At 64.3% G+C, this 912956-nt stretch carries 825 protein-coding genes, 6 tRNA genes, 1 other RNA gene, 2 pseudogenes and 2 riboswitches (2 of these 836 only partly in view); of the genes and pseudogenes, 427 read left to right on the forward strand and 407 right to left on the reverse strand.

Features of this window, described 5'->3' with window-relative positions; all coding sequences use genetic code 11:
* Positions 1–1138, forward strand: partial view of a chaperonin GroEL gene (groL, locus tag AB8717_RS02585; RefSeq protein WP_443749471.1) — the 3' portion only. Its footprint begins 488 nt before the window's first position; the window shows 1138 of its 1626 coding nt (coding positions 489–1626); its start codon lies off the left edge, out of view; its stop codon occupies positions 1136–1138.
* 303 nt (positions 1139–1441) lie between these two features.
* Complete coding sequence (locus AB8717_RS02590; RefSeq protein WP_443749472.1) at positions 1442–1714, forward strand: protein usg; 273 nt, start codon at positions 1442–1444, stop codon at positions 1712–1714.
* A 237-nt stretch (positions 1715–1951) separates the two neighbouring features.
* Here the strand turns inward: AB8717_RS02590 and chrA are convergent, their stop codons facing one another.
* The 21 genes from chrA to AB8717_RS02695 all read right to left on the reverse strand — a co-directional run bounded on the left by chrA (position 1952) and on the right by AB8717_RS02695 (position 21835).
* On the reverse strand, positions 1952–3298 hold the full coding sequence (gene chrA, locus AB8717_RS02595) for a chromate efflux transporter (RefSeq protein WP_443749473.1): 1347 nt from the start codon (positions 3296–3298) through the stop codon (positions 1952–1954).
* A gap of 216 nt (positions 3299–3514) precedes the next feature.
* Entirely contained in the window at positions 3515–4492 is a 978-nt protein-coding gene (locus AB8717_RS02600; RefSeq protein ID WP_443749474.1) for an alpha/beta hydrolase, read from the reverse strand.
* A 126-nt stretch (positions 4493–4618) separates the two neighbouring features.
* On the reverse strand, positions 4619–4900 hold the full coding sequence (locus AB8717_RS02605; protein WP_443749475.1) for a pyocin activator PrtN family protein: 282 nt from the start codon (positions 4898–4900) through the stop codon (positions 4619–4621).
* An 11-nt stretch (positions 4901–4911) separates the two neighbouring features.
* Positions 4912–5136: a DUF2274 domain-containing protein gene (locus tag AB8717_RS02610; protein ID WP_443749476.1), complete on the reverse strand. Its 225-nt coding sequence runs from the start codon at positions 5134–5136 to the stop codon at positions 4912–4914.
* A 2-nt stretch (positions 5137–5138) separates the two neighbouring features.
* Positions 5139–6353, reverse strand: coding sequence for a TrbI/VirB10 family protein (locus AB8717_RS02615; RefSeq protein WP_443749477.1), 1215 nt, complete (start codon positions 6351–6353; stop codon positions 5139–5141).
* Entirely contained in the window at positions 6350–7228 is an 879-nt protein-coding gene (trbG, locus tag AB8717_RS02620; protein WP_443749478.1) for a P-type conjugative transfer protein TrbG, read from the reverse strand. The genes AB8717_RS02615 and trbG (AB8717_RS02620) overlap by 4 nt, the downstream gene beginning before the upstream one ends.
* On the reverse strand, positions 7225–7911 hold the full coding sequence (trbF, locus tag AB8717_RS02625) for a conjugal transfer protein TrbF (RefSeq protein ID WP_443749479.1): 687 nt from the start codon (positions 7909–7911) through the stop codon (positions 7225–7227). The genes trbG (AB8717_RS02620) and trbF (AB8717_RS02625) overlap by 4 nt, the downstream gene beginning before the upstream one ends.
* 2 nt (positions 7912–7913) lie before the next feature.
* Positions 7914–9257 (reverse strand): P-type conjugative transfer protein TrbL, encoded by a 1344-nt coding sequence (gene trbL, locus AB8717_RS02630; RefSeq protein ID WP_443749480.1) that lies wholly within the window; start codon positions 9255–9257, stop codon positions 7914–7916.
* A gap of 2 nt (positions 9258–9259) precedes the next feature.
* Positions 9260–10009, reverse strand: a complete 750-nt coding sequence (trbJ, locus tag AB8717_RS02635) for a P-type conjugative transfer protein TrbJ (RefSeq protein ID WP_443749481.1) — start codon at positions 10007–10009, stop codon at positions 9260–9262.
* Entirely contained in the window at positions 9996–12428 is a 2433-nt protein-coding gene (gene trbE / locus AB8717_RS02640) for a conjugal transfer protein TrbE (protein ID WP_443749482.1), read from the reverse strand. The genes trbJ and trbE overlap by 14 nt, the downstream gene beginning before the upstream one ends.
* Before the next feature lie 8 nt (positions 12429–12436).
* Positions 12437–12721 (reverse strand): VirB3 family type IV secretion system protein, encoded by a 285-nt coding sequence (locus AB8717_RS02645; RefSeq protein WP_443749483.1) that lies wholly within the window; start codon positions 12719–12721, stop codon positions 12437–12439.
* Positions 12722–13045, reverse strand: a complete 324-nt coding sequence (locus AB8717_RS02650; RefSeq protein WP_443749484.1) for a TrbC/VirB2 family protein — start codon at positions 13043–13045, stop codon at positions 12722–12724. It abuts the gene before it with no gap.
* A gap of 26 nt (positions 13046–13071) precedes the next feature.
* Positions 13072–14037 carry a P-type conjugative transfer ATPase TrbB gene (trbB, locus tag AB8717_RS02655; protein ID WP_443749485.1) on the reverse strand — a complete coding sequence of 322 codons (966 nt, stop codon included), beginning with the start codon at positions 14035–14037 and terminating at the stop codon, positions 13072–13074.
* A 175-nt stretch (positions 14038–14212) separates the two neighbouring features.
* Positions 14213–15274 (reverse strand): DUF4365 domain-containing protein, encoded by a 1062-nt coding sequence (locus AB8717_RS02660; protein ID WP_443749486.1) that lies wholly within the window; start codon positions 15272–15274, stop codon positions 14213–14215.
* Between the two features lie 58 nt (positions 15275–15332).
* Positions 15333–16421: a Fic family protein gene (locus AB8717_RS02665; RefSeq protein WP_443749487.1), complete on the reverse strand. Its 1089-nt coding sequence runs from the start codon at positions 16419–16421 to the stop codon at positions 15333–15335.
* A gap of 711 nt (positions 16422–17132) precedes the next feature.
* On the reverse strand, positions 17133–17549 hold the full coding sequence (locus tag AB8717_RS02670) for a CopG family transcriptional regulator (RefSeq protein ID WP_443749488.1): 417 nt from the start codon (positions 17547–17549) through the stop codon (positions 17133–17135).
* 7 nt (positions 17550–17556) lie between these two features.
* Positions 17557–19536: a conjugal transfer protein TraG gene (locus AB8717_RS02675; protein ID WP_443749489.1), complete on the reverse strand. Its 1980-nt coding sequence runs from the start codon at positions 19534–19536 to the stop codon at positions 17557–17559.
* 111 nt (positions 19537–19647) lie between these two features.
* Positions 19648–19875 (reverse strand): hypothetical protein, encoded by a 228-nt coding sequence (locus tag AB8717_RS02680; protein ID WP_443749490.1) that lies wholly within the window; start codon positions 19873–19875, stop codon positions 19648–19650.
* Positions 19865–20500, reverse strand: coding sequence for an acyl-homoserine-lactone synthase (locus AB8717_RS02685; RefSeq protein WP_443749491.1), 636 nt, complete (start codon positions 20498–20500; stop codon positions 19865–19867). The genes AB8717_RS02680 and AB8717_RS02685 overlap by 11 nt, the downstream gene beginning before the upstream one ends.
* A 54-nt stretch (positions 20501–20554) precedes the next feature.
* Positions 20555–21316 (reverse strand): autoinducer binding domain-containing protein, encoded by a 762-nt coding sequence (locus AB8717_RS02690; RefSeq protein WP_443749492.1) that lies wholly within the window; start codon positions 21314–21316, stop codon positions 20555–20557.
* Between the two features lie 96 nt (positions 21317–21412).
* Positions 21413–21835 carry a helix-turn-helix domain-containing protein gene (locus AB8717_RS02695; protein ID WP_443749493.1) on the reverse strand — a complete coding sequence of 141 codons (423 nt, stop codon included), beginning with the start codon at positions 21833–21835 and terminating at the stop codon, positions 21413–21415.
* A 175-nt stretch (positions 21836–22010) separates the two neighbouring features.
* Between AB8717_RS02695 and AB8717_RS02700 the strand changes: the two genes are divergently transcribed.
* The 6 genes from AB8717_RS02700 (at position 22011) to AB8717_RS02725 (ending at position 27254) form a co-directional block, all read left to right on the forward strand.
* Positions 22011–23807 carry an ABC transporter ATP-binding protein gene (locus tag AB8717_RS02700; RefSeq protein ID WP_443749494.1) on the forward strand — a complete coding sequence of 599 codons (1797 nt, stop codon included), beginning with the start codon at positions 22011–22013 and terminating at the stop codon, positions 23805–23807.
* Between the two features lie 134 nt (positions 23808–23941).
* Complete coding sequence (locus AB8717_RS02705) at positions 23942–24775, forward strand: recombinase family protein (RefSeq protein ID WP_443749495.1); 834 nt, start codon at positions 23942–23944, stop codon at positions 24773–24775.
* Positions 24700–25248: a plasmid partitioning protein RepB C-terminal domain-containing protein gene (locus AB8717_RS02710; protein ID WP_443749496.1), complete on the forward strand. Its 549-nt coding sequence runs from the start codon at positions 24700–24702 to the stop codon at positions 25246–25248. Before AB8717_RS02705 ends, AB8717_RS02710 begins: the two co-directional genes overlap by 76 nt.
* On the forward strand, positions 25238–26158 hold the full coding sequence (locus tag AB8717_RS02715; RefSeq protein ID WP_443749497.1) for a plasmid partitioning protein RepB C-terminal domain-containing protein: 921 nt from the start codon (positions 25238–25240) through the stop codon (positions 26156–26158). The genes AB8717_RS02710 and AB8717_RS02715 overlap by 11 nt, the downstream gene beginning before the upstream one ends.
* Before the next feature lie 238 nt (positions 26159–26396).
* Positions 26397–26915, forward strand: coding sequence for an RNA polymerase sigma factor (locus AB8717_RS02720; RefSeq protein ID WP_443749498.1), 519 nt, complete (start codon positions 26397–26399; stop codon positions 26913–26915).
* Between the two features lie 93 nt (positions 26916–27008).
* Complete coding sequence (locus AB8717_RS02725) at positions 27009–27254, forward strand: FecR/PupR family sigma factor regulator (protein WP_443749499.1); 246 nt, start codon at positions 27009–27011, stop codon at positions 27252–27254.
* A gap of 98 nt (positions 27255–27352) precedes the next feature.
* Here AB8717_RS02725 and AB8717_RS02730 read toward each other — a convergent pair whose 3' ends face one another.
* Entirely contained in the window at positions 27353–28582 is a 1230-nt protein-coding gene (locus tag AB8717_RS02730) for a site-specific integrase (RefSeq protein ID WP_443749500.1), read from the reverse strand.
* A 152-nt stretch (positions 28583–28734) separates the two neighbouring features.
* Here AB8717_RS02730 and dusA point away from each other — a divergent pair, with 152 nt between their 5' ends.
* Positions 28735–29748, forward strand: coding sequence for a tRNA dihydrouridine(20/20a) synthase DusA (dusA, locus tag AB8717_RS02735; RefSeq protein ID WP_443749501.1), 1014 nt, complete (start codon positions 28735–28737; stop codon positions 29746–29748).
* Here dusA and AB8717_RS02740 read toward each other — a convergent pair.
* Entirely contained in the window at positions 29745–30275 is a 531-nt protein-coding gene (locus AB8717_RS02740; RefSeq protein ID WP_443749502.1) for a TIGR02281 family clan AA aspartic protease, read from the reverse strand. The two genes, dusA and AB8717_RS02740, sit on opposite strands and share 4 nt — an antisense overlap.
* A 352-nt stretch (positions 30276–30627) precedes the next feature.
* On the opposite strand from AB8717_RS02740, the gene AB8717_RS02745 reads away from it, so the two are divergent.
* On the forward strand, positions 30628–30768 hold the full coding sequence (locus tag AB8717_RS02745) for a hypothetical protein (protein WP_443749503.1): 141 nt from the start codon (positions 30628–30630) through the stop codon (positions 30766–30768).
* 133 nt (positions 30769–30901) lie between these two features.
* Here the strand turns inward: AB8717_RS02745 and AB8717_RS02750 are convergent, their stop codons facing one another.
* The 4 genes from AB8717_RS02750 to AB8717_RS02765 form a co-directional block, all read right to left on the reverse strand.
* Positions 30902–31282, reverse strand: coding sequence for a hypothetical protein (locus AB8717_RS02750; RefSeq protein ID WP_443749504.1), 381 nt, complete (start codon positions 31280–31282; stop codon positions 30902–30904).
* Positions 31283–31490: 208 nt separating this feature from the next.
* Entirely contained in the window at positions 31491–31871 is a 381-nt protein-coding gene (locus AB8717_RS02755; protein ID WP_443750841.1) for a hypothetical protein, read from the reverse strand.
* Between the two features lie 247 nt (positions 31872–32118).
* Positions 32119–33843 carry a methyl-accepting chemotaxis protein gene (locus AB8717_RS02760; RefSeq protein WP_443749505.1) on the reverse strand — a complete coding sequence of 575 codons (1725 nt, stop codon included), beginning with the start codon at positions 33841–33843 and terminating at the stop codon, positions 32119–32121.
* A 357-nt stretch (positions 33844–34200) separates the two neighbouring features.
* The gene (locus AB8717_RS02765; protein WP_443749506.1) at positions 34201–35406 is read right to left on the reverse strand and encodes a cell wall hydrolase; all 1206 of its coding nucleotides are present in this window, start codon (positions 35404–35406) and stop codon (positions 34201–34203) included.
* Positions 35407–36030: 624 nt separating this feature from the next.
* Here AB8717_RS02765 and uvrB point away from each other — a divergent pair.
* The 3 genes from uvrB to AB8717_RS02780 all read left to right on the forward strand — a co-directional run bounded on the left by uvrB (position 36031) and on the right by AB8717_RS02780 (position 39800).
* Positions 36031–38214 carry an excinuclease ABC subunit UvrB gene (gene uvrB, locus AB8717_RS02770; RefSeq protein ID WP_443749507.1) on the forward strand — a complete coding sequence of 728 codons (2184 nt, stop codon included), beginning with the start codon at positions 36031–36033 and terminating at the stop codon, positions 38212–38214.
* A gap of 340 nt (positions 38215–38554) precedes the next feature.
* Complete coding sequence (locus AB8717_RS02775; RefSeq protein ID WP_443749508.1) at positions 38555–38998, forward strand: hypothetical protein; 444 nt, start codon at positions 38555–38557, stop codon at positions 38996–38998.
* A 172-nt stretch (positions 38999–39170) separates the two neighbouring features.
* Positions 39171–39800, forward strand: coding sequence for a DUF3617 domain-containing protein (locus AB8717_RS02780; protein ID WP_443749509.1), 630 nt, complete (start codon positions 39171–39173; stop codon positions 39798–39800).
* On the opposite strand, the gene AB8717_RS02785 is transcribed toward AB8717_RS02780, so the two are convergent.
* From AB8717_RS02785 to AB8717_RS02825, 9 genes are all read right to left on the reverse strand, one after another.
* Positions 39801–40193: a hypothetical protein gene (locus tag AB8717_RS02785; protein WP_443749510.1), complete on the reverse strand. Its 393-nt coding sequence runs from the start codon at positions 40191–40193 to the stop codon at positions 39801–39803.
* A gap of 55 nt (positions 40194–40248) precedes the next feature.
* Complete coding sequence (locus tag AB8717_RS02790) at positions 40249–40785, reverse strand: DinB family protein (RefSeq protein ID WP_443749511.1); 537 nt, start codon at positions 40783–40785, stop codon at positions 40249–40251.
* Complete coding sequence (locus AB8717_RS02795; protein WP_443749512.1) at positions 40782–41300, reverse strand: 6-carboxytetrahydropterin synthase; 519 nt, start codon at positions 41298–41300, stop codon at positions 40782–40784. Before AB8717_RS02795 ends, AB8717_RS02790 begins: the two co-directional genes overlap by 4 nt.
* A 357-nt stretch (positions 41301–41657) precedes the next feature.
* Positions 41658–42695: a class II fructose-bisphosphate aldolase gene (fba, locus tag AB8717_RS02800; protein WP_443749513.1), complete on the reverse strand. Its 1038-nt coding sequence runs from the start codon at positions 42693–42695 to the stop codon at positions 41658–41660.
* Positions 42696–42919: 224 nt separating this feature from the next.
* Positions 42920–44116 carry a phosphoglycerate kinase gene (locus tag AB8717_RS02805; RefSeq protein WP_443749514.1) on the reverse strand — a complete coding sequence of 399 codons (1197 nt, stop codon included), beginning with the start codon at positions 44114–44116 and terminating at the stop codon, positions 42920–42922.
* Positions 44113–44700, reverse strand: coding sequence for a hypothetical protein (locus AB8717_RS02810; RefSeq protein WP_443749515.1), 588 nt, complete (start codon positions 44698–44700; stop codon positions 44113–44115). Before AB8717_RS02810 ends, AB8717_RS02805 begins: the two co-directional genes overlap by 4 nt.
* A gap of 8 nt (positions 44701–44708) precedes the next feature.
* On the reverse strand, positions 44709–45731 hold the full coding sequence (gap, locus tag AB8717_RS02815; RefSeq protein ID WP_443749516.1) for a type I glyceraldehyde-3-phosphate dehydrogenase: 1023 nt from the start codon (positions 45729–45731) through the stop codon (positions 44709–44711).
* A 149-nt stretch (positions 45732–45880) separates the two neighbouring features.
* Positions 45881–47611 carry a HAMP domain-containing sensor histidine kinase gene (locus AB8717_RS02820; RefSeq protein ID WP_443749517.1) on the reverse strand — a complete coding sequence of 577 codons (1731 nt, stop codon included), beginning with the start codon at positions 47609–47611 and terminating at the stop codon, positions 45881–45883.
* Between the two features lie 75 nt (positions 47612–47686).
* Positions 47687–48415 carry a response regulator gene (locus AB8717_RS02825; RefSeq protein WP_443749518.1) on the reverse strand — a complete coding sequence of 243 codons (729 nt, stop codon included), beginning with the start codon at positions 48413–48415 and terminating at the stop codon, positions 47687–47689.
* 231 nt (positions 48416–48646) lie between these two features.
* On the opposite strand from AB8717_RS02825, the gene AB8717_RS02830 reads away from it, so the two are divergent.
* Complete coding sequence (locus AB8717_RS02830; protein WP_443749519.1) at positions 48647–49096, forward strand: EF-hand domain-containing protein; 450 nt, start codon at positions 48647–48649, stop codon at positions 49094–49096.
* 169 nt (positions 49097–49265) lie between these two features.
* The gene (locus AB8717_RS02835) at positions 49266–49835 is read left to right on the forward strand and encodes an EF-hand domain-containing protein (RefSeq protein ID WP_443749520.1); all 570 of its coding nucleotides are present in this window, start codon (positions 49266–49268) and stop codon (positions 49833–49835) included.
* Between the two features lie 246 nt (positions 49836–50081).
* Here the strand turns inward: AB8717_RS02835 and tkt are convergent, their stop codons facing one another.
* On the reverse strand, positions 50082–52022 hold the full coding sequence (gene tkt, locus AB8717_RS02840; protein WP_443750842.1) for a transketolase: 1941 nt from the start codon (positions 52020–52022) through the stop codon (positions 50082–50084).
* A 175-nt stretch (positions 52023–52197) separates the two neighbouring features.
* Between tkt and AB8717_RS02845 the strand changes: the two genes are divergently transcribed.
* From AB8717_RS02845 to AB8717_RS02870, 6 genes are all read left to right on the forward strand, one after another.
* Complete coding sequence (locus tag AB8717_RS02845) at positions 52198–52494, forward strand: hypothetical protein (RefSeq protein WP_443749521.1); 297 nt, start codon at positions 52198–52200, stop codon at positions 52492–52494.
* Complete coding sequence (locus tag AB8717_RS02850) at positions 52494–52823, forward strand: cell division protein ZapA (protein WP_443749522.1); 330 nt, start codon at positions 52494–52496, stop codon at positions 52821–52823. Before AB8717_RS02845 ends, AB8717_RS02850 begins: the two co-directional genes overlap by 1 nt.
* A gap of 578 nt (positions 52824–53401) precedes the next feature.
* Complete coding sequence (locus AB8717_RS02855; RefSeq protein WP_443749523.1) at positions 53402–53752, forward strand: ArsR/SmtB family transcription factor; 351 nt, start codon at positions 53402–53404, stop codon at positions 53750–53752.
* Positions 53742–54245, forward strand: coding sequence for an SRPBCC family protein (locus tag AB8717_RS02860; protein ID WP_443749524.1), 504 nt, complete (start codon positions 53742–53744; stop codon positions 54243–54245). The genes AB8717_RS02855 and AB8717_RS02860 overlap by 11 nt, the downstream gene beginning before the upstream one ends.
* Positions 54246–54704: 459 nt before the next feature.
* Positions 54705–55307 carry a 5-formyltetrahydrofolate cyclo-ligase gene (locus AB8717_RS02865; RefSeq protein WP_443749525.1) on the forward strand — a complete coding sequence of 201 codons (603 nt, stop codon included), beginning with the start codon at positions 54705–54707 and terminating at the stop codon, positions 55305–55307.
* A 21-nt stretch (positions 55308–55328) separates the two neighbouring features.
* Positions 55329–56171 (forward strand): TIGR00282 family metallophosphoesterase, encoded by an 843-nt coding sequence (locus tag AB8717_RS02870; RefSeq protein WP_443749526.1) that lies wholly within the window; start codon positions 55329–55331, stop codon positions 56169–56171.
* Here the strand turns inward: AB8717_RS02870 and AB8717_RS02875 are convergent.
* Positions 56155–57072 carry a hypothetical protein gene (locus tag AB8717_RS02875; protein ID WP_443749527.1) on the reverse strand — a complete coding sequence of 306 codons (918 nt, stop codon included), beginning with the start codon at positions 57070–57072 and terminating at the stop codon, positions 56155–56157. The two genes, AB8717_RS02870 and AB8717_RS02875, sit on opposite strands and share 17 nt — an antisense overlap.
* A 179-nt stretch (positions 57073–57251) precedes the next feature.
* Here AB8717_RS02875 and AB8717_RS02880 point away from each other — a divergent pair, with 179 nt between their 5' ends.
* Both AB8717_RS02880 and AB8717_RS02885 read left to right on the forward strand, forming a co-directional pair.
* Positions 57252–58010: a YebC/PmpR family DNA-binding transcriptional regulator gene (locus AB8717_RS02880; protein WP_443749528.1), complete on the forward strand. Its 759-nt coding sequence runs from the start codon at positions 57252–57254 to the stop codon at positions 58008–58010.
* Positions 58011–58213: 203 nt separating this feature from the next.
* Positions 58214–58615: a hypothetical protein gene (locus tag AB8717_RS02885; RefSeq protein WP_443749529.1), complete on the forward strand. Its 402-nt coding sequence runs from the start codon at positions 58214–58216 to the stop codon at positions 58613–58615.
* A gap of 174 nt (positions 58616–58789) precedes the next feature.
* On the opposite strand, the gene AB8717_RS02890 is transcribed toward AB8717_RS02885, so the two are convergent.
* Complete coding sequence (locus AB8717_RS02890; RefSeq protein WP_443749530.1) at positions 58790–59233, reverse strand: cupin domain-containing protein; 444 nt, start codon at positions 59231–59233, stop codon at positions 58790–58792.
* Between the two features lie 130 nt (positions 59234–59363).
* Between AB8717_RS02890 and AB8717_RS02895 the strand changes: the two genes are divergently transcribed.
* The gene (locus AB8717_RS02895; RefSeq protein ID WP_443749531.1) at positions 59364–59798 is read left to right on the forward strand and encodes a MarR family winged helix-turn-helix transcriptional regulator; all 435 of its coding nucleotides are present in this window, start codon (positions 59364–59366) and stop codon (positions 59796–59798) included.
* Positions 59799–60001: 203 nt separating this feature from the next.
* On the opposite strand, the gene AB8717_RS02900 is transcribed toward AB8717_RS02895, so the two are convergent.
* Entirely contained in the window at positions 60002–61414 is a 1413-nt protein-coding gene (locus tag AB8717_RS02900; RefSeq protein ID WP_443749532.1) for a hypothetical protein, read from the reverse strand.
* An 89-nt stretch (positions 61415–61503) separates the two neighbouring features.
* A complete protein-coding gene (locus tag AB8717_RS02905; RefSeq protein ID WP_443749533.1) occupies positions 61504–62922 on the reverse strand; it encodes a tetratricopeptide repeat protein in 1419 nt (472 codons plus the stop codon).
* Positions 62923–63313: 391 nt separating this feature from the next.
* On the opposite strand from AB8717_RS02905, the gene AB8717_RS02910 reads away from it, so the two are divergent.
* Both AB8717_RS02910 and AB8717_RS02915 read left to right on the forward strand, forming a co-directional pair.
* A complete protein-coding gene (locus AB8717_RS02910) occupies positions 63314–63823 on the forward strand; it encodes a GAF domain-containing protein (RefSeq protein ID WP_443749534.1) in 510 nt (169 codons plus the stop codon).
* 274 nt (positions 63824–64097) lie between these two features.
* Complete coding sequence (locus tag AB8717_RS02915) at positions 64098–67061, forward strand: TonB-dependent receptor (RefSeq protein WP_443749535.1); 2964 nt, start codon at positions 64098–64100, stop codon at positions 67059–67061.
* A gap of 145 nt (positions 67062–67206) precedes the next feature.
* On the opposite strand, the gene AB8717_RS02920 is transcribed toward AB8717_RS02915, so the two are convergent.
* Entirely contained in the window at positions 67207–68334 is a 1128-nt protein-coding gene (locus AB8717_RS02920; RefSeq protein WP_443749536.1) for an FAD-dependent oxidoreductase, read from the reverse strand.
* A 180-nt stretch (positions 68335–68514) separates the two neighbouring features.
* On the opposite strand from AB8717_RS02920, the gene ettA reads away from it, so the two are divergent.
* Positions 68515–70182 (forward strand): energy-dependent translational throttle protein EttA, encoded by a 1668-nt coding sequence (gene ettA, locus AB8717_RS02925; RefSeq protein ID WP_443749537.1) that lies wholly within the window; start codon positions 68515–68517, stop codon positions 70180–70182.
* 95 nt (positions 70183–70277) lie between these two features.
* Here ettA and AB8717_RS02930 read toward each other — a convergent pair whose 3' ends face one another.
* Positions 70278–70910 carry a cysteine hydrolase family protein gene (locus tag AB8717_RS02930; RefSeq protein WP_443749538.1) on the reverse strand — a complete coding sequence of 211 codons (633 nt, stop codon included), beginning with the start codon at positions 70908–70910 and terminating at the stop codon, positions 70278–70280.
* 98 nt (positions 70911–71008) lie between these two features.
* Here AB8717_RS02930 and AB8717_RS02935 point away from each other — a divergent pair, with 98 nt between their 5' ends.
* Positions 71009–71962, forward strand: a complete 954-nt coding sequence (locus AB8717_RS02935; protein ID WP_443749539.1) for a GlxA family transcriptional regulator — start codon at positions 71009–71011, stop codon at positions 71960–71962.
* Here AB8717_RS02935 and AB8717_RS02940 read toward each other — a convergent pair whose 3' ends face one another.
* From AB8717_RS02940 to AB8717_RS02950, 3 genes are all read right to left on the reverse strand, one after another.
* Positions 71963–73675: a glycoside hydrolase family 44 protein gene (locus tag AB8717_RS02940; protein WP_443749540.1), complete on the reverse strand. Its 1713-nt coding sequence runs from the start codon at positions 73673–73675 to the stop codon at positions 71963–71965.
* An 85-nt stretch (positions 73676–73760) separates the two neighbouring features.
* The gene (locus tag AB8717_RS02945) at positions 73761–74114 is read right to left on the reverse strand and encodes a DMT family protein (RefSeq protein ID WP_443749541.1); all 354 of its coding nucleotides are present in this window, start codon (positions 74112–74114) and stop codon (positions 73761–73763) included.
* Positions 74115–74288: 174 nt separating this feature from the next.
* Positions 74289–76037 carry a tetratricopeptide repeat protein gene (locus tag AB8717_RS02950; RefSeq protein ID WP_443749542.1) on the reverse strand — a complete coding sequence of 583 codons (1749 nt, stop codon included), beginning with the start codon at positions 76035–76037 and terminating at the stop codon, positions 74289–74291.
* A gap of 176 nt (positions 76038–76213) precedes the next feature.
* Between AB8717_RS02950 and ruvC the strand changes: the two genes are divergently transcribed.
* Genes ruvC through ruvB form a run of 3 tightly spaced genes read left to right on the forward strand, consistent with a single transcriptional unit; the run spans position 76214 to position 78440 of the window.
* Complete coding sequence (ruvC, locus tag AB8717_RS02955) at positions 76214–76798, forward strand: crossover junction endodeoxyribonuclease RuvC (protein WP_443749543.1); 585 nt, start codon at positions 76214–76216, stop codon at positions 76796–76798.
* Complete coding sequence (gene ruvA / locus AB8717_RS02960) at positions 76798–77403, forward strand: Holliday junction branch migration protein RuvA (RefSeq protein ID WP_443749544.1); 606 nt, start codon at positions 76798–76800, stop codon at positions 77401–77403. Before ruvC ends, ruvA begins: the two co-directional genes overlap by 1 nt.
* A gap of 2 nt (positions 77404–77405) precedes the next feature.
* Positions 77406–78440, forward strand: a complete 1035-nt coding sequence (ruvB, locus tag AB8717_RS02965; protein WP_443749545.1) for a Holliday junction branch migration DNA helicase RuvB — start codon at positions 77406–77408, stop codon at positions 78438–78440.
* On the opposite strand, the gene AB8717_RS02970 is transcribed toward ruvB, so the two are convergent.
* From AB8717_RS02970 to AB8717_RS02985, 4 genes are read right to left on the reverse strand one after another with little or no spacing between them, the layout of a single operon-like run.
* Entirely contained in the window at positions 78437–78889 is a 453-nt protein-coding gene (locus AB8717_RS02970; protein ID WP_443749546.1) for a DoxX family protein, read from the reverse strand. The two genes, ruvB and AB8717_RS02970, sit on opposite strands and share 4 nt — an antisense overlap.
* A gap of 31 nt (positions 78890–78920) precedes the next feature.
* Positions 78921–79598, reverse strand: coding sequence for an HvfC/BufC family peptide modification chaperone (locus tag AB8717_RS02975; protein ID WP_443749547.1), 678 nt, complete (start codon positions 79596–79598; stop codon positions 78921–78923).
* On the reverse strand, positions 79591–80415 hold the full coding sequence (bufB, locus tag AB8717_RS02980) for an MNIO family bufferin maturase (protein ID WP_443749548.1): 825 nt from the start codon (positions 80413–80415) through the stop codon (positions 79591–79593). The genes AB8717_RS02975 and bufB overlap by 8 nt, the downstream gene beginning before the upstream one ends.
* A gap of 28 nt (positions 80416–80443) precedes the next feature.
* A complete protein-coding gene (locus AB8717_RS02985; RefSeq protein ID WP_443749549.1) occupies positions 80444–80707 on the reverse strand; it encodes a BufA1 family periplasmic bufferin-type metallophore in 264 nt (87 codons plus the stop codon).
* Positions 80708–80879: 172 nt separating this feature from the next.
* Between AB8717_RS02985 and AB8717_RS02990 the strand changes: the two genes are divergently transcribed.
* Complete coding sequence (locus AB8717_RS02990; protein WP_443749550.1) at positions 80880–81428, forward strand: sigma-70 family RNA polymerase sigma factor; 549 nt, start codon at positions 80880–80882, stop codon at positions 81426–81428.
* Positions 81421–82080: an NrsF family protein gene (locus AB8717_RS02995; RefSeq protein ID WP_443749551.1), complete on the forward strand. Its 660-nt coding sequence runs from the start codon at positions 81421–81423 to the stop codon at positions 82078–82080. Before AB8717_RS02990 ends, AB8717_RS02995 begins: the two co-directional genes overlap by 8 nt.
* Positions 82081–82268: 188 nt before the next feature.
* Here AB8717_RS02995 and AB8717_RS03000 read toward each other — a convergent pair whose 3' ends face one another.
* The 4 genes from AB8717_RS03000 to AB8717_RS03015 all read right to left on the reverse strand — a co-directional run bounded on the left by AB8717_RS03000 (position 82269) and on the right by AB8717_RS03015 (position 88305).
* The gene (locus AB8717_RS03000) at positions 82269–83495 is read right to left on the reverse strand and encodes an ROK family transcriptional regulator (RefSeq protein WP_443749552.1); all 1227 of its coding nucleotides are present in this window, start codon (positions 83493–83495) and stop codon (positions 82269–82271) included.
* A gap of 238 nt (positions 83496–83733) precedes the next feature.
* Positions 83734–84669, reverse strand: a complete 936-nt coding sequence (locus AB8717_RS03005) for an alpha-E domain-containing protein (RefSeq protein ID WP_443749553.1) — start codon at positions 84667–84669, stop codon at positions 83734–83736.
* Positions 84670–84935: 266 nt separating this feature from the next.
* Positions 84936–86381 (reverse strand): circularly permuted type 2 ATP-grasp protein, encoded by a 1446-nt coding sequence (locus AB8717_RS03010; protein ID WP_443749554.1) that lies wholly within the window; start codon positions 86379–86381, stop codon positions 84936–84938.
* A gap of 13 nt (positions 86382–86394) precedes the next feature.
* Complete coding sequence (locus AB8717_RS03015) at positions 86395–88305, reverse strand: class II glutamine amidotransferase (protein WP_443749555.1); 1911 nt, start codon at positions 88303–88305, stop codon at positions 86395–86397.
* Between the two features lie 159 nt (positions 88306–88464).
* Between AB8717_RS03015 and AB8717_RS03020 the strand changes: the two genes are divergently transcribed.
* The 5 genes from AB8717_RS03020 (at position 88465) to AB8717_RS03040 (ending at position 99794) form a co-directional block, all read left to right on the forward strand.
* The gene (locus AB8717_RS03020) at positions 88465–91746 is read left to right on the forward strand and encodes a transglutaminase family protein (protein ID WP_443749556.1); all 3282 of its coding nucleotides are present in this window, start codon (positions 88465–88467) and stop codon (positions 91744–91746) included.
* A 177-nt stretch (positions 91747–91923) separates the two neighbouring features.
* A complete protein-coding gene (locus AB8717_RS03025; protein WP_443749557.1) occupies positions 91924–93198 on the forward strand; it encodes a methyl-accepting chemotaxis protein in 1275 nt (424 codons plus the stop codon).
* Between the two features lie 486 nt (positions 93199–93684).
* Positions 93685–96555: a TonB-dependent receptor gene (locus AB8717_RS03030; RefSeq protein ID WP_443749558.1), complete on the forward strand. Its 2871-nt coding sequence runs from the start codon at positions 93685–93687 to the stop codon at positions 96553–96555.
* A gap of 168 nt (positions 96556–96723) precedes the next feature.
* The gene (locus AB8717_RS03035; RefSeq protein WP_443749559.1) at positions 96724–98292 is read left to right on the forward strand and encodes a tryptophan halogenase family protein; all 1569 of its coding nucleotides are present in this window, start codon (positions 96724–96726) and stop codon (positions 98290–98292) included.
* A complete protein-coding gene (locus AB8717_RS03040; RefSeq protein WP_443749560.1) occupies positions 98292–99794 on the forward strand; it encodes a tryptophan halogenase family protein in 1503 nt (500 codons plus the stop codon). Before AB8717_RS03035 ends, AB8717_RS03040 begins: the two co-directional genes overlap by 1 nt.
* On the opposite strand, the gene AB8717_RS03045 is transcribed toward AB8717_RS03040, so the two are convergent.
* Positions 99791–100651 (reverse strand): tetratricopeptide repeat protein, encoded by an 861-nt coding sequence (locus AB8717_RS03045; protein ID WP_443749561.1) that lies wholly within the window; start codon positions 100649–100651, stop codon positions 99791–99793. The genes AB8717_RS03040 and AB8717_RS03045 overlap by 4 nt on opposite strands.
* A gap of 167 nt (positions 100652–100818) precedes the next feature.
* Between AB8717_RS03045 and AB8717_RS03050 the strand changes: the two genes are divergently transcribed.
* From AB8717_RS03050 to AB8717_RS03070, 5 genes are all read left to right on the forward strand, one after another.
* Positions 100819–101328 (forward strand): hypothetical protein, encoded by a 510-nt coding sequence (locus tag AB8717_RS03050; RefSeq protein ID WP_443749562.1) that lies wholly within the window; start codon positions 100819–100821, stop codon positions 101326–101328.
* 11 nt (positions 101329–101339) lie between these two features.
* Positions 101340–102305 (forward strand): SIMPL domain-containing protein, encoded by a 966-nt coding sequence (locus tag AB8717_RS03055; protein WP_443749563.1) that lies wholly within the window; start codon positions 101340–101342, stop codon positions 102303–102305.
* Between the two features lie 63 nt (positions 102306–102368).
* Positions 102369–103529 (forward strand): patatin-like phospholipase family protein, encoded by a 1161-nt coding sequence (locus AB8717_RS03060; protein WP_443749564.1) that lies wholly within the window; start codon positions 102369–102371, stop codon positions 103527–103529.
* 132 nt (positions 103530–103661) lie between these two features.
* Complete coding sequence (locus AB8717_RS03065) at positions 103662–104594, forward strand: tetratricopeptide repeat protein (RefSeq protein ID WP_443749565.1); 933 nt, start codon at positions 103662–103664, stop codon at positions 104592–104594.
* An 87-nt stretch (positions 104595–104681) separates the two neighbouring features.
* Positions 104682–104756: transfer RNA gene (locus AB8717_RS03070), tRNA-Val, on the forward strand.
* A 449-nt stretch (positions 104757–105205) separates the two neighbouring features.
* Here AB8717_RS03070 and AB8717_RS03075 read toward each other — a convergent pair.
* Complete coding sequence (locus tag AB8717_RS03075; protein WP_443750843.1) at positions 105206–105562, reverse strand: response regulator; 357 nt, start codon at positions 105560–105562, stop codon at positions 105206–105208.
* A 121-nt stretch (positions 105563–105683) separates the two neighbouring features.
* Between AB8717_RS03075 and AB8717_RS03080 the strand changes: the two genes are divergently transcribed.
* Entirely contained in the window at positions 105684–106577 is an 894-nt protein-coding gene (locus AB8717_RS03080; protein ID WP_443749566.1) for an N-formylglutamate amidohydrolase, read from the forward strand.
* Between the two features lie 209 nt (positions 106578–106786).
* On the opposite strand, the gene AB8717_RS03085 is transcribed toward AB8717_RS03080, so the two are convergent.
* On the reverse strand, positions 106787–107596 hold the full coding sequence (locus tag AB8717_RS03085; RefSeq protein ID WP_443749567.1) for a DUF599 domain-containing protein: 810 nt from the start codon (positions 107594–107596) through the stop codon (positions 106787–106789).
* A 203-nt stretch (positions 107597–107799) separates the two neighbouring features.
* Between AB8717_RS03085 and ppa the strand changes: the two genes are divergently transcribed.
* Together ppa and AB8717_RS03095 are read left to right on the forward strand one after the other, a co-directional pair.
* Positions 107800–108336, forward strand: a complete 537-nt coding sequence (gene ppa, locus AB8717_RS03090) for an inorganic diphosphatase (RefSeq protein ID WP_443749568.1) — start codon at positions 107800–107802, stop codon at positions 108334–108336.
* Between the two features lie 574 nt (positions 108337–108910).
* A complete protein-coding gene (locus AB8717_RS03095; protein WP_443749569.1) occupies positions 108911–109045 on the forward strand; it encodes a hypothetical protein in 135 nt (44 codons plus the stop codon).
* An 81-nt stretch (positions 109046–109126) separates the two neighbouring features.
* Here AB8717_RS03095 and AB8717_RS03100 read toward each other — a convergent pair whose 3' ends face one another.
* Positions 109127–109318 (reverse strand): YegP family protein, encoded by a 192-nt coding sequence (locus tag AB8717_RS03100; protein WP_443749570.1) that lies wholly within the window; start codon positions 109316–109318, stop codon positions 109127–109129.
* A 122-nt stretch (positions 109319–109440) separates the two neighbouring features.
* Entirely contained in the window at positions 109441–109806 is a 366-nt protein-coding gene (locus AB8717_RS03105; protein WP_443749571.1) for a DUF983 domain-containing protein, read from the reverse strand.
* A 210-nt stretch (positions 109807–110016) separates the two neighbouring features.
* On the opposite strand from AB8717_RS03105, the gene AB8717_RS03110 reads away from it, so the two are divergent.
* The 6 genes from AB8717_RS03110 (at position 110017) to metH (ending at position 117497) form a co-directional block, all read left to right on the forward strand.
* Positions 110017–110964: an ArsR/SmtB family transcription factor gene (locus tag AB8717_RS03110; protein WP_443749572.1), complete on the forward strand. Its 948-nt coding sequence runs from the start codon at positions 110017–110019 to the stop codon at positions 110962–110964.
* A 9-nt stretch (positions 110965–110973) separates the two neighbouring features.
* Positions 110974–111888 (forward strand): methylenetetrahydrofolate reductase [NAD(P)H], encoded by a 915-nt coding sequence (gene metF, locus AB8717_RS03115; RefSeq protein WP_443749573.1) that lies wholly within the window; start codon positions 110974–110976, stop codon positions 111886–111888.
* The gene (gene bla, locus AB8717_RS03120) at positions 111885–112730 is read left to right on the forward strand and encodes a subclass B3 metallo-beta-lactamase (protein WP_443749574.1); all 846 of its coding nucleotides are present in this window, start codon (positions 111885–111887) and stop codon (positions 112728–112730) included. Before metF ends, bla (AB8717_RS03120) begins: the two co-directional genes overlap by 4 nt.
* Positions 112727–113794, forward strand: coding sequence for a homocysteine S-methyltransferase family protein (locus tag AB8717_RS03125; protein WP_443749575.1), 1068 nt, complete (start codon positions 112727–112729; stop codon positions 113792–113794). Before bla (AB8717_RS03120) ends, AB8717_RS03125 begins: the two co-directional genes overlap by 4 nt.
* A gap of 71 nt (positions 113795–113865) precedes the next feature.
* On the forward strand, positions 113866–114855 hold the full coding sequence (locus AB8717_RS03130) for a D-alanine--D-alanine ligase family protein (protein WP_443749576.1): 990 nt from the start codon (positions 113866–113868) through the stop codon (positions 114853–114855).
* Positions 114852–117497, forward strand: a complete 2646-nt coding sequence (metH, locus tag AB8717_RS03135) for a methionine synthase (protein WP_443749577.1) — start codon at positions 114852–114854, stop codon at positions 117495–117497. The genes AB8717_RS03130 and metH overlap by 4 nt, the downstream gene beginning before the upstream one ends.
* Before the next feature lie 225 nt (positions 117498–117722).
* On the opposite strand, the gene AB8717_RS03140 is transcribed toward metH, so the two are convergent.
* Complete coding sequence (locus AB8717_RS03140) at positions 117723–118487, reverse strand: hypothetical protein (protein WP_443749578.1); 765 nt, start codon at positions 118485–118487, stop codon at positions 117723–117725.
* A 131-nt stretch (positions 118488–118618) separates the two neighbouring features.
* Entirely contained in the window at positions 118619–119329 is a 711-nt protein-coding gene (locus AB8717_RS03145; RefSeq protein WP_443749579.1) for a hypothetical protein, read from the reverse strand.
* Between the two features lie 212 nt (positions 119330–119541).
* Here AB8717_RS03145 and AB8717_RS03150 point away from each other — a divergent pair, with 212 nt between their 5' ends.
* The 14 genes from AB8717_RS03150 (at position 119542) to murD (ending at position 132467) form a co-directional block, all read left to right on the forward strand.
* Positions 119542–120258, forward strand: a complete 717-nt coding sequence (locus AB8717_RS03150) for a TerB family tellurite resistance protein (protein WP_443749580.1) — start codon at positions 119542–119544, stop codon at positions 120256–120258.
* Positions 120259–120426: 168 nt separating this feature from the next.
* Entirely contained in the window at positions 120427–120756 is a 330-nt protein-coding gene (locus AB8717_RS03155; protein WP_443749581.1) for a hypothetical protein, read from the forward strand.
* A gap of 28 nt (positions 120757–120784) precedes the next feature.
* Entirely contained in the window at positions 120785–121540 is a 756-nt protein-coding gene (locus AB8717_RS03160) for a peptidoglycan recognition protein family protein (protein ID WP_443749582.1), read from the forward strand.
* A gap of 1 nt (position 121541) precedes the next feature.
* Positions 121542–121925: a DUF423 domain-containing protein gene (locus tag AB8717_RS03165; protein WP_443749583.1), complete on the forward strand. Its 384-nt coding sequence runs from the start codon at positions 121542–121544 to the stop codon at positions 121923–121925.
* Between the two features lie 58 nt (positions 121926–121983).
* Positions 121984–122359: RNase P RNA component class A (rnpB, locus tag AB8717_RS03170), an RNA gene on the forward strand.
* A 470-nt stretch (positions 122360–122829) separates the two neighbouring features.
* On the forward strand, positions 122830–123285 hold the full coding sequence (locus AB8717_RS03175; RefSeq protein WP_443749584.1) for a division/cell wall cluster transcriptional repressor MraZ: 456 nt from the start codon (positions 122830–122832) through the stop codon (positions 123283–123285).
* The gene (gene rsmH, locus AB8717_RS03180; protein ID WP_443749585.1) at positions 123282–124280 is read left to right on the forward strand and encodes a 16S rRNA (cytosine(1402)-N(4))-methyltransferase RsmH; all 999 of its coding nucleotides are present in this window, start codon (positions 123282–123284) and stop codon (positions 124278–124280) included. The genes AB8717_RS03175 and rsmH overlap by 4 nt, the downstream gene beginning before the upstream one ends.
* On the forward strand, positions 124277–124738 hold the full coding sequence (gene ftsL, locus AB8717_RS03185) for a cell division protein FtsL (RefSeq protein WP_443749586.1): 462 nt from the start codon (positions 124277–124279) through the stop codon (positions 124736–124738). Before rsmH ends, ftsL begins: the two co-directional genes overlap by 4 nt.
* Entirely contained in the window at positions 124735–126513 is a 1779-nt protein-coding gene (locus AB8717_RS03190; RefSeq protein WP_443749587.1) for a peptidoglycan D,D-transpeptidase FtsI family protein, read from the forward strand. Before ftsL ends, AB8717_RS03190 begins: the two co-directional genes overlap by 4 nt.
* A complete protein-coding gene (locus AB8717_RS03195) occupies positions 126513–127979 on the forward strand; it encodes a UDP-N-acetylmuramoyl-L-alanyl-D-glutamate--2,6-diaminopimelate ligase (protein ID WP_443749588.1) in 1467 nt (488 codons plus the stop codon). Before AB8717_RS03190 ends, AB8717_RS03195 begins: the two co-directional genes overlap by 1 nt.
* Positions 127976–128449, forward strand: coding sequence for a hypothetical protein (locus AB8717_RS03200; RefSeq protein ID WP_443749589.1), 474 nt, complete (start codon positions 127976–127978; stop codon positions 128447–128449). Before AB8717_RS03195 ends, AB8717_RS03200 begins: the two co-directional genes overlap by 4 nt.
* Before the next feature lie 63 nt (positions 128450–128512).
* Positions 128513–129901: a UDP-N-acetylmuramoyl-tripeptide--D-alanyl-D-alanine ligase gene (locus AB8717_RS03205; RefSeq protein WP_443749590.1), complete on the forward strand. Its 1389-nt coding sequence runs from the start codon at positions 128513–128515 to the stop codon at positions 129899–129901.
* A gap of 30 nt (positions 129902–129931) precedes the next feature.
* Positions 129932–131044, forward strand: coding sequence for a phospho-N-acetylmuramoyl-pentapeptide-transferase (gene mraY / locus AB8717_RS03210; protein ID WP_443749591.1), 1113 nt, complete (start codon positions 129932–129934; stop codon positions 131042–131044).
* Positions 131045–131054: 10 nt separating this feature from the next.
* Positions 131055–132467, forward strand: a complete 1413-nt coding sequence (murD, locus tag AB8717_RS03215; RefSeq protein ID WP_443749592.1) for a UDP-N-acetylmuramoyl-L-alanine--D-glutamate ligase — start codon at positions 131055–131057, stop codon at positions 132465–132467.
* Between the two features lie 221 nt (positions 132468–132688).
* Here the strand turns inward: murD and AB8717_RS03220 are convergent, their stop codons facing one another.
* Positions 132689–133228, reverse strand: a complete 540-nt coding sequence (locus AB8717_RS03220; RefSeq protein WP_443749593.1) for a hypothetical protein — start codon at positions 133226–133228, stop codon at positions 132689–132691.
* Positions 133229–133376: 148 nt separating this feature from the next.
* On the opposite strand from AB8717_RS03220, the gene AB8717_RS03225 reads away from it, so the two are divergent.
* From AB8717_RS03225 to folP, 7 genes are all read left to right on the forward strand, one after another.
* Positions 133377–134528, forward strand: a complete 1152-nt coding sequence (locus AB8717_RS03225; protein ID WP_443749594.1) for an FtsW/RodA/SpoVE family cell cycle protein — start codon at positions 133377–133379, stop codon at positions 134526–134528.
* 165 nt (positions 134529–134693) lie between these two features.
* On the forward strand, positions 134694–135746 hold the full coding sequence (gene murG / locus AB8717_RS03230) for an undecaprenyldiphospho-muramoylpentapeptide beta-N-acetylglucosaminyltransferase (RefSeq protein WP_443750844.1): 1053 nt from the start codon (positions 134694–134696) through the stop codon (positions 135744–135746).
* Positions 135747–136071: 325 nt separating this feature from the next.
* Positions 136072–137121, forward strand: a complete 1050-nt coding sequence (locus AB8717_RS03235; RefSeq protein WP_443749595.1) for an AI-2E family transporter — start codon at positions 136072–136074, stop codon at positions 137119–137121.
* Positions 137122–137534: 413 nt separating this feature from the next.
* Complete coding sequence (gene murC / locus AB8717_RS03240) at positions 137535–138965, forward strand: UDP-N-acetylmuramate--L-alanine ligase (protein ID WP_443749596.1); 1431 nt, start codon at positions 137535–137537, stop codon at positions 138963–138965.
* Positions 138962–139876, forward strand: a complete 915-nt coding sequence (murB, locus tag AB8717_RS03245; protein WP_443749597.1) for a UDP-N-acetylmuramate dehydrogenase — start codon at positions 138962–138964, stop codon at positions 139874–139876. Before murC ends, murB begins: the two co-directional genes overlap by 4 nt.
* A 120-nt stretch (positions 139877–139996) precedes the next feature.
* The gene (locus tag AB8717_RS03250; protein WP_443749598.1) at positions 139997–140872 is read left to right on the forward strand and encodes an NAD(P)-dependent oxidoreductase; all 876 of its coding nucleotides are present in this window, start codon (positions 139997–139999) and stop codon (positions 140870–140872) included.
* Entirely contained in the window at positions 140869–141717 is an 849-nt protein-coding gene (folP, locus tag AB8717_RS03255) for a dihydropteroate synthase (RefSeq protein ID WP_443749599.1), read from the forward strand. The genes AB8717_RS03250 and folP overlap by 4 nt, the downstream gene beginning before the upstream one ends.
* A gap of 57 nt (positions 141718–141774) precedes the next feature.
* Here the strand turns inward: folP and AB8717_RS03260 are convergent, their stop codons facing one another.
* From AB8717_RS03260 to AB8717_RS03270, 3 genes are read right to left on the reverse strand one after another with little or no spacing between them, the layout of a single operon-like run.
* Complete coding sequence (locus tag AB8717_RS03260; RefSeq protein ID WP_443749600.1) at positions 141775–142536, reverse strand: hypothetical protein; 762 nt, start codon at positions 142534–142536, stop codon at positions 141775–141777.
* Positions 142537–142560: 24 nt separating this feature from the next.
* Positions 142561–142926, reverse strand: coding sequence for a hypothetical protein (locus AB8717_RS03265; RefSeq protein ID WP_443749601.1), 366 nt, complete (start codon positions 142924–142926; stop codon positions 142561–142563).
* Positions 142923–143189, reverse strand: a complete 267-nt coding sequence (locus AB8717_RS03270; protein ID WP_443749602.1) for a DUF1653 domain-containing protein — start codon at positions 143187–143189, stop codon at positions 142923–142925. The genes AB8717_RS03265 and AB8717_RS03270 overlap by 4 nt, the downstream gene beginning before the upstream one ends.
* Positions 143190–143282: 93 nt before the next feature.
* Here AB8717_RS03270 and thiD point away from each other — a divergent pair, with 93 nt between their 5' ends.
* On the forward strand, positions 143283–144062 hold the full coding sequence (thiD, locus tag AB8717_RS03275; protein WP_443749603.1) for a bifunctional hydroxymethylpyrimidine kinase/phosphomethylpyrimidine kinase: 780 nt from the start codon (positions 143283–143285) through the stop codon (positions 144060–144062).
* A gap of 114 nt (positions 144063–144176) precedes the next feature.
* On the opposite strand, the gene AB8717_RS03280 is transcribed toward thiD, so the two are convergent.
* The 3 genes from AB8717_RS03280 to AB8717_RS03290 form a co-directional block, all read right to left on the reverse strand.
* Entirely contained in the window at positions 144177–144527 is a 351-nt protein-coding gene (locus tag AB8717_RS03280) for a hypothetical protein (protein WP_443749604.1), read from the reverse strand.
* A gap of 164 nt (positions 144528–144691) precedes the next feature.
* Positions 144692–146140: an FAD-dependent monooxygenase gene (locus tag AB8717_RS03285; protein ID WP_443749605.1), complete on the reverse strand. Its 1449-nt coding sequence runs from the start codon at positions 146138–146140 to the stop codon at positions 144692–144694.
* 177 nt (positions 146141–146317) lie between these two features.
* Positions 146318–146740: a hypothetical protein gene (locus tag AB8717_RS03290; protein WP_443749606.1), complete on the reverse strand. Its 423-nt coding sequence runs from the start codon at positions 146738–146740 to the stop codon at positions 146318–146320.
* Positions 146741–146936: 196 nt separating this feature from the next.
* Here AB8717_RS03290 and AB8717_RS03295 point away from each other — a divergent pair, with 196 nt between their 5' ends.
* Entirely contained in the window at positions 146937–148124 is a 1188-nt protein-coding gene (locus AB8717_RS03295; protein ID WP_443749607.1) for a phosphoserine transaminase, read from the forward strand.
* A 155-nt stretch (positions 148125–148279) separates the two neighbouring features.
* Here the strand turns inward: AB8717_RS03295 and AB8717_RS03300 are convergent, their stop codons facing one another.
* Positions 148280–149095, reverse strand: coding sequence for an AraC family transcriptional regulator (locus AB8717_RS03300; RefSeq protein ID WP_443749608.1), 816 nt, complete (start codon positions 149093–149095; stop codon positions 148280–148282).
* A gap of 104 nt (positions 149096–149199) precedes the next feature.
* On the opposite strand from AB8717_RS03300, the gene AB8717_RS03305 reads away from it, so the two are divergent.
* A complete protein-coding gene (locus AB8717_RS03305; protein WP_443749609.1) occupies positions 149200–150411 on the forward strand; it encodes an MFS transporter in 1212 nt (403 codons plus the stop codon).
* Positions 150412–150468: 57 nt separating this feature from the next.
* Here AB8717_RS03305 and AB8717_RS03310 read toward each other — a convergent pair whose 3' ends face one another.
* Complete coding sequence (locus AB8717_RS03310) at positions 150469–150708, reverse strand: CsbD family protein (RefSeq protein WP_443749610.1); 240 nt, start codon at positions 150706–150708, stop codon at positions 150469–150471.
* A gap of 184 nt (positions 150709–150892) precedes the next feature.
* Between AB8717_RS03310 and AB8717_RS03315 the strand changes: the two genes are divergently transcribed.
* Both AB8717_RS03315 and AB8717_RS03320 read left to right on the forward strand, forming a co-directional pair.
* The gene (locus tag AB8717_RS03315) at positions 150893–151297 is read left to right on the forward strand and encodes a response regulator transcription factor (protein ID WP_443749611.1); all 405 of its coding nucleotides are present in this window, start codon (positions 150893–150895) and stop codon (positions 151295–151297) included.
* 16 nt (positions 151298–151313) lie between these two features.
* Positions 151314–151748 carry an EamA family transporter gene (locus AB8717_RS03320; protein ID WP_443749612.1) on the forward strand — a complete coding sequence of 145 codons (435 nt, stop codon included), beginning with the start codon at positions 151314–151316 and terminating at the stop codon, positions 151746–151748.
* A 3-nt stretch (positions 151749–151751) separates the two neighbouring features.
* On the opposite strand, the gene AB8717_RS03325 is transcribed toward AB8717_RS03320, so the two are convergent.
* Positions 151752–152276 (reverse strand): hypothetical protein, encoded by a 525-nt coding sequence (locus tag AB8717_RS03325; protein WP_443749613.1) that lies wholly within the window; start codon positions 152274–152276, stop codon positions 151752–151754.
* A 132-nt stretch (positions 152277–152408) separates the two neighbouring features.
* The gene (locus AB8717_RS03330) at positions 152409–152999 is read right to left on the reverse strand and encodes a TetR/AcrR family transcriptional regulator (RefSeq protein ID WP_443749614.1); all 591 of its coding nucleotides are present in this window, start codon (positions 152997–152999) and stop codon (positions 152409–152411) included.
* Positions 153000–153136: 137 nt separating this feature from the next.
* Here AB8717_RS03330 and AB8717_RS03335 point away from each other — a divergent pair, with 137 nt between their 5' ends.
* From AB8717_RS03335 to AB8717_RS03345, 3 genes are all read left to right on the forward strand, one after another.
* Positions 153137–153553, forward strand: a complete 417-nt coding sequence (locus tag AB8717_RS03335) for a 4-oxalocrotonate tautomerase (RefSeq protein ID WP_443749615.1) — start codon at positions 153137–153139, stop codon at positions 153551–153553.
* A 258-nt stretch (positions 153554–153811) separates the two neighbouring features.
* Complete coding sequence (gloA, locus tag AB8717_RS03340; protein WP_443749616.1) at positions 153812–154198, forward strand: lactoylglutathione lyase; 387 nt, start codon at positions 153812–153814, stop codon at positions 154196–154198.
* Positions 154199–154273: 75 nt separating this feature from the next.
* Positions 154274–154504 carry a hypothetical protein gene (locus AB8717_RS03345; RefSeq protein ID WP_443749617.1) on the forward strand — a complete coding sequence of 77 codons (231 nt, stop codon included), beginning with the start codon at positions 154274–154276 and terminating at the stop codon, positions 154502–154504.
* On the opposite strand, the gene AB8717_RS03350 is transcribed toward AB8717_RS03345, so the two are convergent.
* Complete coding sequence (locus tag AB8717_RS03350) at positions 154501–155181, reverse strand: DUF1223 domain-containing protein (protein ID WP_443749618.1); 681 nt, start codon at positions 155179–155181, stop codon at positions 154501–154503. The genes AB8717_RS03345 and AB8717_RS03350 overlap by 4 nt on opposite strands.
* 388 nt (positions 155182–155569) lie before the next feature.
* Here AB8717_RS03350 and AB8717_RS03355 point away from each other — a divergent pair, with 388 nt between their 5' ends.
* From AB8717_RS03355 to AB8717_RS03365, 3 genes are all read left to right on the forward strand, one after another.
* The gene (locus AB8717_RS03355) at positions 155570–156859 is read left to right on the forward strand and encodes an adenylosuccinate synthase (protein ID WP_443749619.1); all 1290 of its coding nucleotides are present in this window, start codon (positions 155570–155572) and stop codon (positions 156857–156859) included.
* 261 nt (positions 156860–157120) lie between these two features.
* A complete protein-coding gene (locus AB8717_RS03360; RefSeq protein WP_443749620.1) occupies positions 157121–158104 on the forward strand; it encodes a nucleoside hydrolase in 984 nt (327 codons plus the stop codon).
* Positions 158101–159585: a carboxylesterase/lipase family protein gene (locus AB8717_RS03365; protein ID WP_443749621.1), complete on the forward strand. Its 1485-nt coding sequence runs from the start codon at positions 158101–158103 to the stop codon at positions 159583–159585. Before AB8717_RS03360 ends, AB8717_RS03365 begins: the two co-directional genes overlap by 4 nt.
* A gap of 57 nt (positions 159586–159642) precedes the next feature.
* On the opposite strand, the gene AB8717_RS03370 is transcribed toward AB8717_RS03365, so the two are convergent.
* Positions 159643–162705, reverse strand: coding sequence for a TonB-dependent receptor (locus AB8717_RS03370; protein ID WP_443749622.1), 3063 nt, complete (start codon positions 162703–162705; stop codon positions 159643–159645).
* 407 nt (positions 162706–163112) lie between these two features.
* Here AB8717_RS03370 and AB8717_RS03375 point away from each other — a divergent pair, with 407 nt between their 5' ends.
* From AB8717_RS03375 to AB8717_RS03385, 3 genes are all read left to right on the forward strand, one after another.
* Positions 163113–163919: a response regulator gene (locus AB8717_RS03375; RefSeq protein ID WP_443749623.1), complete on the forward strand. Its 807-nt coding sequence runs from the start codon at positions 163113–163115 to the stop codon at positions 163917–163919.
* A 277-nt stretch (positions 163920–164196) separates the two neighbouring features.
* Positions 164197–164499 (forward strand): putative quinol monooxygenase, encoded by a 303-nt coding sequence (locus AB8717_RS03380; protein WP_443749624.1) that lies wholly within the window; start codon positions 164197–164199, stop codon positions 164497–164499.
* Between the two features lie 37 nt (positions 164500–164536).
* Entirely contained in the window at positions 164537–165421 is an 885-nt protein-coding gene (locus AB8717_RS03385) for a sigma-70 family RNA polymerase sigma factor (RefSeq protein WP_443749625.1), read from the forward strand.
* A 108-nt stretch (positions 165422–165529) separates the two neighbouring features.
* On the opposite strand, the gene rpoH is transcribed toward AB8717_RS03385, so the two are convergent.
* The 3 genes from rpoH to AB8717_RS03400 form a co-directional block, all read right to left on the reverse strand.
* Positions 165530–166405, reverse strand: a complete 876-nt coding sequence (gene rpoH / locus AB8717_RS03390) for an RNA polymerase sigma factor RpoH (protein WP_443750845.1) — start codon at positions 166403–166405, stop codon at positions 165530–165532.
* A 349-nt stretch (positions 166406–166754) separates the two neighbouring features.
* On the reverse strand, positions 166755–167969 hold the full coding sequence (locus AB8717_RS03395) for a TIR domain-containing protein (protein WP_443749626.1): 1215 nt from the start codon (positions 167967–167969) through the stop codon (positions 166755–166757).
* Positions 167970–168501: 532 nt separating this feature from the next.
* Positions 168502–169053, reverse strand: coding sequence for a lipocalin family protein (locus AB8717_RS03400; RefSeq protein ID WP_443749627.1), 552 nt, complete (start codon positions 169051–169053; stop codon positions 168502–168504).
* 623 nt (positions 169054–169676) lie between these two features.
* On the opposite strand from AB8717_RS03400, the gene AB8717_RS03405 reads away from it, so the two are divergent.
* Positions 169677–172940, forward strand: a complete 3264-nt coding sequence (locus AB8717_RS03405) for a TonB-dependent receptor (RefSeq protein ID WP_443749628.1) — start codon at positions 169677–169679, stop codon at positions 172938–172940.
* 51 nt (positions 172941–172991) lie between these two features.
* On the opposite strand, the gene AB8717_RS03410 is transcribed toward AB8717_RS03405, so the two are convergent.
* Positions 172992–173981, reverse strand: a complete 990-nt coding sequence (locus AB8717_RS03410) for an alpha/beta hydrolase (protein ID WP_443749629.1) — start codon at positions 173979–173981, stop codon at positions 172992–172994.
* Positions 173982–174116: 135 nt separating this feature from the next.
* Here AB8717_RS03410 and AB8717_RS03415 point away from each other — a divergent pair, with 135 nt between their 5' ends.
* From AB8717_RS03415 to AB8717_RS03440, 6 genes are all read left to right on the forward strand, one after another.
* Positions 174117–174788 (forward strand): DUF1349 domain-containing protein, encoded by a 672-nt coding sequence (locus AB8717_RS03415; protein ID WP_443749630.1) that lies wholly within the window; start codon positions 174117–174119, stop codon positions 174786–174788.
* A 69-nt stretch (positions 174789–174857) separates the two neighbouring features.
* Complete coding sequence (locus AB8717_RS03420) at positions 174858–175433, forward strand: RNA polymerase sigma factor (protein ID WP_443749631.1); 576 nt, start codon at positions 174858–174860, stop codon at positions 175431–175433.
* A complete protein-coding gene (locus AB8717_RS03425; protein ID WP_443749632.1) occupies positions 175411–176376 on the forward strand; it encodes a FecR family protein in 966 nt (321 codons plus the stop codon). Before AB8717_RS03420 ends, AB8717_RS03425 begins: the two co-directional genes overlap by 23 nt.
* Before the next feature lie 98 nt (positions 176377–176474).
* On the forward strand, positions 176475–179474 hold the full coding sequence (locus AB8717_RS03430) for a TonB-dependent receptor (RefSeq protein ID WP_443749633.1): 3000 nt from the start codon (positions 176475–176477) through the stop codon (positions 179472–179474).
* A 52-nt stretch (positions 179475–179526) separates the two neighbouring features.
* The gene (locus AB8717_RS03435; RefSeq protein ID WP_443749634.1) at positions 179527–180504 is read left to right on the forward strand and encodes an alpha/beta fold hydrolase; all 978 of its coding nucleotides are present in this window, start codon (positions 179527–179529) and stop codon (positions 180502–180504) included.
* Positions 180501–181604: a pectinesterase family protein gene (locus AB8717_RS03440; RefSeq protein ID WP_443749635.1), complete on the forward strand. Its 1104-nt coding sequence runs from the start codon at positions 180501–180503 to the stop codon at positions 181602–181604. The genes AB8717_RS03435 and AB8717_RS03440 overlap by 4 nt, the downstream gene beginning before the upstream one ends.
* Positions 181605–181665: 61 nt before the next feature.
* Here the strand turns inward: AB8717_RS03440 and AB8717_RS03445 are convergent, their stop codons facing one another.
* The 3 genes from AB8717_RS03445 to AB8717_RS03455 form a co-directional block, all read right to left on the reverse strand.
* Positions 181666–183597: a beta-N-acetylglucosaminidase domain-containing protein gene (locus AB8717_RS03445; protein WP_443749636.1), complete on the reverse strand. Its 1932-nt coding sequence runs from the start codon at positions 183595–183597 to the stop codon at positions 181666–181668.
* A 110-nt stretch (positions 183598–183707) separates the two neighbouring features.
* Entirely contained in the window at positions 183708–185882 is a 2175-nt protein-coding gene (locus AB8717_RS03450) for a hypothetical protein (RefSeq protein WP_443749637.1), read from the reverse strand.
* A 118-nt stretch (positions 185883–186000) separates the two neighbouring features.
* Positions 186001–188055 (reverse strand): AAA family ATPase, encoded by a 2055-nt coding sequence (locus AB8717_RS03455; protein WP_443749638.1) that lies wholly within the window; start codon positions 188053–188055, stop codon positions 186001–186003.
* A 411-nt stretch (positions 188056–188466) separates the two neighbouring features.
* On the opposite strand from AB8717_RS03455, the gene AB8717_RS03460 reads away from it, so the two are divergent.
* The gene (locus AB8717_RS03460; protein WP_443749639.1) at positions 188467–190011 is read left to right on the forward strand and encodes a hypothetical protein; all 1545 of its coding nucleotides are present in this window, start codon (positions 188467–188469) and stop codon (positions 190009–190011) included.
* A gap of 167 nt (positions 190012–190178) precedes the next feature.
* On the forward strand, positions 190179–190697 hold the full coding sequence (locus AB8717_RS03465; RefSeq protein WP_443749640.1) for an OmpA family protein: 519 nt from the start codon (positions 190179–190181) through the stop codon (positions 190695–190697).
* Between the two features lie 47 nt (positions 190698–190744).
* Here AB8717_RS03465 and AB8717_RS03470 read toward each other — a convergent pair whose 3' ends face one another.
* The 3 genes from AB8717_RS03470 to AB8717_RS03480 form a co-directional block, all read right to left on the reverse strand.
* Positions 190745–191827 carry an RluA family pseudouridine synthase gene (locus tag AB8717_RS03470; protein ID WP_443749641.1) on the reverse strand — a complete coding sequence of 361 codons (1083 nt, stop codon included), beginning with the start codon at positions 191825–191827 and terminating at the stop codon, positions 190745–190747.
* Positions 191828–191879: 52 nt separating this feature from the next.
* Positions 191880–192305, reverse strand: a complete 426-nt coding sequence (locus AB8717_RS03475) for a biopolymer transporter ExbD (RefSeq protein WP_443749642.1) — start codon at positions 192303–192305, stop codon at positions 191880–191882.
* 79 nt (positions 192306–192384) lie between these two features.
* The gene (locus AB8717_RS03480; protein WP_443749643.1) at positions 192385–193305 is read right to left on the reverse strand and encodes a LysR family transcriptional regulator ArgP; all 921 of its coding nucleotides are present in this window, start codon (positions 193303–193305) and stop codon (positions 192385–192387) included.
* Between the two features lie 93 nt (positions 193306–193398).
* Here AB8717_RS03480 and AB8717_RS03485 point away from each other — a divergent pair, with 93 nt between their 5' ends.
* The gene (locus tag AB8717_RS03485) at positions 193399–194010 is read left to right on the forward strand and encodes a LysE/ArgO family amino acid transporter (RefSeq protein ID WP_443749644.1); all 612 of its coding nucleotides are present in this window, start codon (positions 193399–193401) and stop codon (positions 194008–194010) included.
* 132 nt (positions 194011–194142) lie between these two features.
* A complete protein-coding gene (locus AB8717_RS03490) occupies positions 194143–194763 on the forward strand; it encodes an FMN-binding negative transcriptional regulator (protein WP_443749645.1) in 621 nt (206 codons plus the stop codon).
* Between the two features lie 57 nt (positions 194764–194820).
* Here AB8717_RS03490 and AB8717_RS03495 read toward each other — a convergent pair whose 3' ends face one another.
* Together AB8717_RS03495 and folE are read right to left on the reverse strand one after the other, a co-directional pair.
* The gene (locus AB8717_RS03495; RefSeq protein WP_443749646.1) at positions 194821–195255 is read right to left on the reverse strand and encodes a biopolymer transporter ExbD; all 435 of its coding nucleotides are present in this window, start codon (positions 195253–195255) and stop codon (positions 194821–194823) included.
* A 273-nt stretch (positions 195256–195528) separates the two neighbouring features.
* On the reverse strand, positions 195529–196179 hold the full coding sequence (folE, locus tag AB8717_RS03500) for a GTP cyclohydrolase I FolE (RefSeq protein ID WP_443750846.1): 651 nt from the start codon (positions 196177–196179) through the stop codon (positions 195529–195531).
* Positions 196180–196541: 362 nt separating this feature from the next.
* Here folE and cysS point away from each other — a divergent pair, with 362 nt between their 5' ends.
* The 7 genes from cysS to AB8717_RS03535 all read left to right on the forward strand — a co-directional run bounded on the left by cysS (position 196542) and on the right by AB8717_RS03535 (position 202856).
* Positions 196542–197936: a cysteine--tRNA ligase gene (gene cysS / locus AB8717_RS03505; protein ID WP_443749647.1), complete on the forward strand. Its 1395-nt coding sequence runs from the start codon at positions 196542–196544 to the stop codon at positions 197934–197936.
* The gene (locus AB8717_RS03510) at positions 197936–198490 is read left to right on the forward strand and encodes an SRPBCC family protein (RefSeq protein ID WP_443749648.1); all 555 of its coding nucleotides are present in this window, start codon (positions 197936–197938) and stop codon (positions 198488–198490) included. The genes cysS and AB8717_RS03510 overlap by 1 nt, the downstream gene beginning before the upstream one ends.
* Positions 198491–198532: 42 nt before the next feature.
* Complete coding sequence (locus AB8717_RS03515) at positions 198533–198973, forward strand: iron-sulfur cluster assembly scaffold protein (RefSeq protein WP_443749649.1); 441 nt, start codon at positions 198533–198535, stop codon at positions 198971–198973.
* A 136-nt stretch (positions 198974–199109) separates the two neighbouring features.
* Positions 199110–199355, forward strand: coding sequence for a membrane protein insertion efficiency factor YidD (gene yidD, locus AB8717_RS03520; RefSeq protein ID WP_443749650.1), 246 nt, complete (start codon positions 199110–199112; stop codon positions 199353–199355).
* A 126-nt stretch (positions 199356–199481) separates the two neighbouring features.
* On the forward strand, positions 199482–201467 hold the full coding sequence (thrS, locus tag AB8717_RS03525; RefSeq protein ID WP_443749651.1) for a threonine--tRNA ligase: 1986 nt from the start codon (positions 199482–199484) through the stop codon (positions 201465–201467).
* A 14-nt stretch (positions 201468–201481) separates the two neighbouring features.
* Entirely contained in the window at positions 201482–202471 is a 990-nt protein-coding gene (locus tag AB8717_RS03530) for a glycosyltransferase family 2 protein (RefSeq protein ID WP_443749652.1), read from the forward strand.
* 97 nt (positions 202472–202568) lie between these two features.
* The gene (locus AB8717_RS03535) at positions 202569–202856 is read left to right on the forward strand and encodes a hypothetical protein (RefSeq protein WP_443749653.1); all 288 of its coding nucleotides are present in this window, start codon (positions 202569–202571) and stop codon (positions 202854–202856) included.
* 13 nt (positions 202857–202869) lie between these two features.
* Here AB8717_RS03535 and AB8717_RS03540 read toward each other — a convergent pair whose 3' ends face one another.
* Complete coding sequence (locus AB8717_RS03540) at positions 202870–204567, reverse strand: glycosyltransferase family 39 protein (protein WP_443749654.1); 1698 nt, start codon at positions 204565–204567, stop codon at positions 202870–202872.
* A gap of 120 nt (positions 204568–204687) precedes the next feature.
* Here AB8717_RS03540 and AB8717_RS03545 point away from each other — a divergent pair, with 120 nt between their 5' ends.
* Together AB8717_RS03545 and AB8717_RS03550 are read left to right on the forward strand one after the other, a co-directional pair.
* A complete protein-coding gene (locus AB8717_RS03545; protein WP_443749655.1) occupies positions 204688–205419 on the forward strand; it encodes a glycosyltransferase family 2 protein in 732 nt (243 codons plus the stop codon).
* Positions 205420–205563: 144 nt separating this feature from the next.
* Positions 205564–205989 carry a hypothetical protein gene (locus AB8717_RS03550; RefSeq protein ID WP_443750847.1) on the forward strand — a complete coding sequence of 142 codons (426 nt, stop codon included), beginning with the start codon at positions 205564–205566 and terminating at the stop codon, positions 205987–205989.
* A gap of 78 nt (positions 205990–206067) precedes the next feature.
* Here the strand turns inward: AB8717_RS03550 and AB8717_RS03555 are convergent, their stop codons facing one another.
* The 3 genes from AB8717_RS03555 to phaR all read right to left on the reverse strand — a co-directional run bounded on the left by AB8717_RS03555 (position 206068) and on the right by phaR (position 207831).
* Positions 206068–206490: a lysozyme inhibitor LprI family protein gene (locus AB8717_RS03555; RefSeq protein ID WP_443749656.1), complete on the reverse strand. Its 423-nt coding sequence runs from the start codon at positions 206488–206490 to the stop codon at positions 206068–206070.
* A gap of 386 nt (positions 206491–206876) precedes the next feature.
* Entirely contained in the window at positions 206877–207155 is a 279-nt protein-coding gene (locus AB8717_RS03560) for a hypothetical protein (protein ID WP_443749657.1), read from the reverse strand.
* Between the two features lie 43 nt (positions 207156–207198).
* Positions 207199–207831: a polyhydroxyalkanoate synthesis repressor PhaR gene (gene phaR, locus AB8717_RS03565; RefSeq protein WP_443749658.1), complete on the reverse strand. Its 633-nt coding sequence runs from the start codon at positions 207829–207831 to the stop codon at positions 207199–207201.
* 332 nt (positions 207832–208163) lie between these two features.
* On the opposite strand from phaR, the gene AB8717_RS03570 reads away from it, so the two are divergent.
* The 3 genes from AB8717_RS03570 to AB8717_RS03580 all read left to right on the forward strand — a co-directional run bounded on the left by AB8717_RS03570 (position 208164) and on the right by AB8717_RS03580 (position 211242).
* Positions 208164–209339 (forward strand): acetyl-CoA C-acetyltransferase, encoded by a 1176-nt coding sequence (locus tag AB8717_RS03570; RefSeq protein ID WP_443750848.1) that lies wholly within the window; start codon positions 208164–208166, stop codon positions 209337–209339.
* Positions 209340–209396: 57 nt separating this feature from the next.
* Positions 209397–210119, forward strand: coding sequence for an acetoacetyl-CoA reductase (gene phbB, locus AB8717_RS03575; RefSeq protein ID WP_443749659.1), 723 nt, complete (start codon positions 209397–209399; stop codon positions 210117–210119).
* Between the two features lie 340 nt (positions 210120–210459).
* Positions 210460–211242, forward strand: a complete 783-nt coding sequence (locus AB8717_RS03580) for a DUF4908 domain-containing protein (protein ID WP_443749660.1) — start codon at positions 210460–210462, stop codon at positions 211240–211242.
* A gap of 40 nt (positions 211243–211282) precedes the next feature.
* On the opposite strand, the gene gloB is transcribed toward AB8717_RS03580, so the two are convergent.
* Positions 211283–212029, reverse strand: a complete 747-nt coding sequence (gene gloB, locus AB8717_RS03585) for a hydroxyacylglutathione hydrolase (RefSeq protein ID WP_443749661.1) — start codon at positions 212027–212029, stop codon at positions 211283–211285.
* 74 nt (positions 212030–212103) lie between these two features.
* Here gloB and AB8717_RS03590 point away from each other — a divergent pair, with 74 nt between their 5' ends.
* From AB8717_RS03590 to AB8717_RS03600, 3 genes are all read left to right on the forward strand, one after another.
* Positions 212104–212847, forward strand: a complete 744-nt coding sequence (locus tag AB8717_RS03590; RefSeq protein WP_443749662.1) for a class I SAM-dependent methyltransferase — start codon at positions 212104–212106, stop codon at positions 212845–212847.
* A gap of 49 nt (positions 212848–212896) precedes the next feature.
* Entirely contained in the window at positions 212897–213385 is a 489-nt protein-coding gene (locus tag AB8717_RS03595; protein ID WP_443749663.1) for a SixA phosphatase family protein, read from the forward strand.
* A gap of 126 nt (positions 213386–213511) precedes the next feature.
* The gene (locus AB8717_RS03600) at positions 213512–214579 is read left to right on the forward strand and encodes a quinone-dependent dihydroorotate dehydrogenase (protein WP_443749664.1); all 1068 of its coding nucleotides are present in this window, start codon (positions 213512–213514) and stop codon (positions 214577–214579) included.
* Positions 214580–214841: 262 nt separating this feature from the next.
* On the opposite strand, the gene flgH is transcribed toward AB8717_RS03600, so the two are convergent.
* The 4 genes from flgH to flgF form a co-directional block, all read right to left on the reverse strand.
* Positions 214842–215579, reverse strand: coding sequence for a flagellar basal body L-ring protein FlgH (flgH, locus tag AB8717_RS03605; RefSeq protein WP_443749665.1), 738 nt, complete (start codon positions 215577–215579; stop codon positions 214842–214844).
* 8 nt (positions 215580–215587) lie between these two features.
* Positions 215588–216334 (reverse strand): flagellar basal body P-ring formation chaperone FlgA, encoded by a 747-nt coding sequence (gene flgA / locus AB8717_RS03610; protein ID WP_443749666.1) that lies wholly within the window; start codon positions 216332–216334, stop codon positions 215588–215590.
* A gap of 146 nt (positions 216335–216480) precedes the next feature.
* Entirely contained in the window at positions 216481–217272 is a 792-nt protein-coding gene (flgG, locus tag AB8717_RS03615; RefSeq protein WP_443749667.1) for a flagellar basal-body rod protein FlgG, read from the reverse strand.
* Positions 217273–217421: 149 nt separating this feature from the next.
* Positions 217422–218171 carry a flagellar basal-body rod protein FlgF gene (flgF, locus tag AB8717_RS03620; RefSeq protein ID WP_443749668.1) on the reverse strand — a complete coding sequence of 250 codons (750 nt, stop codon included), beginning with the start codon at positions 218169–218171 and terminating at the stop codon, positions 217422–217424.
* A gap of 286 nt (positions 218172–218457) precedes the next feature.
* Here flgF and AB8717_RS03625 point away from each other — a divergent pair, with 286 nt between their 5' ends.
* The 6 genes from AB8717_RS03625 to AB8717_RS03650 all read left to right on the forward strand — a co-directional run bounded on the left by AB8717_RS03625 (position 218458) and on the right by AB8717_RS03650 (position 222695).
* Entirely contained in the window at positions 218458–219099 is a 642-nt protein-coding gene (locus AB8717_RS03625; RefSeq protein WP_443749669.1) for a flagellar basal body-associated FliL family protein, read from the forward strand.
* 139 nt (positions 219100–219238) lie between these two features.
* Positions 219239–220276: a flagellar motor switch protein FliM gene (fliM, locus tag AB8717_RS03630; RefSeq protein WP_443750849.1), complete on the forward strand. Its 1038-nt coding sequence runs from the start codon at positions 219239–219241 to the stop codon at positions 220274–220276.
* Between the two features lie 105 nt (positions 220277–220381).
* A complete protein-coding gene (locus tag AB8717_RS03635) occupies positions 220382–221188 on the forward strand; it encodes a DUF6468 domain-containing protein (RefSeq protein WP_443749670.1) in 807 nt (268 codons plus the stop codon).
* A gap of 11 nt (positions 221189–221199) precedes the next feature.
* Positions 221200–222117: a MotE family protein gene (locus tag AB8717_RS03640; protein WP_443749671.1), complete on the forward strand. Its 918-nt coding sequence runs from the start codon at positions 221200–221202 to the stop codon at positions 222115–222117.
* 51 nt (positions 222118–222168) lie between these two features.
* A complete protein-coding gene (locus AB8717_RS03645) occupies positions 222169–222405 on the forward strand; it encodes a hypothetical protein (protein WP_443749672.1) in 237 nt (78 codons plus the stop codon).
* Positions 222405–222695, forward strand: coding sequence for a type II toxin-antitoxin system RelE/ParE family toxin (locus tag AB8717_RS03650; RefSeq protein WP_443750850.1), 291 nt, complete (start codon positions 222405–222407; stop codon positions 222693–222695). Before AB8717_RS03645 ends, AB8717_RS03650 begins: the two co-directional genes overlap by 1 nt.
* Positions 222696–222847: 152 nt before the next feature.
* Here the strand turns inward: AB8717_RS03650 and AB8717_RS03655 are convergent, their stop codons facing one another.
* The 16 genes from AB8717_RS03655 to AB8717_RS03730 form a co-directional block, all read right to left on the reverse strand.
* Positions 222848–224227, reverse strand: coding sequence for a hypothetical protein (locus AB8717_RS03655; protein WP_443749673.1), 1380 nt, complete (start codon positions 224225–224227; stop codon positions 222848–222850).
* Positions 224227–224544 (reverse strand): hypothetical protein, encoded by a 318-nt coding sequence (locus AB8717_RS03660; protein WP_443749674.1) that lies wholly within the window; start codon positions 224542–224544, stop codon positions 224227–224229. The genes AB8717_RS03655 and AB8717_RS03660 overlap by 1 nt, the downstream gene beginning before the upstream one ends.
* 20 nt (positions 224545–224564) lie before the next feature.
* Positions 224565–225296, reverse strand: coding sequence for a hypothetical protein (locus tag AB8717_RS03665; protein ID WP_443749675.1), 732 nt, complete (start codon positions 225294–225296; stop codon positions 224565–224567).
* 280 nt (positions 225297–225576) lie between these two features.
* On the reverse strand, positions 225577–226155 hold the full coding sequence (locus tag AB8717_RS03670) for a hypothetical protein (protein WP_443749676.1): 579 nt from the start codon (positions 226153–226155) through the stop codon (positions 225577–225579).
* Complete coding sequence (locus AB8717_RS03675) at positions 226152–226469, reverse strand: hypothetical protein (RefSeq protein ID WP_443749677.1); 318 nt, start codon at positions 226467–226469, stop codon at positions 226152–226154. The genes AB8717_RS03670 and AB8717_RS03675 overlap by 4 nt, the downstream gene beginning before the upstream one ends.
* Complete coding sequence (locus AB8717_RS03680; protein WP_443749678.1) at positions 226466–226642, reverse strand: hypothetical protein; 177 nt, start codon at positions 226640–226642, stop codon at positions 226466–226468. Before AB8717_RS03680 ends, AB8717_RS03675 begins: the two co-directional genes overlap by 4 nt.
* A gap of 8 nt (positions 226643–226650) precedes the next feature.
* Entirely contained in the window at positions 226651–227079 is a 429-nt protein-coding gene (locus AB8717_RS03685) for a hypothetical protein (protein WP_443749679.1), read from the reverse strand.
* On the reverse strand, positions 227072–227278 hold the full coding sequence (locus tag AB8717_RS03690) for a hypothetical protein (RefSeq protein ID WP_443749680.1): 207 nt from the start codon (positions 227276–227278) through the stop codon (positions 227072–227074). Before AB8717_RS03690 ends, AB8717_RS03685 begins: the two co-directional genes overlap by 8 nt.
* A 3-nt stretch (positions 227279–227281) precedes the next feature.
* The gene (locus AB8717_RS03695) at positions 227282–227563 is read right to left on the reverse strand and encodes a DUF2312 domain-containing protein (protein ID WP_443750851.1); all 282 of its coding nucleotides are present in this window, start codon (positions 227561–227563) and stop codon (positions 227282–227284) included.
* Positions 227564–227721: 158 nt separating this feature from the next.
* Positions 227722–230403, reverse strand: a complete 2682-nt coding sequence (locus AB8717_RS03700; protein ID WP_443749681.1) for a toprim domain-containing protein — start codon at positions 230401–230403, stop codon at positions 227722–227724.
* Positions 230404–230491: 88 nt separating this feature from the next.
* Positions 230492–230815, reverse strand: coding sequence for an ogr/Delta-like zinc finger family protein (locus AB8717_RS03705; RefSeq protein ID WP_443749682.1), 324 nt, complete (start codon positions 230813–230815; stop codon positions 230492–230494).
* Positions 230816–230933: 118 nt separating this feature from the next.
* Positions 230934–231383 (reverse strand): hypothetical protein, encoded by a 450-nt coding sequence (locus AB8717_RS03710; RefSeq protein WP_443749683.1) that lies wholly within the window; start codon positions 231381–231383, stop codon positions 230934–230936.
* Positions 231380–231805, reverse strand: a complete 426-nt coding sequence (locus AB8717_RS03715; RefSeq protein WP_443749684.1) for a hypothetical protein — start codon at positions 231803–231805, stop codon at positions 231380–231382. Before AB8717_RS03715 ends, AB8717_RS03710 begins: the two co-directional genes overlap by 4 nt.
* Before the next feature lie 91 nt (positions 231806–231896).
* Positions 231897–232052, reverse strand: coding sequence for a hypothetical protein (locus AB8717_RS03720; RefSeq protein ID WP_443749685.1), 156 nt, complete (start codon positions 232050–232052; stop codon positions 231897–231899).
* On the reverse strand, positions 232049–232219 hold the full coding sequence (locus AB8717_RS03725; RefSeq protein WP_443749686.1) for a hypothetical protein: 171 nt from the start codon (positions 232217–232219) through the stop codon (positions 232049–232051). The genes AB8717_RS03720 and AB8717_RS03725 overlap by 4 nt, the downstream gene beginning before the upstream one ends.
* A complete protein-coding gene (locus tag AB8717_RS03730; RefSeq protein WP_443749687.1) occupies positions 232216–232536 on the reverse strand; it encodes a transcriptional regulator in 321 nt (106 codons plus the stop codon). Before AB8717_RS03730 ends, AB8717_RS03725 begins: the two co-directional genes overlap by 4 nt.
* A gap of 95 nt (positions 232537–232631) precedes the next feature.
* On the opposite strand from AB8717_RS03730, the gene AB8717_RS03735 reads away from it, so the two are divergent.
* Together AB8717_RS03735 and AB8717_RS03740 are read left to right on the forward strand one after the other, a co-directional pair.
* Complete coding sequence (locus tag AB8717_RS03735) at positions 232632–233306, forward strand: XRE family transcriptional regulator (RefSeq protein ID WP_443749688.1); 675 nt, start codon at positions 232632–232634, stop codon at positions 233304–233306.
* A gap of 11 nt (positions 233307–233317) precedes the next feature.
* Positions 233318–233839: a hypothetical protein gene (locus AB8717_RS03740; RefSeq protein WP_443749689.1), complete on the forward strand. Its 522-nt coding sequence runs from the start codon at positions 233318–233320 to the stop codon at positions 233837–233839.
* A gap of 19 nt (positions 233840–233858) precedes the next feature.
* Here AB8717_RS03740 and AB8717_RS03745 read toward each other — a convergent pair whose 3' ends face one another.
* Positions 233859–234290, reverse strand: coding sequence for a hypothetical protein (locus AB8717_RS03745; protein WP_443749690.1), 432 nt, complete (start codon positions 234288–234290; stop codon positions 233859–233861).
* A 101-nt stretch (positions 234291–234391) separates the two neighbouring features.
* On the opposite strand from AB8717_RS03745, the gene AB8717_RS03750 reads away from it, so the two are divergent.
* On the forward strand, positions 234392–234727 hold the full coding sequence (locus tag AB8717_RS03750; RefSeq protein ID WP_443749691.1) for a hypothetical protein: 336 nt from the start codon (positions 234392–234394) through the stop codon (positions 234725–234727).
* Here AB8717_RS03750 and AB8717_RS03755 read toward each other — a convergent pair.
* From AB8717_RS03755 to AB8717_RS03815, 13 genes are all read right to left on the reverse strand, one after another.
* Positions 234724–235740, reverse strand: coding sequence for a phage late control D family protein (locus AB8717_RS03755; RefSeq protein ID WP_443749692.1), 1017 nt, complete (start codon positions 235738–235740; stop codon positions 234724–234726). The genes AB8717_RS03750 and AB8717_RS03755 overlap by 4 nt on opposite strands.
* Positions 235733–236113 (reverse strand): phage tail protein, encoded by a 381-nt coding sequence (locus AB8717_RS03760; protein ID WP_443749693.1) that lies wholly within the window; start codon positions 236111–236113, stop codon positions 235733–235735. Before AB8717_RS03760 ends, AB8717_RS03755 begins: the two co-directional genes overlap by 8 nt.
* Positions 236110–238332 carry a phage tail tape measure protein gene (locus AB8717_RS03765; RefSeq protein ID WP_443749694.1) on the reverse strand — a complete coding sequence of 741 codons (2223 nt, stop codon included), beginning with the start codon at positions 238330–238332 and terminating at the stop codon, positions 236110–236112. Before AB8717_RS03765 ends, AB8717_RS03760 begins: the two co-directional genes overlap by 4 nt.
* The gene (locus AB8717_RS03770) at positions 238329–238457 is read right to left on the reverse strand and encodes a GpE family phage tail protein (RefSeq protein WP_443749695.1); all 129 of its coding nucleotides are present in this window, start codon (positions 238455–238457) and stop codon (positions 238329–238331) included. Before AB8717_RS03770 ends, AB8717_RS03765 begins: the two co-directional genes overlap by 4 nt.
* Positions 238457–238786: a phage tail assembly protein gene (locus AB8717_RS03775; RefSeq protein WP_443749696.1), complete on the reverse strand. Its 330-nt coding sequence runs from the start codon at positions 238784–238786 to the stop codon at positions 238457–238459. Before AB8717_RS03775 ends, AB8717_RS03770 begins: the two co-directional genes overlap by 1 nt.
* A 67-nt stretch (positions 238787–238853) precedes the next feature.
* On the reverse strand, positions 238854–239360 hold the full coding sequence (locus tag AB8717_RS03780; protein ID WP_443749697.1) for a phage major tail tube protein: 507 nt from the start codon (positions 239358–239360) through the stop codon (positions 238854–238856).
* Between the two features lie 38 nt (positions 239361–239398).
* A complete protein-coding gene (locus tag AB8717_RS03785; RefSeq protein WP_443749698.1) occupies positions 239399–240550 on the reverse strand; it encodes a phage tail sheath subtilisin-like domain-containing protein in 1152 nt (383 codons plus the stop codon).
* 11 nt (positions 240551–240561) lie between these two features.
* Entirely contained in the window at positions 240562–240891 is a 330-nt protein-coding gene (locus AB8717_RS03790) for a GPW/gp25 family protein (RefSeq protein ID WP_443749699.1), read from the reverse strand.
* A 5-nt stretch (positions 240892–240896) separates the two neighbouring features.
* A complete protein-coding gene (locus tag AB8717_RS03795; protein ID WP_443749700.1) occupies positions 240897–241511 on the reverse strand; it encodes a phage baseplate assembly protein V in 615 nt (204 codons plus the stop codon).
* A 58-nt stretch (positions 241512–241569) separates the two neighbouring features.
* Positions 241570–241794, reverse strand: a complete 225-nt coding sequence (locus AB8717_RS03800; RefSeq protein WP_443749701.1) for a hypothetical protein — start codon at positions 241792–241794, stop codon at positions 241570–241572.
* A gap of 9 nt (positions 241795–241803) precedes the next feature.
* Complete coding sequence (locus tag AB8717_RS03805; protein WP_443749702.1) at positions 241804–242952, reverse strand: gp53-like domain-containing protein; 1149 nt, start codon at positions 242950–242952, stop codon at positions 241804–241806.
* 2 nt (positions 242953–242954) lie between these two features.
* Entirely contained in the window at positions 242955–243566 is a 612-nt protein-coding gene (locus AB8717_RS03810) for a phage tail protein I (protein ID WP_443749703.1), read from the reverse strand.
* Positions 243563–244441: a baseplate assembly protein gene (locus tag AB8717_RS03815; protein WP_443749704.1), complete on the reverse strand. Its 879-nt coding sequence runs from the start codon at positions 244439–244441 to the stop codon at positions 243563–243565. Before AB8717_RS03815 ends, AB8717_RS03810 begins: the two co-directional genes overlap by 4 nt.
* 110 nt (positions 244442–244551) lie before the next feature.
* On the opposite strand from AB8717_RS03815, the gene AB8717_RS03820 reads away from it, so the two are divergent.
* The 6 genes from AB8717_RS03820 to lysC all read left to right on the forward strand — a co-directional run bounded on the left by AB8717_RS03820 (position 244552) and on the right by lysC (position 249253).
* Positions 244552–244899: a hypothetical protein gene (locus AB8717_RS03820; protein WP_443749705.1), complete on the forward strand. Its 348-nt coding sequence runs from the start codon at positions 244552–244554 to the stop codon at positions 244897–244899.
* 112 nt (positions 244900–245011) lie between these two features.
* Positions 245012–247873: a hypothetical protein gene (locus AB8717_RS03825; protein ID WP_443749706.1), complete on the forward strand. Its 2862-nt coding sequence runs from the start codon at positions 245012–245014 to the stop codon at positions 247871–247873.
* A 16-nt stretch (positions 247874–247889) separates the two neighbouring features.
* Complete coding sequence (locus AB8717_RS03830; RefSeq protein WP_443749707.1) at positions 247890–248219, forward strand: hypothetical protein; 330 nt, start codon at positions 247890–247892, stop codon at positions 248217–248219.
* A 14-nt stretch (positions 248220–248233) separates the two neighbouring features.
* Complete coding sequence (locus AB8717_RS03835) at positions 248234–248743, forward strand: glycoside hydrolase family protein (protein WP_443749708.1); 510 nt, start codon at positions 248234–248236, stop codon at positions 248741–248743.
* Complete coding sequence (locus AB8717_RS03840) at positions 248740–249129, forward strand: hypothetical protein (RefSeq protein WP_443750929.1); 390 nt, start codon at positions 248740–248742, stop codon at positions 249127–249129. Before AB8717_RS03835 ends, AB8717_RS03840 begins: the two co-directional genes overlap by 4 nt.
* On the forward strand, positions 249044–249253 hold the full coding sequence (lysC, locus tag AB8717_RS03845) for an Rz1-like lysis system protein LysC (RefSeq protein WP_443750852.1): 210 nt from the start codon (positions 249044–249046) through the stop codon (positions 249251–249253). The genes AB8717_RS03840 and lysC overlap by 86 nt, the downstream gene beginning before the upstream one ends.
* Before the next feature lie 326 nt (positions 249254–249579).
* On the opposite strand, the gene AB8717_RS03850 is transcribed toward lysC, so the two are convergent.
* Positions 249580–250182, reverse strand: coding sequence for an SOS response-associated peptidase family protein (locus AB8717_RS03850; RefSeq protein WP_443749709.1), 603 nt, complete (start codon positions 250180–250182; stop codon positions 249580–249582).
* A gap of 96 nt (positions 250183–250278) precedes the next feature.
* Between AB8717_RS03850 and AB8717_RS03855 the strand changes: the two genes are divergently transcribed.
* Both AB8717_RS03855 and AB8717_RS03860 read left to right on the forward strand, forming a co-directional pair.
* On the forward strand, positions 250279–250497 hold the full coding sequence (locus tag AB8717_RS03855; RefSeq protein WP_443749710.1) for a hypothetical protein: 219 nt from the start codon (positions 250279–250281) through the stop codon (positions 250495–250497).
* A 3-nt stretch (positions 250498–250500) separates the two neighbouring features.
* Positions 250501–251007 (forward strand): hypothetical protein, encoded by a 507-nt coding sequence (locus AB8717_RS03860; RefSeq protein ID WP_443749711.1) that lies wholly within the window; start codon positions 250501–250503, stop codon positions 251005–251007.
* Here AB8717_RS03860 and AB8717_RS03865 read toward each other — a convergent pair.
* From AB8717_RS03865 to AB8717_RS03895, 7 genes are all read right to left on the reverse strand, one after another.
* Positions 251004–251681, reverse strand: a complete 678-nt coding sequence (locus AB8717_RS03865) for a phage virion morphogenesis protein (protein WP_443749712.1) — start codon at positions 251679–251681, stop codon at positions 251004–251006. The two genes, AB8717_RS03860 and AB8717_RS03865, sit on opposite strands and share 4 nt — an antisense overlap.
* A 1-nt stretch (position 251682) precedes the next feature.
* The gene (locus AB8717_RS03870) at positions 251683–252186 is read right to left on the reverse strand and encodes a phage tail protein (protein WP_443749713.1); all 504 of its coding nucleotides are present in this window, start codon (positions 252184–252186) and stop codon (positions 251683–251685) included.
* Between the two features lie 3 nt (positions 252187–252189).
* Positions 252190–252417 (reverse strand): tail protein X, encoded by a 228-nt coding sequence (locus tag AB8717_RS03875; protein ID WP_443749714.1) that lies wholly within the window; start codon positions 252415–252417, stop codon positions 252190–252192.
* Positions 252414–252929, reverse strand: a complete 516-nt coding sequence (locus tag AB8717_RS03880) for a head completion/stabilization protein (RefSeq protein WP_443749715.1) — start codon at positions 252927–252929, stop codon at positions 252414–252416. Before AB8717_RS03880 ends, AB8717_RS03875 begins: the two co-directional genes overlap by 4 nt.
* Before the next feature lie 61 nt (positions 252930–252990).
* Positions 252991–253764, reverse strand: coding sequence for a phage terminase small subunit (gene gpM / locus AB8717_RS03885; RefSeq protein ID WP_443749716.1), 774 nt, complete (start codon positions 253762–253764; stop codon positions 252991–252993).
* A 69-nt stretch (positions 253765–253833) separates the two neighbouring features.
* Positions 253834–254847 carry a phage major capsid protein, P2 family gene (locus AB8717_RS03890; RefSeq protein WP_443749717.1) on the reverse strand — a complete coding sequence of 338 codons (1014 nt, stop codon included), beginning with the start codon at positions 254845–254847 and terminating at the stop codon, positions 253834–253836.
* 50 nt (positions 254848–254897) lie between these two features.
* On the reverse strand, positions 254898–255743 hold the full coding sequence (locus AB8717_RS03895) for a GPO family capsid scaffolding protein (protein WP_443749718.1): 846 nt from the start codon (positions 255741–255743) through the stop codon (positions 254898–254900).
* A gap of 150 nt (positions 255744–255893) precedes the next feature.
* Between AB8717_RS03895 and AB8717_RS03900 the strand changes: the two genes are divergently transcribed.
* From AB8717_RS03900 to AB8717_RS03925, 6 genes are all read left to right on the forward strand, one after another.
* On the forward strand, positions 255894–257702 hold the full coding sequence (locus AB8717_RS03900) for a terminase large subunit domain-containing protein (protein WP_443749719.1): 1809 nt from the start codon (positions 255894–255896) through the stop codon (positions 257700–257702).
* Positions 257699–258724, forward strand: coding sequence for a phage portal protein (locus AB8717_RS03905; RefSeq protein WP_443749720.1), 1026 nt, complete (start codon positions 257699–257701; stop codon positions 258722–258724). The genes AB8717_RS03900 and AB8717_RS03905 overlap by 4 nt, the downstream gene beginning before the upstream one ends.
* Before the next feature lie 87 nt (positions 258725–258811).
* Positions 258812–259609, forward strand: coding sequence for a DNA adenine methylase (locus AB8717_RS03910; RefSeq protein ID WP_443749721.1), 798 nt, complete (start codon positions 258812–258814; stop codon positions 259607–259609).
* A 950-nt stretch (positions 259610–260559) separates the two neighbouring features.
* A complete protein-coding gene (locus AB8717_RS03915) occupies positions 260560–263580 on the forward strand; it encodes a tetratricopeptide repeat protein (RefSeq protein ID WP_443749722.1) in 3021 nt (1006 codons plus the stop codon).
* 332 nt (positions 263581–263912) lie between these two features.
* Positions 263913–264785: an SPFH domain-containing protein gene (locus AB8717_RS03920; protein WP_443749723.1), complete on the forward strand. Its 873-nt coding sequence runs from the start codon at positions 263913–263915 to the stop codon at positions 264783–264785.
* 874 nt (positions 264786–265659) lie between these two features.
* The gene (locus AB8717_RS03925; protein WP_443749724.1) at positions 265660–265932 is read left to right on the forward strand and encodes a type II toxin-antitoxin system ParD family antitoxin; all 273 of its coding nucleotides are present in this window, start codon (positions 265660–265662) and stop codon (positions 265930–265932) included.
* An 8-nt stretch (positions 265933–265940) separates the two neighbouring features.
* On the opposite strand, the gene fliP is transcribed toward AB8717_RS03925, so the two are convergent.
* Positions 265941–266651 (reverse strand): flagellar type III secretion system pore protein FliP, encoded by a 711-nt coding sequence (gene fliP, locus AB8717_RS03930; protein ID WP_443750853.1) that lies wholly within the window; start codon positions 266649–266651, stop codon positions 265941–265943.
* A gap of 100 nt (positions 266652–266751) precedes the next feature.
* Positions 266752–267237 carry a FliO/MopB family protein gene (locus tag AB8717_RS03935; RefSeq protein ID WP_443749725.1) on the reverse strand — a complete coding sequence of 162 codons (486 nt, stop codon included), beginning with the start codon at positions 267235–267237 and terminating at the stop codon, positions 266752–266754.
* 152 nt (positions 267238–267389) lie between these two features.
* On the opposite strand from AB8717_RS03935, the gene AB8717_RS03940 reads away from it, so the two are divergent.
* Genes AB8717_RS03940 through AB8717_RS03950 form a run of 3 tightly spaced genes read left to right on the forward strand, consistent with a single transcriptional unit; the run spans position 267390 to position 268548 of the window.
* Positions 267390–267803, forward strand: coding sequence for a flagellar basal body protein (locus AB8717_RS03940; protein WP_443749726.1), 414 nt, complete (start codon positions 267390–267392; stop codon positions 267801–267803).
* Between the two features lie 12 nt (positions 267804–267815).
* Positions 267816–268232 carry a flagellar basal body rod protein FlgC gene (gene flgC, locus AB8717_RS03945; RefSeq protein WP_443749727.1) on the forward strand — a complete coding sequence of 139 codons (417 nt, stop codon included), beginning with the start codon at positions 267816–267818 and terminating at the stop codon, positions 268230–268232.
* Between the two features lie 10 nt (positions 268233–268242).
* A complete protein-coding gene (locus tag AB8717_RS03950; protein WP_443749728.1) occupies positions 268243–268548 on the forward strand; it encodes a flagellar hook-basal body complex protein FliE in 306 nt (101 codons plus the stop codon).
* Here the strand turns inward: AB8717_RS03950 and AB8717_RS03955 are convergent, their stop codons facing one another.
* On the reverse strand, positions 268549–269673 hold the full coding sequence (locus AB8717_RS03955) for a S1C family serine protease (protein ID WP_443749729.1): 1125 nt from the start codon (positions 269671–269673) through the stop codon (positions 268549–268551).
* Between the two features lie 95 nt (positions 269674–269768).
* Positions 269769–270917, reverse strand: coding sequence for a S1C family serine protease (locus AB8717_RS03960; RefSeq protein WP_443749730.1), 1149 nt, complete (start codon positions 270915–270917; stop codon positions 269769–269771).
* 203 nt (positions 270918–271120) lie between these two features.
* Here AB8717_RS03960 and fliQ point away from each other — a divergent pair, with 203 nt between their 5' ends.
* The 4 genes from fliQ to cckA all read left to right on the forward strand — a co-directional run bounded on the left by fliQ (position 271121) and on the right by cckA (position 275830).
* Positions 271121–271384, forward strand: a complete 264-nt coding sequence (gene fliQ / locus AB8717_RS03965; RefSeq protein ID WP_443749731.1) for a flagellar biosynthesis protein FliQ — start codon at positions 271121–271123, stop codon at positions 271382–271384.
* Entirely contained in the window at positions 271384–272220 is an 837-nt protein-coding gene (gene fliR, locus AB8717_RS03970) for a flagellar biosynthetic protein FliR (RefSeq protein WP_443750854.1), read from the forward strand. The genes fliQ and fliR overlap by 1 nt, the downstream gene beginning before the upstream one ends.
* Positions 272221–272417: 197 nt before the next feature.
* Complete coding sequence (flhB, locus tag AB8717_RS03975; RefSeq protein ID WP_443749732.1) at positions 272418–273491, forward strand: flagellar biosynthesis protein FlhB; 1074 nt, start codon at positions 272418–272420, stop codon at positions 273489–273491.
* 143 nt (positions 273492–273634) lie between these two features.
* Positions 273635–275830: a cell cycle histidine kinase CckA gene (gene cckA / locus AB8717_RS03980; RefSeq protein ID WP_443749733.1), complete on the forward strand. Its 2196-nt coding sequence runs from the start codon at positions 273635–273637 to the stop codon at positions 275828–275830.
* A gap of 144 nt (positions 275831–275974) precedes the next feature.
* On the opposite strand, the gene AB8717_RS03985 is transcribed toward cckA, so the two are convergent.
* The 4 genes from AB8717_RS03985 to rpmE all read right to left on the reverse strand — a co-directional run bounded on the left by AB8717_RS03985 (position 275975) and on the right by rpmE (position 278017).
* Positions 275975–276445 carry a hypothetical protein gene (locus AB8717_RS03985; protein ID WP_443749734.1) on the reverse strand — a complete coding sequence of 157 codons (471 nt, stop codon included), beginning with the start codon at positions 276443–276445 and terminating at the stop codon, positions 275975–275977.
* A gap of 31 nt (positions 276446–276476) precedes the next feature.
* Positions 276477–277364, reverse strand: a complete 888-nt coding sequence (locus AB8717_RS03990; RefSeq protein WP_443749735.1) for a heme-dependent oxidative N-demethylase family protein — start codon at positions 277362–277364, stop codon at positions 276477–276479.
* Entirely contained in the window at positions 277365–277727 is a 363-nt protein-coding gene (locus AB8717_RS03995; RefSeq protein WP_443749736.1) for a ribosomal maturation YjgA family protein, read from the reverse strand.
* A gap of 65 nt (positions 277728–277792) precedes the next feature.
* Positions 277793–278017, reverse strand: coding sequence for a 50S ribosomal protein L31 (gene rpmE / locus AB8717_RS04000; RefSeq protein ID WP_443749737.1), 225 nt, complete (start codon positions 278015–278017; stop codon positions 277793–277795).
* Between the two features lie 136 nt (positions 278018–278153).
* On the opposite strand from rpmE, the gene AB8717_RS04005 reads away from it, so the two are divergent.
* Positions 278154–280007, forward strand: coding sequence for an ABC transporter transmembrane domain-containing protein (locus AB8717_RS04005; RefSeq protein WP_443749738.1), 1854 nt, complete (start codon positions 278154–278156; stop codon positions 280005–280007).
* On the opposite strand, the gene AB8717_RS04010 is transcribed toward AB8717_RS04005, so the two are convergent.
* Positions 279997–280551: a TetR/AcrR family transcriptional regulator gene (locus tag AB8717_RS04010; protein ID WP_443749739.1), complete on the reverse strand. Its 555-nt coding sequence runs from the start codon at positions 280549–280551 to the stop codon at positions 279997–279999. The two genes, AB8717_RS04005 and AB8717_RS04010, sit on opposite strands and share 11 nt — an antisense overlap.
* Positions 280552–280657: 106 nt before the next feature.
* Between AB8717_RS04010 and AB8717_RS04015 the strand changes: the two genes are divergently transcribed.
* Positions 280658–281290: a hypothetical protein gene (locus AB8717_RS04015; RefSeq protein WP_443749740.1), complete on the forward strand. Its 633-nt coding sequence runs from the start codon at positions 280658–280660 to the stop codon at positions 281288–281290.
* On the opposite strand, the gene AB8717_RS04020 is transcribed toward AB8717_RS04015, so the two are convergent.
* The 5 genes from AB8717_RS04020 to efp form a co-directional block, all read right to left on the reverse strand.
* Positions 281287–282228, reverse strand: a complete 942-nt coding sequence (locus AB8717_RS04020; protein ID WP_443749741.1) for an SMP-30/gluconolactonase/LRE family protein — start codon at positions 282226–282228, stop codon at positions 281287–281289. The two genes, AB8717_RS04015 and AB8717_RS04020, sit on opposite strands and share 4 nt — an antisense overlap.
* A 306-nt stretch (positions 282229–282534) precedes the next feature.
* Positions 282535–282849, reverse strand: coding sequence for a hypothetical protein (locus AB8717_RS04025; RefSeq protein WP_443749742.1), 315 nt, complete (start codon positions 282847–282849; stop codon positions 282535–282537).
* Positions 282850–282945: 96 nt separating this feature from the next.
* Positions 282946–283746: an inositol monophosphatase family protein gene (locus AB8717_RS04030; RefSeq protein WP_443749743.1), complete on the reverse strand. Its 801-nt coding sequence runs from the start codon at positions 283744–283746 to the stop codon at positions 282946–282948.
* A gap of 49 nt (positions 283747–283795) precedes the next feature.
* A complete protein-coding gene (locus tag AB8717_RS04035; RefSeq protein WP_443749744.1) occupies positions 283796–284086 on the reverse strand; it encodes a hypothetical protein in 291 nt (96 codons plus the stop codon).
* A gap of 120 nt (positions 284087–284206) precedes the next feature.
* A complete protein-coding gene (gene efp / locus AB8717_RS04040; RefSeq protein WP_443749745.1) occupies positions 284207–284773 on the reverse strand; it encodes an elongation factor P in 567 nt (188 codons plus the stop codon).
* 125 nt (positions 284774–284898) lie between these two features.
* Here efp and AB8717_RS04045 point away from each other — a divergent pair, with 125 nt between their 5' ends.
* Positions 284899–285558: a hypothetical protein gene (locus AB8717_RS04045; protein WP_443749746.1), complete on the forward strand. Its 660-nt coding sequence runs from the start codon at positions 284899–284901 to the stop codon at positions 285556–285558.
* Positions 285559–285569: 11 nt separating this feature from the next.
* Here AB8717_RS04045 and thiE read toward each other — a convergent pair whose 3' ends face one another.
* Positions 285570–286226 carry a thiamine phosphate synthase gene (thiE, locus tag AB8717_RS04050; RefSeq protein ID WP_443749747.1) on the reverse strand — a complete coding sequence of 219 codons (657 nt, stop codon included), beginning with the start codon at positions 286224–286226 and terminating at the stop codon, positions 285570–285572.
* A gap of 147 nt (positions 286227–286373) precedes the next feature.
* Here thiE and AB8717_RS04055 point away from each other — a divergent pair, with 147 nt between their 5' ends.
* The 6 genes from AB8717_RS04055 (at position 286374) to hisN (ending at position 291688) form a co-directional block, all read left to right on the forward strand.
* The gene (locus AB8717_RS04055; protein WP_443749748.1) at positions 286374–287078 is read left to right on the forward strand and encodes a glycine zipper 2TM domain-containing protein; all 705 of its coding nucleotides are present in this window, start codon (positions 286374–286376) and stop codon (positions 287076–287078) included.
* A 178-nt stretch (positions 287079–287256) separates the two neighbouring features.
* Positions 287257–287442, forward strand: a complete 186-nt coding sequence (locus tag AB8717_RS04060; RefSeq protein ID WP_443749749.1) for a (2Fe-2S)-binding protein — start codon at positions 287257–287259, stop codon at positions 287440–287442.
* Between the two features lie 66 nt (positions 287443–287508).
* On the forward strand, positions 287509–287994 hold the full coding sequence (gene bfr / locus AB8717_RS04065) for a bacterioferritin (RefSeq protein ID WP_443749750.1): 486 nt from the start codon (positions 287509–287511) through the stop codon (positions 287992–287994).
* Between the two features lie 496 nt (positions 287995–288490).
* Positions 288491–289906 (forward strand): hypothetical protein, encoded by a 1416-nt coding sequence (locus AB8717_RS04070; RefSeq protein WP_443749751.1) that lies wholly within the window; start codon positions 288491–288493, stop codon positions 289904–289906.
* A 453-nt stretch (positions 289907–290359) separates the two neighbouring features.
* Positions 290360–290743: a helix-turn-helix domain-containing protein gene (locus AB8717_RS04075; RefSeq protein ID WP_443749752.1), complete on the forward strand. Its 384-nt coding sequence runs from the start codon at positions 290360–290362 to the stop codon at positions 290741–290743.
* A 132-nt stretch (positions 290744–290875) separates the two neighbouring features.
* The gene (gene hisN / locus AB8717_RS04080; RefSeq protein WP_443749753.1) at positions 290876–291688 is read left to right on the forward strand and encodes a histidinol-phosphatase; all 813 of its coding nucleotides are present in this window, start codon (positions 290876–290878) and stop codon (positions 291686–291688) included.
* Positions 291689–291693: 5 nt separating this feature from the next.
* Here the strand turns inward: hisN and AB8717_RS04085 are convergent, their stop codons facing one another.
* The 5 genes from AB8717_RS04085 to AB8717_RS04105 form a co-directional block, all read right to left on the reverse strand.
* A complete protein-coding gene (locus AB8717_RS04085) occupies positions 291694–292095 on the reverse strand; it encodes a hypothetical protein (RefSeq protein ID WP_443749754.1) in 402 nt (133 codons plus the stop codon).
* The gene (locus tag AB8717_RS04090) at positions 292092–293231 is read right to left on the reverse strand and encodes an alpha/beta fold hydrolase (RefSeq protein ID WP_443749755.1); all 1140 of its coding nucleotides are present in this window, start codon (positions 293229–293231) and stop codon (positions 292092–292094) included. The genes AB8717_RS04085 and AB8717_RS04090 overlap by 4 nt, the downstream gene beginning before the upstream one ends.
* 19 nt (positions 293232–293250) lie before the next feature.
* Positions 293251–294171, reverse strand: coding sequence for a class I SAM-dependent methyltransferase (locus tag AB8717_RS04095; protein WP_443749756.1), 921 nt, complete (start codon positions 294169–294171; stop codon positions 293251–293253).
* Positions 294172–294316: 145 nt separating this feature from the next.
* A complete protein-coding gene (rcdA, locus tag AB8717_RS04100; protein ID WP_443749757.1) occupies positions 294317–294832 on the reverse strand; it encodes a protease adaptor protein RcdA in 516 nt (171 codons plus the stop codon).
* Between the two features lie 160 nt (positions 294833–294992).
* Positions 294993–295214, reverse strand: coding sequence for a DUF1192 family protein (locus AB8717_RS04105; RefSeq protein ID WP_443749758.1), 222 nt, complete (start codon positions 295212–295214; stop codon positions 294993–294995).
* A gap of 141 nt (positions 295215–295355) precedes the next feature.
* On the opposite strand from AB8717_RS04105, the gene AB8717_RS04110 reads away from it, so the two are divergent.
* Together AB8717_RS04110 and AB8717_RS04115 are read left to right on the forward strand one after the other, a co-directional pair.
* Entirely contained in the window at positions 295356–296327 is a 972-nt protein-coding gene (locus tag AB8717_RS04110; RefSeq protein WP_443749759.1) for an NAD(P)H-quinone oxidoreductase, read from the forward strand.
* Positions 296328–296408: 81 nt separating this feature from the next.
* Entirely contained in the window at positions 296409–296957 is a 549-nt protein-coding gene (locus tag AB8717_RS04115; RefSeq protein WP_443749760.1) for a hypothetical protein, read from the forward strand.
* 145 nt (positions 296958–297102) lie between these two features.
* Here AB8717_RS04115 and AB8717_RS04120 read toward each other — a convergent pair whose 3' ends face one another.
* Positions 297103–297816, reverse strand: coding sequence for a DUF6348 family protein (locus AB8717_RS04120; protein WP_443749761.1), 714 nt, complete (start codon positions 297814–297816; stop codon positions 297103–297105).
* 177 nt (positions 297817–297993) lie between these two features.
* Between AB8717_RS04120 and AB8717_RS04125 the strand changes: the two genes are divergently transcribed.
* A complete protein-coding gene (locus AB8717_RS04125; protein WP_443749762.1) occupies positions 297994–298707 on the forward strand; it encodes a DUF1013 domain-containing protein in 714 nt (237 codons plus the stop codon).
* 115 nt (positions 298708–298822) lie between these two features.
* On the opposite strand, the gene AB8717_RS04130 is transcribed toward AB8717_RS04125, so the two are convergent.
* The 7 genes from AB8717_RS04130 to rpmI all read right to left on the reverse strand — a co-directional run bounded on the left by AB8717_RS04130 (position 298823) and on the right by rpmI (position 307114).
* Positions 298823–299050, reverse strand: a complete 228-nt coding sequence (locus AB8717_RS04130) for a flagellar basal body rod C-terminal domain-containing protein (protein ID WP_443749763.1) — start codon at positions 299048–299050, stop codon at positions 298823–298825.
* A gap of 67 nt (positions 299051–299117) precedes the next feature.
* A complete protein-coding gene (locus AB8717_RS04135; protein ID WP_443749764.1) occupies positions 299118–300530 on the reverse strand; it encodes a DUF1501 domain-containing protein in 1413 nt (470 codons plus the stop codon).
* 7 nt (positions 300531–300537) lie between these two features.
* A complete protein-coding gene (locus AB8717_RS04140) occupies positions 300538–302265 on the reverse strand; it encodes a DUF1800 domain-containing protein (protein WP_443749765.1) in 1728 nt (575 codons plus the stop codon).
* 323 nt (positions 302266–302588) lie between these two features.
* On the reverse strand, positions 302589–305012 hold the full coding sequence (gene pheT / locus AB8717_RS04145; RefSeq protein ID WP_443749766.1) for a phenylalanine--tRNA ligase subunit beta: 2424 nt from the start codon (positions 305010–305012) through the stop codon (positions 302589–302591).
* 54 nt (positions 305013–305066) lie between these two features.
* A complete protein-coding gene (gene pheS / locus AB8717_RS04150; RefSeq protein ID WP_443749767.1) occupies positions 305067–306140 on the reverse strand; it encodes a phenylalanine--tRNA ligase subunit alpha in 1074 nt (357 codons plus the stop codon).
* Between the two features lie 404 nt (positions 306141–306544).
* Entirely contained in the window at positions 306545–306904 is a 360-nt protein-coding gene (gene rplT, locus AB8717_RS04155) for a 50S ribosomal protein L20 (RefSeq protein ID WP_443749768.1), read from the reverse strand.
* A 12-nt stretch (positions 306905–306916) separates the two neighbouring features.
* Entirely contained in the window at positions 306917–307114 is a 198-nt protein-coding gene (rpmI, locus tag AB8717_RS04160) for a 50S ribosomal protein L35 (RefSeq protein WP_192621006.1), read from the reverse strand.
* 186 nt (positions 307115–307300) lie between these two features.
* On the opposite strand from rpmI, the gene AB8717_RS04165 reads away from it, so the two are divergent.
* Entirely contained in the window at positions 307301–308074 is a 774-nt protein-coding gene (locus tag AB8717_RS04165) for a prolyl oligopeptidase family serine peptidase (protein ID WP_443749769.1), read from the forward strand.
* Here AB8717_RS04165 and AB8717_RS04170 read toward each other — a convergent pair.
* The 3 genes from AB8717_RS04170 to AB8717_RS04180 form a co-directional block, all read right to left on the reverse strand.
* The gene (locus AB8717_RS04170) at positions 308050–308727 is read right to left on the reverse strand and encodes a DUF3885 domain-containing protein (protein ID WP_443749770.1); all 678 of its coding nucleotides are present in this window, start codon (positions 308725–308727) and stop codon (positions 308050–308052) included. The genes AB8717_RS04165 and AB8717_RS04170 overlap by 25 nt on opposite strands.
* Positions 308728–308982: 255 nt before the next feature.
* A complete protein-coding gene (locus AB8717_RS04175; RefSeq protein WP_443749771.1) occupies positions 308983–310344 on the reverse strand; it encodes an MFS transporter in 1362 nt (453 codons plus the stop codon).
* Positions 310345–310447: 103 nt separating this feature from the next.
* Positions 310448–310999 carry a YbhB/YbcL family Raf kinase inhibitor-like protein gene (locus AB8717_RS04180; protein WP_443749772.1) on the reverse strand — a complete coding sequence of 184 codons (552 nt, stop codon included), beginning with the start codon at positions 310997–310999 and terminating at the stop codon, positions 310448–310450.
* A 287-nt stretch (positions 311000–311286) separates the two neighbouring features.
* Between AB8717_RS04180 and AB8717_RS04185 the strand changes: the two genes are divergently transcribed.
* Both AB8717_RS04185 and AB8717_RS04190 read left to right on the forward strand, forming a co-directional pair.
* Positions 311287–314148, forward strand: coding sequence for a M16 family metallopeptidase (locus AB8717_RS04185; RefSeq protein WP_443749773.1), 2862 nt, complete (start codon positions 311287–311289; stop codon positions 314146–314148).
* 515 nt (positions 314149–314663) lie between these two features.
* Positions 314664–315554, forward strand: coding sequence for a DMT family transporter (locus AB8717_RS04190; RefSeq protein WP_443749774.1), 891 nt, complete (start codon positions 314664–314666; stop codon positions 315552–315554).
* On the opposite strand, the gene AB8717_RS04195 is transcribed toward AB8717_RS04190, so the two are convergent.
* From AB8717_RS04195 to AB8717_RS04220, 6 genes are all read right to left on the reverse strand, one after another.
* Positions 315541–315894, reverse strand: coding sequence for a cupin domain-containing protein (locus AB8717_RS04195; RefSeq protein ID WP_443749775.1), 354 nt, complete (start codon positions 315892–315894; stop codon positions 315541–315543). The two genes, AB8717_RS04190 and AB8717_RS04195, sit on opposite strands and share 14 nt — an antisense overlap.
* 96 nt (positions 315895–315990) lie before the next feature.
* Positions 315991–316989, reverse strand: a complete 999-nt coding sequence (locus tag AB8717_RS04200; RefSeq protein WP_443749776.1) for a dioxygenase family protein — start codon at positions 316987–316989, stop codon at positions 315991–315993.
* Positions 316990–317124: 135 nt separating this feature from the next.
* Positions 317125–318573 (reverse strand): ATP-binding protein, encoded by a 1449-nt coding sequence (locus AB8717_RS04205; protein WP_443749777.1) that lies wholly within the window; start codon positions 318571–318573, stop codon positions 317125–317127.
* Entirely contained in the window at positions 318570–319271 is a 702-nt protein-coding gene (locus AB8717_RS04210) for a response regulator (protein ID WP_443749778.1), read from the reverse strand. Before AB8717_RS04210 ends, AB8717_RS04205 begins: the two co-directional genes overlap by 4 nt.
* A 109-nt stretch (positions 319272–319380) precedes the next feature.
* Positions 319381–319902 carry a translation initiation factor IF-3 gene (gene infC / locus AB8717_RS04215; RefSeq protein ID WP_443750855.1) on the reverse strand — a complete coding sequence of 174 codons (522 nt, stop codon included), beginning with the start codon at positions 319900–319902 and terminating at the stop codon, positions 319381–319383.
* A 160-nt stretch (positions 319903–320062) separates the two neighbouring features.
* A complete protein-coding gene (locus AB8717_RS04220; RefSeq protein WP_443749779.1) occupies positions 320063–321244 on the reverse strand; it encodes a glycosyltransferase family 4 protein in 1182 nt (393 codons plus the stop codon).
* 44 nt (positions 321245–321288) lie between these two features.
* Between AB8717_RS04220 and AB8717_RS04225 the strand changes: the two genes are divergently transcribed.
* On the forward strand, positions 321289–322170 hold the full coding sequence (locus tag AB8717_RS04225) for an alpha/beta hydrolase (RefSeq protein ID WP_443749780.1): 882 nt from the start codon (positions 321289–321291) through the stop codon (positions 322168–322170).
* A 350-nt stretch (positions 322171–322520) separates the two neighbouring features.
* Here AB8717_RS04225 and AB8717_RS04230 read toward each other — a convergent pair whose 3' ends face one another.
* The 3 genes from AB8717_RS04230 to AB8717_RS04240 are packed head-to-tail and all read right to left on the reverse strand — an operon-like array spanning position 322521 to position 324153.
* Entirely contained in the window at positions 322521–323030 is a 510-nt protein-coding gene (locus tag AB8717_RS04230) for an NADPH-dependent FMN reductase (protein WP_443749781.1), read from the reverse strand.
* Positions 323027–323878 carry an NAD-dependent epimerase/dehydratase family protein gene (locus AB8717_RS04235; protein ID WP_443749782.1) on the reverse strand — a complete coding sequence of 284 codons (852 nt, stop codon included), beginning with the start codon at positions 323876–323878 and terminating at the stop codon, positions 323027–323029. Before AB8717_RS04235 ends, AB8717_RS04230 begins: the two co-directional genes overlap by 4 nt.
* Positions 323875–324153: a hypothetical protein gene (locus AB8717_RS04240; protein ID WP_443749783.1), complete on the reverse strand. Its 279-nt coding sequence runs from the start codon at positions 324151–324153 to the stop codon at positions 323875–323877. The genes AB8717_RS04235 and AB8717_RS04240 overlap by 4 nt, the downstream gene beginning before the upstream one ends.
* Positions 324154–324360: 207 nt before the next feature.
* On the opposite strand from AB8717_RS04240, the gene clpB reads away from it, so the two are divergent.
* Entirely contained in the window at positions 324361–326940 is a 2580-nt protein-coding gene (gene clpB, locus AB8717_RS04245; protein WP_443749784.1) for an ATP-dependent chaperone ClpB, read from the forward strand.
* Positions 326941–327059: 119 nt separating this feature from the next.
* Here clpB and AB8717_RS04250 read toward each other — a convergent pair whose 3' ends face one another.
* Complete coding sequence (locus AB8717_RS04250; RefSeq protein ID WP_443749785.1) at positions 327060–327548, reverse strand: DinB family protein; 489 nt, start codon at positions 327546–327548, stop codon at positions 327060–327062.
* A 4-nt stretch (positions 327549–327552) separates the two neighbouring features.
* Positions 327553–328401 (reverse strand): 2,3,4,5-tetrahydropyridine-2,6-dicarboxylate N-succinyltransferase, encoded by an 849-nt coding sequence (gene dapD / locus AB8717_RS04255; protein ID WP_443749786.1) that lies wholly within the window; start codon positions 328399–328401, stop codon positions 327553–327555.
* Between the two features lie 112 nt (positions 328402–328513).
* Between dapD and AB8717_RS04260 the strand changes: the two genes are divergently transcribed.
* Both AB8717_RS04260 and AB8717_RS04265 read left to right on the forward strand, forming a co-directional pair.
* Entirely contained in the window at positions 328514–328903 is a 390-nt protein-coding gene (locus tag AB8717_RS04260) for an ArsR/SmtB family transcription factor (protein ID WP_443749787.1), read from the forward strand.
* Entirely contained in the window at positions 328857–329330 is a 474-nt protein-coding gene (locus AB8717_RS04265; RefSeq protein WP_443749788.1) for an SRPBCC domain-containing protein, read from the forward strand. Before AB8717_RS04260 ends, AB8717_RS04265 begins: the two co-directional genes overlap by 47 nt.
* 3 nt (positions 329331–329333) lie before the next feature.
* Here the strand turns inward: AB8717_RS04265 and AB8717_RS04270 are convergent, their stop codons facing one another.
* The 11 genes from AB8717_RS04270 to rpmH form a co-directional block, all read right to left on the reverse strand.
* Positions 329334–329708, reverse strand: a complete 375-nt coding sequence (locus AB8717_RS04270) for a hypothetical protein (protein ID WP_443749789.1) — start codon at positions 329706–329708, stop codon at positions 329334–329336.
* A 13-nt stretch (positions 329709–329721) separates the two neighbouring features.
* A complete protein-coding gene (locus AB8717_RS04275; protein WP_443749790.1) occupies positions 329722–330564 on the reverse strand; it encodes a DUF2145 domain-containing protein in 843 nt (280 codons plus the stop codon).
* Complete coding sequence (locus AB8717_RS04280; protein WP_443749791.1) at positions 330561–330917, reverse strand: hypothetical protein; 357 nt, start codon at positions 330915–330917, stop codon at positions 330561–330563. Before AB8717_RS04280 ends, AB8717_RS04275 begins: the two co-directional genes overlap by 4 nt.
* 87 nt (positions 330918–331004) lie before the next feature.
* Positions 331005–331652 carry a pyrimidine 5'-nucleotidase gene (locus AB8717_RS04285; protein ID WP_443749792.1) on the reverse strand — a complete coding sequence of 216 codons (648 nt, stop codon included), beginning with the start codon at positions 331650–331652 and terminating at the stop codon, positions 331005–331007.
* Positions 331653–331876: 224 nt separating this feature from the next.
* On the reverse strand, positions 331877–332809 hold the full coding sequence (argB, locus tag AB8717_RS04290) for an acetylglutamate kinase (protein WP_443749793.1): 933 nt from the start codon (positions 332807–332809) through the stop codon (positions 331877–331879).
* 53 nt (positions 332810–332862) lie between these two features.
* The gene (locus tag AB8717_RS04295; protein ID WP_443749794.1) at positions 332863–334122 is read right to left on the reverse strand and encodes an ROK family transcriptional regulator; all 1260 of its coding nucleotides are present in this window, start codon (positions 334120–334122) and stop codon (positions 332863–332865) included.
* Between the two features lie 90 nt (positions 334123–334212).
* A complete protein-coding gene (locus AB8717_RS04300) occupies positions 334213–334785 on the reverse strand; it encodes a hypothetical protein (RefSeq protein WP_443749795.1) in 573 nt (190 codons plus the stop codon).
* Between the two features lie 5 nt (positions 334786–334790).
* Entirely contained in the window at positions 334791–335450 is a 660-nt protein-coding gene (gene yihA, locus AB8717_RS04305) for a ribosome biogenesis GTP-binding protein YihA/YsxC (protein WP_443749796.1), read from the reverse strand.
* On the reverse strand, positions 335447–337276 hold the full coding sequence (gene yidC, locus AB8717_RS04310; protein WP_443749797.1) for a membrane protein insertase YidC: 1830 nt from the start codon (positions 337274–337276) through the stop codon (positions 335447–335449). Before yidC ends, yihA begins: the two co-directional genes overlap by 4 nt.
* Complete coding sequence (gene rnpA, locus AB8717_RS04315) at positions 337273–337644, reverse strand: ribonuclease P protein component (RefSeq protein WP_443749798.1); 372 nt, start codon at positions 337642–337644, stop codon at positions 337273–337275. The genes yidC and rnpA overlap by 4 nt, the downstream gene beginning before the upstream one ends.
* Positions 337645–337781: 137 nt before the next feature.
* Positions 337782–337922, reverse strand: coding sequence for a 50S ribosomal protein L34 (gene rpmH, locus AB8717_RS04320; RefSeq protein WP_192621029.1), 141 nt, complete (start codon positions 337920–337922; stop codon positions 337782–337784).
* A gap of 178 nt (positions 337923–338100) precedes the next feature.
* Between rpmH and AB8717_RS04325 the strand changes: the two genes are divergently transcribed.
* Positions 338101–339714: a sensor histidine kinase gene (locus AB8717_RS04325; protein WP_443749799.1), complete on the forward strand. Its 1614-nt coding sequence runs from the start codon at positions 338101–338103 to the stop codon at positions 339712–339714.
* A 59-nt stretch (positions 339715–339773) separates the two neighbouring features.
* Here the strand turns inward: AB8717_RS04325 and cobB are convergent, their stop codons facing one another.
* Both cobB and AB8717_RS04335 read right to left on the reverse strand, forming a co-directional pair.
* Positions 339774–340487 carry a Sir2 family NAD+-dependent deacetylase gene (cobB, locus tag AB8717_RS04330; RefSeq protein ID WP_443749800.1) on the reverse strand — a complete coding sequence of 238 codons (714 nt, stop codon included), beginning with the start codon at positions 340485–340487 and terminating at the stop codon, positions 339774–339776.
* Positions 340484–342250 (reverse strand): gamma-glutamyltransferase family protein, encoded by a 1767-nt coding sequence (locus tag AB8717_RS04335; RefSeq protein WP_443749801.1) that lies wholly within the window; start codon positions 342248–342250, stop codon positions 340484–340486. The genes cobB and AB8717_RS04335 overlap by 4 nt, the downstream gene beginning before the upstream one ends.
* 194 nt (positions 342251–342444) lie before the next feature.
* Here AB8717_RS04335 and AB8717_RS04340 point away from each other — a divergent pair.
* From AB8717_RS04340 to AB8717_RS04355, 4 genes are all read left to right on the forward strand, one after another.
* A tRNA-Arg gene (locus AB8717_RS04340) sits at positions 342445–342521 on the forward strand.
* Between the two features lie 445 nt (positions 342522–342966).
* Positions 342967–343734: a hypothetical protein gene (locus AB8717_RS04345; RefSeq protein WP_443749802.1), complete on the forward strand. Its 768-nt coding sequence runs from the start codon at positions 342967–342969 to the stop codon at positions 343732–343734.
* Positions 343735–343815: 81 nt separating this feature from the next.
* Entirely contained in the window at positions 343816–345420 is a 1605-nt protein-coding gene (locus AB8717_RS04350) for a DUF4331 domain-containing protein (RefSeq protein ID WP_443749803.1), read from the forward strand.
* Between the two features lie 12 nt (positions 345421–345432).
* Positions 345433–345678: a hypothetical protein gene (locus AB8717_RS04355; protein ID WP_443749804.1), complete on the forward strand. Its 246-nt coding sequence runs from the start codon at positions 345433–345435 to the stop codon at positions 345676–345678.
* Positions 345679–345746: 68 nt separating this feature from the next.
* On the opposite strand, the gene AB8717_RS04360 is transcribed toward AB8717_RS04355, so the two are convergent.
* Positions 345747–346643, reverse strand: coding sequence for a DUF4198 domain-containing protein (locus AB8717_RS04360; protein WP_443749805.1), 897 nt, complete (start codon positions 346641–346643; stop codon positions 345747–345749).
* A gap of 80 nt (positions 346644–346723) precedes the next feature.
* Between AB8717_RS04360 and AB8717_RS04365 the strand changes: the two genes are divergently transcribed.
* Both AB8717_RS04365 and AB8717_RS04370 read left to right on the forward strand, forming a co-directional pair.
* On the forward strand, positions 346724–347311 hold the full coding sequence (locus tag AB8717_RS04365; protein WP_443749806.1) for a HupE/UreJ family protein: 588 nt from the start codon (positions 346724–346726) through the stop codon (positions 347309–347311).
* On the forward strand, positions 347311–347793 hold the full coding sequence (locus AB8717_RS04370) for a hypothetical protein (protein WP_443749807.1): 483 nt from the start codon (positions 347311–347313) through the stop codon (positions 347791–347793). Before AB8717_RS04365 ends, AB8717_RS04370 begins: the two co-directional genes overlap by 1 nt.
* A gap of 86 nt (positions 347794–347879) precedes the next feature.
* Here AB8717_RS04370 and AB8717_RS04375 read toward each other — a convergent pair whose 3' ends face one another.
* The 3 genes from AB8717_RS04375 to AB8717_RS04385 form a co-directional block, all read right to left on the reverse strand.
* The gene (locus tag AB8717_RS04375) at positions 347880–348428 is read right to left on the reverse strand and encodes a cupin domain-containing protein (RefSeq protein WP_443749808.1); all 549 of its coding nucleotides are present in this window, start codon (positions 348426–348428) and stop codon (positions 347880–347882) included.
* Positions 348415–348969 (reverse strand): RNA polymerase sigma factor, encoded by a 555-nt coding sequence (locus AB8717_RS04380; RefSeq protein ID WP_443749809.1) that lies wholly within the window; start codon positions 348967–348969, stop codon positions 348415–348417. Before AB8717_RS04380 ends, AB8717_RS04375 begins: the two co-directional genes overlap by 14 nt.
* 533 nt (positions 348970–349502) lie before the next feature.
* Positions 349503–350333: an outer membrane protein gene (locus AB8717_RS04385; protein WP_443749810.1), complete on the reverse strand. Its 831-nt coding sequence runs from the start codon at positions 350331–350333 to the stop codon at positions 349503–349505.
* 266 nt (positions 350334–350599) lie between these two features.
* Here AB8717_RS04385 and AB8717_RS04390 point away from each other — a divergent pair, with 266 nt between their 5' ends.
* Positions 350600–351625, forward strand: a complete 1026-nt coding sequence (locus tag AB8717_RS04390) for an IS110 family transposase (protein ID WP_443747245.1) — start codon at positions 350600–350602, stop codon at positions 351623–351625.
* 276 nt (positions 351626–351901) lie between these two features.
* Here the strand turns inward: AB8717_RS04390 and AB8717_RS04395 are convergent, their stop codons facing one another.
* Together AB8717_RS04395 and AB8717_RS04400 are read right to left on the reverse strand one after the other, a co-directional pair.
* Positions 351902–352765 (reverse strand): hypothetical protein, encoded by an 864-nt coding sequence (locus AB8717_RS04395; RefSeq protein ID WP_443749811.1) that lies wholly within the window; start codon positions 352763–352765, stop codon positions 351902–351904.
* A gap of 115 nt (positions 352766–352880) precedes the next feature.
* Positions 352881–354032, reverse strand: coding sequence for a chitobiase/beta-hexosaminidase C-terminal domain-containing protein (locus tag AB8717_RS04400; RefSeq protein WP_443749812.1), 1152 nt, complete (start codon positions 354030–354032; stop codon positions 352881–352883).
* Positions 354033–354216: 184 nt separating this feature from the next.
* On the opposite strand from AB8717_RS04400, the gene AB8717_RS04405 reads away from it, so the two are divergent.
* The 6 genes from AB8717_RS04405 (at position 354217) to AB8717_RS04430 (ending at position 361633) form a co-directional block, all read left to right on the forward strand.
* Positions 354217–355428 (forward strand): SGNH/GDSL hydrolase family protein, encoded by a 1212-nt coding sequence (locus tag AB8717_RS04405; RefSeq protein WP_443749813.1) that lies wholly within the window; start codon positions 354217–354219, stop codon positions 355426–355428.
* 310 nt (positions 355429–355738) lie between these two features.
* Positions 355739–356011: a hypothetical protein gene (locus tag AB8717_RS04410; protein WP_443749814.1), complete on the forward strand. Its 273-nt coding sequence runs from the start codon at positions 355739–355741 to the stop codon at positions 356009–356011.
* A 452-nt stretch (positions 356012–356463) separates the two neighbouring features.
* Positions 356464–359685: a TonB-dependent receptor gene (locus tag AB8717_RS04415; protein WP_443749815.1), complete on the forward strand. Its 3222-nt coding sequence runs from the start codon at positions 356464–356466 to the stop codon at positions 359683–359685.
* Between the two features lie 369 nt (positions 359686–360054).
* Positions 360055–361095, forward strand: coding sequence for a glycoside hydrolase family 16 protein (locus tag AB8717_RS04420; protein WP_443749816.1), 1041 nt, complete (start codon positions 360055–360057; stop codon positions 361093–361095).
* A gap of 109 nt (positions 361096–361204) precedes the next feature.
* The gene (locus AB8717_RS04425) at positions 361205–361396 is read left to right on the forward strand and encodes a hypothetical protein (protein ID WP_443749817.1); all 192 of its coding nucleotides are present in this window, start codon (positions 361205–361207) and stop codon (positions 361394–361396) included.
* A gap of 3 nt (positions 361397–361399) precedes the next feature.
* A complete protein-coding gene (locus tag AB8717_RS04430; RefSeq protein WP_443749818.1) occupies positions 361400–361633 on the forward strand; it encodes a hypothetical protein in 234 nt (77 codons plus the stop codon).
* Here AB8717_RS04430 and AB8717_RS04435 read toward each other — a convergent pair.
* Together AB8717_RS04435 and AB8717_RS04440 are read right to left on the reverse strand one after the other, a co-directional pair.
* A complete protein-coding gene (locus tag AB8717_RS04435; protein ID WP_443749819.1) occupies positions 361630–362661 on the reverse strand; it encodes a glycosyl hydrolase in 1032 nt (343 codons plus the stop codon). The genes AB8717_RS04430 and AB8717_RS04435 overlap by 4 nt on opposite strands.
* 170 nt (positions 362662–362831) lie before the next feature.
* Positions 362832–362996, reverse strand: coding sequence for a Flp family type IVb pilin (locus tag AB8717_RS04440; RefSeq protein ID WP_443749820.1), 165 nt, complete (start codon positions 362994–362996; stop codon positions 362832–362834).
* A gap of 426 nt (positions 362997–363422) precedes the next feature.
* Here AB8717_RS04440 and AB8717_RS04445 point away from each other — a divergent pair, with 426 nt between their 5' ends.
* From AB8717_RS04445 to AB8717_RS04455, 3 genes are all read left to right on the forward strand, one after another.
* Complete coding sequence (locus tag AB8717_RS04445; protein ID WP_443749821.1) at positions 363423–363881, forward strand: response regulator; 459 nt, start codon at positions 363423–363425, stop codon at positions 363879–363881.
* 77 nt (positions 363882–363958) lie between these two features.
* Positions 363959–365113 (forward strand): flagellin N-terminal helical domain-containing protein, encoded by a 1155-nt coding sequence (locus AB8717_RS04450; protein WP_443749822.1) that lies wholly within the window; start codon positions 363959–363961, stop codon positions 365111–365113.
* 154 nt (positions 365114–365267) lie between these two features.
* A complete protein-coding gene (locus AB8717_RS04455; protein ID WP_443749823.1) occupies positions 365268–365540 on the forward strand; it encodes a hypothetical protein in 273 nt (90 codons plus the stop codon).
* A gap of 58 nt (positions 365541–365598) precedes the next feature.
* Here AB8717_RS04455 and AB8717_RS04460 read toward each other — a convergent pair whose 3' ends face one another.
* Complete coding sequence (locus AB8717_RS04460) at positions 365599–367224, reverse strand: glycosyltransferase family 39 protein (protein WP_443749824.1); 1626 nt, start codon at positions 367222–367224, stop codon at positions 365599–365601.
* Positions 367225–367472: 248 nt separating this feature from the next.
* Between AB8717_RS04460 and AB8717_RS04465 the strand changes: the two genes are divergently transcribed.
* On the forward strand, positions 367473–368657 hold the full coding sequence (locus tag AB8717_RS04465) for a hypothetical protein (RefSeq protein ID WP_443749825.1): 1185 nt from the start codon (positions 367473–367475) through the stop codon (positions 368655–368657).
* Here AB8717_RS04465 and AB8717_RS04470 read toward each other — a convergent pair whose 3' ends face one another.
* A complete protein-coding gene (locus AB8717_RS04470; protein ID WP_443749826.1) occupies positions 368658–369230 on the reverse strand; it encodes a hydrolase in 573 nt (190 codons plus the stop codon).
* Between the two features lie 102 nt (positions 369231–369332).
* Between AB8717_RS04470 and AB8717_RS04475 the strand changes: the two genes are divergently transcribed.
* The 3 genes from AB8717_RS04475 to AB8717_RS04485 all read left to right on the forward strand — a co-directional run bounded on the left by AB8717_RS04475 (position 369333) and on the right by AB8717_RS04485 (position 373651).
* The gene (locus AB8717_RS04475; protein WP_443749827.1) at positions 369333–369941 is read left to right on the forward strand and encodes a TetR/AcrR family transcriptional regulator; all 609 of its coding nucleotides are present in this window, start codon (positions 369333–369335) and stop codon (positions 369939–369941) included.
* A gap of 239 nt (positions 369942–370180) precedes the next feature.
* Positions 370181–372445 (forward strand): TonB-dependent receptor domain-containing protein, encoded by a 2265-nt coding sequence (locus tag AB8717_RS04480; RefSeq protein ID WP_443749828.1) that lies wholly within the window; start codon positions 370181–370183, stop codon positions 372443–372445.
* A 105-nt stretch (positions 372446–372550) separates the two neighbouring features.
* On the forward strand, positions 372551–373651 hold the full coding sequence (locus AB8717_RS04485; RefSeq protein WP_443749829.1) for a lysozyme inhibitor LprI family protein: 1101 nt from the start codon (positions 372551–372553) through the stop codon (positions 373649–373651).
* Positions 373652–373654: 3 nt separating this feature from the next.
* Here AB8717_RS04485 and AB8717_RS04490 read toward each other — a convergent pair whose 3' ends face one another.
* Together AB8717_RS04490 and AB8717_RS04495 are read right to left on the reverse strand one after the other, a co-directional pair.
* A complete protein-coding gene (locus tag AB8717_RS04490) occupies positions 373655–373990 on the reverse strand; it encodes a cupredoxin domain-containing protein (RefSeq protein ID WP_443749830.1) in 336 nt (111 codons plus the stop codon).
* Between the two features lie 13 nt (positions 373991–374003).
* Positions 374004–374939, reverse strand: a complete 936-nt coding sequence (locus AB8717_RS04495; protein ID WP_443749831.1) for a metallophosphoesterase family protein — start codon at positions 374937–374939, stop codon at positions 374004–374006.
* Between the two features lie 149 nt (positions 374940–375088).
* Here AB8717_RS04495 and AB8717_RS04500 point away from each other — a divergent pair, with 149 nt between their 5' ends.
* Both AB8717_RS04500 and AB8717_RS04505 read left to right on the forward strand, forming a co-directional pair.
* A complete protein-coding gene (locus AB8717_RS04500) occupies positions 375089–375628 on the forward strand; it encodes a sigma-70 family RNA polymerase sigma factor (protein WP_443749832.1) in 540 nt (179 codons plus the stop codon).
* Positions 375625–376359, forward strand: coding sequence for an anti-sigma factor family protein (locus AB8717_RS04505; RefSeq protein WP_443749833.1), 735 nt, complete (start codon positions 375625–375627; stop codon positions 376357–376359). Before AB8717_RS04500 ends, AB8717_RS04505 begins: the two co-directional genes overlap by 4 nt.
* Here AB8717_RS04505 and AB8717_RS04510 read toward each other — a convergent pair.
* Positions 376356–377012 carry a DUF805 domain-containing protein gene (locus AB8717_RS04510; protein ID WP_443749834.1) on the reverse strand — a complete coding sequence of 219 codons (657 nt, stop codon included), beginning with the start codon at positions 377010–377012 and terminating at the stop codon, positions 376356–376358. The two genes, AB8717_RS04505 and AB8717_RS04510, sit on opposite strands and share 4 nt — an antisense overlap.
* A gap of 214 nt (positions 377013–377226) precedes the next feature.
* Between AB8717_RS04510 and AB8717_RS04515 the strand changes: the two genes are divergently transcribed.
* Positions 377227–380547 (forward strand): DUF3857 domain-containing protein, encoded by a 3321-nt coding sequence (locus tag AB8717_RS04515; protein WP_443749835.1) that lies wholly within the window; start codon positions 377227–377229, stop codon positions 380545–380547.
* An 85-nt stretch (positions 380548–380632) separates the two neighbouring features.
* Entirely contained in the window at positions 380633–382660 is a 2028-nt protein-coding gene (locus tag AB8717_RS04520) for an ATP-binding protein (RefSeq protein ID WP_443749836.1), read from the forward strand.
* A gap of 4 nt (positions 382661–382664) precedes the next feature.
* Here AB8717_RS04520 and AB8717_RS04525 read toward each other — a convergent pair whose 3' ends face one another.
* The gene (locus AB8717_RS04525; RefSeq protein WP_443749837.1) at positions 382665–384734 is read right to left on the reverse strand and encodes a TonB-dependent receptor; all 2070 of its coding nucleotides are present in this window, start codon (positions 384732–384734) and stop codon (positions 382665–382667) included.
* Between the two features lie 224 nt (positions 384735–384958).
* Here AB8717_RS04525 and AB8717_RS04530 point away from each other — a divergent pair, with 224 nt between their 5' ends.
* Genes AB8717_RS04530 through AB8717_RS04540 form a run of 3 tightly spaced genes read left to right on the forward strand, consistent with a single transcriptional unit; the run spans position 384959 to position 389162 of the window.
* Entirely contained in the window at positions 384959–387124 is a 2166-nt protein-coding gene (locus tag AB8717_RS04530) for a TonB-dependent siderophore receptor (RefSeq protein WP_443749838.1), read from the forward strand.
* Entirely contained in the window at positions 387124–387702 is a 579-nt protein-coding gene (locus tag AB8717_RS04535) for a hypothetical protein (RefSeq protein ID WP_443749839.1), read from the forward strand. Before AB8717_RS04530 ends, AB8717_RS04535 begins: the two co-directional genes overlap by 1 nt.
* Positions 387699–389162 carry a PepSY-associated TM helix domain-containing protein gene (locus AB8717_RS04540; RefSeq protein WP_443749840.1) on the forward strand — a complete coding sequence of 488 codons (1464 nt, stop codon included), beginning with the start codon at positions 387699–387701 and terminating at the stop codon, positions 389160–389162. Before AB8717_RS04535 ends, AB8717_RS04540 begins: the two co-directional genes overlap by 4 nt.
* On the opposite strand, the gene AB8717_RS04545 is transcribed toward AB8717_RS04540, so the two are convergent.
* On the reverse strand, positions 389116–390768 hold the full coding sequence (locus tag AB8717_RS04545) for a carboxylesterase/lipase family protein (protein ID WP_443749841.1): 1653 nt from the start codon (positions 390766–390768) through the stop codon (positions 389116–389118). The two genes, AB8717_RS04540 and AB8717_RS04545, sit on opposite strands and share 47 nt — an antisense overlap.
* Positions 390769–390932: 164 nt before the next feature.
* Between AB8717_RS04545 and AB8717_RS04550 the strand changes: the two genes are divergently transcribed.
* Positions 390933–393581: a glycoside hydrolase family 3 C-terminal domain-containing protein gene (locus AB8717_RS04550; RefSeq protein ID WP_443749842.1), complete on the forward strand. Its 2649-nt coding sequence runs from the start codon at positions 390933–390935 to the stop codon at positions 393579–393581.
* A gap of 62 nt (positions 393582–393643) precedes the next feature.
* On the opposite strand, the gene AB8717_RS04555 is transcribed toward AB8717_RS04550, so the two are convergent.
* A complete protein-coding gene (locus tag AB8717_RS04555) occupies positions 393644–394729 on the reverse strand; it encodes a YcxB family protein (RefSeq protein WP_443749843.1) in 1086 nt (361 codons plus the stop codon).
* A gap of 68 nt (positions 394730–394797) precedes the next feature.
* On the reverse strand, positions 394798–396993 hold the full coding sequence (locus AB8717_RS04560; RefSeq protein WP_443749844.1) for a WD40/YVTN/BNR-like repeat-containing protein: 2196 nt from the start codon (positions 396991–396993) through the stop codon (positions 394798–394800).
* 195 nt (positions 396994–397188) lie between these two features.
* Here AB8717_RS04560 and AB8717_RS04565 point away from each other — a divergent pair, with 195 nt between their 5' ends.
* Positions 397189–399543 (forward strand): hypothetical protein, encoded by a 2355-nt coding sequence (locus tag AB8717_RS04565; protein ID WP_443749845.1) that lies wholly within the window; start codon positions 397189–397191, stop codon positions 399541–399543.
* On the opposite strand, the gene AB8717_RS04570 is transcribed toward AB8717_RS04565, so the two are convergent.
* Positions 399536–399976, reverse strand: coding sequence for an HIT family protein (locus tag AB8717_RS04570; RefSeq protein WP_443749846.1), 441 nt, complete (start codon positions 399974–399976; stop codon positions 399536–399538). The two genes, AB8717_RS04565 and AB8717_RS04570, sit on opposite strands and share 8 nt — an antisense overlap.
* A 526-nt stretch (positions 399977–400502) precedes the next feature.
* Here AB8717_RS04570 and AB8717_RS04575 point away from each other — a divergent pair.
* On the forward strand, positions 400503–402284 hold the full coding sequence (locus AB8717_RS04575) for a beta-L-arabinofuranosidase domain-containing protein (RefSeq protein WP_443749847.1): 1782 nt from the start codon (positions 400503–400505) through the stop codon (positions 402282–402284).
* A 203-nt stretch (positions 402285–402487) separates the two neighbouring features.
* Here AB8717_RS04575 and AB8717_RS04580 read toward each other — a convergent pair whose 3' ends face one another.
* A complete protein-coding gene (locus tag AB8717_RS04580) occupies positions 402488–403384 on the reverse strand; it encodes a LysR family transcriptional regulator (protein WP_443749848.1) in 897 nt (298 codons plus the stop codon).
* A gap of 94 nt (positions 403385–403478) precedes the next feature.
* Here AB8717_RS04580 and AB8717_RS04585 point away from each other — a divergent pair, with 94 nt between their 5' ends.
* The 6 genes from AB8717_RS04585 to AB8717_RS04610 all read left to right on the forward strand — a co-directional run bounded on the left by AB8717_RS04585 (position 403479) and on the right by AB8717_RS04610 (position 407993).
* Positions 403479–403901 (forward strand): (R)-mandelonitrile lyase, encoded by a 423-nt coding sequence (locus tag AB8717_RS04585; RefSeq protein WP_443749849.1) that lies wholly within the window; start codon positions 403479–403481, stop codon positions 403899–403901.
* A 3-nt stretch (positions 403902–403904) separates the two neighbouring features.
* Positions 403905–404732: an SDR family oxidoreductase gene (locus tag AB8717_RS04590; protein ID WP_443749850.1), complete on the forward strand. Its 828-nt coding sequence runs from the start codon at positions 403905–403907 to the stop codon at positions 404730–404732.
* A 286-nt stretch (positions 404733–405018) separates the two neighbouring features.
* Positions 405019–405756: an SDR family oxidoreductase gene (locus AB8717_RS04595; RefSeq protein WP_443749851.1), complete on the forward strand. Its 738-nt coding sequence runs from the start codon at positions 405019–405021 to the stop codon at positions 405754–405756.
* 53 nt (positions 405757–405809) lie between these two features.
* Positions 405810–406595 (forward strand): class II glutamine amidotransferase, encoded by a 786-nt coding sequence (locus AB8717_RS04600; protein ID WP_443749852.1) that lies wholly within the window; start codon positions 405810–405812, stop codon positions 406593–406595.
* A gap of 1 nt (position 406596) precedes the next feature.
* Positions 406597–407415: a 5'-methylthioadenosine/S-adenosylhomocysteine nucleosidase gene (locus AB8717_RS04605; protein ID WP_443749853.1), complete on the forward strand. Its 819-nt coding sequence runs from the start codon at positions 406597–406599 to the stop codon at positions 407413–407415.
* 200 nt (positions 407416–407615) lie between these two features.
* Positions 407616–407993, forward strand: a complete 378-nt coding sequence (locus tag AB8717_RS04610; protein ID WP_443749854.1) for a helix-turn-helix domain-containing protein — start codon at positions 407616–407618, stop codon at positions 407991–407993.
* On the opposite strand, the gene AB8717_RS04615 is transcribed toward AB8717_RS04610, so the two are convergent.
* Positions 407990–408967, reverse strand: coding sequence for an acyl-CoA desaturase (locus AB8717_RS04615; protein WP_443749855.1), 978 nt, complete (start codon positions 408965–408967; stop codon positions 407990–407992). The genes AB8717_RS04610 and AB8717_RS04615 overlap by 4 nt on opposite strands.
* A 139-nt stretch (positions 408968–409106) precedes the next feature.
* On the opposite strand from AB8717_RS04615, the gene AB8717_RS04620 reads away from it, so the two are divergent.
* Positions 409107–409421: a metalloregulator ArsR/SmtB family transcription factor gene (locus AB8717_RS04620; protein WP_443749856.1), complete on the forward strand. Its 315-nt coding sequence runs from the start codon at positions 409107–409109 to the stop codon at positions 409419–409421.
* A 3-nt stretch (positions 409422–409424) separates the two neighbouring features.
* On the opposite strand, the gene AB8717_RS04625 is transcribed toward AB8717_RS04620, so the two are convergent.
* Positions 409425–411029, reverse strand: coding sequence for a hypothetical protein (locus AB8717_RS04625; RefSeq protein ID WP_443749857.1), 1605 nt, complete (start codon positions 411027–411029; stop codon positions 409425–409427).
* 226 nt (positions 411030–411255) lie between these two features.
* Between AB8717_RS04625 and AB8717_RS04630 the strand changes: the two genes are divergently transcribed.
* The gene (locus AB8717_RS04630) at positions 411256–412266 is read left to right on the forward strand and encodes a retroviral-like aspartic protease family protein (RefSeq protein ID WP_443749858.1); all 1011 of its coding nucleotides are present in this window, start codon (positions 411256–411258) and stop codon (positions 412264–412266) included.
* Here AB8717_RS04630 and AB8717_RS04635 read toward each other — a convergent pair.
* The gene (locus AB8717_RS04635) at positions 412263–413177 is read right to left on the reverse strand and encodes a LysR family transcriptional regulator (protein WP_443749859.1); all 915 of its coding nucleotides are present in this window, start codon (positions 413175–413177) and stop codon (positions 412263–412265) included. The two genes, AB8717_RS04630 and AB8717_RS04635, sit on opposite strands and share 4 nt — an antisense overlap.
* A 108-nt stretch (positions 413178–413285) precedes the next feature.
* Here AB8717_RS04635 and AB8717_RS04640 point away from each other — a divergent pair, with 108 nt between their 5' ends.
* Positions 413286–414650, forward strand: coding sequence for an MFS transporter (locus AB8717_RS04640; RefSeq protein ID WP_443749860.1), 1365 nt, complete (start codon positions 413286–413288; stop codon positions 414648–414650).
* Positions 414651–414719: 69 nt separating this feature from the next.
* Here the strand turns inward: AB8717_RS04640 and AB8717_RS04645 are convergent, their stop codons facing one another.
* Positions 414720–415118: a MerR family transcriptional regulator gene (locus AB8717_RS04645; protein ID WP_443749861.1), complete on the reverse strand. Its 399-nt coding sequence runs from the start codon at positions 415116–415118 to the stop codon at positions 414720–414722.
* A gap of 65 nt (positions 415119–415183) precedes the next feature.
* Here AB8717_RS04645 and AB8717_RS04650 point away from each other — a divergent pair, with 65 nt between their 5' ends.
* Positions 415184–415933, forward strand: a complete 750-nt coding sequence (locus tag AB8717_RS04650) for a MauE/DoxX family redox-associated membrane protein (RefSeq protein WP_443749862.1) — start codon at positions 415184–415186, stop codon at positions 415931–415933.
* Positions 415934–416005: 72 nt separating this feature from the next.
* On the opposite strand, the gene fsa is transcribed toward AB8717_RS04650, so the two are convergent.
* The 5 genes from fsa to AB8717_RS04675 all read right to left on the reverse strand — a co-directional run bounded on the left by fsa (position 416006) and on the right by AB8717_RS04675 (position 423367).
* A complete protein-coding gene (fsa, locus tag AB8717_RS04655; protein ID WP_443749863.1) occupies positions 416006–416659 on the reverse strand; it encodes a fructose-6-phosphate aldolase in 654 nt (217 codons plus the stop codon).
* A complete protein-coding gene (xylA, locus tag AB8717_RS04660) occupies positions 416653–417969 on the reverse strand; it encodes a xylose isomerase (RefSeq protein WP_443749864.1) in 1317 nt (438 codons plus the stop codon). Before xylA ends, fsa begins: the two co-directional genes overlap by 7 nt.
* A gap of 28 nt (positions 417970–417997) precedes the next feature.
* Complete coding sequence (gene xylB / locus AB8717_RS04665) at positions 417998–419443, reverse strand: xylulokinase (RefSeq protein ID WP_443749865.1); 1446 nt, start codon at positions 419441–419443, stop codon at positions 417998–418000.
* A 360-nt stretch (positions 419444–419803) separates the two neighbouring features.
* Positions 419804–422644 (reverse strand): M16 family metallopeptidase, encoded by a 2841-nt coding sequence (locus AB8717_RS04670; RefSeq protein ID WP_443749866.1) that lies wholly within the window; start codon positions 422642–422644, stop codon positions 419804–419806.
* 96 nt (positions 422645–422740) lie between these two features.
* Entirely contained in the window at positions 422741–423367 is a 627-nt protein-coding gene (locus AB8717_RS04675; RefSeq protein WP_443749867.1) for a TetR/AcrR family transcriptional regulator, read from the reverse strand.
* 78 nt (positions 423368–423445) lie between these two features.
* Between AB8717_RS04675 and AB8717_RS04680 the strand changes: the two genes are divergently transcribed.
* Together AB8717_RS04680 and AB8717_RS04685 are read left to right on the forward strand one after the other, a co-directional pair.
* Positions 423446–423766: a CC_3452 family protein gene (locus AB8717_RS04680; RefSeq protein ID WP_443749868.1), complete on the forward strand. Its 321-nt coding sequence runs from the start codon at positions 423446–423448 to the stop codon at positions 423764–423766.
* The gene (locus tag AB8717_RS04685) at positions 423763–424185 is read left to right on the forward strand and encodes an MAPEG family protein (RefSeq protein ID WP_443749869.1); all 423 of its coding nucleotides are present in this window, start codon (positions 423763–423765) and stop codon (positions 424183–424185) included. Before AB8717_RS04680 ends, AB8717_RS04685 begins: the two co-directional genes overlap by 4 nt.
* A 196-nt stretch (positions 424186–424381) precedes the next feature.
* Here the strand turns inward: AB8717_RS04685 and AB8717_RS04690 are convergent, their stop codons facing one another.
* Genes AB8717_RS04690 through AB8717_RS04715 form a run of 6 tightly spaced genes read right to left on the reverse strand, consistent with a single transcriptional unit; the run spans position 424382 to position 428184 of the window.
* On the reverse strand, positions 424382–424978 hold the full coding sequence (locus tag AB8717_RS04690; protein WP_443749870.1) for a DapH/DapD/GlmU-related protein: 597 nt from the start codon (positions 424976–424978) through the stop codon (positions 424382–424384).
* Between the two features lie 5 nt (positions 424979–424983).
* Entirely contained in the window at positions 424984–425370 is a 387-nt protein-coding gene (locus AB8717_RS04695) for a VOC family protein (RefSeq protein WP_443749871.1), read from the reverse strand.
* Between the two features lie 50 nt (positions 425371–425420).
* Complete coding sequence (locus tag AB8717_RS04700; RefSeq protein WP_443749872.1) at positions 425421–425870, reverse strand: hypothetical protein; 450 nt, start codon at positions 425868–425870, stop codon at positions 425421–425423.
* On the reverse strand, positions 425863–426741 hold the full coding sequence (locus AB8717_RS04705; RefSeq protein WP_443749873.1) for an FAD:protein FMN transferase: 879 nt from the start codon (positions 426739–426741) through the stop codon (positions 425863–425865). Before AB8717_RS04705 ends, AB8717_RS04700 begins: the two co-directional genes overlap by 8 nt.
* The gene (locus tag AB8717_RS04710; protein ID WP_443749874.1) at positions 426716–427243 is read right to left on the reverse strand and encodes an FMN-binding protein; all 528 of its coding nucleotides are present in this window, start codon (positions 427241–427243) and stop codon (positions 426716–426718) included. Before AB8717_RS04710 ends, AB8717_RS04705 begins: the two co-directional genes overlap by 26 nt.
* Positions 427243–428184: a DUF6662 family protein gene (locus AB8717_RS04715; RefSeq protein WP_443749875.1), complete on the reverse strand. Its 942-nt coding sequence runs from the start codon at positions 428182–428184 to the stop codon at positions 427243–427245. The genes AB8717_RS04710 and AB8717_RS04715 overlap by 1 nt, the downstream gene beginning before the upstream one ends.
* 205 nt (positions 428185–428389) lie before the next feature.
* Between AB8717_RS04715 and AB8717_RS04720 the strand changes: the two genes are divergently transcribed.
* From AB8717_RS04720 to AB8717_RS04740, 5 genes are all read left to right on the forward strand, one after another.
* On the forward strand, positions 428390–428578 hold the full coding sequence (locus AB8717_RS04720) for a hypothetical protein (protein WP_443749876.1): 189 nt from the start codon (positions 428390–428392) through the stop codon (positions 428576–428578).
* Positions 428579–428696: 118 nt separating this feature from the next.
* Positions 428697–429041 carry a hypothetical protein gene (locus AB8717_RS04725; protein ID WP_443749877.1) on the forward strand — a complete coding sequence of 115 codons (345 nt, stop codon included), beginning with the start codon at positions 428697–428699 and terminating at the stop codon, positions 429039–429041.
* Positions 429042–429064: 23 nt separating this feature from the next.
* Positions 429065–429700, forward strand: coding sequence for a hypothetical protein (locus AB8717_RS04730; RefSeq protein WP_443749878.1), 636 nt, complete (start codon positions 429065–429067; stop codon positions 429698–429700).
* A 69-nt stretch (positions 429701–429769) separates the two neighbouring features.
* Positions 429770–430054, forward strand: a complete 285-nt coding sequence (locus AB8717_RS04735) for a hypothetical protein (RefSeq protein WP_443749879.1) — start codon at positions 429770–429772, stop codon at positions 430052–430054.
* 139 nt (positions 430055–430193) lie between these two features.
* Positions 430194–430469 carry a hypothetical protein gene (locus AB8717_RS04740; protein ID WP_443749880.1) on the forward strand — a complete coding sequence of 92 codons (276 nt, stop codon included), beginning with the start codon at positions 430194–430196 and terminating at the stop codon, positions 430467–430469.
* Here AB8717_RS04740 and AB8717_RS04745 read toward each other — a convergent pair whose 3' ends face one another.
* The 8 genes from AB8717_RS04745 to manD form a co-directional block, all read right to left on the reverse strand.
* Positions 430470–431966: a tryptophan halogenase family protein gene (locus tag AB8717_RS04745; RefSeq protein WP_443749881.1), complete on the reverse strand. Its 1497-nt coding sequence runs from the start codon at positions 431964–431966 to the stop codon at positions 430470–430472.
* Between the two features lie 22 nt (positions 431967–431988).
* A complete protein-coding gene (locus AB8717_RS04750) occupies positions 431989–433020 on the reverse strand; it encodes a cupin-like domain-containing protein (protein WP_443749882.1) in 1032 nt (343 codons plus the stop codon).
* Between the two features lie 13 nt (positions 433021–433033).
* Positions 433034–433750: a SapC family protein gene (locus tag AB8717_RS04755; RefSeq protein ID WP_443749883.1), complete on the reverse strand. Its 717-nt coding sequence runs from the start codon at positions 433748–433750 to the stop codon at positions 433034–433036.
* Positions 433747–435237: a tryptophan halogenase family protein gene (locus tag AB8717_RS04760; protein ID WP_443750856.1), complete on the reverse strand. Its 1491-nt coding sequence runs from the start codon at positions 435235–435237 to the stop codon at positions 433747–433749. The genes AB8717_RS04755 and AB8717_RS04760 overlap by 4 nt, the downstream gene beginning before the upstream one ends.
* A gap of 6 nt (positions 435238–435243) precedes the next feature.
* Positions 435244–435981, reverse strand: coding sequence for a SapC family protein (locus AB8717_RS04765; RefSeq protein WP_443749884.1), 738 nt, complete (start codon positions 435979–435981; stop codon positions 435244–435246).
* Between the two features lie 177 nt (positions 435982–436158).
* On the reverse strand, positions 436159–439392 hold the full coding sequence (locus AB8717_RS04770; RefSeq protein WP_443749885.1) for a TonB-dependent receptor: 3234 nt from the start codon (positions 439390–439392) through the stop codon (positions 436159–436161).
* Positions 439393–440288: 896 nt separating this feature from the next.
* Complete coding sequence (locus AB8717_RS04775; RefSeq protein ID WP_443749886.1) at positions 440289–442448, reverse strand: alpha-glucuronidase family glycosyl hydrolase; 2160 nt, start codon at positions 442446–442448, stop codon at positions 440289–440291.
* Positions 442449–442533: 85 nt separating this feature from the next.
* Positions 442534–443823, reverse strand: coding sequence for a D-mannonate dehydratase ManD (manD, locus tag AB8717_RS04780; protein ID WP_443749887.1), 1290 nt, complete (start codon positions 443821–443823; stop codon positions 442534–442536).
* A gap of 572 nt (positions 443824–444395) precedes the next feature.
* Here manD and AB8717_RS04785 point away from each other — a divergent pair.
* Complete coding sequence (locus AB8717_RS04785; protein ID WP_443749888.1) at positions 444396–445148, forward strand: FadR/GntR family transcriptional regulator; 753 nt, start codon at positions 444396–444398, stop codon at positions 445146–445148.
* Positions 445149–445285: 137 nt separating this feature from the next.
* Positions 445286–445987, forward strand: a complete 702-nt coding sequence (locus tag AB8717_RS04790) for an AAA family ATPase (protein WP_443749889.1) — start codon at positions 445286–445288, stop codon at positions 445985–445987.
* Here the strand turns inward: AB8717_RS04790 and AB8717_RS04795 are convergent.
* From AB8717_RS04795 to AB8717_RS04820, 6 genes are all read right to left on the reverse strand, one after another.
* Entirely contained in the window at positions 445949–446806 is an 858-nt protein-coding gene (locus AB8717_RS04795) for an aspartyl protease family protein (protein WP_443749890.1), read from the reverse strand. The two genes, AB8717_RS04790 and AB8717_RS04795, sit on opposite strands and share 39 nt — an antisense overlap.
* Positions 446803–448005 (reverse strand): DUF2252 family protein, encoded by a 1203-nt coding sequence (locus AB8717_RS04800; RefSeq protein WP_443749891.1) that lies wholly within the window; start codon positions 448003–448005, stop codon positions 446803–446805. Before AB8717_RS04800 ends, AB8717_RS04795 begins: the two co-directional genes overlap by 4 nt.
* A 74-nt stretch (positions 448006–448079) precedes the next feature.
* Positions 448080–448850 carry a hypothetical protein gene (locus AB8717_RS04805; RefSeq protein ID WP_443749892.1) on the reverse strand — a complete coding sequence of 257 codons (771 nt, stop codon included), beginning with the start codon at positions 448848–448850 and terminating at the stop codon, positions 448080–448082.
* Positions 448851–448913: 63 nt separating this feature from the next.
* Positions 448914–451151, reverse strand: a complete 2238-nt coding sequence (locus AB8717_RS04810) for an AsmA family protein (RefSeq protein ID WP_443749893.1) — start codon at positions 451149–451151, stop codon at positions 448914–448916.
* 87 nt (positions 451152–451238) lie between these two features.
* A complete protein-coding gene (locus AB8717_RS04815) occupies positions 451239–451928 on the reverse strand; it encodes a hypothetical protein (protein ID WP_443749894.1) in 690 nt (229 codons plus the stop codon).
* Positions 451929–452158: 230 nt separating this feature from the next.
* The gene (locus AB8717_RS04820) at positions 452159–452611 is read right to left on the reverse strand and encodes a glycine zipper 2TM domain-containing protein (protein ID WP_443749895.1); all 453 of its coding nucleotides are present in this window, start codon (positions 452609–452611) and stop codon (positions 452159–452161) included.
* A gap of 325 nt (positions 452612–452936) precedes the next feature.
* On the opposite strand from AB8717_RS04820, the gene AB8717_RS04825 reads away from it, so the two are divergent.
* The 6 genes from AB8717_RS04825 (at position 452937) to AB8717_RS04850 (ending at position 459807) form a co-directional block, all read left to right on the forward strand.
* Positions 452937–453608 (forward strand): DUF922 domain-containing protein, encoded by a 672-nt coding sequence (locus tag AB8717_RS04825; protein ID WP_443749896.1) that lies wholly within the window; start codon positions 452937–452939, stop codon positions 453606–453608.
* Between the two features lie 59 nt (positions 453609–453667).
* Complete coding sequence (locus tag AB8717_RS04830) at positions 453668–454741, forward strand: glycoside hydrolase family 53 protein (protein ID WP_443749897.1); 1074 nt, start codon at positions 453668–453670, stop codon at positions 454739–454741.
* Between the two features lie 134 nt (positions 454742–454875).
* Positions 454876–457506, forward strand: a complete 2631-nt coding sequence (locus AB8717_RS04835) for a TonB-dependent receptor (protein ID WP_443749898.1) — start codon at positions 454876–454878, stop codon at positions 457504–457506.
* Between the two features lie 261 nt (positions 457507–457767).
* Positions 457768–458925 (forward strand): Gfo/Idh/MocA family protein, encoded by a 1158-nt coding sequence (locus AB8717_RS04840; RefSeq protein WP_443749899.1) that lies wholly within the window; start codon positions 457768–457770, stop codon positions 458923–458925.
* 11 nt (positions 458926–458936) lie between these two features.
* On the forward strand, positions 458937–459398 hold the full coding sequence (locus AB8717_RS04845) for a cupin domain-containing protein (RefSeq protein WP_443749900.1): 462 nt from the start codon (positions 458937–458939) through the stop codon (positions 459396–459398).
* A gap of 52 nt (positions 459399–459450) precedes the next feature.
* On the forward strand, positions 459451–459807 hold the full coding sequence (locus AB8717_RS04850; RefSeq protein WP_443749901.1) for a hypothetical protein: 357 nt from the start codon (positions 459451–459453) through the stop codon (positions 459805–459807).
* Here AB8717_RS04850 and AB8717_RS04855 read toward each other — a convergent pair whose 3' ends face one another.
* Positions 459808–460041 (reverse strand): helix-turn-helix domain-containing protein, encoded by a 234-nt coding sequence (locus AB8717_RS04855; protein ID WP_443749902.1) that lies wholly within the window; start codon positions 460039–460041, stop codon positions 459808–459810.
* Positions 460041–460535, reverse strand: coding sequence for a hypothetical protein (locus tag AB8717_RS04860; RefSeq protein WP_443749903.1), 495 nt, complete (start codon positions 460533–460535; stop codon positions 460041–460043). The genes AB8717_RS04855 and AB8717_RS04860 overlap by 1 nt, the downstream gene beginning before the upstream one ends.
* Before the next feature lie 263 nt (positions 460536–460798).
* Between AB8717_RS04860 and AB8717_RS04865 the strand changes: the two genes are divergently transcribed.
* From AB8717_RS04865 to AB8717_RS04920, 12 genes and pseudogenes are all read left to right on the forward strand, one after another.
* Complete coding sequence (locus AB8717_RS04865) at positions 460799–462367, forward strand: alpha-L-fucosidase (protein ID WP_443749904.1); 1569 nt, start codon at positions 460799–460801, stop codon at positions 462365–462367.
* An 83-nt stretch (positions 462368–462450) separates the two neighbouring features.
* The gene (locus tag AB8717_RS04870; RefSeq protein WP_443749905.1) at positions 462451–463119 is read left to right on the forward strand and encodes a hypothetical protein; all 669 of its coding nucleotides are present in this window, start codon (positions 462451–462453) and stop codon (positions 463117–463119) included.
* Between the two features lie 10 nt (positions 463120–463129).
* Positions 463130–463597, forward strand: coding sequence for a GNAT family N-acetyltransferase (locus AB8717_RS04875; protein WP_443749906.1), 468 nt, complete (start codon positions 463130–463132; stop codon positions 463595–463597).
* On the forward strand, positions 463594–464061 hold the full coding sequence (locus AB8717_RS04880) for an AAC(3)-I family aminoglycoside N-acetyltransferase (protein WP_443749907.1): 468 nt from the start codon (positions 463594–463596) through the stop codon (positions 464059–464061). Before AB8717_RS04875 ends, AB8717_RS04880 begins: the two co-directional genes overlap by 4 nt.
* Positions 464062–464137: 76 nt before the next feature.
* Positions 464138–464596, forward strand: coding sequence for a hypothetical protein (locus AB8717_RS04885; protein WP_443749908.1), 459 nt, complete (start codon positions 464138–464140; stop codon positions 464594–464596).
* Between the two features lie 240 nt (positions 464597–464836).
* A pseudogene (locus AB8717_RS04890) lies at positions 464837–465367 on the forward strand (PAS domain S-box protein); the annotation flags it as partial.
* Positions 465368–465382: 15 nt separating this feature from the next.
* A complete protein-coding gene (locus AB8717_RS04895) occupies positions 465383–465907 on the forward strand; it encodes a sensor histidine kinase (protein WP_443750857.1) in 525 nt (174 codons plus the stop codon).
* A 2-nt stretch (positions 465908–465909) separates the two neighbouring features.
* A complete protein-coding gene (locus AB8717_RS04900; RefSeq protein ID WP_443749909.1) occupies positions 465910–466371 on the forward strand; it encodes a response regulator in 462 nt (153 codons plus the stop codon).
* Positions 466371–467522: an ATP-binding protein gene (locus AB8717_RS04905; protein ID WP_443749910.1), complete on the forward strand. Its 1152-nt coding sequence runs from the start codon at positions 466371–466373 to the stop codon at positions 467520–467522. The genes AB8717_RS04900 and AB8717_RS04905 overlap by 1 nt, the downstream gene beginning before the upstream one ends.
* Before the next feature lie 126 nt (positions 467523–467648).
* Positions 467649–468179 (forward strand): response regulator, encoded by a 531-nt coding sequence (locus AB8717_RS04910; RefSeq protein WP_443749911.1) that lies wholly within the window; start codon positions 467649–467651, stop codon positions 468177–468179.
* A 145-nt stretch (positions 468180–468324) separates the two neighbouring features.
* On the forward strand, positions 468325–468747 hold the full coding sequence (locus tag AB8717_RS04915; RefSeq protein WP_443749912.1) for a response regulator: 423 nt from the start codon (positions 468325–468327) through the stop codon (positions 468745–468747).
* A gap of 150 nt (positions 468748–468897) precedes the next feature.
* Positions 468898–471654 (forward strand): PAS domain S-box protein, encoded by a 2757-nt coding sequence (locus AB8717_RS04920; protein ID WP_443749913.1) that lies wholly within the window; start codon positions 468898–468900, stop codon positions 471652–471654.
* A gap of 260 nt (positions 471655–471914) precedes the next feature.
* On the opposite strand, the gene AB8717_RS04925 is transcribed toward AB8717_RS04920, so the two are convergent.
* Entirely contained in the window at positions 471915–472439 is a 525-nt protein-coding gene (locus AB8717_RS04925; protein WP_443749914.1) for a DUF1697 domain-containing protein, read from the reverse strand.
* 92 nt (positions 472440–472531) lie between these two features.
* Here AB8717_RS04925 and AB8717_RS04930 point away from each other — a divergent pair, with 92 nt between their 5' ends.
* The 3 genes from AB8717_RS04930 (at position 472532) to AB8717_RS04940 (ending at position 475419) form a co-directional block, all read left to right on the forward strand.
* On the forward strand, positions 472532–472885 hold the full coding sequence (locus AB8717_RS04930; protein WP_443749915.1) for a four-helix bundle copper-binding protein: 354 nt from the start codon (positions 472532–472534) through the stop codon (positions 472883–472885).
* On the forward strand, positions 472882–473370 hold the full coding sequence (locus AB8717_RS04935) for a DUF4142 domain-containing protein (RefSeq protein WP_443749916.1): 489 nt from the start codon (positions 472882–472884) through the stop codon (positions 473368–473370). The genes AB8717_RS04930 and AB8717_RS04935 overlap by 4 nt, the downstream gene beginning before the upstream one ends.
* A gap of 102 nt (positions 473371–473472) precedes the next feature.
* A complete protein-coding gene (locus AB8717_RS04940) occupies positions 473473–475419 on the forward strand; it encodes a glycoside hydrolase family 43 protein (RefSeq protein ID WP_443749917.1) in 1947 nt (648 codons plus the stop codon).
* On the opposite strand, the gene AB8717_RS04945 is transcribed toward AB8717_RS04940, so the two are convergent.
* The 10 genes from AB8717_RS04945 to AB8717_RS04990 all read right to left on the reverse strand — a co-directional run bounded on the left by AB8717_RS04945 (position 475420) and on the right by AB8717_RS04990 (position 487514).
* Positions 475420–476193: a COG4705 family protein gene (locus tag AB8717_RS04945; protein WP_443749918.1), complete on the reverse strand. Its 774-nt coding sequence runs from the start codon at positions 476191–476193 to the stop codon at positions 475420–475422.
* Between the two features lie 169 nt (positions 476194–476362).
* Positions 476363–477184, reverse strand: coding sequence for a GIN domain-containing protein (locus tag AB8717_RS04950; protein ID WP_443749919.1), 822 nt, complete (start codon positions 477182–477184; stop codon positions 476363–476365).
* Positions 477185–477202: 18 nt separating this feature from the next.
* Positions 477203–477763, reverse strand: a complete 561-nt coding sequence (locus AB8717_RS04955; protein WP_443749920.1) for a DUF1700 domain-containing protein — start codon at positions 477761–477763, stop codon at positions 477203–477205.
* Positions 477764–477771: 8 nt separating this feature from the next.
* Positions 477772–478113, reverse strand: coding sequence for a PadR family transcriptional regulator (locus tag AB8717_RS04960; RefSeq protein ID WP_443749921.1), 342 nt, complete (start codon positions 478111–478113; stop codon positions 477772–477774).
* Between the two features lie 180 nt (positions 478114–478293).
* On the reverse strand, positions 478294–479244 hold the full coding sequence (locus AB8717_RS04965; protein WP_443749922.1) for a glucokinase: 951 nt from the start codon (positions 479242–479244) through the stop codon (positions 478294–478296).
* 131 nt (positions 479245–479375) lie between these two features.
* Positions 479376–481853 (reverse strand): ABC transporter permease, encoded by a 2478-nt coding sequence (locus AB8717_RS04970; protein ID WP_443749923.1) that lies wholly within the window; start codon positions 481851–481853, stop codon positions 479376–479378.
* 62 nt (positions 481854–481915) lie between these two features.
* Entirely contained in the window at positions 481916–484393 is a 2478-nt protein-coding gene (locus AB8717_RS04975) for an ABC transporter permease (protein ID WP_443749924.1), read from the reverse strand.
* Between the two features lie 78 nt (positions 484394–484471).
* Positions 484472–484846 (reverse strand): response regulator, encoded by a 375-nt coding sequence (locus AB8717_RS04980; protein ID WP_443749925.1) that lies wholly within the window; start codon positions 484844–484846, stop codon positions 484472–484474.
* Positions 484847–484923: 77 nt separating this feature from the next.
* Positions 484924–486330, reverse strand: a complete 1407-nt coding sequence (locus AB8717_RS04985) for a nicotinate phosphoribosyltransferase (protein WP_443749926.1) — start codon at positions 486328–486330, stop codon at positions 484924–484926.
* A 149-nt stretch (positions 486331–486479) separates the two neighbouring features.
* Complete coding sequence (locus AB8717_RS04990; RefSeq protein ID WP_443749927.1) at positions 486480–487514, reverse strand: bifunctional nicotinamide-nucleotide adenylyltransferase/Nudix hydroxylase; 1035 nt, start codon at positions 487512–487514, stop codon at positions 486480–486482.
* 137 nt (positions 487515–487651) lie between these two features.
* On the opposite strand from AB8717_RS04990, the gene AB8717_RS04995 reads away from it, so the two are divergent.
* On the forward strand, positions 487652–488197 hold the full coding sequence (locus tag AB8717_RS04995) for a hypothetical protein (RefSeq protein WP_443749928.1): 546 nt from the start codon (positions 487652–487654) through the stop codon (positions 488195–488197).
* Here the strand turns inward: AB8717_RS04995 and AB8717_RS05000 are convergent, their stop codons facing one another.
* On the reverse strand, positions 488198–489436 hold the full coding sequence (locus AB8717_RS05000) for an SGNH/GDSL hydrolase family protein (RefSeq protein WP_443749929.1): 1239 nt from the start codon (positions 489434–489436) through the stop codon (positions 488198–488200).
* 122 nt (positions 489437–489558) lie between these two features.
* Here AB8717_RS05000 and AB8717_RS05005 point away from each other — a divergent pair, with 122 nt between their 5' ends.
* Complete coding sequence (locus AB8717_RS05005) at positions 489559–490347, forward strand: hypothetical protein (protein WP_443749930.1); 789 nt, start codon at positions 489559–489561, stop codon at positions 490345–490347.
* A gap of 26 nt (positions 490348–490373) precedes the next feature.
* Here AB8717_RS05005 and AB8717_RS05010 read toward each other — a convergent pair whose 3' ends face one another.
* Positions 490374–490859, reverse strand: coding sequence for a DUF3291 domain-containing protein (locus AB8717_RS05010; protein WP_443749931.1), 486 nt, complete (start codon positions 490857–490859; stop codon positions 490374–490376).
* A gap of 85 nt (positions 490860–490944) precedes the next feature.
* Here AB8717_RS05010 and AB8717_RS05015 point away from each other — a divergent pair, with 85 nt between their 5' ends.
* From AB8717_RS05015 to AB8717_RS05060, 10 genes are all read left to right on the forward strand, one after another.
* A complete protein-coding gene (locus AB8717_RS05015) occupies positions 490945–491994 on the forward strand; it encodes a helix-turn-helix domain-containing protein (RefSeq protein ID WP_443749932.1) in 1050 nt (349 codons plus the stop codon).
* A 77-nt stretch (positions 491995–492071) separates the two neighbouring features.
* The gene (locus AB8717_RS05020; protein ID WP_443749933.1) at positions 492072–493469 is read left to right on the forward strand and encodes a serine hydrolase domain-containing protein; all 1398 of its coding nucleotides are present in this window, start codon (positions 492072–492074) and stop codon (positions 493467–493469) included.
* Positions 493470–493553: 84 nt separating this feature from the next.
* Entirely contained in the window at positions 493554–493982 is a 429-nt protein-coding gene (locus AB8717_RS05025; protein WP_443749934.1) for a hypothetical protein, read from the forward strand.
* A 96-nt stretch (positions 493983–494078) separates the two neighbouring features.
* The gene (locus AB8717_RS05030) at positions 494079–495092 is read left to right on the forward strand and encodes an aspartyl protease family protein (protein ID WP_443749935.1); all 1014 of its coding nucleotides are present in this window, start codon (positions 494079–494081) and stop codon (positions 495090–495092) included.
* 89 nt (positions 495093–495181) lie between these two features.
* Positions 495182–496060 (forward strand): SPFH domain-containing protein, encoded by an 879-nt coding sequence (locus AB8717_RS05035; protein WP_443749936.1) that lies wholly within the window; start codon positions 495182–495184, stop codon positions 496058–496060.
* Position 496061: 1 nt separating this feature from the next.
* Positions 496062–496256, forward strand: a complete 195-nt coding sequence (locus AB8717_RS05040) for a hypothetical protein (protein WP_443749937.1) — start codon at positions 496062–496064, stop codon at positions 496254–496256.
* The gene (locus AB8717_RS05045) at positions 496249–496602 is read left to right on the forward strand and encodes a hypothetical protein (protein ID WP_443749938.1); all 354 of its coding nucleotides are present in this window, start codon (positions 496249–496251) and stop codon (positions 496600–496602) included. Before AB8717_RS05040 ends, AB8717_RS05045 begins: the two co-directional genes overlap by 8 nt.
* Positions 496603–497040: 438 nt before the next feature.
* Positions 497041–500358: a TonB-dependent receptor gene (locus AB8717_RS05050; RefSeq protein ID WP_443749939.1), complete on the forward strand. Its 3318-nt coding sequence runs from the start codon at positions 497041–497043 to the stop codon at positions 500356–500358.
* A 178-nt stretch (positions 500359–500536) separates the two neighbouring features.
* A complete protein-coding gene (locus AB8717_RS05055; protein WP_443749940.1) occupies positions 500537–500881 on the forward strand; it encodes a hypothetical protein in 345 nt (114 codons plus the stop codon).
* 128 nt (positions 500882–501009) lie between these two features.
* Positions 501010–501729 (forward strand): response regulator transcription factor, encoded by a 720-nt coding sequence (locus tag AB8717_RS05060; RefSeq protein ID WP_443749941.1) that lies wholly within the window; start codon positions 501010–501012, stop codon positions 501727–501729.
* A gap of 39 nt (positions 501730–501768) precedes the next feature.
* Here the strand turns inward: AB8717_RS05060 and AB8717_RS05065 are convergent, their stop codons facing one another.
* The 4 genes from AB8717_RS05065 to AB8717_RS05080 form a co-directional block, all read right to left on the reverse strand.
* Positions 501769–504987 carry an autotransporter outer membrane beta-barrel domain-containing protein gene (locus AB8717_RS05065; protein ID WP_443749942.1) on the reverse strand — a complete coding sequence of 1073 codons (3219 nt, stop codon included), beginning with the start codon at positions 504985–504987 and terminating at the stop codon, positions 501769–501771.
* Positions 504988–505421: 434 nt separating this feature from the next.
* Positions 505422–506543 carry an HPP family protein gene (locus AB8717_RS05070; protein ID WP_443749943.1) on the reverse strand — a complete coding sequence of 374 codons (1122 nt, stop codon included), beginning with the start codon at positions 506541–506543 and terminating at the stop codon, positions 505422–505424.
* An 86-nt stretch (positions 506544–506629) separates the two neighbouring features.
* Positions 506630–507028, reverse strand: a complete 399-nt coding sequence (locus tag AB8717_RS05075; protein ID WP_443749944.1) for a hypothetical protein — start codon at positions 507026–507028, stop codon at positions 506630–506632.
* Positions 507029–507063: 35 nt separating this feature from the next.
* Complete coding sequence (locus tag AB8717_RS05080; protein ID WP_443749945.1) at positions 507064–508062, reverse strand: glycoside hydrolase family 53 protein; 999 nt, start codon at positions 508060–508062, stop codon at positions 507064–507066.
* A 333-nt stretch (positions 508063–508395) separates the two neighbouring features.
* On the opposite strand from AB8717_RS05080, the gene AB8717_RS05085 reads away from it, so the two are divergent.
* Genes AB8717_RS05085 through AB8717_RS05095 form a run of 3 tightly spaced genes read left to right on the forward strand, consistent with a single transcriptional unit; the run spans position 508396 to position 511127 of the window.
* Positions 508396–509334 carry a substrate-binding domain-containing protein gene (locus tag AB8717_RS05085; RefSeq protein WP_443749946.1) on the forward strand — a complete coding sequence of 313 codons (939 nt, stop codon included), beginning with the start codon at positions 508396–508398 and terminating at the stop codon, positions 509332–509334.
* Between the two features lie 2 nt (positions 509335–509336).
* Positions 509337–510326 (forward strand): glycoside hydrolase family 5 protein, encoded by a 990-nt coding sequence (locus tag AB8717_RS05090; RefSeq protein WP_443749947.1) that lies wholly within the window; start codon positions 509337–509339, stop codon positions 510324–510326.
* A 45-nt stretch (positions 510327–510371) separates the two neighbouring features.
* The gene (locus tag AB8717_RS05095) at positions 510372–511127 is read left to right on the forward strand and encodes an SDR family oxidoreductase (RefSeq protein WP_443749948.1); all 756 of its coding nucleotides are present in this window, start codon (positions 510372–510374) and stop codon (positions 511125–511127) included.
* A 182-nt stretch (positions 511128–511309) separates the two neighbouring features.
* Here the strand turns inward: AB8717_RS05095 and AB8717_RS05100 are convergent, their stop codons facing one another.
* The 3 genes from AB8717_RS05100 to AB8717_RS05110 form a co-directional block, all read right to left on the reverse strand.
* Positions 511310–512080: an SDR family NAD(P)-dependent oxidoreductase gene (locus AB8717_RS05100; RefSeq protein ID WP_443749949.1), complete on the reverse strand. Its 771-nt coding sequence runs from the start codon at positions 512078–512080 to the stop codon at positions 511310–511312.
* 3 nt (positions 512081–512083) lie between these two features.
* Positions 512084–514066 carry an alpha/beta hydrolase family protein gene (locus tag AB8717_RS05105; protein WP_443749950.1) on the reverse strand — a complete coding sequence of 661 codons (1983 nt, stop codon included), beginning with the start codon at positions 514064–514066 and terminating at the stop codon, positions 512084–512086.
* A gap of 74 nt (positions 514067–514140) precedes the next feature.
* The gene (locus tag AB8717_RS05110) at positions 514141–516828 is read right to left on the reverse strand and encodes a glycoside hydrolase family 3 C-terminal domain-containing protein (protein ID WP_443749951.1); all 2688 of its coding nucleotides are present in this window, start codon (positions 516826–516828) and stop codon (positions 514141–514143) included.
* A 284-nt stretch (positions 516829–517112) separates the two neighbouring features.
* Here AB8717_RS05110 and AB8717_RS05115 point away from each other — a divergent pair, with 284 nt between their 5' ends.
* Positions 517113–517553 carry a response regulator gene (locus AB8717_RS05115; RefSeq protein WP_443749952.1) on the forward strand — a complete coding sequence of 147 codons (441 nt, stop codon included), beginning with the start codon at positions 517113–517115 and terminating at the stop codon, positions 517551–517553.
* Here the strand turns inward: AB8717_RS05115 and AB8717_RS05120 are convergent.
* Both AB8717_RS05120 and AB8717_RS05125 read right to left on the reverse strand, forming a co-directional pair.
* Positions 517520–518062 carry a response regulator gene (locus AB8717_RS05120; RefSeq protein WP_443749953.1) on the reverse strand — a complete coding sequence of 181 codons (543 nt, stop codon included), beginning with the start codon at positions 518060–518062 and terminating at the stop codon, positions 517520–517522. The genes AB8717_RS05115 and AB8717_RS05120 overlap by 34 nt on opposite strands.
* Before the next feature lie 145 nt (positions 518063–518207).
* Positions 518208–519887, reverse strand: a complete 1680-nt coding sequence (locus tag AB8717_RS05125) for a methyl-accepting chemotaxis protein (RefSeq protein ID WP_443749954.1) — start codon at positions 519885–519887, stop codon at positions 518208–518210.
* 548 nt (positions 519888–520435) lie between these two features.
* Between AB8717_RS05125 and AB8717_RS05130 the strand changes: the two genes are divergently transcribed.
* Genes AB8717_RS05130 through AB8717_RS05155 form a run of 6 tightly spaced genes read left to right on the forward strand, consistent with a single transcriptional unit; the run spans position 520436 to position 526142 of the window.
* The gene (locus tag AB8717_RS05130) at positions 520436–520765 is read left to right on the forward strand and encodes a hypothetical protein (protein WP_443749955.1); all 330 of its coding nucleotides are present in this window, start codon (positions 520436–520438) and stop codon (positions 520763–520765) included.
* A gap of 9 nt (positions 520766–520774) precedes the next feature.
* Positions 520775–521983 carry a radical SAM protein gene (locus AB8717_RS05135; RefSeq protein WP_443749956.1) on the forward strand — a complete coding sequence of 403 codons (1209 nt, stop codon included), beginning with the start codon at positions 520775–520777 and terminating at the stop codon, positions 521981–521983.
* Positions 521976–523199, forward strand: a complete 1224-nt coding sequence (locus AB8717_RS05140; protein WP_443749957.1) for a DUF6817 domain-containing protein — start codon at positions 521976–521978, stop codon at positions 523197–523199. Before AB8717_RS05135 ends, AB8717_RS05140 begins: the two co-directional genes overlap by 8 nt.
* Entirely contained in the window at positions 523196–524365 is a 1170-nt protein-coding gene (locus AB8717_RS05145; RefSeq protein WP_443749958.1) for an aKG-HExxH-type peptide beta-hydroxylase, read from the forward strand. Before AB8717_RS05140 ends, AB8717_RS05145 begins: the two co-directional genes overlap by 4 nt.
* Positions 524350–525390, forward strand: coding sequence for an aKG-HExxH-type peptide beta-hydroxylase (locus AB8717_RS05150; RefSeq protein WP_443749959.1), 1041 nt, complete (start codon positions 524350–524352; stop codon positions 525388–525390). The genes AB8717_RS05145 and AB8717_RS05150 overlap by 16 nt, the downstream gene beginning before the upstream one ends.
* Positions 525375–526142 (forward strand): phytanoyl-CoA dioxygenase family protein, encoded by a 768-nt coding sequence (locus AB8717_RS05155; RefSeq protein WP_443749960.1) that lies wholly within the window; start codon positions 525375–525377, stop codon positions 526140–526142. The genes AB8717_RS05150 and AB8717_RS05155 overlap by 16 nt, the downstream gene beginning before the upstream one ends.
* Here AB8717_RS05155 and AB8717_RS05160 read toward each other — a convergent pair.
* From AB8717_RS05160 to AB8717_RS05170, 3 genes are all read right to left on the reverse strand, one after another.
* A complete protein-coding gene (locus tag AB8717_RS05160) occupies positions 526135–527271 on the reverse strand; it encodes a tetratricopeptide repeat protein (protein WP_443749961.1) in 1137 nt (378 codons plus the stop codon). The genes AB8717_RS05155 and AB8717_RS05160 overlap by 8 nt on opposite strands.
* A gap of 108 nt (positions 527272–527379) precedes the next feature.
* A complete protein-coding gene (locus tag AB8717_RS05165) occupies positions 527380–528975 on the reverse strand; it encodes a porin (protein WP_443749962.1) in 1596 nt (531 codons plus the stop codon).
* A gap of 93 nt (positions 528976–529068) precedes the next feature.
* On the reverse strand, positions 529069–530739 hold the full coding sequence (locus tag AB8717_RS05170; protein ID WP_443749963.1) for a methyl-accepting chemotaxis protein: 1671 nt from the start codon (positions 530737–530739) through the stop codon (positions 529069–529071).
* A 310-nt stretch (positions 530740–531049) separates the two neighbouring features.
* On the opposite strand from AB8717_RS05170, the gene AB8717_RS05175 reads away from it, so the two are divergent.
* The 4 genes from AB8717_RS05175 (at position 531050) to AB8717_RS05190 (ending at position 536418) form a co-directional block, all read left to right on the forward strand.
* The gene (locus tag AB8717_RS05175) at positions 531050–531829 is read left to right on the forward strand and encodes a response regulator (protein WP_443749964.1); all 780 of its coding nucleotides are present in this window, start codon (positions 531050–531052) and stop codon (positions 531827–531829) included.
* 239 nt (positions 531830–532068) lie between these two features.
* Complete coding sequence (locus tag AB8717_RS05180; protein ID WP_443749965.1) at positions 532069–533535, forward strand: GH1 family beta-glucosidase; 1467 nt, start codon at positions 532069–532071, stop codon at positions 533533–533535.
* A 269-nt stretch (positions 533536–533804) separates the two neighbouring features.
* Positions 533805–534089 (forward strand): hypothetical protein, encoded by a 285-nt coding sequence (locus AB8717_RS05185; protein WP_443749966.1) that lies wholly within the window; start codon positions 533805–533807, stop codon positions 534087–534089.
* A gap of 145 nt (positions 534090–534234) precedes the next feature.
* Positions 534235–536418 (forward strand): bifunctional diguanylate cyclase/phosphodiesterase, encoded by a 2184-nt coding sequence (locus AB8717_RS05190; RefSeq protein WP_443749967.1) that lies wholly within the window; start codon positions 534235–534237, stop codon positions 536416–536418.
* Here AB8717_RS05190 and AB8717_RS05195 read toward each other — a convergent pair.
* Both AB8717_RS05195 and AB8717_RS05200 read right to left on the reverse strand, forming a co-directional pair.
* Positions 536415–537140 carry a response regulator gene (locus tag AB8717_RS05195; protein WP_443749968.1) on the reverse strand — a complete coding sequence of 242 codons (726 nt, stop codon included), beginning with the start codon at positions 537138–537140 and terminating at the stop codon, positions 536415–536417. The two genes, AB8717_RS05190 and AB8717_RS05195, sit on opposite strands and share 4 nt — an antisense overlap.
* Positions 537141–537245: 105 nt before the next feature.
* The gene (locus AB8717_RS05200; protein ID WP_443749969.1) at positions 537246–538013 is read right to left on the reverse strand and encodes a response regulator; all 768 of its coding nucleotides are present in this window, start codon (positions 538011–538013) and stop codon (positions 537246–537248) included.
* Between the two features lie 366 nt (positions 538014–538379).
* Between AB8717_RS05200 and AB8717_RS05205 the strand changes: the two genes are divergently transcribed.
* Positions 538380–538850: a response regulator gene (locus tag AB8717_RS05205; protein WP_443749970.1), complete on the forward strand. Its 471-nt coding sequence runs from the start codon at positions 538380–538382 to the stop codon at positions 538848–538850.
* On the opposite strand, the gene AB8717_RS05210 is transcribed toward AB8717_RS05205, so the two are convergent.
* Positions 538851–539777, reverse strand: a complete 927-nt coding sequence (locus AB8717_RS05210; protein ID WP_443749971.1) for a S1C family serine protease — start codon at positions 539775–539777, stop codon at positions 538851–538853.
* A gap of 165 nt (positions 539778–539942) precedes the next feature.
* Here AB8717_RS05210 and AB8717_RS05215 point away from each other — a divergent pair, with 165 nt between their 5' ends.
* Positions 539943–540830: a S1C family serine protease gene (locus AB8717_RS05215; protein ID WP_443749972.1), complete on the forward strand. Its 888-nt coding sequence runs from the start codon at positions 539943–539945 to the stop codon at positions 540828–540830.
* The gene (locus AB8717_RS05220) at positions 540827–541336 is read left to right on the forward strand and encodes a response regulator transcription factor (RefSeq protein WP_443749973.1); all 510 of its coding nucleotides are present in this window, start codon (positions 540827–540829) and stop codon (positions 541334–541336) included. Before AB8717_RS05215 ends, AB8717_RS05220 begins: the two co-directional genes overlap by 4 nt.
* 138 nt (positions 541337–541474) lie before the next feature.
* Here the strand turns inward: AB8717_RS05220 and AB8717_RS05225 are convergent, their stop codons facing one another.
* Positions 541475–543157, reverse strand: a complete 1683-nt coding sequence (locus AB8717_RS05225) for a methyl-accepting chemotaxis protein (protein ID WP_443749974.1) — start codon at positions 543155–543157, stop codon at positions 541475–541477.
* A 587-nt stretch (positions 543158–543744) separates the two neighbouring features.
* On the opposite strand from AB8717_RS05225, the gene AB8717_RS05230 reads away from it, so the two are divergent.
* The 18 genes from AB8717_RS05230 to AB8717_RS05315 all read left to right on the forward strand — a co-directional run bounded on the left by AB8717_RS05230 (position 543745) and on the right by AB8717_RS05315 (position 573984).
* Entirely contained in the window at positions 543745–546873 is a 3129-nt protein-coding gene (locus AB8717_RS05230; protein ID WP_443749975.1) for a TonB-dependent receptor, read from the forward strand.
* Positions 546874–547035: 162 nt separating this feature from the next.
* On the forward strand, positions 547036–548703 hold the full coding sequence (locus AB8717_RS05235; protein WP_443749976.1) for a GH35 family beta-galactosidase: 1668 nt from the start codon (positions 547036–547038) through the stop codon (positions 548701–548703).
* A gap of 23 nt (positions 548704–548726) precedes the next feature.
* Complete coding sequence (locus tag AB8717_RS05240; protein ID WP_443749977.1) at positions 548727–549560, forward strand: polysaccharide lyase; 834 nt, start codon at positions 548727–548729, stop codon at positions 549558–549560.
* A 96-nt stretch (positions 549561–549656) separates the two neighbouring features.
* Positions 549657–550136: a carboxymuconolactone decarboxylase family protein gene (locus AB8717_RS05245; protein ID WP_443749978.1), complete on the forward strand. Its 480-nt coding sequence runs from the start codon at positions 549657–549659 to the stop codon at positions 550134–550136.
* A gap of 15 nt (positions 550137–550151) precedes the next feature.
* On the forward strand, positions 550152–550640 hold the full coding sequence (locus AB8717_RS05250; protein ID WP_443749979.1) for an RrF2 family transcriptional regulator: 489 nt from the start codon (positions 550152–550154) through the stop codon (positions 550638–550640).
* Between the two features lie 536 nt (positions 550641–551176).
* Entirely contained in the window at positions 551177–554020 is a 2844-nt protein-coding gene (locus tag AB8717_RS05255) for a TonB-dependent receptor (RefSeq protein WP_443749980.1), read from the forward strand.
* A 163-nt stretch (positions 554021–554183) separates the two neighbouring features.
* On the forward strand, positions 554184–555431 hold the full coding sequence (locus tag AB8717_RS05260; RefSeq protein ID WP_443749981.1) for a DUF2264 domain-containing protein: 1248 nt from the start codon (positions 554184–554186) through the stop codon (positions 555429–555431).
* Positions 555432–555609: 178 nt separating this feature from the next.
* The gene (locus AB8717_RS05265) at positions 555610–558654 is read left to right on the forward strand and encodes a beta strand repeat-containing protein (RefSeq protein ID WP_443749982.1); all 3045 of its coding nucleotides are present in this window, start codon (positions 555610–555612) and stop codon (positions 558652–558654) included.
* 232 nt (positions 558655–558886) lie between these two features.
* Positions 558887–560902, forward strand: coding sequence for an O-linked N-acetylglucosamine transferase, SPINDLY family protein (locus AB8717_RS05270; protein WP_443749983.1), 2016 nt, complete (start codon positions 558887–558889; stop codon positions 560900–560902).
* Positions 560899–561843 (forward strand): UDP-glucuronic acid decarboxylase family protein, encoded by a 945-nt coding sequence (locus AB8717_RS05275; protein WP_443749984.1) that lies wholly within the window; start codon positions 560899–560901, stop codon positions 561841–561843. Before AB8717_RS05270 ends, AB8717_RS05275 begins: the two co-directional genes overlap by 4 nt.
* Before the next feature lie 75 nt (positions 561844–561918).
* Positions 561919–564282 carry a beta-L-arabinofuranosidase domain-containing protein gene (locus tag AB8717_RS05280; RefSeq protein WP_443749985.1) on the forward strand — a complete coding sequence of 788 codons (2364 nt, stop codon included), beginning with the start codon at positions 561919–561921 and terminating at the stop codon, positions 564280–564282.
* A gap of 62 nt (positions 564283–564344) precedes the next feature.
* Positions 564345–564704 carry a DUF2147 domain-containing protein gene (locus AB8717_RS05285; RefSeq protein WP_443749986.1) on the forward strand — a complete coding sequence of 120 codons (360 nt, stop codon included), beginning with the start codon at positions 564345–564347 and terminating at the stop codon, positions 564702–564704.
* 188 nt (positions 564705–564892) lie between these two features.
* Positions 564893–565303 carry a hypothetical protein gene (locus AB8717_RS05290; RefSeq protein ID WP_443749987.1) on the forward strand — a complete coding sequence of 137 codons (411 nt, stop codon included), beginning with the start codon at positions 564893–564895 and terminating at the stop codon, positions 565301–565303.
* Positions 565304–565475: 172 nt separating this feature from the next.
* Positions 565476–567971 (forward strand): glycoside hydrolase family 9 protein, encoded by a 2496-nt coding sequence (locus tag AB8717_RS05295; RefSeq protein ID WP_443749988.1) that lies wholly within the window; start codon positions 565476–565478, stop codon positions 567969–567971.
* A gap of 310 nt (positions 567972–568281) precedes the next feature.
* Complete coding sequence (locus tag AB8717_RS05300) at positions 568282–569679, forward strand: 3' terminal RNA ribose 2'-O-methyltransferase Hen1 (RefSeq protein ID WP_443749989.1); 1398 nt, start codon at positions 568282–568284, stop codon at positions 569677–569679.
* On the forward strand, positions 569676–572198 hold the full coding sequence (locus AB8717_RS05305; protein WP_443749990.1) for a polynucleotide kinase-phosphatase: 2523 nt from the start codon (positions 569676–569678) through the stop codon (positions 572196–572198). Before AB8717_RS05300 ends, AB8717_RS05305 begins: the two co-directional genes overlap by 4 nt.
* Positions 572195–573178 carry a DNA polymerase beta superfamily protein gene (locus tag AB8717_RS05310; RefSeq protein ID WP_443749991.1) on the forward strand — a complete coding sequence of 328 codons (984 nt, stop codon included), beginning with the start codon at positions 572195–572197 and terminating at the stop codon, positions 573176–573178. Before AB8717_RS05305 ends, AB8717_RS05310 begins: the two co-directional genes overlap by 4 nt.
* Complete coding sequence (locus AB8717_RS05315; RefSeq protein WP_443749992.1) at positions 573175–573984, forward strand: nucleotidyltransferase domain-containing protein; 810 nt, start codon at positions 573175–573177, stop codon at positions 573982–573984. The genes AB8717_RS05310 and AB8717_RS05315 overlap by 4 nt, the downstream gene beginning before the upstream one ends.
* Here the strand turns inward: AB8717_RS05315 and AB8717_RS05320 are convergent.
* The 3 genes from AB8717_RS05320 to AB8717_RS05330 form a co-directional block, all read right to left on the reverse strand.
* Entirely contained in the window at positions 573981–574892 is a 912-nt protein-coding gene (locus AB8717_RS05320; RefSeq protein ID WP_443749993.1) for a hypothetical protein, read from the reverse strand. The genes AB8717_RS05315 and AB8717_RS05320 overlap by 4 nt on opposite strands.
* Positions 574893–575013: 121 nt before the next feature.
* Positions 575014–576159 carry an aminotransferase class I/II-fold pyridoxal phosphate-dependent enzyme gene (locus tag AB8717_RS05325; RefSeq protein ID WP_443749994.1) on the reverse strand — a complete coding sequence of 382 codons (1146 nt, stop codon included), beginning with the start codon at positions 576157–576159 and terminating at the stop codon, positions 575014–575016.
* 87 nt (positions 576160–576246) lie between these two features.
* Positions 576247–576471, reverse strand: a complete 225-nt coding sequence (locus AB8717_RS05330; protein WP_443749995.1) for a hypothetical protein — start codon at positions 576469–576471, stop codon at positions 576247–576249.
* 102 nt (positions 576472–576573) lie between these two features.
* Here AB8717_RS05330 and AB8717_RS05335 point away from each other — a divergent pair, with 102 nt between their 5' ends.
* From AB8717_RS05335 to AB8717_RS05350, 4 genes are all read left to right on the forward strand, one after another.
* Complete coding sequence (locus AB8717_RS05335; protein WP_443749996.1) at positions 576574–577041, forward strand: polyhydroxyalkanoate granule-associated phasin; 468 nt, start codon at positions 576574–576576, stop codon at positions 577039–577041.
* A 93-nt stretch (positions 577042–577134) separates the two neighbouring features.
* Positions 577135–578076 carry an ABC transporter ATP-binding protein gene (locus tag AB8717_RS05340; protein WP_443749997.1) on the forward strand — a complete coding sequence of 314 codons (942 nt, stop codon included), beginning with the start codon at positions 577135–577137 and terminating at the stop codon, positions 578074–578076.
* Complete coding sequence (locus AB8717_RS05345) at positions 578063–578833, forward strand: ABC transporter permease (RefSeq protein WP_443749998.1); 771 nt, start codon at positions 578063–578065, stop codon at positions 578831–578833. The genes AB8717_RS05340 and AB8717_RS05345 overlap by 14 nt, the downstream gene beginning before the upstream one ends.
* A gap of 88 nt (positions 578834–578921) precedes the next feature.
* Positions 578922–580178, forward strand: coding sequence for a flavin monoamine oxidase family protein (locus tag AB8717_RS05350; protein WP_443749999.1), 1257 nt, complete (start codon positions 578922–578924; stop codon positions 580176–580178).
* Here AB8717_RS05350 and AB8717_RS05355 read toward each other — a convergent pair.
* Positions 580175–580723, reverse strand: a complete 549-nt coding sequence (locus AB8717_RS05355; protein ID WP_443750000.1) for an inorganic diphosphatase — start codon at positions 580721–580723, stop codon at positions 580175–580177. The two genes, AB8717_RS05350 and AB8717_RS05355, sit on opposite strands and share 4 nt — an antisense overlap.
* 1 nt (position 580724) lies before the next feature.
* The gene (locus AB8717_RS05360; RefSeq protein WP_443750001.1) at positions 580725–580940 is read right to left on the reverse strand and encodes a hypothetical protein; all 216 of its coding nucleotides are present in this window, start codon (positions 580938–580940) and stop codon (positions 580725–580727) included.
* A gap of 267 nt (positions 580941–581207) precedes the next feature.
* Here AB8717_RS05360 and AB8717_RS05365 point away from each other — a divergent pair, with 267 nt between their 5' ends.
* The 7 genes from AB8717_RS05365 to AB8717_RS05395 all read left to right on the forward strand — a co-directional run bounded on the left by AB8717_RS05365 (position 581208) and on the right by AB8717_RS05395 (position 590226).
* Positions 581208–581453 (forward strand): FeoA family protein, encoded by a 246-nt coding sequence (locus AB8717_RS05365; RefSeq protein ID WP_443750002.1) that lies wholly within the window; start codon positions 581208–581210, stop codon positions 581451–581453.
* Positions 581453–583285, forward strand: coding sequence for a ferrous iron transporter B (feoB, locus tag AB8717_RS05370; RefSeq protein ID WP_443750003.1), 1833 nt, complete (start codon positions 581453–581455; stop codon positions 583283–583285). The genes AB8717_RS05365 and feoB overlap by 1 nt, the downstream gene beginning before the upstream one ends.
* Positions 583285–583530 (forward strand): DUF6587 family protein, encoded by a 246-nt coding sequence (locus tag AB8717_RS05375; protein WP_443750004.1) that lies wholly within the window; start codon positions 583285–583287, stop codon positions 583528–583530. Before feoB ends, AB8717_RS05375 begins: the two co-directional genes overlap by 1 nt.
* Positions 583531–583697: 167 nt before the next feature.
* Positions 583698–587159 (forward strand): response regulator, encoded by a 3462-nt coding sequence (locus AB8717_RS05380; protein ID WP_443750005.1) that lies wholly within the window; start codon positions 583698–583700, stop codon positions 587157–587159.
* Between the two features lie 3 nt (positions 587160–587162).
* A complete protein-coding gene (locus tag AB8717_RS05385) occupies positions 587163–588011 on the forward strand; it encodes a CheR family methyltransferase (protein WP_443750006.1) in 849 nt (282 codons plus the stop codon).
* Positions 588008–588622: a chemotaxis protein CheB gene (locus AB8717_RS05390; protein ID WP_443750007.1), complete on the forward strand. Its 615-nt coding sequence runs from the start codon at positions 588008–588010 to the stop codon at positions 588620–588622. The genes AB8717_RS05385 and AB8717_RS05390 overlap by 4 nt, the downstream gene beginning before the upstream one ends.
* Complete coding sequence (locus tag AB8717_RS05395; protein WP_443750008.1) at positions 588619–590226, forward strand: response regulator; 1608 nt, start codon at positions 588619–588621, stop codon at positions 590224–590226. Before AB8717_RS05390 ends, AB8717_RS05395 begins: the two co-directional genes overlap by 4 nt.
* Before the next feature lie 27 nt (positions 590227–590253).
* Here AB8717_RS05395 and AB8717_RS05400 read toward each other — a convergent pair whose 3' ends face one another.
* The 7 genes from AB8717_RS05400 to AB8717_RS05430 form a co-directional block, all read right to left on the reverse strand.
* Complete coding sequence (locus AB8717_RS05400; RefSeq protein ID WP_443750009.1) at positions 590254–590796, reverse strand: hypothetical protein; 543 nt, start codon at positions 590794–590796, stop codon at positions 590254–590256.
* An 85-nt stretch (positions 590797–590881) separates the two neighbouring features.
* Complete coding sequence (locus AB8717_RS05405; RefSeq protein WP_443750010.1) at positions 590882–591676, reverse strand: DUF72 domain-containing protein; 795 nt, start codon at positions 591674–591676, stop codon at positions 590882–590884.
* A 267-nt stretch (positions 591677–591943) separates the two neighbouring features.
* Positions 591944–593599, reverse strand: coding sequence for a thiamine pyrophosphate-binding protein (locus AB8717_RS05410; protein ID WP_443750011.1), 1656 nt, complete (start codon positions 593597–593599; stop codon positions 591944–591946).
* Complete coding sequence (locus AB8717_RS05415; RefSeq protein WP_443750012.1) at positions 593596–594750, reverse strand: CaiB/BaiF CoA transferase family protein; 1155 nt, start codon at positions 594748–594750, stop codon at positions 593596–593598. Before AB8717_RS05415 ends, AB8717_RS05410 begins: the two co-directional genes overlap by 4 nt.
* Before the next feature lie 30 nt (positions 594751–594780).
* Positions 594781–595974, reverse strand: a complete 1194-nt coding sequence (locus AB8717_RS05420; protein ID WP_443750013.1) for an acyl-CoA dehydrogenase — start codon at positions 595972–595974, stop codon at positions 594781–594783.
* On the reverse strand, positions 595967–597502 hold the full coding sequence (gene amaB, locus AB8717_RS05425; RefSeq protein ID WP_443750014.1) for an L-piperidine-6-carboxylate dehydrogenase: 1536 nt from the start codon (positions 597500–597502) through the stop codon (positions 595967–595969). The genes AB8717_RS05420 and amaB overlap by 8 nt, the downstream gene beginning before the upstream one ends.
* Before the next feature lie 169 nt (positions 597503–597671).
* Positions 597672–598919, reverse strand: a complete 1248-nt coding sequence (locus AB8717_RS05430) for an NAD(P)/FAD-dependent oxidoreductase (RefSeq protein ID WP_443750015.1) — start codon at positions 598917–598919, stop codon at positions 597672–597674.
* A 147-nt stretch (positions 598920–599066) separates the two neighbouring features.
* Between AB8717_RS05430 and AB8717_RS05435 the strand changes: the two genes are divergently transcribed.
* Both AB8717_RS05435 and AB8717_RS05440 read left to right on the forward strand, forming a co-directional pair.
* A complete protein-coding gene (locus tag AB8717_RS05435) occupies positions 599067–599969 on the forward strand; it encodes a LysR family transcriptional regulator (protein WP_443750016.1) in 903 nt (300 codons plus the stop codon).
* A 207-nt stretch (positions 599970–600176) separates the two neighbouring features.
* Positions 600177–601088 (forward strand): ornithine cyclodeaminase family protein, encoded by a 912-nt coding sequence (locus tag AB8717_RS05440; RefSeq protein ID WP_443750017.1) that lies wholly within the window; start codon positions 600177–600179, stop codon positions 601086–601088.
* 42 nt (positions 601089–601130) lie between these two features.
* Here AB8717_RS05440 and tdh read toward each other — a convergent pair whose 3' ends face one another.
* From tdh to paaC, 3 genes are all read right to left on the reverse strand, one after another.
* Positions 601131–602219 (reverse strand): L-threonine 3-dehydrogenase, encoded by a 1089-nt coding sequence (gene tdh / locus AB8717_RS05445; RefSeq protein WP_443750018.1) that lies wholly within the window; start codon positions 602217–602219, stop codon positions 601131–601133.
* A complete protein-coding gene (locus AB8717_RS05450) occupies positions 602216–603412 on the reverse strand; it encodes a glycine C-acetyltransferase (protein ID WP_443750019.1) in 1197 nt (398 codons plus the stop codon). The genes tdh and AB8717_RS05450 overlap by 4 nt, the downstream gene beginning before the upstream one ends.
* 116 nt (positions 603413–603528) lie before the next feature.
* Positions 603529–604269 carry a 1,2-phenylacetyl-CoA epoxidase subunit PaaC gene (paaC, locus tag AB8717_RS05455; RefSeq protein ID WP_443750020.1) on the reverse strand — a complete coding sequence of 247 codons (741 nt, stop codon included), beginning with the start codon at positions 604267–604269 and terminating at the stop codon, positions 603529–603531.
* Between the two features lie 399 nt (positions 604270–604668).
* Positions 604669–604734: riboswitch (guanidine-III (ykkC-III) riboswitch) on the forward strand.
* Positions 604735–604749: 15 nt separating this feature from the next.
* On the opposite strand from paaC, the gene AB8717_RS05460 reads away from it, so the two are divergent.
* Positions 604750–605625: an EamA family transporter gene (locus AB8717_RS05460; RefSeq protein ID WP_443750021.1), complete on the forward strand. Its 876-nt coding sequence runs from the start codon at positions 604750–604752 to the stop codon at positions 605623–605625.
* On the opposite strand, the gene AB8717_RS05465 is transcribed toward AB8717_RS05460, so the two are convergent.
* The 5 genes from AB8717_RS05465 to hppD all read right to left on the reverse strand — a co-directional run bounded on the left by AB8717_RS05465 (position 605622) and on the right by hppD (position 610527).
* On the reverse strand, positions 605622–605975 hold the full coding sequence (locus tag AB8717_RS05465; RefSeq protein ID WP_443750022.1) for a Rieske (2Fe-2S) protein: 354 nt from the start codon (positions 605973–605975) through the stop codon (positions 605622–605624). The two genes, AB8717_RS05460 and AB8717_RS05465, sit on opposite strands and share 4 nt — an antisense overlap.
* On the reverse strand, positions 605972–606622 hold the full coding sequence (gene maiA, locus AB8717_RS05470; protein WP_443750023.1) for a maleylacetoacetate isomerase: 651 nt from the start codon (positions 606620–606622) through the stop codon (positions 605972–605974). Before maiA ends, AB8717_RS05465 begins: the two co-directional genes overlap by 4 nt.
* Before the next feature lies 1 nt (position 606623).
* Positions 606624–607907, reverse strand: a complete 1284-nt coding sequence (gene fahA / locus AB8717_RS05475) for a fumarylacetoacetase (RefSeq protein ID WP_443750024.1) — start codon at positions 607905–607907, stop codon at positions 606624–606626.
* 198 nt (positions 607908–608105) lie between these two features.
* Positions 608106–609377, reverse strand: coding sequence for a homogentisate 1,2-dioxygenase (hmgA, locus tag AB8717_RS05480; protein ID WP_443750025.1), 1272 nt, complete (start codon positions 609375–609377; stop codon positions 608106–608108).
* A gap of 112 nt (positions 609378–609489) precedes the next feature.
* The gene (gene hppD / locus AB8717_RS05485) at positions 609490–610527 is read right to left on the reverse strand and encodes a 4-hydroxyphenylpyruvate dioxygenase (protein ID WP_443750026.1); all 1038 of its coding nucleotides are present in this window, start codon (positions 610525–610527) and stop codon (positions 609490–609492) included.
* 128 nt (positions 610528–610655) lie between these two features.
* Between hppD and AB8717_RS05490 the strand changes: the two genes are divergently transcribed.
* Positions 610656–611006, forward strand: a complete 351-nt coding sequence (locus AB8717_RS05490; RefSeq protein WP_443750027.1) for a hypothetical protein — start codon at positions 610656–610658, stop codon at positions 611004–611006.
* A 44-nt stretch (positions 611007–611050) separates the two neighbouring features.
* On the opposite strand, the gene AB8717_RS05495 is transcribed toward AB8717_RS05490, so the two are convergent.
* On the reverse strand, positions 611051–611431 hold the full coding sequence (locus AB8717_RS05495) for a hypothetical protein (RefSeq protein WP_443750028.1): 381 nt from the start codon (positions 611429–611431) through the stop codon (positions 611051–611053).
* Positions 611432–611624: 193 nt separating this feature from the next.
* Between AB8717_RS05495 and AB8717_RS05500 the strand changes: the two genes are divergently transcribed.
* Complete coding sequence (locus tag AB8717_RS05500) at positions 611625–612536, forward strand: polysaccharide deacetylase family protein (RefSeq protein ID WP_443750029.1); 912 nt, start codon at positions 611625–611627, stop codon at positions 612534–612536.
* A 59-nt stretch (positions 612537–612595) separates the two neighbouring features.
* On the opposite strand, the gene AB8717_RS05505 is transcribed toward AB8717_RS05500, so the two are convergent.
* From AB8717_RS05505 to AB8717_RS05530, 6 genes are all read right to left on the reverse strand, one after another.
* Complete coding sequence (locus AB8717_RS05505) at positions 612596–613780, reverse strand: DUF1501 domain-containing protein (protein WP_443750030.1); 1185 nt, start codon at positions 613778–613780, stop codon at positions 612596–612598.
* A gap of 1 nt (position 613781) precedes the next feature.
* Entirely contained in the window at positions 613782–615278 is a 1497-nt protein-coding gene (locus AB8717_RS05510) for a DUF1800 domain-containing protein (RefSeq protein ID WP_443750031.1), read from the reverse strand.
* Between the two features lie 70 nt (positions 615279–615348).
* A complete protein-coding gene (locus tag AB8717_RS05515; protein ID WP_443750032.1) occupies positions 615349–616212 on the reverse strand; it encodes an isoaspartyl peptidase/L-asparaginase family protein in 864 nt (287 codons plus the stop codon).
* 118 nt (positions 616213–616330) lie between these two features.
* A complete protein-coding gene (locus AB8717_RS05520) occupies positions 616331–617929 on the reverse strand; it encodes a DHA2 family efflux MFS transporter permease subunit (protein ID WP_443750033.1) in 1599 nt (532 codons plus the stop codon).
* A 363-nt stretch (positions 617930–618292) separates the two neighbouring features.
* Positions 618293–619444, reverse strand: a complete 1152-nt coding sequence (locus tag AB8717_RS05525) for an HlyD family efflux transporter periplasmic adaptor subunit (RefSeq protein WP_443750034.1) — start codon at positions 619442–619444, stop codon at positions 618293–618295.
* Positions 619445–619509: 65 nt separating this feature from the next.
* Complete coding sequence (locus AB8717_RS05530; RefSeq protein WP_443750035.1) at positions 619510–620883, reverse strand: efflux transporter outer membrane subunit; 1374 nt, start codon at positions 620881–620883, stop codon at positions 619510–619512.
* Between the two features lie 191 nt (positions 620884–621074).
* Between AB8717_RS05530 and AB8717_RS05535 the strand changes: the two genes are divergently transcribed.
* Positions 621075–621740: a TetR/AcrR family transcriptional regulator gene (locus tag AB8717_RS05535; protein WP_443750036.1), complete on the forward strand. Its 666-nt coding sequence runs from the start codon at positions 621075–621077 to the stop codon at positions 621738–621740.
* Between the two features lie 2 nt (positions 621741–621742).
* Positions 621743–622093: a hypothetical protein gene (locus AB8717_RS05540; RefSeq protein ID WP_443750037.1), complete on the forward strand. Its 351-nt coding sequence runs from the start codon at positions 621743–621745 to the stop codon at positions 622091–622093.
* On the opposite strand, the gene AB8717_RS05545 is transcribed toward AB8717_RS05540, so the two are convergent.
* Positions 622090–623160 (reverse strand): SDR family NAD(P)-dependent oxidoreductase, encoded by a 1071-nt coding sequence (locus AB8717_RS05545; RefSeq protein WP_443750038.1) that lies wholly within the window; start codon positions 623158–623160, stop codon positions 622090–622092. The genes AB8717_RS05540 and AB8717_RS05545 overlap by 4 nt on opposite strands.
* A gap of 190 nt (positions 623161–623350) precedes the next feature.
* On the opposite strand from AB8717_RS05545, the gene AB8717_RS05550 reads away from it, so the two are divergent.
* Genes AB8717_RS05550 through moaC form a run of 3 tightly spaced genes read left to right on the forward strand, consistent with a single transcriptional unit; the run spans position 623351 to position 624570 of the window.
* Positions 623351–623644: a MoaD/ThiS family protein gene (locus tag AB8717_RS05550; protein WP_443750039.1), complete on the forward strand. Its 294-nt coding sequence runs from the start codon at positions 623351–623353 to the stop codon at positions 623642–623644.
* 1 nt (position 623645) lies between these two features.
* Positions 623646–624104, forward strand: coding sequence for a molybdenum cofactor biosynthesis protein MoaE (locus tag AB8717_RS05555; RefSeq protein ID WP_443750040.1), 459 nt, complete (start codon positions 623646–623648; stop codon positions 624102–624104).
* Entirely contained in the window at positions 624097–624570 is a 474-nt protein-coding gene (moaC, locus tag AB8717_RS05560) for a cyclic pyranopterin monophosphate synthase MoaC (protein ID WP_443750041.1), read from the forward strand. The genes AB8717_RS05555 and moaC overlap by 8 nt, the downstream gene beginning before the upstream one ends.
* Before the next feature lie 265 nt (positions 624571–624835).
* Here the strand turns inward: moaC and AB8717_RS05565 are convergent, their stop codons facing one another.
* Together AB8717_RS05565 and AB8717_RS05570 are read right to left on the reverse strand one after the other, a co-directional pair.
* Positions 624836–626659, reverse strand: a complete 1824-nt coding sequence (locus AB8717_RS05565; RefSeq protein ID WP_443750042.1) for a TonB-dependent receptor plug domain-containing protein — start codon at positions 626657–626659, stop codon at positions 624836–624838.
* Between the two features lie 126 nt (positions 626660–626785).
* Positions 626786–626973: riboswitch (cobalamin riboswitch) on the reverse strand.
* Between the two features lie 64 nt (positions 626974–627037).
* Entirely contained in the window at positions 627038–627310 is a 273-nt protein-coding gene (locus AB8717_RS05570; RefSeq protein WP_443750043.1) for a BolA family protein, read from the reverse strand.
* Positions 627311–627373: 63 nt separating this feature from the next.
* Here AB8717_RS05570 and AB8717_RS05575 point away from each other — a divergent pair, with 63 nt between their 5' ends.
* The 7 genes from AB8717_RS05575 to AB8717_RS05605 all read left to right on the forward strand — a co-directional run bounded on the left by AB8717_RS05575 (position 627374) and on the right by AB8717_RS05605 (position 634052).
* Positions 627374–628036 carry a J domain-containing protein gene (locus AB8717_RS05575; protein ID WP_443750044.1) on the forward strand — a complete coding sequence of 221 codons (663 nt, stop codon included), beginning with the start codon at positions 627374–627376 and terminating at the stop codon, positions 628034–628036.
* A 195-nt stretch (positions 628037–628231) separates the two neighbouring features.
* A complete protein-coding gene (locus tag AB8717_RS05580; RefSeq protein WP_443750045.1) occupies positions 628232–628681 on the forward strand; it encodes a GFA family protein in 450 nt (149 codons plus the stop codon).
* Positions 628682–628712: 31 nt separating this feature from the next.
* A complete protein-coding gene (locus tag AB8717_RS05585) occupies positions 628713–629072 on the forward strand; it encodes a hypothetical protein (protein ID WP_443750046.1) in 360 nt (119 codons plus the stop codon).
* A gap of 189 nt (positions 629073–629261) precedes the next feature.
* Positions 629262–630263 (forward strand): cobaltochelatase subunit CobS, encoded by a 1002-nt coding sequence (gene cobS, locus AB8717_RS05590; RefSeq protein ID WP_443750047.1) that lies wholly within the window; start codon positions 629262–629264, stop codon positions 630261–630263.
* A gap of 197 nt (positions 630264–630460) precedes the next feature.
* On the forward strand, positions 630461–632311 hold the full coding sequence (cobT, locus tag AB8717_RS05595) for a cobaltochelatase subunit CobT (RefSeq protein WP_443750048.1): 1851 nt from the start codon (positions 630461–630463) through the stop codon (positions 632309–632311).
* A gap of 243 nt (positions 632312–632554) precedes the next feature.
* Positions 632555–633538, forward strand: coding sequence for an esterase-like activity of phytase family protein (locus AB8717_RS05600; RefSeq protein ID WP_443750049.1), 984 nt, complete (start codon positions 632555–632557; stop codon positions 633536–633538).
* Positions 633539–633599: 61 nt separating this feature from the next.
* Positions 633600–634052, forward strand: coding sequence for a hypothetical protein (locus tag AB8717_RS05605; RefSeq protein ID WP_443750050.1), 453 nt, complete (start codon positions 633600–633602; stop codon positions 634050–634052).
* Positions 634053–634110: 58 nt separating this feature from the next.
* On the opposite strand, the gene rpmB is transcribed toward AB8717_RS05605, so the two are convergent.
* A complete protein-coding gene (rpmB, locus tag AB8717_RS05610; RefSeq protein WP_443750051.1) occupies positions 634111–634404 on the reverse strand; it encodes a 50S ribosomal protein L28 in 294 nt (97 codons plus the stop codon).
* A gap of 149 nt (positions 634405–634553) precedes the next feature.
* On the reverse strand, positions 634554–634850 hold the full coding sequence (locus tag AB8717_RS05615; RefSeq protein ID WP_443750052.1) for a putative quinol monooxygenase: 297 nt from the start codon (positions 634848–634850) through the stop codon (positions 634554–634556).
* A 93-nt stretch (positions 634851–634943) separates the two neighbouring features.
* Here AB8717_RS05615 and AB8717_RS05620 point away from each other — a divergent pair, with 93 nt between their 5' ends.
* Positions 634944–635315 (forward strand): hypothetical protein, encoded by a 372-nt coding sequence (locus AB8717_RS05620; protein WP_443750053.1) that lies wholly within the window; start codon positions 634944–634946, stop codon positions 635313–635315.
* 9 nt (positions 635316–635324) lie between these two features.
* Here AB8717_RS05620 and AB8717_RS05625 read toward each other — a convergent pair whose 3' ends face one another.
* From AB8717_RS05625 to AB8717_RS05650, 6 genes are all read right to left on the reverse strand, one after another.
* Positions 635325–635762 carry a DUF5990 family protein gene (locus AB8717_RS05625; RefSeq protein WP_443750054.1) on the reverse strand — a complete coding sequence of 146 codons (438 nt, stop codon included), beginning with the start codon at positions 635760–635762 and terminating at the stop codon, positions 635325–635327.
* Positions 635752–637419 carry an ankyrin repeat domain-containing protein gene (locus AB8717_RS05630; protein ID WP_443750055.1) on the reverse strand — a complete coding sequence of 556 codons (1668 nt, stop codon included), beginning with the start codon at positions 637417–637419 and terminating at the stop codon, positions 635752–635754. The genes AB8717_RS05625 and AB8717_RS05630 overlap by 11 nt, the downstream gene beginning before the upstream one ends.
* Before the next feature lie 159 nt (positions 637420–637578).
* On the reverse strand, positions 637579–637989 hold the full coding sequence (locus tag AB8717_RS05635) for a hypothetical protein (RefSeq protein ID WP_443750056.1): 411 nt from the start codon (positions 637987–637989) through the stop codon (positions 637579–637581).
* A gap of 25 nt (positions 637990–638014) precedes the next feature.
* The gene (locus AB8717_RS05640) at positions 638015–638755 is read right to left on the reverse strand and encodes a FadR/GntR family transcriptional regulator (RefSeq protein ID WP_443750057.1); all 741 of its coding nucleotides are present in this window, start codon (positions 638753–638755) and stop codon (positions 638015–638017) included.
* A 514-nt stretch (positions 638756–639269) separates the two neighbouring features.
* Positions 639270–640244 carry a LacI family DNA-binding transcriptional regulator gene (locus AB8717_RS05645; protein WP_443750058.1) on the reverse strand — a complete coding sequence of 325 codons (975 nt, stop codon included), beginning with the start codon at positions 640242–640244 and terminating at the stop codon, positions 639270–639272.
* A gap of 205 nt (positions 640245–640449) precedes the next feature.
* The gene (locus AB8717_RS05650; RefSeq protein ID WP_443750059.1) at positions 640450–640671 is read right to left on the reverse strand and encodes a hypothetical protein; all 222 of its coding nucleotides are present in this window, start codon (positions 640669–640671) and stop codon (positions 640450–640452) included.
* A gap of 418 nt (positions 640672–641089) precedes the next feature.
* On the opposite strand from AB8717_RS05650, the gene AB8717_RS05655 reads away from it, so the two are divergent.
* The 4 genes from AB8717_RS05655 to AB8717_RS05670 all read left to right on the forward strand — a co-directional run bounded on the left by AB8717_RS05655 (position 641090) and on the right by AB8717_RS05670 (position 643878).
* A complete protein-coding gene (locus tag AB8717_RS05655; protein ID WP_443750060.1) occupies positions 641090–641293 on the forward strand; it encodes a cold-shock protein in 204 nt (67 codons plus the stop codon).
* 61 nt (positions 641294–641354) lie between these two features.
* Positions 641355–641606, forward strand: coding sequence for a hypothetical protein (locus tag AB8717_RS05660; protein WP_443750061.1), 252 nt, complete (start codon positions 641355–641357; stop codon positions 641604–641606).
* Between the two features lie 623 nt (positions 641607–642229).
* The gene (locus tag AB8717_RS05665; protein ID WP_443750062.1) at positions 642230–642898 is read left to right on the forward strand and encodes a TVP38/TMEM64 family protein; all 669 of its coding nucleotides are present in this window, start codon (positions 642230–642232) and stop codon (positions 642896–642898) included.
* On the forward strand, positions 642895–643878 hold the full coding sequence (locus AB8717_RS05670) for a hypothetical protein (protein WP_443750063.1): 984 nt from the start codon (positions 642895–642897) through the stop codon (positions 643876–643878). Before AB8717_RS05665 ends, AB8717_RS05670 begins: the two co-directional genes overlap by 4 nt.
* A gap of 107 nt (positions 643879–643985) precedes the next feature.
* On the opposite strand, the gene AB8717_RS05675 is transcribed toward AB8717_RS05670, so the two are convergent.
* The 5 genes from AB8717_RS05675 to AB8717_RS05695 all read right to left on the reverse strand — a co-directional run bounded on the left by AB8717_RS05675 (position 643986) and on the right by AB8717_RS05695 (position 648156).
* Positions 643986–645917, reverse strand: coding sequence for an alpha/beta hydrolase family protein (locus AB8717_RS05675; protein WP_443750064.1), 1932 nt, complete (start codon positions 645915–645917; stop codon positions 643986–643988).
* A 153-nt stretch (positions 645918–646070) separates the two neighbouring features.
* Positions 646071–646589: a CarD family transcriptional regulator gene (locus AB8717_RS05680; RefSeq protein WP_443750065.1), complete on the reverse strand. Its 519-nt coding sequence runs from the start codon at positions 646587–646589 to the stop codon at positions 646071–646073.
* Positions 646590–647135: 546 nt separating this feature from the next.
* Positions 647136–647420: a DUF1294 domain-containing protein gene (locus AB8717_RS05685; protein ID WP_443750066.1), complete on the reverse strand. Its 285-nt coding sequence runs from the start codon at positions 647418–647420 to the stop codon at positions 647136–647138.
* 3 nt (positions 647421–647423) lie between these two features.
* Positions 647424–647762, reverse strand: a complete 339-nt coding sequence (gene fdxA, locus AB8717_RS05690; RefSeq protein WP_443750067.1) for a ferredoxin FdxA — start codon at positions 647760–647762, stop codon at positions 647424–647426.
* Positions 647763–647853: 91 nt separating this feature from the next.
* Positions 647854–648156: an RNA-binding S4 domain-containing protein gene (locus tag AB8717_RS05695; RefSeq protein WP_443750068.1), complete on the reverse strand. Its 303-nt coding sequence runs from the start codon at positions 648154–648156 to the stop codon at positions 647854–647856.
* A gap of 115 nt (positions 648157–648271) precedes the next feature.
* On the opposite strand from AB8717_RS05695, the gene AB8717_RS05700 reads away from it, so the two are divergent.
* Both AB8717_RS05700 and AB8717_RS05705 read left to right on the forward strand, forming a co-directional pair.
* Positions 648272–648511, forward strand: coding sequence for a hypothetical protein (locus AB8717_RS05700; protein WP_443750069.1), 240 nt, complete (start codon positions 648272–648274; stop codon positions 648509–648511).
* Between the two features lie 103 nt (positions 648512–648614).
* Entirely contained in the window at positions 648615–651110 is a 2496-nt protein-coding gene (locus AB8717_RS05705; RefSeq protein ID WP_443750070.1) for a glycoside hydrolase family 9 protein, read from the forward strand.
* A 73-nt stretch (positions 651111–651183) separates the two neighbouring features.
* Here AB8717_RS05705 and AB8717_RS05710 read toward each other — a convergent pair whose 3' ends face one another.
* Positions 651184–651444, reverse strand: a complete 261-nt coding sequence (locus AB8717_RS05710) for a type II toxin-antitoxin system ParD family antitoxin (RefSeq protein WP_443750071.1) — start codon at positions 651442–651444, stop codon at positions 651184–651186.
* A 30-nt stretch (positions 651445–651474) separates the two neighbouring features.
* On the opposite strand from AB8717_RS05710, the gene AB8717_RS05715 reads away from it, so the two are divergent.
* A complete protein-coding gene (locus tag AB8717_RS05715; protein WP_443750072.1) occupies positions 651475–651798 on the forward strand; it encodes a hypothetical protein in 324 nt (107 codons plus the stop codon).
* Positions 651799–652006: 208 nt separating this feature from the next.
* Here the strand turns inward: AB8717_RS05715 and AB8717_RS05720 are convergent, their stop codons facing one another.
* On the reverse strand, positions 652007–655024 hold the full coding sequence (locus AB8717_RS05720; RefSeq protein ID WP_443750073.1) for a helicase-related protein: 3018 nt from the start codon (positions 655022–655024) through the stop codon (positions 652007–652009).
* 723 nt (positions 655025–655747) lie between these two features.
* Here AB8717_RS05720 and AB8717_RS05725 point away from each other — a divergent pair.
* Positions 655748–656185: a VOC family protein gene (locus AB8717_RS05725; protein WP_443750074.1), complete on the forward strand. Its 438-nt coding sequence runs from the start codon at positions 655748–655750 to the stop codon at positions 656183–656185.
* Positions 656186–656193: 8 nt separating this feature from the next.
* Here AB8717_RS05725 and AB8717_RS05730 read toward each other — a convergent pair whose 3' ends face one another.
* A complete protein-coding gene (locus AB8717_RS05730; RefSeq protein WP_443750075.1) occupies positions 656194–656799 on the reverse strand; it encodes a CGNR zinc finger domain-containing protein in 606 nt (201 codons plus the stop codon).
* 73 nt (positions 656800–656872) lie between these two features.
* Here AB8717_RS05730 and AB8717_RS05735 point away from each other — a divergent pair, with 73 nt between their 5' ends.
* The gene (locus tag AB8717_RS05735) at positions 656873–658150 is read left to right on the forward strand and encodes a hypothetical protein (RefSeq protein WP_443750076.1); all 1278 of its coding nucleotides are present in this window, start codon (positions 656873–656875) and stop codon (positions 658148–658150) included.
* A gap of 61 nt (positions 658151–658211) precedes the next feature.
* Positions 658212–658288, forward strand: a tRNA-Arg gene (locus AB8717_RS05740).
* Positions 658289–658603: 315 nt separating this feature from the next.
* Here the strand turns inward: AB8717_RS05740 and AB8717_RS05745 are convergent.
* Positions 658604–659248, reverse strand: coding sequence for an AAA family ATPase (locus AB8717_RS05745; RefSeq protein ID WP_443750077.1), 645 nt, complete (start codon positions 659246–659248; stop codon positions 658604–658606).
* On the opposite strand from AB8717_RS05745, the gene AB8717_RS05750 reads away from it, so the two are divergent.
* Positions 659222–659812, forward strand: a complete 591-nt coding sequence (locus AB8717_RS05750; RefSeq protein ID WP_443750078.1) for a TetR/AcrR family transcriptional regulator — start codon at positions 659222–659224, stop codon at positions 659810–659812. The two genes, AB8717_RS05745 and AB8717_RS05750, sit on opposite strands and share 27 nt — an antisense overlap.
* A gap of 540 nt (positions 659813–660352) precedes the next feature.
* Here the strand turns inward: AB8717_RS05750 and AB8717_RS05755 are convergent.
* Entirely contained in the window at positions 660353–660754 is a 402-nt protein-coding gene (locus tag AB8717_RS05755; RefSeq protein ID WP_443750079.1) for a hypothetical protein, read from the reverse strand.
* A 713-nt stretch (positions 660755–661467) separates the two neighbouring features.
* On the opposite strand from AB8717_RS05755, the gene AB8717_RS05760 reads away from it, so the two are divergent.
* The 9 genes from AB8717_RS05760 to AB8717_RS05800 all read left to right on the forward strand — a co-directional run bounded on the left by AB8717_RS05760 (position 661468) and on the right by AB8717_RS05800 (position 671827).
* A complete protein-coding gene (locus AB8717_RS05760; RefSeq protein WP_443750080.1) occupies positions 661468–663693 on the forward strand; it encodes a TonB-dependent receptor in 2226 nt (741 codons plus the stop codon).
* A gap of 223 nt (positions 663694–663916) precedes the next feature.
* A complete protein-coding gene (locus AB8717_RS05765) occupies positions 663917–664060 on the forward strand; it encodes a hypothetical protein (RefSeq protein ID WP_443750081.1) in 144 nt (47 codons plus the stop codon).
* A gap of 101 nt (positions 664061–664161) precedes the next feature.
* Complete coding sequence (locus tag AB8717_RS05770; RefSeq protein WP_443750082.1) at positions 664162–664794, forward strand: hypothetical protein; 633 nt, start codon at positions 664162–664164, stop codon at positions 664792–664794.
* Positions 664795–664823: 29 nt separating this feature from the next.
* Entirely contained in the window at positions 664824–665156 is a 333-nt protein-coding gene (locus tag AB8717_RS05775; RefSeq protein WP_443750083.1) for a thioredoxin family protein, read from the forward strand.
* Between the two features lie 46 nt (positions 665157–665202).
* Positions 665203–667317 (forward strand): peptidase domain-containing ABC transporter, encoded by a 2115-nt coding sequence (locus tag AB8717_RS05780; RefSeq protein WP_443750084.1) that lies wholly within the window; start codon positions 665203–665205, stop codon positions 667315–667317.
* A gap of 2 nt (positions 667318–667319) precedes the next feature.
* Positions 667320–667778, forward strand: a complete 459-nt coding sequence (locus AB8717_RS05785) for a toxin-activating lysine-acyltransferase (RefSeq protein WP_443750085.1) — start codon at positions 667320–667322, stop codon at positions 667776–667778.
* Positions 667779–667823: 45 nt separating this feature from the next.
* A complete protein-coding gene (locus AB8717_RS05790; protein WP_443750086.1) occupies positions 667824–669644 on the forward strand; it encodes a protein adenylyltransferase SelO family protein in 1821 nt (606 codons plus the stop codon).
* Entirely contained in the window at positions 669645–670865 is a 1221-nt protein-coding gene (locus AB8717_RS05795) for a glycosyltransferase (protein WP_443750087.1), read from the forward strand.
* A 5-nt stretch (positions 670866–670870) separates the two neighbouring features.
* Positions 670871–671827: a glycoside hydrolase family 5 protein gene (locus tag AB8717_RS05800; protein ID WP_443750088.1), complete on the forward strand. Its 957-nt coding sequence runs from the start codon at positions 670871–670873 to the stop codon at positions 671825–671827.
* On the opposite strand, the gene AB8717_RS05805 is transcribed toward AB8717_RS05800, so the two are convergent.
* Positions 671765–672817, reverse strand: a complete 1053-nt coding sequence (locus AB8717_RS05805; RefSeq protein WP_443750089.1) for a glycosyltransferase — start codon at positions 672815–672817, stop codon at positions 671765–671767. The genes AB8717_RS05800 and AB8717_RS05805 overlap by 63 nt on opposite strands.
* On the opposite strand from AB8717_RS05805, the gene AB8717_RS05810 reads away from it, so the two are divergent.
* Both AB8717_RS05810 and AB8717_RS05815 read left to right on the forward strand, forming a co-directional pair.
* Positions 672800–673162, forward strand: coding sequence for a hypothetical protein (locus tag AB8717_RS05810; RefSeq protein WP_443750090.1), 363 nt, complete (start codon positions 672800–672802; stop codon positions 673160–673162). The two genes, AB8717_RS05805 and AB8717_RS05810, sit on opposite strands and share 18 nt — an antisense overlap.
* Positions 673159–674115, forward strand: a complete 957-nt coding sequence (locus AB8717_RS05815; RefSeq protein WP_443750091.1) for a hypothetical protein — start codon at positions 673159–673161, stop codon at positions 674113–674115. Before AB8717_RS05810 ends, AB8717_RS05815 begins: the two co-directional genes overlap by 4 nt.
* A gap of 57 nt (positions 674116–674172) precedes the next feature.
* Here the strand turns inward: AB8717_RS05815 and AB8717_RS05820 are convergent, their stop codons facing one another.
* Positions 674173–675744: a hypothetical protein gene (locus AB8717_RS05820; protein WP_443750092.1), complete on the reverse strand. Its 1572-nt coding sequence runs from the start codon at positions 675742–675744 to the stop codon at positions 674173–674175.
* A 163-nt stretch (positions 675745–675907) separates the two neighbouring features.
* Between AB8717_RS05820 and AB8717_RS05825 the strand changes: the two genes are divergently transcribed.
* Both AB8717_RS05825 and AB8717_RS05830 read left to right on the forward strand, forming a co-directional pair.
* Positions 675908–677284: a replicative DNA helicase gene (locus tag AB8717_RS05825; RefSeq protein WP_443750093.1), complete on the forward strand. Its 1377-nt coding sequence runs from the start codon at positions 675908–675910 to the stop codon at positions 677282–677284.
* The gene (locus AB8717_RS05830; RefSeq protein WP_443750094.1) at positions 677281–678087 is read left to right on the forward strand and encodes a helix-turn-helix domain-containing protein; all 807 of its coding nucleotides are present in this window, start codon (positions 677281–677283) and stop codon (positions 678085–678087) included. The genes AB8717_RS05825 and AB8717_RS05830 overlap by 4 nt, the downstream gene beginning before the upstream one ends.
* Before the next feature lie 87 nt (positions 678088–678174).
* Here AB8717_RS05830 and AB8717_RS05835 read toward each other — a convergent pair whose 3' ends face one another.
* The gene (locus tag AB8717_RS05835; RefSeq protein WP_443750095.1) at positions 678175–679041 is read right to left on the reverse strand and encodes an aldose 1-epimerase family protein; all 867 of its coding nucleotides are present in this window, start codon (positions 679039–679041) and stop codon (positions 678175–678177) included.
* 179 nt (positions 679042–679220) lie between these two features.
* Here AB8717_RS05835 and AB8717_RS05840 point away from each other — a divergent pair, with 179 nt between their 5' ends.
* Entirely contained in the window at positions 679221–680087 is an 867-nt protein-coding gene (locus AB8717_RS05840) for a GDSL-type esterase/lipase family protein (protein ID WP_443750096.1), read from the forward strand.
* A gap of 6 nt (positions 680088–680093) precedes the next feature.
* On the opposite strand, the gene AB8717_RS05845 is transcribed toward AB8717_RS05840, so the two are convergent.
* Positions 680094–681719 (reverse strand): winged helix-turn-helix domain-containing protein, encoded by a 1626-nt coding sequence (locus tag AB8717_RS05845; protein WP_443750097.1) that lies wholly within the window; start codon positions 681717–681719, stop codon positions 680094–680096.
* A gap of 292 nt (positions 681720–682011) precedes the next feature.
* Between AB8717_RS05845 and AB8717_RS05850 the strand changes: the two genes are divergently transcribed.
* From AB8717_RS05850 to AB8717_RS05865, 4 genes are all read left to right on the forward strand, one after another.
* Positions 682012–682440 (forward strand): EamA family transporter, encoded by a 429-nt coding sequence (locus AB8717_RS05850; RefSeq protein WP_443750858.1) that lies wholly within the window; start codon positions 682012–682014, stop codon positions 682438–682440.
* A 14-nt stretch (positions 682441–682454) separates the two neighbouring features.
* Complete coding sequence (locus tag AB8717_RS05855) at positions 682455–683396, forward strand: hypothetical protein (RefSeq protein WP_443750098.1); 942 nt, start codon at positions 682455–682457, stop codon at positions 683394–683396.
* Between the two features lie 230 nt (positions 683397–683626).
* Positions 683627–695014 carry a YDG domain-containing protein gene (locus AB8717_RS05860; protein WP_443750099.1) on the forward strand — a complete coding sequence of 3796 codons (11388 nt, stop codon included), beginning with the start codon at positions 683627–683629 and terminating at the stop codon, positions 695012–695014.
* A gap of 3 nt (positions 695015–695017) precedes the next feature.
* On the forward strand, positions 695018–696736 hold the full coding sequence (locus AB8717_RS05865; protein WP_443750100.1) for a ShlB/FhaC/HecB family hemolysin secretion/activation protein: 1719 nt from the start codon (positions 695018–695020) through the stop codon (positions 696734–696736).
* A gap of 11 nt (positions 696737–696747) precedes the next feature.
* Here the strand turns inward: AB8717_RS05865 and AB8717_RS05870 are convergent, their stop codons facing one another.
* From AB8717_RS05870 to AB8717_RS05880, 3 genes are all read right to left on the reverse strand, one after another.
* Positions 696748–698046, reverse strand: coding sequence for an MFS transporter (locus AB8717_RS05870; protein WP_443750101.1), 1299 nt, complete (start codon positions 698044–698046; stop codon positions 696748–696750).
* A gap of 321 nt (positions 698047–698367) precedes the next feature.
* Entirely contained in the window at positions 698368–700506 is a 2139-nt protein-coding gene (egtB, locus tag AB8717_RS05875; RefSeq protein ID WP_443750102.1) for an ergothioneine biosynthesis protein EgtB, read from the reverse strand.
* A gap of 66 nt (positions 700507–700572) precedes the next feature.
* The gene (locus AB8717_RS05880; protein ID WP_443750103.1) at positions 700573–700953 is read right to left on the reverse strand and encodes a DUF427 domain-containing protein; all 381 of its coding nucleotides are present in this window, start codon (positions 700951–700953) and stop codon (positions 700573–700575) included.
* A 320-nt stretch (positions 700954–701273) separates the two neighbouring features.
* On the opposite strand from AB8717_RS05880, the gene AB8717_RS05885 reads away from it, so the two are divergent.
* The 3 genes from AB8717_RS05885 to AB8717_RS05895 all read left to right on the forward strand — a co-directional run bounded on the left by AB8717_RS05885 (position 701274) and on the right by AB8717_RS05895 (position 704794).
* Positions 701274–701531: a DUF2171 domain-containing protein gene (locus AB8717_RS05885; RefSeq protein ID WP_443750104.1), complete on the forward strand. Its 258-nt coding sequence runs from the start codon at positions 701274–701276 to the stop codon at positions 701529–701531.
* A 193-nt stretch (positions 701532–701724) separates the two neighbouring features.
* A complete protein-coding gene (locus AB8717_RS05890; protein WP_443750105.1) occupies positions 701725–703266 on the forward strand; it encodes a tryptophan halogenase family protein in 1542 nt (513 codons plus the stop codon).
* Between the two features lie 34 nt (positions 703267–703300).
* A complete protein-coding gene (locus AB8717_RS05895) occupies positions 703301–704794 on the forward strand; it encodes a tryptophan halogenase family protein (protein WP_443750106.1) in 1494 nt (497 codons plus the stop codon).
* A 4-nt stretch (positions 704795–704798) separates the two neighbouring features.
* On the opposite strand, the gene AB8717_RS05900 is transcribed toward AB8717_RS05895, so the two are convergent.
* Complete coding sequence (locus AB8717_RS05900; protein WP_443750107.1) at positions 704799–705251, reverse strand: MarR family winged helix-turn-helix transcriptional regulator; 453 nt, start codon at positions 705249–705251, stop codon at positions 704799–704801.
* A 211-nt stretch (positions 705252–705462) separates the two neighbouring features.
* Here AB8717_RS05900 and AB8717_RS05905 point away from each other — a divergent pair, with 211 nt between their 5' ends.
* From AB8717_RS05905 to AB8717_RS05915, 3 genes are read left to right on the forward strand one after another with little or no spacing between them, the layout of a single operon-like run.
* On the forward strand, positions 705463–706473 hold the full coding sequence (locus tag AB8717_RS05905; protein ID WP_443750108.1) for an alpha/beta fold hydrolase: 1011 nt from the start codon (positions 705463–705465) through the stop codon (positions 706471–706473).
* Positions 706474–706500: 27 nt separating this feature from the next.
* Positions 706501–707262, forward strand: coding sequence for an alpha/beta fold hydrolase (locus tag AB8717_RS05910; RefSeq protein WP_443750109.1), 762 nt, complete (start codon positions 706501–706503; stop codon positions 707260–707262).
* Positions 707259–707654: an MAPEG family protein gene (locus AB8717_RS05915; protein ID WP_443750110.1), complete on the forward strand. Its 396-nt coding sequence runs from the start codon at positions 707259–707261 to the stop codon at positions 707652–707654. Before AB8717_RS05910 ends, AB8717_RS05915 begins: the two co-directional genes overlap by 4 nt.
* A 35-nt stretch (positions 707655–707689) precedes the next feature.
* Here the strand turns inward: AB8717_RS05915 and AB8717_RS05920 are convergent, their stop codons facing one another.
* Positions 707690–709273: a Na+/H+ antiporter gene (locus AB8717_RS05920; RefSeq protein ID WP_443750111.1), complete on the reverse strand. Its 1584-nt coding sequence runs from the start codon at positions 709271–709273 to the stop codon at positions 707690–707692.
* A gap of 217 nt (positions 709274–709490) precedes the next feature.
* Between AB8717_RS05920 and AB8717_RS05925 the strand changes: the two genes are divergently transcribed.
* On the forward strand, positions 709491–710342 hold the full coding sequence (locus AB8717_RS05925; RefSeq protein WP_443750112.1) for a hypothetical protein: 852 nt from the start codon (positions 709491–709493) through the stop codon (positions 710340–710342).
* 10 nt (positions 710343–710352) lie between these two features.
* Here AB8717_RS05925 and AB8717_RS05930 read toward each other — a convergent pair whose 3' ends face one another.
* The 3 genes from AB8717_RS05930 to AB8717_RS05940 all read right to left on the reverse strand — a co-directional run bounded on the left by AB8717_RS05930 (position 710353) and on the right by AB8717_RS05940 (position 714468).
* Positions 710353–711192, reverse strand: a complete 840-nt coding sequence (locus tag AB8717_RS05930) for a hypothetical protein (protein ID WP_443750113.1) — start codon at positions 711190–711192, stop codon at positions 710353–710355.
* 105 nt (positions 711193–711297) lie between these two features.
* Complete coding sequence (locus AB8717_RS05935; protein ID WP_443750114.1) at positions 711298–712653, reverse strand: hypothetical protein; 1356 nt, start codon at positions 712651–712653, stop codon at positions 711298–711300.
* Positions 712654–712755: 102 nt separating this feature from the next.
* On the reverse strand, positions 712756–714468 hold the full coding sequence (locus AB8717_RS05940) for an OmpA family protein (protein WP_443750115.1): 1713 nt from the start codon (positions 714466–714468) through the stop codon (positions 712756–712758).
* A 338-nt stretch (positions 714469–714806) separates the two neighbouring features.
* Between AB8717_RS05940 and AB8717_RS05945 the strand changes: the two genes are divergently transcribed.
* The 6 genes from AB8717_RS05945 to AB8717_RS05970 all read left to right on the forward strand — a co-directional run bounded on the left by AB8717_RS05945 (position 714807) and on the right by AB8717_RS05970 (position 722426).
* The gene (locus AB8717_RS05945; protein WP_443750116.1) at positions 714807–715520 is read left to right on the forward strand and encodes a response regulator transcription factor; all 714 of its coding nucleotides are present in this window, start codon (positions 714807–714809) and stop codon (positions 715518–715520) included.
* 221 nt (positions 715521–715741) lie between these two features.
* Entirely contained in the window at positions 715742–717418 is a 1677-nt protein-coding gene (locus tag AB8717_RS05950; RefSeq protein ID WP_443750117.1) for a phospholipase D-like domain-containing protein, read from the forward strand.
* Positions 717419–717466: 48 nt separating this feature from the next.
* Positions 717467–717802 carry an ArsR/SmtB family transcription factor gene (locus tag AB8717_RS05955; RefSeq protein ID WP_443750118.1) on the forward strand — a complete coding sequence of 112 codons (336 nt, stop codon included), beginning with the start codon at positions 717467–717469 and terminating at the stop codon, positions 717800–717802.
* Positions 717799–718254, forward strand: coding sequence for an SRPBCC family protein (locus AB8717_RS05960; protein WP_443750119.1), 456 nt, complete (start codon positions 717799–717801; stop codon positions 718252–718254). The genes AB8717_RS05955 and AB8717_RS05960 overlap by 4 nt, the downstream gene beginning before the upstream one ends.
* Positions 718255–718665, forward strand: a complete 411-nt coding sequence (locus AB8717_RS05965; RefSeq protein ID WP_443750120.1) for a GFA family protein — start codon at positions 718255–718257, stop codon at positions 718663–718665.
* Positions 718666–719033: 368 nt separating this feature from the next.
* Positions 719034–722426, forward strand: a complete 3393-nt coding sequence (locus tag AB8717_RS05970; protein ID WP_443750121.1) for a TonB-dependent receptor domain-containing protein — start codon at positions 719034–719036, stop codon at positions 722424–722426.
* 108 nt (positions 722427–722534) lie between these two features.
* Here the strand turns inward: AB8717_RS05970 and AB8717_RS05975 are convergent, their stop codons facing one another.
* Positions 722535–722966 (reverse strand): truncated hemoglobin, encoded by a 432-nt coding sequence (locus AB8717_RS05975; protein ID WP_443750122.1) that lies wholly within the window; start codon positions 722964–722966, stop codon positions 722535–722537.
* A 141-nt stretch (positions 722967–723107) separates the two neighbouring features.
* Here AB8717_RS05975 and AB8717_RS05980 point away from each other — a divergent pair, with 141 nt between their 5' ends.
* Positions 723108–723782, forward strand: a complete 675-nt coding sequence (locus AB8717_RS05980) for a DUF6624 domain-containing protein (RefSeq protein ID WP_443750123.1) — start codon at positions 723108–723110, stop codon at positions 723780–723782.
* Positions 723783–723798: 16 nt separating this feature from the next.
* On the opposite strand, the gene AB8717_RS05985 is transcribed toward AB8717_RS05980, so the two are convergent.
* Positions 723799–724983: a TCR/Tet family MFS transporter gene (locus tag AB8717_RS05985; protein ID WP_443750124.1), complete on the reverse strand. Its 1185-nt coding sequence runs from the start codon at positions 724981–724983 to the stop codon at positions 723799–723801.
* A 713-nt stretch (positions 724984–725696) separates the two neighbouring features.
* Positions 725697–727199: a TolB family protein gene (locus tag AB8717_RS05990; protein WP_443750125.1), complete on the reverse strand. Its 1503-nt coding sequence runs from the start codon at positions 727197–727199 to the stop codon at positions 725697–725699.
* Positions 727200–728116: 917 nt separating this feature from the next.
* On the opposite strand from AB8717_RS05990, the gene AB8717_RS05995 reads away from it, so the two are divergent.
* On the forward strand, positions 728117–730612 hold the full coding sequence (locus tag AB8717_RS05995) for a glycoside hydrolase family 9 protein (protein ID WP_443750126.1): 2496 nt from the start codon (positions 728117–728119) through the stop codon (positions 730610–730612).
* 87 nt (positions 730613–730699) lie between these two features.
* On the opposite strand, the gene AB8717_RS06000 is transcribed toward AB8717_RS05995, so the two are convergent.
* Positions 730700–732724 carry a sialate O-acetylesterase gene (locus tag AB8717_RS06000; protein ID WP_443750127.1) on the reverse strand — a complete coding sequence of 675 codons (2025 nt, stop codon included), beginning with the start codon at positions 732722–732724 and terminating at the stop codon, positions 730700–730702.
* A gap of 182 nt (positions 732725–732906) precedes the next feature.
* On the opposite strand from AB8717_RS06000, the gene AB8717_RS06005 reads away from it, so the two are divergent.
* Positions 732907–734313: an FAD-binding oxidoreductase gene (locus tag AB8717_RS06005; protein WP_443750128.1), complete on the forward strand. Its 1407-nt coding sequence runs from the start codon at positions 732907–732909 to the stop codon at positions 734311–734313.
* A gap of 165 nt (positions 734314–734478) precedes the next feature.
* Here AB8717_RS06005 and AB8717_RS06010 read toward each other — a convergent pair whose 3' ends face one another.
* The gene (locus AB8717_RS06010; RefSeq protein WP_443750129.1) at positions 734479–734682 is read right to left on the reverse strand and encodes a cold-shock protein; all 204 of its coding nucleotides are present in this window, start codon (positions 734680–734682) and stop codon (positions 734479–734481) included.
* Positions 734683–735058: 376 nt separating this feature from the next.
* On the opposite strand from AB8717_RS06010, the gene AB8717_RS06015 reads away from it, so the two are divergent.
* Positions 735059–735286: a hypothetical protein gene (locus AB8717_RS06015; protein ID WP_443750130.1), complete on the forward strand. Its 228-nt coding sequence runs from the start codon at positions 735059–735061 to the stop codon at positions 735284–735286.
* 42 nt (positions 735287–735328) lie between these two features.
* Here AB8717_RS06015 and AB8717_RS06020 read toward each other — a convergent pair whose 3' ends face one another.
* The 4 genes from AB8717_RS06020 to AB8717_RS06035 all read right to left on the reverse strand — a co-directional run bounded on the left by AB8717_RS06020 (position 735329) and on the right by AB8717_RS06035 (position 746904).
* Positions 735329–736909 carry a GMC family oxidoreductase gene (locus AB8717_RS06020; protein ID WP_443750131.1) on the reverse strand — a complete coding sequence of 527 codons (1581 nt, stop codon included), beginning with the start codon at positions 736907–736909 and terminating at the stop codon, positions 735329–735331.
* A gap of 1 nt (position 736910) precedes the next feature.
* On the reverse strand, positions 736911–737699 hold the full coding sequence (locus AB8717_RS06025) for an SDR family NAD(P)-dependent oxidoreductase (protein ID WP_443750132.1): 789 nt from the start codon (positions 737697–737699) through the stop codon (positions 736911–736913).
* Between the two features lie 58 nt (positions 737700–737757).
* Positions 737758–739305, reverse strand: a complete 1548-nt coding sequence (locus tag AB8717_RS06030; protein ID WP_443750133.1) for a tryptophan halogenase family protein — start codon at positions 739303–739305, stop codon at positions 737758–737760.
* Positions 739306–739398: 93 nt separating this feature from the next.
* The gene (locus tag AB8717_RS06035; protein WP_443750134.1) at positions 739399–746904 is read right to left on the reverse strand and encodes a beta strand repeat-containing protein; all 7506 of its coding nucleotides are present in this window, start codon (positions 746902–746904) and stop codon (positions 739399–739401) included.
* Between the two features lie 162 nt (positions 746905–747066).
* Here AB8717_RS06035 and AB8717_RS06040 point away from each other — a divergent pair, with 162 nt between their 5' ends.
* Together AB8717_RS06040 and galE are read left to right on the forward strand one after the other, a co-directional pair.
* Positions 747067–748650 (forward strand): carboxylesterase/lipase family protein, encoded by a 1584-nt coding sequence (locus tag AB8717_RS06040; RefSeq protein WP_443750135.1) that lies wholly within the window; start codon positions 747067–747069, stop codon positions 748648–748650.
* A 66-nt stretch (positions 748651–748716) separates the two neighbouring features.
* A complete protein-coding gene (gene galE, locus AB8717_RS06045; RefSeq protein WP_443750136.1) occupies positions 748717–749688 on the forward strand; it encodes a UDP-glucose 4-epimerase GalE in 972 nt (323 codons plus the stop codon).
* Here galE and AB8717_RS06050 read toward each other — a convergent pair.
* The 4 genes from AB8717_RS06050 to AB8717_RS06065 are packed head-to-tail and all read right to left on the reverse strand — an operon-like array spanning position 749618 to position 756397.
* Complete coding sequence (locus tag AB8717_RS06050) at positions 749618–751378, reverse strand: ABC transporter ATP-binding protein (RefSeq protein WP_443750137.1); 1761 nt, start codon at positions 751376–751378, stop codon at positions 749618–749620. The genes galE and AB8717_RS06050 overlap by 71 nt on opposite strands.
* Positions 751375–752337, reverse strand: coding sequence for a glycosyltransferase family 2 protein (locus tag AB8717_RS06055; RefSeq protein ID WP_443750138.1), 963 nt, complete (start codon positions 752335–752337; stop codon positions 751375–751377). Before AB8717_RS06055 ends, AB8717_RS06050 begins: the two co-directional genes overlap by 4 nt.
* Positions 752334–755276: a glycosyltransferase gene (locus tag AB8717_RS06060; protein ID WP_443750139.1), complete on the reverse strand. Its 2943-nt coding sequence runs from the start codon at positions 755274–755276 to the stop codon at positions 752334–752336. Before AB8717_RS06060 ends, AB8717_RS06055 begins: the two co-directional genes overlap by 4 nt.
* Positions 755273–756397, reverse strand: coding sequence for a glycosyltransferase family 2 protein (locus tag AB8717_RS06065; RefSeq protein WP_443750140.1), 1125 nt, complete (start codon positions 756395–756397; stop codon positions 755273–755275). Before AB8717_RS06065 ends, AB8717_RS06060 begins: the two co-directional genes overlap by 4 nt.
* 268 nt (positions 756398–756665) lie before the next feature.
* Between AB8717_RS06065 and AB8717_RS06070 the strand changes: the two genes are divergently transcribed.
* Entirely contained in the window at positions 756666–757790 is a 1125-nt protein-coding gene (locus AB8717_RS06070) for a glycosyltransferase family 2 protein (protein ID WP_443750141.1), read from the forward strand.
* Between the two features lie 99 nt (positions 757791–757889).
* Entirely contained in the window at positions 757890–758909 is a 1020-nt protein-coding gene (locus AB8717_RS06075) for a glycosyltransferase family 2 protein (protein ID WP_443750142.1), read from the forward strand.
* Here AB8717_RS06075 and AB8717_RS06080 read toward each other — a convergent pair whose 3' ends face one another.
* From AB8717_RS06080 to AB8717_RS06100, 5 genes are all read right to left on the reverse strand, one after another.
* Complete coding sequence (locus AB8717_RS06080; RefSeq protein WP_443750143.1) at positions 758910–760205, reverse strand: transglutaminase-like cysteine peptidase; 1296 nt, start codon at positions 760203–760205, stop codon at positions 758910–758912. It abuts the gene before it with no gap.
* A gap of 191 nt (positions 760206–760396) precedes the next feature.
* A complete protein-coding gene (locus AB8717_RS06085) occupies positions 760397–762268 on the reverse strand; it encodes a DUF3604 domain-containing protein (protein WP_443750144.1) in 1872 nt (623 codons plus the stop codon).
* 24 nt (positions 762269–762292) lie between these two features.
* On the reverse strand, positions 762293–763297 hold the full coding sequence (locus AB8717_RS06090; RefSeq protein ID WP_443750145.1) for a HupE/UreJ family protein: 1005 nt from the start codon (positions 763295–763297) through the stop codon (positions 762293–762295).
* Entirely contained in the window at positions 763294–764232 is a 939-nt protein-coding gene (locus AB8717_RS06095; protein ID WP_443750146.1) for a peptidyl-prolyl cis-trans isomerase, read from the reverse strand. Before AB8717_RS06095 ends, AB8717_RS06090 begins: the two co-directional genes overlap by 4 nt.
* An 11-nt stretch (positions 764233–764243) precedes the next feature.
* Positions 764244–766676, reverse strand: a complete 2433-nt coding sequence (locus AB8717_RS06100) for a TonB-dependent receptor (protein WP_443750147.1) — start codon at positions 766674–766676, stop codon at positions 764244–764246.
* Between the two features lie 331 nt (positions 766677–767007).
* On the opposite strand from AB8717_RS06100, the gene AB8717_RS06105 reads away from it, so the two are divergent.
* From AB8717_RS06105 to AB8717_RS06115, 3 genes are all read left to right on the forward strand, one after another.
* Positions 767008–768354, forward strand: a complete 1347-nt coding sequence (locus tag AB8717_RS06105; protein WP_443750148.1) for a DUF1254 domain-containing protein — start codon at positions 767008–767010, stop codon at positions 768352–768354.
* A gap of 24 nt (positions 768355–768378) precedes the next feature.
* Entirely contained in the window at positions 768379–768696 is a 318-nt protein-coding gene (locus AB8717_RS06110; RefSeq protein ID WP_443750149.1) for a LysR family transcriptional regulator, read from the forward strand.
* A gap of 101 nt (positions 768697–768797) precedes the next feature.
* On the forward strand, positions 768798–770714 hold the full coding sequence (locus AB8717_RS06115) for a TonB-dependent receptor (protein ID WP_443750150.1): 1917 nt from the start codon (positions 768798–768800) through the stop codon (positions 770712–770714).
* Here the strand turns inward: AB8717_RS06115 and AB8717_RS06120 are convergent.
* The 3 genes from AB8717_RS06120 to AB8717_RS06130 all read right to left on the reverse strand — a co-directional run bounded on the left by AB8717_RS06120 (position 770698) and on the right by AB8717_RS06130 (position 773342).
* Entirely contained in the window at positions 770698–770916 is a 219-nt protein-coding gene (locus AB8717_RS06120; RefSeq protein ID WP_443750151.1) for a hypothetical protein, read from the reverse strand. The two genes, AB8717_RS06115 and AB8717_RS06120, sit on opposite strands and share 17 nt — an antisense overlap.
* A gap of 2 nt (positions 770917–770918) precedes the next feature.
* Complete coding sequence (locus AB8717_RS06125) at positions 770919–771098, reverse strand: hypothetical protein (RefSeq protein WP_443750152.1); 180 nt, start codon at positions 771096–771098, stop codon at positions 770919–770921.
* Between the two features lie 384 nt (positions 771099–771482).
* The gene (locus AB8717_RS06130) at positions 771483–773342 is read right to left on the reverse strand and encodes a glycoside hydrolase family 15 protein (RefSeq protein WP_443750153.1); all 1860 of its coding nucleotides are present in this window, start codon (positions 773340–773342) and stop codon (positions 771483–771485) included.
* A gap of 231 nt (positions 773343–773573) precedes the next feature.
* Between AB8717_RS06130 and otsB the strand changes: the two genes are divergently transcribed.
* From otsB to AB8717_RS06145, 3 genes are all read left to right on the forward strand, one after another.
* The gene (gene otsB, locus AB8717_RS06135; RefSeq protein WP_443750154.1) at positions 773574–774377 is read left to right on the forward strand and encodes a trehalose-phosphatase; all 804 of its coding nucleotides are present in this window, start codon (positions 773574–773576) and stop codon (positions 774375–774377) included.
* Positions 774352–775764, forward strand: coding sequence for an alpha,alpha-trehalose-phosphate synthase (UDP-forming) (gene otsA / locus AB8717_RS06140; protein ID WP_443750155.1), 1413 nt, complete (start codon positions 774352–774354; stop codon positions 775762–775764). Before otsB ends, otsA begins: the two co-directional genes overlap by 26 nt.
* 121 nt (positions 775765–775885) lie before the next feature.
* Entirely contained in the window at positions 775886–776623 is a 738-nt protein-coding gene (locus AB8717_RS06145) for a TVP38/TMEM64 family protein (protein WP_443750156.1), read from the forward strand.
* Positions 776624–776654: 31 nt separating this feature from the next.
* Here AB8717_RS06145 and AB8717_RS06150 read toward each other — a convergent pair whose 3' ends face one another.
* Entirely contained in the window at positions 776655–777326 is a 672-nt protein-coding gene (locus tag AB8717_RS06150) for a hypothetical protein (protein WP_443750157.1), read from the reverse strand.
* On the reverse strand, positions 777323–777820 hold the full coding sequence (locus AB8717_RS06155; RefSeq protein ID WP_443750859.1) for an RNA polymerase sigma factor: 498 nt from the start codon (positions 777818–777820) through the stop codon (positions 777323–777325). Before AB8717_RS06155 ends, AB8717_RS06150 begins: the two co-directional genes overlap by 4 nt.
* 114 nt (positions 777821–777934) lie before the next feature.
* Between AB8717_RS06155 and AB8717_RS06160 the strand changes: the two genes are divergently transcribed.
* Entirely contained in the window at positions 777935–779233 is a 1299-nt protein-coding gene (locus AB8717_RS06160; protein WP_443750158.1) for a S8 family serine peptidase, read from the forward strand.
* A 93-nt stretch (positions 779234–779326) separates the two neighbouring features.
* Positions 779327–780166 carry a hypothetical protein gene (locus tag AB8717_RS06165; protein ID WP_443750159.1) on the forward strand — a complete coding sequence of 280 codons (840 nt, stop codon included), beginning with the start codon at positions 779327–779329 and terminating at the stop codon, positions 780164–780166.
* Between the two features lie 62 nt (positions 780167–780228).
* On the opposite strand, the gene AB8717_RS06170 is transcribed toward AB8717_RS06165, so the two are convergent.
* The 3 genes from AB8717_RS06170 to AB8717_RS06180 all read right to left on the reverse strand — a co-directional run bounded on the left by AB8717_RS06170 (position 780229) and on the right by AB8717_RS06180 (position 786108).
* Positions 780229–781272: a glycoside hydrolase family 16 protein gene (locus tag AB8717_RS06170; RefSeq protein ID WP_443750160.1), complete on the reverse strand. Its 1044-nt coding sequence runs from the start codon at positions 781270–781272 to the stop codon at positions 780229–780231.
* A gap of 341 nt (positions 781273–781613) precedes the next feature.
* Positions 781614–782675, reverse strand: a complete 1062-nt coding sequence (locus AB8717_RS06175) for a glycoside hydrolase family 16 protein (RefSeq protein WP_443750161.1) — start codon at positions 782673–782675, stop codon at positions 781614–781616.
* Positions 782676–783180: 505 nt separating this feature from the next.
* Positions 783181–786108 carry a TonB-dependent receptor gene (locus AB8717_RS06180; protein WP_443750162.1) on the reverse strand — a complete coding sequence of 976 codons (2928 nt, stop codon included), beginning with the start codon at positions 786106–786108 and terminating at the stop codon, positions 783181–783183.
* A gap of 415 nt (positions 786109–786523) precedes the next feature.
* On the opposite strand from AB8717_RS06180, the gene AB8717_RS06185 reads away from it, so the two are divergent.
* A complete protein-coding gene (locus AB8717_RS06185) occupies positions 786524–787408 on the forward strand; it encodes a hypothetical protein (RefSeq protein ID WP_443750163.1) in 885 nt (294 codons plus the stop codon).
* 268 nt (positions 787409–787676) lie between these two features.
* Here AB8717_RS06185 and AB8717_RS06190 read toward each other — a convergent pair whose 3' ends face one another.
* The 6 genes and pseudogenes from AB8717_RS06190 to AB8717_RS06215 all read right to left on the reverse strand — a co-directional run bounded on the left by AB8717_RS06190 (position 787677) and on the right by AB8717_RS06215 (position 795387).
* Positions 787677–787874 carry a hypothetical protein gene (locus AB8717_RS06190; RefSeq protein ID WP_443750164.1) on the reverse strand — a complete coding sequence of 66 codons (198 nt, stop codon included), beginning with the start codon at positions 787872–787874 and terminating at the stop codon, positions 787677–787679.
* Between the two features lie 3 nt (positions 787875–787877).
* Positions 787878–788024 (reverse strand): annotated as a pseudogene (locus AB8717_RS06195) (transposase); the annotation flags it as partial.
* Between the two features lie 353 nt (positions 788025–788377).
* Entirely contained in the window at positions 788378–789850 is a 1473-nt protein-coding gene (locus AB8717_RS06200; RefSeq protein ID WP_443750165.1) for a serine hydrolase domain-containing protein, read from the reverse strand.
* Between the two features lie 44 nt (positions 789851–789894).
* Positions 789895–793653 carry a LamG-like jellyroll fold domain-containing protein gene (locus tag AB8717_RS06205; RefSeq protein WP_443750166.1) on the reverse strand — a complete coding sequence of 1253 codons (3759 nt, stop codon included), beginning with the start codon at positions 793651–793653 and terminating at the stop codon, positions 789895–789897.
* 122 nt (positions 793654–793775) lie between these two features.
* Positions 793776–795137 (reverse strand): hypothetical protein, encoded by a 1362-nt coding sequence (locus AB8717_RS06210; protein ID WP_443750167.1) that lies wholly within the window; start codon positions 795135–795137, stop codon positions 793776–793778.
* Between the two features lie 165 nt (positions 795138–795302).
* Positions 795303–795387, reverse strand: a tRNA-Leu gene (locus AB8717_RS06215).
* A 226-nt stretch (positions 795388–795613) separates the two neighbouring features.
* Here AB8717_RS06215 and AB8717_RS06220 point away from each other — a divergent pair.
* From AB8717_RS06220 to AB8717_RS06240, 5 genes are all read left to right on the forward strand, one after another.
* Positions 795614–796183 (forward strand): hypothetical protein, encoded by a 570-nt coding sequence (locus AB8717_RS06220; protein WP_443750168.1) that lies wholly within the window; start codon positions 795614–795616, stop codon positions 796181–796183.
* Between the two features lie 75 nt (positions 796184–796258).
* A complete protein-coding gene (locus AB8717_RS06225; protein WP_443750169.1) occupies positions 796259–798394 on the forward strand; it encodes an exonuclease domain-containing protein in 2136 nt (711 codons plus the stop codon).
* A gap of 177 nt (positions 798395–798571) precedes the next feature.
* Positions 798572–799063 carry a DUF2844 domain-containing protein gene (locus AB8717_RS06230; RefSeq protein ID WP_443750170.1) on the forward strand — a complete coding sequence of 164 codons (492 nt, stop codon included), beginning with the start codon at positions 798572–798574 and terminating at the stop codon, positions 799061–799063.
* A complete protein-coding gene (locus tag AB8717_RS06235; protein ID WP_443750171.1) occupies positions 799060–800367 on the forward strand; it encodes a DUF3443 family protein in 1308 nt (435 codons plus the stop codon). The genes AB8717_RS06230 and AB8717_RS06235 overlap by 4 nt, the downstream gene beginning before the upstream one ends.
* 71 nt (positions 800368–800438) lie before the next feature.
* On the forward strand, positions 800439–801596 hold the full coding sequence (locus AB8717_RS06240) for a thiolase domain-containing protein (RefSeq protein ID WP_443750172.1): 1158 nt from the start codon (positions 800439–800441) through the stop codon (positions 801594–801596).
* Here AB8717_RS06240 and AB8717_RS06245 read toward each other — a convergent pair.
* Entirely contained in the window at positions 801593–802225 is a 633-nt protein-coding gene (locus tag AB8717_RS06245) for a winged helix-turn-helix domain-containing protein (RefSeq protein ID WP_443750173.1), read from the reverse strand. The two genes, AB8717_RS06240 and AB8717_RS06245, sit on opposite strands and share 4 nt — an antisense overlap.
* 246 nt (positions 802226–802471) lie before the next feature.
* On the opposite strand from AB8717_RS06245, the gene AB8717_RS06250 reads away from it, so the two are divergent.
* Positions 802472–804772 (forward strand): TonB-dependent receptor, encoded by a 2301-nt coding sequence (locus tag AB8717_RS06250; protein WP_443750174.1) that lies wholly within the window; start codon positions 802472–802474, stop codon positions 804770–804772.
* Between the two features lie 53 nt (positions 804773–804825).
* Here the strand turns inward: AB8717_RS06250 and AB8717_RS06255 are convergent, their stop codons facing one another.
* Positions 804826–809106 carry a translocation/assembly module TamB domain-containing protein gene (locus AB8717_RS06255; protein ID WP_443750175.1) on the reverse strand — a complete coding sequence of 1427 codons (4281 nt, stop codon included), beginning with the start codon at positions 809104–809106 and terminating at the stop codon, positions 804826–804828.
* Position 809107: 1 nt separating this feature from the next.
* Positions 809108–811327, reverse strand: a complete 2220-nt coding sequence (locus AB8717_RS06260) for a BamA/TamA family outer membrane protein (protein WP_443750176.1) — start codon at positions 811325–811327, stop codon at positions 809108–809110.
* A gap of 281 nt (positions 811328–811608) precedes the next feature.
* Between AB8717_RS06260 and ada the strand changes: the two genes are divergently transcribed.
* Both ada and alkB read left to right on the forward strand, forming a co-directional pair.
* Positions 811609–812643, forward strand: coding sequence for a bifunctional DNA-binding transcriptional regulator/O6-methylguanine-DNA methyltransferase Ada (gene ada, locus AB8717_RS06265; protein WP_443750177.1), 1035 nt, complete (start codon positions 811609–811611; stop codon positions 812641–812643).
* Between the two features lie 2 nt (positions 812644–812645).
* Positions 812646–813278, forward strand: a complete 633-nt coding sequence (gene alkB, locus AB8717_RS06270; RefSeq protein WP_443750178.1) for a DNA oxidative demethylase AlkB — start codon at positions 812646–812648, stop codon at positions 813276–813278.
* 4 nt (positions 813279–813282) lie between these two features.
* On the opposite strand, the gene AB8717_RS06275 is transcribed toward alkB, so the two are convergent.
* The gene (locus tag AB8717_RS06275) at positions 813283–813753 is read right to left on the reverse strand and encodes a response regulator (RefSeq protein WP_443750179.1); all 471 of its coding nucleotides are present in this window, start codon (positions 813751–813753) and stop codon (positions 813283–813285) included.
* 399 nt (positions 813754–814152) lie between these two features.
* Here AB8717_RS06275 and AB8717_RS06280 point away from each other — a divergent pair, with 399 nt between their 5' ends.
* Genes AB8717_RS06280 through AB8717_RS06290 form a run of 3 tightly spaced genes read left to right on the forward strand, consistent with a single transcriptional unit; the run spans position 814153 to position 816967 of the window.
* Positions 814153–815709 (forward strand): sensor histidine kinase, encoded by a 1557-nt coding sequence (locus AB8717_RS06280; protein WP_443750180.1) that lies wholly within the window; start codon positions 814153–814155, stop codon positions 815707–815709.
* Positions 815702–816205, forward strand: a complete 504-nt coding sequence (locus AB8717_RS06285) for a response regulator (RefSeq protein WP_443750181.1) — start codon at positions 815702–815704, stop codon at positions 816203–816205. Before AB8717_RS06280 ends, AB8717_RS06285 begins: the two co-directional genes overlap by 8 nt.
* 15 nt (positions 816206–816220) lie before the next feature.
* Entirely contained in the window at positions 816221–816967 is a 747-nt protein-coding gene (locus AB8717_RS06290) for a sensor histidine kinase (protein ID WP_443750182.1), read from the forward strand.
* Positions 816968–817053: 86 nt separating this feature from the next.
* On the opposite strand, the gene AB8717_RS06295 is transcribed toward AB8717_RS06290, so the two are convergent.
* Both AB8717_RS06295 and AB8717_RS06300 read right to left on the reverse strand, forming a co-directional pair.
* Entirely contained in the window at positions 817054–817311 is a 258-nt protein-coding gene (locus AB8717_RS06295) for a hypothetical protein (RefSeq protein ID WP_443750183.1), read from the reverse strand.
* Positions 817312–817385: 74 nt separating this feature from the next.
* Complete coding sequence (locus AB8717_RS06300; RefSeq protein ID WP_443750184.1) at positions 817386–818093, reverse strand: DUF1345 domain-containing protein; 708 nt, start codon at positions 818091–818093, stop codon at positions 817386–817388.
* A 97-nt stretch (positions 818094–818190) separates the two neighbouring features.
* Between AB8717_RS06300 and AB8717_RS06305 the strand changes: the two genes are divergently transcribed.
* From AB8717_RS06305 to AB8717_RS06335, 7 genes are all read left to right on the forward strand, one after another.
* Positions 818191–818625, forward strand: a complete 435-nt coding sequence (locus AB8717_RS06305; RefSeq protein ID WP_443750860.1) for an SRPBCC family protein — start codon at positions 818191–818193, stop codon at positions 818623–818625.
* Positions 818626–818884: 259 nt separating this feature from the next.
* Positions 818885–820966 carry a prolyl oligopeptidase family serine peptidase gene (locus tag AB8717_RS06310; RefSeq protein ID WP_443750185.1) on the forward strand — a complete coding sequence of 694 codons (2082 nt, stop codon included), beginning with the start codon at positions 818885–818887 and terminating at the stop codon, positions 820964–820966.
* A gap of 3 nt (positions 820967–820969) precedes the next feature.
* Positions 820970–821839 (forward strand): class A beta-lactamase, encoded by an 870-nt coding sequence (gene bla, locus AB8717_RS06315; protein ID WP_443750186.1) that lies wholly within the window; start codon positions 820970–820972, stop codon positions 821837–821839.
* 49 nt (positions 821840–821888) lie between these two features.
* On the forward strand, positions 821889–822812 hold the full coding sequence (locus tag AB8717_RS06320; protein ID WP_443750187.1) for a glutaminase: 924 nt from the start codon (positions 821889–821891) through the stop codon (positions 822810–822812).
* Between the two features lie 34 nt (positions 822813–822846).
* Complete coding sequence (locus AB8717_RS06325; RefSeq protein ID WP_443750188.1) at positions 822847–823125, forward strand: type II toxin-antitoxin system ParD family antitoxin; 279 nt, start codon at positions 822847–822849, stop codon at positions 823123–823125.
* Between the two features lie 3 nt (positions 823126–823128).
* Positions 823129–823431, forward strand: a complete 303-nt coding sequence (locus AB8717_RS06330) for a type II toxin-antitoxin system RelE/ParE family toxin (RefSeq protein ID WP_443750189.1) — start codon at positions 823129–823131, stop codon at positions 823429–823431.
* A gap of 54 nt (positions 823432–823485) precedes the next feature.
* Positions 823486–824727, forward strand: coding sequence for an FAD-dependent oxidoreductase (locus AB8717_RS06335; protein ID WP_443750190.1), 1242 nt, complete (start codon positions 823486–823488; stop codon positions 824725–824727).
* On the opposite strand, the gene AB8717_RS06340 is transcribed toward AB8717_RS06335, so the two are convergent.
* Positions 824705–826105, reverse strand: a complete 1401-nt coding sequence (locus tag AB8717_RS06340; protein WP_443750191.1) for a protein adenylyltransferase SelO — start codon at positions 826103–826105, stop codon at positions 824705–824707. The genes AB8717_RS06335 and AB8717_RS06340 overlap by 23 nt on opposite strands.
* Positions 826106–826365: 260 nt before the next feature.
* Between AB8717_RS06340 and nhaA the strand changes: the two genes are divergently transcribed.
* The 3 genes from nhaA to AB8717_RS06355 all read left to right on the forward strand — a co-directional run bounded on the left by nhaA (position 826366) and on the right by AB8717_RS06355 (position 832620).
* On the forward strand, positions 826366–827532 hold the full coding sequence (gene nhaA, locus AB8717_RS06345; RefSeq protein WP_443750192.1) for a Na+/H+ antiporter NhaA: 1167 nt from the start codon (positions 826366–826368) through the stop codon (positions 827530–827532).
* A 255-nt stretch (positions 827533–827787) separates the two neighbouring features.
* Positions 827788–830412 carry a TonB-dependent receptor gene (locus AB8717_RS06350; RefSeq protein WP_443750193.1) on the forward strand — a complete coding sequence of 875 codons (2625 nt, stop codon included), beginning with the start codon at positions 827788–827790 and terminating at the stop codon, positions 830410–830412.
* A gap of 156 nt (positions 830413–830568) precedes the next feature.
* Positions 830569–832620 (forward strand): alkaline phosphatase D family protein, encoded by a 2052-nt coding sequence (locus AB8717_RS06355; RefSeq protein WP_443750194.1) that lies wholly within the window; start codon positions 830569–830571, stop codon positions 832618–832620.
* Between the two features lie 220 nt (positions 832621–832840).
* On the opposite strand, the gene AB8717_RS06360 is transcribed toward AB8717_RS06355, so the two are convergent.
* The 3 genes from AB8717_RS06360 to AB8717_RS06370 form a co-directional block, all read right to left on the reverse strand.
* Positions 832841–833371, reverse strand: a complete 531-nt coding sequence (locus tag AB8717_RS06360; protein WP_443750195.1) for a hypothetical protein — start codon at positions 833369–833371, stop codon at positions 832841–832843.
* Positions 833372–833579: 208 nt separating this feature from the next.
* Positions 833580–834587 (reverse strand): hypothetical protein, encoded by a 1008-nt coding sequence (locus tag AB8717_RS06365; protein WP_443750196.1) that lies wholly within the window; start codon positions 834585–834587, stop codon positions 833580–833582.
* Positions 834588–834917: 330 nt separating this feature from the next.
* Positions 834918–836723, reverse strand: a complete 1806-nt coding sequence (locus tag AB8717_RS06370) for a long-chain-acyl-CoA synthetase (RefSeq protein WP_443750197.1) — start codon at positions 836721–836723, stop codon at positions 834918–834920.
* Between the two features lie 734 nt (positions 836724–837457).
* Here AB8717_RS06370 and AB8717_RS06375 point away from each other — a divergent pair.
* The 3 genes from AB8717_RS06375 (at position 837458) to AB8717_RS06385 (ending at position 841295) form a co-directional block, all read left to right on the forward strand.
* Complete coding sequence (locus AB8717_RS06375; protein WP_443750198.1) at positions 837458–839020, forward strand: phospholipid carrier-dependent glycosyltransferase; 1563 nt, start codon at positions 837458–837460, stop codon at positions 839018–839020.
* The gene (locus AB8717_RS06380; protein WP_443750199.1) at positions 839017–839850 is read left to right on the forward strand and encodes a lysostaphin resistance A-like protein; all 834 of its coding nucleotides are present in this window, start codon (positions 839017–839019) and stop codon (positions 839848–839850) included. The genes AB8717_RS06375 and AB8717_RS06380 overlap by 4 nt, the downstream gene beginning before the upstream one ends.
* A 104-nt stretch (positions 839851–839954) precedes the next feature.
* The gene (locus AB8717_RS06385) at positions 839955–841295 is read left to right on the forward strand and encodes a chloride channel protein (protein WP_443750200.1); all 1341 of its coding nucleotides are present in this window, start codon (positions 839955–839957) and stop codon (positions 841293–841295) included.
* A 3-nt stretch (positions 841296–841298) separates the two neighbouring features.
* Here AB8717_RS06385 and AB8717_RS06390 read toward each other — a convergent pair whose 3' ends face one another.
* The 16 genes from AB8717_RS06390 to AB8717_RS06465 form a co-directional block, all read right to left on the reverse strand.
* A complete protein-coding gene (locus AB8717_RS06390) occupies positions 841299–841778 on the reverse strand; it encodes a MarR family winged helix-turn-helix transcriptional regulator (protein WP_443750201.1) in 480 nt (159 codons plus the stop codon).
* Between the two features lie 8 nt (positions 841779–841786).
* Positions 841787–842788, reverse strand: coding sequence for a P-type DNA transfer ATPase VirB11 (gene virB11 / locus AB8717_RS06395; RefSeq protein ID WP_443750202.1), 1002 nt, complete (start codon positions 842786–842788; stop codon positions 841787–841789).
* A gap of 2 nt (positions 842789–842790) precedes the next feature.
* A complete protein-coding gene (gene virB10, locus AB8717_RS06400) occupies positions 842791–843879 on the reverse strand; it encodes a type IV secretion system protein VirB10 (protein WP_443750203.1) in 1089 nt (362 codons plus the stop codon).
* The gene (locus tag AB8717_RS06405) at positions 843879–844787 is read right to left on the reverse strand and encodes a TrbG/VirB9 family P-type conjugative transfer protein (RefSeq protein ID WP_443750204.1); all 909 of its coding nucleotides are present in this window, start codon (positions 844785–844787) and stop codon (positions 843879–843881) included. The genes virB10 and AB8717_RS06405 overlap by 1 nt, the downstream gene beginning before the upstream one ends.
* Positions 844784–846031, reverse strand: coding sequence for a type IV secretion system protein (locus AB8717_RS06410; protein ID WP_443750205.1), 1248 nt, complete (start codon positions 846029–846031; stop codon positions 844784–844786). Before AB8717_RS06410 ends, AB8717_RS06405 begins: the two co-directional genes overlap by 4 nt.
* Positions 846032–848461: a VirB4 family type IV secretion/conjugal transfer ATPase gene (locus tag AB8717_RS06415; protein ID WP_443750206.1), complete on the reverse strand. Its 2430-nt coding sequence runs from the start codon at positions 848459–848461 to the stop codon at positions 846032–846034.
* A gap of 12 nt (positions 848462–848473) precedes the next feature.
* Positions 848474–848758 carry a type IV secretion system protein VirB3 gene (locus tag AB8717_RS06420; protein WP_443750207.1) on the reverse strand — a complete coding sequence of 95 codons (285 nt, stop codon included), beginning with the start codon at positions 848756–848758 and terminating at the stop codon, positions 848474–848476.
* 162 nt (positions 848759–848920) lie between these two features.
* Entirely contained in the window at positions 848921–849199 is a 279-nt protein-coding gene (locus AB8717_RS06425) for a TrbC/VirB2 family protein (protein ID WP_443750208.1), read from the reverse strand.
* Positions 849200–849547: 348 nt separating this feature from the next.
* The gene (locus tag AB8717_RS06430) at positions 849548–849772 is read right to left on the reverse strand and encodes a hypothetical protein (RefSeq protein ID WP_443750209.1); all 225 of its coding nucleotides are present in this window, start codon (positions 849770–849772) and stop codon (positions 849548–849550) included.
* Between the two features lie 67 nt (positions 849773–849839).
* Positions 849840–850079, reverse strand: coding sequence for a hypothetical protein (locus AB8717_RS06435; protein ID WP_443750210.1), 240 nt, complete (start codon positions 850077–850079; stop codon positions 849840–849842).
* Positions 850080–850100: 21 nt separating this feature from the next.
* Positions 850101–851624, reverse strand: a complete 1524-nt coding sequence (locus AB8717_RS06440) for a YcxB family protein (protein ID WP_443750211.1) — start codon at positions 851622–851624, stop codon at positions 850101–850103.
* A 55-nt stretch (positions 851625–851679) separates the two neighbouring features.
* Positions 851680–854010, reverse strand: coding sequence for a glycoside hydrolase family 88 protein (locus tag AB8717_RS06445; RefSeq protein WP_443750212.1), 2331 nt, complete (start codon positions 854008–854010; stop codon positions 851680–851682).
* Positions 854011–854035: 25 nt separating this feature from the next.
* Positions 854036–854857 (reverse strand): 5-dehydro-4-deoxy-D-glucuronate isomerase, encoded by an 822-nt coding sequence (gene kduI / locus AB8717_RS06450; protein WP_443750213.1) that lies wholly within the window; start codon positions 854855–854857, stop codon positions 854036–854038.
* 6 nt (positions 854858–854863) lie between these two features.
* Positions 854864–855373 carry a heme-binding protein gene (locus AB8717_RS06455; protein ID WP_443750214.1) on the reverse strand — a complete coding sequence of 170 codons (510 nt, stop codon included), beginning with the start codon at positions 855371–855373 and terminating at the stop codon, positions 854864–854866.
* A gap of 98 nt (positions 855374–855471) precedes the next feature.
* Positions 855472–856293 carry an IclR family transcriptional regulator gene (locus AB8717_RS06460; RefSeq protein WP_443750215.1) on the reverse strand — a complete coding sequence of 274 codons (822 nt, stop codon included), beginning with the start codon at positions 856291–856293 and terminating at the stop codon, positions 855472–855474.
* A gap of 72 nt (positions 856294–856365) precedes the next feature.
* Positions 856366–856797 carry a hypothetical protein gene (locus AB8717_RS06465; RefSeq protein WP_443750216.1) on the reverse strand — a complete coding sequence of 144 codons (432 nt, stop codon included), beginning with the start codon at positions 856795–856797 and terminating at the stop codon, positions 856366–856368.
* 175 nt (positions 856798–856972) lie between these two features.
* Between AB8717_RS06465 and uxuA the strand changes: the two genes are divergently transcribed.
* The 4 genes from uxuA (at position 856973) to AB8717_RS06485 (ending at position 860383) form a co-directional block, all read left to right on the forward strand.
* Positions 856973–858181 carry a mannonate dehydratase gene (uxuA, locus tag AB8717_RS06470; protein WP_443750217.1) on the forward strand — a complete coding sequence of 403 codons (1209 nt, stop codon included), beginning with the start codon at positions 856973–856975 and terminating at the stop codon, positions 858179–858181.
* A gap of 206 nt (positions 858182–858387) precedes the next feature.
* Complete coding sequence (locus tag AB8717_RS06475; protein WP_443750218.1) at positions 858388–859551, forward strand: sensor histidine kinase; 1164 nt, start codon at positions 858388–858390, stop codon at positions 859549–859551.
* Complete coding sequence (locus AB8717_RS06480) at positions 859548–859988, forward strand: response regulator (RefSeq protein ID WP_443750219.1); 441 nt, start codon at positions 859548–859550, stop codon at positions 859986–859988. Before AB8717_RS06475 ends, AB8717_RS06480 begins: the two co-directional genes overlap by 4 nt.
* 98 nt (positions 859989–860086) lie before the next feature.
* Positions 860087–860383 carry a hypothetical protein gene (locus AB8717_RS06485; RefSeq protein WP_443750220.1) on the forward strand — a complete coding sequence of 99 codons (297 nt, stop codon included), beginning with the start codon at positions 860087–860089 and terminating at the stop codon, positions 860381–860383.
* Positions 860384–860417: 34 nt separating this feature from the next.
* On the opposite strand, the gene AB8717_RS06490 is transcribed toward AB8717_RS06485, so the two are convergent.
* The 3 genes from AB8717_RS06490 to AB8717_RS06500 all read right to left on the reverse strand — a co-directional run bounded on the left by AB8717_RS06490 (position 860418) and on the right by AB8717_RS06500 (position 862069).
* Positions 860418–860729, reverse strand: coding sequence for a helix-turn-helix domain-containing protein (locus AB8717_RS06490; RefSeq protein ID WP_443750221.1), 312 nt, complete (start codon positions 860727–860729; stop codon positions 860418–860420).
* Between the two features lie 639 nt (positions 860730–861368).
* Positions 861369–861596: a hypothetical protein gene (locus AB8717_RS06495; protein WP_443750222.1), complete on the reverse strand. Its 228-nt coding sequence runs from the start codon at positions 861594–861596 to the stop codon at positions 861369–861371.
* 2 nt (positions 861597–861598) lie between these two features.
* A complete protein-coding gene (locus AB8717_RS06500) occupies positions 861599–862069 on the reverse strand; it encodes a phasin family protein (RefSeq protein ID WP_443750223.1) in 471 nt (156 codons plus the stop codon).
* 192 nt (positions 862070–862261) lie between these two features.
* On the opposite strand from AB8717_RS06500, the gene AB8717_RS06505 reads away from it, so the two are divergent.
* Together AB8717_RS06505 and AB8717_RS06510 are read left to right on the forward strand one after the other, a co-directional pair.
* Complete coding sequence (locus AB8717_RS06505) at positions 862262–863362, forward strand: GDSL-type esterase/lipase family protein (RefSeq protein WP_443750224.1); 1101 nt, start codon at positions 862262–862264, stop codon at positions 863360–863362.
* Between the two features lie 89 nt (positions 863363–863451).
* Complete coding sequence (locus AB8717_RS06510) at positions 863452–865593, forward strand: glycoside hydrolase family 3 C-terminal domain-containing protein (protein ID WP_443750225.1); 2142 nt, start codon at positions 863452–863454, stop codon at positions 865591–865593.
* 197 nt (positions 865594–865790) lie between these two features.
* Here AB8717_RS06510 and AB8717_RS06515 read toward each other — a convergent pair whose 3' ends face one another.
* Positions 865791–866603: a response regulator gene (locus tag AB8717_RS06515; protein WP_443750226.1), complete on the reverse strand. Its 813-nt coding sequence runs from the start codon at positions 866601–866603 to the stop codon at positions 865791–865793.
* A 335-nt stretch (positions 866604–866938) separates the two neighbouring features.
* Here AB8717_RS06515 and AB8717_RS06520 point away from each other — a divergent pair, with 335 nt between their 5' ends.
* Positions 866939–868363 (forward strand): HEAT repeat domain-containing protein, encoded by a 1425-nt coding sequence (locus AB8717_RS06520; protein ID WP_443750227.1) that lies wholly within the window; start codon positions 866939–866941, stop codon positions 868361–868363.
* Positions 868364–868596: 233 nt separating this feature from the next.
* Here the strand turns inward: AB8717_RS06520 and AB8717_RS06525 are convergent, their stop codons facing one another.
* The 3 genes from AB8717_RS06525 to AB8717_RS06535 all read right to left on the reverse strand — a co-directional run bounded on the left by AB8717_RS06525 (position 868597) and on the right by AB8717_RS06535 (position 874586).
* Positions 868597–869994 (reverse strand): efflux transporter outer membrane subunit, encoded by a 1398-nt coding sequence (locus tag AB8717_RS06525; protein ID WP_443750228.1) that lies wholly within the window; start codon positions 869992–869994, stop codon positions 868597–868599.
* Positions 869994–873209 (reverse strand): efflux RND transporter permease subunit, encoded by a 3216-nt coding sequence (locus AB8717_RS06530; protein WP_443750229.1) that lies wholly within the window; start codon positions 873207–873209, stop codon positions 869994–869996. Before AB8717_RS06530 ends, AB8717_RS06525 begins: the two co-directional genes overlap by 1 nt.
* A 186-nt stretch (positions 873210–873395) precedes the next feature.
* Positions 873396–874586, reverse strand: a complete 1191-nt coding sequence (locus AB8717_RS06535; RefSeq protein ID WP_443750230.1) for an efflux RND transporter periplasmic adaptor subunit — start codon at positions 874584–874586, stop codon at positions 873396–873398.
* Between the two features lie 332 nt (positions 874587–874918).
* On the opposite strand from AB8717_RS06535, the gene AB8717_RS06540 reads away from it, so the two are divergent.
* The 7 genes from AB8717_RS06540 to AB8717_RS06570 all read left to right on the forward strand — a co-directional run bounded on the left by AB8717_RS06540 (position 874919) and on the right by AB8717_RS06570 (position 880985).
* Positions 874919–875608, forward strand: coding sequence for a TetR/AcrR family transcriptional regulator (locus tag AB8717_RS06540; protein ID WP_443750231.1), 690 nt, complete (start codon positions 874919–874921; stop codon positions 875606–875608).
* A complete protein-coding gene (locus AB8717_RS06545; protein WP_443750232.1) occupies positions 875605–876438 on the forward strand; it encodes an O-acetyl-ADP-ribose deacetylase in 834 nt (277 codons plus the stop codon). Before AB8717_RS06540 ends, AB8717_RS06545 begins: the two co-directional genes overlap by 4 nt.
* Positions 876439–876609: 171 nt before the next feature.
* The gene (locus AB8717_RS06550) at positions 876610–876993 is read left to right on the forward strand and encodes an endonuclease domain-containing protein (RefSeq protein ID WP_443750233.1); all 384 of its coding nucleotides are present in this window, start codon (positions 876610–876612) and stop codon (positions 876991–876993) included.
* Positions 876994–877184: 191 nt separating this feature from the next.
* Complete coding sequence (locus AB8717_RS06555) at positions 877185–878657, forward strand: replicative DNA helicase (RefSeq protein WP_443750234.1); 1473 nt, start codon at positions 877185–877187, stop codon at positions 878655–878657.
* On the forward strand, positions 878654–879436 hold the full coding sequence (locus AB8717_RS06560) for a helix-turn-helix domain-containing protein (protein ID WP_443750235.1): 783 nt from the start codon (positions 878654–878656) through the stop codon (positions 879434–879436). Before AB8717_RS06555 ends, AB8717_RS06560 begins: the two co-directional genes overlap by 4 nt.
* Before the next feature lie 137 nt (positions 879437–879573).
* Positions 879574–880521 (forward strand): hypothetical protein, encoded by a 948-nt coding sequence (locus AB8717_RS06565; protein ID WP_443750236.1) that lies wholly within the window; start codon positions 879574–879576, stop codon positions 880519–880521.
* Positions 880521–880985, forward strand: coding sequence for a hypothetical protein (locus AB8717_RS06570; protein ID WP_443750237.1), 465 nt, complete (start codon positions 880521–880523; stop codon positions 880983–880985). The genes AB8717_RS06565 and AB8717_RS06570 overlap by 1 nt, the downstream gene beginning before the upstream one ends.
* Positions 880986–881159: 174 nt before the next feature.
* On the opposite strand, the gene AB8717_RS06575 is transcribed toward AB8717_RS06570, so the two are convergent.
* From AB8717_RS06575 to AB8717_RS06595, 5 genes are all read right to left on the reverse strand, one after another.
* Positions 881160–881588 carry a GFA family protein gene (locus tag AB8717_RS06575; protein WP_443750238.1) on the reverse strand — a complete coding sequence of 143 codons (429 nt, stop codon included), beginning with the start codon at positions 881586–881588 and terminating at the stop codon, positions 881160–881162.
* 128 nt (positions 881589–881716) lie between these two features.
* Positions 881717–882838, reverse strand: coding sequence for a TPM domain-containing protein (locus AB8717_RS06580; RefSeq protein ID WP_443750239.1), 1122 nt, complete (start codon positions 882836–882838; stop codon positions 881717–881719).
* Positions 882839–882902: 64 nt separating this feature from the next.
* Entirely contained in the window at positions 882903–883721 is an 819-nt protein-coding gene (locus AB8717_RS06585; RefSeq protein WP_443750240.1) for a hypothetical protein, read from the reverse strand.
* A 51-nt stretch (positions 883722–883772) separates the two neighbouring features.
* Positions 883773–885191: a chloride channel protein gene (locus AB8717_RS06590; RefSeq protein ID WP_443750241.1), complete on the reverse strand. Its 1419-nt coding sequence runs from the start codon at positions 885189–885191 to the stop codon at positions 883773–883775.
* On the reverse strand, positions 885184–885669 hold the full coding sequence (locus AB8717_RS06595; RefSeq protein WP_443750242.1) for a MarR family winged helix-turn-helix transcriptional regulator: 486 nt from the start codon (positions 885667–885669) through the stop codon (positions 885184–885186). Before AB8717_RS06595 ends, AB8717_RS06590 begins: the two co-directional genes overlap by 8 nt.
* Between AB8717_RS06595 and AB8717_RS06600 the strand changes: the two genes are divergently transcribed.
* The 4 genes from AB8717_RS06600 to AB8717_RS06615 all read left to right on the forward strand — a co-directional run bounded on the left by AB8717_RS06600 (position 885668) and on the right by AB8717_RS06615 (position 888090).
* Positions 885668–885865: a hypothetical protein gene (locus AB8717_RS06600; RefSeq protein ID WP_443750243.1), complete on the forward strand. Its 198-nt coding sequence runs from the start codon at positions 885668–885670 to the stop codon at positions 885863–885865. The genes AB8717_RS06595 and AB8717_RS06600 overlap by 2 nt on opposite strands.
* Positions 885866–885992: 127 nt before the next feature.
* Complete coding sequence (locus AB8717_RS06605) at positions 885993–886343, forward strand: hypothetical protein (RefSeq protein WP_443750244.1); 351 nt, start codon at positions 885993–885995, stop codon at positions 886341–886343.
* 146 nt (positions 886344–886489) lie between these two features.
* Positions 886490–887761: a hypothetical protein gene (locus AB8717_RS06610; RefSeq protein ID WP_443750245.1), complete on the forward strand. Its 1272-nt coding sequence runs from the start codon at positions 886490–886492 to the stop codon at positions 887759–887761.
* Positions 887758–888090 (forward strand): hypothetical protein, encoded by a 333-nt coding sequence (locus AB8717_RS06615; protein ID WP_443750246.1) that lies wholly within the window; start codon positions 887758–887760, stop codon positions 888088–888090. Before AB8717_RS06610 ends, AB8717_RS06615 begins: the two co-directional genes overlap by 4 nt.
* 652 nt (positions 888091–888742) lie before the next feature.
* Here the strand turns inward: AB8717_RS06615 and AB8717_RS06620 are convergent.
* Positions 888743–889954, reverse strand: coding sequence for a hypothetical protein (locus AB8717_RS06620; RefSeq protein WP_443750247.1), 1212 nt, complete (start codon positions 889952–889954; stop codon positions 888743–888745).
* 102 nt (positions 889955–890056) lie between these two features.
* Here AB8717_RS06620 and AB8717_RS06625 point away from each other — a divergent pair, with 102 nt between their 5' ends.
* Together AB8717_RS06625 and AB8717_RS06630 are read left to right on the forward strand one after the other, a co-directional pair.
* The gene (locus tag AB8717_RS06625; RefSeq protein ID WP_443750248.1) at positions 890057–891340 is read left to right on the forward strand and encodes a cation:proton antiporter; all 1284 of its coding nucleotides are present in this window, start codon (positions 890057–890059) and stop codon (positions 891338–891340) included.
* Entirely contained in the window at positions 891337–893175 is a 1839-nt protein-coding gene (locus AB8717_RS06630; protein ID WP_443750249.1) for an SLC13 family permease, read from the forward strand. The genes AB8717_RS06625 and AB8717_RS06630 overlap by 4 nt, the downstream gene beginning before the upstream one ends.
* Before the next feature lie 288 nt (positions 893176–893463).
* Here AB8717_RS06630 and AB8717_RS06635 read toward each other — a convergent pair whose 3' ends face one another.
* The gene (locus AB8717_RS06635) at positions 893464–893925 is read right to left on the reverse strand and encodes a DUF1810 family protein (RefSeq protein ID WP_443750250.1); all 462 of its coding nucleotides are present in this window, start codon (positions 893923–893925) and stop codon (positions 893464–893466) included.
* 62 nt (positions 893926–893987) lie between these two features.
* Here AB8717_RS06635 and AB8717_RS06640 point away from each other — a divergent pair, with 62 nt between their 5' ends.
* Entirely contained in the window at positions 893988–894356 is a 369-nt protein-coding gene (locus tag AB8717_RS06640) for a YidH family protein (protein ID WP_443750251.1), read from the forward strand.
* Positions 894357–894370: 14 nt separating this feature from the next.
* On the opposite strand, the gene AB8717_RS06645 is transcribed toward AB8717_RS06640, so the two are convergent.
* Positions 894371–894814 (reverse strand): hypothetical protein, encoded by a 444-nt coding sequence (locus tag AB8717_RS06645; protein WP_443750252.1) that lies wholly within the window; start codon positions 894812–894814, stop codon positions 894371–894373.
* A gap of 6 nt (positions 894815–894820) precedes the next feature.
* Entirely contained in the window at positions 894821–896329 is a 1509-nt protein-coding gene (locus tag AB8717_RS06650) for a DUF389 domain-containing protein (protein WP_443750253.1), read from the reverse strand.
* Positions 896330–896481: 152 nt separating this feature from the next.
* Here AB8717_RS06650 and trbL (AB8717_RS06655) point away from each other — a divergent pair, with 152 nt between their 5' ends.
* The 3 genes from trbL (AB8717_RS06655) to trbG (AB8717_RS06665) are packed head-to-tail and all read left to right on the forward strand — an operon-like array spanning position 896482 to position 899369.
* A complete protein-coding gene (gene trbL / locus AB8717_RS06655; RefSeq protein WP_443750254.1) occupies positions 896482–897714 on the forward strand; it encodes a P-type conjugative transfer protein TrbL in 1233 nt (410 codons plus the stop codon).
* Between the two features lie 3 nt (positions 897715–897717).
* Positions 897718–898443, forward strand: coding sequence for a conjugal transfer protein TrbF (gene trbF, locus AB8717_RS06660; protein WP_443750255.1), 726 nt, complete (start codon positions 897718–897720; stop codon positions 898441–898443).
* A gap of 38 nt (positions 898444–898481) precedes the next feature.
* Positions 898482–899369 carry a P-type conjugative transfer protein TrbG gene (trbG, locus tag AB8717_RS06665; protein ID WP_443750256.1) on the forward strand — a complete coding sequence of 296 codons (888 nt, stop codon included), beginning with the start codon at positions 898482–898484 and terminating at the stop codon, positions 899367–899369.
* Positions 899370–899376: 7 nt separating this feature from the next.
* On the opposite strand, the gene AB8717_RS06670 is transcribed toward trbG (AB8717_RS06665), so the two are convergent.
* Together AB8717_RS06670 and AB8717_RS06675 are read right to left on the reverse strand one after the other, a co-directional pair.
* Positions 899377–900033 (reverse strand): Arm DNA-binding domain-containing protein, encoded by a 657-nt coding sequence (locus tag AB8717_RS06670; RefSeq protein ID WP_443750257.1) that lies wholly within the window; start codon positions 900031–900033, stop codon positions 899377–899379.
* 162 nt (positions 900034–900195) lie between these two features.
* Positions 900196–900271: transfer RNA gene (locus tag AB8717_RS06675), tRNA-Lys, on the reverse strand.
* Positions 900272–900421: 150 nt separating this feature from the next.
* Here AB8717_RS06675 and AB8717_RS06680 point away from each other — a divergent pair.
* Positions 900422–900775 carry an Hpt domain-containing protein gene (locus tag AB8717_RS06680; RefSeq protein WP_443750258.1) on the forward strand — a complete coding sequence of 118 codons (354 nt, stop codon included), beginning with the start codon at positions 900422–900424 and terminating at the stop codon, positions 900773–900775.
* A gap of 51 nt (positions 900776–900826) precedes the next feature.
* Here AB8717_RS06680 and tssD read toward each other — a convergent pair whose 3' ends face one another.
* Complete coding sequence (gene tssD, locus AB8717_RS06685; RefSeq protein WP_443750259.1) at positions 900827–901366, reverse strand: type VI secretion system tube protein TssD; 540 nt, start codon at positions 901364–901366, stop codon at positions 900827–900829.
* Positions 901367–901546: 180 nt separating this feature from the next.
* On the opposite strand from tssD, the gene AB8717_RS06690 reads away from it, so the two are divergent.
* From AB8717_RS06690 to AB8717_RS06720, 7 genes are all read left to right on the forward strand, one after another.
* Positions 901547–903604 (forward strand): M13 family metallopeptidase, encoded by a 2058-nt coding sequence (locus AB8717_RS06690; RefSeq protein WP_443750260.1) that lies wholly within the window; start codon positions 901547–901549, stop codon positions 903602–903604.
* A gap of 61 nt (positions 903605–903665) precedes the next feature.
* Entirely contained in the window at positions 903666–905345 is a 1680-nt protein-coding gene (locus AB8717_RS06695) for a hypothetical protein (RefSeq protein WP_443750261.1), read from the forward strand.
* Positions 905346–905423: 78 nt separating this feature from the next.
* Positions 905424–905846: an endonuclease domain-containing protein gene (locus AB8717_RS06700; protein WP_443750262.1), complete on the forward strand. Its 423-nt coding sequence runs from the start codon at positions 905424–905426 to the stop codon at positions 905844–905846.
* A gap of 94 nt (positions 905847–905940) precedes the next feature.
* Positions 905941–906267 (forward strand): 2Fe-2S iron-sulfur cluster-binding protein, encoded by a 327-nt coding sequence (locus tag AB8717_RS06705; protein ID WP_443750263.1) that lies wholly within the window; start codon positions 905941–905943, stop codon positions 906265–906267.
* Positions 906268–906336: 69 nt separating this feature from the next.
* On the forward strand, positions 906337–907344 hold the full coding sequence (locus tag AB8717_RS06710) for a hypothetical protein (RefSeq protein ID WP_443750264.1): 1008 nt from the start codon (positions 906337–906339) through the stop codon (positions 907342–907344).
* A gap of 7 nt (positions 907345–907351) precedes the next feature.
* Positions 907352–907792 carry an NUDIX domain-containing protein gene (locus AB8717_RS06715; RefSeq protein ID WP_443750265.1) on the forward strand — a complete coding sequence of 147 codons (441 nt, stop codon included), beginning with the start codon at positions 907352–907354 and terminating at the stop codon, positions 907790–907792.
* A gap of 54 nt (positions 907793–907846) precedes the next feature.
* Positions 907847–909121 (forward strand): SGNH/GDSL hydrolase family protein, encoded by a 1275-nt coding sequence (locus tag AB8717_RS06720; RefSeq protein ID WP_443750266.1) that lies wholly within the window; start codon positions 907847–907849, stop codon positions 909119–909121.
* Between the two features lie 71 nt (positions 909122–909192).
* Here AB8717_RS06720 and AB8717_RS06725 read toward each other — a convergent pair whose 3' ends face one another.
* Positions 909193–909711, reverse strand: coding sequence for a GNAT family N-acetyltransferase (locus AB8717_RS06725; protein ID WP_443750267.1), 519 nt, complete (start codon positions 909709–909711; stop codon positions 909193–909195).
* Between the two features lie 99 nt (positions 909712–909810).
* Between AB8717_RS06725 and AB8717_RS06730 the strand changes: the two genes are divergently transcribed.
* Together AB8717_RS06730 and AB8717_RS06735 are read left to right on the forward strand one after the other, a co-directional pair.
* On the forward strand, positions 909811–911163 hold the full coding sequence (locus AB8717_RS06730; protein ID WP_443750268.1) for a hypothetical protein: 1353 nt from the start codon (positions 909811–909813) through the stop codon (positions 911161–911163).
* Positions 911164–911183: 20 nt separating this feature from the next.
* Positions 911184–911255, forward strand: a tRNA-Lys gene (locus tag AB8717_RS06735).
* Positions 911256–911271: 16 nt separating this feature from the next.
* Here the strand turns inward: AB8717_RS06735 and AB8717_RS06740 are convergent.
* Positions 911272–912138 (reverse strand): SDR family oxidoreductase, encoded by an 867-nt coding sequence (locus AB8717_RS06740; RefSeq protein WP_443750269.1) that lies wholly within the window; start codon positions 912136–912138, stop codon positions 911272–911274.
* Positions 912139–912247: 109 nt separating this feature from the next.
* On the opposite strand from AB8717_RS06740, the gene AB8717_RS06745 reads away from it, so the two are divergent.
* Positions 912248–912679 carry a winged helix-turn-helix transcriptional regulator gene (locus AB8717_RS06745; protein WP_443750270.1) on the forward strand — a complete coding sequence of 144 codons (432 nt, stop codon included), beginning with the start codon at positions 912248–912250 and terminating at the stop codon, positions 912677–912679.
* Positions 912680–912909: 230 nt separating this feature from the next.
* On the opposite strand, the gene AB8717_RS06750 is transcribed toward AB8717_RS06745, so the two are convergent.
* On the reverse strand, positions 912910–912956 hold the final stretch of the coding sequence (locus tag AB8717_RS06750; RefSeq protein ID WP_443750271.1) for a 2-dehydro-3-deoxy-6-phosphogalactonate aldolase. Its footprint extends 592 nt past the window's final position; 47 of the gene's 639 nt are visible here — the last part of the coding sequence; its start codon lies beyond the right edge, outside the window; its stop codon occupies positions 912910–912912.

The raw sequence follows: 912956 nt of genomic DNA on the forward strand, positions 1-912956 counted from the left end.
CGATGCGCTCGACAAGGTCGGCCATGATGGCGTGGTCACCGTCGAGGAGTCGAAGACCGCCAACACGGAACTCGATGTCGTGGAAGGCATGCAGTTCGATCGCGGCTATCTGAGCCCATACTTCATCACCAACCAGGACAAGATGAAGGTCGAATTCGACAACCCCTTCATCCTGATCCACGACAAGAAACTCTCCAGCCTCCAACCGCTCCTGCCGGTTCTCGAGACCATCGTCCAGACTGGTAAGCCCCTTCTCATCATAGCCGAGGACGTCGACGGTGAAGCGCTGGCGACCCTTGTGGTCAACAAACTGCGTGGCGGGCTGAAGATCGCCGCCGTCAAGGCACCGGGCTTCGGCGATCGCCGCAAGGCCATGCTGGAAGACATCGCGACCCTGACCGCCGGCCAGGTGATCTCCGAAGACCTCGGCATCAAGCTCGAGACCGTCACGCTCGATATGCTCGGCCGGGCCAAGACCGTGGTCGTCGAGAAGGAAAACACGACGATCATCGAGGGTGCCGGGGCGAAGTCGGATATCGATGCGCGCGTCGCGCAGATCCGGACCCAGATCGAGGAGACGACATCCGACTACGATCGCGAAAAACTGCAGGAGCGGCTGGCCAAGCTGGCGGGCGGTGTCGCCGTCGTCCGGGTCGGCGGCTCGACGGAGATCGAGGTCAAGGAAAAGAAGGACCGTGTCGACGATGCCCTTCACGCGACCCGGGCGGCTATGGAAGAAGGTATCCTTCCAGGGGGCGGCTTGGCGCTGCTTCGTGCAGCCGCGGTGCTGGATACGCTCACCCCGGCGAACGACGACCAAAAAATGGGCATCGATATCGTTCGCCGAGCGATCGAGGCCCCGGTCCGTCAGATCGCGGAAAATGCCGGCCACGAGGGCTCCGTGGTCGCCGGCAAGCTGCGTGAAAGCCGGGACTACTCGTTCGGCTGGAACGCGCAGACCGACACCTATGGCGACCTGTTCGACATGGGCGTGATCGATCCTGTCAAAGTCGTGCGATCGGCACTGCAAGACGCCGCGTCCGTGGCCGGCCTCCTGATCACGACCGAGGCCATGGTTGCGGAAAAACCCAAGTCCGACAAGGCTGCGGCGTTAACTCCTGCGGGCTACGACGACTGATTAATCGGCCGGCCGGCATTGCCGGCCGGCCCCTTCCATGGGAAACCTATCGATGCTCAGGTCGCGATTTTCACGTCGGCCGCCTATAGCGCCTTTGTCCGGCCTGGTTTTGATGCTGGCCTTGACGACTGTCGTCATCGTTCAAGTTGCCAAGGATGTTTTCCTCGCCGGATAAAATCGTCCAAGAAGACTTGGCGGCAACGTTGGCATTCGGCCGCCAGTCCGTTGAACCTTAACGCCTTATGCCTTTAACTTTATCCAGGGCGGAGGCAGGTTTGCGTCACACGTTGTCGGAGTACCACCATGCCGGTGTCTCGCGATTTTACCCAAGCCGTTGCTGGATACGGCCTGACCACGGCCGAAATCTTTTACCGCCTGCCGGATTATCCCGGCGTGTTGCAGACCTATGTCTGGCAGGACTACGATGTGGAACCTGATTTTCCGAACCTCTTTGCCTTTTTGGATTTTTGGAAAATGAGCCTCGACGGTAAGCTGCATAGCGTTAGCTTCCATCACAACCCGCTTCTCGTTTCGCGGCAATGGAGGTCGGTCGACCGTGTCATCACGTTCGAATAGAACGGTTGCACGGAAAATTCCTCGTGGGCGCCATGATGGTCCACACTCGGGGTTCAGCTCGCGATCGAGGGCGTGCGATCTCGAAAATGCGGAACATCGCCACCGAGGCGCCGCCATCATCGCTTGTGACATTGGGACTGGCCCGCGGGGTGAGCCAGATGGATAAGGCGTTCGTCGCGTGGCCAATGCGCAACGGGCTGCGAAGGGCTTGCCGTTGAGCCGTATCGCGGCAATCCGTCACAAACCCATCGAATGGGCGAGCAGGCCGATCGCGCCGCACGCCGCGATGACGACCATCACATTGACCTTGAACCGGATCAGGGCGATAGCGGCGCCCAGGGCGATGATAGCGGAAGGCCAGGCAACGGTCCCTCCGAGGCCGTTGGGCCAAATCACGTGATAGCTGAAGAACAGGGCAAGGTTCAGGATCACGCCGACGACAGCCGCCGTTATGGCGGTTAGCGGCGCGGTGAACCTGAGGTTGTTGTGGGTTGTCTCGATCAACGGCCCGCCGGCGAAAATGAATAGGAAGGATGGCAGGAAGGTGAACCAGGTGACGACGATGGCGGCGATGATGGCGGCAACCGGTCTTGCGTCCGGTCCGAGATAGGCCTGGGTCCAGCCGCCGATGAAGCCGACGAAGGTCACGACCATGATGAGTGGGCCGGGTGTCGTCTCTCCAAGCGCGAGGCCGTCGATCATCTGCGGGGCGCTGATCCAGCGGAACTTTTCCACGGCACCCTGGTACACATAGGGGAGGACCGCGTAGGCTCCGCCGAAGGTCAGGAGGGCGGCCTTGGAAAAGAATAGCGCCATCTCGCTCAGTGTATGATGCCAGCCCAGAACGAGGCCCAGGCCGGCGATAGGGCCTCCCCACAAGAGAACTCCGGCGGCAATGACCGTCGCCAGGCGATGCCAGCGAAACCGGGCATGTACCGGCGTGGGCGTATCATCGTCTATCAGGGCCGCACCGTAGGAAGTGTCGGACCTCCCATGACCGCCGCCCGTGACGAAGGTTTGCGGCGATATCCGGCCGCCGATGATACCGATCACGGCCGCGCCGAGAACAATGAGCGGGAATGGCGCGTGGAAAGCGAAAATGGCGATGAAGGCTGCGCAGGCGATGGACCACAAGATCGGGTTCTTGAGCGCCCGTCCACCGATTCGAAGAACGGCTTGCACGACGATAGCGATGACCGCCGGCTTGATGCCCGCGAATAGGCCGGAGATTGCGGGCAGGTGCCCGAAGGCCATGTATAGCCAGGACATGACAATGAGCAGGGCGAGCGACGGCAGGACGAAGAGGCCTCCCGCCATGATGCCTCCCCAGGTCCGGTGCATGAGCCAGCCGATATAGGTCGCCAGTTGCTGCGCTTCGGGACCGGGCAAGACCATGCAATAGTTCAAAGCATGCAGGAACCGCTTCTCGGAGATCCAGCGTTTCCGCTCGACCAATTCCTGGTGCATTATCGAGATTTGCCCGGCGGGTCCGCCGAACGAAATGAACCCCAGTTTCAGCCAAAAGCCAAAGGCTTCGCCGATGGCGACGGCGGCGGGCGGCTTGTTGTGCTGAGCGTCTGTCATCGACTCATCCTTTGAAGGCCACTGCGCAACCCTCGAAAACCAGGCTCGAGATCGAAAGGTACTCAAATAGGTTCAAGATCGAGGCTCGCGTACACGCCAGGTTTCCAGCGCATGTGGAAGAAAGGCTAAGCTAGGCGTTTTCCTTGAAGTTGGAAGCAGGGCATGTCGCCGGAAAAACCATAGAACGTCTAGACGACATTGCGGCGCTTGCGACGTCTAGTGTGAGCCGGAACGAGCCAAAGCCGTCGTTTGGCCTGGACTGAGCCAGCCGTTCGCGGTGATCCAGTCCATGATCGTCCTCTGCCAGATATCGCGCGGCAACAGGAAAAAGCCGTGCTGCCCCTTCTCGAAAAACCGCGTTTCGACCGGTACACCGGCATGGCGAAGCGCTTCGAAAAAGACGACGCTGTTGTCGATGTCGACCAGTTGGTCATCAGCAGCATGCAGGATCAGGGTCGGCGGCGTGTCAGCGGTGACATGGAGTTCGTTCGAAAATTCCCTGACCTGCGCGTCCGAAGGCGATGGCCCTAGAAGGGCGTTGCGCGAATCCATATGGGTGATTTTCGCATCCATGCTGATGACAGGATAGACAAGCACCAGGAAGTCTGGACGCAAGGACGTGCCTTCCGGATCGGACACATAGGATTTCTGGAAATGCGTCGCCAGGGTGGAGGCCACGTGGCCGCCGGCGGAAAAGCCGACCGCGCCGACGCGTGCCGGATCAAGGCCCCATTCAGCGGCGTGAAGCCGGATAAGGCGCAGGCCCTGCTGTGCGTCCTGGAGCGGGCCGATCGACTTGTCCACCATCGTCACATCGCTTGGCAGCCGGTATTTCAACACAAAGGCGGCGATACCGTGATCGATGAAATACTGCGCCTGCTGGACGCCCTCATAGTCGAAGGTAAGGCCGGCATAGCCGCCGCCGGGGATGATCAGGACGCTGGCGCCTGTCGCCCTGGCCTTGGCAGGCAGGTAAACCAGGATCGCCGGGCGGGAAACATTCTGGTCCCACCCGGTGCCGCTGCCGGTTTCCTTGTCCGGACCTGGCTTAGAATTTGGAATGGCGCCGTCGCCGTAAAGCGGAAACGCCTGCATCTTAGGCGGAAAGGCAGTCGCCGGATCAACCGGTGCCGCCATCGCCGGCATGGCAAAAAAGGCGGTGAAAAGGATCAAGAACGCGAGTTTCAAAGCCATGATCTTCCAGTCCTTTCGACGGCCCAACCTCCGGCAGCCATCCTGGGACAGGCAAAACGTGGCGGCACGGCCGTACGCCTTCGGGTTAAAGCGAATCGCGTGTCGAAGCGTACATCATTTCCTCCGTCAATGATGCCTTTGCCCAGGTGGCGCATTCAGGGCGCGCATTTCGATCCGAGCCGCCTCCGCGCGCGCGTCGAGATATGAAGCCAGGTCCTGGAGATGAATGCCCTTGGCGCACTTCTGGCTGCCTTCGATACGCACCAACGGGATGGCGATATCGCCCGAGGAAATCTTGGCGATCAGCTTCACCGGCGTCAGGTGGCTGAAATAGTCCTGGCAGACGCGTTCGATGGGGATGACGGCCTGTCCGTCATATTGGGCCAGGAGCAGGAAGGCGGTGTTCATGGACATCTCTCCTATGCTGTCGCCCGCCGCGCCGACCGGGTGAAGGCCCGGTCGGACGCCATGAAACGTTCGACCATGACCGGAATGAGCCGAGTTGCATCGACGATGGGGTGGCCCGTTTCCCTGGCGAGCGCCTCGGCATAGGCGAGGAGGTCGCGATGAACCTCGGCCGGCAGGTCGGCCGTTACCTTGACCGGCTTGTCGTCGAGAAGGGGGCCGAGCTTGAGTTTGGCCATGATCAGTCTCCGTAGGGTTCCAGAATGAGATCGCGGGACAGGATGACGCGCACGGGCATGCCGGCGCGTATGGTGAGGGTGGGCTGCACCGCCAGCTGCCGTTCGACGATGCGCTGGCCGGCGCGGTTGACGCTGTCGACCGCGCCGTCGCGCAGGGCCCTGACCAGATCGGAGTCGGACTGTGTATCGCCCGTCTGGGCGCCGACACCCAAGAGTGTCGATATGGCGGCGGCGTTGACCACGGAAGCCCAGTGATTATCGACCTTGTCGGCGAGGCCCGCATATCCCTCCGCATCGGCCGCCGAGGCCTTCTCCAAAACGAGAGATTTGCCGTTCGGCAAGATGAGGCGCGACCAGACGAGAAGAATACGCGACTGCCCGAAGCTGATGGTGTTGTCGTACTGGCCGATGAGACGCGCGCCCCTGGGGATGAGGATATACCGGCCCGTCAAGGAGTCGCGGACATCCTGCGTTACCTGTGCGAGAACCTGGCCGGGGATATCGGACCGCAGGCCGGTGATCAGGGCGGCCGGCACCACGCTGCCGGTCAGCAGGGTATAGGGTGAGACCGGATCGACCAGGCGTGCGTCGCTGGTGACCTGGCTGTCGGCCGCGCGTTCCAGATAGGCCGCCTTTTTCTCGGCATCCGACTTTGGGTCACCGGCTGGGGCCGGCGATGGCCATGTTCCTAGAGGCAGGGGTGATGGCGGAGCCATGGCCGTTCCCACCTCTTCGGTGTGACCGCCGGATTGCGCGAAGAACACCTGGCTGGTCCGCGCGGTGAGCCGCGCCTGTTCTGCCTGCTGTACCGCCTGGGACGGTGCGGCGGGAACCTCTGGACCTGGAGGCGGAAGCGCCTCGGAGCCACCTGCCGGTCCCACGGTGGGCGCATTCGGACCGGCGGCCAGGAGCGGGCGCCCGAGGTCCCCCGGCAGGGGCGGGCCGAGTTTCGGGACGCCCGTATAGTCCTTGGGCAGGCCGTTCAGGGCTTCACTGGCCGAAGGCGTGTGCTCGGGCGCGGTGTCGGCAGCCTGACCGGCCGGAGTCCTGGGCTTGGGCGGTGCCATGGCGAAGGCTAGGGCGGCCGCGATCGCGAGGGCTGCGACGGTGCCGCCGCCGATGAGGACCTTGCGCGAGAGACGCAGGACGGGCTTCGGCTGCGCGCGCAACCGCATGCGCGCCACGGCCGGATCGTTCTGATCGGATGGATTGGTCACGACGGCTGACCTCCGAAGCGGCGGATGCGCACGACCTTCTGGTGGCCCTTGTCGCCCAGGCGAAGCTCGGCCCGGTCCAGGAGGCGATCGACGACCAGGAAATTGTCCTGGACGCGATAATTGACCAGTTCGGCCTTGCCGTCGGCTCCGATGAGGAAGAGGGGCGGCAGGTCCGCGCCGGCGGGCGCGGGCGGCATTTCGACATAGACCTTGGCGCCGTCGTCGAAGACGCGCAGGGGCTTCCACGCGACGCTGTCGCCGTCCAGGCGATAATTGAAGTTGAGGCGCGCCGGATCGATGCCCTGGGCGATCGGTTCCTGCGCCCGTGCCTTGTCGGCGGCCTGGGCCACCGCGACGAGCTCGTCCTGCGGGTAGCGCCAGGAGACGGACGCCATGTAGGTGGTGGGCAGGGCCTGGAGCTCGATATGATAGGTGCGCCGGTCGGAATTGATGACGAGGTTGGTAGCCAGTGAGGGCAAGGTCGGCTTGACCAGGATATGCACTTGCCGGCCATCGCCCGAGCCGCTTTCGGTCGTGCCGATGACCCAGCGGGCGGTATCGCCGGCAGCCACGGGACCCGTGCCGACCAGGCGTTCGCCCGGCTGCAGGGCGATGTCGGTGACCTTGCCGACGCTGGTATAGACTTGGTAGAGCGAGCCCGGCATGAAGGCGTAGACCTGTTCCGCATTTGCGAAGGTCGAGGTCTGGGGCATGACGCGGGCCGCAGCATTGGCCTTCTGGACGTCATCGGCGGCGGCCGGCGCCGCTGGTAGAGACCGGGCAGGTCTATGATGCCGCGACGCCGCGTTGGACGCGGGGGCAGAAACAAGTGTGGCCAGGACCAGGCCGGTGAGGATGAGGGATTTGCCGGTCATGGCTGGGTGAACTCCTGGGACCAGTTGATGGCGTTGACGTAGATGCCGAGCGGATTCCTGCGCAGGCGCTCGGGATCGTGCGGCGGATCGATGACGAGGGAGACGATGGCCGACCAGCGCTGGGTGGTGACGAGTTGGCCGCCCGAGTAGGCGCGTTCCAGCCAGGTGATGCGGAAGCTGTCGGGCGATGCGCGGATGACGCTCAGGACCTCCACGGCTACCTGGGTCTGGCCGACCTTGGCGAACGGGTCGCTGGCCTGGGCATAGCCGTTCAAGGCAAGGCCCCCCTTGTCGGTCGTGAAGTCATAGGCCTTCAGCCAGTTTTGCCGCACCACGACGGGGTCGTTGGGGATGGCACGGACGTCGGCGATGAACTCGGCCAGTTGGTAGGCGATCTGGGCATCATTAGGCCGATAGCCGGCCGACGCCGGGGCGACGGCCTCGGCCTGGCCGAGCTTGTCGACCTCGACGACCCAGGGCACGATCGTGCCGCGTGTCGACTGCCAGGTAAGGGCGGCGGCGAAGCCGCCGGCGAGGATGAGGCATCCGAAGGCCATGAGGCGCCAGTTCCTGGCCTGGACGCGAGCCGACCCGATACGATCGTCCCAGGCCCTGGCGGCGCGATGGTAAGGGGTTTCGGGTTCCGGAGTTTGTCCGTAGGACGTGGAGGCGCGTTTGAGCATGTTTACTGGCTTTCCTTGAGATCGACGGCGTGGCCGCCACCGGCCGCATCGCCCTGGCCCACGGCATGGACGGCGGGACCTATGGCGTTATGAAGGGACTGGCTGCGCTTGAGGTCGCTGGCCCACTGCGGCGTGCCTTGCGAGGATGGCGTGGCGGTAGAACCGACGGGTGCCGCGTTGACGGTGCCCTTGCTGGATGTGCCGCCACTGGCTGTGAAGGCGCCGCGTACGCCCGACTGGTAGCTGTCCTTGAAGGCATCGGCGGTGGCCTGGGCGGCGCGGTTCATGGGCGCCGTGGTGGCCTTGGCCATATTGGCGACGCCACCGGCGACGGCGGAAGCCCCCTGCTTGCCCATGGCACCCAATGAATAGGCGGTCGAGGCGGACCCTGCCATGGACGCACCGGAACGGGCGGCCGTCATGGCGCCGCCGGCCAGGGCGGACATGCCGCGCGCCGCCATGCCAGCCCCCATGAGACCGCCGGCAACGACGCCGCCCGCGGCAAGCGTTGCGCCCACGGCGGACCCCGCGCCCATTTGCGGTCCGCCTGAGACCAGGCCATTGGCGACGGACGGGCCGAAGATGCCGAGGCCGAGCAAGGTCAGGGCGGCGAGCACGATCGACATGGCGTCCTCAATCGTCGGCTGGGCGGCACTGAAGTCCTGCACGAAGGTGCTGAAGAGGGTCGAGCCGATGCCGGTGATGACGGCCAGGACCAGGACCTTGATGCCGGAGGCGACGACATTGCCGAGGACCTTCTCTGCCATGAAGGCGGTCTTGCCGAAGAGGCCGAAGGGAATGAGGACGAAGCCCGCCAGGGTCGTCAGCTTGAACTCGATCAGGACGACGAACATCTGGATGGCCAGGATGAAGAAGGCGAGCACCACAAGAAGCCAGGCCAGGCCGAGGCAGGCGATCTGCAGGAGGTTGTGCAGGAAGTCGGTGACGTTCATCAGGTCCGACGCCGCCGACAGCAGGGGTGCGCCGGCATCGAGGCCCGTCTGGGCCAGCTTGCCGGGGCGCATCATGTCCGCGACCGTGAAGCCCGAGCCCGAGGCCTTCAAGCCAAGGCCCGCGAAGGAATTGAAGACGATGGCGGCCAGGTTGTTCCAATTGCCGATCAGGTAGGCGAAGGCGCCGACGAACAGGGTCTTCTTGACCAGGCGGTTGATGATCTCGGAATCGCCGCCGCCGTCGAAGGTCCAGAACAAGGCGGCGAGCGTCACGTCGATGACGATCAGGGTGGTGGCGACGAAGGCGACGTCGCCGTGCAGCAGGCCGAATCCGCTGTCGATATAGCGGGTGAAGACTTCCAGGAAATGGTCGATGACGCCGGTGTTGTTCATGGTCAGTGCCCGTAGAACATCTGGGCGTTGCCCGGCTGGTAGCCGGTCTTGCCTTGCAAGAAGCGGCGGCGCTGTTCGGCGGCTTGGGCCGCGGCGGTCGCGTCCTCGGCGGCCTTCAGGTCCTGTGCCCGGGCCTGCGAAGCCAGGAGCGCGGTCAGGTCGCTGAGTTGCTGGGCCTGAAGGGCCAGAAGTTGGTTGCCGGCCTGGGTGGCGGCGAGCGCACCGTCGGACCCCTGGCTGGCCGTGACCAGGGTCGAGACCTGGGCCTGGTAGGTGGTGGCGTTGCCCAGCACGGTCGCTTGGGTGCGCATGGCATCCTGCAGGCCCGCGACCGTATTGCGCCAGCGGCTCTGGGCATCGGTCACGAGCGAGGCATCGGACGCGCTCATCGACACGCTGCCGTAGAGCGACTGGAAAGCGTGGTCGATTTGGCCGACATCGTAGGCTATGTTCTGGGCCTGCTGGATCAGGGCGCGGGTCTGGTTGACGGTCTGCTGAATCTGGCTGAGGACAGACACGGGCAGGCTGGTCAGATTGCGTGCCTGGTTGATCAGGGACTGGGCCTCATGCTGCAGGGAGGTGATCTGGTTGTTGATCTGCTGGAGGGCACGCGCGGCCTGGAGCACATTCTGCGCATAGTTGGTCGGGTCGAAGACGGCGATCTGCGCTCGGGCGGAAGCTGCCGCCAAGGCGGCGCCGGCCACGGCCCCGAGCAGGAAACGAAGGGTCGAACGGCGGCTAGACAAGGTCATGGGACTGTCCTTCTTCGGGTGCGGAAACGAGGTCGGCGGCCCAGGCAACACCTTTGTGGCCAAGCCAGGCGGCGAGAAAGGCTTCCGGTTTTTCGGAATCGAACAGGCGATCGATCGCCGCCTGGTCCTGGGGCGACGAGGTCGCGCACAGCGCCAGGGCCATCTGTCCCAGGCCCAGTTCGAACATGCGGTTGCCGCGCGGAGATTGCAGGTAATAGTCGCGCTTCGGCATGGCACGGGCGATCAACTGGACCTGCCGGCTGTTGAGCCCGAAACGCTGGTAGATGTCGGCGATCTGTGGTTCCAGCGCATTGGCATTGGGCAGGAAGAGGCGCGAGGGGCAGCTCTCGATCAGCGCCGTGGCGATGGCGCTGGCGCCAATATCGGCCAGGCTCTGGGTGGCGAAGATGACACTGGCATTGTGCTTTCGCAGGGTCTTCAGCCAGCGTTTCAGTTGCTGGGCGAAACCCTGGTCATCCAGGGCCAGCCAGCCTTCATCGATCAGGATTAGGGTCGGACGTCCGTCGAGCTCGCCTTCGATACGGTGGAAGAGGTAGGACAGGACGGCGGGCGCGGCCGAGGTGCCGACCAGGCCTTGTGTCTCGAACACGCTGACATCAGACAGGGCGATGGTTTCGCTCTCGGAGTCGAGCAGCGCGCTGTGGGCGCCGCCGGCGCAGTAGGGTTGCAGGGCCTGCTTCAGGGCAAGCGACTGCAACATCACGCACAGGCCGGTCAGGGTGCGCTCATTGGGCGGGGCCGAGGCGAGCGCCGCCAAGGCCGACCAAACATGTTCGCGGACGGCGGGCGTGGCCGCGACGCCTTCGTGAACCAGGATCGTTTCGATCCATTCCGCCGCCCAGGTCCGTTCGGTGGGGTCGTCTATGTTCCGCAGCGGCTGAAGATGCACGAGGTCGCGGTTCCCATCGCCGAGGTCGTGCCAGTCGCCGGACATGGCGAGGCAGGCGGCGCGTAGCGAGCGGCCGAAGTCGAACGCCAGGACACGGGCGCCGGCATAGCGGCGGAACTGGAGGGCGAGGAGGGCCAGCAGCACGGACTTGCCGGCACCTGTCGGGCCGACGATGAGGGTATGGCCGACATCGCCGACATGAAGCGAGAGGCGAAACGGGGTCGTGCCTTCGGTCTTGGCCAGCAGGAGGGGCGGCCCGTCGAGATGGCGGTTGCGATCGGGGCCCGCCCAGACGGCGGAGGCCGGCATCATGTGGGCGAGGTTGAGAGTCGAGATCGGTGGCCGGCGGACATTGGCGTAGAACTGGCCCGGCAGGGTGCCCAGCCAGGCATCGACGGCGTTCAGGCTTTCGGTGATGCAGGTGAAATCCCGCGACTGGATGATTTTCTCGCACAGGCGCAGCTTGTCGTCGGCGACGGCTGCGTCTTCGTCCCAGACGACGATCGCGGCGGTGACCCAGGCGTAGCCGGCATAGTCGGCGCCGAGTTCCTGCAGGGCGGCATCGGCGTCGGCGGCCTTGTTGGCGGCGTCGTTGTCGACCAGGACAGATTGTTCGTTGGTCATGACCTCCTTGAGGATGGCGCCCAGCGACTTGCGCTTGGCGAACCATTGACGCCGGATCTTGCCCAGGACGCCCTGGGCGCGGGTCTTGTCCATCAGGAGCGCACGCGTGGACCAGCGGTAGGCGAAGCCGAGGCGGTTCAGGTCGTCCAGGATTCCCGGAATCGTGGCGGCCGGAAAGGCGCTGATCGACAGCACCCGCAGGTGCGCCCTGCCCAGCATGGGCGCGAGCCCTCCGGTCAGCGGCTGGTCGGCCAGCAGGGCATCGAGGTGCATCGGCGTATGGGGCACGGCCACCCTATGGCGACGGGTCGACACCGTCGAGTGCAGGTAGGTCAGGGTCTCGGGGTCGTCGAGCCAGCGGCAGTCCGGCATGAAGCCTTCGAATTGGTTCAGGATGCGATCGGACTGGTCGCGAAAGGTGTCGACCAGGTCCCAGGCCTGGCGGGCGTTCGTTCCGGTGCCTTCGAACAACCAGTTTTCGGAAGCGGTGGTGGTGTCCTCCGGCGGCAGGTAGGCGAAGGTCAGGTAATAGGCGGATTCGAAATGGGCGCCTTCCGCCTCGAAGTCGGCCCGGCGCTCGGCCTCGACCAGGGCGGAGGCCAGATCGGTGAAGGTTGAGACGGGATAGGATTGGGCGGGCAGGCGCTGGGCTTCGATGAAGACCGTCCAGCGTTCGCCGAGCCGGCGGAAGGCGCTGGAGAGGCGCTGGCTGATGGCGGACAGTTCGGAGGGGACGGAACTGTCGAGGTCGGGACCGCGGAACTTCGCGGTTCTCTGAAATGCGCCATCCTTGTTGAGGACGATGCCGGGGGCGATCAGTGCGGCCCAGGGCAGGTAGTCCGACAGGATGGCCGCGTGGCGGCGATATTCGGCAAGGTTCATCATGGCGGACCTCAGGCGTCGAAATGAGAAGGCAGGCGGAGGTGGCGGCGCGCCACGTCGATGAAGTCGGGATCGTGGCGCGCCGCCCAGACGGCGAGGGCATGGCCGATGAGCCCGATCACCAGGCCCGCCACCCACAGGCGCAGTCCCAGGCCTAACGCCGCCGCCAGTGTCCCGTTCACGATGGCAACGGCTCGGGGGGCGCCGGCCATCAGAATGGGTTGGGTCAAGGCGCGGTGGACGGGGGCGGCGTAGTCGGGTGGCAGGTCGGCGCCGGGCTCGAGGTCGAAGGCCATCTAGAGGAGCGCCCCGCCGCCGAACGAAAAGAAGGTCAAGAAAAAGGACGAGGCGGCAAACGCGATCGACAGGCCGAAGACGATCTGGATCAGGCGCTTGAAGCCGCCGGACGTGTCGCCGAAGGCCAGGGTCAGGCCCGTGACGATGATGATGATCACGGCGATGATCTTGGCTACCGGCCCTTCGATCGAGGACAGGATGGACTGAAGCGGCGTCTCCCAGGGCATGCCCGAACCGGAGGCCAGGGCCGGCGAGGCGCTGAGGCCGGCCAGGACGGCCAGGGCGAGGAGCGGAATAGTGCGCAGGCGCGAGCGTAGGGTCATGAAGGGTTCCTTTCTGGAATCGGCAGTCAGTTGAGGGTGAAGGGCATGAGCTGGTACTGGCCATCGGCGGCGAGGCCGGCGACCCGCATCAACTCGGCGACGCGGCGGTTGGCGCCGCGGCCGTGGAGCACCACGATCAGGTCGATGGTGTCGGCGATCAGGGGACGCGGCACGGTGACGACGGCTTCCTGGATCAGTTGCTCCAGGCGCAGGAGAGCGCCGATCGCCGAACCGGCGTGCAGGGTGCCGACACCGCCGGGATGGCCGGTGCCCCAGGCCTTAAGCAGGTCGATCGCTTCGGCGCCGCGCACTTCGCCCACCAATATGCGGTCGGGCCGCAGGCGCAGGGCGGAACGCACGAGGTCGGAGAGGGTGGCCACGCCATCCTTGGTACGCAGGGCCACGACATTGGGCGCGGCGCATTGCAGTTCGCGGGTGTCTTCGAGGATCACCACGCGGTCCTCGCTGCGGGCGACTTCCGCGAGCAGGGCGTTGGTCAGGGTGGTCTTGCCCGACGAGGTCGCGCCGGCGACGATGATGTTGAGGCGCCTTGCGACGGCCTGGCGCAGGGCGGCGGCCTCAAACTCGGTCATGATGCTGGCGGTGACATAGTCGTCGAGCGAGAAGACCATCGACGCTGGCTTGCGGATCGAGAAGGACGGCCCCTCCACCAGCGGCGGCAAGAGGCCTTCGAAGCGCTCGCCGGTTTCCGGCAATTCGGCGGACAGGCGGGGCGAGGTCGCGTGGGCTTCGCTGCCGACGTGATGGGCGACCAGGCGGATGATACGCTCGCCGTCTTCGGCGGCCAGGCGTTCGCCGGTGTCGGCAAGGCCTGAACTCAGGCGGTCGACCCAGATGCGGCCATCGGGATTGAGCATGACCTCGACGACGCTGTCATCGGCGAGAAGGCCCGATATATGGCCGCCGAAGGCGCTTCGCAGCATCCGCGTATAGCGTTCGATGGCAGGATTTGGCTGTGCGTGAAGCGACATAGCGGCCCCGTGAAGTCATGCGAAACTCATGGGGTCTATTAAGAAAGCCAAGATTTTCCCTGTGGCAACAAGGGATTAAGCTTAGCGTACAGCGTCGTAGAAATAGAAATAATTGGGTAGCCTAAGGCCGAGCCGAGGCGGCAGGCCAAGCCGGCGGTGAGCGGGATCAGACTGGCTATTTGCTCGATTTGGCTGTGACTTTCCTGGGCTTCGCCTTTCCGGTAGCCTTAGTGGACGGTCTCGGTTTCGGGGCGATCGGCATTTGGGCTTGCTGGACGAAGTAGCTCCCGCCCGATTGCCGCGCATGATAGTCGTACTTGTTCCCCCATTGGATCAGCGAATCCACATCGACAGCATTCGGGAGCAAAGTTTCATAGACCAATTCCAGAAATTGCGAATTGCGGTGAGAGAAGTAGTATTTGGCCGCAAGCACCTGTTTCTGGCGGCGTTTCAAGGCCTCTATGAGGGCGGGTAACAGGGTCGCGAGGATCGGCTTTGCCGTATGACAGACTATGCCGTCCCAGTCCTGCGCCGTCGACTTGTCTTCCCAATATGCAAACCGCATCCAGTTGACCTGATCGTCCTTGTCTTTCCAGAGGGCGTTGCCCGTCCCCCACAGGAGGATTCGGCAGGCTTCCAAAAGATCGTGGAACGAAGTCCGGTCGATCTCCGTCCCCGCGTCATACTGATAGGCGTCCCCCAACATTGCCAGGAAATCCTTCATCCGCCGCAATGCCAAGGTATGGGCGTAGACATGATCGGCCATATTGGGGGCGAGAGAAGACAGGATTGTGGTGGCCTTCACCTTGGCATCGTTACTTTTCGCGGCCGGCATAAATTCGATGGACTTGGACGAGTCCGTGCCGTCGATCTTTGCCGCGGCCTGCCAGAACAACTCCCAGGTGATGTATATCGTCTCCGATTCCAGATCGACGGCGTAGGCGATGACATTGGTTCGGAAACTGAGTTCGCACCAGTAGCGCAGGGTCGACTGCTTGACTCCGCCAACGGATGGCGTGTCGTCTTTGCGTAGACGCAGGTTCTCGGCGGATTTGACCTGTATCTTGACCCCACGCGCCGTAACCCGGTCGTTACTGACGAGTTCCAGTTCGAAATCGATGCCGTAGTCATTTCCCGTGAGGTTTCTGAAAATGCCGAGATCCCGAAGCTTGTAAAGCAGGATGGCATAGGAATGGGCCTCGGATTTTTGTTGTCGGGTCCGTTTGGGAAGATCCATTTATGCCACCAGTCATACGGCAAGTCGGAGGAGGAGGGAGCCTGGCTTCATGCATACCCTATCCTGCCGGGGGATTGGGGGTAAACACGAGGTCGGCCAGGAATGTCGCGAAAGGCCGTATGTCCTGAGCCACGCTGGCCGATTCGAGCGCGGCCATGTAGCCGGCTCTCTCCTGGACGGGAATGACCAGCCAGGGATAACCGGCCGCGGCCAGCATTACGTTCATGAGGAAGCGCCCCGTGCGGCCGTTTCCGTCTATGTAGGGGTGGATGTAGACATAGACGAAATGCCCAAGGACGACGCGCACGGCGGGTTCGGCTTCCTCGGCCAGTAGCTCGAAGAAGATCGACATGGCGTCGGGTACGGCTTCCGACTTCAATGGGACGTGCATGGATCCCCTGATATAGACGGGGCTTGTGCGGTAACCGGCCAGGCTTTCCGGCTTGATCAGGCCGGCCGCCACGCTCGGCTGGAAGAGTTGCTGGTACCAGATGCCGTGGTCGTCATTGGCGACATCACCGGGATTTTCGCCGGCCAGAACCCGGCGCAACGAAGCTTTCACGGCTTGAAAGGCTTGCCAATAGCCTCGTGCCGCCAAGGCGTTACGCTCGTTCCGCGCCACCTCATCGTCCTGTGGGTTCCAGGCGCCCGAGCGCACGCGTTCTATCAGTTCGGCGCTGACCTGGTAGCCTTCGATCGACAGCGAGTGATAGGCGTCGCTGACATACGTGTCCTCGACCTGCTTCATATAGGCTTCGATATCGAGTCGCGGCGACGCTGGGGCGGGCATCGCGCCGATGATGGCGGTGCGGAGGGTCTGCCACATCAATCGTATGCGCTGGACATAGGGAGACGGTTCGCGGCGGTAGGGAATCCGGCCGACCGTGTCGGTGAAGGGGTCGGTTTCGGTTACGACGTGGTCGGCGGCTGCCATGCCGGTGACGATAGCCGATGCTTCGCGCGCGCGGCCGATATTGGTGAAGGCGCCGGCCAGCCGGCCGGCCGCGCGGGTGTGGCCGCCGTTTAGCAGCCGTGCAAGAAGCGCCTGGGCGTTCGGCTGCATGGATAGCAGGGTTCTGGCCTCGACCGGGTGTTGGCGGAAAAAGTCGGGCGAGGCGGCAACCAGCGCGGCTTCGACGTTATACAAGGTTAAGCCGTTTAGAACGGTACGGTCCTCTTCGGGGGGCAATCGCGTGTTGCTCTCGAAGAGGGACGTCCCGTGAAGCAGGTTCGTAGGCTGATTGTTCGCTTGTGTTGCCCGCACTAGGAGTTGGCGCGGTACCGCCGTGTTGCCTGCCAAAAGGACAAGGGATTGCTCTGGTGTCAGACACCAGTCGGCGCCAAAGCGATCATTGAGATAGTCGCGGCAGAAATCCCAGAATGAGGTGTACCAGGCTGTGGTCTCCCCCTTTGCGCCGGGTTGTGAAGGGATGTACCACCCCTTCATGACTTCTTCGATATAGCCGTTCTTAAGAAGGCGCTCGCGCACAGCACGCGTTAGCTCGGAGCTCCGGATGGCCTTCTTTCCTGCCATCTGGAGCGCCCGCAATTCAGAAAGCGCGTCGGCCAGTTTCTCGTTCGGGGGAGGCATTTGCGCGGCAAACCTTCGATTCGGATTTTAGTTTTCCATGTCTATCATATTTTAGTTTATTATGCCTGTCACATTTTAGTTTATTATGCCTGTCACATTTTAGTTTATTGTGCGTTTCAAATTTTAGTTTTTCGTGCCTATCGAATTTTAATTTATTATGCGCATCCGCATTCCTATTGTGAAACCGCTTATCTTGAAGCCTTGAAAAATCGGCTCCAGATATACCCTCGGTATATCCGCGAGCCAAAATTCAAGGTGAACAGCCGCTCAAGCGCCGGACAAGGAAGACTCGGCGCCGCCCCTTTCCAATCGAGACACGGTCCTGGTATCGGCCGCCAGCCGCTGCCCCAGGGTTTCCATGAACTGGTCGTAGCGTTCGGTCGCCGACGCCCGCGCGGCGGCCGCGACCTGCTCGGGGAGGGGCGGGTTGGCGCCCAGCCATAGCCAGACATAGACCATGAAGGCCTCGACCGAGATGTTGCTGTCCCGTGCAAGGCGTTCGAGCTGGCGTTCGATACGCCCAAGCCGCCGGGCGGTCCCCGCTTCCTTCTGCTCCGGGTCGACGAAGGCGGCCACGGCGGCTTCCGCCATGATCGACATGGGCTGTCGTCGCGAGCCGGCATAGGCGCAAAGCTGGTCGTAGGTCCTGGGGTCGAGATAGACCGTCATACGTATTTTCTTCATCGCGTCCTCACAGGTCGATGCCGTCGTTGGGGTCGAGGCTTGCCTGCCGCGCGCTTTGCTGTTGCGCGCGTTGCAGGCCCTGGAGGCGCTTGACACGGTCTTCCAGTTCGCTGCTTGCCGGTCCGAAATCGAGGGGAAGGGTTTCCGGCGCCTTCGGTTTGGGCGGCGGGGCCAGTTCGGGCACCTTTCGCCGTTCCGGGGCGGCGACGGACGCGGCATCGGGGCGCACTGCCACCGGCGCGGCGACCGGCGTCTCCGGTTCGACCGCCACACGATTCGACCATTCGTCCTGGCGCTGGGGCGGCAATCTCATCGTGGCCGGCGGGGGAAGGACGCGCTCCATGAAGCGCTTGTCTGTGTAGTACCGAGCCTTCTTCGCGCGGATGGGCGGGATGCCGGCAACCATGACGATCTCGTCCGCGGGCGGGAGTTGCATGACCTCGCCTGGCGTCAGGAGAGGGCGGGGTGTTTCGGAGCGCGACACCATGACGTGGCCGAGCCAGGGGCTGAGCCGATGGCCGGCATAGTTCTTCATGGCCCGCAATTCGGTCGCGGTGCCGAGCGCATCGGAAACTCGCTTGGCCGTGCGTTCATCGTTGGTGGCGAAGGACACGCGGACATGGCAGTTGTCGAGGATCGAATTGTTGCTGCCATAGGCCTTTTCGATCTGATTCAGGCTCTGGGCGATCAGGAACGCCTTGATGCCGTAGCCGGCCATGAAGGCCAGCGCACTTTCGAAGAAGTCTAGCCTCCCCAATGCTGGAAACTCATCGAGCATGAGCAGGAGGCGATGTCGCTTCGGCGCGACCAGGTCCTCGGTCAGGCGGCGGCCAATCTGGTTGAGCATGAGGCGGATGAGCGGCTTGGTGCGGCTGATATCGGAGGGCGGCACGACGAGGAAAAGGGAGACCGGCGCCTTGCCGTCGACCAGGTCGGCGATGCGCCAGTCGCAGCGGTTCGTGACGGCGGCGACGACCGGATCGCGGTAGAGGCCGAGGAACGACATCGCCGTGCTGAGCACGCCCGACCGCTCGTTCTCGGATTTGTTCAGCAATTCGCGCGCGGCCGAGGCGATGACGGGGTGCGGGCCGGCCTCGCCGAGGTGCGGTGTCGTCATCATGGCGGCCATGGTGGCTGACAGAGAGCGCCTGGGGTCCGACAGGAAGTTGGCCACCCCGGCCAGGGTCTTGTCGCCCTCGGCATAGAGGACGTGCAGGATGGCGCCGACCAGCAGGCTGTGGCTGGTCTTTTCCCAATGGGAGCGCCGTTCCAGGCTGCCTTCGGGATCGACGAGGACGTCGGCGACGTTCTGGACATCGCGGACCTCCCGTTCGCCCTGGCGGATTTCGAGGAGGGGATTGTAGGCGGCGGACTTGATGTCGGTGGGGTCGAAGCGCAGCACCTTCCCGTGGCGGCCGCGGAAGCCGGCGGTCAGGTGCCAGTTTTCGCCCTTGATGTCGTGGACGATGCAACTGCCCGGCCAGGTCAGCAAGGTGGGCACGACCAGGCCAACACCCTTGCCGCTCCGCGTCGGCGCGAAACAGAGCACGTGCTCCGGGCCGTCGTGGCGCAGGTAGTCGTCGCCGTATTTTCCCAGCATGACGCCGTCCTGGCCGAGGAGTCCCGCCTCACGTATGGCTTCGGGACTGGCCCATTCTGCGGACCCGAAGGTATGGGTGGCCTTGGTTTCCTGCGCCCGCCAGACGGATGCGACGATGGCTACGGCGATGGCCAACACCCCGCCGCTGGCGGCGATATAGGCGCCCTCCATGAAGACCGCAGGCGCATAGGCATCGAAATGATACCACCATAGGAAAAAGCAGTAGGGTCGATGGATGGCGATGCCCAAAAGGTGGAACCAGGGCCGCCCGAGTTCCGGCTGGAAGGCCAGCCGCCAGGCGGTCCATTCCGTCGCAGCCCATATCGCCGTCAGCGCCGTCAGCAGGACGAGCAGGATCTGGCCCCATAATATCTTGGTCGCGGACATGGCTTTCCCCTTCGTCGGTTCCAGCTTTGTCGTTGCGTGCGCGGATGCAAGGGGGGCGAGCCATCCGTCGCAGAAATGAAAGGTTTGGCGTAGAAATAGAAAGGCGAGAATTCAGTGCTTGGTGCCGGACGGCTTCGGCGGCTTGCCGGCGGTTCGCTTGTAAAGCCGCCGCTGCATTGCGACATAGTCGTCCTGGCAATGGGCGATGCACGTGGCGATCCGATCGGCGAAGGGATCGAGGCCTTCACCCATGCATTCCTTCGCCAGGGTTTCGAGCGCCTTTATGACCCGTTCGGCCTTGGACAGTTGTTCGAACGCGGACTCGTCTTCAGGCGACATGCCTTCTCGTCTCCGTCGAACTGAGCAGGCCGAGCGGGCTATCCATTCCCGTCGCCCGGCAGGCGTTGCGATACTGGTCGAAGGTCGCGGCGATGGAGGCGGCCTGTATCTTCGCGTGGTCCCCGATCGCATGCGGCGCGCCCAAGCGGTCGAGAGCGACGCCGTTCCGCTCGAACACGGATCGCAGAATCAAGGTGGGCATAAGGCCGATGATGCGCGCCATGCCGAAATGCAGCGCGCATTCGAGATAGCCGACCGAGATGTGACGCAGGATGTGGGCCCGCTTGTCGGCGGGAAGCCGGCTATCGATACAGAAGCGGGTGCCTTCCCAGGTATCGGCGGCGGTGAAGATCGTCGGGTCGTCGACGAGGTAAGCGAAATGGTCTTGTAACATGCAACCGAGGTGGACAGGTGTTAGGCGGCTACAGCCCTGGACCTGCTTTCCATCTTCAGAATAGACGAGATAGAGGGAGGCCAGGGTGTCGTATTCGTCGAACTCCATTCCGTCGAAGACCTTCACCGAGTAGCTTTGCCGCTCGATGAATTCCTGGTGGCGCAGGCGGTGATGCCCGAAGAAGAGGTCGGCCGACGTCGAGATGGATTTGTATGAAATGATCGAAAGCATAAAACCCTCCAAAAGTGAAGGGTTTAGGTGATCATAGGTTGAATTGAGTCGAAATCACCCGCTCGGGTTAGGCAGGTCGATTATACCGTGACGTGCGGCCTTTACGAAGGCCTGTACCCGATTGTTGACGCCGAGACGCCTGAAGATTTTCCGGAAATGGGTGTTGACGGTGTTTTCGGTGATGTCGAGGTCCGCCGCGACCTCCTTGTCGGACTGGCCCCGGAAGGACAGGTTGATGATGTCGAGTTCGCGCGGGGTCAGGTCGATCGGGCGCAGCGCCATGGGGCGGGGGCCGTTTACGAGGTCGCTGAGACGCCAGTAGAACAGGTTGGAGATCGACCAGAGGAGTTCGAGGTTGCGGCAATGCTCGGTGGTCGGCGTTAGGGTGGCCAGGGCCACGCCTCCGTGTCGCGAACGCGACCCGACGAAGGGCAGGCCGATCCCGTTGTAAAGGCCGCCTTCGACTGCCATTTCCATGAGGTTGATCTGGAGGGGGGTAAGATCGAAACGGTGCTTGAGGTCCGACCAGAAAAACGCGCCTACATCGCCTCGTGCCGACAACACCACGGGATCGAAGCGCATGCAGTCGCGCGCCATGTAGTAATGTGTCCAGTCTTCGGGGTAGGTCGATACCCATGCGAACTTCAGGATTTCGCTGGGAAGGTCGTAGTCGCGTAGCAACGAGATGTTGACGAAGGCGAAGCCCAGTTTCCCGAAGCTTTCGATCAGGAGCGCGGCGAGCGCTTCCTTGGTTGTGATGTTGCGACTCGTCTCGGCAAACTCCGCCAAGACGCGGGCGGCAAAGGTCTCTAGCATGCGGCACCTCTCTTCGGACATACGGGCGCGCCGTGGCTACCGGCGCGCCGATCTGCGCGAAGTCCGCGCAAATTCAGATAGGTGCCCGGCGCTCGGTCACGTCCGGACGAGCTTGCCAGCTTGGCTGGCATTGGCCATGGCACGGGCGAGGCCGAGGAACTGCTTGCGGACCGCGGCATCTTCGATCTGCGGAAACACAATGGCCAGTTCCTGGCCGTCGCTGGATTTCAGGAAGGCCGAGACATTGGCCTCGATCTCGTCGTTGAATGCCTGGAATTCGAGTTGGTCGATCTCGGCGAAGAAATAGGCCACCGGCACCTTCATCACGCGGGCGATTTCGAACAGGGCGGACGCCGTGATTCGAGACTGGGCCGTCTCGTACTTCTGGATCTGCTGCGGCGTCACGTCGAGCGCATCGGCGAGGACGCTCTGAAGGAATCCGAGCTGCCGGCGCCTGCGCCGTATGACCTGACCGACGTGCACATCCACGTCTTCAGGGGTCTTATTTTCGTCCGTCATCTGCGCTCTCCCTTGATCTTTCCCGGCTGAAACCATGGGCTGGTGTGCTTGTGCTTAGCGGCAGCATGTAACATCTGGTTTAGTAGTCAATACTGAGTCGCATTCTGGTTGTTTGTCAAAATAAAATAATTTAGGTTGTCCTGCAAAGGAGAACTAGAATTTGAGTGGAGTGGGGGTGATCCGCAGACTGCTGGGCCTTATGGGCGCCCCCCGCTTGAAGTGCGGCGGGGCGATCGGGGTCTGCCTCGCCTTGGAAGGCATCGGCATCGTCCTGGCGATCCTTGGTCCCTATGCCTTGAAGGTGCTGGTGGATCACCTCGGCAGGGGGGACACATCGACGCCCGCGCTGCTGGCCTATGCCGGCCTGTTCGTCGTCGCCTGGACCGCCACGACGATCCTGGGACCCGTGCGCAATGCCTATTCCTCGAAGATCAACACGCGCCTGGTGCGGGAACTGTCCGTAGGCGCGCTGGCCGGAAATCTTGGCGAGGGCCTCTGGCGCAAGACCGACAGCGGGCGCGTCCAGGGCCTCCTGGAACGGTTGCCCTACAGCCTGGCCATCGTCGTCGACGGGCTGATCTGGCGAACGGCGCCCCTTGCCGTCCAGTTGGTGTTCAGCCTCGCGGTCATCGTGCAGATCATGTCCTGGACCTATGTGGCCGGGTTCGCTGGGCTGGCCATCGGTTTTGTCGCCGTCTCCTGGCTCGGCATATCGCGGCAGATCGCCGTCTCGCGTGCCTACAACGAACGGCTTGCCGCGTCGGGCGAATTGCTCGGGGACATCCTGAAGAATGCGCGCCGCGTCGTCGCCAACGGTGCGACCGGCTACGAACTCGCCGGGGTCGGCGCCAGTTTTGACGGCCGGGAGCGCTCCGAGGCGTCCATGAATGGATCGCTCATCCGCCAGAGTGCCCTTCAGTGGCTGGTCATGGCGACGGCGTTGTTCGCCATCATGATCATGGCCGGCCTCGATGTCCTGCACGGCCGTATCACCGCCGGCGACTTCGTTCTCGTCCAGGCCTATGCCATCCGGTTGATCATGCCCCTGTCTACCGTCGCCTTTGTCTTGAGCCAAAGCGCTGGCGCACTCGCTGCCGTCGGCGACATCCTGGACATGCAGGGCACGCCGCCGAAAGCGCTTGCGAGCGACCCGACGGATCGAAGGCCCGCCTCTATTCGACTGGAAGGCGTTTCGTTTTCCTATGGACGCGGCCTTGCCGGGGTGTCCGACATCACGCTGGAGTTCCCGGCGGCCTCCTTCACCGCCATTGTCGGCGCCAACGGGTCGGGAAAGTCGACATTGGCGCAACTGATCGCCGGCCTTCTGACGCCAGATGACGGAAGCATATGGATCGGAACCCGGACGCTAGCAGAGGCGCAGGCGGAAAGTGGCCTGGCGAAAAAGGTTCTCTACGTGCCGCAAAGAACATCCCTGTTCAACCGCGATCTCCGCGCGAACCTCCTGTACCCGCCCTGCGACCATGACGAGGCCGCGGCGCTCGACATCCTGAGGTCGTGGGGCTTTCAGGACGGGGGCCGACCCATTGATCCCGGCCTGAAGGTGGGGGAGGGCGGAAGCGCGCTGTCGGGCGGCCAGGCGCAGAAACTGGAACTTGCCCGCCTGTTGGGCGTCAGGAAGCCCTGCCTGGTACTTGACGAGAGCACATCCGCACTCGACCCCCAGAGCGAGACCCGCGTCATCGTCGATCTGCGCCGCGGCCTTGGAATAGGCACCACTTTAATATTGGTCACGCACCGCTTGGCAGTAGCCCAAGATGCCGATCAGGTAGTTTGGATGCAGGATGGACACGTCGCCGGTGTAGGCGGGCACCATGAGCTAATGGCACATCCCGAGTATAAGTTGTTGTGGGCAGTTCGGGAATCGGACGCAACTTCTGCCCTATGGCACGGAGATCATCATGGCGGGCGAGGGTTCGGAGTTGAACGCTCAGAACCTGGCACCTCGCATTGAGACACCGAGGATTTACCTGGCTGCAGAGGCTTACAGAGGACCGGACGGTCGCCGGTTGAAAGATGTTTTCGGGAGTTGGACGATGACGCTGGACGAATTTCAGGGACGGGTGTCGGAATGAGCATAATAACGACATGGTGCTCGTGCTGGATGTAACCCGGTGGGGTCGGTTCCAGGACGCTGACGAGAGTGCTTACTACGAATATCTTTGCCGTCGCGCCGGCATAGACGTCCAATATGTCGCCGAGCAGTTCGAAAACGATGGCAGCCCTGTCTCGACTATCGTGAAAGGCGTGAAGCGGGCGATGGCCGGCGAATACAGCCGCGAGCTTTCCGGGAAGGTGTTTGCAGGGCAGTGTCGCCTGATCGAACTGGGGTTTCGCCAGGGTGGGCCAGCCGGCTACGGACTGAGGCGAATCCTGCTCGATGAAAACCGGCAGGAGAAATCGGTCCTGAAGCGCGGCGAACATAAGTCGCTCCAGACAGATCGCGTCATCCTGGCGGCGGGGCCGGAGGAAGAGGTCGAGACCGTCCGGTGGATCTACCAGGCTTTCACCGAAGACGGCCTGCGGGAATCGGAGATCGCCGTGCGCCTGAATAACCGCGGCATAAAAACGGACCTTGGCCGGGATTGGACCAGGGGCACGATCCACACGATCCTGACGAACGAAAAGTACATCGGCAACAATGTCTTCAATCGCCGTTCCTACAAGCTCAAGAAGCGGCGGGTCGAGAACGAGCCGGAGATGTGGGTGCGCGCCGATGGCGTGTTCCAAGCGATCATCGAGCCGAGGTACTTTTATACGGCACAAGGCATCATCCGGGAACGGAACCGCAGGTTCAGCGACGACGAGATGCTGACCCGGCTCAAAGCTCTGCACAGCCGCGAAGGGTGGCTCTCGGGTACGGTACCGCGGCGATCGCCAAGAAGACCGGGCTTAATCCCGGTTACGTCAGTGAAATCCTGAATCTTATGGAGAAGGGAGAAGAGCGCTTGCTGAATGCCGTCGAGACGGGTGCCCTTCCGATGTATCTGGCGGTCCGGATCGCCGAAAGCCCCGAAGAAGAGCAGAAGGCATTGCAGGAAGCCTATGAGACGAAGGCCCTGCGCGGCAACCGGCTCCTTGCAGCGCAGAAACTGATGGAACGCCGCCGTCGCCGCGGAAAGTCGTTGTCGGGGAAGGATCGCGTACCGCGGGAGGGCCGGAGGCACCTGACCGGCTCCGATGTCGTGAAGGCTTTCGAGCGCGAGACCGAGCGCAAGAAACAGCTTATTCGCAAGGCGAATGCCGTCGGTGACAGGCTGGTGTTCATTACGCAGGCCCTGCGGCAACTCCTCGCCGACGAGCATTTCCACACGTTGTTGCGGGCGGAGGGGCTCCAGACCCTACCGAAGGGGCTAGCCGAGCGGGTGAACGATCGGGGCCGGCATGGCCGATAATGACGATGGATCGCGCGGCGGCATACGGTCCGGCTTCGAGGAGGCCCTTCTCACGATCCGGCTGGACCAGATCATCTTCCTGAAGGCGATCAATGCGGGGACCCGCAAGAGCACGAAATATCTCCAGATCCGCGCATCGATCGAGGAGGTGGGCATCATCGAGCCGCCGGCCGTGCACGAGGACCGGAACCTGAAAGGGAAATACATCCTGCTCGATGGCCACCTTAGGGTGGATATCCTAAAGGAACTACAGGTCGAGGAGGTGACGTGCCTGTTGTCACGCGACGACGAGCCGTTCACCTACAACAAGCATATCAATCGGATCGCCACCATCCAGGAGCATCACATGATCCTGAGGGCCATAGAGCGTGGGGTCTCGGAGGAGCGCCTGGCCTCCGCCCTCAATGTCGACCTGCGCAGTATCCACCAGAAGCGCGACCTGCTCTTGGGCATTTGCCCGGAGGCCGTGGAACTGCTCAAGGACAAGGTCATCGCGCCGAAGACATTCCGGCCGTTGAAGGCCATGAAGCCGGTGCGGCAGGTCGAAGTCGCGCGACTGATGAACGATTCCGGCGTCTACACCCACTCCTATGTCCTGGCGCTGCTGGCGGCGACGCCACAGGACCTATTGCTTCATCCGCAAAAGCCGAAGCGCATACGGGGGTTGGATTCCGACAAGATGGCCCGGATGGAGGCGGAGATGGAAGGGTTGCAAAAGGACTTCCAGTTGATCGAGGACAACTACGCCGTCGACGTCATGTCCCTGACCTTCGCCAAGGGTTACTTGGCTGCGCTTCTCGGCAACGCGCGTGTCGTGAAATACCTTGCCGGCAACCAGCCGGACATTTTGAAGGAGTTCGAGCGAATTACGGAAACAACGTCGCTCAACCAGCATATCCCGGAATTTTGATCGTTTTGTACGGTCGGGTGACTTCTCTATTTCGACCTCCGCCCCCGCGGCGCCGTCATTTCGGCGCTTGGATACCGTACCCCGCGGCTAAAGCGCCGAAGGAAAATCGAACGCGTGCCGCCCGGCACTTTGATGCGGCGGCAGAGTGGTGAGGAATTGGTCGAACTTGGACGTCGCTAAAAAAACGCTAGATCTTGACCCTGGCAGGCCGGAGGATTCAAGCACGCGAATATCGTGGGTGCGCGAAGTCGATGAATGGTTTGCTTCGCGGTTGTTTCCGTATGAACGCACGCTTGTGCGCATCGCTTATCGTATAACCGGCGATGAGGAACTTGCTCGGGAAATCGTTCATGAGGTTTATGCCGACATGTTCAAGGGCGAACGATGGCGGGCCATAGCCCGGCCGAAGGCTTACGCAGCTATAGCGGTAAGGCGCGCGGCCGTCAGGCTTTGCAGGCGGGCACTTGTCGTTCCGTTCAAATCGTTTGCCGACATGGATATGCTCGTGGGCCACGAGATCGAACCCGATCCGCATCAGATTCTGTTTGTGAAGGAGCAGCGGCGTATCGTCCTGGAGATTATCGATGCTCTGCCCCCACGGTGCCGGGAGGTGGTAAGATTGCGACGCTTTGGGGATAGGTCTCCGCAGTCTATCGCGGAACAGTTGGGCATCACGGTATCTGTGGTGGACAAGCATCTGGCGAGGGGAATGGCGATCATCGCCAGGAAGCTTTCTTGCCTCGACAGTAACGAATAATGCGCGACGCGGTTTTCAGTTGAGCGTCACCTCGGTTTTGCAGGTATAAGGACCCTGATAGGTTCAGAAACTGGCTTCCAGGATCGTTTCAGCGTGAACACCGACGACTTGCCGCCGCGAAAGCGGATCATCGACGAGGCTGCGACGTGGTACGCAGAACTGGACTCGGGCGTTGCCGATGTGCGCGAATTCGAGGTGTGGCGCGACTCGGACCCACGGCATGCCGTCGCCTTTGCTCAAATCGTGGGGACCGTTTCCCTGCTGGATAAGGTGAAGGACGGTCAGGATGGCGAACATGCTTCGTCATTTGTCAGCCAGCGAATGAACCGTTCGAAATAGTCGACGGACGGCCAGGCAAGACGGGATATGTGACCCTTGTGTCCCAAGGGGTTCTATTGCCATGATGTTTGAAGGCTGGGAGGTCCCAATTCTATCGGTTAATCAAATGTCCGAGCCTTTCTCGGCCTGCCTCGCTTCCGGGGCGGGTTGGCCGGCGCCTTCGTCGCCTTGGTCCGGGGTTTCGCCTCCGCCTGAGCTTCGACTCGGACTTTGGTCGGCTTGAATTTGGGCAGGTAGGGGGACTTTGGCTCCAGTGGCGCCGTGGCGACCCTGAGCCAGGGCCAGCCCTTATATTTGTCGCCTGACTGGCGGATGTGGGTGTAGCGCTTCAAACTCTGCCAGGACCGGTGGCCGCTGACGGTCGCGACGTGCGGGATGTTATCGCCGAGTTCGAAAAGCCTGGAAATCCCGTCATGCCGTAGGTCATGGAAGTGCAGGTCCTCGATCCCGAGAAACTGGCAGGCCCGGGTGAACGACGCACTGATGGCATCGGTGGTGTAGGGGAAGATGCGATCCTCGATCCGTGGCATGGACTTGATGATCTTCATCGCCTCCGGCGGGATATCGACCCAGACGTTGTTCCCGACCTTCTCGGTCGGGCTCTTCATATCCCGGATAAGTACCCGGCTGTGGTCCTCGTCCAAGTCCGGCCACCGGATTGAGACGATCTCCTCCTGGCGCCGCGTCGAAAAGACCGCGAAAGGCACGATCTTGGTCATCGGCAGCATTTCGACTTCCCGCTCCCGGGCTTGGTAGTGGGTGAGGATGATATTGAGTTCGGCCAGGGTCGGGCGGCGATCACGCTCCTTGCCCTTGCCTGTCAGTCCCAGCTTTTTGGCGACGAGATGACCATCCTTCATGACGGCCGGATCGAGCGGATATCTCCAGGCCGCGCGGGCGATGGCGAATACGGCGCCGAGGTGGGACAGGTAGTTTGCGACGGTTGCGGGCTGGCGGGTCCTGCCCAGGTCGGTAGCCAGACTGGTAATATCCGCGCTGCTGATCGCGCTGCAAAGCATGTCGGCGATCTCGTGCTCGTCTTTCAATGTGTTGAGGACCTGCTTCTTGGTCCGCCCCATCGCCTTCTTCGATTCGGCCATGTAGCGCTCAATGACGGAGCGTAGGGGTGGGTCATCCTGGCGCACCTCGTCCAGCGCTCGCGGGTTCAACAGAGCTTCTTCCGTCTTATCGATCCAGGCGCTGGCGGCGGCCTTGCGCTCGAAAGTGCGCGTTTCACGGTAGGCGATCCTGCCGTCTCGCTTTATAAGGACCTGAGCGTGGTAGGCGGTCGTCCCGTTTTTCCGTTTTCTTGGAACGATCGTTCCCATGTCGCCTCCCAGCGGTACAGCATGAGCTAAAAAAGTACAGCATTGCTGTACTTTTGGCAAGAAAATAGGCGAAAACGGTACAGCATGAGTGAAAATGGGTTCTGTTGATAAGTCTAAATATGATTGAAAAAGAAGAAAAAATCTCAAATAAAATGAGTTACAGGTTCAGCGTCGCGCCCATGATGGACTGGACCGACCGGCACTGCCGGGCGTTTCACCGCGCGCTGACGAAGCAGGCGCTGCTCTATACCGAAATGGTGACGTCAAAGGCCGTGATCCATGGCGACCGCGAACGGCTGCTGGGGTTTTCCGATGTCGAACATCCGGTGGCCTTGCAACTCGGCGGTTCGGAGCCCGGCGAACTGGAACAGTGCGCGAAGATCGCCGAAGACTGGGGTTATGACGAGGTCAACCTCAACTGCGGCTGTCCGTCCGACCGCGTGCAGTCGGGCAGCTTCGGCGCCTGCCTGATGCGCGAGCCGCAGCTGGTGGCCGATTGCATGCAGGCCATGGGCGAGGCGACCAACTTGCCGGTCACCGTCAAGTGCCGCATCGGCGTCGACGACCAGGAACCGCGTGACGCGTTGTTCGCCCTGGTCGAGGCCTGCGCCGGGGCGGGGGTGAAGACCTTTATCGTCCATGCGCGCAAGGCCTGGCTGAAAGGGTTGTCGCCCAAGGAAAACCGCGACGTTCCGCCGCTCGACTACGAACTGGTCTACGACCTCAAGCGCGCCCATCCGGAACTGACCATCGCCATCAATGGCGGCGTCGGCTCGCTCGACGAAGCCGAAGCGCATCTGGCGCACGTCGACGGCGTCATGCTGGGCCGCGCGGCCTATCATGAGCCGGGGCTGCTGGGGTCGGTCGACCGGCGGTTCTTCAGCGCCGGTCACGATGTCGGGCCATTCGAGGCGCTGTGCGCCTATCGTCCCTATGTCGAGGCGCGGCTGGATGAAGGCGTGCCGCTGGCGCACATGACGCGGCATATGCTGGGGCTGATGCACGGGCTGCCGGGCGCGCGCGCCTTCCGACGCATCCTGACGGTCGACTCGATCGGGGCAGGGGCGGGGCTCGAGGTCATCGATCGCGCGGAAGCGGCCGTGCGCGATGCCCAAGAGGTGGCACGGCTACGGCGTGAGGCGTTTGAAGCGGGACTGTCTGCCTAAGGGTGCAGGACCAGCGACGACGGCGTCGCTTCGATACGGCTCAGGCGTCCGAGATAGCTCATGCCCAGCAATGAGGTCGAAAGGCCGTCCTTGACGACCAGGGCGTCGACATTGCTGACTTCGCTGTGGCCGACGCCGATGGTGGTCAGGGTGACCAGGGCGGCCAGGGTCTGGCCGTTGGCCGTCAGGACCTTGTGATCGTAGACCAGGTTGCTGGCGTCGAAGCCCAGGCGGCGGGCATCTGCGGGCGTCAGCGTCACCTCCGTGGCGCCGGTATCGACAAGGAAACGCACGGCCTTTTCATTGACCAGGGCCGTCGCCCAGAAATGGCCGTCGCCGGATTTGGGAATGGCTGTCATGCGGGAATCGCTGCCGGCCGGGGTTTCCTGCGAAACGGCCATGACCACCGGAGCCGCGGAGGCCGAGTCGGCACCGCCATGCATACGGTCGTCGAGCGAGATCACGCCGAAGCCGGCAAGAACGGCCGTGAGGACGGCGCTGCCCATGACGAAGGCCGATTTCAGCATGCGGTCTGATCCCTTTTGGATGAACCGCGCGAGCGGTTCTCGCCCGCTTTTCGGGCCTGGGACGACCCTACCGCAACAGGGTTAGTTTCCGGTGAATCGGTGATTTCGAATCGGGAAATGGCAAAAATGGTTTGTCGAAAATGTGTTAACCAAAATTAATTTCAATAAAAACAATAGATTATAATGTGATCAAAAAATAATTTGATCCGGGTTCGGATTAGTTGTTGCGTTTTCGCGTAATTGGCGCATATTCAATTTCGACGCGACGACGACTGAGAGGGTGAGAACCCCTGGGAGTTAACGGCGCGTCTTCTAGTCCATGCTTGCAATTTTGGAAAAGGAGACGCATCCCATGCAAGACCAAGACAAAAAGGCCCACGCCTTCACTTCCTTCGCCCTGTTCGGCGGCCTGTTCGGCAGTCCGCGCGACACCGGCAAAGCCCCGCGCAACGTCAGTCGCCCGCAGGACTTCCGTCCGTTCGACCGTAAGTAGAAACCGAACGTCGAAAGGCTATCGCCAAATAAAAAGGCCCTCCGGTTCGTCCGGAGGGCCTTCTCTTTTCTTCCCTGAGTTCACAAGGCGGAGCGGACGCCCCGATAAGCTATGCGTACCAGGAGCGGCGCTCTTAGTTGGCAGCCAGCTTGACGCCGGCCTTGGCTTCCGCCGCCGCCATGTTCGGGCTCGCCTTGGTCACCTTGGAGGTGGCGCCGCCGCCGGAGGCGTCGAACTTGGCCGAGATTTCGACCCAGTACAGGCCGTCGGCCGCCAGGAAATTGTATTTGAAGTCGACATTGTATTTGCCGCCGGCAAATTCGCAGTTTTCGACGTTGACCATCTGCTTGCCGGTCACGGCGACGACCTTGGACACGGCGTCCTTGCCGATACCGGCGGCCAGCATACCTGCGGCCGATTGCTGATCGTCGGAGCACTCACCGGCGAAAGCCTGGCCGGCCACGAGGGCCATGGCGGCAACGATACCGCCGGCAATAAGGGTTTTCTTGATCATCCTGTAGTCTCCTTGATTTTCTTCAGGGTAGGCACAGAGTAACCGAAAGAGGATAAGGTTCCGTAAATCGGCGTTATAATTGTCTAACAAATCATCCGGATGCCAGAAGGACGCAGTGGTAATCAGATAATGCGCCGATCCGGGGCAAGGACATAAAAAAAGGGCTGCGGCCGGGATGGCGCAGCCCTTTTTGCTGTCTATGCGAAGCTTAGTTCGAGGCCAGCTTCACGCCCTTGGCGGCCGAAGCCGAGGCCAGGTTCGGCGAAAGCTTGGTGAACGTCATTTCCTTGACGGAGCCGCCAACCAGCTTGGCCTTGCCTTCAGCCCAGTAGAGGCCGTCGGCGCCGATCAGGTTGTACTTGAATTCGGTCGTGACGCCGCCGCCGGCCGCGTCACAGGTTTCGAGGTTGATCATCTGCTTGCCCGAACCCGCCACGACGGCGCTGATCTTGCCGGAGGCGGCCGACGCGACGGCCTTGCCGACGGCGTCTTCCTGGCCGTCTTCACAGTCGGCGAGGGCGTGGGTGGCGAACAGGCCAAGGCCGAGGCTGAGGGCGATGGCGGGGAGGGTCTTGCGGGCAGTAAACATGGTCACTCTCGTTTCTACGGGACGCTCAAAAACAAAGCCGGTAAGATTTGATACCGGTAACAATCAACGGGGCCTTCCTACAGAACCATGTTTAACACCGGGTTTAAAAAATGCTGCGGTGCGAAAAAAATTTGCAAGCATGGATTTGGCGTAAAAGAAAAGGGAGACATCTTGCGATGTCTCCCTTTGATTTCCTTGCGTTCCGGGCCGCAGGGCCATGCAGCCCGGACTTCGTGGATGCGGTCGTCTAGGCTGCGGTCAGTTCCGACAGGAAGCGGCGGATGTTCTCGCTCATGGCGTCCGTGCGCTTGGTCAGGGCCTGGGCGGCGCCGAGCATTTCGGTCGAGGCCTTTTCCGTGTCCGCGGCCGAGGCCGACAGCTGGGCGACCGAAGACGAGGCCATCGAGGTACCGTCCGACGCTTCGTTGACGTTGCGGGCGATTTCGTTGGTGGCGTCGCCTTGCTGATGGACCGAGTCGGCGATCGAGGAAGCGATCTCGTTCATGTGCTTGATCGTCTCGCCGATGCCGCGGATGGCGTTGACGCCGTTCTGGGCGGCCGCCTGGATGTCCTTGATGCGGTCGCGGATCTCGTCGGTCGCCTTGGCGGTTTGCTGGGCCAGCGACTTGACTTCCGAGGCGACGACCGCGAAGCCCTTGCCGGCTTCACCGGCGCGGGCCGACTCGATCGTGGCGTTCAGCGCCAGCAGGTTGGTTTGCTGGGCGATGGCGTTGATGAGGTCGACGACTTCGCCGATCTGGTCGGCGGCGCGGCTGAGCTCGGCCATCGACTCGTTGGTGCGGTCGGCTTCCGACACGGCTTCGGCGGCGATTTCCACCGAACGCACGGCCTGGTCGCCGATGACGCCGATCGAGGCCGAAAGTTCGGTCGTCGCCGAGGCGACGTTCTGCACGTTGTCGGCCGAATTGCGGATCGACGACACGGCCGATTGCGAGCGGCGCTCGTTTTCGCCGGCGATGGTCAGCAGGGTGCGGCCGTTGGCGTCGAGGTCCGAGGCGGCGGCCGACAGGGCGTCCAGCATGTCCTGGGCTTCATGACGGAAGCGTTCGGCCAGTTCAGACATCTGGCGGGCGCGCTCTTCGCGGGTGCGGGCGGTGGCCGCTTCCATCTGCGACAGGCGTTCCTTTTCCTCGGCGTTCGACTTGAACACGTTGAGGCTGTCGACGACGCTCTTCAGTTCGTCGCCGCGGGCCAGGGCCGAGATGTCAACGTGCAGGTTGCCGTTGGCCAGTTCCTGCGTCGTCTTGGCGATGCGGTTGATGCCGGCGACGGTGATGCGCGAGAAGAAGAAGGCGATGGCGCCGGAGATGGCGGCCATGACCAGGGCGAAGATGATCAGCATCGACACGCCGGCGGCCTGGGCAGCCTTGGCGTCGCCGGCGGCCTTGGTGGCCTTGTCGACCGAGGCCTTGATGATCTGGTCGCTGAGGTCCGACATCTTGGCATAGCCGTCGTCGAACTGCGACATCATCGGGCCGGTCGACTTGAAGTCGACGTCGGCGACGGCAGCGGCGAATTCCACGGCTTCCTTGTAGGTCTTGATTTCCTTGTTGAGGTCGCCCAGCTTCTTCTTCTGGTCGGCGTCCTTCGACACGTCGGCGTCCTTCTTGACGCGCGTGGCGATGTCGCCCAGCGAAGCCGCGACCTTGTTGATCTTGTCGCTGACATTGGTCGTGGGATCGGTGGCCTTGGCGGTCAGGCTGCGGAACAGCTCGCCGTTGGCTTCCTTGATCTCGGCCTTGATGGCGCCGAATTCGACGGCCTGGGGCAGCGACTCGTTGTTGATGCGGTCGATCGTGTGGCCCTGGCCCTGCATGATGGCGATGGACCCGAAGGCCAGCGCGGCCATGACGGCGGTGGCGACGGCGGCAGGCGCCATGAACTTGACCGTAAACGGCCAGTTCGAGATGGTAAAGCCGCGCGAGGCGGCGGGTGCGGTCTGTTTCGTCATTGTGGCCCCTGACTAAAGCATTGGGTTCTTGAGCGGCCGCATCCCGCCAACAGGCAGGATTCGGGTATGCTTAACCGCAACCTGTCAGATTAAGGTTGTTGAATTCCTAACGAAGTTCGGGAATTGTCGCACTATTATGGATGGTCATTAAGGATGATTACCCGCCATAGTGCTTTTCCGCTCAGATGACGCGGGCTTGCGCGCACGAAGATGCCGTCCCGCTTCGCGACATGAGGGCACTGCGCGGCGGGCGGTCGCCCTTGCCAACGACGATCGGCCGCCGTTGGAATCCCGCTCAAAATGACGAAAAGCCCCAGGCAGTGTCCTGCCAGGGGCTTTGTCGTAGTGCGGAGCGCCTTACTGCGCGGCGCCCTTGGGAGCGGTAGCCGGCGTCGCGGGAGCGGGCTGCTGTTGCGTCAGGGCATTGACCACGGCTTCGGCCGGCTTGCCGGTGATGCGCGCAGCCATCTGGACCGGCTTCGGGGCCTGGTCGATGCGGTTGACGGTGTCGACACGCTGCAGCGCGCTTATCAGCTGGACAGTGCCGGTATTGGCAGCGACGGGCGCTGCCGGCGCCTGAGCGGTGACGACCGGCGCGGCCTGGGCCGGAGCGGTATCGCCGCCGTCGGCCGGCAGGACATCGGCAGCGGCCTGCATCATCGGCATATCGGCCGACGGGCTGACGCTGTCGGTGCCGTTGATATGGGCGCCGCGTCCGCGGAACTGATAGAAGGCGTGGCCGCCGACGGTGGCGACGCGCACCATGGTCGCCGACCACATCGGATCGACCGTCAGGGTGTGGAAGTGCGTGGCCGTGCCGACCGACTTCATGACATAGCCTTCCATGGCCGCGCTGGCGACGTCCTTCGCCCGGCGCCAGGCCCACGATTCGACGCGGTTGCCCATGGCGCCGTTGCAGACGAAGCTGAACTGGCAGGAGGTGCCGTGCAGGGCGCCCTGGTAGACGACGCCGCAGATGGTCTTGGGGAAGGCCGGATGGCGGACGCGGTTCAGGATGACCTGGGCCACGGCGCGCATGCCGTCGACGCCTTCGCCGCGGGCTTCATAATAGACGGCCTGGGTCAGGCAGTCCGAATCGTTCTGGCTGTGAGCCTTGAACACCATGGCCGCGGCCGCGCGCACCGGATGGTCGGACAGCAGCGTCGCCGATTCGAGCGGGCCTTTCAGGGCCTGGGTATAGCTTGCGCGCAGGACCGCAACGTGTTGCGACCGGATGTCGTTGGTGGTGCGCAGGGCGGCCAGGGTCTGGGTGGCCACCGGATTCTGTCCGTTGGCCGAATGCCCATAGGTGGCAAAGCGGTTGGCAATGGCCATGGCCGACGGATTGAAGCGGGCGCCTTCCGACGCCAGTACCGACGACACTTCGCCGCCATTCGCATCCGCCACCTGCATCAGGCGGGCGGCTTCCTTGGCATTGCTGGCGTCTTTCGCCAAACGGCCGCCCAGATAGGCTGCGCCCGCCGACGCGCCAATAAGCAATCCGATTGACGAAGCTGCCATAAGAGCGCGCATCCGGTAGCGCGCCATGGTGATCGAGCTCACGCTGTCTGTCCTCTGTGGCGAGGGCCAATCGGCCCCCCGGGAAGGCATCTGGAAGACGAATCCGTCATCTTTCCAGATCGTGTCCGCGGCAGCGTAAGGGGTGGCAATCCCCTGTCTTGGCCTGACCGCGAGGAGGTCTCTCTACGGGCCAAATGTGGCGAAAATGTGTTAAGTAATGATTAACGATCCGTTAGGGATAGTTGTTTGTCGATTTCAAACGGGGTTCCGTAAGCACATTGTCGTGAGCGCCCTCAGTCATTCGACGCTATATTGTGGCCGCGAATACAGTATTCGCGCGGTATGCTATACGCGTCAAGGGGTCTATTTTTGCTTACGTTAACTCTTTAGTGCTTGATGTAATCAGTTAAGCTCATGTTAACGGTTTCTTAAGAAAGCATTCTCAGGAAATTTTTACAGTTTTGCGAACCGCAGCCGTTATGGCGACGATTTTAAACGGCTGGATTCCCGTGTGATTTTCGCCACGTTTCGCCGGACCGCTGACAAGTTCTGGCAGCGCAACGCGCCAAAAAGGCGAAGTATCTTTGCGCTGCACCCGGCATAAGGGGGCGGCAAAGAAATTTTTTCCGGCCTTTACGTTTGGCCCTCATCTCCTATTTTACGTTCATGACCCGTTCCGGCTTCTCCGATAATTCCGGCGCCTTTGTGGCCGACTTCGATGCGCTTACGCCGCAAAGCGGCAGCGCAGACTTTATGCCGATGGCGGCCACCTGGGTGCCCCACCGTCCGGTGCGCCCGGAGAAATCCGAAGGCGGAAAACGCTTTCGCCTGGCGGCGCCCTACGAGCCCGCCGGCGACCAGCCCCAGGCGATCGCCGAGCTGATAGCCGGCATCGACGCCCGCGACCGCGACCAGGTCCTGCTGGGCGTGACCGGCTCGGGCAAGACCTTCACCATGGCCAAGATCATCGAGCAGACCCAGCGGCCGGCCCTGATCCTGGCGCACAACAAGACGCTGGCGGCGCAGCTCTATTCCGAGTTCAAGGCCTTCTTCCCCGACAACGCCGTCGAGTATTTCGTCTCCTACTACGACTACTACCAGCCGGAAGCCTACGTTCCGCGCACCGACACCTATGTCGAGAAGGACTCAAGCATCAACGAACAGATCGACCGCATGCGCCACTCGGCGACGCGGGCGATCCTGGAGCGCGACGACGTCATCATCGTCGCGTCCGTATCGTGTATCTACGGCATCGGCTCGGTCGAAACCTATACCGCCATGACCTTCGACCTTAAGGTCGGGCAGACGATCGACGAGGCGCAGCTGCGCGCCGACCTGGTGGCGCTGCAGTACAAGCGCAACGACCAGGCCTTCGAGCGCGGCACCTTCCGCCGGCGCGGCGACGTCATCGAAATCTATCCGGCGCACTATGAGGACCGCGCCTGGCGCATCAACATGTTCGGCGACGAGATCGAGTCGATGCAGGAGTTCGATCCCCTGACCGGCAAGAAGATCGTCGACCTGCGCGACATCAAGGTCTACGCCGCCAGCCACTATGTCACGCCGCGCCCGACGCTGAACCAGGCGATCGACCGCATCAAGGCCGAACTGAAGACGCGGCTGGAACAGCTCCACGCCGAGGGCAAGCTGCTCGAGGCGCAGCGGCTGGAGCAGCGCACCACCTTCGATCTCGAAATGATGCAGGCGACCGGTTCGTGCGCCGGCATCGAAAACTATTCGCGCTACCTCACCGGGCGCGGCGCGGGCGAGCCGCCGCCGACCTTCTTCGAATACCTGCCGGACAACGCCCTGCTGTTCGTCGACGAAAGCCACGTCTCGGTGTCGCAGATCGGCGGCATGTTCCGCGGCGACTATGCGCGCAAGAGCGTGCTGGCCGAATACGGATTCCGCCTGCCGTCGTGCATCGACAACCGCCCGCTCAAGTTCGAGGAGTGGGACACCATGCGGCCGCAGTCGATCTTCGTGTCGGCGACGCCGGGAAGCTGGGAGCTCGATCGCACCCAGGGCGTCTTCGCCGAGCAGGTCATCCGCCCGACCGGCCTGATCGACCCGCCGGTCGAAATCCGTCCGGTGCACAAGGACGGTTTCAACCAGGTCGACGACGTCATCTCGGAAGTGCGCAAGGTCGCACTGTCAGGCTATCGCAGCCTGGTCACCGTGCTCACCAAGAAGATGGCCGAGAACCTGACCGAGTACATGCACGAGCAGGGCATCCGCGTGCGCTACCTGCACTCGGACGTCGATACGCTGGAGCGCATCGAGATCATCCGCGACCTCAGGCTCGGTGCTTTCGACGTGCTGATCGGCATCAACCTGCTGCGCGAAGGCCTCGACATCCCGGAATGCGGCTTCGTCGCCATACTCGACGCCGACAAGGAAGGCTTCCTGCGCTCGGAGACCTCGCTGATCCAGACGATCGGCCGCGCCGCGCGCAATGTCGACGGCCGCGTCATCCTCTATGCCGACAAGATCACCGGCTCGATGGAGCGCGCCATGTCGGAAACGACGCGGCGCCGCGACAAGCAGATGGCCTATAATGCCGAGCACGGCATCACGCCCGAATCGGTCAAGCGCGGCATCTCCGACATCCTCGACAGCCCGTACGAGAAAGGCGACCGCGTCCAGGTGCCGATGGGCGTGGCCGAAAAGGACGCCAAGCCTTTCATCGGCTCGAACTTCCAGGCGACGCTCAAGGACCTCGAGGCCAAGATGCGCGAGGCCGCCGGCAATCTGGAGTTCGAGACGGCCGCAAGGCTGCGTGATGAGATCAAGCGCCTCAAGCTGCTCGACCTCGAATTCGCCAAGGACATGCTGGACGGGGGCTCGTGATTTCGGCCCGTCGCCCGCCGGAATAAAGATTCTATAATTCCAGAACTCTGGTGTCATTTCCGCAAGTCCAGAAACGGGACTGTTTTCCGGAACCCACAATAGGCGGCAAATCGCGCCTATTTGGCGAATTCTGCGCGATTCCTACTGGATTTTTATATCAAATCGAGCGACCTTCCCCTTGCGGTCTGACGTGGTCCGATCCCTGCATCGGGACCTGTCAGGGGCAACCGGGTGTTCCAAAATAAATCGGTTATTAACCAAGACTTAGGACACTTGGTGGGCGCCCCTTGGCAAACCACTGTAAGCCGGGAACGGGCGACAAGCTGATCGGGGTTATTGGATGCGTAGGACTAGATTGAATGTGGTGCCGCCGGTCTCGAAGGAGATCGCGCTTGGACCTGTCATCGCGGCGGAAAAGGTCATCAAGACCGGCAAGGCGGACACCGACAAGGTTACCAGCCTCCCGACCCATATGGCGCATGTTGCGGCCTCCGCTCAGGCTCCCGTCGCGCACAAGCTGAAGAGCGAGGAGATCGTCGTTGCCGGCGCGCCGCGCGAAACCCGCACCCAGCGCGTCCGCCGCCTCCAGGAAGAAGCCCGCGCCCTGGCCCGCGAACAGATCGGCGAATTCGAACTGCTGCTCGACGCCACCGCCAAGATGGCGCTGGAAATCGCCGACGGCGGCGAAGTCTATTCGATCGGTGCGCGCGAAATCTGCCGCCGCCTGGCCGACGAGCTGCCGCGGACCTTGCAGACGCTCCACGTCATCTCGCGCAAGAATTAAGACGTTTCGTCTGATACGCTTCTGCGTTAAGAGGCCGGTGCATCCCCGATGCGCCGGCTTTTCATTTTCTCCACAGGCGTGTGTTCGCATCTCACCGCCTGACCGGAAAGTGACTGGTGGCGACTCGGGTTTTCTCCTACCCTCCACGGCTTGAGCTAGGGAAATTGTACGTATGTTCGAGGCTGCCCGCCGGTCGCTGGCCGGACCTGCCCTGTTGGTTGTCTGCGTCGCGGTGACGGGCTGTCATGACCGGCCGAAACCCGCGCCCGCGCCGGCCGTGGCGGCAAGGCCCGAACGCCCCAAGGTCACGCTGCCGCCGCGCCAGCCCGGCCTGTGGCAGATTACGGTGACCGAGGACGGCAGCGTCGATCCGCCCCAGGACCTGCAAATCTGCATCGACGCCATGACCGATGCGCATCTCGGCATTCTCGGCACCGACCTGTCGGGTGACCAGTGCCCGAGGCGGACCGTCAGCCAGGCCGGCGACGGCACGCTGGGCCTGCTGGCCAGTTGCGACACGGGGACGGGGATCGTCACGGAATATTCGGGCGCGATTACCGGCGACTACAGCCACGACTATTCGGAAAAGCTGCGCGCCCAGACGACCAGCCAGAGCCTGCCGCAGATGAACCGTGTCGCCAACTATATGGTCACGGCGAAACGCCTGGGCGAATGCGCCTCGGGCCAGCAGCCCGGCGATGTCATCAATGACGGGGTCAAGGTCAACCTGTTCGGCGCCGCCGGCGTCAAGCTGCCGTCCTCGGCCGCGGCGAAGGACGAGCCTGCCGGCGGCGACGAGTAGTCACACCACCCAGGTCTTGGGATTGGGGTAGGGCCGGTTGTAAAGCAGGTGGTTGAAGCCCATTACGCAGCGGCCGGCTACGAAGACCAGCGACAGCACGATAAAGGCGGCGATCACCGGTCCGGGCAGCAGACGGGCGAAGACGGTCATGCACAGGCCCGTTACCAGCACCGGCGCGATGCCGACCCAGAAGGTGCGCTTCTGGAATTCATAATGTGTCTTGAGCCAGTCCGGCGCCTTGTCCTCGGCGAAGGTCGCGATGATCAGGGCCAGCACGCCGGTCATGCCGAGCGTCATCACCATGAAGATCAGAAGCGCATAGTTGAGGAAGGGAACGATGCGCGGGTCGGCCAGGAAGCCCTTGAGCTGTGTACCGGTTGTGGGATGGGTCATGACGCCTCGGATAAAACTGTCATCCGAACGTAATACAGCCTTTGCCGCAGTGCAACTAGAGCTCGGCCACCAGGGTATGGATGTCGGTGACGCCGAGGTCGAGGCCCATCTGGGTCATCAGGGTCGTGGCCTGGCCGCGGTGATGGGTCTGGTGGTTGAAGACGTGGCTGAGGATCAGGCCCAGGGTCTTGCGATGCGGATTGCCGCGGCTGTCGTTGTAGGCGAAGGGTTCGGCCAGGGTCTCTTCATCGAGCGCGGCAATCAGGTCGATGAACAGAGCGTCGAGCGTCCCGCGCGCCGTGGCATAGGAGGCGACCGTTTCGTGCAGCACCTGGTTCAGCGCCAGGGGGACGGTGAAAGGGTCGAGCGCCGACAGCAGCCCGGCGCCCTTCACCGCCCGCATGCGGTTGAGCCACAGCAGGTCGGCGACCATCAGGTGATTGAGCGTACCCATCAGCGACTTGAAAAACGCCCCGCGATCCGCCCAAAGTCCGTCTTCCGGCACGTCGCGGATGGTGGTGAGGATCTTGCCGTTCATCCACTGGTTATAGCGCGCCATCAGTTCGAGATGCGCCTTGAAGGGCAGGGTCACAGCGCGCTCCAGGCTTCGACGGGCAGAAGATCATTCAAACTCATATCGGCACGGTGGCACCATTCCCCGAGCCGGATCGGGCAGGCGGCGATATCCGCCGGCGTCAGGATGACCGAATTGGTCGGTGTTTCCTCGATTTCGAAGCGCACGCAGGCGAAATCCGGCAGGTGGGCGGCAAGGATCGCGTTGAGCTTCATATAAAGTGCGGTAGCGACGGCTTCCGTTGTCGGATCGCCGTCCACCACCAGAAGGCGCGGGAGCAACTCAGGCTCATGCGCCTTGAAGTAGGCGATCATGGGGTCATTGGCGCCCAGCTGGAAGGCATGGTCGAGCGCATCGTCGACGAAGCCGTGCCAGTGGCCTTTCAATGCGGCGAAACTGGCCGCGTAGTTGGCATTGCCCCAGTCGATACCGCGCGCCGAAGGTTTCGGTTCCAGGCTGACGGTCACGAACTCGTTGTGGCCGTGCGGGGTCATGCACTTCGAATCGCGGTCGAAGCGCAGTCGGTGAGCCATGGAAAAGCGGCGTTTGAACTGGATGATCATGCGGCGCGTTCAAGCGCAAAAGGGCGCGGGAGTCAAATCCCCACACGGAAAAGCCGCTTTCCGTACGAGACCATAGAATATGAATTTGGCTTAAGTGTCTCGACCTTCCCAGTAAACGGCAGGGTGATTGCATATGGCCTGAACGCACTTCCCTTCTCCCCTATTCAAGGGGAGAAGGGAAAGGCAACCCACCACATTGGAATTCCATATGCGATTGCCCTGCTGTAAACGAGCAAGGCCGAAATCGCTTTATCTCAAGGCTTTTACGCCAATGTAAAAAACCCCCGCTTCGGATAAGCAGGGGCCATATTTGCGGTGCTGTAAACCTTAAAGGTAGAACTGCGCCATGGTCGACAATCCGACCGGCTTGATCTTGGGGGCCTGGCCGGCGGCGCCGAACTGCTCGAAGCGGTCCTCGCAGACCTTCTGCATCATGGCGTAGGCCGGCTTGAAATAGGTGCGCGGGTCGAAGACGGCGGGGTCTTCGTCGAACAGCTTGCGGATACCGGCGGTGATGGCCAGGCGCAGGTCGGTGTCGATATTGATCTTGCGCACGCCCATCTTGATGGCCTTTTGCAGTTCCTCGACCGGCACACCCCAGGTCTGCGGAATCTTGCCGCCATGGGCATTGATGACGTCCTGCAGCTCCTGCGGCACCGACGAAGAGCCGTGCATGACCAGGTGCGTATTGGGCAGGCGCTTGTGGATTTCCGCGATCACGCCCATGGCCAGGACGTCGCCGTCGGGCTTGCGCGTGAACTTGTAGGCGCCGTGGCTGGTGCCCATGGCGATGGCAAGCGCGTCGACGCCGGTCTGGGCGACGAAGTCGACCGCCTGGTCGGGATCGGTCAGCAGTTGCGAGTGGTCGAGCACGCCTTCGGCGCCGTGGCCGTCCTCGGCCTCGCCCATGCCGGTCTCGAGCGAGCCCAGCACGCCCAGCTCGCCTTCGACCGAGACGCCGCAGGCGTGGGCCATTTCGACGACGCGGCGGGTGACGTCCACATTGTATTCGAAGTCGGCCGGGGTCTTGGCGTCGGCCTTCAGCGAGCCGTCCATCATGACCGAGGTAAAGCCGTGCTGGATGGCCGAGGCGCAGGTGCCGACCGAATTGCCGTGGTCCTGGTGCATGCACAGCGGAATTTCGGGGTAGATTTCGACCAGCGCGTTGATCATGCGCTTGAGCATCAGGTCGTTGGAATAGGCGCGCGCGCCGCGCGAGGCCTGGATGATGACCGGAGAGGCGGTCTTGCGGGCGGCCTCCATGATGGCCAGGCCCTGTTCCATATTGTTGATGTTGAACGCCGGCATGCCGTAACCGTTCTCGGCGGCATGGTCGAGCAATTGACGAAGACTAATACGAGCCATGAAATAAAGATCCCTCTTTCACGAACGCCGAAAACGGAACCGGCGCCAGGCGTTCATGGCGCAGGCGGCCCTGTGGCGGGGCCGGGACCCTGCCGGCTGGTCTTTTTGACCTGTTGTGAAGCCGGCAGAGATAAGTTTTAAATAGGCTTGTCCCAAGACCTGATCATACAATATCAGGTCTGCGGGAAATGCGCCAATCCCTCGCAATCAAGCCTTGAAGAGCGTTAGCTCTCGAGTGCGGCGACGCCCGGCAGTTCCTTGCCTTCCATCCACTCAAGGAAGGCCCCGCCGGCGGTCGAAACGAACGTCATGTCCGCTACCACGCCGGCATGGTTGAGGGCCGCCACGGTGTCGCCACCGCCTGCCACGGCCACCAGCTTACCCGATTTTGTTTGCGATGCAGCAAATTTCGCCGCGGCGACCGTAGCGGCGTCGAACGGTGGCAATTCAAACACACCGAGCGGGCCGTTCCAGATCAGGGTTTTCGAATTGGCCATGACCTCTTTCAGTTGCTCGACCGTCTCGGGGCCCGCGTCGAAGATCTTGTCTTCGGCCGACAGCGGGGCGCCAAGGTCCTGCGTGCGGTTGGCGGCATTCGCCTTGAATTCCTGGGCGACGACGAGATCGACCGGCAGAAGGAGGCGGCAGCCCTTGGCCTCGGCTTCGGCTATGATTTCGAGCGCCGTGTCCTTCAGGTCCTTTTCACACAGCGAACCGCCGACATCGTGGCCTTGCGCGAACAGGAAGGTGTTGGCCATGCCGCCGCCGATCGCCAGCGCATCGAGCTTGCCAACCAGGTTCTTCAGCAGGTCGAGCTTGGTCGAGACCTTGGAGCCGCCGACAATGCCGAGCGTTGGGCGCTGCGGGTTGCCGAGCGCGGCGTCGAGCGCGTTCAGTTCACGCTTCATCGACTCTCCGGCATAGGCGGGCAACAGGTGCGCCAGGCCTTCGGTCGAGGCGTGGGCGCGGTGTGCCGCCGAAAACGCGTCGTTGACATAGATATCGCCGACTTCGGCGAGGGCCTTGGCGAAATCGGCGTCGTTCTTTTCCTCGCCGGCGTGGAAGCGGACGTTTTCCAGCAGCGCCACGCCGCCGGCCGGCAGGGCAGCGACGACCGATTTGGCGTCATCGCCGATGCAGTCCGAAGCGAAGGTGACCGGCTTGCCCAGCAGCTTCGACAGCGGCTCGACGACGGGCTTCAGCGACATTTCCGGCACGACCTTGCCCTTGGGACGGTCGAAGTGCGCCAGCAGCGCCACCTTCGCGCCCTTGGCCACCAGCTTTTCGATCGTCGGCAGCGCGACCTTCAGGCGCGTGTCGTCGGTGATGACGCCGTTGTCCATGGGCACATTGAAATCGACGCGCACCAAGGCGGTCTTGCCGGAAAGGTCGGTCAGGTCGTCGAGGGTTTTGAAGGTCATGTCTCTGCCTCTGCTAGAGCGTAAATCATAACGTAAGAACTGCTGGCGACTGCGAAGCTCTTTCCCGTCGGAGAGAACCCGAATGCGCGCATCACATCCACTTCGATCTTGGCCACGCCATCAAGCGCATGCCGGTCATCCCAAAGTGATTTCAATTTCGGAAAAAGAAGAATTTTTTCATCCGGCCAGCTCAGCGGCAGCACTTCCAGCGACCAGCCGTCCGACCAGGTCGCCAGACCGCCCCCAGCCAGTCCGGCCATGCGGATCATCTTGCCGGCCAGCGGACCAATTCCTTCGGCCTGGCAATTTCCCATATCTTCGGAGAACGAAGGATTATCGTCGCGGGCCAGCCGCTGGCCGCTACGGCCATCGAAAACGCCGCGCCCTTGTGACGATGTAACGAGAAGAAGGTCGGAGTTGTCCGCGTAACCTATGGCCTTGAGGCCACCCACGGAAGCACAGACGGCCTTGCGCCAGGGCAAGCAAGGTTCTGAAATGGGCAACGCCATCAGAGCGGTGAATCGACTCTTTAAATGGTCCGGGACCAAATCGATTGCGCCGCTCCGATGGGGTTGGCCAAGCATCAGTTAGATCAGATCAGCTTGCCGAAGTACACGGCGGTGTCCGCCATGCGCGACGAGAAGCCCCATTCGTTGTCGTACCACGACAGGATACGGCCAAGGCGGCCGCCGATGACCTGGGTCTGCGGCAGGGCGAAGGTCGACGAGGCGGGCTCGTGGTTGAAGTCGCGCGACACCAGCGGCTCGTCGGTGTAGTCGAGCACGCCCTTCATCGGGCCGTCGGCGGCGGCGATGATGGCGGCGTTGATCTCGTCCTTGGTGACGTCGCGGCTGGCGTTGAACACCAGGTCGACGGCCGAAACGTTGGGGGTCGGCACGCGGATCGACGAGCCGTCGAACTTGCCCTTCAGCTCCGGCAGGACCAGGCCGACGGCCTTGGCGGCGCCGGTCGAGGTCGGGATCATGCTCAGCGAGGCGGCGCGGGCGCGGTACAGATCCTTGTGCATCTGGTCGAGCGACGGCTGGTCGTTGGTGTAGGAGTGGATCGTCGTCATGTAGCCCGAGTCGATGCCGCACAGGTCGTTGAGGACCTTGGCCACCGGCGCCAGGCAGTTGGTGGTGCACGACGCGTTCGAGATGACCTTGTCATCGGCGGTCAGCGAGGCGTGGTTGACGCCGTAGACGATCGTCTTGTCGGCGCCGTCCGACGGGGCCGAGACGATGACCTTCTTCGCGCCGGCTTCGAGGTGCAGGGCAGCCTTGTCGCGGGCGGTGAAGATGCCCGTGCATTCCAGGGCGATATCGACGTTCAGGTCCTTGTGCGGCAGCTCGGCCGGATTCTTGATCGCGGTTACCTTGATCGGGCCGTAGGTGCGGCCGTTGGCTTCGATCGAGATCGAGTCGCCGTTGACGGTGACCTTGGCGGGGAACCGGCCGTGGATCGAGTCGTAGCGCAGCAGGTGGGCGTTGGTTTCCACCGGGCCCAGGTCGTTGATGGCGACGACCTCGATGTCCGTACGGCCGTGCTCGACGATCGAGCGGAGGACAAGGCGGCCGATGCGGCCGAAGCCGTTGATGGCGACGCGTAAAGCCATGGTGGAATCCTTATGTTTCGAGAACCGCGCCCATTGTGTGCAGGCGCGAATGCGCGGTCGTTTTTTCGCCTAAGGCCCGGCAAGTCAAGCCAAAAATGCCGCCACGTCCCATATGGTGGCGCTACCATGGTTTTTCATCAGGCGCGGATTTATTTCATCACCAGGCGCGGCAGGGTCAGCCGGGCATCGAGACCGGCAATCCGCTTTCGCGCGTAACGATTGGCCAGGGTCAGGGTGCCGCCGTGGGCCTCGGCCAGGGCGCGGGCGACGCTCAGGCCCAGGCCCGTGCCGCCGGTGTTGCGGTTGCGCGATTCCTCCATGCGGTAGAAGGGCTCGAACACCGTCTCCAGCATGTCCTCGGGCAGGCCGGGGCCGTCGTCCGCCACGCTGATCGTCACCGTGCCGTCGAGCGTCGCGACCGACACGCGGCAGTGACCGGCATAGCGGCAGGCGTTTTCGATGAGATTGGTCAGGATACGTTTCAGCGCCACCATGTCGCCGCGCACCATGACATTGTGCTCGATGCCGCCGGCTTCGACCGGGCAGACGGCCGCCATGTCCTCGGCGATGGCTTCGGCCAGGGCCGAGATATCGAGAGGACGAAGCTGGTCGGCCAGCCGGTGCGCGGTCGTGAAGCTCATGGCTGACTTCACCAGCCCGTCCATGTGCGCGATGTCGTCGCCCAGCTTGTCGCGGATGGCGTCGGGCAGGTCTTCGATGCGCAGCCGCATGCGGGCCAGCGGCGTCTTCAGATCGTGGGCGATGGCGCCCATCAGTGCCGTTCGGCTTTCCATCTGCTTGCGGATGCGCGACTGCATGGCGTTGAGCACGTCGGCCGCCTGGCGCACTTCGCGCGAGCCGACCGCCAGGATCGGCGGGGCGCTGTGTTCGAAGCTCATCTTGGCGGCGGCGTCCGAAAACGCGATGATCGGCCGCGTCAGGCGCTGCGACATCAGCCAGGCCAGCGGCAGGATCAGCAGGGCCGTGAGGGCGAAGCCGATCAGCAGGCGCGTCTGCCACGGCTGGATCAGGGACTGCGGCGGGGTGATGATGCGATAGGTGCCGTCCTTTTGCTTCCACGCGGCGCTGAAACCCGGGAAATACAGCTCCGCGCGGCCGTCATTGGACACGAAGCGCATGGTTTCATGCATCAGTTCGGGCGGGCCGCCGTGCTCGCCGGACGGGTGGCCCTGCGAAGGCATGGGGCCGGACATTGGACCCGGCATGCCGGGGGCGGGGACAGCCTCGTTACGGACCTGCGGCGCACCGTCGGGCGCGGGATTGACCACGGTTGTCTGGGGACCATCGCCATTGCCGAAGCCCATGGGCGCTTCGCCCGGGTTTCCACCCGGTCCGCCGAATCCGTTGGCCGTGTCCATTTGCGGTCCGCCCTGTGGACCGCCCTGAAAACCGGGGTTGTTCTGCGGGCCGTTTTGGGGGCCACCCTGAGGCCCGCTATCGTCGAAGCCCTGCCGGCCCCAGAAGCGGCCATGATAGCCGTGGCCATGGAAATGGGATTCGGGCAGCTTGACGGAAATCGTGCTGGCCGGCGTATTGAGTTCGCGCGCCAGCCGTGTGGCGATCATGGTTTCCAGGCGCGTCATCCATTCGGGCGGCGGCTGGGACGGGCGGAAATCGGCGGGCAGGGTGTCTTCGGTCGTGGCCGTCAGGGTCTTGCCGTTGTGCAGGGTGACCTTGCCCGTTCGAAGCGCGGCGGCCACTTCCTGGAGGCTGTAGCCCGAGGGCGGCGGTTCCGGCGCCTTGAGCACCAGCAGGGTGTTGATGCCCAGCGCCAGGACAAGCACGACAAGGCTCAGGCCCAGAACCTGCCAGAAGATCGGAAGGGAGATCAGTCGGGGACGCGCGGTCGTCTTGCTCATTCGCCCTTCGCAGGAAAAGGGACGGGGACGCACGGCCGTGCCGGTCGCCCCCGCCGGAATACGCTTACTTTACTGTTATCGCAGCGGCTTGAACATATAGCCGATGCCGCGGATGGTGCGGATGATGTCTTCGTTGCCGTCGTCGCCCAGCTTGCGGCGCAGGCGCGAGATCTGCACATCGATGGCGCGGTCGAAGCTGTCCGAGTTCGGGCCGTGCAGGTAGTCGAGAATCTGGTCGCGGGTCAGCGCCCGGCCAGGGCGGTCGAGGAAGACGCGCAGCAGCTCGAATTCGGCGTTCGACAGCACGACCTGAACGCCATCGGGACGGCTGAGCGTGCGCTTGATGTTGTCGAGCTGCCAGCCGAAGAAGTGCGAGATCGGGCTCTTGCCGTCGCCCGAACCTTCGCGGGCTTCGCGGCGGCGCAGGACGGCGCGGATGCGGGCCAGAAGCTCACGCGGGTGGAAGGGTTTGGCCATGTAGTCGTCGGCGCCGAGTTCCAGGCCGACGATACGGTCGATGTCCTCGCCGCGCGCGCTGACCATGATGACCGGCGGGCCGTTATGGTCGATCAATCGTTTGCAGATCGACAGGCCGTCTTCACCGGGCATCATGTAGTCGAGCACGACCAGTTCGATGTCGCCGCGGGCCAGCACCTTGTCCATGTCGCGGCCCGACGCGGCGCGGTGCACCTCGAAGCCGTTGCCGGCCAGGAAGTCACCGGTCAGTTCGCGCAGTTCGGGGTCGTCGTCGACAATCAGGATGCGCGGGGGATGATCCTGGTGGCCGGAGGGAGATGTGGTCATTGTCGCTATGGCTGGCATGGGGGGAAGCTCATTTTATTGTTACACGCAAGTGGGGGCGTCTTGCGGTCGCCAAACTCGCCGAATGTTGCGGCCTGCGAATTTCACTCAAGTAATATAATATCTAATTACTGCCACATTTTCGCTTTTTTTGACATTGGCGGGCAATGCGCCTGACCTAGCGTCCGGGGTGCGGCCGTCGGGAGCCGCACGCACAGTGAACGGAACATTCCAATGATCAGACTTCATCCGGTGGCCGGGATTATCGGTGTCGGCATAGCGGCCGCGGGCTTCATGGCGCTGCAGGCCTGCGCCCAGAACGCGCCGCCCCAGCCCCCCATGGGCCGTCCGGCCTTCGAAGACGTCGACACCAACCACGACGGCACGATCTCGAAGGCGGAGTTCCAGGCCTTCCTCGCCCGTATGCCGGCCCACGCGCACGGCGGCCCGGGGCCGGACCAGGGCCCGCGTGACGGACACATGCACCACATGATGCCGATGGATATCAAGACGCTGGACAAGAACGGCGACGGCAAGATCAGCTTCGAGGAATTCGCGGCGCCGATGAAGGCGCATTTCGCCGAGCTGGACGCCAACCACGACGGCTTCCTGGAAGCGAACGAATTGCCGCAGCCGCCGCGCGACGGCGGCGGCATGCCGCCAGCCCCTCCGCCGGGCAAGTGACGGCGTTTGCCCGGCAGGATCAGGCACGTCCCGCGGGGCGGAAAGATCGGAGTCTTCGGACTCCGGTCTTTTTTTAAACGCCGCGACGGGTATCCGGTGGCCCGCCGTTTATGAAGGCAAGGCGATGACCGGGGCCTGTTCCTGAATGACCTCACAAGCGGACTTTCACATGCGTATTCGCAACGGCTTTATGTCTCTGGCGGCCGCCCTTCTGCTGACGGGCCCGGCTGCCTTTCCCGTCTGGGCGCAAACCACCCCTCCGGCCGCGCCCGCGGCTCCGGCTCCGGACCACGAAAACCACTTCGCCAAGCTCGACACCAACGGCGACGGCTTCATCGACAAAAGCGAAGCGCGCGGCCGCCTGGCCGAGCATTTCGACGAGATCGACACCGATCATGACGGCCGTCTGAGCCGCGACGAGCTGAAGGCCGCCTGGGCGGCGCATCGCGGCATGAAGGGTGATAAGGCGGAAAAGCACGGTGACAAGGCCGGCCACCTGGCCATGCTCGACACCGACCACGACGGCCGGATTTCCTGGGCCGAATTCAGCGCCGGCATCAAGGCGCATTTCGACCAGCTCGATACCAATCACGACGGTTATCTCGACGCCAACGAACTGCGCGCGGCGCATCGGCACGGCGGGAAGCATGGTCATGGCAAGGACGTTGGCGGCAAGGACGCCGCGCCGTCCGGCACCTGGGGCGGGCAACAGCCGGGGCCAGCGACTCTCACCAAATAAGAATCTTCGACGATGCCGGTCTTCCCGGCACCGGCATGGTACGAAGAGGGCCGTGGCAGTCACCTGCCACGGCCTTTACTTTATCGGCCATGAAGAATGACCGATAAAGTAAAGGCATTTTTCAGCTCAGATGCCGCCGCACGGGCGGCCCCGATGGCTCGCGCAAACGTGCGCGGCGGCCAAAGAACGAAAAGATTGGCGCCCGTGCCAACGGCGATTTGGTCAATCGCCGTTGGTCTTTAACTTTTACAGCTTGGCCTTGGCCGCCGCGACGATGGCGTCGGCTGTGATGCCGAATTCCTTGTACAGACGGTCCTGCGGGGCCGAGGCGCCGAAGCCCTTCATGCCGATGAACACGCCGTCGCGGCCGATAAAGCGTTCCCAGCCGAGCTTGGCCGCGGCTTCGACACCAATATTGACCGGCGTATTGCCCAGAACCTCGGCCTGATAGGCTTCGGACTGCTGGTCGAACAGACGCCAGCACGGGGCCGACACGACGCGGGTCGCAATGCCGTCGGCTTCCAGCGTCTTTTGCGCGGCGACCGCCAGGCTGACTTCCGAACCCGTGGCGAAGATCGATACCTTGGCTTCGCCCGAGGCCGGGCTCAGCTCATAGGCGCCCTTTTCCACGAGATCACCGCCCACGGAACGAACCGCCGGCAGCTTCTGGCGCGTCAGCACCATCATCGACGGGCCCTTCGACTTCAGCGCGGCCTTCCAGGCTTCGGCGGTTTCGACGACGTCGGCCGGGCGGAAGACATTCAGTTCCGGCATGGCGCGGAAGGCGGCCAGCTGTTCGACCGGCTGGTGCGTCGGGCCGTCTTCGCCGACGCCGATCGAATCGTGCGTCATGACGTGGACGACCTTGGCGCCCATCAGCGCGCCGAGGCGGATGGCCGGGCGGCCGTAATCCGAGAAGACGAAGAAGGTGCCGGCATAGGGCAGGACGCCGCCGTGGATCGCCATGCCGTTCATCGCCGCGGCCATGCCGAATTCGCGCACGCCGTAATGGACGTAGCGGCCGGCATAGTCGGTGGTGTCGAACGACGCCATGCCCTTGACCAGCGTGTTGACCGAGCCCGTAAGGTCGGCCGAGCCCCCGATCATGGTATCGATCGCCGGGACCAGCTTGGCAAGCGCCGCGCCCGAAGCCGAACGCGTGGCGTCGGCGGGCTTCGATTCCAGCGCCGCCTTGATATGGGCGTCGAGGTCGTCGAAGGCATTGGCGGGCAGGGCGCCCGACATGACCTGCGCCAGTTCGGCGCCCTTGGCATTGTCCTTGGCGGCCTTTTCCCAGGCCTTGCGCACGCGCGTGCCCTTGCGCCCGGCGGCTTCCCACGCGGACTTGATGTCGGCCGGCACGGTGAAGGGCTCTGCCAGCCAGTTCATGTGCTCGCGCGCCGCGCGGATTTCGTCGTCGAACAGGTTGTAGCCGTGGCCGTGCTTGTCGCCTTCCAGCTTACCGGCCCCGCGCGACACCTTGGTGCGGCAGGCGATCATCACCGGACGGTCCTGACGCGTGGCCCAGCGCATGACGGCCGCCAGCTTGTCGTGGTCGTGGCCGTCCACCGACTTCACCGCCCAGCCCGCGGCCTTGAAGCGCGCCAGCTGGTCGCCGGTCTCGGCGATCGTCGCCCAGCCGTCGATCGTGACATTGTTGTCGTCCCACAGGACGATCAGGTTCTTCAGCGCCAGGCGGCCGGCCAGCGAGATCGCTTCGTGGCTGACGCCTTCCATCAGGCAGCCGTCGCCGGCGATCACCCAGGTGCGGTGGTTGACCAGCTCATCGCCGAAACGGTTGTTGAGGTGGCGTTCGGCCATGGCCATGCCGACCGCCGTCGCCAGGCCCTGGCCCAGCGGACCCGTGGTGCATTCGACGCCGGCGGTGTGGCCGTATTCCGGGTGGCCCGGCGTGGCGGAGCCCCACTGGCGGAAGTTCTTGATGTCTTCCATGCTGACCGACTTGAATCCCGTCAGGTGCAGCAGCGAGTAGATCAGCATCGAGCCGTGGCCCGCCGACAGCACGAAGCGGTCGCGGTCGGCCCAGTCGGGCTTTTGCGGATCGTACTTCAGGAACCTGGTCCACAAGACGGTCGCGACGTCGGCCATGCCCATCGGCATGCCCTGGTGACCCGACTTCGCCCTATGCACGGCCTCCATCGACAGGACGCGGATGGCGTCGGCCATCAGGGTGCCGGACGGTTTAGCGGATGCGGATTCAGAAGGGCTTGTGGCCATGGGTGAGTCTCTATTAAGCTTGTGGCAAGGTTTGATTTGCGCGAGCCTTACCCGATAGCGTCCGCAAAGGGTAGGGCTTTTGTCGCAAAGACGGCCACGAATCTGGGTTCTAAGGATCGCTGTTATGGAAAACACGCATGCTCCGGGGCAGCTGGGCGGATCGCTCAGTCTGGCGGTGGACCGGCTCGACAAGGCGCTGATGGCGCTTGAGGAACGGGTCAGGGCCCTGAACAACGGCGAGCCGCTGCCGGAATACGTGCCGCCGCAGGCCGGATCCGGGGACATGCAGCGCGTGCTGGACGAACTGGCCGCCGTGCGCGCCGAAAAGGACCAGCTGGCCGCCGTCGCCAACCGCGCCTTCGACGCGCTGGGCGTGGCCGCCGCCAATATCCGCACCCTGCTTGCCGACGAGGCCGCCTGATGGGAGAGGTCACGGTCAGGGTCAACGGTAAGCCCTATACGGTCGGCTGCGCCGACGGCCAGGAAGCCCGCGTGCAGGACCTGGCCAAGGTGTTCGATGAGCATGTCGGCATGGTGGTGTCCGACGTCGGCGCCATCGGCGAGGTCCGCCTGTTCCTTATGGCGGCGCTCTTGATGATCGACGAAATGCAGGACCTGCGCGAGCAGATCGGTGAGGCCAATTCCGGCGTCGCCCGCGTCTCGGCCGGCGCGCACGAGATGGAACGCCGCGCGGCCTTCGCCATTTCGGACGCCGCGGCGCGCCTGGAACGCCTGCTCGGCGCCAGCTAAAATACAACCGTAAAACAAAGGCTTGAAGCGCCCCGGTCAGGTCCCTGGCCGGGGCGCAATCGCATATGACGTCGCTTAGATTTCTTGACCGTCCCCATTTATGGCAGGACAATCGCATATGGCATTCCGAGGTGGCGCGTTGTCTTTTCCTTCTCCCCTTGAATAGGGGAGAAGGTGGCCCGAAGGGCCGGATGAGGGGTAAATCCGGCATCTTCCGCGCGCACCGATGCTGACATTACTGTTCACCTCGATGTTACGCGCCTTTCTTTCGCTGCCGCTCCGCTCCTCAAATGGAGACATGAAAGGCCCGAAGGCTAAGGTGAGGGGAAATGGTCATAAGGACGCGCGCGCTGAAGGTACGGTAACCCCTCATCCGGCCCTTCGGGCCACCTTCTCCCCTCGAGTGGGGAGAAGGAAAATCCGTTCAATACCTTAAAGGCCATATGCGATGCCCCCCCCCATAAACAGGAGGGGCCGGAAAAAGCTTCATTCTCGTATACGCGCTAGTCCTGCCTCTGGCCGGGGCGCCTCCGTTTTACGCTTGCGTGCTGCCGGCCCATGCGCTAATACTGAACCAAATGGTTCAGTATATCGCTCGACTCGATAATTCCTTTGGCGCGCTGTCCGACGCCACCCGGCGCGGCGTGCTGGAACGGCTTGGCCGCGCGGACGCGTCGATCACCGATCTGGCCGACGCTTTCGACATGACCCTGACCGGCATGAAAAAGCACGTCAGCATCCTGGAGACGGCCGGTTTCGTCACGACCGAGAAGGTTGGGCGCGTCCGGACCTGCCGGCTCGGCAAGCGGATACTGGATGAGGAGGCGGCGTGGATCGAACGCTACCGCCGGCTCTGGGAGGCGCGGTTCGACGTGCTGGACGACGTCATCGAAGACTTGAAACAGAAGGAGAAACCTGATGGACGCTAATAACAGTGAGGCCAACACCATGAAGCATCTGACCAAGGCGGAACGGAAATCCGACCGCGAGCTTGTCATCACGCGCACCTTCAACGGGCCTGCGCGCCTCGTGTTCAAGGCCTGGACCACGCCGGAGCTGCTCAAGCGCTGGTGGGCGCCCAAGTCGATCGGCTCGACCCTGGTGTCGTGCGAAGTCGATGCCAGGACCGGCGGCAGCTACCGCTTCGAGTTTGGCCATCCGTCGTCCGACCAGACCTTTGCCTTCTTCGGCAAGTATCTGGAGGTCGTGCAGGACGCCCGCATTGTCTGGACGAACGAGGAAAGCGACGACGGCGCCATCAGTACGCTGACGCTCGAAGAAAAGGACGGCAAGACCTTCCTGACGCTCAGCGAGGTCTATCCGACCACGGCGGCGCGCGACGAGGCCATGGAAGGCGCGGCACAGGGCATGCCCGAACAGTTCGAGCAACTGGACGAACTTCTGGTCGAGCTGAGCGCCTGATAGCCCTTGCCCACCGAGATTTGATCCTGGGCATCTTGAGTTCCGTCCGTCCACGGCTTATCTTCATGGACGGCGGGTCTTGCTGCGGCTCGCGTGACGATCACCAATCCTTCTGACCTTAATCACTTAGAACGGGGACTGTCCCTGACTGAGACCGTGGTCTCTATCACATGGTTCCCACCTGACTTGTCAGGTCTGAGAGGATTTAAACGCATCGGCACGGCTCTTTGTGGCGCCGCCACCCTTTTCTCTTCAAGGGGCGCAATCCTATTCCAACGGCGGTGTACAGCCGTTGGCAAGGCCGACTGGCCGCCCGAGCATGTGCGAGGAGCATGCGGCGTTTGAGCTGAAAAAACCAGACTGATAGCCCCGGTCATGCATAACGACCGGGGCTATCAGTCTGGGTTTTGCCGTCCACGCCGAAATGCGCTAGAGGGAGTGAGAGACTCAAGGACAAGAATGCCCGCCATCGACCCAAAGCCCCTGTTGCGCAACGAAATGAAGGCCCGCCGCGCCGGCATGGCGTCCGAGCTGCCGCAGGCCGGGGAACAGATGGCCGAGGCTGTCGCCGGTTTCTTCGACGCGCTGAACGACTGGCCGCCCGCCGGCACGATGATCGCCGGCTATTACCCGATCCAGTCCGAAATCAACCCGTTTCCGCTGATGCAGGCCTTTGCCGACCACGGCTGCGACCTGTGCCTGCCGTGCCTGGCGCCGGGCGAAAACGGCTTCCGCATGATCTTCCGCCAGTTCACCATCGGCGACAGCCTGGTGCTGGGGCCGTTCGACATCCGCCAGCCGCTGGATACCCTGCCCGAGGTCGAGCCCGACGTCGTGCTGGTGCCGTTGCTGGCCTTTAACCGGGACGGTATCCGGTTAGGGTACGGCGGCGGTTATTACGACCGCGCCCTCGAACGGCTTCGCGCGGAAAAGGTCATCCGCGCCGTCGGGGTCGCTTTTTCCGGGCAGGAGGTTGCGGACCTCCCCATAGAGGTGCATGATCAGCACCTGGACGGAATTTTCACGGAACTGGGGCTGGCAGGGGCGGACCCCCAACAATAGGGCCTCAGCCCGGGACAGACTATGCGCTTTGCATTCTTCGGCGACGTTGTCGGCCGCTCGGGGCGGGAAGCCCTTTCCGAATACCTGCCGGGCCTGCGCCGGCAACTGGATCTCGAATTCGTCATCGTCAACGCCGAAAACGCTTCGGGCGGCTTCGGCGTGTCGGAAAACTCGGCGCGTGAGCTGTTCGACGCGGGCGCCGATTGCCTGACGCTGGGCAACCATTCGTGGGATCAAAAAGAGGCGCTGACCTACATCGTGCGCGAACCGCGCCTGCTGCGCCCGATCAACTATCCGCCCCTGGCCGACGCGCCCGGCCGCGGCGCCAACCTGTTCGAAACCGTGGGCGGCCGCCGCATCCTGGTGATGAACGTGCTGGGCCTGGTGCACATGCAGTCCATGGACGATCCGTTCGGCGCCGTCGACCGCCAGCTGGAATCGTGCCCGCTGGGCCTTGCGGCCGACGCCATCGTCGTAGACATGCACGCCGAAGCGACCTCGGAAAAGATGGCCATGGGCCATTTCTGCGACGGCCGGGCGACTCTCGTCGTCGGTACGCATACGCACGTGCCGACCGCCGACGCCCAGATTCTGCCGGGCGGCACCGCCTACCAGACCGACGCCGGCGCCTGCGCCGACTATGACAGCGTCATCGGCATGGACAAGGAAGAACCGCTGCGCCGCTTCACCACGCGTATCTCGCGCGATCGCTATAAGCCCGCTTCCGGCCCGGCCACGGTCTGCGGCGTCTATGTCGAAAGCGACGATGCGACCGGCCTGGCCAGACGCATAGAGCCGATCCGCATGGGCGGACGGCTGGCCACCATGGTGCCCCAGGTCGAAGGCCTCAAGGCTTTTTCTTGAGCGGTCCCTGTGTGGCCGGCGTTGCCGGCTGAACCGGCTGCGTGATTTTCGGCAGGGCCGGTCCGTTCAGCTTGTGATTGACCTGCTTGATGGTGACGGTCTGTGTCGCGGAGTCGCCGGTATTGCTGTGCACGCGAACCGTCACGGCGCCGGGCTTGCGCAGGGCGTCCGGAATCTGGACATCGTAGAGTGCGCTTCCCGCCGGATAGCCCGAACCGACCGTGCCGCAGCTGGCGGGATTGATCGCGACCGCCGAGGCCAGGTCGCCGTTGAACACGACCTTCGCCGAATTGCCGCACAGGCCGGTGCCGATCAGGCGCACGTACCAGTTGGTGGACGCGCCGTCGATGCCGATCTCCGCCGGCTCGAACTTCAGGATGACCGGGGCAGGCGCGGTCTGGCCTGGGCGGGCGACATCGACCGTATAGATGGGCGACCAGCCGCTGGCATTGGTGGTGGCGCTTTCGGGGTTGGCCGCCTGGTCGGGGGTGAACGAAACCCAGAGCCTGATCTGCAGATGGCTGCCGGGCTGGCTGAGGACGTGCGGCGCGATGCCGAGGCTGATCTGGTCCGCATCGACGCCGGTCGAGCCGTAGGGCACGCAGTCGTTCGGCCGGCACTCGACCCAGTCGCCGGCCTTCATGTCGGCCGAAACGCCACGAATGAAGATGTGCTGGTATCCGCCGGCATAACCGGCCGGGTGGCCGTTGTCGCCGTCCTTGGGACCCAGGTCGTGGCCGACCAGGGTCAGGGCGATGCGGCCGTTGCTGTCCAGGGCCGCGCCCGGAAAAACGGGCTGCGGATCGGCGCGCGTGATGACGGGTGTCGGCAGGCTGGCGTGGGCCATGCCCGATAGCATCAGCAGGCCGGCGGCCGCCGCGCAGGTCAGTCCGTATTTCATCGTTCCGCTCCCTGACGGTTGTTTTCACCAAGGTTAACAGCGTTATGCGGGCGATTGTCAATGGCGCGGCGGCATGACGGTGGTGACAAAACCTCGCCGCCAAGCTAGAACCGCGTCCTTCGCGGCGTAAGCCGTACCTGGATTAAAGATGCGTCGGTTCCGACCGGCAGAGGTGACCCATGGCAGGCCATTCGAAATTCAAGAACATCATGCACAAGAAGGGCCGCGCCGACGCCGCCCGCTCCAAGCTGTTTTCCAAGCTGTCGCGCGATATCACCGTCGCCGCCAAGCAGGGCCTGCCCGACCCCGCCATGAATTCGCGCCTGCGCCTGGCCGTCGCCATGGCCAAGGCCGAGTCGATGCCGAAGGAAAACATCGAACGCGCCATCAAGAAGGGCGCGTCCGGCGAAGCCGACAACATGGAAGACATCCGCTATGAGGGCCGCGGCCCGGGCGGCATCGGCATCATCGTCGAAGTCCTGACCGACAACCGCAACCGTTCGGCGGGCAATGTCCGTTCGTATTTCACCAAGTTCGGCGGCCAGCTGGCCGACACGGGCTCGGTCAGCTTCATGTTCGACCGCCTGGGCGAAATCCGCTATCCGCTGTCGGCCGGCAGCGCCGACACGGTGTTCGAGGCGGCGATCGAGGCCGGCGCGGCCGATGTCGAGACCGACGACGATCCGGAAGAGGGCGGCCACATCATCTATACGGCGTTCGAGGACCTGAACGAGGTCGTCGAAGGCCTGACCAAGATCCTGGGCGACCCCAAGGGCACCGCCATCATCTGGAAGCCACAGGCCCTGAACGCGATTTCGGGCGATCCGGCGCGCACCCTGATGAAGCTGCTCGACGCGCTCAACGACGATGATGACGTGCAGAATGTCTTCGCCAATTTCGACATGAGCGACGAAGAAATGGCGGCGCTGGGGATGTAAGCGCCTGGGGGGCTCGCGATGTTTTGCGGCAACCCAGCGGCGTACGGCCGGCCCGCGCCGCCTCCGGGCGCGGGTAATCGCGGCATTAATGGCACGAACGGCGGGTCATTTTAACCTTTTGCCGCATTCAAGGCTTTGTTTGCCGACGGAAATATGCGATCATGCCGTTAACCATTTTTTCGCACCGCATTTCGGGGGATTGCATGAAAGCGTCGAAGCTTATTCTGGCTGGGCTGGCCTTGGGGGCGCTTGTGTCGCTGAGCGCCTGCAACAGCTATTATGGCGAAAACCGCTCGCACAACCTGGTCTATGACGTCCGTTCCGATCAGGAAAAGGCCGCCGAGTGCGTCGCCGCGTTCGAGCCCTCGGGCAAGGCGCCGCAGGTCATGACCTACGACAGCGACACGCGCACCGAGACCCACCTGAACACCCAGGGCCGCGAAGTCACGGTCACGGCGCAGAACTCGACCGACAACACCTCGATGGGCATGGGCGGCAAGCTGGGCGTCAAGCGTCCGGAATCCTGCACCAGCAACGATCCGATCCCCGGCTCGACGCGCCCGAAGGACCGCAACTACAAGAACGCCTCGACCGGCTACAAATAAGCCTCAGGCGAACGTTAGTTTCGAAAAAGCCCCGGATTTCCGGGGCTTTTTTATTAGCGCGTTGTCTCATCCGATGGGCTCCGGCACCCCGAAAATGCACACGGCAAGGCCGGGAGGGCGCGCCAACACCCTCCCGTTTTCCAGAAAGCCGCAACCCGGAGACGGAAGATGCGCTTAGCCAGAAGGCGGGGCAGGCATGGCAGGCGTCAGGCCGTAGTGGCGCATGATGGCCATGATGCGTGCGGGATCGGGGGCGGCCGGGCCTTTCACAGCCTCGGCAACGTCGCGGAAATACTGGGCGCCGACATCGGGGGTGTTGACGACGAGGACACGGGCGGGATGATCGTACGGATTGCTGAAACCGTGGACGACGCCCTTGGGTGTATAGCCGCTGTCGCCGGAGTTCAGGTCGCGGACCACGCCGCCGCAGACCGAGCGCAGCGTACCCTCAAGGCAATACACGATCTCCTCGTTATCGTGGCTGTGCGGCGGGGGGGATTTGGCGCCCGGCGGCACGGTCAATTCGAACATGCCGGCCGTGCCGTCGGCGGCGCTGTCGCGCAGGTAGCGGATCTGCAGCTCTCCGATGATGATGAGGTCGGTCTGATCGTGCGGCATGATGGCCTCGTGTGGCGCGAGTGGGCGCCAGACCCGGGATTCAAAGATCCTCGGCTTGCGCATGGGGGTGACTGATGGTAAAGTTACTTTACTAATTTAGTAAAATCACTTTACCGGATTGTCAAGCGCCTTGCGTGAAATTCCTGGCTTCGACCAAGCCCCCTATATCGGCGCGCTGATGCGTATCGGCCTGGAAATGGCGCGCAACCGTATTCTCGAGGCCCTGGCTGCAGCCGGACTCGACGACCTGAACCTCAGCTATGTCGCCCTGTTTCAATATCCGCCGCTCGACGGCCAGCGCCCCAGTGACATTGCCAAGCGTCTGCGCGTGACCAAGCAGGCGCTGAACCACCTGCTGGGGCAATTGGAAAAGCTCGGCTATGTTGAGCGCCGGTCGGATGCCGCCAGCCGCCAGGCCAGCATCCACTACACCGAACGCGGCTGGCAGGTGCTGGAGATCATTATCGCCACCATGCAGCGCCTGGAAGCCGATTGGCGGGCGAAGATCGGCGATGAACGTTTTGCCGAATTCAAGGCGACGATGAAGGAACTGACGGGTCAATGACCGCACGGCGCTATCCCGTGAGGCGTTACTCCGGCCACCACCTTAGAGCCTGATGATTTCAGCTTCGCTCAAATCCTGCTCCAGGTTTTTGTTTTGTCGCGCAATTTATCCCAAAAGTGCGTCACACTTTCTGGATCGCGCTCCAGGCCAAGAAAAAGGCGAGGCCGGAGCCTCGCCTTTTTAAATTACAGATATCGCTTCGGTCAGTTATGCGCCGGAACCGGGTCCTGGTCGCGGACCGGGCCGGTCGGCTGGTCGGAGACCGGCGCCGAAGCGATCGTGTTCATGCGCGGCCAGTACTGGTCGAACAGGTACTGGTCGTGGGCGTCGCCCGGCACGTCGAATTCCGAGCCCTTGTACCACGGCGTGCAGATGCGGGCGGCGGGCTCGATATTGCCCCACTTCAGCGTGGGGCAACCGTCGCCTGCCGGATCGACATCGTTATCGACCGCACGGATCTGGCCTTGCGACGACGCCAGGATGCCGGCGGTGCGGACGCGGGCGATGCGGTTGGTGCCGACAAAGGCCGTGCCCGATTCCACGTCGATACCGATTTCCTTGGCCAGGATCGTGTTCTCGATGATGCGGATGCGATTCAGCGACGCCGTGATGGCGTGATCGCTGTCCGTGATGAACGAGTGCGACAACAGGGCTTCGCCGGCGCCATCGATATCGATGCCCTGCGCGAAGTAGTTGATCTTCATGTCGCTCATGCTGAGGATCGAATTGGCGCTGTCGAGCTTGATGTCGAGACCGACAGCCCCTTCTCCGCGCTCGAAGCCGCGCCAGTCGGCCAGCTGCTGGACGCTGACGCCCTGGATTTGGGAATCGCCGTCGAGCACGGCATAGATGCCGCCCGCCGTCGTCGCGATCTCGGAATTCTCGGCGAACAGAACGCCGTTGTTGATGGCCAGCGCGACCGAGCGCGTCTTGGCGATCAGGTGCGACGATTCCGTCAGGTTGAGGCGGCCGCCGGCCAGGTGGATGGCGGCGTTGTCGCCCTGATAGCGGATCTGGCTGTTCTGCAGCGTCAGCTCGGTATTGGCGGCTTCGATACAGGCCGACTGCTCGCCGCGCGGGCTGGCGATATAGGCGTCCTTGATGATGACGTGTTCGGCCGACGGCGCGATGCGGATGCACGACTGGCCGTCGGGCGCCACCAGAACCGGAATGGCGTGCGGGCCATAGCCCTGGCCGACGATCGTCAGCGAATGCTTGATGTCGAGCGTGGCGATGCACGAACGGTTGCGCGCCTTGAGATACAGCACGCCGCCGGGACGGATATGCTCGGCGACTTCCTCGACATAGCCGCGCGGCGCGCGGTCGCAGTCGATCGTCGCGTCGTAGCGGCCGCCATGATAGCCGTAGAGATAGCCGCTTTCGCGGAAGTGGCGTTGCACGCCGCAGGTGCGCAGCTGGGCATCGAGCAGCATGCCGAAGCAGGGCTTGATGTAGCCGTTGACGCGGGCGGCATTATTGCCGGTATAGGGATCGGCGGAGGCGGCCGGCGCGGAGGCGAGCGACGACACGAGGCCGAGGACGGCAGCCGCCACGCCGAGCGCCGAGCTCGTCCCGGCTTGCCTGGCCCCCGCCAGTTTCGCTTTGTCTTTACGCATCCACATCTGCTTTTTCCTTGGGCCGCCGGACGCTTGATCCGGCCGGCGATGCAAATCTCTTAAGTCCCTCGCGCAGTCCGCCCGGAACCTCAGTTCGAGGGGTTACGCGATACCTGGTTGAGCACGGCCTGCAGGCGGGTGACCGACGGACGGAAGCCCGCCAGCGCCGAATCGAGCTGCATGACCACGGCCTCGGCCTTGTTCTGGTCGGCGACGCCTTGCAGACCCAGGTCGAAATAGGTCGACATGGCGTAGCGCGCCTCGGGCGAGCCCTGCTTTTCGGCCTGCTGGTACCAGTAGAAGGCGCGGGCATAATCGACTTCGACGCCGACGCCTTCGGAGTACATGACCGCCAGCACCAACTGCGACTTGGCGTCGCCATTGACGGCGGCCAGCTGGATGACGCGCAGGCGGTCCTGATAGGTCAGGCGGTCGCCGCCCGGCAGGCCGATCATGTTGCGCAGGCCGTCGATGGTCTGCTTGGGCACGTCGTTCGGGCCATTGCATTCGGTATGCAGCAGGTCGAGATAGTTGAGCGCGCGCACCACGTGGACGAAGGGCAGCTCTTCCATGCGCGACATGGCGTAGACGGCCTGGTCGTCCGGACGGCTTTCGTCAGAGTGCGGGACACCGCCCGGAGGCGCTTCCGGCGGATAGAATTCGTAGGGCGCGACCCAGCGCTTGGCCTTGGTCTCGACGAACGAGGCGTATTTGGCGCGGTCGGGCGCGGACTTCTCGAAGTCCTTCAGCAGCACATAGGCGCCGACATCGCCGGTTTCCATGGCTTTATAGTTATAGAGATAGGCATCGACGTCCGAACGCTCGAACAGCGAGCGGACATTGGCCATGCCGTAGTCGCCGCCGCGCATCATGGCGCGGATGGCCTGCGGATTGTCGGCCGGCTCGCCCATAGGGCCGTACTGATCGTCATAGAGACGCGCCAGGGTACGGAAACCGTCGGGGCCCATGGTCGACAGGATGTAGATGACGCGGTCGCGCACCTTGTCGCGCTCGCCCGAGTCCATCATCGACAGCTCGGTGTCGAGCATCTTGTAGGCACGGGCGCGTTCATAGTCGCGGCACTTGTCGTAACGCGAAGCCATGGTGCCGCCGCGGCGCGGATCGGCGGCGCGGTTCAGCGGGGCATAGCCCTCGGCATTGGCGAGCGCCATGACCAGCCAGACCGACGACTCGATATGGTCCTCGAGATTCTTGTCGGCGGCATTGGTGGCGTTGTAGCGGTTGGCCAGTTCGAGCTGGGCGAAGAAATCGTTGCCGAAGGCCTGATGGCGGAAATAACGGATTTCGCGTTCCTGGCCGCCGAAGCCCTGGGCCTGGAACATGTCGGGCGGACGGGGACAGGCATAGGTGCCCTGCGCGGCATCGCGCGGACCGCCGCCGTGCATCCAGCCGCCGAAGCGGGGATCGTCGCACGCAGTCAGGCTGAGGGTGGCGCACAGGCCGAGGCTGAGCGCTGCCACCGGCAGAGCGCGTCCCTTACCCCTCATGAAGGCCCGCTTAAGCGCCGCAAATCCTGGGCGCGAAGCCGGTCTTGTCTGGTTACTTTCCGACATCACCGATCGCTCCGACACAAGTCGGCTGAAATATGGTTAATCACTTTTTTGTTAAGGATGACGCGGACTGTCAAGCGATGCCCCCCCATAAGGCTGCCTTTAATCTTTGAGCGTTGCCAGATTGTCGCGCATACCCAGTCTCGCGACGTTCAGCCCACATCCCTAATAGTACCCCCGGGTGGACACCCGTTAGGGCCATCATGCGTCAAATTCCGCGGCTTGGCCAGAAAAAAGTGTTAATACCGTGGCATCTGGTGTTGCTTTCGCGCCGGGCGTGTTACGTCTGCCGCAGTTGTGGAGGGAATACGCCTCCCAGGAGAATAAAATGGACGTGATCGTGCAGGCTCCCGCTCTGGGTGCGAGCAAAGTTGAAATCTATCAGCAACTTAAGCGCGACGTTTTGGCTGTCCTGGAAGGCGAACCCGATCGCGTGGCCCAAATGGCCACGATTGTGTGTCTTTGCGTGCAGGCCTTTCCGGGCTGGTTCTGGACCGGATTCTATATAGTCGACACGGTTAAGGCGGCCGCCGGTATAAAGGAACTGGTCGTCGGGCCTTATAACGGCACGCTGGGATGCCTGCGCATCGCCTTCGGCCGGGGTGTCTGCGGCGCGGCCGCCGAGACGCGGACCACGCAGGTCGTGCCGGACGTGCATGCCTTCCCGGGCCATATCGCCTGCGATTCCCGCTCCAATTCCGAAATCGTCGTGCCGGTCTTAGACGCTAAGGGCGATGTCATCGCCGTGTTCGACGTCGATTCCGAACAGTTCGGGACCTTCGACGAGGCCGACCGCCAAGGCCTTGAGGCCATCATGCAGGCCGTCTTCGCGGCCTGAGAGTCTTTCCTGAATCCGATATTTTGCAGGCGTCCCTGGTGGCGCCCGCCTTGTCGTGTCTGCAACTCCGGCGGCAGAGGCGGACATGATCACAATCAATCACAATATTTCAAGACTGATAAAAAAGTATCATCTTCCCGCCAAATTGTGTTAACAATAACGCTGAAATGTGCATATAGTCCCGAAATAAGGGCTTTAATCCCAAATATAGAAACGTTCCGGGCGACTCGATAAGCGGGTCCGTCATCGAGGACGCGCGTAAGAGGAAACAAAAATGCACGTGACCATTGCGTTCCCGCGTAAAGGCTATCTTCTGCTGACGTCTGCGATATGCGGGGCCATGCTGGCCGCCGCGCCGGTGCATGCCCAGACGGCGCCCGCCGCGCAGGCCGCTCCGGCGGATTCCGACGTCGTCATCGTCAAGGGCTTCCGCGGGAGCCTCAAAAGCGCGCTCGGTATCAAGAAGGCCAGCGCCGGGACGGTCGATTCCATCCTGTCGGAAGACATCGCCAAGTTTCCGGATTCGAACCTGGCCGAGTCGATGCAGCGGATCCCGGGCGTGACCCTGTCGCGCGGCGATGGCGGGGAAGGGCGCAATATCTCGGTTCGCGGCCTGGGGCCGACGTTTACGCGCGTGCGCATCAACGGCATGGAAGGCGCATCGCAGACCGGATCTTCCGATATCTACGGCGCCGGTAATAACGGCCGCAGCTTCGACTTCAACGCTTTCCCGACCGAAATCTTCTCGTCGCTGTCGGCGCGCAAGACCGGCTCGGCCGATGTCGAGGAAGGCAGCCTCGGCGCGACCGTCGACCTGCGCGCGCCCAAGCCTTCGGACATGCGCGGCAACCAGGTCCTGGCGGTCACGGCGCGCGGCGTCTATAACGAGCTGAGCAAGCAGACCGATCCGCGCTTTTCGCTGCTGGCCGGCAAGAAGTTCGACGGCGGCCGTTTCGGCATCCTCGGCTCGCTGGCCTATCAGGAGCGCCATATCCGCGAAGTCGGCTATTCGGCGGTCGACATCCTGTCGGCGGGCATGGGCGGCAACGGTATCGGATCGGGTGCAACCGTGCAGCCCTTCTGTACGCCGATCGGCTATACGCCCATCAGCCCCAGCCCGGTCGCCCAGGCCAGCAAGGGCGCGGACGCGAACAATTGCGCCTTCAACGACCCGCGCACCGGAACGCTCGCCGCCTACAACACCATCATGGCGTTGCGCAGCCCGGTCCAGCCGAACACGCCGGCATCCGGCGCCTTTTTCCCGCGCATTCCGCGCTATGTGAACTCGACCCAGGCCGAGAAGCGCACGGCCGGCACCCTGACCTTCCAGTGGAAGCCAGACACCGATACCGACGTGTCGCTGGACCTGCTCTATTCGCGTTACCAGGACGAGCGCCGCGATTCCTATATCGAGCCGATCTCGTTCGCCCGTAACGTCAACAACAACGGCCAGCCGATGGTGTCGGTCAAGGACGTGCAGTTCGACGCCAACGGCTCGCTGGTCTACGGCGTGTTCGACGGTGTCGACGTGCGTTCGGAAGGCCTGGTCGACGACTTCACCTCGACCTTCCAGCAGGTGAACCTTAATTTCTTCCACCGCTTCAACGACCGTTTCGAGATGTCGGGCCTGGTCGGCTCGAACCGCTCCAAGTGGGACGGTCCGATGCGCCTGCAGACCTTCATGGACGCCATCGACACCAAGAACTTCACCCTCGACTTCCGCAACGGGGACGTTCCGGTCATCGGCTTCGGCATCGACGTCAATAACCCGGCCAACTTCTCCTATGCGCCGACCACGGCGACCGGCGACGTGCTGGGCGGCTTCTCGGTCCAGGGCAAGCCGCAGTTCAACCTGACGACCGACGACACCATCAACCTCGACTTCAAGTACCGCTTCAGCGACAGCGTCACCGTCAAGTTCGGCGCCCAGCAGCGCGTCAACGACTTCAATTCGCACAGCCTGAACCTGGTGCCCTCGCAGGTCGCGGTGAAGGCGCTGCCCGCCGGCACGACCCTGGCCAGCCTGACCACGACCATTACCGGCATGGACAAGCTGTGGGGTTATGGCGCCCCGGCCAGCTGGGTGCAGATCGATTCCGAAAAATGGCGCCAGGCCTTCGGCTTCGACAATTATCAGTACTGCGGCATCGAATGCGGCGCGGCCAAGTCCGAGATCAAGGAAACGGTGCAGAGCGGCTATGTCATGGCCGAGTTCAACAGCGACCACTGGCTGCCCGTGCCCATCCGCGGCGATGTCGGCATTCGTTATGTCAACACCGACCAGTTCGCCCTGGGCTACATTCCCGTGACGGCGCCGGCCGGTTCGACCTATCCGACGGTCGGCAAGCGCAACGAGGTCCAGCGCAGCTATTACGACTGGCTGCCGTCGGCCAATATCGTGTTCGAGTTCAACAAGAACCTGCTGGGCCGCATCTCGGCGGCCAAGGTGTTGTCCCGTCCCGACCTCGGCACCCTGGTGCCGTCGGCCGGCGTGACGGCGACGACGCGCACCGGCACGGTCAACAACCCCTTCCTCGATCCGATCCGCGCCAAGACGCTGGATGCCTCGCTGGAATGGTACTTCAAGCCGGGTTCGCTGGCCTCGATCGGCTATTTCCACAAGGATATCGAGACCTTCATCCAGCGCATCCCGACCCAGGTGCCGTTCAACCAGCTGGGCCTGCCGGACTCGCTGCTCGACAACACCAATTCGGTGCCCAGCGACATTTTCACCGTCAACCGCTACGTCAATACGCCGGGCGGGCCGCTGGACGGTGTCGAGCTGAACCTGCAGACGGAATTCGACTTCCTGCCGGGCTTCTGGAAGAATTTCGGCATGCTGGCCAACTACACGCATGTCCAGTCGAAGATCAATTACCAGCTGTCAGCGACGACCTTTACCGTCAACGACCTGGTCGGCCTGTCGCGCGACTCGGCTTCGGGTACGCTCTACTACGAAGACAACCAGGTCTCGATCCGCACGACCGGAACCTGGCGCGGAAAGTATCTCCGCGGCATTCCGGCCAGCACGGGCTCGGACATCCAGGGCAATGACGCGACCTTCTATCTCGATGCCTCGGCGTCCTGGAACATCAGCGACCATCTGAAGCTGATCTTCGAAGCGCAGAACCTGACCAACGAGCAGAACCGGCTCTATATCGACAGCGTCCGCCAGGACACCCTGTTCCAGACACGGATCGGCCGGACCTTCACCTTCGGCGTCAATTACAAGTACTGACCGGCTCCTCCTCCGGAGAGCCCTGGCCGCCTCGCAAGAGGCGGCCTTTTTTTCAGCTCAAGCGCCACATGGTTCGCGCAAACGTGCGCGGCGGCCAAAGACCGAAAAGGACGGCGCCCTTGCCAACGGCGGGTCGCCGTTGCCGTTATGCTTTATATGCACCCGCGATCAGGGCGACCGACCGACTGGCCGCTTCGAGATCGGGCGTCTCATCCGCATTGTTCCAGCCGAACAGGTCGTCCGGGCCGACGTCCTGGACGACGATGCCGTCGCGGCGGCCGACGACGATGGTCGATTGATAGCTGAAGGAATAGTGCGCATCGTCCTGCGGCGGCAGCCATGCGATCTGGCCGCGCACCGGCGTGATCGACGTGTCCTGCCACAGGTCGCGGGCGGCATAGCCCGTGCAATTGATGATGACGGGCTGCTTCAGCTTTGTGACATCGTGCGGCGAATGCAGGTCCAGCGCCTCGAAACGGCCGCCGGCCATCAGGAAATCCTCGCTCAGCTGGTGCGCCAGGTCGGCGACATTGAAGCTGAGCACGCGGGCGCGCGTCACATGGTCGGATGCGAACGGATGCTGATCGTTCGGCACGGGCTGCGAATGCGGCACCGTGTCGGCCAGCCGGTCGCCCAGATCCATGAAGTCCTCTGCCGCCGGATTGTCGGGCAGGCTCATATATTCGGGACGGGCGATGTGCGTATAATACTGGTCGATCCATTCGACCGGATTGCCGGGCAGGCCGACATAGGACTGGTGCATGGCCCACGACCGCCGCGCCATGGCTTCCCAGCGGTCGCCGAAATCGGCCGCGGCCGTGCTCTTCATGGCGATGCGCGAATCGGGCGTCCACACGCCGGTCGCCCGCGCCGAGCGCACAAAAGGAAAGCGCTCCTTGGCGTAGACGGTGACCTCGGCCCCGGCGCGTTGCGCGGTGACGGCGGCGGTCAGGCCCAAGGCCCCCGCACCGATGACCGCAATATGCTTGGGGCTGGACTGCATGGCCAGACGCACGGCGGCGTCGGCCGATCCCCACGACAGCGACCAGCCGCTGCCGCCGTGGCCGTAATTGTGCACGACGATCTTGCGGCCGACCGTTTCGGTCTCAATGCGCGGGCCGGCGGCGCGGAAGGGCCGGGTGCAGACCGTGACGCGGAAGATCTGGTCGGGCGCGGCGCGTATCCTGCCCAGCGGCATGGCCTGGGCGCGCGCCAGGGAAGGGGCAAAGAGGGCGGCCGCGGCCCCGGTTTTCAAAAGTGCGCGTCTGTCCATGGTGTCCCTCATGTAGTATGTATGCGACATGTGTCGCACGTGTCCGCCGCCGATGCAATCCCTCTCTTTACGCCCCCTTTTTTTAACACCTTGAGATTTACGCCCCCGTCCGCTAAACCCCGGGCCAATTCGCGTGACGCGATCCGTTTCCCGACAGGTTCGTCTTTTGAAAGGTGCCGCATGGCGCAGCAATATATTTTCCAGATGCAGGGTCTGACCAAGATCTATCCCGGCGGCAAGAAGGTCTTCGAGAACATCTGGCTCAGCTTCTATTCCGACGCCAAGATCGGCGTCGTCGGGGTCAACGGCTCGGGCAAGTCGTCCCTGCTGAAGATCATGGCCGGCATCGACAAGGAATTTTCCGGCGAGGCCAAGGCCGCCGACGGCACCAAGATGGGCTACCTGGAACAGGAGCCGCACCTCGACGACAGCAAAAACGTCTGGGAAAACGTCATCTCGTGGTGCGAGGAAAAGCGCATCTTCGACCGCTATAACGAAGTGGCCGGCCTGATGGGCGAAGAGTATTCGGACGAGCTGATGGAGGAGATGAACACCCTCCAGGAAAAGATCGACGCCGGCGACCTGTGGGACATCGACAGCCGTATCGAAATGGCCATGGACGCCCTGCGCTGTCCGCCGAACGAGTCGGGCGTGACCAAGCTGTCGGGCGGTGAAAAGCGCCGCGTCGCCCTGGCCCGCCTGCTGCTGTCCAAGCCCGACATGCTGCTGCTCGACGAACCGACCAACCACCTGGACGCGGAATCGGTCGCCTGGCTGCAGCACCACCTGGAAAACTTCCCGGGCTGCGTCATCCTGGTCACCCACGACCGTTACTTCCTCGACCAGGTCACCAAGTGGACGCTGGAACTCGACCGCGGCAAGGGCGTGCCGTACGAAGGCAACTACTCCGGCTGGCTCGAGCAAAAGCAGAAGCGCGTCGTGCAGGAGCAGTCGGAATCCGAAGCCCGCCAGCGCGCCCTCACCAAGGAACTGGAATGGGTCCGTTCGGGCGTCAAGGCGCGCCAGTCGAAGTCCAAGGCCCGTCTGGCGGCCTATGAGGACATGGTGCGCGAACAGGAAAATTCCCGCGCCGCTCAAAGCTTCGCCACCATCCAGATTCCGCCGGGGCCGCGCCTGGGCAATGTCGTGCTGGAAGTCACCGACCTCGAAAAGGAATACGGCGACAAGGTGCTGTTCAAGGGGCTGACCTTCCGCCTGCCGCCCAACGGCATCGTCGGCGTCATCGGCCCGAACGGCGCGGGCAAGTCGACCCTGTTCAAGCTGATCACCGGTCAGGAAACGCCGGATTCGGGCACGGTCCGCCTCGGCGAAACCGTCAAGCTGGCCTATGTCGACCAGTCGCGCGACGACCTGAATCCCAACGATACGGTGTGGCAGGCGATTTCCGGCGGCACCGACATCATGGTGGTCGGCAAGCGTGAAATCAATTCGCGCGCCTATGTTGGCGGTTTCAACTTCAAGGGCGGCGACCAGCAGAAGAAGGTCGGCCTGCTGTCGGGCGGTGAGCGCAACCGCGTCCACCTGGCCAAGACCCTGGCCGCCGGCGGCAATGTCATCCTGCTCGACGAACCGACCAACGACCTCGACATCGAAACCCTGCAGGCGCTGGAAGAGGCGCTGGAAGAGTTCGCCGGCTGCGCCGTGGTCATCAGCCACGACCGCTGGTTCCTCGACCGCCTGGCCACCCACATCCTGGCCTTCGAAGGCGACAGCCACGTCGAATGGTTCGAAGGCAATTTCGAAATGTACGAGGAGGACAAGAAGCGCCGCCTCGGTACGGACAGCCTGATCCCGCACCGGATCAAGTTCCAGAAGTTCAGCCGATAATCCGAGCGATGCGCAAAAAAGCATAAGCGTTTTTTTGCTTAAGCATCGCGGCCAAGCAAAAGAGAACGGCGGAGGGCAACCTCCGCCGTTTTTGTTTACGCCAATTCCTTTTCCCGCAAAGCAATCGCCCGCCTGTTCGACGCCGGAATATCATCGCGTTCCGGCATCCGGCCCGTTTGCAGACACTCGATCCATTGCTGGGTGCTCAGCACCGCCGCAAACCGCGCCTGGAAGACGACCGTCATGACGCGGTGGATGTCCTCGGCCGTCGCCTGGCCGGCCGAATTGGCGTAGGGCACGGCGCCCGTGGCGTCGTCGAGGAATTCGACTTCGAAGCCCATATGAAAGGCGTGGATGACGGTCGACAGGTCGCAATTGTGCGTCATGTAGCCGGCAATCGTCACCGTATCGATACCGTTCTTGCGCAGCCAAAGCTCGAGGTCCGTGCCGGTAAAGGCGCTGGGCAGGGTCTTTTCGACATAGTGGTCGCGCGGCCGGTGGGCGATTTCGGGATGAATCTCCGCCCCGTGCGTGCCCGCCGCGAAAACCCGTGCGGTCGGCGGATTGATCATCTTGATGACGACGACCTTGACGCCGTTGGCCGTGGCCGCGTCCATGGCGGCCGCGACCTTTTGCACGCTGTCGGAAAAAACGGGGTATTCGACGGCGAGATTGCCGCCGTCGTAGTCGTTCTGCACATCGATGACGATAAGAGCGCGCTTGGGCATGTCAGGTCTCCTTGATTGACACCCTGACAATAGATGCGCGGCAAATCCGCACGAGTGGCCCGATTGACATTGTGCGATGAAATTGGGACAATCGTGTCATGAAACCCGTCATCGTCTCCGTGGTCGCTTTCGACCGCATCAGTCCCTTTCACCTGTCGGTGCCGTGCCTGGTCTTCGGCGAGGACCGCAGCGATATCGGCCTGCCGCCGTGTGAACTGCGGGTATGTAGCGGAGAGCCGGGGCCACTCAACACCAAGGTGGCGATGGGGCTTATCGCCTCGCACGACCTGTCGGGGCTGGACGACGCCGACATCATCATCGTACCGAGCTGGCGGGCCGTGGATGAAAGGCCGTCGCAGGCGCTGAGCGCGGCTTTGCGGGCCGGCAAGGCGCGCGGTGCACTGATCGTCGGGTTGTGCCTGGGAGCGGTGGCGATCGCGGCGTCCGGAGTGGCAGATGGCTGTGAGATCACCACGCACTGGCTGCACGCCGACCGTCTCAGGGACCTCTATCCGGCGGTAACCGTCACGCCCGATGTCCTCTATGTCGAAAGCGGCAACGTGATTACGTCGGCCGGCGTGGCGGCGGCGCTCGATTGCTGCCTGCATATCGTCCGGCGCCTGTGGGGCGCGGAGGCCGCCAACCAGCTTGCGCGGCGGCTGGTTCTGGCGCCGCACCGCCAGGGCGGCCAGGCGCAGTTCATCGAACGGCCGGTGGCGAAGCGTGTGACGACCGATGCCTTCGCCCGGACCATCGATGCGGTTCTGGCGATGCTCAACCAGCCGCACGACCTCGACAGTGTGGCGGCTATGGCCGGCATGACGCGCAGGACCTTTACCCGCCGCTTTCAAAAAGCGTTCGGGATGAGTTTCGGTCAATGGTTGATCGAGCGTCGTGTCGCCCTGGCGCAGCAGCTTCTGGAGACGACGCAGCGGCCGGTCGAGGATATCGCCTATGAAGCCGGTTTCGGCTCGCCCGTGTCCCTGCGCCAGCACTTCGCCGCGCGCCTGGGCGTCGCGCCGGTGCAGTACCGGCGCGCCTTTGCCGCCTGATCAGGGCGTGAAGACGATGGTCGTCACGCTCATGGCGGGCAGGGTCATCGAGACGCTGTTGCCGCTGACGGCGACACTGCCCTTGTCCTGCGGCGTCGAGGTCGTACCTTCCAGCCGGTAAGCGTGGGCATGGGTGAACGATGTCGAGTGCCACAGCTTCGTAGCCGTCGTCACCGGCGATGCAGAGCGGTTGATCATCACGACAACCAGACGCTGGTAATTGGCCGAATCGACGCTGGCATAGATGGCGGTATTCGTGCCGTCGGTCGTCGTCGCCTGCACGCTGACATCGCCGAAGGTGGCGCCCGCCCCGTCGAAATTCCGGTACATGTCGAAGCCGCCCAGGATGAACGGGAAGCTTGAGGTCAGCGGCCACATATTGGCGGCATAGATGCCCTGGACCCCGAAGGCGCCCAGCACGTCGGCCTCGGCCACGCCGCCCGAGATATGGTCGGCGCCGCCGTAATTGTATTCGCTGAACGACAGCATGGTGCCCGGATAGTTGGCGGCGATCTTGGCCTTGATGCGCGGCAGCAGGTTGATCGGCCCGTTGGTCGAATACTGTGTGATCCAGCTGGTTTCCGTATAGCCCGGGTCATAGAGCGAGCGCGGAGCCTGGACGCGGGCCGCGACGACGGCCGCGGAGTTGTCGGCGTCGGTGATGCGCGTGCCGCCGCCGGTGGCTTCCGGATACCAGTGCAGGTCCAGCACATCGACGATGCGTCGGCTATGCGCTGTATCATACGCTTTCAGTTCCGCCAGATAGGCGCTGAGGAAGTCGCGGCCGGCGGCGTCCGGAGCGCTTTGCAGGTCGACATAGCCGCCCCAGCCGTAGCTGGCCGGCCCGAAGACCAGCGAATTGGGCGCCACGTCCTTGATGGCGGACGCGTAATCTTCCGTGCGCTGAAACAGTTCGGCATAGGTCAGCTTGGTGCCTTCGCTGGCGTCGGCCGAACCCCGCAGGCGGCGATGCGTCGAAGACCACAGGTCTGGCTCGTTGTCGAGCATGAAGGAAATCCTGGCGTGGGAGCCGGTAAACGCCGCCGGGAAGGTGACCTTGAGGAAGTTGACGAACTCGTCCTGGTAGACGGTCTTGTCGGTCAGGTCGGGCGAGGTCGTGAAGGCCGAGCCCTTGCGCGGCAGGGAGACGTTGAAGCGCGTATGGATGAAGTCGGGCGTCTGGTTGACGTCGCCGCCGCCGTTCTTGTCGGCGGAAACATAGCCGGCCATCGGGACCGACATGACATATTCGCCGCCGGCGTTCAGCGTTTGCTGGATCTGGGTGGTGAAGGCCGCGCCCGGGACGTTCGAACTCGAAAGAAAGCCGTCGTTCTGGTTGAAGTAGTCGTTGCCGGCGTTCGACGCGTTCGTTTCCCAATTGTAGGCGGTGATGCGGTTGCCGCCGGCACGGTTGAAGGTCAGGTGGCTGATGCGCGCATCGGTGAAATCACCCGAATTGATGCCGTAGATCAGGGGAGAAATCGCCAGGTGGTCCAGGTCCGCATGGACCTCGAAACTGACGCTCGCCGCGGTGGCCGAAGACGAGGACGACGAAGAGGAACTGGAGCTTGAACTCGACGATGATGACGAACTGCTGGTACCGCCACTGAAGCCGCCGCCCGATCCTCCGCCTCCGCCGCCGCAGGCCGCGACAAAGAAGGTCGCGGCGAACATCAGGACATACGGGCTCACGGGCTTGGCGGCCTGTCTCATGCGATAGTCTCCCTGTGCAGTCTATTATTTATATTTATTTTCTTTATTCAATTTGTAGCACATTATGACAGGTCTGCAATACCTCTCACGCCGGCTTGTAAAACACGAAGGCGGCGCCGAAGGCGATCAGGGTGAACCCTACGGCCGTCTGCCATTTCAGGGGTTCGCCCAGATAGAGCCATGAAAAAATGACGAAGACCGAGAGGGTGATGACCTCCTGGATCGTCTTGAGCTGCGCCGCGGAAAAGGTGCCGTAGCCGATGCGGTTGGCCGGCACCTGGAAGCAGTATTCGAAGAAGGCGATCCCCCAACTGACCAGCACCACGATCCAGAGCTTTTCGAACTTGAATTTCAGGTGACCGTACCAGGCAGCGGTCATGAACAGGTTGGAACAGATCAGCAGGCCGATGGTGGCGAAGGCGGGGGAGATTTTGAACATGCGGGGGCTCACGGGCGTCTGGAAAGGCGGCATTCTACAGGCGGCTTCGCCCGTAAGGGAATCCGCGGATTACGCAGATTGCGCAGATTTTTTCCGAGGCGGTAACGATGGCGTCGGCATAAAAAAAGACGGCGCTGGGGGCGCCGTCTCATTTCGTTTTCGATGCCGGAAGGCTTACGCCATGTTGAAACGGCGGGCATCGCGCAGGGCGTTGTCGGTCATGGCGCGCAGGCCGGCATGCTCCGGCATCTGGGACGACAGGTCGGAGAAGACGCGATAGGCCTTCTTGTACATTTCGCCGGCCATGCTGAAGGCACCTTGCTGTTCGCGCGCCTGGGCGCCGCGGGCCAGGGCGATGCCTTGCGCCGAACGGGCCGATACATCGTCGGGCTTGAGATAGGCGCGGGTCTCGTGGAGACGGCCCAGTTCCTCGAAGGCGTCGCCGGCGGCCTTGGTGTCGCCGGCCTTCATCGACAGGTCGGCATACGGATTCAGCAGCTCCAGGCGCGTTTCGGGATCGCCGACAATGGCCAGGGCGCGCGCCAGGACCGGGCGCAGTTTACCGGTTTCGCCGGCCATCTGGTAGCGGCGGGCGAGATAGACGTGGATATTGGCGTCGGTCGGATCGAGTTCCGAAACCTTTTCGTAGGCGGCCAGGGCCTTCGGATCGTCGCGGCCCATGTTGAGGGCGCCGATGACACGCCACAGCTCGGCGGCCGAAGTCGCCTGGCCGGATGCCGCCAGCCGGTCCCCTTCCGATTGCAGCGTATTGGCCGCGGCCGACAGGTCGCCACTGGCGATCTGGTCGAAGGCGCGGCGGCTGCCGGGAGCCTTGTCGTAATAAAGGTAGGAGGCGCGTACGCCCAATTCGTCGGCCGCTATGGCGCGCGTCGAATCCGGCCACACCGACAGGGCCATCTGCACGGCTTCGCGGATGATGGCCTGGTCGTCGACCGGCTCGGCGCTGGCCAGGGTGTGGAAGCCCGACAGTTCGGCACCCGGAATGTCTTCAACCGGTGTCAGGTCGGCGACGTGCGATTCGGGCGTTTCGATGAAACGCATGGCCGAACTGACGGCGGCATTGATATCGGTCTGCGGAATGTCGCGCGGGGCGACGGCCGGGGAATCGGCCAGCAGCGCGGCCTCGACCGGATCATGCGCCATCGGCGCGGCGGCCGGCTGGATCACGATAGCGTCGGGGGCGGCGCTTTCGACCGTTTCCGTGGCGTCGAGCGCGGGATTGCGCACTTCCGGGCGGATCGGAATGACCTGGGCCGACGGTTGGCCGATGTGCAGGCCGTGCGTGTCGGACAGGGCGTCTTCCGGATCGAAGTTCGTCCGGGCTTCGGCGCCGGCGACCATGTCGCGGCTCAGGAAGCTGTCCGAGGCGTTGTCGGAAAAGATCGCCGGTTCCAGCGACTGGATTTCCGGATGGATTTCGGTGACCATGGCCGCCGGCTTGATTTCGACGGCGTCCGCCGCAGCGGCGATGCCAGTGGAGGCCAGGCTGTCGGCGTCGAACTTCAGCGAGGCGCGGGCCGGTTGTTCGGCGGGAACGCTCAGCGCCGTGTCGAGCGGCGAGGGCGCGGCCATTTCGACGGCGGGACGGACTTTCGGGGCCTTGGGGACTTTGCGGGCCTTGGGGCGCGACAGGCCGAACAGAAGGGCGCCGAGTGCACGCACCACGGTGCCGATGATGCCGATCAGCAGGACGATGACGCCCACCACAAGGACGCCGGACCAGGTACGGTCGCCGCGCGCCCAGCCGATCCAGTCGGACGGATAGGGGCTCTTGTACGGCGCATCGCCGATAAACAGCGCCACGGCACAGACCGCAACCGCCAGAATCGTAAGCACGACGAAGCCCGTGATCTTCGCTCCCGAACCGGAAGCATTGGACTCCGTGGTCGAAATACTGCTCATGCTAGCCCCCGGACACGCCCGTTCATCAAACCTTAACCCCGTGTTAGGCTTTCTGGCAATCGCAACTTGGCACAACTGTCCCGAATTGCCAAATCAGCGGCGCATATGCAACTTTCCAGCCACGCCGCCGCCATCGCCCTTGCATCGCGCCCGCATCGCCGCTAGAACTCGAACATATGAAGAACATATCCGCGCATCCCGTTCGTATCCTGGGGCTGGATCCCGGCCTGCGCCGGCTGGGCTGGGGCATCGTGGACGTTGACGGGGCAAGGCTGTCGTGGGTGGCGCACGGCGTCATCACGCCCGACGAGAAGCAGGACCTGGCGGTGCGGCTGCTTGACCTGTTCGAAGGGCTGTCGCAGGTGATCGCGCAACACCATCCCGACGAGTCGGCGATCGAGGAGACCTTCGTCAATATGAATCCGGCCTCGACGCTCAAACTGGGACATGCGCGGGCCGCTGCCATGCTGGCGCCGGCCCGCGCCGGACTTCCGGTCGCCGAATACGCCGCGCTCGACATCAAGAAGTCGGTGGTCGGCGCCGGCAGAGCCGACAAGGAGCAGGTCCTGTTCATGGTCAAGCGCCTCCTGCCCCTGGCCGGGAAGGCCGAGGGCGGGTTGACGGCCGATGCCGCCGATGCCCTGGCCTGCGCCATTACCCACGCCCATAAGCGTAAGGCCGCGGCTCTGCTGGCGAGTCCGGCGCGCCAACCGCGCTCAAGCAGCGCAGCGATAGCGCAAGCAAAAAGCGGAGCAGCCTGATGATCGGACGTCTGCGCGGGCTGCTGCTCGAAATCTCCGAGGAAGAGGTGCTGGTCGAATGCGCCGGGGTGGGCTACCTGGTGCGCTGCGGCGTGCGGACCCTGGCCGCCATGCCGGAACTGGGCGCCGAGATCATCGTCCATATCGAAAGCCAGACGCGCGAGGACGGCACCCGGCTCTACGGTTTCCTCAGCAAGGACGAGCGCACCTCCTTCCAGGTGCTGCAATCGGTGCAGGGCGTGGGTCCCAAGGCGGCCTTGAGCGTGCTCGACGTGCTGACGCCCGGCCAGTTGGCCCAGGCCGTGGCGCACGAAGACAAGACCTCGGTCGGCCGCGCCAACGGCGTGGGACCGAAACTGGCGGCGCGTATAGTTGCTGAACTCAAGGGCAAGGTGCTGGCTTCGGTCGACTTCGGACCGATCGTGCATACGCCGGCGGCGCCCGCCAAGCCTTCGGTCGGCGGCGAAAGCGTCGCGGCCCTGGTCGGCCTCGGTATCCCCGAAACCCAGTCGCGGCTGGCGGTCGAACAGGCCATGAAGCAACTGGGCGAAGAGGCCGACCTGGCCGCGGTCATCCGCGCCTCGCTCAAGGCCATGGGTAAATAGCCATGGCGCGTCTTGTTTCCGGTGACAGCAATGCCGAGGATTTCGAAGAACGCGCCCAGGACCGGGCGCTGCGGCCCCAGACCTTCGACGATTTCGTCGGCCAGGCGCCGCTGAAGGCCAATCTCAAGGTCTTCGTCGATGCTGCCGCCGGCCGCTCCGAAGCGCTCGACCATGTCCTGTTCTACGGTCCGCCGGGTCTCGGCAAAACGACCCTGGCGCAGATCGTCGCCAAGGAGCTGCGTGTCGGTTTTCGCGCCACCTCCGGCCCCATGCTGGCCAAGGCCGGCGACCTGGCGGCCATCCTGTCGAACCTGGAACCCAACGACGTCCTGTTCATCGACGAAATCCACCGACTCAATCCGGCGGTCGAGGAAATCCTCTATCCGGCGATGGAAGACTATGTGCTCGACCTGATCATCGGCGACGGGCCGGCGGCGCGCACCGTGCGCATCGACCTGGCGCCGTTTACCCTGGTCGGCGCGACGACGCGGGCGGGGCTGTTGTCGACGCCCTTGCGCGATCGCTTCGGCATTCCGCTGCGTCTGGAATTCTATACGCCGGAAGAGCTGGTGCGCGTGGTCCTCGGGGTATCGCGCAAGATGGGCGCCAACCTCAACGAAGACGGCGCGCTGGAAATCGCCTCGCGTTCGCGCGGTACGCCGCGCATCGCCGGCCGCCTGTTGCGCCGGGTGCGCGACTTTGCCGCCGCCGACGGCGCGGCCATAATCGATAAAAAAGCCGCGTCCAGGGCCCTGGCGCGGCTGGAGGTCGATCCGGTCGGCCTCGATCATTCCGACCGCCGCTACCTGCGCGCCCTGATCGAGAACTACGGCGGCGGGCCGGTGGGCCTGGAAACCATCGCGGCGGCGATCGCCGAGGCGCGCGACGCCGTCGAGGACATGATCGAGCCCTATCTGTTGCAGCAGGGCTTTATCCAGCGCACGCAGCGCGGCCGCATGGCCTGTGCACGCGCCTACCTGCATCTTGGCCTGACGCCGCCGGCGCAGCCGACGACGGCGCCCGACCTGTTCGACTAGGCTTTTTTGGCAATCCAATAGTCGGCGCCGAAGCGGCCCGAGCCGAGCGCGATCAGCGTGGCGGCCAGCAGGAGGATGTAGGCGTTTTCCGGCGCGTCGGGATAGACGAAGACGGCGATGACCGTCGTCATGGCGAAGAAGCCGAGACCGGCAAAGCGTGTGAACAGGCCCAGCACCAGCAGGATCGGCAGGCTCAGTTCCGCGGTGGTCGACATTACGGCCGCGATCTGCGGCGGCAGGACCGGCACCTTGTATTCGTCGGTGAACAGGGCGATCGTCGTATTGAAGTTGGCGATCTTGGTCAGGCCCGAAAAGAAGAAGAACTTGGCCAGCCACAGGCGTACCGCCAGCAGGGCCAGGCCCTGCAGCCAGTCAAGCCCCCGCAGGCGGGTTTCCAGCCGGGCATAGGCGCCGAGCAGCGGGATTTTGGGCGCAGTTCGGGCATTCATCGGTATGTCCATCGTAATTTTCCTTATAGTTTCAGGGTGATATCAGAAGGCCGTGTTGAACCAGCCGGGCCAGAAGCGCCTGAAGGATGCTCATCTCGTCCTCGCCGGGCGTCATGGCATCGAGCGCCATGAACAGCGAACGGTGGACCTCTATCCGGGCGATGAACTCGGCTTCGTACGGCGACAAGGGCAGCCAGACGACGCAATCGTCGGGCGTGCGGCCGATCAGGATCGATTGCGGACGGTGCGCGGGCGACCCGGCCGGCAACGCCGTGACGTCGAATTCCAGCCACAGCATCTGCGCCGAAGGATGCAAGGCGCAGGTCGCGTCGGAAACCAGCAGGTCTTCGAAGCCGCTCGGCACGGCATCGTCGGCGTGGTGCGCCAGGTTCAGCGCCCATTCGAAGGCCGCAAGGTCCGCCAGCCAGGCCGGATCGCGGTCGCGCAGGAAGGCGGCCATGCGCCCGCCATAGGCGTTGAGGCAGGGCGTATCGAGCGGATATTTCCGGATATAGTCGCGGGCCAGGGCTTTGAAGGCCTCCGTGCCCGCCGCCGCCTCCATCGATGGATAGACGCCGCGCAGAGCCTCGACCAGGCCGAAAAACCAGGTGTCGTAGTGGACGCGCAGACCCTTGTCGGCGGGCGGCGGGCCGGTGACGGCGCTCAGAAAGGCCTGCTGGAATGTGTCCAGATTCCGGGTATCAAACATGGCTGACACTCCGCGCCGCCATCGTGCGACGTCTGTCCGCCGTGGCGGCTTCGGCCAGCAGCCGGTCGAGCGGCGGCAGGTCGCTGTCCCACTCGATCAGGGTCGGGCGCTCGCCGAAGCGATAGAGCGCCTCGTCGTACAGCGCCCAGACCGGATCCGGCACCGGCTTGCCGTGGGTATCGACCAGCAGTCCGCCGATATCCTCGTGACCGGCCAGGTGATATTCGCCGATAGCCGCGCCATCGCCCAGACCCTTGAGGTAGGACAGGGCGTCGCGGCCGCAGTTCCGGGCGCTGACATGGATGTTGTTGAGGTCGATCAGGAGCTGGCAGCCGGTTCGGGCGGAAAGGGCCAGCAGGAATTCGGGTTCGTCGTAGTCGCCCTCCAGGCATACATAGGTCGACGGATTTTCGATCAGAACCGTGCGGCCAACAGCCTTCTGAAACTGCTCGACATGGGCGGCGCAGATTTCCAGCGCTGCGTGCGTCAGCGGCACGGGCAGCAGGTCGGGCGTGGCGAAATGCCCGAAGGCGCTCCAGCTCAGATGCTCGGACACGAGCGCCGGTTCGAAGCGCCGGACAAGGGCGGCGACCTTACCGAGATGGTCTTCACAGAGGCTGTCGGCGCGACCGAGCGACAGGCCGACGCCGTGGAAGGACAAAGGATAGTCGCGGCGGAGGTCTTCGAGATGCTTCAGCTTCACGCCGCCGCCAAAATAATTCTCGGTATGGACTTCCAGAAAGCCGGCGGCGGGGCGCCGAGACAGCACCTCCGCCACGTGGGGAGCGCGCAACCCGATACCTGTCTTGCTGATCATGATGCGCGCCCCGCCCAACTGGCTGTTCTTACTTGACCACCGTGCCGCCGGCGATCTTGGCGCAGGTGCCGGTCGGAACGTAGACCCACGATTCCGGGTCGTTGTCCTTGGCCGACTGGCCGGCGCAGGAATGGGCCTTGGTGGCGCAGTCGTTCATGTGGGCGCGGGCGACGCCTGCGCACTTTTCATAGCCGTCCTTGGCGGAGGCGGTGCTGGCGACGACGGCGGCGCCGCCGACCAGGGCGGCAAGCGCGGCGGTGACTTGCAGGGCGCGGACAGTGGTCTTGGACATAATGGGTTCCTCTCATCGATTGGGCCGGCATCGTGCGGGCTTGTTCCTGAATACGGCGGCCCGTTCCGGCAGGTTACACCGAACGGCGATTTTTTGACTCGCCAAATCATGGGGGCCTGATTTACATCCGGTCAGACGGCGGCCGAGGCCGGCCGATGTAACCCGGGGCGGTATGACAACGTACTCACCAGATGACTGGCAGATGCTGATGCGCGCGGCGCAGGGTGGTGACGCCCGCGCCTATCGTGACCTGCTGCAGCAACTGCGCCCTTGGCTGCTTTCCTATTTCCGCCGCCGCCTGAAAGGCAGCGACGGCGAAGATCTGGTTCAGATGACCCTTTTGAGTTTGCATACCAAGCGAGACACCTACGATCCTTCGGCGCCTTTCATGCCGTGGATCGCCGCAGTCGCGCGCAACAAGCTGATCGACCATGTGCGGCGGTCGGGCCGGCGCGTGCAGGTCGAACTTGACGAAGACCTGATCGGCGATGGCGGCGACCTGCCGTCGGACCTGGCGCGGCGCGACGTCGAAATGCTGCTGAAGCAATTGCCGAAGGACCAGGCGGAGATTATCGGCCTGCACAAGCTCAAAGAAATGAGCGTCGAAGAGGTGTCGGCGGCGACCGGCAAGAGCCCTTCGGCTGTCAAGGTCGCCGTGCATCGCGGCCTGAAGAAGCTCCAGGCCTTTGTCGGCGTGAAGACGGGAGGCGCCGATGAGTGACGCCTCCGACAAATTGATCGACGATCTGGCCGATGGCCTGCGGCCTGTCCGGCCGCTGAAGGCGTCACCGATGTGGCTGGCCGCTGCCGCGGCGCTGGTGCTGGCCGCGCTCTACATCTTTTTCTATTATGGCCCGCGGCCGGAAATCGCCGCCATGGTCCATGGCCAGAGCCCCAGGACCATGATGGCCTGGTTCAAGCCCTTGCTCTTCGTCGTGACGGGGGCCGGCGCCTTCTGGGCGGTCGCCGACCTGGCGCGGCCGGAAGGCCGCCTGCGCGTGCGCACGCTTTTGCCGCTCATCCTGGCCCTGGCGATCGAGATCGTTGCCCTGCTGAGGGACGCGATGATGCAGCCTTCCGAGGTGATGACCGGCCTGCACCAGCCGGCCATCCTGTGCATGACGACGATCGTTTGCGGCGGCCTGGCCGGTCTGATCGTCCTGTGGCGGCTGTGGCTGCGGCGCGCGGCGACCTCGCATCCGGTTCTGCTCGGCGCCCTGGCCGGGCTGGCGACGGGATCGCTGATGGCGGCGGCCTATGCCGTGCACTGCGACCGTGACTGGTCGAGCTATATCCTGGTCTATTATGCCGGGGGCGTCGCGATAACCTCCGCGATCGCGGCGGCTCTGGGGAAGCGATTCCTGCGATGGTGATTTGTACCTCCCCGTTCGGAACGAATGGGGAGGGTGGTGGTGGGGTTTCTTGCTTCCGTTGAACCACCGTTGCCGGGAAAGAAAGCAAGAATCCCCACCACCACATCTCTCTCACCCTTGTTCCACAAGGGTTCGCTCGTGCGGTCCCCCTCCCCATTTTCTTCGAAAACGGGGAGGTACAATCTCGCCTAGTTCGTCTTCATCAGCGCCGTACGGATCGGCAGGAAGCGATCGTTGAATGGCAGGATGCCGGCGCCGCGCGCGGCCGCGTCGACCGCCAGTTCGGCGCGCTTGAGCGGCGCGATGGTCGGGATGCGCGGCTTGCAGGCGTCCAGCCGGTCGTTGAGGCGCTGGCACAGGGCGTCGATCAGCGGCGAGGGCAGGCGCCCGCCGATGAAGTGGGCTTCCGGATCGACGGCGCAGTTCATCACCAGGAAAGGCGTGAACAGATAGTCGGCGGCGCGGTCGAGCCAGGCCTGGACCTTGGCCTGTCCGGCCGGCGGCAGCTTTTCCAGGTCGTCGGGCGTCGAGACGTCGAGGCCGCTCTTGCGCAGGTAGTCGTACAGCGAATAGAGCGACACCATGTCTTCCAGCGACCGGGTTTCCGCCCCGTCCTTGACCGGCAGGTAGCCGATTTCGCCCGAACGTCCGTCGGCGCCGCGATAATAGTGGCCGTCGAAGACGAGGCCGCCGCCCAGGCCGGCGCTGATGATGGTGTAGATGAAGCTGCGGTGCTGCAAGCCGTGGCCGAACTGCATTTCGCCGATGGCCGCCGCGGCCGCGTCGTTTTCGACGATGACCGGCACGGGCAGGATTTCCGAGAACAGGTCGGCGACATCGATTTCCGACCAGATCTTGTAGGCGTCGGGGCGGTTCGCCACCGGCACGCGGCCGAGATCCTCGGGAATGGCGATGCCGATGCCGATCAGACGCTCGATGTCGATCAGGCGCTCGGCGATCATCTTGTCGACTTCGGCGCGGAAGAAGGCGATGACGTCGCGCGGCATGGCGAAGTGGACTTCGCGGCTGGCGCGGGCGCGCACATTGCCGACGAAATCCAGCGCCACGAAGGCGATATGGTCGCGGTCGATATTGAGGCCGATCGAGAAGGCGCCGTCGGGATTGACCACCAGCTTGGTCGCCGGCTGGCCGCGGCCGCCGATCTGGCGCCCCGCCTTCTTGATCAGGCCGTCATTGAGAAGGCGTTTGGTGATGTTGGCGATGGCCGGCGCCGTCAGGCCCGTCAGGTCGGCGATTTCGGCGCGCGTGATCGGCGCGCCGGTGGCGCGCACAGCTTGCAGCGTCACGCGTTGATTGTGATCGCCCGCTCGTTCGAGATTGGTGCCGGACAGCTGATCGCCCAGCGCATGGCTTTTTTGCGCCGGTCTTTGTCCGTTGCGTTCGTCCGCGCCCATAAAAGGCCCCTCCAGGGAGCGTCGCCGCTGTTACTGACCTCGCCCGGCCATCCTGCGGCAGGACGATCCGATGCAGGCCGCTATCGGGGATTGTGATCTCTCTGCAACGCACGACCTGAATCCCGCTTATGACATAAAGGCGACAACTGCAAGCCGAAGCAATCATAATGCATCGCCTGTAATCGATTTCAGGAAGCGATTTCATCCATGAAACATAATGGCGAAACCGTCGCGGGGTTCAGGTTTCGAAAAACGACTTGAAAATGGCTTCATCGACCAGGTTCAGCTTGTACTGGAAATCGTCGATGAATTCGTGCAGGCCGCTGGCGATGATGTGGGCTGCGTCCGAGGCGTGGAGCGTCTGTACCAGGGTACCGGTCTCGGTTTGCGCCGGGCTTTCTGGCTTGCACTCCGGCGCCAGCGACTTCAGCGCGTCGGCGGTGCTGTCAAGGCAGTGCAGCACCGACCGCGGGAAGGCCTGGCTGAACAACAGGAAGTCCGTGACATCGCGATAGTTGATGCTGTGATACTGCTGCCGGTACATTTCCAGGGCATTGACCGATTTCAGCACGGCGCCCCATTGCACCGTGTCGAAGGCGCTGTCGATCTGCTCGCCGCGCGGCAGCAGGATGAAGTACTTGACGTCGAGCAGGCGCGCCGTCTTGTCCGCCCGCTCCAGCATCTGGCCGATATGGGCGAATTGCCAGCCGGCTGACCGGCTCATCGTGTTGTACATCAGGCCGGTGAGCAGGTGGCCGGCCTGGCGGACCTGCATGTAGTAGTCATAGAGGTCGGCCAGGGACCGCTTGCGGCTGTGCGATTGCGTCAGGTGGTACAGCTCGTTGATCTTCTCCCACATCTCGACCGGGATGATCTCGCGCACCGTGCGGGCGTTTTCGCGCGCCCGGTAGATGCATTGCAGGATCGAGTTGGGGTTCTTTTCGTCGAAGGTCAGGAATTTCAGAACAGACTGTTCGTCGGCGGTCTTGTAGCGCTTGTTGAACACCTCGTCGTCGCCGGAGGTGGCGACCAGCGGATACCACTGCGTCGAATCGCGGTCGAGGCTGAGATCCAGCATCAGGTGGAAGTTGACGTCGGCGAAGCGCGCGACATTGTCGGCGCGCTCCAGATAGCGCGACATCCAGTAGATCGAGTTGGCGACACGGCTAAGCATGAAATCCCCCCATCGCGAATTGCCGAGACGTATAAATGGCTTTCGGCCCTCCCCGTTTACGGGGAGGGGGGACCACGCGAAGCGTGGTGGGCGGGGCTTCTTTCTTTCCGCTAACGCGGTTGCTGGCAGAACGTGCTGCAAGGCAAATAACGGCGCTTCGACGGGAACTGGCCAGAATTAGGTCTTCGGACGGAAGTCCCCCGCCCACCGCCTTCGGCGGTCCCCCCTCCCCGTAAACGGGGAGGGCCGAAGTCATAGAGGCTTTATCAAACATTTGCGGCCTCCCCGAGCACCCAGGTGTCCTTCGATCCGCCGCCCTGGCTTGAATTGACGACCAGCGAGCCCTTCTTCAGCGCCACGCGCGTCAAACCCCCGGGCAGGGTGAATATCTCCTCGCCATAGAGCGAGTAGGGGCGGAAATCGACGTGGCGGCCTTCGATGCCGCTGCCGACCAGGGTCGGGCAGCGCGACAGGGCCAGGGTCGGCTGGGCGATATAGTCGCGCGGCTTGGCCTTGATCAGCGCGGCGAACTGCTTCTGTTCGGCCTTGGTGCTCTTCGGCCCGATCAGCATGCCGTAGCCGCCCGACAGGTTGACCGCCTTGACGACCAGCTTGTCGAGGTTTTCCAGCACATAGGCGCGGTCGGTATCGTCTTCGCAGATATAGGTGCGGACATTGTTCGAGATCGGATCTTCGCCCAGATAGTATTTGATGATGCGCGGCACGTAGGCATAGATGGCCTTGTCGTCGGCGATACCGGTGCCGGGCGCATTGGCCAGGGCCACCGTGCCCTTGCGGTAGCAGCGCATGATGCCGGGAATGCCCAGCACGGACTCTTTCCGGAAGATTTCCGGGTCGATGAATTCGTCGTCGATGCGGCGGTAGATGACATCGACCTGTTTCAGCCCCGCGGTCGTGCGCATCCACACCTTGTCGTCCTCGACGACGAGGTCGGAGCCCTGGGCCAGCGGCACGCCCATCTGCTGCGCCAGGTAGGCGTGCTCGAAATAGGCGGAATTGTAGATGCCGGGGGTCAGTACGATGATGTTGGGATCGTCCTTGCCGCCGGGCGCGATGTGCTTCAGCGTCTTGTAGAGATGGTCGCCATAGTCGCTGACCGGCCGGACCTTCATGGTGTGGAACAGGGTCGGCAGGATGCGTTTGAGCACCGCACGGTTTTCCAGCACGTAGGAAATGCCCGACGGGCAGCGCAGATTGTCTTCCAGCACGTAGAACTCGCCGTCGGCGTCGCGCACGAAGTCCGTGCCCGAAATGTGCGTCCACACGCCCTTGGGCGGCTTCAGGCCTTCGCACGGCTTGAGGTAGCAGGCCGAGGAAAAGATCATCTCGGCCGGGACGACGCCGTCCTTCAGGATCTTCTGGTCGTTGTAGATGTCCTGGATGAAGAGGTTCAGCGCGTGGATGCGCTGGCGGATGCCGCGCTCGAGCTTGTCCCAGTCCCTGGCGGAAACCATGCGCGGGATGATGTCGAAGGGCAGGATCTTTTCGGTGCCCTTCTTGTCGCCATAGACGTTGAAGGTGTTGCCCGACTGGTAGAGGATGTCTTCGGCGGCCTTTTGTCGCCGCTGCAATTCCTTTTTGCTCAAGGCGTCGATCTGTTCGACCAGCGGCCTGGCGCCCGAATGCGGTGCGCCGTCGGCCTTGAAGAGTTCATCGTAGAACCCGTTTGTCTGGTAGCTCTCAAGCGTCAAGTGGCCAACCCCCTTATACGAAGACCTCGTTCATTGTGACCTGCACCCTGAGGGTTTCCTTGCCTCCGCCCCTGTATATGGTCCCCGCCGTGGGCGTTGCGTCGAGGTAGTTGCGGCCGGCCGCGACCCGGACGTGGTCCTGGGTGACGCGGCAGCCGTTGGTCGGATCGAAACCGCGCCAGCCGAGGTAGGGGATGTAGATCTCCACCCAGGCGTGGCTGGCGTCCGACTGAATCTTGTTCTCGTAATTGGCGCCGGTGAAGATGTAGCCGACGCGGTAACGCGCCGGCACGCCCAGCAGGCGCGCGAGACAGATGAACAGGTTGGCGAAATCCTGGCAGACGCCTTCGCGTGAGGCGTAGACGTCGAACGGCGTCGTGCGCACGGTAGTCGAGCCCGGCCGGTAGCGGAAATCGCGATAAAGGGTCTGGTTGATGTCGTTCAGCGTATCCATCAGGTGCCGGCCGTTACGCTCGGCGAAGCTCATGGCGTAGATCATCAGCTCCTGGAGCTGCGTTTCGGGCAGTTCCGGCGGCAGCATGTACGGGTCCATCATGGTGCGCTGCCACGGCATCATGGCCAGCGGGATGAAGACCTGGCGGACCTGGGCCGAGAAGTCGTCGGGTGCGGCGCCGAAGATCTTGACCAGCGAGCGGCACGACACCGTCAGCTTCTTGTACGGGTTGATGATCGAATAGTTGATCGTCTGGTTGCCGAAGACGTCCTCGTAGCGCAGGTCCTCGCCTTCCGAAGACAGGGACAGGGTGGCGTTCAGCACCTCCTGCGTCGCGTCCTCGACCGGCAGCAGGCGGAAGATGTGCGTCGAATGCTCGACCTCGTTCTCGTACGCGTATTCGGTCGAATGGACGATGTCGTAGAGACGGTAGGTCAGCGGCGATCCGTCGGGCGCGTGCGTCTGGGCGCGCGCGTTGAGGATATTGTGCTGGACCGTCTTCATCTGCTGCAGCGATTGCAGGATCGACAACTGCTGGGTCTGGGCCTGCTGGTCGACGAAGGCGCGCGTCACGGGGCCGCGCGACATCGACGGCGGCACGACGACACCTTGCAAATGGCCGTCCTGCTCGTGGACGATCTGCTGCGGCTGGGGTTGCGCTTCGCCCTTCTTGTTGGTCCACACGACCTGGCCGCGGCGCGCGATGATCAGCTGCGATTTCTGCATCTTTTTCCAGTCGCCCTGGCGGAAGGGCGTCGACGAAAAGACGACGGCGGTGCGGAAGGTATCGCGCGGATTGTTGAGCGCGAACGACGCGGATTCGGCGTCGAAGGCGTCGGCGTGCGGCGGGCGGACACGGGAATAATAGAGCGTGGTTTCGGACTGCGAACCGTAAAAGGCGGCGACGGTCGTGCCGTCCGAGATGACCATGTCGGCAGAGCCCATGTCGTCGAGCTGCAGGAACCACGACAGCAGCACCTGGTGGTCGACATCGCCCAGCGCGCGGGCGCCGTAGTCCTGGATCTTGCCGAGCAGGAAGCAGAAGGCCAGTTCCGAATCGGTGCGGCCCATCGGTTCCAGGAAGATGGATTTGTTGAAATGCAGCCGCGTCATGGCGGTCTTGTCGAGATCGCCATTGTGCATGAACAGCCAGTCCTGGCCGGCGAAGCTGCGCGAAAAGGGCTGGGTCTCGAGGTGGGTATAGCCGGTGGCGGCGCCGCGCACCTTGCAGAAGAAGACGGTCGAGCGGAAGACGTCCCAGTCCTGCATGGCGCCGTGCAGGCTTGCCGTGTCGCGCGCCGACGGATCCTTGGCCAGGATCGCCGCCTTGTTGTCACCGGGATACCAGCCGAGGCCCCAGCCGAGCGTATGCTCGCCCTTTTGCGGGCCTTTGCGGAACTTGAGGTCGATCGCCGGCGAACTCAGACCGTCGAAGCTGAAGGCCAGTATGTCACTCGAAATGGCGCTCACAAAAATGACCTCTTATACTGCATTGCAACTAGACTTTCTTCTCAGGCGGTTGTCTAGTCCCCGTAACAGGAGGATGACACTTTTTTTGCGATTCCGTAAAAGAGGCAAGCCATTGGCCCGGACGGAGACGCATAACGGCTATTTTAAGGGATTGAAAAGTTGAGCATTCTGGCTGCGCTGCACCATGTCACCGACTACCGCTACGACCGTCCGATCACGCTTAACCCCCAGACCATCCGCCTGCGTCCCGCACCGCACGCCCGTGCGCATATCCAGTCCTACGCCCTGAAGGTTTCCCCGGAAAACCACTTCATCAACTGGCAGCAGGATCCGTTCGGCAACTACCTGGCGCGCATCGTCTTTCCGGAAAAGACCTCGCATTTCCGCGTCGAGGTCGACCTGGTCACGGAAATCCGTGTCTTCAATCCCTTCGACTTCTTCCTCGAACCGGGCGCCGAAACCGTACCCTTCGTCTACGCAGCCGCGCTGAAGGAAGAACTGGCGCCCTATCTCGAAATCAAGGACTCCGATCCGCTGCTGATGGATTTCGTCGCGTCCGTTTCCGATGAAGCGACGCCGACGGTCGATTATCTTGTCGCGCTCAATGCGCGCCTGAACCGCGAGCTTGGATATATGATCCGGCTGGAGCCCGGCGTGCAAAGCAGCGCCGAGACCCTGGCGAAAAAGTCGGGATCGTGCCGCGACATGGCGTGGCTGCTGTGCCAGATCCTGCGGCACAAGGGGCTGGCGACGCGCTTCGCCTCCGGCTACCTGATCCAGTTGAAGGCCGACGTGAAGTCGCTCGACGGGCCGTCGGGCACCGAGGAGGACTTTACCGACCTGCACGCCTGGTGCGAAGTCTACCTGCCGGGCGCCGGCTGGATCGGGCTCGACCCGACGTCAGGCCTGTTCACCGGCGAAGGCCACATTCCCCTGTGCTGCACGCCCAATCCGCAGTCGGCCGCGCCCATTTCCGGAACCCTGGAAAAGGCGAACGCCACACTGACCCACGAGATGGACGTCGAGCGCATCTACGAATCGCGCCGTGTCACCCAGCCATACAGTGACAAGGAATGGCAGCGCATCGATGCGCTGGGTGGCAAGGTCGACAAGGCGCTGGCGGCGCAGGACGTGCGCCTGACCATGGGGGGCGAGCCGACCTTTGTCAGCCTTGACGACCGCACCGGCGACGAATGGCATTTCACGGCGCTGTCGGATGCCAAGAAGCGTCTCGGCTTCGATTTGTTTCAGCGTTTGTCGAAGCGTTTCGCCGCCGGCGCCCTGGCTCAGCACGCCCAGGGCAAGTGGTACCCCGGCGAAATCCTGCCGCGCTGGGCGATGAATCTCTATTGGCGCAATGACGGACGGTCGCTCTGGTGCGATCCGGTGTGGCTGGCTGATCCCGATACCAAGGGCGATCTCACACCGGAGGCCGCCGGGACATTTCTTGAAACGCTGTCACGCGCCCTCGGCATCGACGGGTCGATGGTGCTGGCCGCCTATGAGGACATTCCCTATCTCCTGTGGAAGGAGCAGCGCATTCCGCTGGAAGGCGAGATGCTCAAGGCCGACGTCTATGAGGCGACCGAGCGCAAGCGCCTGCAGGACCAATTGGATAGTAATGTCGGCAATCCGACGGGCTATGTCCTGCCCTTGACCTTTTCCGCGAAGACCAAGGGCTGGCTGTCGAACGGCTGGCGCTTCCGCACCGACAAGATGATGCTCCTGCCCGGCAATTCCCCGGTCGGCCTGCGCCTGCCGCTCGGCGCCCTGCCATTGATCGACCAGAGACTGGCGGACGAACACTATTTCCCGGCGCGCTCGCCGTTTGCGCCGGTCGAAACCTTGCCCGAAGCGGCAGCCGTCGTTTCCGGATATCGCGAAAAGCTGGCGAAGCCGCTCAAACCCAAGGGCAAGGAGGGGCCCAACGGCCTTGTCCGTTCCGCCCTGTGCGCCGAGGTGAGGGGCGGCGTGCTCTTCCTTTTCCTGCCGCCGCTTTCCTATGCCGAACACTATTACGATCTGACCCACGCCATCGAGGCGGTGGCGTCGCATCTCGAAATTCCGGTGGTCATCGAAGGCTATGCGCCGCCGCGCGACCACCGCGTCGAAAGCCTGTCGGTTACGCCCGATCCCGGCGTTATCGAGGTCAATATCCAGCCGGCGAAATCCTGGGACGAACTTAAGACGATCATCACGACGGTCTACGATGAGGCGCGGCTGTCGCGCCTGGTCGCCGACAAGTTCATGATCGACGGCAAGCGCGTGGCGACCGGCGGCGGCAACCATATCGTCATGGGCGCGGCTAAACCCGAAGACTCGCCGTTTCTGCGCCGGCCCGACGTGCTCGGCTCGATGCTGACCTTCTGGCAGCATCATCCCAGCCTCTCTTATCTGTTTTCCGGCCTCTATATAGGGCCGACCAGCCAGGCGCCGCGCATCGACGAGGCGCGGCACGAGTCGCTCTACGAACTCGAAATCGCCCTGAAAGCCCTGCCCGACGGTTCGGGCGAGAGCCAGCCCTGGCTGGTCGACCGCCTGCTGCGCAATCTGCTGGTCGACCTGACCGGTAATACGCATCGTGCCGAATTCTGCATCGACAAGCTCTACAGTCCCGACAGCGACCGCGGCCGGCTGGGCTTGTTGGAGATGCGCGGCTTCGAGATGAGCCCGCACCCGCAGATGAACCTGATCCAGACCCTGTTGCTCAGGGCCTTGATCGCTGTTTTCTGGAAACGTCCCTACCGCGCGCCGCTGGTACGCTGGGGCACGCAGCTCCACGACCGTTTCCTGCTCGGCCATTTCGTCGAAGGCGATATGATTGAGGTCCTGGATTATCTAAAGCTGAACGGTTTTGCCTTCAGTCCGGACTGGTTCATTCCGTTCTTCGATTTCCGGTTCCCCACCATCGGCACGGTCCAGGTCGGCGATGTCCAGCTGGAACTGAAAAACGCGCTCGAGCCCTGGCCGGTCATGGGCGAGGAATCCTCCGGAGGCGGCACGTCGCGCGGTGTCGATTCGTCGGTCGAGCGGCTTGAGGTCCGGCTGAAGGGCGGGGTGGGCCCGCAGCACGTCGTCACGTGCAACGGCTATCGCCTGCCGCTTTCGGCGACGCGCGACGGCAACGTCCAGGTCGCCGGCGTCCGTTATAAGGCCTGGGCGCCGTGGTCGAGCTTGCATCCCAACCTGCCGGTCAATACGCCGCTGGTCTTCGACGTGCTCGATACGCGGCTTGAGCGCAGTCTGGGCGGTTGTCGTTATCACGTCATGCACCCTGGCGGACGCAATTACGAAACCCTGCCGCTCAACGAAAACGAAGCCGAAGGGCGCCGGCTGTCGCGCTTCGAAGCGCCGACCCATACGCCCGGCCGGGTGAAGATTCCGCCGCTGGTCGTCAACCCGGACTATCCGCATACGTTAGACTTAAGACGCCCGCTATAGAGGCGGGCTTGGGGGATTTAAGACGGCCGCTGTAGAAGCGGGCTTTAGGGATTTAAGACGCCCGCTATAAGGCGGACTTTGGCAATCTCAGGCGGCCGGCATAATCCTTAATCCGGTTTACCAATTCTTAGCCATGTTAACGCCACTCTCCGGCATCATAGAATTAGGAGACGTTGGATGTTTGGGCAGGCCCGTAAAAGCGTAAAGACAGATACGCAGGCCGATTTGGCTTTCGCAGCGCTGGAAGCCCTTCCGTCGCCGGTCTTCGTGTGCGGACTGACGCCGGGCGACGACGGTGTCGCCTACTGCAACCAGGCCTTCGCATCGGGCATGGGCGCGATCTCGGCTTCGGCCTTTGCCGGCAAGAGCCTGTCGGCCCTGCTCGGCCCGCGCCAGCCGGAAAACCGCACGGCCTCGGACGTGGTCCGCGCCATCGCCTCCAGCATCGCCCGCGACGGCCGCTGGTCCGGCGCCATCGCCTGTGCCCGCCTCGACGGCTCGGCGCTGGAAGCGAATGTCTCGATCAGCCGCATGTCGGCCGGAGGCAAGACCTACGCCGTCGCCCAGCTCGAAGACGGGCAGGGCGCGCAATCGGGCGCCCGCAAGGGTGAGTTCCAGGCCCTGGCCAACAGCCTGCAGTCGGAAGTCGGCGCTTCGGTCGAAGCCATCACCACGGCCGCCGGCAATCTCAGCGGCGTCGTGACCAACCTGATCCGTTCGGCCGAAGAGACTTCGCGCCAGAGCGAAAGCGTCGTCGCCATCAACGGCGATACCGCACACAATGTCACCTCGGTGGCCGACGCCGCCCAGGAACTGGCCCAGTCGATCGACGCCATCGGCCAGCAGGTCGGCCGCTCGACCCTGGTGGCGCGCGACGCCGTCGGGCAGGCGTCCAACACGCAGATCACCGTCAACCGCCTGGTGGCCGCCGCCGAGCGCATCGGCGACGTCATCAAGCTGATCCAGTCGATCGCCTCGCAGACCAACCTGCTGGCGCTGAACGCCACCATCGAAGCCGCGCGTGCGGGCGAAGCCGGCCGCGGCTTCGCGGTCGTCGCCTCGGAAGTCAAGTCGCTGGCCAGCCAGACCGCCAAGGCCACCGAGGAAATCTCGCTGCAGATCGCCGACATCCAGGCGGCCACGACCGAAACCGAAGCGGCCATCCGCGCCATCGGCGCCACGATCGAGCAGATCAACGAAATTTCGGGCGTGATCGCCGAGACGGTGGAGCGCCAGTCCGGCGCCACCCAACGCATTTCGCAAAACGTCTCGCGCGCCAGCCAGGGCACCGATCAGGTCACGCAAAGCCTGATGACGGTGGCCGAGGTCGCCCGTGAAACGACGGGCGTCGTCAACAAGGTCCGTTCGTCGATCGGCCTGGTGTCGGAACACGCGGACGGTCTTGAAGGGCGTCTCAAGGGCTTCGTCGATCGTCTGCGCCGCGAGGGCTGATCCTTCCCACAATATGACAACGCTGACGGCGCCCCTCGCAAGACGGGCGCCGTTTTCGTTTTCATGGGCGATTCGGATTTCATATTTTAATTTTTGATATTTAATCGATTTTTCATATAAAAAAATGACAGGGCTGTCATTCTCAAGTATAAAAATAAATTAAACAAAAACAATAACTTGTGTGGCATTGTCGCTATAGCTGTCGGAATAGTGTTACAATACGACAATTTGGAGTGGCTATCCGGGCGGCTCTATGACAGCGTTGCCATAGGAGCAGGCGCCACAAGCACCGTCGCCATAGGACGGGCTTAAGGCGTCAACAACGAAACACGGACAGCCATAGAAACACGTCGGCATGAAGACGAAGGGCGCACTATACGCGCCTTGTCGTTTTTATATTTGAAGATGTTTTTATGGAAAATTTCGGTGCTCTGGAACGGACACTCATAGGCGTCGCATTTCCGCACGCCTTGCCAGGGAGACATTATGAAAAACCGCAGTGCAAAATTCACGGCGCTCATGGGTTCGGCTTCGCTCGTTGCGGTCGGTCTGGCGGCGCTGGCGCAGCCGACCTTCGCGCAGGACAAGCCCGCGGCCAAGGCCGACGATTCGGTCGTGGTCGTCACCGGCCAGCGCGCCCAGATCAAGAGCGCCCAGGCGCGCAAGAAGGATTCGGACGTCATCGTCGATTCGGTCACGGCCGTCGACATCGGCGCCCTGCCGGACCGCAGCGTTGCCGAAGCGCTGCAACGCATTTCGGGCCTGACCATCCAGCGCGCCGCCGAAGCCCGCGACCCGATCCGCATGACGGCTGAAGCTGGCGGCGTCGAAATCCGCGGCCTGGCATGGGTCCGCTCTGAAACCAACGGCCGTGACATCTTCTCGGCCAAGAACGGCCGTGCGCTCAGCTGGTCGGACGTGTCGTCGGACCTGCTGGCCGGCGTCGACGTCTATAAGAACGCTTCGGCTGACATGATCGAAGGCGGCATCGGCGGCACGGTCAACCTGCGCACCCGTCTGCCTTTCGATTCCAAGAAGCCGATCTTCGCTTTCACCGCCGACGACACCTACGGCGACCTGCAGAAGAAGCACCAGTATTCGTACAGCTTCCTGGCCTCCGACCGCTGGCATACGGCGATCGGCGAAGTCGGCGCCCTGTTCAACTATTCGCTGGTCAACGAAGGCAACGACACCAACGTCATCGCCGTCGACCGTTACGTCACCGGCACCCTGGCCAGCACGAACCAGACCGTCACCATCCCGAACACCATGGGTTGGCGCACGATTGACTGGGATCAGAAGCGCCAGGCGGCCAATATCGCCCTGCAATGGCGTCCGAACGACGATGTCGAACTGACGCTGAGCCTGTTCAACGCCAAGTCCGACCCCAAGAACACCGAATACAATACCGGGTTCTACAATGACTCGAACGAGTTCTTCGGCAACGGCGCTTCCTATACCTTCAACACCGACGGTACGGTGAAGACGGCGAAGATCGCCAATGCCGGCATCACGTCGAACACCCGCTATGGCGAAGACCATAACGAAACGACGGACATCTCGCTGCACGGCCGCTGGAACGTCTCCAGCAAGTTCACCCTGGCCGGCGACGTCCAGTACGTGAAGTCGACAGCCCGCGACCTGTCGAACACGGCCTTCATCCAAAGCTCGAACAAGCCGACCTTGAACTACACCATGACGGGCGGCCTGCCGGAAATCTCCGTTTCCGGCGTCACGACCAGCGACCCCAGCACCTATTGGTGGGCGGCCGACATGGACCATATCGAACGCAACCAGGGCAAGGAACTGTCTGCGCGCCTCGACGGCCAGTACGACTTCGACGGCGGCTGGCTGAAGAACTTCAAGTTCGGCGTCCGCACGACCGACAAGGACTATCAGACCCGCATCTCGGGCTGGAACTGGGGCTTCCTCAGCCAGGAATACTGGGGTGGCGGCCCCGCCGCCTACATCAATAACGCGGCCAGCGGCGGTCCGGGCTCCGACTACACGATGCTCGACACGTTCAGCAACTTCATGCACGGCCAGGTCGCCGTGCCGGGCAGCATCTGGTTCCCGTCCGCGTCGCTGGTCAACCAGGGCACGGCCAAGACCTACGACCTGCTGAAGAGCGCGGAAACCGAAGGCTGGGGCTGGACGCCGCTGACCTCGCCATCGACCACCAACGACAACACCCAGACGGAAAAGACGACGGCTGCCTACGCCACCGGCACCTTCGCCTTCACGCCGAACCTGTGGGGCGAAGAGCGCACGATCGACGGTAATTTCGGCGTCCGTGTTGTACAGACCAAGTCGACGGGTTCGAGCTATATCGTCGTGGCCGCGCCGACGACCTCGGCCGCCTGCACCAGCAACTGCTCGCTCTATACGAAGACCCTGACCTTCGGCAACGGCGCCTTCCCGTATGCCGGCGGCGGTGAATACACCAATGTCCTGCCCAGCCTGAACATCCGCTTCAAGTACAACAGCAAGCTGCAGTTCCGCTTCGCTGCGTCCGAGGGCATGGTTCGGCCGGACATGGCCTGGTTGACGCCGTATTCGACGCTGGGGTCCAACTTCACGATCGACTCGCACGGCGCGCTGACCAATGCCACCTTCACCGGCACGGGCGGCAATCCGAACCTGAAGGCGATCACCGCGACCCAGTTTGACTGGACGGGCGAATGGTACTTCGCGCCGACCGGCAGTCTTACGCTCGACCTGTTCGCCAAGGACCTGAAGAACTACATCTACACCCAGGCGGACAGCGAAACCTTCACGAACAACGGCCAGACTCTGACCTTTGACGTGACCCGCTACGTCAACGGTACGGCGACCGGCAAGGTTCGCGGCTTCGAACTGGCCTACCAGCAGTTCTACGACGCCCTGCCGGGCCCGCTGTCCGGCCTCGGCGTCCAGGCCAACTATACGCACATCGACTCGAGCGGCGGCCGCAATGCCACCGTGGACGTCACCGACTCGAACCAGGTCGCCGGTGCTGCGCTCAACGGCCTGCCGCTGGAAGGCATGTCGCCGGACAGCTACAACATGGCTGTGATGTACGAAAAGTACGGCATTTCGGCGCGTCTGGCCTACAACTGGCGCTCCAAGTACCTGTACACGACGTCGGCCGCCAACGTGAACCGTCCGCTCTGGGCGCAAGCTTACGGCCAGCTCGACGGCTCGGTCTTCTACAACCTGAACACCAAGCTCAAGCTGGGCGTCCAGGTGACGAACATCGGCCGCTCGACGACCTACCAGCGCGTCAGCAGCGATCTGGCCCAGCCGAATGTCACGCAGTTCTATTCGGCGATCCAGACCGACCGCCGCGTCTCGGTCGTCCTGCGCGGCAGCTTCTAAAGCGTTGTGGCTGCCGGCACTGACCTGCGCCGGCAGCCACTTGTCTTCGATCCTGGCATCTTCAGGATCGGGGACGGACGTTTTCGACTGGTCCTACGAAGGCGTCGTTACGAATTTGGACTCGTTCTCTCAAACTCCCTTCCGGCACCTGTCCGGAAGGGATTTTTTATGAGAGATACTCATAATCGCCTGAGACAGGCCGCCGGAACATACGCCATGCAGGACCCCATTCGCAGGATCATCATTGCCGGCGGCGGCACGGCTGGATGGATGTCGGCGGCCGCCCTGGTCACGGGCATCCCGCGTGACGTTGAAATCCTGCTCATCGAATCCGAGGATATCGGCACGATCGGGGTCGGCGAAGCCACCATCCCGACCATGCGCGTCTTCAACCAGCATATCGGTATCGACGAGGCGGAATTCATCCGCGCCACCGTGGCGACCTTCAAGCTGGGCATCGAATTCGCCGACTGGGGCCATGTTGGAAACCGCTATTTCCATGGTTTCGGCGACTTCGGCGCGATGCACGAGGGCCTGAAGCCGCACCAGATGTGGCGCCGGCTGAAGGCGGCCGGCGATACGGGTTCGCTGGAGGACTACTGCCTGGCGACACAGCTGGCCTATGCCGGGCGGTTCTTTCCGCCCAATCCCGATCCGCGCTCGCCGATGCACGACTATTCCTACGCCTTCCATTTCGACGCGTCGCTCTATGCCCGCTTCCTGCGCGGCCATTGCGAAGCGCGCGGCGTGCACCGGCGCAATGCGAAGATCACAGGCGTCAATCTCAATGCCGAAACCGGATTTATCGAGAGCCTGACGCTGGACGACGGCAGCGTGGAGGCGGCCGATTTCTTTGTCGATTGCACGGGCTTCCGCGCCCTGCTGATCGGCGGCGCCCTGGGCCAGGGCTATACCGACTGGTCGCACTGGCTGCCGGTCGACAGCGCCTGGGCGGTGCCGTCGGCCTCTTCCGGCAAGCTTGCACCCTATACGCAGTCGATGGCGCGGGACGCCGGCTGGCAGTGGCGCATCCCGTTGCAGCACCGCACCGGCAATGGTCACGTCTATGCTTCGGCCCTGATGCAGGACGAGGCCGCGCGCGACATCCTGCTTGGGAATCTCGATGGCGAGCCGCTCAAGGATCCGATGCTGATCCGCTTCAGGACCGGGCACCGCAACCGCTTCTGGGACAAGAACTGCATCTGCGTCGGCCTGTCGTCGGGCTTCCTCGAGCCGCTGGAGTCGACCTCGATCAATTTCATCCAGCTCGGCATCATCCGGTTGCTGGAACTGTTCCCGTCGCGGGCCTGCCAAGCGCCGCTCATCGACGAATACAATATGCGCACACTGGAATCGTACGAACGCGTACGCGACTTCATCATCCTGCACTACCACCTCAACAGCCGTGATGACGCCGAGCTGTGGCGCCACGCGGCGGCGATGGCCGTGCCCGACGACCTGGCCAACAAGATGCAGCTCTATCGCTTGCGCGGCGAGGTCGTGACGCGGCAGTTCGATCATTTCGCCGAGCCGAGCTGGATTTCGATCTATAACGGCCAGGGGCTGGTGCCGGACATGTACGATCCGCTGGCCGACCGCATCCCGCTCGATGCCCTGCGCGCCCTGATGCAGCAACGCCGCGACACGATCCGTGGCGTGGCGGCCAGGCTGCCGTCGCACGCCGACTTCATCGCCCAGCACTGCGCGTCGCCCAACTTCATGAAGGTGTCGGCCTGATGCAGAAGCCGCTTGGCCGCATCGTCATCGTCGGCGGCGGCAGCGCCGGCTGGATGACAGCCGCCGCGCTCGGCCGCTTCCTGCGCGCCAGCCCGACGAAGGTCGTGCTCGTCGAATCGGACGAGATCGGCACGATCGGCGTCGGCGAGGCCAGCCTGACCCTGCTTGGCCTGTTCAACCAGCTGATCGGCATCGACGAGCGCGATTTCGTCACCAGGACCAGGGCGACCTTCAAGCTGGGCATCGAATTCGTCGACTGGGCGCGCAAGGGCAACCGCTACTTCCACCCGTTCAGCCAGTACGGGCAGACCTTCGACGTCTGCGACTTCCATCACCACTGGCTGAAGGCCAGGGCGGCGGGCGCCGGCGGCGACCTTGAAGACTATAATCTCAACAGCGTGCTGGCGCGGCAGAACCGCTTCAACATGCGCGGGACCGATCCGTCGTCGCCGATGTCGGGCGTGGCGCATGGCTACCATTTCGACGCCGGCCTCTATGCCGCCTATTTGCGCAGCCACGCCGAAAGGCACGGCGTCACGCGTATAGAAGGCAAAATTATCAATGTGCGGCAGGATGCCGGCACGGGCTTCGTTACAGCGGTCGAACTGGCTGACGGGCAGGCGGTCGAGGGTGATTTCTTCGTCGACTGCTCCGGCTTCCGGGCCTTGCTGATCGAGGAGACGCTGAAGGCCGGTTATCACGACTGGACCGGGCTTCTGCCGTGCGACCGGGCGGTAGCCGTGGCGAGCGAACGTACCGGCCCATTAACGCCGTATACGCGGTCGACGGCGCGCGATGCCGGCTGGCAGTGGCGGATTCCGCTGCAGCACCGTACGGGCAACGGCTATGTCTATTCCAGCGTCCACATCGGCGACGACGAAGCGGCGGCGACCCTGCTGGCCAATCTCGATGGCGAGGCGCTGGCCGACCCGCGCGTCATCCGGTTCCGCACCGGCCGCCGGGCCCAGGCCTGGAGCAAAAATGTCGTGGCGATCGGGTTGTCGGCGGGATTCCTGGAGCCGCTGGAGTCCACGGCGATCCACCTGGTGCAGAAGGGCGTGACCAAGCTGCTGAAATCCATGCCGGACATGGATTTCGCGCCGCAACTGCGTGATGAATTCAACCGCCAGACGGCCTTCGACTACGAGGACGTCCGCGATTTCCTGGTCATGCACTACAAGCTGACCGAGCGCGAGGACACGGACTTCTGGCGCTATAACCGCAACAACACCGTGTCGCAATCGCTTCAGGATCGCCTTGACCTGTTTGCTGCGACGGGCCGCGTCTTCATCAACGAGCATGAACTGTTCAAGCTGCCGAGCTGGCTGGCGGTCATGATCGGGCAGGGGCTGCGGCCTGCCGCCTACGATCCCATGGCCGACGCTCTGTCGACGCCTGACGTGGTGCGCGCGCTCGACATGATGCGCGACATGATCGCGAAGGCGGCCGCGCAGCAGCCGAGCCATGCAGAGTTTATCGCGCGGTATAGCCCGGCGGCCTAGGCAGGGACGAAGGTCGCCAGCCGGTCCTGGATGTCGCGCAACTGCTTGGGCGTCCAATCCTGTTCAAGGGTTTCCAGCTTGCGCATGGCCTGGCGCCGGCCCTTGCGCGCCGCCAGGGCGTACCAGCAGTAGGCCAGTTCGCGGCTGGCCACCTCGCCCGTATTGTCGAGATGGTTGTCGCCGACGCGTTCCAGCGCCTCCGGGTCGCCGATCAGGGCCGCCTGCCGCACCAGCCTGGCCGCGGTGACCGGGTCCGGCCTGGGCTTGAGGCCGTTGAGATAAAGGTCGGCCAACAGCTTCATCGAGGCCGCGTGGCCCATGTCCGCGGCGCGTTCGAGGTACATGGCCGCCGTGTCGTAGTCGGTGGCGCAGCCAAGTCCATAGCGGTACTGGTAGCCGGCATAGGCGCAGCCATTGATGTCGCCAGCCGCGGCATTGGCTTCGTTGACCGCCAGGGCGGCGCGATAGGCGCGGTCGGCATATTTCGAGAATTTCGGATAGGTGTGGCCGAAATTGCAGATCTCGGCCAGCTTCAGGGCGGCATAGCCGTCGCCCTGCCGCGCCATGCCGTACCAGATGGTGAAGGCGCGGTTGAGATAGTAGTGGATCAGGTGCGGCTTGTCCGGTGCGCCGCCCGTGCCCTTTTCCAGCATCTCGGCGCAGGCCATGCAGGCCTTGGGGTCGCCGGCCTTGGCCTTCCGGCGTGTGCGCTGGTAGGTGTTGAGCGGCCGCGATTTCAGGCGGCGATGCGTAAGCTCCGCGACCATGTTCCAGACGAGCAGCACCAGCGCCACGGCCAGGGCGATAAACAGGCCGAGCGGCAGGAACAGCGAAGACGAGGTCAGGTCGTTGAGCATGGGGTGAACAGCGGATTGGGAGCCCTGCCACCAGCCTATCAGCTCTCTGAAACTTCGCAATTTCAGGAATATTGGGTGACGATGCCGGAAACCCGATTGCATTCTTACGAATTGGCAGAAACGGTTTCTGCGGCTATGGTGTGGTCATATTCCGGGGGGAGGGGACAATGAAAGCCTTAAAAATATCCGGCCTTGCCGTCGCAGGTGCGCTTATGCTGCCTGTCCTGTTGCTGTCGGCCTGCATCACGCTGACGCCCGACGGGCAACGCACGATCTGCGAAGTGATCGAAAGGGCGCTGACCGTGCCTGAGGCGACGCTTGAAGCCAGTCCGGCGCCGCGCGACCGCTACGCCGCCGTCATCGCCCTGCGCTATGGCCTCAACGGCGCGCCGCACGACGAAGCCCGCGCCAGCGCCATCATGGCCCCCCTGACCGAGCCGCACAGCCGGATGATGTCGTACTGGGTGGCGGGCACCAAGAAGACGCCCGGGCACATGAGCTTCATGAACATTACCACCTACGACATCAATCCCGGCCAGGTCCATGTGGTGGAAAACTGCCTGACCCTGCTTACCGGCGAGGGCGAGCCTTCGCCGGCCGCGCTGGACGGCGGCGTATGCGGCGGCGCCGACAATTACCGCCACCTCAAGGACCTCTGGACCAGGGCCGCTCACTAAGGAGACTATCCATGCCCCGTCATCGTCTCGCCGCCGGCGCGCTTGCCCTGCTGACCCTTGTCTCCGATGCCGCCATGGCGCGTCCGGCGCGTCCGCCCGCAGGGGCGACACCGGCCGTCATGACAAGCGATAGTAACGGCTGGACCATGTACCCGCCGGGCACCAGTGCGGCATACGACAAGGCCCCGTGGTGGATGAACCAAAGCGTCATCACCCAGACCGGCTATGTTTACGCCGAACTGCCGGCCAACCGCGCGCAGTTTTCGGCCACCTTCCTGGCGGTCGACGACACGGTCGAAAAGGCTCAGGCCAAGGCGATCCAGCAGACCAAGGCGCTGCAACAGGCGCTGGAAAAACTCGGCAGGGACGCCGTCCGCGTCAATACCGGCTTCTCGATGCGCGCCCTCTATGAACAATACCGCGACAAGAGCGGCACACGGGTCGAGGACCAGCGCGGCGACAAGATCACCGGTTACCAGGTCTCGCTGAACATTACGCTGGAAATCCGCGACATGGCCGCGCTGGAAAAGGCCTATGCCCTGGTGCTGGCGGCTTCGCCGACCCAGACCAACCCCATCTATTTCAGCCTTGAGCCGACCAACGAGATCAATACCTGGCTGTACAGCAAGGCCGTGGCGGACGCGCACGAACGGGCCGCCAACGCCGTCACCGCGGCCGGCGGCCAACTGGGCGCCATCAAGGTCATCGATCCCACGGGCCGCGCCTGCAAGACGGATATCCTGGCGCGCAATGCGCCGGACCTGGGCGAAAGCATGCAGGCCAACGAAGTCGTCGTGACCGGCATGCGCAGGTCCATGGCGCCACCGATGGCCGCTCCGCCGCCGCCCCCGGCTCCGGCGGAGGCCATGGCGGACGTCGGCGTGCTGGAAGCCCGGGCGCTGGCCAATCCGTTCATCCAGACCCCGCCCTTGCAAAGGCTGACGGAGACGGCCTGCGTGGTCTACGGCGTGAACTGAGCCTTGCAATCGCCATGGTGCGGCGCAATATAACGGCAGCCGGGTTTCCGACGGAGGATATCCATGTCGTTCGAACGCGCCGCTGAGGCCCCTGGGCAACCGTTTGTCCTTCCCTATGACCAGACCGTCCTGGTGTTGCAGGGGGGCGGCGCCTTGGGGTCTTACCAGGCGGGAGTCTATGAGGTCCTGCACGCCCAGGGCATCCGGCCCGACTGGATCGCCGGCATTTCGATCGGCGCCATCAATTCGGCGATCATGGCGGGCAATGCGCCCGAAGACCGCGTCGAGCGCCTGAAATCCTTCTGGAGGACTGTCGGGCTGCACATTCCGGGCGAGGACTTTGCCGGCCGCACGACCTTCAGCGATGTGACCTATCGCTCGCTGGGGTCCAGCGTGGCGGCGTCGGCCGGCGTGCCGGGCTTCTTCCGGCCCTGGTTCATGGCGCCGTGGTTCTATCCGGCGGGCCAGGTCGAAGCGACCAGCTTCTACGATACCTCGCCCCTGCGCCAGACCCTGCTCGACCACGTCGACTTCGACCGCATCAATGCCGGGGCGACCCGGCTGAGCCTGGGCGCGGTCAATATCCGCACCGGCAACTTCGTCTATTTCGATAATACCGAAATTACGATCGGGCCCGAGCACGTCATGGCCAGCGGCGCGCTTCCGCCGGGGTTTCCCGCCGTGGTGATCGACGGCGAGCCCTACTGGGACGGCGGCCTGGTGTCGAATACGCCGCTCAGCTACGTACTGGACCAGGGCGTGGCACGGGATACCCTGGTCTTCCAGATCGACCTGTTCAGCGCCGTGGGGCCGGAGCCGCAGACCATGGACGAGGTCGAGGAGCGCCGCAAGGACATCACCTACTCGTCGCGCACGCGCATGAATACCGACGCCTTTCTGGAAAAGTACCGCCTGCGCACCCTCATCCGCAACCTGGCCGAAAACGTGCCGGAGGATGTGCGCAAGCGTATCCTGGGCGATGCCTATTCCGACGATACCTTCAAGGGCCGCGTCAGCCTGGTCCACCTGATCAACCGCGCCAACCGTCAGGAAATCCAGTCCAAGGACTTCGACTTCTGGCGCGTGTCGGTCGAGCAGCACTGGCAGGACGGCATGAAGGATGCGGCCGTGGCGATGCAGGCCGAAAGCTGGCGCACGCTCAGTGATCCGGAAACGGGGCTGGCCGTATACGACTACATCCGGCCGGACAAAGTGACTGTTTGAGCGGGAAAAATCTGGCAGGGACGCAACAGCTGACAAAAAACGGTTGTGGCGGCGTCGATAATTCTTTGACACCTCTTTAAAAGGCTGCAGGCATGATTAGGTCTGCGTCGCGAGGGATTGCGGAGACGGCGAATGGGACGGGCAGGGCTGACGGGTCTGGCGGGCGTGATGCTGGCGCTGGTCTTAAGTGCGGGGATGGCGGCAGCGGGCGATACGGCGCCGCGTGAACGGCCGGCTGCCAGCGATCAGAACATTCCGGCGGAAACCGGCGACATGGCGGCCTTGAGCAAGGCGGCCAATGCCGGCGATGCGGCGGCGCAGCTCAGGCTCGGCGACGACTACTATTACGGCAACGGTGTCGCCCAGGATTTCAACGCCGCCTTCCAGTGGTATTCGAAGTCGGCGGCCCAGGGTAATGTCACGGCGGAAACCCTGCTGGGCGTCATGTACGCCAAGGGGTTGGGCACCCCGAAGGACTTCGGCAAGGCCATGGAATGGACGCGCAAGGCGGCGGATGCCGGCGGCGTCGAGGCCATGTACAATATCGGCGCGGCCTACGATAACGGCCTGGGCGTCGAACGCGACCTCAAGACGGCCTTTGCCTGGTACAGGAAGTCGGCCGAGGGCGGTTATGAAGGCGCACAGTTCAATATCGGCAACATGTACGAGATCGGCGAAGGCGTCGACAAGGATATCGGCCAGGCGGTCGTTTGGTACCAAAAGGCGGCCGACCAGGGCTATCCGCCGGCGGAATTCAACCTGGGCCGGCTCTACCTGCATGGCGACGGCGTGCCGGCCGATCCGGCGAAAGGCCGGGCCCTGATCGAAAAGGCGGCGCGCGCCGGCCTGCCCCTGGCTCAGCTCAACATGGCCGAATTCGCCTATAACGGCGACGGCGAGGCGGTCGACAAGGTCAAGGCCTATGCCTGGGCGCTGCTGGCGGCCGATGCCGGCGATCCGGACGCCCGCGATCTGCTGCAGAAGATGGATACGGGCCACGAGCTCAATGACGACCAGCAGAAGCAGGCTTCGGACCTGGCCGACAAGCTGTCGCAGCCGGAATGACGTTTTTTGGCTTTTCCCCGAAAAAAGCGCATCCGGGCGCTTGCTAAGCCGGAAGGCCTTGGCTATACACCGGGCCTCCTTGGAGATGGGCGCATAGCTCAGCGGGAGAGCACTACCTTGACATGGTAGGGGTCACAGGTTCAATCCCTGTTGCGCCCACCATCTCCATCCTAAAAAGCGCCCCTTAGCGGGCGCTTTTTTATTGGCCGTCTGGACCTCCGGAGTCTGTTAAATCCACCGCATCCCCCCTTCCGTCATCCGCCGCTTGTCGCGGCGGCTGCCACCTTCCCCGGCCTCGGCGGCAGCCAAAACGGGGAAGGAAGGGAGTTTAATTGGTTTAATTCCTTCCCTGCGGAGCGGGGAAGGTGGCTCCCCGAAAGCCTTGGCGAAGGGGAGACGGAAGGGGCAATCTTCAGTTGCCGCAAACATGAAGGCTTCAGTTTTAGCATAAAAAAGCCCCAGCGTTTCCACGCGGGGCTTTTCGTATTCGGATGCTGGCAGCTTACGCCGCGATCAGACGTTCGGCCTTGGTCACGATCTCGCGCAGTGCGCTCAACGAGCGAAGCGTTAGCGCAACTAAAAAGCATTTGCGCGCAACGTACGCCTAAGTATCAGGCCGCGATCAGGCGTTCGACCTCGGTCACGATTTCGCGCAAATGCACCGGCTTTTCGAGGACCTTGGCGTTCGGCGAGGCTTTCTGGGCGTTGAGCGCCACGGCGGCGAAGCCCGTGATGAACATGATCTTCAGTTCCGGCTGGATCTCGGCGGCGCGCTTGGCCACTTCGATGCCGTCGGCGCCGGGCATGACGATGTCGGTCAGCAGCAGGTCGTACGGGCCGTCGTCGAGCGCCAAGATCGCCGTGTCGCCGTCCGGGCAGCTGACGACTTCGTAGCCGGCGCGTTGCAGGGCGCGCGACAGGAAGCTGCGGACGCTGTCTTCATCTTCGGCGAGCAGGATCTTTTTCATGTCACTCATCAAGGGCTTTCCCTAACTTTTATCCCGCGATGCCGGGCTGTAAAGGCATCTTGGTCAAACAGCGTAAATTTGGGATGAATACGTGGCAGCAATGTCCTACTAAAAGGCTAAGATGAGTCCTGCCGTCCCCACCCCCTGGCATCTTGTGCACACCCCGGAAAAAGGGCTGGATATCGTGCGCCCGCAAGGGGCGGCGTCGGCGGTGGTGTACAGCCTGCCGCACTCGGGGCGGTATTATCCTGACAGCTTCATTGCCGAGGCGCGCCAGTCGGGAAGGGGCCTGCGCGCCAGCGAGGACGCCTTTGTCGACGACATGGTCGGGCTGTCGCCGGAGCTGGGCGTGTTCGGCGTGGCCTGCCGCTATGCCCGCGCCTTCTGCGACGTCAACCGCAATCCGCTGGAGCTCGATGCGCGGCTGATCCGGGGCGAACTGCCCAAGGCCGCCCTGTCGCTCAGCGCACGCGTCAAGGCCGGTTTCGGCGTGGTGGCGCGCCGCATCGCCGCCGACCAGGACATCTACCGCCAGCCGCTCGACATGGAAGAGGTCGAGCGCCGCATCGACCTGGTCCACCGGCCCTATCACTGGACGTTGCTGAGGCTGATCCGCGAGGCAGCGGAAGCCGGCCAGCCCGTGCGCCTGATCGACTGGCATTCGATGCCGTCGTCGTCGCTGGGACAGATCCAGGGCGCCAAGCCGGACATCATCCTGGGGAATCTGCACGGCGAAAGCTGTTCCGAGGCCCTGACGCGCAAGGTGAAGGGACTGTTGGAAAAGGAAGGCCTGCGCGTCGGGCTCAACCGCCCATTCGCCGGCGGCTACATCGTCGAACACTACGGCCGGCCTGCGGGGCTGTCCGTCAGCGGCGCGACGGTGCGTGTCGAGGCGCTGCAGATCGAGATCAACCGCGCCATCTACATGGACGAGGCGACCCTGGAGCCACACAGTGGACTCAAGGAGCTCAAGGCCGTTTTCCGGATGCTGACCAACGCGCTGATCGCGGGATGATCCGTAATTGCGGGCAAAAAAAAGCCGCGCTGATCCAGCGCGGCTAAGTCTACAGGGAGGAAACGCCCAGGAAGGGCATCGATGCCGAAGCACCGAACATCCTCAAAATAGTTTGCGGCGCAAAATAAAGCAAGATGAAATTGTAATTCATCCGATCACGTATCGTTACAAGGCGCAGGCTGGATAGTGTTTTTTCCGTGACAGCCGATTTATGCCGCGTCATCTCTCTTTTGCGATGCAGCATTTTTCACGAACGGATTGTGGTTCTCATGCAGGGGCCGCGTCGGCGTGGGGTAGGGATGCTCTTCCAGCAGTTCGCGCAGCTGGCGCAGGCCGCGCGCCGCCTTCGAGCGCGACTGGCGCCAGCCGAGCAGGACGATGGCGCCGACGCTGGCGGTGATCAGGTACAGCGGGCCGAACAGCCAGGCGGCCGCGGCGATCGAGAAGTAGTAGCCGCGCACGCCTTGCGAAAAGTTCGACATGGCGGGTTCGATAATGCTGGTCAGCGCGTCGCCGAACTTTCTGGCGGTATTGTCGTCCATATATTCCGGCAGCGAGCCCATGGCGGCGGCGCAATAGTTCATCTGGCGAATGCCCCAGATGAAGTTCAGCAGGCCGCGGGTCAGGCAGATGACGACCAGGGCCAGCTTGATCTGGAAGAGCAGGGGCGACGACACGTCGAAACCCAGCGCTTCGACCGACTTCAGCGGCGGATGGCTCGAAAACAGCACGCCGGCCACCGCGGCGATAAGGATCAGGTTGGCGGACGAGAAGTGGGTCGCCGAATTGACGGCGTGGGCCATCAGGTTCGAATCGAACAGCTTGAGCTCGCGCACCGTCATTTCCCGCATCCAGGCCTGGCGGACGATGCTGAGGTCCTTGGTGATGAGGCCGGATTTCTTGGAAATCTTCTGCAGGAACGGCTCATAGCCCAGCCAGCAGAAGGTGAAGACGACAAGGCCCGCCGTATCGACCGGATTGTGTTCGGCGGCGTGGACAAGGGCGGTCAGGAAAGTCATGGACAATTGTGTACCTGTGGGAACGGCATAGGCCGGGCAGTCGAAACAACCCGATGGCGTGCACTGCGCCCTTTTTATCGTGTCAGGGCTGAATGTGTAGAGTGAAAATACTTTTTGTATTTTCTTCGCTTGTGCGAAAGACCGCGGACGCTTATGAAGGCGCCATCTTGCACTGAACCATCTATTATCGATCCAAGAAACATATGAATATCGACAAGATTTCCGTTGGCCCCAACGCTCCGTGGGACGTCCACGCCATTATCGAGATTCCGCAGGGCGGCATGCCCGTGAAGTACGAGATGGACAAGGACTCGGGCGCGCTGTTCGTCGACCGCTTCCTCTACACCTCGATGTTTTATCCGGGTAACTACGGCTTCATTCCGCACACGCTGGCCGATGACGGCGATCCCTGCGACGTGATGGTCGTCGGCCCGACCCCGGTCTATCCGGGCGTGGTCATCCGCGTCCGCCCGATCGGCGCCCTGGTCATGGAAGACGAAGCCGGCCGCGACGAAAAGATCCTGGCCGTGCCGGTCGACAAGCTGCACCCCTTCTACACGAACGTGGCCAGCTATCGTCAGATGCCGCAGATCTTCATCGAACAGGTCACGCACTTCTTCGCGCACTACAAGGACCTGGAAAAGGGCAAGGACACCAAGGTCATCGGCTGGGTCGAGCCCGAGGCCGCCGCCCAGATCATCCGCGAAGGCCAGGAACGCCTGGCCCAGAAGGTCGGCTAAGCCTTCCCCTCGCGTTTGCCATTCAGCGCCCATCCGGTCCTCCGGATGGGCGTTTTGCGTTTCAGGGCGCCCGTCAAGTCTTTCATAAGATTGCAAAAAACCGGACATATGGTAGCGCTTCCACGGTTTTCCACAGATCACGCATTAATTTCCCATATCTTGAAATATTGTCGATTTTGGTAGCGGTATCACGCAAAATTTGTGCTATTTTTATGGAATCTTGATTATATTTTGCGCGCTGGATCAAGAAAGCCATGTATTACAATGTCATGACACCGGTGGCCGCTCAAAGTGGTAAAACTGTATAGTCTGGCCTTTTTGCAATCATTTGCATATATAGACGCTCAATTGAGTACCCCTTGCGTTGAGTACTCCGGTCGCGCCTGTGTGTTTGTCGTGCCGGATTCCGTAGTTTTTTCGTATTCACCTTTCCATGTCCAAGAAGAAAATGATGGCTGATTCCTCCCCGAATGTAGCCTCGCGTCTTTATGCTTTGGCAGTAGCCCGGGATACTGCCAACCTTGTTGACGCCGACGCTGCACTGGCGCTGGCACGCGCTTCCACGCGGACCCTGATGGCCTTGTCGCCCCAGGCCGCCCAGCTGATGCGCGCCTATGCCCAGGAAGAGATCGACCGCCTGTCGATGGAATGCACCGAAGAGTCGGTGGGCTCCATCGCCCTGATCCGCGACGCGGTTCAGATGGGCTGATCCCTTCCAGTCAAAAAAAGAAAAGCGGCCCTCGCAAGAGAGCCGCTTTTTTTGTGCGAAATCGGGCGCGAAATTGAAGTGTCAGGCGTCGGCGGTCAGGGTCGTGTCTTCGACCTCGGCGGCCGGCCCGTTCTTCTTGATCGATTCGATGGCGTTCCGGGCCGAAGCCTTCGAGCTGTAGCCCTCGGTCCAGAAGATGCTTTCGCCGTTGTAGGTGAAGTACGCAACGAACTCGCCCGCCTTGTTCTTGCGGATTTCAAACTTGTGAGCCATGACTAACCTCCCGTTTAGCGATGTCGGAACATCGCGGCCAAGCAAAGATCTTAGTGCTGAAAAGCAACGGGAGAATGCGCCTGACGGGCGACAAGTCAAATGACGGTTTCGCGAAATCGGCGTTAACGCACGGCCTTGAGGTTCAGATACCAGAGCAGGCTGAGGAAGGCGCCCTTGACGAAGGGCAGCAGGACCAGGGTCAGCACCGCCATCGACATCACCATGGTCGGCAGCACGACTTCGAGCGGATAGGTGTAGAAGATGTGCAGCAGGAAGGCCGGGGCGATGACCAGATGGCCGACCAGCAGCATGGTGACATAGGCGGGGCCGTCGTCGCACGGATAGAGGCTTAGCGGCGTTTCGCAGGCCGGGCAGGCATCGACGATCTTGAGATATCCGCGGAAAGCCGAAGCCTTGCCGCAGCAAGGGCACTTGCGGCGCATGCCGCGCCCGAGCGCTGTAGTGAGACTGACGCCTTCACGGGCCATGGAGCTGTCCTTGCCAGAAATCATGGCCACTATATAGGTGTCTGTAAATCTGTCACCATGCGGCGGCATGACGCAGGGTGTCCGGCAAATTTGCGGCCCCAAAGCCCGGGCAGTGTAAATGTTTCGGCCCTCCTCGTTTACGGCAAGGCCGGATATTCTCTCATAAACAAATGTCTTGCCAATCATATAAAGATATCTTTATATGATTATATGGAAACCGTTCCCGCTGATTTCGATGGACTTCTCGACGCCCTGCGCGCGGCTGGTGAGCCGACGCGCCTGCGTCTGCTGCGCCTTCTGGCGCGTGAGGAGCTGTCGGTCATGGAGCTGGTGTCGATCCTCGACCAGAGCCAGCCGCGCATCTCGCGCCACCTGAAGCTGATGAGCGAGGCCGGGCTGATCGAACGCTTCCCTGACGGCGCCTGGGTCTTCTACCGCCTGTCGGCCGATCCGTCGGTGCGCCCGCTGGTCGACGCCATCCTGAAGCTGCTGGGCGACGCTCTGCCGACCGATCTGGCCGCGCTCGACGCCGTGCGTCAGTCGCGCCGCCGTTCGGCCGAGGGCTATTTCGAAACCATCGCGCCCAAGTGGGACGAGATCCGCAGCCACTACGTCTCGGAACACGATGTCGAGGCGGCCATTCAGAAGGCCCTGGGCGACGCGCCCTATCGTCATCTGGTCGACCTTGGCACGGGGTCCGGCCGCATGCTCGAAGTGCTGGCCGGCCGCGCCGAGACGGCCATCGGGCTCGACCTGTCGCAGCACATGCTGAATGTCGCCCGCGCCAAGGTGTTCGACGCGGGCCTGAAGACCGCCGACCTGCGCCACGGCGACATTTACGATACGCGCTTGCCGGCGGCCTCTGCCGATCTGGTCATCGTCCACCAGGTGCTGCACTTCCTCAGCGATCCTGCGCGCGCCGTCGCCGAAGCCGGGCGTCTGCTCGAGACGTCCGGCCGCCTGCTGATCGTCGATTTCGCGCACCATGATCTCGAAATCATGCGCGAGCAGTACCAGCACCGCCGCCTCGGCATGCTCGACGAAGACATGGCGGCCTGGCTCGACGCTGCCGGCCTCAAGCTTAAATCGTCGCTCAGCCTGCCGCCCAAAACAGAGACCGGACTGACCGTCCGCATCTGGCTCGCCACCAAATCCTAAGATTCGACCATGACGCCCGTAATCAGCAAGACCCCGCACCTGGCCCCCATCGCCCGTTCGCTGGCCGAAGGCGGCCGCGACGTGCGTATCTCCTTTGAATTCTTTCCGCCGAAGACGGAGGAGATGGAAGCGACCCTGTGGACGTCGATCAAACGCCTGGCACCGCTCAGCCCAAGCTTCGTGTCGGTGACCTATGGCGCCGGCGGCTCGACGCGCGAACGCACCCACCGCACCGTCAAGCGCATCCTCGACGAAACCAAGCTCAAGCCCGCCGCGCACCTGACCTGCGTCGAGGCGTCGCGCGACGAGGTCGACGAGGTCATACAGGCCTATTGGGACGCCGGCGTGCGCCATATCGTGGCCCTGCGCGGCGATCCGCCTTCGGGTTTCGGCGACTATACGCCGCGCAACGACGGCTATCATAACGCCACCGAACTGACCCAGGCCATCAAGCGCATCGGCGATTTCGAGGTCAGCGTCGGCGTCTATCCGGAAAAGCACCCGCAGTCGCCGTCGCTCGACTTCGACCTCGACGTCCTGCGGCAAAAGGTCGATGCCGGGGCCACGCGCGGCATCAGCCAGTTCTTCTTCGAGGCCGAGACCTTCCTGCGCTACCGCGACGCGGTCGCCGACGCGGGCATCAAGATCGAGCTGACCCCCGGCATCATGCCGGTGACCAATTTCAAGGGCCTGCGCCGCATGGCCGCCGCCTGCGAGGCCGCCATTCCAGGCTGGCTGGAAGAGCTGTTCGCCGGGCTCGACGACGACGCCGATACGCGCAAGCTCCTGGCCTCGGCCGTGGCGGTCGAATTATGTCTGGAACTGGAGCGCGAAGGCGTCAAAGATTTCCATTTCTACACACTGAACAGGGCTGACCTGGTCTATGCTATCTGCCGCATTCTGGGAGTAAAGGAAGCGGCATGATAACCATTCTGGCGGCGGCTTTGCTGTTGGCCTCCAATACGAAGCTCGCGGTACCGGCGACCGATATCGACAGTCCGCATGCGCCGTACCGGATCAGTGAAAACATCTACTCTGTCGGTACCCAGGGCATCGGCGTCTACCTGGTCGAGACCGACCAGGGGCTGATCGTCATCGATTCCGGCACGAAGGACGGCGTCCGGCTGGTCGAAGCCAATATCCAGACGCTGGGCTTCAAGCTTAAGGACGTGCGCTATCTGCTGGAAACGCAGGCCCTGCGCGACCATGTCGGCGGCATGGCGCAGCTGAAGAAGGATACGGGGGCGCAGTTCATCGCCAGCGGCGGCGACCGCTACGGCCTGGAAAACGGCGTCCACGTCGGCGAGAACCATGATGGCCCGGGGACGTTCGCGCCGGTCGCCGTCGACCGCGTGCTCAATGACGGCGACGCAAAAGTCAAGCTGGGCGGGGTGACGCTGACGGCGGTGTTCACGCCCGGCCATACGCGCGGCGACACGACCTGGACGATGGACTCGAAGATCGCCGGCAAAAAGGTGCGTGTGGTCTTCTTCGGATCGGCCTCGGTCGCCGGCAATGTCCTTGTCGGCAACAACGCCTATCCTCATATAGTCGAGGACTACCAGAAGACCTTCGCCACCCTGAAGACCCTGAAGGCCGACGTGCTTCTGGCCGGCCAGCCCGAAGCCGCCGGCATGGAAGCCAAGTACCAAAACCTGCAGGCAGGCAAGGCCGACGCCTTTGTCGACCCGAAAGCCCTGCCGGCATTGGCCGCGAAGTCGGAATCCGACTTCTACGCCGCCCTGACCCTGGAGCAGACCCGATGACCACCCGTGCCGACCGTATCGCCCTGCTGAAGGCTGCAGCGAAGGAGCGCATCCTGATCCTCGACGGATCGTGGGGCGTGATGATCCAGCGCCGCGGCCTCGACGAGGACGATTTCCGGGGCACGCGCTTTACGCATCATGGCGTCCAGCTCAAGGGCAATAACGATATCCTGTGCCTGACACGGCCGGACATCATCGCCGACCTGCACGACCAGTATTTCGGCGCCGGCGCCGATATTTCCGAGACCAACACCTTCTCGGCGACGACGATCGCCCAGGACGACTACAAGCTGGATGCCCAGGCCGTCTGGGACATCAATCTCGAAGGCGCCAGGCTGGCCCGCGCCGCCGCCGACCGCTGGACGGAAAAGGAACCGTCGAAGCCGCGCTTCGCCGCCGGCTCGATCGGGCCGCTCAACAAGATGCTCTCCATGTCGTCGGACGTGAACGATCCCGGCGCGCGTTCGGTGACCTTCGACGAAGTCTACGAAGCCTATCGCCAGCAGATCAGGGCGCTCAACGAAGGCGGCGTCGACCTCTACCTGATCGAGACCATTACCGACACGCTGAACTGCAAGGCGGCGATCAAGGCCATCATGGACCTGGAAGACGAAGGCCTGGAGCATCTGCCGATCTGGATTTCGGGCACGATCACCGACCGGTCGGGCCGCACCCTGTCGGGCCAGACGGCGGAAGCCTTCTGGAACTCTGTCAAGCACGCCAAGCCGTTCGCCATCGGCTTCAACTGCGCGCTCGGCGCCGACCTGATGCGTCCGCATATCGCCGAAATGGCGCGCATCGCCGACTGCCTGGTCGCGGCCTATCCCAATGCCGGCCTGCCCAACGCCATGGGCCAGTACGACGAGCAGCCGCACGAGACGGCGCACGAGTTGCACGAATGGGCGAAGGACGGCATCGTCAACATCCTCGGCGGCTGCTGCGGCACGACGCCGGACCATATCCAGCACGTCGCCGACGAGGTGAGGGGGGTGGCGCCGCGGGCGATTCCCGATCGTCCGAAGGCTTTGCGCCTGGCCGGGCTGGAACCGTTTGAACTGAGCTGAGAAAAAGCCTTCCCCCGTTTCCCGGCCTGTTCTAAACACCGCGCTATAGATTTAGCGCGGCCGGAGTCTCCATGCGCACGACCATCCTTTTCGGCGGCCTGAGCCGCGAACGCCTTGTCTCCGTCGCCTCGGCCCAGGCTGTGGCCGATGCCTTGCCGGACGCCGACCTGTGGTTCTGGGCGGCCGATGGCAGCGTGCGCGAGACGACGCGTGAGGCATTGCACGGTCACACCAAACCGTTCGAGGTCGAATTCGCCGCCGATGGCGCGCGTCTCGGCACGATCGATCAGGCGATGGACCGGGCGGCGGCCGAGGACCGCGTGCTGGTCCTGGCGCTGCACGGCGGGTCGGCCGAGAACGGCGAGTTCCAGGTCCTGGCCGAAATGCGCGGCGTGCCCTTCACCGGTTCGGGTTCGGCGGCGTCGCACCTGGCCTTCGACAAGACGGCGGCCAAGCTGTTCGCACGCATCGCCGGCGTGGGATCGCCCGCCACCGTGGCGCTCGACGACATCGAGGAGGCCTTTGCCGAGCATGGCAAGCTGGTGGCCAAGCCCTCGCAGGACGGGTCGAGCTTCGGGCTGATCTTCGTCAACTCGTCGCAGGACATCGCCGCCGTGCGCCGCGAATCCGCGACCATGCCTTACGTCATCGAGCCCTTCATCACCGGCCCGGAAGCGACCTGCGGCGTGCTGGAACAGGCCGACGGCACATTGATCGCCCTGCCGCCGGTCGAGATCATTCCGGCGACCGGCGCCTTCGACTACAACAGCAAGTACATTGCCGCCGCCACGCAGGAAATCTGCCCGGCGCGCTTCGCCCCCGAAATCAACGCCGAACTGCAGCGCCTGGCGATCGCGGCCCACAAGGCGCTGTCGTGCCGCGGCTATTCGCGTTCGGACTTTATCGTTTCGGACAAGGGCCCGGTCTATCTCGAAACCAACACCCTGCCGGGCCTGACCAAGGCCTCGCTATACCCGAAGTCGCTGAAGGCCGAAGGCCTCGACTTCATCGAATTCCTGAACGGCCAGATCGATCTGGCCGTCAAAAGAGCAGGCAAGTGACCCCTACCTTTATCAATATCGGCGAACGCACCAATGTCACGGGCTCGGCCAAGTTCCGCAAGCTGATCGTCGAGGGCAACTACCCCGAGGCCTTGAGCGTGGCGCGCCAGCAGGTCGAGGCCGGCGCGCAGGTCATCGACATCAATATGGATGAAGGCCTGCTCGATTCCGTCCAGGCCATGCGCACCTATCTGAATCTGCTGGCGGCGGAACCCGATATCGCGCGCGTGCCGGTGATGATCGACTCGTCGAAATGGGAGGTCATCGAGGCCGGGCTGAAGTGCGTCCAGGGCAAGGCGATCGTCAATTCGATATCGATGAAGGAGGGCGAGGACACCTTTCGCCACCACGCCCGTGAATGCCTGAAATACGGCGCCGCCGTCGTCGTCATGGCCTTCGACGAGGTCGGCCAGGCCGATACCGCCGCCCGCAAGGTCGAGATATGCACGCGCGCCTATAAGATCCTGGTCGATGAGGTCGGCTTTCCGCCCGAGGACATCATCTTCGATCCGAACATCTTCGCCGTGGCGACGGGCATCGAGGAGCACGACAACTACGCCGTCGACTTCATCGAAGGCACGCGCGCGATCAAGAAGGCTCTGCCGTTCGCCCGCGTGTCGGGCGGCGTGTCGAACGTGTCGTTCAGCTTCCGCGGCAACGAGCCGGTGCGCCGGGCCATCCACTCCGTCTTTTTGTATTACGCCATCCAGGCGGGCATGGACATGGGCATCGTCAATGCCGGCGATCTGCCGGTCTATGACGATATCGATGCCGAGCTGCGCCAGGCGGTCGAGGACGTTATCCTCAACCGGCCCCAGCGTCACAATGTGTCGAATACCGAATACCTGGTCGACCTGGCGCCCAGGTACAAGGGCGAAAAGGGGCAGGTCCAGGTGGCCAACCTGGCGTGGCGCGAAGGCAGCGTCGAGGACCGTCTGAAGCACGCCCTGGTCCATGGCATTACCGAATTCATCGACGCCGACACGGAAGAAGCGCGCAAGGCTGCGGCGCGTCCGCTGCACGTCATCGAAGGCCCCTTGATGGCCGGGATGAACGTCGTCGGCGACCTGTTCGGTTCGGGCAAGATGTTCCTGCCGCAGGTCGTCAAATCCGCCCGCGTCATGAAGCAGTCCGTCGCCTACCTCATGCCCTTCATGGAGGCCGAGAAGGACGGCGGCGAGCACAAGGCCGCCGGCAAGGTGCTGATGGCGACCGTCAAAGGCGACGTCCACGATATCGGCAAGAACATCGTCGGCGTCGTGCTCCAGTGCAACAATTACGAGGTCATCGACCTGGGCGTCATGGTGCCGGCCGACCGCATCCTTGAGGAAGCGAAGAAGCACAAGGTCGACATGATCGGCCTGTCGGGCCTGATCACGCCGTCGCTCGACGAGATGGTCTTCGTGGCGCGCGAAATGCAGCGCCAGGGCTTCGATATTCCGCTGCTGATCGGCGGGGCGACGACATCGAAGACGCATACGGCGGTCAAGATAGAGCCGGGCTATGCCAACAATCAGGTCGTCTATGTGCTGGATGCCAGCCGCGCCGTCGGCGTGGTGTCGAACCTGTTGTCCGAAACCGAACGCGACACCTTCGTCGAGGCGACCAAGGCGGATTACGACCGCGTGCGGGCGGCCTACGGCAAGGGCAATTCGCAGCCGCGATCAACCCTGGCTGAGGCGCGCGGCAACCGCTACCGGATCGACTTCGCCGCCGAGCCGCCTGTTCGTCCGGCCTTCCTGGGGTTGAAGACCTTCTCGCCCTATGATCTCGACGACCTGGCGGCCCATATCGACTGGACGCCGTTCTTCGCGACCTGGGAGCTGGCGGGGCGGTTCCCGGCCATCCTGGAAGACGACATCGTCGGCGAAGCGGCGCGCGGGCTCTATGCCGATGCGCAGGCCATGCTGAAGCGCATCCTCGATGAAAAGTGGTTCGAGGCGCGCGGCGTCGTCGGCTTCTGGCCGGCCAACGCCAATGACGACGACGATATCGAAGTGTACGCGGACGAGACGCGGTCGCAGAGCATCGCCACCTTCCATACCCTGCGCCAGCAGATGAAGAAGGCGCGTGCCGACCAGGCCAATCTGGCGCTGTCGGACTTCATCGCGCCGAAGGGCACGCCCGACTGGATCGGCGGTTTTGCCGTTACCGCCGGCCACGGCGAGATGGAAATAGCGCGTCAGTTCAAGGAAAAGGGCGACGATTACAACGCCATCCTGGCGACGGCCCTGGCCGACCGCCTGGCCGAAGCCTTTGCCGAAGCGCTGCATAAGCGCGTGCGCCGCGAACTGTGGGGCTATGCGGCGGACGAAGATCTCGATCTCGATGGCCTGATCGGGGAGAAGTACAAGGGCATCCGCCCGGCGCCGGGCTATCCTGCCCAGCCTGACCATACGGAAAAGTGGGCGCTGTTCGATCTGCTGGACGCGCGGTCGCGGACGGGGATGGAACTGACGGAGTCGTTGGCCATGACGCCGCCGGCGTCCGTGTCGGGGCTCTATTTCGCGCATCCCAAGGCGCACTATTTCGGCGTCGGCAAGATCGAGAAGGACCAGGTCGAGGACTATGCCCGCCGCAAGGGCTGGACGGTCGAGGAGGCCGAGCGGTGGTTAAGTCCGATTCTCAACTACATTCCGTAGTTTTGTACCTCCCCGTCGCGAAGCGATGGGGAGGGGGACCGCCCGTAGCGTTAGCGAAGGGTGGTGGTGGGGTTTCTTGCTTACTTTTTCAGGTGCTTCGGAGCAAAAGAAGCAAGAAACCCCACCACCACATCTCCTTCACCATTGCTTCCGCAATGGTTCAGTCGTGCGGTCGGCACGGGCCGCCCCGCCCTCCCCATTTTCTACGAAAACGGGGAGGTATAATTACTTGCCGTCCGACGAACTCGAAGACGAAGAACTCGCCCCTGACTGCGCCTGCGGCAGGTCCTGCGCCTGGCGGGCGCGCTTGGCCAGCGTATTCGTCGTAATCGGGCCGTCGGAGTCCACCGGCGCCTTGTCGGCCGTCAGCTTGGGCTTGGGCAGTTCGTTGTAATTGTGCGGGCCGCCGGAATTGAGCGCGGCCTCGATCGCCTTGGCCTCGTCGTCCGTCGCCATTTCACCGAACAGGTTGGGGTGGCCCGACAGGCGCACGGCCGCGTGTTCGCATTCGCCCGGCAATTGCCAGGTGTCGTAGGCATAGGCGGCCTGTTTCATGTCCGCCTTGCGCACCTCGGCCCAGCCGTCATAGCCCGCCTGACGGGCCTTGTCGGCCTGGGCGTGGCCGTCCTCGGTCTTGCCCTTGCCCGACAGGGTCAGGGCAGCCTCATAGGCGCGCAGGTACGAGCGGCCAATGGCCTGAATGCTGTCGTCGACCGGCTCCAGCGGGGCGATCTGCTCGGCCAGCTCCATGTCACCCGACAGCACGCCATGGCACCAGGCCACGCGCTGATAGTCGTCGGCCGGCGCGTCCTGGATGGTCGGAATGTGCAGCCCGGTTTCTTCGTCGACCTGCGACGGTGTCGCCGGAGCGGCTGCGGCGGGCTTGGCCTTTGCCTTGTGACGGGACGTCTTCGCGTCGCCGGCGGCGGCGAAGCTCAGGGCGGCCACGCAGGCGCCGAGGATCAGGACGGTCGGGGTCGAAAGGCGCAAGGGAAACTCCGCTTTTGTGCTGCCGGACTATAGGTTGCGACCCCGCCTGATGGCAAGGTGGCGTTATCCGGGATAAGACAAGCAAATCCGGCTTTTTTATATCCTTGTGCCGCCGGCGCCGGCGCGGACGCCTACTGCACCAGTCCGTCCAGGGTGAGCGCCCCGATAAAGGCGTCGACCATCTTCTGGGACCGGCCTTCGGCGTTTTCAGTCTCGCGCCACCAGATCATGTCCCTGCCGTCATAGGCGTGCGACCAGACCTTCCGGTTCGTGGCGGTGTCGTACAGCGTCCATGTTACCGTATAGAAGCGCCACGCGCCCGAACTGGTGAAGGCTTTGGGAAAGACGATCAGACGGTATTTCGCACCGGAGGCGATTTCGTCGACCTGCTTTTCGGCGATGACTTTCTGGACCGGAACGGCCCCCGATTCCCTGAAGCCGTTCGACACATCCCTGTTGGTGGCCTTGTATTCGTCGTCCGCCAGGCTCTGCTGGTAGACCTCCGTGCTCTTGTAGCGCACGATTTTCGCCGAGACGTCCAGCGCCTTCAGGCCATTTGTCAGCTTGGAATCGACCTTGTCCAGCATGTCGCTGCCGAAGTGGTCTTCGCGCAGGTCGAGGTAGGAGTAGATGTATACTGTGGCGTTCTTCAGGTTCGGCTTGACCGACGGCGCGGGGGACGCCGAGTCCCGCGGCACGGGCGGCACCAGGATCGGGGGCGGCGGAATATTCGGCTCAGGGGCTGGCCCGGGAGCCGGTTCCGGCACAGATGTTTGCGCTCCGGCGGCGCACGACAAGGCCATGGCCATGGTGGCCGTGACCGCAAACAGTTTGAAACGCATTTTCGCCCCCAAGGCTACCGGAGATCGTTCCGGCATTTGCCGCAATTTGCCATAAATGATTGTGTTTGCAATCTTTTCCTTCCGGTTCCCGCCGGGCCGTCGCGATTGAGACACTGGACTTACCGGAATTCAGGACACCGCAGGTTACCAAAACTTAAGCCCACAGAGCGACACAATTGCTGTATAAGCCTTTGCAGGCTTTGGAGGTGCGCGTGAATTTCTGGAAAAACCTGGCGCGTATGGCGGTGCGGACGTTCGATGCCGCCGAATGCGTGGAGTGCCCCAAGGGGCCGCCGGGTGCCGATCCTGCGTTCGCGACGGCCGTGACGGCGCTGGGCGCCAAGCTGGCCATGGCCGACGGCTTCGCTCACGATGTCGAGCAGCGCGCCTTCCTTCACGTCTTCATGCCGGAGGATGGTGCGCGCCGCGACGTGCTGCGCCTTTATGACCTGGCGCGCCAGACCTCGCTGGGTTTCGAGTCCTATGCCAAGCGCCTGGCCAAGCGTTACAGTTCCTGCCCGCAAATCCTGGAAGACGTGCTGGAAGGCCTGTTCCATATCGCCGTGGCGGACGGCTATCTCAGCCACGAGGAAGAGACCTATCTCGAAACTGTGGCCCGCCTGTTCGGGCTGGGCAGCGGTGCCTATCGCCGTATCCGCGCCGGCTATGTCACGCCCGACGCCGACGATCCTTACGAAATCCTGGGCGTCGCGCCCGATGCGTCGGACGAGGATATTCGCCGCGCCCGCCGTGCCGCCCTCAGCGAGGTCCACCCCGACCGCATCCGGGCCCGCGGACTGCCGATCGAGTTCGAGGCCGTCTATACGGCCAAGACGGCGCGCATCAACCACGCCTTCGACATCGTCATGCGTGAGCGGGTCCAGGACCGTACGCCGGATCATCCGGAGGTCGAACACACGGCAATGTGATGGTTTGCGTTGCTGATTTGCAAGGCCGGCAAAAAAACGAGCAGGTATGATTTAAAAAAAATTAAAATTTCGCCCGTTTCCTGATGATGAGGTTGACGAAATCAGGGGTCGTGCCAATCTGTTGCAACGAAGGCCGAGTATTGGCCCTTCCGTCCAAGGTTCAAGAGTATGACAAACAAGCCGTCTTTCGCGTCGTTGAAGTTGAGCTATCGCCCCTGGGGTCAGGTGCGCCGTCGTAATCTGACGTCGCGCATCCTCTATGTGGCTTCGATGTCGCTTCTCGGCCTCGGTATCCTGGCTGGCCTCGCGCTGTTGTTTGTCTTTGCCGCCTCGGTGGCCGTGGTCGGCGTCATTGCCGGCGGTCTTCTGGCGCTGGCCAGCTGCCTCTTCCGTACGCCCGCCCGCATCTTCGTCCGTTCGCAGCGCGACAATCGCCGCGATAACGGTAAGGGCGTCTATGAGGCGCGCAAGCAAGGCTCCGGCTGGCGGGTTTACTAACCGGATCGGGCTGGGCTAAACGAAGGCTATGAGCCTTATCGAACTGCCGTCTCCCAATTTCAACGAACGCAAGGCGCCGCCCGACATGGTGGTGCTGCACTATACCGGAATGCGTACGGGCAAGGCCGCGCTGGAGCGCATGTGCGACCCCACGGCCGAGGTTTCGGCGCATTATTGCGTCGACGAAGACGGCAGCGTCTATCGGCTGGTGCCGGAAGAGCGCCGCGCCTGGCACGCCGGCGTATCGTACTGGAAGGGCGAGACCGGGCTGAACGACACCTCGATCGGCATCGAGATCGTCAATCCCGGCCATGAATTCGGCTATCGCGACTTTCCCGCACCCCAGATCGACGCCGTCATCGGTGTGCTCGACGCCGTGCGCGGCCGGTGGGATATTCCGGACCATCGCATTCTTGGCCATTCCGACATCGCGCCCGAGCGCAAGGAAGACCCGGGCGAGCGCTTCCCGTGGCAGACCCTGGCCGAGCACGGCCACGGCCTGTGGGTCACGCCCGACATGCCGCCCGAAGGCACGATGGGGCCGCCGCTCGGTCCGGAAGACACCGGTCTTGGCGTCTTTTCGCTGCAGGCGGCGCTCGGCAAGCTCGGCTACAACATCCTGGCCGGCGGGCCCTATGACGCCGAGACGGCGACCATCGTGACGGCCTTCCAGCGCCATTGGCTGCCCGACCAGGTCGGCACCGCGCTCGAAGGCATGGCCGATGCGCGCCTGCGGGTGACCCTTATGGCGCTGCTGCGTCACATTTCCCTCATGGAGGCCTGAGATGGCGGACATCAAATCGAAAGAGAGCCGCCTGACCTTTGCCCTGGCGGGCGCCTGGGGCCTGTGGGGCGTGATCCTGCTGGCCATGGGCGGGCATCCGCCTGAGAACGGCATCGCCTCGACGGGCGGCCAGTTCCTGCTGTTCCACGCGCCGGCCGTTATGGCGGTGGCATTGCAGACGCGCTTTTCGGGCATCTACAAGCGCGCGGCCCTGGCCCTTCTGCTGGCTGGCAGCGGCCTGTTCGCCGCCGAAATCACCGGGCATGTCGTGGCCGGCCATGTGGTGGCGGGACCGCTGGCGCCGATCGGCGGCGTCCTGACCATGCTGGGCTGGCTGTGCGTCGTCATCGGCTCGATCCGCGACGGCGACCGCGAAGCGTCCTGATCTTCGCCTGATCTTCGCTTGATCTTTCTGGCCAAACCGCGCACATGTGCCGGCAGGACCAGACGGCCGGGCGATCGCGGGAGAAGCTTGCTTCCTCGAGGAAAGTCCGGGCTCCACGGCAATATGGCGGCGGGTAACGCCCGCCGGGGGTGACCCCAGGGATAGCGCCACAGAAAGCAAACCGCCCTGCGTGCAGGGTAAGGGTGAAAGGGTGCGGTAAGAGCGCACCGCGCTTGCGGTAACGTAAGCGGCACGGCAAGCCCCGCCAGGAGCAAGACCAAATAGGAACGGCGCGCAGCCTTCGGGCTGCAGGGCATTGCCGCCCCGGACCGTTCGGGTAGGTTGCGTGAGCCGTCCGGCAACGGGCGGCCAAGAGGAATGATCGCCACGGCCTTCGGGCCGGACAGAACCCGGCTTACAGGCCGTCTGGTCCTCATGCCATCGGTCATAAGCATGACGGATGGTATTCGTTTTTTCAGCTCAGGCGCCGCCGCACGGCGGCCCGGTTCGCTTCTTGAGGACAGGTCGCGGCGGGCAGTCGCCCCTGCCAGCGGCGATCAAGGCAATCGCCGGCGGAAGCCAGCCTCATCGGCTCATCCGTAGCGTGCTGCCGCCCTGTTTTTCTACGGACGGTTAATTGGCAGCGCTCCCGTTTACTTTTCATTCAGCATGATTTGTTGAAATAACGTCGTGACGGCGATGAAGTTGTTCTGTGTATGTTCTGTGTATATGTTTCCTTTTCCGGGTATAGCTCTGAAGAATCCCGGCTTGGTGTCATCCAGAGTCATTGCATCCCATTTAATCCCATGTTAACCCTAAAGACAGACGCGCCAGGGACGATCCGAAGGACCCGACCGGCGCTGAAGTATCGGCAGGGAGCAGGTCAGTATGACCTGAGGTCGGGGTGTTTCTCTCAACCCACGAGAAACAGCTGGATTCCAAACGGCGGCTTCTGGTCCCGCAGGATTTCCGTGCCTGCGCCATGCAGCCTCATCCCGACGTCGACCCTTTCGAAGGCCTCTATTGTTTTGCCGCCATCAACGCGTCGTGTCTCGAATGCGGAGGGGCGGCGTTTTTTGCCACCTATCGTGACGTGATCAACCAGCATCCCCCCCTGTCACCGACCCGCAAGGCTTTGGAGCACCGCTTTTACGCGTCGATGCACCGGCTTGGCTTCGACACGGCCGGACGGGTCACGCTGCCGGAAGCCTTGTGCGAACGCTTCGGCCTGACGGGTGAGGTCCTGCTGACGGGTCTCGGGACGTCGTTCCAGATCTGGGAGCCGCGCGCCTATGCCGCCTATGCCGACGACCAGGCGCGCCTGGTCGACGAAGCCATGGCGAGCGGGGGGCTGCAATGACCGCAGAAACGCCCGCTGGACAAACCCCGCACATCTCGGTCCTGCTGCCCGAAGTCCTGGCGTCGCTCGGCGACATCAGGGACCGGCTGGTGGTCGACGGTACCTTTGGCGCCGGCGGCTATTCGCGCGCCTTCCTGGAAAGCGGCGCCCGCGTCGTGGCCTTCGACCGCGACATTCGCGTCAAGCCTTACGTCGAGGCGCTGAAATCCGAATTCCCCGACCGCTTCCAGTGGGTCAACCGCTGTTTCTCCGAGATGCGCGAGGGCCTGGAAGAGCTGGGCCATGAAACGTGCGACGCCATCGTGCTCGATATCGGCGTGTCGTCGATGCAGCTCGACGAGGCCGAGCGCGGCTTTTCCTTCATGCGCGACGGGCCTCTGGACATGCGGATGAGCGCCGATGGCCGCAGCGCCGCCGACATCGTCAACGAGGACGACAAGGACGACATCGCCCATGTCCTGTGGCTCTACGGTGAGGAGCACAAGTCGCGCGCCATTGCCTCCGCCATCGTCCGCCGGCGCGAGGAACGCCCGTTCGAACGCACGCTCGACCTGGCCGAAGTCGTGGAGCGGGCGCTGGGCGGACGCCGCGGCGCGCCCGTCCATCCGGCGACCCGTACCTTCCAGGGCCTGCGCATCGCGGTCAATGACGAGCTGGGTGAGCTGGAACGCGCGCTCGACGTCGCCGAAAGCCTTCTCAAGCCCGGTGGCGTGCTGGCGGTGGTGACCTTCCATTCGCTGGAAGACCGTATCGTAAAGACCTTTTTCAACGAACGCGCCGGCAAGGTGCCAGGGGGCTCGCGCCATGCCCCGCAAACCGCGAAGGCGGCCACGCCCGTCTACGCCCTGGTTACCCCGAAGGCGGTCGCGCCGTCGCAAGCCGAACTCACAGCCAATCCCCGCGCCCGCTCAGCAAAGCTGCGCGCGGTCCGCCGCACGGATGCGGCGTCTTCCCCTTTAGTAAAGCGTACCTCCCGGTCCAGGAGTTTTTCATGAGAGCCATAACCGCCCTGTTCGAACAACGCGTTCGCGGGTTCCGACTGATCGAGCTGATCGGCCTGGGGCTGGCCTTGGCCATGATCTTCTGGGTGTGCCTGTCCAAGGCGCGCGAAGGCGAGGACATCAAGCACATGAACCAGCTGGACCAGCAGATCGCCGACGAAAGCACGGCCGTCGATGCGCTGAAGATCCGTGTCGCCCAGCTGGAGCGCCCGTCGCGTCTCGAGGCCCTGGCCAAGTCCTATCTCAACATGAAGCCGGTCGAGGCCGCCCACGAGGCGCAGATCGATTCCCTAAGCGAAATCTCGCACACCACCTCGCGTCCGGTCGCTGCCGCGTCCGCGCCCGTGGTGGCGCAGGCGCCGGCCGATCCGTTGATCTCCGTCGGTAACAAGCCCGCGCCGGCCGTTCCGGCGGTCAGCGCCGCGCCGCTCACGCCGGGGGTGGCGCGATGAAGGTCGGATCCTCGCTTTTCGGCTCGACCTCGTCGGGATTTCAATGGGTTGCCGATCGTGTCTGGAAGGTCGAACATGCGTTCGAACGCGCCAATGCCACCGGCGTCAAGGCCAAGAGCGCGCGCACGCGCATCTTCGCCATCCTGCTCGGCATGTCGACCGCTTACGTCGCCCTGATGGTCTTCGCCGGCAAGGCGTCACTGTTCAATTCACCCAGCCAGATCGCCGCCATGACCGGCCAGGCGGGGGCGCGGGCGCAGATCGTCGACCGCAACGGTGAACTGCTGGCCACCGACGTCAACGACTACGACCTGTTCGTCGATCCGACCGATATGACGGCGGCCGACCGCGACTATGTGCGCGGCGCGCTCCAGCAGATATTCCCGCAATTGGCGCCGGACCTGCTCGACAAGGCTTTCAAATTCCGTGGCCGCACCCTGCTGGTCAACATGATGGCGGCGGCCGACCGCGACCGCATCCTGAACTACGGCCTGCCGGGCGTCACCTTCGAGGCGCAGCGCGTGCGCGCCTATCCGCTGGGCACGACCGGCGCCTTTTATATCGGCATGACCAAGAAGGCGGGCGAAGGCATGTCGGGCGTCGAAAAGGCGTTCCAGACCGATATCGTCAACGGCGCCGCCGCCAACCAGCCGGTCCAGGTGGCCATGGACCTGCGCGTCCAGGGCGCGCTGGAAAACGAGCTGCGCGCCATGGCGGTCGACACCCAGTCGGCCGGCGCCACGGGCATCGTCACCAATGTCCGCACCGGTGAGGTCCTGGCCATGGCGTCGTGGCCGGAATTCGACCTGAACAAGCCGGGCAACTATGCCGAAACCTTCAAGCGCAACCACGCCGCCGTCGACCGCTACGAAGTCGGCTCGATCTTCAAGGTGGTGTCGCTGGCCATCGGGCTCGACACCGGCACGGCGTCGCTGAACTCGACCTACGACGTCAGCCAGCCCCTGGTCATCGGCACGCGCAAGATCCACGACATGCACAACAAGGCGCCGCTCTACAGCCTTGAGGACGTGTTCATCCAGTCGTCGAACATCGGCACGTCGCGCGTGGCGCTCAATGCCGGCCTGGAGGCCGTGACACGCTACTACGACGCGCTGGGCCTGTTCCGCCACGCCGATATCGAACTTCCCGAGCCGGCCGGCCCGATCGTCTATCCGCGCGATCCCAAGCAGTGGTCGCAGCTGACCCTGGCGCAATCCGCCTTCGGCCAGGGCATGGCGATCACGCCGCTGTCCTACGCCGAAGCGGCGGGCGCGGTGCTGAACGGCGGTTGCCTGCGGCCGCTGACCATCAAGAAGTACGACGGCAAGCCGCTGACCTGCAATCGCGTCTTCAAGCCGCAAACCTCTGAGACCATGCTGGAACTGATGCGCGAGAACGTGCTGAAGGGCACCGGCGGCCGCGCCAACGCGCCCGGCCTGCGCGTCGGCGGCAAGACGGGGTCGGCACAAAAACCCGCCAGGGGTGGCTATGATCCGACGAATCTGATTTCTTCGTTCGCAGCCGTTTTCCCGACCGATGGGCCGGTCGATGGGGATCGTTACCTGGTGCAGATTATGTTCGATTCTCCCCATGGTTCGCCGATGAGTAACGGCGGACGCCTGGGCGGCGCTGTTGCCGCTCCCGTCGCGGGCCGGGTCATCGACCGTATTGCGCCGATGCTGGGCGTGGCGCGCAAGGAAGACAAGTTCACCACACCGCAATGGGACAAGGCGCCGATCCAGGCCTCCGAAGACGTGACGGGGGAGGACCACTGATGCAAAGGGGGCCCCGTCTTTCCGACATCCTGCGCCGCGATCTCGACAGCGATCCGATCATTTCCGGCGTGACCGCCGACAGCCGCAAGGTCGACGCCGGTACGCTGTTCTGTGCCCTGCCGGGCAATGTCAGCGACGGCCGCGACTTCATCCCGCAAGCCCTGGCCAAGGGTGCCGCCGCCGTGCTGGCGCCCGAGGACACGCGCATAGACGGTTTCGACGCCGGCAAGCTGGTCATGGTCGGCGACGTGCGCCGCGCCTATGCCCTGGCCGCCAAGGCTTTCTACGGCAGTCAGCCCAGGACCTGTGTCGCCGTCACCGGTACCAACGGCAAGACCAGCGTGGCGACCTTCTGCCGCCAGATATTCAGCACGCTCGGCCACACATCGGCCAGCATGGGCACGCTGGGCGTCGTGACCCAGACGCCGGACGGCGTCGAAACCGCCGTCACGGGTCCCGGCCTGACCACGCCCGACGCGGCGGACCTGGCCCGGCACCTGGCCGACATGGCGGCCAATGGCGTGACGCACCTGGCGCTCGAAGCGTCTTCCCACGGCATCGACCAGCGCCGCCTCGACGGCGTGTCGCTGGCGGCAGCGGGCTTCACCAATCTCACCCAGGACCATCTCGACTATCATGCGACGATGGATGCCTACCGGACGGCCAAGCTGCGCCTGTTCGAACAATTGTTACCACGCGGTAAGACCGCTGTCCTGAACGCGGATTCCGACAGTTATAACGCGTTCGCCGCCATGTCGATCCTGTCGGGACTGAACGTCATGAGCGTCGGCGAGCGCTCGCGCCACCTGTGCATGACGGGTCGCGACCTGACCGTCGACGGCCAGATTCTCTATCTCGAATATCGTGGCAAGGCCTACGAGACCAAGCTGCCGCTGGCCGGCCTGTTTCAGGCGTCGAACGCCCTGGTCGCCGCCGGCCTGGCCATCGCTGCCGGCGAGGACGTCGATGCCGTCGTTCATGCCTTGTCAAAGCTGAAGGGCGCGCGGGGCCGTCTTGAGCGTGTCGGATCGCGCAACAACGGCGCCGAAATCTATGTCGACTATGCCCACACGCCCGACGGGCTGGAAACGGTGCTGAAGGCGCTGCGGCCGCATACCCAGGGCAAGCTGGTCTGCGTCTTCGGCTGCGGCGGTGACCGCGACCGCGGCAAGCGTCCGCTGATGGGCGGCATTGCCGACAGGCTGGCCGACCGCGCCATCGTCACCGATGACAATCCGCGCACCGAGGACGCTGCCGAAATCCGCAAGGACGTTCTGGCCGGCATGGGCAAGGGCGCTGTCGAGATCGCCGACCGCAAGCAGGCGATTTTCGAGGCGGTAGCGGGCCTGAAGACCGGCGACGTGCTCGTCGTGGCCGGCAAGGGGCACGAACAGGGCCAGATCGTCGGCACCAAGGTCCTGCCGTTCGACGACGTTTCGGTCGTCAAGCAGGCGCTGGAGCGGTGAAGCGGTTCCTGCCCGTCCTGCTGCTGTGCGCCGCCTGTTCGAAGGCGCCTGAAAAGCCGGCCGAAGCCTCGCCGCCGCCCGCACCCGTAGCGGTTATCGCCGCCCCGCCTGCCGATCAGGCCGCATTGATCCAGGCTGTCGTCGCCGTGCGCGCCGCTCCGAACGATCAGGCAGCCTATGCGCGCTTCTGTGACGCCTTTGAAACCTTGAAAGGCTTCGACGGCTGGCGCGCCACCATCGCCGACAGCCAGGTTTCGACCGTTAACGGTTCGGTCGACATTACCTTCGATATCGGCCATGTCCGGTTGGAGCAGGTGGTGCAGAAGACCGACCCCGTCTATCCCGCGATCGAAGCGCTGAACGGCCGCCAGGACGTGGTGATTTCAGGGACCTTCCCGCACCGTAACGGCCGCGATGAGTGCGCCTATTACCGCGGCACCTTCACTGTCGCCCTGACGAAGGTGCAGTAGGGCTTGCACGCGCGCCCGACTTGGTTTCAATAACCGCCTCTTTGATTTCCGGAACTCCGCGACATGACTTCAGCCCTGTGGACCTTCGACGAACTGGCGCAAGCGACCGGAGGCACGTTCACGGGGCGATCAAGCCAGGCCAGCGAGGCCACCGGCATCACCTTCGACAGCCGCCAGGTGGCCCAGGGCGATATCTTCCTGGCGCTGAAGGGCGTGCGCGACGGCCATGACTTCGTGCCGATGGCCTTCCAGTCGGGCGCGGCGGTGGCGATCACCCGCCGCCCGGTCGAGGGCGGGCCGTGCCTGCTGGTGCCGGACGTGCAAAAGGCGCTGGAAGACCTGGCCGTGTTCGCCCGCGACCGGGCGCCGAACGCCAGACGCGGCGCGGTGACGGGTAGCGTCGGCAAGACCTCGGTGACGCAGATGGTCATGCAGGGCCTGACGCGCGCGGGCCGGGCGCATTCGGCGGTCAAGAGCTTCAACAACCATATCGGCGTGCCGCTGACGCTCGCCCGCATGCCGCGCGATACCGAGCGCGCCGTGTTCGAAATCGGCATGAACCACGCCAACGAAATCACGCCCTTGTCGGAATTCGTCGCGCCGCACGCCGTCGCCATCACCACGGTCGGCGCCGTGCATACCGAAAACTTCCCGGACGGCGAGGCGGGCGTGGCGCGCGCCAAGGCCGAGATTTTCGATGGCCTCTTGCCCGGCGGCCTGGCCGTGCTCAACGCCGACAACAACTGGTTCGACTACCTGTCGGGCCAGGCGCGGGCGGCGGGGGCTTTGGTCGCCACCTTCGGCGAACACGGCGGCTGCGACGCGCAACTGACCGAGCACCGCGTCAATGGCGACCGCGCCAGCATTGCCGCGCGCTTCCATGGCCGCGACATCCTTTTCTCGCTGTCCCACACCGGCAAGCATCAGGCGGTCAATGCGCTGGCCACACTTTTGATGCTGGAAGCGCTCGATGTCGACCTCGATACGTCGCTGCTGGCGCTGGAAAGCTTCGCAACGCTGGAGGGGCGCGGCAAGGTGGTGTCGAAGCCGTTCAAGGGCGGCGAACTGACCATTGTCGATGAAAGCTACAACGCCAATCCGGTGTCGATGACGGCCACGCTGAAGTCGTTCGGCGACCGCGACAAGGGCCTGGGCCGCAAGGTCGTGGTGTTGAGCGACATGCTTGAGCTCGGGCCCGACGAGGCGGCGCTGCATGCGAGCCTGGCCGCCACCATCGACACGCTCGATATCGACCGCGTCTATCTGGCCGGCCCCCTTATGAAACACCTGTGGGACGCGCTGCCGGAAGGGTTGCGCGGCGGCTATGCCGCCAATGCCGCGGATTTGACGAACACGGTGACAGAAGACTTGCGCGCCGGCGACCTAGTCATGATAAAGGGGTCGAACGGCTCGAAGGCCGGGCTGATCGCAAAAGCGCTGTTGTCAGCATAAGAAAAGTTCCGCGAAGGACCACGCCTCTCCATGTTCTACCTGCTGTACGAGCACGTCACCAGCCTTCACCAGCACTGGCCGCTGATCAACCTGATGCGCTACCTGACAGTGCGCATCTTCCTGGCCATGATCACCGCCGGCATCGTCGCGGTCGCCATGGGCTCGCGCTTCATCCGCTGGATGCGCGCCCGCCAGGGCAAGGGCCAGCCGATTCGCGAGGATGGCCCCGCATCGCACCTGCTGACCAAAAAAGGCACGCCGACCATGGGCGGGCTGATGATCCTGGCCGGCATCGCGGTCGCCACGATTCTGTGGGCCAATCCGCACTCGGCGGCGGCCTGGGTCGTGTTCGGCGTCACCATGGCCTATGGCGTGCTGGGCTTTATCGACGACTACGCCAAGGTGACCAAGCAGACCTCGGCCGGCCTGACCTCGATCCAGAAGCTGATCGCGCAGTTCGCCGTCGCCATCGCCGCGGTATTCGTCGTCATGTACTACTCGCCGCAGCCGGCTGAGGCGCCGCACCTGTCGACCTCACTGGTCGTTCCGGTCTTCAAGGACCTGATGATCAACCTCGGCTATTTCTACATCATCTTCGGCGCCGTGGTGATCGTCGGCGCGTCGAACGCCGTCAACCTGACCGACGGGCTGGACGGGCTGGCCATCGTGCCGGTGATGATCGCGGCGGGCGCCTTCGCCCTGATCGGCTATCTGGTCGGCAACTTCGTCTTCGCCAAATACCTGATCGTTGAATTCGTGCCCGGCGCCGGCGAAGTCGCGGTCATCTGCGCCGCCATCATCGGCGGCGGCATGGGTTTCCTGTGGTACAACGCGCCGCCCGCCAAGATCTTCATGGGCGACACGGGCTCCTTGGCCCTGGGCGGCGGCCTGGGCGCCGTCGCGGTCGCGGTCAAGCACGAGATCGTGCTGGCCATCATCGGCGGCCTGTTCGTCATGGAAGCCCTGTCGGTGATGATCCAGGTCGGCTATTTCAAGCTGACGAAAAAGCGCGTCTTCCTGATGGCGCCGATCCACCACCATTTCGAAAAGCTGGGCTGGGCGGAATCGACCGTCGTCGTCCGCTTCTGGATCGTGTCCGCCGTGCTGGCCATGATCGGCCTGGCTACCCTCAAGCTGCGATAAGAGGCCCGCGATGATCCCGGTCAAAGGTTTCGAAGGCAAGCGCGTCGCTATCTTTGGCCTGGGGCGCTCCGGCCTGTCGGCCGCGCGCGCGTTGAAGGCCGGCGGCGCGGAGCCGCTGCTGTGGGACGACAAGCCCGCCTCCGTCATGGCCGCGACCAAGGAAAAGTTCACGGTCGAAAACCTGAAGAATGCCGACTGGTCCGAGATTGACGCCCTGATGCTGTCGCCCGGCGTGCCGCTGACCCACCCTGAGCCGCACTGGACAGTGAAGCTGGCCAGGGCAGCCGGCGTGCCCGTGATCGGCGACATCGAGCTGTTCGCCCGCACCATCGCGGCGCTTCCCGAACGCAAGCGCCCGAAGACGGTGGCCATCACCGGCACCAACGGCAAGTCGACGACGACCGCCCTGATCGGCCACATCCTGAAAAGCGCCGGCAAGGACGTCCATGTCGGCGGCAATATCGGCATCGGCATTCTCGACCTGCCACAGGCCTTTCACTCGGGCTCGATCTACGTCATCGAAACCTCGTCCTACCAGCTCGACCTGATCGAGACCTTCCGGCCCGACGTGTCGGTTCTGATGAACTTTTCGCCCGACCATCTCGACCGCCACGGCGGCATGGACGGCTATATCGCCGCCAAGCGCCGCATCTTCATGAACCAGACGGACGCCGAGACCGCGGTCGTTGGCGCGGACGACGACTATTCCATCGCCGTCATCTCGGACCTGCGCGTCAATCATTCGGTCAGGCTGATCCCGATCTCGTCGCGGCGCAATGTCGGCGATGGCGTCTATGCCATCAACGGCGTGCTGTACGACGGCACGGGCGAGCGCACGCGCCAGGTCGTCGATCTCAAGACCATTCGCACCTTGACGGGCCGCCACAACTGGCAGAACGCCGCCGCCGCCTATTCGGCTTGCAAGGCGCTGGGCGTGGGCCTGGAGGCGATCGTCGCCGGCATGCGGTCCTTCCCGGGGCTGGCGCACCGCATGCAGGAGATCGGTCGTATCGGCAAGATCCGCTTCATCAACGATTCCAAGGCGACGAACGCCGATGCCGCGCGCCAGGCCATGTCGAGCTTCGACAGCTTCTTCTGGATCGTCGGCGGGCGCGCCAAGGCCGGCGGCATCGAGGAGCTTTCCGACCTGTTCGGGCGCGTCAAGCACGCCTATCTGATCGGCGAGGCCGCCGAGCTGTTCGAAAAAACGATCGGCAAGGCCGCGAAATGCACCCAGTCGCGCCTGCTGTTCACGGCGGTGGCCCAGGCCTACGCCGCGGCGGACAAGTCAGGCAAGGACGAGATCGTGCTGTTTTCACCGGCCTGCGCCAGCTTCGACCAGTTCAGCGATTTCGAGGCGCGGGGCGACGCCTTCCGCGACGCCGTGCAGGAAATCTCGAAGTCGATCGTCCAGGAAGCCTGAGCCCTCAGGCGCGGGCCTTTGGCTTGGTCAGGGCAATGCCTTCATACCGCTCCAGGCGGGGCCATTGCGCGACCATACGCTGCGATACGGTCATCCATATATTCAGTGCCAGGAACATGGGCATACTGCGAATCCTTCTGTTATCGGAAGGCTACGCGCCCGCCCGTAAGTTCGCCAAAGCATTTTTGACATGAATGGCAAAAAACCGATCTGAATACGCCTCAGCTTTCGTCCTTCGGCGCATCTGCATCCTTCGGTGCGTCGAAAACGGCCGCAACCTCGGCGGATTTGCGGGCTGGACCGCTCTTGCGCAGCCACCAGCAGGCACGGATGGCGCCATAAAGGCCGACGGCCATACCGAAATAGAAGATCATCCAGCCGCCAAGGGTTCGATCGAGGATCTTCGAGACGGCTTCGTAGAGCAGCAGGGCCAGGGTTAGTGCAGCGCTGACATAGCCGCGTCCGGCGGCGATGCGCCAGGTCATGAAGACCAGCACCAGGATCATGGCCGCCATGATGCCGACCGTCAGCTGGCCTTCGAAGGTGGCGATATTGACGCTGTCGGCGGCGGTGACCTGCAGGGTTTTCAGGTCCACTCCGAAATAGCTGAGGACGATGCCGATAAGTTCGCTGAGGGTCAGCAGACCGGCGGCGATGGCGCCCTGTTTGGTCAGGGTGCGGGCGTCGGCCTCTGTCCGGATCGGCATGAAGCCTGCGGTCAGGAAAGTGTAGCGTTTCGGCTTCGGTTCACGTGTATCCATAGTCAGCCCCCCTGCGGCCTTAATTGCCGGACAAGACTGCCATCGATCTTTTCGGTTGAAAATGCCTTAAACCTGATGGGGAGGCTTAAGACCTTTTTAACCACGCTTTGGTGAATCCTGTGGGCCTGTTCCCTTAAGTCCGGATGCCATGTCCAAGGCCTATGCCCACCCGTTCACGCGTACCGACCGGTCGCCGACCGCCATCTGGTGGTGGACGCTCGACCGCGTGACTCTGTCGCTGGTGCTCATCCTCCTGCTCCTCGGCTTTTTCTTTTCGTTCTCGTCGTCGCCGGTGGCCGCCCAGCATTTCAGCCCGGACCCTTTCTATTATACCAAGCGCCACTTCTTCTTCGCGCTTCTGACCGCCGCGGGAATGATCGCCATCTCCATGCTGTCGCTGAAGGGCGTCAAGCGGGTCAGCCTCGCCGTCTACGCCGTGTCGCTGTCGATCATGGCGGCCCTGCCGGTCATCGGCCACGCGGCCAAGGGCGGCCGGCGCTGGCTCGAAATGGGCCCGATCGCGCTCCAGCCGTCGGAATTCCTCAAGCCCGCCCTGATCGTGCTGATCTCGTGGATGTTCTCGGAAGGCCAGAAGGGCAAGGGCGTGCCGGGGGTGACCATCGCCTTTTGCCTGTACCTGATGTCCATCGGTCTGCTGCTCATCCAGCCCGATGTGGGCCAGTCGATCCTGATCACGGTGGCGTTCGGCGCGTGTTTCTTCATCTCGGGCGTGCCCTTCCGCTGGATCATCGGCATGCTGGCGACGGCGGCGGCCGGCCTGGTCGGGCTGTTCTTCATCCAGCCGCACTTCCGCAACCGGATCCTGGGCTTCGTCACCGAGGACGGCGACAAGTACCAGGTCAACAGCGCCAAGGCGGCGATCGCCAATGGCGGCTTCTGGGGCAAGGGCCTGAGCGAAGGCGTCGCCAAGAAGCACATTCCCGACCTGCACACCGACTTCATCTATTCGGTCGTGGCCGAGGAATACGGCCTGTGGCTGACCCTGATCATTATCGGCATCTTCGCCTTCATCGTCGTGCGCGGCCTGGCCAAGGCGATGGCCATGCAGGACCCGTTCCGCCAGATCGCAACCTCCGGCCTCTACATCATGCTGGGTACGCAGGTGATCATCAATGTCAGCGTCAATCTGGGCCTGATCCCGCCCAAGGGCATGACCCTGCCGTTCATCTCTTACGGCGGTTCGTCCATGCTGGCCCTGGGCTTGAGCCTCGGGCTGATCCTGGCCCTGACGCGCAAGCGCCGCGAAGAGGTCGAGGAAGACGATCCGTCGAAGTGGTGACTGTTGCTTCAAAAACCGTTCTTGCTCATCCCGGAACGCCGTGGCATTCCGGGATGAACTTTTGAAAGACGTCCCTTGGCCAAGACACCCAAACTCCGCCGCAAGGCTTCGTCCTTCGCTGCCCAGCCCCTGGCCATCGTCGCCGCCGGTGGCACGGGCGGCCACATGTTCCCGGCCGAGGCCCTGGCGCGTGAGTTGATCGCGCGCGGCTGGCAGGTGGTGCTGGCGTCCGACGCGCGCGGCGCCGCCTATGCCGAGCATTTCCCGGCGATCGAGCGCCTGTCGCTGGAGGCGGCGACCTTCAAGTCCGGCGATCCCATCGGGATGGCGAAGGCGGCGATCAAGATCTTCCAGGGCGTGCTGCAGGCGCGCAAGGCCTTCAAACGCCTGAAGCCGTGGGCGGTCATCGGCTTCGGCGGCTATCCGTCGTTTCCGGCGCTGACGGCAGCGCTTCAGCGCAAAGATGTCACGCTGATCCACGAACAGAATTCGGTGCTGGGGCGTTCGAACCGCAAGCTGGCGGCGAAAGTCGACGCGGTCGCCTGCGCCTTCCCGGTGCTGCGCATGGCGCCCGACGAACTTGAAGGCAAGGTCCAGGTCGTCGGCAACCCCGTGCGGCCCGATATCCGCGCGCTTTTCGACGCGCCCTATCCGCCGGTCGACGGCACGATCCGCATTCTCGTGACCGGCGGCAGCCAGGGGGCAAAGATTCTGTCCGAAACCGTGCCCCAGGCCCTGGCTCTGTTGCCGGTGTCGCTGCGCATCCATTTGCATGTCGAACAGCAGGCGCGCGCCGAACAGGTCGAGCAGGCGCGCAAGGTCTATGCGGATGCCGAGATCAATGCCGAGGTCGCGCCCTTCTTCAATGACATGGCGCAGCGGCTGGCGGCGGCGCATATCGTCATCGGCCGTTCGGGCGCGTCGACCGTGTGCGAGCTGGCCGTGGCGGGCAAGCCGTCCGTGCTGATCCCGCTCAAGATCGCCATGGACGACCACCAGACCTATAATGCCGAGGTGTTGAAAGACGCCAAGGCCGCCATCGTCATCCGCGAGGACGACGTAACCGCAGAAGGCTTGTCGGCGCAGATCCGCGAGATGATCGAGGCGGCGGACTTGCTGCCGATCCGCGCGGCGGCGGCGAAGTCGGTCGCGCGGCCGGACGCGGCGAAGGACCTGGCCGATCTGGTCGAGCGCACCGTGAAAAAGGTGAAGGGATAGGCGAATTTTCCCATCGACTACGGTGACACGCTGCCCCCCGGCCCTCCCTGCTTGCGGGGAGGGGGGACCGCCGAAGGCGGTGGGCGGGGCTCTTTCTTCCTTCACGGATTTCTTGTTGCTCAATTTTTAACCGAAGCACTGTGTTCTTCTTGGGAGGGTGTCTCGTGGCTTTGACAGCAAGAGCCCCGCCCACCATGCTTCGCATGGTCCCCCCTCCCCATAAATGGGGAGGGCCGAACTCTCCTTCTGATCTGACTCTGACCTGAGAGGAGGGTGGCTTTTCCTGCAAGCCCTGCCATAGTGCCGTGGAATCGCCGGAGATACCATGGCCGCCAGACCCGACCCTTCGCACGAGCCCCTGAGCATCGGTTTCATGCAGCGCGTGCTGTTCGTCATCCTGATGGTCGGGATGGCCTTCCTGGCGTTGAAGCTGCTGGGCCTGTGGCTGCTGGTCTTCGGGGCCGTCGTCATCGCCGTCATCCTGCGCGGCCTGGCGGAACCGCTGATGCGCTATTGCAAGCTCAGGGACAAGCTGGCCGTGGCCGTGGCGCTGGTCGGTCTGCTGGCCCTCATCGCCCTGACGGTGGTCCTGTTCGGCAACCAGCTGTCCTTGCAGATCGACGCCCTGTCGCGCGAAATCCCGCAGGCGTGGGCGGCCATTCATGCGCGCCTCGACACGATGCCGATAGGGCAGACCCTGCAAAGCCAGCTCGACGGCCTCGGCAAGCAGGCTGGCGGCCTGGTGTCCTTCCTGCCCGGGATCGCGGGCAACTTCCTGGCGGCGGCGGCCAATACCTTCGTCGCCATGATCGCGGGGGTGATCCTGGCCGGAGCGCCGGGCAAGTACCGCGACGGCGTGGTCGCCCTGTTCCCCAACGACATGCGGCCGGCCGTGCTCGACAGCATGAATACGGCGGGCGAGGCCCTGCGCAAGTGGTTTATCGGCCAGTTCATCGCCATGGTGCTGGTGGGCAGCCTGATCGCCATCGGCCTGTCGATCCTGGGCGTGCCGTCGGCCCTGGCCTTGGGCCTGGTGGCCGGGCTGGCGCAACTGGTGCCGCTGGTCGGGCCGACGGTTTCAGCGGGCCTGGGCGTGCTGCTGGCCAGCGCCGGCGGCGTGCAGCCGGCCGTCTGGACGCTGGTCCTCTATACGGGCGTGTCGCAGCTGGAGGCGAATATCATAACACCGATGGTGCAGCGGCATATGACCGAGGTGCCGATGGTGTTGATCCTGTTCGCCCTGGTCGGTTTCGCGGGGCTGCTTGGGCCGATCGGCGTCTTCTTCGCCATGCCGTTGACCGTGATCCTGTTTACTCTGGTGCGCCGCTACCTCGACCTTCAGGAAGAGGGCAAGGCGCCTAAGCCGGTGAATTAGAAGATAATGGATTACTCTAACCTGCTGCTCCTCTCGACTGTGGAGGAGGCGTTCGAACTCTCAGGCAGAAGCTCGGTGGTGGTTGTTCCGGGAATCCCGAGGCATGGTGACTTCAATTGGAAACCTACGATCGGGAATATCATAATACTGGAACGACCCGACGGAACTACGCTTCAGACTGTTATCGGCGGACTCGAAATGCTGTCACCGCCAAATCCTGATTTTATTCCGTTTATGCTTGGTGCCGGGGTGACGAAACAAATGGTTCCTGCCGGCACAAAACTTTGGGTCGATTATGCTACGGCAGTGTGAAATGCGACCATAAGCAAAACCCGCAAAACGCTAATCGACAGGTGTCGCGACATGGGCTAAAGCCCTGTTTTCCCCTTTACTTTGCGTGTGACTGCCCGCCCATGGCTTCCCTGTCCAAGACCCGTCCGACGCCCTTTGACCTGGGCCCTGTGCACTTCGTCGGCATCGGTGGTATCGGCATGAGCGGCATCGCCGAAATCATGCTGAAAATCGGCTATCAGGTGCAGGGGTCCGACGCCAAGGCCTCGGCCAATACAGAGCGCCTGGAAAAGCTGGGGGCGAAGGTCTTCATCGGCCATGCCACCGAACACGTCGGCGACGGCGTCTGCGCGCTCGTCTATTCGACCGCCGTCAAACACGACAATCCGGAAATGGCCGAGGCGCGCCGCCGCCGCATTCCGCTGGTGCGCCGCGCCGAGATGCTGGCCGAGCTGATGCGCCTGCAATTCTCGATCGCCGTCGGCGGCACGCACGGCAAGACGACGACGACATCGATGGTCGCGGCCCTGCTCGACGCCGGCGGGCTTGATCCCACGGTGGTCAATGGCGGCATCATCAACGCCTACGGCACCAATGCCAAGGTCGGCGACGGCGACTGGATCGTCGTCGAGGCCGACGAGTCCGACGGCTCGTTCCTGCGCCTGAAATCGACCCTGGCCATCGTCACCAATATCGATCCGGAACACCTCGACCACTGGGGCGACTTCGACGCCGTGCGCAAGGGCTTCTGCGACTTCGTCGAGAACATCCCCTTCTACGGCTTCGCCGCCGTCTGCATCGATCACCCCGAGGTGCGGGCGCTGGCCTCGCGCGTCGAGAACCGCCGGCTGATCGCCTATGGCGCCAGCCCGCAGGCCGAGGTCCGCTGCACGAACATCGCGTTCGGCCCGGACGGGGCCGTGTTCGACGTCGTCTTCTCGCCGTCGGGCGCCGAGCCCTTCACCTGGGAACAGATACGTCTGCCGATGACGGGCAATCACAATGTCAGCAACGCCACGGCGGCGATCGCCCTGGCGCGTGAGCTGGGCATCGGCGAGGACGCCGTACGCCGGGGCCTGGGCGCTTTCGGCGGCGTCAAGCGCCGCTTCACCACCACGGGCATCGTCAACGATATCCGCGTCATCGACGATTACGGCCACCATCCGGTCGAAATCGCCGCCGTGCTGAAGGCCGCGCGCCAGGTGGTAGGGCAGGGGCGCGTCATCGCCATCGTCCAGCCGCACCGCTATACCCGCCTGCGCGACCTGATGACGGAATTCTCGTCATGCTTCCACGATGCCGACTCGGTCATCGTCGCCGATGTCTATAGCGCCGGTGAACAGCCGATCGAAGGCGCCGACAAGGCGTCGCTGGTCGAGGGCCTGCACCGCTTCGGACACCGCAATGCCGTCGCGCTCGACACGCCGGCACAACTGCCCGGCCTGGTCGCCGCCGAAGCCAAGCCGGGTGACCTGGTCGTTTGCCTCGGCGCGGGCGACATCACGCAATGGGCCTACGCCCTGCCGGGCCAACTGGAAGCTTTGAAAGCATGAGCTGGAAAGACACTCTGCCGCCCGTGCGCGGGCGCATTATGAAGGACGCGGCGCTGGCGCCGTTCACCTGGTTTCGCGTCGGCGGGCCGGCGGACGTCGTCTTCCTGCCGGAAGACGTGCCGGACCTGTGCGAATTCCTGAAAGCGCTGGATCCGGGCATTCCGGTCATGGCGATCGGCGTCGGATCGAACCTGCTGGTGCGCGACCGTGGCGTCGACGGCGTCGTCATCCGTCTTGGCAAGGCCTTTGCCGAGGTGACGCCGCGCGGTGAGTCGAGGCTCTATGCCGGAGCGGCCGCGCTCGATGCGCAGGTGGCGAAGGTCGCCGCGCAGAACGGCATCGCGGGGCTCGAATTCTATCGCGGCGTGCCGGGCACGATCGGCGGCGCCATCGTCATGAACGCCGGCTGCTACGGCGCGGAGACGAAGGACGTGCTGGTCGAAGCCTATGCCGTGACACGCACCGGCGAAGAGGTCACGCTTAGCAACGCCCATATGGGCTATTCCTACCGCCATTCCGACCCGGAAAATCTCATTTACCTGGGCGCGCTCTACCAGGGCACGCCCGACGATCCGGCGGCGGTGACCGAGCGCATGGACGCCATCACCGCCCGGCGCGAGCAGACGCAGCCGATCCGCGAAAAGACCGGCGGCTCGACGTTCAAGAATCCGGAAGGCCAGGGAGACCGAAAACTTTCGGCGTGGCAATGCGTCGATCAGGCCGGCTGGCGCGGACGTCTGTTCGGCGGCGCCAAGTTCTCGGAATTGCATTCCAACTTCATGATCAATACGGGTGAGGCTACGGCGGCCGACCTGGAAGGGCTGGGCGAGGCGGTGCGCGCCGACGTCAAGACCCAACTGGGCATCGACCTGCACTGGGAAATCAAGCGCATCGGCAAGACGGCGCATTAAACCGGGAATGTAATTAGCTTCCTTCCTTCCCTGCGAAGCGGGGAAGGTGGCAGGCGCGAAGCGAGTGACGGAAGAGGCAAACCGGCCGTCCAACACATACAGATGGCTTAGGATCTTGAGATGAATATCGGCTTTATCGGACTGGGGAGCATGGGCGCGGCGATCGTGCCGAACCTGCTGATCGCGGGACATGCGGTAAAGGTCTGGAACCGCACGGCGTCCAAGGCCGAAGCGCTGGTCGAAAAGGGCGCAATCCTGACCGCTACGCCGGGAGAGGCGGCGCGCGACGCCGACGTCGTCTTCACCATGGTGGCCGACGACAAGGCTTTGGAAGGCGTGACCTTCGGCGGCGACGGTATCCTGGCCAACCTGAAAAAGGGCGGCATCCACGTCTCGATGAGCACGGTCGGGGTCGCCCTGGTCGAGCGCCTGGGCATCCAGCACGCCGCCGCGCACCAGGGCTTTGTCGCCGCGCCGGTGTTCGGCCGTCCGGCCGCTGCCGCCGCCGGGCAGCTGTTCATCGCCGCCGCCGGCGCGCCCGAAGCGCTCGATGCCGTGGCGCCGCTGTTCGGCCTGATCAGTCAGAAGGTCTTCGCGTTCGGCGACAATCCGGTCTCGGCGGCGCTGGTCAAGCTGGCCGGGAATTTCATGATCGTGTCGGTGACCGAGCAGCTGGGCGAAGCCATGGCCCTGCTCGGCAAGGGCGGCGTCGACAAGGCGGCCTTCCTCGACTTCATGACCTCGACCCTGTTCAACAGCCTGATCTACAAGAATTACGGCGCGCTGATCGCGTCGCAGACCTTCGAGCCCGTGGGCTTTGCGGCGGTGTTGGGCGCCAAGGATGTCGGCCTGGTCAAGGCCGCCGCCGACGGGCTCAATGTGCCGCTACCGCTGGCCGACCTGCTGAGCGACCGCCTGGCCCGGCTGGTGGCCGAAGGCGGCGGCAATCTCGACCTCACCGCCCTGTCGAAACTGTCGGTCGACGACGCCAAATGAGTCTTTCCCGCCTCCACGCCGAAAAAGGGCCGCTGATCATGGGGGTGGTGAACGTCACCCCGGACAGCTTTTCTGACGGCGGGCGGTTCCTCGATGTGGCGGCGGCGGTGCGTCATGCGCGGGAGTTGATCGCGGCGGGAGCGGATGTGCTCGATATCGGCGGGGAATCGACCCGTCCGGGGGCGCAGCCCGTGACCCTGGGCGAAGAGATCGACCGCACCGTGCCGGTCATCCAGGCCATCACCGCCGAATGGGACGGCCCCGTCAGCATCGACACGCTGAAGCCCGAGGTCGCCGAAGAAGCCTTCAAGGCCGGGGCCGGCGTGTGGAACGACGTCACGGCCCTGGGGCACGAAGTCTGGTCCCTGGAGGTCGCGGCAAGGCTGGGGGGCGACGTCATCCTGATGCACATGCAGGGCGAGCCGCGCACCATGCAGTCCAATCCCTATTACGAAGACGTGGTGGCCGAGGTCGAATCGTACCTGGTAGACCGCGCCGAGCTGGCGGCCAGGGCAGGGGTGCCGCGCGACCGCATCTGGATCGATCCGGGCATCGGCTTCGGCAAGACGCTGGATCATAACCTGGCGCTGATCCGGGCGACACAGCGCCTGGCCTCGCACGGCTTTCCGCTGCTGATGGCGGCGTCGAGGAAACGGTTTATCGCCGCGCTGGAAGAGCGCGAGGGCGCGGATGTGTCGGACGCCGAACACCGCCTGGGGGCCAGTATTGCCGTGCATCTGCATGCGGTGGCTGGTGGCGCGAAGATGGTGCGCGTGCACGATGTCGCCGAGATGCGGCAGGCTTTGCGCGTATGGAAAGCCCTTTCTTGCACCTCCCTGCGCTAACGCTTCGGGCGGTTCCCCTCCCCATTTTTCTGCGAAAAACGGGGAGGGGCAAATATCTCAAATCTCGAACCCGATCGATTTCGGATCGATCTTGGCCATGGCGACGGCCGATTCCATGACGATCTGCCCGGCCAGGGTCGGATCGATGATCGTCTTGCTCTTGATGATCAGCAACTGCGCCGACAGGGCGAAATACCAGCCCATGAAGAAGGGATCGGCGTCGAACGACTTCAGGATCTCATAACACCCCGCCCACTGTTTTTTGAGCGTCTCGATCGGCTGTTCGAAGGGCTGGTGTTCGTCGGGCACGCTCAGCCTGCCGAAGTCCTTGCTGCCGACCGCGGCGACGGTGCGGCGGACGATGCCGTTGATGTCCGGCACGGGCGAACCCGTATGCTGCACGGCGCCGGCCACCAGGGTCCAAACCGAAACACGGGCCATCAGAAGCGGCTGGTTGAGCTGGTCCCCCAGGAAGTAGCGCGATCCATCGACGCCGCGCACGATCACGAAGGCCGATTCCAGCGGCATGCGGCCGGATTTCACCAGGACTTCACGCACGGCGATCTGGCAGCCGAACCCGGCCATGGCGCCCAGCGCGCTCAGCAGGGTTTCGATATGGATGCCCGGACGCCCGTCCGACATCTTGTGCGTATAGGCGCTCTCGAAGGCCGCCAGCATGCCGCGCGCCACCAGGTCGGGCGGCAGCGGTTTCTTTTCGCCGATGGTTTCGATGGCGGGCAGGTGGGCGGAAAAGTCGACGGGGCTATGCGGCTTCCGCGCGGGCTTCTTCTTGCCGAAAATATCGTCGAACAGTCCCATGAAGGCCCCCTGTATGCGGGGACCTTAATTCAAAGGCCGGGAAATATCAAACGCGCCCAGGAACTGCGGATTGTGCACGATGGTGCCGCAGCTTAAGCCGTAACGGCCCCGGTCGAGCATGGCGAAGGCCGCCGGCACCAGCGGCAGGAACAGCTCCTGGCCCGATTTCTTGCCGACCAGCGACAGCACGAAGCCTTCGGACCGGTTGGCGCGGATCAACCGGCCGGCCAGGACCTCGAACGACAGCAGTTCGTCGTCCGGCCCGATCTGGTTCAGCCGCACCAGGATCAGCGTCCCGCGCATGGCTTTCAGGATCGGGTGGTTGCGGTCGGCGAAGGCTTCGGGAACCAGTTCGTTCCACCGGCTGTGCGGGTCGCTTTTCTTCGTCACGACACGCCTTCCAGCACGTCGCGCACAATGGCGAAGCGCGGCACGCTTTCGCCGTTCACCTCGACGGTTTCGGCGAACATGCTCAGCGGCCGGACCCAGATCTGCGCCTGGCCGGCCTCCTGGCCCAGCGGCGCATAGACGACCAGCACCTCTTCCGTCTCCGAATGCCTGGCCGTGCCCAGCACGCGGTAATGCTTGCCCTTGTAGTGGCGATAAACACCGCGTTCGATGTCGCTTTTGTAAAATGCAGTTGCCAGCGGCATGTCGGCCTCCTACATCGGCGGCAAGGGGAATGGGTATGCGCCCGTATTATGCGCCGATTTGCCGACTGAACACAATTCCCTGAAGGTCCCATCATGCACAGAGTTCTGATTATCGCCGGGTCCGATTCCGGCGGCGGCGCCGGTATCCAGGCCGACATAAAGACCGTGACCTGCCTCGGGGGCTACGCCATGACGGCGATCACGGCCCTGACGGTACAGAATACGCTCGGTGTCAGCGACGTCATGGGGGTGCCGCCCGGTTTCATCATCGCCCAGGCGCGGGCCTGCCTCGACGATATCGGCACGGACGCGATCAAGACGGGGATGCTGGCCGATATCGCCACCATGGAAGCCGTCGCGGAGGTTCTGCTGTCGAGCACGGCCTTCAAGGTCGTCGATCCGGTCATGGTGGCAAAGGGCGGCCATGCCCTCATGCGCGAAGGGGCGATCGATGCGCTGAAGGCGCTGATGCTGCCGCACGCCGATCTCCTGACGCCGAATGCGCCGGAAGCGGCGGCCCTGACCGGCGTCGAGGTGACGAACGAGGACGAGATGCGTCGGGCCGGGCAGATGCTGCTGCGCATGGGCGCGAAGGCCGTGCTGCTGAAGGGCGGCCATGTGCGCGGCCCCGAGGTCGTCGATATCCTGTTTACGGACGGCGGCGAGCACAGGTTCGAATCGAAGCGCATCGAAACCGCCCATACCCACGGTACGGGCTGTACGCTGGCCAGCGCCTGCGCCACGCTCAACCAGGCCGGCCGGACCTTGCCGGAAACGGTCGAGATGGCGCGCGACTATCTTTACGGCGCGATCGTGATGGCTCCGCAACTTGGCCAGGGCCACGGGCCGCTCAGGCATAACTGGTTGCTGTAGATGGATTTTTAAGCTTCTCCAAACCGGGGTTAAACCATCGGCTTCGACTCTCGACAGGGAAAAAGGCGTGGCCCTCTCGTGCCACGCCTTTTCTTGTACTTATGACCTTACAGTTTAGCGGCGGTTGCCGTCGTGGCCCTGATAGTGGATGTCGGCCGACAGCTGGTCGAGCTTGGCGTTCAGCGTCGCCGTTTCGCGGGCGTCGAGGCCACGGCGTTCGTACTGGCGCTTCAGCGAACGGATGCCGTTGAGGCGCGAGGTCAGGCGGGCCGCTTCACGGCCGCTCAGGGCATGGTCGCGGCGGCCGTCTTCGATGCGGGTGCGCAGGTTGTCGATGCGGCCGTCGAGATGGTCGTCACGCATGGCGCTGACGACGGGACGGGGTTGCGCATCGGCGGCGACGGCCGAAACGGTGCCGGTCAGGGCGGTGGCCAGGATAAGGGCCTTGACGAGGGTGGATTTCATAATGGTCTCTCCATTGATTATGTTCTCGCTGCTCTTCAGCGATGATGACAGTTAAACACATCCCGGCTGAGCCAATTCTGAGGCTGCGGTTCATATCCGCGTTAGTGTCATGGCGGATTTGTGGCGAACCATTACGGCAGTGAAATGCGTAAAATTCCAATATGTTAATGGCCGGCTTCGAACCAGGCCGCCAGGGCGGAACGAAGGCCGTCACCGGTATTACCTGCCCAGGCGACATAGCCGTCGGGCCGGACCAGTACCGCGCCCGGCGCCGGAACCGCGCCCGTGACGGGCAGATTCCAGGGGCCTGCGTATGCGGCATCGATCCGGCGGACGCGGTCCGGGACGGCCAGGCCGGTCCCGAAGTCGATGAACAGCCACGGGGCGTCATGCATCAGGCTATAGACGCGGACGATGCTTCCATCGACTTCCAGGTCGAGATCGGGCATCCGGCAGCCGACAAGCGGATGGCCGTCACCCAGGTCGTAGCGCAGGCTGAGGCCTGAGAGGAGGCCCGCGAATTCTTTCCGGGGTTGCTCCATCCCGATCAGCCAGGCCAGGGTGTCGCGCAGCGCTTTCGTGCGCTCGTCCTGGGGACGCATAGCCACCGAGGCCAGGGTATTTTGCAGGAGGCGGGCCGCCACCGGATGGCGCTCGGCATGGTAGGTATCGAGCAAGGTATCGGATGAAAGGCCCCTGACGACCTGGGCCAGTTTCCAGCCGAGATTGACGGCGTCCTGCACGCCCAGTTGCAAGCCCTGGCCGCCATCGGGCGGATGGGTATGCGCCGCGTCCCCCGCCAGCAGCACGCGTCCCTTGCGGCAGGTTTCCGCTTGTCGCGTCGCGTCACTGAAACGCGACAGCCAGGTGACGGCATGGACGCCGAAATCGCTGCCGAAGACGGCGGTCAGGGCGGCCTTGAGCTCGGCCAGGGTCGGTTCGCCCGTGCCGATTGCCGTTTCCGTCACCAGTATGCGCACCGTACCGTCGTCTTCGCGGCTGAGCGCATGGATGCCCACGGCGTCGCGACGGATGCCCCATTGCGGCGGTTCGCCGGTGAGACGCGCTTCGGCGATCAGGTTGCTGACCGTCGCATCCGTCCCCGTAAAGGCGATGCCGGCGGCCTTGCGCACGAGACTTCGCCCGCCGTCGCAGCCGGCCAGGTAGTGGGCGCGGACGGTGCCGCCGTCCGACAGGGCAACGTCCACGCCGTCCGGACCCTGCGCGCATCCCGTGACTTCGAGCCCGCGCCGGACCGGAACGCCCAGCTCCGCCACCCATCCGGCCAGGATGCGTTCGATATGTTTCTGCCAAAGCGCCAGGCCGTAGGGATGGCGGGTCGGAAAGTCGCCGATGTCGAGCGACATGCCGGCAAAGCCCGCCACCTGGGCGGTCGTGCCTTCCGCCAGGAAGCGGTCGGCTATGCCGCGCTGGTCGAGGATTTCGAGGGTGCGGGCGTGCAGTCCGCCGGCCCGGGCGCCCTGGATGTCCTGATTGACGCGCCGCTCGATGACGACCGTATCTATACCCTTGAGCGCCAGTTCGCCCGCCAGCATCAGCCCCGTGGGCCCGCCGCCGGCGATCACCACCTCGTGCCTGTCCGTAGTCCGCATTCGCTGTCCTTCCCTGAGTTCGGACAGGTCTTTTACGCCATCGGGCGGGTCTTGCGGCAAGAGGGTTGCGCGCCATATGTAAGACTGGGGGGAGGGGGATTTGCTGCAAACCGCAAAAAAAGAAACGCGGCGCCTTACGACGCCGCGCTTCCTCGAGCACGCTGGTACTGGGGGCAATTACCAGCGATTGCCGTCGCGGCCTTCGACATGGACGTCGGCCGAGAGATTATCCAGGCGGTCGCTCAGCACCGCCACTTCGCGGCCGTCGAGGCCACGGCCCGAACGTTCGTACGAGCGCTTGGTGTCGATGATGCCGCGCAGGCGCCCGTTCAGGCGGTCGGCTTCGCGGCGCGACAGGCGGCCCGAGTCGCGGCCGCGGTCGATCCGGTCGCGCAGGGCGTCGATACGGGCGTCAAGACCGGCGCCGGCGCGGTCGTCGAAACCGCCGCGGCGGTCCCAGCCGCCATCGCGGTCATGCCAGCCGCTGTTCACGTCGGCGCGGACGATAACCGCCTGGGCATCGGCCAGGGTCGGCAGGGCCAGGCCGCCGGCGATCGAAGCAACGGCGGTCAGGGCGATAAGGGTTGTCTTGATGGTCATCGTCTTTCTCCTCGGCTTTGTCCTCCCGGTCGGGAGGGGTTTGTTTTTCCGCTGTGCTTCAGCGTTGAGGTGACTTAACCACGCCGCGCCTGAGCCGAACCTGAACGGTGCGGTTCATCTCCGGTTCAGGAAAAAAGCCCTTGCCGGGCGGGCTACGGTGTCGCATTACGGCGCCAGTTTTCCTGAGGAGGTTCCCATGCCCTTGCCCGCCAACGCGCCGCAGAAACCGGCCCGCGCCCCCGAGCGTCCGTGGTTCGCGTCGGGGCCGACCTCGAAGCGTCCGGGCTGGAGCGTCGAAGCGCTGTCGGGCGCGCCGGTCGGACGGTCGAATCGCTCCAAGGCAACGGTCGGCCGCCTCAACCAGGCGCTGGACCTGACGCGCTCGGTCCTGGGCATCCCCGAGGACTACAAGGTGCTGATGATGCCGGGTTCCGACACCGGGGCGTTTGAGGCCGCCATGTGGAACCTGCTGGGGCCGCGCAAGGTGCAGCTGATGGCGTTCGAAAGTTTCGGCCAGTTGTGGGCCGACGACGCGGTCAAGCACCTGAAACTGGACGCCGAGGTGCTGGACGCACCCTACGGCCAGCTGCCGGACCTGTCGCGCATCGATCCGAAGGCCGACCTGGTCTTCCCGTGGAACGGCACGACGTCGGGCGTGCGCGTGCCCGATGCCGGCTTCCTGAAGGGCCACGAAGGCCTGGTGCTATGCGATGCCACCTCGGCGGCCTTCTGCATGGAGCTGCCGTGGCGCCTGCTCGACGTCGCCACCTTCTCGTTCCAGAAGGCGCTGGGCGGCGAAGCGGGCATCGGCGTCCTGGTCCTGTCGCCGCGTGCGGTCGAGCGCCTGAACACCTTCGATTCGGGCCGTCCCATGCCGAAGATCATGCGCCTCAAGGCCAAGGGCCAGGCCGACGAGAAGATCCTGGGCGGCGACGCCATCAATACCTTCTCCTTCCTGATCATCGAAGACTATCTTGACGCCCTGCGCTGGGCGATCCGCGAAGGCGGGCTGGAAGCCCTGATGGCGCGCTGCGACCGCGCCTTTGCCGAGATCGAGGAATGGGTCGAACGCACGGCCTGGGTCGATTTCGTCGCCGAACGCCCGGAATGGCGATCCAATACCTCGGTGTGCCTGAAATTCGTCGATCCGGCGGTCGTGGCCCTGGCGCCCGAGGTCCAGGCGAAGCTGGCGTCGAAGGTCGGTTCGGTGCTGGAAGCCGAAGGCGTGGCGTACGACGTGGTCGGCTACCGCAATGCGCCTCCGGGCCTGCGCGTATGGTGCGGCTGCACGGTGGACGCCGACGACATCCTGGCGCTGACGGCCTGGCTGGACTGGGGGTATGCCCAGGCCTTGGCCGCGCTGCAGGCAGAGGGCGTGGCGTAAGCTCCACTTTCTTGCACCTCCCCGTTCCGAAGGAATGGGGAGGGGAACCGCACGACTGAGCCGTAGGCGAAGGAGATGTGGTGGTGGGGTTTCTTGCTTTCTCCTCCAAACGCCGGCGCATCAAAGAAAGCAAGACACCCCACCACCACCCTCCGCTAACGCTCCGGGCGGTCCCCCTCCCCATGCTGCGCACGGGGAGGTGCATAGTCGTACCGGCTGGGCGGCACGCCCAACAGCCTGCGGAACATGGTCGAGAATGCCGCCGGGCTGTCATAGCCCATGTCGAGCGCGATCGTCGTCACGCTTTCCCCGTCGGCCAGGCGCGGCAAGGCGACCAGCAGGCAGGCCTGCTGCCGCCATGCCCCGAAACTCAATCCCGTCTGCTTGCGGAAGGCGCGCGTAAAGGCGCGCCGGTCCATCCCCATGGCGTCTGCCCAGCCGTCGATCGATTCATGGATATCGGGTGTGGCCAGAAACGCCCGGCATCGCGCCGCCAGCTTTTCCGACTGTGGCAGGGGCAGGGACAGCGGCACGCGCGGCGCGCGGCCAAGCTCCGCCACCAGCAAATCCATGACCAGGCCGTCGCGCCCGCCGGGATCATAGTCGACCGGCACGTCCGAGGCGGCGATCAGCAACTGCCGTACCAGGGGCGAGATCGCAATCACGATCGAGGTATCGCCCAGCGCCTTCGCGGCCTCGGCATCGAGCAGCAGGCTGCGCGTCGTCACTTCGCCCACCGTGCGCAGCGAATGCAACCGGTTGGCCGGCGTCCACACCGCCCGTTCCGGCGGCGCGACCCAGGTGCCGTCGCTATTCATCAGGATGACCACGCCGGTTTCGGCATAGACCAGCTGCCCGCGGCCATGGCTGTGCCAGTCGACCTCGAAGGACGGCGGATAGGTATGGGCGTTGCCGACCACGGCGCGGGGCACGTGGTCGTACTGATCCGGGGTCTTCCAGTGCTCAGCCATTCGGGTTTGGCGTGTCCCAGTCTCGAAACATATAGTCCCATCATGGAATGCGGGACAAGCCCGGCTGTCCTATCACGCAGGCGTCTTTCACGAAAGGGGACATCATGGACACCCAGGCACATGCAGCGCCCACCCGCACCGTCACGACGAACACCGTCCTGCCGGTCATCCTGGCCGTCGCCTTCTGCCACCTTCTGAACGACATGATGCAGGCCCTGCTACCGGCCATCTATCCCAACCTGAAGGTCCAGCTGGGACTGAGCTTCACCCAGATCGGCATTATTACCCTGGCCTACCAGATTACGGGTTCGATCCTGCAGCCGCTGGTCGGGCTCTATGCCGACAAGCGGCCGACACCCCTGGCCCTGCCGGGCGGGACGCTGTTCACCCTGGCCGGGCTTGTGGTGCTGTCGATGGCGCACGCCTATCCGCTGCTGCTCATCGGGGCCAGCCTGCTGGGCATGGGCTCATCCGTCTTCCATCCGGAATCGTCGCGCGTCGTGCGCATGGCGGCGGGTGAGCGGGCCGGGCTGGGGCAGTCCCTGTTCCAGGTCGGCGGCAATGCCGGCTCGGCCTTGGGGCCGCTGCTGGCGGCAATCGTCGTGGTGCGCTGGGGGCAGGGCAGCCTGGCCGTCCTGTCGCTGACGGCGCTGCTGTCATGCGCCATCCTGTGGCAGGTCGGGACCTGGTACCGCCATCACGGCCTGACGCGGCTCAACACCGGCCGAAAGGCCCAGGCGGACCTGGTCCTGCCAAAAGGCACGGCGCGCCGGGGCATCTTTATCCTTCTGGCCATGATCTTTTCCAAATACGTCTATCTCGCCAGCATGACCAGCTACCTGACCTTCTACCTGATCCACCGCTTCGGTGTCGGGGTCGGCACGGCCCAGCTCTACCTGTTCGGCTTCCTGGGCGCGGTGGCGGTCGGCACCTTCGCCGGCGGGCCGATCGGCGACCGTATCGGGCGCAAGTACGTCATCTGGGCCTCGATCCTCGGCATATTGCCGTTCACCCTGCTGCTGCCGCACGTGCCGCTGGTCTGGGTGGGCGTATTGAGCCTGTTTATCGGGGCGATGCTGGCCTCGGCCTTCCCGGCGATCGTCGTGCTGGCCCAGGAACTGATGCCGGGCAAGGTCGGCATGATTTCCGGCCTGTTCTTCGGCTTCGCCTTCGGCGTAGGCGGGATCGGCGCCGCGGTGCTGGGACGGATGGCCGACGCCTGGGGAATCGACGCCGTGTTTACCCTGTGCAGCGTCCTGCCGGCCATCGGCCTGCTGGCGGCGTGGCTGCCGGACGTGGGCGGCAGGCGCCGGTAAAAACAAAAGCGGAGCAACTGTGAAGTTGCTCCGCTTTTTTCATTGTGTGATGGCCGCTTAGCGGACCATCGGGGTCTCGGTCGGGTCGATGACGGTTTCGTCGGAGCCTTCGTTCCACTTGCGCACCTGGTCGTCGATCTTGTCCTGGGCGTAGCCGTAGCGCTCCTTGAGCTTGCCGGCCAGCTGCTTGCGGTCGCCTTCGATAACGGCCAGGTCGTCGTGAGTCAGCTTGCCCCAGGTCTTCTGGATGCTGCCTTTGACCTGTTCCCAGGTGCCGTCGATACGATTGCTGTTCATGTTCGCCTCCTTCAAAGGGTTGGAGCCCTATGGTGAAGCCTGCCCCGCTAAGGATCAAAGCGGCCCGCCCCGGGAAACATAAGGAAGCGATGGCTTTGGCCGGGTGCCACCGCAAAGGCGCATCGCACTTTTATTGCATCGCTGCGTAAGCTTCCGGCAACGACTCTCACCCGGAAACGCTGCCATGACCGCCAAGCGCAAGATTCTGATCGTCGAGGACGATCCAGGCCTTCGTCACGTCCACGAAATCTTCTTCAACTACAAAGGCTTCGACTTTTCAGCCTTGACTCGTGGCGAAGGCGCCGTGCAGCAGATCCAGACCGAGGGCTACGACGTCGTCATTCTCGACCTCGGCCTGCCCGACATGGACGGGCTCGACATCCTCAAGGCGTTGCGCGAAGTCTCGGACGTGCCGGTGATCGTCATGACGGCGCGCACCGACACCCAGACCATCCGGCAATGCGTGGCCCTGGGCGCCAACGACTATCTCAACAAGCCGTTCCGCCCGGAAATCCTGCTCAGGCGCGTCGAGGCCGTGCTGGCCAATCCGGGCGCGCGCATGAAGCCCGAAGTCGTCGGCAGCCTCTGAGCCTTTCGGGGACGTCGTGAAGACCCTGATCAACGCCTGGCCGTTCTGGGCCGTCCTGTCGGCCGTGTTCGCCGCCCTGACCGCCGTCTTCGCCAAGGTCGGGGTCGGCAGCATCAATTCCGACATGGCGACCTTCATCCGCACCCTGGTGATCCTGGCAGTGGCGGGACTGATCCTGGCCGTGTTCAGGGAATGGCAGCCCGTAGGCTCCATATCCGGCCGGACATGGATGTTTCTGGTGCTGTCCGGGCTGGCGACCGGCGCGTCGTGGCTGTGCTATTTCCGCGCGCTCAAGCTGGGCGAAGCCGCCCGGGTCGCGCCGGTCGACAAGCTGAGCGTCGTCATGGTCGCCGTCTTTTCCGTACTCTTCCTCGGCGAGCGGCTAAGCCTGCCCAACTGGCTGGGCGTCGGCCTGATCGCCACAGGCGCGGCGCTTGTGGCGGTGCGGTGAAGCTTATTGCGACGCCGAATCCGCGTTGTCTTCCCAATAGCGTTCGGTATCGAACTCGCACAGGATGACCGGCGGCGTTTGCTGCGCCAGCTGAACCTTGCCGATAAAATCATGGCATTTCAGCATATTGTCGGGATCGCCACCATCGGGTTCGACCGACAGCAGGACCTGGGGCTGGCCGTCACGCGTCTGCGGCAATTTCGATGTGTCGATGGGCTCACCCTTCAGGTGCATCTTGCGGGCATTGCCGGAGAAGTTCCAGTTCTCGTCGCCCAGGAAGATGCGGCCCAGCTTGTCGGCCTGGTCCATATGGGCCGGGGCGGCGTCGCCATAGTACCAGGCGTCGACGGTCAGGCCGGCGCCGCTTTTCTTCAGTGCGGCCTCGGCCTTGGGCGATATCCTGACGGTGATGTCGAACGCATAGGTGCCGGGCTTGGCCAGGACCGGCTTGTGTTCCTGGCTGCAGTTGGCCAGGGCGACGACCAGCGGCAGCACGGCCAGGCCCTTGGCGACAGTCGAAAGTTTCATGAATTCCCTCCCTCGAAGACGCCAGCCTATCACGGAAAGGGCTACCGCGGCCATGACGATTTCCGGGCGCGATTTCCGGGCGCGATTCCGGAAGCCAGGCGGTTCCGTATACAGGTACGCGCGTTTGGAGCGCTATCCGGCGGCCTCGCCCGCAACCGCCAGGGCGCTTTGACGCAGGCCGGCGGCGATCGCATCCGACGCGCCCGGGTCGGATACGGACCGCGCCAGCGTTACGCCGCCGGTCAGGACCGACAGAAGCGCCCACGCACGTCCGCGCCGGTCGGCTGCCTCGCCGCCGACAAGGCCGTCGGCCACCGCCGTCACCACCTGATCGACGTGAGACTGGAACAGGACCTTGGTTTCCTCCCCACTGCGCTGCACTTCCGGTGTCAGGCTTTGCAGGGCGCAGCTGTCGCCCATGTCGCACGTGCGCTTGGGGCCGAGATAGAAATCGACGAAGATATCGAGCCAGGCCGCACCGTATTCCGCGCGGAGCTTCAAGATATTGTCGCGCAGCTCGTCGAGCCCCGCCACGACCGCTGCCTTGAAGGCGACGTCCTTCGAGCCGAAATGGCTGTACAGCGCGCCCGACGTGACCTGGGCTTCCTTTGCCAGGCCGTCGACGCCGATACCGCCATAGCCGCTTTTGCGGAAGCCCCGGCCGACGGCCGCCAGAAGTTTCGCCTTGGCCTCTTCGCGGTGGCCGGGTCCGTATCTCGACATGTGTCCTCATTAAATAGCGATCGCTATTTTATCATTGACTCGATAGCGATCGTTATAATAATTACATAGCGATCGTTATTCAACGGCGCGAGAGCCCCCGGTATTCCGCCGGCGGCAAGAATTATGTGGAAACAGCTATGCCTCTACAATTGATCCTTACGGAAGGTGTCCTGCCGGAAGGCCAGGAGAAGGTGGCCTTTGTCCGTATCGCCGAAGCCATGCTGAAATGGCACGGCCTGGCCGACAATCACGCCATGCCGCCCAATGTTATCGGCGAATACCACGTGCTGCCGCGCGACCGGACGTTCAGCGGCATGAAGCCCGCGCCGATCGCCGTCGTCGAATGGAAGGTACCGGCGTTCGCCTTCGCCGACCGCAATGTTCAGATCGGCTATTTCGACGAGGTCACCACGCTGATCCACGACATGTCGGGCGGCAAGCACCCCAGGGACCACGTCTTCATCAACGTCGTGCACACGGTCGACGGCGCCTGGAACTGGGGCGGCAAGGCGCTAACCAACGATGAGATCAAACAAAAGGTCGCGGCGGGCTGACCGTGGCGGGCGGCGCCTGCCTGGGCGCCGCCGTCTATTCCAGGAACGAAACCATGCTGAAAATCCCATCCGAAACCCCCGGTAAAGGCTTGCCCAGGCGTGCCGTGCTGGCCGGCATCGCAGCCCTTACTATGGCGGCCCGACCCGTCGTCCGATCCGATGACGCCACGCCCGGGCGGACGCCACCCGAGCCTGTCTTTTCGTTTTGACGGCGGCCATCCCGTGGACCCCTTTGCGTCTTCCCGGATGCTGCACACCATGCTCCGCGTCGGCGACCTCGACCGGTCGCTGGAATTCTATGTCCGGATTCTGGGCATGCGGTTGTTGCGGCGGCGGGACTTTCCGCAAGGCCGGTTCACCCTGGCTTTTGTGGGCTATGGCCCGGAGGCGTCGTCGTCCGTCGTCGAGCTGACCCATAACTGGGACCGGCGCGGCTATGCGGCCGGCGACGCCTTCGGCCACATTGCCATCGAAGTGCCGGACGTCTTCCTGGCGGCGGCGTATTTGCGGGACTGCGGTATTCCGATCGTCAGGCGGCCCGGGCCGCTGGCCGGTGATCCATCGGACGTCATCGCCTTCGTCGAAGACCCTGATGGATACCGGATCGAGCTTATCCAGAGAAAGGCGCGAGAGCAGGGGGATTGAAGCGGACCTTCCGCATCGAATCCCTATATCGGCTGTGCTGTGTAGCGATCACCAACCCTCAGCCGGAGCAGAGCCGTGAACGAAGAGATTACCCAGGAAGAGGCGGATTATCTCCGCGTGCGCACGGCTATCGACGAAGCCTTGGGCGGCGACCTAAGCGAGATCGACGCCGGGATCATCCTCGGCGCTCTGGTCGACGTATCTCTGGAGCTGATCATGGCCGGTGACAACCTCAGCGAAAAGGAAGCGATCGAGACCCTGGTCGCCACGCTTCAGGAACTGGCGGCGGATACGGGCGAAGGCTAAAGCCCGCGGGCCGCGACGATCGGGCCGCCCTTGCCGTCCTGCACCAGGATGGCCTCCGCAAGGCCCGTGGGGGCTGCGGCGCGGGGGAAAGACGCAGCGGCGCCGTGCCAGTCGCCCAGGCGGATCAGATCCCGCACGATATGCCGGTGGGGCAGGGTACGTCCGGTGTTTTCTCCGGCCGATATCGGAACGTCCAGCGTGCCCGGATTGTAGCGGACCAGCCAGACGGTGCCGCGGCCCTGCCCCGCACCAACCGTGACGGCTGTGGGGGTGGCGGCGATATCGGGCTCCGGCGCGGTGCGGGCGTAGCGGCTGAGAGCCGCGCCGACCTCGGCCTGCGTCACGCCGTTGATGAAGCCCCGGCCATTGATGATCATCTGCGGCGTCTGGACGCCCTGGCGGTGGGCGCCGGCGGCGTAGTCGTACTGGCGTTGCGTGAAGGCCGGCGTGGCAAAGCGGTCCTTCCAGCCGAGATAATCCCAGTAGGTGACGGAAAAGCTGAGCGTCAACAGGTCCTTGCGGTCTGCCAGCCCGTTGAGCACGGCGTTGGCCGGCGGACAGGACGAACAACCCTGGCTTTGGTAGAGTTCGATCACCTGCTGATGGTTGGGGACGGGGGCCGAACACGCGGCCATTGGGCTAAAGGCCGCCAGGGTCAGGATGGTCCGCTTTATCATGGTAGGGCTCCTTCGTCTTTGTCCTGAGACTACGACGGAAAGCGCGGTTCGGTTACAGGTTTCGGTGGGTTCGAATGCGTCGTTCCGCGTCTTGAGCTCGCCCCGGCCAATCGGTATTGTCCCGCCACCCCGACAAGGCGTTGCGGGCGGCGGTGCTGAAAAGGTACTCCCAGGGTTAACTGGCGATTGGCGGGGTGTTCGCACGCGGACTTGCGATCGGAGAAAGAAGAGCCCTTGGGGACCGCCCATTCCTCCGATACTCCTCCGCCTTCGGAAGAGTTCTCTCTCAGCGAACTTTATGGGGTTACAAGCCGCGATTCCTGCTCTATAGGGTGCCACCGTTTGTGGCCGGCCTCCCCCTCATGCTGGCAGATAGCGGAGAATTCTCTTGGCAAATGTGACTGTGATCGGCGCCCAGTGGGGCGACGAAGGCAAGGGCAAGCTGGTCGACTGGCTGTCCAATCGCGCCGATGTCGTCGTCAGGTTCCAGGGCGGCCATAACGCGGGTCACACCCTGGTCGTCGGCAATCAGGTCTATAAACTTTCGCTGCTTCCGTCGGGCGTCGTCCAGGGCAAGCTTTCGGTCGTGGGCAACGGCGTCGTCATCGACCCGTGGGCCCTGTTCGACGAAATCGCCCGCGTCGAGGCGCAAGGCCTGAAGATCACGCCCGAACTGCTGGTCATCGCCGACAATGCCTGCCTGATCCTGCCGCTGCACCGCGAGCTCGACATCGCGCGCGAAGCCGCCGCCGGCGCCAACAAGATCGGCACGACAGGCCGCGGCATCGGCCCGGCCTACGAAGACAAGGTCGGCCGCCGCGCCATCCGCGTCGCCGACCTGGAAGACCTCGACGCCCTGGAAGGCAAGATCAACCGCCTGTTGACGCACCACAACGCCCTGCGCTCGGGCCTCGGCCTCGCCGAAGTCGATGTGGCAGCACTTGTCCAGTCCCTTAAAGACATCGCGCCGCGCCTGCTGAGCCACGCCCAGCCCGTCTGGCACGTGCTCGACAAGGCCAAGCACGAAGGCAAGCGCATCCTGTTCGAAGGCGCACAAGGCGCGCTGCTCGACATCGACCACGGCACCTATCCCTTCGTCACCTCGTCGCACACCGTCGCCGGCCAGGCGGCCGCCGGTTCGGGCATGGGGCCGAAGAGCGTCGGCTACGTGCTGGGCATCCTCAAGGCCTATACAACGCGCGTCGGCTCGGGCCCGTTCCCGACCGAGCTGTTCGACGAGGTCGGCAAGGGCATCGCCGAGCGCGGCCATGAATTCGGCACTGTCACCGGCCGCGCCCGCCGCGTCGGCTGGCTGGACGCTGTCCTGGCGCGCCAGTCGATCGCCATCAACGGCATCGATGGCATCGCGCTGACCAAGCTCGACATCCTCGATGGCATCGAGACGATCAAGGTGTGCGTCGGCTACAAGGTGGGCGACAAGGTCCTCGACTACATGCCGGCGGGCTTCAAGGCCCAGGCCGGCATCGAGCCCGTCTACGAAGAGATCGAGGGCTGGAAGGAAAGCACCAAGGGCGCGCGCTCGTGGAAGGACCTGCCGGGCAACGCGGTCAAGTACGTCCGCCGCATCGAGGAACTGATCGGTGCGCCGGTGGCCTTGTTGTCGACCAGCCCCGAGCGCGAAGACACCATCCTGATGCGCGATCCGTTCCAGGATTAAGCCTTCCTGCACCTCCCCGTTTTCGAAGAAAATGGGGAGGGGGACCGCACGAGCGAACCCTTGTGAAACAAGGGTGAGAGAGATGTGGTGGTGGGGTTTCTTGCTTTCTTTGAACCGCCTGTGGTCGGAAGGAAAGCAAGAATCCCCACCACCACCCTTCGCTAACGCTACGGGCGGTCCCCCTCCCCATCGCTTCGCGACGGGGAGGTGCAAAAGTGTTGGAAATCCTCTAACCTCCGCCCGAAACAGGGAGCGGACGGCATGACGGAAGCTACGCGTCGGGGACTTATCGCAGGTATCGCAGCGCTGATCGCCACGACGGCGGCAGCAAAACCGCAAAAGCCCATTCCCGTCATCTTCCACACCGATATCGGCGGCGACGTCGACGACACCTGGGCGCTGCTGTTTTTGTTGCGAAGGCCTGAGCTCGATCTGAAACTGGTCGTCACCGAGGGCAGCAACGCCGTCTATCGCGGACGGCTGGTGGCGAAGCTGCTGACCTTGGCCGGGCGGCACGATGTGGCGATCGCCATCGGACCCGACGGCCGTGACGATCAGGCCGCCCAAAGCGCCTGGATCGGCGATTTCAAGCTGTCGGACTATCCGAAAGCCGTCACGACCGACGGCGCGAAGGCGATGATCGACCTGATCATGGCGTCGAAAACGCCGGTCACCATCATCGGCACGGGACCGGCTACCACAACCGCCGAAGCGCTGAAACGCGAGCCCCGGATCGTCAAAAAGGCGCGCTTCGTCGGCATGTTCGGCGCTGTGCGCCAGGGCTACGCGCCCGGCAGCGCCCCCGAGGCCGAGTATAACGTCAAGTGCGACCCCAGGGCGCTGCAGACCGTGCTGTCCGCCGGCTGGCCGTGCGCCATCACGCCGCTCGATACCTGTGGCCGTTTTATCCTGAACGCCGCCGACATGGCCGCCGTTTACGCCAGCACCGACCCCTTCGCCCGCGCCGCCGTCGCCAACAGCGAAGCCTGGTTGCCCAACGCGCCGTGGATGGCCAAGGGTTTCGACCTGAAGCAACACAGCTCGATCCTGTTCGACGTCGTCGCCGTCGCCATGGCCTATGACCTGGGCGCGCTCGTCATGGAGACCCTGCCGATCGCCGTGCGCGACGACGGCATGACGGTGATCGATCCCAAGGGGCATCGCATTCAGGTCGCTACCGGCTGGCGCGATCTCGACGCTTTGCGCAAAAGCCTGGTGACGACCCTGACGGAGAGACCCGCATGATCACGATGCTTATGGCCGCAGCCCTTGTGGCCGCGCCCGTCCACCTCAAACAGGGCGACGTCACCGGCGTCGTGCAAAAGCAATCGACGGCCTATCTCGGTCTGCCGTTCGCCGCCGCGCCGGTCGGAGACCTGCGCTGGAAAGCACCGCAACCGGCCCCTTCATGGCGCGGCGTAAAGGCCGCCGACCATTTCGGCTCCGACTGCCGTCAGGGTCTCAGTCCCAACGGCCTGGGCCCCTGGACGGCGGAATACCAGCCGTCGGGCCCGGTCAGCGAGGATTGCCTTTATCTCAACGTCTGGACGCCCGCCGCCCCGGGAAAGAAACGGCCCGTCATGGTGTGGATCCACGGCGGCGCCTTCACCGGCGGATCGGGCGCGGTGCCGATCTATAACGGAGCCGGACTTGCGGCCCACGGCATCATTGTCGTCACCATCAATTATCGCGTCGGCGTCTACGGCTTCCTGGCGCATCCGGAGCTGACGGCGGAATCGGGCACGTCGGGCAATTACGGCCTGATGGACCAGATCATGGCGTTGAAGTGGGTGCGCGACAATATCGCGGCCTTCGGTGGCGATCCCAACGCCGTCACTGTGGCGGGGCAGTCGGCCGGCGCGGCCTCGGTCCACGACCTGATGATGGCGTCGGATGCGAAAGGCTTGTTCCGTCAGGCCATAGCCGAAAGCGGGTCCAGTATCGGCAGCTTCATGGCGCCGCGCGCCGATGCGGAAACGGCCGGGGCGCGGCTGGGCACGCTGGCGGACCTGCGCAAACTCAGCCCCGATCAACTGGAAGCCGTTGCCGCCAAGGCCGGCACGCGGTTCGCGCCCGTCGTCGACGGCGCGGTCGTGCCCGCCGAGGATGAAATCAACGCCGTGCCGATCCTGACCGGCATGACGGCCAACGAGACCAGCTCCAACGGCTTCTTCAGTCCGGATACGCTGACGCCGGACGGCTTCCGCCAGCAGGTCGGCGACGCTTACGGGCCGCTGGCGGCGCAGGTGTTGAAACTCTATCCGCCGGGGACCAGCGATGCCGAGGCGAAAGCGTCACGCGACGCGCTGGCGCGCGATCGCGGGCTGGCCTCGCTCGACCTGTGGGCGGAAAAGCGCCTGAAGGCGGGTGGCGGGAAGGTATTCGCCTATCTGTGGACGCACCCCGAGCCGGGACCCGAGGCGGCGCGCTACAAGGCCTTCCATTCGTCGGAAATGCCCTATGTCTTCGGCACGCTCGACGCGGCGCCCCGGCCGTTCACGGTCTATGACCGCAAGCTGTCGATGCAGATGCAGCAATGGTGGGCCAACTGGGTGAAGTCCGGCGATCCGGACGGCAAGGGTGGCCTGTGGCGGCCGTTTACGGCGAAGGCGCGGATGATCACGGTAATCGGCGATACGGTGGTGACGCGGCCGGTCCTGCCGCCGGAGACGCTGAAACTGTTCACGGCGCAGGCGGCGCGCGGCGGCAAGATGGGCATTTTCTAACGAGACAAAAAAAGGCCCGCGGGAGCGCGGGCCTTGAAGTTGGGAGTTCGTCGAAGTCTAGAAAACGTACGACGCGCCCAGGAAGAACTGGCGGCCTGTTGTGGAGTAGACGCGTTGCGCGCGGCGGGTCTTGCCGCTCCACTGGTCGGCCTTCTGGTCGGTCAGGTTCAGCCCGTCGAACTTGATGGTCAGGGCCGGTGTCAGCTTGTACGAGGCCGACATGTCGACATTGGTCGTCGCGTACGACCCGAAGGCGTCGTTGACCCCGGCCTTGAACGGGAAGCTGACGATATACTCGTCGCGATAGGCGACCGAGACGCGGGCCGAGAACTTCGAGTCGTCGTAATAGAGCGTGGCGTTGACCGAGTTGGGCGACACGTTCTGGAACTGGTCGTGGGCGACGACCGGCGTGGTGCCCGACGTCAGGTAGTAGGTCTGCTCGGACTTGACATAGGTGTAGTTGAGCAGTGTGCCGAAGTTCTTCCACACGCCCGGCAGGAAGGTGAAGGGCTGCTGCCAGTTGAGCTCCAGGCCCTCGATATAGCCGCCCGGCGTGTTGAGCTGGGTCGTCACGGTGAAGTTGTCGCTGGTCGTGACCGGCGCCGTCAACAGGCTGGCGGGCAGGCCGGTCTGGCTGTAGGGCTCGATGACCGTATAGGTCTGGATGTTGGTGCCGACGTCCTTGTAGAACAGGGCTGCCGACAGCACCGCGCCCGTTTCCGGATACCATTCCAGGCTGAGGTCGTAGTTCTTGGCGCGGAAGGGGTTGAGGTTCGGATTGCCGATGGTCGCGGTCTGGGCGCCGAAGGTCGAGTTGACGGAACCGCCCGGCGTCAGATTCAGCAGGTAGGGCCTGGCCATGACCTTGGCGAAGGCGAAGCGCGCCACCAGGGTGTCCGTGATGTCGAGCGAGGCGTTCAACGACGGCAACAGGTCGTTATAGCGATGCTCGGCCCCGACATAGGATGTGGCCGAGGTATAGCCGCCAGCCTTCATGTCGGTCTCGACATAGCGCACGCCGATATTGCCGCGCAGGCGCTTGCCGCCCAGGATGGTGGTGTCGAAATCGGCCTGGACGTAGGCGGCGGTGTCGTCTTCCTCGACGCCGCGGTTATTGCCGAGCGCGGTGGCGTAGCTGAGCGTGAAGTCACCGTACTTGTTGGCGCAGTTGCACAGGATTCCGACCTTGTCGATATAGGCCTGGACGTTGGGCACCACCCACGAGGTGACCGAGCCCGATGGCATGCCAAGGCCCTTGCCGAAACCATTGACGGTCTCGCTGAGTGGTGCCGAACCCGGGAAATCGGCGGCGAACCGGGCGAAGTTGAAGGTGGCGTAACCGCCCGGCGTACAGGCCGTATTGGTGGCGCTGTAGGCGGCATTGTTGGTGGAGGTACAGGCCAGCGGCGGACCGTTATTGGCGAAGAAGCGCTGGGTCTGTTCGGACTTGGTCGAATAGGACTTGATCATGAAGCCCGACTTCAGCGTCCAGGCCGAGTTCAGCACGTATTTGAGGTTGCCTTCCAGCGAGCCGACATTGTTCGACAGGCGAACCTGCGTCACGCGGATGTCGGGCGTCAGGCCCGTCCCGGCATTGGTGAAGGTGACGTTGGCGGGGTTGGTGACGTCATAGCCGTAGTTGATGAAGGGCGTCTGGACGCTGTTGCGCGAATCCCAGACATAGCCATCCTTGTTGAAGGCGTCGTACGACATCAGCACATCCCACGGCTGGTTGAAGTCCGAGCCGGCGTGGCCGAGCTTGATATTGTAGCTCCAGCGGTCGTTGATCGTCTGGTCCAGCGTCAGGGCGATCGAGTGCGTCTTGGTCGTGGTGTGGCTCTTCTCCTCGATATGCTTGATATCGACATTGTTGAGCTTCATGTAGTTGACCTGGCCGTTGGCGTCGACATTGACGTCCATGATCTGGCTGTCGACGCGGCCGGCAAACAGCGGAAACGCCGCCGACGCCCCGTTGACGTTGCGGTTCAGGCTGGCATTCGACAGGGCGTAGTCCAGGCGGTCCTGGTCGAACTGCGAATAGACGATGTCGAGCCCGACCCGGGTATTGTCGTCGGGGCGCCACTGGTACGAGTTGGTGATGCCGAGGCGCTTCTGGTTGAGCGTGAAGCGCCCGAGGCCGGGGTTGCGCGGCAGGAAGACGTTGGGCTGGTTGATCTTGGCATAGGCCACCGGATCGGAGGGCTTGCCGGAGAAGCACTGGTTGGCGGGGCGGTTGCCGGTGCCGGACAGGGCGTTGACATACGGAATGGCCGTGTTGATGACCTGGCTGCCGGGCTCGTTCGGATCGTCGACCGCCAGGCCGCAGAAGCCGTTATTGGCGTCGGAGAAGTCGGACTGCGAGGTGTCGGAATAGCCGTCTTCCTGTTCCAGGCGCGTCGAATAGGCGATCGAGAACAGCGCCCCGACCTTGCCGAGCTTGGTGTCCCAGGTGTCGCTGATCAGGCCGGCGATGCGCGGTGAGGTCGAGCCGTTATTGTCGTAATAGGCGGCCTGGGCCGACAGCGCCCCGCGCAGACCCGGCTTGTCGAAGGGCTTGCCGGTCTGCAGATCGACCGATGCGGCCAGCGAGCCTTCCTCCATCTCGGCCGATTGCGACTTGGCGACCGTGACGCTGTTGAACAGTTCCGAGGCGAAGGTCGAGAAGTCGAAGCCGCGTGAGCGGTTGATACCGGCGACGACACCGAGCGTCGAACCCGTGGTGGCGGAATAGGCCTCGATGCCGTTCAGCGTGGTGCGCACGAAGTCGCCGCCCAGGCCGCGAATGGTGATTTCACGGCCTTCGCCGCCGTCGCGGGTGATCGACACGCCCGGCACGCGCTGGATCGATTCGGCCAGGTTGGCGTCGGGGAAGCTGGCCATGTCGTCGCCCTTGATGACGTCGACGATCAGGTCCGACTTGCGCTTGGTCTGGATCGCGCTCTGCACCGCCTTGCGGTAGCCGCGCACGACGACAACGTCGGAGTCGTTCGACGCCGCCTTGGCCGCGGGGGCGTCCTGGGCCGACGCCACGGCGGGCAGGGTGCACAGGCCGGCCGCCAGGGCCAGTATCGCCAAAGAGGTCTGACCTCTTTGGATGGATTTCAGGGTATTCCGAGTCATGGTCAGGGTCCTCCGCAGCGCGACATGGGCGCCATCATTTTGTTTTTTGGGATTTTTGAGTACGCGAACGCTTACGCGACCGAATCTGGCCTAGCCAGTTTTACGCATGGGGCGGATCATGACGAAAACGCCACATTCAATCATAAATAATCAAATTTACGACGATAATGCAAAGGAAATTGCACAAATGTGATCAATTGTAACTGAAATTCCAACAGAAACGGTTGGGCGGTGCGCGAAGGTGCGAACTAACCCTTTGTTAACCAAAACATTTCCGGCGGGTGCAATCCCTTGATCTTTCAGGGGCGTGACAGGCCTTAAGGCCCGTTAACCACGTCGCCTCACCGAATTTTTATCAAACCGGGCTAGGGTGAAGGTTCAAGATTCAAGGCTGTGTCCGGGTAACCATGTTCGATCTCGATCCCAAAATTCAGTCCAGGCTGCGTCAGTCGCTGAAGCGCGTGCTGATCATCGAAGAGAATCAAGCCTATGCCCGCATGCTGGCCGATATGCTGCGTGTGCTTGGCGCGGACACCATAGTAGTCGAAACCGATGACCGCCGGGCCCTGGCCCTGTGCGGCAATCTCGATCCCCAGCTGATCCTTTCGGAATACCGCACGCCGCACATCGACGGCATCGCCTTCGTCAAGGCGTTGCGCCACTCGGACCTGGCGTGCAAGGCCGTGCCGCTTATCATGCTGAAGGCCAACATCACGCCGGAAGAGCTGGGCCAGGCCAAGAATATCGGCGTTCACGAAATGCTGGCCAAGCCGTTCGCCTGGCAGGATCTGATCAAGCGCCTGCAGAACGTGTTGTTCAAGCCGCGCGAGTGGATTTCGGTCGCGACCTATACGGGTCCGGACCGCCGCCGTTTCAACACCGGCGAGTACAAGGGCAAGAAGAAGCGCCGCAACGAAACCGATTCGCGGGTCGCCCTGGAAGAGGCCGTGCGCCTGCTTCACGCGGCGCTCGACGGCTTCGACAGCGACGCCCAGGGCACCATGGCGACGATCATGGCCCAGATGGCCGTCATCGTGCCGGCCTGCAAGATCATCAAGGACGGCCGCTTCCTCAACGCCGTTTCGGCAACCATCCAGGACATCCGCGCCAAGGCCGTCTCCCGCGAAAGCCTGGGGCCGCGTGTCGCCGAAATGATGGCGTGCCTGGGCCTTGACCGCCAGACGGTGATGCCCACCGAAGTGCTGGTCGCCTAAGGCGCGCATTGCCAGCTGTGGTAGCCCCGTTCCGTCTGGCTGGGCTTGACGCCGATCCAGCCACCTTTCCCGTAAACGGGGAAGGAATTATGTTTCTTCTTCCTTCCCTGCGGAGAGGGGAGGGCGGCTCTCCGAAGCCTTGGCGAGGGGAGACGAAGGGAATTGCGTCAACAGGGCTTCAATAATTTTTCGCCCCCGCGATCCGTTTTGCGATCCCGCGTCGTCCTGACTGTAAGCGCGCACATTATGTGTCCGCGCCTCAGCCAGGAGCGCAGCCATGACCACCCCCGTCACCCTCATCAACATCCTGTCGGTCGAGCCCGGGAACCAGCAGGCCCTGGTGGCGTCGCTGAAAGGCAATACCGAAACCGTCATCATGTCGCTGAAGGGCTGGATATCGACCCGCCTGGTGGCCAGCCACGATGGCAAACGCGTCGTCATCTATTCGGAATGGGAAACGGCCGCTGATGTCGACGCCATGCGCGCCGACCCGCGCATGACCGCCTATTTCCCGCATGTTGCCGCCCTGGCCTCGCTCGATTCGATGCTGGGTACGGTCGTCATGACGCATGGGCGCTGACATTCGGGCCGGCGCAGGCTATCCATCGGATATGTCTGTGACCGACGACGATTTCGAGCGCCTGCTGGCCGGGATGCGGCCGAAACTGCACCGCTATTGCGCGCGCATGACCGGCTCGGCCGTCGATGGCGAGGATGTCGTGCAGGACACGCTGATCAAGGCGATGAAGGCAAGGACGGCCGGAGCCGAAGTCGACAATCCGGAAGGCTGGCTTTACCGCATCGCGCACAATGCCAGCCTAGACTTCCTGCGGGCCCGGACGCGCAGCCCCACCGAGCCGCTGATGGACGACATTCCGATGGCCAGCAAACCCGATCCCGAGATCACGCGTCTAGGTTTCCGGACGTTTCTCGAACTGCCGGTGCTGCAACGTTGCGCCGTCGTGCTGAAGGACGTGCTGGGCCATTCGGTGGAAGAGATCGCCGAGGTCGCCGACTGCTCGGGGCCGGCCGCCAAGTCGGCCCTGCAGCGCGGACGGGAACGGCTGCGGACGCTGGTGGCGGAGGGCGACGCGGCGCCCTTGCCCAGGCTTTCGGAGGATGAACGCCAACGGCTGCATCTGTTTTCATCGGCGTTTACGTCGGGTGATTTCGATACGGTCCGCCGGTTGCTGGCCGAGGATGTGCGCGTAGACCTGGTGCAGCGCCGCGTGCTCAACGGCCGCGAGGAGTCCAGCCCGTACTTTACGCGCTATGGCGAAATCGACCACTGGCGCTTTGCCGAAGGCACGGTGGACGGGCGGGCGGTCATGCTGGTCTACGACGCGCGCGGGGCGATGGAGCGGCCCGCGCACTTCGTCGTGCCGGTGTGGGAAGAGGGTCGGATTACCGCGATCAAGGACTTCCTGTACGCGCCCTATGCCATGGAAGGGTGCGAGTGGGTCAGGTTCGACCAGGGGCAAATCGGGTCAAAAACGCAATAGCTCTCGGCCCTGCCGTAAACAGGGAGGGCCGAAGAAGCGCGATGCCCGGGACTGCCAACAAAAAAGCCGGCGTTTCCGCCGGCTTTCCGCATTCTGGGGTAAGGACGATCAGGCCGGGGTCGCGGCGTGATTGGCGCTGACCATGGCCTTTTGCAGCTTTTCAAAAGCGCGGACCTCGATCTGGCGGACGCGTTCACGCGACACGCCGAAACGTTCGGCCAGGTCTTCCAGCGTCGTGGGATTGTCCTTCAGGCGGCGCTCGGTCAGGATTTCGCGCTCACGGGCGTTCAGTTCGCCCATGGCGGTTTCCAGCAGGCCCATGCGGATGTCGTACTCTTCCGAGTCCGCCAGCACGGTTTCCTGGCTGACCTGCTTGTCGTCGACCAGCCAATCCTGCCATTCGCTGTCGCCCTCGCTGGCGCGCAGCGGCGCGTTCAGCGACGAATCCGGCGACGACATGCGGCGGTTCATGTTGATGACGTCGGTTTCCGACACGCCCAGCTTGGTGGCGATCTGCTCGACCTGGTCGTGGCGCAGGTCGCCTTCCTCCAGGGCCGAGATTTCCGACTTCACCTTGCGCAGGTTGAAGAACAGCTTCTTCTGCGCGGCGGTCGTGCCCATCTTGACCAGCGACCACGAGCGCAGCACGTATTCCTGGATGGCGGCCTTGATCCACCACATGGCGTAGGTCGCCAGGCGGAAACCGCGGTCCGGATCGAACTTCTTGACCGCCTGCATCAGGCCGACATTGCCTTCGCTGATCACTTCGCCGACCGGCAGGCCATAGCCGCGATAGCCCATCGCGATCTTGGCCACCAGGCGCAGGTGCGACGTTACCAGCCTGTGCGCGGCCTTGGGGTCCTGGTGCTCGGCCCAGCGTTTGGCCAGCATGAACTCCTCGTCCTTGGCCAGCATGGGGAATTTTCGGATTTCGGCCAGGTAACGGTTGAGACCGCCGTCGGGAGACAGCGAGGGGAGGCTCATCGTGGCATTGCCACCGGTGACGGCGAGAGAGGTGCTCATCGGCAGTTCGCTTTCGGAACGTTCGTCTTTTGATTCGGAGATTTCTGAGGACTCAGAAAAAGGAGACGTGTCGGTCATGAAGCCTGAACCTTGATCCGCAAGGGGGATAACGGGGCAAGGTGCGGGCTCATGGCCGGCAACCCTGCTGATATATGTACGGTCCCGCAAAAAAAAAAGATGCCTGTTTAGCAAATTTTTATCGTCCCGGGTTCCGTCGGGCATTCTGCGGTTCGCGGGTGCAAAAAGGCAATGAGGAGGGGCATCACTTGTTTGTGCGCCCAAGGGCGGCGCGGAAGGTGGTTCCGGTGCGCTAGCGCCGTGCCATTACCTTGTTCCAGTCAATCTCATATCCGGCTGCGTCGAGTTCTTTGCCGAGATCCTGCTTCCAGCCGTTACCGCTGTCGTAGCCGACATAGACAACGCCTTCGAAATCAGAAGGGACTTCAACGTCGCCGCGCTTTAGCGCGACAACTCTTGAACGACCGAGGCGGCCCATAAAATAGCCAAGTTCGAGCAAGACATTTTGTCGGGCGCGGGGCTTTAAGTCGGTGGAATGGTCTTTATGTGCGCCGACGTCATCCGGCGTCAGCAATACGACTGCAAAACCGACGTCGCCGTGCTCTTCAATCTTTTCAACGATTGTCCGCCCCCTGCTGGCTTGCTCGTGAAGTATGATGGGCTCAAAATCCAAAGCTTCAAGAAATCGAGCCGTGGCTTCTTTTGCGCCTTCGTCATGGCCATGAACGACAAAAACTTTCCGCGAGGCGGGATCGAGTTTTCGAGTCGGCAGTAACGCCGCTTCCTTTGCGCCCGTCCGTTGCTTAACGTAGTCTATGAAATCTCGCGCGAAGGGCACATAGATCTCGGAAACCATGTGCTGAAGGTTGGAGGTTATATTGTTTCCGTTGTAGAAGAACGTATGCGAGAAATTTTCCGGTGGCCAGGATCCGTCATTTTCGTCAGCAAAATGGTCAGTCAGTGCAATAACTATGCCCAGCTCTTCTTCATGGTTTTCAGGCCAATCAAGTTGAGCGCTGCCGACCATGCCGCCTTGAGTGCGTTCTCCAGCGGCCAGCCACGCACCAAGATCAACCTTGCTTTTCAACTCGTTGCTGATGTCGTCGAATTCACCGCCATGAAGCTGACGAGACAGCTTTTTGATGTGGCGCTCAAAGCTGCGATAGTCGGCCCGCCGGAGGTCATTGACTGTGTTTTCAATTCCCCGAAACGCCTGCTGATCTAACGCTATACTCTTATCGGTGTCAGCCATGGCTTCGCTCGCCTTTTCTAGGATTTGCTGTTCAAATTGTTCGATCATTCCATCGATAAGGGGAGCCACAAAGGGATTGGAGCGATAGCGCCCCACCTTCCCTTCAACCGCAAGCTTCATATCCGCAATTGCTGTCTCGACACTTGTTGCGTCATTCGGATCGAAGCGCAATTCGATCTCGCCCGGTAAATCCTGCAACGCTTTTTGTGCCTGCTTCAGGTCTCTTTGCAGTTTGTCTAGTCCTTCAATCTTCACCGCGGGCTTCCCTCCTAAACCCGATGTAATTGCGAGCGAGGGGTGCCTCAAACGCCGGGCGCCGTTATCCACGAAAGATAAAAGTATTTTCGAATGAGTATTGCTGATAAGTGGTTATGCTAAGGTATTGCCGCCGGTAATGCGATGATCAGCATAGCCTACATAACAGCTTGATATCTGGTGATGGAGTCGGGCGTTCAGCATAAGCATCTAGATTGTATTTGCTGATCGTCTTGTCTACCTTGTGTAGAAGCGCCTGCCACGATCTAGCGCCCTTCTTATCGCCATCTTCGACCGCTACTTCCAAGTATGCGGCGATCATATTGCGTGATGCGAAGATCTGAACCGCCATATCTTCGCGAGTTGGCATTCCTTTGCCAGAATACATAATAGCTCCTGTCGCATCGTCGCTAGCTTACAAAGTAGCGTTGACCGATTCGCCAAAATTGCAAGGCCCTTATGGTGCAGGGCCGGTTTTGAAGACAGGTCTCTCGAATGCCTCATAAATCGGCGAATTTCGCCTAGATCTGCTTCAATGTCTTGTTGGTCTGATCACCCCCACATCATACCCCAACTGCCCGGCACGTTCCTGAAGCTTTTGCCGCAGGTCGGGTGACGGCGCCGCTTCCCGCGTCAGGATCCACAGGTAACGGCCGGACGGTTCGCCGACGATCGACCAGCTATAGTCGTCGGCATGGTCCAGAACCCAGTAGTCGCCGACATAGAAGGGGCCGAAGAAGGACACCTTCAGCTTGGCATTGTTGCTGCCGGGGACGACCTTGGCCGTGCCCCTCGACACCCTGGCCGGGCCGTCGAGCGCGCCCTTGCGGCACGCATTGGTGACCGACACCTTGCCGTCGGGCAGGAGGCCATATTCCGCCGTCACGCCCTCGCAATCGCGTTCGAAGCCGTTTTCATACCGCGCCATCTCATACCACAGGCCGCCATAGGCCTTGATGTCGACCGGTTTTGCAGGCTCGGGCACGCTGCGGTTGCCGACCGGCCCCGAGACGGGCAGGGAGGCGCAGGCGGCCAGGGCGATGCCGGCGACGGCCAGCGGCAGAATGATGTGATGCGGTTTCATGGCGTATCCGTGCGTGGCTTGGGGGCGGAGCGCGTCGAACATGCCGGCGCAGCGGTAATAAGTCGCCCTTTGCGGATACGCGCCTTTGTCAAAAAGCCATCGTTGCGGCGGGCCGCAGGGAAGGCGGCGCGGTGACCGGCTATTATCAGGCCGGCTATTATTTCAGGATTGTCGAAAACGGGTGCGGCTGCGGCGCGGGACGGGCCGTCACGTTCATGCCCGCGCGAAATTCCGTTGTTTTACGCGGAATCCGGCACAGGTTAATTTTTTACAATCCCGCAAACAATTCCAAGATTATGACACAATCGCTGCCCATTGCGGCGGGAACTGGTAATTCGCGCTCGATCTTGGCGGCCCCGGCGTACGCGCCGCAGGCCCCGGTGTCGAGCCCCTGCAAGGGGCATCTCCCAACTTGGTTGGGGGTCGCCTCCCCCAACGGCGGCCCCTTCTTTTTGGGAAGATGCTGTCCTTGTAGCGGGACCAACATGAGACCGGACGAGGCCGAACAACAAGGGCCCGCCGGCAATGCCGCGGTTGTTCCGGATATCCCGAGCCCGCTGATCCAGACGACCGCAGTCTGGGGCAGATGTGTGCGTAATAACAAGGGATTTTGGGAGAACACCATGAATACCAGACTATCAAGCCGGGCGATGCGCGCCGCCATCCTGTACAGCGCCTCCACCCTGGCCCTGGCCACGCTGGCCGCACCGGCCCTGGCCCAGCAGGCCCCCGCCGCCAAGGCCGACAGCGACGTCGTCGTCGTCACCGGCGTGCGCGGCTCGCTGCAACGTTCGATGAACGTCAAGAAGAACGCCACCGGCGTCGTCGACGCGATTTCGGCCGAAGACATCGGCAAGTACCCGGATACCAACCTGGCGGAATCCGTCCAGCGCATCCCGGGGGTGTCGATCGACCGCGTCAACGGCGAAGGCGCCAAGGTGACGGTGCGCGGCTTCGGTCCGGGCTTCAACCTGGTGACGCTGAACGGCCGCGTCATGCCGACGGCTTCGATCGACCTGATCGGATCGGGCAACACCATGGCCATGGGCGGGTCGCGCAATTTCGACTTCTCGAACATCGCCGCCGACAGCGTTTCGGGCTTCGAAGTCTACAAGACCGGCAAGGCCAATGTCGCTTCGGGCGGCATCGGCGCGACGCTGAACATCAAGACGCTGCGCCCGATCGGCAAGGCGGGCTCGACCGGCACGCTCAGCATCAAGGCTTTGCACGCCGACAACCTGGTCGACGGCAAGGACTGGACGCCGGAAGTGACCGGCGCCTACAGCTGGACCAATCCGTCGAAGTCGTTCGGCGTCGCCCTGTTCGGCCAGTATACCGAACGCGACAACGCCACGCGCCAGGCGACGGAAAACGCCTGGAACCTCGACACCTACGCGCAGTTCTACGACCCCAACAGCGGCCGCCTGCGCTACGCCGCCGACAAGACGACCCTGCTGACCCAGATCACCAACGCGCCGCCGGCCGGCTCGCTGATCGCCTATCCGAACGACAGCCGCTACGCCCTGTCGCAGACGCACAACAAGCGCACCAATCTGGGCGCCACGGTGCAGTTCCGGCCTTCGGAAAGCCTGCTGTTCACGGTCGATGCCCTCTATGTCGACAATGAAGGCACCGAACAGCGCGCCGAACAGACCAACTGGTTCAACCGGCCGTTCGACCACATCACCTTCCAGAAGGGCGCGTCGGGCATCTACAACGCCCTCTACGTCCAGGAAAACGAGAACGGCACCAAGGACATCGGCTTCGAACAGCAACTGCAGGGCCAGAAGAACACCTTGTCGTCGATCGGGGCCAACGCCAAGTGGACGCTGAACGACCGCGCCACCCTGTCGTTCGACGTGCACAGCTCCGAAGGCAAGGCGACGCCGAACAATCCCAACGGCACCAGCTCAGTCATGATCTCGCTGGGCGCGCCGGTCGTGGCCCAGCACTCGGTCGACTTTACCGGCGACATTCCGGTGCAGTCCTACACGGTGCTCGACAGCCTGCCGGTCTACAAGACCAATTCGAGCGGCCAGCTGGTCGATTCGGGCGGCGCCGTCATCGTCGACGGCAACGGCAACTACCTGCCGGGCAAGTCGGCGGCTAATCGCGTCGTCGCCGGCTATCGCGGCAATAATAACGGCGTGCTCGACGTCGGCGACCTGGGCACCCAGGTGGCGCGCATGGCGACCAACAGCCAGACGCACAAGATCGACGAAGCCAAGGTCGACTTTTCCTATGACCTGAACGGTGAAAGCCGCTTCGACGCCGGTGTCGACCTGATCAAGTCCAAGATGGAAACCACCACGGGCAGCACCTATCAGGCGCTGGGCGACTGGGGCATCGCGCATCCGGGCGACGTCGCCCAGTACGCGCCGGGCCTTGTCACCACCTACGACCTGGGCGGCCTGTTCAAGGATTTCACACCGGGCCAGGCGAACATCGCCTTCCGCGGCAATGCGCTCGACATCTATGAGGCCATGGCCAAGTCGCCGCTGTACAATGCGACGATCCCGACCGCGGCCATGACGTCGAACACGGTGCAGGAAGACATCAAGGCGGTCTACGGCCAGTTCACGATGAAGGGCGACTTCCTCGGCCGTCCCGCCACCGTGGTCGCCGGCCTGCGCTATGAAAAGACCGATGTCGACGCCTCGGCCATGCAAAGCCAGCCGGTCGCCATCCGCTGGACGGCCGACAACGACTTCACGGTCGATTCGAGCTCGAACATCGTGTCGCAGGACTACAAGTCGCACTACGATAACTGGCTGCCCAGCCTGGATATCTCGTGGGCCATCCAGGACGACCTGATCGCGCGGGCCTCGTTCTCCAAGACGATCGCGCGGGCGGCCTATAGCCAGCTCTACGCCACCACCAACCCGGGGACGCCGCCGCGTCCGACGGCCAACGGCACCAACCCGACCGCGACCAGCGGCAATCCGGGCCTGCTGCCGCTGGAATCGTCGAACGTCGACCTGTCGCTGGAATGGTATTACGGCAAGGACAGTTACGTCTCGATCGGCTTCTACAACAAGGACGTCAACAACTTCGTCGGCACGGGCCGGGTCGAAGCCAACCCGTTCGGCCTGCGCGACCCGTCCTCCGGCGCGCCGGGCTCGCGGTCGGGCGTGGCCAAGACCCTGCTGGGGTCGATCAACCAGTCGACGACCGACGTCAACCTGTTCACCATGACGGCGTTGTACGACCACTACCTCAAGACCAACGATCCGGCCACGCCGGGCGTCAACTACACCTCCGCCAACGCCCAGGCCAAGGCCAAGTCCGACTACCAGGCCAATCTCGACGGTTCGGGCAACCTGAACCAGACCTATGTCGACAGCGTCCTTCAGGCCTACGACCTGGTGGCCGACGCCAACGATCCGCTGTTCGTCTTCGACACCAATATCCCGGTCAACAACAAGACCGCGAACCTGCACGGCATCGAATTCGCCTTCCAGCACTTCTTCGGCGACAGCGGTTTCGGCGCGTCGGGCAGCCTGACCACGGTCAGCGGCGATATCGGGTTCGACAACTCCGCCCCTCCGGGCACCCAGCAGTTCCCGCTGCTCGGCCTGTCGAACACCTATAATATCACCGCCATCTACGACAAGGGCGCGTGGTCGGGCCGGATTTCGTACAACTGGCGCGACAAGTTCATCTCGGCGACCAATATCGGCGCCCAGGGCGACCCCGGCTATACGGCGGCCTTCGGCACCGTCGACGCGGCGCTGAACTACCAGGTCACGCCGGTGATCCAGATCACCTTCGAAGGGTTGAACCTCAACAAGGCGCGTCTTCGCCAGTACGGCCGCGACACCACCAACCTGTATTTCGCCCAGGAACTCGACTCACGCTACCAGATCGGTCTGCGCTACAAGTTCTGAGGCTGGTGACAGTGACAAAGGGAAGGGCCGCGGATGACCGCGGCCCTTTTCTTATGCGAACAGCTTCTGACCATGGGCGAAGTTGAGGAACAGCGGCACCCACAGGCCGCCCGGACCGCCGTGATCGAGGCGCGTGCCGAAGCCGTGGCCGCCCCTGGCGAACAGGTGGGTTTCGACCGTGATCTTCTGCGCCACCAGGGCGTCGCGCAGGCGCGTCGTATTGGCGACCGGCACCAGGCCGTCGTCCTCGGCGTGAGTCAGGAAGGTCGGCGGGGTGGACGCGGTGACGTTGAGGTCGGGCGACCAGGTCCTGATCTCCGCCGCGGTGGCCTTGCCGCCGAACAACGATGTCGCGACGCCTTCATAGGCATAGGCCGGATCGACCGTTTGCACCGGATAGATGGGGGCGGCCAGGACGGGGCGGGCGCTGAGCCTGTCGGCGGCGTCGACCGGCGCATAGAAGGCCGCCTCGTGGCGCGTCGCCAGCGTTGCCGTCAGGAAGCCGCCGGCGCTGAAGCCCATGACGCCCAGCCTCGCCGGATCGACATGGAAGCGGGCGGCTTCGGCGCGGATGACGCGCATGGCGCGCTGGGCGTCGGCCGGGCCGACGCTGGCGGGATCGGTCCAGCCGTCCTGCGCCAGGCGGTAGAACAGCACGAAACAGGTAATGCCGGCGCGGTTCAGGGCCTCGGCCAGGTAATAACCCTCGTGTTCGAAATAGTTCCAGGCGAAGCCGCCGCCGGGGATGATCAGCATGGCGCCACCGTTAGGGTTGGCCGCCGGGAAGACGACCAGGTGCGGCTGCGAGATGCCCTTCATGCGCCGGCTGGAATAGGCCGGGTCGGACGAGGTCTGTTCGACGACCTCGGTCATGCCCGGATGCAGCTGCCCGGCCAGCGGCCTGGGCCAAAGCGCGATCGTCTCGCGGCTCTGGGCGGCCGCCTGCGGTTGCGCCGCCGCCGTTCCGGCCAGCCCGAGGACCGCCGAGGCCCCGGCCAGGGCCAGGGGGGATTTGACCAGATCGCGTCGTGACAGAACCATTGCGGCATCTCCTGTAATTTTTGCCGGCACTATGCGGGCGGGCGGCGCCGCCGTGAAGCCCAAAAAAGCGCTGACCCGGTCGCGGTCCTCGGCTATCAAGACGGCAGCTCCTCCGCCGGTACAAAGGCCCGCTCCATGATCCGCACGTCCGCCGTCCGTTCCCTGATGCTTGCGATGACTGTCCTTGCCTGCGCCGGCGCCACGGCACGTGCCGAAACCCCGCACCTGATCGGCCTGCCCGCGCCGGCCGAATGGCAGAATGAAACGCCGGGCTGGACGGCATCGGACGCAGGCCTGACCATCGTGGCGGGTAGGAAGACCGACTGGTTCCAGTGGCCGGGCGGCGGCTATCACGCCGATTCGGCGCCGCGCCTGCTGTTCAGGACCGATGGCGACTTCAGCTTGAGCACGCAGGTCGACGTCACGGCGCACAAGACCTTCGACGCCGGCTGCATCGCGCTCCAGGGCACGGCGACTCACTGGGCCAAGCTGTGCCTGGAGGCGCAGGACGGCGGCGGCTTCTCCGTCATCTCGGTGGTGACGCGCGACCTGTCGGACGACGTCACCTCGTTTCCGGTCGGCGGGACCTCGGCCTGGCTGAAGGTCGCGAAGGACAAGACCGTGCTGTTCTTCTACGCCTCGAAGGACGGCAAGACCTGGCAGATCGTGCGCAAGTTCAATCTCGAGTCCCCCGACGGCTTCCGCGTCGGCTTTGCCGCCCAGTCCCCGGACGGGGAGGGGGCGGCGGCGCGTTTCAGCGGTTTTCGCTACGCCGCCGGCCCGGTGAACCTGTGGGACCTGAAATAAGCCGGCGTTTTTTCCGGAAATATTTACGGAAACGCCTTTGCCGGGCATCCTGTCTTTGAGAAGGATACGATGGACGCGGCACCTCGCCATATTATCGACTGGGTCGGTTCGCAGATACTGCCGCATGAAGGCCATGTGCGGGCGTGTCTTCGCCGTGCGCGCATATCGCGCGACGATGTCGAGGACATCATCCAGGAATCCTATTGCAAGCTGTCTTCGCTGACCAGCGTTGACCATATCCTGTCGCCGCGCGCCTACTTCCTGACGGTGGCCAAGAATATCGCCCTGGCGCACCTCAGGCGGGCCCGCATCGTCCATATGGAGAGCATGGACGAGATCGAACGCTTCGACATGTCCAGCGACGATCCGTCCCCCGAACAGATCATATCCGGGCGCGCCGAACTGGCGCGCCTGCAAACCCTCATCTCGTCCCTGCCGGACCGCTGCCGGCGCATCTTCGTCATGCGCCGGGTCGAAGGCCTGCCTCAAAAGGAGATCGCGCGTATTCTGGGACTTAGCGAAACGACCATCGAGAACGACGCCGCCAAAGGCCTGAGGCTCATCATGCGGGCCATCGCTTCGGACGACAGCCGCTCACGATCCCGGAAGGAGGCAGGGCGCGATGCCGGCATCCAGCGAAACTAGCGAACAGATCGAAGCCGCCGCCGCCGTGTGGGCGATGAAGGACCGGCCCTTAAGCGCCGGGGACGACGCGCAGTTGCGCGACTGGCTGGCCGGTGATCCGCGCCGGCGCGGGGCGCTGTTGCGCGCCCAGGCGACGCTGTCGTCGCTCGACCGCGCCCAGGCGCTCGGCGCGGGCGTACACCGGGAGACGAAAAAGCCGTTCCTGCCCGTCAGGCTGTCGCGCCGCGACCTGCTGATCGCGTCGGGCGCGGCTTCGGGCCTGTCGGCGGCGGGGCTGGCCGGGTTTTTCATCGGGCGGCGCAACGACAAGGCGGCGACGGCGGTCGGCGAAATCCGCCGCATGCCGATGAGCGACGGCTCGATCGCCACCATCAATACCGACAGCGCCATCCAGGTCGACATGACCGCGACGCATCGCGTCGTCGACCTGGTGCGCGGCGAAGCCTGGTTCAAGGTGGCCAGGAACAAGAAGCGGCCCTTCGTCGTCATGGCCGGGCTGGCGCGCGTCCAGGCCGTCGGCACGGCTTTTTCCGTGCGCCGGCTCGACACAGGCACCGAGGTCCAGGTGACCGAAGGCACGGTCAAGGCGTGGCTGGAGGACGGCGACAAGCCGGCCATCTGGCTCAATGCCGGCGACACCGCCGTGCTGACACCGCAGGGCCACGTCACGCGCGACCATGCGCCCCAGGCGATCGAGGACGCGCTGGCCTGGCGGGAAGGACAGATCGCGCTGACCGGGCAGTCGCTGGGCGCGGCGGCGGCCGAATATAACCGCTACAACCAGACCAAGATCGTCATCCAGGATCCGGAACTGGCGGGGGAGCATCTGCTGGGACGGTTCAACGCCGACGATCCGGAAGGTTTTTCCAACGCCATTGCGGTGGCCTTCGATGCCGACATCCGCCATGTCGACAAGACGATCTATATCGGTAAAAAAAATTGACGGTTTTGTTACGGAACCGCCATCCCCGGCCATCCTCCTAAATAGAGGGCCACGAAAGGTCCTTTATAAGGCGCACGATCGCCAGCAGGAGGAAGACAGTGAAAACCCCGTACATGGGCCGCCTTGGCGGTCCCCTCTGCCTTGTCGGCACGACGATGCTTCTGGCCTCGGCCATGCCCGCTCAAGCTCAGGTGAAGACGTTCAACATCCCGGCCCAGCCGGCCCAGTCCGGCATCCCGCAATTCGCCCAGCAGGCCGACATGCAGATCGTCGTGCCGGAGAAGCTGGCGCTCGGCCAGACGACCGCGGCCGTCCAGGGCACCATGCCCGTGCAGACCGGCTTGCGCCGCCTGTTGGCGGGTACAAGCCTGACACCGGTTACCCAATCGAACGGCGCCGTCATCCTGATGAAGGCCAGTCTGGAAACGGTGTCCACTGCCGACGCCGCCTCGGCCGCGCCCGCCGCGACGGCGGCCGATCCTGCCCCTGTCGAAAGCGCCGAGGTCGTGGTCAAGGGCACGCGCGGCGCGCTGATCAAGGCGCGCGACATCAAGCGCCGCGCCCCGAACATCGTCGAAAGCATCGTCGCCGAGGACATCGGCAAGATGCCCGACACCAACCTGGCGGAATCGATCCAGCGCATCCCGGGCGTCGCCATGACGCGCGAAGGCGGCGAGGGGCGCAACATCACCCTGCGCGGCTTTTCGCCCGACTTCACCCGCACCACGCTGAACGGCATGGAGGTTCCGGCCAGTTCCGACGGCCTCGATTCCGGCGGCGTGACGCTGAACGCCGGCCGCGCCTTCGACTTCCACCTGTTCGCCGCCGAGCTGTTCAACCGCATCGACGTGCAGAAGACGCAGAAGGCCTCGACCGAAGAAGGCGGCATTGCCGGCACGGTCGACCTCTATTCGGGCCGGCCCTTCGACTACAAGGGCTTCACCCTGTCGCTCAACGCGCAGGACGACTACAATTCGCTGACCAAGAAGAACGATCCGCGCCTGGCCTTCCTGGTCAGCGACACCTTCCTGGGCGGCAAGCTGGGCGTGCTGTTTTCGGCCGCCATCGCCAACCGCACCGTCCACCAGGAAGGCTATTCCAGCGTGCGCTGGACCTCGCCCTACCAGAACGGTGACACATGGTACGACGCGGGCACGGTGGTCAAGGGCACGCCGTCCGACTATTGCGGCGCCGCCGATGCGCTGAACTGCCTGTGGGCGCCGCGCCTGCCGCGCGCCGACTGGTTCGGCAACGACCAGAAGCGCGTCGGCTTTACCGGCTCGATCCAGTACAAGCCGAACGAAAACGTCCTGATCACGCTCGATGCCCTGCATTCGAACCTGCTCAACGACCGCTACAGCGCCAACTCGATGGAATGGCTGCTGACCCACGGCGCGCCCGGCAACTATACCGGCCAGACGCCGCTGTCTTTCACCGTCGGCGCCGACGGCACGACGATCGAGGCAGCGACCTTCGACAACGTCACCTCGTGGTATGAAAGCCGGCACCAGAAGTCGAATTCGAACTTCAACCAGCTGGCGCTGTCGGGCCGCTTCCGCCTGGGCGACAAGCTGACGATCGAGGCCATGGCGGGTACAGCCTCCGACCATGCCAACCGCACCGAGCTGCGCTTCTACAGCCGTTCGATCCCGCACTTCTATTCGTACGACTACACGGCCAGCGGCAATCCGTACGTTCCGGTGATCAGCTTCGGCTCGTACGATCCGAACAATGTCAGCAACTACGTCAACGCCCTGACCGCGGCCAACCAGATCAATCACGACAACAAGGACAATGTCACGTCCAAGATCGATGCGACCTGGCGGGACGAAAGCGTCTCGATCAAGGCGGGCCTGAGCTACAACGACCGCAAGGTCACGTTCGACCAGGGCAATGGCAACTTCCCGTCCTTCGTGCCGAGCGCCTATCTCAAGGCCTTTCCCTATGCCGATTTCGGCAGCGGCCTCGACGGCGGCGCGACGCTGCAGCCCTTCCCGGTGATCGACTTCGACGCCATTTCGAAGTCGGGCCTGGTGTCGACCGCCTATGTCATCGATCCGTCGCTGGGCTGGCGCGTCGGTGAGGAAACCTATGGCGGCTATGTCGAAATCAACAGCGAATACACGGTCGCCGGCATGCGCCTGCGCTCGAACACCGGCATCCGTTACGTCAAGACCAATGTCACCTCGGAGGCCGTGGTCGCCGGCACGCCCGTCAAGCAGAAGAACAGCTACGACAACTACCTGCCGTCGCTGAACCTGGCGCTCGACGTGCGCGACGACGTGGTCGCCCGTTTCTCGGTCGGCCGCAGCATGACGCGCCCGGGGCTCAGCTCGCTCAACATCGCCGGGCCGCAGTTCGGCTATACGACGCGCACGGTCGGCAATATCGGCAACCCGGCGCTCAAGCCCTACGAATCGAACGACACCGACCTGAGCGTCGAATGGTATTTCGGCAAGGAAGGCCTGGTCTCGGTCGGCCTGTTCAACAAGGACATCGTGCGTTCGCTGAAGACCGAGGTCGTCAGCAAGATGATCGATCCGTCCTTCTGGCCGGCCATCTATGCCGACCCGAAATACGATCCGTCCTACAATGCCGACCCGGCCAAGGTGCCCTATACCTTCACCATTCCGGTCAATGACGACAGCGGCAATACGGTCAAGGGCTTCGAGCTGACCTACAACCAGGGCTTCACCTTCCTGCCGGGGCGGTGGTCGAACCTGGGCGTGGCGTCGAACTTCACCCACGTCTCGGCCAAGGATTCCACCGGCCTGTCGCCGAATTCGTACAATGCCACACTCTATTACGACACGCCGAAATACGGCGTCCGCTTCTCGGTCAACAAGCGCGACGACTACCTGCTGAGCGAACCGGGCGGCAACGGCCATGTTCAGGAACGCAAGTACGGCCCGACCCATGTCGACTTCGCCGCGCACTACGATCTCAACCGGAACATCACCCTGACCTTCGAAGGCATCAACATTACCGACGAGGTCGAGCGCATCTACGGCACCGGCGATACCGGCACCATGGACCTGACGCGGGAATATACCCATACCGGCGCCCAGTGGCTGGTCGGTATCCGCTATCGGAACTAGGATAGGGAGTCCCTCCGCCGATCGACGGCGGAGGGACGGTCCCGGTGACGATATGAAAGCTTTTGCGCATCTTACGCTTGCTCTGGCCCTGGCTTTGACAGCCCTCGGCGCGTGCAACTCGGCCCCGGCCGGGCTGCGGGCGGTCGACGACTCCTACACGATCTCGCAGCGGTGGGCGGGCTACAAGGACCACTATCCCGGCATCGCCCTGCCGGTCTCGACCTTCCAGGCCGGGCAGCAGGTCCTGTTCGACCGGCGCTACAAGACGATCGGCGCGCGCGAACTGCGCATCGATATCTTCCTGCCGCCGCCCGGTATTGCGAAACATCAGGGCATCGTCCTGGTCCATGGCGGCGCCTGGCGGTCGGGGTCGAAGTCGCACTTCTACGCCCTGGCCAACCTGCTGGCACAGCGCGGCTACGCCGTCTTCCTGCCCGAATACCGGCTGGCGCCCGAGGCGCGCTATCCGGCAGGCCTCGTCGATGTCGACGACGCCATTGTCTGGGTGAAGTCCCACGCCGACGAGTTCGGCATCCCGAAAGACAAGCTGGCGCTGGGCGGCGCCTCGTCCGGCGGCCAGATGGCGTCGCTTCTGGCCTATAGCGCGCCCGAAGCCCTCTACAAATCCAGTCCGGCCGATGACACAAGCGTCAACGCCCTGGTCGATCTCGACGGTGTGCTCGACTTCACCACGCCGATGGCGCTGCATTACGAAAACGCCGCCGGGCCGAAGTCGCCCGCCGCGCAATGGCTGGGCGGATCGTACGAACAGGCGCCGCGCCTGTGGAAGCAGGCCAGCGCCGTCACGCATATTTCACAGGCGGCTCCGCCGACCCTGATCCTGAGCAGCGGGCTGGTGCGCTTTACCGCGGGCAGCGACGAGGTGCGCGATGCATTGGCCCGGTCCGGCACCCGTTACGAATTCTTCGCCTTCCAGAACGCGCCGCATGATATCTGGCTGTTCGAACCCTGGCTCAGCCAGATCGTCGACCGTGTCGACGCCTTCCTCCAGATTGAGGCCCGCAAATGAAACTCCGGATGTTCCTGGCCGCTACGGCCCTGGTCGCGGCCGCCGGCACGGCCCACGCCGCCGGCTACTCGGTCAGGGCCGAGTGCGGCTCACAAGCGCGCTGCTTCCCCACCATCCAGGCGGCGCTCGACGCCTCGGCAAAGGACGACAGCGGGACATGGGTCACGGTCGATGTCGCGCCTGGCCACTATCATGAAAAGCTGACCATCAGCCGTCCGAAAACCAGGGTGGTCGGACACGGCGCCGACACGACGCGCATCGAATTCAACGAAGTCGCCCAGACGGCCGGCCATTATCACCGCAGCAACTGGGGTACGCCGGGTTCGGCCACGGTGACGGTCGATGCCGACGAAATCGACATCTCCGGCGTGACGATCGAAAACAGCTACGACTTCCTGGCCAATGACGTCCTGCCGGCCGGTGATCCGAAGAAGATTTCCAATTCGCAGGGCGTCGCCTTCCTGGCCGACATCCACAGCGACCGCGTCAGGCTGCTCAACACCTCGCTGATCGGCAACCAGGACACTTTGTTTGCCAACGGCAAGCGCGTGCTGATCCGCAAGAGCTTCATCTCGGGCAATATCGACTTCATCTTCGGCAATGGCGAGGTGCTGATCGAAGACAGCACGATCGAGAGCCGCCGCCGCGCCACGCCCTTCGTCACCGGCGAATTCCAGTCCTTCGTCACGGCGCCTTCGACGCCGCTGGCGCAGGAGATCGGCATCGTCATCTACCGTTCGCGCCTGACGCGCGAGGCGGGCGTGCCGGATGGTTCGGTCGCGCTCGGCCGGCCGTGGCATCCGACCACGACCTTTGCCGACGGCCGCTATGCCGACCCGAACGCGGTCGGGCAGGCCTCGTTCATAGACGACTATATGGACGCCCATATCCGCAACGACCACTGGACCGAGATGGGCGGCACGGCGCGTGACGGCTCAAAGACGGCGAAGTTCCAGCCCCAGGATTCGCGCTTCTTCGAAAGCGGATCGTCAGGCCCCGGCGGCGCGCACAGCGATATCGGCATCAAATGGACCGGCAAGCCGGATATCGGACACATCCACGCGGTCTTCTTCGATGGCTGGACAGCCGCCGCGAAATAATCCGTCGCCTCTCCCGTTAAGCGACGCCAACCTGGGCCGGAATGACCACAGTCGTTCCGGTCTAATTTTTTGCGACATAGACCAGGCCTGGCGCGTCCTGAATGAAGGAGTCGAGGACGCCGTCGGCCACCTTGATCGGGCCGTCGACGCGGACCGCGCCCGGGATCGAATGGATCGCGGCGGCCTGGGCGGCAAGGCCTCCGGCCTCGGCGAACAGGCGGGTGGCCGTGCCGCCGTGGCCATCCAGCGCAGCATCCAGCCCGCTGGCCGTCAGTTTCAGCGACCGGCCCCACAGCTGCGTCGCATCGAGCCACGGCCTGGCTTCATCGACAAAGCCCGGTACGGTCACGCCGGCACGGATCAGGTCCGGCGCGGCGGCGAGATCGTCGGCGGCGCGGGAAAGGGCCTTCAAGGCATCCCGCCGTGCCGCCGCATCGCCCGACGCCAGCGCCTCACGCGCGTGGTCGATCACCGCCTTGAGGTGCGGCGCCTGGGGCTGCCAGGGCTGGCCGCCGAAGGTCGGCGCCAGGTGCTGGGTATCGAAGAAGGTCAACAGGGCCGCCGTCACGCGCGGATCGCCGTTCGCCATATAGCGGGCGGCGGCGCGCCACGTCAGCGCGGCGTCATAGCCGGTGTCGTTCCAGGCAAAGGCGACGATGCCCATCACGGCCGGACGGCTGGCGGCCTCCTGGTTCATCGGATTGGAGACGATGCCGCTCAGTTCCTGCGACAGGCCGCCTTCGCGATGTTCGTAAGGCGCCATCAGCAGGCGGCCGGCCGATTCGCGATAGTCGTTGACCGGATAATTGTCCCACAGCAGCGTCTTGCGCCCGAAGGCCCTGGTGGCGTTGCGGGCATCCTTGACCGAAATCGACGACGGCACGACGTCCGTGCCGGTCCACTGCACCACGACGCGCGGGTCGAGGTTCGCGCGCAGCGCCGCCTTGTACGGGCTTTCGGTGGTGTTGTAATATTCGGTCGGCACCATGGTCAGCGATCCGCGATCGCCCGCCGCGACCAAATCGGCCTCCACCGCATTGAGCAGTTTCGCCTGGGCGGTGGCCGCGGCCTGTTCGCCCGGCGCGCCGAAGGCGGCTTCGTCGCCGGCGCAGTTCCATTTGGTATATTCGATATCGTCGAGCGCCACATAGAAGCTGTGCACGCCGATGCCGCGCAAGGCCTTGAACTTGCGGCGGATGGCTTCGAGATCGGCCGGGTCGGAATAGCAGATCGAAGGGCCGGGCGAGATCGCGTAGACGAAGTTGATATGCTGGCGGTTGGCGGCGTCGACGACTGTGCCCAGGTCTTTCAGCGTCTCGGCGGGATAATCCTCGCGCCAGCGGTCGCGGGCGAACGGCTCGTCCTTGGGGCTGTATATATAGGTGTTGGCCTTCAGCCCGGCCAGGAAGCCGATATGCGAGATGCGCTCGGCCATCGACCAGTGCTTGCCGTAGAAGCCTTCGATCGTGCCGCGCACCGGCATGGCGGGATAGTCGGCGATGGACAGCGAGGGGATTTCGCGACCGGTGACCACCTGGCGCAGGGTCTGGGCGGCGTGGAAGAGGCCGTCGGCATCCTTGCCGGCCAGCACGATCAGCGCGCCGTCGTCGGCAGCGATGCTGGTCAGCACATAGCCTTCGTCGTGCGTCGGCGCCACCGTGCCGGTGCGGGCCAGCGCGCCCCTGATCAGCGGCGCGTCTCCGGCGCCCAGCACGACATAGGTGGCGTCGAGCCGTGTCGGGATGGGGCTGGCGGTACGGATCTGCGCCACACCTGCGGCGGTCAGGACGCTGCGCACCAGAGCCTCTGTCTCGGCATCGGTCGCGCCGGCCTGCACCAGCACGACCGTCTTGCCGAGCGCGATATCCCCGCCGGTCAGCCTGGCCGACACAGGTGCGGGGAAGATGGCGGGCAGGGTCTGCGCCGTCGCAGGAACGGCGAACGCAAACAGCGTCGCGCTCAGGGCCAAGGACAGGCGCCGCGATTTGCGCATCTGGAATTCCCTTTTGGTTATGTACAGGCTGCCCATAGGGCATGACATATCCAATATTTTGAATACCAATCGAACGCAAGCCGCGAGGTTACGCATCCGGGTAAAACGCGTTACCAGTAGTATTTCAGGCCCTGCGCCCAACCTGTCGTGGCATAGCGGGTCTTGAGCTCATGGAACCACGCCTTGCGCTGGCTTTGCGGCGCATCGCTGGTGTCGCAGCTGTTGTAGGCGCTCGGCGCCCAGCAGTTGACCGCGCGATACAGCGCATAGGCGCGCACGTCGGACGGCGCCTTGGCGTCGGCGATGATCGTCTTGTAGATATCCAGCCGCGAAATGCCGATGCCGGGGAACTGGGCCGGGGCCAGGCCGGTCAGCTCCGGCAGAGGCTTTGAGACGTTGGCCGGCGTCGGCTGCGGCGGTTCGTTGCGCAGGACGTTGTCGTAATTGTTGAGGCGCTGGAATTCACCCAGGCAGATCAGGCTGCGTTCGTCGTGGGCGTCGTGCGCCAGGGCGGTCGCGATCGCCTTGATCGACGGGCAAGCAAAGTCGTCCGTCTTGCCGGTGCCGGGCCAGCTGAAATTCTCCAGGGCGGGCGTGATGCCTTCGTAGCGGATGCCGACAGACTCTGACGCATCGGCCTTTGGCGGATTGGCGGGCATCAGGCGCAGATCGTCGAGGAAGGGCTGGTAGCGGCCGCGCGTCAGCTCTTTGTAGAGCAGGACGTACAGCGACAGCCGGCGCTCGAAATCGGCGGCGTCGTTGGCTGTAGCGCGCTGCCTGAGCAGGTCCGGGCCGGCCGAATAGGTCAGCAGCAGGGCGCGGTAATTCGGATCGCGGACCGGCGAGCCGGCCGCGAAGACCGGGGCCAGCGTGCCGGCGCGTTCGTAGTTTTCGGCCAGGGCCAGCTCGACGGCCGGGCGCTGGACGACCGGCTCGGCCAGCGGGATCAGGTTAAGCCACTGCGTGCGGGCGGCGGGATTGTGCGTGGCCTCCAGCGCCAGGCCCTTCAGGACCTGTTCGCTGAACTGCACGAAAGACATGTGCGGCCCCGCCGCCTTGGCATTGAGGATCTTCAGCGCAGCGGCGGCATTGTCCTCGTCGTAGAAGGCATAGGCCGCGAGCAGGTAATCGTAGAGTTCCGGCTGTTTGGCGAACAGCGGCCGCTGGGCTTCGAGGTCGGCGCGGCTGAGCGGAGCGGGTTTACCGTCCATGCGCCGCATCTGCATCATGTCGTAGGTGAAGAGCAGGTGCGGCTCGTGGATGTCGCCGGGCTTGGCGCCGGCAAGCAGCTTGTTGTCGGCCTCATAGGCCAGATCGACCGCCGAAACGTTGCGCAGCCGGGCGTCGGGCTGGGCGAAGACCGCGCCGAAGGCCTCGGCCAGCTGCGTGTTGTCGCCGCCCAGCCAGGCCACGCGGCGCAGCAGGCCGCGGGCCGACGCGACATAGGCGCCGCGCGGATAGTCGTTGAGATAGGCTTTGAACTCGGTGCCCGCGTCCGTCAGCGCCTTGGCCTGGACGGCCTTGAGCGTCAGTTCGCCGTAGTCGCCGAAGGCGCTGGCCTGGGCCGCGTTTATGTCGGCGCGGGCGACCATGTAGTGCGACGCCTCCTTGAGCCAGGCCTGGCGGCTTTGCTGGAGGCCGCCGAAGCCCCGGCGCGCATTGACGAAGTCGCCGTAGTAGAAGTCGGCGGCGGCGAACAGATAGGTGGCGAAATCCTTGCCCAGGGCCGACTTGATGGCGGCGGGCTGAAGGTTCAGGACCGTCCGCGTCCCGGCGGCGCACGACGAAAGAAGCGCATTGCGCGCATCGGTCAGCAGCGTCTTTTCCGCCTGGGGCACGTCGCTTGCCTTCAGGGCGGCGAGATAGGCGTCGCCGCCGGCGGCGTTGCTGCGGCAGCGGTCGCCCTGGCCGTCGGCAAAGTCTGAGCCGTCGTCCGCCGCGGTGGCCTTGTCGTTGAAGACGGCGGCGAAGGTGTCGAGATCGAGCGGCGTCTGCGCGGCGTAGGCGTCGGGCTTGGCCGGCGCGGCGGCGGCATCCGAAACCGGCAGCCGGGGACGCGTCAGGCCGGCATCGGCCAGCAGCATCATAAGATTGGCGCGGCTGTCGTTGGATGGTGCGAAAAAGGGCACGTTGTTTTCGAAGTCGGTGTCCTGGATCAGCGCATAGACCCTGGGCAGGCCGTAGTCGCCGCTGGCGCCTGCCGGTCCGGCACTGAGGGCCAGCGCGGCAAGGGCGGTCAGGCCGATGGCGGTCGCCAGAGTCGTCTTGAAGTCACGGTGCGGCACGGAAAATCCCCCGGATGTAGGTCCGCGCCATAATCTTCGGCCTGTGCGGGATTGCAACGGTAAATTCCGGCCGTTTCCCGCCGTTCTGTGAGGAAATGTCCGGGAAGGGAGGTGAAGATCAGAACCCGATCTTCACCCCCGTCTCCGGCTTGACGCGGCTTTCGTCGCGCAGGCGCTCTAGAACGGCCTGCGCGTCCTTCGCCGGGGCATGGCGCAGCTGACGCGCCACGACGGCGAAGTCGCCGGGCGTCAGGTTGCGCAGGGCCCCCAGCCCCGCCGGCGCCTCCATAGCGAAGAAGTGCTCGAAAGCGCGCTTCAGCTTTTCCGGCCCCAGCGGCGCCAGGTCGAGCTTGAAGACGAACCGGCGCAGGGTCGCCGGATCGAGCTGGCCCGGATGGTTGGTCGCCGCCACGACCGGCAGGGGATGCCGGTCCAGCCAGGTCAGCATCTCGTTGACCTGACCGACTTCCCACGAGGCCCGCGCCCGCGTGCGGTCGAACAGCAGGGAGTCCGCCTCGTCGAACAGCAACACGCCTTCCTGCCGCCGCGCCTCCTCGAACGCCTCCGCGATGTTCTTCTCGGTATCGCCGACCCACTTGGACAGCAGGTCGGACGCCCGCCTGACCAGCAAGGGCCGGTCGAGCACGCGCGCGAGGTGGTGCGCCAGCGCCGTCTTGCCGGTGCCCGGCGGACCGGTCAGCAGCAGGGAGACGTCGAGCGCGCCCGCGTCCCTGATCGTATCGAACAGGGCATCGAGCGGCCGGTCGGCTTCGTAGAGCGCGAAGTCGATCTCGCCGGGACCGGGCATCGGCAGCTCTCCGCCGCGCAGTGCCCGCACCAGCGAGGTCGCCGCCCGCGCGCCGCAGTCGGCTTCCCCGGCCAGCCGCGCCGCCCGCACCGCCACGCGCAGGACGCTCGAGGTCTGCGGCGCCTGGTCGATCAGCCGGCCGATGGCCTCGGTCGGTTGCCCGCCCTCATCGCGCACGATGCGGTCGAGGATGCGGTAGGCCGCCTTGCGCGGCGGCAGGTCGAGCTTCAGGATGAAGCTCATCCGCCTGAGGATGGCGTCGTCGATATTGCCGACGGCGTTGGTCACCCAGATGACCGGCGTCGCATTGGTTTCCAGCAGCCGGTTGACGAAGACCTTGCTGCCTTCGCGTTCCGAAAACCAGTCGCCGCGCGAACGCTGGGCGTTGCCGATCAGGTCCTCCATCTCGTCGAACAGCATCACGGAGCCGGTGCGGTCGCCCAATACCCGCTGCGACAATTGCAGCGCCAGGACGCGGTCGTAGCGTGACGGCTCTTCGCCGTCCTCGTCGGCCTCCGCGACCCCGTGCAGCGGGCAAGCCGCCGCCGCGGCCAGGGTCCGCGCCAGTTCTGACTTGCCGGTGCCGGGCGGGCCGTGGATCAGGATGTTGACGCCGTGCGCGCGTTCCCGGGCCGCCCCCTGGAGCAGGCGCACCAGAAAGTCGGCGTCGGGCACGTGGGCGAAGTCGGCCATCTCCAGATTGGGCAGCTGACGCTGGCCGGCCAGCAGGTCGGCGAATTCGCTTAAGCTCGGATTCCGGTCGAGCACGCGGGCCAGCGGCCAGCGGATTTCCACGGCATTGTCGGACCGGAAGCGTTGTCCGAAGGCGATGAGCCCCAGCTTCAGCGCCTCGCTTGACCGGACGCGCGGATCGGCTTCCAGCGGGACAGCGCCGGCCAGCTCACCGAGGATGGCAGGCAGGTTGCGCATCTCGTCGCTCACGCTGTTCAGCAGGCCGGACAGGCGGGGCAGGCGGTCGCACGCGATCATCAGCGCCAGCAGGCGGGCGTCGAAGGCGGCCAGGTTGAGCAGGCGCCCCAGTTCGTCGGCCAGGTCGAGTACGTGCGGACGCGGCTCTTCGGGCGCCGGTGCGGCTTCAAGGCGCGCGACGAATTCGGCCCAGCCGGTTTGGCCGGGCGTCCCGGCGCGAGCCTTGGCGAGGCGCCGCGCAAGCTTTTTGGCCAGCTGGCGGGTGTCCTTGTTGCCGGGCTTGACGGGCTTTTCGGGCACGTCAGGCGCCTTGCCCAGCAGCCACGCCGCGTTGGCATGGCCCCAGGTCATCAGTTTTTGCGCCAGCGGCGCCGTCGGCGCAGCATCCCGCGCGATCCGGAGCAGGACGCTCCGGACGATTTCATGTTCGGTCATTGTCTTATCTTCGTCTTTGCGGCGCAGGCGCGCGGTCGCGCCTGTCGCCATGTCCCATTCGGTTTTCAGAAAGGGGTGCGGCCGTGGCATGCCTGCCTCGCCGCAGCGCCGGAGGGGCGCTTAGACGAAAGGCAGGATCGCGGCGGGTCTACAGCCCCAGCTTTTGTTCGATCCCAACAATCCATACTCTCCATGCGGCCGCGGTTCGCGGCACGGACGGGGTTATAGTTAATTTCGCAACGATACGCAAGGCGGGTTATAGCGATGCCACATACCTGTGGCGGAAGGGCCACACATCTTTGCGGACATATGGGGTTTTAACAGCCGGCCCATCCGCCCGGTATCGCAACGCAACCGACGGTCTGAATAGGGTTTGACGGCCTGGTTATCGCTCAAGCATGGAGTGGCCAAATGCGCCCGTCCCAAGCGTTTTCCGCCGTGTCCTGGATCGCCCTGCTGGCGCTTGCCGGCTGCAATCCCGCGGCCAATACAACAGCCTCGAACGGCACCAGCCCGGTCGCCCTGGCCATGCCGCTGACCACGGGTGCGGAAACGCCGGTCACGCCGGCGCCCGCCGCCGCCGCGCTTCCGCCCGCGCCGAAACCCGTGCGCGTCGTCCATGTGACGCGGCCGGAAGACAACTATGCCTATGTCGAACGCGCCTATGCCATGAGCAACGCCTTCGGCGATGCGCCGCCGGACTATGGCTACGACTACGGTCCGACGCACGTCTGGGCGTGGCGCGGCCGTGACAATTCGGTGCGCCTGGTCGAGCCGATCGACGGCGGCGACCGCTATTACTACTACCGGCCGGGGGCCGACCAGCCCTATCTGGTCCGCGACTACGACAACAGCTACGGCTATGACGACACGGGCGAACTGGTCGTGGTCTATGACCGCGAGGGCCGGCCCTTGCCCTATGACGACCGCTATGCCGACCGTGCCGCGCGCGAACTGAGCCGCGCCCGCGGCGTCTATGCCGCGTCCCTGAACACCCAGCGCCGGGAAGTCCGCGCCGCCAACTGGGCCGCGCGCCGCTCGCAGATCGATGCCGCGCGGGCGGACTGGGCGGCGCAGCAGAGCCGCGAGGCCGAATGGCGCGCCTATCATGACGCGCATGCCGCCGAACAGGCGGCCTACTGGCAGGGGGAGCAGGATCGCCGCGCGCGGGAGGCCATGGCCTTTACCGACTGGCAGCGCCGCGACTATCAGGGACCGCTGCCGGCGGCGATCGGAGCGCGGCGCGGGGCCGATCCGGCGCAGCAGCAGGCCCTGGCCCAGCAGCACCAGCGCGACCAGATCGCGGCCCAGGTGCGGCTGGATCAGCAACGTGCCGACCTTCAGGCGCAGCAGCGGCAACAGCAGGCTGAGCAGCAAAAGCAGCAGCAAGCCCAGGCCGAACAGCAGCAGCGCGACCAGATCGCGGCTCAGGCCCGGCAGGACCAGCAGCGCGCCGATCTTCAGGCGCAGCAACGTCAACAGCAGGCTGAGCAGCAAAAGCAGCAGCAAGCCCAGGCCGAACAGCGGCAGCGCGACCAGATCGCGGCCCAGGCCCGGCAGGACCAGAAGCGAGCCGATCAACAGGCACAGCAGCGTCAGCAACTGGCCGAGCAGGAAAAACAGCAAAAGGCCCAGGCTGAACAACGCGCCAGGCAGGCACAGCAGCAGGCCGGGCGCCAAGCCGAGGAACGGCAGGCGAAACAACAGGCGGAACTGGCTCAGCGGCAGGCGCAGGAACAACAGGCCCGGCAACAGGCCGAGGCGCGCCAGGCGCAGCAGCATCAACAGGCTCTGGCGCAAGCCCAGGCCCGCCAGCATCAGCAGCAGGCCGCCGCGCATCCGCAGGCTGCCGCTCCGCAAAAGGCTCCTCATGCACCGCCGCAGAATCCGCAAGCCAAGGGTAATGCACACCATGGCCACGATCATCACGACGACCCGCACGATCAGCGGCAGTAAGGCGAGATCCGGTCCGAAGACGGGCGCTGCCGGCGGGCAGCGCCCTTTTTTCGTCCATTTTGGCCGGTCTACTGACCTGGCAAGGCTAGGACACGGGCGAATTCGAAACGTAGAGGATTTCGATGAACCATTTCTCGTCCCGCGCGCTCATTATGGCGCTTCCCCTTATGCTCACCCTTTCGGCCTGTGCCAGCCACAAATATGTCGATGACAAATTTGCCCTGGCGAACGGCCGCATGGACCAGCAGGACGCGCATCTGACGCAGCTCGACAAGACCAGCCAGGAGGCGCTCGACCGCGCCACGTCGGCCGGCAAGCTGGCCGAAGGCAAGTTCAACTATTCCGTCGTGCTGAGCGACGATTCCATCAAGTTCGCCTTCGGCAAGGCCGAGCTGTCCGATAGCGGCAAGGCGACCCTGTCGCAGCTGGTCGACCGGCTGAAGAGCGACAACAAAAACGTCTATCTGGAAATCCAGGGCTTTACCGACAGCGTCGGCACCGACGCCGTCAATTACAAGCTGGGCTCGGAACGCGCCGACAGCGTGCGCCGGTTCCTCAATACCCAGGGCGTGGCGCTGAACCGCATGGCGTCGATTTCCTACGGCGCCGAACAGCCCGTCCAGCCCAACACCACCGCCACCGGCCGTTCGGCCAACCGGCGCGTCGTCATCGTCGTCCTGTCGTAGGGGCAAAAGGCAGGCTGCACCCGAATATATCGGGTGCAGCCTGCCGGCTACTCCTCGTCTTCGTCGTCGAACGCGTCGTCTTCGAAGTCTTCGTAATCCTCATCTTCCATATCGTCTTCCGGCGCGCCGTACATGTGCTTGAGCGCGTCCACCAGAGCCGCCATGTCGGCGGGCAGGGGCGCCTTGAAGCGCAGCTTTTCGCCGGTCACCGGATGGACGAAGCCGAGGACGGCGGCGTGCAGCGCCTGACGCTCAAAGCCCAATTCGTCGAGGATTGCCTGGACGTCGCGGTGCGGGGCGCCCGAGCCATAGACCGGGTCGCCCAGGCACGGGCAGCCCAGGTGCGCCATATGGACGCGGATCTGGTGCGTGCGCCCCGTCTCCAGCTGGCAATTGAGCAGCGCCGCCAGGGGCTTTGTGTCGCCGTAGACCTCTTCCAGCCGGTAATGGGTAATTGCCTCACGCCCGCCGCCGCGCAACACCGCCATCTTCTTGCGGTCGTGATGCGAGCGGCCGATGCGCGTATTGACCGTGCCCTTGACGTAACGGGGCGCGCCGCGAACGACCGCCCGGTACTTTCGGTCGATATCGTGGCGCGAGAACAGCTCGGTCAGGCCGCGATGCGCCGCATCGGTCTTGGCGGCGACCAGCACGCCCGACGTATCCTTGTCGAGACGGTGGACGATGCCGGGCCTGAGCACGCCGCCGATGCCGGACAGGGTATCGCCGCAATGGAAGAGGAGCGCATTGACAAGCGTGCCGTCGGGCGTGCCGGGACCCGGATGGGCCGCCATGCCGGCGGGCTTGTTGACCACGATCAGATGGGCGTCTTCGTAAAGCACGTCCAAAGCCAGGTCCTGCGGAACGGGCGTCGCTTCGACGGGGGCGGGCACGGTCAGGCTGTAGGTGCCGGCCCTGGCCTTGTGCTTGCCGTCGCTGACGGTCTCGCCGCCGAAACTCAGGCGGCCCTCGGCGATCAGGGCTTGCAGACGGGCGCGCGACAGGTCGGGCAGGTGCGGCACCAGGGCGCGGTCGAGGCGATCGCCGGCTTCGTCCACGGAAATCTCTATGGTCAGGGCTTCGCCGCCGTCTTCAAGGTCGTCGGCGATATCGTCATCCGGTTCGGTCATGGGCGCGGTGTTAGCGGAATAAGTCGTTTTCCGCAAACACCGCGCCTTCAGCCTACTTCAGATCTTCGTTGATCAGCGCGATCCGGGTGTAGCCGTCGGCCTTGAGCCGGTTCAGCACGGTGACAAAAGCGCCGTAGTCGACGTCCTTGTCGGCGCGGATCAGGACGCGTTCCGACAGGGGCGTGGCCGAATGCATTGCGCCGCGCAGATCGGCGTCGAGACTGGCCAGCGAGGTTTTGTGGCTTCCGATATAGAGATCGTCCGGTCCCATGACCGAGACGAAGACCGGCGGTTTGGTAACCTCGCCGCCTTCCGCACGCGGCATGTCGAGCTTGATCGACGTCGTCGCGGCCGGAATGGTGACCATGAAGATGATCAGCAGAACCAGCATGATGTCGACGAACGGCGTGACATTGATGTCGGAATTCTGTTCGACAGTGTAGGGGCTCCCTCCGCCCCCGCCAAGTTTGATACCCATGAGTTTCCCTCCTCGATTTGCCCGCACCGGACGGTGCGGGCCGGGGAGTATGATCTCACCGCCCTGACAGTTCGCCGAATCACGAGGCGTTGATCGATCCCGGTGCGTGCAGGACCGTTTTGGCTGTCGCCACGACCGTGCGGGTCAGCCCCGATAGCCGGTCCGCCGCCAGCCGATTGATCTGCCAGAACAGCGGCACATCGATGCGCAGCCCGGGCACCAGTTCGGCCAGCCGGCCCGTGGCGACATGGCCGGCCACCAGCGGTTCCGGATGCAGGCCCCAGCCCATGCCGTCGAGCGCGGCCTCGACAAAGCTATGTACAGAAGGCAACCAGTGGGTCGGATAGGCGATATCCTGTCCCACGGCCATATGCGCCCAACGATGTTGCAGCCGGTCCTTCTGGTCGAAAGTCAGGGCCGGGGCACACGCCAGGGTTTCGGCGCTGAACCCCTGGGCGAAGTGGCGCTCGACAAAGGTTGGGCTGGCGGCGGTGATATAACAGATCGCGCCCAGGGGCGTCACATGGCATCCCGGTACCGGTTTGGCGACCGAAGTGACGGCGGCCAGCACCCGGCCCTTCTCCAGCCACTCCGTCGTATGGTCCTGGTCGTCGACCGCGATGTTGAAAAGATAGCCGGTCTGGTGTCCGAAAGCGGACACTGCCTTGAGGAACCAGGTCGCCAGGCTGTCGGCATTGGAGGCGATATTCAGCGTCACGCGTTCGGCCGGCGCATCGGCCTCCTGAAGGCCGGGAAGCTGCGCCATCAGGTCTTTTTCCAGCATACCGACATGGTCCATGTGCCGGCACAGCCAGGCGCCCTTTTCCGTGGCGGTGCACGGCGTGCCGCGCACGATCAGCACGGCGCCCAGCCGGTCCTCCAGCTGCTTTATCCGCTGCGATATGGCCGACGGCGTGACGTGCAGGGCTTTGGCCGCCTTGTCGAAGCTGCCGGTCTGCACCACCATGGCCACGGCGCGGGCCGCCTGATAATCGATCATGGATTAATTTTGCTAAATTTGAATAAGGTTCTTTAATTAGGCTAATCCCGTCCCGGCGACTACACAAGCCCCGATCTTGTGGAGGTAGCCGTCATGGATGTTCCCGTGTTTTTCGCCGGCCTGTCGATGGGCCTGAGCCTGATCGTCGCCATCGGCGCGCAGAACGCCTTTGTCCTGCGCCAGGGGCTGAAGGCCGAGCACGTCTTCGCTGTCTGCCTAGCCTGCGCGCTGTCGGATGCGGTGCTGATCGCGCTCGGTGTTTCGGGCCTGGGAGCGGTCATGGCGTGGGCGCCGTGGCTCGGGCCTGTTTTGCGCTATGGCGGCGCGGCGTTTCTGATCTGGTACGGGGCGAAGAGCCTGTGGTCGGCACTGCGTTCGAAGGGCGCGTTGTCGGCGGCGGCCGCCAGCGAGAGAACGCCGCTTTTGAAAACCCTTGCGGCCTGCCTGGCCATCACCTGGCTCAATCCGCACGTCTATCTCGATACGGTCGTGCTGCTGGGCTCGATCGCCGCGCAATTTCCCGGGCGCCAGGTTTCGTTCGCAGCCGGGGCGACAACGGGCTCATTCCTGTTCTTTTTCGCGCTGGGCTACGGCGCGGCGTGGCTGCGGCCGTTGTTCGCCAAACCGGCTGCCTGGCGGGTTCTGGAAGGCCTTGTCGCGGCCGTCATGGGATCGATCGCGTTCAAACTTCTCGTCGGCGCCTAAGGCGCTTCTGCAAGAAAGGATATTGCCATGGCCATCCATCCCGTTACATCTCTGCGCGCCGTGATCGCCGCCCTGTTGGCGGCGTCTTCGGTCTATGTCCGTCAAAGCTATGCGTCGCCCTGGAGCCGTTGAATGTATGTGCCTGCGCCCTATCAGGAAAACCGGCGGGATGTCCTTGTCCCCGCGATCGCGGCGAGGGCTTTCGGGACGCTGATCTCGACAGGGGCGGACGGTATTCAGATATCGCATGCGCCGTTTGTCGTCGGTAGTGGCGGCGATTCGCTCGAACTCCTGTGCCACCTGGCGCGTGCGAATCCACAACTGCGGGACATCGGTGAAGGCGCCGAGGTCGTAGCGACCTTTCTGGTCGACGATGCCTATATTTCGCCGGGCTGGTATCCTTCAAAACAGGAAACGGGCAGGGCCGTTCCGACCTGGAACTATATTGCCGTCGAGGCGCGCGGACGGGCCGAATGTATCGATGCCCCCGATGAACTGCTGAGACTGGTCGAGACGCTTACGGCCCGGCATGAAGCGGGCAGGGAGACGCCATGGTCGACCGCCGATGCGCCGGAGTCCTATGTCGAGGCGCTGTTACGCGGCATTGTCGGCGTGCATATCCGCGTGCACGGCCTTACGGGGGCATGGAAGCTGGACCAGAAGAGGCCGGACGCCGACCGTCAGGGCGCCGCCAAAGGGCTTCGCGATATCGACAACAGGCCGGAAATGGCGCGGCGCATGTCACAGGCCTGAAACGAAAAACCCCGGCGGTCGCCCGCCGGGGTTTCAAATTCAAAGGGCAGTCAGCGACTACTCGATGTCTTCGTTGATTAGGCCGACCTTGAGGTAGCCGTTTTGCTGAAGCGTGTTCAGCACCTTCACGAAGTCACCGTATTCGATGTCCTTGTAGCCACGGACCAGAACGCGCTCATTGCGGGGATCCGGCGAATCCAGCGCCGCGGCGACTTCGCCCGGCAGCTGTTCCAGCGTGACCTTCTTCGGGCCGACATAGATGTCTTCCGGGCCCATGACCGACACGAAGACCGGGTCCTTGTGCTTTTCCTGGGTCGGCGGCGACTTCGCCGGCGGCAGGTCGAGCTTGATCGCCACGGTCGCCTTCGGAATGGTCACCATGAAGATGATGAGCAGCACGAGCATGACGTCGACGAACGGCGTGACGTTGATATCCGAGTTTTGTTCGACGTTGTACTTGCTGCCACCGCCGCCACCGAGCTTTGCGCCCATATGTTCAACTCCCTTATCGGCGTGCTTTCGGGCCGGGAGCCCGCGACACGCTAAAATTTTGCCATGGCTCCACCAGCGCATATCTCACGCTGCCGTGAAGCCGTCCCCGCGATTTAGGACAAGTCTTCGTTAAAAGTAAAGGCTAAAGCCCATCAAAAACGCGGTTCGGATCGTATCTCAGCCATAAGGCACAGAGATTAAGATATCCCGAAGCGAAAAAAGCTTCCATCGGGTCGCGATGGAAGCTTTTGTCATACTTTTGCAGCGCCGAAATCAGCCGCGCGCTAGGCGCAGGAATCGGTCCTGGAGGCTGAGATCGGTCTTGAACACGCCGGTGAAGCGCGTCGTCAGGGTCGAGACATTCTTGTGGTGGACGCCGCGCGTCGTCATGCACTGGTGCTCGGCGTCGATCAGCACGGCCACGCCCAGCGGCGCCAGCGATTCTTCGAGCGCGTCGGCGATCTGCTTGGTCATGGTCTCCTGCGTCTGCAGGCGCTTGGCGAAGATTTCCACGACGCGGGCGATCTTCGAGATGCCGACGACCTTGGCCGTCGGCATATAGGCGACATAGGCCTTGCCGAGGAAGGGTGCCATGTGGTGTTCGCAATGGCTTTCGACGTCGATGTCGCGCAGCAGCACCATGTCGTCATAGCCCTGGACGTCTTCGAAGGTGCGCGAAAGCTCCTTCTTCGGGTCGGCCTCGTAGCCCTGGAACCATTCGTCATAGGCTTCGACGACGCGCTTGGGCGTATCGCGCAGGCCTTCGCGGTCGGGATTGTCGCCGGCCCAGGCCAGCAGGGTGCGCACGGCCGCCATTGCCTCTTCGCGGGAAGGACGGTTGGTGAAGGTGGTGATGCTCTTGGGCTTCGAGCTGTTCAGCAGGTTCGGGGCGCCGTCCTGGCCGATGGGATCGAGACTGTCCATATTCAACTAATATTCCCCTTGAGGGCCGAGTGGCGCCGGAACGAAGGTCCCGGAAATGACGCGTGGCATCCCTCAATGTCTATGCGCACAAAGGCCTTTCCGCCCGGTGCGCGGGTCGCTTCCCCGATGAAATCACAAAAGGGTTGCGACTTTAGAAACTGACACGGCCGGCGGGCAATTCCTGTCAGGATAAGAACGGGTCCTGTCAGGATAGGAACTGCTTCCGACACACTTACATTTTACGGCCGCTGTTTCGCCCCGGATCAACAGAATTGACCGTAAGGGCATAAACATTATCGTGGTGCAACGGCCGGACGGTGTCTATATGGGACCAGACCCCTTCTTTACAACCAAAATTGCCGATGAAACTGCATATTCACGACACGCTGAAGCGCGAAAAGATCGAATTCGTCCCCCGGAACCCGTCACGGGTTACCTTGTATGTGTGTGGACCGACGGTCTATTCCTACGCCCATATCGGCAATGCGCGCCCGGTCGTCGTCTTCGACGTGCTGTTCCGGCTGCTGCGCCGGCTGTATGGCGAAGCAAGCGTTGTCTATGCCCGCAACATCACCGACGTCGACGACAAGATCAACAAGGCGGCGATCGAGCAGGGCGTCGATATCGACGTCATCACCAATAAATTCGCCGACATCTATAACCAGGACATGGCGACTCTGGGCGCGCTGCGTCCGACCCTTGAGCCGCGCGTCACGCATAATATGGACGCCATCGTCAGGCAGATTGGCGATCTGGTCGGCGGCGGCCATGCCTATGCCGCCGAAGGCCACGTGCTGTTCGACGTCGAAAGCTTCAAGGACTACGGCCGGCTGTCCAACCGCTCGCTCGACGACATGATCGCCGGCGCCCGCGTCGAGGTCGCGCCCTACAAGAAGAACCCGCAGGACTTCGTGCTGTGGAAGCCGTCCAAGCCCGGCGAACCCGTGTGGGAAAGCCCGTGGGGCCCGGGGCGCCCGGGGTGGCATATCGAGTGCTCGGCCATGATCGAGGCCAATCTCGGCCTGCCGATCGATATCCATGGCGGCGGCCACGACCTGATCTTCCCGCACCATGAAAACGAGATCGCCCAGGGCGTCTGCGCCCAACATAGGCACGATGACGCGGACTATTCCCGTTACTGGATGCACAACGGCTTTTTGACGTTCGAGGGCGACAAGATGTCGAAGTCGCTCGGCAATGTGAAGCTGGTCCACGATCTTATTAAAGAGGTGCCGGGCGAGGTCATCCGCCTGGCGCTGTTGTCGGCGCACTATCGCGGGCCGCTCGACTGGACCGGTGACTTGATTTCCCAGACCCGATCGCGCCTCGACGGGCTTTACGGCACGCTGCGCAAGGTCAAGGACGTGGCTATTCATGACGTCGTGGTGCCCGCCGCCGTCATGGAGGCCCTGTGCGACGATCTCAATACGCCCAGGGCGCTGGCCGAACTGTCGGCCCTGGCCAAGGCGGTCGAAGTCGCCGAATCGGACACGGCCCGCTCGATGGCCAAGTCTAACCTGCTGGCAGCGGCCGGGGTGCTGGGTCTGCTGCAACAGGATGCCGATGCCTGGTTCACGGCCGGCGCCGACGAGGATCTGAGCGCAAGGGTGGAAAGCCTGATCGCCGAACGCATCGCCGCGCGCGCCGCGAAGAACTGGCCCGAAGCCGACCGGATCCGCAAGGAAATCGACGCGCTCGGCGTCGATGTCATGGACAGCCCCACCGGGGCAACGTGGAAGCTCAAGGGGGGAGTATAATGTCCTATAAGGTCGAATACCGCATCGGGGTGACCGCGCCGGTCGACGATATCTACGATCTGGTCGCCGATATCGAGGCGTGGACGCAGTGGAGCCCGATCCACAAGGTGGCCAAAGGCTCGCTGCATTTCGGGGCGCCCTTCCATCTCGAGGAAGAGTATCAGGGCCTGGGGATGTGGGAGATCGATGGCGTCCTGTCCGACTGGTCGCCCTATTCGCACATCCATGTCTTCGTGCCGAAGCCCTTCTATGCCGGCAAGCTGATGCGCTATTTCGAGTTCGAAGCCCTGTCGGAAACGGGTTCGACCTTCACGGTCGGCGCCCTGTTCAATGGCTTCCTGTCGGAACGCGAAGGCCGTTCCTACGGCAAGTATCTTAAGCGCGGTTTCCAGGCCTTTGCCGAGGCGGCGAAAGAGAAGGCGGAAAGCAATTACAACACCTCGCCCGACAAGCGCCGCGCGCCGCGTGAGATCAAGGCGCCGGAAAAGCCGCAACTCGGCCCCAAGCGCCTGGGCGTCAAGACGCCCAAATTCTTCGGCGGCAAGAAGAAGTAGCGGCTTGCCGTGGCGGCCGTCCATGCACATTTGTAGTCCGCGATGATCGACGCCCTCTATTCCCGCGAAATCCTGCGCCGCACGACGCAGTTGCAGCACCTCGGCCGGCTTGACCGGCCGCAGGCCTCGGCCGACCGCGTGGCCAAGCTGTGCGGCTCGACCATCCATGTCGAGTTGAGCCTTTCGGGCGACACTGTGTGCGATTTTGCCATGGAGATCGAAGCCTGCGCGCTCGGCCAGGCAGCGGCCGCCATCCTGTCGCAAGCGGTCATCGGTGCCACGGCAGCCGAGATTCGCGATTCGCGCGACTCGCTCCGCCGGCTGCTGAAGGGCGAGGATGTGGTGTTTCCTGAGCGTTTTCAGGATCTTTCCATTCTGTCGGCGGTGCGCGACTATCCGCCACGCCACGCCTCGACCTTGCTGTCGCTCGAAGCGACCTGTGATGCGATCAACACAATTGAAAACCGAAATGCGGTCGCCTGAAACGCGTGACGTGACGGTCCTGCCTTGCCACGCTTCACATTGATCCTTTATATTGCGGATGCGAAAGACAACCGAACCTTGACGCTCCGGAACGGTTGTGGTCTGAACGTTAAGATTGGTTAAAGGTCATTGGCTTATGGCAGGGCTCTACGAAAGCAGCGTCCGGACGGCGCTGAAAGCCTACAAGCTGACCCTTTCGCCCTATATCGGGCAGGCCTGCCGGTTCCGGCCGACCTGTTCGGAATATATGGCGTCGGCGCTTATCGAACACGGCCCGTTGTTGGGGTCGTGGATGGGCGTCCGGCGCATCTGCCGGTGCCGTCCTGGGGGCGGATCCGGCTTCGATCCGGTGCCGCCCCCGCGGACCCGGACAAAAGCCTGAAGCGGTTCTGACGAAAGCCGCATTTTAAGGCCCGGCGTGCACAAATCCGTTGCACGACCGCGCTATCACTGCCTGAGCGATGAAGCCTTCGGTAAGGGCTACATGTCGCCAATGAGAGAGTAGACGATGATCGACGTGACCTTCCCCGATGGCGCAGTACGCAGCTATGAGGCGGGAACAACCGGCCGGACAATTGCCGAGGGTCTGTCGAAGTCTCTGGCGAAAAAGGCAGTCCTGATCAAGCTGGACGGGGAACTCCTCGATTTCGACCGTCCGCTGGAGCGCGGTGGCCGGATCGAAATCCTGACCCGCGACGCGCCCGAGGTGCTTGAGGTCATCCGCCACGACACCGCCCACATCCTGGCCGAGGCCGTGCAGGAGCTGTTTCCCGGCACGCAGGTGACCATCGGCCCGTCGATCGAGGACGGCTTCTATTACGACTTCGCGCGCGAAGAGCCGTTCAGCCTGGACGACCTGCCGCGCATCGAGGCCAAGATGCGCGAGATCGTCGACCGCGACGAAAAGATCGTGCGCGAGGTCTGGGACCGCAACGAAGCGATCGCCCATTTCGAATCGATCGGCGAAAAGTACAAGGCCGAGATCATCCGCGACCTGCCGGGCACCGAGACCATCACCGTCTATCGTCACGGCGATAAATGGAAGGACCTGTGCCGCGGGCCGCACCTGCCGTCGTCGAAGTTCGCCGGCAAGGCGTTCAAGCTGACCAAGCTGGCCGGCGCCTACTGGCGCGGCGACCACAACAATGCCCAGCTGCAGCGTATCTATGGCACCGCCTGGTCGACGGAAGCCGACCTCGAGGCCTATGTCACCCGCCTGGAAGAGGCCGAAAAGCGCGACCACCGCAAGCTGGGCCGCCAGATGGACCTGTTCCACATGCAGGAAGAAGGCCGCGGCATGGTCTTCTGGCACCCCAAGGGCTGGGTGCTGTGGCAGACGGTCGAGGCCTATATGCGCCGCCGCCTTGGCGATGCGGGCTATGTCGAGGTCAAGACGCCGCAGGTGCTCGACATGTCGTTCTGGCAGAAGTCGGGCCACTGGGACAAGTACCGCCCCAACATGTTCGTCTGCGAAACGGTCGAGGGCGAGGTCCTGTCGCTGAAGCCGATGAACTGTCCGGGCCACGTCCAGATCTTCAAGGTCGGCCTGCGCTCGTACAAGGAACTGCCGATCCGCATGGCCGAATTCGGCGCCTGCCACCGTTATGAGCCGTCGGGCTCGCTGCACGGCCTGATGCGCGTGCGCGCCTTCACCCAGGACGATGCGCATATTTTCTGCCGCGAAGACCAGATCGTGGAGGAAACCGAGAAGTTCGTACGTTTGACCCGTATGATCCATTCGGACCTCGGCATGCAGACGGCCTATATCAACCTGGCGACCCGGCCTGAAAACCGCGCCGGCAGCGACGAGTTCTGGGACAAGGCCGAGGGCATGCTGATGGAAGCGGCCCGCGCCGCCGGCGTCGAGCCCGTCATCGCCGAGGGCGACGGGGCGTTTTATGCCCCCAAGCTCGACTTCATCGTCAAGGACGCGATCGGCCGTGAATGGACCTGCGGCACGCTGCAGCTCGACTACGTGCTGCCCGAACGCCTCGACGCCGAATACGTCGCCGAAGACGGTTCGCGCCAGCGCCCGGTCATGCTCCACCGCGCCATCCTGGGCTCGTTCGAACGCTTCATCGGCATCATGATCGAGAATTTCGGCGGTAAGTTCCCGCTGTGGCTGGCGCCGGTCCAGGTCGTCATCGCGCCGATCACCTCGGACGCCAACGACTATGCCGAAGCGGTCGCGCGCACCTTCCGCGCCGCCGGCCTGCGCGTCGAGGCCGACCTGCGCAACGAAAAGATCAATTACAAGATCCGCGAACATTCGCTCAAGAAGGTTCCGGTGATCGCGGTCGTCGGCCGCAAGGAAGCCGAAACGGGCGAGGTCGCCCTGCGCTTCCTGGGCAGCGACGGCCAGACCATTCTGTCGCTTCGTGACGCCGCCGACCGGCTGAGCGAAGAGGCATTGGCGCCAGACCTCAAAGGGGCGGCGCAGCAGGGGGAAGAGTATGCGCGTAAAGAGGAAACGTCTGTCACGGAGACGGCCTGAGGGGGGCCGTACGCATGAATCAGAACCTGCCGGCGCCTGTCGTCGACCTGCTGAAAGAGCGTAAACTCGAATCGAAGGAAGCGCACGCCTTCCTGCGACACCTTGACATGAAGCCCGCCGACGGCCTGGCCGACGGCGCGACTGTCGTCATGATCGTCTATCATACCGGCAAGATCCTGCACGACAGCGTGCGCCGCGTCCTCGACACACCCGGCGTCGAACAGTTCATCATCATCGATAACGGCTCGTCGGAGAAGGATGCGCAGTGGCTGCGCGACCTCAACGAGACCTACGACCATGTGCTTCTGGTCCAGGGCCACGGCAATATCGGTTTCGCCAAGGCCGCCAACCTGGGCGCGCACCTGGCGCACCAGCCGTGGCTGATCTTCCTCAATCCCGACGCCATGCTGAAGCCGGACTGCGTGACCGAACTGGTCGACGCCGCCAAGGCCGGCGCGTCGCCCTGCGTCGTCGGCGCGCGTGTTCTCAACCCCGACCTGACCGAACAGCGCGGCGCCCGCCGGGGTGAGGTCACGCCGGTCACGACCCTGATCAGCCTGCTGCAGCTGTCGCGTATTTTTCCGGCGCTGCGCGGCTTTGAAATCCACCGCGAGGAAGAAACCCTGCCCGAACATCCGGTCACGGTCCCGACCATTTCCGGCGCCTGTTTCTGTGTCTCGCGCTACGACTTCGCGCGCCTCAAGGGTTTCGACACGCGTTTCTTCCTGCACGTCGAAGACGTCGACCTGTGCTGGCGCGCCCGCCAGATGGGCGGCTCCGTGCTGTTCCACCCCAGGGCCGAAGTCGTGCACGAGGGCCATACCTCGCGCGTTGAGCCGATCTTCGTCGAATGGAACAAGGGCGTAGGCCTGGTCTATTACTTCCGCAAGCGCGCCAAGGGCGTGTGGCGCAAGCTCTATGTGCTGGCGCTGAGCCCGCTGATCCTCGGCATGTCGGTGCTGCGGGCCGCCGTCCGCCCGCGCCTGCGCGACGTGGAGGACTGAGACCTCAGATCGCGTCCTGTATAAGGGGAGCCATTTCTGTCAGGCGGGATGCGATTCGGCTTCCTTCGGCAAGCGGCTTGGTGAACAAGGGGGGCGATTGGATAACCGTCGCGGAAGAATACGGTTTCTTTCTGAATCGTATTGGTCGGGGCTTTATACGAAGCCCGAAGTCATTGGCCTGACGATCGATATCCTGGCGGACTCGCCCGATTTCGCCGAACTCTGGGGCGATGTTCCCGATTGGTTGCAGGTGGAAATATGGGAGTGGCTGAAACCACTTCACCGGAACACGGTCCTTTATGGGCAAACCTTGTGGGGAGAGGTCATTTCCCCAAACCTGATCGATCTGAAGGTCTGGTTGATCCGGGAAGGGCGCTGCGAATAAAGGCTATCCCAGCCTACTGCCCCGTCACCGGTGGCGGGTTGTCGTACAGCACCAGGGTCTGGTCGCCGCCATTGTAGTTATGGCCGGAAATGCGCGTCACGGCGTGGGGCGTCAGCTTCTGGGCGGCGGCGGCCTTCTGGAAGGCGGCGTCCATCTTCGATTCGACGAACACGGGCCGGCCTTCGGCCAGGGCGTCGGCGGCCTCGTCGGCATCGTCGTTGCACAGCTCGGTCTTGGTGCCCATGGTGAAGACGAAGCTCGGCTCGGCATAGCCCAGCGTCGCCACCGGGCCCGGCGCCACGCCCTGGCGCGGATCCAGGTTGGCGGCGATCAGCGCCTGTTCCATCTGGCGCGACAGCCAAAGCGGCTTCAGTGATGCCGCCAGCGAAAAGAAGCCGAGGTGGCAGAGCGCGCCGGCGGCCAGCAGGAAGCCGAAGCCCGCGCGGCCGTGGCGCCGCCACAACAGCCAACCGGCGAAGATACCGAGGCCCAGCGCGCTGATGGCGGTCAGCACGGCCAGCGGCAGAGACAGGCCCGAACCGAACTTGGCATTGGCGCCAAAGGCGACCGCGGTGAAGAAGACCCCGCCCAAGATGCCGAACACCCAGTTCAGGATCTGCGCCCAGCGCTTCAGGGGCAGGTTGAGCGACACAGCGCACAGCCAGGCCAGCGCCGCGAAGGTCGGCAGCGGATAGTGCGGCAGCTTGGTCGGCGTCAGCTCGAAGATAATGAAGCTGGGCAGCAGCCAGGCCAGGGCGAAGCGGATGGCGGGTTCCTTGTAGCGCTGGATGGCGGCCTGGATCGCGCCGCCGAACAGCCAGCTGGCCGGGAACATGGTGAAGGCCAGCAGCGCTGTATGATAGCCCGGCCACATGAAGTGGCCTTCGGAGCCGCCGTTGAGCTTGGACGCAAAGTCGTGTCCGACGGCGCCGCGCCAGAAATCGCCGCTGGTCTCGATGGTGATGGCGACGGCCCACGGCCCGCAGATGGCCAGCACCAGGATCAGCCCCCAGCCCCAGCCGATATAGCGCGCCCAGCGAATCTTGCGGTCCATCGCCCACAGGGCCAGCAGCGTGGCGGCCAGGACCATGGGGCCGATGATGATCTTGACCAGGACGGCCAGCGCCATCGACAACCACAGGACCAGCTTCAGCATGGTCATTTTCGGCCGTGGCGCGTCCTTGTCCAGGTCGCGCGTGCGCAAATAGATCTGCGAAAGCGCCGCCATCATCAGCGTGATGGCGCCGCACTGCACCGCGTCGGTCTTGGCGATGAAGGCCTCGGTCGACAGCATGAAGGTGATGCCGAACAACAGGCCGGCGCGTGTGCCGACGCGCGTTCCGAACGCCTTGGACGCTCCCCAGGCGCAGGCAAAGGCCGCCAGCGCCGCCCCCAGCAGCGACGGGAAGCGATAGGCGGCGATGTTGCGGGTCTCGACCTTCGACGTCAGGGCGACGCTGGCCGCCTGCAGCCAGTGGATGCCGACGGGCTTCTTGTTGCGCGGCTCGTCCTGCAACATGATCCGGATGAAGTCGTGCGTCTCCAGCATCTGCGACGTCGCCTGGGTGAAGCGCGATTCGTCGCGGTCGAGCGGCGGCATGACGAAGAGCAGGGGCAGGGCGGCGACGATGGTCAGGAGCGCGGCCAGCATCGGCCCGCGCATGCCGCCGGAGGCGAAACGGACCAGGCGCTGCGGAAGGAAACGACTCATTGATTGTTATTCTGTTCTCGAGACTGCACGCCTGAAAGCGAGTGCTGTTTACGCGCGCGGGCAAAGACGATATGACGCGGGACGCGGCCGAATTGCCCGATCCTCGCCAGAGTCCCGAACATGCCCCTCACTGTCTCCGTCGTCGTTCCCGTCTATAATGAAGAAGGGGCTGCGGTACAAGTCGCTACGGAGATTGCGGAAGCGTTCACGGCGGTCTTCGGCGCCGACGGATTCGAGATCGTCATGGTCGACGACCGCTCGACCGACAACTCCTATGCGCGCCTCCTCGAAACCAAGACCTTGGTGCCGCAGTTGCGCGTGCTGCGGCACGAAAAGAACTCCGGCAAGAGCGCGGCGATCCGCAGCGGCGTCTTTGCGGCGCGGTCAGGCATCATCGTCACGGTCGATGGCGACGGCCAGAACCCGCCGGCCGACGCCGCGCGCATGGCGTCGATCCTCGACAAGGCGGGACCCGAGGTCGGGCTGGTCGCCGGCCAGCGCCAGAACCGCCAGGACACGGCGTCGAAGAAGTGGGCGTCGCGCTGGGCCAACGGTATCCGTAAAAGCCTGCTCAACGACAATTGCGACGATACGGCGTGCGGGCTGAAGGCCATCCGCCGCGACGTCTTCCTGCGCCTGCCCTTCTTCGACCAGTTGCACCGCTACCTGCCGGCCCTGGTCAACCGCGAAGGTTATAGAACGCTGATCGAGCCGGTCGGGGATCGCCTTCGTACAACAGGTCAATCGAAATATACCAACATCGGACGTTTGGCAGTGGCGCTGTCGGACCTTCCCGGTGTAATGTGGTTAAACAGCCGTTTACGCAAACCCGGCAAGGTGAGCGAAGGCTAAGCGCAAGAATGAGCCTGCGCATCCGGGGCTAGGGAAGGGGAGGACTAGAGCATGGCACAGGATCCTCGCAAGGTTCTGGGTGTTGAAAGCGCGATGGGGCTGTTTGACCCTGAATCGCGCAACGTCAACAGAAGGAATGTCAGCTTGGTTACAGCCTTTCCGCTCCTCGTCCTGCCGTGGCTGGTCTACAACGTCCTCGGCCTGTTCTCGCTGTTCGGCGGCGCCGACGCCAATGCGGCCTATAATGCCACGACCCAGGTCCTGTTCAACATGCCGATGCCGTCGCCCGGCACGCACTGGGCCGTCTCGACCGGCGACATCATCCTGTTCGGCGCGCTGATCTGCCTGTTCTTCGAACTGCTGAAATCGACGCAGTCGGACAAGGTGGCGATCATCAACCACTCGCTGTCGATGGTCCTGTTCATCGTCTGCCTGGTCGAATTCCTGCTCTTCCGGCCCTTCGCCACCTCGACCTTCTTCCTGCTGACCTCGATGACGCTGATGGACGTGCTGGCCGGCTTTATCGTCACCGCCATCTCGGCGCGGAAGGATATCGACTTCGGCGGTTGATCCGCGAAGGAAGAGGTCCACAGGTTACGCAGATTTACGCCGGGCCGAGAGGTCCGGCGTTTTTCATCGGCTCCAGACTCACCGCGACTCCAAATCCAGCATGTCCTTGAGTTGCTTGACGCGATCAGCCGTCATGCTCATCAAGCAGTCTTCCTGGATAACGGGAGCGAGCGTGCCGCCGGCTTCGGCGGAACTCTGCAGATCGCATTCGGCGTCGCGGAACTGCACCCACAGCCGCTCGGACTTTCGCAGCATTTCTTGCCGGTCAGGCTCCAGTTTCGCCGTCAGCGTCTTATAGACGACGTTCAACGCCTTGTCCTGACGCGCCAATTCTTCGTCTTCGCAATTGGCCATGGCAGCGTCCATGGCTTGAGCGCGGTCAATGCACATATCGAATTCGTGTGAATACTCGGGCGCCTTGGGCGCTTTCGCCTCACTGCTGCCGGGCTGAGCCACCGATATCAACGCGATACAGGCTGCGGCGCACCACAATGCTTTCATATTTACCCCCATTGGCCACGATGGCGTGGCGTCTCCCTCAAGACTTCATCGTGGATAGCACGGATCGCCGCTGTGCGGCGACACGGATTTTATGCGGGTGCTTGGGAGAGGGCCATTTGTGACGGCGCGAAGCGCCGATCCGTGTAAATCCGTGGCCAGAACCTTAGCCGAACACCGAAAAGATCAGCGTCACCAGTACGACGTCGAAGGCGCGCGTCATCAGGCGCGGCATAAGGGGCGATTTCGGCTTGGTGGTGAACACGGGCGACTCCGGACAAAGGTCGTCCGAAGGTCTGCAAGTCCCGTGCCGTGGTTAAGGTGGTTGCGAAGTTTCAGGAAATGTCGGAAAAATCAGCGGCTTGAGCGTCGAGCGCGGTAAAGGCGCCTCAGATGTCGGTGCGCGTCACGCGGCCGGGCTGCGGGCGGCGGTCGTTCGGCCCGGAATATTCCGACTTGAGATAGGTCGATTTTGCCCGCTCGAGCGTCTCGGGGCCGCCCTTCAGCCCGCGCTTTTCGCCACCGCTCAACACCTGGGCGGCAAAGGTCGGGTCGGCATCGTTGGGCGCAGGTTTGGCGCGACGGCGGCGCACCTGCTCACCGGTGCGGTCGATGACGGGGCCCGAAGGGACGGGCAGGGTCGAATTTCCATCCTTGAAATCGCTCATGCCCGTCACACTACACTACGAAAGCTAAAAGATCAGTAGACGTTTAAGCCTTCTTCGCAAGCGCGTCGATCTGCGCCTTCATGGCCTCCATCTGCTCGCGCAGTTCGCGGACCGTGTCGGTTTCGCGCGCGGCGGGGGCAGCCGCCGGGGTAGCCGGGGCCACGTCGCCTTCGGTCGCGCCGGGCGTTGCTGCATTAGCGAACGAGAAGGGGGAGAACATACGCATGGCGCGGTCGAACATGGCCAGGTTCTGCGAGACCTGCTCGTCGAAATAGCCGAGGCCCGGTGCACCGCCGAAGGCCTGCGAGAACTGCGAGCGGAAACGCTCCTGCTGCTTTGCAAAACCGTCGAGCGACATTTCGAGATAGGTCGGCAGCAGATTCTGCATCGAGTCGCCGTAGAAGCTGATCAGCTGGCGCAGGAACTGGATCGGCAGCAGGTTCTGGCCGCGGCTCTCTTCTTCGAAAATGATCTGCGCCAGCACCGAACGCGTGATGTCGTCGCCGGTCTTGGCGTCGTAGACGACGAAGTCGACATTTTGACGCACCATGTCGGACAGGTTGTCGAGGGTGACGTAGGAGCTGGTCGCGGTATTGTACAGCCGGCGGTTCGCATACTTCTTGATGATGACGCGTTCGCCTTCGCCCTTTTTGGCGCGGGTACGGGTTTCTGTCATGGTCGCAACTCCCTTTTTTCCGGCTGCCGGAAGCCCCCGGGCACGCCTTATGTCATTGAAAGTCTAACCTCTTTTTTGCCATTGCGTAAAGAGGGGCGTTGTTTTGACGTAAATGTCAGTAAAAACAATGTGTTGCGTTGCAAAAAAGCCACCCGCGCCGCCAAAACCCATATTGCGCAACAAATCTGCACAAAAAAGTGTTCAGCCGCCGGGCCTGCAATACCGCCGGGCAACCGCCGGGGGTGATTCGCCCGTCTTGATTTCGCGCCTCAGGTGTCCTAAGTGCGCCTGTATCCTGAATATTTCTCAGTCGAAGAGGCTTCCCCATGTCCATCCAAGACGTCGTTATCGTTTCCGCCGCCCGTACCCCCGTGGGCTCGTTCCTGGGCGCGCTCGGCTCACTTCCGGGCCATGAACTGGGCGCGGTGGCGATCAAGGCGGCCATCGAGCGCGCCGGCATCGAGGCGGGCGACGTCAGCGAAGTGATCCTCGGCCAGGTCCTGCAGGCCGCGCAAGGCCAGGGCCCGGCGCGCCAGGCGTCGGTCAAGGCCGGCGTGCCGGTCACCAGCCCGGCCTGGAGCCTCAACCAGATCTGCGGCTCGGGCCTGCGCGCCGTGGCGCTGGGCGCCCAGCAGGTCGCCCTGGGCGATGCCGCCATCGTTGTCGCCGGCGGCCAGGAAAGCATGTCGATGGCGTGCCACGCCGCTTATATTCGTGCCGGCCAGAAGATGGGCGACCTGTCGCTGATCGACACCATGATCAAGGACGGCCTGTGGGACGCCTTCAATAACTATCACATGGGCCAGACGGCCGAGAACGTCGCCGCCAAGTACAATATTTCGCGCGAAGACCAGGACGCCTTTGCCGTCACGTCGCAGAACCGCGCCGAAGCCGCCCAGAAGGCCGGCAAGTTCGACGCGGAAATCGCGCCCGTGACCATCAAGGGCCGCAAGGGCGACACGGTCGTCGACAAGGATGAATACATCCGCCACGGCGCGACGATCGAAGCCATGGCCGGCCTGCGCCCCGCCTTTACCAAGGACGGGACCGTCACCGCCGGCAACGCCTCGGGCCTCAATGACGGCGCCGCCGCCGTTGTGCTGATGTCGGCCGCCGAAGCCGCCAGGCGCGGGTTGAAGCCGCTGGCGCGCATCGTCGCCTCGGGCACGTCGGGCGTCGATCCGGCCATCATGGGCACCGGCCCGATCCAGGCCACGCTCAACGCGCTGAAGAAGGCCAACTGGTCGGTCGGCGACCTCGACCTGATCGAAGCCAACGAAGCCTTCGCCGCCCAGGCCATCAGCGTCAACCGCGAGCTGGGCTGGGATACGTCCAAGGTCAATGTCAACGGCGGCGCCATCGCCATCGGCCACCCGATCGGTGCTTCGGGCGCCCGCATCCTGACGACGCTGCTGCACGAAATGCAGCGTTCGGGCGCGAAGAAGGCCCTGGCCACCCTGTGTATCGGTGGCGGCATGGGCGTCGCCCTGGCTGTCGAAGCTATCTAAGTTTTTTACCGGCCCGGCTAACCCCCGGGCCAAATTTTTTGAGAGAGGGACTATATTATGGCTCGAGTTGCACTGGTTACCGGCGGCACCCGCGGCATCGGCAAGGCGATCGTCAAGCGTTTGAAGGACGCAGGCCTGACGGTGGCCGCCGGTTACGCCGGTAATGAAGAAAACGCAAAAAAGGTTGCCGACGAACTGGGCGTCATGGTCGTCAAGGGCAGCGTCGATAACTTCTACGACTGCAAGCGCTGCGCCCAGGAAGTCGAAGCCCAGCTGGGCCCGATCGACGTCCTGGTCAACAATGCCGGCATCACCCGCGACGGCTTCTTCCACAAGATGAGCCTGGAGCAGTGGCAGGAAGTCATCCACACCAATATGGACAGCGTCTTCAACATGACGCGCCAGGTGATCGAAGGCATGCGTGAGCGCGGTTACGGCCGTATCATCAACATCTCGTCGATCAACGGCCAAAAAGGCCAGGCCGGCCAGACCAACTATTCGGCCGCCAAGGCCGGCATGATCGGCTTCACCAAGGCGCTGGCCATGGAATCGGCCGCCAAGGGCATCACCGTCAACTGCGTCGCCCCAGGCTACACTTCGACCGAAATGGTCTCGGCGATCGCCCCGGCCGTGCTGGAAAAGATCGTGGCGGGCATCCCCGTGGGCCGTCTCGGCACGCCGGAAGAAGTCGCCGAAATCTGCGCCTTCCTGGCCTCGGACATGGCGTCCTTCATCACGGGGGCGACAATAGCCGTCAACGGCGGCCAACACATGCTTTGACGCCCTCTAAGCGCACCCCGGTGGGCTGCAAGCCGTCACCTTTCGGGCTTCCGGTGCTCACGTACTATATGTACGCTCCGCTCCGGGTCCCGAAACGCAACGGTTTTCGCCTCACCGGGCCGGCTTATAGGACGCCAAAGGGCTTGGGAGCTTTTGATCCATTTGGTTCAAGAGGTAGGGCGTTGTTAACCAAAGCCCGGGAAAGTGCGGTATAATTGCCGCACTTTTGCATTTGTGGGATCGGTTGCAAGACAAGCCAAATGTGCCCCCATTGCCGTCTTAAATCCGCCCAACTCGACCCGCATACATCCTGGCGATGAGCAGCGGTACCGGACAATTAATGCGGCGTGTAGCAGGCGCTTTTGTGGTGTTCGCCACCCTGTGTGCCGTGTCGGGCGCCGAGGCCCAGACCTTCAAGTCCTTCCGCGACAAAATCTTCGGAAAACCTGTTGAAGACGGCCGTTCCAGCCAGGCCGTGCCCAAGGTCGCCCACTTCGTTTCCGAAGACGGCGAAAGCTTTATCTTCGACTCCAGCCAGTCGATTCCGCTCCTGCGCTTCGACGGCGACGACGAGGTCTTCGCGCTGACAGCCACTGCCGGCACGCGCGGCGACATTATTTACAAGAATGACATGGGACAGCCCGTCCTCAAGGCCACGCGCTGGGGCGGCATGGTGCTGTTCTCCGATGGCCGGCCCATGGGCGACCCCGTCGCCGTCAAGGGCAAGGCCGACAACTTCCAGCCTTCGCGCATGTCGCCGGAACAGCTATGGCTGCACCTGGCCAAGTGCGCCTACCGCGCCAGCCGCTCGATCGAACACAAGGTCCTGTTCAACGCCGACGCCGATACGCCGGGCGATTCGACCATCACCCTGTTCGCCGACGCCGCCACCGTCGCGTCGGACGCCCTGATCCAGGCCTCCGAACAAAGCGATGCGCGCCACGCGCTCGATGGCCTGCACGAAGTCCGCTTCGTCGAAGGCCGCCCGCCCAGCGCCCATTTCGATAACGGCGTCCTGGTGCTGAAGCTCGATCCCAGCCGCGGCACCTGGGGCGGCCATGTCTCGTCCAAGCGCATCGTCAAGGTATTGTCGGCCTCGTTCTCGCTGGCCGTCGGGCACTAAAGCGGACAGGTCTGTACCTGTTTCAACCTCCGCCTTCTGCTTATTTGAATACGTCCTTTGCCGCGCGGACCTCGGCGAACCTGGCCGCCTGGGCCTCGAATCCTTTCTCGCGCAACGGATAAACCAGGAACGGATTGGTCGCCTTTTCCTCGGCCACGGTCGATGGCACCGTATATTGGCCTGTTTCGCGCAGATGGTGGATGTGTTCGCCCCGCGCCTGTAACGCCTCGCTCTCCCCCAGGCTTTCGGCGAACTTCAGGTTGGCCAGGGTATATTCATGCGCGCTCCAGATGACCGTATCGTCCGGCAGCGCCGATAGCCGCGACAGGCTCGACCAGAACTGTTGCGGCGTGCCTTCGAACATACGCCCGCAGCCCAGCGGAAAGATGCAGTCGGCGACAAAGACATTATGACCCGCCGCATCGAGATAGCCTATAATGCCGTGCGTATGGCCGCTGAGGTCGATGACGTCCAGCCGGGTTTCGCCGTGCTGGAAGACGTCGCCGGGTTTCAGCACATGGTCCAGCGGCCAGTGTTCGGCCACTTCCGCCGGCCCGTATATGTCGCAGTTGAAATGCGCCTTGACCGCGGCATTGCCGCCGCCATGATCGGGATGCCAGTGCGTGTTCAGGATATAATCGACGTGCCAGCCCAGGGCCTCGGCGCGCGCGATGATCTTCGACGCTTCGGGCGTATCGATGCAGGCGACCTTGCCCGACGCCTCGTCCCTGACCAGGAAGCCGTAATTGTCGCTCAGGCAGGGAAAGATATCGATTTTTAAACCCATGTTCGCATCAGTCCTGATAAAAGCGGGAATCTGGCTTATATAGGCTGAAAGTTCCCAAACGCGAGAGCATCCGATTGCGCCGTTCGGTCGAAGACCTCAACCGCTTCTACGCCACCCCGGAAGGCCAGGTGGTGCAACGCCTGGTGGGCCTGAGGCTGCGCGACCAGTGGAACGATGTGCGCGGCCTCGATGTGCTGGGCATCGGCTACACCACCCCTTATCTCGATCCGTTCAACGAAGCGCGCCGCGTGCTCCAGGCCATGCCGGCCGGGCAGGGGGCCGAAATCTGGCCGGCCGACCTCAAGGTGCGCGCGGCGCTCGTCGAGGAAGAGGCGCTGCCGTTTCCATCCGCCCTGTTCGACCGCATCCTGATGGTCCATGCGCTCGAGGAATCGCCCTCGCCGCAGAACCTGTTGCTCGAGGCGGCGCGCCTGCTGTCGCCCAACGGCAAGCTGATCCTGTGCGTCGCGGCACGCGGCGGCCTGTGGGCGCACGCCGAAAAGACGCCCTTCGGCTATGGCCAGCCTTATTCGCGCGGCCAGCTCGAAAACGCCGTGCGCGAAGCCGAGCTCGAGCCCATGGCCTGGTCGCACGCCCTGTATGTGCCGCCGGTCAGGTCCTTGCTGCGCTGGGCCAATACGCTGGAACGCGTGGTGCCGCATATCTGGCCCTTGACCGGCGGCCTGATCCTGATGGAGGCCGGCAGGCGGCCCTTCGTCGCCACGACGGCCAAGGCGGCGCAGAAGTCGCTGCTGCCCGAACTGCGGGGAGTATTGGCCCCGGCGGGTGCGCCCGTGCCGACGTCGCGGAACCGCTAACCGCATTTTCCACTTGGCATCCACCCGGACTCCGCGCCATATCGCGCTCATGAAACAGCTGATCCTGATGCGCCACGCCAAGGCGGAAAAAGATGCCGAAAGCGGCGAGGATTTCGATCGCGCGCTCGCCAAGCGCGGCCGCGAAGAAGCCCGCTCGGTCGCCGAGGCCCTGAAAGCCTATGGCATCAAGCCCGACTTCGCCCTGGTCTCGCAGGCGGCGCGGACCCGCGGCACCTTTGCCGAGGTCGAGGCCGTCCTGGGGCCGATCCGCGCCGACATCACCAAGGACGCCTATAATGCCAACGCCGACACGCTCCGCCGCATGATCGAGGCGCGCGAGGACGAAGGCCAGTGCGTGCTGGTCGTCGCCCATAATCCCGGCATCCAGGTGCTGGCAGCCGAATATCTGTACGAAGGCGCCTCCGGCCAGGACGTGCTCGACGTCGTGCGATCGGGCTATCCGACGGCGACGGCGACCGTTTTCGAAGTCGATGTCGCCGGCCGCCCGACCTATGACGGCATTTATCTGGCGAAGTAGCTCCGCGCCGCAGGCGCGGCAAGGGCGCCAATCTTTTCGATTTTGGGCCGCCGCGGCTCGTGCCGCGTGCCGGCGCACAGCGTCGGCAACAATGCTCCGCGCCGCAGGCGCGGAGAAAGGAAAAACATGTACAAGTTCGCTTCCCGGGCCCTGCACGTCCTGCAGCCCGAAGACGCCCACGTCCTGACGATCAGGCTGCTCAAGGCCGGCCTCGGCCCCGTCTCCAGCCTGGACACGCCCGAACTGGCGGTCAGCGTGCCGTTCGACGGCGGGACGCTCCGTTTTCGCAACTGCATCGGCCTTGCCGCCGGCTTCGACAAGAATGCCGACGCGCCGCTGGCCATGCTGAAGGCCGGGTTCGGCTTTGTCGAATGCGGCACGGTGACGCCGCTGGCCCAGGCCGGCAACCCCAAACCGCGCCTGTTCCGCCTGACCGAAGACCAGGCGGTCATCAACCGCATGGGTTTCAACAACGAAGGCCTGGACGTCTTCGCCGAACACATGGAGCGCCACCTGCCGAAACGCGGCAAGGGCGTCATCGGGCTCAATATCGGCGCCAACAAGGACGCCACCGACCGCATGGCCGACTATGTCACCGGGCTTAAGCGGCTGTGGGGGCTGGGCGACTATTTTACGGTCAATATTTCTTCGCCCAACACGCCGGGCCTGCGTGCCTTGCAAGGCAAGTCCTATCTCGACGACCTGCTGGGGCAGATCGCCGAGACGCGCGCGGCGCTGAAAGCGGCAACCGGGCGCAACATGCCCGTGTTTCTTAAGATCGCCCCCGATCTCACCCCGGCAGAAATTGCCGATACGGTCGAGCCGACGCTGAAGCACGGCCTCGACGGGCTGATCGTATCGAACACGACCCTGTCGCGTGACGGCCTGACCTCGCGCTTTCGCGACGAGGCCGGCGGCATGTCCGGCGCGCCGCTGTTCGAACTGTCGACCACCGCCCTGCGCATCGCGCGCGAGGCGTCCGGCGGCAAGCTGACGCTGATCGGGGCCGGCGGGGTCGATTCCGGCGCGCGGGCCTATGCCAAGATCCGCGCGGGCGCGTCGTTGGTTCAGCTCTATTCGGCCATGGTCTATCACGGGCCGGGTCTCGCCGACGCCATCCGCCGCGACCTTGTGGTGCGGCTCAAGGCCGACGGCTTCCGTTCGGTCACCGAAGCGGTGGGAACCGGCCTTTAATCAATCGGAAACCTAATTGGTTACAATAGGATAGCCGAATCGGGCGTCATGCTCCCCGATGCGCGTCTGCTCATGCGCGGATGAAGCGTTCGAATCCTTCCTTATAAAATTCAAAGGTTTGCGCGAATAGATTCGCAATCGCGGCGAATCGCGTCTTGCGTCAGCCGCCAAAGGTTAAGGTGTCGACAGGGAGGGCGCTGAAACCTGCATGATTTCAGCGCTCTACATGGTTAATTTCATCGTGAATTTAGCGCTGTTTTTATCAGAACGGGCTGTACTTGTTCATCATCGCCTGGGCCGCCGGGACCTTGACCATATCGGTCTGGTCGCCGCGCCCGCCGTACGAGATGCGGGCCTCGGCAAGCTGCGTGTGCTTGATGGTGTTTTCAGAAGAAATGTCTTCGGGACGGGCGATCCCCGACACGGTCAACACGCGGACTTCACGGTCGGTGCGGACCTCTTGCGAGCCCTGGATGACCAGGTTGCCGTTCGGCAGGACGCCGGTGACGACGGCGGCGATGGTCAGGTTGATCTTTTCGGCGCGCTTGATGGTGCCCGAGCCCGAATTGCTGGCCGAGCCGGAGGCGCCCAGCGCATTGGCCGGGTCGTAGCCCGAGGGGAAGATCTTGCCGAGCGACGATTCCAAGCCGAAGACGGTCGGTGTCTTGGCCGAGTACGAATTGGTGCGCGAACCCGTGGTCGAGTTGCTGGTCTGGGCGCTGTCGTCGATCGATACGGCGACGGTCAGGATGTCGCCGACGCCGCGGGCGCGCTGGTCGTTGAAAAAGGTGCGCGCGCCGACGCGCCACAGCGAATTGGCCGAGGCCGGCGTGGTCTGGGCCATGGGCACCAGGGCCTGTTGTTGCGGCACGATGGCGGCCGGGTAGCCCATGGGGCTCATCGACGGGCCGTTGACGGCCTCGCGGACGGAACTGCAGGCGCCCATGGACAGGCAGGCCAGGGACAGGGCGGAAAGGGTCAGGAGGGGCTGGATACGCATGATTTGTCTCAACGGGCTGAGAGGAACATTCTGGAGCGGAGCTGGTCGGCGGCGGGGCCGGCCAGGGCTTCGCCGGGGCCGGTGACGATGGCGTCGATCATCTTTTTCGAAGTCGGGTTCTCGATCTGCAGGACGTCGCCGATGGCGGCGTCCTTCTGGGCCGTGCCGGTAACCGAAAGGGACAGGGCGCCCGACGACCAGGTCACCTTGACTGGATCGGCGCGGTGAACGACGGTCGGCTGGCCCAGCGCGCTCATACGGATGACCGCGCCTTCGCGGACCGGATAGCGCACGGACTTGCCGATGACGGACGAGGCGTCGCGCGGCATGTCGCCGCCGGCCGCCGGGACCTTGGCGAAGGTCATGTCGTCGGCCTGGACGATCTCGCCGGCGTTCATGGAATGGCTGAAAACCAGGGCTTCCATGGCCTTGCCGGATACGGCGGACGGAGCGGCTTCGGCCACGGGAGCGTCGGGGCTGCCGACGGGGGCCGCGCCGTCCGTGCCCGAGGTCACGACGATGCGGCGGATGCCGCGCGGATTGTCCCAGGTCAAGCCGTTGCGCGCCGTGACCATCTGCACGGTGGCGGCATCGAGCACGGCATTGCCGCCGTTGCGGTAGCCCAGAACGATGCCGGCCTCGTTCGGACCCGCGCCGTCGAACACGTCGCCGACCGTGATGCGGCCGTCGCCGTCGGACGGGTTGGATTTCAGTGTGAGAGTCCCCGCAAACGCCGTGGCGGGAAGCATAATCATGGCCGCCAGGATAAGGGATGATCCGAAGGCCCTGGCCTTCGGCAAGCGCGACTGCGTGCCGCCGGCTGTCCTCAAAGCGCGAAGCGTCAGGACAACGCTTCGGGGGCGGCGAGCCTTTGCGGCGCTTGAGCAAGCAAAAACTTTCATTACGCCCTCGCCAGCTGGCTGGTGGTTTGCAGCATGTCGTCGGCGGTCGTGATGACCTTCGAGTTCATCTCGTAGGCGCGCTGGGCGACGATCAGGGCGGTGATTTCCGAGACGGCGTCGACGTTCGACGATTCGACGTAGTTCTGCATCAGGGTGCCGAAGCCGGTGTCGCCGGGGTTGGCGATGTTGGGTGCGCCCGACGAACCGCTTTGCATGAACAGGTTGTCGCCGATCGCTTCCAGGCCGGGCTCGTTATAGAAGGTTGCCAGTTGCAGCTGGCCGACGACGGTCGGCGCCGAGCTGCCGGCGGTGGTCACCTGGACCTGGCCGGACTTGGAGATGGTGACGCCGGTATTGTTCTGCGGGATGGTGATGGCCGGCTGCACAAGGTAGCCGTCCTGGGTGACCAGGCGGCCCTGGTCGTCGAGCGCGAAGTTGCCGGCGCGCGTATAGGCGGTTTCGCCGGACGGCATGGTGATCTGGAAGTAGCCCTTGCCTTCGATCGCGACGTCGTACGGGTTGTCGGTCAGGGTCGGGGAGCCCTGCGTCAGGATGCGGTAGACGCTGCCGGTCTTGACACCGGCGCCGATCTGGATGCCGGTCGGCACGACGGTGCCGGAGTCCGAGGACTGCGCGCCCATGCGCTCGACATTGTCGTACAGCAGGTCCTGGAACTCGGCGCGCTGTTTCTTGAAGCCGACCGTGTTCATGTTGGCGATGTTGTTCGAGATGACCTCGACGTTCATCTGTTGGGCGGCCATACCCGTGGTGGCGGTTCTCAGTGCACGCATCGTACTATCTCCCGGTAATTACCGTTGATTTTGAACTCCGGATCGCAGAGCGATCCGGCAAGGGCGACCGCCCGCCGCAGCTCGTGCCGCGAGCCCGCGCGGCGCTTGAGCGCCAAGCAAAAGAGCCGTGGAGCGGTCAAAAACTCTCATCATGCCACCTTGCCCAGCCGCTCCACGGCCGTTCGGGAAAGGGTGTTGTTTTGCTCCATCATGGCGGAGATCTGCGAATAGGTGCGGTTGATCTGGACCAGCTTGGTGATCTCGACCATGGGGTTGACGTTCGACGATTCCAGCATGCCCTGGCGGACGCGGGCGTCGGTGGCCGGCACCGTGCTGGCGCCGTTGGTCAGGGTGAAGTTGCCGTTGCCTTCCTTCTTCATGTCGGAAAGGTTGGCGACGCGGACGACCGAGATCTTGCCGACACGCAGGGTCTGGCCCTGAGCGGTCTGGCTGACAATGCCGTCCTGGCTGATGACGGGGGTGCCGTTCTTGGGATCGAGCACGATCGGGCCGCCGTCACCCAGCACGGTGTCGCCATTCTGGGTGACCAGGGTGCCGTCCTGGTTCAGGCCAAAGGCGCCGTCGCGGGTGTACTGCGTGCCGTTGGCCGTCTGAATGGAGAAGAAGGCGCCTTCGCCGTCGATGGCCATGTCATAGGGCGAACCCGTCTGGGTCAGCGTGCCCTGCTTGAAATTGCGGCCCACGCCGTTGTCGTAGGCGAAGTTGGCGGGCGTGCGGATCGGATCGTCGTACGCCGGGGCGCCGAACTGCGAATTGACCAGCAACTGCTCGAACTTGAATCCGGTCGTGTTCATATTGGCCAGGTTGTTGGCCGATATGTCCAGCTCCCGTTGCAGGGTGATCTGGCGCGACAGGGCGACGTAGTTGGCGTTATCCATCGGAGGACCTTGGACGGGCGAAAAAAGGGAAGGGACGAGGCCGGCGGCATTTTGCGCGAACGGCGGCGTTAACCATGATTTTTCCTGATGCAATCGCCGTGCCACTTTCGTAACCCATTGATTTTACGGTGGGTCGTTTTTAGCGTTGACGGTGCGCCCGGCAAAAAATGCCGCCCGCCCGCCGCGGTAACAAGCAATCGTTAACACTTGTAAGGAATTATGGACGTCATGCCCGCCGGCGCTTCGCGGCCCCGGCGCGTCCTATCCGTTTCTGCAAGGTGTCGTTTTGGCCAAGACCAAGGACAAGAAGAAGGAAGCCGAAGCCCCGCCGGTCGACGCCGCGCCCGAGGGCGAGGAGGGCGATGCGCCCAAGAAGAAGGGCTTGCCGGTCATGCTGATCGCTATTGCCGCCGGCGCGCTGATCGTGCTGGGCGGTGGCGGTGCGGCCGTCTATTTCCTGTTTCTGGCGCCCAAGCATCCGCCGGCGGCAGAGGGCGCCAAGGATGGCGACCACGGCAAGAAGGACGACAAGAAGAAGGACAAGAAGAAGGAAGGCGACAAGAAGGAGGGCGGCGCCAAGGTCGATCCCAAGACCCTGCCGGTCAAGGCGGAAGGTCCGAACGGCATCACCTACTATACCTTGCCCGACGTGGTGGCCAATATCGAGAGCCCCGACGGCCATGCCTCGTATCTCAAGCTCAAGCTGACCTTCGAATGCCCCGACGACGATACGGTCGAGACGCTCGACGAAAGCCTGCCGCGCGTCAACGACATCCTGCAAGGCTTCATGGGCGAGCTGCGGCCCGAGGACCTGGCCTCGTCGGCCGGCGACTACCAGCTGCGCCTGGAAATCCTGCGCCGCATCAACCTGGTCCTGGCTCCGCACAAGATCAATGCCGTCCTGATCGAAGAAAAGTTGATTACCTAGTACCATGACCGGAGAAGTCGATCAGGAAGCCATGATGGCCCAGTGGGAGGCGGAGCTTGCCGCCGAAGCTGAGGCCGCGGCCGGATCCGGCGCCGGAGGGGGCGGGGACGGCGGAGACCTTGCGGCCGAATGGGAAGCCATGGTTGGCGGCGGCTCCATGGGCGAGCGCTTCAACATGCCCGTGGGGGCGGAGCGCATCCTCAACCAGGACGAAATCGACAGCCTGCTCGGCTTCGACCTGTCGGAAGACGACTACAACGAACGCTCGGGCATCCGCGCGATCATCAATTCGGCGATGGTGTCCTATGAACGCCTGCCGATGCTCGAAATCGTCTTCGACCGGCTGGTTCGCCTGATGACGACGTCGCTTCGCAACTTCACCAGCGACAACGTCGAAGTCTCGCTCGACAACATCTCGTCGATCCGTTTCGGCGACTATCTCAATTCGATCCCGCTGCCGGCGATTCTCGCGGTGTTCCGCGCCGAGGAACTCGACAATTACGGCCTGCTGACGGTCGATTCGAACCTGATCTATTCGATCGTCGACGTGCTGCTGGGCGGTCGTCGCGGCACTGCGGCGCTGCGTATCGAAGGCCGTCCCTACACCACGATCGAACGCGTGCTGGTGCAGCGGATGGTCGAAGTCGTGCTCAACGACGCCAAGGCGGCGTTCGAGCCGCTGACCCCGGTCAATTTCAACCTCGATCGCCTTGAAACCAATCCGCGCTTCGCCGCCATTGCCCGGCCGGCCAACGCCGCCATCCTGGTCAAGCTGCGCATCGACATGGAAGACCGGGGCGGGCGCGTCGAACTGCTCTTGCCGTACGCTACGCTGGAGCCGATCCGCAAGATGCTGCTGCAGCAGTTCATGGGTGAAAAGTTCGGCCGCGATAACATCTGGGAAAGCCACCTGGCCACCGAGCTGTGGACAACCCAGATGGAAGTGCGCGCCGTGCTCGACGAACAGCAAATGCCGCTGTCACAGGTCTTGAATTTCAAGGTCGGTGAGACGATCGTATTGAATGCTAACGCTGATTCTCCGGTTCAGCTGCGCTGCGGGGCGATTCCCCTGACCACGGGGCGGATGGGCCGCAAGGGCCACTCCATCGCCGTGCGGGTCGACAGCCCGCTGGCGTCTTCGGCGAAACGACGGCTGCTGCAGACGCGGAAGAAGTAGTGTCCGCAAACGGCGCGCAAAATTTGCGCCGTCCGCCCGAAGAAATCGGGTGATTCCAAAACAAGAAAGGAACCCGCCGGGCAGATGTTGTCGGCGAACGCCATAATGGATTTTGTCCTCATGGGGCTGCTGGTCGCAGCCCTGTGGTTCGGCGTGCGCCTCGACAAGAAGCTGAAAGCCCTGCGCGGCGCCCACGAAGGCTTTGCCAAGGCGGTCGGCGATCTCGACCAGGCGGCGATCCGCGCCCACCACAGCCTCAAGGAATTGCGCGCCGACGCCGACGAATCGCAGGACCTGCTGCACGGCCGCATCCTGGCGGCGCGCGACCTGCTGCAAAAGCTCGAAACCCAGGTTGGCCGCGCCGAGCGCGCGGCCCGTGAGCTCGACGGCCAGGTCGGCCGCGCCGGCCAGGCCCAGGTGCGCGCCGAAGAAGCCGCGCGCCGGCTGGAAAGCGCGCCCCGCTACGAGGCTCCGCGCTACGAAGAGCGCCGCCCCGAGACCCGCCCGGAACCCCGATATGAAGAGCGCCGTCCCGAGCCGCGCGCCGAGGTCCGTCCGCAGCCGCGCCTCGAAGAGGATGCCGACTATAACCCCGCCTGGTCGTCGCCCAAGGCGCCGTCCGTGGCGCGCGGCCGCAATGGTGAAGACCGGCAGGCCCGCGATCCGTTCGAGCGCGACATCATTCGCTTCAACGGCGCCAATGGCGCCGGTGCCCGCCGCAGCGTCCTGCCCGAGGTGCCGCACGAGGACGAAAGCGACCTGATCGACAAGGTGCAGATGTCGGAGCTGGTCGTGGCCAACCTCAATGAAATGATCCGGTCGCTGACAATGCCGTCGCGCCAGCCCGAGCCGCTTGTTCGCTCCGTCGAAGACGACCTCTTCGGCGGCGAAGATGCGCCGCGTAAACGATAGTAGAGTAACCTATGGCCAACCTTCCCCGACTGTTGCCGATCATCTCCGTCGCCGTGGGCGGCGTGCTGGCCATGAAGGCCATCACCAGCATGAATGTGCTGCCGGATGTGTTCCATGCCGCGACGGCGTTCGCCGCCGACAGCAAGAAGGCGGGCGATACGCCAAAGGCGAGGCCGGTGGCGAAGAAGGCCGCCAAGGGCGCGGGCGGCGAGGTCAGCAAGGAAGATGATCCGACCGAAAGCTATGCGGTCGATCCGTCGTTGCTGAACGCGGCCGACGCCTCGTCCTCGGCCAAGCCGGCGGCCGCCGAAGCCGCGACGCCCCAGCCGCCGGTGTGCGCCACGTCGGTAAAGGATTTGGCGGCTCAGGCGGGGATTTCGCCCAACGAACTCAACATCCTGCAGAGCCTCGGCCAGCGCCGGGCCGAGCTCGACCAGCGTGAGCAGGGGCTGAATTCGCGGGAACAGCTGATCCAGGCCGCCGATGACAAGCTCGACGCCCGCATCAACCAGTTGCAGGGCCTGAAGACGCAGATCCAGGGCCTGCTCGACCAGGCCAACAAGACCTCGGCCGACGACACGGTGCGCATGGTCAAGGTCTATGAGTCGATGAAGCCCAAGGACGCTGCCGCCGTGCTGACGACGATGAGCGACGAGGTGCGTTTGCCGATCGCCGCCGGCATGAAGGACCGGGCCCTGGCCGCGATCCTCGGCGCCATGACGCCCGACGCGGCGCGCGACCTGACCGAAAAGCTGACCAGCCGCATGAAGGGCACGTCCAACATGCAGCAGCAGCTCGACAAGATGACCGCCAATGGCAGCACGGCTTCGTCCGCGCCCGCTACGCCGGCGGCCCCGGCCAAGGGGGCTGCCAAGCCGGCCAAGCCGACGGCTGCTGCGGCGCCCGCTGCCGGCAAGGCGAAGGCGTAAAACTGGCCGATCAACTGGCCTTTTCTGCGCAGGTGTGGCAAAGTCTTCGTCATGTCTGTGAAATTCGACATTACGCCCGAACTGCAAAATCGTATTGATGCGATCGCTACGCGTTCGTCATTGTCTCCATCCGAGGTCATCACGGATGCACTGGTCAATGGCCATTCGCTTGAGTGGCAAGAGCGTTTTCTGGACAAGGTCGCGCGTGGAATAAAAGCGGCTGACGGCGGCGAATTTGCCGATCAGGCTGCAATTGATCGTGTTCGGAACAAGTACCGTCCTACGTGATGGATGTCGCGTGGACTATTCCCGCTTTGGACGATCTTGACGAAATCCAGGATTATATCGCGCAAGATAGCCCAATAACGGCCCATCGTTTTATCGTAGATCTCATGGATCGGACCAATGCCGTGCTTGGGGCGCAACCGATGGCTGGGCGACCCGGGCGTTTACCAGAAACGCGTGAATGGATAGTGCCCCGAGCGGCCTATATTGTCGCTTATAGGGTAAATAAGTGCATCGAAGTGTTAGCGGTGATCAACGCCGCTAAGCAGTGGCCGGACGATCTGACACATTGAGTGCGCGTTTAGGCCCTTAAGTCACTTTTACATTTCCCATTAACCGACGTTTAATGCTGGTATTAACGCGGAATTAGAAAAACCATTAAATATCAGCCTATTTTCCGACTTTGGGAACCGGTTTCCGACTTCGGGAAAGTCGGACGTCCGACTTAGCCACCATCGGTTGCCAGTTCGATCGCCTGGGCGTCGGCATAATCGAGCAGGATTCGCGCTGTTTCGTGTGCGCCCTCCTCGAGGAGCTCGATGTAGTGGTCGCGCAAAATCCGCTCAGCCTCTTTCTGACTATGGCCGGTCCAAGGCGGGATCTTCTCCATGCTGACGCCGGCCATAAACAGCCGCGTTACGCAGGTGTCGCGCGTGTCCCTTAGCTGATAGCGCGACAGTTCGGCCAGTTCGGGCCAGGTGCCGTTCTTCACGGCGGCCAGGGCCGCTCGCCGGGCCTCCTGGAAGCGATCTCCGATCGACCGGCTCGTATGGGGTTGCTTGACGCGGGTCCCGGTCCGCTTGTCAGCGTAGCAGAGGAATGGTGCCGCCTCAGTGCTGGCGTATTCGGCGCCGTCGTTGATGACGTCGGCCCGCCGGCGCTGGATCCGGGCTTGAACGGCTGGCATCATGGTAGTGATCGCCTCGACGCCGGTCTTCTGCCGGCGATATCGCCACGTCGACTGGGACAACGTGCCGATCGTAGCCTTGACCATGTCGACCTGACTTGCTGCGGTCCAACAGCCCAAGGTGACCGCATCCGCCACGTCCTCAAAGCTGTTCGCATCGCAAAAACGCACGAAGGCCTTCTCGGTCGCAAATGGAATTGAAACGGTCCGGCCCTTGGGCTTCTCCAGACCGAGGTGTGTCGCCGGCGACTCTTTGTTCCAGCCGGCATGCCTGGTGCCCCACCGAAATATTGCGGCCGTGACCGCCAGCGTCGAGTGTGCGGTCGCTACGCTCGTGGCCTTCAGCACTTCACTGTACCATTGGTGGACCATCGGCCGGTCGATTTCATGGACGCTGTGGCGCCCAAACCGGTCGCGCAGCCGACGGCTTTGCTTGCGGTAGAGTTCGATCGTGGCCGGCGCCAGGCGTCGATGGTTGTCAGGGCTTTGCTGAGCAACGAAATAGGCGTCGATCAGATCGGCGACACTTCGGCCGCCCGTCCGTCTGAGTGTCACTTCGGGGCGGCATTCTATCAACGCCTGCGACTTTTCGAGGATGTCGGTAATGGCTCGACGTGAGGCGCGTGCATCATCGGTTTGTGGCTGCGGCAGTTTTACAAGGGCTTCGGCCAAGGTGAGGCGAGCCTCGGCGCCGCGAGCGTTGTCTAGAAGCGCGGTGCGATAGGTCGCGGCCCACTCATGGCGCAAATCGGCGATGCTGATAGCCTGGCCGCGATCGGCTATCCATTGACCGTCAAGGCCCTTTATGTCGAAGCCGCTGATGCCGATTGCCCTATTGGCGGGTGAAGGTTCCCAGCGCGGCCGGCCGTCGCGCCACTTCAGACCATTGCGCATGTTCAAGGGGGCTTTTGCCACCATCAAAGTCCTTTAAGCAGGCTCGCGACCTTTTTGTCGCGTCCGGTCGGCTCGGCCTCATTTGCATTCGCAGAGGGGGCAACCTCTGAAAACGACTTGCCGCTCATGAAGTCTCGGACGTCGGCCATCCGCCACCTGGGCCGCTGATATTTCCCGCGGCCGATGAACGGTGGCGGAAACCCCTCAATAGAACGCCAGTTTTCCCGCGTCCACTCGTAGGATCGTCCAATAATGTCGGCCAATTGGACCAAAGAGACAGTCCCGCGCGCGCCAGCCAACGGCATAACGTTTTCGTTATGTTCCATAACGGATTTCGGCATGTCGTTGGCCGGGCTTGTCATCAGATCAGCAGATCCGACTGCCGGTAAAGCCGGGCGCGCGCGCCGGGCTTAAGGTTGATGCCGGTGTAGTTGCCGGTCCAGCCGCGCTCGAAGTGAAACCAGGCGTGCTCGAGCGGCTTGTTGCACTTCGGGTCGTATTCACCGAGGCGCATAGGGCACCGCTCGGTGCACGGCAGGAAGTGCTTAAGGTTGCCGATCGGGTTGGCCTGGTGCAGCGGATACCGGCCGACCGTACAGATGAAGCTGAGGCGCTGCAGAACTATCACGTGCCGGCAGGTTTTCTGCGCCTGGTAGACCATCTTTTCGGCCATGTCGCCGAGCTCGCCATCGAAAGGCGGGTTGAAGATGGCCACGCTCTCGACGTCGCCGGCATCGGCTTCGAAGGTCATGGCGTCGGCGATCGGGAAGCCCTTGCCCCAATCGTAGATATCCGAGCCACGCACGTCCGGGAAATATTCGCGTAGCGGCACAACCATGTGACCGAGGCCGGCGCAAGGGTCATAGACCACGGTGCCGGCCGGAATTGCCGGCCAGGTCGGGAAGATCAGCGCGCCGATCGTCTCGATCGCTGCGCGGACGTTCCATGGATGCGACGGAAACAGCTGGTGCTTGTGCGCCATTTCCATGAAGTCGGCCGGCCGGAAGGCGTCGACCTGCAGGTTGTCCATGGTCGGCTGCAGCTTTCGGCCTTCGGAAACGGCGACGCCTCGTTTGGAGCGTGCGGCTGTCATGCGACACCGCCTTCTGCCGGCAGGACGCGAAGCATCCAAAAAACGTAGCTGAGGCCAAGCATCTGAGGATCGCGCTTGACGGTGCCAGCGCGCTCCATCGCCTGCAGGCGCAGGTACAGGTGCGCGTGAAACGCCCTGTAGGCCGATTGGTCATGAAGGGTAACGGTCCTGGCCCTAAGTATGCGAGACGCTATATTTGACGTGCGAATGCTGGTCGGTTCGCCAGGGCGCAGGGCCGAGCGTATCTCGCACTCGGTCACAGGGTCAAAATCGGTGCCGGTCATTGTTGACCGCCTTCGATCGGGGCATAGCTGACGACGATGCGCCGCGTATAGATCTCCGCGCGCTTCCGCCGCTTCCGGATCTTAGTGATTTCGGCTTCGACTTCGTCCATCCGCCAAGGCGCGAACAACTTGGCGCCAGGCAGCGACCAGGCCGTCATGACCGCGCCGTCGGAGCGGTATCCCGTAAAATAGCGATGGTCGACCGCGATAACGACCGCCACATTCCCGTTGCTGCCGCCGGCAGGAAACACTTCAGCCTGCGCCCAATCGATGAAATAGTGCAGCTTCTCAAGGTCGCCGTGCAGCCCCTTCATTTGCCACAGACGGTCAATGGCTTCATGCGCCTTGCGAAACACGTCGTCATCTTTGAGCGAGCGCATACCGTTGATGCGTTCGGCGACCAGGCCGGCGATGCGCTGGAGATGCTTGCGCCAGTCGTCGTCGCTCATGTTTTCGAACGGTGCCGGCGCGTTCATCACGGCCAGGGTCGCAATGAGTCGGCCGGGATGTTCGGTCAGTTCCACTGCCGAGCCGACGATCGTGGAATACGGTGCTACCGATGCGCGCAGTTTCATGCGGCTTTCCTTTCTTCAATAAGGGATTTTCGGGCGGATTGAAGGGCTTCGAAGTCGGCACCGGAGACGACGGCCATCAGAACTGGCTTTTCCTCGTCTTCGACGCGGCCGTAGACGCAGGCCTCGACCTGGTCGCGCGGCTGTTCCGGTCGCAGGGCGAAATGATTAGCCGGCCGATCGAGGCGCTGCTCGAGGACGGTAATCACCTCATCCGGGGCCGCTGTGCCGAGGTAGTGCCAAAGCTCGGAGGATCCGCGCGGGATATCCGCGCAGCCGGGAGCCCAGGCGGTCAGGTGGACGATGACGCCGATCATGGCCGACGGTTCCGCCGGCTAGAGTGCAGTTGGACCGAAAAGACCAGGTACAAGGCGACCAGGACGAGCAGCTCGCCGATTCCGAAGGCGAGCAGCATAGCCAGCCAGCCGAACGGCGCAGCCAAGGCCTCGAAGACCAGGCCGACGACGATGATGAGGACCGCGTATTTCATGGCCGGCCTCAAAACGGGATTTCGTCGTCAGACGCGAAGGGACTGTTGCCGACCAGCCGAATCTCGGTGGGCATGATCTTTCGCTCGGCGATCGCGACCTCGACCGGCATCATCACGTAGAATTTGTCGCCGATATGGATGCCCGCCATGCGCAGCGCTTCTTGGCGCGCGCCTTCATGGGAGACGTGCTGGTACCGGGGGGGATAGGGGCCGTTCGGGTTCCACACCAAAAAGCCAGGGTGGCTGTGGTCGATCACAGCGGGCTGCGCAGGCAGGACCCCGAGTTGTTCGGCCGTCATCACAATGAGGGCGTCAATTGTCGTGCGGTCGGGCTGTCCGCTCTTTGGGGCGAAAGTCCTGCATGTGTTCCGGATCAACTGCGCGAGGAATTGGCCCGCCGCGAACGCGTCGGGATCTGGTGACGATGTCTTAGACATTGTCCTCTCCTTTACTTTTATAGGATTTTTTTGCGGCGTAGCGCTTGCGGCTGTAGTCGCGGGCGTGGTTCAGGTTCCGCTGGCGCCAGGCGCGCATGTAGGCGCGGCGCCCTTCGGGATCGGTCGCCATGTCGAGCTGGTACTGCAGCTTGGCACGGGCGCGGACGGCTGCCTGACGTTCTTCAGGGGGCTGTGCCATCGGTCAGCCTTCCAGCGCCGACATGTAGAGGTCGATCATCGCTTCCTCTTCGGAGAGCGCGGCCTTGTCCGTTTTCCGGATCCTGACCACCTTTCGCAGGATCTTCACGTCGAAGCCTTCGCCCTTCGCCTCCTGGTATACTTCCTTGAGGTCGTTCGTGACGACGGCCTTGTCTTCCTCAAGCCTTTCAATGCGTTCGATGAACGACTTGAGGCGGCCTTGGGCGGCGCCGGTGATCACGTCGTCGGAGCTGAAGGACGGCGTGTCGCCGCTGTTGTCGCCGATCGGCGCCGGGGCGGGCCGCGGCTTCTGCGCCGCTGGGCTATGCGTCGCGCACTTGTAGATTTTGCCGGCGCGGCCGAGCGTGCTCTCGGTCCAGCCCGCCGGCAACGTGTCGGCCGTGGTCACGGAATCGCATTTCGAACATTCGAAACGGGGCACAGTTAATGTCCTTTCTTGGTCTGAGCCGCCGCTTCAGGAGTCTTGAACACCCAGCAATGCAGGTGCCTGCCGGTGACCGTGTTGACGGTCGCCTGCTCGACAAAGGGGCGGGATTTGGAGGTCTTGAGGTGCCGTTTCAGCTCGTCCAGCGGCGGGCAGGAGATGTTCTCCTTGCGGCACCGGGCCTCGAACTGCTGAAGGTTGATCGCGATCAGGTCTTTTGACTTACGGTGCAGATTGAGCGGGTCGTTTGTAAGTTCGAGTTCCTGCGCTTCGAGGTAGGTGAAGACGTCCCAGAAATCGGCGACGATCTTCGGATCGGCTTCGAGCGCCTGGTCGCGGTCGACGGCGAGGCGATCGATATGGGCGTGCGTCCGGTCGAGGATATCGGCCGGGATCTTCATCACGGCGGCCAGGGCCTCGAGCCCGGCATGTAGTTGCGCGAAAGTTTCCCGGATGCGGTTGTTACGGACCTTGCGGCCGCCTTGGAGGAAGGACGCCTCGTAGGTGCCACAGACGGCCTTGAACTTGGCGAGATAGGCGTCTTCGCGCCTGATGATGTGGACCATCGTGCCGGACACCGAGTCGACCGGCCAGCGCTTCAGCAGCTCCGCCGCGACCTTGGTGTCGGCATTCCAGCCGTCCTTGGTGAAGAGCATGTGCATGATGCGCTCCATCACGGCTGGCGAGGCGTTGACGGGGTAGTTCTGCTCGATGATCAGGGCGCCGCGGAACGGCGGTTCGTAGGTGTCGTTGCCGTTGTTCTTGACGCCACGGGAGCGGACAACGCGGCCTTGGAAAAGCGGCTTGATCTCGTCCCAGTCGAATTTGCGGCTGTGCGGCGCGTCCTCGTTGCGGTCGCCTTCCATGAAGACGACGGGCAGGTTGGCGACGCGCGCCAGGTTGCGCGCCATCGCTGCCGGCGTTGCCTTGGACGGGTCGAAACCTTCGTAGTTTTCCCGGCCGCACAGCTTCCACAGGAATTCGATCAGGGTCGATTTGCCGGTACCGGGGATGCCGGACATTTCGATAAAACCGAGCAGCTTGTATTCGGCGCGGATCTGCTCGGCGAAAAACGCCATTACCCAAAAGGTCAGGGTCACGATGCCGTTGCAGCCGAAGGCCTGCCAGATCGTCTGCAGCCAGCTGGTGTCAAAGTTTTCGGTGTCGTACTCGATCGACAACATGCGGTCGTGTGACCGGAGCTTCAGCTGCACCGGTCCGAGGTCGAAATAGTCTTCCTCGGTGATCGGCAGCACCTTGCCGCGATACACCGCCAGGTCGCCGAGCACCCAGGCGCCGTGTTCCTTGCTGTAACCGGTGAAGTCGAGCGTCTGGACGCGCTTGATGCCGCGCTCGCGCTGCTGCGACACCAGGATGTCGAGCTGACGGGTGGAGCCCAGCCACTGTGCGCCGGGATCTACGCCGAGCAGGCGCTTTTTGAACTCGGCCGCGGCGGCGAGCGTGCCGGCCGTGAAGGTGGCCTTCGTCGGCGGGGCGTCGGTCGGTGTATCGACGCGCAGGTAATAGTGGCTTTCGTCAATCGCCTTGTCTTCCTGGAAGTACAGGATGCGGAAGGCGCAGTTGGCGATTTCGGAGACGTTGGCGCAGGCGCGCGCGGCGACCAGCTCCTTGACGTCCTCCTTAAGGACGGTCTCGGCGATCTTTGCCTCGTCAAAGCTGGCCCACCAGGTGCGATTGTCGTGAACGAAGCTGAAGCTCGACCAGCCGTGCCGCTTCCACAACAGCAGGGCCTTTTCGGTGGCATTCTCGGCAAGGAGAACCTCGCCGTACCACAGGTACGTTTCCAGCCACGGCCGGCCCTTGTCGTCCACCCCTTTGAGGCGGTCGCGTTCGAGGAGGTCGTTCCAGTCGAGCTTGTCGGTTTCGCCTTCGGCGCGGGGCTGCGCCGCGATCGCGCGCCAGCCTTCCTTGTTGGCGCGTTCAACGAATTTCCGGGTGTACTCCGTACCGGCGGCGCCGACGTCGAAGGCGAAGACCAGCTCGGGCAGCGGCTTATTGTGTTCGGCACAGTGCCGGCGGAGCTCGTTGAGGCTCTTTTCCGGGTAGTTATAGACCGACATAGCCGACGTGGCCTTCAGGCCTGCCTGGCGCAACGCCAGGGCGTCGAAGATGCCTTCGGCGATCCAGATCCTGTCCGCCCCGGCGAGCGCCGGCGTGTCCTGGTCGGGGGCATTCCACCAGAAACCGCCATACGACGCGCCCGGCCGGAATCGTGCCTTCCGGTCGAAGCGGCCGGGCTGGTCGATCAGCCGCTCCCACCAACTGCCGCCAGGCAGCGGAAAGCGGACCGTGGCCGATGTCAGGTTGCGGTCGCGGTCGTGATAGGTCTCCTGGCTATAGCAGCCGCGGAGACCCATCAGATTGATTTTGCGGTTGTGGTAGAGGTAGGCGTCGGCCGCGGCGTTCGGGTCGGCTTCCGTGGCCTTGAAGCGGTTCGACCAGGTGTCGAAGATTTCGGGATAGGCGCCTTTTACGCTGATCTCTTCGCCGCAATTGTTGACGCGGCCGCATTTGAGCACCCAGGGGCCTTCGGCATGGGCGTACAGCTCGCGCTTGCCGCACTTCGGACACTTGCCCTGCTGCAGCCATTTGCCCTTGGGCTTCAAGCCGTAGTCGCTCGTTATGCGGGCGAGAACGTCTTTTAAAATGGCGTCTTCCATGGACATCTTGAGCGGCAACTTTCAGGCAAAGGGGGAGCGAGCGCGCCCGCAGAGGGGCGCGTCCGGTATTTCTGGTTTTCCGGGATGGTCAGGGCCGCGTGGGCGGTCGTGCTACCGGGTCGATGGGGACGATGGGCAGCGGAAGCGCTGAGCCCGTCGTCCTGGCCGGCCGGTCCTTCAGCCGCAGTTGCGGCAATGAAGTCCGGATCGGGCCTTTGGCGGAGGGCGAGAGCGTCGCGATGAATTCGAGATGAGCTACCCACGTATGACCGCAGTGAACGTCACCGCAGGCGTAGTAGATCTTTCGAAGCGTCGGGCTGACGTCCTCCGATGCCCTGATCAAGGATCGGGACAAGCAGACCGGACACCCCATGCCGGGCAGTCGGGTCTTTTTGAGGAGGCCGTTACCCATGGGGCGCCTCCCCTGTCGTTCGGTACATGTGTTACACCTGCCAGAGTGTTCGGCGACATCGCCGGTATCAAACCGCGGGACTGCGGTTTCTTGGAAAGGCGGACTGCAAGGGCCGTCATCATTTGCGGCCTCCCTTGTTTGTCAGCCTGAATTTCAGGGTGGTCAGGGCCTCGATCGCCTCGTTGCACTCGCGTATCGCGCCCTTGCGGTCTCCTGCGCCGCCGGCCAGGTCGAGCGCGGCTTCAACGGCCTCTGTGCTTTCGCGGAGCGCCGTGCGTGTCACGCGCACCAGGTTCTCCGAACTGTCGTCGTCTTCGACCTGGTCGAGCTCGAGGCGAGCTGTATAGGCCTCGTACAGCGGGGCGCCGTCGCCGCCAGCACGGCGGAATGCCAGGTCAAGGCGCATGGCGTCCTGCAGGCTGATTTCCCGCTCGGTGTCCGGATCCGCATATTTGCGGATGGTCGACTCCGATTTTTTCAGGACGGCCGCGGCGCCGTCCCAGCCGATTTCGCCGGCGATACGCGCTAGGGCGCGATATGCGGTCATCGGGTGGCGTTGCTTGGTCATGCCGCGTGAGCCTTCAGTTGGGCCAGCTCGACGCAGGCAACGTTGAGGCGGTGCGAAGTGTCGGCCAGTTTCGAGACCGTCAGGGCACGGCGCGCTTCGGCTTCGGCCCACAGGCCTTTGAAGTGGTCGCGGCTGGCCTTGAGCGAAGCGATCTCGGCCTCTGCAGCGGGTATGCCGATGATCGGCGCCGGTGCGGCCGTCGAGGTCGGGCCGGGCACATACGGGCGCCACGCGACCGGCATAGCGGCCGGGTTATGCCAGTTGACGTTTTCGGCCTTGAGGTTGCGCCAGCAATGCCAGTTTCCGGCCGCGGCTACGACCAGGACGTCAACCGTGTCGCCAGTCTTAAGGCCGAGCTGGTCAAGTCCCATGCCGAAAGTCAGCATCCATGGATTACCGGCCTGTTGATAAGGCAAGATCATAATTCGCCCCTTGGCAAATCGGTGCCGCCATCGACGGACGACGGCAGGCGGTTACATGTTCGAAGACAACCGTGCGCGTTTTGCGCCCCGGTCATTTGCAGATCAGCACCCAGGCAATCACGCCTAAAACCGCCATACTGGCCGTGCTGAGGATGATCGGACGCACCTGGTGCGCCTTGCGGCCCCTGATGTATGTCAGCGAGACGCCAGGCGGCGTCTGTCTGACGATGGGGCGGTGAGAGCTCATGTCTTTCGTGCCTTGGCTATCGCCAGCAGCACCAGGACAAGAATGATACCGTGCAGAAGGCTGAGACCACGAAACAGCGGCCTCTTCCCGAAAACGGCCATTGCGAACGGCCACGTCATCACAAACGTGATGCCAGCCGTGTTGATGATGCCGAGGAGCGCCTTCATTGGAAAGCGCCCGGGAACAGGTCCAAATTCGGATCGATATTGGCGTATGCGCCGGTATCCCATTCCGATAAGGCTTCGCCCTCGTCGCCGGCTTCTGCCGGCCTTTCAGGCTGTGGGCGGGGGTAAATGTCCGGACGGAGATCGTGGCGCGAAACGCCCGTGGCTGTTTCAACTGCCAACACATACTTGTGCGACATCCGCTTGGCCTGGAGCATCTTCCAGACCGCAGTCTGCGAGCATCCACAAATGCGCGCCAATTCGCTCTGATTATTGTGAACTACCGCCAGCGCAGCATTGAGGGCTTCAAAAGGTGTCATCGTGAACTCCTACACCCATCTACAACCATGGTTGTGATTGCGTCAACCATTATTTTTGGATTGGCGCTTACAACCTCGGTTGTTAAGGCTCACTAATGACCGGTTCCAATGTAGTGATTGCCAGCAGACTGCAGGAGCGCATGGACGCCGCCGGCGAAAGCCAATCGTCGTTGGCTCGCGCAGTCGGCGTGTCGCAACAGACGATAGGGAAACTGTTGGCGGATAAGCCGTCTGGCAGCACCCACCTTCATAGAATTGCTCGGGCGCTTCACACGACGGCGGAGTATTTGACCGGTGAGGCGACCGATCCCTCCGAAGGTGCGCTCCCCACGCCTACGCCAGCACTGTTGGCCGAGCAGCTCGACATCGTTCGGATACCGGTTCTAGACCTTCGTTTCGGAATGGGAGGTGGCACCTTCGCCGAATCAGTCGAGCCCGTGGAGCGGATGTCTGTTTCCCGCGATCTGATTCGCATGTGGACCTCAGCGCCGCTGGACGGCTTGGTCTACGCGACGGGCACCGGCGATTCCATGTACCCGACAATTCACGACCGAGACGGTCTGCTGATCGACATGTCGCAGCGTGAACTTCGCATGGGCGATCAGATATGGGCGCTCTACCACTACGGTCTGGGTATGGTGAAACGCATCCGGCCGACTGCCGGCGGTTATGTCATCAGCTCGGATAACCCGCATGTGGCGGACATAACGGCGGCGGACAATGAAATGAGCATCGTCGGCCGCGTCGTCGGTGTTTTCCGTAGAGTTTAGGGGAGGCCTCTATGAAAATCAGATTGTTGGCTATTGGTCTTTTTTCGCTGGCGGTCGGCGGTTGCGGTCAGCCCGCAAAACAGGAAGCGGCCAAGGATTGGCGCGATAGCGTCGGTGCGCCCGCCGTAGGGCCGTCAGTGGTCGAATACGTCAATATCAACACGAACGTCGTGACGACAGGCGGCCACCGTCTGATAGCTCAGGAGATGGGTGACGCCATTTCACAAGTGGCCGAGCGCCTAAAGGCCGGCGAGATTAAGCCTACGAAAGAAACGAAATGGGCGCAGTTTTATTTTAAACTTCAGCACAGCCCATCAGCCGACAGCCAACTCAGCATCGCGACGCTACGCGTGCCCCTGGCTGCGCTGCGTGCAGCGCCCGAAAGGCCAGGCGTAGATTTCCGGCCTTTCCTGGATCTGGTCGATCATGTCGAGCGCGGGCCTGACTTCGACGCGGCCTCAAAGTTCTGTGGCAGCAACGCCGAAGCCGGCAAGGGCCTCAAGTTCTGCGAAGCGGTCGCCGCGGGAAAATAGTCCCTGTCGGGGCCTATTCCTAGCTGGCCTTTTTAAGCTTCAGCATTTCCGGCAGCCTGGCCTTCTCCACCACTTCGGCGGCTAGACGCATCAGCTCCGGATCGAACTCACGATCCTCGGTCACGGCATAGTGCCGTAGCTTGCCATTGTCGTCGTGGCCCCAGAAAAAGCTATACGGCGGGTTCTGCGGCAGGATCGGTAGGCCCGGCACCAGGTCCATGCGCGTCAGGCGTCCATGATCCGGGGCAATCATCAGGCATTCGCAATACCAGTCGAAATCCTGGTCGGTCAGGCACAGCGTCAGGGGCTCCTTCAAGCCACGCTCGAGCGCCGCCTCCAAGCTGCAGACCAGACGATAACAGATTCGGCTGACAGGGCTGTCGATGCCGCGAAACGACAGGTGCGATTGGTACACCAGCCAGGCCTTTTCCAGTTCGATCGAGATATTCATTCTGAAACACCACCACGCTTTTTGCATTCTAATGTTCTCTTTATGTTCTCATTATGCGAGTCGTCAAGAGGTGGTAGCAATGGGATCAGGAGGGCGCGACGATGAAAAAGCTAAATGGATGGCAGCGCATCGGCGTCATCGCATCCGTAATTTGGATAGTTGCAGCAGGAGTTGGTGAGCGGATCCGCGAACAAAAATATTTTGAGGATCTGGAGTATGCTAGCGTGAGTGTTTGCGAACAAAAGTGGCAATATGAGCCAATGCCATCTCCAGATCCGTGCATAGAGGACGGCGTAAACACCTACTTCAACAATCTGAAGGCGGCCGGATGGAGTGGCCCATTAATTGCGGCATTTCTTCCTGTGGCAGTTGGATGGGGGCTTACTTATCTCATTTTAGCGTTAGCTCGATGGGTCCGGCGTGGTTTTGCCGCCTAGGCCAGGCTCTCGAAACTTAAATCCGAGGTCAGCCCGCCGCTGCCGTCGACGGTGTGACTGATCTCGGAGATCAGCCATTTTTTATCGTTGATCTCGGCCTTGAAGCCGGTGACCGTGCCTGAACGTTCCGGATATAGATCCGGACGGCCCAGGGGCAGCGGAAACGACAGTTTCGCGCCGGCGCGTTCCATCTTCGTATTCTCGGCCGCGACGGCATGCTGCGCGCTTTTTTCGCTGGCATAGACGCGGCGGAGCTTCTTGGCCGGGCCGGTCGATGTGCCGCCTGCAGAGACGGATTTACGGGTTGCACTGCCCTTGTCATGATAGACCGCCTCGACGCCGTTGTACTGGTCGCGCTGGGCACGCTCGTAGCGCGCCTGGCCGGCTTCCGACCTGTCGATCGAGAATAGCGGCAGGCCGCTGCCTTTGGCCGTCTTGCCGCCGCCGATCGGCGCGAACAGCAGGTAACCGGCTTTGATCGTGGCGACCGCATCGAAGCGCCGGCCGAGCGCTTTCAGCAGCGCCGCATCGGATTTCAGGCCATAGCCTAGCGCCGGGATTTCCTTGGCGCCGAGATCCGTGTCCACTTGCGGCTGCAGGCCGTTGTCAGAGGCCACGGCCGCTAGGACGGCGCCGACCGTGGCGTTGACGAAGGAGCGCTCGCGGCGAACGCGAAAGGTGTCCGTAAAGTCGGCCGACCGTGCGCGCACGGTGATGATGTCGGGAGGGCCGGTCCATCCCGCCTCGTCCACGGTGAAGGTGCCTTTGTCGACCAGGCCGAGCGGCAGGCCGGAGCCGGCCTCCCAGCCGATGAAGACGCGCAGCTTGGCGCCGCGCGGCGGAATGTCGAGCAGCTGGTCGGAGTCGTTCAGCGTCAGGTCGAGCTCGTCGGCCTCGTCCCCGCGCTTTTCCCGGATGGTCAGGCTGATCAGCCGCGGCTTGATCTTGTCGGTCAGATCCTTGCCGTCAAGCGTCACCTTCCATGCCGCCTTCGGCAGTTGGAACTTAGGCATCGCTCACGCGCTCGAGCTCGATGGTGAACTCGCCTTTCCGGGCTACGCCGTCGACAAAGAAAATCGACCTGTTGTCGCTGAGGCTGTTGATGATCCAGGAGCCCATGACGTTACCCAGGCCGTCCAGCATGAGGTAGGACTGGCCGGCGTCGGCCATCGACCGGATGGTGTCGAGCGAGCTGAACTTGCCGGCAAGCGACGGGTACAGGGCGCCAGTCAGCGTTATCTTGTCCGTGCCTGGTCCGAGGTACTGGACGGCCGGACGCGCGCGGAATCGATCGCCCTTGCCATAGCGCCACTCGGTTTGTCGGGCCAGCTCCTGGTAGGGCAGCGTGCCGATTTCAAAGCCGAAAAGGCCGAGGGTCATCATCATGCGTCGTCATCCTCATACGCGGAGCGGGCGCGGGCGGCTTTCTCGCGGGCATGGCCGAGCAAGGCGTCTTTGATGGCTTCGCCGATATCGCTGGCCGATTGTCCGGCTGCCGCATGAACAACGATCGCGCCGGCGCCGATCTGGACGATAATACTGCCGCCCCCTCCGCCGCCGTAGGCTGATGCCCCGGCTCCCCCGCCACGCGGCGTAAATCCGCCAGCGCCTGCAACGCGAGCCGCCATGTCCCTGGCGCTGGCGATTGGATCTCCGGCGCCGTTGTCGATGCCGCGGCTAAGGCCGGCCGTGATGTGCCCGCCCATGGCCATGAAGACGCGGGACGGCGATTTGATGCCCAGGACTTTTTTGAAGTAGTTAACGCCGGCCATGGCGACCTTGCCCATGGCCATGATCAATAGGGGTATGCCACCAATAAGGCCGGACGCGAGGCCTAACAGGACATTTTTACCGACGTCGAGCCAGTTGATCGACCCGAAAAAGTTTTCCAGCTTTTTCCAGACGCCTCCCACGATCGTCTGGATTTGCTTCCAGTGGGTGAAAGCGTAGACGACGCCGGCGATGACGGCCGCGACGGCGACACAGGCGGCAATCACCGCGAGGATCGGCCAGGCCACTGCCCAGACGCTGACGGCCGTGGCCCACATCGACGCCATGAAAGGACCGTTTGCCGCCGTCATCAGAGCGGATCCTGCCGCCCATATCCGGGCGAACACGCCGACCTTCTGCATCCACAGCATGGCGTTATAGAGCTTGATGGCCGGGCCGATCGTGGCGCCGAAGGCCAGCCGGGCACCGCCGAGCACAAGGTTCAGACCTGCGATTGCTGCAACACCGTTGACGATAACACCGGTCAGCATGGGGTGTGCCGAAGTCCACTTGAACAGGCTGTCTGTCACCCGAAGTACCCGGTCGCTGAGGGCCACAGCAGTCGGAAGCAGCTTATCGCCGGCGACGATGGCTAAGTTCTGCAGGTTGCCTATTAAGGCGCGCGCTTGAACACTCGCATTTTGACTGCGTAGCGCGAAGTCGGCGTCGATTGTGCCCTTGGCATTTAAGGCTTCCGCGCGGATTTTCCGGTATTCGTCAAGGTTCTGGATTAGAGGGCGAAGCGCGGAGGCGGCTTCCTGATTGGTGAAGATCTGGCCGACTTTAGACAGGTCACCTTTCGTCGCCTTGTTCGTCAGCTCCGCGATGGCTTCCAGCGGCGTTTTGCCTTCCGCATAGGCTTTCTTCATGGCCTTCGGCAGGTCGATGCCGAATTCCTTGAACTTCTTGATTGTCACGGAAGCATTGATCTTCGTCAGAAGATCCTGGACGTTCGTTGCTGCGGATGCGGAATCGCCTGCGCCTGTACGCGCGATCTGCAAGGCGGCGGCAAGATCCGCGACGGCCGGCACGCCTTTTTGTCCGAGCGCCTGCGCTTGGGCTGTTAGGGCTGGGAAGTATTGTGCCATGTCGGCAATTTCGAAGTTGCCGTCCTTGCCGGCCTTCGACATGGCATCCAGGGCTAGACCGACCTGATTAACAGGGACTTTGAGGTTTGAGACAGCAGCGAAGCTTGCGCGAGACAAATCCTCAATCTGGGCACGGTAGGCCGTGGCGGCGCGGCCGATCGGGCGCAACATCAGAATTGCTGTCCGTGGATCCATGCCTGCGCCGGCGAGGAAGTCTTCGCCGGCGCGCATAGATTCCGGAAGCTGTTTCGCCGCGGCAGCTGCAGCGATGATGTTCGTCTTCAGGCGCGCAGTGTCCCTCGCCGACAGGTCAGCCTTCTGCTGAATATCCGTCATGCCGTCCTGGAAGTCGGCAGCCTGCTTTACAGCGAGTGCGAGCGGCAGGCCCATCGCGGTGCCGGCCGCGATGTTCTTTTGCCCAGCCTCGGTGGCCGCATCGCCGCGAGCTTTCCATTTGGCCAGGCGTTCGACCGCCTGTTTCTGGACGTTGAGCTTGGCCGTTGTCGCGGCGATCTGGCGCTCAAGGCGAGCCTGTTGCGCCGTTAGAGCGCCGTCGGCATCACCCGTCTCGGCGATCTTCGCCTTGAGCTGCGAAAGCTCCTTGCGCTGTGCGGAGTATTCCGCATTCAGCGCCTTGAGCTTGCCCTTGGCGCCGTCGCTGGCACCCATCACGGACTTGAGCATGCCGGTAACGCCATCGACGCCCTTCATGACCAGGGTCAGGGCAAGGCGGCGCGAGTCGCTCATTTTTCGGTCCTGTTCATCTGGTTCCAGCGCGAGACAGCCTTTTCGCGCCAGCGGCTAAGGTCTTCGAGCGACATCGCCTCCATCTTTTCCGGATCCCAGTGAAAGATGACGGCGATATCGCTCATCAGGTCTTCAGCATCTGCTCCGCTAAAGCCCGCTGCGCAGGCGTGAGCAAAAAACTCATCACGTGCCCCGACAACTCGGCCAGGTCGGCCGGGTCCAAGGCCTCGACCTCGGGCTGTGTCAGGCTGGGCACCGTTATGCGCGGCAATACCTTCAGTACGTCGTCGACCTGGCCGTTGAGCAAATTTGCGGTCGAGCAGCCGCGCAGCTCGCCGGCGCCGGGCTTGCGAAGGCGGATCGAGCTGATGGTCGTTTCGCCGCGCTTGATCGGCTCGACCAGGGGGATGTCGTCGGTCATGGCCGGTGAGTTGGTGGTGTTCTGAGTTTCCAAGGTGATCTCCGAAAAAGAAACGGACCATTCCCAAGGGACGCGGGAATGGTCCTAGTTGGAAGGAAGGTTACAGGCCGATGGCGGCGCGCATCTGCTGCATGCGATCGACGCCGTTGACGATGAAGACCATGTTCGCGATGTCGATCTCGATCAGCGTGGCGCCGTTCTCGACCAGCTTGTAGTAGGAGCAGACGGTCTTGACGGTCATTTCCGTCTTGTCGCCAGGCTTGCCGGAGCCGGGATCGATCTCCTGGTGACGGCCGCGAACGACGACTTCGACCGCTTTCACTTCGCCAGTGTCGTCCGACTGATAGGCGCCCATCCAGCGGAGCAGGATGCCGTCGATGGTCGGCTCGCCGAAGCGGGTGAAGACGGACGTAATGTGCCCGCCGGGCTTCCACTCGAACTCAATGGGCTCCTGGCCCATGTCGATCTGGACTTCGCCGTCCATTCCGCCGCCGCGATAGACGTCCATCTTGCGGGCGAGCTTCGGGATCGTGACTTCGGGCACCAGGCCGGCAAACGAGCCGCCGTCGTGGAAGAGGTTCATATTCTTGAGGGTTGAGGGCAGCATCGCGGAATCCTAAAAAAGTGAGCGGGAAATGCGCCGGTTTAGCCGACCAGCTTCGCCAGCTCGTCGGCCAGCGAGCTGTAGTATTGGTCGGTGATGACCATGTTGAGGTTGATGCTTTCGGCCGGCGCGCAGGGCGTGTAGTCGAAGTCGATCACGATCTTGCCGGCGGCGAGATCCGTGGGACTATTGTGCGCGGCAACGTACCAGGCGCGGGCGCCCTGGATGCGGCCCTGCGTTTTCAGGCCGCGGAACTTGGCGTTGATCGTCTCAATGATGTCCTTCACCAACTGCGCGGTGATCGGCTTGTCCGCGGCCCAGACCAGGCCCTCCGCGATCGTATCCTTGAGCACTTGGCCGGTGCGGACGGTCGACTCGAAGGCGTACAGTGGATCGTCCGAGCAGGTACGGTTGCCCCAATAGCGGAAGCCCTGGCTGCGGATGATGGTCGTGATGTCGGCGTCGTTGAGCACGCCGGCCGTGTTGCTCGAGGACAGGATATCGAAGTCCACGGCCTTTGAAATGCCGGTGACACCTTCCACAGCGACATTGGACAGCGTCTTGTGCCAGCCGGTCGTCTGATCGATCAGGGCGCGCAGGCCGAGAGCGCGCGCCACGCTCGAACCGTCCCAGTCGGTGAAGTCCGGCCAGATCAGCATCAGTTCGCGGTCGCTGAAGCTGTTGCGATAGGTGACCACATCCTCTGCAATGTCGCCGACCGCCTTGGCGTAGACGAATGCGCGCAGACTCTTGGCCACGGGCATCAGAGCAGTAACCACTGCGTTGGTGTCATGGCCGGGGATGCCGATAATACGCGGGCGGACGCCGGTCTGCGTCTCGGCCGTCAGCAGGGCTTTCAAGCCGGTCATCTGGCCGTCTTCGGTCGTGGTGCCGATGATGTTGGTTTCGGTGGCGGCATCATCCACGCCTGGCGCTACACGCACGACGATGACGACGGGGCTGCACTGGTCTGCGATGGCCGACAGGGCTTTGGCCAGCGTCCCATTGACACCGGCCTTGCCGATGGCGGCGCGTACATCCGTCACCAGGACGGGCTTGTCGAGCGGGAAAACAGTCGCGTCGGCGTCGGTCGAGATGGCGACCAGGCCGATGACCGCCGTGGCGATCGTGGCCAGGGCGCGGGTGCCGGTCGCTGCCTCGTTGATGCGGATGCCGTGATTGATGCTGGTCATGGAAACCTCTGTCAGAGAGAAACTTGCTGGTTGAAAGCGGGCGCGTTCGGGAGGTCAGTACGCCGGCCGGTGATGGTGGCGGCGAGCTGGCCGGTAGCATCGCCAGCGACGACGACGCGGTCGAGCTGGATACGGTTCTCCCAACGATCGATGGCGCCGGCCGTGGCGGCGGCGTAAAGCAACCGCGTCATGCCGTTGATCGGCAGATCGGTGAGTTCGTGCAACTGAGAGCCGTAGTCGCGACGCATGACGCGGCTGCCCTTCGGCGTTGACAGAATGTCGCCGATCGATTGCGCGATGTGTGTTGTACCGTCCAAGGGCTTGCCGGTGTTGCGGTCCATGCCGGTCATTTCGCGAAGACCTTTGTGGCTGGGGTTCCGTCCGAGAGCATGGCGGGCTTGATTGCGCCCTGGCCGAGCGTGGAGGTGCCATCGACGGCCAGGTTACCGGAGACGGCTGCCGATCCGTCAACCGACAGATCGCCAGCGATGTCGCCACCGCCACTAACGGTCAGGTCGCCGGTAATCGTTACGTTGCCCTGAACGTCCATGTCGGCAATCAGGCTGACGCCGGCCGGCGCGACGATCTCGACCGATCCGCCGGAGAGGGTCATGGTCAGTTTGTGGGCTTCCGGATCATAGTCGATCGTGGTGCCGTCCGGAGTCTTGAGGACCAGGCGCAGGCCGGACGCCGGCGGCGGATTGGTGTCCGAGAAGATGCCGCGCATGATGACAGCGGCTTCGATATCCCCTTCCGGGCAGACTAGGAGCACCTGTTCGCCGACCGATGGCGGGCACCAGATCGAAAAGCCGCCCGCCGGCGTGAACCAGCGCAGGGGCGGCGTGGTGACGTCGCCGGCCTTGACCACGGCAAATCCTGCCTCGAGATCGACGGAATCGACCGTGCCGAAGCGCATCAGATCGCCAATGGTCTCGTTTGGATGGGGTTCGCGCGCGGACATGGGGCCATGATGTGAGCGATGGCCACGGACGCCAGCGCGCGCCCTTGTCAGATCGGATTTACGAAGCCGAGGGGGTTGGATCGGAGACGATGACGCCGAGCTCGATCTTCTTCTTGACACCCGCGGCGACTTCATGGACCCGCGCAACTGTCGCGTCATCGTCGTATTTGCCCTTGGCGTCGTAACAGGCGTTTACGTCGCGGGTGTGTGTCACGCCGTTATGTTCGAAGAAGACCGGCACCGTACGGCGCGCCTTGTCGAGTTTTCCGATTTCGTGTCTCATGGGATGTCCTCAGTAACCCCAGGCGAGAACGCGGGGCGTGGTGGAGCGGTTGTCGGAGCCGCCTTCGACCTGGCGCTGTACGGTGACGCCGTTGACGGTCGGAGCGCCGACTTGCTGGTAGACGATGTCCGAGGCCGAAGATCCGGAGCCGATGTCCGTGGTGATGCTGACACCTAGACAAGCGGTCGGGAACGCAACCGGGAAATTGACCGTTTGCGTTCCCTCGCTGCCGGTCGCGTCGGTCGAGCCGGCTGCCCATTGCCACATGAATCCATCGTGATCCTTTCGCCAGCCTGGGTTGGCAAAGGAATGCGTAACTTCGGATTTCTTGACGTAGGCCGTCGAGTCGAGGCCGTCGAGCATATCGGCATCGAGACCAGATCCAGCGCCGTCATTGCCGGCGTGCCAGACGGTATTGCTTGCGATCGACATCGAGGTCGAAGCGGCGACAGTCGGCGCCGTGATGCCGCCCGTAAACGTGTCTCCGGCCTTGTTCGCCGGGGTGAAGCCCAGTCGCGCGATGATGTTGGAATACCAACTGCCGTCCTGGCCGTCGAGCAAATCCGCATCGAGGCCCGATCCGGAACCATCGTTCGACGCGCGCCAGACGTTGAACGACAGCAGCCAGGCAGTAAAGGCAGTGAGCAACCCGAGCGGTGTAACCGCTCGGGATCCATCAGTACCGGTCTGGGTTTCGGCCGAGGTCGCAAGTTCGACCTCTCCCTTATTGTCCGTCGTCGCCGGCGGCAGCACGAAGTCCGTAGCGCCAAAGATGATATTGGCGGCATTTACGTCGGCAAAAGCCACGTCCACCGACAGCATCATCGAGGCCGCTGCAGACTTTTCTACAATCACGCCCGCCTGGCTGTAGACGGCGAAAAGCGTACCGTCATTGAGGTAGAGGGCGAAGGATCGCAGCGAATATACGTCGATGCTGTTGTCTTGCATCGTCACATGGATGACGTTGTCGGCCACGGTGACGCCGGCAATGGTGCCCATGCGCTTCAGTTCACCGGCCAACGCCGTGGTTGTGAAGTCGACGGCGAAGTTCGTGGCGGAGACACCAACCTGCGTGATATCTACCTGGTTGGTGCCGGTGTTTGCGGCATCGACCAGGGCGTTGCGGCCGGCATTGGTGACGATCAGGTTGAGTGCCACTGTCAGGCTCCTACGAATTCGTTGCCATAGGCATTGACGAGCTGCGCGCCATCGGCGCCGGTGAGGTAGACGAGGTCTTTTGCCGGTGAGACCGTATCGAGGCGGGCATACGTGGCGGCGCGCGCGGCACCGATCTCGCCCACCTGGCCGGCGGCGCTCACCTTCTGTTTGACAACCGCATGTGCGGCCAGGCGCCGAATTCTCGCCAGACGATCGAGCACCTGGTCGATGTAAGCGGCCGTGTTGGGGACCGCCGGATTATCGATGTCGAGCGCAAGCTCGAAGGTGAACGGATCGCCGGCCGGCGTCTGTTCCCACCATTCCGTCACCGTTACGTGCCCGCCAAGCGCGGCGATTTCAGTGTCGACGGCCCCGCGCGAGCCCTTGCGCATTTGATCAAGGATGGCCGTGCGTGCGCGCTGGCGCTTTTCGGCCTCCGACCAGGTCGTGTCCCAATTGTCGATCGACAAGCCCCAGACCAGCCATGGTAGGAGTTCGACCGGGCACGTGTCCGGATCCCACAGTTGGCGCAGCGGCACATCGAGCGCGGGAGCCTGGATGGCCCCCTCAAAGGCGCGCTCGAGGGCCGTGGCGTTGGGCGGCAGGAGGCTCATTGCGCCTCGCCAATGAAATTCAGCACGATTCCGGTGCAGTAGGACGCCTGCGTGTCATCGATCGGGACGTCAGCCGCGGGCAGGTTCAACACGACCTTCTGGACGCCGGCGGCGTGCAGTTGCGCGGTAATGGCGCTTCGGACCACGTCAAAGCCGATGCGGCGGATATTGGTGGCGAAGGCGGCGACGTTCGTTTGCGCGGCGGCGAGCACGACCGACCGATCGGGGCCGGCGTACGTGTAGATGTCAGCCTGGATCGAATAGGTGACGATCTCGGCCGAGGCCACGGTCACCTGGTCGCAGAGCGGGCGCTTGTCGGCTGGCGATAGTGCAGCCTGAACATTGGCCAGCATACCGGCGTCCGCCGTCCCATCGCCGGCAGCGGCCAAAACGGAAACGAGCACGGCGCCGGGCATCGGCGAGATCGCCTTCACGTCCTTGACCCCGGCGTCAGCCGACCGGGCAATGTACTCGTATGCGCCAGATGCACCGGCGGTCGAATAGGCGTCCGGCGCCAGCAAGATTCGCTCTCGAAAGGCCTCGATATCCTCACCTGGTAATTGCGCCACGCCGAACAAGGCGCCGAGATTGACCAGGTCGTTACCGAGCGCGTAGGCCACCATGACCGACTTCGCAGCGTCGTTGACGCGCTGGCGATCGAGCAGCCGGCTATAGGCAGCGACCTGAAGGATTTTGACGGCCGGATCGCTTTCGATCGTTTCGTCAAAAGTCGGAATACCGGCGAAGACGCCGGCCACGCCGGTTTTCACGAGCGTCGCCATCTGGGCAAAGATCTGCTCGAAACTCAGTTGCTCGATCACGTCAGGCAACGGGATCTGCGACAGGTCGATTGCGTTGTTGGTTGTGCCGGCCATGTCGGCATTTGGCCGAGGCAATCCCGCGCGCGCACGCGGTCGCACTTCGCAAATCGGGTTTGACAACGGGGACCGCTGGCCTTGCCCGAGCGCCATGCTGATCTGACAGCATGACCAAGCCCGAAATCGCCATCTACTGGACACTCAGCTTCTTCAGCTCGTTGACCATCGTCGCGGGCAAGCTGGGCTATTCGCTGTTCGGCCTGGGCGAGGCCCAGCCGGACGATCCGGTGCTCGCCGCGCACTGGCGCCGCAAACGCCTGTGGCTGGCGATCAGCGAGCTTTCTGCGTTGCCGGCCTTCGCTACGGTCGGCGTCACCGCCACGATCTACTGGAACCTGCCGGCCATTGCGTCGGTCGGCATCTCCATGGTGCTCGGCGCCATGGGCTTCGGCTTCCTACTCAACGGCGTGGCCTATTTCGCCAAACGGAAGTTGAACATGGAGGACAGCCAGTGAATGTCCTCGAACTGATCGCCGCTGCCAGTGCCGCGGCCACGGTGTTCGGGCTGGCCGTGGCAGGCGTACATGCCTGGCGCGAGGCCCTGCATAAAGATCGCGAGGTGCGTTGATGGCTCCGCGCGTCCTAGCCGCAAGTGACATCAACACGGCACTCGGGTTCACTCCGGCCGACGTTTCCGCCGGCGTCCTGAAGGCTGCCAAGGTTTTGGCCGGATACACGGATGGTGGCTCCATCGGCATCGGCGGGCTGAACCTGACGACGACACAGGTGTCGAACTCGCAGGCGTATTGGCCAATCGACGCGGTCGCCAACGGCAGTTCCGTGACTATCTTCTACTGCCTGACCAAGTCGTCGGGCACGGTGACCATGTATCTCGGCGATGGTACTTCGGCGTCGAAATCGAACACCGTGACGCTGACTTGTGATGGCACGCCCCGCCTGGCGCTCCTGACCGCCAACGCCGCCGGCGTGGTTCGCCTGGTCACGCTGAACACCGGCGCCATCGGCAACACCCTGACCGGCGACATCATAGCGCTCAACGGCGACTACACGGCCGGCGGGCTGCAAAACGACAAGATGACGACGGCCATGCTGGCCATGGTCAACATGCTTGGACTGGCATTTTCCAATGCGTCATCCCAAGCGCTCGCCGCGGCCGTCGCCAGCTATTCGGCTATAGGTGTCCTAAAGTCGGCTGTTGTCCTGTCCGGTTATACCGATGGCGGATCGAGCGGCATTGGCGCGCTCAACCTGACCACGACCACGGCGTCGAACGCGCAATTCTATTGGCCGATCGATACGGTAGCGATCGGCAAGTCGATCACGGTGTTCTACTGCCTGTCGAAGTCGGCCGGCGCCCCGACGATTTACCTTGGCGACGGCACGTCGACGCGCATTTCGAACCAGGTAACGTTGACCTGTGACGGCACGCCTCGCATGGCGGTTCTCACCGCCACGGCTTCGGGTGTCGCGCGGCTGGTTTCGCTGAACACCGGAGCGGTAGGCAATACGCTTACCGGCATGGTTGCCGGGCTCACCGGCGACTATACGGCGGCATCCCTACAAAGCGACAAGCTGACCACGTCGCTGCTGGCCGTCCTTAACCTGCTGACGTTGTCGGCGTCGAACAGCGCTACGCTCCGTCAGGCTATCTCGACCAACACGGAAGGCCTCGGCGCGATCCTTGGTGCGATCACGGCGCCGTCCGGATGGAGCGCCACGACCTTCGGTCCCGGCGTCGGCGAGTTTAGCGTCACGGCACCGAACAGCACCAACTGCTTTTTCTATTGGCCGGTCAACGCCGCGAATGCCGTTACCATTACGGTCTTTTACCGCCTGTCGAAAACGTCATCGGCGACACCGACGATTTGGCTTGCCGATGGCGCATCCACCAATCTGACGAGCGGCGGCGCAAAAAATCTGACGTGTGACGGTACCTGGCGCACGCAGCCCCTGACCTCGACCGGCGCCGCGACACGGCTTTTCATCCAGCTAAATGCCGGCGCCGGACAGACCGGCACGCTGTCAGGGGATGTCTTCGCGATCGTCAGCGATGCGACAGCTGCTACGACCGGCGTCAACGGCCTTTACAACATGATCGTCTCTTTCATGCACGGCGTGAAGACGACGCTCAATTCCCTACTTTCCAGCGTGGCCGCGAACTCCTTGGCAATCGCCGCCAACACCACGAACATCGCTGCGATCACGACTGGCCGGGTCAAAAAGTACTCGCCGATCTCGGCTCGCAATCAGGTCTATTGGGGTGTGCAGATCCGGACGGGCGCTGACTCTGTGTCGCGCCGGCTAGTCAACGGCTACGGGATCGCCGAGCAACTCGGCATCATCATTCCTACCTGGTACCTGGGGAACTCGGGCGGCAACCTGGTGCAAATCCCGCTGCCGAACGATATCCGCGGGAAGGCGACGTTTGAACCGCTTGGCGTCGGCGCCGCGGCGCCATCACCGATCTACTATCGCGGTTCAACCGACATCTGGATCAAGATGGCCGAATACGCCGATGGCCGCAACGCTCTCGCGTTTGAGCTCGGCGGGCTTCAGATCGCATCGCTAGGCGCTTTCAAGGTTCACCTGAACTTTTACCCCGTCGATTCCAGCGGTAACTATTTGCCAAACGGCTACTTGCCGTTCGGACAGCAGTCGGCAAACGCCAACGGGGCAGCAAATGGCGACCACTATGTTGTCGGCGCCACGCCGATCACATCGGATAAGACCGGCGTGCTGGGCGGTGAAACGACCTACAACCAGAGTCCAGCTAACCTTTTCGACGTGATCGTCATCGGCCGCCGTAAGGCTACCAAGAGCGTTATTTCTATCGAGGACTCGATCCACGCCTTTGCCGAAAACCTGACCGGATCCTCCGACAATGACGGCCATGTCGGCTGGGTCGGCCGTCTGTACGGCAAAAACCATATCGACCTGCTGCGTATCGCGCAGCCGAGCCGCATGCTGTCCGAATTCGTCAACATCACGACTGGCGCCCTGCCAGGCGTGACCGAGCTGCTGAACCTGATGGGCGAGTCCTACGTGGTCGAGCTCGGCGTCAACGACTTCGGTGCCGGTCATACAGCCGCGACGATGTTGAGCCAGCTTAACACCTTCTGCACGTTCCTGAACACGGCCGGCTTTGCCTATGGCGGCGTCGCGACGGTTCCAGCGTCGCCGACAAATTCATCGAACAACTGGATCGATGGTCCCGGCCAGACGAAGCAAAACGCGTCCGCCCGTGCCGAAAAGCTGACCTACAACACGACGCTCCGGACTGCGCTGCCCGCCTACGTCAACTTCGTGATCGATGTGGCCAGCGACATGTGTGACCCGACCGACGTTGACCTGTTCGTGACGGACGGCATCGCCAATGACACCACGCCAGATGGGACGCACCCCACCGGTAAGGTCAACGCGACCGTCGCCAATAACCGCCCCGATCCGAAGATTGGCCACAGGTTCTAGCTGAGGAAACCGACAGATGACCGAAATTCAATGGCCCGAGTTCCAGCCTGTTGACGAAGCCGCGCAAACCGGCGGCGACTTCCTGGTCGTGACTGCGGACGGCCACGTCATGACGGCCTTCTACGACAAAATGCTCGGCTGGACCGACAATGCCCGCGGCACTTTTTGGGGCTTCGATGTCGTCGGCTATCTCCCGCTGCCTTCGGTCGACCAGGACCAGCTGCAGAAGCTGAACGACCGGATCGTCGTCTTTGACGGCCCGGTCGAGCCCGAGCCTTCCGAGCAGCAAGCCGAAGGTGAAGAGGCCGTCGAGCCGAACCCAACCATCGATCAAGACCAGGCATAGGATCAGGAGGTTCCATGGCACTGCGTGACAGACTCGACCGCGAAGAGGGCAACGTCCTCACCGCATATCCAGATCCGCTATCTCCGCTGGCGAAGGCCTGTCGAGCCGCCGGCATCAATCCCGTTCTCAACTATCGGCAGCTCGCAAACTGGCGAAATTACGACGGCGCACCGTGGACTATCGGTCGCGGGCATACCGGCGCCGACGTGCATGAAGGTCTGACCTGGACGCAGTCACTATCCGACGCTGCCCTCGACAAGGATATCGCCGACGCTCGCGCGGATCTCGGCAAGCAATTGCCCTGGACGCGCCAGCTCGACGGCGTGCGCCGCGACGTGCTGGTCGATATGGCCTTCAACATGGGCATCGGCAAGCTGTTGGGCTTCAAGGAAACCCTTCGCCTTGTCGAAGCCGGCCGTTACACGGACGCCGCCGGCGAGATGCTGCGCTCGGCCTGGGCCAACCAGGTCAGCAGCCGCGCCGTCACCCTGTCGCGGATCATGCGGACGGGGCACGACGAATGAAGTTTGGCGACGAAATTCTAAGTCATCTGGCAGCGCTCATGGCCGGCATCATGGTCGGCTGCACTATCATGGCCCTTTGGGGCCAGATCAAACCGCTCAAGGCCGAGGTCAAGGAAGCGCACGCCCAAACCGCACAGGTCACCGCGTCGGCATCGAGCGCATCGAGCGCCGAGGCCGACCTTCAGCACAACCAGGACGCCGGCCGCAGGGCCGCAAACGAGGCACATCATGCGATCGATACCGCACCGACGCCGGCAGGCGCGAATTGCGATTACAGCTCTGTCATTGGCGCTTGGCGCGATGGTGTTGACAGCCTGCGCGAGCCGGCCGACGCCGACGGCCCCTCTGTTCATACCCCCGATCGCCCTGCAGGCGTGCAAGAGTGACGATCCTGCCGGCGTGAAAACGGTGCAGGATCTGGCGAACTTCTCGATCGAGCAGGAGCGGGTCCTCAAGGAATGCGAGGCGAAGCGCCAGGCCCTCGTGGACGCCATCACCGGCGGCAAATAGTCGGACCTCAGTGAAATTGGAACGCTGCTGGCGGCATCGCGGGCAGCTTTTCTTTTGGCCCAAATGGTGCGAAGGTCGCCTTAATTCATGGAGCCTCAATGATGCCCCGTTACGCCGCGCTCCCAGGATCCAGTCTTGCTTGGAGAGACACCATCCGCTTTTTGAATGGCGATCCACCGCCATATGATGAAGCGAGCAAGCAAAGGCTTCTGAACCAGCTGGTCGAAGCCGGCGGAAATCGCTCGGCTTACGAAAGCGCGTCACATGGCGAAATTGCAAAGGCAATCTGCGACCTGTGGATATCGAGTTCGAAAAAGACTGGCTGATTAGTCTTTACCCGGCCGCACCAGCTGGTGTGCAAATGTCGCTGCCGGTAACGGTCGGAACAGATCTTCGTGCCTGGTGTTGTCGAACAACCAAGTTCCCCATTTGTCAGGCGTCAGGATGACGATTTGCCGGTCGTGAAAAGGTTTGATGTCTGGCCCCGGCTGTGTCGTCAGCATTGCGAACGATGCCGGTTCATTGCCTTCGGCCGGAAACCAGATGCTGGCGATGCCGAATAACCGTGACGCCGGCACGGTGAACAGGTGCTTTGCCTTTGGGGACTTAGTGCCGGTGAACTCGAAAAAGCCGTCGACCGGCATGATGCAGCGCTTGCTATCCGAAAAATTCCGGCCGTCCGATCGAAAATTGAAGAGCGGGCCGCGGCCAGGCTGAGGCTTGCCGAATTTCATGGTGGCCAGTTCGACCTGGTCGCCGGCGGGAACCATGATCGCGCCCTTGTCGCCGATGCCGACCTCATAGTCTTTGGCCGGATCCGAGACCATCAGATCGAGCTCGGTTTGATGCGCAGGGATCTGGAGCGCCTCACGCTGCATAATGCCAATATACTCTTGCCAGCTGAGTTTTTGTTTCGCCCGATTGCACATCGGATATCTCCCACATCGACCGATTGCTACGCTGCCCGCTTGACTCTTGGCCGTCAATTGGAACAAAGGTGGAACATTCTGTAGCGGAGAGTCAGCGTGCGTGCAATGTGGGATGACCTGAAGGACGTTTTGTCGGCGGAGTTGGCACTTGAAGACGGCGTCACAATCGATGGTGACGTGGCCGAGATCCAAGGACGGATCGATGTGGCCAGGCTTTCCGAACGCGTCGCCGGCCGCATCTTCGACCTGCTGCATATCCCGGTCCTGACGGAGGAAGATCTAGCGCGCCAATATGGCAGTAAGGCGCGGCATTGAACCATGACTGTCTATCGCTGCATGGGCTATTACATCGACCTGTCTAAGGTCGTCGCGGTTTCCGAACTGCAATCGGCAGCGGTCTATCGTAAGTTCGCAGTATTCATCGCCAACAATGCGCAGCAACTGGTCTTTCAGGGCCAGAACATGACGGACGGCTGGGTGAAGGTCGCGCGGCATCACCAATGGATGATGGAAGCCTGGGAGGATTATCAGCGCCATCACCGCACATGGAACTGGCGAAGGATCGATGCCCCATTGGTCTACAAGCTACGCAATTTTCACATCAGCCTGCAGGGGATCACTGTTCTTTCGCCAGTGATATCGGTCGGCGAAGACCATCATTTCGACGTCTATGTCTACGGCCGCAACGATCCTTTCCCAGTGGCAGCGAAGGGACCGGAAAAGCTTGCGAAGCTGAAGGCCGAGCGAAAGGCGTTATATGCCGCATGGATAGAAGTGCTGCCGCCATACCTCAACGGCGAGGATACGGAAGAGGATGCCGCCTAGACGTCCATGTGGCGCAGCACCAGGTCGAGGATATCTTCGCGGTCCTGGTTGGTGAAGCCGAGCAGCTCACGCTGCGCATACTGAACGGTCGGGCCGCGCCTCGAGGTGCGGTCTCTGCCGCCTTCCTGGTGGATTCGCGCGATGCCGGCGACCTTGCCGAGGAAGCCTACCCACAGGCCATAATCGTCAACGCCCGACTTCAGGTAGCGCCCGGTGCGCAGCTTCCGGAACATAGCCTTTTGCTTGATGGTCAGCCGGTTTCGGATATTGCCGCCGCTGGCCTTGTTGTCTTCCGCCGGCGACACGCCGAGAAACTTGATGATTTTCTTCGTCTCAAACGACCGAATGCCGCCAGCCTCTACGTCGAAGCCGGTCATCAGCGGGCCGTCATAGGACCAAGACTTCATGAAGACGATACGCGCGGGACCATTGCCGCCAGACGGATACAGGAAGCGCCTGGCGCCATTGCCGCCGCGGGGCTCGCCGCGCTTTTTCCGCGGGGCGAAGGCGGCGCCGTTCGGGCTCTGCTGTTTGGCGATGCGCGCGGCCTGGCCGGCCTTCAGCTCGCGGGCGATCTTGCGCAGGATGTCGCGCCTGCCGGCGTCATCGAGGGCGCCGAGCAGTCGGCCGGCCTCGCTTTCCAACTGCTCGAGCGCCTTAAAATCGCTGGACACGTCAGGCCTCCGGCGCCTGGTAGATCAGCTCGTTGTCGGGCGTATAGACGGCGGAAATCTTGGTGCCGACGGGCACGTTTTCGACCAGGTCGAAGCCGATCGCTGGTGGCTCGGGGCGATGCGTCAGACGGAAAGTGCCGCCCGGCTGCTGTACGACATCGACCGCCTCGGTCAGCTTGATCTGCAGCTCCAGATCGACCGTCTTGTCATCGAGCAGATCTACGTCGAAGGTGACAGCCTGGTCACCGTTGTCGAAGTTCTGCAACGCGGCCTTTTCGTTGTCCGTCAGCCATACCAGGACCGGCAGGAATATCTGATCTGGATGACCGGTGAAGCCGAGGATCTGGACATGCAGCGTGTAGCGGTACTCATAGTTGAAGCGGTCAGGCGACCAACGCGCCGCCGTGCTGCCGCCCTTGACGTACATCTGGAGCTTTTCGGGGTTACGCTTCAGTTCAGGCGCCCGGGCCACCAAAAACGCGCGCAGGCTGTCGGGCTTTTCCACGACTCACTCCCAAAGTTTGACAATGGTCGACTCTGCGACCGGCGCGGCCGTGATGACCGGCAGCGTTACGACCAGGCCTTCGGTCAGAACCGGGCCGAGATCCGCGATGCCGGGATTGAGCTCGAGCACCTGTTCGACCACGCCGGATCCGGCTTCAAGCACGCGCCAGACCAGGGCGTCGAGCGTTTCATCCTGCACAGCGGTCGCGGTGAAGGTGGTGGCCGCCATCATATTAGCTCTACGGTCGACCGGCCGACACCGAGGATGTCGCGGATGGCATGGAGCGCGTTGCGCCTATGGTCGCCGACAGACGGCCCCATGGCTTCCGACTGGCCGGCGCCCGCGGCCGTCGCGGTGATGTCCTGGTGGGTCTCGGAAAGGTCGGCCGTGGCGTAGGAATAAACGGCACGGCGCCAGCGCATCGTTAGGCGCGTCTCGGCACCGATCGCCGGCGACGGGACGCCGGCCAGGCTGTCATATCCGGCGGCCTCCTGTGTGGCGCGCCAGTCGGCCAGATCCTCTTGCACGTCAGCTATGGCGACCTGCAGGGCTTCAATCAGCCGGGGATCAGGGATGGTCGACGCGCCGATCCGCATCGTGTCGCGGAAATGGTTGAGGTCCACGGCCGGCCAGAATTCCTCGCCGAGGACCATTGTGCCGTCTGGCGATGCGGGTTCAGGCGGGATAGAGACAAAGCCGGTCATATGCACCTCGGTCAGATAGTTCAGGGGGGTGAGGATCAAGGTCAGGGTCGGAGATCAATCCACCTGACCAATCACCGCCCCCCTGGCGCCGTGGGGCGGCTTATTCCGTCACCGAGTCCGGAGAAGGGTTCTTTCGGAGCGACATGCGCAGCCGCTCGATCTCTTTCTTGACGCCGGCCTGCGGGTTCAGCCGCAGGGCCGTGGTCAGCATTTCCAGTGCCGCGGAGCGCGCGTGTTGGGCGCCGCCGGCGGGGCCGTCCGCGTCGGCTTCGGTAGCCTCCGCCTTGCGGATCAGCTGCAGGCCGATGGCCTTGCGCAGTTTCGACTGCACGATGTCGTTGACGTCGTAGGGCTGCACCAGGGTCAGCGTGCGACCGAGAACGTCGAGATCAAAGTCTTCATCGACCGAGGTCGCTTTCAGGCCGGCCTCGGCAAGCTCTTCGGCGATCAGCGTTTGCGCATTGCGGTTGAAGCGGTCGGGCAGGACCAGGCCGTGCGTCAGGACGTGTTCGGCCATTTGGAGCGCGCGGTCGTAATAGCCCACGTCGATGTGCCAGATCATCAGGGTGACGAAAACTTCGTCCTGGACGGCCTTGCCCGTCTTAGCCGTCGTTTCGAGCACCGCGTCGATGTGCGGTTGATAGGCCTCGATCATTTCGCGCTTGGCTTCGATCTTGCGCTCGGTCGACGCGATGTCGGACAGGCGGCGGCGATCGGCGCCGAGCTGGGCCATCAGCAGGTTGTAGGCGTTCGCTTCCGGACCTTCTTCGGGCCGGGGCGGCGCGATCGTATCGAGACCGGCAATGGCGCCGGCGGCGGCGATCGTCAGAGCCGCGGCTACGGCCATCTTGTGTTTTTGAGCTGGGCTCAGCATGTGGATCTCCGTTAAAAAAGGGGGCGGGACAATGCCCGCCCCCTCGGCTCGCTCTCAGGGTTATTGCTGTTACGCGTCCTTGCGGCTGATGTTCTCGACCAGCAGGGCGTAGTCGGTATCTTCGATGACGTAGGCGTCGTTCGAGGACTGGAAGTCTTCGACCTGGTCGGCGGCGGCGTGGTCGACCACGGTGCGGCGGTTGGCGCCTTCCTGCTGGTAGATCGACAGGTTGTCGAAGCGGGTCACCATCAGCTTGCCGTCCGGGAAGAAGGGCACAGTGAAGGCCGGCAGGTTGCCGACGCGCTTGGTCGACATCACGACATCGCGCGCCAGCTGGTTCATCGGATCTTCGTCTTCGTTGATCAGCGGGAAATACTTGTCGTGGAGCAGATCGCGCCCGAGGAGGACAACGAGGTTGGGGTCGTCCTTTGCCCAGGTCGGCAGAAGCGTTTGGACCGCATCATATACCAGGGCGTCGAGCGTCTTGTAATCGCCGGCGGCGCCGTAATAGACGTGCCCGGCCGTGCCGCCGGCCGTCATCACCTGCGCCGGGATTTCCGTGCGCATCTTCTGCAGCCAGCCGATATTGACATCCGACAGATCCGGATGCGCCGTGCGATCGGTCGCCGCGGCGGCCGAGGTGCCCGTCCAGCCGACGCGAATGCGGTCGAGCGCCTGCATGCGAACGATCATGTTCTGAATGCGCGCCTGGAAGTCCGGGAACTTGGCCCACATGTCGATGAGGGCGTAGGGGATCGCCGTGTCGAAGTCGGTCTTTTTGGTGTCGTACTGACGCGAGTCGAGGCCGGACGGTTGGCGCGGGACGCGAAGGTTGCCGCCAGCCGTGTTGGTACGCGAGGCCAGGGTACCGGAAACCGACAGGCCGAGGATGGCGCCGGACGCCTCGGTCACCGGCACGAAGTTGATGCGCTTCAGGAAGTCGGACGACTCCTGTTGCTTGTCGATCAGCTTTTGCTGGACGGATGGGGTGACCGTAAACTTCTTCGTCGCGTCGTCCACGCCGTTGAGGGCGGCGATCTGCGCGACAAAGGCGTTGAAGAGAAGGCGGGTTTCGTTGCGCATGGCGGGCTCCGGAGGGGCTGCGTGTCAGGGTATGGCGGGCAGAGTGCTGATCAGCATTCCGCCAGGATGCGTCCGGCGCCGCCGGTGGCCGGCGGGCGTGCGGTGTAGGAGTTGGCGGGGGTCTTTTCGACTTCGGACTTGAAGGCGGCGAGATCCGAGGCGACCTTGCCGATCGCTTCGGTGTTCGCCTTGTTGCCGGCGTCGATCGCCGCGGACATCAATTGCATGCCCTGCGTGATCTGGCTGGCGAAGGCCGAGAATTCGGCCGGCACGGCGCCCGCGGCCGGAGGGGTGACGGCTGGCGCCGGCGGGGCGGGCGGCGTGTTTGCGGCCTTCAGCAGACCGCTGAAGAAATCACCCATCGCCTTGAACGCACCATCCGATGCGGTCTGCGATGCCGGCGCGGCTTCTAGCTCGAGCTTCAGCTCGTCCGGCGCGGACACGAGGTTGCCGAACACCTTGGCGCGAGACGTGAACTGCAGGCGCTCGGTGCCCAGCGAGGCCGGGCTATCGGTGAAGGCCAGGCCGACCATGTACGCCTCGTTCGTGCCGGAAAAGTTCGGCAGGATCTCGATCGAGGAGTAGAGTTTCTGATTGTCCTTGTTGAGCGCGACCAGATCATCGTGGACGTCGAGCTGCGCGAAAAGGCCGATGCGCTGCTCCGGCTTGCCGGCGACATCGATGGTGACCGGCTCGGCCTTGAGCGCCAGGACGTCACCCACGGACTTGAACGGCGACTGACCGGAAAGGCCACGGACGTGCTCGATGTTAGCGCGGGCAGCATAGGTGTCGGGGTTGTAGTTCTTCGCCGCCTGTTGCAGCTGCGTGGCGTCGATCGTGCGGCCGTCGATGGTCGGGCCGGAAACGGCGACACGGACGAACTTGGACTTGGGCATTTGGGCGGGTCTCCTGCCAGAGAAACGGATCTGTCAAAGCCATAAGAGGCCGGTTCCACCGACCGATTTGCAACGCGGGCCGCTTCGTAAATCCGATCTGACAAGGGCGCCGTCTCACGCGCGCGCGTAGTCGGGCCGTATCGTCTGGGCATGACGTTGCGAATTGAAGACATGCCAGCGCCTTTCGATCCCGAAAGGATTGCCCGCACCTTGTATTGGTGCGGCTGGCGCGTGCAGCAGATCTCCGACGTCCTGGAAATCGCCCGGTCGACGGTTCAGAGCTGGAAGGACCGCCAGAAATGGGACGAGGATTCGCCGCTCACGCAGGCCGAGATGACGACGGCCATGCGCTACAACATGCTGGTCATGAAGGACCAGAAGACCGGCCAGGACTTCAAGGAAATCGACCTTCTCGGACGCCAGATGGCGCAGATGGCACGCATCCGCCGCTATGACGCGCCAGGCGGTCATGAAGGCGACCTCAATGAGAAGATCGGCAATCGCAACGCCGGGCCGAAAAAGCAGAAATCGCCGCCGAACCTTATCAGCAAGGAGTCGATCGAAAAGCTGAAGGCGGCGCTCGAGCGCGGCATGTACGGGTTCCAAAAGACCTGGTGGGATTCACAATCCGAGCGCATCCGCATGTTGCTCAAGTCGCGCCAGATCGGCGCGACCTACCATTTTGCGCATGAGCGCCTCGTGCGCGCGCTGGAGACCGGCAACAACCAAATCTTCATTTCCGCCAGCCGCAACCAGGCGAATATATTTCGCCAGTACATCATTGAGTTTGTGCAGAAAGAGACCGGGATCAAGCTGAAAGGCGATCCATTGGTCATCGAGCGCGGCGAGGACCAGGACGGCCAGCCGCTCGAGCCCGTGACACTGTATTTCCTCGGCACCAACTACCGCACGGCGCAGGGCTACAACGGCGACGTCATCATTGACGAGTGCTTCTGGATCTATGGCTTTGAACAGCTGTTCAAGGTCGCCTCCGCCATGGCGACGCAGAAGCGCTACACGATCACATTGTTCTCGACGCCGTCGAGCATCACGCACGAAGCATATCAGCTTTGGTCCGGAGAGCGTTTCAACAAACGCCGGCAGAAGGCCGATCGGGTCAAGATCGACATCAGCCACAAGGCCCTGAAGCGCGGCGTCAGGTGCGCGGACAATATCTGGCGTCAAATCGTCACGCTCGATGACGCGATCGCGGCCGGCTATGACCTGATCGACATAGAGAGCCTGCAGCTCGAGTACGGCGTCAGCGAATTCGAGAACCTGTTCCGGTGCATGTTCGTGGACGACAGCGAGTCCGCGTTCCCGATGCAGCTCATTCGCCCGGCCATGGTCGACACCTGGGAGGTTTGGCGCGACTTCGCACCGTACAACGCGCGCCCCTACGGCGACGGCGAGGTGTGGCTCGGCTTCGATCCGAACGAAGGCGGCGGCGATGATGCCGGCCTGGTCGCGGTGGCGCCGCCGAACGGGCTGAAAGGCAAGTTCCGTGTGCTGGAAAAGAAAAAGTTGACAGGCCTCGACTTCGAAGCGCAAAACCGCGTCATCAAGGATTGGGCGCGGCGCTATCGCGTGACCGAGATCGCAATCGACGGTACCGGCACCGGCGCCGCCGTCTACCAGTTGGTGAGCAAATGGTTCCCGACCGCGCGCCGGATAGACTATTCGCCCATGGTCAAGACGCTGATGGTGCAGAAGGCGCAGAACGTCTTCCGGAATAACCGCATCGAGTTTGACGCCGGCTGGATCGATCTAGCGATGGCGCTCATCTCCATCCACCCACAACTGACCGCGGGCCAAAAGCAGATGACCTATGTCGCGCGGCGATCGGCTGAGACTGGCCACGGCGACCTGGCATGGGCGCTGTTGCACGTTCTGTACTGCGAACCTTTAGAAGTCGCCGATGGCGGCAGCAAGAAATCCACCCTGGAGATCATGGGATGACCAACGACGAACTCGATCCCGGCGCGCGCGCCGGCGTGCGTTCTTTCAGTTTTGGCGATGCCGAGGGCGTGCTCAACAGGCGCGACGTGCTCGACTACGTCGAAGCCTATTCGAATGGCCGATGGTACGAGCCGCCGATTCCGCGCCGTGCTCTGGCGCGCGTGCTCAATGTTTCCGGTCACCATCGCTCGGCTATCAGCGTCAAGCGCAACCTGCTGGTCAAGACGTTCATCCCGTCGACGCTGCTCAATCGGTCGAATTTCGCGAAGTGGGTGCTCGACTTCCTGGTCATGGGCGACGGCTACCTCGAGCGCGTAGACAACCTGGTCGGCCGACCGCTGCGTCTCGAACATAGTCTCGCGCTCTACACGCGCCGCGGGCTCCAGTCTGGGCAGTTTTTCTTCCTGGAGCATGAGAACCGCTACGATCCGCACGAGTTTCAGCCGGGCAGCGTGTTCCAACTGATGGAGCACGATGTCAGCCAGGAAATTTACGGCGTCCCGGAATACATTTCGGCCCTGCAGAGCGCCTTCCTCAATGAGGCGTCGACGCTGTTCCGCCGTCGCTATTACATCAACGGCGCCCATGCCGGGTTCGTGTTCTATGTGTCGGAATCGACCATGGACAACAAGGACGTCGACGCGATCCGCGAAAGCCTCCGCCAAGCCAAGGGCGTCGGGAACTTCAAAAACCTGTTCCTGCACGTTCCCAACGGCAAGAAGGACGGCGTCCAGATTATTCCGATCAGCGAGGTCGCGGCGAAAGACGAATTCCTCGGCATCAAAAATACGACGCGCGATGACATTCTTGCCGCGCACCGCGTGCCGCCCCAGCTGCTCGGCGTGGTGCCGGCGAACGCCGGCGGCTTCGGCGACGTCGAGAAGGCGGCGGCGATCTTTTTCCGCAACGAGATCGAGGCGCTGCAGATGCGCACGCTCGAGCTGAATGACTGGCTGGGCATGGAAGTCGTGAAATACGCGCCCTACGACGTCGCAACAGCGTCCCCAGCTCCGGCAGCTTAAGCCCGGCAGGTGCCCCTCTGCCAGGCCGTCACCTGTTCCACTTCGCAACGGAACAATAAGTGAACGAGCTTAAGGAGCGCAAGCACCATGACTACCCTATCCACAGTCGCGCCGGTCAAACCGGTCGCGGCATATATCGGCGGCAAAAAGAACCTTGCCAAGCGCCTTGTCGATCGTATCAACGCCGTGCCGCATGACGCCTATGCCGAGGCCTTTGTCGGTATGGGCGGCGTGTTCCTGCGCCGCGATCGCCGGCCGAAGGCCGAGGTCATCAACGACATCAGCGAGGACGTGACCACGTTCTTCCGGATCCTGCAGCACCACTACGTTGCGTTCCTGGAGATGCTGCGCTTTCAGATCAGCTCGCGCGCCAACTTCGAGCGCCTGGCGGCGACCGATCCGTCGACGCTTACGGATCTGCACCGGGCGGCGCGCTTTCTCTACCTTCAGCGCCTGGCCTTCGGCGGCAAGGTTAGCGGCCGGCATTTCGGCGCGGATCCGGGCCGGCCTGCGCGCTTCGACGTGACCAAGCTGCAGCCGTTGCTGGAAGCTCTTCAGGACCGTCTGGCCTCCGTGACGATCGAGCGCCTGCCGTGGCAGGAGTTCATTCGCCGTTACGACCGGCCGGGCGCGCTGTTCTACCTCGATCCGCCTTACTACGGATGCGAGGACGACTACGGCAAGGAGGTGTTCAGCCGCGACCAGTTCGAAGAGATGGCCGGCGTCCTGGCCAAGCTGCAGGGCCGGTTCATTCTCAGCTTGAACGACCGGCCGGAGGTGCGGCAGATCTTCGCGGCCTTCCAGCAGGAAGAGGTCGGCGTGACCTACACGGTCGGAGGCGGCGCCAAGAGCAAGGCCGTTGGCGAGTTGATCATCAGCAGCTAAGGCGCATCGCGCCCAAGCCTCACAGAAGGCCGTACAGCGCCTCGGCTGGCCAGTGGTCCGCCGGGGCGCGCGCACGTCAGGCCTGCCCTGTGCGGGCGGCAGCGGGGCACCACGCCCAGGGGGGCACCCGGGGGCAGGCATTGTCACGCCGGCCCCACGGCGCGCGCTCGTCCCCACACCTCGCCCGCCCGCTACTCATATCGCTTTTGATGCAGCCGACCTTTTCGACGCAAGCTAAACGGCAAAAGGCTTTGCTGGCCGCAGGTAACAGGCCAGCCGTGACGCATTTTGACGCAGGAAATGACGGTTTATCCGTCTGCACGGAAGAACGGAATTAGGTGAAATCGAATTTTAGATCGCAAGCAAGCTGGAGGGTCGTGTCGGGAAACGCCTTACCTTTCTAACAAGCCTGCGCCTTCCGAAATGTCCTAGAAAAAAATGTCTAATGTTCAATGGTTTATGGCTTCGTCACAGGTAAGATGGACGTTCACACCCCGCCTTACCTTTTATGGCCGAAAATCTTACCTCACTGAATTTATTACGAAAAATAATTTGAATATGTAAGTTGTATACCATCTTACATGGTAAGGCTGAGGTAAGGAATTTGTGAGGCGATTTCTGCAATCAAAACAATGAGGTAAGGAAGGTAAGAAATTCCCCGCGTGTCCCCTTCCATTTTAAGAGCGGCATCAGTGACGTTTAATAATCGGCTCGATTCCGGCGGCAAGCTTCGCGGTCGTCGACCACGTTGAGCTGGGACGAGCTGCCGGCATTCCGACTTGCCGAGGTGCCTATTGGGGGGAGTTGCGGTATACTTGGGAGCTTGCCGACTTTATCAGGGTATTAATGCCCATGTCGGACGACTTCCGGCCGAAAATGCTGAATTTCTTTAAGAAAATTTTCGCGTTTTGTTAACCGACGTTAAACGCCCATTAGGCATGTTGGGCGGCATGAGCCGTGTGCGCAAACCCAGCATCGATGCCAAGGCCCCCGTGGCCGGGGGGGCGAACCCGCGCGCCGTATCGTTCGGCCACGCCTTGCGCGCGACCGCTGCGTTCGCCGCCATTGCCAGTTTCGGCATCACCGGCCTGGCCGTCGGCGACCCGCTCAATCTCAATATCGCCTCGCGCGCCGACATCGATATCCGCATCGGGCGCAACGACCAGTCGGGCCGCATCGAAATCTACGGCGCTGTCGGCTCACGCGCCTCGGTGCGCAAGGAAGGCGGGAATGTCATCATCCGCCTGCCGGGCCAGCAGCGCCCCGATATCGGCGACCTGCGCTCGCATCCGCCGATCGGCATAACCAATGCCGACATCCGCAGCGACGCGCGCGCCACCGAACTGGTGCTGACGGTCCAGGACGGTTACGACACCCATTTCGGGCGCTCGGACGGCGCGGTCTTCGTGCAGATCGATCCGCACGATCATCCCGCCAGCACCGCAAAGCCGCAGCCCAACCAGCCCATCACGGTCAACCTGCAACAGCTGCTGCTGGGCCAGAAGGCCGACGCCAAGGGACCGGCCGCCGCCGCCGTGGCCCCGAAGCTGCCGGTGGTCGCCATCGACGTCGAGGACAATGGCGACGGCAAGGACATCTCCTTCCCGTTCGATGGCCCCGTGGCCTCGGCGGTCTTCCGGCGCGGCGATTCGATCTGGATCGTCTTCGATACGGAAGTCGACCTGCGCCTGCCGGTGGAGCTGAAGGACGGCAACATCATCCAGGACGTGCAGTGGACGCACAATGATGGCTTTACCGCCATGCGCATCACCGCGCCGTCGACCGGCTCGCTGTCGGTGCAGAACGACGCTCTGGTGTGGCGCGTGCGGCTGGGCGGGCGGCCGCTGACCGACCAGACGACCGACGTCGCCATTACGCGCGACGATTCGTCGGGAGCGCCCAGTCTCAATCTCAACCTGGCGGGCGCGACGCGCGTCGCCTGGATCCGCGACCCCAGCGTCGGCGACCGCATGGCGATCGTCTGCGCGCGCGGTCCGATCAAGAACCTGAAGAGCGCGCGCACCACGCTGGAAGCGACGCTGGCCTCGACCGCGCAGGGCATTGTGGTCGAGCACATGACGCCTGACGTGCACGTGGCGCTCGACGGCGACCTGATCAGCGTGACGCGGCCCGACGGCCTGACCCTGTCGCCGCTCGATCCCAACGCCAAGCCCGACGATTCCAAGCTGGAATACAAGAATGCGCTGTACCCCAGCGCGGTCAATGCCGACTGGTCGCAGACGCCGGACGAAGGCTTCCTGACGCGATATTCGGCCTTGCAGCTGGCGGCCGCCGACGAGGCGCAGGGCGGGGCGAATGCGCCGACCAAGGCGCGGCTGGCCCTGGCGCGCTTTCTGGTGGGGCAGGGGCTGAACTACGAGGCGCAGGGGATGCTGGACCTGATCGTCAAGCAGAGCGCGCGCGCCGCCGACGATCCCCAGGTCAGGGGCCTGCGCGTCGTCGCCAAGATGATGACGGGGCGATTCGGCGAAGCGCAGGCCGACCTGGCCTCGCCGTCCCTGGCCACCGATCCGGCGTCGCGCCTGTGGGCGTCGTACGCCGAGGCCAAGTCCGGGCACTATGCCGACGCCGTCAAGGACTTCAAGCTAGGCTCCAAGGCGCTGGAATCGATGCCGGTGGCGTGGAAGATGAAGCTGTCGGCCGCGGCCGCCTATGCGGCCTTGCAGACCCAGGACCTCAAGACGGCCGACGGCCTGATCACCTATGCCGTCAATCAGGACGGGCCGCCGCTGGAGAAGCTGTCGGCCTACCTGATCGACGCCCAGATCATCGAGGCCATGGGCGACAAGCCGCGCGCCCTGGCGGTCTATGAAGCCGTGTCGCGGGCGTCGGAAGACCGCATCGCGTCGCCGGCCCTGATGCACGCCGCCATGCTGCGCTTCCAGCTTGGGCGCGCCAAGGCGCCGGAAACCCTGGCGGCGCTGGACAGCCTGCGCTACCGCTGGCGCGGCGACGACACCGAATTGCAGATCATCAGCAGCATGGGCCAGATCTATCTCAGCCTCGGCCGTTATCGCGAGGCGCTGGAAGTCCTGCGCACCGCCGGCCAGCAGTTCGGCAGCAAGCCGCAGGCCGCGCAGATCCAGACCTCGCTCAACCAGGCCTTCCGCAACCTGTTCCTCGGCGGCATGGCCGACGGTATGCAGCCGGTCGAGGCCCTGGGCCTGTTCAACGATTTCCGCGACCTGACGCCGCTGGGGGCGGACGGCGACGAGATGGTCCGCCGCATCGTGCGCCGGCTGGTCGATGTCGACCTGCTCGACCAGGCGGCGACGCTTCTGCAATACCAGATCGACAACCGCCTGCAGGGGGTGGCCAAGGCATCGGTGGCGTCCGACTTGGCGGCCATCTACCTGATGAACCGCAATCCGCAGAAGGCGCTTCAGGCCCTGTGGAACACGCGCACGACGCTGCTGCCGAAGAATGTCATGCAGGAACGCCGCGTGCTGGAGGCGCGGGCCCTGGTCGAGCTCGGCCAGCCGGACAAGGCGCTCGACGCCCTGGGCAATGACGCGTCGCCCGAAGGCAGCGACGTGCGCGCCGACGTCTACTGGGCGCAAAAGGACTGGGGCAAGGCGGCAGCCGTGCTCGAAAAGCAGCTGGGCGACCGCTACAAGACCGACAAGCCGCTGGCCATAGCCGACGAGGGCCGGCTGATCCGGGCGGGCGTCGCCTTCTCGCTGTTGAAGGACCAGGCGTCGCTGACGCGCCTAAACGAACGCTGGAGCAAGTTTGCCGCCACGGCTTCGTCACCCGACGCCATGCGCGTGGCGCTGGCGCCGCTGGACGGCGGCACGATCAGCCCGCGCGACTTTGCCGCTGCTGCGGCGCAAACCGACAGTTTCGCGGGTTGGGTCGCCGGCATGAAGAAGCGTTTCCGCGAGAAGGACAACGCCGCCGCCGCCGCCAACAAGGCCGCCGCGGCTGCGCCGCCGGCAAAGACGGCCTGATTTTCACATCCGCGTGACCCATGTCCGGATTCGCTATGAGTGGACCCTGCGCTATTGTATTATTTGAATGTTTCCGAAGCCCGGCAAAGTGTCGAGCCGAAGGAACGCAAACGAAAGACCATGATCGCAAATTAACCAGGCATACGCTGCAAGTCTTGCAGCCTTCACGTCGAACTCTCGGCCCAAGCCCATATTTGCGACATCGCGATCAAGCCCCCGAAACCGTGACGGTTATCCCGCTCTGTTAACAGAGTGCGCATGGTCTTGCGCTAGACTGCCTGTCATCAGCAACGAAAGGGGCTGCTTCATTCACGTGAAGCGCTGATACACATATGGCCAATATCAATCCGGGTTTCCCCCTGCAACGCAAGGCGGCCACCATCGCTGCCGTCGCAGGCGTCCTGCTTGTGGCGGGCGGCGGACTGGTGTCGTGCGGACGCACGATTCAGCCCGGCAATGTCGGCGTCAAGATACGCACGCTCGGCCCTTCGGCCGGCGTCGATCCGACGCCGCTGTCGTCCGGCTACCACTTCAATCTGCTGGGCGAACGCATCGTCGAATTCCCGGTGATCCAGCGCACCTACGCCTACACTAAGGAACGCAACGACGACGGGCCGGAAAACGAGGAGCTGACCTTCTCGGACAATAACGCGCTGCCAATGACGGCCGACGTGCAGCTTGTCATGCGCATCGATCCGTCGAAGGCGCCGGCGCTCTATACGCGTTATCGCCTAACCTTCGATCAGATATTTGAAGGCCCCCTGCGTAACGACGTGCGTTCGGCCATCGCGGCGGAAACCGAACTGGTCAGCGTCGAATACCTCTACAAGGGCGGCCGCCAGACAGTAGTCCAGAAGGCGCTGGCGCGCGTCAACCGTAAATGGTCGCCGCAGGGCGTCGAGGTCAGCCAGCTCGACTGGATCGGCACCATCCGCTACCCGCAGGTCATTCTCGACTCGATCCAGGCCAAGACCAAGGCCGACGCCGACGCCTCGGCCGCCCAAGCCCAGGTTGCAGTTGCGAAGGCGCAGGCCGACGCCAAGATCGAACAGGCGCGCGGCGACGCCGAATCGAACCGCTTGCTGGCCCAGTCGATCGCCTCCAATCCCGAGGTGGTGCAACTGCGCGCCATCGAGAAGTGGGACGGTCATCTGCCGCAGGTCACCGGCGGCTCGGTGCCGTTCATCAACCTGGACCGCAAGTAAATTGTACCTCCCCGTTTTCGCAGAAAATGGGGAGGGGGACCGCACGAACCGCTGACTGCGTAAGCAGTTGGCGGTGAGATGTGGTGGTGGGGTTTCTTGCTAGGGGGCGCAAAGAAAGTAAGAAACCCCTCCGCCATCCCCATCTCGACGCGACGGAGAGATGCCGGAAGGCAGGGCTTTTTGCCGCGCGCGATCGTGCCACATTGACGCCGTAATCACATCCGCGTGATCTTTCCGGTTTCGCTTTTCTGTTATTTCGCAGAAGCGTAATATGTCTGCGTCGCCAGGTAAGCATACAGTTTTCAACGGCGATGAAGGCGAACGAAGAAAATGATCGTCACATAAATTGCAATAGCCGTTGATGAAACCGGCGCTAAACAAAAGAAAAGCAAACGTCATCGAGATTAGCGAACTCTGACGGAAAGCTTAGAAAAGTATATCGGCACAGCCCAAAATCTGGTCACACCTGATCAGGACTCAACCGGAAACCTTTCGACTTTTGCCAACACCTCTAGACAGGTGGCGCTTTCACGCGGCTCAAATCCCGTCCAAACGATAATCTTCGGCCCATATGGCGCCCGGACCGCGGTTGCGGAACGGTATCATATTGCCGAAATCGTGAAGACGGGTCGAAACAAGGCCGGATGGCCCGCCACTCTAACGGCGCAACTGGGGGCAGTGCGTCAGGCAAGGTCCGTCTTCGGGGGAAGACGGCAGGGGCATAATCCGACCTTGGGGGCGTCTGTCGAGGGAGGATGCGCGTTGATAGCCGGGGGGCTTGAGCGCATCCGGGGACAGACGGGGAAGGGGAGGCCGCATACGGCGCGCCTCCCTTTTCTTTTTGTGGTAGCCTGCGTCGGACGGGGAAGCTGCCGTGACAATCTCAGTGATTTTAAGCGAAGACCACGAGCGCTTTATCGAAGCCCAAATCGCGAGCGGCCGCTTTGCTGACGTCAGCGAGGTGGTATCTGCGGGCGTGGCGCTTCTTGAGGCCCGTGAGGCCAGGCTTGATGTGCTTCGTGCCGAAATTCAGAAGGGCCTCGAAGGACCGTTTATTCCCGCCGAAGAAGCTTTTGAGTACGTTCGTGAGAAGGTACGCGCCGTAGCTCGCCAACAAGCGGAAAATCAGCGCAATAATCGAGACTGAAGCAGTCTCTAACCTCCGCCACCGAGCGCGGGATGAAAGCTCTTGACCAGAGAGCCGCAGACCAGCCCCCAGCCGTCGACCAGCACGAAGAAGATCAGCTTGAACGGCAAGGACACCGTCGCCGGCGGCAGCATCATCATCCCCATGCTCATCAGGACGCTGGCGACGACAAGGTCGATGACCAGGAAGGGCACGAACAGCAGGAAGCCTATTTCGAACGCCTTCTTCAGCTCGGAAATCATGAAGGCCGGGGTGACCACGCGTACCGGCAACTCCATCTGGTCCTTGGGCATGGTCATCTTGGACAGGTTGACGAACAGGCCAAGGTCCTTCTGGTCGACCTGGGCCAGCATGAAGCCCTTCAAGGGCGTCGAGGCGGCGTCGAACGCTTGCGGCAGCTCCATTTCCTGGTCCATCAGCGGGCGGATGCCGTCCGTATAGGCGCGCTCCCAGGTGGGCGCCATGACGATGGCCGACAGGAACAGGGCCAGCGAGATGATGACGGCGTTGGGCGGGCTCTGTTGCAGGCCCAGTGCCGTGCGCAGCAGTGACAGGACGACGACGATGCGGATGAACGAGGTCGACATGATGACGATCGACGGCGCCAGCGACAGCACCGTCATCAGGCCGATCAGCTGGATGACGCGCGCCGACAGGCTGCCGCCCTTGCCGAGATCGACATTGACCGCCTGGGCCAGGACCGGGAACGGCGTGATCATCAGCGCGAAGCCGATAATGAAGGTCACGAGCACGATGATGTTGAGCGCGCGCGGCGACAGCCCTTTGCGCGCGGCATGTGTTTCGGAAGCAGGCGCGGCGTCAGAACAGGTCGTCATTGGGATCTTGCGCTTGGGCGACGGAGGGACGGGCGGCTGGCGCCGGAGCGGGTTTGGCGGGCGTACTGGCGGCTACCGGTTTGGCGGGCGCCGCGGGCGGAACCGGACGCGGCATCGGCTTGGCCTGTGGCAAGACGGCGGGCGCCTCTACGGCCCTGGGCTCTGTCTTGGGTTCGGGCTTGGGTTCGGGCTTGATCTCGGTGTGTTTGGGGCGCGGCTCGATCAGCTCATGGCCTTCGCCGAGCAGGATCAGGCGCTCCTCGTCGTCGAGACGGACCAGCACCAGGCGGCGCGCCGGATCGAGAACCAGGGTCTCGACGACCTCAAGACGCCGCAGGCCGCGCTTGGCCGACATCTTGGCCATGAGCTGCGGCGCATAGCGCTTCAGCACGTAGGCAAGCGCCAGGATCAGCCCCAGCACGAAGGCCAGGGCGAAAACCGCCTTGAGAGTCGAAGTCAGCGCTTCCATGTCTTTTCCATCTGCCCGGCCTTTGGTTAACGGCCCGTTTACCGAAAGCCTTTGTTAACCAAAAGGTGGGCATTATTTGCCCCGTACCTCCGGGCACAGGCATCACGCCTTAAGCCGAGTCGGGGGCGGACGCGAACCGGAAAGGGCGGACCATGACGACGGGCATATCGCTTCTCGACGCGCTGCAAAACCGCATGGGCTGGCTGAGCGGCCGGCAGAAGGTGGTTGCGGAAAACGTCGCCAACGCCTCGACGCCGGGCTTCAAACCGCACGACCTTCAGGCCCAGGACTTCGGTCAGCTGATGGCCGGTGGCTCGGACGCGGGCGGCCAGATGGGCATGATGGTGACCAACGCCATGCATATCCAGATGCAAAATCCGCTGCCGTCCGGCGCGAAGGAGATCACCGCGCCCGATTCGGAAACCACCATGGACGGCAACAGCGTCGTGATGGAAGAGCAGATGCTGAAGATGTCCGAGAGCCGCCAGCAGTTCGAAGCGGCCGTGGGCTTCTATGAAAAGTCGATGTCCCTGGTCCGCATGGCGATCAAGGCGCCTGGTAAGTAAGGAGTCTAGGTAATGGTCAAGTCCATCAATTCCGATCAGACCATGGCGGTCGCAGCCTCGGCGCTGAAGGCCCAGCAGGCGCGTATGCGCATCATCGCCGAAAACATCGCCAATGCGGACTCGACGTCCAAGGTCAAGGGCGGCGATCCCTACCGCCGCCAGCAGCCGGTCTTCACCTCGTCGCCGATCGACGGCGCCACGGGGGTCAAGCTGGCTGAGGTCGTGCCGGATTCGTCGGCCTTCACCATGGAATTCGATCCGGCCAATCCGGCGGCCGACACCAGCGGCTACGTCAAGAAGCCCAATGTGAATCCGCTGATCGAAACCATGGACATGCGTGAGGCGCAGCGCGCCTACGAAGCCAACCTCAACGTCATCGACACGTCGCGCGCCATGGTTTCCAAGACGCTCGACATCCTGCAAAAGTAAGGACTGACCCATGACCCCCTTGATGGCAGCCCGCGCCTATGGCGCCGCAATCAAGCAGAGCGACAGCCTGGCCGGCGGCGCCACGGCGGCGACCGGCCGCCCGGACTTCGGCAAGATGCTGGCCGGCGCACTGGAGCAGACCTCGAAGGCGACGCAGGGCGCGGAAAACATGATGGTCCAGCAGCAGCAGGGCAAGGCCGAGCTGATCGACGCGGTCACTGCCGTGTCCAGTGCCGAGACCAATCTGCAAACCGTCATCTCGATCCGCGACCAGGTGATCAGCGCCTACCAGGAAATCATGCGGATGCCGATTTAATCAGTTGGTGACCGTCAGGAAGCAGGCCGCGCGCTTGGTCAGTTCGATCGGCGACAAGGCTTCCTTGCCGGCCTTTGCCGGCGCGGCGCTGCCGGCATATTGTTGCAGCAGCGGGCGCACATAGGCGCTTTTCACCGCCCAGTTTATGTTCTGCGGCAAGGTGCCCACGCCCCGATAGAAGGCCCCGGCCTCCGCCTCGGCGTCCACCACCCCGACAATATGCCCGCTGGCGTCGACGACCGGGCCGCCGGAATTGCCCGGCTGGACCGGCGTCGTCATCTGCATAACGTTGGCCGCGCCCTGGATGCCGCTCAGCGCGCTGACGACCCCTTCCGAGTATTTCGGCTCCGGCCCCAGGAGTTCGGGGACCGGAAAGCCGATCGTGAACACCTTGTCGCCGGTGTGGAGGCTGCCGTCGTCGGCCAGGCTCATCCGGTAGGCCAGCGGCCGCTCGACGCGCAGCAGGGCGATGTCGTTGGCGGGATCGGTCGCGACGACGGCCGCCGACTGCACGGCTTCGGTGCCGCAGAGGGCCGAAATGGTCTTGCCGTCGGCGATCACGTGATGGGCCGTGACGATATAGGTGCCGTCCAGAACGACAAAGCCCGTGCCGGTATATTTCGCCCCGGGGGCTTTTCCTTCGCCCTTGTAGCTGACCGTCACCTCGGTCTTGCGGATGCGCGATTCCTCGACGACATAGGGAATGTCCTTGATTTCGAGCAGCCTTTTGGTGCGGTCGACGAAGGTTTCCTGCTCGCCGCGGCCGGCGATGATCGAACTGCCCCAGCCCAGGCTGCGGACCGACACGCCGTGGATGACCTTGCCGGTCCTGGCGGTGAATTCGACCGTGTCGATGAAGATTTCCGTGGTGTAGTCCCAGCCGCCGTAGTCGGAGTGGATCGCCAGCTTGGGCGGCGTGCCCTTCCACACGACATTGTCCTTGCCGAAGGTCTTGGCCGCCTGGTCGATGAAGATGTCGAAGGCCTGCTGGGCGGTCACGTCCTCGTAGACATAGACCTTGTCTTCAGCGAAGGCCTGCGGTGCGGACGCCATGACGCCCCCCGTTGCAACGGCAAGCGCCAGGCCAAGGCCGCGCACGGCCGCCAACGCGACTGATCTGTACATTGAAGCCCCCGGATTACCTCATCGCCCGCCCGAGATATGCCGCCCCAAGGGGGCCGCTGTCAATCTTGCGCGATCGGGCCGGGCCGGGCCGTGCGTCAGTAGGTCACCTTGATCAGGCACGCGGTGCGCTCGGCCAGTTCGATCGCCGACAGCTTTTCCCTGGATGCCGGAGCGGGCGCCGTGGCGGAGTAGCGGATAAGCAGCGGGCGCAGATAGTCACTCTTGACGGCCCAGTTGACGTTCTGCGGCAGGCTGCCGGCGTTCTCGTAGAAGGCGCGCACGGCCGCGGTCGAGGTGACGATGCCGATGACGTGGCCGTTGGTGTCGATCAGCGCGCCGCCGGAATTGCCGGGCTGGATCTGGGTCGTGATCTGCATGACGTTGGCGGCGCCCTGGATGCCGCTCAGCGCGCTGATGACGCCTTCGGAATACTTGCCTTCGGTGCCCAGGATATCCGGGACGGGAAATCCGATGGTGAAGACCTTGTCGCCCGTGTGCGCGCTGCCTTCCTCGGCCAGCGCCAGATGATAGCCGAGGGGCGTTTCGGCCTTCAGCAGGGCGATGTCGTTGGCGGGGTCGCGCGCCAGGACCTGGGCGGAGCGGACGGCCTCGCTGCCGCAGGCGGCAGAGATGGTCTTGCTGTTTGCTACGACATGGTTGGCGGTGACGATATAGCTTCCGTCAAGGATGACGAAGCCCGTGCCGCTGGCGCCTCCGGCCGGCGGGGGCGAGGCCTCGCCGCCGTCGCTGCCGCCGCTGCCGGCGGCCGCATAGGAATTGATCTCGCGGACGCGCGCCGGGGCGACGGCATAGACCTTGGCGGAGGTTTCGAATTTCCGCTGCAGGCGGCTGATGAAGTGGTCGTTGATCAGCCGGCCGGTCAGGAAGGATGAACCGCCGCTGTGCGTCGACACCGTGACGCCATGGATGACCTTGTCGGGCATCAGGTTGAATTCGACTTCGCGGATGGAAATGTCCGTGTCCCACCAGTCGATAATGACCTGGGTATGCACCGACAGGCCGATCCCCGACGAAAGCGGGGTTATGTTGTGGGGCGCGAAGTTCCGGTCCGCCTCGTCGGTCAGCAGCTTCAGCGCCTCCTGGGGCGTAAGCTCGTAGACCTTTTGCATATCCTCGGCCCGGGCCGTCGCCGAAAAGCCGGCCACGGCCACGGCCAGAACGAGAACAGCCAGCCACCCCGCCGAAAGCCGGCGGACGGCTGCGAATACGACATGGCTGTGCATGAAACCCCCGGAAATGCCTGATCGCCCGGCCTCAGATATGCCGTTTGCGGGTACCGGCTGTCAATCTTAACGATTTATGGCCGCCGGGCCTGTCCCGTGGGGGAGAATCTCTGCAGTCTTAATCCCGCATTAACCCTGAGGCAGGCAAATTCCGCCGGGAGTACCGGCAGATTTTGCCGGGTAGCCTGCAATGGATTAACAAGATGAACGGCACTGAGGTACTGGCTTTCGGACGCGACGCGATCTGGCTGACGATTCAGCTGGCGACGCCGATCCTGCTCGTCGGCCTCGTCGTCGGCGTGGCCATCGGCCTGTTCCAGGCCCTGACCCAGATCCAGGAACAGACCCTGATCTACGCCCCCAAGATCATCGCCATCTTCGTTGCCCTGCTGCTCTTCCTGCCGCTGATGGGGTCTCTTCTGTCGGGCTTCATGCAAGAAGTGGCCGGCAAGATCGCCGGCATGTGATGATCCTGGCGGCCGCCCCCGGACTGCGGTTGGCGCCGATCGCCGCGGCCCCGGCCGCCGATGTCAGCTCGTTTTTCGGCACGTCTTCCGACCTGTGGGCCGTGGGCCTGACCTTCATCCGGCTGGCCTGCCTGGTCATGCTGGTGCCGGGTCTGGGCGACCAGTCGGTGCCGGCGCGCTATCGCCTCAGCTTCGCCCTGGCGTTTTCGATCGTCACCGCGCCGCTGGTGCGCGACACCCTGCCGCCGCTGCCGCCGGGCCTGGGCGCCATGACCGGCCAGATCCTGCACGAAGTCATTATCGGCCTGATGCTGGGCACGCTGACGCGGGTCCTGCTGTTCACCCTGACGACCAGCGGTGAGATCATTTCGCTGCAAAGCGGCCTGTCCTTCGCCCAGACCGCCAACCCGACCCAGGCCCAGCCCTCGACCAGCATCGCCACCTTCCTGGCCATGCTGGGCCTGGTGATGATCTACGCCACCAATACGCACCACCTGTTCATCCGCGCCATGGTCGACAGCTTCCGCATCTTTCCGGCGCAGCGCCCGGTGATGATCGGCGATGCCGTAACGCTGATGACGCGCACGGTCGAGCAGAGCTTCGTGCTGGCCCTGCAAATGGCCGCGCCGCTGATCGTCTTCGGCCTGGTGTTCAATATCGCGACGGGATTCATCGGCCGCATCATGCCGAACTTCCCGATCTTCTTCGCCGCCACGCCGCTCAGCCTGCTGCTGGGCCTGGCCCTGTTCGCCCTCGGGCTCGGGGCCACCGGCATGGTCTTCATCGACCACTATCAGGACATGCTGTCCGTCTTCATAAGGCACGGCAATGGCTGAGGTGGTTTTTTCCTGCATCTCCCCGTCGCGAAGCGATGGGATGGTGGAGGGGTTTCTTGCTTTCTTGAATACGGCTGATGGTGTGAAGGAAGTAAGAAACCCCACCACCACATCTCGTCGCCTAAAGGCTCCTCGTGCGGTCCCCCTCCCCATTTCCTGCGGAAACGGGGAGGTGCAAGCAATCACGGGGGTGACCCGTGGCTGAGGACTCGGATGAGGACAAGACAGAAGAGGCCTCGGGCCGAAAACTCCAGCAGGCGCGCGAGGAAGGCAATGTCGCCAAATCCGCCGACCTGCCGCAGGCCTTGTCGCTGATCGGCGCCGTCGCGGTCGTGGCCCTGCAAGGGCCCGCGATCTGCCAGACCCTGGCCGGCGACCTGCTGCCTTTCCTGGCCCACCCCGAACAGCTGCTGAATTCGCTGGAAGGCGATGGCGGGGTCACCATCATGGGCGACCTGCTGCTCAAGATCCTGCCGCCGATCATTACCATCATGGGCGCGGCCCTGGTGCTGGGGGTCGCCGGCAACGTGCTGCAGACCGGGCTGATGTTCACGCCCAAGAAGCTGGCGCCCGACTTCTCGAAGCTCAACCCGCTGCAGGGCTTCCAGCGCCTGTTCGCCGTCGACGGCATGATCCAGTTCGCCAAGACCCTGCTCAAGCTGGTCGTGGTCGGCGCCATCGTCTGGGCGACGCTGAAGGACAAGGTGGCGGGCATCGTCAACCTGACGGGCGCCTCACCCGTCGTCATTCTTCCTTATGCGCGCGAGCTTCTGATGGCCGTGGCCATGGCGGTCTGCCTGTTCATGTTCGTCGGCGCCGGCGCCGACTACATGCTGGTCCGCTTCCGTTTCATGCAAAAGATGAAGATGTCGAAGCAGGAACAGAAGGACGAATACAAGAGCACCGAAGGCGACCCGCACATCAAGGCCAAGCTGCGCCACCTGCGCCTGGAAAAATCGCGCCGCCGCATGATGGCCAATGTCGCCAAGGCGACCGTGGTGGTGACGAACCCGACCCACTACGCCGTGGCGCTGCAATATGTGGCCGGCGAAACGGCCGCACCGATCTGCGTCGCCAAGGGCATGGACGCGGTCGCCCTGAAGATCCGGGAAGAGGCCGGAAAGCACGACGTGCCGATCGTCGAAGACCCGCCGCTGGCCCGGGCGCTCTATGCCGCCATCGATATCGACCAGGAGATTCCCGCCGAGCATTTCGCCGCCGTGGCGAAACTGATCAGCTTCATCCTGACGAAAAAGCGGCGCGGATTCTGACCGCTGCCGGCTAAGGACGTGGAATCCCTGACATTATCTTGAGAAGCGTCATTTCGCCAAATGCGTTAATATCAGGCAGTGATTCGTGCCCGTGACGCCTGAAGGGGCGGGCGTCGTGGTTTGAAAAAGTGAAGGTGTTCGTCTTGGCTGCACGTAAGTTTCAATCGATCGCTGAGCCCGCGCCTGCGGCGCTCGAAGGGGAAGAGGGGGCGCAGGCCCGCTCTCCGGCGTCGCGTTTTTCGCTCAGCCGCCTGCGCGAGACGGTGAACCCCTGGACGCTCGGCATCGTCGCCGCCATCGTGCTGTGCGCGTGCACGGCGGTGTGGCTGGTCGCGGGACAGTTGCCGATCGGGCTGATGCTGGCCATCATCCTCATCACCTTTGCCGTCGTCATCTTCCTCGGCATGTTCGCCTTCTCCACCGATGAGGAAATCCTGTCGGCCGAGGGCTTCCGCGCCAACGACATCGTCGGGGCCCTGTCCGAAGCCGCCGCGGTTGCGGGCTTCGACGGCCATGTGCTCGCCGCCAACGCGGCCTGGAAGGACGCCGGCGGTTCGGCGCGACGCCTGCCGCAGGGTGACGACGCCCCCGGCCTGTTCGTGGCGCTGCGCGAAGCGAAGGCGCAAGGCAATGGCCGCGCCCTTGTCAAGCTGGGCGGCTTCGATTTCGAGATGATCGTGTCGCGCCTGGGCGAAGACCTGGTGCTGGTGCGCGCCGGATCGCAGGGCGTGCTGGGCCAGAACGTCATGCTGCACCACGAGGACGACAAGTTGCATGGCGAGCCCGACGGCCCGGAGGCCGGCCATGAGGTTGTGGCCCAGGACCTGCCGGCGGCCGAGCTCGACGCCTTCGCGGCGGCCGCGCCGTTCGGTGCGGCCCTGCTGCTGGGCGCCGACCTGTTCTCGGCACGCATCCAGGAATTCAATCCGATGTTCGCAGCCCTGGTCGAAAAGCCCCACGACCCGCTGGCCGGTATGAGCTTCGCCGACTTCGTCACAGACAATTCGCGCGCCGACCTGACTGAACGCGTCGGTTCGGCCAAGGCCGGTCCGTTCGACATTTCCCTGCGCACCAAGTCCGATCGCCCGGTTCAGATCTATGTCTCGCCGGTTGCCGGCGGCTTCACCGTTTTTCTCTTCGACGTCTCGGAGCAGCGCAAGCTGGAGCAGACCCTTGTCCAGGCGCAGAAGATGCAGGCCATCGGCCAGGTGGCCGGCGGCATGGCGCACGACTTCAACAACCTTTTGACGGGCTTCAAGTTCCGCAACGACCAGCTGCTGCTCAACCATCCGCTGGGCGATCCGTCGTACGAGGACCTGAACGGCATCCGCCAGATCATTGCCCGCGCCGAAGACCTGGTCCGCAACCTTCTGGCCTTCGCGCGCAAGCAGACCGTCAAGCGCGTCACGCTGAACGCCGGTGAAATGGTCAGCGAGGCCGAGGTCCTGTTGCGCCGCCTGGTGCGCGAGGACGTGAAGCTCGAAACCGAATACGGCCGCAACCTGCCTAATGTCCACGTCGACAAAGGGCAGATGGAAATGGTCATGATGAACCTGGTGGTCAACGCCCGCGACGCCATGCGCGCCCAGGGCGGCGGCAAGGTCAACATCCGCACCGCGGCGCTGAGCCAGGACGAGGCCAGGGCGCGCGGCTGGGAGAATGCGCCGGCCCAGGGCGCGGCCCTGATCGAGGTCAGCGACACCGGCCCGGGCATCCCGCCGGAAATCGTCGGCCAGGTGTTCGAGCCCTTCTTCACCACCAAGCCGCTGGGCGAGGGCACGGGCCTGGGCCTGTCGACGGTGCACGGCATCATCAACCAGGCGGGCGGCCATATCCTGATCGATTCCAGGATCGGGCAGGGCGCGACCTTCCGCATCTTCCTGCCGGTGTGGATCGAGCAGGAGAAGCCGGGCGGCGAGACGGCGCCGAAGCCGGTGGTCGAGGCCAAGCCGGTGCCCAAGGACCTGTCGGGCGTCGGCCGCATCCTGTTCGTCGAGGACGAGCAGATCGTGCGCGGCATCGCGGCGCACCTGCTGCGCCAGCGCGGTTACGAGGTCATCGAGGCCGAGGACGGCGAAGAGGCTCTGGCCATCATCGAGTCCAAGGAACACAAGTTCGATCTTCTGATTTCGGACGTGATCATGCCGGGCCTGGACGGCCCGTCGATGCTGAAGCGCGCCCGCCCGCTGATCGGCAATGTGCCGGTGATGTTCATTTCGGGCTATGCCGAGTCGGAATTCTCGGACCTGCTGGAAGAGGAGCAGAATGTGTCGTTCCTGCCGAAGCCGCTGGATATCAAGACGCTGGCGGAGCGGGTGAAGGAACAGCTGGCGGCTTGAGTTTCCGGGCCGAACGCCCGGAGCCATGCGGAGGGCCGGGTTGTGGCCCCAAGACTTTATTCAATAAAAAAGCCCTCGCCTGCCGCGGGGGCTTTTTTATTGATCGAAGGTTTTTGTGGGGGCACAGCCCCCACGCCCCGATACTTAGCAAGCGGTTCCGCCGTCGACCGCGATCTTCTGCGTTACGCCCTTGAAGGCCACGACGATACTGCCCGACTGTTCGACGCTGTCGGACTCCTCATGCGCCGCGCCGGTCGTCAGCGCCTCGGTCACGGTCAGGCCGGATTTCTTGTCGACGAAGACCCGGACGCCGCCCTTTTCATCGATCACCGACGTCGTCAGGTCGACGCGATACCGGGCGCCGTCGACGCGGATATAGCCGTGCGCGCCGGTATCGACGCCGTCTTCGATGAAGACCTGGCCCACGCCCTTCTGGTCGAGCATGACCTGGCAGCCCTGGATGTCGTTGTCGGCGTCGGTCAGCGCCTCAACCTTGAAGCTGGCCGGAACAGCACTTGATGCGGCTGCCGACGACGCTTCCGCGGGCGCCGCCACGGGCTTGCTGCAGGCAGCCAGCGCGAAAACGAGTACGGTCATGGAAAGGATGCGTTGCATGAAAAACCCCCGGGCTTAGGGGGCGACGCTATCACTTCGCCGCCAGCGCCTCAAGCCGCCGGATCAGCGCCTCGCGATCGGCCGTCATGCCCTTGTAATCGAGCTGTTCGGGCGTCAGCGCGCCGATCTGCGCGATAAGGGCCGTCGCGATCTCCGGCCCGTCAGCGTGGCTTTCCAAGGCCTCGAACGGATCGATATAGATGCGGATGGTGAACAGGATGGCGCCGCTGTCCGGCAGCCTGCGCAGGGTCTGGCGCTCCAGCCGCAGATAGACGTTTTCCGCTACCTCACCGGTGCCGAACCTCCGGCCGGCATTTCCCGGCTCCGGGTGATGCAGCTCTGCGTCGCCATACAGCGACCAGTTCCAGCGCATCACCGGCAATTCGGGTTTCAGATTGTCGAACATGCGCTCGATCATCGCCGCATTGCGCGTGCCGGCATTGAAGCCCGGCACCGGGCCGTGGACCTCGTGCATCGGCCGGCCGAGCTTGTCCGACAGCCGCCACGACGACGGAAAGGCCAGCGCTCCGGCCGTCACCGTCCAGCCCTCTTCGCGCTTTTCAAGGACCACCAGATCCTCCTGCACCATGCCCGCCGCGATCAGCAGGGGCGGCGTCAGCGGATCGTCCAGCCGCGCCCGGCGAAAGGCCGGCACGACGTCGACCTGCGGGCCCATGCGCATATAGATGTCGGGAAAACGCTCCGGCAAATGATCGGCCAGCAGCATCAGGGCCTCGCGTTGCGCCGCCTCGCTGCCCGGCAACTGCCCGAAGATGTCGTGCGGCACGCGGGCCGCCAGCCGGTCCTTCTGATCGAGATAGGCCAAAAGCGCGCCGTCCGCGTCGATCCAGTCTTTCAGATCGAGCGGTTTCAGACCGATGGTGAACAGCTTGGACGAGCCGTCATAGGGCGTATGCATTCATCTTTTCTGCCGCAAGGTCTCGCCCAGCGCAACAGCTGCGGCGCCCACGGCATAGGCGGCGAAGTCCTTGAGATCGAACGATCCGCCCAGCAGGAACCGGGCCCACATCTGGTGGCGCAGGTGCAGCCGGTCGATCAGATGGACATACTGTCCGAACTCGATGGCGCAGGCGATCAGGAAGGCCGCGATGATCGCCGTGCGGACCGGCAGGGGCGAAACGGCGCGTAGACCCAGATAGACCAGCACCACGGCCAGCGAGTCGCCGATATAGGGACGGATCACCGCGTCATGAACGAACAGCGCGATGACCAGTTCGATCGCGAACACCACCGCAGCCGCCAGGGCATATCCAACGCGCATTTTCCGCCCCCCAAACGAAAAATGCGGCGCCGAAGCACCGCATTCTTTTGGTCTTGCCCGTAAGCTTACTTCTTGAGGAAGCCGCCGAACTTGTTGTTGAAGCGCGAAACGCGGCCGGCCCGGTCGAGCAGCTGGCCCGAACCACCGGTCCATGCCGGGTGCGTGCGGGGGTCGATGTCGAGGTTCAGGACAGCGCCTTCCTTGCCGTAGGTCGAGCGCGTCTTGTAGCTGGAGCCGTCCGTCAGGGTGACGGTGATCCAGTGATAATCGGGGTGGCCTTCTTTTTTCATCGTCGCGGTCCTTACACGTCCAGCCAGCATAAGCGCGGACGCCGAAAAAGGGGTGAGCCGGGCAGCGCCGGCGGAAGGCAGGCCTCATACATGAAGGCGTCTTGCGGCGCAACCTTTTCCTATCTAAATCGGCACCATGGCCGACTCCCGTTCCGCATCACCCGCCCCAGACACAGACCCCAGGGACCGCCCCGGATCCGGCGCCGAACTGGCCGGCGATATCCGGGCCGCCGCCGCCCGGCGCGGCAAGACGCGCGACCTCAGGCCGCTCAGACGTCTTGGACCCTATCTGTGGAAACAGCGTGTCAACGGCGTCTTCATGCTGGTCTTCCTGGTCATTTCGGCATCCGCCGTGCCGACCATGACCTTCGTCCTGCGGCATCTGGTCGACAACGGCTTCGGTTCCGGGCGGCCGACCGAGCTCAACAAGTGGTTCCTGCTGGCGGGCGTGCTGGCCCTGGTGCTGGCCGTGTCGACGGCCCTGCGCTACTTCTTCATCACGCGCCTGGGGGAACGCGTCGTCGCCGACCTGCGCGAGGACGTCTTCGGGCATATCCTGCGCCTCGATCCGGCCTATTTCCTCAAAATCCGGACGGGCGAAGTCATTTCGCGGCTGACCGCCGACATCCAGATCATCGAATCGCTGGTGGCATCGTCGATCTCGATCGCCCTGCGCAATCTCCTCAGCTTCGTCGTCGGCATCGTGCTGATGATGATCGTCAGCCCCAAGCTGACCGGCTTCGTCCTTGTCATCATTCCGTTCGTCGTCGTTCCGCTGATCGCCTTCGGCCGCCAGGTCGGCCGGGTGACGCGCGAAACCCAGGACATGTTCGCCAGCGCCGTCGGCTTCGCCTCGGAATCGCTCGATGCGCTCGAAACCGTCCAGGCCTTCGTGCGCGAACAGTTCACCCAGACCCGCTTCGATGCCGGCGTCGAGGCCGCCTATGCCAAGTCGGTCGGACGCATGGCGACACGCGCCATGATGACGGCCATGTTCATCACCTTCATCTTCGGCGGCATTTCCATCGTGCTGTGGCTGGGGGCGCAGGACGTGCTGAACGGTCACATGACCAACGGCAAGCTGCTGCAATTCGTCTTCCTGGCGGCCTTCACCGGCGGCTCGGTCGCCAACCTCAACGAAACCTGGGGCGACGTGCAGAAGGCCGCCGGCGCCATGGCGCGCATCGACGAGCTTTTGCAGTCAGAGCCCAATATCAAGGCGCCGCCGTCGCCCGCCGTCCTGCCCGAACCGGCGCGCGGCGATATCGTCTTCGACAACGTCACTTTCGCCTATCCGTCGCGTCCGGAAGCCCAGGTGCTCGATGGCTTCTCGTTGCACGTCAGGCCGGGAGAAACCGTGGCCCTGGTCGGGCCGTCGGGCGCCGGCAAGTCGACCGTCTTCAAGCTGCTGCTGCGCTATTATGAGTTCGAGACCGGCGGCATCGCGCTGGACGGCGTCGACATCCGCAGGGCCGACCCCAAGGCGGTGCGCGAACGCCTGTCGCTGGTGGCGCAGGACACGGCCCTGTTCTCCGGCTCGGCTGAAGACAATATCCGCTTCGGGCGTGAGAACGCCACGGACACCGATATCCGCCTGGCCGCCGCCAAGGCGCAGGCCCTGACCTTTATCGAGGCCCTGCCGCAGGGCTTCAAGCAACCGCTGGGCGAACGCGCCAAGTCGCTGTCGGGCGGGCAGAAGCAGCGCCTGTCGATCGCGCGGGCCCTGGTGCGTAATGCGCCGGTCCTGCTGCTCGATGAGGCGACTTCTGCGCTCGACGCCGAAAACGGACAGCTGGTCCAGGCCGCGCTTAACGAAGCCATGCGCGAACGCACGACCCTGGTCATCGCCCACCGGCTGGCGACCGTGCTCAAGGCCGACCGCATCGTGGTGATGGACGAGGGCCGGGTGGTCGACAGCGGCACCCACGCCGAACTGGCCGCCCGCGACGGCCTCTACCGCCGCCTGGCGCAGCTTCAGTTCAATACGTAAGCAGGCCTTCTGCCATGGCCCGCCCGGTAAGGCACAGCGCTTCGGCCAGGGTCTCCGCCGTGGCGGGGACCTGGCTGAGGATCCACGGTTCCATCGCTGCCTGAAGCGCCGCGCCGATCTGCGCCGCCACCAGCGATGCCGGCAGCCGCGACAGGGGCCGCAGATCGCCCAGCGCCGTTTCGATCTCGGCCGCCAGCACGCGTGAAAAGCTGTGCCGGGCCGCCGTTTGCAGCAGCACGCGCGCGATCCGCTGGTTTTCACGGAAATGCTTCAGCGTATCGACCAGATCGGCCGGACGGGTACCGCGTCTGACGGTCGAGGCGATGACCGACAGCGGCCCTGACAATCCCCGGCGCAACAGGTCGTCCTTGCCGGTGAAATGCTCGTAGAAGGTCGATCGCCCGACATTGGCGCGCTCGACAATAGCGGCGATCGTGACCTGGCCGTAGGGGCGGTCGAACAGCAATTCCAGGAACGCGGCGACGATCGCCGTGCGCGTCTTTTCCAGGCGCCGGTCAATGTTGATTTCTGTGTCGGCGGACATCTGGCCCCTCCTGTCCGGAAGCGGACGGCGCGGCCTCCACGTCGGAAGGCGTGCCGCCCCGCCTGTGATAGCCGTCGTCATCCTTCACCGCAAGACGGAGCAAACCGTGACGACCACCGCCTTCAAACCCCTGAACCTCAACGGCACCGCCTATGGCGGCGTGCTGATCGTGGCGACCCTGGCCACGATAGCCCTGGTCGCACATCATCCCCCGCAGTGGCTTCTGGCCCCGGCCGACGCCGCCGCCATCGCCGCCGACACCATGGGCCGGGTCGAGCACGGGGTGTTCATCCTTCTGACCTTGCTGCTGATGACGGGTGCGTCCGGCCTGGCCTGGCGGATCGGCATCGCGCATCCCCTGGTCATGGCGGGATGGCTGGCCTATGTCGGCGGAGGGCTGAGTCTGATCGGGGCGCTGCTGCTTAACGGCTATATCGCGCCCGGACTGCCGGGCGACGCCCTCCCGCCGGCCGTCACCGCGCTGGCGGCGGTCAGCCGCCTGGGGCTGGTCCTGCTCAGCCTGGGCGTCGTGCTGTGGGGCCACGCGCTGCTGCATCGTGGCGGGGCCGCCCGCATGATGGCGCTGCTCGGCATGGCGGCGGGCGGGTTCTCGGCGGCCTTCGTGCTGACCGCCGGGCCGGTGCTCGATCTCGATCACCTGATGGCGTGGGCGGCCGCGCATATCGTGTGGAACCTGGCCATCGGCGTCTGGTTCCTGCGCAGCCTCAAGCACGATTAGCCGGCAAATTTATTGACCGGCAGCCCCTTGTGACCGCGCAGGCCCGATTTCGGAATCTCGAACAGGGTGCCTTCCATCACGTCGCCGGGGCGGTGTTCCTGTGCCGCCGAGGTGACGACCATCCGGTCGAGATCGTTGCCGCAGAAGGTCAGGCTGGTGGTGCACTGCGCCGGCAGCATGATGTCGAAATCCTTGCGGCCGTCGGGGAAGTAGCGCGAAATCCGCCCGCCGCCATAGTGCGACACCCAAAGCCCGTCGTCGGCGTCGACCGTGCAGCCGTCCGGCAGGCCGACGCCCGCTTCGAACTTCGTGAAGACGCGCTTGTTCGACAGGCTGCCGTCGGCGGCCAGGTCGAAGGCATAGACGATGCCGTCGTGCGTTTCGTTGTGATAGAGGATTTTGCCGTCGCGCGAGAAGGCCGGGCCGTTGGTGCAGACATAGTCCGTGTCCATTGTATGCACGCTCAGGTCCGGATCGATGCGGTACAGGGCCGCCGTCCGGTCCTTGAACGCCAGGTCCATCGTACCGGTCCACAGCCGCCCCCGGGCGTCGACCTTGGCGTCGTTCAGGCGGTTGCCCGGCTTGTCCTTTTCCGGCTGCGCCACCGGCGTCAGGCTGAACGGATCGAGCGTCAGGAAATGCACGGTCTGGCGGATGGAGACGACGAAGCCGCCTTTTTCGCGCTCGACGATCCAGTTGATGATGTCGGGCATGTCCCAGCTCTGCTGCGCCCGGTCGGCCAGACCATAGCGGTGCAGCTTTTTGCCGAGGATATCGACCCAGAAGACCGACTGGTATTTCGGCGACCACAAGGGACCTTCGCCCAGGATCGCGCCGGGCTTGGTCAGGGCGACCGGCGTTTCGTCCGCGAGGACTGTTAGCGGTAACATTGCGGCAAGCGACAGACCCGAAAACAGGCCCTGGCGACGGGTGATCATGGACGGTCCCTCAAATTTTATTTTGAGGGATTAGCCGCCGGAATGATTACGCTGTCAATAGGTGCGCCAAGCCAGATGGTAATGGTTTGGACGGAAGAATTGTCGTGTGGTGAAGCTACGCCATGCCCCTTCCGTCTCCCCTCCGCCAGGGCTTCGGGGAGCCACCTTCCCCGCTCCGCAGGGAAGGAACTAGACATTCAAAATTCTTTTCCTTCCCCTTTTAAGGGGGAGGTGGGACGAGCGGAGCGAGTGGCGGAAGGGGGAAGCGGAGGTTTCGACGTACGCAGGCGCTTCCCGTGCATCACCTTAGTCGTTTTTGATATTGCTCTTGGTCTTGATCTTCTGGTCCGGCCGGTTGGCGGGTTGGGCCGAGCCGCTCGAACTGCTGCTGGCCGCCGCTTCGCACGCCGCCGAGGTCGAGGCATCCATCGAGGAACTGGCCGACGCCGAGGTCTTGCCGACGGCCGCGCCGCCGCCCTTGGTCCAGCCGGCGCACATGTCGCCGGTCACCGTCATCTGCGTACCCGACTGCGTCGTCGTGCGGGCGGTGTCATCCGCCAGCGCGATCTGCGCCACCACGACCAAAGCCACGACGCCTACCCCTGCCGCTATCTTTTTCATATCCAGCTCCCAGCTGCCGGCGGACGGCTTGTCCGCGGTACTGGTTTGTAGCACAGCTGTCACAAACGACAACGGTAGGGTAACGCCGTTATCGGCCTACTGCGCCAGCTTCAGCTTTTCGACCAGCTGCGGATAGATTTCCGGATTGCCGCAGACGATGTCGCCCGAATTCATCGGCGAGTCGTCGCTGTCGATCGAGGTGATCTTGCCGCCGGCTTCCTGGACGAACAAAATGCCCGCCGCCATGTCCCACGGCTTCAGGCCGCGTTCCCAATAGCCGTCGAAGTGACCGGCGGCGACATAGGCGAGGTCCAGCGAACAGGCGCCGTTGCGGCGGATGCCGGCGGTGCGCTGCATGATCTGGTGCAGTTCCTTGAGGAACTGGGCGTGGCCGGGCTTGCCGATAAAGGGAGCGCCGGTGCCGATGAGGGCTTCGTCGAAGACCTTGCGCGACGACACGCGCAGGCGGCGGTCGTTCTGGTAGACGCCCTTGCCTTTTTCCGACCAGAACAGGTCGTTGGTGATGGGGTTGTAGGTCACGCCGGCGACGATTTCGCCTTCGCGCTCCAGCGCCACGGTGCAGGCGAAGTGCGGAATGCCATGCATGAAGTTGGTCGTGCCGTCGATCGGGTCGACGATCCAGGTATGGGTCTTGTCCGTACCGGCGACCAGGCCCTGCTCTTCACCCAGGAAGCCATAGCCGGGACGGACGCGCATCAGCTCTTCGAACAGCGCGGCTTCGACGCGCTTGTCGGCGGCGGTGACGAAGTCGCCGGGGCCCTTTTTCGAGACCTGAAGTTCGGTGACTTCACCGAAGTCGCGCCCGATGCCCTTGCACGCCTTGCGTACGGCGCCCACCATGACCTGGATAAGTGTAGACTGAAGAACCGTGACCATGGCGGGGACCTTTACGTGATTTACAATGTAGGACGACAGGCGGGGAGGCCTAGTCGTTGGATTGGTTGCTCTTCGTCTTGGTCTTGACCAGTGACTGGTCGCCCGATGACGAAGACGAACTGCTGCTGGCGCTGCTGCTGTCCGAGGACGCACAGGCCGCGGCCGAGCTGTTGGCCGACGACGAACTGCTACTCGATCCGGCGTCGCGCTGGAATGTCGGGCAACTCGCCGTCTTGGACGACCCGATCAACCCCTTCGGCGCCGCCCAGGCATTTGGCCCGGCGACATGCGCCACCACGACCAAAGCGAATATACCTACCCCTGCTGCTATCTTTTTCATGTCCAGCTCCCGGCTGTGAGCGGGCGGTTTGGCCGCCCTCCGTCCGTGACCATCCTGGCCTCCGGACACCGGGTTTTAACACAGCTGCCATAAACGACAACGGCGGAGATAACGCGGTTATCAGTCGGCGCGCTTCATGTATTCGCCGGTCTCGGTCGAGACGACGATGCGTTCGCCCACGCCCATGAAGGGCGGGATCATGACGCGCATGCCGTTCGAGGCAACGGCGGGCTTGTAGGAGGACGAGGCGGTCTGGCCCTTGATGGTCGGCTCGGTCTCGACGACTTCGAGGACGACGGTGTCCGGCAGGCTCATGCCGATCGGCTTTTCGTCGTGCGATTCGATGACCACGACCATGCCGTCGTGCAGGAAGCGGACCTGATCTTCGCCGACCCATTCCTTGGCCAGGCTGATCTGCTCGTAGTTTTCGGTATCCATGAAAACCAGCATGTCGCCGTCTTCGTACAGGAAGCTGTGGTCGCGCTGTTCCAGCGTGACGCGCTCGACCGTATCGTCCGAACGGAAGCGTTCATTGAGCTTGGTGCGGGTGACCAGGTTCTTCATTTCGACCTGGGCGAATGCGCCGCCCTTGCCGGGTTTCACGTGCTCGGTCTTCACAACGGTCCACAGGCCGTTCTGATATTCGAGAATCATGCCGGGCTTGATCGTGTTGGCGTTGATCTTCATGGGATATAACTTGTCAAAGAATGGGTGAAGTTGGCGGCGTTACTAATGGTTACGCGCTACAAAGGCAAGGGGGGCTTCACGAACGCAAAGGTTAATGCCAATAGTGGGAAAACAGAGGAACCCTCATGCGCCCGTCCCGAATTCTTGTCATCGCCTCGCTTGTCGTGCTGGCCGCCTGTACCCAGCACAAGACCGAGGAACAGTCGTCCCAGGAATCGTCGCCGGCCGCCGCGCCCGCCGAGCCGCACCCGGCCGACCAGGGCGCGCTGTCGTGCGACTATCCGGTCAAGCACGATGCGACAGCCGAACAGCTGCTGGCCAAATACGGTGACGACGCCGTGGTCGGCCTGGTCGAAACGCCCGACGCGGGCACGACCAACGGCGTCATCCTGTGGCGCGGCTATCCGAAGCAGCGCATCGAAATCACCTTCTGGGACAAGGAACAGACCCATATCCGCGCGGTGCGGCTCGGCCAGGAGGCCACCGCCTGGAAGGGACCGTCGGGCCTGCATTACGGTTCGTCGATCGAAGATGTGGCGTCGGCCAACGGCGCCTTCGCGCTGGAGCGCTATAACTGGGACGACGGCGGCTATCTGGGCGATCTCGGCGACGGACGGCTGGCCAAGCTGCCCGGCGGCTGCGGCCTTTCGGTGCGGCTGGCCCCGCAGGCCGACAAGCGCCACGACGCGCCCTATAACGACGACGGCTTCGACTGGAACGACGATCGTGTGGCGGGCCTGGGCCTGACCGTGTCGCGGATGGAGATCGACTGGCCGAAATCCTAGTCCAGGAAATCCTAGTCCAGGAAATCCTGGTCCAGGGAATCCTGGGCGAGGGCTTCGAGGAGGGCGCTGACGCCGGCCGAAGCGCCTTGCGCGTGGTTCCACACGGCGCCGCTGACCGCGATGAAGTCGGCGCCGGCCCCGGCGACCGCGCGGGCGTTTTCGGCCGTGATGCCGCCGATGGCGACGCATGGCGTCTCCATCGTTTCCTGCCAGATCGACAGGGTGTCCAGTTCGGCCATGTGCTCGACCGTCTTGGTCGTGGTCGGATAGAAGGCGCCGAAGGCGACATAGTCGGCCCCGGCCTCGGCGGCCTCCATGGCCAGGTGGCGGCTGTTGTGGCAGGTGACGCCGATCATGGCGCCTGACCCCAGAATCCGTCGGGCATCCTTATAGGCCATGTCCGATTGCCCGACATGGACGCCGTCCGTGCCCAGTTCGCGCGCCAGGTCGACATGGTCGTTCATCACCACAGCCACGTCGTGCCGGTGCGCCACCGGCATCAGGACCTTCACGGCCTCGCGGATGGCGTCGAGCGACACGTCTTTCAGCCGGATCTGCAGGGCGGCGACATCGCCGGCCGACAGGGCGTCCTCCAGCGTACCTTCGAAGGCCGAAAGATCGGCGATAAGGGGCGGGGTGATCAGGTACAGGCGGCACGCATTGGTCATGAGACAGTGGTTGCCGCAAGCTTCCCTTGCGGTCAAGCGCTTGTTTATTCGGAATTTATGGACTCGACGGCGTTCGGCATGGCTTGTGCCATGATGTGGACGTAAACTCCGGCCATTCTTTTGGGAAGAGAGGCAAGGAGAAATCCAATGAAAACCAATATGAAGTTTCTGGCTGCGGCGGCTGCCGCGGCCCTGACCGTAGCCGCCGGCGCCGCCAGTGCGCAGGATACGCGCTATGACGGCTATTGCTACGTCAAGCAAGGCGACGCCAAGACGACCGGCACGGTTATCGGCGCCCTGGCCGGCGCCGCGCTCGGCAGCCAGGTCTCGAAGCACGAACGCGGTCTCGGCGCCGTGGGCGGCGCCGTCGTCGGTGGCGCCGTCGGCCGCCAGATCGGCAAGAGCAGCGTCAAGTGCTATAACGGCGAATATTATTCGTACAATACCGGCCAGTATACGGCGGGTCCGGCCCCTGAGGGCTACACCACCGTCTATTACGACCAGCGCCCGGAGCAGGGGGCCTACAGCACGGTCTACTATGATCCGGAACGCCGCTCGACCTCGCCCAGCGACCGCTATGCCTACCGCGCCGGTTACAACAACGGTTATAATAGCGGCTACAACAACGGCTCGGGCGACCAGGCCTATAATGACAGCCGCTCCAACAGCGACAGCCGCCGCGGCTGGCGCGACGACCGCGGCCAGTGGCACACCGGCCAGCCGCAAGCCTGGGGCTGGCGCGACGACCGTGGCGTCTGGCACGAAGGCAAGTTCGACACCTACGGCTACCAGGACCGCGACGGCCGCTGGCACGAGTCGACCAATACCAGCAGCTACGGCAGCAACTACTAAACTGTCGGCCTGACCGCATTCGAACCCCCCGGCCATCGCGCCGGGGGTTTTGTTTTGCGCCCCGGTTGGTTTTGCGCCCCGGTTTGTTTTGAGCCCCGGTTTGTTTTGAGAATGACTTGCATTGATTCATGTTCGATGTTACATGTGAGAGGCATTCTCATTTGCATCCGGGTTTCCAGTGTACGTCTGTAATTGTAACGGCATCCGCGAACGTCAGGTTCATCAGGCGATCGCATGCGGCGCTTCGACGGCCAAGGCCGTCTTCGATCACGTTCAGTGCCGCCCCCAGTGCGCGCGCTGCGTCTGCGATATCCGCGAAATGATCGACGAAGCCCAGGTCGCGCTCCAGCAGGCCGCCGAGTAACTAAGCTTCACACCACTATCCATGCGCGCTAGTCTCCTTGCCGAGAGTCGCTAACAGGAGACCGCCATGAAGGGCCAGCCCGATATCATCAAGCTTCTGAACAAGGTGCTGACCAACGAACTGACGGCGGTCAACCAGTACTTCCTGCACGCCCGCATGCTGGAAAACTGGGGCCTCTATCACCTCGGCCGCATCGTCTACAAAGAGTCGATCGAGGAGATGAAGCACGCCGACCTGCTCATCAAGCGCATCCTGTTCCTCGACGGCCTGCCCAACCTGCAGGACCTGCACAAGCTGCGCATCGGTGAAACAGTCACGGAAACACTCGTATCGGATCTGGGTGTCGAAACGAACGGCCACGCCCTGCTGGTCGATGGCGTCAAGTTCTGCGACGACCACAAGGACTATGTCAGCCGCGAACTGCTGCGCAAGATCCTGGAAGACACCGAACACCATATCGACTTCCTGGAAACCCAGCTCAACCTCATCAAGCTGATGGGCGAGGCCAACTACATACAGAGCGGCATGAAGGAAATCGAAGGGGAGGGCTGATATCTACGGTCATGAAGAATGACCGCAGATATCATTTTTTCAGCTCAAACGCCGCCGCACGGGCGGCCCCGATGGCTCGTCGCCCACGAAGCGTTGTCCTAACGCTTCGCTTCTTGAGGACAAGCCGGCGGCGGGCAGTCGCCCTTGCCAACGGCGATCAAAATAGATCACCGTTGGAAAACGTTCCCTCGCTGCACCGCAACATATCGTGATTGGTGGAAGCATCCCTCCAGGTGTATAAGGTTAACGCGCGGTAACCCTCACCTGGAGGTGAACTGAACGGCATGAACAGGCCGATATTTAACCCGCCAAATCGACGAAGACGTTTCTCTTACCTGTTGAGAGGCTCGGGTTCTCCCCCCGGAACCCTGCATGGCCCTCCGATCGGCCTTCCCCCGCCGATACCCATCCTTTGCAAACCCCGCGAAGGCCCAAGACCAGACCGAAGCCCCCCGGTTAACACCCAACCCGATGCCTTAGGCAACAGGGGGCTATTATGAGCATTTACAGCTTAGACGTAATCAGGAACTACTGGCAAAAGATTCAGGACGGCACCCTCTGGACCCTGAATCGCCTCCACGAATCCGGACGCGCCCGCGAAGACCTTTACCGCAGCGAAGAGTCCGACTTCCTCCACATTCTGCCGAAATCCGCGCCCAACCGGTCGCTCGACGACTATATGCAGCTGGTGCGCAACGACGAGGGCTGGGACGCCTTCGAGGCCGCGCAGCTCGACCCGTGCTTCCTCTATGAGGCCAACCTGCATCCGTTCGAGACGCCGGTCGCGGAATCGGACAGCCACGCGGCCGATCCGACCGATACCCCGGACCATCATGCCAACGATAACGGCGAAGCCGCCTCTGCCATGTCGCCGGCCCAGATCATCGAGCTTAGCCTCGCCAAGATCGAGCATCGTTTTCCCGGCGACGAAGACTGGGGCGACAAGGATATCCGCGACCTGATCGCCACCCAGACCTTCGTCTTCCAGAGCAATTACGACAACCTGACGCGCCGCAGGCGGGCCAATGTGCGGCTGTGGATGCGCCTGGCCATGCTGGTCTTTGCCGCATGGGCGTGGTGGACGCTGGAAAGCCTGAGTTCAGGCGTTCGTCCGCTGCATGACGGGTTTGCCGCCATGGTGGCCTATGCCGGCCTCGACCTTGGCAAGATCGCGGTCCAGGCCGTGTTCAGCCCCTGGACCTGCCTGATCTTCACCCTCGGCGCCTTCTGGGGCGCATTCGCCTGGGCCCGGCACATTCATGGCTTGCAACGCCTGCGCTTCGTCGCCTCGACCCGGGCGTCGTCGGCCACGGTCGCCAAGTCGGTGACCTCGCGCATGGAGACCATCCTCTACGTCGCCCGCGCCCTGATCGAGGAGATCGACCGCGGCAAGGACGACGCCTGGGACAACGGCACGCTGAAGCCCTGGGCGACCGCGACGCAGAAGCTGGTCAAGCTGGTCTTCTGGTGCGACCAGCGCATCTACGGCATCGAGGACTACCTGCGCATGCACATGAAGCTGGTCGGGCTGTGCAATGACGGCATCCGCCAGGCCGCCAAGTTCAAGGCGCTGTTCCTGGTGTACCGCCATGCGACGTTTGCCTTGGTCCTGCCGGTGGTGTTCGCCGTGACCGGCACGCTGGCCCTGGGCTGGCATATCGGCTCGGTGGCGAATGTGCAGACCCCGGTCGCCTTCGCGGCGGTGACGGTGGCGGTCTTCGCCCTGTTCCTGAAACTGCACAGCCTGATCAAGGGCCAGGAAGCGCCGGAGTCGGTCTACAACCTGATCAGCTGGGCGGCGACGCGGACCATGAAGGGCTATCGCGACAGCCGGCTCTACATGGAAATGGCCGCCTTCATCACCCGTGAAAAGCGCCGCCTGCTGCGCGAGGAAGAAAAGCGGCGAGCGTAAGCACCTGAGAAAGGAAGGGAATCCACAGATTACACAGATTGCACAGATTGTTCTGAGCGTGCGGCTGCGAGCTTAAAGATTGGCCACGGATGACACGGATACGCCGCTTCGCGGCGGCACGGATGATCTGATTAGAGGGCGCGGTCGGCGTCAGATTGGGAGGGAAGATGCGCTGCGCGCTTTTCTTATCCGTGTCGGGCGCGAAGCGCCCATCCGTGCCATCCGTGGCAAAAATCTAATCTGTGCAATCTGTGTAATCTGTGGACCTCTTCTCTACTTCATATCCGTTGCCGAGCGGTATGCGGAACACGTTCCTAACAATGCTACTCGCCCTTTAGAGCACGTTTCGGCCTGGGTCTCGCGCGGAAATCGCCACTTGGCACGCCAATTGAAACCCACAAGGCGAGCCGTCCCACAACGGGACGCCCGAAACAAGAACTTAGGGGTTCCTTTATGGCCACCGATATCGATCTGCACCTGGGCAAGAGACTTCGCCGCCGCCGCCGTCTCCTGGGCCTGACCCAACAACAGCTGGCGCTGGCCGTCGGCATCCGCTTCCAGCAAATCCAGAAGTACGAATGCGGCGCGAACCGCATTTCGGCCGCCCGCCTGTTCCAGCTGGCCAAGGCGCTGGAAACCCCGATCAACTATTTCTACGACGGCCTGACCGACGAGAAGACCGAAGTCGCCGCCGTCAACAACGAAGGCATCGAAGTCTTTTCGCGCAAGGAAACGCTCGACCTCATCCAGGCCTATTACCGCCTGTCGGAGCGTCCGCGCCGCCGTCTGCTCGACCTCGCCAAGTCGCTGAACGGCGATTCGGAACAAGCCGCTTAAGGTTTTTTAAGCTAAGGCGGCTACTCCTGCCGGGGCCGGTTGCCTTTAAAGTGAATACTGCGTACCCGATTTTATAAAACTATATTCGTACCCCTCTGGACCCGCATGCCGTCTGACGGTATGCGGGTTTTTATGTCCGATACCATCGATTTTGCCGCTCTCGAAGCCGCCGCCCTCGCCATGGCCGAAGCCGCCGCCCAGGCCGCCCTGCCGCATTTCCGCGTGCGTGGCTTAGGCGAGGACAACAAGCTGGCCCATTTGTCGCGCTTCGATCCTGTGACCGAGGCCGACAAGGGCGCCGAACGCGCCATCCGCGCGATCATCAACGCGCGCCTGCCGGAGCACGGCATTATCGGCGAGGAATACGGCGAGGAAAACGCCGACGCCGAGTTCGTCTGGATGCTCGACCCGGTCGACGGCACGCGCGCCTTCATTTCCGGCCTGCCCCTGTGGACGACCCTGATCGGACTGCGCCACTGCGGCCGTCCGGTCCTGGGCCTGATCGCCCAACCCTATCTGGGGGAGGTCTTCCTGGGCTCGCCGCTGGGATCGCGGCTGATCACGGCGAGGGGGGAGACGCCGCTTAAGGTCCGCTCGGCCACGGCCCTCGGCGACGCCGTCATCGGCACGACCGATCCGGACCTGTTCCAGGGCGCCGAGGCGGACGCCTATCTCGGCCTGCGCAAGGCGGTGAAACTGGCGCGTTACGGCTGCGACGCCTATGCCTTTGCCATGGTGGCGCAGGGTACGATGGACATCGCGCTCGAAACGGGACTGAAGCCCTGGGATATCGAGGCCATCATTCCGGTCATCGAAAACGCCGGCGGCGTGGTCACCGACTGGCGCGGCGAGGCTGTGCCGGATACGGCGGGACAGGTCATCGCCGGAAGCTCGCGCGCCCTGGTCGGCCAGGCGCTGGAGCACCTGCGTCCGGCGGCGGCCTGAGACGGCTATTTCTTCGCGGAATAGGCGTCGTAGATGTCGGCCGCGACGATCCGCCCGCACATGTCGAGCTTCTTCTCGTCGCAAAGCCCGTCGAGGGTCTTGAGGAACTTGCCGGAGCCGAGCTTCACGGTCACGTGGTAGGACAGGGTCGACACATCGTCATTCTGCGAGGCCTGCAAGGCGTCGTTCATGATGACGTTGACGCCGTCGGCCGGTGCGGCGTCGACGACGGAAAACCGGGAATCGGCCGCCACCGCCTGGCGCAGGGCCTGGCTGAACGCCTTTGTCATCCGGTCACCCTCGTAAAGGTCGAGATGCACGGCAAGCGTCGTCTGCGCGGACGCCATGCCGGGTGCCGCCAGGACGGCGACAAGGCCCGCGAGGGCGCAGTAGCGGGACAGGATCATGGGGTCTCTTCTCCGTCGGGACCGGGCTGGCCGGCGGGGGCTTGCGTCTCCGGCAGATGATCGTCGTCAACCGACGGATCGTCCGACGCCACGGCGCTGTCTTCCAGGCTCAGGCCCCGCGACGGCCTGGGCGGCTGGCCCGAGCCCTGGTAGCCGACCATGCGCGGCGCGACATCGTCGGCCAGGCTGTCGAACTGGCGGAAGGCCTCGCGGCGATATTCCTCGGCCTCGATCAGCAGTTCGTGCTCGGCGCCGGCCACCTCGACATATTGGGCCTTGCCGAGCTTGCGCGAGAACTGCTTCGACGACTGCTTGTTGATGATGCGGTCGTCGCCCGAGGTGATCAGCACGACGGGCGTGCGCACCTTCTTGGCGGCCTTGTTCTTGTCGCGCAGCAGGGTTTCCCCCACCTTCAGCGCGAAGCTGAGCCAGCCCCAGGTCGGCGTGCCGACGGCCAGGTGCGGGCAGGCGAACAGCTGCTCGCGCCAGATCTCATAGCGCGCGGCGTCGTGCGTCAGGGCGTCGTTTTCGAAGGTATGCTCGAACGGATCGTCGAACAGTTCCGGGACGTAGTCGCTGGCGCGGCCATGATTGACCTGCCAGTCGGTCTGGAAGTTGACGGCCCACAGGGAATGCTTGCCCGTCTTGACGCGCAGCATCGGATTGGTGAACAGGGCGCCGGCGATGCGGCCCTCGCCCTTGACCAGGGTCATCAGGTTGAGCGCGCCGCCCATGGAATGGCCCAGCATCAACCAGGGCTTGGGGGCGCGATCCTCGAAGGTATCGAGCAGGCGCTGATAGTCGTCGAGAAATTCCTCGGCCGAGCGCGCATGGCACTTCAGGCGGTCCGGCAGCAGGCGCGCCGACAGGCCCTGGCCGCGCCAGTCATGCGCCACCACGGCGAAGTCGCGGTCGAGCAGGTCGCGCACGACCTCATAATATTTTTCGATGGGTTCGGAGCGGCCGGGGCTGATAAAGACGGTGCCGCGGGCGGCGCCCCGGGCGGGCCAGTAGCCGACGCGCAGGCGTAGGCCGCCGGCGCCACGGTACCATTCGCCGGTGCCGCCTTCGGGCGGACGCGATTCCGGGATCGACATCAGGGGGGCGCTTTGCGACAGCGCGGCAATCCGGCTCACTCTGAATAGTCCCCAAACGTCATTGCGGCTTCCTGAACTTCAGCACCATACGGTCGCTCTCCCCGATCGATTCGTAAAGAGTCCCATCGAATTCGGGGTTGGGCGGCTGTCCCCTGGGGGCGGTAAGGCGCTGCGGCGGCAATGTCCATACCCCAAATGGATGATCCTTGTCATCCTTCGGATTGGCGTTGATCTCGCTTGAGGCGACGAACTGGAAGCCGGCCTCGGCCGCCAGCTGCTTGACGAACGGTTCCTGGACATAGCCGTTGGTCGCCGCCGGATCCTGGACGTTGCCGATGTCGGCGCGATGCTGCTCGACGCCCAGCGTGCCGCCGGGCTTCAGCGCCTGGAAGGCGTCGGCGAAGGCTTTTTCGGCGATGCCGGCGGCCATCCAGTCCTGGATAACCACAAGCATCAGCACGGCGTCGGCGGTGTCGGACGGCAGGAGCGCGCGGCTGGACGGGCCGAATTCGCTGAATTCGACGGCGCCGTACATCGACTTGTTGCTGGAATAGTGCTGGCGATAGGTCTCGATCAGCGAAGCGGTGGCCTTGTCGGCCAGGCTGCCCGTCTGGAAGAGGGCGGCGACATAGTGGCCCTTGCCGTGCGTCAGATAAGGGCCAAGGATTTCAGTCATGTAGCCGGCGCCCGGCCACATGTCGACGACCGTGTCGCCCGGCTGGATGTCGAAGAAGGTCAAAAGCTCTATCGGATGGCGGTATTTGTCGCGGTCGCGGTCGGCCGAACTGCGCGAGGGCAAGGCGACCGTCCAGTCGAGCGTGCCTTCCTGCCGGGCCTTCTTTGGATCGACGGCCTCAAACGGGCCGCCGTCGGGGTCGGGCTGGGTGATGACGGGCTCGGGCTTGCGGCCGCACGCCGCCAGGGCGCTGAACGCACCCAGGCCCAAGGCCAGACATCCCCTGCGACTAAAGACCGTCATTTTTACCCAATAAGGCGAACTTGAGCGCGCACGTTAGGCGGTGAGAGTCGAAAGGTCAAAGTCGCAACGGAAATTTTTGTACCCGGGCACGGCAACGCCCTTCCTGGCGGCCAGAAAGGGCGTCGCAGAATCTTGTACGGGTATCTTACGCTTCCAGGCCGAAGGCGCTTTGCAGGCGCTGCAGCTGGCTGATCACCGGGTTGACGGCGCCCTGTTCGGGCTCGGCATCGATGAACATGCGCTTGTCCATATGCGAGATGCGCTCATAGAGGCGGTTGGAGCGGTCGAGCAGCGACAGCAGGCCGTTCGGCAGGACCTGGGCGGCTTCCGCCGATTCCGAGGCCAGCGGCGACAGGCGGTACTTGTCGTCGCAGGCGTCGGAGGCTTCCATGTCGCCTTCGCGCACGGCGCGCTGGACCAGAAGCCACGAGGCGATCTGCATCAGGCGGGTCGTCAGCCGCATGCTTTCGCCGGCATAGAGCAGGGCGTCTTCGCGGCTCAACAGGCGCGAGTCGCGGCGGCCGTCGCCGTCGAGATAGCCGGCGGTCTCCTCGACCAGGGCCATGCCTTCCTTGAACGTGCGATCGAACAGGTCGCTGGACGCAAAATCGCGAACGACATGGACGCGCATGTTTATGGAATTGGCGGTACTTTCGGACATACTCAGAGCCTTATGCTGTAAATCGGTCGGCGCGGTCACTTCTTGCCCGCGGACCCCTTGCCGGGGCGCCGCACGTCGGTATCGAAGCGACCTGCCCGGTATCTGCAACGCGCGTGCCAGCCACTGGCTTCGAGTGTCGCTGTTCAGGGTTATTCAATGCTTAACTCGTCTTAAAAGAGAATAAAGCGGACGCCTCGGACAGGCGATTTTTCTTCTTCTCCATCGCTTCGGTGACACGGCGGACCTCGCCTTCCAGCATTTCGATCCGTTCCTTCAGATCGTCGACGCTGTAGGGATCGAGGTCCTCGTGCAGCAACCCGTTGAGGGCGGCCGCGCCCTTGGGGGACGGCCGCAGCGACATCGGCAGATCGTCGTCGATCATCAGTGCCTCCTTCGTCGTTTCTTCTGTCCGGCCGGTTGCGCACATGCCCGCGCAGACCTTTCCAGCCGGTTAATTCCACATTGCCATGAAACGCCTCTTGGGTGAGAAAATCAAGGGAAACGAATCGGTATCGGAGGCGTTATGAAGGTCGTGTCAATAGATGGAGACGGTCAGACTCCGGAGCAATTGCGCCTGATTGAGATGCCGCGCCCCGAACTGGCACAGGGCCATGTCCTGATCCGGACGGCCTATGCCGGAGTCAATCGCCCCGATATCCTGCAACGGCGCGGTCTTTATCCGCCGCCGCCGGGCGCGTCGCCGGTCCTGGGCCTGGAAGTGTCCGGCACGATCGACGAGGCCGGGCCGGGCGTGACCGGCTGGAAGGCCGGCGACGCGGTCTGCGCCCTGGTCAATGGTGGCGGCTATGCCGAATTCGCCGCCGTCGATGCGCGGCATCTGTTGCCCCTTCCGAAGGGCCTGACGCTGGAGCAGGCGGGCAGCCTGCCGGAGACGGTGCTGACCGTCTATGCCAACCTCATGGAGCATGGCGCGCTCAAAGCGAATGAGACCGTGCTGGTCCATGGCGGCAATTCCGGCATCGGGTCGATGACCATCCAGATGGGCAAGGCGATCGGCGCTAAGGTCGTCGCCACGGCGCGCGGGGCCGACAAATGCGCCTTCGCCAAAAGCCTGGGCGCCGACCTGGTCATCGACAGTGACGCCGAAGACTTCATCGCGCCGGTGAAGGATTTCGGCGGGGCGGACGTGGTCCTCGACATCGTCGCCGGGGACTTTGTCGCCAAGAACCTGCTTTGCCTGAACTTTCGCGGCCGCATGGTCCAGGTCGGCACCAGCCGGGCGCCCGCCGTCGAGCTCGACCTTAGACGCATCATGCAGAAACAGGCCGTGCTGACCGGCTCGATGCTCAGGCCGCGTTCGCCCGACGAAAAGGCCAGGCTGACGGCGGCGGTGAAGGCCAATGTCTGGCCGCTGATCGAAGCCGGGCGCATCCGGCCGGTCATCGACCGCGTCTTCGATTTCGCCGGTGTGGCGGCGGCCCATGCCTACATGGATTCCGGCGCGCACAAGGGCAAGGTGGTGCTGAAATTTTGAACATTGTTCACATTGCGACTCTGTGTGACCTATGGTAAACCCGGCCTTGCCGGGACAGGTGGGGCGGTAACGAGGGCTTGGATGAGGTTTAGGCATGTTTTCCTGGCAATGGGGCTGACGGCCTTTGCCATGCCGGCGGGGGCGGCCGAGCCGGGCCTTCTGTCTCCACCGCACGAAGGTGTGGCCTACGCGGTCGAGGCGGGTTGCCTGCACTATCTGCGTGAAGGCGGCGACCTGTCGGCCTATGTGGCGGGCCATGCTCGCCCGATGACTGAAAATGGCCGCCGCGTCGAAAAGATCTATGGTTTGGGGCGCGTCACCGTTGAGCCTGCCGAGGACGGCGGTTGCCGTATCGAAGCCGGGCGAGGCGACGGGGCAACGTTACGCGAAGCGGTGGTCGACGCCCTGGCGCATTCCGGTATCCGCACCCAGACCTTTGCCGACTATTCGTCCGAGCTGCGCGGCCGCAGCTGGTCCTATGTGCGCGAAGAGCACTGCTTCCGCATGTACGACCGCGTCTATCTGATGACGCTGGAAAGCTCGGCCGACGGCAGCCGCTGGCCCCTGCGTGCGACCCTGCGTCGCGATGATGATGGCCTGGCCGCGCGCAAGGGGTTGTGTACGGGTTAAGGGAAGCAAGAAACCCCACCACCACCCTTCGCTGACGCTCCGGGCGGTCCCCCTCCCCATCGCTTCGCGACAGGGAGGTGCGTGCACGCGCAATGCCTTGCACCTCCCCGTTTTTCGCAGAAAAATGGCGGGGTGGTGGGGTTTCTTACGTGTTGACCGGACGCAGTAGGATGAACTGCCGCTGGCTGTAGAAGCCTTCCGCAGTCGGCCAGTCCATGGCGCGGACTGTTTCGGTGAGGTCTTCTGAAATCTCGTTGTCGAGTCGAATTTCGACGGTCATTTCATTCTTTAACATCGCGACATAGACGGAAATCCAGTGGTCGCAATCGGAAAGGGCCAGGCCGGAAACGGCGTCTTGCAGTCTGTCCATGTAATCCGCCGGCCGGCCGGCCTTCTGGCCCTCACCGGTATTGTTGATAAGCGAACTGATATAGGCGTCCCAACGCCGGTCAGCCGTAGACCAGCGTTTGATGTCCACCTGATCCGGTTCGTGATGATTCCAGAAGGTCGACAAAAAGACATGCATCGCTCCGACGCAAAACTTGAAAAGGCCCTGGCCTTCAGCGTGACGGATGTCTTCGCCCCAGCCTGCATAAGACTCGACGATGCTGCGCCCATCTTCCAGGCGAAGGGCGAAGTCGATTTGTACCATCGCGGATGTTTCGGTGACCTTGTTAAGGTATCGGGTGGCGCCAAGCAGCGGGAAATCGTTATTGACCAAAGTCCAGTCGTTTTCGATCCGGGCGTCTATGCCGTGCGAGGTCAGCATTTGATGCATGTCCACGACGAGCGATCGTTCGGCGGGAACGGACGGCGTCTTCGTCATGTCCTGCGCGCGTTTTTTGAACCATCCAAACATGACTTCCCCTCATTTGGTACTGGTCTGTAACACGCCCAAACGCCTCACAAAACCGCCTCTTCCCTTCCTTTGCAAATCGCACTATAGGTGAACGCAATCCATACGCCCGGCCGCAAAGGCCGGGCGTAGCCATTTCTGGACGGCGCAAACCGTCCCAAGATCAGAAGGATAACACCCATGGCTGACATCCTGATGCCCAAGGCCACCGCCGTATGGCTGGTCGACAATACCAGCCTCGGCTTCGACCAGATCGCCGATTTCTGCGGCCTGCACCTGCTGGAAGTCAAAGGCATCGCCGACGGCGAAGTGGCGCGCGACATCCGCGGCGCCGACCCGATCGCCAACGGCCAGCTGACGCGCGAAGAACTGGACAAGGCCGAGGCCAACGCCAATTACCGCATGAAGGCCCTGGTCTCGCGCCACGCCGAGCTGCTGAAGCCGACCAAGAAGGCCCCGCGCTATACGCCCGTGTCGCGCCGCCAAGACCGTCCGGACGCCATCGCCTGGTTCGTCAAGCACCACCCGGAAGTGACCGACGCGCAGATCTCAAAGCTGCTCGGCACCACCAAGTCGACCATCGAACAGGTCCGCAGCCGCGGCCACTGGAACGCCGCCAATATCAAGCCGGTCGATCCGGTGACCCTGGGCCTGGTGTCGCAGATCGAACTCGACGCCGTGGTCCGCAAGGCCGCCGAAGTGAAGCGCAAGCAGGCCGAGAAGCTGGGCATCCCGCTCGACGATCCGTCGCTGAAGCCGGCCCAGACCGTCCAGCCGGAATTCGACGAGGAAGACGAAGAGCCCTTCGGCAAGAAGAGCGAGCTGACGGCCGAAGACGTGTTCGGCGGCGGCGCCTTCAACAATGCCGACGACCACGACGAAGACGAAGAGTAAAGAGCGCGACCCTCCTCCCCATTGAAAATGGGGAGGTGTCAGCGCAGCTGACGGAGGGGGCGAAGCTAAAGAAAGACGACGAAAAATGCCGTCACGGCTTCGTGGCGGCGTTTTTTTATGCCTTGATGTTGAGCAGCTGGCCGGTCATCTCGTCGGCGGTCTTGATGACCGAGATGCTGGCGGCAAAGGCGGTGCGGGCATCGATCTGGCCGACGAAATCGCTGACGATGTCGCCGCTGGTCGCGTCGGGCGCCGAATCCTGGACGGTCTGCCGCGCCTGCTGGTCGAAGCGCTGGGACGCCGCCATGGCGCCATAGGCGCCTATCTGCATTGCCGAGATCATGACGGCATCATGCGCCGACAAGTTTAAGGGCGTGTCTAAAGAAAGGGTAAACGCCGGTTAGTCATACTCAGGCGAAATACCCCATATTGGCCGTGGCGAAATGCCCGATATTGGGCAGGACGCCGGACAGTTCGGAATCCGCCACGCCGAACCAGCGCGCCAGGGTCGCCGCCATCTGGTCGACCGCGGTCGAGGGCAGCAGGCGCCCCTGGCCGACCTGGTCGGTGCTGGTCAGCGACACATGCGGCGCAGTGCCGTAGAACTGCCCGCCGCGCACAGCGCCTCCGACGATGAAGTGGTGTCCGCCCCAGCCGTGGTCCGAGCCGTCGCCGTTCGACGCCAACGTGCGTCCGAAATCCGAGGCCGTGAATGCCGTCACCTTGTCGGCGACGCCCAGCTCGACCGTCGCGTCATAAAACGCGCCCATGGCTTCGCTGACCTGGCCCACCAGCCCGCCGTGATTGGCCATCAGCCCGTCGTGGGTATCGAATCCGCCCAGCGAGACGAAGAAGACCTGGCGTTTCTGGCCCAGAGCCGCCCGCCCGCCGATCATGCGCGCCACGATCTTCAGCTGCTTGGCCAGCGAGGTCGTGGGGAAGGCGGTCGCAAGCGTCACCGGCGACAAGGCTCCGTTGACCGTGGTTTCCAGGTCCATTGAGCGCTTGGTCACCTTGGCGAACTCGGTCTCCAGGACATTGCCGCTCGACTGGGTGATCAGGGTTCGCAGGGCGTCGGACGCCTGGGACGAGCCCCACAGCCAACCCTTGGCCGACCAGATGGGAATGGCGCCGTCGGTCGAGATGCCATACTGCAAGGCCGTGGCGCCCGAGACGTACACGGCGTTGCCGCTGGCCGAAATGCAGGTCAGGGAACTGTTGCCGTTGCTCGACAGGGCCAGGTCGCCCATGCGTCCGCCCCAGCCGATGGTGGCGCCCTCGCTGCCGTCCGACTGCCAGATGGACTGCTGGTCGTTGTGCGAAAACAGCTTGGGCGGCAGGGGGTAGGTGGCGCGGTCCGAACCGTTGTACTGGGCCAGGGTCACCGGCACGATCAGCGGCCCGACATTGAGCTGGACCGCCGCCTTGCCGGCATTGAACAGCCCGGCCATGCGCGTCATTTCCGGCGCCAGGGCGTATTGCTGGTTATCGGTCAGGGTCTGGTCGGCGACGGGCGTCAGCGCCGTGGCGGTCAGTTCGTCCCGCCCCAGGGCTATGCCGCCGCGTGTCCGGCCGCTGCCGCCGCCACGGATGGCGCTGTAGAGATCGTAATTGGCCAGGTCGTAAGGCACGACGGTGTTGGCGTAGTCGTTGCCGCCATAAAGAAAGACGCAGACCAGCGCCTTGTAGTCGCCGGCATCGAAGGCGGCGGCTTCGCCGGCGGCGGCCAGGTTCATGGCCAGCGGCGCGCCCGCGCCGATCGCCGACAGGGCGGCGGCGCGGGACAGAAACGCGCGGCGGGTGAGGTCGGATATGCGATTCATTCTGGCCTCACTTCTGGATCAGGTATTCGGGCGCGGCCATGACCAGCAGTACGGCGGTCTGTACGCGCGTCAGCTTGTCAGCATCGGAACTCGAAGCGGTCAGCGGTGTGGCGTCGAGCGCCGTCTTGATCAGGCTGACCGTATTGGCCGACAGCTGGTTGGCGGTGAGGTGCAGGTTCAGCCAGTCGACCAGCGTCTGGGTTTGCAAGGCCTGGCCCGATATGCCGCTGAAATCCGGCTTGACGTCGTTATAGCCGTTCGGAATGATCGAGGTCAGGAAGTTGATATAGCCGGCGGTCGACGTTTCGTTGTGCAGCTGGAATTCCGGCGCCACCAGGCCGGCGTCGGCGATGCCGGTATGCGGCGGCACGTAGCCTGGCCGGAAATAGTTGAACACCGAAGGCGGCCTGAGCGGACTTTGGCCCAGCCCCCAGTCGCTGTTGGTCGTGTCGTAGATCTCCCATTTGCCGGTCGCGCTGGTGACCGCGAAGGTCCGCGCCAGTTGCGCCACGCGCACGATCGGCTCGCGAAGCTTTCCGGCGGTCGCCGCCGTGGGCAGGGTGCGCGCCTCCGTGTCGGTGAGGATGGCTTTCCACACGGATTTGAGATCGCCACGCACGCCGGAGCCGTTGTTGGCGAAGACCGCGGCGACGCGGCCGACATAGGCGGCGGACGGGTTCGAGGTCACAAGCCGCTGAATCATCTGCCGCGCGAAGAAGGGGGCGGTGTTGGCGTGGTTGAACAGGGTATCCAGTGCCGTCTTCAGCGCCGTCGCCCCGTCCGTATTGGCCGGTATGGTGACGCCCAGGAAGGTGACGGCGGCCGTGGAGTGCTTGGACGCGTCGAAACTCATGCGGTCGCGGGCGAACTCGGTCGTCGGGATTGGGTAGGGCAGGTAGGGCGTGTTCTGCTGGGTGACCCGGGAATAGTTCCAGTCGTAGCCGGTGAAGACGTGCGCCAGGTTGGTGATGTCGGACTGGCCGTAGGTCTCGTGCCTGTTGCCGAGAAGATCGGTCTTCAGCGTGCCGTCGGCGTTCAGGTCGTAGAGCCCGATGGTGAAAAGCTGCATGACCTCTCGGGCATAGTTTTCGTCGGGCTGGCGGCCGGTGGCGGGATCTTCCTTGAGGTTGCCCTTGGTGTTGAGGAAGAAGCCGATGGCCGGATTGAGCGTGACCTCCTCCAACAGGGTACGGAAATTGCCGAAGACGTTGGTGTTCAGCATGTCCCAGTAGCCGGCGATGACATAGGGCGGCCAGAAACCGTCGATCGGATTGAGCGACGCCACCATCAGTTCCGACAAGGCCAGGGCCAGCCGCTTGCGCACCTGGTCGGCGCCGGTCATCATCATGCGCCAGGCCATCCAGTCGCCCATGACCGGATTGAAGTAGTTGCCATCGCTGTTGGGCGTGCCGTGGCCCTGGCTGTCGAGCCAGGCCGTACCGCTCTGGCTGGCGGCCACGGAGAACTGGGCGTCGAGCCAGGCGGAATAGCCCTGTGACTTCACGCCGGCAATTTCGGTGTCGGTCGCGGTGAACTGGGCCTGGAGGAGGAAGCGTGCGGCTTCCGTATCGCTGATGTTGAAGCTTATGGGCGTCGTACCGCCGCTTCCGCTGGATGCGCTTCCACTACCGCCACCCCCACCGCCGCAGGCGCTGAGCGCCACCGAGGCTGCCGCCAATGCACCCGTTACCGCGCGCAGGTCGGAACCGTGCGCTGCCATTCCCTGGTCGTCCACTCGCCATCCCGTTTTATTGTTTCATTTTTAAAAAATGATAACACAAAAAACAGGTTAGGCCAGCCACCGGGCGTTGAGGGCGTTTCTCAGTAATTTAAGGGCTTATCTATTTTTCCTTCTCCCCATTCAAGGCAGGGCTATCGCATATGGAATTTGCCGTGTTCGTCTTTATTCTTCCTCTCCCCTTTTAAGGGGAGAGGGTAGGGTGAGGGGTTACACCGCAATCTTCTGCGCGCGTATCTGCCGACGGGGTACCCCTCACCCGGTCGCGTACCGCTCCCGTCCTCTCCCCTTGAAAGGGGAGAGGAAGAGGGCTTCTCGGATTACCCCCTGAGCGTTGCCCCGGCCTTGGCCGCAGCGGCGACGATCTTCTGCGCCACGGCTTCGATTTCCGGTTCGGTCAGCGTCTTGTCCGTCGGTTGCAGCGTGACTTCGACCGCCAGGGATTTCTGGCCGTCGGGCACGCCCTGGCCGCGATAGACGTCGAACACGTTGGCGTCGCTGATCAGCACCTTGTCGGCGCCCTTGACGGCACGCAGGATATCGCCAGCCGCCGTCGCTTCGGACACCAGGAAAGCAAAGTCGCGCGACAGCGGCATGAAGGGCGACAGCGTCAATGCGCCCTTCGATTTGCTGGCCTTTGCCTTGGCGGCCGGCAGGTTGTCGATGCGCAGCTCGAAGCCGATATAGGCGCCGTCGAGGTCCATGGCCTTGAGCACGGCGGGGTGCAGTTCGCCGAATTCCGCGATGACCTGCTTCGGCCCCAGTTGCAGGCGCGCCGAACGGCCCGGATGCCAGTGGGATGCGTTCTGGCCCTGGACGAGTTGCAGCGACGCCACGGGGGCGCCGACGCTGTCGAGCAGGCTGAGCAGATCGCCCTTCAGCGCGAACAGCGCGTCCTCGGCGTTGCCCTGCCAGTTGCGGGCCTTGTCGGGCGCGCGGATGGCGGCGATGACCGGCTTCTGGTCGTTGGGCTCCAGGCCCAGATAGATCGGCCCGATTTCGAACAGCTGCGCACCGGTCAGCCCGCGCGCGGCGTTGCGGCCGGCGGCTTCGAGCAGGTTGGCCAGGGGCGAGGGCCGCATGCAGTTCAGTTCCGAGGTGATCGGATTGGCCAGCAGCAGGCGATCGTCGCCGCCGCCGAACAGCGTCGCCCATTCCTGGCGCATGAACGACCAGGTGACCGCCTCGCTATAGCCCAGGGCGGCGAGCGCACGGCGAGCGGCGCGTGCGCGTGCCTGCTGGACGGTCAGCACGCCGCCGGGGCGCGGCGCGACGGGTGGAAGCGGCGTCGCCGGAATGGCGTTGAAGCCGTGGATGCGCGCGACTTCCTCGACCAGGTCGGCCTTGCCGTCCACGTCGCGGCGCCACGACGGCACCTTGACATCGTAATGATCGCCGTCGGCGTCGAGGGTGAAACCCAGCGCGCGCAGGATGCGCTTGATCTCGTCCTTGGAGACGGAAAGGCCGGTCAGTTGCGCCACATAGGCCGGGTCGAAGCGGACATTGGGGCGGCCGGCGGGCGCCTGGCCCGCCACCGCGACCTCGGAGGCCTCGCCGCCGCACAGGTCGAGGATCAGGCGCGTCGCCAGTTCCAGGCCCGGCACGACGGATTCGGGATCGACGCCGCGCGCGAAGCGGTACTGCGCGTCGGAATTGATGCCGGTGGTGCGGCCGGTCTGCGCCGTGCGGATCGGATCGAACCAGGCGGACTCAAGGAAGACGTCGGTGGTGGCGTCGTCGCAACCCGTGCTTTCGCCACCCATGACGCCGCCGATGCCGATCGGGCGTTCGCCGTTGGCGTCGGCGATGACGCAGATATCGGGCGTCAGCGTGTAGGTCTTGCCGTCGAGCGCGATCAGCTGCTCGTTATGGTGCGGCTCACCTTCGGCGACAGTGCGGTTTTCCAGGCCCAGGCGCGCCTCGATCGTCGTGCCGACGAGCTTGTTGAGGTCATAGACGTGCAACGGGCGGGCGCGGTCGAACGACAGGTAGTTGGTGATGTCGACCAGCGTGCTGATCGGCTTCAGGCCTATCGATTTCAGCTTGTCCTGCAGCCACTCGGGCGACGGGCCGTTCTTGACGCCGCGAATGACGCGGCCCGAGAAGACGGGGCAGGCGTCGCCGTCGATCTTTATGGTGATGGGGCAGGGGAAGGCGCCCTTGACGGACATGATCGGCTTGTCTTCGAAGGTGCCCAGGCCAGTGGCGGCCAGGTCGCGGGCAATGCCGTGCACGCCCAGCCAGTCCGGGCGGTTGGGCGTCACTTCGAAATCGATGACGGGTTCGGCGCCGAAAACGGCGGCGGCGGGTGTGCCGACGGTGAGGCTGTCCGGCAGGTCCATGATGCCGTCGGACTCGCCCGACAGTTCAAGCTCGGCGGCCGAACACATCATGCCGTTCGACACGACGCCGCGCACCGGCTTTTCGACCAAGGTGACGCCCAAGCCCGGCACGTAGGCGCCGATGGGGGCATAGATGGTGGTCATGCCGGCGCGGGCATTGGGCGCGCCGCAGACGATTTCTTTCGGGCCATCGACCGTATCGACCTGCAGGACCTGCAGCTTGTCGGCATTGGGGTGCTTGGCGGCGGAGACGACCTTGGCCACGCTGAACGGCGCTAAGGCTTTCGACGCGTCGTGGATATCTTCGACCTCGAGGCCGGCCATGGTCATGGCGGCGGCGACCTGATCGATCGTCGCGTCGGTCTTCAGATGATCTTTAAGCCAGGAAAGGGAGAATTTCATTTCTGATTTCTTCGTATCGAGGTCGAGGAGGCCGTGCCTCCTCGCCTTAAATTATTAGGACAGACCGCTTGCGCTGTTCGGCGCCGAATAGGGGCTAAAGCCGTAATGGCTCAGCCACCGCGTATCGCCGGCGAACATGTCGCGCAGGTCGGGCACGCCGTATTTCAGCATGGCCAGGCGATCGACGCCCATGCCCCAGGCGAAGCCCTGCCATTCATCCGGATCGAGGCCGCAGTTCCTGAGCACGTTCGGATGGACCATGCCGCAGCCGAGGACTTCCAGCCACGAGTCACCCTGACCGACCTTGAGCTCGCCTTTCTCCCACGAACAGCGCACATCGAGTTCGGCCGACGGTTCAGTGAACGGGAAGTGGTGGGGACGGAACTGGGTGACGACGTCGCCGGTTTCGAAGAAGCGGGAAGTGAAGGTTTCCAGCACCCATTTCAGGTGACCCATATGGGCGCCCTTGTCGATGACCAGGCCTTCGATCTGGTGGAACATCGGCGTGTGCGTCTGGTCGGAGTCGCAGCGGTAGACGCGCCCCGGCACGATCAGGCGGAAGGGCGGCTTGCCGGAGATCATGGTGCGGATCTGCACCGGCGAGGTATGGGTGCGCAGCAGCTTGCGCACGCCGTTTTCGTCGGGGTTGAAGAAGAAGGTGTCGTGCATCTCGCGCGCCGGATGCTTTTCCGGGAAGTTGAGCGCGGTGAAGTTATGGAAATCGTCCTCGATATCCGGGCCTTCGGCGACTTCGAAGCCAAGGTCGGCGAAGATGGCGACCATCTCGTCGACGACCTGCAGCGTCGGGTGGACGCCGCCCTTTGCGCGCTTGAGCGGCGGCAGGGAAAGATCGACGCGTTCGGATTCGAGGCGGGCCGCCAGGTGCGCGGCTTCCAGTTCCGATTTCTTGGAATCGAGAACGGCCTGGATGGCGTCGCGCACAGCATTGATGGCGGCGCCGGTCGATTTGCGCTCTTCTGGCGGCAGGGTGCCGAGCGTCTTGAGCAGGCCCGAGATGCGGCCGGTCTTGCCCAGCGCCGAGACGCGCACGGCATCGAGCGCGGCAAGGTCTGAAGCGGCTGCGATTTCGGCTTCGATGTCGGCCTGGAGGTCTGTGTAGGCGGTCATGGTGTTCGTCTGTCGAAAAGGATGGCCGGTGTTTAGGCGAAAGCCGGGGGCGGATAAAGGGGTAATCAGGAGACCTGCCGATAGTTGAGGCTATCTCGCATTGGCCTGATCAGGATTGTTTTGGCCCTCCCCGTTTACGGGGAGGGGGGACCACGCGAAGCGTGGTGGGCGGGGTGTCTTCTTAACTCGGGTATGTGGCGGGCCGAAAACGCTTAAAATATAAGGGTTTGTTGCATAGACCTGCGCCGCTGACGGCTCGTGACTTCGTTCGAAGAGCCCCGCCCACCGCCTTCGGCGGTCCCCCCTCCCCATAAATGGGGAGGGCCAGGGATTGGGTCCAAAACAAACAAAAAACCCCGCGCCGGTGACAGCGCGGGGTTTCTGAAAAGTCATTCCGTCAGGAATTACGCAGCCAGAGCCGTCCGCACCTTGTCGGCGATGGCCTTAAAGCCATCGGCGTCGTGCATGGCGACGTCGGACAGGACCTTGCGGTCCATTTCGATGCCGGCCACGTTCAGGCCGTGGATGAACTGCGAATAGGTGAAGCCTTCCGTACGGGCGGCCGCGTTGATGCGCTGGATCCACAGGCTGCGGAAGTTGCGCTTCTTGTTGCGGCGGTCGCGATAGGCGTATTGGCCGGCCTTGTCGACGGCCGCCTTCGCGGTGCGGATGGTGTTCTTGCGGCGGCCGTAGAAACCCTTGGCGAGGCTCAGGACCTTCTTGTGCTTGGCGTGCGACGTGACGCCTCTTTTAACGCGGGCCATGTGCTGCTCTCCTTAGGCGTACGGCATGTAGGATTTGATCTTCTTCGCGTCGGCATCCGACAGAACCACGGTGCCGCGGTTCGTGCGGATGTACTTCGCGTTGTGCGAGATCAAACGGTGACGCTTGCCGGCGACGCCGGCCTTCACCTTGCCAGAGGCAGTGATGCGGAAACGCTTCTTGGCGCCCGACTTGGTCTTCAGCTTGGGCATTTTCTGTACGGCGCGATTAACGCCGCCCTCTATAACGAGTTTAGGCCCGCCCAGGCATGCCTTTGGCCCGGCGGGTCGGAGAAGGGCGGGTCATTACAGGAAAAGGCTTTGGCGTGCAAGCGCGGAATCGCACGCGATAAAAACAACCCTCTTGGCGGCGATCAGGATACACCGTAACGTCGCGCCATGCATCGTCACCTTGCCCTCCTGACCTGTCTGGCCTTCGCTCTCGGGGGCTGCGTGTCGATCCCGAAGATGCTGTACGGCACGCCGCAGACGACGCCGCTGTCGCAGACGCTGAAGAGCGGCGCGCAGATGCGCTATATAGAATATGTGCCGCCTTCGGCGAAGCCCGGCGACAAGCTGCCGCTGATCATCGTGCTGCACGGTTCGGGCGAAGCCGGCGGCGATACCTATTCCGTGCTGGCCAACGGGCCGTGGCATTACGCCAACGAACATCCGGACTTTCCCTTCCTGATGCTGGCGCCCCAGATGGACCGCGACGGCGAATGGGACCCTGAGGCGCTGAACGAATGGCTGAGCGCGGCGGAGAAGACGCTGGCGACGCAGGGCTTCTCGGTCGACCGGCGGCGCGTCTACCTGACGGGGCTGTCGCGCGGCGGGCAGGGCACCTGGGACTTCGCCATGCGCCATCCGCGCCGGTTCGCCGCCATCGCGCCGGTCGCCGCCTATAGCGATGTCAATGAGCCGTGCCGGCTGAAGGCCGTGCCGGTCTGGGTGTTCCACGGGGCGAACGACCATACGGTGCCGACCGAAAAGGACCAGAAGCTGGTCGACGACGCCAAGGCCTGCGGCGTCGATGTCCGTCTGACCATCTATCCCGACACGGGTCACGATTCCTGGTCGAAGGCCTATGCCGATCCCGAGCTTTACAGCTGGTTTCTCAGCCACCGGAAGCGGCTTCTGGATATAATTTACCCCGTGCCCAGGGCGCGCTGAATCGCGGCGGCGCACGATTTCGACATCTGGAAGCTGGATGTCTTCATCTGCGCCGGATTGAAGCGCAGCAGCCCCGTGCCGTCCTGCGGCAGCCAGCCGTAATAGTTCGACACCAGGGCCATCAGGGCTTCGGGCGTCGGCTGCGAGACGAAGACGCCGGCGCCATAGGGCGCGACGACGGCACCGGTATCGGCATTCATCAGCACGATATCGGACAGGCGTTCATTATGGATGTCGATGAAGAGGCGTCCGATGCCGCCTTCGGGCCAGATGATCTCGCCCGCGCTGATCGTATAGATGGCCTTGTCGTCGGCGCTGTAATAGTCCCAGCGCGGCGTCAGGCCGTAGCGGTGCTTCAGGCGGTTGATGCGCTTGCGCAGGGCCGGATCGACGGCTTCGGGCGGGGCCCAGTCGGGCGCCGAGCGTTCCGGCAGGATCAGCCATATGGGCGCGCCGGCATCGAGGATTTCGGTGGCCAGGTGATTGAAGCGCTGGATCAGGCCGCGATATTCGACGCGGCTGACATAGCCGTCGCGGCCGTTGGGCAGCAGGTGGAACCGCGTCAGGTTCCAGGTGCCGTTCTTTTCCAGTGTATGGCCGACGGGCACGGCGTCCGGGTGAAACCGTTGCCACAGGGTTTGAAACGAATCCATTGCGTGTCCGAAGGCTTTAAGTGGACGCCTTCCTTACTGCCTTCGCGGGACGTGGGGAAGGGAAGAAAAGGGATCCACAGATTACACAGATTTCACAGATTATTCCGAGGACGTGGCCGCCATCTCCGGGAAATAAATGCGCGAAGCGCGCAAACAAACCAAAGCCTCAATGCGCCGCGGTAGCGGCGCTGCGCCGCCCGTCATACGCGCTCGGGTAATCTGTGAAATCTGTGTAATCTGTGGATCCCTTAAAACCTATCTTTTCTGCAACCGCCCGACCTTCAACGCCAGAAGCGCTGCCGGCATGGTCAGGAGTGCGCCCATCCACAGGGGCGCCTCGGGGCCGACCGCGCTGAACAGGAAGCCCGCGACGACGGGGCCGGTGACGCGCGCCACGGCGCCGGTCGACATGTTCAGCCCCAGCATGGCGCCCTGCCGGTCAGGCGGGGTGGCGTGCGAGATGATGGCGCATATCGACACGAAGATGACGGCCTGGCCCATGGTCCCCAGCATGACGATCGGCGTGATCAGCCACGACATGTGGTTGATGCTTTGCAGGACGAAGCTGAGCCCGAAAAAGAACAGCCCGGCCGCCAGGACCCTGGCTTCGCCCCAGCGCCGCACCAGGGGGCGCATGATAACGGTCTGCATGATGGCGGCGGTGACGCCGATGAACAGGAAGATGGTGCCGACATTGTGGGCGTGCCAGTTGTAGCGCACGCGGGTCCACATGGCGAAGGTGGCCTCAAGCCCCGCGAACGCCGCCATATAGCCCAGGGATGCGATGATGACATTGCGGATGGCGGGGGTGCGGAAGCCCTCGATCGCCGTCTTGATCAGGTCGGGCTGGGCCTGCGCCGTGGCCGTGCGCTGGCGGCTTTCCTTGACGAAGAACAGGACGCCAAGCGCCGCGACGGCCGACATTCCCGCGGCGACGAACAGCGGCAGTTCGAACGGCCGCGCCGACGAGGCTTCGTTGGTCAGCACGCCGCCGATGAACGGTCCGATGACGAAACCCAGCGAAAAGGCGGCGCCGATCAGGCCGAGGCGCGCCGTGCGCTGTTCGGGCTTGGATACGTCCGAGACATAGCCCTGGATGGTCGAGATATTGCCCGACGCCAGACCGCTGAAGAAACGGATCAGGATGGCCAGCCAGATATTATGCGTCAGGGCCAGGCAGACATAAAAGGCCATGCTGAGCGCCGTGGTGACCAGCAGGATAGGCTTGCGGCCGATGCGGTCCGACAGGCGGCCGCAGAAGGGCTCGGCGAAGAACTGCCCCAGGCTGTAGGTGGCGAACATCAGGGTCACCATCCACGGCGCGGTCACCGCGAACGGCGCGGCGCTGAGCGACTGGGCGAAGAAGGGCATCAGCGGCACGACGATGCCGAAGCCCACCAGGTTTACGAAGACGACCGAGAACATGACGGCCAGCGGGCCGTTGTCACCGACGAAATGCCGGATCTTGCGCAGGATCCGGCCACGGAAAAAGGTGCGCTCGTTGCGCTCTTCCTCGATCTCCGTGGGCGGAAGGGGCCGTGCGGGCTGGGATGCCGCCGCGCTGACGGCCATAAGGTCGTCATCGACCGGATCGGCCGGCGCGGAGACGGATGGCATATCTGACATGCGCGGTTTTATAGCCCATCCCGTGACGATTGCGACACTTTCTTTATCGCAACTGCGTTACGTGTTCGCCAGTGCATTCAACCAAAGGGACAACTCAGCGACTCGCCCGAAGCGTCGTTTCGGCCTGGCCGATGGCGTGGCCCCTGATGGCGGCAGCCGCATCGGCGGGCGCCGTTGCCGGCGGCAATTCAAGCGTCACGGTGTCGAGGGCGTAAAGGGTCACGACGTAGCGGTGATCCTGGCCTGGCGGCGGGCAGGGGCCGCCATAGCCTTTGCCGCCGAAGTCGTTGGCGGTTTCCGATACGCCTATGGCCGTCATGGCCGGTGATCCGCTGGCGCCGCTTTCCAGCCCCTTGGCGGTGGCGGGGATACCGGTGGCCAGCCAGTGCCAGAAACCTTTTCCGCCGTTGGCGTCGCGGTCGAAGATGGTGATGGCGTAGCTTTTGGCCGTGGCGGGGCCGCCCTGCCAGGCAATGGTCGGCGACGTGTTGTGGCCGGTACAGCCGTGGCTGTCGGAATATTGTTTGGGCATGAAGCGGCCCGCCGGGGCGTCCGTGGCGGTGACCGAAAAACCGGGCGTCGCGGCGGTCGCGCAGACCGGCAGCACGGCAAGACCGAGGGACAACAGAAGCCAGGGGCGTTTCATGGTTTCCTCCATGTCGCCGCCCCGTAAACCGAAAGACTCGCGCGCGACGGTGTCGCAACGGTGGCAAAGTCATAAAAATCAGTCATGATAGGCCGCGACAGGGTGGCTTCGGGCGGGGCGCATCACAGCAAAATCGGATCGGCCGCGGCAGCGATCCCGGAAATGTGCCGGAAACGTGATGACGTTTTGACCGGTTCTTTCAGCGGGGCAATAGGGTTGCCGTTAACCAATCGTTCGTAGGGTTGCAATCTACGGGCTGGCCATCTCTTTCGCAGGAGAACAGTAGAGTGTTGCGTACCCTTCTTGCGGCATCGACCGCGATGACCTTGATGCTGGTCCCTGTAATGGCCGGGCCGGCCTTTGCCGCCCCTAGCTTGCCGGCGGCGATTTCCGGCAACAGCTGGCCGCAGACCGACAGCGATCTCAAGCCCGATGCCCGCCTGCGTTTCGGCCGGCTGGACAACGGCATGCGCTATATCCTGTACCGCAACCCGACCAAGGCGCGCGGCACGGCCATGCGCTTCCAGATCGCGGCCGGGTCTATGGAAGAAGCCGACACCCAGCGCGGCCTGGCGCACTTCGTCGAGCATATGGCGTTTCGCGGCTCCAAGAACCTGCACGAGGGCGAGCTTGAAAAGGTTCTTGAGGCCCAGGGCTTCAACTTCGGCAACGACGTCAACGCCTTCACCGACTACGAAACCACCGACTATGTGCTGAACCTGCCGGGCAACGGCCAGACGGCGACCGACAGCGCGCTCTATATCTTCCGCGAAATCGCCGGCAACCTGACCTTCGCGCCCGAGGCCATCGAGAAGGAACGCGGCGTCATCCTGGGCGAGGAACGCATGCGCGCCTCGGCCGATGCCCGCGTGCAGCAGGCGTGGATCGAGACGGCCTATCCCCAATCGCTCTATGCCCGGCGTAACCCGATCGGCCTGCTCGACACCATCCGCACGGCGCCGCGCCAGGCCATCGTCGATTATTACGAGACCTGGTACCGGCCCGAGCTGGCGACGCTGATCGTCGTGGGCGATTTCGACCCGGCGAAGATGGAAAAGCGCATCCGCGACGTGTTCGGCGACTGGGCCCCCAAGAAGGCCGGGCCGGTGCCGCATGTCGATTACGGCACGCGCGCCGACAGCGGCGTCAAGGCCGCGCTCTATACCGAAAAGAACCTCTACGAAGGCGTCGGCGTCACCTGGATGCGGCCCTATATCGACGCGCCGGACGGCACGGGGGCGCGGACGCGCGGCTTCCTGAAGACCATGGTCGCCGACATCACCACCAATCGCCTGGCGGAGCTGGCCGAGGCGCCGGACGCGCCCTTCCTGTCGGCCAGCATCGACTACGACAACGACCGGCTGGAAGGCAATACGACCAAGCTCTGGTTGACGCCCAAGCCCGGCCAACAGGCGCAGGCCTTCGCCCTGGCGCTCAGGACGATCGACCAGGTGCGGCAGAGCGGTGTGACGCAGGCGGAGGTCGCGCGCTACGTCGCCGAAAAGGATGTCGGCATCGCCAACATGCTGAAGACGACGGCGACCGAGGACAGCTCGACCCTGGCCGACGACTTCCTGGGCGATATCGACGACAATGGCGTGTCGATGGCGCCGGAAGCGATCGCCGCCCTGTGGACGCAGACCCGGCCGTCAGTCACGGCGGCTGCAGCCGCAACGCAGGCCAAGGTGCTGTTCGGCGGCGACGGTCCGCTGCTGCTGCGGACAGGCGAGGACGCAAAGAGCTTCGACGCCGGGCAATTGCAGGCCGTCTATGCGTCCGCCGCCGGCGGCAAGCCCGCCGAAGCCTGGGCCAACAAGGACGATGTCGCCTGGCCCTATACCGACTTCGGCGCGGCGGTGAAGCCGGCCAGGCGCACGGCGGTGCCGGTGCTGGGCTATGTGCGCTACGACTTTCCCAACGGCGTCAAGCTCAACATCAAGCCGAACACCCTGGTGCGCAACCAGATCACGGTCAGTGTCCGCTTCGGCGGCGGCTATGAGCTGTTCTCGCCGTCGGAAAACCTGTCGCTGATGCAGCTCCATCTTTACGACATCGTCGACGGCGGCCTGGGCAAGCTTAGCAAGGCCGATGCCGACAAGGCGCTGCACGACAAGACGGTCGAGGTCAATTACGACATCGACGAGGATCACGCCTCGCTGTCCGGCACGACGACCGGCGACAGTTTCGCGGCCGAAATGCAGGTTCTGATGGCCTATACCGTCGACCCCGGTTTCCGCAGCGACAGTTTCGCCACCTTCAAGGACTCCGTGGGTTACCTCTACGGCCAGATCCGGTCGTCGCCCGACTTCACGCTCAATATCGGCCTGGCCGACGAACTGTCGTCGGACGATCCGCGCTACCGCCTGCCCAGCGAGGCCCAGGCCAAGGCCTCGGATCCCAACGTTTTCAAGGCGATCTACCGCCGCACCATGACCCATGTGCCGGTCGAGATCACCATTGCCGGCGACGTGTCGGAAGGCGAGGCGCTGAAACAGGTCGAACGCACCTTCGCCACCCTGCCGCAGGTGCCGGAAGGCTATGTGGCGGCGCCGGGCGCGGATGTGATCCGCCTGCCGGCCGACCGCACGCCACGCACCTTCGCCCACGAAGGCCGCGCCGACCAGGGCATTTCGGTCGCCGTCTTTCCGACGACGGACGCCCTGTCCAGCCCCGATACCACGATCGGGCTCGAGGTCCTGGCCAAGGTGTTCGAAAACCGCCTGAGCGACGACCTGCGCGAAAAACAGGGCCAGACCTATTCGGTGACGGTCGATCCGTTCGGTTCGGAGGCCATCCGGAACTACGGCTACCTGACGGTCAGCTCGACCGTGAAGCCGGACGCCGACGACACCTTCTTCAATACGGTGATGAAGGTGGCCGACGGCCTGCGCACGGCGCCGGTGACCGAGGCCGAGCTCGACCGCGCGCGCAACCCGCTGGTCCAGTATCTTGACGACAAGATGAAGACCAATGAGGACTGGCAGGCGACCCTGCCCGGGCTCTACGGCAATCCGCAGCGCTGGAGCTTGCGCGTCGGTCAATACAAGCGGTTCGCGGCGATTACGCCGGCGACGTTGCAGACCCTGGCCGAGACCTATCTCAAGCCGGATACCGTGCTGCGGGCACGGGCGAAGCCCGAGACGCAGTGACCGTGGCACGCATAGCCGGGCACGCAAAATAGAGGGCTTGGGCCTCGCCATTTATGGCAGGACTATCGCCTATGCATTTCAAGGTGACGCATTGCTTTTTCCTTCTCCCCTTGAATAGGGGTATAGCGCCAGCGAAAGTATAGCTTTCGCCAGCGTTGGGTGGCCCGCAGGGCCGGATGAGGGGTAAATCCGGCATCTTCCGCGCGTATCTGCTGACAGTCTACCCCTCACCCTACCCTCTCCCCTAAAAAGGGGAGAGGAAGAATAAAACAAACCCGTCAAATTCCATGTGCGATAGCGCTGCCGTAAAACGGGGCGGGCCGAGAGGTCTTCGCTATCCATTCTCGATCGGGCCAAGGCCGATGAGGCGAACTCGGCGGCAACTAAGCGGAAACCATTCCTGACGCAAACGGGTCGCCAGTCTTCGTAAGCAGGCTGACAAAGCGCAAGAACCGGAGCGACGCCGCATCTGTGTGGTGTCATATGAGACGAATTCTTGTGATCCGGAGTCGTCCATGTCCCTGTCCAGTCTTGCCAAGCTGATCGCGCTCGCCGCCATCTGGGGCAGTTCGTTCCTGTTCATGCGCATCGCGGCGCCGGTCCTGGGGCCGGTAATGCTGATCACGTTGAGGGTGCTTCTGGGCGCGCTGTTCCTGCTGGGGCTGGCGGTCATCCAGAAGAAGGGTCTGGACGTGCGGACGCACTGGAAGCACCTGCTGATCCTGGGGCTGCTCAACACCGCCCTGCCGTTCACCCTGTTCGCCTTCGCGGCCGAAACCCTGCCGGCGTCGCTGCTGTCGATCCTCAACGCCACCGCGCCGATCTTTGGGGCCATCGTTTCGGCCCTGTGGCTGCGCACGCCGTTTACACTGAAGTCGGCGGCGGGGCTGCTGCTCGGCATTGCCGGCGTGGCGATCCTGGTCGGCGTCGACGGCACGGCGATGCGCACGGCCACCATCGTCGCCATCGTCGCGGGGCTGGCCGCCGGCCTGTGCTACGGCATCGCCTCGGTCTATGCCAAGCAGGCGAAAAGCGTCGAACCGTTCGCCAATGCGCATGGCTCGTTGTGGGCGGCGGTCTTGTGGATGGTGCCGGCTGCGCCCTTCTTCCCGCCGGTTGCCGCGCCCACGGCGATGGTCGTCGTGGCCGTGCTGGCGCTCGGCATCCTGTGCAGCGGTGTCGCCTACAGCCTCTATTTCAAGCTGATCGAGGAGATCGGCGCGGCGCCGGCCCTGAGCGTCGGCTTTCTCATCCCCGTATTCGGCGTGCTGTGGGGACATCTGGTGCTCAACGAACCGGTGACGCTGCGCACCGTGATCGGCGGGCTGGTCGTGCTGGTCGGGACGGCCCTCATCACCGGCTTCAATCCGGCGATCCTGATGCGGAAACGCGTTACGGCAGTATGACGACGAAGGTCTTGATGACCGGCTCGATGACGTGCCACTTGCCTTTGAAGCCCGGCCGGAAAACGAAATGCTGGCCTGGCGTCAGGTCCCAGAAGTCGCCGCCGTCCTCGCTTACGATGGCGCGGCCCTCGATCAGGGTGCAGTATTCCCATTCGTCGTAGGAAACCCTCCAGGCGCCGGTCGTCGAGGCCCAGTAGCCGGCATAGGTCCTGTTGTCGCCCCGGTCGTCCAGCGTCCACACGGTAAAGCGCGGATCGCCGTCGATGACGCTGGCCGGATCGGGCGCGCCGTATTCCGGGTCGGGCAGGTTGGCAGGGTCGAACAGGACGAAGTGGACCATTCCGGAATGCTACGCCTGTTCGCGAAAAAGAAAACCCCTCCACTCGGGAGCGGAGGGGCCGTGGCGCCGGCGGGCTGACGATCCCGGATCACATCGTCAGATCGCGACAGCCAACTGGATCGAGGCGGTATAGCCGCCGCTGATGCTGCCGGTCGGTGTAAGGGTCGATGCTGTCAGCTGCGCCGTCGTGTCGTCGCCGAAGACGTTGTCGCTGGCGAAGGTGATGGCCGCCAGATTGCTCACGCTGGCGCTGTAGCCGGTCGCGGCGCTGTAGAAGGTCTGGCAGAAGGACCGGTCGATGGCGAACTGGGTCGTGTAGAGCTTGTTCGAATAGCTGGTGGCCGTCGACAGGCTGGCATAGACCTCGACATGGATGTGCGGCATGCGGCCGGAATAGCAGGCCGGCACGATCGTGGTGAAGGTGACCTGGCCGTTGCTGTCGGTCACCTGGACGCCGCGCAGGTAGTTCTGGTTGGTCACGGTATAGAGCGAGTAGTTGCCGTCGCGGTTACAGTGCCAGATATAGATGGCGTAGCCCGACAGGGTCTTGCAGCCGAGATTGCTGTTGACCAGGGTGATGGTCAGGGTCAGCTGCACGCCGTCGGCCGTGCCGGAATAGCTGCCGACGCTGGTGCGGATGTCGCTGCGCACCACGCCGCTTTGCGTCAGCACGTTGACGACGCTGCCCGATACGGTGTTCGAGCCGTCGCCGGGATAGGGCCCCTGGGTTTCGGTCGGCAGGGTGGTGCAGGTGCCGGAGGCGGACGACGAACTGCTCGAGGACGAGGACGCGCTGCTGCTCGAAGAGGATGACGAACTCGAAGACGAGGATGAACTGGAAGAGGACGATACGCTGACGCTGCTGCCGCCCGACGATCCGCCACCGCCGCATGCCGCCAGCAGGCCGGTCGTAAGCGCCGAGGCGCCGAAAAGCCCGAGCGCGCGCCTGCGGCTGGTGACGGACTCGATCAGGTCTTCAAGGCTGCCTTCATCCTTGTGAAACGGTTCGGCGGGCTTTTCCGAAACCGTTACACGCGGGCTTGAGAACATGCGGCGGACGCGTTCGAGGGGCGAAGGTGTGGGGTTGGTGTCCATTCAGATCTCCCGGGCTGGTATTGGGCGAAGATCTGGATAGCGGGCGATCGGGGCGTAAAAATGAGAGGTTTTCGAGCCTCTGTTTCGGACTGAAACGAACTCGACAAGTTTGAAATAGTCTTTAAAAATATAAACTTAGTTTGAAGGGGCCAAGGGCAGGGCCAGTTCCGCGACCAACCCCTTTGCGAGAGCGTGCAGGCGTACGTCGCCGCCGTGGGCGCGCGCTGTGGCGCGGCAGACGGCCAGGCCCAGGCCGGTGCCCGTGATCGTTTCGCCGTGGTCTTCGGTGTACCGGTAAAACGGCAGGAAGACGCGTTCCAGTTCGGTATCGGGCAGGCCGGGTCCGTCGTCGGCCACGGCGACTACGGCTTCGTCGCCACGGACGGTCACCGAGACGCGGGCTGTCCCGCCGTATTTCAGCGCGTTGTCGATCAGGTTGTCGATCAGACGGCGTAACGCCACCGGTTCGGCTTCGACAACGGGGCTGGCCTCGTCTTCGTCAAGCGACACCGCTCCGCCCATTTCGGCGCGGTCGTCGACGGCGCAGGCGACCAGCGAGGCAAGGTCGAGCTTTTCCCGGGCGCCGGCCTGGTCGGAATCGCGGATGAAGGCCAGGACGTCGGCGATCATGGCCTCCATCTGGCCGACATCGCTCAGGATGGCGGCACGGGTGGCGTCGGGCAGGCCCTCGACCTTGAAGCGGATGCGCGTCAGCGGCGTGCGCAGGTCGTGCGAAATCGCGCCGACCATCGACATGCGGTCCGATACATATTTCTGGATGCGCGCCTGCATGCGGTTGAAGGCGGTGGCGGCGACGCCGATCTCGGCCGGGCCGTCCAGCGGCATGGCGGGCGCCCTGGGATCACGGCCCAGGCGGTCGGCGGCGACCGCAAAGGTGCGGATCGGACGCGTGATGCGCCGCGCCAGCCACCAGGCCGGCGGTCCCATGACCAGGATGCCGCCCAGAATCCACAGGACGGCGCGGCGCAGCCACTCCCATTCGGGCGACGGCTCGACGATCGTCCAGGTGCCGTCCGCTTCGTGCCGGGCGGCGATGAATTCGCTGAGATCGCCCGCCGAGGCGGGACCGGCGCCCTGGGGCGGGGGCGGGATATCGTCGAAGCCCGGCCCTCCCGGCGGCGGCCCACCCGGTCCGGGCTCGCCGTCCGGTGGGCCCATGCGGTCGTGCGGCGGTCCGCCGGCGCGGCGCGGATCCGGGCCTTGCGGTGCGACGGCGGCCGAGGTCGCGATGACCATGTCCGGCACGCCGCGCCGGACGACGCGGACATCGCCGGCCGGCCGGTCCATGGCTTCGGCCAGGGTCGCCGCGAGGTTCGTCTCGTTGCCCGCCTTCAGTTCGTCCGGCAGGTCATGGCTGTGGCGGATCGTCAGGTTGCGCCGATGACCGGTGGCCGTGCCGTCGAAGGCCGCCACGACTTCGGCCGTCGAGTAGTGCGGCGGCTGGCCGACCGGCGCTATGCGTACCGCCAGGACTGTCACCAGTTGCGCCACCAGTATGGCCGCCAGCGTCAGGACCAGGATCTGGACGGTCAGGGGAAGGTGCGGCGGGCGAAACCGGGTCATGCCCGCGTCACCACGCAGTCGAGCAGGTAGCCCTGGCCGCGCTGCGTGCGCAGGATGTCGCCGCCGCCGTGGGCTTCCAGCTTCTTGCGCAGGCGGCTGACGGCGATATCGACGCCGCGCCCGGTCGAACCGGGGCCTTCGGCCGCATTCAGGTCTTCACGCATCAGGGGGGTGCGCGGCTGGGCCAGCAGCGCCGACAGCAGCGCGCCTTCGCCGGCCGTGAGCAGGATCATGGCGCCCGACGGACTGCGCAACTGGCGGCGCGCCGGATCGAAGCTGAACTCGGCGAAGCGGTAGACCTGGCCGCGGCGCAAGGCGCCTCCGCTGTCGTCGCGGCGGCGCAGGACGGCGCGGACACGCGCCAGGAGCTCGCGCGGGCTGAAGGGCTTTGGCAGGTAATCGTCGGCGCCGAGCTCAAGGCCGACCACGCGGTCGGTTTCCTCGCCGGCGGCGCTGGCCATGATGACGGCCGGGCCGCCCGACATGTTGAGACGGCGGCAGACTGACAGGCCGTCTTCGCCCGGCATGGAGACGTCGAGTACGATCAGGTCGACGGGACATTCGGCGAGGACAGCGTCCATGGCCGCTGCATTGGCAGCCGTGTGCACGATGTAACCGTTATCATCGAGATAGCGCGAAATCTGGTCGCGAAGCTGGTCGTCGTCGTCAACGATAAGCAGATGTCGTTCACCATCCATGGGCACCGTCCATGACTCATCTGATATCACAGTGTGAAACCGGGTGCACAAAAACAATAAAGGCGGCCGTGTGGCCGCCTTCATGGGTCTTTAAATGACGGATCCGGACCTATTTCGGCGCCAGGATCATGATCATTTGCTTGCCTTCCATCTTGGGCTCGTATTCGACCCGGGTGGTCGGCTCGAAGTCGGCCTTGACCTTTTGCAGCAGCTTCATGCCGAGTTCCGGGTGGGCCATTTCACGGCCGCGGAAGCGCAGCGTCACCTTGACCTTGTCGCCTTCTTCGAAGAAGCGGTGCATGGCCTTGGTCTTCACCTCGTAATCGTGGATGTCGATATTCGGGCGAAGCTTGATTTCCTTGATTTCGACGACCTTCTGCTTCTTGCGGGCTTCGGCCTTCTTCTTCTGCTCCTGGAAGCGGAACTTGCCGTAGTCGAGAATCTTGCAGACGGGGGGATCGGCGGTGGGAGAGACCTCGACGAGGTCCAGGCCAGCTTCTTCTGCGGCTTCAAGCGCGGCGGAGGTCGGCATGATGCCTTGCTTTTCGCCGTTCTGGTCAATCAACAATACACGAGGAACTTTGATGTCCTGGTTGATGCGGGGGCCGTCTTTGGGAGGCGGGGCTTGGATCGGGCGACGAATCGGTCGTTCTCCTGGGGCTGTTAAAACAAAAATCGGGTCGGTTTGCGACGCGGCGGGATTATGACGCCGCCGGGCCGTTCGATCAATCCTTAATAACCCGGTGTGGGTTAAAATTTAGGGAAAAGCGCGCACTCGGCCTAAGCGCGGATCACGCTTTAAAGCGACCTGAGGCTAAAATAAGAAGCGCGCGGTAAACATCAAGGGTGCGGGCACACATCACGTCGAGCGAAAAGTGGTCTTTTACGTGGGCGCGGCCGGCCTCGCCCATGGCGAAACGCCTGTCCTCGGGCAGCTGGATGGCCGTCTTCATGGTGTCGGCCCAGGCATCGACGTCACCCGTCGTGACCAGCCAGCCGGTTTCCCCGGGAATAACGGTCTCGACCGTCGCGCCGTGCGCGGCCGCGAGGGGCGGGCGAAGCATGGCCTGGGGCTCGACGGCGGTGCGGCCGAAGGCTTCGGGCTCGATCGACGGCGCCAGCGCATAGTGGCTCATGGCATAGGCCGACGGCATGTCGGCGCAGTGCCCGACCAGCTTTACGTGGTCGTTCAACGCGTTCTCGTCGATCGCCTTGAGCAGCGACTGGGTATAGTCGCTGCGGCCCTGATCGTCGCCGGCCATCAGGACCAGGAAATTGTCTATCCCTTGCGCGCGCAGTTTCGCCGCCGCCAGGATGATCAGCGCCTGACCCTTCCAGCGCGTCAGACGCGCGCCCAACAGGAAGCGGATGCGGTCGTCGGGCGTGATGCCCCACTTTTCTTCCAGCGTCATGATGCGGCTGACGTCGAAGGCCTCGGGATCGAAGCGTTTCAGGTCGATGCCGCGCGGGATGGCGATCACCCGCTCCGGCGGCAGGTGATAGGTTTTCAGGATATGGTCGCGTGTGAAATCTGAATTGGCGATGACCATGTCGCCCCTGGTCATCTGGCTGTTGTACCAGCGTTTCAGCGTTGATCTGGCGTTATAGATGCCGGCATAGGTCGAGACCGAGCGCACGCCGCAGGCTTTTGCCGCCGCGAACGCCGCCATGGCCGGGGCGCGCGACCGGACGTGGACGATATCGACCTGTTCGTTCCGGATCAGGGCCTTCAGGGCCTTGACGTTTTTCCACTGCACGAAGGGGTTCTTGCTGTGCACCGGCAGCTTGACCAGGGTCGAGCCGCCTTTCAGCAAGCGGCCTTCCAGGCGTCCGCCTTTCGACACGACGATCGAGCGGCCGCCGGCGCGGATCACGGCCTCGGCGACATCGACCGTCGTCTGTTCGACGCCGCCGGTGTCGAGCTCCGGCACGATCTGCATGACGCAGGCGGTGAAGGGTTTGCTGTCGGGCATGAGGCCATGTAGAGGGGAAGCGCCAACGCGCAAAGGGAATTTGAATGACCACGATACCAGAGGTAAATCAAGAGCCTGTCGCCTTTCTCGATGCGCCGGACGGCGACCGGATCGCCTGGCGGCGGGTGCGCGGGACCGGTCCGACGATCCTGTGGCTGGGCGGGTTCCTGTCCGATATGACCGGGTCGAAGGTGGCGCGGTTGTCCGAGGAAGCGGCGGCGCGCGGTTGGGACCTGTTGTGCTTCGACTATTTCGCGCACGGCGAGACGGGGGGCGACTTCGGTCAGGCCAGTGTCGGGCGCTGGCGCGACAACGTGCTGGCGGTGGTGGATGCCCTGACCGACGGGCCGGTGATTGCCTTCGGCTCCAGCATGGGCGCGCATATGCTGTCGCTTTTGATCAAGGCTCGTCCCGGCAAGGTCGCGGCGGCGGGGTTTCTTGCGCCGGCGGCCGATTTCGTCACGGCGCTGATGCTGCCGTCCCTGTCGCCCGAGGACCGGCGGCAATTGCAGGTCTCGGGCGTCTACATGATGCCGGGCTACGACCGCGACGTGCCGATGAGCCAGGCTTTTTTCGATGACGCGGCGAAGCATACGGTGCTGGGTTCTGCGATCGCTTTCGAAGGACCGGTGCGGATTCTGCACGGCATGCAGGACGACGTCGTGCCATGGCAGCACGGCGTGCGGCTGATGGAAGCACTGACCTCTCAGGACGCGCATATGCACCTGATCAAGGACGGCGACCATCGCCTGTCGCGGCCGCAGGACCTGGATTTGCTGGTGGCGACGGTGGCGGAATTACGCGCCATCGCTTCGGCGTCAGCCTTGGAAGATCTGCAACGATATGCCCAGGATCATGACAAAGGCGAAGGTTCCGCTGTTGATGACCTGATGGCTCAACGTCGATCCGAAGCCGAACGTCACTGAAGGATTGCCCCTTCCGTCTCCCCTTCGCCAAGGGCTTCGGGGAGCCACTTTCCCGCTTCGCCGGTCGGATTCACACATTTTACGCCGGTTGAAAGAAAGCAAGAAACCCCACCACCACATCTCCTTCTCCCTTGCTCCCGCAAGGGCTCAGTCGTGCGGTCCCCCTCCCCATCGCTTCGCGACGGGGAGGTATAAGTAAGAGCAATTTCAAACTCTTGTACCTCCCCGTTTTCGCAGAAAATGGGGAGGGGGACCGCCCGTAGCGAAAGCGTAGGGTGGTGGTGGGGTTTCTTGCTTTATCGGCGTCGAGCCGAGCCAGACGGAAGGGGGAAGCTAGCTGTCAGCGAGGATCAGGTGGTGCAAAGCTGACGCAGCGCCTCGACAACGTTCCGGACGGCGGCTTCGGCCTCGGGCGTGACGAAGGTGGCGTTTGGGCGGACCTTGGCGCGGTTATGGTTGAGCAGCAGCGCGGTATCCTCTGTCATCCGCGCTTCGAGCACGCGCAGGACTTCCAGCAGGGCGGGATGGGCGATTTCGCCGCTCGACGTGCAGGTGATCAGCGCGGTCGGCTTGTGCGCGAACTCGCAACTGCCCACCGTCCAGTCGATGGCGTTCTTCAGCATACCGGGAATGCCCATGGCATATTCCGGCGTGGCGATCAGGATGGCGTCGGCGGCATTGAGGCAAGCGCGAAACGCCAGCACGTCGGACGGGGCGTCATCGGCATGATCGGGCGTAAAGGGCGGCAGGACGGTGCTGACCGTCTCGACGTCGAACATGCCCATCCGCCGGATCGCCTCGATCAGGGCGGCGTTGATCGAACCGTTGCGCAGGCTGCCGTTGAGTGCCGCGAGTTTCATGGCAGAAGGGCCGCCCAGATGGCGTTCAGCCCCTCGACATAGGTCGGGTAGCGCAGCCGCCAGCCCAGCACGGCCTTGGCGCGGGCGTTAGAGACGCGCTTGTTGTCGGCATAGAAGCGCCGTGTCGCGGGGCTCAGGGCCGGATCGTCCCAGGCGATGGCGGGCGGCGGCGCGATTCCGATAAGGCGTGCAGCATGAATCAACACTTGATCGGCCGGGGCGGGGCGGTCGTCGCACAGGTTGAAGCTGTCGTTCGTGCGGCGCTCCATGGCTGCCAGAAGCGCCGTGGCGCAATCGTCGTGGTGCAGCCGGGAAAAGACATGGCCGGGCTTATGGATGCGACGCGCCGTGCCGTCACGCAGCCGTTCGATGACATTGCGGCCGGGGCCGTAGAGGCCGGGCAGGCGGAAGGTGCTGACGCGATGCTGGCCAAGACCCCTCCACTGGCTTTCGGCCAGGACGCGGCGGCGGCCCTCGGTCGAGGAGGGGAGAAGCGGGCTGTCTTCCCACACCCAGCCGCCATCGCGGTCGCCATAGACGCCTGTGGTCGAAAGATAGCCGATCCACTTTCCGGATGTGGCCTTGAGGTGCGGTTCCAGCGAAGCATAGGCCGGGCAACCGTCGTCACCGGGCGCAGGCGTGATCAGCAGGGCGGATGCGTCGGCGACGGCCTGGGCGAGGGCTTGTGCATCGCCGGGATCGACGCTTGCCAGCCCTTCGGCTTCAAGCGATGCGCGCTTTTCCGCGTCGCGCGCCGTGGCGATAGTGGTGTGGCCGGACGCGCGCGCGCGATCGGCAAAGGCCTTGCCGATAAAGCCATAGCCGAAAATCAGGACCGTATCGGTCAACGATGCGATGTGGCGGCCGCGGCGACAGCCGAGCTGGAGGCCGAGGCCGAAGATTGCGCTGCCGACTGACGTTTGGCCTCATCGGCCTTGCGTTCGGCTTCCTTGGCCTGGCGGATGCCGCGTTCGCGCACCATGCGGAAATAGTCGGGCAGCTCGATCTTGTGGCCGAACGGCGGCGGCGAGACCATGCCCTGGCCCTGCGGCCAGACAAGGCTGAAGGCGATCAGCAGGACGGCGACGACGGCAGCAGCCGGATAGAAGATCTTGTCGGGCATGCCCGCCTTATAACCATATTGCCGCACCCGCACCAGTTCTTTTGCGGTGCGCAGAAAGCTGCGCTAAAAAGCGGCGGAAACACGGCGTGAACCTCTTGCGTAACATAAATACCACACCATATCGCTGCTACCGGATGCCGATGCGGTCGCTTCCAGCAAGGGCCGCGAAAGGATCCGGAATTCCGCCGTCACGGGGAGAACCGTTTTATGAATATCGAAAAGTATTCTGAGAAGACTCAGAAGCTTATCCAGGCCGCGCAAGCCATTGCCCAGGCCAACAGCCACCAGTATTTCATGCCGCAGCACGTGCTGAAGGCGCTTGTCGACGACAAGGACGGCTTGACCAGCCGCTTGATCGCGCTCGCCGGCGGCAATGCCGATGCCTTTGCCGGTGCGGTCGATCTCGGCCTCACCAAGCTGCCGCAGGTTTCGGGCGGCAGCGCGCAGCTTTACATGCACAACGATACGGCGCGCCTGTTCACCGAAGCCGAAAGCGAGGCGCAGAAGGCCGGCGACGCCTTTGTCACCGCCGATCGCCTGCTGCTGGCCGCGGTTTCGGGCAAGGAGTCCGAGCCCATTCTCAAGGCCGCCGGCACGACGCTGAAGGCGTTGCGCGAGGCTGTGACTAACTTCCGCAAGGGCAAGACCGCCGACAGCGCCACCGCCGAAAGCGGCTTCGACGCGTTGAAGCGCTATGCCCGCGACCTGACCCAGGCCGCGCTCGACGGCAAGATCGACCCGGTCATCGGCCGCGACGAGGAAATCCGCCGCACGATCCAGGTCCTGGCGCGGCGCACCAAGAACAATCCCGTGCTGATCGGTGAGCCCGGCGTCGGCAAGACCGCTATTGTCGAAGGCCTGGCGCAGCGCATCGTCAATGGCGACGTGCCCGAAAGCCTCAAAGACAAGAAGCTGATGGCGCTCGACATGGGCGCCCTGATCGCCGGCGCCAAATATCGCGGCGAGTTCGAGGAGCGGCTGAAGGCCGTGCTCAACGAAGTCACGACCGCCGAAGGCCAGATCGTCCTGTTCATCGATGAGATGCACACGCTGGTCGGCGCCGGCAAGGCCGACGGCGCCATGGATGCGTCCAACCTGTTGAAACCGGCCCTGGCGCGCGGCGAACTGCATTGCGTCGGCGCGACCACGCTCGACGAATACCGCAAGCACGTCGAAAAGGACCCAGCGTTGGCCCGGCGGTTCCAGCCGGTCTTCGTCACCGAGCCGACCGTGGAAGACACGATCTCGATCCTGCGCGGCCTCAAGGAAAAGTACGAGGTCCACCACGGGGTGCGCATTTCGGACAGCGCCATCGTTTCGGCGGCGACCCTGTCGAACCGTTATATCCAGGACCGGTTCCTGCCCGACAAGGCGATCGACCTGATCGATGAAGCCGCGTCGCGCGTCCGCATGGCGGTCGATTCCAAGCCGGAAGAGCTCGATGAGCTCGACCGGCGCATCGTCCAGCTCAAGATCGAGCGCGAGGCGTTGAACAAGGAAACCGACTCTGGGTCGCGTACGCGGCTGGAAAAGCTGACCAACGAGCTGGAGGAGCTGGAAGGCAAGTCGCTGCAGCTGACCACGCGCTGGAAGGCCGAAAAAGACAAGGTCGGATCGGCAGCGCGGGCGCGGGAAGCTTTGGACCGGGCGCGTATCGAACTGGCCAACGCCCAGCGTGCCGGCGACCTGACGCGCGCGTCTGAGATTCTTTACGGCCGCATCCCGCAGCTGGAAAAGCAGTTGCAGGACGCTGAGAACGCGCCGCAGGACAAGCCTTTGACGCCTGAAGTGGTCGATTCGGCGCAGATCGCCGCGGTGGTGTCGCGCTGGACCGGCATTCCGGTCGACAAGATGCTGGAAGGCGAACGTGAAAAGCTGCTGCGCATGGAGGACGAGCTGCGCAAGCGGGTCGTCGGCCAGGACGAGGCGCTTACGGCTGTGTCCGATGCCGTGCGCCGGGCACGGGCGGGTTTGAAGGATCCCAACCGGCCGATCGGATCGTTTCTGTTCCTGGGGCCGACGGGCGTCGGCAAGACCGAGCTCAACAAGGCTTTGGCCGAATTCCTGTTCGACGACGAGACGGCGATCACCCGGCTCGACATGTCGGAATATATGGAAAAGCATTCCGTTTCGCGCATGATCGGCGCGCCTCCGGGCTATGTCGGCTATGACGAAGGCGGGGCCTTGACCGAGGCCGTACGGCGCCGGCCTTACCAGGTCGTGCTGTTCGACGAGGTCGAAAAGGCGCATCCGGACGTGTTCAACATCCTGTTGCAGGTGCTGGACGACGGGCGGCTGACGGACGGGCAGGGGCGGGTCGTGGACTTCCGCAACACCTTGATCGTCATGACGTCGAACCTGGGGTCGGACGTGCTGGTCAATATGGACGAGCATGCTTCGGTCGAGACGGTCCGGCCTTTGGTGCTGGACGTGGTGCGCCGGCATTTCCGGCCGGAGTTCCTGAACCGGATCGACGAGATGATCCTGTTCCATCGCCTGGATCGCGCGCATATGCACGACATCGTGCGTATCCAGCTGAAAGGCCTGGAAAAGCTCCTGGCCGACAGGCAAATGACGCTGTCGATCGACGAGGCGGCTTTGAACTACCTGGCGGAGCGTGGCTTCGACCCGGCCTACGGCGCCAGGCCGCTGAAGCGCGTGGTGCAGAAGATGATGGTCGACGGGATTGCGAAGCGTATCCTGGCCGGGGACCTGTCCGATGGGGACGTCATCCATGTCGGATTCGACGGCGAGGGGCTGGTGATCGGAAAGCCGGTGTTGCAGTAACGGGGTTTGGGGCCTGTGGCCCCAAATCTTCCCTTTTCAATAAAAAGGCCTGCCCTGAAAAGGGCAGGCCTTTTTATTGAAGAAGATAAGGTTCGTGGGGTCACGGACCCCACACCCCATTAGCGGGAGAGCGCCTTCGCCGCCAGCCACTGCAACCCCGCCAGATGCTGCTGGTCATGGCTGCACAGATAATGGATCAACGCCCGAAACGTCACCGGACCGTAATCTTCGAACTCGGCCGTCCGTTCCATCTGCTCCGGCGACACATTGCCCAGCAGTTCCAGCGTCTCTTCGCGCGCAAAGCGGAACGCTTTCAGCACATCCGGCGCGAACGCATCGGCGTAGCCGCGCTCGACCTTCAAGCGGTCGCCGTCTATGCCCGGCAGATACGGATGCTCTTCGCGCAGAATCCGCACGAACCGCACATGGTAGCCGTCGATCTCGATATCGCGCACATGACACAGCTGCTCCAGCGCCGAATAGTGCTCGCTGGGGCACGTATCCCACGAAGGCGGTGTCCATAGCTGATAGCCATCCGGAATGGCGCCATAATGCGCCTCCAGGCGGTCGGGGAACGCAGCCAACGCTTCTAAAGTCGCTGCGTCCATATCCTCAGTCCCGCAGCAGCTCGTTGATGCCCGTCTTGGCGCGCGTCTTGGCGTCTACCCGCTTGACGATGACAGCGCAGTAGAGCGACGGACCGCCCTTGGGATCGGGCAGCGAGCCGGGCACGACGACCGAATAGCTGGGCACGCGGCCCATGAAGATCTCGCCCGTGGCGCGGTCGATGATCTTGGTGGAGGCCGACAGGTACACGCCCATCGACAGCACCGAACCCTGCTCGACGATCACGCCCTCGGCCACCTCGGAGCGGGCGCCGATGAAGCAGTCGTCCTCGATGATGGTCGGCGAGGCCTGCAAGGGTTCCAGCACGCCGCCGATACCGGCGCCGCCCGACAGGTGCACATTCTTGCCGATCTGGGCGCACGAACCCACGGTCGCCCAGCCATCGATCATCGAGCCCTCGTCGACATAGGCGCCGATATTGACGAAGGACGGCATAAGCACGACGTTCTTGGCGATATAGGCGCCCTGGCGCACGATCGACCCCGGCACGGCGCGGAAGCCGGCCTTGGTGAAATCGCCGGCGTTCCAGCGCGCGAACTTGTTCGGCACCTTGTCCCAGAAGGGGCCCAGGGGCGCGTGCTCGAACAGGCCCTGGCCCGCGTGCATCAGCTGGTTGCCGTTCAGGCGGAAGGACAGCAAAACGGCCTTCTTCAGCCATTCGTGCGTCACCCACTGGCCGTCGACCTTGTCGGCGACGCGGAAGCGGCCGCAATCGAGCAGGTCGAGCACGCCCTGCACCGCCTGGCGCGCCGGACCCTGATAGGTCGGGCTCAGCGTATCGCGAACCTCCCATGCGGCTTCGATATCATCCCGGAAGGCGGCAAGGTCGGACATGGCAGTTCCTTTGGCGTTTAGTCGCCCCGCACTTAAGGACCAAGCCTCGTCTAATCAAGTCATTAATGTGATTGACTCTTACATCGCTAATTGGCAATATAGCTAAATGGCAATGAAAGAACACATATCCGACCCCATCAGCCTGGGCTTCGCGGCCCTGGCGGACCCGACCCGCCGCGCGGTGCTGCAAAGGCTGTCCGCGGGCGAAGCTTCGGTCGCCGAGCTGATGGAGCCGTTCGATCTGACGCAGCCGACCATTTCCAAGCACCTCAAGGTGCTGGAAGACGCCGGCCTGATCGAAAGCGGACGACTGGCGCAACGCCGGCCGCGCCGCCTGAACAGGCAAGGCGTCGAAACCCTGTCGAAGTGGCTGGAAGACTTCCGCCAGCAATGGGATCGCCGCTTCGACAATCTCGAAAACTATCTGACAGGCGTGAGCCAGAATGGATCAGCAGATGACACAAGCGACCAAGACACCGCCAAAGACTCCGACCGGCGCTGAGATCGACACCGCTACGAACACCATCCGCCTGCGGCGCTCGATCGCGGCGCCCGCCAACAAGGTGTTCGAAGCCTGGACGACGCCGTCCATCGTCAGCAAATGGTGGGATCCGGACGGGACGCCGCTGCGCGAATGCGAGATCGACCTGCGCCCGGGCGGCGCCTTTCGCTTCGTCAATGAAAGCCACGGCGACGGCCATGCCTTTGCGGGCGTCTATCGCGAGATCGCCGCGCCCGAGCGGCTGGTCTTCGACGCCCTGGGCGCCGAAGGCACGGTCGACCTGGTCGAACGCTTTGGCCGGACCGAAATCACCGTGGCGATCGTCTGCGCGTCGCCGGACCATCTTGAGCAGTTCCTGAGCCTGGGCGTCGCCCGCGACACCGGCCGTACGCTGGACCAGCTGGTGGCCCTGTTCGAGACGGCGTAAACTCTACCAGTCGTGGCGATCGGGATGCCAGGTGCGGTCCCGGTCGTCCTGCACCACGACCGTGCCGCCGTCGTCGCGGCGGCTGTCACGGTCATTCCACCGATCGCCGCCAATGGCCAGCGGTCCGTTGGCCTCGCCCAGCACGGCTTCGCCGGACTGGCTGACGCCCGAGCCGACAGCCTCGGCCGCCTTTCCCGCCAGGATGACCGGCAGGGCCAGGACGCCGATGACCAGCTTGCCGCTGGCCTCGGCGAACCGGCCGGTGGCGACGACCACGTCGCCGGTCGCCCTGGCTTCGTTATCGACCATGGTCTGCGCGGACGCCTGGCCCGCAATCAGAGCCGCGGACACGGCTGCCGCGAATATAAAGGCTTTCATCCTATTCCCCCAATCAAGGCGCGACGGCGACGGTGGCCGGCGCGCGGTTCAGCACATAGGTCTCGCTCATCAGGTCGTAGCGGCGCATGAAGGCGGCCATGCTCTCGTAAGACACGGTCTCGATCTCGTCGCCCTGGTCGTCCATCTTCAGGCGCGGATCGACCATGGGGCCGAAGACGCGCTGGAACAGGTTGGCGTGGATGACGGTCGGCTTGAACCAGGCCCTGAGATCGGCCTTGATCTGCGCGTAGTCGTCGGTTTCCCAAGTCGCGGACGAAATGACATCCAGCACGAATTCGGTGCAGTTCTGGTGGCGGGCGTCGAACGGGCTCGATACCAGTGAATAGCTGGGAACATGCAGCTTCGCATAGGTGGGCGACTGGATGACGGCCAGCAGCCGGCGCTGCATTTCCGGTGTCGGAATGATGATGGCGACATCGTCGGCCTGGTCGCCGCTGACGAAGTCGAGCGGATAGTCCTGGGCCAGGTAGGACTGGTCGGCTGGCAGCGTCTTTCCGTCGCCCTGGTAGAGGTTGTAGGACGCATAGCCCTTATAGGCCTTGCCGTCGCCGCCGGTAATGTCGCTATAGACCCAGAAGGCGGCGTGCGTATAGGCGATGCCTTCGGGCAGGTCCTTGCGCAGCTTGCCGGTGCGGAAGACGATGGCGACGCGGGCACCATGGGCGCCCAGGTCGCGCTCGATCTGCTTGGCGAAGCCGGCCGCCTCGACCGCGGTGAAATGCGGCGCCGGCGCCCGCCCGCTCAGGCCGGAATCCGGAACGGGATGCGGGGCGTCATTGGCAGCAGCCGGAAAGGCCACCGCCAGGGCCAGGAATGCCAGCCCGGCGCGGATCATGGCCGGGTCTTCTTCTGCGGGGCGGGGGCCTGGGCGTCATGGGGAACGCGCGGCGCGGGCTGCGCGACCACGGTCTCGGGCGAGATTTCAAGCGGCGAATTGGCGAACTTCAGGCTGTCCAGCCCGGCATCGGTCAGGACGATGCCGGTGGTTGCGGCTACGCTGCCGACGGCGACCACGGGCACGGATACGGCGCCCACGGTCAGCTTCACGCCGGCTTCGGACAACTCGGCCGTGGCGGCGGCGGAATCGCCGACCGCCTTCGACACATTGGCCACGCTGTCCTGCGCGTAGGCGGCTGGCGCCGCCAAAGTCAGAACCGCTGCCGAGACCATCAGATACGCCTTGTCCATCTCACCCTCCATATGTGAACAATGTTCATGTGAACATCGTTCAACACTTTGGCGGAGTCAAGCGGATTTACGTTGACGTTAACGTGATCAGTTCAGAGTGGACAAAAAGGCCTTCAGCGACGGGCTGCGGTGGTCGACGAAGGTGTCGAGATTGGCGGCGGCGTGCGGGCCGACCAGCACCGTCGTCATGCCCAGTCCGTGGGCGGGTTTCAGGTTGCGCGGACTGTCCTCGAAGAAGATCGTGTCGCGCGGGCTGACCAGGTGCGCCGCCATCATCAGTTCGAAGGTGACGAGATTGGGCTTGGGCACATAGTTGGCGTGTTCGAGGTGGAACAGGCCGTCGAACAGCTCGGTCATCTCCAGCTTCTTCAGCAGGCGCACGGCGTGCTTTTCGTCGCCATTGGTGAAGACGACCTTGCGGCCGGGCAGGGCGGCGATCAGGGCATTGAGTTCCGGATCGGGATGCAGGTCGTCGAGCGGCACGTCGTGGACTTCGTCGAGGAAGCGGCGCGGCTCGACATTGTGGTGCGCCATCAGCCCGGCCAGGGTCGTGCCGTGTTCGTTGAGGTAGCGTTTCTGCAGTTGAAACGCTTCTTCCGGCGGCAGGCCTGTTTCGCGCGCCACGAAGGCCGACATGCGCTGCTCGACCAGCGACATGACATTGGCCTCGAATGGATAGAGGGTGTGGTCGAGGTCGAATAGCCAGGTGGTGATATGGGCGAGGTCGGGGCGCATGGTTGGCTTTCTGAGTGTGAGGCTCAAGCAAGAAACCCCACCACCACATCTCCTTCACCGATGCTGACGCATCGCTTCAGTCGTGCGGTCCCCCTCCCCATTTTCTGCGAAAACGGGGAGGTATAAGGGGACGAAACCGCGCTTACTTGTACCTCCCCGTTCCGAAGGAATGGGGAGGGGGACCGCCCGGAGCGTTAGCGTAGGGTGGTGGTGGGGTTTCTTACTTAATCAGCCTTGATCAAAGTCCCGGCGCCGTGTTCGGTGAACAACTCCACCAGCATGGCGTGCGGGCGGCGGCCGTCCAGGATGACCACGGCTTCGACGCCGGCTTCGACGGCGGCGATGGCGGTCTCCAGCTTCGGGATCATGCCGCCCGAGGCGACGCCCGACTCGATCAGGCCCTTGGCTTCGGACAGGGTCAGCTGACGGATCAGTTCCTTGTTCTCGTCCAGCACGCCGACCACGTCGGTCAGCAACAGCATGCGCTTGGCGTCGAGCTTGCCCGCCACCGCACCGGCGACCGTGTCGGCGTTGATATTGTAGGTCAGCCCGTCCTCGGCGACCCCGATCGGCGCGATCACCGGCACGTAGTCGTGGTTCGGATCATCGATCAGCGTGCGCAGCAGCTTGTCGTCGACGCGGCGGGGTTCGCCGACATAGCCCAGGTCGATGACCTGTTCGATCATCGAGTCGGGATCCTTCTTGGTGCGCGTGGCTTTCTCGACTGTGATCAGACCGGCGTCCTTGCCCGACAGGCCGACGCCGCGCACATCGGCTTCGGCGCCTGCGCGCGTGATCCAGTTGGCGATTTCCTTGTTGACCGCGCCGGACAGCACCATTTCGGCGATTTCCATCGTGGCGTCGTCCGTGACGCGCAGGCCGTCGATAAAGGTCGACTTGACGCCGGCGCGGCCCAGCATGGCCGAGATCTGCGGCCCGCCGCCGTGCACGACGACCGGATGGATGCCCAGCAGCTTGAGCAGCACGATGTCCGAGGCGAACAGCTTGGCCGTCGCCTCCTCGCCCATGGCGTGGCCGCCGTACTTGATGACGACGATTTCGCGGTCGTAGATCTGGATATAGGGCAGGGCTTCCGCCAGCGTCTTGGCGGTGGCCCAGCCTTTTTCTTCTTCGGGCGTGTAGGGCGTATCGGTCATGCGCGCGCCATAGCGCACACACGCGCCGCTGTACATTGGCTTTTTGTGAAAATTTATCCAGACACCAGACTGGAGCGGCTGTCCGCCGGCAGGAAGCGGTCCTTGAACGGCAGGATGGCGGCGCCGATGGCTGCCGCGTCGCCGGCCATGGCGGCGCGTACGACGGGCGGGCGCTCCCAGGTGAAGTCCATGTTCATCGACAGCTTCATGTTGATGCGGTCGCACAGGCGATCGACCAGGCTTTCCGGCAGCCGGCCGCCGATGAAGACCGCATCCGGGTCGATGCCGCACATCAGGGTCAACAGCGGGGGATAGAGATATTCCGCTGTCTGATCGAGCCAGGCGTCCGCGCAGGTCTGGCCGGCTTCGTTCAGACCGTCGAGGCCTGCCGGCGAATCGACGTGGATGCCCGCCTCCGCCAGTTGCTGGTAGAGACCGTTGAGCAGGATGGCGCTGCCCAGGGTCTTGCCCGGCTCGTTGTGGCGCGAGCGGAACGGGTGGAAGCGCGGCAGGAAGCCGATTTCGCCCGAGCGGCCATGGGCGCCGCGGAAATACTGGCCGTTGATGACAAGGCCGCCACCGAGCCCCGCACTGATCAGCACGTAGAAGAAAGAGCTGGCCTTGAGCCCATGCCCGAAATGAAGCTCGCCGATGGCGGCGGCCGCCGCGTCGTTCTCCACGAAGACCGGGACGTCGAGCTGGCGTGCGATGACGTCCTCGATGCGGATATGGTTCCATTCGTGATAGAGCGGCGGCTGGCCTTCCAACGAGATATTGCCCAGCTCGTCCGGCATGGCGACCCCGACGCCGATCAGGCGCGTGCTGTCGATAATGCCCGGCTTCAGGATTTCGGCCACGGCGCCTTCTATGAACTGCTCGGTCTGAAATGGATCGGCGAAGCTGATCTCGCGGCTGACGCGGGCGCGGGTCTGGCCGGCGAAATCGAGCGCCACCATGGTCAGGTGGTCGCGGTCGATATTGAGGCCCAGCGCAAAGGCGCCGTCGGGATTGATGACCAGGTTGTTGGCCGGCTTGCCGCGCGGCGGCACGACGCGCCCGGCGACGTGGACCAGGCCTTCGTCGAGCATGGTGTTGGTGATGCGGAAGACAGCGGGCGGGGTCAGGCCGGTCAGGCGGGCCAGTTCGGAGCGGCGCACCGGGCCGTTGGCGCGGATGGCCTGCAGCGTGATGCGGCGGTTGTGGTCGCCGGCGACGACGATATTGGTGCCGGAAAAGCTCGGCGCCTCACGTTCTTCGGCGTGGACCGTCTTGCTGCGCCGGAACTGCGCGCCATTCCTCTGCGTGGTGGTCATGCCTGGTCTGCCCGCTTCCCCGAGCGGCCATGATGTCTGAGTTGTGACACGAAATCCACAGGTAATCCGCGAATTTTGCCTATGACAACGTTATCGCCTGTGGAAGCGTAACGCCGTAAAACGGCCGGAAACGGCCGATGTCTTGGTGTCGGACCACCCGGCAGCCCGCATATGCGCCCTGACGGCTGATTCGGGCAGGGAGGATTTCGCCCCCTTTGGATAGACGATCCATACGGGCAGCGCCGGCAGCTGTCCAGGATCGGACAGCGCCTCAGGGGTTTCGGCGATCATGACGACCTGGGCAGCGGCGTCCAGGCTGGCGGCCATGCGGCCGTCGAGCGCGGCGGCCATGGCTTCGTCGGTGACGGCGCCGATGACGAAGGCGGGTGCGTCCGGTGAGAGGCCCAGTTTCGACGCCAGGGACGGCGGCGGCGTGGTCATCTTCTTCGCCCAGGTCTCGGGGCGAGGCAGGCGCAGGGCGTATCCGGTGCCGTCATGCGTAAAATGCAGGGCACCGTCGCGCGCTATGACGTCGGTGATGTCGCTCAGCCTGAACGTCCCGCGCAGGTCACCGCGCACGATCAGTTCGTGCGATTCCAGCAGAGCCTTGACGCGATGGGTGGCGCCGGCGGTCTCGATGTCGCTTTCGGCTTCGAGACCCATGGGACTTACAGTCCGCAGACGCGAAGGATTTCCGCGCGCAGCTCCGGAATGCCGAGGCCTGTTTCCGATGAGGTCGCCAGCACGACCGGGTGGGCGGCGGGGCGCTTGCGGATACCCTCCGCCGTGGCGGCCTTGACCTTTTCCAGCTCGGCCGGCTTGATCTTGTCGGCCTTGGTCAGGACGATCTGGTAGCTGACGGCGGCGCCGTCGAGCGCGTCCATCGGCTCGGCATCGACGGCCTTCAGGCCGTGGCGCGCGTCGATCAGCAGATAGGCGCGGTGCAGGTTCGGACGGCCGCGCAAGTAATCGCGGCCGAGGTTCTGGAACTTCTTGACCTCGGTCTTCGAGGCCTTGGCCCAGCCGTAGCCCGGCAGGTCGACCAGGTGCAGGGCGTCGTTGACCAGGAAGAAGTTGACCTCGCGCGTGCGGCCCGGCTCGTTCGAGGCGCGCGCCAGGTGCTTCTGGCCCACAAGCGCGTTGATCAGGCTCGACTTGCCGACGTTCGAGCGGCCGGCAAAGGTCACTTCGGGCAGGCTGGTGTCGGGCAGTTGCACGATCTTGGCGGCGCCCATGACGAAGCTGGCCGGGCGCGCGAACAGCACGCGCGCCCGTTCCAGGGTCTCGGCATCGATGGTGTCGGGCGATTGCGGGGCGTCTTCGGTCACGCGACCTTCTTTTCGGTCTTGCCGGTGATCTTCGCGATCAGGTCGTCGATCGGGTTGTCGACCTTCATGCGGCGCATGATGGTGTACTGCTGCAGGATGGTCAGCAGGTTGGACCAGAAGTAGTAGATCATCAGGCCGATAGCCAGCTGCGAGAAGAAGAAGACCATGATCAGCGGCATGAAGGCCATCATGCGCTTCTGCATCGGGTCGATGCCCGACATCGGCGTGAAGTTCTGGCTGGCCCACATGCTGAGGCCGTAGAGTATGGCGACGGGGCCGACGTGCAGCGGGCCGTCGAGAAAGCCGCCGATGAACGGAACCGTGGCCGGCGTATAGGGGATCAGGCCGAACAGGTTCATGATCGTCTTGGGGTCGGGCGCCGACAGGTCGTGGATCCAGCCGAAGAACGGCGCCTGGCGCAGGCCGATATCCATCTGCAGCACCTTGACCAGGCAGATGAAGACGGGAAGTTGCAGCAGCATGGGCAGGCAGCCGCCGAGGCCGGCCATCGGATTGACCTTCTCCTCCTGGTACAGCTGCATCGTCGCTTCCTGCTGCTTCTGCATGTCGTCGGGGAAGCGCTTCTTGATGGCGTCGAGCTTGGGTTGCAGGCGCTGCTGGACGTGCTTCATCTTTGTCATCTGCTCGTACGAGCGGTGCGCCAGCGGGTAGAAGGCCAGCTTGACGATGACGGTCAGGCACAGGATGGCCAGGCCGTAATTGTGCACCATCGAATACAGCCAGGTCAGCAGCAGGAAGAAGGGGTGGGTGATGAATTCCAGCGAACCCCAGTCGAGCGCCTTGTTGAACAGAGGCAGGTTCAGCGACTTGGCGTAGGCGGCCAGCATGTCGTCCTGCTTGGCGCCGGCGAAGATATGCGACTGCGTCGACCAGGTCTGGCCGGGGGCGATGGTGACGGGCGCCGCGGCCATGTAACCGGTGGCGAAGATCGGCTTCTGCTTGTCGCCGCGGTTCTGAACCGTGAACTTGGCGTTCAGCGTCTGGTCGGGGATGACGGCCGTCATCCAGTACTTGTCGGTGATGCCGAACCAGCCGCCCGTCGACGAATCGCTGAGCGTCTTCTTGCCGTCGGCCAGGTCGCGATAGCGCGACTGCTTGGTAATGTACTGGCCGGGCTTCAGGCTGTAGGTGGCGATGGCGCCTTCATGGACGTAGGCGTCGTGGTTGGCATAGGACGGAATGCCGTAGCGCACGACCTGGGCGTAGGGCGCCAGCGCGACGGCCTGCGCCGTGGCGTTCGTCACCTGGTCGGCCTCTGTGATCATGTAGTTGTCGTCGATCGACAGGGTGCGCGTGAATTTCAGGCCCGCGCCGTTGTCATAGGTCAGCACGACCGGATGGCCGACCGACAGCACGCTGCCCGGGGCCGCGGTCCACACGGTGTTGACGGTCGGGGCATTCGGCAGGTTCTGCGCCGAAAAGCCGCTGTCGACATAGAAGGCGGTCTCGGTGCCGGCGGGCGACAGCAGCTCGACGTTTGGCGAGCCCTTTTCGGTCGTCTGCTTGTACTTGACGAGGTAAAGGTCGTCGATGACGGCGCCCTTGAGCGCGATCGAGCCCTTGACCGACGGCGTGTCGATGGTGACGCGCGGCGATTGCGCCAGCGCCTGGTCGCGCGTCAGGTGCACGGCGGAGGGCAGAAGCCCCGCGGCCTGCGAGCTGGATGAGGCCGAAGCCGCCGCGGCTTGCGCTTTCTGGGCCTTTTCCTGCTGCGGCTTGACGATGAAGAACTGATACCCGAACAGCAGAACCATGCAGGAGATCAGGAAAAAGATCATATTCTTGTTGTTGGCGGTGTCGTTCATCGAACAGTCTTTTCCCGTGAAGCCGTGTCTGTATTTGAAGTTGGGGTCGATTTAGGGCGCGACAGCCTTATCAGGGCCGCTTTGACATCGTCAAGCAGTCCCGCCCAGTCGCGCTCGACCGTGGTGGCGCGCGCGACGAAGACATAGTCGTGGCCGGGCAGGCCGTGCAGCGGCAATAATGCTCTCGCAGCCTCGCGCAGGCGGCGCTTGGCGCGATTGCGAACGACGGCGCCGCCGATCTTTTTCGTTGCCGTGAACCCGACGCGCATTTCATCCCCCTCGCCGCGGTTGCGCGCCTGGACGACGACGGCGCCGCGCGCCTGATAGGGCGCTTTCGCGGCCTTCAGGAACTCGGCGCGGACAGTCATCCGTCCAATTTTTGGGGCATCGGTCATGGTGCGGGGGAAATGTGGGGGAAGCCGGCGTTACGCAAGCCGCAGATACAGAAAAAGAGCCCTTAAGCGACTTAAGGGCTCTTTCTCGAATGCGTTGGCGTGAGACGCTGTTAGGCGGTCAGGCGCTTGCGGCCCTTGGCGCGGCGACGGGCAACGACCTTCTGGCCGTTCTTAGTCGCCATGCGGGCACGGTAGCCGTGGCGGCGCTTGCGCACCAGGCGGCTCGGCTGATAGGTACGTTTCGTTCCCATTTGGGGCTCCGATAGGTTGGTCTGCGACCGTCATCTAAAGCCGATGGGGACGCGAAAATCGTAAAGAGGCGCGTGATTAGCCAAGGCGCGGCCCCTTGTCAATCGCATTTGCACTTTTTAAGCCGCATTTCTGCTATATATAATGGGACGTGTAGTCGCGCCAGCCGAAGGAGTTCAGGTGTTCGATCCTGGCAAGCCCGATGACCGCCCGCCCGCCCGCGCAAGCCAGCCGGTTCGCGCCCCTGCGCCCGCGCGCGTCGGGGCGGCCGACGTGGCGGCCTATGGGCGCAAGCTGGGGTCTACCGCCCGGCGATTCGCCTCGGTCGCGCTGCGCCTGATGCTGGAGGGGCTGGAACTGGGCCGCCGCTTCGTCTTCAGCCTGTCGGGGCAGCTGTTCATCGCCACCGCCATCTTCGTCGCTATCGTCGAGGTCATCATCCTGGTGCCGCGCATGGCGATCGAACAGGAAAGCTGGCTGAACGACCGTGTCGTGCGCGCCGAAATCGCCTCGCAGGCGCTCGACACCGCCCAGACCAAGACTGTCACCCAGGTCATGTCCGCCCAGCTGCGCAAGAGCGCCGGCGTGCAGTACCTGGCCATTATCAACGGCGGCGTACCGACCTATCGCCTGTGGGACTATGCCACGACCGTGCCCGACGAGGTCACGGACCTCAGGCGTGCGCACAAGAATATCGGCCGCGACCTGGTCTATCTGTGGGCGCCGTGGCGCACCCTGCTCGAGCCGTCGCAGCGCCTGATCCACGTCGAGGCCCAGCCTCACATCCGGCGTGACGACCTGATCGAGATCGTGGTGCCGGCCAAGCCGTTGCGCGACCATCTCAAGGCCAGTCTCAGCAATATGGTGCGCACTTCGCTCGGCATCTCGCTGGCCGCCGGTATCCTGGTCTTCGCCGGCCTGTCCTTCCTGGTCGTGCGGCCGATCCGCCGCATGACCGACGCCATTTCCAGCTTCAAGGCCAATCCGGAAAGCGGATCGGGCACGCAGCACGTATCGGGCCGCGCCGACGAGATCGGGCAGATCGAGCGCGAACTGGTGTCGATGCAGGAAGAGGTGCGCAACGCCCTGCGTTCGCGCGCCCGCCTCGCGGCGCTGGGCCAGGCCGTTTCCAAGATCAACCACGACCTGCGCAACATGCTGACCTCGGCGCAGATGGCGTCGGACCGCATCGCGGCAGCCTCGGGAGATCCAGGGGTCGCCAAGGCCCTGCCGCGCCTGGAACGGGCGCTCGACCGCGCCCTGTCGCTGGCCACCAATGTGCTGACCTACGGCAAGAGCGACGAACGCCCGCCCAGCATCCAGATCGTCCGGCTGAAGGATGCGGCCGAGGCCGCCGCCGAGGATTCGGGCCTGTGCCTGCCGGGCTCGGCCGGCGAGGGCGTGCGCTTTTCGCTGAAAGCGCCGCGCGGCTTCTTCCTCGAAGCCGATCCGGAACAGCTGCACCGCCTGCTGGTCAACCTGATGCGCAATGCCCGCCAGGCGATCGAGCTCCAGCCCAACCGCCGGACGCTGGGCCGGGTGACGATCACGGCGATCAAGACGGCCGACGACGTCATCCTGATCGTCAGCGACAATGGCCCGGGCATCCCGGAAAAGGTGCGCGAGCGCCTGTTCCAGCCGTTCAGCGCTTCGAACACGCCGGGCGGCACGGGCCTTGGCCTGGCGATCGGGCGCGAGCTGGCGCAACTGCACGGCGGCGATGTCCGCCTGGCCAATACGGGCGCGGAAGGGACCGCGTTCGAAGTGCGCTTGCCGTTGAAGGGAAGGGGCTAAGAACCTCTTTTACGTCCCTGTCGCCCGAAGTTTAGCGTAGGGCGATGGGGAGGTGCAATTCAGCGCGACAACAACCGCTCCACAAACGCCGGCACAATCTCCGTCGCGGGGCCATAGTGGCGTTCCTCGAACAGCGACTGCCCCAATGACGGCTCGAGATTGAGCTCGACCGTGTGCGCGCCGGCGCGGCGGGCTGCCGAGACGAACCCTGCCGCCGGGTAGACATTGCCCGAAGTCCCGATCGAGACGAAGAGGCTGCACTTCGCCAAAGCGCGTTCGATGACGTGCATGGCCAGCGGCATTTCGCCGAACCAGACGATATGCGGCCTCAGCGTCGCATCGTCGGAAAAGGGCGACACCGTATCGGGCCGGATATCGTCCCGCCAGTCGCAGACCTGGCCGGTTTCCGTGCAACGCGCCTTCAACAGCTCACCGTGCATATGGATCAGGCCGAAGCCTTCGGTCTCCGGCACCTCGGCGTGCGCCCGGTCGTGCAGGTCATCGACATTCTGCGTCACCACCAGCACATCGCCCGGCCATTCGACCCCCAGCCTGGCCAGCGCCCGGTGCGCGGCATTGGGCGCGACCTCGCGCAACTGCCGGCGGCGCTCGTTATAGAAATCCTGGACCAGGGCGGGATTGGCCTCGAAACCCTCCGGCGTCGCGACGTCCTCGACGCGGTGGCCGCACCACAACCCGTCCGAGGCGCGGAAGGTCGGCACGCCCGACTCGGCCGAGATACCGGCGCCCGTCAGGATAACAATGGAATTCATTGCGAGCCCCGTACGAAGACGCCTTCACGGCGCGGGTCGGAACCGCCGTTGACCGTACCGTCTCCCGGCAGGATGAAGCCGTTCAGGCCCGATTCCTCGCCCTGGATGGGTGTCAGTTTGTAACCCATCGCCGTCAAGGCGTTCCACACGGCAGGTTCCATACGATCCTGTTCGATGCGGATCGAGTCGCCGCGCGCGATGACGTTCGGCAGGTCGATGGCCTGCTGCATGGGCAGCCGCCAGTCGAGCAGCCCGATCAGGACCTTGAGATTATAGCCCAGGATCGCCGAGCCGCCGGGCGACCCCACGGCGGCGACCACGGTCTTGCCATCCCGGGCGAAGACGATGACGGGCGACATGGACGAGCGCGGATGCTTGCCGGGGGCCACCGCATTGGCGGCAGGCTGGCCGTCGGGCATCACGGGACTGAACGAGAAGTCGGTCAACTGGTTGTTGAGGAAGAAGCCGCCGACCATGCGGCCGGTGCCGAAGAAGCTTTCGACCGTGGTCGTCATGCTGACCACATTGCCCCAGGTGTCGCGGATGACGTAGTGCGTCGTGCCGCCGGGCTCGGGCGTCCTGTCGGGCCCGGCGGTCATCGGCAGCGTGCCGGCCTTCGGCGCCGGATTGACCTGGCCGATCTGGATGGTGGCGGCGCGCGCGGCGGCGTAGCCGGTGTCGAGATAGGGACCTTCGATCGCCATGAACTGCGATGTGTCGCCCTCATACTGGTCGCGGTCGGCGTACATCAGCCGCTCGGTCTCGATCAGGGCCTGCCACGAGCGCGGATCGTGCGCGCCCCATTCGGCGAAGGGCAGCTTTTCGGCTATGCGCAGGCCCTGCAGCAAGGCGACGCCGCCCGACGGCACATTGTTCGTGCAGACGATATAGACGTGGTAGGGCACGCATAGAGGCTTGGTCGCATAGGCCGTCGTCGACGCATAGGGTTGGGATGTGCGAACGCTGACCTTGTAGGCCGCGATGTCGGCGACGGTCATGGTGCCGGGCAGAGGGGCATCGTGGGTCTTTTTGACGATGGCCTCGGCCAGATAGCCCTTGCGCAGGGCGTCGCCGCGCTGCGTGGCGAAGGCCCTGAGCGAGCGGCCGTAGTCGGGGTTCCTGATGATGTCGCCGGCCTTGCGGAAGCCGCCCTGGCCGTCGCCGAGATAGGCGATGAAGTCGGGCGTATGCTTTTCGGCGAAGTCGACATTTTGCAGGTAGTTGCCGAGGCGTGGCGTGATGGCGAAGCCCTTGTCCGCCAGCCCTTCGGCGGTGGCGAACAGCGTCGCCCAGGCCAGCTTGCCGTGGTCCTTCTGCGCCCGGTCCAGCATGAACATGGCGCCCGGCACGCCGGTTGCGCGGCCCGACACGACGGCGCTGGCAAAGGGCAGGGGCTTGCCGTCCGGTCCGAGGAACATGTCGGGCGTGGCACCCTTGGGTGCGGTCTCGCGGCCGCCGTAATCGGTGACCTGCCCGGTCTTCGCATCGTAATAGAGCATGAAGGCGCCGCCCGACAGGCTGGAGCTTTGCGGCTCGATCAGGCCCAGCACGGTTTGCAGCGTGACGGCGGCGTCGGCGGCCGTGCCCCCGCGCTTCAGCACATCCATGCCGGCCTGGACGGCCAGCGGTTCCGCTGCGGCGATCAGGGGCTCGACCGGGCCGGTGACGGGGCGGGCGGCCGCATGGTGATGGGGCCTGGCATCGGCGGCGATGGGGGCAACCACAAGCGTCAGGGCGGCGGCGGGCAGGATCAGGCGAAACATGGGCAACTCCTCGCACGGCAAGATGGGGAGGATTGCCGCGCGCGGCCAGAGTTGAAACGGCTCGGGCGTGGGTAATCAACAGGTTTCGAGAAATTTTCCGGAAAAAGCGCGTATTCGGCTTGCCATTGCGGGGAAGGTCGATTATTGGTCCCCGCCTCGCTGCCGGGCCTTCCCGGCCGCGATACTGGCAACAGGCACTCGTAGCTCAGCTGGATAGAGCATCAGACTACGAATCTGAGGGTCGGGCGTTCGAATCGCTCCGAGTGCGCCAGCCAAACAAAAAACCCCGCCCCTTCGGCGGGGGTTTTTGTTTGGCTATCACATCGGATCGGTTCGAACGCATGCGTTCGTGACCGACCCGAAAGGGCGGCTGACGCCGAAGGCGCCCCGAAGGCGTGCGCGACCGTAAAACGGCGCGCATCAATCGCTCCCCGTCCACGGGCTCCACTTAACCGTCGGCACTGCGCATTGTGCAATTGATATGTTGCGGAAGTCCGGGGAATATTGCTCCTGTCCCCTATTCGCTGTCCCCTATTCGCTTATATTCGCCCTTATTCTACTAATTCGCTCAATATCGCCAACGACAGCCCGAAAATGCTGCTGAGCCTTTTCCACGCGGGATAAAACGCAACAACGACCCACGCTGCATCCGTTTTCCGATGCGGCCCGTAAGGGGGACAGCGGGTTCGCTTCCTCTCATCCAGCGTCGTGTCTCCATGGTCCGGCCGTTTCCGAAAATTCCGAAGCCCGGCAGGCGCAGCCTCCGTCAGACCGCCATCGTCGCCGGCGTTATCGCGGGTCATGCCTTGGCCCTGGCTTTGCTATGTTGGCGGCCGCAACCGGTGCAAGGCGCCGACGCCGGGATGGAGGGGCAGGTCGTCCTGGCGAGTCTGGTCGAGATGGAGCCGAGCGCGCCAGCCCCCGCCACCCATGCAGTCGCTCCCAAGGCGCGCAGTCGCCCTCCGGAAAGCCCGACCGGAACACAGGCCGCTGCCCCTGACGATCCGGCCTCATCCAGTCCGCCGGACCGGACGCCGCAGCTTACCGAGGCGCAAACGGCGGCGCTCGACGGGTTCCAGCCCGTGATGGCTGAGGGCGCGCCCGACCAGCCGTGCAACCTGACGGGCATGATGGCCGATCTTCTGTCCCGAAGTCCCGTGGTGCAGCAGGCTCTGGCCGACATGCCGCCCGCCCAGCGTTCGGTCGCCAACGCCGTCAATCTCTGGGACGGGGAATGGCCGGAAGATTCGCTGAGCGGTGGCAAGGGCCTGCTGCGCGCCATACTCGCCAAGGCCGTCGGCGCCGCGCGTCCGGACTGCCTGACGGTGGCCAATCACGGTCCGGCGCTTTTCTTCATTCCGGACAACCGCACGACCGTCGTCCTGGCCGTGGGGTCGGGCGAATGGCGGTGGGGCGACCTGATCGCGCCTATGTCCGGTGCCGTTGTCGCCGACAATTATTTGGGCGGCCTTGCATCCAGATAGGCCGGCCGGCCCGTAAGGCGAAATAAGGGCCGAAAAATGAAATCGATATGTTGATCGCAGGCGCGATCAGGAGGGTTTGAAGTGAGGAATCTGAAACGCGGTGGCATGGCCATCCTGACAAGTGCAAGCGTAATCGGCCTGCTGGCCGCGACGGCGCCCGTCTTCGCTTCAAGCCACCGCGAAGCGCCGGGCATCACCAAGTCGCCCAAGGTCGACGGCACGGACTTCTACATGTTCCGCAGCTATGAGCCCGGCCGTGAAGCCTACGTCACCTTCCTGGCCAATTATCAGGGCCTGCAGGATCCGGGCGGCGGACCGAACTATTTCACCATGGACCCCGACGCGGTCTATGAAATCCACGTCGACAATATGGGCGACGCCAAGGACCACATCACCTTTCAGTTCAAGTTCACGAACACGTTGGTGAACGACAAGGGCGTGACGCTGAGCGTCGGCGGCAAGACCAATGCCATCGCCGTGCGCGCCGCCGGTCAGATCAGCGCTGCGCCGACCGATCCGGCGCTCGGCGAAACCGAGGCCTATACGGTGACGATGATCACCGGCGACCGTCATTCCGGCACGCGCGCCGCGGTGACCAATGCGACGGGCGGCGGCACGACCTTCGCCAAGCCGTTCGACAATGCCGGCAACAAGACGCTGCCCGACTACCATACCTATGCCAACAAGTTCATCTACACCGTCAACATCCCGGGCTGCTCGACGCCGGGCCGCGTCTTCGCAGGTCAGCGCGCCGACGCCTTCGCGGTCAATCTCGGATCGGTGTTCGACCTGGTGAATTTCGTGCCGATCGAAGGCGACAGTGCGCCCGGCGCCGGTGACGGCGGCGGCTTCCCCGGCGGCATCACGCAAAGCCACGTCAATGACGAGGTCATGGGCAAGAAGAACGTCACGACGCTTGCGCTGGAAGTGCCGATCTCATGTCTTACGGGCTCGGGCAATGGCGTCATCGGCGGCTGGACGACGGCCAGCCTGCCGCAGGCACGTCTGGTCGATCCCAATCCGACCTACAAGCAGCCGACGGTGTCCGGCGGCGCCTATACCCAGGTGTCGCGCCTGGGCATGCCGCTGGTCAACGAGCTGGTCATCGGCCTGCCGGACAAGGACAAGTGGAATGCGTCGGAACCGTCGGGCGACGCCCAGTTCGGCGACTACGTCACCAACCCGACCTTCCCGGCGATTCTCAACCTGCTGTTCAAGGCCCCGGTCAACGCCACGCTGCACACCAATATCGCCGACCTGGCCCCGACCAACTTCCCGCGTGCCGACCTGGTCGCCACCTTCCTGACGGGGTTCACGGGCCTCAACCAGCAGAAGACGGTGACGGCCTCTGAAGAACTGCGCCTCAACACAGCCGTGGCCGTGACGCCGCGCGCCTCGCAAAGCACGTTCGGTGTTGCCGGCGACGACCTGGCGGGGTATCCGAACGGACGCCGGCCGGGCGACGATACGGTCGATATCACACTCCGCGTCGCCATGGGCCGGCTGTGCTATCCCGTGCCGATCAACGGGCATGCCACCGACCTCGGCCTGTGCAAGCCCTCGGATGCGGCCGTCGGCAACGTGCAGTTCACCGACGGCGCCCCGGTCCATGCCACGGACCTGCAGGCATCGTTCCCCTATCTGAACGATCCTCTGCCGGGTTCGCCCCTGTCGGCGCACCGGTAGGAGTATGCGGTTATGAAAAAGCTCGTAATCCTCACCCTGGCAGCAGGCCTTACCTTGGGCCTGACCGCCTGTGGCGGCGGCAGCGGCGGTTCGTCCACGTCGATCAGCACGCCGCCACCGCCGACCGACTCGAACACCAAGTTCGGGGACAAGTTCGCCGCCGACTTCAAGGCCGATCCGAACTCGGCCCCGGCATCGGTCAGCGCGTCGGATGTCGTGCCGCCCGATCCGACCGCGACGCCGGCAGCCGTGCACTGAAGACCACATACTAAAAAGGCCCGCATTCAGGCGAATGCGGGTCTTTTTGCGTTTTACGGGCCAGGATTTTAATGGCTTCCTGGGGCGTAACCGAAGGTCAGGCTTGAAAACGTCGTTTCGAAATCGGCTTTCGGGTCGCCCTGGATGGGGCGCGTCCACACGACATTGACCTGCCATTCGCCCGTGCGTGGCGCGTTGACGGTGGCGCGGCCTTCGGCGTCGGTGACGATGATCTGCGTCGGCCGGCCGTCGAATTGCAGGTTGTTCATCATGACCGTCGCGCCCGGCAGAGGCTTGCCGTAATAATAGACGCGGACGGGCAGTGCGCCCTTGAAGTCCGGGCCATAGGGATTGCGTTCCGGCACGATCTCAAGGGTCAGTCCGACAACGGTTGTGGCAGCGACATCGTCCTTGGGCGACCAAGAGCCGACCTGGATCAGGGCCTTGGCGCGGCGGCTGTAGATTTCCTTGCCGTCCGTGCCCGTCGTGCCGGTCCGCGTGCGCAGCTCGATGGCCGGGGTCAGCCCTTCGAAGCGGATATAGTCGTTGTAACGGATGTCCGGCAGGTCGCTGTAGGTGCCGTTGGTAGCGAACGAGAGGACCTGAAGCCCGGCCTTCGGAAACGACAAGACGGAGTCGGCGTTGGCGTCCGCCAAGCGAAGCTCGCCGCGCCGGTCCACGCGGCCGGTATTCATGCCCATGCTGTCGAAACGCGTCACCCGGTCAGGCGTCATCAGCGATTTCTGCCGGTCGGCGCCGTGCCCGACCTGAAGGCTCATGGTTGTCGTCCCGCCCGGCGCGATTTGGAAATTGACCGGTTGCAGCCAGAAATCGTGGGCCTGGGTGGCAAGAGGCGTGCCCAGCAGGCCCGCGGCAAGGCAAAAAATCCGAAAGCGACTCATCGCCCGGCGGCCGGCGCGCGTATAGATGTTGGAACCCCCAGCGCCGGAAGTTTTGAATGTCATCAGTCAGCCCTCGTTTTCGTTCGCTTCCTGATACGAACGAGGCGGGCGTTCGGCCGCATCACCGGGAAAATATTCTGATTGTGCTGGCCGCCGTCGCAGCGTTGCTGGTGTTCGCCGCGCCGGCCGAGGCCCATACCGGCACCGGACTCCCCGGCGGCTTCGTGTCGGGCTTCCTGCATCCGTTGAGCGGCTGGGACCACTTGCTGGCCATGGTGTCGGTCGGCCTGTGGGGCGCAATCCTGCGCCGGCCTTTGCTCGTCGCGCTGCCGGTCATCTTCCCCGGCATGATGGTCGTCGGCGCCATCCTCGGCATAGCGCATGTGCCCTTGCCGCGAACGGAACTGGGCATCGCCGCCTCGGTGCTGGTGCTGGGTGTCGTGATCGCCATGGAGTACAAGGCGCCGGTCTGGCTGGCCTGCACGATCGTCGCCGTCTTCGCCATTTTCCACGGCTACGCCCACGGACGCGAACTGCCGTCGGCGGCCGATCCGGTCGGATACAGCATAGGCTTCGTGCTGTCGACCGGGCTTTTGCACCTGTGCGGCATCGGCATCGGCTTCATAAACGACATTGATCGCGGACGTTTCAAGGGCCGCTACCTTATCCGGGCGCTGGGCACGGCCATCGGCCTGGCCGGCTGCGTCTTCCTGTTCCAGGCCTTCGCCTGATGCGCGGCGCTGTCCTGCCCGACGCCCTTTTGGCTGCCGCCGTCGGCATGGCCCTGAGCTTCACGCCCAGCCGGACCGCGCGTAATTCGGCCGCCGTCATGGCTGCGGTCGCGGTTGCCGTCGCATTGATCCCTTTGCCCGGCCTGTCCGCCGACATCGTCTTCGCTGGCTGCTGGCTCAGCGTCGCGGTCATCGCCGCGTCGGTGCATCTGAAGGGCGGCCTTAATATCATCATCGCCGCTGTACTGGCCGCCGATGCGGGCCTGTGGCAAGGCCTGGCGACGCACGTCAGCCAGGGGTTCGTAGCGCTGGGTTTCGCACTGCCGGTGGTGCTTCTGGTCATACCGGGCCGGCTTCTGGTGCGGCGCGGCTGGGGTATCGGGGTCAAGGTTGTAGCAAGCTGGCTGATCGCCATCGCCGCGCTCGAATTCGCGCTCAACCTGGTGCCGACGCCGGGCTACAAGCCCGACCATATGGATTGACACCAACGGCGATTGATTTAATCGCCGTTGGCAAGGGCGACTGCCCGCCGCCGCTCATGCGGCGAGCCATGCGGCGTTTGAGCTGCTTAAAGATGTATTTGCAGGTCGCCGCGGATATAGACCAGCGCGCCGCGCGGGCTGGTGATCGGCCCATGGCGCGCGCCGGAAAACGCCATATGCATGTCGCCCGCCCGGACGGTGATGCCGTCGACCTCGATCTCGCCTTCCAGCACCAGACACTCCTCCACGATGCCGTGGCAATGGTCGATGACGCGAGCGCCCGGGGCAACGCGGTAAAGGACGCCGCTGCTGCCGGCGGCCTTGTCGGCGAACAGAACCTTGCGCTCTATGCCCGGCAGGAAGGCTTCCCAGGCCAGGTCGGCGCCGCGGATCGTGCGCGTGCGCGGCGAGCGTTCGTCGTCGTCTATGGCGCGTTCGATGCGGTCCCAGAGTCCGGGGGGAGGGGCGACGGCATCGTCGGCGTCGGCGAGGGGAAAGAAGCGGTCGTCGTAGAAATCGACCCTGGCGGCAAACGCCGCGTCGGCGTCCATACGCGCTTCGACGGCTACAATCTCCGCCAGGTCGGCGACGCCAAGGGCGTATCGCGCCGCCAGAAGATCGTCATGTGGGTCCATGTCCGTTCAGGGAGTCTCTTATCTGCGCCAGGCCCCTGCGGACCCAGCTCTTGGCGGTACCGACGGGCACCTTCATTTCGGCCGCCAGTTCCTCATGCGTCAGACCATAGGTGTAGCATAACTGCAAGGCCCGGTGAACATCCGGCCGCAAGGTCTTGAGGCACGCCCGGATGGTCATGTGTGTCTCGGTATCGTGCCAGCCACCATAGCCATCGGAATACGGCTCGAGCATCGCGATGTCTTCGTCGCGCCCGACCACTTCGCGGTAGGATATGCGCAGGCGGTCGATCGCTTTGCGCCGCGTCATCGAAAACAACCAGGCCTCGGCGCTGCCCCGCCGTGCGTCGAACTGGTGCGCCTTGCGCCACACAGTGACGAAGACGTCCTGCAACAGGTCTTCGGCGACCTCGCGCCGATTGACCATGCGCAGCAATACGGCGAACAACCGTGCCGCGACCTGGCCGTAAAGGCTCTTGAGCGCTGGTTTGTCACCTTCCGCGACGCGCTCAAGCAGCATATTGAGGCTGGCGGGTTCAGACACGTCCGGCCTTATGCCTGACGGCGGCTGTTCCAAAACTTCCAACACGCCGATCATTATCTGTCTCCCGGTCCCAATCGAAGATATCCGGGGAATAGCCGTAAGGATTCAATGCTCTGTATCGGGGATGGCCGCAGCCGGTGCCGGTCTTGTCCACCGGTACTCCCGATAACACGTGCAATATCAGCCGTCTTAAGGCCATATCCGGTACCATCGCACTCGCCCCCGATCCGCATTTTTCGGATGTACGGGAGGGGGACCTCCCGCACCCCGATTCGTTCGAAGCCGTCTCGTCCCTTTGCAAGGGCCGCAGCGCGACGAAGACGCCTTCGGACTATCGATGCCGTCGGTGGGGACGGCTGATCAGATACGTGCCGGGGTGCGTGGAGGATTACCGGAAGACGAAATTATTTCGGAGCACCCCTTAGTTTTAAAAGGAAATGCAATCCGGATCTGAACCTTTACGTGGTCGCGGGATTTGGCCGGAGCCAGGTTCGGCGCGGCCGAAAACGGTTTCCGTCGTGTCTGCGTCTGGGTCAGCGGGCGCCGAAGCGGTAGGTCACCGTCACCAGAACGCTGTCGTTGCGGAAGCGATCGCTGCCGCGCTTCATATCCGTTCCCTGGGGATTGGTTGCCAGGAAGAGGTTGGAGGCGAAGGTGCTGGGGCTCGGCCCCGCGCGAACGACCGGGCTGGGGTCGCGCAGCGAAGTGTGCAGGTATTCAAGGCCGACGCGCCACGCATCGCCCATGGACTTTTCGACGCCCAGGCCGACCTGATAGCCGCCATGGCTCTTCGAGTCTCCGGCAGTAAACGTATTGAGATTGTTGGTGGTGGCAAATTCGTGCCGCACGTCGGCCCAGACGAAGCCGGCCGTCGCATAGGTCAGCCAGTCGTTAGACGCATAGCCGACGCGCCCGCGCAGGGCCGACAGAGTCTTGACCTTCCGGCTGAAAGTGTAGGCGTTCGGTTCGGACGAAAAGGCCGAAACGCTGTCTTCGATCTTTACGCTGTCGACCTCGCCGACGACCCCGTAGACGATGTCGTTCATGCGCCAGTCGTAACCGGCGCGCAGGCCGACATTGGCCTTGTGCTTGTTTTTGGTGCAGCCGTCGGACGGCATCCTGCCCTGGGCGTTGCCCGAGCAGGCCCCGGCGGAAAAGGCGTCGCCGCCGGACCCGTTCGGCACCGTGTCGCCGTAGTTGCCGTCGAGATTGGTGTCGAACGCGATCCCGTCGCCGTGGTGATGGGTCGTGTTTCCCCCGGCGCTCAGGCCGATATAGCCGCCAGTCCAGTCCTGCGCCGAGACCGTGCCCGCGGCCAACCCCGTTGCGGCGGCCAGGACGGCCGCGATCGAAAACCTGTTCATGTAATTTACCCCGCTGCAAAAAGGAGAATCATCACACGGCATTACGGGCCGGCACGGGTTTCGGATGCAGCCTGTCACAAGCGAAAATAGCCTTGCCATCAACGCCCGCGCGTCCTTTACGGTCTTCGGGCGCCTGCGGTGTCATCCTTATGAAAGGCGTTTTAAATTAAGGGGTAAATAAATTAAGGGGACATGGCGTAATTGCTTTATCGTGCCATTTTTGAGGTGACGTCGTTTTTGACGCCGCCTGATGAAGGAGAATGGTCATGACCGAGTTTTATGCCGGTTTGGATGTTTCCGACAAGACAACCCATATCTGCGCTGTCGACACTGACGGTAAAGTGGCTTGGCGGGGGGTATGCGTTACTGATCCCGAGATCATCGCGACGCAGTTGAACGCGCGTTGCCCTGACCTCGTCCGCGTCGTTCTTGAGACCGGCACCTTGTCGTCGTTCCTTTATCACGGCCTTCTGGAGCGCGGTCTTCCGGTCGTCTGCATCTGCGCCCGCCATGCCAAGGGCGTCCTGTCGGTCCAGGTGAACAAGAGCGATGTCCATGACGCCGAGGGCCTGGCGCAGATGGCGCGGACCGGCTGGTTCAAGGCCGTGCATATGAAGGATAGCCAGACCCACCTCGATCGGGCGCGGCTCAAGATGCGCGAGCAAATGGTCCGGGCTCACAACACCATGGTCAACCAGATGCGCGGCTTGCTGAAACTCTTTGGCTTGCGGCTGGGCGGATCGACCACGCCCGGCATGCGTAACAAGCGTCTTGACTTCCTGTTCCGCCAGAAGCCCGAGCTGCGGGACATCTTCGCACCCATGATAACCAGCCTGACGGCGCTCGAAGCCCAGATCAAGGCGATCTCCGCGACCATCAAACGGCGAGCCCAATCCGATGCGGTGTGTGAGCGCCTGATGACGGTCCCCGGCGTCGGGCCGATCACTGCTATGACCTACATCTGTAGCATCGAAGATCCGAAACGGTTCGCGCATGGTTGCGACGCCGGCGCCTATGCAGGTCTGGCGCCGCGACGATTCCAGTCGGGGGAGCGCGATACCAAAGGCCATATCTCAAAAGCCGGAGACCGGACCTTGCGCCATGCCCTGTACGAAGCTGCAAACAACCTGCTGTGCCGCGTCAAAAGGCCGTTCGCGCTTCAAACCTGGGGCAAGGCGCTGGCGCTAGCCAAGGGCGGAAAACGCGCCCGCGTCGCTGTCGCCCGAAAACTCGCCGCCCTTCTGCACAAGCTTTGGCTGTCGGGTGAGCGTTTCGACTGGGAAGCTGCCTGAGCGCACACACCCAGTCAAAACGCCCGACGCCAAAAGGGTGATCCCGACGTAACCTGAGAGGACAAAAACCTCGTCGGTGACATAGGGACACCCAGTCTTCCGAGCCATTTGCTCAACCGCCTGACCGCGACCTTGCCGGCACGAACATCACTTAAAGCTCCGACGCTTGTTTGTGACCCCGTAGACAACCATAGCTAACGGCAAATGAGCAAATCAATTAGACAACAGGTTATCAATTGCGCAAATACGACTGATACCAAGTCTTAAAGACGTAGCTCAACCACACATCCGATCGTGGGCATATACTCTCCACGCCGCCACCGCGCTGTCGCGTTCGGCATCCGATCCACCATTGTAGATGGTGCCGAATTCGCCGGTGATCTGGTTGAGCACGGCGTCGAGCGCTTCGACCACGGTCTTCGGCCCATAGTGGCGGGTGGCTTCGAAGGCGCCAGGCGACAGGTTTTTCAGCGAAATGACCGGTGCTGCCAGCGGCCGGCGGTCGTCCATCTGCGCCACGATGGCCGGCACGGCGTCCGGCCCCAGGGCTTCGAGCGTCTCGAAGATGGCTTGCTGCTGGTCTATGACGGCGTCGCCCGTGCCATGGATGGCGGTCAGCTGCGCCAGCAGCGCCTTGACCTCGGCGAAGTGCGGCAAACCAGCATCGGCCGTCCAGTTTTTCAGGACGGCGTCCTGGCGGGCGATCTCGGCGCCGGTGGCCAACGCTTCGGGGGCGGGTTTCAGCGAACCGGCTCCGGCCGCGAAATAGAGGCCGCCCGGACCGGCGACGCTCAAGCGGTGCAGATAGACGATCACCCGGTGGCCGGCCGCCAGTTCCAGGTCGGACAGGGCCGGGGCCTGGTCCGTGACCGGGTAGAACTGCACGGTGACGGTGTCGGCGGCGGGGCCCTTCAGGGTGCGCGTCACGGCGAAGGGCACGCCGGTCCAGGCGTCCTTGCCATGGAGCCCCGTCAGCTGGTCGGGCGACAGGGCGATGGAACCTTCGACGACGACGTCCGACATGGCGACGGTCCGCATCAGGTCGGGGTCGGCCGGCGGAAAGGCGCAGCCCGCATGGGCGGCGCCCGCAGCGAAGGTCAGTGCCGTCGAAATCAGGATGTGGGGGAAAAGCCGGTGCATCGCGGAGCCTCTTGCGTGGACCCCTCCACCGCTTCGCGGTTCTCCTCCCCATCAGGGACGGGGAGGAGACGATCGGGGTATTTTCGCGGACGCTGGCACAGGTGCGGTAATCTGTCTAGTTCGTATAGAGCCGGATATAGTCGACATCCATGGTCGACGGGAAGGGCGTGGTGCCGTCGGGCGCACCCGGCCAGTCGCCGCCGATCGCCATGTTGATGAGTAGGAAGTTGGACTGTCCGTTGTCGAACGGCCAGACCGACCCGGCGAACCCGGCGATGTCGGACGTCTTGTAGGTGACGTAGGGCGTGGCGGGGTTGTCTATATAGTAGGCGACCGAGCCCGGCTTCCAGATCATGCCGTAAATGTGCCAGTCCGCCGCCGTCGTGCCCGACGCGAAGTGGTAGGTCGTGCCGAGATTGGTGCCGGTAAAGCCCGTGCCGTGGACCGATCCGATATTGACGTCGGGCGTCTGCGGGCCGTTGACGCGTTCAAGGATGTCCTGTTCGCCCGAGGCCGGCCAGTTGACCGTGGCGATCGAGTTGCCCAGCGTCCACACCGCCGGCCACAGGCCTTGCGCTTCCGGCACGCGGGCGCGGAATTCCAGCCGGCCGTACTGGAAGCTGAACTTGCCCTGAGACTTCATGCGCGCCGAAGTGTAGACGCCCGCCGACGGCTGGCGCGCCACGATATGCAGGACGCCGTCCGTGCCGACAAAGGCGTTGGGATTGGCGGTGTCGCAGCCGCCGGACGTCGCGCCCCAGGCGCAGTAGTTTTCCAGTTCGTGGTTGCCGAAGCCGGAATTGCCGGTGTCGTAGCCCCAGGTGTTGCTGTCCGGCGCGATGGCCGCACCGGTGCTGTTGTTGAATTCGTCGGCCCAGACCAGGGTGTTGGACGCGATGGTGGCCGAGATGCTTTGCGATTGCACCGCGCTGGCCGTGTCGCCGGGCGTCACCGCCATCGCCTTCACGGTCAGGCTGGACGTCACCAGGAACGGCGCCTGGTAGACCTGCGACGCGGTCGTCGGCGCCGTGCCGTCGGTGGTGTAGTAGATGACGGCGCCGGTATCGGTCGAGGTCAGCTTGACGACCACGGCGGTGTTGAGCGCGGCGGTCGAGCTAATGACCGGCGTGGCCGATACGGGCGTCGAGGGCGCGCCGGAGGTCAGGCCGCCGGACGATCCGCCGCCGCCCGCACCGCCGCAGGCCGAGAGCGCAAGCGCCGAGGCCAGCAGGGCGCCGGCTGTAAGATCCCGCGACGAAATGGTCATTGTTTCACTCCCGTTGAGGCGCCGTGCCTTCTTTCGATTTTTTAAGCGATCCCGAATAAAGCCGAAATGCGATGAAAATGGAAGCGTTTCCATAATTTTTGCCATCAGTGTCCGGACTTGATCATTGGTGCGCGGTTGTGCAGATTGGTCTGATCACTTTCAGGACTGTCGTGAAGGGGCCGGCATGAAGACATTGGCATTGGGGGCGATCCTGGCAACGCTTGGCGCGGTGCCTGTCCATGCGGCAGAGGCGGGCCATTGGGTGACGGCCTGGGCCAGCGCCCAGGTGGCTTCGTCGGGGAAGAATGCTCTCGCGCCCGAGGACGCGGCCGATATCACCTTGCGCCAGGTCGTGCGCGTAACCGCCGGCGGGGCGCGTATCCGGGTACACCTGTCCAACGTCTTCGGCACCGAGCCGCTTGTGATCGGCCGGGCGGGCGTGGCCGGCACGGCGCAAGGCGACCGCAGCGGCTTTATCGCCGGGCGAAGCCGTCCCCTGACCTTCGGCGGCGCCGAGGCCGTAACGATTGCGCCGGGCGCCGAGGCGGTGTCCGATCCCGTCGACCTGCCTGTCGCGGCCTTCGACGACCTGAGCGTCAGCCTGTGGCAAGCCCGGACGCCGCAGGTCCCGACCGGGCACGTCGCGTCGCACGCCACGTCTTTCGTCGTGCATGGCGACCACGTCGCCGACGCGACGCTTTCGGCGCCGAAAGCCGTGGAGCATTGGTACGAGATTTCGGGCGTGGACGTCGAAGGTCCGCAGGGCGCGATTGCCGTCCTTGGCGACTCGATCACCGATGGTTCCGGAATGGTCGCCAACAGCAATGCGCGCTGGCCGGACTTTCTGGCGCGGCGGCTGCACGACACGGGCAGCCGGCTCAGCGTCATCAATCTCGGCATCGGCGGCAACCGCGTCCTGCACGACGGTACGGGGCCGAGGGCGCTGGCGCGCTTCGACCGCGATATACTGGATCGCGACGGCGTGCGCTTCGTGGTCATTTTCGAAGGTGTCAACGATCTCGGTTCGGCGACACGCGAACACCCGATCGACGCCGAAGCCCACGCCCAGCTGGTCGTCGATCTCGAAGCCGGCTATGTCGAACTTGCCGCGCGGGCCCGCGCCCGCGGGCTGAAGGTCATCGGCGCCACCATCGCGCCTTTCGCGGGCAGTCCCATCTACCATCCCGATGCCGCCAACGAAGCTGATCGCCAGGCCGTCAATGCCTGGATCCGCGCGCCCGGCCATTTCGACGGTGTGATCGATTTCGACAGGGTTCTGGCCGACCCCGCCGCGCCGGACCATCTCAGGGCCGAATACGATTCCGGAGACCACCTGCACCCGGCGCCGGGCTATCCGGCCATGGCCGGGGCCATCGACCTCGATCTTTTCCGCTAGATGTGGGCCAATGGCTCCAGTCACACCAGCGTCAAATCTCGGAGTTAAGACGAGGGCGCTGTGAGAAGCAACAGTATCCCCTCAAAGGGCCTTCCCCCGTGGTTGGCCCTTGTTTTTTCCGGCGCGCGGCATGTGGCGGAAAAGCATCAGAGTCTACAATCTCCGTTTTGTAAAGAAACCATCACGGTTTTGAAAAATAACCTTGGAATTGTCACAGGGTTAATTTCTGCATTTTGGTTTTGTCGCGATATTACGCCGGGAACCGCTGACGCTCCCTGGCGCATCGCTCTGAGGCATAGGGGATTTGATCATGGTGACTGAGCGTAAGACCATACTTCTGACTTCGGCGGACATCGAAAGCATCGAAAAGGAACGGATGCTGGTCGATGCGGAAATCGAGGCGCTGGAAAAGAAGCTGCCGGAATTGCATTCCCGGCGCGGTGAACTGTCGGAACGGCTGTCCAAGATCAATGCCCTGCTGAATGCGCTGGGGCTGAACTCGATCAACGACACGGCGTCGAACTCGCTTTATGCGGCGCGTAATGTCCAGGCGGTGCCGCGCAGCAATGGTTCCATGGCCTGATTTGCAATTTTCGCCCTCGAAAAGCCGCCGGCGGGTTTCCGCCGGCGGCTTTTTGCTGTCAGGCCGTTTCCCCATGCTTCATCAGTATAACATTGCCGGCGGAAATGTGTTTTCATTGAAAGTAAAGCGAAACAATACCTGAAATATATTTTCTATCCTGAAATTATATATCCCATTGATTATAAATGATCAAAATAACTCTATAATACGTTCATATTTGTCTTGACCGATCAAAATCAATCATCTTGAATACTAGGCAAGGGTCGAAGCCAGCGGCGCCGCAATTGCGGGAATTGCGTCCGCGGGCTTTGCAATCCTGTCACGGACACGCGCCGGCCGATGACGGCGGCGCGGCCCTTTCCCGCTGCCTATCCCGATTTTCCAGACCCTTCCGGGCATCGCCTTGCCCGGGAATGAAAACAAGGCCGCTGCGGCCCCCAGGAAGGACTATAATGACGCCGGTATCCAAACACCTTTCACGCATTCGCCGCCCCTATGCGGCCTTGCGCACCACCACCAGCCTGATGTTGCTGGCGCTTATGGCGGCGGCGCCGGCCATGGCCCAAACCTCCGCGGCTCAGACAGCGCAAAGCGCGGATGCTGCCGCCAAGCCGAAAGCCGATGACTCCGTCGTCGTCGTCACCGGCGTGCGCGCCAGCCAGCAGGGTTCGATCAATCGCAAGAAGCGCGCGAAGACGGTCTCCGACTCGGTCGTCGCCGACGACGTGTCGCAGTTCCCGGACAAGAATGTCGGCGAGGCGCTGGGCCGCATCACCGGTGTCCAGCTCAGCCGCGACATGGGCGAGGGGACCGGCGTGTCCATCCGGGGCGCCGAGCCCGACCTCAACAATGTCGAGATCGACGGCATGTCGGCCCTGTCGACCGCGGGCAATATCCAGGTCTATGGCGGGGGCGGCCGCGCCAACGACTTCCGCGAACTGGCTTCGGAACTGGTCAAGTCGATCGACGTCTTCAAGGGCTTCACCGCCGACATGACCGAAGGCGGCGTCGGCGGCACGGTCAGCGTGACGACCAACAGGCCGCTCGATTTCAAGAAGCCCGTCGTCTCGATCACGGCGTCGGCGCAGAACCTCGACACGGTCAAGGGCTGGAAGCCGCGCTACAACCTGTTCGTCGCCGACCAGTTCCTCGACCATCGCCTCGGTGTCATGGCCAATGTCACCTTCGACGACGTCGACACGCGCGGCGACTATGCGCGCAACACCGGCTGGGGCCGCTTCGCCGACTTCGACGGTTCGGCCGACAAGACGGCCAACTATTACAACAGCGGCTATTCCAGCGCGATCAACAAGGCGCTCGATGCGGTCAATACCTATTCGGCGTGCGCAAGCCTGACTTCGCCCGACACGACGCAGATATCGACCAGCAACTATCGTACGGCCTGCCAGTCGCAGTGGTACGACTATGCGCCGCGTGTTGCCCGCTATGGCGTCTGGACGCGTAACGACAAGCGCCTGTCGGCCGAATTCACCCTGCAATACAAGGTCAGCGACAAGCTCAATACCTGGCTGACCTGGTCGCGCAACAACCGCAGCGAGACGCTGAACGACATCAATTACGGCACGTCGCTCAGCTCGGTGAAGTCGCTCTACAACACCAATGCCGCCGGCACGGGCTGCTCCAGCACGGATACGACGCTCGGCAAGAGCGTGGTCGACGCCAATCACAATGTCATCTCGTACACGCTGGGCAACTGCATCACGACGTCGGGCTACGGCGGCTACGGCATGTTCGGCATTTCGTCGCGCGACTTCCAATACGACTCGCACAGCGACTATGTGAACGGCGGCGCCGACTACAAGGGCGACCGCTGGACGATCAATCTCCAGGGCTCGCACGGCGAGACCGAAACCGTGTCGCAGACCAACAACGCCTCGGTGACCTTCAATACGCCGGGCATGACGGTGTCGCTCAATCCCGATACCGGCGTGCCCAGCTTTACCTTCGCCCAGGGCTACAGCCCGTCCGATCCGTCGGCCGTCATCTCGTGGCAGATCCAGTACCGCCCGTCCGAAGCCCGCACGGCGGAAGACCAGTACAAGCTCGACTTCACCTACCAGCCCGACGGCAAACTGATCACCGGCGTGAAGTTCGGCTACCGCGGCACGCAGTACACGACGACCGGCTACGGCTATGGCGGCTTCCTGCTCGACGCCGGCAGCAACCTGGCCAGCACGACCGACGACACGGTCATCTATTCCAACGCGGTCAATTCGACCGCGACGGTGGTCAACAGTCAGGCGGCCGACCAGACCGATCCTGCCTCGACCGTCACCGCCAACCAGACCGGCTACTGGACGACGGGCGAGAACTGGTCGCGCAGCTTCTCGAACAGCGTCTACGGCCAGGCCATGACCAGCCTGCCGGACAGCTTCTACTGGGGCGGGGGCTCGATCCCGTCGACCTGGCTGTATCCCAATTACGATACGCTGTCGCAGTATCTCGACACGTCGCACTTCAACCTCGACAACCTCTATACGACGGTCGGCAGCGACGGGAAGACCTATGGTCAGATCCCGTATCACCTGGCCGAGCGCACGGACGCCCAGTACCTGCGCCTCGACTATGCGTTCCCGGTGAACGGCCTGGATGTCGAAGGCAATTTCGGCCTGCGCCGCGTCCATACCCACGAAGAGGCGTCGGGCGTGCTGACCCGCCAGGTCGTGCGCTATACGGGTGACACCAGCTCGACCTCGACCTGCCTCAGCAATCCGTCGAGCTGCTCGACCAGCACGGCGACGGCGACCTACGTCATCAGCAACACCCAGACGGCGATGGAGCAGGACTATACCGACTACCTGCCCAGCTTCAACGCGGCGGTCTGGCTGTCGCCGAACGAAGTTGTCGTACGCTACGGATGGGCAAAGCTGATGGCGCGCCCGCTGATCAACTACCTGGTGCCGACGACGACCTGCACGACCTACCAGGCGCCGGACGAGGACGGCGTGGTGGCCGATCCGACCTGTTCGGGCGGCAATCCGAACCTCAAGCCGTACCGCGCCAACGAAAGCGATCTCAGCATCGAATACTATCCGAACCGCGACACCCAGCTGAGCCTCGGTTTCTTCAACAAGGACATCAAGTCCTTCTATGTCAGCACCAAGAGCTATGTCGGCTCGGTCGACTATTTCGGCGACGGGACCTATTACAACCTGACGACCTATATCAACGGGCAGGGCGCGAACATCAACGGCATGGAGGTCACGGCTAAGACGGCCTTCACCTTCCTGCCGGGCTGGCTGTCGGGCTTCGGCGTCGACGCCAACTACACACACCAGATCGCCAGCCATGTCGGCCTGTACAGCGCGCTCGACGGCAGCGAACTGCCGTTCCCGGGCCTGTCGAGCGACAGCTACAACTTCACCCTCTGGTACCAGAAGTACGGCATCTCGACGCGCCTGGCCTACAATTACCGCTCGCGCTACCTGTCGGTGGCCAACGATTCCTACGGTGAGCCGGTCTATCACGATCCGACCGGCTATCTCGACGGACGCTTCGCCTGGTCGCCGGCCAGTCCGCGCGGCGTGACGTACTTCGTCGAGGGCAAGAACCTGACCAACCAGGCCGAACGCTATACGGCCGGCGATATCAGACTGACCGAAAACGGCTATTACGGCAGGCGCTTCTTTGTCGGAGTAACCATCAAGCGCTGACGATCAAGAACGGCGTTCTTCCAAAGGCCGGTCCCTGCAAGGGGCCGGCCTTCTGCGTGTTTCAGCCGCACGGTAAAATTAACGGTAAATTAGCCAGGTCCTTTAAGCAGGATTTTATACCGTACGTGTAATCTCAGGGACAAGAGAAGGCGTCCGGACAGACGGCGCACGAGGTACCGACGCCGTTCGCGGGCAAGGCTTGCGGGCGGGAGTCGCCACCACTCCCGGCGCCACGGATTTCCGCGGACAGGGGACTTTACAGACCACCTATCTCTCACCGGCCGCGCCAAGGGCTTTGGCGCGTCATGGCCCCCTGCTGCCCGCTCAAACAATCGAGTTTGCCCCCGTATGCGTAAGAGTTTCGAATCCGTGTCCTCGCGCCGCCGTTTCCTCGGCCTCGCCGGCGCTTCGCTCACCATCCCCTTCGTCAGCGCCTGCGGCGGGACCGGCGGTTCGTCCGCCAGCACCGCCAGCCCGGTGTCGACCGGCGGCGTGACGATCAAGGCGACCGGCGGAGCCGTCGCGTCGTCCAGCTCTTCGAGTTCTTCCAGCTCGAGTTCATCGAGCGCAAGCGCCTCGAGCTCGAGTTCGTCGAGCGCGTCCAGCGGCTATGTTGCGCCGACCATCACCTGGACCAAGGGCGTCGGCCCGGCGCTCAACATGACGGGCCTGGTCCAGACCTTCAATTCGACCTTCGCCACGGCCGCCGATCTCAAGAAGATCACGGTGGCCGGCGCCGGCGGTCCCTGGTACGCGCCGATCCACGCCGACTATGGCTCGGCGCACTTTGCCAGCCCGCTCGACGCTGTCTCCCCCTTCGCCATCGACAACGGACGCTTGCGCATCCGCTGCGAGCAGGTCAACGGCAAATGGCAGACCGGCCACATGCAGACCTGCGACTTCGCGGGTTCGGGCTTCTCGCAGCAGCGCGGTTATTTCGAGATGCGCGCCAAGATGCCGGCTGCCGGCACCATGGGCGCCTGGCCGGCCTTCTGGCTGTACAGCAAGGCCAACTACACCGACACGACCAAAATCCGCGCCGAGCTGGACGTCATCGAATACTATGCCGGCAACGACTCGCGCGGCCACCACTCGGCGGTGCACATGCGTCCCGGCACCGGCAAGAAGCCCGGCCCCAACGACCTGCAGACCGAATGGTGGACCAGCTGCTACAACGGCCTCGATGCGCTGAAGGACGGCAACTGGCATACCTACGGCGTCGAGATCACGGCCAAGTGGATCATCATCTATTTCGACCGCATCGAGCTGAAGCGCATCCCGACCCTGCCGGAATTCGACGTACCCATGTACATGCTGGTCAGCAACGCCCTGCTGACCGACGAGCTGGCCAAGGCCGTCGGCCCGATCGACCTGCTGGTCGACTACGTCAAGGTGTGGCAGCGCATCTGACGGCGGGCGCCTGCGCCTTCACCGCGTCTTTATATCCGGCGCGCCTCTGACATTTTGCGGATTTACGGGCGGCTGCGGCACAACCGGTCCGCAATGCCGGAGGCGCGCCGTGTCTGTTTTTCTCGACGACTATCATATCGACATTCAGCGGGGACGTGAGTTCGCGCCCCAGCCGGTCTGGGAGTGGCGCGTGCTGCACCGCTGGACCGGTCATTGCCACGGCGAAGGCCGCTCGGACGCCGGCTTTGCCCGCGCCTGCGGCGACGCCATGCTGGTGCTGATCGGCGAGACCGGGGCCTAGGCGATGGCCGGCACCGTGGCGGACCCGGCGGCCGACGATCCGGAAACCTGCCGTCGGGGGCGGGTATGTCTTGGCTGGTATGTCGGCACGCTGGCCGGGTTGGTGGCCGCTGCCCTGATCGCCGGCTATGCCGCGGCGCCAGGACGCGGACAGGCGTCGGATTTTGCCTATGCCCGCAATGACGCTGCTTTGCAGGTGGCGGCGACCATGGCGGACAGTTTTCCGCGCGGCTATTAGACGGGATAGGTCTTCAGATCCGGCAACTGGTCGCGTTTCAGGTACCAGTCCGAGGCGTAGACGCTTTTGATCCAGTCGGCGGGGTTGCTCTTGCCGTCGTGGATGAAGTCGGTATGCCACACCAGGAACCACAACCAGTGTGCACCTGACGCCTGCAACTGGGCCGGGTCGGGAATCGGGCCGCATTCATGCAGGGTGATGGGCAGTTTGTCGCCGGTAATGGCGACCACTGCGTCGTACATCGCCTTCATCGGCCCGCGGTCCTTGACGTAGTTGTCGGCGCCGATGATGTCGACATAGTCGAGGCCCGGGAACCAGTCCGCGCTGACGTCCTTGGTATAGCCCAGCACCCAGATGAGGTTGTCGAGGCCCTTTTCGCGCGTGAAGTAGTCGTACATCTTGACCCACAGGGCCTTGAAAACCTTGGGGCCGCACTTGCCCCACCAGAACCAGTCGCCGGTGAATTCGTGGAAGGGCCGCCACAGGATGGGGATATTCGCGTCGCGCAGGCGCCCCAGGTAATAGGCGATGTCGTCCAGGTCGCTCATCAGCGCCTTGTTTTCCGGCGTGCCGTCCTTCAGCGCGGCATAGGCGTTGAAATAGGTCTTGGAACTTTCGTAGCCCGGTCCGGCCAGGGGATTGCCCCAGTGCCAGCAGATCGTCGCGATGCCGCCGTCATTGTACCAGGCGGCGGCGCGGTCGTTGACGCCCGATCGGCGCGGCGGATCGATATAGTCGAGGCCAAGCACGGCCGGCTGCTTGCCCGTCAGGTCCTGGATGTAGTCGAGCTCGTAGCGCGTGCCCTTACCCCACATCGATTCCTGCTGGCCGGTGAGGGTGTGCTTGCCCCAGACGGCGTTGAGATAGCTGTAGAGCGACCGGGCCCGCGCGGACGCTTTTGCGTTGCTGAGCGCGCCGCGGCTGGCGGCCAGGGCGGCGGCGGGAATAAGGCCCGAGGCTGCCAGGCCTGAAGCCGCCAGGCCTGACGCGGAAAGCCCGGCCAGGAAGGTCCGCTTGGAAATGCTCATGGTGCGCCCCTGACGATCTTCGTGTCTTTGGGCGAGCTATATAATAAAAATGAGAGAATAAATAGGCTTGTTTTGTGCATGAAAAAAGCCGCACTCGCCGGGAAGCGGGTGCGGCCTTGTCTGGCAGGGCGCGGACGGTCGGTCCGCACCCCTTATCCCTTGTCAGGCGCTTATTGCACCTGCGCGGAGACCTTGTTGAAGGTGCCCGACAGGTTGCCGCCCAGCGTGGTCAGCACGCCGATCAGGACGACGGCGATAAGGGCGGCGATCAGGCCGTATTCAATGGCGGTGGCGCCGGATTCGTTACGCGAGAACTGAGTAAGGAACTGCTTCATCGGAGGTCCAATCGGCTGGAGGAGGAAGAACGAGGAACGCTTAAACTCGATATCGTTTTTATCAGGTACGGATAAATATTCCGTCATGAATCACGGTTAATGGGCGGTCGGTAAATACCGCTTTCCGCTGGGGAGTTGCAGCGAAGATTGCCTTTTTTACAAGGCATTCCGAGCGTTAAGCTTTCGCCGGGGCGGGTTGCCGGAAAGCAAAAAAACTTCGAAAAATCCCGGAAAATGTCACCTCAGCGTAATAATTGATTGATGGACATTTAAGCCTGGAATTCTACTTTTACGGAGAGTGTTCCGCGCAGAGTAGTTCGTGTTCCGGATATTTAAAAATATGTATCCCTGCGTCCCTGAGGGTTCGGAAAGCTTCGGAATGGAAGTCGAAGTTGCAGCCCGGTGGGCGGTCTCGGCGGTGTCATCATGACGCGACTGGCCGATTCCGCGCGCGACATGCGTATGTTGCTTGTCGAAGACTGCCAGGGCGATGTCCTGTTGTTTCGCCGCAGCATTGCGCGCCTCGATCTTCGCATCGACCTGTCGGTCGCGGCCTCGGCCGAAGCGGCCCTGGCGCAGCTGAAAGACGCGGAACGCCCGGACCTGATCGTCACCGATCTCAATCTTCCGAACATGTCGGGGCTGGATTTTCTGGAAAACGTGAAGTCCGATCCGGGCCTGCGGCGTATTCCCGTGCTTGTGGTGTCCAGCTCGACCTTCGAACGCGATATCACCAGCGCCTACGACCGCCAGGCCAGCGGCTACTTCGCCAAGCCCGTCGATGCCGCCGCCTATTCCGCCATGCTCGAAACCATCGCCGCCTACTGGCGCAACCTGATGCAACTGCCGTCGGAGCGGTTGCCCCTGCCGAAATTCCACGGCTGATACGGACTTTCCGGCTTCATCAAGCCTTAAATCGAATATGTCAGAATTGACGCACAATCACGCTGCAGAAGGCGAGTGTGAATCTGAGTCAGTCGCTGGGTATAAACAGTATTTCGGCCCCTTCGGCGCTGCAGTCCCTGGCTGCGGCGCAATCGGCGTTGTCCGCCACCGAACAGCGGCTGTCGACCGGCCATAAGGTCGGGACGGCGAAGGACGACGGCGCCGCCTACGCCATATCCCAGCATCTCAAGTCGCAACTGGCCGAGCAGACCGTTCTGCGGCAGAACCAGCTGCGCGCCAAATCCCTGCTCGACGTGACGCAAGGCGCCCTGTCCAATATCAGCGACGTCCTGACGCAGCTGCGCGAAAAGGCGGCGGCCCTGATGGACACCAGCCTTTCGACCGACGCGCAAACATCGATCCGCAACGACATGACGGCTCTGGTCAAGCAGATCGACGGCGCGGCCAGGACGGCGTCGTTCAACAAGATCAACCTGCTCAATCCGACGCCGGTGGTGCCGACCTTCTGGAACCGGCCCTATGCCAGCTTCATCCAGAACGGCACGACCACCGCCACCTACAATGTCGGCACCTCGGCCGGGACCTTCGACTTCCCGGTCGACCTGCAGAACGTCACCTCGGCCAGCATCAACATCAACTGGGGCGACGGGACCAGCTACACCGCCAACCCGACCTATGGTTCGCCGTTCACCGCCACCCAGGCGATTACGCACCATTATGACGATTCCGGCAGCGGCCGGACCATGACCTACAGCATCACGGCCAACGGCACCGGCGCGCCCAAGGGCTTTTATATCCCGTGGCTGACCTTCACGCCCGACGCGCAGGAAACCAATGTCGCGGCCTATACGGGCGGCCAGGTGATGAACGTCCATGCCGTCGACATGACGGCGCAGGGCTTAAGCCTCGACAACCTGTCGAGCCTGGCGCCCGACCAGGTGCTGCCGGCGGTCGACGCCGCCCTGCGCATCGCCGACCAGACCGCCGACTATTACGGCACGCGGCAGACGGCCATCGACGGCCTGCTGGACCAGAACAGCAAGCTGACCGACACGCTCGAAGCGGCGGGCGGGCGGCTGGTCGACGCGGACATGAGCAAGGAGTCTGCGGCGTGGCAGGCCGACCAGACGCGCGTGCAACTGGCGACGACGGCGCTCAATGTCGCCAACCAGAGCCCGAAGATCCTGCTGAGCCTGTTCAAGGGCGGATAAGCGCGCCGTCGAAAAAGAGCCTCTGGGCGGTGAAATAGCCGTAAGGCTCTGGGCTGATAACAAAATTACCATCACGGCTGCGACACACGCGCGCATATTTGCGTGAGGCCGGATAGGGTCTGGCTGCACGCAACGCCAGATAGGAGCGACCCCCATGGCTACCGTACATATCGACGACGACACCCCCACCCGCGAAGTGATCCACGAGACGCAGGTCACGTCGGACAATGGCGGCACCGCGCTGACCATCCTGGCGCTTCTGCTGATCGCCATCATCGCGGTGGGCGCTTATCTTTACTACAACGGTACGTCGACGGTGCCGATCAACCGCACCGTCAACCACGTCGAACGCAATGTCAGCGACGCCACGACGGGCGACGCCGGTGGCGCGACGACGACCCGTTCGACCACCACGACGACCCAGTAAGCCTTTACGCATATCTCAAACAAAAGGCGCGGCCTGCAGGGCTGCGCCTTTTGTTTGTTCAGTCCGGCTCGACGTACAGGAAGAAGCCGGGATTGCGCGTCGGCTGGCTGGTCCTGACGCGGGGATAGAAGGCATAGGTCCTGGCAGCGATATGATAGCCGGGCGCCGGCGGCCCGGCCAGCGCCGTCACCTGCGCGATCAGGCTATCGGCATAGGCGTCCTGGCCCGTGTGCGGCGCCCAGAACAGGACCGGGCAGCCCTTGCCGTCGAGCCGCGTGCGCAAGGTTTCGCGTATGGGGGCGGGCAGGGCGGCGGCGTCGATATCGGTGTGTTCGACCGGCACGGCGCGGGCATGGCCGTGAAGGTAGGTGCTGAAGAGCGCGGGGCCATAGCGGCCGATCAGGTCCGGCGACTTGAGATAAGGGCCGTCCTCGCTGACGATCGGGATATCCTGGCCTCGGCAGGCTTCGAACGCCATAATGCCGTCCGCGCTTTCCCGCCAGGTCTCGTTGCGCGCGACGAAGCGGCCGCTGTCCACGACCTGCATGGCCGCTATGGCCACGGCCATCAGCAGGCGCAGGGTCGCGGCCGTCCCCTGGCTTAACGATCGCGTCGCCAGGTCGAAGGCCAGCCCCCAGGCGCACCAGATAAAGGGCGCGGTGACCAGAAAACTCTGCGTATTGAAATTGGGGTGCGCCAGAAGGGAACTCATCAGGCTGGCGACAAGCACACCCGGGGGAACCAGCAGGCAGATCCAGAGCAGGGGCGCCTTGCGGCTGGTGCGGCGGAAGGTGCCGCCGAAATCGCCGGTGCGCCGCGCGCTCTTCGTGCGCAGGGCGATGGCCACAAGACATATCAACACGGGCACGAGGAAGCTTAAGTCCTTGACGGCATCGAGCAGGCTGTCGGCCAGGAAGCCCGGCGCCAGGCTCATCCAGCCCTTGTTGGGATCGAAGACCGACAACGGCGTCACGACCCATTTGACATAGGCCCAGGCGGCCAGGACGCAGGCCGCGCCGCCGACGGGCAGCACCCAGCCGGAGCGGCGTACATAAGGGCTGAGCGCGACGGCCAGGGCCAGGGTCTCGAAGGCGATGAAATAGTGGACGAAGGTGCCCGCGAGGCCCAGCGCGACGAGGGCGGCCATCCACGCGCCCTGGCGGCGGTCGTTGCGCAGGATCCGCGCCGCGACGGCAACAAGGCCCGTGCCGATCAGCAGGCACAGGGCATAGGAACGGGCGTTCTGCGCCATGTAGAACCAGTAGCGCGACCCGACCATCAGCCCGGCCGCCACCAGCCTTGCCGGCAGCGCCATGTCGCGGCGCAGGCCGAAGAGGACAACCAGGCACGCTCCCGCGGCTGCAAGGGCGCTGAAGCTGCGCAAGGCGCCGTCGCTGTCGCCGAACAGGCGGCTGTAGAGATGGAGCGACAGGTAATAGAGCGGCGGATGGACGTCCATCCGGGCGTGGGCCCAGGCTTCGGGCAGGCCTTGTGTCCGCACCACCCAGCCGGTGAACAGTTCATCGTACCAGAAGCTGCTGCGCTCCAGCTGGACGAAAGCGAAGAGCAGGCCCGTGGCGATCGCCAGCCCGCACAGGCCCGTGAAAATCGGGCTTGCGGTCGCCGGGAACGTTTCCGGAATATTGCGATCGTGAAATATATCATTGGCCGGAGCGTCCGGCATTGGTATCGTTTTTCTGTAGATTCCCGGCATAGGCGTGCAGCATTCGTCTCATGAAGTTATTTATTGTGTATCGTCTCAAATATTGGTGGCAATTTTCGGGTGACTTCGACTTCGCAACATTTCAGGATGAAACATTGATAGTCATCAGCAAACCATCATGACTTGAGACGTGTGCGGCTCCGGGGCGGTCGACGGGACCATCGCCCCAAAACATGCCCCTGCCCGAAGGCGGGGCCGGAGCCGGGACAATGGATGCTGTAACCTTCCTGCGCGGGTGCAAACGTCACCGTGTGGCTGTCGCCCTGTTTCTGATCGTCTGCCTGCAACCCTCGCTCAATGGCATTTTCGGCCGGCTGCTGCGCGGGCAGTGGTGGTTCAGCGATTTCGACGCCGTGCTGTGCGGCGCCGATAACCTGGCCAGGGGGCATACGCCCTACGAACTGGTGCCGCACTGCGCGGGGACCGATCCGGCGACCTTCGTCTACCTGCCGCAGATCGCGGCGGTGTTCGAGCCGCTGATCCGCGTCTTCGGCATGGGCGGGGTGCGGTTGCTGTTCACATTGATCCTGATGCCGTTCGTCGTCGCCCTGTTCGGCTACGGGCTGGGCGGGCGGTTGCGCCTGCCGCTGCCGCTCAGGCTGCTGTCGTGGGGCGCGATCCGCGGCAGCGTGCTGGCCTCGGGCAATGTCGGGCTGATCCTCAACGGTGCGGCGCTTATGGCTGGCCTGATGCTGAAACGCGCGCGCTGGCCGCTGCTGCTGGTCATTGCCGGCGCGGCGATGATCAAGCCGATGTCGGTGACATACCTGGTGCTGTTCCTGCTCGACCGCCGGCCGTTGCGCGAGCGCCTGGCCTTTATCGCGCTTGGCGGTGCGTTGAGCACGGCGGCGTTTGGGGCACTCTATCTCACCGGCGGCGAATGGATGGACGCCTGGCGGCATACGGTCGGCGTGGTCCTGACCGGCCAGCCGGGCAGCGGCTTTATCCGGCTGGTGCAGATGATCGGCCTGCCGGCGTCGTCGTGGGCGTCGGCCCTGCTGTATCTTATGCTGGCGGGCAGCCTCTGCCTGGCGGCGCTGATCCTGGCCGAGGCCGGCGATCTCGACGACACGGGCCGCATGGCGGTGGCCATGCTCCTGGCGCAACTGCTCAATCCGCGCTTGCAGGACTACGATCTCTACCTGCTCTATCCGTCGATCGCCTATGCCGTCATGGCCTGCGCGGAGGCAGCGCCCGCGCGCTTCCGGCCCTTAAGCTGGGCCTTCGTTGCCGCCATGGCGGTGATCAACCTGTCGAACGTTTGCGGCGTCAAGATCGTCGACCAGGTGCCGGTGGCCTGGCTGCTGGGGCTGGCGGCCCTGTACACCGCGTCCTTCGCCATGCTGAAGCGCCGGGACGCGGTGGCGGAGGCCAGCCGCATCCCGGCGGAATGACTACAAGGCGATGTCGGCGCTTTGGCGGACGCGGGCGACGCGCGGCATGACGCCCGTCATGCTGACGCGATGCAGCTCGGCCGTCGGGCTGGCGCAGGCGTCTTCGGCGACGACCACGCCGTAGTTCAGTTCGTAAGCCGAACGCGCCGTCGACTCGACGCCGAAATTGGTGGCGATCCCGCCCAGCACGATGGTCGCAATGCCGCGGCGGCGCAGAAGCAGGTCCAGCTCGGTGCCGTGGAAGGCGCTCCAGTTGCGCTTGGTGACGCGCAGGTCGCCGGGCTGGAACAGGCCGTCGACCAGGCGGTCGGCGCCTTCGGGCATGCCGCCGGCCGGACGCGCGGGCGGCATGTCGACCGGCAGGGCCGGCCAGTCGCTGTAATCCTTCGCCCAGGTGACATTGACCAGCACCACCATGGCGCCGGCGGCGCGGAAGCGGTCCGCCAGGCCCTTCGACGCCGCGATGACGTCGGCGCTGCTGCGCGGTTCCAGCGGCATGGCGGCGATGGCGTTCTGCAGGTCGATAAGGACCAGGGCCGTTGTTTTCGGATCGAGGCTCAGGGCTGCGGACATGGGGGACCTTTCGGGTTTTTGCTTTGGCTTTCAGGCAGGGCTATGCCAAGTTTGATACCAAACCGCCGCGTCCCGGCGCGGCCGATACCGAGATATATGAGGATGTCCTCACAAAAGTCAACCCGTGAAGCCCCTGCCGGAAAGGCGCCGACGCGCGAGCGCGGGCGTCTGCGCGTCGCCGCCCTGATGGACGCCGGCGCCGAGGTCATCGCCACGCGCGGCTATGCGGCGGCGACCATGACCGAGATCGCCGCCCGGGCCGGGGCGTCCATAGGGTCGCTGTATCAGTTCTTTCCGTCGAAGGAGGCGCTGGGCGACGCGCTGCTGCGCCGTTATGGGGAACGCATGGAGGCGGCGCTCGACGCCCTGCTGGCGCGCGCGGCCGGGATATCGGCGGCCGGGATCGCCGACGGGCTGGTGGCGGTGATGACAGGGCTCAGGGACGACCGCGCCGCCGCCCTGACCCTGATCGAGGCGCGCGACGACCTGGAAACCGAGCGCAAGCGGCTGAAGGCGCTGATGCTGGAGCGTATCGAGGCCATCCTGTCGCGGGCCCTGCCGGAGCTGGGAGGGGGGCGCACCGGTCCCATGGCCCTGATGCTGCTCTACGTGCTGAAATCCGTCCCGGCCCTGCTGGCCGACCGCGACGCAAAGGGCGCGGCCATGGGCGACGAGGTGAGGCGGCTGATCCGGCTTTACATGGACGCTTAATCACTGTGTCACGGGCGAAATACGGATTTCCCGCGCTGTTGCGGTAAAGCCACGGGTACCGCAAGATTATGATTTTCTTTTCTTTTCTGAGGGATTCTGGCGCCGGATCGTTTTAAATTTGTGCGTTACAAAAAGGTAATCGCCCGGGCCGTTGACAATGGCGGCGGACGATCTGATTTAGCGCAGGCGGGTTAACCGGTGTCGCAGATGCGCCGCGCCCGACTGGTAAGGGATATATCATGATTGCCTCTTCGGCCGGGCGCGCGGCTATGAACCGCCGCCGCCTGACTCTCGGCGCCGCTTTGCCCGCCGCGTTTCTCCTTGGACTGCTGGCGGCGGGCGCGAACGCGCAGACCGCGCAAACGCAGCAAACGACGCAGACCACCTCCGGCACCGCGTCCTCGACCGACACCAAGGCCCAGCCGGGCGACGTCATCGTCCAGGGCCAGAAGTCGACCACCAAGATCGACCGTGAAACCTACGACAACACCAAGAATGTCGATTCGACGACGGGCAACGCCACCGATGCGCTGAACAAGGTGCCGTCGGTCAATGTCGACACGGACGGCAATGTCACCCTGCGCGGCAATTCCAACGTCAAGATCTATGTCGACGGCAAGCCGTCGGTCATGCTGTCGGGCGACAACCGCGCGGCCGCCTTGCAGGCCATGTCGTCCAGCGACATCCAGTCGGTCGAGGTCATGACCAACCCCGGCGCGCAGTACAGCTCCGAAGGCTCGGGCGGCATCATCAACCTGGTGATGAAGAAGAACCGCAAGCCCGGCGGCTCGGGCGTCATCAACGCCAATATCGGCAGCGACGGCCGCTACAACGGCGCCTTCAGCGGTTCGTACCGCCAGGGCAAGACGACGTGGAGCGGCGGCCTGAACACGCGCCACGATATCTTCGACGCCAGTCTGACTTCGGTCCAGCAGGCGCTGAGCGGCGGCGTCGCGACGCGCACGACGACGTCGTCGGGCGCAGGCGCCATGAAGATGAACGCCATCTCGGGCAATTTCGGCGTCGAATACGCGGCCTCGGACGCCGACACCTACAGCGTCCAGGGCAATTACGCCAACCGCAACCGCAAGTCGGAAGGCGACATCGCGTACAATACGACGGGCACGACGACCTCGGCCTATAACCAGCACGCCACGGGCCAGGGCCCGCACGAAGACAGCATGCTGGATTTCAACTGGAGCCATACGGGCGACAAGCCGGGCGAGACGCTGAAGACCGACCTGCGCATCAGCCGGTCGGACGGGGATTCCAACTCGGCCAACACCGACGTCTATTCGCTGCCCACGGTCATGACGACCAACGACACCCAGCACCAGTCGACCAACCAGAAGAACGCCGTCCTCAGCGTCGATTACACGCGCAATGTCGGAACGACCGGCCAGCTGTCGGCCGGCACGCAGATCACCTATGACGACAGCGAATCGATCAACAACGCGACGGGCGCCAATGCGGCCAACCTGACCAGCGACTTTGCCTATAAGCAGACCAACACCGCCCTTTACGTCACCTATCAGCAGCAGCTGGGCGACAAATGGACGGTGCTGGGCGGCGTGCGCTCGGAAACCCTGGACCTCAAGACCGACCTGGTGTCGTCGAACTCGACCGGCCACATCAACTACACCAAGCTCAGCCCCAGCTTCTTCGCCACCTACGCCATTTCCGGCACGTCGAAGATCCGCTTCAGCTATTCGCATCGCCTGCAACGCCCGGCCCCGCAGGACCTGAACCCGTTCCAGACATATGTCGATCCGCAGAACGTCAATGCCGGCAATCCGAACCTGAAGCCGCAGGAAACCGACCAGTTCCAGCTGGGTTACGAATACACCAAGGGCTTCATCAGCGGCCTGGCGCGCGTCTATTACGCCAAGAACACGCACGCCATCACCAGCTATTCCTACTATGTGACGCCGGACGTGCTGCTGACGACCAAGCGCAACTACGGCGACAGCCAGTCGGGCGGGCTTGAGTTCAACCTCAACACGCCCCTGTCCAAGAAGCTGATGGTCACCACCAACGGCAACCTGGCCTATAACGAGATCAATACGCCGGGCCTCGGCGGCACGCAGTCGGCGACGACCCTGTCGGGCCGCGTCGGCCTGATATACAAGGCGACGACGGCCGACACCTTCCAGGGCTTCGCCTTCTCTTCGGGCAAGCAGCTGACCGGCCAGGGCTATCGCGCGCCGTTCTCGATGGCCAATATCTCGTACAAGCACACCTTCAACCCGAAGCTGGCCCTGGTGATGAACGTCAACGATCCGTTCCGCATGGCGCAGATGAAGGTCGTGACCGACACGCCCACCCTGCACAGCGAGCAGATCCGCCACATCAAGGCGCAGGCCTTCTATATCGGCCTCAGCTATACGTTGGGCGGCGTGGCGCCTGCGGCGCAACAGCAGCAGGGTCCGGGTCAGGGCCGCTGGAACGGTCCCGGCGGCGACGGTCCCCGCGGCGGTCCTGGCGGCCCCGGCGGCGGGATGTAAGATGGAAATGGAAAAGCCCGCTGGTCATTCGGCGGGCTTTTTTGTGCGTTTACGGCTCGTCCACAGCGGCCGGACAGGCTAGCATGGCTGCAAAATGGAGGCGTCATGCAGGTCTGTTTCAAGGCTTTTCTCGTCATCGTGCTGGCCACGGTATTCGCGCCGCTTTCAAGCCACGCCGCCGATAACGGCCCCAGTTTTTCCTGCGCGGGCGCCAAGGATATCGAGGCGGCGATCTGCGCCGATGCGGGCCTGTCCGCCGCCGACCGCCGGCTGGCGCATTTTTACGGCGAGGTGAAGACCGATATCCTGGGCGTCGGTCCGTCTGGACAGCTTGCCGTGCAGCGGCGGTGGCTGAAGGATCTTAACGGCGACTGTGGCGCCAAGGCCTGGGTCAAACAGTTCAAGTCCCAGGCCGAATGCGTTCGCGGCCACTACGACACCCGGCTTCAGGACCTTGCCGTCTCGGCCCTGATCCAGGACCACGACGCCGCCATGGCCGAACTACGCCGCACCGCGCCACATGACGCTCCGGTCTATGAGGCCATCTATCTCTACACCACGACCGACAATCCGCAGGCAAGGGCGGCAAAGGTCGCGGCGGCGCTGACGCCGGTCTATGCCGGTATTCCCGACAAGAAGGCCGTGTTCAGCGAGCTGGACGGTCCGGAAACGCCGCAGGCCGCGGCGGCTGCCGACAAGGCCTTCGTGCTGTTCGCCCAGCTGTACAGCGGTACGCTCGATACACCGCTGTCGTGGCCGTGCGCCGCGATTCCCCACCGGCCGGGCCTGATCGGTGCGCTGGACGGCCTTTGGGGCAGCAGCCGCGACAACTTCCTGCCGCAGGCCGACTGCGAAATCATGGCGCCGCAGGTGCCGGCCTTTACCGGTTTTGTCGATACCCTGCAGGGCGACGCGCCCCAGTGCGACGGCACCATCCGTTACGCCGGGTATCGCCAGTTCGAGCGCCTGAAGGCGGCCGCCCTGTTGCACCGTGCCGAAGCCTGGAAAGATGAAAAGGTCACACCGCCCGAGGCGGGGCTGGCGAAATACCTGAAGACCCACGCCCAGGCGGCTGCGAAAGCAAAAGCCGCCCTGGCGCAATATTACCAGACGACATTCAAACTCCCGCCCGATCGCGCGGCGGCGGAGGCGGCCGTCATTTTCGCGCTGACGACCGCCCTGGCCTACGATCCCTGCGACGGCTAAGGCCTACTTCTTTTTCGCCGGCGTGACGACGACGTGCGCGAACATCTGCGGATGCAGAGTGCAGAAGTAATCGTAGGTGCCGGCCTTGTCGAAGACGTGGCTGTAGGTGTCGCCCGTATCGAGCGCGGCCGAGCGGAACAGCTTGTTCTTTTCGGCGACCGTGTGCGGGATCTGGTCTCGGTTGGTCCAGGTGACGGTGTCGCCTTCCGCGATGGTCACCGTCATCGGCATGAACATGAAATTCTTGATGTCGACATTGACGGTATGGGCGGCCGGAGCGGCGGCGACAGGGGAGGCGGCCACGGCCAGGGCCGCGGCGAACATAAGCGATTTCAACATATTCAACTCAACTTTATGCGAGAGTGGCGTCGTGGATGGCGAGGGGATGCTTGCCGCGCCGGACACTGATGTCGGACACGCCGAGATAGGTGCGCAACTGCTCCGGCGGCACGACCAGCGGGCCGGGGGAGTCGGCCTTGCCGGGCTCGGGCTGCGGATAGGCGGTGCCGCGCGCCGTGTGGAAGGTGATATTGCCTTCGACCTTCTGCTGGATCTGGTGGATGTGGCCGTTAAGCACGGTCACCGAGCCGTAGGGGCGCAGCATGGCGATGGCGACTTCGGAGTCGCTGGTGCCCCAGCCCCACGGCGCATAGATGTCCCACAGCGGAATGTGCGTATAGACGACGACCGGCGTCGAATGCGACACGGCGCGCAGGTCGTCCTTCAGCCAGGCCAGCTGGTCGGCGCCGAGGCTGGCTTCCTGGCCGGGCTTGAAGTCGAAGACGTTGACCAAGGCGATGAAGTGCACGCCGCCCATGTCGAAGCTGTACCAGCCATTGCCCTTGGTGCCCTTGCCGTAGCGGTCGAGATAGGCCTTGCCGGCGCCTTCGTCGAGCACGTCGTGTTCGCCCGGCACGTAGCGCACGGGGGCGGGCAGGTCGCCCAGGATCTGCGCGGCGGTATCGAATTCATCCGGCCGTGACAGGTGCGTGATGTCGCCCGTGTGCAGGATAAGCTGCGGGGTCTTCGGCAGGGCCAGGATCCTGGCCTTGGCCTCATTCAGCGTCTTGACCGGCTCGGGGTTGGCGGCCTTGTTGAAGCCGATATGGCTGTCGCTGAGCTGCACGAACAGCAGCTTCAGGTCGTCGGGCGCCTTGCCGGGACCGTCCATGGCAAAGGCGCGCGGCACCCCGCCCATCATGGCCCAGGCAACGCCCGTCCCGGCCCAGGCCGAGCATTTCAGCAAATGGCGGCGTGAAAGCGCCGCGTCGTCGGTCTTGTCGTCCATCTCCGTCTCCTTGATGCGGGGGATCGAAGCGGAAACGGAGCAGGGGCGTCACTTATTCCCGAAAATCACGGCGATAATTTAATTTCTTTTTTTGGAGGCGAACGGGAATAAACACGACGATACCGCCGTTACCTCTCTCAAGGGACGATATGAAGCTTTTCACGTTGCGGCCTTCCGGGAGCGAGTTCGAACGTCAGGTGCTGCCGCATCTCGACGGCGCGTACCGGCTTGCCCTGTGGCTGGTGCGCGACGCCGCCACCGCCGAGGACGTGGTGCAGGATGCCGTTCTCAAGGCCCATGCCGCGTGGGGCCGCTACACCGCCGGCAATACGCGGGCCTGGCTGTTCACCATCGTGCGGCGCCAGGCCTACGACTGGCTGCGGCAGGCGCGGCATGCCACGGTCGATGTCGACGACGAAGCCGCCTGGACGACAGAGGACGCCGTGCATTTGCGCCACGAGGATACGCCCGAGACCAGCCTTGTCGCCGCCGAAATGGTCGAGCGGCTGCGCGAGGCCTTGCTGGGCTTGCCGGCGGTCTTCCGCGAGGTCATCATGCTCAAGGATATCGAGGACATGCCGTACAAGACCATCGCCGAGGTGCTGAATGTTCCCGTCGGCACGGTGATGTCGCGGCTGGCGCGCGGGCGCGACATGCTGCGCGTGCGCCTGACGGAGGCAGAAGCATGAACGACGATTTTACCGTGAAGCTGCACGCCTATGCCGACGGCGAATTGAGCGGCGACGACGCGCGCTCGGTCGAGGCGCATCTGGAAACCTGCGCGGCGTGCCGGGCCGACCTGCGGCAAATTCGCGACCTCAAGGCGGCGGTCAAGCGCATCGACTGGGGCCAGGCCGCGCCGCAAGGTTTGGCGGACGGCATCCGCAAACGCGTGGCGGCCGACCGGGCGCGCAGGGCGGCGATGTGGAGCGGCGGCGGCGGGCTGATCGCGGCCTCGCTGGTGGCGGCCATGCTGCTTATGCGGCCGCCGGTGTCGCCGGTCGACGACGTTATCGCCGGACACCAGCGTACGCTCCGCGACATGCCCGCCGGCATCGAGGGCTATTACGGCGACCGCGTGAAGCCGTGGTTGCAGGCGCGGCTCGACTTCGCGCCGCCGGTGCTGATGAAGGCCGGGAACTGCAACCTTTTGTACGCGCGCACCGACCGTGTGGCGCGGCAGAAGGCGTCGGCCCTGACCTATATGTGCGACGGCCACAAGGTCGACTTCTATGCGATTTCAGGCAATGGCCGTAACGAGCGGTCGCCGCTGGTCACGCCGCATGTGCTGCCGGCAAAGGGCTACAATGTCGTGGGCTGGCAACGCGGAAAGCTGACCTGCTTCGCCGTCTCCGACGCGCCCGCCGCCGATCTCCTGGCCCTGGCGCGCTATATCGAGACGCACGCCGCGGAGGGTTAGCGCCGCTTGCCGAAGGTGCGGGCCGGCTGAAGCGGCGAAGCGGGCGCATAGACGGGCGCGGCCTGCACCGGCGCGGGGCGCATCGGCGCGGGTGGAGGCGATGGTGCGTCATTGAACACGGTGTCATATCCCCCGTCGAACACGTCGGCCTCAGGGATGGACTCCGGATCGAGCGGATCGGGCCCGAAGCGGTTGGGGCCGCGGGTGCCCTTCTGGCAGATGAAGACGAACAGGGTGACGGCGCAGGCGACGCAGATGAGGCCGAAGGCCGCGAGGGCGACCATCCAGCCCGAGGCTCCGGAGCCGAAGGCCGATTGGTGCGTGGCCGCCGCATAGGCGAAAACCAGCCCGCCCAGGAACAGGAATATCACGCCGAACTGCGCCGGGACCGACAGCAGCAGCCACCAGCCCGAGCGGTTGGTGTCGTGCAGCCGGCGGACGGCCACGGTGAAGCCCGGCAGGATCAGGACCATGGTCAAAAGGCCCTGGATACCGCTGAACGCCAGGCCGAGCACAGGACTTGAGACGAACAGGACTGCCCGCAGGACGCCGAACACCGTGGCGATCAGGCCTTGCAGGAAGACGAACTGCCAATACTCCGACCGCGAGGCGCGGCCCGTTACGTTGGTACAGTTTAGAATGGCCCTGAACATGACCCCTCCGCTTCAACCCACAGGTCAGAGTTGTATCTGAAAACGGTGAAGACCGGCCTAAGCAACAGGGTTAACGGGCTGCAAAATAATACCGATACAGGGCCGTGCATGAAACCGTCATATTGCGGGCGCGACCCCTTGCTGTCGGCGGCGCGGCTCTGTAGACTCCGGCGGGCGGACGCGGGAAGTGGCGGTCCGGCGTATGGGGGCATTCATGGCATATGGGTGGAGCAAGCGCGCGGCTGCATCGGGCACCGCGCTGGTTGTCGTACTGGCGATGGCGGCGGCGTTTCCGGCCGTGGCGGCGGACAAGATCGTCTACGCGCCCGCCGACGCCTGGGTCAAGCCGGTCAGCATCCCCAAGCCCGACGAGGCCTATGCCGGTGCGCCGGCCCAGATGCTGGTCCAGGATCTCCAGGTCAATTTCGCCGCCGACGGCACCACGACCTACCACACCGAGATCGCCTACCATATCCAGACGCCGGCCGGATTGCAGGGGGCGCAGTCGTTTGTCACCTGGAACCCCGATACGGACATCGCGACGGTGCACAAGGTGCAGATCCTGCGCGGCGACAAGGTCATCGACGTGCTGGCCAACGGCCAGACCTTTACCGTCCTGCGCCGCGAACAGAATCTCGACCGCGCCATGCTGGACGGCTATCTGACCGGCGTGCTCCAGCCCGAGGGGCTGCAGCCGGGCGACACCCTGGTCTTTTCCCTGTCGGTGCAGCGCAAGGACCCGGTGTGGGCCGGGCGCGGCGAACTGGTCGTGCCGGGCCTGGCGGCGGGAACGGTCGGCCAGCAGTCGGTGCGCGCGGTCTGGGACCCGGCGAAACCTGTCCATTGGCGGCAGAGCGAGGACCTGAACGGCAAGGCGACCGGCCAGGGCTATGACCTGTTGCGGACCCACGTCGTCAAGGCGGAGACACAAGAGGATGCACCGGCGCGCTTCAACCAGTACGGCCTGGTCGAGTTCTCGCAGTTCGCATCCTGGCAGGAGGTGTCGTCGGTGATCGCGCCGCTGTACGCCAAGGCCGCGACGATCGCTCCGGACTCCCCTCTCAACGCTGAAATCGAGACCATCCGCAAGACCACCTCGGACAGACACGCGCAGGCCGCCATGGCGCTGCACCTGGTCGAAAACCAGGTGCGCTACGTCTTCCTCGGCATGAATCTCGGCGGCTACAAGCCCGCCGACGCCGACACGACATGGCAGCGGCGTTTCGGCGACTGCAAGGGCAAGTCGGTGCTGCTTGTGGCCATTCTCAACGCGCTCGGCATCAAGGCGGAGGCCGCCCTGGTCAACAGCGGCGGCGGCGACGGGCTGGACCAGCGCCTGCCCGCCATGGAACAGTTCGACCACGTCATCGTCCGCGCCGAGATCGCCGGCAAGGTCTACTGGCTGGACAGTACGCGCCTGGGCGACCGCGACCTCGACAGCGTGCGGCCGCCGGCCCTGCGCTGGGCGCTGCCGGTGCGGGAGGGCGGGGCCGCGCTTGAGGCGATCGAGATGAAGCCGCTCGACAAGCCGGGCGAAGACACGGTCATCCGGCTGGATGCCTCCGCCGGCCTCGACGTGCCCGCCGGTGTCCATATCGAAAAGGTGTTCCGCGGCGACTTTGCCGTGCAACTCGACCAGGCCCTGCGCGCCCAGCCGCCGGCCGAATATGAAAAGGCGCTGAAGGGCTACTGGACCGGGCAATACGACTGGATGACGCCGCGCAAGGTGTCGGCAAGCTTCGACGCCGCGACCGGCGAGGAACGCCTGGTCATGGACGGCACCGCCAGGATGGCCTGGGACGCCAGCGATGACAGCAAGACCTGGCGCTATACGACGGACCTGATCGGCATGGGCTGGAGCGAGGCCGAAAAGCGCGACAGCGGCCCGCACCGCGACGCGCCCGTCGTCATCAACTTCCCCTATTTCGCGCGGACGCGCGAAGAGATTATCCTGCCCAAGGACGCCAAGGGGTTTACGCTGGAAGGCGGCAATGTCGACAAGACGGCGGGCGGGTCGGTCTTCCACCGCGAAGCCACGCTCAAGGACAATCATGTGACGCTGGACGCGTCGCGCCGCTCGCTGGTGCCCGAAATCAGCTACAAGGACGCGGTCGCGGCCTCGCCCGAGCTGGTCAAGCTGTGGAGCAAGGACGTCGTCGTCGTCGCGCCCAAAAGCTATCACAAGGTCGATCCCGACAAGGCCAGGAGCAAGACCGCCGGCGACACCGCTTCGGGTGACGGGCCCAAGACTGCGGCGGACTATTTCGCGGACGCACGGCAGGCCATGCAGCAAAACAAGGAAGACGAGGCGCTCACGGCGCTCAACAAGGCGTTGCGGCTCGAGCCGACGAACGTCATGGCGCTGGAAGCGCGGGCCTCCATCTTCATGACGCGCGACAATATCGCGGCGGCCGCGGCGGATTTCGAACTGGCGGTCAAGACCGATCCGAACCAATGGATCGCGCTCAATGGCCTGGCGGAGGTCCGCCGGATGCAGGGACGCTATGACGAGGCGCTGGACGCGTCCGACAAGGCGCTGGCCGTGTACCCCAACGACGTCTACGGCCTGGTCAACCGCGCCCGAATCTATCTGGTCCAGGGCAAGACCGACCTGGCGCGCAAGGACATGGAAACGGCGCGCGACCTCGATCCCGGCGCCGAGGAAGTCGTCGAGGTCCAGACCGAGATCGCCTTGCGCGACGGCAAGGTCGAGGAGGCGCGCGACGTGGTGCGCAAGGCGCTGGTGGCCGACCCCGACAACGTGGCCTTCCATAACCGCATGGCCGAGCTGTATGAGAATTGCCGGGGCCTCGACGCCGACAAGTGCGCGGCGTCCAAGGCGCAGGCGGTCGGCGAATGGGACAAGGTCATCGCGGTCGAGCCGTCGGCCTACGCCTACGCCATGCGCGCCCAGGACCGCCTGAATACCGACCGTCAGCAGAAGTTCGACGATATCGACGCGGGCATCAAGGCTGATCCGAAATCCGATCTGCCGCTGCTGGTGCGCGCCGCCTTCTGGCTGTCCGAAAAGAACTATGACAAGGCGCTGGCCGACGCCGATGCCGCCATGGCCCTGGCCCCGAAGGACGAGCAGCCGCACACGGTCCGGGCCCGGATCTATTTCGCCCAGGGCAAGATCGAGCAGGGGCTGGCGGATTATGATGCGCTGAAGGCGATCAATCCTTCCGGGGGCTCGGCCTTCAACGGCAGCTGCTGGGAACGGGCGACGCGCAACATCCAGCTCGACACCGCCCTTGCCGATTGCGAAGCGGCGGTTAAGCTGGAACCGAAGCGCGCCAACTACATCGATAGCCGCGCCTTTGTGAAGTTCCGCATGGGCAAGCTCGACGAAGCGCTGGCCGATTACAACGCCGCGTTGGCCCTTGAACCGGACCTGGCGGATTCGCTGTATGGCCGGGGCCTGGTCAAGTTGCGCAAGGGCGACAAGGCCGGCGGCCAGGCCGATCTGGCGGCGGCGCGCAAGGTGGCCGGCTGGGTAGAGGCGCAGTTCGCCGGTTACGGCCTTAAACCCTGAGTAGACTTACGCGTTTGTTATAAAGACTTAAGACTATGTTATCCGCGTTTCGGGATACTATGCCGGGATATCGCGGAGTTGCGTCATGGACATGTCCGATCACGAGCGTTTCAGGCTGAGCGCGCTGCATGCGCTCGACATCCTGGACAGTGATCCCGAGCCCGGCTTCGACACGATTACGCGCCTGGCCGCCGATATCTTCCGCGCCGAGATCTGCGCCGTCTCGCTGATCGACACCGAGCGCCAGTGGTTCAAGTCGGCGGTCGGCATGGACGTGTGCGAAACGCCGCGCGACGAAGCCTTCTGCGACTACACCATCCGCCGCGACGCCATCCTGGTGGTGCTCGACGCCAGCCGCGATCCGGTCTTCCACGACCATCCCGCCGTGACGGGCGAGGGCCATATCCGCTTCTATGCCGGTGCGCCCGTGCGTTACGACGGCATGCTGGTCGGCACCCTCTGCGTCGCCGACAAGGTGGCGCGCGACAGCTTCCCGCTCGAGGACCGCCAGAAGCTGCAATCGCTGGCCGACACGGTCTCGACCCTGATGGCCATGCGCAAGGACGGCCTGATCAAGAAGGAGATCATCCGCGCGCGCAACGAAACCCAGAAGAAGCTGGAGATGATGGAGAAGGTGGCCGGGGTCGGCTACTGGCACGTCGACGTGGCGAGCGAAACCTTCACCTGGTCGCGCGGAGTCTACACCATCCTCGGCCTGTCGCCGGAAACCTATACGCCGAAGATCGGCGCCGGCGCCGAGCGCTATCACCCCGACGACTGGGAACACATGCAGTCGGCCGTCAAGGCAACGTTCGAGAACGGCGCCCCGTTCAGCATCGAGGCGCGGATGTATCGTCCCGACGGTGAACTGCGCTGGGTGCACGCCGAGGGCTCGGCCGAATGCGACGAGGCAGGCAGGCCGGTATCGATCTTCGGCATCTATCGCGACATCACCGACCAGAAGCAGGTCGAGGAAACCCTGCGTGCGGCCACCCGCGCCGCCGAGGACCTGGCCCAGGCGCAGAGCGATTTCCTGTCGAACATGAGCCATGAAATCCGCACGCCCCTGACGGCCATCATCGGCTATTCCAACCTGCTGGAAGAGATCGAGGACCTGCCGCCCACGGCGCGCATGTGCGCCGACCGTCTGCGCAAGGGCGGCAAGACCCTGCTGACCCTGGTCAACGACGTGCTCGACTTCTCGAAACTGGAAGCCGGCCTGGTCACGCTCGATCCGCAGGCCGTCGACTTCGAGGCGCTGGCGCAGGATGTGTGCGACCAGATGAGCGTCCAGGCCCAGGCCAAGGGACTGGGGCTGAGGCTCGACTATGACGGCGCCTGCCCTAAGGGCCTGATGCTCGACGACGTCCGCTTGACCCAGGTGCTGACCAACCTGGTGGGCAATGCCTGCAAGTTCACGCAATCCGGCGAGGTCTGCGTCCATGTCGAGGCCCGCGACGACGCCGTGCGCGTCGAGGTCCGCGATACCGGCCCGGGCCTTTCGCCCGAGGCGAAGGCACGGTTGTTCCAGCGCTTTTCGCAGGCCGACCGCAGCGTTCACCGCCAGCACGGCGGCTCGGGACTGGGCCTGTCGATCTGTTTCGAGATCGTGCGGCTGATGCAAGGCCGGATCGGCGTCGAGTCGTCCGAAGGCCACGGCAGTACCTTCTGGTTCGAGATTCCGCGGGTCGAGGCCGACGGCCACGGCCTGGCGGGGGACGAGGGCGACGGGCAACCCCTGGCCGGGCTGGACCTGCTGCTGGTCGACGACCACGCCGCCAACCGCCATGTCATCCGCGACACGCTGACGCGCATGGGCGCCGAGGTCACCGAGGCAGCCAGCGGCGCGGGCGCGGTCGAAGCCTGCATGACCCGCGCCTACGATATCATCCTGATGGATATTCACATGCCCGGGCTGGACGGCATCGCTGCGTCGCGCGCCATTCGCGACGGCTGCCTGATAAACGGTGCCACGCCGATCGTCGCCTTCAGCGCCAGCCCGGTCCTGCCACCCGAGGCCAGACCCCTGTTCGACGGCTTCCTGGCCAAGCCGATCGGCCGCGATGCTTTGGTGCGCATGCTGGCCGAGCTTCAGCCCGCGGCGGTGGGGTGACGCGTTACTTCGACGCCGGACCGCCGAACTTGCGCGTCAGGCTGATGCGCAGGATGCGGTCGCTGACTTTCTGAATGTAGCGCTGGGTCAGGTCTGGGGTCTGGAAGACGGTCTCCGTCTTCATGCCGCCTAGGACGTCGAAGGCCGCCACGACGATCGACACCTTTTTCGACAGGTCGTGCCGCCAGGTGAAGTCGAGGCGGCTGGTCGCCATCGTATAGCCTTGCAGGTCGAGCTGGCGGCCGGTCAGGGTCAGCACCGCCTGGACCTCGTCGCCCTTTTCGCTGTCGTATTGCAGGGTGCCGTTGCCCGAATAGGTGAAGGCGCCGCGCGACCCCGTGACACCTCCCGAAAGGAACGGCATGGTGTTGTAGTAGAGGTTGGTGTTGAGCGACGCCTTCCAGTGCGCCGAAACCGGCCGCTTGATGGTGAACTCGACACCGCCGCTGCGCGAATGGCCGGAATTGACCGGGCGCTGCAGCACGACGCCGCCGCCGATTTCGGAACTGTAGTCGGACACGACATTCTGCAATGCGCGGTAATAGACCGTGGCGTCGTAACTGACCTTGCCCTTGCTGAAGTCGTAGCCGGCCTCGTAGGCGTCGGTTTCCGGCGCCTTCAGGCCGGGATTGCCCTGGGTGGCGTAGACCGGCGTGACATAGGTGACCGACGGATCGTAGCGCCCGATGTCCTGGCGGTCGACGCGGCGGCTGTAGCTGAGTTTCAGCTTGCCCTGGCCGAGCGCGTGGCTGAGATGCAGCGACGGATAGAGGCCGAAGGCGTCCGGCGTCGTACGGGTACCCTGGGAACGGATATCGAGATCCTCCCGTTCGGCGCGCAGGCCGGGCAGCATGGTCCAGCCCCAGGCCAGGGGCCGTTGATAGGTGACATAGGCGGAGGTCACCTCGCGCGTGCCGGAGAAATCCTTGGTGCTGCCGTCGGCGTGCGGGCCGGCGATGCCGCCCCGGTCGAAATAGGCGTCGTCTTCGTCGCTGCCGTCGCGCTTCCATTCGAGGCCTGACGTCAGGAGGTGCCCCGATGCGAAGCGCTGTTCAAGGTCCGCCTTGACGTCGTCGCTCGGGCCGCTTTGCTCGGTATGCGCGCCATAGACCGCCTGGCCGGCCAGGGGCGTGCTATAGGTATCGGTCGTGGCGGAATGGGTCAGCACGTTCCAGCTGCCCGCCGTGGCGTCCAGCGTAATGTGCCGGCCCTTGTCGTCGTTATTGTAGTCGTAGAGGAATTCCAGCTGTCCGTAGGCGTCGCGGGCCGTCGCGCGATAAGCCGTGGAAAAGGCCTTTGCCACGGAGCTGTAGTCGCCGGTCGCGTGGGTGCGGGTCCATTCGGGATAGTAGCGGCCGCTGACGGTCAGGGTCTGGTGGTCGCCGACCTTGCGCGCGACCTCGAGCTCCGCGCCCAGATAGCGGCCCGAAAACCACGACCGGCTGCGTGTCCTCGACGCCGTGGGAAGGGTCTGGACGGTCGATCCGTCGGTCAGGCCGGGATACTGGCCGGCGCTCAGGCGGCTGGTCAGCGACCACGGTCCTGTGGTCAGGCTGAGCGACGCATTGCCGCCCACCTGGCCCTGGCTGGTGAGGCGGACGGTTGAGGTCCCGGACAGGCCGAAAGGGTGGCGCTTTCTGGTAATGATGTTGATGACGCCGCTGGTGCCGTTGGCCGAAAACTGCGCCGACGGGTTGGTGATGACCTCGATGCGGTCGATGTCCGCGGCGGACTGGGTCTGGAGAAAGGCATTGCCGTTGATCGGCGGCTTGCCGTCGACCAGGACGGTCACGTTGATATCGCCGCGCAGGGCGACGCGGCCGCCGGGGGTCACGGTAACCGAAGGCACCTTGTTGAGGATGTCGCCCGCATTGCCGGATTGGGCGTCGGGATCGTTGCGGAAATCGTAGATGCGGCGGTCGATGCGGTCGGTGACCTCGTTGCGCTGGCCCTGGACGACGACCGGCGAATCGGCCGGCGCTGCCGGTGCGGCGGACTCCTGGGCCAGGGCGGGGCAGGCCGCGCTCGCCAGGGCGGCAACGGATACGGTTATGGCAAGCCCCGGTCGTGTCACCCGTTCCCCTCGAACATTTGCATTGCGTCATAGTTACACGGGATATCAGGAGATATCCAGCGGTGAAAAACAACCCCCGGTTATAAAATCGCATTTTTCTGCTCCGATTTCCGGATTGTTACCCCGGCGACATATCTGCGAATAGCTCGCATTTGCTGTTGACACACAGCGGTAGGGTTCGTATCGACGATATTGATAGTCATTCTCATAACCAGGTTTTGCCGATGCGTCCCTCCCGCGTTTCCCGTACCGCCCTGCTTTTGTCATCCGCCTTCGCACTGGTCCTCATGCCCGCCCTGTCGCATGCCGCGGACGCCGCGTCCGATAAGGGCGCCGAAGTGGTCGTCATCGGCAAGCGCGTGATCAAGGGCTCGGCCGGTGCCACGGGGCTGGACCTATCCCTGCGGGAAACGCCACAGTCGGTGACGGTGGTGTCGTCGGCCCAGATCCGGGACTTCGGCCTGTCCGACGCCAACCAACTGCTGGTCACCATTCCGGGCATCAATGTCGAGGCGGACGAGACCGATCGCACCTATTACAATTCGCGCGGCTTCGACATCATCAACTTCCAGGTCGACGGCGTCGGCCAGCCGCTGGACTGGGGTCTTCAGGTCGGCGCGCTCGACACCGCCATCTATGACCGCGTCGAGGCCATCCGCGGCGCCACCGGTATGCTGACCGGCACGGGCAATCCCTCGGCCACCATCAACTATATCCGCAAGCGCCCGACGAAGACCTTCCAGGCGGACGTGACGGCGGGCTACGGCTCGTGGAACGACCTGCGCCTGACGGCCGACGTGTCGGGTCCGCTCAACAAGGACGGGACCCTGGCCGGCCGCTTTGTCTATGCCCACACCAGCAGCGATTCCTATCTCGACTATTACAGCGTCGACCGGAGCGTCTATTACGGCGTCCTGTCCTACGACATCACGCCCAGGCTGAAGCTGACCGGCGGCTATTCGCAACAGGACAACCTGGCGGACGGCGTCACCTGGGGCGCCCTGCCGCTGAACTATACCGACGGCACGCCCATTCCCTACAAGGTCTCCGCCAGTTCGGCCGCGCCATGGACCTACTGGAACACGCACGATCACCAGTCGTTTGCCGAACTGTCCTACGCCTTCGACAACGGCTGGACGGTCAAGGGCATCTATACGCGCAAGTCCTATAACGAAGACGCCAAGCTGCTCTATCCGGGCGGCAATCCGGACAAGACGACGGGCCTCGATCCCACCAGCGATAACGGCGCAGGCGATCTCGGCATCACGGCCTATAGCGGCATCTACCCGTCGATCATCAAGCAGGACATGTTCGACGTGATCGCCACCGGCGATGTCAGCCTGTTCGGCCGCGAGCACCAGGTCGTGTTCGGCATCAACTCGGCCCACGCCGCCAGCTACAAGTGGGAGCGTTTCGCCGCCTTCTTCAACTATGGCGCCATCCTGAACGGCGTCGTGCCCGCGCCGCCCGAGCCGACCTATCCCGACGCCTACCTGGCCGAACAGATCAAGACCGACACGACGCGGGCCTACGGCGCGATCCATCTGAACCTGACGGACAGGCTGAAAGGCATTGTCGGCTTCAATGCGGTCAATCTCAAATCGATCGGCGCGTCTTATGGCGTCGGCGAAGACCGCTCGGAAGACAAGGTCAGCCCCTATGTCGGCGCCGTCTACGATGTCAGCAAAAATGTCTCGCTCTATGCCAGCTATTCCGACATCTTCAATCCGCAGTCGCAGAGCGACATCAATTTCCACCGCTTCGACGCCGCCACAGGCAAGAGCTATGAAGCCGGCCTCAAGTCGGACTGGTTCGATGGCCGCCTCTATGCCACGGCCGCTGCTTTCAAGTCGGAACAGTACGGTCTGGCCGAATTCGCCGGCTATCTGCAAAGCACCAATCCGGCGGGCGCGGGCTATAACGCCGATCCGGCGCTTGCCGGCAAGGCCTACTATGTCGGCATCGACACCCTGGTGAAGGGCTATGAGCTGGAAGTTGCCGGCAAGCTCACGGCCGACTGGACGCTCAACGGCGGCTGGACCGATCTCACGATCAAGGATCCGCAGGGAAACACTGTCCGCAACTACCTGCCGCGAAAGACGTTGAAGCTGGCTACCACCTATGCCGTGCCGCACCTGCGCGACCTGAAGCTGGGCGCCGACCTGCGCTGGCAGAGCGACGTGTCGACGACCAGCGCCGGCTATCCGTTCGTGCAGAAGGCCTATGCCGTCGCCGACCTGATGGGCAGTATTCGCGTCACCGACCGCATCCGCGCCACGCTGAACGTCAAGAACGCTTTCGACAAGACATACTTCGGCGGCCTGCAATGGGACCAGGCCTTTTACGCCGCCCCGCGCAGCGTCATGCTGACGCTTGACTACAAGTATTGATGGCGGCGCTGGTCATCCGGTGTCTGGCCGGCCTCTGCCTTCTGGCAGGGCTGGCCTTGCTGTACCTGCGCTGGCGCGACCGCGCGCGTAGCCGATGGTTCGTGTCCGCCGGCTGGGTCCTGGCCGTGGCGGGCCTTACGGGCTGGACGCTCGGCGGTAGCGCGGATGTGGCGCTGTCGAACGCCGTGACCCTGGCGATGACGGCGGCCCTGGCGGTGATCGCCGGCCACGCCTTGACCCTCCCGAAGGCGGCCAAGGCCGCGCGGGAGCGCACGGTTGAAGACGACAACCTGCCGAAACGCCCGGGCTACTGGAGCCGTGTGGCGGCGCGCCTTCTCGGCACGGTGGTCGCGGCCCCGGCTGCGGGCCTGATGGCGGGGACGCTGTGGCGGGCTTACGGGCCCGGTGATGAAGCCGATGGCCTGATGATGATGGCCACGATCGCCATCGCGGTCATGGCCGGCGGCTGGGTCTGGCAACTGGCCGACATCCGCCCGTGGCGCAGTTTTGCCGGGCTTTCCGTCGCTGCCGTCCTGATCGCGGCGCTGGTCTATCTGCCGATGGGGTTCAGGCCATGAAAAAATCCCCCTGGCCCAAGATGCCGGCCGCCTTCGTGCGCGAAAACCTGACAGGGCACAAGATCCTCGGCCTTGCCGTCGCGGGCATCCTTTACCTGATCTGCCTCAGCGGCACGGCCACCGTCTTCTACACCGATTTCCAGCGCTGGGAAGCGGGCGCCGTACCGGACGCCGTCTTCACGCCCGAAGGCGTCGCCGCCGCGATCGACGATGCGCGCGGCCACCTGCCCAAGGGCGCGACGGGCGTCTATGCCTCGCTGCCGACCGGTGAAATGCCGCGCCTGACGGTCGAGGCGGGCGAAAGCCATCGCGGTTACGACAGTGCGGGGCGCTATGTGGCGCCGGCCGCCACGCCGGCAACCGACGGCCTGACGGCGCTGCACTACGAACTGCATGTGCCGACCGTGGGCCTGATCGTTGTCGGCCTGGGCGGTGTCGCCATCATCGCCTTGCTGGCCGGGGGGCTGCTGGCGCATCCGCGCATCTTCAAGGACGCCTTCCTGTGGCGGTCCAGGGCAGGGGAACGGCTCAACCGCTCCGACCTGCACAACCGCGTCGGCGTCTGGGCGGCGCCGTTTCACCTGGCGATCGCCGTCACGGGCGCGCTGATCGGCCTCTTGCAGGTCGTGCTGATGGTGGCGGGCCTCAGCTTCTATCACGGCGATACGGCCAGGGCGTCGGCGCCGGTCTATGGCGACACCGTCACGGCGCGGGCGCTCGGCCGCATGGACAGCGCCGGCATGGTCGCGGCCTTCGGCGCAATCCAGAAGGCCATTCCCGGCGCGCAGCCCTATTATCTAAGCCTCAACAATACCGGCACGGACCATGAGGCGCTGACCGTGTGGGCGATCGTGCCGGACCGGCTGGTCTTCGGCGAACAGTTCGATTTCGATGCGAAGGGCGGTCTCATCGCGCGGCATCATCTCAACGACGGATCGGCCGGCAAGCAGGCCTATGCCAGCCTCTACCGACTGCATTTCGGCGCGTTTGGCGGGGCCTGGGTGCGCTGGGCCTTTGTGGTTCTGGGCATGGGGCTGACCCTGCTGTGCTCGACCGGCATGGATATCTGGCTTTTGAAAAGCGCGCAGAAGGGCCGGCCGCACCCGCGCCTGCACAAGGGCTGGGGGGGCTTTATCTGGGGCGGCGCCGTGGCCATGGCGGCGGCGGGGCTGACGACCTTTGCGTTCGGCGCGCCCTATCCCGCCGTGTTCTGGCCGGTGACGGCGATCGCCACGATCGCCGCCGTCTTCGCGCCGTCGCTGCGCGCCGTATCGGTCGCCGGCAAGGCCGCGCTGGGCCTGACCCTGCTGGCCCTGGTCGGCGTGCACGCCATGCGCTTTCCGGCGGCGCTCGGAACCAATCTGGTCTGGGTCAGCGCCGGCCTGCTTCTGACGGGCCTGGCCTTTATCGCCCTTACCCGATACCCCAGACCGCCCGTGCCGGTCCGTCCGGATCGTTGACCACCTTGCACGCCGCATCGACCAGCAGGACGGGGCGCGTCGCCGTGTCGTAGCGCGGCCAGGCACCGATGCCCGGACAGGACGGCACGCCCGTCTTCGCGAAGCTGGTCCAGATCGTACTCAGATTATGCGACGCGGCCTCGACGCCCGGGCCGTTGCCGTGCAGGCCGGGTTCGTCCCAGTTGTCGAAGGTCGGCCCGATATCGCTGGCGTGACCGGGGCCGGTGACGGCGGTGGCAGAGCCCTTGATCGGCGCATTGGCGTTGTAGTCCCAGCGGTAGAACCACACAGGCGCCGGCTGTTGCGACTTGCGGCTGGCGACGGTGACCGTGTCGTTGCCGAACTGCCGCGCCGTGGTGATGGCGATATAGAGCTGGCTGGGCGTGGCGCCGGGCCGCGACTGGCGATAGGCGGCGACCAGCGCATCGGCCCTGTCGCCGAATTCGGTGTTCAGCCGCGCCCGCATGGCGCCTTCGTCAAGGGCGAATATTTCCGGTTTTTCGCGATAACCGAAGGCGCTTTCGGCATTGTTGTGCGCGATCAGCAGCGGGATATGGGCCGACAGCGGCGGGGCGTCGGGCTCGAAAGGATGGCGCGGCAGGACATGGCCGTCGACCACGGGGGCGAAGCTGCCGACCTGCTCGCCGCCATAGCCGGCATACATCATGCGGCCGCCGGTCGTGTCCGGATCGGCCATCGGCGCCAGGCCGTGTTCCCCGCGCACCTGCCAGTCGAGCAGGGTTTGCGCAGGCACGTCCGCCAGCTTTGCCGGATCGCTGATATCGAGCGCCTTCAGCAGCCGTTTTGCGGTTTCGGCTGCCCGGTCGCGTGTCATGCGCCGCGTCCACGCACCGCTCTCAATTCCGGCTTTGTGGAACAGTCCCTGCGCCTCGGGCATGGCCAGCAGGGTTCCGACCTTGCCGCCGCCGCCGGACTCGCCGAACACGGTGACATTGCCGGGATCGCCGCCGAAGGCCGCTATATTGTCGCGCACCCAGCGCAGCGATTGCACGATATCGAGCATTCCCGCATTGGCGGCATACGGGTCGCCATAGTCGCCGAGGAAGAGGTAGCCCATCAATCCAAGACGATGGTTGCACGCCACGACGACCACGTCGTGGGCCGCCGCCAGGCGTCCGCCGTCCTGGGTCGGCGATCCGCCTGAGCCGCTGACGAAACCGCCGCCGTGCAGATAGACCATGACCGGGCGCTTCTTGCCGTCGGCCGCCGGTGTCCAGACATTGAGCACCAGGCAGTCTTCGCTATAGGGGGCCTCATGATCGCCGTATGTCCCGCCCGGGGTCTGGATGGCGGGCGCGCCAAGATGCGTCGCGTCGAACACGCCGGTCCATGGCTTTACCGGCGTCGGCGCCTTGAAGCGGTTGGCGCCCGACAGGCTGCCGCCATAAGGGACGCCTTTGAACGAAAGCGCGCCGCGCGCCGTACCGCCACGGATCTTGCCATTGGCCGTTTCGACTTCGACAAACGGCGCGCCGGGGATCGTAGTCAGGGGCACGGCGGCGCGCGCAACGCCCGTGAGAAAGGGCAGGGCGGCCGCGGCAAGGCCTGAACCGAGCAGAGCCCGGCGGGATTGAATGATCGGCATGGCGTTTCCTTCACCTGATTTTGGGCGTACGCTACACCGAAATTTTCGCCTGGCAAGACGAAATGGTAACGGTAACAGTAATCGATTTCGCTTGACCTTGGCCAGACCAATTGGTAGCGCTACCACAACAAGGCGCGCGGACGCCGAAAAGGAAGGAAACCACGATGACCCGATCCCTCGCTGTCGTGAGCGTGCTGGCGCTTGCGTTCGCCGTTACACCGCAGGCCTTTGCCAGGACACCGGTCGCATCGAAGGCGCCTTCGGCCTCGACGGCGAAATGGCTCAACACCAGGCTGACGCCCGAAGCGCGCGCCGCCGACCTGGTGTCGCACATGACACTGGAAGAAAAGGCGCTGCAGCTTGGCAACGACGCGCCCGCCATTCCGCGCCTGGGCGTGCCCGAATACAACTGGTGGAACGAAGGCCTGCACGGCGTTGCCCGCGCCGGCATCGCCACCGTCTTCCCGCAGGCCATCGGCATGGCGGCGACGTGGAACCCGGTGCTGCTGAAAGAGACCGGCGACGTCGTCTCGACCGAATTCCGCGCCAAGTTCGTCGAGCGCCGCTACCCCGACGGCGGCTCGGGCTTCTATCGCGGCCTGACCGTGTGGTCGCCCAATATAAACATTTTCCGCGATCCGCGCTGGGGCCGGGGCCAGGAAACCTATGGCGAGGATCCGTATCTTACGGCGCGCATGGGCGTGGCCTATATCGAAGGCCTGCAGGGCAACGATCCCAAGTATTTCAAGACGATCGCCACCGCCAAGCACTTCGCCGTGCATTCGGGCCCGGAATCGGTCCGTCACCAGCAGGACATCCTGCCGTCGCCCCACGACCTGGAAGACACCTACCTGCCGGCCTTCCGCGCCGCGGCGACCGAGGCGAAGGTCGATTCCGTGATGTGCGCCTATAACGCGGTCAACGGCGTGCCGGCCTGCGCCTCGACCGAGCTGATGGGCAGCCATCTGCGCGACGCCTGGGGCTTCAAGGGTTATGTCGTGTCGGACTGCGGCGCGGCGGCGAACGTCTACCGCCAGGACAGCCTGCACTACACCAAGACGGCCGACGAAGGCGTGGCCGTCGCCTTCAAGGCCGGCATGGACGTGATCTGCGGCGACTACCGCAACAATATGACGACCGAGCCCGAGCACATCGTCGCGGCCGTCAAGTCCGGCCTGATGACGCAAGCGACCGTAGACCAGGCGGTGAAGCGCCTGTTCGTGGCGCGCATTCGTCTTGGCCTGTTCGATCCGCAGGCCCAGGTCTTCCCGAAGATCACGGCGAAGGATTACGACACGCCGGCCCACCACGATGTGGCGGTCGAAATGGCGCGCCAGTCGATCGTGCTTCTGAAAAACGAGAACAATGTCCTGCCGCTGGCGAAGACCGCGAAAACCATTGCCGTTATTGGCCCCAATGCCGACAGCCTCGATACCCTGGTCGGCAACTATTACGGCAAGCCTTCCAAGCCGGTGACCGTGCTTGACGGTATCCGCGCTAAGTTCCCGAATTCGAGAATTATATACGCCGAAGGCACCGGTCTGGTCGGTCCGGCTCAACCGCCCGTGCCCGACGCGGCGCTCAGCACCGATGCGGCCGGCAAGACGCCGGGCCTCAATGCCGAGTATTTCACCACGCATGAGCCTGCGGGCACGGCGGCGAAGACCGGCGTCGAAACGAACGCCCGCGTCGCCTGGAGCGGCGAGGACAAGGAGAGCTCGGCGCGCTGGACCGGCTTCGTCACGGCGCCGAAGTCGGGCGAATACCGCTTCCGCTTCTCGTCCGAAAACGGCTACCGCATCTGGGTCGGCGACACGGAAATCGTCGACGAATGGGGCGTGGGTGATGCGCCGTCCCTGTCGTCGGGCAAGATCACGCTCGAAGCCGGCAAGACCTATCCGATCCGCGTCGAAGCCTTCCAGCGCGGCCAGACCGGCCAGCAAAAGCTCGTCTGGAGCGTGCCGGGCGAGGACGGCCAGGATGCCGTCGAGGCCGCCAGGCAGGCCGATGTCGTCGTCTTCGTGGGCGGCCTGTCGGCGCGCATCGAGGGCGAGGAGATGAAGGTCGAAGCGGCGGGCTTCGCCGGGGGCGACCGCACCAGCCTGGACCTGCCGGCGGCGCAGGAGCAGCTTCTGGAACGCGTCCAGGCCGTGGGCAAGCCGACCGTGCTTGTGCTGATGAACGGCTCGGCCGTGGCGGTCAACTGGGCCGACAAGAACGTGCCCGCAATCCTCGAAACCTGGTATCCGGGCGGGCAGGGCGGCCAGGCCGTCGCCGAAGCCCTGGCCGGCGATTTCAGCCCGGCGGGCCGTCTGCCCGTCACCTTCTATCGCTCGGCGGATCAGCTGCCGGCCTTTACCGACTATTCGATGAAGGGCCGCACCTACCGCTTCTTCAAGGGCGACGTGCTCTATCCGTTCGGCTACGGCCTCAGCTACACGACCTTCGCCTACGCCAAGCCGATGCTTTCGGCCACGACGCTTGCCGCCGGCAAGAGCGTCAAGGCCACGGTCAGCGTCAGCAATACCGGCAAGCGCGACAGCGACGAGGTCGTCGAACTTTACATCACCAAGCCGGGCGACGCGGCGAAATACGCCCTGGCCGGTTTCTCGCGCGTCCATCTGAAGGCCGGCGAGACGAAGCCTGTCAGCTTCACGCTCGACGCCCGCGCCCTGTCGCAGGTCGACGACAAGGGTGTGCGCGCCGTCGTGCCGGGCGCCTATACGATCAGCCTCGGCGGCGGCCAGCCGGCCTATGCCAAGGTCGCTTCGACCACTCTCAAGATTACCGGCACGTCCGTCTTGCCGAAATAAGCTCCTCCCCGAGAAAACTTGAACCTTGACGTCAAGGGGCGGGCCGGCAACGGCCCGCTTTTTTATTTGGCGCGGGCGGCGTCGGCCCAGGCCCTGGCCTGGTCGAAAAAGGCGTCGGCTTCGGCTTGCGTGGCAAAGGCCGAGGCGGGGACGACGACCATACCGTTGGGGCGGGTATAGCAGAACAGGGCCCCGGACGTACGGACCACACGCCGCAAATCCTGCCAGGCAAAGCGGGCGTCGTAATCTTTACCGAAGCCACGCACGTAGCTCGGTGTCATGGCGACCTGGCGTAGACCCATGACCGTCGGAACCTTCTGCGACATCTTCCATGACACCGGAATCAGCAGGACCGGCAGGATCAGGATCGCGGACACGACGATGCCGGACGCCATCAAGAAGCCGCCGTACTCGCCGTTCGACAGGTCGTAGCGCCATATCCAGGCATAGGCCGCGATCACCAGGGCGGCGGCCGCGAACTGGGCGGCGACGGCGCCGACGCTGCGATAGCGGTTGCGCAGGAAGATCTCGGCGAACAGCCTGAAGGTCAGTTCGAACGACGGCGAAACCCTTTCGTCTTCGGCGGGCGCGGCTGGAGCGGGCGAGTCGTAGAAGACCCTGGTGGCCTTGTCGGTCGCATACTTGATGTGGTGGCGGGCGTGGGCGGCCGCCTGCCGGGCGAGTTCGGGCGAAGCGAAGGCGGACTTGGGGACGATGTGCGCTTCGACGACGCGCATCAGATAAATGGCGCCTCGCGTCTCGTAGACGGTGCGAAACGTGCCCCAGCCAAGTGTGGCGTCCAGACCGCCACGCGTAATGGTCATGGCGTCGGGCGAAAAGGCGACCACCCTTGGCGCGCGCTGGATGGGGCTGGTCCTCGCGCCCCACAGGACCCTCGCCGCGAACAGGCAGGGGCCGGCGATCAGGATGATCGCCGGATAGCCGAGGAGGCCGGGCAGGGCGCCGGCGATGTCGCCGCGCATCAGCGGCGGCAGTGCGAACCGCAGGATGGCAAGCGCCGCGATGACCAGGTGGAACAACCCACCCTTCACCGTCAGCAGGCTGCGATAAAAGGTGCGGATGGCATAGGCCGCATAGTCGCCGTAGCCTACGCTGTGGCTGCGCGTTTCAAACCTTTCCTGCGACATTGTCCCCTCCCTTTGCCAGCGCCGTGGCCCGCGACTGTAAGAACAACCGGTTTACGGCGGATTGACAATCAGGACTTCGGCTTGCCCACCATTACCCCACGGCCGTGCGGGGCGACATAGATCGTGCCGTATTCCAGCATGTCGCCGGTGATCGCCTGGAAGCCGCCGAACTGGTGCGCGTCGTCATTGATGCGCGTCCAGCTCTTGCCCTCGTCGTCCGATCGCCACAGGCCTTCCTCGGTTTTGGCCTGGGTCTTGACCTTGCCCCACAGGTAGACGGCCGGATAGTCGCCCTGTTTGGCCGGCGCGCCGAAGCCGACCAGCCAGGCGGTGTCGACCGAGGTCACGGCCTTCATCGCCGTATTGGCGTCGGGCGAATGCAGCAGGCCATAGGGCGCGGCCAGCCACAGGTCGCGCATGCGGCCGGGCACGACGGCCAGCTGGGCGTTCTGCCAGCCCTCGAGTTTGGGCAGGCCCTGGACGATCGGCTTGAAGGTCTGGCCGCCGTCGACGCTGATCAGCACAGAAGAGCCGGCGCGGTCGAGCACATAATAGACGCCGTCGATCGCCTTGTCGGAGACGGGCACAAGCGTCAGGTCGCGGCCGGCGGGCCAGCCGGCCGAGGCCGTCCAGGTCTTGCCCTTGTCGGCCGAGTAATAGGCGGCGTACTTTTCCGGCGCCCACAGCAGCGACGTGCCCTTTGCCGACACGGCGATCGTGCCCGGCCCGCGCCACGGCTGGCCTTGCGCCGGCGCATGGTAAGGCGAGGCCGCAAACGCCATCCAGCTGGCGCCGGAATCCTCGGAATAAAAGCCGTGGGTGGCGTCGTTGCCCGTTGTGCGCGCGACAAAAGCCGGGTTCAGGCCGCCGAAATCGACGCTGAAATTGCTTTCCGTATTGGGGCGGAACAGGCCGGCGTCGGGGCTCTTGGTCAGGTCGTCCCACGCGCCGCCGCCGATATCGCCCAGCGCTGCCAGAAGCGTCGCGCCGCCGGTCGGCGAGGCCAGCTGGATGGTCGCGCCTTCCTCGAAATTGTCGGCGGCGAAGTCGAACATGACGGCATCCTTGCCGCCGAGCGCGTTCAGGTTTTCCGTCAGCCACAGGCCGTAGCCGGTGCCGTAGATCATTTCCGCGCCGTTCCGCGGATTGATCTTCAGATCGGCCATCCAGTGGCCCATCTTGTCCTCGCCCTTCAGGTAGTTGACCAGCCACGGCCAGTGCGACGCATCGTGGCGGGAGGCGCCCGACATGGCCACCCAGTGCGCGCCCTTGTCTTTCGACGCGTACATCTCGTCGCCCGGATACCAGCGGTCGAGCGTGGCGGTGATCACCGTGCCGTCGGGACCGACATCAAGGCCGGAATAGCCGAAGGCCTGGTTGGCTTCGACGCGGACGGGGCTGATATTGCTCCACTTGCCGCCTTCCGCATCGCGCTTCCACAATCCGCCGGCCACCGCATTGTTCGGGTTGACCGGGTAGGTGTTGCCGCTGGCGGCGAAGGTGGCATAGACGGTGCCGTCGGGCGCGAAGGCGACGCGCTGCGGCACCTGGTTCGGCGTGCCGTCGACCGGCTTGAACGTATTGCCGCCGTCGGCGCTCACGAACAGGCCGCCCTTGCCGGCGGCCGACCCCACATAGACCGTGCCGTTGCCGGCCGGGTCGAAGGCGACCAGGCTGAGCGAGGCGGCGGGCGAGGTCGTTTTCGCAAACGTCTTGCCGCCGTCGCTGCTCTTCCACAGGCCGTCCTGGTTGGAACCGTACAGGATGACATTGCCGTCGTGCGGATCGACGGCCAGACGCTCGCCAGAGCCGCGGCCGTCGCTGTTGCCGCCGACGTGGATCGGCAGGTCGGTCTTCTGCCAGGTCTTGCCCTGGTCGTCGGAACGCAGGATGGCGCCCTTGCGCGCCCAGTCGGGAAGGTACAGGCCGCAGGCGGCGAAGACCTTGTTGGCGTTGCCGGGATCGACGGCGATCGCCAGCACGCCCATCAGGTCGCCGTCGTCATGACCGAGATGGTCGAGCAGCGGAATCCAGCGGTGGCTGGCGTAGTCGAAACGGTACATGCCGCCGACGTCGGTGCGGGCGTACAGGACGTCCTTCTGCTTCGGATGATAGACGAAGCCGTCGACGAACCCGCCGGCGCCGAAGGGAATGGTCTGGAACGCATAGGGTTGCGGCTCGGCCGCCTTCGCCATCATCGGCAGGCTCATCGCGGACACGGCCGCACCGATCGCCAGCCAGTGGCGCAAAACCCGTTTATGCATCAGGACCTCCCAGGACGTTTTTTGTTGTACTGGTACCGCTATCTTGGCGGCAGCGGGTTCACAATATGAGAAAACGATTTCAAGAATAAAAGTATGACATATGCGGCGAAAATGCATCGCTTTGCGCGCGTGCCGGGCGGAATTGAATAGCGCGAGAGCTCTGGTAGAGTGGCCATTGAACGAGGGGGAACAATCATGCGTTTATCGACAGTTACAGCTATCGGCCTGGCCTTGTGCCTGGCCGCGCCCGCGGGGGCCGAAACCATTACCGCCAAGCGCTGGGCGGCGTTCCTGGACAGCTCCGTCAAGTTTAACCGGCCCGACGCCGGCGATTTCGAATACCAGCTCTACGACGCCGCCAAAAAGAACAAGACGATTCCGGCGGCGCTCGGCGACTTCGCCAAACGGCTGCACCTGCCCGCAGACCGGGCCCAGGCCTATGCCGAGTTCCTGGTCGACGAGACCCTGTATTTCGAAGACTGCGATAATCACTGCGCCTTCGGTCCCGACGTTCCGATCTATGGCGAGACGGCGCGCGTCGCTATGACTGAGCCGACCGGCGGCCTCATGGCGGCTGTCGGCAAGAACACGGATGGCGACATGCGGGCGCCCTTCGTCCGGCTTGCCTGGACGCATCCGGCGGCGGCGGCCGTTTTCTTCGATCTCTATGACTATACCGAAGACAGCGCCCTGCTGAAGGCGGCCTTGCTCAAATTACCCGACGATCCCTCGGCCATGCCCGTACCTCGCATGGGCAAGGCCTTTTCCGGGCGGTCCGACGAGATCGACGGTACGCTCCTGGCCGTTCTCGACCTGACCGAAAAGCGTCTGGCCGACTCGCCGCAGACCGTCGAATGGCGCGCGGCGCTTGGCCGTTTTGCGGTCGAACAGGCCTTGTGGCTGGGGCTCGACCAAGAAGCCGCCGACCGTTACCTCGGCTATTCCGACGCCGTACGTGCGCGCATGCTGGCGCCCATGGCCGTGGCGCATTCGCAGGAAAACTGCGGTGCAAGCGTGCCGGAGGCTTTCATCGATCGCCTGGCCGCCGCCCTGTGGGCGACCGGCAGGCCCGGCGATGCCCGGGCCCTGCTCAAGGGCCGGACGGGCGTGCCCGGCCCCGTGCGCCAGGCCCTGTCCGACACCTTCGACGCGGCTATGCCGGAAAAGGATATTTTCGCGGCCTATGTCGAAGGGTCCGCTAAAAAGCCGGACGATAAGGATGACGATCGATGCAGGGCCGCGCTGAACAGTGGCGCCGAGGGATGGGTGTTCGCGTTGAACGGCGAAACACCCGCCGTGCGCCGGGCCGTCGCCGAACGGCTGCGCGCGGCCGACTATGGCGATATTGCCGACTGGGTGATGCGCGCGGCGGCCTATGAAGAGGGCGACCGGGATGCGTTCAGCCTGCCGGCGGACGCCTTCCCGGCGGATTTCGCCGCGCGCCGGGACGTCTGGAAGGCGCGTATCGACGAGGTGCGCGCCAAGGCAGCCAAATCACCGCCGCGCGGTGTCCGGCACGTCGTCACGACGCAACTGCCGTCCGTTCTCACCGAAAAGCCCCTGCCGGCGGGCGTGGCCGCCTGGACGTCGAAGGACGAGGCCGCAGGACCCGGCCTGCCGAAAGGGCTGAAACTGCCCGTGCCCGCCGATGCCGTCATACGCTACCAAGCCTCGGGCAAGGACGCTGCCATCGTCTATGAGTCGTCGGAATACGACCTGTCGGGCGAAATCCCCGCCGCGGGCCTGTGGCTGGCTCTGCGCCGCGACGGCGCGTGGCAACCTCCCGTCTATCTCGGCCTGCAGACGCATTTTCCCTATGTCGCCACCTCGGGTTCGCGCCTGCCGCTGATTAGCAACGGGCGGCTGCAACTCGAAGTGCGTATCCAGGAAATCGACAAGGCATCGATCACCTTCCCGCCGGTCGGCCTGCGTTATGCGCGCGAAGCCCGGGGGCTCTATCTCGACGCCAGCCTGGCCGACCTTGAGGCCGATCGCGACCACGACGGCCTGGCCGATATCGAAGAAGCGCGGCTGGGCCTCGACCCCGCCAAGGCGGACAGCGACGGCGACGGCATTCCTGACGGCGTCGACGCCCTGCCGCTGACCGCTTTCAATCCCGCGGCCGACGCCCGCGACAGCGCGGTGGCCAGGATCATCCTGGAGCGCCTGGCCGGACACGACGCCGGGGCCCTGGTCGTTGCGCCGCGCACCGGAAAATCGGACGACGACATCGCCGCCGTCCTGGCGGCCGCCGGCAAGCCGGCGCCGCACCCGCGCCGCAACACCCTGATCATGGTGTCCGACCGCGATATCTTTTCAGGGATCGCCCAGGCGCCGTTCCGCCTGGTGGTGTATTCGAACGCCGATCTGGAGGCCCTGGGGCGTAAAGACGCACCCTTCTATCCGCCGCGTATCGTCGACTTCTTCGTGTCGCACGATCGTTCGACCTACTATGTCAACTGGTCAGCCAGCTGGGTCGGCGGCGCTTTCATCGCGCGCTGCAAGGACGACGCCTGCACGGTCGAGGAGGTCAGCAGCTGGATCACCTGAGGCCGGCGAGGGCGAGGCGGAGCTTTTCCGCCAGCGCGCTGTCCCTGGCCGGATCGAATCGCCGGGCGAACAGCCTGAGGAAGGCGGGGGCCATGCCGCGTTGCCATGCCGGCTCGTTGGCATAGCGCGGCGTGATGTGGGTGTGGAGCGCGGGCGCGGCATTGCCGAGCGTCTCGTAATTGATGCGCGTGGCGCCGGTAACCTTCAGCAGGGCGTCGCCGATTCGCGCCACGTCACGGCTGTACAGCGCGCGGCCGGTGTCATCGAGGTCATTGAGGCTGGGCACTACGGGGTCGGACAATAGCAGGCAATAGCCGGACAAGGGCTGGACGTCGCCCATGACCAGCCAGCCCGAGGGCAGGCGGCAGACGGCGTAAAGATTAACGCCCTGGCGGGACATCTCGACCCGGTCTTCGATGAGGTTCGCGCGCATGATTCTGCCCCCTTTCGCGACCTTTAGATGGCGCATGAAAACGCCGCAACCGCTGCTGCCATAATTAAAGAAAAGCCTTATAATTATTGGATTGTATGATGATTGAAGCGCAGACACCGGTGTCGTGTTACACAGTCCGGGCATCGCACGAACATGTGATGCCCCGGGCCCTGCAAACGATATAATGCCGGTATCGATTTTCGCCGCCCGAGGTGGCATGATCCTTAACGCCACATTACCGAAAAAGGATCACGACGATGCCACTCCAGCGTCAGTCAGTGCACGATAGTTACATGCCCCTCAAGCCCGCGCACCTCGTCTGGTACGGCGACGCGCTGAAGCCGCCGGCCGATCCGAAATCGCCCGCGCCGCCGCAGGCGCCGTTGAAAGCTTCGACGAACTAGCTTGTCCTGCGTGCCAATTTGATGCCAATACACAGACAATAAACGGCATCAAAATCGGCAGGGACGAGATGGCTACCTTTTCGCGGCGGACTTTCCTGGGCAGTGCCCTGGCATGCGGATGCGTGCTCCCGGTTTCGGCGGCCTTTGCGGGCCAGGCGTCGACCCCTCTCAAGACGCTGGACTATGCTGCCGTGCAACTTGGCGACGGGCGCATGCGCGACCAGTTCCGCCATCAGCACGCCCTGTTCCGCGACTTCGATAACGACAAGCTGCTCAAGCCGTTCCGGTCGCGCGCAGGCCTTCCCGCGCCGGGCGCCGACATGGGCGGCTGGTACGACGACTCGCGCGACTTCCATGTCGATCCCAACGACTGGAGCACGCTGAACTGGCACGGCTATATCCCCGGCCACAGCTTCGGCCAGTATGTCTCCGGTCTGGCGCGGTCCTACGCCGTCACGGGCGACGCCGCGACGAAGGAAAAGGTGAGGGCCCTGGTCGTGGGCTATATCCCGACCATCGGCCCGAAATTCTTCGAAGGCTACTACCTGCCGGCCTATACCTACGACAAGCTGGCGATCGGCCTGATCGATGCTTACCGCTATGCCGGGGTCGCCGAGGCGAAGGACGCGCTCGACACGCTGACCGACGCCGTCCTGCCGTTTCTGCCGGAAAAGGCCCTGACGCGCGAGGAGCGCCGCCAGCGCCCCTATACCAGCGAGGCCGAGATCTGGGACGAGCCCTATACCCTGCCGGAAAACCTGTTCATCGCGTGGGCTTCCGGCATGGGCGAGCGCTACAAGGGCCTGGCCGTCAAATACCTGCAGAACGAAGCCCTGTTCGATCCGCTGGCCGCCGGCAAAAGCCCGTTCAAGGGCAAGCACGCCTATAGCCACGTCAATGCCATGAATTCCGCCGTCCAGGCCTATTACGCCACCGGCGACGACACGTACCTGAAGGCGGCGAAGAACGGCTTCGCCTTCATCGAGGCGCAGTCCTACGCCACCGGGGGCTGGGGGCCCAACGAGGAACTGGTGGCGGCGGACGACACCGAGACGCTGTACCGTCTGCTCAGCGAAACGCACCGCTCGTTCGAGACGCCGTGCGGTGTCTACGGTCATTTCAAGATCGCGCGCTCGCTGCTGAGCATCACCCGCGACAGCCGCTATGGCGACAGCATGGAGCGCGTGCTGTACAACGGCATTCTCGGCGCGAAGGATACTCAAGCCAACGGCGATACCTTCTATTATTCGGACTATAACCAGAAGGCCACCAAGGTCTTTCGCGGCGAGCCGTGGCCGTGCTGTTCGGGCACCTTTATCCAGCTGACCGCCGACTACGGCATCAGCGCTTATCTCACCGAACCGCGTGCGCTCTACGTCAATCTCTACGTGCCGTCGCAGCTCAAGGCCCAGATCGCCGGACAGGCCGTGGCGATCAGCCAGACGACCAACTATCCGTTGGAAGCGACGACGCGCATCAGCGTCGATCCCGCGCGCGCGGCAAAGTTCGCGGTCATGCTGCGCATTCCGGCCTGGGCGGGCCCGAAGACCGCCGTGCGTATCAACGGCAAGCCGTGGGCGGGCGCCTTGACGCCGGGGACCTTCCTGGCCGTCGACCGCACCTGGAAGAAGGGCGATGTCGTCGAAATCGCCTTCGACATGGGGCTGCGGCTGGAACCGCTCAATGCCGCGCACCCGGAAATGGTCGCCGTGGTCACCGGACCGCTGGTGCTGATGCCCATCGAGGAGACGGAAACCCAGCTCCGCCGCGATGACTGGCTGAAGGCTGTTCGCAGCGGCCCCGACAACTGGACGGTTAAAACCGCGTCGGCCGAGGTCAAACTCAAGCCCTTCATGGCGATCGGCGCAGAGACCTACCGTTTGTACAACCGTCTACTGACTTAGGGTTATACGTCTGGCCGACGCTGGCACTCTTGGCCACGACGGCTTCCCCCTTCCGTCACTCGCTTCGCTCGCGCCACCTTCCCCGTAAACGGGGAAGGAATTAAGCAAGTAATATCATATAGTTTCTTCTCAGTGTGCGGAGAAGGTGGCTGGATCGGTGTCAAGCCGGGCCAGACGGATGGGGATGCCGACGCTGTATCACATCATCTGGCGCGCCAGCGCAGGGCGTCGACCACCAGGGCAAAGGCCGCCGAGTTCTGCCGGCGGCTGGGATAGTAGAGGTGATAGCCGGCGAACGGCTCGCACCAGTCGTCGAGCACGCGCACCAACCGGCCGTCGTCGAGATACGGCTGGACGCGCGTCTCGGGCAGGTAGGCCAGCCCCATGCCGTCGAGCGCGGCGTGCAGGATCAGCGGCGTGGTGTTGAACACCAGCTGGCCGTCGACGCGCACGGCCAGTTCGCGCCCGGCCTTCTCGAACTCCCAGGCATAGAGGCCGCCGCGCGTCGGCAGGCGCAGATTGATGCACCGATGCGCCGTCAGGTCCTGAGGAATGCCGGGCCGGGGATGCCCGTCGAAATAGGCCGGACTTCCGACGACCGCCATCCGCATGTCGGGGCCGATGCGCACGGCGATCATGTCCTTTGCGACCTGTTCGCCCGAGCGCACGCCGGCGTCGAAGCGTTCGGCCACGATATCGGTCAGGCCGTAGTCGATCGACACCTCGACATGGATGTCGGGATAGTCGGGCAGCAGTTTCGCCAGCACCGGCCAGACATAGGTTTCGGCCGAATGCTCGCCCGCCGTGATGCGGATCGTGCCGGCAGGCTTTTCGCGCAGCTCGCCGATCGCCGCCAGTCCCGCCTCGATCTCGTCGAGGTGCGGGGTGAGGGTGCCAAGCAGGCGTTCACCCGCCTCGGTCGGGGCGACGCTGCGCGTGGTGCGCGTCAGCAGCCGCACGCCCAGCCGTTCTTCCAGGTCGCGCACCGTGTGGCTGAGCGCCGATTGCGACACGCCCAGCTGGGCCGCCGCCCGCGTGAAGCTGCGTTCGCGCGCGACGGCCTGGAAGGCGATGAGATGGCTGAAGGTTTCGCGCAGCATTGATGAATATTTCTCATAAGTGCATCCACGATTTAACATCTAATCACGCGCGGGGCGAGGGCCTAAATAGCCGTTATCGAAGACGGAGATCGTTATGGGCCCTCAGCAAATTATCACCCGCGCCGGCGCGCAGGCCTCTCAAAAGGGACCGGACGACTGGTTCACCGGCACGGTCAGACTCGATCCGCTGTTTCCGGCGCGTGAGCCGTCGCGGGTGTCGGCGGCCCTGGTCACTTTCGAGCCCGGCGCGCGCACGGCCTGGCACAGCCATCCGCTGGGCCAGCATCTGGTCGTCATGTCGGGCGTCGGCTGGACGCAGTGCGAAGGCGGCCCGAAACAGGAAATCCGCGCCGGCGACGTGGTGTCGTGCCCGTGCGGACGCCGCCACTGGCACGGCGCCACGGCGGCCAACGCCATGAGCCATATCGCCATCCAGGAAGCCCTGGACGGTTCGCCCGTCTCTTGGATGGAAAAGGTTCCGGACGACATCTACCTGGCTGAAATCACGGAGGGCTGAGTCTTGGCCGAAGTCGTCGTTCTTGTCGGCGCGGGTGCGATCGGCCTGGCCATTGCCCGCCGCGTCGGCGCGGGCCAGCACGTGCTGGTCGCCGATCTGCGCCGGGACACCGCCGAGACCGCCGCCGAAAGTTTGCGGGATGCCGGGTTCACGGCCTCGACCACCACGGTCGACGTGGCGGCGCGCGCCTCGGTCGAAGCGCTGGCCGCCACCGCGGCGGCGCTTGGCGAGGTCACAGGCCTGATCCATGCGGCCGGTGTCTCGCCCTCGCAGGCTCCGGTTGATGTGATCCTCAGGGTCGACCTCTACGGCACGGCGCTGGTGCTCGAAGCCTTCGGGAATGTGATCGCCAAAGACGGATCGGGTGTGGTCATCGCCTCGCAGTCGGGCCACCGGCTGGGCGCGCTGACCGCCGAACAGGACGCGGCTCTGGCGCTCACGCCGGCCGAGGCCCTGCTGGATCTGCCGTTCCTGCAGCCGGCCGAAATCCGCGACACCCTTCACGCCTACCAGGTGTCGAAGCGCGGCAACGCTTTGCGGGTCATGGCCGAGGCCGTGCGCTGGGGCAAACGCGGCGCGCGGATCAACACGATCAGCCCGGGCATCGTCATCACGCCGCTGGCCCGCGACGAGCTGAGCGGGCCGCGCGGCGAAGGTTATCGCCGCATGCTGGAGCTCAGCCCCGCCGGCCGCGCCGGGACCCCGGACGAGGTGGCGACCGTTGCCGCCCTGCTGCTGGGACGCGACGGCGCCTTCATCACCGGCAGCGATTTTCTGATGGACGGCGGGGTGACGGCGTCGTGGCGCTTCGGAGACCTTGCGCCAAAATAGCCTGATCCTCGCGCACGCCGTGAGAGATACGTCAGTATCTCGAACTGACTCTATGACTACCTGACTAAGTTCGTCTTGCGTTGCCCGTTCGTTGCAACAATCGCTCAACGAACGCTGCAACGATCGTTGAACGACCGTTGCGTATCCGATGAAGCGGGCGATCAGGAAAAACAGGTTTTGCGCCATGGGTGGGGTATCCGGAAAATACGTCCGAAAGCCTTGCCCCATTGCTTTTTTGTTCCGCATACCGGCCTCCCTGCCGGATGCATTGGAGAAGGATTTTGCCATGACCGAAGGTATCGAGAACAAGGTCGTCGTCATCACCGGCGCCAGCAGCGGGCTGGGCGAGGCGACGGCGCGGCTTTTGACCGCGCAGGGCGCCAGGGTCGTGCTGGGCGCGCGGCGCATGGACCGCCTGAACGCCCTGGCGGCCGACCTGTCGTTGCCGCAGGGTGCGGTCGTCGAGACCGAAGTCACCGACTCTGCCCAGGTCAAACATCTGGTCGACCGCGCCGTCGCGTTGCACGGCCGGGTCGACGTCATGATCAACAATGCCGGCATCATGCCGCAGTCGCCGCTGGAACGCCTGAAGATCGAAGACTGGGATCGCATGATCGACGTCAACATCAAGGGCGTGCTCTACGGCATCGCCGCCGCCCTGCCGTACATGATCGAAGCAAAAAGCGGGCATATCATCAACGTCTCCTCGGTCGCCGGCCACAAGGTGCGGGCCGGCGGCGCCGTCTATGCCGCCACCAAGCACGCCGTGCGCGCGCTGACCGAGGGCCTGCGCCAGGAAGTGAAGCCGTATAACATCCGTACGACCATCATTTCGCCGGGCGCCGTGGCCACCGAACTGCCCAACAGCGTTACAGATCCCGACATCGCCGTGCGCATCAACAAGGCCTATGAAAGCGCTATTCCCGCCGACTCCTTCGCCCGGACCGTCGTCCTCGCCATGAGCCAGCCCGACGATGTCGATATCAATGAAGTTCTGTTCCGCCCGACGGCGCAGGAATACTGACTTGACGGTTAGGGACGCACATTGGATTGAGGGAGATCGAGGAACCGTGATCCATGTGCGAACTCCTGGCGATGAGCGCCAACGTGCCGACCGATATTCGTTTCAGCTTCTCGGCCCTGTCGAGCCGCGGCGGTGTGACGGGCAAGCATACGGACGGCTGGGGGATCAGCTTCTATGAGCAGAATGGCTGCCGCACCCTGCACGACCCCAATCCCAGCGCCCATTCGGAGCTGGCGAAATTCCTCAAGGCCTATCCGATCAAGAGCCGCCTGGTCATCGCCCATGTGCGCAAGGCCAATCGCGGCAAGATCGCGCTGGAAAACACCCATCCGTTCCAGCGCGAGCTGTGGGGCCGTAACTGGAGCTTCGCGCATAACGGCCAGCTCAAGGGCGTGAAAACCCTGAAACTGCACTTCTATAGGCCGATCGGCACGACCGACAGCGAGCACGCCTTCTGCTGGTTGATGGACAGCCTGCGCGCGCAATTCGCCAAACGGCCGTCCGACGCGGCGCTCGATCGCGCCATCGCCGACGGCTTCGCGCGCTTGCGCGAACTGGGCGTGTTCAATGCCCTGCTGGGCGACGGACGGTCGCTCTACACCAGCTGTTCCAAGCGCCTGTGCTTTATTCGCCGGGCGGCGCCGTTTGGCCGGGCGCGCCTGATCGACGAAGACCTTGAGGTCGATTTCGCCCAGGAAACCTCGCCCGACGACAAGGTCGTCATCGTGGCGACAAGGCCGCTGACGCGCGACGAGGTGTGGACCGATGTCGCGCCCGGCACGACCCTGATCTTCCGCGACGGCGATCTTGCGCGGCGCTTCGATCCTGTGCGGGCCTGACATGCCCCGCATCGGCATCCTGTCGGCGTTCGAACCGGAATGGGAGGCGTTGCACGACGTTCTTACGGACGTGGAAACGCAGACTGTAAACGGCATTCCCACCGCTATCGGCCGCCTGGAAGGCCGCGATGTCATCGTCATGATGTGCGGCATGAGCATGGTCAATGCCGCCATGACGGCGCAACTGATGATCGACCGCTTTGCGCCGCAATGCCTGCTGATGTCGGGCATTGCCGGCAGCGTCGATCCGGCGCTGAATATCGGCGACGTCGTGATCCCCCGGCGCTGGGCGCAGTCGCTGGAGGTCATCATGGGACGGGAGGTGGCTGACGGCTTCAGCGCGCCCGGCTGGCTGACCTGGAAGGCCGACCTGCCGGGCTTCGGCATGATGCTGCCCAACCGGGTCATCGTCGGCAGTGCCGAGCCGAAGCTGTGGTTCGACGCCGATGCGGACCTGTTCGCCATCGCCGCCGCCATGGAGGGCATTGCCTTGCGCGACCACACGGCTGACGGGCAGGCCCTGCATCACATGCCGCAAGTCCATGCCGGCGGCAGCGCCGTGTCGGGCCCGGCCTTCGTCGACAACGCCGCCTACCGCGACTATCTGGCCTCTGCGTTCGGCGCGCGCGTCGCCGATATGGAAAGCGCGGCGGTCGCCCATGTCGCCTTTGCCAATGCCATCCCCTTCCTGGCGTTCCGCAGCGTATCGGATCTCGCGGGCGCCGGCGGCGATTCGAACGAGATGCTGACCTTCATGCGGCTGGCGGCGGAGAACTCGGTCCGCGTTATTTCCCAATTTTTAAAGGCTTTTCCGGCGTAACGGATTACACGCCTTCCCTGTCTGGTCCAGGCGGCAAAGGTCCTGGATTGGGCCCTGATGCAGCTCCGCCACAGGCCGCCGCAATTAATAAAATATCTTTCGTTATTCCACTTGATGGGCATTTTCCTGCCGTCCAAAAGACATTCGGAATTTTCGGATCACCTGTGAAACGGGGTCCGCGGGCAAAACCGGAGATGACGATGGAGGCAGTGACTGCGCATGCCGACGACAAGAGGCCGCATCCGTTCGATCTTCATGTCGGGGGGCGTGTCCGCCTGCGCCGCCGTCAGCTTGGCATGAGCCAGGATACCCTGGCCAAGGCCGTCGAGATTACCTTCCAGCAGGTCCAGAAGTACGAACGCGGCGCCACACGCATCTCGGCTTCGCGTCTCTACGACATGGCCCGGGTGCTGGAGGTAAATGTCGGCTACCTTTGCCAGGGCTTCGGGGGCGAAGCCGAAGGCGGCTTCATGGCGACCGCCGAAGGCGCGGAACTGGCCGCGGTCTTCACGCGTGTCCGCTCACCCCGCCAGCGCCAGCGTATCGTCGACCTGGTCCGTATCCTGGCGGATTCTTAAACCCGGAGCAGGGCGCCCAGCCGGGTCATGACCGCGCAGGGGCGGCGTTCGGGACGGGGCACTGGCCGTTGTTCGCCCGTCCAGTGCAGGGCCGGCCTGTGCGGAAGGTGCTGCGGCAGGCGGATATCCCACACCAGGCCCAGCGGCTCCAGCGCCTTGAGGAACCAGTAGCCGGGGTCGGACTGGCCTTCATAGAGGCCGATGCGCGCCGAACCCGGAAAAGCGTGATGGTTGTTATGCCAGCTTTCGCCCATGGTGATCAGGCCGGCGAAGTCGACATTGCGCCCTTGCACGCCGGCGCCACGCACCTGCCAGTCCTGGGCGTGATCCGTGTGCGCCATATGGCCGATCAGCCAGTGGCCCGTGACAGTCACCGCCACCTGGGCGCACACGCCCCACAGCACCCAGCCCCAGCCGCCCATCAGAAAAAACGCCACGGCCCACGGCGCATGCACGGCGATCCAGTGCCGGTCGATCAGGCGGTAAAAGCGGTCATTGGCGACCTCGGGCTCGATGTCGAGGCGCGGCGGATGCGAAAGGCACAGCTCGCAATGCATCTGCCAGACAGCGTCGGTCAGCGGCGGTTGGCGATGGGCGAAATAGTCGTGGCACAGGGGCTGGCGCTGCGCCCAGTCGCGGAAGTCGTGCGTGCGGATCATGGCGAACGGCCCGCCAAGCCCGACCAGCGTGCCCATGTAGACAAGGCCGTGTTCCAGCCACAGCGGACACGAAAAGCTTTTGTGAATCAGGCGTCTGTGCATGCCGACCGAATGCCCCAGCAAAAGGACCGCCACCGTCTTGACGGTGAATAGCAGCACGGTGTCGATGCGCAGGTACAGCATCGCTCCGGTCACCGTGCCGGCGTACATCGCGAGCAGAAACAGCGACCGGACCGGAGACCAGACGACCTTGCCCTTGACCGCATCGGCGCCCCCGTCGGCGATGCGTGCGATGTTCTCGAAATCCTTCCCCATATCCGCCTCCCATAAGCTTTTGCCGGGCTTGACCGGACGCCCGATCATGCCTACATTTAGCTAACAAGCTAATCGTTATGATAGCGACAACATTTAGTCAATACGCTAAATGACTAAATGTTATACCGATGGAAGATCCATGCGCGTGGTAAAGACGTTCGAAGCCCTGGCTTCGGAACCCCGGTTGAAGATACTGGCCTATCTTTCCAAGGCGTCGATGACGGCGGGGGAGATCGCCGGGCGCTTCGACATGACCAAGCCGTCCCTGTCCAAGCATCTCGGCATTCTGGAAAACGCCGGCCTGATCACCAGCGTCAAGAAGGGCAAGTTCGTCCACTACAGCATCGTGGAAGAGCATATCGTCAACACGCTCGACGGCTACCTGCAGGAGGTCTGCCCGGTGCGCGGGCCCTTGCGCGCGGAAAGCGCCGGCAAGGCCGAAGACAAGGACTGAGCCTTATTTTCCTTCGGCCGGTTTCTTTTCCGGGCCGGTGCGCAGGGCGGCCAGAACCTCCTCGCGCGTGGCGTGGCGGTCGATGACGGCAATGATGCCCGACACCCAGGCCGCCTGCTCCGGATTGTGCGGATTGGTCGACAGCGGGACAAGCACGGCGCGCGCCTCGTCAAGCCGGTTGCCGCGGATCAGCACCGTCGCCGCGTGGAGGGCATAGGTATCGACCATCGGCGCCAGGGCGTGGGCTTCCAGGGCGGCCGTAATCAGGTTGTCGGACGGCGGCTCGCCCGGCTTTTCCAGCGCGCGGGAATAGTAGTACAGGTTCGGGGCGTTCTGGGGATCGAGCGTATAGGCCTTGCCCATCTCGGCGCGCGCTTTTTCCATCTGGCTGTTGGCGGTTTCCCCGGGGGCAATGGTGTGGTGCATGGTCATCAGGTACCAGGCTTGGCCCAGCCGGAAGTGCGCCTCGGCATCGTCCGGCGCGGTTGCGATACGCGCGGTATAGATCGGGACGGCTTTTTCCTCGTCTCCGACGATGATCTCGGCCCGGCCAAGCACGTCGCGGGCGAAATCGTCGTCCGGGAATTTTGCCGCTTCGTCCCGGATCTGGGAGAGCAGGCGCGGGCGGTCGCTGCCGCCATAGGTACACATGCGGTCGGCGGCATCCAGGAGCAGCAGCCGGTCGGCCGATTTCGGCATGGCGGTCACCTTGACCTCGGGCTGGGCGAGGTCCTTGAAGCGGTAGACCGAGGCCGTCATGTGGTCGAGATAGATATAGAGCGTGTGTTGCAGGCTCTTGACCGGTACGCCGAAGGCCTTTTCGAAGGCCGCCACCGCGTCGTCGCCCTTGCGATAATCCTTGAGGAAGGCGTCGAACTGCCGGTGCCGCGCCTCGTCGCTCATGATCCAGTGGGTCAGCAGCCACGCCTGCGCGTAGAAGGCGCCCGTGCGTTCGTCGTTGTCGCTGTGCGGCCGGCGCCAGCTGTCGCGCAGCAGGTCTTCATAGCTTATGGTCGTCGATGTCGAACTCAGCAGCCAGCGCGCCCGCTGGGAAAAGGCCATGCCGATGACGGCCTGGTCGTCCTGAAGTCTTGTCGTCGAATAGAATTCGGCGAAGCCTTCCACGAACCACGGCGGATAGGCGCCGTCGGCGTGCATATACATGAAATCGTGGGCGTATTCGTGGAACAGAATGGTCTGGCTGGTGTTCTCGTCCTGCGACGCGGCGTCGTGGGTATGCCGGATATAGTCGTCCTGGAAGATGGCCACCGCGCCGGAGCCTTCCGAGCAGCCTTCGAAAAAGCCGCCGACGTTCTGAGGCGCCTTGGGCCAGATCGTGGTCAGCTGCGAGCGGCCGCCGATCAGGTAGACGGGCAGGTGCGGCAGGGTCTGCTCGTCCTGGGGCGACAACGCATAGAAGCGGGACAGGATCTGGTAGTAGAACTCCAGTTGGACCAGATAGGCCCTGGTCGTCTGCGTGCTGTTCAGGCTGTAGAGCGTGAAGTGCTTCGATTCCGCCTTGACCCAGTTCGACGCCTGGGCCGGCACGGTAGCCGCCAGTCCCACGCAAGCCATAAGCGCCGCGATCGTCCGCCTGTTTTTCCGCATGCCCATTCCCCCGCCAGACACGACGACCCTAACGGAAATCCCGTCCCCTGAGAAGCCGGATAGCGCCCGAACATGACGCGGGCGTGACCGGCGGTAGCCGATGGCCGTATTGATATATCAATTGATACGTCGTCTCAAAAAAAGAGACGGCATTTCATAATAACCATGTTGTGGAAACCCGGGGATGCGGATAGGCTGCCGAAAAACCATAATATGGGAGGGGTTCATGGCTGAAGGGCCGCAGATGCGCGACACCTCGCGCCGGGATTTTCTGGCTCTGGCCGCGGCGTTGACCGCGCTCGGGCCGCTGGGCGCGCGGGCGCAGGATGCGTCCGCGTCATCGTCTTCCGCATCTTCCGGCGCCGCGACGGACCAGACGACCGAGATCACCAGCCTGAGGACGCGCAGCGACTCGACGTTGCTGGCCGCGGAGGTCAAGGTCAACGGTCGGCCCTACCGCTTCATCGTCGACACGGGCGCCGAGCGCTCGGTGCTGTCCGACACCCTGGTCAACGAACTGGCGCTGGAAAAGGTCGGGCGGGCCCATGTCCAGGGGGTCATCCGCAACATCCCCGCCGACCTTGTGGCGGTGAAGCAGCTCGACTACGGCACCTTTTCCAAGCAGGACATGGTGATGCCGGTCATTCCGCGCGTCCTGCTCAAGGCGGACGGATTCCTGGGCCTCGATGTCATCAACAACACGCGCGTCATCTTCGATTTCAAGCATCAGGAACTGCGCATCGAACGCTCGAAAAGCATGTTCGGACCGGGGCCCGCCGACGCCCAGGTCATCGTCATCCATGCGCCGGGCAAGGCCGGCCGCCTGCGCTCGAACCAGTGCGTGGTCGACGGCGTGCACACGACCGCCTTCATCGATACGGGCGCCGAGCTGTCGATCGGCAACCGCGCGCTCCAGCTGGCGCTGAAGCCCGATACCCATCCGGAACTGACGCCGGTCACCCTGATGGGCGTCACGGGCGGCGAGGCGGTCGGGCGGCTGATCCCCATCAAGCAGATCAGCATCGAGGAGCTGATGTTCACCGACGGCGACATCGTCATATCGGACGCGCCGAATTTCGAGGACTGGGGCCTGAAGGACAAGCCCGCCGTGCTGATCGGCATGGACTATATGCGCCAGTTCGCCAGCGTCGCTATCGACTATCGCCGCAAGGAAATCCGCTTCGAGCTGGCCAGCGCCCAGCCCGATGCCGCCCGCCCGCGTATCATGGTGGGTTAATCTCCGCCGCCGCGAAAAGCATCATGGATGACCCCGCGCAGCCAGCGGTGGCCGGGGTCGGTGTCGACGCGCGGATGCCAGATCTGCGAGATCACCAGTTCCGGCGTGTCGACCGGCAGGTCGAACAGGACGACGCCGGGCGCCAGGGCGGCAAAGGAGCGCGGCACCAGGCCGATCAGGTCCGACGCCGCCACCATGGCGATGACGCCCGGGAAGCTGGGCACCACGACCTTGACCTCGCGGGCGATGCCGAGCGCCTTCAGCGCTGCGTCGATCGGGCCGGTGAAATGGCCTTGGGGCGAGGCGACGACGTGGCCCCAGTCGGACACATGATCGAAGCCGCCATACCGTTCGGCGGTGACGGGCTGGTCCGCCAGCAGCGGATGGCCGCTGCGCACGACGCCGGCGAAGCGGTCGCGGTACAGCGTCTGGGCGCGCAGTTCACCGGCATCGCCCTCGATGACGCCGATATCCATGTCGATCTGGCCGTCGCGCAGGGCGCGGATATTCTTGTCGGGCTTGGGAGCGAAGCGCAGGCGGACATCCGGGGCCAGCCGCGACACGGCGGCGTGCAGCCGGGCGGCGTAGGCCAGCACGAAGGCTTCGTTGACGCGGATCGTAAAGGTCCGCTTCATGCGGCGGACATCGATGCCGGGGGCAGGGCGCAGCACCGCCTGGACATCCGCCGTCAGGGTGCGGACCTGCGCCGCCAGCGCCTCGGCATGGGGCGTGCGCACCATGACCCGCCCGGCCGGGACCAGCAGCGGATCGCCGATCTGCGCCCGCAGCCGCGCCAGCGTCCGGCTCATGGCCGAGGGGCTGAGATGCAGGACCTTGGCCGCTGCCGTGACACTGCGTTCGGCCAGCAGCACATCCAGCGCCAGCAACAGGTTGAAATCGGGTTCGGCCATGGCCGCATTCTATCATCTATGGCGTCATACGCAAAGCTCAGGTGATTTCGTTGCGTCTGGTGCAATCTGAAAAGTGAAATATATGGAAGGCAGCCAAGGATCATCCCCATGACCGCGTCATCGCCTTCCGCCATCGCCGACACTGACGGCCTGCCCGCGCCGCAACGCTACCTCGCCATCGCCGTCCTCTTGACGACGCTGGTGCTGGTCGTCCTCGACGGCGCCATCGCCAATATCGCCCTGCCGTCGATCGCGCGGACCTACCACGCCAGCGCGTCGGACACGGTCTGGGTGGTCTCAAGCTATCAGCTGGCCGTGCTGGTGGCGCTTTTGCCGTGCGGGGCGCTGGGCGAAAAGTTCGGGCCGCGCCGGGTCTTCCTGGGCGGGGTCGCCCTGTTCACCCTGGCGTCGGCTGCCTGCACCGTCGCCGGCAGCCTGCCCATGCTGGTCTGCGCGCGCTTCGTCCAGGGCTTCGGCGGCGGAGCGATCATGGCGCTGGCCACCATGACCCTGCGCTTTGCCGTGCCGCAGCGCCTGCTGGGGACCATTATCGGCATCAACGCCATGACCATCGCCATCTCTTCGGCGGCGGGGCCGGGCATTGCCGGGGCCATCCTGTCGGTCGCGCCGTGGCCGTGGCTGTTCGCCGTCAACCTGCCGATCGGCGCCCTGGTCCTGCTGAGCGGCGGCCTGCTGCCGCACCCCAGGGGCTCGGCGCGGCGCCTCGACATCGGTGCGGTCGTGCTCAACACCCTGATGTTCATCCTGTTCTTTTCCGGCGCCGACCGGCTGGCCAAGGCGCCGTGGACGGGCGCGGCCCTGATCGCCGGGGCCGCCGTGTGCCTGGTCGTCCTGCTGCGGCTGGAACGCCGTAGCGCCGCGCCCCTGGTGCCGGTCGACCTGTTCCGCAACAAGGCCTTCAGCGTCGCGGTCGCGGCCTCGGTCTGCTGCTTTACCGGCCAGATGATGAGCTATGTCGCCCTGCCTTTCTATCTCCAGCATACCCTGCATATGACGCCGACCCAGGCGGGGCTTTACATGATGCCGTGGCCGGCCGCCGTGGTCGTCATGGCGCCGCTGTCCGGCCGGTTGGCCAACCGTGTGCCGACCGCCTGGCTGTGCGCCGCGGGCGGGGCGCTGCTGGCCATCGGCCTGGCGGTCGTTGCGCTGGGCCCAGGGGACGGCACGACCTTCGTCATCGGCACTATCGCCGCGGGCGCGGGCTTCGGCCTGTTCCAGACCCCCAACAACCGCATCCTGCTGTTGTCGGCGCCCAGGGCGCGCAGCGGCGCGGCCGGGGCCATGCAGGGCACGGCGCGCCTGACCGGCCAGACCTTTGGCGCCATCTGTGCGTCGATTCTGTTCGGCCTGGTGTCCTTGCAGGCGGCGCCGGGATTTGCGCTCGGTATAGCTGCGGCCGCGGCGGCGCTGGCGGGTGCGATCAGCGCCAGCCGGGCGAAGTACGAGGCGTGAACGGCTGCCGCGAGCCCCCTGAGCGCAGGCTGGCAAGTGTCGACACGCCATCGCCACGGTCCGCCCGGCTTAAGCGCAACCGCCGCCCTCGAAAGCCATAAGGATGGGGCAGGGACCGTCGCTTGCCGCGCAGTCGTACGCCAGGCGGCGCAGCGCCGTGCGCGCCTGGTCGAGTTCGCTGATCTTCGCATCGAGTGCGGCAATGCGCGCGCCGGCCAGCGCCCGCGCCCGGTCGCGGTCTCCGGTGGCGTCGAGCGCCAGCAATTCCCCGATTTCCTCCAGCGTAAAGCCGGCGGCCTGGGCCTGGCGGATAAAGCGCAGGCGGCGCAGATCGTCCTCGCCATAGCGCCGCACGCCGCCGCCAGCATTGTCCGGCACGGCGACAAGGCCGCGCCGCTGATAATAGCGGATCGTTTCGACACCTACGCCGCCCTTATGGGCGAGGGTGGAAATTGTCATTGCGGCCATGCTTGACTCCGTACCATGGTACAGAGGTTATACCCTTGGCAATCCGCCCTCAAGCGAAGGATTGCATGATGAGCCAAACTGAGAAAACCGCCGCCCTTTACCGGATGGTCATGCCGACCCACACCTGTCCTTTCGGTCTCAAGGCTCTGCATCTGCTGAAAAGCAAGGGCTACACGGTCGAGGACCACTGGCTGAAAACCCGTGAGGAAACCGACGCCTTCAAGGCCGAACACGGGGTGGCGACCACGCCGCAGACCTTCATCGGAGGCCAGCGGGTCGGCGGCTATGACGACCTTCGCCGGTTTTTCGGCCAGCGCGTCGCCGATCCCAAGGCGAAAACCTATACCCCGGTCGTCGCCGTCTTCGCGGTGACCGCGCTGCTGGCCCTGGCGGTGACCTGGGCGGCGACGGGGTCGCTTGTGACGATGCGGACCTTAGGCTGGTTCATCAGCTTCAGCATGGTCGTCCTGGCCATCCTGAAGCTGCAGAATATCGAAAAATTCTCGAGCATGTTCCTCAACTACGACCTGCTGGCCAGGGCGTGGGTGCCCTACGCCTATATCTATCCGTTCGCCGAAGCGGGGGCGGGCTTGCTGATGGTGTCGGGCGCCCTGCCGTGGCTGTCGATCCCCGTGGCCCTGTTCATCGGTTCGGTCGGAACGGTGTCGGTGTTCAAGGCCGTCTATCTCGATAAACGCGAGCTGAAATGCGCCTGTGTCGGCGGCGATACCAACGTGCCGCTGGGCTTCGTATCGCTGGTCGAGAATCTGATGATGGTGCTGATGGCCGTCGAGATGCTGTTCATGAGCGTCTGAGGCAAAAAAAGAGGCGGACCGGGAAGGGTGGTCCGCCTTGGAGTTGATCCGTCCTGGAGGAGGCGGATGGCTTTACAGGATCGACTGGCCGGTCTTCTTCCAGTCGTTCATGAAATCGTTGAGGCCCTTGGCGGTCAGCGGGTGCTCATAAAGCGCCTTGATGACCGAGGGCGGCATGGTGCCGCAGTCGGCGCCGGCCAGCAGCGCCTGTTCGACGTGGGCGGGATTGCGGATGCTGGCGGCCAGGATCTGCGTGTCGAAGTCGTAGAGGTCGTAGACGGCGCGGATGCGCGCGATCAGGTCGACGCCGTCGGCCCCGTAATCGTCCAGCCGCCCGATAAAGGGCGAGACATAGGTCGCGCCCGCCTTGGCGGCCAGCATGGCCTGGTTGACCGAGAAGCAGAGGGTAACATTGGTCGCGATGCCGTCGCCGCTCAACACCTTGGTGGCCTTGAGGCCTTCGCCGGTCAGCGGCACTTTCACGACGACATTGTCGGCGATCTTCGCCAGCTTGCGGCCTTCGGTGATCATGGTGTCAGAGTCGAGCGCCACGACTTCGGCGCTGATCGGGCCGGGGCACAGCGCGCAGATCTCGGCGACGACTTCGACGAAGTTACGGCCGCTGCGGGCGATCAGGGTCGGGTTGGTGGTGACGCCGTCGAGCACGCCCAGGGAGGCAATCTCCCTGAGCGCGTCGATTTCGGCCGTGTCGGCAAAGATCAGCATGCGTTGGTCACGAGGTTTTCGAGGTATTCCTGGCGGCCCGACTTGCGCACCGGCATGACGTCGTTGTTGACGGCATAGTCGGCCATGTCGGCAAGCGACGCGCTTCCCGCCAGCATCTTTTCACCCATGCCCGACTTCCAGCCGGCATAGCGCTGGTCGACGAAGCCCTGGAGTTCGCCGCCCTCGATCAGCTTGGCGGCGCCCAGCAGGCCGCGCGCCAGCACATCGATGCCGCCGACATGGGCATAGAACAGGTCCTCGGCGTCGATCGACTGGCGGCGGACCTTCGAGTCGAAGTTGAAGCCGCCCGTGGTGAACCCGCCGCCGCGCAGCAGCTCGTAGATCGCCTGGGTGATTTCCATGACGTTGTTGGGGAACTGGTCGGTGTCCCAGCCGTTCTGCGCGTCGCCGCGGTTGATGTCGATCGAGCCCATGATGCCCAGCGCGACGGCAGTGGCGATTTCGTGCTCGAAGCTGTTGCCGGCAAGCGTTGCATGGTTGGCTTCGATATTGACCTTGACCTCGTTTTCCAGGCCGTAATTCTTCAGGAAGCCGAAGACGGTCGCGGTGTCGCGGTCGTACTGGTGCTTGGTCGGCTCGTGCGGCTTGGGCTCGATCAGGATGGTGCCGCCAAAGCCGATCTTGTGCTTGTGCTCGACGACCATGTTGAGGAAGCGGCCGAGCTGGTCCAGCTCCTGCTTCAGATTGGTGTTGAGGATGGTGTCGTAGCCTTCGCGGCCGCCCCACAGCACGTAGTTCGAGCCGCCGAGCTTATGCGTCGTTTCCAGCATTTCGCGGACCTGCAGCGAGGCCCAGGCGACCACTTCGGGATCCGGGTTGGTGGCGCCGCCGGCCATGTAGCGCGGATGCGAGAACAGGTTGGCCGTGCCCCACAACAGCTTGACGCCGCTGCGTTCCTGATGCGCGGCCAGCACATCGGCGATGCGGGCCAGGCTGGCCTTGTACGCCGATGGCGTCAGCGCGTCGGCCATGGCGTCGACGTCGTGGAAGCAGTAGAAGGGCGTACCCAGACGTTCGAAGAAGGCGAAGGCGTTGGCGGCGCGGTCTTCCGCCATGGCCTGCGTCATCGGCGTGCCGGGCTTCCAGGGACGGTCGAAGGTGCCGGCGCCGAAGATGTCGTTCCCCGGCCAGGCAAAGGTGTGCCAATAGCAGACGGCGATGCGCAGATGCTCGGCCATGGTCTTGCCCAGCACGACCTTCCTGGGGTCGTAATACTTGAAGGCCAGCGGATTATTCGAAGCCGTGCCTTCGTGCTTGATGGGCGGGATGCTGTCGAAATAGGTAGGCATGTTCTTCCTCAACTTTTTTTAGATCTATTTAGAAAAGGGGTTTCAGGCTCTGATACAGGGCCTTGAAGGCGGGACGCTTGGCGGAAAGCTGGTCGGACAGGGCGCGGTCGGGCTCGACGACGCCGGTGATCGGCGGGGCGACGCAGACCGTGTCGATATCGCCGTCGCCGATCGACAGACGCGCCAGGCGGGCGGCGCCGTAGGACGGGCCGAGGTCGGCGCCGGAACGATAGATCAGCGGCTTGTTGAGGGCGGACGCCAGGATCCGGCCCCAGTAGGCCGAGCGCGAGCCGCCGCCGATGACGGTGATGGCGTCGAAGCGCGTACCGGCGTCGGTCAGCACGTCCATGCCGTCGGCCAGGGCCAGGGCCACGCCTTGCAGGGTCGACAGCGCCAGGGCCAGCGGATCGGTCGAGGCGGTAAGTCCGAAGAAGACGCCCTTGGCGTGGGGATTGTTGTGCGGGGTGCGCTCCCCCGTCAGATAGGGCAGGAATAGTTCCGGCGTATCGGTGCGGCCGGATTGTTCCAGCGCCGTCAGCACGCCCGCCACGGACGGGGCGTTGGTCAGGGCGACGACCCAGTCGATGCACGAGGCGCAGTTCAGCATGACCGACATCTGATGCCACAGGCCGGGCAGGGCGTGGCAGAAGGCGTGGACCGTGCCCGCGACATTGGGGCGGAAGTCCTTCGTGGCGGCGAAGAGTACGCCCGATGTGCCGAGCGACAGAAGCGCGTCGCCGTCGTGGATGACGCCGACACCGACGGCGCCGGCCGCGTTGTCGCCGCCGCCGGCGCAGACCGGCACGCGCGCCATGCCCCAGGCTTCGGCCAGTTCATCGCGCAGGATGCCGGTCGGCGCCGTGCCTTCGTTGAGCCACGGCATGTTGTCGGTGGTCAGGTCGCAGGCCTTGAGCATCGGCTCCGACCACTTGCGCTCGGCGACGTCGACCCACAGGGTGCCCGACGCGTCCGACAGGTCGGTGGCGGTTTCGCCCGTCATGCGCAGGCGGATATAGTCCTTGGGCAGCAGGACCACGTCTGTCTCGTCCCACGCCTTGGGTTCATTGCCCTTGACCCACAGAAGCTTGGGGGCGGTGAAGCCCGGCATGATCAGGTTGCCGGTCAGTTCGTGGGCGCGCGGCTCGCGGCGCAGCAGTTCGTCGCACTCGGCGCCGCTTCTTCCGTCGTTCCACAGGATGGCCGGGCGGATGACCTTGCGCGCCTTGTTGAGCAGGACAGCGCCGTGCATCTGGCCCGACAGGCCGATGGCGCGGACCTTCGACCGTGCTGCGGCATCGAGCTGGCTGACCGCGCTGTTGGTCGCCGACCACCAGTCCGACGGGTCCTGTTCCGACCACAGGGGATGGGGGTGCGAAACGGTCAGGCCAGCCCGCGACTCGGCTACGACTTCGCCCTTGTCATCGATGATGACGGCCTTGATGCCCGATGTTCCGACATCGATACCCAAGTACATTATAAGTTCCTCCCGCCCTGAATAGTCTTTCGGACGTGCGGGCGCACGCGTCCGTGGACGCCGAAAGCTTTCGGCGCGTTATGGGTATTTGTAAAAGCGGACGTAATACTGTGGCTGTAGACGTACTGATTTTATGTGCCAGCGTCTTGGTAGCGCTAACATGGCCTATAAGGGCCATTCCTTGTCCCGGTTGTCAAGTGCTAAAATATGGTGATTAAATAAAGCAATTTTCGGAAATAGTACTGGATCAAACCTCTGAAGCCGAAGGTGCGGGGGTGTTCGCACAAAATCAGAACCTCCCCTGTTTCCAGAGGAGGTTCTGATTTGGCGCCTGTTACTAATTCCGGGTTCGGTCTTGCGTTACTTCGCCGCCGAGGGCTTCACCGTGACATGGATCGCCGTGTCGTCCTTCAGCCACTTCGCCGCCAGTTCGCTCAGGCGCTTGCCGTCGACGGCCTTCAGCGAATCGTCGAGGTTGAGATAGGTCGTCCGGGCGCGCGGGTCGGACGCCTGGTCGACCATCAGGGCAAACCAGTAGTCGTCGGTCAGCCGCGCCTTGGCATTGCCTTGCAGCATCGGGGCGCGCACGCGCTCGATCTCGTCGCGCGTCGGCGGATGGGCCTTGATGTCCGCCAGGATCCTGGTCACGGCGGCGCGGAAGGCCCCGTCGTTTTCCGCCTTGATCGTCGCCGTGATCTCGAAGAAGCCGAAGCCCGTAAAATCGTTGTCCATGGAGCTGAAGGCGCCCGGCGAATAGTCGGCCCCTTCCTTCTCGCGCAGTTCGTCGAACATGCGGTTCTGCACCACACCCGCCAGGATATACAGGCCGCGCGCCGCGCCGACGTCGGCATAGAAGTCGGTCGTCGGCCACAGGACGGCGCTGATATTCTGGTCGGCGCGGCCGTCGTGCGTGAAGACGAATTCGCGTTGCGCCGGCGGGAAGGTCGAGCTGTTCGAGCCGGGCGCGAACGGCGCCTCGGCCGGACGTTGCGGCAGGGTGGCGAAGGTGGCGGCCGTCGCCGCGACGGCCTTTGCTTCGTCGACATCGCCGACGACGGTGACGGTGATGGGCGTATCCTTCAGGCTGTCGCGGAAGAGCGAAGCGACGTCTTCCCAGGCGATCGACGGCGCCTTGCCCTGGGTATGGATGTCGTAGCGCCAGTCGCCGGGATGCAGGACGCTGCTCAGTTCGTAGTTCATCACGCCGCCGGGCGTCGAGCGCTGGGTGCGCAGCCGTTCCGGCGTATAGGCCTGGAACTGGGCGTAGTTCTGGCCGCGCAGGGCCGGGTCGGTGGCGTAGGCCATCAGGACCTGTAACTCGGTGTCGAGGTCGCCGGGCGTCGTCGCTCCGCCGATCGAGGTGTGCCGTGAAGTCATCAGGTAGTTGATGTTGACCGTCTTGCCCGCCAGGCTGCGCTGGATCTCGGTGATGTCGAGCTTGCCCAGCCCTCCGGCGATGAAGAAGTCGGAAAAGAGCAGCGGCATGGGGCGCGGCGTCTTCGGGTCGAAGCGGCGCGCGCCGCCGGCGAAGTCGACCTGGACCAGGATGGTGTTGGCGGCGTACCTGTTCGGCTTGATATTGAGCACGACGCCGTTCGGGAAGACGTAATGGCCGAAGCCGAAATCCTTGTCGACGCTGTGCGTGGCGGGCTGGACCGGCGTGCCGAAGTTCGTATAGGGCCAGTCCTTGCGTACGGTTTCGGCATAGGCCTCGGTCGTCGTGCCCGAAATGCGGGTGAATTCGGCCATGACGGCCTGTGGCGGGAAATCCGCAATGTCATCGCCATAGTCGGCGAAGACCGGGCCGTCGGCGGAAAACAGGGTCTTCAGGCGGGCGTTCAGCCGGTCCTGCGTCAGCGCCGCGGGGATCTGGTCGATCGTCTTCAGCGAATCGGCCAGGCCCAGCAGCACGCTGTCCGTGTCGATATCGTTGAGGATCGAGCCGGCGATGGCGCTGTTGTCGCGCGTCGAATAGCTTTTTTCGACATTGCTGCGCAGTTCGGGGACCAGCGACTGGACCAGCGCTGCCTCATCCCTGGTCACGCCGTGTTCGGCGAAGGTATGGAAGACGCCCCAGGTCTGGGCGAAGGCGTCCTTCGCCTTGCCGGGCTTGGGGATGACGCTGAGCACGATGTTGCGGCTGGTCTTGTAGTTTTCGTAAAAGCTTAAAGACGCCGAGGCGAACTGCGCTTCGCCCGACACCTGCAGGGCCTGGAAGCGGCGGTTGAGCAGGGTGGCCAGCAGGGCGTCCTGGGCGGTTTCGATTTCGCGGTCCAGTCCGTCCGGCCGGGTTTCCAGCGGCCGGATCCAGGTCGCGGCGACTTCGCGGTTCAGCCCCTTCGCCGCATAGTCGAAAACGCGCGGCCCCTTGGCGGCATAGGCGCCCCAGTCGGGCTCTTCCGGCGTGGGCGTCGCCGCCTTCCAGTCCGAGAATTTCGCCTTGATCTGCTTTTCCATCGCGGCGGGATCGAAGTCGCCGACGATGACCAGGGTCGCCAGTTCCGGCCGGTACCAGGTCTTGTAGAAGCGCTTGAGCTCGTCCGCCGGCGCCGCCTTGATGACGTCGGTCGAACCGATCGGATCGGAATAGTCGGCCATGCGCAGGCCGGGATAGAGGAATTTTCCGAAGGCGGTGTCGCGGTGCTTGTACGCATTTTCGCGCACGCGTTCTTCCGACAGGATCACACCGCGCTCGCTATCGACGTCTGCGGGTGCGATGATCATATTGCCGGCGACTTCGCGCAGGATGAAAAGGGCCTGGCCCAGCGTCTTGTCGTCGCTGCGCGGGGCGTTCAGCACATAGGTCGTGGTCGAGGCCGTGGTGTAGGCGTTGGCGTCGGCCCCGAAGGCGAAGCCGTTGCGTTCCAGCATCGGCTTAAGCTCGCCGTGGCCGATATGCGTGGTGCCCTCGAACGCCATGTGCTCGACGAAGTGCGCCAGCCCCTTCTGCGCGTCGGTCTCCATCATCGAGCCGGCGCGGATGCGCAGCAGGACATAGGCCGTGCCCGGCGGCGTCGTATTTTTCTGGATGACATAGGTCATGCCGTTGGGCAGCCGGCCATAGAGCTGGGCGGCATCGGCCTTAAGCGCCGAATGTTCCTGCGCGAAGGTGACGGCCGGCATGGGATGGCTGGCAGCGGGCAGGGCGGTCAGCGCCGTCGTCAGCACGCACGCGGACAGGAACAGGTTACGGATGTGCATGGTTCTTCCCCCTCGAACTCGTCTTATTATGCGGGACGGAAGATGCCGGGACAGACGGGGCCATACAAGCCCGGATTGAAACCAGTTTGAAATATTTCAGGCCGCCGCCGGACAGATGATGTCGATCATGGCTTCGACATAGCCGCGAAGGGATTCAGGCGGCTCGCCGGCCCGCATGCGCACCGACAGCGCGGTGTGCACGCTCGATGCCAGCTTGGCCAGGGCCTTCGGATCGGCGTGAGCCGGCAGTTCGCCGTCCGCCTTCGCCTTGGCGAACAGCCACTGGAAGCCCTTTTCCATGTCCTGGAGCTGGGTCAGGATGGCCTCGCCCACCTGGGGGTCGCGGGTGGCGTCGGTCAGGGCGGCGCCGATCAGCAGGCAGCCGCGCCCGCCCTCCTGGTCCATGACGCGGTAGATTTCGGCGGCGGTGCGGAAGATGCCCTTGATCACCTGGCGCAGGGTGCCCGGCGCCCGGAAGGCGGCTTCGTAGCGCGGGCGCACGGCGGCGACATAGGCGTCGAGTACGCCCAGGAAGACCTGCCCCTTGTCGCCGAAGGCGTTGTACAGGCTCGGCCGGTTCAGCCCCGACGCCTCGCACAGGTCGTCGAGCGACGTGGCGGCATATCCCTTGTTCCAGAAGACTTCGCGCATGGCGCCCAGCGCCGTTTCGCGGTCGAATTGCCGGGGCCGGCCGCGCGGCTTCGCTTGCTCTTTTTGTACCATTTTGCACAAAATCCTTGACTCGGGTCTATATTATGCCATTCAGTACAAAATGCTATAGGGCAGTTCGGGAGATTGAAAATGACGGTGCGAACCCTCGCTATCGTGGCGGCAGTGCTTTGTTTTTCAACGGCATCTTTTCCGGCCATGGCCGGTGACGCGGACGAGGGCGCAAGCCTGACCCTGGCCGCGCCGGCGGCAAAGGCCGACTATATTATCGATGGCGCGCACTGGGTCTGCGCCGGCACCGGCTGCCAGTCGGCCCTGGTCGACGGCATGCCGGCCATGCGCAGCTGCAAGCATGTGGTGGCGGCCATCGGGCCGGTCACGGCCTTCTACTGGCGCGGCAAGACGCTGAGCGCGGCCGAACTGTCGATCTGCAACACGGCGGCTGCAAAATGACGGCGGCGCAGTCGCTGCTGGCGGCGGTCTTCGCCCTGGCGTTTCTGCACCTGATCATGGCGGGGGCGCTTTATGCGACGCGCATCCCGGCCATGGTCAAGGCGAAGATGAGCGCGCAGGCGACGCTGAAACCCGGCGCGCTCGACAGCCTGCCGGCCTGGGCGCGCAACGCCGCCAAAAACTACAACAACCTGGCCGAAGCGCCGACGGCCTTCTATGCCGTGGCGCTGGCCCTGGCCGTGATGGGGCGCGCCGATGTCTTCGATGCCGGGCTGGCCTGGGCCTATGTCGGCCTGCGCTATATCCATTCGGCGGTGCAGGCGACATTCAACCGCGTGACGGTGCGCTTCGCCGTCTTTTCCGCGTCGTGGATCGTGCTGGGCGTGCTGATCGTGCGCGGGCTTTTGATTAGCCTTTAGTCTTCGGGCTCTTCGAACGAGCTGGCCCACATGACGAAGGTCAGGCCGGCCATCGAACCCAGGGCGATGCATTGCGCGAGGTCGGGGGCAAAATCGAACATTGGCTTCACTCCATGTTACTTAGTTAATGGAAGTGTCGCGTAAGGACGATCAAGATTCGATCCGGTTCCGGTCCCGCTTTCGTAACGGGGACGGATTAGCCGGCCTGGTCGACCAGCTCCAGCCGGCGCACGATGGTCCCCGGCATGAGAATGGCGCCCGGCGCGATGACGGCATTGGCGCCGATGCGCGTGCCGTCGCCCAATACCGCGCCGAACTTGTCGACGCCCGTGTCGATGCGTTTGCCGTCATGCGCGATGACGATGCGCTTGTCGTCGCGCTCGTTGCGATAGTTGGCGACCATGGCACCGGCCTCGACATTGCAGCGCCGGCCGATGACCGAATCCCCGACGAAGTTGAGGTGCGCCGTCTTGGCGCCCGCGTGCATATAGGTCGATTTCAGTTCACAGCACGGGCCGACGATGGCGTCGCGTTCCAGCCAGACGCCGCCGCGCAGATAGGCCGAGGCGGCGATGAAGCAATTCGGTCCGATGATGCACGGGGCTTTCAGGATCGCTCCCGGTTCGACCGTCGCCGTTTCATGGATGGCTACGCCGCCGGCGACCGCATAACCGTCGCCCAGCGTGTCCAGGGCTTCGGCGACGATGTTTTCCGAGCGGATGGTCGCCTCCCACGGCGCAAGGCCGGCGATGGCGGGCAGGGGGGCGTCGATCAGGTCGCGGACGGTGATCATGGCGGTCAGGCCGGCGCGTGGCAGACGGCTTCGATATTATGGCCGTCGGGATCGCGCACGAAGGCGCCGTAATAGTCGGGATGATAGTGGGCGCGGATGCCGGGCGCGCCATTGTCGGTGCCGCCGGCCGCCAGGCCCGCGGCATAAAAGGCATCGACCGCCGCGCGTGTCGCCACGCGGAAGGCGACATGGATCGGCGGCGTGTTGGCGCCGCCGTTGCTGATCCAGAAATCGGGCTTGCCGCCTTCGCCATAGCCCGCCACGTCGGCGCTGCGGGTCACCGCCGCGGGAAATTCCATGAGCAGCGCATAGCCGATCGGGGCCAGCGCCGCGGTGTAGAAGGCCTTGCTCTTTTCGATGTCGGTAACGCCGACGCCGGTGTGATCGATCATGGTGCGCAGCTCCGTGCTTCGACGCCGGGCATAGCGCACTTATGGCGGTATCAGAACCGCTTTATCAGCCGGTGCAGCAAATAGAGGACGGGAATGCCCAGGCCCACGATCCAGTGGATCAGCGACACATTGGCCCGCAGGCCTTCGTCGCCGGCATAGTAGAGCAGGTAGCCGCTGACGATCAGCGTCGCGAAGATCAGCAGAAGGAGGGTGCCGGTCCAGCGGCGGCGCTTCTGGCTCCACGCCTTGAGCATGTGCGTGCCCCACATCATGCCGCCGAACCACAGGGCCAGGAAGGCCAGGCCGCCATGCACCTTCAGCGTCAGCGGCTCAAACGGGCTGTGTTCGGGGCCGAACTCGCCCTTGACCAGCACGAAGTAATGGAACACCAGCCAGACGACGCCCGAGGCGATCAGGCCGATCCACAGGGCGTGCAGGGCCAGCTTGCGCCCGTTGCCCAGCCTGACCGAATTGGAATTGTACAGGCTGGGTTCAGCCATTCGTCGCCCCTTCGAAAATCCGCCATTCGCCGTCCGCTCCGCAGCTTAAGGCCCGCGCGCCGTAGTGCAGGAGAAGGTCAGCGTCGATCTCTTCGGCGGTGAGGACCACCTTTGTCAAGGCGTCGGCCGTCATGCCGTCGGGCGCGATGACGGCGGCGAAGCGGGCCGGATCGACGATGGCGCGGTCCCGGGCCCGGACGTGGCGGGTGGCGACGCGGCCGGGCGCCCCACCGGACGAGGCGACGGCGGCGTCGGCGATCTCCAGTTCCGGCACCACGGCGGAGCCTTCGGCGCGCAGGTGGACGGTCTCGGGCTTCGGTCCGAACACGGCCAGGTCGCCGCCGATATTGACCGTGCCTTGCGTGACGCCGGCGGCTTTCAGCACGGCTGTGGCGCGGTCGACGGCAAAGCCCTTGGCGATGCCGGACAGGTCGAGCCACAGGGGGCGCCTGAGCACGATGTCGCCGTCGTCGAAGTCGATATCGCGCCACGAAGCGCCCTGGACGTCGCCCAGGGCATGAAAGGCGCGGACGGGCTGGGGCAGGGTGCCGCGCGCCGCCGCTTCGCCGCCCATCGCCAGGTCGAAAAGGCCGCCGCTGCGCATCGCCAGCTCCAGCCCGAAGGCCACGACCCGCGCGGTCAGGGGATGAAGCGAAATCGGCCGGCCGTGGGGCAGGCCGTGCAGCCGGGAAAGGTCGCTGCCGGCCTCGAAGGCGCTCATTACCGTCTGCACCTCGATGATGGCGGCGAACGCGTCGTCTATCGCAAGGGGGTGCGCCAGCGCCGCCGCCCGGATGCCGGCTATGGTGCCCAGTAGCGGACGGGCGCGGTCGATCAGGGCAGGGTCAGAGCTTGCCGAGAACGAGGGCATGGGTCGACAACAGGCGGCGCACGCCATCGGTGATGTGCTTGGACGACAGGGTCGCGCCGGAAATGTTCTGGATGTCCTTGCCCAGTTTCAGGCTCTGCCCGTGGTGCCTGCCGGTGAACTGGGCGCGCCAGGCGGCCTGGCGCACCTGGTCGCCGAAGGTTTCGCGGTAGTCGAGGATCTCGACACCCTTGACCCCGCCGCCTGGATCGATCGCGACCGCGTAGGTGATGAATTCATGCTTACCGACGACCTGGTCGAGGATGAACCACGAGCCGTCGCCGGCCTTCCAGGCGCGGAGCTGGCGGTTGACCGGCGCCTCGCCGCTGTCCTTCTGGATGGCGGCGACCTGGGCGTCGGTAAGCTCCAGCGTGACGGCCGTCAGCTTCTGGCCGGGCAGCATCTGCGCCTGGGCCTGTTCAAGGGTGAAATAGACGGTGGCGTGGGCGGCCGCCGGGGCGACCGCCAGGGCGGCCAGCGGCAGGAAGCGGATGGCGCTTTTCATCAGAAATAGAACCCGGCCTTGAGACGGAAGCGGTACTTTTCGAAATCGTCGGCATTGCTGATGCCGTTGACCACCTGGCTGTCGGCGGCGTCATCGGCATAGTCGCGGCCGCCGCGCATCTGCTTCAGGATGGTGGCCGTGATGAAATAGCCCTTGCCGCCATAATGCAGGGTCGGGCCGAAATAGTTCGCGACATTGGTGCGGTTGGCGGCCTTGAACGGGTTGAAACCCGCCCATTCGTGTTCGTTCTGGAACTCCAGGCCGCCATACCAGTTGGGCGCGAAGCGGTAGGAGGCGGCGAAGCCGAAATTGACGTCGGTTTCCTTGTCCCAGTGATCGTTGAAATCGTCGCTCGACGGATCGGCCGACGGGTCGCCGTGCAGGTAGCGCAGTTCCTGGCCGATCGTCATGTTGGCGGCCAGCACCAGCTTGTCGTCGTCGAAATTCTTCTGCGCGATGACGCGTGTTTCCAGCTCGTACGTACGCGGGCCGATGCTGGGTTCGACATAGGCCGCCAGGCCGAAGGCGTCGGTGTAGGGGCTCATGAAGCGGTAGATGCCTTCGACCGACACGCTTTCCACGCGCTGCGCCTTGAAGCGGCCCGACGGATCGGCGTTGAAGTCGGCGAAGACTTCCGGCGGCACGGTGTCGCCCGAGGGCGTGTTCGCCTTGACGTCGGTCGCCGCCAGATTGATGTAGCTCGAAACCTGGAAGCGGTCGGTAATGCCGACCGAATATTCCGTCCGCGTCTGCCACAGGTGAAAATCGCCTTCGCTGCGGCCCTCGCGCAGCGTCACCCATTGCTCCAGCTCCTTCTGGCCCTTGGGCAGCAGGTCCGTGGTGTAGACGTAGCCGAAAAGCGGTTCGTCGGCATGGGCGGCGGAAGAGAAACCGGCGGCCAGAGCCAGGGGCAGCAGGCAGGCCGAGACACGAAGGGACATTGCGTATTCCAGGGACTTGAATGATATTCATTCGCATTAGGGCCCTTGGACCGCCAAGTCAATGCGACTTATTTGCAAAATAGTCCTTGTGGTTCGGCCGCAACATTTGTGTGACGCTGCGTTAACTCTCCGGTGACCAGATCGTCGCATTCTGTTAAGCATTGTAACGCGTAGGATCGGGGCGAAACCAGTGTCGGCATTGAAATTGACAGCAAAACCATACCGGCGGGAGGCGGCGCAGCTCCGCTTCCAGGCGGACGTGCTGCGCGAAGTGGCGCGCAGCCTGGCGCAAAAGGGCATAGACGCCCGCTTCGTCGAGCGTGAGGCGTGGGCCTGCGGCGTCGAGGCCAGCCTGCTGATGCAGGGCGTGCCGCGAAGGGCCCAAGCGATCTGAAGACGGTTTGACGGCCTTTTCGCCAGAAACGCGAAGGTTGTTGTCAACTACCCTTTCGCGTATCGATTTCTAACGTCAAATACGATTTAGTCTTTCCCGACAAAACCGGAGGTTATCTATGCGCAGGCTGGAAACGGATGGAGCGGTCTTTCTGTCGGAACTGGCGGACGACGCGGAACTGCGGTCCGATATCCTGGCGGAACCGGTGCGCGGCCGCGATGCGATCAGCAAGGTCTTTGGCCGGCTCGATTCGATCTATACCTCCCAGAGCGTGACCTACGAGCAGCGCGACAACCAGCGCGACTACCGCATCTGCAAGGCGGTGCTTTCGGACGGCAGCCCGGTCGAAATCACGACGGTGGCCCTGCGCGACACCAGCGGCTGGGTCAGTTCTATCGCGGTCGCCTATTATCCGTTGCCGCGCGCCCGGGCGCTGGCCATCAAGGCGCTTTCCGACGCCTGAGCAAACCATCGCAAGGGGGAGCGATGCGGAGACTTTTTCCATGCATCCTGGCCGTGATGGCCGGCATGATCGCGGCGCAGGCCTGGGCCGCGCCGAAGGGCGCGTGCGGCCTGCCGCCGGGAACCGAAGCGGCCTTGTCGCCGGACGGAAAACTGGCGGCGTTTATCCGCGACATTCCCAATGCAGATATTCCCGACGGCAAGGAGGGCAATCTCTGGCTGCGAAACTGCCGCTCGGGCCGGGAACGCCGGGTTATGCCCGCACCGGGAATGCCCAATCGGGAAGGCAATATCGGTGCGCCTGTCTTCAGTCTGGACGGTCGCGTCCTTTATGTCGGGGCCGCCCCGGGCGGTGACGAAACGACGATCTATCGTGTCGATCCCACGACCGGGAAATACGAAATCGCCTTTTATGCCGAGCTTAACGGGATCATCCGCACGGGACGGTATCGCGGCGATATCCTGGCCACGCAGCATACGGCGCTTTACAAGGGCCGAGGCGACGATACCGGCTATGGCGGCTATCCCTATTACGTCTTCGATCCGCAGGGCCATGCGTTGAGATATATCGGCGGCAGCCAGGACTGGAACGAAAAGCGGCTGCTGCGGTGGCTGAAAGGGCAGGGCTGGGAAATTTCGTGGGCGGGGCGCGCGCCCTAAAGGCGCTTTTTATGGACTTTTCGTCCGAATATCGTAATATTTCAGGGTGTTTTCCCAGGGGGGCATCGAATGGACACGGCAACCGGACCTATTATCGAGCTGTCGCCGAACGGCGGCTTTCGCGTTACCCTGAATGGCGTCAGCGGCGAAGGGGCGACCATCGCGGATGCCTTGGCGCAATGTCAGGCCGCGACGGCCAGGACACATCACTCGGAAAAGGGTGACGAAACCCTGCAGGCCCAGACGGCGCAGCGCCAGCGCGACATACTGTCGAATGACGGCGCCATGCTGAATAACCAGTTTCAGTTCACCCTGATGGGCGGCGGTCCCGGCTTCGGCCGCTTCCTGCCGTAAAACCGGCGTCTTGACGGTCCCCTAACGGCTTTTGATGACAATCATTCTCAGGGCCTGAGACAATATCCGGGGTAGCGGCATCGAACCATTACGCCTTTTGCGAGATCATGGAGCGTGTATTGCGTTACCGGGAAATCTCATGCCAGCGCCCTTCATCACGACCGTCCTCGATCTCCTGCCCGCGGGTCATATAGACCCGGAGACGGGCTGCCAGATCCTGAGCGACGCCATCGCGCCCGAAGTCGGTGTCGGCACGCCCAGCGGCCTGCTGCGCCGACTCAAACGCTATTTCGCGGGCCAGTTGCAGGCCCTGCTGTCCCAGACCGCCGATCGCGCCACCGTCGAATCCGCCCTGTCGCGGGCCTTCGACCTGGCGGCCGCGCACGACTACCAGGCGCTGTCCGAACTGAAGTGACTACAGGGCGGGCTGGGGCGCCGGCAGGTAGCTTTCGATGAACTGCGCCTGGGTCGGCAAGGCTGCGACGGTGCGGGCGATATTGCCTTTCAGCGCGTCCAGTGCCTGGGCCAGTTGCGCATCCCTCATCGTGGCGGCGATACGGTGCCAGGACTTCGGCATGATGCGCTGGCCCATCAGGACCTGTGTCCACGAATCGACGCGGAACAGGTCGCCCGATTCCTGGTAGGCGTGCGCCGTTTCGCGGAACAGGTCGATGCGCGCCGCCAGCGTGTCGGGCACGGACATGGCCTGGCGGTCGCGCCAGAAGGCCGTGTCGTCGCGCTCGGTCGCCTTGTAATGCAGGATGACGAAGTCGCGCACCCGCTCAAGCTCATGGCGCGCCATGGCGTTGTAGCGGTCGATCAGGACCGGATCGATGCCGTCGAACGGGAAGAGCTGCGCCAGGCGCGTGACGCCGATCTGGAACAGATGGATCGAGGTCGATTCCAGCGGCTCGATAAAGCCCGACGACAGGCCGAGCGCCACGACGTTCTTGTTCCAGGTCAGGCGGCGGGTGCCGGTCTGGTAGCGGATCAGGCGCGGCTCGAACAGGGGCGGCGAATCGATCGCGGCCACGAAGCGTTCACGGGCGTCGTCGTCCGACAGGTACTGGCTGGAATAGACGTAGCCGTTACCGGTGCGGGTCTGTAGCGGAATGCGCCAGCGCCAGCCTTCGCCGTGGGCGATGGCGCGCGTATAGGGCATGAGCGGACCCTGGCTTTCGGTCTGGGTGACGACGGCGCGGTCGGTCGGCAGCCAGTGCGACCAGTCTTCCCAGCCGGTCTTGAGCGCGCCTTCGGTCAGCAGCGCGCGGAAGCCGGTGCAGTCGATGAACAGGTCGCCTTCGATGCGCTGGCCGGAGTCGAGATTGAGCGCCGTGACGAAACCCGATTGGGCGTCCTGGTCGACGGTCGCGATGCGGCCTTCGATGCGTTTGACGCCGGCCTTTTCGCTTAAGGTCCTAAGGAAGCGGCCATAGAGCACGGCGTCGAGATGGTAGGCATAGGACAGGCGCGAGCCTTCCCCGCCCTGGAACTTGCCCTGTTCGGCCGCCTGGTATTCGAAGCCGTAGTCGCCGAAATCGCCGGCCAGGCCGCGCGAACGCGCTTCGAGCCAGACATGGTGGAAGGGCGCCAGCCAGTTCGACACGCCCATCTCGCCGAACGAGTGGATGTAGCGGTCGCCGTCGCGCGCCCAGTTCTCGAAGACGATGGCCAGCTTGTAGGTGGCGTTGGTGGCGCGCAGGAATTCGCGCTCGTCTATGCCTAGGAAGTTATGGAAGGTGCGCACGGTCGGGATGGTCGATTCGCCGACGCCGACGATACCGATCTCTTCCGACTCGACCAGGGTGACGTCGACCAGCGGCCCCAGGAACCGGCCGAGCGCCGCGGCCGCGCACCATCCGGCGGTGCCGCCGCCGGCGATGACCACCTTTTTCACCGGTTTGCCCATCATCGCCGTCTCTCCATCCCGCTTTTTATCGGTTCATTTTATTGAGCAGGGTCGCGCGCAGGCGCCGTGCCTTCATGTCGTCGAGCGGCCCCAGCGCACCTTGCGCATGTTCGGGCAGGTGCGCCGCCGGACGGTCGGACGGACCGAAGATATAGTAGTCGAACAGGGCCCGCCACGCCTGCTTTTCGCTTTCCGGCCGCTCGCGCAGCGACAGCATGCCGTGCAGCAGCGTGTTCCACGGCGTGTCCATATAGGCGGGTGACGTATTCCACCAGTAGTTCACCAGGACGTTGAACGGCTCCAGCGCCTCGACATGATGCCACCACAGGGCGGGATAGAAGAGGACGTCGCCGGGCTCCAGCTCGGCGACCTGGCCGGCCGCCATGGCCTTGCGGAAATTGGGAAAGCGGTCGAGTTCGGGATTGGCGAAGTCGACCATGCTGATGACCTGGCCGCCGGGCGTCGGCTCCAGCGGTCCCGGATAGAGGTTTTCGACCTGATCGGGCGGGAACAGGGTGAAGCGGCGGCGGCCGACGGCGCAGACCGCCAGGTTGTGCGACATGTCGAAATGGGCGGTCGCCGTGGTGCGGTTGCCGATCCAGATGCTGCCCAGCGGCGGGTTGCGCTCGAACATCGGGTGATTCAGCATCAGGTCGTTGTGCCCGCGGAAACCGGGCAGATAGAGGTCGAGGTCGGTCGAGCCGATATAGAAGGACGGCGGCGCGGGATCGTCGAGGTGTGCGGTGATGGTGTCCAGCACGTCGCCGAGGGCCGCCCGGCTGCCCGAAAAATTCATGCCCGAGACGTCGTCATTGTAGAAGAAGCGGCCCTTGATTTCGGGCGCGCCGCGAAAGGCGGTGACCGGCCGGCCCTGATAGAAGCCCATCACGTGCTGCATGGCGGCTTGCGGCGATGTCAGGCCGGCCTGGACCAGCGGCCAGTCCTTCGCCACGCCCTTCATGATGACGGCTTCCTGCGCCGCCATCAGGTCGTCGTAGGGAATCCTGTCCGGCGCGATGCCGGTGACGACCCTGGTCTTGTTGGTAACGCCGCTCATCGGACTCCCTGTCTCAGGACGCGTGCCGGCGGGTCTTCATGTCGATCAGCCGGCGCATGTTTGCGGTCGAATGGATGACATAAAAGGCCAGGGCGAGGAAGCCGGAACGGTTGAGATCCGCCAGGGTTGCGGCATCGAGTCGCGCACAGGCCTCCTGGCTGACCGAGAAAAAGCCGGTCAGGGCGTGGCGCGCGCCGTCGTCGAGCTGGATTTCGATATTGACCGGCGCCAGCAGGCCCGCGGCGTGAAAGGCGGCGAACATGGCGTCGCTGGCGGCGATGCCGGCATGCAGCGTCCGCAGCGCCTGCAGCACGCGTTCCAGTACCGGCGCATTGCCGCCGTGGGACAGGAACAGGGGCTCGCCGTCATCCCGGCTGATCCGGGGATGACCGGTGTCGACCATGACCATCGAATCCGGCTCGTCGTCCCCCGTATCGCGCAAGCCGATGCTGAAAGGACCGCGTGCCTGGATCGCCGGGACATAGCGGGCGCGCCAGCCCGTCTCGTCGAGGAAAAGGTTCTCGTCGGTCTCAAGACCCAGCAGGGCGAAGGCCTGGAAGCCGCCGTCCTCCGCCTGGCGGAACAGGATCGGGTATTCGCGCTGGACCTCGGCGAATTCGGCCGGCACGACCAGGGCCAGGTTGACCCGGTCGTCCGCGCCGCCCGCCGGCCCGGCGATCAGGCGCAGGTCATGGTGCTCGACATTGTCCAGCCTGACGATCGGGCTCATGCCGCCGTCGTCGGGCAGTACTGTTTCACGAAGGTGTCGTGGGGCATCATCTGGGCCACGGTATGATCGACCGTCTTTTTCAGGCCGTCGAACACTCCGTCCATCTCCTGGCGGGTCATCAGGCCGGCCAGGCGGTGCCAGCCCCGGGGTTCCAGCCTCTGGCCCAGCATGACCTGCGCCCAGGAATCGACGCGGAACAGCTCGCCCGGGCCCTGGTAGGCCGTCGCCGTTTCACGGAACAGGTCGATGCGCGCCTGCAGGTCGTCGGGCACGGACATGGCCGCCCGGTCCTTCCAGAAGGCGCTGTCGGTGCGTTCGTTCAGCTTGTAGTGCAGGATGACGAAGTCGCGGGCATATTCCAGTTCCTTCGACGATACGTCGTTATAGTGGTCGACCTGCGCATCCGTGATGCCGAAGAAGGGGAAGTTCTGCACCAGATGCAGGACGCCGCGCTGGAACAGGTGGATACTGGTCGATTCCAGCGGCTCGACGAAGCTGCTGGCCAGCCCCATGGCGATGCAGTTCTTGTTCCAGAAGGCCTTGCGCCGGCCGGCGCCGTATTTGATGATCCTGGGCTCGTTGAGCATGGGTTCGTCGAGCAGGCCGCGCAGACGCGCCTCGGCCTCGTCGTCCGACAGATAGGCGCTGGAATAGATCATGCCGTTGCCGACGCGGTTCTGCAGCTGGATGCGCCAGCGCCAGCCTTCGCCGTGCGCCGCCGCCTTGGTGTAGGGCGTGACCGGTGTGTCGGCGCGCGTCTGCACCGCCAGCGCCCGGTCGGTCGGCAGCCAGTGGCTCCAGTCCTCCCAGCCGGTCTTCAGGGTCTGTTCGATCAGCAGGCCGCGGAAGCCGGTGCAGTCGATGAACAGGTCGCCTTCGACGACGGCGCCCGACGCCAGGGTCACCGCGGTGATGAAGCCCGTTTCCGGGTTTTGCCGGACGCTTGTGACGTCGCCTTCGATCCGCTTGACGCCGGAGGCTTCGCTTAAGCTCCGCAGGTACTTGCCGTACAGGACGGCGTCGAAATGGTAGGCGTAGTTGATCGGCAGGTTCTTATGGAGCTGGAACTTGCCCGCCAGCCCGGCCTTGGTTTCCAGGCTGTAGTCGTCGAGCGAACCGCCGAAGCCCTGCGATCTTGCCTCGAGCCAGATGTTATGGAAGGGCGCCATCCACGGCGATTTGCCGATCGTGCCGAACGAGTGGAAATAGCGGTCGCCGTCGCGCGCCCAGTTCTCGAACGCGATGCCCGTCTTGAAGGTCGCATTGGTCGCGCGCATGAAGGCCTGTTCGTCTACGCTGATCAGCGTATGAAAGGCCCGGATCGTCGGAATGGTCGCTTCGCCGACGCCGATGATGCCGATATCGGCCGATTCGACCAGGGTAATGTCGAGCATGGGGCCCAGCAGGCGGGACAGGCCGGCGGCGGCGCACCAGCCGGCCGTGCCGCCGCCGACGATGACGACCTTCTTGACCATGTTCATTCGGATTGCTCCTTACGCAGCCACGGCGGCGCGGCTTGTTTTCAGGGTGATCATCCGGCTGAGATTGCCCATGGACGACACGACATGGAAGGCCAGGGCCAGGAAGCCCGCCTGGTTCAGCGCCCGCAGGTGCGCATCGTCGAGGTTGTGCAAGGCTTCGCGGCTGATGGTCAGCATGTCCTTCAGGATGAAGGATTGCGTGTCGTCGATCTTGACCTCGATCTGGACGGGGGCCAGCAGGCCACTGTCCTGGAAGGCGGCGAACATGGCGTCGCTTGCCCGGGCGCCATAATAGACCTGTTCGAGGACCTGGCCGACTTCGTTCAGGGCCGGGCTGTTGCCGCCGTTGGAGAGGAACAGCGCTTCCCCCTCGGTGCGGCTGATGCGGGCGTGGGCGGGATCGACCAGAATCACCGCGTCTGCGTCCTCCGGCAGCGCCTCGCCCGGCGCCGCCTGCGGCTGGCCGATCAGGAACGGACCGACGCGGTGCATGGCGGGGATGTAGCCGGCGTTCCACACATCGCCGTCGAGGAACAGGTTCTCGGCCTTGTCGAAGCCCAGCAGGGCGACAGACTGGAGGCCGCCGCCTTCCGCCTGGCGGAAGAAGATCGGATAATGCCGTTGAATCTCCTGGTATTCGGACGGGTAGACCACGGTCTGGTTGGCGCTGTCGCCGAAGGCCGCTCCGCGGCGCGTGATCAGACGCAGGTCGTGATGTTCGACATTGTTGAGTACGACGTGTTGTCCCAAGGTCTCCGCCCTTATGCTTTTGATTGGCCCCACGATGGTGCGGCAGGGGCAAAAAGGCAAGCCTGACACGTATCGAAGAGGGGACCGGCGCGCGGGATAAATCGTCGCAGCCGGCTCTCATAAAAAAAGAGGGCCGCGGTTGCCCGCGGCCCTCCCTGTCAGATCCAAGCGTAAAGCTTAGAACTTGTAGCGCACGCCGAACTCGTAACGCGAGTCAAGCTCTTGATACATCAGCACGTTGGTCGGAACGCGGATGTACTGCACCAGATGGGCCTTGTTGATGTTCAAGGCTTCGAACGACAGGATGACCTTCGGGGTCACGGTGTAGTTCAGCGAAGCGTCCCACTGGCCGAACGCGGCGACGTAACGGCCACCGTGTTGCGAGGCATTGGCTTGCGCCAGATACTTGTCGCGCCAGTTGTAGACGATACGGCCTTCGAAGCCGTACTTTTCGTAGATACCCGTGATGTTGTAGGTATCCGACAGGCCTTCCAGAGCGAACTGGTCCGGAGCGTTCGGGCCGGGGTCGGCCGCGTTGTCGAGCGCAACGTCACCGTTAACCGTGGTGGCGCTGGCAGCGACGCCGAAGCCGGTGTCACCGAAGAAGTGTTGCAGCGAGAACTCGAAACCGTCGATGTTGGCGGTGTGGTTGTTGACCGGCTGCGACACGGTGAACTGAGCCAGAGGATCATCAGCGGCGCTGCTCACGACCCAGGCCGAGTTACCCCAGAGGGCAGTGGCCAGGGCGTTGGCGTCGGCGTAGACGACGCCATTCGGATCGCGGTGGTGGGTGTAGTTGTCCGTAGCCACGGCAACGTCACCGTTGGCGGCGTTGACCAGGATGGTCATGGCGGACAGGTTGTTATCGCCAACCGTTTCGCCGAGGCCGCGCAGAGCCGTCGCGGCCTTGCCCGAACGCGTGGTGCCCGTGCCCGAAGACGGATCGCGGAGACCGAACAGGTTTTGCTGCGACGTGCCGTTGCCGATGAAGTTCTGAACGGCCTTGCGGTAGTAGCCCAGCGAAACGTAGCTGTTCTTACCGTAGTACCATTCGGCCGAGGCGTCGAAGTTTTCCGAGACCAGCGGCTTCAGCGACGGGTTACCCGAGTTGGCGGTATAGATACCGCCGGCGTTGGCGCCGATCGCGTGACCCGGAGGGCTGACCGAAGTCGTCGCATACAGCGAGCTGTATTGCGGACGGGCGTCGGTGATCGAGAACGACATACGGCCGGTGAGCTGGTCGGTGATGTTCATCGCCAGGTCGAGGCTCGGCAGCAGGTTGGTGTAGTGAGACTTCACCGCGTACGGCTGAACGCCCGTGCCCTGGATGACCGAGAAGTTGTTCTTCTGGTCCCAACGGATGCCGGTCGGGATGTTCTGGTAGGCCGTAACCGTTACGTTGGTGTCTTCGTAACGGACGCCGGCCAGGATCTTGACCGGGCGGCCAACGAGGCTGGACTTCATCGAGAACTGCGCGTAGCCGGCCTTCACGTCTTCTTCCACCTTGTTGTGGGCGAAGCCGTTGGAGTGCGGCGTGTTGGCGCTGCCGTGACCGGCCGGCAAGACGTTCGCGAAGTGCGCGGCGTCGCCGTAATAGGCCTTCAGACCGTTATAGGCGGTGACGGCGTTGTAGCGGTAAGCCGTACCGTCCTGGGTCGGCATGTCGACCGTGGTGAACTGGCAGGCCATGCAGAACGACTTGATGTCCTGCGTGCCGTACTTTTGCACGTCGCCCGGGTTCAGACCGCCCCAGTCGCCGAACTGGGCCTGATAGGCCTGGTACGCCGACTCGTTGACGTTCTTGTAGGTATCCAGGCCGAAGCTCAGCTTGCTGTCGTCGTCAACCTGATAGACGGCGTCGAACTTGGCTTCGTCGATCTTGTCCTTTTGCGAGGAGAAGAACTGGTTGCTGTAGCCCGAGGCCAGCGAGCCGATATCCTGGGCGTGGGTCGGCGAATAGTTCGGATCCAGGCGGTAGTTCTGGATCGGCGCCGCCAGGTTGCCGTAGGTGGTCGAGTTCACGTACACGCCGTTCTGGGCCACGTAGACCTGAGCCGAGCTGACCGTGTCGGACGACGAACCGTCCGCGTTGTTGCCGCCCGACTGGGATTCCGACGACGAGATGTCGAACGTCAGGGTCCAGTGATCGGTCGGCTTGTACTTCACCTTCAGGCCGGTCGATTGCAGGGTGTTCTTGATCGAGCGCAGTTCGTTTTCGTAGCCCTGGTCCTTACCGGTGGTGGGGGACGAAGCGGCTTGCGGAATGCTGTCGGTCACCTTGACGATCGAATCGATGACCGGGTCGCCGTTGAAGGTCACGGCCGCGAAGGGCTGGGCCGAGAACCAGTTGGTCAGTTCCGAGCGGGCTTCCTGTTCGACCACTTGCGAATAGAAGGTATTCGCCGTGACCGTCAGGTTTTCCATCGGCTTCCATTGCAGGACGACTTCGGCGTTGTCACGCTTCACGTCGTCTTCGGCATAGGTCAGACGGCTGTCGGACGGCACCGCGATCAACTGATTCATGTTGGTCGGGGCGTTGGTGATGACCGCCGCCGGGAACGGAGGGTTGGAGCTGGCATTGGCCTTGGCCGCAGCCGAAGCCAGGAACGCGCTGTAGGTTTCGATGTTCCAGTTGTTGACGGTGTCCTGACGCGACGAACCGGTCTTTTCCTGGTGCGAACCGAACAGGGCGACGCCGAACTTGCCGCTGTCGTCGGTCCACTGATACGCGCCCGAGATTTCCGGCGTGATCGACTTCTTCGGCAGAACCGTGCCGAGGCCCGGATGGTCGTTGGTCAGGCCCTTGATCGTGAGGCTGCCGGCCGAACCGGGGTGCAGCAGGGGCTGCAGGGTGACGACGTTGACGGTGGCGCCGATGCCGCCCGAGGCGACGTCCGCGCGGCCGGTCTTGTAGACCTGCACGGCGCCGACACCGTCAGAAGCGATGTTCGAGAAGTCGAAGGCGCGCGAATTGCCCTGGCCGCTGTCAGCGCCCTGGCCGCCGCCGATGACGCCGATACCCGAGGCCGGCATGATGCGGCCGTCGACAGTCGTCGAGTTATAGCCGGGGCCGAAGCCGCGGACCGTCAGTTGCTCGCCTTCACCGTTGACGCGGTTGATCGACACACCGGGGACGCGCTGCAGCGAGTCGGCCAGGTTCGTGTCGGGATACTTGCCCACGTCTTCGGCCGAGATGCCGTCGACGACGCCGTCGGCGTTCTTCTTGATGTTCATCGCGCGTTGCAGCGAGCCACGGAGACCCGTGACGACCACGACGTCGCTGTCGGCCTTGGCCGCGGGCGCCGTCTGCGCGAAGACCGGAGCGGCCATCGTGACCAGAGCCAGGGTCGAAACCCCGGTCAGCACAACGGCACGCACCGACTTCCTTCCATTACGCGTTACTGTATTCATGTCGTTCTCCCAACTTGATTGAAGTCTTTAAACTTCGGCATTGCTGCGTCGGCCACAACGTCGGGGAAAGGCAAGAGCTGCGTACATACAATCAGAGCGCGCACGTAAGGCGAGCGCGTCTGGTCTGTTAAAGATGTGCGCAGGGAAATCCCTTGCGTTCTCCCGTTGGTTCAGATTCAGCCCCCCAAGTATTCAGTGGCCTGATCTGCTTTTTATGTGGTGCCAGCAGGCGTACCATGACAACGCTGTCGACGCTAGATAGCGGTAACAGATTTGACACTTGTTTCGTTCATCCGTTGCAATTTAGACACAAAATGCCAACGGATCAGAGATAGTTGCCTGACTTTATTAATAAAATCGGAATGCCCCTGATGTGCCACTTCCGGCTTCTGCCGGAGATTCGCCACAAAGCCGAAAACTGGCATTTCGCCCATGGAAAGCGCAAGTCATGCGCGGACACACCGATTTTTTATTTCTTTTATAAGTATTTTGAATTTGGTTTCTTTAGGGCCTCAAATACCGCCGTTCGCGATATTTTTGCCGGAAAGTTCAATAAAATCATATGATTTCATTGATGGAAGCGGTTTCACATATGCCCGCTACGGCCTGGCGACCTTCCAATTGACGGAAATTTGAAGTCCGCGTTCCAGTAGTCATACAAATACACGGCGCGCCTGTCCAGCGGTATCATTCCGTGGACGGCCGGTAATTTTGCAACTGCGATGATAGAGGCAACGGGCGGACAGCCTTGCCTTCTGGTATCAAATAACCGTGTATTCGCAGGTATTTTCTGCTGCAATGCGGTGAAATTTCGTCCGGCGAATCACCGCACGCGGGAAATTCCAATAATTCGGAAGTATTTCCGCTGCATTGATATTACAATTAAGCCCGCTGTCCTACTTGCCCTGGCCGGGCGCATAGGGGAAGGCAAGCGATTTGTAATAGTCGAGCGTCTCTTCCGGCTGGGCATAGCCCTTGGGCAGGGGCAGGCCCGACTTGCTCTGGAAATACGCGATCGATGCGTCGCGCCACCATTTGGCCTCGCGCGCCTGGATACGCAGATTGCTCGACACGGCTTCGAAGCGTTGCGAATCGACATAGGGCCGTAAGCTGGCCCAGGTCGCCTGCATGTCGTGGACCTCGTCGACGCCCTGGCTGTAGGTCATGACCAGGTCGTCCCACAGGATATGGCCGTCCTTCATCTTGAACGTCCACGGCACGTGCTGGAACCACAGCAGGTATTTCGGATCGATCGTCTTCGGGTCGGCCCATTGCTTTGCCGCATCCGGCGCGTATTGCGACAGGGCGTCGCTGCCGGTCTTCGTGCGGTCGAAGCCGATGCCGCCCGCATCCGCCTTGGCATAGTAGCATGGGTTCCATTCCGGCCGCGCCAGGTCGCAGACCCAGGGGCCCGGACCATAATGGTGGCCCGTCGCCATCTGGTGATGCAGGCCAAGCGGCGTCATGTATTTCACGACCGTTTCGCGCGACGCCATCATCATGTCGGTGACGGGCTTCACGAAGGCCGGGTCGTTGGAGAAGGTCATGCGCGCCCAGTCCTCGGCGATGGCGCGCGCCGGGGCGTCCGGATTCCACGCCAGACGTCCGAAGCCATACCAGTCGGCCTGGTTGAAGTCCGAGCCCGACCAGTTGCGGTCGGAGCCGATATTGGCCACGCCCGCCATGCCGGTAAGCGCATGGTTGCCGATACCGCCTTCGATGACCTTGGCGACGGTCGTTCCCTTACCCTGGCCGAAAGTATCCGTTTTCAGCGTCTCTTCGTAGAGCGCTGTCGAATAGACGAGGTGCGTCGCCTGGCCGAGATATTCCTTGGTGATCTGGACCTCGAGCATCTCGTTGGTCTTCGGCATGGCGCCGAACAACGGATGGAAGGGCTCGCGCGGCTGGAAATCGATCGGGCCGTTCTTGATTTGCAGCAGGACGTTCGGCGCGAACTGGCCGTCGAGCGGCTGAAATTCGTAGGACGCCTGTTTGGCGCGGTCGCGGGCATCGTGCTCCGAATAGACGAAGGCGCGCCACATGACGATGCCGCCGTGCCGGCCGACGGCTTCGGCCATCATATTGGCGCCGTCGGCGTGGGTGCGATGATAATCGCCTGGACCCGGCTGGCCTTCCGAACTGGCCTTCACAAGAAAGCCGCCGAAGTCCGGGATGGCGGCATAGATTTCGTCGGCCTTTGCCTTCCACCAGGCGCGGACCTCCGGATCGAGCGGGTCGGCCGTCTTCAAATGGCCGATCTCGATCGGCGCCGAAAAGCGCGCCGACAGGTAGACCTTGATGCCGTAGGGCCTGAGCATGTCGGCGACGGCGCGCGTCTTTTCGATATAGGGCGCCGTCAGGCTGTCCGGCTTGGCGTTGACATTGTTGAGCACGACGCCGTTGATGCCGACCGAGGCGTCGGCGCGCGCATAATCTATATAGCGTGCGTCCTTCAGGTCCGGCAGCCGCCACCAGTCCCAGATCGAGCGGCCCGAATAGCCGCGCTCGACCGTGCCGTCGAGATTGTCCCAGTGGTCGAGCACGCGGACCTTGAGCTTCGGCGCGTCGGCGATGTCGAGCGCATCGACCGGCTTGCGCGTTTCGATCAGGCTGAGATAACGGAAGGCGCCGTAAAGCACGCCGGTGTCCGTATTGCCGGCGATGACGGTGACCTTATGACCGCCGACGCTCGTGGTACGGATTACAAAGCCTTCGTCGTTCAGGGCCGCCAGCGGCAGGTTCAGGCTCTTTATAATATCGGATGAGGCTGGCGTGCCGATGACGACGGCGCCGTCCGCGATCTGGCCGGTGGTGACGTCTTCGGCCAGCAGGCCCGACAGGCCGCGCTTCAGCTCCGCCACGGCGGCGGCGATCGTCGCGCTGCCGCCGGCCGCGACGATGGTAGAGGCGTGCGGCCGGTAGGCGGGCAGGGCCGCGGCTTCGACCGGCCGATAGCGCAGCCAGAGGTCATAACCGTCCTCGGCCCGGGCCGTTCCGGCGTTCAGGCCGGCGTTCAGGCCGGCGCTCAGGCACAGGGCAACGCTCGCAGCGGCCATGGGCCGCAACCTGAAACCAGCCATCGTTTCGCTCCCTTAAGCGGTCTGTTATGTCGCGCATCCTGGAAATGCGCTTTGGGGGCTTCTACCAGTTGAACATGGTGCCGTCCTTGAGACGGTTCACCGGCAGGTAGGCGCGCGTGTACGGATAGAGTTTCGCCTTGTCCTCGTCGATGTCGACACCCAGGCCCGGCGCTTCGGAGCAGTACATGAAGCCGCTCTCGAACCGGTAGCTGTTGGGGAAGACCTCGTAGGTAGCGTCGGTATGGCGCATGAATTCCTGGATGCCGAAGTTCGGGATCGACAGGTCGAAGTGCAGGGCGGCGGCCATGGTGACCGGCGACAGGTCGGTGGCGCCGTGGCAGCCGGTACGCACATTGTGCAGGTCGGCCAGCATGGCGACCTTGCGCAGGTGGCTGATGCCGCCCGTGTGCACGATGGTGGCGCGGATATAGTCGATCAGCTGGTTCTGGATCAGGTCCTTGCAGTCCCAGATCGAGTTGAAGATCTCGCCGACGGCCAGCGGCGTCGTCGTATGCTGGCGGATCAGGCGGAAATTGTCCTGGTTTTCCGCCGGCGTCGCGTCCTCGATCCAGAACGGGCGGTAGGGTTCGATGTCGCGGCCCAGGCGCCCGGCCTCGATCGGCGTCAGGCGGTGGTGGACGTCGTGCAGCAGGTGGACCTCGTCGCCCAGGGCGTCGCGCGCCGCGGCGAACAGCTTGGGCACCACGCGCAGGTAAGCGGCCGTGTCCCAGACGTCCTCGGTCGGCAGGTCGCTGTCGGCGGGTTCGTAGAAGGTCTTGTGCTTGGAGACGCCGTAGGTGGCGTCCAGGCCCGGCACGCCGCACTGGATGCGGATGGCCTGGTAGCCTTTTTCCTTATAGTCCAGCGCCGCCTCGATCGTGTCCTCGATCGACTTGCCGTTGGCGTGGCCGTAGACCATGACGGCGTTGCGGCAAGCGCCGCCCAGCAATTGATAGACGGGCAGGCCGGCGATCTTGCCCTTGATGTCCCATAGCGCCATGTCGACGGCGGCGATGGCCGACATGGTCACCGGGCCGCGCCGCCAGTAGGCGCCGCGATACAGGAACTGCCAGATGTCCTCGATCTGGTGGGCGTCGCGGCCGATCAGGCACGGGATGACGTGCTCTTCCAGATAGGCGGCCACGGCCAGCTCACGGCCGTTCAGCGTAGCGTCGCCGATGCCGTAGATGCCCTGGTCGGTCTCGATCTTCAGCGTGACGAAATTCCGGCCGGGACAGGTGACGATGACGCGCGCGGCGGTGATGCGGGCGCGGACGCCGCCCTTGGAAGCGGAATCGCCGGACGCGGAACCGTCGCGTCCGAAGCCATCCTGGCGGCTGGTATCCATCACGCTTTTACTCTCCTTGCAATCATGCCTGCGGCCGTGGGCTGGCGGCCATAGGTCAAACCAATTCAAGATTGGACTGCCACGCGGCGGAATGCAAGCGATTTTGCTCGCCATACCCTGTCGCGGGCGCTTCGTGGGCCATGGGGCCGAATTGGCCACAGTTTAGCGCAGATGTCGCGAAACTGCGAGCCGCAATATCGCCAATTACCCCAGTGAAATGAAGATTAAACGGAAACCATACCGACATAACGGGTATGGCGCGGGCCTAAATTACTTCCGGTGGCAGCCTCCGCTGGTACGACAATTGGCCAGACGCCTGTCTTGTTTTGGGCGTAATCTTGCTCGTCTTTGCGTCAATGGTCTGACCATATCGGGCTGATAGGGCTGGCCATTCCGGTCCCGGCGGATGTGAGCGTTAACTTTGTCCTGTCCTGCGGCGGCGATTTCGGCGGCGGCACGTGTCTTCGCGCCAGTGGTCAGGACATTAGGCTTCCGGCTCCGTATTCGCGAATCCAGTTGAAAGGCGGGGGCGAACCGGCATATTGGTCCCCTGTCATCATTCAGCCAGCCAGCCGATGTCGGAACCCAAGAAACTTTATCGCCAGATCGCAGATTCCATCGCCGCGGACATCGAGTCCGGGCGTTACCAGCCGGGCGACCGCCTGCCGACCGAACGCGACCTGGCCCAGACCTATGGCGTCAGCCGCCCCAGCATGCGAGAAGCCTTGATCGCGCTTGAAATCCGCGGCCTGATCGAAGCCAAGCACGGCGTCGGCATCCTGGTCCTGGAGCCGCCGATGCGCGCGGCCCAGCCGGACGCGGAAATCGGCGCCTTCGAACTGATCGAGGCGCGCCGCCTGTTCGAGGGCGAGGTCGCCGCCATGGCCGCCACCCAGCGTACGGATGAAAATATCGCCGAGCTGGAAGAACTGCTCACCGCCATGGGCGATCCAGACCAGGAAAAGGCGGAAAAGGCCGACCGCGACTTCCATTTCGTCATCGCGCAGTCGACCGGCAACGGCGCCCTGGTGGCCACGGTCGAAACCCTGTGGGACTGGCGCTACCGCTCGCCGTTCGCGCGCAACATCCTGGAACGGGCCGCCGACCTCGGCATGACCGACCGCATTTCCGAGCACCGCGACATTCTCGAGGCGCTCAAGGCCGGTTCGGCGCCCAAGGCCCGCAAGGCCATGCACGCCCATATGGACCGGGTTATCGAGCACCTGCTGCGCGCCACCGAACTGGAGGCGGTCGAAACGGCCAAGAGCCAGTCGAACGCCCAGCGCGCCGCTTTCGCCAACCGGTTCCGGGCGCTGCACCACCCCTGAGGCCGGCGGCAAACTGCTCCGTACCCGGAAGAGTGTGGAGAAAAAAAACCTGTTGTTTACAAATCGGGCGCACCGTCCTCAAGATGAGGATTGTGACAGTTTCATGAGTCTCGATGTGTCGAGACCGGGTGCCCGTAATGGTAAAGGTTATCGCAGTTGCGTCGTATAAAGGCGGTGTCGGGAAATCAACACTGTCGATAAACCTCGCGGCTGCAATACAGGGTCTGGGTCTTCGTACCGCGCTTTTCGACATGGATTGCCAGGAAAGTACACTCGGCTGGTTCGGCCGCCGGGCGCAATCTGACTTGCGCGCCGAGGCGGTCACCGCCGAAGACCTGGGTATCCGCATCGCCGTGGCGGCCATGACCACGGACCTGATCGTCATCGATACGCCGCCGCGCGCCAGCGTCGAGGCCGAAGAAGCCATCGCCCGCGCCGACATCGTCCTGACGCCGTGCCGTCCGTCCCTGCCCGATATCGACGCGCTCCGCCGCACCGCCGCCCTTCTGTCGGAAACCGGGCGTACCGGCTATGTCGTGATCAATGCCGCGCCGCCGACGGCGACCGCCCTGGTCGAGGATGCGCGCGGACGGACCTTGCGCCCCGGCATGCGGCTGGCGCCGGTCGTCCTGCGCCAGCGCTGCGGCTATCGTACCTGTTGGGGCCTGGGGCGCGGGGTGACGGAATTCGAGCCCGGCGGCAAGGCGGCGATGGAGGTCCAAGCCTTGACGGACTTCGTGCTGCATAACCTGGACATCGTCTCGCCGGCCATCCTGCCGATCCTGCACGACGGTGCGCTGTCAGGGTTCGATGCGCACCGTACGGGCGCGGTAATTTAGCGTCACCCGATAGCCCTCAAGGAAGCGCGCGCCGAGCGCCGCCTCGGCCTTCAACGGCGAGGTGCCGAAGGTGCCATAGACGGTCTCGGGGGTTTCCTTGCGGATCGCGCCGACCGCGACGTCCGGCGCCTGGCCGATTTTCACGCCCTGCGCGCCGGCATAGCCGTAGCCTGTGACCGGACGGCCCTGCGCCGCCCAGGTTTCGAGTCCGGCCAGCCTGACGGCGGCGGGCGTCGCCAGCAGGTCGTACATGCCGCCGCTGTCGATCAGCGCCGTCATGCGGTGGCCGGCGATCGTCACCGGCACGGTCGGGATATTGGTGTCCAGCCCCATCGGCAGGTCGCAGGCGCAAGGCTTTGATGTGGCAGCGAAAATCACCTTCTGATTCGGGTAGTCGATGACCAGTATCCGGCCCGCCAGGAAGCTGTAGCCCAGGACGCCCATCAGCGGTTTGCCGTCCGGCCCGACCATGCCCTTCAGCCGGCTGGCCGAGAAATCGATTTTCCGCGAGACAGCGCCGGCCGCAAGGTCCGCCGAGGTGTTGAAGAACTCCACCCGCTCCGTGCCGATGCCCGTGCCCGACCCCGCGCCGGGCTTGAGCGCCAGGCCGAGGCTTCTGGCGTAGTCGAGATCGATGGCGGACGGCGAGGTGCCGTCGTCCAGGTCCATCCACACGGGCGCGGCCCCGTTGACCGACACCTGGACATAGACCATGCCGTCGTGGAAAGCGGCCGGCAGCGCGATATCGGCCTGTTGCGCCGGCGCCGAGGCGCAGGCCGACAGGACGGCCAGGGACAAGACGGCGGCAAGACGCTTCATGCGGCCTCGGCCTCGGCGCGCAGGGCGTAGCGGCGGCAGTGCTCGAGATAGGCGCTTTCGTGGCTGGCCATCAGTTCCACGACCGACGACCACAGCCATGACGGGGCGTCGAGCGTCTTCGACCGCCCGCGGGCCAGGTCGCGGTGCCAGTCGCGGCGCGCGTCCGCATCCATCTGCCGGGCGTGCGCGATGCCGACGACGTTGCCGAGATAGCGCGCCAGGCTGCCGGCCTCGGCCTCGCTGAGCCTTTCGAGGTCGAGCTTCAGGTCCTGGGGCAGCAGTTCGCGCAGGAATACCGACCGGTCGAGCAGGCGGCCGGCCACCATGCGGTCGCCGAGCGCCGGCGACAGGTGCCAGGCGCCGGCCACGACGCGTTCTGCGTTGTCGCGCGGCATGTCGGCGTCGGGATAGCGTGGCGCCAGGGCCTTGGTGGCTTCCTTGATGTCGATCAGGCACATCTGTCCGCCGTTCTCGATGGCGACCAGGGCGGCGTAGCGGACGCGGCCGAGCGAACTGCACCCTTTTACCCAGTAGGCGGCGTCGAGTATCGACAGGCCGGCGTCGTCCTCGCGGCCGCGCAGGGCGGTGACCATGCGCCGCACCTTTTCATCGGCGAACAGGGCGTTGAGGCTTTCGCGCTCGTCGTCGGTGATCGGCCAGAAGTGATTGCCGAGCTTGAGCTGCGGCCGCGCGTCCCCCAGCCGTTCCTCGGCGAGATGTTTCCAGCGGCGGTTGACCGCGCTGGTCAGGGCCGCCTTTACCGCTTCCGGCCGGTCCAGCCGCGTGCCGGCGTCGCCGAAGGCGGCCTGGTAGCCGTCGACCAGGTCTTCCATCATGCGCGCCGTCATGACACCCGGCAGGTCCGAGCCGCGCGCCGCCGAGGCCATGGACAGGCCCAGGCGGATGACGTCGTGGACGGGATTGCCGACGACCGTCTGGTCGAGGTCGCGGATCTGGATGTCGATGCGGCCCTTGGTATTGGCCAGCGGTCCGAGGTTGCCGGAATGGCAATCGCCGCAAATCCATACGGCCGGGCCCTGCGGCAGTTTCAGGCCGCTGGCGCCGTCCAGCCATTCGTAGAATTTCTGCGTCGCGCCCCGCACGAAGGCATGGGGCGAGCGCGCCATCTTGAGGTTGCGCCGTTCGGTCAGCGCGGCGGCGCGTTCGTCGAAATCGCACCAGGTCTTCGGTTTCTTCATTACACATCCCCTGAACAGGGAGCCAATATGAGGATGGCAACCATCAGAAATCGATGCGGAAATCCTGGCGGAGCCTATGGCGCGGATGCGGTGAAGCTGACGTCGGAGCCTTCGTCGTCGTTCGGCCGCAGGTGCAGGATGCCGTTATCGAGGGGAATATCGACGGCGCCGTCCGCGCCTGTGGCCATGTCCTGCTTGAGGGCGACGCCGTCGTCCGATTTCCATTCGACGTGGGCGACGCCCTTGTGCCAGGACGAAACCGTCAGGTTCAGCCGGAAGTCGTGGTCGGGAACGAAGACGCCGTCTTCCGCGTCCAGCGGCGGGTTGCTGTAGGCGAACATCGGCGTGCCGTTATAGGTGACGACGTAATAGTGGGCGGGGACGTTGCTCTCGACCTTGACCTGGGCGATCTTGCCGTCCGGGTCGGCGTCGTTGCGCAGGAAGCAGTCCGGATAGTTCAGGTAAAGCCGTGAAAATTTCGGGAACATGCACATCAGCTCGCCCCGCCCCGCGCCGTCGGGCGCGTTGAACTGTCCGGCGTAGAAGCCCAGCGTGCCCTTGGGCGCTTCCGTCATCTTTACCAAGAAGATCGAGGTGAAGGTGCGGTCGGTCTTGAGCCGGAACATCCGGTTATAGGCAAAGGGCACGGTAAGGATGGGCCGTCCGTCCTCGACATGCCCCTCGGCATGGGTCACGGGCTCCGCCCGCTGGTGGATGATCGGGCTGAGTTCCAGAGGGATGCGCGACAGGGCGGCGGGTGGCGCTGCCTCGGTCTGCGCAATCGCCGGCCCGGCGATGAAGATTGCCGCACCACAGGCCAGGCCGGTCAGTCGTCCGATAATCATGGTCTTCCCCCCGAGGCGATGTCACGCCAGTGGGGGAAGGCTATCGCAAGTCCAGGTCCGCGTCTACTTCCGCACCGGCGCGGGAACAGGCCTGGCCGGCGCGGCGTGCAGGGCCGTCGGCGCGCCCTTCGCCTGGGCTTCGCCCATCAGGGCGCCGCAGTCGGCGTCCTTCTGGCCGCCGCCGTTGATGAAGGGCAGGGCCAGCAGGGGAGCGCTGACGGTCGACAGGATCGCGCCCAGGCCGCCCTGGACCACGGCGGGTCCGGCATTGATGCCGAAGGTCGGCGCGCTCAGGTGGCCGCCGATGATGATCGGCGCGTTGATGCGCACCAGGCGGAACTTCTTGGGCTTGCCCTTGAAGACGAACTTCATGCTTTCGTCGTTGAGATTGACCTGTCCGGAGCCGTTGACCAGCACGACGCCGGTGTCGAACGTGATGTTCTGAGCCTGCATGACGCCGTTGTGGATGTTGAAATCGGCGATGGCGCAGCGGACCGGCGTCTGGTGCGGATCCTTTGACAGGAGCATGAACAGGCCTTTGGTGGCGTCAATGCCCATCAGTTCGGCAAAGCTCTGGCGGATCATGCCGGCGGGCATGACCACGACCATGCGGCCGTCGGCGGAACCGGCCGCCTTGTGCACCGAATCACCGGCGCCGGCGGCCTTGAGCCGCGCGTCGATCACGCCCTCAAGCGGCTTGCCCGCCTGGGTGATGAAGTTCTCGACGTGCAGGCCGGTCACGCGCATGTCGACCGCATTGGTCTGGACCGCGCTGCGGGCATTGATCGCCGCCGTGCCGATCAGGCGCCCCTGCGGGAAACTTATGTCGATAGGGTCGAGCGTCAGCAGGCCGTGGTCGAGCTTGACCCCCAGGCTGACGGCGCGCAGCGGCATGTTGGGTGAGGCGATGACCGACTGGGCGCGGTAGCGGACGCGCGCATCCATGCCGCGGATGCGTTCGGCGTCGAGCGACGCGTCGGGCAGAAGCCGGCGGCCGGTGGTCGCTTCGGGCGAATTGGTCAGCTTCGGCCTGGACGGCGCATTGGCGGCCGTCGCGCCGAACATCGAGCCCAGGTCCTTGAAGTCGAGCCGGGTCGAGGTCAGGTCGCCGGTCAGGTTCGGCCGGCCCGATTTTTCGATATCGACGGTAAGCTTGCCTTCCAGGTCGCTATGGCCGACGCGGCCGTTAATGCGGGTGACGTGATAGGTGCGGTCGTCGCGCGCGATATCGGCCGCGATCGAATAGGCCGGCGTATTGGGCAGGGTCAAGCCGGTCAGGTAGTAGAGGTCTGCCAGGTCGCGGCCCTTGATGGTAACGGCGCCGTCGAGCTGGCCCAGGTTGAACGGGTGCAGCACGCGTCCCTTGGCGGTTATGACCGTGTCGCCGGCCTGGACATGCATGTCGAACGGATAGGGCTGACTGGTGCGCACGTTGAGCAGGGCGCCGCCCGTGGCCTTGAGGTCGAACTTCGCGCCGTTGAGCGTGCCGGCGCCGATCAGGGCGAACGGCTGACCGCCTTTTGCGTCGGCGTTCTCATTGGCGTTGACCGTCGCCGTCATGCGCAGCCTGCGCTGGACGCTGGTCATGGCCAGGTGGCCGTCCTTGATGATGAAGTTCTTGATCGGCGGCAGCTTTGCAGGCTTGCCCGTATCGGTGCCGTCGCTGAAGTCCCAGTTCGCGCGGCCCGCCTTGTCCTGGTACAGCGAGACGACCGGGTGGTCGACCTCCAGCCGCGGCAGGACAACGTGGAAGACGAACAGCGGCAGCAGTTCTGCCTTGACGGTGATGCCGTCGATCTCGGCCATGTTCCCCGTCGGCGCGGCCTTGTCGGCGGCCTGCCAGCCAGGCTGGCCGACCTTGAGGCCGGTGACGGTGGCGGTCGGCGTCCAGCTCAGCAGATGGACCCTGAGGTGGCCGTCGATGCGCACCGGGCGGTGCAACTTGTCGGACATGATCCTGGCCAGGGAGGGGCGGAACCAGTCCCAGTCGAAGATCATCAGGAAGATCAGGATAATGACCAGCAATACCGACAGGATGCCGCCGGCCCAGCGCACCGGCGCCGGCAGTTTCGTCCAGCGGCCTTTCAGCCCGGCCCAGGCCAGGGCGACGCGATGGTGCGGCGCCGGCTGGGTCTCAGGCTGGATTTCGGGTTGGATATCGGGTTGGCTCTCGGATTCTGGCGCGGGCTCCGGCAAAGGCTCGGCCTGGCGCGCCGCGGCCTGACCGGCGATCGCTTCGGAAGTTTCGGCACGGTCCGCGTCGTTCTGGCGCGGCCTGCGGGAAAGGTCATCACTGCTCACGCTTGCCTCCCGGGGCATCGGAAGGCGCAAGGGTGACCCCGGAAGCATCAGGATTCGATCAGAAAAGCGGCCGGCTTTGGTTAAGGTTTACGCCTCGACGCGGGCGGGTCTTTCGCCGCCGAGGTAAACGGTTGCCGACACCACGGCCGCGGTCGTCGTGGCCAGGAACAGGTGCAGCCCGAGAAGCGGAATGGTGATGACGCCGCCTTCCATAAGGCCCCAGCATTCGGTGCAGCTCTGCATGGGCAGGCCCACCACCTCGATGACGCACAGCCAGGGCAGGGCGACGATAAGGGACGAGACCGGGAAGCCCGGGCCGCCGCGTACCTTCAGGGCAAGCCTTGGCAAAAGCGGCGTACAGGCCAGAAGGGCCGTAAGCACGACCACGGACGCCATCGACGCCGGCATATGAAGGGTGGCCGTCGTCAGGGCGATGACACCGGACGCCAGGACGCTCAGGGCCAGGGTCGCCTGCGTCCACCCCGCAAACCCCAGCGGCTGGACGGCGGCCGGGGACAAGGCCCGGCCGGCGACCCGGCTGGCGAAAATAGTAAAGAGGACATGGCCCAGGATCATGGGGCCGAGAATGACGTAATTCGATACGTCCTGGTCTTCGAGGCCTTGGGTGAGCGCCGTCAGCGCAAAGACCGCGCCGATCGTAACGACGGCGAACAGGACGGCGACACCGATGAGCAGCGGGAAGACGCTCCACCACAATTTGACCGGCGCGATGAACATCCGGATACCGTTCCCGAAGCCGGATCTTTGCTCTGTCATCGCCCTTCCCCCTGCGTGTCCGCTCAAGACTGCGCCCGGTCCCAGGCCGCGTCAATAGGCCGGAGACCGGGCGCCCGATGTCACGGGTGCGCCATCAGCACCAGGACCAGCGACAACGACATAATGACCCCCAGCCCCAGAATCGCGACGAATTTGGCAAGCATTCGCGCCTCCATTGAAGATGCAGCGGATGGAGAAGGCCCCGCCGTTACACGGGGCCTTCACGGGACTTACCAGTTGTTGTCGCGGCTGTAGTGCCGGTCGCGGTCATAGCTGTTGTAGTGGCGGTCATAGCGGTTGTCGTAACGGTCGTAGCCGCTGTTATAGCCGTTGTCGTAGCGGTAGCCGGAATCCCGGTAGGAATAGCTGCGGTCGTAGCGGTTGTCGTAGCCGTAGCACTTGGTCGAATCCTTGCCGATGCTGGATCCGACAACGCCGCCGAGAACCGCGCCCAGCAAGGTGCCGGCGCCCCGGCTGTGGCCGGACATGCTGTTGCCCAGGGCCGCGCCGGCGACGGCGCCGACGACGGCGCCCGTCGTCTGGTTGTCCTTGGCGCGGCTGTAGCAGCTTTCGGCCGAAGCCAGGCCCGGCAGGGTGAGGGCGGCGGCGGCCGTGACGACGGCGGCTATCGAAGCGGTCTTGGTGAGGGTCTTCATGGTGGTCACTCCTTGAACTTCGGCCATGTGCCGATCTTGGGAACCACCTTAAGCCTTCGTACCTGAACGCAGTTTGAGCGCGGCGTTCATCTCCATTCACCTGAATTTTACGCGTTATAGTCGTGTTAACACATCCTGTGCTATCGTTTGCATAACGGTTCTCGAACCGCCAGGCGCCGTCCCAACGTTTCCTCCGCGTCGCTGTCTCCCTCCTGGCCGCCTGTTTGGGCGGCCTTTTCTTTTTCGCGCCAGTTATTTTTCGCGCCAGTTCTTTTTGGTGCCAGGCGCCCGGATGCCCTGGAAGGGTTCCGTAACGGGTTTCGGCTACCAAAGGGACGGGGAGGCGACCGGTATGGCTTTCGGAAACAGGCGGCTCGGGACGCACGGCACAGGCCTTGCCGCCATCGTGGCCGCCCTGGGTCTCGGTTTCGCCGGGGCTGTGTCCTGGCAGGTCTTGACCGGGCATGGACAAAAGGCGCCGGATAGCGGGGCCGCTCCGGAAACGCCCGCCATCGTCGTCGACGACAGCGCCCTGAAAGCTTTTCCCAATACCACGGTCACCTATTACGACGTGCCGGGAACCGACACGGCCGCCATCGTCGCCTATATCGGCGCGCATGGTCCCGTCGATTCGAACGATCATACGGTCGGCTCCGCCCGGACTCACTGGCAGATCCGCTGGCGCTGGCGGCAGGGCTCGGCGGCCTGCGACAAGGATCATGTCGAGGTGACCTTCAGGGGCGAGGTGCTGCTGCCCCGGCTGGTCGACGCCACCCGGCTGCGGCCCGACGATGCGAAGGCGTGGCAGCGCTTTTACGACGCCCTGGTGGTCCACGAAGCCGGCCATCTGCGTCACGCCTATCAGCATATCGGCAATGTCGCCGCCGCGATCCGGTCGGCGACCTGCGAAAATGCCCCGGCCGCCGCCGGGGCCGCGACCCAGGCGCTGGCGGATTACGATGCGGCCTATGACCGCGAAACCCGCCACGGTTATCTGCAGGGTGTGCGCGCTCCGGGGCTATAGCGCCGGCGGAAAAGTACCGGCCGATCATCCTTGTTGTGATGGATGACAAGGACTACACCATGACCATGAAAGCCAGCTGCCTCGCCCTGCTTGTGATGACCCTGTGCGCCTGCGGAGGCGGCAGCGGCGGCGCTTCGGCCGGGACGGCGTCGTCCTCTTCCGCTTCGTCATCCTCGTCCGCTTCGTCATCCGTCGCCGCCGGCTATGCCTATGGCGCCGATGTCGGCTGGGTGACGCAGGAGGAAAGCCTCGGTTTCGCCTTCAATGACGCCACCGGCGCCAAGGCCGATCCGTTCGACCTGCTGAAAGGTTACGGCGTCAATGCCATCCGCCTGCGCGTCTGGGTCAATCCGACCGGTGGCTGGAACGGCCGCGACGACACCCTGGCCAAGGCGTTGCGTGCCAGGGCGAACGGCCAGAAGATCATGATCGACTTCCATTACAGCGACGACTGGGCCGATCCCGGTAAGCAGGTCAAGCCGGCCGCCTGGGCGTCGGACAGCGTCGACCAGCTCAAGGCCGATGTCTACGCCCACACCCATGATACGCTCGCCTACCTGAAGGCGAACGGCGTCGACGTCGCCTGGGTTCAGGTCGGCAACGAGATCACCAACGGCCTGCTATGGCCGGAAGGCAAGACAGATCATTTCGACAATCTGGCCGCCTTCACCAATTCCGGCTACGACGCGGTCAAGTCGGTCTATCCCGACGCCGCCGTCATCATCCATATCGACAACGGCTGGGACACGGCCAAGGCGGAATGGTGGTTCGACAATTACGCCGCCCAGGGCGGCAAGGTCGACATCATCGGCTTTTCCTATTATCCGGCCTATACGCCGTCCAAGGACTGGCGCACCGAGGCGCCGAAGATCAGCGCCACCATGACCGACATGGTCAGCCGCTATCACAAGCCGGTCATGGTCGTCGAAACCGGCTTCCAGTACGACCAGCCTGCCGAAGCCAAGGCCATGCTGGCCGACCTGATCCAGCGAAATCAGGCGCTTGGAGACATGGGGCTGGGCGTCTTCTACTGGGAGCCCGACACCATCGTGTCCTGGACGCATTACCAGCTTGGGGCGATGGACAGTGCCAACCGCTTCACCGCCGCCATGGAGGCCTTCCGCCACCCGTAAGGTTCGCGTGTAAAGTGTGACAAGATTGTCACTTGTAATATTTGTAATACAAACTGCGGCGGAACGGGGTTACGCCACGCATCCCTTTTTCTGAGGCGCCTGGATCGCTTCGATAACAGGAAAAAGGGAACAACATGGGACACAAAGGGACTTTACGGCTGGCGCTCCTGGCGTCGGCAGCGACGATTGCGGTATCCGGCGCGGCCTTCGCGCAGACCGATACGGGCACGGGCGCCAAGACCAATTCCGACGTGGTCGTCGTCACCGGCATGCGCAAGTCGATGCGCGACGCGCTGGCGACCAAGCGCGCCGAACCGGGCGTCGTCGAAGTGGTGTCGTCCAAGGATATCGGCGTGCTGCCCGACGTGACGATCGCTGAAACCCTGGCGCGCCTGCCGGGCCTGAACACGACGCGCGACCGCGGCAATGACAGCCAGGCGGCGATCCGGGGCCTGGGCCCGCGCATGGTGCTGGGCCTGATCAACGGCCGCGAAATGGCCTCGTCCGAACCCGACCGCAACGTGCGCTGGGAAATCTTCCCCTCGGAAGTCGTGTCGGGCGTCGAGGTCTACAAGTCTTCGGAAGCGCGCCTGGTTTCGGGCGGTGTCTCGGGCACGGTCGACATCCAGACCATCCGCCCGCTCGACTATCGCGGCCCGTCCCTGACCCTGCGCGCCGGCCTGGTGTCCTATGACGGGGGCTCCAGCCTGCCCAATTACGACACCATGGGCTATCGCGCCTCGGGCGCCTATGTCACCAAGCTGACGCCGACCCTGGGCTGGGTGGTCGCGGCCTCGATCCAGAAGCAGAAGAACGGCTATGAAAACGTCATGGGCGGCGGCTGGAACAACCAGGCGCCGGGTCCGGTGGTGCCGGGCGGCTCCGACGTACAGAACCCGTGGGGCGCGTCGTTCGAGGAAAAGGCCATCGACACCGAGCGTTCATCCATCTCGTCCTCGCTGCAATGGAAGCCGACGGACAGCTTCGAAGGCCGCTTCGACATCCTGAAGAGCGACATCGATATCGAGGAAAACGGCGACGGCGGCTGGTATACCGACTGGGGCAACTGGGGCGGCTATGAGACCGGCACCGCGACCAATCCGGGCTTTACCAACAACGTGATCCAGAACGGCGCCCTGGTGGCGACCCAGATGACGTTCGATTCGACCTACCATCCGTACGTTTCCAAATACAGCCAGATCATGAAGCTGCTGGCCACCGGGCTGAACGGCAAGTGGCGGACCGGCGACTGGACGGTCACGGCCGACGCCGCCTGGTCGCAGGCCGAACGCTACGGTGTCTGGAAGGCCGTGGAAATGTGGAACAATGCCGGCAAGGGGTCGTACGACTATCGCGGGTCGCACCCGTCGGTCACCGTGCAGACCAGCGCCTGGGATGCCGCCCAGGCCGGGCAACTGTTCGCCAATACCGGCCAGGCCGATGTCAGCCACCTGAAGGATACGCTGGGCACGGCGAACCTCGACTTCGACCGTCATCTCAACGGCACCTTCTGGAGCAGCCTGAAGTTCGGCGCCCGCCTATCGGACCGCACCAAGCTCGACACCGAGCCGACGACGGTGGCGCGTGTCGATCCGCTAAGCTGGACTGCGCCGGTCAGCGCATCGCTGCTGACGCCGTGGAACTACAAGAACTTCACCGTCCCGACCTTCGTGGCGGGCGACTTCGACACCCTGGCCAAGGCGGTCTACGGCACGGCGGGTGCGGCGGCGATCAATCCGGACTTCAAGCACCAGGCCTTCGTATCGAAGGTGCATGAACAGGTCGCGGAAGCCTATGTCGAAAGCACCTATGCCTCGACCTTCGCCGGCAAGCCGGTCGACGGCAATGTCGGCGTGCGCGTCGTCAGCGTGAAGTCGGACAGCACCGGACCCAGCAACGGCACCAATGTCACGGTCGGCAACAGCTACACCAAGGTGCTGCCCAGCGCGCTCGCGCGGTTCACCGTCAATGACGGCGCCTACCTGAAGCTCGGCGTTTCGGAAACCCTGTCGCGTCCGCCGCTCAACGACCTGCGCGTCGACCGCTCGTACAATGTCACGACCGTTCCCTATTCGGGCGGCGGCGGCAACCCGCTGCTCAAGCCCTATCTGGCGGATCAGGTCGACGTGTCGTACGAGAACTATTTCCGCAAGGACGGCCTGTTCGCCGTGGCGGCCTTCGCCAAGAACATCCATAACTATATCGGCTACGACACGCGCAACATCGTGCCGACCGGCGTGGTCATTCCGGGGCCGCAGACCACGATTCCGTTCACCTCGCCCTATAATCGCGACAAGAACGGGACGCTGGCCGGCCTGGAAATCACCTACCAGACGCCCTTCTACTTCGTGCCCATGCTGGAAAAGTTCGGCGTCTATTCGAACATCGCCTTCACGGCGTCGAACATCCACGAAAGCAGCCCGTCGGATAATCCCTATCCGATGAACGGCGTGGCCAAGACCACGGCGACGCTGGACCTGTGGTACGCCGACGACCGCTTCGAGTCCCGCCTGGGCTTCAAGTACCATACGCCGTTCACGCTGCTCTACACCTGGTCGTCGAGCGCGCTTACGGCGGTGCGTTCGGAGCTGACGCTCGACTACAGCGCCAGCTACAAGATCAATGACCAGATCAGCGTCCGCTTCCAGGCGGGCAACCTGCTGAACACGCCGCTGCGCTCATACGTCAACAACAACCCCAGCGAGATCGAGCGCACCGACTATTACGGCCGCCGCTTCCTGGTCGACCTGACCATGAAGTACTGACCTTTTAAAGACATTGTTGCGGAGCGGGCGGGGGCGGCCGTCCGCAGCGATGAGGGGCGGGGCCTTCGGGCCCTGTTCCGACGTGTAGGGTTTTCCCAAGGCATCCGCTGCGTTCTGGGCGATGCCTTATCCTGGGCGGCCGGTCTCCGGCCGCCCCTTTTTGTGCCGAAACGGCGCGTGCCCAAAAAAAGTTTGCCATGCCAGGGATCATCTGACCATCCTTTGCCAAAGGTAAGGCCAACAGGTCACCGGAGGAACAGGATGGACACACCCGATAGCGCGCGCCGCTCGCTGCTGATGGCGGCAGGCCTCGGCACCCTGATGGCCAGCCCGGCCGCGGCCCTGGCCGAAACCCTGGCGCCCCAGCCCGACGAAACGCCGAAATACCATGTGCGCTTTGCCGTCTGCGGTATGAGCCACGACCATATTCACGGCATGATCGGCGCCATGCAGCGTGGTGGCGGCGAACTGGTGGCCGCCTGGGGGCTGGAGCCCGACAAGCTGGCCGTCTTCGCCAAGCGCTATCCCGGCGTGAAACTCGTGAAGACGCAGGACGAAATCCTGGACGATCCCTCGGTGCAACTGGTCCTGACCTCGCATATCGCCAATGAACGTGCGGGCATAGGCGTGCGCGCCATGAAAAACGGCAAGGACGTCCTGTCCGACAAGCCGGGCGTCACCACGCTGGAAGACCTGGCCCTGGTGCGGCAGACGATCAGGGAGACGGGCCGCATCTACGGCATCCTCTATTCGGAACGCCTGGAGGTGAAGGCGGCGGTCCACGCCGGCGAGCTGATCAAACAGGGGGCCATCGGCAAGGTCATCCAGACAATCAATATCGCCCCGCACCAGATCTATCAGTCGGGCGGCGACGCCGGCGGCAGCGGCGGGCGTCCGGACTGGTTCTGGAACGACGCGCAGTTCGGCGGCATCCTGTGCGACATCGGCTCGCACCAGATCGACCAGTTCCTGTACTATACGGGCTCGCGCTCGGCCGAGATCGTGGCGTCGCAGGTCGCCAATATCCGCCATCCCGACCGTCCGCACTTCCAGGACTTCGGCGACATGACGCTGCGTGGCGACCATGGCTTCGGCTATGTGCGGCTCGATTGGTTCACGCCGAAAGGATTAGGGACGTGGGGCGACGGGCGGCTCTTCATCCTGGGCACGGACGGCTATATGGAGGCGCGCAAATACACCAATGTCGCCGTGTCCAGCCAGGGCAACAACCTGTTCGTCGTCAATGGTGACAGCGCCCGCTATATCGACTGTTCGAACGGACCGCTGCCCTTCGGTCCGCAGTTCATCGCCGACATCGTCAACCGCACTCACACCGCCCAGGACCAGGACATGGCGCTGCTGGCGGCCGAGCTTGCCATAACCGCGCAAAAGACCGCCAAGCGCGCCGTCATCGCCTGAAGGAGACTGCCATGATCACCCGACGCGACATCACCATTGCCATGAGCTCGGTCGCCGCGACCCTGGTCGTCGTCGCCGTGGCCGCCTTTGCCCAGACGCATCCGCCGACCGCACCTATCCTCGGGCCGGCGACCTTCGACTGGGACAAGATGACGGCGACCAAGACCGATACGGGTGAGGTGCGCTCGCTCTATCGCGGGCCGACGGCGACGCTGGACGAGCTGGAAATGCACGTGACGACGCTCAATCCGGGGAACACCTCGCACCCGCCCCACCAGCACGTCAACGAAGAGCTGGTCATCATCCGCGAAGGCACGGTCGAGACCCTGTCGAACGGCAAATGGGTGCGCCTGGGCCCGGGCTCGGTGATCTTCAACGCGTCGAACAGCCTGCACGGCCTGCGCAATGTCGGCACGACGCCGGCGGTCTACCACGTCGTCAACTGGAGCCCGAACAAGGCGGTGGCGCCGTAGCGATTGACAGTGACAGCGAACCGTCCTTCGGTGAGTGCCGAGGGAGGACGACATGGCGATATTGAGACGCGTGCAAACCTGGCTGACGTCTATGTTCCGTCGGCCCAAGCCAACGGAAAAGCAGCAGCGCTTCGATTACAGACGAGATTTCAAATACACCCCGGGAAAGCATATCCAGGAGTTCCGGAACGACAGCGCCGAGCCCTTGGGCGTGTGGATCGAGCTATATCCTGATTACTATCTTTTGCAGCCCGGTGACGAGATGACCGTTATCTACGACATGGACCTCAACTGGCCGGGGCTCGGGCTCACGACCGTTGTAACGGCCGGAGGGGAATTGCAAATCTATCTGCAGGAATTCGATTCCGCGATTATCCTGATAAACGGACAACTCGCCGAACCGATGTAACTACGCCTCCCCGGCCGCAAGATCCGCTTGGTCGGGATCGTATTCGATCAGGTCGCCCGGCTGGCATTCGAGGATCAGGCACAGCTTCGACAGGGTGTCGAAGCGCATGCCCTTGACCTTGCCGGTGCGCAGCAAGGACATCTGCGTCTCGCTGATCCCGATCTGCGCCGCCAGGTCGCGGGCGCGGACCTTCTTTTTCGCCAGCATGACGTCCAGCGTTACACGTACGGGCATCAGACGAACTGCTCCAGCTCGGCCTTGACGCCTGCGCCACGGCGCGCCAGCAGGTGAAGCGTCAGGCCGATCAGGCCGATCGTGACATTCTCGATATCGAGATTGAGGTGCAGGCCGGAAAAGCCGTGCAGGTTATCGCCCAGCCACTTGGCGAAGGACGGCGCCAGCACGACGGCGGCGGTCGCGCCCATCATCAGGCACAGGCCGGTGCTTTGCAGCCCGCGCACCATGCTGGGGCCGAAGGCCTCGCCGCGGCCCATGCGCTTGAAGACATTGCCGAGGTCCCACAGGGCGCACAGGTAGAAGCCGGGCGCCAGCACCGACGACAGCCAGAAGGCGAAGACCTTGAGCACATTGGCGCGGGCATCGCCCATCACCCAGGTCATGGCTTTGTACTCCGTGCTGCATTGGGCGATCAGCGCCGCGGTCAGGACGATGACGGCAATTTTCAGGGCAAGGCTGCCGGGGTGTAGCGAAAACGGGCGACCGGACATAGCGGCTCCTTTAATGTTAAAAGCAAATTTCTTTGCGTTAGATGTATAAAACTTTATATAAAACTTAAAGTCAAGCTTGCTTTTCGATTTCGCGGGGACTTGCATTGAGCTTGACAAGTTTTCACTAAGGAATGTAACTTTCCTATATAATATAAATGACCAGGGAGGTCCGGATGCTGTCGAGACGCGGAATGTTCAAGGGGGCAGCGGGCCTTGGTGCAGTGAGATTGGGCGCAGCAGGATTGGGAGCAGCGGGGGCGGTCATGACCGGCCAGGCCTCGCTGGCCGCCACCGCTGACGGGCCGTTCAAGGCCGACTGGGGCTCGCTGGCGTCGCAGTACAAGACGCCCGACTGGTTCCGCGATGCCAAGTTCGGCCTGTGGGCGCACTGGTCGGCGCAATGCGTGCCCGAGGCCGGCGACTGGTATGCCCGCAACATGTACCAGCAGGGCCAGAAGCAGTACGACCATCATCTGAAGACCTACGGCCATCCGGCCGATACCGGCTTCATGGAGATCGACAATCTGTGGAAGGCGGAAGCCTGGAATCCGGACGAACTGCTCGACCTCTATAAGGACGCCGGGGCGAAGTATTTCGTGGCGCTGGCCAACCACCATGACAATTTCGATAATTACGCCTCGAAGTTCCACGACTGGAACGCGACGCGCGTCGGGCCGATGAAGGACCTGATCGGTATCTGGGCCAAGGCGGCGCGGGCGCGTGGCCTGAAGTTCGGCGTGTCGAACCACTCGGCCCATGCCTGGCACTGGTTCCAGCCCGCATACGGCTACGACCCGGAAGGCGCGCGCGCGGGAGAACGCTACGACGCGTGGAAGCTGACCAGGTACGACGGCAAGGGCAAGTGGTGGGAAGGGCTGGACCCGCAGGAACTCTATGCCGGCGCGGTCATGCCGATGCCGGACGGCATCACCTCGATCAAGGACGCCAAGGCGTTTCACGAATCGCACGACATGGCCTGGGACGAAAAGCCGCCGCTTTCCAACCCCGCCTTCGTGCGGCAATGGTACCTGCGCTGCAAGGACCTGATCGATACCTACCAACCGGACCTCGTCTATTTCGACAATAACGAGTTGCCGCTGGGTCAGGCGGGGCTGGATATCGCCGCCCACTATTACAACGCCTCATTGGCCAAAAGCGGTAAGGTCGATGTCGTCATCAACGGCAAGAACCTGACGCCTGAACATCGCGCGGCCATGGTCGAAGATGTGGAACGCGGCCTGCGCTCGGGCATCGAGCCGTTGCCCTGGCAGACCGACACCTGCATCGGCGACTGGCACTACAACCGCGAGCGCTATACCAACAAATCCTATCTCGGCGCCGAGGCCGTCATCCATCGTCTGTGCGACATCGTGTCGAAGAACGGCAACCTGCTGCTCAGCATCCCGGTCCGAGGCGACGGCTCAATCGATTCGGAAGAGCGGAAAATCGTCGAACAGATCGGCACCTGGACGAAGCGCTTCGGCGAGGCGATCTACGGCACGCGGCCGTGGACGCAATCGGGCGAGGGGCCGACCCAGGTCCAGGGCGGCATGTTCGGCGAAAGCAAGCTCAAGCCCTTTACGGCCCAGGACATCCGCTTCACGACCAGGGGCGGGGCCCTCTACGCCACGACTCTGGGCCGTCCCGGCGAAACCGTGACGATTGCGTCGCTGGCCAGGCATCCGGTGCACCGCGTCGAGGTCGTCGGTCACCCTTCGCCGCTGGCCTTCCGCCAGGACGACAAGGGCTTGCACGTCACGGTGCCGGCCGGCGCGCCGCACGATTTCGGCGTGGCGCTGAAGATCACTGGGCGGGGGCTGGTATCGGGCTGAAAAAGCCCTTGCAGGATGGTTATAATCGCGCCTTAATTCGGGAGCATGACGAGTATAATATGCGTTCCGTCGGAGGTTGTGCCATGTTCGCGTCCCGTATCGTCCTGTCGGTTGCCCTGCTGCTGGCCGTGCCGTGTCTTGCCATGGCCCAGGACGAGGTGGTGAGCTCCGCCGCGCGGGCCAAGACCCTGCCGAGCGACGCCGATATCGCCAAGGCAAAGGCGGATGCCGACGCCGCGGCTGCCGCCGCAAAGCCCGCCGTGTCGCAGGACATGATGATCGCCCGCCTGAACCAGGCCGCGCCGGTCAGCGACCGGGCACCCGCGGCCTATGCCGAAGCCGCGCCGCAGCCTGATACCAAACGCCAGATCCACGGCGGGGCCGGTGTTTCCGTCGGCACCGGCGGCTACCGCAGCGGTTATGTCTATTCGCTGATCCCTGTCGGTGAGACGGGCACGCTTGGCATCGCCGTCAGCCAGACCGATTTCGGCAAGAATCGCGTGCCCTATGGCTACGGCTATGGTTATGCCTATCCGGGCTATGGTTATGGCCCCTATGGCTATGCGCGTGGCGGGCGGTCGCAGTCCCTGGCCATTTCGTACAGCCAGGACCAGCTGAGCGAGACCCACGATCCGTCGACCCCCGAAGGCTGCGCCCCGGGCTTCCGTGACGGCGACCGCTATATGGAGCCCCTGTGGGTGACACGCCTGCACGACGACCGGTCGTGCGCGACCTCGGCGGACCGGCCATAAGCGGCTGCGGGTGTCCGACGTCACCCTTCATATCGAACCGCCATCGAGCCCCGACGCCCGCGCCTGCGTGGCGCGGTATGTTCTTGAATTGTCGCGGCGTTTCGACATGGGCTACGACCCGTCCAATGCTGCCCCGACCGATGACGCGCAGTTCACCCCGCCCGACGGCGCCTTCCTTGTGGCGCGTCTCGACGGCCGGGCCGTCGGCTGCGGCGCCCTGAAGCGGCCACTGCCGGACACGGGCGAGATCAAGCGGCTGTGGATCGATCCGGGGACGCGCGGGCTCCGTATCGGGCGCGGGCTTTTGACGGCGCTGGAGGACAGGGCGCGCGGCATGGGTCTGTCCAGGGTGCGCCTCGACAGCAACCTGACCCTGACCGAGGCGCTCGCCCTCTACCGGACATGCGGCTATGCCGAGGTCGCGCGCTTCAACGACGATCCGTATGCGCAGATGTGGTTCGAGAAGGTCCTGCCATGAGCTTTGATATCCGCAGGCTCGGGCCCGGCGATCTTGCCGCCTATCGCGCGGCCATGGTCCTGTTCGGCCGTGTCTTCGACGATCCCGAAAGCTTCGGCGCGGCGCCGCCGTCCGACGACTATGTACGGGCGCTTCTGTCGCGCGATACCTTCATCCTGCTGGTCGCGGAAGAGGCCGAAGCCATGACCGGAGCCCTGGCCGCCTATGTCCTTCCGAAGTTCGAACAGGCGCGCAGCGAAGTCTATATCTACGACCTCGCGGTGGATGCCGATCGTCGCCGCAAGGGCGTCGCCACGGCCCTGATCGAGCGCCTGAAACCCGAGGCGGCGGCGCAGGAAGCCTGGGTGATCTTCGTCCAGGCCGACTACGGTGACGATCCAGCGATCGCCTTATACGAGAAACTTGGCGTGCGCGAGGACGTCATGCATTTCGACATAGCCGTTAAGTATAAAGGGCTGCTTTAACGGTAATGCGCTATTTTGCGCTGCGGCAAACGTTTCGTTTACCAACCTTCTGTAGAGTTGCATCCAGGAGGGCGGTATGGACAAGGCGTATCGATTTAACTTCTATATCGACGCGGATCAGCGTGTGCTGGTCGTGCGGTTGATCGGCGCTATGCCGGCCCATGATTTCCTTACCCGTCTGTTCGAAGCCTACGACACGGTCGTGGAGCCCTGGACCTATAATCGCATCATGGATTTCCGCCGTTTCCGCGGCCTGCTCAGTTCGGCGGACATCGCCGAGATGGGGCGCCGCTGGATGGCGATGGCGCCTTCCGACTGCAAGCGCACGCGCCTGGCCATCGTCGGCAGCGGCCTCGACCACGCCGCCGGCAGTCCCGCGGTATGCCCCAATGTCCCGAACCGCCTGGTCTGCCACTTCAGCGACTATCACCTGGCCCGCGACTGGGCCATTTCGACCGATGAGGCCGCCGAGCCCGGAGACGCCGGCGAATGGGCGGTGATCGGCGCAGATCACGACCTGTCGATCCAGGCCTGACGCGAACATGTCAACAACCATTCATCCGGTGGTTGTTTCTTTCGGTTTCCGATTTATAATCTGACTTAAGCGGCGCCGGGAATCGCCCACCCCGCGCCCGTGCGTATCGCGTTTCCGGTCCGGGCCGGACACTTCCGTTGTTCGCATGGAGATCCAGACATGGATTCCCTTCTTCCCGGCCTTGCCCAGGTGGGCACCATTCGCAATCCGGCGGACGCCGAGAGCCTCTTCCGGGCCCTGATGGCCGGCGTCACGGACTATGCCGTCATCGTCCTCGATCCCGAGGGCGGCGTCACCATGTGGAACGATGGCGCGCGCAAGCTTAAAGGGTATACGGCCGACGAAATCATCGGCCGCAACTTCTCGGTCTTCTATACGCCCGGGGACCAGGCCGAAGGCGTGCCGCGGGAGGTCCTGCGCGTGGCCGCCGCCGAGGGCAAGTTCGAGGAGTAGAGCCTCAGGGTCCGCAAGGACGGCACCATGTTCTGGGCCAGCCAGGTCGTCAGCCCGATCCGCGCCGACGACGGCACGGTCACCGGCTTCGTCAAGGTGACGCGCGACATCACGGGACGCAAGGCGCAGGAGGCGGAGCTTCTCGACTATGTCGACAGGCTCAGGCGCAGCAACCAGGAGCTCGACGACTTCGCCTATATCGCCTCGCACGACCTCAAGGAGCCGATCCGGGGTCTGAGCAACAACGCGAAATTCCTGCAGGAAGACTATGCCGACGTGGTGGACGCTGCCGGCCGCCGTCGGCTCGACCGCATGATCTACCTGTGCGGCCGCATGGAATCGCTGGTCGACGACCTGCTTTATTTCTCGCGCCTCAGCCGTCAGGACCTTGCGGTGCAGGGCGCCGACCTCAACCGCATCGTCCGCGACATCGAGCTGATGATGGAGGTGACCTTGCGCGAACGCAATGCGGTGATCGCCATCCCTGAAGCCTTGCCGACGATTATCTGCGACGTGCCGCGCGTCACCGAGCTGTTCCGCAACCTGATCACCAATGCCGTCAAGTACAACGACAAGCCGGAAAAGCGCATCGAGGTCGGCGTCGCCGGCCAGGAGGACGGGGCGCCGGTCTTCTATGTCCGCGATAACGGCATCGGCATCGAGCCGCGCTTCTTTTCCGACGTCTTCCGTATCTTCAAGCGCCTCAACGAAGAGGACGACGCCGTGAAGGGCACGGGCGTCGGCCTGACCTTCGTCAAGAAGATCGTCGAACGCCACGGCGGCCGCATCTGGCTCGAGTCCGAGCCGGGCGCGGGCACCACCTTCTTCTTCACTTTGAAAGCCCCGGAGGGACATTGAGCATGCAAGCCATCCCTGTACTCCTGATGGTCGAAGACAATGAGGACGACTACGAAGCCACGGTGCGCAGCCTCAAGAAGAGCCATTTCGTCAACCCGGTCCATTGGTGCCGGAGCGGCCGCGACGCGCTCGACTTCCTGGGGCGGACGGGCAAGTACGCCGGTACGGACGTGCCGACGCCCGACCTGATCCTGCTGGATCTCAATATGCCGGGGATCGACGGGCGGCAGGTGCTGGGCGCGGTCAAGGGCGATCCGAAGCTGAAGCACATTCCGGTCATCGTACTGACCACCTCCAGCGACGCCCGCGACGTCGAGACCTGCTACGAGATCGGCGCCAGCACCTATATCCAGAAGCCAGTCAGCTTCGAGGGGCTGACCGAGGCGGTGCGCACCATGAAGGACTACTGGTTCGGGGTGGCGCTTCTGCCCAACCGTGAAAAGGCCGCGGAAAAGAGCGCCTGATGGACGGGCCGGGCGACATTCAGGCCGCGCTCGACGCGCCCATGCTCCTGCTGGTGGATGACAATCCGGACGACCGCGAACGCTATGTGCGGACGCTGAAGAAGATCGCCGACGTGGATTACCGCTACCGCGAGGCGGCCGGCGGTGAGTCGATGATGAAGAGCCTGGCCGAGGCGCGGCCGGACTGCGTGCTGCTCGACTATTCGCTGCCGGGAAAAAACGGCCTGGAATTGCTGCAGGACCTGGTGCAGCAATATCCCTTCCTGCCGGTGATCATGATGACCGGCCAGGGCAACGAAAACATTGCCGTCCAGTCGATCAAGGCCGGGGCGCAGCACTACCTGGTCAAGTCCGAGGTCACGCCCGGCCTGCTGCACGAAACCATCACCGCGGCGATCCGCCACCGGGCGCTGGAGCACGAGCGTGGCCTGCTGATCGAAAAGCTGACGGCCAGCAATACCGAGCTGGAACGCTTCGCCTATGTCGCCTCGCACGACCTGCAGGAGCCGATCCGCATGGTCGCCAGCTTCGGCCAGATCCTCAAGCAGGACTATGCCGACCGGCTGGACGAACAGGGCCGCGAATATCTCGACATCGTGCTGGAAGCCAGCCAGCGCATGCACGGCATGATCGGCGACCTGCTGACCTATTCGCGCGTCGGCAGCCACGCCATCGAAAGCGAGCCCTTCGACGGCAATGCCGTGCTCAAGACCGCGCTCGACAATCTGCGCGAACTGGTGCGCGAACGCGGCGCCGACGTAGAGGCCGACCCCTTGCCCAGGCTCTACGGCAACCCCATCCAGGTGTCGCGCCTGTTGCAGAACCTGGTCGCCAACGCCATCAAGTACCAGGCGCGCGGCAATGTTCCGCGCATCCGTATCCGCATCGCCGATGACGCCGAGCATTGGCGGCTGTCGGTCGTCGACAACGGCCTGGGGATCGAGCCGAAATATCTCGACCAGATCTTCCAGCCTTTCCGCCGGCTGCATGTATGGGAAAGCATCCAGGGCACCGGGCTCGGCCTGTCGATCTGCCGCAAGATCGTGGAAAACCACGGCGGTGAAATCTGGGCCGAGTCGGTGCCGGGAGAGGGCGCCACCTTCCACTTCACCCTCAGCAAGCCTCGCGCAGCCGTGAAGACAGGTGAGTAGACGCGTTAAGCATTTGTTAGTATAGTTTAATTTATGGTTGTTTTTGCGCACAATAACGCGCCAAAAATCGCACAATAAACGACCGTGAAGTGTATTTGGTGGGGGCGACCAGGAACGGAGACCAGCATGGTCAGCCAGGCGCCATTTTCGGATATGTCCAGCACCGGCGCGTCGCGCGATTTCCGGCCCCGGTTGCCGCAGGCCTCATGCCTGCGCCTGGCGCGGGTCCTGTTGGTCGATGACGCCCGCAACGACATCCTTCTGGCCAAGCGCTTCCTGTTCAGCGGGCAGGGCATGGGTTGCGAGCTCCATACCGCCATGTCGGCGCACGAGGCCATGGAGATCATGGTCGCGCAGCTTGAACGCGGCGAACCCATCGACCTTGTCCTTCTCGACATCAACATGCCGGGCGAAAGCGGCTTCCAGCTGCTGGACTTGATCCGCGCCCAGCCCGGGCTCAACCGCGTGCCGGTGGTGATGTGCACCGGTTCGAGCCACGACGTCGACCGCCACCAGGCCATGCACCTCGGCGCCGTCGGCTACGTCGTCAAGCCGCCGTCGCTGGAGAAGCTGCGCGACATTCTCGAAGTTCTGCCGCTGCTCGATATCCAGGAGGATGGGCAGGGCCTGCGTCTGTCGGCCCTTGGCGCGGCCTGATAGCCCGTCAGTATCTTTTGAAAACTAGCTTGTCTTTTGAATTTCAACGACTCGCTCTATAGGTGTGAGCAGAAGGCACGAAAGACCTTCATGCACGGCGGCGCCGGCGAAATCGGCGGCTGGCCGGGTTCTGGAGGAAGTGCCTGTGTCCGTATCCGATCCCAATGCCCCGCTGCGCCGGGGCCGCGTCCTCCTCGCCGAGGACTATGAACCCAACGCCCTGTTTATCGCCGAGGTCCTCGACATGGCCGGCTTCGATGTCGAGGTCGTCACGGACGGCTGCGTCGCCGTCGAACGCGCCGTGGCCGAGACCTTCGCCGCGATCATCATGGATATAGAAATGCCCAGGATGGACGGCATCGCGGCGACGCGCGCCATCCGCAAGCAGGAGGCGGTGCAGGGGCAGCACGCCGTACCGATCCTCGGCATTACCGGCCACACCATGTCGAGCATCCATCACCTGTGCCTGACGGCCGGCATGACCGACATCATGTGCAAGCCCTTCCGGCCGTCATTGCTGGAGGCCCGCCTTGAAGCCGCGATCGGCGAGACGGTCCCGCTGAGTTAGGCCGCCACCGCAGCCCGGATATCGCTTTTTTATTTTTTTGCGCTCATTTCCGGAAGACGGGTATAGTGCCGACAACGGCGGCTGGGGCCGGACGCAAGCGCCGGTATCGAGGAAACAGTGGAAGATGGACGGCCTGCACGGGCGCATGCAGTGACCTTTGCCGATCGCATCGCGGCCTATGGCGGCGAAACGGGACGGCTGATCGCCGACTTCGACTGGAGCCGCACCTCGCTCGGTCCGATTTCCAGCTGGCCGCAAAGCCTCAAAAGCGCCGTGAGCATCGTCCTGCGTTCGGATGTCGCCATGGTCATGCTGTGGAACGAAGACGGCGTGATGTTGTACAACGACGCCTATTCGGTCTTCGCCGGCGGCCGCCATCCGCAGCTTCTGGGGTCCAAGGTCCGCGAAGGCTGGGCCGAGGTCGCCGACTTCAACGACCACGTCATGAAGGTCGGCCTGGCGGGCGGCACGCTGAAATTCAAGGACCAGGAACTGACCTTGTTCCGTAACGGCGCGGGCGAACAGGTCTGGATGGATCTCGACTATTCGCCGCTGCCGGGAGACGACGGCGAACCGGCGGGCGTCCTGGCCATCGTCGTCGAGACGACCCAGCGCGTCCAGGCCGAACAGGCCCTGCGCGAAAGCCAGATGCAGCTCAATCTCGGCCTGTCGGCCGGGCGGATGAGCGTCTGGTCGCGCGACTTCGCCACCGGGATCATCACGCGTTCGGACAATTCGGACGCCATACTGGGCGAAGGCCTTACCTACGACGAATTCCAGACGCGCATCCCGGAGCCCGACAATTCCGCCAACCGCGCCCTGGTCGAGGACGTCGTGTCGGGGCGCGCAGAGCGCTACGACCGCGAATTCCGCTACAATCACCCCGACGGCCGGCTGGTCTGGCTGCACAACCAGGGCTTCGTGGTGCGCGGCGACGACGGAAGCCCCTTGCGCATGCACGGCGTCTGTATCGACGTCACCGACCGCAGGGCCGGCGAAATGGCCCTGCGCGACAGCGAGGCGCAGTTGCGCGCCCTTGCGGAGACCCTGCCGGCCCTGGTCTTCATCACCGATGCCCAGGGGAACAATGTCTACACCAGCGGCCGCTACCAGGACTTTACCGGCCTGCCGTCCGAGGCCCTGCTGGGCGACGGCTGGATGGCCGCCCTCCACCCCGAGGACCGCGAGCGCGCGGCGCGGGTATGGGAGGCGTCCTGGCGGACCGGGGCGCCATACCAGACCGAATACCGCTTCCGGCGAAGCGACGGGACCTTCCGCTGGCATGCCGTGCGGGGCGCGCCCGTTTATGACGGCGCGAAGATCATCCGCTGGGTCGGAGCCTGCACCGACATCCACGCACACAAGCTGGCCGAGGCCGAACTGCACACGGCCAATACGCGTCTGGAATCCGAGGTCGAGCAGCGCACGCGCGAGCGCAACCGCATGTTCGAGCTGTCGAACGACCTGTTCGCCGTGGTCGGCTTCGACGCCATGCTGAAGACGATAAACCCGGCCTGGTCGCGGCTTCTCGGCTACGACGAAGACGAACTGATGGCGCAACCGGTGCTGGACCTTGTCCATCCCGAAGACCTCGACCGCTCGATCGAGACCCTGGCCCTGCTCAGCGCCGGCGGCATCGTGCAGCATTATGAGGAACGCCTGCGCCGGGCCGACGGTTCCTATGCCCGCATCGCCTGGGCGGCTGTGCCGGGCGACGGCGTCGTCTATGCCGTCGGCCGCGACGTGACGCAGGAGCGCGTGCGCGAGGACGCCCTGCGCCAGGCGCAGAAGATGGAGGCGGTCGGCCAGCTGACCGGCGGCATCGCCCACGATTTCAACAACCTGCTTGGCGCGGTGCTGGGCTCGTTCGACCTGATCCGCCGCCGGCCCGACGATGTCGAACGCGTCCGCCGTTTCGCCGAGTCCGGCATGCAGGCGGCCGAGCGCGGCACCCGGCTGACCGGGCAATTGCTGGCCTTTTCGCGCGCCCAGCGCATCGAAAACAAGCTGCTGCACGTGGCGTCGGTCGTCCACGGCATGCGGGACATGCTGGCGCGGGCGCTCGGGCCCATGATCCGGCTTGGCTTCGAGCTCGACACCGGCAGCGTGCCGGTCCTGTCCGATCCGACGCAGCTGGAAATGGCCGTGCTCAACCTGGCGATCAATTCGCGCGACGCCATGCCCGACGGCGGCACGCTGATCATCGCGACCGCCGTGCGCCATATCCGGCACGATCCGGAGCTGAAGCGCGGCGACTACGTCGAGCTGACCGTCACCGATACGGGCGCCGGCATGACGCCGGACGTGGCGGTGCGCGCGCTCGATCCCTTCTTCACCACCAAGGGCGTCGGCAAGGGCACAGGGCTGGGGCTCAGCCAGGTCTACGGCATCGCCCGCCAGGCCGGCGGCACGGTGCGCATCGAAAGCGCGCCGGGCACGGGTACGACGGTGCGCGTCTTCCTGCCCCGGGCCGAAGGCGAAGTGACGGACGGCGACACCACTGCGTCCGATGTGCTCGCCCCCGCTCCGGCCTCGCTCAGCGTCCTGGTGGTCGATGACGATCCGGACCTGCGGCACACCCTGACGGGCGCGCTCGACGTGCTGGGCTTCGAGCCCTGGGAGGCCGCTGACGGCCCGTCGGGACTGGAGGTGCTGAAGACGCGGCGCCCCGACGTGCTGCTGGTCGATTTCGCCATGCCCGGCATGAACGGCGCCGAAGTCGCCCTGGCCGCCCGTGCGCTTTATCCGGATTTGCCGATCCTGTTCGCCAGCGGTTATGCCGACACGGCGGCGATCGAGCGCGTCCTGGGCGAGGATGCGACCGTCCTGCGCAAGCCCTTCCGCATCGACGAATTGCAGGGCGCCTTGACCGGAGTCCTGCGCTCGGCCAGCCGCGAATTATCCTGAGGGTTGAATTTTTATGCAACCGGGTGCACGCTTACACACCGCCTGGGTGAGTCGAGTGTCTGACCGCCGTAAAACAAGGGCGGGAGACAGTGTGCGGAAACCATGCAAGTACCCCAGAACTTACCTCATGACGTCCTGCAGCAGGACGATCGCGTCGAGGTCAGTAAAATTCCGATCCTTTGGACGGTCGTTGTCTTAAGTCCCTTTTGCGCCCTCTTCTGGATGGCCGTCATCTGGGCGGTCATGAAGATGTTCGGCGGCTAAAGCGCTGCCGCGATCTTGCGCAGCATGGCCAGCGTCCGGAAGGTTCCCGGGCTTGCGAACCGTTTTGTGCCGAAGGCGGCCAGAAGCCGCGTCCGGCTGGGCTGTCCCGGGAAGTGGATGAACAGGTCTCCGTCAACCAGCGCCACGCGTTCATCGTCGACATAGGGCTTCAGGTCATCGCTTACGCTGGCTGGATAGGGCTTGCGCATGACGCGGACCGAAACCTGCCTGGGGTCATCGACGTCCGGAAAAGGATTGGCATGGGCGCGTTCGCGAAACGTTTTGGCATCACGCAGGATGACCGGAACGGCCTTGCCGAAGCGCTTTGCAAAGGCCGATTCCAGGTCTGCCTCAATGGCGGCCGCATCGCGCGCGTCCGTGTCAAAGATCAGATTGCCGGAGGACGCGACGGTGCGGACATTGCGGTAGCCCAGGCTTTCGGCCAGCGCCTTGAGATCGGCCATCTTCAACCGCGCGCCCGCCGGCAGGACGATGGAGTAGAGCAGGGCGACCCAGGTCATCTTGCGGCATCCTTATGAGTTACGAACATCTATCGACTGCATTTTGACAGGTAGCGGCGCCTGATTGCGTCACCTGACAAAAGGAGACCGCCATGGTTACGCCCGACGCGCTTACGGCCTGCATCGCCCGGTGCTGGGAATGCCGCAACGAATGCCAGCATACCCTGTTCGACCACTGCCTCAAGATGGGCGGCAAGCATGCCGAGGCGGATCATGTGCGCATCATGACCGACTGCATCGCGATGTGCCAGACCGCGGCCGACTTCATGACGCGGCAGTCGACGCTGCACAGGGCGACGTGCGCGGCCTGCGCCGAGGTCTGCGAAGCCTGCGCGAAATCGTGCGACGCCATCGGTGGCGAGCGCATGAAGGCTTGCGCGGAGGCGTGCCGCCGCTGCGCCGAAAGCTGCCGCGCAATGAGCCGTATGCCGGAGATGGCATCATGAAGCGCGCTGTCCTTTGGATCGCGGCGGCGCTGGCCGCCGGCGCCCTTCCGGCCTTTGCCGCCGACAAGCCGGACGATTTCGTGGCCGCCGCCGCCCAGGCCAACATGACCGAAATCGAATTGTCGAAAGTGGCATTGCAGCGATCGCAGGACGCGCGCGTGCGCGATTTCGCCCAGCACATGATCGACGACCACACCAAGGCCGGCACCCTGCTGGCCATGGTTGCCAGGCAGGAACATATCCCGCTGCCGGACGCGCTCGACGCCGACCACGCCGCCAAGGTGGCCAGCCTGACCGCGATGACCACGGATTTCGACAAGGCCTATGTCCAGACCATGGTCGCCGACCATGCCTCGGCCGTGGCGCTGTTCGGCGACTATGCCAATAATGGCCAGGACATGTACCTTAAGACCTATGCGCACAACGCACTGCCGACCCTGACCGCGCATAAGGCAATGATCGAGGCGCTTCAGGCGAAAATGTGAGGATGACATTATTGTCTGAGTATTGTACCTGTCGCTCCATAACGACATATGGGAGCGGACATGAAGCGGGTTGGTGCTACGGCAATTCTGATGGTTTTGGCGATGGCGGGAAGCGCTTGGGCGAAACCGCCGGCGCGCACCACCTGGATGGCCGATAACGGCAACGGCACCTATACCAACCCGCTGTTCTACGACGAGTTTTCCGATCCCGACATGATCCGGGTCGGCGACGACTATTACCTGACCGGCACGACCATGCACTCGATGCCGGGCCTGCCGATCCTGCATTCGAAGGACCTGGTGAACTGGGACTTCGTCGGCTACGTCACCGACAAGCTCGACCTCGGGCCGGCCTACCGGCTGGAAAACGGCCAGAACATTTACGGCCAGGGCATCTGGGCGCCCAGCTTCCGCTATCACAACGGCACCTATTACATCTTCAGCAACGTCAACCACGCGACGACGCAGCTCTTTACGGCGAAGAGCCCCAAGGGGCCGTGGACGCAGACGGCGATGAAGAAGAGCTTCCACGATCTGTCGGTGCTGTTCGACGACGACGGCAAGGTCTATGTCGTGTGGGGATATCAGGAAATCCACCTGGCCGAGCTGGATGCCACTCTGACCGACATCGTGCCGGGTTCCGAGCAGATCATCATTCCGCGCGGCGCCGGCATGGGCGAAGGTTCCCACATGTACAAGTGGGGCGACACCTACTGGATCCTCAGCGCCGAATATGCCGGCATGCGCATGGCGGCGGCGCGGTCGAAGTCGCCGCGCGGACCGTACGAGGTCAACCGCGCCATCAGCGTCGACGAAGACTGGGGCCAGGTCCAGGGCTATCGCGAGGCGGGCGACAAGCCGCCGTTCAAGATCAATCCGCCCGATCCGTCGCAGCACGGCTGGGGCTCGCTGCACCAGGGCGGCATCCTGCAAACGCAGAATGGCGACTGGTGGGGCTGGTCGATGTACGATTCCAACTCGGTCGGGCGCCTCACCGCCCTGTCGCCGATCACCTGGAAGGACGGTTGGCCATATTTCGGGCTTCCCGGAAATATGACGCGCACGCCGCGCGTCTGGACGAAACCGAACCTGCCGCAGGAGACGCCGCACGCCCCCTATCAGCGCAGTTCCGATTTTTCGGAAACGGTGCTGAAGCCTGTCTGGCAATGGAACCACGTGCCCGCCGATGGCAAATGGTCGCTGACCGAGCGCCCGGGTTACCTGCGCCTGCACGCACTGCCGGCCACCGGGCTGCTCGACGCCAGGGACACCCTGACCCAGCGCGTCATGGGGCCGCGCTCAAGCGCGACCGTCGCCCTGGACATATCGGGCCTGAAGGCCGGCGACGTCACCGGCCTGTCATTGTTCAACCGGCCCTATGGCTGGATCGGCGTCGAAAAGACCGATGGCGGCCTGTCGGTGACGCGCTTCGACGAGCAGACCCAGGCGCCGCTGCGCCAGGCAATCAAGGCGACGCGCGTCTGGCTGCGCGCCGACTGCGATTTCCTGACCGAGACGCACAGTTTCAGCTGGTCGACCGACGGCAAGACCTTCCACAAGCTCGGTGGCCCCTTCACCAGCGTGTTCCAGCTCAAGACCTTCCAGGGCGTGCGCTACGGCGTCTTCGCCTTCAATACGGCAGGGCACGAAGGCGGAATTGCCGATATCGATTCCATCACCGTGCATGAGCCCGACGCGGCCGGCGTGAAGCCGATCCCGTTCGGCCGTACCGTCCGCCTTAAGCCAGCTGCAGGCGGCGCTGGTCAGATGCTGATGGTCGCCGATCGCGGTCTCGGCCGCGTGGCGCTGTTGAAAGGCGGCCAGGCGATGACGGTTCAGGCTGACGGTTCGGTTGCCTTCGCCGCGGATACGAAATCGCCCGGCCAGACCTTCCAGTGGATGGAGACCCTGACCGGCGAAATCATCCTGATGTCGCTGGAAACCGACCGTTATCTGCGCCTTGACGACAAGGGCGTGCTGCACGCCGACAGCCCGGGCCCGCTACCCGACGGCAAGGACGGCGTGCGGTTTAAATGGACCGCGAAATAATCAGGCCTGCGGATGTCTTCCCGCGCGCTGCGGGAAGACGAGAATGCCCGCGACAACGATGGCGATCAGCACGCCGGACGCGGCAAAGCGGCTGAGGTTCAGTCCGCCGTGGTCCAGCGGCTTGTCGAGGAAATCGCCGACCACGGCGCCGAGCGGCCGCGTCAGGATAAAGGCGGCCCAGAACAGCAGGACGCGCGAGATCTTCGTCCAGAAACAGGCCGCCGCGATCGCCGCCAGCAGGCCGCCGAACAGGAGGGCGGCGCCGGTATAACCGAACCCCGCCGTGTCGGCCGTCCAGTCGCCCAGCGCGGTGCCCAGCGTCTGCGAGAACATGATGGTCACCCAGTAGAAGGCCTCGGTCTTCGGCGTGCTCACCGTATTGACGTCGACGGACCCCAGGGTCAGCCGCCACACGCCCAGCGACGCCAGCAGCAGGGCCAGCAGCAGCGCGCTGCCGCCGGCATAGCCGATGCCCAGCGAGCGGTCCGCGAAGTCGGCCAGGGTCGTGCCGACCGTGGTCGTCGCGATGATGGTGAACCAGTAGAGGGCCGGGTGGAAGCGTTTGGCCAGGATCTGGAAGGCGACCGATACGACGAAGACGGCGGCGAAGATCGCCGTGCCGACCAGATAGCCGAGGTTCATCGACATGGTGACGGCGTCGCCGCCGGTCTCGCCCAAAGTGGTGCAGGCGATCTTGATGATCCAGAAGACCAGGGTGACCGCGGGCACCTTGGCCACGGCCTGTTTCAGGGTATCCGCGTTCGCTTGTTCCATGGGTCGCAACCTCCGAAGGATGCGACCCTATAGGCTTTCAAGATGAGGGGGAACTGAAGTGCCGCCGCCTGGGGCATGATGATTTTAGCTTCGCTCAAATCCATGCCCCAGGTTTTTGTTTTGTCGCGCAATTTATCCAAAAAGTGCGTCGCACTTTTTGAATCGCGCTTTAGTTCTCCTGCGCGTCGCCGTCCCTGTCGTCGTCGGTCGGCTCGACCGAGCCTGAGCCGACGATCTTGCTTTCGACCGTCTTCGGATGGCCGTGGAAGCGGACATCGCCCGAGCCGGTCAGGTCCGAGGTCAGCTTGCCCGAGGTGTTGAGTTCGGCATCGCCCGATCCGGACAGGTTGACGCTGGTATCGGTCGCTGCCAGCGCCGACAGGTCGGCATCGCCGGAGCCTGCCATGGCCAGGGTCAGGGTCTTGGTATGGCCGCCGCCGTTGAGATTGCCGCTGCCGGTCAGGCGCACATCCATGGTCGGCTGGTCGTAGCCGCGGATATCGAGGTTGCCGCTGCCTTCGACGGCGAATTTTTTCACCGACGGCGCCGTGATGGTGACGTGCAGGCGCTCAGTTCCGTCATGGACGGCCTCAAGCCCGTTGGCGCCCAGGTGCAGCGTCACCCGGTCGTCGTGGGCGTTCAGCGTCTGGCCGTCGCTGAGCGACAGGCGGCCGTCCTTGAAGACCACGCGGGCGATCTGCGACGCCGGGCCGGTGACGCTGATATGGGCGTCGGGCGCCTGGACGTAGGTGACGTCCACCGGCAGGTCGATGGTGACGCTGTCGCCGGCAAACGACAGTGTCTTCGTTTCGGTCGGCTCGGGCAGGGACGGTGCGGCGCGGGTGACCCGGATATGGTCGCCGAACTTCTCCGAGATCAGCGTCCAGTCGCTGGTGCTGAGATCGTGGGTGATGAGGGCGCCGGCGCCGGTCAGGCAGGCCACGGCGATGCCGGCGCAGGCGGCGGAGGTGAGAAGCAGAGGACGAAGCATGACGATAATCTCCCCGGATCAGGCGTCGAGCGCGGGCTTGGCCACGCGGTAATGGAGGCGGGCGTACCAGACGATGCCGTTGACCAGCCAGATGGAGGCCGCGACAGTCAGGCAGCCGATGGCGGCCGCTGCGGTCATCAGGCCGGCTCCGGCCAGAAGCGCGCCGATCGCACCGCCCGGCAATCCCATGAAAGGCGTGATGGCGAAGACGACACCGCCGGCGATGAAGAGGCCGACCGATGCGGCGAACAGGCCGATCAGCGTACCGACCACGCCGCCGGCCATGGGCAGCAGGATCAGCAGGTCGATGGCGCCCAGGCCGATAATGCCCATGACGGCGGAAATGGCGGAGGACGGCGTCTTGCGCGTTTCCCAGCTTTTCAGGCCGGCTTCGGCCTTGAGTTCGCGCGCCAGCCGGGCGGGTTCGCCCAGGGCGGACGCGACTTCGGCTTCGGGGCGGCCATGTTCGGCGGCGTCGGCGAAGTGAGCTTCGTAGTCGGCGACGATGTCGTCGATCGTGCCTTGCGGCAGGCCGATCAGGCCCTTTTTCATCTGTTCGAGAAATTCAGCTTTGGTCATGATGTCTCTCAAGCCTCCAAAGAGGTCGGGGCGGCGTCCAGCAGGGCGTCGACGGCGCGGGCAAAGCCGCGCCACTCGTCGCGCTGGTCGGAAAGCGCCTTTTTGCCGGCGTCGGTGAGGCGGTAATATTTGCGCGAAGGGCCCGAAGGCGACTCGACCAGATAGGTCGAGACCAGGCCGTCCGACTGCATGCGGCGCATCAAGGGGTAGATGGTCCCTTCGCCCATGCCGATGGCGGTGTTGAGCTCGCTGGCGATCTCGTAGGCGTAGTTCTCGGACCGTGCCAGCAAGGCCAGCACGCACATGCCCAGCACGCCTTTCTTCAGTTGGATATCGATGGTTTCCGGCATGAGCCGTTCCTTACACTGTCAAATTCCGCCGCGATCGCGGCCTGACTTGTGTATATGACAAGCTACCTTTCATCGCAAGGTACTTGTCATTAAATGTTAGTAAGGTTGGAATGGGAGTAGACATGAAAAAACCCGGCGTCTGCGAAACACCGGGTTAAAATAGTGTCGTCTGAAGAGGCCTTAATCGAACAGCGTCGCCAGGCCGCGCAGTTCCAGGCCCTCGATCGCCGTGCGGTAGACGGGGATGCCGGCGACGTATTCCGAGCGCGGGCCCTTGTCGAGGAAGCGCGCGCGGAAGGCGTCGTAATCGAACTGGTCGCCGATGATGTCGAGCAGGGCGCCCGTCAGGTAGACGCCCGAGGTTGCGCCGACGATCAGGGCGACGTCCGCCGCCATGCCCGCCAGCCACACCGTCATCAGGCCGATGGCTTCCCTTGCCCGGGCATTGCCGGCGCGCGCAGCGTCGACGATGGCCCGCGGCGGCAGGGCTTCCGGCTCGGCCTCGCCGGCGACCGTGTGCACGGCCTGCCAGACGGCGGTGATGCCTGCGACCGACATGACGGTCTCGCGCGAGACATAGCCGGTCTTTGCCCGCACGGCTTCGATGACCTGCCACTCGTGGGCGGTTCTGGCCGGCATGTCGGAATGGCCGCCTTCGCCGTGCAGGGCGACCCAGCCGCCCATGCCGTCGGAAATCATGCTGGCCAGGCCCAGGCCATGGTGGGGCCCCAGCACGGCGATAGCGTGTTCGTCGGCGCCGTGGCCCGGCAGGATCTCGATACGTTCGTCGCGACGCAGGCGCGGTACGGCCAGGGCGCGGGCGACGAAGTTGTTGATGAAGTTGACGCGCTTCACGCCGAGCAGGGCGCGGATATCGTCGCGCCCGATCGAGAAGCCGAGGCCGACGGGATGCAGGCCGGTCTGGTCTTCCCAGCCGCGCGCGGCAATGCCGACGGCGCGCAGGTCGGGACTGCCCTGCTCGTCGAGAAAAGCCAGGATAGCGGCGTCGAAGGCCTGGCGCGTTGGACATTCGACATAACGGGCGCCACTCGGACCTTCGCCGGCGCGGGCGAGCGCCAGGCCCATGACGGGCGCCAGCGAAAGGTCACACAACAGGACCGGATCAGCCATGAACGTCTTACTCCCAGTCGCGGCTTATTTTCGGGTGCCGCTTGGTGGGCAGTTTTATCCGCGGTTTCCTAACAAATTGCAGAGTCTGTTAGCGCTGTCACGTCGGTTTGTATGGTTTTGGTATTAAATTGTCATACCTGCTGCAGGGCGCCGCCGGGCTGTACCCGCGCCGCCGACCAGGCGACTCCGGAGACGGTGATGACGGCGATCAGCAGCGACACGCCCGACCCGGCCAGGAAGAACCAGGGACTGAGCGCCACGCGGTCTTCGAACTGTCCCAGCCAGCGGTCGAGGATCAGCCAGGCTGCCGGCCAGGCGATGAGATTGGCCACGATCACCGGACGCAGGGACTGGACGGCCAGGAGCCTTGCGATCTTCCAGGGCGACGCGCCCAGGCTCTTGCGGATACCGAACTCCTGCACGCGCACCGAGGCGTTGAAAGCGGCCATTGCGTAGAGGCCCATGGCGCCGATCAGGCCCGCCACGATGCCGCCGAGCGCAAACAGCCGCGTATTGCGGCGGTCGTCGGCATAGAAATAGTCGAGCTCATGCCCGATGCCGTTCAATTGCAGCGGCAGTTGCGGCACGGCGGCATGCCAGGCCACGCCCAGCCTGCGCGTCGCGGTGGCTTCGTCGATGCCGGAATAGCGGATGATGGTGTCCTGCTCGATGGGCTGCAGGGAACTGTAGAGGTAGATGGCCGGGAAGTGGCGGACCGTCGGGCCGTGGAAGCGCTGGTCGGCGACGACGCCGACGATATGCAAAACCGCCTGGCCGTAGGCGATGTCGTGCCCCAGGGCGGCCTGGGGGGAGGCGAACCCCAGGGCCTGCGCGGCCGTCAGGTCGACGGCGACATTGGCGGCCGCCGGATAGGTCCAGATCTTGCCCGCCGAGGCGTAGCCGTCGTCCAGCGTCCATTTGTCGTCGGCCTGTGTCAGCGGGCGTCCGGCCAGGACGCGCGTGTCGTAGGCTTTGAAAAAGTCCTGGTCGCTCCACACGACGTTGGCGGGGGTCGAGGGGGCGCCGTCCAGGTCGCGGCGGCGGGCGGGCGCGAAGACCAGTGACTGGAGGGCGTACCGGCCCGGGACAAGGCCGCTGCTGACGGCCTGGACGCCGGGCGTGCGCCGCCATGCGGTCTGGACAGCCTGGGCTTCGTCCCGGCTCAGGCCCTGGCCCAGCAGCGAGTCCGTCACCAGCACCCCGGTGCGGGCAATGCCTATGTCGTTGCCTTGCATATGGGCGACCTGGGTCAGGAAGCCGATGATGGCGATGAAAAAGGTGGTCGTGACGGCGAACTGGGCCAGCGCCAGGCCCTCGCGCAGCCATCGGCCTTCCGGGCGGCCCGCCGGCATCTTCGCCGTGGCGAGGACCGGCGCCGGGGCATAGGCCGCCAGGACGAAGGCCGGGTACAGGCCGGCCAGGCCGGTGCAGAGCAGGGCAACCACGGCCAGCCCGACGATGATCGGGGCTTCGCGGCCGTAGTCGAGATGCAGCGGCAACCGGCCGATCCGGTCGATCACCGGCAGGCTTATCTCGACCAGGCTGAGCGCGATCATGATGGCGGCCAGGCCGAATATGACCGCCTCGATGAGAAACTGCGCCACCAGCCGTCCGCTGCCGGCGCCGGTGGCCTTGCGCACGGCGACCTCGCGGGCGCGGGGGCGCATGCGGACCGCCGCGAGATTGATGTAGTTGGCCAGGGCGACCAGCAAGGCCAGGGCGCCGGCGGTCTCGAGCGCCGCCAGCGCCTGGACGGCGTGGGGATCGGCCAGGTGCTCGCCCGTCAGGGGCAGGACGTAGAAGGTGCTCGAAGCCGCGTACTCATCGAGGCGCGTCTTGAGGGGCTGGGGATAGGGGTGGGCGGTCACGAGCGCCGGGATGCGGCCGGCCAGGTCGTTGGCGCGATCGGGGGAGGCGAAGAGGAAGTACATCTGGCTCAGGCGTTCCCACATGATGTCGCGGGTGATGAGCGCGGGCGATATCAGGCGGATGCTGCTGATTTTCAGGCTGGTATTGGGCGGAAGGTCCTTGAGGACGGCGGTCACGCGCCATCGCTTTTCAAGCCTGGCGCCGGAGTCTCCCGACAGGGTCGGTCCGTCGATCATGGTCACGCTTTCGCCCACGATGTCGGTGCGTCCGAAATAGGTTCGTGCTGCGCTTTCGGTCAGGATCACGCCGTCGGGCGCCTTGAGGGCCGCGTCCCGGTCGCCGGCGACGACGGGAAGATCGAACACCCTGAAGAAGTCGGGATCGACCAGCTGGCTTTCCTCGCTGAAGGCCGCGTTGCCCGTCTTGATCGTGACATAGGTCGGTGCGATCCGGGTGGCGGCCACGGCGCCGCCGTTTGGCGCAATGGCGTCGAACACCGGGGCGATGGCGGCATATGAAGGCGGCTTGTCGTGCGTGCGCCGGAATTCGGCCTTGACGGCGATCGAGTAGATGGTTCCGGCGTGAGGCAGCCAGCTGTCATAGCTGCGTTCGAACCGCACGAAGAGGCTCAGCGCTAGGAAGACGGCGATACCCAGGCTCAGGCCCAGCAGGTTCAGCGCCGCGTAAAGCGGCTGCCGGGTCAGCGAGCGGTAGAAGGACAGGAACGCGAAGCGGATCACGGTTTGGCGGCGGGCTGGTCGTGGAAGGCGGTAAGGTTGCACGGTTTTGCCGGCATGGCGAGCTATACCTGCCGCAGGGCGTTGCGGGGCGCCGTGCGCGCCGCCGACAGGGCGACGCCGGCCACGGTCGCGCCGGCGATCAGCAGCGACAGCCCGGAGCCGATGATGAAGAAGAGCAGGCTCATGGCGACACGATCCTCGAACGGTTTCAGCCAGGCGTCGAGCACGACATAGGCCACCGGCCAGGCCACGACATTGGCGATCAGCACGGGCCGCAGCAGTTGCAGCACCAACAGGCGGGCGATGCGGAAGCGCGAGGCCCCGAAGCTCTTGCGCACGGCGATTTCCTGCACGCGCGCCGAAGTATTGAAGGCGGCCATGCCGAACAGGCCGACAGCGCCGATCAGGCCGGCTATGCCGCCGCCAACGGCGAACAGGCGCGTATTGCGGCGGTCCTCGGCATAATAGTAGTCGAGTTCTTCGTGGCCGCTGTACAGGTCGAACGGCACGTCCCGGGCCAGGGCGCGCCACACGGCCTCGATGCGCCGGCGCGCGGTGGCTTCGTCGATGTCGGCATAGGCGATGATGGCTTCGGATTCGAGCGCGCAATTGGCGCTGTAGACATACAGGGCCGGCATCTGTTTCTGCGTCGGCGACTGGAAGCGCTGGTCGGCCACGGCGCCGACGATGCGGAATACCGAACGGCCCAGCGTCACGGTCTGGCCGATCGCCGCGTCCGGACTGGCGAAGCCCAGGGCGCGCACGGCCGACTGGTTGATCTCGGCATTGGCCGCGACGCCGGCATTGGGCACGTCGGCCACGGCGGGATCGACACCCAGCCGGCCCATGTCGTCCGGGCCGGACAGGTGTCGCCCCGCCAACCGCCGGGTCTGGTAGGCGGTGAAGAAATCGCCCTCCGTCCAGATCATCTGCATATCGGTCTCGCGCGGCGTCCCCGGCTGATGAAACGTCCAGCGCGGAGCCATGAAGTACTGGCCGGGTACGGGACCGCTGGCGACCGCCACGATGCCCGGCGTCCGGCGCCAGGCAGCCTGGATATCCAGCGCCTTTTGCGGCGACAGCATCCGGGTGATCAGCGCGTCGCTGACCAGCAGCCCGTCGCGCGTGAAGCCCAGTTCCGCCGTCTCGAGATGGCGAACCTGTACGGCGAAGCCGGCGATGATGATGAAGAAGGCGCTGGCCGCGGCGAACTGGATGACGGCCAGGACCTCACGCAATATCCGGCCATGGCGGCCGCCGGCCGGGGTCTTCGCCGTCGCCAGGGCCTCGGCCGGATGGAAGCCCGACAGGACCAGCGCCGGGTAAAGACCGGCCAGGGCGCTGCCCGCCAGCACGGCCGCCGCCAGGGTCAGCAGGGTCTGGCCGTCGCGTATATAGTCGAGCTTGAGCGACAGATGGCCGACGGCGTTGAGGATCGGAAGGCTGAGTTCGACCAGGCTGAAAGCCAGGGCCAGGGCCGCCGCGCCGAGCAGCAGGGCTTCCGACAGAAACTGCACGACCAGCGCGGCCCGCGTGGCGCCGGCGGCCTTGCGCACGGCGACCTCGCGGGCGCGGATGCCGGCGCGCGCCGTGGCCAGGTTGACATAGTTGATCAGGGAAACCACGAAGGCCATGAAGCCGGCCAGGTCCACCGCCGCCACCGCCCGGCGCGCCCGCGGGTCGGCCAGGTGCTCGCTGGAATAGGGCGACAGGCCGATCCGGCTGTTGGCGAAGAAGCGCGCGAAATAGATTTCGGCCTTTTCGTCATGCGGCGTGTAGGCCTTGATCGCCGGCACCAGGCCGGCTGCCAGTCTCGCATGGTCCCGTGCGTTCAGCCGGAAATAGGTGCGGACCTGGAACTGGCTGCCCCAGCCGTACCAGAAGCGGCCGCGGGGCGCGTCCGGACGCAGGCGGACAATGTCGAAGCGCAGGATGGCGTTGGGCGGCGCGTCGCGCACGACGGCCATCACGCGCCACGGCTTTTCGGGCATGGGGGCGGTCGTGGCGGGCAGCACCGGTGCGGCGTCGTCGCGGATATAGAGCACCTGGCCGACGGCGTCGCTGCGCCCAAAATACTTTCTGGCCATGCGTTCGGACAGGATCAGTCCGTCCGGTGCGGCCAGCGCGGCCTCGCGGTTGCCGGCGACGACAGGGAGATCGAAGACCTTGAAGACGTCCCGGTCGACCGCCTGGCCGTCTTCCGAAATGACGGTGTCGCCGGAGCGGATGTCCATGAAATCGGCATCGACGCGGGTGCCGGTCATATCGGGAAAGACGGCGTGGACAGCGTCCAGCGCATAGCCCGACGAAGTGTAGCGCGGCGGCTGGTGGGCCGCCATGCGGACATTGGTGTTGTAGGTTATGGCGTAGATCTGGTCTGACCCCGGCAGCCAGGTGTCGTAGCGCGTCTCGAAGCCGACGAAAAGGCTGAGCAGGATGAACACCGCGATGCCGAAGGCCAGGCCGGAAAGGTTGAGCACGGCATAGAGCGGGTGGCGCAGCAGGGACCGGTAGAAGGACAGGATCGCGGAGCGGATCACGGCGGGCCTTTCGGGCGCGTCTCGGGCAGGTTTGTGACAGCCTTACACGACTTTACGCACGAAATCAGTCGATAACGCTCAGTCCCGGTCGATCAGTCCGGCTTCGATGAACTTGGCCTGGAGGATTTCCGAGTCGAAGGGCTTCATGATGTATTCGCTGGCGCCTTCGGTCAGGGCGTCGGTAATGTGCTCAAGGTCGTTTTCCGTCGTGCAGAAGACGACGACCGGGGCCTTGCCGCCTTCGGTCCGGCGCAGGTGCTTGAGGAAGGTCAGGCCGTCCATGACCGGCATGTTCCAGTCGAGCAGGATGGCGGTCGGCATGGTCTTGCGGCACTGGTCCAGCGCCTCGGCGCCGTCATGAGCTTCGCTGACCTGGAAGGACAGCTCCTCAAGGATACGGCGGGCGACCTTGCGGGTGACGCGGCTGTCGTCGACGACAAGACACGATTTCATGGCACTACCTCTGAAAATACGCACCCCGGCGCCCTTGGGGACACCGGGGTGCGTTCACCATACGCCAAGTGTGTTATTCAACCGATAACGGCGTCATGCCTGGCGACGCGCGCGCGGATGTTTGCCAGGCTGTCGTCACGCAGGAGTTCGCCGTTGCGCCACACCGTTTCCAGCACATTGACGCTGCCGTCCAGCGGCGTGAAATCGCCTTCGCGCACGGCCACGGTGCGGAAGCTGCCGCCATCGGCCGCCAGGCCCAGCAGGCCGCGCTTCGAGCGCTTTCCGCTGTCGGTGATCGGGTCCTTGTAGACATCGCGCCACTGGCCGTTGACGCGCGCCGCCGAGGCCTTGTACGCAAACGCCATGGTGTCGCGGTCGCACTTTTGCAGCAGCGCGCCGCCCATGCCGAAGGCGAGGTTCGACGCGCTGAAGCCTTCGCTGATGATGCGCTCCAGGATGGCCGCAATGCTCTTCGGATTGACACCGTCGCCCTGGATGACGCGGACATGATTCAGCACCTTGAAACCCTTGCTGTTGATCCCGGTGCCGAACTTTGCGGCCAGAAGCGCCAGCGTCTTCGACACGATCTCGACGGGATCGCCGCTGTCGGGGCGGACGACCAGGGTGGCGCCGCTGTCGATGACGGTCTGGCGCAGGTCTTCGCCCCAGATGTGCTCGACGGCGTTGAACAGGTCGTAGCTGTCCGACACCACGGCGAACAGGCCGCCGGGCTTGCCGAACTGCGCCACCATGTTGGCATAGGCCTGGGCTTCGTTGGCGCGTTCCCAGCTGGTGATGGTCGAGTGCTCGGCGGCCGGGATCGAGAAACCGGCCATGGGCTCGCCATAGAGTTTGCGCGCCGCCACGATGGCCGACAGCGTGTCGCTGCCCATGAAGTTGACCAGGTGCGCCATGCCGCCCAGGGCCGCCGACTGTTCTGACGACACGCCGCGCGCGCCGAAGTCGTGCAGCTTGAAGGGCAGCTCAGCATCGGGGGCGTCGGCGGTGCGGACCAGGGCCTCGCGGATGATCCTGCGCACGCCGTGGCTGATCGTCGCCACCGTGATCGGATACCAGACGCGCAACAGCGCGGTTTCGACATAGCTGGTCAGCCAATGGAAGTCGGGATCGGTGTTGACGACCGTCATCATCGGCACGTGGACCGGGGCGATCGTGCCTTCCGGCTGGGCGCGGATCTCCAGCGGCAGGTGGCCGCCGTGGCGGTCGAGCAGCAGGTCCCAGCCCGCCTTGTGGAAGGGCAGGCCGTGCGCAGTAAGAATCTCTTCGGCCTCGGCGATGTCGGCGCGGGTCACCGGACGAGCGAACTCGTTTTTCAGGATGGCTTGCAGCCCGAAAAACAGGGCGTCGGCATAGGGTCCGCCGCGCGCTTCGACGTATGAGAAGACATGCTCGGTGCCGGCCGGGTACTGGGCGAAGTGGCTGGCCTTGTAGCTGTCGGTATTGAGGATCGGATTGACGGTCATGACAGAAGCGCCTTCTGGTCGTTGGGCCCGTAGGGGTCTTTCCCCGTGGGCGGGTGGTTCCATATTCCGGATGTGTGACCTTTCACACGTCCGGTAAGCGCGGCTGCGCGTCGCCGCTCGTGCGGCGAGCCATGCGGCGCCTGAGCTTTTTAAAGCGTAAAGTGCTCGATGATGAAGTAGTGGTCTTCAAACAGGTACTCGCGCAGGCGCCGGACCTCGGCCAGCGGCACCCAGCGGGCGCGGGCGGCGTCGTCCGAACCGCGCACGGCCGGCAGGTCGCCGCTGGCAAACTCGAAATGGAAGGCATGGGTGACGGTGCGGCCGCGCTGCGAGCGGTCGGGTTCGTCGAACACCTTCTGGCCCTTGAGACTGCCTTTGAGAACCGGCACCGGCAGCTTGATGCGAGTTTCTTCCTTCAACTCGCGGATTGCGGCTTCCAGCAGGGTTTCGTCCTGGTTGACGAAGCCGCCCGGCAGGGCCCACAGGCCCTTGCCCGGCTGGGCGCCGCGCCTGACCAGCAGGATGTGGCCGGAATGGACGATGACGGCGTCCACCGTCAGGAAGGTCGGCGGGTAGGGGGCATTGGCCCAGGCCGCCTTGTAGGCGACGATGTGGCGCTGCTCCTCGGCAAGCTGGGCAAAGGTCTTCGTCGTGCGGAAGGCCTGCAGCGTCTCGAACACGGCCTTGGGCACATTGGCCTCGACCAGACGAAGTGCGCCGGCATCGTCGGCGAACAGGTGCTCACGCAGTTCGGTCGCCGACAGCGTGGTGGCGAAGGGCACCTCGACCAGGTCCCATTGCGGGAAGGCGTGCAGGTACCAGGAGCTGGCGTCCTTGTCGTGTCCGATCAGGCCGATGCGGGCGGTTGCAGGATCGTCGATACCCGTCGATGCGACGGCTTCGGTGACCTGCTGCTGGACGTCGGCCTGCCAGGCGCCCTCGTTGTAGAGGTGGTCGACGATCGGCCGGAAGACGACGCGGGCGGCGTCAGCGCCTAAGGCAGCGCGGATCATGACTTCGCGTTCGGCAGCGGAAAACGGGTTGCGCGTCGAGCGCGCGGCTTCCGCCGAGCCGATAAGGATGACCATCCGGTCGCACGTTTCGAGCGCGCGGCGGACAACCGACATATGACCATTGTGAAAGGGTTCGAACCGCCCGATCAGGGCGATGACATCGTAGTGCATTGAGGCTCCCTCATTGCGATATGACGTCCGGTCTGCCCGGACGACGCGGACCATGATCCTCTTTTCGCGGCCTGTCAACGGGTGGATTTCGCGACCGGGAATTGGTATCGCTTTGCCATCCGAAGGAGAGGGCGATCATGAAGATAGTACCGTTTTTCGTACTGGCGCTGATGGCCGCCCCGGCGATGGCCGCCACCACTGCGCCCGACCTGGACAAGGCAGCGGGCGTCTATATGCACCAGTTCCAGAACGCCACGGTCGATGGCCAGACATATACGTCGCAGGAGGTGTTCGAGTTGGTGAAGCTGTCGCCCGGGACCGCCTATTTCCGCATCCACTCGGAATTCTTCAACGGCGCCGAATGCAATCTGTGGGGCGTGGCCGACCTCATGCCCGACGCCCTGACCTATTTCGGACCGGCAGGCCTCGAGGGCCAGCCGCCATGCGTGCTGAAGTTCAAAGCCACGCCGCAGGGTCTGATCACCGAGGATGCCGGCGGCGGCTGCGACGCCCAGGCTTGCGGCGCGCGCGGCACGCTCGATTCGGGCGGCAAGGCCGTCTACAAATTCACGGCGCGGCGTCCGATCCGCTACATGAAACGGCTGCTGGCTTCGACGGAATACAAGGACGCTGTCAAGGAACACGCCGGCCATGCCCCAGGCACGCCGGCGCCTTCGCACTGACTATTTCGGCAGCTTTTTCGCCCAGTTGAAGGCCGACAGCGGAATAGCGTTGCCGATCACCGCGTCGCCCGCCGTATTGGGATGCAGGTGGTCGCCCAGGTCGTAGGCCGGCAGCAGCTGGCCGGGATTGGCCGGGTCCTCGACCGCCTTTTCGAAGTCGAAGACGCCGTCGAACACCGGAGATGTCCTGATCCACGCATTGATCGCCTGGCGCCGGCCTTCCTTTTCGTCGGAATAATAGTCCTTGAAGACCGTGCCCTTGAACGGCGTCAGCGTCGCCGCGTAGACGCGCAGCCCCCGCTCATGGGCGCGCGCCGCCAGTTGCGCCAGGCCGTCGATCATGTCGTCCGCCGAAACATAGCCGTCCGAGCCCGGCCCCTGGGCGTGGCCAAGGTCGTTGATGCCGATTAGGATGACGACCGCCGAGGCGTTGGTCTGGGCCAGTACGTCGCGATCGAAGCGCGACAGCCCGCCTTCGCCGAAGCGCGCCCATTGGCCGTGGTGCAGCAGGCGGTTGCCGCTGACCCCCGCATTGACGACGTTCAGGGGAATATTGGCGTCGTGCAGGCGGCGGCTGAGGATGTCGGGCCAGGTCTTTCCGCCGTCCGGGTCGATGCCGTAGCCGTCGGTGATCGAGTCGCCGAAGGTGAACAGCGTCCCGCGCGCCGCGCTGCCTGAGACTTCGACTTCGGCCAGCCAGGGAAAGGCACGGCCGACACCCAGGTCGACACCGGCCGCCGGCAGCTCAGCCGCGTCGGTCTGCTTGCCGGTCGCCACATAGAGCACGCCGCGCTGGATATCGTGGACGGTGGTAAGCGCGGTCCGCGCCTGAACATAGACACTGACGGCCAGGTCGCTGTCGGGCTTGACGGAGACGGGCAGGGGATCGCTCAGCACATAGGCGCCCGGCGCGATGGTGACGCCCTGACGGCCGTTGAAGGTCACGGCGACGTCTGACGCGGCATCGATGCGGCTGCCGGTATCCCGGCGCGCCAGCCGGATGTCGTCGAGGTGGAGCGGCTGTGTCCCGTAGGCGTTCGACAGGCGGACGCGGACCGATGTCCCGCCGGCGCTGACGCGGACGATCTGGCGCAGGGTCTGGTTCTCGACGAAGGCCTTGTCGGTCGCCGACGGTTCGGGCGACGCATACCAGGCCGCGATCCACGGCTGGCCGGCCGCCATGGCCGGCGAAGCGAGGGCAAGCGATATCGCGGTGGCGAGGGCAAGGCGGGACAGCATCGGCGGACCTCCGTTTATGTCGTACTTTTTGTCAGGTTTACACGGATTCCAGCCGCCGCCAATGCCGGCTTGTGCGAGCCGCGCCGAGGCGTTACCAAAGGGGATATTTTCGGGGGACCCTCATGATCAGCAAATCCGTCGTTTCCGTTTCGGCCATCGCCCTTGTCCTGGCCCTGGCCGGCCCCGCCGGGGCGGCCGCGCACAAGACGCAGGCGAAAACTCCGGCTGCGGCGGCAAAAGCGCCGGATCCGTCGTCGGTCCTGTCTCCCGATGCGGTGGCCGACCAGGCGCTGGAGATTATGAAGAAGACGCGGCTGGTGAAGGTCCTGTCCGACAATGTCCCGGAATTCGACGGCCTGATGCGCAGCCGGATCAGGACCATCGTCGCGACCATGCCCCAGACGGAATGGGCGGATCAGGCCCGCATGCAGTCGCAGGCCCTGGTCCAATACTATTTCGCCGTCTACATGCCGATGGCGTCGGACGAGAGCATCTACGCCCTGATGAAGTACGACACCGACAACCTGGCGCTCTATGCCGGCCAGCCCGAGGTCTGCATAGGCTACGCCGTCGGCAACGCCGCCTTCATCAAGGTCGCGCCCGCCGGCTATATCGAAAAGGTCTCCGATCTCAAGGCGGCGATATTCGAATCAGCCTTCAAGGCCCCGGTGCACCGTGACTTCAAGCCCGACCTCAGCGACGTGCGCACGCCGTTTATCGCGCAGTACCAAAAGGAGGGCTACGACATGAAGGACCTCTCGCTGCTCGGCAGCCTGACGACCATTCCGGCCGCCGACGCCTGCCGCGCCTACAGCCAGTTCAACAAGACGATCTACGACCTGGGACCGAAGCAGGGCCCGTTCGTCATGGCTGGCTTCACCAATGCCGCGCCCAAGGTCAAGCCGAACTGATCGCGCTCTAAAATCATCATGCTCATCTAGGCGCAACTGTCCAGCACCGGCTCGATCCCGTCCGAATCGGGAGCGGGGAAGGGCGCCCGGAAGGTAAAGGCGTCGGCGTGCGGCCCCTTGTGGCGCAGCAGCTCCAGCCGGGCCTTGCCTTCCTCGACCGTCGGAATATGGCCGGCCGGAACCCACCACAGCACGAAGGCCAGTTCCATCCGGTCGAACCATTCCTTGCGCCGGCGCATGATGGCCAGGTGTTCGGGGTTGCGGTAGGTGAAGGCGGCCAGGCTGTCGAGATCGCTCCAGACGGACATGTTGATGGCGATATTGGGGTCGTCATAGGCGTGGATGCCGGTGGCGTCACCGCCGTCGCCGGCCAGCCGCCACACGAAGCCGTCCGACGCGTCGGCGTGCGCGTTGACCGACTCCAGCGCCGCGACGAAATCGGCATTGACCGGATCGTCTATGGGCTCGCGAAAGCGTGCGATGTTGATTTCCGCCAGGTGATACCCGCTCATGACAGCCTCTCGTAACAGCGTTTTTCGCATCTGACTTGGCGTCTCCGGTTACGCCTTGCAAGGGGCTGTGGTAAAAGTCCTGCCCATGATCCTGTCCCCGATCGACGCCGGATTGCGCGGAGGCGCGCTTCTGCTGCTGGCCCTGCTGGCGGCGCTGATCCTGCGCGACTACGGCAGGTCCGTCGCGGCGCGGCTGGGCGCGGCGTTCGCGGCGGGCACCGCGGCCTTCGTCCTGTGTTCAGCGCCGGGATTTCACCAGGCCCTGGGTGTCTGGAGCCTGCCCGTCCAGGCGCTGGCGGCCGGCAATAATCTCGTGCTGTGGCTGTTCGCGCGCAGCCTGTTCGAGGACGGTTTCCGGCCGAAGCCGTGGCAGGGCCTGCTCTGGGCGGGCATCGTCGGGACGGGCCTGCTCAACGGCACATGGCTTGCGCACGCTCCGCTCAACGGTCCGCTGTCGATCGCCCTGACGCTTCAGGCGCCGGTCCTTGCCGTGCTGGCGCTGGGGCAGACCCTGGCGACCTGGCGCGGCGACCTGGTCAACCGCCGGCGCGTGCTGCGGCAGTTCGTCGTCGGGGCCAGCGCCGTCTTCACCCTGGTGCAGACGGTCGCGCAAGCGTCGGGCGCCGGCGGCGCCTGGCTGCCGGCCGGCGTCGCGGCCATTGCCGCCGGCTGTGCGTGGCTGCTGCTGGGCGCCTCGCAGGCAGGCGCCGTATTCGCCGAGGCAAGGCCTGTGCGCGTGCGCGCGAAGGTCCCGCCGGACGAAGGGCTGATGCTCGGCCGCATCGGGCGGCTGATGCGCGAGGAGCGGCTTTACCGCCAGGATGGGCTGACCATCGGTGCGCTGGCGCACCGTCTCGGCGTGCCCGACTATCGCGTGCGCCAGATCATCAACGGCGAGCTGGGGCACCGCAATTTCGCGGCCTTCGTCAACGGCTACCGCATAGACGAGGCAAGGGCGGCGCTGGCCGATGCGGAGCAGGCCCAGGTGCCGGTCATCACCATCGCGCTCGATGCGGGCTTTGCCTCACTCGGGCCGTTCAACCGCGCCTTCAAGGCGGCGACGGGGCGCACGCCCACCGAATATCGCCAGGCCGCCCTAGCCGAAACGTCGAAAAGCGTGGTTCCGGCTGGCTGATTTTCAAATCCGGCGAGCGCCCTGAACCTTGCGGGTCCATTGCCGTGCCATCGCGCACGACAGAAAGGACCCTTCCCATGCGCCCTTCGCCTCTGCTTGCCCTTACGGCCTCGACCCTGCTGCTCGCCGGTTGCGGGTCCCTGAGCCCGATCCGGGCCGCCCGCGTCGCCACGGGCTTCACCAGCCACCAGCTGTGCTCGTCGGTCTTCATCTCCGGGCTCGACGGCCCGACGACGTTCGACACCGTTATCGGGCCGACCTTCGGGCCGGCGAAAGATATCGTGCATTACCGGATCGACCGCGACGCCGGGACCGTGACGGCGCGGCTGGGGGGTATGGTGCAGACCGCCGTTTATCGGGGCCCGGAAGGCTGCCTGCTGCTGGAAGGCGCGCCGCCTGCGCCCCCCATGGCCGCGACCGCGCCCGATCGGGCGGCGCGCACCCTGCCGGCGATCGCACAGGGACCCGAGGTGGTCGTGCCGGAAAGCCCGGCGCTCAAGGCCGCGCTCGACCACGCCTTCGAAGAACCGGCCTCGGGCGGGCGGCGCAATACCCTGGCGGTGGTGGTGGTCCATGACGGCCGCATCGTCGCCGAACGCTATGCGCCGGGCGTCACCCCCGATACGCCGCTGATCGGCTGGTCCATGTCGAAGTCGGTGACCAACGCGCTGCTGGGCATCCTGGTGCGTCAGGGAAGGCTCGACATGCAGGCGCCGGGCCTGGTGGCGGAGTGGGGCGCGAACGACGACCCCCGCCGCGCCATCACGCCCGACCATCTCCTGCGCATGACCAGCGGCACCCGGTTTGGCCAGTCGCTGACCGCCGATCCGTTCAGCGCCTTCGACCCGACCGCCCAGATGGTGTTCGGGGCGCGCGACATGGCGGGCATGGCGGCCACGGCGCCCTACGAAGCCCGGCCAGGCGCGGTCTGGCGCTATTCCAACGGCAACACCCTGCTGCTCAGCCGCATGATCCGCGACCGCACCGGCGGTACGGCGGCCGGTGTCGCCGCCTTCGCCCGGCACGAACTGTTCGATCCGCTCGGCATGGACCACGTGGTTATCGAGTTCGACGCCACCGGCACGCCGATCGGGTCCAGCCATGCCTTTGCCCCGGCGCGCGACTGGGCGCGCTTCGGCCTGCTGTTCGCCAATGACGGCATGGCGGGGGACAGGCGCATCCTGCCCGAAGGCTGGACCGGCTATTCGGCCCGGCCGACCCCCGGCAGCGAGGACTTCGGCTATGGCGCCGGTTTCTGGACCAATCGCGGCGATAAGGGCGCAGCGGCCCATCGCGTGGCGGCGGGCATGCCGGCCGACAGCTTCATGGCGCGCGGCAGCTATGGCCAGGCCATCGTCATCGCGCCGAAGGAAAGGCTGGTGATTGTCCGCCTCGGCAACGCCTTCACGCCCATGGGCGATATCGAGGCGCTGGAGCGGCTGGTGCGCGAAAGCCGCTCGGCCCTCGGCGAATAGTCTTTTTACGGTACGCCTGTCCCGGGCGCATGGCTTCCTGTGGCGAAGGCGCGCACCTTTGCCCCACAGCCACAGGAGCCTGCCATGCTTGCCCGGTCCTTTCCCCTGCTGACCATCCCGGTCATCATCTATAACGGCCTGATCGCCGCGACAGGAAGCCTGACGGCGGGGTCGGAAGGCGCGCAAACCCAGCTCGGGCGCGTCCTGATGCATGTGCCGATGCCGGCGACCGGCGCGCAATGGGCCGTGTCCGCCGGCGACATCGTCATGCTGATCGGCCTGGTGACCCTGTTCTTCGAGGTCATTTCCGCCAGCCGCTCGGCTGACGACGTGCTGTTGAAACACGTGCTGTCGACCTTCCTGTTTATCCTGTGCCTGGTCGAATTCCTGCTGTTCCGGCCGTTCGCCACCTCGACCTTTTTCCTCCTGATGGCCATGACCCTGATGGAGACGATCGCCGGCTTCATCATCACCACGGTGGCGGCGCGCAAGGACATCGAGTTCGCGCACTGACCGTCTCCTGACAGCGTTATCAGAGTACAGTTGTCGCCGCTCCGTAACGGCGTTACACTCCCCCGAGGAACCCGCGCAGACGGGCAGGGGAGGCTTATGGATACTTCATTTATCAACGCGTGGTCGCGGCGCCGCGCGCTTATCGGCATCGGCGCCGCCGCGGCCTTGCCGCTTGCCGCGCCGCTTGCCGCCTGGGGCCAGCAGGTCACTGCCGGCGCAACGCTCCAGCAGGCGCCGCCCGATCCGGCGTCGGCGCAACTGGCCGCGAAAACCGATGCCGCCAGCCATCTTACGGTCGAGGTGCATATCAACGGCAGGCCGTACCGGTTCGTCGTCGATACGGCGGCTGAGCGGTCGGTGATCGCCGACGACGCGGCCGCCGCGCTCGGCCTTCCCTCCGGCGGGCTGGTCCGGGTCAACGGCCTGACCGGACGTCTCAAGGTCCCGGCCGTCGTGGCGGCCCAGGTCGAACTGGGACCTTTCCGCCGGCAGTCCGTGCTGATGCCGGTCCTGCCGCGCAATCTCCTGGCCGCCGACGGCTATCTGGGGCTCGACGTCATCGACGGCACCTGCGTCACCTTCGACTTCCGCAACAGCCGGCTTCTGGTCGAGGAACCGGCGGCGGACGGCATGACGGCCAGCAGCACCCTGGCCCAGGTGCGGCTGACCGGGTCGAAAGGGTACCTGCGGGTCGACGATTGCCTGGTCGACAGCGTCGCCGCCAACGCCTTCATCGACACGGGCGCCGAAATATCCGTGGGCAACGGTTCGCTGCTCAATGCGCTCAGGCAGCGGAACAAGAACCTGCAGGAGATGCGGATGATCGTCCTGACCGGCGTCACCGGCGGCGAGATCTCCGCCGAGGTCATCGGGGTCGGCCGCATCCGGTTGCAGAACCTGTCCTTCACCAACGGCGAACTGGCGATTTCGGATGTGCCGGATTTCGTCACCTGGAAGTTGAAGAACCGGCCGTCCTTGCTGATCGGCATGGATTATCTGCGCCAGTTCGCGCGCGTCGCCATCGACTACCGCGCCAAGCGCGTGGAGTTCGAACTGAGCGCCGCCCCGCCCAAGCCTACGCCCGGAGTGGAAGTCACGGCCATGGGCTGACGGCGGTTTTTTGGCGTTCTTGAAATTCATGTCCAAAAGTGATATCACTTTGATATGCCATTTGGCATGACATGGAGGCCGGGACGGACATGAACGACAGACCCATCAACAGGACCGAGGAAATTCCAGGCGCGGGATCGGGCGGCGGCTTCTGGCTGCTGATGGTGCTGATCTTCGCGGGCCTGGCCGTTGCCAGCCCGATCGCCTTCGGCCGTATCGGCATCGTCGGCCTGATCGTCTTCTTCCTGGCGGCGCTGCTGACGGCGGCCAGCCTCTACGCCATCCAGCCCAACCAGGCCTATGCCATCACCCTGTTCGGCAATTACAAGGGCACCGACCGGACGACGGGCCTGCGCTGGATGCCGTTCTGGTACGGCCGCCGCAAGGTGTCCCTGCGCGTGCGCAACGTGACCAGCGAAACGCTGAAGGTCAACGACCAGCGCGGCAATCCGATCGAAATCGCCGCCAACATCGTCTGGCGTGTGTCGAACACCGCCCAGGCCCTGTTCGACGTCGACGACTATGTGGCCTTCGTCAACATCCAGATCGAGACGGCGCTTCGCGAAACGGCGCGGCAATACGCCTACGACCACGCCGACGACGGCCAGCCGACGCTGCGCGACGACGCCGAAATCGTCGGGGAACGGCTGAAGGCCGATCTGTCGAAGCGCGTCGAGGTCGCCGGCATCGTCATCGACGAAGCCCATCTGATGCACCTGGCCTATGCGCCGGAAATCGCTGGTTCGATGCTCAAGCGCCAGCAGGCCGAGGCCGTCATCGCCGCCCGCCAGAAGATCGTCGCCGGCGCTGTCGGCATGGTCGAGCAGGCGCTGGAGCAACTGGCCGCGCGCGGTGTCGTCGAACTCGACGAGGAGCGCAAGGCCGCCATGGTGTCCAACCTGCTCGTGGTCCTGTGCGGCGACCGCGAAGCCCAGCCCGTCGTCAATACGGGCACGCTGTACGGCTGACATGGCGTCGCCCGGCAAACGCGCCTATCCGCTTCGGGTCCAGCCCGAAGTCCTCGCCGCGGTCGAACGCCTGGCCGCGGCGGAGCTGCGTTCGACCAACGCGCAGCTCGAAATGCTGCTGCGCGAGGCGCTTGGGCGGCGCGGCGTCGGGCTGGACGCGAAACCGTCCCGCAGGGGAGGGGGGCGCGATGAATAACTGGGTGATTCTGGCGATCGTTATTGCCGGATGTCTCGTGGCTTTCGAAATGATGGTCTACGGCCACTGGCGCAAACGCCTGTATGAGGACTATCTGTCCTACCACAACAACACGGTCCTTCCGCACGTTCCGGAAGCCTGGCGAAAACTCGAGTCCTCATACCCAAACCGGATCGATTTCACCCTTGAATGGGAAATGTTCCGGGCGCGCCTCGTGCCCGCCATGGGGGCGGACCTGATCCGCCGCATGAAAATCCAGCGGGCCGTCGTCATCGGCGTCTATCTGCCCGTCGCCGCGCTGATCGTCTGGGCGCTTTTCGAACGCTACGTCCTGGGTAACCGATAGCCTCCGGGACCCACCGAGTCGCGTGACATCGTGAAACATATTGTCGGCGCTGTCACGTCCGCCACAGTGTCGCGAATATTGTGGCAACGAGGCTAATTTTCTGTAAAAATGGGTGATTTTATTGATACGGCGATATTCAAAACGCCGTTATACTATCAATGTGTCTGGCTGTCAGGACGCCCTTCGATATATAAATAAAGACGATATAATTAATGATCTCGGAAAAACGCCTTTAAAAACAGGTAATGATGGCCTGTCGCGTGAAAAATAGCTACATCCGTAAACGGGAGACGGATGGAAAGGCGGCCGTGTAACCACGGTTCCGGATTGTCGATTGTGTCGCTTTGACAGCATACGCTCGAATTTTAAGCCGCTGAAATGAAATATTTCACGACTGAAACCATGCATTCGAGTGTTTAAAACACTATCGGAGACAAAATGCTTAAAGCAAAGACTATAAAGCACTGGGGAGACAAGCGGCTTGGGACGGGCGTATCGCTGGCGGCGCTGACGGCGCTGGCACTGGGTGCGGCCGCGCCGGTATGGGCGCAGACGGCGGACACGACAGCGCAGGGCAAGGACAGCAAGAGCGACAAGGAAGTGGTCGTCGTCGGCGTGCGCAAGTCGCTGAAGACCGCGCAGGCCCTCAAGAAGGACGCCGACACGGTCGTCGACTCGATCACCGCCACCGATATCGGCGCCTTCCCCGACAAGTCGGTCGCCGAAGCGCTGCAACGCGTGGCCGGCGTCACCGTGTCGCGCTTCGCGGCGACCGGGGATACGGCGCATTTTTCCGCCGAACCGTCGGGCGTGCTGGTGCGCGGCCTGACCCAGGTGCGTTCGGAATTCAACGGCCGTGACACCTTCACCGCCAATTCGTCGCGCGGCCTGTCGTGGGGCGACGTGTCGCCGGAACTGATGGGCGGCGTCGACACCTACAAGAACCAGACCGCGGACCTGATCGAAGGCGGCATCGCCGGTTCGATCAACCTGCGTACGCGCCTGCCGTTCGATTCCAAGGGCCAGGTCATCGCCGTGTCGGCCGACCTGTCCTATGGCGACGTGTCGAACAAGACGACGCCGGACATTTCGGGTCTCTATTCCAACCGCTGGGACACGGCGCTGGGCGAATTCGGCCTGATGGCCAACTATGCCTATTCACACGTCCAGACCGAGACCAACGGCATCCAGTTCGGCCGTATGGGCACCTTCTGCAACAGTGTCAGCGCAAGCGATCCGACGGCCTGTTCCGGGTCGCAGTTTGGTACGTCGAACTGGGCCTATATCCCGTCGTCGGTCACCGATTCCGACAACACCTACGACCGCAAGCGGCACGGCGTGGCCCTGGCGGCGCAGTGGCAGAACCACGACCACACCATGCTGGCGACGCTGCAATACAATGACAGTCACTACGACAACCAGTGGCACGAACGCACCGTGTCGGCCTCGGCCTTCAGCCTGTATGGCACCTCGGTCTATAATCCCCTGTCCTCGTCCTCGATCGTCGAAGCCGCCGACGGCACAAACCTGACCTTCGGCAGCGACGGCCTGCTGGCGACCGGCACGCTGGTGGCGCCGATCGGCTGGTGGGGCTCCGACAACACGGCCTCGGCCGAGATCGCGCAGAACAGCTCGGGCACGCAAATGGTGAACGCCTGCTACGACTGGGCCGGCTGTTCGCCGAACCAGCAGGGCGCGAACCTGACGACCACGACGCGCTACAACCACAACCAGGAATTCACGCGCGACCTGTCGTTCAATTTCAAATGGGATGCGGACGAGCACTGGAAGACCAATTTCGACGTCCAGTACGTCCAGTCCGAGGTCAAGAACTATGACATCTCGGTCAGCCTGGCGACCTACGCCAATATGGGCCTGGACATGACGGGCACCTATCCGGTCCTGACCCTGTCGTCGCCGACCAATGTCAACCAGGATTCCGGCGGCTTCACCAATCCATCCAACTATTCCTACTACGACGTGATGGACCACACGGAGAACAGCGACGGGCACGAGCTGTCGTCGCGGTTCGACGTCCAGTACAGCTTCGGCGACGGCTCCTGGCTGGACACGCTGAAGGCCGGCGTGCGCTATTCCGACCGCGAACAGACCGTGCGCTGGTCGGCCTATAACTGGGCCAATGTCGCCAATACCTGGACCAGCGGCTATACCTCGTCGAGCGGCTGTTCCGGCTACCAGAGCGAATATTACAACATCACGAAGACGGCCAATGGCTGCTTCGGCGGCTACGACCAGGGCCTGTACGAAGTCGCTTCGATCGGCAACAATTTCTACGGCGGCGGCAAGACCAACCAGACCGACTTCGTCTTCATGAAGATGAGCGTCCTGGAAGACCAGCAGGCCCTGGCCAAGGCGCTGGGCATGAGTTCGCTCGGCGTCGGCGCCTGGACGCCCCTGTGTGAACGCGCCAACCTGGTCGACGGCTGCTATACCCAGGCGGAAGTCATGGGCGTAAGCGAAAAGACCCTGGCCGGCTACCTGATGCTGAAGTTCGGCGGCAAGGACAAGACGATCTTCAACGGCATCACCGTCCAGGGCAATGCCGGCGTCCGCTGGGTGCAGACCGAGGACACGTCTTCGGGCGGCATCTCGTATCCGACCTCGTCCTGGGTCAGCAGCTATTCCAGCTCGACCTGCTCGGCCCCGCTGACCGGATCGAACGTCACCAATATCGGCTGCTGGCTGACCAGTTCCCTGTCGGACTTCAGCAACGGCGCCTCGGACACCGACACGACGCACAAGACCCACATCAACGTTCTGCCCAGCTTCAACGTGAAGTTCGGCTTGACGGACCAGTGGTTCCTGCGCTTCGCGGCGTCGCGCGCCATGTCGCGGCCCGATATCGGCCTGCTGAAGAACTATATCAGCATCTCGGCCCCGACCATCAACACGACCAACACCTCGACCTACGTAACCTACGACTCGTCGGGCAATGTCAACGGCTACAACTTCGTCTACACGGCCCAGGCCGGTAACCCGTACCTGAAGTCGACGACGGCCGACCAGTTCGACCTGTCCCTGGAAAACTACTTCGCGGCCGTGGGCTCGTTCAGCTTCGACCTGTTCTACAAGAAGTTCTACGACTACATCCAGAACGGCAGCTATTATCGCAGCTTCACCAATAACGGTGTGACGGAGACGGTGAAGGTGACCGGTCCGGTCAATCTCGACGGCGCGGCCATCCATGGCTTCGAAGTGGCCTACCAGCGCTATTTCGACTTCCTGCCGGGCTTCCTGTCCGGGCTGGGCGTCCAGGCCAACTATACGCACCTGGTCAACAAGGGCGTGTCGAACAGCAATCTGACGACCAATTCGGGCAGCGGCACCACCAGCACCAGCGGCAACGGCGAAACCGACTCGATCAATCCGCATGCGCTGGAGGGGCTGTCCAAGGACGCCTACAACATCATCGCCATGTATGAGAAGGGACCGTGGGCCGCCCGACTGGCCTACAACTGGCGCTCGACCTACCTGGTCACCGCGCTCGACTGCTGCGTCGGCCTGCCGGTGTGGCAGAAGGCGATGGGCACGCTCGACGGCTCGATCCGCTACAAGGTCAACGACCATGTCGAGCTGAACCTGTCGGGCAGCAACCTGCTGGGCAGCGACACGGTGCTGATGCAGCAGGTGTTCGGCGACTCGCCCAGCACGCCCAATGCCGCGTCGGTGATCGTGCCCTATGCCTGGTACAAGAACGACCGCCGCGTCCAGGTCGGTATCCGGTTGAAGTACTGACCGGTAACTGTGTGCGCGTACGGAACGGCGGCCTGCATGGCCGCCGTTTTGCGTTCAGCCGTCTGTTTTTGCGGCGAAACTGTGATAGCCTCGAGCAGGGGGAGACGCGATGATTCCGACAGCGACAGTTCAGCCTATCCGGAGCCGGCTCGGCGGGTTTCTTTTCGGCGCGGGCCTCATGGGGTTTTTGAGCCGGTGGCTGGTCGAATTCTTCCTGTGGTTCGGGACGGCCGGAAAGGCGCCGAGACCGGACAAGGGGCTGTCCTACCCGGTCGCCGAACACGGCGTGACCTATTACGTCTCCGCCTCGGAATTCCTCCTGCATAACCTGATCTTCGGGTTCTGGATCATGTTCGCGGTGGGGCTGCTGATCATGCCGGCGCGGCGCGACGCCGACCGCAAGCGCCGGCTTTACGATCCCGGCGGGATATATGCCCGCTGGCGCTGGATCGGCGCGGTCACCTGCGGGCTGTTCATGCTGGCCAGCCGCCTGTTCGCGGCAATGGTCGTCGGCCCGGCATAGCCTGTGTCACTGCCGCCATATGATTGCGGCGTGAAAACAAATTTCTCCAGGATTTTCAAACTATTGCCTGGAAGGTTTGCTTATGTGCGCGTCCTGAAACACAGATTTCAAGCCGCCGGGGGCGAACCTTGCCGAAACCTGATCCTGCCGCCGGGCGGGGATTGCAGTCCGTTCACTTCGCGCTGGTCCTGCGCACCGATCCCTGCGGCCTCATCCCGCCGCCGGCGCTCGGGCACGGCTTCGTCTGCCAGGCGGCGGACTGGTCGGCGGACTTCCGCTTCCGCTCGCCGCTGCGCGATCCCGACCTGATCATCGTCGATTTTCCGGAGGGCCGCCCGGTCGATCTCGACACCTGCGGGGACATTCGCCGCCATCATGCCGGGGTGCCGACCATCGTACTGGGGCCGGCGCACGCCACCGACCGGATATTGAGCTTGGAACTGGGCGCCGACGACTACCTGGCCAAACCGTTCGTGGTGCGGGAACTGGCGGCGCGCGCCCGCGCCATCCTGCGACGGCGCGGCGGAACCGGCCTGGCGGTGACCGGGGGGCTGCTGGCGCGCTGGAGCCTCGACAATGTCCACCATCGCCTGGTCGATGGCGGCGGGGCGACACGGCGTCTCAACGGTGTCGAATACCAGTTGCTGCGCCACTTCGTCGAGCACCCGTTCACGGTGTTCGGCCGCCGCGAGCTGGCCGAGGTCCTGACAGCGGTGCAGGAGCGCGCCTACGACGCGCGCAGCATCGATTCCTTCATCAACCGCCTGCGCAGCAAGCTGGACGACGCGGCGCCCTATACGCTGATCCGTACCGAACGCGGCAAGGGCTACATGTTCACGCCGGGCTGAAAGCCGTCGGCCACGGATGTCATCCGTGGCCGATCCTCGTCAAAACTGGAACCGCGTGCGCAAGGACAGCGACGCGTTGGAATAGTCGCGGATCTTTTCGTATTCGGCCTCGAAGCCGAAATAGCTGTACGGATTGTCGACCGACAGGCGCAGGCCGACGACCGGGCCGCCGCCCTTGATATTGCCGCCCGTCAGCGTGAACGGATCTCCGCCGGCGAAGCTGGCGGTCGTGTCGCCGATGGTGGCCGAGACATTCTGCTTGTAGCCGACCCAGACCTCGGGCTTAACGAAGGTCCTGGCGTAGGCGAAGTTGACCATGGCGGTCGAGCTGAGCAGGTGGCCGTCGCGGCGGGCGACATCCAGGTCGTAATAATCCCCGCCGCCCGTTTCGCTGTGATGGGCCTCGGCCAGGCGGTAGTAGTCGACCAGCCACTGCGGCGTCATGGTGATGGCCTGCGACAGGTTGTAGCGGTACGACACGCCCGTGCCGGCGCTCAGCGAATAGCCGCCCCAGTCGGCCCGCGAAACATGGCTGACATAGGCATTCAGTTCTTCACGGATGGTATGGAAGTGGTCGTAGCCGATACCGGCATGGGCCCAGGCCTTGAGCGCGTCGCCGTTGAGGCGCCAGTAGGCGCCCATCGTATAGTCGCTGGCCGTCTGGTTCTCCTTCGAGATGGCGAAGGTGTCGCGCGGCGACGCCGTGGTCAGCTGGACATAGACGCCGGCCATCTGGGTGGCGCTCAGGATCTTTTCGCGGCCGCCGGCAAAGCTGAAGCCCGTCGAGGTGAAGCCGCTGGTCTCGCCATAGGACCGCGTGGTGCCGTACCCATATTCCTGCAGCCAGTACTGGCCGCCCTGGTTGTCGGGGATCAGCGTCAGGTCGGCCAGCGAGCGGTTGAGCGATTGTGCCCCCTGCGACAGGGTCAGCAGGGTCTCGCCGGAAAAGTCCGGCAGATACTGTTCGTAGACCGAATTGAAGCCCGAGCGCGTCGTCTGCGACAGCAGGGCGGCGGTGGCGTCGGAATCCTGGGCGATGGCCGCCAGGACGGGCTTGAGCGCCGTATATTCGTTGTTCGAATAGCCGCCTTCGGCCTGGTTCTTCAGGCGGAAATCGACCGACAGGGTGGTGTCGGCTGCGTCGGTCGAAAGGTCGGCGTGGTAGATATAGGGAATATAGCCGTCGAGCGTCGACGTGCTCATATCGCCGAGGCTGATGCTCGACGCCGTCAGAACCTTGAAGGTGGTCGGGTCGGTGATGATGGTGCTGGGCGACAGGTAAAGCTTGGCGCCGTTGTCGAAGGTGACCGCGCCGGACGCCGTGAAGATCGGGGTTGCCGGCGCCGCGGTGTCCAGCACCAGGGACAGCGAACTGCCGTCGCCGACGTGCAGGGTGCTGAGCTTGACCGCGCTGTCGAGCAGGAAGACGGCCGAGCTTTCGCCGTCGATATCCATGGCGATGTCGCCGGAGGAGGTCATCTGGCCGCGATAGGCGGCGGCGTCCGACAGGCTGAAGGTGCCGGTGCCCGCGCCCCAGTCGATGGCGCCGTAGATATAGCCGCCCGACGAGGTGATGGTGTCGTTGCCCGAGCCGAGCAGGATCCTGCCCAGGATATAGGGCACGGGGATGTCGTCGTCGTCCGGACCGGTGTCGACCTGGGTGATGGTCAGGCCGGCCGTATTGGCCGTGGCGTCGATGGCGATGGCCGAACCGGTGACCGTGTCGGTGACGCCGTCCGCGTCGGAATCGGTGGCGGTGATCGCCGCGCTGATGATGCCGTTATTGGTGATCGAGGTCAGGGTCCCTGAGCTGTCCTTGATGGCCGTGGCGCTGGAGGTCGAACCGGTGGCGGACGCATAGATGCCGTGGTCGGCGCCGACCGTCAGGATGGGCAGGCTGGCGCCCGACGCGATATCGAGCGCGGTCGCCGTGCCCGGAGTCGTGGCGTAGGTGGTCACGTCGTTGGTGGTGGTCGAGGTCGTATAGCCGCTGACCGAGGCGCTGATGCTGCCGTCGACGTCGAGGCGCGGCGTGGTGAAGCCGCTGCGCATCGAGATGGCGGTGGAATCGGCGCCGTAGGCCGAGGCGCCGACCGAGCCGGCAATCTGCACACCGTTGTCGATCGTCGTGGCATAGCCCGTGCCGCCCAGCTGGATGGCGTTGGCGGTGACGTAGGGGTGGATGCCGTAGGCGTAGACGCTCCCGCGCATGATCAGGCCGTAATTGTAGGCGGGCGGATCGAGCGCGGTCGAGGCATAGGTCAGGCCGCCGAGTGTGATGTCCCCCGTGGTCGAGCCGACCAGGAGGGCCGGGGCGCTGCCGTACTGGCTGAGGCTGGCGGTCGTCTGGTCGGTGTCGGTCAGGCCGTCGCCGTCCTCGTCCGTATTGGTCGAGTCGCTGTCGGAATAGGCGGCGCCGAACAGCACGCCGTTCGATACATTGCTGGCAATGGTGACCAGCGGGCCCGATTGCAGCAGGTTCAGGCTGGGGATGAGGTTTTCGTAGTCGCTCTGCGCCAGGGTCGACGTCGTCGAATAGGCGGTGCCGGAGAAGGTGCCGTCGATGATCAGGTTGCCGCCGATGTCGCCGGTGATCGAGACGGCCTTGGAATTCTCGCCGGTGACGCTGGCCGAGCCGCCGATACGGACATTGCCCGTGACGCCGCCTTCCAGAGAGATCGCGGTGGAATTGTCGCCGATGACGGTGGCTGAGCCCGTATAGGAAAAGTCGCCGGCGATCTTGTTCTGGAAGCGTATGCCGTAGGATTCGTTGCCTTCGACGTCGAGCGCCGAGGTGATGGAAACGTTGCCGGTAAAAGGATTGGTGCCGGTCGACAGGATGCCGTAGCGGCCCGTGCCTTCGGCCCATGGCGCTTCGACATAGCCGTCGGTCGAGCCGTCGGCGCTGGTGTAGTCGGTGGCGTAATAGTCGTCGGTGACCGTGATGGTGCCGCCGAGCGTCAGGGTCTGGGTGCGGTTGGGCACATCGGTGATCAGGATGCCGGTCGAGTTCGAGTCCGAACCGGACATGGCGATCGTGCCGGTGAACGAAAGCCCGTTGTCGCTGTCGACCGTGATCGCCGTGCCGCTGGTCAGTGTAATCGAGCCGTCCGAATCGACGGTGGTGTCGCCGCCCGTGCTGGTGACGACGGGATCGGTCGTCGCGGTCGATATGGTCGTGGTGGCGCCGGCTGCGGGCGCAAGGGCAAGCAGAATGGTGCCCAGCGCGGTGGCGGTCAGGAGCGCGGTTTTCGTCATGAAGCGGCAATTCCGGTCAAAGAGGTTGCCGGACCATGTAAAACCAGCCCGGCGGCATTAAGTCCCGGCTGCTACGGTGGTGAAAGGACCCTTCGGCCCTGTCACAATCCCGGTATTCGCGCGTCCAAATGTGGCGGATGTGCTTCCGGGGCAGTGTCCGGAAGTATTGTTGGCAGTAGAGGGCGGTAAGGTTTTTCTTCGCATGTGCAGGTTGCGAAACGCGGTGCCGGTTGTACCGAGGCTTCCCCCTTCCGTCACTCGCTCCGCTCGCGCCACCTTCCCCGTAAACGGGGAAGGACCTACATGATATTATGTGCTTAATTCCTTCCCCGTTCACGGGGAAGGTGGCTCCCGAAGGGGAGACGGAAGGGGGAAACGGCAGACGTCACACGAACTGACGCTTCTGTGTTTCAGCGTGTTTACCGGGCCTGGGTCTAAGCCGCTTTGTGGAACAGGGTGCGCATCACGTCCGAGGCGCTGACGATACCGGCCAGCTTCTGCTTGTCGTCGAGGACGACGACGTGGCGGTGGTCGCCCTGGAAGAATTTCTGCATCAGGTGTTCGGCCGGCTCGGCCGCTGCAACAGTGGCGAAGACAAGGTCCATGATCTGGCCGACGGCTTCCGGCTTGTCGGTATGCGTCGTTGTCGCGGGCTCGAGCAGGCGCATCAGGCCGGCCTGCGGATCGGCAGGGTCGAGCCTGGCGGCCTCGCGATCGAAGTCGTCGTGCGTCAGCAGACCCTGCACGCGCTGGGCGCGGTCGATGACGGGCAGGGCCTTGATGTCGTGACGCTGCATGACCTGCCAGGCTTCGCGCAGGTGCGTGCCGAAGCTGACCGTGATCGGATCGGCGGTCATCAGGTCGGCGCAGGTCATGGCGCCGGCCATACGGCGATAGGCGATCAGCTCGCTGGCGCGCACGATCTGGTTCAGTTCCTCGAAGTCGATGTCGACGACCTCGTTGTGCCGCGCCAGGGCCTCCGCGAAGTCGGCCTCGCTGACGCGCAGCAGGCCCGAAGGCTGCTTCGGGGCAGCCAGGATGTGGTGCGGATAGGGGCGGCGCGTCAGGTTGTTGTAGAGCAGGCCGAAACCGACCAGCAGCATCGAATTGGTGAAGGCTGGAAAGACGGCGAAGACCAGATCTTTGCTGTCCGTCAGCACCACCAGCAGGGCCATGGCGCCGCCCGGCGGATGCAGGCACCGGCCGATGAACATGCCGCCGATGGCCAGGCCGACCGCCAGGGCAGGTGTCAGGATTTGGTGATGCACGAGGGTTAAAGCGATCAGGCCCATGACGGCCGAGATCGTGTTGCCGCCGACGACCGACCAGGGCTGGGCCAGCGGGCTCGACGGCACGGCATAGACCAGGACGGCGCTGGCGCCGACCGGCGCGACCAGCCAGGGCGAAAGGTGGAGCAGCGATGCCATGTACAGGCTGACGGCCGCCGTGAAGGCGACGCCAAGCGCGCCGCCGATCGCGCCGCGCAGGCGTTCCTGGAAGTTCACCGCCATCGGGCGGGGATAGAAGGCTTCGAGCGTCTTGGGCAGGGACAGCATGTGGCGTATCCGGTCTATCGGTCGGAAAGTCCGACCGGATACAGGTTCAGGCGTGCGGCGGCAAGCGTATGCGCGAAATGCGCGTGCTATCCGGTCGGCGTGTTGCCGCTATTGCCGTCGCCGGAGTCGCGCTGGGTCTTCCACTGCGCCTGGGGATCGTCCTGTCTGGGCGTATCCGGGGCGGCCTGGCCGTAATAGTTTTCGGTCTGCCCGTTCGTATCCGTGCCTTGGGCGTCGGCGGTGGCGGGCTGGGGATTTGCGTCGGAATAGTCGTCGTGCGGCGGCACCTCTTCGGTGGCGACCGGCGTGGCCGAGGACGAGCCGGAGGCCGGCGCCGCCGAAGCGGAATTCTGCGGCGCCGGCGATTGCGGAGACGGCGACGCCGGGGAGGATGACGGGGAGCCGCCGGAATCGCCACCGCCGCAGGCCGAGACGAGGACGGTCAGGCAACAGACGGCGGCAATCGATACGATCGGTTTGATCATGGGCGTGGCGGCTCCCTTTTATCGTTGGGGACTATTTAGAACGGATCCATGGCCGCCGTAAACTTCCCAGCGCTGGTCAGCGCGCCTAAAGTGTAGCCCTGCCAGCCGGGATAGGCCTCGGGCTCCCAATAGAAGACGCCGAGGCCGCGGCTCGACGGCACCGCCTTGTTGCGGGCGATGATGTCGGCGACCATGCTCTTGGCGGTCGCGGCCTGGCTGTAGTCCATGCCGACCTCGACGATCATGACCGGCTTGGCATAGCGCGACGCCACGTCGTTCATCGTCGTTCCGGCCTGGGCGTTCAGGGTCGACCAGTTGGAGGTCGTCGGATAGTGCGACATGCCGGTGATGTCCCACTTGCCGCCGGCCGCCTTGAAGTTGTCGAAGAACCAGCGGAAGTCGGCGTCGTCATAGGCGTTGGCCAGGTGGATGATGACCTGGGCCGACGGGAAGACGGCCTTGGTCGCCGCATAGCCCTGGTTGGTGAGCGCGGCGAGGTTCGAGAAGCTGGAGGTCGAGCCCGTCGGCCACAGCAGGCCGGAATTGATCTCGTTGCCGACCTGCACCCAGGTTACGGTGACGCCGTTCGACTTGAGATAGTTCAGGATGTCGTAGGTGTGGCTGTAGACCTTGGACTGCAGCGCGGCCAGGCTGTGGTCGGTCCAGGCAGCGGGGATGGTCTGCTTTCCGGGATCGGCCCAGCTGTCGCTGTAGTGGAAGTCGATCATGACGCGCTGGCCCTGGGCGATGGCGCGCTTGGCCATGTAGAGCGTGTCGGCGCCGTTGTTCCAGCCGCCCGACGGATTGACCCAGACGCGCAGGCGGATGGCGTTGATGCTGAGGTTTTTCAGCAGGACGAACGGATCGGTCTGGGTGCCCGAGCTGTTGTAGAACTTTTTGCCCGACGACTCTTCCTGGTCGACCCAGGAAACGTCGGAGCCGCCAGCCCAGGTCTGGGCGTGAGCGGCGATCGGCAAGGCGCACGCAACCAGTGCCGCGGCCGCCAGGGCCGCGCGCAGGATTTTCGATAGCATTGTGAACTCCCTGTTTCAGCTGGGGATACCGGACCGGTTTTGGCCGGCAAAGCCCCAAGGCGAGGACGGTGTTATCCGGCCTTCACAGGTTAAGATGCATAACGCTGGTTTTTTCCGCCAGCCGGGCCGCATATTTGTACGATATTTCTGAATTCGACGGTGGTTGGAAGCGGGACGCATTTTGCGGCAGGAGCTGGCGCGCGCATCCTGTTTGAAGACTGTGTTTTCTTTTAAAAACAAGGTGCTGATTTCCCGTGCCAGATTTTGTTGACATTTCTGAAACCGATTTCAGGCAGGCTCGTTGCAAACGATAAAAAGCAGGGCGTTCACGACATGAAGCATGCAGGGTTGCTGGTCCTTCTGGCTGCGGCCGCGGGACTGATGGGGGCGTTGAGCGCAGGCAGCGCCGACGCGGCGACGCGGATCTACGTTACGCTGTCGCGATCGGAAAAATTCATCGACGGCATCCGCGACGCCATCCTGCGCGAGGACCAGGCCGACAACGAGGTCGAGGTCACGCTGGAACTGGCCAATGGCGACAGCGCCACGCAGCAGAAGCAGATCGACGACGCCGTGGCGAAGAAATACGACGCCATCATGGTCCTGACGGTCGACGACGCCTCGGGCCAGCACGCGCTCGATCGCGTGCGCAAGGCCGGCATTCCGCTGGTCTTCGTCAACACGCCGCCCCCGGGCGCCGAATTCACCGGCAAGGTGTCGATCGTCGCCTGCAACGACATCGTCGCCGGCCGCCTGCAGATGCGCATGCTGTCGCGCGCCATCCACGACCAGGGCAATGTCGCCGTCATCCGCGGCGAGGACGGCCACGCCGCCACCGACGACCGCACCCAGGGCATCAAGGAAATCCTGGCCACCCATCCCGGCCTCAAGCTGGTCGAGTCGGAAAGCGCGCACTGGAGCCGCGACACCGCCGAGCAACTGGTCAGTGGCTGGCTCGACCACGGCGTCCATCTCGACGCCATCGCGGCCAACAGCGACGAAATGGCGCTGGGCGCGGCCGAGGCCTTGCGCAAGCACGGCATCACGACTGGCAAGATCTTCGTCGGCGGCAATGACGGCACCTCGCACGGCCTCGACGGCATCAAGTCGGGCGACCTGGCCGTCACCATGCGCCAGGACACGGCGGCCATGGCGCACATGGCGCTGCTCAACGCCAGGACGATGGCGCAGGGCGGCTACGCCCAGCTCTACGAATGGGTGCCCTACGAAATCGTCCTGCCGAGCAATATCGGCCAGTACGCGGCGCAATGACCATGAAGCGTCTTATCTCTACCGCCGCCGCCATGGCCTGCCTGTATGCCGGTGCGGCCCTGGCCGCCACGCCGGTCGAAACGCACGGTGCCCTGCATGTCGACGGCACGCACGTCGTCGATGCCCACGGGGCGCCCGTGGCGCTCAGCGGCGTCAGCTTCTTCTGGGACAATACCGGCTGGGGCGAGGAGCGCTTCTACAATGCCGGCGCGGTTAAAACCTTCGCCCGCGACTGGCACGCCTCGCTGATCCGCGCCGCCATGGGCGTCGACGCCAAAGGCGGCTATCTCGACGATCCCCACGGCAACGAGGCGCGCGTCGATACCCTGGTCAAGGCGGCGATCCACGAAGGCATCTATGTCATCATCGACTGGCACTCGCACCACGCCCACGAAAAGCCCGAGGCAGCGGTGGCCTTCTTCACCAGGATGGCCGGCAAGTACGGCAAGTACCCGAACGTCATCTACGAACTGTACAACGAACCGCTGAACACCACGGACTGGCATGGCCAGGTGAAGCCCTACGCCGAGACGGTGATCGACGCCATCCGCAAGGTCGACGCCAATAACCTGATCGTCGTCGGCTCTCCGACCTGGGACCAGGACGTCGATGTCGCCGCCGCCGATCCGATCGCCGGCCGCAACAACATCGTCTATTCGCTGCACTTCTATGCCGGCACGCACAAGGACGACCTGCGCAAGAAGGCGGCAAAGGCGATCGCGCTCGGCGCGCCGCTGTTCGTCTCGGAATGGGGCTCGGTCAATGCCGACGGCAATGGCGGCGTCGATGTCGAGGAGACCGCCAGGTGGCAGCAGTTCATGGCGGACAACTGCCTGTCGCAGGCCAACTGGGCGGTAAGCGACAAAAACGAGGGCGCGGCCATGTTCATACCGGGCACGCGCGCCGACGGTCATTGGCGTGAGTCCGACCTGACGGCCTCGGGAAAGCTGACGCGCGATATCGTCCGCGCCGCGCCGCAGACTTGCCGATAGGCTTCGAAGCATCCTAAGACATGCATCCCGTCGATGGAGGGATGCATGTTCGATCTCAGCGGCAAGACAGCGCTGATCACCGGTTCGGGACAGGGGATCGGCCAGGCCATCGCCGAAGGGCTGGCCAGGGCGGGCGCCCGTATTATCCTGAACGGGCGCAGGCCGGAGCCGCTGGAGGCGGCAGCCGCCAGGCTAAGGGCGGAAGGCGCAGACGTGTTGACGTCCGTCTTCGACGTCACCGACGTGGACGCCGTGCGCGGCGCCGTCGACGGGCTCGAGGCCTCGGGCATCGCCGTCGATATCCTGGTCAACAATGCCGGCATCCAGAAGCGCGCACCCCTGGAGGATTTCACGCCCGAGGACTGGCGCACCCTGATGGCGGCGAACGTCGACAGCGTCTTCTATGCCGGCCAGGCGGTGGCGCGGCATATGATCAGGCGCGGGCGCGGCAAGATTATCAATATCGCGTCGGTGCAGTCCGAAGCGGCGCGCCCGACCATTGCGCCCTATACGGCCAGCAAGGGCGCGATCCGCAATCTGACGCGGGGCATGTGCGCCGACTGGGCGAAGCACGGCCTTCAGGTCAACGCCATCGGTCCCGGCTATTTCGTCACGCCTTTGAACAAGGCGCTGCATGAAGACCCGGTGTTCGACGAATGGCTTAGGAAGCGCACGCCGGCCGGACGCTGGGGGCGGCTTGAGGACCTGCACGGCATCGCCGTCTTCCTGGCCTCGGACGCCTCGGACTTCGTCAACGGCCAGACCATCCATGTCGACGGCGGCCTGTTGTCGGTGCTTTAACCGAAAGACTTAATGGGGCTGACCAAGTTGCCCCTTCCGTCTCCCCTTCGCCAAGGCTTCGGGGAGCCACCTTCCCCGCTCCGCAGGGAAGGAAGGGAGTTTAACTGTCTAATTCCTTCCCCGTTTACGGGGAAGGTGGCTGGATCGGCGTCAAGCCGAGCCAGACGGAAGGGGGAAATGTTTCAACTATACCCCTCATGCGGCCAGTTGGTCTGGGTGAACACCCCGCCGTCGACCGTCAGGGTCTGGCCGGTGATGAAGCCCGATCGCTCGTCCGTCAGGAAGCACACCGCATTGGCCACATCGTCGAGTGTACCGATGCGGCGCAGCGGCGTGATGCGCGACCAGTCGCGGGCATAGTTCGGCGCTTCCAGTTTCGTCCGTTCGGTCTCGATCGACCCCGGCGCAACGCAGTTGACCGCGATGCCGTAGGGCCCAAGCTCGACCGCCGCCGACTTGGTCAGCATTTCGATACCGCCCTTCGACGCCGTGTAGTCGACCAGGTTCAGGAACGGCGTCTGGTTGCAGCCCGAGCCGATATTGACGATGCGGCCGGGCCGTTTCGCCGCCACCATCGCCCTGGCCGCCGCCTGGGTGTTGAGAAAGGTGCCCTTGAGATTGGTGCGGATGACGCGATCCCAGTCGGCCTCTTCAAGATCCAGAAATGGCGCCCAGGTCTGTACGCCGGCATTGTTGACCAGCACGTCGGGCGCGGGCGCGACCGTGTCGGCAAACCAGGCATAGAGACGATCGACATCGGCCTTGACGCCGACATCGCTTTGGACCGCCCAGGCGCGGCGGCCGAGCGCCTCGATGCGCCTGAGCGTATCGCCGTATTCGGCTGTGTCGTCCAGGTAGGTGATGACGATGTCATGGCCCTGGGTGGCCAGGCCGAGCGAGATGGCGGCGCCGAGATTGCTGCCGCCGGCGGTAACGATGGCTGTTGTTGACATACCTTATGCCGGATTGTGCTTGAGCAGGAAGCCGATCATGGCCTCCAGGGACTGTACGCGCGACGGCTCACGCGACAGCCAGTGATCTTCTTCCGCCATGACAACCAGTTCGACAGGCTTGCCGGCGCGAGTCAGGGCGTCGTAGATCTGCTGGCTTTGATCGAAAGGCACGACGACGTCGTCCTTGCCGTGGATCAGCATCACCGGAACCGAGACGGCGTCGATGTGGCGCACCGGCGATATGACGTCGAGATCCGGGCCCATGAAACGCTTCCAGTACATCATGCCGTAGCTGTTGCCGTCAAAGCCTTCGCGCTCGCGGCGGTAGTCCAGGAAGGTTTTGAGATTGGACAATCCGGCCAGGGCGACGGCGCAGGTGTAGATCCCCTTTTGCAGCGATACTCCGGCAAGGGCCGCATAGCCGCCATACGAACCGCCGGCGATGGCGACGCGTTTCGGATCGACCATACCCTGTTTCACCAGGAAGCTGACGCCATCCGACAGGTCGGTCTGCATCTTGCGGCCGAACTCGCCGTACCCTTTGGCGGTGAAGTCCTTGCCGTAGCCGGCCGAGCCTCGGTAGTTCGGCTGCAGCACGACGTAACCGCGCGACGCAAGGGCCTGGGCCATCCAGTCGAAGCCGTCGTCGTCATAGGCTTCGGGGCCGCCGTGCGGCAGGACGACAAGGGCAGCGTTTTTCGCTTCGCGGTCCGGCGGCAGGGTGATGTAGGCCGGAATCTGGAGGCCGTCGGCGGCCTGGTATTCGATGTATTTCTTTTCGCCGACCCATTCCGCTGGCAGGCCCGGATAGCTGGAGCCGACTTCCTTCGACGAGCCATCGGTAAAGTCGATGAAATAGTAGGTGCCGGGGTCTCCGGAGCCCTCGCTGCGCACCAGCAGCTTGCGCGGGTCGGCGGCCATGTCCAGGACCTGGGTCTTCAGGCCGGGCAAGGCGTCCTGAATGAGCGCGGGCAATTTTTGCATGACAGGATCGTAGAAGATCCAGGTCTCGACCGAACCCGAATTCTGGAAGCCGGCAAGATGCAGGGTTTCCGGATGGAAGATCGGCGAGTAGTCGTTGCGTTTCAGGTCTATCAGGGTGCGCTTGCCGTCACCGTCATATTCGAAGTATTTGTTCGCGTCCTCGCCTGTGCTGAAATGGACAAGCACGGTCTGGCCGTCGCGGCCCATGCCAGCCATCCACGGCATATCGTAGGGCGCCTTGACCTCCAGCACGGTTTGCCAGCCCTTGGCCGTTTTCATCCGCGCCGTCCACGTCTTGGTGTCGTTGTCGTATTCGCTGCGCGCAAAGACGCTGCCGTCCGGCTTGACGACCCAGCCCTGGACCGGGCGCGAGTCGACGTCGAGCCGGAAGCCACGGCCTGTGGTCGTGTTGAAGGCGTAGAGGCACCGGTCCATGGTCTCCGTGGCCGAGGCGCCGCCTTCGCTGGTGTTGACGCCTTCGGGCTGACGGAAGCCGGATGCGGTGACGCGATAGGCGCCATCCATCTTCACGCGGTAGAAATCGCCGGTGACCACGGAGGTCACGACGCCCTGGACATTGGCATAGACCTGGACGCGCTTGCCGGCCGGAATGTCCATGATCAGGCCGTAGAACTGCTCATAGCGGCTGCCGTTATACTTTTCCGTCTGCGAGGTCACCACCATGATGTGGCCTTCATCGGCCCACAACAGTTCGCGCAACTTGTCGCCGCTGATAATCGCCGCGGCGGCCTTTCCCGTGGCCATGTTGTAATCGTAGAGGGCGCGTTCGCCGTTGCGATCCATGACCATGGCAATACGTTTCGCGTCCGGGGATATGGCAACCTTCTCGATCGCAGGCAGTTTTCCGAAGGCCGATAGCGGCGGCATCGGCGCCGTCATCTTTTTCGCCTGCGCCAGCGACGGCGCGACAAAGCTCAACGTTGAGACGCCGGTCAATGCGCCGAGCACAAAGCGGCGCGATACGGTATTCGGATTTTCCATGGTCCCCCCGGACAAATCAGCTCTTTAGCCTTGAATAAACCATAGAGCGTTTTGTTCCGGCGGGCAATAAGGGGTCATCTCGGCAAGGTGGTGGTGCCGGTGACGGTCAGGGTGGCGGAATGGCCTTCCGACAGCCCCGGCTGGCCGCCGCCGGCATAGACGGTGTACTTGCCGGGCAGGACCTTGCGTACGCCCTTGTCGTCGGGCTGCGACAGGTCGCGCGGTGTCAACATAAGCGTAACCGTCTTCGTCTCGCCGGCCTTGAGCGCGATGCGGTTGAAACCGGCCAGGACGTGCGAGGCGGTGCGGTAACCCTTCGGCTTGGTGACATAGACCTGCACGACCTCGTCGCCGTCCGTCTTGCCGGTATTGGTGACGGCGACGCTGACGGGGACGCCCGCGCCGGCCCTGACCGATGCCTTCAGTCTGGGCGCGCCGTAGGTAAAACGGGTGTAGCTCAGGCCATAGCCGAAGGGATGCAGCACCTTGCCCTTGAAATAGCGATAGGTACGGTTGGCGACCGAATAGTCCTCGAACGCCGGCAGTTCGCTCAGGTCGGCATAGATGGTGTAGGGCAGGCGGCCGGACGGATTGTATTTGCCGGTCAGGACGTCGGCAATGGCGGTGCCGCCGGCCTCGCCCGGATACCAGCCCTGGACCAGGGCATCGGCATTCTGTTCGACCCAGGGATCGGTGATCGGTCCGCCCGTCAGGTAGACGACGACCAGCGGCTTGCCGGTCGCCTTGACCGCCTTGAGCATGTCGACCTGGGCCTGGGGCAGGTTAAGCGTGGTGCGGTCGCCGCCGCTGAAGCCCGGATAGTTGACCTTCATCTCCTCGCCCTCCAGGTCGGGGGACAGGCCGACAAAGGCGACGACGGCGTCCGATCCTTGCGCCGCCTTGACCGCGCCGTCGATCAGGGGCTGCGACGGGGCGATCCATTCGAAGGCGGTGATGCGGTCGTCGTGCTTGCGCACATAGTCGATGCGGACCGTGTGCGGCTTCGTGTCGGCGAAGGTCACGTCGACCAGGTGGCCGGGCGCGGGGCAACTGTCGCTGGCGCAGGGGACGGGGGTGGCGGTCACCCCGGCGATTTCGGGGTCCAGCACCAGCTTGTCGTCGATCCATACCTTGACGTCGGGCAGGGGCGCGCCCTTGCGCGGCATCGGCGTCGTCATGCGGAAGCCGATCTGGTAGGTGCCGGGCGCGGGCGGCGTGATGACGCCGCTCCAGCGGATGGAAAAGCCGAGCGGCTTGAAACCGGGCATGTCCGGCGCTGTGTGGTAGAAGTCGAAATTGATCCGCCGGTCGGTGCGTGTGACGGCCGGCGCGCCGGAAAAGTCGAGATTGGCGTAGTATTCGCCCTTCAGCCCGCTGTCGGCGCTGTCCGCCGCCGGGTGCAGATAGGTTTCGGGGATCGGCATCCGCATGCCTTCGGTCAGCGGCGCACCGGGGGCATAGACGACATTGGCGTCACCGAAAGCCGTGCGAAGCGCATCGGCCGGCAGGATGGGATCGACCGGCACGCCCGTGTAATTGCCCTCGATGCTTTGCAGGTTGGCGGCATTGGGGCCGATGACGGCGATGCGGCGGACGCCCGCCAATGGCAGCAGGCCCTTGTCGTTCTTCAAAAGCACCACGGCTTCGCGCGCCGCCTTGAGGGCCAGCGCCCGGTGTTCCGGCGAATTGATCTCGGAGGCCGGCGTAGTGTCGCTGCGGTTGTCGAGCGTCTGCATGCGGATGCGGGCGGCGATCAGTCGGATCAGCGAGCGGTCGAGATCGGCCTCAGGGATCAGGCCCGCCTTCACGGCGTCGGGCAGGGCGGCGTAGCTTGAGCCGCAGTCGAGGTCGGCCCCCGCCTTGACACCGGCCGCCGAGGCGTGGGCGCGGTCGGGCGCGGACTTGTGGCCGGTCACCATGTCGTCGATCGAGTCGCAGTCGGTGACGATGAAGCCCTTGAAGCCCCAGTCGTGGCGGATACGGGTCTCCAGCAGCGGATTGGCGCAGGCGGGCGCCCCGTTGACGGCGTTGTAGGCGCACATCAGCGACCGCGCGTGGCCATCGACAATGGCCGAGCGGAAGGCCGGCAGGTAGGTGTCTTCGAGGTCGAACGGCGACGGGTCGACATTGAAGCCGTGGCGCAGGGGCTCAGGCCCCGAATGGACGACGAAATGCTTGGGCGTGGCCACGCCCTTCCAGTAGCTGTCGTCGTCGCCCTGGATGCCGTGGATGAAGCTGATCGCCATGTGGCCGGTCAGGTACGGGTCCTCGCCATAGGTTTCCTGGCCGCGGCCCCAGCGCGGGTCGCGGAAGATGTTGATATTGGGCGACCAGTAGTTGACGCCGAAATAGCGGTCGGTGCCGGATGCGTCGCGCGCCAGGGCCAGGTCGCGGTTGGCGCGGCCTTCGACGGCGATGACGCTGCCCACATCGTCCATCAGCTTGGTGTCCCAGGTCGCGGCCAGACCGATGGCCTGGGGGAAGACGGTGGCGTGGCCGGCGCGGGCGACGCCGTGCAGCACCTCGTTCCACCAGCCGTAGCGGCTGATCCCCAGGCGCGGGATGGCCGGCGCGTTGTCCTGCATCTGCGCGGCTTTTTCATCCAGCGTCAGGCGCGACACGATGTCCTTCGCCCGGGCTTCGGGCGACAGCCTGGTGTCGAGATAGGCCGGATCGGCGGCATGGGCGGCGGCTGCAAATGATAGCGCTACCATCGAGACGCACACAAGCGCGTGATGACGGGCGAATTTGAGCTGGTTCATGACGTTCTCTCACCTGGTGCCGTCGGGCGGCGCTTTGTTTAGGGCTAGTTCAGTCCATTTTGGGGCCGTGTCAATCGCGCAGCTGTCGCAAAGCGTTCGGCTTTTCACCCGTAGCGCGAGAAAATAAGGAATCGATGGGGCCGGGCGGCTGGAAATGGCAATCCGGCATGCCTTGTTGCCTGCGCGGTTCCGGGCCTAATGACGGCATAACCGGTAGACGGGTGCCGAAACCACCCGGCCGTCCGGACCGAGAATTTCAAAACTGAACTGACTGCGAGGCCGATATGGCCGGCCAATCCGAAACGCCTTCCAGAACCGGCATCCGCGTGCTGATCGTGGACGACAACGAGTCGCTGGCCCTGACCTATGCCTGGCTGCTCGAAGACGCCGGCTTTACCGTCGAAACCTGTCACAACGGGGCCGACGCGCTCGTCTGCATCGACCGGTTTCATCCCCACATCCTGCTGCTCGATATCGGCATGCCGGTCATGGACGGGTTGCAACTGTGCAGGACCGTGCGGGCGCACGAGGCCTGGAAGGACCTGGGCGTGGTGGCGCAATCCGGCTACGGCGACGAGGATATGCGAGGGCGCACCCGGGAGGCGGGTTTCGACCGCCATCTGGTCAAGCCGATCGAGTTCAATGATCTGTTGAAGACGCTGACCGAGGTCCTGGCCGAGCGGAAACCTGTTCAGTCGTCCGACGATCCCGTCGGGCCCTTGTAGTCGGACGGCGGCTGGTGATCGGGCGTCCAGCCGTGGCGGCGTTCGGGGCCGGCATAGGTCGCGTCCATCTTGCGCCGGCGGTCGGGCCCGAAATACATCGGCGTCTTGATGAAGGGGCGCGGAAAATCGATGACGGCCACAACCTTGCGGAACAGCTCCTGGGCGGTCACCGGCTTGCAGCAGAATTCCGTCACGCCCGAATCACGCGCCAGTTCGACGCGCGAGCGTTCCGAGTGCGCCGTCAGCATGATGATGGGGACGTAGCGGTTGCCGATATCCGAAGAGGTGCGGATCAGCTTGACGAAGTCGATGCCGTCGAGAATGGGCATCATGTAGTCGACGATGACGATGTCGACGGCGTCTGTCTTCAAGCGTTCAAAGGCTTCGGTGGCGTCGCGGACCTCGACGATCTGCTTGGCGCCGAAGCCACGCAGGATCGTGCCCACGATGTTGGTCATGTAGGCATTGTCGTCGATGACCAGGAATTTTACACGACTGAGGCCGACCACAGGAATTCCTTAAAACGCCCCCTAAACGTATCGGGGCCGAGTGTGCAGACACCCGGCCCCGATAGCAATCAAAATCAGCAAGAACTTACGGTACCGCAAGGACTTATTCCAACGGCGATTGCGCCGGGAAGCGGAATGCCGGGCCTTACGCCGCGCGGATGACGCGCAGGAAGCTGTCGACCTCGTCGGACAGGGCCGATACCTGGTCGTTGAGCGCCGCGGCCGAGTCGAGCACGGTGGCCGAGGTTTCCGACGTCGTCTGCGAGGCCTGGACCACTTCGCCGAGGTCGGCATTGATAATGGCGGCGCCGTGGGCGACCTGGGTGACATTGCCGGCGATTTCAGCGGTGGCCGCGCTTTGCTGCGTCACGCCCGCGGCGATCGAGGTGGCGACGCTGTTGATGCGGCCGATGGTCTCGCCGATGCCGCGGATAGCGGTCACGGTCTCGCCGGTCACTTCCTGCATCGTCTGGATGTGGCTGCGGATGTCGTCGGTGGCGCGCGTCGTCTGGGCCGACAGGGTCTTGACCTCGCCGGCGACGACCGCGAAGCCCGCGCCGGCGGCCCCGGCCCGCGCCGCTTCGATGGTGGCGTTGAGCGCCAGCAGGTTGGTCTGGGCGGCGATGTCCTGGATAAGAGCCACGACATCACCGATACGCGTGGCGGCGTCGGACAGGCGGTCGACCGTGCCCGTGGTGCGGTGGGCTTCGATCTCCGCCGCCTGGGTCATGATGGTGGTTTCCTCGACCTGGCGGCCGATTTCCGAGATCGAGGCGGACAGTTCCTCGGTCGCCGAGGCAACGGTCTGCAGGTTGGCCGAGGACTGCGACGTGGCGCCGGCCATCGAGGCCGAGCGGTTGTCGGCGTCGCGCGCGGCATTGTCCAGTGTCCGGGCGGCCGAATTCATGGTGCGGGCGGTCTGGGCGACGCGTTCGGCGACGACCTTGATCTTGCGCTCGAAGGCTTCGGCCGTGACCAGCACCTCGCGGGCGCGTTCGGCGTCGGCCTCCAGCTTGACGCGGGCCGAGGCCTGTTCGCTTTCCAGGCGCTTCAGTTCGACCTGCGACGTCTGGAAGGCCGACACGGCGCGGGCGACTTCACCGACTTCGTCGCTGCGGTCCTGGTCGGGGATGGCGGCGATGGCCTGGCCGTCGATCAGGCGGTGCAGCAGGTGGCTCAGGATCTTCAGCGGCCGCGAGACGTGGCGGACGACGACGATATTGATGCCGGTGCCGAGGATCAGGGCCAGCAGGCCGACCACGGTGCCGATCACCAGGATGGAATGCGACAGGGCGTCGAAGGCGCCGTCGGCGGCGTTGGCGCGGGCCTGGCTGTCCTTGGTCAGCGCCGTCAGCGGATCGTCCATGCCCTGGCGGGCGTCGTCGAGCTGGCCGTCGAGCGTGCGGATGGCGGGCGTCATCTCGGCATTGGCTTCCAGTGCCGGCAGCATCTGGGTCTCGAACAGGTTTATGTACTTGTCGTAGCCGGCCCTGGCCTTTTCCAGCTCGGCCTTGCCGTCGGCCGTATCGACCTGGCTGCCCAGGTCGGTAAACAGGGCTTCGGTCGCCTGCTTTTCCTTGGCCCAGTCCGATTTGGTCGTCGACAGTTCGTGGTTGATCTCGCCGTCGGCGATAATCTGGTAGAGCGCGGCGCCCTTGCCGGACAGCGCTTGCGCCGAGGCCGCCACCTTGACCAGGTCCATGCCCTGGTCCTGGAGCTTCTTGAGATGGTCGAGCGACACATAGGCGCCGGCGACGAGGGTGGCCATGGCGACGATGAAGACGCCCGAGCCCGCGGAGAGCTTCTGTCCGATCGATAGTTTCATTACACAACTCTTATGGAGGCCGAGACGCCGTAGTGTCTCGCATCTTGGTTAACGAGGCCTAACCTTCGGTTGTCACAGAATCGCGATGAGGCAGCCCGCCTGCGGTCCCGGGCGCCGGACCGCTTTTAAGATTTCATTTAGCTTACTCTCTCATTAGTGGTATTTTTTCCGTGATTTAGCGGAAAATTTCTTGCCTGGGTGGTTTCGTTGCGCTACGGTCACCTTACGGCAGGTCAATATTCATAAGAAACTCTGCACGTTGGTCGACCTTGGCGCGGCATGTCCGGCGCCCATTGCGTTAAGTCGTCTTTTTTACAGTTCACGGCAGGACGACGGGGCCCATGCGCCCGGGACTCGTGCCGGATTGTTCCCGAATTCATTTCTTCCATTCGCGTAGCGACTTTTCGCCGTACGGCCGACAGGCCGGACCGATCGATTGCGCTCGTCCGTCATCGAATTCAGGCCGCATCCGCCTTTCCGGCGTGCGGCGCCGGTCCGGTGCGTCCGTGCGGCAGCGAAGTTGCGCGCCCGATCCTGAGGTCATGACAATGACAGACACCAAATCCACGCCCGAAATGCAGTCGGTCTTCTCCGTCCCCGCCGGCAAGCTGAACGACACCCAGGTCAAGGAACTGCAGGACAAGTTCGGCCTGAAACTGCACCTGCAGGCCCGGTCCGACGCCCTCAACACGGTGCTCGGCCGCATTGGCGACGTCGCTGTGCAGAATTTCGACCGCACCAATCCCGGCTATGAACGCATCTTCGACCGCACCGGCGACAACAATTCGCTGGCCTCGCAAGTCATCAATCCGGTCGAGCTGGAGGACCGCATCCGCGGCATCGCCCAGCGGGTGATGACCGAAAAGGTCCAGAAGTAGGGGACCGTCATGCCTGAAGCCATGCCCGTCCACGGGATCCGTCCGGCAGGCCTGCCGGCGCGCCATCCCGTGTCGCCCGAGATCGAGGCCCTGCGGCCGATCGATGCCGTGGTCGTGAAACTGGCCGCCCGCTGCAACATGGCGTGCAGCTACTGCTACTGGTTCCGCGACCCGTCGGTCATGGCTTTGCCCAAGCGCATGGGAGAGGATGTGGCCGCGCAGCTTATCGCCAGGCTGCGCGAACACATCCTCGACCATCGCCTCGACCGCTTCGTCCTGGTGCTGCACGGCGGCGAGCCGCTGCTGTTCGGCAAGGCGGCCTTCCTGCGCCTCGGCCTGGCGGCGGAAGCGCTGGCGGCCGAAACCGGCTGCGATATCCGCCTGTGCATCACGACCAACGGCCTGCTGATCGACGAAGACTGGGTGCTGCTGTTCATCCGCTTCCGCGTGGCGGTGACGCTCAGCCTCGACGGCCCGGCCGAACAGCACGACCGCGTGCGCTTCGACCTGCGCGGCCGGCCGACCCACGCCAGGACCGTGGCGGCGCTGGAACAGTTGCGTGTCTTCGGACAGGAGCCCGGCATACTGGCGGTCGCCGATCCAGCCGGCGATCCCGACGCCCTGCTCGACCACTTCGTTGCGGAGCTGGGTTTGAGGGAGCTGGATGTCCTCATTCCCGACGCCACCGCCGACGACACGCCGCCGTCGATCGCGCCCTTTTTCATCGGCCTGTTCGACCGCTGGTGGAACGCGTACGCGACTGCCGGCGTGCGCATCCGCCTGTTCGACGCCATCATCGCCGGACTGGTCGGCGCATCGAGCGGCGTCGAAAGCATCGGCTACGGCCCCGTGCGCGCCGCCACCATTTCCAGCGACGGCGCCATCGAGGCGCACGACGTCTGCCGCATCACCGGCCGGACGGGGGCGGGGCTCAACCTCGCCACAGATGCGCTCGACGACATCCGCGCCACCGAGCCGTGGCGGGCCATCTTCGACGCCTCCCTCGACCTGGCGCCGGCCTGCCGGGAATGCCCGTGGGCCCGGGTCTGCGGCGGCGGCCATATCGCCAGCCGGTGGTCAAGCCGGAACGGCTTCGCCAATCCCAGCGTCTATTGCGCCGACCTGAAAGCGCTGATCTCGCACATCTGGGCCCGCATCGGCCCGGACCTTGAATTCACAACGCTGCAATCCACAGCCCCGGAGACCCTCCATGCCTGACAGCCTTGCCGGCCTCGCCACGCACCTTTCCGCCGCGCCCGACGCCATCGCGGCGGGAACGCTGGGCGCACATCCTTACCCGCATCTGATCGTCGAGCGCCTGTTCGCCGACGGCGATGCCCGGGCGCTGCTCGACTGGCTGCTTAGCGGCGCCACCTGGTGGCGGCAGGAGCGCGACTTCTACAGCCACGACAGTTGCGACAATCTTGAGGACTGTCCGCTGGTGCGCGGCGACGGCGTGCTGTCGCCGGCAGCGCGCGGCGGACTGGCAAAGGCGCTGAGCGCGCGCTTCGGCATTCCGCTCGACGGCCAGTATGTGTCGCTGTGCGCCCACCGGATGCGGCCGGGCCACGGTATCGGCGTCCACACGGACGACCCGATTCTGGGGACCGAATATCTCCGCCTGCTGGTCACCCTGCGCGATGGCGGTTTCGACGACGCCGACGGCGGCCACTTCTGCATGATGACCGGCCATGAGCCCGATTGCGTCGCCGCCATCGCCCGGCCGCTGCACAATCTGGCGATCGCGTTTGCGCTCAGTGAAAAGTCGCTGCACGCCGTCAACGACGTCATGAACGGCGAACGCTTCTCGCTGGTCCTCGGCTTCTGGCACGCCGACCAGGTCAGCAATGCCCAGGCGCGCAAGGCGGACCTCCGCGCCGAACGTTCCGAGGACGGCCTGGCGCGCATCGACGGCGCCGACGCCTTCCTGGCCGAGCTGAAGGGCCGGGGCGCGCACCGCACGCCGCATTCCGGCGCCAGCCTGCTGTCGCACCTGGTCGGTGTGGCGTCGCTGCTGTCGGACTGGACGTGCCGCGACACCGTCGTCCGCGCCGGATTGTTCCACAGCGTCTACGGCACCGGCTCGTTCCACACGCGCCTCTACGCCGAATGGGAGCGCGAGTCCTTGCGCGCCCTGATCGGCGATGAAGCCGAGCGGCTGGCCTGGCTGTTCTCGGTCGTGCGCTTCAACGAGATCTACAAATATGCCGGCGAGGACGGCTTCATGGCGCGGCGGCGCGACGCCACCGAACCCGAATGGCTGTCCATCCAGGACATCGCCGACCTCAACCTGATCGCGCTCGCCAATGCGCTCGAGCAGGGCGACACCGCCTTCGAGCCTGGCAGCCTGTTCGAGCTGAAACAGGCCTTCGCCAAGCTGACCGGCTATATCCCGTCCAACGCCCGCCGGGTCGTGGAGGCCCTGACCGCATGATCGTCCCGCCCGCCGAAAGCTTCGTCGCCGACCTGCCCACATCTTGCGTCGCCGTTCACGGCCAGGGCGAGGCGGCGGTCGCCACCTTCCGCGCCTGGCAGGCCATGCACGCCATGGCGCGCACCCTGATGCTGATCGACATGGCCAGGCCCTTGGTTACGGCCGCCGCCATCGCTCAGGCCGAAGCCATCGCCGACTGGCTGTCCGCCCAGCCGGGCGAGATGGTGACCGACATCATGACCTCGGTCGACTATGCCGCCTGGCTATGCCGGACCGAGGAGGCCGGCAGCGTCGGCGCGCTCGAACGCGGCCTCCTGGCCCTGCCGCTGGTCATGGTCACGCATCTCGGCGGCATCGACGCCGGCCGCGACTGGCAGGCCGTCCTGCCGGGCGACGAGGAGGTGCGGCCGCTCGGCTTCGCGGAGGCGCTCGACGGCGAGGGCGCGGTAAGCATCCGCATCGGCGCCGAAGGCCCCCGTTTTGAAGGCAGCGGCATGATGTTCCGGCCGCGCACCTTCCTGCCGCTCGATATCGAACTCTATCCGACCGCCAGCGTGCGTGAGCTGTGCCGGCTGCATAAAGTGCCGGACGGCGGGTATCGCGACACCGATCCGGCGGGGGCGGCGCACGGCCTGCTGGGCGCCCTGTCGCTGCTGGCGGACGTCTGGCCCGACTCGCTTTTGGACCTGGCGGCCTTCGTCAAGGGCATCGCCGCGATCGAGACCGGCACGGGCAGCATATTCAGCGCCTCGTCGGCCAGCATTCCGGGCGCGATCCTGGTGACGATCCGCGCCGAGACCATGCCCGAAATCGTCGCCGAATGCCTTGTCCACGAGATGTCGCACGTCAAGCTGGACGCCCTGTGGGCCGTGCATCCGCTGCTCGACAACGGGCCCGAGGCCATATACCGCCACCCCTGGCGCAGCGACGACCGCCCGATGCGTGGCGTCCTGCTGGGCGCCCACGCCTTCCTCAATGTCGGGGAAATGGCGCGCCGCGGATGCCAGGGGCCGCATCGCCAGCGCTTCGCCGGTTATTTCGAGCGGCTGAAGACCGAGGTCGGTATCGCCATGGCCACGCTGGAGGCCCATGCCCGCTTCACCCCAGCCGGACAGGCGGTCCATGCCGACATGGTGCGGACCTTCGACGCATGGTTCCGTCCGTGAGCGCCGATCCGCGCCCGGCCGCCATCGCCGCCTTCGTGCGCGGCGATCCTGTTCCGGGCTTTATCGACGGATTGCTGGCCCACGCCGATGCCGAACGCCATGTCCTGTGGCGGGCCTGGTGGCAGGCGTGGGACGCCAGGGGCGATGCCGGAAACGTTCGTGCGGCCTTTCACGTCCTGCCGGCGGCGTCGCAGGTGCGCATCTACCGGGCGCCGGAAACCTGGTCGCTGCTACACGGGGCCGGGCAGGGCGGGCGCGGCTACGATATCGACCTGATGAGCGAGTGGATCGAGGGCGAGCGCGGCCGGGGCTGGACGGCCCTGGGCGACCGGCGCGACGGCCAGGTCATGGGGGGCTTGCTGCTCGACGGGCCGGTCATCGATGCCCTGAGCCCGGCAGCGTGGCGGCCGCTCAATGAAATTCCGGGCCTGGCCGAACCCTACGACGACACCAGAGCGCAGACCGCCGCGCGCCAGGTCACGGCAGCCTTCGAAATCCTCGGCCAGTGTTCCGAAATCTGGTCCGAAGCGGTGCTGCGCCTGGTCGCCACCATCGTCTGCCGCTGCGACCCCACGGTGTCGTCCATGACCTCGTCGACGACGCGGCTGGCCCTGGGGCGGATCGTGCTGCGCAACGCGCATATCGAGGACGTCCCGCCCGCCGTGCTGGCCGACGCCCTGCTGCACGAGACGGTCCATATCCTGATCGACCACGCCGAGCTTGGGCAGCGTTTACTGACCGAAGGGGATGCCGACATCGTGTCGCCCTGGTCGGCGCGGCCGCTCGACGCCAATACCTTCATGCAGGCCTGCTACGTCTGGCGGGCGCTGTTCGCCTTCTGGCTCAAGGCGCTCACGCTCGGTCTCGCGCCGGAGGAAACCTGCATCCGGCGTATGACCCAGTGCGCGCGCGGTTTCATCGGCGTGCGCCCGATCGAGTCGCTGCTGCCGCGCGGTGCGCCGGTCGCCGTACGCCTGTCGGTCGCCGCCCTGGGCGACGAGGTGGCGCAATGCCTGGCGGCGTGACGGTGGACGCGCCTTATACGGAAACCGGCCTGGCCTGCCTGCGCCGGGTAGCGGACGCCGGCCAGGTCGCGCGTCTGCGCATGGTGGCCGACGAGGTCGCTGAAGGCGGACGCCGGATGGTCGCGACCAACGGCGAGGCCCTGCCGGCCACTTACCTGTGGCTGACGCATCCGGCGTGCGAGGCGGCCCTGTTCGACCTGGCCCTGGCGCGCCTTGCCGCCGGCCTGATGGGCAGCCGGACGGCGCGGCTCTTCTATGACGAGATCATCGCCAAGCCGCCCGGCGCCTCGCGGCCGACGCGCTGGCACCAGGACGCCTCGCACTGGTGCGTCGCAGGTGAGCAGGTCTGCACCCTGTGGCTGGCGCTCGACGATGTCGGCGCGGAGGACGGTGCGGTGCGCTACATTCCCGGCAGCCAGGCCAGCGGCCGTATCTTTCGGCCATGGGACGGCGCGGCCGGCGATGTGCCGCCGCCCGAGGCGGCTTTCGAACGGATGGACAGCCTCAGTTTCGATTTGCGCGCCGGCGACGCGGTCGTCCATCAGGCCCGTGTCGTCCACGGCTCATTCGCCAACACAGCCGGGCGGCACACACGCCGCGCCTACGTCACGCGCTGGCTGGGCGACGACGCAGTCTATCATTGGCGCGGCTTCGATATGCCTGTCCCCGTCGCCGTTGCGTTCGAGGAAGGACAACCGTTCGACCATGGGCTCTTTCCGCTGCTGTACGAACAGGCGCCGGCTTTTAGTTGAGCTTCCAGTTTACGGTGGCGAGATAGACGCTGTTGGCGGTGGGACGGCCGACCTTGTCCTCGGCCGCCGCCGTCAGCGGACGGTTGTAGATAGCCAGGAGAACCGGGCCGAAATTGTAGCCGACCGGATATTCACGCTGAAGCAGGCACAGGTCGAAATGGTGGTCGGCGGCGATATAGCAGTGAAGCGTCGCGCTGCCCGATGCATTACTGTTGAGGGCCGCCATCGGGAACAGTTCGCCACTGCGCGTGGTCTTGGACATATCGAAGGGACGCGTATGTGTACCCTTCTCGTCAGTCACCGTTTCCGTGATCATAGTGTTGGTCTTGCCCATGAGCAGGACGACGCGCGGCAGAGGCGCGGGCGGCTGGGGTTGTGCGGCCAGCCAGGCCTGGGCGTGGGCATTGCCGCGCCGGGCGGCGTTGACGTACAGCCAGGTGGCTTCCTTTTCATCGGCCGGGCCGCCCTGGCCGGCCATCACCATGCCCGCCAGGTGATCCATGCCGTCGGCCGAACCCAGCATCGCGGCCTTGCGGAACCATTGGCGCGCGATGGCGGCCTTGTCCGGCTGTTTCAGCGTCGTGCTGCCGACGGCGTCGAAGGCTTCGGGCGCTCCACCCTTGGCGGCCACCACGTAGTTGGCCAGCGCGGTTTCAGGATCGGCCGGACCGGTGAGGCCGTGCTCGAAGTCGTAGGCGCCGACGAAGGTTTTTATGGGATGGCCGTCGGGCAATTTCGTGCAGTAGCTCATCGACCTGGCGAGATCGTACGGCCGGCCTTCGCCCAGAAGGTAGGCGACGCACATGATGGCCTGGGCCCTGTCTTCGCCGGCGTTCGCCGCTTGTTCGTAAAGGTCGTAGGCCTGTTTCAGATCGACGCCGGCTGACCCGGCCCCTTGTTGCAGAAGGGTCGCCAGATCGTAGTAGATAATCCCCTGATGGGACGGCAGGCTTTTGCGCAAGGTGGCGATCGTATGGTCGTCGTCCGCGACGATCGTCGATTTCGCCATGGTGGGATCGCGGTCGTCGAACTGGCTGCCCGTGCCGTCATAGGCGCCCGGCGTCCCGGCAAATGCGGGCGACGCGGCAAGACAGGCCAGCGCGGCCGCCGTCAGCAATATGGATTTCATGGTGCTCCCCCGTGATCCCTGGCCGTATCCTAACGCCGCCGGAAGCCTGCCACAAACAAAAAGCGCGCCCGTTGCCGGGCGCGCTCGTGGAAGCCGAATGGGCGGGGATCAGAAGCCGAACTGGCTGCGCACGGCGAAGGTGTGATAGCGCTGGTCCATCAGGCCGCCCGCGCTGTTCATGCGGACGATGCGCACGTCCTGGCCCTGGAAGACGAAGCGGACGGCCGGATTGAGCTGCCAGCCGAGGCCCAGCGCCGCGATGTCCTGCCTGCCGCCGCGCACGCGGTCGGCTGCCGTCGTGGCGTTTTCGTGGTAGTTGAGGTCCAGGGTCGAATAGCGCGCCACCAGCTCCCACGCGCCCCAGGTGCCGGCCTTGGGATCGAAATTGTGGGCGGGTGTTACGCCGTCGAAGGCTGCCGTCTGCGTATTGTATTTGCGGGCTTCGCCGGTCAGCGACCAGCCGCCTTCGACATACCAGCCCGAGAAGCTGGGATTGGTCGCGCCGGCGGCCGGGTCCTTGCGCTTGATGTCGTAATCGAAGGCTTCGGCCTGCGCGAACAGGGGGCCGTCCTGCCAGCCCAGTTCGACACCGGTCTCGGTCGCCGACTGGGTGTTGATGGCGCCGGTATCGATCAGGCGGGTTCCGTCCACCCGCAGTTCGGGGCGGTCGCGCAACTGCACCGGATAGCGCACCGACGCCGAGGCGCCGGCATCGCCGGGATTGATGACGTCCGAATAGTTGACGCCCATATGGACCAGCCAGTCCTTGCCCCGGAACGGCGTGCCGGCCAGGCGGGCGGTGACGCCCAGCTGTTCGTCGAAATTGGCGGCGGTGAACGACGTCGCCTGGGTGTTGAGCGTCGAGACGGTATTGCCGGTGACGGCGACCGACCACAGGAAGCGGTCCGACGCGTTGAAGGCCGCGACCGCCATGCGGGTGTCGCCGCCGGCCATGCCGCGGGCGACTTCGGCGGACGAGGCGCGTTCCAGGAAGGGCGAGGCATTGGCCGAACCGGCATCGGCCAGGCCGACGCTGGGGGCGAATTCACCGACACGCAGCTTGGCCGACTTGAAGCCGCTGTACTGGATCCACGCTTCGTGGAAGCGGCCGACATCCTCGGCGCCCGCGCCGCCGAAGTCGGTGAGGATCATGTAGTCGAAATCGTGGAACAGCTTGCCTGTGATGCCCAGGCGCGCGCGGCGGAAATTGGTGCCGGAATTGAGGTCGCGCGCCGTCACCGCCGGATCGAGGGTCTTGTCCTGGCTGTAGGATGCACTGTCCATCTGGAAGATGCCCTTGAAGGCGATCGAGAAGTCGCCGTCCGAAGACGCGATGGTCGTCGTGCCCGACTTGATCGTCGTGGTCGTCGCGGGCTTGGGCTGCGCCGCCGTCACCGCCTGGGCGACCTGCTGCACGGTCGGCGGCGGCGGGGTGGCGGCCTGCCTGTCCTGCATGGTCTTGAGCTGCGAGGCCAGGTCGCGGACCTGGGCCTGGAGGGCGTCGATCTGGGCCTGCTTCTGCGCCGAATCCTGTTCGTACTGCTGCTTCTGCAGGTCGATGAGCGCCTTCGCCTCGGCGGCGATCTGGGCGCGCAGGGTCTCGGCCTGCGAAACCTTGGGCTTCGCCGCGGCGGGCAGGGCGGAGGCCACGGCGGCGACGGCCAGCAGGCTGACGCCGGTCTTGATGGCGGGGTGGAGGGGCATCGGTCTTCGATCCTTATCGTGCCGCGTGTGCGGTGACGGCAGTATGGTTAACCCGTAGAGGCGCGCCGAAACGCCTCTACGGTTTGGGAAACATCAGGCGCGCAGGCGGCTGACGAAGCCGGCGACCTCGGTTTGCAGGTCTTCGGAACGGTGCTCGAGGTCGCTCGACAGGCTGAGCAGGGACTGCGCGGCCGAACCGGTGGCGTTGGCCGCCTGGCCGAGGCCGGCGATGTGGGCGGTCACGTCCTTTGTGCCTTGCGCGGCGCGGCTGGTATTGCTGGCGATCTCGTTGGTGGCGTAGCCCTGCTGCTCGACCGAGGCGGCGATGCCGGTGGTCAGCTGGCCGACGCTTTCGATGGTGCGCACGATGGCGTCGATCGAGCCGACCGTGGTGGCGGTGGCGGCCTGGATCTCACCGATCTTGGAGCGGATGTCGTCGGTGGCCTTGGCGGTCTGCTGCGCCAGTTGCTTGACCTCGCTGGCGACGACGGCGAAGCCCTTGCCGGCCTCGCCCGCGCGCGCCGACTCGATGGTGGCGTTGAGCGCCAGCAGGTTGGTCTGGGCGGCGATGGCCTGGATCAGGTTGATGACCTCGCCGATCTGGTTGGCGGCGGTGCTCAGCGTCCGGATGGCTTCCTCGGTCTTCTGTGCCTCGGTAACGGCCATCTGGGTGACTTCGGAGGTGCGCATGACCTGGGAATTGATCTCGCCGACGCTGGCCGACAGTTCTTCCGTGGCGGCGGCGACGTTGGACACGTTGTTGGCGGCGTCGATGGCGGCGTGGTTGACCGATTCCGCGCGCTGGCTGGCGTCCTCGGCATTGCCGGTCAGCGAGCGGGCGGAATCGGCGACCGTCCGCGACGAGTCGGCGAAACGGCGGGCCAGTTCGCCCATGCTCTGCTCGAACTCGGTGGCGATGCGGTTGCGTTCGTCGCGCATGTTCTTGTCGATGCGCAGTTCTTCCTCGCGCTGGTGCGCCTTCAGGGTTTCGGCCTCCAGCGCCTGGTCGCGCAGGGTGCGGATCGAGCGCCACAGCGAGGCGATCTCGTCGCGGCCATGAGCGTCGGGAATGGTGGTGTCGTAGGCGCCTTCCGCGATGCGGACGACGCTGGTGGTGACGTGCTGCAACGGGCGCGAGATCTGCCGGAAGGCGACCCACAGCGAGGCGCAGAGCAGGGCGATCACGCCGCCGGCGGCGATCAGCACGAATTGCCAGATGCGCTGGGTCTTGAAGGCGTCGAGGCGGACATTGGTGGCGTCGAGCTTGCCGTGGATATCGGCGACCATGGCGTCGATATTCTGCTGGAAGGCTTTACGATTGCTGCGGTTCGCCTCGTTATTGCCTTGCGTGTTGGCGGCTTCCGGCGAGACCTCGCGGCCCAGGCGCGCCAGCTCGCGGCGGAAGCCGACGAACTCGGTGGCCTTCTGGTTCACGGCGTCGAATTCCGGCAGCTGGCCGGGTTGCAGCTTGCCTTGCCAGTCGCTGAGCAGGGCCTGGATGTCGTTGAGGTCCTTGTCGACGCCGTCGGCGTACTTTTTCGCTTCGGTCGTGTCCTTCGACATGTAGACGCCGCGCGACTCCATGACGGCGGCGGTGACCAGGCGGTTGAGGTGTTCGCCGCGATAGGCGTTGTCGTGGGCGACGCTGACGTCGCGCAGGACGCGGTTATAGTCGTTGATGGTCACGATGCCGAGGCCGGTAATGGCCGAAGCCATGACGGCGAAACAACCGACGAGAAGAAGGATGCGCATCTTGATCGTCATTTCAGACTCCTTTGTGCGGGGGCCGCCCGCGCCTTCGTGGACCATCGCAACCGTTATGGCGTCCGCGCCGCACGCCCCATGAGCGCCGGCGTTCAGGCTTTCAGCAAACGATTGCGGAAAGCACCGTAGTCTCAACCCGTGAATGAGTAGTTAAACCGAACGGTGTAACCCTACCTAAGTCCCGGATTTTCAATAATAAAAGCTTAAGCTTTCCACGTTAAAGTCAAATCATAGCCTGCCGGTGTGCCGGTTATGCAGTGTCATACAAAAAGACCTTAAGGTCCGAGTATCGTGTCTTGCGTAACCGCCCATGGGAGGGGCCACTGCTGTGCAGGGACAGGCTTTAATTATCGAAGACAGTGAAACCCAGGCGAAGTTCATCGGCCGGATGATAGAGCGCGAATCCTGGAAGTTTACGATCGCGAAAAGCATGGAAGCGGCCTACTTCTACCTGAAGCAGGGGCCTTGCCATTTCATCCTGCTCGACGTCTTCCTGGGCGAGGGCAAGACTCTGCCGTCGATCCCCCGCATTCGCGGCCTGGCGCCGCACAGCTCGATCGCCGTCATGACCGCCGGCAGCCGCGAAGAAGCGCTGGAAGAGACGCTGAAGGCGGCGCGCGAATCCCAGGCCGACTTCGTGCTGCAAAAACCGTTCGATCCGACGCAGCTGTCGGGCATCCTCAACGAGGTCGCCAAGGACAAGAAGCTTGGCCGCCGCCGTCCGCACGCCCTGGTCGTCGACGATTGCCGCTTCATCCGCCACATGGCCGTGGGCGCCCTGGCCGACAAGGGCTATCGCGTCTCCGAGGCCAAGACCATGGAAGAAGCCCTGGCCAGCCTGGATATCGCCCACGTCGACATCGTCGTCACCGACATCTTCATGCCGGGCATGGGCGGTATCGAGGGGACGCGCATCATCAAGACCAACTGGCCGCGTGTGAAGGTCGTGGCCATGTCGGCCGGCCTCGACGCCCGCATGACGCCGTCCAAGGCGCTGATGGCGGCGCGGGTGACCGGCGCCGACGCCGATATTCCCAAGCCTTTCGAGGCCGATACCCTGGTCAGCATCGTCGACCGTCTGGTCGGCTAAAACGCGGTCATCGCCCGCGTAAGCGGTTACGTAAGCGGTTTCCCCGGAAAAGGCCGCGACAAAACAGCGGCTTATAAAATGTGATGGACTTCGCCACGGGCGCGTTTCCAATTAAATTCACAAAACCTATATTCTTTATAGCATTATTTAAATTGGAAGCGTTTCCAATGGTGATATTGCGGCCTCGTCCGTTCTCCGATAGCGTTGTCATAACGAACACACAATGCTGGGAGGCAGATATGAATCGCCGCGATTTTTTGATGTCGAGTCTGGGCATGGTCGGGGCCGGAGCCGCGCTGGCGCCCGCGGCGCTGGCCAAACCGAAGGCCAAAAGGGCAGGGCAGGGCGACGGCGCCTTTCCGCCGGGCTTCTACTGGGGCGCGGCGACGGCGGCCTACCAGGTCGAAGGCGCCTATCGCGAAGACGGCAAGGGGGAATCGATCTGGGACCGCTTCGTGCTGGCGCCGGGCAAGATCAAGAATGGCGACACCGGCAATGTCGCCTGCGATTCCTATCACCGCTACATGGACGATATCGCCCTGCTCAAGGCGATGAACCTGAAATCCTATCGCTTTTCGATCGCCTGGACCCGTATCCAGCCGGACGGTACGGGCCCGGTCAACCAGAAAGGGCTCGACTATTATAACCGCCTGACCGACGCGCTGCTGGCGGCGGGTATCCGGCCGATGCCGACCCTCTACCACTGGGACCTGCCGCAAAACCTCGAGGACCGGGGCGGCTGGCCGGCGCGCGAAACGGCGGACCGCTATGCCGAATATGCCGGCATCATGGGCAAGGCGCTGGGCGACCGCATCGAGACCTGGAGCCTGTTCAACGAGTCCAAGACGTTCACGGCGCTGGGCTACAATCAGGGCGTCTTCGCGCCTGGCCGCAAGGATCCATACGCCTTCATCCGCTCGACCCATACGGTCAACCTGGCGCACGGCCTGGGCTACAAGGCGCTAAAGGCGGCTAATCCGAAGCTGAAGGTCGGCAGCGTCTACGACGTCACACCGATGATCCCGGCGTCGGACAGGCCCGAAGACGTGGCGGCCGCCGACATCTGGGACAAGTGGCAGAACCTGTGGTTCGCCCAGACCGTCATCGAGGGCAGATATCCCGAAGGCGTCTTCCCGGCGGACCGCCAGCCGGAACTGCTGAACTGGAAGGACGGCGACGCGGACAGGATGCACGCCGACCTCGATTTTGTCGGCTTCAACTACTATTCGGGCACGCTGTGCGCCTATGGCAAGGAAGCGTCGGGCGTGCCGCTGATCGATGTCGATGCCAAATGGCCGTACGCACCGCCGGCCCTGGAAACCGCGAAGACCGACTTCGGCTGGAACGTCTATCCGCAGGGCTTCCATGATATCCTGGTGCGCATGCACAAGGTGACCGGCAATCGCCCGATCGAAATTACCGAAAACGGCTGTGCCTACAATATGGGGCCCACCGCCGACGGCCAGATCCACGATCCGCAGCGCATCGCCTTCTATCGTGGCCACTTCGCCGCCATGCTGCAGGCCATCAAGGACGGCGTGCCGGTGCGCGGCTATCACGCCTGGAGCCTGATGGACAATTTCGAGTGGGCGTCGGGCTACAGCCAGCGCTTCGGCCTGACCTGGGTCGACTTCGCCAACGGGACCCGGACGATCAAGGATTCCGGCAAATGGTACGCCGGCGTCGCCGCCGCCAACACAATCTGACACCCCGACCCGCATCAGAATGACGGTTCCCAACTTGCGTCATTCCCGAACCGGAGCATGCTGCGTTCCCCGGACGGCGCGGCATGCTCCGGACTCTTTTTGGGCAAATACTCCGAACCCGTCTTTTTTGCATATGCGAAAGCTAACTCTCTGAAATATCTAGGAATAGTTTCTTTTGATATTTTTCGCCCGGTTAACCAGTTCGGTCCGGGTTTCGTTAAGGATTTGTTCGCAAATTGGAGACCATATAGCTCAACGCGGAGGGGAATATGGCCAGGGATTTCGTCGACACCATGCTATTCTTGGTTGAGCGCGGCGAAGTCGCCGCGGATGCAGCCGTCGATGCCCTGATCTCGACCATTTCCGAAGGCAACGGCCTGTTGTCCCGCGCTGCACTCGGCGAGCTCAAGGCCGATATGGAAAAGGCGATAGACGACTTCCGCCATGGCCGCGCCAGCCGTGATTATACGGTCCTGGTCCTGTCCTCGACGGTGCGCTCCGGCATGGCCCGCCATATCATTGTCGGCTTCCCGCAGCAAACCGTAGACGCCTAGACGCCAGGGGAACCGTGTTCGCAAAACACCGTTAACGCTATGTCGTAAACCGGCGTTCATGCCTGTCTGCTAAGGTAAAGTATCTGAAACTTCGTTTCTTTTCCTTACTTAGGCGGCGGGTCACTGCCGGAAATCCTTGCCAGTCATGAAGCTGTGGCGCCAGTGGCGCCTGAATGTCAGTCCCACCGCGCGCATGCTGATCGCGACCGTCGCCCTGTGCGGCATCGCCACCATCGCCGCCGTGGTCATCCTGTTGAATTCGTCCCTGTCGGCCATCGCCGCCAAGAGCGACGAGATGGACGGGCGCCGCAACAACGACACGGCCGAAGCCGCCGCCCAGGCCCTGCTGTCGCACATGACGCAGAAGACGACCGACAACGCCCAATGGGACGACGCCATCACCCCGACCTATGGCCGCACGCCCGATACGGCATGGCTGCAGCGGAACTGGGGCGTGACCGCGCTCGACAGCAAGACCTATGACGGCGTATTCCTGCTCGACGAGACCCGGCACGTCCTGTGGGGCCGTTTCCGTGGAGAGGCCTATAACGGCTCGGACCCGAAGGTTTTCGGGTCGGGCTTCGCGGCCTTGCTCGCGCAACATCCCGGGCCGCTGGCGACGGGCGACACCGCTGTTTCGGGTTTCAGCATGACGCGCTACGGCCCGGCCGTGGTCAGCATCTCGCTGGTCCGCCCGGCCGAACATGTGCTCAGCGGCGAGGGCGGCAAGCGCCGCTATCTGGTGATGACCCGCCACTTTTCGCCAAGCCTCGTACAGGGGCTGGGCTCGGCCTTCCGCCTCGACAATCTGCGCCTGGCGCCGGCCAGCGATCCGCATATTCCCTATCTCAATCTTACCGGCGCCGACGGCCGCATCGTCGCACACCTGACCTGGAAGCCGCATCTGTCGGGGGCGGTGGCCGCGCGCGCCGCCGCGCCGAAAATCCAGCAGATCACCTGGCTGATCAGCGTGCTGGTCATCGTCTTCGTCGGCGTGTCGGGCTATGCGCTGCATCGCCTGGCGCAAAGCGAGGCCACGGCCAAGCGCTTCGCCCTGACCGACAATCTCAGCGGCCTGCCGAACCGCCGCGCCCTGTTCGAGCACCTGCAGTCCGAGGGCAAGAAGCACAAGGCCCGCACCCAGACCGTGGTCTTCATCGACCTCGACGGCTTCAAGGACGTCAACGACATCTACGGCCACAATACCGGCGACAAGCTGATCATGATCGTGGCGGCGGCGCTGAAGCAGTACCTGCCGGAAAAGGGCATGCTGGCGCGCATGGGCGGCGACGAGTTCGCCCTGCTGATTGCCGGCCAGGACGGGCCGGCCAAGGCCCTGGCCTTTGCGGAAGCCGCGCTGGCCTTTGTCGGCGCGCCCGTCCGCATCGGCGAGCGCTCGGTCCAGATCGGCGCCAGTATCGGCATCGCCACCAGCACGCTCAAGGCCTGCACCAGCCATGAGCTGTTCCGCCGCGCCGACCTGGCCATGTATCATTCCAAGGCGACCGGCAAGGGCCGCATCACCCATTACGACAGCGCGCTCGACAGCGCCCGCCAGCACAAGCAGGCCGTCGAGCAGGGCATCCGCAAGGGGCTGCAGAACGGCGAATTCGACGTCGTCTACCAGCCGATCGTCGAGGCGCGCACCCAGCGCATCACCTCGGTCGAAGCACTGGTGCGCTGGCCGGGCCGTCCGGAAGGGCCGCTGCCGCCCGACCAGTTCATCGACATCGCCGAGACCAGCGGCCTGATCCACGAAATCGGCCAATTCGTGCTGCGCAAGGCGTGCGCCGACATGAGGGCGGTCCCGGGCCTGAAGCTGAGCGTCAACATCTCGCCGGCCCAGTTCCGCGACCCGGAATTCGAGCGCAAGGTCGACGCCGTCCTGGAAGAGACCGGTTTCCCGGTCGATCGCCTGGAACTGGAGGTCACCGAAGGCTACCTCATCGAAAACCCGGAGCGCGCCATCGCGGCCGTCGCCAATCTGAAAAGCCGCGGCGTGTCCTTCGCGCTCGACGATTTCGGCACGGGCTATTCCAGCATAGGCTACCTGCGTCGCTTCAACTTCGACCGCATCAAGATCGACAAGTCGCTGGCCGGCCGCATCGATCGCGATCCGCAGGCCGCGGCTCTTGTGGCCGGTACGGTCAGCATCGCCGCCGCGTTGCAGATGATGGTGACGGCCGAGGGCGTCGAGACCGAGGAGCACGTGCGGCTGCTGCGCCTGGCGGGCTGTAATACGCTGCAGGGCTTCTATTTCAGCCGCCCCAAGGCGCTGGCCGATGTCCTGGCCATGCTCGAGCAGGACGGGACGCGGTCGGTTGCCTAAGCCGGCCGCGGCCGCAGCACATAGCCGACGCCGTAGACCGTCTGGATCAGTTCCTCTTCGGCCGACGCGCCGGGATGGGCATATTGCAGCTTTCGCCGCAGGCGCGACACCAGCGTATCGAGACCGCGCGGCGTGGTGAAGTCGTGGACCTCTTCCATGTTTTCCAGGATGTAGTCACGGCGCAGCGGCTTGTCCGGGCCTTCGATGAACACCCGCAGAAGGGCGAATTCCGCCGGCGACAGGGCCAGGATCTTGCCGACCGGGCTGGTCAGCTTGCGCGTGTCGCGGTCGAGCGTCCAGCCGCAGAACGACCACGCCGCCTGAACGGCGGGCGGGGCAGGCGGCGGCGCGGCGCGGCGCAGGACGGCGCGGATGCGTAAACTCAGTTCGTCGGCGTCGAAGGGCTTGGCGACATAGTCCTGGGCGCCCAGTTCCAGTCCGCCGATGCGGTCCAGCCGGTCGCCCTTGGCGCTCAGCATGATGATGGGCGGGCCGCCGGCTTCGCTGATGCGGCGGCAGATGCTGAGGCCGTCCTCGCCCGGCATCATCGAATCGAGGATGATGATGTCGACGGATTCGGCCGCCAGGATGCGGTCCATTTCGACGCCGCCATCGGCAGCCAGCACGGTGAATCCCCGGCGGCTGAGGACTTCGAGCAGAAGATCGCGGATGTCGGCGGTGTCGTCCACCACCAGGACGCGCGGCAAGGGCGGTTCGGTCACGGTTACCCCAAGACAAGCAAGGCTTTGACTTCAAGGCATAGTGAAAGACGGCCGATTTGACAACGGTTACGCGAATCTACCGCGTGTCCGGACGCGAATTTCGCGTCAGGCGGCCATCAGTTCGACCGTCAGGTTGATCAGGTCGATCGGTTTGAACGGCTTCTTCAGCTCGGCGTCGGCGCCGTGGCGTAGGGCGGCATTGGTGGCGCGTTCCGGCGTGATTCGCGTTTCGAGTCCGGCCGACATGGCCACGACCTTGACGCGGGGCCAGGCGGTCTTGATGACCTTGATGCCTTCCAGCCCGCCCATGCCCGGCATGAAGATGTCGGAGACGACCAGGTCGACGTGGCCGATATCGGTATTTTCCAGTGCCTCTTCCATCGAATTGGCGGTCGAGACGCGGAAACCGTGGTCGCTCAGGATCTGGGCGGTCAGCGTCACCACGGTCTGGCTGTCGTCGATGACCAGGGCGTGGCGGCGGCGCTTGCCTTCGGACATGTCCTGTTCGGCCGACTGCACGATGGCGCGGATCTGCTTACGGGCGAAGGGCTTGCGCAGCACGTAGTCGGCATTGGCCTTGCGCGCCATGTCCAGCGTTTCGTCGATCGATTCCTTGCGACTGCCGGCGGTCATGACCGCGATGGTGGCGTCCAGCGCCAGGTCGCGGATCTGCGACAGCTGCGGCAGGGTGTTTTCTTCACCGAGAAAGACGTCGCAAAAGATCAGGGGCGGACGCTTGTGCACGATGACCTGAAGGGCTTCGTCCAGGGTCTTGGCCAGGACGAAGACCCAGTCCTCGTCCGCCAGCATGCGGCCGATGATGTTGGCCTGTGTCTGGCTGTCCTCGATAATCAATGCAAGGCCTTCGGCCATTACAACTCTCCCGGTCAGGGCCTACCCCGGCGTGGCCCTTTATCCTTAACTCTAGGGTGACGGTGTTAAGGGACGGTTGCCGAAATGCGACCGGCATGACGGAAACCGGCCGGGCCCGGCGAATTTCTTCATGGGCTTCAAGTGTTTGCGGGCCGGGGGGGCGAGGCAATCCTCATACAAATGCAAGCTTCGCGAGCGATTTTCCGGTATTATTTGCGCGAAGGCACAACTTTAATGTGTAATTAAGGATAGCGCTGTCATCCTCCCGAAGGGGCAGGCTACACGCCCCGTTCGATAAGTCTTCGGGAGGCCATTTTGGTTGGACTTATTGACTGCCGGTTTCTGCTCATCGAGCGGAATCCGTATATGCGTCAAATCGTCGAAACCATCCTGCGCGGCTATGGCGCACGGATGATCACCACACGGGAAACCAGCGCCGAGGCGCTGCACGAACTGCGCACCAAGCCGTTCGATGTCATTTTCACGGAATACCTGCTGCCGGACATGGACGGAGCCGAGCTGATCTTCACGCTCAGGCGGACCAACTGCCAGAACCGATATACGCCGGTAATCCTGATGACCTCGTTCACGTCCCGGTCGCGGGTCGAGCGGGCGCGCGATTCGGGCGTGACCGAGGTCTGCGCCAAGCCGGTCGCGCCGCGCGAGCTGTTCCGCAAGCTGGCGTCGGTCGTCGACAATCCGCGCCCCTTTATCCAGAGCGCGGGCTATGTCGGCCCGGACCGGCGTCGGCGCCGCGACAACACCTATACCGGCGACGAGCGCAGAGTGTCCGAGGCCGTGCCCGGCGAGGCGCGCACCGTCGCCCTGGTCCGGTAGTCAGTCCAGGCCGGGCCGCACGTGCGCATCGGTCAGGCGCCCGCGACGGATCAGCGACAGGCGCGCGTCGTGCGCCGCCGCGTCCTCGGTCAGGACGCGGTGCAGGCTGTCGACGCCCGACAAAGCCACGTCGTCCCAGCTCAGCACGATGTCGCCGGGTTTAAGCGCCGATGCCGGCGGGGCTTCGCTGATCATGACGGCGCTGAGGTGCGGGTGGCCGCTGGCGCGCTGGACGCGGCGGTCCAGCATGACGGTCTGGGCGGCGACGCCGAGCCGTGAGCGCCGCACACGGCCGTCGCGCATCAGCCTCATGGCGACGTCGAAGGCCGTGTCGATGCCGATGGCGAAGCAGATGCCCTGCGCCCCGCCGGCCATGGCGGTATTGATGCCGATGACGCGGCCGTGGCCGTCGACCAGCGGGCCGCCGGAATTGCCGGGATTGAGCGGGGCGTCGGTCTGGATGACGCTGTCGATCAGGCGGCCGGACTGCGACCGCAATGTCCGCCCCAGCGCGCTGACGATGCCCGCCGTGACGGTGGCCTGGTAACCCAGCGGGTTGCCGACGGCGATCGCCAGCTGTCCGACGCGCAGGTTCGAGGATTTCCCAAGCTCGGCATGGATAAGATGGCCGGCGCTGACGCGAAGCACGGCCAGGTCGGTTTCCGGATCGTCGCCCACCTTCGAGGCCTCGAGGTCGCGGCCGTCGGTCAGGGATACGGTCAGCGATCTGGCGCCCGCGACGACATGGCTGTTGGTCATCAGGTAGCCGTCGGGCGTGAACAGCACAGCCGAGCCGTGGCCTTTCGGCCGGCCGCTGGCATCGAGCGCCGTGACCTTGGCGACGGCGGGGCCGACGCGGTCGAAGGCGCGCGAAACGGCTTCTGAATAGGGATCGAGCGGCAGGTCGTCTTCGGGTTCGTGTGTCATGGCAATGAGGTGAGGGGCGCTGAGCAGGCCAACAACCCGGCCGTTCGGCTGGGACGTGCCAAAAGCTCGGCGATAAATCACGTACGACGCTCCCCGGCCATCCGGCTGATACCGGGGCAGGGCTGACAATGGCACATTCGTTCCCATCTGATTGGAGTGCCCGTTATGAACCCGTCCCTGTTTACCCAGCTGTCCGACAGCCTCGCCGACGAAGTCGCGGCCATGGCCCCGCGCGTCGCCGCCATAGGCCTGCGCCATGGCCGCCATCTGACGGCGACCGTGTGGAAGGATGACCTGATCGTCGCGTCCGAACAGGCCCTGCCGCAGCGCGACACCTTTCCTGTCCGCCTCAAGGACGGCGACGCAGAAGCGGCAGTCGTCGGCCGCGACAATGCCAGCAATATAGCGCTGCTGCGGCTGGACGCCGGTACGGGCCTGGAAACGCCGCCGGCCGGAACCTTGCGCACCGGCGGGCTGGCCCTGGCGCTCGGCGCGCGCCGCGATGCCGGCGCCACGGCCTGCCTGGGTGTCGTCAACAGCGTCGGGCCTGCCTGGCGCAGCCAGCGCGGCGGCAAGATCGACGCCTATATCAAGCTCGATCTCGGCATGGCGGCGCACGAGGAGGGCGGTCCGGCGCTCGACGGCAAGGGCGGCGTTGCCGGCATGACGACCTTCGGGCCGAATGGCCAGGTCCTGGTCATTCCGCACGCCACGGTCGAGCGCGTCGTGGCCGGCCTTTCGGACGGCAAGGGCGTGCGGCGCGGCTGGCTGGGCGCGGCCCTGCAGCCGGTCGCCGTGCCCGAAGCCGGTGAATCGCAGACGGGGCGGGGCTTCATGATCATGTCGACAGCGGCGGGCGGACCGGCCGAGGCTGCCGGGCTGCTGCCGGGTGACATCGTGGTCGCGGTCGACGGCCGGGCCGTCGGACACATGGGCGCCCTCGTGGCGGAACTCGACGCCGACAGCATCGGCAAGGCCGTCGCCGTCAGCGTCCTGCGCGGAGGCGCGCTTCAGGCGCTAAACATAACCATAGGGGAGCATCCGGGCCAATGACCGCAGTCCTGCACTATTCAATGGCCGGCCTGCCGTCGGTCTTCGTCGCGCCGGGCCTCGACTTGCGGCTTGAGGACGTCGTGGTCGTGCCGCATCCCGACCTGGCGGATGTCGTGCTGGCCGGGCCGAGCGGCTGGCCGGGCGAGCGCCCTGTGGTCAGCCTCGGCGGCGGAGATCGCTTCGCCGGACACCTGGCCGCCGACGCCTCGCCGGAACAGATCGCGGCCGCGGTGCGCGCCGTGGCGGCCGGGCTGATCGTGCGCATGCCGCGGACCGATGATGGTTTCGCGCCGCTGGAGGAGCCGGTGTCCGGCGACCTTTTGACGCCGCGCGAACTCGACGTCCTGCGGGCCATGGGGGAAGGCGGCTCCAACAAGGTCATCGCCCGGCAGCTCGGCATATCGCTGCACACGGTCAAGTTCCACGTCGAGGCCCTGTTCCGCAAGCTCGACGCCCATTCGCGCGCGGAGGCGGTGGTCAAGGGCTTGCGCTTTAAGCAGCTCTAATTCCAAAGGCGATGTATAGCCTTTGGCAAGGGCGACTTTTTTCGTTTTTGGGCCGCCGCCGGCTTGTCCTCAAGGAGCGAAGCGTTAGGGCAACGCTTCGTGTGCGGCGAGCCATGCGGCGCCTGAGCTGAAAAAAGTTTAGCCCACCCGCAACTGGTCGACGAAGGCGTCGACTTCGGACTTCAGGCGGTCGGACTGGCGCGACAGGCTGGCCGACAGGTCGAGCAACTGGCCGGACGCCTGGCCGGTTTCCTCGACGGCCTGTCCGACATCGGCGATGGTGCCGCTGACGTCCTGGGTGCCCTGCGCGGCGCGGCGCGTATTGTCCGCGATCTCGCTGGTGGCCGCGCCCTGTTCCTCGACGGCGCCGGCAATGGCGGTGGTGACCTCGCGGATGGTCTCGATGCGGGCGACGATGCTGGAGATCGAGGCGACGGCCACGTCGGTGGCGTGCTGGATCTCGGTGATGCGGACGCTGATCTCGTCCGTCGCTTTCGCCGTTTGCTGGGCCAGCGACTTGACCTCGGACGCCACGACGGCGAAGCCCTTGCCGGCGTCGCCCGCCCGCGCCGCCTCGATCGTGGCGTTGAGCGCCAGCAGGTTGGTCTGGGAAGCGATGGCCTGGATCAGCGCCACGACGTCGCCGATCTTCTGGGCGGCGCTCGACAGCTCACGGATATTCCGGTCGGTGTTGAAGGCTTCCTCGGCGGCGTCGCCGGCCATGCCGGAGGCGCGCGTGACCTGGGTGTTGATCTCGCGGATCGACGCGGTCAGCTCATCCGTGCCGGCGGCGACCGTGGTGACGTTTTCGGACGCATCCGCGGCGGCCTGGGTGACGGCGCCCACCTTCTCGCTGGTGGCGCCGGCCGTGCCCGACAAGGTGCGCGCGGTGATTTCGAGGTCCTGCGACGAGGTGACGAAGGCGTGGGCCAGGGCGCCGACCGTGCGGTGGAACTGGTCGGCCATGGCGATGCGCTCGTCGGTACGGCGTTTCGCCGCCTGTTCGGCCTGGCACGCCTGGTCGCCGCGCAGCGCTTCGGCTTCGCGCAAGCTATCGCGGAAGACGGTCAGGGTGCGCGCCATGTCGCCCAGCTCGTTGCTGTTGCTGGTGAAGGGGATTTCAGCCGACAGGTCGCCGGCGGCCAGGGCCTTCATGACGGCGATGATGCGGTGGATCGGGCCGGTCACCTGGCGCAGCAGCAGGATGAAGCCCAGCACGCCCAGGGCCAGACCCGCCAGGATCGCTGTCCACGACAGCATCTGCGCGGCGCGGTAGGTCTTGAGGTTCTTGGCGACGGCGGTGTCAGCGATGCCGTTGGCCTTGAGTTCGGCGTCGTTGAGCGTCTTGATCGTGGCGTCGAAGGTCGTCTTCGATTCGGCACCGAACAGGTCGACGGCCTCGGCGGGATGGCCGGACGCACCCAGATCCAGCACTTTTTCATGCCATTCGTTGGCGGTGCGCCACTGCTTGTCGAAGGTTTCGGCCAGCGCGGCCTGTTCGTCGTCGCCTGCAACCAGCCTGTGGTATTCGGTGATTGAGGCGTCGATATCCTTCTGCGCCAGGCCCAGGTCGTGGCGGTTCTTGGCCACGCCCTGCGGATCGACCGTCTCGGCTGTGCGCACGACGCGCAGGCGATAGCGGGTGAGGGCGTACTTGATGTCGCCGATGGCGCGGACGACGGGCAGCTGGCGGCCGCCGACCAGTTCCAGGTCGTCGTGCGCGGCTTTCAGATTGCCGGTCGTGATCAGGCCGATCACGCCGATGCAGCAGACCAGTGAAGACAGCAGGCCGATAAGCCATGTCTTGATCGTGAGCTTCACGAAATCCTCCCCCGCCCGGATACCGGTGTCATAAGTACGGCGACCCTGTGCGGAATCTTGTCATTTTTTCCGAGCCTGCGGGAAGACGATTAAGAAACGGTTGCATCCGCCGGGCCGGAAAGACCGGTTCTGAAAGGTCAGACGCATCGGAAAAAAGGGGCCGGAAACGGGCCGGGGGTGGATTTTTGGTCAGACCTTAATATGCCTTAGGTCAGGTGGTCGCCTTCCGCCCGGAGAATCGCATTTGGGGTTTTGGCCACATTTCGATAGATGATTTTGAAATATCTGACCAATGCGCGCGGGGATTTGTCCGTGCTGCTCTGCAATAAAAATCCAATAAAAATCGCGCAATCATATTATTAATGCCTGAAAATCAAGGCCGTTGCGTTGATTTCTTTGAAAGAATTAAGGTTTGGCCTTAATGTGTCTATTCGGTCACGATTTGCGAATTTAGGTCAGACCACCTTGATCTCCTTTCCGGACCCTCGCATAGTCGTTGTGAGCGGTAACAGGATTACGCGGCGGATAAACCGCCGGGGCGCCCATGGCGTCATGCTGCTTCGGGACAGGAAACACAGGAGGGACTGATGTCCAATTTTTCTCATAGCGGCCGGACTCTGCGCATCGCGCTGATGTGCGCCACCGCGCTGACGGCGGCCGTGGCCGGCGTTGCCCGCGCCGAGGACGCGCAGGCGACCCAGACGGCGGCCACGCCCGCGGATCAGGCCGCGAAGCCCGCTGCCGCCCAGGCGCCGGCAACGGCTCCGGCGGACAGCCAGGTCGTCGTCGTCACCGGCTACCGCGGCAGCCTTCAGAACTCGACGGTCGCCAAGAAGCGCGCCGTGCGCTTCGAAGATTCGATCTACGCCGAAGACATGGGCAAGTTCCCCGACACCAACCTGGCGGAATCGTTCAACCGCATTCCGGGTATCACCATCGCCCGTGAAATCGACGGCGAAGGCACGACCATCGCCATCCGGGGCCTGGGTTCCAGCTTCACGCGCGTCCTGCTGAACGGCGCGGCCGTGGCCGTCGCCTCGACCGGTGACGTCAACACCAGCGACACCAACCGCGAAGTCGACCTCGACCTGTTCCCGCCCGAACTGTTCACTCAGCTGACGGTGACCAAGACGGCCTCGGCCAACATGCTCGAAGGCGGCGCGGCCGGCACGGTCAACATGCGCCAGGCGCGCCCGTTCGACACCAAGGGCGACCGCCTCCAGTATTCGTTCCAGGGCATGAAGAACAGCCTGGCCGACAATACGGGCTACAAGGGCTCGCTGATGTTCTCCAAGAAGTGGGGCAATTTCGGCGTCCTGGTCGGCGTGGCCAAGCAGAAGAGCTACATCAATGTCGACGGCTATGAAACCGTCGGCTGGACCAACCCGAACCTGTCGGCCACGCAAAGCACCTCGGCGGCGCGCAACGGCACCGGCGGCGGCAACTGGACCATCCCCGGCACCGTCCCGGCCAATGCCGGCAACGGCCTGACCACGGGCGCGACCATCGACCAGGCGTTCCTGCTGGCCCACAATCCGGGCCTGACGATCGACCAGATCGACAACGGCATCATTCCGCGCCTCGGCCGTCCGATGCACTATTACGGCGACCGCGACCGCACCAGCGCCGTGCTGAGCTTCGAATGGCGCCCGTCCGACACGTTCCACGCCTGGCTCGACACCATGTCGGCGGTCAAGGAAAACAACCAGAAGCGCACCGACATCGACTTCGTCGGCCGCAACGGCTCGGCCATCCCGCTGAACATGAAGGTCGACAAGACCGATTGCTCGAACGGCTGTACGGTGACGCAGGCGACCTACGCCAACGCCCAGTTCTTCCTGGAATACCGTCCGTTCATCGAAAAGACCAAGTTCACCTCGCTGAACCCGGGCTTCACCTGGAAGCTGCGTGACGACCTGACCTGGAACCTCGACGCCAACTACACGATCAGCCATTTCCGCCGCGACTCGCCGACGGTGCTGGTCATCACGGCGCCGAACTCGGGCCTGACGGCGACCTATACCAATACGAACGGCATGCCGATGTTCACGTCGAACGTCGACCTGAACAACCCGGCCAACTTCCAGTGGGACGGCGGCCGCGTCAACATCCAGTCGGAAGAGCGCCAGACCCAGACCCGCGGCCTGCACACCAGCATCAAGTGGGGCGATTCGGCATTCAGCATCGAGGCGGGCTTCGCCTACGACGACACCTCGCGCAAGATCACGCCGTACGACAACTCGCAGTTCTGGCAAAACGCCGTCTGCGGCAACAATCCCAGCGTCCAGCTGCCGGGGCCGAACGGCCAGCCCGCCTGTAAGGGCGCTGTCATCACCAATACCGCCGCGGCGCAGGCCGCCGGCTATCCGGCTTACCCGGGTTACGGCACCAACTATACGGCGGGTGGCGCGCCTGTGACCTGGGGCGGTTCGCTGATCCCGCAGTCCAGCCTGGCCAACTACCTGACGCCTGGGCCCTACGGCTATATCGACATCAACTGGGACAAGTTCGCCGCCGATTCGCAGTACTACAAGTATCTGGGAAGCGCGCCGGTGGCCGGCAGCTCGAACATCAGCTCGCCGCGCTCCTTCCTGCGTGAAAAGGTCCAGGGCGCCTACATCCAGTTCGCCGGCAACCGCGACGTCTTCGGCCGCTCGCTGCGCTACGACTTCGGCATCCGCGCCGTCACGACCGACCAGATCATCGCCGGCCAGAACTCCTTCCCGGATCCGCGCAACACGTCGACCGTGCTCGACGGCGGCAAGTATCCGAACCTGACGGTGTTCAGCTACACGGAAGCCCACTACAAGGACTACCTGCCGTCGCTGAACGCGGCCTACAGCCTGACCGACAACTTCATCGCCCGCCTGGCCGCTTCGACGACCATGACGCGCCCGAACCCGTCGAGCATGCTGCCGGGCCTCAGCTTCGGCGATCCGTCGGCCGCCCAGGGCAGCCTCGGCAACCCGGCGCTGACCTCCTACCTGTCGAAGAACTTCGACTTCGGCCTGGAATACTATACGGGCAAGGAAGGCTATATCGCGCTGACCACCTTCCAGAAGAAGCTGACCGGCTTCACGCTGAACCAGAACATCACCTATCCGTTCTCGTACCTGGCGCAATACGGCGTGACCTATGACACGCTGAACGCCACCCAGCAGGCGGCCATCAACCTGCGCGGCGGCCCGAACGCGGCGACCGTCGTCCTCAGCCAGCCGGTCAACGCGTCCGGCCTGCTGACGATCAACGGCCTCGAATTCTCCTGGGTGCAACCGCTCGACAAGCTGTGGGCGCCGCTGGACGGCTTCGGCTACAGCACCAACTATACCTACATCAAGCAGAAGGGCACCGGCGCCGCTCCGGGCATCGCGCTCGGCGTGCCGAAGGTCACGTGGAACTTCACGGGCTTCTACGAAAAGGGCGGCTGGTCGGTTCGACTGTCCGACACCTATCGCGACGGCTCGCAGGCCACGCTCAACAACCAGAACGGCATCACCAACGCGGTGCTGTTCAACGAGAAGTACGAGCAACTCGACTTCTCGGCCAGCGTCGACCTGCAGAAGGCCTTCGGCTTCAGCCGCAATATCGAGCTGACGCTGGACGGCACCAACCTCGGCAATTCGACCCTGCGTCAGGACTTCCAGTTCACCAACGCGCCCAACTGGTACTACAAGCCGGGCACGACCTGGATGCTGGGCGTCCGCGGCAAGTTCTAAATATCTCACGATTGCCGGCGGGACCTGCTTTCCCGTTTGCCCGCCGGTCTTTCCCAGCCTTGAGGCTTTTTCCTCTTCACGTGGTACGCTCCCTGGGCGTACCACTCTTTTTTTGAGGGCCGTCATAACGGTCGGACAAAAGAGTCGCGGAAGGAAACAGCCATGCGGAACCATCGTCCATTTCAGGCCGGCGCGCTTGCCCTGGCGGGAGTGATCGCCGCTTATGGCGCCGTCGCCGCTCCGAAGTCCGCGCCCATGGTCGAGGCACCGCGGCTGGTCGAGCACGGCACGACGAAGCAGCTTTATGTCGGCGGCAAGCCGTATCTCATCTTCGGCGGTGAACTGGCCAATTCGAGCGCGTCCAGCCTCGACTTTCTCAACACGACCTGGCCGACCCTGAAGGCGGCGGGGCTGAACACCGTCTTCGCGCCGGTCGAATGGGACCAGGTCGAGCCGGAGCCCGGCCATTACGACTTCACCGTGCTCGACGGCATGGTCAGGCAGGCGCGCGACAACCACATGCATCTGGTGCTGCTATGGTTCGGCGCGTGGAAGAACTCGATGTCGACCTACGCACCGCCCTACGTCAAGCATGACTACCAGACCTATGCAAAGGCCCAGGACGACAAGGGGAAGCCGCAGGATATCCTGTCGCCCTTCGATCCCGACACGCTGAAGGCCGATGCGGCCGCCTTTACCGCCATGATGGCGCACCTGAAGGCGACCGATGCCGACCGCACCGTGCTGATGGTCCAGGTCGAGAACGAGATCGGCATGCTGCCCGTGGTGCGCGACTACAGCCCGCAGGCCAATGCCGCCTTTGCCGGGCCCGTGCCGGCCGAGCTGATCGCCTATCTCAAGGCGCATCACGAAAGCCTCAATCCGTACGTCCGAACCCTGTGGGAGGCCAATGGCGCGCGCGAGGCCGGCACGTGGGGCGAGGTCTTCGGCACCTCGACCGAAGCGCAGGAAGTCTTCCAGGCCTGGTACTATGCACGCTTCGCCAGCGAACTGGCGAAGGCCGGGAAGGGCGCCTACGACATCCCCATGTACGTCAATGCGGCGCTCAATCGCCCCGGCAAGGCGCCTGGCCAATACCCCAGCGCCGGGCCGCTGCCGCACCTGTTCGACATCTGGAAGGCCGGCGGGCCGGACCTCGACGCCCTGGCCATCGACATGTATTTCCCGAACTTCACCGACTGGGCGGACAAGTTCAAGCGCCCGGACAATCCCTTCCTCACGCCCGAGTGCAATAATGCCGGCAAGCCGGAAGCGGGCGCCAACGCCTTCTACGTCTTCGGCCAGCTCGACGGCATCAGCTTCTCGCCCTTCGCCATCGACCACCTGAAGCCGGACAACAGCGCCAACCTGACCTCGGCTTACGACGTGCTGAAGCAGTTGACGCCGCAGATCCTCGACGCGCAGGGCACCGGCCGCATGCGCGGTTTCCGGCCGAAGGTATCGTACGACGGCGTGGTCGATGAGACGCTGCAGTCCTTCGTGCTGGGCGGCTATCGCTTCACCGTCACCTTCACCGATCCGTGGACGCCCAAGGACCAGCAAAATATCGCCGCCAATGGCGGTCTCATCATCCAGACGGCAGATAACCACTTCATCGTCGCGGGTTCGGGCGTGGTGGTGACCTTCGAGGATGCCGCGTCGTCGGGCATGGCGGTCGGCATCGAGCGCATCGTCGAAGGCAGGTATGTCGACGGCAAATGGGTGCCGGGGCGCTGGCTGAATGGCGACGAAGCGCACCAGGGCCGCCATCTGCGCATTCCGGCAGGGCCTTTCGATATCCAGGAACTGACGCTATACAAGTATAGATAAAAGCGCGGCTGGACGGAGGGGCAATGGCCCGCTGGCTGAAAATCCTGGCTGGGACGGGGCTTGCGGGTGCGATCGCTGTCGGCGCCTTGTGGTTTCAGGCGCGAGGGGAGGGCGTCTTCGCCCATCACCACCTGTTTCATGCCGACTTCGATGGCGATGCCGATGGCCCTTATGGGCGCGCCGCCGTTGCGCACGATTTCTCGCCGCCCTGGGCCGACGGCATCGACGAGGGGCGGGCGGACATCGTTTCGTCGCCCTGCGGCAAGGCTTTGCGCGTCCGCTACCCGGCCGGCGCGGTCGGAAAGGGCGTGATCATTCCCGTCCGCCTGCCGGTGCATCAGGCGCTTTACCTGGCCTACGATGTCTACGTTCCGGTGGGCTTCGACTTCGTCAAGGAGGGAAAGCTGTCCGGCCTGTGCGGCGGAACCTGCAACAGCGGCGGCAACAGGCCGACCGGCCGTGACGGCTGGTCATCGCGCGTCATCTGGCGCGCCGGCGGGCAGCTGGCGCAATATGTCTATGCTCCCGGCCAGGCGGGGCCGTACGGCGACATTCTGTACTGGAAGGACGCCGTGCTGACGGCCGGGCGCTGGCATCATATTGAAACCTATGTCCAGGTGAACCGGCCCGGGCAGGCGGACGGCGTCATTCGCTCATGGTTCGACGGCCGGATGGCCTTCAGCGACGACCATGTCCGCCTGCGCGACACGGACGCTTTCGCCATCGACACCTTCAAGTTCGAGACCTTCTTCGGCGGGGGGGCTCCGGATTTCGCGCCGGGAGAAGCACAGTTCCTTCTGTTCGACAATATCACGGTCGACGACCGGCAGGGCCCGGCCGGCGCCTGTTCCCAATAACGTGAAATTTTCATCGCACCTCTTTACAAGCCTAATTACGGATATTAAATATCCTTATGGATAAATAATATCCGTAATTAAAAAATGGAGCCCGTCATGTCCCAGCGTCTCAACTATTTCCAGGCCGCGCCGGCGGTGGCCAAGGCGTACCAGGCCTTCAGCCAGGCGGTGAAGGCGTCGTCGCTTGAAGCGTCCTTGCTGCATCTGGTCGATCTGCGAGCCTCGCAGATCAACGGCTGCGCCTTCTGTGTCGACATGCACGTCAAGGAAGCCCGGCTGCATGGCGAGCGCGAACTGCGCCTGCATCATGTGACGGTGTGGCGCGAATCGCCGCTGTTTTCGGAGCGCGAACGCGCGGCCTTCGAATGGACCGAACTTCTGACGCGGTTGGACGGCAAGCCCGTGCCGGATGCGGCCTATCAGGCGGCGCGTGCACAGTTCTCGGAAACCGAACTGGCCGAGCTGACCTTCGCCATCATGGCGATCAACGGCTGGAATCGCGCCAGCATCGGCTTTGCCAGCGTGCCCGGCGCCCTCGACTCGGTCTATGGGTTGGACAAAGCCGGTTTGAATTGATGGAGTAGGGCGCGGATGATTCTTCGTAACCAGGTCGAATGGGCGCTGCATTGCTGTGCCGTGTTGGCCGGGCTGCCGGAGGATCGCCGCCTGTCGACCCGGACGCTGGCCGAATTCCACGGCGTGCCCAAGGAATATCTGTCGAAGGCGCTGCAGGCCCTGTCGCAGGCGGGGATCGTGTCCGGGACGCTGGGGCCGACCGGCGGCTACCGGCTGGCCAAACCGGCAACCGACATAACCTTTCTGGATATCGTCGAGGCGGTGGAGGGGCGGCGCTCGACCTTCACCTGCACCAATATTCGCTTCAACAATCCCTGCCGCGTGCCGTGCGCCGACGACGAAACCAAGGCCTGTTCGGTGGCGCGCATCATGTGGCAGGCCGACGAAGCGTGGCGCGACAGCCTTCGCGCCATTACGCTGGCGGCCCACGGCGCCGCCTTGGCGAAGGACTTGTCGCCCGAGGTCCTGGAGCGCAATCAGCAATGGCTGATGTCGCGGGGGTAGGTACTCCGTGCACGGTGCAATTTTGCGAACGCCGTGTTGCTACCTGGAAGGATTGTTCCTAGCCGCCGATTCGCTCATAAGGCGTCTTGCCGGCCCGTCCCAAAGTCTCTCGACTTCTTCCCCCCTCAGGGCCGGCCTTGTCTGCAACCATCCGGCGCGGCCACGACCCGGCGGCCGCGCCGGATGGTTCTTTTTCGCGGGCCCGATTATTCCTCACATCGCTATTCGTACCACCTATGGGGATCATGGTCGCCGCAGGTGGCATATAAATCACACTTAATATGAGAAATGTGAAATAATCGCACAATATCGTTCCGATATGTGTACCAGCGACCCTATAAGTGCTACGGAAGCGATGGGCGCGGTTAAAGGCGCTGCGTGTAAGGTGGATAACGGGACCTTCTTTACCATAGTTCCGGGCGTATTGGCCAGATATCTGGCCACATGGTCCCCGAAAATCCGGCGTTTCCGAAACAAAAAAGCGCTCATCGCCCGCGATGAAGCGCACAGACAGGGTTTGCCTGGGAGGAATTCAAATGAAATCGCATTTATTGGTGACGACGATGCTCGCGATGAGCCTTGCTGCGCCCGCCGTGGCGCTGGCTCAGGCCGCGCCGGCGGCTCAGCAACCGTCCCAGGCCAATACCGGGGAGGTCGTTGTCACCGGCTTCCGGTCCAGCCTTCAAAAGTCGCTCAATCTGAAAAAGCAGGCCGTTGCCGTCCGCGACTCGATCGTTGCCGAGGATATCGGCAAGTTCCCCGAAGCAAACATCGCCGAATCGCTGCAGCGCGTCCCGGGCGTTATCATGACGCGTGATGAAACCTCGGCGGAAGGCCAGCGTATTTCGATCCGCGGCCTGCCGTCGGACTTTTCGGTGACGACCCTGAACGGCGCGCCGGTCCATACCACGTCCTCGGCCAATATCGGCGCCTCGACGCGCGACTTCAACTACGACGTCTTTCCGTCGGAACTGTTCGGCCGCGTCGACTTCTACAAGACTCCGCTGGCCGAGCTGACCGAGGGCGGCATCGGCGGCGTGGTCGATCTGCAAAGCCCGCGTCCCTTCGACAATCCCCGGCGTACCCTGCGTTACGCCCTGTCGGACTCGTACAATACGATGTCGAAGCATAACGACCCGGACGCTTTTCTCCTCTATTCCAACACCTGGGGAGACTGGGGCTTCCTGATCGGCGCGGCGCACTCCGAAAGCATCAACACGCGCTCGGGCTTCGAGGCGACGGGCGGCTATAACAGCTCCTTCCGGGGGAGCCAGAACCCGGTCAAAGGCAATTTTGCGGTCACGCTCGACTATGACGACCCGCGCGCCAATCTCGGCAGCTATACGAAAGCCCAGATCGACAACGCGTTGCTGCCGCGCATCTACCGTTTTTACGGCTCGCAGAACGACCGGACACGCGACGGCATCGTGTCGTCGATCCAGTACAAGCACGACACTATCAATATCAGCCTCGACGCCCTGACCTCGGACCTGAAGAACCGCCGCGACGAAATCTATTTCGGCCTGTTCGTGCGCAACGGCAAGACGACGAACCGAGCCGCTCCGGCCGGGCAGACCGGCCACAACGGCATGGTGCCGGTCAATGTCCATATCGATCCGGATTCGAACCTGCTGACGGGTACGTTCGCCAACACCACCTATAATGACGGCACGACCTATACGAACGACGAGACCAAATTCAACTACCTGGCGCTCAGCGGCACCTGGGACGTGAGCGACACCTTCAAGCTGTCCGGCCAGGTGAGCGGCAGCGACAGTGTGGCCTTTACCTACAATTCCGGCCTGTCGGCGCAGATATTCGGCGTCGATTCGACCTTCGACTACGGCAGCGACCACGTCTATCCGTCGCTGTCCTCGCCGGTCAGCTATACCGACCGCACCAACTATGCCGGCTTCGGCATTTCGACCGGCTGGGCCAAGGAGGTCGACAAGGAACGCCAGGCGCGTTTCGTCGCCGACTGGGACTACCATGCGCCGTTCGGTTTCGAAGGCCATCTCAAGGCCGGCCTGTCCTACGTCGATACCTCGAAGGGCATCAACAAGCGCAACGGCACCTCGGGCGCCACGACCCACCTCAATGCCCTGGGCGCCACGGCGTTGCAGAACGCCATGGTCACCACCCTGCCGCTCGACAATCTCGACATGGGCAGCGGCTGGCCGCACGCCTGGGCGACCTATTCCCGCAGCTATGTCATGAGCGAATTCGATCCGCTGACCTACAATACGGCCGCGACCTTCACGCCGGCGCAGAGCTTCACGGCGGAAGAGCAGATCACGACGGCCTTCATCCAGTCGGACTTCACCGGCCAGCTGTTTTCACGGCCGCTGCGTCTCAATGCCGGCGTGCGCTTCTCGGACACCAAGACGCTGATCGACAATTACAAGCAGCAGGGGGCGGCGCTGACCTATGGCCCGAACCACGAAACCGGCGGCTACAACAATGCGCTGCCCTCGGTCAGCGCGGCCTACGACCTGACCGACAAGCTTACGTGGCGGGCATCGTGGGGTAAGACGATTACCCGCGCCTCCTTGTCGATCATCGCCGCCCAGACGGTCATTCCGAACCCCTTCGACAACACGGCGACCTCGGGCAATCCCGACCTTAAGCCCGAACTGTCGAGCAATTTCGACACAAGCCTGGAATGGTATTTCGACAAGGGCGGCCTCCTGTCGGCGGCGGTGTTCAAGAAGGACCTGACCAACGCGACCGTCGCCAACTCCAGGGTGGTGACTTTCGGTTCGCTGGGCCTGCCGGATACGGCGCTGGGCGCGATCTTCCAGGACTCGGCCGGCCACGTCGATCCGAACCTGGCCATGACGCTCAAGACCTATACCAACGCCGCCAAGCAGAAACTGCAGGGCTACGAACTGGCCTACGAGCAGAGCTTCCGCTTCCTGCCCGCGCCGTTCGACGGACTGGGCGCGCTGGCCAGCTTCACGCATATCGACCCGTTCACGCCCACGGGTACGCCGTGGAAATCGAACGCCGGCCAGGTGATCGAGGTCAATGCCGTGCCCGAATATGCCTACAGCCTGACCGCCTATTACGAGAAGGGGCCGCTCGGCATTCGCTTCTCCTATAACTATAAAGGCAAGTTCATCCATCCCGACACGCCGCTCAACCTCGGCGACGACATGATCCGCTGGCGGGCGGGCCGCGGCTATCTCGACGGCAACATCTCGTACAAGATCAACGACCGGCTGGAGTTCCGCGTCGATGCCCTGAACCTGTCCAACACGCTCGGCTACGACTATTTCGAGGACGTGACGGGCCAGTACGGCACCGGCCAGAAGACGCGCATGGACTACGCCAAGTACGACGGCCGCACCATCAAGGTCGGCATTCGGGGTAAATTCTAATGCGCCTGGCCGGGCGGCGAAGGTATCGCGGCCCGGCTTTAAAAGGTTTTTCCCGCTTCCTTCCAGCTCCCTGGTCAGGAAGTTACCTCGGCGGAATGCGACGGAACCCGCGCATTCCGCCGTTTTTTTTGAATCGGTATAGGATGGCCGCCGGAGGTGCAGCATGATCAGACGGGACTTCATGAAGGCGGCGCTGGCGGCGCCGGCGTTGACGGCCGTGTCCGCCGAAGCCGGGCCTGCCGGCGCGACAGCCGACGACCGGAGCTACATGACGGCCCTGCTGGCGAAGATCGCTTCGCCGGTGCTGGCCAACATGGCCAGGGGGCAATTCCACCAGGCCTTTACGCCCGAACTCAGCCCGATCTGGGACGGGCGCGATGTGCGCGTCGCCTATCTCGAATGCTTCGGCCGTCTGATGTCGGGATTGTCGCCCTGGCTGGCCCTGCCCGATGACGACACGCCGGAGGGCCGGCAGCGCGCCGTCTTCCGCGACCAGGCGCTGATGGCCTACGCCCACTCGGTCGATCCCGCCAGTCCCGATTGCCTCCTGTGGAAAGGAGAGGGGCAGGTGCTGGTCGATTCCGCCTTCTACTGCAAGGCGCTGGTGCGGGCGCGCAAGGCGCTGTGGGCGCCGCTCGACGCCGCGACGAAGGCGCGCATCGTCGCCACGATCAAAAGCCTTCGCAGCATTTCGCCGCCCTATACCAACTGGCTGCTGTTCGCGGCGATGAACGAGGCCTTCCTGCTGTCGGTCGGCGAGGATTGGGACCCGATGCGCGTGGACCTCGCCATCCGCAAGATCGAGGAGTGGTACGCCGGCGACGGCTGGACGGGCGACGGGCCGCGCCTGCACTACGACTATTATAATTCCTACGTCATCTGGCCGATGCTGGTCGAGGTGCTGGAAGTGCTGAAGGCGTGCAACGCCACGTTCAACAGCCTGAAGCCCGCCGAGCACCTGGAGCTGGCGATGAAGCGCATGCAGCGCTACGGCGAGCAGCTTGAGCGCATGATCTCGCCGGAAGGCACCTGGCCGCCGGTCGGCCGCTCGCTGACCTATCGCTCGGCGGCCTTCCAGCCGCTGGGCCTGCTGGCCTGGAGGAAGGCGCTGCCGCCGACCCTCCCCGAGGGGCAGGTGCGCGCCGCGACCCTGGCGGCCCAGCGCCGTGTCTTCGCCGATCCGTCCAATTTCGACGCCAGGGGCTACCTGACGATCGGCTTTGCCGGGCGCCGGCCCGAGATCGCCGACGTCTATTCCAACGCGGGCAGCATGTATATCGTGTCGGAGAGCTTCCTGGCCCTCGGCCTGCCCGCGGACGACACCTTCTGGACGTCGCCCGCCCTGCCGTGGACGGCGAAGAAGGCCTTTTCAAACGCGCCCTTCCCGAGGGACCATTACGTCGAATACTGACGGCGCAAGGTTTGGGGCGCAAACGTGTCCCGGTGTCGGAATTGAAATCGCATGGGCGAATCGTGTTATGCGTGTGGCCCGCGGCGTTTAACAGACGATTCATGCTTAACAATATCTTTACCCGACAAGGGGATAGTACGCTCGAAAGCAGTGCGCGCTAATGACAGGGGCTTCCACGGTGACATCCATTTCAGGCCTTTCGGCCCTTCAGGTCTCGAAGCTGAGCTCGACCTTTATTTCCGGCCTGACAACGACTCAGATTTCCGCGCTGGCGACGACGCAGCTCGCGGCGCTGTCGACCTCGGGCGTGAACGTCCTCTCGACGACGCAGCTCGGCGCGCTCTCGACGACGCAGATCAAGGCCTTTACCGGCACACAGGTAAAGTCGCTCTCCACCACTCAGGTCGGCTATCTGGCGACCGGCCAGGTCGCCTTCACCAGCGGGCAGCTGGCGGCGCTGCTGACGGCGCAGCTGCAGCAGCTGTCGACGACGGCGGTTTCCGGCCTTGACACGACGCAGCTCGGCGGCCTGACGGCCACCGAAGTCTCCGGCCTGTCGAACAGCCAGTTCCAGTCCCTGACATCGACCCAGCTGTCGAAATTCACCGCCGACCAGACGAAGGCGATCACCACGACCGATATCGGCCTGCTGACCACCACCCAGGTCAGCGGCCTGGTCGCGACGCAGCTCGGCGCGATCTCCGCCGGTCAGGTGACCAGCCTCAGCACCACCAATATCAACGCCCTGACGACGGCGCAGGCCAATGCCCTGACGACGACGGCCGTGGGCGCGCTGACGACGACGCAGTTCAACGCGGTTTCGACGACGATCATCCCGGAACTGACCGCGACGCAGCTCAAGGCGGTGTCGACCACCAATCTCAACCAGCTGACGACGACCCAGGTCGCGGGCCTGAGCACGACCGTCCTCGGCGCGCTGTCGACGACGCAGTACGGCGGCCTGAACTCGACCGCTATCAGCGCCCTGACCTCGACCCAGGCCAACGGCCTGGCGACGACGCAACTGGCGGCGGTCAAGGCGACCGCGATCTCGGGCATCTCGACGACCGATATCTCGAACCTGACGACGACCCTGGTGGGCGCGCTGACCGCCGACCAGCTGGACGCGCTCAACACGACCCAGCTCCAGGCCTTCTCGTCGACGCAGCTCAACGCCCTGACGACCACGGCGATCGGTTCGCTGAAGTCGACCCAGGTCGCCGGCCTGACGACGACCGACGTCACCGCCCTCGACGCCACGCACCTGGCGGCCCTGTCGACGACCATTCTCGGCGTCCTCGACACCACCCAGGTCTCCGCCCTGTCGACGACCCAGGTCGCCGCGCTGAAGACGGCGCAGTTGAACGCCCTGTCGGTGACCGGTCTGACAGACCTGTCGACGACCGACATTTCGAACCTGACCAACAGCCAGCTGTCGGGTCTGACGACGACGCAGATCGGCCGCCTGACGACGACCCAGATCGGCGCGCTCAACTCCGGCCAGGTGGCGGCGCTGACCGCGGCCCAGGCGCAGAACCTCAACACCGCCGACATCAACCAGCTGTCGACCACCCAGATCGGCGGCATCACCTCGGTACAGGTGACCGCCCTGTCGACGACGCAGGTGACCAACTTCACCTCGACCCAGTTCGGCGCCCTGACCGCGACGGCGCTCGGCGGCCTGTCGGCGGCGCAGGCGCAGAAGGTGACGACGACACAGCTCAGCGCGCTCAGCACGACTCAGCTCAACGGCCTGTCGACCAATGCGCTGGCCGCGCTCAATTCGAGCCAGGTCAACGGTTTCTCGACGACGCAGGTCGCGGGCCTCACCGGCACCAAGCTGGCCGCCCTGAACAAGACGGCCCTGGCCGGCCTGACCACGACCGATATCGACAATATCTCGACGACCCAGCTGTCCAAGCTGTCGGCCGACCAGATCGGCGCGCTCGGCGCGGCGAACCTGGCCGAACTGACCAGCACGTCGTTCTCGAGCCTGTCGACGACACAGCTTAACGGCGTGACTTCGACCGAAATCGGCTCGCTGAACTCGACCCAGCTGTCGGCCCTGTCGGCCACCCAGCTCAACAGCCTGACGACCTCGGCCTTCCACTCGATCAGCGGCGTGGTCGCCGGCGCGCTCAACTCGACCCAGGTCGGCGGCCTCGCCGCGACGCGCCTGGCCGTGCTGACGACGACGGCGGTGGCCGCGCTCACGACGACGGCGCTGACGGGCCTTGCCGCGACGCAGGCCGGCGCCCTGACCGGCACCCAGGCCGGTTCGCTGACGACGACGCAGGCGACCTCGCTGGCCACCACCCAGCTCAACGGCCTGACCTCGGATGCGGTCAAGGGCCTGACGACGACGATCGCCAGCGCGCTGACGACGACCCAGGTCGGCGGCCTGTCGACCAGCGTCCTCAACAGCCTGACGGCGACGGCGCTCGGCAGCCTGACCTCGACCCAGGCCGGCTCGCTGTCGACGACGCAGCTCGGGGGCCTGACGACGACCAATGTCGGCGTCATCACCTCGACCCAGGTCACGGGCATCTCGACCACGCAACTCGGCGGCCTCAACGCCACGCAGGTCGGCTCGGTTTCGACGGCGGCATTCTCGGCCCTGTCGACGACGCAACTGACCAACCTGTCGACGACGCAGGCGCTCGGCATTACCTCGAGCCAGCTTGCCAGCCTGACGACGACCAACCTCAACTCGCTGACCTCGACCCAGGTCGGCGCCCTGGGCGTCCGCACCCTGTCGAGCCTGACCTCGACCGTGCTGGGCAACCTGACGACGACGCAGGTCTCGGGCCTCAATTCGACCCAGGTCGGCTCGCTGACCACGACGGCGCTGGGCGGCCTGTCGACGACGGGGGTCGTCAACCTGTCGACGACGCAACTGGGCGGCCTGACGGCGACCCAGGTCCACAGCCTGTCGACCGCTCAGGTCGGCAACCTGACGACGACGCAGTTCAGCAACCTGACGACGACGCAGCTCAACGGCCTGACCTCGACCCAGGCGGGCTCGCTGACCAGCACCCTGGCCAACGCCCTGTCGACCACCAACTTCACGGCGCTCAGCACGACGGCGATCGGCGGCCTGTCGACCACCGCGGTCGCGGGCATCGACACCACCCACCTGTCGCACATGACGCCGACCCAGCTGTCGGCCCTGACGGACAGCCAGTTCAACGCCATGAGCGGTGCCCAGATCGCGGTGCTGTAACGCGAAACCGGTCATCGATCGAAAGGAAACCCTCGCTTCGGCGGGGGTTTTCTTTTTTGGGGTGGTGCGAGGCCTGGACCGGATCCGGCCGTCCCCGTTTACGGGAAGGGCGAAGCCGTTCCGCGAAACGCCCTCCGATGAAGGAAGCCCGCCTTCGCGTTTACCTTTTTCTTTACAAACCTTAGGCGGCCGTTACGCTTGGCGAAGTATCAGCGAATCGAGGCAGTCGCATATGGGCGCCTATCAGGGAAATATCGGCGAGGCCAAGAGCCGCGCCGCCGCCGGGGATCTTTCGGTCATGGAGTTGATCTCCGTTGCCGACAGCCTCAAGGGCGTGGACATCGGTGGCGTCGTCGAGCTTTACGACCAGTACGTCCTGCACAATCCCGAGCACCCGCTGCTCTACGCGGTGCTGTTCAACTTCGGCACCCTGTTGACCGACCTCAACATGCTCGAGCCGGCGCAGCAGGCCTTCGAGCGCGCGGTGGCGCTCAATCCCGATTTCCACCCGGCCTATATCAATCTCGGCCGCGTCTACGAGCGCCTGGGCAACGTCCAGGCCGCCGTGCTGCAATGGGACGCCATCACGGGCCGCCTGCCGCAACTGACCGGCGGCAACATCATCCATATGACCATGGCGCTGAACCAGATGGCGCGCGTGCTGGAGGCGTCGCAGCAGGACGAGGCGACCGAAAAGGTGCTGAAGATGAGCCTCGAGCTCGATCCGCACCAGCGCGAACCCGCCCAGCACGTCATCGCCGCCCGCCAGCGTCAGTGCGCCTGGCCGACGATCGAGCCCGGCGAACGCACCACGAGGCAGCACCTGTTGCGCGGCATTTCGCCCCTGTCGATCAACGCCTATACCGACGACCCGGCCTATCAGCTGGCGCTTTCCTGGCACTATAACCTCAAGGATATCGGCGAGCCGGCCGGCGAGATCATCACACGCCACTGGGCGGCCGAACAGGACCGTCCCGACGGCCGTATCCGCATCGGCTATCTGTCGTCCGACTTGCGCGAACACGCCATCGGCCACCTGATGTACGAGGTCCTGGGCCTGCACGACCGGTCGAAGGTCGAGGTCTATTCCTATTATTGCGGCATCAAGGCCGAGCACGACCCGATCCACCACCATTACCGCGCGGACAGCGACCAGTTCGTCGACATCACCGGCATGGACGATGTCACGGCGGCGCGCCGCATCGCCGACGACGGCATCCAGATCCTGGTCGACGTCAACGGCTATACGCGCGACGGCCGCATCAAGCTGCTGGCCCTGCGTCCGGCGCCGGTCATCGTCAACTGGCTGGGCTTCCCCGGCACCATGGGCAGCCCGTACCACCACTATATCGTCGCCGACGACTGGATCATCCCGGAAGGGAGCGAGAAGTACTACTCGGAAAAGGTCGAGCGGCTCAGCTGCTACCAGCCCAACAACCGTCTGCGCGCCGTGGCGGCCGAGACGCCCACCCGCGCCCATGTCGGCCTGCCGGAAAACGCCTTCGTCTATTGCTGCTTCAACGGCACGCACAAGATCACGCGTTTCACCTTCGACCGCTGGATCGAGATCCTGCAACGCGTGCCGGACAGCGTCCTGTGGCTGCTGTCGGGCGCCGACCTGTCGCACATCAACCTCAAGGCCTACGCGCAGTCGAAGGGCCTCGATCCCGACCGTATCATCTTCGCCGACAAGCTGGCCAATGCGCACCACCTGGCGCGCTATCCGCTGGCCGACCTGTTCCTCGACACGACGCCCTATGGCGCGCACACGACGTGTTCGGACGCCCTGTGGATGGGCGTACCGGTCCTGACCCTGTCGGGCCGCAGCTTCGCCGCGCGTGTCTGCGGGTCGCTGGTGCGCTCGGCCGGCCTGCCGGAACTGGTGACGGAAAGCCCGCGGGACTATGTCGACCATGCCGTTGCGCTCGGCCACGACCGCGCCCGCCTGGAAACGTACAAGGCACGCCTCAAGGCCAACCGCGACAGCTGCACCCTGTTCGATACGGGCAAGCTGGTGCGCGACATGGAAGGCCTCTATGCCGGCATGTGGCAGGACTATCGCGAAGGCCGGCTGCCTGAGCCCGACCTGACCAATCTCGACACCTATCTCGAAGTCGCCATGACGCACGACCACGACGCGGTCGAAGTCCAGGCGATCGAGGACTATGAGGGCTTCTGGCGCGAAAAGCTGGCGAAACGCAACGCCTGGCGCCCGCTTCCCCATGACAACCGGCTATGGCGTAAATGAAAAAAGTACTTGTGACCGGCGGCGCCGGCTTCCTCGGTTCGCACCTGTGCGATCGCCTGCTTGACCGCGGCGACGACGTTCTGTGCATCGACAACTTCTTCACCGGCCAGCGCAAGAATATCGCGCACCTGAACGGGCATCCGCGTTTCGAATTCATTCGCCACGACGTGACCTTCCCGCTGTTCGTCGAGGTCGACCAGATCTTCAACCTGGCCTGCCCGGCGTCGCCCGTGCACTACCAGTTCGATGCCGTCCAGACCGCCAAGACCAGCGTCATCGGCGCCATCAACATGCTGGGCCTGGCCAAGCGCACCAAGGCGAAGATCCTGCAAGCCTCGACCAGCGAGGTCTACGGCGACCCCGAGGTCCATCCCCAGACCGAGGACTACTGGGGCCGCGTCAATCCGATCGGCATCCGGTCGTGCTACGACGAAGGCAAGCGTTGCGCCGAGACCCTGTTCTTCGACTATCAGCGCCAGCACAATGTGAAGATCAAGGTCATGCGGATCTTCAACACCTACGGGCCGCGCATGCACCCGAACGACGGGCGCGTGGTCAGCAACTTCATCGTCCAGGCCCTGCGCGGCGAGGACATCACGCTTTATGGCGACGGCACCCAGACGCGCAGCTTCTGCTATGTCGACGACCTGATCGACGGCATGGTCCGCCTGATGGACAGCGGCGACGACGTCCTGGGCCCGATCAATGTGGGCAATCCGGTCGAGTTCACCATGCGTGAACTGGCCGATGCGGTCATCGAGCTGACCGGCACGAAGAGCAAGATCGTGCACCGGCCCTTGCCGTCGGACGATCCGCGCCAGCGCCAGCCCGATATCACCCAGGCCCGCACGAAGCTCGGCTGGGAGCCGCAGGTCCAGCTTCGTCAGGGGCTGATGCGCACCATCGACTATTTCCGGTCCGTGGTCGGCGAAGGCGCCTGATTATATTGTCTGAGTTTATTGCCCTGCCGGACGTTTTGGCCTAGGCTGGCAAAAAACATCATCAGGCAGGTTTCCATGACGACGGTCTCCCGGCGTGGCGCATTGCGCGCAGCCACGGCATTCACGGCTTCGGGTTTTGTGGCGGGCAGGGCGTTCGCCAGGACATCGGCTGCGGCGAGCGCGCGGGCGGTCACCGCCGTCGAACCCTTTCCGCTGAAGGATGTCCGGCTTAAGCCTTCGGTGTTCAACGACGCTGTCGAGGCCAATGCGCGCTATCTGCTGTCGTTGAGCGCCGACCGCCTGCTGCACAATTTCCGCGCCAATGCCGGGCTTCAGCCCAAGGGCGAGCGCTATGGCGGCTGGGAAGCGCAAGGCATAGCCGGGCACAGCCTGGGCCATTACCACTCCGCCGTCGCGTTGATGTATGCCCAGACCGGCCGTCCGGAATTCCGTGAGCGCGCCGTCTACATCACCAATGAACTGGCAGACATCCAGGCGAAGAACGGCGACGGCTATGCCGGCGGCACGACGGTGGATCGTGACGGCAAGACGATCGACGGCAAGGTCGTCTACGAAGAGCTGCGCAAGGGGCAGATCGATACCCACGCCGGGCTGAACGGCGGCTGGGTGCCGCTCTACACCTACCACAAGGTGCTGGCCGGGGCGCTTGACGCCCATGCCCTGTGCGACGATCCTGCGTCCCTGAAGGTCGCGGTCGGCCTCGGCAACTATGTCGGGACCATTTTCGAAGGCCTGTCCGACGACCAGTTGCAGCAGATATTCACCATCGAATTCGGCGGCATGGCCGAATCCTTTGCCGAACTCTACGCCCGCACCGGCGATGTGCGCTGGAAGGTCCTGTCCGAGCGCTCGCGCCACCGCCAGGTGCTCGATGCCCTGGCCGCCGGCCGCGACGAACTGGCGGGCAAGCACGCCAATACCCAGATTCCCAAGGTCATCGGCCTGGCGCGCCTCTACGAACTCGACCCGTCTGCGCAGCACCGCGACGATTCGGCCAGGGCCGCGCTCTTCTTCTGGGAGACGGTGACCAAGGACCATTCCTACGTCATCGGCGGCAATTCCGAGTACGAGCATTTCGGCGAGCCGCGCAAACTGGCCAAGCGCCTGGGGCAGCAGACCTGCGAGTCGTGCAACAGCTATAATATGCTGAAGCTGACGCGGCATCTGTACGGCTGGTCGGGTGACGCCCGCTATTTCGACTTCTATGAGCGCGCGCACCTCAACCACATCCTGGCGCAGCACGACCCGAAGACGGGCATGTTCACCTATTTCATGCCCCTGGCCTCGGGCTACGGCCGGGTGCATTCGACGCCGGACAACGACTTCTGGTGCTGCGTCGGCACGGGCATGGAGAGCCATTCCAAGCATGGCGACAGCGTGTGGTGGCGCAAGGGCAGCCAGGTCGTGGTGAACCTTTATTACCCGTCGATGCTCGACTGGCATGAGCGCGGCGTAAAGCTCGACATGGATACGGCGTTCCCACGCGGGGATACCGTGGCGATCCGCGTCGCGGCGGCGAAAAAGCCGGTCGATCTGGCGCTTCGCGTGCCGGTCTGGTCGCAAGGCGCGTCGGTCACCGTCAATGGCAAGGCCGCGGGCAAGCGCGACGGCGGTTATATAGCGCTCAATGGTCTGAAGGCTGGCGATCAGGTGGCGCTGAAACTGCCAATGGCTATCCACACCGAAAGCCTGCCGGACGACGACCGCCTGGTCGCCTTCCTTAACGGGCCGCTGGTCCTGGCGGCCGACCTCGGGCCGTCGGACACGCCGTGGCAGGGCTACGATCCCGCCATCGTCGCGGACAGCAATGACGGCGTGCTGCAAAAGACCGCCGACTGGACTTTTACCTTCGGCGATGCCGGCAAGCCCGGGCCGATGACGCTTAAGCCCTATTTCGACCAGTACAACAACCGCACGGCTGTCTATTTCCGCCGCTTTACGGGGACGGAATGGCCGGCCATGCAGGCGGCCTATATCGCCGACGCCAAGGCCCGCGCCGATATCGAGGCGCGCACGGTCGACATCATCCGCCTGGGCGAACAGCAGCCCGAGCAGGACCACAATTTCGCCGGCACGCCCAACACGGCGACCATCACCCACATCGCCGAGCGCGGGCGTAATATCAACCAGGGCTATTTCGAGTTCGACCTCAAGACCGCGCCGGGGCCGCTGGAGCTTCAGGTCACCTATATCGGCGATGCCCGCAACAAGGCGTTCGACATTCTGGTGGACGGCAAGGTCCTGACGCATGAAACCCTGCCGGGCGATCCGACGGTGGCCAAGAATGTCCGCACCTATGCCGTACCGGAGACGATGACCGCCGCGGCCAAAGTCCGTGTACGGTTCGAGTCGAAAACCAACCAGTGGTTCCCGGTCTACGAATGCCGGCTGGTCCGGGCTGTTACGAAACAGGCGTGAGTTGCATAAAAAAGCTTAAACTTTTCCGGCGATAATGGAGCGACATTGCCGGGGAGGCATCCGTGACTCGCGTTTTGAAAATCTGTCTGGCCGCCATGGCCCTGTCCGCCGCATCGCCCGCCTTCGCCCAGCCCGGAAGTTCGACGGGCATAGAAGGGCGTTGGAAAACGGAGGCGGGGTCGGCCGCTGAAATCGCGCCGTGTTCCGAAGGCTATTGCATCACGCTGAAATCGGGCAAGTTCAACGGTAGGATGATCGGCCGCATGAAGGCCGAGAAAGCGCGCTTCGTCGGCACGATCACCGATCCGACCGACGACAAGACCTATGCCGGCAGCGCCGAGGTCGACGGCGACAAGCTGAAACTGCAGGGGTGCGTGTTCAAGCTCTTCTGCCGGTCGCAGACCTGGACGCGGCTGCCGTAACAATACCGGCAACCGCGTTTGACGCATTTTGCCGGTGCTGGAGCGCGACGGCTGGCCGCCGCTGATGCAGCGCTTGAGCTCTAAAAGCGCCGTCTTTATCGTAAATTCATCGCACCGCACACAGGCTCCTGCATCGGCCTTACCGGAACGGCTGTTATCTTCCGTGTGAACTCGGAAGGAGCCTTACCATGGATACGCGCGACGATTTTTCCTCATTTACCTCTACCGCCGACACGGCGATCAATCCCGATGCCATCGAGGCCAATCCAGGCCTGGAAGAGGCGGCTGAAGTGGCCGGCGAGGCCGTGGCCGAAGAGGTCAGGGGCTGGAACTGGAAGCTGATCGGCGCTGTCGCCGGCGGCGTAGCCCTGGCGGCCGGGGTCGGCGCCGCCCTCTATCTCAAGGCGCAGCACGATCGTGAGCTGCCGGTGAAGCGCCTTGGCCTCGACCGCCTTGGCGTGAAGCGCAAGGACATCGACAAGGCCGGTGCCAGTGCCCGCCGCCTGGCGCAACAGGCCCGGCAACGCGTCCGCGCCCTGCCGGTGCGTCAGGTCACCAAGACGGTGGTCAACAAGGTTTCAGCCTTGATGCCGAACTGAATTCCCGCGCCGGGAAACCAGACACCGGCCGCCGCATCCGCGGCGGCCGGTTGCGTTTTATGGGCGCTTTGTCCAGGCGGGCTCGAAAAAGGTAGCGCTAACATTTTATCTTGGCGGCGACGCGGGTGCCGTGCTATCCCTGTAAAAAAGCACCACAAACAGGGAGACCGGGATGAAACTGCGCGCGATCGCCGCGTGCGTCAGTGCTGTGGCGCTGATGGCCGGGCAAGCCTTTGCGGCTCCGCTTCACCTCAACGACAAGGGCTATTACGAGGCGCGCGGCGTCAATGTCCTGGTCTTTTCCAACTGGTACGACGGCCTGTTCAGCGATTCGAAGATCAGCGGCGTGGAACTGATCCACCACGGCATCCGCACCGCCACCAACGGCGACGTGCGCATGAGCTCGACGCCCGGCCAGTGGGACCTGATCGGCCAGCTGGTCGACCGCAAGGTCGATCCTAAAACCGGCGTCATCGACGTGACGCTGAAATATGCCGAGTTCGATTTCACCTATCATGTGCGCTCCGAACCGCATGGCGACGGCGTGACGGTCAGCGTGGTCCTCGACAAGCCGCTGCCCGAGGCGCTGGCGGGCCGGGCAGGCTTCAACCTGGAATTCGTTCCGTCGGCCTATTTCCACAAGAGCTACCTGGCTGACGGCAAGGCCGGAGAGTTCCCGCGTTATCCATCGAGCCCGATGGCGCTGGAGCCCGAGGCCAGGTTCGCGCCGCAGACCGGCCCGCAAACCAGGACCTTGCCGCTGGCGTCGGCAAAGACCTTCGTTCTGGCGCCGGAAGACGAGATGCGCCGCGTCACCGTGACCGATACCGACGGCGGCGACATCGGCCTCTATGACGGCCGCAACCAGGCGCAGAACGGCTGGTACGTGCTGCGGACCCTGCTGCCGGCCAACAAGACCGGCACGGTGGTGTCGTGGAACGTCACGGCCAATGCCGTGCCGAACTGGGTGCGCGCGCCCAATATCGGCCATTCGCAGCTGGGCTATGCGCCGGCGCAGCAAAAAGTGGCGGTGGTCGAGCTCGATCCCAACGACATGCCCGCCAAGACGGCGCGGATACTTCAAATCCAGGCGGACGGCAGCGCCACGGTCGCCCTGACCGCCCAGGCGAAGCCGTGGGGGAAATATCTACGCTACCATTATCTAACCGTAGACTTCTCTTCGGTAACGAAGCCCGGCCTGTACGAGATCGAGTATAACGGCCAGAAAACGGCGACCTTCCGTATCGCCGCCGACATTTATGCCGATGCCTGGCATCCGACCAACGACGTCTATTTCCCGGTCGCCATGGACCATATGTACGTCAAGGAAGGCTATCGCGTCTGGCACGGCGACAGCCACAAGGACGACGCGTTGCAGGCGCCGGTCAATGAAGAGCACCTCGACCTCTACGGTTCGGGACCGACGACCGATACGCGCTTCAAGCCGTTCGAGCATATTCCGGGACTGAATGTCGGCGGGTGGTTCGACGCCGGCGACTTCGACATCCGCACGCAGAGCCAGTACGCCGTCGTGCAGCAGCTGGTCGACGCCTATGAAAAGTTCCACCTCGACCGCGACGATACCTCGATCGACGAGGCGCATCGCTTGGTGACCCTGCACACGCCTGACGGCCAGCCCGACGTGGTCCAGCAGATCGCCCACGGCACGATCCAGCTGGTGGCGCAGTTCCACGCCGTGGGCCACGCCATCAGCGGTATTGTCGAGCCCGACCTGACGCAATACCCGCACCTGGGCGACGCCGTCACCAAGACCGATGGCCTGATCTACGACCCGACGCTGGGGCCCTTCGAGGAAAAGGACGGCCGCAGCGGCCGCAGGGACGACCGGCTGGCCTATACGAATAAATCCTCGGCGCTCAACTACGGTTCGATCGCGGCACTGGCGGGCGCATCGCGCGTCTTGCGCGGCCATGACGACGCCCTGGCCGACGAGTCGCTTGCCATCGCCAAGCGTGTCTGGGCCGAGGAACACAGCCACGCGCCCGACCTGTTCCGCCACGGCAATGTTACGGGCGGCGACCTTGTGACCGAAGAGTTGTCGGCGGCGGTGGCGCTGCTGATCACCACGAAGGATCCGCAATACGCCGCGCGTATCGACGCCCTGTGGCCGGAAGCGTCGAAAAAGTTCGCGCTGAACGCCCAGCTGATCGCGCGCGCCATCCCCTACATGCCGGCGGCCTTCAAGGCCAGGGTGCGTCCGGCCGTCGTCGCTTATAAGACCGAGGCCGACGCGCTGGCGGCGAAGAACCCTTATGGCGTGCCGATTACCGAAGGCGGCTGGGCGGGCAACGGCGCGGTGATGAACTACGCGCTGACGGCGGCGGCCCTGCACGAAACCTATCCCGATATCGTGTCGTCGGACGCCGTCTTCCGCGGCATCGATTACCTTATGGGCACGCACCCGGGGCACAACCTGTCCTTCGTCTCGGGCGTCGGCACGCAGTCGAAGGAGGTCGCGTACGGCAACAACCGCGCCGATTTCACCTTCATCGCCGGAGGCGTGGTGCCGGGCGCCTTGATCATCAAGCCCGACTATCCCGAAAACCGCGAGGACTACCCCTTCTTCTGGGGCGAGAACGAATACGTCATTCCCGAAGGCTCTTTGTTCATCGAGCTGGTCAACACGGCCAACGCCCTGAGCAAATAACCTTCGTAAAAGACCCCGGCACGTCAGGCCGGCACCTTGATGGCTCCCGTCTCACTGGCATGGGCGGGGGCCATTTTTCTTGGACCGCGGTACGGCTTGACCGATCGCGCCAAATGGACGATACACCCGCCATGGTTCTGAACAATCGCCCGATCGTCGTCGCCCGCGGCCGCTTGCATGCAGGCGAACCGTTGCCGCGTGCGCGAAAGGCTGACGTTCAAGGACCGAACCGAGTTTAATTTCCGTTCAAAGTCTTTTGCCGCAGCCCTTTTGACCCGCTCAAGAGGGCTTTTTCGTATGGAATTTTCCCGTGTTGCTGACGATTTCGACCACGCACACCCCCGCCACCGACCTCGGCTACCTGCTGCACAAGAACCCGCAGCGGCTGCACAGCCAGGACCTGGGTTTCGGCACCGCCCACGTCTTTTATCCGGACGCGCGCGACGACCTGTGCACGGCTGCGTTGATGCTCGAGATCGATCCGGTCGGCCTGGTGCGGCGCAAGGGCCCGAACGAGGGTTTCGCGCTGGAGCAGTACGTCAACGACCGGCCCTATGTCGCCTCGTCCTTTCTGAGCGTGGCCCTGGGCCAGGTGTTCCGCACCGCCATGACCGGACGGTCGAAGGACCGCCAGGCCATGGCCGACAGCGCGATCGCCTATGACATCCGCGTGCCGGTGCTGCCGTCGCGCGGCGGCGAAGGCTTGCTGGCGCGTCTGTTCGGACCGCTGGGTTACGCGGTCGAGGCAACGCGCCTTCCGCTCGACGACGCCTTTCCCGCCTGGGGCGGCAGCGTCTGCTATGACGTGAGGCTGCGCATCACCGCGCGCCTGAGCGACGTGCTGCGCCACCTTTACGTGTTGATCCCCGTGCTCGACGCCGACAAGCATTACTGGGTCGGCGACGACGAGGTCGAAAAGCTGCTGCAGAAAGGCGAGGGCTGGCTCGATGCCCATCCGGAGCGCGAGCTGATCGCCCGGCGCTATCTCAAGAACCTGCGCGGCCTGGCGGAAGCGGTGATGGAGCGGCTGTCGGATGGCGAAGCCGTGCCAGATCCCGTGCGCCAGGACGGCCAGGAAGAAACGCTGGAAAAAGCGATCAATCTCAACCAGCAGCGCATGGACTGGGTCGTGGCGACGCTGAAGCGCCTCGGCGCCAGGTCGGTCGTCGATATGGGCTGCGGCGAAGGCAAGCTGATCGGGCGGCTAGCGAAGGATCTCGATTTCGAAAAGATCACGGGCTGCGACGTGTCGGTGCGCGCGCTGGAGATCGCGCGCGCCCGGTTGAATTTCGATCGTCTGCCGGAATTCCAGCAGCAGCGCATCAAGCTGCTGCAATCTGCCCTGACCTACCGCGACAAGCGGCTAGCCGGCTACGACGCCGCCACCGTTATCGAGGTCATCGAGCACCTGGAGCCCGAACGCCTCGACGCCTTTGCTCGCGCGGTGTTCGAACACGCCAGGCCGTCGCACGCCATCGTCACCACGCCGAACGCCGAATACAACGTCCTGTTCCCGAACCTGCCGGCGGAAAAATTCCGTCACCCGGATCACCGCTTCGAATGGACGCGGGCCGAGTTCGCAGCGTGGGCCAACGGTGTCGCCGAACGCTTCGGCTACACGGTGGTGTTCGACGCCGTGGGCACCGTACATGAAACGCTTGGGGCGCCGACCCAGGCGGCGATCTTTACGAAGGGGGACAAGCAATGACCGAAACCGTAATCACCATCCCTCAACTGTCGCTGGTCCTGCTGGTCGGGCCCTCGGGCTCCGGCAAGTCGTCGTTCGGCCGCAAGCACTTCCTCAAGACCGAAGTCATCTCTTCGGACTATTGCCGCGGCCTGGTCAGCGACGACGAGAACGACCAGTCGGCGACGAAGGACGCCTTCGAGGTGCTGAACTTCATCGCCGGTAAGCGTCTGGCGGCGGGCAAGCTGACCGTGATCGATGCGACTAACGTCCAGCCCGAGGCACGGCGCCCGCTTATCGACCTGGCGCGCAAGCACCACGTCATTCCGGTCGCCATCGTGCTCGATGTGCCGCGCGAAGTCTGCCTGAAGCGCAATGAAGCGCGGCCGGACCGCAACTTCGGCAAGGGCGTGGTGTGGGGCCAGGCCGAGGCGCTGCGCCGCTCGCTCAAGGGACTGAAGCGTGAAGGCTTCGGTCACGTTACCGTGCTCGACGCCGCCGGGATCGACAACGTGCGCATCGAGCGTCAGCCCCTTTGGCCCGACAAGCGTGACGTGACGGGGCCGTTCGACCTGATCGGCGACGTCCATGGCTGTTTCGACGAGCTCGAGGCGCTGATGACCAAGCTCGGCTACGTCATCGAGGGACGGACGCCTTATCGCGTCACGCACCCGGAAGGCCGCCGTCTCGTCTTCGTCGGCGACCTGGTCGACCGCGGGCCGAAGACGCCCGAGGTCTTGCGCATCGTCATGGACATGGTGAAGGACGGCCGTGCTTTCTGCGTCGCTGGCAACCACGATGAAAAGCTGCGTAAAGCCTTGCAGGGCCGCGATGTCAAGGTGAACCACGGCCTGGCCGAGTCGCTGGAACAGCTAAGCCATGAGACGCCGGAGTTCAAGCAGGACGTCGTCCGCTTCCTCGACGGCCTGATCAGCCATTACGTCTTCGACGGCGGCAAGCTGGCGGTGTCGCACGCCGGCCTCAAAGAACACTATATCGGACGCGGATCGCCGCGCATCCGCAGCTTCGCCATGTTCGGTGAAACGACGGGCGAGATCGACGAATTCGGCCTGCCGGTGCGCTACAACTGGGCGCGCGACTATCGCGGCGACACCCTGCTCGTTTACGGCCATACGCCGATCCCCGAGCCGGAGTGGCTGAACCGCACGATCAACCTCGACACGGGCTGCGTCTTCGGCGGCAAGCTGACGGCCATGCGCTATCCTGAAAAAGAGATCGTCCAGGTCGACGCGTCGCGCGTCTACTGCGAACCCGTGCGCCCGATCGGCTACGGGCAGGAAACGCGCGACGCCGATATGCTCGATATCGACGACGTGACGGGCAAGCGTATCGTCGAGACCGAGCTTTCGCGCAACATCGTCATCCGCGAGGAAAACGCCATGGCGGCGCTGGAGGTGATGAGCCGCTTCGCCGTCGATCCGCGCCTGCTGATCTACCTGCCGCCGACCATGTCGCCGCCGGAGACGAGCGGCCTCGACGGCTGGCTGGAGCATCCGGCTGAGGCTTTCGACTATTACCGCAGGCAGGGTGTTGCGACGGTGGTCGCCGAAGAAAAGCACATGGGCTCACGCGCCGTCGTGGTGCTGGGGCGCGATGCCGACGCCGTGTCGCGGCGTTTCGGCACGACCGGCGCGGGGCTGGGCACGGTCTATACGCGGACCGGCCGCGCCTTCTTCGCCGATAAGGCCATGGAGGATGCCTTCCTTGCGCGGCTCTCGAAAGCCATGGAAACGGCCGGATTGTGGGCGCATCTCGGCAGCGACTGGGTGTGCCTCGATACCGAGATCATGCCGTGGTCGGCCAAGGCCATGGCGCTGATCGAGCAGCAGTACGCGCCCGTGGGCGCGGCGGCCGCGCACGTCCTGCCGATTGCCGCCGAGCTTCTGGCGCGCGCCGGACAGGCGGACATGGCCGAAAAGGCGGAAGCCCGCGCCGGCATGGTGTCGGCCTATCGCGACGCTTATCGCCGTTATTGCTGGGACGTGCGGGGGATCGGTGACTATCGCATCGCGCCCTTCCACGTGCTGGCGCATGAGGGCGGCTTCAATCTCGACCGCGATCACCTGTGGCATCTCGACCTGATCGACCGGCTGTGCGCTGGCGATCCCGGCTTCGTCACCACCACGCGCCGCCAGGTTGTCGATCTCAGCGATGCCGCGCGGGTCGCCGCCGCCACCCAGTGGTGGGAGGACGAGACCGCCGCCGGCATGGAGGGCATGGTCGTCAAGCCGGTCGATTTCACGGTCAAGGGCCAAAAGGGCGTGATCCAGCCAGGCGTAAAGTGCCGCGGCCGCGAATATCTGCGCATCATCTACGGGCCGGAATATACGGCGCCGGAAAACCTGTCGCGGCTGAAGGCGCGCAGTGTCGGCGCCAAGCGCTCCCTCGCACAGCGCGAGTATGCGCTGGGGTACGAGGCGTTGAAACGCTTCGTCGCCGGTGAACCGCTCTACCGCGTGCATGAAGCGGTGTTCGGCGTCCTGGCGCTGGAAAGCGAACCGGTGGATCCGCGCCTATGAGGACGATCGTCGAACTGACCTTCGGCGCGCATCTCTACGGCACGGCGACGCCCGAATCCGACCTGGACATCAAGGCGGTCTATCTGCCTGAGCCGCGCGATATCCTGTTGCAGCGCGTGCAGGCGGCCGTCAGCGTCCACCGCGAAAAGGCGAGGGGGGAAAAGAACACGGCCGGCGACACCGATTTCGAGGCCTATTCGCCGGCCAAGTTCCTCAGCCTCCTGGCGGAGGGGCAGACCGTGGCGCTCGACATGCTGTTCGCGCCCGACACCATGGTGCTGGGCGCGCCGCATCCTGTCTGGGCCGAGATCAAGGCCCTGGCACCGCGCCTGTTCAGCCGCCGGACGACCGCCTTTGTCGGCTATTGCCGCCAGCAGGCGCGCAAGTACGGCGTGAAGGGCGAGCGATTGAGCGCCGTGCGCGCGGCGCTGGAAGGGCTGCGGGCGATCGAAGCCGTCCACGGTTCGAACGCCAAGCTGGAGGTTGCCGCCGCCGAGGTACGCGCCCTGGCCGGACAGCACGCGCTTTTGGGCGTCGTCGGGGCGCCGGAAGCGACAGGATACGTCGCAACCTATTTCGACATCGCCGGCAAGAAGGCGATCTTCTCGGCCTCGATCAAGGGCGCGCGGGCAATCGCTGAGGCTCTTTACACCGAATTCGGCGAGCGCACGCGCGCCGCCGAAGCCAATCAGGGCGTCGACTGGAAGGCCATGTCGCACGCCGTGCGCATCGCGCGCCAGGCGGTCGAATTCCTCGAAACCGGGCGGGTGACCTTGCCCCGGCCCGAAGCCGCGCACCTTCTGGCCATCAAGCGCGGCGAGCTGTCGTATGCCGCCGTGGGCGAGGAGATCGAAACGCTGCTCGAAGCCGTCGAAGCGGCGGCCGAGCGCTGCAACCTGCCCGAGGCGCCCGAGCCACGATTGGCCGAGGATTTTATCGCGGACCTTTATGGCCGGATCGTGCGGGGGGATTTGCCATGATTGAAGCTTCGTCGGTACCGGCCGAAGCGTCGGCCTATATCGCCGGCCGGCTGGCGGAACTGGCCACTGACCAGGGTGTGCGTATTCTGTTTGCCATCGAGTCGGGCAGCCGCGCCTGGGGCTTTCCTTCAGCCGACAGCGATTACGACGTGCGCTTCGTCCATGCCCGGCCGCGTGGCGACTATCTGTCGGTGCGCGAATTTCGCGACGTCATCGAAACGCCGCTGGCCGATGACCCGACACTCGGCGTGCCGTTCGACCTCAACGGTTGGGACGTGCAAAAGGCGCTGCGCCTGGCGCTGACCTCGAACCCCATCCTGCACGAATGGCTGGCCTCGCCGGTGGTGTATGCCGCTGATGTTCAGGCCCTTATGGCCTTGCGGGATTTTACCACCCGGACGGCTGACCGCGCTGTTTATGGCTATCACTATGATCGCCTGTGCCGTGGCGCCCGAACGCAGATGGCAGAGACCGGCGGGGCCACGGTCAAGCGCTACTGCTATGCCCTGCGGCCGGCTCTGATGCTGATGTGGCTGAACGCCCGCGACGACCTGCCGCCAATGGACGCGAAAGGTTTGATCGACGGCCTGAACCTAAGCGGCGAGGCCATCTCGGCCATGGCGGGCTTGTTCGCCCACAAGCGGACCGGCGGCGAAAAGGACGCCGTCGCGGGCGTCGCCGTGCTCGACGCCCTGATCGAGGACGCGCTACGCGACGAAGCGCCAAGGCCCGACCGCATCGATATTGGTGCACATCCTTTGCTCGGCGAAGCAGACGCGATCTTCCGAAACCTGATCGGCGCCTAAACCAACAGCCGCGCGGCGCGGGCGGCGGAGAGGAGCAGGTGGCGGACCTGGCGGCCGTAGTCGAGTTCGATCTCGGCGCGGAAGGCGTCGGCCAGGTGGATATGGCCGTCGTCCATCGTCAGAATGCCTTCGCGTTCGCCGTGCCTGAGCATGCGGCTGACATGGACGCGCGACACGGCGTAGCGCTTCGAAAACTCGCGCTGGCTCGACGCCGCCACGGCGCGCGGCGGGAAGTCGCCATCGCCGGGTGACGTCAACAGGTCGGCCATGACCAGCGTCCCGGCGTGGCGATTGATGAAGACGCGGAAGTGCGGGCGGTCGAGATCGAAGGCCTTGACGCCCTCGAACAGGCTTTCGCCCTGGGTGCGGACCACACAGGCAAAAACCTCGGGATCGTCGATATGGTCGATCACGGTCCGGACCTGCGGCTCTATCTCGGCGGCCGCCTGCAAGGCCATGCGCATATGCGTCGTCCAGGACTTGTAGCAGCGCTGCGTCGGCACGAAGACCTGCGACCCGCCGGTCCGCGTTTTGGCGGGTTCGATATAGCCAAGATAGCGCATGAAGAGCAGGACGGCGCGCGCCCGGCCGGGACTGAGCAAGCCGGACGCCGCGCACAGGTCCTTCAGGCTTTGCAGGGTCAGGCCGCCTAATACGTGCAGATGGATGGCCCACATGGCGCAGGCATAGCGGCCGCCGTCCTTGAAGATGCCCATCAGCGTCTTGTCGGTCAGCGCCGCGTCGAGTGTCGAGCGCGATATGGCGCGCATGGCGGCGTGGCGGCGCGGGTGGGTGAAGACGCGCTGGTATTCGGGCTCGCTGATCAGCGTGTCGCAGTCCCAGGCGATCAGGTCGGCGAGTTCGTATGTCTGCCTTTGAGCGGCTCGCGCCGCCGATTCGTCCGCCATGCCCTGCCTCCGCGTTAAGTTGTAACGCAGGTTATGAGGGTTTTCCATATGGACGTAAGGGAAGCTTATTCCAGCGGCGATTGACCGCCGTTTGAGCTGCAAAAAAAGCTTATACCAACGGTCATTCTTTATGACCGTTGGTATAAGCGGCGAACCAGGGCTCAAGGCGGCGGATGGCCTCTTCGACCTCGGGCGTCGAGACGGCGAAGCTGAAGCGGATGAAGTGGCGGCCGTCGACCGGATCGAAATCGATGCCGGGCGCGGTCGCCACGCCCGTGTCGGCGAGCAGCTGTTTGCAGAAGGCCATGCTGTCGTTCGTCAGGTGGCCGATATCGGCATAGATGTAAAAGGCGCCGTCGGGCGGGGCGATGCGGTTGAGCCCCAGCTTCGGCAGGGCTTCGAGCATCAGGTCGCGATTTTTGGCATAGGCGCGGACGTGGCCGTCGAGTTCGTCGCGGGCGTCGAGCGCGATCAGCCCGGCGTGCTGGCTCAGGGACGGCGGCGTCAGGAACAGGTTGCCCATATAGGCGCGGGCGCGGCCGACCAGGGCTTCGGGCACCAGCAACCAGCCGAGCCGCCAGGCGACCATGCTGAAATATTTCGAGAAGCTGTTGATCACCAGGGCGCCGGGCGAAAATTCGAGGATCGAACGCGCCGCGCCGACATAGCTCAGGCCATGGTAGATCTCGTCCGACACGACGCGGATGCCGCGCGCCTCGCACACCTCCGCGATGGCCTTGAGCTCATCAGCCTCGATCAGCGTGCCCGTGGGATTGGCCGGGCTGGCGACGATGACGCCCTGGGGCGCGGGATCGAGGGCCGCGATCGCCCTGGCGGTCAATTGAAAGCGAACCCCGGCGTCGCACGGGATTTCGACCGGAACGAGGTTCAGCGCTTTCAACGTATTGCGGTAGGCGACATAGCCCGGCCGGGCCAGGGCCACGCGATCGCCCGGCGCAAAGCTGGCCAGCAGCGCCAAAACCAGGGCCGGTGAAGCGCCGCAGGTCAGGATGAATTGCGAAGGCTGCACGGCTACGCCGTAGGTTTCGGCGTAGTGGCGGGCCAGGCGATCCTTCAGGGCCTGGCTCTCCCAGTAGCCCATGGGATCAGCGTCGAGCACGCCATGCGCCGCCGCGATGGCCGCTTTCGGCGCGCCGGTCGAGGGCTGGCCGTACTCCATGTGGATGACAGAGCGCCCCTCGGACTGCATGCGGTACGCCATCTGGCCGATCTCGATGGCGTAGAAGGGCTCGATCTCTGTTGACATGGCAGGCCTCGCTGGTGGGAAGCGGCCTATAGCCCATTGGGACGGGCGGCGCCATTCCCCCCGGCGCCGCCCGTCTACGCAGCCCCCCTAAGCTGCGATTGCGTCCGGAATGACTCGAATGGCGATGGAATTACCATTGCGGTCGCTGCCCCGGTAATAGCCTTGTGGCGCGGCTCCGTGCGGCCCATACAGGCGGCGGAAGTCGCCTTCGCCCAGAATCAGCTTAAGGTCGCGCTCGGGGACAGGATCGACGCGATCCCAGCTCAGGCGCCAGTTCAAGCGATTGTCGCGGGTGCGATAAGGTGCCGTCATTGCGAACCCTCCAATATGTTCCTATTTTGTTCCAATCTTATTCGTGAGTCAAGCCCCCATGCCGTATGGCTTCCTTAGCGGTTTCAAAGTACCGTGCCGCGTATGACATCCAGACAATCGACGCCCTTCGGCCTGTGGACCGACTTAATGTTCGCTACGGGAGAGATGATGCTGGCTTCGGCCGAGGTCATCGGGCACCGCACCGGCCGCATGAGCACGGCGCAACTGCCGTTGAGCGCAAAGGACCAGAAGGAATTCACCCTGATGGTCCAGGAAAAGGCCGAGGCCGGGCAGGAGGCTGCTTTTGCCCTGGCCGAGCAGGCGGCGCGCGCCGCCACTCAGATGGCCATGACCGTGCCGGCCCAGATGATGGAAGCGGCATGGGGCATGGCGTCGAGCCGCACCGTTCCGCAGTTCCTGGAAGCGCAGATGAAGCTTGGCCAGGCCATGGTCGAGCCCCTGACCAGCCACGACCTGGCGGACGTAGCCGTTCGTGCCGGCCAGGCCGCCGTCGAGCCCTATCGCCGCCGCGCCAAGGCCAATGCCAAGCGGCTGTCGAAGAAGCGCTGATCCCGGACAAATGGCCGGGACTGTCCGCAAGCCTGCTGACAGGATCGGGCGAGCGCTGTTATAGCTGTCTGGCGCAACAGTGCGGGAGCCGTCATGGACGCAATTCTATCGATCAAGGGCCTGGAAAAGACCTATGCCGGCGGCTTCCAGGCGCTGAAGGGCGTCGATCTTGAAATCGAGCGTGGCGAGATTTTCGCGCTGCTGGGCCCGAACGGCGCCGGCAAGACGACGATGATCGGCGCCGTGTGCGGGCTGGTGCGGCCGACGGGCGGCGCCATCACGGTCGACGGCCATGACACGATTGCGGATTACCGCGCCGCGCGGTCGAAGGTCGGGCTGGTGCCGCAGGAACTGGCGACCGACATGTTCATCACCGTGTGGAACACGGTCGAGTTCTCGCGCGGCCTGTTCGGCAAGGCGCCGAACAGGAAGCACCTTGAGCAGTTGCTGCGCGACCTGTCGCTGTGGGACAAGAAGGACAGCAAGATCGCGACGCTGTCGGGCGGCATGAAGCGCCGGGTGCTGATCGCCAAGGCGCTGGCGCACGAGCCCGACCTGCTGTTCCTCGACGAGCCGACCGCCGGCGTCGATGTCGAGCTGCGCCGCGACATGTGGGAGATGGTGCGCAAGCTGCGGGAACGCGGCACCACCATCATCCTTACGACCCACTATATCGAAGAGGCCGAGGAGATGGCCGACCGCATCGGGGTCATCGACAAGGGCAAGATCATCCTGGTCGAGGAAAAGCACGCCCTGATGAAAAAGCTCGGCCGCGCCGAACTGCGCGTCGAGCTGAAAAGTCCGCTCGACGGCCTGCCGCCCGAGCTGTCGGCGTGGCCGCTCAGCCTGTCGGATGACGGGCTGGTGCTGACGCTCACCATGTCGGGCGAGGCCGACGAGGAGGACGCCAGCGCCGCGGCCTTCGTCAAGCGGCTGGCCGCCGAAAATATCGACTTCAAGAGCATCGACATGAAGCGGTCTTCGCTGGAGGACATCTTCGTCAGCCTGGTGGGGAACAATCATGAGCGCCCTTAACGTCCACGCCATGCGCGTCATCTATTTCGCGGAACTGGGCCGGTCGATCCGCACCCTGTTCCAGAGCCTGGCGGCGCCGGTCATCTCGACCTCGCTTTACTTCATCGTCTTCGGCTCGGCCATCGGCAGCCGCATGCAGACGGTCGGCGGCGTGCCCTACGGCGCCTTCATCGTGCCCGGCCTGATCATGATGACCATCCTGACCGAAAGCACGTCGAACGCCAGTTTCGGCATCTACCTGCCGCGCTTCACCGGCACGATCTACGAAGTGTTGTCGGCGCCTGTGTCGATCGTCGAGACCCTGGTCGGCTATGTCGGCGCGGCCGCCACCAAGTCGGTGGTGCTGGGCCTGGTCATCATGGCGACGGCGCGCCTGTTCGTGCACTACGACATCGTTCACCCGATCGCGACCGTCGCCTTCCTGATCCTGACCTCGCTGACCTTCAGCCTGTTCGGCTTCATCCTGGGGTGCTGGGCCGACGGCTTCGAAAAGCTGCAGGTCGTGCCGCTGCTCATCCTGTCGCCGCTGGCCTTCCTGGGCGGGACCTTCTACTCGATCCGCGTGCTGCCGGCGCCGTGGCATACGGTGACCCTGTTCAACCCGATCGTCTACCTGGTCAACGGCTTCCGCTGGGCCTTCTACGGACAGGCCGACGTCACCGTCTGGGTCAGCCTGGGCATGACGCTCGCCTTCATGCTGGTCTGCCTGGCGGTCATCTGGTGGATATTCAAGACCGGGTATCGTTTAAGGACGTAAGACGGAAACCTAACCCCGTCTTTATGGAAACGTATTGAGTCCTTATCGCTTTTTGCGCGAATCCTTACGGCACAAGGAGGGTCGCAAAATGGAAGATATCATCATTGTCGGCGCCGGAATTGCCGGCCTTACGGCGGCGCTGGAATGCAAGCGCGCCGGCCTGTCCTACCGTATTCTGGAAGCCTGCGACCAGCCCGGCGGCCGCGCCCGTTCACGCAGCCTGTCCTCCGGCCGGGTCATCGATCTGGGTGCGCACTGGCTGCACGGCGAAGGCAATCCGCTCCAGGCCGAACTCGACCGCTACGGTATCGGCTATCGCCGCGATACGGGCGAAGCCATCTACATCCAGGAAAACGGCGAACTGCGCCAGGCCGGCGACGACTGGCTGGACACCGCCATCGATCACGACAGGGCGGACGCCATCAAAAGCGGGCAGGCGCCGGACTGCGCCCTGACCGAGCTGGCCGCCAACCCCGAGGCGCACCGGATGCTGGCCGATTTCGCGCTGCTGTGGGACGGCGTCGATCCGCCGGTCGTGCCGTCGGCGCTTGAATTCCTAAGCGACGAAAACACGCCGGGCGGGCTTGAGATCGAAGGCGGCATGGGCGCGCTGATCGGGCGCATGGCCGAGGAGGCGGGGCTGGCGCGCATCCATCTGCGGACCTCGGTTTCGAGGGTCGCGGAAGCCGACGACGGCGTGCGCATCCAGGCCATGGACGGCTCGCAATGGCTGGCCCGGCGCGTGCTGTTCACCGGCTCGCTGGGCGTGCTGAAAAGCAATATGGTCACCTTCCAGCCGCCCCTGTCCGGCGACTTCCATGAGCATCTGGCCGGGCTGGTCATGGGCCGGGTCAACAAGATCGTCATCGAATGCGATCCGGCCTTCCTGGCCGCGCGCGAAATCCCTGTCGATATGGCCATCGAGCTTCTCGACGGCGACCCGCCCCACTTCTGTCACGTGCACAGCGGCGGGGAACCTGTCATCCAGCTCTATGTCGCGGGCCGCCAGGCGGAACGCATCGAGGGCATGACGCCGGCCGAAGCGCTCGACTATGCCGTCGGCGTGCTGCGGCCGGTCGCGGCCCTGCGCGGCTTCGACATGCATGTGGTTTCGCCCGCCATCGTCACGCGCTGGGTGGCCAATCCCTATTCGCGCGGGGCCTATTCGTGCTGCCTGCCGGGCGCGAAACGGTCCGGACCACGCATGGAAGGCGCCGTCGTCTTCTGCGGCGATACCTTCGACACGCGCTTTCCGGCGTCGGTCGCGGGCGCATGCCTGTCCGGGCGAGCCGGCGCGCGGATGGCCATTGAGGCCCTGGGCGTCAAGGTGGCGGAGGTCGCCTAGCTCAGCTGCGCCACGCCGGCGTCTATCGTCTGTTCGCGGATCAGCTTCAGCGCTTCTTCGGGGCCGCCGCGGCCCAGGCTCTTGAAGGGGCGGCCCTCCATCAGGTTGTACGACAGGAAGAAGTGCTCGATCTCGGCCAGGCGCTGGGAGGTGAGGTCCTTGTAGTGGCGGATCTCGGGCGGATTGTGCTTGGTCTCAAGCACGCCCAGCAGCCGGTCGTTGCGGAAGGCCGGGCTGCCCTCGCTCTCGCTCTGTTCGGAGCGCAACACGCCGATGACGCGCACCGGCACGACCGCACCGATATGGAGCGGCTCGTCCATGATGACCAGGATGTCGAGTTCGTCGCCGTCCTGGCCACGAGTCTGCGGCACGAAACCGAAATTGTACGGAAAATACGCGCCGAGCGGCAGAAGCTTGCTTAAGCGAAACAGGCCCGTGTCGGGATCGTGCTTGTACTTGCCGTTGCTGCCTTTGGGCGTGTCGATGACGGCGTTCACCAGGCCCGTGGACGGTTCGATCGCGGCGAGGGCCCGGTAGAAATCCATCCTAGTGCCGATGGAAGGTGTAGGAGGCCCGTGTCATCATCGATCCGACCGTAATCCCCAGGACGACCGCGACGGCGAAGCTGGTCAGCGGCATGTTGCGGATGTTTTCCTGCAACCGGAAGGTCGTTTCGGCGATCTGGTTGGCAACCGTATCCATGCGGGGAAAGGTCGTGGCCGGGGTTCGCGGCGCCCTGAGCGGTGAATCCAGCGTATCCATGGTCGAAACTCCCTGCCGTTTTTGAATACTCTGGTGTTAACGTTCCGGGGATAAAAATACTGCGGACGGTCTCGATGCGCCGCATCAAAAGGCGATAAAGACACGTTCCGGTGTTGTTTGCGCCGGCCCGCTGCCGGGGAATATTCGCCTGCGGCAAAACAGCCCCTTGTACTTGACCCGGGGGGCGCATAAATGATAATCATTCGCAAGATAAGGCCGGCGATGCGAGTCCGTCCGGATTGCTGCTGAAATAGCCCCAAAACCGTCATGAAACTGAGTGAACTGCCTCCCTTTGCCCCGGCCACCGTCGTTGCGGTCGCCGATGTCGGCGCCGACGACGTCATCGGCCGCCGCCTGCGCGAGCTTGGCTTTGTCGACGGCGAGTTCGTCAAGGTGGTGGGCCGCGGGCCGATCGGTGCCGATCCGCTGCTGGTCCAGGTCGGCTTCACGCGCTTTGCCCTGCGCAAGGCCGAGGCCGCGCGCGTGACCGTGCTGCCGGAGGCCGCCGAGTAATGGACGCCCTGACCATCGCCCTTGTCGGCAATCCCAACTGCGGGAAGACGGCCCTGTTCAACCAGCTTACCGGCGCGCGCCAGAAGGTCGCCAACTATGCCGGCGTGACGGTCGAGCGCAAGGAGGGCGAATTCACGGCGCCGTCCGGCCGCCGGGTGCGCGTCATGGACCTGCCGGGCACCTACAGCCTCGACGCCATGGGCCCGGACGAGATCATCACGCGCGACGTCTGCCTGGGCCGCCGGCCCGGCGAGGCCATGCCGGACCTGATCGTCTGCGTCGCCGACGCTACCAATCTGCGCCTGCACCTGCGTTTCGTGCTCGAGGTCAAGAAACTCGGCCGGCCCATGGTGCTGGCGCTCAACATGATGGATGCCGCCGCCGCGCGCGGCATCCGCATCGACCGCGTCGCCCTGTCGCGCGAACTGGGCATCCAGGTCGTCGAAACCGTCGCCGTCAAGGCCAACGGCGCCGCCGAACTGGTCGCCCACCTCGACCGCACCGTCACCGATGCGGCCACCGATGCGGCCGCCGTGCCCGAAGACCTGCACGCCGAGGTGCGCCGGGTGCTCGGCGCCGCCGTCGTCATGCCGTCGCGCACGTCGAAGGTCGACGACACGCTCGACCGCGTCCTGCTCAATCCGGTGGCGGGCATCGCCATCCTGCTTCTTGTCATGTTCGTCATCTTCCAGGCTGTGTTCACCTGGGCCAAGCCTATGATGGACGGCATCACGGCGCTGTTCGACTATCTGAGCGCCCAGGCCGGCGCGCACATGGCCGACGGCCTGTTGAAGAGCTTCGTGCAGAACTGCCTTATCGGCGGCCTGGGCTCGGTCGTCGTCTTCCTGCCGCAGATCCTGATCCTGTTCTTCTTCATCCTGGCGCTGGAAGAATCGGGCTACCTGCCGCGCGCCGCCTTCCTGCTCGACAAACCGATGTCGAAGGCCGGGCTGACGGGGCGCTCCTTCATTCCGCTGCTGTCCAGCCATGCCTGCGCCATTCCGGGCATCATGGCGACGCGCTCTATCCACGATATGCGCGACCGCGTGACGACCATCCTGATCGCGCCGCTGATGACGTGTTCGGCGCGCCTGCCGGTCTACGGCCTCCTGATCGCCGCCTTCATTCCGGAACGCACGGTCGCCGGCTTCCTCAGCTTCCAGGGCCTGATCCTGTTTGCGCTGTACATCACCGGTATCCTGTCGGGTCTTCTGGTGTCCCTGGTCATCAGTGTGACGCGCAAGGACAAGGCGGAGCATCCGTTGATGATGGAACTGCCGTCCTACCGCCTGCCCAATGCCCGCAACCTGGCGATCGGCCTGATGGAGCGCGCCAAGATCTTCATGCGCCGTATCACCGGGACGATCTTCGCCGCCAATACCATCCTTTGGGTGCTGACCACCTTCCCGGGACCGCCGAAGGGCGCGACCGGCCCGGCGATCGACTACAGCCTGGCGGGAATCGTCGGCCATGCCATGCAGCCGCTCTTCGCGCCGGTCGGCTTCAACTGGCAGATCTGCGTCGCCCTGATCCCCGGCCTGACCGCGCGCGAAGTCGCCGTGTCGTCGCTGGGCACGGTCTATTCGGTCACCGCCAGCAACGAAGACGCCGCGTCGGCGGCGCTGGGCCAGCTGATCTCATCGCAATGGACCCTGGCCACGGCCCTGTCGCTGCTGGCCTGGTACGTCTTCGCGCCGCAGTGTATGTCGACCCTGGCCGTCATCCGGCGTGAGACCAATTCGTGGAAGATGGTGGCGGTCACCGCCGGCTACCTGTTCGCCCTGGCCTATTTCGCCGCCTTCGCCACCTACCAGATCGCAACGAGGCTGTGATGGTATATGCCGTTCTTCAGGTCGTAATCATTGCCGCGGCGGTGCTGTTCAGCCTGCAACACGTGGCGCGCAAGGCGTTTCCGAAGACCGTGAAGCGGCTGGCGGCGGCGGTTCTGCCGCGTCCGGTGGCGGCGCGCGTCGCGGCGAAAACCTCCGAAGGCGGTTGCGGCGATGCCGGCGGCTGCGGAGCCTGCAACTCGTGCGGTAATATTGCAGCCATGCTGCGTGATGTGCCGCGGCGCTAACGCAGCGTTCATCAGTGTCATTTATTGAATTTTTACAAGGAGCTCTCGGCTCCTTATTGGACACTTGCAAGCCGGTCCCGTAGGGTGGCGCGTTCCTGGCACCGATTGAGTTGGGCTCATCGTGAGCTCAGCTCGAAGGGGATCGGCGCCAGCCCTGGAAGCGGAGCATGACAAAAAACACGTTTCTGAGGGGGACGGGGCGGCGCACCAGAGCCGACATCACCGTTTCGCTCAGCCTGGCTGCAGTAGCAGCCTTCTTCGTCATCAGCGGCGTCGTATCGTACATGAACATCTCCACCCTGCGCCGGGACACGGCCGCGGTGACGAGAACCCATGAAGTCCTGCTGGAATCCACGCAACTGCTATCGACGCTGAAGGATGCGGAGACCGGGCAGCGCGGTTTCATCCTGACCGGCAAGGATTCCTACCTCACGCCCTATTCGGAAGCGCTCAGCCAGGTCGAGGACCGGCTGACCTCGATCGCGGCGTTGACCCAGGACGATGCCGTGCAGGGCCGAAATCTCAGAACCCTGCGCCTGCATATCAACGCCAAGCTGAACGAACTGGCCGAGACGATCCGCGTCCGCAGGGCCGAAGGCTTCGCGCCGGCGCTGGCCGTGGTGGACAGCGATCACGGCAAGATCGAGATGGACGCGATCCGAGAGGCGATCTCGTCCATACAAGGCGAAGAGACCGGACGCCGCCAGCGCGCCATAGCCGAGATGAACGACGCCTATGGCGGGGCCATCGGCGCCACCGCCGTCGCCGCCATCCTGGGCCTGATCCTGTCGGGCGTCATCACGGTGATGATCAGCCGCGCCACCTCGGCGCAACGCCGCCAGGAGTGGCTGCAGGCCGGCGAGGCCGGGCTGGCCAACGCCCTCCTTGGCGAGCAGAACATGGAACAGCTGGGGCATAATGTCCTGTCGTTCCTGGCCAAGTATGTCGGCGGCCACGCCGGCGCCTTCTTCGTCAAGGAAGGCGGGCTGTTCCGCCGCACCGCGACCTACGGCGTGCCGGATGCCTCGCGCGTGTCGGAATCCTTCCGCAACGGCGAGGGCCTGCAGGGCGAGGCCGCCCAGTCCGGCGAATTCACGGTGCTCGACAACCTGGAAACGGTCGAGCTGACCGCCGGGGCGGCGCTGGGCCAATGGAAGCCGCGCACCCTCATGATCCTGCCGGCGCAGTCCGAAGGCACGGTCGACGCCATCGTCGAACTCGGCTTCCTCAACGACGCCCAGGCCGATGCGCGCGCCATGCTGGAACGCGTCGCCGAGTCCGTCAGCGTCGCCGTTCGCTCGGCGCGGTACCGCCAGCACCTGCAGAACCTGCTCGAGGAAACGCAGCGCCAGTCCGAGGAATTGCAGACCCAGTCCGAAGAACTGCGCGTCAGCAACGAAGAACTGGAGGAGCAGAGCCGGGCGCTCAAGGAATCGCACCTGCGGCTGGAACAGCAGCAGGCTGAGATGGAGCAGACCAATACCCAGCTCGAGGAACAGGCCCGGCTGCTGGAGGACCAGAAGATGGCGCTCCTCCGCACCAAGGAGGCCGTCGAGCAGAAGGCGGACGAACTGGAAAAGGCCAGCCGCTACAAGTCCGACTTCCTGGCCAACATGTCGCACGAACTGCGCACGCCGCTCAATTCGTCGCTGATCCTGGCCAAGCTGCTCAGCGACAATCCCGACGGCAACCTTTCCGAGGAGCAGGTCAAGTTCGCCCGAACGATCCAGTCGTCGGGCAACGACCTGCTGGCCCTGATCAACGATATTCTCGACCTGTCGAAGATCGAGGCCGGCCAGATGGAAATCCGGCCCGAGCCCGTTTCGGTCAACCGTCTGCTCGGCGACCTGCGCCGCACCTTCGATCCGATCGCCGGCCAGAAGGGGCTGGAATTCCATACGCGCGTCGCCGACGGCGCGCCGGACGTCTTCGACACCGACCGCCAGCGCCTGGAACAGGTGCTGAAGAATCTCCTGTCGAACGCCTTCAAGTTCACCGAGAGCGGTTCGGTCGAGCTGGTCATCATGCGCGGCCAGGACGACCGCTTGCAGTTCGCCGTGACCGATACCGGCATCGGTATCTCGCTGGAACAGCAGCGCGCCGTCTTCGAGGCTTTCCGGCAAGCGGACGGCACGATCAGCCGCAAGTACGGCGGCACGGGCCTCGGCCTGTCGATCTCGCGCGAGCTGGCGCGCCTGCTCGGCGGCACCATTTCGCTGCAAAGCGTGCAGGGCGAGGGCTCGACCTTCTCCTTGAGCCTGCCCTTCGTCTACGATCCGGCGGGCGTCGCCCCGCTGGTCGCGCCGGCCGCCGAAGCCCCGGAACCGCGCAAGGCCGCGCCCGCCAAGGCTGTGCCTGCCAAGACGGCCCCCAAGCGCGAAACGGCCGCGCCGGCGCCATCGCGCCGCATCGTCGACGACCGCGACAAGCTGAACGAAGACAGCCGCAGCATCCTGATCGTCGAGGACGACGAGGCCTTTGCCCGCATCCTTTACGAACTGGCGCACGATCTCGACTTCCTGTGCCTGCTGTCGGCGACGGCCGAGGACGCGCTGGCGACCGCGCGCCACTATCGCCCGTCGGCCATCGTGCTCGACGTCGGCCTGCCGGACAATTCCGGCCTGTCGGTGCTCGACCGCCTGAAGCACGACGAGACGACGCGCCACATCCCGGTCCATGTCGTGTCGGCCAGCGACTATGCCCATGCCGCCCTGTCGCTCGGCGCCGTCGGCTATATGCTCAAGCCGGTCAAGCGCGAGGAACTGGTCGCAGCCTTCCGCAAGTTCGAAAGCCGCCTCGATTCCAAGATGCGCCACGTGCTGGTCGTCGAGGACGATGACGTGCAGCGTGACGCCGTCTGCCGCCTGTTGCAGGCCGACGATGTCGAATGCCGCCCGGTCGGCACGGCGGCCGAATGCCTGGACGCCCTGCGCGCCAGCACGTTCGACTGCATGGTGCTGGACCTCAGCCTGCCCGACGCTTCGGGCTATTCGCTGCTCGAGACGCTGAGCCAGGAGGACGCCTATTCCTTCCCGCCGGTCATCGTCTATACGGGCCACGACCTGAGCTATGAAGACGAGCAGCGCCTGCGCCGCTATTCCAAGTCGATCATCATCAAGGGCGCCAAGTCGCCGGAACGCCTGCTCGACGAGGTCAGCCTGTTCCTGCACCAGGTGGTGTCGGAACTGTCGCCGGAACAGCAGACCCTGCTGCGCAAGGCGCGCAACCGCGATTCGATCCTGGAAGGGCGCCGCATCCTGATCGTCGAGGACGACGTGCGCAACGTCTATGCCGTCACCAACATCTTCGAGCCTTTGGGCGCCAGGGTGCAGATCGCGCGCAACGGCCGCGAGGCGCTGGAGGCGATGGAGAAGTCGAAGGAAACGCCGGAAGCGGCCATCGACCTGGTGCTGATGGACGTCATGATGCCCGAGATGGACGGGCTGACGGCGACGCGCGAGCTGCGCAAGCAGGCCGAGTGGAAGAAGCTGCCGGTGATCATGCTGACGGCCAAGGCCATGAAGGACGACCAGGAAAAGTGCCTGGACGCGGGCGCCAACGATTACATGGCCAAGCCGCTCGACGTCGAGAAGCTGGTCTCGCTGGTCCGCGTGTGGATGCCGAGGTAAGTCATGCCGTCGTCAGCCGCCGTAAGCCAGTCCAAGACCGAGGATATCGAGATCCGGCTGCTGCTCGACGCCATCTATCTCAAGTATCACTACGACTTCCGCGGCTACGCCATGGCCTCGGTCAAGCGGCGGCTGAACCAGGCGCGCGAGCACTTCAACTGCCGTTCCTTCTCGGTGTTGCAGGATCAGGTGCTGCATGAGCCGGCCCTGCTGCCCGACCTGTTGCAGTACTTGACCGTGCAGGTGTCGGAGATGTTCCGCGATCCGCTCTATTTCCGCACCATCCGCGAAAAGGTCGTGCCCCACCTGCGCACCTATCCGTCGCTCAAGGTGTGGATCGCCGGCTGCTCGACGGGCGAGGAGCTCTATTCCTTTGCCATTCTCTTCCGTGAGGAAGGCCTGTTCGACCGGACGCTTTTCTACGCCACCGACATCAACGGCGATGCGTTGAAGAAGGCGGAAAGCGGGGTCTACGACCTGGACCGCATCAAGCTGTTCACCGAAAACCACCGGCTGTCGGGCGGCAAGACGTCGCTGTCGGACTACTATGTGGCGGCCTATGGCGCCGCCAGCTTCGACAAGGGCTTACGCAAGAACACGGTCTTTTCCGACCACAGCCTGGCGACCGACGCGGTCTTCGCAGAAACGCAGCTGATCTCGTGCCGCAACGTCCTGATCTATTTCAACAAGGACCTGCAGGACCGCGCCATCGGCCTGTTCAGCCAGTCGCTGGCGCGCAAGGGATTCCTGGGGCTTGGCGCCAAGGAATCGCTGCGCTTTTCCGAGCACGCCGAGCGTTTCACCGAATTCGCGCGCGACGAACGCATCTACCAGAAGCGGGACGGATCATGAGCAAGCGCGTATCCGTCCTGCCGCAACCCGTCACTGTCTCGGCCATCGCCATCGGCGTATCGGCCGGCGGGCTGAAGGCGCTGTCGGCCATCCTGCCGCTGCTGCCGGCCGATTTTTCGATTCCGGTCTTCATCGTCATCCACCTGCCGCCCGGCAAGACCAGCATCGTGTCGGACCTGTTCGCCGACAAGTGCCAGGTCGTGGTGCGCGAGGCCGAGGACAAGGCGCCGATCGAGCCCGGCGTCGTCTATTTCGCGCCGCCCGATTATCACCTGCTGGTCGAGCCCGACGGCTACCTGTCGCTGTCGAACGACGAGCCGGTGCTGTTCTCGCGCCCGTCGGTCGACGTCCTGTTCGAATCCGCGGCCGACGCCTATGGGCCCGCCCTGGTCGGCATCGTCCTGACCGGCGCCAATAATGACGGCGCCCAGGGCCTGAAGGCCATCATGGCCGCGGGCGGCCAGGGCCTGATCGAAAAACCTGAAGAAGCCTACGCCAGTATGATGCCGAAATCCGCCATCGACGCCTGTCCCGATGCGCGGATCATGAGTTTGGACGAGATCGCCGCCTTTGTGTGCGGCCTGGGACAGACCGTGGAGGCACGTGCATGATGATGTCGACCCTGTCCGTACCCTTCCTGATCGTCGACGACCGGCCGGAAAACCTGCTGTCCCTGGAAGCGCTGCTGCGCCGCGAGGGCTTGCAGTTCCTTAAGGCGACGTCCGGCGTCGAGGCTCTGGAACTGCTGTTGCAGCACGAGGTCGCCCTGGCCCTGCTCGATGTGCAGATGCCGGAAATGGACGGCTTCGAGCTGGCCGAGACGATGCGTGGCAACGAACGCACGCGCCGCATTCCGATCATCTTCCTGACGGCCGGCATCGGCGACCGCAACCGCCGCTTCCGCGGTTATGAGGCCGGGGCGGTCGATTACCTGGAAAAGCCGCTTGAGCCCGATATCCTGCGCTCGAAGTGCGACGTCTTCTTCGAGCTGTTCCGCCAGCGCCAGCAACTGGCCGCGCAGCGCGACCGCCTGGCGGCGACGGCCGAGGAGAACAGCCGGCTTTTGAAGGAAAGCCGCAAATACGCTGCCGCCCTGAAGGATGCCGACCAGCGCAAGGACGAGTTCCTGGCCACCCTGGCGCACGAACTGCGCAACCCGCTGGCGCCGCTGTCCAATTCGCTGAGCCTGTTGTCTTCCGGCAAGGCGCCGCCGCGCGTGCGCGACGAGGCCCTGGGCCTGATGGACCGCCAGGTCAAGCAGATGGTGCGGCTGGTCGACGACCTGATGGACGTGGCGCGCATCACGCGCGGCAAGATCGTGCTGAAAAAGCAGCGCCTTGAGTTGTCGGACGTGCTGGGCGCTGCGGTCGAGATATCGCATCCGCTGATCGAACAGTTCGGCCATGCCCTGGTGACCGATTTCCCGTCGCAACCGGTCTGGTTCGACGCCGACATGACAAGGCTGGCGCAGATATTCTCGAACCTGCTCAACAACGCCGCCAAGTACAGCGAGCCGGGCAAGGAAATCCGTTTCACGGCCGAGGTCGAGAACGGTTTTGCCACGGTGCGGGTGCGCGACCAGGGCATCGGCATGGCGCCCGAGACCATGGCGCGCATCTTCGACATGTTCGCCCAGGCGGATCAGTCGCTTGAGCGCTCATACGGCGGCCTGGGGGTCGGACTGACGCTGGTAAAGGCCTTGGTGGAAATGCACGGGGGCGCTATATCGGCACGGAGCGACGGCATGGGAAAGGGCAGCGAGTTTGCTGTCCGCCTGCCGCTTGTGGAGGACACGGCAGTGACGGAAGAACAGTCGGCGACCCCGGAAACGGCCGGGACACCCGGGGGGCTTCGTATCATGATCGTCGAGGACAACGAGGCCCTGGCCCAGACGACGGGCTGGATGGTCGAGATGATCGGCCACGACTACAAGATCGCGCACAACGGCGCGGAAGCCATGGCGATGTCGAAGGAATACCTGCCCGACGTGGTCATGATGGATATCGGCCTGCCGGGCATGAACGGCTATGACCTGTGCGCGGCGATGAAGCCCGAGCCACACCTGAAGAATACCGTCTTCATCGCGCAGACCGGCTGGGGACAGGACGAGCACCGCCAGCGCGCCAAGGAGGCGGGCTTCGATCATCACCTGGTCAAGCCGGTTTATCTCGAACTGTTGCAGGAAGTGCTGGGCGACATCGAAAAGCCCAAATAAGAGTATGCCGGGCCTTCGCCGTAAGGCCTAATGGCCCTTGCTGAGCTTTTCGAGATCGAGCGTCGGCGTCTTCTTCGGAGGCGCCGGCTTCTTTTTGGTCGCGGCCTTTGCCTTCGCGGCCTTTGCCTTTGCAGCCTTGCCATGCACGGCCTTGGCCGTCTTCTTCGCCGCTACCCTGGTCTTTTCAGCCTTTGCCTTTTTCTCGGCCTTCACCGGCGCCTTCTTCGCGACAGGTTTGGGCTTTTCGACCGGCTTCGTGACGACTGGCGCGGCTGCCGGTGCAGCGACACTTTCCGCCGGAAGCGGCGCGGGTGCGGCCTGGACGGGGGCTGTGGGCGGCGGGGCGATGACGGCAGGTTGCGGCTCGGTGCGCAGGGCCGGGACGCCCGGCTTGGGCTCGGTCTTGTGCTTACCGGTAAGGCTCAGCGCGATGGCGCCGATGACGACGACATGGACGGCCGCAGCGATCATCAGCGGCAAGGCATAGCTCTTGCGCTTTTCCGGCTTGTTCAGCGTGACGCTGAGACCATCTTCGGACGGCGTGTCTGACTTTACGAGCTGTGGCTTCATGATGGGTAAGCGGGATACGAAAGGGGAGACCCTATCATTACACGATTTATCGTTAATCCAAGCTGCACGTCGCGAAATTCGCCAACTATTTGAGCCGTTCGATCAGCGCCATGGCGGCGGCCGGGTTCAGCACCTTGTGGCCGCTGATGACGTAGGCGTAGACATCGCGCGGGCGCTTTTCGTGGCTGGCCCGGTCGACCACCTCAAGATCGTCGGGCAGGTCGCCGGCGGCCAGGGCCTTCAGGCGCTTTGCCCAGTCGTCGAGCGCCTTTTCGGAATAGCCGAGCTTGTGGTCTTCGCTGGAGCCCATCAGGCGCAGATAGGCGAAGTCGGCGGTCTGGTCGGCGATGACCGGGAATTCGCTGTCCGTGCCGGTGATGACACTGGCCTTGTATTTGCGGGCCAGGGCGATGAAGGCCGGGTCGCGGAAGGTTTCGCTGCGCACCTCGACGGCGTGGCGCAGATCGACGCCTTCGATCGAGGCCGGCAGCAGCTTCAGGAAGTTTTCGAAGTCTTCGGCATCGAACTTCTTGGTCGCCATGAACTGCCAGTTGATGGCGCCGAGCTTGGATTTGAGCTCGGTGATGCCGCTGTTGAGGAAGCGGTCGACGGAGTCTTTGGACTGCGACAGGTCCTTGCGGTTGGTGGCAAAACGCGTGCCCTTGAGGGTAAAGACAAAGCCGTCGGGCGTTTCGTCGTGCCACTTGCGGAAGGATTCGGGTTTCTGCGCGCCGTAATAGGTGCCGTTGATCTCGATCGAGGTCAGCTTGGACGCGGCGTATTCGAGCTCGCGCTTCTGCGACAGCTTTTCGGGATAGAAGACGCCGCGCCACGGTTCGTAGGTCCAGCCGCCGATACCGATATAGATCTTTCCGCTCATGGTCGTGGTCTCCCGAAAGTCGCGCAATTTATGCGCACGTTTTCCGACGCGGTCCAGCCCGGAACTGTCAGGAGCATGTCGTAGTAAGGAAGGAGGTCCACAGATTTCACAGATTTCACAGATTTTTCAGAGCCTTGCCTGCATCGGCGCGATGCCGGAAGGCCCTTCGCGCAGAGCGCATTCAAAGGTGTCAGATCGCACAGGACGATGGCTAACACTCGGAATAATCTGTGAAATCTGTGTAATCTGTGGATCCCCTCCTTTTTCTCAGCCCCCGAGCGCGATCTGATCCAGGGTTTTCGCGGGCGTGATGGCCTGCGGATCGAGGAAGCAGTGCAGGATGGCAGGCAGGCCGGACGCCTGGGCGCGCTTGAAGGCCGGGAGGAATTCGTCGGTCGTCTTTACCGTCTCGCCATGGCCGCCGAAGGCGCGGGCGTACGCGGCAAAGTCGGGATTGCTCAACCCCGTGCTGACGACGCGGTGCGGATAGTCGCGTTCCTGATGCATGCGGATCGTGCCGTACATGCCGTTGTCGACGACGATGACGATGACCGGGATGCCGTACTGCACGGCGGTGGCGAACTCGTTGCCGTGCATCAGGAAGCAGCCGTCGCCGGCAAAGACCACGACGGTGCGATCCGGAAAGAGCCGTTTCGCCATCACGCCTGACGGCACGCTGTAACCGACGCTGCCCGAGGTCGGCGCGGCTTGGGTATTGGGAAGCGTGTGCCGCCAGTAGCGATGGACCCAGATGGCGTAGTTTCCGGCACCGTTGCACACGATGGTGTCGGCGGGGACTGCGGCGAACAGTTGCCGGACCGCGTCGCCGTACTGGAAATCGCCCGGAATGCGCGGCGGCGCGCCCGTCCAGGTCAGGTAATCCATATGGGCGTTTTCGGTTTGCGTCGCCCACGGAAGATCGAGCGGCGCCTTCATCCAGCTCAGCGAGCCCGCAAACGATGACGGATCGCAGACAATGCCGAGCGAGGGTGGATAGACGCGGCCGATCTCGTTAGCGTCGGGGAAGACGTGAACGATCTTCTGTTTCGGGACGGGACAATCGATGAGGGTATAGCCGGCCGACGGCACCTCGGCCATGCGCGCGCCGAGCAGGATCAAAAGGTCCGCGGACCTGACGCGTTCGGCAAGTTTCGGATTCTGACCGAAGCCGAGGTCGCCGGCATAGGACGGGTGCGTGGCGGGGAAAAGGGCCGTGCGGCGGAACTCGGTCGCCACCGGAATTTTGAAGCGCGCGGCGAAGTCGGCGATGGCAGAACACCCGTCGGCACTCCAGCCACTGCCCCCCAGGATGACCATCGGGCGTTCCGCTGCCCGTAGCAACGCCTCCAATTGCTGGAACTGGACGATCGACAATTCGGGTTTTACGGGCGTAAGAACGGGCGTGTCGGCCACTTCGGCCGCGTCGGTCAGGACGTCTTCGGGCAGTGAGACGACGACCGGGCCGGGGCGGCCCTGGGTCGCCACCGCGAAGGCGCGGGCGACGATTTCGGGGATGCGTTTGACGTCGTCAATCTCGACGGCCCACTTGGCGACGCTGCCGAAGACGGCTTCGTAGTCCATCTCCTGGAAGGCGCCACGTCCGCGGAAGGCGCGCTCGACCTGACCGATGAACAGGATCATCGGCGACGAATCGTGCTGGGCGATATGGACGCCGTGGGCGGCATTCATGGCGCCGGGGCCGCGCGTGACAAAGCAGATGCCGGGTTTGCCGGTCAGCTTGCCGGCGGTTTCGGCCATGATCGCCGCGCCGCCTTCGTGGCGGCAGACCATGACGTCGATATCGGCGTCGTGCATGGCGTCGAGCGCCGCCAGGAAGCTTTCACCCGGCACGCAGGTGACGCGGTCGACACCCTGGATCAACAGTTGATCGATAAGAATTTTGCCGCCGTTTCTGGACGTCATGACCGGTCTTTCCATAAGTCTTGCCCCGAACCGAGCCTCGGGCTGGGCGTATCGGCCGCCATGCGCACGCCGTCGATCACGATCGGCGAGGCGATGCCCGATACCGTCGATCCGTCCGCGCCGACAAGGTCGAGCTTCATGCCGCGATGGACGATTTGCGGGTCGTTGAACACGTCCTCGACGCGGTTGATCGGGCCGGCGGGAACGCCTGCCGCTTCGAGCCGCGCCAACAGATCGCTCCGTGTCCAGGTCTTCAGACGCGGTTGAAGTTCTGCTTCAAGTTCAGCGCGATGGGCGACACGCGCGCTGTTCGTCCGGTAGAGGTCAGAGTCGAAAAGGTGAGTCGCGTCAAGCACCTGGCACAATGTCCTGAACTGCGAATCGTTGCCCACGGCGACGATGACGTGACCGTCGGCGACGGCGAAAACCTGGTAGGGCGCGATATTGGGATGGGCGTTGCCGAGGCGCGAGGGGGACTTTCCCGATGCCAGGTAGTTCATGCCCTGGTTGGCCAGGATGGACGCCGCCGTATCGAACAGCGCCATGTCGATATGGCAGCCTTCGCCCGTCGTGGCACGGCCATGCAAGGCGGCGAGAATCGCGTTGGCGGTGTAAAGCCCGGTGAAAATATCGACGACCGCGACCCCGACCTTCTGCGGTTGGCCGTCGGGATCGCCCGTAATGTCCATCAACCCGCCCATGCCCTGCAGGATATAGTCATAGCCGGCGCGCTGGGCGTAGGGACCGTCCTGGCCGAATCCCGTGATCGAAGCGTATATCAACCGTTGATTTATTCCCCGAAGCGACGAATAGTCGAGGCCGTATTTCGCCAGTCCGCCGACCTTGAAGTTCTCGATCAGCACGTCGGCCTCGGATGCCAACCCGCGAATTGCGGTCTGGCCCTCAGGCGAGTCGAGCGCAATGGCGACCGACGACTTGCCGCGGTTGCAGCTATGGAAATAGGCCGCGCCCCACGCCTTGCCCGCCGCATCGGTGACGAAGGGCGGGCCCCAGGTGCGGGTATCGTCGCCCACACCCGGACGTTCGACCTTGATGACCTCGGCGCCGAGGTCGGCCAGCAACTGCCCGCACCACGGCCCCGCCAGAATGCGCGCCAGTTCGAGAACGCGGACGCCGGAGAGGGGCTTCATGCGGCAAACATCCGTAAAGTCGTCATGCGATCAGAAAAACGCCTGCAAGCCAGTCTGGCCGCGGCCGAGAATCAGGGCGTGGACGTCGTGCGTACCTTCGTAGGTATTGACCGTCTCCAGGTTCTGGGCGTGGCGCATGACGTGGAACTCTTCGTGGATGCCGTTGCCGCCGTGCATGTCGCGCGCCATGCGGGCGATGTCGAGCGCCTTGCCGCAGTTATTGCGCTTGATCAGGCTGATCATCTCGGGCTGGACCTGGCCGGCATCGAACAACTGACCCACGCGCAAAGCGGCGTGAAGGCCGAGTGTGATCTCGGTCTGCATGTCGGCCAGCTTTTTCTGGAAAAGCTGGGTCTGGGCCAGGGGGCGGCCGAACTGGTGGCGGTCGAGGCCGTACTGCCGGGCGCGGTGCCAGCAGTCCTCCGCCGCGCCCATTGCCCCCCAGGCAATGCCGTAGCGCGCGCGGTTGAGACAGCCAAACGGTCCCTTCAGCCCTGTGGCATTGGGCAGCAGGTGATCTTCGGAGACCTCGACGCCGTCCATGACGATCTCGCCGGTAATCGAGGCGCGCAAAGACAGCTTACCGTGGATTTTGGGCGCCGACAGGCCGGGCATACCCTTGTCGAGCACGAAGCCCTTGATCTGGCCGTCATGCGCATCGGACTTGGCCCAGACGACGAAGACGTCGGCGATCGGCGAGTTCGAAATCCACATCTTGGTGCCGGTCAGGCGGTACCCCCCGTCGATCTTCTCGGCGCGGGTGCGCATCGATCCCGGATCGGAACCGGCGTCGGGCTCAGTCAGGCCGAAACAGCCGACCCATTCGCCGCTGGCCAGTTTCGGCAGGTACTTCGTGCGCTGCGCTTCGGACCCGTAGGCGTGGATCGGATACATGACCAGCGACGACTGCACGCTCATCATCGAGCGGTAGCCGCTGTCGACGCGTTCGACCTCGCGCGCCACCAGGCCGTAGGCGACGTAGGATGCGCCGGCGCCGCCGTACTGTTCCGGCAAGGTCGCGCCGAGCAGGCCTAGCGACCCCATCTCGTTGAAGATGGCGCGGTCGGTGTCTTCCTCGGCATAGGCCTTGATGACGCGCGGCATCAGCGCGCTTTGCGCGTAGTCGCGCGCCGCTTCGGAAATGGCGCGTTCTTCATCCGACAGCAGCCCCGACAGCAGCAGCGGGTCGTCCCAGGCGAAGGCGGCTTTTTGCGTATCAGACATCGAAGGTCACGCCCTGGGCCAGCGGCAGGGTGCTGCCGTAATTGATGGTGTTGGTAGCGCGGCGCATATAGGCGCGCCAGGCGTCGGAGCCCGATTCGCGCCCGCCGCCGGTTTCCTTTTCCCCGCCGAAGGCGCCGCCGATTTCGGCGCCCGACGTGCCGATATTGACATTGGCGATGCCGCAGTCCGAACCCGCCGCCGACATGAACAATTCGGCCTCACGCACGTCGTTGGTGAAGATCGACGACGACAGGCCGGCGCCGACCCCGTTCTGCCAGGCGATCGCCTGGTCGAGCGTTGAATAGCGCATGACATAGAGGATCGGCGCGAAGGTCTCGCGCAGCATCGGGCCGGCATGGTCTTTCATTTCGACGATGGCCGGGCGGACATAGTAGCTGTCGTCGCCTGAGACCATGACGCGTTCGCCGCCGGTGACGATGCCGCCCGCGGCGCGTGCTTCGTCGAGCGCCTTATTGAAACCATCGAAGGCCGCCTTGTCGATCAGCGGCCCGACCAGGGTGCCGTCTTCCAGCGGATGGCCAACCTTGACCGAGGCATAGGCGGCCTTGAGGCGCGGCAAAAGCGTGTCGTGGATGCTGTCGTGCAGGAACAAACGGCGAAGCGTCGTACAACGCTGCCCGGCGGTGCCCATGGCGGCAAAGGCGACGCCGCGCAGGGTCAGGTCGAGATCGGCCGTGGGCGCGACGATGACGGCATTGTTGCCGCCGAGTTCGAGGATCGAGCGGGCGAAGCGCGCCGCCAGTTTCGGACCGACGGCGCGGCCCATGGCGGTCGAGCCGGTCGCCGAGACCAGGCGGACGTCTTCGTGGTCGACCAGGATTTCGCCGGTTTCGCGGGCGCCGATCAGCAGCGCAGACAAACCCTCGGGGGCATCAAAGCCGTCATTGACGTAACGCTTGAGCGCACGCTCGAAAATGGCGTGGGTGGCCAGCGCGGTCAGCGGCGACTTTTCAGAGGGCTTCCACACGATAGAATTGCCGCAGACCAGGGCCAGGGCGGCGTTCCACGCCCAGACCGCGACCGGGAAGTTGAAGGCCGAGATGATGCCGACGACGCCCAGCGGATGCCAGGTTTCCATCATGCGGTGCTGGGCGCGTTCGGTGGCGATGGTCAGGCCGTAGATCTGGCGCGACAGGCCGACGGCGAAATCGCAGATGTCGATCATCTCCTGGACTTCGCCCAGGCCTTCCGACGTGACCTTGCCGACTTCGAGCGAAACAAGCCGGCCCAGCTCCGCCTTGTGCGCGCGCAGTTCCTCGCCGAACAGGCGGACCAGTTCGCCGCGCTTGGGCGCCGGCACGGTGCGCCATTGCAGAAAAGCGGCCTGCGCCCTGTCGATCTGCGCCTTGGCGTCGGGGGCCGAGGTTTCCGGCACGTTGGCGATCAGGCCTCCGTCTACAGGAGAGCGGACTGCGAGTGTGCCGAAGCTCCAGGATTTCCGGTTCACTCCGAGTGAAGACAATAGAGCGGATACGTCTTCGGTTGTCTTTGTTGCTTCAGAAATCATGATCGGCCTCGATTGTCGCGTGTTGCTGGACCCCTCCACCGCTTCGCGGTCCCCCTCCCCACGCTGCGCGTAGGGAGGAGACGCTCGTTTCTCCTCCCCATCGAAGATGGGGAGGGGGACCGCGAAGCGGTGGAGGGGTAATTATGGACCGATTCAGAGGCGCGCATTGTCAAAACCTAGCATCGGTCAAATGGACGGCCTGGGCGCCGACCTCGTAGAAAACTTCTTTCACCGTCCGCATCTTCGCTTCGTGCGGCGCGGTGACGGGCAGGGGCAGGGCGTCTTCGGGACGCTCGCCCGCGATATGTTCGGCCAGGGTCCGGCCCATGACGGTGCCGGGGGCGATTCCCCGGCCATTATAACCGCAAACGGCGATGACGCGGTCGGCGAAACGGTGAAAGCGCGGCAGGTTGTCGTCGGTCATGCCGATCTGGCCGTACCATTCGGCCTCGAAGCCGACGGGGCCGATCTGCGGGAAGATGCGGCGGAGCGCGCGCAGCGCCCAGTCGCGGTGGATCGCTTCGCCCATGCCTTTGAGAGCGCCGACGCTGCCGAAGACGAGGCGGCCGCGTGCATCCATACGGAAGGAGCTCAGGACTTCCTTGGTGTCCCACGCGCCCTGACCACCTGGCAGGATCGAAGCGCGGATGTCTTCCGGCAGCGGCGTGGTGGCGCAGTTGAAATAGGGCAGGTGGACCTGTTCGCGGCGGATGACTTCCCAAGGCCCTTGCGCATAGGCGTCGGTCGCCATGACCACCCAGCCGGCGGTGACGGAGCCCGCGTCCGTCATCACCCGCCAGCGTCCGGTGCCGGCTTCGACGCGCGTCACGGCCGAATCGGTATGGATCATCGCGCCTTCGCTAAGCGCCGCTTTCGCCAGACCGCGCACGTAGGCCAGCGGCTGGATCGTACCGGCGCGTTGATCGAGCAGTGCCGCCGAATAGGCCGAAGATCCGACCATGGTTTTCGTCTCATCCGCCGACAGCAGGCGGACCGGCGCGCCACGCGCCTGCCACTGCGCCTCGCGGGCTTTCAACTCATCGAGCCCTGCTTGGCCGACCGCGCAATGCAAGGTGCCTTCGGTGCGAAGCTCACACGGAATGTTGTAGGTCTTGACGATATCGAAGACGGCGGCGGGCGCGTCGCCCAGCAGTTTCAGCAGGCGGTCGCCATAGACCGGGCCTAAAACCTTCGGCAGCTCATCCGGCATGACCCACATGCCGGCATTGACCAGGCCGACATTGCGCCCGGCGCCGCCGAAGCCGACGTCGCGCGCTTCGAGCACCACGGCGCGGATGCCATTCTTCGCCAGGTGAAGCGCCGCCGACAGGCCCGTATAGCCGCCACCGACGATGCACACGTCCGCCATGACATCGCCGGTCAGCGGCCCGGTCAGGGGCGCGTCCGGGGCGGTCATCGCCCAAAGTCCGTGCGTGGTGGAAGATTGCGACATGAAACGACAAGTTTATTCTGTTTCGGACTATTTTAGCCGCTATAATGGCCAGGAATACCGCTTAATCGGACTTAAGTCATTCCGTTTAGGAATATTAGCTGATTTGGAATAATGCTCGCTCCCCGTCGCTTCCTGCCGTCGCTGTCCCACCTCCAGGCGTTCGAGGCCGCCGCCCGCACGGGCTCGGTCACGGCGGCGGCGCGCGAACTGAACCTGACGCAGAGCGCGGTCAGCCGCCAGATCAAGGCGCTGGAAGAGCAGTTGGAAGTCGAGCTGTTCCACCGTGAGCGCCAGACGATCCGGTTGACACCGGGTGGCGAAGCCTATGCCCGCGATATCCGCGACGCCTTGAAAAAGATCGGGACGGCGTCGCTGAACCTGCGCGCCAATCCTTTGGGCGGCACGCTCAACCTCGCCATCCTGCCGACCTTCGGGACGCGCTGGCTGGCGCCGCGCCTGCCGTCGTTCCTGGCCGGTAATCCAGGCATCACGCTGAACCTGATGACGCGGCTGACCGTGTTCGACTTCGCGCTGGAGCCGGTCGATGCCGCCATCCATCACGGCATGGGACAGTGGCGCGGCGCCGAAACCGCGTTGCTGCGGGAAGAGTATGTCGTGCCGGCGTGCAGCCCTGAGTTGTTGGCGCGGTACGGTTTTAAGACACCGGCCGACCTGAGGCAGGCGCCGCTGCTGCATATGACGACGCGGCCCGACGCCTGGGAACGCTGGCTGCGTCTGCACGATGTCGCCGACGAACACGTCCAGGGCATGCTGTTCGACCAGTTCGCCACGGTGGCGCAGGTGGCGCGCTCGGGGCTTGGCGTGGCGCTTCTGCCGACCTTTCTGATCGAGGAAGAACTGCGCACCGGCCAACTGGTTCGCGCCCTGCCCGACGCCGGCGAAATGAAAAGCGCCGAAGCCTATTACCTGGCCTGGCCGCACGAGCGCGCCGGGCATCCGCCGCTGGTTGCCTTCCGCGACTGGCTGTTGGCGGAGACGCAGGCTTACCGATGAAGAAAGTAAGAAACCCCACCACCACGGCTTCGCCGCGGTCCCCCTCCCCATTTTCTGCGAAAACGGGGAGGTGCAAGACACTACGATCTCTTGTACCTCCCCGTCGCGAAGCGATGGGGAGGGGGACCGCACGACTGAGGTATTGCGTCAGCAATAGCGAAGGAGATGTCGTGGTGGGGTTTCTTGAACGATTTCAGGAGACTCCGAATGCGCATCTATTCCCGTGAAGACGTCATCAAGGCCTTGCCGTACGACCGTTTGGTGGCCGAACTGCCGCGCCGCTTGCTTGGCGGTGCGGAGGCACCCCAGCGCCACGTCCATACAGTGGCGCAGCCGGGCGAACCCGACGCGTCGCTGCTCATGATGCCGGCGTGGAGTGCGTCGGGGGGCGGCGGTGTCAAGATCGTCAATGTGACGCCGGGCAATGTCGGGCGGGGTATTCCGGCGGTGACGGCCAGCTATCTGCTGTTCGACGCTGTGACGGGCGAGCACAAGGCGCTGCTCGACGGTGGCGAACTGACGGCGCGCAGGACAACTGCCGTCGCAGCGGTAGCCGCGGAACGTCTGGCGCGCGGCGATGCGCATCGACTGCTGTTGGTCGGGTCGGGTCGGATCGCGACGGAGCTCGCTTTCGCCTACCGCGCTGTCCGCGATATCCGCCGCGTCTGGGTCCATAGCCCGACGCAGAAAAACGCCGAGCGCTTGGCACAGCACCTGCGAGACAACGGCTTCGACGCCCAGGCCTGTGACGATGTGCAGGACGCCGTCCACGACGCCGATATCGTGGCGTGCGCGACGCTGAGCAAGGAACCGATCGTGCGAGGGCTCTGGCTGAAACCCGGCCAGCACGTGGCGCTGATCGGTGGCTACCTGGCCGATATGCGCGAGGCCGACGACGAGGCGATCTCGCGCGCCGCTGTCTGGGTCGATACCCTGGCGGCGCTGAAGGAGGCGGGAGATGTGATGGGTTTGTCGGAAGCCGACATCAAGGGCACGTTGTTCGACCTGTGTGGTCTGGGCGTGGTCGACGGCCGCGAGGATCTGGTCACCGTCTTCAAGAGCGTGGGCGATGCGTCGCAGGATCTGGCGGCTGCGGCCATTGCGTTGGATGGGCAGTAAGAAAATCTCCTCCCCACGCTCCGCGCAGGGAGGAGAAAAGTCTCAAATCCCGGTCCAATCGAGCACGATCTTGCCGGATTGGCCTGAACGCATCAGGTCGAAACCCTGCTGAAAGGCCACCGCGGGCAGGCGGTGCGTGATGATGCGTTCCAGCGGGAAGCCCGCCTCGATCAGGCCCAGCATGCGCTTCCAGGTGTCGAACATCTGCCGGCCGTAGACGCCGCGCACGGTCAACGCCTTCATGATGACGCTCGACCAGTCGAACGGAACCGCACCCGCGGGGATGCCCAGCAAAGTCAGGTCGCCGCCCATGCGCAGGTGCTCGATCGCCTGCGGGATGGCGGGTTTGGCGCCGCTCATTTCGAGTGCGACGTCATAGCCGTTCGCGACGCCCAGTTCATGACGGACGTCGTTCAGGTCTTCCTGCGACACATCGACCGTGCGGATATCGGCGACGCGGCCGGCCAGGTCGAGGCGGTACGGATTGATATCGGTCAGTGTCACCGAGCGCGCGCCGGCAAAGCGCGCTACGGCGGCGGCCATGATGCCGATCGGCCCGGCGCCGGTCACCAGCACGTCGCGGCCCATGACATTGGTCTGCTGCACGGTGTGGACGGCATTGCCGAAGGGGTCGAGGATGGCGCCGAGTTCGTTCGACACGCGCTCGGGCAACGGGATGACGTTGAACGCCGGCACGGCGACGAAGCGCGCAAAGGCGCCGGGGCGATTGACGCCGATACCTTGCGTTGTCGGGTCGAGGTGGAACTGGCCCAGCCGCGCGGCGTCCGAGTCGAGGTCGATGACGTGGCCTTCGGCCGAGACGCGCATGCCTAGCTTGAGCGGCCGTGTCACGCGCGATCCGATCGCGGCGATGGTGCCTGAGAATTCGTGCCCCGTGATCATCGGTACGGGCACGGTCTTTTGCGCCCAGTCGTCCCAGTTATAGATGTGGACGTCGGTGCCGCAGATGGCGGTATGCGTCACCTCGATCAGCACTTCGTCGGGGGCAATCTCGGGCACAGGCGCCTCGGTTTGCCACAGGCCGGGCTCGGGCTTCAGCTTGGCCAGGGCTGCCATGGTGGCGGGCAGGCGGACGGTATCGGCGGTCAGGGGCTTCACGTCGTCGCTCATGCCAGCACCCCCAGTTCGAGCGCGCACGCCGAGAAGGCTGCAACAGCACCGTCGATCTGCGCGAAGGTATGCGCGGCCGACATCTGGGTGCGGATGCGCGCCTGGCCGTCGGGGACGACAGGATAGGAAAAACCGATGACGTAGACGCCGTGGTCGAGCAGGCGCGCGGCCAGGGCTTGCGCCAGCTTGGCGTCGCCCAGCATGACCGGGATGATCGGGTGGCTGCCGGGAAGGAGCCTGAAGCCCGCCTTCTGCATGCCGGCGCGAAAGCGTTGCGCATTCGTCGTCAGGCGCTCGCGCAGGTCATCGCCGGCTTCGGCCAGGTCGATCGCCTTGAGCGACGATCCGGTCACGGCCGGCGCCAGGGCATTGGAAAAGAGATAGGGGCGGGCGCGCTGGCGCAGCAGATCGATGACGGGTTTGCGCGCCGCGATATAGCCCCCCATGGCGCCCCCCAGGGCCTTGCCGAAAGTGCCGGTCAGAATGTCGACGCGGTCAGCGACCTTGAGGCGGTGAGCCGTCCCTGAGCCTTTCGGGCCGACAAACCCCGTGGCATGGCAGTCGTCTACCATGATCAACGCGTCATACCGGTCGGCCAGTTCGGCGATGCCGTCGAGCGGCGCGAAATAGCCGTCCATCGAAAAGACGCCGTCGGTGGCGATCATGATGGTGCGGGCGCCATTGGCGCGGGCGGCCTTCAGCTGGGTTTCGAGGTCGTCGAGGTCGGCGTTTTTGAAGCGGTACTTCTTTGCCTTGCACAGGCGCACGCCGTCGATGATCGAAGCGTGGTTCAGGCTGTCCGATACGATGGCGTCCTCTTCGCCGAGCAGGGGCTCGAAAACAGCTGCGTTGGCGTCGAAGCAGGCGGCGAACAGGATGGCGTCTTCCTTGCCGACATAAGACGCAATGCGCGCTTCCAGTGCCTTATGCAGATCCTGCGTCCCGCAGATAAAGCGCACGCTGGCCATACCGGCGCCGTGGGTGCGCATGGCTTCGCGGCCGGCTTCGATGACGTCCGTATGATCGGCCAGGCCGAGATAGTTGTTGGCGCAGAAGTTGACGACCTCGCGTCCGTCTTTCAGCTTAAGGGAAGGGCGCTGCATCGACGCGATGACGTGTTCGGGCTTGGTCAGGCCGCGCGCGGCGATGTCGTCGAGCGTATCGGTGACGCGTGTATAGAAGCCAGCGCGCATAGGCACCTCCGGTTCGCGATAACCAAAAACGTAAGGGCGGGCGATCCATTCGATCGCCCGCCCCTGAGACTGTAGTCTATAACGAAGTTGGTTGCAATTGCAACCGTATTGGATTGTCAGGCAGCACCGCGTTGCGGCAAGGTCATTTCGGCCAACATGGCGCTGAGGTGTTCGCTGTGATTGCCGCGGCGCCCGCCGATCACAGGCTCGGCCGGACGCGGATGCGCCAGGCGGGCCTCATGCAGCACGGCGTTGATGCGGGCGTCGTATTCTGCGCGCAGGGCGGTCTTGTCGACGGCGATGCCCCGGGCCAGCAGGTCGTCGTCGATCTCGTCCATCATGAACAGTTCGTCGATGAAGCGCGACAGCATATCCAGGCTTATGACCAGGCGCTTGTGGCAGACGACGCGGCTGTCGCCCATGCGCACCATCCATTCGCGGCAGAAGGCGACATGGCCGGCGACTTCGCGGACGCTTTTGTCGGCGATATGCGCCAGGCTGCGGTCGGCCGAATGCGTCAGCGCTTCGAGCATCAGCAATTGCCAGTTCGAGAACAGGAACTGGCGGGCCAGGGTCTGGGCGAAGTCGCCGTTCGGCTGCTCGACCAGCAGGCAGTTGTGATAGTCGGGCGGATTGCGGCGGAAGGCCAGGGTATCGGCGTCCTGGCCCTTGCCCTCCATGCGGGCGGCCAGGCTCAGGAAGTCGGTGGCCTGGCCGACCAGGTCGAGCGCCAGGCTCGACAGGCCAAGATCGATTTCGTGATTGGGCGCGTGGCCGCACCAGGCACTCAGGCGTTGACCGAGGATAAGTGCGTCGTCACCCAGACGGTAGGTGTATTCGAGCAAACGGTCCTGCATTTGTCTCATTCTCCCTTTATTGTCGAGACAAGAACAGTGGTGCTTTGGATGCCGGCGTTATGCTGCGCACAAAAGTTCGCAGCAAAAGACCCTCAATTTTTGAAGGATTAGCGCAAGAGGCGAACATTGCTCCGCTATTTTGGCCCTTTCGCGTGTCGCGGGAGGGGCAATCCGGGGAGTCGGGTACGCCGGTCGGCATGTGGCACATTCTCTTGTTCTATGGTCCGCAAGGTACAGATATCCGCCTGTAACGTCAATTTGGAAACTGACATTTATGTCAATTTTATTTAATCGCCATATTTCCGTCGTGGAGGTGTCGTTTTTCGGCCCTATATCCTGACTTTATGCTGCACTTTTTGTGCAACATTCCGAGGCGAGCGATGCTTGCCTTTCGCGGTTGCATTGGTTACCAGTTCTGACCCCGGACGAGATGCGCCGTACCCGGTCACGACAAGACGACGCGCCACATTCGGAGCCGTCATGCTGACCAAAATCCCCCGCCGTACCCTGGCGACCTGCGCCGTCCTCATCTCCATCCTGTCGGTCCAGGCCGGCGCCACCTTCGGCAAGCACCTGTTCCCGATCGTCGGCGCGGAAGGCACGACGGCCCTGCGCCAGGGTTTCGCCGCCCTGATCCTGCTGGCCATCTTCCGGCCGTGGCAAAACGGTCCGGCGCGCAAGGACTGGGGCGTGCTCCTGCTCTATGCCGTGATCATGGGGGTGATGAACCTGGTCTTCTATATGGGCATTGCGCGTGTGCCGCTGGGTATCGGCGTGGCCATCGAATTCCTGGGGCCGCTGACCGTGGCGGTGCTGACCTCGCGCCGGGCCGTCGACTTTATCTGGATCGCCTGTGCGGCGGCCGGCCTGGTCATTTTGCTGCCGTGGCATGGCGGCAGCGGCGCGCTCGATCCGGTCGGTGTCTTCTGGTGCGCGTGCGCGGCCGTATGCTGGGGCCTCTATATCATCGTCGGCCAGCGCGTCAGCGACCGCGTCCACGGTGGCAAGGCGGTGGCGCTGGCCATGGCGATCACGACGGTCTTCACCCTGCCGATCGGCATAGCGACGGCGGGCGCCACGCTTTTCTCGGGATCGGTGCTGTTATGGGGGATCGCGGTCGGCATCCTGTCGAGCGCCATTCCCTATACGCTTGAGATGCTGGCGTTGAAGCACCTGCCGGCCAAGACCTTCAGCCTGATGATGAGCCTTGAGCCGGCGGCCGGCGCCATCCTGGCCTTCCTGATCGTCGGCGAAAAGCTGACCCTGATGCAGGTCGTGGCGATTGCCCTGGTGGTCACGGCGTCGGCTGGCTCGAGCCTGACCGCACGGCGGGCGACGAATGAGGCGGCGACTTAAACCGTGACGATCTGTCCGTCGCGGACGCTTACCGGCCACGGCGTCAGGCTGCGGCCGGCGCACGGACCGCCGACGCAATAGCCGTCGGAGATGCGGAACAGGGCGCCGTGCCAGCCGCACGAAATATAGTCGCCCTGCGGTGTCAGATATTCGTCGAGCGCTTCGGCCAGCGGCATGCCGGCGTGCGGGCAGCGGTCGACATAGCCATGGACGCGCGCGCCTTCGCGCACGACGAAGCCGTGGAAATGCGCCTCGCCGATTTCCAGCACGAAATTGCGGGCCTTGCCGTCCGCGATCAGGTCGAGCGGTCCCAGCGTCACACCGGCGGGCGTCGCGTAAACACGGTTCATGCGTCGGCGGGCGGATCGGCGTCCGGCTGATGCTGCGGCTGGGCGCGGGCAAAGGCCGGCAGGTCGAGACAGGCCTGGTTGACCGCGCGGATCAGCGGCCAGGGCGCGAGGTCGAGATTGACGCGACCGGCGTTCAGCACCTGCGGAACCAGGCAGCAATCGGCCAGGGTCGGCCGGTCGCCGAAGGCGAAGCCCGCGCCGTGGCGGCCGATCAGTTCCTCGATGGCGTCGAAGCCCGAGGCGATCCAGCGCCGGCACCAGGCGTCGAGCGCCGCCTGGTCGGCGCCGAACTCGGCCTTCAGGTACTTCTGAATGCGCAGATTGTTGAGCGGGTGGATATCGGCGACGACAGCTGAAACAAGCGCGCGGACGTGGGCGCGGTCGATCGGCGCCTTCGGCAACAGCGGCGGATTGGGATGTGTTTCTTCAAGCCACTCCAGGATGGCCACGCTCTGCGTCAGGATGTGATCGCCGTCATCCAGCGCGGGGACCAGGCCTTGCGGATTGATCGCCTTGTAGGCCGGGGTCGACTGCTGGTCGGTGCGCAGGTCGTGGCCGACCGTCTCATAGTCGAGGCCCTTGAGATTGAGCGCGATGCGCACGCGATAGACGGCGGACGAACGCCAGTAGCTGTGGAGACGGAGCATGTTACCTCGCGGGCAAAATCATCGCTGTGCAGCCGCCAAAGCCAATGGAAGCGAATCCCGGCGCTTCGGCGTGCGCGCCTAATGTAATGGCGTCGCCGTCGGCAAGGAAGGTGCGTGTTTCGCCTGAAGGCAATTCAACGGGGGATTTTCCCCCCTGGCTTAGTTCAAGCAGGCTGCCCGAGGCGTCAGGTGTCGGGCCCGACAGGGTGCCGGTGCCGAGCAGGTCGCCGGTTTCCAGGTTGCAGCCGCTGGACGCGTGGTGCGTCACCATTTGCGCCACCGTCCAGTACATATGGCGGGCGTGGCTTTGGCTTAAGACCTGCGGCGGCAGGCCAAGCTCTCGCATCTTCGTGGTCTGTATGGTGACGGTTAGGCCAAGGTTCAAACCGCCACGGGCCTGGTCGTCGTCGCTCCACAGATAGGGCAGGGGGCGCGGATCGCCTTCGGGGCGGGGCGCTTGCGCCGCGCGGAACGGGGCCAGCGCTTCGGGCGTGACGATCCATGGCGAAATCGTCGAATGGAAATTTTTGGCGAGGAACGGCCCCAGCGGTTGGTACTCCCAAGCCTGGAGATCGCGCGCCGACCAGTCGTTGAGCAGGCAGAAGCCGCCGATATGGTTATGCGCCTCGGTGATGGGAATGGGGGAGCCGAGAGGGTTGCCCTGGCCGATAAGGACGCCAAGTTCAAGCTCGAAATCGAGTCGTTTGCTGGGGCCGAAGGTCGGGGTGTCGGCGTCGGGCGCCTTTGTCTGGCCGGACGGGCGAACGACGGGAATGCCCGACGGGCGGATCGACGAGGCGCGGCCGTGATAGCCGATCGGCACGTGCTTGTAATTGGGCAGCAGCGGGTTGTCGGGGCGGAAGAGCGCGCCGACCTGGGTCGCGTGATGGATGCCGACATAAAAGTCGGTGTAGTCGCCGATGCGGCAAGGCAGATGGAGCGTGCAGTCGGCAGTGGCGAACAGGTACGGTTCGGCGGCGGCTTGGTATTGCGTGTCGGTCAGGAGGCGCGACAGCTGCTGACGCAGGCTTTTGCGCAAAGCTGGCGTTGCCAGGATGGTGGCGACGTCGGCGGGCGCTTCGTTGAGCAGACCGGCGGCGACCAGCGCCTGAAGATCGAGAACATGATCGCCGATGGCGACGCCCGGGCGCGGTGCTTCATTGGGCGGGCTGAACGTGCCGAATGGCAGGTTCTGTACGGGAAAGTCGGCGTGGCCGTCCGCCCCCGGCACCCAGGACGACAGCTTGGGATCATGGGTCTGGTCGATGGAGGGAGACGGTGCCAATTCAGAAAACCTTTGGAACTGCCTTCCTTCCCCGTTTACGGGGAAGGTGGCTGTGAGCGGAGCGAGCAGACGGAAGGGGGAAGGTGGCAGACAGGGGCGCGGGCATTTCCCGCAGTCCCCCCTTCCGTCTCCCCTTCGCTAAGCTGCGGGGAGCCACCTTCCCCGTAAACGGGGAAGGAGATAGAATCCAATCTTCGTTCAGGATGCGGAATTTGGTCCCTCCGCCTTCGGAAATCCGTGCCAGCAAGCGTCATAGTCGCTTTGTAGCGTCGGCGACGCCATGGCAAAGGCGCTGGGGCGCAGGGGCAGGCGGGTCTCGAACATGAAGGCCATGGTGCCGGTGATCTTGTGCGGTTTCAACTCGGCGGCGACCGCCTTGCGCCAGGACTCGACATCGGGACCGTGGGCGTTCATGCAGCTGTGCAGGGATGCGCCGCCGGGCGCGAAGCCGCCGGCCTTGGCGTCGTAGGCGCCGTCGATTAACCCCATGAACTCGCTCATGACGTTGCGGTGGAACCAGGGCGGGCGGAAGGTGTGTTCGGCGACCATCCAGCGCGGCGGGAAGATGACGAAGTCGCAGGCTGCCGTGCCGGGTGTTTCGGATGGCAAAGTCAGGACCGTGAAGATCGACGGATCGGGGTGGTCGAAGCTGACCGTATTGATCGTGTTGAAGCGCGTCAGATCATAGCGGTATGGCGCATGATTGCCGTGCCAGGCGACGACGTCGAGCGGCGAGTGACCGAGCGTTGTTGTCCACCATCGGCCGCCAAACTTCTGCACAAGCTCGGTCGGTTCGTCGCGGTCTTCATAGGCGGCGACCGGTGTTTCGAAATCGCGGCTGTTGGCCAGGCCGTTGGCGCCGATGGGGCCCAGCTCAGGCAGACGGAACGGAGCGCCATGGTTTTCCAGAACATAGCCTGAAGCCGGGCCGCTGCGTTCGACGCGGAAGCGCACGCCGCGCGGGATGATGCCGATGCTTAGAGGGGCAAGGTCGAGCCTTCCCATTTCGGTGAAAATGGAAATGTCGCCGGATTGCGGAACGATCAGAAGCTCCCCGTCGGCGTCGAAGGCGACGCGGGTCATGGACCGGTTGGCGGCATATAGATAGATGGTGACGCCTGACTGCGACAGAGGATCTCCGTTGCCGGCAAAGGCTTGCAGGCCGTCGATAAAATCTTTCTCGTCTTCCGGAAGTGTTTGCGGCGACCAGCGCAGTCGGTTGGGCGTGGCCGCCGCCCATTCGGGTGCGGCGCCGAGTGGGGTGAACGGGGGATGGCCGGCCGAAGGGCGCAGGCGATACAGCCAGCTGCGCCGGTTTTCGCTGCGGGGTGCTGTGAAAGCGGTGCCGGACAGCTGTTCGGTATAGAGGCCGAAAGGAACGTTCTGCGGGGCGTTCTGGCCAACGGGCAGGGCGCCGGGGACGGCCTCCGTGGCGAAATGGTTTCCGAAGCCGGTCATGTATGTGGTCATGTGAGTTCGGTCCAAAGTAAGAAACCCCACCACCACATCTCCTTCACCCTTGCTTCGCAAGGGCTCAGTCGTGCGGTCCCCCTCCCCATCGCTTCGCGACGGGGAGGTGTATTTAAGCGACCTTGATAACGCCGCGGCGAATCTGGTCGAGTTCGATCGATTCGAACAGGGCCTGGAAATTGCCGTTGCCGAAACCCTGATTGCCCTTGCGCTGGATGATCTCGAAGAAGATCGGCCCGAAGGTGTTTTCCGTAAAGATCTGCAGCAGGATGCCGTCTGCCGCCCCGCCGTCGATGAGGATGCGGTTCCGGCGCAAACGCTCCAGGTCCTCGCCATGGCCGGGCACGCGTTTGTCGACCAGGTCGTAATAGGTGTCGATCGTGTCCTGAAGCTTGACGCCGTTGGCGCGCAAGGCTTCGACCGTGGCGTAGATATCGTCGGTCGACAGGGCGATGTGCTGGATGCCTTCGCCATTGTATTCGCGCAGAAATTCCTCGATCTGGCTGGTGTCGTCCTGGCTTTCGTTGAGCGGGATGCGGATACGGCCGTCGGGCGCGATCATCGCCTGGCTGAACAGGCCGGTCGCCTGGCCCTTGATGTCGAAATACTTCTGTTCCTCGAAGCCGAAGACCTGTGCGTAAAACGACGACCAGGTGCGCATCTGGCCGCGCGCCACATTGTGCGTCAGGTGGTCGATCTCCAGAAAGCCGACGCCCGGGCCGGCGTCGGCCAGTTTCGTCCAGCCGGCAAACGGATTTGCATCGATCAGATAGAGCAGGGATCCGCCGATGCCTTGCAGGACCGGAACGTTTGCGAACGCCGCATCTGCCGTTTCAGCCGCCACGGCGCCTTGCCGCAGGGCCAGTTCGTACGCTTTGGCGGCATCTTTAACGCGAAAGCCCATGCCATTGGCGGACGGCCCGTGCCGGGCGGCGAAGCGCGCGGCCTGGGGTGAGCCCGCCGTATTCAGAACGAAGTCGACACCACCCTGGTTGAACAGGGTAAGCGCACGGTCGGGATGGCGCGCCACGGCGGTAAAGCCGAGCGCTTCCAGCTGTCCGGCCATGGCGGCCGTGTCGGGGCCGGTGAACTCGACGAAGGCAAAACCGTCGAGACCGGCAGCGTTGCGCGTAATGTCTGTCCCGGACATGCAGCCCTCCGTCACGTATTGGTAACAAATGAAACTATGCGCCTTTTTCCAAGGCTGGCAACTTTTTTTTGGTGATTGTCGGATATCGTCGATCACAACGACGTAAAATCAGTACGGGAGGTGTACGCATGAACGACCAATATCCGCTTTACATCGCTCTGCGCGACCTGATGGTTCGCGCGGCTCCTGCAATGAAGATCGGCAAGGACGTCGTCGGCGAATGTACGGTCAATGTTCCGACGGCGACCATGGCGTCCAAGGACCCGGTCTGGTTCGGAACCGTCCGGCTGACGGGCCACAAGGTGTCCTACTATCTGCCGGCGCTGGGCATGCGCGAAGGCCGCGACGTTCCCGTGCCTGAGGCGCTGAAAGAGCGCGCTCAGACCAGGACGTGCTTTACCTTTGCGGATATCGAGCCCGACCGTTTCGCCGAACTTGAGACCGTGACGCGTGCTGTCGCGCAAGCCTTTGCGGCTTAAAGACCGAACAAAAAAGGAAACGCCTTGCGGCCGTCTGACTTTCGTCAGGCGGCCGTCGCGTTTTTGCCCGTGCCCTTGAAGACCAGGAAGATGAAGACCGCCATGGCCAGCAGGGTCAGGATCGAACCGATGCCGACGACCGGCGGGAACCACGGCTGGTTCAGGTGCGCACCCGCGATGCCGGCGGCCAGCAGGACGATGCCGACCAGCTGAAGCCCGTAGTGGATGGTGGTGAATTTGCCCCAAAGGGCCGGACGGCTGTTGTAGAACAGGCCTGCGATGCACATCAGCACGCCGCCGGCGAGGTTGATGTGCGCGTGGACCGGCGCCAGCGTGAAGTCTTCCTTCGCGCCCATATAGATGCCAAGACACATGCCGAGCGCGAGGATGATCACCCCCGTGCGGAGAAAGATATTACCGTTCATTTTTGGCCCCCTGATTAGCCATAAAGTAAAGACTCTACGCGTTACCTTCGCGGAAGGTACCGTTGCCGCCGACTCGGTTCAAGATGAAACGAACGACGTTATTCAAAATGTACCGGCCATGGCCGCTCCAGCCTTGTGCGGCGAGGCAGGTGGGGTATGGTAGCGCTAAAATAAAATCCAGGGAGATCGCGTCATGAAATCACTTCTTATCGCCGTTGCGGGCTTTGCCATGATGGCCGCGGCCGGTGCCCATGCGGCCGACAGGTTCGATATCGCCATCACGGTCGACGACCTGCCGGATCACGGCTCGCAGACGCCGGGCCTGCCGCGCATCGATATCGCCCACAACTATATCAACGCGCTCAAGGCGCACCAGGTGCCGCAGGCCTGGGGCTTCGTCAACGCCGTCGGCATCCAGCGAGAGCCCGGCAGCGAAGCGGTGCTGAAGGCCTGGCGCGACGCCGGCTTCCCGCTCGGCAATCACACCTACAGCCATCCGAATGTCAATTCCGGAACCGTGGAAGCGTTCGAGGCCGAGATCGAGGCCGACGAGTCTACGCTGAAGACCTATATGGGCGATAACAACTACCGCTATCTGCGCTTTCCGTTTCTCTCGGCGGGCGATGCCGCGCACCACGACGCAGTCAATGCCTGGCTGAAGGCGCACAACTACCGCATCGCCGACGTGTCGGTCAGCTTCGACGACTGGGCCTATACCGAGACCTATAACCGTTGCCTGGCCAAGAACGACCAGGCCAGCATCGCGATCCTGAAGACGCGCTACCTGGCTGGTGTCGACGCCGGCATCGTCCGCATGAAGTCGCTGTCGCAGGCGGTTTACGGCCGCATGATCCCGCAGGTCCTGCTGACCCATATCGGCGGCTTTGCCTCGATCATGCTTCCGGAAGTTCTGAATCGTCTGGATGCGGCGGGCGCGCACTATGTGACGCTCGAGCAGGCCGAAAGCGATGCGGCCTACGCCGAGACAGACCCCAAGGCGGGCGACGGCGCGATGATGGAGCGCACGGCCTACGAGACCGGCAAGGACATTTCCAAAGTCCCCGCCGGCCCGAACAACGCCGGCATCGACGCGATGTGTAAGTAGGGAAAGCCCGTATACGCCTCCGCCAAGCGGAGGCGTATACGTCGTTTAAGCGTCACCTTTTACGCGATCAATCCCGTCATCGGGACGACACCGGCCGAGTCTGGAAAGACTTTGTCCGCCAGCGCCGATGCTGGCGTGTCGTAAAGCGACGCCATCAGCCCCTTGGCGACGGCGCGCAGGTCCGTCGTCGGCATCAGGTCGCGATTCTGATAGAGCTGGCTGCTCTTCAGCCCCGGCCAGTCGGCGACGACCCGTCCGCCCTTCACGGCACCACCGGTCAGAAACGCCGCCGCGGCCGTGCCGTGGTCGGTACCTTGCGTGCCGTTGACGGCGACGGTGCGGCCGAATTCCGTGACGACCAGCACCGCCGTATCCTGCCATTTCGGTCCCATGGTCTGTTCGAAGGCGCCCAGAGCGCCGTCGAGCCCGCCCAGCAGCGTCTTCAGCCGCGCCGTTTCGGCGGCGTGCGTGTCCCAGCCTTCGAACGACAGGGCGCAAATGCGCGGCCCGTCCTCGGCCGCCAGCAGGCGGGCCGCGCCTTGCGCCATGGCGATCATGGTCTGGGGATCGCCCGGACCGCCGCCCGCGCCCTTGGTCATGCCGCTGTAACCGTTGGCGATCTTGCCGGTGGCGATGGCTTCGGTCAGCACATTGGCCAGCATCGGATCGGACGCCTGGTAGAGGCTGAGCAGGCGCGGCGGCAGGTCGGCATCGACCGGCTTCAGCGAACTGGGCGCCCAGCCGAGGACCGGCGCATTGCCCCGGATGACCAGCGGCGTGACCGCGCCGACGCCCAGTCCGCGCGGATTGACGCGCTGGTCGACGGTGAGGGTCTGCAGGAAGCGGTTGAGCCAGCCCGAGTCGGTATGGCCCGGGGCGGTCATGCCCGATTCCAGCACGTCTTGGCCGTCGAAGTGCGAGCGGTCGCGATAGGGCGAGGCGGCGGCGTGGATCAATATGCCCTGGCCGGCCTTGTACTGCCGCGCGAAGTTGCTGAGCGACGGATGGACGCTGAACATGGAATCGAGCGGGATGGCGTCCGGCAGGGCGAATTGCGCCCGCACGCCGGCATAGTCGGGATCGCCGATGGGCGGCGCGGCGGTCAGGCCGTCGAGCGCGCCGCGCAGGACGATGACCACCAGGCGCGGATCGCGGGCGCCGGCGGCACGCGCCGCCATAGGGACGAAGCCGCCGAAGGCGGCGGTGGCGCCGAAGGCGCCCAGAAGATTGCGGCGGTCGATCATCTCAGCGCCTCATGAATTCGGGGGACAGGAAGACGAGGCCAAGGCCCTGCGCCTGACTTTCGGCGCGGGCGACGGCTTCGCGAGTGTGGTCGTCGAGCAGCGGCCCCAGCCGGCTTTCGGCAAAGGCGCGTGGGTCGACCGAGCGGTCGGCGCTGGTGGTCAGCCCGTTGGCGAAGTCCATGCGGGTGGCCAGCGATTCCGGCGACGCCCAGGCGGCGACCGTGTCGGGGAAGCCGTTGGGCCCGGGCGGTTGCCACCACGGCTGGCCCATGGCGTTGAGCGCATTGGTGATCGACTGGGGCTTGAGCGTCGCGCCGGTGGCGCGCAGGGTCGCGGCGACGTATTCCAGCGGCGAGCGCATCTTCAGCTGTTTGGCCGGCCAGGACTCCGGAGCGTTTATCAGGGCGCGGGAAACTTCGGCCAGGTCGCCGTCGGTCCTGAGGAAGGTTTCGGACAGCGTCTTGACGAGGGCGGGGGGCGGCTCATCCGCGATGAAGTGGCGCGCCAGCTTGGTGGCGATGTGCCTGGCGGTGGCCGGATGGCGGCACAGATCGCGCAGAACGGCCTTGCCCTGGTCCATGCCGCCCTGGCCGTAGGTCTTGCCGACCACGGTCTGGGCGCCCGGCTCATGGGTGCGGTCGGTGAAGATAAAGGTGCCGACCGCGCCCTTGTTGGGGTTCTTGTTGATGCTCCAGCCGGTGATGACCTTGGCGAAGTTCGTCACGTCGGCCTGGGTGTAGCCCGAGCCCACGCCCATGGTGTGCAGTTCCAGGATTTCGCGCGCCAGGTTCTCGTTCAGCCCCTTGCCGCCGGCTCGGGCGCCGGCGGAGTTCGGCCCGATGGACTGGTAGTTGTCGAGATAGATCAGCATGGCGGGGTGGGTCTCGACCGCCAGGACCAGGTCGTAGAACTTGCCGAAGACGTGGGGACGGATGGCTTCGCGCTCATAGGCGCCGGAAATGGCCGCGACCTGCTGGTTCTTCTTCTGCGAGATGGCGAAGTGGTTGGTCCAGAACATGACCATGCGCTCGTTGAAGCCGATCCTGGGCGACTTCATGGTGCCGTTGAAGCGGGCGTCGACCTCGGCGATGACGGCGGGACGGATCGGATTGTCGAGATCCGCGCCGGGCTTCATCATGGGCGCCGGGGCCGGCATGGCGGCCTGGCCCGGCCTGTCGACCGGCGGCGACAGCATGTCCTTGCTGTGCGGGTCGGCGGGGCCGTTCATGCTGCCCATTGTCGGATCGGCCGACGACGGCGGCTTGGCGTTCATGACCGCGCGCTCAGCCTTCTTGTCCTGTTCGTACTTGTAGACGGCGACCAGCAGGTCCGGGGTCGATTTCAGATCGGGGTGATCCGGCACGGGCGCGCCGGCGTCGATCTCGGCTTTCAGATGGTCGCGGACATCGCCCGTGAGGGCGGCGACCCCGTCCGTATTGCTGCCCAATCCAAAGCGCGAAAGGGCCAGCGCGGTATCCAATCCCTGAGGCTGCGGCATTCTGTTATAACCTCTCATTTCCCAGTCGGGAGGTTATACGCGGGATTTGTGCCGAATCCTTCGCTGCGATTTAAAACGCCGCTGAAATAATCTCGCCGTCACCCTGAAACCACGCGCGTTTCATACCCTGGGACTTGAACGGTACGGCTATGCCGCCTTTGGCATTGATCGCGATCAGTCCGCCTTCGCCGCCCATATCGGCGATCTGCTGAAGGACGGCATTGCCGGCGGTTTCGAGCGCTTCACCGGCCGCGTGACGGAAGGAAACCTGCGCGGCGGCATTGACCCGGATGAAATATTCGCCCTGGCCGGTGCACGAGATGGCGGCCGTGCCGTCGGCCCAGGTGCCGGCGCCGATGATCGGCGTATCGCCCACCCGGCCCGGCAGCTTGCCGAAGACGCCCGCGGTCGAAGTGGCCGAGGCCAGCCGGCCTTTCGCATCCAGCACGACACAGCCGACCGTGCCGTGGGCCAGCGTGCCTGGCGGATGGTTGGACTCGAAACGCCCGGCGCGGATGAAGTACGCCTTGGGGTCGGGCAGGGGGGCGAAGCCCTGTTCGGCGGCGAAGCGAGCGGCGCCGTCACCCGCCAGCATGACGTGGGGTGTCTTGTCCATCACGGTGCGGGCGACGAGAATCGGGTTGGGGAAGTCTTTCAACGCGGCCACGGCGCCGGCCGTGCGGGCGTGGCCGTCCATCAGGCTGGCGTCGAGCTCGTAGTCGCCGGCGGCATTGGGCGACGCGCCCCTGCCGGCGACATAGAGGCCGGAGTCTTCCAGCGCCCTTACGACTTCAACCGCGACATCGAGCGCCGAAGCACCGGCCTTGAGGCGCTCACGGGCACTGGCGGCGACGTCGCGCATATGGGCGATTTCGGTGGAATAGTCGCGGCCGGCCTTGGCGCCGGCCCCGCCGTGCAGGGCAAGGGCGATCATGGAATGCTCCGTTTCAATGGAAACCATATGCCGCGATATCAGAAGGCAAGAAAGGGGAAATCTGTGGATCCCCTTTAAAAAAGGCCGGTACACACAAGGTGGCCGGCCTTTTTCCAAATCAGTCCGCGGCGACAGTCACCGGTCCGTTGGGACGGGTTTCCTTGCACAGCCAGATCAACGGGATCAGCAGCAGGACGATGATCGCCGAGATGCGGAAGAAGTCGAGCGCCGCGCCGAGATAGGCCTGGCCCATGACCTGGCGGACCAGTACGCCGGCGCCCTGTTGTGTCGTCAGGCCCAGCGCATGGGCGCCGTTGATGGCCGTGCCCACCGCATTGGAACCGCCCGCCGGACCGCCCATGATTTCGGACAGGCGTGTCTGGTGGTTGGCTTCGAAGTCGTCCCAGATGGTCGTCGCCAGCGAGGCCGCGAAGCTGCCGGCGGTGATCCGCGCGAAGTTCGACAGGCCGGACGCTGCCGGAACCGCCGGGCCGGGCACGCCGTTGAGCGAGATCGATACCATGGCGATGAAGAAGAAGCTCATCGCCACGCCCATGACCGCCATCGGCGCCGCCAGTACGAAGAAGCTGCTATCGGGCGTATAGAGCGAGCGCATGTAGAAGCTCAAGCTAAAGAAGATCATCGACACGGTGGCCAGGATCCGCGCGTCATACTTGTTCAGCATGCGCGCGGCGAACGGCGTCATGATGACGGCGATCACGCCCGACGGCGCGGCGACCAGGCCGGCCCAGGTGGCGATATAGCCCATCTGGGTCTGCAGCCACAGCGGCATCAGCAGGTTGTTGCCGAAGAAGATGGCGTAGCCGATGCACATGACGATGACGCCGAGCGTAAAGTTGCGCGTCTTGAACAACTGCAGGCTGACGATCGGGTTCTTGTCGTACAGCTCCCAGATCACCCAGGCGATAAAGCCGACGATGGCGACGACGGTTTCGACGACGATGGCCGGCGACGAGAACCAGTCGACGTCCTTGCCGGTGTCGAGCATGACCTGCAGCGCGCCGACCCAGACGACCAGCAGGGCAAAGCCCGTCCGGTCGATCGGCCGTGAGAAGGTCGGGGTTTCGCGATCCGACAGCGACCGCCAGGATATAAAGGCACAGATGGCGCCGACCGGCAGGTTGATGAAGAAGATCCACGGCCACGACATGTTGTCCGATATCCAGCCGCCCAGGATGGGGCCGAAGATCGGTGCGACCAGGGTCGTCATCGACCAGATGGCCAGGGCGGTCGAGCGTTTGTTGGGCGGGAAGATCATCATCAGCAGCGCCTGGCTGCCGGGGATCATCGGGCCCGACACGGCGCCTTGCAGCACGCGGAACAGGATCAGCGCGTCGAGGTTCCAGGCGATGCCGCACAGGAAGGAGGCGATGGTGAACAGGATGACCGAGGCGACGAAGACCTTGACGACGCCGTAGCGCCCCATCAGCCAGCCGGTCAGCGGCACCGAGATGCCGTTCGACACGGCGAAGCTGGTGATGACCCAGGTGCCCTGCGACGTCGAGACGCCGAGATTGCCGGCGATGGTCGGGACCGACACGTTGGCGATGGTCGAGTCGAGCACCTGCATGAAGGTGCCGAGCGCCAGCGCGATGGCGGTGATCCACAGCGTGGAGCCCATAAGGGGCGCGGGGCCGGCGGGCACGGCTGCCGCGGGACGGGCGCCGGAGTCTGCGGTGGGAGAGGAAGACGACATGGGCGCCTCTGAAAAGAATATCCGGCTATTTTGGGAAGGCCGTTACACGGGACACTCGTCGCCTCGTCTTGACTTCTCCTCTCCCCACTTGAGGGGAGAGGACGGGAGCGGTACGCGACCGGGTGAGGGGTAACCGTCAGCAGATGCGAGCGCTGAAGGTAAGGTAGACCCCTCATCCGGCCCTCCGGGCCACCGTCTCCCCTCAGGCGGGGAGAAGGGAAGTCAGTTCGAGGCTTTGATGCCTTACGCAACAGCCCAGGCTCTTGAAGAGGGAGGTGAGGGGTCTTGCCGGGAAATAAGACCCCTCATCCGGCCCTGCGGGCCACCGTCTCCGCCGGGGGCGGGAGGAGACGGGAAACGCTTTTACTTAGAGGTGTCGATCTTGGCGGTCATCGACAGGCCGACGCGCAAGGGATGGGCGGCGACCTCCTTCGGGTCGAGGTCGATGCGCACCGGCAGGCGCTGCACGACCTTGATCCAGTTGCCCGAGGCGTTCTGCGCGGGGATCAGCGAGAAGGCGGAACCCGTGCCGCCCGATATCCCGCGGACGGTGCCGTGGTACTTGACCGACTTGCCGTAGAGGTCGGACGTCAGCTCGACCTTCTGGCCCGGATAGACCTGCTTGAGCTGGACTTCCTTGAAGTTGGCGTCGACATAGGCGTGGTCGGTCGGCACGACGGTCATCAAGGGCGTGCCTATGGCGACCTGCTGGCCGACTTCGATGGCTTTCTTTGACACGATGCCGTCGGCCGGGGCCTTGACCACCGTGCGCGACAGGGCCAGTTCGGCGGCATCGAGGCGCGCCTTGGCGGCCAGGACTTCCGGGTTCTGGTCGGGCGAGACGCCGGCGAACAGGGTGGAGTTGTTCTGGCGCTGGCCGCCGGCCGCGGTCACGGCGGCGCGGGCGGCGTCACGGCTGGCAACGGCATTGCTCATCGCGGCCTGGGCCTTGGCGAAGGCGTCCTGGGCGTCGGTCAGCTCTTCCTGCGAGACGGCGCCCGAGGTCGCCAGCTTCTGGCGGCGGGCAAGGTTGGTTTTCGCGGTGTCGAGATCGGCCTGGGCGGACGCGATCTGGGCATCGGCGCGTTCGACATCGGCCTGGCGGGCGCCAAGCGCACCGGCCAGCGCCGCGTCGTTGGCGACATAGCCCTGGACGTGACGTTCGGCCAGGGCGAGCGCGGCCTGGGCCTGCTCGACGGCGATCCTGGCGTCGGCGTCGTCGATCGTGGCCAGGACCTGCCCGGCCTTGACGTGCTGGGTTTCCAGCGCGCTGACCGAGGCGATCGGGCCGGCGACCAGGGCGTTGACCTGGGCGACATCGGTGCCGACATAGGCGTTGTCGGTCTCGACATAGTGCGAGGCGTAAAGGGCGTAATAGGCGCCCCAGCCGATGACGCCGATGACGACGGCGGCGCCGACATAGGTCAGGAGCTGCTTGCGCTTGGCGTTGTTGTTCTGGGCGGGGCGGGTATCGACCGCGGCGCGGTCGGCAGTCGGAGCGGCAGTGTCGGGCATGGTCTAATCTCGTTCGGTCAAATTATGTTCGGAGCTTAAGCGGCAGTCATTCACGCGGCAGACATTCACGCGGCAGACTGGCCACCCAGCGCCTTGATGAGGGCGATGTCGAGGGTGAGGGCGCGGCTCTTCAGGTCGGCGACGACGCGACGCTGCTGGATCAGGCTCTGTTCGGAGACGAGAAGCGCGGTGTAGGTCGTAAGCCCGCCATCATAGCGCAGCTTGGTTAAGCGATAGGCCTCTTCATAGGCGTCGAGCGCCTTTTGCGAGGCCGTCAGGCGGGTTTGCAGCGCGCGCTGGCTCGACAGGTTGTCGGCCACCTGCTGCATGGCGGTCAGAACGTCCTCGTTATAGCTGGCGATGGCCAGCGCGTGCTCGGCCTCGGCCGACTTGAGGTTGGCGTTCAGGCGCCCGCCGTCGAAGATCGGCAGCGACAGGGCCGGACCGACCCCGCCGATGTCGGAGCCCGACTTGAACAGGTTGCTGACGTGCAGGGCCTGCACGCCGGTGAAGGCCGCTAGGTTGATATTGGGATAGAAGGCGGCGTGCGCGGCCTTGATGTCGGCCGAGGCCGCTTCGGCGCGCCAGCGCGCGGCGATGACGTCGGGGCGGCTGCCGATCAGGTCGAGATTGACCTGGGCGGGCATGCCGGCAAAGGCCTGCGCATCGGGCTTGAGCACCGGGCGCGTCAGGGCTTCGGCGCGGTCGGGCGAAGCGCCGGCCAGGGCTGCGATGGCGTGCTTGGTGATTTCGATCTGTTCGTCGAGTGCGGCCAGGTCGGCCTGGGCGGCGTAGACGCCGGCGGCGGCCTGGTCGTATTCGGCCTGGTTCGAAACGCCGCTGTCGAACTTCTGCTTGACCAGGTTGGCGCTGTCCTGGCGGATGCCGACGGCGCGGTCGGCCAGGTCACGCGACTGATAGAGGCGGTCGAGTTCGACATAGGCGCTGGCGATGGCGGATGTCAGGACCAGCTTGGCCTGGGCGGCGTCGGCCGTGGCGGCGCGGGCGCTGTTGGTCGCCGCGGTGATGGCCGCGCGGTTCTTGCCCCAGAAGTCGAGGTCCCAGTCGAAATTGAAGGTCACCTGGCCTTCGTCGGCATAGCCGTCCGGCAGGAAGGCCTTGGGGAACAGGTAGTTGTACGACTGCTTGAACTCATCGGCCTTGGCGTTGAACGACAGCGACGGCAGGACCGAGGCCTTGGCCGATCCGGTGATGGCCTCGGCATTGTTCAGGCGGGCTTCTGCCATGGCCAGGGTCGGCGAATTCGAGAAGGCTTCGCGCATCAGGCCCGACAGTTGCGGGTCGCCGAAAGCCTGCCACCAGTTCTGCGACACGGCTTCGGCGATCGGATTGTCGGTCTTGGCCGAGCTGTTTTCCTTGGCGAAGGGCGCCGTGTGCGGCACGGTCGTGCAGGCGCTTAAAAAGAGAACCGAAGCCATGGCGGTGGCGCCCAGGGTCCAAAAATTCCGAGGGTGGTGGCGGGGGGAGGAGGCTTGCTTTGTCATCGGCTTATCTTGCGGCCTATATCTTGAATAACCGTACGGTATGGTCATCTATTGGCTGGACATATAGTCGGAACTCCGCTATCTGTCAATATGACCATACAGTACGGTTCAGGAAAATTTTTGCGATGCAAAAGAGTAGCGTAGCGTCCGTAGAGGCGCCCAATGCCAATGAAACCAACGAAGAAACGACGCGCAAGGGGCGCGGCGACCGCCGTGAACTGATTCTCGACGTGGCCTCGGAAGTCTTCCTGAAGGAAGGCTACGCGGCGGCGTCCATGTCCGAAATCGCCGCCCGTCTCGGCGGCTCGAAGGGCACGCTTTATAACTACTTCAAGAGCAAGGAAGAGCTGTTCGGCGCCTATGTGCTGCGCAATTGCGAGATGCACCGCAGCCAGGTCGGCGAGCTGCTGAAGGTGGACGGCGACGCGCGCACGGTGCTGACCGCCTATGCGCGCCGCTATCTCGAAATCTTCACCTCGGAAAAGACGCTGCAGAACTGGCGCGTGATCTCGGCCGAAAGCGCCAAGTCGCCGGAAATCGGCCGCGCCTTCTACGAAAGCGGACCCTTGCAGGGCGTCAAGCTGCTGGCCGGCTTCCTCGACAAGGCGGTCGGACGCGGCGAGCTGAAGATCGGCGACACGGTCCAGGCCGCTCATCAGCTGATTTCGCTGATTCATGGCCGCATGATCAAGGCGCGGCTGCTCAACTATATCCCGGTGCCGTCGGCGGAAGAGATAGAGGTCGAGGTCCAGTCGGCCATCTTCGTCTTCCTGTCGGCCTACGGCGTCTAGGCGTGAAGCGGCTTTACGCCATCATTGCCGTTATTTCCGCGATCGCCGTTGCGGTGATCGCGCTGGCCGTCATGACCTTCGGGACGGCGGTGGCAGGCGAACGTCCGCAGGGCCGCATGCAGACCTGCACGGCGCAATGGCGTGAAAGCGGCGCCGATCGTTCGGGGTATAAGGCGTTTATCCGGCAATGCCTGAACGCCACGCCGGCGGCTCGGCCTGTTGCTAAGACCAGCGCGCATCCCGGCAACCGCATGAAGATCTGCGGCGCGAAATGGCGGCAGGCCAAGGCGTCCAATGCGACTCACGGCCAGACCTGGCGGCAGTTTTCGACGGCCTGTCTTAAGGGCGCCTAGTCCTGCTGCTCGCGCAGTGACTTCACCAGGTTGAACACCATGGTCTTGGCTGTCTCGTCGTGGCCTTCCTGAGCGAGATTGTACAGGGTCTGCATGACCTCGCCGGCGATCGGCGCGACGTGGCTCTGGTTCCCCACTTCGAAAATCCCCGGCAATACGGGCTTTCTGACTTCGTTGTCGTCCACCAGGGTCTCGGTGACCTTTTCGCCCTCGCGCAGGCCGGTGAAGGTGATCTTGATGTCCTTGTCCGGGCGCAGGCCGTAGAGGGTGATCATGCGCTTCGCCAGGTCGTGGATGCGCACGGGCGTGCCCATCTCGAGAATATACAGCCCCGAATGGGTTTCCGGCGTGCGTGCATTGTTCATCGCCGCGGTCAGCACCAGCTGGACCGCCTCGAAGATGGTCATGAAATAGCGTTCGGCGTCGCGGTCGGTCAGCGTGATCGGGCCGCCCTTGCCGATCTGCGACTTGAACAAAGGCACCACAGAACCCGTCGAGCCCAGCACATTGCCGAATCGGACGACGCAGGCCTGGTGCGTATCGGAAATCTGCGTGCGGATCAGATGTTCGGCCAGCCGCTTGGTGGCCCCCATCAGCGACGACGGCGCCACGGCCTTGTCCGACGAGATCAGCACCAGGTGCTTGACGCCGGCGGCCTTGGCGGCATCGATTACATATTGCGTGCCCAGAACATTGGTCAGCACGGCCTCGCACGGGTTCGACTCGACCATCGGCACGTGCTTGAGGGCGGCGGCGTGGAAGATGACGTCCGGCCGGGCCTCGGCCACTACGGCGGCCAGGCGTTCGCGGCGCCGGATCGAGCACAGGATGGGGTGCGCGCAGCGGTCGGGGAATTCCTCGCGGATGGCCCGGTCGATCTCATACAGCGCCAGTTCGGAGTGATCGACCAGGGTGACATGGCCGGCGCCCAGGGCCAGGGCCTGCTTGCAGATTTCGGAACCGATCGAACCGCCGGCGCCGGTCACCAGGATGCGCTTGCCCGTGTAGAAGGCGCGCAGGGCCTCGGTGTCGAGCTGCACCTGCTCGCGCTGCAACAGCGCGCTCACGGATTGCGCGTCACTGGGATCCGGCAGGATAAGCTGAGGCGCTTTGCCGAAGGAAACCAACCGGTACAAAGAACGGAGCAGTCGGTAGTTGGACAGACTCATGAAAAACCCGGCGAATTCGGCAAGCGGCACGTATTGAGCCGATAGCCAGGATTTTCGCAAGAGCTTTGGCGGTTTTACGGATAAATTTTTGCCCTCAAAACGTGAACCTGCGTTATATGACCGTCAACAGGAGCGACCGGTGGTAGACGTTTTGTTTTTTGGGAAGATGGCGGACATCGTGGGCGCGCGTACCCGGCGGATCGATGCCGGCGGCATGTATCTTTTTACCGTGCGCGACGATGTCTTCAAGAGCGCCCTGAAAGACGGCCGCGTGACGCTTTCCGATATCCGCATGAGCATCAATCGCCGGCAGGTCACAGCGGATGTGGCGCTGAGCGACGGCGACGAAGTGGCCTTCTTTTCCATATTTTCGGGAGGCTGACATGGCGGCCGTCGATATCCGGCTTCTCGAAGACGCGCTCGATCTGGCGGCAGCCAGTGCCGAATTCACCGCGACGCATGGCACCGTGGGCGCCGTGGCCACCTTTGCCGGCATGGTGCGAAGCGAAGCCGGCGCGGTGGATCACCTTTACCTCGACTGGTATCCCGGCATGACCGAGGCCTCGTTCGCGGAGATCGCGGACGCGGCGGTGGCGCGGTTCGATATCTCGGCCATCGCTGTCCATCACCGCTGTGGCCGGGTCGAGGCCGGGCAGGCCATCGTCTTCGTCGCGGCCGCCAGCCGGCACCGCCGCGCGGCGCTCAACGCGGTCGACTACGCCATGGACCGGCTGAAATCCGAGGCGGCCCTGTGGAAGCGCGAGGGCGGACCGGGCGGCGAACGCTGGGTCGAGCCGCGGGCGGAAGACAAGAAGGACCTTGAAAGGTGGACCGATGAGTGAGCTTTCGCATCTCGACGACCAGGGCCGGGCGCGCATGGTCGACGTATCGGACAAGCCGGTGACGGCGCGCACGGCAACGGCCGGGGGGCGGCTGATCTGCGCGGTGGAAACGGTGGCGCTGGTGCGCGAGGGCCGCACGCCCAAGGGAGCGGTGATCTCGACGGCGGAACTGGCCGGCATCATGGCCGCCAAGCAGACCTCGACCCTTATTCCGCTTTGCCATCCGCTGGCCCTGACCAAGGTCGCGGTGGCGATCGCCATCGACGACGCGCTGCCGGGCTTTGTCATTTCCGCTGAAGTGCGGACGTCCGGCCAGACCGGCGTCGAGATGGAAGCGCTGACGGCGGTCAGCGTGGCGGCGTTGACGCTCTATGACATGCTGAAGGCCGTCGACAAGGCGATGCGCATCGAAGGCATCGCTGTGACGTCGAAGTCCGGCGGCAAGGGCGATTGGGGCGGCGCATAAAGGAACGGCAGGGGCCGGAGGCGCCTGTGGTCAAATCCTTCGGCCCTAAAAGAACCGCTGGGCCGGAGGCGCCTGCGGCCAAATCCTTCGGCCCTAAAAGAACCGCAGGGGCCGGAGGCGCCTGCGGCCAAATCCTTCAGCCATAAAAGAACCGCAGGGGCCGGAGGCTCCTGCGGTTCGACATCGACCCGGAAATGTTTAAAAGAACGTGATTATATAAACCAAATTTTTTCGCAGTGCACAACCCCTATTTTGCGTTATTTACTCAAAACATGCGGGTGTGGACGCCAAGCCACAACCGGCGGCCGGGCTGGCCGTAACCGTCGGCCGTTTCATAGCGCGTATCCGTTATATTATCGAGCCTTCCGTACAGCTCAATATGCTCATTTACAGCATAACGGACCCGGATATCGGCGATGGCATAGCCCTTCAGACGCGTCGAATTGGCCGCATTGTCGAAGCTTTCTCCTGACAGGCGAATTCCGCCGCCGAGGTGAATTTTTTGCGACGCAGCATATTCCACATTGAAATTGGCCAGGAAATCCGGCCGGCGGGCCAGGTGGTTGCCGACATAACCGGCCGACTCGTTGCGTGTCGACAGGCTGCTGGCATTGCCGCTGAGGGCGAGGGCGTCGCCGACCTGCTGGCGCCATTCGAGTTCGACGCCCTGTGCCTTTGCACGCGCGATATTGGCGTAGGTGAAGGTCGAATTGTCGAAGTCGATCAGGTCGCGCACGGTTCGCGTGAAAAGGGAAAGCGACACCTGGCCGGCGCTGTAGGTGAAGTCGGCGCCGCCGTCGATGTTGAGGCCCTTTTCCGGCTTCAGCGTCGCCGTGCCGTAGTCGCCGTAGAGCTGGTAGAGGCTGGGGATCTTGATGCCCTGGCCGGCGCTGGCGTGCAGACGCCAGCCGCCCGACAGGGGCAGGCTGAGCGAGGCCTGGGCGATATCGAGGCCGCCGAAGCTCGACGCGTCGTCATGGCGCGCCGACACGGTCAGGTCCGCCGCACCGATGGCCTGCGCCACCTGGCCGTAGAGGCTGCTGACGGTCATGTCGTGGGCGCTGAGCGGCGAATAGGTCGAGGCGGTGCGCATGTCGTCGCGCTCCCACTTGGCGCCGGCGAGGAAACGCGTCGTGTCCGACAGGCGATAGAGCAGGTGGTAGTCTGCCGCCAGCAGCCGGCCGCGGCCGGTAAAGGTCGAGGCGCCGGTGTCGTCATAGAGGTCGCGGCTGGTTTCGGTCAGGTTGACCGACAGGTTTTGCGAACCGTGGGCGAATGTATTGGTCAGGCCCAGCGCGCCCAGGGTCGTGTCGCTCTTGCTGTATTCGCCGTCGTCGCCGAAGGCGTAGGACGGCGGCACGAAGCCGTCCGTGTCGGTGCGGTTGTGGGTGTGGGCCGCCAGGACGTTCAGCGTGGTATGGGCGTCGAAGGCATAGCTGGCCTTGCCTGACAGTTGTGTCTGGGTGAAGCCGTCGCGCTCGGTGCCCTGGTCGTAGGCCGAGACGCCGCGGTCGTTATAGGCCGATGCGAAGAGGCGCCAGTTGAGGCCGCCCGACTTGCCGCCCAGGCCGAGGCGCGCCGAACCGTACTGGTCCAGGCCTTCCAGCGACAGGTCGCCTTCCAGCGGGGCGCGGGCCTGGCGCGTGGTGATGCTGACGACGCCGCCAAGTGCGCCCGAGCCCCACAGGGTCGACAGCGGGCCGCGCAGGACTTCGATGCGCGCCGCGTCGCCGACCGACAGGAGGCCGGCATCGACGCCGCCGCCGACCTGCGACGGATCGTTGAGCGCGATGCCGTCGATCATGTAGAGGGTGTGGTCGGCGCCGGCGCCGCGGATCGAGGTCGAGCCCGATGCGCCCGGGCCGCCATTGCTGACCAGGCTGAGGCTGGTGGTACGCGCCAGCAGGTCGGTCAGGTCCAGCGACTGGTAGTTCCTGATGTCGGTTTCGGTGATGACATCGACGGCCTGGCCGACGCGCGACACCGGCAGGGGCTCGCGCGTCACGGTGACGACGACATCTTCAGCGTGGGCAAGGGCAGGGAGGACAAGCGCTGCCGCCGCGGCGGACAGAAAAAGGGATTTCGACATGAAAGGTCGGCTTTCGGTCAGAAACGAGAGCCGGACAGGGGCGACGACGCGCGTGACCTGCCGGTTCACAAAACACATCGTCTCTAAAGGGAGGCTTCCCCGTTCGCCCGGCACACCTCGACCCGGCAAAGGACGACAGCCACGGCAGGTCTCCTGACTTGCGTCTCGGGCGCTCCATCGTCGTCTTCCCCGAGGCTTCAGGTGACCGGTAACGATGAAACTCGACGCTTACAGTTGCGAGGACAGTCCGGGACTTACACCCGGTTCCCTATTCTCTTCCCTCCCGGGAAGCACCGCTGGCACGCCCGGGCCTTACGGGGGCGGGGGGCGCGCGTCAACCCTGCCCGGACCGTTACCAACAGGGCTGTGGCGTATCGGTCACGCCTCTTCGGGCGTCAGGGTCTGGAGGCTGAGGGCGTGGACAGGCCCCTTCAGTTCCTCTGCCAGCACGGTGTTGACCTGACGCTGGCGGGCCACACGCGACTGCCCTTTGAAGGCTTCGGAGACGATAGTCACGGAAAAATGGCTTTCGCCCCCTTCACGCGCGCCCGAATGCCCACTATGTTTGGCGCTGTCGTCCTGGATATCCAGGCGCACAGGGGCGAAGGCCTGGTTTAGCTTCGATCGGATACGATCAGCGACACTTGCCATGGTCAGGCCTCCCAAGCCCGCGAAATCAAACGTTGTTAAGCTTTAAGGGTGATATTTCATCATATGAGCGATGAATTTAAGTACAAGCCCCGTTTCATGGACATGCGTATTCGTCCACCGAAAGAAGGCGAAGAGAAGACCCGTCGTCCCGAGGACGACGTGTTGCAGCTCAAGCCGGGGCAAAAGCCGTGCGAATGGCCCGAGTGCCACAAGGCCGCGACGGCGCGTGCGCCGAAGTCGCGCGAGATGATGAACCAGTACTATAACTTCTGTACGCTGCATGCGTCGGAATACAACAAGAACTGGAACTTCTTCTCGGGCATGTCCGAGGGCGAAGCCCGGCGTCATCGCGAATCGATCTCGACGGGCGACCGTCCGACCTGGGCCTTCCGCGCCTCGCGCCTGTCGCGCGAAGCGGCGAACATCGCTGCCAAGGGCACGCAGGCCAAGGGCTTCTACGATCCGCACAGCGTCTTTGGCGCCGGCGCCGCGCCGCAGCGCGAAGCCCCGCGTCCGGTCGAGAAGCAGTACGGCAAGATCGAACGTCAAGCCTTTGCCGACCTGGACCTGGAAGCCGGGGCGACCTGGGACCAGATCCGCGTGCGTTACACCGAGCTGCTGAAGCGTTGCCACCCGGACAATAACGGCGGCGACCGCTCGGCCGAGGACAAGCTGCAGCGGGTGATCAAGGCGTACAAAGTCCTCAAAAAGATGCAGACGTCGTAAAAGCCCTGAATTTGGCGATCTGCGTCGCAGTCGTCGCTTGCGGGTATTTAAGTATACCCGCTGCGCTAGCCGGCTAGCATCTCATCCAAATTGAGGGCTTTTCCGGTCCGCGCGGGTTGTTGGCTGGTACTCCGCAACGCTCTTGCCAAGTTCTGACATATAGGCCTCCTAATCTTCGGATCAGGAGGCCTTGTCATGTCCGAACACCATACCGGCGGGTGCCAGTGCGGCACCGTCCGCTTCATCGTCGAGGGCGCGTTGGGGCGCGCCTCGATCTGCCATTGCCGCATGTGCCAGAAGGCCTTTGGCAACGCCTTCGCCCCCTTTGTCTCGGTGCGCGGGGCGACGCTGACCTGGACCAGGGCCGAGCCCGCGCGCTTCCAGAGCTCGAACCTCGTCAAGCGCGGCTTTTGCCCCAACTGCGGCACGCCGCTGACCTATGAGGCCCCGGACGGTACGGCGCTGGCCATCTGCGCCTTCGACCATCCCGAAACCATCGTTCCCGACATCCAGTACGGCGTCGAGGCGAGGATCCCCTGGGTGGCGCACGTCAATGACTGGCCTGTGCGCACGACGATGGAGGACCTGGCGGAAGCTCCGTTCCTTGACGAGATCGTCAGCTACCAGCATCCGGACGCGCCTTAACGCGGCCTTGGTTCCGGGCTATACTTCCGCCATGGAAACGCTCGCACCCTGGTCGGCCTTCCGCCGCGCCGCTGCCCGGCCTGCGGTCACGGCCCTTGTCGCCATGGCGGCCGGTGCGGCGATCGGGCTCAATCCATGGGCCTTGCTGTGGGCGGCGGGTGCGTGGGTCGTCCATCGTCGCGCGGCGAGCGAAACCCTGCGGTTCAAGGTCCTGGCCTGGGGCCTGTGCGCCGCGACCGGTTTCGCCATGGTCGTCCACATGGTAGCCGGCCAGATGATCATGGGCGGCCTGTCGGCGGTCGCGGCTGTCACCACGCTGTTCGTCGCCTTTCTCCCTGATGCGGCCGACCTGATCGACAACGCGCAAATGACCCGCCCATCCAAGCCCTGACACTTTTTAACTCAATCGCCGCATGGCTCCTCGCACGAGCTCGGGGCGCGCGGTCGCGCTTGCCCAAAGGGCGTAAGCCCTTTGGGAGTTCAAAAAAGTCTCGAAATGTTCACATAGAGGGTTGTGTCAGGGGCTTGAAAAGCTTAGCTGAAACCCTGTCCGTACCGTCCGTTGAAAGCGAAAGAAGTCATGTCCGCCGAACTTGAATATGCCGATCCGCTGCTGAACCTGAAACCCGACAAAAAGGTCAGCATTCGCGAGGTATTCGGCGTCGATTCCGACATGATGGTGCCGGCCTTCAGCCACCGCGACAGCCACGTGCCCGACATCGACGAGGCTTACCGCTTCGATCCGCAGACGACCCTGGCCATCTGCGCCGGTTTCGCCTTCGATCGTCGCGTCATGGTCCAGGGCTTCCACGGCACCGGCAAGTCGACGCACATCGAGCAGATCGCGGCGCGCCTCAACTGGCCGCTGGTCCGCGTCAACCTCGACAGCCACGTCTCGCGGATCGACCTGATCGGCAAGGACGCCATCGTGCTCAAGGACGGCCAGCAGGTCACCGAATTCCGCGAAGGCATCCTGCCGTGGGCGCTGCAGCGCCCGGTCGCGCTGGTGTTCGACGAATACGACGCCGGCCGCCCGGACGTCATGTTCGTCATCCAGCGCGTCCTGGAAGCGCAGGGGCGCCTGACCCTGCTCGACCAGAACAAGGTCATCAAACCGCACCCCTTCTTCCGCCTGTTCTCGACGACCAACACGATCGGCCTCGGCGACACGACTGGCCTCTATCACGGCACCCAGCAGATCAACCAGGGCCAGATGGACCGCTGGTCGCTGGTGACGACGCTCAACTACCTCAGTCACGAGGCCGAGGTCGGGATCGTCCTGGCCAAGGTGCCGGAGTTCGATACGCCGGAACGCCGGGGCATTATCGACGCCATGGTTCGCGTCGCGGACTACTCGCGCTCGGCGTTTGCCAATGGCGATATATCGACCGTCATGAGCCCGCGGACCGTCATCACCTGGGCGCAGAACACCCTGATCTTCAACGACGATCCGGAACTGGCCTTCCGCCTGAGCTTCCTCAACAAGAGCGACGAGCTGGAGCGCCATACCCTGGCTGAGTTCTACCAGCGCGCTTTCGGCAAGGATGTGCAGGAATCGGCGCTGAAGGTCCGGGTGATCTAAATTCCGGACTTCGGAGTGGTATGGAGGTCCGAGCTGACCCCTCCACCGCTTCGCGGTCCCCCTCCCCATCAAGATGGGGAGGAGAATTCTCGCAAGACACTCCTCCCTACGCGTAGCGTGGGGAGGGGGACCGCGAAGCGGTGGAGGGGTCCTTTCCACAAGCTCCGTACCTCCCATTCACCCTCGTTCCCGCCGCCATGCCGCCCAAAACGACCATCCTGTCCGAACCGTTCCGCAAGGCGCTGACGCACTCGACGCGTGCGCTTGCCGAGTCGCCGGAGCTTGAGATCGTCTTCGGCGCCGACGGCCCGCGCCGCGACGGCAACAAGCTGATCCTGCCGCATCCGCCGCGCGACCTAGCGCCAAAACAGGCCCAGGCCGCACGCGGCGTCGCCGACCGGGCAGCCCTGCGCATCGCCCACCACGACGACAGCATTCACGCCCGCGCCCGGCCGCGCGACGACGCCTCGGCGGACGCGTTCGACGCCCTGGAAGAGGCGCGCCTCGAAGCCGTGGGCGCCCGTGCGCTCATGGGCGTGCGCCAGAACCTGCATGCCGCCATGCTGACCGAGCTGGAGCGCAAGGGCACGGGCCGCAAGGAAGACAAGGCCGAGCTCAACTTCGCCGAAATGTTGGGCCATCTGGCGCGCGAACGCCTGACCGGCGATCCCGTGCCGGGCCTGGTCGACCGCGTCGTCAACCTGTTCCGTGGCGATATCGAAGGCAAGGCCGGGGCGCGGCTGGCCGAGCTGCTGCCGCTGATCCACGATCAGAAGCGCTTCGCCGACGCGGCGCGGAAAGTGTTGACCGACCTCGACCTGACCGACGACAGCCTCGACGCCGAACGGGAAAAGCAGGACCGCGGCGAGGACGAGCAGTCCGAAGGCGAGGTCGACGCCGAGCCCGACGACAAGGACGACACCGAGACCGAGGACGAGGCCAAGCCCGAGGCGCCGGAAGAGCGTGCCCAGGGCCAGGACCAGGCCGAGGAGGGCGAGGACGACTACACCCAGATGCAGGGCGACCCGCAGATGGCGTCGGAATCGGCCACGGACGAGATCCCCGACGGCGAGGCCGGCGAGGCGCAGTTCCGCGACGAACAGGCCCCTGAAGGCAAGGCAAAGCCGGAATACGAGATCTATACCAAGCAGTTCGACGAGGTCGTGACCGCCGAAGAGCTGTGCGACCCGCAGGAGCTGGAGCGCCTGCGCGGCTTCCTCAACGCGCAGCTGGCGAATCTGGCGAACGTGGTGTCGCGCCTGGCCAACCGCCTGCAACGCAAGCTGATGGCGCAGCAGAACCGGTCATGGAATTTCGACCTGGAAGAGGGCGTGCTCGACGCGGCGAAACTGACGCGCGTCATCATCGACCCGTCGGCGCCGCTGTCGTTCAAGCAGGAAAAGGACACCGAGTTTCGCGACACGGTGGTGACGCTGCTGCTCGACAATTCCGGCTCGATGCGCGGCCGGCCAATCATGGTCGCCGCCATGTGCGCCGACATCCTGGCGCGGACGCTGGAACGCGTCGGCGTCAAGACCGAGATTCTCGGCTTCACCACCAAGGCGTGGAAGGGCGGGCAGTCGCGTGAGGCCTGGGTGCGCGCGGGCAAGCCGCAGGCGCCGGGGCGTCTCAACGATCTGCGCCACATCATCTACAAGGCGGCCGACAATCCGTGGCGGCGGGCGCACAAGAACCTCGGCCTGATGATGCGCGAGGGGCTGCTCAAGGAAAATATCGACGGCGAGGCGCTGCAATGGGCCTATTCGCGCCTGGTCGGCCGGCCCGAACAACGCAAGATTCTGATGGTGATTTCGGACGGTGCGCCGGTCGACGATTCGACGCTGAGCGTCAATTCCGGGCACTATCTCGAAAACCATCTGCGCAAGGTGATTGCCGATATCGAAGGCGCCAATCGCGTCGAGCTGGTGGCGATCGGCATCGGCCACGACGTGACGCGGTATTACCGCCGGGCCCTGACGCTGATCGACGTCGAGCATCTGGCGGGCGGGTTGATGGATAAGTTGACGGAACTGTTTAGCGAGCCCTAGGGGGGATATATGAGGCGCTGGCATTCTTCTTTCTCCTCCCCATCGATAGATGGGGAGGGGGACCGCGAAGCGGTGGAGGGGGCGAAGCTAAAGGAAGAGGACAGTTTCGGGCCTGCCTTGCGCTTGCTGAGGCTGTTCTCCGGTTCCATTCACCGCGTACGGACGGATGGCGCGAAGCCAAAGGAAAGGGACCCCTCCACCGCTCCGCGGTCCCCCTCCCCACCTTCGGTAGGGAGGAGAGGCTTGGCGTCGGTTCTCGGCGTCTGCGCTTTGATCGGCGCTGCTGGTTTCGCCCACGCCGAGCCCATCCCCTACACCCAATCCGCCACGGTCAGCTTTCGCACCCTGCCGGCGGTCGCCGATCCCAAGCCGCTCAACGCGCGCGTCCACTATGTCGGCGGCTATGAATTGACAGCGCACGGCACGGACATGCTGGTGGGTTTGTCCGACCTGCAGATCGAGCCGGACGGGGAAACCCTTCACGTCGAGGCCAATTCCGACTGGGGCTGGATCGTCCGATTCGACCTGAAGCCCGACGGCAAGGGCGGCATGGCCGACAGCCTGCTGGAGATCGATCAGTTGCGGGGCACGGACGGCGAACCCTTCGCCGACAAAACGTTCGGCGACGCCGAGGACCTGGCCTACGATCCCGTGACGCACGACCGTTTCGTATCCTTCGAAGGGCAACAGCGTATCATCCGCTATCGCGCGCCGCAGACCTTCAAAGGCCAGGGCGAGGTCCTGCCGGTGACGGGGCTGCCGCTGTTTCCGGCCAACCAGGGCATGGAGGGGCTGACCTATATTCGCGAAAAGGACGGCGATTCGCTGCTGATCGGCGTCGAATCGGGCGGCTTCTGGCGCTGCCCGGTCAAGACCTGGGCCTGTACCGAAGTCCACGGCCCCGCCGTGCCGGGCTTTCTCTACATGCTGACCTCGCTGGCCGTGCTCGACTACGACGATCCTCAGCGCGACCACGATATCCTGACGCTCTATCGCTACTACGACCCGTTCACCGGGCCGCGCAACGTGCTGCGCCTGACGCGGCTGGAAGGCGATCAACTGGTCAAGGTCGAGGAGCTGGCCAGGATTGCGCCGCCCCTGCCTTACGACAATTACGAGGGCGTGGCGGCCCTGCGCACCGCCACCGGCTATCGCATCTACCTGGTCTGCGACGGGCTGCACGCCGGCGACAAGCCCAAGATCCTGGTGTACGACTGGGACATGTAGCCGTGTCTCTTTCCAGGCTGCCGCGCCTTGAACGCAGCACCAGGCGCGATATGAGGGTGGCATGATGGATGCCTGGCTTAGAGCCGTCTGTTTGTGGATCGCCGTCTTTGCCGGGACCGTCGCCCTGGCTTGCCTGTTTTTTCCGCCGGTGCGGCTGATCCTGGTTCCGGCCACGGCTTTCGTCGCCGGAACGGCCGTGGTTCTCTTCCTGAGGATTTTGTTCAGCCCGGCCTGCCGGCGGGGCATCAACGCCATAAACGAAGACATGCAAGGAAGCGGTTCCGGGCGGGGACGGCCGATAAGATTTCGGGATCCGGACTGGGGGCTGTTTGGCCGCAGGGCCGGCACGGCGGCACTGCTCGGGGTGCGGGCCGTTCTTTTTCTCGGGATGATGCCGCTGGCCTTGCTCCAGCACTGGGTGGGCATGGACGTGGTCAAGCTCTGGGTCGCCGGCACCTTCGTCGCCATGGAACTCAGCATTATATACGCGGCGCTGTCGCGGCCGGCGGCATAGCCAACAAAAAACCCGGCCTTGCGGCCGGGCTTTCAGATATTCGGAAACCGAAAAAGGCTTAGGCGGCGGCTTGCGCCAGCTTGTCCTTGATCTGCTTCTTCAGGCGACGGGCGCGCAGGCTGAGGTCGGCGTCGTCGGCCTTGATCAGGAAGGCGTCGAGACCGCCGCGGAAGTCGAGCGTGCGCAGGGCGGCGTTCGAAACCTTCAGACGGAAGGACTGACCCAGCGCATCCGAAACGAGCGCGGTTTGACGGAGGGACGGCAGGAAGCGGCGCTTCGTCTTGATATTGGAGTGGCTCACGGAATGGCCGACCATCGGGCCTACACCGGTGAGTTCGCAGCGACGCGACATGGTATCCACCTTGACTAATAGAATGACGGAGACGCCCGCGGCGGACCGGGGCTGTCGAAGAGGCGCTTCCATAACCAAAGCTTGGGGGCAGGTCAAGCATAAAACCGCCTTGTGACGCCACCGCCTTCGCGCCGGGCCTGCCGCCGATCTCAGGAGAGGGCGCGCAAGTCGCCGGCGTCGGCTTCGTCCAGGTAGATGAATTGCGGCGCCTTCACCCCGGCGCGTTTGCGAATCTCGACCAGGCGGTCCGATTCGAAAAAACGCCTGGCCGCGTCCGCCGAAGTCCACTGGGAAAAATGGATGACCTTGTTGGGATCGGCATGGTCGCGCAGCACCTGAAACCGGCGTTCTCCGGCCTCATGGCGAATATCGGCGGCGTCGTCGAATACCGTCTTCCAGGCCGTGTAGTCTTCGACTTCGTGGATGATCAGAACGAAATCGCTCATGTACAGGGTCCTTAAAGGCAAATCCGGCGGCACAAGCCTCTTGCGGCCCGCCAAGTGGCGCAGCATAGTCCGGAAATCGGGGAGGGGACATCCATGATTGCAAAATTCTGTTTGCCGGCGGTGCTTGCCGGTCTTCTGTTCGCCACGGCCGCAGGGGCGCAGGCCGGCGTGGAGGCGCACGACGCCCCGCAGCCGGCAGGGGGCGGAACCGCCAGCATCAGGACGCTGCCCGACGGCCGCACGGTCGCCACTCTTAACCGCAGGTCGAAGACCTGCAAGGCCGGGCAGATACCCATCGCGACGGGCGGGCCGGCGACCATCACCAACACGAAGGGCACCAGGACCTACCCCAAGGGCGTCCTTATCTGCCTCGATCCGGCCGATTTCGGCGGCGGCGCCAGGGTGAGTGTCGAGGGCGGCACGGTCGTCGTGAAACCCGAAACGCCGGCCACCCCCGCACCCTGAGTCCGGGCGTCAGCCGGAAGCCGCTGCCCAATCCCGGGTAAGCCGCACCGTGGCGCAGGCCGGGACGCCGCCGCGCCCTGTCCCGTTATAATGCGCACACAGCCGTTCCCCGGATTTCAGGGCCTCGATCGCGGCCCAGCCCAGATCCTTCAGCGGCACCTTGGCGCGCCCGGTCCAGGCCGGGCCCGATTCGCCGTGGATGCACAGATAGACGAAGCGCCCGGCGGGCGGGCCCTGCACGCAAGGTCCCAGCAGGCGGGGGCGGCCGTCGGGCAGGGCGCCGTCGACCGTCACCGCGAAGTCGAACGCTTGCGCGTCCGCAGACCGGCGGGCGGGCGGCAAGAGCACGGCCTTGGCTGTGGCGCCCTGCTGCAGGGCCATGGCGAAACCGGGGACCGGGTGGTCGACGACGATGCGCAGGGGCAGCTCGAAACGGTCAGCGCGCATGGCCGGCCTCCATCAGGTCGGCGGCCTCGTCCAGGCCGCGGAGACGCGCAATGTCAGCCGCCGTCTTGCCCGCCGGATTGCGCACGCCGGGATCGGCGCCGTGTGCCAGCAGGATGCGGACGACATCGGCGGCCGGGTCTTCGTCTTCGGGCAGGCAGAACAGGTGCGTCGGGCTCTCGTCGCCGGCCAGGGCATCGGCGATCCGTTCCGGCTCGGCGTCGAGCACGGCGTTCAGCCGGCCGGTCAGTCCCAGCCAGCACAGGCCCCGGACGTCACGGCTGAGCGGCGCCAGGCGCGCCGTCAGGTGGGGATGCCCCAGGACGCGCGACCAGGTCAGCGGCGTGCCGTTCCACCGCCTTTCGCGCCGGTCGATATCCGCGCCGGCCGCAAGCAGGCGGTCGACGGCCTCGAGCGAGCCTGACTGCACCGCGCGGTGCAGTGGCCCGATGCCGTCGTGATCCAGCGCTTCGACCTGGGCGCCGAGGTCGAGCAGCAGGGCGACGGCGGGGGCGTTGCCGAGCTCCGCCGCGGCCAGCAGGGTCGCGGGGTGGCGGATCAGCTCGGGCTGGGCGGCCAGCAAGCCCTGTGCGGCGGCCGCGTCATGGCGCAGGACGGCGGCGCGGAAGGCGTCGATCCCGCTCAGGGGGACGGGGGCCGCGCCGTGGCGTTCCAGCAGGGCCACCATGTCGAGGAAGCCCGATAACTGCGCCATGGCGTGGATGGGGCGCTTGGAATAGGCGTGAGGCGCATTGGCGTCGGCGCCGCGCGCCAGCAGCCATTCGGCGCGGCCGATATGGTTCTGCCCCACGGCATTGCCCAGCAGGTAGTCGAGCGTGCTTACCCCCAGGTGATGGCCCAGCCGGCCTTCGCCCTTGACACGCCAGGCGTCGAGCACGCCCCTGGCCTCGGCATACCGCCATAGCACGTCGTACCAATGGGTGTCGGTGCCGACGATCGACACATTGTACAGCGACTGGGAATCGTAGGCGTCCGCCCCGGCGTCGATCAGCAGCGCCACCAGCGCTTCGGCCTGGGGGTGGCTGGGGCGCGCGCCTTCGCCGAGGCGGATGGCGCCGGTCAGCACCTTGAACGGCGTCTCCCAGTCGTCGGTGAAGCCGAAATTCGGGTCGGCGCCGGCCGCCAGCAGCCGGCGCGCGATCGTCACCGCGTTGACGGGATCGAGCCGCCCGTATGTGACATAGGCCAGCGCCGTCCATTGCCGCGCGCCGCCGGTGGCGTGCGCGGCCCCGGGATCGCGCGCCAGGCGGTGTTCGACGCCCGCCACGTCGCCGCACAGGGCCGCCGTGAACACGCTGTCTTCGGCGATCGCAGGATCGCGACTGACGATGCGTCCGGCCAGGGCAGCATCGCCGTCCCAGGCGTGGCGCAGGACGATGTCGATGCGCTCGGCCCGACTTCGGCGCGCCATCGCCAGGTCGTCGACCGCCGCCTTGAGCGCGATCCAGCCGTCGTGGCCGTATTCCCGCGCCAGGGCGTGCTGGACGTCGCGCAGGGCGGGCCCGGCCGGGGCCGAGGGCCACGCGTCCGCCAGGCGGCGGCGGGCCTCGCCGTCACCGGCGCGCAGGGCCTTCAGCCAGCGCTTGGCGTCCTTGCGCAGGGTTTCGAGCGTGGATTTCGAGGTGAGCGAGCGGCTCATGGAAACCTTCCTTCCCATTGCCAGACGTCCGCTTACGAAAGGCCGGAAGAAGGGTTCGTAAGATCAGTATTCATCTGGATGGGAGCCGGCTCCCTTGCCGCGGACAGGCGGCGCTCCAGTGGCGCGCTGCCGGAAGACTACGAATGGCGGGCGCTTTTGTCAAACCCTGTCGCCGGCCCGGCGGGCCATGGCTTGGGTGATATAATGGCTGACGATCATGTTGTGCTCCCGGCTTGCCCGGGCAATGGTGTCTTCCAGTGCCGCCGGCGGGGAATGCAGGACCTCGGCCACCAGGGCGTCGAAGCCGGGCTGGGTGACCCGCGCGCCGCCCCTCAGCATCGACCGCTGCAACACTGCGTGGGCTATGACTTCCAGCGCCGCGCGCCGGTAGGGATCCGACAGCAGGACAGCCAGGTCGCGTTCGGAAATGTCGAAGGAAAAGCCCGTGCTGACGAAGCCGGATTCGACGGGAATGGAGTAGACCAGCCTGCCGCCGGCCTCGTCGACGTGCGGCTCATAGCCATCGCCCAACCGCCGGATGCCGGACACATCATCCTCCTTTTTTTTCAAAAGCTTATCCTGGCCGGCTGGGCGATCAGGCTGTCCGGGCGAGCGGTGCGTCCGGCAGGGCGGAGCGCTGCTGGGCCTTGACGACCGTCATGGTCGTCCGGATCAACATCTCCATCTGCCACCTGGCTTCGGCGTCATCGCGCCTGGCGATGGCCTCGACCATCGGGACATAGGTGTTGGCGGTGCTGCGTACATCGATGTTCAGCGCGGCCCGATAGGTATGAGACCAGGAAATGGCCGCTTCGATCGAGTCGATCAGCGGCAGGAAGGTCTGGTTCCTGGCGGCCTTCACGATGGCGGTGCGAAACTGCAGGTCCGCCCGCCGCGCGGCTTCCTCGGTCCGGTTGTGCGATCGCATGACGTCGAGAAGCCTGCGCAGGTCGTCGATGTCGTCGCCGTCAGCGCGCCGGGCGGCCAGGGCGGCGGCCTGGGGCTCGATAATATAGGTCAGCTCGAGCAGGGCGCTGACAAAGGCCGTGTCCGGATCGCTCAGCCGCATCCAGGACAGGATGAGCGGGTCGAGGAGGTTCCAGCGCGAGCGGTCGCTGACGATCGTGCCGGTCTTGGTCCTCCGCTCGATCAGGCCCGTGGAGACCAGGACGCAAATGCCCTCCCGGACCGCTGTGCGCGATATTTGCCAGTGCTGGGAAAGGGCGATCTCGGTCGGCAGGGCTTCGCCGGGCGCGTACAGCCCCTTGACGATATCGACGCCCAGCCGCTGCGAGATAAAGTTCGAAAGGCGCGGCAGGTGAGGGCAGTCGGCCATGATGTGACCGGTACCAAACTTCTGAGACGTATCCATTTTCATGTTTTATGCCGCATTATCAGGGTGCCGGAGACATCAGGCGATTTATTGTATGAGTATAAAACCTGAATCCGTGCGGATTGAAAGCGTTTATTTACGTTGGGGCATGGGATAACAATTTTGGAAGACGCCGGATTTGGAGCCCGGCGCTATGCAAAACCCCGACAAAGTAAGGTGTTTGAGGCGAACAGGGAGGGCGATGTGTTTCGGGGAGGCCTGCGATCGAGGAAAAATTCGGCCGAAACGTCCCATGTTATAACATGATCCGGTGCGTGGCCGGGCCTATATTTGCATGACGAATATGGCCGGGGGAGAGCCGGGGCCGTTTCTGGCGGAATGAAATCACGAGTGCCCGCGGCGTCGTGCGGCGTAGCCCCTTCCGTCCACCCAACGCCCCGGCTTCGGGTAGCCACCGTCCCCGCTTCGCAGGGAAGGCATTAAGAGCTACGGTCCTGCCGTTGAGGCTGGTCGCGCTTCAGGCCTTGGGCAGCGGCGCCGTCGACATGCGTTCGACGATTTCGAACGGATGCATTTCCCAGACCGGCTCGAAGGCCATGCCGCTGCGTTGGGCGCGGACCTGTTGCAGGACAAGATCAACGGCGCGGACAGCCATGTCCTTTGTCGCCTGGTGGACCGTGGTCAGTTCCGGCCAGACGGTTGTCGCGACGGTGGTGTCGTCGAAGCCCACGACCGACAATTCGCCCGGCACGGAAATGCCAAAGCTGTGCGCATTGGCCAGCACGCCCGCGGCCATGTCGTCGTTGGAGGCGAAGATCGCGGTCGGCCGCCTGGCCAGCCTCAGCAGCTCGGCCGACGCGTTGAAGCCGGAATGGTAGTCGAAATAGCCCTGCACGATAAGCTCGGGATCGGCGTCGAGACCGGCCGTGTTCATGGCCGCCATGAAGCCTTCGGTGCGAAAATCGGTGGCCCGGTTATTGGGGTGCCCCTTGATGAAGCCGATGCGCGTGTGGCCCAACTCGATCAACCGCATGGTCATGGCAAACGCTGCCGCCTTGTCGTCAATGCTGACGATGGTGCGCCCTGCCGGCTGCTGGGCGGCGGCGATGCCCACGGACGCCAGCCCCAGGGCCTCGAGCGCGGCGGCGACGCGGTTGTAGTTCGACAGGGGCGCGGGCAGAATGACGCCGTCTATGCCGGACCCGCTGAAGTGTTCCAGCGCCTCGACCGCGCCATCGGCGTCGGGACAGGGGTGGAGGCTGACACGGCAGCCGCACCGGCCGCCTTCCATGAGGACGCCGAGCAGGACTTCATTGAGATAGGCGGTCGAGGGATTGGAATACAGGACGGCCAGCTGGACGGGCGTGCGGGTCGCCAGGTTGCGGGCTGTCTGGCTGGGGGCGTAGTTCAGTTCCTTGATCGTCGCCAGGACCTTCTGGCGCGTCTCGTCCCGCACGTTCTTTTCGCCGTTGATCACCCGCGACACGGTCATGGGGGATACGCCGATATGTCTGGCTACGTCATGGATAGTCACTGCATTCCGGCCTTGCCGTGCGGGTTTTTGCGGTGTGTCGGTATCCATGGGGCGGCGGCGAAACTATTCCAATACGCGATGTCCGGATAATAGCCCCATAAGTGTCATTTCTTAAATTGGTTTTTATGGGGCTGTTTCGCAGGGCGTCCTGCGCGACTGGCTTTCAAACGTAACGCGACTGGCGTGGACCGGTCAGGCCTTCGATCTTGAGGTAGAATGGCGTCGAGCGATAGCGCAGCCGTCCGTTTCGCACCCCCGGAGCAGCGGCGGGAGTCGCGGCGTCGCGCCCGTGCGCCGCGGAGTTGGGCGCGGCAAGCTCCGGCGCTGCCGGAAACAGCGTCCTGGCGACAGCGCGGCTTTTGCGGGCCTGGTTGAAAATCGACATTGGGGTGTGGCCTTTCGGGCCGGGACGGAGCAATGACTGCGGTCCCGCCACCATCAATATAAGGTCCATGGTCGAATAAACCAGAATTTTTGGCGATATAAGGCGCTTTTATCGCTTTAATTCACGCCATTTATTCAACATCGTCATGTATTGATTGTGTAATATTTTCTCAAATATTTTTTGTGAGACCGCGGGGGCGAAATTTTTTTTGCAAATTATTTTTATGAGATCGAATTATTTTATGAAAAACATTGTAATTTCGCCAACCACGTGTCATTATTCCGCCATTCGAAAGCAGACCTGACGGTTTGCCGGTCATCTCGGGCCATCTCCCAAGCATCGCTGATTTCGGAGCCGCCGCGCAATTTCGCGCGTCGATAAAGCACGTCTTCGTGCGACACTATAAAAGGAGGCCACCATGGCCAACGGTACAGTTAAGTGGTTCAACGCCACCAAGGGCTTCGGCTTCATCCAGCCGGACGCTGGCGGCAACGACGTCTTCGTGCACGTTTCGGCGGTCGAAAGCGCCGGCATGCGCACCCTCAACGAGGGGCAGAAGATCGCCTACGACGTTACGCTCGACCGCGGAAAGACATCCGCCGTCAATCTCGCCAACGCTTAATCGCGTTGCTGGCAGGCGCGAATGAACCCGCGCCTGCCGATCCCTTCAAGAAAAGAAAAAAATGCCCTCCCGTATTCCCGTAATCGACGCCTGGGACGACATCTGGCCCACCCTGGGCGAGCCCGGCGTGGTGCACGAAAACATCCCCGTCCGTTTCAACATCGCTCCACGCGGGCAGAGTTGGGAAGTGTTCCGCAACGCCGCGTTCTGGGGAATTTTTCGCTGTCGCGACGAGGCCCTGACCTGCGTGCGCACTGCGATGCAACAGATTTTCGAAACCGGCGCCGCGGCGCAACTGCGCTTCGCGGTTTAGGCAGGAGGTGCCGCCATGTGGCGATCGGTAACGGCGGCAATTCTCCTTACAGCCCTGTCCGGATGCTCCCCCAGGGCCTCTGCGCCGCCCGTGCGCATGGCGACCGCGGACGCGACTCCACTGGATGACCTTGTCAAGACCATCGCCGCCGACGAAACTGCGGCGGCGAAGTCGTGTCTCGACGGTAAGGCGTCTGCCTGCAAAGACCGGGACTACGCGATACGAAGCCTTAACGAGCGGGGCTATTGCCGCGATACACCCCAGTCGGCGTGGGCGAGGTGCCAACCGCCGGCCCCTGTCGAGGACGGGTTATCAAAGGCCAGATAAGGTCAGGCCTTCGTCCTTGCCCCCGGCTTAACCCTTGGCTTTGGCCCGCGCTTTGGCGCCCATAGGGCGACCGGCATTTTCGGCCTTCGGGACATTGGCCCGCTGCGCATTGTCATTGTCATATGGTCCCCATCCATGGCGACTGAGCCAGGCGGCGACCACACCATGTCCGTCTTACTTTCAACGGTGTGCGAGACCACATCAACTTTACGCGCGCGATGTTAACCTCAACGAACATGCGCCAGGCCGACCCCCCACAAGCGTCCGGGAAAACGTCCCTCAGGACTTTGCTTGCCTTGACGGCGGCGGCGCTGGCCGTGGTCGTCCTGCTGCAGCTTCACGTCCATCTTGACCTGCAACCGCTCAGGGATCTGGTGGCGGCGTCGAAGCACGTCAGCTCGGCGCACCCCCTGGCCTTCGCCGTTATCTTTTTCTGCGCCTATGTCGTGACGACGGCGATGTGCATCCCGTTCGAAATCCCTTTCGCCCTGCTTGCCGGCGCCTTTTTCGGCCTGGCCGGCGGCGTCGTCGTGGCGTCGTTCGCCTCCGTCATCGGCGCGACGATCGCGTTCCTCCTGGCGCGGCATCTGCTGCGCGACAGGTTGCAGCGGCGTTTTGGCTCAAGGCTCGAAGCGCTGAACAGGGGCTTCGCGCGCGACGGCATTGTCTACCTGATCAACCTGCGCCTTCTCCCGGTCGTGCCGTTCTCGCTGTGCAATCCGCTGATGGGGCTGACGACCATGCCGGTGGTGACGTTTTTCGCCGTTTCACAGGCGTGCATGATTTTCGCGACGGTGATTTTCGTCAATGCGGGAACGCAGATTGCGACACTTCAGACGACGGACGACATCATGACGCCCCGGATGCTGGTCAGCCTGGCGGCGCTGGGCGTCCTGCCGTTTCTGGCGAAGGTCGTCCTCCGCGCCGTCGCTCCGGACCGCTCAGGTCCGTTGGCCGTGAAATGACGCGGCCTGCGCGGTCGGTCGCGTCCTTCGATATGGACGAGGCGCCGGACACCGCGGAAGCGCATGCGGCGCGGCCGTGGATTTTCGATTTCGCCTGGCGCGACGGCCGGCTGCATATCCGCAAGACCGGCATTTCATTGCCCGTCAGCAAGGCTCTGATCCATGAGATCGGGCAATGGGTGTTATATCTGGCGGTTCTCTATGGTGTCGCCGCCTGGAGGCTGGTGAGCGGCCGCCAACGCAAACGTATTTGGTTCGCGCCCGACCGGCCACGCCCCTGGTATCTGGTGCGCGGCGCGGCGATCTGGTCGGGCATCGACGTCGCGGCGACCCCGGAAACGGCGGATGCCGCCATCTATTTCGACGACAGCACAACGGGACATGCCCCTGCCGTCCACGCCGCCCCGAAGCGGTTGAACCACGGCTGCACCGATATCAGCAAGAGCCGCGTCGCGAGCGTCTTTGAGGAGGTTTTCGGCTATCCGCTTACGGTGGATCCGGAAAAGGTCTCTGGCGAGATCGTGGAAAAGCCCGAGAAAAACGGCGTCCACGCCGGCCGCATCGTTATGGCGCCCCTGAGGCCGAAGACGGGATTTACCTACCAGCGCGTCGTCGATACGCGGGATACGCAGGGATGCTGCCACGATCTTCGCACGCCATGCGCAGGCGGCCGCCCCGTCGTCGTCTGGATCAAGGTCAAGACCCCGGAAGGCCGATTTTCGATCAACAACCGCAGCGCCGTCCTGGCCGATCCCGCGCGGGTCTATACGTCCGAAGAGCGGGAACGCATGCGCGTGTTTTGCGAGCGCATGGGGCTGGATTGGGGCGGTCTGGACATACTGCGGGATCGCAACGACGGGCGTATCTATATCGTCGATGTCAACAAGACCGATCTCGGGCCGGTGATCGCCTTGTCCTGGCGGGACAAGGTCGTTTCGATGCACCGGCTGGCGCGGGCTTTGCGGACCCTGATCGGATAACGGTGCCGATCGGCCGGCAAAAAAGTCCTCCGGCGAACCGCAGATGACAGGGGATTACCGGGGGATTACGGCGACAGCATAAATCCGGTCTCCGGCTCTGCCCATTCTCACCCCACCTTCGCAAACACCTTCGTTACGAAGGCATCCATCGCCTCCAGCACCGTCAGCCGCTGGGCGGCGTCGTTCGGGCCGTGGCGCATGAACTTGACTTCGAGGTAGGTCACGTCCTTGCCGGCCCTCTTCATGGCGTCGTTCATCTTGCGGCTGTGGCGGACCTTGACGTTGTCGTCCGAGTCGCCGTGGATCAGCAGCAGCGGCGCGCGAATGGCGTCGATGTGTTCGATCGGCGAGGTGGCGTGGATCTGGGCGCTGTCGCGCATCGGCCGGCCAATGACGCCTTGCCAGTATTCCATGCTGTAGCCGCCCCAGAAGATGTCGTTGTCGTCTTCCAGCGAGTCGAACAGGTCTGAAATTCCGGCGCCCGCTATGCCGCAGGCATAGGTTTCGGGCGTAAAGGCGAGGGCGGCTTCAGCCAGGTATCCGCCCCACGACCAGCCGGCGACGCCGACGCGTTTCGGGTCGATCCGGCCCTGGGCGGCCAGGTAGCGGACACCGTCTTCCAGGTCGGTCGTCATCTTGTCGAGGTGGATATTGCCGGCGCGTTCGAAGGTGTCGCCGAAGCCCGCCGAGCCACGGTACTGCGGTTGCAGGACGACATAGCCCTTCGACGCGAAATACTGCGCCTGGTAGTCGAAGCCGTAGACGTCGCGGGCGCGTGGCCCGCCGTGCGGCATGACGATCAGCGGCGCGTTCGGCGGCGTGTCCTTGCGCGCGGTGACATAGGCCGGGATGTCGAGGCCGTCGCGCGCCTTGTAGGTGACATAGGTCATGGCCGCCAGCGCCTGGCCGTCGAGCTCGGGATAGTTGGCGCCGACACGCACCAGGTCCTTGGTCTGGGCGCTGTAGTAATAATAGCTGTCGGGGGCTTCGGGCGCCGAGACCAGGAAGACGATATGTCTACCGTCCTCGGTCATGTCGGCGATATCGACGAAAGCGTTCGGGAAGAATTTTTCGACCGCGCCGACCATCTTCAGGTGGTAGGGCGCGGTCCATTCGGTATGCACGCGGTCGGTGACGGTCGTGATGCCGACAATATGGCCGTAGGGGTCGAAGGTCAGGGTCATGTCCTTGTTCGGCCCCGACCGGTAGAGCGACTTTTCGCCGCTGGCGATATCGTGACGCCAGATCGAGCACAGTCCCTTGGTGTAGTCGAACTCGGACCAGTAGATCGAATTGTCGAATTCGGAATATTGGTAGCCGAGGTAATAGATATTGTCCTGTTTGGGCAGGCGAAGGGCCTGGCTTGCCGCCCCCGGCTGGGGGCGGTAGTTCACGACGACGGCCGTGGCGCCATAGCTGACCTTGCCGTCCAGGACCTCGGCGGACATGCGTTCGCGGCCCTGGCGGTCGAAGAAATGGTCGCTGCCCGGCAGCAGGGGTTCGCCCGTCGTCCGCTTGCCCGTGGCGAGGTCGATATGGGTGGTGTAGCCGCGCTCCAGCGTGATCAGGTAGGGGGCGGGGCCGTCGATAAAGCGGACAACCGGCGCCAGGTCGTCATAGGTCAGCTTCTTGTCGCCGCGCTGGAAAAGCTGGCGAACGTATTTTGCGTCGCGGGTAATGACCATGGGCGAATGGCTGAAGACCTTGACGTAGGTCGTGGTCTTCGGGACTTCGTCGTCCTTGAGATAGACGACCAGATAGTCGTTGCCGACCCACTGCACCACCTCCAGCCGGTTGCCCGCGCCGTTCAGGCCCTTTTCCGAATTGTCCTTCAGGTCGTGGATGATGATCTGGTTGTTTTCGATCCACGCCAGGTGCGTGCCGTCCGGCGACAGCTGCGGCGGGCTCATAAAGGCGTCGCGGGTGAAGAATTCGGGCTTGAGCGGCCCCGGCGCGGCCGTATCGGCCCGGCTGCGCGTGGCCAGCGGTCCCAGCCACAGGAAGGCGGCCGACGTCAAAAACAGGTCACGGCGATTCATGTCGTCCCCCCCCCACAAAAACATCAAGACTTTTCGTCTTGCCCCGCCCGCAGTTAAGCACACGCCCGCTTGCGGTCAAGCCGGTCCTGGCCGGCAACAAAAAAGCCCTCCGGCGAACCGGAGGGCTTTGCTGTCTCGACCTGAAAGGATCGCTTACGCGGCCTTGTTCAGGTTCTTGTTCAGGATGGCGACGGCGGCGTCGCGGTCGATCTTTTCGATCGCGGCGACTTCGCGGGCCATGCGGTCGAGCGCGGACTCATAGAGCTGGCGTTCGGAATAGGATTGCTCCGGCTGGTTGTCGGCGCGGTGCAGGTCGCGGACGACCTCGGCCAGCGAGACCAGGCAGCCCGAATTGATCTTGGCTTCGTATTCCTGGGCACGGCGCGACCACATGGTGCGCTTGACGCGCGCGCGGCCCTTGAGGGTCACGAGGGCTTGCGACATGACGGCATCGGCGGCCAGGTGGCGCAGGCCGGCCGTCTTGGCCTTCTTGGTCGGAACGCGCAGGGTCATCTTTTCGTGGTCGAAGGTGATGACGTAGACTTCCAGTGTCAGGCCCGCGACTTCCTGGGTCTCGACGGCGGCGACCGTACCGACGCCGTGCGCCGGATAAACGACCTTGTCGCTTACCGAGAAGTCATGACGGGAGAGGGTGAGGGTATCTGCTGACATTGGCCAACCTTTCGCTTCAAGCGTGGGGCAGAGGGGGGTGGTTACCTGTCCTTCGGACGTCAGACGGTCTTCCGTTCGGTACCGGGGAGGGCGCCGACTGAACTGACCCACGCGCAAAAAAACACACCATGAGGGCTGTTGCGATCTCAGGGTGTGGCGGTGTGTTCCTGACTAAGACAAGGTTCTCATCCGACCTGCGTCGATAGTGCGTGTCATACCCGCGAACGCCGGAATGAACGCATGAAAACAAACGAAGATTTGCGCGGATCGTATGGTCTGGGCGCCTGAGACAATCCCTTTATGGTTAAGGGAAAGCCACGGGCGGGAAAAGGCCGCTGCGACTCTTTGCAATGGGGAAGATATATCACAAATTTGCGACGAAATAAAGCCTCGATGCTTAAGACGTTAAGATGTAACAAACACCTTATCCACAAAGCCGTACCGGACTTTATGAGGTAATATTTCACCAATTCCGTGAGCGGCTGCAATAAATTTTTACGGCGCGGATTCGCACCAATGCGCCGGGCCGGCTGGCGCGGCCGCCCGTCAGCCGGAGCGGAGGGTCAGGGCCAGCAGCGCCGACACCATCGCGACATTGAGCGCGATCATCGCATACATGCGGCCGAGGAAGGCGGCCTTGACCGTCTTGTGCCGGAACTGGCGCGAGGCCAGCAGCGCCGCCGGCCATCCGCCCAGCAGGCACAGCCACAGCAAGGTGTTTTCCGGCGTGCGGCGGCCGCGCTTTGCCGCGCTTCGCTTGTCATGCACCCAGGCGTGCCAGGTAACGAAGTTCACAATGGCCGCGTAGATCGCCAGGCCGAAAAGGAGCAAGGCTTACTTGCCGTCGCCGGGCTTTTCCGAGAAGTACTTCTCGAACTTGCCGGTTTCGCGCTCGAAGGCCTCGCGGTCCTCGGGCGGCGTGCCCTTTTCCGAGATATTCGGCCACACGGCAGCGTACTTGGTGTTGATCTCAAGCCACTTGGTGCCGTCGTCCTCGGTGTCCGGCTTGATCGCGTCGACCGGGCATTCGGGTTCGCAGACGCCGCAGTCGATGCATTCGTCCGGATTGATGACCAGGAAGTTTTCACCTTCGTAGAAGCAGTCCACCGGGCACACTTCCACGCAGTCCATGAACTTGCACTTCACGCAGGGGTCGGTGACGATATAGGTCATGACGCAAAATACCTTTTGAAATCCGGGGGCGTCATGCCTTTTTGCAGGCGCTTATGTCAAGCGTCCAACGGTTAAAGCGGCCCGATTTGTTCTAATCTGTCGGTTTAGCCGGCTCTGGTCGCAGGCTGTAAAGCGCTTGTGCTTCGGGCGCTGGCCCGCGCCGTTCGCCCATGTCCAGGATCTCGAGGTCGATCAGGCGCGTTCCCAGGGCGAAGATCAGCCGGTCGCCGGGCTTGACGGCGTGGGACGCTTTCTCAATGCGCGACACCGCACCGAAGCGCTCCAGCCGCACATGGCCCGACTCGCACATCTTCGCCGACAGGGCGCGCGTCTTGAAGAATCGCGCGCGCCACAGCCAGATATCGAGACGGACGGAGGTGGGGGTATCGTTCACGGTTGCAGAGATCGTGACGGCGTGGGATTTGTCAAGATGACAGGCCTGGGCGGCCCCGGCGAAAAGGGGCGTAAGTCCCGCGAAGCCCCTGGCGTAGCGGGAGAGGGAGGACGCGATGGATATGTTCAGGATGGTGCACGCCGGCGTGTGCGTGGTGGTGGCGCTGACAGCGGTGGCGAGCCTGGTCAGGGCCGTCACCAAGGGCAAGATCGGCTTCTACGGGCAGGGCTTCGACCGGAAGATCATGCCGGTCAGCTTCACCGGGCTGGTCCTGGCCTATGTCGTCATGCTGGTGGCCGCGGGCTATTGGGCCTATCTCGATATCACCGGCCTTCTTCACGCCGGGATGCGGTAAGACCTCTTGTGATAGCGTTGTCAGGCCGCTATGGTCGCGAGCGTTGAAACCGATTACACGAGCGGCCGCCCAAGGCCGCCGGACTGGACTGGGAGACCGACCTATGAAACGCATTCGTACCACGCACCTGCTGGCGGGCGCCGCCACCCTGCCTTTGATTCTTGGGGCGCTGATCGCCGGCACCGCCGCCGCCGAACCCGCGCTGAAGCTCAACGACAAGGGCTATTTCGAGGCGCCGGGGCTGAACGTCACGGTGTTTGCCGACATATATCCCGACGGTCACCAGACCGGCGTCACGGTCATCCAGCACGGCGTGCGCGTGGCGGCCAACGGCGACCTCAGGCTTGAACCCTCGCCCGGGCAGTGGTCGCCCATGCCGGCCGGCGACGGTCCGAACGCGGTAGACAAGGCGACCAACACCGTGTCGCAGACCCTGCACTATCCGGACGACTCGAAGAACCGCAAGGGCTTCAATCCGATCGAATATCCGGACCTCAACTTCAGCTACCATGTGCGTGTGACGCCGCTGGACGGCGATGCCTTCCAGGTCTCGGTCGATCTCGACAAGCCGCTGCCCAAGGACTGGGAAGGCAAGGTCGGCTTTAACTTTGAGCTGTTCCCCACCGACCTGTTCGGCAAGACCTGGCTGATGGACGGGGCGTCCGGCATCTTCCCGCGCCAGGCCAACGGTCCGGTCAAGGACGACCACGGCCAGATCATCACGGCGCCGATGGCGGAGGGCAAGGTCCTGACCGTGGCGCCCGAAAGCGACCTGCAGCGCATGAAGATCGAGAGCCGGACAGGTGAGCTTGAGCTGATCGACGGGCGCGGCACCTTCAACAACGCCTGGTACGTGGTGCGCGAAACGACCCGCCCCGGCGCGACCAGGGACGCGGTCACCTGGGTGATCACGCCCAATGTCGATCCCAACTGGCGCTATGCGCCGGTGGTGCAGGTATCGCAGGTCGGATACCGCCCCGAACAGCAGAAGACGATCATCGTCGAGCAGGACGTGCGCGATACCCAGGCCGATCCGCTGGTGCTGTACCGCATGACGGCCGACGGCAAGCAGGAGGTGAAGCGCTTCGCCACCAAGCCGTGGGGCCATTTCCTGCGCTACAACTACGTCACCGCCGACCTGACCAGCGTCACCGAGCCCGGCATGTATGCTCTGGGCTATCGCGGCCAGGTCAGCCACGTCTTCCGCATCGGCAGCGACGTCTATGACCGCGACGTCTGGCAGCCGACTTTGGAATACTTCCTGCCGGTCCAGATGTGCCACATGCTGGTCAAGGAGAAGTACCGAACCTGGCATGGGCTCGACCACCAGGACGATGTGCGCCTGGCTCAGGTCGGCGACCATTTCGACGGCTACGACCAGGGGCCGGACCTCTTGGTCAAGCAGAAGCCGGGCGACCATATCGCCGGGCTGAACAGCGGCGGGTGGCACGACGCCGGCGATTACGACCTGCGGGTCGAAAGCCAGATGGGCACGGTGTGGCTGCTGGCCAAGATGGTCGAGGAGTTCGGGCTCAACTACGACGCCACGACGATCGACGAGACGAAGAAGGAAGCCGATATCCACCAGCCAGACGGCAAGAACGATGCCGTCCAGCAGATCGAGCACGGCCTTCTGAGCGTGCTCGGCGGATACAAGGCGCTGGGCCGTACCTATCGCGGCATCATCGAGCCGCACCTCGAGCAATATACGCTGCTGGGCGACATCTCGACCCAGACCGACAACCTGAACTACGACCCGAGCCTGAAGCCGGGTGAAAAGACCGCGACGACCTCTGGGCTTGACGACGACCGCTGGGTGTTCACCGAGGACAATCCCGACCGCGAGCTGGAAACCGCCGCCGAGCTGGCGACGGCGTCGCGCGTGCTGAAGGCGTCGAACCCGTCCATGTCAGCGGATGCCCTGGCGGCGGCGCAGGACCTCTATTCCCACGCTTATGACCGCGCGAAATCCTTGCATTTCAAGGTGTTTGCGACCTCCGAGCTGGCGCAGACGACCAAAGACCCCGCCCTGGTCAAGCGGCTGGTCGGCATGAAGGCCGACATCGCCGCCCATATCGACCAGACGGGCGCGGTGCTGGCCTCGGCCATGCCGCTGATCACCGATGCCGGTTTCCGCAAGGACGTGGCGGCCGCTGTGAAGGTCTATCAGGCCAAGCTCAGCGACGAGGCGACGAAGACGCCCTATGGCGTACCGTATAAGCCTTATATCTGGGGCGCCGGCTGGGACATCCAGAAGTTCGGTGTCGACCAGTACTTCTTCCGCAAGGCGTGGCCCGAAGCGACGCCGGTGACCTTGCAGATGGAGGCGCTGAACTTCGTGCTGGGCGTCCATCCGGGGCAGAATACGGAATCGTTCGCGTCAGGCGTGGGGGCCGTGTCGTCGACCGTGGCCTATGGCGCCAACCGCGCCGACTGGAGCTATATCCCGGGCGGCGTGATTTCGGGCACGGCCCTGATCCGGCCGGACCTGCCGGAACTGAAGGTCTGGCCGTACTTCTGGCAGCAGCGCGAATACGTCATGGGCGGCGGCGAGACCAATTACATGTTCCTGGTCCTGGCCGCGGCGCAGGGGAAGTAAGACAACGGACGCAGTAGTGCTCGGCCCTCCCTGCTTGCGGGGAGGGCCGAAGTCTTAGTCGTTCGGCGTTTGGTCAGGCCTTTCCCGCCATTTCCTGTCTTGCGAATTCAGCCCGGGCCAGTTCGAAGATTTCAGGCAAGGTGTGCGAACTTACGCCGCTGGCCAGGCCTTCGTCGATCTTGGCCTGCATGGCGGCGATCTGCTCGGCGCGGACCTGGTCGCGGCGGATCAGGTCGCGGACATAGTCGCTGGAGTTGCTGTAGCGTCCGCCTTCGGCCTGGCGCTCGACCCAGTCTTTCATCTGATCCGGCAGGGAAATGTTCATCGTCGCCATGCGCGCCTCCGTGGCATGAGTGTGTGCGTTATGGCAAAGTTTGTCAAATTGACTGCGCGGCAAACCATGGTAGGGCTGATCCTTGGACATAAGGGGGGAAGCACCATGATTTTACAGGGCGCCATTGTCATTTTCGGGATCGGCGGATTGCTCGTCATCCTGTCGGCCTTGAGCCGCGGCAGCCTGAAGATCGAAAACGTCTGCGACCTGTCGAGAAAGGACCGGCCGGTACAGTTCTACGCCACGCTCGGATTTGCCGCGCTTATCATCGGTCTGGTCGCCGGGGCCTGCGGCTACGGGATGATCGCCGAGATTGGGGGAATGATGCAGTGGTCCGAGGAAACCCGAACCTGATCTAAGTAAGAAACCCCACCACCACATCTCACTCATGCATGTTCCACATGCATTCGCTCGTGCGGTCCCCCTCCCCATTTTCTGCGAAAACGGGGAGGTACAAAGGGGATGAAGTCACACCTCATTGTACCTCCCCGTCGCGAAGCGATGGGGAGGGGGACCGCCCGGAGCGTTAGCGCAGGGTGGTGGTGGGGTTTCTTGCTTTCTCTTACTTGCCCAGCTTTTCGCGCAGGATGGCGAAGGGCGAGTAGGGGTTCACATAGGGCTCACGCGGCTTGTTGTCGGGACGCGGGCCGCCCTTGCCCTGAGGCTTGCCGCTCTTGCCATGGGGCTTGCCGTCGCGGGGCTTGTGGTCGCGGTTCTGGCCCTCGCGCTGGCCGGCGTTTTCGCCCTGGCCTTCGGGCCGGCCCTTGCCGTGGCGGTGACGGTTGCGATGCGGCTTTTCGCCTTCGGCGCCCTCGGCCGGCTTGTAGCCATGCGGGCGGCGGTGGTGGCGGTTTTCGCGGCGCTCCGCGTCGGGACGGCGGTGGCGATAGCCCATGCGCTCTTCTTCGACGGTTTCGACCGGTGCCGCGACAGCTTCGGCCGGCGCCTCCGCCGGGGCATCGGCGATTTCAGCTTCGGGAGCGGCCTCAGCGGCGACTTCGGCTTCGACGGCAGGCGCGACGATCTCTTCAGCCGGGGCCTCAACAGCCTCAACGACAGCGTCGACTTCGGCAGACGCTTCGGCTTCAACGATGTCTTCGACCGGAGCGCCAACCGCTTCCGCGACGGCCTCAACCTCGGCGATCTCGTCAACCGGCGCGTCCGTGACCTCGGCCTCGGCCGTCTCTTCAGCCGCTGCCTCGGCCTCGGCCTTCACCGGCTCCGGCGCCTTGACCGGCACGGAGATCATGATGTTCGGCACCTTGACGTAGCCGAGCGCCAGCATCAGCTTGTCGCGCACCTTGTCGTCCATGTTGAGATGCGCGAAAGCGTCCGGGCGGACATAGATGGCGCCCTTCTGATAGATGCCGGTGCCCATGATCTTGTCGAGCTGCGACAACAGCTTGACGCTGACCGGGTCGTGGCCGGCGATGGCCACCAGGCCTTGCGCCGTCAGGGCGCGCTGGCCCTCGGCCTCGCCGAAGCTGGCCAGATAATGCTTTACCTTGCCCTTTTGCAGGTCGGGCAGGAACCACAGGTAACGGTGGCCGGCGACGCCCAACGCCTTGAGCGCGGCCTTTTCTTCGGGTGTCAGCTTGACCGTCTCGTCGCGGCGCGTCACGCCGCCGTTTTCATAAAGCTGGAAAGCGATGGCGCGGACGTTCGCGGCGGTACCCTCGGCGTCGGCGGCCTGCTTGACGCGGTGCAGCGGCTTCAGCGTCACCAGCGACAATTGATGGACGAAATCCGTCACGCGCTTTTCGGCGCGCTCGCGCAGCGTCGGGTGGTCGGCGCTTTCCAGCAATTTGACGCGCGGATTGAACGGATCGGACGGCTCGATGACCGCCACGGGATCGTTGTTCCACAGCACGGTCGTGCCCTCGATCCGCAACGTCTTCGACGCCGTGTTGGCCAGGGCGCGCAGGCGATCGAGCAGCAGCGGATTGACGGCGCGGAACGCCGCCTGGCGCAGCGTCTTGTCCTCGACCGCCGTATCGGAATGGCTGAGGTTGAAGGTCAGGCCCTTCAATTCCCCCACGACATGGCCTTCGACCAGCACCTGGCCTTCGGCATTGACTTCGGGGGCGATGACTTCGTCGGCGTTGAGCGCCTTCATCAGCGCGCTTGTGCGCGCATCGATGAAGCGTTGCATAAGGCCTTCGTGCAGTTCGTCGGACAAGCGTTCCTCCAGGTCGCGCGTGACATCGCGCCAGTGATCGGTTCGTTTAAGCCATCCGCCACGATTGGCAATATAGCTTAAGGTTCGCACGCCCGAAAGCCGCGAAGATATTGTATCGATGTCACCCCCGGTTTTGTCGAGATCGCGTACCTGCGTTTCGAACCAGTCCTCGGGCACGGCGCCGTCCTTGCCGATGCGCGACCAGAACAGAAACGCCACCAGCTTCAGGAATTCGTCCAATCCGGTTTTCCGGAAATCCGGCAACTGGCAGGCTTCCCACAGCACGCGCAAGGTCACGGGGTTCCTGATCTTGGCGGCGATATCCTCGTCCTGCGACAGGTGCCGCAGGGCCTTTTCGTCGAGCGCTTCTTTCGCAAGCCTCAGTCCTGTTCGCTCCGCCGGCCGGGTCAGCGAACGGAACAGCGCGTCGAGCGACGAAAAGTCGAGGAAGGGATTGCGCCATTCGGCCGCGTCGAGCGGCATGAACTGATGGTTTTCGACGGCGTGGACCAGGTCGTCGTCGATCTCATGGCATTCGCCGGTGACGCCAAAGGTTCCTGATCGCGTGAAGCGTCCGGCGCGGCCGGCGATCTGCCCGATCTCCTGCGCCGTCAGATGGCGCGAGCTGCGGCCGTCGAATTTCGACAGCCCGGAAAAGGCGACATGGTCGATATCCATGTTCAGCCCCATGCCGATGGCGTCGGTCGCCACCAGGAAATCGACCTCGCCGCGCTGGAACAGCGCGACCTGTGCGTTGCGCGTCTTGGGGCTGAGCGAGCCCATGACCACGGCCGCGCCGCCGCGCTGGCGCCGGATCAGCTCGGCGATGGCGTAGACCTTCTCGGTCGAAAAGGCGACGATGGCGGTCCGGCGCGGCAAGCGCGTCAGCTTCTTCGAGCCGGAATAGGTGAGGGTCGACAACCGTTCGCGCGTCAGGATCTCGCCGTCGGGGAACAGGCGCCTGAACAGCGGGGCGAAGGTGCGCGCCCCCAGGAACAGGGTCTCATGCCGGCCGCGGGCGTGCAAAAGCCGGTCGGTGAAGACGTGGCCGCGTTCGGCATCGCCGCACAACTGGATTTCGTCGACCGCCAGGAAGTCGACCTGCCGTTCCAGCGGCATGGCCTCGACCGTGCACACGAAATAGGACGGCAGGCGCGGGATGATCTTTTCCTCGCCGGTGATCAGCGCCACGGCGTTCACGCCCTTCATGGCGACGACGCGCTCATAGATTTCGCGCGCCAACAGCCGCAGCGGCAGGCCGATCATGCCGGTGGCGTGCGCGGTCATGCGCTCGAGCGCATAGTGGGTCTTGCCGGTATTGGTGGGACCCAGCACAGCCACCAGCCGCGAGGGCTCTGCGTGCGGGCGCGCGAATACGGTGGAGGCGGGAGGCGTGGACACGGCGCTTAGATAGGCGTCCGCGCATCGATTTGCAAAGGCGAAAGTGCGCGGCGAGGCGGCTTAGCGGTCAAGTGTAAACGACATGCACAGGATCGCGCGAACGTCCCGGAAACGAATCATGACCGAATCAGTGACGAATCACTATTCTGATTCTGTTCTATACCATATCTGGTGCCCAAAGTCAGCATTAACCATACAAAACGCGCCGATTTGGTGTCTGGATACCGGATTTTGCGATGTTCCACTGACGTGCTTCGCCCTCCCCATTTATGGCAGGGCAATAGCATATGAATTCCGGGATGACGCGTTGCCTTTTCCTTCTCCCCTTGAATAGGGGAGAAGGTGGCCCGAAGGGTCGGATGAGGGGTAAATCCGGCATCTTCCGCACGCGCACATGCTGATACTACCACTCATCTTGGCGCTGCGTGCCTTTCGCTAGCCCTCCGCTCCTCAAATGGAGAGAGGAAAGGCCCGAAAGTCAGGTAAGGGGAAATCGTCATAGGATGCGCCCGCTGAAGGTACAGTAACCCCTCATCCGACCCTTCGGGCCACCTTCTCCCCTCAAGCGGGGAGAAGGGAAGTTTGTTTAAGACATTGGCGGTCTCATACGCGATGTCCTCTCATAAATGGGGAGCGACAATATCCGGTGTTCCATCCACTCCGTGCCAGCTCATAAGCCGATTACCCATTTACCACCCACCCCACACCGAGTACGCTGCCCATATGGCACTCAAACGCATGGACAATGTCGGCATCGTCGTCGAGGACCTCGACACCGCGATCGCCTTCTTTCAGGAACTCGGCCTCGACCTCGAAGGCCGGGCCACCATCGAAGGCGAATGGGCAGGCCGCGTCACCGGCCTTGGCGACCAGCACGTCGAAATCGCCATGATGCGCACGCCGGACGGCCACAGCCGTCTCGAACTGTCGCGCTTCATCCGGCCCGGCGTGATCGCCGACCACCGCCAGGCGCCGGTCAATGCGCTGGGCTACCTGCGCGTCATGTTCGCCGTCGACGATCTCAACGAAACGCTGGAGCGGCTCTACAAACGTGGTGCCGAGCTGGCCGGCGAAGTCGTCGATTACCAGGGCGTCTACCGGCTGTGCTATATCCGCGGCCCCGAGGGCATCCTGATCGGCCTGGCCCAGGAGCTGGGTTAGGCAACCGGTTAAGCCTGCGATCGCTCCCGTTGTGTCGCCATCTTGCTGAGCGTGCCGCAGGTCTGCATGGCGCACCACCGGCGCTTTCCGTTCTTGGTCGTGTCGGCGAACAGCCAGCCGCACGAGGTCTGGTTGGCGCAATGCTTCAGCTTGAGCCGTCCCGCGCGCGCTGCCTCGAGCGTATCCACCAGATCGAGCGCTATGCACTTCAGCGGACGCCGCGCATCGCCGCGGGGGCCGGACTGAACCAGCTGTCCGTCGGGTCCGAGTGCCTGATCCTTCCGGGCTTCGAGCAACCACGCATTCGCCACCCGTAACGCATCGGCCGGCAGCGGGTGTCCATCGATCGATGCGGCCAGCACACGGAACAGGGCGTCGCGCAAGGTCCTGACATCCTTCATCAGGCGCGCCTCCCCGGAGCCTGGCGGCGCCACATCCTCATCGGACCCCAGGGCGCCCGTGCGCCGCGCCCATTCGACGTAGCGTTCCGGTGTCGCCAGATAGTCCTCGGGCCCCGCCGCGAACCGGTCGTGGATGGTGTTGACGAAGTCGAGGCACAGGCGCCCGCCATCCAGGCGGATCGCGGCGATCGGGCGCGGTGAGGGTGACGTCATACTGGCAGGATAGCATGCAGCCCCGGCCATGGGAAAGATTGACTCTACCGTTAAAACGCATTTAGCTGGTAGTATGAAAATCGCCCGCACTTCCATACGGATAGGGTTTGGCCGCGCCTTGGGCGTCTGGTTCTGCGTCTTCTGGCTGCTCGCGACCGCAGCGGTAACCGGCGTCATCGCCTTCGGCGGGCGGCCGGATCCGCGCATCGGGCAGGCGCTGGACGGGGCGTGGCGGTTCCATGCCGGCGATAACGCGTCCTGGGCGGCGCCCGGGACCGACGACAGTGGCTGGGACCGCTTGACCCTGGTGGCGAAGGCTGACAGCCGCGATGGCGATGTCGGCATTCCTGGCTATATCGACGGCTGGCGCGCCCATGGCCATCCGGGGCTCGAAGGTTATGGCTGGTACCGCCGCCAGGTGACGCTGCCGCCGGGCGAAGCCCTGGCGCTGGTCGGTCCGCCGGCCGTCGACGACGGCTATGAGATGTTCTGGGACGGCCGCCCGATCGGCGGTGTCGGCCGGTTGTCCGCTACGCCCAGGGTCAATGTGACCCGGCCGTTCCGTGTTGTCCTGCCGCCAACCGGCAAGACCACCGCCGTGCTGGCGATCCGGGCCTATATGCAGCCGGGCCCGCGAGACGCGCAAAGCGGAGGCCTGCGCACCGTGCCCGTGCTGGCGTCCCGGGGAGACGCCGACGCGCTTTATCGCGCCGAGTGGTGGCGCACCGTCGCCGGCTATATCGCCGACGCGGCCCTGCCCGTGGGCATGGCGGTGCTGGCGGCAATCGCGGCCTTTGCCGGATCCCGGACGCCGTTCCTGCTGTGGCTGGTCCCGGCGCTGATCGCCACGGGGGCCTTGCGGCTCGGCAACGCCGTCTCGGCCTGGAGCGACCTGCTGACCGGCTCCGGCCTGCAATGGCAAAACAGCGTCGTCCTTGGCCCGCTGGCCAAGCTTTGCTGGGTCATGGCGTGGAACGCCTGGACCGAAGGCCGCGAGCAAAGGGTCGTCGGGTGGGCCGCTGTCGCGGCGTATCTGATCCTTGTGACAGGCGCGCTGCTTGCCAACCCCATGGTCGAAGCCGCCGGGCGGATCATCGTCGCCCTGTCGCTGGCGGCGATCGCCGTCCGCATCGTCCGCCGGGGCGAGCACAAGGTATTGGCCCTTGCGGCCATGGCCTTGACGGCGGTCGGCAGCTTCGCGGCGGACCTTAACGCCTTCGGCGTCCCCGGCATCTGGTTTCCGTTCAATATCGGCGTGTCGCGTTCGCAATATGCGTGGGGCTTGCTGCTGCCCTTGCTGGGCTTCCTGATCGCGGTCACCGGCCGGAAGCGCGGTGACACGCTCAGCTGAGGATAGCCTTCATTCCCGCTTGCGCGCCAAGCCGCAAGCTGTGTAAGACACCCTGCGGCATGGCCCCTTAGCTCAGCCGGATAGAGCAAGGCTTTCCTAAAGCAGAGGTCGCAGGTTCGAGTCCTGCAGGGGTCGCCAAATTGTGCGTTAGCGTTAAAGAGCCGGAGTTTTAGCGTTAAAGCACCGGTTTTTCGCAGCGTAAAGGCGAAAATGCCGAACTTTTAAATCTGTGATATATCTATTTGGATGGTGGGGCCGTTTTCGAGCACGAAAAACCCGCAAGAATCACCGCTATTTGCGCGCCTGAAATTTGCTGAGGTCTTTTTCACCGCTGCGGCTCGGAGTTTCCGCCTCGAGTTCGCTATCACGAAAACGATCAGACGGCTGCTTTTGCCCATTTGCGGACCTTCGAGCCTATTGCTTCGGAAAACCTCGCTTGTCGCTTCCACCTAGCTAACGGTTTACCAAAATAGAATCAAGCTGTTCGCCCGGCCCAGGCGCTTCGAACAGACGCTCGGCAAAGTCGAGCATGGCCGGCGTTGTTTCGAAGCTGTAGGTTTGCCCCTGTTCACGATTACGCTTCGTCACGCGCTCGCGGCGTGTTTCGAAGTCGACGTCGAGGATGTGAAGGCGGCTTTCCAGTCCCAGCTGCGCAGCGCGCTGACGCGCTTTTTCGCGGCGCGCAAGGCGTATGAAGCCAAAATCGAGAATAACGTTCACCTGGGCCGGGGTCATTTGCTCAACCACCTGCCATATCTGGTCCTCACAACGATCGACGCGCTCGGCGAACCAAGCGAAGTCGATGCCAGTCATATCTGTTGCGTCGGGCACGTCGCCACCGAACAGGCGCCGCATCCAATCGTCCATCGAAAAGACGATAGCGTTCTCCCGACGCGCAAGTTCAAGCGCATAGGTCGTCTTCCCTGCGCCCACCGGCCCACAGATCATATGTATAGTAGTTGTCAAACAGCTCTCCTGCTCACTTGTCTTTGCGCTCTGATTTTCATTGCGAAAATCCTCTACACGAGCGACAATCTTAATTACATTAAGATTCCTTTTTGGGAAGCCCGGATGCAAAAAAAATCGAGCTACCACCATGGCGACCTGCGCAGTGCGCTTCTGAAAACGGCGCGTGAGCTGTTGGAAGAATGTGGCGCGTCAGCGCTGGCCCTGACCGAAGTCGCGAAGCGAAACGGCGTGTCGCCGCCGGCGGTCTACCATCATTTTTCCAGCCGGGAAGCCCTTGCCGCATCTCTGGCCAGGCAAGGGTTCGACGAGCTTGATCAACGCATGAAGGCGGTCGCCGCGCAAGTCGGCGGCGGTCTCGCCGACTATGCCGTGGCCTACGTCGCTTTCGCGCGTGAGCATCCAGCCCTGTACCGTCTCATGTTCGGCGAAGGCTTTGCGGGAGGCTCAGATGAGGGAGAAGCGGTCCGCGCCTTTCGCCGCCCCGCCTATGACGGGCTGAAAGCGAGTCTGATCGCCGTGGTGCCGATCAATGATGTACCTTATGTGGCACTGTTTCTCTGGGCCTTGACCCACGGGCTCGCACTGCTCATGATCGACGGCCAACTCGAAATACAGGAAAGCGACGCCCACATTGTCAATCGCGTGCTCAGTGTTGCCAGGCTCGGTATGGCTGCGATAATGCGGCCGGGGTAGGCCACGCGTCCGGGTCTTCAAGACGAGTGTTGTCGCACGGTTCCAGAGCGGTCGGTTCGCATTCCTAAATCTCGCCGTCACTCCGTTACGGTCCCTCGGTCTCGTCGACGCCGCCCTCTCTATGATAGAGCAGGGAAGACCGCAGACCAGACGGCAAATCGGTCTCGGCGACTAGTCGTAGCAGTCGTAGCGGCTTTCAGAAGACCATCGCTCAGAAATTGCGGTGGACGAACGCGAGTATTTTATAGAATTCAGAGAGTTGCGCGGGCTCTGCGCGTTTTTCCGCTCTTTGATGCCAAATCTGCGCGTTTTTCGGCGGCTTAACCGCACCTAGCGGTTCCGCCCAAACTAGCGCGCTTGGCAAGCTGAATTCCCTCAGTATGTTACGGCGCGTGCCTTAACCGGCCCGCACAGCAAGGGCTTCTGAATCGCTGCCGCCCGGGTGTCGTTCGCCGTCCAGCGCCGGTCCGGCTCGCGAGACAAAAAAGCCGCCGTTTTCCAGCGGCTTTTTGCGCCTTCAGGCGAGGCTCCGCGCCAAAGTCAGGGGCGTATATAGGTTATGCTTCCGCCCGCGGTCGCGCCTGACGCGTCCTTCACCGTGTAAGCCACGACCACAGTCTTGCCGGCGTCGATGTTGAACGTGTACGGCGCGGACGGCGTGACGACAGAAAGCGCCTGGCCTTCAGCCGCTTTGCACAATCCCAAAATGTAGGGTTCCGTCACGGTAACGCTGACGGCCGCGGCGTTGGCCGGTATCTCCGTCAGATTATTCGTTTCGTCGGAACAGGTCAGGGTCGATTTTTCCTCGGGAGCAGGGGCTTGCGGACCGGCGACGGGCGCCTTGTCGTCAGGACCAGATGTTTGAGGCGCCGCGTAACCCGTTGCGGGCGCGGTGAATATTATAGCCGCAAAAACTAGTGACGTTTTCCACAGGCGTTCCATTGTGTTCTCCTTATCATGGGCAGTTACGGTCAATCATATATTGAATTGTTCCCTTAACAAGGCGAATTCGACTTTTAGTTGATCGCTTTCGCCGAGTGAAGCGGGCGCAATTTTCCATGTCAAAAATGCTACAAAGGTTGTAATTCACAATGTAAGGAAAGGTTTCATTTTTTACATAAAATAATTTTATCACCTGTCAAAATAGAAGGTTGACTCGGCGCGCGCTTTGCGGGTACCCCTTAAGCACAAAAACTACTTAAGGGGGTAACGATGGACAAGGGTGGAACTGGCCCGGACACCGTGATTGAGGATGGCCTGGAGGGGGTGGACCTGCTGGGACAAGAGGTCCCGTTTCCGCTGGTTCTGGGCGGGAAAAGCATGATGGAGCTTGCGGCTCTCACAATTGCCATCGCTGATGATACAGCGTCCTAGACGCGTAGTCTTGCGTTGCGGAGAGACTGGCTGCGTGAACGCTGCCGCGGCAGGTTTGCCCGTCTCGACCAGTAGAGTTTCCTGACGGCTTCAACAGATTTCAGACCGGATCGGCAGGGCAGGGATTGCCCGTGCGGCGCAAGGCTTGCGTTTCGCTCCGAATTTGCCTGAGACCATGAACTCGCCTGCTATGTTAAGCGGATCGACTCTTCGCGGCTTGCCCCGAAGGGATACGAATAGTAGTATTTATTTTCTATTGGGATGAAGGGGGGCGTTTCATCGTGCGGGCAACCACAAAACTGAGTTTGGTTTTGGCCGGACTGGCGTTCGCCGTTGCTGCGCCGGCGTCCGCGTTCGCGCAGGATCAGGCCCAGCCCGCCCAGCCGCAGGATAAAACCGATACGGCCAAGACGCCGCCTCAGAAAGAAGAAGCGCCCGGCACGGACGGCGGCTCCACGGTCACGGTTACCGGAAAGAAGAACGGCAACAAGATCGATCGCCAGGTCTACGATGTCGGTAAGGACCCTTCCAATCAGAACGCCTCGGTCGCGGACACGTTGAAAAAGGTGCCCGGGGTCGATGTCGACAGCAATGGCGACGTTACCCTCAGGGGCAAGCACGTCCTTATCTACGTAAACGGCCGTCCCTCCCAGCTGCTGTCGGGGGATAATCGCGGCCTGGCGCTCAAGGCCATGCCGTCCAAGGTCATTTCGAAGATAGAGGTAATCTCCAATCCCGGCGCGCAATACGGTTCGGAAGGCTCGGGCGGCATTATCAACCTGGTCACCAATGTCGCGCTTCCTCCGGGACATTTCGGAAATGAATCCCTCAAGGTGGACTCTGCCGGCGGCTACCAGCCGGGCATATTCGAGGCTGTTACGACGGACAAGCTGACCCTGATGGGATTTTTCGGGTTTAACCGGAGCGAAATCGCCAACCGCAGTTCCCAGGCTCTGGAACAGTTCGACACCAACGGCCAGCCCGCCTCGTTCAACCTGTCCAATGTAGCGATCAGCGGCCATGCCATTACGCCGATCATGTTCAGCAGCATGGAATATAAATTGGGCAAGGACGATGTGCTGAACGGCCAGGCGACCTTGTACAAGGGCGATTTTTCATCGTCCTTGACGGGGGGCGCCGTCTCCAGCAGCCCCACCATGACGCCGACCTCGGACATGGACATGGGGGGCGGGGTCGGCAGCCGGTTCGAAAACGAAAGCCTGAGCCTTTCGTGGATGCATTACGGCAAGCGGCCGGACGAAACCCTCAAGGTCAGTGCGGACCTGTCGAACAACGTCAATATCAACGACGCGCTGAACGACCTGTATTTCAGGACGTCGGGCACGCCGGGGCTTGCGGGGACGACGCAGCGGACGAGCTCGAACGGAACCTCGAAGGCCAAAAAGGCCGTCCTGAGCGTCGATCTGAATACGCCGGTCGGCGACGACCAGCTGTCGTCGGGCTTGCAGATGACCCACGACGACAACGAGCAGGCCAGTTCCATGTTCGGTCCCGGCGCGCCGGGAAGCGTCCTGAGCCTCAACCCGAACCTCAGCCAGCTTTTCCGGTGGCGGCAGACCCTGTATGCGGCCTACGTCACCTATCAGAAGGAAATCGGCGACAAGTGGACGATATTGGGCGGACTTCGGTCCGAAACCCTGGTCCTGAACACGCACCAGGTCATTTCCGGTGAGACCAACAGGATCAACTATACGAAAATAACGCCCAGCGTTTTTGCGACCTATGTCCTGTCGTCCGACGAAAAGCTCCGCTTCAACTACTCGCAACGGCTGGAGCGGCCGGCGCCGTACGACCTGGGCTCGAGGCTGGTCTACCAGGATCTGAACAACGTCTTCAAGGGCAATGCCTCGCTCAAGCCCCAGATAACGAACGGGTTTGAGCTTTCGGACGAGTACGCCAGGGGGAACCTGACGCGCTCGGTCCGGCTGTTCGTCAAGCAGGATACGCAGCTCATCTCCACGACCAACAGCATCATCGCGGACCCCCAGAACCTCGGCAATGTCGTCGTGCAGACGACCCGGGTCAACCAGGGCATGGCCAATACGGCCGGCGTCGACGTCTATTTCAGCAATACCGTTTCCCCGGCCCTGAAAATGGACGCGGATATTATCGCGTCGAAGTCTGTAATGCGGACCCTGTCGTGGCCCGGGGGGCGCTCGATCCAGTCCCTGGGCGGCAAGATAGGGGTAAACTACACCGCGAAGAACAAGGACCAGCTGAGGGTCGATCTGGCCCTGACGGGAAAGGCCATGACGCCGCAAGGCTATACCGGCTCCCATGCCGCCGCCGGCTTCCAGTTCACGCACAATATCAATTCCCAGGTCCAGATAGCGTTCGGTGGATCTGACCTTTTCCGGACCGACCGGAAGAAGACCGTCGTGCAAACGCCGCTTGTGTATTCCGATAGCGAAGCGGTTGAACGTGCGCCGGTATACTATGTCACAATAACGCGTAACTTTTTCTCGTTCCCTCAGCCAAAGCATTAGCGGGGCCGAGGGGCCGCCAGTTTACAGGCTATCTCAGTAATTCGTCAGACGGCCGGCGCCTGAGGTGTTTCCGGCAGAGCGGTAAGCTGTGCGTTTTTGCGGATTCGTATTCCCGTATAAGTATAATATTGTTTCATATTAAACTTATAAGGGTTTTGTCGGCAGCCATTTTACGGCCGGGCTGCGGGCATCAAACAGGCCGATAGCAAACTAGGAGAAACCCATGAGGGATCTGTCTTTGGAAGAAATCGAACAAGTCAGCGGCGGCACCTGCCACACGACGTGCACCGCGACTGTCACCTGCACCTATACCTTCGGCGGTGAAACGTCGTGCACGGCGACCGTGACCTGCTCGGTCACCTGCTAAGCGCACCCCGTGCCGGCCTTCCAGCGGGAGGCCGGCACGGTTCCGCAAGGGCGAAGCCCGCCGGCTGAACCGGCTTTATCGGGGGAATGGATGTGTCTGGCGTGGACGGCGACCCAAACAAGAGCATGGTGAAATATACGGGCCTGTTCCGCAAGGAAGCCCTCGATGCCCGTTTCGAGCACCGGTACGGCCGGCCGTTCGAAGCCATGCCGTCGTCATGGAGCGTCATATCGCTCTTCCTGGCCCTTGTTGTCGTTTCGGCCGTCATCTCGTCCTTTTTCCTCCCGCATACGCAGGCAATATCGGTCTACGGCGAGCTGAAGCCGGCAGCCGGGGAGGCGGGGCCGGGCGCCGTCCTGATGGCCAGCCTGTACCTGCCGCCGCGCGCCGCCGCCGCCCTGAAGGCCGGCCAGTCCGTGGTGCTAAATTACGACGCCTTTCCGTACCCGTATTACGGCAACGGCGAAGGGACGGTCGTGTCCGTGGCCGACGTCCCGGCAAGGCCGGCCCGCCTGCAACCCGATTTGCGGCTGAGCGCGCCGCTTTACGTCGCCCTTGTGAAGTTGAAGGCGCAGTCCGTGTCTTCGCCCGGCAAACCCGGCCAGTTGAAGGCCGGCCAGTTGAAGGCGGGCCAACTGAAGGCTGGAATGACACTGCGGGCCGCCGTCGTTCTCGACCGGAGAAGCGTCGCGTCCTGGCTTCTCGATCCGTTTTACCAGATGTCCGCGAACTGAGCGTCGCGATTCAGAAGAAGGTGCTTACAATGCAAGCTGCCAATACCGTCCTGCCGGTCCCGTCGCGGGACCTGGACACTATCACCGGCGTGGTCGTCTTCTCGCTGATGGAATGCGAGCCGTGCGAAGTCCTGAGCGACGTCCTGGCCCGCGAGGAATTCAGGACCACAGCCATCACCATATTCGAACTGAACCCCCTGGTGCGGGAAGATCGCGCCTTCATCCGCGCCAACGCCATCACGGCGTTTCCCACCCTGGTGAAATTCGAAAACGGCGCCGAGGTGAAGCGGCTTGTCGGGGTCAATCCGCTCGATCCGCCGGAGCTGATCGTGGACTACGTCATGAAATACCTCATCCAGTGACCCGGCACGGCGTCCGGAATGCGCGTCCTTATTTGAGATCATGACCATGGGCTGGGATATTCTGAAGCTGAAGCCGTCGCCGAAGCTGCCCCTGATACGGCAGACGGAGGCGGCGGAATGCGCGCTGGCCTGCGTGGCGATGGTCGCCGGGTATTACGGCTACGAGACCGACCTTGCGACCTTGCGGCAAAGGTTCGCCCTGTCGCTCAAGGGCGCGACGCTGAAAAACCTGATCGGCATGGCCAATGCGATCCACCTGGGCAGCCGGCCCGTCAAGTGCGACCTGGAAGACCTGAAGAAGTTGCGGCTTCCGGCCGTCCTGCATTGGGGGATGAACCACTTCGTCGTCCTGTCGAAACTCAGGGGCGGCAAGCTTTATATTTTCGATCCGTCCGGCGGAAGCCTGTGGGTGGATGCCGCCAGTGCTTCGAAATACTACACCGGGATCGCCGTGGAGATGGCGCCGTCGGAAGGGTTTACGCCGCGCAAGGAAACGAAGAGGCTGACGATCTCATCGTTGCTGGCCTTTTCCGCCGATGTCAGGAAGGCGCTCGGCCAGGCCCTGCTGATTTCCATCGTGGTGGAATGCTTTGCCATCGCCACGCCGTTCTACATGCAGATACTGATCGACCAGGTCGTCATCGCCGACAATTACAGCCTGCTGAAGACCGTGACGATCGCCTTCGCCTTCATCCTCCTGTTCGACACCGTGTCGAAGACGGTGCGGGGATTCATCCTGCAATATATTTCGAGCATACTGTCCTATGAGATGAAGGCGCGCATCTTCCATCATCTCATACGCCTGCCGCTGGAATGGTTTCACAAGCGGCAGGTCGGCGACATACAGAACCGCTACAATTCGATCCTGCCGATACGGGAGTTCATTTCCAACAAGGCGCTGGAAATACTGATGGACGGCGTCCTCAGCGTCGGCCTGCTGGGCATCATGATCTACTATTCGCCGGGACTGACGCTCATCTCGGTCGTCGCCGTCGGGCTTTACGTCGCGGCGCGGCTGGTAATGTACCGGGCGACGCGCGTCGTCGCCATGGACCGGCTGATGTCGGACGCCGGCGAGCAGACGAAATTGCTCGAAACCCTGCGTGCCATCCAGACCATCAAATCCGCCAGTGCCGAACCCAATCGCGAAAGCCTCCAGCGCAACGTCATCGTCAATTCGATCAACAACACGGTCCGCTTCGGCACCATACTGATCACCTATACCAGCATAAGCGGCTTCATTACCGGCGCGGCGGACCTGCTGGTCGCCTATATCGGGGTGACGCAGATCATGTCGTCGGCCATGACGGTCGGCATGCTGATGGCCTTCATGGCCTACAAGACGCAGTTCACAGGCCGGGGCTCGAAAATGGTCGAACAGCTGCTGGACTGGCGGCTGCTGGAAGTGCACCTGGAACGCATCTCGGACATCGCGCTGAGCCCGGTCGAGGATGGCATCGACGAACCCGATACCGGCGAAGTCCTGCAGGGCGGCATCGCCTGCCGCGACCTGGCCTTCCGCTATGCGCCGGCCGAACCCGACGCGCTGACGGACATCAACCTCAGCATCGAACCCGGCGAATTCGTCGCGGTCGTCGGCCCGTCCGGCTGCGGCAAGTCGACGCTGCTGAAACTGCTGACGGGGCTCTATACCGCGACGTCCGGCCATATCTATCTCGACGGCAAACCGATCCGGGAGTGGAGCCCCAGCGGCTATCGCCGGCAGATCGCCTATATCTCGCAGGACGACCAGCTGCTTTCGGGGACGATCGCCGAAAACATTTCCGGCTTCGGCGAAAACGTCGATGAAAGCCTGGTCGCCGAATGCGCCTACCTGGCCAACATCCACGACGAAATAAACCAGATGCCGATGGGGTATGAAAGCCTGGTCGGCGACATGGGGTCGGTGCTGTCCGGCGGACAGAAGCAGCGCGTCCTGATCGCGCGCGCCCTTTATGCGCGGCCGAAGATCCTGATCATGGACGAAGGCACGGCGCACCTCGACGCCAAGAACGAACAGGCCATCAATACCGCCCTGTCGCGGCTGAAGATCACCCGGATCATCGTCGCCCACCGCCAGGAAACCATCGCGGCCGCGGACCGGACCATCCGTCTGCTGGCCACCAAATCCGCCAATACCCTCATAGGAACGGTGTCTTAGCCATGGCGTACGACGTCCAGGATAATTCCGTAAATGCGTACCAGCAGGCGCTGGCGTGCGATCTGGGGTCCGTCACCCAGATCCTTTTCGATACGGAAAGGCGGGCGTTTCGCATCTACGCCCTGGCGGCGCAGATTTGGCCGGCCATCCGGCTGCGCCAGATACAGATCATCCTCAACGAGCGGGGCGTGCCCGTGGGGTACGCCGTATGGGCGTTCCTGACGCAGAAGACGGCCCAGGCCATGGTCCTGAGAGACAATTTCCTGCCGCACCTGAGCGAGTGGAACGAAGGCGACCAGCTCTGGCTCATCGATGTCGTCGCGCCCTACGGCCATCTGAAGGCGCTGGTGAAGACCCTGCGAAACCAGACGTTTTCCAGGTTTTCGCACGTCAATGCCGTGAAACGCCACAAGGACGGCCGCGTCAAGGCGGTCGTCAGGCTGGCCGTTCGCGGCTGCTGACAGAGCGCATTTGCATAAAATCACAGGATTGGGCGGGAACCGAAAATGCACGACCAGCTTGCTTCACCGATTTCACGAGACGCCGGCGTCGCGGCCGAAGTATTTTTTCCGGAGCCGGACACCGGGACCGGGATATTGCGCCGGCTCGACGCAGGGCTCGAGGCCGGCTCGCCACAGGCGCTCGGCCCCAATATGTGCGTGGCCTTTTCCGTCCGCCGGTTGCCGGCATCGACCCTGGCGTGGATCAACACCCGGTGGTTCCTGGAAAACGGCGTCGATGTCCTCGACGCCGGGGTCCTGGACGCGCTGACCCGCGACCTCCTTGAGCGGTACGGTGTGTGCGCCGACGACGGCCAGGGGGGCAGCCAACTGTTCGCCGACCGCTACGGCGGCACGGGCGGCGCCTTTCACGGCGGCAGCGGCCGGTGCGGCATCCTGGGCGGATTCAACGCCAAGGGCATCGGACGGACGCCGCTGGTTTCGCCGAATGTCGACAAGACGCATTCGACCGGCGTCATGACGCTGAACGAGGCGATCAAGGAGGTCATCGATTCCGAGGTCGCCGCCGCCGAGCTTCCGACCGGCGCCGTCCCCATCCTGGCGGTCATCGAGACCGGCGAATACACGCAAACGGACGCCGGGCCCGAAAGATGCGCCATCGTCGTGCGTCCGAACTTCATCCGGCCCGCCCACTTCGAGCGCAGTATCTTCTTCGGGGACTCAGGCACGCCCGCGTCCGCGCAATTCATCGACGCCCTCAGGGTCTGCGACGCGACCCGGGCGATCTCGGCGCGGCGTCCCGACGTCTATCCCATCGAGGACATGGCCGGGCGCGTGGCGACGCAGGTCGGAGCGGCCTGGGCCTTGCGGCTCTTCCAGGGGCAGTTCCTGACATCGAACGTGACGGTCGACGGCGCCATGGTCGATTTCGGCGCGTTCCGTTCGGTCCCGAGCTGGCGGCGCATTCACGGGATGCTGGGGGAGTGCTTCGGAAACGAAGGCAACCAGATCGCCGGTGCGCTCGATTCCCTCTATTTCTACTTCTCGAAATACGTGCCGGCACGCCAGGACGCCGCCGCGCTCAAGGATATCTACGCCAATGTCCTGAAGGCCGCCGACAGGACCTTCCAGGCCGTCGCCCTGCGCGCGCTCGGCGTCGATCCCGCTGAAAACGCCGGCTTCGCCAAGGCGTTCCCGGAGCTGATATCGGCCTATTTCCGCGCCCAGCAGACCACGGTCCTGCCTTTCCAGGACCGTGGCGAGACGCGCGCCGTCTGGATCTACGACACGCTCGCGCCCGGCACCGTGGACGTCGAGCGGCTGCCTGCCCGGGAACGGGACGTCACCCGCCAGCTGGCGTCGCTGCTGCAGGCCGCGCGGTCTTCCGGGACGGTTTCTCTGTCCAGGGCCGCCAACTTCTTTTCGTCGCGGCCGTGGCTGACCTATACGATTTCGACGTCGTCGATCCGAACCCTGATCCGGAAGCTGCCGGACGACCTCGGGGTACGGGCCGAAAAGATAGCGCGCTTCGTCAACCGCCATGTCAGTTGCAGCCGCCGGTACTGGCCGCTGGCGCCGGGCCGTTTCGACATCCACGGCCAGGTCTCCGACCTCGCGTCGTCCGCCCTGTACGGCTTCGACCGCGTCGAAGGCAGGCCGCGCGTGTGGCTGGAAGGCACGCGGACCGGCGGCGGCCTGTACCTGTTCGGCCGGGTGGTGCCGCGCGATGTGCTCGCGGATAGCCTGGTGACGGATGGCGGCCGGGGCGGGATATTCGCAGACGCCGCGGGGCTGGCACCGGACCTGGTCCTGCCGCCGCCCGCCTATGCCTATCCGGCCTGGCACCGCGCCCCGGAAGCGGTGTGAATGAAAAAGGCTGAAATCATCCTGTGCACCATGGGGACGCGCGGCGACGTGCTGCCGTTCCTGGCGCTGTCGGCGGAACTTAACCGGCGCGGCTACGACACGACCCTCCTGGCCAACGACAACTGGGAAGGGCTGGCGCGGCAGGCCGGCGTGCGCTTCGAGGCGATCGCGCCCACGGACGCGTCGCAGAGCGGACGCGACGACAAGGCCTTTTTCGTGCAGTCCACCCTGCCGGCGTTCCGGAAATCCTACGACGTCGTCGCCGGACGCGCCGCGCAAAATCCGAACCTGTTGCTGGTCTACCGCTCCAACATGCTGGGGATGGAAAGCGCCGCCGAGAAATACGGCCTGGCGCACGTCAAGGTCGCCCTCCAGCCGTCGTCGATCCGGTCGGTGATGCGTCCGCCCTGGCCGATGGCGCGCCTGGCGCAGGGGCCGCTAAGCGGGCGGCCGGGCCGCGTCTTCATCGCCTGGGTCTACCGCTTCATGGAGTGGCGGCGCGGCTATTACAGGCTGCGCAACGCCTTCCGCGCGTCACTCGGCCTGCCGCCGCACAGGATCGGCAGAATGGGCGCGCAGACCGAGGACCTGACCCTGGTCCTGGCGCCGCACTGGTTCGCCATGCCGGCCGAGGACTGGCCGCGCAACAGCCACTGCACCGGCTTCCTGTTTCACGAGGACAAGGTCGAGGACCCCGCCATCGCCAGCTTCATCGCGCGGCACGGCGCGCCCCTTGTCTTTACGCCGGGAACGGGCGTCAGCGACGTCGCCGGATTCTTCGCCAAGGCGGTCGAGGTCTGCAAGGCGTCGGCGCTGCCGGGTATATTCCTCAGCGCCCAGCCTTTCGACGCCTCGCACGCCCCGGTGCCCATCCTGAAAGCCGATTTCGCCGACCTGGCCACGCTGCTGGCCCGGGCCAGGCTTATCGTCCATCACGGCGGCATCGGCACGACCGCGCAGGCGCTCAGGGCCGGCATTCCGCAGATCATCGTGCCGGACCGCTTCGACCAGCCGGACAACGCCATGCGTGTCGCCAGGCTGGGCCTGGGCGCGGCCGTGCTCAGGGACGACAAGCCGCCCGGCCTCTGGGCGGACCTGATCCGCCTGCTGACCAGCGACGCGGGCGTCGCGCGGCGATTGAAAAAGGTGGCGTCGGCCGTGACGGGGGAAAACGCCGTCGAGAAGGGCTGCGACCTGATCGAGAGTGTTTTGAGGGTTTGACCGGCATGTTCGACACGGACACCATCGTAGGGCGCCACGGCGGCCTGGGAACCGCCGGCGGCCGGATCGTCGACCGCCACGGCCAGCCCTTCGTGCTGAGCGGCATGTCGCTCTTCTGGAGCCAGTGGATGCCGCAATTCTACTGCGCCGGAACCGTGCGGTGGCTGCGTGAGGACTGGGGCTGCAACGCCGTGCGCGCCGCCCTGGCCGTCAATTTCGGCGGCTACCGCCAGGACCCCGAGGCGGAGTGGCGCAAGGTAACCGCCGTCGTCGACGCCGCGATCGCCGAAGGCATCTATGTCCTGGTCGACTGGCACGTCCACGAAATGGAAATCATCAGCGCCGCCACCTTCTTTGACCGGTTGTCGCGCGCCTATGGCGACGTTCCGAACCTGATCTACGAAATCTGGAACGAGCCCTATCCGCGCTACGGGTGGAGCGCGCACATCAAGCCCTATTGCGCCGAAATCATCCCGATCATCCGCGCCAACGCGCCGCGCAGCCTGATCGTCGCCGGCACGCCGACCTACAGCCAGCGTCCCGACCTGGCCGCCGGCGATCCGCTCGGTTTCGACAATGTCGCTTACGCCGTGCACTTCTACGCTGCCTCGCACCGGGGCGCTTTCAGGGACTATTGCACGGCCGCGCTGGACCGCCGCCTGCCGCTGCTGGCCAGCGAATACGGCACGTGCGAATCGAACGGCGACGGCCGGTTCGACCCCGTGGAAACCGAAGCGTGGTGGCGCTTCCTGCGGCGCCACCATATCGGCCATTTCAACTGGTCCGTCGCCGACAAGCTGGAAACCGCCGCCGCCCTCCTGCCCGGGGCGTCGCCGGACGGACACTGGCCCGCCCAGACGCTGACGCCCTCGGGGCGGCTTGTGCGGGCCTACCTCCGTTCACTGGCCGGCCAGGGCGCCCTCGACATAGCGGACAGCCGCGCACAGGTCGGCGGGCAATGAGTCCGTCAGGGGAATGCCGACGCCCAGGCCCAGGGCCTGGACGCGGCGGGCATTGTCGGGCTGATCCCACATCAGCGGAACCACGATCTGCGCGATCCGCGCCCGGATGGCCTGGGCGACCGTGCCGATCCCGCCATTGTGCACGACCATCCGGCACCGCGGCAGCAGCCAGGCGTGGTCGGCCGACGGCCGGACCATCAGGCGGCCGTTCGCGGGACCGGACGCGGCGAACGGGCTCAGCAGCAGGACAGGCAAGCCGAGGTCGCGGACCATCCGTTCGGCGGCCCGCTGAAACGGCGCGGTATCCTGCATCCCGCTGCCCAGCGACACGACGGCCGGGCGGTGTTCGGCGACAAAGGCTGCCAGGTCCGGCGGCGGCGCATAATCCTCGTCGTCCAGGTACAGGAAGTCCTCGCACCGTCCGCTGTGCGGCCAGCCGCTTTGCGGCCGCCCGAACCATTCGGGAAACAGGCAGGTCGTGTCCCGCCAGTCTTCCGCGATACGGCTGCCGCGCGCCAGTTCGGGCAGGCCCGCGGCCCGGCGAAAGGCGTTCAGATGGCTAAGCTCGCGCGGCGACACGGGATGCCCGTCCTGGCGTATGGCGCAGGGTTGCAGGGCGATCCTGGCAAAGGCCAGGCCAAACCGCTCGGCGGCGAACTGCGCGCCCCAATGGCCCGTCCGGGCGACGATACGCGGCCGGGCCCCGCCATCGGCCGCCGACGCGATGCGGTCGAAGGCCGACCTGTAGCCCGGCAGGATGACCTGTTCGAAAAAGGCGGCTTCGTCCCTGCCGGCCTGCGGCCAGTCCGGCGCGGATACGGCTTCGAAGGCGACGCCGTGCCGGCGGGCCAGGGCTTCGTGATCGGCGTTGCTCAGCAGCGTGACGTCCTGGCCGGCGTGCGTCATGCGCCTGGCCAGCGCGATGAACGGCGCGGCGTCGCCCCGGGTGCCCGTGGTGATCAGGAAGGTTTTGTGCGGCTGACCGGTCATCTGCGCCCCGTTTTGCAGGCCATATTGACCTATGCGGTACCACATGAAAAGCTGCATCTTAGGGTAGACGGGCCACAGGCCGTGAAAAAAGGCTCCGGCAAGGAGGCAGGGCTATCGCATATGGAATTTGCCGGATTCGTTTTTTATTCTTCCTCTCCCCTTTTAAGGGGAGAGGGTAGGGTGAGGGGTGAACCGGCAGCAGATACGCGCGCGAAAGATGCCGGATTTACCCCTCATCCGACCCTTCGGGCCACCTTCTCCTCTATTCAAGGGGAGAAGGAAAAAGCAATGCGTCACCCAAGAATGCCATACGCGATAGCCCTGGGCAAGGAGGAGGGGGAATGACCATGACAAGAATGGTCCTGATGTCGTCGTGCGACGAAGGCTATTTTCCGCTGGCCAAGGGGCTGTTCCTGTCCCTGCTCGAAGCGCCGGAGGCTTTAGGGCCAGAAGAGGAGGGACCAGATATCCGCCTGGCCTTCCTCGACATCGGCTGCGCGCCGTCGTCGCTCGACTGGCTGCGCGATCGCGGCATCGAGGTCGTTGCGGGGACCAACGACACGATGGGAGCGCTCAGTTCGCCGCACCTGGGATATCACCGCGCCCAGACCTGCCGGGCCTTCCTGCCCGACCTGTTTCCGGACGCCGACATCCTGGGCTGGATCGACTGCGACACCTGGTTCCAGGACGCCGGCATCCTCAGGACCCTGATGGCCGAAGCGCTCAAGGCCCGCGACAGCATTCTCGTCAGCCCCGAGGTCCATTACACCTACACCAAGATCAACGACCAGGTGCGCGTCACGCACAAGGAGGTCCACGGCTATTACGAGGCCCTCTACGGCACGGAGCTGGCGGACAGGCTGCACGTCATGCCGTGCGTGAACAGCGGCTTCTTTGTCATGCACCGCACCAATGCGCTTTGGGAGGCGTGGAAGGCCGAGCTCCGGACCATCTACGGCCGCGATTTCGAAAAGCACGGCCAGGTGGCGCGGCATTTCGGCGAGCAGACCTCGCTGAACATGCTGATCAGGACGGGGCACAAGGCCGTCTATTTCGACCCGATGTATAACTATCTGTGCCTGTGGAACCCGCCGTTCCGCGACGCGGACGGCGTCGTGCGCGTGTCGTATCCGCCGTTCAGTCCGGTGGGAATGCTGCACCTGGCGGGGGGCTGGCGGTATTTCGGCCGGACCTATGCCGAACGCGGCCTGTTGTACCGGACGGGCGACTATCTCGAGGACCGCGAGAAGCTGGCCCTGCTCAAGGCCTTCGGCGCCGCCGGGGCCGGAAGGCACTAAGCGGGCGGAAGCAACCGGCGCGCCATGCCTCGACATGGCGCGCCGGCCGTGTGCGTTTTACTTAAGCTGCACCACCACCATGCTCCATGCGGGCAGGGTGATGCTGGGCGTCGTGGTGGTCACGCCCACCGACGCCGTCACGGGGCCCGTCCACACATTGCTGGCCGAGTCGTCGTACTGCTTCTTGCCATAGGTGATGGTGGTCACGGTGAACGAAGCCGCCGTGGCGCCCGTCATCTGGACGTTGAAGGTCACCGGGTTGGACTGGTCGAGATTGAACAGCATCAGGGCGTAGCCCGACCCTTGCGTCGCCGCATAGGCGCGGACATTGGGCAGGGACGACGGCACCGTGACCGGCAGCATGTGGTTGCCGGCGACCGCGAACTGCGCCGCCAGCGTCATGGCGTTGCCGCTGGGCATCAGGGTCCCCAGCGGGATGGCGGGCGCGCCGACGCAGCCATAGGGGTTCGGCCAGGTATCGGCCAGCTGGCCGTACGAACCGAAAGTCTGATAGCCGTACAGGGTGGCCGAATTGTTGCCGCCGGTCGAACAGCCCGCGCCGATCGACTGCCACAGGGTCGCCATCGGCACGCCATTGTTCAGCACTTCGCCGATCGCCATGCCGGTATACAGGCCGTTGACGATCGACACGGACTGCTTGCCCGGATTGGAGCTGACCGAATTGTATTCGCCGAGGAAGATCGGCGTATTGGGCTTGCCGGCCGCGACCAGCTCGGCCTTCACCGTATTGATCATGTCGGTCAGGTTGGTCACGCCCTTGCCCAGCAGGAAGCTGTCGCTCTCATTGCCGGGGTTCTGGGCATAGTAGTGCAGCTCGACGAAGTCATAGGACCCGGTCGCCAGGACCTTGGTGTCCCATGCCGCCACGCCCTGGACGACGGCGCCGACCTGGGCGGTCGCGTCCTGGGCCTTGATCAGGTTGTAATAGCCGCCGGCGCCCGAAATCGCCGCCGCATAGGTCGTCGGGTCGTTTTTGGCGGCGTGCAGGTCGTATTCCCAGCTGCCGTAGTTTTCGTTGCCGACCGTCCAGTGCACGCCCGTCAGGCCCAGCGTCTTGGCGTGCGCCACCCAGGCCGCTGCCTCGGCGGGATCGCCGCCGCCGGTGCAGGCGGCATTGGAGCCATAGTTCAGCGTCACCGCCAGGTCGTAGCCGCCCGGCTGGATCACGGTGGTGACGAAATTGTCGAAGGTGGTGTTGGGCGCGACATAGCCGCCGGCGCATTCCGTATTGGTCTGCCAGTGATAGGTGTCCGACGCCGACCCGCCCGGCCAGCGGATCAGCTTGACGCCCAGCGACTTGACCGCGGCGACCGAGCCGGTGGTCGTGAAGTCGTACCAGTTCGTCATGTTGCTGCCGATCTGGTCGGCGCTGATCGTGGCGCCCGTGCCCGCCGTGTCGACGCTGATCTGCGCCGTGGCCGACGAGGACGAAGACGACGAAGAGGACGAGGACGACGACGAAGAAGACGAAGAGGATGACGACGAGGTCGAGCCGCCGCTGAAGCCGCCGCCACTGCCGCCGCCACCGCCGCCGCAGCTGGCCAGAACCACGCACAGCGCGGTCGCTGCCGGGACGACCGCCGGCAAACGCTTGATCCATTGACGCATAGTGTTCACTCCCAATGCCATTTATTATATTTGTTTTATTTAAATGTCAGACTTGAAGCGGGATTGCAAGAGGGGGAGGTGTTGGGGGGGAGAGGTTACGGTATGCGGACCTGGTCTGACTCCGCATAGCCGGGGAGGCGGGTGCTGAAGGAGGCGCCCCCTGATGCCGACAAACACTCTCGAAGCCGCCCAGGACGTCCTGAGCGCGATCATTACCGACGGCGGCCGCTTTGCCGCCCTGTCCTTCCTGAAGCCGCACCACTTCACCGAGCCGCTGCACCGGCGGATTTTCGAAATCTCCGCCGACATGGCCGCGCGCGGCGAGCCTGTCAGCTTCGGCATCATCCGCAGCGCGCTGCAGGGCGACAAGGCCCTGGCCGACATGGACCGCGCCGCAGGCGGCGACTACCTGAAAAGCCTGTGGAACAGTGGCTGCAGCCCGCAATATGCCGAGGAAATGGCCCGGCTGCTGGCCGACGACTGGATGCGGGCGCAGATCCTCCAGGCCGCGCACGATGTCACGCTTTATGCCTGTGGCGCAGTCCCCCATCCCGCCCTGGACGTCCTGGATTTCTGGCGCAAACGCATGGACGGGCTGGCGTGCGATATCCCGGCGTCCGGCCGTGTCATCCGGCCGATAACCGAGATCGCGGATGAGGTGATAGCCGAGCTGACAGAGATGCTGACCACGGGCCGTTCGCCGGGGCGGCGCTGCGGCCTGTACTGCGTCGACAACCGCATGGGCGGCATGATGCCGGGTGAACTGGTCGTGCTGGCCGGGCGTCCGTCCATGGGGAAGACCGGGCTGGCGCGCGCCATCGCCCATGGTTTCGCCGTCCATAACCCGGACATGCAGGCGGCCTTCTTCGGGCTGGAAATGGGCGCGAAGGAGATCGGCTATCGGGCGCTGTCGGCCGTCACGCGCGACCTCGGCCACGGTGTCGAATACCGTGAGATGGTCGAAGGCCCGCTGCATCCCGACGACCGGGCGGCGGTCGATCGCGCCCGCGCGCGGCTGCCCGGCAACCTGATGCTGATCGACAGCCCCGGCCTTGGGCTTGACGATCTGTGCCGCCGGGTGTGGGACCTGAAACGCAAGGGGCCGCTGGGGCTGGTCGTCATCGACTACCTGCAGCTGATGCGCCGGCCGGATATCAGGGGCCGCAACGAGGCCAGCCTGATCGGCGACATCACCCAAGGGCTGAAGCGGCTGGCACGGCAGGCGGACTGCACCATCCTGCTGCTGTCGCAGCTGTCGCGCCAGGTCGAAAGCCGGGAGGACAAGCGGCCCCAGCTGTCGGACCTGCGTGAGTCCGGCCATATCGAACAGGACGCCGACTTCGTGCTGTTCGCCTATCGTGAGGCCTATTACCGCGAACGCAGCCGTCCGCGTAATGCCGGCGCCGACTATGACCTGCACACCTCGCTGATCGACCGCCGCATGGAGGTGATCATGGCCAAGGCGCGGCGCGCCCAGATCGGCACCGACCTGCACGCCTACTATGCCGAATACGACCATATTTCGGATTGGAGCGCATGAGCGGACGGCTTCTCGACTGGGCGGCGCGCATCGAATACGGGACGGCCTTCGACAAGGCCGTCCTGCTGGTGTTGGCCGAAGCCGCCAACGGCGAGACCGGCCGGACCTGGATTGGCCAGGACACGATCGCGGCACGGGCGCGGATGTCGGTGCGAAAGGTCGGGTACGTGCTGGCGGCATTGGAAAAGGCCGGACTGATCGCGCGAAAGAAGCGCTTTCTCGACAGCGGCAATCGCACCTCCGACCTGATTACGGTGCGACCAACCGCACGCTGTGCGGATGGACCACCTGCACGCCACGACATCGACCAACTGCACGGCGTGCAGGGTAACCCCAAGGAGAACCCTATGTTTATTATTACCTCTACAAAGGGGAAGGGCTATCCGGAAAGCTTCGAAATCGCATGGAAGGCCTATCCCCATTTCAGAGGGAGATCGGACAAGGCGAAGTCCTATACGGCCTATGCAAGGCTTGGCGGGGAAGAGCAGATGTCTCTGTCCAGGGCCATCGACGCCTTCCGCACGACACCGACGGTCAGCAACGAAGGCGGCCGCTACGTCAAGGCGTTCGAACGCTGGATAGGCAGCGGCCAATGGCGGGATTTCGTACCGGCGGCAACCGTTCCCACGCAGCCCGAAGCCATAGACTGGGCCTTCCGGATGGCCATCTTCAGAAAACAAGGCACATGGCTATCCGCCTGGGGCGAAAAGCCGGGGAGGCGCGGGTGTCAGGTGCCTGGGGAGATGTTGGAAGAGGGGGGATTCATCGAAGCCGATTGGCTTGCAGTAAATGCCAAAGTCTGAGGAAGGTCCTGATTATTGATCGGGACCTGCCTTATCCGATTTGCCGGGGGGCATTCCTATTCCGGCCTATTTCCGGCCTATTCCGGCCTATTCCGGAAAGGTCACCGTGAACCCGAACGTCGCGGTTTCGCCCGGCGGCAGAAGGGTGGTGGACGGGCGGGCCTCAAGAGCATCGCCATCGCCATGCCGCGCCGCCATGCCGTGCCACGGCTCGATGCAGATATAGGGTGCGCCGGGCTTCTGCCACAGGGCCAGGTTCGGCAGGTTGTCGAACGCGAAATGCAGTTCCGGCCCGCCTTCCGCCGCATAGGTCAGGCCTGCGCCCGCCCCTTCGGGGAAGATCATGGCGTCGGCCTGGAACTGTGATGCGTCGAGCGTCAGCCGCCCGGCCTTGAACGGCGAGGGCAGGGGCGTGGGCTCGATCAGACCGTCCCGGATGCGCAGCATGGCCGGCTCGGCACCGTTATCCAGCGTCATCGTGTGCGGCTTGCCCTCCGCGCCCGGCAGCGGCCACAGGAAGGCCGGATGAAAGCCGAATCCGAACGGCATGGGGCGGGTGTCGCGGTTCTCGACCGCCGCTGTCACCTTCAACGCCCGGCCCGACAGCGCATAGGTCAGGCTGAGGCGGAAGTCGAACGGATATACCGCCCGCGTCACGTCCGACGCCACAAGCTCATAGCGGCACAGGGCGTCGCCCGCCACGTCCAGCGTGAACGCGCTTTTGCGGGCAAAGCCGTGCTGGTTCATCGCATAGGTCCTGCCCTCGATGCTCACCCAGTCGTCGGGCGCCTTGCCGACGATGGGGAACAGGATGGGGGCGCGCCCGGTCCACCACGCCTCGTCGCCGTCCCACAGCCACGCCCGCCCGTCGCGCGTCGTGATGGCCTGCAGTTCGGCGCCCAGGGCCGAGACCTCGGCGCTCAGATGGCCATTGGTGATACGGGTGACGGTCATGGAGGCTCCTTCGGGCGGTGGCGAGCCTATCCCTTGGCATGCCCGGCATAAAAAGTCCGCTGGCTTTTTGCGGTCATCCCTGTCCGGGCGAAAGCTCGAAAATGATCGATATGCGCAATAATGATCGCTTTCGGCTGGGAAATGCCCTAGGCTGCGGGAAACAATGTCGCGGGTGGACCATGAAACGCAGCTCCCTTCTCCTTCTTTCCGGTCTTCTGGCGGCCCTTCCGGCCGTCATGGCCGCGTCTGCCTGGGCCCAGGACGATGCGCGGCCGGTCATCGACGCCTCGACCCTGCCGGTCGAGCATCCCGCCGATCCGAAGCTGCCGACGCTTTATCTTGTCGGGGATTCGACCCTGCGGCCGGGGGCGTCGACCGACGGCAAGGTCGGCTGGGCCGAGCGTATCCAGCCCTATTTCGACCCGCGCAAGGTCAATGTCGTCGACGTCGCCATCGCCGGGCGCAGCGCGCGCACCTATTTCACCGAAGGGCGCTGGCAGAAGGTCGTTGACGCGCTCAAGCCGGGCGACATCGTCATCATCCAGTTCGGGCATAATGACGGCGCCGCCATCGGCGATCCGGCGGGCAAGCATCGCGGCGACGGCAAGGGTATCGGCGACGAAACGGTCGACGACACCATGCCCGACGGCTCGGTCGAAAAGGTCCATACCTTCGGCTGGTACATGGCGGATTTCGTCGTCACGGGCCAGGCCAGGGGCGCGACGGTCGTCCTGGCCTCGCCCATCCCGCACAAGCAGCGCTGGCAGACGGACCGCGATTTCGCCAACATCGCCGAATGGGACGCGGCGGTGGCCAGGGCGCACAACGCGCCCTTTTTCGACCTGACCCTGATCGTCACGGCGGCGTACAAAAAGCTCGATCCCGCGACCGTCGAGACCTTCTTCGCCGACAAGGGCACGCATACGACGGACGCCGGCGCGCAGCTGAATGCGCGCTGCGTGGTGGCCGGGCTGAAGGGATTGCCCAGGGACCCGCTGGCGGGCCTGTACTCGGACAAGGCGGCGGAGATCGAAGCAGCAAAGTGAGCGGACTTACCGCTCCGGCAGTCCCGCTTCGCCGGCCAGGCGGTAGATGCGTTTGGCGGCGGTCAGGAAGGCCGGGCTTTCGTTCTTCACCGGCAGGCCCATATTGGCGACCGTCGTGCCGGGGCGCAGCGCCAGCGCCTTGGCGATGGCGGCATGGGCTTCCGCCGTGCGGCCCAGCCCCTCAAGGGCGCAGGCCTGCATGATGTAGCTGCGGCCCGTGCCCGGCGTGATGGCGATCGAGGCGTCGATCCACGGCAAGGCCTCGGCGTCGCGGCCCATCAGGATATAGGTCATGCCCAGGTCCAGCTTCCACACCCAGCGCGACACTTCAGGCGTGCCATCGGCGTCGGCCTGTTTGAACGACGCCACCGCGTCGTCGAACCGCCCCAGTTGCAGCTGGTCCATGCCGATATGGGTGCGCGACGCGCCGTCCCACGGATTGTAGCTGAGCGCCTTCGCGCAGGCCACCAGGCCGCCGGCGAAGTCGTTGGTCGATTCCAGCAGGCGGCAATAGGCCGACAGGGCCGGCGCGCTGGCCGGGCGGACGCGCAGGGCGTGTTCCAGCACCCCGCGCGCATTGGCCACCGCCGTGTCGCGCTCGGCCGGGGCGTACCAGTTCATCTGCACGCCGCGCAGCTGCAGCCCGGCCAGGCTGACGGCCAGGTCGACATTGTCGTGGTCGTTGCCCAGCGCCGTCTTCAGCATGCCCTCGGCCATGGCGAAGCGGTCGCGCGACGTCTGGGTGATGGCGGCCGTCGCCTGTTCGATGACCGCGCGCGTATCGCTGGCCGGGGCGACGGCGTCGCTATTGAGCAGGGCGTTCAGCTTTTCGGCCAGCGGGAAGCCGATGGCGGCGGCCATGCGGGTCTGCACCGCCGCAGGGTCGCCGCCGGCCTCGGCCTCGACCGGGGCGCTCCACACCACTTCGTGCGTCGCCCTGCGCGTCAGCCGGGCCTGTATGTCCCAGCCGCCGCTGCCCTTGAACAGGTCGGCGCTGACCACATAGTCGGCCTTTGGGGGATGCGAAGCGGGGGCCGCGACGACGCGGATATTGGCGATCTCGGCCAGCCCGTCGGTCAGGCGCGCCGTGGCGGCTTTCGCGGCGGCCACGGTCGCCGGATCGGTGTCGGCGGGATTGAGCGGCAGGACCGCGACGGTCGGCTTTTCCGGCTCGCCCAGGCCGTGCAGGGCGGCGGCAGCGGCGCCGGCAAGGCCGATGGCCGCCAACACCAGGACGGTCATGCCCACCGGACGGCGCCACCACGGCGCGACGGGCGGGGAAGGGGGCGTCACGGGCGGCTTTTCGGCCGCCGCCACGGGCGCCGCGCCGTCCTCCAGCACCTCCGCCGCGAACAGATAGCCCTTGCCCGACACCACGCGGATCAGCTCGCGCCGCTCGTCGCCCAGCGCGGTGCGGATTTCGCGGATGCACTGGAACAGGCTGTCGTCACCGACATGGACGTTCGGCCATACCGCGTCCATCAGCTCGGCCTTGGTGATGACGCGTCCCGGGTTGGCGGCGAACAGGCCGAGCATGGCCAGGGTCTTGGGCCGCAGCCGCAAAACCTCACCGGCCGGCGTGCGCAGCTCGGCGCGCGCCTCATCCAGCTCGAACCCCGCAAAGCGCCGCATCGTCCCCGAATCGCCCCCGAAAATGTCCCTGAAAATGTCGCTTGAATCGCCCCTGTCCGCCGGGCGTTTTCGCGGTTCTGATATCAGAAATGTCGCCGCGTACACAAACGAAACCGAAAATATCAGGAAAACTTCAGAAAACGGCGGCCCGCTTTCAGGACACGCCGATGCCCCGTCCGGTATTCTGACAACCTGTTCAAAAACCAAAACAAAATCATGGAATCGGGGCGTTGGCGATGATCAGGTATCGGGTTGCCGCCCTTCAATCGGGCGGCAGGGCGGCGTGGTGAAGATGATGTCCAACATGTGGCTGTTCTGGGCCGTGCTGTCGACGGTCCTGACGGCCTCGACCGTGGTTTTCGCCAAGATGGGCGTGGGCGGGGTCAACACCAGCCTCATGGGGGTAATGGGGACGGTTCTGATGGTGGTCAGCGTGGCGCTGATCGCCATCGCCGTGCTGCAATGGCGGACGCTTTCGGCCATCCCCTTGCGCAGCTGGGTGTGCTTCGGCCTGATGGCGCTCGCCGATGTCGGGGCGTGGATCTGCTATTTCCGGGCGCTGAAATTCGGCGATGCGGCGCGCGTCGCCTCGGTCGACAAGTTTTCCGTCGTGCTGGTCGCCATCATCTCGGTCACCGTGCTGGGCGAGAAGCTGAGCCCGCCCAACTGGCTGGGCATCGTGCTGATCGCGGGCGGCGTCGCCCTGGCGACCCTGAAATGAGCGGCGCGGCGCACATGCCCGATACGGTTCGCCCCGCCGCGGCGCGGGCCTTCACGCCCGCCGCGACGGAAGAGGACGATATCGCCTGTCTTCTGGCGCACCCGGCCTTCGACCAGGCCGCCCGCCACCTGGCGCAGGGCTTTTCGGTGCTGAAGGACATGGAGCCCCGCATCTCGTCCCTGTTCGGGGCGCAGCAGCGCTGGCTGCTGTGCCATGTCGCCATCGGCAAGTGCTTCGAATGCCCGCCCTCGGTCATCCCCAGCGTCAGCCGTCTCGACCTGATCAATGCCGGGGTCGCCCACGGCCTGGCCAGCCGCAACACCATCCGCGCCTTTATCCTCGAAGCCCTCTACTACGGCATCGTCCAGCCGGTCGAAGGCACGCCCACGTCGCGCAACCTGCGCATCGGGCCGACGTCCAAGGCCCTGTACCTGCTGACGGGCTGGTACCTGCTGCATCTCGGCGCGCTCGACCTGCTCGACAATGCCGGGCGCACCCTGGCCTTCGGCGCGGCCAGCGAGGCGGGACTGCGCGCCATGGCGCCCGCCATCGCCGACGGCTTCCTGGCCTCGAACGCCATCGCCAATCCCGCGCCGCCCTATGCCCAGTTCGCCTGGGTCGACGAGGGCGGCAATCTGATGGACCGGCTGATCGCGGGCATCGACGCCGGTGCCGACCCGCTGGCCGAGCGCACGCCGACCAATGTGGCGTCGATCTCGGCGCTCAGCGAGTCATTGTCCCTGTCGCGCACCCATGCCGGCCGCATGGTCGCGGCGGCCGAGGCGCAGGGCAGCCTGGGCTGGAGCGGCCGTCCCGGGCGCTCGGCCATCTGGCTGTCGCGCGCCTTCCGCCAGGCCTATGCCCGGGCCCAGGCCGCCAAGCTGGCGGTGGTGGCGCGGGCTTTCCGCAACCTTGAACCGGCGGGGGCCGGAGAAGCGGGCAGTGACCATTTTTGACACTTTGCGCATTGGCCCTGTTTCGTCCGGCACGATGTTGGTAATGAAACAAATCGCCGGAGCACAGGGTGATATTGGATATCGTGACTTTTCATTAAGTAATTTTCTTCCGTCGTTAAGTATTAATTAAGCATCTGTGCTCCGGCGGCCCGAATTATTTGAATAATTCCATGGGGCCGCGCGCGTTTGTGTCGTGTGTTTGCGTTTTTCAACAGGGAATGAGGCAGCCAATGGTGCGGCAGGATCAGACGCGTGCGCGTCGTAACGGAACACATGCGGGCGCGGGCAGGCTGAAAGCCTTGCGCTGGCCCCTGTTCGGCCTGTCGCTGCTGTCGATCGTGCCGGGCGGCATGGCCCAGGCGCAGGCCGTTTCGGCGGCCCTGCCGTCGGGCGGGCAGGTGGTGGCCGGCCAGGCGGCCATCGGCACGCAGGGCAACACCACGACGATCACCCAGTCGTCGGACAAGGCGATCCTGACCTGGACCGACTTTTCGATCGGCAAGGACGGCATCGTCAATTTCAACAACGGCACGGGCGCGACGCTGAACCGCGTCACCGGCGGCAACCGGTCCAGCATCGACGGGCTGCTGAACGCCACGGGCTCGGTCTATCTGATCAACCCGAACGGCGTCATCGTCGGCAAGACCGGCGTGATCAATGTCGGCGGCAGCTTCGTCGCCTCGGCGCTGGATATCAGCAATGAAAACTTCCTGAACGGCGGGGACCAGACGTTCGCGGGCGACTCGCTGGCCTCGGTGGTCAATCTCGGCAAGATCGGCGCGCTGGGCGGCGACGTCTCGCTGATGGCCGTCGATGTCAGGAACGACGGCACGATCGGCGCGGCCAACGGCACGGCCGGGCTTTTGGCCGGGCGCACCATCATCCTGCGCGATACGCAGGTCGATGACGGCCGGTTCCTGGTCGTCACGGGCGGTTCGGACACGTCCGTCACCAATACCGGCGCCGTCACGGCGGCGGCGGCGGAGCTGCGCGCCCAGGGCGGCAATATCTATGCCCTGGCCGGCAATACCCAGGGCGTCATCAGCGCCACCGGCGTCAAGGGCAAGGGCGGCAAGATCTGGCTGACGGCAGGCGAGGGCGGCAAGGTCCAGGTCTCCGGCAGCACGCTTGCGGCCGCAGACGCCGCCGGCAATGGCGGCGCGATCTCGGTCACCGGCCAGACGATAGATGTCGCGGCCGACGCCACGCTCGATGCGTCCGCCACCTCGGCCAACGGCGCCGGCGGCACGCTCAGCGTCATCGCCGGCAAGGCCTCGGGCAGCCTCGGCTTCGCGGGCACGGCGTTTGCCAGGGGCGGCTTCGCCACGGGCAATGGCGGCACGGTCGAAACCTCGGGGGCGGCGGTCGGCTTCACCGGGGCGCGCATCGACACCTCGGCCACGGGCGGCAAGACGGGCAACTGGCTGATCGACCCGTTCGACCTGACGGTCGACAGTGCGGCGGCGGCGACGATCTCAACCAACCTGGCCACCAGCAACGTCACCCTTCAGACGACGGCGTCTGGCACCAGCGGTCCCGGCACGCAGTCGTCAGGTGACGGCGACATCGTCATCAATTCGGGCATCAGCTGGTCCAGCGCCAACACCCTGACGCTCGACGCTTATCACGCGATCGCCATCAACGCGCCGCTGACCGTCAGCGGAGCCGGCGGCGTGGTGCTGACGACCAATGACGGCGGCACGGGGGGCGACTACGGCTTCGGCCTGCAGGCGGACGGTTTCCATGGCGCGATCGACTATACGGGCTCGGGCGGCAGCCTGATCATCAACAGCCAGCCCTACACGCTGCTCTATTCCATGAGCGACCTTCAGGGGATCAGCGGCGGTTCCGGCCAATACGCCCTGGCGAAGTCTCTGGACGCATCGGGGACGACCTATACGGATGCCGTGGTCGGCGTGCTGTACGGCACGCTGACCGGCCTCGGTCACAGGGTGGACGCCCTGACCATCGATGCGGCGGGCGACACTATCGGGCTTGTCGGCCAGCTCCAGGGCAATCTGCGCGACATCGGCGTGGCCGGCGGATCGGTCCGGGGCGGCAGCCAGGTCGGCGGACTGGTCGGGGTCGAATACAGCGGCAGCATAGACAATGCCTATGCCAGCCTTGCCGTGACCGGGAGCGGCAGCCGGGTCGGCGGACTGATCGGATACGCTTCGTCCGGCACCGTCACCAACGCCTTTGCCACCGGCGCCGTCACCGGCAGTTTCTACGTCGGCGGCCTGGCCGGCTACCTCAATTTCAGTACGATCGGCACCGTTTTCGCGACCGGCCATGTCGATGGCAACGGGACCGTCGGCGGACTGGTCGGAACGAATGTGTCCAGTACGATCAGCGACGCCTACGCCACCGGGTCCGCCTGGTCGGCAAGCACCGCGGGCGGGCTGGTGGGAAGCAATGTCGGCGGCACGATCATCAACGCCTACGCCACGGGCTATGCCAGCGCCCCTACGTCCGGCGGCCTGACCGGTTCGGACAGCGGCTCGGTCACCACCAGCTATTTCGACCGGGACACCACGGGGCTGACCGGCGCGGGCGCCCTGACCACGGCGCAACTGCAATCGGGCAGCCTGCCGACCGGCTTCGGTTCGGGCACCTGGGCGACGGGGCCGGGCCTCTACCCTTATCTCAAGACCTTCTTCCCCAACGGCGTGCAGGCGGTCACCGGCACGGCCACCGATGCCGCCGGCTCCAATGCGGCGGGGGGCACGGCCGCCGCCTACGCCAATGGCGGGCAGTTGGGCAATTCCGGCGTCGGCGCCAACGGCTATTATTACATCGCGACCTCCGCGGGCACGGTCGGCACGACCGGCGGGCTGGGCGCCGCGCTGACCGTGAACGGCGCTTCGAACGCAAGCGGCGTCGTTTACGACGAAAGCCGCAGCCTGTCGGGCGGCAATGTCACGGGGCTCGACGTGCAGTCGGGCAAGGTCGCGGTAACGACCGGCGCATCGAGCCTGACGGCGCTCGACGCCACCTTCGGCGGTGCGTGGGCGGGCATTCTGTCCAATGTCGGCCCGGCCGACTACAGCCTGACGGCGACGGGGGCCTTCACGGTGGACGCGGCGCTGAACGGCGGGGCGGTCTCGGTGACCTCGGGCGGCGACCTGACGATCGCCGCGGCCGTTACGGCCGGTTCGGGCAAGGCGCTGACGCTCGACGCGCACGACACCCTCGACATCGAAGCCGCGGTGACCGCGTCGGGCGGCAATGCGGTGACGCTGACCTATGCCCATGGCGGTTCGGGCGACTACGGCTTCGGCCTGCAATCGGATGGCTTCCACGGTTCGCTCGACTTCTCCGGCACGACGGGCAACACGCTGACGATCAACGGTACGGCCTACACGCTGCTCTATTCCCTGAGCGACCTGTCGGGCATCAGCGGCGTCACCGGCACCTACGCCCTGGCCCGGACGCTCGACGCGTCGGGCACGACCTATACGACGGCCCCGGTCGACAGCCTCGACGGCACGCTGACCGGCCTTGGCCACACGGTCGACAATCTGAGCGTCGTCACCAGCGGCTACGACCTCGCGGGCCTGTTCAACCATGCGGCCGGCGCCCTGCGCGATATCGGCGTGAAGGGGGGATCGATTTCCGGCCACTGGGGCATGACGGGCGGCCTGGTCGCCAGCAGCACGGCCGACCTCACCAATGTCTACGCCACCGCCGATGTGAGCAGCGACTCGGGTTTCCTGGGCGGGCTGGCCGGGTACAGCCAGGGCGCGCTCACCAACGCCTTCGCCACCGGCAATGTCAAAGGCAATAACGGCACCTATGTCGGCGGCCTGGTCGGCCTCGACTACGGTCCCATGCGCAACACCTTCGCCACGGGTTCGGTCAGCGGGTATTCGACGGTAGGCGGGCTGGCGGGGTCGGTGGTCGACACCACGGTCGACGACGCCTACGCCACCGGGTCCGTCACCGGCAGCTATTATGCCGGCGGCCTGGTCGGCTGGAACTATGGGGGCACGATCCGCACCGCCTACGCCACGGGCTTCGTCAATGCCGGCACCCAGTACTCGTCCAACGGCGCCTTCGTCGCCTACGACATGGGCGGCGCCTACGGCGATGTCTATTACAATAGCGACACGTCGGGCCGTTCCGACAGTTACGCCACCGGCCTGACGACGGCGCAGCTGCAATCGGGCAGCCTGCCGTCGGGCTTCGGCGCGGGCGCCTGGTCGGCGGGATCGGGCCTCTATCCTTACCTGAAGGTCTTTTTCCCCAACGGCGCGCAGGCGATCAGCGGCACGGCCACGGACGCTTCGGCCGCCGATGCGGTGGGGGGCAGCGTCACCGTCTACGCCGATGGCGGGCAACTGGGCACGTCCGGCGTCGGCGCCAACGGCTATTACTACGTCGCCACCAATGCCGGCACGGTCGGCGCCGCGACGGGGCTGGGCGGCACGGTGACGCTCAAAGGCGACGCGCAGGCTTCGGGCGCGGTCTATACCGACAGCCGCACCCTGTCGGGCGGCAATGCCGCGGGCTTCGACATCCAGGCCGGCCGTGTCGCCGTGACGACCGGCGCGTCGGCCTATAGCGACGTGGAAGCCGGGATCGCCACGGCCTTCGGCGGCGCCAACTGGGCGGGCCTGCTTTCGACCATCGGCAATCCGGACTACACCCTGACGGCCACGGGTGCCTTCACCGTGGACGACGACCTGCCGGCCCTTGGCGCCGTGACGGTCAAGAGCGGTGGCGACCTGACCGTCAGCCACCCGCTTACCCTGGCGGGCAGCAACGCCCTGACGCTCGACGCGCAGGACAACCTTGCCATCGACGCCACCGTCACGGCGGCAGGCGGCAACGCCGTGACCCTGATCTATGCCGACGGCGGTTCGGGCGACTACGGCTTCGGCCTGCAACAGGACGGTTTCCACGGCCGGCTCGACTTTACCGGCACCGGCGGCAGCCTGACGATCAACGGCGCGGCCTATACGCTGCTCTACAGCCTGAGCGACCTGGCGGGCGCCAGCGCCAACTCCGGCAATTTCGCCCTGGCCAGGACGCTCGATGCGTCCGGCGCCACCTATACCGACTCCGTGATCGGCTCGGTCCAGGGCACGCTGACCGGCCTTGGCCATACGGTCGACAACCTGACCATAAATTCTACCAGCGACAATGTCGGCCTGGCCGGCTTCAATTACGGCGTGCTGCGCGATATCGGCGTGAGGGGCGGATCGATTTCCGGCGGCAACACTGTCGGCGGGCTGGTCGGGCAAAACTACTACAGTACGCTGCGCAACGTCTATTCCACCGCGTCCGTCAGCGGCGGCAACGATGTCGGCGGGCTGGTGGGATTTGCCTGGGGCAGCACGGTCACCAATGTTCACGCCGGCGGCACGGTCGGCGGCAGCACCCGCGTGGGCGGCCTTATCGGCTTCAATCAGTACACTGGCGTCCAGAATGCCTACGCGACCGGCAACACCGGCAGCAGCGGCGACGATAGCGGCGGCTTGATCGGATATAACGACAACGCCACGATCGTCGACGTCTATGCCACCGGTTCGACCCGGGGCAACAACAGTGTCGGGGGGCTGATCGGGTATAGTCTCGGCGGGGCTTACTACAATGTCTACGCCACCGGTTCGGTGACTGGCGGCGCCTATGTCGGCGGTCTGCTGGGGACGTCGTTCGGGGGTGTCTATTTCGAGGACGCCTTCGCCACGGGCTATGTCCGCGGGCAATATACGGGCGGCCTGGTCGGCATATCGCTGTCGTACACGCCCACCCTCGTCAACACCTACTACATCCCCGACACCACCGGACAATGCTGCACCGCCAACGGCTTCGGCGGCGGCACGCCCGTGACCACGGCGCAACTTCAGGGCAGCCTGCCGTCCGGCTTCAACCCGGCCGACTGGGGCACCGGCGCGGGCCTCTATCCGTACCTCAAGGTCCTCTTCCCCAACGGTGTGCAGGCGGTCAGCGGCACGGCCTATGCCGACACGTCCGGCACGGCGGCGTCGGGCGGGGCCGTCCGGCTTTATACGGGCGGAAATACGCTCGCCACGGCCAGCGCCGGCGCCAACGGCTATTACTATGTCGCCCTGCCCACGGGCACGATCGGCGCGTCAAGCGGCCTGGGCGGCGCGCTGACCCTGGACGGCGACGCCAATGCGTCCGGCGTCAGCTATTCCGACACGCACAGCCTGTCGGGCGGCGCTGTCTCCGGCTTCGACATCACGGCGGGCCAGATCAACATCACCACCGGCGCCACGACCGACAGCAGCCTGCAAACCGCGCTGGCCGCGACCTTCGGCAGCGCCGCCTGGACCGCCGTCCTGGCCAATATCGGCAATCCCGACTACACCCTGACGGCCACGGGCGATTTTACCCTGGACGACGGCCTGACCGGCACAGGCGCGGTCACGATCAAAAGCGGCGGCGATCTGACAGTAAGCCACGACCTGACGGCCGGCAGCCTCCTGACGCTCGACGCACACGACAATCTGGCCATCGACGCCACCGTCACGGCGGCGGGCAACACGGCCGTGACGCTCGCCTATGCGGACGGCGGTTCGGGCGACTACGGCTTCGGCCTGACGCAGACCGGCTTCACCGGCCGGCTCGACTTTACGGGCTCCGGTGGCAGCCTGGTCATCAACGGCAATCCCTATACGCTGCTCTACAGCCTGGGCGACCTTCAGGCGATCGACTCCGTGTCCGGACACTACGCCCTGGCCAATTCGCTCGATGCGTCGTCGGCGGGCACGTACGGCGGGTCGCTGGTCGGCACGCTCGACGGCACGCTGACCGGCCTCGGCCACACGATCGGCAACGTCACCATCGCCGCACCGTCCATTGACGAGGTCGGGGTATTCGGCGGGCTCGCTTCCGGCGGCACGCTGCGCGACATCGGCGCGACCCATGTCGATGTCACCGGCCATTCCGGCGTCGGCGGCCTGCTCGGGTTCAGCAATGTCGCCGAGCTCCGCCACGTCTACGCCACGGGTTCGGTCAGCGGCAACGACACAGTCGGAGGCCTGGTCGGCGCCAATATTTCCGGTGTGATCGACGACGCCCATGCCGACGCGGCGGTGACCTCGGTCTCCTCATCGGGCGGCCTGGCCGGGAACAGCTCCGGGACGATCAGCAACGCCTACGCCACCGGGGCGGTCCGCACCGGTCCGTTGGGCACGGCGGGCGGGCTAATCGCGAACCAGTATGCGGGGGTGCTCGACACCGTCTTCGCGACCGGGTCCGTCACAACCGGAGACATGGGCGTGGCCGGCGGTCTTGTCGGGGCGATGACCGGCGGCGGCACGATCGACACGGCCTATGCCACGGGCAGCGTCACGGGCGGTCAAGACAGCGCGGCCGGCGGGCTGGTCGGCTATGCCGCGGGCCTTACGATCCGCAATGTCTACGTCACGGGCTATGTCCACTCCGCCCATCGGAGCGGCGGGCTGATCGCGCTCGACAACGGCTATACCAACACCTTCACCAACGCCTATTACAACAGCGAGACCACGGGTCAGAGCGACAGCAACGGCACGGCGCTGACCACGGCGGACCTGCAGTCCGGCAGCCTGCCCACGGGCTTCGACGCGACCGTATGGGGCACGGGGACGAACCTTTATCCGTATCTGAAGACCGTCTTCCCCAACGGCATACAGGCGATCAGCGGTACGGCCGGCGACGCTTCCAACAGGCCGCTGGCGGGCGCCAATGTCACCCTCTATTCGGGCGGCAACGCCTTCGCCACGACCAATTCCGGGGCCAACGGCTATTATTACGTCGTTGAACTTCCGGGCACGGTGACCACGACATCGCCGCTGGGCGCCACCGTGACGGCCGACGGCGCCGGCAGCGTCGGCGGCGTGACCTTCAGCGACAGCCGCACGATCTGCGGCTGCAACGTCATCGGCGTCGACATCCATTCGGGCGTAATCGGCATTACGTCCGGCGCGGCAAGCTGGAGCGGCCTGCAAACGCAGCTGGGCACGGTCTTCGGCGGCGCGACCTGGAGCGGCATCCAGTCGAACCTCGGCACGGCCACCACGCTGCTCGGGCTCGAAAATCCCTTCACCTTCGACCAGGCGCTGAACATCGACGGCGCGTTGTTCGTGGCCGATGCCGGCGGCGCGGTCACGCTTGACCACGACATCACCGCCAGCGACGCCGTGCTCTTCTATTCGCCGGTCACGCTGGGCGCCGATGTCAGCCTCACGGGCACGGCCACCGGCGTCGGCTTCGCCGGCACGGTCGACGGGGCCCACGCCCTGACCCTGTCGGGCGCCAGTGTCGGCTTCGGCGGTGCGGTCGGCGGCACGAGCGCCCTGACTTCGCTGAGCGCCACGGCGACCGGCGGGCTTGTCTCCGTCGGCGGCCAGGTCAATACCACCGGCGCGATCCGGTTCTTCGCCAACGGCGCCTTCGTCAACACGGCGGGCGCGTCGGCCCTCAATGCCGGCGGCGGCTTCATCGTCTACACCCAGAGCGCCACCGATCCGACGGGCACGATGCCCGCCAACAGCTTCGACGGGCTGACGGCGACCAACTACTATAACGACGCCTACGACTTCGGCACGGGCGCCTTCGCCAGCGCCGTACCGGCCGGCAACCACTTCGTCTATGCCTATGCGGCGTCGGTGACGCCGGTCCTGACCGGCACGGCCGAAAAGACCTACGACGCCGGCACCGCCGCCGACACCACGCATCTGACCGCCGGTCCGGGCAGCCTCCTGGACGTCAACGACAGCGTCAACCTGGTGATCACCGGCGCGGCCTACGGCGACGGGAATGCCGGCTCGGGCAAGTCGGTCACGGCTGATGTCACGCTGGGCAGCAACCCCAACAACTATACCCTGGCGTCTTCGACGGCCACGGCCAATGTCGGTGTCATCGACAGGGCGGCGCTGACGCTTTCGGCGGTCACCGGCACCAAGACCTACGACACGACGACGGCCTCTTCGGGCGTGGTCGGCGTCTCGGGCCTGCAAGGCTCCGACACGGTCACGGGCGCGACCCAGTCCTATGCCAGCAAGAACGTCATGGGCACGGGCGGCAGCACGCTGCTCGTCGATGCCGGCTACACGGTCAACGACGGCAATGGCGGCGGCAACTACACGGTCGCCACGCAATCGGCCTCGGGCACCATCACCCGTGCGGCCCTGACGCTTTCGGCGGTCAGCGACACGAAGACCTACGACGCGACGGCCGCGTCGTCGGGCACGGTCGGCGTATCGGGCCTGCTCGGTTCGGATACGGTCACGGGGGCGGCACAGGCCTTCGACAGCAAGAATGCCGGCGCCCGCACCCTGTCGGTCACCGGCTACACGGTCGATGACGGCAATGGCGGCGGCAACTACGCCGTCACCACGGTGACGGCGGCGGGTTCGATCGCCAGGGCGGCCCTGACGCTTACGGCGGTCACCGACACGAAGACCTACGACGCGACCACGGCGTCGTCGGGTACGGTCGCGGTCTCCGGCCTGCTGGGCTCCGACACCGTCACCGGCGCGACGCAGGCCTTCGACAGCCGGAATGCGGGAACGCGCACCCTGGCGGTCGACAGCGGCTATGCGGTCAATGACGGCAACGGCGGTGCGAACTATACCGTCACCACGCAGACGGCTTCGGGCGCGATCGCCAGGGCGGCCCTGACGCTTTCGGCGGTCAGCGACACGAAGACCTACGACGCCACCACCGCGTCGTCGGGTACGGTCGGCGTTTCGGGCCTGCAAGGCGCGGACACGGTCACGGGGACCGCGCAGGCCTTCGACAGCCGGAACGCGGGCACGCGCACCCTGTCGGTCAACGGCGGCTATACGGTCAATGACGGCAATGGCGGCGCGAACTATACCGTCACCATGCAGACGGCTTCGGGCGCGATCGACAAGGCGGCGCTGACGCTGTCGGCGGCGAGCGACAGCAAGACCTACGACGCGACCACGGCCTCGGCCGGCACGGTCGGCGTCTCGGGGCTGAAGGGGTCGGACACCGTCACCGGCGCGACCCAGGCCTTCGCCAGCAAGACCGTGCTGGGCACGGGCGGCAGCACGCTGGGCGTCAGCGGCTATACGGTCAACGACGGCAACAATGGCGGCAACTACACCGTCACCACGCAATCGGCGGCCGGCACCATCAGCCAGGCCACCCTGACCCTGGCCGCCGTAACCTACAACAAGACCTATGACGCCACCGCCAGCGCGGGCGGAACGGTCGCGGTTTCGGGCCTCAAGGGGACCGATACGGTCACCGGCGCCACCGAGGCCTATGACAGCCGGAATGCGGGCACGCGCACGCTGAGCGTTACCGGTTATACGGTCAACGACGGCAATGGCGGCGGCAACTATGCCGTCACCACTCAGACCGCCACGGGCGCCATCGCCAAGGCGGCCCTGACGCTGGCGGCAGTGAGCGACACCAGGACCTACGACGCGACGATGGCTTCGACAGGCACGGTCGATGTGTCGGGCCTCAAGGGTTCGGACACCGTCACCGGTGCGACGCAGGCATTCGACAGCCGGAATGCGGGTGCGCGCACCCTGTCGGTCAACAGCGGCTATGCGGTCAATGACGGCAATGGCGGCGGCAACTACACCGTGACGACGCAGACCGCTTCGGGCACGATCGCCAAGGCAGCCCTGACGCTGTCGGCGGCAACCGACAGCAAGACCTACGACGCCACCGCCACCTCATCCGGCACGGTCGGCGTGTCGGGCCTCAAGGGCACGGACACGGTTACCGGCGCGACGCAGGCCTTCGACAGCCGGAATGCCGGTACGCGGACGCTCGGCGTTACCGCCTACACGGTCAATGACGGCAATGGCGGCGGCAACTATGCCGTCACGACGCAGACGGCTGCCGGCACGATCGCCAAGGCGGCCCTGACGCTTTCGGCGGTGACCGACACCAAGACGTACGACGCGACAGCCGCCTCATCCGGCGTGGTCGGCATCAGCGGCCTCAAGGGCAGCGACACCGTCACCGCCGCCCAGGCCTTCGACAGCCGGAACGCCGGTGCGCGCACGCTTTCCGTCAACGGCTATACGGTCAATGACGGCAACAGCGGCGGCAACTATGCCGTCACGACGCAAACCGCACCCGGCGCCATCGATGCGCGCGCCATCACCGTCACGGCCGACAATGCCGGCAAGTTCGACGGCACGGCCGATCCCGCCCTGACCTACGGCATCACCAGCGGCAGCCTGCAAGGCAATGACGGCCTGACCGGCAGCCTGGCCCGCGTCAGCGGCGAACTGCCCGGCACCTACGCCATCGGCCAGGGCTCGCTTTCGGCATCGTCCAACTACGCCGTCACCTTCACCGGCGCGACCTTCACCATCACGGCGTCGGCCCGCCAGAACCAGGTGACGGTCAATCCCGTGCAAAACGGCGGCACCTCCCCGGCCGGCGTCTTCCAGCCGTCCGGCCAGGACGGCGGTGCGGGCGGTACCGGCGGTACCGGGGGCAGCTCTGGCGGCAGTTCTGGCGGCGCGTCCGGCGCTCCGGCCGGTGGTGCGGGCCCCGCCGGCGGCGCCACTCCGACGGTCCCGGACTGCCGCGGCCAGGACGGCGCCTGCCTCAACAAGCCCTATCCGGGCAATAACACCTTCTCCAGCTACATCAGCTTCCTGGGCCAATAGACCATGTCCGTCACCAAGATCCTCCGCAACGCCGCCTGCCTGGCCCCGCTGCTCGTGGCCGCCCAGGTCCACGCCCAGGCGATCGAACGCCACCTGCCGGAAACGCCGCAGGGCAAGCCGCAGGTGCTGGTCACGCCCAACGCCGTGCCCGGCGACCAGGACGCAACGCCGATCGGCCCGGCCCTGACCGCCATCGTGCTTCTGGGACCGGGCGAGGCCGTGCATGCAACCGCGTCTTCAGGCGTCACGGTTGGCTCTGTCTATCGCCTTGGTCTGGCCGGACAGCGCGCCGATATCGCGGCCCGGCTGCAGCCCTTCCTCGGCCGGCCCCTGTCGCGCAAGCTGATCGCCGAGATCGAAGCCGCCATCGCCCGCGACTACCGCCAGCTCAACTATCCGTTCGTCTCCCTGTCCACGCCGGAACAGGAAATCGACGGCGGCGTGCTGCAGGTCCGTGTGATCGAGTTCCGCGCCGCCGACGTTTCGGTCAGCGGCGCCACGGGTCACGAAGCCGAAGCCGTCCGCGCCGGTGTCGGCATCCAGTCCGGCGACGCGATCAATGCGCGCGAGCTGACCTACGATCTCGATGCGCTCAACCGCTATCCCTTCCGCGCCGTGCAGGCGGCCTTCACCCCGGGCGCGGCCCTGGGCGACACACGCCTGACCCTGGCCGTGCGCGACCAGAAGCCGTGGCAGGCCTATGCCGGCTACGGCAATGACGGTTCGCCCTCGACCAGCTTCGACCGCCACTTCGTCGGCGGCGCGATCGGCGGGCTGCTCGGTTTCGACAGCCTGCTGTCGGTCCAGGCGACGGAGTCCCGCGATGCGCTTCAGGGCAAGGACGATCCGCACTACGGCAGCGTCGCGTTCAACTATACGCTGCCCATCGGCCTCCGGGGTCTGATCGAGGCCTCGGCCGACACGGTCACGACCTGGTCGCAGTCCGCGCCCTTCAGCGTCCGGCTGAAGGCGACCGAAGCGACCCTGGGCTACCGCCACGCCCTGACGAAACTGTACGGCGACCACGGCCTGACCGATGTCCGCATCGGCATCGAGGCGCGCCACCAGACGGGCTCGACCTTTTTCTCGGGCACCAATGTCTATGACGTCTCGGTCGACGTGTACCAGCTCTATGCCGGCCTGCACCACGCGGCCGGTGATGCGGCAGGGGCAGCCACCTGGGACTTCGCGGTTCACATGAGCCCCGGCGGGATCAGCGGCGGTAACAGCGCGGAGCAGTTCCGTCTCTATTCGCAAGGGCGGATGCCCGGCGCGACCTACAGCTACCTGACCGGCAGCTTCGACCGCACGACGCCGCTCGGCGACACGATGAGCCTGAAGACGCAGGTCTTCGGCCAGTTCTCGCCCGTGGCCCTGCCGCGAACGGAGCAGGCGGGACTGGGCGGCGGGTATCTGGTGCGCGGCTACACGCTCGACAACGGCGCGGCCGATACCTCGTTGATCGTGCGCAACGAACTGCATGTGGCCGGTCCGGGCCTGAAAAGCGCTTCGGTCGATCCCTACGCCTTCGTCGATCTCGGTCATGGCCGTGACAACCATGCGCACGCCAATACCGATCTGGCCTCGCTGGGCGGGGGCGCCAATGTACGCCTGCTCAGCCATGTGGCGCTGAAGGTCGATGCCGCCCTGGCCCTGGCCCCCAACGGCCAGGTCAAGGCCGGCAGCCTGCTGGCCCATACCCGCCTGCAGGTGGTATTCTAGAGCCTGATGATTTAGCTTCGCTCAGCCAGGTTTTTGTTTTGCGGGCGCTTCGCGGTTTCCGGCAGGGTGACCAGCACCGGCAGGACGCACACAGCGACCACGGCGATCATGATGCCCGGCACGATGGCCAGGTGCGTCCTGGCGATCAGCACCTGGGCCAGCCACGGTGTAAACCCGCCGAAGACGGCGGTGGCGACCGTCGCGCCGAGCGCCAGGCCGCTCAGGCGCCCTTCGCCCGGAAACTGCTCGGCGGTGGTGACCGCGCCGACCGCGCTGACCCCGCCCGCCACCGTCGCCAGGACCACGGCGCCCAATAAGGCGCGCAGGGGCGATCCGCTGGTCATCAGGCTGAACATGGTGACGGGCAGGACGGCGCTGCCGATACTGAGCGCGATCAGGACCGGCTTGCGCCCGAGCCGGTCGGACAGGTGGCCGACGACCGGCGTTACGGCGATGACCACGACGGCGGCGAGGGTCGACAGCCATAGCGCCTGGCTTTCCGGCAGGGCGCCGGCCGAGTCGATGAAGGCCGGGACGTAGCCGATGCCGACATAGTAGGTGATCGAGCCCAGCGCCGAGATGGCGAAGCCGCGCATAACCCCGCGAAAATGGTGTTTCAGCGTATGGAGCAGCGGATTGTCGGGCGTGCTGCCGCTTTCGCGCTGGCGTTCGAAGTCGGGGGATTCGTGCAGGGTCGAGCGCGCGATCCAGACGACGACGGCCAGGGCCGCGCCGACCAGGAAGGGAATGCGCCAGCCCCACGTTTCGAGGTCGTGTGCGCCGACAATGTGCACGGTCAGGGCCGCCACGCCGACGGCCAGCAGCGCGCCGATCTCGCTGGCCGCCGCCGCCAGCGACGCCACCAGCCCGCGCCGGGCTTCGGGCGCGCCTTCCAGCAGGTAGGCGACGACGCCGGTATATTCGCCGCCGACGGCGAAGCCCATGAGGCAACGCAAGGCCAGTAGCAACAGGCCCGCCACGGGACCGGCCTGCGCGGCGGTGGGCAGCAGCGCCATGGCCAGCATGGCGGCGCTCATCAGGGCCATGGACAGCAGCAGGGTATGCCTGCGTCCGAAGCGGTCGCCGATATGGCCGAAGACGAAGGCGCCCAGCGGCCGCATCAGGTAGGCGATGGCGAAGCCCGCCAGGGTGGTGACCAGCGATGCCTCACCGCCACCGAAGAAGACGCGCGACAGCACGGTGGCGAAATAGATGTATAGGGTGAAGTCGTACCATTCGACGACGGTCGAGACCCCCGCGACGACGATCGACGCCATCGGCACGCTTTTGCGAAACACGGTGTCTGACATGGCGTCCCCCGGGGTGGCTTATTGCTGACTATAGAGGCTTATTCCCGCCGCGGCCAAGGGGTCTGAAATAAGGGAGATCTTCGCCCTCCCCATTTATGGGGAGGGGGGACCGCGAAGCGGTGGGCGGGGCACTTGCGACAGATTCAACGAGAACAGGCCGTTTCAGTTGGCGTACCTGCGTGATCATTGACGACAAGCGGCGCAAATGGAAATGCCAGAAAGTGCCCCGCCCACCGCCTTCGGCGGTCCCTTCGCGGGCGAAAGCTATACTTTCGCCTCGCTCACCCCGCAAACGGGGAGGGCGAAGAAAGCATTTTCCAACTACCTCAGCACAAAGACTCCGAACGCCGGCGCCGGGCTGATCCAGGACGCCTCGACCGTCCATCCCGCATCCTCCGCCAGCGTGGCAAAAGACGCCTCGGTGAACTTGTGCGAATTCTCCGTATGCAGCCGCTCGCCTGCTTTGAAGGCAAAGCTGTGGCCCGCCGCCGTGACGATCTGGTCGTGGCGGCTGACCAGATGCATCTCGATGCGGGCTAACTCCGCGTTCCACACCGCAAGGTGATCGAAGGCCCACAGGTCGAAATTGCCGGAAAGCTCGCGGTTGATCCGCCGCAGCAGGTTCTTGTTGAACTCCGCCGTCACGCCGGCCGCATCGTCGTAGGCGCGCAACAGGGTCGCTTCGTCCTTGACCTGATCGGCGCCGATGATCAGCCGCGCATCCGGCCCCAGCAGCGCCCGGATCGATCGCAGCAGGGCGCGCGCTTCCGGCGGCGTGAAATTGCCGATGGTCGAGCCGGGGAAGAAGCCGACCAGCGGCCGTCCGCGCAAGGCGCTCGGCAGCTCCACCGACGCCGTGAAATCCCCGACCACGGGCGTCACCGCCAGCTGCGGATAGGCGCGCAGCAGCTTGACGGTGGCCAGCCGCAGGGCGTCCTCGCTGATATCGATCGGCACGTAGGCCGTGATCCGCGCCGCCGCATCGAGCAGGATCTGCGTCTTGTCGCTGGCGCCGCTGCCGAATTCGACCAGCACGGCGTCGTCCGGGATATCGGCCACCAGCTCGGCGGCGATATCACGCAGCAGGGCCGTCTCGGTCCGCGTCGGATAATATTCCGGCGTGCGGCAGATGGCCTCGAACAGGTCCGAGCCGGTCGCGTCATAGAAGTATTTGGGCGACAAGGTCTTTTGCCGCGCCGACAGCCCGGTCGCCACATCGGCGACGAAACCGGCATCCCAGCCGTCGCGATCCTCCCGCGCCGTGGCGCCGACATCGCGCGCCAGCCGCACCGCCGTGCGCACCCAGCGCTTGCCGGGCGCGAAGAAGTTGCGATAGGCCGGGCGCGAATGCCAGTCGGGGGTAAAGGCGCTGCCGCCGCGCAACACCATCTGGCCGCTCATGAACTTGCCATTGTATTCGCCGACCGCGCCCGCGCCCGGCTTGAAACCCGGATAGGGCAGGTAGGCGCTTTGCGTCCACTGCCAGCCGGTGTCCCACGCCTGGTCGAGCACGCCGTCGCCTGCCGCCAGCTCCCATTCGGCCTCGGTCGGCAACCGCGCCCCGGCCCAGCGCGCGAACGCATCGGCCTCGTAGAAGCTGACATGGGTGACGGGCGCTTCGGGCGCGACGGGGCGCAGGCCGCCCAGCGTCATCTCGTGCCAGCCGTCCTGCTCCTGCCAATAGAAGGGGGCCTGCCAGCCTTCGGCCTGTACCGTGGCCCAGCCGTCGGACAACCACAGCTCGGGCCGGCCATAGCCGCCGTCCTTCATGAAATCGAGCCATTCGGCGTTGCGCACCAGCCGGTCGCTGATCTCGAAGGGTTGCAGCCAGACCTTGTGGCGCGGCCCTTCATTGTCGAAAGCGAAGCCGTCCCCCGCATGGCCGATCTCGACCAGCCCGCCGGGACGCAGCTGGAAATGGCCCTTGCGCCCGAGGGCATCCGCCGGCCAATCCGCATCGAAGGCGGGATGGAGCGGCGAGCGGCTGAACAGGTGCAGCCCGTCCATCAGCATCAGCTCCTGATGCTGCTCCTCGTGCGCCAGGCCCAACTCGAAAAGCCCCAGTTCCAGCAAGGCGTTGTCACCTGACGCCAGCAGCGCCTCCATATGGCGGTCGACGTGGCGGCGGTAGCCGAGCACGTCGTCCAGCGACGGCCGCGTCAGCAGCCCGCGCTCGGCGCGCGGCTGGCGTGCCCCCAGGGCCTCGTAATAGGAGTTGAACAGGAAGGCGAAGGCCGGCTCGAAGGGCTGATAGCCGGGCAGGGCGGACAGCATGAAGGTTTCGAAAAACCAGGTCGTATGCCCCAGGTGCCACTTGATCGGGCTGGCGTCGGGCATGGATTGAACGGCCATGTCTTCGACCGACAGCTCCCGGATCAGGGCGACGGTCCGGTCGCGGACCCGGATGTAACGGTCGAAGGGGGCCGAGGGCGCATTCTGGCGCAGCTGACAGGGTGTCATGGGCTGACTTTCTGTGACGGGGCCGTGGTCGGCTTTCAAACACAATACGCAGCAAACAAGGACAGGTTACGCGGGCGAACGCGTGATCTCGTCCACGCGGTCCGGATAAAAAGCAAGATGATCCTTGATGGATGCCACGCTTTCGTACGGATGTTCATAGCTCCACACGGCGTCACGCGACCGGCCGCCGCCGGCGGGCAGGCTGTAATAGCTGCACTCGCCCTTGTAGGGACAGTAGGTGGTCAGGCTGCTGCGCGCATAGAGGGCCATGTCGGCGTCCTCGCGCGGGATATAGAGGACGGCGGGATAGCTGGCCTCCTTGAGGCTCAGCGCCCGGGTCGTGTCGGCCACCACCTGGCCGCCGGCCCTGACGACGACGCGCGCGGGCTCGGGCGTGATGGTGATGGGGTGATCCGGTCCGGGGATTTTGATCGGCTTGTCGGTCATGGTCCTGCGCCTTGAAAGAGCCTGCGCCTTGAAAGAGACTGTTTTCGCCCGCTCCGTTTAAGGGGAGGGGGGACCGCGAAGCGGTGGGTGGGGCACTTCGGTATGAACCACAAGCGCCGCCGTCCGCCGGCGACCTTTAGCCCCCGCCCTGCCCAAACGTGGCAGCATCAACAGCCATCCCAAGGGCGGCCGCAAACCACCTTGTCGTGAACGCCACGGCCGGCCTGCGGCTGACGATGCCGTGTAGAGGCCCCTTGAGCATTGTTCCTTTACGCCCGCGCGCGGCACTGTCGCGGCGCGGGGCAATCAAGGAGATACACATGGTTGACGCCACCCAGATCAAGGAACATGCCGAAGTCATCGGCGCCGACGGCGTGCACGTCGGCACGGTCGATCACGTAGACGGCAATCGCATCAAGCTGACCCGGAAGGATTCGGGCCAGGGCGAGCACGAAGGCCATCACCACTATATCGACCTCGGCCTGGTCGCCGATATCGAAGGTGACAAGGTCCGCCTGTCGGCCAACGGCGATGTCGCCGTCCAGTTCGAGGAAGAAGAAAGCGGCGCGGCGCGGTAACCCTGCGGCTTCGCCTGTTGAAACCAGGGGCCGCCTGCAAGGGCGGCCCTTTTCTTTTACCTCCCAATGCCTTGCCGTTCCGGGTATTGCCCGCCAGCGGGATGAACGGCGGCAGGGCAGGGGCCGGGTCATCCCTTGACGGCGCATTTAACAGCCTGCAAACAAGGCACCGCAGCTCGGCAAGGATGACACCATGAACGCTCAGTCCCCTCTTAAGGTCGTCATAGTGGGCGGCGGCACGGCCGGCTATATGCTGGCGGCGTCGATCACCCGGACCTTCAAGCCGCAGTCCGCGACGGTGCGCCTGATCGAATCGAGCGACATCGCCATTGTCGGCGTCGGCGAATCGACCCTGCCGCAGGTCCGCGATTTCAACGACTTCCTGGGCGTCGACGAAGTCGAGTTCATGCGCGAGACCAACGCCACCTTCAAGCTGGCGATCGAGTTCCGCGACTGGGCCCGCCAGGGCGACATCTATTTCCACCCGTTCGGCGTTCACGGCCACGCCATCCAGGGCGTGCCCTTCCTGCAGTGCTGGCTGCGGGCGCGCGCCAACGGGCACGAATTCAATATCGACGACTTTTCCTACCCCAGCGTGGCCAGCCGCGAACAGAAGTTCGAATTCCCGGACAAGGACCGCGCCTCGATCCGCTCGACCTATTCCTACGCCTACCATTTCGACGCCTATCTCTACGCCGCCTACCTGCGCCGCTGGTCGGAAAAACGCGGTCTGGTCCGCACCGAGGGGACGGTGGTCGATGTCGCCCTGCGGCCCGAGGACGGCCATATCAAATCGCTGACGCTCAGCTCCGGCGAAGTGGTCGAAGGCGACATCTTCATCGACTGCTCGGGCTTCCGCGGCGTGATGATCAACCAGGCGCTGAAGGTCGGGTTCGAGGACTGGTCGTCCTGGCTGCCGTGCGACCGCGCCTGGGCGCTGTCGACCGACCTGGGCGGCGACTTCAACGCCACGACGCGCTGCACGGCGCGCGAGGCGGGATGGCAGTGGCGCATTCCGCTGCAGAGGCGCTTCGGCACCGGCTATGTCTTCTCCAGCCGCTTCACCACGGAGGAGCGCGCGCGCGAGGTCCTGTACGAAAACCTCGACGGCGCGCCGCAGGAGGCCGAGCCCCGCCTGATCCGCTTCCAGTCGGGGCGCCGCAAGACGTCCTGGTATAAGAACTGCATCGCGCTGGGCCTGGCCGCCGGCTTCCTGGAGCCGCTGGAATCGACCAGCATCTACATGTCGCAGATCGCCGTCAGCTTCCTGATGCGCCTGTTTCCCGGCCAGACCGTCGATCCCGCCCTGGCCGACGAATACAACCGCCTGGTCGATATCGAATATGCCCGTGTCCGCGACTTCCTGATCCTGCACTATCACGCGACGGCGGAACGGACGGGGCCCCTGTGGGAGCACGTCCACACCATGGAGTTGCCCGAGTCGCTGACCGAGAAGATGGAGGTCTTCAAGCGGCGCGGGCACATCCACCGCTATCGCGACGGCCTGTTCTCGCCGGCCAGCTGGACGGCCATCTATACGGGGCAGCGGCTGCTGCCCGACGGCTACGACCCCCAGGCCGACAATATCGATTTCGACAGCATGCTGAAGACCATGACCGACCTGCGCGGCCATATCGCGGAAAACGTCGCCGGCATGCGGTCGCACCGCGATTTCGTGGACAGCTACTGCATGGCGCCCGAACCCAGGGCGTCCCGCGGGCAGGCCCGTGGCTGAGACAATATCCGACCGCAAGACACAGGAGGGCCGCATGCCCGCACCCGGTTCCATCCGCAAGATCGTCATCGTCGGCCGTGATGAGGCGCTGTGGTTCGCCGCGAACATCCTGTTGACATCGTTCCACCGCACCGGCCTTCAGGTCGTCGCCGCCGAACTGCCGTCGCGGCTGCGCGCCGTCGACGTGACGCCCACCCTGCGCAACCAGCAGGGCTTTCACCGCATGCTGTCGCTCAAGGAAGGTCCGCTGATGGGCTTTACCCAGGCGACCTACAGCCTCGGGCAGCGCTTTTCGGATTTCAGCCGGCGGCTGCCGTCCTTCGTCCACGGCTATGGCTCCGACGGCATGCCGATCAACCGCGTGCCGTTCCACCACTATTGGGTCAAGGCGCGGTCCGCCGGGCTCAAGGCCGGCTATGACGACTTTTCGCTCAATGCGGCGGCGGCGCGGCAGGGCCGGTTCTTCTTCCCCGACCCCGAGACGGACCGCTTCGCCGAGTGCGACTACGGGTTCCATTTCGACAGCCGCTCCTATTGCGAGCTGCTGAAGCAACTGGCCGTCAACCGCGGCGCGGCGCACGTCCAGGCGCCGGGACTGGTCCATGTGTCGCGCAACCCGGAAACCGGCCATATCCTGTCGGTCAGCCTGGCGAACGGCACGTCCGTCGAAGGCGACCTGTTCATCGACGCCACCGGAGCGGAAAGCCTGCTTCTCGGCAAGGCGCTCGGCACCGCGTTCGAGTCGTGGCGCCAGTGGCTGCCCTGCGACCGCCTGTTGACGGCCAGCGGCCCGGCGTTTTCGCCCCTGCCGTCGTTCAGCCAGGTGTCGGCTTTCCGCTCGGGCTGGGTGGGGCAGTTCCCGCTGCGCAACCGGACCGGCATCCAGCAGGTCTATGCCGGCGACGAGATGAAGGAACAGGAGGCGCTGGAAAACGCCGGCAAGGTAACGTCGATGCGCCTGAGCGGCGACGCGGTCGTCACGCCCTTCGAAGCGGGGCGGCGCCAGTCCGCCTGGGTCGGCAACTGTATCGGCATCGGCGAGGCGGCGGCGGTTTTCGACCCGATCGACAGCGTCGGCATGCAGGCGATCCTGACCGGGCTGTCGCACCTGACGTCGCTGCTGCCGCTCGACAGCGACATGGCGCTGGAGCGCAAGGAGTATAACCTCAACCTCCAGTCGGCGTACGAACGCATCCGCGACTACCAGATCTGCCATTACAAGCTGAACCAGCGCGACGGCGATCCGCTGTGGGACCGTTGCCGTCAGATGGAGCTGCCGGAGCAACTGGCCCACAAGATCAGGCTGTTCGTGGCGCGCGGCCACCTGGTCGAATATGACGATGAAACCTTCGTGGACTACGACTGGCGCGCCATGTTCTTCGGCCACGGCCTGATCCCGCAGGCCTACGACCCCGTGGCCGACCAGACCCCGGAAGGCGAGGTCATGGAGCGCTTCCAGCAGATGTTCGGCTTCATCAAAAACCGTGTCGTGGCGATGAAGCCGATGGAAGCTTATCTCGAGACGTAGCCGGCTAATTCCCGCCCGTCCCGGCCGCCTCGAGCAGGTTGTCACGCAGGGCCGACACGCCCTTTTGCAGCGTGGCAAACGCTTCGGGACCGAGGCCCGAGGCCTTGACCAGGGTCATGTTCAGCGCCTTTTCGCGCAAAGCCCGGCCGGCATCGGTCAGGCTGACGATGACCGAGCGCTCGTCCTTGGGGTCGCGGGCGCGGCGCACCAGCCCGGCGGCCTCCAGCTTCTTCAGGACCGGCGTCAGCGTGTTCGATTCGAGGAACAGCTTTTCGCCCAGGCTGCCGACCGACTGGTGGTCTTCCTCCGACAGGGCCACGATGGCGATGTATTGCGGGTAGGTGACGCCCAGCTGGTCGAGGATCGGCTTATAGGCGCGGCCATAGGCCAGGTTGGCGGAATAGACGGCAAAGCACAGGAAGTTTTCCAGTTGCGGCTTCGGCTTGGTGTCGGGCATGGCGGTGGTCCTTTCTCACAACCAATATAATCGTGTGCGATTAAATCGGAAAGGGGTTGACAACGCCAATTTGTCCGGATTATAGATCGGCATCGATTAAAGCGTATACGATATAAATGATCTTTCCCCGGGACCAATGTCCCGAATATCCATAGTCATTTATATCGTATACGCTTTAATCGAACGTGAAATTAATCAAGGAGTGCCTGTCATGGAAACGATCAACCTCCGCCGCCGTCAACTGCTGGGAACCGGTCTTGGCCTGTCGGCCATGGCGCTTCTGCCGGCTGTCTCCGCCCGCGCGCAAACCGCCCCGGCCAAGGCCGCCTTCGGTCTGGAACGCCAGGTCAAGGCCGGCCTGCTCACTGTCGGTTATGTCGAAGCCGGTCCGGCCGACGGTCCGGCTGTCATCCTGCTGCACGGCTGGCCCTACGACATCCATGCCTTTGCCGAGGTCGCGCCGATCCTGGCGGCCGAAGGCTACCGCGTGCTGGTGCCGTACCTGCGCGGCTACGGCTCGACCCGCTTCCTGTCCGCCGACACGGTGCGCAACGGCCAGCAATCGGCGCTGGCGGCCGACATGATCGCCTTCATGGATGCGCTCGGCATCCACAAGGCCGTGCTGGGCGGCTTCGACTGGGGCGCGCGCACCGTCAACATCATGGCCGCCCTGTGGCCCGAACGCTGCGTCGCCATGGTGTCGGTCAGCGGTTACCTGATCGGCAGCCAGGCCGCCAACCGCGCGCCGCTGCCGCCGCAGGCCGAACAAGCCTGGTGGTACCAGTACTATTTCGCCACCGAGCGCGGCGCCGCCGGCTATGCCGCCAACACCGACGCCTTCGCGCGGCTGATCTGGCAGACCGCCTCGCCGCAGTGGCATTTCGACGACGCCACCTTTGCCCGCAGCGCCCAGGCCTTCGCCAATCCCGACCACGTCGCCATCACCATCGACAACTACCGCTGGCGGCTGGGCCTGTCGGGCGGTGAGCGCCGCTACGACGCCTTCGAGAAGGTCCTGGCGGCCGCGCCCGCCATCGCCGTGCCGACCATCACGATGGAAGGCGACGCCAACGGCGCCCCGCATCCGGCTCCGTCCGCCTATGCCGGCAAGTTCACCGGCAAGTACCAGCACCGCACCGTCGGCGGCGGCGTCGGCCACAACCTGCCCCAGGAAGCGCCCGCCGCCTTCGCCCGCGCCGTCCTCGACGCCGCCCGTTTCTGAAATCGAATCCCTGAAAGGAATAAACCGATGAAATCCCTGTCCGTTTCCCTCCTGGCCTTTGCCGCTGCGTTCGGCCTGGCCGCCGCGTCGCCGTCGTCGGCCGAAGTCCGCAATGTCGTCATCGTCCACGGCGCGTTCGCCGACGGCTCCGGCTGGCGCAAGGTCTCCGACATCCTGGCGGCGCGCGGCTATCACGTCACTGTCGTGCAGGAGCCGCTGACCGGCCTGGCCGATGATGTCGCCGCCACCCGCCGCGTGCTGGCCCTGCAGGACGGCCCGACCGTTCTGGTCGGCCACTCCTATGCCGGCATGGTGATCAGCGACGCCGGCAATGCGCCCAATGTGGCGGGGCTGGTCTATGTCGCCGCCTTCGAGCCCGAAGCGGGCGAGACCCTGGCCGGGCTGGCCGGCACCAAACCCGCCGACGGCCCGGCGGGCGCCATCCAGGCGACCGGCGACGGTTTCCTCTATCTCGATCCGAAGCTGTTCGGGGCGGCCTTCGCCGCCGACCTGCCGCCGGCTGAAAGCGATGCGCTGGCCCGCTCGCAGGTCTTCGCCGCCAGGGCCGCCTTCACCGCGCCCGCCGGCGACCCCGCCTGGAAGCATAAGCCAAGCTGGGCGCTGGTGGCGCGGGACGACCGCTCGATCAATCCTCAGCTTGAACGCGACATGGCCCGCCGCGCCGGCAGCACCATGCGCGAAATCGCCTCAAGCCACGCGGTCTACGCTTCGCATCCCGATGCCGTTGCCGACCTGATCGTCGATGCCGCCAAGGGAGCCTCGAAATGACCCTGCCGACCCTTGAACAGATGCTCGCCGCCTCGGTCGCCCTGCTGATCGTGCAGATCTTCGCCCAGGCCCAGGCCTTCACAAAGGAAAAGGGCTCCGCCTGGAATGCCGGGCCGCGCGACGGCGGCAACGACGCCACGGGTGTCTTTGCCGGCCGCGTCAAGCGCGCGCTCGACAATTACGAGGAAACCTGGCCGGCCTTTGCCGCCCTGGCGCTGGCCCTGATGGTCACCGGGCACACGAACGGCCTGGGCGCAGGGGCGGCCCTGGCCTGGCTCGCCGCGCGGCTGGTCTATATCCCGCTCTACTATGCGGGCATCCCGTATGCGCGCAGCCTGGTCTGGCTGGTGTCGGTCGCGGCGCTGGTCGCCATGATCGTCGCGCTGGTCTGAAGGCGAGGGGCCAGACGCGCGCCGGCCCCAATCCCTCAGGCCATGGCCGATATGGCGCCCAGTTCCTCAAGATCGAGGTCGCGCTCCAGCTCGTGCAGCGTCTCTTCGTCGATATCGCCGGCCCGGTGCAGGCGGATCAGCTCGGCGCGGCCGGCGGCGACGGTCTTCAGCACCAGCTCGAAATGGGCCACCAGCAGTGGACGGAACTCGTCTTCGTTGGCGACATAGTCCGGCATCTTGGTGGCCTTCAGGTGGAAGCGTTCCAGCAGGCGGGGATGGACCAGTTCGCCGTCGGGGCCGTAGGCGTGCTTTTTCACGACCTCGTACTGGACCAGCGCCATGGCCAGCTCGGCCTCGCTCATGCTCAGCCGCGCCACATCGCCTTCGGCCTCGGTCAGCTTCGCCCAGCGGATGACGCGCCCCAGCGTCATGCCCTGGATGAGAACGGTGCCGAGGATGACCGCGAAGGCCGTCACCAGGATGAAGTCGCGGCCGGGAAAGCCTTCCGGGATCGATAGCGCCACGGCCAGGGTCACCACGCCGCGCATGCCGGCCCAGCTTAAAACCGTGTCGCAGCGCCAGCCGAGCGGCAGGGTGCGCTTGAAGCCCATACGATTGAAGACGTGGCTGATGGCGTCGGTGCCGAACACCCAGGCAAAGCGCGCCGCCGTCAGGGCCAGCAGGATCAGGCCGACCGGCACGGCCATGCGCTCGATGACGATGCCGAAGCCGCCGACGCGCTCGACCACGCCGCGCAAGGATGACCCGATCAGCATGAAGACCATGGCCTCCATCAGAAAGATCATCACGGTCCAGAACGAGGTGCCGCGCATGCGCACGGCGGCGCTGAACACGGTGTGCTGGTTCCAGCCGCAGATCAGGCCTGCCGTGACGGCGGCGATGACGCCCGACACGTGCAGCGTCTCACCCAGCAGATAGGCCGACCAGGAGGTCAGCACCGAGGCGGCGATCATCAGGTATTCATCGCCCAGCCGCCGGACCAGGAAGACCCAGGCCAGGCCGATGGCGGTCCCGACCGCCGCGCCGCCGAAGGCGAGCAGCAGGAAACTGCCGACGGCGCTGCCGGCATCGAAGGTGCCGGTGATGCCGGCGGCGATGGCGAAGCGGAACAGCACCAGGCCCGACGCGTCGTTGAGCAGGCTTTCGCCCTCCAGCAGGATCGACAGGCGGCGCGGTATCCTGACGGTTTGCAGGATGGCGCGCGCCGATACGGCGTCGGGCGGCGACACGATGGCGCCCAACGCCGCGCACGCCGCCCATGGCAGGGCAGGCACCAGGGCGTGGGCGGCCACGGCGATGACGACGGTGGTGAACAGCACGGCGCCGACGGCCAGCGACACCACGCCCACCTTGTGCCTGAGCAGTTGCGCGAACGAAATGAACCACGCCCCGTCCATCAGCAGCGGCGGCAGGAAGATGACCAGTACCAGCTCAGGGTCGAGCGAGATCACCGGCAGGCCGGGCAGGAAGGCCAGCAGCGCGCCACCGGCGATCAGGGCCACCGCCGGCGGCAGGCCCAGCTTGCGCGCCGCGAAATGCAAGGCGATGACGGCCAGCAGGGTGGCGATCATCAGTTCGAACAATTGCATGGGAGGCATGGGACTCGTCTGCTGGAAAAAAGGGGCATGGCGACCGTCGCGGCCGAACCTTGAGCGCGATCCAAAACGTGTAACGCACTTTTTGGACACATTGCGCGACAAAACAAAAGCCTGGAGCATGGGGGTGTCAAGCCGGCTGCGGCCCGGCCTTGCCTGTGCGGATGAACTGTGTATACTGTGCATATGTCGGCCGTACTGGCCAGCCGGGGTGGCTTCTATGAAAAAATGGTTTTGTACCATCGTGCTGGCGTCGGCAATGTGCGCCCAGCCGGTTTCGGCCTGCACGATTTTCACGGTCAAGAAGAACAATACCGTGCTGATCGCCGGCAACCAGGACCAGGCGCCGGCGAAGGAATACCTGATCGTCGACCACACGGGCAAATACGGCGTCGTCTTTATCGCGACGCCCAGTGACGCCAATCCCATGACCGAGGAGATGGGCGTCAACGAACAGGGCCTGAGCTACGCCATCAACGCCATTTCGAGCGAAAAGCTGGTCCATGTGCCGAACGCCATCCGCCAGGACGAATGGGCGCTGGTCAAGCTGATGCGCGAGACGGGCTCGGTCAACGAACTGCTCGCGCGGTTTTTCCAGTATGACTGGGGCCCGTCGTTCGCTTACCAGATCCAGGTCGCGGACCGGTCGGGTGACGCCGCCGTCATCCATCCGGGCCTGGACGGCCGGCTGACCTTCACGCGCGTCGATCGTTCGCGGAACTATCTTGTCTCGACCAATTTCAATGTCCGCGACGCCGCCACCCGGGGGTTGATTTCGCCGCGCTACCAGACGGCTTCCGGCCGTCTGAAAGACCTTATGGCTCAAAACACCGTGTCGCAAAAATCGGTCGCCGCGGTGCTGGAGGCCACGCGCCAGGACTGGGGTTTTGTCAGCCCCGTGCGAACCCTCTATTCGACCGTCGTCGACCTGAATACGCTCGACATCGACATCTATCTCGACGGCCGGTTCGACAAGGCCTATCGGCTGAATGTCCACACGCTGCTGGCCGGAATGTCGGGAAAGACGGTGCTGCCGCTCCGCCAGGCCATCGGGGGGCAGCGCGCGAACTGACCGTTCGCGGCTATTCGACCGGTGCGCCGGCGTGGCACATGTTGACCTCTTTCCACGCCGTCAGTTCGCGGTGTCCGTCCAGGCCCTGGAAGACGACCGCCGCGACCATGCGGCGGTGGAGCGGATTGGGCTCGAGCGTCGGGCGGCGCACCCACAGGCACAGGCTGTAATTGGTGCCGGCGACGACCTGGACCTTGGCCGAATAGACTCCCTTCAGCACATAGCCCGGGGATTCGTGCACGGCGAAGGCGGCGGCCGCGTCCACGGCGGCCCTGTCGGTGGCGGGACCATAGCCGCCGACCATGACCGGCGCGGCGGGCGCGGGCGGAGGCGTGGTGATGCGCTCCCACAGGCTGGGGCCCTTTTTCGCGGGCGGTTGCGGGGCGGGCTTCGCCGCCTTGGGCTTTACGGGCGGCTGCGGCGGGGCAACGGGTGCCGGGGCTTGCGGCGCGGGCGCGGCCATTGCGATTTGGGGGGCGACAGGTTCAGGCGCTACGGGCTTGGGTGCAACGGGTTGTGGTGCGGCCGGCGGCGTCACGGCCATCTGCACGGGCGGGGCCGCCGGGGCGGGCGCGGGGACAGGCGCCGGGGCTTGGGGAACGGGAGCCGCCGCCACAACAGGCGGGGGCGCCGGAGCGGCGGGCGCAGCCGGTGCGGCGGGCGCTTGCGCCGTGCGGGCGGCGGCGCGCTTCTGGGCGTCGTCCCAGGCGTGGCGGCCAAAGACGTGCGGGCGCGGGCCGATTCCGGCGATGTCGGCCTGTTCCTGTTTCGGCTCGGGCGCCTGGGCGCAGGCCGCCGCCGTCATCGCAAAAGCCAGGGCACTGAACAGGATGTTTCGGGACACTTGCATCATATCGCTCCGCTGATCCGTTCTCATTGCACGATCCAGCCGCTTTTGCCAGATGCCGCACGCCCGCACGATGTCAGGCGCGACATGCGGCTTTAATTGGCGGTCTCAATAGACCGGGCAGCGCATCCAGCGGTAGGGCCGCGCCCACATGACGCCCATGGACCGCACCAGCACGAAGCCATGCGATTCCGCCGGGCCGTCATCGGCCGGATTGCAGTTGGGCAGGCCGACATAAGGGCTGTAGCCGTCGCGGCGAACACCCAGCGGACCGGTGTCGTTGAGCTTGACCTCGGCGACGTCGAAGCTGACATAGCCGCCGTCATACAGGTGGTCGTCGATGCGCGCGCGCTGGTTCAGCACCACGACGTGCGCCGACTTCTGGCGCGAGCGCTGCAGGTAGTCGCGCGCCGGGGCGAAGCAGCCGTCCGGCGACTTTTCGTTGCGGTTGCGCCAGTCGCGCGTGTCGGAGCAATCGACGATGAACAGGTCGTCGCCATAGGCCTCGTAGGTCGCTGCCGGCACCGGCGCCAGCGGCGCGCCGCAGCGGTTGAGCGCCTTTTCGGTGATGAAAAGGCCGCCTTCGCCCGGCTCGACATACCAGCGGATGGGTTCGCTGGCCCAGCAGCTGTCGACCGCCGTCATCATCGACGTCTTGAACCAGCGGCCGTCGGCCTTGAACTTGTTGTCGCCCTTGCGCTTCAGCACCCACTGGTCGATGTCCTTGTCGCCCAGGATGTCGCCGGCATGGACCGGGTTGCGGGCGGCGACCAGGTCCAGTTCCTGTTCGTCCGGATGGGCTTGCATATAGGTGACGGCGGGCACGGCGCACCAGGTCGTCCGGAGGCTATACTGCGGATCGCACTGCCCCGGCACCGCCAGGTAGCGGCGCTGCCCCGCCACGCGCAGGGTCTCGGTGACGTGCCGTCCGCCCTCGGAGCGGATGGTGTTGCCCTCCGGCATGTAGGGGCCGTGCGGATCGCGCGGGCCGCCGCCGCAGCTGACCATCTGGCTTTCGACCGCGACGGCCGCGCCGTTGCGCACGATGATGCCATAGCCGACATCCTCACCGTTCAGCGCATAGCAGTCGCGCGGCACCTGGATGTCGGAGGTCGGCAGCTCGACCGGCCGGGCGTCGATGCCTTTCGCGTCGCGCCGCACGTCGTAGAGCCGGAAGTCCTGGCCGTAGGGGCCGGACAGGCGCTGGCCCGCTGCCACGGGGTGGTTGACGAAGAGCACGCGCAGCGGCTTGTCGCTCAAGGGCAGGCCGTCGGCGCACAGGTCGCCGGCCGAGGCCTTGCAGCGGTCGCGCGGCGCGGCGACGGGAAGATCGTCGCCGGTCACTTCGCGCACCGTGCCGAATTCCGGCGGCTTGACCAGCTGCGGCTGGTGCGACTGCGCGGCCGCGATGGCCGGCAGCGCGAACCCTGCGAAAACCAGACTCGTCCACACTCTGCGTATCATGGAACCCCTCCCTGAAATGCCCGGGCGCAGTTAACGCTATCGGGGGTGGAATTTCAACCAGGGGTATCGGATAGAGACTTAGGGCGCTTTTGGGAACGCGCCCTAGTGCTTGTGCCGATGGCGGCGGTGGTGACGGTGATGCGTCTTCGCCGCCTGCGCGCCGAAATGCACGCCGATGGTGACGCGGCGGTTCCGGGCATTCTTGACGCCGTCGGCCGTCCTGACCGCCAGGTGCGTTTCGCCGTGCCAGGCGACCGTGATGGCCTCTTCGGCGACGCCGCCGGCCTTCAGTTCCTCGGCCACGGCAGCGGCCCGGCGGTGCGACAGGCCCATATTGTAGGCCGCGCTGCCCGACGTGTCGGCATAGCCGTCGACGCTGACATGGGCGTCGGGGGCGGACTGGGCGTGCTGGGCGGCATCGGCGACGATGCTGCGCGCCTTGTCGTCCAGCCTGGCGCCGCCGAGCGGGAAATAGGCCGTGAAGTGCCGGGCCTTCGCCGACGGGGCGGCGGCTGCCGGCAGGGGCGCGGACGTTACGGCCGAAGCCGGTTGCGCGGGGGCGGGCGCGGCAGGATCGGCCGCGGCGAGCGGATCGGGATTTACGGGTTGCGTCGGCGCCGAGGTGGGAACCGGAGGCGCGGCTATGGGCGCCGGGGGCGCCTGGACGGCGGCTTTTGCGTGTGCCTTGCCCGGCGCGCGGGCCGATTTCGCGAAGAAGCGCTTGGGTTCCTTTGCCGTGGCGGCGGCGTCCGAGCCGGGCGCGGTGTCGGCTTCGGCATCCGCGGGCGGTGGCGGTGGCGGCAGGGCGGCGACCGCTTCGGTCGGCATGGGCGCGGGCGCGGCCATAGCCGGGGCGGACGGCGGCGGAACCATGGCCTGGGGCGTGGCGGGGGCCGGGTCGGCTTGCGCGACGGCTACGGGCGCCGGCGCGGCGGCGGCCTGGACCTTGCGCGACTTGGTAAAGGGCAGGGACAGGGCCGGAAAATGCAGGCCGGCGTGCTGTGCCTTGGCCGCCGGGGCCGGCAGCGGGGCGTCGGCATAGGTGGATGGCTCAGGCGACGAGCCGCCGCCGAAGGTCCAGCGCAGGCCGACACTGACGCTCTGGTCCTTGATCGGGCCGGCGGCCTTGGCGGTCCACGCGTCGGTGGTCCCGCCGTGGACGTCGCTCATCGCCACGTCGTACGAGGTCGACGCCGTGCGCAGGTAGCGGTAGGTCATGTCGAAGTGCAGGCTTTGCGTCACGTCCCAGCTGGCTCCGGCCAGGAACTGCCCGGCGGGCACGGTCTTGTCGCCGGCCATGCTGTAGGTCAGCACGTGGCCGGTCGGGGCATTGGTTTCGTGGTAGCCGGTCTTGACGTGGACCATGCCGGCGCCGACGCCGACGAACGGGTGGATCGGCATGTCCGGGCGCAGGTCGAAGATGGCGTTGGCCATCAGCGAGGTCTTGTCGAAATTGCCGAGGTCGGCCGTACGGCTGCTGCCCAGCCCGTTGATGACGGTGCCGGGGCGCGTGCCGACTTCGATTTCGGCGCGGAGATTCGGCGTGAAGCGGTAGCCGGCGCGGGCGAAGCCTTCGGCGGCGTAGTCGGGCTTCAGCGTATAGCTGCCGGCGGCGGCAGGCGCCGTGGCGCCGGCATTGGCCGAGGTCAGGGTGACATCGGTTACCTTCAGCGCCTGCGAAGACGACAGGTCGTGCCCGGCATCGGCGGCGACGTACCAGCCCAGGCGCGTGTCGGCCAGGGCCGTGCCCGCGCAGGCGACGCCGGTCAGCGCGACCGCCGTGCCGGTAATGAGTTGAAGACGCAAGCCTGCCATGGAAGAACCCGACACCGTACCTTTTAAAAACCGCAACTTAGCAGCCCGGAGGCGATTTCAGAATGCCCGCCGGCTTTTGACGCAAGAATAGCGGACGGCGCGGCATTTTTGTCCCGCATACGCCTGACGGGCGCAAAGTCGAAGTTAACACGGCGCGGAGTTAGCCGGACAGGCGGGCAAATATGTCAGATGTGACGCAGACTCGTCCGTGCCCGGCCCGTTTCCTGATGCCGTCCTTATTTTTTTACGCCCTGTTTCCCCGCGCATTTTGCAAAGAAATGAATGACCTATGGTGTCAGGGCCATGGGGCCATAGATTTTTAGCAAGGGGCAACGAACATGCCGGGTCAGAAAATCCTTCTCGTCGACGACGAACCCGAAATCCGCAACATGCTGGGCATCTTCCTGGGTGTCGAGGACTTCGAAATCCACGAAGCCGACTGCGGCAAGGCCGCCCTGCGCCAGGCCATCGCGCAGAAGCCCGACCTGATCCTGCTCGACCTCGGCCTGCCCGACCTGGACGGCAACGAGGTCATCGCCGCCATCCGCAAGTTCTCCAACGTACCCGTCATCGTGCTGACCGCGCGCACCGAGGACCAGCAGGTCGTCCAGGCGCTCAATCTCGGCGCCGACGACTACGTCACCAAGCCGTTCCGCGCCGACATCCTGCTGGCGCGCATCCAGGCCAACCTGCGTCAGCGCGGCCCGGCCAATGACGACGGCAACTTCGTCGAAAACGGCCCGGTGCGCATCGACCTGGACCGCCACGAAGTCATGATCAACGGCAAGCTGGCGGCCTTCACGCCCAAGGAATTCAACCTGTTGCACATGTTCGTCGCCAACAAGGGCAAGATGATCACGCACAAGCAGATCCTGCGCGAGGTCTGGGGTCCGCAGCATGTCGACGACACCCAATATCTGCGCGTCTATATCGGCCAGGTGCGCAACAAGCTGGAAGCGGCCGCCGGGCTCGGCACCAGCATCACTTCGGAATCGGGCATCGGTTACCGCATGGAGGCCCTGACCGCCGCGCGTAACCCCGCTGCCGCCTAGACTATTTCGCTCGGACGTTTCTCCCATCCAGAGCCTTGACCCCGGAAGCCCCGCTTCCGGGGACTTTTTTGTCCCGGTTGCGCCGCATAGGGAACAGCGTTACAAGCATGGCGGGTTTTTGTGACGCGTGGGTCGTATTTCGCGGCGCCTGTCATACCCGCTTCAAACTGCCGTACAATCTGTTCTGCGTTTTTGTGTCCAATGGCCAGGGAGGATGCGTAATGCGTGCTGTAAGCGGACCCAGTGCAAAGGGGCTGACGGTAAAGGCGATCGCCGGAACCTATGTCGTCCTGATCGCCTTCAATTGCGACGAGGACTACTGCAAGGACCTGCTGGGCTTCGGCATCTGGCGCACGGACCATACCGATAATTCGGGGCGGTGGCTGCCGGGGCTGAAGCGGTTCGACGTCAAGGATCCGGACGATGTCACCAAGGTCACGACCCAGTGCAACCCTATCCAGAAGTTCCACTGGGGCGACTATACGGCGCGGTCGGGGCGGACCTATACCTACAAGGTCGTCGCCATGCGCGGCAGCAAGACCGCGCTGGTCGAGGACGACAGCGTCGAGGTCGTCGTGACCTGCGAAATCCCGGACAGGATCGGCAAGAACGGCCACAGCGTCAATTTCAACCGCGCCGCCGCCGCCAGCCAGGCCTTTGTCGAGCACTTCCCCAAGTTGCCCAAGGGCGACGTCACCGATCCGGCGGCCCGGACCTGGCTGTCGCGCGGCCTGCAGGAATCGCTGACGAAGTTCATCGACGACACGCAGGCCGGGCAGGGGCTGCACTGTTTCCTCTATGAGTTCACCAAGCCGGAATTCGCCGACGCCCTTAAGCGGGCCCTGGCGCGCGGGGTAAGGCTGGAAATCCTGCATGACGGCATTATCGGCAACGACGGCAAGGGGCCGTCGATCGACGCCGACCCGGTGGTCACGCAGTACGGCCTCGATGCCGTGACGAAGAAGCGCACGGGCAACGGCCTGGCGATTTCGCACAACAAGTACATGGTGCGTTCGGACGCCGCCGGCACGGCGCTTGCCGTGTGGACCGGCTCGACCAACTTCACCGACGCGGGTGTCTATGCCCAGACCAATGTCGGCCATGCCATCGCGGCGCCCGAGCCGGCCGGCACCTATCTGAAATGGCACGCCGAGGTCTGGGCCGATCCGTCGAAGAGCGCGTCCCTGTCGCGGACGGCCACCCACGCCCTGACCCAGGTGCCGGCGAAGCCCTATACCGGTACCAACCCCATCCTCAGCCCGCGCACCACCATCGAGGCCATCGAACTGTGCGCCGAACTGATCGGAACGGCCGATGACATCGTCTGCTTCACCGCGCCTTTCGCCCTGCACGACGACCTGGAAAAGGCGCTGATCAAGGCGCCGGCACAGGTCTACGGCCTGCTCAACAAACACAATGTGGTGGGAAAGGCGATGTACGACGCGCCCAATACCCTGCTGACCGCGGCGGCGGCGCTCAGCGACGCGTCGGTGCTGGAAAGCTGGCAGGCAAAGATGCTGGCGGAATCGCTGCACCACAGCGGCGTCTTCATCCACACCAAGCTGATTCTGATCGATCCTTTGTCCGACAATCCGGTGACCATTACCGGCTCGGCCAATTTCAGCCACAACTCGTCGTGCGACAATGACGAGAACCAGCTCTTCATCTTCGGGGAGCCCGAGGTCGCCGACGTCTATATCGGCGAGTTCATGCGCATGTTCGACCACTATTACTTCCGCGATCATATCAAGCAGATCAAGGTGGAGGCAGCCGCCAATCCCAAGGCGGCCTTCCTGGACGAGACCGATGCCTGGACGCAGCGCTATTTCAACGGCGGCGAGCGCGAGAAGGAACGCCTGGCCTTTTTCAAGGCGAAGGTCCTGGCGCCGGTCGGGTGAGATAAATTAGTATTGACTAATGAATAAGCCGTGGCTAATGAATTGGCCATGACCGAAGCCGCCCCGCACCCTGTCACGACCGTCATGCGCGCCCTGGCCGATCCGACCCGGCGCGCCGTGTTCGAACGCATCTTCGATTCGGAGGAAATCTCCGTCGCCGACCTGACGCGCGCGGGCAGCGTCAGCCAGGGCGCCGTGTCCCAGCACCTGAAGACGCTGAAAACGGCCGGCCTGGTCGCCGAGCGCGCCGAGGGCCGCAATGTCTATTACCGCGCTGATCCAAAGGGGTTGGAGCCCCTGGTCGGTTGGATGGACTATTACGGCGTCTTCTGGCGCGACCGCTTCGCCAACCTCAGAAGCCTTTTGAAAGAGATGGATCCATGAGCGAGACCGAGACAAAGGACATCGTCATCGACGAGGTCCTGCCGCATCCGGCGGACGTCGTATGGAAGACCCTGACCACGCCCGCGCTGATCAGCCGCTGGATCATGCCGGCCGACGGTTTCGAGGCGGTGGAGGGCAAGGCCTTCACCTTCAAAACCAATCCCGGCGGCGCCTGGGACGGCCTCATCCACTGCCGCGTGCTCGAGGTCGAGCCCAATCGCCGCCTCAGCTACGCCTGGAAGGGCGGCCACCCCGACAATGTCACGGGCTATGGCGCGCCGCTCGACACGGTGGTCACATGGACTCTGACGCCGGTCGAGGCCGGCACGCGCATCAGGATGGTCCATGCGGGCTTCGTCATGCCGCGCAACGAAGGCGCGCACCATAATATGGGCATGGGCTGGGCCAAGATCGTCAGGCAGATCGGCGCTGTCGCGTCGGAGGCGGCGTAAGTGTCCGGGGCCTATACAGGCGGCTGCGCCTGCGGCCGCATCCGCTATGCCATCGCAGGCGAGCCCGTCTTCAGCAACCACTGCCAGTGCCGCGACTGCCAGCGCGAAAGCGGCGCCGGGCACGGTTCGTACATGAGCTTCCTGCGCGAAGGCGTGACGGTGCAAGGCGAGGCGGCCCGCTGGGACATGACGGGCGACAGCGGCAACGCCAAGACACGCTATTTCTGTCCGGTGTGCGGCGTCGCGGTCTATATGACCTTCGCCGCCGCGCCGGAGGTCTTCACCATCCGCGTCGGCAGCCTGGACCAGCCTGAGCGCTATCGCCCGCAGGCCGTGACCTATGCCGCGCGCGGCCAGGCCTGGGACTATCTCGATCCGGGCATCTCCCGATTCGCGGGCATGCCGGGCTGATCACCGCAGGCCAGCAGTGTCGTAGCGACCATGCCGCCACCCGCCGAGTCGGACGGTGCATGCGTTTCGCTGATGAACGCCCTTTTGCCCGGGCGCGCGACCGTTATCGCGTCACAACTTCATGTCCACAGTGAAACAGTATGGCGGGAATACGTATTTCCACGTTTCCGTATAGTCATATTCTGTGTCTTTGCACACACGGGCAGTGTTCATAAGTGTAGATTTACCCATTTTCCGTGCGAATACCTCTTCTGCATCCTGAAACACGGTGATAGCCATTCGCCTTAATGACACCGGTGTCTAGCGCCGGTGCAACGACAAGCGGACGAATGACACGTTCGCGGCTCCAGGAAGACAGAGGAAGTATCATGACCAAGGGTATCCGCCATCGGTTCGGTGGCTTTTGCGGCGTTTCCGTTATCGCGCTCTGGCTTGCGCTGGCCGGCCAGGCATCCGCGCAGGCCGCGCCGGGCACCGAGGCGGCGCCGAAGGACGACGGGCAGACGGTGGTGGTTACCGGCTATCGCAAGTCGTTGCAGACCTCGCTGAACATGAAGAAGCGCGCCGACGTCATGATGGACGCCATCAATGCCGACGACATCGCCTCCTTCCCGGAAGCCAATCTGGCCGAAAGCCTGCAGCGCATCCCGGGCATCTCGATCGACCGCGACAACGGGGAGGGGCGCACCATATCGGTCCGCGGCCTGGGCGGCGACTTCACGCGGGTCCGCATCAACGGCATGGAGGCCCTGTCGACCGCTGGCTCGAACGATTCCGGCACCTCGCCCAACCGGTCGCGCAGCTTCGATTTCAACACCTTCGCCTCGGAATTGTTCAACAATATCCAGGTGCGCAAGACGTCGTCGGCCGAAACCGATGAAGGCTCGCTTGGCGCCACGGTCGATCTCAATACCGGCCATCCCTTCGATTATAAGGGGCTGAAGACCGCCCTGTCGGTCGAGGACGCCTATTACGAAAACGGCAAGCACCAGAATCCGCGTATCGCCGGCCTGTTCTCGACGCGCTGGGACGGCGGCAAGATGGGTTTCCTGATTTCGGGCGCCTATTCGACGCGCGACACCTCGATCGACTCCTACGGACGCCAGGCCGGTTCCGCCGACTACGAGTATCGCGGCACCTCGTGGACGGGCAACGAATACCCGCAGCGCGCCGGTTTCGCCGCGCCTGCCGGCACCACGTTCGGCCAGACGGTCAACGCCACGACCGGCGCCGTCACCAACACGGCGGCCATCACCAACCCGGAAGTGCTGGCGGCGGAAACCGGCTCGGACGCGTCGGCCTACGCGGCGCTCTATCCTTCGGATTACGCGACCTCGGGCCGCTATGACGACTCGGTCGTGCGCATTCCGGCCCTGGCCACCTTGAACGACCAGGAACTGCATTCCGAACGCCTTGGCATTACTTCATCCTTCCAGTTCCAGTTCGACGACGATACACGGTTTACTGCCGATTACATGCATTCGCGCTTCCATAACGAAAGCACGAACTACCAGATCCAGACGGTCGGCCTGAACCGGAACAACACCAATTCGACGCTGAATACACTGAGCAGCACGGCCTCGATCGCCACCAAGCGCGGCCTCTATCCCGGCACCTGCACGGCGCAGGCGGCGACCGACATCACCTGGGCGGTCGACTGCGGGGCGTCGCTCTACGGGACGACGCCGGCCTTCTCGACCGGTTCGGACGGCAAGGCGGCGGTGCTGGGCACCAATATCTTCTCGACCAATCCGTACAATCTCGATCCGTACGACTATTACAACAACCCCAACTCCGTGGGCTACACGCCGGACGCCTATGGCATCGGCGGGCGGATCGCACTGATCGGCCGGCCCTCGACCAAGGTGCTGGCGGCGCACGTGACCAACGGCGTGGCCGACTACCTGCAACTGTCGAACGTCGACTGGCGCTCGGCGGCGGACGCCAGCTACTACACCACCAATTTCGACCAGTTGTCGCTGAATCTCGACCACCGCTTCAGCAGCAATTTCAAGATGACGGCGGCGCTGGGCGCCTCGCAGTCGGTCAATGTCAACCAGGGCCTGCTGGTCGAGTTCAACTCGATGGACCGCTCCGAAACCTATACTTATGACGAGCGCGGCAACCCCAAGATGCCGGTCATCAATCCGGGCTGGAACGTGGCGGACGCCAGCCAGTGGGGCATCGTCAAGGGCTTCTCGGCCATGCGCAACTATATCCGCACGACCAAGAACAATTACGGCCAGGCCAAGGTCGATTTCGACTGGAACCTCAACGACAAGCACGAACTGCGCTTCGGTGTCGCGGCCAAGACCTATACCTTCTCGACCGACCAGTGGGAGCGCCCGACCGACACCATCGCGCCGACCGAAAAGGAGGCCGGCGTCAGCGTCGCGTCCCTGGGCGCGGTCCACAGCTTCGGCCAGGGGCTGGACGTATCGTCCGGCACGCCGACCAGCTTTTTCGCCCCCAGCATCCAGGCCTTCAGCAACGTCTTCGGCTTCGACTGCAACTGTATCAACAAGTACGGCGACTGGCGCCTGACCAACCTCAAGTCGCCCGGCTCGCAGTACGGGGTGCGCGAACAGGACGGCGGCGGCTATGTGCAGTGGGATTTCGGCTATGAACTGTTCGGCCGCGACCTGACCGGCAATATCGGCGTGCGGGAGGCGACGACCGATATCCTGGCCAATGGCCGCGACACCAAGGCGCGTCCTGTCACCGACACCAACCACTATGCCGACACCCTGCCGTCGCTGAACCTGAACTACCATATCACCGACGACCTGTTCATGCGCATCGGCGCGTCCAAGGCCATGGCGCGGCCGCAGCTTTCCAACCTCAATCCGGCGATTTCGGCCCTGTCGATCCCGACGGACGGATCGCTGGTCGGCGGCACGCTGACGGTCGGCAATACCAAGCTGAAGCCCTACCGTTCGGACAATTTCGACTGGAGCCTGGAATGGTACTTCTCGAAGAACGCGCTGCTGTCGGTGGCCCTGTTCGACAAGGAGATCGGCAGCTTCCCGCAGACCGTGCTCTATGACGCGCCGATCCAGTCCTTCTTCAGCGCCGATGCGCTCGATGCCCTGCGCGCCCAGTACAGCGCCACGTCGACGACGGGGGCGGCGGCCCTGACCTACATCAACGGCAACTATTCGGTGACCGCGCGGCAATACCGCGATGCGCCGGGCGGCTATCTCAGGGGCGTGGAGCTCAATTTCGAAAGCGATCTCGGCTACCTGCCGGCGCATTTCAAGTTCATCCCCGACTTCGTCAAGAACTTCGGCATGCAGCTGAACGCGACGCATATCGACTCGCAGCTGAAGTACATCATCGACCCCGGCACCGAGGTCAATGGCGTGCAGACCAAGGCGCCGACCTACGCCAACGGCCCGTGGCTGAACGCGTCGCCCGACGCGGTCAACTTCACCCTGTACTACGAAGTGCCGCTGTTCTCGGCGCGCATTTCGGTGGCCCAGCGCGCCGGCTATGACACGACCTTCCCGATCGCGGCGGGCTCGTGCAATCCGGGCGCCTGCGACAGCCCGCTGATCAACGACTTCGTCTTCTCGAAGTCGACGCTCAATGTCGACGGCGTGTTCACCTGGAACTTCAGCCAGCACCTGTCGGCGCGGCTGGAAGGGCTGAACCTGACCAACCAGACCTCGAACCGCTATGCTTACACGTCGAACCCCGTGGTGACGTCCTACGCCTCGACGGGCCGCCAGATCACCGTCGGCATCCGCTACAAGTATTGATCGCTATTCCGGCGGACGCCCTCCGCCGGACCATCCCCCAGCTCCCCGTTGGCCGCAAGGCAGACACGCTGGACCACCTGGCGCCGGTTCTCCCAACCGGCGCCTTTTTTATTCGGGCTGTTCGTAGCGGAAGGGCAGGCCGTCGGGCACGTCGGCGGGGCTGGATGCCCAGGCGCGCTGCGCCTCGGTCGCCGCGCGGAAATAGCCCGAGATGCGGGCCGCCGCCGATCCCGTGACTCCGACATCGGCCAAGGCCTGGTCGAACAGGCCAAGGCAGGCTTCGTCCAGGTCGATATGAACGCCATTGCCGGCATGGGCGCGCTGGACCGAGGTCTCGTCGCCGAAGCCAGCCGTATAGAGCGGCGGGCCGCCCAGGGCCTGCGCCATATAGGCGGCGAAGCGCTCGTCGTGCTGCGGGTGAAGCGCGTGCTCGAACGGATGCGCCGCCACCGGATGCTGAAGGCACAGCTTATGCCAGCGGCGCACCAGCGCCAGCACCGTATCGAAGCCGCCGGCCTGTTCGTAGAGGCTGTCCGCCATGGTCATCTCCTGACTGCGTAGCCAGTATGACGCATGGTGGTGCGTATGGCAAAACCCTGCGCGACCGCTCTTGCGATACCCGGTGTAAGGCGCCATTTGCCACAGGGTGAGGACGTCATTTGAAACGCTCAAGGGGAAAACATGCGTCTTTCGGGATGGGGGATCGGGTGCGTACTGGCATTGGCAGCGATAACGGCACGGGCGGGGACGACGACCCCGACGCCACGCATCGAAGCGCTGGGTATTGAGAAGCTGATCAGCCAGGACGAGCTTGCAGTCCTGTGGACATACCCGGATCAGAGCGACGCTTTGCGGCGCCAATTGATAGCCGACCAGCAACTGACCACGGCTGACCGGGACGCCAAGGTGCAGGCGGACCGGCAGGGGGTAAAGGCGCTCGATAATTCCGCCATACCGATCGCGCACAAACTGGTGTTCGGCGGCTTCTGGAGAGATGCAGCCCACAGGAACGCATCGCTGGACTTCGATGTTTTCCTGGTGATCCAGCACAGCAGCGACATGGAGATGCGCAGGCTTACTCTCAACGAGACAGAACCTCTTGTGGCGAAGGGCGTATTCAGCGGGCTGAATTATGCCTTGATGTACGATCGCCTCGCCGTACTGGAGGGACGCAAGCAGCGCTTCGGGACGCAAGTGAGTTGCGTTGGGGGGCACTTTGAGCTTGAACCGCTTGAGGACCCCGAAAAGGTTGACGTCTGGCGCAAGCAGTATGGCTTTCCCGATACCCTTGCCGAAAGCCAGGCAGATTATGTCGGGATGAAATGCACCAATCCCGCGCCAAAGCCCAAGCTCTGACGCGCAACGGGTGGCGTCAGGCAAGGCCGTTAGGCCGAAAACGCAGGCCCAGGACGATCGGGACGGCGAGGGCGTAGAGCGCCACGACCGACAGCCAGATGGCGCCGGGATGTCCGGCGTGCAGGACGAAATAGAGGCTGGAAAAGCCGAGCGGCGCGACGATCGAGGCCAAGCTGACGGTCGAGGCCAGCACGCCCTGGAACTGGCCCTGGCGGTCTGGGTCGACCTGCCGTGTCGCCAGGGATTGCAGGGCGGGCGCGCCTATGCCGCCCAGCGCGAAGACCGGCATGACGGCGAAGACCATCCAGCCCTGCCCGGCAAAGGCCATGACGGCCAGGGCGATGCAGGCGCCGGCAATGCCGGTCAGCACCGCGGCGCGTTCCCCAAGGCGCCTGACCGCCGGCCCCGGCAGGAAGGCCTGCGACAAGGTCTGGCAGACCCCGAAGGCGCCGAGCGACAGGCCGATCAAAAGCCCGTTCCAGTGAAAGGCGTCCTTGCCCCACAAGGCCCAGCAGGTGCCGTAGGCTTCGCCTGTCGCGGCGAACAGGAAGAAGAGCGCGATCAATGGCAGCAGGGGCTTCATCGACCACACCCAGCGCAAGGGCGCCAGCGGATTGAGCGTTGCAAGGTCGAGCGGCGCGCGCGTCGGCGTTCGCGATTCCGGCAGGACGAACAGGGCCAGCAGCAGGTTGCCGCCATTGAGCACGGCCGCGGCGATGAAGGGCAGGCGCAGCCCGTAGTCGCCGAGCGCGCCGCCGAGCACCGGGCCGATGATGAAGCCGATGCCGAACATGGCGTTCATCAGGCCGAAGCGGCGGGCGCGCTCGTCTTCGGGTGAGATGTCGGTGATGTAGGCGGCGGCCACCGAGGTGTTGGCGCTGGTCAGGCCGGCGATGGCGCGGCCGAGCAGCAACAGCCACAGATTGGGCGCGAAGGCGAGGAACAGGTAGTTGACCGCCGCGCCGAGCAGCGAAATCAGCAGCACGGGGCGGCGGCCGAGGCGGTCGCTCAGGGCGCCCAGCACGGGGGCGAAGACGAACTGCATGACGGCATAGAGCGCCGTCATGACGCCGATACAGGGCGCGACATTGCTGGCGTGGGTGACGGCCTGCAGCAGCGACGGCAGGATGGGAAAGATAAGGCCGATGCCTATGGCGTCGAGCCCGATGGCGGTGAAGATGACGATAAGCGGTCTGGTCATGGCGGGCATGCTCCGGATGCGCAAGGCCGCACGCGGCAAGGCGCGCGATCGGCTTGCGATTGGGCCCGGTGGTCCGGGCGGTCGATGTGTGGAGACGCTGGCCGATCCATGGCGCGGGGCGCATGGACGGCGTGTGCTTGACCGCCTGGACGCTTATTCGTCCACCTGTTTACTCCGCCAACGGGCGAATCAAGGGAAGCGGTCGCTTTGCGCGACGCGCTTCCTGTATATCAAATCGCCTTGTGGGACAAGTATCGCTGCAGGACGTCAAGGCTTGTAGCAAACATTTTCGGCCCTCCCGTTTATGGCGGGGCAATAGCCTATGAATTTTGGCTTAGATGTCTTCGCCCTGTTTGCGGAAGGGCAAAGTTTCTCTCTCATTTCATTAGAGCCGTACGAAATATAGTGGAGGCATCGGCGCTCGTTGCTCCATGCGGCTTCCCCCTTCCGTCTGCTTCGCTGCGCTTCGCAGCCACCTTCCCCGTAAACGGGGAAGGAATTGAAAGACTTAACTCCCTTCCTTCCCTGCGGAGCGGGGAAGGTGGCTCCCCGAAGCCAGGGCGAAGGGGAGACGGAAGGGGCATTACGTAGACGTACCTGGCTGTGGCGTTTCAAATTAAAATTATAACGATCCAGCCAACTCGCCATATGAGATAGCCGGTCATAATTGCCAGGGCCGGAATTCGAATTTGCTCTGTGTAAACAGCCGGCCGTTACGGCACGGGGCGATAGCTGACAAAGGCCAGGTGCGTGCTGTCGGGTGACCACGACGGCACGTTCATCGTGCCCTGGCCGCCGAACAGTTTCGCGACCACATGCGCCGTGCCGCCGCCCGCCGGCATCACCTTGATCGACACGAAGCGGTTGGCGGGATGGTCGCCGGGTTCGACGTCCGTGCCGAACGAGACATAGGCGATCCACTTGCCGTCGGGCGAGACGTGGGGGAACCAGTCGCGGCTGTCGGCGCCGAAGGTCACCTGCTGTTGCTGGCTGCCGTCCGGCCGCATGCGCCAGATCTTCATATTGCCGGTGCGGACCGAATTGAAATAGATCCACTTGCCGTCCGGCGAATATTCCGAGCCGTCGTCCAGCCCCGGCGCCGTGGTCAGCCGCGTCTCTGGTCCGCCCTCCGCCGGAACCGCATAGATGTCGAAATCGCCGTTGCGCCGGGCGACGACCGCCAGGGTCTTTCCGTCCGGCGACCAGCCGTGCCAATAGGACGGTCCCTCGGCCGTCACCTGGCGCGGAGCACCGCCGCTCATCGGCACGACATAGACCCGCGACTGGTTGTCTGCGCCGCGCGTCTGGTCGCTGATCGCCAGCCATTTCCCGTCGGGCGAGGGGCCGTGGTCGTTATTGATATGGCTGAGGTCCTGGGTGTCGAGCTGGACCGGCGCGCCGCCCGCCACCGGCATGGTGAAGATATGGCCGGCGCTGTTGAAGACGAAGGTCTTGCCGTCGGCCGACCAGTTGGGCGCCTCGATATGGTCGGCGGTGTGATAGACGACGGCGCGATAGTCCGAGGTGACGTCGACCGTTTCCAGCGTGCTTTCGACGCGCGTCTGGGCCGTGATGGCGGGCAGGGCTGCGGGCTTGGCGATCTCGACATCGCTGAAATCGACCGTCTTGGTCTCGGTATCGCTGTGCGAGCAGACGGCCAGGCCGACGAGGTAAGACCCGTCGAGCTTCAGCCGGAAGCCGCCGCCGGCATGGTGCAGCACGCCCTTGTCGTCGGCCACCGACATGAAGACATAGTCGCCCTGGCGCTCCAGCTGGAAGCGCCCGGGGCCGGTGTGCAGGGCCTCGATCTCATAGGTATTGCCGCCGCGCGTCTCGCGATACTGAAGCGCGACGTGGCCGTTCTGATGGACGACGATGTCGGCATAGGCGCTGTCGGGTTTCAGGTCCTGGCGGACCATCAGCCCGGCCTTGCTGTGCGGATCGGTGCTGCCGGACACCAGGGTGACGGTCCCGGCAATGGAGACATCGCCGCTGACCGTCTCATGCACGAAGTGGAAGTCGTCCTTGCCCGCCCACAGGTCGTCGCCATTGCCGACGACACGATAGGTCTTTGTTTTCGCGTCATAGAGGGCGTGGCCCTTCTGCCTGACCGTGCCGACATCGCTACTGTGCGCGAAGATGCCGACCCTGGCCTGGGCGCTACCGGCCGCCATCACCATAAGCGCCGCCAATGCCGCGCTCCCAATCCGTTTCATAGACCTCTCCCTCTGCAACTCTGCGGCTGCTGTAATCGATTACGCGTATCAGGCGCGGCGGTAGGACACAATAGGGTGAAGCCGTTGACATCGCCGGGAATGCGGCCATATTTGTTACAGGTTCAATTAGCGAGAGGAGGTGGTCTGATGTCTCATTGTCAAATGCCGCAGGCGGCAAATCATGTGAGCACGGCCTTCATCGCCGAGGGCCGGCTTATCTAAAGCTGACCGCGTGCAGTGCAAGACAATGGAAGGGCCGCTCCTCATGGAGCGGCCCTTAGTCTTGGGGGCTTGCTTTGTCGCCTGTTGCCCACAAGGAGACGTTGGATGCGGACCGGTCTTGAGCATAGTGGACATGGATAGTTGTTAAACGACCATGATGTCACAATTTCGAGTGCGATACGCGCTGTACGAGTGCATCTGGACTGTGGATCGCGGGTAGCCTGCACTCAGTTGTGGAAGGGCTATATCTTCAGTTGAATTTTAAGCGTAGTTAGTGTAACTCAGGTTGGCGTTGGGATGCTTTGCGCTTTGTTGCCCTAAGTGTCCGGAATGGGCGCTGAGCGGACGCTCGGAAATCATTCAAGCCGCCTTTGATCCGCCAAGACTTTCCCAATGCCTCCTTCCATCCGTCTTGCGCCCGCGGGCGGTGCGATACTCGACGCGGCCCCTCGTTCTTGCGGCGGGCGGCTGTCCGGCGCTGATTTTTCACCCGGACAATTGACAGAAACGACAACCCGTTCCAGTTTCCGTAGTCAGTATCCGCCGGTGGCAGCGGTATTTCATTGCCACGCCGTGCCGTCTCGCACGGCATCGCGTTGGTGAAAGCCGGCCCTTACCCCGTCATTGCCGATCGACCCGAAGTTCCATTGCGTACAGTCATAAAAAGAAATGTTAGCGCTAACAGGAGAGCGTCCATGAAGAAGAAGATTGCCTTGGGAGCGCTTGCCGCTGCCTGCTGGAGTTGCGGCGCCCATGCCGCCCAGCCGCCGCAATTGCGGCTGAGCCCCGACGATACGCTGGAAATGCAGGGCCTCAGCGTGATCGTCGAACAGAACCATTTCAGCCCCATCTTTTTCGATGAAAAGAATTCCGGCATCCAGGTGGTCCTGCACGGCGACCGGATCGCGACGGACGGCGAGGTGCGCCTCAATCCCACGCCCGAACAATGGGACCCGGTGCCGGGGTTTGTCAGCCGGGTGCACGGCGCCACGCCTGGCCAGCTTGTCGTCACCTCGACCTACGACGCCGTCGGCCTGAAGTACAAGGTCGAGGTCACGCCCGAAGGGCAGGGCTTTCGCGTCGTCGTCAATCTCGACCAGCCCCTGCCGGAAAAGCTGGCGGGGAAGGCCGGTTTCAATCTCGACTTCCTGCCGACGGCCTATTTCGGCAAGACCTACATGATGGATGCGGCGCCGGGCATTTTCCCGCGCGACGCCAATGGTCCCATGGCCAAGGATGGCTCCGGCGATCCCCTGCCGCTGGCCTCGGGCGGCAAGTCCATCACCCTGTCGCCGGAAGATCCGCTGACGCGCGTGACCATCACGTCCGATGCCGGGCCGCTCATGCTGTATGACGCGCGCAACCGGGCGCAGAACGGCTGGTTTGTCGTGCGCTCGCTCATTGCGGCCGGCGCGAAGGACCGCGCCATTGTCTGGCACGTGCTTCCGCACGTCGAAAAGGGCTGGGTGCGCGAGCCGGTCGTGTCGTTCAACCAGGCCGGCTATACGCCCGGGCGCAGCAAGGTCGCGGTGATCGAACTCGATCCCAATTTCAAGGCGCCGGACGAGGCGACCCTGGTCAGGCTGGCCGCCGACGGCACCCAGCAGCCCGTGCTGCACGCAAAGATCACGCGGCGCGGCAAGTGGACGCGTTATAATTATGCCAGCTTCGATTTTTCCAGCGTGCGCACACCCGGCGTCTACGCCATCGCGTACGCCGGGCACACGACCAATCCCTTCCCCATATCCGAAGACGCCTACGCCCATATCTGGCAGACCTCGCTCGACACTTATCTGGCCGAGCAGATGGACCACATGGCCGTTCGCGAGCAATACCGCGTCTGGACCGGCATTTCGCACATGGACGACGCGCGCCAGGCGCCGGCGAACACCATCCATTTCGACGGTTACAAGATGGGGCCGGAGCTCGATTCGCCGTTCAAGGCGGGAGAGCATATTCCGGGCCTTAATGTCGGCGGCTGGCAAGATGCCGGAGACTACGACATCCAGACGCCGCAGAACGCCGAAGTCGTCCGCGACCTGGCCTGGGGCCGCGAAATGTTCGGTCTCGATTGGGACGAAACCACGATCGACGAGGCGGCGCATTCCGTGGAAATCCGCAAGCCCGACGGCGTGCAGGATTCCCTTCAACAGATCCGCCACGGCGTGCTGCAACTCCTGGCGCAGTACAAGGTCTTCGGCCACGCCATTACCGGCATCATCGATCCGACGCTCAAGCAATACACCGATATCGGCGATTCCGGGTCGCAGACCGACCGTATGATCTACGATCCCAAGATGGGGGCGCTGGAAAACAACGGCCTCTATTCCGGCGTGCCCGACGACCGCTGGGCCTTCACGACGGACCAGCCGGCCAACGACTATACGGTTGCCGGCGCGCTGGCCGCGGCTTCGCGCGAACTGGCGTCCAGCGATCCGGCGCTCGCCGCCGAGGCCCTCACCACCGCCAAGGCCATGTGGGCCAACCAGCAGACCCTGGGCGACAGGGCGAACCGCTCCGGCCGCGACGAAGGCCCCGAATGGCTGGATATGGCGGCCGTGCAGGCGACGGTGGAGATGATCATCACCACCAAGGGCGATCATCTGTATACGGACAAGCTGAAAACGCTCATGCCCGTCATACAGGCCCGCTTTGAAGCGGTCGGCGGATCGGCCGTCCTGGCCATTCCCTATATGGACGCCGATTATCGCGCCCACTTGGCCACCGCCGTCCGGGCCGAGAAGGCGAAGATCGACGCCGACCTGGCGCACAATCCGTTCGGCGTGCCGGTCGATATGGGCTCATGGGCCGGTTCGAACCGTGTCGCCACCTTCGGCTCCGACATGTATCTCCTGCACAAGGCCTTTCCGGAGATCGTGGGCACCGGCTATACGCTCGACGCCCTCGACTTCATGCTGGGCCGTCATCCCGGTACCAACCTGTCGCTCGTTTCGACGGTCGGCACGCGGTCCAAGCTGATCGGATACGGCCACAATCGCGCCGATTACAGCTTCATCGCCGGCGGCATGGTGCCTGGCGTCCTGGTCATCAAGCCGGACTTCCCGGAACAGAAGACCGACTGGCCGTTCCTGTGGTTCGAAAACGAATACACGGTCAGCACGACGGCGGCCTATATCCTGACGGCCAATGCCGCGATCGCGGTGACCAAGGAAGACAAGCCGGCAAGGTAGGCGGGCACGCCAGATGAAAAAAAAGGGTATGGACGCGGCAGTGTCCATACCCTTTTTTGTGCCGGCGGAAGGACCGGGATGCCGCCTCTATTCGCCCGGCTTTTGCGTCACAAGCCGGGCGCTGTCTGTCCGGAACGGGGCGGCGGGAAAACCGGCGCCGTTGAACAGCGTCGCGACCGGGTTGGATTGCCAGGCGTAGCGGACCGTAAGGGGATGCGCCACGGAAGGCGATGACACGACGACCGTGTCGCCGTCGATCCTGGCATCCGCCCATGCCCATTGCCCGTCTTCGCCGGCAACGGAAAACTCTCCCGGAACGCCTCCCTTGGCGACAAGGCCGCCGTCGGTATGGGAGAAATGCAAACGAAGCGCGTTGGGCAACCGGTCGACCGATGTCAGGGTCGGACCCGATGCCACGACATGCCGGCCGTAGGCGCCGGCCAGGGCGCAGGCGGCCAGGCGGTCGCCGACCGGTTTCTTGTCCTTGGGGTGAATATTGTCCGCTTCGCCGGTGTCGATGGCGACCGCCAGGCAGGTGTTCGGTACCGAGGCCACCGTCAAGGCCTGGGACTCGCGCAGGTCGGCCCAGCCGTCGTCGGTCGGCGTCGTCTGATGCGTCTGGAAGGCGGGCAGGCTGACCACGTAGAACGGGACATCGCCCTGCTGGAACAGCGTTCGCCAGTCCTTGATCATGACCGGCAGGATCTTGCGGTACTGGTAGCCGCGGTCCGAATTCTGCTCGCCCTGGTACCAGATGACGCCCTTCATCGCCAGCGGCGCGATCGGCGCCAGCATGCCTTCGTACAGCACCGACGGCATGACCGGCCAGTTCTCGTAGGCCATGGGCAGGGGCTGCGGCGGGCGGGCGTCGACACTGAGCCGGCCCTTCCACGCACCGGCCAGGGCGATCTTCGCACCGTCGCCCAGGGTGATATACAGATCTTCAGGCTTGTTGAGGAACCCGCCTACCGGTTTGGTTTTCAGTACGCGCACCGCGATTATGTTGCGCCCCGGCTTAAGCGCGCCGGCGGGAATGGCATATAGCCGCGGATTTTCCACCCAGGCACTGCTGCCGGCCAGGGTTCCGTTGATATAGACCGTATCCATGCGCTCGATCGATCCAAGGGCGATCGAGGCCGTGCCGGCGGGAAGCGGGTCGGGTAGGGATATGTCTTTCCGGAACCAGGCCACGGCGGGCGTATCGGGAACGCCGAGATCGGCAAATCCGCCCGGGATCGTTACGGTTTTCCAGTTGGAATCGTCGAAGTCCGCGTCCTTCCATCGGTCTTTCAGGCCGATGTCGTAGCGGTCGTACCAGTGCATGACGAAATTGCCGTATTCGGGCGCGCCGCTGTCGGCCAGGCGTTTCAGTTCCGCCAGTTCCGCGTCGAAATCCTTGAGCGGCGCCAGGGATCGGGCACTGGTCCACGACTCGGCCGGCGTCCCGCCGACGGCATCGATGACGAGGCCGATCGGCGCGTGCGTTTCGCTCTGCAGGTTGCGGGCAAAATAATAGCCGACGGCCGACAGCGAGTCGGCGGTATCGGGGCTGACGACCTTCCAGGTGCCCTCGATGATATCGGTATGGTGATAGGCGGCGTGTCCGGAGACCGAAAAATAGCGGATGTCCGGCGCATCGGCGGCCCTGACCTCGGTGTCACCGTTCCTGGCGAACTTCAGCGGCAAGGCCATGTTCGATTGCCCCCCGCCGATCCACACATCCCCGACCAGGACGTTTTTCAATTCGACACTGTGCGACCGGCCGCTGATGCGTACCGTCCATGGACCGGGCGCATCCGGCGGCAGAAGCCTTACCTGCCAGCGGCCGTCCTTGCCCGCCCGTGCCTGCGCCGTGCTTTTCCCGATCGTTACATGGACGGTGTCTCCCGGTTGCGACCAGCCCCAGATGGTATTCGGCTTGCCGCGCTGCATCACCATGTTGTCGCCGAACACGGGGTTGACGAACGGCAATGCCCTGGCGGCCGGCCTGGTCTGCGCGTCCTGCGCGCCTGCCGGAGCAGAGGCCATGGCCAGGGCGGCCAGAAGAGCCGGGGCCGCGAGCCGCCGGCCGAAGCCATGGAAAAGCGCCTTGCGCCGGCGATGTGATGTCATTTCGTTTCCACCTTTTTGTGCCGCTGTTCAACACCCGGGAGCGGACGGCGAGTCGTTGTGTTACCGTGTGTTACCGGTACCATATCCGGGCCGGCGTGGGGACCGAAATCTGAAGTGGGGAAGGCCGGAAATCCATGGGGCTGGTTGTATACGCTGCGCGTTCAATCGTCTAAATCACTGTCATGACCCCGACTGTCCACCCAGCGCCCTCCGGCGGCGCCGTACCCGACGCCGCCCTTCGTGCGCTCAACGACCTGCTGGGCGACCGGCTGTCGATCGAGCCCGCCATCCGCGCGCAATACGCCACCGGCGAGGCCTTTCCCGACGCCTATCCGCCCGACGCCGTCGCCTTTCCGCTGAATACGCGGGAGGTTTCGCTGATCGCCGAAATCTGTTTCGCGCATCGCGTGCCCATGATCGCCAGCGGGGCGGGGACCTCGCTGGAAGGCCATATCACCGCGCCATCGGGGGGCTTGGGCATCAACCTGTCGCGCATGGACCGCATCCTGGAGGTCAGCGCCGACAATATGGACGTGCTGGTCGAGGCCGGCGTGACGCGCGAACAGCTCAATCACGACCTGCGCCACCAGGGCCTGTTCTTCCCGATCGATCCCGGCGCCAATGCGTCGCTCGGCGGCATGGCCTCGACGCGGGCCTCGGGCACCAACGCCGTGCGTTACGGCACCATGGCGACCAATGTGCTGGGGCTGACCGTCGTCCAGCCCGACGGCACCGTCATCCGCACAGGCGGCCGGGCGCGCAAGTCGGCCGCGGGCTACGACCTGACCCGCCTCTATGTCGGCTCCGAAGGCACGCTGGGCTTCATCACCGAGGTCAGGCTGAAGCTCTATGGCCTGCCCGAGGCGATCGGCGCGGCGACCTGCGCCTTCGACACGGTGGGCGGCGCCATCGCCGCCGTGCAGCAGATCATGCTGTGCAACATTCCCGTGGCGCGCGTCGAATTCCTCGATGCCATGCAGGTCCGGGCGTGCAATGCCTGGTCGCAGTTGGGCCTGCCCGAACAGCCGCACCTGTTCCTCGAATTCCACGGCACCGGCGCGGGGGTGAAGGAACAGGCGGAACTGGCGGCATCCATTGCCGCCGACAATGGCGGGCAGGGTTTCCAGTGGGCCACGGCGACCGAGGACCGTTCGCGCTTGTGGAAGGCGCGGCACCAGGCCTATTTTGCCTCAAAGGCGCTGAAACCGGGGGCGGTGGTGTGGTCGTCGGATATCTGCGTTCCCCTGTCGGCGCTCGATGAGGCGGTGACCGCCGTCCATGCCGATATCGCCAGGGCCGGTTTGCTGGCGCCGATCGTCGGCCATGTCGGCGACGGCAATTTCCACGTGCTGTTCTGTCTCGATCCGAACGACCCGGCCGAGCGCGAGCGCGCCGAGGCCGTCTATGGCGCCATGATCGGGCGCGCCCTGGCCTGCGGCGGCACCTGCACGGGAGAACACGGCATCGGGCTGAACAAGCGGTCCTATCTCGCCAGGGAACATGGTGAAGAGGCCGTGGCCACCATGCGCGCCATCAAGGCTGCGCTTGATCCGCATAACCTGATGAACCCGCAGAAGATATTCCTTTAGGCATCTCCCCGTCGCGTAGCGATGGGGAGGGGCGGGGCGGCCCGTGCCGACCCTACGCTAACGCTCCGGGCGATCCCCCATTTTCTTCGAAAACGGGGAGGTACAAAAACAAAAAAGCCCGGCGCGACGGCCGGGCTTTTCGGTATCCATCTGGACCTTTAAGGCTTAGAGCGCTTGCAGGTTCACAGCCGAGCTCTTGCCGCGCTCGTTGGCGATTTCGTACGAAACCTTTTGACCGTCGTTCAGGCTGCGCAGGCCGGCCTTTTCGACCGCCGAGATGTGAACGAACACGTCGTTGCCGCCAGCTTCCGGCTGAATGAAGCCGTAACCCTTGGTGGCGTTGAACCACTTAACCGTACCGTTGGCCATGTTGGCCTCCTTTATTTAGTGTCGCACCTTCGTGCAGTGTTGCCGGGCACAATTGCCAGGCGGGTCCGAAAGTAGCGATGATTGCAGGAGAGCCGGAGCGCGCAGGCAAGTCATAGGTCGTTTTCAGAGCCGACAGACATGGCATAAAAGTGCCGTGCCTGCAATCAACGGGAGCGTGGTTCCGTTATATTTTCGCGCGAAAGCGTCTTTAGCGCATCGAATATTTATAAAATCGCACCGTTTTTTTATATTCCAGGGGCGGATGGTCGCATGTGAAACCCGTGCGCCCCTGGGGGTTAACCCTGAAGCCGGCGACTTACATATATAATTTTTATAAAAAACGGCGCAGTTTTAACGCGGGGATATCGAGGTCAACATGTCAGTATCCGCTTATGAAGAGGCCTGCCAGTGGGCCTATGCCAAAGCCATGCTGCTCGACGATATCCGCGACGCCCTGGAACGGTTCGGGCGCGCGGTCTATCGCGATCCTTACGGCGCCGTCCTGTCAGCCCAGAACCAGTTTGTGCTGTCCCGCGTCGATGTGCATGGCCATGACGGCAATATGCGATCCATCGTATACTGCAACGGCGTCGCGGTCGCCTGAATCTTGCACCTCCCCGTTTGGAACGAATGGGGAGGTACAGATTTATTCCATCCGTTCAAGCAAATGCGCGCTGACGCGTAAGGCGTTGGCCACTGTCGTCAGGGTCGGGTTGACTGCCGAGCTCGACACGAAGAACGACGTGTCCGTCACATAGAGATTGTCGAGTTCGTGGGCCTTGCAGTTCACGTCCAGCACCGAGTCATCCGGGTCGGTGCCGAAGCGCGTCGTGCCGCACTGGTGCGCCGTGCCATAGAGCGGCAGCAACTGGTCGATGGCGAAGTGCGGCTCGAACAGCACGTGGTCGCGCATGGAAAAGCCGTTCAGTCCCGCTTCCAGCTTGCGGGTCAGGCGCTTGTTGCTGTCGAGATTGTTGGCCGTGTAGCTCAGGCGGATCTGCTCGTCGCCGGTGATGGTGACGCGGTTGTCGGGCATGGGCAGATCCTCGCTCATCGCCAGGAAGGCCACCATGTGCGACGCCAGGTCGTCCGACAGGGCATTGGGGATCAGGGCCGGCGGGATGATGTCGGCCATCTGCCCTTCCAGCGTCTGGCCGCTCATATATTCCAGCAGCTGGATCTGGCCCATCGGATAGGGATAGTCCGGCTCGCCGAAATAGAAGTCGTTGACGGCGAAGGTCTTGGGGAAGGTCGAATGGAAGGGCTCGGCCAGGACCGAGACCACGGCCGAGGTCGTGTGGAACATGTAGTTGCGCCCGACCTGGTCGGAGCCGTTGGCCAGGCCGTCGGGATGGGCCGCATTGTGCGAGCGCAGGAGCAGCGACGCGGTATTGGCCGCGCCCGCCGCCAGCACGAAGATGTCGCCGGAAAAGGTCTGCAGCGTGCCGTTCTCGTCCTCGGTGGTGACGCCGGTCACCGCCTTGCCCGTGCCGTCGGTCAGGATGCGCAAGGCCTTGTGTCCGGTCAGCAGGGTAACATTGGGCAGGTCGACGATCGGCGCGATGACGATGGTGCGCGCGTCGGACTTCGCCCCCTTGGCGCACGGAAAGCCGCCGCAGGTCGAACAGCGGATGCACGGCGCCATGCTTGGATCGGTGTCGTTGCGGTTGACGCCGAGCGGCAGGGGCGACGGGTGCCAGCCGAGGCCTGAGAAGTGCGCCTTCAGCCGCGCCACCGACGGATCGTCGGCGATGGCGGGGAAGGGGAAGGGCGGATCATCAGGCCGGTCGTGCGGATCGACGCCGCGCTGGCCGTGCACGCGCCACAGCTTTTCGGCCTTTTCATACCACGGCGCCATCTCTTCATAGGTGACAGGCCACGCCGGCGAAATCCCGCCGTGGTGACGGACCTCGGTGAAGTCGCGCGGCTTCATGCGCATCAGGGCCGCGCCATAGAAGGTCGTATTGCCGCCGACCCAGTAGTTGGTGTTGGGGATAAAGGGCTTGTTCTGCTTGTCGAGCCACTTTTCCTTCGTGCGGTAGCGGTGGTCGATGAAGACGGCCCTGGGGCTGGTGTTTTCCGGCTCGTGCGGGATGTGCTGGCCGCGCTCGAGGATCAGCACCGACTTGCCGGCCAGGGCCAGTTCGTGGGCGACCGTGCCGCCGCCGGCGCCGGACCCGATGATGACGGCGTCGTAATGACGGGTTTCGCTGGCGGGCTGGGCCATCTTAGTCTCCGAGCGTAAAGCGTTTCGCGCCCTGCCGGATCAGCGGTGTCAGCAGGGCGTCGGGCAGCAGGGTCATGGCGGCGACCGCCACCTTGTTGAACAGGCCGGGGATTTCGACTTCGCGTCCGGCGTCACTGGCGGCGAGACCGGCGTCGACCACGGCCTGGGTCGGCATCAAGGGACGGAAGGGGCTGTGGCCGGCCGCCTTTTCGGTGCCGTTGGCATGGGTGAATTCCGACACGGTCGAGCCCGGGCACAGCGCCGTGACGTGGATGCCCTTGTGCCTGACCTCGGCTGATAACGAGCGCGAGAATTTCAGCATATAGGCCTTGGCGGCGGGGTAGAGGGTGTGGCCGGCGGCGCCCGCCGAAAAGGCGACGATCGAGGACAGGTTGATGATGCGGCCGTAACCACGCTCGATCATGCCCGGCAAAACCGCGTGGGCCAGCCGCGTCGGCGTGTTGACGCTGGTCTCGACGAAATCCATCTGGGCGTCGAGCGTCGTCGCGGTGAACATGTGGGCCAGCGAATAGCCGGCATTGTTGATCAGTCCGTCCACCGGGCCATGGATCGCCTGGATCAGGCCGTCGACGGCCTTGCGGTCCGACAGGTCGCAGACGTGGATTTCGGATTCGATGCCGTGCGCGTCGTGGATTTCGCCGGCCAGGGATTTCAGGCGGTCCTCGCGCCGCGCGACCAGGATCGGGGTGACGCCCTGCGCCGCCAGCGTTCGTGCGAACGCGGCGCCGATGCCTGCCGAAGCCCCCGTAATGAGATAGCGCCGCCCCAAGGATCGTCTCCTGTTATGTGATAACTCTAGGACGATTCAGCGGGCGTGGGAAGTTGTCTTAAGCGACCTGCAGCGCCAGGTCGAGCAGGTCGCGATTGCCCTCAAGACGCTCGACCGAGCGCCGGCCGAACTGCGCGACGCGGTCGAAGACGGCGTCGGCGGCCGCCCGCCGGGGCGCGAAGCTGCCGCGCGCGGCTTCGTAGTCCGTCTCGAAACCCATGCCGTACAGCACATACTGGTAATTGCATGGGGCGAAGGCATCGACGTCCTCGCTGATGTCGAAGCGCGACGGCGGGCGGTGGCGCCACATGGCGAGCAGCTCCGCCAGCCGGTCGGGGAGGGAGGCCGCCGCCGTATTGTCGCGCCAGAACGGCTCGGTGCGCTTCGTCAGGCAGTAGTGCAGCTTCAGGAAGTCGACGATGCGTTCGTTGCGCGCCGTCATCAGCCGGTTGAAGGCCCCGGCATTGGCATCGACCGGTCCCGAATATGGGAAGAAGTCGACCAGCATCGAGGCCGCCACCTCGGTCATCAGGATGTTGGTCGCCTCCAGCGGCTCGAAAAAGCCTGACGACAGCCCGACGGCGACGCAGTTCTTCACCCATTGCGCCGGGCGGAAGCCGGTGTCGAAGCCGATGACGCGCGTTGAATAGTTTTCCCCTTTCGGCCCGACATAGGCCTGCAAGGTCGCCATGGCCTCGTCGTCCGAGGCGTGCGCCGACGAGAAGACATAACCGATGCCGCGCCGCTCATGCAGGCCGATATCCCAGGTCCAGCCGGCGGCGTGCGCCGTCGAGGCGGTGACGCTGGGAATCGGGCTGTCCGGACGGTCGTAGGGCACCTGGCACGCGATGGCGCGGTCGGTCAGCAACTGGTGCCGCACCGGCCGGAAGGGTGATTGCAGCGCCTTGCCGATCAGTTCGGCGCGGAAGCCCGTGCAGTCTATATAGAGGTCGGCGGTCAGCGCGCCGTGGCTGTCTGTCTGCAACCGCGCGATCGATCCGTCTTCGGCCAGGTCCGCGCCCGTGATCCGGCCTTGCAGGTGGTGGACGCCGTAGCGGACGGCGTAGCGGCGCAAAAGCCCGGCGAACCTGGCGGCATTGAAATGATAGGCGTAATTGACCAGGCCGTGATAGGGCGCGTCATCGCGCCGTTTCGGCGCGCGGCCGGCCAGGGCGATGGCGTATTGCGTGGTGACGGCCTCGGCGAACGGCTTGCGCGTGGCCTTGTCCTGCAACAGCCAGTAAGGCGGAAGGCCCGCGCCGTCGGTGAAGAAGGGGGCCTCGAACGGGTGCAGGTAATGGCTGTGGCGGCCGTTGTCCGGCGCCGTGGCCCAGTCGACGAACAGGTTGCCCTGCTTGAAGGTGGCGGTCGCCTCGCGCAGGAACTCGTCTTCCGGGATGCCCAGGGTCTGCAGTGTGATGCGGATGGTGGGGAAGGTGCCTTCGCCGACGCCGATCGTACCGATCTCCGGGCTTTCGATCAGGGTGATGCGCGGGCTGGCCGCCGGATCGCCGCCCAGCACCCTGGCCAGGTAGCAGGCGGTCAGCCAGCCGGCCGTGCCGCCGCCGGCGATCAAGATACTGCGCGCTCCATGAGTCCCGGTCATGCCGCTGTTCCTGTAAAACTGGTCTTATAATGTGCTTGTTTTTTATATCCAAAACAAGACCAATTATTGCGGCGGCGCGTGGCTGCCGCGGGGTCAGGTCAAGGCCGACTGGATGGCGGCCAGCTGCACCGCCGACATGCTGGAAAGCTGGGTCGTGGTCAGATAGCTGATCTGCAACGGCGTCAGGGATTCGATCTGGCCGGTCGACAGGCGCGCCAGGAAGGTGGTGTGCAGGTTGCCCATGGTCGTCGTCGTCAGTCCACCCATCTGGCTGCCGTTCAAGGCCGCCATTTCGGCGTCGGACAGGGCGTCGAGCTGGGTCACGGTCAGGCCGGACACCTGGGTCGAGGACAAGGCCTGGAACTGTGTCGCCGACAGGGCGGCCAGGTCGGTGACTTCGAGGTTTCCAAGCTGGGTCGAGGTCAGGGCCGCAATCTGGGTATTGGCCAGGGCGGCGACCTGCTGGGTCGTCAGGGCACGCAACTGCATGCGCACCAGGCCGCCTAGCTGCGTCGTGGTCAGGGCCGTCAAATCGGCAATCGACAGCGACGCGATGTCGGTGGTCGAAATCGCCCCGATCTGCGTCAGGGTCAGGCCCGCCAGCTGGGTGAGGGTCAGGGCGTCGATCTGCGTCGAGGTCAGGCCGCTTATACCCGTGGTCGACAGCGCCCCGATCTGGGTCGAGTTCAAGGCCAGGAGCTGCGACGTCGTCAGGGCCGAGACCTCATCGGCGGTCAGCCCGCTGATGCCGGAATTGCTGAGTGACGCGATCTGTGAGGTCGTCAGCTGGTCGATATGGGCGGCGATCAGCGCGTTGACGCCGGTCGAGGACAGCGAGCCGAATTGCAGCACGCTCAGCTGACCGATCTGGGTGGCCGTCATGGCGTCGATGGCGGTCGAGGTCAACACCGCCATCTGGGTCTGGCTGAGGCCGGTGACCTGGGTGGTGGACAGCGCGGCGACCTGGGTCGCGCTCAGCCCGATGACGGCGGCGGTCGACAGGCCGCCAACCTGGGTCGAGCTCAGGACCGACAGTTGCGCGGTCGACAGGGCCGAAATGCCCGTACCCGTCATGCCGGCCAGCTGCGCCGTGGTCAGGGCCATGAGCTGGTCGTTGCTCAACGTGGCCAGACTGGTGGCGGTCAGGGCCGCCACGCCGCTGGAGGTCAGGCCCGATAGCTGGGTGGTGGTCAGCGCGGCGATCTGCGTCGTGGCCAGCGCGCCGATGGCCGACGATGTCAGGGCGGCCAGTTGCGTCGAGGCGATGCCCTTGATCTGGGTGGTCGTCAGCACAGGCGCCTGCGTCGCCGTGATTCCGGCCACGGCGGTCGCGGTCAGGCCCGATACCTGTGTCGAGGTCAGGCTGCCGAGCTGCGTCGTCGTCAAGGCCGCCGCCTCGGTCGCGGTCAGGCCGGACACCTGCGTCGACGTCAGCACGGCCAGTTCGGTGGCGGCAAGCGCCGCGATGCCCGTCTCGGTCAGGGCCGACATCTCGGTGACGGTCAGGCTGGCGACCTGGGTGGTGGCCAGGCTGCCGACCTGAGTGGTCGTCAGGCCGGAAATGGCGGTGGTCGACAGCCCGGCGACCTGGACGGTCGACAGGGCGCGCACCTGGGTGGTGGTCAGGGCCGAAACCGTGGCGGTGCCCAGGGTGCGCAACTGGATCGGGGTCAGCGCCGCGATCAGCGTCGTCCCCAGCGCCTGGGTCTGGGTGCTGGTCATGGCGGCGATCTGCGCCCCGGTCAGCACCTTGAACTGGGTGACGCTTAAGGCATTGAGCTGGTCGGTGCTCAGCGCCGCGACGGTGTCGGTGTTGAGCGTGCCGACCTGGGTGACGGTCAGCGCCTGGACCTGGGTGTTGGTCAGCGCGGCGGCCTGGGTGGTCGTCAGGCCGGGCAGGGCGCCGACGCTCAGGGCGCTGACCTGGGTCGAGGTCATGGCCGAGACCTGGGCGACCGACAGGGCCGACAGTTCGGTCGAGGTCAGGCCCGCGACCTGGGTGGAATAGAGGCCGGCGACGGCCGAGGTGGTGAGCCCGCCGATCTCATCGGGATTGATCGCCGCGACCTGGGTGGCGGACAGGCCGTGCAGCTGGGTGGTGGTCAGCGCCGCCCACTGCGTCGAATCGAAGGCGGCGACCTGGGTCGTGGTCAGCGAGCCCAGCTGGGTCGAGGTCATGGCCGTCAGCCGGGTGACGTCGAGGCCGGCGATCTGGTCGTTGTTGAAGCCCTGGATGCCGGCGGCCGAAATGGCGGCCAGTTGCGAGGTCGACATGGCGGCGATCTGCGTCGCGGTCAGCACCTGGACCTCGTCGGCGCTGAAGCCCTTGATCTGGGTGGTCGAAAGCGTCGCCAGCTGGGTCGAGGTCAGCCCCTGGATGGCGGTCGAGCCGATGGCGCCGAACTGCGTGGAGGACAGCCCGCGCAACTGGGTGACGGTCAGGCCGGACACCAGGGTCGAGGACAGGCCGGGCAGGGCGGTCAGGCCGAGCGCGCTGATCTGGGTGGTGGTGAAGGTGGCGACCTGGCTGGTGGTCAGGGCCGCCAGCTGGGTCGAGTTGAGGCCGGCGACCTGGGTCGAACTCAGCACGGCGGCGTCGGTGGTCGACAGGCCGGCCACCTGTGTCGAGGTCAAAAGCCCGATCGTCGTCACGGTCAGGGCGCGGAACTGCGTCGTCGTCAGGCTGTTGAGCTGGTCCGTGCTCATGCCGCCCAGCGTGTCGCCGGACAGGGCGTTGAGCTGCGTCGCCGTCATGGCCTGGAGCTGCGTCGCCAGCAGGTCCGAGGCCTGGGTCGAGGTCAGGCCCGATAGCGAGGTGACGGTCAGGGCCGCGATCTGCGTCGATTTCAGGCTGGCGACCTGCGCGTCGGTCAAGGCGCCGACGCTGGTGGCCAGAAGCCCCGAAACCTGCGTCGTCGTCAGCCCCGACAGGGCGGAGGTCGACAGGCCGGCCAGCTGTGTCGTGGTCAGGGCGCCGATCTGCCCGGAGGTCAGGCCCGACAACTGCGACGTGGTCAGCACCGACAGCTGGGTCGAGGTCAGGCCGCCGATGGCGCCCGCCGACAGGGCCGCCAGCTGGTTGCGGTCGAGCACGGCGATCTGCGTCGTCGACAGGGCGCCGACGCCGTCGCCGGTCAGGCCGGTCAACTGCGTCGTCGACATGACGCCGAGCTGCGACGCGGTCAGGGCCTGGAGCTGGGTCGTCGACAGGTAGCCCACGTCGGCCGCGGTCAGCGCCTTGACCTGGCTGGTCGCCAGCGCCGCGATCTCGGTGGGGTTGAGGCCCGACACGGCGCCGGAGCTCAATGCGGCGATCTGGCTGGAATTGAGCGCGGCCAGCTGAGTGGTGGTAAAGGCGGCGATCTGCGTGTCGGCCAGGCCCGCGATGGCGGTCGCCGTCAGGGCGTTGATCTGCGACGAGCTCAGGGCCCCGACCTGGGTGACGTTGAGGTAGGACAGGGCGCTCGACGTCAGGCCGCGGATCTGCGTCGTCGTCATGGCGGCCAGTGCCGTCGTCGTCAGGCCGCTGATGCCGTCGGAGGTCAGCGCGCCGACCTGCTGCGACGCCAGGCCCGACACCTGCGTGGTGGTGAGCAGCGCCATCTGGTCGGGGCTCAGGCCCTTGAAGCCGGTGGCGCTGAGGCCCGACAGCTGGGTGGCGGTCAGCACGGCCAGCTGTGACGGCGTCAGGGCTGCCGCCTGGGTGGCATTGAACGCCGCCAGCTGCGTGGTTTCCAGGATGGCGATTTCGGTGGTGGTCAGGGCGGCGACCTGGTCTTCGTCGAGCGCGCCGATCTGCGTCGCCGCCATGGCCTTGAACTGTTGCGTCGACAGGCTCTGCAACTGCGTCGCCGACATGCGCGCCACGCCTGTCGTGCTGAGCGCGGCCACCTGGCGCGTGCTCAGCGTGCCGAGCTGGGTGACGGTCAGCGCCGCCACCTGGGTGTCGGTCAGGCCGGCCATGCCGGTCGTCGAAAAAGCGCTCAACTGGGTCGTGGTCAGGGCCGCGATCTGCGCGGTGGTCAGGGCCGCCATCTGGGTCGAGGCCAGCTGCCCCAGCTGGGTCGTCGACAGCGTCGCCATGGCGGTGGTCGACAGGCCCGCGATCTGCGTCGCCGTCAGGCTGCCGACCTGGGTGGTCGACAGGGCCGCCAGTTGCGTGGCGGTCAGGCCGGCGATCTGGTCGGTGGTCAGGCCGCGCAGCGACGCGGTCGCCAGGGATGCGACCTGGGTGCCCGACATGGCGTTGATCTGCGTGGCGTTGAGCGCGGCGACCGCCGTGGCCGACAGCGACTGGATCTGCGTGGTGGCCAGCGCCGCCAGCTGCGTGCCGGACAGGGCCGCGGCCTGGCTGTCGGTCAGGGCGGCGATATCGGCCGCCGACAGGCTTTTCAGCTGGCTGGTCGACAGCGAGGTCAAGCCGCTGGTATCGAGGGCGGCGACCTGGGCGGCGGTCAGGGCGCCGGTCTGGGTCGTGGTCAGCGACGGCAGGGCGGTGGCGCCGAGCGCGTTGAGCTGGTCGCTCGTCAGGCCCTTGACGGCCGTCGTGGTCAGGCTCTTCAGCTGGGTCGCGGACAGGGCCGACACCTGGTCGGTGCCCAGCGCCGCGACGGACGCGGCCGACAGGCCCTGGATCTGCGTCGTGGACAGCCAGCCGAGCTGGGTCTGCGTCAGGCCGCTGAGATTGCCGGTGCTGAGCTTGGCCAGGGCGGTGGCGGTCAGGCCGGCGACCTGGGCCGAACTCATCGAGCCGATCTGGTCGGCGCGCAGGCCGGCCAGCTGCGCGGCGCTGAGCGCCGAAATCTGCGACGAGGTCAGGGCCGTCACCTGGGCGTCGCCCAGGCTGGACATCTGCGTGGCCGTCAGGCCGGCCATCTGGGTGGTGGTCAGTGCGGACACCTGGCTGGTGTTCAGCGCGCTGACCTGGTCATTCGACAGTTGCGACAGCTGGGTCGCGGTCAGGGCCCGCAGCTGCGTGGTCGTAAGCGCCGCGATCTGGTCGGATCCCAGGCCGTTCAGGCCGGTCTTGCTGAGCGCCGAAACCTGGCGCGTCGTCAGCGCCGCCAGCTGGTCGGTCGTCAGGCCGGCCAGTTGCGTATCGACCAGTCCCGACACGGCGGTGGTCGACAGGGCCGCGATCTGGGTCGTCGTCATGCCCGAGATTTCGTCGGCGGTCAGCGCCGCCAGCTGCGCCGGCGCCAGCGCCCCGAGCTGCGTCGTCGTCAGGCCCTGCAAGGCCGTGGACGTCAGGTTCGAAATCTGGTCGGCGGTCAGGCCCTTGATCTGCGTTGCCGTGATGGCGTTCCACTGCGTCGTGGTCAGCTGCGCCAGCTGGCCGTTCGACAGGGCGGCGACCTGCGCCGAGCTGAGGCTGGCCACCTGCTTTTCCGATAGCGACGTCAGTTGCGTGCTGGTCAGGTCGCCGAGGTCGGTGGCGGTCAGGCCGCGCAACTGCGTCGTCGTCAGGCCGCGCAGCAGGGTGGTGCTGAGCGACTGGGTCTGGTCGGCGGTCAGGGCGGAAATCTGGCTGGAGCCCAGGGCGGCCCACTGCGACGTGTTGAGCGCCGCCAGCTGGTCGCCGGTCAACTGCGAAATTTCGGTCGTGGTCAGGGCCGCGACGATGGTCTGGGGCAGGGCCCGCAGCTGCGTCGTCGTCAGGCCGACGATCTGCGCCTCGTTCATGCCCTTGACGGCCGTGACGGTCAGGGCCTGCAACTGGCTGCTCGACAGGACGTTGATCTGGGTGTTCGACAGGGCGGCGACGTCGGCGGCGTTGAGCGACTGCACCTGGGTGGTGGTCAGGAGCGCGATCTGGGTGTTCGACAGGGCCGCGACCTGGTTGGGCACCAGCGAGCCGATCTGCGTCGCGGTCAGGGCGCGCAACTGCGTCGAGGACAGCAGGCCCATCTGGGTTTCGTTGAGGCCGCGCAGCGCCGTGATGCTGAGCGCCGAGATCTGCTGCGACGACAGGCCGGTCAGCTGGGCATTGGTCAGGGCCGACATGGAATCGTCGTTGAGGCCTGAAACCTGCGTGGCGGTCAGCGCCTTGAACTGGTCGGACGACAGGGCGGCCAGCTGGTCGGAATTCAGCACGGCCATGGCCGCGGCCGTCAGCCCGCGCACCTGGGTCGTGGTCAGGGCGACCAGCAAGGTGGTGTCGAGATCGGACACCTGTGTCGTCGACAGGGCCGCGATCTGGGTCGAGGTGACGCCCGAGAGCTGCGTCGTCGTCAGTACCCCGAAATCGTCCATGTCGAGGACGCGGAACTGGTTCGACGACAGGGCGCCGATCTGCGAGCTGCCGAGCGAGCCGAACTGTGTGGTGTCGAGCGCGTTGATCGCCGTCGTCGTCAGGCCCAGCACCTGGTCGGTGCGCAGCCAGCCGATTTCCGACGTCGTCAGCACCGAAATCTGGCTTTGGGTCAGGCCCGAAACCTGGGTCTGGGTCAGGCCGGCGATCTGGGTCGAGGTCAGGGCCGCCACGTCCTCGAGATTGAGGTTGGACACCTGCGTGACGGTCAGCGCCCCGATCTGGCGGCCGGTCAGGCTGGCGAACTGGGTGGCCGACAGGGCGTCGAGCTGGGTGTCGGACAGGCCCTTGATCTGGGTGGTGGTGATCCAGGCGACACGGTCGGTGGTCAACGCCTCGATCTGTTCGCTGGTCAGGCCCGACAGCGCCGTCGGCGTCAGCACGGCGAACTGCGTGCCGCTCATGGCGTTCAGCTGCGTCGTCGTCACCGACTGAAGCTGGCCCGAGCTCAGGTAATAGGCCTGGGTGGTGTCCATGCCCCACAGCTGCGTCGTGGTGAGCTGGTTCAGCTCGTCGGAGGTCAGGGCCTTGATCTGGGTCGACGTCAGGGCGCCGAGCTGGGTCGGACTGACCGCCGCCAGCTGGGTCGTGGTCAGCGACTGCACCTCGGTGGTCGTCAGGCCCTTGATCTGCGTGGTCGACAGGCTGGCGATATCCGTCGCCGACAGGCTGCCGAGGCCGCCGGTGCCGATCCAGCCCAGTTGCGTCGCGGTCAGGCCCGACAACTGCGTCGTCGTCATGGCCGAGATCAGCGTCGTCGGGATGTTGCCGAGCTGGGCCGCGGTCAGGCCGGAAAGCTGGGTCGAGGACAGCCCGGCCAGCTGCGTCGTCGTCATGACGCCCAGCTCGTCGGCGTCGAGCCCCTTGATCTGGGTCGAGGTCAGCGACCCCAGTTGCGTCGCCGACAGCGCCTTGAACTGGTCGGTCGACAGTTCGCCGATGTCGGTCGAGGTCAGGCCCTTGAGCTGAAGCGTCGTCAGGGCGCCGATTTCCTCGACGCCGAAACCCTGCAACTGCGCCTCGACCAGCACCGACAGCTGCGCGCCCGAAAACGCCATCTGCGCGGTGGTGAAGGCGCCGATCTGCGCCGCCGTCAGCGCCTTCATCTGCGTCGTCGAGATCGCCGTGACCTGGGTCGTCGACAAGGTCGAGATCGAGCTGAGCGAAAAGGCCGCGATCTGGGTCTGCGACAGCGCGGCCACGTCGGTCGTCGTCATCGCCGCGACCTGGGTGGTCGTGAGCGAGGCGATCTGGCTGACCGAGTAGTAGCTGTAGATGGATGCGACCAAGGCGGGCTTTCCGGAATAGCAACGCGAATCGCAAGGTCCGCGATTCGTTTGCGTTAACATACCGCACGAGCGGCAAGATTACAGGTTGGCAAAAAGAAGCTGACGGTGAGGGGGGAATGCGGCTAAGCTCGGGTAAACGATTACAAGTCGAGGGAGCCGCCCATGAAAAGCGTATTTGCATCCGTCCTGGCGGCGGTCCTGCTGCCGTCCGCCGCCCTCCCTTCGGCGGTATTGGCCGCCGGGCCGCAGGTCGTCCTGCCGCAGGGCACGGTCGAGGGCATCACCCAGTACACGGTCGACAGTTTCAAGGGCATTCCCTATGCCGCGCCACCCGTCGGGGCCTTACGCTGGCGCGCTCCGCAGGCGCCGGCGCCCTGGCAGGGCGTGCGTGTCGCCGACCGCTTCGCGCCCGACTGCATGCAGGTGCCGGTGGCCTGGGACGACGCGCCCTCGACCGTCAAGCCGGCCGAGGACTGCCTCTATCTCAATGTCTGGCGTCCGGCCGCGCCGGCGAAAAAGCTGCCGGTCATGGTGTGGATCCATGGTGGCGGCTTCGTCAATGGCGGCACCTCGCCCGAAATCTACGACGGGGCGGAATTCGCCAAGGACGGCGTCGTCTTCGTCAGCATCAACTATCGCCTCGGCCGGTTCGGCTTCTTCGCCTTCCCGGCCCTGAGCCACGAGGACGCCGACCACGGCCTGCTCGGCGACTATGCCTTCATGGACCAGATCGCGGCGCTGAAATGGGTCCAGGCCAATATCGCGGCCTTCGGCGGCGATCCCGGCAACGTCACCATCTTCGGCGAATCGGCCGGCGGGGCGTCGGTCCACGCCCTGCTGATGGCGCCGGACGCGAAGGGGCTGTTCGCCCGCGCCATCATCCAGTCGGGTGGCGGCCGCTCCCTGCTTCCGCCGCGCGATATCCGGACCGACCGTCCCGATGCGCCGTCGGCGGAAACCCTGGGCGTCAATTTCGCCCGCAAGAACGGCATCGCCGGCGCGGACGCCAAGGCGCTGGCGGCCTTGCGCGCCCTGCCGGCGGACGCGGTGGCGGGCGAACTCAACATGGCGACCAGCGGCGACCAGAAGGACATCTATTCCGGCATGATCGCCGACGGGCGTCTGGTGCGCGAGACGCCGGACAGGGCCTATGCGGCGGGCCGCTACACCCATGTGCCGGTCATGGTCGGCGCCAACAGCGCCGATATCAGCAATATCAATGCCGCCGGCAAGGACGCCCTGTTCGACCGCTTCGGGCCGCTGGCGGCGCAGGCGAGGGCGGCCTACGATCCCAGCGGCGACGCGCCCCTGGAGGCCGTGCAATACGCCGTCGGCATGGACGGGCTGATGAGCGAACCGGCGCGGCTGACGGCCGCCACCCTGTCGGCGCAGGGAGGCACCACCTACGAATACCGCTTCGGATATACGGCGTCGGGCAAGCGCGCCAACGCGCCGTTCGGCGCGCCGCACGCTTCGGAACTGCCGTTCGTCTTCGCCAGGGTCGCCCAGCGCTATGGCGAGGACGCGACGGCCGACGACCACGCCGAGGCGCGGCTGATGCACGCCTACTGGGTCAATTTCGCCAAAACCGGTAATCCCAACGGGGCGGGCCTGACCGACTGGCCGGCCTATACCCGGACGAATGATGTGATCCTTATCTTCACGCCCGACGTAAAAGCCGTAGCCGGGCCCGATCCGTGGAAGGCCAGGCTGGATGTCACCGCAGCAAATGCGGACCGGCGTTAAGCTCAACGTCAGGTCTTTGCTGTAATAAGACCGTCATACTAACGTCGCGGAAGAAGGTTATCGGGTTTGAAAACGGTTCTCTTGACCGGCGGGGCCGGCTATGTCGGCTCGCATTGCGCCAAGGCGTTCCATGAGGCCGGCTGGACCGTGGTCACACTCGACAACCTGTCGCGGGGCAACCGCGACCTGGTCAAGTGGGGGCCGCTGGTCGAGGCCGATATCGCCGACCGCGAGGCGGTCGCGGCGGCCATCCGCCACTACAAGCCGCAGGTCTGCGTCCATATGGCGGCCTATGCCTATGTCGGGGAGTCGGTCGAGAAGCCGGAACTCTATTACGGCAACAACAGCGCGAAATCGTTGACCCTGCTGGAGACCTTGACGGCGGAAGGCGTGAAGAAGCTGATCTTCTCCAGCACGTGCGCGTCGTACGGCCATCCCGTCCGGCTGCCGATCGACGAGACCCACCCGCAGTCCCCGATCAATCCCTATGGCTGGTCGAAATTCATCATCGAGCGCATGCTGGAGGACTTCGCCGTCGCCCACGGTTTCAACTCGGTGGCGCTGCGCTATTTCAACGCCGCCGGCTGCGACGCCGACGGCGAGACCGGCGAATGCCACGAGCCGGAAACCCACGTCATTCCGCTGGCGCTCAAGGCCGCCATCGCCGGGACGCCCTTCCATATCAACGGCACCGATTTCGACACGCGCGACGGCACGGCGGTGCGCGACTACATCCACGTTTCGGACCTGGCGCGCGCCCACGTGCTGGCGGCCGAGGCGCTGTCGGAGGACCGGTTGAAAGGCGCCAACGTCTTCAATCTCGGCACCGGCAACGGCACGTCGGTGGCCGAACTGGTGGCGGCGGTCGGCCGCGCCGTCGGAAAGCCCCTGAACGCCATCTACGGTCCGCGCCGCCCGGGCGATCCCGCCATGCTGATCGCGTCGGCGGAAAAGGCCGCAAGCGTGCTTAACTGGACGCCTCGCTGCTCGGATATCGATCATATTGTGCAGACGGCTCTGCGCTGGGAGCAGCGGTGATATAGATCGTCTGGTCCGGCTTCGGCAGGACGTCCGGACGGTGGGTGACGACGATCAGGGTCCGCCCGGCGAAGGCCGTCAGGATACGGTCGTAGATTTCACGCTCCATCTTGCCCTGGACCGCGCCCAGCGCCTCGTCGAGGATCAGGATGTCGGGCCGGCCGAGCAGCGCGCGGGCCAGGCCCAGGCGCTGGCGCTGGCCGCCCGACAGGGCCAGGCCCCGGTCGCCGACCGAGGTCTTGAGGCCTTCGGGCAGGTGTTCCATGACATCCTCAAGGCCGCAGATGGCGATGGCGCGCGCCACGTCGTCGGGCGCGATGCCGGGGCGGTTGAGCGTCAGGTTCTCCTCGATCGAGCCGACGATCAGGTCGACGTCCTGGCCGGCGACGGCGATGCGCCCCAGCCATTCGTCGCGGCGGATGTCGGACAGGGGCACGCCGCTGACCACGATGCGGCCGTCATTGGGACGGTAGAGCCTGAGCAGCAGGTTGAGCAGGGTCGATTTACCGGCGCCGCTGTTGCCGGCCAGTATGGTCACGCCGCCCAGCGGGATGCGGATATCGAGGCCCGACAGCACGTCGCGGCCGTCGGGGCCGAAGCGGTAGGTCACGCCTTCGAACGCAATCTCGCCCGTGAGCTCGGGGCAGGGCAGGGTGCCCGGGTCCTCGCGCCGGCGGCCGCGCGGATCGACGATCGGGCTGACGACGTTGAGCGCCGCCAGGTGGTGCGTCAGGGCCAGCCGGTTGTCGTTGAACTCACGCAGGCTGGGCTGGACGCGGTACATCATGATGATGGCGGCCAGCACCGACGGCGCCGGCACATGGAAAGCCGCCGCGCCGAGCAGCAGGGCGCCGAGCAGCAGGACATAGCCGATCTCGTTGACCGGATCGATCCAGGCGTAGAGGTAGTCGATCTTGACCAGGAAGCGGCGCAGGGTATCCGACGCCCCGACGAAGGCGGCTTTGCGGTCGTCCTCACGGGCAAATGCGCGGATGGTGCGCATGCCCTGGATATCCGAGACCACGCGGTCGGACATCAGCGCCTTCTGGGTGACGATCTTCTGCGACTCGGCGTCGGCGGGCTTGCCGACCAGCCGGGCCAGGGTCAGGATGGTGCCCGCCCCCACGACCGCGATGACGGCCAGCTTCCACGAGATGACGACGATGAAGGCGCCGAAGATCAGCGCCGTCGCCGACGTGACGATCAGGCGGGTGCCCAGGAACAGGGTCTCGGCGATCGACCAGCTTTCCATGGTCAGCCGGTTGATCAGCTCGCCCCGGTCCATCTTCATGATGGTGTGGTAGTCGGTCTCCATGTAGGAGGCGTAGATGCGCTCGCGCATCTCGTGGCTGATGGCGTGCTGCACCCACGAGCCGACGATGACATAGATATAGCCGCAGATCGTGCGCAAAAGCGCCAGGCCGAAGATGACCAGGCCGGCCGTCACCAGGCTGTTGCCGAGATGATGGCCGACGAAGCGGTAGATGTCGGACAGGATGCCGGCCTTGTTGAGCAGGGCGCCGCCCGACAGCGCGCTGGTCAGCAGCATGACGGCGACGCTGATGCCGATGGTTTCGGCCAGGGACGAGATAAGCCCGATGACGCTCAGGCCCGCCAGCACGCCCTTGTAGTGCGCGAACATGCGCAGATACATGCGGACCTGCGAGACATAGCGGCGGCGTTCCGTCATAGGGGGAACACGGCGTCGAGATATTTCGGGGCGGTCACCGGCTTGCGGCGCGACGTCCACAGGCGGAAGCGGCCCCACAGGCCGCGCAGGGTCGTCTTGAGCGGCGGCCGCCCGCCGCGGTCGCGGTACAGCGCCATCCACGGCCCCCAGACGCCTTTCCAGGGACCGTAGAGGATGGCGCGGATCAGCAGGAAGTCCATGAAGAACAGGCGGCCTTCTTCGAACGCCTTGCCGTATTCGGCGCCGTAGATATCGCGCATCGGATTCATCACCAGATCGAAGGAGCGCAGCATCTTCATCGAATCGCTCGACATGTTGTCCGCCGTCCAGCGGTAGCCGGTCAGCTCCTCGCGCACCACGGCGAAATGGTGGTGGCGGGCGATCTCGAAATAGATCTTAAGGTCCTCGCAGCCCTGGGCGTTGTTGGCGCGCAGGGACGGGTCATAGCCGCCGGCTTCCAGCACCACGGCCTTGCGCATCAGCGGCGAAGAGCCGTTGCCGACCAGGTTGCCGAAGCACATGGGCTCGAGCACGTCGCCCTCATAGCTGCTCTGGCCGCGTTGCGACATGATGCGGCTGTCGGCGTCGATGGCGCGGAACCAGGTGTAGACCAGGCCGCATTTTTCTCCCATGGCGGCCATGGCGGCCATCTGCTTTTCGATCTTGGTGGGGTGCCACAGGTCGTCGGCGTCGACCGGCGCGATGTAGTCGCCCTTCGCCTGGGCTATGGCCAGGTTGCGGGCCTCGGCGACGCCGCCATTCTCCTTCCGGATGGCGCGGACGCGGCTGTCTTCAGCCGCGTGGCGTTCGGCGATGGCGAAGGTCGCGTCGCGCGACCCGTCGTCGACGACCAGGATTTCGAGGTTGCTCCAGGTTTGCGCGCGCACGGAGACAAGCGTCTCGTCGAGCGTGGCTTCGGCGTTGTAGGACGGGATGACGACAGTCACCAGTTCAGTCATAGGACCCCCAGGCGGGCGGCAAGGGCATCGGCGTCCATTTCGTCGTGGACCTCGATGCGCGGCAGGCGATTCAAAGGATAATCGAAGGTGGCGATGCCGTCATCGGTCGAGAAGACGGTTTCATAGCCGGCATAATGGAAGATGCGTTGCGCCCGCTGGTCGAGATTGCCATAGGGCGCGGCGATCGAACGGATGGTTTTGCCGAGCCGCGTTTCCAGCGCGGTGCGCGACTTGACCGCCTCGTACAGCAGGTCGCCCGACGTCAGGGTCTCGGCCTTGCGGTGTGTCGCGAGGTGGCTGCCGAAGGCGATGCCGGCTTCCGACAGGCGGGCGATCGCCGCCCAGTCCATCAGCGGCGCGGGCGGGCCGTACTCCGCGTCCCAGTCGGCCGCCGTACCGGTCTTGTCGGTCACCACGAAGACCTCGGCGGTAAAGCCATGGCGGCGCAGGACCGGGAAGGCAGCGTCGGTAAAATCCTGGTAGGCGTCGTCGAAGGTCAGGATGACGGGCCGGCCCTTCAGCGGGGCGTGGCCTTCGCGGTACCAGGCGAATTCCGCCGCCGTCAGCGTGTGGAAGCCATGGCTTTTCAACATGCGCAGCTGGTCGTCGAACTGCCGGGGCGTCACGGCGTAGCGTTTGAGCGGCCCGCTGGTTTCGGCGACGCGATGGTACATCAGCACGGGCACAGTGCGCGTCGTGGCCTGGCGGGCCTCGGCGACACCCGGCTTCTGGCCGTCGGGGAAGAGGGTGCGCAGCACGGCGGGCGCGGGGATGTCGTAGCCGTCGCGGCGGATGTCGGCCGCGGCCTGGCCCTTTCGCCACAGGTCGACGCGGTAAAGGTCGGTCTGGATCGACTTTTCCAGCATCAGCCCGTCCGTCGCCGCGAAGGTGTCGGCGATGGTCGCGGCGCCATAGGGCAGGTCCCAGTCGAAGCCGGGTTTATCGGGGGCGTCGCTGACCAGGTAGGCGTGGGCGCTGAGGATGCGGCCGCCGGGTTTCAGGGCGCCGGCGATCTTGCCCGCCGCCGTTTTCAGCCGGCCGCGGTCCTCGAGATAGTAGAGCATCTCGGAGACGACGATCAGGTCCTTATCGCCGGGGATGGCGTCGTTCAGCACGTCGACCACCTGGGTGGCGACATTGCCGAAACCTTCGCAGCGTTCCGCCGTGCGCTTCAAGGCCGTCGCCGAAATGTCGGTGGCCAGCAGGCGGCCGACGCGGGGCGCCAGTTGCGCGGTGAAATGCCCCTCGGCGCTGGCCAGTTCCAGGGCGTCGCCGACATTGAGGCCGTCGATCAGCGACAGGCTTTGTTCGTATTTGCGCTGCTCGTAGGTGCTGTCGTAGCGCCAGGGATTTTCGCGGGCGAACCAGGTCTCCCAGAAGGTTGCGTCCTGGTAGCCCGAGCCTTCCGGCGCCTGGTGCGACGGCGACGGAGCGGAGGCTTCGGCGATACGCTCGCCCGCGCCGTCGGTCTTGGCGCGCAGCATGATATCGATGCCGTCCTGACCCACCAGGGCGGACAGGCCGTCATGGCCGTCGAGGCGGTTGAGCGTCGCAAGGAAGGCCGCGTGGCGCGACGGCTTGCCCTTGCCGGTCAGGGCGCGCTTGATCTGGTGCAGGCTCTCGCGCAGCAAAAGCTTGCGGTAGGCGGGCACGGCGTCGAGCGCGCCGGAGGCCTTGAGGTCGGCGCGCGAGCTGAACTCGAACAGCCGCGCCAGGATCGCCGTGGCCGGAAGCGTCGACCACACCGGCATCTCAAGGCGCAGCACGTCCGCTCCGTCATGCACGATGCGGATATGGGCCAGGCTGACCTCGGGCGGGAAGGACAGGTCGCGCAAGGCGCCGAGTTCCAGCCTCACACCGGTAACGAGCGAAAACGCGATATCGTCATCGAGCGCGTTGCGGCTCATCAGCCACTGCTCGAACGGATAGAGGGCCGCCGCCGTCAGGCCCGGCGTGCCGCGCGCCTCGATCGTGCGCAGCATGGCGGTGATCGGCGCGTGGCGCGCCTGCCAGATGGCGGTGAAATCCGTACCGGGATCGTTGCCGCCGACCATCAGGGCCGAGCAGGCATAGCCCAGCATCTTGTCGGGCGCGAAGCGCAGCGGTCCCTTGGGCAGACGGGCTTCGAACCAGTCGGGAATACCCTTGCCGGCGGCGGCGTGGCAGGCGGCGTACCAGAAGACCTGGACGGTCAGGGCCTCGTCGAGCGGCGTCAGGGCCGCCGGGTCCGAAATGTCGCGCGGCAGGCGCGGATCGGCGGCGCGGGCGCGGCGGATGACGGTTTCGGCGTCGCCGACGACGCGCGATCCGTCCGAAGACAGGGACGCCGGCTGCATGTGGTAAAGCGCCAGCACTTCGGGCGTGGTCGCGAAGCCGACGCCGGAGCGCGCCAGCCGCAGCCACAGGTCCCAGTCCTCGCAGGTCCGTAAACGCGTGTCGAAACCGCCGGTCGCGCGCACGGCGTCGAGCGGCACCAGCGCGGCATGGATGGCCAGGGCGCAGAAGTCCGACAGCATGGCGACCGCGCGGTCGGCCAGGCCGGCGTGCAAGGTCGCCGGGACGCGGCCGCCTTCGGGCGTGCGATAGGCGTAGGCGCAGACGGCGATGGTGTCGGGCGACACCAGGGCGGCCAGGGTTTCGAGGTGCCGCGGCAAGAGGCTGTCGTCGGCGTCGAGGAACAGGCCGAACGCGCCTTTCGCCTCGGAAAGGCCAAGGTTGCGCGCCGAACTGACCCCGCCATTGGCCTGCGAAACGACACGGATGCGCGGCTCGCGCGCCGCGATCGCTTCGGCCAGCGCCCTGGTGCCGTCGCCCGAGCCGTCGTCGACCACGATGGCTTCCCAGTCCGTAAGGGTCTGGGCGATGACGCTGTCGAGCGTTTCGCCCAGCGTGCGTTCGGCATTGAAGGCGGGGATGATGATGCTGATACGGGGCGTCATGGCCGCCGCGCCTTGTGATAATAGCGCACGCCGGCCAGCGCCCCCTTGATCTCGAGTTTCAGGATGCGGTCCTCGATCAGCCACTTACGGCCGATGCGGCCCATAAGCTTGCCGATAAGGTAGACCGGCAGGTGGAAATAGACGCGCCACAGGTTGCGGGTGTCGCGCGAGCGTTCATGCTGCACCAGCAGGGACGAGGTATGGCCGCTCATATAGCCCTCGATCTGGCGGTAAAGACCGGGCAGGTCGGCGCGGTGATGGTGATAGAGCAGGGCGGTCGGCTGGAACAGGCAGTCGTAGCCGGCGGCCAGGATGCGGTTCCAGAACTCGGAATCGCCCGAACAGCCCGAGGCGCCGACGTCGAGGCGCTCGTCGAAATAGCCTATTTTGTCAAAGATTTCGCGGCGGAAGGCCATGCTGGCCCCGGCGCCGACCTCCCAGGCCGGGCACCAGGGCGGATGCTTGCGGCGGAACCAGGCGATGTCGAAGCGGACGGGGGTAAAGCCGCGCGTAAAGCTGAAATAGCGCTCGAACAGCCACTGCGCCTCGGTGTCGAGCCGCGCCGGCAGGACCAGGCCGGTGACCGCCATGATGCGGCCGTCCGTAAAACCGGCGCACAGCTGGTCGAGCCACAGGGGATGCAGCTCGGTGTCGTCGTCCGTATAGGCGACCAGGTCGAAGCGCGCTGTCCTTGCGCCCGTATTGCGCGCGATGTCGAGGCCCGGACGGTCTTCGCGCACATAGACGGCGCCGAAGGCTTCGGCGACGGCGCGGGTTTCGGCCGTGACCGAGGCGTTGTCGACGACGATGACCTCGTCGGGCGCACGCACCTGGTCGCGCAGGCTTTCCAGGCAGCGCCGCAGGGCTTCGGGCCGGTCGCGGGTGCAGATGACGAGGCTGACCGGCAGGGGACAGGGCGGCAGGCGGGGCGGGACGGGAAAGATGGGTTCCGCGCTCCACAATATATGGTCTTCGAACCAGCGCCGGCCCACGGGCGCGCCTTCGCTCCACCAGATCACCAGCCCGCGGCCGGGAGCGGCGGCGACATGCGGGGCCAGGTCTTCGCCCAACTGCGCGTGAACGATGCAGGCAAACGGCTTTTGGGTGGAATCGTGGCTCAACGCGTTTCGGGCTCTCTTGCCGGACCAGCGCTACAGGAAATACCTTGTCTTTGGGTGAACGCGGGTCCCGGTTGCATGTATGTAAACCCTAGCCGGTTCGCGGCGCTGCGGCAATCCGGGGCGAGCCCCGGCGCAAAATCTTCGGTGGGCCTTGAAAAAGATGATTAGTACAGAGTAAATATCGGTAATAGCTGGGAAATTTTCGCCGACGCACGGTTAGTTAAGGCTTGTGTGGCACGGTGGGCGGCGAAGCGATTTGGGGCAGTTAATGACTCCTTTGGTAAGCGTTATAATTCCGGCATACAATGCCCAGCTCTATTTGCCGGCGACACTGGAGTCGGTATTCGCCCAGACCTATGAAAATCTCGACATTATCGTCGTGGATGACGGGTCGACCGACGGCACGGCGGCTGTCGTCGAGGCCTGTCGGGCGCGTCATCCGGGCCTGCGCCTGGTGTCGAAGCCCAATGGCGGGGTGGCGTCGGCGCGCAATATCGGCCTCAAGGCGGCGGCGGGCGACTATGTGGCCTTTCTCGACGCCGACGATGTCTGGCATCCGCAGAAGATCGCCGCCCAGATGGAGGCGCTGCGCCCCGGCGGCCGCGAGCGCTATGTCGCTGCCTTTTCCCTTCACCTGCGCATCGACCGGGACGGCCGCGTCACCGGCAAGTCGCGGTCGTGGCCGTTCGAGGACTTCACCCTGCCGGCGCACATCGTGCTCAAGCCCGTCGGCAACGGTTCCAGCCTGATCGTGCGCCGCGACGTCGCCTTAAGCGCCGGGGGCTTCGACGAAGACTATGTGGCGCGCGGGGTCGGCGGCTGCGAGGATCTCGATTTCGAACTCCGGATCGCGGCGCAGTATCCGATCGCCTGCGTGCGCGAATATCACGTCGGCTACCGGGTCTATGAAGGCAATATGTCGAGCGACCGCCCGAAGATGGCGCGCGCCGTGCATGACCTGGTGCAGCGCCACCTGCGGCTCCACACGGAGTTGTCGCCGTGGTGCCGCCGCATGGCCGTGCTGAAGGCCTACGAATATTCCATCTCGATCCTCAGGTCGCGGCACAAGGCCGAGTGCCTTGGCCATGTCCGCGGCATGATGTCGGTCGATGCGGTGGCCGCCACGCGCTTTGTGGCCTGGGACTTTACCCGCAGCCTGTGGCGCGCCGCGAAGCGCGCGGCCCGTGACAGGATGCCGCGGAAGCCGAACCTGACCTATGCCGAATTGTCGCCGGACGACCTGCGCGCCTGGCCGGATCATCGGCTGGACGAACTCTATTACGCCCTGTCGCGGGGATGGACGCCGGCGCCTGAGCCAAGGGCGAGAAATTTTCTCTCCGAAGCTGCATGGCGCCCCGCCAAGCCGGTCGACTATCCCGCTGGCGCCGCATGATATTTCGCGTGTGACGCAATGGCTGTGGCCGTCCCCCGCCGGAACGTGTTAAGCGTGCCTTGGAAGCGCGCCTGACAGCCGGGGGCGCTGGGGAGAGGTATGAAACCTTCGGTCAGCGTTATAATTCCGGCGTACAATGCCGAGGCCTTCGTCGCCGCGACGCTGAAGAGCGCACAGGCCCAGACCCTGCGCGATATCGAGATCCTGGTCGTTGACGACGGCTCGACCGACACGACGGCGGATATCGTCCGGGCCTTCGCCGAAGCCGATAACCGCATCCGCCTCATCACCAAGCCGAACGGCGGCGTGGGCTCGGCGCGCAATCGCGGCCTGGCCGAAGCCGGTGCGGACTTCGTCGCCTTTCTCGACGCCGACGACCTGTGGCACCCCGAGAAGCTCGAAACCCAGCTGGACGCGCTGAAGCAAAGCGGCGACGCGGCGGCCTTTTCCCTGCATGTCGGCATCGACCGGGACGGGCGCTTCCTGGCGCCGTCGACGCGGTGGCCGTTCGAGACCTTCCCCCTGCCGGCGCACATGGTCCTGCGTCCGGTCGGCAACGGCTCCAGCGTCATGGTGCGCCGCGACGTCGCCCTGGCGGCCGGCGGCTTCGACGAGGACTTCGTCAAGCAGGGGCTGGGCGGTTGCGAGGACCTCGATTTCGAACTGCGCGTGGCGGCCAGCCATCCCATACGCTGCGTGCCGCATTTCCACGTCGGCTATCGCGTCTACGACGGCAATATGTCGAGCGACAAGGGGCGGATGGCCCGGGCGCTGACCGCCGTCGTCGACCTGCACCTGAAGCGCAATCCGGGGCTTTCCGATTTCTGCCGGCGCATGGCGCGGCTCAAGAGCTGCGAATACACGGTATGGCTGATGCGGGAAGAACCGCTCGACAAGGCGTTTGCCCAGTGGCGGCAGATGGCGGCGATCGACGGCGGCTATGCGGTCGGCTATGCCGGGCGGACCCTGCTGCGCAATATCTGGCGGGGCGGGCGGTCGCTTATCCGGGGACGCGCGGTGCGCAACGCCCTGCCGTTCGACGAGATCGATCCCGAGACGGTGGCCAGTCCCGTCGACAAGCGTGGAACCCGCGCCCTGTACCGCCGCCTGGTCGGCTGACTATTTAAGTTTTTCGGTCGGCAGCAGCGAGAACCATTTCAGGTCGTCGTCCGGCCCCTGGCGCGTCATCCACGAATAGTAGGTCTGCGTCCACGGCTTCACCCAGGTCGACAGGTTGTCGAGGATGTAGTCGCCGTCGGTCGTGGTGACGATCAGGATGACGTGCCGCTTGTCGTCGGGCACGGACACCAGGGCCAGGCTCATGGCCGCCGCCGGGAATCCTTGCTGGCGCAGCAGAGTCCATTTTTCCAGCGCATAGTCCTCGCAGTCGCCGGCAACGCCGTCCGCCAGGCCCGGCGCCACCCAGTAGTCCTCGACATGGTAGTAGGCCATGTCCGTGGTCGGGCGGATGACGCGGTTGACCAGGGAGTTGATGCGCGTCAGCACCTGGTACTGGCTGGGCGTCAGGTCGACGCGCGGATAGATGGGGGCCGTGTCGTCGGCGGGCGCCGCTACCGGTGCTTCGGCTTGCGGTGACGCCGGTGGTGTTTGTGGCGCCGCGGGTGCGTCTTGTGCCGATGCGTGCTGGACCGGTGTTTCGTCAAGACCCGGTCCGAGCTGGAGGTCGACTTGCTGGCGAAAGGAATGCCTCGCGGGCTGGTCGGGTTCGCTCAGGCCGACCGTCGTGACCAGGCTGCTGACCTCGGGCCACAGCCAGCCGGTGGGGCGGGGCTGTTCGAGGTGCGGCCGCGCGCCGGTAAAGGCCGACTGGCTGGCCGTATCGAGCTCGGTGCGGCGGAGGCTGGCCGGGATGTAGAGGACCTGCAGCGGCATGTCCGCCACCTGGAGGCTCAGTTGCGACATGGCGTCGCGGATATGGGCGACGGTGACGGGCGTCGGCCAGACATAGACGGAATCGTCGGCGCTGGCCTCGATCGTCACCCAGTCGTAGTTGAGGTAGCTGGGCTGGCCGACCTTGAGGACCGTATCGTGGCTGTTCCTCGACGCCAGCTTTTTGGCGAAGGCCTCGCGGAACTGCGCCAGCTTCATCTCGGTGGCGCCGGCCTTGATGGCCGCCAGGTCGGAATCGGGCCAGTGCGCGCAGGCGTCCGGCGTGCGCTGGCACATTTCCAGGAAGCCGATCGGGCTGGCGACGTGGTCGCCGACGATCTGGAAGGGGGGGCGTTTCGGGGTGTCGGCGGTGGCGAGGGGCGCGGCCTGCGGATAGATCAGGCCTTCGACGCCGTGCTTTTCCGCCGGCGTGGCGGCCGGCGAAGACGCGTCCTGATGTGACGTATCCTGGGCCGATGCCGCGACCGGCATCAGACTCATAGCCGCCACAACGGCTGACGTCACCCAAATGCGCATCCTGCCCCCGATTATGCGGCGCGAACTTCCCGTTACTCTTGCCGTTAACCCTTTTCCGGGTCAAGCCGCTTCTCCTGAAACGGAGGCGGAAGCGCGTAAGTGTGCCTTTTGGAGCGCCCGGCGCCATGCAAAAAGGCCGGGCGTCGCGGCCCGGCCTTTCCGTTCGTCAGGGCTGCGTATCAGCTCTTGGGCGTGTACCAGATCGGCGACGACCAGGCGCGTTCCTGGATGGTGGCGGCCACCGAGTCCGGGATAGGCACGCCGCTCTTCACCGCCAGCAGCGTCGTCCAGCGCGGCGTCGGGATTTCCAGCACGCGGACATAGTAGGCGGCGCGCTGGTCGGCCTTGAACTCCGGATCCTTCCACACGGTCGAAAGCGACACCGAACCGATCGTGTTCTTGTAGGTCGCGGTCTTGAGGTCGACCGTGTTGCCGACGGCGGCCAGCTTGCCCGACGCCTCGTGCTTGCGCGTTTTCTCGAAGGCGACGTCGAAGACCTTTTCCTTCTGCGAGCCGCCCTCGGTCCAGATCTTGACGATCTGCACGCGGTCGAGATTGGCGCCGTTGGGGTCTTTCAGCGCCCAGACGACGAAGGACGGCGCGCCGGCATTGGCCGGGCGGGCCGGCAGGTCGCTGCCCATGGGGGCGCCGGTGGCGTAGGCTTGCCTGACGGCGTCAGGCTTCTTGTCGAAGCCCTGGCCGAAGCTCCAGCCGCCGAACAGGCGCACCTTGATGCGCGTGCCCGAGGTCGCGAAGGTCTCCTTGCGGCGCAGGGCGTCGTAGATGCTTTCGCGGGTGTTCTGTTCGGCCCACACGCCGGTCAGGCCGGCCGAGCTGGTGATGGTGACGTTGAAGGCGGCCGCGTCGTTGCTCTGCGACAGCAGGCGCCGGGCGGCTTCCGGCGAGGTCTTGCCGCCGCCGATATTGGCGCCGCCGACATTGCCGCCGTAGTCCTGTTCCGACGAGACGCTGAGGCCCCCGTGCAGGTCGGCGGCGCCGACGAAGCCGTCCTTGTACGGGTTGGCGCCGATCTTTTCATCGAGCACCAGGCCCTTGCCGATGGCGTCGCGCAGGTAGGAGCCCGAGGGGCGGCTCTTCTGCGGCGAGATCAGCAGCCGGTCGAAGATTTCGAAATTGGCGAATTCGTCGTTGGGCGACAGGCTGGGGTGCGTTTCCGACGTGCCCTTGTTCTGGGTGATTTCGCTGAGCGGCTCGTTCTCGCGGCGCAGCTGGGCGTAGGCAACGTCGATAGGGCGGCCGTCGAGCGTCGTCCAGTCGTACATCAGGCCGTTCGACGCATTGGCGTTGTGGGCGATGGCCAGCGCCTCGTGGCCCTGGCCGCGGATCTTGTTCAGCCAGGTCCACAAATCTTCCGGTTTTACGGAATCGAACGAGGTGAACGGATTGGGCGCCGTATTGCCGCGGAAGATGACGTTACGGTGCAGGTTCTGGCCGTTCGGCATCGACGCCCATTCATAGGCGATGAAGGTCGTGAACTTGCCGGGCTGGTAATAATGGTTGGCGGCGTCGATTTCGCGCTGCCAGACCGACGAGCTGATCTGCGTGGCGTCGAGGCCGGGCACGGACTTCAGGGTTTCGGGCTTGAGCAGGGCGCCCAGCAGGGCCAGGGCGTCGGTGTCGCCGTTGCGCTTGGCGGTCAGGTCCAGCTTGCCTTCGGTCTTGGCCTTGCGGATCTTCTGGCCGAGTTCGCTTTTCGACAGGGCGCTGTTGGGATCGTCGAGCTCGTTGAAGACGCCGATGTTTTCGGCGTGGTCGGTGACCGCGAGGAAGTCGAGCGGTTCGCGGCGCTTCACCTTTTCGCCGAGATAGTCGATCACGTCGCCGCGCGCGAACTGATAGGCTTCCTCGGGCGTCGTCTTCGTGCCCATCAGCACGTAGGCGTCGAAGCTGTTGGTGGTGTGCAGGTGCAGGTCGCCGTAGAAGGCCTGACGATTTTCCGGGGCGGCGGCCCTGGCCAGCAGCGGCGCGACGGCGATGGCGCCGACGGCCAGGGCAATGGCGGCCACGTTGATATAAAGGGTCTTTCTCATGTCTGTAGTCTCCCGAACAGTGGATCAGATGATGGCGGCGTGCAGGCGCTCGAAGACCCAGAAGGCCGCGAAGGCGCCGATGGCGTAGGTGGGAAGGGGCTTGAGGGCTTCGATTTCAGTGATCTTGATGCGCTTCAGGCCCCAGATGACGGCCAGGACAAGGCCGACAAAGACGAGCTGGCCGATCTCGACGCCGATGTTGAACAGCAGCAGGGCGGCGGGGATGTTGTCCTTCGGCAGGCCGATCTCGGCCAGGGCGCCGGCGAAGGCGCTGCCGTGCAGCAGCCCGAAGGCAAAGGCGATCAGCCAGGGCCAGCGCTGGGTGACGCTGGTGCGGCCAAGGCTGACATTGGCCAGTTCGATGGCGACGAAGACGATGCTGAGCGCGACCAGGGCTTCGATCTGGGCGGGCTTGACCGTCATGATGCCCAGCGCCGTGGCGGCGAGCGTAATGCTGTGCGCCACGGTGAAGGCGGTGATCGTCTTCAGCAGGGTCGGCACGTTCTTGACCAGCAGGACCAGGCCGAGGACGAACATCAGGTGGTCGTAGCCGGTCAGGATGTGCGTGATGCCAAGCTGGACATAGGTCAGGACCGGCAGGTTGTTGCCGCGCGGGTCGAGCGACAGGCTTTCCTGTCCCGGTCGCAGGATCTGCTGCAGGTCGTGGCCGTCGGAATAGTGGACGACGACCAGGGCGTCGGTGATCGAGCGGTCGAGGCCGTGGATGGTGACGGAGCGGCCGCCGAGCCCGACCTTGCCGGTCGGTACGCCTTTCCAGATACGGGTCTGGTAGCCGGTACCGCTGTCGACGACCGCCGGCTGGCCGCTCAGCAGGCCGCCCGATATGTCGGGATCGAGCCGGACGGCGAGCGTCGTGGTGGCGGGCTGCTTGAACAGCACGTCGATCTTGCCGTCGTTGCGTTCGGTGACCTGCAGGAAGGCCGGCCGGACCTCGTGCGCCGTGGCGGCCAAAGCGAAGGCCGAGGAGACGAGGGCGGCCAGGGTGAAGAGAAGGGCGCGCAGGCTCATTTCTTCGTCCCCTCGATGACGACATTGTACTTGGCCTTGAGCTTGGCGAAATTCTTCGCGTTCAGGCCGTCGCGCTGCGAAGCCTTCCAGTCGTCGAGTACGCGTGATGCGACCGCGTCATAGGGCTGGGTCGCGCCGGAGCGGGCGTCGGTGACGCGCACCAAGTGCCAGCCGAAGCCCGAGCGGAACGGCCCGGCCCATTGCCCGGCCTTGGCCGTGAACAGGTCGCGGCTGAGGTCGCTCTGGCCGAACAGCCGCTCGGTATCGCCCTGGTCGAGGTCGACCAGGTCCGTCGGGCCCGGGAAGACGTCGCCGTCTTCCGGCGCGCGAGCGGCGCCCGACGCGTTGAGCTTTTTCAGTTCGGTCTCGGCGCGGGCATGGGCCGCATCGTCCCCGCCATTGTCCGGCGAGAAATAGACCTGGGTGAAGCTGCGCTTCGCCGGTTCGCCGTAATTGGAGGCGTGGGCGGCGTAGTACGCCCTCAGCGTCTGTTCCGTCGGGTCTTCCAGGGTTTGCAGGTCCTGTTGCAGGAACTCGTACTTCTGCACCAGGCGGCGGCGGACGATCTCGTCGTCGCGGTCGAGGCCCAGCGCCGTGCTTTCACGGTACTCGATCTCTTCCTTGACGTAGTTGTCGACCAGGGTCTTCAGCTGCGTGGCCGACGGGTCCTGGCCGAACTGCTGGCGATAGGTGTCGATCAGCCGCGCCACGCGGTCGGGGCCGATGGCCACGCGATACTGGGTGGTGAAATGCTCGACCGTCTCGCTGGCGGTGAACATGATCGCGCCCAGCAGGATGAAGTGCACGAAGGGCTCGCGCGCGGCGGCCCTGAACCAGCCCGGCAGGCGGGGACCGCCGGAGCTGGCCCTGCTTTTGGCCTCCGCTTTCGCGGAGGTCCAGGGCAGGGGTTTGGTGAGGATATTGGATAAAGCCATCGGGGGATTCCTTACGCGCCGAACTTGTGGCGATAGGTGATGCCGTAGGTGCGCGGCTGGCTGGGCAGGCCGGTGATCAGGCCCGACGCGCCGGCATTGCCCGCGCCCAGGGTTTCGAAATAGTGGGTGTCGCCGAGGTTGCGGGCCCACAGCGACAGGTCGTCGCGGCCGCTGTCCGAGCGCAGGCCCAGGCGGGCATTGAGCACGCCATAGCCTTCGACCAGCGAGGACGGCGAGTCGTTGACCGAGGCGTAGTAGGACGACTTGAGGTTATAGTCGGCGCCGACATAGCCTTCCCAGCCACGGCCGCCGACAGGGTGCGCGTATTCGGTACCCAGGCTGGCCGACCATTTCGGCGCGCCGGGCAGAGGACGGCCCGACAGGTCGATATAGTTGGCGGTGGTGGGCAGCAGGCCGGTCCATTCGACGCCCGGGGGCGCGTTCTTGTAGTCGACGTACTGCGCGTCGGTATAGGCGACCGACAGATAGGCGCTGAAGTCGCTCGACGGGCGGAAGCGCAGGTCGCTTTCGATACCGCGCGACCGCACCAGGCCGATATTCGAGATGTATTGGGTCAGCAGCGCCGAGTCGAAGACTGTGGTCTGGTAGTTGTGCGTGTCGGTCGAGAAGGCCGCCAGGTTCAGCGTGACGTTGCGGCTGAACAGGGTCGACTTGAAGCCCAGCTCGACATTGTCGACGCGTTCCGGCTCGACCGCCTTCGGCACGCTGGCCGACAGGTTGGTCAGGTTCAGCCCGCCCGACTTGAAGCCGCGCGACCAGGTGCCGTAGAGCAGCACGTCCGGGGTGACATTATAGTTGACGGTCAGCAGGCCCGAGACATTGCTTTCGCTGGTCCTGACGGAGAAGCTGTTGGCGACGCCCACCAGGTTGCGGATCGACTGGACGTAGGCCTGGTCGGCCGGGGCGAAGGTCGATATGTCGGCCCCGCGCGTCACGGTCTGCACGAAGACGCCGGTCTTGTCTTCCTTGGTGTAGCGCAGGCCACCGGTAACCGCCCATTTCGGGCTGAGGTTCCACGTCGCCTGGCCGAACAGGGCGTAGGACTTGGTGTCCGGACGCGAGAAGTCCGACAACTGGTAGTCGTTGAGCGCCGCGGCGGCCAGGGCCTCCTTCTGCGGTGTCGGGTACAGCGCCGGCGGCAGGTTGAACTCGGCGCCGTAAGGGCCGTACCAGAAGGTGGTGAAGCCCGGCAGCTTCTGCCAGAAGTAATAGGCGCCGGCGACCCAGTCGACGGTATGGCTGCCGTTCGAGGCGATGCGGAATTCCTGCGACAGCTGTTTTTGGCGGTCGATGATCCGGCCCTGGTAGAGGGCGGGCTTGGACGTGCCGTCGACGTCGTTTTCCGGGATCCAGTCCCAAAAGCGTCCGGCGGTGATCGAGGTGAAGGTGTATTTGTCGGTCTTGACGTCGAGCTTGGCCGACAGCCCGCCCGTATACATCTGGGTATGGACCGGCGAGTCGATATCGACATTGTAATTGAACGGATCGATCGCCGGCAGGGTGTAGCCGATGCGCGCGGCCCGCGCCGCAAAGGCGTTGGGCAGGGGCGTGCCGTCGACGCGCGTCGTCACCAGGCCGGCCACGACGCTGATGCAGCAGTCCTGGCGCTGCACGCCGTAGTCGCCGATGATGCGCAACTTGACGTTTTCGGTGGGCGTGTAGAGCAGTTGCGCCCGCGCCGTGAAGTTCTCATAGCCGAACAGTTCGCGGCCGTCGTGGATGTTGTGGACATAGCCGTCCCGGCGCGTACCGGCGACCGAGACACGGTAAGCCAGCTTGTCGGTGATCGGGCCGGTGAGGCTGGCGCGGACCTGCTGGTAACCGAGATTGCCGCCGGTGACGTCGAACGTCCCGCCGAAGACCTTGGACGGTTCGCGCGTCGTGATGTTGATGGCGCCGGCCGTGGTATTCTTGCCGAACAGCGTGCCTTGCGGGCCGCGCAGGACCTCGACCTGCTGCAGGTCGACCAGGTCGAACTGCGACTGGCCGGGGCGGCCGTAATAGACGTCGTCGATATAGAAGCCGACGCCCTGTTCGAGGCCGTCATTGGTCAGCGACACGTTGCCGCCCAGGCCGCGGATGCTGATATTGGCGTTGCGGGGGTTGAAGGTCAGGGTCTGGACGCTCGGCACCAGCTGCTTGAGCTGGTCGATGCGGTAGGCGCCGGTCGATTCGACCTGGGAGGCCGAGATGGTCGAGATGGCGATCGGCACCTTCTGGACATTTTCGGACCGGCGGCGGGCCGTGACGACGACTTCGGTGACTTCGGCGGTCGTGGCGGAGGCGGCGACCGGCGTGACCGCATCGGCGCCGTCGGCGGCCAGGGCGCCCGGGGCGTAGCTGAGACCGAGCGCGGTGCCACCCAGGAGAGCGGCGACGGACAGGCCGCGGCGGAACGACCGCGGCGGGACGGGGAGGAACATGATTTCACCTAAATTAAAACGAAATTGGTCGCCTATTAATGTCCGGCGGTCCGGCTTGGGCGTCGGGTCATTTACGAATGTGTTTGCACTGCGGCAAAATGACGATTTGTCATAAGGCGATGAAATTTATCGTTTTTTAATTCGCAAAATGTGGGATTTCAAAGGGTTGGGCGACAGTTCCAGGGACGGCGGATAATTTCTGACCGCTGCCTTTAGAAAATCTGTTTTGACCTAAATTCCGACAAATTGAATGTTGAATGCAGGTGCGAAAGCGACGACGCCGCGCAACCCATCCCCAGCCATTCAGTTACTTGCCGGAGCGTCATCACTCATGACCCACGCTGTTCTTTCACGCCGCGCCCTGCTGGGCGGGGCCACCCTCCTCGGTGCGGCCGCCCTTCTGCCCCTGTCCACCTTCGCCGCCGACGACGCGGCCTCGCCTTATGAGCAGGCCGTCCTTTGGGGCTATCCGCTGGTCGAGACCGGCCGCTATCTCAAGCTGTCGCAGGACAAGGGTTTCGGCTTCAACCAGTTCTATCTCAACGCCAGGCTGGCGACGCCGAGCCTCAAGGTCGCGGGGCCGAACATCGACACCATCTACGGCTTTGCGTGGCTCGACCTGTCGCGGGAGCCGGTGGTGCTGGACGTGCCGGACACGGCCGACCGTTACTATTCGATCCAGCTGATCGACGCCTACGAGAACGTCTTCGCCTATGTCGGCCGCCGCGAAACCGGGACGAAGGCCGGGACCTACGTCATCGCGCCGCCGGGCTGGACCGGCCAGGCGCCGGCAGGCGCCAGGGTGATCCAGTCGCCGACGGCGCTGGTCTTTGCGCTCACGCGGACCCTGGTGCGCGGTGAAAAGGATGCCGCCGTCGCCGCCGAACTTCAGAAGCACTATCGTCTCGCGCCCCTGTCGGGCTGGCCGTCGGCGGCGAAGGACGGCATCGTCAAGGACGACGTGCTGAACATCCTGCCGGTGCTCGACCTCGGCAGCGGGGGAGGGGCGGGCTTCTTCGACGAACTGAACGCCCTGGTGAAGGCCTATCCGCCGGCCGGCCAGGAGACCGTCAACTTCGCCAGACTGGCTCCGCTCGGCCTCGGCACGGACGCCTTTGCCGCCGGCAAGCCGTCCGATGCGGTGCTGGATGGCGCCTTGAAAAGCGCCCAGGCGAAAATCAAGGCGGCCAATGTCGCCGAGGTCGAGAACGGCTGGCGCGTCAACAGGCATATCACGCGCTTCATCCAGGATCCGGCTGAACGCGCCGCCAACAATGCCTATGGCCCGGGGGCGCATATCGCGGAGGAAGCGCTTTATTTCTCCGCGGTCGGCGATGCCGGCAACCAGCCTTTGTCGGGCGCCAATACCTACACCCTGACCTTCGCCAAGGGGCAGCTGCCGCCGGTCGATGCCTTCTGGTCGCTGATCCTCTACGGGCCCGACTTCTTCCTGGTCGACAATCCGCTCGACCGCTACGGCATCAACGACCGCACGCCGGGCCTCAAGCGCAACGCCGACGGGTCGCTGACCCTGGTGATCTCGCACGTGGCTCCGAAGGACAAGGCGAACTGGCTACCGGCGCCGGAGGGCAGGTTCCAGCTGCTGTTCCGCACCTACCAGCCCGGGCCGGCCCTGCTCGACGGCAGCTATAAGCTGCCGCCCTTGCAGCGCGCTTAAGGTCTGGCTGCCGGGACATCTGTCATGAACTTCCAGCAACTGCGCTTCGTGCGCGAGGCCGTGCGCCGCGACTTCAACCTGACCGAGGTCGGCAATGCGCTCTTCATGTCCCAGTCGGGGGTGAGCAAGCGCATCCGCGAGCTCGAGGACGAACTGGGCGTTGACATCTTCGTGCGCAAGGGCAAGCGCATCACCGGGCTGACGACGGCGGGACTGCATCTGATTCCAAAGGTCGAACGTATTCTCGATGAGGCCGAAGCGCTGCGGCGCTGCGCCAGGGGGCACCTTGGCGCAGCGCAAGGCCCGGGCTTCGACCACGTCAACGAATTGGGACTTCAGTGACACGCAGTTTCTGCAAGGCGCTACTTTGCTTCAGCGTCGCCTGGACGAGCGCCTGTGGCGCTCGCGCTGCCACAAGCGACGCCGCGATAGAAGAGATAGTGGTGCGTGGCCGGTCTGACCATCAGATCGGCAAGGCGGCCACGGCCAGCGAAGGCAGCGTGTCGGGCGACGAACTGGCGCTGCGGCCCTTGCTGCGTCCCGGTGAACTGCTCGAAGTCGTGCCGGGCCTGATGGTCACCCAGCATTCCGGCGGCGGCAAGGCCAACCAGTATTTCCTGCGCGGCTTTGACCTCGACCACGGTACGGATTTCTCGGTGCTGATCGACAACATGCCGATGAACCTGCCGTCGAACGGTCATGGCCAGGGTTATCTCGACGTCAACGGCCTTATCCCCGAGGCGGTCGAGCGCATCGATTACCGCAAGGGGCCGTATCGCGCGGACGGTGGCGATTTCAGCTTCGTCGGCCAGGCGCGGCTGACGACCCGCGATACCGTGCCGGCTTTCCTGACGGTCGAAAGCGGCAGCGGCAACTATGGCCGGCTTGTGCTGGGTGATTCCGGCAAGCTTGGCGGCGGCGATCTCCTGGGCCTGTTGCAGGTGAAGTCACAGGACGGGCCATGGACCTTGCCCGAACATTTCCGCAGCGTATCGGGCTTCGTCAAGTACAGCCGGCAGACACCGGCCGGCCTGCTGAAAATAAGCCTCTCCACCTATGACAGCCGGTGGCGTCCGACCGACCAGATCCCCGGGCGCGCCGTCGGCACGGTGCTGTCGAGCGCCTTCGATACGCTCGATCCCTGGCTGCGCGGCCATACCCGGCGCCAGATACTGACAGCCAACCTGTCGGGCGGCGACGCGCGCTCGGACTGGCATGTCGGCGCCTGGGCGCAAGCCTACGACTGGAGCCTGCTGTCGAACTTTACCTATTATCTCGATGATCCGGTCAACGGCGACGAAATCCGTCAGTTCGACAGGCGCACCAGCCTGGGCGGGAAGGCCGAACGCAGCGTGACCGCCTCGGACCGCTGGACCTTCACCTATGGGGCGCAGGCGCGCCTCGACGACATTCCCTCCGTCGGCCTTTGGCACACGAAAAACGGCGCCGACCGCGCGCTCGAATCGGAATTCGCCGTGCATGAAACGGCGCTGTCGGCCTATGGCGAAGGGCGGTTCAAGGCCGGCGACCATGTCGATATCACAGCCGGCCTGCGCGGCGACGCCTATGATTTCCGCACGGCCGCCAGGGGCGGTGCGGCCTGGAGCGGCAAGGTGTCCGATAGCCTGGTCTCGCCGAAATTGGGCATCAGCTACAGGTTCGGCGGGAGTGCGGCCCTCTACGCCAACTGGGGGCAGGGCTTCCACAGCAATGATGCCCGCGGCGTAACCAACCCGGCCGATCCCAGTCCCGGACTGGTCAAGGGCAGTTTCGACGAGATCGGCGGGCGTTACGAGCGGGGTTCGCTGCGCCTGGCCGCCGTGTGGTGGCGGAGCCATATCGACAGCGAGCTGGTCTATTCCGCCGACAGCGGCACGGTCGAGCCCGATGGCGCCGCGCGGCGTAAGGGCTATGAGATTTCCGCCTTCTGGAAGCCGGTGCGCCGGATCGATCTCGACGCCGTCTACGCGCGCAACGACGGGACGCTGGAAGACGAGCCCGCCGGTGCGGACGCCATTCCGGGCGCGGTGCGCGAAACCGGGGAACTGGGACTGACCTTCAGGGGCGCGCAGTGGGATATCGGGGGCCGTATCCGCTATCTCGGGCCGCGCGACCTGATCGAGGATCGTTCCGAGGTCGCAAAGTCGTCCACCCTGGTGAACCTGCGCGGCGCCTGGCACGCAACGGAACGCCTGGAGCTGTATGCGGAAATTCTCAATGCGTTCGACCGGCCGGCGCACGACATCGACTACTACTATGCCACGCGCCTGCCGGGCGAGCCGGCGGACGGCGTCGCGGACCGGACCTTCCATATGGCCGAGCCGCGCGAAATCCGCCTGGGGCTCAAGATCGGAATTTAGACAGTTCGCGCGGCGACGGCTTCTTGTATTCGGCCTTGTGGCCGTGATGCCGGTCGGCCTCGCCGCCGCCGCCCGACACGTGGCTGACGTGCAGTTCGGGCGGATCGGCCTTGTGCCTGTCGATCTCGGGCGGCTGTCTGGCGTTTTCGTGGGACGCGCCGGGGCCGCCCCAGCGCACGCTGTTCGGGGTCTTGGTCGACATGACTAGCGGTCCTGCTGATAGCCCTGGTGGTGGCTGTTGATATTGAGGTTGGCCTGCTGGCCGCGCCGGTCGGCATGGTCGCCGCCATCGGCATGATGCGGATCGGGATCGCGCGTGGCGCCATTGTTGCCCGGACCTTTATTGCTGCGGCTGGCGCGCGGAATGGGAGGAAGATGGCTCATGACATACCTCCTTGGCTGTTCCATGAGGCCGATGACCTTGCGCCCTTGGGCATAAGGATTCGGCCCCGGAGGCGGGTGAGGCGGCTAAAATGCGGTAAGGAAGCTTCTGTGCTTTGAAGCGTAAGTTAGCGCTGCGTAGATCTTCGCCCTCCCTGCGGAGCGGGGAGGGGGGACCGCCGAAGGCGGTGGGCGGGGTGGGACTGTTGCCGCGAGCGCCTTGGCTGGAATTTGAGCTTAAACTGTGGGCAACTATTCCTTGTCTTCTCAAGCAAGAGCCCCGCCCACCGCCTGACGGCGGTCCCTTCGCGGGCGAAAGCTATACTTTCGCCTCGCTCACCCCATAAATGGGGAGGGCGAAGCCATTCATTTCGGCTGTTAGCTAATTTACCGTATCGTCGTCCACGGTTTGCTCAGCAACGCCGCGCACGTAATCAGTCCCACAAGCGAATAGGTCTGCGGGAAATTGCCCCACAGTTCGCCGCTGTCGACCTTGACGTCCTCCGACAGAAGGCCGGAATGCGTCCGCCTGGCCAGCATGGCCTCGAACAGCTCGCGCGCCTCGGCCTCGCGGCCCTGAAGGTGCAGGGCCTCGATGTACCAGAAGGTGCAGAAGTTGAAGGCTGTTTCCGGCTCGCCGAAGTCGTCGGGCTCGACATAGCGGTATAGGTTGTCGCCCTTGCGCAACTGGCGCTCGACCTCGGCGAAGGTCGCGACGCAGCGCGGATCGTCGGGCGGCAAAAAGCCCAGCTCGAACAGTTGCAGCAGGCTGGCGTCGACCTCCTCGCCTTCGAACGAGCCGGCGAAATGGCCGCGGTCGGCGTTCCAGGCGCGGGTTTCGATGGCTTTCCGGATCGTGTCGGCGCGGTCCTGCCAGTAGCGACGGCGGTCTTCGCGGTCGAGCGCGGCGGCGGCATTGGCCAGCCGGTCGCACGCCGCCCAGCACATCAACGCGGAATAGGTGTGGACGCGCGCCCGGGTGCGGAACTCCCACAGGCCGGCGTCGGGCTGGTCGTGCATCTCGAAGGCGCGTTCGCCGACCGCCTCCAGCGCGTGGAAGTCCTCGAGCGTGCCGGGCCGCAAGAAACGCGCGTCGAAGAAGGATTGCACCAGGGGCAGGATCATCTGGCCGTAGACGTCGTGCTGGAAGTGCTCGTGCGCCTGGTTGCCGACGCGCACCGGGCCCATGCCGCGATAGCCGTTGAGGCCGGGGGCGAAGCGTTCTTCAAGCTCGGCTTCGAGGCCGACGCCGTACAGCGGCTGGACGTGGCCGCCGCGCGACAGGTCGACGAGGTTGCGCAAATAGACCAGATAGGATTCCAACATGTCGGCCGCGCCCAGCCGATTGAGCGCGCGCACGACGTAATAGGCGTCGCGGATCCAGCAGTAGCGATAATCCCAGTTGCGCTCGGTCCCCGGCGCCTCGGGCACCGAGGTCGTCATCGCCGCCACGATGGCGCCGGTTTCCTCATAGGCGCAGAGCTTGAGCGCGATGGCGGCGCGGATGACGGCCTCCTGCCATTCGAGCGGCAGGTAAAGGGTGCGCACCCAGGCCTGCCAATAGGCCGTGGTGCCGCGCAGCATGTGTTCGGCGTCGCTGAGCACGTCGCCCGGATAGGGCTCGTCCGGCCCGAGATGGAAGGCCAGCGGGCCTTCGAGGCGAAAGGCGTGTTCGTCGCGCACATAGGTCAGCGGCGCATTGGTGGTCAGCCGCATGGCGACCGTGCCGCAGTCGTAGCGGATGTGGCTGGAGCCGGCGCTGCTTCGGGCGCACAGCTCGCCCCAGTTGCCGGTTGGCCTCAGCTTCACGCGGATGCGCGGGTTGCCCGACAAGGGGCGGATCAGGCGGAAGAAGGCCCAGGGCCGGTAGATTCGGTTGAGGTTGTGCAGGCGCGGCGCGAAGTCGAGCAGTTCCGCGGTGTTGCCGTGGCGGTCGGCGAAGACGGTGCGCAGGATGGCGGTGTTGCGCACATAGGCCTGGTCCTCGATATCGCCGTCCTCGATCTCGACCGACCACAGGCCGGCTTCGCCCGCCCGATCACTCGCCTGGCCGCAGGCGGGGTCGAGCAGGGCGGAAAAGACCGGTTCGGCGTCGACGCGCGGACAGCACGCCCAGACGAAGCGGGCGCGGCGGTCGACCAGCGCCGTCGCCGCGCAATTGCCGATAGGGGCGAGGTCGAGCGTAGTGCGCGGCGTTTTCGCCTGCTGGCCCGATTTTGTCCGGTCGATTTCGGAAATCTGATCCATTGTGCACCGCCACAGTCACGAATTGCTGCCGATATCATCACGGATGCGGGAGCATCATTGAAATCATACAGCGGTATGTGATCACTATAGGGCGAAGATGTGGCGTTCACAAACAACAACGCCGGGTCTTTATAGGATTTTTATTTTTGAAGTATGGCTTCCTAATCTGTGAGCATTTGGCGTTTTACTTCGTAAATTCGCGATATGTCTTACGGCCCGAAGCCGGATCGGATGAAGGCTGTGGGGCACGACACGACACATGGCGGAATGACGCGAACGCTCAGGCTCGACGAAACCGCGCTGTTTCTCGACCTCGACGGGACGCTGGCGCCGTTCACCGCCCGGCCGGAAGATGTCGGGCCGGATGCCGCACGCAATGATCGCCTGCGGAGGCTGGCCGAACGCCTGGATGGCCGGCTGGCCGTGGTCAGCGGGCGCGGGATTGACGATCTCGACCGCATTCTCGAAGGTTCGGTCGCGGCCCTGGCGGGCATCCATGGCCTGCAAAGGCGCAATGGCGCCGCCGTGGTGGCGGCTGCGGCCCATGACCGGCTGGACGACGCGGTGCGCGAACTGCACGCCTTTGCAGACCGTGTTCCGGGCACGCAGATCGAGCTCAAGCCCCTGTCCGCCGTCCTGCATTATCGCAATGCGCCGGAGATAGAGGCCGAGGCGCGCGTCTTCGCCGACGCCCTGGCTGCCCGCACCGGCCTGAAACAACAGCGCGGATCGATGGTGATCGAGTTGCTGACGCCCGGCAGCGACAAGGGCGCGGCGATCCGCGCCTTCATGACCGAGGCGCCGTTCGCCGGCGCCGTTCCCGTTTTCGCGGGCGACGACCTGACCGACGAGGACGGCTTTCTCGCGGCGATCGCGCTCGGCGGCTTCGGAATTCTGGTCGGGCCGCCGCGTCCGACCTTCGCGGCCTTTCGTCTCGATGACGAAGCGGCCGTCCATGCCTGGCTCGACCAGGCCCTGACCCTGAATGCATTTGTACTGGAGGCCCCCGTTGAGCCGTCTTATCGTCGTATCTAACCGCGTCAATCCGCCGTCCGACACAGGCGTCGCCACCGCCGGCGGCCTGGCCATGGCGCTCGCTGCCGCCCTGCGCGACAACAAGGGCCTGTGGTTCGGCTGGAGCGGCCAGACGGTCGAGCAATATACCGGCCAGATCTCCATGCAGGTCGTGGGCGGCGTGACCGTGGCGCTGCTCGACCTCGAAGCGCAGGACCAGAACGAATATTACAACGGCTATGCCAACCGGACCCTGTGGCCGTTGTTCCACTATCGCCCGGACCTCGTCAGCTACGAGCGCAGCTTCGACGAGGGCTATGCCCGGGTGAATACGCGTTTTGCCGAGACCCTGCTGCCGCTGATCGGACCGGACGACGTCGTCTGGGTGCAGGACTATCACCTGATCCCGCTGGCGCGCGAACTCAGGGCGCGTGGCGTGAAGAACCGCATCGGTTTCTTCCTGCACATTCCGTGGCCGGCGCGGCGCATCCTCAACACCCTGCCGCACCACGACGACCTGGCGCAGTCCCTGTTCAGCTACGACCTCGTCGGTTTCCAGACCGAGGACGACGTTGACGCCTTCTCGGACTACATCGTCCACGACGTCCACGGGGTGGCGTCGCCCGACGGCCGCCTGGACGCCTATGGCAAGAGCATCCGCGTCAAGGCCTTCCCCATCGGCATCGACGCCGAGGACTTCGCCGAGACCCTGAAGAGCGAGCGGGCGACCCTGTTCCACCGCATGATGATCAAGAGTCAGCGCGGGCGCAAGATGCTGCTGGGCGTCGACCGGCTCGACTATTCCAAGGGATTGGAAGAACGCTTCAACGCCTTCGATACTTTTCTTTCCAATAATCCGGAAATGCACGAACACCTGTTCCTGCTTCAGATCGCGACGCGCTCGCGCGACGAAGTCGACGCCTACCAGGACCTGCGCAACCGGCTGGACAACCTGTCGGGCAAGATCAACGGCGCCTATTCGACAGTCGACTGGGTGCCGCTGCGCTATGTCAACAGGCCGTACCGCCGCGACGAGCTGGCGGGCATCTACCGCTCGGCCGATATCGGGCTGGTGACGCCCTTGCGCGACGGCATGAACCTGGTCGCCAAGGAGTATGTCGCCGCCCAGGACCCGAACAATCCGGGCGTGCTGGTGCTGTCGCAATTCGCGGGCGCCGCCGAGCACATGAAGGAGGCGCTGATCGTCAATCCGCTCAGCCGCGAGGACCTGTCGGAAGCCATTCATCGCGGCCTCAGCATGCCGCTGAAGGAGCGCAAGCGGCGCTGGGAAGGCCTGTATGACGACGTTAAGCGCAACGACGTCACGCGCTGGCGCGACGCCTATGTCCGCGAACTGACGGCGGCGGTTCCGGCGGAGGTCCGCACCGGCGAGCTTGCCGAAACATGATGCCGGGGCAGGGCTCCGGTACGGCATTTTTATTTCCCGGCTTTTACGAATGAAGGCATGGGCTGCGGGCGGGCCGTTATCGTGCCGCGAGCCGATCGCCCCTGTCCCCACGGATCGCACCATGGCCGTACATTCCGGAACCGATGCCGATTTGGCCGCCGTGCCGCGCCTTTACCGGGCAAGGCGCAGCCTGTTAAAGCCGTTGATGCTGACCGTCGTCGTGCTGGTCGCCGCCGCCGGGATCGGACTGGTGGCATGGTATCGCCCCGGCGTCAGCGACCTCAAGGCCTTGCTGGCCTTCCTCGACGCTTTGACGTCGGCGCACCCGGTGCGCTCGGCCGTGGTCTTCTTCGGGCTCAACCTCGCCGTCCTGGCGCTCAGCCTGCCGGTCGAAATCTTCTTCGGCCTGGCTGCCGGGGCCCTGTTCGGCGTCGTGGAAGGGACGGTGCTCGTCTCGTTCGCGTCCAGCATCGGGGCGCTGCTGGCCTTTCTGATGTCGCGCTTCCTGATGCGCGATTTCGTGGACCGGCATTTCCGCCGCCAGATCGACGCCGTCAATCGCGGCATGGAAGAGGACGGGTCCTTCTACGTCTTCTCGGTCCGGCTGCTGCCGCTGTTCCCGTTTTCGCTGACCAACATCCTGATGGGCCTGACCGAGGTCTCACCGGTCAGGTTCTACATCTTCAGCCAGTTGGGCATGCTTCCGGCGACCCTGATCTACGTCAATGCCGGCACGCAACTGGCGCAGATCGACCGCCTGTCCGACATCGTGTCCCCGCCGATGCTGGGCGCCTTCCTGCTGCTGGCGGTCTTTCCTTGGGCGGCCAAGGGCTTGATGAGCCTTTTGCGCCGGACCTAGGTTCAGATCAGACGGACACCCTCATCCAGGCCTATTTCCAGCCCTTGTCCCGCGCCGCCTTTTCAGCGTCGGCGTCGAAGGCGTCGCCAGTCATGCGATCCTGCGCCGCTGACATGATCAGCGGCGAGGCGGCCTGGCGGAATTCGGCCGTGCCTTCACTGCGCGCCAGGGCGTCGATGCGCCAGCCGTCGCGGCTCTTGCAGGCAAGACCGTCCGAGGCCTTCGTCGAGAAGGTCCGGCAGACCGCCCCCGCCTTGTCGCGGAAGGTCAGGCCGATGCGCGTGGCGCCGTCGTCCGACGCCAGTTGCGACGACAGGGCGTGCGCCAGCTGTCCCTGGGCCATCAGGCCGCCGGGAGCGGAGCGGAAATCGCCCGGGCTGTGCGTCAGGGCCAGGGCAATGCCGACACCCGCGACCAGGCAGGCGGCCATGGCGCCGATCTGCACGAAGACCTGCCGGCGCGCGCGAAACGCGTCGAGGCTGACGACGGGGGCGGGCGGGGCGGCGGCGGCCATAAGCCGTTCGGGCACGGGCTCTTCGGCGACCGGCGCGAACACGGCGAACAGGCTGTCGCGCAGATGGCGGTGCGCGGCGATGGCTTCGGCGATCGCCGGATCGGCTTTCGCGGCCGTTTCGACGGCGGCTGCCGCTTCGGCGCCGAGTTCGCCGTCGACATAAGCAACGATGGTTTCGGATTCGATCATCGCAGACCTCCTAATCTCGCCAGCAGGGCTTCGCGGCCGCGTGTCAGGCGGCTGGACAGGGTGCCGATGGCGACGTCGAGGATCTCGGCCGCCTCGGCATAGGACAGGCCTTCGACGCATATCAGCGCGATCGCCGTTCTTTGGTCCTCGGGCAGATCCTGCATGGCCATCTCAACCTCCTGCAACTGGCGGCGCGCCTCGTACGCTTCCGCGCCGGCGCCGCCCACCGTGTCCCCGTCCTCCGACGGGGCGAAAATACGGTCGCGGCGCTGGCGGCCGCGGACCTCGTCGATCCAGGCGTTCTTCACCACCTTGAACAGCCAGCTGTCGAGCCGCGTGCCGGGCTGGAACTGGTCCAGGCTCTTCAGGGCGCGCTCGACCCCGGCCTGGACCGCGTCGTCGGCGTCGCTTGCGTTGCCGGTCAGCGCGCGCGCAAAACGGCGCAGGCGCGGCAGCAGCGCGACGATTTCAGAGCGGGTTTGCCGGGTGTCGATGGGCGAACTCCTGTGACCTCAACGCGCGGGCGCGGGCCTTTTCTTCGTAGCGGCGAAATTTTTTTGCAGCAAGTCCGGCGTCAGGCGCGTTACATAGGCGTCACGGAGTCTTTCATGAAGGCCTTTGTTCTCATATCCGCGCTTTTGCTGGCCGCCGGTCCCGCCAGCGCCCAGCTGGGCGGCCATCTTGAAAACCGTCTGGGCAATCTGACAGGCAACCTGCCGTCCTTGCCCGTGGTGCGCGATGTCACGGGCGCGGTCGACCGGACGCTCGACGGCACGCTCGACCGCGTGTCCGGCCTGGCGTCGCAGCGGCTCGACACCGTGCGCGACCTGGTGGCGCAGCATCGCGACGTGCTGGAGCAAAGCCCGCAGGGCGACCTGATCGTGCGGCATGAGATCGTCGCCACGGCGCCTTCGGACGCGGCCCTGGCCGCCGCAAAGGCCGCGGGCTTCACCGTCACGCGCACCGACACGCTGGAAAACCTGGGGCTGAGCGTCGTCGTGCTGGCGGCGCCGAAAGGTGTATCGACCAATGACGCCCTGCGCCGGCTGAAAAAGCTCGATCCCGACGGTGTCTACGATTTCAACGACATCTATCTCGGCTCGCAGTCGGCGTCGGCGCCCGGCGGTGGCAGCGTCAACGGCGCGGGCGGCGGGCGCGTCGGGCTGATCGACAGCGGCGTCGACACCGGCCATCCGGCGTTCCAGGGCGCGCGCATCACGCAGAAGGGCTTTGCCGGAGCGCCGCAGCCCGGCGAGCACGGCACGGAGACCGCGTCGCTGCTGATCGGCCGCGCCGATGGGTTTGCCGGCGCTGCGCCGGGCGCGGACCTTTACGTCGCCGATGTCTATTGCAATGCGCCGACCGGCGGTTCGACCCCGGCCATCCTCCAGGCGCTCGACTGGATGGCGAAGGAACGCGTGGCCGTGGTCAATATCAGCCTGGTCGGGCCGTCCAACGCGCCGATGAAGGCGGCGGTCGCCGCCATGGTGGCGCGCGGGCACCTGATCGTCGCGGCGGTCGGCAATGACGGACCGGCGGCCAAACCGCTCTATCCGGCGGCCTTTGACGGCGTGATCGGCGTCACCGCCATCGACCGCAGGAATCATGTGCTGCCGGAAGCCGGGCGCGGGCCCCAGGTTAAATTCTCAGCCCCGGGGGCGGATATTTCGGCGGCCCGGCCAGGCGGATACGCCGCTGTGCGCGGCACGTCGTTCGCCGCGCCGATCGTCGCCGGCCTGTTGTCGCGGCAGCTGAGGGACCCCGATCCGGCCAGGGCGCGGGCGGCGGTAGAGGCCTTGGCCGCCAGCGCCCAGGACCTTGGCGTCAAAGGCCTGGACACGACCTACGGCAACGGCCTGGTCGGCGCTGACATCCGGCCCCAGGCCCCGCCGAAGTCGAAAAAGTAGAAAAATTTCGCGAGGGCCGGAGAAAATCCGCGAGCCCCGTCGTTGTCCCCAATGTGAGCCGGTGAGATTGGCTGAACCCTGGGAGACATGAACATGAAGACGAAGATTTTCCTGACGACTTTTGCCGTGGCCTCGCTTTTGGCCGTGTCCGCCAATGCGCAGCTGCTGGGCGGCGGCGGTGGTGGTGGCGGCGGTCTTGGTGGCGGTTTGGGCGGCGCGCTCGGTGGCGGCATGGGGGGCGGCATGAGCGGCCAGGGCGGTGGCGGCCTGGGTGGACTCGGCGGCTCGATGAGCGGCAGGGGCGACGGGTCCTTCGGCGCTCCGGATGCCTTCGGTTCGGCCCGCGATACGGCGCGCCAGACGACCGACAGCGCGCGCAACCAGGCCCGCGAGCAAGCCCGTGAAGCGGCCCGTCAGGCGCAGCAGCCGGTGACCGCCTCGGGTTCGGGCTCCGCCGCCGGTAATGCCACGGGTTCGCTGTTCGGCCACGGCGCGGGCGCCGCGGGCAATGGCAATGCCGCCGGATCGGCGACGGTCGACGCCAGCGGCGCCGGCAATACGGTGGCCGGAGCGCGTAACCAGGCCCGCAGCGGCCTTTCGGCGGCGCGCGGCTTTGCAAACGGCACGGCCGGCGATGCGCGCGGAGTCGCCAATGCTGCCGGAAATGCCGGCGTCGACGGCGGCGTGACGGGTACGGGCAGCGCCAATGCCGGCACCGGCGGCCTTTCGGGCAACGGTTCGGGCTCGGCCAGCGTCAACACTTCGGGTGTCGGCAATACGGCTTCGGCCGCGGCCGGGGCGGCGCGCAACGGCGTCCACAGGGCTGGCGCCGCCGCCCGTTCGGCGGCCGGCAGCGTGTCGGTGCCGTCCTCGCCCGTTTCGGCTTCGGTATCGGGTTCGGCCAATGCCGGAGGGACGGGTTCCGTCCAGTAACGCGTAAATTTAAGTCCACAACGCAGACTTACGGGCGCCTTGCCCCCAGGCGCCCGTTTTTTTTATGGCTTGCGCCATACCTTGACGTAGTCGACGAACATGTCGATGGGGCCCGTCGCCACGGCGGCTTCATCGAACAGAAGCTGCAGGCTGACCAGCATGAACATTGGCGTGTCGAATTCGGGCTGAAGCGGAATGCGCTTATATTCCACCCGGTCATAGTAGATGATGATCCATTGGTCGGTGATCATGACGCCGTGCGTATGCCAGTTGCCGTCGCCGAGAGTGGGCACGGTGCTGTAGCAACCGGCGCTCCACGGCGAGACAAGTAGCGCATTGGCAGGCGGTTTGGCGGCGGGGCGCAGGTGAATGGTGGAATGATGGCCGCGCGGGTCATTGCCCGGGTAGTATTCGATGACGTCGATTTCAGCTTTCGGCCGGGTGGTGTCGGTGAAGAAGGTCTTGCTGTACAGCCAGAAGGCCGGCCATGCGCCCAGCGTGCCCTTTACCGGCAGCTTGCAGCGAATTTCGAAATAGCCGCGGCGTTGCGAGAAGCCTGAGCCGGCATAGTCGCAGGTCTGCATATGGCCGGTCTGCCAGGCGCCGTCGACCTGCTCGCAACGGATGCGCAGGCTTCGGTTGACGATGGCGAAGGGGCTGACCTTTTCAAGCGGGCTGGCAAACCGGGCCGCGCCGCTGGTGGCGTGGATCGGGGCGTACCAGGGACCGCCTGCGCCGTTGACAGTGATCTGACGCAAGGAATCCGGGACGGAAAAGCCGCTGTCGAACGTCTTTATGAACCCGGTGAGGTCGAGCGCCGGGCCTATGGCCTCGGTCCAGGTCGTGGCGGCCAGGCGCGCCTGGGTGGCCGCGATCGCGGTCGTCAAGGCCGATGTGGAGACGCTGGCGCCGGAAGACGAGGATGCGGAACTGGCGGTCGCCGCGCCGGTCGCTACGATACGGGGGGCTGTGGTGGCGCTTACCTGTGGCGTGATCGCGCTGCCGCCGGTTTCGCCGCCGCAGGCGCTGAGGAAGGGGACGGCAAGACTGGCCCCGGCGGCGCCCAAAAAGCCGCGGCGGGAGGTGACTGAGGGTTTTACTGACATGGTACTCTACGCAAAACAGGGGGACGCAAGCGGACGGGCATGGCGCGTCCGGACACTGGGGTTCACGCAGCGGGAGCGCCGCCGCGCGGGTGAAGATATGAAGGGTGGTGGCCGGCGCCTTGGGCAGGCGCCGGAATAGTCGCAGCCGGACCCGGTTCGCCCTGACCGGTTCGGTGGCGTGAAGGCCTTATTTTGAAGGACCTTCCGGGCATGGACGGTAGCCGGATGCTCTTAAGGCGTGATTAAGTGGCGGGGTAAATGCGCCGTTATGCACGCTTGTGGCGATCTGGGGCGGCATATGACGAAAAAGGTGGGCGCCTCGCGACGCCCGCCTCCGAAAATCAGGTCCGCTGCCAGGCCCGGACATAGTCGACATACAGGTCGATCGGGCCGGTCGCCTGGGCGGCTTCGTCGGGAAGGAGCGCCAGGCTGACCATCATGAACATGGGCACGTCGAATTCCGCCAGCAGCGGGATGCGCTTGATCTCCACCCGGTCGAAATAGACGATGATCCAGCTGTCGGTGATTTCGACGCCGTGCGTGTGCCAGTCGCCGTCGGCCAGGGCGTCGAGCCCGCTATAGCAGCTGGTCGTCCAGTCCGAGGTGACGACGTCGCCGGCCTGCGGCGTCAGGCCCGGACGCAGGTGCAGGGCAGAATGCTGGCCACGCGGGTCGTTGCCTGGATAGTATTCGATGATGTCGAGTTCGGCACGCAGCTTGGTGGTGTCGGTATAGACGCTCTTGCTGTACATCCAGAAGGCCGGCCAGGCGCCCAATGTGCCGTTGGCCGGCATTTTGGCGCGCAGCTCGAAATAGCCGCGGCGCTGCGAAAAGCCCGAACCGGCCAGGTCGCAGGTCTGCATATGGCCGGACTGCCAGGCGCCGTTCACCTGCTCGCAACGGATACGTAAGCGTCCGTTGTCGATGGCGAAGGGGGAGACGGCATCGAGCGGGCTGGCGAAATGCGCCGAGCCGTAGTCGGCGTGAATGGGGGCGTACCACGGGCCGCCTGCGCCGTTGACGGTGATCTTCCTGAGGTCGTCGCTGCTCGAAAAGGTCGAGTCGAAGGTCTGCACAAGGCCGGCGGTGTTGAGGGCGGGGCCGGTGGCCTTGGTCCAGGCCAGGGCCGACAGCGTGGCGGAGGTCGTGGCGGCGGGACCGGCGTTCGTCGAGGACGAAGCGCTGGAACTGGCGCTCGAGCTGTCGCTGCTCGACGACGAAGACGACGAATTGGCGGCCAGGCCGACCGTGGGGGTGACATTGGCCGCGGCGGCGACCGAGGTCCCGCCGCTGCTTCCGCCACCGCTTCCGCCGCCACAGGCGGCGACAAGCGGGGTGAGGGCGGCGGCGCCGGCAAGGCTCAGGAACTTGCGGCGCGAGGATACGACAGTGTTGTCTGACATACTTTTTGCACAACGGGGCGGGCGTTTTGCCCGGCTTTGGAGACACGAGGGGGCGTATGGCGCTTGAGGTCTCAAGCGCGCGGGGGCGGAGCAGATGTGTTGAGTTGGCTTCCGCGACGGTCAGGGCGCGAAAGTGTGCACGGCGGCTGCAAAGCCCGGCCTCTGGCCAGCATCACCTATGTGGACCGCCTTACCTCTGGCGGCCTTCTTGCGATCACTGTAGCGCAAGACTCTTAAAGTGGCGTTTAAGATGAATATTTTTGCTTGACAGAATATTGTTTTTATGGGTTAGCGCGCCGTTAACCAAAAAAAATCCCGCCAATCCCCGGGAGGGACGGCGGGAGCGGCGGACGTTGGGAAAGCGGAACCACCAGTAAATCAAAGAAAAAAGTCCCGCCGCCACGTGACCGGCGGCGGGACGAGCGAGCCCGGCGCGCTTCGGGCGCCAGGCGCTGAGGGGCTCGCGGCCAAGGAAAGCAGGCCGCGCTCCGGGAAGTTCGGGAACTTAGTACTGGTAACGGACGCCCAGCAGCACGGTCCGCCCGGTATGGACGTAATCCAGCGGCGCATTGCTATCCACATTGCCGAAGGTCTGGCTGTTGTAGACGTTGAAGCGGTCGTCATACTGGTCCGTCAGGTTCAGGGCCTGGAGGGTGATGACGAACGACTTGCTGACCGACCAGGTCGCCTGGGCGTCGACATTGAAGGTCTTGTTCTTGCCCTGGAAGTCGGCGTTGTTGCCGGGCTTGATCGCGCTGAGATAGCCAGCGCGATAGGCCGCCGAGATCCGCGCCGAGAACTGGTCGTTCTCGTAGAACAGGGTGGCGTTGTAGGCGTCCGGCGACATGTTGAGCAGGTTGTTGCGCGTCGTGCCGGTCGTCGTCAGATAGGTGATCTGCGAGTCGACATGGGTGTAGTTCAGGATGCCGCCCAGGCCGTTGAACGGCTTCGGCAAGGCGGTGAACGTCTTCTGCAGATTGATCTCATACCCCTTGAGCGCCCCGCCCGGCGTCGTGACCGGCGACGACACGACAAACGGCGTGTCCGCGTCGACGTTGAACGGCGTGCCCAGCGACAAGTCGAAACCCAGCGTGCCGTAGGGGGCCGTGCGCGACAGGGTCTGGATGTAGGTCTTGATGTCCTTGTAGAACAGGCCCAGCGAGAACAGCGAGTCCTTGTCGGGATACCATTCGAAGTTCAGGTCGTAGTCGTTAGACCGCGTCGGATCGAGATACGGGTTTCCGCCCGTATAGGACCGGCCCGTGAAGTTGATCGTCCCGCCCGGCGTCAGCGCCGCCAGCAGCGGCCGCGCCATGTCCTTGGCCGCGGCGAAGCGGATCAGGAAGTCGGGGGCCGGTTCCGCCGTCACGGTTAGCGACGGCAGGGTGTCCTTGTACTGGCGCTCGATCGCCACATAGTGGGTGGCGTCGATGAAGCCCGAGGTCGACTGATGCGTCACGACATAGCGCACGCCGACATTGCCGCGCACCGGAATGCCCAGCACGTCGTGCTTGAAGTCGAGCTGGATATAGCTGCCATTGTCGGTTTCGGCGGCGTCCTGGTTGTTGCCGCGCGAGCCGCCCGTGTTCGACAGGGTCCAGTCGCCATAGGTCGGATCGACGCAATTGCAGTCGAAATGCAGCGCGGTCTTGATGGCCTGGAAGTTCGGGATCAGCCAGGTCTGGCCGCCCGTGGCCAGGCTTTGCGTCTGGGTGAACTGGGCCAGGTTGGCGTTGATATAGGTGGCGGCCGCCGGCGTGATGTTTTCACCGTAGGTCGCCGTCGAGCGGCGGTATTCGAAGGTGTGGAAGCCGAAATCCTTGCGGTTGACGCCGAACTTCAGGTGATAATTGTCCGAGAAGCCGTAGTCGAAATCGAGGCTGAGCGTGCCGAAGCTGTCGATCGTGCGGTTCGGGCGCACGCGGACCAGCGAGGCGTCGCCCTTGGCGGTCGACGACGACACCTGCCAGTAACAGGCCTGGGCGACCGTACAGCCGCCGACCGTGCCATAGTTGAAGACCGGCGCGTTCGGGTTGGTATAGTCGTAGGAATAGCCCTGCACGTCGTAGGCGTCGAGCGTCAGCGTCGTCTGCTCGGGATTGTCCTGCACCGAGGTCGAGTGGCCGATGAAGGCCTTGAGCCGCAGCTTGTCGCCGATATTCTGGTTGACCGTCAGGTTGACCTGCTGGAACCTGGTATCCAGGTTGTCGTGGCGGTTTTCCGAACGGACATCGACATTGTTGAAGCTGGCCTTGGAAATCTCGCCCTTCGGATTGATCGTGTAGTTGTAGATGTCGGTCTTGGGCGTGCCCTGGCCGGCGCGGCTGAACGAGATGACCTCAAGGTACTGTTCGTCCCGGTTGGCCTTGAAATCCGAGAACAGGCTGTCCAGCGTCACCAGCGTATCGGCGCTTGGGCGCCACTGGATCGAGGCGGTGGCCCCCAGCCGGCCTTCGTCATAGGCGAGATGGCCGTAACGCGGAATGCGCGGGTGCAGCGCCTTGGTGACGTCGAGCGCGGCCCCGGAAAGGTCGCTCAAGGTTCCGCCGGGATTGCCGGGCGTCGTGGCGGCGGGCGTCGGCGCGATCGGTGTGAAGGTCAGCCCGCCGTCGGTCGATACCGAGTGGAAGCGGTTGGCCGAGGTCTGGGCGTCGGTCGAGCCGTTTTCCCAGCGCGTGGTCGACGGACCCTCTTCATACTTGTCGTTGGTGCTCCAGGCGACCGAGACCAGCGCCCCCAGCTTGCCGCCGAACCAGCGGTCGGACACCATGAAGGTCGTGCGCGGATTGGTCTTCTTCGACAGGTCGTTATACTGGACCTGGGCGGACGCCGCGGCGGTGAAGCCCTTGTAGTCGAAGGGGTGAGGCGTCTGCAGGTCGACGGTCGCGCCCAGCGCGCCTTCCTCGGTTTCGGCCGACGACGCCTTGCGCACGGTGATCGACTGGAACAGCTCGGCGGCGAAGACGTTGAAATCGAAGCCACGGTCGCGGTTGGTGCCGCCCGACGAATCGCGGCCGCCTGTCGTGGCCAGGGCCTCCATGCCGTTCAGGCGCACGCGGGTAAAGCCTGGGCCCAGGCCGCGCACGGTGATGGTCCGGCCTTCGCCGGCGTCGCGGTCGATCGACACGCCGGGAATGCGCTGGATCGATTCCGACAGGTTGTTGTCGGGGAACTTGCCGATGTCTTCCGCCTTGATGACGTCGACGATCGAATTGTCCTTTTTCTTGGCCTGGACGGCGCTTTGCAGGCTGCCGCGGAAGCCGCGCACCACGACGACATCGTTGTCGGCGGGTTTGGCGGGGGCGGGGGCGGTTTGGGCCCCGGCCTGCGTTGCGAATCCGGCTGCCAGAAGCGCCAGAATCGAGACGCCCGTGAAAAAGGGCGCACGTCGGCGTTCGGGCGCAGAGGCGCGCCCGGTGAAAGCGGTGGTCATGAAATACTCCCTCTATGGGCCGGCGCGATGGCCGGTCCCTTTTCTGTTATTGGTTTCGCAGGCGGCCCATGATATATGATACCGGTGTCATTGAGGTTTTGAGAGAAACCGCGTCACGGCTTGAAGACCGAAGACGCGAAACGCCGGTGTCATTGTACGCTGGGGCAGTGGCTACGAATGTGAAACAGCGTATCGAATATGCTGACGACTCGCAACGGATTTCGGCGCAAATCCGAACGATGTTACCAATATGTAACAGACTCGTACCGATTATAGGGAAATGGTGCGCGAATTCGCGTCCGGGAGGTATTCGAGCCGGAGCGGCCCAGCCTGGCGCGCGCCCGACGGGTGCGGAGCATTTTTGACAAGGACGGTCTTCGGCGCGTACCAATACCGCTTCTGTGCTGAGGCAAGCGTGATTCTACATCCGGACCTGGAACCCCTGCGGCCTTGGCTCAGTTGCGACATGTCGCCCGCGACGGCGGGCGCCCTGGCCGCGCATCCCCGGTTTACCGAAGCCGCCCGGGCGCTCAACACAGTAAAGGTCGAAGCCGCGGCGAATCCGGTCATGGCCATGCTGTCCCGAGACGCCGGCCATTATGTCGCCGCCGCCCTGGTCTTTGCCCTGCATCGCGGGGAGGGGATCACGCTGCCGCGTTTCCAGTCGGCGTGCGACGAGAGCCGGTTCATGAGCCGTGGCCGCGCCCGCTCCCTGCTGGGCTATCTTGAGCATGTCGGCTTCCTGTCGAAAATCTCGGTGCGCCAGGGCCGGGCGGCAGCGCTCTACGCGCCGACGCAGCGCTTCATCGACGTGTGGTGCAGCCGCATGCGGCGCGGCCTCGAAACCGTGGCCCTGCTGGAGCCGGCGGTGGGCGGACTGCTCGACCGCATGGACGCCGATCCGCCGGTCGCCGTGGCCTTTGCCCAGCGCCGGGGCGACAGCATTTTGGCCGGATTGGCCCGTGCGACGGGGCACGACATGCCGTTCGTGCGGATATTCAACCATCGCCTGGGTGGCGGCCGGGCCCTGGCCCTGCTGCTGAGCCGCGACGCTGGCGACGGGCCGCTGGCCATGGCGCCGGTGTCCTGGGTATTGGACGACGCGGTCCGGCACTGCGGCATATCGCGCCCCCAGGCCCGGCGCCTGTTCGAAGATGCGCTGGCCGAAGGCCTGGTGAGCCTCGGGGACGGCCGGCTGACCTGGACGGAGACAGCTCGTCAGTTCATCGTCTACAGCGCCGCCTTCGAATTCTCCGGCATGCTGGTGTCGGCCGCCGCGACGGCGGCGAATGATATATGATTTGATGGCGTCAGTAGCGTCTAATTGTGCAATTCGTAACCTGTTGTCTAATTGATTTGCTCATTTGCCGTTAGCTATGGTTGTCTACGGGGTCACAAACAAGCGTCGGAGCTTTAAGTGATGTTCGTGCCGGCAAGGTCGCGGTCAGGCGGTTGAGCAAATGGCTCGGAAGACTGGGTGTCCCTATGTCACCGACGAGGTTTTTGTCCTCTCAGGTTACGTCGGGATCACCCTTTTGGCGTCGGGCGTTTTGACTGGGTGTGTGCGCTCAGGCAGCTTCCCAGTCGAAACGCTCACCCGACAGCCAAAGCTTGTGCAGAAGGGCGGCGAGTTTTCGGGCGACAGCGACGCGGGCGCGTTTTCCGCCCTTGGCTAGCGCCAGCGCCTTGCCCCAGGTTTGAAGCGCGAACGGCCTTTTGACGCGGCACAGCAGGTTGTTTGCAGCTTCGTACAGGGCATGGCGCAAGGTCCGGTCTCCGGCTTTTGAGATATGGCCTTTGGTATCGCGCTCCCCCGACTGGAATCGTCGCGGCGCCAGACCTGCATAGGCGCCGGCGTCGCAACCATGCGCGAACCGTTTCGGATCGCCGCTTCCTTTACAATGGCATCGGCAAATGGCCTCGAACCTGGGTCTTTATCGAAGTAGATTATTGCCTTTGTTGCCGCGGGAATTCTTCGGGCCACGAGATCCCGGAAATTGGCTGGACAGTTATGCATTGCCTGAGTCAACGGTTTTGTAACGACTAATTCCATGCGTCAATGAGAATGCCGAACCCGGACATTTGCACCTATCGCTCAAAAATCCAGTTTGCACTGAGCTTTGATCTTCTGTGCGGAGTTATGGATTTTCGGGGACAGGCCGCGAAATGTCGAAATATATCCAGTCCGAATCCTGCCACCGATAATCTGTCCCGAGACGACCACGCACGCAACACAAGACCTTTGGAAGGCTTCTAAGCCGCCCCGCCGTCAATGGACCGGCGCGCCGACATCTCCCTTTATGCCGCGCGCCTGCAACAGGGCGGGCAACACCACGCTGGCCATGATCTTGTTCTGAGGCGCTTCGCCGGTGTTGTAGCGCGAGCCGGTGAAGACGGCGATCAGGTCGAGCTCGGGCACAAGGTAGATCTTCTGGCCGCCATTGCCTTGCGCGGCGCTCATGAAGACGCGGTGGGAGCCGTCCGGCGTCGCGACACGCAGCCACATGCGCCACCAGTAATAGCCATAGGCCGTGTTTTCGACGGTGCTTAATGACGACAGCGACGTCTTCACCCAGGTGGCGGGCAGGACCTGGGTCTTACCCCATCGTCCCCCGTTCGCGTAGAGCATGCCGAACTTCAGCATGTCGCGCGGGCGCATGGCCATCATGCCGAATGTCTTGTCGGCATTGGTCAGGTCGTGGTTCCAGGTCCAGTCGGCCCGGCGGATGCCCATGGGGCCGAAGAGGTGCGCCTGCGCATAGTCTGGCAGGGTGCGGCCCGTCGCCTTTTCGACCATGCGGCCGGCCAGGAAGGTCGCGCCGGTGCAATAGCGGCCCACCGTGCCCGGGGTATCGACCATTTTCACGTCGACCAGGACGCGGATCCAGTCGTGGGTGTTGTAGAGCTGGCTTTCACCGCCGGGAGAGCCGGCCACATGGTCGTCGCAGTCCAGGCCCGACTGCATGGTGAGCAGGTCGCGCAGGGTGATGGCGGACTTGCGCGGATCGGGGTTGGCGACGGTCGCGTAGCCCAGCTTCGGCAGGACCGGTTCGTCCAGGGTGACAGCGCCGTTGGCGACGGCCTCTCCCACGACGGCGCCGACCACTGACTTGGTCGCCGAGACCATCCGGTGCGGCGTATTGCGGTCATAGCCATAGAAATATTCCTCCAGCACCAGCTTGCCGCCCTGGAAGATCAGGACGCTGTCGACATCCGGCCAGGTCTTGTCGAGGACGCCGGCGACGAGGCGGTTGGCGGCTTCGGCGCCGAGATCGGATCTGGCGACGTCGCCCACGGGGATGCCGTCCCGCAAGTCGCGCGGCGCCTGGTAGCGATAGGGCGGCGAACCGGCCGGGCGGGGCTGGAACCCGGCTGCCGTCAGGGCCGAGATGCGGGCCGACAGACGCCGGTTGACACCTGTCGGATCCTCGATGGCCGTCACGACGCCATCGGGGCCGCGATGGAAGATGACGTCCGCGCCGCCACCGTTGATGAAAACATCCGCCGACTTGCGGCGCAGCGGATACTTGCCGCCATCCAGCACCGCGACCAGTCCGTCGGGGGCGGCGATCTCGATCGTTGCGCCCTGGTAGGTGTAGGTTCCGACAAAGTCGCTAAGCGGCGGAAGCGTGGCCGCCGGGGGCTGTGCGGCGACAGTCGCCGGTTCCGTCCGGGCGATGGCGGGCATGCCGCCAGATGCCAGGGCGAGGGTGATCGTCAGAGAGATGGCCAGGGTGCGCATAGGTTTTTCTGTCTGCCGGTATATTTTGAAGCCGTAGCGGCGCTCTATTCCACCACGACCCGATTATTCATCTGCGTGATCTCCTTCGCCCCCTGCGGCGTGACGATCCGCACGGCTGATCCCGGCGCCAGAACGCCTTTGAACTTCAGCGTCACCGTCGCCGTATGCGGATTAAGATCGGCGGCGGAGGGCAGGGCTGGGGCCAGGGTCCGCGCCAGTTCGTGGCCTGAGGCGTCCTCCAGCACCACGGCCGAGGCGGGGGCGTTCTTGCTGCCCAGGCTGTGCACGGTGACGGCGATGGCGCCCTTGCCGGCTTTCACGTCGTCCTTGCCGATGCCGAGGTCGGGGCGCTGGGCCGGGTCGTCGCCGGGCGTCGCCAGCGTGAACTCCCAGGTCTCCTGCTTGCCGGGCGTAAAGGTCAGGTCGGTCGAGGTGGTGCGTTCCAGCGCGATGCTGCGCGTGGCGCCGTCGGGGCCCGTCACCGTCCACTGGCCGCCCGCGATCTCCCAGCCGGTCATGACGGCGTGGATCGGCGCGTTCGACAGGTTATAGGCCGTGACCTTGAAATGCTTGGCGCTCTGGTCCGAGATGAGGATGCCGACATCCTCGGCGGCCAGCGGCCTGTCGAAACGCCAGCTGACCAGGTGCCCCGGCACGGTCTGGTTCCGTGTCAGCGCCATGCCGCCCAGCCGCGTCCTTTGCAGCATGTTGCTCGGCATTTCGACACGGTCCGACCACCAGTGGGCGTCGGTATAGAGCCACATATGCTGGTCGTTGAAGGCGATCTCGTTGGCGAACAGCGTGTCGAGATACTTCGTATCGCCCGTATAGTTCCAGGCATAGTAAAGCGTCGAGGCGTCGTTGGAACCCGCGTCGGCGCGCGATTTCAGCAGCTTCCCCAAGTCGTCGCGCAGGTGCAGCGCCGCCGTGGCGTCGCCATTGATGAAGGTCAGGCCGGTCAGCGAGCGGCGCACGACCTGGTTGCGGATCGGCGCCAGGTACTTTTCGTCGCCCGTCCAGCGCCACGACTCCCAGAAGATCTGGATCATGGCGTTGTTGGCGCGGGTGTCGCCCTTCAGGTCGCCGCGCGCCTTGCCCGTCGTGGCCTGCAACTCCTCCGGATAGGTCAGCGAGCCGTCGGCGTTCTTCGTCGCCTTGGCCAGATAGGTGTCGGCAAGCGACGTCACGGTCTGGCGCAGCGTCGGATTGGCGTTGAAATCTCCCAGCAGCGTGCCCGGATGCAGGATCAGCGGCGAATAGGCGTGGCTCCAGTTCCACGGCGCGTCCAGCGACACGTCGGTGCCCGAGAAATAGCGGCTGATGACATAGGTGTGGCCGTCGACGCCCTTTTGCACGATGCGCGGATAGGCGCGCGCCGTCGCCATCAGGCGCTCGACCACCTTGGGGTCGCCATAGTCGCTGTACATGGATTCCGACATGGCGTTGATGCCCTCCTCATAGGAGTGCAGTTCGTCGGTCTTGATGGTCCCCAGCCCGTTGGTGATCATGCCGTTCTTGAAGACGGCGTCGGTCAGCGCCCCGAGCGAGGCCACAAGCTTGTCCGGCTCGTCGCCCATCAGCGCCATGGGCGGCCACTGCTGCGTCAGGTCGTCGTCGTCGGAAATGCCGCCGCCGAAGTCGCCATAGGGCACCTGGCGGTTGTCGACCCACCAGTCGACAAAGGTGCGCACGCGCTTCAGGTCCTGGGTTTGCAGATACGCCCAGGCCGGTACGCCGTCCGGAACCTTCGGTTCGGGCTCGGGCAGGGCGCCCTGGTCGGGGTGCATCTCGGCCCACATTTCGCGGCCGTGGATGTTCTGCGGATCGACCTTGAGCAGGTCCTTCAGCTCTTCGTTGAGGCGCACGAAGCGCGACAGGCGCTTGGACTGGGTATGCTCCTCGACCAGGAAGGCCAGGTTGTCGCGCGCCTGGGCGAAGCGGTCGGCGATATGCTCGGGCAGGGCGTCCTTGTATGGCTTGAACTTCAGCCGCACGGCCATGCCGTCGAGCTGCTGCGCGTTGAAGTCGGCGGTGGCGCCGGCTACCGTCAGGTACAGGCTCTTGCCGTCGGGCAGGATGCGGTCGCGCGTATCGAGGAAGACGGTGCGCGCCTCATTGGGCTTTATGGAGACCGTGACGTTGAGCAGGTCGCGCGCCGGCCACAGCGGGTCCTTCACCGCGATATTGAGCGGATAGAGGCCGTCCGCTCCGGCCTTGACCTTGAGCGCGGGGATATCGAGCGCGATGCCGTCGAGCCCGCCGTTCATGCCTTCCCAGCCGTATTCGTACATGTTGACCGGCCGGGCGTCGCGCCACTGGCGGAAGTCTTCCGGGATCAGGATATGAACGATCGGCAGGCCCGGCGTGGCGGCCGCTGCGGGCTTCGACGGCGCGCCGGCGGGCAGGGCGACGACGGTCGCGCGCTCATCCGGCTGATAACGGCCGGCGACGAAGGCTTTCAGCGCGTCGATCGACGGGTATTCGTTGATGTCGGCGCTGGCCTTGACCTTGTAGGTCAGGGTCTGCTCGGAAGGCTCTGCGCCCGGCGCGACATTATACGCCGCCAGCTCCTGGATCGGCGTTTCCTGCGCGACGTTCTCGAAACGCAAATTCCCGCCGGTCAGGGTCGAAAAGTCGTAGCTGTTGCGCTCGATGCCCTGCGGCCGGGTAGCCAGCAGCGCATCCTTGGCGCCCGCCTTCTGGTAGGTGAGGGTGCCATAGGCCGCGCCTTCGAACTCGACGTGGTTGAACGGCTCGTCCGGCAGGGTGAAGGTGATGGCCTTGCCGCCTTCGACATAGACGTTCCAGTCGGGCAGCTCGAAATAGTCGTGGCGGCCCGTCAGGCGCGAGCGGTTATAGACGCCCGGCCAGGTCGTCTCCGCCATGCCGTCCGAGCCCAGCGACATGCGTTCCTTCAGGTCGAACTGGGCGGTGAACTCGACCTTGCGGATGCGCGTGGCGGGCGCGGTCAGGGCCACGGGTGACGTCTTGTTGTCGAAGCCATAGCGGTGCGACCAGGCCGCGTCGGTCGCGGTGCGGGCAGGCGTGGGGGCTAAGGGCGCGGACCCCGACGCCAGCGACGCGACCTCGGCATCGGACAGCGCGTGGTCGTAGACGCGGATATCGTCGATGTCGCCGCCGCGGATGAACGGATACATGGAATGGACCTGGTGCGGCGAAATCACCCGGCTGTTGGGTCCGAACTGGTCGAGGCCGGCATCGAGCACGACCGGCCCGGCCTTTGCTGCGACGCGTTTGCCGTTGACATACAGGACGACGCCGCCGGCTTCGTCCCAGCTGAAGGTGATCAGCGTCCAGTCGGTGGCGGCAGGAAGCGTCGCCAGCTTGGTCGATACGCGCAGGCGCGACAGGTTGTTGTCGGTGACGAAGGCGTCGTAGCCATGGCCGTTCCAGTCGATGCGCAGCCACACCATGTCCCAGCTGGTGTGGTCGGCATAGGCGACGCGGAAGATGGGGAACTGCGTCGGCCCCAGCGGATCGCGCGCCCGCCAGTAGAAGCTGAGCGTCCCGCGCTCGGCGTAGACATTGCCGGGCGCCATCCAGGTCAGTTGCTGCGTGCCCTGGGCCTGGATATAGGCGCCGCGCTGCGGGTCCTGCTGGATCGAGACGTTCGACGCGAAGTTGGGCACGGCCTGGCCCTTGGCGATGTCGGCAGTCAGCCCCTTGTCGCCCGAGACGTGGAACAAAAGCCCGCTGTCTTCTGCCCGTGCGGCCCCCGCCAGCGACAAACACAGGGCGGTAAAGGCGCTGAGACAAGCGCGACGGCGGAACTTCGGCGGCATAATGAGCACTCCCTGGCGGTCGCGGTGGTCCGCGCCCGTATGATTTTGCGGGAAGGCTAAGCCTTATGCCACAAGCATGTCAACCGGTGTCATTTTGTCTTGGAATGTGGGATGAAACGACGCTAAAAATCGCTCGTCAGCCCAAAATCCACCCGCGTGCGGCTATTGCTGTAGGCGGTGATATCCGACTGGTTGCGCGACGCCTGGACCGAGACATAGGGCACGGCGCCGAAGATCAGCACGTCGCGCTTTGAAAACCGCGCCGTCAGCTGGCCGTAGGTGTCGCTGCGGTGAAGGCCGGAAAACAGGGGGTTGCGGTCGTATTGCCGGGCGCGGCCGGCGGCTTCGAGGTACACAAAGGTCGAGAACGGCCCCTGGAACAGCCGCCCCGCCTTGATCTGCTGTTCCTGGAAGGTCAGAGTCTCGAAGGTCGCGCCGCGGCGCTGCGCCACCGCGTCGAAAATCCACAGGGTCGAGGCGTCGAGATAGCGGATCCGCTTGACTTCCGCCCGGGTGTTCCAGCCGACGCCGATATTTTTATAGCGCACATTCAGCCGGTCTTCGCTGATGTCGGCCGCCCACAGCTGGTCGTGGCCATAGGTGTCGCCGTGCAGCGCGAACCCGCCGCCGGTCTGGGCAAGGTCGTTGCCCAGCCACTGGGCAATGGCGCGGCCCGTGACCGAAACGTGCGAAAAACGCCCGACCTGCCATTCCGGGCCCGTCTGCACCGAGATGCTGTGGCTGTCGTAGAGGTGGCCTGGATCGTGCGTGCCTGTCACCAGGATATTGGTGCGGATGCCGACGCCGGGCCTGAGCAGGGTCAGCCGGCCGGCGCCGACATAGCCGCTGAAGGCCGGGCCGGTCTTGCCGCTGCCGGGAGCGGTTTCGCTGAACGGCAGGCCGAAGATGGCCAGGCGCGTGATGTCGGTCGTATCGTTGGTGCTGCCGTTGTTGCCGGTGAGGGAACCGGCGGCCCAGACGTGCCACGACTTGCGCTGGATGATGCCTTCCAGGCGTTTGTAGGCAGCGCCGGCGCGGTCGCCGTCGAGCCCGCCGGCCAGGGCCAGGCGGTAGTCGAGCGTCGCCTGCTTTTCGCGCCGGTGCCGGAAATGCAGCTCGGCGATTTCAAAGCGCGCCAGGCCGTCGTTCGGGTCTTTCGACAGGCGGTGTTCCAGCAGGATCGCGGCCTTGTCGTCCTGATACGTCATCTCAAGCAGATGAATGCGCAGCAGGAAGCCTTTTTCGGTCTGCAACAGGTCGGGCAGGGTGCCCAGAAGCGTCAGGGCGCCCTTGTAGTCGCGCGCTTCGATACGCGCATTGAGCTCGGGCGGGAACGACGGGTCGGTGCGCACGGTGTCGGCCGCCGGGGCGGGCGTCGCCATGGCCGGCGCAGCCAGGCCGCCCCAGGCCGCGCATATAGCGACGGCGGATGCGGCCAGCCACGGCAGGCGCCGTGGCTTCTCCTTGTGTGGATTGCCCCCCATAATGCTTATTAAGACCGCCCTGTACTTTTATATTATGGGATTTGAAGGTACAGGAGGGGGCGATCGAGTCAAGCTGCGCGCGGCTACCGCACGGACCCTTGGACTTTTTGAAATTTTGGGATGTCAGGATTTGAAAGCGCCGCGGCAGTCACTAAGACTAGCAGATGGTGCCCAGGAGAGGACTCGAACCTCCACGACTTGCATCACTGGTACCTGAAACCAGCGCGTCTACCAATTCCGCCACCTGGGCAATCTTAAGGTCTGCGGCCCGATCCGTGGATCGGAGGCGGACGTATATGGGCAAAGATTGTGCGGGTCAACACGCAAATATCGCTTCCTTGCGTTTTTTGTAAGCCTTATCCACACCTTCGGAGCAGGCTCTGGCACGGCTTATGCAGTTGACTTGGGCCGCCGCAGCACCGTAAGCCGGTCGGCATAAAGAAGAGGGCAGGGTATTGCGTATTTCATCGCGGATTTTGGCTGTAGCACTCGCGCTTTTCAGCGCCTTTCCCGCCAGCGCGGCGCTTGCCGGCCCGGCGACCGACGCCTTGTCCACCTGCCTCGTCCGCGCCGTGTCCGATGAAGATCGTGTCGTTCTGATGCAGTGGATCTTCTCGACCATGGCGCGCCACCCCGGCGTGGCGCAACTGTCCAATATCAGCCCCGAGCAGCGTATCGAGATCAACCGCAAGGGCGGCGCCCTGTTCACGCGGCTCCTGACCGCCGACTGCACGCTGGAAACGCGCAAGGCCGTGCTCGACGACGGCCAGACCGCCCTGTCGTCGGCCTTCAATGTCCTGGGCGGCACCGCCATGGACGGCCTGATGGCCGATCCGGCCGTGCAGGTCTCGCTGGGTGACCTCGCCGACTATATCGACCAGAACCGCCTGAAGGCCGTATTCGGCGTCCCCAATCAGAAGCCGGCCGCGACGCCGGCGGCGGTGTCCGACGGCAAGCCCGCCGAAAAGCCGAAGACCGTGCCGGTGGCCGAGGTCAAGCCGGCCGAGACCAGGACGGTTTCCGCCCCGGCGGCGGCCAGCAAGTAAAGCGACCGGGCGAAAGGCTCCTCGGAACCGTTTGACCTTGCCATTCGGGCGCGGAACGAATATAGAACGTGGGGCATGAGCCGCACCTTCCCCGTCCTGCCGCCGACCTATTACCGCGATCATTTCCTGGAGATGGTCGGCTTCGTCACGTCGGTCTACGGCGAGATGCTGGGTGAGGCCGAGCACGACTTCGTCGAAGGCTTCCTGGAACTGTCCGAGGCCGCGCAGTGCCTGTTCGTGCGCATGAGCAACCGCAAGCGCCAGGTCTTCACCTTCGACGATCTCGACTACGGCGAAATCGGCGACGTGGCGGGCGGGCTCGACGACCTTCTCGACAGCGGTTTCGCCAGGCGTTTGAACGCGGCCGACTACCGTGCCGTGCTCGACGCCATGACCAAGCCCGATGTCGTTGAGGTCGCGCGGCGTCATGGCCTTGAGATCAAGACCGGCTGGGCCAAGGGGCGGCTGGTCGAACACCTGTTGTCCCATCTGCCGTTCGCCGATTTCGCCAGCGATTTCGACCTGTCGGGCTTCGTCGCGCCGGGGCAGCGCGATACTTTGGGATTCCTGCTCTATCTCTATTTCGGCCGGCTGAATGAAAACCTGCTGAGTTTCACCCTGCGCGATCTCGGCGTCGTGTCGGTGCGTGAACAGGACAGCTATCGCGCACGTTTCCATAGCCTGGGCGAGGCGCGCGGCGGCTATGTCTACACGGCGATCGTGCGGGCGCTGAAGTCGGGTGAGGCCGATATCGACGCCCTGTTCGACCAGCTGGACGCACTGCCGGAAATCCAGGCGGACTTCATCGAGGCCTTGCGCAACACCATGCTGTTTCTGCTCGGCCAGGGCTTCGAAAAGCGCAGGGATGTCGAGCGCGCCATCGCGGTTTATGAGCGCGCCACGGCCTTCGACAGCCGCGAACGCGTGGTGCGGCTGCTGCACGGGCGCGGCGAGACCGATCGCGTCAGGGCGATGCTCGAGGCCATGCTCGACAGCCCGGCCGACGACGAGGAATTCATCTTCGCCGACGACTTCTATCGCCGTAAGTTCGACAAGGTGCGGACCAGTGTCTTTACCGACCTGCTGCGCACCAGCGAAATCATCGAGGTCGACGAGCTGTATCGCGGCTTTGCGGAGGAGGCGGCCATCCGCCATTTCGCCGCCGACGGCTGGAGCGCGCACCATACGGAAAACGGTCTGTGGCCGTCGCTGTTCGGCCTGGTCTTCTGGGACGAGCTGTTCGAGACCGGCGGCATGTCGAGCGGTTTCGACCTGGTGCCGCAATGCCTGAAGGACCGCAGCTTCCACCGCCTGTTCACCGCGCAGATCGAGGCGAAACTGGCGCGCGTCCGCGGCGGGCAGGGGCTCGACATCGTGCGCGATACGGTAATGAACCATGCCGGCGACGACAACGGCATCGTGTGGTGGTCGGACAGCCTGGGGCCGGTCATGGCGCAATTGCTGATGTCGGCGCCGCCCGAAGCCGTCGCGGCGGTGCTGAAGCGCATGAGCGAGGATTTCTATGCCCTGCGCGACGGTTTCCCCGACCTGATGCTGACGCGCGACGGGCAGATCCGGTTTGTCGAGATCAAGGCCGAGGGCGACGCCGTGCGCCGCCATCAGCTGGCGCGGCTGAACCTGCTGAAAGGGCTGGGTTTCGCCGCCGATATCGCGCGCGTCAAATACCGCATCGATCCCGACCAGACCTATGTCGTGGTCGATGTCGAAACGACCGGCGGGCGGCCGCCCAACGACCGCGTCACCGAAATCGGCGCGGTCAAGATCCGCGGCGGCCAGGTCGTCGACGAATGGCATTCGCTGATCAACCCGCAACGCCATATTCCTGGCTTCATCACCGACCTGACCGGCATCAGCAACGCCATGGTCGCCGATGCGCCGCTCTTCGCCGATGTGGCGGAAAGCTTTGCGGCGTTTCTGCAGGGCGCCGTATTCGTCGCCCACAATGTCAATTTCGACCACGGTTTCATAGGCGCCGAATTTCGCCGGCTGGACATGCGTTTCCGCCTGCCCAAGCTGTGCACCGTGTCTTCGATGCGCAAATACTATCCCGGGCATGAATCCTACAGCCTGGGGCGGTTGTGCCAGGTCTACGGCATCCGGCTGGAGAACCACCATCGCGCGCTCGACGACGCCCGTGCGGCGGCGGAACTGCTGCTGCTGATCAATGAGCGAAGGCTCAAGGCGGCGTGAGCTCGCCCCTGTCCGGCTGCCCCGAAAATGCCTTTTACGCGGATTACGCATATCGCCCGGATGGCGAATGCTCGCCGTTACCGATCGCCTCCTGAAAAAGCCGGGTTGTTAACGGCCTTGTCACCATATTGATTTATCAGGATATCTCCGCCTGATAAGTGCCTGGGAGTAGGTGTCTTGCGTTTTTCCCTGACCGCCGCCATAGGCGTCGCGCTGATAAGCCTGGCCTCGCAGGCCCACGCCGAACTCGGCGGCAACGCCGCCACGGTCGATAACGATCGCGTGCATCTGCATGCCCGTATCAGCCATTCGGCCCCGGCCTCGGGCGGCGTAACGCAGACTGAAATGACCCTGGGCGACGGCACGGTGACGCGCCAGTTCACCAGTTCCGCCGGCGTCGTCTTCGCCGTCAGCTGGAACGGGCCGATGCGCCCGAACCTGCGCCAGCTCTTCGGCGGCTACTATTCGCGCCTGCAATCGGCCAGCGCCAAGACGGCGCGCCTGCACGCCCGCGCGGCCTTCACCGCCAATGACAGCGACTTCGTGGTGCGCAGCGGCGGCCATCCCGGCGCCTTCTGGGGCTATGCCATCCTTCCCGCCCAGGTGCCGGCCGGCTTCGACGCCAGCCGCCTGGTCGGCCAGCCCGCGACAGAGGTGCTGGGCCAATGAAACTGAAATATCTCGCGCTCGCCCTGATCATGGTCACCGTTGCCGCCTGCGGAGGCGGCGGGGGAGGCGGAGGCGGCTATAGCAGCGGCGGCGGTTCGGTTTCGTCGAGCTCTTCCAGTTCGTCGTCGTCTTCCTCCTCTTCATCCTCGTCGTCGTCGTCTTCGTCCTCCTCGTCGGCGTCGCTGACCAATGTGGCTTCGATCCTCATTGACGACGGCCCGGCGGCCGGCGGCGGCAATGTCAATATTCCCTTCGTGACCGTGACGGTCTGCGCGCCCGGCACCACGACCTGCCAGACGATCGACCACGTTATCGTCGATACGGGCAGCGTCGGCCTGCGCATCGAAAAGGAAGTGCTGAGCTCGGCCATGCGCGCCGCCCTGCCGCAGACCACCAGCGGCTCGGCCAAGGTCGGCGAATGCTACCAATATGTCGACGGCTACGTCTTCGGTTCGATTCGCCGCGCCGACATGACGGTCGGCGGCGAGAGCGTGTCGAACATGCCGATGATGGTCATCGGCGACGACGGCAATTTCGCCACCGTGCCCACCGGCTGTTCGTCAAGCGGCGGCAGCGGGCATCAGACCGTGGCCGATTTCGGCGCCAACGGCATCCTCGGCATCGGTACGACCGTCTATGACTGCGGCAGCTACTGCGCCTCGACGCCGTATCTCTATTACAACTGCACGCCTACGGCCTGTACGACGGCCACCCTGTCGATCAGCGAGCAGGTGCCGAACCCGGTCGCCATGATGACGGTCGACAATAACGGCACCATCATCGTCCTGCCCAGCGCGGGCACGGCCGGCGTGCGCAACATGACCGGGCAGCTGATTTTCGGCATCGGCACCCAGACGAACAACGGGCTGGGATCGGCCACGGTTCTGACCACCAGTTCGACCGGCACCCTGACGGCCGACTACAATGGCAAGACCCTGACCAACAGCTTCGTCGACAGCGGCACCAACTTCCTGGCTTTCAGCGACAGCGCCATCACCCAGTGCACCGGCACGCTCAAGGGCTTCTATTGCCCGGCGACGCCCCTGACGATTTCGGCCGTCCTGACCGGCAACAACACCGTCAGCCAGTCCGTCAGCCTGCCGCTTTACAGCGCCCAGAACCTGGGCAATGGCGGGCAGAACGCGCTTCCGGGGCTGGGCGGCGATCCGTCGAGCTTCGGCGGCCTCAATCCCTATAGCAATAGCTTCGATTTCGGCCTGCCCTTCTTCTTCGGCAAGAGCGTCTATACCGGCATCTCCGGGCGGGCCGCCGGCAGCTATACGGGACCGTTCATCGCGTTCTGATTTGAGTTGCAAATGAAACGAGTTCGTGGTCCTGCTTGGAAAACCGGGGAAGACACATAAGGAGCTCGCTCATGACGGCCGCCATCGTCGGTTGGGGGCATACGCCCTTCGGCAAGCTGGAAGGATCGCTCGAAGACCTGGTCGTCACGGCCGCGCGTGAGGCGCTGGCAGACGCCGGGCTGTCGGGCCAGGATATCGACGCGGTCTGGCTGGGTAATTTCAACGCCGGCATGACGCCCGATGGCTTTGCATCCTCGATGATCCTGGGCGCGGACGAGGGCCTGCGCTGGAAGCCGGCGACGCGGGTGGAAAACGCCTGCGCCTCGGGCTCGGCAGCGCTCTACGCCGCCATGGACGCGATCGCATCCGGCCGCGTCCGGACAGCCCTGGTGGTCGGCGCCGAAAAGATGACTGCCGTCGACAATGCCGCCGTGACGCAGGCGCTGGGATGCGCCTCGTACCAGAAGGAGGAGGCGGGCAAGTCGTTCCCGATGATCTTCGCCGAGTTCGCCCGGGCCTATGCCGAAAAGTGGGGCGATCCGACCGAAGCCATGGCGCACATCGCCGCCAAGAACCATGCGGCGGCCGTGCACAACCCGCTGGCCCAACTGCGAAAGGCCCTGGAACTCGACTTCTGCCTGCATGAATCCGAAAAGAACCCGGTCATCGCCGCGCCGCTGAAAAAGACCGACTGCTCGCTGGTGTCGGACGGCGCGGCGGCCGTCGTGCTGGTGCGCGCCGACATGGCGAAGGCCTTCCGCCGCGCCGTCGGCTTCCGCGCCGCCCGGCAGGTCAACGATTTGCTGCCGCTGTCGGCCAAGGACCTGACGGCGTTCGAAGGGCCGCGCCGGGCGTTCGACGCCGCCTATGCGCAAGCCGGGGTCACCGTGTCGGACATTGCCTTCGCCGAGGTCCATGACTGTTTCACCATCGCCGAACTGCTGTCGGTCGAGGCCATGGGCCTGGCCGGGCCGGGCCGGGGGCGCGAACTGGTCATCGACGGCGGCACGGGGCGCAACGGCCGGCTGCCGGTCAATATGTCGGGCGGGCTGAAGGCCAAGGGCCATCCGGTGGGCGCGACAGGGGTGTCGATGCACGTCATCGCCGCGCGCCAGCTGACGGGTGAGGCGGGCGACATGCAGCTGCCCGATCCGCAACTGGGCATGACGTTCAATATGGGCGGCGGCGCGGTAGCGTCCTACGTCTCGATCCTTGAACGTGTTATCTAACTAGCGATGACGTAGCCGACGCCGCGGACCATGCCGATAAGATCGCGGCCCAGCTTCTTGCGGATGGCATAGACCACCGCCTCCACGGCATTGCTTTCGATCTCGCCGCCGGCGCTGTAGACCTCGGCCTCTATCTCGTCCTTGCTGACGATGCGGCCTATGCGCGCCATTAACAGCGCCAGGACCTGGTATTCGCGCGGCGTCAGCCGTATCCACTGTCCGGCCTGGCGGACGCTGCGCGCGCCCATGTCGAGTTCGATATCGCCGTGGACGATCACCGAGCGGGCATGGCCCTCCTTGCGGCGGACGACGGCGCGCAGCCGCGCCAGCAGTTCGGGCATGCGAAACGGCTTGACCAGATAGTCGTCGGCCCCCAGATCGAGGCTCTGGACACGGTGTTCCAGCGAATTGTGCACGGTCAGCAGGATGACCGGCAGGTCGTGCTCCTGCCGCACCGTTTTCAGCACGGCCGTCTCATCGGAAATATCGAGGTCGAGGATCAGGGCGGCGTAATCCTGCCGTGCAAGGGCCGCCGGCACGGTTTCGCCCGGGCGCGGCCGCTCCGGCTGGTAGCCGGCCTGCACCAATCCGGCCTCGAGTCCGGGACCGGGCTGTACGTCATTGCTCATCAGCAGGATTCGCATGGACCGCCGTCATTTCCGCCGCGGCGACCGGTTAACAATCGAACCTGAAGCGAAACTGAAAGAGACGATGGCAGAAATGGCACATGTCCGGGGCGCATTGGTCCGGAAAAGGTAATGTCGCCAAAGCGTCATGAAATCTCAGCGTAAACGTCACAGACGGCTGCCATCAGCCCGCCCCATGCCGCGTTTCCCGCGGCGCACAATTCTTTCCATGTGATGGGGCTGAATATCATGTCTTCCAAAATCCGCCGCGCTGCCCAGTACGGCGTGCTCGCGACCTCCACGCTTCTCGTCTCGCTGCTGGCCGGCGCCGCCATGGCGCAGGACGCCACGCCGTCCGCCGACAACACCGACGTTTCGGATGCTTCGGTCAAGGAAGTGATCGTCCGCGCGGAGCGCTCGAAGGCCGCCGCCAACGCGCCGTCCAAGGCGTCGCTGGAGCAGTCGCAGCCGCAGTCGATCGTCTCGCGCCCCTTCATCGACCAGGCCGTGTCGGAAACCGCCGATTTCACCTCGATCGCCGCCTTGTCGCCGTCGGCCGCCAGCGCCGGCGCCGCCAACGGCGCGGGCTGGGGTGAAGCCAAACTGACCCTGCGCGGCTTCCAGGACGGCCAGTACAACATCTCGTACGACGGCATCGCCTTCGGTGACACCAACGATCCCACGCACCACTCGAACTCGTTCTTCCCGGCCTCGACCGTCGGCGCGACGATCGTCGACCGCGGTCCGGGCGTCGCCGGCGACTTCGGCCAGTCGAACTACGGCGGCCAGGTCCAGCTGTTCTCGAACAAGATCACCGACGACCAGAACGTCACCCTGCGCGAATCGATCGGCAGCTTCGGCGCCTATCAAAGCGTCGCGGTCGTCCAGACCGGCAAGGTCGAGGAACTGGGCGGCCTGAAGGGCTTCGTCAACGTCCAGGTCAACGGCGCCAAGGGCGAGCAGACCTATTCGCCGCTGCACGCCAACAACCTGACCATGAAGTTCACCCTGCCGCTGGGCGAAACCTGGAGCCTGACGGCGTTCGCGACGAAGAACTACAACTACTCGCACAATAACGACAATGCCGGCGCGACCCTGACGCAGGTGGCGGCGAACGGCAAGGACTTCAACCTGTCGAACGACCCGACGAAGTCGACCTATTACGGCTACAACTACATCATCAAGGACACCAACTTCGAGTACCTGAAGGCGGAAGGCGACCTGCTGGGCTTCAAGACAGAAAGCACGGCCTACGGCTACTTCTACAAGAACAACACCTTCACCTCGACCGACGTGACTCACGCCGACCTGATCGGCGACACCAACGCCTACGGCGCCTACGTCACCAACTCGGTCTTCGCCAAGGCCAAGACCCCGTCCAACCCGAACGACGTCATCGGCTACAACAAGCTGAACGAATACCACGTCCTGGGCGACATCTCGCGCGCCAGCCGCGACTTCGGCTTCGGCACCCTGCACCTCGGCCTGTGGCTGGAAAAGTCGTCGACCAACCGTCACCGCTACGACTATGACGCCACCCTGGGCGTCAATACGCCGGACAACCGCGAAAAGCCGCTGTGCTCCAGCTACACCTTCGACGCGGGCTCGGGCAAGTACACCTGCGTGGCCACGACCGACCCGCAGTGGAACGCGACGCAGTACCAGGAAACGTCGAAGTGGTGGCAGACCCAGATGTCGGCCGACTTCGAATGGCACGTCACCGACAACCTGACGATCACGCCGGGCCTGAAGCATGTCGACATGAAGCGCACGGTCGCCGGTCCGGTGATCAAGGGCGACAAGTCGCGTCAGCCGCAGAACGCTTCGAACACCTTCTCGAAGACCTTCCAGTTCCTGACGGCCAACTACCGCCTGACGAAGAACTGGTCGGTCTACGGCCAGTACGCCACCGGCGGCCTGCTGCCGTCGCTGTCGACCCTGTACAGCGCCGACCCGACCAAGAACACGGTCGAGCCGCAGACGACCACCAACTACCAGGTCGGTACCGTCTGGCAATCGGCCCACATCGCCGCCGACTTCGACGTCTACAAGATCGAGGTCAACAACCTGATCACCGAGGATCCGGTCGATACGGGCTTCTACTTCAACTCGGGCAAGGCCAAGTATGACGGCATGGAAGGCCAGGTCTCGTACGCCTTCGACTTCGGCCTGACCGCCTTCGTCAACGGCTCGGTCAACAACACCAAGGACCAGGCCGGCTATTCGCTGACCAAGGCCCCGAAGAACACCTTCGGCGCCGGCGCGCTGTACGGCCACGGCCCGCTGAAGGTCGCCCTGACCTACAAGCGTGTCGGCGAGCAGTACATGAAGACCGATCCGACGGACTACCTGGTCAAGGCCTACGACTCGACCGACGCCGCCGTGAACTACGACTTCAGCGACCGCTACCGCCTGAAGTTCCAGGTCAGCAACCTGGCCGATCACCGCGCCGTCACGCAGATCAAGCCGTTCAAGGGCGCTGCCGCCTTCGACCAGTACTACTTCCAGTCGGGCCGCAACGTTCAGCTGACCCTGATCGCCAAGTTCTAAACCCGGCTATATCCAGAAACGGAAAGGGCTCGCCGAAAGGCGGGCCCTTTTGTTTAATAGTCCTTGGAATATTTGACGCTGACGGCGGTGCCGGTATTGCCGACCTGCGACAGCACGCTGAGCGCGCGCGACAGGGCGACCTCGACCTGGGTAGCCGCGAAGCCCTTGGTGTCGGTGACGATCTCGACATAAACATTGTTGGTCAGGTACTTGCCGGCGGCAAGCGAGGTGCCCCGGCCGGTGGTCGTGTCCGCGCCCACGACGCGCAGGCGGTCGATGCCGGTTGCCGAACGCAGCGCCCCCAGCGGATTGAGGTAGTCGTGTCCGCCGCGCAGGCCGTTGACCGCCGAGGCCAGTTGCAGCGCTTCGGTCGCCGACAGGTTGGTGACGCTTTCGCCGAACAGCATGCGCGACAGCACCTCGTCCTGGGGCAGGGACGGGGTCGATGAGAAGCTGATGTCCGGGCGCTGGGCCGAACCACTGACCGTGATGATGCCGGTGACGTCCTTGACGGTGCCCGACGCGCTCAGATTGATTTCCGGGTCGGTCAGGGCGCCGCCGTTGAAGCGGATGGTGCCGGTGTCGATGTCGAATTCACGCCCGGCGAAGTCGTAATAGCCGCGCACCGATTCCATCTCGCCTTCGACGCGCGGGTCCAGCGTCGTGCCGACCATGTGCAGGTTCATGCGCCATTCGGAATCGAGGCCCATGCCCGAGATGAAGACCTGGTTGTCGGCGCGGGCGCGGATATCGAGGTTCCACAGCCTGGGCGCCGGGCCGTCATCGGCGACATCCGTCGTCACCGGGCGATAGCCCTTGTGGCGTACGCCGTCGAGCTGGTTGACCTCGGCGGCGCCCTGGCGAATGACGGTATAGCGCAGGGTCGGCAGGCGCAGGTCGCCCTTGATCCAGGCGCCGTCGGCCTTGGAATTGGTGAGATCGAGCGTACCCGACACGGTGGAATCGACCTGATCGGAGCGCGCCAGGTGCGCGTCGCGCAGATCGACGTGAAGCTGCAGCGGGAATTTGTCGGCGGCCGACAGGCTGAGCCACCCCGAGCCCTTGACCGTGCCGCTGCCGGCGGTGCCGGAGAAGCTGGTCAGCTCCAGCTTGTCGTTGTTGAAGTGGCCGTCGAGCATTAGGTTGCTGACGCGCGTGCCGAAGCTGTCATTGTCGTAGACCAGCGACCTGGCCTTGACCAGGCCGCTCAGCTGCGGCGCGTCGAGGCGGCCCGAGACATCGGCGGCCACGGCGATCGGGCCGTTCAGCTGCTGGCCGCCCTGGCCCGACAGCGAGAACAGCACGGCGGCCGGGCCGTTATAGCGGATGCCGCCCGAAACCCCGGCCGTCTGGATGTCGCGCATCCAGTCGCCGCCGCCGGCGGGCGACAGCGCGATCTGCATACGGCCGACGACGGCGGCGCCTTCACGCACCACGGCGCGGGCATAGTTCTTCTGCGGCGACAGGCTGGGATCGAGGGCGCCGTCGATCACCAGATCGACGGGCGTGGACACCACGGCGGCGCTGGAGCGCGTGAAATTGGTGATCTTCAGGTTGGCGTGCGCCGTCGGATACTGGCCGCCGGACTGGGTGAAATCGACGGCCCCGTCGGCCCGGCCGGAAATCCCGGCGTCGGGTGCGAAGACATTGACCAGGGTCAGGTCGAAATTGTCGAGGCGCGCCTGCACGCGATAGCCGCCGCCATAGGTGCCGGCGATGTCGAGCTTGCCGTTGTCCGAGACGACGGTCGCCGGCTCGAGCGTGAACGACTGGCCCAGCTGATGGATGCGGGCCGGGTGCGCCAGGTGGAATTCGGCGCCCTGGACCTTGCCCTTGACCGCGACCGTATAGAGGTTGGGCGCGATCTGGCCGTTGACCGCCAGGTCGAAGGGGATGCCCTTCTGGCCGTGGGCGACGGCCTGGACGGTGCCGTTTTCGCCGCGCAGGGCGACCTTGGCGCGGCCGGTCGACAGGGTGAAACCGCCATTGGTGACGTCGGCGAACTGCACGTCGCCGTCGACCGCGATTTCCTTGCGCAGGACGGCGCGGGCGCTGATGATGGTGCGGCCGATGGCGATCTTCATGTCGCCGGGCAGGGCGACGTCGGTGCCGACGGCGTTGATGCTGGCGGCCTGGTCGTGGCCGTCGGCCATCAGGGCGGCCGTGCCGGTCAGGCCTGAACCGTTGAGCGACAACTGGCCCGAGAACGGCCCGGCTTGCGTCTGCTGGATGCGCCCGGCCATGGCCACGCCGGCGAAATGGCCGCTCTTGACATCGACGGTCAGCGGCCCGTCCTTCGCCATGATCACCGTGTCAGCGTCGAAGGGACCGTAGCCCGACCCGCCGCTGGCCTTGACGACATAGCCTTCGGGCGTGGTGGACAGGGTCGCGACGACGTCCGCGACCTCCATGCCGAGACCCGGGTGGGCGGCCTTGATCTGGGCGACGGGGGCATTGAGCGTGCCGGTGACCACGGCTTCGATCGGGCCGTAGGCCTTCGATTCGGCGCGCAGATTGGCCAGTATCGCGTCCTTCGGGCCGAAGGCGCCGTCGGCCGCCAGCAGCTTGAAGTCGGGCGCGCCGCCGCTGACGTGCTGGAGGAAGACGCGGCCGTTGGGCGCCAGGCCATAACCGCCGCTTAGACGCGCATTGCCGCCGAGGAAAGTCTTCAGCCCTTCGTTTTCCCACTGCGTCGATTGCGCCGTGAACTGCCCGGCCAGGCTGAGGGTGCCGGTCCTGGTGCGGGCCAGCCGCGCGGTCGTATCGAGGTCGACCGTGCCCAGCTTGTCGATGCGATAGCCCTTGAGCCAGGCCTTGAGGTCGCTGGTCAGGGCACCGCTGGCCAGGTTGCCGTTCAACGAGGCGCGGGCCTCGGCGCGGCTGCTCTTGACGTGGAGGTTGTCGCTCGACAGCACGTCGTGTTCGAGAACCAGATCGCCGTCGAGGCGCAGGGCCTGGAGCAGCGGGTCGACCGTGTCGCCCAGGCCCTTGAAGCCGTCGAGACGTGCATTGACCGGCACGATGATGCGGCCGTCGCGCTCGACATGGCTCTTGCCTTGCGCGTCGAGGCCCGACAGCACGATATCGCCCAGGCCGAAGCGTGTCGCCTGGATGTCGTAGTCGATGCGCGGCGTGGCGAAGGCGCCGTCGAAGCGCAGGTCGGCGCGCAGGTCCTTGCCCGAGAAGCTCTTGTCGACGCGCTGCGGCTCAAGCAGGCGGACATGGACCTCGAGATGGCCGAAGCGGTTATAGGCCAGGTCGAGCAGACCCTTGGCGCGGATGCTGGCCACCTGCGAGTCGAGGGCCAGGTTGGTGTCGAGCCGGCGCTTCTGCAAGGTGGCGTCGAGATCGATCCGGACATCGGGCGCCAGAAGCGCCGCGGACTCCCCGTCGAGGATCAGGTCGGGGCGCGTCGGGCCGGCGACGCGGAAGCGGCCGTTGTCGGCGCTGATCTTCAGGTCGGCCAGGCTGTCGTCGTCGAGCGAGGCCTTGAGGCCGCCCTGCCAGTGGGTCCAGGTGCCGTCACCGTCGAGCGTGACGCGGATCCGGCGTTTGAGCCCGCTCAGCTCTGCGACCACGCCGTTGTCCGGCGCGCTGAGATGGGCAGCGAGGTTGAGGCGGTTGGCGTCGGGCAGGGCGTCGAGGCGCAGGCTCAGTTCGTCGCCCTTGTCGCTCAGGCCGTTGAGCGTGGCGACGACGCGCTTCTGCACCAGATGGGCCGTGCCCGACAGGGTGAGGGTGCGCGTATCGGCGCCGGCGACGCCCGGATGGAAGACGATGGCGTCGGCCTGGAGGCGGTTGAGGTCGATGCGAAGGTCGGGCAGCAGCGAGCCCTGTTGTGTCGGCTGGGCCGACGGCTTGAGGTTCGGCTGGCGCAATATGTCGATGCGCGGCGTGGACAGGTCGCGGATATCGACGTGCTTGTTGAAATACGCCATCGGCCGCCAGTCGACGTGGATCTTCGGCGAGGTGGCGACCAGTCCGTAGGCGTCGCTGACCGTCACGTCGCGCAGGGTCATGTCGCCGTAGATCGAACCGTCTATGGCGCCGATTCGCACCTTAAGGCCGCTGTCCAGCTTGATGCCGTTGAGGACGTCGACCAGCAGCTGGCGGCCCGGGCCGGTATTGATGCCCAGGCCCGCGGCGACGGCCAGGGCGACCAGGCTGGCGCCCGTGCCGGCCGTATAGAGCGCGACCTTCCTCCAGTTGAGCCGGGACCAGTCGACGCGGTTCAGGCGCGTGCGGACATAGACCGTCCTGGCCACGTCGCGGATGCGTTCGGGCAGCGGCGTCTGCGTCTCGGGTCTGGTTTCGGGTTCCGGCAGGTCGCTCATGTCAGAAGGCCTGTCCTATGCCGACGTAAAGCGCGACCAGCGGGTCGTTGGCCTTGCGGATCAAAGGCGTGGCGACGTCGACGCGGATCGGGCCGAAATTGGTGTAGAGGCGGGCGCCGACGCCCACCCCGACGCGCAGGTCGGACAGGTTCGGCAGGTCGGACGCATAGACCTGACCCATGTCGATGAAGGGCACGATGCCGAGGTCGCCCATGCGGTAGCGCGCTTCGACCGAGGCTTCGACCAGCGAGGTGCCGCCGGTCGGCCGGCCCGTGGCGTCGAGCGGCCCCAGCGCCTGGTAGGCGAAGCCGCGCACCGAGCCGCCGCCGCCGGCGTAAAGCCTGCGCGACGGGGCGATGGTGGCGACGCTGCCGCCGAGCAGCGAGCCCAGCCGCACGCGCGCGGCGATGACCGTCTTGGGATTGAAGGGATAATAATAGCTGGCGTCGAAGACCGCGCGCAGCGAAGACGCGCCCGCGCCCGACAACGAGAACTGCGGGCCGCCCTGGGCGCCCAGGCGATAGCCCTTCGACGGATTGAGCAGGTCGTCCGACCGGTCGTAGCCGAGTTGCAGCGGGATATTGGCCAGGTAATAGGTTTCGAACTGCGAAAGCGTGGTGCCGGGCACGGTCGCCCGTTCGCGCGAATTCAGCAGCTCCGCGCCGTACGACCACGTCCACACCTTCTGCCAGATCGGCGTCGAGACGCGCGCCACCGAGCCGGTAAAGCCCGAGGTGAAGGCCTCGTAGGACTTGTAGACGGTATGGGCGCCGGACGCGCCGAACGACAGGGTGCGGTCGCGTTGGCCGTCATTGGAGCGGCGGAAGGTGACGCCGAGGCTCTGTTCCTGGGTGCCGAGCGCGCTCGACACGATCAGCGCGCCTTCCGGCGGGAACAGGTTGCGGCTGGTCCAGGTGCCGGAAATCGTCAGGCCTTCGCCGGTCGAATAGCCGCCTTCGGCCGACAGCGTGCGGGACGGGCCGGCCTGCTGGTGGACGGCCAGGTCGACCGTCTCGTTGCCGTCGGCGTCGATTTTCCCCGTGCGGACGGGCTCGACGCTGACCGTGCGGAACAGGCCGGTCGAGATCAGTTCCTGGCGCAGGTCGTCGACCTTGCGGCTGTCGTAGAGGTCGCCGCTCCTGAAGCGCTTGAGCACGGCGACGTGCCGGGCGTCGAAGGCCAGCTTGCCGTCGGTGGTGAAGCCGCCGAAGGTCGAACGGTTGCCGGTATCGACCTTGAGCGAATAGTCGCCGACGAAGGTCTTGGCGTCGAGCGCGATGTCGCGGCTGCCGACCTTAGCGAACGGATAGCCATGCTCGGGCAGCACAAGGCTGACATTGGCCTCGGCCGCCAGGACCTGGTCGGCGACGATGATGTCGCCGGGGTGGAGCGGCAGGCTGGAGCGGATCAGGTCGGGCGGAATTGTCGGCTGGGCGTCGACCGCGATCAGGCCGAATTTATAGGGCTTGCCCGGGACGGCGGTGATGGTGACCTCGACCGGCTTGCCAATCTGTTTATCGTCCTGGGGCGGCGTGGCGATGGTCGCCGACACCGTGCCGTCGAAATAGCCGGCCGACTTCATCAGCCTGAGCGCCAAAGCCTGGTCTTCATTGGCCCGGGCGCGGATCATGGCGACGTTGGCGGCCTTGCCCTTGGCGGCGTGCAGGGCCGACAGCGTGCGGAAACGGTCGTACTGGCCGATTTCCGCCAGGCCGTCGACCGAGGTGTGATATTCGATCTGCGGCGGGACGGCGGGCGCCGGTCCGCTATTCTGCACCGCCTGCACGTCATAGCCTTCAAGCGCGGGCAGGGCGGCGTTGAGCTCGGTATCGTCGGGCGTGACGACGGGGGCCATCGGGGCTTGCGGCGTCTGCGCGGTTTCCTGCGCGGTGGCCGATGTTGGGGGCGTAGAGGGCGCCGTCTCCGTATCTGTCAGCGCGGGCAGGGAGTCGTCGAAATCCTTGTCGGAGATGATCGGCTTGTTGGGATCGGCCGACCGGTCGGGCGGGGCTTCTTCCTGCGGCTGCGGCTTTGGCAGGGTCTGCACGACCGCCGCCGGCGCGGGCGCCGAAGAGGACGACGAGGCCTGGGCAGCGGCGGGCGCGGCCTGCGTCCGGGCCAGGGCGGGCGACAGGGCGCCGATCGCCGCGATCGCGACGGGCGCGGCCAGGCAACGGGCCAGCCGAGCCGGTCCGGAAGACAGATCTTGACGGGCCGTCATCTTCGAAATGTGGGTTCGCCCTCTCACAGGTGCCACAGCCTTGTACGCCATGCACGGTTTAGGTCAGGGATGTTAACACACTGCAAAAAATCCATACGGAAGACAACGTTCGAGTCCGCGGTTTTTCTGCGGCGGACAAGGAAAAAATGACGTGATTGCGGCCGGGCACCGCAGGCCTTCCCATATATCCGAATTCAACCGCAAGAAGCGAAGCGCGAAACGGGCCGGTGTCGGACAAATTGTTTTCATCGTATGGACCCCGAGGTGTTAAAATGACCGCGATGATGACTTCCGATACCGATGCCCGCTGGGACGCCCTCGTGCGACGCGATCGCGACGCCGACGGCCTTTTCGTCTACGCCGTGACGACGACGGGGGTCTATTGCCGGCCCTCCTGTTCGGCGCGGACGCCGCGGCCGGAAAACGTCCGCTTCTTTGCCGGCGGCGAGGCAGCGGTGAAGGCTGGGTTTCGCGCCTGCCGCCGCTGCAAGCCCGAAGGCGACGGCCGCGCGGACATGATCGCGGCTGCCTGCCGCGCGATCGAAACGGCCGAGGACGAGCCTTCGCTCGACGTGCTGGCGGCGGAGGCGGAGCTGAGCCCGTTCCACTTTCACCGCGTGTTCAAGGCGGCCACCGGCCTGACGCCCAAGGCCTATGCCAAGGCGCACCGCCGCAAGCGCGTGCGTGAGGAACTGGGCAAGGGCGGCACGGTGACCGAGGCGCTGTACGACGCCGGCTTCGGCTCGAACGGGCGCTTCTACGCCGAAACCAACGCCATGCTGGGCATGACACCGAAACGCTTCAAGGCGGGCGGCGCCGATACCGAAATCCGGTTTGCCGTTGGGGAAAGCAGCCTCGGGCCCATCCTGGTGGCCGAAAGCGATCTCGGCATCGTCGCGGTGACCCTGGGTGACGACGCGGGCAGTCTGGTGCGCGAACTCCAGGACCGTTTCCCGAACGCGCGCCTGATCGGCGGCGATGCGGCCTTCGAAAAACGGGTGGCCAAGGTCGTCGGCGCCGTCGAAAAGCCTGGCACCGGCAAGGACCTGCCGCTCGATATCCGCGGTACGGCCTTCCAGCAGCGCGTCTGGAGCGCCCTGCGCCAGATTCCGGCGGGCGACACCGTGACCTACGCCGAACTGGCGGAAAAGATCGGCGACCCGAAGGCGGTGCGTGCTGTCGCCGGCGCCTGCGCGGCCAATACGCTGGCGGTGCTGATCCCCTGCCACCGCGTCATCCGTACGGACGGCTCGCTCAGCGGCTATCGCTGGGGCGTCGAGCGCAAGCGCGACCTGCTGGCGCGCGAGGGCGTCTGAGCGTGGCGCAACCCGACCTGTTCGGCGGTCCGGACCTGCCAAAGGGCGTGCACGTCCTGCGTGGCTTCGCGCGGGATGCCGCTGGGGCAGTGCTGGCCGCGGCCGAGGCCGTGACCGGCGAGGCGCCCTTCCGCACCATGCAGGTTCCGGGCGGCGGCACCATGTCGGTCGCCATGAGCAATTGCGGCCGGGCAGGGTGGGTGACCGATGCGTCCGGCTATCGTTATTCGGAGAGCGATCCGCTGAGCGGCAAGCCCTGGCCCGCCATGCCGGAGGTCATAGCCGGCCTGGCCAGGGCGGCGGCGGAGACGGCGGGCTTTCCGGGGTTCGCCCCCGACGCCTGCCTGATCAATCGCTACGAACCCGGGGCGCGAATGGGACTGCATCAGGACCGCGATGAACAAGACCGTAAACAGCCGATCGTGTCGGTGTCGTATGGATTGCCGGCGACCTTTCTGTTCGGCGGCGGCAGACGATCCGATCCCCGGATCGGGCTGGTGCTCGAGCATGGCGATGTCGTGGTGTGGGGCGGGCCCGCAAGGCTTTACTATCACGGCATCGCGCCGTTGAAGGACGGCGTGCATCCGATGTTGGGCCGGCAGCGCATCAATTTGACGCTGCGAAAGGCGCTTTGACCGTCTAGTTCAGCCGTCCCGGAATCTCGTCGGGCGGCATTTGCATCAGGCCGAACCAGTACTGTTCGATCTTGGTGACGATGTCGTCATAGGTGTCGGTCATGACCGGCTTGGTGATGTAGCCGTTGGCATGGCGGTCGTAGCAGCCCGATACATCCGAATCGGCGCTGGAGCTCGACAGGACGATAACCGGAATGCGGCGCAGGTCCGGGTCGGCCTTGATGACGCTGAGGAATTCCTGGCCGTGCATGTGCGGCAGGTTGAGGTCGAGCAGGATGATGTCGGGGCGCGGGGCTTCGGCATAATCGCCCTCGCGGCGCAGGATGCTTAATCCCTTCTCGCCGGTCTCGGCCACCGTGATGTCACTGGCCAGTTTCGAGCGCCGGAAGGCACGGCGGGTCAATACGGCGTCACCGTGATTGTCCTCGACCAACAGAACCTGGGCGCTGCGAGACCGCTCATTCAGCTTCGTCATAACGGATCGAACCTGACCATACCTGACGTTTATCGTTGCCCTGTTGTCCCCGATTTTCTCAATCCCTGCAAGACTTTTTGGCCGGACATGGTCAGGCCAATCACAAGGAATTCATCGCGTACCCGGTTAAATAAGCCGGGCTTGTCTGGTACCTATACGCAAAGTTGAACAGGGATGAGAGTCGCACACGAAGATAGAAGGCTTTGCCGATGTTCGCCCTTCGCGCGGACCGTGTGGCACCCCAGAAAGTAGAGTATTGGTCTGTTGCAATCGCAACGGATTGCATTCATTTCCGGAACAGAATCGATTGATGACGACAGTATCGGCGGACAGTCCTCAGGCGCGTGACGGCGCCCCGCCCGGCGGGGTTTCGAGGGGGACGGCAGCCGGATGAACGGCATGGCTCACGATACCGGCGGCAGCTTCATGCCGCATGGCTTCTGCTTCCTGTGGCGGCCCGACGTCCTGTGGCTGCATGTCATCTCGGACGGCCTGGTGGCGCTGGCCTATTTCTGCATTCCGGTGGCGCTGATCTATTTCATCCGGACGCGCAGGGACGTGCCGTTCCAGTCGGTCTTCCTGCTGTTCGGCGCCTTCATCCTGTTGTGCGGCACGACCCACATCATGAGCATCTGGGTGCTGTGGCACCCGGACTACTATATCGAGGGCGTCATCAAGGCGATGACGGCCGTGGCCTCGATCGGCACCACCATAATGATGGTGCGCCTCATGCCCCAGGCCCTGGCCATTCCCAGCCCGAGCCAGATGGACATCGCCAACGCCCAGCTGCGCGAAGCCAACGCCAAGCTGGAAAAGCTCTATGCCGACAGCGAGGAACGCAGCCGCGTGACCCTGGCGGCCATCGTCGACAACGCGGTCGACGCCATCATCACCATCGACGAAAAAGGCACGGTCGAAACGGCCAACCGGGCCTGCGAGCGCCTGTTCGGCTACGAGGCCTCCGAGATCATCGGCCAGAACGTCCGCATGCTGATGCCCGAACCCTACCAGAGTGCGCATGACGGCTATCTAGACCGCCACGTCCGGACCGGAGAGGCGCGCATCATCGGAACCGCGGGCCGCGAAGCCGAGGGACGGCGCAAGGACGGCAGCAGCTTCCCCATCGACCTGTCGGTCAGCGCCTTCACCGTCGCCGGCAAGCGCCATTTCACCGGCATCGTGCGCGACATCACGGTCGCCAGGCAGGAGCACGAGGCGCGGCAAAGGCTGCTGACGCGGCTGACCGAGTCGAACACCGAACTGGAGCGCTTCGCCTATGTCGCCTCGCACGACATGCAGGAGCCCCTGCGCATGGTGCTCAACTTCAGCCAGATCATCGCCACCGACTACAACGAGGTGCTCGACGACGAGGGCAAGGACTATCTGCGCATCGTCGGCGAAAGCGCCATGCGCATGCGCGACATGGTCCAGGACCTGCTGGAATATGCCCGCCTCGGCCGCGAGGGCATGAGCCTGGGCGACGTCGACATGGAGGTCGAGCTCAACCACGTGCTGACCAACCTGAAGGAACTGATCCGCGATTCCGAAGCGGTGGTGACCTCGGATCCGTTGCCTTTTATCGAAGGCAACGCTGTCCAGATCATGCGCCTTTTGCAGAACCTGATCGCCAACGCCATCAAATACCAAAAACCGGGCAAGACGCCCCACGTCCATGTCACAGTGACGCCCGACGGCCAGGACTGGCACTTCATGGTCCGCGACAACGGCATGGGCATCGACCCGGCCTTCGTCAACCAGGTCTTCGAACCGTTCCGCCGCCTGCATACCTGGGAGTCGATCCGCGGTTCCGGCCTTGGTCTGGCCGTCTGCCGCAAGATCGTCGACAGCCACGGCGGCCGCATCTGGGCGACTTCAAAGCCCGGCGAAGGCAGCGTTTTCCACTTCACCATCCCCAAGCCCGACGGTGCAGCCGAAAGGAATGCCGCCCATGCCTGATCCTTCATCCACCCTGTTGATCCGCGAGGGGCGGACAGCCGAAATCCTGCTGGTCGAGGACAATCGCGGCGACGCGCAGCTGGCCTCGATGGCGTTTCGCGACGCCCGCATCGAAAACCACCTGACGGTGGCTGCGACCGGCGAGGAGGCCATGGAGTTCCTGCGCGACCGCACGCGGCCCCTGCCGGACATCGTCCTTCTCGACCTCAACCTGCCGAAGATGAGCGGCCGCGACGTGCTGGCGGCGGTCAAGGACGACGAACGGCTGATGCACCTGCCGGTCATCGTCCTGTCGGCGTCCGAAAACGAGCAGGACATCGCCCGCAGCTATCAGCTTCACGCCACGGCCTATATCGTCAAGCCGCTGACGCTCGAAAAGTTCCGCGACGTGGTCTCGACCATCGAGCAGTTCTTCTTCTTCCTCGCCGTCCTGCCGGACGCGACCTACGCCTCGGCCAGTTCCAACGCCGCCTGGTTCGACGCCTCCGATCACTAAATTTCGAGTCTTCCGATGCACGCCGAAAAATCCCGCGCCCATCGCGCCGCCGCCGCCGAAATCCGCGAAGCCGAGCCCGCCGACCTCGCCCAGGAATACCGCGACTATGCCTATATCGTGTCGCACGACCTGGGGACCCCGGTCCGTCTCATGGTCGAATTCGCCCGCCTGCTCGACGAGCGCCAGGTGGAGAAGGGCGACGAGGAAGACCGCGCCCTGCTGAAGGAGATCATGGACAATGGCGACAGGCTGCGGTCGATGATGCAGGGCCTGCTGTCGTTTTCGCGCCTCAACACCCTGGCGGCGCCCCATATCCTGGTCGACACGCAGAAGATCGCCGAGCACTGCCGGCTGGTCATGCAGGACAAGCTGAAAAGCTCGGGCGGCAAGCTCAGCATAGCCGGCCTGCCGCGTCTCAAGGGCGACGCGGACCAGATCATGCAGCTGTTCAGCCTGCTGGTCGACAACGCCATCAAGTTCGCCCGGGCCGGCGTGGCGCCCGACATCCATATCACGGCCCAGCGCGACACCGACCTGTGGATCTTCTCGGTCCGCGACAACGGCCAGGGCCTGGAGGAGACCTACTGGACGCGCGTCTTCAAGCCGTTCCAGAAGCTGCACGTCGAAGGCCAGTATCCGGGCGTCGGCATGGGCCTGCCGCTGGCGCGCAAGATCGCGTCGCTGCACGGCGGCTATATGTGGATCGCGGAATCGTCACCGCACGGCAGCACCTTCCGTTTCTCGCTGGCGGCGGCGGACTAATCCGCCGGGCACGGTGACGCAGGCCGCCGCCTCCCATGACGCCAGATGAAGACCGGGACGCGGCAGGGAACTGCCGGGGCCTTTATTTATGCGAATATGTTGAGGCGCTGGCCGGGCGCGCCGGGATCGGCGGGGCTGACCGCGGACACCTGGGCCGCGCTGAGCTTGCCGTCGAGGACGAAGGCGGCGCGGCGTGACGGATCGCTGGCGGCGTCGACATCGTACGGTCCGGATTTCGGGTGCGCCGGATCGATATGCTTCTTCGCATAGTCGACATCGGTGCAGTTGCGGCAGGTGTAGCCGTTGACCGTCACCGGATGAGGGTAGTCGGAACCGATCGACATTCTGCCGTTCTCCCTGTTCGAAAAGTAATACGGCGGGATGAACGAAACGGTTACACGGTTATCTCAAAAAATTTTCAGTTCACCAGCGAGGCGGCGATATTGATGGTCAGCGCCAGCACGGTGGCGTTGAAGACATAGGCTACGATGCAATGGATGGTGCCGATGCGCCGGGTCTGGCGCCCGGCGATCGACACGTCGGCCGTCTGTCCCGACGTGCCGATGATGAAGGAGAAATAGAGGAAGTCGAGGTAGTCCGGCGTGTCCGTGCCGGGAAAGATCAGGCAGCGCTCGCCCTTGTCGCCGCAATGACGCTCCGAGAAATAATAGCCGTGGGCGTAATGAAAGGCGAAGGCCGTGTGGATGAAGGCCCAGGACGTCATCAGGGTCAGTACCGACAGGCCGACATGGATGCCGCGCAAGACACCGCTGACCGTCTTGACCGAGGCCAGTTCGCCGACAATCGCCGCGATCGACAGGCCGGCCGCCAGGATCGACAGCAGCAGGATGGTCACTTCGCCGTCGTCATACAGGGCGGCGCGGCGGTGGATGGTCTCGGGGCCGGCGCTCATCATCGTCTCGATGCTTAAGCCCAGATAGAGCAGGGTACCGGCATTCCACGCCAGCAGGCTGTCGGTCACCGGACGCAGGTGCGTGAAGGCCTGGGTGCCGAAAAGGACAGCGACGCCCAGCAGAATGGAGACCAGCAGGCGCGGCTTGTACTTGAGGTGCCTGACCACCGGTAACGCCGTTATGCCCCGGCGTCCGTGTTTCGCATCCGTCATGCCGCTAAACCCTTGAATCGAAGGACATCCATGTTACTCTTTTTTGAACCCTGAGTCCCTTACGCTGTGAAGAGAAAGGAAAGCGGCCTTGGCCATCGTGTTCGAGCATACGATCGACCTGCCGCAGACCCCGCACGAGGTCTTTGCCTTTCTCGACGACTTCAAAAAGGTGCCGCTGTGGCTCAAGCGCTGCGAAGGCGTCGCGAAGTGCGGTCAGGGGCCGAACCAGGAAGGCGACAAGCTGCGCTACGCCTATTTCGAAGGCGGCAAGCATCGCATCATGGACGGGGTCATCACGGCGCATGAGCCCGACAGCCGCCTGGCCTACCGCTATTTCGACAAGCTGATGCAGGTGTTCATCGAGTTCTCGATGGAGCCGACGGATACGGGGACGCGGCTGGTCCATCGCGTCGAGATCGTGCCGCACTACTGGCTGGCGAAGCTTCTGGCGCCCTTGTTCAAACTGCGCCTGCCGAAGCAGACGAAAGAAGCCATGGAAGGCATGCGGACCATGCTGGCGGCGGGTGGATAGGAAGAAAAGGCGGTCCACAGATTACACAGATTTCACAGATTATTGGTGCGCGAAGCGCCTTCCTCCGGCGCTCACGCACACGGTGTATCGGTCTATAGCTCTGAAAAATCTGTGAAATCTGTGTAATCTGTGGACCTCTTCCTTTCACTGCGCTTCGCGCTTGCAGGACTTCATTAATATTTGCGCCGGCCGCTCGACTTTCGTGGCAATCCGGTCTTTAACATGTGGCAATTGTAACGAAATGCCCTTTGAGGCCCCCATGCGAAACGCCGCCTTCAAAACCGCCATTCTGGCCGCTTCCGTCTCGCTGATCGCGCTCGGCGCGCACGCCGCCGACGTGAAGCAAGCCTTTACCTACAAGGATATGATCTCGCTCGACCGCATCGGGGGGCTGAGCGTCGATGCGGCCGGCCATTATGCCGTCTTCCCGGTGCGCGCCACCGACCTGGTCAAGAACAAGGGCATGACCACCCTGTGGCTGAAGGACCTGTCGAGGCCCGCCGCGCCGGAAGTGAAACTCCAGGCCTCCGAGGGCGGCGCGGCCGACGCGCAGTTCGGCCCGGACGGCAAGACCATCTACTTCCTGTCGTCGCGCGGCGGGTCGTCGCAGGTGTGGAAGACAGACCTGACCGGCGCCAACGCCGTCCAGGTGACGAAACTGCCGCTCGATGTCGGCGCCTATCAGCCGACGCCAGACGGCAAGGGGCTGGTCGTCAGCCTGGCCGTCTATCCCGAGTGCAAGGGCAATGAGATCGACTGCACGGTCAAGACGCAGGCGGACAAGAAGGTCAGCGACCCGTCTTCGGGCACAGTCTACACCAAGGTCTTCGTCCGCCACTGGGACGAATGGGCCGACGGCACGCGCAACCACCTGTTCTATGCCGGCTTCGACGGCGCGGCGCCGGTCGCCCTGACCGACGGTTTCGACGGCGACGTGCCGTCCAAGCCGTTCGGCGACGAGGCCGACTTCACCGTCTCGCCCGACTCGAAGACCCTCTATTTCTCGGCCCGCGTCGCCGGCAAGACCGAGCCGTGGAGCACCAATTTCGATGTCTTCTCGGTGCCGCTGACCGGCGGGCCGGCGACCAACCTGACGGCGGCGAACCTGGCCTGGGACGCCCAGCCCATCGTGTCGGCGGACGGCAAGACCCTCGTCTATAAAGCGATGAAGCGCCCGGGCTTCGAGGCCGACCGCTTCGGCCTGATGATCCGCGACGCGTCCGGCAAGGTGCGCGAAATCGCGCCGGCCTGGGACCGCAGCGCCGACGGCGTTAAATTCTCCAGGGACGGCAAGAGCCTGCTGGTCACGGCCGGTGACGTCGGCATGGAAAAGCTGTTCCGGGTCGATATCGCGTCGGGCAAGGTGACGCCGCTGTCGAAGGACGGCCACGTCACCAGCTATTTCGAGACCAATGCGGGCTTTATCTACCTGAAGGACAGCCTGGCCTATCCGTCGCAGATCTTTTTGTCGAAGCCGAAAGCCGCCCTGATCGACGACGGCGCCACGAAGTTGACCCAGGTCGACAGCGCGCTGGGCGATCGCGCCATGGGGGCCTACGAGCAGTTCAGCTTCAAGGGCTGGAACGGCGACACGGTCTACGGCATCGTGGTGAAACCCGCCGGCTACGTCGAAGGCAAGAAGTACCCCGTCGCCTTCCTGATCCACGGCGGCCCGCAAGGCAGCTTCGGCGATGACTGGTCGTTCCGCTGGAACCCGGAAACCTATGCCGGCGCGGGCTACGCCGTCGTCATGATCGACTTCCATGGCTCGACCGGCTACGGCCAGGCCTTCGAGGACGCCATCTCGCAGCACTGGGGCGACCGCCCGCTGGAAGACCTGCAAAAAGGCTGGGCCGCCGCCCTGTCGAAATACGGCTATCTCGACGGCGACCGCGCCTGTGCGCTCGGCGCGTCCTACGGCGGCTTCATGGCGAACTGGATCGCCGGCAACTGGAAGCAGCCGTGGAAGTGCATCGTGTCGCACGACGGCGTGTTCGATTCGCGCATGATGGGCTATTCGACCGAGGAAGAATGGTTCGAAAACTGGGAGCAGGGCGGCAGCGTCTTCACCGACCCGGCGAAGTACGATGAATTCAATCCGGCCCTGCACGCCAAGGACTGGTCGGTGCCCATGCTTATCGTCCATTCGGACAAGGATTACCGCATCCCGGTCGAGCAGGGCATAGGCGCCTTTACCGCGCTGCAGGCCAATAATGTCGAGTCGGAATTCCTGCGCTTCCCGGATGAGAACCACTGGGTGCTGAAACCGCAGAATTCGCTGAAGTGGCACGCCACCGTGTTCGACTGGCTCGACCGCCATATCGGCGACAAGGCGAAGTAAGCCATGAGCCTGTCCCGCCGCCATCTTCTGGCCGCCGGTGCCGCCCTTGGGCTGGCCGGCTGCTCGCCCAAGGCCAGCCAGGCTTTCGATCTGGCCGGCCGGATGCTGGAGATCAAGAAACGGCACGGCGGCCGCGTCGGCGTGTCGGCCATCCAGGGCGGCAAGACGGTCAATCTCGACTCGAACGAGCGATTTGCCCATTGCTCGACCTTCAAATGGGTGCTGGCCACGGCGATCCTGCAACAGGCCGACCAGGGCAGGCTGAGCCTGGCGAAGGAGATCGCCTTTGGCCAGAAGGACCTGCTCGACTACGCGCCGGTGACGAAAGCGCATGTCGCCGACGGCAAGATGACGATTGCCGACCTTTGCGCCGCGGCGGTCGAGGTCAGCGATAATACGGCGGCCAATCTGTTGCTGCCACTGGTCGGCGGGCCTTCGGGCCTGACGCAGTTCGTGCGCGGGCTGGGCGATACGGTGACGCGCTTCGACCGCACCGAGCCTGATCTCAACAGCAATATCGACGGCGACGACCGCGACACCACGACGCCGGCCGCCATGGCGGGACTGCTGAGGACCGTCTTTACGACACCGGTCCTCAGGCCGGACTCGCTCGATCGTCTGAAGGCGTGGATGGTTGCGACCTCGACGGGCCAGAAGCGCATCCGCGCGGCCCTTCCGGCCGGCTGGACGGCGGGCGACAAGACGGGCACCAGCGGCAACGGCGCGGTCAACGACGTCGCGGTCATCTGGCCGGACAAGGGCGATCCGATCTTCATGGCGGTCTACACCACGGGCGGCACGCTCGATGCCGCCGGCCGCGAAGCCGTTGTCGCGGACACGGCCAGGCTGGCGCTGGACGCGCTGAAGATTTAACCCCTCTGAACGCTTGACGACTCAAGGCGTGCAGCGCTTTGGTCGGACCATGAAACAGGTGGTCTCGTTCGACGATGTGCTGGCGGAAATCGCGGTGCTGGTGCGCCCCCATTTCGGCAAGGGCCGCACGGCGCAATATATCCCGCAACTGGCTGGCGTGAACCCCAACCAGTTCGGCATGGCCATCTGTACGATCAAGGGCGAGGAGCACGCCATCGGCGACGCCGACGTGTCTTTTTCCGCCCAGTCGATCACCAAGCTGTTCGCGCTGGGCCTGGCGCTCAACAGCATCGGCGACGAGGTCTGGACGCGCGTCGGCAAGGAGCCGTCGGGCACGCCGTTCAACTACCTGTCGCAGCTCGAGCATGAGGAAGGCATTCCGCGCAATCCCTTCATCAATGCCGGCGCCCTGGCGGTGACCGATATCCTTCTCAACCACGCCGCGGAGCCAGACGCCCTGGTGCGCGACTTCATGGGCATGCTGGGCGTCGCGCACCTGGCGATCGACGAGGACGTGGCGGTGTCGGAGCTGGAAACAGCGCACAAGAACCGCGCCATCGCCAATCTGATGCGCAGCTTCGGCACCATCACCCACGACGCCGAGGCCGTGGTCGAAGCCTATTGCCGGCAGTGCGCGGTGACGGTGACCTGCCGGCAGTTGGCGCGGGCGGCGCTTCCCCTGGCGGCGCGCGGCTTCTCGCCCTTGATCGAGGAGACCATCTTCCCGGAGCGCCTGACGCGGCGGCTGAATGCGCTTTTGCTGACCTGCGGGACGTATGATTCGGTGGGCTCGTTCGCCTATCGCGTCGGCCTGCCGTCGAAAAGCGGCGTCGGCGGCGGCCTGGTCGCGGTCATTCCCGACCATGCCGTCGTGGCGGTCTGGGCGCCGGAGCTCGACCGTTTCGGCACCAGCGTCGTCGGCGCCTATGCCCTGGAGTATTTCAGCCAACTGACCAATTGCTCGGTGCTGTGATCGGTGGTAAAAATTGCTACCAAGGAGTATGAAAATGCCCGATGGAAGCAAGCCACGCGTTGAAAAGGTCAGTATCGCCCTGACGCAGGATATGGCGGCCATGGTCCGTCAAGCCGTGGACAGCGGCGAATTTGCCTCAACCAGCGAAGTGGTGCGCGACGCTCTGCGCGGCTGGAAGGCCAAGCGCGAAGAGCGTCAGGCGGAGCTGGAAGAGTTGCGGCGTCTGGTCGCCGAAGGCCACGCCAGTGGAACTGTTGAATGGAAGGGCGGAGCTGACATCGTCGCGCGCGCGCGCAAGGCGGCGGGACTCTGACCCATGGATTGGACGCTACGGTACTCGCGGCGGGCCGATTCCGACCTGATCGATATCTGGGCGTACATTTTCACCGATAATCCTGCCGCGGCGGATCGCCACGTTTTGAAGCTGGCGGAGACTTTCGAGGCGGTGCAGGGCTTCCCTGAGAAGGGACGGCCTGCACCGGAATTGTCGGAAAATCATCGGATACTGACGTACGGAAGCTATATGCTGATTTATGAAATCGATCGACAGGACAAGGTCGTTACGCTGATCCGCGTTCTGCATGCCGCCCGTGACTGGCGGACGCTGTTTGACGACTGAGGCGCCGATCTCTATCCTCGCCTGCAAACAGGGGCGGGGCTTCCCGAAAGACAATTGACCTATCGCATCGCCATCGCGGGCGCCGGCACGACCGGTCTGGCCCTGGCGGGATTTTTGCGCGCCGGCGGACACGATGTCAGCCTGTTCGAGCGCTTCGACGAGGCATCGCCGGTCGGGGCAGGGCTTCTGATCCAGCCGACCGGCCTGGCCGTCATGGCGCGGCTGGGTGTCGACAAGGCGCTGATCGCCCGCAGCGCGCGCATCAAGACGCTCTACGGCAAGACGCACACCGGCCGGACGATCTTCGACCTCAGCTACGACATCCTGGGCAAGCATATCTTCGGGCTGGGCGTGCATCGCGCCAGCCTGTTCCAGGTCCTGTACGATCACGCGGTGGCCGCAGGTGCGGACATCCATACGGCGTGCGAGGCGATGGGCGTGACGACGCATCCCGACGGTCTGATGTCGCTGCAAACGAAGGGCGGCGATTTCGGGCCGTTCGACCTGGTGGTCGACTGCACCGGCCGGCATTCGAAGCTGGCCGAGCGCCACGCCGATATCCGCATGAACCGCGCCTATCCTTATGGCGCCTTCTGGGGTGTCTGCCGCGATCCCGGGCAGGTCTTCGGCCAGGGCGGTTTGCAGCAGCGCTATGATGCAGCCAGGGTCATGATCGGGACCCTGGCCATCGGCAAGCGGCCCGGCAGCGAGGACGACCATATCGCCTTCTTCTGGAGCCTGGCGGCGCGCGACCTGGACCGCGTGCGCGCCGATGGCCTGGACGCGTGGAAGGCGCGCGTATTGGGCTACTGGCCCGACATGGCGCCGTTCGTCGCGCAGGTAGAAACTTTCGACGACCTGACCTGGGCGGAATACGGCCATAAGGCGCTGAGGTCGCGGGTGAAAGGCCGGCTGGTTTTTGCCGGCGACGCGGCGCACGCCATGAGCCCGCAACTGGGGCAGGGCGCCAATCTGGGGCTGATCGACGCGTGCGTGCTGGGCGAGGCGATCAATGCGTCGAAGGACCTCGATGCGGCGCTCGACCACTATCAGCGCGCGCGCAAGGACCATCTCGGCTTCTATCACCGCGCCAGCCTGTGGATGACGCCCTTCTTCCAGTCGGACTCATGGGCGGCGCCGTTCGTGCGCGACGTCGCCTTCGCGCCCATGTGCTACACGCCGTGGCTGAAGGACGAGATGATGCGGACCCTGGCCGGCATGAAAACCGGCCTGTTCAGCCATATCGACCCCGGCCAGTGGCACGAGGACTACGCTATCCGTCGGCGTCGAGGCTGAGCGCCTGGCGCCAGGTTTCGATGCGTGCCAGCTTGGCGTTGAAAGCCGACCAGTCGTCGCTTTCCGTGATCGGCGCCCAGATAGCCTCTATTTCGTCGTAGAGCAGGGTTTCGGGATCGGGCGCCTTGAAGCGCGGATGGTCGAGCTTCGATGCGTTGGCCGTTTGGTATCCGCCGACGACCGCGCGGAAGGTGTCGAAGGCCTCGCCGGCATAGTGTCCGGCGCGCGGGCCGTTCATGGCGCGGCTTTCGCTGAGCGTCCCGCCGAACCAGTCGTAGAACAGGGCTTCGAAGCTGCCGTCGAAATCAGCCGGCTTCAACTGGCCGTAGATGGCGCGGACCAGGGCTTCGTTGTCGTCCCGGGGCACGAGGTTGAGTCGCCGGCACATGGCCAGCCCCATCTCGCGCTGGTAGTGCAGGTCGTAGTCGGCCATGGTGGCGCTCAACGGCTCGCTTTTACTGATCAGCGTCAGGCATGAGCCGAGCCGCGCCAGGTTCCATCCGACCGTGTCGGGCTGGCGGCCATAGGCGTAAAGCCCCGAATGGTCGAAATAGGCGGCGGTGAAGCTCGGATCGAAGCGCGGCAGGAAGCGGTAGGGACCGTAGTCGAAGCTTTCGCCGGTGATGTTCATATTGTCGGTATTGAGCACGCCGTGCACGAAGCCCGCCGCCATCCAGCGCGCCGCCAGTTTCGCGGAGGCCCTGAGCACGGCGTCGAACACCCCTGCGGCATCTTTGGCGTCCGGATAGAAGTGCGCGACGATATAGTCGATCAGGCCCCGCATCGTGTCGCGGTCGCCCGTATAGGCCAGGCGTTCGAAGGTGCCGAAGCGGATATGGCTGTGGCTCAACCGGACCAGGACCGACGACCGGGTGGGCGAGGGCTCGTCGCCGCGCACCAGGTCTTCGCCGGTTTCGATCAGGGACAGGCTTTTCGACGTCGGTACGCCCAGCGCTTCCAGCATGGCGGTCGCCAACACTTCGCGCACGCCGCCCTTCAGCGTCAGCCGGCCGTCGCCGCCGCGCGAATAGGGCGTCTTGCCCGAACCCTTGGTGCCGAGGTCGAGCAGGCGGCCGTGGTCGTCGCGCATCTGGGCGAACAGGAAGCCGCGCCCGTCGCCCAGGTCGGGATTGTACTGGCGGAACTGGTGGCCGTGATAGCGCAGGGCCAGGGGTTCGGGCTGATTGCCTGGCAAGGGCGAGAAGCGGCCGAAATGCCGGATCCAGTCTTCATCGTCGAGGTGGGCGAGGCCGATCGATGCCGCTGCCCGGTCGTTGCGATAGCGCAGCGCGGTTTGCGGAAAATCGGCCGCCGCGACCGCGTCGAACAGGGCGAGGCCGGAATGCAGGAGACGGGGATCGGGGGAATACTGGGACATGGGAGCCTGTGACTGGACCCCTCCACCACTTCGTGGTGAGCGTAGCCGATGTATAGCATCGGCAAGCGCAAGTCCCCACGCTTCGCGCAGGGAGGAGACTTTCTTTCTCCTCCCCATCGCAGATGGGGAGGGTGAGCGTAGCCGAGGTATAGCCTCGGCAAGCGCAAGGAAGTGGTGGAGGGGTATTACTTTCGTTCAATCTGCCGCGTTAAGTGTCGGTTTTGCTGGCCGCGCGCAAGGGCGGCGGGTAAAATTTCCCCATGACAACGCTCAACCGATTCCTGCTCGAATTCCTCAAGACCGAGGCCGGTTCGGGGTTTCTGCTGGCCGCCTGCGCAGCCGTGGCGCTTGTCTGGGCGAACCTGCCGGCGGCGCACATCTACGAAGGATTCGTCCGCGCCGGCCTGCCGGGGCCGTGGGGCCACGATTGGCCGCTTGCCGAATGGGTGAAGGAGGGCCTGATGGCCGTCTTCTTCTATATGGTCGGCCTTGAGATCAAGCACGAGATCCGCGACGGCGCCCTGTCGGACCCGAAAACCCTGGCCTTGCCGGTGGGGGCGGCGTTGGGAGGCATGATCGTGCCGGCCCTGGTCTATCTCGGCGTCAATGCGTCCGGCGGCGACCCGCGCGGCTGGTCCATTCCCGTGGCGACCGACATCGCCTTTGCCCTGGCGGTACTGAGCATGGCGGGAAAGGCCTTGCCCGCATCGCTCCGCGTCTTCCTGCTGACCCTGGCCATCGTCGACGATCTCGGCGCGGTGGTCATCATCGGGGTGTTCTACAATTCGGCCTTTTCCCTCGCCTGGATCGGTGGCTTGCTGGCCGTGTTCGCCGTCACCTTCGCCGTGCGCTTCATTCCCAGGATCGGGCGGGCGGGGCGCAACCTTATCTACCTGGTCCTGTTCGCCCTGGCATGGTGGGTGACGCTGAAAGCCGGAATCAGCCCGTCGCTGACGGCGGTCATTTCGGCCTTCTGCGTGTCGACGCGGCGGCTGCAAGGGCTGATCCACACCGTCCACCCGTTCGTCGCCTACCTGGTCCTGCCGCTGTTCGCCTTTACCGCTTCGGGCTTCTCGCTGGCGGGCGCGGGTGCGGCCCTGTTCGCCGATCCGCGCTTCCTTGGCGTCGCGCTGGGTCTCTTTGCCGGCAAACAACTGGGGGTATATGCCGCGGCGCGAGGGCTGGTTTTCGCCAGAATGGCGGTATTGCCGCAAGGCGCGACGCCTTTGCAGCTCTACGGGGTGTGTCTTTTATGCGGCATCGGCTTCACAATGAGTCTGTATCTGGCCGCCCTGGCGTTTCCGGCCGGGGATAAAACCGCCGAAATCGCGGCCAAATCGGCGATTGCCGTCGCGTCACTTCTGTCGGCGTGTGCGGGTGCAGCAATCCTCAATCTGTCGCAACGGACACAAAAAATACACGTTTAAGCAATGTTTTCCGCCGATATTTAGAGCGAAGCTTGGGTTTTCACGTTCTTTCACAGTATTGTGAGTAATAATTTCCGTAACGGAAATGTTGCGATGCAATATTCGTGGCAAACAGCGTTTGTTTCCGTGCACGTCATGTGTTAAGACGAAAGTAATCGCAGGCCGCCGGAATCCCGGCTTTTCTTGCCCTTACGGCCTGCGGGACAAAAAATACAAAATCCTCAAGCAGAGACGAAATTGACCTAAGGGAAAGTTATGCAAAGCGCCAATCAATTACTCAAATACCGCCATCTGGGCCACCTGATGGCGGGCGTTGCCGGCGTCGCCTTGCTGGCCGGGATTCCCGCGGGCGCCGAGGCCCAGGCCCAGGCCCAGGCTCAGGCCCAGGCCAAGCCGGCCGCCGCCAAGGAAGACAACACCATCATCGTGACGGCGCAAAAGCGCGAGCAGAAGCTGCAGGACGTGCCGATCGCCGTGACGACGATCTCGGCCAAGCTGCTGCAGGACGCGGGCGTCCATGACATCAAGGACATGCAGATCCTGACGCCGGGCCTGACGGTCACCTCGACGCAGAACGAGACCCTGACGACCGCCCGTATCCGCGGCGTCGGCACGGTCGGCGACAATCCCGGCCTGGAATCGTCGGTCGGCGTGGTCATCGACGGCGTCTATCGCCCGCGCAACGGCGTCGGCTTCGAAGACCTCGGTGAAATGGAGCGCATCGAAGTGCTCAAGGGGCCGCAGGGCACCCTGTTCGGCAAGAACACCTCGGCCGGCGTCATCAACATCATCACCAAGAAGCCGCAGTTCACCTTCGGCGCCGACGGTGAAGCCACCTTCGGCAACTTCAACTACCAGGGCTATTCCGCCTCGGTCACCGGTCCGATCGTCGACGACCTGGTCGCCGGCCGCCTCTATGTCGCCAAGCGTTCGCGCGACGGCTACACGGATGTGAACACGGGTGTCGGCCCGCGCACCCTGACCTCGGACCAGGACCAGGACTTCTCGACCGTCCGCGGCCAACTGCTGTTCACGCCGAACGACGACGCCGAAATCCGCGTCATCGGCGACTACAGCCACCGCGACGAGCACTGCTGTGTCGCCGTGCAGACCCGCACCGGCCCGACGGCGACGGCGATCAACGGCCTGGCCGGCGGCAACGGCGTGGCCACGACGGCCGATCCGTCGGCGCGCCTGGCCTATTCCAACCGCGACACGCATCAGGTCGTGCGCGACGGCGGCATGTCGGTCGAAGCCAATTTCAAGCTGCCGAATTTCTTCGATTCGAAGCTGACCTCGATCACTGGCGTGCGTGACTGGATCGCCACCAACGGCCAGGACATCGACTATACCGGCGCCGACATCCTGTATCGCCGCGACAACGGCGACTTCAACGCCCGCTTCAAGACCTTCACCCAGGAAGTCCGCCTGGCCGGCGCGACCGAACATAGCGACTGGCTGTTCGGTGGCTTCTACGCCAAGGAAGACCTGACGCGGAACGATTCCTACGTCTACGGTTCGTCCTACGAGCCCTATCTGGGTCTGCTGATGTCGAGCGGCACCGATCCGGCCTTTGTCGGCCGCCTGACCAGCCCGGACGGCGTCTCGGCCCACGCCACGGCGCACTTCGTGCCGGGCCAGGGTGCGCTCGACCACTACACCCAGGGCGACACCAGCTACGCGCTGTTCACCAACGATTCGTGGCGGGTGGACAAGCTCGAGTTCACGCTCGGCCTGCGGTACACCAACGAAAAGAAGGACATGACCGCGCTCTACACCAACTCGGACGGTGGTGCGGCGTGCGGCGCGGCCCTGACCCAGTACACCAAGGCGGCCACCCTCTACGGCACCTATGGCGGCCTGGTCGGCGCGGTCACCCATGGCGCCAACCCGGTCTGGGCCAACGCCATCTCGACGGGCCAGGCCACGACTCTGGTCGGCGCCATGTGTCCCTTCTGGGCCAACCCGGCCTTCAGCGGCCGCAGGGTGGCGGACAGCCATTCCGAAGGCGCCTTCTCGGGCACGCTCAAGGCCGCGTGGCACGTCAATGACGACCTGATGACCTATGTGTCGTACGCTCGCGGCTACAAGTCGGGCGGCTACAATCTGGACCGCGCCCAGACGGGCGTCACGCCGGACGCGTCGCTGTGGTTCCCCGCCGAAACGGTCGACAGCTACGAACTGGGCGTCAAGACCTCGCTGTTCAGCAAGGACCTGCAGCTCAACGTCACCCTGTTCGACCAGAAGTACCAGAACTTCCAGCTCAATACCTTCCTCGGCACGGCCTTCATCGTCGAGTCGATCCCGGAGGTGGAGTCCAAGGGCTTCGACGCCGACATCTACTGGCGCACGCCGGTTCCGGGCCTGAGCCTGCAGGGCGGCGCGTCGTATGCCGACACGCGTTACGGCAAGTTCACGGCGGGCGACCTGATCAACCCGGCGCACTTCCCGGGCCTGTCGCTGCTGCCGGGCGCCCAGATGTCGTTCGCCCCCAAGTGGACGTCGTCGCTGGCGGCCACCTGGAGCGGCAACCTCGGCGGGCTTCGCGCCTCGGCCAACCTGACGGCCAAGTATTCGTCGAAGTACAATACTGGTTCCGACCTGATCCCGTACAAGGAACAGGCGGCCTATACGCTGGTCAACGGCCGCATCTCGATCGGTCCGCAGAACCGGCGCTGGGCCGTGGAAATCTGGGGCCAGAACCTGACCAACGTCACCTACAAGCAGGTCGTGATCAACGCGCCGCTGCAGGGCACGGGCTTCCAGTCGACAGTCCAGTCGAACGGCACCTACTACAACCAGACGCTCGACTCGAACACCTACGACGCCTTCCTGGGCGCGCCGCGCACCTACGGCATGACCCTGCGGGTGAAGTACTAGGCCTCAAGCGAAAAAGGCAAACGAACAAGGCGGTCCGTTCGGGCCGCCTTTTTTGTTGGCCGTTTCAAGGTGTACAATGGTTAACTTGACTCGAAATCGGCCGGGGTAAAGGCTCGGTGCAGGCAAGCAAGCAAGCAAGCAAGCAAGGAACATGACATGGATCGGCGGCAATTCCTGGCCAGCGCGGCCACGCTCGGTGTCAGTGCAATCTGGGCCGGGCGCGCCGCAGCGGCGTCGCGTGTGGCGTGGCGCGAGGATCGGGCGCTCTACCCGCAGGGTGTCGCTTCGGGCGATCCCGACGATCACAGTGTCATTCTGTGGACGCGAAGGCCGTTCGATCAGGGCGATCGTCACGCGTTGACCGTCGAGGTAGCGAGCGATCCCGGTTTCAACCACGTCGTGGCCGGCAAGCGCGTGCCTGTGCTGGGTGCAGCCGACTGGACCTGCCGCGCCCTGGTCGGCGGACTTAAGCCCGCGACGGAGTACTGGTATCGCTTCAGCGACGACACTGGCGCCGGCAGCCGCGTCGGCCGCACGATCACGGCCCCCGGCGCGTCGGACCCGCGTCCGGTCCGCTTCGCCTTCGTATCGTGCAACAGCGTCAATGAAGGCGCGCAGAACGCCTATCGCCGCATGATCTGGGAAGACGAGCGCGCGCCGGCCGATCAAAAGCTGGGCTTCGTGCTCCACCTCGGTGACTTCATCTACGAGGTCGTCGAATATCCCGACGAAGTGTCGCACCGTTACGCACGCACCGTCTACGATCTCGGCCGCATTCCCGACGGGCGCAAGGTTGGTAATTTCCACGTACCGACCACGCTCGAAGGCTATCGCCACGTCTATCAGGCGCACATCAACGACCCCGACATCCAGGATGCGCGGGCGTATTGGCCCTTCGTCGCCATCGGCGACAATCACGAATTCTCGTGGCAGGGCTGGCAGAGCTTCATCAAATACGGCGGCAAGCCCGAGCCGGCCCAGCGTTTGCGCGTCGCCGCCAACCAGGCGTGGTGGGAATACGTCCCGTCGCGCGCCCGCAAGGCGTCGGGTAGCGCGCTCGATCAGTTCGACCCGCCGGTCGTCGCCGATGTGCCGATCGAGACCTTCGACGACGATGGTTTCGGCACCGAGCCCAATAACCGCATCGCGATCGCCAGCCTGACGGCGTATCGAAACCTGCGCTATGGCAAGCACGTCGACCTGATCCTGACCGACTTCCACAGCTATAACGCGGCGGATCCTACGGACCGGCCCGAGGCACAAGCACTCGACTCGGGAGAGTATCCGGTCCTCCCGCAGGAATGGTTGGAAATCGTCGACGGCGGAAGGGACTTCGACGGCGGCAAGCCCCCGGCGACCATTGAAGTCGGCGACAAGAGCATTGCCAATTACCGCAAGGACGAGCCCGCTTACACGATGCTCGGCAGGGAGCAGAAGGCGTGGTTGAAAGCGCGGCTGACGGCTTCGACCGCGACCTGGAAGATCTGGGGCGCGACCAACGGCACGCTCGACGCGCGGACCGATCCGCAGAACCTGCCCGAAGGCCTGGTTCCAGCGAAGTGGCCCGGCAAGGGTTTCGGTGTTTTTCCGGGTGTCGATTTCAGCGGGGCGTTCGCCGAGCGCGCGGAAATCTACGACCTGGTGCGCGACCAAAAGGTGTCGGGCTTCGTCACCGTATCGGGCGACCGCCACAGCTTCTGGGCAGGCTACGCCGCGCCGAAACTGCCGCCCGCGGGCTTCGATCCGGTGGGGCTGAGCTTTATCACCGGCTCGATCTCGGCGCCGGGTATGGCCGAAGCGACGGAATATGCCAAGGCGTCGGCGCTCAGTCCATTATTCGTGCGCAAGGTCGAGGGCGCCGCTCCGGAGACGACGGTCAATCTGACGATGAAGCGCGGCGTGCGCGCGGCGCTCGAATATGCGAGCAGCGGAGACATCGTGAAGGCGAGGGCGCTGACCAATCCGGACGTCGCGCCGCATGTGGAATTCGTCGACATGGCCGGACACGGCTATTCGGTTGTCACCGCCGGACCCGAGGCTATAGACACCGAATTCGTCTGTATCGTCCGTCCGATCGTCAAAGCGACCACGCCCGACGGTGGGCCGTTGCGGTATCGTGTATCGCATAGCGCCAAGCTGTGGCAACCGGGTGAGCCGCCGAAGCTTGAGCAGCGGGTGATTGAGGGGGATGCAAAGCTGTCGGTTTGAATGAGTAGCGAAGGGCTTATCTTCCTCCCGTCGCGGATCGACAGAAAGGGGACCGCAAGATTACGGGGCGCGCTTGTAACAACCAAAGAGATGTAGTGGTGCGCGCTCTTAGTTTTTTCGAAATAAGGGGAACAGAATATTCCACTCCGACCCCTTTTCCCGACCCCTTTTCCCAAGCAAAAATCCGTGCCGATCCATCGGTTTGGCGCGCGTTTTTCTGTTACCAGGTAAAGCGTTGAAAGCGGTCCGTGCGAGAAGCGGTATCGTGCCCGCGTGCTTGAAGCGTAATTGTGTATATGTCGGACGAAAGATCCTCGACCGCAGCGACGTATTGCTCCATGTCGACAATACTCAATTCGACGATATAGGGCGTGTTCTGCTTAGTCTCGGTCCTAACCAGGCCGGATGTCCCAACGTCATTTATTCCCTGCCAGAAACCATGGATGATAGTATTCCGAACTGGGTAAAGCTTATCGAACTTCTCACCGATGATGACTGCTTCCGAGGGATGCGTCCGTCTGGCGGCGCTGACTAGAGCTTTCGATCTATCGGCGGCTTGCTGCTTCAAGAACCTAAACCGTTCATCTTCGAAATTGCTCCCAGTCTGGGCTACGATCATCGCAATAGCGGTGTACTCCAACTGGCTCCACTTTTGCACGAAAGTACCAATGGAAAATGGCATAGCCATCATGCTGACGTAAGGTTCGGGCACGCCCAATCTTTCCATCATAAATTTAATTGAGTTGTGCACGTAAGTCTCCGTCTTATCACCTACACTCTGAAGGCGGCCGCCATCGAGCAAGCGGGCACCAATTTAAAGGTTTCACGTCTCGGCCATGGACGGCACGGCGCGAGCAAGCCCAAGGCGGCGGCGAAAATCTTCTTCATGGAAATATCTCCATACGCTCGATGCGAGCCGTTACATTGTAGCAACCAGCTCTAGGGCGGCAACAACCGGCTCAGTCTCTTGATGCCATCTCTGCCGCCCAGACCGAGGCAGATGAAAACCAACGGCGGAGTATGCTCGGGCGCTGACGCTGAGGATTCAGCCGAAAAATGTATGGGTCCAGGTTCGCGCGGCGCCAACCTTCTATGCGTTCTAAAATGATTGGAAAGTTTGGGCCATCAATGTCATCGTCGCGTCCGCTTCGGTCAAAGAAATAAATGCCGCGGACCTCGTCCATTAGGGTGTCGTAGGTATAACTATCCAGCGTCTCCGTTTCCCGCCGCACATATCGATACAGCGTGCTGGTTAAGGCACGGAGAGAAGCCACATCGATCATGTTTTCTATCAGGTTTTCCCTGGATAGCTGGCCATCGTGTTCCCAAGAAGCCAGGGCCAAACCGTTGAGCCGGCTATTGACCAACTGCATCGTTGACAATACGTCAGCCAAACGTTCTTGAATGTCGGCGCGTGGCGACGCTTCGATCGCGTCTTGGAGGCGCTGTACGATATTTGCATCCAGAGGCGGGGCAGCAAAAACGCGACCTCTCCGATCCTCTAAGTCTTGCTCTAGATCAGCAAAAATGAGGCGCAATCCTTCTACTTGAGCATCCGTGTAATCTATGATGTCAGAAAGCAAGAGCGGCATAGCAGCCCGAACTGCCAGATGCCTCCGATGGAGGCGTTGGCGTTCCTGACGACCAGATTGCGATATTTGCACCAGGAGGAGCCAGGCTGCCGCCATCGACACCGCCAGCGCAGACGAACTTACAATTACAGAAAGATAGTTTGTCTTATTCGATGCTAATTGCGCACAGACTGCCGCGACATCAGCCGGTTTAATACCTTTGCCGCAAACCTTATCGAAGTCGTATGTAGGCGACAAGGCCGAAGCTGAAGCGCCGGTTACCGCGGGCGCCGGTCGTCCTGTTGTTGGGACTGCCGGTTTGGTGTGCCCCGCCGTCGGGAACACGTAGAAAGTTACCGCAAGGGACGCGGCAACGGAAAAAACCAGCTTTCGCACTATTTTCGCCCCCCTTATCATTTCCTACCTCAGTTGTGCTACGCGACATAGCACAACGGTACCGTGAGTGCAGTGCTTTGTGGGCAAGTCGGGATTTGTCTTTCCAAACCACACGAGCCTTAGAGTTGCTCAGTCGCCAAATCTTTCAACAAAGTGCGACAGGTATAAATGGGTCAGAGTCATTTCTGGTGGGGCGGTTCCGCCGTGGGCCACCTCGGTCGAACGGCGATGTCTGCAAATGGGCAAAAGCGAAACACGCCGTAACGGCACAACGCAGCAGAATGCATCCGACTGCGCGGTCAAGTTGATCGCCAACCGAACGGGCCCGCCCTACAACCTGATCTCGCCGCTTTCGATCTTGGCCAGCATGTCGTGCGTTACCGGCTGGAAGACGTCGTCGCACAGAATGAACAATGGATCCTCGGTCTTCGACGGATCGAAGCCTTCCTTGATCAGGTCCATCTTCTTGTACTTGAAAGTCCCCGTCGTCTCGACATGCTGCAGCAGGCGGACGAAACGCGGGCGGGCATAGACGGGCAGGTGGTCGTCCATGTGCGACTTGAACGCCGCCAGGTCGAAATCGTCACGCGCGATGATCGCCGCCATGCCCGCCTTGCCGTCGGCATTGGGCACAGGCACGCCGTAGATGATGGCTTCTTCGACGCCCGGGGCGGAGGCCGCGTATTCGGCGACTTCGGAGGTCGAGACGTTCTCGCCCTTCCAGCGGAAGGTGTCGCCGATACGGTCGACGAAATAGAGATAGCCTTCCTTGTCCTGGCGCATCAGGTCGCCGGTGCGGAACCACTGGTCGCCCTTCCTGAAGACGTCGGTCAGCACCTTCTTCTGCGAGGCCGCCTTGTCGGCATAGCCGGAATAGGCGTGGCGCGCGTCGGCGGCGATATGGCCGATCGCCTCGCCGATTTCACCCGGCTTGCATTCGACGCACAGGCCGTTCATGCCGCGGTCCGGCATCTCGCTTTCGACGTCGAAGCGCACCAGGCGGACATTGAACTTGTTGCGCAGTATCCTGGGCACCCGCGCGATCGCGCCGGAATGACCGTCGAGATTGAACAGCGACACATTGCCTTCGGTCGAACCATAGAATTCCAGGATTTCCGGCACGTTGAAGCGCTTCTTGAAATTGTCCCAGACTTCGGGGCGCATGCCGTTGCCGAAGGCCATCTTGAGCTTGTGCTTGCGTTCGTCGTCGGGATTGGCGGCCGGCGGCGAATTGACCAGGTAACGGCACAGCTCGCCGATATAGACGATGTGCGTGATGTTCTGGCTGCGCACGTCGGGCCAGAACTGGCTGGCCGAGAACTTGCGCTTGAGCACGAAGGTGGCGCCGTTCATCAGGGCGGCGCCGACCGCGCACAGGCCGGCCGTGGCGTGGTAGAGCGGCAGCACGCAGTAGAGGCGGTCGCCCGGCTTCATGTCGGTAAGGCCTGCGAACGCCTTCATGTAAAGCTGGGCGCGGGCGTTGGAAATCTTGGCCGCCTTGGGCAGGCCGGTGGTGCCCGAGGTATAGATGTAGAGGGCGACATCGTGCGCCTTGAGGCTGGAGCGCGGCAGGCGGTCGGGGCGCACGCTCGATGCGCCCTTGATGGCGGCGTCGAGGCTGCGGCGCTTGTCGGTTTCCTGTTCGCGCGGCAGGTCCAGCACCCACAGGGCCTGGAAACGCTCGACCTGGCTCTCGATATCGAGGAAACACGGCATGGTTGTCATGTCGACGAGCGTCAGCGAGGCCATCGAGATGTTGATGCAGTGCGCCAGGCCCGCGCCGGTCAGCGAATTGTTGATCAGGGCGGTGACGACGCCGATCTTGTTCAGGCCCAGCCAGATGCCGAGATATTCCATGCGGTTGGGCATGAACAGGGCGACCGTGTCGCCGGCCTTCAAACCGCGTTGACGCCCCCAGTGGGCATAGCGGTTGGCCATGGTTTCAAGCTGCTGGTAGGTGAGGGTGCGGCCCTCGAAGATCAGCGCGGTATTGGTGGGATACTGGTCGGCGACCTTTTCGAAGTCGTCGCACACCAGCGTTTCGGCATTGGGATCGACGCTGCGGATTCGTCCCAGAATGCGCAGCAGGCGCTTCATGAAGACGGTGTCGCGCTTGATCTTGGCGATGAAACCCATGCGGCTGTCGGCTCCCCTGATCGTTGTGTCGAATCCTATAGTGGAATCATCACCACACAAAGCCTCAATATGTCGTGAATCGTGTTTTTTAAAGGCTTTGCTTGACGCTACGGTGAGGGAAGGCGGGGCATATAAAAATTTGGGCGAAGTCACAGACTTCGCTTCGCCCCTCCCTGCTTGCGGCAGGGCTATCGCATATGGAATTTGCCGGGTTCGTTTTTTATTCTTCCTCTCCCCGTTTAAGGGGAGAGGGTAGGGTGAGGGGTGAACCGTCAGCAGATACGCGCGCGGAAGATGCCGGATTTACCCCTCATCCGACCCTTCGGGCCACCTTCTCCCCTATTCAAGGGGAGAAGGAAAAAGCAATGCGTCACCCGGGAATGCCATATGCGATAGCCCTGCTGCTTGCGGGGAGGGGGGACCGCGCGAAGCGTGGTGGGCGGGGCTTCTTTCTTACTTTCGTCGCGTACTAACCAGTTTCAATACCTCGCCCTTGTTCCGTCGAACACAATGCGCTTCACTGCACTGACAGAAAGAGCCCCGCCCACCGCCTTCGGCGGTCCCCCCTCCCCATAAATGGGGCGGGCCGAAAAATCTTTACCAGTACGCAAAACATCGCGTGTGTTGGTGGCGTGTCATCCCTCGGAAACCGCTGGTCAGTAGGTATCAATCCTATAGGCACGGAGAATTGAATAGGGCATAAGACCTGCCGTTAACAGATTCCGCGGGGACGCATGCCGACGCAGAACACGCCGAACGCCGAAAAGGCCCCATCGGGGGCCATGCACGCGATTGCGGCCTTCATCGACCGGCTGTGGAACGCCGACGACAAGACCCTGCGCTGGGTACTGGGTGCGCTGATCCTGGCCCTGGCCTGCTTCAACTTCCTGCGCGACCTGAACAATCCGAACCATGCCTTCTGGGACGAGTCCTATTACCTGACCTCGACCGAGCGCTATATCGAGCACACGGCGCAGTACGCCTCGCACCCGCCGCTCGGCTTCATGTTCATGGATTTGGGCACAAAGATCGTCGGCGGCAACAAGGGGCTGAACACGCACCCGCTGGCCGAGGTCAAGAAGATCGATTCCCGCACCCTGGTGAACGGCTACGACTTCACCGGCATCCGCCTGCTGGCCGGGGTGTTTTCGGTGGTCAGCTGCGTGCTCTTCTACCTGATCGTGCTCAGGCTGATCGACGAAGCGTTCGAAGCCTTCGTCTTTTCGCTGCTCTTCGTGTTCGAAAACGCCTTTATCGTCCACTTCCGCGCGGCGCACCTCGACCCGTACCAGATGACGTTTACGCTCGGTTCGGTCCTGGTCTGGCTCTATACCTTCGCGCGCGAGCCGAAGCGCCCGATCCTAACCTATGCTGCGTTCGGCCTGCTGTGCGGGCTCAGCTTCATGGTCAAGGTCAATTCGCTGGTCATGCTGGCGCTCGGCGGCTTCAGCCTGCTGCGCGACCTGTGGATGGAGCGCAATCGCACAGCGCTTGTCCGCAGCCTGGTGCGCGGCACGGCCATCGCCGGCGCCTTCGCGGCGACGGTCGCGGCGGTCTTCTGCCTGCACACGGTGCTGAACCCCAGGGCGCCCGATCCCAATACCGAGGCCGGCAAGCGCGACCTGCACTATATGACGACGCGCTACCAGGACTGGATGAACGGCAAGGCGCCGCTGTCGGTGGGCGTCTTGTGGGATGCGTCCAGCGGCTACTACCAGTACATGAAGCATGACTTCGATTTCGAGGTGAAGGCCGAGAAGAACGGCTCGCAGCCCATCGAATGGCCGCTGATGTCCAAGCCGATCAACTACCGCTGGGACTTCGACGGCAAGAAGACCGCCTATACCCAGATGGTCGGCAACCCGGTCAACTGGGGCCTGAGCATCCTGGGCCTGATCGGCGCGGCCGTGCTGATCCTGCGGCGGCGGTCGTGGAAGGATACGGATCTCGACCACCGCGACATGGGGCGGCTTGAGGTCATGTTCGCCATGTTCATGATCTTCTGGTGGCTGCACATCTATCTCGGCACCCAGCGCGTCATGTATATCTACCACTACTTCATCGGCCTGGCGCTCAGCTACATGATCGTGGCCCTGGTCTTCCGCATCGTCAGCCGGCGCTATGCCATCGTGGCGAAACACCGCTTCTCGATCCTGTGCGCCATCAGCCTGGCCATCGCCGGCGGCTTCCTGTTCTACTCGCCGCTGACCTATCACTACTATCTCAGCCGCGACGAGTGCGAGCTGCGCAATGCGCCGTTCCCGGCGCTGATCTGCCAACCGGTGAAGAAGAAATGAGCTATCTCGATCTCGCAGCGCGCGGAAAGACCTTCTTCTGGCGATATCTCGCTACGTGGGTCGTGGCCTTTATCTTTGCAATCCTGCTGGTCGTGCTGGTCATCGTGCCGCTGGCCCTGACGCACGTCGTGTCGAAGGACTTCGCCACGCAGATGCAGTCGCCGGACCATCCGCTGTCCTTCTATACCGGCACCGGCATGACCTTCGGCGCGGTCCTGGCGGGCTTTGCCGCCGCCATCGCCATCTTCCATAAGAAGTCGCCGCGCGACATCATCGGTGACTGGCGCTGGCCGCTGTTCGCGCTGGGCGGGATCGTCTGGCTGGTGCTTCTGGGCATAGGCACCGGGCTTGATGTCGCGCTGCGTCCCGGCGGGTTTCAGTGGACGGCGTCCAGCCTGAGCGCGCCCATTGTGCTGGCGGCGTTGGCGGGGCTTGGTGTCCAGACCTTTGCCGAGGAATTCATCTTCCGCGGCTACATGACCCAGGCCTTCCTGCACTGGGTCAAGAACCCGGTCATCGCCTCGGTCCTGAGCGGGCTCCTGTTCGGCGCCTTTCACATCCCGAACGGCATCCCGCAGGCTTTTGCCGCGACCGTGTTCGGCATGGTCAGCGCCTATGTCGCCATCCGTACCGGCGGCCTTGCGGCGACCTACGGCATCCACCTGGTCAACAACGTCTTCGCCGCCGTCGTGATCGTGTCGACCAGCGATATCTTCAAGGGCACGCCGGCCCTGTGGACGCAGCATACGCCGGACCTGCTGTGGGTCGATGTGGCGTTCGAGTGCGTGGCTCTGGGCGTCGTGCTGCTGGTTTTCACCCGTAAACGCTGAAAGCGTTACATCGCGCTGTAAAATTTGACTGGCAGGGCGGCGGCCGGTGTGACACATCGATATCCATGGGGCCCCATTTAATTCGGCGGGCCGACGGGATTTCGATGATCAAGGATTTCCGGCGTTTGCGGCCGGTCGTGTCACGGTGGTTCAGCCTGCGTCACTGGCGCTCGCAACTGGCCTTCTGGAGCGGAGGGCTGCTGGTCGGGCTGGCCGCGGTCGTGCTGGCAAAGCTGGCGGACGGCGCCCAGCTGCTGTTCGATGAAGGCCTGAAGCTGGCCTGGTGGATGCCGCTGATCGTAACACCGGCAGGCTTCGCCCTTTCGGCCTATGCCGCCCGGCGCTGGTTTCCCGGCTCGCAGGGCAGCGGCATCCCTCAGGTCATCGCTGCCGCCGAGATCGTGCGCCACCATCCGCGTGCGCTCGACCGGCTGGTATCGCTGCGTATCCTGATCGGGAAGGCGGGATTGCTGCTGTTCGGCCTGCTGACCGGCGCCTCGATCGGCCGCGAAGGCCCGACGGTGCAGATCGGCGCCATCATCATGCGGCTGACCGGGCGGATCGGCGGCGTAGCCGGCAACGAATCCGCTCTCCTGCTGGCGGGCGGTGCGGCGGGCGTCGCGGCAGCGTTCAATACGCCCCTGGCCGGTATCGTCTTCGCCATCGAGGAACTGGGCCGTTCGTTCGAGCAGCGCACCTCCGGCACCGTGATCCTGGCCGTGATGCTGGCCGGGGTGGCGTCGCTGGGCCTGCTTGGCGACTATACCTATTTCGGCCATTCGACGGCGGTGCTGATGCCCATCCCGGACCTCTACGCCGTCATCGTCTGTGGCATCGGCGGAGGGCTGTTGGGCGGGGCCTACAGCCGGGGCCTGATCTACGGCCTCAAGCACATGGGCAAGGCGTTCGGCGGCTGGATCGGCCGCCACCCCGTGGTGTTCGCCGCCATCTGCGGCCTGTTGCTGGCCGTGCTCGGCGTCGTCGCGGGCCGCGACATCTTCGGCACGGGCTATGGCCGCGCCCGCCTGCTGCTCCAGGGTGTCGAGTCTCCGTTTCATGAATTCGGCGTGCTCAAGCTGGTCGGCACCTTGCTCTCGACCGTCAGCGGCGTGCCCGGCGGCATCTTCGCGCCGTCCCTGGCGACCGGCGCGGGGATCGGCGCGGAGCTGCACTGGCTGCTGCCGGTGGCGCCCCTGGCGACCATGGCGCTGCTCGGTATGGTCGGCTACTTCTCGGGCGTGGTGCAGTCGCCGCTGACCGCCTTCGTCATCGTGATGGAGATGACCAACAGCCACGACATGGTCATTCCGCTGATCGCCACCAGCGTCCTGGCCTACAGCATGTCGCGCCTGGTCTGCGCCCGGCCGCTGTATCACAGCCTGTCGCAGACCTTCGTCAAGCAGGAGCGCGACAACCGCATCGAGGCGAAGACCGACGCCGCATAGGCTTTATGGGTTCAGCCCGTCTTCCAGGAACATGGGCACGGGATCGATGGCGATGCCGGCCTCGGCGATCAGCGCCGCAAGGCCGGTGTCGAGCGCGGCCAGGGTCTCCGGCGGTAGCGCCGCCATGGCCTTGATCAAGGTTTCCTGGATGGTTTCGACGGGCTGGCTGAGGGCCTGCCGGCCCGCGCCCGTCAGCTGGATTTCACGGCGGCGGCCGTCGTCCGCCGCGCGGACCCGGACGATAAGGCCGCGCGTTTCTAGTCGCCCGACCACTTCCGACACCGAGCTTTGATGCGTCAGGGTGCGGGCCGCCAGGTCGCCGACGGAAATGCCGGCGTGGGCGTCGATCAGTTTCAGGATCAGAAGCTGGGCCGAGGTCACGCCGTCCGGTCCGCCGATCTGGGCCGAGGACTGACGCACGGCCTGCACGACGCGCCTCAGATTGTCTAGGACCCTTTGCGGGCGGGAGGCAACGGCGTCCATTGGGGCCTCTATCGCGGCAGGTCGATGTCCGAGATGATCCGTTCGCCGCCGAAGCGCGACAGCTGAACCACCACGTCGATCAGCGACTTGGCGTATTCCAGCGTCTCCAGCCGCGTCAGCTGCGTGCCCGACTGCATGACCATCAGCGCGATCTGTTCCAGCGCGCCCTTGGGCGTATTGGCGTGGACCGTGGTGAAGGACCCCGGGTGGCCGGTATTGATGGCGCGCAGGAAGGTGGTCGCTTCCTCGCCGCGGATTTCGCCGACGATGATGCGGTCGGGACGCAGGCGCAAGGATGCCTGAAGCAGGTCGTTGATGGTGACGCGCGCTTCGCCCAGCTCGCCCTTCACCGCGACCAGGCGCAGGGAATTGGCGTGGTCGTCGGCGATTTCCGGCGTGTCCTCGACCAGGATGATGCGCTCATTGGCCGGGATCGTCTTGAGCATGGCGTTGAGAAAGGTCGTCTTGCCCGACGAGGTGCCGCCCGAAATGAGGATGGTCTTTCTCGCCTTCACGGCCTCGCGCAGGAACTTGATCGGCTCGGCCCGGGCGCGCGCCAGGGCGTCGCTGCCGTCGCCGCCGGACACGGTCTTGATCGGGCCGCGGTCGTAGTCGTCGAGCGCCAGGTCGACCATGCGGTGGCGGCGGATGGCCATGGCCCAGTGCTTCGCCGCCGGCGGCCCGACCAGTTGCACGCGCTCGCCCGACGGCAGGGACGCCGCCAGCAGGGGATTTTCGCGGTTGATGCCCTGGTGGGCCATACGGGCGATCTGGGCGGCCAGGCGCGACAGCAGGGTGTCGTCGACCTCGGGCATTTCCAGCCGGCGCATGGCGGGCTCGCCCGACACCTCGACCCAGACCTCGCCCGGACGGTTGACCAGGATTTCGGTGACCTCGTCCTTTTCCAGCCACGGCAGGAAGGGCTTGAGATAGGTGCGCAGGTAGACGCCGTCGAGCGCCACGACGCCGCCGGGCGGAGGATTGATCAGGTCGGCGGCTTCGGACGACACCTCTATTGCCCCAGGGCGAAGTCGAGGTCGCGGGCGGCGAAGACCTGGATGGGCGCGCCGGCCCCGACCTTGATGGTCGGCGGAATCTTGACGTCGTTCGACAGTGCCTCGGTCGCCACGTTCTGGGCGTCGGCCGAGGTGCCGATGACGATGGTGCTTGAGCTGCTGCTCTTCAGGCTGCCCGCCAGGCCGTTGACGACCGACAGCAGCATGGCCGCGCCGAACCGCTTGGCGAAGTGGGTGTCGACGCTGCCCGACATGCCGGCCTGGCCGATATCGTCGATGCCCGGCGACGCCAGCTGCACCGACAGGCCGTCGGGGCGCAGGAGGCGGGTCCAGATGATGAAGGCGCGGGTCTCGCCGCTGGCCAGGCCGCTCTTGTACTGGCCGACCAGGCGCGAGCCGCGCGGAATGAGCACGGTCGTGCCGTCGAAGCTGCGGATGTCGCGCGAGACGACCGCGCGGGTATAGCCCGGCAGGTCGGAATTGATGGCGGTCTCCAGCACGGCGGGAATGACCGAGCCCTGGGGCACGACCTTGGAGGGGTCGCCGATCTTCTGGGCCTTTTGCGTCACGTCGCCGCTGACGCGGGCGGCGAACTGGTCGTTGGCGCTGAGCGTGGCGGCGCCGCCGCCCGCGGCGGCCTGGGCCGCCGGCTGCTGGGGCGAGGGCGCCGAGCTGTTGTCGATGACCAGGGCCGGAGCGCGCATGGCGTTCGGATCCTGCTGGGGCGCCTGGGCCTGCGGCTGGGCCGGCATGGGCTGGACCAGCGGCGTCTGGGGCTGCTCGATCGGCGTGTTGAGCGACGGATTGATCGGCGGCAGGGTCGAGGGCTGTTGTTGCACGGGCGGCGCGGCCTGGACGGGCGGCGGGGGCGGCAACTGACGCGGCGGCTGCTTGTCGAGCACGACGAAGACCAGGGCGCCGAGGCCGAGAATACAGATCGTGCCGACGATCATGGTCGTATCCATGCCCGAACCGCCGCGCGCCACCTTGGGCAGGGCGCGTTCCGAGGCGGCCTCGAGATCGTCCGGCGTCATCTTGAGGCGCGGATCGTTGCCGGACGGCAGGGTGTTGCGGGGGGCTGCCATTACTTCGCTCCCTTGCGCGGCTTGGGCGACTGCGCGTCGAGGCCCTCGACCTTGTAGGCGTCATTGTAAAGGATCGCACGCAGATTGCCACGGCGCAGGACATAGGCGCGGGCGACCTGTTCGACGACCAGGTAGTCGCCGCGCGCCGAATAGTTGACGATGCTTTCGCTGTTGTCGGCGTTGAGCGCGTAGACGGCCGGGGTCGGCACGTCGGCCGCCCAGCGGAAATAGGTCGACTGGGTGTCGTTGAACACGCGCAGGGGCACCAGATCGGTGGCGCCGGTATAGGAATAGGCGCTGTTGCGCTTTTCCACCGGCGGCAGGAAGGCGTTGGGATCGACCGGCGCCTTGGGACCCGCCGTGACGGGCGTCCCGACCGGCGTTTCCGGCGGATAGTGGAAGCGCAGTTCGTAGGCGACGCGGCCCTTGTTGCAGTCGGCTTCCGGGGCGTTGCGCAGCTCGAAATTGTAGGTGCGCTTGTCGGTGATGACCGTCAGATTGGTAAAGGCCTTGGCCGAGGTCGGCTTGAGGAACATCAGGTCGCCGCGCTTGTTGGCGGTGACCTGCCAGGCCGAGCTGTCGCCGATCGACACCGTGTCGACATGCTCGTTCGAGGCAAGCGTGACGGTCGTCTGGAAGCCCATACAGCCGGCCAGGCGATAGATTTCGCCGGCGTTGAAGTCGACGATGCGCAGGCGCGAATCGAGGTCTTCGATCGGCATATTGATCGGCGTGCGTTCGGAATACGGGGTCGCCTGCGGCGGCTTTGTCGACTCGCGTACCGGGCGGGCCTGGAGGTTCTGGCCGGGCTGTTGTGTCGGCACGGTCCGGGTCTGGCCCGGATCCTGGGCTTGCGCGAGCGCAACACCTGGCAACAGCAAAAGAAGGGGAAGGACGCGTTTCATCATGTCGTGGGTTCCGCCGGTTTAGCAGCCGGTTGGGACGGAAGCGGAGAGGTGGGGCGGGAGCGGAAGCGCTGGCCCAGGCCCTGCACGCGGCTGAAGCGGTCGGCCGAGCCCTGGCCGCCGCGCGATTCCGGATCGTAAAGGCCCAGCGTTTCGGCGCGGGCGGCGGGCGTCGCGGCGCCTTGGCCCGCATCGCGCGAAACGGCGGTGACCAGCGGCTCGGTGCGCTGGAACGCGTCAGAGCTGCGGGCAGACCCCGACAGGGCGGCCAGGGCCGGCGCGGGCGTCTGGTAGACAGGGGGCGCCGGCGCCGGGGCGCTGCTGCCGCGGCCGCTTCCCGGCTTGTCGCGAAGCGCCGCCTGCCAGTCGCGCACCAGGGAGGCGGCGACCCACATCAAGGTGAACAGGAAGGCGCAGTAGATCAGCGAGCCCATGAACAGGATGACCATGGGCTGGACCGCCTTGACGGCGGCCTGGGGATCGTTGCCGATCGACTCGATCAGCGGAATGAACAGCATCAAGGCCGCCGTGCCGCCCAGCACGATCAGCATGGGGGCCAGCGAGAAGATCAGGCTGGTGCGGATCCAGCCGTTGAACAGGCCGCGCGTCTGCGGAAAGAGACCTAGCACGATGAACAGAGGTCCGATGATCAGCAGCAGGTACAGCACCATGCGCGTCAGGATGAGCGCGCCGAGCGTCGAGACCAGCATGAACAGGCCCGACAGCCAGAACAGGGTCACCGGCATGGGCTTGGGCCCCAGCATGCTGGAGGCGGCGTCGGCCTTGGCGGTCGCGGCCTGGCCGGCCGTATTGCCGTCGAGCTGCATGGCGATGTCGGCGAACTTGACGAACAGGCCGTCCAGCCCCTGCGCGAAGTGCATGACGGCGCTGCCGCGTTCGCCCAGCAACGCCGCGGCGACTTCGTCCGGGCCGTTCATCAGCAGGCCGTAGAAGATGGCGTGATAGGCCGGCCACGCGGTGACGAAGGTCAGGACCAGCGCCATGGTGACGATGCGCGGCGACATCATGGTGATGGTCAGCTGCGTGCGGCCGGTCATGAAGCCGTAGGCGATCAGCGCGACATAGATGATCAGCGCCGCCTGGAGGGCATGGCCGAAGGCGCCCCCGGGCCCGAACAGGCGGTCATAGCCCGTCTGCACCGCCTGCGTGATGTGGCAGTCCATGGCCTGGAGCGAGCCCGAGACGCTGGTTTCGCCGACAAGGGTGATCTGGGGGCAGTACTGCATCTACGTCCCCTTGCGCTTGCGGCGCGTCGCCGCTTCCGGCCACGGTTCGCCCAGCAGGGGCTGCCACCAGTTTTCCGGCTCGTCGCCGAGGCGCGCGCGCAGGTCGTCGAGCTGGCGCACCGTCGATTCGCGGCCCGACAGCACGGTCAGGATTTCCGGCATGGCCGCCAGGTCGAGGCGCGCGACGACGGAGTGGTTGCCGTGCTTGACCAGGAAGGCACGCGACGAGGCCGGCAAGGCGCGGATCAGGTCGAGTTCGTGCAGGGTCAGGCCGAAGCCGTCGCAATAGTCCTCGGCCTGGGCGCGGGGATTGGGCATGAAGATCTGCGTCGCCGACTGCTCGATGATGGCGGTCGAGATGCGGGAATCGAGCGCGTCGCGCGCCGACTGCGTGCCGAAGCCGAGGATGGCGTTGCGCTTGCGCAGCGTCTTCATCCAGTTGCGGATGGCGGCGGCGAAGATTTCGTCGTCGAGCGCCTTCCAGCCCTCGTCGATGATGATGATGGTGGGCGTGCCGTCCAGCCGCTCCTCGACGCGCTGGAACAGGTACATCATGCACGGCGTACGCAGAATCGGGTCGTTCAGCAGCTGCGTCATGTCGAAGCCGAGCGTGCGCGCATTCATGTCGAGCGCGTCGAACTCGTTGTCGAACAGCCAGGCGTGCTCACCCGTGCCCACCCAGGGCGTCAGGCGCGCGGCCAGGTCGCCGTGCGTAGGACGGCGGACGCCGCCCAAAAGTTCGCGGAAGTAGCGCAGGCGGCGATACTGCGGTTCCTGCTCGAAATTGGCGTCAACCGCCTCCGAGACGATGGCTTCTTCCTCGGAATTGAGCGGCAGGTCGGGACGCGTCAGCAACTGCGCGATCAGGGTGCGCAGGAAGGCGCGGTTCGACGCGGTGTCGGCCAGTTGCAGCGGGTTGAAGCCCGTGGGCTCGCCCGGGCGCAGGGTGTCGTAATGGCCGCCGATGGCGCGGATGAAGATTTCGGCGCCGCGGTCCTTGTCGAACAGGATTGTGCGCGGCTTGAACTTCTGCGCCTGCGCGGCCAGGAAGTTCAGCACCACCGTCTTGCCCGAACCCGACGGCCCGATGACGGTGAAGTTGCCGAGGTCGGCCTTGTGGAAGTTGAAATAGTAGGGCGTGGCCGAGCTGGTCTCGAAGACCGTCACCGCCTGGCCCCAGTGGTTGCCTTCGGGCTGGCCGATCGGGAAACCGTGCAGTGAGGCAAAGCTGGCGTACGCGGAGGTCGAGATCAGCGCCTTGCGGGCGATATAGCCTTCATTGCCCGGGAACTGCGCCCAGAAGGCCGGTTCCAGGTTGACGTCCTCGCGCACCGCCACGGCGCCGAGGTCGGCCAGGGCCGCCAGGCACTGGGCGGCGGCCGGATCGAGGCTGTCCAGCGACTTGGTGCGGACCAGAAGGCTCATATGGTGTTCGCCCAGACCCATGGCGCCGGTGGCCAGGTCGTCCTTGGCGGCCATCAGGCCGGCGCGTAAGGACAGCGCCTCTTCGTCGGCGGCGCGCATGCGGCGGAGCGCCAGGTTGATGCGCTCAAGCCCGATCTGGCGGTCGACGAAGCCGAAGCTTTCGGTCAGCGTCATTTCGAACGGCAGGCGCAGCAGGGCGTCGCACATGCCCGGCGTGGCGTTGGGCGGATAGTCCTTGAGGCTGAGGATGGCGCCGTAGTCCTTGCCGTCGTTGACGTTGGACTGCTCCATGGCCTCGAGGCCGAAGCTGGCGCGGCGATAGGGCAGGTAGTTGCCGATATCGTCGTGGGTGCGCAGGACGGGGCGCATCTCGCCGTTATACAGGGCCGACAACAGTTCCAGAATTTCGGAACAGCGGCCGTTCTGCGTGTCGTAGCCGCCGAGCACGCGCGGGCCGTAGGCCTGGAGCGCCGCCGTCAGGGCTTCGGTCGCGGCTTGCAATTCCTTGTGGTCGCGGGCTTCGGTGGCGGCCGCGGCATTGTCGCCCAGCCCCTTGCCGAAAATGTCGGCGATCTTCTCGGCGAAACCCACCTTGCCCTTGGGGTTGCGGCGGACGACGGTGATGAAGAGGTCGTTGACGAAGAGCTGGCGCGACGACAGGCGTTGTTGCCATTTTTCCTGAATTAAGGAACAGACGGGATCTTCGAACGACGATTCCAGCCCGACGCTGACCCTGCGGCGGATGATGTGGTGATAAAGGACGAAGCGCGACGACCCGATGGCGCGCAATGCGGCTGCCCGGACGATCTGGCGGTGGTTGACCTCTTCGGTGTCGGCGGTCTCGAAGGCGAAGCCCTCGAGATAGATCGACTGCATCAGGCTGCCGTCGCGCAGCACGATGGTGCGGTCGTCGAGAAAATGGTCGTAGGGCAGGCGGTCGCCTACGCGCGCTTCGGTCTTGAACCAGCTTGCGAACCCGCCATTGCCCTTGCTGTTGTCGGCCATGATACGCGGCCCCTACGGATGATACGAATTGCAGCGCCACAGGCGCCAGTTCTTGATGCGCTGGCAGCGCGACACCTGGGTCAGCCACAGGTCGAAGACGCGCGGTTCGCGCAGGCACGCCAGGTAGCCGACCACGTGGACCAGGGCCGCTACGGCGAACGCCCAGAAGGACCGGAAGATCAGAAAGACCTCGGTCGTGACCACGGCGTTGATGATGAAGTAGCTATAGGTCACGCCGGCGAACATCTGCGGCTGGGTCAGCGCCTTGAACACCGGGGATTTGATAAGGTCGGCCATGGGTCCTGTGCGGAAGGGCGCGAGTGGTTTCGCGGCCGTCCCCTGTAAAGCGGAGTTTCAAGGCGAAACGGCGACGGATCGTGTTTCACCCTGAAACTATAGAGTCGTGGCGGGCAGAAAAGTGTACGCCTTTTTGCCCGGTCGTCGCGGCACGTATTGTTACTAATGCGCGACGGCCTGAATTCCGCCGACGATCGTCGCGGCGCCGAACAGAATGAAGACGCCGATGATGACCGTGGCGCCGTAACGCCAGTTCATGCGGCCGGTCAGCATCATGAAGCCGACCATGGCGACGGCGATGACGGCGACGGTGGTGGCCACCTTGCCCATCAGCGTGCCCTGGATCCAGTCGACGGCGCCGGTGATCGGGGACGAGCCGGCCGGGCCGGACTGGGCGTGGGCGGCGGTGGCGAAGAGCGCCGATACGGCGGCCAATGCCATTGATTTGGCTGAATTTTTCAGTGTCACGTTCCTTTTTCGGCCCATGGGACCTCTCCCTCGAAGAAATGCCAGGATCGCCTATCCCGGTTATATGGCGGGCTTATGTCAGACGATTGCTTTTTGATCCTGACGGAATCGCAGTTAACGCTAATGATTGCCAGGGGAAAAATCAACCGCGACGGGCGGCTGCCGCGCGATTGCGCGGCGCCGGTCAGGCGATGAGGCTCTGTCCCCTGTTTTTTACCGGATGCGTTAACCGGCGGTTACGATTGATGCCGCCGCGCAGGCTTTGCGTTCAAAGCTGACACAGACGTGATCAGGGTCGTTTTGGCGTACGCGCGAACGGCCTTATTCGGCGAAGGTGACGGTGACGCCCTTCTTGCGGAAATAGGCCTGCATGGTCTTGCGGCCGGCGCGGTTGTTCTGCGCCAGGCGGGTGGGCTCGACCACCGCCTCCTTCTTGCCTTCGGCGGCGAGGGCGGCCTTCAGCGTCTTGATATGCGTGTCGATCTCGGCATTGTCGTTGGCAAGCGAGGCATAGATCAGTTCGAGGGCGTCGCTGACAGTGGTCAAGGCTGAAATCTCCGGCGTGTTTCGCCTGCCTCTATCGGGTTAGGGGCGGAAGTGCAAGGGGAGGGGATTATTCGCGAGGCAAGGATTCCCAGCCAGCGTTGCGGACGTCCTCATCGGAAGCTTCGGCTATATCTTCCCACGCGAAGTCACGCCGTCCCTGTTCAAAATCGAAATTGCCGCGCCCGTTTAGTATCGCGACCGGATCATCCCAGGCGCTTTCGCATTCTTCGCATAGCAGGAACAACCTGCCTGTTGCCGCCTTCACGATCAAAAGCCGGCCTTGCAGGCAGTCGGGGCAATAGAGCATTCAGACGTTCCGGTTTGAGTTTCAGGCGACAAAGGCGCGCTTCAAGGCGAGGGCTGTGTCGAAAAAGACCTTTGCATCTTCCGGCGAAGGAAATATCCGCTTGGGAACGATATGGATTACGCCCTCGCGGGTAAAAAAGAGAATGAGCAGGGGCGACTGGGCCACATATTGCAGTTCATCCCAGTACCTGAAGTGTTCAAACCCGATCGTGCGCGTGGCGACGCCGGCTTCGCTGACCGACAGCGAAAAATCCTGAAGGTAATGCCACGACGACGTGAGGGCCTTCCACCGGGCGCGCCGGCGTAAAATCTCTTCGATTAGAAAACAGGGAGCAGCAACGGCGAGCATACAGGCCAGCGTGGCCGCCAGATATATGGGCGCCGGATGCAGAGCCTGCGGCACACTGCGCCACTGAGCCGAAAACCGGATGACGAATGCTAGGACAGGGGGCACCACAAGGGCAGAGGTCGTATAGGAACCGATAGGGGGCAGGAGTGACCCGCGGCCTTCGCCGCGGTATTTGAGAAGCGCCTTCATGTCTTCCGCGGACAACTTGTAGGCCGGGGTCGCAAGATTGACGGCCTTCGCCGCCCGCCGAAGCCCGTCGTCGACGATGTTACGCGCGATGACGCGAAAGAAGCGGTAAAATTCGCGGGGTTTGTAGAGAGAGCTGCGGACGACAATGGCGCCTTTTCTGGACCTGACCACGACCGTATTGCCCCTGAAGTCCAGCCGGGCGTCCTTCCAGGCAATGAACGTCGATCGTTTCCCGACGCCCTTACGGATGCCTTCCGACGACACGACGACATCCAGGCCCGGGATTTCCAGAATGAAATAGAATGCAAAAACGCCGGAGACGCAGGCGATGCATTCCCAGAAGTTGACAGGATTTTGTGTCCGCCAGTGGGTCGGATTCCAAACGACAAGCGCCAGAAGCATGAGGATCAAAGCCGCTGCAACGTACCCCACCATATGCAATTGCCGGCGCGGAACGACGGCGTCTTCGCGCCTGACTGGGATCGGATAATGTTCAGCGGCCTTGGCGGGCATGGTGACCGGGCCCAAGTTCCACCGGCCCGCGTCCGGATGGCCGCGCAGATAAGCCTCGAGCTCCGGCCCGATGTCGCGATCGGTGAAGAAGGCGTAGGTGCATGAGTCTGCGTACGGCCAGGGGCCGCCGACGCCGTACCAGGGCTCGACGAGCATGTAGGCCAGCGCCTTGCCCGCCTTGCGCACGGCGACCGCCGGTGGATCGCGGTCGGCTTCGGCCTTGATTTCCCATTCGGACATGTAGTCGGAGAGCGGCCGTTCCTTTTGCCCCAAGTCTTCCCACTCGTCCCCGGCCATGACCTCCGCGTCGGCATCGTAAGCCGATAGAAAGGCGGCGATCGCCCGAACCATCGCCGGATCGGCCGTGGTTTGCGGGTTGAGGTCGTTGTCGCCGTGCTGGATAACGCCGAATTGGTGGGGCAGCCCGGCCGTCGTCACCGCCTTCGGGTAATTCCAGCGCGTATCGGTTCCGGCAACGAAATAGATGTCGAACACAACGTCCCCCTGACCGCATCCGTGCGGCCAGGATAGGATAATTGCGGTCCCGGCGCTACTTTTTCTTCCCAGCCGGAATCACCTGCACTGGATGATTCAGCCCGTCGAGCGTTGTGGCGATATAGGTTTTGAAGCCGTCGAGATCGCGCACGCCGGATGCGTCCTGCACCCAGGTCTCGCTGAAGGCGTAACGCACCTTCGACGCGTCTTTAAACGTGACGAACAGGGTCTGGCCGTCGTCGTTGTAGCGCGTCGCCACGGCCTTTTCCGGGAAGAAGAGGACGATGCCGAGGTTATCTCCCGCCAGGCTCTGCTGGCCCCAGGTGGCGATATAGCCCCAATCCCCGGAAGCCTTGTCCGACTTCAGAATCGTCATGTCCTTGTGGTGGACGATGCCGGCGGCGACCGCACCCGTCATGCCTGTGCCTTTCGCGTCGACGAAGGTCACCGCCGAACCCGAATGGATGCGGTAGTGCGTGACGAGGTTCGCCCTGCCGCCGTCGAAGCCGAGGTTTTCGACGGTGGCCAGGGCACTGACCGGACCTTCGCTGGCGACGTGGCCGACGACCTGGTTCGGGCCGACCTGCGATGCCTTGCCATTACGCACCTCGCCTATGCCGCCCATGCCCAGCGATTGGTCGACCTGGAAGATGTCCTGCCCCCAGTCGGCCATTTCGTGATAGTTGGCGACGCCCTGGCCGATCGATTGCAGGATCGGGCGCGGCAGCTTCTTGCCGTAGATGTCGGTGACCGAGCGTTCGTCGAGATAGAGGCGGTAGGCTGCCTTGTCGCTTTCCCAGCCCAGGCCCTCGAAGGCGATCAGGCCGTCATGGATGAAGTGGCCGGCCGGGACCTTGTAATCCTTTTGCAGATGGAAGACGCCGCCCTTCAGCACATTGTTGTCCATCTTGCCGCCGTCTTGGACGTTGAGGATGGCCTGGGTCTGCAAGGGCAGGGGTGCGCTCTGCGGCACGAACTGCACGGTGGCGCGGGCGTGCGCCTGCATCGGCAGGACGAACGACACGGTGGCTGGCTGGCCACCGGCGGCAGGGTTGTACTGCGCGGCATAGATACGCCCGCCGCTGATCACCGACCAGTTGCCGGCGGTGGCGCCGATGCGCCCGGCGGGGACGGCGACATAGGCATCCGGCTGGTCGTGCGAGGACGGGTTTTCGATCGTGACGCCGGCCTTCAGCGGCGCGACGGGCGACAGGTTCAGGTCGGCCACGGCGGTCGCCGCCAGCAGGACGGCGCCAACGCCATAGTGCTGGGTGTCGTCGTATTCGACCGCGTCGGGGCGGTCGCCGACCGGCTGGACATAGCCGACCTTGCCGTCAGGATGGACGGCGCGCGCCAGGGCCGCCCAGCCCTTGCGCACAACCGGCTCATAGGTGGCACGGTCGAGCAACCCGGCCTTGATGCCCCAGGCAAAGCCGTAGGTATAGAAGCCGGTGCCGCTCGATTCCGGCAGGGCCGTTTCCGGATCGCCGAGCAGGGACGGCGCCCAGTAGCCGTCCGGCTTCTGGATCGATTTCAGCTCGACGGCCATGTCCTTGAAGATGACGGCCATGCGGGCGCGTTCTGGATCGTTGTCGGGCAACAGCGCCATCATGCGCGCCAGGCCGGCGAACACCCAGCCGTCGCCGCGCGACCAGAACACCTTTTTGCCGTTGCTGTCGCGGCGGTCGAAGAAGCGGCTGTCGCGGAAATAGAGGTGCTCTTGCCTGTCGTAGAGCAGGTCGGTCGTTGCCTGGAATTCGCGCTTGGCGAAGTCGGCATATTTCGGATCGCCGGTGACCTTCGACATTTCAAGCCAGACCGGCGGCGCCATGAACAGGGCGTCGGCCCACGACCAGCGGTCCTGCGACGGCACGCTGCCGTCGGGACCTTGCACGAAATGCAGGTCGACGTCTTTGTGGTTGGCCAGGATCCAGTCGAGGCGCGCGCGTAACGGCGCGATATCGGCGTCACCGCCGCCATGCTGCGCGGCCCACAGATAGGCCGTGCCGATGGTGAAGTCGTCGGCGTGGAAGGGGCGCGCGCCCGGTTGCCAGCCATTGTCCTGGCCGCGCTGGCGGATGGCGGCGGCGAATTCCGGGTTCTGGCTGTGGTCGGCCAGCGCCGCCAGGCCGACGAACAGCGCGCCCTGTTCCCAGCCGCGTGCGTCCGGCATCGCCTTGACGGAGCGCGGATGCTCGCCGCGCGCCAGGGCCTTCAGCTGCCAGTCGCCGGCCTTTTCGGCCAGGGCGATGACGGCCGCCGGCGTCCACGGCACGGCGTCGGCCACGGCGACCGACGGGGGCGGCGTGGCGGGGGCCGCGAACGCGAGGGCAGGGGCAAACGCAAGCAGGCTTGCGGCGGTCACGAGCGCCGTCTTCAAAAGCATGGGAGTCTCCACCGGGTTGTTTTTATTATCTAAGCTCGGCGAGCGAAACGCCCGCCATGTCGTCGTAATCGAGATTGTCGCCGCCCATCGCCCAGACGAAGGTATAGGCCGAGGTTCCCGCGCCCATATGGACCGACCAGGACGGGCAGATGACGGCTTCCTCGTTCTTCACCACGATGTGGCGCGTCTCTTCCGGCGTGCCCATGATGTGGAAGAGGCGCTCGGCGTCGTCGAGGCCGAAGTAGAAATAGACTTCGGAGCGCTGTTCGTGGCGGTGCGGCGGCAGGGTGTTCCACACATTGCCGGGGGCGATTTCGGTCAGCCCCATCAAGAGCTGCGCCGACGGGCAGGTGTCGGGCGTGATGAACTGGTAGATGGACCGCGCATTGCTGTTGCGTTCGCCGCCGCGCAGAAGCGGCGCGATGGCGCTGCGCGGCAAAAGGCGCGTGTCGTGGCGGCTGTGGGCCGGCGTGCTGGCCATGTAGAAGCGCGCGCCCTGGCCGGAAAAGGCGACGTCGCGCGCCCCCTGACCGACATAGAGGGCGTCGAAGCGTTCAAGCCTGTAGTCCGCGCCGTCGACGCTGACCGTGCCCGCGCCGTCGCCGATATTGACCACGCCCAGTTCGCGGCGGTCGAGCAGGGCCGCGCCGTCGCGCTGTTGCGGCAGGCGCAGGCGGCCCGAGTCCGGCGCCGCGCCGCCGATGATCATCCGCTCCTGATGGACGTAGGACAGGTTCAGCTCACCCGGCTCGAACAGGTTCTCGATCAGGTAATGCCCGCGCAATGTCGCGGTATTGGCGCCGTCGAGCACCGAAGGCGGCGTGGCGTAATGGGTGGATTTGAACATCCGCGCCTACTTCAGCTCGGGCGCGACGGCATTGAGCGCGGCGCGCACGCAGGCGTCGGCGTCGGCGTGCGGCACGTCGGCGACCGCGAAGCCGCCGAACACCTTGCCGTCCTTGTGCAGGGGCAGCGAACCGGCGTGCGGATTATAGAGGTCCTTGTGTGCGGCAAGCTCGGCGGCAAAGGCCGTGTCGGTCTTTTCGCGCGGTTCCATGTCCGAGCCTGGCGCGTCGAAATGCGCCGCGGCGGCGGCCTTCAGGGGCGCGGCCACCGGCGGCTTGGGGGCGCCATCGGCGCGCAGCAGGACCTTGAGGCGGCCGTCGCTGTCGACCACGGCGGCCGAGGCGGACAGGCCCTTGGCATGACAGGCGTCGAGCGCGCCCTGGGCCAGCCTGAGCGCCAGCGGGAGGGCGGGACCGGGGACCTCGGTATAGGTGACGGGGGCCGGCTTGTCCTCGGCCAGGGCCGGGTTCACGGCCAAACAGCCCGCCACGGTAACGGCGTACAAAAACCGGCGCATACGACCCTCCATCTGTCTTTCCATCGGCGTAACACATAAGGATACGGCGTTCAAGATAGTGAAACGGTCGTCCCGCTTTTATCCGTCGCGTGGACCGGTCAGCCGGTGAAGCCCAGGTCGCGGCTGATGGTCAGGGCCGTGTCGCGGACATAGCCGCGCAGGGTGTCCATGCGCGCCTCGTCCATATATTGCTGGGCGCTGGACACGCTGATGGCGGCGATGACGCGGCCGCCCATGTCGCGGATGGGGGCGGCGACGCAGCGGATGCGGTCCTCGTTCTCGTCGAGGTCCAGCGCATAGTCCTGGGCCTTGTAGCGCTTCATCACCTCGATCCACGACTTCAGATCGTAGCGGTAGTTCGGCTGCTCGCGCGCCTCGCGCTGGTAGACTTCGCGCCAGTAGTCCTCGTCGGTGTCGAACAAAAGCACCTTGCCGAGTCCGGTCGGGCGAATCGGCTGGCGTTCGCCGATGACGCAGCGCACCTGGATGCGGCGCGTGCCCGGAATCTTGTCGATATAATGGACCTGGTTGTGATCCAGCACGCCCAGGTTCACCGTGTCGCCGGTATCGGCCGACAGCTTGAGCAGGTGCGGGTGGGCCACGCGCGTGATGGTGATCTGCTGCGAGGCGACCCAGCCGAGTTCTAGCAGCTTGGTGCCCAGGCTGTAACCATCCCGCGAACTGAGGTTCAGGTAGCGGCCTTCGACCAGGGTGGTCGCCAGCCGGTGCACCGTGCTCTTGTTCAGGCCGAGCGACCGCGAGATGCGCGCCAGCGTGTTGTCGCCGCGCGCGACGCGGTCGAGCACGTCCAGCCCGCGCATGAGCGTAAGGGCGCCGGTCGCCGAGCGGCTTTCGGTCTCGGCGGCGGGTTCCGGAGCGCTGTCAGGCTCGGGCGGGAATTCGTTGGTCAGTCCATCCATGGCGCGAATCTATCCCCCGCCGGGTTTAACTTCAAGCGGAGTCTTGAAACGCCGTTTCAGGCAGCGCGTACATTATTGCGACGCCGCTTCGGCGCTCGACGGGGCGGCGGCATCGTCGGGCGCAAGCGTGTCTCCGGAACGCGGCAGCAGGGGCGCGAACAGGATCAGCGCGGTGACGACCAGGCCCGGAACGCCAACGATAAAGGCCCAGAAGCGCATGGGGATGAAGAACAGGCTGCCGGCGCTGCGTGTCACGACGTAGCGCTGGCCGGTGTCTTCGTCGACAAGCCGGCGTTTCGGGCCGCGGCTCAGCGCCTTGGCGGTAAACCAGATGAACAGCCCGGCCAGGATCGAGATGGAGCCCGTCCAGGCCACGACGACCAGGTATTTCGGGACGCCCAGGGCCTGCAGACCGAACGCCAGCAGGCTGCCGGCGATGACGGCCGCAAACACGAGCGGTACGACCAGGAAGCCCCAGCCGCGCCAGATGATGATCCAGAACATGAAATTGCCCCTCCCCAGGATGCGATGCTCTTTCTGACCACCTATATGAAAGCCTGTCAACGGGCCTGGGCGGGGCAATAAAAGACTGGTCTGCCATTGACGGAAAGTGGTCGGACCAATTAAGGTGACTGGAATTGTTTTTGCAAACGCTGCCCGTTCTAAAAAAGAGATGCCCATGACCGCCCCCGCCGACCGCAACCTCATGGTCCAGACGATGCGCTGGTTCGGACCGTCCGATCCGGTCAGCCTTGCCGACATCCGCCAGGCCGGCTGCGAAGGCGTGGTCACGGCGCTGCACCACATTCCGAACGGTGAAGTGTGGACGGTCGCGGAGATCGCCAGGCGCAAGGCCGAGATCGAGGCCCACGGCATGGTGTGGAGCGTCGTCGAAAGCCTGCCGATCCATGAAGACATCAAGACGCAGGGGCCGCTGCTCGACCAGTGCCTTGAAAACTATCGCATCAGCATCGAAAACCTGGCGGCGTGCGGCATTACGACCGTCACCTACAACTTCATGCCGCTGCTCGACTGGACGCGCACCGACCTGAACTATGCCTTGCCCGATGGCGCGCGCGCCCTGCGTTTCGAGGCCGTGGCCGTCGCTGCCTTCGACATCTTCCATATCCAGCGCCCCAACGCCGCCGCCGACTATGCGCCCGAGCTGGTGGAGCGCGCCCGCGCCCGCTATGAAGCGATGAGCGAGGCGGAGCGTGTCCAGCTGGAACGCACCATCATCAAGGGCCTGCCGGGCAGCGAGGAAAGCTTCGGCGTTCCGGAATTCCGCGCCGCGCTGACGACCTATGACGGCATCGGCCATGCCGAACTCAAGGACCACATGGTGCATTTCCTCAAGGCCGTGTGCCCGACGGCAGACGCCGCCGGCGTAAAGCTGGTCGTGCACCCCGATGATCCGCCTTTCCCCATCTTCGGCCTGCCGCGCGTCGTGTCGACCGAAGCCGACCTGGCCGACCTGTTCGAACGCGTGCCCAACGAATCGAACGGCCTGTGCTTCTGCGCCGGGTCGTTCAGCATCCGCCCGGACAACGACCTGACGGCGATGATCGAGCGCTTCGGCGGCCGCATCTATTTCACCCACCTGCGCAATACGCGCCGGGAGAACGACGCCACGGGCAACGCCATCGACTTCCACGAATCGCCGCATCTCGACGGATCGATCGACATGTTCTCGGTGATCACCGCCTTGCGCCGGGCGTCGATTCGCCACGACCGCCGTATTCCCATGCGTCCCGACCACGGTCACCAGATGCTGGACGACCTGCACAAGCGTACCAATCCCGGCTATTCCGCCATCGGCCGCCTGCGCGGCCTGGCGGAATTGCGCGGCCTGGAAATGGGCATCGCACGCGCCATGGCCGCTGCATAAAAGGCAAAACAGCACCGTCGGCTTCCACGCGATATTAACGGTCGCCTGCAATAAATCTTTTGTGATTTCACCCGGTGATTGCACGGATTTAGGCTCTGGCCTCCGGGCATCGGGGTCAGGAAAGACAGCATGGAAGCGGACGTGCCCGGCTTATCGGCGCAGCATACCCAGACGACCTGTAGTGTCGCACAACTGTTGAGGGCGAAATGAGCGTCGTCCGCACGGAAGCCGATTATGCGCCCGGCGCCCACAATACTCCTGCGAAAATCCTCCTGGTCGACGACCGGCCGGAGAACCTGCTGGCGACCGAAGCCCTGCTGAGGCCGCTGGGCGCCCGAATCATCACGGCCGAGTCGGGCGAGGCCGCGCTTGGCCATGTGCTTGAGCACACCTTCGCCATCGTGCTGCTGGACGTGCAGATGCCGGGGATGGACGGGTTCGAGACGGCGCAGCTGATGCAGACCCGGCCGTCCATGCAGGGCGTGCCCATCGTCTTCGTCACCGCCATCAGCAAGGAAGACCATTTCGCGTCGCGCGCCGCCGGCCTCGGCGCCGCCGACTATATCTTCAAGCCGATCAATCCGGACATCCTGAAGAGCAAGGTCAAGGTCTATCTCGATCTCTACCGCCAGCGCGAGCAGATCCTGTCGCTCAACGGCACGCTGCGCCAGTCCAACGAGGAACTGGAGCGCTTCGCCTATGTCTGTTCGCACGACATGCAGGAACCCGTGCGGATGATGAACACCTATGCCGGTTTCCTGGCCGAGGACGCCGCGGGCAAGCTCGAGGAAGGCACGCTGCAATATGTGCGCTATATCCGCGAAAACGCGGTGCGCATGCAGAAGATGATCCGCGACATCCTGACCTTTTCGCGGGTGGGGCGCGAGGAACTGCACCTTGAAACCGTGGACAGCCAGAAAGTCCTGGACGAGGTGCTGCACGAGGTCCGCGATATCATCGAGGCCAAGGGCGCCATCGTGACCTCGGGCGCCCTGCCGATGATCGAGGCCAGCCCCACGCTGTTGCGCGTCGTGCTGCAGAACCTGGTCGGCAATGCGCTGAAATTCCACGACGGCAGCCGGACGCCCGAGATCAACGTTTCGGCCCGCCGCGCCGGCAGCCGCGGTGAACCGATGTGGCGTTTCGACGTAAAAGATAATGGCATCGGCATCGATCCGGCCTTTTCAGAGCGCATCTTCACCATGTTCCAGCGCCTGCATCGCTCAGAAGACTATCCGGGGACCGGAATAGGCCTTGCAACCTGCCGCAAGTTCATAAGATTGTGCGGCGGCGACATCGTCTTTTCGTCGACGCCCGGCGTGGGCACGACATTCACCTTTACGTTGCCCGACAAGGGGAGGCCGCAATGATGCCGAAGGGGGCACTTGATATTCTTCTGGTCGAGGACAATGAGGGCGACGTCGAGATGACGCGGCGGGCGCTCAGCCGCGCCGGTACGCCGTGCACGCTGTCGGTCGCCAACAACGGCAACCAGGCGCTCGACTACCTGCATGGCGAAGCGACCGGCGGCCTGCCGCCCAGCCGGCCCGACCTGATCCTGCTCGACATCAACATGCCGCGCATGGACGGCAAGACCTTCCTGCGCACGGTCAAGCACGACGAGAGCCTGAAGGCCATCCCGGTCGTCATGTTCACCAGCTCGGAATCGCCGACCGATATCCGCGAATGCTACGAAAGCTATGCCAGCGGCTATGTCGTCAAGCCGTTCGACGGCCGTCAGTATGCCGAACGCCTGGACCAGGTCGTGAATTTCTGGGGCAGGATCGGCGAACTGCCGAACGCCTGAGGGCAGCTCTTTACCGTTCCTTAGTTTACGCGCACGGTAACTGCCACTGCGTCCTGAATCGAAAAGCGCTAGGATGATCACTCAGTAAGGAGTGCATCATGCGTATCAAACTTCGCGATATGGCCTATACGGCGGGCATGGCGGCGGGCGGAGTCATTCTCTACATTCCGGCGGCCATCGGCTTGGTGGTGACCGGGGTAATGAGCAAGCGAAAGCGTGCCGAAAGCCGGTATGACTTCGACGGCATAGACGAGCTTCTGTGCGTACCTGTCGCCAAGCATCGCAAGACGGACCTGTGGGCGCAGCTGAAGCTTGCCCAGTATTTCACCATCGTTCCCGGCATCGCGGCGGTGCCGGGCGGCTGTCAGGCTTTCAGCCGCCCGTGTCTGCACTGACGCTTGCGCGCCGGCCAGCGAGGAAGGCTGACGATTACTCGTCAGCCAGGGAATGAATGAGGTCGAGGATCTTGCGGCGGCGCTCTTCGTTGCGGATGCGCGGGAAGGCTTCGGCGAGCGCCAGGCCTTCGGACGTTCCCAGGAAGTCGGCCGGCGCCACGTCCGAACCGGTTTCGGCGCGGTCGGCGGTTCCGTCAAAGCCTTCGAAGAAATAGGACAGCGGCACTTTCAGCACCCGGGCGATTTCGTAGAGCTTGGACGCGCTGACGCGGTTGAAGCCGCGCTCGTACTTCTGGACCTGCTGGAAGGTCACACCGACGGCGGTCGCCAGTTCGGTCTGGCTCAAGCCCAGGAACCGGCGGCGAAGACGGACACGGCCCCCAACGTGAACGTCTACCGCGTGCGGGGTTTTGGAATCGATTGTATTTGTACTCATAAACCTACAGTCACTCTCGCTGACGCCAGGGGTGGCGTGTACAGAACCGGGACGAATTCCCGGCCCACACAATCTTGGTGCGAAGAATATGCCGCTATTGGGGCATTTCTGTAATTTAACCGACTCAGATTCAGTTGCTATTGATTTTATTGAGTTTTAGGCGCGGCGCAAGGGGGAGATGTAAAGCATGGTGACCGCGCAACCGGACGTTATGGTGTCTCGCGGCGGAACAACCGTTATCTGAAATTTCAAAATGGGATGCGGGCGAAAGCCGCGGGACGGTCAGACGTCCGCCAGGCGGTGTCAGGAGGGCGCTCCCGCCACCGCCGGCTTCGCAATCGTCGGGTCACCGCTTGAGGTCGGCATCCAGTGCCGCGAACAGACCGGCGCGGTCCAGGGGACGGCCGATACGGCCGCGGCAATGCCAAACAGGCATGACCCGCGCCCTTCCGCGGAAGGCCGGTCCCGGTATGCCGATGATCGTCGCGGCATGGAATAAAGACAATGATTTTCCGCGTGCCGATTTCTTCAGGCGGCGGCAAAATCGCGCTATGGCGACGGTTTGCCGGGGGCCTTGCTCCGGTCCTGGTCCAGTATCTCGTCATCGTCGTCATGGACGTCGACGACGCCTTCACCCTTCAGCGTGCGGACGTCGACGGCCTGGCCCATCCGGCTTTTCGGGAGGGGCTCGACGGACACGGGGATTTCGATGCCCGCATTGTACCCGTCCTTTTTCAGGCCGTCCGGCGTCTGGCGCTCTTTCGTTTCGCCGGCCATGGTCAGGCGCCGCGCGGGGTCGCCTGGCGGGCGGCTTGGGTGACTTGCGACGCCGCGTCGCTGGCGCGCGAGACCATGGGCTCGAACGTCTTGGTCAGACCGTTGACGAACTGGCCGTAGATGTCGGCCATGGTGGTCAGGTTGGTCTGCATCTGCTGCAGGGCGCTGGCCTGCAGGTCGACCACGTCCTGCAACGACTTCACGCTGAGCGCGCGCTGCGACAGGGCGTTGTAGTCGGCCAGCGACCGGCTGTAGGCATCGGTGATGGCGCGATTGACGTCGCTCATCGCGGCCGAAGCGGTCTTGCCGGCTTCGACATAGGCGTTGACCGCCTGGGTGCCGAACTCCATGCCCTGGTTGGCGGCGCGCTGGGCCTGGCGCACGCCTTCATTGCCGGCGCTGGTCGCCTGGTCGAGGGTGTCGCGGGCGGCGGAGGCCGCCGTTTGTGCAGTTTTGGTCGTGGTGTCGGCCATTGTCTGGGATCCTTCCGGCGGCTGGGGAGGCTGCGCACGCAGCTGGAGAATCTTGTACGCCAAGCCGAATAAGGATTTTGCGCGCATGGGACGGCGAAAAATAAAGAATTTCTAAGGGATGCAGGCGGGATTGGACTTTGCGGCGGACCTGATTTACCAAAACAAAAAACAATATTTGGGAGAGTCGCCGTCATGACCGTCAGCCGTCGCCATTTCGCCCTGTCCGCGGGCGCGTTCGCCTTGGCCGCCGGGCCCGCATTCGCCAGAGCGTCGGGCAAGGCCAAGGCGTCTCCCGCGCCGAAAGAGGTCCAGGCGCGCAGCCCCTTGCTCAGCTATGAAGGCCGGACCGCCGACATGGGCGACGGCACGGTGCGCGCGGGCTTTCCGGGCGTGGTGCTGCGCACGCGCTTCGATGGGACGAAGCTTACCCTCAAGACGGCGGCGTCGAGCGACAACCTCTATCTCGACATCAGCGTCGACGGCGGCGCGCCGAAGATGGTGCACCTGGCCAAGGGCGCGCAACAGCTGGTCGCCTTCGAAGGGACGGCCGGCACGCACACGGTCGAGATCGCGCGGCGCAACGAAAGCTGGGAAGGCGTGTGGGACATTGCCGGGGCGACGGTCGAGGGCGGCGGGTTCGTGACGCCGCCGGACCTGCCGGCGAAAAAGCTGATGTTCATCGGCGACTCGATCACCTGCGGGGCGGCCTGCGACGTGGCGCGCGACGATCCGCGCGAAGACATGACGGTCAACAACGCCCAGAAGACCTATGCCAAGCTGCTGGCGAAGCGTCTGAACACCCAGGTCCATCTGGTGTCGTACGGCGGGCGCGGCCTGATCCGCGACTGGCAGGGCATCCGCGACACCAATAACGCGCCGCAATTCTATGAGCGCGCCGCGCCGGACGAGGCTGGGCCGCTGTGGAATCCGGCGAATTATGTCCCCGACGCGATCGGCATCATGCTGGGCCAGAACGACTTCAACCAGGGCATTCCCGACCAGAACGAGTTCGTCAACGCCTACGTCGAATTCGTCGAAAAGGTCCGCCGCGACGCGCCGAAGGCGGTGGTCTTCCTGATCGACACGCCGATCGCCACCGACGACGCCATCCCCCGGCGCACCGTGCTTCAGGCCTATATCGACGAGGTCGTGCGCCGCCTGCGCTCGCCTCTGGTCAGCCACGCCAATATCAAGCACTATGCCGGGCGCCCGGCCAACGGCCACCCGATCGCCGAGGACCATATCGGCATCGCCGACGAGCTTGAGCCGCTTTTCAAAAAAGCGCTGGGTTAGGGCGGGTTAAAGCGTACAACAGACGATACACAATAAAACGGGTGGGACACGCTATGAAATGTAATCGATTTCTCCTTTCGGCTGCCGTTGTGGCGCTGAGCCTCGGCGCCATGCAGGCGAGGGCGCAGGACACCAGCTATCCTTTTCGCAATCCTCAGCTTCCGGCGGCGCAACGCATCGACAACATTTTGTCGCTGATGACGATCGACGAGAAGATCGACGCGCTCAGCACCAACAGCTCGGTGGCGCGGCTGGGCATTCCCAGCTTCGGCAGTTCCGAAGGCATCCACGGCGTCGTCCAGCGTGGCAATGAAAAGCGCGGCTGGGCCTCGATCCCGACGACGCAGTTTCCGCAGCCGCCCGGCATGGGCGAGACCTGGGACCCCGACCTGATCCGCCAGGCGGCCGGCGTACAGGGCTATGAGGCGCGCTACATCACCCAGTCGGAAAAGTACAAGCGTCCGATCCTGATGCAGTGGGGTCCGCAGGCCGATCTTATGCGCGATCCGCGCTGGGGCCGCAGCGAAGAGGTCTACGGCGAAGACCCTTTCTTCAACGGCACCATGGTCCAGGCCTATGTCCGCGGCCTTCAGGGCGACGATCCGAAATACTGGCAGGCCGCGTCGCTGATGAAGCACTTCCTGGCCAACAGCAACGAGAACGGGCGCGGTTCGTCGTCTTCGGATTTCGACGAGCGCGAATTCCACGAATACTATTCCGTGCCCTTCCGCATGGGCTTCGAAGCCGGCGGCAAGGGCGTGATGGCGTCGTACAATGCCTGGAACGGCACGCCGATGGGCGTCAATCCCGTGCTGCAAAGCCTGGTCATCGACCAGTGGGGCGCCGAGGTCATCTCCAGCGACGGCGGCGCGGTCAAGAACCTGGTCCAGCTCTACAAACGCTATCCGACGCAGGAAGCGGCGGTGGTGGCCTGCCTGAAGGCGGGCATCAACCAGTTCCTCGACACCTATAAGGACGAGTTGCACGCGGCCCTGAAGGACGGAACGGCGACGGAAGCCGATATCGACGCTGGCCTGCGCCGCAAGTTCGCCGTGACGCTCAGGCTCGGCCTGCTCGATCCGCCGGAAGGCGTCGCCTACAACAAGATCGGTAGCGGGCTTGAGCCGTGGCTGGGTGATCACGACCGGGCCGTGTCCCTGAAGGTAGCGCTGGAGTCGGTGACCCTGCTGAAGAACGATCATGCCGCCCTGCCGCTCGACAAGGCCGCGCTGAAGTCAGTCGCGGTCATCGGGCCGCTGGCCGACAGCGTGCACTGGGACTGGTACGGCGGCTATCCGGCGGCTCTGGTGACGCCGCTGCAAGGCATCAAGGCGGCGGCCGGGCAGGGTGTGGCGGTCAACTACGCCGCCGACAACGCGCAGGACGCGGCGGTCCAGGCGGCCAAGGCGTCGGACGTGGCCATCGTCGTCGTCGGCAACGACCCGACCTGCGGGCCGAACATGGCGCACGACTGGACGAATGACGGCACCAAGCCGTGCGCCGATCCCGGCGACGGCCGCGAAGGGCGCGACCGCGAGACGCTCAGCCTGGCCCAGGAAGAGCTGGTCAAGGCGGTCTACGCCGCCAACCCCAGGACCATCGTCGTGCTGGTGTCGAGCTTTCCCTACACGATCAACTGGACGCAGGACCACGTGCCGGCCATCCTGCATATGACGCACGCCTCGCAGGACGAGGGTACGGCGCTGGGCAAGGTGATCTTCGGCGCGTACACGCCGGGCGGCCATCTGACCGAGACCTGGCCGGCGTCGATGGACGCATTGCCGCCGATGATGGATTACGATATCCGCCACGGCCGCACCTATATGTATGCCAAGGGCAAGCCCTTGTATCCGTTCGGCTTCGGCCTGAGCTACACGACCTTCCGCTATTCCAACCTGAAGGCGCCCAGGGGGCTGGCGAAGGGCGGATCGATGGTCGCTGACGTCGATGTGACCAATACCGGGACGCGCGAAGGCGACGTCGTCGTCCAGCTCTATGTCCGGCATCTGAAGTCGAAGGTCGAGCGGCCTGAGCGGGCGCTTGCCGGCTTCCAGCGCGTCCATGTCGAGCCGGGCAAGACGAAGACCGTGCATATCACGCTCAAGGCCAGCCAGCTGGCCTACTGGAACGTGGCCAAGCAGGCCTTCGAGGTCGAGGCGGAACCCGTAAGCTTGCTGGTCGGGGATTCGTCGGCCGATACGCCGCTGAGCACGACGGTGACGGTGAAGTAGGTTTATTTCGGCGTTTGTGAAGCCGACGGCTTGCCCCTTCCGTCTGGATCGGCTTGACGCCGACCCAGCCACCTTCCCCGCTCCGCAGGGAAGGAATTAAAGAAATCTCTTCCTTCCCCTTTTAAGGGGAAGGTGGCGCGAGCGGAGCGAGTGACGGAAGGGGGGAGCGTCGATGACACGCGCGCCGAAATTCGAACCTATTCCTCTTCCGCCTCAACCAGGCGCGGCTCGGACTGCAGGACGTGCTCGACGGCCTTCAGGAAGCTGATCATCGTAAAGGGCTTGGCCAGGGTCTCTTCGGCGCCGGCCTCGCGCGCGGCAGCCAGCACGTGTTCGGCGGTAATCTTGTCGTTGACCGCGCGCGACATGGCGACGACATGGATGTGCGGAAACTCTTTCCGCACCTGCCGGGTGCCTTCGATGCCGCCGATGCCGGGGATCAGCACGGCGGTGACGATGACGTTGACCGCGCCCAGGTCGTGGTCGAAAAAGGCGTCCTCCATATTGGCGGCGGCCTTCACCTTGTAGCCGACCTGAGCCAGCACGGCGCACAGCTCGGCGCGCAACTCCACGTCCTGCTCTATCACCAGCACGCAATGCTGGCGCTGACGCTTGCGGTGCCAGGCGCTGACATCGGCGATGACGGCCTTGACGCCATGCGATTCCACCGGCTTGAGCAGAACGAAATCCGCGCCGAAGTTCAGATAGTCATGGGCGGTCTCGCCGCGTTGCCCGCGCAGCATCATGGCGGTGATCGGCGTCGTCGGGGCGGCGGTGCGCAGCTTGTCGACAAAGCTGCGGAAATGCGCGCCGTCGATATAGGAATCGACCAAGATCATGCGGTAGCGCGTGCTTTGCAGCGTCCGGATCGCGGTGGCGGAATTGAAAGTGAGGGACGAGGTCCAGCGTTGCTCGTGCAGCAGTCGCGCCGCGTGTTGTGCGTGCGGCCTGTCGTTATCCAGAACAAGTACGCTCCCGAACATAGCGGGCGTGGGCGACTGTCCCGGCATGGTCTTTATACCTCTGGCCGGAACAGGTGTGGTCGTGGCCGTGGCATTGCCGCCTCCCTGTTGTCCTTCAATTCAAGCAGACAATTATTAACAACTGCTTTGATTTGTAAAGGGCGGGGTGGGTGTACTCTTTTGACCGTGCGCGAAGACTTGGTGCTTAATGCGCGTTAACCGTGAATATTGGTAATATGGGGCCGTTTTCGGGGGCGTGAATTCTAATTTTACGGGAATTAAGAGCTGGGCGCCTTTCGCTGGTAGGTAGAAGAGAGCCTTGTCTTCCTAAGCGCAGTTGTTAGACGTCAAGCGACGAATGAAACCCTATCAAGGCAGTGGACATGACGCCAGACATCGACGCGCAGTGCATTCGGATCGTTCGGAAGCTCAAGGCGGCCGCGGCGGCGGATCGGACGTTCGCCGTTTTTGGCGCGGAGAGTCATCGTTATGCTATCGGTCCTAAGGTGTCCGAGGCGCAGATACGCGCGTTTGAAACCGAGCACGGTATCGACCTTCCCGCGCATTACCGGGCTTTTCTGACGCAGGTCGGGAATGGAACGCCTGACCGTAATGGCCGGTCGGCGGCGGGCCCATTCTACGGAATTTATCCGTTCGGAGCGAAAATCGACGCCTTTGTTTACAAGCAGAATGGCCATCTCCGGGCGCAGCCTTTCGTCAACCCTGATATGCCGCAGTCCGAATGGGACGAAGCGGCGAAGCCCCTCGATGCGGACGATATCTCCGACGATGATTATGCCGAAGGCAACAGACGCCTTTTCGGAGGTCTGCTGCCGATTGGGCATCAGGGGTGCCAAAGCTATCACGCCCTCGTCCTGCAAGGTCCGAACGCAGGCAGGGTCGTAAATGTCGACGTCGACCGATACCTGCCGCAATTCTGTTTCGAAGCAAACTTCCTCGATTGGTATGAGCGATGGCTGGACGAAATAATATCCGGGATTGCGACGAAAGACGGGCCGAACTGGTTCGGCTACTCCATGGGCGGCGATGACGAGCACCTGCTGACGGTTTTCAATTCGACGGACAAAAGGAGCGAAAAATCGGCCGCTCTCGACGGTTTTGGCAAGCTGACGTCGATATCCGCGAAAAGCGTGGATGAGATGGTCCGGATTGCCGCATCCGATGATCCGGATTTTCGTCGCAAAGCCTTTTTGATACTGGCTGAATTCGCCTATCCTCAAGCGCACCGCTTCCTGCACGACCATCTGGAAGGGGACGAGGGGCAGCAACTGACGGCATGCCAGGCCATTCATTGGTACGCCAAGGACCATGCCGCCGAATGGGTTGATCGCGTCGGACCGATTGCCGAAAGCACTAGCAATGTCGAGCTGTTCCGATTTGCGAGTTACGTCCTGGAAGCGTCGGGCCGCGATTGCAGTCGCTACCTTGTGCCTGCGGCGTCACATCCGAATGAAGACATACGGGGGGCAGCCCTCTATGCGATTGGAAAAAGCGTTCAGGCTCCGGACGCGATCGATGCCCTTTTGAGGGGCTTGAGCGATGAATCTCCAAAGGTGGTTCATGCCGCGCTTCAAGCGCATAAGAAGGCTTTAGACGACCGTTTCATCGCGGCCTATGCGTCGATCGCCCGCCGCTTCAAGATCGATGAGCATTATATTCACGCCAACCTGGGGCATCATTTGAAGGCGATTGGATACGACAGCATTCCTGCGTTCGTCGCCGATTTCGAAGCTGGAAAAGTTCCCCGGCGGAGCTTTTGGTCGCGGTTGCTTGGGAGAAAATCGTAATTGTACCTCCCCGTCGCGTAGCGATGGGGAGAGGGGACCGCCCGAAGCGTTAGCGAAGGGTGGTGGTGGGGTTTCTTGCTTTCTTTGCCCCGGTGAGGCCTGGAAAGTAAGTAAGAAACCCCACCACCACATCTCTCTCGCCCTTGTTTCACAAGGGCTCGCTCGTGCGGTCCCCCTCCCCATTTTCTTCGAAAACGGGGAGGTACAAGAAAGCGGGAGGTTCTGATTTGGAGTTACCCCCAGCCACCGCCCAGGGCGCGGATCAGGCCCACGGTCGACTGGTACTGCGCGGCGCGGACACGCAGGGCCTGGCGGCGGACCGCCAGTTGCTGGCGCTGGGCGTCGAGCATCTCGAGCTGAGACGACGACCCGTTGCGATAGAGCGACTGCGCCTGGCGAAGCGCGCGGTTGGACGCATCAACCGCCCGGCCTTCCGCCGCTTCCTGCTGGCGCAGATAGCTGAGGTCGGACAACTGGTCCTCGACGTCCGAGAAGGCGACAAGGACGCTCTGGCGGTAGCCGGCAAACGACGCCTCCATGCCGCCCTTCGCATAGTCGATATTGGCGTTCCGGCGCCCGCCGTCGAACACAGCCTGGGTAAGGATGCCCGCCAGCGACCAGGTCTGCGAGCCCTTGTCGAACAGGGTGTCGAGATCGGTCGAGGCGTAACCGCCATTGCCCGTCAGGGTCAGGGAGGGGAACCAGGCGGCGCGCGCCACGCCGACGCGGCGTTCGGCCGCCGTCATCGATGCTTCGGCCGCCAGCACGTCGGGCCGGCGCTTCAGCACGTTCGACGGGATGCCCGCCGGGATGACCGGCACGGCGCCTGCCCAGGGCTGCGACGCCCAGGTTTGCGCCTTGACGTCGAAGGTGGTGGCGGGTTCCCCCACCAGCACCGACAGGGCATTGGCCAGTTCGGCGCGCTGCTGGTCCAGCGCCAGGGCCTCGGCCTCGGTCGCCGACACCTCGGTTTCGAGGCGTGCCACGTCCAGTTCGGCGACGTCGCCATTGGCGAAGCGCGATTTCGTCACCTTCAGGCTGCCGCGATAGGCGTCGAGCGTTTCGGCGACGATGGCGCGGTCTTCATCCAAAGCCCGCAGTGCGAAGTAGGACTGCGCCACGCGCGACTGGACCAGCAGTTGCGTATCGTGCAGCAGGTCCTCGGCCGAACGGGCGTCCAGTTTGGCGGCTTGCGACGCCTTGGCCAGCCGTCCGAACAGGTCGACCTCATAGCTGAGATCGAGGTCCAGGCTGTGGGCATTGGCCGCCTTGCCCTGGGGCAGGGGCGTGCCCAGCACGTCGGTGCCGCGCGCCGCGGTATAGGTGACACCGGCCTGCGGCCAGAAGCTCGACCGCGCGGCCTTGAGCAGGGCGCGGGCCTGGGTCAGGTGTGCCTCGGCCGTGGCGATATCGGTGTTGGATCCCATCGACCGGCCGATCAGGTCGTTGAGGACCGGGTCGTTGAACACCAGCCACCAGGCGCCGGCCTGCTGGACGGGGGCCGCCGGACCCTCCACCGCCGCGCCCTTGAAGGCTGCGGGGGTGTTGGGCAGGGCCGCCTTTTCGACCGGGGCCGAGGCGCACGAGGCCAGCAGCAGGGCGGTCAAGGAGAGACTGAGAGCGCGGACCATTAGTGGGCCTCCTCGATATGGGCGTGCGCCGGGGCATCGTGCTCAGGGCCTTCGCCTTCGAGGGTCGAGGCGTGGGACTTGAGCGGCCGGTTGCCCGACAGGGCGCGCAGCAGGACGTAGAAGAAGGGGGTCAGGAACAGGCCCAGGATCGTGGCGCCGATCATGCCCGAGAACACAGCCACGCCCATGGCGCGGCGCATTTCGGAACCGGCGCCGGACGACAGGACCAGCGGCAGCACCCCCATGACGAAGGCGATCGAGGTCATCAGGATCGGCCGCAGGCGCAGGCGGCTGGCGCGGACCGCCGCTTCACGCGGGCTGAGGCCGGACAGTTCCAGTTCGCGGGCGAACTCGACGATCAGGATGGCGTTCTTCGCCGACAGGCCGATCAGGACGAACAGGCCGATCTGGGTGAAGATGTTGTTGTCGCCGTGGCTGATGAAGACACCGGTCATGGCCGACAACAGGCCCATGGGCACGATCAGCAGGATGGCGATCGGCAGGACCGTGCTTTCGTACTGCGCCGCCAGCACCAGGAAGACGAGCAGGATGACCAGCGGATAGATCAGGGTCGACGAGTCGCCGGCCAGGATCTGCTGGTAGGTCAGCTCGGTCCAGTCGGCGCCGATGCCCTGGGGCAGGACCTCCTTGGTGATCTTTTCCATGGCGGCCTGGGCCTGGCCCGACGAATAGCCGGGGGCGGGGCCGCCGGAAATATCGGCCGACAGGAAGCCGTTATAGCGGCTGGCCGTGACCGGGCCGTAGGACGGCTCGACCTTGAGCACGGCCGACAGGGGGATCATTTCGCCGGTGTTCGAACGGACCTTCAGGTTGCCGATGTCTTCGGCGTGGGCGCGGAAGGCGGCGTCGGCCTGGACCCGGACGCTGTAGGTGCGGCCGAAGCGGTTGAAGTCGTTGACGTAAAGCGAGCCGAGATAGATCTGCATCGTCTGGAAGACGTCGCTGACCGACACGCCCAGCTGACGCGCACGGGTGCGGTCGATATTGGCGTAAAGCTGCGGCACGTTGATCTGGTACGAGGTGAAGACGCCGGCCAGTTCCTTGGTCTGGTACGCCTTGGCGATCACGGCCTTGGTGGCGCGGTCGAGTTCGGCGTAGCCGAGGCCGGCGCGGTCTTCGAGCTGGAGCTTGAAGCCGCCCGTGGTGCCCAGGCCCAGCAGGGGCGGGGGCGGGAAGACGATGACATTGGCTTCCTTGATGCCCGCGAACTTCTGGTTCAGCGCGCCGGCAATGGCGCCCGCCGACAGGGCCGCGCCATGGCGGTCATGGAAGGGCTTGAGCGGCAGGAAGACGACGGCGGACGACGACGAAATGGTGAAGCCGTTGATCGACAGGCCGGGGAACTGCACGGCGTGGGCGACGCCGGGCTGGGCCAGGGCGATCTCACCGGCCTTCTTGACTACGGCTTCGGTGCGGTCAAGCGTGGCGCCGTCGGGAAGCTGCACCATGCCGACCAGATAGGCCTTGTCCTGCTGCGGGATAAAGCCCGACGGCACGATATGGAACATAAGCAGCGCCAGGCCGCCCAGCACGGCATAGATGCCGAGCATGGTGCCCTTGCGCGTCACGATGCCGCCGATCGACTTCGAATAGCGCTCAGACCCCGTCTTGAAGACGCGGTTGAAGCCCTTGAAGAAGCCGCCGAGCGTGCTGTCCATGACGCGGGTCAGGCCGTCCTTCGGGGCGTCGTGGCCCTTGAGGAGCAGGGCGGCGAGCGCCGGCGACAGGGTCAGCGAGTTGATCGCCGAGATGACGGTCGAAATCGCGATGGTCAGCGAGAACTGGCGGTAGAACTGGCCCGACAGGCCGCTGATAAAGGCCAGCGGCACGAAGACCGCGACCAGGACCAGCGCGATGGCGATGATCGGGCCGGACACTTCGCGCATGGCCTGGTAGGTGGCCTGGCGCGGCGTCTTGCCCAGCTCGATATTGCGCTCGACGTTTTCGACGACGACGATGGCGTCGTCGACCACGATGCCGATGGCCAGCACCAGCCCGAACAGGGTCAGCGCGTTGATGGTGAAGCCGAAGGCGTGCATGACGGCGAACGTGCCGACCACCGACACCGGCACGGCCAGCAGCGGAATGATCGAGGCGCGCCAGGTCTGCAGGAACAGGATGACGACGATGACGACCAGGATGATGGCTTCGATCAGGGTGTGGATGACCGAGTCGATCGATTCCTGGACGTATTCGGTGGTGTCGTAGGCGATGCGGTAGTCGACGCCTTCGGGCATGGCCTTCTTGAGGTCGGCCATGGTCGATTTCACATCGGCCGAAAGCTGAAGCGCATTGGCCCCGGCCGTCTCGAAGATCGGGATGGCGACGGCCTTCTGGTTGTCGAGCAGCGAGCGCAGCGAATAGTCGGACGCGCCCATTTCGACGCGGGCGACGTCGCCCAGCCGCGTGACCGAGCCGTCGGCGCCGGTCTTGACGATGATGTCGCGGAACTCTTCCTCGGTCTTCAAACGGCCGTCGGCATTGATCGACAGCTGGAGCGTGATGTCGGGCAGGCCGGGCGAGGATCCGACCATGCCGGCGGCGGCCTGGACGTTTTCCTCACGGATGGCGTTGGCGACGTCGGTGGCCGACAGGTTGCGCGCCGCGACCTTCTGCGGATCGAGCCAGATGCGCATGGCGTAGTCGCCGCCGCCGAACATCTGGATCGGGCCCACGCCCTTGATCGATTGCAAGCGGTCCTTGACGTGGAGCAGGGCGTAGTTGCGCAGGTAGGTTTCGTCATAGCGCCCGTTGGGCGACACGATGTGGATGACCATGGGCAGGGACGACTGGGACTTTTCAGTCGTTATCCCCAGTGCGCGCACGTCGCCGGGCAGGTGCGCCTCGGCCTGCGACACGCGGTTCTGCACCATCTGCTGCGCCAGGTCGGGATCGGTGCCCAGCTTGAAAGTGACGGTCAGCGTCATGACGCCGTCGGTCGTGGTGGTCGAGTTCATGTACAGCATGTTCTCGACGCCGTTGACCGACTCTTCGATCGGCGCGGCCACGGTTTCGGCGATGACGGCGGGGTTGGCGCCCGGATAGACGGCGCGCACCACGACCTGGGGCGGCACGACCTCCGGATATTCGGACAGGGGCAGGACGCGCAGCGACAAAAGGCCCGCGACGACGATGAGAAGCGACAGGACGCCCGCGAAGATCGGCCGGTCGATGAAGAATTTGGAGAGGTTCATTTTAGGCCTCTTTCGGAAAAATCGGGCAAGGCGCATCCGTGGCCGCGGACATGCGGTGGGGAGGGGCTTGGTCCGTGCGTAACTTGTTTCACTTGGCCCTCCCCATTTATGGGGAGGGCCAAGAAGACTAAATTATCCGCCTTTTTCGGGCAGTGCCTTCTCGGGAGCGCGGCGCGTCACACCGCCTCACACCACCGGCTGTTTCTTGTCCATCGGGACGGCCTGCTCGGCGACGACCGAGCCGGGGCCGACGTGCTGGATGCCGTCGACGATGACGCGCTCGCCAGGCTTGAGGCCGGACTTTACGACCCGTAACCCGTTGGCCGAGTCGCCCAGCGTCACTTCGCGATAGCTGACCTTGTGGCCTTGATCGACGACATAGACGAAGCGCTTGTCCTGGTCGGTGCCGACCGCCGCCTCGTTGACCAGGATGGCCGGACGGGTGGTGGCCGAGCCCATGCGGACGCGGACGAACTGGCCGGGGATCAGCTTGCCGTCGGCGTTCTGGAACACCGCGCGGACGCGGAGCGTGCCGGACCCGTTGTCGAACTGGTTGTCGATCAGCTGAAGCTTGCCGTCGACGGGGGCTTCACCCGCGCCGGACTCGACCGTCACGGGGATGGCCGACAGGCCGGCGCCCGCCGCCTTGAGGTCTTCCAGGGTGCGCCCGACAATGGCCTCGTCGGCGTCGAAGCTGGCATAGATCGGGCTGACCGACACCAGCGAGGTCAGCATCTGCGCCTGCGGGCCAGACGCCACCAGGTTGCCGGCGGTGACCTCGATGCGGCCGACGCGGCCCGAAACGGGCGCGCGCACCTGTGTATAGGAAAGGTTCAGCTGCGCGATCTGCAGGTCGGCGCGGGCCGCTTCGACGCCGGCCTGGGCCGACTTGAAGGCGTTGACCTTGCTTTCGACGTCGGACTGCGAAATCGCCTGGTCGGTCCACAGGCGCTGGGCGCGGTCCTGTTCGGACTGGGCGAGCGTCAGCCGGGCCTCGGCCGAGGCGACATTGGCCTTGGCGCGGTTGACCTCGGCGACAAACGGCGCCGGATCGATGGTGAAGAGCAGGTCGCCGGCCTTGACCAGCGCGCCTTCCTGGAAGTGCACGCTCTTGATGGCGCCGGCGACGCGCGGGCGGATCTCGACGCGGTCGACGGCTTCGAGATGGCCCGAGAAGGCCGTCCAGGTGGCGACATTCTGTTCAGGGACAGTGGCGACGGAGACGGGTACGGCCTGCGGCGCGGCCTGGGACGACGCCTTGGGCGCGACGGCGATGGCGGTCAGCGCGCCGAGGCCGATGACGGTGACGGCGGCCGCGGCCAGGAGCGTGCGGCGTTGGGCCGTATGAACGGACGAGAGGAATTCAGTGGGTAGCATGAGACGATCCTTCGGGGAGAAAGGAGATGTACGCGCAAATACAGGGAAGCGAAGGCCTTGATCCCCCGCGGTCAAGACCTATTTATGTGCGAACACGCATATAAATAGAGCGGGAAGGCCACTTTGTAAACATATTTTTATGCGACTTCGCAAATAATTCTGCTAAACCATTTCCGGAGGCGCAGGTCCGCATTATCAGGCCGCAATTTGCGGTCTGGTCATGGCCCATAAAGGCGGGTAGTCTTGCGCTAACGGATATGCGGCCGCATGGTGTCAGTTTATGTCACCATGAACGGTCGCAAGCAGGGAAGTCGCTGAAGGGTTCGCGTACCATGGACGATCCGAAGCCAACGGAGCTGATGTTCGATATCGATGCCGCTGTCTGTCACGGGCAGGGCGATGTTGCGGCCTGCTCGGGCAGGAAACGCGGCCGGCCTCGGGCCTTCTGCCCCGACGCCGTGCTGGATACGGCGCTTGAGCTGTTCTGGATGAAGGGTTTCGCCGCCACCTCGCTCGACGACCTGGCGGCGGCCACGGGCGTATCGCGGCCTTCGCTGGCGGCGGCGTTCGGCGACAAGGAAGCCATCTATATCAAGGCGATGGAGCGCTACCAGGGCGATCTGCGCGCGCAGCTGGACGGTGTGCTGACGTGCAATGGCGAGGGCGATTCGATGCGCGGCATCATCGACCGCTATTTCGACATCATGATCGCCGCCTATACGGGCGAGGCCGACCATCCCTTGGGCTGCGCCTTCATGTGCACGGCGCTGAACGAGGCGCCGCAGCACGAATCGATCCTGGAAATGCTTCAGGCGACGATCGAGGGCTTCGACCGGCGCTTCCAGTCGTTTTTCGAAGGCGCGCGCTATTTCGGTTGCCTGGGCGCCGACAAGGACCCGAAGATACTGACACAAATCATCAGTGGCTTGACGTCGAACCTGCTGATGCGCGCGAGAGCCGGGGCCGGGCGGAAAGAGCTGACGGACATCGCCCGGGCGACGACGGCGTTTTTGTTTCCGTGACGGATGGGCTGAGCATTAACGGCGTCGCATTCAGAGCCCTGCGCGCCGACATCACCAAGCTTCCAGTCGACGCCATCGTAAACGCCGCCAACAGTTCGCTGCTTGGCGGTGGCGGGGTGGACGGCGCCATTCACCGGGCAGCAGGTCCGGATCTTGTGCACGAGTGTCGGCTGCTCGGCGGCTGCAAGACCGGCGAGGCGAAGATCACCAAAGGTTATCGGCTGCAGGCGAAGTACATTATTCATACGGTCGGACCTGTTTGGCGCGGTGGCGAAAACGGTGAGCCGGAGCTTCTGCGGTCCTGCTACGCGCGTTCACTTGCCATCGCGGTGGATCGGGGGTTGGGCTCAATAGCTTTTCCCTGTATCAGCACAGGCATTTTCGGCTACCCGGCAAATGAGGCGGCACGTGTCGCCGTCAGGACGGCCTGGGAATTTTGCCGCAAGCCGGGCACGCTCATTGACATCACCTTTTGCTGTTTCTCGGAGGCGGACCTTGAAATTTACAGATGGCTTCTCGCGGAAGTCCCTGTCGTAGGGACAGCTATTGCCAGTGACGCCTTACGCGCGGACGAGGTGCCGCTGGGTTGCACCGATTGGTCCGAGGTCGTTCGATTTGCCGCGACTTTTGACAATCGGGAATACCCCTACCGTTTATTACCGTCGAACGACGCGGCAGACTTTTCTGAAGCAAATTCATTGCCGGAACTGCGAGCGATGATGTTCTATCTTTGGCGTAAATGGAATCACTTCGGGCGGCCGCCCGATCCCGATCAACGCCCTGGTGTGGAGCGAATCTTGAAGCTGATCCGCGACAAACTTGTGACCTAGTTTTCCAGCCGTTCAGCGAGAATAAATACACATTCGAACCTACACCTTCCACACCTCCCCGTCGCGAAGCGATGGGGAGGGGGACCGCACGAGTGAGCCCTTGCAAAGCAAGGGCGAGTGAGATGTGGTGGTGGGGTTTCTTGCTTTCTTGCCGATCTTTCCACGGACGCTATGCCCAAAGACTACACACCCAAGGTCGCCCTGGCCCGCAAGATGCGCCGCGCCATGTCCGAGCCTGAGTGGCTCCTCTGGGAACGCCTGCGAAACCGCGCCGATGACGAAGACCGCTTGAATTTCCGCCGCCAGCACGCGGTCGGCCCTTTCATCCTCGACTTCTATTCGGCAAAAGCCAAGCTGGCCATCGAGGTCGATGGCTCACACCACTACGAAGACGACCGGATCGAGAAGGACGCCTCACGCGATGCCTGGCTCAGCGAACGCGGGATTGCGGTTTATCGTATTCCGGCCGGAGAGGTTTATCGCAATGCCGACGATGCGGCGGACGGCGCGGTGCTGGTGGCCTTGGAGCGCGTCGCGGCCAGGGCAAGAAAGTAAGAAACCCCACCACCACCCTACGCTAACGCTCCGGGCGGTCCCCCTCCCCATTTTCTGCGAAAACGGGGAGGTACAAGAGGTTCGCAACCGCCCTCTTGTACCTCCCCGTCGCGAAGCGATGGGGAGGGGGACCGCACGAGTGGGCCCTTGCAAAGCAAGGGCGAGTGAGATGTGGTGGTGGGGTTTCTTTCTTGCTTGCTTCCTTCGGCCACGTCCCCCGCTATGCGGAACTCCCCGCATTCCCCCTAGCCCCGTACACGGGCGCGAAGGAGGCGTCCGTCAATGCCGGACAATCCTTTTCTATCCTCGACGCCGCCCAGGACGTATTGGGCGCGATCCTGGCCGATGGCGATGCCTTTCCGCCCTTCGGCTGGCTGAAGCCGCACCACTTCGCCGAGCCCGTCCACCAGCGCATCTTCTCCGTCGCCGTCGACCTGAACGCCAAGGGCCAGCCCGTGACCCTGGGCGGCGTCCGCGCGGCGCTGCGGGGCGACGAAGGCCTCCTCGACCTCGACCGGACCTCGAAGCGCAACGACTATCTGGCCAGCCTGTGGGACGCCAGTTGCCCGCCGGGCTATGCCGAGGAGATGGCGTCGGTCCTGGCCGACGACTGGGCGCGCCGCGAAGCCGCCCGCATCGCCCACACCGCCACGCGCATGGCGATCGGCGACAATGCCCGCCCTTCGCACGAAGTCGTGGCCTATATGCTGAACGCCGCCGAGGATCTGTTGCGCGGCACCGGCGGAGCCGACAGCGATATCCAGCCGATCGGGGAGATGGGCGACATCGTGCTCGACGAACTTGAGGAGGCGGCCAGAACCGGCCAGTCGCGCGGGCTGAAATGCGGCCTGTCGTGCATCGACACGGCCATCGGCGGCTTCATCGCGGGCGACGTCATCATCGTGGCCGGGCGGCCGTCGATGGGCAAGACCGGGCTGGCGCGCGCCATGGCGCAGGGCTTCGCCATCCATAACCCCGATCGTCAGGCCGCCTTCTTCAGCCTCGAAATGGGGCCTAAGGAAATGACGTGCCGCGCCCTGTCGGCCATCACCCACGACATGGGACGGGGCGTTCCCCATCGCGACATGATCCTGGGCCCGCTGCCAGCCGAAGCGCTCGACGCGGTCAGGACGGCGCGAAAGCTGCTGCCGAAGAACCTGGCCCTGGTCGATTGCCCGAACCTCGGGCTCGACGACGTGCGCCGCCGCGTCTGGGCGATGAAGCGCAAGGGGCCGCTGGGCCTGGTCGTCATCGACTACCTGCAACTGATGCATCGCGGCGACGTGCGCAACCGCAACGAGGCCAGCGTCATCGGCGACATTACCAAGGGGCTGAAGCAGCTGGCGCGGCAGGCCGGCTGCACCATCGTCCTGTTGTCGCAGCTGTCGCGTGAGGTCGAAAAGCGCGACGACCGCCGCCCGCAGATGTCGGACCTGAAGGACAGCGGCGCCATCGAGCAGGACGCCGACTTCGTGCTCCTGGCCTTCCGCGAGGCCTATTACCTGCAACGGCAAAGGTGCACCCAGGCCCAGGAGATGCGGCTGTTCGAGATCGAGCACCTCATGGAGGTCATCATCAACAAGGGCCGGCGCACCGGGGCCGCCAGCGCCTTCCTGACCTATCGTGCCGAGTTCGATCACCTGATGAACCGCGAGGACGCATGAGCGGCGTGATGCTGAACTGGGCGGCGCGCGCCGGGGCGCCCGACATTACCGCCAAATGCGTGCTCATGGTGCTGGCCGAAGCCGCCGATATCCGCGGCGAAACCTGGATCAGCCAGGGTACGCTGTCGGAACGGTGCGGCGTGCGGCGCGAAACCGTGTGCAAGGCCATGGGACGGCTGGAAGAGGCGGGGCTGATTTCACGCGAACGCCGCAGCCGCGACGACGGCACCCGGACGTCCGACTGCGTGCGCCTGTGTGCGCCAAACGCACAGATGTGTGACGATAACGCACAGGACAATGTGCGCGAAACCGGTACCCAATGTGCGCCAAACCGGACAGCAGAACCCCCACTTAACCCTCATATAAATACATATACGTCTTGGAAGCCGAAGGGCAGGGCGCAATACCCGGAAGCCTTCGAGGCGGCGTGGCGGGCCTATCCGCATTTTCGTGGCCGTTCGGACAAGGTCAAAGCGTTCAGGGCGTGGCAGGGATTGTCGGAACCCGACCGGGCGGGACTGACGGTGGCCGTGGCTGCCTATGCGGGAGCGCCCGAGGCGAAAAAGGACAACGGCCAGTTCGTCAAGGCCTTCGACCGCTGGATCGCGGGCGACGTCTGGCGCGATTTCATACCGAAGGACGGTGCGCCCGCCGTCGACTGGGACTTCCGTCTCAGGGCCTTTCGCGAACGCGGCTGGTGGCGCCCCGACTGGGGGGCGAAGCCGGGAGAGGCGGGGTGTCTGGCGCCCTCTTGCCTGGCCCGCGGCGATCCCGGTTGATGCATTCGCGCCACTACCCTGGATGATTGTCACGGCTTTTTCTACAAATGCGCGCTCGAAATATCCCCTGATGATTGTGTATTTCACCCATTCGTGCAAACACGGCTGAATAGTTAATTTTTGCATGACGGGGCGACATGAAAAAATTTGCAATCCTGCTGGCCTGTATTCCGCTGGGAGCCTGCACCAACCTCGATGCCGTCAGCGGGATATCGACCAAGCTGACCGGCGCGACCGCGACATGGAGCACCGTAGCCGACGGCTTCAAGACGTCCTGCGCGCGGCAGAACGAAATCTCTCCGACAGACTGCAAAAACGACGATGCGCTGAGCCAGAGGCTGAACGAGGCCAACACCATCCTGAAGGACTACTTCCTGGCGCTCAAGAGCGCGTCCGATGGCACTAAATTCGACAACAGCGGTGAAATCGCCGCCCTGTCCACATCGACCCTGGCGACGACGGACAAGGCGGAATATCGCGATCGCATCCAGGCAGGCTTCGGCCTGGCCAAGCTTGTTTCGTCGCTGGTGAATCGCGGGCGGCAGGAGGAAACGCTCCGTGCGCTGATCGTCCAGGGCCAGCCCCTGGCCACACAGTCCCTGTCCCTGGTCTATGACATCGCCTACACGAACCTGAAGAAGGACCTCGGCGACGAGCGCACGGTCCTGGCCAGGAAGTATTTCCTGCTCTACGAGCGCAGTATCCCCGTCCAGGACGCGAACGGTACGGCGGTACGGCGCTTCCCCCTGACGACAACGGAAGCCGCCTTGGAGCAGGCCCGGTTCGACTCAGCCAAGGTCAATATCTGTGCGTCGGGCGTTCACCCGGCCGATTTCGACAATGCGCAACTGATGGCCGTCGTTCAGGACTATTGCACCCGGCTGAGTGCCATCGACACCCAGGACCGTGCGCTTGAGGATTACCGGCAGTCGGTGCTGGCGGCCCAGCTGACGCTTTCGCATCTGACGCTGAAGGCGACGCGTCTGAACGACCGTGACCTGGCCGAGCAACTCGCGAAGGACGGCCAGGCGTTGCAGACCAGCCTTCAGGCCGTCAACAAGGCTTTCGCCAAGGGAGGTGCATAATGAGTGCAGACAATACGGTAGCCGCCGAAGCGCCGGCGACAGCATCGGCCGCGGACTTTCAGACCCTGGCCGACCTGTTCGACCACTGCGCCGCCATCGCCGATCAGCAGCAAAGCCTGTTGGGACCATGTCCGGCGGACTGGCATGAGGCGCAGATATGGAACCTGGAAAGCAACACCCTGTTCAGCCAGCTTGGGCAGTTCACCAGCCTCGCGGGAAGCATGCGGGCGGCGGCCGGCCTGGCGGAGCTTGACGCCGACTGGCAGACGCTTGCCGGCCTCGAGGATGTTACCCAAAACGCCCAGGACTCGATCGACAAGATCGACGAAGTCGGCAAGCGCATTTCCGAACTGGCGGCGTTCATCGACCTCGGCGTCGCGGTCGCGGCGTTTATCAAATCACCGTCCGGCGATACGTTCAAAGGCGTTTCCACAGCCTACGACAAGGTGAAGCCGAAATCCTAGGCGGCCTGAAGGCATCCGAAAATCCAGGGCGGCCACACGGTGACAGCGACGGCAAGGCCTGTCGGGCCTCAGGCCCGCTCGACATCCCAGGCTTGTCCGCCAATTCCTCGCGGAAAAGCTCGAGATAGCGCGGGCTGATGGCGTTCCCGTAACGGACGGCTTCCGCTTCCGTGGCTATTCCGCCATCAGTTCTCCCGACCCGCCGAAGTCCGCGGGGAAGTCGCGCATCTTGGGCAGGCCGTCCTTCATCGGCAGCACGGTCTCCTGATAGTTGACGTGCAGCATCGGCTGGAAGTCGAGGCCGGGGATGGTCGCGGCATAGACGTCCGTCAGGCCCAGCGGCGGATGCCCGCTCATCAGGTGACCGCCGCAGTCGGTGCAGAACTGGCGGAAGCTCATCGCCGTCTTGTTGTAGGTGCCGACCTTGTCCTCACCCTTCGTCACGCGGACGTTTTCCGGCTTCCACAGGCTGAAGGCGTTGACCGGCCCCGCCGACCACGACCGGCAGGAGCGGCAGTGGCAATAGCCCATGGCCTCGGGCGCGCCGGTGACTTCGATTTCGACGGCGCCGCAAAAGCACGCGCCGGACAGCGTATCGGACATGACGATCTCCCTGGAGCGCGATCCAAAAAGTGTGACGCACTTTTGGGACACATTGCGCGACAAAATAAAGGCGTATATGCGCGGATAACCGGGAACGGTTGGAACGTAACGCTGTTTTTTGTCGCCGTCTACCAGCTGTCGCTGGCCCCGCCGCCGCCGGCCGAGCCGCCGGTATAGTTGCGGGAATCGTCCTCCGGCGGAGAAGGAGCCGGGGCAGGGTCGGAGGCAGGCGCGGGCGCTGTGTCCGGAATGCCGGCGGCGGGCGGCTCCCAGGCCGGTTGCGCCGGTTCTGCCGGATCGGGCGCGACGGCCTCGGCGGCGGCGGCCGTGGCTGCCGCGGCGGCAAAAGGCTCGACCGGCTCGGCCGTGTCCTGCATCGGGCCGCGCCGGTAGACGGTGCCGGGGCGGTTCTTCATCTCTTCGACCCAGGCCCTGGCCTCGTCATAGGATTGCTGAAAGGACTTGGACGGCGGCGGTTTCGGCATGCCGGCCGTCATGCCGGCGGCCATGGCCCGGGCGGCCTGGGCGGTTTCGGCCGCGGCGCGCGCCTGGCGGATGGCGGCCTCGGCGGCCTCGTGAACCTGCCTGGACGCGGCCTTTTCGAAGGCGGTCCTGTGCGCCTGCGCCGCGCTGCGGAAGGCGGCGCGCACGGCGATGAAGACCAGGGCGCCAAAGCCTGCCACCATCCCCGCCATGCCGAGGAAGATCAGCCATACCCACCACGGTGCGTCGGGCATGGGGGGAGGGACGGGCTTTGCGGCCGGCGCGCCGGGCGGCGTGATCCTGGCCGCGATGGCGCGCTCGCCCGCCAGGGCCGCGCCGTCGATGTCCCCGGCCTTGAGATAGGGCCGTACGGTGTCGCGCAGGATGATGCCCGAGGCCGCGTCGGTCAAAACGCCTTCCAGTCCGTAGCCGACCTCGATGCGGTCCTTGTGATCCGCCGGCGCAATGATCAGCAGCGTGCCGTCGTCATAGCCCTTGCGCCCGACCTTCCAGGCGCGGAACAGCCCGATGCCGTAGGCCTGGATGTCCTGGCCGTGCAGCGAGCCGACGGTCACCACCACCAGGCGGTGGCCGGTGGCGTGGCGCAGGTTTGCCAGGTCGTCGGTCAGGATCTGCCGCGTCGCCGGCGACAGCACATGGGCGTCGTCGACCACGTCGCCCGTCAGCGGCGGATAGGCGTCAGGCGCGGCCCATGCAGGCGCACTGACAAACGCCGCCGCCAGAACCGCCAGACATGCCGTCTTCATGGCTATCCCCTCCGCTCCGTTGCGGGCAAGGGTGACAGGGCGTGACGGGTGGTGTCAAGCACGCTCACTGCGGTGGGGCGCTGTTGAGGGCCGCTGCCGCCGCGTCGGAATCGTCCTTGAAGGCGGCAACAGTCACCGAGTCGGCTTCAGCCGCGGGCAGGGCGTCTATGGCTTTCAACTCCATGATCACGATCCGGCATTTCGGCGCGTCGGGAAGGCTGTCGAGTTTTTTCATGTCGCTGGCGGCGTCGAGATCGGCGGGCGTCATCCCCTGGCGGACCATCGCCTTGCCCAGATTCCGATAGATGGCCTGCGTCGGCGCCTTGCGGCTGATTTTGGCGGTCTGGCCGTCGACCATGGCGGACAACTGGGCGGCCAGCATGGTGTCGCCCACCCGTTTCGTGGCGTCGCTGAACGGCATCTCCCGCGGTCCCTGCGGCTTGATGATATAGGCGCAATAGTCGGGCGACTGCTGCAGCAAGGCCTCGAACCAGTCGATTTGCGCCTTGCGGAAGCTGGACAGGGCCGGGGAGCCGGCGGCCATGAAGTCGGCGGTATGGGCGATCATGAAGCGCCGCATTGTGTAGAACGAGAAGTTGGCGACCGCGTCCTTGCCCTTCCCGGACTTTGCCAGATCGACGACGCCGGATTTCAAGGCGGCGTAGTCGTTTGGGAAGTGGTCTTTCAGAAGGACGAAGGATTTCGAAAAGCTTGGGTCGCTGGTCAGTTCGGCATCGACCTGCTCGGCCATCTTGTCGGCATTGTTGGCGTCGAACATGTCCTGCGTGCAGCTGCGCGCGACCGCGGCCGCCCCGGCGCCGACAATGGCCAGCGCGATGCGGGCGGCCACCTGACCGCCCGTGAGTTTCTGTTTTTCCGGCATTTCCGCCCCCCTGTCGTTCGAGAAGGCTCTGAAATTCCGGAAAAGTCAATCTTACGACGCGCGCGGATGCGGCACGTAGTCGGACGGCACGTGGTGGCCGCGCCGCGCCAGCTTTTCCGTCATGATGGTCGTCTTCATCAGGAAGGCCGACACCATGAAGGCCGTGCAGCAGCCCGCCAGCAGGGGCAGGAGCGTGTTGAACTGGCCGGTGATTTCCAGCGCGAACAGAACCGAGGCGAAGAAGGCCCGCGACGCGCCGGCAAAGCACGCCGCCATGCCGACCAGGGCCGCCATGCGGACGTCGATGTCCATGCCGGGGGCGACGGCCTTGAAGCCTTCCGCGATCAGCACCCCCAAGGATCCGCCGATGGTGAAGATCGGCGCCAGCGTGCCCCCCGACGTGCCGCTGCCCAGCGCCAGCGACCACGATACGAACTTCAGCAGGCAGAAGACCAGCAGCGCCGTGCCGACGAAATTGCCGCTCAATATGCGTTCGATATTGTCGTAGCCGACACCCATGGTGTGCGGCGAAACCAGCCCGACCAGGCCGACGCACAGGCCGCCGATCGCCGGCCACCACATCCAGTGGATCGGCAGGTGCTCGAACAGGTCCTCGATGAAATAGGTCGACTTGGCGATCAGCACGGCGAAGACGCCCATGATGACGCCTTCCAGGCCGTAGGACGCGATGGCCGCCGGGCTGGCCGCCGCAAGCTGGGCGATGTGAAAGACCGGTTCGGTGCCGAAGAAGACGGGGCGCAGCATGATGGCGGTCAGGGCCGCCAGCGTCACCGGGATGAAGGAGCGGGGACGGAACTCGAACACCAGCAGTTCGATGGCCAGCAGCACGGCCGAAAACGGCGTGCCGAAGATGGCCGTCATGCCCGCCGCCGCGCCCGCCGCCAGCAGCACCTTGCGCTCGTCCGCCGTGACGTGGATCAACTGGCCGATCAGCGAGCCCAGCGCGCCGCCGGTGGCGATGATCGGGCCTTCGGCGCCGAACGGCCCGCCCGTACCGATGGCGATGGCCGCCGACAGGGGCTTGAGGAAGGTCATGCGCACGGGGATGCGGCTGTCATTGGTCAGGATCTGCTCCATGGCCTCCGGGATGCCGTGGCCACGGATCGCCTTGGAGCCGAAGCGCGCCATCAGGCCGACGATGACGGATCCCACGACCGGCACGGCCAGCATCAGCAGGCCCAGGCCGGTGCCGGCGGGCGACACCAGGTCGAACGATACGCGGCCGTAGAAGACCAGGTTGGTGATCAGCCCGATCAGGCCCATCAGGGCGCGGGCGATCGGCGTCATGGCGACTGCCAGGCCTATGCACAGGCCGGCGACCATCAGGCTTCTGCGGTCGAGCGCGCGCGGATGCTTTGCGACATCGGCCTTTTCCAGCACGGGGCCGAGGCCCAGCGACAGCGGCAGGCCCGGCGTCGTCGAGGCGTTTTTCAGTTCGTGGTTACTCATGATTTTGACTCTGGTCGTCTTCGAAGAACATGCGGGCCGGTTGATCCGTCAGGCCGGCGGCGGCGGTGAGGGCTTCCAGCGTCGCCGCCAGTTGCGCCAGCGTCCCGGATGGCAGGCCGTTGACGGCCTTCATCAGCTTTTCGTTGGCGGTCGCCGGGCTGGCCCTGAGCGTGGTGACGCCGTCCGCCGTCAGCCAGACGGCGGTCTTGCGGCCATCCTGGTCCGAGCGCAGGCGCTGGACCAGGCCGCGCGCCTCCAGCTTTGCGATGACTTCGGACACGGTGCTTTGATGGGTGAAGGTGGCGGCAGCCAGATCGTTGACCGAGGCGCCTTCGCGGTCGCCGATCGTGCGCAGGACCAGCGCCTGGGCGCCGGTCAGGCCCGAGGCCTTTTCGCTGTGCAGCGCCGATTGCCGCAGCGCCTGGACGATGCGCCGCAGCGACTCCATGACGACTTTAGGGTGTTCGTTCGAATGCATGGATACGCCAATTTATAAGGGAACCAATATAATCGGCGGGATAAACCTGTTGCCTGAAAATGTCCAGTGCGGTGCAGCATTTTTTATGCCGTTCATCGCGCCGCCGGGAATTCGCCGCACGCGCGCCGCAATTGGACAGCGAAATTTCCCAGATTTTGGGAAAGTCATGCAGAAGCTTTTGAAAACGCGCCGGTAAATCCGGCTCATAAAGATTCGATTATGAAGTGGCCCGGGCCGCATAAGCGCCGCCTTTTCGCCCGGCTGAGCCTCAAAGGTTGAGGGGCCGGAACCAGCCTCCGGTGCAACTGAAAGGCTTTGTTGTCATGAAATCCTTCATCCAGATCGCTTCCGCCGCCGCCATCGTCACGGCGATGATCGCCATCCCGGCCATGTCCGAGGCCCAGTCCCAGTCCACCAAGCACCACAAGAAGCACGATGCCGCGTCGTCGTCTTCGGCGTCGGATTCCGCTTCGGCCTCGGCCTCGACCTCGGCTGACACGGGCGCGGCCCCGACCGTTCCGGTCCCGGGCGCCACGGCGGGGGCGACCACGGATACGACCGCCGGCGCCAGCACGGGCACCGCCGGCACGACAGCCGGAACCAGTGCGACGACGGGGACCACGGCCGACACCGGCGCGGCCTCGGGCACGTCGTCTTCCTCGGCCAGCCAGTAAGATTTACGCATTTCGCGGACGGTTTCCCGTCCACCCTGGAAAAGGCCGCCCATGCCCCCGGGCGGCCTTTTCGATGCATCGGTAGCCCAAGGTTGCAAGTTCGTTAACCTGACCGTACAGTGGCGGGAGGAAGCGGGGGCTGACGCATGACCAGCGAAGTATGCTTGATGAACCAGCAGGCGATCGTGCTGGGGGCGGATTCCGCCGTGACGATGTCGGGTGGCATCCGGGACGGCAAGATCGTCGAGAGCCAGCACCAGACCGGCGTCGACAAGATCTTCATCATCAACAAGGACGGGCCGGCCGCCGCCATGGTGAGCGGGTCGGGCAGCTTCGGGCCTGTGCCGTGGAATACCGTCTTCGAGCAGTTCGAAGCCTATGCGGGCGCCGGACCGCGTGAGGTGCCGGACTATTCCGCCAAGATCGTCGAATTCCTTTCGGACCTTCAGGCGAAGTCGAAAATCGTTGTCGGACCCGACTGGGAGACCGCGTGCTTCCAGACCTTCGCCGACGCCTTCGCGCTGGAATATACCCGCTTTCTGGGCGGAGAGGGCTGGCAGCGCGACGGTCAGCTGAGCGCCGCCGTGGCCGACGCCGCGATCCGGCGTTTCAACTATTTGCTCGACACCTGGGACATGGGCACCGTGCCGCGCGGCCCGCGCCTCGAGCAGTTCCTGGACGACCACCTCGGTGGTGCCCTGGCGAAGGCGCTGGGCAGGCAGCTGGCCGGCACGGCCTTCCCCGAGGCCTCGATTCCGGGTCTGGCGACCCTGTTTTCCCGGATCGTCATCACCAACCGGATTCCACCCAGCCTGATGCGGCTGACGACACAGATCGTCGTCGCCGGATATGGCAAGGACGTCATAACCCCGTCGATGTTTTCCATCCGTGTGCTGTTCGCCTTCGGCGGCATTGTGAAATACCAGCCTTATGGCAAGGGCGAGGTGACGCACGACCACGGCAAGGCCGTGCACTTTTCATCCTTCGCGCAGGACCATGCGGTCCGGGCAATGATTTTCGGCGTTACGCCCCAGTTTGAGCGGGCCCTGCAAAACGAAGCCCGCGATGCCCTGTCCGGGATATTCCAGAGCTTGCGCAACGAGCTGTCGGGCATGGACAAGGACAAGCTGGCGCTCATCGAGGACTATATGGAATTCATCGCGGTGACCTTCGGCTCCGATGTGGCGGACCTGGCCAAGAAGGCCGTCGCGGGCGATGCCAACAGCGCCCTGCGCAAGATACTGGCCCAGATCGGCGTGGCCAACGCCCGCAACCTGACGGCCATCGGCGGGCAACTGATGAACCTGGTCATCGCCGAAAGCAAGCTGGCGCAGAACCTTGGCGTGGCCGGCCCGGTGCGCCTGCTGACCATGACCCGGGGACACTGGGAGTTTTCGGAAATCGGAGAGCCGTCGTGAAGAACCGTTTCGACAAAGATCGTGTCCTGCGCTCCATCGAGCAGGTGAGGCAGTTCAACGCGGACTCGCTGCGGCGCTTCGACCTTGATGCGCCGGGTGTCGCGGCGCGTGTCGCGCCGAAGGGCGGCCTGTTGACCCGGCTTTTCAGGAAGCGCGCCGATCCCTTTGCCTTCAGCAAGGTGCAGATCCGGACCTTCCTTGACGATGCCTATGCCGCCAGTCCGGACAGGGGCAAGGCGGCAGGGCATGAAGCGCGTCCCGCCGCCGACGCCTATGAGGAACTGGACCAGGTCGCCGCGCGGCCCGAAGACGCCCGACGGGCGCGGTAGCCGGCTTGGACCGGCGGGAGGCAATCCTTGTGGCCTTCGCGGGCGTGCTGGAATTCGCGATATTCGACGGCGCCAGAGCGGGGGAAGTGGACGCCCGCGTGCGTCCGGATACACGGCGGCTGACCGTTATTCCCGGATCAGCGACGGATTGAAGTCGGAAAGAAGAGTGGTGGGTGGGCACGGACGCACGTTCAGCCTTTAACCAATTGATATTATGGGTATAAAGAGTGTCTCCGATAGGCGGTACCCCAAACGAGACCCCCAAAATAAAATTTGCGCTTGGGTCGAGTCCTTGTCTGGTAAGGGTTTGCCGATTTTCTCTTGGTATCATCGTACGCATAAATTCACAACGGTACGCGGGTGTCCGCCTTAAAGTGCCGCTGCGCAGGCCCGATTCGGATAAGGGAAGGGGAGTTATTTTCAACGGGCTGGGTGAACTAGGCTCGAAGGTCGAGTTGTGCTGGCCATCCTCACAGGTGGCGCTTAGGTGGCTACATTTTTTGATGTATACCGTTGAATTTATATATATTTTTGAAAGTATTTTTTGAAAGTTGCTAATTTGGCCCCAGAAAAATATGCGGTTCGTTCAAGTCCTTAATACAGTCAAATGCTCGGAAGTCAGCGGACGATTGAGAGGCTGACCGTAGGCCAACTACTCCGCCGGGGCGCCGGCGATCGCGGCAATGACGCAGATTAAGCCGACGATACCGAACCAAAATCGTGTCAACAGGCTGCCGTGCCCGGTACGCAGCGACAGCCAAGCTGCCAACACGCATTGAATGGCATAATAGACTGCGAACGCGCGCGACGACAACGCGACGACCTGGAATGGATCCGTCACCCAGACGATGGTGATGGCGAGCCCACTCGACACAAGGAACGCCGTCCGAACACCGAATCGATTGCGAGAGACCTCGATCAGGAGGCCGCCAGACCCGATGGAGTCAGCGATCGCCGCGCTCAACTGGCTTGAAACGGCGCCGACGAGCACGAAAATCGTCAGGACTGGTGATACCAGGGTCATGACATCGAGAATGCCTGCCACTCCTTCGGAATACGACGCCCGTGCAAGAAAGGGTGTCAAAAGCAGGATGAAGGCAAGATAGATGGCTGAGGAAAGCCACTGAGCGTGCCGCATGCTTTTAACTCGGGTCAGCTGATCATATTGGCCACCCATATAGCGCGAGGTTTCGAAGCCCTGAACGGTGATAAGTAACCCGAGCAGCAAAGGGACGCCGCCGAGCGTCAGGCGCATCGGAGGAAGGTTCAACGGGACCGACCGGTTCAGCAGCCACCATATCAGCAATCCCGCCAAAAGACCGGCGATTACCCCCAGCTTCAAGGAGACGGTCGCGTGCGCGGCATGCTCGATTTTTGTAATGCTGCCAGAGAGCGTCAAGGCGGTCATAGCGGCAATCAAAACGGTAACAATAAGGTTGGACAGAAGACCGTGGGCACCGCCGACAGAGGGTGTCGCCCGAAGCACGAATTCGGACAGTAGCTTCAGATAGTACGCCACCGATACGGCATATGCCAATGCCAATACGCCTTGAGCCGTGCGCATTGTCCATGCAATCGGGTCGTGGACGGACAGATTGGGTGCCAGGTTTTCGACATGGATGATGTTGAATCGCATCACCGCGCCGACTGCATAGGCGAGCGTCAGCAACGCCGCCATAGCCAGGAGTGCTGCAGACCCGAACTCCTTGGCAAGAAGTGGGCCGCAAATCAGGAAGCCACTACCGATAATGGACGCGAGCGGAGTGACGGTCGCACGCCACCGCGCCGTACGCGTAAAACGGCCTAGTGCTAGAAGCAGAGTGACAATCGCTGTTGCGACGAAGGCAGCAATAACAGGGAACATGTAGCGAAAGTCCTTTCGCCTCCTCAGATTCGGCGGACCAGTGTCGCTTTATGCTGGACGCAAACGGCAGGATGGGCGAATCTCAAAATCGGAGGTTGCCGTATGTCGTTATCACTGTCTACCCTGAGCCCCTTCGATGCGGCCTCTGTCCTAATCGTGCTGGCGGCCATCCTAGGCTATGTCAACCACAAAACGGTAAAATTGCCGGCTTCTGTCGGGCTTACGTTTATGGGTGCTGTTGCGTCGCTACTGGTTGTCGCGACCGACACGCTGCTGCCGGAAAGCCATCTCTCGCCTCTCGTACTCCAATTCCTCGACAACATTGATTTTCACACCGCTCTCATGAATGGCATGATTTCATTCCTGTTGTTCGCTGGCGCATTGCATGTCAATTGGGCGTTCATGAAGAAGGGATTCTGGCCGATCTTGCTCTTGAGCACGGCAGGCGTGCTTCTATCCACGATTATAGTCGGTACGGGCTTCTTTCTCCTCACGCGCCTCGTCGGATTGCCGGTCGACATATTGTGGTGTCTGGTTTTCGGAGCATTGATCAGTCCAACCGATCCGGTGGCGGTAATGGCGGTGATGAAACATGCCTGCGTGCCTCCGACCCTCCAAGCGACCGTAGCTGGTGAAAGCCTGTTCAATGACGGGGTGGGCGTTGTGGTATTCGGCATCTTATTGGCGGCGGCAACAGGCGCCGGCGAATTTTCCGTGTCACACGCAGCAATGGAGTTTCTGCAGGAAACCGGCGGTGGGATTGTCCTGGGTCTGGCCGCCGGTGGGCTGGCCTATGTCGCGATGCGGCATATCGACGACTATAATGTTGAGGTCATGATAAGTCTTGCGGTTGTGATGGGCGGTTATAGTCTCGCAAGTGTGCTCCACGTCAGCGGGCCAGTGGCCATGGCGGTGGCTGGCCTCATCATCGGGAATGCCGCGGTTGCAGATGCAATGAGCGATACGACGCGTGACTATCTTCTGAAATTCTGGGCGCTTGTAGACGAAATCCTAAATGCGGTCCTGTTTCTCCTGATCGGGCTTGAAGTTATCGCGATATCCAAGGACTGGCGTCTGTTGTTAATAGGACTCGGCGCGATTCCCTTGGTTCTTTGCGCCCGTGCATTGTCGGTCGCGGGGCCTCTGCTGGTTCTGCGGCCATTCCAGACGCTAGGTCGGATAGCCATGCCGACCTTGGTATGGGGCGGACTGCGCGGAGGCATTTCCGTAGCCCTCGCCTTGTCCCTGCCTGGGAGCCGAACAATGATAATGGCGGCAACCTACATCGTCGTCCTGTTCGCAGTGCTGGTTCAAGGCGGCACAATCGGGAGGCTTATCGTTCGCTGGACGAGGGACGCCGCGAAGATGGAAGTTCCCGCAAAATGAACTGGGAAAGTCTGCTGACCTTGGCGACCGTTGGCGGGGTCTTCGTTTTATTCATAAGGCAAACGGTGGCGATCGAGTTTGTCGCCCTTGGGGCGGTGGCAATCTTGGTTATAACGGGCGTTCTGCCGGCCAAAGACTTGCTCGGTGTGCTGTCGAACCCCGCGGCCTTGACGGTCGGCTGCATGTTTGTCCTCAGTGCTGCACTGGACAAGACGGGCGTCATCGATCAACTCGGCAAAGGAGCAGAGGCCTTATCGGATCGCGCACCGCGCGCCGCACTTATGATCCTATTTGCGGCCGTCTTTGTCGGGTCGTTCTTCGTGAACAACACATCCGTGGTCCTAATTATGATCCCGGTCGTCGTGAGCTTGGCTCGCAGGCAGAGCCTGAATGCGTCGAAACTTCTGATTCCGCTTTCCTATATCTCCATTTTGGGCGGTACGTGCACGCTTATCGGTACATCGACCAACCTTCTTGTCGATGGCGTGGGTCAAGATCTGGGACAAAGACCATTCGGCATGTTCGAATTGACCATACCTGCTGCGCTGATGGCGACAGCGGGTATCGTCTACATGGCCACATTCGGAAGGGCCTGGCTACCGGAGCGGCAAATGCTTTCGGATATGGCAGATTTAAAGGTACGGCGGCGCTACCTTTCCCAGGTTACGATCGCTGAGTTCTCGCCATTGATCGGCAAGACGCTTGCGGAAACCGGCCTGACACGGGAGCGTGATTTCGAAGTCGTTCAGCACGTCAGACCGGCTTCGACGTCAGGGTCTCTGGCGGTGCCTTTGGCCGAATTGCTGGACCGCGTCGACGTGCGCAAGCTGTTTCGCGCCCAAAAGAGTGACAACCCCGAGCCTGTTGATATGGATACCCGCCTGGAAGCGGGTGACCGGCTTATTATAACGTCCGATCAACGCAACATTCTAACCGCCGATCGGCAACTCGGCGTGACACAGAAAGATATCGCGCGAGAAGATACTCGGACATTGGAAGGGGTGATTGCCCCCGGATCCAACTGGGTGGGAAGGTTAATTGACGAGATCAATTATGATGAAGCCTATCGTGTTCAGATTGTCGCCGTCCACCGGCAGTCGGGCAAGATTCGGTACGACTTTGGCCGCGTGCGTCTGTCGGTAGGCGATACCGTGCTTCTCAAAGGCGAAGGGGCGGAGATGCACCGTCTTGTGGCTGAAGATCAGCTTATCAATTTGACGAGGCCAGAATACGAACCCTTCCTGACCGCGCGCGCGCCAATGGCTATTGCGGCCTTCATTGTCGCTATCATGGTCGCGAGCTTGGGTTTGATGCCGATCGCAGCAACTGCTTTCCTCGCAGTTGTTGCTGTCTTGCTCACCGGATGCATAAATTTGCCGGACGCTGCGAAATCGCTGCAAGGCAATGTGCTGCTGCTTATCTACGCGATGCTCGCCGTTTCCGTTGCGATGGAAAGAAGCGGTGCCCTGAAATTTATCGTGTCGAGCGTGATGCAGGCGGTGCACACGCTGCCTCCCGCCGTCGTCATTTCCATCCTATATCTATTGACCTCGGCAATCACGGAAGTTTTCAGCAATACAGCTGCCGCTGTTATGTTGACGCCAATCGCGATCGGAATGGCCGCTTCGTTTGGAGTCGATGCGAGACCGTTCGTTGCGGCAATCATGCTTGGCGCCAGCGCAAGCTTCGCAACGCCACTGGGTTACCAGACCAATCTCCTCGTATTTAATGCAGGCGGTTATAAATTCGGAGACTTCCTTCGAGTTGGTCTGCCACTCAACGTTTTGCTTTGGGGTGTCGCTTCCCTTCTCATTCCTTGGTATTGGAAGTTGTGACTTAAACGGAGCATGCCGTGCGCATCCGCAGAACGCCCATTTGGTGCTCGATAGGGGATGGCGAGATGTGACAAGACGTACGTCGAGTAGTCCGACTTAGAGCAATATACAATTTGGTTCAACCAAATCGCATGTGCTTTAAGTCTTTGCTTGATCGCACAATTTATCCAAAAAGTGGCTTCCACTTTATCGGATTGCGCCTAGATAGCTTGAACGAATTCGATGATCAGTTGCCGCCGTCGACGGCGTTCAGACCTTAGGCTTTACAGTTTTTGAGCATTGCCAGCCTTAAGCAGAGGGTGCGTTCGCCCTGGCCAATAGAATCATGGTTTCAGGGTCGCCTTCACCAAAGAAGTGTTTTGCCAGTACCTGCGCATATACCGAATCTGCTTTGCCGCTTAAGCCCGCGAAAAGGGTCATTGACGCCCTTATTTTGCGCAGGGCGTCGGCGTTGAAAACCTCCTTTATCTCACGGTGGTCAAGCGTGACTACGGCTTCCGCCACATCTTTTAGGCGTGGGCCCAGCAGAGCATGCGCCTCGAATGCACGCGCGGCTTCCGGCGAGGTGAGGCGGAAAAAATGCGAAACACCGGGCAGAGCTGGGCGCAGCCGGGGGAAAATCGACCATAGCCGGAAAGAAACAGGTGTGCGCTGGCTAATCGCTGCCAAGACAGGACCGTAAGCCCGCGTCTGGGCGTCGAGAAAACGTTGCAGATAAAACGGGTCATCTGGGTCGGTCTGGAAAGACATCTTACGGCTATCCGGCTAACGTTATTTGCGACACCGATCTGCCGCCTGGAGGAAGGGATTTCATGACCATTCAAAATTTCAAGGAACACGCCGCCAACGAGCGAACTTTTCTCGCCTGGATCAGAACATCCATCGCCATGACCGGATATGGACTTCTAATCGAACGCCTAGACGTGTTTATAGGAAGGTCAAGTTCCGGCATTACGGCCCCGCGGGACACCTCCTTTGGTCACGTCATTGGACTGGGGTCTATCGCTTGCAGTATATTTCTTGTGATCCTGGCTGCCGCCCGCTTCGTCGTCACGCGCAAAAGGCTGAATTCGAGCCAAGACCTGCCCAGTTTACGGGGGCCGCTCGACCTAATCTTGGCGGCGTTGCTCGTGTCACTCGGTCTTGGCCTTTTTCTGTATCTTCTAAACGGCCGAACCTGACCTATCCACGCCTTTCAAACCATACTGCCGTAGTACATGATTGACGGGCTGTTGGCAGCTGCGGCCATCAAAATCCTGTTCAGGCCGGCGGCGGCTGTATGCTCGTCAACGCGTCCATCACAGAACAACGCCGTCACATCGCGTATATAGCTCCGTAAAGCCGCGCGGTCACGTCGGCTGAGGCGCAGGGATGTTGTTTTTTCGATCCGCGCGCGGACGGTGCGACGAACGGCGTCCAAGCTGTCGGTAGAGGCACGAATGCGGTCCATTTGTTCCGCAATGAAGGATAGGCGCGCAGTCGCATTAATAATATTAGTCAAATCGCACTCCCTTAGTTTGTGATTTATTGAACCTAACATGGCAGTGGGCGCCGATAGCTGCAAATAAACTTGGATCACGTTCTTACGTTTGCAGGCGGCAAAAGTTGAAAACATGTGACCCGAGCCGAAATGCAGCAAGGGAGTCTACGGCACAGCGAAACTGACCGCAGTGACGGTGGCCTGATTGTCACGATCAGCGGATCCAACCCCTGGCGACGGCAAGCCGAGCGCTAGCGAGACGTTCGTTACGCCCGCCGCCCTGAGGGCATCGGCGACCGCGCGTGCGCGTGCGCGCGAAAGAACGGGGCGCTTTGCTGGCCCAAAGCCGGTCACCTGGGCGTCGGTCATGTGCCAGGCCTGGAGCGCCCACGCTATTACAGTGACGGTTTCCACGCCCGCCGCATCCAGCGCGCTACTGTTCGTTGCAAAATTAATGGGGGGCAGTCCCTGGCGAGGCGGCACAAGGTCGAATTTCGCGGTCGGCAGCAGAAAATGAGCGGATTGGGATAGTTTGTAATACCCGGCGAGCCCTTGATCTGATTTCATGGTTACGAGCACTCGCACCCGATCGCCGTCCTGCTGCGTGGAGTCCACCGTCGCAACGCGTGACAGCAGTTCTTTGAGAGTAGGATCCAGACCGGGCGTCGTCACATTTTCCGCCGCCGATAGATTGGCGTCGTTGCGACGCAAGACCGTCAGCATTTCCTGTTCATTTGCCGCAAGAACTTGCTCGAGATTGACCTCCTGAGCGTCAGGATAGTGACTTCGGAGGTATTTCGTGGCTTCCGGCACATATTGATGGGTGACGACGACAGCTTCGATCGATCGCACCATATCGCCCGCCACACTGACCTTCAGGTCACTGATTCTGGCGTTGTGGTTGCGGAACAGGGTGTCCAGGTCCGACCTAACCTGCGCGGCGGTACGCGTTTCAGTGACAATACTCGTGAGGGATAGGGCAAGCGGCGCGCACAGGGCGATTATGATGCCGTAAAGCGCTACTGTTTCCCAGGCGCCGTGTTTGAGGTGACTAGGACGCAGGCCGAAACGTCTTGCGACGGAAAAGACGGCGGCAAGAATGGCGACCACGTTCGTTGCGAACAGAAGGCTTGCGCCACCGGCTATGGCAAGCGACCCGGTTGCCAGGCCGTATCCAAGGACCGCGAGAGGCGGCATAAGGGCGGTGGCAATCGCGACGCCGGCGATTGTTCCCCCTTTGCGCGTCACGGTCACGAAGCCGCCTACGACGCCGGACAAGGCTGCAACAACGAGGTCGAGCAGGGTCGGCCGCGTGCGGCTCAGAATCTCCGGTGTGACATCTTTCAGGGGCGATATCCAAACGATCAACATCGCCGCCAGTATCGAGCCTATCGCACCGACCGCCAGCGTAATAGCCGCAGAGTTGAAGCGCTTATAGTCTAACCGGGCCAGACTCACTCCCATCGCCACAATCGGCCCCATGAGAGGTGAGATCAACATGGCCCCGATGACGACGGCCGCGGACGACTGCAGCAGGCCAAGGGTCGCGATGCCGCACGCACAGACAATAAACATCAAATAGGCAGCACCGAGCCGAGAGCTCTTCTGCACATCGCTTTCGATTTCAAGGCGAGCCTCAGCGGTTAGTCGTGTCGAGGCGTCGGTAGCAATCATTTGCCAGAACGCGACCACATGTCTTGTGAGTATCGCGCCTTGCATACGTGGAGAGGCGGCAGCCAAGGCCGCGACACAAAAATTCCTGGGCTCCGGCACCGCCTACACGCCGCAATAACGCCAACAATCCTCTTTCCGACGCAGGCCCGGTCATGTCCGATCTCAATGTCATTGATCAATTTTTGGCGACCTTTATCGCCTATATCGACAGCGGCTTCGGCCTGCTGAAGGGCGATGTCGGTCACTTGACCAGCATCCTGATCGCGATCGACGTGACGATTGCCGGTGTGTTCTGGGCCCTCGACGGCGAGGGCAATGTCCTGGGCAAGTTGGTCAAGAAGGTGCTCTATGTCGGCGCCTTCGCCTTCATCCTGAACAACTTCAAGACCCTCGCCAATCTGATCTTCCAGTCGTTCTCGCAACTGGGGTTGGATGCCAGCGCCAACACCGTGTCGGCAGCGGATCTGTTGAAGCCCGGCAAGCTGGCCGGCATCGGTTTCGAGGCAGCGCACCCGTTGCTCGAACAGGTCGCGAACCTCGTCGGGCTCGACACATTCTTCTCCAACTTCCTGACCATCTTCGTCCTGTTGGTCGCCTGGCTGATCGTGCTGCTGGCCTTCTTCGTCCTGGCTATCCAGCTTTTCATCACCGTGCTGGAATTCAAGCTGACGACCCTGGCTGGTTTCGTGGTCGTCCCTTTCGCCTTCTGGAACAAGACGGCCTTCCTGGCGGAGCGCGTGCTTGGCAATGTCATCACCTCCGGTATCAAGGTCATGGTGCTCGCCGTCATCGTCGGCATCGGTTCCAGCTATTTCGGTCAGTTCGTCGGTGCCCTGAAGGGCCAGGAGGCCGACATCAACCAAGCCATGTCGCTGGTCCTGGCATCTTTGACCATCCTGGGCCTCGGCATCTTCGGTCCGGGGATTGCCTCCGGTCTCGTGTCGGGTGCACCGCAACTGGGTGCTGGCGCCGCTCTCGGCACTGTCGGAGCGGCCGCTGGGGCCGGCATGCTGGCTGGCGGTGCCGTCATGGGCGCGGCCCGTGCCATCGCCGGCGCTGGCGGATCGGCACTCGGTGCTCTCAAGGCGGCCTCTTCCATGGGCCGTCCTGGCGGAAGTCCTTCCGGCTCAGGTGGCGGCAACGCACCATCGGGTGGTCCAGCCCCGAAATCCGCAGGCGGTTCGGCTGGTGGAACTGCCACATCCGGCCAAACATCTGCTGCTTCCAAATCCAGGACTTCGCCCGAGCAAAGCGCGCCCGATTGGGCGAGAAAAATGCAGGACGAGCAGCGCCTCCGCAGCCACCTGCACATGGCCCAGGCCGCCATCGCCGCCGGTGACCAGCCTGTCGCCTCAGCCAATCCCGATCTCTCACACAAGGAGTAACCCATGCTGTTTAAACGCAGTGCTCAGCGCTATGGCCAAACGCCTGAGCCCGTCACACCTTACCAGAAGGCAGCTCAAGTCTGGGATGACCGCATCGGCGCCGTCGTCGTTCAGGCGAAGAACTGGCGGCTGTTGGCTTTCGGCGCCGTCGCGGTATCCCTGACGCTTTCCGCCGGCATGGTCTGGCTGGCCGGGCAAAATCGCGTCAGGCCCTATGTCGTTGAGGTCGGCGAAGAAGGGCAGGTGCGCGCCCTTGGGCCGGCAACCACGCCCTACAATCCGAACGATGCTCAGATTTCGTGGTTCCTGGCGCGGTTCATCACCAATATCCGCTCGCTGTCGATCGATCCGGTGCTTGTCCGCCAGAATTGGCTGGATGCCTATGCCTTCGCGACCGACGATGCAGCCCTGTTTCTGAATGCTCAGGCCCAGGCGCACGACCCATTTGCCGGTATCGGCGAGCGCAGCGTCACGGTGCAGATCACCAGTGTCGTTCGTGCCTCCAAGACGTCCTTCCAGGTCAAGTGGGTCGAACAGGCCTACCAGCGCGGGACGCTGACCGGGACTGAGCATTGGACCGCGATCCTCAGCGTTCTGGAAAAGACACCGCAACGCGAAGACGTCCTGCGGAAGAATCCGCTCGGCCTTTATGTCAACCAACTCGCCTGGTCGCGGGACTATGCCGGCCCGGGCGAAACCCCACAGGCGTCGCCACCGGCACCCGTCTAACCCACCCCTTCCACCACTTCCGAATGAGGAGAAACGCCATGCGTATCGCCATGATTTTCCTGACATCCACTTCCTGCCTGGCCCTTGGGGTCTGCACCGGGGCTCAGGCCAAGCCTGTTCCTTACTTGCGGCTTGCCCATACTGCACAGCATCCAGATGTCGCGGCCACTATGGCCGTGACGGCGGCTAACCAGGCGGCAGTTCAGGAGCCGAGGGCCGATGGGTTCGTCAACGCCAACCAGATCTATCCCTTCATGGATGGCGCCATCTATCGGCTCTTTGCCGCACCGGAAAAGGTCAGCGATATTGCCCTTCAGGCGGGCGAACAACTGGTGGCCATTTCCTCCGGCGACACGGCGCGTTGGGTTATCGGCAACACCTATAGCGGTGCGGCTGTGACCAAGCAGGTTCATGTTTTGGTCAAGCCCTATACGGCAGGCCTGAAGACCAATCTGGTGATCACCACGGATCGGCGGACCTATCACCTTCAACTGGAGAGCGCCCCGGCGACCGCCATGGCGGCGATCTCGTGGAGCTATCCGCAGGATGCGCTCATTGCTTTGCAAGCGGCGCAGGTCAAGGCCGCGGCCGCCGCCCCTGTGGCCGTCGGCATCGCCGTGGATGACCTCCATTTCGGCTACGCCATCACCGGGGATAAACCGGCCTGGCGTCCCGTCCATGTCTTCGATGACGGCCAAAAGACCTACATCGAATTCCCGGCAACCCTGGCTCAAGGCGAGGCCCCGCCGTTGTTTGTGATCGGGGAGGGCGGACAGGCTGAGTTGCTGAATTACCGGGTTCAGCACAATTACTATGTCGCGGACCGCCTTTTCGGTGTCGCCGAACTCCGCCTTGGCGGCAAGCATCAGTCCGTTGTCCGCATCACCCGGACGGATGCGTCATCAAACGGGGGCGGTCATGACTGAACCGGCATCACCCCCGAAAGTCGATCCCGAGACGCTCGTCCTGCGCGGTCGGCCGCGGCGTGTCGTGCGCTTCAAGCGCAATGTCTTGATCGGCGCCGCGGCGATTGGCTGTTTCGCCATCGTCGGCGTTACCTGGCTGGGCCTGCAGCGCCCTGGCGTGAAACCGCCCGCCCAACAAGGCGCGCAATATGATCCGGACAAGGCGGCCGCGGAACAGAAGCCGACGCCTGACCGGTTGCAGGCCTTGCCCAAATCCTACGCCGATGTGCCCGCCGGTGTCCCGCAACTCGGGCCGCCTTTGCCGGGCGATCTCGGGCGGCCGATCCTGGAGCATCAGCAGGCGCAGGCGGTTGCCATACAGACAGCATCCTCCGATTCGAATAAGGCCATTGAGACGACACGGGATGCAGGCCTGTTCTTCCAGGTTGCCGATCACGCGACAGCCTTGCCGACGGCCTCGGTTGGACTGCCGCAAGCTGCCAATCTTGAGGTGCCGGCAGGCTTGATGTCGAAAGCCGGCTTCCTTACCGCCATATCGATATTTAAGACGCCACAGCTTGGCACCTGTCGGCTTGACGATCATGAAGAGACCGCCGTCGTCATAAAGCTTGTATTGTGTGCTTCGGGGTTTCGCGGCCCGAATTTGCGTGTCCGAAAGTGCCATTGGGGGTCTCGAAAATCGCGTTGCGGAAAAGACCCCCAGCGAGCCCCCCAAATCACCCGGATGCGGGCGGAAACGGGCAGACACTCGTGGACGTCACCAGTGCTAATATATCAGATTTTATTGGATTTTTCAATCAACGCCGGACCCCGGCGGAAGGCGAAATGGTGGGTGGGCACGGACTCGAACCGTGGACCCGCTGATTAAGAGTCAGCTGCTCTACCAACTGAGCTACACACCCATACCACTTCATGCGTTTCGGAGACCGAAACGGCCAGGGGTTGGTCCCCGGCAAGGCGGCGGAACATAGCCATTTTTGACTGGGTTTCAAGCGCAAAATCAGTCTATGGCTGATTTTCTTAAGTCAACCTGTGGATGGAGGCCGAACGGCATGGCGATGCGGGATGTTACGGGCGTTGTCGATTTCGCTTTTCTCGAAAGCTACACGATGAATGACGCCGGCGTCATCGAGGAGGTCCTGCGCCTGTTCCAGCAGCAGTGCGAGCTGTGGTCGCCGCTGCTGACCGTGTCCCACGAAGGCTGGCGCGACGCGGCCCATACGCTTAAGGGCGCGGCCGCGGGCATCGGCGCCACGATTCTGGCGGAAAAGGCCGGGGAGGCCGAAAAGGGCGACGAAGCGGGCGCGCCGGGCCGCCTGGAAAAGGTCCGGACCGCCATGGACGCCGCCCTGCACGACGTGGCGGCCTACCTGCACGGGCTGCAATTGAAGAGCCTGAAAGGGTAGGACGCCAATACGCGTCTCTTTCCGGCGGAAAGACGGCGAAGACAGCCGGCCTTACTGCGCCCAGCTGTCCTCGCCCGTAATGCCGCCGTCGACATGGGTGATCGTCATCTTCTGATAGCTGAAGGTGACGATGACGACGGGGTCGAGCACCTTGTCCTCGGTCTGGTCGACGATCTTCAACGACGTGATGCGGGCATTGCTCAGGTGGATCGTATCGCTGTTGACATCGACGCCGATTCCGTTGGCGGCATTGGTCTGCGGCGCCCAGCGCTGGAACTCGACATCGGTCAGGTTTTCGCTTGAGTTGGCAGCCGCCACGAGAAGCGGCGTCGCCTTGGACCAGCTGAGCGTGAAGCTGATGCCCTGGTGGAGGCGGCGGCCGGTCGCCATGCCCGCGGCGTCGGCGCCTGCGGTCATCCCGTAATCGATCGAGCGCACGGTGCTCCAGCCCTCATGCCCCTTCTGCATGGCGTCGCCTTTGATCTCGCCCGTTTTCTGGCCCTTGATCTGCAGGAAGCCCTGTTCGGCATGAGCGCCGGCCGCCAGCAGAAAAGCAGCCGTGGCAAAAAGCCCGATGATACGGTTACGCATGGTACCCTCCCTGTTGTGAAAAACCCCGTTATGCGACAATGTCACGCCGGGCAGAGGGACGCAATGCGAATCGTTAACGGGTAATTTCACTGGAAACATTGCCGACTTGTAACTTGACGGCGGCAAAAGAGGGTTCAGTAAATTCCGTCAACCTTTACGCTTTTTCATAACGAGGCCGCCATGATGCTCTCCCGCTCCACCGCCATCGCTCTTGTCCTTGCCGTCATGCCCCTGGCTTCACAGGCCAAGCCTGCCGCCCCCGTCGTCCATGACGTCGACCTGGGCGGCATGGACAAGACGGTCAAGCCGGGCGACGATTTCTACAAGTACGCCAACGGCGCGTGGCTGAAGACGGCGCAGATCCCCGCCGACCGGTCATCCTACGGCCCGGCGGTGGTGCTGATCGAAAAGACCAACACGCAGGTGCGCGAGCTGATCCAGAATGCGGCGAAAGGCACGCCGGCCAAGGGCTCGGACGCGCAGAAGGTCGGCGACTACTATGCCAGCTTCATGGACGAGGCGAAGATCGAGGCCGACGGCCTGAAGCCGCTGCAACCCAATTTCGAGGCGATCAACGCCCTGACGGACAAGGCGTCGCTGTCGGCCTATCTGGGGACGACCCTGCGCGCCGACGTCGACGCGCTGAACGCCACCGACTTCTATACGGACAACATCTTCGGCCTGTGGGTGCAGCAGGGCTTCAACGACCCGGACCACAACGTGCCCTACCTGCTGCAAGGCGGCCTGGGCATGCCCGACCGCGCCTACTATCTCGACGATTCGCCCAGGATGGCCGAGCTGCGCACCAAGTACCAGGCCTATATCGCCACGGAGCTGAAGCTGGCCGGCCTGACCGACGCCGACGCGCGGGCCGCCCGCATCTTCGCGCTGGAAACCAAGATCGCGCAGACCCACGCCAGCCGCGAGGATTCGGAAGACGTGCAGAAGGCCAACAATCCGTGGACGCGCGCCGACTTCGCGGCGAAGGCGCCCGGCCTCGACTGGGACGCCTATTTCAAGAGCGCGGGGCTGTCGGGCCAGCAGGGCTTCATCGTGTGGCATCCGACCGCCGTCACCGGCATCTCGGCCCTGGTGGCCAGTGAGCCGCTCGACGTGTGGAAGGACTACCTGACCTATATGACGATCGATCATTACGGTCCCTACCTGCCCAAGGCCTTTGTCGATGCGCGCTTCGCCTTCTTCGGCACGGCGCTGCAGGGCACGACGCAGATTTCCGACCGCTGGAAGCGCGCCATCGGCGCCACCAACGGCGCGGTCGGCGAAGTCGTCGGCAGGCTTTATGTCGCGAAGTATTTCCCGCCGGCGGCCAAGGCCAAGATCGAGGCCATGGTCCAGGACGAGCTCAAGGCCTATCACACGCGCATCGAAAAGCTGACCTGGATGTCGCCGGACACCAAGGCGAAGGCGCTGGCCAAGCTGCAAACCCTGCATATCGGCGTCGGCTATCCCGATAAGTGGGTCGACTATTCCAAGCTTGAGATCGTGCGCGGCGACGTCATCGGCAACCTCAAGCGCGCCGAGCTGTTCGATTATCAGCGCAACCTGGCCAAGCTGGGGCAAAAGCCCGACCGCGACCAGTGGGTGATGACGCCGCAGACGGTCAACGCGGTCAACCTGCCCCTGGCCAATGCGCTGAACTTCCCGGCGGCGATCCTGCAGGCGCCGTACTTCGATCCGCAGGCCGACGCCGCCTATAATTTCGGCGCGATCGGCGCGACCATCGGCCACGAGATCAGCCACAGCTTCGACGACCAGGGCAGCCAGTTCGACGCGCAGGGCCGCCTGCAGAACTGGTGGACGCCGGACGACTTGAAGCACTTCCAGGGCGCGTCGGCCAAGCTGGCGGCGCAGTACGACAAGTACTGCCCGTACAGCGACCTGTGCCTGAACGGCAAGCAGGCCTTGAGCGAGAATATCGCCGACGTGGCGGGGCTGTCGGCGGCGTACGACGCCTACAAGATGTCGCTGCACGGCAAGCCGGACGTGGTCAAGCGCGGCCTGACCGGCGACCAGCGCTTCTTCATCGCGTTCGCCCAGTCGTGGCGCCAGACCGAGCGCGAAGCGGCGCTGCGCCAGCAGATCAAGACCGACGGCCATGCGCCGGATGAGTACCGTGGCGATACGGTGCGTAACCTGGACGCCTGGTATCCGGCGTTCAAGGTGACGGCCGAGCAGAAGCTGTATCTGAAGCCGGAGGACCGCGTTCAGGTGTGGTGATTTTGTGTTGATATCGCGTTTCGCTCCCTTATGGTTGTTGCAACCATAAGGGAGCGGGCGCGTGGTTGAGATTCGTAATAGGGGTGAACTTGCAGCTTTTCTTAACGGGAAGCTGGCGGAATTGGCGCCCATTATCGCAGTTCGCGCCGCGCTCAGGATTTTTCCGTTGTCGCGCGATCGAGAGCAGTCTGGCAACTCGCTTCTGCCCACTGCTCGCGCGCTATTTGTTTCAAGAACGGCGCTTCAATATGACTGTCGGGACGCCATAGACTCGGCACTGGTAGCTGCAAGCGCGTTAAAAACGGTAGGTTCAGCCATATACGCCACACGTGCAGCCGCAGCGACATACGCTCTCGGTAAGCACCTTGGTATAGGTGACGCTATGGAGACGGTTGAGGCGGTCGCTGATGCTGCCTATAGCTCAGGTAACTTGCGCAATGTCGCCTATAATGAAGCCTACCAACGAAGCCTCTTAAGCGCTCGTGAAAGTCTATCGGAAAGCGAAGCCAGGGGTGACGCTTCGTCGTTTGCGTCGGACGGGGTGCTTTCATCGTCAAAAGGGGCCCGGCGGGCCATTTGGAAGTCTGTTGAGGATGATGTTTCTTTTTTGGTACGGGAAGTCGGTGATCTATATTCCGCGCACCGGCTTCTGTTGGCGCCCTTATGGATGGGGAGGCCATATCGAAATATCCTGATCTGCTGGGAAAATCTGAAGAGGCAACTTTTAGCCTCTCCGCAGATGAATTGGCAGCCGTGGGGGGAGTGGTATGATGCCTGCCTGCGTGGGGGAACGACTGCTTTTTCCGAGCTTACCGAGCGGGAAAATGCCGCCTTTTGTATGCGTCTGTCTGCTGAAACGAACGGCTTTTGGAGCCGTGAAATTCAAGTAGTCAATAGAGATATCCTCGATCGCCTGGCCGCTTTGCGCATACCGGCTATTCCTGAGCAAATGGCTGGGCCGTTGGAGACGTTTGAGCGCCAGGGTAAAGTAGCGCGACAACCGTCTTCACCGCCGGACGATCCGAAAGGAACGCTTCATTCGGCGCGGCAGGCTCTAATCGAGTCTATCGATGATTTCGAGACGACATTTCCAACGCACAACCATGCTGGTCTTCGATGTGCTTTCGTCCGGCTGCGTGATGGCCTTGGGGCAGACTATGACTCTTTCGACGTTATCCGGGTCGGCTCCGCAGCCGAGCGCCTCCAAGGATTTGCGCTTAAGGCTGACGAGATTTTCTTACCCGACATGGCAGTTGAGGTCGTGGCGTTCAACGTCAACCTTGGGCGAACGCTTGCCAGTGCTGAGATTTGGGCGGACTTCTGCAAAGGTCTAAATAGCGATATCGATCCGACGGAGCGGGATATTGGTGCTGTCAAGGATGTCGCTTCGGCACTGATGAAGACCGATGCACTGGAAGACGAGGTCAAGCTGGAACTGGATTACGAAATGTTGGCGGCGGACTGGGAGGACGGACGCCCGCGTGAGCGCAAGATATTGACGCGCGGTGTGATGAACGTTCTGGCGACCATGAGCAGGATTGCCCTGGATGGATTGAAAGCCGGAGGTCGTGCGTTAGGCGACGGTGTGAAAGAAGGGCTCAAGAGAGGCTCTGAAGCTGTCGTCGTTGGCATCTTTATGATGATGTCAGCCCAGCTATACCAACTTGCGGGACAGTCACCGATGTTTGCATTCCTCGCTCCAGTCCTGAACTATCTCAGCGGCTTTGGAAAAAAGTCGTAGATAACTACTTCGGCCCTCCCCATTTATGGGGAGGGGGGACCGCCGAAGGCGGTGGGCGGGGCTTTCTATAGGGGATAGATGCGCAACATTCGGAAGGACGCGAAGATAAGTGCCGCGCGGCGGCTGCGCAAAGCCATGACGAAGCCTGAGGTATGGTTATGGTTGCGGCTGAGGACGCGGACTTCGGATGGATTGGTTTTTCGCAATCAGCATCCGCTGGGGCCGTACGTGCTTGATTTTTACTGCGCAAAGGCAAAGCTTTGTATCGAGGTTGATGGTTCGGACCATACGCGTGAACGGCAGATCGCCAAAGACGCCGTGCGCGATGCGTGGCTTGAGGCGCAAGGTATTGCTGTGCATCGGATTATAGCCGGGGAGTTGCTCGCGGACCCGGATGAGACGGCGGACGCCGTCGTTGCGATTGCTTTGAATCGTGTCGAGATGCTGAAATTGAGGAAAGAGGCCCCGCCCACCGCCTTCGGCGGTCCCCCCTCCCCGTAAACGGGGAGGGCCGAAGTCATCCTCGCTTCTTTGACTTGCGTGGTGTGCACTTGCGCTCTAAACGCATCGGCGAACTTTAGCAGGCTGAACACGAATGTCCGAAGAGCTCCATATTCTCTGCACCGACCGCGACGGGGTCGAACATAATCTGCCGGCGCTGGAAGGCTGGCGCGTCATGGAGATCATCCGCGACAACGGCCTGCCCATCAAGGCCGAGTGCGGCGGCGCGCTGGAATGCGCCACCTGCCACGTCTATGTCGACCCCGACTGGATCGGCAACCTGGTGCCCAAGTCCGACGAGGAAGACGAAAAGCTCGACGAAGCCTTCATGGTCAAGCGCAACTCGCGCCTGTCGTGCCAGATCCTGATGCGCCCCGATCTCGACGGGCTGAAAGTCACGCTGGCGCCGGAAACGGACTGAGGCTACAGCTTTCACAGAAATGACACAGGCGACGGATAGACCGTCCTGATCGTTGATATGGTGGACGGCATGAAATTCAAGGCACTCGTTTCGACGCTCGTTATCGGTTCGGTGATCGCCTCACAAGCTTTTGCGTGGGGCTCTGCCGGGCACCGCATGATCGGCGAGGAGGCCATGCGCGGCCTGCCGTCCTATCTGCCGGCCTTCCTGCGTACGGCCAAGGCCATCGCCGATGTCGGTGAATACTCGCGCGAGCCCGACCGCATGCGCGGCGCCAGCAAGCCCGGCGACAACGACCGTCTGCCGGCGCACTTCATCAACCTGGATGACGACGGCAAGATCGCCGGCATGACGCTGGACCAGCTGCCGGCCAACCGCACCGATTTCGACGTCAAGATCCGCGCCGCCGGCAGCGACCCGTACGAAGCCGGCTATCTGCCTTACGCCCTGGCCGACGCCTATGCCCAGGTCGCCAAGGACATGGCCTACTGGCGCGTCCTGACGCTGATGGAGCAGCACGAGGCCGACAAGACGAAGAAGGCCTGGTATCATGCCGACCGCCTGCGCCGCGAAGAGGTCATGCTGCGCGATATCGGCTTCCTCGGCCACTATGTCGGCGACGCGTCGCAGCCGCTGCATGTCACCATGCACTATAACGGCTGGGGCAAGTATCCGAACCCGGACGGCTATACGACCGATCCTATCCACGGGCCGTTCGAAGGCGTCTTCGTCAACCATAACGTCACGACAGCCGACGTCCGCGCCAGGCTGGGCGAATACACGCCGTGCACGCAGAAGCCCGAGCAGTGCCTGGACGCCGAAATCCTGGCCGCCAACGCCCAGGTCATCCCGCTGTACAAGATGCAGAAGGCCGGCGACCTGGTCGACGGCAATGCCGACATGAAGGCCTTCGTGACGACACAGCTCGGCCTCGGCGCCACCACCCTGCGCAACGCCCTGGTCGATGCCTGGCGCGATTCCAAGTCGGTCAAGGTCGGCTATCCCGCCTTCGTCTATGACGACTTCGTCGCCGGCAAGGTCGAAAATCCGTGGGTGTCGTTGTATGGCGGGGACTGAGTCCGCGATGCTGCAGTTCGGTGAGCGCGTATCCAGCGAGGACTATCGCCCGCGCCAGGGCGCCTACGGCATCCTGGTGCGCGACGGCCGTATCGCCGTCGTCCAGGTCGGCTATGCGAAATTCACCTACGACCTGCCGGGCGGCGGCATCGACGAGGGCGAGACGCCGGAACAGGCGCTGAAGCGCGAATATCTCGAAGAGACGGGCCTTGAGGTCAAGGTCGGCGCGCTGATGGCCGAGTTCAACCATTACATGGTCCACGACGACGGCACGCCGTACAACAATCATGCGCGTGTCTATGAGGTCGAGTTCGTGCGCGAGCGCCCGCAGGCCAAGGTCGAGGACGACCACGAACTGGTCTGGTTCCCGCCGCTGGAGGTCATCAAGCGGCTGAAGCGCGAAGGCTATGGCTGGGCCATGGTGCGCTGGATACGCCGCGAAACTTGATAGCGGTAACGGGGCGCGCTATGCATTGGTCAAACCAATAAGGAGAACGCCCCGATGCCGATTCGCTTTTCGAGTGCTGCCGCCCTGTGCGCGCTTGCCGTCCTGAGCTTCGCCACCCCCATGGAGGGCATGGCCCGCGCCAGGGCGCATCCGGTCGCCACCGCCAAACCCGCGCCCGCGAAACAATGGGTGGCTGCCTGGGCGACCTCGACCATGATCGCCGAAGGCAACAACACCCTGCCGGCGGAAGACCTGACCGACGCGACCCTGCGCCAGATCGTCCGCGTCACCTCGGGTGGGGACCGCATCCGAATCCGCCTGTCGAACGCCTTCGGCACGCAGCCCTTGCAGATCGCGGCTGTTTCGGTGGCGCGCCCGAAGACCAATGCCGGAGCCGCGGTCGATCCGGCCACCGTCCATGCCGTGACCTTCGAAGGGCAGGCGGCGGTGACCATTCCCGCCGGCGCCGACTATGTCTCCGATCCGGTCGATATGCCGGTCAAGGGCCTCGACGACCTGGCGATCTCGATCTACCAGCCCGACGCGCCGCAGGTCCTGACCAGCCATCCGGGCTCGCGCGCAACATCCTATTTCGTTCATGGCAACCATGTGTCGGACGCTGACCTGACGACGCCGAAGACCGCCGACCGCTGGTATGAAATCGCCGGGCTCGAGGTCGAGGGCACGCAGACGCTAGGCGCCATTGCCATTGTCGGCGACTCGATCACCGATGGCTACGGCGTGAAGCCCAACACCAACCTGCGCTGGCCCGACGCCCTGATGGCGCGGCTACAGGCGGCCGGCATGCCGCTGTCGGTGCTCAACTTCGGCATCGGCGGCAATCGCCTGCTGCTCGACGGTCTTGGCCCGAACGCCCTGGCGCGGCTCAACCGCGACGTCTTCAGCCAGCCGGGCGTCAAATACCTGGTGGTGTTCGAAGGCGTCAACGACCTGGGCACCCTGACGCGTGACGCGCCGGTCTCGCCGGAAGGCCATGCCGCCCTTGTGACGCGTATGGAGCAATCCTATCGCCAGTTGATCGACCAGGCCCATACCCACGGCCTCAGGGTCATCGGCGCGACCATCACGCCCTATATGGGCAACACCTATTACCATCCCGACGCGTCGAACGAGGCCGACCGCCAGGCGATCAACGCCTGGATCCGCACGCCGGGGCGTTTCGACGCGATCATCGACTTCGACGCCTTCGCACACGATCCGGCCAAGCCCGACCAGCTGCTGCCGGCCTATGATTCCGGCGACCACCTGCACCCGGTGGCGGGCTATCCGGCCATGGGCAATTACGTCGATCTGAAGCTGTTCAAGTAAGGCAGGCAAGTAAGCCCCCCGCCACCGCCCGTAGCTTTAGCTGCGGGTGGTGGCGGGGTTTCTCGCTTACTTTACGGTCGACGCCTCAGGATAAACTCGTCATCCAGCGTCTCGCCGACGGCGAACTTGTATTCGCCCACGCGCTCGAAGCCGTACGCACCATAGAGTGTCTGCGCCTTCAAATTCTCGCTCCACACGCCGATCCACTGCGGCGCGGACGGGTAGGTGTCCTCCATCCAGCCCATGGCAACGGTCAGCAAGTGCTTGCCCCACCCGCGGCCCTGGACGCTGGAATGGACATAGATGCGCTTCAGCTCGCCATGCGCCGCCGGATCGGCCTCGTCATGCGGCAGCCCGACCGGCCCGCATTGCAGATAGGCCAGCGCCCGGCCGTCATCGTCCACGGCCAGCCGCCAGAATTGCGCCGGATCGGCAATCTCGGCCGCCACCGTATCGGCCGCATACGACTTCATCAGAAAGGCCTGAAGGTCTTCCGGCGGATAGAGATGCCCAAAGGTCTCGCTGAAGGTCGAGGCCGCCAGTTCGGACAGGGCATCCAGATGTTCGGTCGTGGGGGCGATCAGGTGCATGGCCTGTGATAGACGAGGCCGAGGGCTTCGGTCCAGCTTGCTGTTCGGTGTTGCGTTTCCCGCCGTCTCGGTTAGCGTGAACGCATATCGAGGGGGACTATGGACGAGATTTCGAAGCTCCAGGCAACGCTGTCGGAACGCGACACGCCGGAAACCGTGCTTAAACTGATCAAGGACGTTTTGCCGCCAACCCAGGCCCGGCATGTTTTCCCGCGCTTTCAATCGATTATCGATTTTGCCCTCAAGCAAAGGTTCGGCTGGTCGTCGATGGCGACCACCTTCATCGCGCCCGCGTCTGCCGCGCGGCAGGTCGCAAAGGGGCGGGAGCTGACGTCGCTATTCCTGCACGATGCGCCCAGGCTCAACATGGCGATCGAAAGCGAAGACAGCATGGCGGCGCTCGATAGTTTTATCGACGCATTTGACGAGCTGATCGGCAAGACGCGTGGGCAGTCGGATTTCCGCAGCGACCGCCTGGATCGGGCGGGGCGCAAGGCACTGGGTCTGTCTCGGCGGCGCTATTCGAAGCTGTTTCGTCTCGGCAGCCGTCTGGAACGCAAGGCGGCGCGGCTTCGTGAGGCGTACCGGCAACGCGCGCTTCTGCTGGTCGGAAAGGCCGCGTTGGCGCCGCGCCTGACGGTCAATGACTTTGGCGGCGATATCGCGTCGGCGGCCTTCGTGGCCTATTACGCGGCGCGGATGAAGCTGCGCAGCGAGTTCACGATCAGCGGGCAGCAGAAGCCCTTCGACGAAATCAGCGCGGCCTTGCTGGGGGTATGCGAAGGCAATCCATCGACAAGCTGGTGGGCGATCGCCCACGTCTTTCCGCGCGCCGACGTGCTGGAGCGGCTGAATGACACGCAACGCGGACAACTGCTCGGTATCTGGTTCGATATTCTGCAAGAGCTGGCGGACAGACTGGATGAAATCCGTGTCCGCACGGACATCAATGTCGAAACCATGATCGTCAAGCGCGGCAACGATTCCAGTACCTGGAACCTGCTGGCCGGCGCCTGGAACCGGGCGCGCGACCATTGGATCGCGCTGGTCATGGCAATGGGGATGGAAAGCCTCTTCGACACCTTCCTTCCGGGAAAGGTCATGAAGCTGATTGCGGCGGACGTGGCCGCCTGGCATCGTGTGAGTGGCAAGGGGCTGCATCCCGATACGCAGGCGTGGCTGGCCCTGCCTGCGCCGTGGCTTGTCCTGCGCGGGGAGCGTTCCTGCACGCGATCCGATATCGAAGCGGTCTGCCGGCAATGCGGGATCGATCCGGAAGCGTCGGGATGGGCGGCGCCGAAGGCTTTGACCCAGGTTGCTGTCTTCAAGCCGACGCCAGAACTGGTTCACGGCGTGACCGTCAGCAATCCCTATCTGGCGGACTATCTGCGGCGCGTTGGCGTCTTCAGCGGCAAGCCGTTGCGGCCAGGGTCGGTTGACAAGACGCAGTAGTTTTGTTCGATTGGCGATGCTGCCCGGTAGCTCAGTGGAAGAGCGGTCGGCTCTTACCCGACTGGACGCTGGTTCGAGCCCAGCTCGGGCAGCACCTCTCAAACCTAGCTAGAACGCAGCCTTGTTGGCTTCGAAGACCGCCTTGAGGGTTTCCGGCTTGCGGCCGGTCAGGGTTTCAATGTCGCTGCTGACCCGATCGAAATCGCCCTGGCGCGTCGCGGTGTCGAACGACACGAAGGTCGGGATCAGGACGTCGGGGAAGCCGGCGTGCTTCAGGCCGTCGGCCAGTTGCTCGTCCGTGACCTTGACGACATTGAGCGGCTTGCCGGTGACTTCGCGGGCGATCGCCGCCATCTGGTCGGGCGACACCGCTTCCGGCCCGGTGATGTCCAGCGTCTGGTTCGCTGCCGGCTTCGACAGGGCGGCCGCGGCGGCACGGGCGCAGTCGTCGTGCGCGACATAGGGGATCACGCCGTCGCCCGAGGCCGTGTACCAGTTGCCCGAAGCAAACGCCGCCGGCAAGCTGTGCAGCAGGTTTTCGGCGTACCAGGCGTTGCGCAGGATGGTGTAGGCCAAACCCGACGCCTTGATAGCCTTTTCCGTGCCGAGGTGGTCCGGCGCGAACAGCACGGCCGAGGTCTCCGGGTTCGGCATGGAGGTATAGACGACCTCTTTCACGCCCGCGGCCCTGGCGGCATTGACGGCGTTGGTGTGCTGTTCCAGGCGCTTGCCGGGGACGCCCAGCGCATCGGTCGAGATGATCAGCACGCGGTCGACACCTTTGAACGCGGCTTCGAGCGACGCGGGGTCGTCGAAATCGGCGCGGCGGGCTTCGGCGCCCTTGGCCGTGAGATCGGCGAGTTTCGACGGGTCGCGCGACGCGGCGATGACCGTGTTGCCGCCTTGCTCAAGCAACAGATTGACGACGTGGCGGCCCAGCTTGCCGGCGGCGCCGGTGACGAGAAGCGTGCTCATGGCTTTATCTTTCTTAAAAGTCTCAAAAGTAGACTAGTATGCAAATAGAGACTATTATGCGGGTGTAAAGACGGCAGTTTGAAAGCACCTGGTTACCTGGAGGGAACCTATGGACGGGCATATCACCCCGCAGATGCGCGCGATTTTCACTGATATGATGGCGATGGTGACCGACCGCACCATGGACGCAGGCTCATGTCCCGTGCGCGACATCATGGATCATATCGGCGATAAGTGGTCCAGCCTTTTGCTGTTCGCGCTGGCGGCGCGTCCGCATCGCTTCGGGGAACTGAAACGCGCCGTGCCCGATATTTCGCAACGCATGCTGACCCAGTCCCTGCGCGACCTGCAGCGCGACGGGCTGATCAGCCGGCATGTATTTGCGACCGTGCCGCCGAGCGTGGAATATCGGTTGACGCCGTTGGGAGAGAGTCTGATGCCGGCCCTTTTTGGGCTGATGAGTTGGGCGAACGCCAACCACACGCGCATCAGGGCGTCGCGCGCGGCGTTCGACGTGCAGAGGGTGGAAGAGGCGGTTTAGGGAGGGAAGGGGAAGCAAGAAACCCCACCACCACATCTCCTTCGCCGTTGCTTGCGCAACGCTCAGTCGTGCGGTCCCCCTCCCCATTTTCTACGAAAACGGGGAGGTGCAAGTAAAGGCGGTTCGGTATTTTTGTACCTCCCCGTTCGGAACGAATGGGGAGGGCGGGGCGGCCCGTGCCGGACCGCCCGGAGCGTAGCGAAGGGTGGTGGTGGGGTTTCTTGCTTTCTTTACTTCCCCAACGCTTTCCACGCATCCGTAAACGCCTTGGCCTTGG

Source organism: Asticcacaulis solisilvae, assembly GCF_052327315.1.
Taxonomy (GTDB): domain Bacteria; phylum Pseudomonadota; class Alphaproteobacteria; order Caulobacterales; family Caulobacteraceae; genus Asticcacaulis; species Asticcacaulis solisilvae_B.

What these genes read in the sequence shown, in the direction of transcription:
- AB8717_RS02590 (WP_443749472.1), top strand. Translation starts at nt 1,442, where the DNA reads ATGCCGGTGTCTCGCGATTTTACCCAAGCCGTTGCTGGATACGGCCTG.
- chrA (WP_443749473.1), bottom strand. Translation starts at nt 3,298, where the DNA reads ATGACAGACGCTCAGCACAACAAGCCGCCCGCCGCCGTCGCCATCGGC.
- AB8717_RS02600 (WP_443749474.1), bottom strand. Translation starts at nt 4,492, where the DNA reads ATGGCTTTGAAACTCGCGTTCTTGATCCTTTTCACCGCCTTTTTTGCC.
- AB8717_RS02605 (WP_443749475.1), bottom strand. Translation starts at nt 4,900, where the DNA reads ATGAACACCGCCTTCCTGCTCCTGGCCCAATATGACGGACAGGCCGTC.
- AB8717_RS02610 (WP_443749476.1), bottom strand. Translation starts at nt 5,136, where the DNA reads ATGGCCAAACTCAAGCTCGGCCCCCTTCTCGACGACAAGCCGGTCAAG.
- trbG (WP_443749478.1), bottom strand. Translation starts at nt 7,228, where the DNA reads ATGACCGGCAAATCCCTCATCCTCACCGGCCTGGTCCTGGCCACACTT.
- trbF (WP_443749479.1), bottom strand. Translation starts at nt 7,911, where the DNA reads ATGCTCAAACGCGCCTCCACGTCCTACGGACAAACTCCGGAACCCGAA.
- trbL (WP_443749480.1), bottom strand. Translation starts at nt 9,257, where the DNA reads ATGAACAACACCGGCGTCATCGACCATTTCCTGGAAGTCTTCACCCGC.
- trbJ (WP_443749481.1), bottom strand. Translation starts at nt 10,009, where the DNA reads ATGACCTTGTCTAGCCGCCGTTCGACCCTTCGTTTCCTGCTCGGGGCC.
- trbE (WP_443749482.1), bottom strand. Translation starts at nt 12,428, where the DNA reads ATGATGAACCTTGCCGAATATCGCCGCCACGCGGCCATCCTGTCGGAC.
- AB8717_RS02645 (WP_443749483.1), bottom strand. Translation starts at nt 12,721, where the DNA reads ATGGCCTTCGACCTCGAGCCCGGCGCCGACCTGCCACCCGACTACGCC.
- AB8717_RS02650 (WP_443749484.1), bottom strand. Translation starts at nt 13,045, where the DNA reads ATGACCCTACGCTCGCGCCTGCGCACTATTCCGCTCCTCGCCCTGGCC.
- trbB (WP_443749485.1), bottom strand. Translation starts at nt 14,037, where the DNA reads ATGTCGCTTCACGCACAGCCAAATCCTGCCATCGAACGCTATACGCGG.
- AB8717_RS02660 (WP_443749486.1), bottom strand. Translation starts at nt 15,274, where the DNA reads ATGGATCTTCCCAAACGGACCCGACAACAAAAATCCGAGGCCCATTCC.
- AB8717_RS02670 (WP_443749488.1), bottom strand. Translation starts at nt 17,549, where the DNA reads ATGAAGAAAATACGTATGACGGTCTATCTCGACCCCAGGACCTACGAC.
- AB8717_RS02675 (WP_443749489.1), bottom strand. Translation starts at nt 19,536, where the DNA reads ATGTCCGCGACCAAGATATTATGGGGCCAGATCCTGCTCGTCCTGCTG.
- AB8717_RS02680 (WP_443749490.1), bottom strand. Translation starts at nt 19,875, where the DNA reads ATGTCGCCTGAAGACGAGTCCGCGTTCGAACAACTGTCCAAGGCCGAA.
- AB8717_RS02685 (WP_443749491.1), bottom strand. Translation starts at nt 20,500, where the DNA reads ATGCTTTCGATCATTTCATACAAATCCATCTCGACGTCGGCCGACCTC.
- AB8717_RS02690 (WP_443749492.1), bottom strand. Translation starts at nt 21,316, where the DNA reads ATGCTAGAGACCTTTGCCGCCCGCGTCTTGGCGGAGTTTGCCGAGACG.
- AB8717_RS02695 (WP_443749493.1), bottom strand. Translation starts at nt 21,835, where the DNA reads ATGACGGACGAAAATAAGACCCCTGAAGACGTGGATGTGCACGTCGGT.
- AB8717_RS02705 (WP_443749495.1), top strand. Translation starts at nt 23,942, where the DNA reads ATGGTGCTCGTGCTGGATGTAACCCGGTGGGGTCGGTTCCAGGACGCT.
- AB8717_RS02715 (WP_443749497.1), top strand. Translation starts at nt 25,238, where the DNA reads ATGGCCGATAATGACGATGGATCGCGCGGCGGCATACGGTCCGGCTTC.
- AB8717_RS02730 (WP_443749500.1), bottom strand. Translation starts at nt 28,582, where the DNA reads ATGGGAACGATCGTTCCAAGAAAACGGAAAAACGGGACGACCGCCTAC.
- dusA (WP_443749501.1), top strand. Translation starts at nt 28,735, where the DNA reads ATGAGTTACAGGTTCAGCGTCGCGCCCATGATGGACTGGACCGACCGG.
- AB8717_RS02740 (WP_443749502.1), bottom strand. Translation starts at nt 30,275, where the DNA reads ATGCTGAAATCGGCCTTCGTCATGGGCAGCGCCGTCCTCACGGCCGTT.
- AB8717_RS02745 (WP_443749503.1), top strand. Translation starts at nt 30,628, where the DNA reads ATGCAAGACCAAGACAAAAAGGCCCACGCCTTCACTTCCTTCGCCCTG.
- AB8717_RS02750 (WP_443749504.1), bottom strand. Translation starts at nt 31,282, where the DNA reads ATGATCAAGAAAACCCTTATTGCCGGCGGTATCGTTGCCGCCATGGCC.
- AB8717_RS02755 (WP_443750841.1), bottom strand. Translation starts at nt 31,871, where the DNA reads ATGTTTACTGCCCGCAAGACCCTCCCCGCCATCGCCCTCAGCCTCGGC.
- AB8717_RS02760 (WP_443749505.1), bottom strand. Translation starts at nt 33,843, where the DNA reads ATGACGAAACAGACCGCACCCGCCGCCTCGCGCGGCTTTACCATCTCG.
- uvrB (WP_443749507.1), top strand. Translation starts at nt 36,031, where the DNA reads ATGACCCGTTCCGGCTTCTCCGATAATTCCGGCGCCTTTGTGGCCGAC.
- AB8717_RS02775 (WP_443749508.1), top strand. Translation starts at nt 38,555, where the DNA reads ATGCGTAGGACTAGATTGAATGTGGTGCCGCCGGTCTCGAAGGAGATC.
- AB8717_RS02780 (WP_443749509.1), top strand. Translation starts at nt 39,171, where the DNA reads ATGTTCGAGGCTGCCCGCCGGTCGCTGGCCGGACCTGCCCTGTTGGTT.
- AB8717_RS02785 (WP_443749510.1), bottom strand. Translation starts at nt 40,193, where the DNA reads ATGACCCATCCCACAACCGGTACACAGCTCAAGGGCTTCCTGGCCGAC.
- AB8717_RS02795 (WP_443749512.1), bottom strand. Translation starts at nt 41,300, where the DNA reads ATGGCTCACCGACTGCGCTTCGACCGCGATTCGAAGTGCATGACCCCG.
- fba (WP_443749513.1), bottom strand. Translation starts at nt 42,695, where the DNA reads ATGGCTCGTATTAGTCTTCGTCAATTGCTCGACCATGCCGCCGAGAAC.
- AB8717_RS02805 (WP_443749514.1), bottom strand. Translation starts at nt 44,116, where the DNA reads ATGACCTTCAAAACCCTCGACGACCTGACCGACCTTTCCGGCAAGACC.
- AB8717_RS02810 (WP_443749515.1), bottom strand. Translation starts at nt 44,700, where the DNA reads ATGCTTGGCCAACCCCATCGGAGCGGCGCAATCGATTTGGTCCCGGAC.
- gap (WP_443749516.1), bottom strand. Translation starts at nt 45,731, where the DNA reads ATGGCTTTACGCGTCGCCATCAACGGCTTCGGCCGCATCGGCCGCCTT.
- AB8717_RS02820 (WP_443749517.1), bottom strand. Translation starts at nt 47,611, where the DNA reads ATGAGCAAGACGACCGCGCGTCCCCGACTGATCTCCCTTCCGATCTTC.
- AB8717_RS02825 (WP_443749518.1), bottom strand. Translation starts at nt 48,415, where the DNA reads ATGACCACATCTCCCTCCGGCCACCAGGATCATCCCCCGCGCATCCTG.
- AB8717_RS02830 (WP_443749519.1), top strand. Translation starts at nt 48,647, where the DNA reads ATGATCAGACTTCATCCGGTGGCCGGGATTATCGGTGTCGGCATAGCG.
- AB8717_RS02835 (WP_443749520.1), top strand. Translation starts at nt 49,266, where the DNA reads ATGCGTATTCGCAACGGCTTTATGTCTCTGGCGGCCGCCCTTCTGCTG.
- tkt (WP_443750842.1), bottom strand. Translation starts at nt 52,022, where the DNA reads ATGGCCGACGCCATCCGCGTCCTGTCGATGGAGGCCGTGCATAGGGCG.
- AB8717_RS02845 (WP_443749521.1), top strand. Translation starts at nt 52,198, where the DNA reads ATGGAAAACACGCATGCTCCGGGGCAGCTGGGCGGATCGCTCAGTCTG.
- AB8717_RS02850 (WP_443749522.1), top strand. Translation starts at nt 52,494, where the DNA reads ATGGGAGAGGTCACGGTCAGGGTCAACGGTAAGCCCTATACGGTCGGC.
- AB8717_RS02855 (WP_443749523.1), top strand. Translation starts at nt 53,402, where the DNA reads ATGGTTCAGTATATCGCTCGACTCGATAATTCCTTTGGCGCGCTGTCC.
- AB8717_RS02860 (WP_443749524.1), top strand. Translation starts at nt 53,742, where the DNA reads ATGGACGCTAATAACAGTGAGGCCAACACCATGAAGCATCTGACCAAG.
- AB8717_RS02865 (WP_443749525.1), top strand. Translation starts at nt 54,705, where the DNA reads ATGCCCGCCATCGACCCAAAGCCCCTGTTGCGCAACGAAATGAAGGCC.
- AB8717_RS02870 (WP_443749526.1), top strand. Translation starts at nt 55,329, where the DNA reads ATGCGCTTTGCATTCTTCGGCGACGTTGTCGGCCGCTCGGGGCGGGAA.
- AB8717_RS02875 (WP_443749527.1), bottom strand. Translation starts at nt 57,072, where the DNA reads ATGAAATACGGACTGACCTGCGCGGCGGCCGCCGGCCTGCTGATGCTA.
- AB8717_RS02880 (WP_443749528.1), top strand. Translation starts at nt 57,252, where the DNA reads ATGGCAGGCCATTCGAAATTCAAGAACATCATGCACAAGAAGGGCCGC.
- AB8717_RS02885 (WP_443749529.1), top strand. Translation starts at nt 58,214, where the DNA reads ATGAAAGCGTCGAAGCTTATTCTGGCTGGGCTGGCCTTGGGGGCGCTT.
- AB8717_RS02890 (WP_443749530.1), bottom strand. Translation starts at nt 59,233, where the DNA reads ATGCCGCACGATCAGACCGACCTCATCATCATCGGAGAGCTGCAGATC.
- AB8717_RS02900 (WP_443749532.1), bottom strand. Translation starts at nt 61,414, where the DNA reads ATGCGTAAAGACAAAGCGAAACTGGCGGGGGCCAGGCAAGCCGGGACG.
- AB8717_RS02905 (WP_443749533.1), bottom strand. Translation starts at nt 62,922, where the DNA reads ATGAGGGGTAAGGGACGCGCTCTGCCGGTGGCAGCGCTCAGCCTCGGC.
- AB8717_RS02910 (WP_443749534.1), top strand. Translation starts at nt 63,314, where the DNA reads ATGGACGTGATCGTGCAGGCTCCCGCTCTGGGTGCGAGCAAAGTTGAA.
- AB8717_RS02915 (WP_443749535.1), top strand. Translation starts at nt 64,098, where the DNA reads ATGCACGTGACCATTGCGTTCCCGCGTAAAGGCTATCTTCTGCTGACG.
- AB8717_RS02920 (WP_443749536.1), bottom strand. Translation starts at nt 68,334, where the DNA reads ATGGACAGACGCGCACTTTTGAAAACCGGGGCCGCGGCCGCCCTCTTT.
- ettA (WP_443749537.1), top strand. Translation starts at nt 68,515, where the DNA reads ATGGCGCAGCAATATATTTTCCAGATGCAGGGTCTGACCAAGATCTAT.
- AB8717_RS02930 (WP_443749538.1), bottom strand. Translation starts at nt 70,910, where the DNA reads ATGCCCAAGCGCGCTCTTATCGTCATCGATGTGCAGAACGACTACGAC.
- AB8717_RS02935 (WP_443749539.1), top strand. Translation starts at nt 71,009, where the DNA reads ATGAAACCCGTCATCGTCTCCGTGGTCGCTTTCGACCGCATCAGTCCC.
- AB8717_RS02940 (WP_443749540.1), bottom strand. Translation starts at nt 73,675, where the DNA reads ATGAGACAGGCCGCCAAGCCCGTGAGCCCGTATGTCCTGATGTTCGCC.
- AB8717_RS02945 (WP_443749541.1), bottom strand. Translation starts at nt 74,114, where the DNA reads ATGTTCAAAATCTCCCCCGCCTTCGCCACCATCGGCCTGCTGATCTGT.
- AB8717_RS02950 (WP_443749542.1), bottom strand. Translation starts at nt 76,037, where the DNA reads ATGAGCAGTATTTCGACCACGGAGTCCAATGCTTCCGGTTCGGGAGCG.
- ruvC (WP_443749543.1), top strand. Translation starts at nt 76,214, where the DNA reads ATGAAGAACATATCCGCGCATCCCGTTCGTATCCTGGGGCTGGATCCC.
- ruvA (WP_443749544.1), top strand. Translation starts at nt 76,798, where the DNA reads ATGATCGGACGTCTGCGCGGGCTGCTGCTCGAAATCTCCGAGGAAGAG.
- ruvB (WP_443749545.1), top strand. Translation starts at nt 77,406, where the DNA reads ATGGCGCGTCTTGTTTCCGGTGACAGCAATGCCGAGGATTTCGAAGAA.
- AB8717_RS02970 (WP_443749546.1), bottom strand. Translation starts at nt 78,889, where the DNA reads ATGAATGCCCGAACTGCGCCCAAAATCCCGCTGCTCGGCGCCTATGCC.
- AB8717_RS02975 (WP_443749547.1), bottom strand. Translation starts at nt 79,598, where the DNA reads ATGTTTGATACCCGGAATCTGGACACATTCCAGCAGGCCTTTCTGAGC.
- bufB (WP_443749548.1), bottom strand. Translation starts at nt 80,415, where the DNA reads ATGATCAGCAAGACAGGTATCGGGTTGCGCGCTCCCCACGTGGCGGAG.
- AB8717_RS02985 (WP_443749549.1), bottom strand. Translation starts at nt 80,707, where the DNA reads ATGTCCAAGACCACTGTCCGCGCCCTGCAAGTCACCGCCGCGCTTGCC.
- AB8717_RS02990 (WP_443749550.1), top strand. Translation starts at nt 80,880, where the DNA reads ATGACAACGTACTCACCAGATGACTGGCAGATGCTGATGCGCGCGGCG.
- AB8717_RS02995 (WP_443749551.1), top strand. Translation starts at nt 81,421, where the DNA reads ATGAGTGACGCCTCCGACAAATTGATCGACGATCTGGCCGATGGCCTG.
- AB8717_RS03000 (WP_443749552.1), bottom strand. Translation starts at nt 83,495, where the DNA reads ATGGGCGCGGACGAACGCAACGGACAAAGACCGGCGCAAAAAAGCCAT.
- AB8717_RS03005 (WP_443749553.1), bottom strand. Translation starts at nt 84,669, where the DNA reads ATGCTTAGCCGTGTCGCCAACTCGATCTACTGGATGTCGCGCTATCTG.
- AB8717_RS03025 (WP_443749557.1), top strand. Translation starts at nt 91,924, where the DNA reads ATGTTTGGGCAGGCCCGTAAAAGCGTAAAGACAGATACGCAGGCCGAT.
- AB8717_RS03030 (WP_443749558.1), top strand. Translation starts at nt 93,685, where the DNA reads ATGAAAAACCGCAGTGCAAAATTCACGGCGCTCATGGGTTCGGCTTCG.
- AB8717_RS03035 (WP_443749559.1), top strand. Translation starts at nt 96,724, where the DNA reads ATGAGAGATACTCATAATCGCCTGAGACAGGCCGCCGGAACATACGCC.
- AB8717_RS03040 (WP_443749560.1), top strand. Translation starts at nt 98,292, where the DNA reads ATGCAGAAGCCGCTTGGCCGCATCGTCATCGTCGGCGGCGGCAGCGCC.
- AB8717_RS03045 (WP_443749561.1), bottom strand. Translation starts at nt 100,651, where the DNA reads ATGCTCAACGACCTGACCTCGTCTTCGCTGTTCCTGCCGCTCGGCCTG.
- AB8717_RS03050 (WP_443749562.1), top strand. Translation starts at nt 100,819, where the DNA reads ATGAAAGCCTTAAAAATATCCGGCCTTGCCGTCGCAGGTGCGCTTATG.
- AB8717_RS03055 (WP_443749563.1), top strand. Translation starts at nt 101,340, where the DNA reads ATGCCCCGTCATCGTCTCGCCGCCGGCGCGCTTGCCCTGCTGACCCTT.
- AB8717_RS03060 (WP_443749564.1), top strand. Translation starts at nt 102,369, where the DNA reads ATGTCGTTCGAACGCGCCGCTGAGGCCCCTGGGCAACCGTTTGTCCTT.
- AB8717_RS03065 (WP_443749565.1), top strand. Translation starts at nt 103,662, where the DNA reads ATGGGACGGGCAGGGCTGACGGGTCTGGCGGGCGTGATGCTGGCGCTG.
- AB8717_RS03075 (WP_443750843.1), bottom strand. Translation starts at nt 105,562, where the DNA reads ATGAAAAAGATCCTGCTCGCCGAAGATGAAGACAGCGTCCGCAGCTTC.
- AB8717_RS03080 (WP_443749566.1), top strand. Translation starts at nt 105,684, where the DNA reads ATGAGTCCTGCCGTCCCCACCCCCTGGCATCTTGTGCACACCCCGGAA.
- AB8717_RS03085 (WP_443749567.1), bottom strand. Translation starts at nt 107,596, where the DNA reads ATGACTTTCCTGACCGCCCTTGTCCACGCCGCCGAACACAATCCGGTC.
- ppa (WP_443749568.1), top strand. Translation starts at nt 107,800, where the DNA reads ATGAATATCGACAAGATTTCCGTTGGCCCCAACGCTCCGTGGGACGTC.
- AB8717_RS03095 (WP_443749569.1), top strand. Translation starts at nt 108,911, where the DNA reads ATGGCCTTGTCGCCCCAGGCCGCCCAGCTGATGCGCGCCTATGCCCAG.
- AB8717_RS03100 (WP_443749570.1), bottom strand. Translation starts at nt 109,318, where the DNA reads ATGGCTCACAAGTTTGAAATCCGCAAGAACAAGGCGGGCGAGTTCGTT.
- AB8717_RS03105 (WP_443749571.1), bottom strand. Translation starts at nt 109,806, where the DNA reads ATGGCCCGTGAAGGCGTCAGTCTCACTACAGCGCTCGGGCGCGGCATG.
- AB8717_RS03110 (WP_443749572.1), top strand. Translation starts at nt 110,017, where the DNA reads ATGGAAACCGTTCCCGCTGATTTCGATGGACTTCTCGACGCCCTGCGC.
- metF (WP_443749573.1), top strand. Translation starts at nt 110,974, where the DNA reads ATGACGCCCGTAATCAGCAAGACCCCGCACCTGGCCCCCATCGCCCGT.
- bla (WP_443749574.1), top strand. Translation starts at nt 111,885, where the DNA reads ATGATAACCATTCTGGCGGCGGCTTTGCTGTTGGCCTCCAATACGAAG.
- AB8717_RS03125 (WP_443749575.1), top strand. Translation starts at nt 112,727, where the DNA reads ATGACCACCCGTGCCGACCGTATCGCCCTGCTGAAGGCTGCAGCGAAG.
- AB8717_RS03130 (WP_443749576.1), top strand. Translation starts at nt 113,866, where the DNA reads ATGCGCACGACCATCCTTTTCGGCGGCCTGAGCCGCGAACGCCTTGTC.
- AB8717_RS03145 (WP_443749579.1), bottom strand. Translation starts at nt 119,329, where the DNA reads ATGCGTTTCAAACTGTTTGCGGTCACGGCCACCATGGCCATGGCCTTG.
- AB8717_RS03155 (WP_443749581.1), top strand. Translation starts at nt 120,427, where the DNA reads ATGACAAACAAGCCGTCTTTCGCGTCGTTGAAGTTGAGCTATCGCCCC.
- AB8717_RS03160 (WP_443749582.1), top strand. Translation starts at nt 120,785, where the DNA reads ATGAGCCTTATCGAACTGCCGTCTCCCAATTTCAACGAACGCAAGGCG.
- AB8717_RS03165 (WP_443749583.1), top strand. Translation starts at nt 121,542, where the DNA reads ATGGCGGACATCAAATCGAAAGAGAGCCGCCTGACCTTTGCCCTGGCG.
- rsmH (WP_443749585.1), top strand. Translation starts at nt 123,282, where the DNA reads ATGACCGCAGAAACGCCCGCTGGACAAACCCCGCACATCTCGGTCCTG.
- ftsL (WP_443749586.1), top strand. Translation starts at nt 124,277, where the DNA reads ATGAGAGCCATAACCGCCCTGTTCGAACAACGCGTTCGCGGGTTCCGA.
- AB8717_RS03190 (WP_443749587.1), top strand. Translation starts at nt 124,735, where the DNA reads ATGAAGGTCGGATCCTCGCTTTTCGGCTCGACCTCGTCGGGATTTCAA.
- AB8717_RS03195 (WP_443749588.1), top strand. Translation starts at nt 126,513, where the DNA reads ATGCAAAGGGGGCCCCGTCTTTCCGACATCCTGCGCCGCGATCTCGAC.
- AB8717_RS03205 (WP_443749590.1), top strand. Translation starts at nt 128,513, where the DNA reads ATGACTTCAGCCCTGTGGACCTTCGACGAACTGGCGCAAGCGACCGGA.
- mraY (WP_443749591.1), top strand. Translation starts at nt 129,932, where the DNA reads ATGTTCTACCTGCTGTACGAGCACGTCACCAGCCTTCACCAGCACTGG.
- murD (WP_443749592.1), top strand. Translation starts at nt 131,055, where the DNA reads ATGATCCCGGTCAAAGGTTTCGAAGGCAAGCGCGTCGCTATCTTTGGC.
- AB8717_RS03220 (WP_443749593.1), bottom strand. Translation starts at nt 133,228, where the DNA reads ATGGATACACGTGAACCGAAGCCGAAACGCTACACTTTCCTGACCGCA.
- AB8717_RS03225 (WP_443749594.1), top strand. Translation starts at nt 133,377, where the DNA reads ATGTCCAAGGCCTATGCCCACCCGTTCACGCGTACCGACCGGTCGCCG.
- murG (WP_443750844.1), top strand. Translation starts at nt 134,694, where the DNA reads ATGTTCCCGGCCGAGGCCCTGGCGCGTGAGTTGATCGCGCGCGGCTGG.
- AB8717_RS03235 (WP_443749595.1), top strand. Translation starts at nt 136,072, where the DNA reads ATGGCCGCCAGACCCGACCCTTCGCACGAGCCCCTGAGCATCGGTTTC.
- murC (WP_443749596.1), top strand. Translation starts at nt 137,535, where the DNA reads ATGGCTTCCCTGTCCAAGACCCGTCCGACGCCCTTTGACCTGGGCCCT.
- murB (WP_443749597.1), top strand. Translation starts at nt 138,962, where the DNA reads ATGAGCTGGAAAGACACTCTGCCGCCCGTGCGCGGGCGCATTATGAAG.
- AB8717_RS03250 (WP_443749598.1), top strand. Translation starts at nt 139,997, where the DNA reads ATGAATATCGGCTTTATCGGACTGGGGAGCATGGGCGCGGCGATCGTG.
- folP (WP_443749599.1), top strand. Translation starts at nt 140,869, where the DNA reads ATGAGTCTTTCCCGCCTCCACGCCGAAAAAGGGCCGCTGATCATGGGG.
- AB8717_RS03260 (WP_443749600.1), bottom strand. Translation starts at nt 142,536, where the DNA reads ATGGGACTGTTCGACGATATTTTCGGCAAGAAGAAGCCCGCGCGGAAG.
- AB8717_RS03270 (WP_443749602.1), bottom strand. Translation starts at nt 143,189, where the DNA reads ATGCCGCTGGCAACTGCATTTTACAAAAGCGACATCGAACGCGGTGTT.
- thiD (WP_443749603.1), top strand. Translation starts at nt 143,283, where the DNA reads ATGCACAGAGTTCTGATTATCGCCGGGTCCGATTCCGGCGGCGGCGCC.
- AB8717_RS03280 (WP_443749604.1), bottom strand. Translation starts at nt 144,527, where the DNA reads ATGAAATCCACCCTCGTCAAGGCCCTTATCCTGGCCACCGCCCTGACC.
- AB8717_RS03285 (WP_443749605.1), bottom strand. Translation starts at nt 146,140, where the DNA reads ATGCGGACTACGGACAGGCACGAGGTGGTGATCGCCGGCGGCGGGCCC.
- AB8717_RS03290 (WP_443749606.1), bottom strand. Translation starts at nt 146,740, where the DNA reads ATGACCATCAAGACAACCCTTATCGCCCTGACCGCCGTTGCTTCGATC.
- AB8717_RS03295 (WP_443749607.1), top strand. Translation starts at nt 146,937, where the DNA reads ATGCCCTTGCCCGCCAACGCGCCGCAGAAACCGGCCCGCGCCCCCGAG.
- AB8717_RS03300 (WP_443749608.1), bottom strand. Translation starts at nt 149,095, where the DNA reads ATGGCTGAGCACTGGAAGACCCCGGATCAGTACGACCACGTGCCCCGC.
- AB8717_RS03305 (WP_443749609.1), top strand. Translation starts at nt 149,200, where the DNA reads ATGGACACCCAGGCACATGCAGCGCCCACCCGCACCGTCACGACGAAC.
- AB8717_RS03310 (WP_443749610.1), bottom strand. Translation starts at nt 150,708, where the DNA reads ATGAACAGCAATCGTATCGACGGCACCTGGGAACAGGTCAAAGGCAGC.
- AB8717_RS03315 (WP_443749611.1), top strand. Translation starts at nt 150,893, where the DNA reads ATGACCGCCAAGCGCAAGATTCTGATCGTCGAGGACGATCCAGGCCTT.
- AB8717_RS03325 (WP_443749613.1), bottom strand. Translation starts at nt 152,276, where the DNA reads ATGAAACTTTCGACTGTCGCCAAGGGCCTGGCCGTGCTGCCGCTGGTC.
- AB8717_RS03330 (WP_443749614.1), bottom strand. Translation starts at nt 152,999, where the DNA reads ATGTCGAGATACGGACCCGGCCACCGCGAAGAGGCCAAGGCGAAACTT.
- AB8717_RS03335 (WP_443749615.1), top strand. Translation starts at nt 153,137, where the DNA reads ATGCCTCTACAATTGATCCTTACGGAAGGTGTCCTGCCGGAAGGCCAG.
- gloA (WP_443749616.1), top strand. Translation starts at nt 153,812, where the DNA reads ATGCTCCGCGTCGGCGACCTCGACCGGTCGCTGGAATTCTATGTCCGG.
- AB8717_RS03350 (WP_443749618.1), bottom strand. Translation starts at nt 155,181, where the DNA reads ATGATAAAGCGGACCATCCTGACCCTGGCGGCCTTTAGCCCAATGGCC.
- AB8717_RS03360 (WP_443749620.1), top strand. Translation starts at nt 157,121, where the DNA reads ATGACGGAAGCTACGCGTCGGGGACTTATCGCAGGTATCGCAGCGCTG.
- AB8717_RS03365 (WP_443749621.1), top strand. Translation starts at nt 158,101, where the DNA reads ATGATCACGATGCTTATGGCCGCAGCCCTTGTGGCCGCGCCCGTCCAC.
- AB8717_RS03370 (WP_443749622.1), bottom strand. Translation starts at nt 162,705, where the DNA reads ATGACTCGGAATACCCTGAAATCCATCCAAAGAGGTCAGACCTCTTTG.
- AB8717_RS03375 (WP_443749623.1), top strand. Translation starts at nt 163,113, where the DNA reads ATGTTCGATCTCGATCCCAAAATTCAGTCCAGGCTGCGTCAGTCGCTG.
- AB8717_RS03380 (WP_443749624.1), top strand. Translation starts at nt 164,197, where the DNA reads ATGACCACCCCCGTCACCCTCATCAACATCCTGTCGGTCGAGCCCGGG.
- rpoH (WP_443750845.1), bottom strand. Translation starts at nt 166,405, where the DNA reads ATGAGCCTCCCCTCGCTGTCTCCCGACGGCGGTCTCAACCGTTACCTG.
- AB8717_RS03400 (WP_443749627.1), bottom strand. Translation starts at nt 169,053, where the DNA reads ATGAAACCGCATCACATCATTCTGCCGCTGGCCGTCGCCGGCATCGCC.
- AB8717_RS03405 (WP_443749628.1), top strand. Translation starts at nt 169,677, where the DNA reads ATGAATACCAGACTATCAAGCCGGGCGATGCGCGCCGCCATCCTGTAC.
- AB8717_RS03410 (WP_443749629.1), bottom strand. Translation starts at nt 173,981, where the DNA reads ATGGTTCTGTCACGACGCGATCTGGTCAAATCCCCCCTGGCCCTGGCC.
- AB8717_RS03415 (WP_443749630.1), top strand. Translation starts at nt 174,117, where the DNA reads ATGATCCGCACGTCCGCCGTCCGTTCCCTGATGCTTGCGATGACTGTC.
- AB8717_RS03420 (WP_443749631.1), top strand. Translation starts at nt 174,858, where the DNA reads ATGGACGCGGCACCTCGCCATATTATCGACTGGGTCGGTTCGCAGATA.
- AB8717_RS03425 (WP_443749632.1), top strand. Translation starts at nt 175,411, where the DNA reads ATGCCGGCATCCAGCGAAACTAGCGAACAGATCGAAGCCGCCGCCGCC.
- AB8717_RS03435 (WP_443749634.1), top strand. Translation starts at nt 179,527, where the DNA reads ATGAAAGCTTTTGCGCATCTTACGCTTGCTCTGGCCCTGGCTTTGACA.
- AB8717_RS03440 (WP_443749635.1), top strand. Translation starts at nt 180,501, where the DNA reads ATGAAACTCCGGATGTTCCTGGCCGCTACGGCCCTGGTCGCGGCCGCC.
- AB8717_RS03445 (WP_443749636.1), bottom strand. Translation starts at nt 183,597, where the DNA reads ATGCGCAAATCGCGGCGCCTGTCCTTGGCCCTGAGCGCGACGCTGTTT.
- AB8717_RS03455 (WP_443749638.1), bottom strand. Translation starts at nt 188,055, where the DNA reads ATGACCGAACATGAAATCGTCCGGAGCGTCCTGCTCCGGATCGCGCGG.
- AB8717_RS03460 (WP_443749639.1), top strand. Translation starts at nt 188,467, where the DNA reads ATGCGCCCGTCCCAAGCGTTTTCCGCCGTGTCCTGGATCGCCCTGCTG.
- AB8717_RS03465 (WP_443749640.1), top strand. Translation starts at nt 190,179, where the DNA reads ATGCTCACCCTTTCGGCCTGTGCCAGCCACAAATATGTCGATGACAAA.
- AB8717_RS03470 (WP_443749641.1), bottom strand. Translation starts at nt 191,827, where the DNA reads ATGACCGAACCGGATGACGATATCGCCGACGACCTTGAAGACGGCGGC.
- AB8717_RS03475 (WP_443749642.1), bottom strand. Translation starts at nt 192,305, where the DNA reads ATGGGTATCAAACTTGGCGGGGGCGGAGGGAGCCCCTACACTGTCGAA.
- AB8717_RS03480 (WP_443749643.1), bottom strand. Translation starts at nt 193,305, where the DNA reads ATGATCGATTATCAGGCGGCCCGCGCCGTGGCCATGGTGGTGCAGACC.
- AB8717_RS03485 (WP_443749644.1), top strand. Translation starts at nt 193,399, where the DNA reads ATGGATGTTCCCGTGTTTTTCGCCGGCCTGTCGATGGGCCTGAGCCTG.
- AB8717_RS03490 (WP_443749645.1), top strand. Translation starts at nt 194,143, where the DNA reads ATGTATGTGCCTGCGCCCTATCAGGAAAACCGGCGGGATGTCCTTGTC.
- AB8717_RS03495 (WP_443749646.1), bottom strand. Translation starts at nt 195,255, where the DNA reads ATGGGCGCAAAGCTCGGTGGCGGCGGTGGCAGCAAGTACAACGTCGAA.
- folE (WP_443750846.1), bottom strand. Translation starts at nt 196,179, where the DNA reads ATGGACAGTCTCGATCCCATCGGCCAGGACGGCGCCCCGAACCTGCTG.
- cysS (WP_443749647.1), top strand. Translation starts at nt 196,542, where the DNA reads ATGAAACTGCATATTCACGACACGCTGAAGCGCGAAAAGATCGAATTC.
- AB8717_RS03510 (WP_443749648.1), top strand. Translation starts at nt 197,936, where the DNA reads ATGTCCTATAAGGTCGAATACCGCATCGGGGTGACCGCGCCGGTCGAC.
- AB8717_RS03515 (WP_443749649.1), top strand. Translation starts at nt 198,533, where the DNA reads ATGATCGACGCCCTCTATTCCCGCGAAATCCTGCGCCGCACGACGCAG.
- yidD (WP_443749650.1), top strand. Translation starts at nt 199,110, where the DNA reads ATGGCAGGGCTCTACGAAAGCAGCGTCCGGACGGCGCTGAAAGCCTAC.
- thrS (WP_443749651.1), top strand. Translation starts at nt 199,482, where the DNA reads ATGATCGACGTGACCTTCCCCGATGGCGCAGTACGCAGCTATGAGGCG.
- AB8717_RS03530 (WP_443749652.1), top strand. Translation starts at nt 201,482, where the DNA reads ATGAATCAGAACCTGCCGGCGCCTGTCGTCGACCTGCTGAAAGAGCGT.
- AB8717_RS03540 (WP_443749654.1), bottom strand. Translation starts at nt 204,567, where the DNA reads ATGAGTCGTTTCCTTCCGCAGCGCCTGGTCCGTTTCGCCTCCGGCGGC.
- AB8717_RS03545 (WP_443749655.1), top strand. Translation starts at nt 204,688, where the DNA reads ATGCCCCTCACTGTCTCCGTCGTCGTTCCCGTCTATAATGAAGAAGGG.
- AB8717_RS03555 (WP_443749656.1), bottom strand. Translation starts at nt 206,490, where the DNA reads ATGAAAGCATTGTGGTGCGCCGCAGCCTGTATCGCGTTGATATCGGTG.
- AB8717_RS03560 (WP_443749657.1), bottom strand. Translation starts at nt 207,155, where the DNA reads ATGAGCGATTTCAAGGATGGAAATTCGACCCTGCCCGTCCCTTCGGGC.
- phaR (WP_443749658.1), bottom strand. Translation starts at nt 207,831, where the DNA reads ATGACAGAAACCCGTACCCGCGCCAAAAAGGGCGAAGGCGAACGCGTC.
- phbB (WP_443749659.1), top strand. Translation starts at nt 209,397, where the DNA reads ATGGCTCGAGTTGCACTGGTTACCGGCGGCACCCGCGGCATCGGCAAG.
- AB8717_RS03580 (WP_443749660.1), top strand. Translation starts at nt 210,460, where the DNA reads ATGCGGCGTGTAGCAGGCGCTTTTGTGGTGTTCGCCACCCTGTGTGCC.
- gloB (WP_443749661.1), bottom strand. Translation starts at nt 212,029, where the DNA reads ATGGGTTTAAAAATCGATATCTTTCCCTGCCTGAGCGACAATTACGGC.
- AB8717_RS03595 (WP_443749663.1), top strand. Translation starts at nt 212,897, where the DNA reads ATGAAACAGCTGATCCTGATGCGCCACGCCAAGGCGGAAAAAGATGCC.
- AB8717_RS03600 (WP_443749664.1), top strand. Translation starts at nt 213,512, where the DNA reads ATGTACAAGTTCGCTTCCCGGGCCCTGCACGTCCTGCAGCCCGAAGAC.
- flgH (WP_443749665.1), bottom strand. Translation starts at nt 215,579, where the DNA reads ATGCGTATCCAGCCCCTCCTGACCCTTTCCGCCCTGTCCCTGGCCTGC.
- flgA (WP_443749666.1), bottom strand. Translation starts at nt 216,334, where the DNA reads ATGATTATGCTTCCCGCCACGGCGTTTGCGGGGACTCTCACACTGAAA.
- flgG (WP_443749667.1), bottom strand. Translation starts at nt 217,272, where the DNA reads ATGCGTGCACTGAGAACCGCCACCACGGGTATGGCCGCCCAACAGATG.
- flgF (WP_443749668.1), bottom strand. Translation starts at nt 218,171, where the DNA reads ATGGATAACGCCAACTACGTCGCCCTGTCGCGCCAGATCACCCTGCAA.
- fliM (WP_443750849.1), top strand. Translation starts at nt 219,239, where the DNA reads ATGGTTGGCGGCGGCTCCATGGGCGAGCGCTTCAACATGCCCGTGGGG.
- AB8717_RS03635 (WP_443749670.1), top strand. Translation starts at nt 220,382, where the DNA reads ATGGATTTTGTCCTCATGGGGCTGCTGGTCGCAGCCCTGTGGTTCGGC.
- AB8717_RS03640 (WP_443749671.1), top strand. Translation starts at nt 221,200, where the DNA reads ATGGCCAACCTTCCCCGACTGTTGCCGATCATCTCCGTCGCCGTGGGC.
- AB8717_RS03645 (WP_443749672.1), top strand. Translation starts at nt 222,169, where the DNA reads ATGTCTGTGAAATTCGACATTACGCCCGAACTGCAAAATCGTATTGAT.
- AB8717_RS03650 (WP_443750850.1), top strand. Translation starts at nt 222,405, where the DNA reads ATGGATGTCGCGTGGACTATTCCCGCTTTGGACGATCTTGACGAAATC.
- AB8717_RS03655 (WP_443749673.1), bottom strand. Translation starts at nt 224,227, where the DNA reads ATGGTGGCAAAAGCCCCCTTGAACATGCGCAATGGTCTGAAGTGGCGC.
- AB8717_RS03660 (WP_443749674.1), bottom strand. Translation starts at nt 224,544, where the DNA reads ATGCCGAAATCCGTTATGGAACATAACGAAAACGTTATGCCGTTGGCT.
- AB8717_RS03665 (WP_443749675.1), bottom strand. Translation starts at nt 225,296, where the DNA reads ATGACAGCCGCACGCTCCAAACGAGGCGTCGCCGTTTCCGAAGGCCGA.
- AB8717_RS03670 (WP_443749676.1), bottom strand. Translation starts at nt 226,155, where the DNA reads ATGAAACTGCGCGCATCGGTAGCACCGTATTCCACGATCGTCGGCTCG.
- AB8717_RS03675 (WP_443749677.1), bottom strand. Translation starts at nt 226,469, where the DNA reads ATGATCGGCGTCATCGTCCACCTGACCGCCTGGGCTCCCGGCTGCGCG.
- AB8717_RS03680 (WP_443749678.1), bottom strand. Translation starts at nt 226,642, where the DNA reads ATGAAATACGCGGTCCTCATCATCGTCGTCGGCCTGGTCTTCGAGGCC.
- AB8717_RS03685 (WP_443749679.1), bottom strand. Translation starts at nt 227,079, where the DNA reads ATGTCTAAGACATCGTCACCAGATCCCGACGCGTTCGCGGCGGGCCAA.
- AB8717_RS03690 (WP_443749680.1), bottom strand. Translation starts at nt 227,278, where the DNA reads ATGGCACAGCCCCCTGAAGAACGTCAGGCAGCCGTCCGCGCCCGTGCC.
- AB8717_RS03700 (WP_443749681.1), bottom strand. Translation starts at nt 230,403, where the DNA reads ATGGAAGACGCCATTTTAAAAGACGTTCTCGCCCGCATAACGAGCGAC.
- AB8717_RS03705 (WP_443749682.1), bottom strand. Translation starts at nt 230,815, where the DNA reads ATGGGTAACGGCCTCCTCAAAAAGACCCGACTGCCCGGCATGGGGTGT.
- AB8717_RS03710 (WP_443749683.1), bottom strand. Translation starts at nt 231,383, where the DNA reads ATGACCAAGCAACGCCACCCGATGACCGCATATCGCGCCCTAGCGCGT.
- AB8717_RS03715 (WP_443749684.1), bottom strand. Translation starts at nt 231,805, where the DNA reads ATGATCTTGCCTTATCAACAGGCCGGTAATCCATGGATGCTGACTTTC.
- AB8717_RS03720 (WP_443749685.1), bottom strand. Translation starts at nt 232,052, where the DNA reads ATGAGCTCTCACCGCCCCATCGTCAGACAGACGCCGCCTGGCGTCTCG.
- AB8717_RS03725 (WP_443749686.1), bottom strand. Translation starts at nt 232,219, where the DNA reads ATGAAGGCGCTCCTCGGCATCATCAACACGGCTGGCATCACGTTTGTG.
- AB8717_RS03730 (WP_443749687.1), bottom strand. Translation starts at nt 232,536, where the DNA reads ATGACACCTTTTGAAGCCCTCAATGCTGCGCTGGCGGTAGTTCACAAT.
- AB8717_RS03735 (WP_443749688.1), top strand. Translation starts at nt 232,632, where the DNA reads ATGACCGGTTCCAATGTAGTGATTGCCAGCAGACTGCAGGAGCGCATG.
- AB8717_RS03740 (WP_443749689.1), top strand. Translation starts at nt 233,318, where the DNA reads ATGAAAATCAGATTGTTGGCTATTGGTCTTTTTTCGCTGGCGGTCGGC.
- AB8717_RS03745 (WP_443749690.1), bottom strand. Translation starts at nt 234,290, where the DNA reads ATGAATATCTCGATCGAACTGGAAAAGGCCTGGCTGGTGTACCAATCG.
- AB8717_RS03750 (WP_443749691.1), top strand. Translation starts at nt 234,392, where the DNA reads ATGAAAAAGCTAAATGGATGGCAGCGCATCGGCGTCATCGCATCCGTA.
- AB8717_RS03755 (WP_443749692.1), bottom strand. Translation starts at nt 235,740, where the DNA reads ATGCCTAAGTTCCAACTGCCGAAGGCGGCATGGAAGGTGACGCTTGAC.
- AB8717_RS03760 (WP_443749693.1), bottom strand. Translation starts at nt 236,113, where the DNA reads ATGATGATGACCCTCGGCCTTTTCGGCTTTGAAATCGGCACGCTGCCC.
- AB8717_RS03765 (WP_443749694.1), bottom strand. Translation starts at nt 238,332, where the DNA reads ATGAGCGACTCGCGCCGCCTTGCCCTGACCCTGGTCATGAAGGGCGTC.
- AB8717_RS03770 (WP_443749695.1), bottom strand. Translation starts at nt 238,457, where the DNA reads ATGAGCGATATCGCCGTCATCTTTCACTGGGATCCGGAAAAGATGGAG.
- AB8717_RS03780 (WP_443749697.1), bottom strand. Translation starts at nt 239,360, where the DNA reads ATGCTGCCCTCAACCCTCAAGAATATGAACCTCTTCCACGACGGCGGC.
- AB8717_RS03785 (WP_443749698.1), bottom strand. Translation starts at nt 240,550, where the DNA reads ATGACCAGCATCAATCACGGCATCCGCATCAACGAGGCAGCGACCGGC.
- AB8717_RS03790 (WP_443749699.1), bottom strand. Translation starts at nt 240,891, where the DNA reads ATGGACCGCAACACCGGCAAGCCCTTGGACGGTACAACACACATCGCG.
- AB8717_RS03795 (WP_443749700.1), bottom strand. Translation starts at nt 241,511, where the DNA reads ATGTCCGCGCGCGAACCCCATCCAAACGAGACCATTGGCGATCTGATG.
- AB8717_RS03800 (WP_443749701.1), bottom strand. Translation starts at nt 241,794, where the DNA reads ATGAGACACGAAATCGGAAAACTCGACAAGGCGCGCCGTACGGTGCCG.
- AB8717_RS03810 (WP_443749703.1), bottom strand. Translation starts at nt 243,566, where the DNA reads ATGAGCCTCCTGCCGCCCAACGCCACGGCCCTCGAGCGCGCCTTTGAG.
- AB8717_RS03815 (WP_443749704.1), bottom strand. Translation starts at nt 244,441, where the DNA reads ATGGCCGGCACAACCAACAACGCAATCGACCTGTCGCAGATCCCGTTG.
- AB8717_RS03820 (WP_443749705.1), top strand. Translation starts at nt 244,552, where the DNA reads ATGACCAAGCCCGAAATCGCCATCTACTGGACACTCAGCTTCTTCAGC.
- AB8717_RS03825 (WP_443749706.1), top strand. Translation starts at nt 245,012, where the DNA reads ATGGCTCCGCGCGTCCTAGCCGCAAGTGACATCAACACGGCACTCGGG.
- AB8717_RS03830 (WP_443749707.1), top strand. Translation starts at nt 247,890, where the DNA reads ATGACCGAAATTCAATGGCCCGAGTTCCAGCCTGTTGACGAAGCCGCG.
- AB8717_RS03835 (WP_443749708.1), top strand. Translation starts at nt 248,234, where the DNA reads ATGGCACTGCGTGACAGACTCGACCGCGAAGAGGGCAACGTCCTCACC.
- AB8717_RS03840 (WP_443750929.1), top strand. Translation starts at nt 248,740, where the DNA reads ATGAAGTTTGGCGACGAAATTCTAAGTCATCTGGCAGCGCTCATGGCC.
- lysC (WP_443750852.1), top strand. Translation starts at nt 249,044, where the DNA reads ATGGTGTTGACAGCCTGCGCGAGCCGGCCGACGCCGACGGCCCCTCTG.
- AB8717_RS03850 (WP_443749709.1), bottom strand. Translation starts at nt 250,182, where the DNA reads ATGTGCAATCGGGCGAAACAAAAACTCAGCTGGCAAGAGTATATTGGC.
- AB8717_RS03860 (WP_443749711.1), top strand. Translation starts at nt 250,501, where the DNA reads ATGACTGTCTATCGCTGCATGGGCTATTACATCGACCTGTCTAAGGTC.
- AB8717_RS03875 (WP_443749714.1), bottom strand. Translation starts at nt 252,417, where the DNA reads ATGATGGCGGCCACCACCTTCACCGCGACCGCTGTGCAGGATGAAACG.
- gpM (WP_443749716.1), bottom strand. Translation starts at nt 253,764, where the DNA reads ATGCTGAGCCCAGCTCAAAAACACAAGATGGCCGTAGCCGCGGCTCTG.
- AB8717_RS03890 (WP_443749717.1), bottom strand. Translation starts at nt 254,847, where the DNA reads ATGCGCAACGAAACCCGCCTTCTCTTCAACGCCTTTGTCGCGCAGATC.
- AB8717_RS03895 (WP_443749718.1), bottom strand. Translation starts at nt 255,743, where the DNA reads ATGCCCAAGTCCAAGTTCGTCCGTGTCGCCGTTTCCGGCCCGACCATC.
- AB8717_RS03900 (WP_443749719.1), top strand. Translation starts at nt 255,894, where the DNA reads ATGACGTTGCGAATTGAAGACATGCCAGCGCCTTTCGATCCCGAAAGG.
- AB8717_RS03905 (WP_443749720.1), top strand. Translation starts at nt 257,699, where the DNA reads ATGACCAACGACGAACTCGATCCCGGCGCGCGCGCCGGCGTGCGTTCT.
- AB8717_RS03910 (WP_443749721.1), top strand. Translation starts at nt 258,812, where the DNA reads ATGACTACCCTATCCACAGTCGCGCCGGTCAAACCGGTCGCGGCATAT.
- AB8717_RS03915 (WP_443749722.1), top strand. Translation starts at nt 260,560, where the DNA reads ATGAGCCGTGTGCGCAAACCCAGCATCGATGCCAAGGCCCCCGTGGCC.
- AB8717_RS03920 (WP_443749723.1), top strand. Translation starts at nt 263,913, where the DNA reads ATGGCCAATATCAATCCGGGTTTCCCCCTGCAACGCAAGGCGGCCACC.
- fliP (WP_443750853.1), bottom strand. Translation starts at nt 266,651, where the DNA reads ATGATCACGCCGTTCCCGGTCCTGGCCCAGGCGGTCAATGTCGATCTC.
- AB8717_RS03935 (WP_443749725.1), bottom strand. Translation starts at nt 267,237, where the DNA reads ATGGAAGCGCTGACTTCGACTCTCAAGGCGGTTTTCGCCCTGGCCTTC.
- AB8717_RS03940 (WP_443749726.1), top strand. Translation starts at nt 267,390, where the DNA reads ATGACGACGGGCATATCGCTTCTCGACGCGCTGCAAAACCGCATGGGC.
- flgC (WP_443749727.1), top strand. Translation starts at nt 267,816, where the DNA reads ATGGTCAAGTCCATCAATTCCGATCAGACCATGGCGGTCGCAGCCTCG.
- AB8717_RS03950 (WP_443749728.1), top strand. Translation starts at nt 268,243, where the DNA reads ATGACCCCCTTGATGGCAGCCCGCGCCTATGGCGCCGCAATCAAGCAG.
- AB8717_RS03955 (WP_443749729.1), bottom strand. Translation starts at nt 269,673, where the DNA reads ATGTACAGATCAGTCGCGTTGGCGGCCGTGCGCGGCCTTGGCCTGGCG.
- AB8717_RS03960 (WP_443749730.1), bottom strand. Translation starts at nt 270,917, where the DNA reads ATGCACAGCCATGTCGTATTCGCAGCCGTCCGCCGGCTTTCGGCGGGG.
- fliQ (WP_443749731.1), top strand. Translation starts at nt 271,121, where the DNA reads ATGAACGGCACTGAGGTACTGGCTTTCGGACGCGACGCGATCTGGCTG.
- fliR (WP_443750854.1), top strand. Translation starts at nt 271,384, where the DNA reads ATGATCCTGGCGGCCGCCCCCGGACTGCGGTTGGCGCCGATCGCCGCG.
- AB8717_RS03985 (WP_443749734.1), bottom strand. Translation starts at nt 276,445, where the DNA reads ATGCAACGCATCCTTTCCATGACCGTACTCGTTTTCGCGCTGGCTGCC.
- AB8717_RS03990 (WP_443749735.1), bottom strand. Translation starts at nt 277,364, where the DNA reads ATGCATACGCCCTATGACGGCTCGTCCAAGCTGTTCACCATCGGTCTG.
- AB8717_RS03995 (WP_443749736.1), bottom strand. Translation starts at nt 277,727, where the DNA reads ATGCGCGTTGGATATGCCCTGGCGGCTGCGGTGGTGTTCGCGATCGAA.
- rpmE (WP_443749737.1), bottom strand. Translation starts at nt 278,017, where the DNA reads ATGAAAAAAGAAGGCCACCCCGATTATCACTGGATCACCGTCACCCTG.
- AB8717_RS04005 (WP_443749738.1), top strand. Translation starts at nt 278,154, where the DNA reads ATGGCCGACTCCCGTTCCGCATCACCCGCCCCAGACACAGACCCCAGG.
- AB8717_RS04010 (WP_443749739.1), bottom strand. Translation starts at nt 280,551, where the DNA reads ATGTCCGCCGACACAGAAATCAACATTGACCGGCGCCTGGAAAAGACG.
- AB8717_RS04020 (WP_443749741.1), bottom strand. Translation starts at nt 282,228, where the DNA reads ATGATCACCCGTCGCCAGGGCCTGTTTTCGGGTCTGTCGCTTGCCGCA.
- AB8717_RS04025 (WP_443749742.1), bottom strand. Translation starts at nt 282,849, where the DNA reads ATGAAAAAGATAGCGGCAGGGGTAGGCGTCGTGGCTTTGGTCGTGGTG.
- AB8717_RS04030 (WP_443749743.1), bottom strand. Translation starts at nt 283,746, where the DNA reads ATGGTCACGGTTCTTCAGTCTACACTTATCCAGGTCATGGTGGGCGCC.
- AB8717_RS04035 (WP_443749744.1), bottom strand. Translation starts at nt 284,086, where the DNA reads ATGAAAAAGATAGCAGCAGGGGTAGGTATATTCGCTTTGGTCGTGGTG.
- efp (WP_443749745.1), bottom strand. Translation starts at nt 284,773, where the DNA reads ATGAAGATCAACGCCAACACGATCAAGCCCGGCATGATTCTCGAATAT.
- AB8717_RS04045 (WP_443749746.1), top strand. Translation starts at nt 284,899, where the DNA reads ATGCGCCCGTCCCGAATTCTTGTCATCGCCTCGCTTGTCGTGCTGGCC.
- thiE (WP_443749747.1), bottom strand. Translation starts at nt 286,226, where the DNA reads ATGACCAATGCGTGCCGCCTGTACCTGATCACCCCGCCCCTTATCGCC.
- AB8717_RS04055 (WP_443749748.1), top strand. Translation starts at nt 286,374, where the DNA reads ATGAAAACCAATATGAAGTTTCTGGCTGCGGCGGCTGCCGCGGCCCTG.
- bfr (WP_443749750.1), top strand. Translation starts at nt 287,509, where the DNA reads ATGAAGGGCCAGCCCGATATCATCAAGCTTCTGAACAAGGTGCTGACC.
- AB8717_RS04070 (WP_443749751.1), top strand. Translation starts at nt 288,491, where the DNA reads ATGAGCATTTACAGCTTAGACGTAATCAGGAACTACTGGCAAAAGATT.
- AB8717_RS04075 (WP_443749752.1), top strand. Translation starts at nt 290,360, where the DNA reads ATGGCCACCGATATCGATCTGCACCTGGGCAAGAGACTTCGCCGCCGC.
- hisN (WP_443749753.1), top strand. Translation starts at nt 290,876, where the DNA reads ATGTCCGATACCATCGATTTTGCCGCTCTCGAAGCCGCCGCCCTCGCC.
- AB8717_RS04085 (WP_443749754.1), bottom strand. Translation starts at nt 292,095, where the DNA reads ATGATCCTGTCCCGCTACTGCGCCCTCGCGGGCCTTGTCGCCGTCCTG.
- AB8717_RS04095 (WP_443749756.1), bottom strand. Translation starts at nt 294,171, where the DNA reads ATGACGGTCTTTAGTCGCAGGGGATGTCTGGCCTTGGGCCTGGGTGCG.
- rcdA (WP_443749757.1), bottom strand. Translation starts at nt 294,832, where the DNA reads ATGTCCGAAAGTACCGCCAATTCCATAAACATGCGCGTCCATGTCGTT.
- AB8717_RS04105 (WP_443749758.1), bottom strand. Translation starts at nt 295,214, where the DNA reads ATGATCGACGACGATCTGCCGATGTCGCTGCGGCCGTCCCCCAAGGGC.
- AB8717_RS04110 (WP_443749759.1), top strand. Translation starts at nt 295,356, where the DNA reads ATGAAGGTCGTGTCAATAGATGGAGACGGTCAGACTCCGGAGCAATTG.
- AB8717_RS04115 (WP_443749760.1), top strand. Translation starts at nt 296,409, where the DNA reads ATGAGGTTTAGGCATGTTTTCCTGGCAATGGGGCTGACGGCCTTTGCC.
- AB8717_RS04120 (WP_443749761.1), bottom strand. Translation starts at nt 297,816, where the DNA reads ATGTTTGGATGGTTCAAAAAACGCGCGCAGGACATGACGAAGACGCCG.
- AB8717_RS04125 (WP_443749762.1), top strand. Translation starts at nt 297,994, where the DNA reads ATGGCTGACATCCTGATGCCCAAGGCCACCGCCGTATGGCTGGTCGAC.
- AB8717_RS04130 (WP_443749763.1), bottom strand. Translation starts at nt 299,050, where the DNA reads ATGATCTCGGCAATGCAGATAGGCGCCTATGGCGCCATGGCGGCGTCC.
- AB8717_RS04135 (WP_443749764.1), bottom strand. Translation starts at nt 300,530, where the DNA reads ATGAATCGCATATCCGACCTCACCCGCCGCGCGTTTCTGTCCCGCGCC.
- pheT (WP_443749766.1), bottom strand. Translation starts at nt 305,012, where the DNA reads ATGAAATTCTCCCTTTCCTGGCTTAAAGATCATCTGAAGACCGACGCG.
- pheS (WP_443749767.1), bottom strand. Translation starts at nt 306,140, where the DNA reads ATGACCGCCTACACAGACCTCCAGGCCGACATCGAAGCCGAAATCGCA.
- rplT (WP_443749768.1), bottom strand. Translation starts at nt 306,904, where the DNA reads ATGGCCCGCGTTAAAAGAGGCGTCACGTCGCACGCCAAGCACAAGAAG.
- rpmI (WP_192621006.1), bottom strand. Translation starts at nt 307,114, where the DNA reads ATGCCCAAGCTGAAGACCAAGTCGGGCGCCAAGAAGCGTTTCCGCATC.
- AB8717_RS04165 (WP_443749769.1), top strand. Translation starts at nt 307,301, where the DNA reads ATGCATCGTCACCTTGCCCTCCTGACCTGTCTGGCCTTCGCTCTCGGG.
- AB8717_RS04170 (WP_443749770.1), bottom strand. Translation starts at nt 308,727, where the DNA reads ATGGATTCGTTTCAAACCCTGTGGCAACGGTTTCACCCGGACGCCGTG.
- AB8717_RS04175 (WP_443749771.1), bottom strand. Translation starts at nt 310,344, where the DNA reads ATGCCATCCGTCTCCGCGCCGGCCGATCCGGTCGATGACGACCTTATG.
- AB8717_RS04180 (WP_443749772.1), bottom strand. Translation starts at nt 310,999, where the DNA reads ATGAAACGCCCCTGGCTTCTGTTGTCCCTCGGTCTTGCCGTGCTGCCG.
- AB8717_RS04190 (WP_443749774.1), top strand. Translation starts at nt 314,664, where the DNA reads ATGTCCCTGTCCAGTCTTGCCAAGCTGATCGCGCTCGCCGCCATCTGG.
- AB8717_RS04195 (WP_443749775.1), bottom strand. Translation starts at nt 315,894, where the DNA reads ATGGTCCACTTCGTCCTGTTCGACCCTGCCAACCTGCCCGACCCGGAA.
- AB8717_RS04200 (WP_443749776.1), bottom strand. Translation starts at nt 316,989, where the DNA reads ATGGACACCAACCCCACACCTTCGCCCCTCGAACGCGTCCGCCGCATG.
- AB8717_RS04205 (WP_443749777.1), bottom strand. Translation starts at nt 318,573, where the DNA reads ATGACCCGGTTTCGCCCGCCGCACCTTCCCCTGACCGTCCAGATCCTG.
- AB8717_RS04210 (WP_443749778.1), bottom strand. Translation starts at nt 319,271, where the DNA reads ATGGATGGTGAACGACATCTGCTTATCGTTGACGACGACGACCAGCTT.
- AB8717_RS04220 (WP_443749779.1), bottom strand. Translation starts at nt 321,244, where the DNA reads ATGCCCGACAGCAAACCCTTCACCGCCTGCGTCATGCAGATCGTGCCG.
- AB8717_RS04225 (WP_443749780.1), top strand. Translation starts at nt 321,289, where the DNA reads ATGACCACGATACCAGAGGTAAATCAAGAGCCTGTCGCCTTTCTCGAT.
- AB8717_RS04230 (WP_443749781.1), bottom strand. Translation starts at nt 323,030, where the DNA reads ATGAAACTCGCGGCACTCAACGGCAGCCTGCGCAACGGTTCGATCAAC.
- AB8717_RS04240 (WP_443749783.1), bottom strand. Translation starts at nt 324,153, where the DNA reads ATGCCCGACAAGATCTTCTATCCGGCTGCTGCCGTCGTCGCCGTCCTG.
- clpB (WP_443749784.1), top strand. Translation starts at nt 324,361, where the DNA reads ATGAATATCGAAAAGTATTCTGAGAAGACTCAGAAGCTTATCCAGGCC.
- AB8717_RS04250 (WP_443749785.1), bottom strand. Translation starts at nt 327,548, where the DNA reads ATGGACGCAGCGACTTTAGAAGCGTTGGCTGCGTTCCCCGACCGCCTG.
- dapD (WP_443749786.1), bottom strand. Translation starts at nt 328,401, where the DNA reads ATGTCCGACCTTGCCGCCTTCCGGGATGATATCGAAGCCGCATGGGAG.
- AB8717_RS04260 (WP_443749787.1), top strand. Translation starts at nt 328,514, where the DNA reads ATGAAAGAACACATATCCGACCCCATCAGCCTGGGCTTCGCGGCCCTG.
- AB8717_RS04265 (WP_443749788.1), top strand. Translation starts at nt 328,857, where the DNA reads ATGACACAAGCGACCAAGACACCGCCAAAGACTCCGACCGGCGCTGAG.
- AB8717_RS04270 (WP_443749789.1), bottom strand. Translation starts at nt 329,708, where the DNA reads ATGAAAGCCTTTATATTCGCGGCAGCCGTGTCCGCGGCTCTGATTGCG.
- AB8717_RS04275 (WP_443749790.1), bottom strand. Translation starts at nt 330,564, where the DNA reads ATGATCCGCGCCGGGCTGGCATTCCTGGCCCTGGCGGTGGCCTTTCCG.
- AB8717_RS04280 (WP_443749791.1), bottom strand. Translation starts at nt 330,917, where the DNA reads ATGGACAAGGCGTATCTGATGGTCTCGGCAGCGGTTCTGACTTTGGCG.
- AB8717_RS04285 (WP_443749792.1), bottom strand. Translation starts at nt 331,652, where the DNA reads ATGCGCCCCGACCTCGCCCATATCACCACCTGGCTATTCGACCTCGAC.
- argB (WP_443749793.1), bottom strand. Translation starts at nt 332,809, where the DNA reads ATGACCGATACGCCCTACACGCCCGAAGAAGAAAAAGGCTGGGCCACC.
- AB8717_RS04295 (WP_443749794.1), bottom strand. Translation starts at nt 334,122, where the DNA reads ATGACCACCACGCAGAGGAATGGCGCGCAGTTCCGGCGCAGCAAGACG.
- AB8717_RS04300 (WP_443749795.1), bottom strand. Translation starts at nt 334,785, where the DNA reads ATGGGTCTCGAAGCCGAAAGCGACATCGAGACCGCCGGCGCCACCCAT.
- yidC (WP_443749797.1), bottom strand. Translation starts at nt 337,276, where the DNA reads ATGAACGACACCGCCAACAACAAGAATATGATCTTTTTCCTGATCTCC.
- rnpA (WP_443749798.1), bottom strand. Translation starts at nt 337,644, where the DNA reads ATGACTGTCCGCGCCGAGTTCCTGAAGGCCGCGAAAGCGCCCTATCAG.
- rpmH (WP_192621029.1), bottom strand. Translation starts at nt 337,922, where the DNA reads ATGGGAACGAAACGTACCTATCAGCCGAGCCGCCTGGTGCGCAAGCGC.
- cobB (WP_443749800.1), bottom strand. Translation starts at nt 340,487, where the DNA reads ATGAATTCCATTGTTATCCTGACGGGCGCCGGTATCTCGGCCGAGTCG.
- AB8717_RS04335 (WP_443749801.1), bottom strand. Translation starts at nt 342,250, where the DNA reads ATGTTTCGCCTGATCCTGCCCGCCGCCGCCCTGACGCTTGTGGTTGCC.
- AB8717_RS04345 (WP_443749802.1), top strand. Translation starts at nt 342,967, where the DNA reads ATGGTCCGGCCGTTTCCGAAAATTCCGAAGCCCGGCAGGCGCAGCCTC.
- AB8717_RS04355 (WP_443749804.1), top strand. Translation starts at nt 345,433, where the DNA reads ATGAAAAAGCTCGTAATCCTCACCCTGGCAGCAGGCCTTACCTTGGGC.
- AB8717_RS04360 (WP_443749805.1), bottom strand. Translation starts at nt 346,643, where the DNA reads ATGACATTCAAAACTTCCGGCGCTGGGGGTTCCAACATCTATACGCGC.
- AB8717_RS04370 (WP_443749807.1), top strand. Translation starts at nt 347,311, where the DNA reads ATGCGCGGCGCTGTCCTGCCCGACGCCCTTTTGGCTGCCGCCGTCGGC.
- AB8717_RS04375 (WP_443749808.1), bottom strand. Translation starts at nt 348,428, where the DNA reads ATGGACCCACATGACGATCTTCTGGCGGCGCGATACGCCCTTGGCGTC.
- AB8717_RS04385 (WP_443749810.1), bottom strand. Translation starts at nt 350,333, where the DNA reads ATGAACAGGTTTTCGATCGCGGCCGTCCTGGCCGCCGCAACGGGGTTG.
- AB8717_RS04390 (WP_443747245.1), top strand. Translation starts at nt 350,600, where the DNA reads ATGACCGAGTTTTATGCCGGTTTGGATGTTTCCGACAAGACAACCCAT.
- AB8717_RS04395 (WP_443749811.1), bottom strand. Translation starts at nt 352,765, where the DNA reads ATGCACCGGCTTTTCCCCCACATCCTGATTTCGACGGCACTGACCTTC.
- AB8717_RS04400 (WP_443749812.1), bottom strand. Translation starts at nt 354,032, where the DNA reads ATGACCATTTCGTCGCGGGATCTTACAGCCGGCGCCCTGCTGGCCTCG.
- AB8717_RS04405 (WP_443749813.1), top strand. Translation starts at nt 354,217, where the DNA reads ATGAAGACATTGGCATTGGGGGCGATCCTGGCAACGCTTGGCGCGGTG.
- AB8717_RS04410 (WP_443749814.1), top strand. Translation starts at nt 355,739, where the DNA reads ATGGTGACTGAGCGTAAGACCATACTTCTGACTTCGGCGGACATCGAA.
- AB8717_RS04415 (WP_443749815.1), top strand. Translation starts at nt 356,464, where the DNA reads ATGACGCCGGTATCCAAACACCTTTCACGCATTCGCCGCCCCTATGCG.
- AB8717_RS04430 (WP_443749818.1), top strand. Translation starts at nt 361,400, where the DNA reads ATGGCCGGCACCGTGGCGGACCCGGCGGCCGACGATCCGGAAACCTGC.
- AB8717_RS04435 (WP_443749819.1), bottom strand. Translation starts at nt 362,661, where the DNA reads ATGAGCATTTCCAAGCGGACCTTCCTGGCCGGGCTTTCCGCGTCAGGC.
- AB8717_RS04440 (WP_443749820.1), bottom strand. Translation starts at nt 362,996, where the DNA reads ATGAAGCAGTTCCTTACTCAGTTCTCGCGTAACGAATCCGGCGCCACC.
- AB8717_RS04445 (WP_443749821.1), top strand. Translation starts at nt 363,423, where the DNA reads ATGACGCGACTGGCCGATTCCGCGCGCGACATGCGTATGTTGCTTGTC.
- AB8717_RS04455 (WP_443749823.1), top strand. Translation starts at nt 365,268, where the DNA reads ATGGCTACCGTACATATCGACGACGACACCCCCACCCGCGAAGTGATC.
- AB8717_RS04460 (WP_443749824.1), bottom strand. Translation starts at nt 367,224, where the DNA reads ATGCCGGACGCTCCGGCCAATGATATATTTCACGATCGCAATATTCCG.
- AB8717_RS04465 (WP_443749825.1), top strand. Translation starts at nt 367,473, where the DNA reads ATGGATGCTGTAACCTTCCTGCGCGGGTGCAAACGTCACCGTGTGGCT.
- AB8717_RS04470 (WP_443749826.1), bottom strand. Translation starts at nt 369,230, where the DNA reads ATGTCCGCAGCCCTGAGCCTCGATCCGAAAACAACGGCCCTGGTCCTT.
- AB8717_RS04475 (WP_443749827.1), top strand. Translation starts at nt 369,333, where the DNA reads ATGTCCTCACAAAAGTCAACCCGTGAAGCCCCTGCCGGAAAGGCGCCG.
- AB8717_RS04480 (WP_443749828.1), top strand. Translation starts at nt 370,181, where the DNA reads ATGATTGCCTCTTCGGCCGGGCGCGCGGCTATGAACCGCCGCCGCCTG.
- AB8717_RS04485 (WP_443749829.1), top strand. Translation starts at nt 372,551, where the DNA reads ATGCAGGTCTGTTTCAAGGCTTTTCTCGTCATCGTGCTGGCCACGGTA.
- AB8717_RS04490 (WP_443749830.1), bottom strand. Translation starts at nt 373,990, where the DNA reads ATGTTGAAATCGCTTATGTTCGCCGCGGCCCTGGCCGTGGCCGCCTCC.
- AB8717_RS04495 (WP_443749831.1), bottom strand. Translation starts at nt 374,939, where the DNA reads ATGGACGACAAGACCGACGACGCGGCGCTTTCACGCCGCCATTTGCTG.
- AB8717_RS04500 (WP_443749832.1), top strand. Translation starts at nt 375,089, where the DNA reads ATGAAGCTTTTCACGTTGCGGCCTTCCGGGAGCGAGTTCGAACGTCAG.
- AB8717_RS04505 (WP_443749833.1), top strand. Translation starts at nt 375,625, where the DNA reads ATGAACGACGATTTTACCGTGAAGCTGCACGCCTATGCCGACGGCGAA.
- AB8717_RS04510 (WP_443749834.1), bottom strand. Translation starts at nt 377,012, where the DNA reads ATGTTCAGGGCCATTCTAAACTGTACCAACGTAACGGGCCGCGCCTCG.
- AB8717_RS04515 (WP_443749835.1), top strand. Translation starts at nt 377,227, where the DNA reads ATGGCATATGGGTGGAGCAAGCGCGCGGCTGCATCGGGCACCGCGCTG.
- AB8717_RS04520 (WP_443749836.1), top strand. Translation starts at nt 380,633, where the DNA reads ATGGACATGTCCGATCACGAGCGTTTCAGGCTGAGCGCGCTGCATGCG.
- AB8717_RS04530 (WP_443749838.1), top strand. Translation starts at nt 384,959, where the DNA reads ATGCGTCCCTCCCGCGTTTCCCGTACCGCCCTGCTTTTGTCATCCGCC.
- AB8717_RS04535 (WP_443749839.1), top strand. Translation starts at nt 387,124, where the DNA reads ATGGCGGCGCTGGTCATCCGGTGTCTGGCCGGCCTCTGCCTTCTGGCA.
- AB8717_RS04540 (WP_443749840.1), top strand. Translation starts at nt 387,699, where the DNA reads ATGAAAAAATCCCCCTGGCCCAAGATGCCGGCCGCCTTCGTGCGCGAA.
- AB8717_RS04545 (WP_443749841.1), bottom strand. Translation starts at nt 390,768, where the DNA reads ATGCCGATCATTCAATCCCGCCGGGCTCTGCTCGGTTCAGGCCTTGCC.
- AB8717_RS04550 (WP_443749842.1), top strand. Translation starts at nt 390,933, where the DNA reads ATGACCCGATCCCTCGCTGTCGTGAGCGTGCTGGCGCTTGCGTTCGCC.
- AB8717_RS04555 (WP_443749843.1), bottom strand. Translation starts at nt 394,729, where the DNA reads ATGTCGCAGGAAAGGTTTGAAACGCGCAGCCACAGCGTAGGCTACGGC.
- AB8717_RS04560 (WP_443749844.1), bottom strand. Translation starts at nt 396,993, where the DNA reads ATGCATAAACGGGTTTTGCGCCACTGGCTGGCGATCGGTGCGGCCGTG.
- AB8717_RS04565 (WP_443749845.1), top strand. Translation starts at nt 397,189, where the DNA reads ATGCGTTTATCGACAGTTACAGCTATCGGCCTGGCCTTGTGCCTGGCC.
- AB8717_RS04570 (WP_443749846.1), bottom strand. Translation starts at nt 399,976, where the DNA reads ATGCGCGCGAACCTCATCGAAGACCGGGTCGAGATGTCCCGCCAGGGC.
- AB8717_RS04580 (WP_443749848.1), bottom strand. Translation starts at nt 403,384, where the DNA reads ATGCTGCGCGAAACCTTCAGCCATCTCATCGCCTTCCAGGCCGTCGCG.
- AB8717_RS04585 (WP_443749849.1), top strand. Translation starts at nt 403,479, where the DNA reads ATGGGCCCTCAGCAAATTATCACCCGCGCCGGCGCGCAGGCCTCTCAA.
- AB8717_RS04595 (WP_443749851.1), top strand. Translation starts at nt 405,019, where the DNA reads ATGACCGAAGGTATCGAGAACAAGGTCGTCGTCATCACCGGCGCCAGC.
- AB8717_RS04600 (WP_443749852.1), top strand. Translation starts at nt 405,810, where the DNA reads ATGTGCGAACTCCTGGCGATGAGCGCCAACGTGCCGACCGATATTCGT.
- AB8717_RS04605 (WP_443749853.1), top strand. Translation starts at nt 406,597, where the DNA reads ATGCCCCGCATCGGCATCCTGTCGGCGTTCGAACCGGAATGGGAGGCG.
- AB8717_RS04610 (WP_443749854.1), top strand. Translation starts at nt 407,616, where the DNA reads ATGGAGGCAGTGACTGCGCATGCCGACGACAAGAGGCCGCATCCGTTC.
- AB8717_RS04615 (WP_443749855.1), bottom strand. Translation starts at nt 408,967, where the DNA reads ATGGGGAAGGATTTCGAGAACATCGCACGCATCGCCGACGGGGGCGCC.
- AB8717_RS04620 (WP_443749856.1), top strand. Translation starts at nt 409,107, where the DNA reads ATGCGCGTGGTAAAGACGTTCGAAGCCCTGGCTTCGGAACCCCGGTTG.
- AB8717_RS04625 (WP_443749857.1), bottom strand. Translation starts at nt 411,029, where the DNA reads ATGCGGAAAAACAGGCGGACGATCGCGGCGCTTATGGCTTGCGTGGGA.
- AB8717_RS04630 (WP_443749858.1), top strand. Translation starts at nt 411,256, where the DNA reads ATGGCTGAAGGGCCGCAGATGCGCGACACCTCGCGCCGGGATTTTCTG.
- AB8717_RS04635 (WP_443749859.1), bottom strand. Translation starts at nt 413,177, where the DNA reads ATGGCCGAACCCGATTTCAACCTGTTGCTGGCGCTGGATGTGCTGCTG.
- AB8717_RS04640 (WP_443749860.1), top strand. Translation starts at nt 413,286, where the DNA reads ATGACCGCGTCATCGCCTTCCGCCATCGCCGACACTGACGGCCTGCCC.
- AB8717_RS04645 (WP_443749861.1), bottom strand. Translation starts at nt 415,118, where the DNA reads ATGGCCGCAATGACAATTTCCACCCTCGCCCATAAGGGCGGCGTAGGT.
- AB8717_RS04650 (WP_443749862.1), top strand. Translation starts at nt 415,184, where the DNA reads ATGATGAGCCAAACTGAGAAAACCGCCGCCCTTTACCGGATGGTCATG.
- fsa (WP_443749863.1), bottom strand. Translation starts at nt 416,659, where the DNA reads ATGCTGATCTTTGCCGACACGGCCGAAATCGACGCGCTCAGGGAGATT.
- xylA (WP_443749864.1), bottom strand. Translation starts at nt 417,969, where the DNA reads ATGCCTACCTATTTCGACAGCATCCCGCCCATCAAGCACGAAGGCACG.
- xylB (WP_443749865.1), bottom strand. Translation starts at nt 419,443, where the DNA reads ATGTACTTGGGTATCGATGTCGGAACATCGGGCATCAAGGCCGTCATC.
- AB8717_RS04670 (WP_443749866.1), bottom strand. Translation starts at nt 422,644, where the DNA reads ATGCACATCCGTAACCTGTTCCTGTCCGCGTGCGTGCTGACGACGGCG.
- AB8717_RS04675 (WP_443749867.1), bottom strand. Translation starts at nt 423,367, where the DNA reads ATGGTACAAAAAGAGCAAGCGAAGCCGCGCGGCCGGCCCCGGCAATTC.
- AB8717_RS04680 (WP_443749868.1), top strand. Translation starts at nt 423,446, where the DNA reads ATGACGGTGCGAACCCTCGCTATCGTGGCGGCAGTGCTTTGTTTTTCA.
- AB8717_RS04685 (WP_443749869.1), top strand. Translation starts at nt 423,763, where the DNA reads ATGACGGCGGCGCAGTCGCTGCTGGCGGCGGTCTTCGCCCTGGCGTTT.
- AB8717_RS04690 (WP_443749870.1), bottom strand. Translation starts at nt 424,978, where the DNA reads ATGATCACCGTCCGCGACCTGATCGACGCCCCCCTGCCCGCCATCGCC.
- AB8717_RS04695 (WP_443749871.1), bottom strand. Translation starts at nt 425,370, where the DNA reads ATGATCGATCACACCGGCGTCGGCGTTACCGACATCGAAAAGAGCAAG.
- AB8717_RS04700 (WP_443749872.1), bottom strand. Translation starts at nt 425,870, where the DNA reads ATGGCTGAACCCAGCCTGTACAATTCCAATTCGGTCAGGCTGGGCAAC.
- AB8717_RS04705 (WP_443749873.1), bottom strand. Translation starts at nt 426,741, where the DNA reads ATGCCCTCGTTCTCGGCAAGCTCTGACCCTGCCCTGATCGACCGCGCC.
- AB8717_RS04710 (WP_443749874.1), bottom strand. Translation starts at nt 427,243, where the DNA reads ATGAAAAGCGCCATCCGCTTCCTGCCGCTGGCCGCCCTGGCGGTCGCC.
- AB8717_RS04715 (WP_443749875.1), bottom strand. Translation starts at nt 428,184, where the DNA reads ATGTCCCTTCGTGTCTCGGCCTGCCTGCTGCCCCTGGCTCTGGCCGCC.
- AB8717_RS04725 (WP_443749877.1), top strand. Translation starts at nt 428,697, where the DNA reads ATGCGCAGGCTGGAAACGGATGGAGCGGTCTTTCTGTCGGAACTGGCG.
- AB8717_RS04730 (WP_443749878.1), top strand. Translation starts at nt 429,065, where the DNA reads ATGCGGAGACTTTTTCCATGCATCCTGGCCGTGATGGCCGGCATGATC.
- AB8717_RS04735 (WP_443749879.1), top strand. Translation starts at nt 429,770, where the DNA reads ATGGACACGGCAACCGGACCTATTATCGAGCTGTCGCCGAACGGCGGC.
- AB8717_RS04740 (WP_443749880.1), top strand. Translation starts at nt 430,194, where the DNA reads ATGCCAGCGCCCTTCATCACGACCGTCCTCGATCTCCTGCCCGCGGGT.
- AB8717_RS04745 (WP_443749881.1), bottom strand. Translation starts at nt 431,966, where the DNA reads ATGATGGGCAAACCGGTGAAAAAGGTGGTCATCGCCGGCGGCGGCACC.
- AB8717_RS04750 (WP_443749882.1), bottom strand. Translation starts at nt 433,020, where the DNA reads ATGAGCGGCGTTACCAACAAGACCAGGGTCGTCACCGGCATCGCGCCG.
- AB8717_RS04755 (WP_443749883.1), bottom strand. Translation starts at nt 433,750, where the DNA reads ATGAGCCCGATCGTCAGGCTGGACAATGTCGAGCACCATGACCTGCGC.
- AB8717_RS04770 (WP_443749885.1), bottom strand. Translation starts at nt 439,392, where the DNA reads ATGAATACAGTAACGCGTAATGGAAGGAAGTCGGTGCGTGCCGTTGTG.
- AB8717_RS04775 (WP_443749886.1), bottom strand. Translation starts at nt 442,448, where the DNA reads ATGGCCGCTGCGAGCGTTGCCCTGTGCCTGAGCGCCGGCCTGAACGCC.
- AB8717_RS04785 (WP_443749888.1), top strand. Translation starts at nt 444,396, where the DNA reads ATGTCGGAACCCAAGAAACTTTATCGCCAGATCGCAGATTCCATCGCC.
- AB8717_RS04790 (WP_443749889.1), top strand. Translation starts at nt 445,286, where the DNA reads ATGGTAAAGGTTATCGCAGTTGCGTCGTATAAAGGCGGTGTCGGGAAA.
- AB8717_RS04795 (WP_443749890.1), bottom strand. Translation starts at nt 446,806, where the DNA reads ATGAAGCGTCTTGCCGCCGTCTTGTCCCTGGCCGTCCTGTCGGCCTGC.
- AB8717_RS04800 (WP_443749891.1), bottom strand. Translation starts at nt 448,005, where the DNA reads ATGAAGAAACCGAAGACCTGGTGCGATTTCGACGAACGCGCCGCCGCG.
- AB8717_RS04805 (WP_443749892.1), bottom strand. Translation starts at nt 448,850, where the DNA reads ATGATTATCGGACGACTGACCGGCCTGGCCTGTGGTGCGGCAATCTTC.
- AB8717_RS04815 (WP_443749894.1), bottom strand. Translation starts at nt 451,928, where the DNA reads ATGACAGAGCAAAGATCCGGCTTCGGGAACGGTATCCGGATGTTCATC.
- AB8717_RS04820 (WP_443749895.1), bottom strand. Translation starts at nt 452,611, where the DNA reads ATGGCCGAAGTTCAAGGAGTGACCACCATGAAGACCCTCACCAAGACC.
- AB8717_RS04825 (WP_443749896.1), top strand. Translation starts at nt 452,937, where the DNA reads ATGGCTTTCGGAAACAGGCGGCTCGGGACGCACGGCACAGGCCTTGCC.
- AB8717_RS04830 (WP_443749897.1), top strand. Translation starts at nt 453,668, where the DNA reads ATGACCATGAAAGCCAGCTGCCTCGCCCTGCTTGTGATGACCCTGTGC.
- AB8717_RS04835 (WP_443749898.1), top strand. Translation starts at nt 454,876, where the DNA reads ATGGGACACAAAGGGACTTTACGGCTGGCGCTCCTGGCGTCGGCAGCG.
- AB8717_RS04840 (WP_443749899.1), top strand. Translation starts at nt 457,768, where the DNA reads ATGGACACACCCGATAGCGCGCGCCGCTCGCTGCTGATGGCGGCAGGC.
- AB8717_RS04845 (WP_443749900.1), top strand. Translation starts at nt 458,937, where the DNA reads ATGATCACCCGACGCGACATCACCATTGCCATGAGCTCGGTCGCCGCG.
- AB8717_RS04850 (WP_443749901.1), top strand. Translation starts at nt 459,451, where the DNA reads ATGGCGATATTGAGACGCGTGCAAACCTGGCTGACGTCTATGTTCCGT.
- AB8717_RS04855 (WP_443749902.1), bottom strand. Translation starts at nt 460,041, where the DNA reads ATGCCCGTACGTGTAACGCTGGACGTCATGCTGGCGAAAAAGAAGGTC.
- AB8717_RS04860 (WP_443749903.1), bottom strand. Translation starts at nt 460,535, where the DNA reads ATGTCCGGTCGCCCGTTTTCGCTACACCCCGGCAGCCTTGCCCTGAAA.
- AB8717_RS04865 (WP_443749904.1), top strand. Translation starts at nt 460,799, where the DNA reads ATGACCGGCCAGGCCTCGCTGGCCGCCACCGCTGACGGGCCGTTCAAG.
- AB8717_RS04870 (WP_443749905.1), top strand. Translation starts at nt 462,451, where the DNA reads ATGTTCGCGTCCCGTATCGTCCTGTCGGTTGCCCTGCTGCTGGCCGTG.
- AB8717_RS04880 (WP_443749907.1), top strand. Translation starts at nt 463,594, where the DNA reads ATGAGCTTTGATATCCGCAGGCTCGGGCCCGGCGATCTTGCCGCCTAT.
- AB8717_RS04885 (WP_443749908.1), top strand. Translation starts at nt 464,138, where the DNA reads ATGGACAAGGCGTATCGATTTAACTTCTATATCGACGCGGATCAGCGT.
- AB8717_RS04895 (WP_443750857.1), top strand. Translation starts at nt 465,383, where the DNA reads ATGGAATCGCTGGTCGACGACCTGCTTTATTTCTCGCGCCTCAGCCGT.
- AB8717_RS04900 (WP_443749909.1), top strand. Translation starts at nt 465,910, where the DNA reads ATGCAAGCCATCCCTGTACTCCTGATGGTCGAAGACAATGAGGACGAC.
- AB8717_RS04905 (WP_443749910.1), top strand. Translation starts at nt 466,371, where the DNA reads ATGGACGGGCCGGGCGACATTCAGGCCGCGCTCGACGCGCCCATGCTC.
- AB8717_RS04910 (WP_443749911.1), top strand. Translation starts at nt 467,649, where the DNA reads ATGGTCAGCCAGGCGCCATTTTCGGATATGTCCAGCACCGGCGCGTCG.
- AB8717_RS04925 (WP_443749914.1), bottom strand. Translation starts at nt 472,439, where the DNA reads ATGACCTGGGTCGCCCTGCTCTACTCCATCGTCCTGCCGGCGGGCGCG.
- AB8717_RS04930 (WP_443749915.1), top strand. Translation starts at nt 472,532, where the DNA reads ATGGTTACGCCCGACGCGCTTACGGCCTGCATCGCCCGGTGCTGGGAA.
- AB8717_RS04935 (WP_443749916.1), top strand. Translation starts at nt 472,882, where the DNA reads ATGAAGCGCGCTGTCCTTTGGATCGCGGCGGCGCTGGCCGCCGGCGCC.
- AB8717_RS04940 (WP_443749917.1), top strand. Translation starts at nt 473,473, where the DNA reads ATGGCGGGAAGCGCTTGGGCGAAACCGCCGGCGCGCACCACCTGGATG.
- AB8717_RS04945 (WP_443749918.1), bottom strand. Translation starts at nt 476,193, where the DNA reads ATGGAACAAGCGAACGCGGATACCCTGAAACAGGCCGTGGCCAAGGTG.
- AB8717_RS04950 (WP_443749919.1), bottom strand. Translation starts at nt 477,184, where the DNA reads ATGCTTCGTCCTCTGCTTCTCACCTCCGCCGCCTGCGCCGGCATCGCC.
- AB8717_RS04955 (WP_443749920.1), bottom strand. Translation starts at nt 477,763, where the DNA reads ATGACCAAAGCTGAATTTCTCGAACAGATGAAAAAGGGCCTGATCGGC.
- AB8717_RS04960 (WP_443749921.1), bottom strand. Translation starts at nt 478,113, where the DNA reads ATGCCGGAAACCATCGATATCCAACTGAAGAAAGGCGTGCTGGGCATG.
- AB8717_RS04965 (WP_443749922.1), bottom strand. Translation starts at nt 479,244, where the DNA reads ATGGCTGATCCGGTCCTGTTGTGTGACCTTTCGCTGGCGCCCGTCATG.
- AB8717_RS04980 (WP_443749925.1), bottom strand. Translation starts at nt 484,846, where the DNA reads ATGAAATCGTGTCTTGTCGTCGACGACAGCCGCGTCACCCGCAAGGTC.
- AB8717_RS04985 (WP_443749926.1), bottom strand. Translation starts at nt 486,330, where the DNA reads ATGACCGTCAATCCGATCCTCAATACCGACAGCTACAAGGCCAGCCAC.
- AB8717_RS04990 (WP_443749927.1), bottom strand. Translation starts at nt 487,514, where the DNA reads ATGCACTACGATGTCATCGCCCTGATCGGGCGGTTCGAACCCTTTCAC.
- AB8717_RS04995 (WP_443749928.1), top strand. Translation starts at nt 487,652, where the DNA reads ATGAAGATAGTACCGTTTTTCGTACTGGCGCTGATGGCCGCCCCGGCG.
- AB8717_RS05000 (WP_443749929.1), bottom strand. Translation starts at nt 489,436, where the DNA reads ATGCTGTCCCGCCTTGCCCTCGCCACCGCGATATCGCTTGCCCTCGCT.
- AB8717_RS05005 (WP_443749930.1), top strand. Translation starts at nt 489,559, where the DNA reads ATGATCAGCAAATCCGTCGTTTCCGTTTCGGCCATCGCCCTTGTCCTG.
- AB8717_RS05010 (WP_443749931.1), bottom strand. Translation starts at nt 490,859, where the DNA reads ATGAGCGGGTATCACCTGGCGGAAATCAACATCGCACGCTTTCGCGAG.
- AB8717_RS05015 (WP_443749932.1), top strand. Translation starts at nt 490,945, where the DNA reads ATGATCCTGTCCCCGATCGACGCCGGATTGCGCGGAGGCGCGCTTCTG.
- AB8717_RS05020 (WP_443749933.1), top strand. Translation starts at nt 492,072, where the DNA reads ATGCGCCCTTCGCCTCTGCTTGCCCTTACGGCCTCGACCCTGCTGCTC.
- AB8717_RS05025 (WP_443749934.1), top strand. Translation starts at nt 493,554, where the DNA reads ATGCTTGCCCGGTCCTTTCCCCTGCTGACCATCCCGGTCATCATCTAT.
- AB8717_RS05030 (WP_443749935.1), top strand. Translation starts at nt 494,079, where the DNA reads ATGGATACTTCATTTATCAACGCGTGGTCGCGGCGCCGCGCGCTTATC.
- AB8717_RS05035 (WP_443749936.1), top strand. Translation starts at nt 495,182, where the DNA reads ATGAACGACAGACCCATCAACAGGACCGAGGAAATTCCAGGCGCGGGA.
- AB8717_RS05040 (WP_443749937.1), top strand. Translation starts at nt 496,062, where the DNA reads ATGGCGTCGCCCGGCAAACGCGCCTATCCGCTTCGGGTCCAGCCCGAA.
- AB8717_RS05045 (WP_443749938.1), top strand. Translation starts at nt 496,249, where the DNA reads ATGAATAACTGGGTGATTCTGGCGATCGTTATTGCCGGATGTCTCGTG.
- AB8717_RS05050 (WP_443749939.1), top strand. Translation starts at nt 497,041, where the DNA reads ATGCTTAAAGCAAAGACTATAAAGCACTGGGGAGACAAGCGGCTTGGG.
- AB8717_RS05055 (WP_443749940.1), top strand. Translation starts at nt 500,537, where the DNA reads ATGGGGTTTTTGAGCCGGTGGCTGGTCGAATTCTTCCTGTGGTTCGGG.
- AB8717_RS05065 (WP_443749942.1), bottom strand. Translation starts at nt 504,987, where the DNA reads ATGACGAAAACCGCGCTCCTGACCGCCACCGCGCTGGGCACCATTCTG.
- AB8717_RS05070 (WP_443749943.1), bottom strand. Translation starts at nt 506,543, where the DNA reads ATGCTGTCCCTGCCCAAGACGCTCGAAGCCTTCTATCCCCGCCCGATG.
- AB8717_RS05075 (WP_443749944.1), bottom strand. Translation starts at nt 507,028, where the DNA reads ATGATCAAACCGATCGTATCGATTGCCGCCGTCTGTTGCCTGACCGTC.
- AB8717_RS05080 (WP_443749945.1), bottom strand. Translation starts at nt 508,062, where the DNA reads ATGCTATCGAAAATCCTGCGCGCGGCCCTGGCGGCCGCGGCACTGGTT.
- AB8717_RS05085 (WP_443749946.1), top strand. Translation starts at nt 508,396, where the DNA reads ATGAAGCATGCAGGGTTGCTGGTCCTTCTGGCTGCGGCCGCGGGACTG.
- AB8717_RS05090 (WP_443749947.1), top strand. Translation starts at nt 509,337, where the DNA reads ATGAAGCGTCTTATCTCTACCGCCGCCGCCATGGCCTGCCTGTATGCC.
- AB8717_RS05095 (WP_443749948.1), top strand. Translation starts at nt 510,372, where the DNA reads ATGTTCGATCTCAGCGGCAAGACAGCGCTGATCACCGGTTCGGGACAG.
- AB8717_RS05100 (WP_443749949.1), bottom strand. Translation starts at nt 512,080, where the DNA reads ATGTCAACAACAGCCATCGTTACCGCCGGCGGCAGCAATCTCGGCGCC.
- AB8717_RS05105 (WP_443749950.1), bottom strand. Translation starts at nt 514,066, where the DNA reads ATGGAAAATCCGAATACCGTATCGCGCCGCTTTGTGCTCGGCGCATTG.
- AB8717_RS05110 (WP_443749951.1), bottom strand. Translation starts at nt 516,828, where the DNA reads ATGAACCAGCTCAAATTCGCCCGTCATCACGCGCTTGTGTGCGTCTCG.
- AB8717_RS05115 (WP_443749952.1), top strand. Translation starts at nt 517,113, where the DNA reads ATGGCCGGCCAATCCGAAACGCCTTCCAGAACCGGCATCCGCGTGCTG.
- AB8717_RS05125 (WP_443749954.1), bottom strand. Translation starts at nt 519,887, where the DNA reads ATGAAACTATCGATCGGACAGAAGCTCTCCGCGGGCTCGGGCGTCTTC.
- AB8717_RS05130 (WP_443749955.1), top strand. Translation starts at nt 520,436, where the DNA reads ATGACAGACACCAAATCCACGCCCGAAATGCAGTCGGTCTTCTCCGTC.
- AB8717_RS05135 (WP_443749956.1), top strand. Translation starts at nt 520,775, where the DNA reads ATGCCTGAAGCCATGCCCGTCCACGGGATCCGTCCGGCAGGCCTGCCG.
- AB8717_RS05140 (WP_443749957.1), top strand. Translation starts at nt 521,976, where the DNA reads ATGCCTGACAGCCTTGCCGGCCTCGCCACGCACCTTTCCGCCGCGCCC.
- AB8717_RS05145 (WP_443749958.1), top strand. Translation starts at nt 523,196, where the DNA reads ATGATCGTCCCGCCCGCCGAAAGCTTCGTCGCCGACCTGCCCACATCT.
- AB8717_RS05150 (WP_443749959.1), top strand. Translation starts at nt 524,350, where the DNA reads ATGGTTCCGTCCGTGAGCGCCGATCCGCGCCCGGCCGCCATCGCCGCC.
- AB8717_RS05155 (WP_443749960.1), top strand. Translation starts at nt 525,375, where the DNA reads ATGCCTGGCGGCGTGACGGTGGACGCGCCTTATACGGAAACCGGCCTG.
- AB8717_RS05160 (WP_443749961.1), bottom strand. Translation starts at nt 527,271, where the DNA reads ATGAAATCCATATTGCTGACGGCGGCCGCGCTGGCCTGTCTTGCCGCG.
- AB8717_RS05165 (WP_443749962.1), bottom strand. Translation starts at nt 528,975, where the DNA reads ATGCCCCTCCACCCCGCCATCAAGACCGGCGTCAGCCTGCTGGCCGTC.
- AB8717_RS05170 (WP_443749963.1), bottom strand. Translation starts at nt 530,739, where the DNA reads ATGACGATCAAGATGCGCATCCTTCTTCTCGTCGGTTGTTTCGCCGTC.
- AB8717_RS05175 (WP_443749964.1), top strand. Translation starts at nt 531,050, where the DNA reads ATGGGAGGGGCCACTGCTGTGCAGGGACAGGCTTTAATTATCGAAGAC.
- AB8717_RS05180 (WP_443749965.1), top strand. Translation starts at nt 532,069, where the DNA reads ATGAATCGCCGCGATTTTTTGATGTCGAGTCTGGGCATGGTCGGGGCC.
- AB8717_RS05185 (WP_443749966.1), top strand. Translation starts at nt 533,805, where the DNA reads ATGGCCAGGGATTTCGTCGACACCATGCTATTCTTGGTTGAGCGCGGC.
- AB8717_RS05190 (WP_443749967.1), top strand. Translation starts at nt 534,235, where the DNA reads ATGAAGCTGTGGCGCCAGTGGCGCCTGAATGTCAGTCCCACCGCGCGC.
- AB8717_RS05200 (WP_443749969.1), bottom strand. Translation starts at nt 538,013, where the DNA reads ATGGCCGAAGGCCTTGCATTGATTATCGAGGACAGCCAGACACAGGCC.
- AB8717_RS05205 (WP_443749970.1), top strand. Translation starts at nt 538,380, where the DNA reads ATGCGTCAAATCGTCGAAACCATCCTGCGCGGCTATGGCGCACGGATG.
- AB8717_RS05210 (WP_443749971.1), bottom strand. Translation starts at nt 539,777, where the DNA reads ATGACACACGAACCCGAAGACGACCTGCCGCTCGATCCCTATTCAGAA.
- AB8717_RS05215 (WP_443749972.1), top strand. Translation starts at nt 539,943, where the DNA reads ATGAACCCGTCCCTGTTTACCCAGCTGTCCGACAGCCTCGCCGACGAA.
- AB8717_RS05220 (WP_443749973.1), top strand. Translation starts at nt 540,827, where the DNA reads ATGACCGCAGTCCTGCACTATTCAATGGCCGGCCTGCCGTCGGTCTTC.
- AB8717_RS05230 (WP_443749975.1), top strand. Translation starts at nt 543,745, where the DNA reads ATGTCCAATTTTTCTCATAGCGGCCGGACTCTGCGCATCGCGCTGATG.
- AB8717_RS05235 (WP_443749976.1), top strand. Translation starts at nt 547,036, where the DNA reads ATGCGGAACCATCGTCCATTTCAGGCCGGCGCGCTTGCCCTGGCGGGA.
- AB8717_RS05240 (WP_443749977.1), top strand. Translation starts at nt 548,727, where the DNA reads ATGGCCCGCTGGCTGAAAATCCTGGCTGGGACGGGGCTTGCGGGTGCG.
- AB8717_RS05245 (WP_443749978.1), top strand. Translation starts at nt 549,657, where the DNA reads ATGTCCCAGCGTCTCAACTATTTCCAGGCCGCGCCGGCGGTGGCCAAG.
- AB8717_RS05250 (WP_443749979.1), top strand. Translation starts at nt 550,152, where the DNA reads ATGATTCTTCGTAACCAGGTCGAATGGGCGCTGCATTGCTGTGCCGTG.
- AB8717_RS05255 (WP_443749980.1), top strand. Translation starts at nt 551,177, where the DNA reads ATGAAATCGCATTTATTGGTGACGACGATGCTCGCGATGAGCCTTGCT.
- AB8717_RS05260 (WP_443749981.1), top strand. Translation starts at nt 554,184, where the DNA reads ATGATCAGACGGGACTTCATGAAGGCGGCGCTGGCGGCGCCGGCGTTG.
- AB8717_RS05270 (WP_443749983.1), top strand. Translation starts at nt 558,887, where the DNA reads ATGGGCGCCTATCAGGGAAATATCGGCGAGGCCAAGAGCCGCGCCGCC.
- AB8717_RS05275 (WP_443749984.1), top strand. Translation starts at nt 560,899, where the DNA reads ATGAAAAAAGTACTTGTGACCGGCGGCGCCGGCTTCCTCGGTTCGCAC.
- AB8717_RS05280 (WP_443749985.1), top strand. Translation starts at nt 561,919, where the DNA reads ATGACGACGGTCTCCCGGCGTGGCGCATTGCGCGCAGCCACGGCATTC.
- AB8717_RS05290 (WP_443749987.1), top strand. Translation starts at nt 564,893, where the DNA reads ATGGATACGCGCGACGATTTTTCCTCATTTACCTCTACCGCCGACACG.
- AB8717_RS05295 (WP_443749988.1), top strand. Translation starts at nt 565,476, where the DNA reads ATGAAACTGCGCGCGATCGCCGCGTGCGTCAGTGCTGTGGCGCTGATG.
- AB8717_RS05305 (WP_443749990.1), top strand. Translation starts at nt 569,676, where the DNA reads ATGACCGAAACCGTAATCACCATCCCTCAACTGTCGCTGGTCCTGCTG.
- AB8717_RS05310 (WP_443749991.1), top strand. Translation starts at nt 572,195, where the DNA reads ATGAGGACGATCGTCGAACTGACCTTCGGCGCGCATCTCTACGGCACG.
- AB8717_RS05315 (WP_443749992.1), top strand. Translation starts at nt 573,175, where the DNA reads ATGATTGAAGCTTCGTCGGTACCGGCCGAAGCGTCGGCCTATATCGCC.
- AB8717_RS05320 (WP_443749993.1), bottom strand. Translation starts at nt 574,892, where the DNA reads ATGGCGGACGAATCGGCGGCGCGAGCCGCTCAAAGGCAGACATACGAA.
- AB8717_RS05325 (WP_443749994.1), bottom strand. Translation starts at nt 576,159, where the DNA reads ATGTCAACAGAGATCGAGCCCTTCTACGCCATCGAGATCGGCCAGATG.
- AB8717_RS05330 (WP_443749995.1), bottom strand. Translation starts at nt 576,471, where the DNA reads ATGACGGCACCTTATCGCACCCGCGACAATCGCTTGAACTGGCGCCTG.
- AB8717_RS05335 (WP_443749996.1), top strand. Translation starts at nt 576,574, where the DNA reads ATGACATCCAGACAATCGACGCCCTTCGGCCTGTGGACCGACTTAATG.
- AB8717_RS05340 (WP_443749997.1), top strand. Translation starts at nt 577,135, where the DNA reads ATGGACGCAATTCTATCGATCAAGGGCCTGGAAAAGACCTATGCCGGC.
- AB8717_RS05345 (WP_443749998.1), top strand. Translation starts at nt 578,063, where the DNA reads ATGAGCGCCCTTAACGTCCACGCCATGCGCGTCATCTATTTCGCGGAA.
- AB8717_RS05350 (WP_443749999.1), top strand. Translation starts at nt 578,922, where the DNA reads ATGGAAGATATCATCATTGTCGGCGCCGGAATTGCCGGCCTTACGGCG.
- AB8717_RS05355 (WP_443750000.1), bottom strand. Translation starts at nt 580,723, where the DNA reads ATGGATTTCTACCGGGCCCTCGCCGCGATCGAACCGTCCACGGGCCTG.
- AB8717_RS05360 (WP_443750001.1), bottom strand. Translation starts at nt 580,940, where the DNA reads ATGGATACGCTGGATTCACCGCTCAGGGCGCCGCGAACCCCGGCCACG.
- AB8717_RS05365 (WP_443750002.1), top strand. Translation starts at nt 581,208, where the DNA reads ATGAAACTGAGTGAACTGCCTCCCTTTGCCCCGGCCACCGTCGTTGCG.
- feoB (WP_443750003.1), top strand. Translation starts at nt 581,453, where the DNA reads ATGGACGCCCTGACCATCGCCCTTGTCGGCAATCCCAACTGCGGGAAG.
- AB8717_RS05375 (WP_443750004.1), top strand. Translation starts at nt 583,285, where the DNA reads ATGGTATATGCCGTTCTTCAGGTCGTAATCATTGCCGCGGCGGTGCTG.
- AB8717_RS05380 (WP_443750005.1), top strand. Translation starts at nt 583,698, where the DNA reads ATGACAAAAAACACGTTTCTGAGGGGGACGGGGCGGCGCACCAGAGCC.
- AB8717_RS05385 (WP_443750006.1), top strand. Translation starts at nt 587,163, where the DNA reads ATGCCGTCGTCAGCCGCCGTAAGCCAGTCCAAGACCGAGGATATCGAG.
- AB8717_RS05390 (WP_443750007.1), top strand. Translation starts at nt 588,008, where the DNA reads ATGAGCAAGCGCGTATCCGTCCTGCCGCAACCCGTCACTGTCTCGGCC.
- AB8717_RS05395 (WP_443750008.1), top strand. Translation starts at nt 588,619, where the DNA reads ATGATGATGTCGACCCTGTCCGTACCCTTCCTGATCGTCGACGACCGG.
- AB8717_RS05400 (WP_443750009.1), bottom strand. Translation starts at nt 590,796, where the DNA reads ATGAAGCCACAGCTCGTAAAGTCAGACACGCCGTCCGAAGATGGTCTC.
- AB8717_RS05405 (WP_443750010.1), bottom strand. Translation starts at nt 591,676, where the DNA reads ATGAGCGGAAAGATCTATATCGGTATCGGCGGCTGGACCTACGAACCG.
- AB8717_RS05410 (WP_443750011.1), bottom strand. Translation starts at nt 593,599, where the DNA reads ATGACGTCCAGAAACGGCGGCAAAATTCTTATCGATCAACTGTTGATC.
- AB8717_RS05415 (WP_443750012.1), bottom strand. Translation starts at nt 594,750, where the DNA reads ATGAAGCCCCTCTCCGGCGTCCGCGTTCTCGAACTGGCGCGCATTCTG.
- AB8717_RS05420 (WP_443750013.1), bottom strand. Translation starts at nt 595,974, where the DNA reads ATGTCTGATACGCAAAAAGCCGCCTTCGCCTGGGACGACCCGCTGCTG.
- amaB (WP_443750014.1), bottom strand. Translation starts at nt 597,502, where the DNA reads ATGATTTCTGAAGCAACAAAGACAACCGAAGACGTATCCGCTCTATTG.
- AB8717_RS05430 (WP_443750015.1), bottom strand. Translation starts at nt 598,919, where the DNA reads ATGACCGCCCCGGACGCGCCCCTGACCGGGCCGCTGACCGGCGATGTC.
- AB8717_RS05435 (WP_443750016.1), top strand. Translation starts at nt 599,067, where the DNA reads ATGCTCGCTCCCCGTCGCTTCCTGCCGTCGCTGTCCCACCTCCAGGCG.
- AB8717_RS05440 (WP_443750017.1), top strand. Translation starts at nt 600,177, where the DNA reads ATGCGCATCTATTCCCGTGAAGACGTCATCAAGGCCTTGCCGTACGAC.
- tdh (WP_443750018.1), bottom strand. Translation starts at nt 602,219, where the DNA reads ATGAGCGACGACGTGAAGCCCCTGACCGCCGATACCGTCCGCCTGCCC.
- AB8717_RS05450 (WP_443750019.1), bottom strand. Translation starts at nt 603,412, where the DNA reads ATGCGCGCTGGCTTCTATACACGCGTCACCGATACGCTCGACGACATC.
- paaC (WP_443750020.1), bottom strand. Translation starts at nt 604,269, where the DNA reads ATGCAGGACCGTTTGCTCGAATACACCTACCGTCTGGGTGACGACGCA.
- AB8717_RS05460 (WP_443750021.1), top strand. Translation starts at nt 604,750, where the DNA reads ATGCTGACCAAAATCCCCCGCCGTACCCTGGCGACCTGCGCCGTCCTC.
- AB8717_RS05465 (WP_443750022.1), bottom strand. Translation starts at nt 605,975, where the DNA reads ATGAACCGTGTTTACGCGACGCCCGCCGGTGTGACGCTGGGACCGCTC.
- maiA (WP_443750023.1), bottom strand. Translation starts at nt 606,622, where the DNA reads ATGCTCCGTCTCCACAGCTACTGGCGTTCGTCCGCCGTCTATCGCGTG.
- hmgA (WP_443750025.1), bottom strand. Translation starts at nt 609,377, where the DNA reads ATGACCACATACATGACCGGCTTCGGAAACCATTTCGCCACGGAGGCC.
- hppD (WP_443750026.1), bottom strand. Translation starts at nt 610,527, where the DNA reads ATGTCCGGGACAGACATTACGCGCAACGCTGCCGGTCTCGACGGTTTT.
- AB8717_RS05490 (WP_443750027.1), top strand. Translation starts at nt 610,656, where the DNA reads ATGAACGACCAATATCCGCTTTACATCGCTCTGCGCGACCTGATGGTT.
- AB8717_RS05495 (WP_443750028.1), bottom strand. Translation starts at nt 611,431, where the DNA reads ATGAACGGTAATATCTTTCTCCGCACGGGGGTGATCATCCTCGCGCTC.
- AB8717_RS05500 (WP_443750029.1), top strand. Translation starts at nt 611,625, where the DNA reads ATGAAATCACTTCTTATCGCCGTTGCGGGCTTTGCCATGATGGCCGCG.
- AB8717_RS05505 (WP_443750030.1), bottom strand. Translation starts at nt 613,780, where the DNA reads ATGATCGACCGCCGCAATCTTCTGGGCGCCTTCGGCGCCACCGCCGCC.
- AB8717_RS05510 (WP_443750031.1), bottom strand. Translation starts at nt 615,278, where the DNA reads ATGCCGCAGCCTCAGGGATTGGATACCGCGCTGGCCCTTTCGCGCTTT.
- AB8717_RS05515 (WP_443750032.1), bottom strand. Translation starts at nt 616,212, where the DNA reads ATGATCGCCCTTGCCCTGCACGGCGGGGCCGGCGCCAAGGCCGGCCGC.
- AB8717_RS05520 (WP_443750033.1), bottom strand. Translation starts at nt 617,929, where the DNA reads ATGTCGTCTTCCTCTCCCACCGCAGACTCCGGCGCCCGTCCCGCGGCA.
- AB8717_RS05525 (WP_443750034.1), bottom strand. Translation starts at nt 619,444, where the DNA reads ATGCCCGACACTGCCGCTCCGACTGCCGACCGCGCCGCGGTCGATACC.
- AB8717_RS05530 (WP_443750035.1), bottom strand. Translation starts at nt 620,883, where the DNA reads ATGGCTTCGGTTCTCTTTTTAAGCGCCTGCACGACCGTGCCGCACACG.
- AB8717_RS05535 (WP_443750036.1), top strand. Translation starts at nt 621,075, where the DNA reads ATGCAAAAGAGTAGCGTAGCGTCCGTAGAGGCGCCCAATGCCAATGAA.
- AB8717_RS05555 (WP_443750040.1), top strand. Translation starts at nt 623,646, where the DNA reads ATGGCGGCCGTCGATATCCGGCTTCTCGAAGACGCGCTCGATCTGGCG.
- moaC (WP_443750041.1), top strand. Translation starts at nt 624,097, where the DNA reads ATGAGTGAGCTTTCGCATCTCGACGACCAGGGCCGGGCGCGCATGGTC.
- AB8717_RS05565 (WP_443750042.1), bottom strand. Translation starts at nt 626,659, where the DNA reads ATGTCGAAATCCCTTTTTCTGTCCGCCGCGGCGGCAGCGCTTGTCCTC.
- AB8717_RS05570 (WP_443750043.1), bottom strand. Translation starts at nt 627,310, where the DNA reads ATGGCAAGTGTCGCTGATCGTATCCGATCGAAGCTAAACCAGGCCTTC.
- AB8717_RS05575 (WP_443750044.1), top strand. Translation starts at nt 627,374, where the DNA reads ATGAGCGATGAATTTAAGTACAAGCCCCGTTTCATGGACATGCGTATT.
- AB8717_RS05580 (WP_443750045.1), top strand. Translation starts at nt 628,232, where the DNA reads ATGTCCGAACACCATACCGGCGGGTGCCAGTGCGGCACCGTCCGCTTC.
- AB8717_RS05585 (WP_443750046.1), top strand. Translation starts at nt 628,713, where the DNA reads ATGGAAACGCTCGCACCCTGGTCGGCCTTCCGCCGCGCCGCTGCCCGG.
- cobS (WP_443750047.1), top strand. Translation starts at nt 629,262, where the DNA reads ATGTCCGCCGAACTTGAATATGCCGATCCGCTGCTGAACCTGAAACCC.
- cobT (WP_443750048.1), top strand. Translation starts at nt 630,461, where the DNA reads ATGCCGCCCAAAACGACCATCCTGTCCGAACCGTTCCGCAAGGCGCTG.
- AB8717_RS05605 (WP_443750050.1), top strand. Translation starts at nt 633,600, where the DNA reads ATGATGGATGCCTGGCTTAGAGCCGTCTGTTTGTGGATCGCCGTCTTT.
- rpmB (WP_443750051.1), bottom strand. Translation starts at nt 634,404, where the DNA reads ATGTCGCGTCGCTGCGAACTCACCGGTGTAGGCCCGATGGTCGGCCAT.
- AB8717_RS05615 (WP_443750052.1), bottom strand. Translation starts at nt 634,850, where the DNA reads ATGAGCGATTTCGTTCTGATCATCCACGAAGTCGAAGACTACACGGCC.
- AB8717_RS05620 (WP_443750053.1), top strand. Translation starts at nt 634,944, where the DNA reads ATGATTGCAAAATTCTGTTTGCCGGCGGTGCTTGCCGGTCTTCTGTTC.
- AB8717_RS05625 (WP_443750054.1), bottom strand. Translation starts at nt 635,762, where the DNA reads ATGCGCGCTGACCGTTTCGAGCTGCCCCTGCGCATCGTCGTCGACCAC.
- AB8717_RS05630 (WP_443750055.1), bottom strand. Translation starts at nt 637,419, where the DNA reads ATGAGCCGCTCGCTCACCTCGAAATCCACGCTCGAAACCCTGCGCAAG.
- AB8717_RS05640 (WP_443750057.1), bottom strand. Translation starts at nt 638,755, where the DNA reads ATGGCCGACTGCCCTCACCTGCCGCGCCTTTCGAACTTTATCTCGCAG.
- AB8717_RS05645 (WP_443750058.1), bottom strand. Translation starts at nt 640,244, where the DNA reads ATGACCGTGTCGCGGGTGATCAACGGCGAAAAGAACGTGCGGGACGAG.
- AB8717_RS05650 (WP_443750059.1), bottom strand. Translation starts at nt 640,671, where the DNA reads ATGTCGATTTTCAACCAGGCCCGCAAAAGCCGCGCTGTCGCCAGGACG.
- AB8717_RS05655 (WP_443750060.1), top strand. Translation starts at nt 641,090, where the DNA reads ATGGCCAACGGTACAGTTAAGTGGTTCAACGCCACCAAGGGCTTCGGC.
- AB8717_RS05660 (WP_443750061.1), top strand. Translation starts at nt 641,355, where the DNA reads ATGCCCTCCCGTATTCCCGTAATCGACGCCTGGGACGACATCTGGCCC.
- AB8717_RS05670 (WP_443750063.1), top strand. Translation starts at nt 642,895, where the DNA reads ATGACGCGGCCTGCGCGGTCGGTCGCGTCCTTCGATATGGACGAGGCG.
- AB8717_RS05675 (WP_443750064.1), bottom strand. Translation starts at nt 645,917, where the DNA reads ATGAATCGCCGTGACCTGTTTTTGACGTCGGCCGCCTTCCTGTGGCTG.
- AB8717_RS05680 (WP_443750065.1), bottom strand. Translation starts at nt 646,589, where the DNA reads ATGTCAGCAGATACCCTCACCCTCTCCCGTCATGACTTCTCGGTAAGC.
- fdxA (WP_443750067.1), bottom strand. Translation starts at nt 647,762, where the DNA reads ATGACCTATATCGTCACCGACCCCTGCGTGAAGTGCAAGTTCATGGAC.
- AB8717_RS05700 (WP_443750069.1), top strand. Translation starts at nt 648,272, where the DNA reads ATGGATATGTTCAGGATGGTGCACGCCGGCGTGTGCGTGGTGGTGGCG.
- AB8717_RS05705 (WP_443750070.1), top strand. Translation starts at nt 648,615, where the DNA reads ATGAAACGCATTCGTACCACGCACCTGCTGGCGGGCGCCGCCACCCTG.
- AB8717_RS05710 (WP_443750071.1), bottom strand. Translation starts at nt 651,444, where the DNA reads ATGGCGACGATGAACATTTCCCTGCCGGATCAGATGAAAGACTGGGTC.
- AB8717_RS05715 (WP_443750072.1), top strand. Translation starts at nt 651,475, where the DNA reads ATGGCAAAGTTTGTCAAATTGACTGCGCGGCAAACCATGGTAGGGCTG.
- AB8717_RS05725 (WP_443750074.1), top strand. Translation starts at nt 655,748, where the DNA reads ATGGCACTCAAACGCATGGACAATGTCGGCATCGTCGTCGAGGACCTC.
- AB8717_RS05730 (WP_443750075.1), bottom strand. Translation starts at nt 656,799, where the DNA reads ATGACGTCACCCTCACCGCGCCCGATCGCCGCGATCCGCCTGGATGGC.
- AB8717_RS05735 (WP_443750076.1), top strand. Translation starts at nt 656,873, where the DNA reads ATGAAAATCGCCCGCACTTCCATACGGATAGGGTTTGGCCGCGCCTTG.
- AB8717_RS05750 (WP_443750078.1), top strand. Translation starts at nt 659,222, where the DNA reads ATGCAAAAAAAATCGAGCTACCACCATGGCGACCTGCGCAGTGCGCTT.
- AB8717_RS05745 (WP_443750077.1), bottom strand. Translation starts at nt 659,248, where the DNA reads ATGGTGGTAGCTCGATTTTTTTTGCATCCGGGCTTCCCAAAAAGGAAT.
- AB8717_RS05755 (WP_443750079.1), bottom strand. Translation starts at nt 660,754, where the DNA reads ATGGAACGCCTGTGGAAAACGTCACTAGTTTTTGCGGCTATAATATTC.
- AB8717_RS05765 (WP_443750081.1), top strand. Translation starts at nt 663,917, where the DNA reads ATGAGGGATCTGTCTTTGGAAGAAATCGAACAAGTCAGCGGCGGCACC.
- AB8717_RS05775 (WP_443750083.1), top strand. Translation starts at nt 664,824, where the DNA reads ATGCAAGCTGCCAATACCGTCCTGCCGGTCCCGTCGCGGGACCTGGAC.
- AB8717_RS05780 (WP_443750084.1), top strand. Translation starts at nt 665,203, where the DNA reads ATGGGCTGGGATATTCTGAAGCTGAAGCCGTCGCCGAAGCTGCCCCTG.
- AB8717_RS05785 (WP_443750085.1), top strand. Translation starts at nt 667,320, where the DNA reads ATGGCGTACGACGTCCAGGATAATTCCGTAAATGCGTACCAGCAGGCG.
- AB8717_RS05790 (WP_443750086.1), top strand. Translation starts at nt 667,824, where the DNA reads ATGCACGACCAGCTTGCTTCACCGATTTCACGAGACGCCGGCGTCGCG.
- AB8717_RS05795 (WP_443750087.1), top strand. Translation starts at nt 669,645, where the DNA reads ATGAAAAAGGCTGAAATCATCCTGTGCACCATGGGGACGCGCGGCGAC.
- AB8717_RS05800 (WP_443750088.1), top strand. Translation starts at nt 670,871, where the DNA reads ATGTTCGACACGGACACCATCGTAGGGCGCCACGGCGGCCTGGGAACC.
- AB8717_RS05805 (WP_443750089.1), bottom strand. Translation starts at nt 672,817, where the DNA reads ATGACCGGTCAGCCGCACAAAACCTTCCTGATCACCACGGGCACCCGG.
- AB8717_RS05815 (WP_443750091.1), top strand. Translation starts at nt 673,159, where the DNA reads ATGACCATGACAAGAATGGTCCTGATGTCGTCGTGCGACGAAGGCTAT.
- AB8717_RS05820 (WP_443750092.1), bottom strand. Translation starts at nt 675,744, where the DNA reads ATGCGTCAATGGATCAAGCGTTTGCCGGCGGTCGTCCCGGCAGCGACC.
- AB8717_RS05825 (WP_443750093.1), top strand. Translation starts at nt 675,908, where the DNA reads ATGCCGACAAACACTCTCGAAGCCGCCCAGGACGTCCTGAGCGCGATC.
- AB8717_RS05830 (WP_443750094.1), top strand. Translation starts at nt 677,281, where the DNA reads ATGAGCGGACGGCTTCTCGACTGGGCGGCGCGCATCGAATACGGGACG.
- AB8717_RS05835 (WP_443750095.1), bottom strand. Translation starts at nt 679,041, where the DNA reads ATGACCGTCACCCGTATCACCAATGGCCATCTGAGCGCCGAGGTCTCG.
- AB8717_RS05840 (WP_443750096.1), top strand. Translation starts at nt 679,221, where the DNA reads ATGAAACGCAGCTCCCTTCTCCTTCTTTCCGGTCTTCTGGCGGCCCTT.
- AB8717_RS05845 (WP_443750097.1), bottom strand. Translation starts at nt 681,719, where the DNA reads ATGCGGCGCTTTGCGGGGTTCGAGCTGGATGAGGCGCGCGCCGAGCTG.
- AB8717_RS05850 (WP_443750858.1), top strand. Translation starts at nt 682,012, where the DNA reads ATGATGTCCAACATGTGGCTGTTCTGGGCCGTGCTGTCGACGGTCCTG.
- AB8717_RS05855 (WP_443750098.1), top strand. Translation starts at nt 682,455, where the DNA reads ATGCCCGATACGGTTCGCCCCGCCGCGGCGCGGGCCTTCACGCCCGCC.
- AB8717_RS05860 (WP_443750099.1), top strand. Translation starts at nt 683,627, where the DNA reads ATGGTGCGGCAGGATCAGACGCGTGCGCGTCGTAACGGAACACATGCG.
- AB8717_RS05865 (WP_443750100.1), top strand. Translation starts at nt 695,018, where the DNA reads ATGTCCGTCACCAAGATCCTCCGCAACGCCGCCTGCCTGGCCCCGCTG.
- AB8717_RS05870 (WP_443750101.1), bottom strand. Translation starts at nt 698,046, where the DNA reads ATGTCAGACACCGTGTTTCGCAAAAGCGTGCCGATGGCGTCGATCGTC.
- egtB (WP_443750102.1), bottom strand. Translation starts at nt 700,506, where the DNA reads ATGACACCCTGTCAGCTGCGCCAGAATGCGCCCTCGGCCCCCTTCGAC.
- AB8717_RS05880 (WP_443750103.1), bottom strand. Translation starts at nt 700,953, where the DNA reads ATGACCGACAAGCCGATCAAAATCCCCGGACCGGATCACCCCATCACC.
- AB8717_RS05885 (WP_443750104.1), top strand. Translation starts at nt 701,274, where the DNA reads ATGGTTGACGCCACCCAGATCAAGGAACATGCCGAAGTCATCGGCGCC.
- AB8717_RS05890 (WP_443750105.1), top strand. Translation starts at nt 701,725, where the DNA reads ATGAACGCTCAGTCCCCTCTTAAGGTCGTCATAGTGGGCGGCGGCACG.
- AB8717_RS05895 (WP_443750106.1), top strand. Translation starts at nt 703,301, where the DNA reads ATGCCCGCACCCGGTTCCATCCGCAAGATCGTCATCGTCGGCCGTGAT.
- AB8717_RS05900 (WP_443750107.1), bottom strand. Translation starts at nt 705,251, where the DNA reads ATGCCCGACACCAAGCCGAAGCCGCAACTGGAAAACTTCCTGTGCTTT.
- AB8717_RS05905 (WP_443750108.1), top strand. Translation starts at nt 705,463, where the DNA reads ATGGAAACGATCAACCTCCGCCGCCGTCAACTGCTGGGAACCGGTCTT.
- AB8717_RS05910 (WP_443750109.1), top strand. Translation starts at nt 706,501, where the DNA reads ATGAAATCCCTGTCCGTTTCCCTCCTGGCCTTTGCCGCTGCGTTCGGC.
- AB8717_RS05915 (WP_443750110.1), top strand. Translation starts at nt 707,259, where the DNA reads ATGACCCTGCCGACCCTTGAACAGATGCTCGCCGCCTCGGTCGCCCTG.
- AB8717_RS05920 (WP_443750111.1), bottom strand. Translation starts at nt 709,273, where the DNA reads ATGCCTCCCATGCAATTGTTCGAACTGATGATCGCCACCCTGCTGGCC.
- AB8717_RS05925 (WP_443750112.1), top strand. Translation starts at nt 709,491, where the DNA reads ATGAAAAAATGGTTTTGTACCATCGTGCTGGCGTCGGCAATGTGCGCC.
- AB8717_RS05930 (WP_443750113.1), bottom strand. Translation starts at nt 711,192, where the DNA reads ATGCAAGTGTCCCGAAACATCCTGTTCAGTGCCCTGGCTTTTGCGATG.
- AB8717_RS05935 (WP_443750114.1), bottom strand. Translation starts at nt 712,653, where the DNA reads ATGATACGCAGAGTGTGGACGAGTCTGGTTTTCGCAGGGTTCGCGCTG.
- AB8717_RS05940 (WP_443750115.1), bottom strand. Translation starts at nt 714,468, where the DNA reads ATGGCAGGCTTGCGTCTTCAACTCATTACCGGCACGGCGGTCGCGCTG.
- AB8717_RS05945 (WP_443750116.1), top strand. Translation starts at nt 714,807, where the DNA reads ATGCCGGGTCAGAAAATCCTTCTCGTCGACGACGAACCCGAAATCCGC.
- AB8717_RS05950 (WP_443750117.1), top strand. Translation starts at nt 715,742, where the DNA reads ATGCGTGCTGTAAGCGGACCCAGTGCAAAGGGGCTGACGGTAAAGGCG.
- AB8717_RS05955 (WP_443750118.1), top strand. Translation starts at nt 717,467, where the DNA reads ATGACCGAAGCCGCCCCGCACCCTGTCACGACCGTCATGCGCGCCCTG.
- AB8717_RS05960 (WP_443750119.1), top strand. Translation starts at nt 717,799, where the DNA reads ATGAGCGAGACCGAGACAAAGGACATCGTCATCGACGAGGTCCTGCCG.
- AB8717_RS05970 (WP_443750121.1), top strand. Translation starts at nt 719,034, where the DNA reads ATGACCAAGGGTATCCGCCATCGGTTCGGTGGCTTTTGCGGCGTTTCC.
- AB8717_RS05975 (WP_443750122.1), bottom strand. Translation starts at nt 722,966, where the DNA reads ATGGCGGACAGCCTCTACGAACAGGCCGGCGGCTTCGATACGGTGCTG.
- AB8717_RS05980 (WP_443750123.1), top strand. Translation starts at nt 723,108, where the DNA reads ATGCGTCTTTCGGGATGGGGGATCGGGTGCGTACTGGCATTGGCAGCG.
- AB8717_RS05985 (WP_443750124.1), bottom strand. Translation starts at nt 724,983, where the DNA reads ATGACCAGACCGCTTATCGTCATCTTCACCGCCATCGGGCTCGACGCC.
- AB8717_RS05990 (WP_443750125.1), bottom strand. Translation starts at nt 727,199, where the DNA reads ATGAAACGGATTGGGAGCGCGGCATTGGCGGCGCTTATGGTGATGGCG.
- AB8717_RS05995 (WP_443750126.1), top strand. Translation starts at nt 728,117, where the DNA reads ATGAAGAAGAAGATTGCCTTGGGAGCGCTTGCCGCTGCCTGCTGGAGT.
- AB8717_RS06000 (WP_443750127.1), bottom strand. Translation starts at nt 732,724, where the DNA reads ATGACATCACATCGCCGGCGCAAGGCGCTTTTCCATGGCTTCGGCCGG.
- AB8717_RS06005 (WP_443750128.1), top strand. Translation starts at nt 732,907, where the DNA reads ATGACCCCGACTGTCCACCCAGCGCCCTCCGGCGGCGCCGTACCCGAC.
- AB8717_RS06010 (WP_443750129.1), bottom strand. Translation starts at nt 734,682, where the DNA reads ATGGCCAACGGTACGGTTAAGTGGTTCAACGCCACCAAGGGTTACGGC.
- AB8717_RS06015 (WP_443750130.1), top strand. Translation starts at nt 735,059, where the DNA reads ATGTCAGTATCCGCTTATGAAGAGGCCTGCCAGTGGGCCTATGCCAAA.
- AB8717_RS06020 (WP_443750131.1), bottom strand. Translation starts at nt 736,909, where the DNA reads ATGGCCCAGCCCGCCAGCGAAACCCGTCATTACGACGCCGTCATCATC.
- AB8717_RS06030 (WP_443750133.1), bottom strand. Translation starts at nt 739,305, where the DNA reads ATGACCGGGACTCATGGAGCGCGCAGTATCTTGATCGCCGGCGGCGGC.
- AB8717_RS06040 (WP_443750135.1), top strand. Translation starts at nt 747,067, where the DNA reads ATGAAAAGCGTATTTGCATCCGTCCTGGCGGCGGTCCTGCTGCCGTCC.
- AB8717_RS06050 (WP_443750137.1), bottom strand. Translation starts at nt 751,378, where the DNA reads ATGACGGAACGCCGCCGCTATGTCTCGCAGGTCCGCATGTATCTGCGC.
- AB8717_RS06055 (WP_443750138.1), bottom strand. Translation starts at nt 752,337, where the DNA reads ATGACTGAACTGGTGACTGTCGTCATCCCGTCCTACAACGCCGAAGCC.
- AB8717_RS06060 (WP_443750139.1), bottom strand. Translation starts at nt 755,276, where the DNA reads ATGACGCCCCGTATCAGCATCATCATCCCCGCCTTCAATGCCGAACGC.
- AB8717_RS06070 (WP_443750141.1), top strand. Translation starts at nt 756,666, where the DNA reads ATGACTCCTTTGGTAAGCGTTATAATTCCGGCATACAATGCCCAGCTC.
- AB8717_RS06075 (WP_443750142.1), top strand. Translation starts at nt 757,890, where the DNA reads ATGAAACCTTCGGTCAGCGTTATAATTCCGGCGTACAATGCCGAGGCC.
- AB8717_RS06085 (WP_443750144.1), bottom strand. Translation starts at nt 762,268, where the DNA reads ATGAGAAAGACCCTTTATATCAACGTGGCCGCCATTGCCCTGGCCGTC.
- AB8717_RS06090 (WP_443750145.1), bottom strand. Translation starts at nt 763,297, where the DNA reads ATGAGCCTGCGCGCCCTTCTCTTCACCCTGGCCGCCCTCGTCTCCTCG.
- AB8717_RS06095 (WP_443750146.1), bottom strand. Translation starts at nt 764,232, where the DNA reads ATGGCTTTATCCAATATCCTCACCAAACCCCTGCCCTGGACCTCCGCG.
- AB8717_RS06100 (WP_443750147.1), bottom strand. Translation starts at nt 766,676, where the DNA reads ATGTTCCTCCCCGTCCCGCCGCGGTCGTTCCGCCGCGGCCTGTCCGTC.
- AB8717_RS06105 (WP_443750148.1), top strand. Translation starts at nt 767,008, where the DNA reads ATGACCCACGCTGTTCTTTCACGCCGCGCCCTGCTGGGCGGGGCCACC.
- AB8717_RS06110 (WP_443750149.1), top strand. Translation starts at nt 768,379, where the DNA reads ATGAACTTCCAGCAACTGCGCTTCGTGCGCGAGGCCGTGCGCCGCGAC.
- AB8717_RS06120 (WP_443750151.1), bottom strand. Translation starts at nt 770,916, where the DNA reads ATGTCGACCAAGACCCCGAACAGCGTGCGCTGGGGCGGCCCCGGCGCG.
- AB8717_RS06125 (WP_443750152.1), bottom strand. Translation starts at nt 771,098, where the DNA reads ATGAGCCATCTTCCTCCCATTCCGCGCGCCAGCCGCAGCAATAAAGGT.
- AB8717_RS06130 (WP_443750153.1), bottom strand. Translation starts at nt 773,342, where the DNA reads ATGGATCAGATTTCCGAAATCGACCGGACAAAATCGGGCCAGCAGGCG.
- otsB (WP_443750154.1), top strand. Translation starts at nt 773,574, where the DNA reads ATGAAGGCTGTGGGGCACGACACGACACATGGCGGAATGACGCGAACG.
- AB8717_RS06145 (WP_443750156.1), top strand. Translation starts at nt 775,886, where the DNA reads ATGGCCGTACATTCCGGAACCGATGCCGATTTGGCCGCCGTGCCGCGC.
- AB8717_RS06150 (WP_443750157.1), bottom strand. Translation starts at nt 777,326, where the DNA reads ATGATCGAATCCGAAACCATCGTTGCTTATGTCGACGGCGAACTCGGC.
- AB8717_RS06160 (WP_443750158.1), top strand. Translation starts at nt 777,935, where the DNA reads ATGAAGGCCTTTGTTCTCATATCCGCGCTTTTGCTGGCCGCCGGTCCC.
- AB8717_RS06165 (WP_443750159.1), top strand. Translation starts at nt 779,327, where the DNA reads ATGAAGACGAAGATTTTCCTGACGACTTTTGCCGTGGCCTCGCTTTTG.
- AB8717_RS06170 (WP_443750160.1), bottom strand. Translation starts at nt 781,272, where the DNA reads ATGTCAGTAAAACCCTCAGTCACCTCCCGCCGCGGCTTTTTGGGCGCC.
- AB8717_RS06175 (WP_443750161.1), bottom strand. Translation starts at nt 782,675, where the DNA reads ATGTCAGACAACACTGTCGTATCCTCGCGCCGCAAGTTCCTGAGCCTT.
- AB8717_RS06180 (WP_443750162.1), bottom strand. Translation starts at nt 786,108, where the DNA reads ATGACCACCGCTTTCACCGGGCGCGCCTCTGCGCCCGAACGCCGACGT.
- AB8717_RS06200 (WP_443750165.1), bottom strand. Translation starts at nt 789,850, where the DNA reads ATGCGCACCCTGGCCATCTCTCTGACGATCACCCTCGCCCTGGCATCT.
- AB8717_RS06205 (WP_443750166.1), bottom strand. Translation starts at nt 793,653, where the DNA reads ATGCCGCCGAAGTTCCGCCGTCGCGCTTGTCTCAGCGCCTTTACCGCC.
- AB8717_RS06210 (WP_443750167.1), bottom strand. Translation starts at nt 795,137, where the DNA reads ATGGGGGGCAATCCACACAAGGAGAAGCCACGGCGCCTGCCGTGGCTG.
- AB8717_RS06225 (WP_443750169.1), top strand. Translation starts at nt 796,259, where the DNA reads ATGAGCCGCACCTTCCCCGTCCTGCCGCCGACCTATTACCGCGATCAT.
- AB8717_RS06235 (WP_443750171.1), top strand. Translation starts at nt 799,060, where the DNA reads ATGAAACTGAAATATCTCGCGCTCGCCCTGATCATGGTCACCGTTGCC.
- AB8717_RS06240 (WP_443750172.1), top strand. Translation starts at nt 800,439, where the DNA reads ATGACGGCCGCCATCGTCGGTTGGGGGCATACGCCCTTCGGCAAGCTG.
- AB8717_RS06245 (WP_443750173.1), bottom strand. Translation starts at nt 802,225, where the DNA reads ATGAGCAATGACGTACAGCCCGGTCCCGGACTCGAGGCCGGATTGGTG.
- AB8717_RS06250 (WP_443750174.1), top strand. Translation starts at nt 802,472, where the DNA reads ATGTCTTCCAAAATCCGCCGCGCTGCCCAGTACGGCGTGCTCGCGACC.
- AB8717_RS06255 (WP_443750175.1), bottom strand. Translation starts at nt 809,106, where the DNA reads ATGAGCGACCTGCCGGAACCCGAAACCAGACCCGAGACGCAGACGCCG.
- AB8717_RS06260 (WP_443750176.1), bottom strand. Translation starts at nt 811,327, where the DNA reads ATGACGGCCCGTCAAGATCTGTCTTCCGGACCGGCTCGGCTGGCCCGT.
- ada (WP_443750177.1), top strand. Translation starts at nt 811,609, where the DNA reads ATGATGACTTCCGATACCGATGCCCGCTGGGACGCCCTCGTGCGACGC.
- AB8717_RS06275 (WP_443750179.1), bottom strand. Translation starts at nt 813,753, where the DNA reads ATGACGAAGCTGAATGAGCGGTCTCGCAGCGCCCAGGTTCTGTTGGTC.
- AB8717_RS06280 (WP_443750180.1), top strand. Translation starts at nt 814,153, where the DNA reads ATGGCTCACGATACCGGCGGCAGCTTCATGCCGCATGGCTTCTGCTTC.
- AB8717_RS06285 (WP_443750181.1), top strand. Translation starts at nt 815,702, where the DNA reads ATGCCTGATCCTTCATCCACCCTGTTGATCCGCGAGGGGCGGACAGCC.
- AB8717_RS06290 (WP_443750182.1), top strand. Translation starts at nt 816,221, where the DNA reads ATGCACGCCGAAAAATCCCGCGCCCATCGCGCCGCCGCCGCCGAAATC.
- AB8717_RS06295 (WP_443750183.1), bottom strand. Translation starts at nt 817,311, where the DNA reads ATGTCGATCGGTTCCGACTACCCTCATCCGGTGACGGTCAACGGCTAC.
- AB8717_RS06300 (WP_443750184.1), bottom strand. Translation starts at nt 818,093, where the DNA reads ATGACGGATGCGAAACACGGACGCCGGGGCATAACGGCGTTACCGGTG.
- AB8717_RS06310 (WP_443750185.1), top strand. Translation starts at nt 818,885, where the DNA reads ATGCGAAACGCCGCCTTCAAAACCGCCATTCTGGCCGCTTCCGTCTCG.
- bla (WP_443750186.1), top strand. Translation starts at nt 820,970, where the DNA reads ATGAGCCTGTCCCGCCGCCATCTTCTGGCCGCCGGTGCCGCCCTTGGG.
- AB8717_RS06320 (WP_443750187.1), top strand. Translation starts at nt 821,889, where the DNA reads ATGAAACAGGTGGTCTCGTTCGACGATGTGCTGGCGGAAATCGCGGTG.
- AB8717_RS06325 (WP_443750188.1), top strand. Translation starts at nt 822,847, where the DNA reads ATGCCCGATGGAAGCAAGCCACGCGTTGAAAAGGTCAGTATCGCCCTG.
- AB8717_RS06330 (WP_443750189.1), top strand. Translation starts at nt 823,129, where the DNA reads ATGGATTGGACGCTACGGTACTCGCGGCGGGCCGATTCCGACCTGATC.
- AB8717_RS06340 (WP_443750191.1), bottom strand. Translation starts at nt 826,105, where the DNA reads ATGTCCCAGTATTCCCCCGATCCCCGTCTCCTGCATTCCGGCCTCGCC.
- nhaA (WP_443750192.1), top strand. Translation starts at nt 826,366, where the DNA reads ATGACAACGCTCAACCGATTCCTGCTCGAATTCCTCAAGACCGAGGCC.
- AB8717_RS06350 (WP_443750193.1), top strand. Translation starts at nt 827,788, where the DNA reads ATGCAAAGCGCCAATCAATTACTCAAATACCGCCATCTGGGCCACCTG.
- AB8717_RS06355 (WP_443750194.1), top strand. Translation starts at nt 830,569, where the DNA reads ATGGATCGGCGGCAATTCCTGGCCAGCGCGGCCACGCTCGGTGTCAGT.
- AB8717_RS06370 (WP_443750197.1), bottom strand. Translation starts at nt 836,723, where the DNA reads ATGGGTTTCATCGCCAAGATCAAGCGCGACACCGTCTTCATGAAGCGC.
- AB8717_RS06375 (WP_443750198.1), top strand. Translation starts at nt 837,458, where the DNA reads ATGCCGACGCAGAACACGCCGAACGCCGAAAAGGCCCCATCGGGGGCC.
- AB8717_RS06380 (WP_443750199.1), top strand. Translation starts at nt 839,017, where the DNA reads ATGAGCTATCTCGATCTCGCAGCGCGCGGAAAGACCTTCTTCTGGCGA.
- AB8717_RS06385 (WP_443750200.1), top strand. Translation starts at nt 839,955, where the DNA reads ATGATCAAGGATTTCCGGCGTTTGCGGCCGGTCGTGTCACGGTGGTTC.
- AB8717_RS06390 (WP_443750201.1), bottom strand. Translation starts at nt 841,778, where the DNA reads ATGGACGCCGTTGCCTCCCGCCCGCAAAGGGTCCTAGACAATCTGAGG.
- virB10 (WP_443750203.1), bottom strand. Translation starts at nt 843,879, where the DNA reads ATGGCAGCCCCCCGCAACACCCTGCCGTCCGGCAACGATCCGCGCCTC.
- AB8717_RS06405 (WP_443750204.1), bottom strand. Translation starts at nt 844,787, where the DNA reads ATGATGAAACGCGTCCTTCCCCTTCTTTTGCTGTTGCCAGGTGTTGCG.
- AB8717_RS06410 (WP_443750205.1), bottom strand. Translation starts at nt 846,031, where the DNA reads ATGCAGTACTGCCCCCAGATCACCCTTGTCGGCGAAACCAGCGTCTCG.
- AB8717_RS06415 (WP_443750206.1), bottom strand. Translation starts at nt 848,461, where the DNA reads ATGGCCGACAACAGCAAGGGCAATGGCGGGTTCGCAAGCTGGTTCAAG.
- AB8717_RS06420 (WP_443750207.1), bottom strand. Translation starts at nt 848,758, where the DNA reads ATGGCCGACCTTATCAAATCCCCGGTGTTCAAGGCGCTGACCCAGCCG.
- AB8717_RS06425 (WP_443750208.1), bottom strand. Translation starts at nt 849,199, where the DNA reads ATGGCATTGGCCGCCGTATCGGCGCTCTTCGCCACCGCCGCCCACGCC.
- AB8717_RS06435 (WP_443750210.1), bottom strand. Translation starts at nt 850,079, where the DNA reads ATGCTCTATTGCCCCGACTGCCTGCAAGGCCGGCTTTTGATCGTGAAG.
- AB8717_RS06445 (WP_443750212.1), bottom strand. Translation starts at nt 854,010, where the DNA reads ATGCTTTTGAAGACGGCGCTCGTGACCGCCGCAAGCCTGCTTGCGTTT.
- kduI (WP_443750213.1), bottom strand. Translation starts at nt 854,857, where the DNA reads ATGTTCAAATCCACCCATTACGCCACGCCGCCTTCGGTGCTCGACGGC.
- AB8717_RS06455 (WP_443750214.1), bottom strand. Translation starts at nt 855,373, where the DNA reads ATGCGCCGGTTTTTGTACGCCGTTACCGTGGCGGGCTGTTTGGCCGTG.
- AB8717_RS06460 (WP_443750215.1), bottom strand. Translation starts at nt 856,293, where the DNA reads ATGGATGGACTGACCAACGAATTCCCGCCCGAGCCTGACAGCGCTCCG.
- AB8717_RS06465 (WP_443750216.1), bottom strand. Translation starts at nt 856,797, where the DNA reads ATGTTCTGGATCATCATCTGGCGCGGCTGGGGCTTCCTGGTCGTACCG.
- uxuA (WP_443750217.1), top strand. Translation starts at nt 856,973, where the DNA reads ATGACCGCCCCCGCCGACCGCAACCTCATGGTCCAGACGATGCGCTGG.
- AB8717_RS06475 (WP_443750218.1), top strand. Translation starts at nt 858,388, where the DNA reads ATGAGCGTCGTCCGCACGGAAGCCGATTATGCGCCCGGCGCCCACAAT.
- AB8717_RS06480 (WP_443750219.1), top strand. Translation starts at nt 859,548, where the DNA reads ATGATGCCGAAGGGGGCACTTGATATTCTTCTGGTCGAGGACAATGAG.
- AB8717_RS06485 (WP_443750220.1), top strand. Translation starts at nt 860,087, where the DNA reads ATGCGTATCAAACTTCGCGATATGGCCTATACGGCGGGCATGGCGGCG.
- AB8717_RS06495 (WP_443750222.1), bottom strand. Translation starts at nt 861,596, where the DNA reads ATGGCCGGCGAAACGAAAGAGCGCCAGACGCCGGACGGCCTGAAAAAG.
- AB8717_RS06500 (WP_443750223.1), bottom strand. Translation starts at nt 862,069, where the DNA reads ATGGCCGACACCACGACCAAAACTGCACAAACGGCGGCCTCCGCCGCC.
- AB8717_RS06505 (WP_443750224.1), top strand. Translation starts at nt 862,262, where the DNA reads ATGACCGTCAGCCGTCGCCATTTCGCCCTGTCCGCGGGCGCGTTCGCC.
- AB8717_RS06515 (WP_443750226.1), bottom strand. Translation starts at nt 866,603, where the DNA reads ATGCCGGGACAGTCGCCCACGCCCGCTATGTTCGGGAGCGTACTTGTT.
- AB8717_RS06520 (WP_443750227.1), top strand. Translation starts at nt 866,939, where the DNA reads ATGACGCCAGACATCGACGCGCAGTGCATTCGGATCGTTCGGAAGCTC.
- AB8717_RS06525 (WP_443750228.1), bottom strand. Translation starts at nt 869,994, where the DNA reads ATGGTCCGCGCTCTCAGTCTCTCCTTGACCGCCCTGCTGCTGGCCTCG.
- AB8717_RS06530 (WP_443750229.1), bottom strand. Translation starts at nt 873,209, where the DNA reads ATGAACCTCTCCAAATTCTTCATCGACCGGCCGATCTTCGCGGGCGTC.
- AB8717_RS06535 (WP_443750230.1), bottom strand. Translation starts at nt 874,586, where the DNA reads ATGCTACCCACTGAATTCCTCTCGTCCGTTCATACGGCCCAACGCCGC.
- AB8717_RS06540 (WP_443750231.1), top strand. Translation starts at nt 874,919, where the DNA reads ATGGACGATCCGAAGCCAACGGAGCTGATGTTCGATATCGATGCCGCT.
- AB8717_RS06550 (WP_443750233.1), top strand. Translation starts at nt 876,610, where the DNA reads ATGCCCAAAGACTACACACCCAAGGTCGCCCTGGCCCGCAAGATGCGC.
- AB8717_RS06560 (WP_443750235.1), top strand. Translation starts at nt 878,654, where the DNA reads ATGAGCGGCGTGATGCTGAACTGGGCGGCGCGCGCCGGGGCGCCCGAC.
- AB8717_RS06565 (WP_443750236.1), top strand. Translation starts at nt 879,574, where the DNA reads ATGAAAAAATTTGCAATCCTGCTGGCCTGTATTCCGCTGGGAGCCTGC.
- AB8717_RS06570 (WP_443750237.1), top strand. Translation starts at nt 880,521, where the DNA reads ATGAGTGCAGACAATACGGTAGCCGCCGAAGCGCCGGCGACAGCATCG.
- AB8717_RS06575 (WP_443750238.1), bottom strand. Translation starts at nt 881,588, where the DNA reads ATGTCCGATACGCTGTCCGGCGCGTGCTTTTGCGGCGCCGTCGAAATC.
- AB8717_RS06580 (WP_443750239.1), bottom strand. Translation starts at nt 882,838, where the DNA reads ATGAAGACGGCATGTCTGGCGGTTCTGGCGGCGGCGTTTGTCAGTGCG.
- AB8717_RS06585 (WP_443750240.1), bottom strand. Translation starts at nt 883,721, where the DNA reads ATGCCGGAAAAACAGAAACTCACGGGCGGTCAGGTGGCCGCCCGCATC.
- AB8717_RS06590 (WP_443750241.1), bottom strand. Translation starts at nt 885,191, where the DNA reads ATGAGTAACCACGAACTGAAAAACGCCTCGACGACGCCGGGCCTGCCG.
- AB8717_RS06600 (WP_443750243.1), top strand. Translation starts at nt 885,668, where the DNA reads ATGGATACGCCAATTTATAAGGGAACCAATATAATCGGCGGGATAAAC.
- AB8717_RS06595 (WP_443750242.1), bottom strand. Translation starts at nt 885,669, where the DNA reads ATGCATTCGAACGAACACCCTAAAGTCGTCATGGAGTCGCTGCGGCGC.
- AB8717_RS06605 (WP_443750244.1), top strand. Translation starts at nt 885,993, where the DNA reads ATGAAATCCTTCATCCAGATCGCTTCCGCCGCCGCCATCGTCACGGCG.
- AB8717_RS06610 (WP_443750245.1), top strand. Translation starts at nt 886,490, where the DNA reads ATGACCAGCGAAGTATGCTTGATGAACCAGCAGGCGATCGTGCTGGGG.
- AB8717_RS06620 (WP_443750247.1), bottom strand. Translation starts at nt 889,954, where the DNA reads ATGTTCCCTGTTATTGCTGCCTTCGTCGCAACAGCGATTGTCACTCTG.
- AB8717_RS06625 (WP_443750248.1), top strand. Translation starts at nt 890,057, where the DNA reads ATGTCGTTATCACTGTCTACCCTGAGCCCCTTCGATGCGGCCTCTGTC.
- AB8717_RS06630 (WP_443750249.1), top strand. Translation starts at nt 891,337, where the DNA reads ATGAACTGGGAAAGTCTGCTGACCTTGGCGACCGTTGGCGGGGTCTTC.
- AB8717_RS06635 (WP_443750250.1), bottom strand. Translation starts at nt 893,925, where the DNA reads ATGTCTTTCCAGACCGACCCAGATGACCCGTTTTATCTGCAACGTTTT.
- AB8717_RS06640 (WP_443750251.1), top strand. Translation starts at nt 893,988, where the DNA reads ATGACCATTCAAAATTTCAAGGAACACGCCGCCAACGAGCGAACTTTT.
- AB8717_RS06650 (WP_443750253.1), bottom strand. Translation starts at nt 896,329, where the DNA reads ATGATTGCTACCGACGCCTCGACACGACTAACCGCTGAGGCTCGCCTT.
- trbL (WP_443750254.1), top strand. Translation starts at nt 896,482, where the DNA reads ATGTCCGATCTCAATGTCATTGATCAATTTTTGGCGACCTTTATCGCC.
- trbF (WP_443750255.1), top strand. Translation starts at nt 897,718, where the DNA reads ATGCTGTTTAAACGCAGTGCTCAGCGCTATGGCCAAACGCCTGAGCCC.
- trbG (WP_443750256.1), top strand. Translation starts at nt 898,482, where the DNA reads ATGCGTATCGCCATGATTTTCCTGACATCCACTTCCTGCCTGGCCCTT.
- AB8717_RS06670 (WP_443750257.1), bottom strand. Translation starts at nt 900,033, where the DNA reads ATGGCACTTTCGGACACGCAAATTCGGGCCGCGAAACCCCGAAGCACA.
- AB8717_RS06680 (WP_443750258.1), top strand. Translation starts at nt 900,422, where the DNA reads ATGGCGATGCGGGATGTTACGGGCGTTGTCGATTTCGCTTTTCTCGAA.
- tssD (WP_443750259.1), bottom strand. Translation starts at nt 901,366, where the DNA reads ATGCGTAACCGTATCATCGGGCTTTTTGCCACGGCTGCTTTTCTGCTG.
- AB8717_RS06690 (WP_443750260.1), top strand. Translation starts at nt 901,547, where the DNA reads ATGATGCTCTCCCGCTCCACCGCCATCGCTCTTGTCCTTGCCGTCATG.
- AB8717_RS06700 (WP_443750262.1), top strand. Translation starts at nt 905,424, where the DNA reads ATGCGCAACATTCGGAAGGACGCGAAGATAAGTGCCGCGCGGCGGCTG.
- AB8717_RS06705 (WP_443750263.1), top strand. Translation starts at nt 905,941, where the DNA reads ATGTCCGAAGAGCTCCATATTCTCTGCACCGACCGCGACGGGGTCGAA.
- AB8717_RS06710 (WP_443750264.1), top strand. Translation starts at nt 906,337, where the DNA reads ATGAAATTCAAGGCACTCGTTTCGACGCTCGTTATCGGTTCGGTGATC.
- AB8717_RS06715 (WP_443750265.1), top strand. Translation starts at nt 907,352, where the DNA reads ATGCTGCAGTTCGGTGAGCGCGTATCCAGCGAGGACTATCGCCCGCGC.
- AB8717_RS06720 (WP_443750266.1), top strand. Translation starts at nt 907,847, where the DNA reads ATGCCGATTCGCTTTTCGAGTGCTGCCGCCCTGTGCGCGCTTGCCGTC.
- AB8717_RS06725 (WP_443750267.1), bottom strand. Translation starts at nt 909,711, where the DNA reads ATGCACCTGATCGCCCCCACGACCGAACATCTGGATGCCCTGTCCGAA.
- AB8717_RS06730 (WP_443750268.1), top strand. Translation starts at nt 909,811, where the DNA reads ATGGACGAGATTTCGAAGCTCCAGGCAACGCTGTCGGAACGCGACACG.
- AB8717_RS06740 (WP_443750269.1), bottom strand. Translation starts at nt 912,138, where the DNA reads ATGAGCACGCTTCTCGTCACCGGCGCCGCCGGCAAGCTGGGCCGCCAC.
- AB8717_RS06745 (WP_443750270.1), top strand. Translation starts at nt 912,248, where the DNA reads ATGGACGGGCATATCACCCCGCAGATGCGCGCGATTTTCACTGATATG.